This is a genomic window from Streptomyces sp. MST-110588, from assembly GCF_022695595.1.
Classification (GTDB): Bacteria; Actinomycetota; Actinomycetes; order Streptomycetales; family Streptomycetaceae; genus Streptomyces.
Map to the genome: position 1 here is coordinate 2,035,172 of NZ_CP074380.1, position 922,746 is coordinate 2,957,917.

A 922,746-nucleotide genomic window follows, 5' to 3' on the forward strand; every position below is an offset into this window, starting at 1 on the left:
CATCGCGCCCCATACGCACTGCCGTACGTACCCGGTTTCACGCAAGAGCCGGACGGGTGATGTGCGCACGCCGGACGGTACGGCGTCCCGGGCCGGCCGGTGCGGTGTCACGGGCCGGCCGGCCCTTTCCCGTACGGCGGCTATCCGGTGAGCTTGACCGGATTGACGACGTCGGCGACCAGGACCAGAAGGGTGAAGCAGATGAAAATACCGGCCACGACGTAGGCCACCGGCATGAGCTTGGCCACGTCGAAGGGTCCGGGGTCCGGGCGGCGGAAGACCCGGGCGAAGGCCCGCCGTGCCGACTCCCACAGGGCGCCGGCGATGTGCCCGCCGTCCAGGGGCAGCAGCGGCAGCATGTTGAACAGGAAGAGGGAGAGGTTGAAGCCCGCGACCAGGAACAGCATGGTCGCCACCCGCTGCTCCGGCGGGATGTCCAGGGAGAAGACCTGGCCGCCGACCCGGGCCGCGCCGACCACGCCCATCGGGGAGTCCTGCTTGCGCTCGCCCCCGTTGAAGGCGGCGTTCCACAGGTCCGGGATCTTGCCGGGCAGGTTGACCAGGGATTCCACACCCTGGGTGACCATGCCGCCCATACGGTCCACGGACTGGCCGAAGGACTGCTTGACCACGCCGCTGGCCGGGGTGAAGCCGAGGAAGCCGGCCGTGACGAACTCGCCCTTGACGTATCCGCCGTGCCCGTCGGTCCGGGCGACCTTGTTCTCGATGAGGTCGGCGTGCAGTTCCTTGCGCGCGCCGTTGCGCTCGACGACGAGCGTGGCGGGGCCGGTGGTGTCCCGGATGTTGCGCTGGAGGGTGTCCCAGTCCGGTACGTCCCGGCCGTTGAACGTCACGATCTTGTCGCCGGGCCTGAGGCCCGCGGCCTTGGCCGGGGAGTCCTTGGCGCCCTTGGGGCACTTGTCGGTCTTGGCGGACGCGGCGATCACGCAGTCCGAGACCGAGCCGACCCGGGTGGTCTGGGTGTTGATGCCGAAGCCCATCAGGACGCTCATGAAGACCACGACCGCCAGGACCAGGTTCATGAACGGCCCGGCGAACATCACGATGACGCGCTTCCAGGGCTTGCGCGTGTAGAACAGCCGCTTCTCGTCGCCGGGCTGGAGCTCCTCGAACGCCGCCGAGCGGGCGTCCTCGATCATGCCGCGCCACGGGGAGGTGGAGCGGGCCTGGAGCTTGCCGTCGTCACCGGGCGGGAACATGCCGATCATGCGGATGTAGCCGCCGAGCGGGATGGCCTTGATGCCGTACTCGGTGTCGCCCTTCTTGCGGGAGAAGAGCGTCGGCCCGAAGCCCACCATGTACTGGGGCACCCGGATGCCGAACATTTTCGCCGTGGAGAGATGGCCCAGTTCGTGCCAGGCGATCGAGAAGAGCAGGCCGACGACGAAGACGACTATGCCCACGATGGTCATCCAAGCCGTCATGCGCGAGCCTCCGATGTCATGCGCGCCGCACGCGCGGCCAGTTCTCGGGCGCGGGTGCGCGCCCAGGTCTCCGCCTGCAAGACGTCCGCGACGGTCAGGGAGGTTCCCCGGCCGGGCGCACCGCCGTCACCGGCGCCCGGGCCCGGGGTCACCGCGCCGGACGACAGGCCCTCCGAGACGACCTCGGCGACCGTATCGACAATTCCGGTGAACGGCAGCCCGCCGTGCAAGAACGCCTCCACGCATTCCTCGTTCGCCGCGTTGAAGACGGCCGGCGCGGTACCGCCGAGGCCGCCGACATGGCAGGCCAGCGGCACGGACGGGAAGGCGTCCTGGTCCAGCGGGAAGAACTCCCAGGTGTGGGCTTTGGTCCAGTCCACGCCGGGCGCCGCGTCCGGCACCCGCCCGGGCCAGCCCAGGCCCAGCGCGATCGGCATCCGCATGTCCGGCGGGCTGGCCTGCGCCAGCGTCGAGCCGTCGGTGAACTCCACCATCGAGTGGACGTAGGACTGCGGATGGACGACGACCTCGATGCGCTCGAAGGGCACGTCGTAGAGCAGGTGCGCCTCGATGACCTCCAGCCCCTTGTTGACCAGGGTGGCGGAGTTGATGGTGATGACGGGGCCCATCGCCCAGGTGGGGTGCGCCAGCGCCTGCTCGGGTGTGACACCGGCCAGCTCCCGCTTCGTACGGCCGCGGAAGGGGCCGCCGGAGGCGGTGACGACCAGCTTGCGGATCTCGCCGCGGGCACCGCCCAGCATCGCCTGGAAGAGCGCGGAGTGCTCGGAGTCGACGGGGATGATCTGGCCGGGCGCCGCGAGGGCCTTGACCAGGGGGCCGCCGACGATCAGGGACTCCTTGTTGGCCAGGGCCAGCACCCGGCCCGCTTCGAGGGCGGCGAGGGTGGGCGCGAGGCCGATGGAGCCGGTGATGCCGTTCAGGACGGTGTGGCAGGGGGAGGCCGCCAGGTCGGTGGCGGCCTGCGGCCCGGCCAGGACCTCCGGCAGCCGCTCGGCCGCGCCGTACCGCGCGGCCAGTGCCTCGCGCAGCGCCGGTACGGCGTCCTCGCGGGCCACCGCGACCGTACCGGCCCGCAGCCGGTGCGCCTGCTCGGCGAGCAGGTCCACCCGGCCGCCCGCCGCGGACAGCGCGGTCACGCGGAAGCGGTCGGGGTTGCGCAGCACGAGGTCGATCGCCTGGGTGCCGATGGATCCGGTCGAGCCCAGGATCACGATGTCGCGCGGTCCGTCGTCCGCGGCGGCGGCCGGCGTGAAGCGCAGATGCGGGTCAGCGAGGAGGTCCGTCATGGGGACCATTGTGGCCGGTCCGGCCGGTCTGCCGGACAGTGCGTCCGGTGAGCGCGGCGCGCGCCGTGCGCCGCCCGCCGTGCGCCGCCGCCCGCGCGGGGGCGCCTGCTGCCGGGCGCCCGCGGCCGTCACGGAGGGCCCGCGTCCACGTGGGCCGCCCGTGACGGATCCGCCGCGCATCCGGCCGGCCCGGCTCGGCCGCGCATCCGGCAGGCTCGGTCACCCTCGCTCGAATCCGGTCGGATCCGGCCGGCTCCGGTCCTCTCCGGTCCTCTCCGGTCAGCGGATCGGGCGGTGGACGTTCTCTTTGCGGGCCGGGCCCGGCGTGGCGTCGGCGATCCACGGGCCGTCGCCGCTGGGGTCCACCACGCCCTGCTCCAGCCAGGCGTACGTACCGCTGAGCACCCCGGAGACGACCTTGCGGTCCAGGTCGTCGGTGTTGGTCCACAGCCGCGTGAAGAGTTCCTCGGTCCGGATGCGGGCCTGCCGGCAGAAGACGTCGGCGAGCTGGTGCGCCTCGCGTCCGTGGTCGTCGGTGGCCCGCAGGTGCTCGGCCCGTACGCACGCCGCGCTCATCGCGAACAGCTCCGCGCCGATGTCCACGACCCGGCCCAGGAAGCCCTGCTTGGTCTCCATCCGGCCCTGCCAGCGGGACATGCCGTAGAAGGTGGAGCGGGCGAGCTTGCGGGCGGCCCGTTCGACGTACCGCAGGTGGGGCGCCAGGTCACCGAACTCCGCGTACGTACGGGGGAGCTGCCCCGGCCCCGCGACGAGCTTGGGCAGCCAGCGGGCGTAGAAGGAGCCCGCCTTGGCCGCGGCCCGGCCCTTGTCGGCCAGCGACTTCTCGGCGTCTATGAGGTCACCGGCGACCGACAGGTGGGCGTCCACGGCCTCCCGCGCGATGAGCAGGTGCATGATCTCGCTGGAGCCCTCGAAGATCCGGTTGATCCGCAGGTCGCGCAGCATCTGCTCGGCGGGCACCGCGCGCTCGCCGCGGGCGGCCAGCGACTCGGCGGTCTCAAAGCCCCGGCCGCCGCGGATCTGTACGAGTTCGTCCGCCATCAGCCAGCCCATCTCGGACCCGTACAGCTTGGCGAGCGCGGCCTCGATGCGGATGTCGTTGCGGTCCTCGTCGGCCATCTGGGAGGCGAGGTCGACCACGGCCTCCAGGGCGAAGGTGGTCGCGGCGATGAAGGAGATCTTCGCGCCCACGGCTTCGTGCTTGGCGATCGGCTTGCCCCACTGCTCGCGGGCCGCGGACCACTCACGGGCGATCTTCAGACACCACTTGCCGGCGCCGACGCACATGGCGGGCAGCGAGAGCCGCCCGGTGTTCAGGGTGGTCAGGGCGATCTTCAGGCCGGCGCCCTCGGGGCCGATGCGGTTGGCGGCCGGGACCCGGACCCGGTGGAAGCGGGTGACGCCGTTCTCGATGCCGCGCAGGCCCATGAAGGCGTTGCGGTTCTCCACCGTGACGCCTTCGGAGGCCGCCTCGACGACGAAGGCCGTGATGCCGCCCTTGTGGCCCTCGCTCCTGGGGACCCGGGCCATCACGACGAGGAGGTCGGCCACCACGCCGTTGGTGGTCCACAGCTTGACGCCGTCCAGGATGTAGGAGTCCCCATCGGGTACGGCGGTGGTCGCCAGCCGGGCCGGGTCCGAGCCGACGTCCGGCTCGGTGAGCAGGAAGGCCGTGATGTCGGTACGGGCGCAGCGCGGCAGGAAGGTGTCCTTCTGCTCCTGCGTGCCGAACAGCTTCAGGGGCTGGGGTACGCCGATGGACTGGTGGGCCGAGAGCAGGGCGCCGATGGCGGGGCTGGCGGAACCGGCGAGCGCCAGGGCCTTGTTGTAGTACACCTGGGTCAGGCCGAGGCCGCCGTACTTGGTGTCGACCTTCATCCCGAACGCGCCCAGTTCCTTCAGGCCGTCGATGGTCTCGTCGGGAATCCTCGACTCGCGCTCGATGCGGGCACCGTCGATCTTCGTCTCGCAGAAGTCGTGGAGCTTGGTCAAGAACGCCTCGCCGCGCTGGGCGTCCTGTGCGGCCGGGGTGGGGTGCGGGTGGATCAGGTCGAGCCGGAAGCGCCCCAGGAACAGTTCCTTGGCGAAGCTGGGCTTGCGCCAGTCCTGTTCACGGGCCGCCTCGGCGACCTGACGGGCCTCGCGCTCGGAGACGTTGCGGGTGGACGGAGCGGTCATGGAGGGCTCACCTCGCCGCGGAGTCGGGTCGTCCTGTACCGGTCCGCCGGTCGGCTACCGGTCAGTGCTACTTGTGAGTCTCTACCCGATCCGCAGAACTTGCACCAGCCTTCGCGCCACCGGACCCGCCCGCGCGGCCGTCCGCGGGCGGCCCCTGGCGGGGATCATGGGCGTACACCGCCCGCCGATACGGAGGCAACCGCCGTGACACACCACGCACAGCCTTGGGGAAACACGGAGCCCGAACAGGGCAAGGGGCCCGGGCAGAACGGGGAGCCTTTGCACGACGAGGGCGGAGAGCGCTTGCACAACACGGTGCTGACAGTCGCTCCGGCGCTGACCGACGAGGAACTCAACGCCCTGTTCGCCGCCGCCTGGCCGGGCCACCGGCCGGCCCCCTTCGCCCGGCGCCTGGCCGCGCACAGCCTCACCTGGATCGCCGCGCGCCGCGACGGCCGGCTCACCGGCTTCGTCAACGTCGTCGGCGACGGCGGGGAGCACGCCTTCGTCCTGAACACGACCGTCCACCCCGACCAGCGGCGCCGGGGGCTGGGCGTACGGCTCGTACGGGCGGCGGCCGAGGCCGCGCGCGGGCGGGGGGCCACCTGGCTGCACGTGGACTACGAGGAACACCTGACGGGGTTCTACGCGCGGTGCGGCTTCGGGACGACCGCGGCGGGGCTGATGCGGCTGTGACCGCGGGCCCCGCACACGCGTGGGCCCCGTACACGCATGAGCCCCGCCTCCGCCGACGCGGGCGGGAAGCGGGGCCCGCGCATGAGGGCTCGACGCCTTCACATAACGGCTGTCCCTACAGGTCCAGTACGGGTCCAGTCCCCCTACAGGTCCAGTCCCGTCATGACCATCACCCGCTCGTACGTGTAGTCCTCCATCGCGAAGCGGACGCCCTCGCGCCCGACGCCGGACAGCTTCGCGCCGCCGTAGGGCATCTGGTCGGCGCGGTAGGACGGTACGTCGCCGATGATCACGCCGCCGACCTCCAGCGCGCGGTGGGCGCGGAAGGCGGTCTGGAGGTCGTGGGTGAAGACGCCCGCCTGGAGGCCGTACTTGGAGTCGTTGACGGCGGCGAACGCGGCGGCCTCGCCCTCGGTCCTCGTCACCGTGAGCACCGGGCCGAAGACCTCCTCACGGGCCAGGGTCACCCCGGCGGGCACCTGCGCCAGCACGGTCGGGGCGTACGAGGCGCCCTCGCGCTTGCCGCCCGTCAGGAGCTGCGCGCCCGCCCGTACGGCCTCCTCCACCCACGCCTCGACGCGGCACGCGGCCTCCTCGCTCACCAGCGGGCCGACCTCGGTCGCCTCGTCGGACGGGTCGCCGGTGACCTGCGCCTCGACCGCCGCGACGATCTTCGGCAGCAGCCGGTCGTACACGGACGCGTCGGCGATCACCCGCTGCACCGAGATGCAGGACTGGCCGCCCTGGTAGTTGGAGAAGGTGGCGATACGGGACGCCGCCCAGTCCAGGTCCGCCTCGCTGGAGTAGTCCGCCAGGACCACGGCCGCGCCGTTGCCGCCGAGCTCCAGCGTGCAGTGCTTGCGCGGCACCGACTCCATGATCGCGTAGCCGACCTTCTCGGAACCGGTGAAGGAGACCACCGGCAGCCGCTCGTCCTGGACGAGCGCCGGCATCCGGTCGTTGGGCACCGGGAGGACCGACCACGAACCGGCGGGCAGATCGGTCTCGGCCAGCAGTTCGCCCAGGATCAGCCCGGAGAGCGGGGTGGCCGGGCCGGCTTGAGGATGATCGGGGCGCCCGCCGCGATCGCCGGGGCGACCTTGTGGGCGCACAGGTTGAGCGGGAAGTTGAAGGGCGCGATGCCCAGGACCGTGCCGCGCGGGAAGCGGCGGGTCAGCGCGAGCCGGCCGGTGCCGCCCGCGTCGGTGTCCAGGCGCTGCGCCTGGCCGCCGTTGAAGCGGCGGGCCTCCTCGGCCGCGAAGCGGAACACCGACACCGCACGGCCGACCTCGCCGCGCGCCCACTTCATGGGCTTGCCGTTCTCCGCGGAGATCAGCCGGGCGATCTCCTCCGTACGCTCCGCCAGCCGCCGCTGCACATGGTCCAGGGCGGCGGCCCGTACGTGGGCGGGGGTGGCGGCCAGCTCGGCCTGTACGGCGACGGAGGCGGCGACGGCCTCCTCGACCTGGGCCTCGGTGGGGACGCTCACCGTGCCGACGAGCCGGCCGTCCCAGGGGGAGGTGACGTCGAAGGTCTCCTCGCCGGCGGCCTGGCGGCCGGCCAGCCAGAAGGCGGTGGGGGCAGCAGCGCTGGGGGTTGGCACAGTGGATCCCGGCCCTTCCGAAATGGTGGGGTACGTGCGGTGTCGCGCAGCCCGGCGGGCGGCGCACCACGGGGGCGGTGCGCTGCTCCACTCGGCCGGCGCGGTGCCGCTTCGCAGCGGCGTTCGAGACTCCCCCACCGTAGAGCCGCATCCCCGCCACGCCCTTTGTCCGGGGCGGCACACTTTCCCCCGCTCCCCCGCCGCTTTGGCGCGTACGGCCGGGCAGGTCCGGTGCGGCGGCGGAGGCAGTCGGCGCCACACCGGCCTCCACGCCCGTCACCGCACGGACCTTTCCTGTACGGGCCTCTTCGCTGTATGGGCCCCTTCGTTGTGCGGGCCCCTTCGTTGTGCGGGCCCCTTTCCTGTACGGGTCCGGGGCTCACTCCCCCGCCGGGCCCGCGGTCGCCTTCAGGGCGAGCCACAGCTCCATCCGGACGTCCGGGTCGTCGAGGGAACGCCCGAGGATCTCCTCCACCCGGCGCATCCGGTAGCGCAGCGTATGGCGGTGCACTCCCAGGTCGGCGGCGGCGGCGTCCCACTGCCCGTGCCGGGAGAGCCAGGCGCGCAGGGAGGCCACGAGGTCGCCGCGGCCGGTGGCGTCGTGCTCACGCAGCGCCCGCAGCATGCCGTCGGCGAAGGCCCGTACGGCCTCGTCGGCCAGCAGCGGCAGCACCGATCCGGCCGCCACGTCCTCGTGCTCCACCAGCGTCCGGCCCCGGCGGCGGGCGACGGAGAGTGCCTGCTCGGCCTGGCGGTGGGCGTTGGCGGCGGCCATCGGCCCCGACGGCGCGGACACCCCGACCGTCAGGCTCGCGCCGTCCCGCTCATACGTTCCTCGCTCCCCGGCCGCCCCGTGTCCCGCCCCGGTCCGCATCCCGCTCCCCGTCCCGGACCGCACCCCATCCCGAGCATCCCGAACGTCCCTGGCATCCCGAATATTACGAGCGTTCCCGACCTTTCGGACATCCAACGCCGCGGCGTACTCCGTGCAGGCGTCCACCGCCGCTCCGCCGTCCGGCGCCACGACGATCAGCCGGCCGCCGTCCGGCACGGCGAGCACCGCCTCGCCCGTACGGGCCGCCGCGGCCTCCATCACCTCGGCCAGCGCGTCCAGCGCCGCCACGAGCCCGCCGGTCCCACCCGACGCGCCGGCCCCACCGACCCCGCCGGACGGCTGCTCGGCGTCGGCAGTCGGCGCCGCCTCGGCCACCACGATCCGGAACGGCGCGTCCAGCAGCCCGCCGTACAGCCGGCCCGCCACCGCCCGCGCGTGGTCCGGCTCACCGGCCAGCAGCATCCGCAGCACCGCGGCGCCCAGCCGCTGCTCGGCCTCCTGCAGGGCCCGGGACCGCTCGGTGGTCAGGGTGAGCAGGGCGACGGCGGAGTGCACGGCGTACCGCCCGGCCGTGCCCAGCGGCGCGCCGGTGCCGACGGCGAGGACCCCGCGCGCCCGGCGGCCGGTGCCCAGTGACTGGAGCTCGACCCGGTCGCCGCCCTCGGCGTCGCTGACCACGGAGCTGGCCGGCGCCGGGCGCTCGCGCAGCCGCGCCACGTCGGCGGTGAGCCGGGCGGCGCGGCGGGCGGCCCAGTCCGGGGCGGCGGCCAGCACCGTCCCGGTCGCGTCGTACAGCGCGGCCCAGCCGTCGAGGTGGGCGGCGAGCCGGGCCAGCAGCTCGGCGGGTCCCTCGGCGCCCAGCGCCGCCCGCGTCAGCTCGCGCTGCGCCTCGAACCCGGCGGTCACCGCGCGGTACTGGTCGGCGGCGACGGCGGCCGAGACGGCCTTGCTGATGGCGATGAACGGCGTACGGCGCGGTACGCCCAGCAGCGGCAGCCCCGCTTCCCGCGCCGCCTCGATCAGCGCCCGGGGCACCTCGTCGTAATTGACGCCGACCGCGAAGCCGAGGCCGACCACCCCTGCCTCCGCGACCCGCCGCACGTACCTGCGGGCCGCCTCCGGATCCTCCGCCTCCAGCTTGAGCGCGGTGATCAGCAGCAGCTCGCCGCCTTCCATGTACGGCACCGGGTCGATCAGCTCGCTGGCGTGCGCCCAGCGCACGGGCACCTCCAGCCGCCCCTCACCCGCGAGCACGGTCAGCTTGAGCGCGGTGTGGTTGACCAGGGCGGCGAGGGTGAGCGGCATGGGACCTTCGGGGTGCTGAGGAGAAACGGCGCAGTACTGAGCCGGCGATTCGGCCACGGCGGCACGGACCCGGGCGCACTACTCCGTCCCGTATGAACCGCCACCGTCGATTCTGCCTCAGCGGAGGGTTCCGGGGGCCGTTTCGAGCCCTACCGTCCGTGAGCAGCTCGCTCTACCTCATCGACACCTCAGCTCTCTTCCGCATCCTCACCAAGCCGCTTCATGAGCGGTGGCGCGAACAGATCACGACGGGCATCATCAGCGTGTGTCCGGTCATCGAGTTGGAGTTCCTGTACTCCGCCCGCTCACCGGCCGATCGGCTGGAGAAGCGCCAACTGCTCAAGGAGACGTTCTCCTGGGTACCGATGCCCAGTGACGCATTCGAAAGAGCCCAAGAACTCCAACAGCAGCTCACCGAAGCAGGACAGCACCGTTCCGCCGGAGCGATCGATCTTCTGGTGGTTGCCACCGCGGAGCGCGAGGGGCTCGTCGTGTTGCATGACGACCGCGTTTATGAATCGGTCTCGCGTCTGACCGGCCTGCCGGTGAAGCGGGTGGCAGAGCCGGCTGCCGAGTAAACGCCCGAGGTCGGGCCCGACCCGGCCTCGCCGCTCGGACCCGTATAAGAACCTGGTCCCGCCCCACTGATGCAGCCGTATACGGAACCGGACCCGACCCCACCACCCCCGCTCAGGACCGCAGGTCCACCAGCACCGGGGGCGCGTGCTCGCCGCGTACCGAGGTGACCGACAGCACCGCGTGGCCGGCCGGTACGGAGTTGGCCAGGTCGGAGGCCGACCACCGCTCGCGCTCGACGGTCCGTACGGTGACGGCCTTGGCGGTGACGGCCTTGCCGGTCACCAGTTGGCGCAGGATGTGCAGGGCCTTCATCGCCGCCCCTTCGGCGATGACCTGCCGGTCGGTCACGTCCCGCGTCTGGACCCACTCCTTGCCCCACACCTCGGCGAACCGCGCGCCGTCCCACGTCGTGACGCCCGCGAAGGCCATCCGGCAGCCGACGGCCCCCAGCAGCGCGCTGCGCCGCGCCTCGGGAACCTCGTCCAGGGAGCGCAGCGTGAGCACCGCGCCGGCGTTGGCCGAGCGCAGCCGCTGGAGACCGCGCAGCGCCTCGGCGGTGATCACGTGCGAGGCGTCGTCCAGGACCACGCAGGCGAACAGGGAGCGGTCGCCGCGGGCGACCGCGCACTCCGTGAACTGCGCCAGCACCAGCCGCGCCAGCAATCGGGAGGCCTCGGCGTGGCCGCGCTCGGGCAGGTCGATACGGACCCGCAGCGGGTGGTCCAGGGCGCGCAGCGAGACCTGGCGGGTACGGCCGGAGGTGTCGAAGAAGCCGGCGAAGGCCGGACGGTCCAGGAGGGCGATCCGGTCGGCGAGCAGTTCGCCGACGTCACCGCCACGGCCCCCTTGGCGCTCGCGTGCGTCCAGTTCGCGCAGCAGGGACTCCTCCCCCGCCGCCTTGAGCTTGGTCCGCAGCCGGGCCAGCACGGCGGGCGACCCGTCCAGCAGCTCGCGCAGTTCCGCCACGGCGGGGAAGCGGCCGTACGCCGTGTGGAAGGGCCCCAGGAGCTGCGCGAGCGCGGTGGCGGCGCGCCGGCTGTCACCGCCGGGCAGGGTCGCGGTCAGGTCGCCGACGAGCGCCTCGGCGAGGATGCCCGCCGCCTCGTCCGGGTCGGCCGTACCGCCGTACAGATCCAGGTCACAGTCCGGGTCGGGGCCGCCGATCCGGACCACCACATCGAAGGCGTCGTCCGGCACCGGGCTCGACCCGGCCGCGCCGACGGCGACCACGGCACACTGCCCCGCCAGCGCCTGGAGGCACATCGCCTCCACGACCGGCCGCACCAGCCGGCTGGTCTTGCCGGCCCCGGGCGGCCCGACGGCCAGCAGGGACGTGCCCAGCAGGGCGGGGTCCAGGGCGATGCCGGCGCCCCGGTGCCCGTAGGGGTTCCGCGGGTCCTCGGCGGCGGTGCCGATGCGGACCTGGTGGGCCAGCAGGTCGTGCCGGGCGGAGCGGGCGGGCAGGTCGCGCTGACCGGAGGGGTGGGCGCAGGCCGCGGCGCCGTGCCGCAGCACGGTGTCCGTGAAGGCGGCCAGGGAGTTCGCGCCGGTCCGTACCGAACGCCAGGCGCGCTCGATACGGGCGGCGTCCACGTCGTTCATACGGCCCGAGCGGGCCTCGGCGGCGAGCCGGTCGGCGGCGTCCGACGCCCCGTGGGCGCGCAGCTCCGGCCACTGGGCACGGTCCGCCGCGGGCTCGGGCGCGGCCTGCGGACGCCGGTCCCGTACGCGCCGCAGCAGGGGCAGCACGAACCGGCGCCCCACCTCCCGCCAGCGGCCCAGCCGTCCGAAGACGACCACCAGGAGCGCGATGCACAGGCCGTAATAGATGTAGGTGGCCCAGGTGTACGCCTGGATCCCGTCGTCCGTCGTACGCCAGGAGTCGGGCGTGAGCACCGCCAGTGGCCACACCCAGTAGTTGCCGAGGTAGCCGTTCCACAGCAGCGACCACAGCAGCCAGCCGCACAGGAAGGAGATCAGCGCGCCGACGATCAGTTGCCGCGCCGGGACCCGGTCCGGCTCCTCGGGGGCCTTGGGTACGTGCCCGTACGCCCAGATGCCGGGCGCGGTCGCCCGGCGCGGGGTGCGCAGCCAGCGGACGAGGGGCGGCTCGGCGGTGGGCTGTCCGGCTGCCCGCTGTACGGGCTCCCCGGGCGGTACGGCCGGCCGCGCCGGAGGAACCGGAGGCGCCGCAGGCACCGGAGGAATCCGGACGGACGGCGGGACGGAATCGGAGGCCGGTAAGGGAGCGGGTGACGTCGGAGGCGTGGCCGGCATGGGAGGCGCGGCCGGACGCGGCACCCGCCGCCCGGACCGTGTCCCGGACCGTGTGTCGTGTGCCTCGTGCGTGCCCTCGGTGTCCATCCGGTGCCCTCGTCCCCCTCCTTGAGCCACGAAAAAGCCGTGAAGCCATGAAGCCATGCAGCCGCACAGCCGTGAAGGCCGGAGCCTGCAAGCCGCGAAGCCGTAAGCCGTGTCCGGCCCCTGGGGCCTCACCCGTGCTCAATGTAGTGCCCGCGCTCCGTCTCTATGTCCGCCGAGGACAACGCAACACGCCCACTTCTCCCGAACGGAACATGCCCGAGTCCGCCACGCCCGCCTAGCCTGCGAGCACAACCCCTTCAGTACGTCCCGTTCCACCCCAGGAGACTGCCATGACCGAACTGTCCGGAGGCCCCTCCCTCCCCCAGGAGCGTCGCGTCGTCACCGCGATCCCCGGCCCCAAGTCCCAGGAGCTGTGGGCGCGCAAGCAGGCCACCGTGGCCGGCGGCGTCGGTGCCGTGCTGCCGGTGTTCGCCAAGCGCGCGGGCGGCGGCGTCCTGGAGGACGTGGACGGCAACTCCTTCATCGACTTCGGCTCCGGCATCGCCGTGACCTCGGTCGGCAACAGCGCCGAGGCCGTGGTGCGGCGCGCCACCGCGCAGCTCGCGGACTTCACCCACACCTGTGTGATGGTCACGCCGTACGAGCCGTACGTGGAGGTCTGCGAGCAGCTCGCCGAGCTGACCCCCGGCGACCACGCCAAGAAGTCCGCGCTGTTCAACTCCGGCGCCGAGGCGGTCGAGAACGCCGTCAAGATCGCCCGTGCGTACACCAAGCGCCAGGCGGTCGTCGTCTTCGACCACGGCTACCACGGCCGTACGAACCTGACGATGGCGCTGACCGCGAAGAACATGCCGTACAAGCACGGCTTCGGCCCGTTCGCCCCCGAGGTCCACCGCGTCCCCCTCGCCTACCCCTACCGCTGGCTGACCGGGCCGGAGAACTGCGCGCAGGAGGCCGCCGAGCAGGCCATCTCGCAGATCACCAAGCAGGTCGGCGCGGAGAACGTGGCGGCGATCATCATCGAGCCGGTGCTCGGCGAGGGCGGCTTCATCGAGCCGGCCAAGGGCTTCCTGCCGGCCATCGCGCAGTTCGCCAAGGACAACGGCATCGTCTTCGTCGCGGACGAGATCCAGACCGGCTTCTGCCGTACGGGACAGTGGTTCGCCTGCGAGGACGAGGGCATCGTCCCGGACCTGATCACCACCGCCAAGGGCATCGCGGGCGGCCTCCCGCTCGCCGCCGTCACCGGCCGCGCCGAGATCATGGACGCCGCGCACGCGGGCGGCCTCGGCGGCACGTACGGCGGCAACCCGGTCGCCTGCGCGGCGGCGCTGGGCTCGATCGAGACCATGCGTGAGCTGGACCTGAACGCCAGGGCGCGGCGGATCGGCGAAATCATGAAGGCGCGTCTGACGGCGATGGCGGAGAAGTACGACATCATCGGCGACGTCCGCGGACGCGGCGCGATGATCGCCATCGAGCTGGTGAAGTCCGGTACGAAGGACCCGAATCCGGAGGCAACGGGCGCGCTCGCCAAGGCGTGCCACCAGGAGGGCCTGCTCGTCCTGACCGCCGGTACGTACAACAACGTGCTGCGCTTCCTGCCGCCGCTGGTCATCGGCGATGACCTGCTGACCGAGGGCCTGGACATCCTGGAAGCCGCCTTCGCAACGCTCTGATCCCTCACCAGGGCCCCGTGACCCGCCCCCGGCTCCCTCCGTCGCCGCCTCCTCATCCCCCTCCGTTCCCGGCGCATGACGTGAAGAAGATGTGCGGGGGCGATGGCGGCCGGGTGTTCCGGCTGACGGACGGGCCCTGTCTGCCGTACGGTTTTCGCAGATGAGAGAAACACCCCGCTCGCAGGGGACTGCGAGTGACGCCCGGCCGGCGCTTCCCCGGCTCCGGCCCGGCCGTGCCCTGGCGCACGACACCGGGGCCCCGGGCCCCGGATTTCCTCACCGATCGGATGGCCGCCCGCCCCACACCCCCGGGGCGCGCGGACCACCGGTCATCCCGGCCGTCCCGGAACCACCCCCCCTGTTCCGGGACGGCCGACCCCTCCCCGAGGCCGCCGGCTCACCCAGGGGACGGTCTACGCGCTCGGCGCCCTCCTGTCCGCCCTCCTCTTCACCGTCCTCGCCTGGCAGGTCGTCTCCCACGGCCCGCTGCGCACCCTGGACGAGCACCTCGGCCGTACCCTCGCCACCAGCACGCCCCTCACCAGGCTGCTCCCCACCTCCCTGGCCGGACTCTTCGCCGACCTGGGCAACACGGCGGTGGCCCTGCCGGTCCTCGCTCTCTGCGCCGCATACACCGCCTACGCCGCACATACCGCCCGCCCGCCCCGGCCCTCAGAGCCCGAACAGGCGAACACCCCCCACGACCGCCGCTGGTGGCTGCCACCCCTGGCGGCCCTCGCCACCATGGCCGCCGTCCCCGCCCTGGTCGTCCCCCTCAAGGTCTGGCTCGCCCGCCCCGGCCCCCCGCCCATGGTGGCCACCGGCGCACCCGACAACTTCTTCCCCTCCGGCCACGCCGCCACCGCCGCCATCGCCTACGGCGCCGCCGCCCTCCTCCTGGCCTGGCGCCACCCCCGCGCCCGCCGCCCCCTGGCCGCCGCGGCCGTACTCCTCAACCTCGCCGTAGGCATCGGCCTGGTACGCCACGGCTACCACTGGCCCCTCGACGTCACCGCAAGCTGGTGCCTGGCCGGCATTCTTCTCCCGGCCTTCTCAGCGGCCCGCGCCCGCTGGTCGCCGCCGTCCCGCTGGTCGCCGCCGCCCCGCTGATCCGGCGCCCTCCCCCGGAGTGGCACCCGCCCAACCGGAAGTCCCGGTGGGAAGGCCGGGTCCGTGCCCCGAGTGCACGTGCGCGTACTACGGGGAGGAAGCCGGCAGGTGGCCGAGCCGTACGGCCAGGACGCCGGCCTGGAAGCGGCTGCGGGCCTTCATTCCGGCCATGGCCTCGGTGGCGAGGCGACGGGCCGTGCGGGCGGAGACGCCCAGGTGCCGGGCGACGGTGGCGTCCGTGTGGCCGTCCGCGAGCAGTCGCAGTGCCGCGATCTGCTGCGGGGTGAAGGCGCCGGCGTCGCGCCGCGGTGGCGGTCCGAACCGGTCGGCGTTCGCCCAGATTCCGTCGAAGAGCGCGCACAGCGCGCTGACCACGCCCGGGACCCGCACCACCACCGCTGTCCGGGCGGGCTCGGTGCCTCCGGAGGAGACGATCGCGGTCCGCCGGTCGAAGAGCGCCATCCGGGTGGGCAGGGCGGCGGTCGTACGGACCTGGCCGCCGATCGAGGCCAGCCACCGGGCGTGCGCCACCGCTTCCTGGTCGTGCCGGGAGCTGTCCAGGCGGACGGTACGCACGGTGACGCCGCGCCCCAGCATCCGCTCGTACAGCGATCGGGGCACCGGCAGGTCGGCGCTCCCCGGGCCGCTCTCCCGCCCGTTGTTCCGGCCGTTCTCCCACCCGTTGTTCCGGCCGCTCTCCCGGCCGCTCTCCCGGCCGCGTTCCCGGTCGCGTCCCGCGGCGAGCAGGTGGAATTCCTCCACGGTCTTGTCGCCGAGTTCGGTCATGCCGTCACCGATGCGGTCGGCGCCGGCCAGCAGGGCCGGGCCGTTGTCGGGGGCGGCGCGGTACTGCACGGCGAATTCCGATATCAGCCGGGCGGCGGCGGCCCGGCTTTCCTCCACGCGCTGCTGCTGGGCGGCGAGTTCGGCCTGCTGGCGGCCCAGCAGCATGTCCATGCCGAGCCGCGGGCTGACCGCGTACAGTTTCCGGGGGTCCTCCGCCGACGGCCGTACGAGTGCCAGGTCGGCGAGCCGTCCGGTGGCCGCCCGCAGTTCTTCGCCGGTGAGGGCCAGCCGGTCCCGTACGGCCTCCGGTGAATCCTCCGGATGGGCCAGCATCGCGCGGTAGACGGATTCCGTCAGCGGATCGACGCCCAGTCGGCCGAGAAGGTGCGGCGATGTGCGCATGGTGGTCTCCCCTTGCGTATTCCGCGCGGCGAGCCGGGCGGCAGGCGCTTTCACGCCGCCGTCCGCGGCCGGGGCGGCCCCCGCGGTCGCCCCACCCCTGATCACGGATTCCGCGCTCGGAAGACTCAGTTGGCCGCCGGAAATACCCGCAACGCCCGAGGAACGTCTCATTCCTCGCGGGCGAGGGCGTTTCTGATGGATCTCCGTGGAAGACGGAGCGGTGTTCGGTGCGTGCGCTCGGCGTGCGGTGTGAAGGGTCATGTGGCGGAGCCACCTGTCCCTTTGCGCCGTGCGGCGAGGGTGCGTGCCGGGCGTCGCGAGGCCGCGGAGATCCGTCAGAAGCGCCCTAGGGACGCCGCGGCTTCGTGCAGGGCCAGTTCCAGTACCGCCGGGTCGGTCAGCGCGCCCGAGCCGTCCGGTGGCACCAGCCAGCGCACACCGCCCGTCGCACGCCCCGGGTAGGGCACCACGATCCAGGTGCCGCGGCCGGCGCCGCGTACGCCCGTACCCAGCCAGCGGGCGACCGTGCCCGGCGGTACGAAGAAGCCCGCCCGGGAGTCGCCGAAGTCGGCCAGGACGGGTCCCGGGCGGTCCAGGACCCGCCCCAGCACGTCCAGGGCCGGGTAGCCCAGTTCGCCCCGGACGATCAGGACGTCCCAAAGCCTGCCGGCGGGAAGGAGAGTCACCCCGAACGGGTTGCGCTCCCATTCCCGCAGGCAGGCTCCGGGGTCCGGGGCCGCCGCCGCCAGCCATTCCACCGCGCTTTTGGGCGCTGCCGCTGCCATGGCCTCCTCGCTTCCGCGGCCCGGGCGGGCCGCTGTCTGCCTGGAGAGAGCGTGCGGCGGCGCCACTCTTACGCGGCTTGCCCGGGTTTTTTCCCGACGGTGGCGGTGACGTGGCGGTGACGAGGGCCAACTTCTCTTCCGGGGTGGCGGACAGCCGTACCCGTAGGGCGATTGGCACCTGCCGTACGGCCGACGGCCCCTGCGCGACGGCCGGCGTCTGTTCCCTGTCCCTGTTCGGCGGCCGTCAGCTATCGAAGCCCAGCCCGGCCTTGTCCATCGCCTTCAGCCACAGGTTGCGGCGCCCGCCCCGCCGGTCGGCGCGGGTCATCGACCACTGCGTGATGCCGATCCCGGCCCAGCGCAGCGGTTCGGGCGGGAACGGCAGCGGCTTGGAGCGCACCATCTCCAGCGACGTACGCTCCGTGCGCTCACCGGACAGCAGGTCGAGCATCACCTCGGCGCCGAAGCGGGTGGCGCCCACACCCAGGCCCGTGTACCCGGCGGCGTAGGCCACCCGTCCGCCGTGCGCGGTGCCGAAGAAGGGGGAGAAGCGGGAGCAGGTGTCGATCGCGCCGCCCCAGGCGTGGCTGAAGCGCACGCCCTCCAACTGCGGGAAGCAGCGGAAGAAGTGGCGGGCGAGCTTCTCGTACGTGGCCGGGTGGTGGTCGTAGGCGCGGCGCACCCTGCCCCCGTACCGGTAGACGATGTCATAGCCGCCCCACAGGATGCGGTGGTCGTCGGTGAGGCGGAAGTAGTGGAAGTGGTTGCTGCTGTCGGACAGGCCCTGGCGGTGGCGCCAGCCGACGGCGGCGAGCTGGTCCGCGTCCAGCGGTTCGGTCATCAGCGCGTGGTCGTAGACGGGCACGACGTACGGCCGTACGCGGCGGACCAGCGAGGGGAAGGCGTTGGTGCCCAGCGCCACGTGCCGTGCGAAGACCCTGCCGTGCGGGGTGCGGACGGCCGTTCCGGGGCCGTGGGAGACCAGTGCCGTGGCCGGGGTGTGCTCGTAGATGCGTACGCCCAGTGCCAGGCAGGCGCGCTTGAGGCCCCAGGCGAGCCGGGCCGGGTGGAGCATGGCCACGCCGGTGCGGTCCCACAGGCCGGCCAGGAAGGCCGGCGAGTCCACCTCGGCGCGCAGCGCGTCCCGGTCCAGGAAGACATGGCGGTCCAGGCCCAGCCGGGCGGCGTCCCGGGCGGTCTGCCGCAGCTCGGCGACCTGGTGGGACGCGGTGGCGACATCGATCTCGCCGGTGCGTTCGAAGGAGCATTCGATCTTGTGGCGGGCGAGGGTGTCCTCGATGGCGTCGAGGTTGCGGGCGCCCAGTTCCTCCAGCCGCTCCATCTCCCGCGGCCAGCGGGCGAGGCCGTTGCCCAGCCCGTGGGTGAGGGAGGCCGCGCAGAAGCCGCCGTTGCGCCCGGAGGCGGCCCAGCCGGCCTCCTGGCCCTCGACGAGGACGACGTCGCGGTCCGGGTCGCGTTCCTTGGCGATCAGTGCGGTCCACAGACCGGAGTATCCGCCGCCGACGACGAGCAGGTCGCAGGTCTCGTCGCAGGTCAGGGCGGGCAGGGCGGCCGGACGGTCCGGGTCCTCCAGCCAGAAGGGGGCGGGACAGGCGTCCGCGAGGGCGCGGACGGGATGGGACATGGCAGCTCGTGCCATGGTTCTCAGCTCCTTCTACGGCGTCCCGCGGCCAGTTGGCCGATCAGTACGCAGAGCACGGCGATCAGGAACATCGCCGTTCCGATGACATTGATCTGAACGGGTGTGCCCCGCTGTGCCGATCCCCAGACGAACATCGGGAAGGTCACGGTGGAGCCGGCCTGGAAGTTCGTGATGATGAAGTCGTCGAAGGACAGGGCGAAGGAGAGCAGCGCGCCGGCCGCGATGCCGGGCGCGGCGATCGGCAGCGTCACGCCCAGGAAGGTCTGGGCCGGGGTCGCGTAGAGGTCCTGGGCCGCCTGCTCGAGCCGGGGGTCCATGCTCATCACGCGGGCCTTGACGGCCGTCACCACGAAGCTCAGACAGAACATGATGTGCGCGATCAGGATCGTCCAGAAGCCGAACTCGATGCCCATGTTGAGGAAGAGGGTCGCCAGCGAGGCGGCCATCACCACTTCGGGCATCGCCAGCGGCAGGAAGATCAGGGTGTTGACGGCGGAGCGGGCCCGGAAGCGGTAGCGGGCCAGCGCGAAGGCGATCATCGTGCCGAGCACGGTGGCGCCGAGCGTCGCCCACAGGGCGATCTGGAGGCTGAGCCCCAGCGATCCGCACAGGTCGGCGACGCCGCAGGGGTCCGTCCAGGCGTCCGTGGAGAAGCGCTGCCACGCGTAGTTGAAGCGTCCGTTGGGCTTGTTGAAGGAGAAGACGAGCACCACGAGGTTGGGCAGGACCAGGTACGCCAGCGTGCACAGGCCCGCGATCACCACCAGACGGCGGCGGAGCCACTTGAGCAGGGCCATCAGACCAGGTCCTCCGTCCCGGACTTGCGGATGTAGAGGGTGACCACCGCGAGGATGGCCGCCATGAGGATGAAGGACAGGGCCGCGGCCGTCGGATAGTCCAGGACCCGCAGGAACTGGGACTGGATGACGTTGCCGATCATCTTCTGGTCGGTGGACCCGAGCAGTTCGGCGTTGATGTAGTCGCCCGAGGCCGGGATGAAGGTCAGCAGCGTGCCGGCGACCACCCCCGGCATGGACAGCGGGAGGGTCACCTTGCGGAAGGCGGTGACCGGACGGGCGTACAGGTCGCCCGCCGCCTCCTGGAGCCGGGGGTCGATGCGCTCCAGCGAGCCGTACAGCGGCAGGACCATGAACGGCAGGAAGTTGTACGTCAGTCCGCAGACCACCGCCAGCGGCGTGGCCAGCACCCGGTGCCCCTCGGTGATCCCCAGCCACCTGGTGACGTCCAGGACGTGCAGGCCGTTCAGTACGCCGACGACCGGGCCGCCGTCCGCCAGGATCGTCTTCCAGGCGAGCGTACGGATCAGGAAGCTGGTGAAGAAGGGCGCGATGACCAGGACCATCACCACGTTGCGCCAGCGCCCGGCCTTGAAGGCGATCAGATACGCCAGCGGGTAGCCCAGGAGCAGACACAGTACGGTCGCGGTGGCGGCGTACAGGACGGAGCGAACGAACTGCGGCCAGTACGTGCCCAGCGCGTCCCAGTAGGCGGCGAAGTGCCAGGTGACCTTGAAGCCCTCTTCCAGGGAGCCGGTCTGCACGGAGGTGGACGCCTGGTAGACCAGGGGCGCGGCGAAGAAGACGAGCAGCCACAGGATGCCGGGCAGCAGCAGCCAGTAGGGGACCAGGCGCTTGCGGGCGGTGCGGGCGGTGGACCGGGGCGTGGGCTGCGGGGTGGGCTCTCCGGACGTCCGGGGAGGCACGTCGGTGCTGCTCATGCGGGCCCCTCGGCGGTCTCGTCGGTCTCGGAGGTCTCGTTCGTCCCGCCGGTTTCGTTCGTCCCGTCGGTTTCATCGGTGATCGCGCCCGCGGTCATGTCCTGGGAGGCGTCCAGCCCGAAGGTGTGTGCGGGGTTCCAGTGCAGGACCACGTCCGCGCCGGGGACCATCCGCGTGTCGCGGCCGGTGTTCTGCTCGTAGACGGACAGCTCTCCCGCTCCCGGGACCTGGATGACGTACTGCGTGCAGACGCCGAGGAAACCGGCGTCCTTGATGCGGCCGGGCAGCCGGTTGTGGCCCTCGGCGATCGTTCCGGCGTCGTCGGCGTGGGTAAGGGTGATCTTCTCCGGGCGTACTCCCGCCAGGATCTTCTCTCCCCTACGGACGGTCCCTGTACGGCCGGTCCCTGTACGGACGGTCCGGGTACGGCCGGAGCCGGAGCCGGCGCGGCATCGGCGCGCGGGCAGCCGAAGTTTCGTTTCCCCGGCCTTGAGCAGCAGCTCGTCACCGTCGGCCGCCACCACCTCGGCCTCGATGAGGTTGGAGGTGCCCAGGAAGTTGGCGACGAAGGTGGTGGCGGGGTTCTCGTACAGATCGGCGGGGGCGCCGAGCTGCTCCACCCGGCCGCCGTTCATCACCGCGACCGTGTCGGCCATCGTCATGGCCTCCTCCTGGTCGTGGGTGACGTGGATGAAGGTGATGCCGACCTCGGTCTGGATGCGCTTGAGTTCGAGCTGCATCTGACGGCGCAGCTTGAGGTCCAGGGCGCCCAGTGGCTCGTCCAGGAGCAGCACCCGGGGGTGGTTGATCAGGGCGCGGGCGACCGCGACGCGCTGCTGCTGTCCGCCGGAGAGCTGCTGCGGCCTGCGGCGGGCCAGGGGGCCGAGCTGTACGAGGTCCAGCATCTCCTCGACCTGCTTCCTGACCGACCTGACGCCGCGACGGCGCAGGCCGAAGGCGACGTTCTCGAAGATGTCCAGGTGCGGGAAGAGCGCGTAGTTCTGGAAGACGGTGTTGACCGGGCGCTTGTAGGGGGGCAGCGCGGTGACGTCCTGCCCGGCCAGCTCGACCGTTCCGGTGGTGGGCTCCTCCAGGCCGGCGATCATGCGCAGGGTGGTGGTCTTGCCGCAGCCGGAGGCGCCCAGCAGGGCGAAGAAGGAACCCGCGGGACGGTGAGGTCCAGCGGGTGCACGGCGGTGAAGGAGGAGCCGTAGGTCTTGCTGATCCCGGTGAGGCGGACATCGCCTCCGGAGTGCTGCGTCATCTGTGGTCCCGGGGTCGGAGGTCGGGCGGCGGGGGCTGCCGGGCGTGGGGGTGTCGGGCGTGGGGGGTGTCGGGCGGCGGGCAGGCGGGAAGGTGGGGCGCCGGTGCGCTGTCATGAGGCGGGGCGGAGGCCGGAACGGTGCGTCACATCGTGCGTCGCATCGGGACGTGCGCGGTTCCGGCGGTGCTCAGGCCCCGGTGAGGTCGGAGAACTTCTGCGTGAAATCCTTGCTCTCCTCGGCCGACAGGGCACGGAAGACGTGCCCGGCGGCTGCCGTCTCCCGGTCCGGCAGGATCAGCGGGCTGGCCGCCAGCTCCTTGTCGATCTTCGCCAGCTCCTCGCGTACGCCGTCGACCGGACAGGCGTAGTTGATGTACGCCGCGACCCGCGCCGCCACCTTCGGCTCGTAGTAGTAGTCGATCAGGCGCTCGGCGTTCTTCTTGTGGCGGGCCTGGTTCGGCACCATCAGATTGTCCGTGGAGAGCATGTAGCCGGCCTTGGGAACGGCATACCCGATGTCCGGATTGTCCTTCTGGAGCTGGACGATGTCACCCGCCCAGGCCATACAGGCCGCCAGGTCGCCCTTGCTCAGGTCGTTGATGTAGTCGTTGCCGGTGAACCGGCGGATCTGCTTGCTGTCCACGCCCTTCTGAAGGCGTGCGACGGCGGCGCCGTAATCATCCGCCGTGACCTCCTCGGGCCGCTTCCCCATGTCCAGCAGCGTCAGGCCCATCGTGTCGCGCATCTCCGAGAGGAATCCGACGCGCCCCTTGAGCCGGGGGTCCTCCAGCATCTGGCCGACCGAGTCGACCGTGCGTCCGCCGGTGGCCTTCCGGTTGTAGGCGATGACGGCGGGGATGCCCGTCCAGGGGTAGGAGTGGACGCGCCCGGGGTCCCAGTCGGGGTTGCGGAACTGCGGCGCCAGGTTGGTGTAGGCGTGCGGCAGGTTGGCCGCGTCCAGCTTCTGGATCCAGCCCAGCGAGATCATCCGGCCGCACATCCAGTCGGTCAGCACGATCAGGTCGCGGCCGGTGTCCTGGCCCGCCGCGAGCTGGGCCTGGACCTTGCCGAAGAACTCGTCGTTGTCGTTGATGTCCTCGGTGTACTTCACCGCGATGCCGGTACGCCGGGTGAAGCCCTCCAGCGACGGGCGGCGCTTGCCGTCGTCGCTGACGTCCATGTACTCCGTCCAGTTGGAGAAGACCACCCGCTTCTCCTCCCGGGAGTGGTCCCGGGACGCCGCGGCGTCCTTACGGCCCGCGGGCGGGATGCCGCAGGCCGCCAGCGGGCCCAGGGCTCCCGCGGCCAGCGCGCCCGCGCCCGCCGCGCGCAGCAGGGACCGGCGGGTCATGGCCAGCCGGCCGTCGGTCAGGCTACGGCGGACGGCGGCGAGCTCGGCCGGGGAAAAGGTTTCGGCCTGCTGGCGCTGCTCCATGCGCGGTGCCCTTTCAGGAGGGAGCCGGCGGTCAGCCGGTGGTGGACGGGCCCCGTGGTACGGCCCTGGTGGTGGTACGGCCCCGAAGCGGTCACGGCCGTCCGGCGGTCGCCGGGAGGAGTCGGCTGCGGCCCTTCGAAGACCGTCCGGTGCCAGTCCTTGGCGGCGACTCCCGTGCTGTCATACATCACATGCCTGACCTGCGTGTATTCATCGTAGGAATACACGGACACGGCCAGGCAGGAGCCCGACGCCCGGGAGCCGTCGTGCCGCATCCCGCTCAGCACCGGGGTGTGGTCATGCACCCGGACGCGGCCCGCCCGCGGCCCGCGGGCGGCACGGCCGGCACCGGGCCGAAAACCTCTCGCCACAGGATCTCACCGAGCCGGCCGGCGCCGGTGACCAGGGTGGGCCGGAGGTGCCCCGGCGCGGCCGGCCGACGATGTACCGCGCGCCCCGGGCGCATCGCTCGGTGACCTCGGATCGCATTTTCACGTGCTCTCCTCCGCCGGGCGCCCGGCCGGGGCCGCCGGAGCCGCTCAGCGGCACGGCCGGGCGTAGCTGGATCCGGAATTGGAGGCCGATCCTGGCAGGAGGGCGGTCCGTCAGCAAGGGATTCCGTTGTTGCCTTTTGATTACGCGACGGATTCGGCGCTTTTTGTGCGGGGGCGCCAGATGCCTTGTCAGTGCCCGCTGACAGAATCCCGGCATGAAGCACGACACCACGGGGACGGCGGGGACGATGAGCACGACGGGGGCAGGACCAGGACGGCCGGCGCGGGAGGCTTCGGTGGACGGCGCTCCGCCGAAGCGTACGGCGACGGAGAACGCCGCGGCCGGGACCGCGAGCACCGCGGCGGTGTCCGCTGCCGACGGGCCGCGGTCGGTCGAGGAGCTGGTGGCCGCCGCGAGCGCCGGTGAGCGCCACAAATACGTTTTCTTCTGGGGGCACACCCCGCGGCGGGACGGGAGTCTGGGCCCGAGCTGCTTCAGCCAGTGGTGGCCCTCCCCCTTCACCGTCGACGGGGTCCGGTACGCCACCGCCGAGCACTGGATGATGGCAGGCAAGGCCCGGCTGTTCGGGGACCCGGAGGCGGAGCGGCGGGCCCTGGACGCCAAGCACCCCAAGCAGGCCAAGGACGCCGGGCGCTCGGTGCGCGGCTATGACGAGGAGACCTGGCAGCAGCACCGGTTCGACCTGGTCGTCGAGGGCAGTGTGCACAAATTCGGCCAGGACCCCGCGCTGCGCGACTACCTGCTCGGTACGGGCTCCCGCGTGCTGGTGGAGGCCAGCCCGCTGGACCGGATATGGGGCATCGGCCTGGCGGCCGACGACGAGCGGGCGGACAGCCCCCAGCGCTGGCTCGGGCTGAACCTGCTGGGCTTCGCGCTGATGGAGGCCCGTCAGCGGCTGGCGGCGACGCCCGCGGCCTGAGAGGCGGGCCGCGGCTGAGTGGCGGCCCGGCCGGTGGTGACCGGGACGGGCACGTACGTGTACGTGTGCGCGTACGCGCGCGGACGGGTGTCGGTGGGGGTGGCCAACGGGGCCCCCGGGGCCGACGCGTACGGCCGCATGCCCGCGAGGGCGGCCGTGACCGACGCCGCACCCGCCGACGCGGGCACGTTTGCGGCGCGGACCGGCGCCGGTCCGGAGTGTGCGCGTATCCGAGCCGGTACGGGTACGGCGGGCGCGGCGTCGTAGGTGTCGCCGTAGCCGGGGTCGTCTCCGCCCACATCGCCCCCGTCACCCCCGTAGCCGCCGCTCCGGTCGGTCACGGTGACGACGATCATCAGCACGCTCACCAGCAGCGCCAGGACACCCAGGAGGATGCCGGCCAGCGCCGTACCGCCGTTGGCCGCCTCGCCCCTGGCCGCCTTGGAGCGGCCGATGCCCCCGAAGATGATCGCGAGGACGCCGAGGACGATGCCGAAGACGACGCTGATACCGAGCACCGCGCCGACTATGCCCAGAACCAGGGCGGCGGTGCCGAAGCCGTTGCCCGGTGGCGCGGGCAGCGTGCCCACCGGATAGGGGTAGCCGCTCCACGGCCCGTACGCGTGCGCCTGGCCCGGGTAACCGGGGTGACCGGCGGGCAGACCGGGATGAGCGGGGTGGCCGGGAAAGCCGTCCGGCGCCCCCGGCTCGCCGGGCGGGCCGGCCAGCCGGCGCTGCCCGTACGGCGGCCTGCCGGGCCACGCCTCGGACTGCGGCGGCCCGTACGCGGAGCCGGAGCCCACCGGCGCGAAACCCGTCGGCAGGCCGGGCGCGGGAGGAGGCGGCGGTACGGCATGCCAGTTGGACCGGCCGCCGTCCCACCGGTCCTTGCGCGGTCTGCCCGCCGACGGCTCGGCCAGCGGCGCCCTGTCCTGACGGGGCGGCGCCCAGGGGTCGCGCGTCTCGGGCTGCTGCTGACTGTCGGACATGACCCTCCCCCTTCACTGTTCCGCCATGCTAAGACCTGCCCGGCACGCGTACGGCGGACACACATACGATGACCATCACGTGCCCGGCGACCGCTCTTGGACCAGGAGGAAACGTTGTCCGATCTCGATGCGTTCATCGCGGGACTGCCCAAGGCGGAGCTGCATGTCCACCACGTCGGCTCGGCATCGCCGCGCATCGTCGCCGAGCTGGCGGCCCGGCACCCCGACTCCAAGGTCCCCACCGACCCCGAGGCGCTGGCCGACTACTTCACCTTCCGCGACTTCGCGCACTTCATCGAGCTCTACCTCTCCGTCGTGGACCTGATCCGCGACGCCGAGGACGTACGGCTGCTGACGTACGAGATCGCCCGCGACATGGCCCGGCAGAACATCCGCTACGCCGAGCTGACCGTCACCCCCTACAGCTCCACCCGCCGCGGCATCCCGGACGTCGCCTTCATCGAGGCGATCGAGGACGCGCGCAGGTCCGCGGAGTCCGAGCTGGGCGTGGTGCTGCGCTGGTGCTTCGACATCCCCGGCGAAGCCGGCCTGGAGTCCGCCGAGGAGACCGCCCGCATCGCGTGCGACCTGCGGCCCGAGGGCCTGGTCTCCTTCGGGCTGGGCGGCCCGGAGATCGGCGTACCGCGCCCGCAGTTCAAGCCGTACTTCGACCGTGCCATCGCCGCCGGTCTGCATTCGGTGCCGCACGCCGGTGAGACGACCGGCCCGCAGACCATCTGGGACGCCCTGACCCACCTGCGCGCCGAGCGCATCGGCCACGGCACGAGCTGCGTCCAGGACCCGAAGCTGCTGGCCCACCTCGCCGAGCACCGCATCCCGCTGGAGGTCAGCCCCACCTCCAACATCGCCACCCGCGCCGTACCCACCCTGGAGGAGCACCCGCTCAAGGAGATGGTCGACGCGGGCATCCTGGTCACGGTCAACAGCGACGACCCGCCCATGTTCGGCACGGACCTGAGCATCGAGTACGGCATCGCCGCGCGGCTGCTGGGCCTGGACGCGGCCGGGGTGGCGGCGCTGGCCAGGAACGCCGTCGAGGCGTCGTTCATGGACACCGCCGCCAAGAAGGCCCTGACCACGGAGATCGACACCTACACCGCCGGCTGGACCCGCCAGTCCCTGGTGTAGAGGCGTCGGCGGCTTCGGGGTCACGTCCTGCCGGACCGTCCCCGCACCCCCGCCCTCCCCCGCCGCCCGCGCACACGCCGTACGCGGGCGGCACGGTGACCACGGTCGTGGATCAGCCGTCCAGTGAGGTCATCACGTGCTTGATGCGCGTGTAGTCCTCGAAGCCGTAGCCCGAGAGGTCCTTGCCGTAACCGGACTTCTTGAACCCGCCGTGCGGCATCTCGGCGACCAGCGGAATGTGGGTGTTGATCCACACACAGCCGAAGTCCAGCTTCTTGGACATCCGCATCGCACGTGCGTGGTCCTTGGTCCACACCGAGGACGCCAGCGCGTACTCCACGCCGTTGGCCCACTCCACCGCCTGGTCCTCGTCGCGGAAGGACTGCACGGTGATGACCGGGCCGAAGACCTCGTGCTGGATGATCTCGTCGTCCTGCTTGAGGCCCGAGATCACGGTCGGGGCGAAGAAGTAGCCCTTCTCGCCGACCTGCTGGCCGCCGGCCTCGATCTTGGCGTGCGCGGGCAGCCCGTCGATGAAGCGCTTGACCTGGGCGAGCTGGTTGGCGTTGTTCAGCGGCCCGTAGAGCACGTCCTCGTCGTCGGCGGCACCGGTCTTGGTGTCGTCGGCGGCCTTGGCCAGCGCGGTCACGAACTCGTCGTGGATCGCCTCGTGGACCAGCACCCGGGTCGCGGCCGTACAGTCCTGGCCGGCGTTGAAGTAACCCGCCACCGAGATGTCCTCGACGGCCTTGGCGATGTCGGTGTCCTCGAAGACCACGACCGGCGCCTTGCCGCCCAGCTCCAGGTGGACCCGCTTGAGGTCCTTGGACGCGGACTCGGCGACCTGCATCCCGGCGCGTACGGACCCGGTGATCGAGGCCATCGCCGGGACCGGGTGCTCGACCATCAGGCGGCCGGTGTCACGGTCGCCGCAGATGACGTTGAAGACGCCGCGGGAGTGGCCGAGTTCGTCCAGCACCCCGCCGACGATCTCGGCGATCAGGACCGTCGAGGCGGGGGTGGTGTCGGAGGGCTTGAGGACGACGGTGTTGCCCGCGGCCAGCGCCGGGGCGAACTTCCACACGGCCATCATCATCGGGTAGTTCCACGGCGCCACCTGGGCGCACACACCCACCGGCTCCCGCCGGACGATGGAGGTGAAGCCGTCCATGTACTCGCCGGCCGAGCGGCCTTCCAGCATCCGCGCCGCGCCCGCGAAGAAGCGGATCTGGTCGACCATCGGCGGGATTTCCTCGGAGCGTACGAGCGCGATCGGCTTGCCGCAGTTCTCGGACTCGACGGCGATCAGTTCCTCCGCCCGCTCCTCGAACCGGTCGGCGATCTTCAGCAGCACCTTCTGGCGCTCGGCGGGGACCAGGTCGCGCCAGGCGGGGAAGGCCGCTTCGGCGGCGGCCATCGCGGCATCGACGTCGGCCGCGCCGGACAGCGGAGCGGTCGCGTACGCCTCACCGGTCGCCGGGTTGACCACCTGTGTCGTACGCCCGTCGGCCGCGTCCCGGAACTCCCCGGCGATGTAGTTGCGGAGCTTGCGCAGTTGCCCCTGCTCGGTGGTCACTGTGCGACCCCTCCTGTCGGTGTCCTGTGGTCCGTTGTCCATGGGTTGAGACGGTCCCACCCTAGTCGCCGAGGTGACGCTTTCGACATACCCAACCAGCATGAACGACGGAATCAGTGGTTTTCCGTTTCTTATGCAACTGATTTCATCGAAACTTGCTTGCGCGACAGACGAGGCTCGTGCACAGTGAGGTGCGTGGCCACACGTGACAGAAACGGCACCCCGTCGATCGACTCCGTCTCCCTGGCGATCATCGAGCAGCTCCAGGAGGACGGGCGCCGTCCGTACGCCGCGATCGGCAAGGCCGTCGGCCTCTCGGAGGCGGCCGTACGGCAACGCGTACAGAAGCTCCTCGACCAGGGCGTGATGCAGATCGTCGCGGTCACCGACCCCCTCACGGTCGGCTTCCGCCGGCAGGCGATGGTCGGCATCACCGCCGAGGGCGACCTCGAACCCGTGGCCGACGCGCTGAGCACCATGGAAGAGGTCGAATACGTGGTCATGACCGCGGGCTCCTTCGACCTCCTGGCCGAGATCGTCTGCGAGGACGACGACCACCTCCTGGAAGTGATCAACAAGCGGATCCGCGCCCTGCCCGGCGTCCGGACCACCGAGAGCTTCGTCTACCTCAAGCTCCGGAAACAGACCTACACCTGGGGAACGGGACAGCGATGAGCGAGGGCCTCTCCAAGACGGCGTACGACCACCTGTGGATGCACTTCACCCGCATGTCCTCCTACGAGAACGCGCCGGTGCCCACCATCGTGCGCGGCGAGGGCACCAACATCTACGACGACCGGGGCAAGCGCTACATCGACGGGCTGTCCGGCCTGTTCGTCGTCAACGCCGGCCATGGCCGGGCCGAACTCGCCGGGACCGCCGCCAAGCAGGCCCAGGAACTGGCCTACTTCCCGGTGTGGTCCTACGCCCACCCCAAAGCCGTCGAACTCGCCGAGCGGCTGGCCGGCTACGCGCCCGGCGACCTGAACAAGGTCTTCTTCACCACCGGCGGCGGCGAGGCCGTCGAAACCGCCTGGAAGCTGGCCAAGCAGTACTTCAAGCTCACCGGCAGGCCCGCCAAGCACAAGGTGATATCCCGCGCCGTGGCCTACCACGGCACCCCGCAGGGCGCCCTGTCCATCACCGGCCTGCCCGCGCTGAAGGCCCCCTTCGAGCCGCTGGTCCCCGGCGCCCACAAGGTCCCCAACACCAATATCTACCGCGCTCCCTTCTTCGGTGACGACCCCGAGGCGTTCGGCCGCTGGGCCGCCGACCAGATCGAGCAGCAGATCCTGTTCGAGGGCCCGGACACCGTCGCCGCGGTCTTCCTGGAACCGGTGCAGAACGCCGGCGGCTGCTTCCCCCCGCCGCCCGGCTACTTCCGGCGCGTACGGGAGATCTGCGACCGGCACGACGTGCTGCTGGTCTCCGACGAGGTCATCTGCGCCTTCGGCCGCCTGGGCACGATGTTCGCCTGCGACAAGTTCGGCTACGTCCCGGACATGATCACCTGCGCCAAGGGCATGACCTCGGGCTACTCCCCCATCGGCGCCTGCATCGTCTCCGACCGCCTGGCCGAGCCCTTCTACCGGGGCGAGAACACCTTCCTGCACGGCTACACCTTCGGCGGCCACCCGGTCTCCGCCGCCGTCGGCCTGGCCAACCTCGACATCTTCGAGCGCGAGGAACTCAACCAGCACGTCCTGGACAACGAGCACGCCTTCCTGACCACGCTTCAAAAGCTGTACGACCTGCCGATCGTCGGCGACGTCCGCGGCAACGGCTTCTTCTACGGCATCGAACTCGTCAAGGACAAGACCACCAAGGAGTCCTTCGACGCCGAGGAGACCGAGCGCGTCCTGTACGGCTTCCTCTCCAAGGCCCTGTACGACAACGGCCTTTACTGCCGCGCCGACGACCGCGGTGACCCGGTCGTCCAGCTCGCCCCGCCGCTGATCTCCGACCGGTCGGTCTTCGAGGAGATCGAACAGATCCTGCGCGCCACCCTCACCGAGGCATGGACCAAGCTCTGATCCCGCCCGGCACAAGCGGTGCTCATGGTGGTCCCACGCCATCCAGGCTGTGATCCCGCCGCGCTCCGGACGCTCTTTCGGCCAATGATGCACAACTGAATACCCACCGGCCCGGGTTCTCTTATATGAAGCCATATGAGTGAACCTGGGCCGTTGCACGCCCGGAGCGCCGATTGCCGGGGGCCGCCACTCCTTACCGTGCCAGTGACCGATACCCTCCATGGTCGTTCACCCGGTCGGGGGAACGAACGGACGCGAGCGAGCAAGAGGTGCGCAGATGGTGGCCCCGCCCGACAACGACGTTCTACGGGCCCACGGCCTGCACCACGCACACGGCAGTACCACCGCTCTCACCGAGGTCTCCCTGGGTGTCCGCGAGGGCCAGATCCTCGCCGTCGTCGGTCCCCGCGGCAGCGGCAAGACCACCCTTCTGAGATGCCTGTCGGGTCAACTCGTGCCCCACAAGGGCGAGGTGTGGTTCAACGATACGTCCGTGCACACCCTCTCCAGGCGCAACCGCGAGCGTCTGCGCCTGGACCACTTCGGCTGGATCGACACCGAGCCCCGCCTCGTCCCCGAACTGAACGCCTGGGAGAACGCCGCCCTCCCCCTCCTGCTGCGCGGCATCCCCCGCCGTGACGCCAAGCAGAGCGCGGGCGAATGGCTGGAGCGGCTGGACGTGAGCCAGTGCGCCCGCCGCCGTCCCGCACAGCTCGACCAGTCCGAACGCCAGCGGGTCGCCCTCGCCCGCGCGCTGGCCACCGCCCCCAAGGTCCTCTTCGCCGACGACCCGGCCGCGCCCCTGCACCGCGCCGAAGGCGCACAGGTACTGCGCACCCTGACCACGGCGGCCCGCTCGCACCACATCACCGTCGTCCTCGCCGCGGCCGACCCTGCCACCTCCTCCCTCGCGGACCACACCGTCACCCTGCTCGACGGCCGCCGGATCGAGGCCACGCCCGAGGAGAACTCCGAGGACGGTGCCGGCGACAACTCCGGCGGCACCGCCCGCGACGACTCCGGCGACGGGCCGGGTGACAGCTCCGTCGACGGCCCGGGTGACGGCTCCGACGACGGTTCCGGTGGCGGCTCCGACGACGGTCCAAGTGACGGACCGGGCGGCGGATCGAGCGAGGGACCAAGCAACGGACCAGGTGACGGACCGGGCGACGGCGCCGGCGACGAGGAAAGCAGGGCAGCGTGCTCGCTCTCCGCCTAGCCCGCGGCTCCCACCCCCTGGTCCTGTTGCGCCGTCTGTTCGTCGTCGCCGCCTCGGCGGGCACCGGCTTCCTCCTGCTGGCCGCCCTGGGCCACGCCACCGCGCACCCCGACGCGGCCACCGCCTCCCTCGCCCGCCTGATGTGGTGCGCCGTGCCGCTGGCGGCCACCGCCCAGCTCTCCGCGTCGGTGGCCCGCGCCGACCCCGCCGCACGCCTGCGCCGGGGCATGGCCGCCGTCGGCCTCGGCTCCGTACGCCTGACTCTGCTCGCCGCCACCTCCACCGCTCTGTCCTGCCTGCTCGGCAGCCTCCTGGCCGCCCTGGCCTTCCTTCATCTGCGCGGCCACTTCCACCGCGGCCCCTTGAGCGGCTCGGCGGCCGGTCTGCTCGGCGCCGGCCACCCGCTGCCGCCGGCCGGTACGCTCCTTCTCCTGTGCGTCGTGCCACTGAGCGCCGCCGTCGTCACCGCCGTCGCCCTGCGCCCGCGCAAGCACATCCCTCCCTTCACCGACACCACCGCCGTCACCCACACCACGGCGTCCCGCACCACCGCCCCCGGTCCCGCCGCGCCCGGTCCCACCAGCCATGGCGCCACCAGCCGCGAGGCGACCGGCGGCCCCACCCTCCCCGCCGGACTCCCATGGGGCATCGCCCTGGCCGCCATGGGCCTGGCCCTGGAGGCCCACACCGGCCGCGGCTCCGCCGGCCCCGGCGGCCTGCTGCCCCTGCCCGGCCGCCTGACCGACAGCCCGCCGGGCGTCCTGCTCGGCTGGGCACTGTCCGCCCTCGGCCTCGTACTGGCCGGGCCGGGACTGGCCCATGTCTGCGGCCGGCTGCTGTGCGCCTGCCGCCCGGGCGCGGTGCGCCTGCTGGCCGGCCGCGCCCTCCAGGAGGAGGCCCGCCGCATCGGCCGCCCCCTGGGTGCTCTGTGCGTGGTCGCCTCCGGCACGTACGCGGCGATCAGGGTGTACGAGACGTCCGGCGCCCGCCCCTTCGGACCACTCACCGCCCTGGCCATGGCCCTGGTCCTGGCCTGCGCCGGCATCAGCGTCCTCACCGCCGCGGTGGAAACCCGCTCGGCACGCGCCCACACCACCGCCGCCCTACGGCGCCTGGGCACCCCCCTCTCGTTCCTCCACCGCGTCACAGCCCTGCGCGCTACCGCTCTTCTGCTCGTCCTCACCCCCTTGACCTGGGCCCTCGCGGAACTTGCAGCCCTACCCGTGCTCCGCTGACCCGCCCGACGCACGCACCAGAAGCACCAGCCCCGCAATCCACCGAAACACAGGACCCGGCCAACCCCCCGAATCCACCAACAGCACCCTCCACCCCAGCACCACCGCCCACCTCTCCTCCCTCTCTCCTCCCCTCTCCTCGCCTGCCCCTCTCTCCCCTGGACGAGTAAGTCCCATGTGTCCAGCGATCGAACGCGAACAGGGACCGTGACCTGCCGGCCGTTTCTGTGATGACGCCAGATGGCTGCGGCCAGGGCGAGTACGCACCGGGCAACGCGGACCGCGACGCCCTCAGCGGTGCGGCGCCGTGCTGTTCCGGCGCGAACTGACCCTTGAGAGGCCCGTTCACAGACTCGGTCAACTGGCGCACCGACGTCAGCAGCCGCTTCCCCCGACGCTTCTCCTCACGCTTGAACGAGGGTCGCAGCAACTCGGTCCCGCGCACGGCAAGGTCGTTCTCGAATCCCTGGAGGCAAAGGCCCCTGCCGGCGATCAGCAGCAGCCCGAGCCGGACGGTTACCAGGCCGGCATCGAGGTCGAGCATGGCCTGCGGCACTTCTCGCTGGTCCGGGTCCGGGTCCGGGTTGGTCAACGGACTTGATCATCTGGTCCTTCCGCCTTGACCCTCCGGTAACCGGAGGCCCTACGGTCCTGAGTCATGAAGATCGTTGTTCACGACACGGCGTCCGCCATGATCGACATCCTGCAGCGTCCGCTGGAGGAGCGGCCCGACGCCCTGCGAGAAATGCTCAGCCCGCTCCACGGCCCGATGGCCGCGAGAATGGGCGAGGTGGACCTCGTCCAGATGCACAGCATGGGCGCCGGCTTCCCCTTCGACCGTGATGACCCCCGCTGTCTGGCCGCTGTACGGCAGATGCAGGACGCGGATGTGTGGAGCCGGATCGAGGACTCCCTCGCCACCGCACGGGAGCGGCTCCTCGCGGTGCCCGGAATCAAGACCGCCGACACCGTGCACGTCGTCTTGATTCTCGGCAACCCCGATGAAGACATCCTGATGGGTGACAACTCCGGCTACACCGGCATGGGCGGTTTCCCGGGTGCGATCCAGCTCGTGATGTGGCCCACCGAGACCAGCCTGGCGAAGATCAACCACGCTGCCGTCCACGAGCTCCACCACAACGTGCGCTACGCCAATGTGGTCTGGGACCCGATGACGGTCACGGTGGGCGAACAGGTCGTGGCCGAAGGAATGGCCGAGGCGTTCGTACGGGAACTGGCGGGCGAAGAGGCCATGGGCCCTTGGGCGACAAAGCTGTCCGGTCCGGAGCTGGACGACGCCTACGAGAAGGTCACGGCCGCCGTCGACGTCTCCGGCATGCAGAACATGCCTCCGTACATTTACGGCGACACCATCGCACAGCGCATGGGGGCACAGCCTGTAGGACTGCCCTTTGCCGCCGGGTACGCGGCCGGCCTGCGGGTCGCGGACGCCCACTTGGCCGCCTCCGGTCTGACCGCCGCCCAGAGTGTCGCCCTGCCGGCCCGCGACATCCTCAAGAACGCCGGCATAGCGACCAGCGCCTGACCTCCAAGGCCGCCGCCATCCCACTCGCCCGTTGCCGTCACACCGTCACCGTCGGCCGCGAGCCCCCCAGCCGTGCGCCGTCAGCCGTGCGCCGTCAGCGGGCGAGGGCCATGGCCTCTATCTCTATTCGCCAGTCCGGCCGGGCCAATGACGACACCTCAAGGAGCGTGTCCGCCGGATAGGGCTCCGAGAGGAACTCCTCGCGCAACGCGATGACCTTGTCGAGGTCGGCTTCCATGTCGGTGACGAAGATGCCGACCCTCACCACGTCGCCGAGCGATGCCCCGGCCGCGGCGAGGACCTTCTCCACATTGGCGAACGCCTGCCGCCCCTGCGCCAGGAAGTCGTCCGAGACCGTCCGTCCCTGCTCGTCGATCCCCGCCTGGCCGGAGACGTAGATGACACCGCCCGCCTTCACCGCCTGGGAGATCTTGTAGGGCGCGTACCAGTCCGGCGTAGTGGCGACTTTCTCGATCCCCTCGATCCTCGATGCACCCGCCTTCCCTGCACCCTCCCCCTCGCCGCCTTCCCCGGACGTACGACCGCTTCGCTCAACGCTGCTGACGGACATCATGACCGACCCCCTTCGATGCATGTACACACATCACTTGCATGCACATGCATAGGTTGCCCGTGCATGTACGCTGGTGTCAAGAGCATCGGGCGAATCCGCGCGAAGAAAAACACAGAGGGTGATGGACGCGATGGACGCGGAACACTGGGACCGGTTCGGCACTCTCCACACGCGCGTCGAGCAGGAGTTGGCCAAGGCACTGCAACGGCACCACCGCATCGGCCTGTCGGAATACCGGGCCCTGGCCCGGCTCGCCGAGGCCGACGACGGTGAGCTGCGGATGCAGGAACTCGCCGATCTCATCGGCCTCAACCAGAGTTCGGTGAGCCGGCTCGCCTCCCGTCTGGAGTCCTCCGGGTTCACCCGCCGCGATCTGTGCCCCAAGGACCGGCGCGGCGTCTACAGCGTCATCACCGAGGCGGGCCGCGCCGTCCACGCGCAAGCGCGCCCGACCTACGACGAGGCCCTGCGCTCGGCACTCAACGCCGCGGCCGAGGACGGGCACCTCGGCCCGCTCGTGGAGTCGCTTCGCACCTAACATGACGTGGGTGCAGCCCGATTCCGAGTTCCCCGCCACGCCCCACGGCCCCGCCACGCCCCACGGCCCCTCCGGGCCCGGCCGCCCCCGCGTACCCGAGGACGCCCCCGCCTCTGCCGGACCCCGCGCCCGGGACGCCGGGCCCGACCGCGAGATCGAATCGCTCAAGGAGTTCGACCATGTCGCCGCGTCGGGCAGCCTCGCCGGCTACCGCGTCCAGTCCGTCGACCTGACGGACCGTACGTTCGCGCTGCTCAGCACGGATACCTCCGACGCGGTCTTCCTCGGCTGCCCCATGGAGTCCGATGCCGCCGCCAAGGTGCGTGCCGGCGGGGCCCTGGTCTTCCCGCCGATACCCGGCCTGCCGTTCGACCCGTACCGGGGCAGCCTGTACGGGCCGGACGAACTCTTCGGAGGACTCGAACAAGGCGGCTACGAGGCGACACCGGACGCCCGTGCCTACCGCTGGTACCAGCGGACCAAGGCGGACGGCGACATCTTCGCCTCGATGCTGCGCAGTATCCACGACGACGCCGTCTCGGACGCGCTGGACGAACACCTCTACGGCGCCCGTGTCGTCGGAGTCATGGGCGGGCACGCGCTGGAGCGCGGTTCGGCCGCCTACGCCGGCGCAGCCCGCCTGGGCCGCCAACTGGCGCGCGAGGGTCTGACCGTCGCCACCGGCGGCGGCCCCGGCGCGATGGAGGCCGCCAACCTCGGCGCCTACTCCGCACCCTTCCAGGACGCGATGCTCGACGAGGCTCTCGGCCTGCTCGCCAAGGCCCCGCACTTCACGCCGTCGGTGACGAACTGGGCGCGGGCGGCTTTCGACGTACGTCTCCAGTGGCCGGGCGGCGGGGACTCGATCGGCATCCCGACCTGGTTCTACGGGCACGAGCCGCCGAACGCCTTCGCCGCGCACATCGCCAAGTACTTCGTGAATGCCGTACGTGAGGACGGCCTGCTGGCACGTTCCAACGCCGGTGTCGTCTTCCTTCCCGGTGCCGCCGGAACCGTACAGGAGATCTTCGACAACGCGACCCCGAACTACTACGGATCGCGGGGCGGGCCGACGCCGATGGTGCTGGTCGACCGTGAGCACTGGACCGGGAAGCTGCCCACCTGGCCGCTGCTCCAGGCGCTCGCTGCCGACCGCCCCATGGCGGCGCGCATCGCCCTGGTCGACTCCGTGGAGGAAGTCCCTCAGGCCCTGGCCCGGCTCACCACCGCCTGAGCACGGCCTGCCCCCGGCGAAGGCCACCGCCCCCGACAAGCGAAAGCCGACAGCCCACACTCCTCACCTCCCACAACCCTCACGCCCCCACTTCACATACGGGGCACGGGCCCGTCCCCACCGCTTTCCCTGCCCCAGCGTGTGTTTGCCCACGCGAGGCAACTTCCGCACCGTATCGCGCGTCTAGCAGGCCAGGTAATGCACAGGTAAAAACAGGCAGTGCGCGAACGGAGTTCTCGGTGATCATCGGCCTTCTGACGGCGGTAGCAGCCTCGGCCTGCTACGGCACGGGTTCGGTCCTGCAGGCGGTGGGGTCGCGCAAGTCGGCCCGCCGTGAGGCAGCGGCATCGTCCACCACCGGCTTCACCCAGCACGGCGGCCCGAGCCTCTCCTCCACCGCGAAGGCCGCGGTCACCTGGGAGTTCATGGTCGGTACGGTGCTGGACTTCATAGGTTTCGCGCTCGGTGCCCTGGCGGCGCGGCTGCTGCCGCTCTTCCTCTCGCAGACCGTCATCAGCGCCAACCTCGTGATCACCGCCGTACTGAGCATCAAGCTCCTGGGCATCAAGCTGACCCGCCCCGAGTGGGCCTCGATCGCCGTGGTCTGCTCGGCACTGGTGCTGCTCGCCACCGCAGCCGGCCCCGAGGGCAGCGGCCACACCCCGATCAGCACCCACTGGTGGCTGCTGATCGTCTCCATCGTGCTGATGGCCGGCGGAACGGTGATCGTCCGTCTGATGGGCTCCCGCGCCGCGATCCTGGCCGGTCTGCTGTCCGGCCTGGGCTTCGGCGCCCTCGGCGTAGGCGTACGGGTGCTGAACGGCGTGGACCCGTTCGACCTCTCAACCCTCCTGTCCGACCCGGCTCTCTACGCCATCCTCGTCGCCGGCATCGGCGGTATGTACCTGCACACCGTCGCCCTCCAGATCGGCTCGGTCAACGGCGCGACGGCGGCCCTGGTCGTGGGCGAGACGGTGGTCCCCGGCCTCCTCGGCGTGCTGTGGCTCGGCGACGCCTCCCGCCCGGGCTTCGCCTGGGTCGCCGTCCTCGGCTTCCTGGTGGCCGTGGCCGGCGCCGTGGCAGTCGCCTGGTTCGGCGAGCCGGAAGGCGGCCCCGGACCCGACCCGAAGGACACCCCGGGGAACGTCTCGAAGAGCGAGCCGTCCCCGAAGGACGCTGCTGGGGGCACCCGTACTCCGGAAGAGCCCGTCATACGGTGACGGGCGGCCGATTCAGCTTCTCCTGGGACTTCTCCCAGGACTTCCCCATGGACTTCTCCTAGGACCGTCCCGCCCCCGCCCCCCTCAGCGGCCCAGCACCACGATGTCCTCGGCCGCGAAGCTGACGCCCACCGAGGCGCCCGCGGCCGGGGCCTCGGGGAGGGGGCAGGCGGCTTCCAGGGGCAGGCCCTGATGAGGCTGGAGGAGGAGGGCCACATGGGTGCCGCGGAAGGTGCGGGCGGTGACGGTGCAGGGCAGGCCGTCCGTGGGGGAGGTCAGCCGGACGCCGGCCGGGCGTACGAGGAGGCGGCAGGGGCCTTCCGGGGTGCGGGCGGGGACGGGCAGTTTGCCCCAGGGGGTGTCGGCGGCCTCGCCCCGTACCGTCGCGGTCACGACATTGTCGAAGCCCAGGAAGCGGGCGACGAATTCGGTGGCGGGCCGCTGCCAGACCTCCAGTGGGCTGCCGGCCTGTGCGATCCGTCCGTCCTGCATGACCACGACACGGTCGGCGAGCGCGAACGCCTCGCCCTGGTCGTGGGTGACGGCGAGCACGGTCGTCCCCAGTTCGCCGAAGACCCGGCGCAGTTCGACGACCAGGCGCTCACGGAGGCCGCGGTCGAGTTGGCCGAGCGGCTCGTCCAGCATCAGCAGCCGGGGCCGGGGCGCGAGCGCGCGGGCCAGCGCGACCCGCTGCTGTTCGCCGCCGGACAGCGCCGCCACGGCGCGCCGCTGCGCACCCGGCAGGCCGACCAGGTCCAGCAGTTCGGCGACCGTACGTTCCTGGTCGGCGCGCGAGGCGCCGCGCATCCGCAGCCCGAAGGCGACATTGCCGCCGACATCGCGCTGCGGAAAGAGCTGGTGGTCCTGGAACATCAGTCCGACACCCCGCCGGTGGGTGGGCACTCCCGACTGGTCCCGGCCTTCGAGGAAGACCCGTCCCTCGTCAGCCGGTTGCAGGCCCGCCACGACCCGCAGCAGTGTGGACTTGCCGCTGCCGCTCGGCCCCAGGACGCATACGATCTCGTGCGCGGCAACGTCCAGATCCAGCGCGTCCAGCGCAGGACGCGCGCCTGACCTGCCGAAACGGACGGTGACCTGCTCCAGCCGCAGCAGCGCCATCTCCTTGTTCCCCTCCCCGCCCCTTCCGGCAGGGCCTTCGGCGGCCTTTCCGGTTCCGGTCACCGTCATCTAGAACTCCCCCGACTGGTCGGTACGCATCCGCTCCAGCACCAGCAGGGCGCCCGCGCACACCACCATCAAGATGGTCGACAGGGCCATCGCCTGCCCGTAATTGAGTTCCCCGGCGCGCCCCAGCAGCCGTGCCACGGCCACCGGCAGGGTCGGCGCGTCCGGCCGGGCGATGAACACGGTCGCCCCGAACTCCCCGAGTGAGACCGCGAAGGCGAAGCCCGCCGCGATGAGCAGGGCCCGCCGTACCAGCGGCAGATCGACCTCCCGCCACACGCGCCACGGCGAGGCGCCCAGCACCGCCGCCGCCTCCCGCAGGCGGTCGTCCACCGCGCGCAGTACGGGAAGCATGGTCCGTACGACGAACGGCACGCCCACCAGGGCCTGCGCCAGTGGCACCAGCCACCATGAAGAGCGCAGATCCAGCGGTGGCTTGTCGAGAGTGATCAAAAAACCAAAGCCGACGGTCACAGCCGAAACGCCGAGTGGCAGCATCAGCAGCGCATCGAAACCTCGTACGAGCCGTCCGGCCGTACGGGAGCCGTCGTCCGAGGCCGTACGGGGCCAGCGGAGCGTCAGCGCCGCTGCCGCCAGGCCGCCCACGGTCAGCGCGATCACCGTCGCCACGGCCCCATAGGCCAGTGAGTTGCCCACGGCTTCCAGTGGTGCCACGGCGAAGGTGCTGTCGGCGGACGCGGCGGAGCGCAGCGCCTGGTAGAAGTCTAGGCCGTACCCGTCAGGACCGGCGAAGGACCGCTCGATCAGCACCGCCAGGGGCAGCAGGAGCAGCACCGCGATGACCGCGAGTGTGCCCCACAGCAGCGTCCACTGGCCGGTGCCCCTGGGTCGCCGCGCGGTGCCGGCCGCGTCGACGAGTTTCAGGGTCGCTTCCCGTCTGCGTACGGTCCATGCGTGCAGCGCCAGCAGGGCCAGCACCGCCGCGAACTGGAGCAGCGTCAGCACTGCCGCGGTCGGCAGGTCCAGGAAGTCGGCGGTCTGCCGGTAGATCTCCACCTCCAGTGTGGAGAAGGCCGGGCCGCCCAGGATCTGCACCACGCCGAAGGAGGTGAAGGTGAACAGGAACACCATCAGGGCGGCGGCGGCCACGGCAGGTCCGAGGGCGGGCAGGGTCACCCGCCGCCAGGCCGCGAACCGCCCGGCGCCCAGGACCCGCGCCGCCTCCTCCTGCCGTGGGTCCAACTGGCTCCACAGCCCGCCGACGGTCCGTACGACCACCGCGTAGTTGAAGAAGACGTGCGCCAGCAGAATCGCCCATACGGAGGTGTCCAGGCGCAGACCCCATAGGTCGTCCAGGACCCCGCCGCGCCCGACCAGCGCCAGGAAGGCCGAGCCCACGACCACGGTCGGCAGGACGAACGGGATCGTCACCACCGCCCGCAGCAGATGCTTTCCGGGGAAATCGAAGCGCGCGAAGACATACGCGCCGGGGAGTGCGATCAGGAGCGTGAGTCCGGTGGAGGCCGCCGCCTGCCAGATCGTGAACCACAGCACGTGCAGTACGTCCGGGTCGCCGAGCACGGTGGCGATCCGGCCGAGTTGCCACTGCCCGCCGTCCTTCAATCCACGGCCGACGATCGCCAGGACCGGGTAGGCGAAGAAGACGGCGAAGAAGAGGAGCGGCAGGGCCATCAGGGCCAGCCGTACGGCCGTGGTCCGGGAGGGCAGCAGGCGCCGCCGGGCGGTTCGGGCGGGGTGGCTCCCCCCGCCGGTCCCGCGCTGCTGATCGCGCTCCCCGGCGGGGCGGGCGGCCGTTACTTCAGGACGAGGGAGGACCACTGCTTGATCCACTGTTCACGGTGGTCGGTGATGTCCTGCGGAGCCACCGTCCACGGCTTGTCGATCTTCTCGCCGTACTTGGTGAACAACGGCGGCACCTTGGCGTCCGTACGCGCGGGGTTGACGAACATCTTCAGCGGCACGTCCTCCTGGAACTTCTTGCTCAGCAGGAAGTCCAGCAGCGCCTTGCCGCCCTTCTCGTTCTTCGCGCCCTTGAGCAGGCCCGCGAATTCCACCTGCCGGAAGCACGTCCCGGCCGCGACCCCGGTCGGCGCCTGCTCGGGCCGGGGCTTCTTGTCCAGCACCTCGGAGGGCGGGCTGGAGGCGTACGACACCACCAGGGGCTTGTCGCCCTTGCCCTTCCCCGCCGCCGTGCCCGAGAAACGCTCGGTGTACGCCTGCTCCCAGCCGTCGACGACCTCGACACCGTTGGCCTTGAGCTTCTTCCAGTAGTCCTGCCACTTGCCCTCGCCGTAGGCGGCGATGGTGCCGAGCTGGAAGGCCAGTCCGGGCGAGGAGGTGGCGGAGTTCTCGGTGACCAGCAGGTTCTTGTACTCGGGCTTGATCAGGTCCTCGAAGGTCTTCGGCGGCGCGATCTTGTGCCGGGTGAAGTAGGCGCGGTCGTAGTTGACGCAGACGTCACCGTAGTCGACCGGAGTGACCCTCTTGTGCGCCGCGTCCAGTTGCAGCTCCTGGGGAACGTTCTCCAGGCCCTTGGCCTTGTAGGGGCTGAAGATGTCCTCCTTCAGGCCACGCGAGAGCAGGATGTTGTCGATCCCGAAGAACACATCGCCCTGCGGGTTCGCCTTGGAGAGGATCGCCTGGTTGACGGCCTTGCCGGCGTCCCCGCCCTTGAGCTCGCGGACCTTGTACCCGGTCTGCCGGGTGAACTCCTCCAGGACGGATTGGGAGACGTTGAAGGAGTCATGGCTGACGAGGGTGACGGTCTTGGCGTCCGTACCGCCGCCGTCACCGCTGGAACCGCCGCATGCGGTGAGCATGGCCATGCCGAGTGCCGCGGCGAGCGCGGTGGCGGCGATCCTGCTGGTGGTGGTCACTGATTCCTCCTGGCTGGCCAGGAAGAGACGCGGCCCCGCGCCGGGCCCGTACTGCGATGGTCGGCGTACGGGCCCCGCACGGGGCGCAACAGCATGAGTGATGACCGAACTTCCTACCCGGAATGACCCGGGCGAGGTTCAAGGGTCTGCGGCCGTCGTGCTCGGTGACGAGCGGTTGCCGCACTCTCAGCGCTGTGGCGCTCCCCTGTCGGAATGTGCATTCGTTCGATCACACGGTACCAGCGCGGAGCGTCAGCGCTCGGAGGCCGCGAGCTGGCCGCAGGCACCATCGATCTCCTGGCCACGGGTGTCCCGTACCGTCACCGGCACGCCGTGCGACTCGATGGCCTTCACGAACGCCTTCTCGTCCTCGGGCCGCGAAGCCGTCCACTTCGAGCCCGGGGTCGGGTTCAGCGGGATGAGGTTGACATGGACGCGCTTGCCCTTGAGCAGCCGGCCCAGCAGGTCACCGCGCCACGCCTGATCGTTGATGTCCCGGATCAGCGCGTACTCGATGGAGATCCGGCGGCCGGACTTCTCCGCGTACCCCCACGCCGCGTCCAGGACCTCGCGCACCTTCCAGCGCGTGTTGACCGGTACGAGCGTGTCGCGCAGCTCGTCGTCGGGGGCGTGCAGCGACACCGCGAGCCGGCACTTGAAGCCCTCGTCCGCGAACCGCAGCATCGCCGGGACCAGACCGACCGTCGAGACGGTGATGCCGCGCTGGGAGAGACCCAGCCCGTCCGGCTCGGGATCGGTGAGCCGACGGATCGCGCCCACGACCCGCTTGTAGTTCGCCAGCGGCTCGCCCATGCCCATGAAGACGATGTTGGACAGTCGCGCCGGTCCGCCCGGTACCTCCCCGTCCCGCAGCGCCCGCATGCCGTCGACAATCTGATGAACGATCTCGGCGGTCGAGAGGTTACGGTCCAGCCCCGCCTGACCGGTCGCGCAGAACGGGCAGTTCATACCGCATCCGGCCTGCGAGCTGATGCACATCGTCACCCGGTCCGGGTAGCGCATCAGCACGGACTCCACGAGCGTGCCGTCGTGCAGCTTCCACAGCGTCTTACGGGTGGTGTCGTCGTCGCACGAGATGTGCCGCACCACACTCATCAGGTCCGGCAGCAGCTCCGCCGCCAGCTTCTCGCGCGCCGCGGCCGGGATGTCGGTCCACTGCGCCGGGTCGTGCGCGTAGCGGGCGAAGTAGTGCTGCGACAGTTGCTTGGCGCGGAAGGGCTTCTCACCGATCGCGGCCACCGCTTCACGGCGCTCGGCGGGGGCGAGATCGGCAAGGTGCCGCGGGGGCTTCTTGGCCCCGCGCGGCGCGACGAAAGTGAGTTCTCCGGGTGCAGGCATGGTCCTTCCAGTGTCGCAGACGTACGAACAGGGGCCCGCCACTTCTTGCGGCGGGCCCCTTGGCCGTACATAAGCGCTGGTCAGGCGGTCATCCGGTACCGACGAAGATCACGTACAGCAGCCAGACCACCGGAGCGGTCGGCAGGAGCGAGTCCAGCCGGTCCATGATCCCGCCGTGGCCGGGCAGCAACGTGCCCATGTCCTTGATGCCCAGGTCCCGCTTGATCATGGACTCGCCGAGATCGCCGAGAGTCGCGCTGGCCGCGACCGCGAGTCCCAGAAGCAGACCCTGCCACCAGGCACCGCCCTTGATCAGCAGTTCCATGGAGACGGCGCCGGCGGCCATGGCGAACAGCACCGCGCCGAACAGCCCCTCGCGGGTCTTGCCGGGGCTGATGCGCGGGGCGAGCTTGTGCTTGCCGAAGCGCCAGCCGATCGCGTACGCGCCGGTGTCGCTGACCACCGTCAGCAGCAGAAACGTCAGCACCCGCTGCGGGCCGTCGTCCTTCGCGGCGAGCATCAGGGCCACGAACGTCGCCAGGAACGGCACGTAGAAGGCCGCGAAGACACCGGCCGTGACGTCCCGCAGATAGTTCTCCGGGGATTCCGTCATGCGCCATACAAGGGCGGCCAGCGCGGTGAGCGCCATCGCCACCCATGCGCCCTCGGCGCCGCGTACGTAGCCCGCGACGACCATGGCCGTACCGCCGACCGCGAGCGGAACCAGCGGCACGCTGATGCCCTTGCGCTCCGACAGCCGTGAGGTCAGTTCCCACAGTCCGACGACCACCGCGACCGCTATCACGCCCAGGAAGACGGGCTTGTAGACGAAGAGCGAGGCGAGGATGACCGCGCCGAGGCCGACGCCGACCCCTATCGCGGCCCGCAGGTTCCGTCCCGCGCTCTTCTTCTGCGGCCTGTCGGTGCGCTGCGAGCCGTCCGGCCCTGGTGCGGAGGTGGGCATGGGCTCCTGCGGCTGTTCGTCGCGGAAGAGGGGGCCGCTCAGCCGAGCGGCCCCCCGGTCGTCCCGGTGGTTCCGGTCTTCCCGGTGGTCTTCCTGGTGTCCGCCCGCGTCGGGCACGATGGGCATGGGCCGAGTCTGCGCCGCCTCGGCCCACTCGTGCGCGGGACCCGCCGGGACGGGTGGCGCCTCCCCACGGAGTGAGGGGGTCGGTCCCTGGTCGGGCGGCCCCCAACGACCGGCGCGACCGGCCGGGTCGGCATGGCCGGCGCCGGGCGGGGCCCCCCAGGATGACTGGTTCATCAGACCTCGAGGAGCTCGGATTCCTTGTGCTTGAGGAGCTCGTCCACCTGCGCGACGTACTTCGCGGTGGTGTCGTCGAGCTCCTTCTCGGCGCGGCGCACCTCGTCCTCGCCGGACTCCTTGTCCTTGACGAGCTTGTCGAGGGTCTCCTTGGCCTTGCGCCGGACGCTGCGGATCGAGATCTTCGAGTCCTCGGCCTTGCTCCGGGCGACCTTGATGTACTCCCGGCGGCGCTGCTCGGTCAGCTCCGGGAAGTTCACCCGGATGATATTGCCGTCGTTGCTCGGGTTGACGCCGAGGTCGGAGTCGCGGATCGCCTGCTCGATGTTGCGCAGCGCGCTCTTGTCGAACGGCGTCACGACGGCCATCCGCGGTTCGGGCACCGAGAACGATGCCAACTGGTTGATCGGCGTCATGGCACCGTAGTAGTCCGCCACGATCTTGTTGAACATCGCCGGGTGCGCACGCCCGGTGCGGATCGCGGCGAAGTCCTCCTTGGCGACCACGACGGCCTTCTCCATCTTCTCCTCGGCCTCGAGGAGGATCTCTTCGATCACCACTTGCTCCTGGTCTTTTCGGTAAGAAGCAGAGCCTCGCCCCTGCCGCGCGTCTTCTCCTGCACGGTGTCCGACCGGCAGGCCGTTGTCCATCCCCGTGCCGAGGTCATCCCCCGGTCCGGAGTTGCCGCCCGTACGGTCCGATGCCCGTACGGCAATACGGCAGTTGGGGCCGTCAGGCCCGGGTGCCCTGATCGCTGACGAGCGTGCCGATCTTCTCACCCTTCACCGCGCGCGCGATGTTGCCCTCGGCGAGCAGTTCGAAGACGAGGATCGGAAGCTTGTTGTCACGGCACAGGGTGATGGCGGTGGCATCGGCGACCTTCAGGTCGCGCGTGATGACCTCGCCGTATTCGAGGGCGTCGAACTTCACCGCGTCGGGGTTCTTCTTGGGGTCGGAGTCATAGACGCCGTCCACCCCGTTCTTGCCCATCAGCATGGCCTGGGCGTCGATCTCCAGGGCGCGCTGGGCGGCGGTGGTGTCGGTGGAGAAGTACGGCATGCCCATACCGGCACCGAAGATGACGACGCGTCCCTTCTCCAGGTGGCGCACCGCACGCAGCGGAATGTACGGCTCCGCGACCTGGCCCATGGTGATGGCGGTCTGGACGCGGGAGACGATGCCTTCCTTCTCCAGGAAGTCCTGGAGGGCCAGGCAGTTCATGACCGTACCGAGCATGCCCATGTAGTCCGAGCGGGCCCGGTCCATGCCGCGCTGCTGGAGCTCGGCACCGCGGAAGAAGTTGCCGCCGCCGATCACGATGGCGATCTCGTAGCCGTCGCGCACCACGGCGGCGATTTCCCGTGCGATGGCGTGCACGACATCGGGGTCGACGCCCAGCGCACCACCGCCGGCGAACGCCTCGCCTGACAGCTTCAGCAGGAAGCGTCCCTTCCCGCCGGGGTCGGCATTGTGGGCTTTGTCCGCGCCGTCGGCACCGTGATTCATTGAGCTCTCCTCGTGCACATACGAAGAAGGCCATTGCCGTGGGTCCGGGTCAGATCCCTGTGCGGCAATGGCCTCCTCGTCACATCTGCGGCCGGCCGGTGAGCGGCCGACTGCGTACGACCCTAGCGGGGTCGCAGGTCATTCGCTGCCTTCGCGGCAGGCTCAGGCGCCGACGCGGATGCGCGCGAAGCGCTTGAGCGTGACACCGGCCTCGTCCAGAACCTTCTGGACGGTCTTCTTGTTGTCCTTGGCGAACGGCTGCGCGAGCAGCGTGTTCTCCTTGAAGAAGCCGTTGACGCGGCCCTCGACGATCTTCGGCAGGGCGGCCTCGGGCTTGCCCTCCTCGCGCGAGGTGGCCTCGGCGACGCGGCGCTCGTTCTCGACGACGTCGGCCGGAACGTCCTCACGGCTGAGGTACTTCGGCGCGAAGGCGGCGATGTGCTGCGCGACGTCCTTGGCGACCTCGGCGTTCTCCTTGTCCAGCTCGACCAGGACGCCGACCTGCGGCGGGAGGTCGGGCATGGTGCGGTGCATGTAGGCGGCCACGTAGCCACCGGAGAACTGCGCGAAGCGGTCCAGGACGATCTTCTCGCCCAGGGTGGCGTTGGCCTCGTCGACGTACGCCTGGACGGTCTTGCCGGCCTCGATCTCGGACGCGAGCAGCGCCTCGACGTCGGCCGGGGAGGTCGCGGCGACGTGCGCGGCGAGCGCGTTGGCGACGGCCAGGAACTTCTCGCCCTTGGCGACGAAGTCGGTCTCGCACTTCAGCTCAAGCAGGACGCCGGAGGTCTTGTCGTCCGCGATGAGGGAGACGACGGCGCCGTTCTCGGCGGAGCGGCTCTCGCGCTTGGCGACGCCCTTCTGGCCCTTGACGCGGAGGATCTCCACGGCCTTGTCGACGTTGCCCTCGGCCTCGTCGAGCGCCTTCTTGCAGTCCATCATGCCGGCGCCGGTGAGCTCGCGGAGCTTCTTGACGTCCGCGGCGGTGTAGTTCGCCATGGTCTGTGAATCTCTTCTCGAATTCTCGAAAGTCGAAAGATCTACGGGTGGACGGCGGGGGCGGCGCCGTTGGCGCCCTCCCCCGCCGTCATCAGCCGGTCCTGATCGGGTGTCAGGCCTGCTCGGCGTCCGCGGCCGGCTTCTCGGCCTCGGCGGCGGGGGCCTCGGCGGGCTGCTCGGTGACGGCCTCGGCCTCAGCCTTCTTCTCGCCACCTTCGAGCAGGTCGCGCTCCCACTCGGCGAGCGGCTCGCCGGCCTTCTCGCCCGGCTTCTGGTCGCCGGTGGCGACGCCGGAGCGGGCGATGAGGCCCTCGGCGACGGCGTCGGCGATCACGCGGGTGAGCAGGGTGACGGAGCGGATCGCGTCGTCGTTACCCGGGATCTTGTAGTCGACCTCGTCCGGGTCGCAGTTGGTGTCGAGGATCGCGACAACCGGGATGTTGAGCTTGCGCGCCTCACCGACGGCGATGTGCTCCTTCTTGGTGTCCACGATCCAGACGGCGCTGGGCACCTTCTGCATCTCGCGGATACCGCCGAGGGTCTTCTCCAGCTTGGCCTTCTCGCGGGAGAGGACGAGGAGCTCCTTCTTGGTGAGGCCGGAGGCGGCCACATCCTCGAAGTCGATCTGCTCAAGCTCCTTCAGGCGCTGCAGGCGCTTGTAGACGGTCGAGAAGTTGGTCAGCATGCCGCCGAGCCAGCGCTGGTTCACGTAGGGCATGCCCACGCGGGTCGCCTGCTCGGCAATGGCCTCCTGGGCCTGCTTCTTGGTGCCGACGAACATGACCGAGCCACCGTGGGCCACGGTCTCCTTGACGAACTCGTAGGCGCGGTCGATGTACGACAGCGACTGGAGCAGGTCGATGATGTAGATGCCGTTGCGCTCGGTGAAGATGAAACGCTTCATCTTCGGGTTCCAGCGGCGGGTCTGGTGCCCGAAGTGGACGCCGCTCTCCAGCAGCTCCCGCATCGTGACGACGGCCATGGCCGTACTCCTTGTGTTACTCGGTTCCACCGCGACCGGTCGGCCGTGGTGCCTGACGCCCCGGCGCGCCTGCCGGGGAAGGAACCTTTCGGGACCTTCCGGGGACCGAGGGGCGCGGCCACCTGCTGCCCTGACGGGACTGTCGTGCTGGTGGCGGGGCGTGCGAAGTCGACCCGGTGACCCGGATCGCCACAAGAAGTGTACGGGACCGCCGACGCGCCGGGCGACATGCGTCTTTCGGTCACGTACGGGTGACGCAGTTACCCACAACCCGTCGGTAATCCCCAGATCCGTTCCAAGATCCCCACGGCGGGGCGAACTGCGCCACGGTCGTGGCGTGCGACGACGAGCGATGCGGCGCGGCCCGGACGGCCGGGCGGGAGTCGACCGGGCCGAGGAACGTCGGCCGAGGACCGACCGGGCCGAGGAACGAGCGGCGCCGACGACGGAAGGGGGCAGAAGTGCGGCTGGAGGCGGACACGAGAGGACGGCGACGGAAGGCGGCAGCACGCGGCCCACGGGCCGGGGAGCAGGCGCGGGGCTTGTCCAGGGGCCGGACGCGGACGCTGATCAAGCTGATCAAGCTGATCAAGCTGATCGAGGGGCTGCCGATCACCATGTCACTCACCATGCTGATCATCACGGCGGCCGGCCTGAGCGGTTTCGCCTGGGCCGTGACCACGGCCGCCGGTCCAGGCACAGCCGACGGACCCGGTACGGCCACCGGACGCCTGGCAACGGTGCGACCGGACCGGATGAACGGAACAACCGATCAACCCGCGCGGCTTACCTCCATGGTCTCCGCGGCGAGCCCCCGCACCCCCATAACCCCGCATCGAAGATCACATCTCTGGACGACATCGGAGCTGTCGGAGGCGACCGGGACGGCGAAGCCGAAGAGAGAGCCGAAGAGGGAGATGTCAAAGCCGGAGCCGGAACCTGGCGGGAGCGCCGAGCGAGCCTGGCCGGTTACGGGACCGGCGGGTGCGCGCCCCTCCATCGAGCGCGGCTGGGAACCACCGCCCTCCCCGTGGGCGGCGGGTCACCGTGGGGTGGACCTGGGCACCTCTTCGGGAGCCACGGTACGGGCGGCAGCAGCGGGCCGGGTGTCCTTCGCGGGGCGTGTGGCCGGCCGCGGCGTCCTCTCCATCGAGCTGTCCGACAGCCGTACGCAGCCCACGGCGGCACAGCAGCCCCTACGCATCACGTACGAACCCGTCCGGCCCATCGCCCACAAGGGCGACCGGGTCGCCGCCGGCCAGCCGGTCGCCGTACTCGCCCCGGGGCCGTACCACTGCCGCGCTCCATGCCTCCACTGGGGCCTGCTGAGAGGAAAGACCTACCTGGACCCCCTCTCGCTACTTCCCACATCCATGCTCCACCCAGGCCCCTCCCGCCTCCTCCCCGTCTTCGGCGTCCCGCCACCGCGCTCCCACGGCCTCTCTCCCCTCAGCGAGCCCCTGCCCCTGCCCCACAAAAGCCCCCCACCCAGCCCGCTCTCCAGCACCACGTCCCTGACCTACACGACACTCCTGGCAGCCACCACCCTCTGGGCCACCAACCGCCTCCGCTCCCACCGTCCAAGCCCCCAACCCCTAAGGAGTCACCCAAGGTCCAGCCCCACCCCGCTCAGCCAACAACCACCCGGCGAGGACCTCCCCGGCCCCCTTACCTGATTCCCGAAGCTGACCACGACATCGACAAGCCCGCTGCCCGATAGCGCATGTGCCCGCACGGGAGGAGGTGGCGCTCAACCGACCGACCACGACCGCACCCGCCCAGCCTGCCTGGATGAACCTCGGACCCCGGCAACCGTGGGCTCGGGACCGGGCACACCGGACCGCCCCGCCGGGCCATGACGCCGCGTGACCTCACAAAACGGACAGCAGTCATGAGAGCAGCAGAAAGGGAGGGCGTCACTTTTCACTCACAACCACTACAAGGAAGCCACGGAGCCGCTCAACGCGGCCCGGTGCAATGGTCGCCGCCATACACGAGTGCACTCGGCGTGGCCGTCGGCCGGTCCACACGACGAGACACGTACTCGTGTCCCCGTACCCGCGTTGCGCCGTGCGGCAGGACAGGAACGGGAGGAGAAGCCGGCGCAGCCCACACATCGGCACATTGCGGCTGCGGCGCGACGGATCCCGCGCACCTCGTGGACGCACGAGGTCGCAGCGGAAGAACGCCCCGGAAGGCGAGACCGGGCACCCCTCACAAGGGCACGCCGTTCGCGAAGATGCGCCGTCCGCAAAGGTGCGCCGTCCACGAAGGTGCGCGTCGGCAAGGGCACACCTTCGGCAAGGGCGCCCGTACGCAGGTGTACGCCGTCCATGACGGTAGCCGCTGGTGAGGGCGCGCGGCGGCGAGGGCACGCGGTTGGCAAGGGTGCCCGTATGCAAAGGCACGCCGTCCGAAAGGATGCGCCGCCTGACAGGGCGCGCCGCCCGGATGGAGTGCGCCGTCCGGATGCGGTTCGCCGTCCGGATGTGGCCCGCCGCCCGGATGGAGTGCGCCGCCCGGATGTGGCCCGCCGCCCGGATGGAGTGCGCCGCCCGGATGTGGCCCGCCGCCCGGATGGAGTGCGCCGCCCGGATGTGGCTCGCCGCCCGGATGGGGTGCGCCGCCCGGATGGGCGCATCGGGAGAGGCGGAGGCGGGAGGCCAGGGTGGGAGGTGGGGTGGGGGCGGGAGGGGGCGGGGGGAGAGGGGGAAGTCAGCGGACGCCGTGGAGGACCATGGCGACTGCCGCCTCCGTGATGTCCGAGGGGTCCTCCGCAGCACCGAGTTCGATGCGGCGGACCGCGGCGTCCACGACGCCCTGAAGCAGCATCGCGGCAAGCCGTGGCTGCTCGTGGCCCAGTGCGCCGAGAGCCTCCACGATCATGGCGATCAGGCCCCCGTGCGCCGCCCGGATCTTCTCGCGGGCCCCGGCATCCAGCTCGCCGGCCGAGATGGCGACGACGGCGCGGTGACGGCGGTCTCCGACCAGTGCCAGTTGTCGGCGTACGTACGCCTCGATCTTGGCCTCGGGCGTATCGACCCGCTCCATGGCGGCCTCGACCTCGGCGGCCCATACGGGAAAGTCGACGGCGCACAGTTCCTCGACCACGGCCGCGCGGGAGCGGAAGTACTCGTAGACGGAAGAGCGCGCGAGACCGGTGCGCTCGGCGAGGGCGGGGAACGTCAGCGCTTCCGTACCGCCTTCGGACAGCAGGGATCGGGCGGCGTCCAAGAGGGCGCCGCGCTGCATCGTCCGGTGCTCGGCCACGGAGGCCGCTCGAATCCTGGGCACGTCACCACTGTACGGATGGCGCCCACGCCACGGCACTGCGCACCACGACGTAGTCCGGTACGCGGCAAAGGTGCAGGAGGAGCGGAAGGGGGAAGGGAGGACGAGGGAGGAGGCTGTGGGCCTTCGGGGGTGGTCGGGCGGCCCGGGCGGGTGCCGGGCGGCATCAGCGGCCGACGTCGGCGAGCTTCGCTCTCAGTTGCAGGACGGACTTGGTGTGGATCTGGCTGACCCGGCTCTCGGTGACCCCGAGGACATTGCCGATCTCGGCGAGCGTGAGTCCTTCGTAGTAGTAGAGCGTGACCACGGTCTTCTCCCGTTCGGGGAGAGTGTTGATGGCGCGGGCGAGCAGCCGGCGGAGCTCCCGGTCCTCGGCGACCTCGACCGGGTTGTCGGCGGCGGTGTCCTCCAGGGTGTCCATCAGGCTCAGCCGGTCGCCGCCCTCGCCACCGACGTGCAGCAGTTCCTCCAGCGCCACCACATTGGCGAGCGAGAGCTGGCTGAACACCCCGTGCAGTTCCTCCAGTGGGATGCCCATCTCCTCGGCCACCTCGGCTTCGGACGGTGTGCGCCGGAGCTGCGCCTCCAGCGTCGCGTACGCCCGTTCGACCGCGCGGGCCTTCTGCCGTACGGACCGGGGGATCCAGTCCAGGGCCCGCAGCTCGTCGATCATGGCTCCCCGGATGCGGGTGATCGCGTACGTCTCGAACTTGATGGAGCGCTCGGGTTCGAACTTCTCGATGGCGTCGATGAGCCCGAAGATTCCGGAGGAGACGAAGTCAGCCTGCTCGACGTTGGGGGGCAGACCGACGCTGACCCGGCCGGCCACGTACTTCACCAGCGGCGAGTAGTGCAGGATCAACTGCTCGCGCAGCCGCCCGTCGCCTGATGCCTTGTAGGAGCTCCACAGCTCTTCTAGTGAGGTGGGCGCGGCGGGGCGCACGCTGCCGCGCGCGGCGGGGGGCGCTGCCGCGCGGTCAGACCCGGAGGTGTGCTGGGGCATTCGTCGCCTTGAGCCGTTCTGCCGAAACGCTGGTGAATACGTGCGTGAGGGTTGAATTCGGTGTGAGCGTAGCGTGACCGCAGTGTCGCGGTGTGCGATGAAGAGTGGTTCGGATGTACGCAGATACGTTCCTCTGCCCGCACGCCCGGGTTAGCGGGACAAGGATTCCGATGGCGGTCAGGACGATTTGCAACCGCTGAGAGAACCCTTGAGAGAACCCCTGAGAAAGGGTGACGGCGCGGCTTCATCTGCTGCCCCTGAGAGTGAGGACCCGGCGTACGGCACCGCTCCGGCACGGCTCCCCACGGATCGGGGACAGGACCAGGGCGCTACGGAACGGACGTCCCGCGCGCGTCCGGCCTCGACTTGTCACCCGTTCGCCCCAGGTCACGGACCACCTCACCGCGATCCTGCGGTGGCCGTGGCAGTGCGCACCAACTCCCAGCGACCGCCACTCCTTTGAACGAATCCCAGCGACTGCAGCTCGAAGAGCTTGCCTTGCGCCACATCGCCGACCGTGCCCGAGTCCCTGGCCACCTGCCGGGCGTCCGCGCCGCCTCGCGCGGGGAGCGCTTCGAGCACCCGGGCGGCCACGGGGTCCAACAGGTCACGGGCGAGGAGCGGGCCGCGCCGCTCGGGCGCCAGTTCGCCGATGCTGCCGACCAGTTCGACGACCTCGGCGGCGTCCGTCACCACCGTCGCCCCACCGCGCAGCAGTTGGTGGACGCCCGCGGACAGCCCGCTGGTGACCGGTCCCGGCATTCCCATCGTGAACCGGCCCAGTTCCATGGCCCGCCGGGCGGTGACCAGCGACCCACTGCGCAGCTCGGCCTCCACGACGACCGTTCCCCTGGTGAGCGCCGCGATGACACGGTTGCGCAGGATGAACCGGCTGCGGGTGGGATGGTCACCGGGTGGCAACTCCGCGATGACCAGCCCCTGTTCCGCCATCCGTCCGATCAACTCGGTGTGACCTCGCGGATAGGCGAAGTCGACGCCGGAGGCCAGCACGGCGATGGTGGCGCCGTCCGCGGCCAGTGCGCCTCTGTGCGTGGCGCCGTCGACCCCGTACGCGGCTCCGGACACCACCGTCCAGCCGCGGTCGGCCAGGCCCGCTCCGAGTACGGCCGCCATGTGCGCGCCGTAGTCCGTACAGGCTCTCGCCCCCACGACGGCGACGGAGCGCAGCGCCCACAGCCGCAGATTCGCCGGTCCCCGTACCCACAGGCCGATGGGTCTGCCGTCCCCCAGGTCGTCCAGTTGCCCGGGCCACTCCTCGTCGCCGGGGCAGAGGAACCTGCCGCCGATCGCGGCCACGGCGGCCAGATCGGCCGCGGTGTCCTGGCGTGCGGCGCGGAGCCGCAGTCCGGCGAATTTCTGCTCGCACGCTCCCTCGGGCGCGTCCCGCTCGCCCTTCAGGGCCCGGAGGAGTTCCACCGGACCCATCTGCCGGAGCCATCGCCCGACCGTCTCATCACCCGGCTCGGCGATACGGGTCAACGCGGCGCGTGCCCGTCGCTCCGTGTCCCCCACATCGGTCATACCTCGGCTCTCCCCCGCTCGCCGTGCTCCGCTGTGTCACGCTGTCCGATGCCTGACCTCATATGGCACGCACCGCCGCCACACCCCGTTTGATGCCCGTACGCAGTTCCAGGGCCCACAGGACGTCCTCCTCGGCGGGACGGTCGCGACCCGCCAGGTCGGCGGCGGTCCAGGCGACGCGCAGCACCCGGTCCAGGCCACGGGCCGTGAGCAGACCGCTCTCCAGGTCGCTCTCCGCCTGCCGCAGCGCGCCGGGCGCAGCCTGCCAGCGGGTTCGCAGTTCGTGGCCGGGCACCTCACTGTTGGTGGTCCATGGGGTGCCCGCGTACCGGGCGGCGGCGCGTTCGCGGGCGGCTCGCACCCGCTCGGCCACCACGGCGGTGGTTTCGGCTCCCTTGCCGAGCGAGACCAGCTCACGGCGCGCGACGGGCTCGACGGCGACCCGTAGGTCCACCCGGTCCATCAGCGGCCCGGACAGACGGGCGCGGTAGCGGGTGATCGAGGAAGGCCGGCATTCGCAGCCGCCTCCCGTGGTCCCATGGCGCCCACAAGGACAGGGATTGGCCGCCAGCGCCAGCAGGAACCGCGCCGGCATCCGCATCATGCCGGCGGCTCGCGCGACCACGACGTGCCCCGACTCCAGCGGCTGACGCAACGCGTCGAGCACCCGCACACTGCACTCCGCGGCCTCGTCGACGAACAGCACTCCATGATGGGCCAGGGAGACCGCTCCGGGGCGCGGCAGTCCGGTGCCCCCGCCCACCAGTGAGGCCATCGTGGCGGAGTGGTGGGGCGCGCAGTAGGGCGGCCGGTCCACCAGTGGCTGGCCCGGCGGTAGCGTCCCCGCGACCGAGTGCACCGCTGTGACTTCGAGGGACTCTTTTTGCGACAGGGGTGGCAGCAGACCCGGAAGACGTTCGGCCAGCATGGTCTTGCCTGCGCCCGGCGGGCCCTTGAAGAAGATGTGGTGCCGCCCCGCCGCGGCCACCTCCAGCGCTCTGCGGGGCCCCGGCTGTCCGGCGACATCCGCGAGGTCCGGCGGCCGGTCTCCTCCGAGCGGGCTCGCGCCGGCCCCGGAGCCGGGCACGGCCAGTCCCGCCAGGAGGGGGTCGGGCGCGCCTTCCGGAGGCTCGTCCTCCTCGGGGACGGGTTCGTCCGTGAGTACGGCGACGAGTTGCCGCAGGCTTCGTACGCCCAGGACGGACATTCCCGGTACGAGCGCTGCCTCGGCCGCCGTGCGCTCGGGCACGACGACCTGGCGGTAGCCGGCGTCGGCGGCGGCCAGGACGGCCGGAAGCACTCCGCGTACGGGCCGGACCCGGCCGTCCAGCCCCAGTTCGCCGATCATGACCAGCTCCGTCAGCTCACGGGGGTCGATGCGCTCGGCGGCACCGAGGACGGCGCAGGCGACGGCGAGGTCGAAGCCGCTGCCGCTTTTGGGTACCGATGCCGGGCTGAGCCCCACCGTGAGCTTTTTCTGGGGCCACTCGTCCCCCGAATTGACCACCGCGGCGCGAACCCTGTCCCGGGACTCGATCAGGCTCTTGTCGGGGAGTCCGACCAGCGTGAAGGCCGCGACACCCGGTTCGAGGTCCGCCTGGACCTCCACGACCACGCCCTCGACGCCCACCAGGGCGACCGAGCACGTACGGGCGAATCCCATCAGGACACCCCCCGGGCGTGTTCGACGACCGGCGCCCCGCGGGAGGGCAGCAGGACTCCGACGACGTCGATCCGCACTCCTCCCGGGGGCGGCCCGCCGTGCTGCTCCATCCAGCGTTCGGCCAGCAGCCGCAGCCGGTCGGTCTTCGCGGCCCGTACGGCTGCCATCGGATGTTCGTACGGTCCGGCGCGCCGGGTCTTGACCTCGCAGACGACCAGTGCGTCACCGTCCGAGGCCACGATGTCGATCTCGCCGTCCCGGCACCGCCAGTTGCGGGCGACGATCCTCATCCCGGCGGCGGCCAGCCGCCGGGCCGCCAGGTCCTCCCCGTACCGGCCCAGTGCGCGCCGGGTGTCGTCCCCGGGGCGCGACTCCGTGGCCTGCTGTACGGCCTTGGGAGCGCCGCCGGGGCGTCGCGCGCCGCGCCCCTTCCCTGCCGGTTCGGCGCGTCCTGGCTCCGCGGTTGCCGCGGCCTTGTCGCACTCGGCCGTCCGAGTCGTCCTGACGGCCTCGGTTACCTCGGCTGCCTCGGCCCCTGCTGCTTCTGTCGCTGCTGCCTCTGTGGCTTCCGCGACCTGCGCGTGGTGCGCAGAGCTCGCGGCCTGCGGCCCGTTCGTGGCGTTCATTCGGCACCACCTCCGGCACCGACTGTGACGGCTCCGGCCGAATCCATTGGATCTTGGTGGATTACTGGCCGGTTGTGGAAAACTCCGTCACCCGCGCGCACCGGGCGCCGGCGGCTCCGGTGCCGCCCCGCCTCGGCCGAACCCCAGGTCAGCTACCCGGAAGGTCGAGGTCACTCTTGTTCAGCTCCTCGATGTTCACGTCCTTGAACGTGAGAACGCGCACCTGCTTGACGAAGCGAGCCGGCCGGTACATGTCCCAGACCCAGGCGTCGGCCATCGAGACCTCGAAGAACACCTCGCCCTGAACGGAGTGCACCTGCATCTCGTAGTCGTTCGTGAGGTAAAAGCGACGTTCCGTCTCGATCACATACTTGAACAGCCCGACGACATCGCGGTACTCCCGGTAGAGCTTCAGCTCCATCTCGGTCTCGTACTTTTCGAGGTCCTCGGCGCTCATGGCAGATCCCCTTCAGCCGTGCGTCCCCCTATTGTGCGTCAGGCACTCTCGGTCTCCAGGACCACCGGCGCACTAGGGGGCCCTTCGTCGAGCAGCGTGCGCAGCAGCTCGGCGAGTCTGGTCGGATACACCGTCTCATGCGACGCGGAGAGTTCCTCCGAAGTCCACCACCTCAGTCCCGAGACACTGCGTCGCTCCAGCTCTGTCTGCCCAGCGGTTTCGGTGCTAGTCCCTTTCGTACGTGCCAGGTAGTACCACTCGTCCTGGTTCCAGCGCCGCCCGTCAAAGGGAAAGGAGCAGTGGCGCTTCCACAGCACCGGGCCCAGTTCGATCCCGGTGATACCCGTCTCCTCCGCCACCTCCCGGCGTGCCGCCTCTTCCCGGCTCTCCGCCCCCTCCAGTCCGCCGCCCGGCGTGAACCACCAGGTGTGGGTGGGATCGCCCGGCTCGTAGCCGTGCAGCAGCAGGATCCGGTCGTCGGGACCGAGCAGGACGACGCGGGAGACCTGCCGGGTCACGACCTCCTCCCCCATAGGCGTGACCGTCACCGACTCGCCTCCGGCAGGCTCACTGCTCACGGGAACTGCACTCATAGGTTCGGTCCGCTCGCTCATAGGCCGGCGCCCTGCTCTCCGGTACGGGCACGTCGTTCCCGGCCGCGGCCCCACCGGTCGGCGATCGGCCCGTACGCCGCGCCTCCCAGGATCAGCACGGCGCCGACCACCACCGAGATCGTTATGAGCCGCAGCGGCCCGGGGTGGAGGTGCCGCCGGGCAGCGCCGCGAAGCTCGCCGGCCGCTGCACCATTCCGAGCTCGCCCGGGGGCCACGCCCGGGCGTCCACCCGCGCGCTCACCGCGCTGCTCGGCACGGAGCCGTGACTGCTGTCCTCAAGGTGCACCCGTGAGTCCATGGAGCCCAGGCGGCGGTCGCCGAGGAGAAACAGTTCTCCCGGAGGGACCTGGGCGGAGAATCGGGTCGGTGAGGCCGGACCTTTGGCGTGCAGATACGGTTCGTCGACCGGTTTGCCGTTGACGGTGAGCCGGCCGTCCTTGCCGCAGCAGGCGATCTTGTCGCCGCCGACGCCGACGACCCGCTTGACCATGGGGCTGTTGCCCCACGTCTTGTCCGAGAACACCACCACGTCGCCGCGGCGCACCTCCGCGCCGTCCACTTTCTGGGCCAGAACCCGGTCTCCCGCCCCGATCGTCGGCTCCATCGAGTCGGTCGGCACGGTGTACGGGCGGTAGAGCAGTGCCCCCCATACGAACCCGCCCAGGAACAGCACACAGCCGACGGCCACGGCCAGACCGGACAGCACCCTGCCCCGGGTCCGTCCGCGACCGCCGCTTCCGCGCTCCTTGTTGCCGCTCATCCCAGCGCTCCCGCCCCGCGGGGCGAGCCCGCGTCGAAGATCTGGGACGGCACCCTACCGGGGGCTGCCTCCACCGGTCAGCCTGCAGGAGAGCGGATCGGCTGCCAGTGATCGGCTTCTGCTGATCAGCTCCTACTGATCGACCTGCACCGATCCCGCCTTACCGACGGCCCTTGCCCATCGGCCCTCACCGATCAGCCCCTGCCGGCCGTTCGGCCCCGCTCCGGGCCACGTCCTCACACGAGAGCCGCGCCAGGATCCGCCGACGGCGCCACAGCACGATCGGCACCGCACCCACCAGACCCAGCGACACCGGGGCCGCCGCCATCGCCTGGCTCAGTCCTGGCTGGTCGAAGGTGTCGGGCACCGGCAGCGTCGACCAGCGGTCGATCGGCCAGGCGATGGTGAAGGCACGGCCCACGACCTCGTTCACCGAGACCGTGCCGCCCCCTTCCAGGTCCTGGTGGTAGCGGGAGTCACGCGAGTCCTGACGGTGGTCACCCATCACCCAGATACGGTCCTTGGGCACCTTGATCGCTTCAAAGGGCTTGTCCCCGCAGGGGCTGTTGCCGGGGAAGAGGTAGGAGCTCTCCGAGAGCGCCTTGCCGTTGACCTTCACCGGTCCGGCGCCTTCGCACTCCACGGTGTCCCCGCCGACCGCGATGACCCGCTTGATCAGGTCTTTCTCTTCGGCGGACGGCATCAGCCCGATGAAGCTGAGCACCTTCTGGACGACATTGGGCTCAGGGGTGGGGGTGCCCTCCAGCCAGTGTCCCGGGTCGTGGAAGACCACGACCTCGCCGCGCTCCGGCTTCGCGCCGAACCAGGGGGTGAGCTTGTCCACCAGCACCCGGTCCCCGCGCTGCAGCGTGTTCTGCATCGAGTCGGACGGGATGGAGAACGCCTGCACCAGGAAGGTCTTGATCAGCAGGGCCAGCAGCAGCGCGATGCCGATGAGGATCGGCAGCTCTTTCCAGAAGGCACGCGGCTTCTTGCCCTTCTTCACGCTGCCGCTCTCCTCCTCGCCGACCGGGCCGGACTGCTCCGATGCACCCGAATAACCCGATGCACCCGAATGATCTGATGCACCTGAATGACCCGCTGTCCCTGATCGGCCCGACACGGCCCCAGGACCTGACGCAGCCGATCGATCCGCTCCGTACGGCAGGCCGGCCGCCTGCTCCGGTTGTGCGGCGTTCGCCGCCGGATCCGGGGACTTACCGCGCCTCTCCGGCTCCTCGGGCTCTTCGGTTCCGGACCGCGCGCCGACCGCCAAGTCCCCCACATCCACTCCTCACTCCACGCCGCCGCCTGCCCGATAGCCGGTGCAGGCCCACCACTCCCATAACGAGCGGGAGTTCCGCAGGGGTCGGGAGTACGGACAAACTCTCGGGGGACACACTATGCGGCGCCCTGCCCGCCGTCGTCCTGGCACCCGGCGCGTCGCCCACCGTCGCGTAGGTGTCCGGCACCTCCAAGCGGCGCCAGTGCTTGACCGGCCAGGCGATGACCACGGCCCGCCCCACGACGTTCTCCTCCGAGACCGTCCCACGATAGGGCTCGTCCAGGTGGTACCGCGAGTCGCCGGAATCGGAGCGGTGGTCCCCCATGACGAAGATCCGCCCGGCGGGAACGTTGACCGTGAATTTGATCAGCGAGGGCGGGTTTCCGGGATGGACGTACGGCTCCTGGAGCGGCGTGCCGTTGACGGTGACCTTGCCCGCCTTGTCACAGCACTTGACGGTGTCCCCGCCGACCGCGACGACCCGCTTGATCAGATCCTGCTCGTCGTCCGACGGCAGCAGCCCGATGAAGGTCATGACCTCCTTGAACTGCTTGACGACCACCGGATCGTCCTTGCTCTTGGCCTGCTCGCCTTCGAGCCAGTGTCCGGGGTCCTTGAAGACGACGACATCGCCGCGCTCCGGCTTGGAGCCGAACCAGGGGGTGAGCTTGTCGACCAGCACCCGGTCGCCGATCCGGATCGTCTGCTCCATAGAGCCCGAAGGGATTACGAACGCCTGTACGAGGAAGGTCTTGAGCACCAAGGCGATGGCCAGCGCCACACCGATGAGGATCGGTATCTCTTTCAGGTAGGACCGGCGCCGACGGCGTTTGATGCGCCGCGCCTGGCGCCGCCGCTCGGCGCGTCCTCCGGTGGCACGCCTGGTCGTCGGCGCGGGTCCGCTGTCGGCCGACGCGTCGACCGGAGCGTCGGCCACGGCGCCGGTCACGGCGCCGGTCCGGGTATCGGACGCCAGGGCGTCTACGGGCGTGTCCGCCCCGTACGCTCCCGCTTCGTACCTGCCGGACCCGTAGGCGCCCGCCTCATCACCATCGGTTCCATACGCGCCGGCCTCGTACCCACCGGTTCTGTACGCGCCCGCCCCGTACCCACCCGATGCGTGCGCCCCGGCCTCATACCCACCGGTTCCGTACGCCCCCGCCTCATACACACCGATCCCGGGTGTTCCCACCTCATACGCGCCCGCCCCGTACGCACCCGCGCCGTCACCGTACGTCTCCCCATACGCCCCGCCCCCGTAGGCGTACTCCTGAGGGCCGCGCTCCCCAGGGCCGTACGAACTCGCGCCCGTCCTTGCCCCCGTCCCAGGACCTGCCCCCGCCGCCTCCCGCGCTCCCGGCGACGCGCCCCCCACCGCCTCCGCATCCGCCGCGTCCGCTGCCCTGACCCGGCCCGGGGGCCGCCGCCCACGCCCCCTGTTACCCATGGGAGCCTGCCGGGTCCGGGCTCCGTATGCCGTCGAAGGACCGCGGCCGGTCCAGCGTCGTCCAGCGGCTCACCGGCCAGCCGATCCAGTCGGCCCGTCCGATCACTTTGTCGACCGGGACCACACCGCCTCCTGGTTCGCCGAGATGGTCACGGGAATCCCTGGACTTCGCCCGGTGGTCCCCCATGACCCACAGCTTCCCCGGTGGCACCACGATGTCGAACTTCACCGAGGACGGTGCGTCCCCCGGAAACAGATAGCCCTCGTCCACGGGCTCGCCGTTCACCTTGATCCGCCCCCGTTCGTCGCAGCAGGTCACCCGGTCCCCGCCGACCCCGATCACCCGCTTGACGAAGACGTCGTCGGCGGGCCGGGCCAGTCCCAGCGCCGCGCCGGCCCCGCGCAGCAGCCCCGTCACCGGATTCCCCTCCGGCTCGTTCTGCACGAAGGACTCCGTCCCGTCGAACACGATGACGTCGCCCCGGCGCGGTTCACCGCCGAATCGGTACGCCAGCTTGTTGACCAGGACCCGGTCGCCGACCCGCAGCGTGTTCTCCATGGAGGAGCTGGGGATCAGGAAGGGCTGCACGACGAAGGTGCTGAGCAGCACGACGAAGGCCAGGCAGACCGCGAGAAGCAGTACGGGTCTGCGCCAGGGGCGGGGTATGCGCGCGGAAAAACGCGCGGAGCGCGACCGCCGCTCCGGCCCCTCGTCGGGGGCGGGGCAGCGATCGCGCTCCGAAAGCTGTGCGTCGGTGTCCATCGGGCCCTGAGCCTATCCGGCCGGGCCCGGACGCCGGACGGGTGTCAGTTGTCGCGCTTCTCCTTGATCTTCGCGGCCTTGCCACGGAGGTCACGGAGGTAGTACAGCTTGGCGCGACGGACGTCACCGCGGGTCACGAGCTCGATCTTCTCGACGATCGGCGTGTGCACGGGGAAGGTGCGCTCGACGCCGACGGAGAAGCTGACCTTGCGGACCGTGAAGGTCTCGCGGACGCCCGAGCCCTGACGACGGATGACGACGCCCTTGAACTGCTGCACACGGGAGCGGTTGCCCTCGATGACGCGCACGTGGACGTTGACGGTGTCACCCGGACGGAAGGCCGGGATGTCGCTGCGCAGCGATGCGGCGTCGACGCTGTCAAGAAGGTGCATGACCTGCTGCTTTCTTCGTTGATGCCACAGGTCATCAACGGAAATAGGGGGTGTTGTTTCGGATGCCGTGCTGTCGGACGGGCGTCGTTCCCCCTGTGGCAGGGGCGCGCGTCGAACGCACACAGCAGCGGCTCATTCTTCCACGGCCTCGCCCGTACGCCCAAATCGGCCGTCCGGTCCCTGGCCCACGGTCCAGCCGAGGGCCGCGAGGATCGCCCGGTCGTGCTTGTCGAAGGCGGCCGGGTCGGTGCGTTCGATGAGGTCGGGACGGTTGCGATCCGTACGGCGAAACGCTTCGTCACGGCGCCAGCGGGCGATCTTCCCGTGGTGGCCGCTGATCAGGACCTCGGGGATGGAGCGGCCACGCCACTCGGGGGCTTGGTGTACACCGGGCCCTCCAGAAGGTCGGCCATCGCTCCGGGGGCGAAGGAGTCGTCCTGGTGGGAGGCGGAATTGCCCAGGACGCCGGGCAGCAGGCGGGCGATGGCCTCGACCATCACCAGTACGGGGGCCTCGCCGCCGGCCAGGACGTAGTCACCGATGGACACCTCCCGTACGTCCACGCGGTCGCTGTACTCCTCGATGACGCGGCGGTCGATGCCCTCATAGCGTGCCGGGGTGAAGATCAGCCAGGGCTTCTCGGAGAGTTCGACGGCGAGCTGCTGGGTGAAGGGTTTGCCGCTGGGAGTGGGTACGACGATCACCGGATCGCCGTCCCCGGAGGCGAGGATCTCGTCCAGCGCCTCACCCCACGGCTCGGGCTTCATGACCATGCCGGGACCGCCGCCGTAGGGCGTGTCGTCGACGGTGTTGTGCTTGTCGTGCGTCCAGTCGCGCAGGTCGTGGACCCGTACGTCGAGCCGGCCGCGGGCGCGGGCCTTGCCGACGAGGGAGACGTTCAGCGGTTCCAGGTACTCGGGGAAGATCGTGACGACGTCGAGGCGCATTACGAGTCCTCGCGGCCGGGCTCGTCGGCAGCCCCGCCGACGGCACCGGCGGACTTATCGGTCTCAGCGGTCCCACCAGCGGCTTCACGGCTGGAGGCGATCTCGGCCTCGCGGTCGTCGAGCAGGCCGGGCGGCGGGTCGATGACCGCTTTCTGCTCCTTCAGGTCGATCTCGGGCACGATCTCGGAGACGAACGGGATCATGACCTCGCTGCCGTCGGGCCGCTCGACGACCAGAAGGTCCTGATAGGGCAGGTGGGAGACCTCACTGATGCGTCCGACCTCGATGCCCTCGACGGTGACCACGTCGAGGTCGACGAGCTGGTGGTCGTAGAACTCCTCGGGGTCCTCGGGGACCTCTTCGGGGTCGACCTCGGCGATCAGGAGCGTGTTGCGCAGGGCTTCGGCGCCCGTACGGTCCTTGATGCCCTCGAAGCGCAGCAGCAGCCTTCCGCTGTGCACCCGGCCGGTCTCGATCGTCAGCGGGCCCGTGGACGCCGGGTCCGTGGCGAGCACGGCTCCGGGCGCGAGCCGCAGTTCGGGCTCGTCCGTGCGCACCTCAACGGTGACCTCACCCTTGATGCCGTGTGCGCGGCCGATCCGCGCCACTACGAGCTGCACAGTGGCTGTTCCTTCTCTCGTACGAAGACGACAACGGGCCGGGGCGGGCCGAAGCCCTCCCCGGCCCGTGCCGGTGATTCGGTTCTCAGCGGACCTGGTCCACGTCGACGAGGTCGACACGGATGCCACGGCCGCCGATGGCGCCCACGACCGTCCGCAGAGCGCGCGCGGTGCGGCCGTTGCGGCCGATCACCTTGCCGAGGTCGTCCGGGTGGACCCGGACTTCCAGGACGCGCCCGCGACGCAGGGTGCGCGAGGCGACCTGCACGTCGTCGGGGTTGTCGACGATGCCCTTGACGAGGTGCTCGAGGGCCTCCTCGAGCATGCTCAGGCCTCGGTCGACTCAGAGGTGGACTCGGCCGCCGGCTCGGCAGCCTCGTCCGCCTTCTTGTCAGCCTTCTTCGCCTTCGGAGTGATGGCCTCACCCTTGGGCTCGTCGCCGGCGTCCTTGGCAGCGGCCTCGAACAGGGCGCGCTTGTCGGCCTTCGGCTCGGCGACCTTCATCGGCGCCGGGGCGGGCAGGCCCTTGAACTTCTGCCAGTCGCCGGTGACCTTGAGGATGGCCAGAACGGGCTCGGTCGGCTGCGCGCCGACACCCAGCCAGTACTGGACACGCTCGGAGTTGACCTCGATGCGCGAGGGGTTCTGCACCGGGTGGTACAGACCGATCTCCTCGATGGCCCGGCCGTCACGGCGGGTACGGGAGTCGGCGATGACGATGCGGTAGTGAGGCGCGCGGATCTTGCCCAGACGCTTCAGCTTGATCTTGACTGCCACGGGAGTGGTGTCTCCTGGTCTTGACGTGGTTGGGCACAACGAGATGCCACGTGGGGTTGCGGTACTCGGGTGCCCGATGGACGCGTCAGCCGGAGGAGAGAGGGGTCCTGTTCGGCTGTCGAGTACAGCTAGCCATTGTGCCACACCGCACCACGTCAGCCGACCGCAGCCACCTCGGGAATGCGGAACGGCTTCCCGCAGCCGCCACAGACGATGGGCGCCTGAGCGAGCACGGACGGAACAACCCGGACATTACGCCCACAATCGCATACGGCCTTCACCCGTACGCCGCCACCGGAGGAGCCGTGCCGCGCGGCCGGCCCCCGGAAGCTGCGGGCGGTGTCCGCGGCGGTCGCCGCGGTGTGCGCCTTGAGGGCTCTGGCCAGCCGCTCGATGGTGGGGCGGTATCGCCTCCTGGCTTCGGTGTTGAGCGTGACCAGGGAAAAGCCGCTGCTGGGGTGCGGCTCGTCCACGTGGTCCAGCCCCAACTCCTCGGCGATCGCCAGGAATCGGCGGTTGTGATAGCGGCCGGCCCGCGAGGTGTCACGGACACCGCGGGCGGCGGCGATGCCGTGGACTGCCTCGTGAAGCAGCCGTTCGAAGGAGAGCTCCGCGCCGCATGCGGACGAGGACTCTCCGATCAGGGACTCGGGCGCGGCCAGGTCCGGCAGCTCGGGGTGGTGCCGTTGAATATCGGCCCACGCGAGCGCCAGTTCGGCGGCGAGAACAGGCGGTGTCGTGCTCACGTCGTGACAACGAGCCGGGACCGCCCGGTGTTCCGATTCCGGGGCATCCCAAATAATTTGCACGTACCGGTCAGTTTCTGGTCATGGGTTTCGAGGACGGCGTGTGCGCAGAACTGCGGAGAAGGCGCGCGACAGGCATCAAGCCGGTACGTACCCGCGCGTACGCCGCGACGCGTAGCGCCGGTCCACACGCCGGATCGCACCGGGCTTTCGTCAGGCTTCTCGCCAGGGGGAGCAGGGCCTTGGACGGCGGGAAAAGCCGTCGTGGAACGGTGCGGCGCCGGCGCGACGGCAGCCCGGGAGCGCCGCAACCGCGATGTTACTGGCGCGTCATTCCCGTTGGGTGACGGGCGGGCACCGATGGTCGGAATCCGGACACCCGAAGACGCTCATCACCCGTGGTCACCGGTACGAGTTCCCTGGACCGGTCCCCCTACGAGCCCCCGGCCCGGTACGAACCCCCCGCTTCTGTCGGGCAGCCAGGGGAGCGAACCCGGCGCATTCGGGGGCGCGCGGGAGCCAACCCCGGCGCACCCCTGGACTCCGCACCGGATGCGGAGTTGTCTGGAACGTGGGGGGCGCGCGACGCGTACACGGGGGCGATCAACCACTGAACAGCTTCGGGTTCTCGGCGGATTGGGGCGCTTTCGATGACACCCTCGCTCGTACGGCAACACCTTGCGCGATCCGGGCCTTCCCGGTCACACGGCTCTCACCAACCCGCCGACTCCTGCACGCGGGCGCGTGACTGGGCGGAGATCCAGGAACGGATGCTGGTGCCGCTGTACGAAGCCGTGTACGACCGGCTGGACGTAGGGCCCGGCACCCGGTTGCTCGGGCTGGGCTGCGGCTCCGGGCTCGCCCTGCTGATCGCCGCCGCGCGCGGCGCCGAGGTCAGCGGTGTCGACTCGGACGACGAGAGGCTGGACCTCGCGCGGGAGCGGCTCGCCCCTCATACACCACAGGAGACGCGAGAGGGCGCACCGCACTCCGCGCGCTTGGCCCACGGCGGCCCGGAACGCACGGTCGCCCCCGAAGAGCCCGCTTTCAATTTGGTGACGGCCTTTCACCCCGTTGGCTGTGTAAGCAGTGTGGAGGGGCTGACGACCTCTCTGGTGACCGCGGGCAGGCTTGCCGAGCGCGGCAGCCCGGTCGTCCTGGGCGGCTGGGGGCCGGCGGAACGGTGCAGCACGGCAGGGGTGCTGCGGGTGGCGCAGCGGCTGGCCGACCCCCTGCGGACGACCGGCGGCTGGCGGCCGAGCGGCCGTGACGATCTGGAAGAACTGGCGGACAGGGCGGGTTTGCGGCCCGACGGCTCGGGACGGGTCGCCTGCCCCTTCGGCTACAGCGACCTCACGAGCGCGGTGCGCGGCTTGCTCTCGACGGGACTTTTCGACGCGGCTCTGGAGGTCACCGACCAGGCGCAGGTGGAAAAGGAACTGTCCGAGGCGCTGCATCCCCACCAACGCGGGGACGGCACCGTCTGGATGCCGAACGTCTTCCGTTACCTCGTCGCACGCACGTGAAGTCCGCCGCCTTCACACGGGCCTGACGCCGCTTCACTTCTGTCGTACGCGCGCAGCACCACGCACGCTTGCGCCGTACGCGGTCGGGTGCCCAGTCGTACGGCGCCGCCTCGCGTCGGGCGCCGGTGACCGGCATGTGAGCGTTCCCTTCCACTCCGCGCGCGTGCGCATGCCGATTCAGCAGGTGGCAAGAGTCCGCGCGAAAGTCTTGCCGATTCCCGGTCGCCGAGCTGACCTGCCGGGACATGAGGTCTCTGGCTGTCTCTGGCCCGTATCTCCCGGGGGGACGGTGAGACGTCGAGCGAGCCGGAGAGCCGTACGCGGACCGCGGCTGCGCGGGCCTCCGTGGTGACAGGGCTCTCGGTGGCCACCCCTGCCCGGCTCGGGCGAGGCGGTAGGGCTCGGCTGGACCTGCTGACAGCGGCCGGGCCGGGGCCGGGAGCGGGAAGAACAAACCCCCGGTCGCGGGCGGCCGGGGGTTTGGAGGTAGGGGACGTCAGCCCATGAACTTCTTGAACTCCTCGGGGAGTTCGAAGTTCTGCGGGTCCTGGCCCTGCGGGAGCCCCAGGGGGTTGCCGGACTGGGCGGCCTCGCGGCGGGCGGCGGCGGCCTCCTCGTCGGCCTTGCGCTTCATCGGGTTACCGCTGCGCTGCTTGCCCTTGACCTTCTTCTGCTGCTTCTTCTTCTTGGCCGCGCCACCGCCCATGCCCGGGATACCCGGCATGCCCGGCATCCCGCCGCCCTGGGCCACCTTCGACATCATCTTGCGGGCCTCGAAGAAGCGCTCGACCAGGTTCTTCACGGCGCTGACGTCGACGCCGGACCCCTTGGCGATACGGGCGCGCCGGGAGCCGTTGATGATGGTGGGGTCCTGGCGTTCGGCCGGGGTCATCGACTTGATGATCGCGGCCGTGCGGTCGACCTCGCGCTCGTCGAGGTTGTTGATCTGCTCCTTCATCTGCGCCATACCGGGCAGCATGCCGAGCAGCTTGGAGATGGAGCCCATCTTGCGGACCTGCTCCATCTGGGCCAGGAAGTCATCGAGCGTGAAGTCCTTGCCCTTGCTGCTCGCCAGCTTGGAGGCCATCTTCTCGGCCTCTTGCTGGCTGAAGGTCTGCTCGGCCTTCTCGATCAGCGTGAGCACGTCGCCCATGCCGAGGATGCGGGACGCCATGCGGTCCGGGTGGAACGCGTCGAAGTCGTCCAGCTTCTCGCCGTTGGAGGCGAACATGATCTGCTTGCCGGTGACGTGCGCGATCGAGAGCGCGGCACCACCGCGGGCGTCACCGTCGAGCTTGGAGAGCACCACGCCGTCGAAGCCGACGCCGTCGCGGAACGCCTCGGCGGTGTTGACGGCGTCCTGGCCGATCATCGCGTCGACGACGAAGAGGACCTCGTCGGGCTTGACCGCGTCGCGGATGTCCGCGGCCTGCTGCATCAGTTCCTGGTCGATGCCCAGGCGGCCGGCGGTGTCGACGATGACGACGTCGTGCTGCTTGGCGCGGGCGTACTCGATCGAGTCCTGAGCGACCTTGACCGGGTCACCGACACCGTTGCCCGGTTCGGGGGCGTAGATGGCGACGTTCGCGCGCTCGGCGACCACCGAGAGCTGGTTGACGGCGTTGGGGCGCTGGAGGTCACAGGCGACGAGCAGCGGGGCGTGACCCTGCTGCTTGAGCCAGTGGCCGAGCTTTCCGGCGAGCGTGGTCTTACCGGCACCCTGGAGACCGGCGAGCATGATGACGGTCGGCGGGGTCTTGGCGAAGCGCAGCCGGCGGGTCTCGCCACCAAGGATGCCCACGAGCTCATCGTTGACGATCTTGATGACCTGCTGGGCGGGGTTCAGCGCCTGGGAGACCTCGGAGCCCAGCGCCCGTTCCTTGACCTGCTTGATGAAGGCGCGGACGACGGGCAGTGCGACATCGGCCTCAAGGAGGGCGATACGGATCTCGCGCGCCGTGGCGTCGATGTCCGCCTCGGAAAGGCGGCCCTTGCCCCGGAGGTTTTTGAAAGTACTCGCCAGGCGGTCGGAAAGCGTATCGAACACGGCGGTCGTCGATCCTCGGGGTCGGGGGCAGGGTCAAGTCGGCTTCTAGGGTATCCGGCCGTGCAAGCAACCCGCCCCTGCCTGCCGGAAAGCGGGACTGAGGGCGGCTCCCGGTTCAGCGGGAGACTGCCTGCCCTCTGCCCGGCGGTCTTCGGCCGGGAGCCCGAGGGGCAGAGATCATCGCAGTGCGGTCTCGACCGTGCGGGCCACCTCCAGGGCCGCGGTCTCCGTCAGCGGCTCGCCTTTCGGGTCCGTGACGTAGAAGGCGTCCACGGCGTTGGCTCCCAGGGTGCTCACGTGCGCGCTGCGCACCTGGACCCCGGCGTCCTCCAGGGCGCGCCCGATCCGGTGCAGCAGACCCTGGGCGTCCTGGGCGCGCACTTCAATCACGGTCGCGGTCCGGGAGCCGTCCGCCGCGACCGTCACGCGGGGCGGCGGGGCCTGCGCCCCGCGGGAGCGCCGCGCGTACGCCCGTTCCCGTTCCGCGAGCCGGGCCGGGATGTCCAGCGAGCCGTCCAGGGCCCGTACGAGGTCCGCACGCAGTCGTACGGCCTGTGGGAGCGAGCCGTACTCCGCGGCGACCCGCCAGCTCAGGAGCAGCACCGCACCCTCCCCGAGGGGATCGAGAACGCACAGGTCGGCGGCGCGGACGGTGAGCCGGTGCACGGCCAGCACGCCCGCGGCGGCGGGCAGTACGCCGGGCTGTTCCGGGACGGCCATCAGCAGTTCGACGCCCACCGGCTCAGGGCCGGGGGCTTCCTGCGGCATCTCGGCCGGGGACCCGGTCAGGGGCTCGGCCAGGGGCCCGGTCGGAGGCTCGAAGCGCGCGTGGTGTGAGTGGAGGGTCAGGACGGGACCGGCTGTGCGCCATGCCTCGATGGCCAGGCGCTCCTGTTCGGCGGTCGGCTTCTGTGCCGTACGCCGCTGGGGCGTGGGCCGGCCCGCCAGCCATGCCGTGACGCGTTTCACGAGGTCGGCGACGAGGGCGCCGCGCCATGCGCTCCAGGCGGCGGGGCCGGTCGCCAGCGCGTCGGCTTCGGTGAGGGCATGCAGCAGCTCCAGCATGCCGGCGTCGACACCGGACGTGATGCCGGGGCCGCCGGCCGCGACATCGGCGCCGCTGGTCATGTCGTCGGTGCCGCTGGTTGTGACGCCGAGGCCGCCGGCGATGTCGTCGGTCGTGGCGGCGGTCCCGGGAGCGACGGACGCAGGGGGCGGGGCGGGTGCAGGGGCCAGGACGGCGGGTGGGCCGCTGCCGGCCAGGGCGGAGATGACCGAGGTGACGGTGGCGGGGTCGTCCAGGTCCCGGCGGGTGGCCGTGTCGACCAGGAGGAGGTGGTGCCGTACGAGTGTGGAGATCACCGCCACGTCCTCGGCGCCGAAGCCGAGGCGGGCCGCGACGTCACGGGCGACGGCCTCCCCCGCCACCGAGTGATCGCCGGGCTGTCCCTTGCCGATGTCGTGCAGCAGCGCCGCGACGAGCAGCAGATCGGGGCGGTGGACGCGCCGGGTCAGCGCGGCGGCCCGGACGGCCGTCTCGATCAGGTGACGGTCCACGGTCCAGCGGTGCACGGGGTTGCGCTGCGGACGGCAGCGGACCCGCTCCCATTCGGGCAGCAGCCGCGAGACGATTCCCTCCGCTTCCAGCGCCTCCCATACGGGGACGGTGTGGGCGCCCGCACCGAGCAGGGTGACCAGCGCTTCGCGCGCCTCGGCGGGCCAGGGGGACGGCAGCGGGTGCGCATCGGCGGCCAGCCGCCGGGCGGCGTGCGGGGACAGCGGCAGTCCGGCCTGCGCCGCGGCTGCCGCGGCGCGCAGTACCAGGACCGGATCGCGCTCGGGACGCGCGGTACGTGCCAGCACCACCTCGCCCTCGTGCTCGACCACGCCCTCGGCGAGCGGCGAGCGCTCCGTCCTGCCCCGCCCCGCCCTGCCCGCCGTGCGGCCGGTCAGCAGACCTCGGAGCACGGGGCGTACGGACCGGGCGCGCAGCACCTGTCCCACCTCGCGCCAGGTCACCTCTCCCGCGTAGGAGATCGTGCGTGCGGACTCGTACACCTGCCGCAGCAGCACATCGGCGTCCGGCAGGCCCAAGGCCGCGGCCACCTGGTCCTGTTCCTGGAGCGCAAGCCGGTCGGTGGCACGGCCGGTCGCCAGGTGCAGCGCGTCCCGTACGTCCAGCAGGTGGGAGCGGGCCGCTTCCAGGCCCTCGCGTGGCGCGTCGGCGAGCCACGAGGCGGCCACCGCCCGCAGGGCCGCCGCGTCCCGCAGCCCGCCGCCGGCCTCCTTCACATCCGGTTCCAGGAGGTAGCGCAACTCGCCTTGGCGGACGGCTCGTTCCCGGCACAGTTCACCCAGTTCAGGCAGCCGCCCGGGGGCCTGCGCACGCCAGTCGGCGAAGACGGTGGTGCGCAGCGCGGCCGTCAGCTCCGGGTCGCCCGCCAGGTGCCGGGCGTCCAGCAGCCCCAGGTGGACCTTGAGGTCCTCACGGGCGGTCCGGCGGGCTTCGGCGGGTGTGCGCACCGAGTGGTCCAGCGCCAGGCCGAGGTCCCAGACCGGGTACCAGAGGTGGTCGGCGAGTGCGGCGATGTGGTGCGGGCGGGCCCGGCCGTCGTGCAGCAGAAGCAGGTCCAGGTCGCTGCGCGGAGAGAGTTCGCCGCGCCCGTAGCCGCCTACGGCGACCAGCGCGGCGCCCCGTACTCCTGTGGCGGCGAGCCCGCCCGCGAACAGGGCCGCCAGCCAGTGATCGGTCAGCCGGGCCAGGGCGGTGCGGCGGGGCGCGCCGACGGGGCCGTCCTGCTGGAGGAGCCGCAGCCGCGCCGCCGCGTAACCGCCTTCTCCCGCCGCGCACCCGCCGTCCGCAGCGGCCACGGCCGGTACGGCGACGGCGGGCGTGACGCCGGCCGGGACGACACCGGCGACCGTGTCGTCCGGGCCGGGGCGGCCCGGTGTCTGCGGTCCTTCGGTGTCCTTGGCTTCCCCGGCGCTCTCCGCCAACTCTGCTGCTCCCTGGTCGCGTTGTGGGTGATGGTTCTGCTGTGTCACGTGCGTTCCGCAGGGCAGGAGAGACGGTCCCGGCCCCGTGTCTCAGAGCGCGTCCGGACCGCGCTCCCCCGTCCGTACGCGCACCACGTCCTCGACCGGGACCATCCACACCTTCCCGTCGCCGATCTTGCCGGTGCGGGCCGCCTTGACGACGATGTCCACCAGCTCCGTCGCGTCCGCGTCCTCGACGAGCACCTCGATACGGACCTTGGGCACCAGGTCGACGGTGTACTCCGCGCCCCGGTACACCTCTGTGTGGCCGCGCTGCCTGCCGTAGCCGCTGGCTTCGGTGACGGTCAGACCGTGTACGCCGAACGACTGCAGGGCCTCCTTGACCTCGTCCAGCCGATACGGCTTGATCACTGCCGTGATGAGCTTCACGCGTCCACCTTCTTCGTCGTGCCGGTCGTGCCGGTGCTGCCGGCCGTACCAGTAGTGCCGGCCGTGTCAGTCGTACCGGTGGGGCCGGTCGAATGGGGAGGGCCGGTCGTACGGGCGGCGCCGGCCGTTCCGCTTCCTTCCTCGCCCGCGCGCGGCCCCTGGGACCTGCTGTGCGCCGACGCCCCGGTCCCGCCCCCGCCCCCGGCTCCGGACCCGACGCCCACCCCGATACCGGCGCCTGCCCCGGCCGTACGGATCGCGGCGCCGCCGCCCGCGCCCGTGAAGTCGTACGCCGTTTCCGCGTGTGCCGCCTGGTCGATGCCCGCGATCTCCTCGTCCTCGCCGACCCGCAGGCCCATCACCAGGTCGATGGCCTTGGCCAGCAGGAAGGAGACGACCAGGGAGTACAGCAGGACGCAGACGACTCCGACGGCCTGCTTGCCGAGCTGTCCGAGGCCACCGCCGTAGAAGAGCCCCTTGGCCTCGCTCTGTACGCCGCCCGTGGCGAACAGCCCGACGAGCAGCGAGCCGGCCACGCCGCCCACCAGGTGGACGCCGACGACGTCCAGCGAGTCGTCGTAGCCGAACCGGTACTTCAGGCCGACGGCCATGGCGCACAGCACCCCGGCGATGACGCCCACGGCGATGGCGCCCAGGGGGCTGACCGCCCCGCACGCGGGTGTGATCGCCACGAGTCCGGCGACTGCCCCGGAGGCCGCGCCCAGGGTCGTGAAGGACCCGTGCCGGAACTTCTCGTACGTCAGCCAGCCGAGCATCGCCGCGGCCGTGGCGACCTGGGTGTTGACGAAGGCGACCGCGGCCACGCCGTCGTCGTTGCCCAGCCACGACCCGGCGTTGAAACCGAACCAGCCGAACCACAGCAGCCCGGCGCCGAGCATCACCAGCGGCAGGCTGTGCGGTCGCATCGGGTCCTTCTTGAAGCCGATGCGCTTGCCGACCACCAGGATCACCCCGAGCGCCGCGGCTCCCGCGTTGATGTGGACGGCCGTGCCGCCGGCGAAGTCGATGACGCCCAGGTCGAAGAGCCAGCCGCCCTCGGCCCACACCCAGTGCGCCACGGGGAAGTAGACGATGCTGGCCCACAGGACGATGAACAGGGCCCAGGCGCTGAACTTCACCCGGTCCGCGAGGGCGCCGCTGATCAGGGCGGGTGTGATGACCGCGAACATCAACTGGAAGACGGCGAAGACGTAGACGGGGACGCTGGAGGCCCCCCACAGCTCCGTCAGACCGATGCCGCTCAGCCCCGCGAAGTGGCCGTCCCAGCCGATGATTCCGCCGTTGTCGGAGCCGAAGGCGAGGCCGAAGCCGTACAGGACCCACAGGAGCGTGACCAGTCCCAGGCTGATGAAGCTCATCATCAGCATGTTCAGCACGCTCTTGACCCGGACCATGCCGCCGTAGAAGAAGGCGAGGCCGGGAGTCATGATCATCACCAGTGCGGAGCTGATCAGCATGAACCCGGTGTTGGCCGGGCTGAGCGTGACCTTGTCCGCAGCCAGAGGCAGGATGCCAGGGGGCATCGGCGTCTCCTCGTCGTCGATGCGGCCCGTGCGGGTGTGGAGCTGGGTGGGCCGGCTTTCGCCACGAGGCTGTCGCAGCACGGTTTCAGCCAGAACCCGTCGATGTTTCACCGCAGTGACGAAGAAGGCGTGTGTGTTACGCCCCTATGAATTACGGGATCGGCCCGCCGCCCCACGCCTGGCGCCCCACCGCTCCCCTCGCCCTACTCTGGCCGCCGCTTCCGGCCCCACGCATGGCCCGGCCGCGACTGCCGCCCGCAGGACCTGGCGTGGGGGAGCCGAGTCGGGCTGTTGGGGCGGTGGCCGCGGCCGGGGGCTGGGGCGCCGTCAGACGGAGTCACGTTCCGGCGGAGACCGGATCCAGGGGCGAAGTCCAGAGGTCGGGGGCCGAAGAGCGGAGGTCAGGGCGCGAACGATCAGAGGCGCAGGCCATCAGATGGCCTCCGCGGCGGTTTCCGGCAGTTCGCGCGCCAGCTCGTCACTGAGCTGGATCACCTCGGCGACGTTGTCGTAATGCCGCGAGGCGATGTCCACGGTCTTGCGCAGCCGGGTGTTGACCCGCTCCGAGCGCACCTTTCTGGCCAGCGGGATGGCCTGCCGCGCCAGCACCGCACACTGTTCCGGCTCCTGTTCCAGCAGATGGACCGTCGCCATGCCGATCAGGTTGAGGGCGTACGAGCGCTGGTGCTCATCGTCCTCGCCGAAGAGCTGGACCGCCCGCTCCATCACGGGGCGGGCCAGCGAGGCGTAGGTCGGGCTGCGTCCGGCGACATAGGCCAGGTCGCGGTAGGAGTGGGCGTTCTCCGCGTTCAGCTCGGCCTCCGAGAAGAAGCGGATCCAGTCCGGCTCGGGCTCGCCCGTCTGGACGTCGGCGAAGGTGTCCTCGGCCATCCGCACGGCCCGTTTGACCTTGCCGGGCTGGCCCATGCCCGCGTACGCCCGCGCCTCCATCGCATACAGCATCGCCTGCGTACGCGGCGTCGCGGTCTCCCGGCTGCCGTACTGCGCGAGGTGGATCAGTTCCAGGGCGTCGTCCGGACGGTCCAGATGGATCATCTGGCGGCTCATGCTGGACAGGACGTACGAGCCGAGCGGGCGGTCGCCGGCTTCCTTGGAGGCGTGCAGCGCGAGGACGAAGTACTTCTGGGCGGTGGGCTGGAGGCCGACGTCGTAGCTCATCCACCCGGCCAGCTCGGCCAGTTCGGCGGCGACCCTGAACAGCCGTCTGGAGACCTCTTCGGGGTGGGGCTCCTGGAGCAGGTCGGTGACCTCGTGCAGTTGGCCGACCACCGCCTTGCGGCGCAGTCCGCCGCCGCACTGGGCGTCCCACTGCCGGAACATCACGGTCGTCTCCTCCAGCAGGTCCAGCTCCGGCCCGGACAGTTGCGAGGCGCGCCGGCTCCGGTCGAGGGAGACCGGCTGTGCCTCCCCGCCGGGCCCCGCGCTCACCGGCACCAGCCAGCGCTGCATCGGCTCGATCAGGGCGGGTCCCGCGGAGAGCCCCAGCGACGTCCCCAGGAAGCCGCGCCGGGCCAGCATCAGGTCGCTGCGGGAGAATTCGCTGATCAGGGAGACCGTCTGGGGGCCGGCCCAGGGCAGGTCCACGCCGGAGACGGACGGTGACTGGTGGGCGGAGCGCAGTCCCAGCTCCTCGACGCCGACCACACAGCCGAAGCGCTCGGAGAACAGCTCGGACAGGATGCGCGGGATGGGCTCGCGCGGCTGCTCGCCGTCCAGCCAGCGCCGTACGCGGGAGGTGTCCGTACTGACGTGGTGGGCGCCCATCTGCCGGGCGCGGCGGTTGACCTGGCGCGCCAGTTCGCCCTTGGACCAGCCGCTGCGCACGAACCACGAGCGCAGTTGCTCGTTGGGGCGCTTGTCAGCACCGGTGCCGCCATTGCCGCCCATTGGGAACGCCCCCATCCCGAATCACCGCTCTGCCCGCGAACCGACGGGCCGGATGCCGTCCGCCGGGACGGGTCCGTCCGGGAGTTCGTCTACCCGATCACGGAAACCGGTCAACCACGTTCGCCCGCGAGGACGGACTGTGGCTTGCCTCCGGCATACCCGTACGACTGACGTTTCTCCGAGGTTCGTGCACTGAAAGTAATCCTACGATCACGGCTCCGGCGAGGGCGATCCCGGAAACGCCACCATTCGCCACCCCTTCGAATGAACTCACGAGGCAGTAGGCGCGATTGACTTGACACTGGTCGCGGAGGGTTGGGCGGACAGAAGCGCGCGAAGGCGCACACCCTTCTTCGCACCACCCATCACACCACCACACGCCTTTGGGGGGCCTCGAACGTCAACGGAGTGTAACGATGGCGCTCCGGCTCGTAACCACCGGCACACACCACCCGTTGGAGGGGGTATGGGCTTCACGATCGGCGGCATCCGGGACATGCGGTCCACTACGCGGCGCCGAACCCGCTCGTCCGAGAGCACGGCGGTGGCGGAGTACACCGGCCTGTGGGGCTGGGACGTGGTGCCCGGCGCCCGTGCGCTGCGCGGCGGCAACGGCCGTACGGAATGCTCGTGCGGCGCGCCCGGCTGTCCGGCGCCGGGAGCGCACCCCTTGGAGTTCGCGCGGGAACTGCCGGCCGGCGCCACTCTCGAAGAGGCCGCGGCGGCCTGGGCCCGCACCCCGGGCGCGGCCGTCCTGCTCCCGGTGGGGCGCTCGTTCGACATCCTGGAGGTACTGGAGGCGGCGGGCCGCAGCGCGCTGGTACGGCTGGAGAGGATGGGCCTGCCGCTGGGCCCGGTGGCCGCCACGCCGACCGGGCGGGCACTGTTCTTCGTGGCCCCGGGGGCCGCCGCCGGCCTCCCCGGGCTGCTGTACCGGATGGGCTGGGACGACGCCGCCCTGGATCTCGGCTGCCTGGGGCCCGGCGATTACATCACCGCCCCGCCGTGCGACCTCGGCGGCCTCGGACCCATGCGCTGGCTGCGCCCGCCGACCCTGGAGGCGGCCGGCCGGCCCCCGCAGGCCCGTCTGCTGCTGGGCACCCTGGCGTACGTCTGCCACCGGTCCGCGCACCAAGGGGGCCGGCGGAGCGGCGCCTGACGGCGACGTGAGCGGCACAGCGATACGCGGAACACGCTAAAGCACGCATAAGCACGTAAAGGCACGTGGGGCACGTGGCGCACATAGACACACGCGGCGAGACGCGAAAGCGCCCCACCGCGTCTCCGTGACGCGGCGGGGCGCTCCTTGAGCCCTTCAGCCCTTCAGGCCCTGTCGGGCGGGCAGCCGTGCGGCTGTCAGTCGCCGATGAGCGCGTCGACGAACGCCTCCGGCTCGAACGGCGCCAGGTCGTCCGCGCCCTCGCCCAGGCCCACGAGCTTGACCGGTACGCCCAGTTCACGCTGGACCGCGACGATGATGCCGCCCTTGGCCGTGCCGTCCAGCTTGGTGAGCACGACACCGGTGATGTCCACGACCTCCGCGAAGACCCGCGCCTGCACCAGGCCGTTCTGTCCGGTGGTGGCGTCCAGGACGAGCAGCACCTCGCCGACCGGCCCGTGCTTCTCCACGACGCGCTTGACCTTGCCGAGCTCGTCCATCAGCCCGGTCTTGGTGTGCAGCCGGCCCGCGGTGTCGATGAGGACGACGTCCGCGCTCTCGGCGATACCTTCCTTCACCGCGTCGAAGGCGATCGACGCCGGGTCGCCGCCCTCGGGTCCGCGGACCGTACGGGCGCCGACCCGCTCACCCCAGGTCTGGAGCTGGTCGGCGGCGGCGGCACGGAAGGTGTCGGCGGCGCCGAGCACCACGGACTTGCCGTCGGCGACCAGGACCCGGGCGAGCTTGCCGGTGGTGGTGGTCTTGCCGGTGCCGTTGACGCCGACGACCATGACGACCCCGGGGATCTCCTGGCCGTCCTTGCCGATGCCGTTCCCGGTGGCGACCGTGCGGTCCGCGTCCGTACCGATCAGAGTGAGCAGCTCTTCGCGCAGCAGCGCCCGCAGCTCTTCGGGCGTACGGGTGCCGAGCACCTTCACGCGCTCGCGCAGCCGCTCCACGAGCTCCTGCGTGGGCGCGACGCCGACGTCGGCGGTCAGCAGCGTGTCCTCGATCTCCTCCCAGGTGTCCTCGTCGAGGTGTTCCCGGGACAGGAGGGTCAGCAGGCCCCTGCCCAGGGAGTTCTGCGAGCGGGAGAGCCGGGCCCGCAGGCGTACGAGACGGCCGGCGGTGGGCTCGGGGACCTCCACCGCCGGCGCGGCGGGCGCCTCCGGTTCGACGGCCGGAGCCGGGGCCTCGGCCTCCGGGGCCGGGGCCGTGGCCGGCGGCAGGTCGACTTCTTCGATGGTGCGACGGGGTTCGTCGCGGGGGGTCTCGGCGTCCTCACCGACCCGCGGTTCCGCGGGAGGCGCGGTGACGGACGGAGTGGTCGGCGGGCCGGCGGCAACTGCTTTTTCTTGCGGCTGCTGACGACGAGCCCGCTGATCGCGCCGAGCGCGACCACAGCGATGACTACAGCAAGGATGACGAATTCCATAACGCACCCAGTATCGGGCACTCCCGGCTTCCAGGAGCTGCACCGACGACTTCCGCGCGCTGCACCGACAGCTTCCGGGCGCCGCACCGGCGGCTTCCGGAAGCCGTACGGCAGAACCTGGAGGCTGTACGCGCGAACCTGGACGTGTACTATCCAGGTTAATTCTGCGGGACGGCCCGCGGAGCGATGGAAGGGGAATCTGGATGTTTGACGTCCTGGTTTTGGGGGCGGGTTCGCCGGTACCTGGAGCGCGGCGGCGGCCACCCGCGTCCTGCGGGACCACGGCTCCTCCCGCACGGTCGCCCTGCTCGCCCCCAACGACGCCCTGACGATCCGGCCCCGCCTCTATGAGGCGGACCCGGCCGCCTACAGCGTCCCCTTCGACCGCGTCCTGGACCCGATCGGCGTCCGGCGGATCGCCGCCACCGCCACCGCCGTCGACACCACCCGGCGGCGGGTCACCGCCACCGCCGCCGACGGCACGACCACCGAGGTCGGCTACGAACGGCTGGTGCTGGCCACCGGCAGTCAGGTGATCCGCCCGGAACTTCCCGGTGCCGAGCACCTCCACGACATCGACACCATGGCCGGCGCGGTCGCCCTGGAGGAACACCTCGGCGCCCTGCGCACCCGGCCCGCGGCTCCGGGTCGCTTCACCGCCGTGGTCGTCGGCGCGGGTTTCACCGGCCTGGAGATCGCCACCGAGCTGGTGGACCGGCTGCGCACGGCGGCGGCCCCGGTGAGCGCGGCACACGAGGTCGAAGTGGTGCTGGTGGAGCGGGCCGCGCTGGTCGGCCCCGAGCTGGGCGACGCGGCCCGGCCGGTCATCGAGGACGCCCTGGACCTCCTGTCCGTCCGGCGCCGTCTGGGCGTCACGCTGGAGAGCCTGGACGGATCATCGGCGCTTCTCTCGGACGGCACCCGCATACCGGCCCATACGGTCGTGTGGACCGCCGGGATGCAGGCCAGCCCCCTGACCGCGCAGATCCCCGCCGGGCGCGACCGGCTGGGGCGGCTGGCCGTCGACGCCTGTCTGCGGGTGTCCGGCGTGCCCCGGGTGTACGCCGCCGGGGACACCGCGGCGGCCCCGGCCGAGGACGGCCACACGGTCATGCAGAGCTGCCAGCACGCCGTACCGCTGGGCAAGACCGCAGGTCACAACGCCGCCGCCGACCTGCTGGGGCTCCCCCCGACGCCCTTCGCCCCCGACCCGTACTCCACCTGCCTGGACCTCGGCAGCGCGGGCGCGGTGTCCACCGTGGGCTGGGACCGGGCGCTGCGCGAGGCCCCCCGGGGGTTCGCCAAGACCCTCAAGCGCGACATCAACCGGAACTGGATCTACCCACCGGTCGACGACAGCGAGGAGCTGCTGCGCCAGGCGGACCCCGGCGTCTCGCAGCGGCGGCCCGTCCTGGACCTCGCGACCACCGGCGACCGCCCTTCCCACCAGGGCATCTGACCCGTTCCAGGATGCTTTGACGGCTCCGCGTGCGGGGCGGAGCCGTCAGGGGATCCAATAGGACGTACGGCACGAAGTTGGATCAAAGTACGATGGAGTTCGGCTGCGCAACGCGCGTAGAGTCCCTGGCAACACTTGCAACACCCCTCCCCCCGCCAGGCACCACAGCCGCTGCCTGAACCCGCACGGAGACACCTGCACCATGGGCACCACGTCCACTCCTGAAACCGAAGGCGCCGTCGAGACACGGGGCATCGAACCCGTCCCCGACAACGAACGTCACGGCCGGGTCCGGGAACTCTTCCCGACCTGGGTCGCCGCCAACATCAGCGTGTTGCTGCTCACCATGGGGGCCTCCCTGGTGATCACCAACGGTCTGAACTTCTGGCAGGTTCTGATCGTCGCCGCCATCGCCTCCGTCATCTCCTTCGGCCTGGTGGGCGTACTGTCCGTCTCCGGCAAGTGGGGCGGCGCGCCGGGCGCACTGCTCTCCCGCGCCGCCTTCGGCGTCCGCGGCAACTACTTCCCCGGCGCGATCCTGTGGGTCGCCCGCTTCGGCTGGGAGACCATCAACGCGGTCAGCGGCGCGTACGCCGTACTGACCGTGCTCGACCTGCTCTTCGGCATCAAGAGCAACAACGTGCTGGTCGTCGTCACCCTGCTCGGCTTCGTGGCCACGACATTCCTGGTCAGCGGCATGGGCCGCAAGGCCCTGAACCTCTGCAACAAGTACTCCACGTACCTGTTCAGCATCTTCAGCGTGATGGTGCTGGTCTACCTGATCGTCAAGACGCCCTGGCACGAGGTCTTCTCCCGGTCGGCGGGCAGCACCGCCCTGATGATCGCCGGTATCGGCACGATCGCGGCCGGCGGCATCAGTTGGGTCCCCACCGGGCCGGACTTCGCCCGCTACCTGCCGCACTCCGCCTCCGGCAAGAAGATCGTCGGTACGACCGTCTCCGGCGCGGCCCTGGTGCTGCTGCCGATGGTCCTGATGGGCGGCATCATGGCCGTCTCCAAGCCGGAACTGGCCAGCCAGAACACCGACCCGATGTCCTTCCTGGGCGAGGCCCTCCCGGGCTGGATCGCGATTCCCTACCTCATCACCGCGCTGGTAGGCATGCTGCTGATCAACAGCCTGTCGATGTACTCGGCCGGCTTCACCGCCCAGACCATGGGCGTCAAGCTGCCGCGCGCCATGGCCGTGAGCATCAACGCCGTCATCAGCCTGGTCGGCGGCCTGTTCATGATGCTGGTGGCCAAGGACTTCATCGGCCAGTTCATCACCTTCCTCACGCTGCTGGCGGTCTCCTTCTCCGCCTGGATCGGCGTCTACGCCGTGGACATGGCACGCCGCTACCGCCGTACGGTCCGCTACGACGCCAAGAGCCTGATGGACACCGGGCGCACCAGCCGCTACTGGTACGCCGGCGGCTTCTGCTGGCAGGCGATGAGCGCCTGGGCCGCCGCCCTGGTCGTGGGGCTGTGCCTGACCAAGGTGGAGTGGTTCACCGGTCCGCTGGCCACGACCTGGCTCGGCGAGCACGGCCTGGGCTGGGCGGCGACGATCGTGATCGCCGCGGTGGTCTTCGCGGTGCTGCCCAAGCCCAAGGAGACGGTGCCGGCGCAGGAGCCGGTGCCGACCGAGCCCGCGCCCGCCCCGGTCGCCTGAGCACCTTCCGTACGGCCGGCCGTCCGGTCGGCCGTACGCCTTGCGGAGGCGCCCACCCCCTGGTGACCTGAGTCCGACTGCGCCTCGGCCCGCGTCCCCTTCGCCATCATCCCGGCGGAGGGGGCGTTTTCATGTCCGATGCATTCTTTTATGACCGATACATGCCCGATTCCTGCCCGGCGAGGCACCCGGCGGGGACCGGTGGTGGCGCGGCACGCTCCGGGGCATCCCTGTCCCGGTTCGCATCCATCGAAGCCGACGGCGTACTCCTGCGTGCGGCGCGGCGTACGGGGCGAGGGCCGCTCCCTTCCTGCCGAACCAGACGTGTCCGTACGCCTCCCGGAAGCCGGCCGGCGGGCGGGCGCTCCTTGGCGCCGTATCCGCTGTGCGGCGGGCCGCCCGCGCAAGACGTACGGGGATGTGCGAGCACACGGAGGAAGAGTGGTGCGCGTCGCGGCCGGCCCGCCGGCATATGCGTACTGCCCCGGCTCGGAGGCGAGCCGGGGCAGTACGGGGGGCTGAGGAGAGAGGCTGGCGGGGGGGTGTTAGCCCATCTCCTCCAACGCCTTGCCCTTGGTCTCCTTGACGTACTTCAGCACGAAGGGGATCGAGAGCAGGGCGAAGACCGCGTAGATCACGTACGTACCCGAGAGGTTCCAGTCCGACAGGCTCGGGAAGCTGGCGGTGATGGCCCAGTTGGCGATCCACTGCGCGCTGGCGGCGACGCCCAGGGCGGCGGCACGGATGCGGTTGGGGAACATCTCGCCGAGGAAGACCCAGACCACCACGCCCCAGGACAGGGCGAAGAAGAGGACGAAGGCGTGCGCGGCGATCAGCGCGACGGTGCCCTGAGCGGTCGGCAGGGTGCCGGCGGCGGACTTGGACGCGAAGGCCCAGGCTTCCAGGGCGAGCGCGATGGCCATGCCGGCCGAGCCGATGAGCGCCAGCGGGCGGCGGCCGATCTTGTCCACGAAGATCATCGCGATGACGGTGCCGATGATGTTGATGATCGAGGTGGTGAAGCTGTAGAAGAACGAGCTGCTCGGGTTGATGCCGACCGACTGCCACAGCGTCGAGGAGTAGTAGAACGCCACGTTGATGCCGACGAGCTGCTGGAAGACCGACAGGCCGATGCCGACCCAGACGATCGGCAGGAAGCCGCCCTTGCCGCCCAGCAGGTCCTTGAAGCTCGACTTGTGCTCACGGCGCATCGCGTCCTTGATCTCGGCGACGCGCACGTCCAGGTCCACGCCGTGGCCCTCGACCTCGGACAGCACTTCCTTGGCCTTGTCGGTCTTGCCGACGGAGATCAGGAAGCGGGGGGACTCGGGGATGGCGAAGGAGAGCAGGCCGTACAGGAGGGCCGGGACGACCATGACGCCGAGCATCCACTGCCATGCCTCCAGGCCGGCCAGCTTGCCGCGCTGGTCGCCGTCGGCGAGGTTGAGGATGCCCCAGTTCACGAGCTGGGAGATGGCGATGCCGATGACGATCGCGGCCTGCTGGAAGGAGCCGAGCCGGCCGCGGTAGGCGGGCGGCGCGACCTCGGCGATGTAGGCGGGGCCGATGACCGAGGCCATACCGATGGCGATGCCGCCCAGGACGCGCCACATGGCCAGGTCCCACAGGGCGAAGGGCAGGGCGGAGCCGACCGCGCTGACGGTGAACAGCGCCGCGGCGATCTGCATCACACGGATGCGGCCGATGCGGTCCGCGAGCCGGCCCGCGGTCGCGGCGCCGATGGCGCAGCCGATCAGCGCAATGGCGATCACCTGGGCGAGGCCGGCCGAGCCGACGTCGTAACGGCCGCGGATCGCCTCGACGGCGCCGTTGATCACGGAGCTGTCGTAGCCGAAGAGGAAGCCGCCCATCGCGGCAGCCGCGGTGATGAAGATGACATGGCCGAGGTGGTCGGGCTGGGCCTTTCGGCCTTCCGAGACCGTCGGCTGCGCGGTGCTGGTCAACGTGTACTCCAGTGGCCCGGCTGCGCTGCCGGGCGTAGGGGGCTGGCCCTTCTAGTGGCGCATAGGTTGGGGGTAACCACCACTTGAAGGTAAAAGCAACGTTGCCGAGACTATGCCTTCAAGTTTCGAAGTCAATAGTGCGTGATGAATTTGTTTCACCGGGGCCGTTAGGGCAGTTCGTTCAAGTTGTGAACTGATCTTGGGCGGTTTCAGTGAAGCCGCTGGCTGATGACCTTGGAAACGCCGTCGCCCTGCATCGAGACGCCGTACAGCGCGTCGGCGACCTCCATCGTCCGCTTCTGATGCGTGATCACGATGAGCTGCGAGCTCTCCTTGAGCTCCGCCATGATCCCGATCAGCCGCTGGAGATTGGTGTCGTCCAGCGCCGCCTCCACCTCGTCCATCACATAGAACGGACTGGGGCGGGCCTTGAAGATCGACACCAGCAGCGCCACCGCGGTCAGCGACCGCTCGCCGCCCGACAGCAGCGACAGCCGCTTGACCTTCTTGCCCGGCGGACGGGCCTCGACGTCCACGCCGGTCGCCAGCATGTCCGAGGGGTCCGTCAGGACCAGCCGGCCCTCACCTCCCGGGAACAGCCGCGCGAACACACCCTCGAACTGCCGCGCGGTGTCCTGGAACGCCTCGGTGAACACCTGCTCCACCCGCGCGTCGACCTCCTTGACCACCCGCATCAGGTCGGCCCGGGTCTTCTTCAAGTCTTCAAGCTGCTCTCCCAGGAACTTGTGCCTCTCTTCGAGCGCCGCAAACTCCTCAAGTGCCAGCGGGTTCACCTTCCCGAGCTGCTGGTACGCCCGCTCGGCGGCCTTGAGCCGCTTCTCCTGTTCGGCGCGCACATAGGGCACCGGCCGGTTCCGGGGGTCCTCCGGGTCCTCGGGCAGCTCCTCGCCCGGGGCGGGCGGGGACGGCGGTACGGGCTGGTCCGGGCCGTACTCCGCCATCAGACCGGCCGGCTCCACCCCCAGCTCCTCCAGCGCCTTGGTCTCCAACTGCTCGATCTTCATACGCTTCTCGGCACCGAGCACCTCGCCCCGGTGCACCGAGTCCGTCAGCTTGTCCAGCTCCTCCTTCAGCTCCCGCGCCTGATTGCGCTCGGCCACCAGCGCCGCTTCCCGTTCGGCCCTGGCCTCCTCCGCCGCGGCCCGCTCCTCCTGCGTCCGTACGAGCGAGACCTCGACGTGCGCCAGGAGCTGCTGGGCGCCCGAGGCGACCGCCGCGGCCACCTTCGCTTCCCGGCGCAGCCGGGCGCGCCGCCGTTCGGCCCGCGCCCGCGCCTCGCGCTCGGCCCGCGCGGCCCGGTCCAGTGACTCCGCCCGTCCGGCGAGTCCCTTGACCCGCTCCTCGTGCGTACGGGCCTGGAGGCGGGCCTCCATCTCGGTCTGGCGCGCGTTGGCGCCGTCCGCGGCGAGCCGGTCGCGCAGGGAGGTGTCCGGCTCCTCCTCCCCGGCGACTCCTGGGCCACGGCCAGCCGTTCGGCCAGTTCCTCGGCCTCCTCGGTGGCCCGCACCAGTGCCTCCTCGGCCCGCGCGGCGGCGGCATCCGCCCGCTGCGCCTCTTCGGCCGCCGCCCGCGCCTGCCCGCCGAGCCGTCCCAGCGTCTCCGCGGCCCGCGACTTCTCCCCGTCCGCGGCGCGCCGGCGCTCCGCCAACTCCTCGACCAGCGCGGCACGTTCCGCGCGCCGCTGCCGGGCGTCCTGCTGTTCCGCCGCCAGGCGGGCGCACCGGGTGTCCAGTTCGGCGAGCTGGGCGGCGGCCTCGTCCACGGACGCCCGTACCTCCAGCAGGCTCGGCGCGCCGGCCGACCCGCCCTGCGCGAAGTGCGCGCCCAGCACGTCGCCTTCGGCGGTCACCGCCGTCAACTCCGGCCGTGCTGCGACCAGTTGCTGCGCCTCTTCGAGCGTCGCGACCACCACCACATCGCGCAGCAGCCACCGTGCGGCGGCCTCGATGCCGCTCGGCCCGCCGACGAGTCCGGCCGCCCACGGCGCGTCGCCGGGCGGCGCGGGACGTACGGGTGCGGGGGAAGACGCAGGGGCCGCAGCGCCGTCCGCGCCGGGCCCGCCGCTCAGGAGCAGCGCCGCGCGGCCCCCGTCCTGCTCGCGCAGCAGCCGGATCGCCTCGGCCGCGGCGGCCGGGCCGTCGACCGCCACCGCGTCCGCCGCGGCCCCCAGCGCCGCCGCCACCGGGATCTCGTACCCGGGAGTCACCTCCAGCAGCTCCGCCGCCGGGCCCAGCACACCGCCGAGCCGGCCGGCCGCGCCGAGCAGCGTGTCCGTGCCGTCCTTGCGCCGCAGGCCCAGCGCGAGCGTCTCGTGCCGGGCGGCGAGCGCGGCCCGCCGGCGTTCCGCGGCGGTCAGCTCCTCGGAGGCGGTATACAGCGCCGTCTCGGCCTCGGCCAGCTCGCGCCGGGCGTCCTCGTGGCGCCGCGCCAGCTCCTCGTCGTCCGTGGCCGCCCCGTCGGCCTGCGCCCGCAGCCGCTCGTACTCCTCCTGAGCGGTGGCCGCGCGCTCCCGGGCCTCGTCCCGGGCCGCGGCGAGCCGGCCGATCTCGGCCTGGGCGGAGGCGGCCCGGCCGCGCGCGGCGGTGACCTGCCCGTGCAGCCGGGCCAGCCCCTCGCGCCGGTCGGCGATGGCCCGGGCGGCGTCCCGCAGCCGCCGCTCCTCCTCCATCAGCCGCCGCTCCAGCTCGGCCCGGTGCGCGACGGTGTCCTCCAGCGCCCGGCTCGCCGCCTCCAGCGCGGCTTCCAGCTCCGCCTCCTGCTCCCGGATACGGGCCGCCTCGCGCTCCAGCTCTTCGGGGTCCCGGCCCCGCCGCTCCTCCTCGGGGCGTTGCGGGCGCTGTTGACCCGCGCCTGGGCCAGCGAGACCGTGCCGCGTACGCGCTCCGCGAGCTGCGCCAGCTCGTGCCAGGTGTGCTGGGCCCGCTGGAGGCGCGGGGTCAGTGTCCGCACCTCCTCCTCCAGGTCGCTCTCCCGGCGCAGCGCCTCGCGCAGCCGGGCCTCGGCGGTCTCCTTGCGCTGCCTGAGCGCCGCCTCGTCCGCGATCTCCGCCCGCAGCGCCGCCCGCAGGGCACTCAGGTCGTCGGCGAGCAGCCGCAGCTTCGCGTCGCGCAGATCGGCCTGGATGACGGCGGCCCGCCGGGCGACCGCGGCCTGCCGCCCCAGCGGCTTGAGCTGCCGGCGCAGCTCGTCGGTCAGGTCCTGTACGCGGGCCAGGTTCGCCCGCATCGCCTCCAGCTTCCGCAGCGCCTTCTCCTTGCGCTTGCGGTGCTTGAGGACGCCGGCCGCCTCCTCGATGAAGGCCCGGCGTCCCATCGGGTCGGCGTGCAGGACGGAGTCGAGCTGTCCCTGTCCGACGATGACGTGCATCTCACGGCCGATGCCGGAGTCGGAGAGCAGTTCCTGGATGTCCAGCAGCCGGCAGGTGTCACCGTTGATCTGGTACTCGCTGCCGCCGTTGCGGAACATCGTGCGGGTGAGGGTGACCTCGGTGTACTCGATGGGCAGCGCCCCGTCGGAGTTGTCGATGGTCAGCGAGACCTCGGCGCGGCCCAGCGGCGGACGGCCGGTCGTCCCGGCGAAGATCACGTCCTCCATCTTGCCGCCGCGCAGGGTCTTGGCGCCCTGCTCGCCCATGACCCAGGACAGCGCGTCCACGACGTTGGACTTGCCGGATCCGTTGGGGCCCACGACACAGGTGATACCGGGCTCGAAACGCAGTGTCGTGGCGGAGGCGAAGGACTTGAAGCCCCGCAGGGTCAGGCTCTTGAGATGCACGTCTTCGGACTCTACCGGCCGTCCCCGCCCGGCCCGCCCCCCGGCGCGGGCTCCCGCGCGGGCCCCCGGCGCGGGGGGCGTCCGGCGGGGCTGCGACCGCTCCTCCGCTGGTGTTTTCGGTTTCACCGGGGAAGGTGCAGGGCACATCAGACGTGAGGGAAACGGCCTGGAGCCGAAGCCGGGCACACGGGAAGAACAACGGACGACAACAACGGCGAGACGCGGAAAGAGGCGGAAACGACGAAGGGACGCCGAAGCGTCCCTTGCAGATCTCGCTGAGATGGTGCCTCAAGCGGCCGACGGAGCAGCCCGGCAACCCCCCGGGGGCGGGGGTCAGGAATACGCGGGCTCCGCCTGGGGTACGTCGATGCCGTCGAGCATCGAGTCGTCGTGACGTGCGGCAGCGGACAGCATGTCGTTCTCGGCCTGGATCCGGATGAGTTCGGATTCGAGGTCCTGGACGCGCTGCTGAAGCCGTCGCATCTCGGAGAGGACTCGGGGATCGGAGCCGCCGACGTAACCGAGAAGCGCCTTTGCCATGATGGATGGTCCTCCACACTGAGTGACCGACCGAAGCGGTGTGGGTCGTGAGGGATTCGCACCCGCGGTGCTTGTCATCACTTGTGCGATCAATGCCAAACAGCTAAGGTGCGCGGGGCTTCCAGAGTCTCACCAAAAAGTTTGAGGGTCAACACGATCACGCCCCGTATCGTCGGGTACCTGCGAGTGCGCGGCCACCAGGCTCTGCGCCGAACTCGCCGGAAAGGTCCCGACGGGGCGTGGAGATCATCCTTACTGCCGCAGCCTTCCATGGGTCGGCCGAGTTGGCAACCACCAGGTCATGTCTGCTGTATGCATCTGACGCCGGCGCGGGCGCGGGGTGTACGGAGCGCGAGCACGGGCCGCGCCGGAAGCCCTCCTACCGGATCGCGAAGCCGTCGTAGCCGCCGCGCGGTGTGTCCCAGATCTCGGTGACGCCCTCGGCCTTCCCGGGCGTGTCACCCGTACGCAGCCACTCCAGCAGTTCTTCGCAAGCCTCGCGCGGGCCCTCGGCGACGACCTGCACCCTGCCGTCCTCAAGGTTCGAGGCGAAGCCGGTGAGGTCACCGATGCGCAGGGCGTTGGCTCGCGTGAACCAGCGGAAGCCGACACCCTGGACACGACCCCGCACCCATGCGGTCAAACGGACATCATCGTTCATGCTTGTACGCTAACCGGCCAATTGCACCAGCGGCACTTCGGCCTCTTGCGCCATGCCGTACAGTCGCCCGGCAACAAGGATCACCCTTACGAGTGAGGCGCGTTGACGCCGATGACGGAAGGAAGGCAGCGAATGGGCCGCCATCGACGCGTCGTTCCCCAAGTGCCCACCGGGACCGGGCCGGTGGGCGAGGGGCCCGCCGAGGCGCCCGGCGGCCGGCACCGCGCCCACCGTACGGCGGGTGGCCGGCGGGCCGCGGACGGCCGCCGTTCCGCGCCGGTGCGCACCGGACTGCTCGGGGCCTCCGCCGCCGTGGCGATGGGCGCGGTGGCGGTCGCCTCGGGGCTGGTGCCCGGCGGGGGCCGGTACGACGTGGCGACCGACGGCCCCGGCGAGCGGATACGGGCCGGGGCGGCGGCCGGCGTCCAGGCGCAGAACCCGCGGACCGGCGCCGCCGGCGAGCGCGCCACACAGCCGGCCAGCCGCGGCACGGCGCGCGGCCCGCTGCCGGACCGTACCGGCCACGCCGGCTCCTCCACCGGGCCGTCCACCGCTCCCGCGCCCCGGGGGACCGCCGGGCCCTCGCGGATACCCGGCGCGCAGGAGCCGCGGGACAAGCCCGGGGCGCCGGACCCCGAGGACCCCGGCAACCGGGACGGCCAGGCGGACCCCAAGGCTCCGCGGAGCCCGGACGTTCCCCGGGAACCGCGGGACCCGCAGACCCCGAAGCAGACGGCCGGCGCGACCCGGGCCCCCGACGCGCCGTCCTCCTCCGTCGTCTCGCAGGTGCTGACGCTGGTGAACCAGGAGCGCGCGAAGGCCGGGGTGCCGCCGCTCACCGCCGACCCCCAACTGGACCGGCAGGCGCAGGACTTCAGCGAGGACATGGCCCGCCGCGGGTTCTTCTCCCACACCGACCCGGACGGCCGCAGCCCGTGGGACCGCGCACGCGCGGCGGGCGTGGAGAACCTGGGCGGGGAGAACATCGCCCGCGGCCAGGCCGACGCCCGGGCCGTCATGGAGACGTGGATGAACAGCCCTGGGCACCGCGCCAACATCCTCAACCGCGACTACAAGACGCTGGGGGTCGGCGTCCACTTCGGTCCGGGCGGCCCTTGGTGGGTGCAGAGCTTCGGCTTCTGAGCCGTGGCCCGGAGCGCGGCCGTCACACGTACGGACGTGCGGCCGTCACTCGTACGCACGCACGAGGGCCGGCGGATTTCAGGAAGCCTGAGCGGCGGCCAGCGCGGCACGGCCCGCGGTGAAGACGGCGGTCTGCTCCGCGATCCGGCGGCCGAGGTGCTCGGCGGTGGCGATGTCGGACTTGTGGACGCCCTCGGCACCCTGGTCGTTGTTGGACTGCGCCGCGGCGCCGAGGAAGAAGCCCAGGCGGTTGAGGTCGTTCTCGGAGGCCGTCGAGGAGTTCCAGCCCGGCATCAGGTTCAGGCTGACCCAGCTCATGCCGTGCTGGGCGGCCAGCACCGTGAAGAACTGGAGCGTGTGCAGCTTGTCGCCGCTCTTGGAGGCGGAGTTGGTGAAGCCGGCGGCGAGCTTGTCCTGCCAGGCGCGGGTGGCCCAGCGGGCGGCGGTGGCCTCGGCGAAGGTGTGGAAGGCGCCGGAGGCGGTGCCCATGTAGGTCGGCGAGCCGAAGACGATCGCGTCGGAGGCGTCGAGCAGCTCCCACTGGTCGTCGGTGATCTTGTCGACCTCTATGAAGTGGACGGTGACACCCGCTTCGGCGGCGCCGGTGCGGACCGCCTCGGCGATGACGGCGGTGTGGCCGTAACCCGAGTGGAAGGCGATCGAGACGACGGGGGCGGCAGAGGACATCAGGGTGCTCCTTCGGGACGTGCACGGATGGGCGGCGCCGCGCGGCGGAGTGCCGGTGCGGCGTGGCGAGATCCAGAGAAGCACTAACTTTTGGAAAGCGCAACCCGTCGGTTAGCGCTGTGCGGGAGTATGGTGAACGCATGGCCACCCAGAACCACAGCACTCCCGAGGAAGAGAAGTGCCGGGCCGGCAGCACGGACGACCTGGCCTTCGACGTCTTCGCCCGCACCTGTCCGTCCCGCGACACGCTCAAGCACGTCACCGACCGCTGGGGCGGCCTGACCCTGGGCGCGCTGCACGACGGCACGTTCCGGTTCAACGAGCTGCGGCGCCGGGTGGACGGGGTGAGCGAGAAGATGCTCGCGCAGACCCTGCACGCGCTGGAGCGCGACGGGCTCGTACGGCGCGAGGCGCAGCCCACCAACCCGCCGCGGGTGGACTACGAGCTGACGCCGCTGGGCCGGGAGGTCGCCGAGCGGCTCCTGTCGCTGATCGGGCTGGTGGAGGACCGGATGCCGGCGGTCCTGGCCGCGCGCGAGCGCTACGACGCCGAGCACTCCTGACGCCTAGGTGTATTGCCCTGTGAGGTTGGGGACGCGGCTGGCGGGGGGTTGGCCTGCGAGCGCGGTGTGTCCGCGGTGGTGATTGTAGGTGTGCAGCCAGCGGGGGAATGCTTCGCGTCGTTGGGTCTCTGAGCGGTAGGGCTGGGCGTAGGCCCACTCCTCCAGCAGGGTGCGGTTGAGGCGCTCGACCTTGCCGTTCGTCTGTGGCCGGTAGGGCCGGGTTCGCCTATGGGAGATCCCGGCTCCCGCCAGGGCGTCACGCCAGTCGCGTGAGCGGTAGCAGGCCCCGTTGTCGGTCAGGACCCGTTCGACGGTGATGCCGCTGGAGGCGAAGAATGCGTGGGCCCGCTTCCAGAAGGCGGTGGCGGTCTCCTTCTTCTCGTCGCCGAGGATCTCGCTGTAGGCCAGGCGGGAGTGGTCGTCGACGGCGGTGTGGATGTAGCTGTAGCCGGTGCCTGAGCGGTTCTTGCGGCCCGCCGGGCGGCCCAGGGCCTTGTGTCCGCCGCCGTCGGGGATGTTGCCGAGCTTCTTGATGTCCACGTGGACCAGTTCGCCGGGCTTGTCGCGTTCGTAGCGGCGGATGACGCGGCCTGTGGCCCGGTCCAGATGGGCGAGGCGGGCCAGGCCGTAGCGGGTCAGTACGCGGTGGACGGTCGAGGGCACCAGCCGGAGGAGGCCAGCGATGCGGGCCGGTCCCCAGCGGCGCAGGATGCGGACCTTGATGATGCGGCGTTCGGTACGGCTCGGAGTCTGGCGCGGGCTGGAGTGCGGGCGGCTGGAGCGGTCGGTCATGCCTGCCTCGCCGAGCCGGCGGTAGCGATCGGCCCACCGCTGGGCGGTGGTCGGCGAGACCTGGAAACGTTCCGCGGCCCGGCGCAGAGGCCAGCCGTCCTCGACCACGCAGCGGGCCAGACGCAGGCGGCCTGTCTCGGTCAGGGGTGCATTACGGTGGACCACGAGGGCCTTTCTGTTGCTGGTGCAGATGTCGCAATCCACACCAGGCCAGAAGGCCCTCACCCATTTCAAGATCGATCAGCCGTGAACCCTGTCACCGTCCACAACCTCCCCGGACAGAACACCTAGGGCCCACCGGCCCCCACGCGCTCAGGGGCGCGGCGGTCGCTGGCAGCGCGGGCAGAAGTAGCTGGAGCGGTTCATCCAGGGGCGCCGGCGCACGGCGGTGCCGCAGCGGCGGCACGGCTCGTCCTCGCGCCCGTACGCGTCCAGCGACCGCTCGAAGTACCCCGACTCGCCGTTGACGTTGACGTACAGGCTGTCGAAGCTGGTGCCGCCGACCGCCAGCGCGGCGTTCATCACGTCCCTGATGTGCCCGAGGAGCTCGGCGGTACGGGGCCGGGTGAAGGTGGCGGTCGGGCGCTCGTAGTGCAGCCGGGAGCGCCACAGCGCCTCGTCGGCGTAGATGTTGCCGACACCGCTGATGAGCGACTGGTCCAGCAGGGCACGCTTGATCGTCGTACGGCGGCGGCGCAGCGCCTCGTGGAAGGCGGCGTCGTCGAAGGCCGGGTCGAGCGGGTCGCGGGCGATGTGCGCGATGACGTCCGGGAGGCCGTCGGGATCGCCGGGAACGGTGTCGTGCAGGGACAGCCCGCCGAAGGTGCGCTGGTCGACGAAGCGCAGTTCGGTGCCGGCCGCTGCCGCCGGGTCTTCGGGGCCGGGGCCGGTGACGGCCTGACCGAGGCCCATGACTGCCTGATCGGGACCGGTGACGGCCTGGCCGCTGCCGGTGCCGGCCTGATCGCCGCCGGTGAAACGGATGCGGACGCGCAGGTGCTTCTCGTCGGGCGCGTCCTGCGGCTGGACCAGGAGCTGCCCGCTCATGCCCAGGTGTGCCAGGACCGCCAGGCCGTCCGAGACCGGCAACCACAGGTACTTGCCGCGCCGCCGGGGCGTGCCGATGCGCCGGCCGGCCAGCCGGGCGGCGAAGTCGACGGCGCCCGCGGTGTGCCGCCGCACGGCGCGCGGGTGCAGCACCTCGACGGAGTCGACCGTACGGCCCTGGACCCAGCGCTGAAGTCCGCGGCGGACGACCTCGACCTCGGGCAGTTCGGGCACGGTCGGCTCTCCTCCACAAGATGTGCCCGCGCGGCGGGCGCGCACAGTGATGCCCCGGCCACCCGCACCCCTTCGGGGCGGATGGCCGGGAGGATCCCACGCCACGGCGCGGGGACATGCCGTCGGGCTCTGTTGCGGAGCCCTCAGCCGACGGTCGGCTCTCCGGCGGCCGGCTCACCGGCCGGCGGCACCACCGGGGATGCCGAAGAGGCCGGGGAAGCCGGGGGAACCGGTGAGCCGGTGCCGGCCTCGGTCGCCGGCGCCGCCTGCTTCGTGGCCTCCTCGGCCGCGGAGCGGATGGCGCGCCAGGCGGACTCGGCCGCCTGCTGCTCGGCTTCCTTCTTGCTGCGGCCGGTGCCGGTGCCGTACGAGACACCACCGACGCGGGCGGCAGCGGTGAAGGTCTTCTCGTGGTCCGGACCGGTCTCGCTGACCAGGTACTCCGGTACCCCGAGACCTTCGGTTGCGGTCAGTTCCTGAAGGCTGGTCTTCCAGTCCAGGCCGGCACCCAGGCCGGCGGACTTCTCGATCAGCGGGTCGAAGAGCCGGTGCACCAGCTCGCCCGCCGCCTCCAGTCCCCGGTCCAGGTACACCGCGCCGATCACCGCTTCCAGGGTGTCGGCGAGGATGGATGCCTTGTCCCGGCCGCCCGTGCCCTCCTCGCCCCGGCCGAGCCGGATGAAGGCACCGAGGTCCAGGCCGCGGCCCACCTCGGCGAGGGCGCGCGAGTTGACCACCGCGGCCCGCAGTTTGGCCAACTGCCCCTCGGGCAGGTCCGGATGCGTGCGGTAGAGCGTGTCGGTGACCACCAGGCCGAGTACGGAGTCCCCGAGGAACTCCAGCCGCTCGTTGGTGGGCAGACCGCCGTTCTCGTACGCGTACGAGCGGTGCGTCAGCGCACGCACCAGAAGGGCGGACTCGAGCTGGTACCCGAGCCGCCCTTCCAGAAGCGTGTGGGACGAGGCCGTGTCCGCCGGTGTCGTTTCACCCCCGCGCTTGCGGGGAGACGTATTGGCGTCCGACATAGAGCCTGTCACCAGCCGATCAGACCTCGAGGACCTGTCGCTTGTTGTAGGTGCCGCAGCTCGGGCACGCGATGTGCTGCTGCTTCGGCTCGTGGCAGCGCTCGCACGCCACCAGGGGGGTGACCGCAGCCTTCCACTGCGACCGGCGGTGGCGCGTGTTGCTGCGCGACATCTTCCGCTTCGGAACAGCCACGGCTACTTCTCCTGCTTCTCGTCGACGGGCGCTGATCGAGGCGCGTCGCCGCTCATGTTGTCCTTCTCGCCGTCCTGGTTGGTCCCGGCGAGTCCCTGCAGTGCCGCCCAACGGATGTCGACGGCGTCGTGGTGGTGGTCCGGGTCGTCAGCGAGCCGCTCTCCGCATTCGGAGCACAGGCCCGGGCAGTCGTCCTGGCACACCGGCTGCATCGGCAGTGCGAGCACCACCGCGTCCCGCAGCACGGGTTCGAGGTCGAACAGGTCGTCCTCAAGGAAGAGGATGTCCTCCTCGTCCTCGGCGTCGTCGCCGGATTCCGCGTCGGTGCGGGTCCGGGCGTCGGCGTCGGGGTAGGAGAACATCTCCTGGAAGTCCGCGTCCAGCTCACGCTCGACGGGCTCCAGACACCTTACGCACTCGCCCTTGACGGTCGCACGGGCGGTACCGGTGACCAGCACCCCGTCCATGACCGACTCCAGGCGCAGTACGAGTCCCATCGGCGCGCCCTCCGGCACCCCGATGACCTCGTTGCCGAGGTCCCGGGGGGCCTCGACGGAGCGGGAGAGCCGCTGGAGCGCGCCGGGACGACGGCCCAGCTCGCGCGTGTCGAACACGAGCGGGGAACGGTGGTCGAGGCGGGCGTTGATGGCTTCCTGCTTTCTACGCTGCGGTACGCACTGCCCCGTCACCGGACGGTAACCGGGCAGCACCGATCGCGGACGTACACGCGACCGAAGAGCCAGGATACTGGACGGGCCCCGATAGGCCCAATCCGCTACTGACGCCCCTCCTCGTACCGGCGCAGCGTGTCCAGGTCGATCATGCTCGTGTCGAAGAGGCTGGTCTCGTCGAGGGCCGCGGCCGGAGTCCGGTGCGGGGTCCGGGAGGTGTCCGGGGCGTGGGGGGCGTGTGAGGGGGTCTGCGCGGGCGAGGACGGCTGCGCGGGCGGCGCCGGGTGGCCGGCGCCGTCCGGGCCGTAGCCCGGCGAGGAGTGCTGCTGGGGCTGCTGCCAGCCGTAGGCGTATGGGTCCTGCTGCCCGTACGGATCCTGCTGGGCGTAGGTGTCGTGTTGTGCGTACGCGCCCTGCTGCCCGTAGGTGTCCTGCTGATAGCTGTACGCGTCCCCGGTCGCGGCCGGGGCGCCCGGGGCGGACGCCATGGGCTGGTACGCGGGCTCCGCGTAGGGGTCCGGGGTCTGCTGCTCGCCCCCGGGCCCGGGCCCGGGGTCGGCGAGCCCGGCCAGGAACTCCGCATCGCCGGTGTGCCGCGGGGGCTGCGAGCCGTCCTGGGCGGCGAGGTGCGCGCCCAGTTCGTCCGTGGGCCGGGCCCCCTGGAGCTTGAGCCGGCCGCGCCCGACCGCCTCCAGCGTCTTGGTCAGTACGGCCTCGAAGGCGCCGAACTTGGCGTCCACGTACGCGTCGGCGCGCTGCCTGAGCGTCTCGGGGTCGGCGCTGCGCTCCGGGGCGTCGGGATCCTCCCCCTCGCCGTACGCCGGACCGTGCCCGCCGGGAGCGCGGCCGAGCAGCTTCTCGCGGCCCCGGTCCACCGACCCGATGGTCTTGGTGAGGACGACCTCGAAGTTGGCGAGCTTGCTGTCGACGTAGTCGTCCGCCTCGGCGCGGATCTCCTCGGCCTCGCGGCGGGCCTCGGCCAGGATGCGGTCGGCCTCGTCCTGGGAGCGGCGGGCGACCTCGGTGTCGGAGATCAGCGAGCCGCGGTGGGCGCGCGCGGACTCGATGATCCGGTCGGCCTCGGCGCGGGCCTCCTGGACCATCTGCTCCCGCCCGCCGAGCAGCTCCTGGGCCTGGGCCAGCGAGCCGGGCAGCGCGGCGCGCAGCTCCTCCAGCCCGGCGAGCAGTTCGGCGCGGTTGACCACGCACGAGGCCGACATGGGCATGGACCGGGCGCTGCCGACGATTGCGACGATCTCGTCGAGCTTCTTCTGCACGTCCACCTTGGACTCGCCACTCTCTGAAGGGATGAACCGAGCACACAACGCGTAACAACGCGGGACCGCGCGGGGATGGCGCGATACCGGGGACGACTGTACGGGCATCGGCGTCCGCGGCGTCGCCTTCCGGGGAACCCGGGCCGGAGGCGGCCGGGACCGGTCCGGTCCGGCCCGGGTCCCCGCCCGGCGCTCTCCCGGCGCTACTTCTTCTTCAGGCGCTCGGTCAGGGCTTCCAGCACGACCGGGGGAACCAGGTGGGAGACGTCGCCGCCCCAGGCCGCGACCTCCTTGACCAGGCTGGAGGACAGGAAGCTGTAGGCGGGGTTGGTGGGGACGAAAAGGGTCTCCACGCCGGACAGCCCGTTGTTCATCTGGGCCATCTGGAGCTCGTAGTCGAAGTCGCTGACCGCCCGCAGGCCCTTGACGATGGCAGGGATGTCGCGCTGCTTGCAGAAGTCGACGAGCAGGCCGTGGAAGGACTCGACCTCGACGTTGCCGTACTCGGCGGTGGCCCGGCGGATCAGGTCGATCCGCTCCTCGACCGTGAACAGCCCCTGCTTGGCCTGGTTGATCATCACGGCGACATGGACGGTGTCGTAGAGCTTGGAGGCCCGGGCGATGATGTCCACGTGCCCATTGGTGATGGGGTCGAACGACCCCGGACAGACGGCACGGTGCACTTGAGGTTCCTCGCTCTCCGGTCCGGTCATGACGCGCTTGAGGACGTGCCGGTGCTGCACGTCGAAGCGGCGCGACCGTACCAAAGCGTCCCCTCGCCGTAACGACGGGCCCGGATCGGTTCAAAACTCCCCGGCCAGGGGAAGGTGCCGCCTCTGGTGCTGCGCTCTACGGTGACCAGTGCTTCGGGCGCAAGCCAGCCCCGGTCCAGGAGTGTGAGGAGGATCTCGCCAAGATCGTCGTTGGAGACGGCGTAGGGCGGGTCCAGGAAGACGGTGTCGTACGGGCCGGCCGGCGGCGGTCCGGCGATGACCTGCTCGGCCTTGCCCACCCGGACCTCCGCGCCGGGCAGTCCCACGGCCCGTACGTTCTCCTTGACCGTACGGGCGGCGCGGGCGTCGGCCTCGACCAGCAGGACGTGCGCGGCGCCCCGGGACAGCGCCTCCAGGCCGACGGCGCCGGAGCCCGCGTACAGGTCCAGCACCCGGGCGCCGGTCATCGGGCCGTCCAGCGACTCCCAGGTGGAGAACAGGCCCTCACGTGCCCGGTCGGAGGTCGGACGGGTGCCGTTGCCCGGCGGCACGGCCAGGCGCCGGCCGCCGGCCGTACCGGCGATCACGCGGGTCATGGGGAGGGCTGTCCTTACGTCGTACGGGCCGCCGCGCGGGTCTCGCGGCGCGACGGGGCGGGAGCCGGCCTTTGGGCCCCGCCTTCCCACGATATGGCGTCCGGCGGGGCCCCGGGGCGGCGGCCGTCCGAGGTCAGGGCCCGGCGGCCGTCCGGGCGCCGGACCGGCTCTCACCTCTCGGTGGTGTCCTGCGCCGTGCCGACCAGCGCCGCCGAGGCATAGGGCGCTTCTGACGGATCTCCGCGGCCTCGCGACGCCCGGCACGCACCCTCGCCGCACGGCGCAAAGGGACAGGTGGCTCCGCCACATGACCCTTCACACCGCACGCCGAGCGCACGCACCGAACACCGCTCCGTCTTCCACGGAGATCCATCAGAAACGCCCTAGCGCGACCAGGACAGACAGCCGTCCGGCGGGCAGTACTCCGGGCGGCGCGGGTCGTGGCCCAGCTCGCGCAGCTTGGTGCGCACCGAGTCCGGGGTACGGCCGAAGCGGGCGGCTATCCGGGCGATGGTGGTGCCCTCGTGGAAGCGGTGCACCAGGTCCTCCTCGTGCTGCGGCACCCACGGGGCGCCGTGCCCGGGGAACAGCTCGCGCAGCACGTCGCGGTCCGGGATCGGCTCGGCGACATCGGCGACCAGGGCGAGCGCGCGCAGGGCGCGGTTGAGCGCGATGCGCAGCGGCGGAACCTCGGCCGGCGGCAGGGTCAGGGCGCCGGAGGCCAGCAGTGTTTCCGGGGTGTCCTCCTGCCAGCCGGTGAGGGTGAGGGTGACGGTGGAGTCGTCGTCGCTGGTCAGTTCGATCCGGAAGACCTTGTCGCCCAGCGGCAGTTCGTTCAGGTGCCTGAAAGCCATGGAAGCAGCCCCCCAGGGGTCCAAGTACGGCCGGTGGCACGGCGGTTGGCCCGTCGGCCCGGACTGTTTCCATTGTCCCCGGGGGTCTGACATCGCGCCGGGCCGCATCACGCCGGGCCACACCCGCGAGGCCCGGCGCAGGGGCACGGCTCACAGGCCCGGCTCAGCCCTTGTCGAGGTACTGCTCGCGCTCGGCGTCCAGGAGGGCGGCGAGCGCGACCCGCAGCTCGGGATAGCGCTCCAGCTCCGGGTCGGCGGCGACGACCGCGGTGGCCTCCTCGCGGGCGGCGGCGATGACCTCCTCGTCCTCGATGACGGCCAGCATCCGCAGGGAGGAGCGGACGCCGGACTGGGCCTGGCCGAGCACATCGCCCTCGCGCCGCTGCTCCAGGTCGATCCGGGACAGTTCGAAGCCGTCCAGGGTGCCGGCCACCGCGCCGAGCCGGGCGCGCGCCGGGGAGCCCTCCGGCATCTCACTGACCAGCAGGCACAGGCCCGGCGCGGCGCCCCGGCCGACCCGTCCGCGGAGCTGGTGCAACTGCGAGACGCCGAAGCGGTCCGCGTCCATGATCACCATGGCGGTGGCGTTGGGGACGTTCACCCCGACCTCGATGACGGTCGTGGCGACCAGCACCTGCACCTCGCCGGCCGCGAACCGGCGCATCACCTCGTCCTTGTCGTCCGGGTGCATCCGGCCGTGCAGCACCTCCACCCGCAGGCCGGCCAGCGGCCCCTTGGTGAGCTGTTCGGCGACCTCCAGCACCGCCAGCGGCGGCCGTTTGTCCTGCGCGTCGTCCCCGGGCGGCTCCTCCCCGTCCCCGGCCTTCTTCTTGGCGCCCTTGGCCTTCGGCGCCTCCTCCTCGTCCCCGATCCGCGGGCAGACCACGTACGCCTGGTGTCCGGACCCGACCTCCTCGCGCACCCGCTCCCAGGCCCGGGCCAGGAAGTGCGGCTTGTCCTTGGCGGGCACGACATGGCTGGCGATCGGCGAGCGCCCGGCGGGGAGCTGGTCCAGTACGGAGGTCTCCAGGTCGCCGAAGACGGTCATCGCGACCGTACGGGGAATGGGGGTGGCCGTCATGACCAGGAGGTGCGGCGGCTGTGTGCCCTTGCCGCGCAGCGCGTCGCGCTGCTCGACCCCGAAGCGGTGCTGCTCGTCGACCACGACCAGGCCCAGGTCGTGGAAGCGCACCTTGTCCTCGATCAGCGCGTGGGTGCCGATGACGATGCCGGCCTCGCCGGTGACCAGGTCCAGCAGGGCCTGGCGGCGGGCGGCGGCGCCCATCGAACCCGTCAGCAGCACCACTTTCGTGCCGTGCTCGGACCCGCCCAGCATCCCGCCCTCGGCCAGCTCCCCCATCATCTCGGTGACCGAGCGGTGGTGCTGCTGGGCCAGCACCTCGGTCGGCGCGAGCATGGCCGCCTGGCCGCCGGTGTCCACGACGCCGAGCATGGCGCGCAGCGCCACCAGCGTCTTGCCGGAGCCGACCTCGCCCTGGAGGAGGCGGTGCATGGGGTGGGCGGTGGCCAGGTCCTCGAAGATCTCCCGGCTGACCTTCTGCTGCCCCTCGGTGAGGGTGAAGGGCAGCTTGGCATCGAAGGCGTCCAGCAGCCCGCCCTTCTTCAAGGGGCGTGGTACGGCGGGCAGTTGGGTCTCGGCCAGGCGGCGCCGGGCCAGCGCCACCTGGAGGACGAACGCCTCGTCCCACTTCAGGCGGGAGCGGGCGTCGGCGATGTCGGCCTTCGTACGCGGCCGGTGGACCTTGTGCAGCGCCTCGGGCAGCGGGAGCAGCGCCCGGCCCTCGCGCAGCGCCGTCGGCAGCGGGTCCAGTGCCTCGCGGGCGCCGGGCAGCACCGCGTCGACGGCCTTGGCGATCTTCCAGGAGGCCATCTGCTGGCAGGCCGGGTAGATCGGCATGAGCCGGCCGGCGAAGGCGTCCACGGCCTCGTCGCCGCCCGCGCCGTCCAGCAGCTCGTATTCGGGGTGGGCCAGTTGCAGCTTGCGGTTGAAGACCGAGACCTTGCCCGCGAACATCGCCCGGCGGCCCGGCAGCAGGTCCTTGTGCGGTTTGTGGATGCCCTTGCCGAAGAAGACGAGCTGGAGCCGCCCGCTGCCGTCGGTGAGGGTGACCTCCAGCCGCTGCCCGCGGCCGTTGTTGAACTTCAGTACGCGGGCGTCGGCGACCTGCGCGACGACCGTGACGTGTTCGTCCAGCGGCAGGTCGGAGAGCCGGGTCAGCTCACCGCGCTCCGCGTACCGCCGTGGGTAGTGGTGCAGCAGGTCGCCGACCGTGTGCAGGTCCAGGTGCTCGGCCAGCACCTTGGCGGTGGTGCCACCGAGCGTCTTCTTCAGGGGTTCGTCGAGCGCGGACACGCCCTCCATTGCACACCACGCCACTGACATCCGGCCGCCGCCACCGGCTTTCGCGCCTGTCACCCGCCCCGGGGGCGCCGCAAGCGCTGTCCGGCAGCGCTATTCGACGCCGATGAGCAGGGGCGGCGAGCCCTGGCCGCCTTCGTAGACGACCGTGTCCACCGCGAGGTGGTGCTCGCGTACGTACTTCTCCAGGTGCCCGGCCAGGTCGTCGGGGCGGTCCCCGCCGAGCACGAAGGTGACCATCTCCCCGCCCGCGGAGAGCATCCGGTCCAGCACCGTCCTCGCGGTACCGGCCAGGTCGGAGCCGATCACCGCCACGTCGCCGTCGATCAGCCCCAGGACGTCACCGGCCTGGCAGATCCCGGCCATCGTCCAGGACTGCCGCTCGGCGACGGCCAGCTCCGCGTAGCGGGTGGCGCCCGCGGCGGCGGTCATCGCGACCACGTCCTCGTCGAAGCTGCGGGCCGGTTCGTGGACGGCCAGCGCCGCGATGCCCTGGACGGCTGCCCGGGTGGGGATGAGCGCGACCCGTACGCCTTCGGTGCGGGCCTGCTCCGCCGCCGCGGCGGCGGTGTGCCGCAGGCCGGGGTCGTTGGGCAGCAGCATCACCTCGCGGGCCCGGGCCTGCCGGATCGCCTGGACCAGTTCGCCGCTGGCGGGCGGCTCCCCGGGGCGTACGGACACCACGGTCGCGCCGGCCTCGGCGCACAGCCCGGCCAGCCCCTCCCCCGGCACCACCGCGACCACCGCGCGCGCCGCCTGCTCGGGCGCCGGTTCCCGCTCCCGGCCGCCGTCCCCGAAGTGGGTGATGCGGATGCGGTGCGGGCGGCCCGCCTCGATGCCCGCCTCGACTGCCGCCCCGGCGTCGTCCACATGGACGTGGACGTGCCACAGCCCGTCGCCGCCGACGACGACCAGGGAGTCGCCCAGGCCGTCCAGCCGTGTGCGCAGCCGTGCCACGGCACGGTCGTCGGCCTCCAGGAGATAGATCACCTCGAACGCGGGGCCCGGGCCCGGGTGGGCGCCCCGGTGGCCAGCACCTTCCTGGCAGGAGCCCTGGTGCCCGGCGTCCCCGTGGCCCGTGCGGTGCGTACCGCACGCTTCCAGGGCGGGGGCGTCGGCCCGTACGGGGAGCGCCGCCGAGGAGACCTTCCCGCCGAGCGCGTCGGCGAGCGCCCCGAGGAGCACGACCAGGCCGCAGCCGCCCGCGTCCACGACGCCCGCCCGCCCGAGGACCGCAAGCTGCCCGGGGGTCGCTTCCAGGGCCTTGCGCGCGCCGGTGTGCGCCGCCCGCGCCACCTCCCCCACGCCCCCTCGGACTCCTGCGCGGCCTCGGCGGCGGCCGTGGCGACCGTCAGCACCGTGCCCGGCGCGGGGTGCGCCACGGCCTCGTACGCCGACTCCGCCGCCCGCCGCAGCGCCCGTTTGAGCGCTCCGGCGTCCGCCCCGCCGCCGTCCGTCAGCTTTTCGGTCATGCCCCGCAGGAGCTGGGCCACGATCGTCCCGGAGTTGCCCCGGGCCCCGATCAGGGCGCCGTGGGCCATCGCGCCCATGACGTCGGCCGGCGTGGGCGCGGTCCCCGAGGCGGCGTGCCCGTCGAAGGCGGCCTCCACCGCGCGGGCCGCGGACTCCAGCGTCAGGTAGAGGTTGGTGCCGGTGTCGCCGTCCGCCACGGGATAGACGTTGATCGCGTCGATCCGCTCGCGGTCCCGGCCGAGCGCCTCCAGGGCCAGGGCGCACCACGTACGCACCGCTTCGGCGTCGAGCGTGTGCGGCACCGTCGTCCTCCTTGGGCCAAAGGTCCGGATCATGAGCCCCCGGTCCGGCCCGGCGGCGGCCCCGCACACGGGCCCTGGCCCGGGCCCGGTCGGTGAATGCACCGCACAGTAGTCGCGGGCGGGCGCCGGCGGGGCGGCGGGCCCGGGCGGGAGCCGGAGCGCTCATGGTAGTTTCGTTCTACGGGAGCGGTCGTTGTATGCTGCTCCGGTTGCCCGATGCGAATCGGGCCATTCCTCGCCCTGGCGAAGCCGGTCGGTCAATGCACTCGGCTCGTCGGGATTTACCGTAAGTGCATCTGAAGTCTTTGGAGTGACCCGTGGCTGCCAACTGCGACGTCTGCGGCAAGGGGCCGGGCTTCGGCAAGAGTGTCTCGCACTCGCACCGCCGTACCAACCGTCGTTGGAACCCCAACATCCAGACGGTGCGTGCAGTGGTCGAGCGCACGCCGAAGCGGCTCAATGTCTGCACCTCGTGCATCAAGGCCGGCAAGGTCTCGCGCTGACGCTCGTCGTAGCGCAGCCCAGCCGGTTGCTTCGAAGGCCGGTCCATCTCGGGATGGACCGGCCTTCTTGGCTTTCCGGCGCGTACGGGCCCGAGGTGCCCGCCCGGCCCCCCGTACGGGCTCCCCTCAGCCCAGCCGCCACCCGTGGTGCACCGGACCGATGCCCGCCCCCAGCCGGAAGCCGGCCGCGATGGCGCCCGTGACGTAGTCCTTCGCCGCCGCGACGGCCGCCGGGACCGAGTCGCCCTTGGCGAGCTGCGCGGCGATCGCGCTCGCCAGGGTGCAGCCCGTTCCGTGGGTGTGCCGGTTGTCCTGGCGCGCCGCCCGCAGCCAGTGCTCCTCGGTGCCGTCGGTGAGCAGGTCGACCGCGTCTCCCTTGAGGTGGCCGCCCTTGATCAGCGCCCAGCGCGGGCCGTACTCCAGGACCGCGGCGGCGGCCCGCCGCAGGCCGGCCTCCTCCTGGACCCGTACGCCCGTCAGCCAGGCCACCTCGTCCAGGTTGGGGGTGGCGACGGTGGCCGTCGGCAGCAGCTTGGTACGGACCGCCTCCAGCGCGGCGGCGGACAGCAGCGCGTCGCCGTGCTTGGAGACCCCGACCGGGTCGATCACGACCGGCGCCCGCACCCCGGCGAGCAGGTCCGCGACGGTCTCCACCAGTTCCGGCGAGGCGAGCATGCCGGTTTTCACGGCCTGCACGCCGATGTCGTCCACGACGCTGCGGAACTGGGCGTACACGGCCTCGGCGGGCAGCTCCCAGACGCCCTGCACGCCCAGCGAGTTCTGGGCGGTGACGGCGGTCAGCACGCTCATGCCGTGGGTGCCCAGCGCCAGCATCGTCTTCAGGTCGGCCTGGATGCCGGCGCCGCCGCCGGAGTCGGACCCGGCGACGGTCAGGACGCGGGGCGGCGCGGACGGCGACGGCTGTGGTGAAGGCGGTGCAGGCTGTGCGGGCGAGGCGGATGTCGGCATGCCGATGAATCTACTCGGCGGCGCCCGCCGGGCAGCCGGCGCCCGCCGGGCAGCCGGCGCCCGCCGGATACGCGGCGCCCGGAAGCCGGGCGCCGGGCGGTTACTCCTCGCCCTCGCCGTTGTCCCCGAAGTGGTCCCACCCGGCCGCGATCCACGGCGCCCCGTCCACCGTGACCTGCGGCAGCGCCGAGGGGTTGAGCACCTCGCCGATCACCTTCCAGCGGGCGGGCAGCTTCACCTCGGGCGGGAAGGTCGCCACGATCGCGTGGTCCTCCCCGCCGTTGAGCACCCACTGCATCGGGTCCACGCCCACCGCCGTACCGATGTCCGACATCTGTGTGGGGATGTCGATGCTCGCGGACCGCAGGTCGATACGGACCTTGCTGGCCTCGGCGATGTGCCCGAGGTCGGCGACCAGCCCGTCGCTGACGTCCGTCATGGCGGTGGCGCCGAGCCCGGCGGCGGCGGGGCCCGCGTGGTACGGCGGTTCCGGGCGGCGGTGGGCCTCCACGAAGGCGCGCGGGGAGCGGAAGCCGCGGGAGAGGACGGCGTGGCCGGCGGCGGACCAGCCGAGCCAGCCGGTGACCGCGACGACGTCCCCGGGCTGGGCGCCGGAACGGGTGACCGGCTCCTGGTTGCGCAGGTCCCCCAGGGCGGTGATGGCGACGGTGATCAGCTCGCCCCGTACGACGTCGCCGCCGACCACGGCCGCGCCCGCCACCTGGCACTCGTCGCGCAGCCCGTCCATCAGCTCCGTGGCCCAGGTCGCGGGCAGTTCGGCGGGGACGACCAGGCCCAGCAGGATCGCGGTCGGGACGGCGCCCATGGCCGCGATGTCGGCGAGGTTCTGGGCCGCGGCCTTGCGGCCCACGTCGTAGGCGGTGGACCAGTCGCGGCGGAAGTGCCGCCCCTCCAGGAGTACGTCCGTGCTGGCCACGACCCGCCGGTCCGGCGCGGTGATCACCGCGGCGTCGTCCCCCGGACCGATGCGTACGGCCGGGTGGAGGTGAGCCGGGAGGTGAGCTCCCTGATCAGCCCGAACTCCCCCAACTCGCCCACGGTGCCCTTCATGCTGTTGCCCTTCCGATGCGTACGGAGGATCCGTACTCCGCTGACCACTGCGCCGTTCCCGCCGCGTTCACCGCGCGGGTCTCCCCGCTCCGCCCGGTGACGCGGTACCGTGGCGTCCCTTCTTCCCACATGATCCTCGTAGCCGCCCTGGAGGTCCCGTGGTACAGGCGTACATCCTGATCCAGACCGAGGTCGGCAAGGCGTCGGCCGTAGCGGAGGTGATCGGCAAGCTCCCCGGCGTGATCCAGGCCGAGGACGTCACCGGTCCGTACGACGTCATCGTGCGCGCGCAGGCCGACACGGTGGACGAGCTCGGCCGCATGGTGGTCGCCAAGGTCCAGCAGGTGGACGGCATCACGCGCACCCTGACCTGCCCGGTGGTCCATCTCTAGCTCCCCCGTATGCTCGGCCGGGTGACCTCTGCGCCTCGCCGGACCCTGACACTGCCGCTGCTCGCCGTGCTGTTCACCGCGGTGGGGTGCGCGGCACAGCGCCCGGCGGTGCCGGTTCCGACACCGCGGGGCGACTCCGTACGGCACTGCCGGGCACTCCACAAGGAACTTCCCAAGACCCTCGACGGGGCCGGGCGGGGTACCGCCGAACCCGCCTCGGACTTCACCGCCGTGTGGGGCGATCCCGCGGTGCGGCTGCGCTGCGGGGTACCCAAGCCCGAGGTGCTGACGCCCGGGAGTGAACATTACAACCCCAATGCCGACGCGGCGGAAGTCAACGGCGTCGAGTGGCTCTTCGAGAAAGAGCGTGACCAGGACAAGAACGACATCGGTTACCGCTTCACGACCGTCCTGCGCAAGACGTACGTGGAGGTCACCGTGCCGAAGGAGCACGCCCCCGAGGTCAATGTGCTCACCGACCTCGCGGACGCGGTCAAGAAGACCATCCCGGCGGGCGTCTGAAGAGCCGCCTTTGGCCCCGGAGACCCGCGTACGGACCCGGTCCCGCGCCGCGGCGGTCCCAGGCCCGCACCTCCCCCTTACGGGCGGACGCCTCAGCGCAGGCCCGTTGACCGGCGCAGCGCCGCCTGCACGAGCCGGTCGATCAGCTCCGGGTAGCTCACGCCGCTCTCCTGCCACATCCGCGGGTACATGGAGATGGGCGTGAAGCCGGGCATCGTGTTGACCTCGTTGATGACGAACTCGCCGCTGTCCAGCAGGAAGAAGTCGGCGCGCGCCAGCCCCTCGCAGGACAGCGCCTCGAAGGCGCGTACCGCCAGTTCCTGGACGCGTGCGGTCTGCTCCGGCGTCACCGGGGCCGGCACGATGCCGGTGGCCGAGTCGATGTACTTGGCCTCGAAGTCGTAGAAGGCGTGGTCGGTGACGGGCGGGATCTCGGCCGGGACGCTGGCCCGCGGCCCGTCCTCGAACTCCAGGACGCCGCACTCGATCTCCCGGCCCCGCACCAGCGACTCCACCAGCACCTTGGGGTCGTGGCGGCGGGCCTCCTCCAGCGCCGCGTCCAGGTCCTCCACGCGGCCGACCTTGGTGATGCCCATGGAGGAGCCGGCCCGGGCGGGCTTGATGAACAGCGGCCAGCCGTGCTCCTCGGCGAAGGCCACGATCTTGGCGCGGGCGGCGGCGCCCTTCTCGCCCTCGGGGCCCTGCTCCCATTCGCGGGGGCGGATGACCTCGTACGGGCCGACCGGCAGCCCGTAGGAGAGGAAGACCCGCTTCATGTACTCCTTGTCCATGCCGACCGCCGAGGCCAGCACGCCCGAGCCCACATAGGGGACGCCGGAGAGCTCCAGCAGGCCCTGGAGGGTGCCGTCCTCGCCGTAGGGGCCGTGCAGCACGGGGAAGACGACGTCGACCTCGCCCAGCGCCTTGGGCACCGAGCCGGGCTCGGTGTAGACGATCTCGCGGCTGGTCGGGTCCACGGGCAGGACCACGCCGCCCTCGGTCGCGTCGGCCAGTTCGGCCACGCTCGGCAGCCGGCGGTCGGCGATGGCCATCCGCTCGGGCTCGTCCGCGATCAGCGCCCAGCGGCCGTCGGTGGTGATGCCGATCGGCAGCACGTCGTACTTCTCGCGGTCGATGGCGCGCAGGACGGCGCCCGCGGTCACCACGGAGACGGCGTGCTCGGAGCTGCGACCGCCGAACACGACGGCGACGCGGGGCTTGTGGGAAGAAGTCTCGCTGCTCATATCGCGATGAGGGTACCTGCTGGGCGGGGCGGACCGAACGCCGCGGCGGTCTCCGCGCCCTTGTGCGCCCCCGGGAGACCCGGTGAGCGCTTCGCAGGTGCTCCTGGAGTGCTCTCGCATGCTCGTGGAGGGCTTCGCGAGCACGCCGGAGCGTTCCTCGGGCGCCGTACGGGTGCGGCGGACACGCCGGGAGACGCCCCGTACGGCCCAAAGGGCGGCCCGGCAGCCCCCGCGGACAGCCCGCGTCCGCAGCGCTCAGTGGCGCTCGGGCTTGGCGCTGCGCGACATCAGTTCCTTCAGCGCCACCATCGGCGGCTTGCCTTCGTGCACGATGCCCACGACCGTCTCGGTGATCGGCATGTCGACCCCGTGCCGGCGGGCCAGATCCAGTACGGACTCACACGACTTGACGCCCTCGGCGGTCTGCTTGGTGACCGCGATGGTCTCCTGGAGCGTCATGCCGCGGCCGAGGTTCGTGCCGAAGGTGTTGTTGCGGGAGAGCGGCGAGGAGCAGGTGGCGACCAGGTCACCCATGCCGGCGAGCCCGGCGAAGGTGTGCGCGTCGGCGCCCATCGCCAGCCCCAGCCGGGTCGTTTCGGCCAGCCCGCGGGTGATCAGGGACGCCTTGGCGTTGTCGCCCAGCCCCATGCCGTCCGCGATGCCCACCGCCAGCGCGATGACGTTCTTGACCGCGCCGCCCAGCTCGCAGCCCACCACGTCGGTGTTGGTGTACGGGCGGAAGTAGGGGGTGTGGCAGGCGCTCTGGAGGCGCCGGGCCACCGACTCCTCGGCGCAGGCGACCACCGCGGCGGCGGGCTGCCGGGCGGCGATCTCCTTGGCGAGGTTGGGGCCGGTCAGCACGGCGACCCGCTCGGCGGGGGCCTTGGCGACCTCCTCGATCACCTCGCTCATCCGCTTGGCGGTGCCCAGTTCGACGCCCTTCATGAGCGAGACCAGGACCGTGTCGGCGGGCAGCAGCGGCGCCCATGCGGCGAGGTTGCCGCGCAGCGTCTGCGAGGGGACGGCCAGGACGGTGAATTCCGCCTCCCGCGCCGCCTCGGCCGGGTCGGTGGTGGCCCGTACGGACGCGGGGAGGAGGACACCCGGGAAGTAGTCCGGGTTGGAGCGGCTGTCGTTGACGGCGTCGACGACCTCCGCGCGGCGGCCCCACAGGGTCACCTCGCAGCCCGCGTCGGCGAGCACCATCGCGAAAGCGGTGCCCCAGGACCCCGTGCCGTACACGGCGCAGCGTGTCACTTGCCTTCATCCTCCTGTGCCTTCGGGTCCGGTCCGGGCGGTGTCCCGTTCGGGGCCTGCGAACCCTTGCTCTCACGGCGCCGGGCGGCGACGGCCTTGCGGTGGTCGTACGGCTCGGCGGGCGCCGGCTCCTGACGGACCTCGGCGAGCAGCCCGGTGATGTCGGCCATGATGCGGTCGGTCACCGCGCGCAGCACCTCGGCGGTGGGTTCCTTGCCGTAGAACTCGCTCAGGTCGACCGGCGGGCCGGCCTGGACCCGCAGGGTCTTGCGCGGGAAGAGCCGCAGCTTCTTCTCCTTGGCGTAGGGCGGCATCACCTCGTTGGCGCCCCACTGTGCCACGGGAATGACCGGCGCCTTGGTGAGCAGGGCCACCCGCGCGGCACCGGTCTTGCCCTGCATGGGCCACATGTCCGGGTCGCGGGTGAGGGTGCCCTCGGGGTAGAAGGCGACGCATTCGCCCTTGTTGATGGCCTCGACGGCGGCCCGGAAGGCGACGGCGGCGTCGGCCGATTCCCGGTACACGGGGATCTGGCCCGTACCGCGCATCATCAGACCGACAAAGCCGCCCTTGAAGAGGCCGGACTTGGCGAGGAATCGCGGGACCCGTCCGGTGTTGTACTGGTAGTGCGCATAGGACAGCGGATCGAGATACGAGTTGTGGTTGATGGCCGTGATGAATCCGCCGTCGGCCGGAATGTTCTCCATTCCCCGCCACTCCCGCTTGAACAGAACCAAGAGCGGCGGTTTACAGATGACCGCGGCCAAGCGGTACCAGAAGCCGATTCTGCGGCGGGACACTGGAACACCCTCCTTGTGGGACCTGCTGAGCTGCTGCGACCCGGCAGCCGCACAAGTGTCGCCCCAGGTACCCGCTATGTCGAGAACACCGTAACCCCGCGACTGCCGCACGGCGGTGATGGCGGGTGAGAATGAGACCGATGCGAAGAGACCGAGCGGACGTGGGCTGGAGCCTGGTGGTGCCGCTGAAACCGCTGGTGCGGGCCAAGAGCAGGCTGTCCCCGGCCGCCGGTGAGGAGTTCCGGCCCCGGTTGGCGCTGGCATTCGCCCTGGACACCGTGGCCGCCGCGCTGGCCTGCGGGTCCGTATGCGATGTGGCGGTTGTCACGGACGATCCGCTGGCCGCCGGGCACCTTTCGGCACTGGGGGCGCGTATTGTCCCGGACACTCCCGGCGAAGGTCTCAACGCCGCGCTGGCCCATGGGGCGGGCGCGGTGCGCGCCGAACGCCCCACGGCCCCCGTCGCGGCGCTGAACGCCGATCTTCCTGCGCTGCGGCCGGCGGAACTGGAACGCGTACTGGCCGCCGCCTCGGCATTTCCCCGCGCATTTCTCGCGGATGCGGCGGAAATCGGCACCACACTGCTGGCGGCGGCTTCCGGCGTGGAATTGGCACCGGCTTTCGGCGGGCCGTCCAGGGCCCGTCACCTGGCTTCCGGAGCGCACGAAATCATTTCGGCCCACGTGCCGTCGGTCCGCCGGGACGTGGACACCGCGGCGGATCTGCGGGCCGCGCTGGAACTGGGCGTGGGCCCGCACACCGCCCGGCACGCGGCCTTTCTGCGGGCCGGCGCGCTGCGGCCGGACGCGCCGGGAATCAGAACGTCTGGAGCGTGACGAGCACGATCCGGCGGCTTTCGGGGGTTTCCCCGGCGTTCTCGGCCGGGGCGACCTCGATCCGTACGCGCTGGCCGGGCCGCAGCAGCCGCAGGCCGCCCGCGTCGAAGGCCGCCGCGTCGAAGGGCAGCGGGGTGCCGTCGTCGAGCAGCACGCTGCCGGTGCGGGTCTGGGCGTCGTAGGTGTACGCGGTGGCCTGCATACGGCAAAGCCTAGGGCACCGTTGCGGACACCGGTTCGTACGGGACCGGGCCCGCGGGCTCCTGCGGGACGTCAATTCGTGCGAAATGCGGGCTGTGTATATGAACGCGCACCCGAAGAATATGAACAAGGGCCCGAACGCACCGCGGGCCGGGCTCCCCGGAGGGAGTCCGGCCCGGCGCGTGGCGTCGCCGCCGCCGATTACCGCTTGCGGGCGGTGGTCTTCTTGGCGGTGGTGGTCTTGCGCGCCGTGGTCTTCTTGGCGGGGGCCTTCTTGGCCGTCGCCTTCTTCGCGGGCGCGGTCTTCTTGGCGGTGGTGGCCTTCTTCGCCGCGGTGGTGGTGGCCTTCTTCGCCGGTGCGGCCTTCTTCGCGGCCGTCTTGGTGGCGGTCGCCGTCTTCTTCGCCGGCGTCGCCTTCTTGGCGGTGGTGGCCTTCTTCGCCGCCGTGGTCTTCGCCGCCGTCGTGGTCTTCTTCGCCGGCGTCGCCTTCTTGGCGGTGGTGGCCTTCTTCGCCGTGGCCTTCTTGGTGGCGGCCTTGGCGGTCGTACGGGTGGAAGAACCGCCCGACAGGCTGCCCTTGGGTGCCTTCTTGACGGCCACGTCGTTCTTCGGGAGCTTCTTGGAACCGCTCACCAGGTCCTTGAAGCCCTGACCCGCGCGGAAGCGGGGCACCGAGGTCTTCTTGACCCGCACGCGCTCACCCGTCTGCGGGTTGCGGGCGTACCGGGCCGGCCGGTCGACCTTCTCGAACGAACCGAAACCGGTGACCGATACGCGGTCGCCGCCGACAACGGCACGGACGATTGCGTCCAGTACCGCGTCCACCGCGTCCGCGGCGTTCTGGCGGCCACCGAGCTTGTCGGCAATGGCCTCTACGAGCTGCGCCTTGTTCACGTCTTCCCCTTCGGAGACATTGCTGGAACGAAAGTGTTCAAGCTTTTTCGCACGTTAGGCAGATATATACCGCAAATCAAACACGAAACGGGCTAATCACCCTTGTGCCGCAACGAACTCGACCTTCACGGACTTCCATCGGCATGCACGTCTTCGGGAAAGCGACCCGCGTCCAGGTCGTCCATGAAGCACTCCAGACGCCTTGCCGCGTCTGCCAGATCGTGTTTTGCCGCGGCCGTGATGACGAGCAGCTTCCGGGACAGCGCCATACGTACGCCCTCCGGGACTTGCAGTGTCCGCACCCGTGTGTGTGCGTCCTTGAGCCGGTCGGCGACGAGACCGTAGAGCTTGAGTTGGTCGTCGCGTTCCATGCGCTAATTGTGCCATCTGCGGCGAGTTGTCGCTTCACGGGGCCTCAACAGCGCCCTCCACACGCCGATGCGCCCCCTGCCAACTAGCCAGGGGGCGCATCGTACGCAATAAGGCTTTGAGCCAAAAGCCCGAGGTCAGACCACTACCGTACGCGGCTTGAAGGACGGCCTGCGCGCCTCGTACGCCGAGATGGCCGCCTCCTCCCGAAGAGTGAGGCTGATGTCGTCCAGGCCCTCCAGCAGCCGCCAACGGGCGTTCTCGTCCAGTTCGAAGCCGGCCGTCACGCCCGGGGCCCGCACCTGGCGCCCGACGAGGTCGACGGTCACCTCCGCCGTCGGGTCCTCCTCGGCCAGGTCCTGCAGCCGCTCCACGGTCTCCTGCGGCAGCACGACCGTCAGCAGGCCGTTCTTGAGGGAGTTGCCACGGAAGATGTCGGCGAAGCGCGAGGAGATGACGGCCTTGAAGCCGTAGTTCTGCAGCGCCCACACCGCGTGCTCGCGCGAGGAGCCCGTACCGAAGTCCGGCCCGGCGACCAGGACGGTGGCGCCCCGGTGCCGTGGCTGATTCAGGACGAAGGCGGGGTCCTTGCGCCACGCCTCGAAGAGCCCGTCCTCGAAGCCGTCGCGGGTGACCTTCTTGAGCCAGTGCGCCGGGATGATCTGGTCGGTGTCGACATTGCTGCGCCGCAGCGGGACCGCCCGGCCGGTGTGGGTGGTGAAGGCTTCCATCGTTCTCAGACTCCCGCGGGCTCGGTGACGTCGGCGGCGGACAGGTCGGCCGGCGAGGCCAGGTGTCCCAGGACGGCGGTGGCGGCGGCGACCTGCGGCGAGACCAGATGCGTACGGCCGCCCTTGCCCTGACGCCCCTCGAAGTTGCGGTTGGAGGTGGAGGCGGACCGCTCGCCGGGCGCGAGCCGGTCGGGGTTCATGCCCAGGCACATCGAGCAGCCGGCGTGCCGCCACTCGGCGCCCGCCGCGGTGAAGACCTTGTCCAGGCCCTCCTCGACGGCCTGGAGGGCGACCCGTACGGAGCCGGGGACCACCAGCATCCGTACGCCTTCGGCCACCCGGCGGCCCTGGAGGACGGCGGCGGACGCGCGCAGGTCCTCGATGCGCCCGTTGGTGCACGAGCCGACGAAAACGGTGTCCACCGCGATGTCGCGCAGCGGCTGACCCGCCGTCAGACCCATGTATTCCAAGGCCCTTTCGGCAGCCAGGCGCTCGGAGGTGTCCTGGTACGAAGCCGGGTCGGGAACCGCCGCCGAAAGGGGTGCGCCCTGCCCGGGGTTGGTGCCCCAGGTGACGAACGGGGCCAGCGAGGAGGCGTCGATGACGACCTCGTGGTCGAAGACCGCGTCCTCGTCCGTGCGCAGGGTCCTCCAGTACGCGAGCGCGGCGTCCCACTCGGCGCCCTCGGCCGGGGCGTGGTCGCGGCCCTTGAGGTAGGCGAAGGTGGTCTCGTCGGGGGCGATCATCCCGGCCCGGGCGCCCGCCTCGATGGACATGTTGCACACGGTCATCCGGGCTTCCATCGAGAGCTTCTCGATGGCCGGGCCGCGGTACTCGATGACGTACCCCTGGCCGCCGCCGGTGCCGATCTCGGCGATGACGGCCAGGATCAGGTCCTTGGCCGTGACGTCCTGGGGCAGTTCGCCCTCGACGGTGACGGCCATGGTCTTGAAGGGGGCCATCGGCAGCGTCTGGGTGGCGAGCACGTGCTCGACCTGGCTGGTGCCGATGCCGAAGGCCAGGGCACCGAAGGCGCCGTGGGTGGAGGTGTGGCTGTCGCCGCAGACGACGGTGGTGCCCGGCTGGGTCAGTCCCAACTGCGGTCCCACCACGTGGACCACACCCTGCTCCACATCGCCCAGCGGGTGCAGCCGGACGCCGAACTCCGCGCAGTTCTTGCGCAGCGTCTCCAGTTGCGTGCGCGAGACCGGGTCGGCGACGGGTTTGTCGATGTCCAGGGTCGGGGTGTTGTGGTCCTCGGTGGCGAGCGTCAGGTCCGTACGGCGCACCCGGCGGCCGGCCTTGCGCAGCCCGTCGAACGCCTGCGGGCTGGTGACCTCGTGCAGCAGGTGAAGATCGATGAAGAGCAGGTCGGGTTCGCCTTCGGCGCGCCGGACGACATGGTCGTCCCAGACCTTTTCCGCGAGTGTGCGTCCCATCGCTTTCCCTCCGGCCGGCCGCGTCGCCGGCCCAACTCGGCAGTGTGCGCAGGCCCGTGTCCCTCGTCCCGGACGGTGCGCCGGGCCCCGGTCGAGGGCCGCCACTACAGATTGACGACTTCCCGGGAAATTTGAACTTGCGTTTCATACTGTGAGACGCGAGTATCGTTGCATGGACAACTCTAGCGGCGTCGGCGTTCTCGACAAGGCAGCTCTGGTACTGAGCGCTCTGGAGTCCGGTCCGGCCACCCTCGCCGGGCTGGTCGCGGCGACCGGGCTCGCACGGCCCACGGCCCACCGGCTGGCCGTGGCACTGGAACACCACCGGATGGTGGCGCGGGACATGCAGGGCCGCTTCATCCTGGGCCCGAGGCTCTCCGAGCTGGCCGCGGCGGCCGGCGAGGACCGCCTGCTGGCCACGGCCGGCCCCGTACTGACGCATCTGCGCGATGTGACGGGCGAGAGCGCGCAGCTCTACCGCCGGCAGGGCGACATGCGCATCTGCGTGGCCGCGGCGGAGCGGCTGTCCGGCCTGCGGGACACCGTCCCGGTCGGCTCCACGCTCCCCATGAAGGCCGGCTCGGCCGCGCAGATCCTCATGGCCTGGGAGGAGCCGGAGCGGCTGCACAGGGGCCTTCAGGGTGCGCGCTTCACGGCCACCGCGCTGTCCGGCGTACGGCGGCGGGGCTGGGCCCAGTCGATCGGCGAGCGTGAGCCGGGTGTGGCGTCGGTCTCCGCGCCCGTACGGGGTCCGTCCAACCGCGTGGTCGCCGCCGTCTCGGTCTCCGGACCGATCGAGCGGCTGACCCGCCACCCGGGCCGGATGCACGCCCAGGCGGTCATCGACGCCGCCGCCCGCCTCACCGAGGCGCTGCGCCGCACCGGCTGACGTCACACCCGGCGGCCGGTCCGGCGCCTGCGGCCCCGGCATTTCACCCCTGGCAGGCGAGCCGGTCGGCGGCCCCGGCTTCTCACCCCTTGTAGGCGAGCCGGTCGGCGGCCCGCTCCCCGCGCCGGCCGACCGGGACGGTGCCGTACGCCCGCCCCAGGCCGGACGGCGGCATCGCCACGTAAATGCTTTCGTACGCACCGGCCGGCACGGCGAACGTCTCGTGCCAGATGCCGACCCGCCCCCTGCCGTCCCGCGCGCGCCGGTTGAACTCCGTCCACGCGGGGCGGTGCTCCTTGTCCCGGTCCGCGGCGTAGGCCAGCAGTTTCTCGCGGGACTCCCAGTACTGGACGACCCCGAACGCCCGCAGCCCGCCGCCCAGGGGCCGGATTCCACGCAGCCCCGCCGCCGGGTCCCGCCTCAGCTCGCGCAGCATCCGCGGCATCGCCGCAAGGACGGGCAGCCAACGGTGCACCGCCCATAGCGCGTTGATCCGCATTCCGATCAGGAAGACGACCACTTCCCCCTCGGCCGCCGCGGTGACCCGTCCTTCGATGACCTTGCCGCTCATGGCAACTCCCCTGCCGGTCAGACGTTGGATAGCGACACTATCCATGCTTGGATAGTGACACTGTCCAATGGGAGGCGTCAAGAGACATGCGGCTGTCGGAACTGAGTGAACGCAGCGGGATCACCACCGCCACGATCAAGTACTACCTGCGCGAAGGACTCCTGCCGCCCGGCCGCCGGCTCACCGCCACCCAGGCCGACTACGGCGAGGACCACCTGCGCCGGCTGCGCCTGGTCCGGGCGCTGATCCAGGTCGGGAAGGTGCCGGTGGCCACCGCGCGCGAGGTACTGGCGGCCGTCGAGGACGAGTCGCTGGACCACCACATGCGCCTCGGCGCGGCCGTTTGGGCGCTGCCGCAGGACCCGGGACCCGTCGAGGAGGACCCGGAGACCGCCGCGGCCCGCCGCACGGCGGACGAGCTGCTGCGCCGCCTGGACTGGCGGTACGGGCTTCAGGCGGGGGCGTCCTCCCCCGCATACGCGATGCTGGTGAACGCCATCGCCGCGCTCGCCCGGCTCGGCTATCCGCACGGCGTCGAGAACGTCCTGCCGTACGCCCGGCTCGCCGGCGAACTGGCCGTCGCCGACCTGGACTTGGTGGAGGAGTTCACCACGCCCATCGAACAGGTGGAGGCCGCGGTGGCACTGACCGTGCTGTACGAGCCGGTGCTGCTGAGCCTGCGGCGGCTCGCGGAGGCCGAGGAGTCGCACAAGCGCTTCGGCGCCGGGAAGTAGCGGGGAAGCAGGGGCGCATACGCACCCATACGAAAAGGCCCTCCCAGCAGGGAGGGCCTTTTCTGTGCGTACCCCCGACCGGATTCGAACCGGCGCTACCGCCTTGAGAGGGCGGCGTGCTAGGCCGCTACACAACGGGGGCTTGCTTCGCAGAACCGCAGTCGACCTGCGGTCACGCGCTGGGCTACCAGGACTCGAACCTAGACTAAATGAACCAGAATCACTCGTGCTGCCAATTACACCATAGCCCATGGTGGTTTAGACCAGTACCCCCGACCGGATTCGAACCGGCGCTACCGCCTTGAGAGGGCGGCGTGCTAGGCCGCTACACAACGGGGGCCCTAGCGATCCTTGCATCGTCGCATCCGGGAGCGACCCGAAGGAGACGGAAAGAAAGGATCAGTACCCCCGACCGGATTCGAACCGGCGCTACCGCCTTGAGAGGGCGGCGTGCTAGGCCGCTACACAACGGGGGCCTGGAACTGCTGGATCAAGAAACCTGCGTGGAGATCTCTTGCTGGGCTACCAGGACTCGAACCTAGACTAACTGAACCAGAATCAGTCGTGCTGCCAATTACACCATAGCCCACCGGAACGCAACCCCCGCCAGGGGTCTTGTTCGGCCTGCGCTTCCCGGCCGGACCTCTCGGCCCTCTCGGGCGGCGCAGAAAGAACATTACCCGATGGGGGACGGCGCTCCAAAACCGGTTACCGGCCGCGGCGGCCCGGCACGGCGTACGGGGCCCCACCGGCACGGTTCCCCGAAGGACCGGCACGCTCCGTGACGCCGCGCGACGCCCTTGCCCATCCCTCTTGATCGCTATGCTGTCCGCCGCACCGGGGCGCGCTCATCGCACGCCTTGGCAGGAACACGACGAATGCAACGGGGAGTGACCTCATGCGACGTGCCGCCGCCATCGGCCTGGCCATCGCCGGACTCGGTCTCGGGTCCCTGGCGACCGCCGCGCCGGCGTCCGCCAACGGAACGGCTCCGGCCTGCATCCAGCGCAACGTCTTCACCGCCGAAGGCGAGTACTGGCAGGCCATCATCACCAACAAGTGCAACAAGACCATGCGGGTACGCGTGGTCGGCACGTTCGGCCCCTTCGGCTGCCACAAGCTGAACAAGGGCGGCGCCTACACCCACCGCAGCCGGTGGGGCGACTACAAGCGCACCGAGGTCTGCTGAACCGCCCGGTGAACCGGTTCAACCGGTGAAGGCGCCCTGCTCCTCGTACGGGGAGCAGGGCGCCTTCCGTGGTGCGCGTGAGCGCGGCGGTCAGCGCACCCAGTTCTTCAGCGGCTCGGTGTCCAGTTCGATGCCCACCGGGTCCGGCAGCGTCACCGACTTGCCGAACGGCACGATGCTGACTTGCTCGTACCGCTCGCCGTCCGGCTGGGAGAACACGGCGACCTCGCAGGAGTCGCGATCGATCAGCAGATACACCGGGATACCGGTTTCCGCGTAGGCCCGGGGTTTGTCCTGGCGGTCACGACGGTCGGTGTCGGCGTCGTAAGAAGTGACCTCGACAACCATCAGGGCCGGCTCAGGATCGGCCCAGTCGCCTTGTCCGACGAACGCGTCACTGGGAGCGAGGGTTCCGTCGGGCCGCGCGCGTCCGTGGCGATAGGGCTGAACTTTCAACCCTTGGTCATGCAGCCACAGCTCCGGTCGTGCCTGAAGGCAGATCCGAATCAACCACTGGATGATCCTGCCGTGATCCCCGTCCGGCACCGCCTTGACCCCCATTTTTTCGTTGATGAACTCCAGGCGCAGCCGTTCAGCGCTGTGATCCGCCGTACGGGCGAGTATCTCGAATTCCTCCAGCAGCATCTGCGACCGCTCCGTCATCACCGTCATCTCCGTCGTGGCCGTCCGCTCCATCATGGCCGTCATCTGCATCCCTCCTTCCCTCGTGACGCCATTGTGCCCGTCCCCGGTGACCACCGCCGGATCTTCAACGAAACGGGCCCGGAAGCCGGGTGGCTTCCGGGCCCGTGGGCGCGGTGAGGGCGCGGAGGGTCAGGCGGTGAGCCTGGCCAGGGCCGCGTCGATGCGGGTGAAGGTGCGGTCCTTGCCCAGGACCTGGAGGGACTCGAACAGGGGCAGGCCGACGGTGCGGCCGGTGACCGCGACGCGGACCGGGGCCTGGGCCTTGCCGAGCTTGAGGCCGTGCTGCTCGCCGGCGGCCAGGACGGCCTCCTTGAGCGACTCGGGGCTGGACCAGTCCGCGTCCGCCAGCTTCTCGCGGGCCGTACGGAGCAGGGCGTCCGAGCCCTCCTTCATGGCCTTGTTCCAGGACGCCTCGTCCCGCACCGGCTCGTCCAGGAAGAGGAAGTCCACGTTGTCGGTGATGTCGGACAGCACCGTCAGACGGGTCTGGGCGTGCGGGGCGATCTCCTCGAAGGCCGCGCGGTCGAACGCCTCGGGGCGCCAGGGCGCGTACGGGGCCTTCAGCCAGGGCTCGCAGGCGGCGATGAAGTCCGCCACGTCGAGCTGCCGCAGGTGGGTGGCGTTGATGGCCTCGGCCTTCTTCAGGTCGAAGCGGGCCGGGTTGGCGTTGACGTCGGCGACGTCGAAGGCGGCGACCATCTCCTCCATGGAGAAGATGTCCCGGTCCTCGGCCAGCGACCAGCCCAGGAGCGAGAGGTAGTTCAGCAGGCCCTCGGGGAGGAAGCCGCGCTCGCGGTAGAGGTTCAGGGACGCCTGCGGGTCGCGCTTGGAGAGCTTCTTGTTGCCCTCGCCCATGACGTACGGGAGGTGGCCGAACGCGGGGATCGTGCCGTTGCCGACGCCGATGTCGGCCAGCGCCTTGTACAGGGCGATCTGGCGGGGGGTGGAGGAGAGCAGGTCCTCGCCGCGCAGGACGTGGGTGATCTCCATCAGGGCGTCGTCGACCGGGTTGACCAGGGTGTACAGCGGCGCGCCGTTGGCCCGCACGATGCCGTAGTCCGGGACGTTCTCCGGGGTGAAGGTCAGCTCGCCGCGGACCAGGTCGGTGAAGGTGATCGGCTCGTCCGGCATCCGGAAGCGGACGATGGGGGTGCGCTCCTCGGCCTTGAACGCCGCGACCTCCTCCGGGGTCAGGGCGCGGCACTTGCCGTCGTACCCGGAGGGCTTGCCGGCCGCGCGGGCCGCCTCGCGCCGGGCGTCGAGCTCCTCGGTGGAGCAGTAGCAGAAGTACGCGTGGCCGGCGTTGATCAGCTTGCGCGCGACGTCCTGGTACAGCTCCATGCGCTGCGACTGGCGGTAGGGCGCGTGCGGGCCGCCGATCTCGGGGCCCTCGTCCCAGTCCAGGCCCAGCCAGCGCATGGAGTCCAGGAGCTGCTGGTAGGACTCCTCGGAGTCCCGCGCCGCGTCGGTGTCCTCGATGCGGAAGACCAGGGTGCCCTTGTTGTGCCGGGCGAAGGCCCAGTTGAACAGGGCGGTGCGGACCAGGCCCACGTGGGGGTTGCCGGTCGGCGAGGGACAGAAACGTACGCGGACGCCAGGGTCCGTACCGTTGGGTGCGCTAACCACGCTTGATCACCTTGTTGGTGAGAGTGCCGATGCCTTCGATGGTGACGGCGACCTCGTCGCCGTCGTGGAGGGGGCCGACCCCGGCGGGGGTGCCCGTGAGGACGACGTCGCCGGGGAGCAGCGTCATCGCCTCGGTGATGTGGACGATCAGGTCCTCGACGGAGCGGACCATCTCGCTCGTACGGCCCAACTGGCGTTGCTCACCGTTGACGGTGCACATGATCGTCAGGTCGGCGGGGTCCAGCTCGGTCTCGATCCAGGGGCCGAGCGGGCAGGAGGTGTCGAAGCCCTTGGCCCGGGCCCACTGCTTCTCGCGCCGCTGCACGTCGCGTGCGGTGACGTCGTTGGCGCAGGTGTAGCCGAGGATGACGTCCTTGACCCGCTCGCGCGGCACCTCACGGCACATCCGGCCGATGACGACGGCGAGCTCGGCCTCGTGGTGCACCTCCTGGGAGAAGGAGGGGTACACGATGGGGTCACCGGGGCCGGCCACGGAGGTGGAGGGCTTGAAGAAGGTGACCGGTGCGTCCGGGACCTCGTTGCCCAGCTCGGCGGCGTGCTCGGCGTAGTTGCGGCCGATGGCGACGACCTTGTTGGGCAGGACGGGCGGCAGCAGGCGGACCTTGTCCAGGGGGACCTTTTGGCCCGAGCGCTCGAATTCGGCGAAGGGGTGCCCCTTGATGACGTCGAGTTCGTTGTCCTCGACCACGCCGAAGCCGACGTTGCCGTCGATGGAGAATCTGGCGATGCGCACGGGTTGCCGCTGCCCCTCATTGATCATTGGCCGGAGTTGACGCTCCAGGCTATCGCGGGGGCACGGCCGATCCCTCGTCCATTTACGCGCGGGGCGGCGAAGGCGTGCGCGCGGGGCGCAGGTGGCGTGCCCCGCAGGGAACCGGCCGCCGGCCGCCGGGCGCGTCAGGCGGTGGCGTCCTGCCGCTCCTGCTGGGGGGCGTCCATCAGGACCGTACGGCGGGGGTTGGCGGTCTGCGTCGGCAGTTCGACGGCGTGCTCCGGGGCCTGGGCCGGCGCGGTGCGCAGCTCGTCGGCGTCCTTGAGATGGGCCAGGGTGGTGCGCCGCGGGTTGGCTATGGCGCGGAACATCATCGTGGTCTTCACTGCTGTGTGCCTCGCGTTGTCTAGAGGGGGCCGGAACGGGAACGAAATGACGTTGCCCGGGAGTTCCGTTTGTGGTCCGGTAATTGATCAGCTTGTCGTTCCGGGCAACGATGTAAAGCGTCAGGCTAAGCGCGCTATTCCCCTCGTCGCCCCGGGAAAGTCGGCGATCAACCTGTGAGTTTGCTCACGAAGTGTGTGACAAATGCCGCATTTTTCATGATCAACTACCGTGGGCGAAACGGACATTGACGGATTGAAGCGCACGTTCCGCTCCCGATCACCGCACCTGGGACAGCAGGCACGCGTGAGCGACTCGCGGGCAAAAGTCCGTTATCGACCGGGACATCTTCTACGTGCCGTTACCTGACCCGTACATTCCGTTACGCATGTCTCACCCGGGGGCACCGCCCTTGTTGGAGATCCGGCACTGTGCTGGAATTCCACGGACCGCCGCAGGTTTGAAGCCGGCGCGCAGGGGCGCAGAGGAGCGCCGCGCGGTGGTGCCGCTCTCTCTGCCAGAGAGGGCAGTCCGCCGGTCACTCACGACCGCCAAACGGGGACGAAGATCCCCTTACGACTCGACACCGTCCCGCCGTCAAAGCGGCGGGACGCCTGGTCCAGAGGTTGCGACGCTAGTGCAGGGACGTTTCAAGAGGGATGGCATGGGGTCTCCCCAGGCCCGCCAGGGCCAAGGGGAAGCTGCGGCGGACCCGGAGCTGCGCGGCGGGACCGACCGCGCCTCCTTGCCGCAGCGCGCCCAGGGCAACGGCCCGGAGGACGGCGGCGCGCCGTCCGACCGGAGCGGCCAGACGCCGGGCGGTGAGTCAGTCGACCCCGGCAAGGCCAAGGCGCCGAAGGGCCCCAGCGGCCCCGGCAGCCGAATAGCCATGCGCAACTGGCGCATCAGCACCCGCCTGGTCTCCCTGCTCGCGCTCCCCGTCGTCGCCGCCACCTCGCTGGGCGCCCTGCGTATCACCACGTCGCTGGACGACATGGAGCAGCTCGACAAGATGCAGCTCCTGACCAAGATGACGCGTCAGGCGACCATGCTCGCCGACGCCCTCCAGGTCGAGCGGGACCGCTCGGCGGGCCCGCTCACCATCGGCGGCGAGGGCAACAAGAAGGACGACACCAACGTCGTCGCGCCGCGCGAGGCCACCGACCGGGCCAAGCAGCAGTTCAACAAGGCCACCGGTGACATCCAGCGCGACGACGCGTCCATGGCCGGTGTGCAGGCGACGCTGCTGGACATCGGGCGCCAGCTCAACACGCTCAACGAGATCCGTGCCAACGCCTACGGCGAGAACAACAACGCCGCCCGCACGGTCAGCAGCTACAACCAGCTCATCACCTCCCTGCTCGCCCTCTCCCAGGACATGGCGCAGGCGACGAGCAACCCGGACATGATCCGCAGCACCCGTGCGCTGGCGGCGTTCTCCTCCGCCAAGGAGTACGCGTCGATGCAGCGGGCGCTGGTCAGTGCCGGTCTCGCCCACAAGGGCGGCCCGCAGCTCTCCCCCAACGACCGGCTCGCCGGCCGTACCGCCGAGGACGACGAGAAGGCGGCCCGCGACCGCTTCTCGCAGATCTACACCGGTGGCGCCACCGAGCTGACCAAGGGTCTGGACGGCAACAACGACGAGATCAAGAAGTCCGTCGCCTTCGCGCACCGCTCCTTCGCCAGCGAGACCGGTATCCGCAGCGAGGACTTGAAGTACCTGGACTGGTACGACGCCGACACCAACAAGATCAACGAGATGTCGCGCATCGAGTCCGCCCTGCTGACGCAGATGGAACAGAAGTCGCGTGAGCTGCGGGACGAGTCCACGCAGGACGCGATCATCAACGGTGCGCTGATCCTCCTGGTCCTCGGCGTCTCGCTCGTCGGCGCGTTCGTCGTGGCCCGCTCCATGGTCCGCTCGCTGCGCCGCCTCCAGGACACCGCCCAGCGGGTCGCCCAGGAGCGGCTGCCCGAGCTGGTCAAGCAGCTCTCCGAGAGCGACCCGCAGGACGTGGACACCTCCGTGGAGTCCGTCGGTGTGCACAGCCGGGACGAGATCGGAAAGGTGGCCGCGGCCTTCGACGACGTGCACCGCGAAGCGGTGCGGCTGGCCTCCGAGCAGGCGCTGCTGCGGGGCAACGTCAACGCGATGTTCACCAACCTCTCGCGCCGCAGCCAGGGCCTCATCCAGCGTCAGCTCTCGCTGATCTCCGAACTGGAGTCCCGCGAGGCCGACCCGGACCAGCTCTCCTCCCTCTTCAAGCTCGACCACCTCGCGACGCGTATGCGCCGTAACGGTGAGAACCTCCTGGTCCTCGCGGGTGAGGAGCCGGGCCGCCGGTGGACCCGGCCGGTCCCGCTGGTCGACGTGCTGCGCGCCGCCGCCTCCGAGGTGGAGCAGTACGAGCGCATCGAGCTCAGTTCCGTACCGCAGACCGAGGTCGCCGGCCGGGTCGTCAACGACCTCGTCCACCTCCTCGCCGAGCTGCTGGAGAACGCGACCTCCTTCTCCTCGCCGCAGACCAAGGTCAAGGTGACCGGTCACGCGCTGCCCGACGGGCGGGTGCTGGTCGAGATCCACGACACCGGCATCGGTCTGTCGCCCGAGGACCTCTCCGCGATCAACGAGCGGCTGGCCAGCCCGCCGACCGTGGACGTGTCGGTCTCCCGCCGCATGGGTCTGTTCGTGGTCGGCCGGCTGTCCCTGCGGCACGGCATCCGCATCCAGCTCCGGCCCTCGGACTCCGGCGGCACCACGGCGCTGGTCATGCTCCCGGTCGACGTCGCCCAGGGCGGCAAGAAGCCCGCGCCGCCCACCAAGGGCGCCGGTGAGGGCGGCAACGCCGCGGCCAGCCGGCTCGCCGGTCTCCAGCCGCGCGGCCAGATCGGTTCGGGTCCCGGTGCCCCCGGGCGTCCGGCGCTGCCGGGCCGCGGCGGCATGGGCGGTCCGGGCGGTATGGGCGGCCCCGGCTTCGGCGGCGGCCCGGGCGGCGGTGTCGCCGGTGCCTTCGGTGGCGCGGCGGCCGGCCGGAGCAACGCTTCCGGTGCGGCGCCCGCCAAGGCGGAGCCGCGCGGCGGCGCCCAGCAGCGGCGGCGGTGCCCCGCAGGGGCGGCGGTGCCCGCAGGCCGGTGGCAGGCCGGTGGCCGGCCGGGCGGCAGCCGTGACGCCGGCGGGCGGCCCTCGCTGCCCGTACGCGGTGCCACCCCCGCGCCCGAGACCTCGCAGCCGCCCACCGGCGCGCCGCGGGGCGACGCCGAGCGTCCGCAGCTCCCCTCGCGCGGCTCCACGGCCGAACTGCCCGGCGGACCGGCGGACCAGCAGCCCGGCACCACCACGTGGGGTGCCCGGCGCGAGCGCGGTTCCTCCGACGACTGGCCGACGGCCCCGCGCCAGGCGCAGGACCAGCCGCGCGGCCACGAAGAGCCCGCAGCCACCGAGGGGTACGCCCGGCCGGCGGCCGGCGGTCCCGGTGACACCGCGGAGTTCGCCCGTCCCGACTTCGACGGCCCGCCCCCGGGCGCGGACCGGCCGCAGGCCGCGGACGGCGCCCGGACCGCGGACCGTACCCAGGCCCCGGGCGGCCCGGCCGACACCGGCCGGTTCACCCAGCCGGGCACCGGTCACGGCGGCTTCGGCGACACCTCCGGTCCGGCCCAGCACACCGAGCAGAACACCGGTGCCTTCTCGCTGCCCGCCGACCTCCAGCAGGACCTCCAGCAGGGCTCGCCGCTCGGCGGTCACACCGGCCGCGACACCGGCGAGTTCCCGCGGCCGGACGCAGGCCACGGCGGCTTCGACGCCCCGGCCCGGCCCACCGGGCAGGACACCGGCGCCACCGGCGCGTTCCCGCAGCAGCGGGCCGGCCACGAGGCGTACGACGACGCGGCGCAGGGCACCGGGGAGTTCCCGGCGCAGCCGCAGGACCGCGGCGGCGACGTGCTCGGCGGTGCTCCGGCGGGTCCCGGTGACGGCCGTACGCCGATCTTCGACACCATCGAGTCGGACTGGTTCAACCACCCGGCGTCCGCCGCTGCCGCCGCGGCGGCCGATGCCGCGGAGCACCGGGCCGAGCCGGCCGGGCAGCAGCCCCCGCTGCCCCGTCGCGGGTCGGCCGAGCAGCCTTCGCTGCCCCGCCGTGACGCGACCGGCGGACAGCCGCCGCTGCCGCGCCGCGAACCGGCCGCTCCGGCCGGCCAGCCGGCCGCCCCGTCCGCTTCCCACGGTGCGCCCTTCGGCGCCGGTGCGCAGGCCCCGGCCGGCTCCTCGGAGCAGGAGACGGGCCAGTGGCGCACCTCGGCGAACGACGAGCGCTGGCGGCAGGCGGAGCAGATCCGCCGGCCCGCCGCGGGCGGTGTCACCACTTCCGGACTGCCGCGCCGGGTGCCCCGCGCCAATCTCGTCGCGGGCACCGCGCAGCAGGAGCAGTCCCCCAAGGCCGGTCCGCAGGTCTCGCGTGCGCCCGATGACGTACGCGGCCGGCTGACCAATCTTCGCCGGGGTATCCAGCAGGGCCGTTACCGGGCCGAGGAGAACAACAACTCCTCCACCGGCAACCACGGCGTTGTCGACCCCACTCACCAGCAGGAGCGTTAGTTGAGTCCGATGAGCCAGGCGGCGCAGAACCTGAACTGGTTGATCACCAACTTCGTGGACAACACCCCCGGTGTGTCCCACACGGTGGTGGTCTCCGCGGACGGTCTGCTCCTCGCCATGTCCGAGGGCTTCCCTCGTGACAGAGCCGATCAGTTGGCGGCGGTGGCCTCCGGGCTGACCTCGCTGACCTCCGGCGCCTCCCGCATCTTCGAAGGCGGAAGCGTCAACCAGACCGTGGTGGAGATGGAGCGCGGCTTCCTGTTCATCATGTCCGTCTCCGACGGATCGTCGCTGGCCGTCCTGGCGCACCCCGAGTGCGACATCGGCCTCGTCGGTTACGAAATGGCCCTGCTGGTCGACCGCGCGGGCACCGTCCTGACGCCCGACCTCCGCGCCGAACTGCAGGGCAGCCTGCTGCACTGAAGATCCACCGAACGTCGCCGACCGACCCCCGCCCACCGTGCCGCACCCCCCACCGGCCCAACCCGACGACCGTCAGTTGTCCCGTCCGGAGGACCCCATGACCCCGCCACCCGCCTCGCCCGGCCCGTACGGTGCTTACAGTCAAGCGCCGTACGGGGACGAGGGTGACCAGCCGCTGGTGCGTCCGTACGCCATGACCGGAGGCCGGACCCGGCCGCGCTACCAGCTCGCCATCGAGGCGCTGGTCAGCACGACCGCCGACCCCGCCCAGGTGCCCGGGCTGCTCCCCGAGCACCAGCGCATCTGCCACCTGTGCCGCGAGGTCAAGTCGGTGGCCGAGGTCTCGGCCCTGCTGCACATCCCGCTGGGCGTGGCCCGGATCCTGGTCGCCGACCTGGCGGAGGCCGGGCTGGTGGCGATCCACCAGCCGGGCGGCAGCGGCGAGGCCGGCGGCACGCCCGATGTGACCTTGCTCGAAAGGGTGCTCAGTGGACTTCGCAAGCTCTAACGGCGCCGATGGCGGCGTGAGCCGCTCCACCACCTCCGCGAAGATCGTGGTGGCGGGCGGCTTCGGCGTGGGCAAGACCACGTTCGTGGGAGCGGTCTCGGAGATCAATCCGCTGCGTACGGAGGCCGTGATGACCTCCGCCTCGGCGGGGATCGACGATCTGAGCCAGGTGCAGGACAAGACCACGACGACCGTGGCCATGGACTTCGGCCGCATCACGCTGGACCAGGACCTGATCCTGTACCTGTTCGGCACGCCCGGACAGGACCGCTTCTGGTTCATGTGGGACGACCTGGTACGCGGCGCCATCGGCGCCATCGTGCTGGTCGACACCCGGCGGCTGGCCGACTGCTTCCCGGCCGTGGACTACTTCGAGAACAGCGGCCTGCCCTTCGTCATCGCCCTCAACGGCTTCGAGGGGCACCAGCCGTACACTCCCGACGAGGTGCGCGAGGCCCTGCAGATCGGGCCGGGGACCCCGATCGTCACCACCGACGCGCGGCACCGCAGCGAGGCCAAGAGCGCGCTGATCACGCTCGTCGAGCACGCCCTGATGGCACGGCTGAAGTAGCGGACACCCAGCCGCCCGCCCGGACCGCCGCGGTCCGGGCGGGCGGTCCGCCACGACGAAGTGGCGCTCACTTTTCGGCAGTTGTACGCCGTGCCGGGCGGCGTTAACCGGCCCGGCGCGGGGTCTGTGTCCTTGGACACGCCCGCCCCCGGTGTTCATAACGTTTCGACAGAGAATTCGCCTCCCGTCGACACCCCCCGCGCACGCGCGGTTTCTCTGCGCTCACCATTCCCCCGTCTTTTGACGTGCCTCGCCCTTAACGCCCCTTTTATCTGACGCTCTGGTGCGCCCGCGCCAGCTCTGCCCAATGTTTGGAAGGCACGGTCCTGACGTGCTGAAATTCGCTGAACTCCGGAGTAGTAACGCCTAGAAGAAAACGGCACAGCGCGAGTAGGTGCCGGCGCCGAGAGGTTGTTGTCGAGTGAGGCGAAGCAAGTCGGCCCCCGAGCCGCCAGAGCCGCGGCGGGGCAACTTCACCCCGCCGCAGCGCAGCGCGGCACCGGCTTCCGACGCGCCCGAAAACGCCGGGGGCCCGGTCGCCGCACCCGCGCCGAGCCGCGGGAAGCTCTCCCCGCGCAACTGGCGGGTGGCCACGCGTCTGAACGCGATCCTGCTGATCCCCGTCCTGGTCGCGCTCGTCTTCGGTGGTCTGCGGGTCAACAGCTCGATCGAGACCTGGCAGGAGGCCCGGGACGCGGAGAGCACCGCCAAGCTCGTACGGGCCGCCGCCACCTACGGCCAGGCCCTGATCGAGGAGCGGGACCGCACCGCGGAGCCGCTGCTGAGCGGCAAGCGCGACGACCCGTCCGTACGGACCGCCCGCGCGGCCACCGACAGCGCGGCGGCGGCCTTCCACGCCGCTGTCAAGGACATGCCCGACAAGGAGAGCCTCAAGGGCCGGCTCGCGGCGTTCCAGAAGGTCGAGCCGCAGCTCGCCCGGCTGCGTGAGGGCGCCTACACCGACGCGCTCGCGGACGTGCGGACCGAAGAGGGCTATGTCGCCATCCAGCACCCCCTGATGGAGTTCGCCAACGAACTGGGGCTGGGCACCGGCAACATCACCTCCTACGGCCGTACCGTCTACGCCGTCTCGCTGGCCAAGGGCGCCGAGTCGCTCCAGCGCGCCATCGGTACGCACCTCCTGGTCAAGCCCGCCGACCCGCAGGGCGGCCCGGAGCACAAGAAGCAGCTCACCGCCCTCGCCTCGTACGCCTACCTGGAGCACATCGCCATGGGCGAGTACTCCTCCGGTGGCACACCCCAGGACGTCGCGCGGCTGGACAAGGACCGCGCCGCGCTGAAGAAGTCCGCGCAGGAGGCGGTCGAGCGGGCCAAGCAGGAGGCCCGGTCCGCCGGGAAGCCGTTCAAGGCCCCGCCGGAGATGCCCGCCATGACCGCGGCCATCGCCTCGGGCGCGTCCCCGCAGCAGCTCGCCGCCAAGGGCATCACCCCCAAGACCTGGTTCGACGCCGCCACCGGCACGTTCGACATGTACCGGGGCATCGAGAAGGACCTGGCGGACAAGGCGGTCGACGAGGCCGCGCAGATCGCCCAGGACGCCAAGCAGTCGGCGTTCATCGACTCGGCGATCGTGCTCGCGGCCCTGATCGTCGCCTTCGTCGTGGCCGGCCTGATGGCGCGCCGGATGAGCCACAACATGCGCCGGCTGCGCACCGCCGCGCTGGGCATCGCCGAGCAGCGCCTGCCGATGCTGGTCGACCAGCTCTCCCGTACGGCGCCGGGCCGGGTCGACACCCGTGTCAAGCCGATCCCGATCGACACCACCGACGAGATCGGCGAGGTGGCCCGCGCCTTCGACCAGGTGCACCGCGAGGCCGTCCGGCTCGCCGCCGAGCAGGCGCTGCTGCGGGGCAACGTCAACGCGATCTTCACCAACCTCTCCAACCGCAACCAGGCCCTGATCGAGCGCCAGCTCGAACTGATCACCGACCTGGAGAACAACGAGGCGGACCCGGACCAGCTCGAAAACCTCTTCCGGATGGACCACCTGGCCACCCGCATGCGGCGCAACGGTGAGAACCTGCTGATTCTGGCGGGCGAGGAGCCGGGCAGCCGCTGGAACGAGCCGGTCCCGCTGGTGGACGTGCTGCGCGCGGCCACCTCCGAGGTGGAGTCCTACGAGCGAATAGACCTCGACGGTGTGCCGGAGAGCGAGATCCACGGCAACGCCGTGACCGACCTGGTGCACCTGCTGGCGGAGCTGCTGGAGAACGCCACCACCTTCTCCTCGCCGCAGACCAAGGTGCGCGTCGCCGCGACCCGGCTGCCCGACGGCCGCGTGATGATCGAGATCCACGACAAGGGCATCGGCCTGACCGCCGAGGACTTCGCGGACATCAACCACAAGCTGGCCAACCCGCCGACCGTGGACGCCGCGGTCTCCCAGCGCATGGGCCTGTTCGTGGTCGGCCGGCTGGCCGACCGGCACGGTATCCGCGTCCAGTTGCGCCCCTCGGGCGAGCAGGCGGGCACCACGTCCCTGGTCATGCTCCCCGAGGCCATCACCCACGGCGGTGGCGGCGAGGAGGGCTTCCCGGGCGACTTCTCCGTCTCCCGGATCGTGCCCGAGCAGGAGCAGGGTGGCTACGCCCCCTCCAACGGTGGCCGCACGGCCGCGGAACTCGGCTTCGAGGACTCCCTCCACGGCCCGGGCGGCGGCTTCCGGCAGCTCGACCCGGTCGGCCGTTCGCGGCTGCGCGAGGAGCGCCGGGCGGCCCTGGAGGCCCAGCAGGCGGCCAGGGAGCAGAGCCAGGACCCGGCGCGCCCGCTGTTCGGGGAGCAGGTGACCGACGCCACGGCGTACCAGGGATACCCCGGACAGCCGTATACGGAACCGGGACAGTCGTCCTACTCCGACCCTTCCCTCGGCGGTCCCGACCTCCACGATCCGGCCTATTCGCAGGCCACCGGCCAGCAGCCGTACGCTCCCTACGAGCCCCTGCAGCAGGACGACTGGCCCGGGAGCACCGCGTACGAGAGCCACTCCGGATACGAAGCGGAATCCGGCCGGAATGAGCCGTCCGCTCCCGCGGACCTCTCGGAGCGCGTAGCATTCGACCGTCCGAACCCTTCTCCGGCTCCCACCGGGGACGGTCTCACCCCGGGCGACTCCCACTCGCTGACCGACGCCGGTCTTCCGCGCCGCGGCGGCCACAACCAGCAAGCCCCGCAGTCCCAGCAGGCTCACCAAGCGCAGTGGCAGGAGCCCACGGCGGGAACGTCCGCCGGCCACCGGGCCGAAGGAGAGCCGGTCGCGCCCCCGCAGCAGCAGGGCGCGCCGAAGACCGGCCCGGACGACTCCGAGTGGCGCTCGTCCAACGACGAGCGCTGGGAGCGGGCGGAGCGGCTGCGCAAGCCGAAGGCGGGCGGAATCACTTCGTCCGGTTTGCCCCGGCGGGTGCCCAAGGCCAACTTGGTCGAAGGCTCCGCGGAGCTCACTCCGCAGGAAGGCCCCCAGGTCTCCCGCGCCCCGGAGGACGTCCGCGGCAGGTTGAGCAACCTGCGCCGCGGGGTCCAGCAGGGACGCAGGTCCGGCACGGAGACACCCCCCAATGACCCACAGGGCTTCGGCCCCGGCAGCACCTACGATCAGGAGCGTTAGTGTGAGCCCGATGAGCCAGGCGGCGCAGAACCTGAACTGGTTGATCACCAACTTCGTGGACAACACCCCCGGTGTGTCCCACACGGTCGTGGTCTCCGCGGACGGTCTCCTCCTCGCCATGTCCGAGGGCTTCCCTCGTGACAGAGCCGATCAGTTGGCGGCGGTGGCCTCCGGGCTGACCTCGCTGACCTCCGGCGCCTCCCGCATCTTCGAAGGCGGAAGCGTCAACCAGACCGTGGTGGAGATGGAGCGCGGCTTCCTGTTCATCATGTCCGTCTCCGACGGATCGTCGCTGGCCGTCCTGGCGCACCCCGAGTGCGACATCGGCCTCGTCGGTTACGAAATGGCCCTGCTGGTCGACCGCGCGGGCACCGTCCTGACGCCCGACCTCCGCGCCGAACTGCAGGGCAGCCTTCTCAACTGACACACAGGCAGTGCGTTTCTCGCCACCGCACCATAGGGTGCGGTGGCGCGACCGGCGTCAGATTGGCAAGTTGAAGGAGGAGACGTGGAAACGCCCCCCAGCGGTTACCCGTACGGTCCCGGACAGCGGTCCGAGCCTGTGGGCGAAACCCCTCACAACCGCTTCGACTTCCCTTCCGCGCCCGGCCGGCAGCAGCCGCCGTCGCCGCCCCAGCAGCAGTACCCGCACCGGCCGTACACCTCCCAGCCGTACGAGCCGTCGGCGTACGGGCAGCCGCAGCCGCCCCGCGACCGGTCGGCGCGGCGGCGCGCACCCGGGCCGTCCGCCTCTTCCGGCGGCCGGAATCCCTTGGTGCGCCCGTACGCCATGACCGGGGGCCGGACCCGGCCGCGCTACCAGCTCGCCATCGAGGCGCTGGTCAGCACGACCGCCGACCCCGCCCGGATGCAGGGCCAGTTGCCGGAGCACCAGCGCATCTGCCACCTGTGCCGTGAGATCAAATCAGTCGCCGAGATCTCCGCGCTTCTCTCCATCCCTCTCGGCGTCGCCCGGATTCTCGTCGCCGACCTGGCGGAAGCCGGACTCGTCGCCATTCATCAGCCCGGCGGGGACGAGACCGCCGGCGGACAGCCAGATGTGACACTGCTCGAAAGGGTGCTCAGTGGACTTCGCAAGCTCTAGCGGCGTCGACGGCGGCGTGAGCCGCTCCACCACCTCCGCGAAGATCGTGGTGGCGGGCGGCTTCGGCGTGGGCAAGACCACGTTCGTCGGGGCCGTCTCGGAGATCAATCCGCTGCGCACCGAAGCCGTCATGACCTCCGCCTCGGCGGGCATCGACGACCTCACGCACGCGCCGGACAAGACCACGACGACCGTGGCCATGGACTTCGGCCGCATCACGCTGGACCAGGACCTGATCCTGTACCTGTTCGGCACGCCCGGACAGGACCGCTTCTGGTTCATGTGGGACGACCTGGTACGCGGCGCCATCGGCGCCGTGGTCCTGGTCGACACCCGGCGGCTGGCCGACTGCTTCCCGGCCGTGGACTACTTCGAGAACAGCGGCCTGCCCTTCGTCATCGCCCTCAACGGCTTCGACGGCCACCAGCCGTACACCCCCGACGAGGTCCGCGAGGCCCTCCAGATCGGGCCGGACGCGCCCATCATCACCACCGACGCGCGGCACCGCAGCGAGGCCAAGAGCGCGCTGATCACGCTCGTCGAGCACGCCCTGATGGCACGGCTGCGCTGACCTGCGCCCACGCGCGCCCACACGCACCGAAACGCGCTGATCGGGACCACGCCACACATGCAGGAGCCCCGCACCCTCGTGCGGGGCTCCTGGCGTGCACCCTCAGACGATGTGTCCGGCCCTCAGGTCAGCGCCCGGGGCACTGCTTCCACGCGAACTGGTACTCGGTGTTGATCGATCCGTCGGTGGAGTCCATGGCCATGTAGCTGGTGAGCTTGGGGTCGGAGGTGCCGGCGTCCACCCGCAGTTCGGTGTTGATGTTGAAGTAGCGCTCCTCGCCGCACGGCGCGTAGACCAGCGCGTCCACGTCGGTCTCGTCCGCCACCTGCCAGTTGGAGTCGTAGGGGCCGGCGAAGTTGTGCCGCATACGGGCCGTCTCCGGATTGCCCTGGAAGTAGTAGTTCGCCTGCTGGACGGCCTTGGAACCGCGCGCGAGGGAGGCATAGCCGCGGTAGTCGGCGCGGGCGACGGCGTAGGTGAAGCCCTGGGGGACGTGGACGCGTAAGGCGATCTGACAGTTCTTGCGGGCGTCGGTCGGCCTGCTGTCCTTGCCCGCCTGGGCGAGGTACTCGCTGTACGTCACGGTGAAGGCGGTGTTGTCCGGTGCCACGGCCACCGCGGCGCTGCCGGGCCGGCAGCCCGAGCCGTTGACGGTGGCCACCGTGATGGTGATCCTGCCGGGCGGCGGGGGCGTCACGGCCGGCGCGGCCGACGCGGGGGCGGTGGTTCCCGCCAGGAGCAGAGCCGCCGTGGCGGCACCGGCGCTGAGGGCGCTGAGCATGGACTTTTCCTTCCGGTCGCCCCGGTGGACGCCTCTGGCGGCCACCGGGAGAGGAATGTCGAGGGCATGCCAGCACGGGAATCCCCGCTTGCACAGTTGCCGCCGCGGGAATTCGGGTGAAGCTACGCCACATTCCGGCCGCCGCACCTCATGGGCCCCGCACACCGTGGTGTGCGGGGCCCATGAGGTCTTCACGGGACGCGCGCCGGTGCCCGGCGGCGTCCGTGTTGTGTGTTCTGTGCTCCGTGCGTACGGCCGGCTCAGCGACCGTGCCGCTGCCAGCTACCGGCGCCGTGGAAGCCGCTCTGCCGCTCCAGGCGGCGCCAGCGGGCGGCGGTGGCGTGCGGGTGGGCCGGGGCCGCGCCCGGCCGGTGGGCGGCGCGGGCGAGGAGAACCGCGGTCAGGGCGGCGAGTTCTTCCTCGCTGGCCTGGCCCTTCTCCACGCGGATGGGGGCGGCGGCGCCGTGGTCGGAAGGATTCACGAAGGTCTCCGTCTGCTGCTCTGCTGGTTCTGCTGCTCTGCTGGTTCTGCCGGATCCACCGGCCTTGCCGGGTTCACCGGCCCGGTGGGCCGGGCCGGCTTACTGCGGGGGGTTGCCGTGCTTGCGGGCGGGCAGGTCGGCGTGCTTGGTGCGGAGCATGTCCAGGGAGCGGATGAGCACCTCGCGGGTGTCGGCCGGGTCGATCACATCGTCGACCAGACCGCGCTCGGCCGCGTAGTACGGGTGCATCAGCTCGGACTTGTACTCCTTGACCATCCGGGCCCGCATCGCCTCGGGGTCGTCCGCCTCGGCGATCTGCTTGCGGAAGATGACGTTGGCCGCGCCCTCGGCGCCCATCACGGCGATCTCGTTGGTGGGCCAGGCGTAGGTCAGGTCCGCGCCGATGGACTGGGAGTCCATGACGATGTACGCCCCGCCGTACGCCTTGCGCAGCACCACGGAGATCCGCGGGACGGTGGCGTTGCAGTACGCGTACAGCAGCTTGGCGCCGTGCCGGATGATGCCGCCGTGCTCCTGGTCGACGCCGGGCAGGAAGCCGGGGACGTCCAGCAGCGTGATGATCGGGATGTTGAAGGCGTCACACATCTGGACGAAGCGGGCGGCCTTCTCGGACGCCTCGATGTCCAGCACACCGGCCAGCGACTGCGGCTGGTTGGCGACGATGCCCACGACCTCGCCGTCCAGGCGGGACAGCGCGCAGATGATGTTGGTGGCCCAGCGCTCGTGGACCTCCAGGTAGTCGCCGTCGTCGACGATCTCCTCGATGACCTTGCGCATGTCGTACGGGCGGTTGCCGTCGGCCGGGACCAGGTCCAGCAGCGCGTCGCCGGAGCGGTCGGCCGGGTCGTCGCAGGCCACCGACGGCGGGTTCTCGCGGTTGTTGGCCGGCAGGAGGGACAGCAGGTAGCGGACCTCCTCCAGGCAGGTGGTCTCGTCGTCGTACGCGAAGTGGCACACACCCGAGGTCTCGGCGTGCACGTCCGCGCCGCCCAGCCCGTTCTGGGTGATCTCCTCGCCGGTCACCGCGCGGACCACGTCCGGGCCGGTGATGAACATCTGCGAGGTCTCGCGGACCATGAAGACGAAGTCCGTCAGCGCCGGGGAGTAGGCGGCGCCGCCGGCGCAGGGGCCGAGCATGACGGAGATCTGCGGGATGACCCCGCTCGCCTTGGTGTTGCGCTGGAAGATGCCGCCGTAGCCGGCCAGCGCCGAGACGCCTTCCTGGATACGGGCGCCGGCGCCGTCGTTCAGCGAGACCAGCGGGGCACCGGCCTGGATGGCCATGTCCATGATCTTGTGGATCTTGGTGGCGTGGGCCTCGCCCAGTGCGCCGCCGAAGATCCGGAAGTCGTGCGCGTAGACGAAGACGGTCCGGCCGTGGACCGTGCCCCAGCCCGTGATCACGCCGTCGGTGTAGGGCTTCTTGTTCTCCAGCCCGAATCCGGTGGCGCGGTGCCGGCGCAGCGGCTCGACCTCGCGGAAGGACCCCTCGTCCAGCAGAAGGTCGATCCGCTCACGGGCGGTCAGCTTGCCCTTGGCGTGCTGCGCTTCCGTGGCCCGCTCGCTGGGGCCTCGCCGGGCCTGCTCGCGGATGGCGTGCAGCTCGGCGACGCGCCCGCGGGCGTCGTTCGCCTCGGCGGGCGCATCTTCGACAGTGGTCATGTATCGACGGTACGTGGCCAGGGGCCCTGGAACCGATGTCGGTTTCGTACAACGTCCGAAGCCATTTGGTGGGCAGGCAGCACAGAACCGCGCTGTACGCGGCCTGCGTCAGCCTTCGCGCGGGGGGCGGCACGCCCACGAGGGTATGTATGGGCCCGACAAAATACCGTTGAGCGGTGTTGTGGCGGTCCGCCGCTTGACCAAGCGTACGCGCCGGATCAGCCCGGCACGACCACACAGGTGTGGCCGGCGCAGGCGGTGCCGGGCGTGATGCGCAGCCGCAGGGCCGAACGGGTGGCGAGGACCTCCACGGAAGGGTCGTGGGAGAGCACCGCGCGGACCGGGTGCGCCCAGGTCAGCTCGACCGCCTCACCCGTGCGCTCGGGCGCGGCCAGGCGGAGCGTCACGGTCCGCCCGTACCGCGTACGGTCCGGCTCCCGCTCCCGGCCCCGGCGTCCCGGGCGTTCCCGCAGGAGGACGGCGGCGGGCCCGGACACGGCGAGCGGGCCGGCCGTCCCGGCGGCCCAGAAGGCGGCGGCGGTGACCCCAGTGAGGCGACCGTGACGGCCTGCCGCCCGCCGTCGTTGGCCAGGACGGTCAGCCACCGGCGGTCGGCGGCGCGGGCCGCCACCGCGCGCTCGCTCGCGCCCGGCATCAGCAGGTAGGCGTAGCCCTCCTCGTCCGGGTCGCTGCCGTGGTCGTGCCACAGCGTGAGGTAGCGGCGGGTGAGCGGCTCCGGTGACGAGCCGGTGTTGATGTCGTGCCAGGAGCCGGTACGGGCCTGGCGCAGCACGTGCAGGGGCGCGCCGGCCGGGAAGACGTACCCGCCGTGGCCCGCCAGGTGGGCCCAGCGGGCGCGGCGGAAGACGGCCGGGCGGCTGCCGCGGTCACCCCCGGGCTGCCGTACGCCGTCGACGGTCAGGGCCGGGTCGCCGTCCGCGCCGAGGTTGCGGTTGTCCACGACCGTCTCGGCGGGCACACCGTCGCGCGAGGTGATGCCGGCGCCCAGGCACACCACGGCGTCCTCCAGGAAGCACCAGAACTTCTTGGCGCGCAGGGTGGCGGACAGCCCGCGCACGTCCTGTCCGATCACCGCGTACTCGCCGTATCCGCCGTCCTCGCCGTCCGTCACCCCGCCGACCCAGCGGGCGGCGGGCTTCGGCGCGCCCCAGCCACCGCCTTCGTTGTCCGCGAGCCGCTTGGTGGAGACGGTGGTCCCCGGCAGGCGGTACGGGTCGACGGTGGGCCAGAAGGAGTCGGTGTACTGGCCGCCCCCATAGGTGGAGCCGTCCCCTGCGGGCCACCAGTAGAGCATCCCGGCACCCGTGTGCCAGCCGCGCGGGTTCTCCCCGTTGCCGTTCTCGTAGTACGTGATGCGGTCGGAGGCCATGGCCAGGGCGGCGGTCCAGCCGGGGCGGCGGTGCACGGCCCGGTCCATGGCGGGGAAGAGGCGGTGGCCGACGGGTTCGGGCGCGGCGGGCTCCGGGCCCTCGGCGACCGCCGCCAGCCGGGCCAGGTCGGCGACCTGGAACTGCCGGTCGGTCAGGACGGGCGAGGTGGTGTCCCGCTGGATCCAGCCTTTGACCAGGCCGTCCCAGCGCCGCCGCTCGGCCTCGCTCGCGCCCTGCCCGAGCAGGGCGACGGCGGCCAGCAGGGCATGGCCGTGGAAGTGGTCACTGCGCGGCACCCGCCGCTCGTCCTCCAGCAGGATGCCGCGGCTGACGGCGCGGCCGTTGACGCTGTCCGCCACCAGGCCGTCGTGGAGCAGCGGGGCGTAGGCGTGCTCGACGCTGTCCAGGACGATCTGCCGCCGTGGGTCGGTGACCTCCCACGCCGAGCCGCGCAGCAGGGCGAACAGCCGGGCCAGGCCGTCCAGGAGGACACAGCCGTAGGTGCCGGTGTAGGGGACCCAGGTGTGCTGGACGAAGGAGCCGTCCGCGTAGAGTCCGTCGCCCTTGGTGACGTACGGGAAGACCGGGGAGAGCGCGTCACGGGCCAGCGCGAGCTTGTCCGGGGCCCGGCCCAGGACGCCGCGCAGCGCCACGACCCGGCACAGGTCGACGCGGTTGGCGCCGGTGCTGGTGCCGCTGTAGTCACCGAGCAGGCGGTCGGGGACGAAGTGGTCGACGGCCGCGAGCTGCCCGGCCCGCTGCTCCTCGGTGAGGTGCTCGCAGAGGACCGCCAGGGTGTCCAGGAGCAGCCGCGGGGTGCCGATCTGCCACTCCCACCAGTTGCCGTAGGGGGTGGTGCCGGGGTGGTAGACGGTGGTGTGGAGGTGGTCCAGGCCCTTGACGGTGTCGGCGGCCAGTTGGGGGTCGCCGGTGAGTCCGGTGCCGGGCTGGGCGTACGCCTGCGCCATGGTCTGCAGCCTGCCGCAACTGCGGGTGATGCCGGCGGGCGGGTCGTAGGGGCAGTCGGGCCACAGCGAGGCGGCGGTGGGCCGCATGCTCGCGCGAAAGCCGCGGGCCAGGTCACCGGTCTCCCTCAGACGGGCGGCGTACGGCGGCCGGGCGGGGTCGAAGCCGGTGCCGAGCTGGAGGCCGAGCCAGCGCTGCCGCAGGGTCTCGTACGGGTCCTGGGCGGCGGACCGCGCGGCGTGCGCGGCGTGCTGCGGCCCGGCGGCGGACGCGGGCGTGGCCGCCGCCGTCAGGCCGAGCGCGCCCGCTCCGGAGAGGCCGAGGAAGCCCCGGCGGGACCAGACGGGGGAAGGCGGCATGGTCCGTCCTCTCCGAGGAGTGTCAACCGCGGTGCCGCACATGCCGGTTGAAGGGGATGCCCGCCGGTCTAGCACGGCGGGCATCCCCCGGCAATGCGCATGACAGCGCGGGCCGTTGACACCCCACGCTCCCCCAAGGCACGGGATCCGGGGCCCGGGGCCCGCTTCCCTATTCCTGCGGCGGGACCCCGGCCCGCATCAGCCCGTACGCGTACGCGTCGTCCAGCGCCTGCCAGGACGCCGCGATGACGTTCTCCGCCACGCCGACCGTGGACCACTCCCCCTGCCCGTCGCTGGTGGAGACCAGCACCCGGGTGATCGAGCCGGTGCCCATCCGGCCCTCCAGGATGCGGACCCTGTAGTCCACCAGCTCCATCTGGGCGAGCTGCGGATAGATCCGCTCCAGACCCACCCGCAGCGCCCGGTCCAGGGCGTTGACCGGGCCGTTGCCCTCGGCGGTGGCGACGATGCGCTCGCCCTTGGCCCACAGCTTGACGGTCGCCTCGTTGGCGTGGGTGCCGTCGGGGCGGTCCTCGACGATCGCCCGCCAGGACTCGACGCGGAAGTAGCGGCGCGCACGCCCCTCCACCTCCTCGCGCAGCAGCAGTTCGAAGGAGGCGTCGGCGGCCTCGTACGTGTAGCCCGCCAGCTCGCGTTCCTTGACGCGTTCCACGACGCGGCCGATCACCGCGCGGTCCTCGCCCAGGTCGATGCCCAGTTCCCGGCCCTTGAGCTCGATCGAGGCCCGCCCGGCCATGTCCGAGACCAGCATGCGCATGGTGTTGCCGACCAGCGCGGGGTCGATGTGCTGGTAGAGGTCGGGGTCGATCTTGATGGCCGAGGCGTGCAGGCCGGCCTTGTGGGCGAACGCCGAGACCCCGACGTAGGGCTGGTGGGTGGCGGGCGTGAGGTTGACGACCTCGGCGATGGCGTGCGAGATCCGGGTCGTCTCGGCGAGCTTGCCTTCGGGCAGGACCCGCCGTCCGTACTTCAGCTCCAGCGCGGCGACGACCGGGAAGAGGTTGGAGTTGCCCACCCGCTCGCCGTAGCCGTTGGCGGTGCACTGCACATGGGTGGCGCCCGCGTCCACGGCGGCCAGGGTGTTGGCCACCGCGCAGCCGGTGTCGTCCTGGGCGTGGATGCCCAGGCGCGCCCCGGTGTCCGCCAGCACGGTCCGTACCACCGCGCCGACCTGCGCGGGGAGCATGCCGCCGTTGGTGTCGCAGAGCACCACGACGTCGGCGCCGGCCGCGCTCGCGGTCCGGACGACCTCTTTGGCGTACCCGGCGTCCAGCGCGTAGCCGTCGAAGAAGTGCTCGCAGTCCAGGAAGACCCGGCGGCCCTTGCCGCGCAGGTAGGAGACGGTGTCCCGGATCATCGCCAGGTTCTCTTCCGGCGTGGTGCGCAGCGCCAGTTCCACGTGCCGGGTGTGGGACTTGGCGACCAGGGTGATCACCGGCGCTTCGGACTCCAGGAGCGCGGCGACCTGCGGGTCCTCCTCGACCCGTACGCCTGCCTTACGGGTGGCGCCGAAGGCGACCAGCCGCGCGTGCCGGAAGTCGGTCTCCTGGCGGGCCCGCCGGAAGAACTCGGTGTCGCGGGGGTTGGCGCCGGGCCAGCCGCCCTCGATGAAGCCCACGCCGTAGTCGTCCAGGTGGCGGGCGATGGTCAGCTTGTCGGCGACGGTCAGATTGATGCCCTCGCGCTGCGCGCCGTCGCGCAGCGTCGTGTCGAACACGTGGAACGAGTCATCAGGCGCGTCGGATGCATCAGGTTTGCCGGATTCATCCGTGGCGTCCGTGGCGTCCGTCATGCTGGTCCAACTCCTGTCGGGATCTCGGCCTACTGGGGTCCCCCATGCCGGTGGCCAGGGGAGACCGGCTCCGCCACACCCTGAGAGTCCCGCGCGCTCCGTTCCCGGTGAGGGGTGGGCCGGAAACGAAAAAACCCCTCGCTGGTGCGAGAGGTCTGCGCGCGGGTCTGGGACGACGGTGACCGCGCCGCACTCGGTTGTACGGGGAGGTCACTGCGGACCGGCGCGCCTGCTGCCAATAATCGTGGCGAACGAGAGCACGACGGCATTCTGACATGTCCGGGTTCTCCGTGGACACCCGATCTCACCATGCGGGCCACTCGGCCGTTTTACCCCCTTTGCCCCCGGTGCGGGCAGATCACGGGAGCGCGGCCCGCGATCTGCCCGGCCGCGTCAGTCGGCGACCGCGGCGCGGCTGCCCGTCGCCGGCGCCGCGCCGGTGTCCGCCCCGGCCCGCTCGCGTCCGGCGCCGACCCGGTGCAGATCGATGGTGCGGGTCTCGCGCATCGTCAGGTAGACGACCAGGGAGACGGCGGCGCAGCCGGAGACGTACCAGTAGTAGCCGGACTCGATGCCGCCGTTCTTGAACCACAGCGCCACGTACTCCGCCGTCCCCCCGAACAGCGCATTGGCGATGGCGTACGGCAGCGCCACGCCCAGGGCGCGGATGCCGGTCGGGAACAGCTCGGCCTTCACACAGGCGTTGATCGAGGTGTAGCCGGTGACGACGACCAGGGCCAGCAGCGAGAGGCCCAGCGCCGGCCAGAAGCTCCCGGCGTGCTTGAGCAGCGTCATGACCGGCACGGTCAGGAAGGTCGAGCCGATCGCGAAGGTGATCAGCAGCGGGCGGCGGCCGATCCGGTCGGAGAGCCTGCCGGCCAGCGGCTGGAGGCACATGAACAGGAACAGCGCGCAGAAGCTGACCAGGGAGGCCGTCGGCTTGGCCATCCCGACGCTGCCGGAGAGGTACTTGGTGAGGTAGGTGGTGTACGTGTAGTACGCGACCGTGCCGCCCATGGTCAGCGCCATGACCAGGAACGCCTCCCGCTTGTGGGCCCACAGCGCCTTGACCGTGCCGCGGTCCGGGTCGCTGCGGGCACTCTCGTCGTCCGCGTACACCTCCGTCTCCAGCATGTTGCGGCGCAGGTAGAAGACCACGGCCGCGCCGAGCGCCCCGATGATGAACGGGATCCGCCAGGCCCAGTGGTGCAGCGCGTCCTCGGACAGGGTGCGCTGGAGCACGATCTGCAGGCCCAGGCCGAACAACTGGCCCGCGGTCATCGACACGTACTGGAAGCTGGAGGCGAAGCCGCGCCGGCCCGGCGCGGACGCCTCGGTGAGGTAGGTGGCGCTGGCCGCGTACTCCCCGCCGACCGAGAGCCCTTGCAGCATGCGGGCGAGAAGGAGCACGGCCACCCCGCCGTACCCGGCGACCGCGTAGGTCGGTGCCACCGCGATCAGTACGGCCGAGGCGGACATCAGCGTGACGGTCAGGGTCAGCGCGGCCTTGCGGCCCTTGCGGTCGCCGACCCGGCCGAGCAGCCAGCCGCCGACCGGACGCAGGAAGAAGCCGACGGCGAAGATGCCCATGGTGTTCATGAGGTTGGCGGTGTCATTCCCCTTGGGGAAGAACGAATCCGCGAAATACACCGCGAAGCTCGCGTACACGAACCAGTCGAACCACTCGACCATGTTGCCGGCCGAGCCGACCCAGATCTTCTTCCACTGCTCTCGTCCCATAGCCGATCACGGTCGCCGAGGACGGGCCCCGGGGCAAGAGCCGCCCGGCAACGATCACAGCTACTTGCGTGCGTTACGGTCCCGGACGCGGTCTCATGGGCCGGGGCCGGGGCCGGCTCACGGTGCCGGGGTCACGGTGCCGAAGTCAGGGCGCCGGCGTGGGCGGCGGCCAGGGTGGCGTGCACCGCACGGCGGGCGGTCGCGTCGTCGATCGGCTCATGGCTGATGAACAGGCGCCACTGGAGGTACCCGGCGATGAACCGGGTGAGGTCCACGTCCTCCAGAGCGGCCGCGATCTCGCCGCGTTCGACGGCCCGGGCACTGCTGCGCCGCCACACCTCGCCCTGGCCCGCGTGGAAGTCCCGCAGAGCCTGTGCCGCTTCCGGGTCCGAGGCCGATGCGGCGATCACGGCCGCAAAGCTTGCCTTGATCCTCGGGTCCTGGAACGCGGCCACCATCTCGGTCGCGTAGCGCAGCAGATCGCCCTCCAGGCTGCCGGTGTCCACGTACGGCACGGTCCGCCGCGCCAGCTCGCCAAGGAGCCCGGCGGCCAGTCCGGCAGGGCTGCCCCACCGCCGGTAGACCGTGGTTCTGCCGACGTCCGCACGCCGTGCCACCCGCTCCAGGTTGAGCCCGTCGTAGCCGTGCTCGACCAGTTCGTCCATGGCGACGGCCATCACCGCGGCCCGTACCCGCTCGGTCCGTCCGCCGGGCCGCACGGTGCCCGGACGACCGTTCCCTTCCGCATCGGAATGCGTTTGCTGCGCCACCCTCGCCTCCCAGCCTGCTACGGTCGGTCCCGCCGAGCTTAACGGGACCAGCGTCCCATTAGCTACTGCTCGGACCCTTCCCAGTCTCCGCTTGACCTTGCTTCCCCTGCTTCTCCTGCTTCTTCGGCCTTCCCGGCCGGCAACCCTCGCGAAAGGCATGATCCGATGGACAGCACCCTCCCGGGCGGCCCCGCCCGCTCCGCCGCCCCCGCTTTCTCCGGCAAGGTGGCCCTGGTCACCGGCGGTGGCTCCGGGATCGGCCGGGCCTCGGCCCTGGCCTTCGCCCGGCGCGGCGCCACCGTCATGGTGGCGGGGACCGGTCCGGACGGCCTGGAAGAGACCGTGAAGCTGATCGAGGCCGAGGGCGGCCGGGCCGGCGCGGTGATCGCCGACGTCAGCGACCCCGATTCCACGGCCGCCATGGTCGCCGCCACCGTCGACCGCTTCGGCGGACTCCACGTCGCCCACAACAACGCGGGCATATTCGGCAAGCCGGCGCCGCTGGCCGACACCGACCTGGAGGCGTGGAACGCCGTTCTGGCCGTCAATCTGACCGGCGTGATGCTGTCGATGAAGTACGAGATCCAGCACATGCGGGAGCACGGCGGCGGCGCCATCGTCAACACCGCCTCGAACATCGGCGCGCACGGCCGCCGCCCGGGCATGGCCGCGTACACCGTCTCCAAGGGCGGCGTCAGCCTGCTGACCCGTACCGCCGCGCTGGACCACATCAAGGACGGCGTCCGGATCAACGCGGTCAGCCCCGGGGCCGCGGACACCACGATGTCCTTCCGGCCCGGGGAGACCGGGGCCGACCGGGCGGCCCGGCTGGCGGGCACCGTGCCGGCCGGCCGGGTCGCGCGGGTGGAGGAGATCGTGGCCGCGGTACTGTGGCTCGCCTCCGACGAGGCGTCCTTCGCCGTCGGTCACGACCTGGTCGTGGACGGCGGCGCCACCGCCTGAGCCGCACGAGCCGGGCGGCGGGCAGCGGTACGGCCGACGGGCGGCGGTACGGCCGGCCGGCAGCGGTACGGCCGGCGGGCAGCGGTACGGCCGGCGGGCGGCTCAGCCCAGCGGGTGCATCCAGCCGTGGACGTCGGCGACCGCGCCCGTCTGGATGTCCAGCAGGGCCTTGCGCAGCTTCATCGTGACCTCGCCGGCCCCGCCGTCCGCGACCGTCCACTCGCCCCCGGCGGACTTCACCGAGCCGACGGGGGTAATGACGGCGGCGGTGCCGCAGGCGAAGACCTCGGTGAGCGAGCCGTCCTCGGTGGCCGCCTTCCAGTCCTCGACGGAGATCCGGCCCTCGGCGACCTCGTACCCCAGGTCCGCCGCGATCCGCAGCAGCGAGTCACGGGTGATGCCGGGGAGCAGCGAGCCGGACAGCTCGGGGGTGACGATGCGGTTGCCGTACACGAAGTACAGGTTCATCCCGCCCATCTCCTCGATCCACCGGCGTTCGATAGCGTCCAGCCAGACCACCTGGTCGCAGCCGTGCTCGATGGCCTGGGCCTGGGCGACGAGGGAGGCCGCGTAGTTGCCGCCGGTCTTGGCCGCGCCGGTGCCGCCCGGGCAGGCGCGCACGTACTCCTGCGAGAGCCACACCGAGACGGGCTTGACGCCGCCGGAGAAGTACGCGCCGGCCGGCGAGGCGATCACCACGAACAGGTACTCGTTGGCCGGCTTGACGCCCAGCCCGACCTCCGTGGCGAACATGAAGGGCCGCAGGTACAGCGACTCCTCACCGCTGCCCGGCACCCATGCCTTGTCCTGCTTGACCAGCGCGTCGCAGGCCGCGACGAACATCTCGACGGGCAGCTCGGGCATGCTCAGCCGGCGCGCGGAGGACTGGAAGCGGCGGGCGTTGGCGTCCGGGCGGAAGGTGGCCACCGAGCCGTCGGGCTGCCGGTACGCCTTGAGGCCCTCGAAGATCGTCTGCGCGTAGTGCAGGGTCATGTTCGCCGGGTCGATGGACAGCGGGGCGTACGGCACGAGCTGGGCGTCGTGCCAGCCCAGGCCCTCCGTCCACTTGACCGTCACCATGTGGTCGGTGAAGTGCCTGCCGAATCCCGGGCGGGCCAGGATCCGCTCCCGCTCCGCCTCGGGCAGCGGGTGGGCGGAGGGCTTGAGCTCGATCGCGGGCGTCGTCATGAGTGCGTCCTTCACTACGTTTGCCGGCACTGGTGTCACCGGCCCGGCCCGGTGGCCGGCGGTCCGGGGCCTCCCCGGAAGATGCCGCACCGGTGAGGTGGTGGCAGCCGCGCCCACCGTGCCCCGGTCGGTGCCGGGACGTGCGGGCTTCCTCTCGTACGGCGGCCCACGTTCGATTATCGCTCCCGTCCGGCCGCGGCCGGAAACGCGGGTACGGCCGAAGGCCGATGGTCGCACCCGGCCCGGCGGCAGCACAGCGCCGGAACGCGACACGGCGCCGGGTCAGCGGTGACCCGGCGCCGTCGGCAGGCACGACGAGGCGGTACGGACGAGGGGAACGAGGCGGTACGGGCAGGCGGTCGCCGCGGGTCAGACCGCCACGCGCGCGGCCAGTGCGTCCCCGATCTCGTCCGTCGTACGGGCCGCACCGTCGGCCCGGGTCTCCAGGTCGGCCGCGACCGCCGTCTCGATCCGCTCCGCCTGCGCGTCCAGGCTCAGGTGGCGCAGCATCAGCGCCACCGAGAGCACGGCAGCGGTCGGGTCGGCCTTGCCGGTGCCCGCGATGTCGGGCGCGGAGCCGTGGACCGGCTCGAACATGGAGGGGAAGGCGCCGGAGGGGTTGATGTTCCCGGAGGCGGCCAGTCCGATGCCGCCGGTCACGGCGGCGGCGAGGTCGGTGAGGATGTCGCCGAAGAGGTTGTCGGTGACGATCACGTCGAAGCGCTCGGGCTGGGTGACGAAGAAGATCGTCGCCGCGTCGACATGCAGATAGTCGGTGGTGACCTGCGGGTATTCCGCACCGACCGCGTCGAAGATCTTCTTCCACATGTGGCCGGCGTGCACCAGCACGTTGTTCTTGTGGACCAGCGTCAGCTTCTTGCGCGGCCGGGCGGCGGCCCGCTCGTAGGCGTCCCGCACCACCCGCTCCACGCCGTAGGCGGTGTTGACACTGACCTCGGTGGCGACCTCGGCCGGGGTGCCGGTCCGCAGGGACCCGCCGTTGCCGGTGTAGGGGCCTTCGGTGCCCTCGCGTACGACGACGAAGTCGATGTCGGGGCGGCCGGCCAGCGGCGTCGCGGTGTTCGGGAACAGCTTGGCGGGGCGCAGGTTGACGTAGTGGTCGAAGGCGAAGCGCAGCTTGAGCAGCAGCCCGCGCTCCAGGACGCCGGAGGGCACGGACGGGTCGCCGATCGCACCGAGCAGGATCGCGTCGTGCTCGCGCAGCGTCTGGAGTTCCGCGTCCGGCAGGGTCTCGCCGGTGGCGTGCCACCGGCGGGCTCCGAGGTCGTACTCCGTGGTTTCCAGCTTCACGTCCTGCGGGAGGACCGCGCCGAGGACCTTCAGGCCCTGGGCCACGACTTCCCGGCCGATACCGTCACCGGGGATCACTGCGAGGCGAATGCTGCGAGCGCTGGGAGACATGCCTGGACCCTACTCCTCGTCCCACCCCCTGACACGTCCCGTCCGGCATACGGACACATGGGGAGCCGGTCGGCCGACGTTCACCCGCCGGACCGCTTCCCGCGCGGCCCCAGCGGGCATCCCCGCGGTATGACGGCGACTCCTTCGGACCGGGCCGCTTCGGCCCCGCGCACCCCTCGTCCCACGGGCGCTTTCCGTCCCGCGGACACCCACCGTCGCGCGGACACCCCGCGCGTCGGGATACCGGATCATCTGGCCGACCGTATGAGCATGGCCGAGCAGCACGCCTACCTGCGCGCGAGACTGACCCGCCGCGGGGTGCTGCGGACCTCCGCAGCCACCGCGGGCGCGCTGGCCGGCGGCGCCCTGCTGGCCGGCTCCGGCCCCGGCCCGGCGTACGCCACCGCCGCGAGCGCCTTCCCGGACCTGGTGACCCGGCCCGCCACGGCCGGCGCGGACGGCTCACGGGTGGCGCCCTTCGGCCGCCACCTGGCCTTCGGCGCCGATCCCACCCGCCAGATGCGCATCTCCTGGCAGGTGCCCTTCGCGGTCCGGCGGCCCTTCGTACGGGTCGGGCTGCGGCCCTGGGACCTCGGCCACCGCGTCCCGGCCGAGGTACGGCATCTGCACACCCCTCGCTCGGCGCCAAGCTCCCCGCGGTCGACCAGTACTACCTGCACGCCGCGCTGGACGGGCTGCGGCCGGGCACGACGTACCACTACGGCGTCGGGCACGACGGCCGCGACCCGGCCGACCCCCGGCACCTGTCCGCCGTGGGCACCTTCCGTACGGCACCGGCCCGCCCGGAGCCGTTCGCCTTCACCGCCTTCGGCGACCAGGGCGTCGGCTACGACGCGCTCGCCAACGACCAGCTCATCCTGGGCCGGGACCCGGCCTTCCACCTCCACGCGGGGGACATCTGCTACGCGGACACCTCCGGCACCGGCACCGGCCACGACCTGTACGACGCGCGGGTGTGGGACCAGTTCCTGGCCCAGACCGAGCCGGTGGCGGCCTCCGTGCCGTGGATGGTCACCACCGGCAACCACGACATGGAGGCGTGGTACTCCCCCGACGGGTACGGCGGCCAGGCGGCCCGCTGGAGCCTGCCCGGCAACGGCCCCGACCCGGCCGGCGCCCCCGGCGTGTACTCCTTCACGTACGGGAACCTGGCGGTGGTGGCGCTGGACGCCAACGACGTCTCCTACGAGATCCCGGCCAACCAGGGGTATCTGCGCGGCCGGCAGACCGCCTGGCTGGACCGGCGGCTGGGCGAGCTGCGCGCCGCCGGGGGTATCGACTTCGTCCTCGTCTTCTTCCACCACTGCGCCTTCTCCACCACCGGTGCGCACGCCTCGGACGGCGGGGTGCGCGACGCCTGGCTGTCGCTGTTCGACAAGCACCGGGTCGACCTGGTCGTCAACGGCCACAACCACGTCTACGAGCGGACCGACGCCCTCAGGGGCGCCCGTGTCACCAAGAAGGTGCCGGTCGGCGGGAGCGTGGAGCCGGCGCGCGAGGGGATCGTGTACGTCACGGCCGGTGGCGGGGGCCGGGCCCTGTACAGCTTCCCGGTGCCGGACAGCTACGAGGGCCACGAGAGGGACCTGGAGAGCGTGGCGACGTACCACTGGACCAAGGACCGGGCGAAGGCCCCGGAGACGGTGGAGTGGTCGCGGGTGCGCTACACCGGCTTCTCCTTCATCGCGGTCGAGGTCCGCCCGGGGCCGGTGGCCCGTATGAGGGTCAGTGCGCTGGCCGAGACGGGCGAGCGCGTCGACCACTTCGAGGTCGTGCGCCGGGCGTAGTGGGGGTCGCCCGTCTCAGATAGTAGGAAGACCGAGTAATTCCGCAGACAGCGCGGCGCGGCTGACCTAGCGTGGAAGGAGCCGAACGTCTCGCTCCATCCAGCGAAGGCGGTCGCGGCCCGGTGCGCGAGCGCAGGTGACCCCTGCGGCATCCCGGCCCCCGCCCATTTTGGCCGTTTCTGGAACGACGCAACCCACTTCTCGGGGCATTGGCATTGGAGACGCATCATGGCCGAGACCGCCGTCCGCAGAATCCGTCACTCCGCCCGCACGAGCAGCGAGGCCGACCGTAAGAACGCCGCCGCGGCGCTCCAGCGGGCGCTGGACCGCCGCGACAACGGCGGGGCCACCGGCCACTGAGCGAGACCGGCCGACGCACCGCGACCGCGCCCGGCCGGCGCACCGCACGGCGCGGCGTCCCCGCACGACGCGACGGCCCGGCGCCTCCCCGAAAGGAGTGCCGGGCCGTCGAGCGGGCTTAAGGGCCTCAGCCCATGTGCGGGTAACGGTAGTCCGTCGGCGGGACCAGGGTCTCCTTGATGGAGCGGGTCGAGGTCCAGCGCATCAGGTTCTGCTTGGCGCCCGCCTTGTCGTTGGTGCCCGAGGCCCGGCCGCCGCCGAAGGGCTGCTGGCCGACGACGGCACCGGTGGGCTTGTCGTTGATGTAGAAGTTGCCGGCCGCGAAGCGCAGCTTCTCGCAGGTACGGGCCGCCTCGGCGCGGTCCTGGGCGATGACGCAGCCGGTCAGGCCGTACGCGGAGGCCGACTCCATCTGCTCCAGCATCTCGTCGTACTTCTCGTCGTCGTAGACGAAGACGCCGAGGATCGGGCCGAAGTACTCGTCCTTGAAGATCTCGTTGTCCGGGTCGGTGGAGACCAGGACGGTAGGGCGCACGAAGTAGCCCTCGCTGTCGTCGTACGTGCCACCGGCCACGACCTCTATGGTCGGGTCGTTCTTGGCGCGCTCGATCGCCGCCTTGTTCTTGGCGAAGGCCCGCTCGTCGATGACGGCGGACATGAAGTTCGACAGGTCCGCCGGGTCGCCCATGGTCAGCCCGTCGACCTCGGCCGCGAACTCCTCCTTGAAGCCGGAGTTCCAGATCGAGGCCGGGACGTACGCGCGGGAGGCCGCGGAGCACTTCTGGCCCTGGAACTCGAAGGCGCCACGGGTCATGGCGGTCTTCAGCACGGCGCGGTCGGCGCTGGGGTGGGCGACGATGAAGTCCTTGCCGCCGGTCTCACCGACCAGACGCGGGTAGGTCTTGTACTTCTCGATGTTGGTGCCGACCGTCTTCCACAGGTACTGGAAGGTCTTGGTCGAGCCGGTGAAGTGGATGCCGGCCAGGTCGGGGTGGTTCAGGGCCACCTCCGAGACGTCCTTGCCGTCACCGGTGACCAGGTTGATCACGCCCTTGGGCAGCCCGGCCTCCTCCAGCAGCTCCATGAGCAGCACGGCGGCCAGCGTCTGGGTCGGCGAGGGCTTCCACACCACGACGTTGCCCATCAGGGCCGGCGCGGTGGGCAGGTTGCCCGCGATGGCGGTGAAGTTGAAGGGCGTGATCGCGTAGACGAAGCCCTCAAGAGGACGGTGGTCGGAGCGGTTCCACACGCCGGGGGCGTTGACCGGGGGCTGCTCGGCCAGGATCTGCCGCGCGAAGTGCACGTTGAAGCGCCAGAAGTCGACCAGCTCGCACGGCGTGTCGATCTCGGCCTGCTGGGCGGTCTTGGACTGGCCGAGCATGGTGGCCGCGGCCATCGTCTCGCGCCAGGGGCCCGCCAGCAGGTCGGCGGCCTTGAGGATGATCGCGGCGCGGTCGTCGAAGGACATCGCGCGCCACGCGGGGGCCGCCGCCAGCGCCGCGTCGACCGCGTCCTTGGCGTCCTGGACGGTGGCGTTGGCGTACGTGCCGAGCTTGGCGGAGTGACGGTGCGGCTGCACGACGTCGAAACGCTCGCCGCCGCCCATCCGCTTGACGCCGCCGATGGTCATCGGCAGGTCGATCGGGTTGCCGGCCAGCTCCTTGAGCTTGGCCTCCAGACGGGCGCGCTCCGGGGAGCCGGGGGCGTAGGTGTGGACCGGCTCGTTGACCGGCACGGGGACCTGGGTGACGGCGTCCATGGTGGCCGTGTCTCCTTCGATCTCGGTTCGTACGGGGGAACCCCGCGGGGGGAACCGGCGCCGCGGGGGCGACGGCGCGGGCCGTCCGCGGGGACGGTGCCACCGGCTCCGGGGGAGCGGATCCGGTGGCGGGGGCGGGTCAGCCGCGGGTGGCCAGCGAACGCAGGAAGAAGGCCAGGTTCGCCGGGCGCTCGGCCAGGCGCCGCATGAAGTATCCGTACCAGTCCGTACCGTACGGAATGTAGACACGCATGCGGTGACCCTCGGAGACCAGCCGCTCCTGCTCGGCCTCGCGGATGCCGTAGAGCATCTGGAACTCGTACTCGTCCAGCTTGCGCCCGTGGCGGTGGGCGAGGTCCTGGGCTATCGCGACCATCCGCGGGTCGTGCGAGCCGATCATGGGGTAGCCCTGACCGGCCATGAGGATCTTCAGGCAGCGGACGTACGCCTTGTCGACCTCACGCTTGTCCTGGAAGGCGACGGTCGCCGGCTCCTTGTACGCGCCCTTGACCAGGCGCACCCGGGAGCCTTCCCCGGCGAGCGCGTGGCAGTCCTCCTCGGTGCGGAAAAGGTAGGACTGGACCACGGCGCCGGTCTGCGGGAAGCGCTCACGCAGCTCGGCCAGGATCGCCAGCGTGGAGTCGACCGTGGTGTGGTCCTCCATGTCCAGCGTGACGGTCGTGCCCGCCTCGGCGGCGGCCTCCACGACCGGGGTGACGTTCTTCAGCGCCAGCTCGTGACCGCCGGTGAGCGCCTGCCCGAAGGCGGAGAGCTTGACAGACATCTCGGCGCGCACGCCCAGGTCCTCGGCCTTGAGGGTCTCGGCGAGCTGGAGGTAGGCGTCGCGGTTGCGCAGCGCCTCGGCCGGGTCGGTGATGTCCTCGCCGAGGTGGTCGAGGGTGACCTCCATGCCGCGCGCGGCCAGGGACCGGACGGCCGCCATGGACTCGTCGAGCTGCTCGCCGGCGACGAAACGGTCCACCACGGGCCGGGTGACGGGGGCTGCTGCGACGATACGGCGGATGCTGTCGCTGCGGGACGCGGCGAGGAGCACGGGACCCAGCATGGGGCACCTCCACGATTCAAGATGACAGATGCCGGGCGTGCGCCGGGCAGGCGGGCGCGACGGCAAGATGAGCCACCTGAAACTTAAGGATCTCGCCATCCTGCGGCCATCGACACCTGTCACGCCTTCGTGGCCGGGATCTCAGACAGATGTATGACAATGGCGGGGGGACCACCGAAACACGAGCGGCCGGAGAGGAACGAGGGCGGATGCGAGGCGATTACCAACAGCTCGTGGACGAGATCTCCACGGCGCTCGGCGCGCCCGCGACCCTTGAGGACCGCGACTTCGGCCTGATCGCCTTCGGTGCGCACGAGGGCGAGGACGAGTCCGTGATGGACCCCGTACGGACCCGGTCGATCCTCCAGCGGCGCTCGACGGCGGCGGTACGGGCCTGGTTCGAGGGGTTCGGCATCGCCCGCGCCACCTCGGCGCTGCGCATCCCGCCCGACCCGGCGGCCGGTGTCTTCAAGGGCCGGATCTGTCTGCCCGTACGCCACCGCGGCTATGTGCTCGGCTACGTCTGGCTGCTGGACGACGGGCACCTGACCGACCTGGAGCTGGGCGGCTCCTCGGCCCCGCCCGACCCGCGCATCGAACAGGCCATGGAGACCGCCGCCCGGATCGGCGCCCTGCTGGCGGCCGAGGCGCGGGCCGGGGCCGAACTCGGCGACCTGCTCCGGGAGCTGCTGACCGCCCGGCCTGCCGGACGGCCGGCCGCCGCGGGCGCACTGCGCGAGGCGCTGCGGGCCGGTACCGACATCCCTCTGACGATCGTCGCGGTGACGCCATGGGACGCCACGGACGCGGGGAGCGCGCCCCTGCCCACCGTCCCGGGCCTGCTCGCCGCGTGCACCCTGCCCGTCGGGAGCGGCGGGGACACGGACGGTACGGGGGCGGACGCCGGTGCAGCCGCCTCCGTGCGAACCCGCTCCGGCAGCCCGGCCCAGGCGCTCGCCGCGCTGGTACGGCTGCGCTCCCCCGGCTCCCTCGGCCCGGCCCGTACGGTCGCCGAGCACCTGCTGCGCTCCCCGCGCGCGGGCGCCGCCGCCCCGGCCGGCGCGCGGTCCGCCACCGGCCCCGTCCCGTCCCCCGCAGCGGTCCGGCCCCCGAACGGCGGCGCCCGCCCGCTGCCCGTTGCCGCCGGCCTCGCCGTGCCCGTACGCGAACCGGCCGCCCTCCCGGCGAGCTGGCGGGAGGCCCTGGCCGCGGCCCGGGCGGCACGGGCCGACCCCAGGCTTGGCCCGGTCGCGGAGTGGGACGCCATCGGCTCGTACCGGATGCTGACCGGCCTCCCGGCGGCCGGACCGGACGAGGTGGTACGCCCCCTGCTGGCCCCCGCCCACACCGAACTGGCCCGTACGGCCGAGGTGTTCCTTGACTGCGCGGGCCAGGCCGGACGCACCGCCCAGATCCTGGGCGTCCACCGCCAGACCCTCTACTACCGCCTGGCACGGGTGGAGAAGCTCACCGGCCTGGACCTGGACGACGGCGAGGACCGGCTGCTGCTGCACATGTCGTTGAAGACGGCGCGGCTTTGAAGCCGGCGCTGCATTGAAGACGGTGCTGCATTGAAGCCGGCGCGGCGTGGTTGGCTGGTGGCATGGAAGCAATCCTGGTCAGCGCGTGTCTGCGCGGGGTGCCGTGCCGGTTCGACGGGCAGCACAAGGCGTCTTCCGAGATCGCGGAGGCAGTGACGGGCCGCGATGTCGTCTCTTTCTGCCCGGAGGTGGCGGGCGGGCTCACGACACCGCGGCGGCCCGCGGAGATCGTGGGCGGCGACGGGCACGACGTGCTCGACGGGACCGCACGGGTCGTCGAGGACACCGGACGTGAGGTGACGGCGGAGTTCGTGGACGGAGCACGGCGTGCCCTAGGGCGCTTCTGATGGATCTCCGCGGCCTCGCGACGCCCGGCACGCACCCTCGCCGCACGGCGCAAAGGGACAGGTGGCTCCGCCACATGACCCTTCACACCGCACGCCGAGCGCACGCACCGAACACCGCTCCGTCTTCCACGGAGATCCATCAGAAACGCCCTAGCGGCGGCGCGGCAAGCAGGCTGCACGGAGGCCCTGTTGATGCCGCGCAGTCCGTCGTGCGGACGGGGTGTGGTCTACGACGGGTCGTTCGCCGGGGAACTGGTGCCAGGAGACGGGGTGACGGCGGCGCTGCTTGAGCGGAACGGGATCACCGTGCGGCCCGCCCCCGGAGTGTGAAGCGACCCCGGCCGGCCGCCTCAGCCTGCCACCGGCGTGCTGACGGCGGTCTTCCTGCGGGCGCGGTACGCGGCGGCCTTGATCTTGTTGCCGCAGGACTCCATGCCGCACCACTGGCGCCGTCCGCCGCGTGAGCGGTCGATGTAGACGCGGGTGCACTCGGGGTTGCCGCACTCCTTGAGCAGGGGCACGTCCGGGCCGCCGAGCAGTTCCACGGCGCGCCGGGCGACGGCGGACAGCGCCTCGCGCTGCGTCGCCGCCGTCCAGCGGCCCAAGTGGGTCAGCCGCGGCGCCGCGGGCGCCGGGCCGGCCGCGTCGTTGAGCACGGCCAGCGCCGTTTCGTCGAAGTCCACGCCGAGGCGGCGGGCCGTGATCAGCTCGTAGACGGCCTCGCGTACGGTTCTCGCCCGCTCCACGTCGGCCTGCCGGGCGGGCGAGACGGAGTCGACGAGGCCGGACTCCACGTACCAGGCGTCCAGGCGGGCCGGTGTCGCGAACATCTCGAACCGCGTCGTACGGCGTGCCCGGAGCGTGGCCGCGAAGTCCAGGGCCGGATCGCCGCACACGAAGACATGATCCAGGTTCACCTCACCATCCTGGCGGGTGTCCAGGGCGCTCGCAAGGATCGCCGGTCCGCACCGTGGGCCGTCCCCCGCCGGCGCGGCGGCTCAGGCGTGCGGTGCCCCCGTCTCGGTCAGCTCGCCCCCGGCGACCCGCAGCCACCGGCCGACGCCGATCCGTTCCAGGAAGCGCTCGTCGTGGCTGACCACCACGAACGCGCCGCGATAGCACGCCAGGGCGCTCTCCAACTGGCCCACGCCGACCAGGTCGAGGTTGTTCGTCGGCTCGTCCAGCAGCAGCAGTTGCGGGGCCGGCTCGGCACACAGGACGCAGGCGAGCGTGGCGCGCAGGCGTTCGCCGCCGGAGAGCACACGTACGGGCAGGTGTGCCCCGGGGCCGCGGAACAGGAAGCGCGCGAGCAGGTTCATCCGCTCCGCCTCCGGCCGGTGCGGGGCGGACACCGCGAAGTTCTCCGCCACGGTGCGGCCGGGGTCCAGCAGGTCCAGGCGCTGCGTCAGGGAGGCGATCCGCCCGTCGGCACGCTTGACGATCCCGCTGTCCGGGGCGAGGTCACCGGCGATCAGCCGCAGCAGAGTGGTCTTGCCCGCGCCGTTGGGCCCGGTGAGCGCGATGCGTTCGGGCCCGCGGATCGTCAGGTCGACGCCGTCCCCCGCGAACAGGTCGCGCTCGCCGTGGCGGACCTGCATCCGCTCGCCGAGGACGAGGGTCCGTCCGGCGGGAACGTCGGTGCCGGGCAGTTCCAGGACGAGCCGCTGCTCGTCGCGCAGGGCGCGGCCCGCTTCGTCGAGCCGGGCCTGTGCCTCCTGGACGCGGGTGGCGTGCGTCTGGCCCGCCCGGCCGGCGGATTCCTGGGCGCCGCGCTTCATGTTCCCGGCGAAGATGCGCGGCAGACCGGCGTTCTTCAGGTTGCGGGCGGCGTTGCTCGCGCGGCGCTCGGCCCGTTCGCGGGCCTGCTGCATCTCGCGCTTCTCCCGCTTCAGCTCCTGTTCGGCGTTGCGTACGTTCTTCTCCGCGACGTCCTGCTCGGCCCGTACGGCCTGCTCGTACAGGGTGAAGTTGCCTCCGTAAAGCCGCAGTTCGTCACGGCCGAGTTCGGCGATGCGGTCCATGCGGTCCAGCAGGGCCCGGTCGTGGCTGACCAGCAGCAAGGAGCCGCCGAAGTCCGAGAGCACGTCGTAGAGCTTGTGGCGGGCCTGGAGGTCGAGGTTGTTGGTCGGTTCGTCCAGCAGCAGCACGTCGGGGCGCTTGAGCAACTGTGCCGCCAGACCGAGGCTGACGATCTGGCCGCCGCTGAGTGTGGCCAGGGTCCGGTCGAGGGCGAGATGGGCCAGGCCGAGCCGGTCGAGTTGGGCGCGGGTGCGCTCTTCGATGTCCCAGTCGTCGCCGATGGTGGTGAAGTGCTCCTCCCGTACGTCACCGGACTCCACGGCGTCGATGGCGCGGATCACCGCGTCGACGCCCAGCACCTCGGCCACCGTCGGCTCGCCGGTCAGGGGGAGGGTCTGCGGGAGGTAGCCGGTCGTGCCGTGCACGGTCAACGACCCTGCGGCGGGCCGCAGTTCACCGGCGATCAGCTTCAGCAGGGTGCTCTTGCCGGAGCCGTTGGGCGCCACCAGGCCCGTACGGCCGGTGCCGACGGTGAAGGACAGGTCCGCGAAGACCGGGGTGTCGTCGGGCCAGGAGAAGGCCAACTGGGAGCAGATGACGGAAGCGTCGGACATGGGGAAACCTCGCGAGGAAAGAGGGCGGAGCGCTCCCCGGGGAAAACCGCTGCACGGAACTTGCTGAACGGAATGCGCCGAACGGAAACATCCGTACGGAGACCGCCGAGCGGAACCGGCGCGCGAAGAGCGCTGCACCTCGGACAGGAAAAAGGGGACGGCGAGAGACCACGACGGCGGCACTGCCAGAGCGCACCTGCCGGTGGTCGATCAGATCCGGGTATCACCCGGAGATGTCGTCGTCACCCACCATGCCCGGACTCCTCTACGAAAGATCACTGACGCGGACACCTTATCAGGCCCCACGCCGCCACCCGAAAGCCTTTTCCCCTCTTCCCTGCTTCCCCCTTCCTGTTCAAGCGCTTCAGAGCACCAGGTCCCACGCCAGGCAGGTAAGGACATGCCTGGCCTCGGGGTCGCCGGCGTCCCGTTCCGGGTCCCTCGGGGAGGCGGCCTTGACCTCGGTCATGTCCTCGTAGGCGATCCGCTCGGGCAGGGTGCCGAACCGCGCGTGACGCGCCGCCGAGTCACCGTCCCGTGTGCCGTGCTCCCTCATCGTCATTGCCGCTCCCTCGGTTGTGTCGTGCGCGGCTCCGCTCTCGTGCCGCGCCGGGCCTCTCGGTTGGATCACGCGCCCGCGGCGCGGTGGGTGGGCCGTCACAGGCGGTCGGCGTCGATGACGGCGCGGGCGAACGCCTCGGGTGCTTCCTGGGGCAGGTTGTGGCCGGTGTTCTTCAAGGTCCGGTGGTCGTACGGGCCCGTGAATCTGTCCCGGTACGCGCTGCCGTCGCCCGGAACCGTGAACGGGTCGCGCCCGGCATCCAGCGTGACCGTCGGCACGGTGATGACCGGCCGGGCGGCCAGCCGCTTCTCGTACGGCTCGTAGCGCCGCTCCCCCTCGGCGAGGCTCAGCCGCCAGCGGTAGTTGTGGATCACGATGGCGGCGTAGTCGGGGTTCTCGAAGGCGGCGGCCGTACGTTCGAAGGTCGCGTCGTCGAAGTCCCAGGTCGGGGACACGGTGTCCCAGACCACCCGGGCCAGGTCGTGCCGCTTGGCCTTGTCCTCCATGGCGATCCGGCCCCGCTCCGTGGCGAAGTAGTACTGGTACCACCAGGCGTGCTCGGCCGCCGGCGGCAGCGGCTGGAGATTCGCCCGGAGATCGGTGATGAGGTAACCGCCCACCGACACCAGGGCTTTACAGCGCTCGGGCCACAGCGCCGCGATGATGCCGGCGGTCCGGGCTCCCCAGTCGAATCCGGCGAGCACCGCCTTTTCGAGCCCCAGCGCGTCCATCAGGGCGATGATGTCCAGGGCGACGGCCGACTGCTGACCGTTCCTGAAAGTCCGGGAGGAGACGAAGCGCGTCGTGCCGTGGCCGCGCAGATAGGGGACGATCACCCGGTGGCCCTCGGCCGCCAGCAGGGGCGCGACCTCGGCGAAGCTGTGGATGTCGTACGGCCAGCCGTGCAGGCAGACGACCGGCGGCCCGTGCGCCGGCCCCACCTCGGCGTAGCCGGTCTCCAGCAGACCGGCCCGCACCTTCTTCAGCGGGGGAAATGCGCTGCGCACACCGGGACCGGCCATGGAGACGGCAGTCGCGCCGGCCCGCCGCTCCGTCACGGCGCGGGCATGCGCCGGCCCCGCCGCCCCCGGCACCCCTGTCAGTGTTGCGGCGACCGCGCCGCCGGCCCCCAGGCCGAGCGCCTTGCCGAACGTACGCCTGTTGATCATGTGAAGTCCTCCGTGCGTCTCCAAGTGCCGGCCTGTGACCGATCCGCGCCTCGCAGGAGTTGCCACGCGCTCCGGGGCCCGATGACCGCCGGGGCGCGCCGAACGACTATGACACGGCATCCGTCACCGGTCAAACAGGTGACGGACGCCAACTCGGCGCGCAGCACGGGCGCTTGACCGACAGGTCCGTACAGAAAAGGCCCATACGGAAACGACGCAGCGGCGCCGCTCACGGGGAAGTCGGCGTCAGTGCGGTCAAGGGCGGTGTCAGGGGCGCATCAGTGGTCGGTCGCATCGGCCTGTTCGAGGAAGTCCCACCGCTCGCACAGCAGCTTCAGCGTCTCCTCGGCCACCTCGGCCATGAAGACCGGACACAGCACCCGGTCCAGGGGAGCGCCCCGCCCCGACGACTCGACGCTGCGTTCGTACAGGCGCCGCCCGCCGCGGCTGCTCAGGATGATGCCGAACTCGGCGGCATCCGGGGCGCTGCTCGGCAGCACCGGGTGCCAGTCATGGTCACAGGCGGCACCGGCGAAGTGCGGCGGCGCCTTGTCCATCGCCGTTCATTCGGCGCTCTCGTCGGCGAGTTCGGGCAGCAGTTGAGCGAGGTCGGCGTCGCCGTGTTCCTCATGGCCGGTACGACACGCCGCCCGCATCGCGAGTTCGCTCCGGGGTGCGTGCACGCCCGCCGGATTCGTGCACATCCGCCGGGTACGTACGCGTCGGGCCCGGCCCGCACACGTTTTCGTGTGGTGGGCCGGGCCCGGTGTGCCGCTCCGGCGGGCGCGGCGCCCAACGGCGCGCGCGGCGCTCAGGTCACCGCTGCCATTCCGGGCCGGGGCCGCGGCGCCGCTCTCCTTGGTGGCCTCGCGTGCGCCGCCGCTTGCCCGTGCCGTCGTCGAACTCGGCCTGTTCCTTGCTGACCTCGGCGGTGACCTCCCGGTTCTCGGTCACCCGCTCGGTCTCCAGCCGGACCCGCTCCACCGGCACGGTCTCCTTGCTGACCACGGCCTCTTCCTCGTGGAGGACGACCTCGACCTCGCCCTCACCGATCCGCGGTGCGGTCCTGCCGCGCCGCCGGTCCTCCTCGGAGATCTTCTCGCGGACCAGCCGCGCCTCCTCGTGGGAGACCGGGACCGTACGGGTCACCTCATCGGTGACCACGTGCTTGACCAGACGCGCACGGCCGCTCTCGTGCTCCTCGGTGCCCACCCGCAGATGTTCCTCGGACAGGGTCATCTCCGGGTTCTGTTCGACCCCGCGCTCGGTGGCGCCGGCCTGTCCGCGCGCCATCGCCATGCCGGCTCCGGCGCCCGCCCCGGCCAGCGGGGCGTGTCCGGTCATGCGGGTGCGGTCCGGGGAGGCCGTTCCCGTACGGCCCAGGGGGGCGGTACCCGCCGCCGCGGTACCCGGGCGGGTCATTCCGTAGTGGCGGTACAGCTCGCGCTCCTCGGACGGTTCGAGGTGGCCGTCCGCATCGATCCGGGGCGCGTCCTTGATCTTGTCCTTGGCGTATGGGACCTGGATCTCGTCGTTCACCCGCCGTGCGCCGGCGAGCGGGACGAACGTCTCCTTCATGCCGAACAGTCCGGTGCGCACGGTGATCCACTCGGGCGCGTTGGTGGCGTCGTCCCGGTAGATCTGCTGGACCGAGCCCACCTTGTTGCCCTCCGTGTCGACCACATGGCGGCCGGTCAGGTCCTGCGGGTTCTCACCCAGGGGTGCATTCATGGCGTCTCTTCTCCTTCCGCACGCGCCGGCAGGGACACGCGCACTTCCATTGCGCGTCGCCGACGCCCGCCGGGCGACCCGGGGAGCGTGCCGATCCGCCGCGCCCACCGGCGCCGGGAGGTCTGCGGAGGGATTTACGGGAAGTGGCCCGACCGGCCGGCCTTACGCCATCCGGGTGAATCGTTGCCGGGTCACCCATCGCCCACGGTGACGCCACGACGGGGCAGGGACACGTATGGAGCCCGTACGACAGCCCGGGGCCCGTACGACCACGGAGCCCGTACGACAACGGGCCCGGACTCCGCCGCAGCGGGGACCGGGCCCGGAAAGCCGTGACCGCGTCCTCAGTCCGTGAGGTTGACCGCGCGCGCCGACGTGGCGCCGATCTCCTCGGCGATCTCGGCGAGCACCGGCGCCGGGATCGTGTCGTCGACGGTCAGCGCGACCAGCGCCTCCCCGCCCGCGTCCGCCCGCGAGACCTGCATGCCCGCGATGTTGATGCCCGCCTCGCCCAGGATCCGGCCGAGGGTGCCGACCACGCCGGGGCGGTCGCCGTAGCGCAGGAAGGCCATGTGGTCGGCGAGGGCGAGGTCGATGGAGTGCTCGCCCACCGCGACGATCTTCTGCTGGTTCTTGTTGCCGGCCAGCGTGCCCGAGATGGAGACCTCCTGGCCGTCCGCGAGCGTGCCGCGCACGGTCACCACGTTGCGGTGCTCGGCCGACTCGCTGCTGGTGGTCAGCCGTACCTCCACGCCGCGCTCCTGCGCGAACAGCGGGGCGTTGACGTAGGAGACGGTCTCGGCGACCACGTCCTCGAACACGCCCTTGAGCGCGGAGAGTTCCAGCACCTTGACGTCGTGCTGGGTGATCTCGCCGTACACCTCGACGTCGAGGCGGACCGCGACCTCACCGGCCAGCGCGGTGAAGATCCGGCCCAGCCGCTCGGCCAGCGGCAGGCCCGGCTTGACGTCCTCGGCGATCACGCCGCCCTGGACGTTGACCGCGTCCGGCACCAGCTCGCCCGCCAGCGCCAGCCGCACCGACCTGGCGACCGCGATGCCCGCCTTCTCCTGGGCCTCGCCCGTGGAGGCGCCCAGATGCGGGGTGGCCACGACCTGGTCGAACTCGAAGAGCGGGGAGTCGGTGCAGGGCTCGGTGGCGTACACGTCCAGGCCCGCGCCCGCGACCCGGCCCTCCTTCAGGGCGCTGGCGAGCGCCGTCTCGTCCACGATCCCGCCGCGCGCGGCGTTGACGATGCGGACGGTCGGCTTGACCTTGTGCAGCGCCTCGTCACCGATCAGGCCCAGCGTCTCGGGGTCTTGGGCAGGTGGACGGTGATGAAGTCGGCGACCGCCAGCAGCTCGTCCAGCGTCAGCAGCTTGACGCCCATCTGCGCGGCCCGCGCGGGCTGTACGTACGGGTCGTACGCGACGATCTTCATCCCGAACGCCGACATCCGCTGCGCCACCAGGACGCCGATCCGGCCGAGGCCGACCACGCCCAGGGTCTTCTCGCTCAGCTCGACACCGGTGTACTTGCTGCGCTTCCACTCGCCGTTCTTCAGCGCGCTGTTCGCCTGCGGGATGTTGCGGGCGGTGGCCAGCAGCAGACCGCACGCCAGCTCGGCGGCGGTGACGATGTTGGAGGTCGGGGCGTTGACGACCATCACGCCGGCCTTGGTGGCGGCGGAGACGTCCACGTTGTCCAGGCCCACGCCGGCCCGGGCGACGACCTTGAGCCTGCGGGCGGCGGCGATCGCCTCGGCGTCGACCTTGGTGGCGCTGCGCACCAGGATCGCATCGACGTCGGCGATGGCGGGCAGCAGCTCGGCGCGGTCCGCGCCGTCGCAGTGCCGGATCTCGAAGTCCGGCCCGAGGGCGTCGACGGTGGCGGGCGAGAGCTCTTCGGCGATCAGTACGACAGGTTTACGGCTCACGTGGTCTTCAGTCCTCACTTGTCCATGGGGCCCCACCCGCGCCGTCCGGGCGACGGGGGGACGGCCGTCCCGACGGCCGCAGGCGGTGAAGGGGGCAGCCGCGTGGAAGACGCACGACGCTGTGAGCCTGACGCGCTTGTGGTGTGCAGTGTAGTGGCGGACGCCGGGCCAGACCCCGCCACCGCCAAAGGATCACTCGTGCGGGCTGCCCGGCGGCGGACGACGAGGGGCGGGGTGGCCCCGGCGCGTGCCGGTGCCACCCCGCCCCGGGGGCTTTACGCCTCGTCCTCGACCCAGCTCATCAGCTTGCGCAGCTTCTTGCCGGTGGTCTCCAGCAGGTGGTTCTCGTCGGCCTTCTTGTACTCGTTGTACTTGGGCAGGCCGGCGTTGTACTCCGCCATCCAGTTGTTGGCGAAGGTGCCGTCCTGGATCTCGGCCAGCACCTTCTTCATCTCGGCCTTGGTGTTCTCGTTCACGATCCGCGGGCCGGTGACGTAGTCGCCCCACTCGGCGGTCTCCGAGACCGACCAGCGCATCTTCTCCAGGCCGCCCTCGTACATGAGGTCCACGATCAGCTTGAGCTCGTGCAGGCACTCGAAGTACGCGATCTCGGGCTGGTAGCCGGCCTCGACCAGGGTCTCGAAGCCCGCCTTGACCAGCGCCGAGGCGCCACCGCACAGGACGGCCTGCTCACCGAACAGGTCGGTCTCGGTCTCCTCGGTGAAGGTGGTCTTGATGACGCCGGCGCGGGTGCCGCCGATGCCCTTGGCGTAGGAGAGCGCCAGCGCGAAGGCGTTGCCGGTCGCGTCCTGCTCGACGGCCGCGATGCACGGGACGCCGCGGCCCTCCTCGTACTGGCGGCGCACCAGGTGGCCCGGGCCCTTGGGGGCGACCATGCAGACGTCCACGCCGGCCGGGGGCTTGATGAAGCCGTAGCGGATGTTCAGGCCGTGGCCGAAGAACAGGGCGTCGCCGTCCTTGAGGTTGTCCTTGACGGACTCCTCGTAGACCTTGGCCTGGATCGGGTCCGGCACCAGGATCATGATCACGTCGGCCTCGGCGGCGGCCTCGGCGGGGGTGACCACGCGCAGCCCCTGCTCCTGCGCCTTCACCTTGGACTTGGAGCCCTCGTGCAGACCGACGCGCACGTCGACGCCCGAGTCACGCAGGGACAGGGCGTGGGCGTGGCCCTGGCTCCCGTAACCGATGACCGCGACCTTGCGGCCCTGGATGATGGACAGGTCGGCGTCGTCGTCGTAGAACAGCTCGGCCACTTCGGGTCTCTCCTTGGATGTAGCGGGTTGCCGACACAGTACGTCGGGCGGGGCGGGAAAGGTTGCGGGGTCTTGCCGTACGGTCCGTGAGCCGCCGGGGCGGCGCGTGCGGTCTCGCGCAGACCGCAGGCCGCAGGCCGTACGCCGTACGGATCAGGCGGAGCGGTCCAGCGCGCGCAGCGACCGGTCCGTGATGGACCTGGCGCCACGCCCTATGGCGATCGTGCCGGACTGCACCAGCTCCTTGATGCCGAAGGGCTCCAGCATCTTGAGCATCGCTTCGAGCTTGTCGCTGCTGCCGGTGGCCTCGATGGTGACGGCCTCGGGGGAGACGTCCACCGTCTTGGCGCGGAAGAGCTGGACGATCTCCACGATCTGGGAGCGGGTCTCGTTGTCGGCGCGGACCTTGGCCAGGACCAGTTCGCGCTGGATCGCCGCGCCCGGCTCCAGCTCGACGATCTTCAGTACGTTGACGAGCTTGTTGAGCTGCTTGGTCACCTGTTCGAGCGGCAGCGACTCGACGCTGACGACGATGGTGATGCGGGAGATGTCGGGGTGCTCGGTGACGCCGACCGCCAGGGAGTCGATGTTGAAGCCGCGGCGGGAGAACAGCGCGGCGATCCTGGCCAGGATGCCGGGGGTGTTCTCCACCAGGACGGAGAGGGTGTGCTTGGACATGGTCTGCTTCTTCTCTCTTCTTCCTGCTTCTTCCTGCGTCCTGGGGTTCAGTCGTCTTCGCTGTCGCCGAAGTCGGGGCGCACCCCGCGGGCGGCCATGACCTCGTCGTTGGAGGTGCCGGCCGCGACCATCGGCCACACCTGCGCGTCCTCGTGGACGATGAAGTCCACCACCACCGGCCGGTCGTTGACGGCGTTGGCCTTGGCGATCACCGCGTCCAGCTCGCCCGGGGACTCGCAGCGCAGCGCCACGCAGCCCATCGCCTCGGCCAGCTTGACGAAGTCCGGGATACGGGTGCCCGCCGACGGCTGCTTGCCGTCCGCCCCGGGGCCGGAGTGCAGCACGGTGTTGGAGTAACGCTGGTTGTAGAAGAGCGCCTGCCACTGGCGGACCATGCCCAGCGCGCCGTTGTTGATGATCGCGACCTTGATCGGGATGTTGTTCAGCGCGCAGGTGACCAGCTCCTGATTGGTCATCTGGAAGCAGCCGTCGCCGTCGATCGCCCAGACCGTACGCTCCGGGCGGCCCGCCTTGGCGCCCATCGCGGCCGGGACCGCGTAGCCCATCGTCCCGGCGCCGCCGGAGTTCAGCCAGGTGGCGGGCTGTTCGTAGTCGATGAAGTGCGCGGCCCACATCTGGTGCTGGCCGACGCCGGCGGCGTAGATCGTGCCTTCGGGGCCAGTTGGCCGATGCGCTGGATGACCTGCTGCGGGGAGAGGCTGCCGTCCGCGGGCTCGTCGTAGCCCAGCGGGTAGGTCCGGCGCCAGCGGTCCAGGTCCTTCCACCAGGCGGCGTAGCGCTCCTGGGCGGCGGGGCCGGCCTGGCCGGACTCCAGCTCGGCCTGGAGGGCGACGACCAGGTCCGCGATGACCTCGCGGGCGTCCCCGACGATCGGCACGTCGGCCGCCCGGTTCTTGCCGATCTCGGCCGGGTCGATGTCGGCGTGCACGATCTTGGCGTACGGGGCGAAGGAGTCCAGCTTGCCGGTGACCCGGTCGTCGAAGCGGGCGCCCAGCGCGACGATCAGGTCGGACTTCTGCAGGGCGGTGACGGCCGCGACCGTGCCGTGCATGCCGGGCATGCCCAGGTGCTGGGGGTGGGTGTCTGGGAAGGAGCCCAGCGCCATCAGCGTGGTGGTGACGGGCGCGCCGGTCAGCTCGGCCAGCACCTTCAGCTCGGCTGTGGCGCCGGCCTTGATCACCCCGCCGCCCACGTACAGGACCGGGCGTTTGGCCGCGGTGATCAGCCGGGCGGCCTCGCGGATCTGCTTGGCGTGCGGCTTGGTCACCGGGCGGTAGCCGGGCAGGTCGGTGTGCGGCGGCCACCGGAAGGTGGTCTGCGCCTGGAGGGCGTCCTTGGCGATGTCCACCAGGACCGGGCCGGGGCGGCCGGTGGAGGCGATGTGGAACGCCTCGGCGATGGTCCGCGGGATCTCGGCCGGGTCGGTGACCAGGAAGTTGTGTTTGGTGATCGGCATCGTGATGCCGCAGATGTCCGCCTCCTGGAAGGCGTCCGTGCCGATCGCCTTGGAGGCGACCTGCCCGGTGATGGCGACCAGCGGGACGGAGTCCATGTGGGCGTCGGCGATGGGGGTGACGAGGTTGGTGGCGCCGGGTCCCGAGGTGGCCATGCACACCCCCACCTTGCCGGTGGCCTGGGCGTAGCCGGTGGCCGCGTGGCCCGCGCCCTGCTCGTGGCGGACCAGGACGTGCCGCACCTTGGCGGAGTCCATCATCGGGTCGTACGCGGGAAGGATCGCACCGCCGGGAATGCCGAACACGGTGTCGGCCCCGACCTCTTCGAGCGAACGGATCAGGGACTGCGCACCCGTTACGTGCTCAACGATGGTGGTCTGCTGAGATCCGCCGGAATGACGGGCCCGCGGCTGTGGATGGTGGGCCCCGGAGTCCTGCTCGGTCATCTGCGTCTCTTCTCGAAGCTGAGGGTTTTGGGGGGATGTGCGGGGTGGTGGTGCAACAAAAAACCCCTCGTGCCGTGAGGCAAGCGAGGGGAGCGCGCCGGTGGGGGTCGCTGGGCTTCGTGCGGGAGCCCGGCTTCAGCCGACGCGCTTTCCAAGTACGAGAATTCGGGTGCGCATGGCACAGACCCTCCCCCCGCCGCGCCTTGAGTGTCAAGTGGGTGGGACGGGGGTCTCAGTATTCGGACGTAGCGGATGGTGGACAACGGCCTCCGGGACGGCCGCCCCGCCGTGCCGTACGGGCAGGCCGGAGCCGGTGAGGACGACCGTGCGGCCCTCGTCCGCCGGAGCCGGAACGGGGTACTCCCCCAGGGTGAGGGCGCGCCGCAGGCGGCGTTCGTCCAGCGGCCCGGAGAAGGCCGCTCCCTGGCCGTGGGTGCACCCCATCGAGCGCAATGCCACCACCTGCTCGGGCAGGTCCACCCCGTCGGCGACGGACTGCATGCCCAGATCGGCGGCGATCCGCAGCAACCCGGCGGTGATCTTGTGCTGCCGGGCGGACTCCACGACTCCGTCGACCAGCGCGCGGTCCAGCCGCAGGACGTCCACCGGGAGCCGACGCAGGGCGGTCATCGCGGCCCAGCCGCTGCCGAACCCGTCCAGCGCGATCCGTACCCCCAGTCGGCGCAGTGCCACCAGGCGCCGCTCCAAGTCCTCCAGCGGGAGCCGCGGATCGCCGCCCGACAGCTCCAGGACCAGCGACCCGGACGGCAGGCCGTGCCGGGCGAGGAGGGTCTCCACGCTCTGGGGCGGCAGCGAGCGGTCCAGCAGCCGCCGCGCGGAGAGCCGTACGGTCACGGGCACGGGCAGCCCGGCCCGGTGCCGGTGCGCGGCCTGCTCGACGGCCTGCTCCAACTGCCAGCGGCCCAGTTCGGCGGCGCGCTCGCCCTCCTCGGTGAGCCGGCCGCGCTCACCGACGCGCAGGAATTCCGCGGGGTGAACAGGATGCCCTGGGCCGAGCGCCAGCGGGGCTGCGCGGCGACCGCCGTGACCCGGCCGCTGACCAGCTCCACGACCGGCTGGTGCAGCAGCGTGAACTCGCCGTCGTGCAGCGCCGTACGGAGCCTGGCGGCCAGGTCCGCGCGGTGCACCACGTCGTCCTGCATCTGCGGGGCGTACAGCTCCACCCGTCCCTTGCCCGCCTGTTTGGCCCGGTACATGGCCAGGTCGGCGTTGCGCAGCAGGGTGGCGGGCGTTATCCCCGGCACGGCGAAGGCGACGCCGATGCTGGCCGCGACCCGTACGTCGCGGCCGTCGATCCGGTAGGGGTCGGAGAGCCGGATGCGCAGTCGGTCGGCGACCTCCTGGATACGGCGCTCGCGGGCGGCGTGGTCGCGGGTGCCGTCGCCCATGATGAGCGCGGCGAACTCGTCCCCGCCCAGCCGTGCCGGGGTGTCCCCGGACCGTACGGACTCGGCGAGCCGGCGGGCGGCCTGGATCAGCAGTTCGTCACCCGCCTGGTGCCCGATGGTGTCGTTGACCTGCTTGAAGCCGTCCAGGTCGATGTAGAGCACGGCCGTGCCGTGGTCGGAGGCCCGGCGGCCGGTGAGGGCCTGGCTGACCCGCTCGGTGAACAGCGCCCGGTTGGGCAGGTCGGTGAGGGCGTCGTGCGAGGCGTTGTGCTGCAACTGTGCCTGGAGGCGGACCCGCTCGGTGACGTCCCGCGAGTTGAAGATCAGCCCGCCGTGATGGCGGTTGACCGTGGACTCCACGTTGAGCCACTTCTCGCCGTCCACCTCGGTGCCGCAGCGGTGCCCGCCCGCGCGGAACCGGCATTCGATGCGGGTGGTCGGTTCCTCCTCGGGCGGGGCGGCGAGGAATCTGCGGACCTCGTGCACCACCCGTCCCAGGTCCTCCGGATGGATGAGGGAGGCCAGCTCGGAGCCGACCAGTTCCTCCGCGTCCCGTCCGTAGACCCCGGCCGCGGCGGGGCTGACATAGCGCAGTATCCCCGTCGGCGCGGCAATCATGATCACATCGCTGGAGCCCTGCACCAGGGAGCGGAAGTGGTTCTCCTTCTGCGCCAGCTCCTGGGTGAGGGTGATGTTGTCGAGCAGCATGATGCCCTGGCGTACGACCAGGGCCAGCACGACCGTGCAGCCCGTGAAGAGCACCACCCGGTCGATACGGCGGCCGTCGAGCACGTTGTAGAGGATGCCGAGCGTGCAGACCGCGGCGGCGAGATAGGGCGTGAGCGCCGCCAGCGAGCCCGCGATGGGCCTGCTGCCGGGCTGCGGCACGGCACGCGCGGCCGGCTGCCGGGGCTGCTCATCGGCGGTGTCCTCCATGCTGCGCCGGGCCACCCATGGCGCGTACGCCAGGAGCATCGACCCGGCGAACCAGCCGGCGTCCAGGATCTGGCCGGAGCGGTAGTGCTCGCGCAGCAGCGGGGAGCTGAACAGCGCGTCGCACAGCACGGTCAGCGCCAGGGCCGCGATGGCGGTGTTGATCGCCGAGCGGTTGGCCGAGGAGCGCTTGAAGTGCAGCGCCAGCACCATGCTCACCAGCACGATGTCCAGCAGCGGATAGGCCAGGGCCAGGGCGCCCTGCGGCACGCTCTGGCCCTGGAAGTGGGCGGTGTGCGCCAGCGCCAGGCTCCAGGAGAGCGTGAGCAGCGAGCCGCCGATCAGCCAGGCGTCCAGCCCCAGGCACACCCAGCCGGCCCTGGTCACGGGCCGCTTGGCGAGCACCAGGAGTCCCACGATGGCGGGCGGTGCGAAGAGCAGGAAGCAGAAGTCCGCCAGCGAGGGGTTGGGCACCGGCCGGCCCAGCACGACCTCGTACCAGCCCCATACGCCGTTGCCGACGCCCGCCATCGCGGAGGAGGCCGCGAACAGCAGCCAGGCCGGTCGAAAGCGGCCGTGGTGCCTGCGGGCGTACAGGAAGCAGGAGACGGCCGCGGTCAGGGCGGCCAGGCTCAGCCCGAAGTCGCCCATGAACAGGGCGAGCCGGGTGGAGCCCCAGCCGAACGCGGCGCCGATGGCGTAGCCGCCGCAGATGACGGCGAGGGCGATCTGGGGCAGTGCGCCGCCCGGTGCGCCGGCCCTGACCGACGGCCGGGTGAGCACCGCGCCCGTGGCGCTCACCGCACTCCTCCCGGGATCACCGCGCGACATCGTCGTGGTCGGCGCCTCCATGGCTCCGGAGGTGCTCCTCCGGGAGATCGCCATGTGCGCGTCTCGTGAATCGTCCATTGGCCGTACATCGCCCGTCGCCCCCCTTGAGTTCCGGTCTTCCGCACCGCGCCGTGTCGCTCCGACGCCGTCCCCGATCGGGACGATACACCAGACTCGTCACTCAGGGACATAGTCTTTCTACGGAGCGTAACTACCGGCGGAAATGCGGGTACCCGCCGCAGCCATACGCATCCGTAGCGCTACCGGCCGTCGTGCCGACCGGCCGTCGCGACCACGTTCCGCAGCGGCTGCCCGGCCGCGAACCGCGTCAATTGGTCCCTCAAAAGGCGCTCCGCCCGTGGCAGGAAGGCTGAACTGGGACCACCGACGTGCGGAGTGACGAGCACGCCGGGAGCGTGCCACAACGGATGAGTGGAAGGCAGCGGTTCCGGATCGGTGACATCCAGTGCTGCCCTCAGCCGCCCGGACTGCAGTTCGGTGAGCAGGGCCCCGGTGTCGACGACCGCCCCGCGGGCGACGTTCACCAGGAGCGCGCCGTCCTTCATCCGCGCCAGGAAATCGGCTCCCACCAGGCCACGAGTGGCGTCCGTGAGCGGCGTGGCGATGATCACGACGTCGGCGTCGGGGAGCCGGGCGGGCAGTTCGGCGAGTGGAAGCACAGGGCCGCGCACGGACTCACGAGCCGCGCGCGCAATGCGCACCACCCGCGCACACTCGAAAGGCGTGAGCCGGTCCTCGATGGCACTGCCGATCGAACCGTAACCCACGATGAGCACCGACTTGTCGGCGAGCGCCGGCCGGAACTGCGGGCGCCACTCCCCCGCGTCCTGGGCGCGCACGAACTCCGGCACCCCCGCAGCGAGGCGAGGATCAAGGTCAGCGCGAGCTCGGCGGTGCTGGCGTCATGGAGCCCCCGGGCGTTGCACAACTGGGCCCCGTGAGGCAGTTGGGGCAGTGCGGGCATCATGTGCTCCACGCCGGCGGTCAGCGTCTGGACGACCCGTACGGAGGTCATCTCCGGCAGCGGACGTACGGAAATCTCCGGGCTCTTCATGTACGGAACGACGTAGAAGGCGCAGTCGGCAGGGTCGGCCGGGTACTCCGGTTCCGCATCCCAGTGAACGTAGTTGAACCCCTCCGGAAGGCCGTCGATCCCGGCCGCCGGGAGGGGGAGCCATACGTCGTTCGCAGTCGTGCGCGCGCCTGTGGATGCCATGGTCAGAGGCTATGCGAAGAGGTTCGCCCCTCAGACGTTAGTTTGGTCTGGCCCTTGATCGGGGGCGAGGGGACGGAGGCACGGCCAGGTGGAGCGCAGGACAATCGGTGCGGCAGCCCTCGAAGTGGGTGCTATCGGACTCGGCTGTATGCCGATGAGCTGGGGATACACCGAATCGCAGCGCAGCGGGGAAAGCTCGCTGCGGACCGTGCACACCGCGCTCGACCGGGGCTGCACCCTGCTGGACACCGCCGACATGTACGGCCCGTTCACCAACGAGCTGCTGGTGGGGCGGGCGCTGAAGAAACGCCGCTCCGAGGCGTTCGTCTCGACCAAGGTCGGGCTCCTGGTGGGCGACCAGCACATCGTCGCCAACGGCCGGCCGGGCTATGTGAAGCGGGCCTGCGACGCGTCCCTGCGGCGGCTCCAGACCGACCACATCGACCTCTACCAACTGCACCGCCCCGACCCCGAGGTACCGATCGAGGAGACCTGGGGCGCCATGGCGGAGCTGGTGGCGGCGGGGAAGGTGCGGGCGCTGGGGCTGTGCGCCGTGGGGGCGCGCGCGGGGCGGCGGCGGGGCGCACGGCTGCACGACCTCACCCTGCGCCAACTGGAACGCGTCCAGCAGGTGTTCCCCGTCAGCAGCGTGGAGGCCGAACTGTCGGTGTGGTCCCCGGAGGCACTGGACGCGCTGCTGCCGTGGTGCACCTCACGCGGCGTGGGCTTCCTGGCGGCCATGCCGTTGGGCAACGGCTTCCTCACCGGGACGCTCACACCTGGGCAGGGCTTCGAACCGGCTGACATACGGGCGCGCCACCCGCGTTTCACCGCGGAGATGATGGCCGCCAACCAGCCGGTCGTGGCGGGGCTGCGGCGGGTGGGCGCGCGGTACGGCGCGACGCCCGGCCAGGTCGCGCTGGCGTGGGTACTGGCGCAGGGGCCGCACGTGGTGCCCGTACCGGGGACGAAGAAGGAACGCTGGGCCGCGCAGAACGCCAAGGCGGCCGACCTGGTGCTCGACCGCCGGGACCTGGCGGAGATCGCGGCGCTGCCGCGGGCGCGGGAGTCGTGGGACTGACCGCCGTGGGATCTTCCGCCGTGGGAACTTCCGCCGTGCGCCGGGAACCCGTGATCGGCCGGAGGCTGCCGAAGACGACCGGCCTCGCGCGGGCACCCGTACGTCCCGGCAGCGGCACCCGTACGTATCGGCAGCGGCACCCGTAGGTCCCGGCGGTGTGGTACCGCATGTGATGTCGTTGTCACCGTCGTTCCCGTCGTACGCCGTTCCCGCCGTTCCCGTGGCTGCCGCCGTTCCCGCCGTTTCCGCCCTGCCGACGAGAGGACCCTCTGCCGTGCAACACCGCTCCACGACCGCCGCGCTGGCCGTCGCCGCCCTGCTCCTGGCCGCGGGGTGCTCCTCCGGCGGCTCCGGACCGGGGGATTCCGGCGCCTCCGCCTCCCCTTCCGCCCAGGGCCACGCCGGCGGCACCGCGCCTTCCGCCCCCGCCACCGGCCGCCCCTCCCCCTCCGCGCCGCCCGCCAAGGGGTCGGTGAAGGTGGTGCGCACACTCACCACCGGCCTGAAATCACCCTGGGGCCTGGCCCCGCTGCCCGGCGGCGACCTCCTGGTCTCCTCGCGGGACACCGGGAAGCTCCTGCGGATCTCGGCGGACGGCGGGAAGCAGACGGAAGTGGGCTCCGTGCCGGGGGTGGCGCCGGGTGGCGAAGGCGGACTGCTGGGCATCGCGGTGTCCCCGTCGTTCGGCACGGACCATCTGGTGTACGCGTACTTCACCACCGAGTCGGACAACCGCATCGCCCGCATGATCTACGACGACCGCAAGCCCCGCGGTGCTCAACTGGGCGCTCCGGACACCGTGTTCAAGGGCATCCCCAAGGGCCAGATCCACAACGGCGGCCGGATCGCCTTCGGCCCGGACAAGATGCTGTACGTGGGGACCGGCGAGACCGGCGAGAGGGGCCTGGCCCAGGACAAGAAGTCGCCGGCCGGCAAGATCCTGCGGATGACGCCGGACGGCGAACCGGCGCACGGAAACCCCGAGGGCGACTCGGTGGTGTACTCCTACGGCCACCGCAACGTCCAGGGGCTGGCCTGGGGGCCGGACAAGCGGCTGTGGGCCTCGGAGTTCGGGCAGGACACCTGGGACGAACTCAACCTGATCGGCCCGGGGAAGAACTACGGCTGGCCCGAGGTGGAGGGCAGGGCGGCGGATGGCGGCTCGTCCTTCGTCGACCCCGTCGCCCAGTGGAAGACCGCGGACGCCTCCCCCAGCGGCATCGCGTACGCCAAGGGTTCGGTCTGGATGGCGGGGCTGCGCGGCGAACGGCTGTGGCGCATCCCCGTCGGCACCCCGGCCGCGGGGCCCGGCGGCGACGTGAAGCCGGTGGCCGCACCGCAGGACTTCCTCAAGGGCGCGTACGGGCGGCTGCGTACGGTCGTGGCGACCGATGACGGGACCGGGCTGTGGCTGGTCACCAGCAACACCGACGGCCGCGGCACGCCGGGCAAGGACGACGACCGCGTCCTGCTGCTGAAGGTGACCTGACCGGCCTCCCGCCGCCCGGCCGCGGGAACAATCCCGGGCGGACACCCGTTCCCCAGGTGTCCGCCCGCGCTCACGGCGGGGCGGGCGTCACGGCACAGCAGGGCAGGGCATGACCTCGCCGAAAGGGGGCCGGATGTTCAACCTCGTGGAGGAGCTGTTCTCCCCGGGCCGGGGGCACACCGAGGAGGAGCGGCAGCGGATGACGCTGGTCGTCGACGACACCGGTGACTCCGACCCCGGCAAGGGCCCGATAGACCTCTCCTCCGGCAAGGTCCTGGTCAGACCGGCCGACCCCGGCGCCCACGCCGCGCCACACGACCCGGACGACCCGCACAGCCCGGACGATCCGGGCGCCCCGGACGACCCGGGCGACCCGCACGAGTAGCCCGTCGGCCGTCCGGCCCGCCCGGGGCGCACCACCCTCGGCAGCCCGTCCGGTCCGTCTCGTCCCTGCGCGGCAGCCGGTCCGGTCCGCCCGTCCCCTCAGACCACCACGCCCGGTTCCGTCTCGCTGAACAGCCGCAGCCGGTGCGCCAGCGCCCCGGCCTCGCCGCGGCCCGAAACCCCCAGCTTGGCCAGGATGTTGGAGACGTGGACGCTGGCCGTCTTGGGGGAGATGAACAGCTCGTCGGCTATCTGGCGGTTGCTGCGGCCCGCCGCGACCAGCCGCAGGACGTCCCGTTCGCGCGGTGTCAGCCCCAGCGTCCGCGCCGGCTCCCCGGCCCGCTCGGCGCCGTCCGGGCCCGACCGGCCCGCCCCTGCCGCACCAGCCGCACCCGTCGCACCGTCCGCCGTCGGGAGCACCACTCTGGCGCGCTGGGCCAGGAGGGCGATCCCGTCCTCCAGCGGGCGGGCCCCCAGGGACCGGGCGGCGGCGTACGCCTGGGCCAGCAGCAGCGGCACCGCCTCGCGCGGCGTACGGCCCTCCAGGCCCTGCGTCGCGCGCTCACCGTGGTGCAGCAGCGACTCCGCCCACCGGTAGCAGGCCCAGGCCAGCTCGTACGGCCGCTCCAGCGGCTCGAAGGCGGCCACCGCCTCGGCCCAGCGGTCCGGCGCCTCCTGGTCGGCGGCGCGCAGCAGCTCCGCCTCCACGGCGCGGGCGTACGCCTCCCACACCGGCGCCGACCGCGCCGTGCCCTTGGCGGTCTCCCGGATGCGGGCCAGCGCCACCGTCCGGCCCGGCCCGGCCACCGGCAGCCCGCGGGCCTCGGATTCGGCGGACGCCGCCGACCACAGCAGGGGCCAGACGTAGCGCTGGGTGCCCGGCGGGAAGCCGGCTTCCCGGGCCTGCTGGAGCGTGTCGCGCACGTCCAGGATGCGCCCCCGGGCCGCGGCGGTCTCCAGGGTGAAGCGCGCGATGGGGATCGTGTGCTGCGGCTGCGGGTCGTGGGTGCCGTTGTTCTCCCGGTAGACGGCCAGTTCCCGTTCGGCCTCGGCCAGCTCGCCGCGCCGTACGGCCAGGTCGACGAGCCGGTTGGCGGCCAGCGCCAGCGTCCGCCCGCCCATGGCCCGCTTGCGGGCCTCCAGCGCCGCCGCGTGTGCCTCCTCCCAGCGGCCCAGCGACTGCAACGACTGCGAGAGGTTGGCGTTCATCCAGCTCGTACTGCCCTTCAGGCCGTAGTGCAGGGTGTGCCCCACGCCGCGCTCCGCGACCGCCACCGCCTCCCGGGAGCGGCCCACGCCCTCCAGGGCTGAGGCGTAGTTGATGTGGCCGCGGGAGACGACGGAGAAGAAGCCGCGGTCCACGGCCCGCTCCAGCGCCGCGCACATCTCGGCCAGCCCGCTGTCCACCTCTCCGGAGTCGATCCGCAGTCCCGCCAGCGTCACCCTGGAGCTCAGCTCTGCCTCCTCGTCGCCGACGAGCCGGGCCAGCTCCACGGCGCGCTCGGCGGTGGGGAAGCTGTCCGGTCCCGGTTCGTGGAGCACCGCCCAGCTCGCGGCCTGGGCGAGCACGGCCGCGTGCACCGAGGACGGCGGCAGCCCGCGTACCAGCTCCTGGGCGCGGCCCAGTTCGGCCCAGCCGTCGCCGCGGCCGGTGCTCTGGGCGAGCCGGGAGCACTGGAGCAGGAACCAGGCCGTGCGCAGCGGGTCGTGGCCGTCGTCCAGTTGGCGCAGGGCGCGCTTGGCGACCGTGAAGGCCCGTTCGTTGTCGCCGGCCAGCCGCGCGGCCACCACGATCTCGGCGAGCAGGTCCATGAAGTGCAGCGCGTCGTCGTCACAGCCGCACGAGGGGTATGCCTCCGCGTAGTCCATCGGGCGGACCGTCTGGCGGACGTCCTTGGGCACGTCGTCCCACAGCTCCAGCGCCCGTTCCAGCAGGCCGAGCTTTTCGGCGTAGGCGTGGCGCCGGCGGGCCTGGACCGAGGCGGCCAGGACGGCCGGCAGCGCCTTGGCGGGGTCGTGGGCGTGGTACCAGTAGCTGGCCAGGCGGGTGGCGTGGACGTCGGACCGTACGAGTGAGGGGTCGGCCTCCAGGGCCTGGGCGTAGCGGCGGTTGAGGCGGGTGCGCTCACCGGGCAGCAGGTCGTCCCCGATGGCCTCGCGCACCAGTGCGTGCCGGAAGCGGTAGCCCGTGCCGTCCTGGCTGGGGACCAGCAGGTTGGAGCCGACGGCGGCGCGCAGTGCCTCGATGAGGTCGTCCTCGGGCAGCCCGCAGACGGCGGCGAGCAGTTCGTGTTCGACCGTCGAGCCGCCCTCGGCGGCGGTGCGCACCACCCGCTGGGCGTTCTCCGGCAGCGCCTCGACCCGTACGAGCAGCAGGTCGCGCAGCGGGTCGCTCAGGCCGGGCAGGGCGCAGTCCTCGATGCCGCGGGCCAGCTCCTCGACGAAGAAGGCGTTGCCTTCGGAGCGCTCGAAGACCCGGTCGACCAGCGACTCTTCGGGATCGGCGCCCTGGATGCCGGCGATCTGGGAGCGGACCTCGGCACGGTTGAAGCGGGCCAGCTCCACCCTGCGGACCGTACGCATCCGGTCGATCTCGGCGAGGAAGGGGCGCAGCGGGTGCCGGCGGTGGATGTCGTCGGAGCGGTAGGTGGCGACCAGGAGGACGCGCGCGTCGTGCAGGGCGCGCAGCAGGTAGGCGAACAGCTCCCGGGTGGAGCGGTCGGCCCAGTGGAGGTCCTCGATGACGACGAGGAGGGTGCGGCGGGCGGCGAGGCGCTCCAGGAGGCGCGCGGTCAGCTCGAAGAGGCGGGCGCGGCCGTGCTCGTCCTCCCGCGCCTCGCCCGCGGTCTCGCCCAGCTCGGGCAGGATACGGGCCAGTTCGCCTTCCTGGCCCGCGACGGCCGCGGCGACCTCCTCGCCCAACTGCCCGTTGAGGGTGTGCAGGATCGCGGAGAAGGGGGCGAAGGGCAGTCCCTCGGAGCCGATCTCGATGCAGCCGCCGAGTGCGACGACCACGTCCTCGCCGCGGGCGGATTCCACGAACTCCTCGATGAGACGCGTCTTGCCGACGCCCGCTTCACCGCCGACGAGCAGCGCCTGCGGTTCGCTCGACGCGGTGACGTCGGCGAGCGCGGCATCGAGGATGCCGAGTTCGCCGGCGCGGCCGACGAATACTGGACTGACGGTTCTGGTCTCCACGCCGCTGAGCATGGCACAGGGGTACGACAGTCCGGCAGTGGACTTGATCACGCGGGACAGCACGCCCGGCTCCGGTGCTCAGGCGGCGGCGCGGTAGGCCCGCGCGTCCCGGCTCCGTCCGCTCCTCACCTGCCCTTCGGGTTCGCCCTGTCCGGTACGGGCCCGCTGCTCGCCGTACTGCCCCCGGACGGCTTCACGGGCCAGCCGGTAGGCGTCGGCCTCGCGGCGCAGTTCCTCGTGACGGATCCGCTGCTCCAGCTCGAAGTAGTACATTCCGGCACTCCCTTGGCGAGGCGGTGGCGGTGTCTCCGCCGTGGTGTCCGCCGTTCGCCGATGTGCCTCCAGCTTCGTCGCCAAGGGGTCCCGGCCACATCGGGCGGCTTCCCGATCTCTGCGTCCTAGGGGTCCTTAGGAGCCCTGCCGGCCGGTCTTAGAGGGGCCGGGAAACACGCCGGCGGGCCTTAGTCAGGGGCGGAGGTCATGCCGTACGGCCTCGGAGAAGACCGTAGCGGCGGCGGTTTGCCTAAGAACCGGGCCGTCCGCTCTTAGGGAGGGCGGGCAGGCTCGCGAACAGGTCGAAGTACATGCCCGCGGAGACCAGGATCCCCAGTACGCCCAGGGCGAGGCCGCCCCAGGCGACGGCCTTGGCCCAGGTCGCGCGCGGACGGCTCAGTGCCACCGCCGACACGATCACGGCCAGCAGCGCGAAGGCGCCGTTGACCAGGGCGGTGGTGTGCCAGGGCGTGCCGTAGAGCGTGGCGATCTGGTCGCCGGCCCGGCCCGTCTGGACCTTGATCTGACCGACCAGCGTCGCGCGCTGCGTCAGGATCGTGCCCGCCCAGGTGCCGGTCAGCGAGGCCAGTCCCAGGGCCGCGCCGACGACGGCCGCGGCCCCGGCGGCGATGCCGGTGGCTCCTTCGGCGGGGGTGGCCGGTGCGGGCGCGGTGGCCGGTGCGGGCGCGGTCTCCTCGGGGCCTTCCGATTCCGCGTTGCCTTCGGTCTCTTCGCTCCCGGTGGTCACGATCTCGTCACCGGTGAGCGTTTCGTCACGTTTATCGGTATTGGTCGTTGCCATGGCCGCGACCGTAGGCGCCGCGTCTGAGAGTCGTATGAGAGCCGCGGTACGGACGGCCGCGGTACGGACACGGACGGCCGGACCGCGGACGGCCGCCGTACGGGCCCGATGCCCGGCCCGTACGTACGGTCTCGCCGCTACCCGCGCTTGGAGGTGATCCGGAAGGTGGCCAGCCTCTTGCCCGAGCCGCTGTGGTTGGCCCCCACCACGTCACCGCTCGCCGAGCGCAGGGCCCCGTCGGCGGCACAGGAGTACTTCGTGATGTCCGGGCGGGCCTCCATCGTTCCGGCGAGCGCGGTCCACCGGCGGACCACTTCCGTACGCGGATCGCCCTTGGCGGCGCTGGTGTCCATCTCGTGCCCCGTGCCGTCTTTGACCACGAGGTGGTACTGAGTGCGTTTCTCGACCTTGGCGCTGCCCTTCTGCACCGGCGCGTGCAGCGGCGCGTAGACCAGCTTGTAGTCGCTTCCCATCAGGTAGGACTCGCGGGAGCCGCAGACGGGCGGCGTGGCGGATGCCGCGGCGGACGGGGCGGGCGCGGAGGACGCGGGAAGGGCGCTGCCCATCAGAAGTACGGTGACCGCGGCGGCCACGGCTCCGGCGCTGCGTCGCATGGAACCATCCCTTTCGTCAGGTATGTGTCGGACGCCCAGGGGCATGCCCGGCCACCGCCGGTGCACTTCTTCAGCCCGCGGAGTTCGCCCTGACGAGGGACATCATGGGACCGGAGTGACGCATGTGGGGGTTGTGGCCCGACGTACGGCACCCGCGCTCAGAGCCGTACGAGTGACCGCGCGTCCTTGCGCCCGTCTCCCCGTCCGTCTCCCGGCCCGTCCGCCGCTCCGTCCCGCTGAGCGGGCAGAACGGCGGCCACCGCGCACTCGGGGGGTTCGATGCTGATCCTCGGCAGCCGGCGGTCCAGCCACCGCGGCAGCCACCAGTTCGCCCCGCCCAGCAGGTGCATCAGTGCGGGCACCAGCAGCGTACGGAGGACGAAGGCGTCCAGCGCGACGGCAGCCGCCAGCCCGATCCCGAACATCGCGATGATCCGGTCACCGCTGAGGACGAAGGCCGAGAAGACCGCGATCATGATGACGGCCGCGGAGTTGATGACCCGGCTGGTCTCGGCCAGCCCGACCCGTACCGCCCGCCGGTTGTCGCCGGTCTGCCGCCACTCCTCGTACATCCGGCTGACCAGGAAGACCTGGTAGTCCATGGAGAGCCCGAAGAGCACCGAGACCATGATCACCGGCAGGAAGGGTTCGATGGGACCCGCGCTGCCCAGCCCCATCGGTTCGCTGCCCCACCCCCATTGGAAGACCGCGACCACGATCCCGAAGGAGGAGGTGACGGCGGCGATGTTCATCGCGGCGGCCTTCAGGGGTATGCCGATGCTGCGGAACGCCAGCAGGAGCAGCACGCTGCCCAGGCCGATGACGACGCCCACGAAGAGCGGCAGCTTTCCGACGATCACGGACGCGAAGTCGTCGTAGCTGGCGGTGACACCGCCGACGTGCACCCGCATGGCCGGGGCGCCCGCGGCCTTCGGCAGCACGTCATCGCGGAGCCGTTCCACCAGGTCGGAGGTCTGGCGGGACTGCGGGGCGGTGGTCGGCACGACCGTGATCACGCCCGTACTGCCGCTGCCGTTGAACTCCGGGCCGCTCACCCGCGCCACCCCGGCCGTGGCCCGCAGTTGGCCGGGCAGCTTGTCGAAGGCGAGCCGGCCCTGGGCGCCGTCCAGGTCGCCGACCAGGGTCAGCGGCCCGTTGGAGCCCGGGCCGAAGCCCTGGCCCATCAGGTCGTACGCCTTGCGGGTGGTGGCGGTGGCGGGGTTGTTGCCCTGGTCGGAGGTGCCCAGGTGGAGGGAGAGGGTGGGCAGCGCCAGGACGAGCATCAGCGCGGCGGCGGCCAGCCCCAGCAGCTTGGGGTGCCGCTCGACGAATCCGGACCAGCGGGCTGCGAAGCCGGCGGGCTCCTCGGCGCACGGGCCCTGGGCGGCCAGCCGGCGGCGTTCGCGCCGGCTCAGGGCCCGCATACCGATGACGCCGAGCAGCGCGGGCAGCAGGGTGACCGAGGCGGCCACGGTCAGCACGACGGTCAGCGAGGCGGCGACGGCGACACCGTTGAGGAAGCTCAGGCGCAGGATGAGCATGCCGAGCAGGGCGATGCAGACGGTGGCTCCGGCGAAGATCACGGCGCGTCCGGAGACGTTGACCGCCCGCTGCGCCGCCTCCTGGACCGACAGGCCCGCCCGCAGGCCCTTGCGGTGCCGGGTGAGGATGAACAGCGCGTAGTCGATGCCGACGCCGAGGCCGATGAGCATGCCGAGCATGGGTGCGAAGTCCGCGACGGTCATCACATGGCTCAGCAGGATGATGCCCGAGGAGGCGGCGCCGACGCCGACCACCGCCGTGATGATCGGCAGGAAGGTGGCGATCAGCGACCCGAAGGCCAGGAAGAGGACGACGGCCGCCGCGCACAGGCCGATGATCTCGGCGAGCTGCGATCGGGGGGCCTCGGTCAGCGCCACGCCGGCGCCGCCGAGCTCGACCTCGAGCCCCTGGCCGGCCGCTGCTCTGGCGGTCTGAACGACCTTGTCGACCTGCGCGGCGTCCAGCTTCTCGACCGGGGCGTCGAAGGAGAGGGTGGCGTAGGCGGTGCGCCCGTCCTCGCTGATCTGCCGCTCGCCCCTGGGCTCGTACGGGCTCTGTACGGAGCCGACGCCCGGCAGTCCGGCGACCTTCTCCAGCGTGCGGGTCATCGTCTTCTGTACGGCACCCGCGCGCACGCTCGCGGAGCCGGTGTGCCAGACGATGGTGTCGCTGTCCCCGGCCCGGCCGGGGAACGCCTGGTCCAGCAAGGTGCTCGCCCGCCCCGATTCGGTCCCGGGGACCTGGTAGTCCTCGGAGTACGCGGAGCCGGTGGCACCGGCGGCAGCCGCCACGCCCGCGAGGACCGCGAGCCACAACATGATCACCACGATGCGGCGCCGGAGGCACCACCGGGTCAGAGCGGTCATGGAGTTCTTCGTCTGCTTCCCGGGTCATGCGTCGATAACTCCCGGGTCTACGGGTGGTGCCGAACGCGAAGCGGAAGGAACGGGGGCGGTGCGGGCCCGTCGCCTGCCGACGAAGGAGCGCCGGGTTCCGCACCTCTCGAAGAGTGACAGCTTAAAAAGATCCTTTGACCTCTTTGTGGACTTCCCCACACAGAGACCGTTAAGCGGAACTCGGCCCGTGATCAACTTTTTTGCCGCTTTCCGGCAACCGGTGCGTCACCCGGGCCGGGAGTCCACGACGCCGGCCGTGCCGGTCGCGGGGCCGGCTGCGGCAGTGGCCGCCGGCTGCGCGATCCCTTGACAAGGGGATTGGTCTGAACCATTTTGTGGGGCGAGCACCGGTGGCCACCGTCTCGCGCACTTCTCCCTGTGTTCCCCCCTTCGCACCGGAGATAGTTATGCCACGCACAGCGCGCACCAGGCGCCCCGGACGCACCACCGGATCCTGTCGCCCCAGACGTCTGCTGAGCACGGCCCTGGCGGCCGTCGCCGCCGTCGGACTGACCGCCACGGGAGTCCAGGCCGACGCGAACGCCAGCACCGATGCCGTCGCCAACACCGATGCCGTCGCCAACACCGATGCCGGCGTCAACGCCGACGTCAATGTCGTCAAGAACGCCGGTTACGAGAACGGGCTGAGCGGCTGGACCTGCTCGCAGGACAGCGGCACCGTCGTCGACAGCCCCGTGCACAGCGGGTCGGGGGCTCTGAAGGCCACCCCGACCGGGTCGGACCACGCCAAGTGCACGCAGGTGGTGGCGGTCAGGCCCAACTCGACGTACAAAGTGAGCGGTTACGTCCAGGGGTCGTACGTCTATCTGGGGGCCAGTGGGACCGGGACCACCGACGTCTCCACCTGGACCGCCGGCGCCACCACCTGGCAGCAGCTCAGCACCAGCTTCACCACCGGTCCCTCCACCACCTCCGTCACCGTCTACACCCACGGCTGGTATGGGCAGTCCGCCTACTACGCCGATGACATCAGCGTCTTCGGGCCGGACGCCGGAGGCGGCGACCCCGGCCCCGGGATACCCGCGACCCCCACCGGCCTGACCGTCGGCGCGGTGACCGCCTCCTCCGTGGCCCTGTCCTGGAACCCCGTCAAGGGCGCGACCGGCTACACCGTCTACCGCGACGGCACCAAGGCGCAGACGGTGAGCGGGGCTTCGGCGACCGTGACCGGGCTGGCGCCGGCGACCTCGTACCGCTTCCAGGTGACGGCGGTCAACGCGGCGGGCGAGTCCGGCAGATCGGCCGAGGTGACCGCGACCACGTCCGCCCCGGGCGGCGGCGACCCCACCGTCCCCAAGCACGCGGTCACCGGCTACTGGCAGAACTTCAACAACGGGGCGACCGTCCAGAAGATCAGTGACGTGCCGGACCAGTACGACATCGTCGCGGTCGCCTTCGCCGACGCCACCACCACGCCCGGCGCGGTCACCTTCAACCTCGACTCGGCGGGCCTGAACGGCTACACCGTCGCCCAGTTCAAGGCCGACATCAAGGCGAAGCAGGCGGCCGGGAAGTCGGTGGTCATCTCGGTCGGCGGCGAGAAGGGCACCGTCTCCGTCAACGACGCGGCCTCCGCCGCGAACTTCGCGGACAGCGTGTACGCCCTCATGCGGGAGTACGGCTTCAACGGTGTGGACATCGACCTGGAGAACGGTCTGAACCCCACCTACATGACGCAGGCCCTGCGGTCGCTGTCCCAGAAGGCGGGCAGCAAGCTCGTCATCACCATGGCTCCGCAGACCATCGACATGCAGTCGACCTCCGGCGGCTACTTCAAGACCGCGCTGAACATCAAGGACATCCTCACCGTCGTTAACACGCAGTACTACAACAGCGGCGCGATGAACGGCTGCGACGGCAAGGTCTACTCCCAGGGCTCGGTGGACTTCCTGACCGCGCTGGCCTGCGTCCAGCTCGAAGGCGGCCTGGACCCCTCGCAGGTCGGTCTGGGCGTGCCCGCCTCCCCGCGCGGCGCGGGCAGCGGGTACGTACCGCCGAGCACCGTCAACGCCGCCCTGGACTGCCTCACCAAGGGGACGGGCTGCGGCTCCTTCAAGCCCGCGAAGACCTACCCGGGGCTGCGCGGCGCGATGACTTGGTCCACGAACTGGGACGCGGCGAGCGGCAACGCCTGGTCCAGCGCGGTCGGACCGCACGTCCACGGCCTGCCGTAACGCCGTTACAGACGCGCGGCGCCCGGTCGGCCGTACGGATACGTACGTACGGCCGACCGGGCGGCCTCCCCGGCGTGTGGCCCGCGCTACGGCAGTTCGGTCAGCGCCGGTGCCAGCTCCCGAAGTTGGTCGATCCCCAGCCCCCGGTCCGCGGCGATGGGCTGTACGGCCACATGGTCGGCCCCCGCGTCGTGGTGCTCCTGGATCCGTCGGCGTACGGTGTCCACGTCACCCCACACCACGATCGCGTCCACCAGCCGGTCGCTGCCGCCGCCCGCGAAGTCCTCGTCGCCGAAGCCCAGTCGGCGCAGGCTGTTCACGTAGTTGGGCAGGGCCAGATAGAAGCCCAGGTGGTGCTCGCGGATGAGCGTGCGCGCCGTGGTCGGGTCGCTCTCCAGCAGCACCGCCTGCTCGGGCGCCAGCAGCGGACCGGCGCCGAGGATCTCTCGGGCGCGCTCCGTGTGCTCCGGCGTGACGAAGTACGTGTGCGCCCCCGTCGCCCGGGTCGCGGAGAGCTCCAGCATCTTCGGGCCGAGCGCGGCCAGTACGCGGGCCGGCGGCCGAGCCGCCGCGGGCCCCTCGTAACCGGCCGCGTCCATGCTGTCGAGGTAGGTGCGCATCATGGCCAACGGCTTGGCGTAGGCGTGCCCGCGCACGTCGACCTGCGGGGCGTGGCTGGCGCCGAGGCCGAGCAGGAACCTGTCCTCGTACGCCTCGGCCAGGGTCTGCGCCGCCGCGTTCGTGGCGGACGCGTCCCGGCCCCAGATGTTGGCGATGCCCGTGGCGATCGTCAGCCGCCGGGTCGCGGCGAGCAGCAGCCCCGCGTGGGTGAACGCCTCCTTGGTGGCGTGCCCTTCACCGAACCACAGGGCGCCGTACCCCAGACGCTCGATCTCCGTCACCGCCTGCCGCGCGGCCTGGGCCGGTATCCGTCCCAGCCCGCCGTGCCAGACGCCGACCCGGCCGATCCGCGCCGCGTAGGCCCGCCCGTCCGTGCCGTAAGAGGGATTGTTGCCCTGCTGCATCGTTCCTCCACTGTGCCATGTGCTGATGTGCCAACTGCCTGGTTTGCCTGGACTATCTGGATTGCCTGGATGAGAGGTCGCTGTCGCTGCTGCCGGCACCGCACGGACGGCGGCCCGGCATGATCCCCAACGTATCCCGCGACGGATTCCATGCCCACGGCGAACCGACGCCGGCCGGCCTGCTGCCTCCACGGAAAGCGGCACCTCGGCCCCGAGCCCGCACAGCGAAGGGGCGGCACACCGCAACGGTGTGCCGCCCCTTCACGCCTCCCCCGGGACGTACCGCATACCGCGCACGCCCCGGAGCAGTGGGTGTCAGCCCTCGACGCCCAGGCGCTGAAGGATCAGTTCGCGTACCCGGGCCGCGTCGGCCTGGCCGCGGGTGGCCTTCATGACGGCGCCGACCAGCGCGCCGGCCGCCGCGACCTTGCCGCCGCGGATCTTGTCGGCGATGGCCGCGTTGCCCGCGATGGCCTCGTCCACGGCCGCGCCCAGCGCGCCCTCGTCCGAGACGACCTTCAGGCCGCGCGCCTCGACGACGGCGTCCGGGTCGCCCTCGCCCGCGAGCACGCCCTCGATGACCTGGCGCGCCAGCTTGTCGTTGAGCGAGCCCTCGGCCACCAGCGCCGCCACCCGGGCCACCTGGGCCGGGGTGATCGCCAGGGCGGCCAGGTCCACGCCGTCCTCGTTGGCGCGGCGGGCCAGTTCGCCCATCCACCACTTGCGGGCGGAGGCGGCGTCCGCGCCCGCCTCGGTCGTGGCGACGATCAGGTCGACCACGCCCGCGTTGAGGATGGACTGCATGTCGTGCGCCGAGACGCCCCACTCCTCGCGCAGCCGGTTACGGCGTACGCGGGGCAGCTCGGGCAGACCGGCGCGCAGCTCCTCGACCCACTCGCGGGAGGGGGCGACGGGGACCAGGTCCGGCTCGGGGAAGTAGCGGTAGTCCTCCGCCTCCTCCTTGACCCGGCCGGGCGTGGTGGTGCCGTCGTCCTCGTGGAAGTGACGGGTCTCCTGCACGATCGTGCCGCCGGAGGACAGCACGGCCGCGTGCCGCTGGATCTCGAAGCGGGCGGCGCGCTCCACCGACCGCAGCGAGTTGACGTTCTTCGTCTCCGAGCGGGTGCCGAACTTCTCGGTGCCCCGGGGGCGCAGCGAGAGGTTGACGTCGCAGCGCATCTGGCCCATCTCCATGCGGGCCTCGGAGACGCCCAGCGCCTTGATCAGCTCGCGCAGCTCCGCGACGTACGCCTTGGCGACCTCCGGGGCCCGCTCGCCCGCGCCCTCGATCGGCTTGGTGACGATCTCGATGAGCGGGATGCCGGCGCGGTTGTAGTCCAGGAGGGAGTGCGAGGCACCGTGGATACGGCCCGTGGCGCCGCCCACGTGCGTGGACTTGCCGGTGTCCTCCTCCATGTGGGCGCGCTCGATCTGTACGCGGAAGACCTCCCCGTCCTCCAGTTGTACGTCGAGGTAGCCGTCGAAGGCGATCGGCTCGTCGTACTGGGAGGTCTGGAAGTTCTTCGGCATGTCCGGATAAAAGTAGTTCTTCCGGGCGAAGCGGCACCACTCGGCGATGGTGCAGTTCAGCGCCAGGCCGATCTTGACGGCGGACTCGACGCCGACCGCGTTGACGACCGGCAGCGAGCCGGGCATACCGAGGCAGGTGGGGCAGGTCTGCGAGTTGGGCTCGGCGCCCAGGGTGGTGGAGCACCCGCAGAACATCTTGGTCTTGGTGCCGAGTTCGACGTGGACCTCAAGACCCATCACGGGGTCGTACGTGGCCAACGCGTCCTCGTAGGACACCAGTTCAGTGACGGTCACGGAAAACTTACCCTCTCAGTCCCGCTCAGTCCGCGAGGATGTCGTCGTCGTTGAGCCGGCGCAGATCGCGGACCAGCAGCGCGACTCCGGTGACGATGGCGGCGGCGGAGACGACGGCGTCCAGGAGCTGGAGCGTGTCCTGCTCACCCCTGGCCTTCTTCGCCTGCTTGATGACGCTCACCGCACCGAACAGCGTGGTGCCGATGGACAGATACGTTCCGGGCTTGGACTTCTTGAAGCCCTTGGCCTTGGCAAGCTTTCCACTCACAGGGACGGTGCCTCCTCAAGCAGCGGGTGGCCCCAGCGGGCGGTGAACGCGGCCTCGACCGCGGCACCGACCTTGTAGAGCCGGTCGTCGGCCATGGCGGGGGCGATGATCTGCAGACCCACCGGCAGCCCGTCCTCGGGGGCCAGTCCGCAAGGCAGCGACATGGCCGCGTTGCCCGCCAGGTTCGTGGGGATGGTGCACAGGTCGGCGAGGTACATCGCCATCGGGTCGTCGGCGCGCTCGCCGATCGGGAAGGCGGTGGTGGGCGTGGTCGGCGAGATGAGCACGTCGACCTGCTCGAAGGCCTTCTCGAAATCCCGGGTGATCAGGGTCCGCACCTTCTGCGCGGAGCCGTAGTAGGCGTCGTAGTAGCCGGAGCTGAGCGCGTACGTACCGAGCATGACGCGGCGCTTGACCTCGGGGCCGAAACCGGCCTCACGGGTCAGGGCGGTGACCTCCTCGGCGGACTTCGTGCCGTCGTCGCCGACCCGCAGGCCGTAGCGCATGGCGTCGAAGCGGGCCAGGTTGGAGGAGCACTCGGACGGCGCGATCAGGTAGTACGCGGCGAGCGCCATGTCGAAGGACGGGCAGGAGATGTCCACGATCTCCGCGCCGAGCTCACGCAGCAGCTCCACGGACTCGTTGAAGCGCTGCATCACGCCGGCCTGGTAGCCCTCGCCGGAGAACTCCTTGACGACGCCGATGCGCATGCCCTTGACGTCGCCGTTGCGGGCCGCCTCGACGACCGGCGGGACCGGCGCGTCGATGGAGGTGGAGTCCAGCTCGTCGTGGCCGGCGATGACCTCGTGCAGCAGCGCCGCGTCCAGGACCGTACGAGCACAGGGGCCGCCCTGGTCCAGGGAGGAGGAGAAGGCGACCATGCCGTAGCGGGAGACCGCGCCGTAGGTGGGCTTGACGCCGACGGTGCCGGTGACGGCGGCGGGCTGGCGGATGGAGCCGCCGGTGTCCGTGCCGATGGCCAGCGGGGCTTCGTAGGCGGCCAGCGCGGCGGAGGAGCCGCCGCCGGAGCCGCCCGGGATGCGGGTCAGGTCCCAGGGGTTGCCGGTCGGGCCGTACGCGCTGTTCTCGGTGGAGGACCCCATGGCGAACTCGTCCATGTTGGTCTTGCCGAGGATGACGACGTCGGCGGCCTTGAGTTTCTTGGTCAGCGTCGCGTCGTAGGGCGGGATCCAGCCTTCGAGGATCTTGGAGCCGACGGTGGTCGGGATGCCCTCGGTGGTGAAGATGTCCTTGAGCGCCAGCGGGACGCCGGCCAGCGGGCCGAGCTTCTCGCCGCGCGCCCGCTTCTCGTCCACGGCGCGGGCCTGGGCGAGCGCGCCCTCGCGGTCGACGTGGAGGAAGGCGTTGACCTTCTCGTCCACGGCCTCGATACGGGCCAGGTGCGCCTCGGTCACCTCGACGGCCGTGACCTCGCCGGCGGCGATCTTCGCGGCGATCTCGGCGGCGGTGAGCTTGATCAGGTCTGCCATGGCGGTCACTCCTCCCCCAGGATCTGCGGCACCTTGAAACGCTGCTGCTCCTGGGCGGGGGCGCCGGAGAGCGCCTGCTCGGGAGTCAGCGACGGACGGACCTCGTCCGGCCGCATGACATTGGTCAGCGGCAGCGGGTGGGAGGTCGGCGGTACGTCTTGGTCGGCGACTTCGGAGACGCGGGCGACCGCGCCGATGATGTCGTCGAGCTGGTCGGCGAAGTGGTCGAGCTCTTCGTCCTTCAGCTCAAGACGTGCCAGCCGGGCGAGGTGGGCGACCTCCTCGCGCGTGATGCCAGGCATGCGGCGATCCTCGGGGTGAGTGACTTGATGGTGATCGGGTCGTGGTCGTGTGGATGTCGTGTGTATGCGGGGCCAATCCTATGGCGTACGTACGACCGCCCGCGAAACGCTTTCGCCGACGGCCCGCACACAGGGCCGCCGCGGCGTTGGTGGCGGCGTCCTGGCACCCTCCGTCCCGCTGCCCGCCGCGGCGCCGGGCGGGTGCCGTACGAGGCGCCGCCGGGCCGCCGGAACGCCAGAACGCCGCCGCGCCGGGCGCCGTCCCGCTGCCGGGCCGTCCTCTGCCGCGCCGGCCTGACTCCGGGTCCGGGACGGCGTGGTCCTCCGGTCCCGTACGGCGTGGTCCCGGGGCCGGCGCGGTGCGGCTCCCGGGCCGGGTACGACGCGGTGACCCGGTCGGAGCGAGCGCGTGCCGGCTTCTCGTACGGACGCGTGCCGGCTCCCGTACGGAACGGTCTCCGCACCGGTCAGATGACGCGCCGACCCGGCCGGTCGGGCGACGTACCGGCCAAGTGGTCAGGTGACGTGCTGGTCGGCCGGGTGCTCGACGGCGGCCACGTGCCGCGGCGGCTCGGGGGCGCGGTCCGCCTCGCGCTGCCAGCCGCGCTCGCCGCGCGCCCGCAGCCAGGCCGTGGTCTCGTCCGGCGGCATGGCCGCGGCGACCAGCCAGCCCTGTACGGCGTCGCAGCCCAGGTCCCGCAGCCGCTCCCAGGTCTCGTCGTCCTCCACGCCCTCGGCCACGACCAGCAGGCCCAGGGAGTGGGCCAGGTCCAGCGTGCAGCGGACGATCTCGGCGTCCTCGGTGTCCACGGCCAGCCGGGCGACGAACGAGCGGTCGATCTTCAGCTCGCTCACCGGCAGCCGGCGCAGGTGCACCAGCGAGGAGTAGCCGGTGCCGAAGTCGTCCAGCGACATCTTCACGCCGTGCCCGGTCAGCCCGGCCAGGGTGTCCGCCGCCCGCTGCGGGTCCTCCAGCAGGACGTGTTCGGTTATCTCCAACTGGAGCGAGCCCGGCGGCACCCGGTGGCGGGCGAGCCGGGCGGCCACCGCGCCGGCGAAGCCGGGGGTGTGCACGTCGCGCGGGGAGACGTTGACGGCGACCGGCACCTCCAGGCCCATCGCCCGCCACCTGGCGACCTGGGCGAGCGCGGTCTCAAGGACGTACTCCGTCAGCCGTGGCATGAGCCCGGAGGACTCGGCGATGGCGATGAACTCGTCCGGAGGGACCCGGCCGCGCTCCGGGTGCACCCACCTGACCAGCGCTTCCAGCCCGGCCACATGCCCGTCGAAGCCGACCTTGGGCTGGTAGTGCAGCTCGACGTCCTCGGCGTCCAGGGCGCGGCGCAGATCGCCCAGCAGGCCCAGGCGGTCGGGGGTGTTGCCGTCCCGCTTGGCCTCGTAGACCTCCACGCCGCTGCGGTCCCGTTTGGCCTGGTACATCGCCACGTCGGCCCGCCGCAGCAGCCCTTCCGCGTCCAGGGCGTGGTCGGGGAAGACGGCGACGCCGGCGCTGGCCTCCAGGACGAGCGTCAGGCCGTCCAGGTCCAGGGGCGATCCGAGGGCGGCGACGAGGTTACGGGCCACCCGCTGGGCGCTGGTGAGGGAGTCGGCGGTGGGCAGCAGGACGGCGAACTCGTCGCCGCCGAGCCGGGCGGCCTCCGCACCGCGCGGCAGGGCGTGCCGCAGCCGGTCGGCTATCTGCAGGAGCAGGCGGTCCCCGGCGAGGTGGCCGAGGGTGTCGTTGACCGAGCGGAAGCGGTCGAGGTCTATCAGGACGAGGGCCGCGCGGGCGCCGACGCGCTCGGCCTCCTCCAGGGCGGTCCACGTGCGCTCCAGCAGCCACTGCCGGTTGGGCAGGCCGGTGAGCGGGTCGCGCAACTGCTCCTCGGCCCGGGCGCGGGCGATCCACAGGGTGGAGTCCAGGGCGATCAGGGGTACGGCGAACAGCGGGAGCAGCAGCGGGGCGTGTACGGCGGCCACCGCGATCAGCGGGGATATGCCGAGCAGGGCGACGCCGACCAGGGCCTGCCGGGCCAGCGCGGTGCGGGCGATGGTGGGCAGTCCGCCCGTACGCGGGGCCATGGTGAACCACAGCAGGGCGCGGGAGACGACGAGGTAGCCGGCGGCGGAGGTGAGGATCTCGGGGAGGACGGACAGGTCCCAGTCCACGGGCGCCCAGGGCACTTCGACGGAGGGTGTGACGCCGAAGGCGGCCAGGCCCAGGGCGGCGGCGCCGATGCCGAGGATGTCCACGGCGCCGTGCAGCAGCGCCTGCCGCCAGCGGTGGCGGCGGGCGGCGCCGACCAGGACGACCACGGCCAGGCTGACCAGGGCGGCGGGCACCCAGCCGTAGAGCAGCAGGACGGCCAGGGCCAGGGCTGCGCCCGAGCCCGTGCCGCCCCACCAGCGGTCACGGCCGAGGGCGACCAGATGTCCGACGATCACGCCGGTGAGGACCGCCAGCGACCAGCCGACGGCGCCCGAGGGGAACAGGGCCCGGCCGGCGGACAGCGTCCGGATGACACCCGTGAGGAGCGCGCCGCCGGCGGCCAGGACGAGCCCGCCGGGCAGTACGGGCACGACGAGCCGGCGGAGCCGCGACGCCGCGGCGGCGCTGTCGGTCGGTTTCATTCCGATACCTCTCACAGCCGGCTGTGCCCGCGCCACGGCAGGCGCACACCTCAACAGTAGGCCGCAGAAGGCCGCCACGGGCAGCGATCGGCGGCGGTTGCCCGAATGCGGCCTGGCCACCCACACCTATCTGGTATGCGCCGAATGGGTGACCGCTCACTCCCCGTCAGGCGGAGTGAGCGCTACCGCTCGTGCCGCGTCGGGGCCCTGTTCCAGCAGCACCGCGAAGCCGTCGTCGTCCAGCACAGGGACCTTCAACTGCATGGCCTTGTCATACTTCGATCCAGGATTGTCACCCACCACAACGAAACCGGTCTTCTTCGAAACGGAACCGGTCACCTTCGCTCCGAGGCTCTGAAGGGCTTCTTTCGCGCCATCTCTGGTGTGTGACTGAAGTGTGCCCGTTACCACGACGGTGACGCCTTCAAGCGGACGCGGACCCTCATCTCCGGCGGCTTCTTCCTCCATGCGCACGCCCGCCGCCCGCCACTTCTCGATGATCTCGACGTGCCAGTCCTCGGCGAACCACTGTTTGACGGACGCCGCGATGGTGTCACCGACGCCCTCGACCGCCGCCAGCTCCTTCTCGTCGGCCTCACGGATACGGTCCAGCGAACGGAACTCCCGCGCCAGCGCCTGGGCCGCCACCGGCCCCACATGACGGATCGACAGACCCGTCAGGATGCGCGCCAGCGGACGCTGCTTGGCTGCCTGGATGTTCTCCAGCATCGCCAGGGTGTTCTTCTTCGGCTCGCCCTTCTGGTTGGCGAAGAAGGTGACGACCTTCTCCTCACCGGTCTTGGGGTCGTGCTTGGGCAGACCGCTGTCCGGGTCCAGGACATGGGACTTGATCGGCAGCAACTGCTCGACCGTCAGATCGAAGAGATCGCCCTCGTCCTTCAGCGGCGGCACGGCCGGCTCCAACGGCCGGCTCAGCGCCGTCGCGGCCACGTACCCGAAGTTCTCGATGTCCAGGCTCTTGCGGCCCGCAAGATAGAACAGCCGCTCCCGGATCTGGGCGGGGCAGCCCCGGGCGTTGGGGCAGCGCAGGTCGATGTCGCCCTCCTTGCCCGGCTGCAGGGCCGTCCCGCACTCGGGGCAGTCGGCCGGCATCACGAACTCCCGCTCGTCACCGCCGCGCAGGTCGACCACCGGTCCCAGGATCTCCGGGATCACGTCCCCCGCCTTGCGCAGGACGACGGTGTCCCCGATGAGCACGCCCTTGGCCTTGACGACCTGCTGGTTGTGCAGGGTGGCGAACTCCACCTCGGAGCCGGCCACCGTCACCGGCTCGACCACCGCGTACGGCGTCACCCGGCCCGTGCGCCCCACGCCGACGCGGATGTCCAGCAGCTTGGTGTTGACCTCCTCCGGCGGGTACTTCCAGGCGATCGCCCAGCGCGGCGCACGCGAGGTGGAGCCCAGCCGCCCCTGGAGCGGGATCTCGTCCAGCTTGACCACGACGCCGTCGATCTCGTGCTCGACGGCCGTCCTGCGGGTCTCCGCGTCACCGAAGCGGTCGATGAACGCGCGCACCTCCGCGAGGGAGCCCACGACCTTGTTGTGGGTGGCGGTGGGCAGGCCCCATTCGTGCAGCAGCTCGTACGCCTGCGACTGGCGGTCGATGTCGAAGCCCTCACGGGCGCCGATGCCGTGGACGACCATGTGGAGCGGGCGGGAGGCGGTGACCTTGGGGTCCTTCTGGCGCAGCGAGCCGGCCGCGGCGTTGCGCGGGTTGGCGAACGGCGGCTTGCCGTCGGCCACCAGCCGCTCGTTCAGTTCGAGGAACTTCTCCATCGGGAAGTACACCTCGCCGCGGATCTCCACCAGCTCGGGCACCCGGTCGCCCTTCAGGCGCTCCGGGATCTCTCCGATCGTGCGGACGTTGGGGGTGATGTCCTCACCCGTACGGCCGTCACCGCGGGTGGCGGCCCGGGTCAGCCGGCCGTTCTCGTACGTCAGGTTGACCGCGAGGCCGTCGACCTTCAGCTCGCACAGGAAGTGGTAGCCGGCGCTCGCGGGGTCGCCGCCCAGCTCGCCGGCGAGCCGCTCGGCCCAGGCCGACAGCTCCTCGTCGGTGAAGGCGTTGTCCAGCGAGAGCATCCGCTCGCGGTGGGCGACCTCGGTGAACTCCGTCTCATACGCCCCGGCGACCTTCTGGGTGGGCGAATCGGGGGTACGGAGCTGCGGATGCTCCTCCTCCAGCGCCTCCAGGGACCGCAGCAGCTTGTCGAACTCCGCGTCGCTGATCACCGGAGCGTCCCGTACGTAGTACCGGAAGCGGTGCTCCTCGATCTGCTCGGCGAGCCGCGCATGCTTCTCCCGCGCCTCGGCGGGCGCCTGCGCCCCCGTCGCGTGCTGTTCGCCAGCCACCGTTACGTCCTCCCGTTTTCCTTGAGCGTTCGTCACTCAGGGTTGTCCGCGAGCGATCTCGCCGCCCGGACGCAGTGCGCGAGGGCCGTACGGGCATATGCGGGCGAAGCGCCCGCCAGCCCGCACGACGGAGTGACCACCACGGACCCGGCGAGAGTCCCCGGCGACAGCCCCAGCCTGCGCCACAGCGTCCTGACACCCATGACGCTACCGGCAGGGTCTGACAACGGGCCGTCCACGCCCGGCACCACGCCCGCGAAGAGTGTCGTGCCGCCCTCGACGGCTTCCCCGACCGCTTCCTCCTCACGCTCGGTGAGCAGCTCGAAATCGAACGAAATGCCACTCACGCCGGCCCTCCGCAGCAGCGCGAACGGCACCTCGGGCGCGCAGGAGTGCACGACCACCGGCCCACCGTCGGCCACCGCCACCAGATCACGCAGGGCGCCCTCCACCACCGCGCGGTCCACGGCCCGGTGGGTGCGGTAGCCGCTGGCGGTCCTGACCCGGCCCTGGAGCACCGCCGTCAGCGACGGCTCGTCCAACTGGAGTACGACCTGGGCACCGGGCACCCGGCGCCGTACGTCCGCGAGGTGGCCGCGCAGCCCCTCCGCCAAGGAAGCCGCCAGGTCCCGGCAGGCCCCGGCATCACTGAGGGCGGCCTCCCCGTTGCGCAGTTCCAGCGCGGCGGCCAGCGTCCACGGCCCGACGGCCGAGATCTTCAGCGGGCCTTCGTACCCCTGGGTGAACTCCTCCAGGGCGTCGAGGTCCTCGCCCATCCAGGAGCGGGCGCGCCGGGTGTCGCGCCCCGGCCGGTCACCGATCCGCCAGCCGCTGGGCTCCACGTGCGCGTACACCTCGACCAGGAGACCGGCGGTCCGCCCGATCATGTCGGCCCCCGGCCCCCGGGCGGGCAGCTCCGGGAGATGGGGCAGCGCCTCCAAGGACTGGGTGACGACCTTGGCGGCCTCCCGGGCGTCCCCGCCCGGCATCGACCCGACGCCGGTCGCGGTGCCGGCGCCCCACTGGTACGTGCTGTTTTCGCTCACCCCGAGAGCCTAAATCGTCACGGCGACGGCGCCACGGCGCGGGCCCGGCGAGAGCCCGATGCGGTCTTGATCCGGGCCCGGTGCGGGTCCGGTGCGGGGCCCTTGGCGAGAACCCCTGACCGCGCCGCCCCCGCTCAGCCGCGCCGCTCCGGATTCCGTACGCCCGCCCAGGCGATGACCGCCGCCAGCCCCAGCACCCCGGCCGCCATCGCGAAGGCGAGTGCCGCGCCGCCCTGGCCGCCGCCCGCACCGGTCAGGACCGCGCCCATGCCCGCGATGCCGACGAGCGAGCCGACCTGGCGGTTGGCATTGAGGGTCGCGCTGCCGATGCCGGCGTGCTCGCTGCCCGCGGCCTCCATGAGGATGCCGGTCATGGCCGGGGCCGCGATACCGCCGGCGAAGTTCGTCAGCCCCAGGGTCACGGCGAGGACCCAGTACGGCAGGTCCGGCGAGAGCAGCAGGAACAGGACCAGGTAGCCGGCTGTGCTCACGACCAGACCCGCGGCCAGCGCGGTCCGGTCGCCCAGCCGCGGCCCGGCCTTCGCGTACAGCATGTTGCCGAACGGGAGGACCAGGACGGCCGGGAGCATCTGGAGGCCGGCGGCCACCGGGTCCGCGCCGCGGGCCGTCTGGAGGTACAGGCCCAGCACGAACAGCGCACCGTAGAAAGCGAAGTTGAACAGGAAGCCGACGGCGTTGGCGGCCACGAAACGGGAGTCCGCCAGGAGCGCGGCGGGCAGTACAGGCGTACCGCTGCGGCGTTCCCGTACGGCGAACCCGGCCGCCGCCGACAGCGCCACCGCGAACGCGCCCAGCACCGGCGCCGAGTCCCAGCCACGGGCCGGCCCCTCGATGAGCGCGAAGCTCAGCGACCCCAGCGCGACCAGGCCCAGGAGGTGCCCGAAGACACCGAGGGCGGTGCGGCGCGCGGCGACCGGCACCACCACGCGGCGGGTGAGCACCAGGGCCACGACGCCGATGGGGAGGTTGACCAGGAAGATCGAGCGCCAGCCCAGCGTGCCGACCAGCAGCCCGCCGATGGAGGGCGCCAGCCCCACAGAGGTCGAGACGATCGCGGCCCATACGCCGAGCACCCGCGCCCGGCGCCGGGGATCGGGAAAGGCGTTCATCAGCAGCGTCAGGGAGCTGGGCATGAACAGCGCCGCGCCCGCCCCCTGGATGAAACGGGCGGCGATCAGGACCGTACCGTCCGGCGCGAGCGCGCCCAGGAGGGACGCGACGGTGAACACGGCCAGACCGGCCAGGTAGACGCGGCGGGCGCCCAGGCGCTGGGCGAGTGAGCCGGCGAGCAGCAGCAGCGAGGCGAAGGCCAGGACGTAGCCGTCCACGACCCAGGTGAGGCCGGACATGCTCAGTCCCAGCCGGCTCCGCAGGTCGTTCGAGGCGACGTTCATGATGCCGGTGTCCAGGCTCGCCATCACGAAGCCGAGGGCCAGGACGAGGAGTTGGAGCCCGGCGCGGGACCGTGCCGGTGTCGTTGCCGGTGTCGCTGCCGGTGCCGGTGTCATTGCCGGTGCCGGCGCGGACAGCGGTAACCGCTCCGGCGATGCAGCCCGCTCCTGTCGTTCCCGCCGTTTCCGCCGCCCCGGCGCCACCATGTCTGCGATCATGGAGTTAGTTAAAGCTGTATCGATCTCAGCCAGCAATGGTTACAGCTATAACTTTACTCAACGCATACGCGGCCCTGCCCAGCCCGGCCCGGCCCGCATGCAGAGGGGACCCGGGGCTCCTCTGAGGCGTGCCTACCCGTCAGCGTGCCTATGTGTCGCGGCCGAGCGCCTTCAAGAGCTGGGCCCGCAGCTCGGCCCGCCCGGTGTCGTCGAGATGGTCCAGGGGCGACGCCTGGCCCATCCGCCGCAGCAGGTCCAGCCGCAGCTCCCGCCCCGCCTCGGTCAGCACAAGCTGTTTGGCACGTCCGTCCAGCGGGTGCGGCTGCCGCACCACCATGCCCTGCTTCTCCAGCTTGGAGATGACGTACGTGACATTCGGCGGCTCGCAGCACAGCACGGCCGCCAGTTCGCGAGCCGTCTTCGGCTCCCCCAGCTCCTCCAGCGCCTTGGCCTGCGTCGGCGTCAGGTCCAGTTCGGCGATCCGGCTGCGCTGATGGGCGTCCAGGCGGCGGCCGAGTTCGGTGACGAGCCCCCGGATCTCCCGGAACCCGCACCCCGCCGCCTCGGTCGACTTCGCTTCAGTGGTCACCCGTGCAGCGTACGTCTGCGGCGGCGGGACCGAAGCGGACCACCCGTCACCGGCCCGGGCGCACCGTCACATCGTTGATCTCCGCGTCCCGCGGCAGGTCGATGGCGGTCAGGATCGTGGTGGCCACCGACTGCGGGTCGATCCAGCGCGTGGGGTCGTACTCCTTGCCCTCCTGCTGGTGGGTGCTGGCCTGCATGGGGGTGGCGGTGCGCCCCGGGTAGACGGAGGTCACCCGTACGCCGTTGCCGTGCTCCTCCGCCCGCAGGGAGTCGGCCAGCGCCTTCAGGCCGTGCTTGCTCGCGGCGTACGCGCCCCACTGGGCGTGGGCGGTCAGGCCGGCCCCGGAGTTGACGAAGACCACATGCCCCTTGGACATCCGCAACTGCGGCAGCATCAGCCGGGTCAGCTCGGCGGGCGCGAGGAGATTGGCGGCGATCGTCCGCTGCCAGCTCCGGGTGCCGAGATCACCGATCGCGCCGAGCTCGACGACGCCCGCGATGTGCATCAGCGAGTCCAGCCGGTCCGGCACCGGCTGGTGGCCCAGCGCCCAGGACAGCTTCCCGGGGTCGGAGAGGTCACCGACGAGCGTGCGCGCGCCGGGGAACTCCCCGGCCAGTTCCTTGGCGCGGCCCGCGTCGCGCGCCAGCAGCCACAGGTCCTCGCCGCGGTCGGCGAGCCGCCGCGCGACCGCCGCTCCGATGCCCGACCCTGCGCCCGTGATCAAGTGCGTACCCATGATCCGATCCTAACGAGGAGTGGCCGGTCCGCCGGTACCCCGGCCGGGCATCGCAGGCCGCTCAGCCGTCGATGCCCGCCCGCTCCTCCAGGTACGCCAGCGCGCCGACCCCGTCCTGCGCGAAGAACACCAGGTCCGCCAGGGGCAGCGGCAAGAACCCCTCCTGCTCCATCCGCTGGAACTGCTGCTTGAGCCCGTCGTAGAAGCCGGCGGCGTTGAGCAGCACGACCGGCTTGGTGTGCAGGCCGTGCTTCTTCAGCTCCAGGATCTCGGTGGCCTCGTCCAGCGTGCCCATCCCGCCGACCATGATGACGACGGCGTCGGCGCGCGCCAGCAGCTCCGCCTTCCGCTCGGCGAGGTCCTTGGTGATCACCATCTCGTCCACGCCGGGACGGACCTTGTGCGCCAGGAACTCCACGGAGACGCCGACGAGCCTGCCGCCGGCCTCCTCCACCCCGTCGGCCATGACCTTCATCAGCCCACTGTCCGAACCGCCCCAGACCAGGGCGTGCCCGCCCTTGCCGATCAGCGTGGCGAACTCACGGGCGGGGGTGGTGTAGCGGTCGTCGAGGTCGGCGGCGGAACAGAAGACGCAGATGTTCATGTACGCACCCTATGAGGCCGAAGGGACGGACTCCATAAGCCCGCGGGGACCTGCCCTATGAGGCCGAGGAGACGGACGCCGTAAGCCCGCGGGACCTGCCCTATGAGGCCGAGGTGACAGACACGGAAACCGGCGACCCTTTAGATCAGCCCCTGCGCCACCATCGCGTCCGCCACCCGCTCGAACCCCGCGATGTTGGCCCCCGCGACATAGTCCCCCGGCCGCCCGTACCGCTCCGCCGTCTCGTAGCACGTCTCGTGGATGCCGCGCATGATCACCGCCAGCTCGTTCTCCGTACGCTCGAAGGACCACGACTCGCGCGCGGAGTTCTGCCGCATCTCCAGCGCGCTGGTCGCCACGCCGCCCGCGTTGGCCGCCTTGCCCGGCCCGAAGGCCACCCCCGCCTCCTTGAACACGGCCACCGCTTCAGGGGTGGTGGGCATGTTCGCGCCCTCCGAGACCGCCTTGACGCCGTTGCGGACCAGGATGCGGGCGGCGTCCGCGTCCAGTTCGTTCTGGGTCGCCGAGGGCAGCGCCACGTCGCACGCCACGTCCCAGACCCGGCCACCGGGTACGTACGTGGCCGACGCCCCGCGCCGCTGCGCGTACGTCTCCAGCCGCCCCCGCTCGACCTCCTTGACCTGCCGCAGCAGCCGCACGTCGATGCCCTTCTCGTCCACGACGTAGCCGCCGGAGTCCGAGCAGGTCAGCACGTTCGCGCCGAGGGACTGGGCCTTCTCGATCGTGTAGATGGCGACATTTCCGGCGCCGGAGACCACGACCTGCTGCCCGTCCAGGTCCTCGCCGCGCCGCTTGAGCATCTCGGCGGTGAACAGGACGTTGCCGTAACCGGTGGCCTCCGTACGGGCCGTGGAGCCGCCCCAGCCCAGGCCCTTGCCCGTCAGCACCCCGGCCTCCCAGCGGTTGGTGATCCGCCGGTACTGCCCGAAGAGGTAGCCGATCTCCCGGCCGCCGACGCCGATGTCCCCCGCCGGTACGTCGGTGTGCTCGCCGAGGTGGCGGTGCAGCTCCGTCATGAACGACTGGCAGAACCGCATGACCTCGGCGGCGGACCGGCCGCGCGGGTCGAAGTCGCTGCCGCCCTTCCCGCCGCCGATGTTCAGCCCGGTCAGGGAGTTCTTGAAGATCTGTTCGAAGCCGAGGAACTTCACGATCCCCAGGTTGACCGACGGGTGGAAGCGCAGCCCTCCCTTGTACGGCCCGAGCGCGCTGTTGAACTCCACCCGGAAGCCGCGGTTGATGTGGACCGTCCCGGAGTCGTCCTGCCAGGGCACCCGGAACATGATCTGCCGCTCCGGCTCGCAGATCCGCTCCACGATCTTCGCCTCGGCCAGCTCGGGACGGGCCGTCAGGACCGGCGCCAGTGACTCCAGCACCTCCGAGGCCGCCTGGTGGAATTCCGCTTCCCCGGGGTTGCGCCGGACCAACTCCGCGTGCAGGGCCGTCAGACCGGCGGATATGTTCTCGGTCTCGTACGCGGTGCGAAACAGTCGACATGCTTCCGTTTACCTTTCGTGGCCGACGAAAGGCCGCGCCGTCGCGGAGGTGAGGAGGTCAGCTCCCGTCGCCGAAGCGGCCGTTCGTACCGTCGTCGCTGTCGACCATACGGGCCCGCGGCACCCGGGGGGACCCGGAAGCGATCGATCCCGGCGTTAGGTTGACCTCCATGAAGAACGGAATAGAAGCGGCTCCTCCGGAAACGGGCACCGGAGGAGCCGGGAGCGCGAGCGGGGGCGCCGAGATCAGGAGCGCCGGAAACGGGAGCACCGGGAGCGGGACCACCGGGAGCGGGCTGCGCCGCTCGTCGATGCTGATGGCCGCGGGCAGCATGGTCTCCCGCGCGACCGGGCTCATCCGCCAGGTCCTCCAGGGTGCCGCGCTGGGCACGGGCCTGCTGGCCACCACGTACAACCAGGCCAACGTCGTCCCCATGAGCCTGTACACGCTGCTGATCGGCGGGGCGCTGAACTCCGTGCTCGTGCCCCAGCTCGTACGGGCCAGGGTCGAGCACCCGGACGGCGGGCGCGCCCACGAGCAGCGGCTGGTCACGCTCGTCCTGTCCATCCTGGCGGTCGGCACGCTGCTCGCCGTATGGGCCGCCCCGGAGATCATCAGCCTCTACCAGACCGACACCCCAAGACCCACGAGGCGTTCGAACTGAGCGTGGTCTTCGCCCGCTTCATGCTGCCCCAGGTCTTCTTCTACGGGCTGTTCTTCATGATGGGCCAGGTCCTCAACGCCCGGGAGAAGTTCGGGGCCATGATGTGGACCCCGGTCCTGAACAACGTCATCCTGATCTCGATGTTCGGCCTGTACCTCGGCCTGCTGACCGTCCCCGACCAGGTGTCGGACATCACGCCGGAGCAGGTCCGGCTGCTGGGCATCGGCACGACCGTCGGCATCGTCCTCCAGGCCGTCGCCCTGGTCCCCTACGCGCGCGCCGCCGGGTTCCGCTTCCGGCCGCGCTTCGACTGGCGGGGTACGGGCCTGCGCAAGAGCGTCGCCGCCGCCCGCTGGACCCTGCTGTTCGTCCTGGCCAACCTGGTCGCCCTGACCGTCGTCACCCATTACGCGGGCGCCGCCGACCAGGCGCTGCCCAAGGACGGCGTGGGCTACTCCGCGTACTCCTACGCACAGATGATCTGGACGCTGCCGCAGGCGATCATCACCGTTTCGCTGGTCACCGCCCTGCTGCCGCGGATGAGCCGGGCGGTGGCCGAACACCGCCTGGACGACCTGCGCGGCGAACTCTCGCGCGCGCTGCGCACCAGCGGCGTCCTGATCGTCCCGGCCGCCGTCTTCTTCCTGGCCTTCGGGCCGGAGGTGGCACGGCTGCTGTTCGCGCACGGCGCGGCGTCCGCCGCCTCCGCCGAGCCCCTGGGCCACATGCTCCAGGCGTTCGGCCTGGGCCTTATCCCCTACTCCGCGCAGTACCTCCTGCTGCGCGGCTTCTACGCCTTCGAGGACACCCGTACGCCCTTCTGGATGGCGGCGTGGATCAGCGCGGTCAACATCGCCCTGGCCACCGTCTGCCACCTGCTGCTGCCGGCCCGCTGGGCGGTCACCGGCATGGCCGCCGCCTACGCCCTCTCCTACGCCGTCGGCCTGCTGCTCACCGCCCTGCGGCTGCGGCGGCGCCTCGAAGGGCGGCTGGACGGCAAGCGGCTGTGCCGCACGTACGGCAAGCTGACCGCGGCCGGGCTGACGGCCGGGGCGCTGGGCTGGGCGGTGGTACGGCTGTGCGTGCCCGCCGCGGACTCCTTCTGGACCACCGTCCTCGCCCTGGCGGCCGGCGGGGTCTCGATGGGGCTGGTCTATGTGCTCCTGGCCCGGATGCTTCGGATAGGTGAACTGCGCAGCCTGCCGGGACTGCGCTGATCCCGTACGGGCCTTCCGGGTGCGGACCCCCGTCCCGCACCCGGAAGGCCCATGCCCTGTACGGCCGTACGTCCGTACGGCACACGGAGCCCGGCCCGCGAGGCTCAGACCGTCCCCGCCACCTGCGGCGCCAAGCCCTCCCGGCCCTCCCCGTCCTCCCGGCCCTCCCCGTCCTCCCCGTCCTCCCGGCCCTCCCCGTCCTCCCGGCCTTCCCCATCCGGCCCGCCGGCCTCCCGCGCCCGCTCCAGCTCCGCCGCGACCATCTTCTCCATCGGGTCGACGGCGAGCCCCCCGGTGAACGCGATGGCCAGGACGATGGCCACGCCCAGGATCACCGGGCCCAGCCACACCATGGTGTCCACCGGCAGGACGTACGCACCGACGACCCGGGCCACGCACTCGCCCAGCAGCGCGATCCCCCACACCGCCGAGAAGGTGCGCTCACCCCGCCGGAACCGCGCCGATTCCGCCAGCAGCCGGTGCCACACGGCCGTCTTCCCGGCCTCCCCCTTGGTGATCCACACCTGAAGGCCCGGCGTCATCATCGGCCGTCCCACGAAGGCGGTGATCAGGACGGCGATGCCGATGACGCTGCTCACCGCGCTGTCCTTGGCGAGCATCAGCCGGGGGTCGCCGGTGACCGTGGTGAGCAGCAGGCTGACCACGTTGACCACCACGATCAGCGCGGCCAGCGCGTTGAACCGGCGGTCCTTGACCACGCCCCAGATCGTACGGAGGGCGGGCACGACACTGCTCCAGCCGAGCGCCGCCACGGTGCCCATGCCGAACCCCTTGCTGAGCAGGTAGTACGCCGCCACCGGCACCCCCGCGTCCAGGATCAGCGGCAACAGGCTCTCCAGCAGCGGATTCCTGCTGCCGGTGCTCCGCTCGGCGGGTGCTTGACCTGCCTGGCTCATGAGGGGTCCTCCCGTGTCGCCCTGTGTGACGCGTTCAGCTTCGCGGCGGGGCCCCTGGCCCCGGCAGTAGCGACTGTCCACGCTTCCGCATGACTTCTGTCATGCCCGGCCGCCTCGATCACCTCCGCCGTACGGGTCACGCGGCGAGCGCGGCCACCGCGTCCGGAGGCGGCGGCCCGGCGTCCCAGACGAGTTCAAACCAGACGGTCTTGCCGCCCGGCCCGAGCAACGAGTCACCGATCGCGCAGCCGCCCCATTTGTCCGCCACCAGCCCGATGATCAGCAGACCCCGCCCACGCTCGCTGTCACAGCCCGGCGGCACCGGCGAGGAACCGGGCGCGGGAAGGTGCGGACTGGAGTCCAGAACACTGACCCGCAGTACGGGGTAGGCCCAGTGCAGCCGTACGGAGGCGGGCCCCCGGGAGTACCGCACGGAGTTGGTGGTCAGCTCCGAGGTCAACAGCTCCGCCCGGTGCAGGAGTTCGTCCAGCCCGTGCGCCACGAGGACCGCTCTCAGAGTGGTCCGGGCGATGCCGGGGCCGCGGGGGTCCCGGGGGAAAGCGAGTTCGTACTCCCAGGGTTCGGCGAACGGGATGGGTGCGGGATGCGGGGGATGCGGTTCGGAGTTCACGCAGGCACCTCCATGTGCGGCGTCGCCGCCACTCCACACGCGAAGAGTGGCGCGGCCCACACCGTAGCGGTGCTCTACATAACTAATGAACAGCGTTAATCACAACGAGTTAATCCTCGTGATCTGGCGGATTCGGCTGCGCCCACCTCGGCACACTGTGCGCCAAACGAGGAGGGGGCACATGGCAACCAAGCACACCCCGACCATCCGTCAGCGCCGGTTCGGTGCGGAACTGCGGCGGCTCCGCGAGGCGGCAGGCATGACCGCGCCGACCGCCGCGGACCTGCTCGGCACGGACCGTACCGTCATCTCCAACATCGAGGGAGGACGCTTCGGCATCAGCGAGGAACGTCTGCGACGCCTCGCGAGCATCTACGCCTGTGAGAGCCAGGAGTTGGTCGAGGCACTGGTCCAGATGGCAGGAAGCCGTAAGGGCGGCTGGTGGGAGGAGTACCGGGGCAAGATCCCACCCGGGTTTCTCGACGTCGCCGAGTTGGAGCACTACGCGGTAAGGCTGCGCACCGTGCAGACGACGCTCCTGCCGGGACTGTTCCAGACCGAAGAGCACGCACGAGCGCTCTTCGACCTCCTGTCACCGCCACTGTCGCGGCTGGAAGTGGAGTTGCGTGTGACGCATCGGCTGACGCGCCAGAATGTTCTCCACGGCGACGATCCCACGCCTTTTGCCGGCGTCATCCACGAATCGGCTCTGCGTATGCAGGTCGGCGGCCGGGACGTGGCCCGCAGACAGCTTCGTCACCTCTTGGAAGCCTGCGAGTGGGACAACGTGACGTTGCTGGTGATCCCGTTCGCAGCAGGCGGCTTCCGGCTGATGGGCGATGGTTGCGTGGTGTACGCGTCAGCACCCGAAGCGCACCTGGACACGGTGCACATGGACTCCCCCACCGGTGGGGTGTTCATCGACGCACCCACGCACCTGGCTCATTTCCGCAGAAGGCTGGACGCGGCCGAGGAGAAGGCGTTGACTCCGGAGAAGTCCAGAGATTTCATCCACATGGTCAGCAAAGAACTGTGAGGAGCACGTTTCTTGTCAGAACCGGTGTGGCTCAAATCGTCGTTCTCCGAAGAAAGCGGCAATAGCTGCGTCGAGGTGGCCGAAGTAACCTTCGACACCCCCGGCGCCTCCGGCACCCTCGCACTGCGGGAAAGTGACGCGCCCGACCACGTCATGATCAGCGGCCGGGACGCACTCCGAGGACTGCTGGCCCGTATCAAGCAGGGGTGACGGCCGCCGCGGACCTGCTCGGCACGGACCGTACCGTCATCTCAGCATCGAGGGAGGACGCTTCGGCATCAGCGAGGGACATCCAGGTGGCAGGAAGCCGTAAGGGCGGCTGGTGGGAGGAGTACCGGGGCCAGATCCCACCCGGGTTTCTCGACGTCGCCGAGTTGGAGCACTACGCGGTGGATTTCATCCACATGGTCAGCGCAGAACTGTGAGGAGCACGTTTCTTGTCAGAACCGGTGTGGCTCAAATCGTCGTTCTCCGAAGACGGAGGCAACAACTGCGTCGAGGTGGCCGAAGTAACCTTCGACACCCCCGGCACCCCCGGCACCCTCGCACTGCGGGAAAGTGACGCGCCCGACCACGTCATGATCAGCGGCCGGGACGCACTCCGAGGACTGCTGGCCCGTATCAAGCAGGGGTGACGGCCGCCGCGACGCGCCGCGTCGTGGCGATCGTGGCGGAGCCCACCACCCGCGTGCCGTCGTACAGCACGATCGCCTGGCCGGGGGCGACACCGCGCACCGGCTCGGTGAAGGAGACGCGCAGCTCGCCGTCGGCCAGCTCCGCGCGTACCTCCGTCTCGCCGCCGTGGGCGCGGAGCTGGGCGGTGTACGTGCCGGGGCCGGTCGGCGCCTGCCCGCACCAGCGCGGCCGGACGGCGGTCAGGGCCGTCACGTCCAGGGACTCGGCCGGGCCGACGGTGACGGTGTTGTTCACCGGGGAGATGTCCAGGACGTAGCGCGGCTTGCCGTCCGGCGCCGGGGTGCCGATCCGCAGGCCCTTGCGCTGGCCGATGGTGAAGCCGTACGCGCCCTGGTGCGTGCCGACCTTGGCGCCGGACTCGTCCACGATGTCACCCTCGGCCGTACCGAGCCGCTTGGCCAGGAACGCCTGGGTGTCGCCGTCGGCGATGAAGCAGATGTCGTGGCTGTCGGGCTTCTTGGCCACGAACAGGCCGCGCCGGGCGGCCTCCTCCCGGATCTCCGCCTTGGTCGTCACGGTGTCGCCGAGCGGGAACATCGCGTGCGCGAGCTGCCGCTCGTCCAGGACGCCGAGCACGTACGACTGGTCCTTGGCCATGTCGGAGGCGCGGTGCAGCTCCAGGCCGCCGTCTTCTTCATTGCGCACGATCGTGGCGTAATGGCCCGTGCACACCGCGTCGAAGCCCAGGGCGAGCGCCTTGTCCAGCAGCGCGGCGAACTTGATCTTCTCGTTGCAGCGCAGACAGGGGTTGGGCGTACGGCCCGCCTCGTACTCCGCGAAGAAGTCCTCCACCACGTCCTCGCGGAAGCGCTCGGCCAGGTCCCAGACGTAGAACGGGATGCCGATGACGTCGGCGGCGCGGCGGGCGTCGTGGGAGTCCTCGATCGTGCAGCACCCGCGGGCGCCCGTACGGAAGGACTTGGGGTTCTCGGAGAGCGCGAGGTGCACGCCGGTCACGTCGTGGCCGGCTTCGGCGGCGCGGGCGGCGGCGACGGCGGAGTCGACACCTCCGGACATGGCGGCCAGTACGCGCAGGCGGCGGGGAGCGTCAGTCATAGCCCCTCCAGGGTAGACGGAACCGGCGAGTAGCCCGTAAGCGTTGTTCAGCGCATGGGGAAAGCCGATCAGGAGAGCACCGGGCGCGACGCCGGCGAGGAGGGCGCCGACGCCGCCGACGCGGCGCCGGGGTCCGCCAAGGGCGTCGACCGGCGGGGGCTGCTGCTCGGCGGCGCGGGCGTGCTGGCCGGCCTCGGCGTGGCCGCCTACGCCGCCCGCGACGAGCTCTCGCACTGGTGGTGGCGACTGCCGGGACAGGAGAAACCGCGCAAAGAGGGCGAAGTAGACTTTCGGGGCGCGCAGTGGGTGCCGGCCTCCCCGGCGAACTACCGACGGGCGGACCGGCCCGCCGACTACACCATCGACCGGGTCGTCATCCACGTCGTACAGGGCGGCTACCGCTCCGCCCTGAAAGTCTTCCAGGACCCGGCCCACGGCGCCGCCGCCCACTACGTCCTGCACAAGGACGGCCGGGTGACGCAGCTCGTCCGCGAACTGGACGTCGCCTACCACTCGGGCAACCGCGCCTGGAACGAACGCAGCATAGGCATCGAACACGAGGGCTTCGTCGACCGCCCCGAGTCCTTCACCCCAGCCATGTACGCGGCCTCCGCCCGCCTGACCGCCGCAATCTGCCGCCGCTACGGCTTCCCCGCCGACCGCAACCACATCGTCGGCCACATCGAGGTCCCCGGCACCGACCACACCGACCCAGGCCCCCACTGGAACTGGAACCACTACCTACACCTGGTACAAGCCATACCCCCGGAGCCGTCTCCGTCCCCGTCCTCGGGGCGATGATCAAGATCGCGGATGACGAAGACGGCATCCACGGATCGTGCGCCGTCGGAGGTTGCTCAGGCGGCCTGTTGGTGCGGGGTGAGTTCGATGGTCAGGTCGGCGTCAAGGGCGCGGGCCAGGCGGCGCAGGAGCGGGATGGTGGGTACGGTACCGCCGCCTTCGATCCGGGAGACCTGGGGCTGCTTCATCCCGCAGCGTTCGGCGAGCTCGGTCTGGGACAGGCCCAGAGCGGTGCGCCGGTCGTAGACCAACTGGCCGAGGTCGTGGGCCAGTTCGGCCTCCTCGTACAGGCGGTCGTACTCGGCGTTCTCCTCCGCCGCCTCACCGAGGAGTTTGCGGTGGCGGCGAGTCTTCCATTCGGCGTGGTTCACGGCAGCTCCTCCTTGATCGGACGACTGTAGATGTTGTGTTCGGTGGCCGGCTCATGACTGGCCTCGCATGCGGCTTGGACGGCGTGGGCGCGCTCCGCTTCCGCCCTCTCACGCATCTTCGTCTTGCGGAAGACGGTCAGCAGTACGACACGGCAACCCGGGGCGAGCCAGTAGGTGATGCGTTGAGCGCTACCGTCAAGGTCGAAACGTAACTCGCGGAGCTTGCCGCCGAGATGACGGGAGTAGGGCTCGCCGAGGGTGGTCGCCTGCTCGGCGAGGCGGTCGACCTTCTGCTCGGCTATCACGTAGTGGTGGGCGGGCAGATTCTCCAGCCAGAGGCGGACCTCGGGCTCGATCTCGATGGTGTACCGCTCACCGGTCATGGCTTCCATGCTATATGGCTTAGGTGTTATAGGCCACCAAGGGTGTCAAGGCTCCTGAGGGTGCCCACGCGGGAGGGGGAGGCGTTGGGCCGGGGTCCGCCCGGGCGGTGGGGCGCCGCCCCGGGAATTCGCGGGGCGGCAGGGGTCCAGCGGAGGGGGTGGCGGTGCCCCCGGCGCTCGCGCGCTCAGCTCAGGCCTGCGCTGCGGGCCCGTTCGACTGCTGGGCCGATCGCTTCTGCCAGGGCTTCGATGTCCGCGCGGGTGGAGGTGTGGCCGAGGGAGAAGCGCAGGGTGCCGCGGGCCAGGGCCGGGTCGGTGCCGGTGGCGAGGAGGACGTGGCTGGGCTGGGCGATACCGGCTGTGCAGGCGGAGCCGGTGGAGCAGGCGATGCCCTGGGCGTCCAGGAGGAGGAGCAGGGAATCGCCCTCGCAGCCGGGGAAGGAGAAGTGGGCGTTGGCGGGCAGCCGGCCGGCCGGGTCGGGGTCGCCGCCCAGGACGGCGTCGGGTGCCGCGGTCCGTACGGCCTTGATCAGGTCGTCGCGCAGCGCGCCGATCTCGCAGGCGAAGTCCGCGCGGTGGGCGACGGCGTGCCGGGCGGCTGCGGCGAAGGCCGCGATGGCGGGGGTGTCCAGCGTGCCGGAGCGTACGTGCCGCTCCTGGCCGCCGCCGTGCAGCACCGGTACGGGGGCGTACTCGCGGCCCAGCAGCAGGGCGCCGATGCCGTACGGGCCGCCGATCTTGTGGGCCGAGACGGTCATGGCGGCCAGGCCGGAGGCGCCGAAGTCCACCTCCAGTTGGCCGACCGCCTGTACCGCGTCGGCGTGCAGCGGGACGTCGAACTCCTTGGCGACCCGGGCGAGTTCGTGGACCGGCATGACCGTGCCGGTTTCGTTGTTGGCCCACATGACGGTGGCCAGGGCCACGTCTGCGGGGTCGCGGGCGATGGCCTCGCGCAGCGCGTCGGCGTGCACCCGCCCGTACGCGTCCACGGGCAGCCACTCCACGCGGGCGCCCTCGTGCTCGGCGAGCCAGTCCACGGCATCCAGGACGGCGTGGTGCTCGACGGGGCTGGCCAGCACGCGGGTACGGGCCGGGTCGGCGTCCCGGCGGGCCCAGTACAGGCCCTTGACGGCGAGGTTGTCGGCTTCCGTGCCGCCCGAGGTGAAGACGACCTCACTGGGGCGGGCGCCGAGCGAGGCGGCCAGGGATTCCCGGGCCTCCTCGACGGTACGCCGGGCTTGCCGTCCGGCGGCGTGCAGGGAGGAGGCGTTGCCGGTGACGGTGAGCTGGGCGGTCATCGCCTGCACCGCCTCCGGGAGCATCGGGGTGGTGGCGGCGTGGTCGAGGTAAACCATGGTGCGCACGATTCTACGAGCAGGCGCGGGGGCGCGTACGGGGCGCGTAGGGGCTTACGCGTACGCCGCCCCGCACCGTAGAGGGACGAAGCGGAAGCACCCTCTTATTACTGCCCCTGTCAGCCCTTCCAGCCCCCGGACAGCACACCGGCCACCACCCGGCAAAATGATCACATGTCTCCATCGACGGACTCCTCCGACTTCACACCCGCCTCCCCGCGCGCCCGGCGCCCGCGCGGCCTGCGCGCCGCCGCCCTGGCCCTCGGCCTGTGCGCCGCCCTGGCCACCGCCGCACCGGCGACCGCGGCCACCAAGAGCCACTCCGCCTCTCGCACCACCCACTCCGCCCGCGGCACCTCCGGCCACCACGCCACGAGCGCCGCGCACGGCCACCTCTCCCCGCCGGCAAGCGCGCCCACGCCACCAAGAACTGCGCCAGGATCCCCGGCAAGAAGAAGGGGAGCTGCAACGAGCCGCACCGCAAGTGCCGTCAGCGCGGCGCGAAGGCGGTCAGCTCCAAGGGCATCCACCTGACCTGCCGCATCGCCCGCTGGGACGGCCGGCTGCGCTGGCTCGCCAAGGGCGAGTGAGGGCGAAGGGAAACGAATGGCTTGGTGCTCGCGTGATCTCGACATCCAGGTAATTAGTCACTAGCGTTACGGTCATGACGACCGACGACTGGACGCTGGACCGTACGTACCGCAGTTCCGTCGGCGAGGTGCGCTGGACCGCCCTTGGCCCGCCCACCGCACCTCCCGTGGTCCTGCTGCACGGCACCCCGTTCTCCTCCTACATCTGGCGCGGCGTCGCCCGCGCGCTCGCCGGGCGGCACCGCGTCCTGGCCTGGGACATGCCGGGCTACGGCACCTCGGAGAAGTACGAGGACCAGGACGTCTCCCTCGCCGCGCAGGGCCGGGTCTTCACCGAACTCCTCGCGCACTGGGAGCTGACCGAGCCGGACGTGGTGGCGCACGACTTCGGCGGCTGCGTCGCGTTGCGCGCCCACCTTCTGCACGGTGCCCGCTATCGCCGTCTGGTTCTGGTGGACGCCCTGACCCTGGCTCCCTGGGGGACCCCCACCTACCGCCTGCTCGGCGCCCACCCCGAGATCTTCGGGCAGCTTCCGCCCGCGCTGCACCGGGCACTCGTACGGGAGTACGTCAGTTCCGCCAGCCACCGCGGGCTGCACCCGGCCGTCCTGGACCGTCTCGTGGAGCCCTGGTGCACCGCGGAGGGGCGCCCCGCCTTCTACCGCCAGATCGCCCGGAACGACCAGCGCTTCACCGACGAGATCCAGCCGCGCTACGGGGAGGTCGCGGTCCCGACCCTGATCTGCTGGGGCGCCGAGGACACCTGGGACCCCGCCACCAAGGGCCACGAACTGGCCTCCCTCATCCCCGGTGCTCGCCTCCACCTCATCCCCGGCGCCGGCCACCTCGTCCAGGAAGACGCCCCGGCGGAACTGACCGCGGCCCTGACGGACTTCCTGCGGCCACGGCCGGAATGCGACGGCCGCCACGACGGCTCCTAGTGATATAGGGCGCGAGAAGTGTACAGTTCTGTACATGAGTGACACGGTGGCAATGACAGAGGCCCGGGCGCGCTTCGGCTCGCTGGTCCGTCGTACGGCGCTCGCTCGCGAGCGCATCACGATCACCGATCACGGTCAGCCTGCAGCGGTGTTGATACACCCCCAGGAGCTGGCAGACCTGGAGGATTCGCTGGCACTGGCCGAGTACCGAGCCCAGCAAGCGGCCGGCACCTTTCGCGGGGTCCCCCATGAAGAGGTTCGTCGGCGACTCGGCCTGGAGCGTGGGTGAGTTACAGCATCGTCTGGGGAGAATCCGCCATCAACGCGGCGGCGGGATTCCTCAAAGACGACGCCAACGGTCTCAGTCAGCTCCTCGCAACCGTCGACCTACTGGCCGACAACCCACGTCCGGACGGAACCACCGCATACGGATCCTCCGACCTGCGCCGTATGTATGTCGGTAGATACCGGGTTCTTTATGAAATCACCGACACGACGACCACAGTCGCGATCCTTCACCTGGGCCGCACGCTCTGAGCTTCCGCCACTGCCCCGGCAGCTTGCCGACTGCCGGGGCTCATACGCGGGCGTGACGGTGCGGCCAGGGCGACGCGTCACGCCCCCAGCGGTGCCCGGGCCAGTTGGCGGGACTGGGCGACCAGGCGGTCCTCGGTGTCCCAGACCTCGGCGTCCTCCTCCAGGAAGCCGCCCGCCAGGTTGCGGGTGGTGATGGAGACCCGCAGCGGGCCGGGGGCCGGGCGGCGGCGGATGTGGGTGGTCAGTTCGACGGTGGGGACCCAGCCGGTCAGGCCGATGTCGAAGGCGGTGGGCGGCAGGGCGTCGACCGTCAGCAGCAGCGAGAGCGGGTCGGGGTCGCGGCCGTCGGCGAGGCCGAACCAGGCGCGCATCTCGCCCTTGCCGGAGGGCCGGCCGACCGCCCAGCCCGCGGTGGCCGGGTCCAGGCGCAGGTTCAGGCGCTCGGCGATGCGGGTGCTGCCGGGGATGGCCGGGCGTCCGCCGGGGCCGCTGTCGGCGCCGAGGCAGTGTTCGTACGGGGGCAGGGCCGGCGGCTTGGCGGTGGTGCGGACGTCGTCGGGGAGCGCGTCGAGGTCGCCGTAGGCGGCCAGCACCCGCATCCGTTCGACCTCGGTGCCGTCCTCCTGGAACTGTACGAGGGTGGCGCCGCCGGTGGACATGGTGCGGCCGGTGCGGATGGTCTCCGTACGGATGACGGCGGGGCCGGGGACGGAGGCCGTCAGGTAGTGCGCGGTGACCGAGAAGGGGTCGGGGTGCGCCAGGGCGTCTCCCAGGGCCCGTCCCATCAGGGCCAGGAGGTAGCCGCCGTTGACGGCCTGGATGATGGTCCAGCCTTCGGAGAGCTGGGTGTCGTAGACGCCGGGCGAGCGCCGGACGACCGCCGTGTCGCGGTCGAACTCACTGTTACCTATGGTCACCGTGGACATGCGCCGCACGCTACACGGATTTGTTACTGACGGGTAGCCCCTTTTACCGGAAGGAAGGGTTCCACGGCCTGAGAACATGTGCGCATGCTGCACATGCTCTATCTGGTCGGCGTCTCGGCCTTCGCCGCGAGCGGTGTCCTGGCCGCCTACCGCGCCGACATGGACCCCTTCGGCGGCCTGGTCCTCGCCTTCGCCGCGTCCATCTCCGGCGGCACCCTGCGCGACCTGATCCTCAACCGCCACCCGCTGTACTGGACCCACGACTGGGTCCTGCTGACGGTCATCATCTGTGTCGGCGTGGCCACCATGGTCTACCTGCACTTCTGGTCGCTGCCGCGCAGGTCGCTGCTGGTGGTGGACGCCATCGGGCTGGCCGTCGTCACCGTCATCGGGGCCCGGGCGGCCATCTCGGCCGGCGCCACCCCGCTCGCGGTGGTCATCCTGTCCGTGCTAACCGGCGTCACCGGAGAGGTCGTACGCGACGTGCTGTGCGGCGAGTTTCCGCCGCTGCTGCTGCGCGAGGACGTGTACGCGATCGCCGCGCTGGCCGGCGGCGCCTGCTACCTGGGACTGCACCACCTGGGGACCGGCGCCACCCCCGCCGCGGTGGTCTCGGCGGGGGTGGTCTTCGCGCTGCGTATGGGGGCGGTGTACTTCGGGCTGCACCTGCCCCGGCCGCAGCAGCTCCGCGCGGGCGACTGGCGGCTGAAGAACCGGGACCGGGGCAGCGGCCGGTGACGCCGGGGCGCGGCCGGGCACACCGCCGGGGGCGTTACGGCAGCGGCGGCTTGGTGGTGGTCTCCAGCCAGGTGTGGAAGAGGTCACCGAGCCGCTGCCCGGAGACCTTCTCGGCCAGCGCGACGAACTGTTCGGTGGTGGCGTTGCCGTACCGGTGCAGCTTCGTCCACGTCGGCAGCAGCTTGAAGAACGCCTTGTCCCCGATGCGCTCGCGCAGCACCTGGAGGGTCATCGCGCCCCTCTGGTAGACCGCCGAGGCGAACATCGTGTCACGCTGCGGGTCGGCGACCTTGATCTTCCAGAAGTCGGAGTCGGCGGGCCGGGCGTTGTAGGCGGCCACGAACGCGTCGTGGGCGCTGCGGGTGCCCTTGTGTTCGGCCCACAGCCACTGCGCGTACGTGGCGAAGCCCTCGTTGAGCCAGATGTGCTTCCAGCGCTCGACGGAGACGGAGTCGCCGAACCACTGGTGGGACAGCTCGTGGACGATGGTCGTCTCGTTGCGTACGGCGGAGTAGGCCGGTTTGGTCTGCACCTCCAGGGAGAACCCGGCCTGCGGCATGTCGTCGACGATGGCGCCGGTCTCCTCGAAGGGGTACGGGCCGAAGACCTGGGACCAGTAGTCGGTGGCCTCCGCGGTGATCGCGTAGACGTCGACCGGGCCGGTGGGCAGGGCCGGGTCGATCGCGACGTAGATGGGGATGCCGCCGGGGGTGGTGCCGCGGCGCACGTCGAACTTGCCGATCGTGGCGGTCGCCAGGTACGTGGCCATCGGCCGGCGCTCCCGCCAGTGGGCGTAGGAGCGGCCGTCGCGCTCGTAGGAGGAGACCAGCCGGCCGTTGGAGACGCCGGTCAGGCCCTTGGGCGCGTCGATGCGTATGTCGTACGTGGCCTTGTCGCTGGGGTGGTCGCTGGAGGGGAACCAGGTCGAGGCCGCGTTGGGCTCGCAGGCGACGAAGACACCGTCCTTGGTCTTCATCCAGCCGTAGTCGGAGCCGAAGACGATGGGGCCGCTCAGCGGCAGCGGGACGCCGCCGTAGACGACCTTGACGGTGAACCGCTCGCCCTCGCGCAGCCGCTTGCCCGGGGTGACGGTGATCTCATCACCGGAGCGGGTGAACTCGGCCCGGTGTCCGTTGACCCGGATCGAGGTGACCGTCAGCTTCTGGAGGTCGAGGTTGAAGGCGCTCAGGTCCTGGGTGGCACGGGCGGTCAGCGTCGTACGGCCGTCGAGCCGGCCGCTCGCCGGGTCGTAGCTGACGCCGAGGTCGTAGTGGAGGGCGTCGTACCCGCCGTTGCCCAGCAGCGGGAAGTAGCTGTCGCCCACGCCGGGCGCGCCGGGGGCGGCCCCGGGCGCGGCGGCGACGGCGAACCCCGAGGCCGCCGCCGTGGCCAGGGCGAGCAGACGGGTTCTGTGACGTGCAGATCGGGAGAGTGCCATGAGCCGTCCCTTCGAACGCACGGTTGCCGGACTGGATGCCGGACTGGATGCCGGTTGAACAACCGCGCCGACTCTGCACTCTCCCGCTCTGTTTCATGTCGGACTTTGCCAACTCGTCATGCTCTACCGACCGGTAGTGCGCTCACTCCGATCATTTCTCGGCATCGGCCGGTCCGTCGGACGCAGTACCGGGCGTACCACCCGTCGCACCGCCGGACGCACTCCCGGACGCACCGCCGGACGCTTCGCCGGGCACCTGATCGGGGGCGTTCTCCGGGTGGTGGCAGGCCACCTTGTGCCCGGTCCGCAGCGCCGTCAGCGGCGGCTCGGTCGTCCCGCACACCTCGGTCGCCTTCCAGCAGCGGGTACGGAACCGGCAGCCGGACGGCGGATTGATCGGCGAGGGCACATCGCCCTTGAGCAGGATACGGTCGCGCTGGGTGCGCCGCTTGGGGTCGGGCACCGGCACGGCGGACAGCAGCGCCTTGGTGTACGGGTGCATCGGCGCCTCGTACAGCGACGTACGGTCGCCCAGCTCCACGATCTTCCCCAGGTACATCACCGCGATCCGGTCCGAGACGTGCCGGATGACCGACAGGTCGTGAGCGATGATGACGTAGGTCAGCCCCAGCTCCTTCTGGAGGTCGTCCATCAGGTTGACGACCTGTGCCTGGATGGAGACGTCCAGCGCGGAGACCGGCTCGTCGGCCACCACCAGCTTCGGCTTGAGCGCCAGCGCGCGGGCGATGCCGATGCGCTGCCGCTGGCCGCCGGAGAACTCGTGCGGATAGCGGTTGTAGTGCTCGGGGCTCAGCCCCACCAGTTCCAGCAGCCGCTGCACCTCCTTCTTCACCCCGCCCTCGGGCTCGACGCCCTGGAGGCGGAAGGGGGTGCCGATGATGCCGCCGATGGTGTGCCGCGGGTTCAGCGACCCGTACGGATCCTGGAAGATCATCTGGACGTCGCGGCGCATCGGCCGCAGTTGGCCCGGGGACAGATGCGTGATGTCCTTGCCGTCGAACTCGATGGAGCCGCCGGTCGGCTCGTCGAGCCGGGTGATCAGCCGGCCCATCGTGGACTTGCCGCAGCCGGACTCGCCGACCACGCCCAGCGTCTCCCCCGGCCGTACCTCGAAGTCGATGCCGTCCACCGCCTGCACCGCCCCGACGTGCCGCTTGAGCAGGCCCTTGGTGATCGGGAAGTGCCGGACCAGCCCGCGGACCCGCAGCAGCGGTTCGCCGTCCCCGGCCCCGGCCGCGGCCGGGGCCGTGCGGCCCGCCGTCTTGCGCAGCACGGTCTTCGGGGCCGCCGGGCCCGGAGCGGCGGGCTGCGCGGAGGTCTTCTTGCTGTTGTCGGTCTCGTCGGTGTCACTCACAGCTTCGGCGCAATCTCTTCGGTCCAGATACGCTCCCGCTCCTCCTGCGTCAGGTGGCAGGCGGAGTAGTGCCCGCCCGACAACTCGCGCAGCTCGGGGCGGACCGTACGGGTGACGTTGTCCTTGGGCACATCCGCGTACGGGCAACGGGGGTTGAACGCACAGCCGGAGGGCACGTTGATCAGGCTGGGCGGGGAGCCCTTGACCGGGATGAGCCGGTCGGTCTGGTCGCGGTCGATGCGCGGCATGGAACCGAGCAGGCCCCAGGTGTAGGGGTGCTGCGGCTCGTAGAAGACCTTCTGGGCGGGCCCGCGCTCCACGCAGCGGCCGGCGTACATCACCAGCAGGTCATCCGCCAGCTCGGCGACCACGCCCAGGTCGTGGGTGATGATGACGACCGCCGAGCCGAACTCCTTCTGGAGGTCGCGGATCAGGTCCAGGATCTGCGCCTGGACGGTGACGTCCAGCGCGGTGGTCGGCTCGTCCGCGATGAGCAATTCGGGGTTGTTGACCAGCGCCATTGCGATCATCGCGCGCTGGCGCATACCGCCGGAGAACTGGTGCGGGTGGTCGTCCACGCGCTTGTCGGGCTGGGGGATGCCGACCCGGTCGAGCATCTCCACCGCCCGCTTGCGCGCGGTCTTCTTGTCCACGTTGTTGTGGACCCGGTACGCCTCCACGATCTGCTGGCCGACCGTGTAGTACGGGTGCAGCGCGGACAGCGGGTCCTGGAAGATCATCGCCATCTCGCGCCCGCGCAGCCGTCGTACGTCGTCGGGGTCCGCGGACACCAGCTCCCGGCCGTCCAGCCAGATCTCGCCGGACATGTTCACCTTGCTGCGCTGCTGCCGCGAGGCCCGGTGCAGCCCCATGATCGCCAGCGAGGTCACCGACTTGCCGGAGCCGGACTCGCCCACGATGCCCAGGGTCTTGCCCTTCTCCAGCGAGAAGGTGAGCCCGTCGACGGACTTCACGATGCCGTCGTCGGTGGAGAAGTGCACCTTCAGGTCGCGCACTTCCAGGAAGGCGGACGGCGGACGGGTGCCGGCCTCGGCCGGCTCACCCACCGCCGCGCCCATCGTGGCGCCCACCGCGGTGCCGGTCGTCGGGTCGTCGGAGGAGTCGGTCACGAGAGCCTCACCCGCGGGTCGACGGCGGCGTACAGAACGTCCACCACCAGGTTGCATATGACGATGAAGAACGCGGCGAGCAAGGTGACGCCGAGGATGTTGGGCAGGTCGTTGGCGTTGATCGCCTCGACGGCGAACGCGCCGACCCCCTTGAGGGAGAAGACCTGTTCGGTGATCAGCGCACCGCCGAGCAGCAGGCCCACGTCCATGCCGAAGACCGTGATGATCGGGGTGAGCGCGGCCCGCAGGCCGTGCCGGACGACGACCTTGTTCTCCCGCAGGCCCTTGGCGCGGGCCGTACGGATGTAGTCCTCGCTCAGCGTCTCCAGCATGCTCGCCCTGGTCAGCCGGGCGTACAGGGCGGAGTAGAGGAACGCCAGAGTCACCCATGGCAGGACCAGCGTTCTGGCCCACGCCACCGGGTCCTCCAGCAGAGGTACGTAATCACTTCGTTCGAAGATCGGCCACTGATAGGTGAACAGGGCCAGCGCCAGCGCGCCGGTGAAGAACATGGGGAGCGAGACCCCTGCCAGGGCGACGCCCATGGCCAGCCGGTCGAAGACCGAACCGGGGCGCAGCGCGGACAGCACGCCGGTGGCGACGCCGGAGACCAGCCACACCACGGCCGCGCCGGCCGCCAGAGAGATGGTCACCGGGAGGCGGGACTGGATCTCCGGCCACACCTCGATGTGCGTCTTGAAGGAGTAACCGAAGCACGGAACGTTGCACTTGGCCGCATCGGGGCCGAACTTGTAGTCGACGCCGACGAAGATGCCCTTGAGGAAGTCCCAGTACTGTACGTAGACCGGCTTGTCCAAGCCGAGGTTCTTCTTCACCGCGGCGATGTCCGCGGCCGAGGGGGCCTTTCCGATGTACTGGCCGGCAAGCTGGTCGGCGGTCTGCCCGGCCAGCCTCGGCAGCAGGAAGAAGATGCCGAAGGTGACCGCGCTGACGATCAGCAGCAGAATCACTGCGCTGATCAACCTGCGGATGAGGTACGAGAACACGGGACTGCGGCGTCGGCGCCGCGGACCGGACCGGCCGGTCCGCGGACACCAATGCCTTCACCTGCCTTCCGGGGCTTACTTCTTCAGGCCGACGTTGAGGTAGTCGTACTGACCGCTGTAGGCCGAGGTGGAGACCATGTTGGTGGCCTTCGGCGAGCGGTACAGCAGGACCTTGAAGTAGGTCAGCGGAACGATGACGGCCTGCTCCATGATCTTCTTGTCGGCCTCGGCGTACATCTTCTCCCGCGCGGCCTTGTCGGGGTTGGTGATCGAGTCGTCGAGCAGCTTGTTGATCACCGGGTCGTTCAGCTCGGAGAGGTTGCTGTTGCCGGACTTCTGGATCGCCTTGCCGTTGAAGACCTGGTTGAGGTAGCCGAAGCCGGTCGGGTAGTCCGAGCCCCACTGCATCATCATCAGGCCGACGTTGTTCTTCTTGGTGAACTCCGGGACGCCCGCGTAGTCCGAGAAGTACTTGCCGCTCGGGTAGGACTGGATCTTGGCGTTGATCCCGATCTTCTTCAGGGAGTTGATGACGGAGGTCGCCGCGTCCACCTCGTCCTGGCGGTCGTTGCGGGCCAGGATCGTGGTGGAGACGTTGCCCGCGCCGCACTTGTCCCAGTGCTTCTTGGCCTCGGCCAGGTCCAGCTTGTCGCCGTTGTACTTCTGCGGGTACATGTCGAACTTCTGGTACCCGGCGAGGTCGGTGGGCAGCACGGTGGAGGCGATGTCACCGCGGATCGGGCCGCCGAGCGAGGTCTGTACGGCCTTCTTGTCGATCGCGTACTGGACGGCCTTGCGGCACTCGACCTTGTCGAACGGCGCCACCTTGGTGTTCATCGCCGTGTAGACCAGGCGCTGGCCCAGCGCGTTGTCGGTGTTGGCCTTCTCCTTGGAGTTCGTCAGGAGCTGGGCCTGGGTCTGGCTGTCCACGCCGCGCCCGGCCGCGTCGATCTGGGTGTTGCCGGCCTGGAGGTCCTTGTCGATCGTGGACTGGGCGACCTTCATCTTCAGCACGATCTTGTCCGGGAGCTGCTTGCGCAGCGGGTCGGTGCTCGCCGACCAGTTCGGGTTGCGTACGAGGGTGACCTGCTTGCCCTCCTCGTAGCTCTCGAACTTGTAACTCCCGGAGGAGACCACGCTCTTGCTGTAGTCGGCGCCCTTGTCCTTGGCCTGCGGCACCGGCGCGGTCTGCGGGGCGCTGACCAGGTAGTCGAACTCCGCGAACGCCTGCTTGAGGTGGAAGACGATCGTCTGGTCGTCCGGGGTCTCGATGGACTTCAGACCTTCCTTGCTCTTGTCCTTGTACGGGCCCTTGTAGCCGCCCTCGTTGTCCTTGAGGTAGGTCTGGAAGTAGTTCGGGCCGAGCGAGAGGACGTCACGGGCGAAGTTGCTGCGCTCCACCGCGTACTTGACGTCCTTGGAGGTGATCGGGGAGCCGTCGTCGTACTTCAGACCCTTGCGGATCTTGTACGTCCAGGTCTTGCCGCCGTCGCTGGACTTGCCCATCGACTCCGCGAGGTCCGGCACCAGCTCGTTGCCCTTGGCGCCGGGGCCCGGCTTGAAGGTGGTCAGCGGACGGGCGTACAGACGGCTGAAGTTCCAGACGTACGCGTAGTACGTGTTGCCCGGGTCGAAGGACTCCGGGGCGTCGCTCAGCGCGTAGTTGAGCGTGCCGCCCTTCTCGTCCGAGGCGTTGACGATGCCCTTGGTGGCGGCGTTGGCCTCGGCGGACTCGCCCTTGGAGCCACCCTTGCCGCCACTGCAGCCGGCCAGCAAAAGGCCCGCACTGGTGAGGGCCGCGATCGTCGCGACCGGAACTGACCTTCGCATGATGGTCGGATTCCCCTTCGTTCGTCGAACTGGAATGGGACTTGTGGGCACCTGCCGCGGCAGGCGTCAGCGGCTGCGCGGGTCGAGCGCGTCACGCAGGCCGTCACCGAGCAGGTTGAACGCGAGTACGGTGACGAAGATCGCGAGGCCGGGGACGATCATGTACTGGGGGTCCACCTCGTAGTACTTGACCGCCTGGTTGAGCATCCCGCCCCAGGACGCCTGGGGCGGCTGGATGCCGACGCCCAGGAAGCTCAGGGCCGCCTCGAAGAGGATGTTGGAGGGGATCAGCAGCGTCGAGTAGACGATGATCGGGCCCACCAGGTTGGGCAGCAGCTCCCGGAAGAGGATGAACGGCCCGCGCGCTCCCATACCCCGGGCGGCGTCCACGAACTCCCGCTCGCGCAGCGAGAGCGTCTGGGCACGCACGATCCGCCCCATGTACGGCCAGTTGAAGAAGCCGATGACGAAGATCAGGACGGAGATGTGCAGCGGGAGCCCTTCGAGGCCGAAGGCGCCGCCCTGGAGCGAGGCGGAGATGGCGATCGCGAACAGCAGCAGCGGGAAGGCCAGGAAGACGTCCATCAGCCGGCTGATCATCGCGTCGATCCGGCCCCGGTAGAAGCCGGCCACGACGCCCAGGACGGTACCGATGGCCACCGACAGCAGCGTGGCGCCGAACGCGACGATCAGTGAGACCCAGGACCCCTCCAGGATGCGCGCCAGCAGATCGCGGCCGAACTTGGGATCCACGCCGAAGGGGTGGTCCGCGCTCATGCCGCCGAAGTCACCTTTGGGCAGTGTGGTGTTGGGGTCGATCAGCTCCTGGTTGGGGCTGTTGGGGTCCAGCCCCAACACCGACTGGATCGGCCGCGACAGGGCCGCGATCAGGATGAGCAGGATGACGATGACGGCGCCCGCCACCGCGACCTTGTCGCGCCGGAAACGGAGCCAGGCGATCTGGCCGAGCGAGCGCCCTTCGATCTTCTTGCTCTCGACGCCCTCCAGCACCGCTTCCGGCTGCGCCTCAGCAGCCGCCCCGGTGGTCTCGATCGGTGCGGTCACGGTGCCTTTGACCCCTCTCGGCCGGCAGGTGCCGGCCCACGCCCGCCGCCGCAGCGGCCTGGTCACATCACTGGAATCACTGACTCATGTCGTGCGCGGGGCGCGGGAGTTCACCCATGGGAGGAGCGGATGGAATTCCGCGACGCGGAGCGGCACGACGGTCGTACACAGGGCCGTAGCCCTCTTGTTGCGGGAGTCTTCATCCGATTCGCGATCACTCACCAGACCTGACGGGGAATGGATGCGCAACTGTGATGTGTCTCGCAGGCTTCCGTTATACGGACGGCGGAGACGGCTGAGCGGGGCCCGGGCCTGCGGGAAGGGGGTCCACCGTGGGGCGGATGGGGTCACTCCACCCCAAGATCAACAAGGCGGTGCCGGTGCGGAGTTGACGCTTCCGGTACGGGGCGGGGGTCGCGCGGCCCCGGCCGTACGGGTGCGGTCCGGGGCGCGGGTTCACCGGTACGGGAGTGCGGTACGGGAGTGCGGTACGGGGATGCAGCACGGAGAGAGCGGTATGCGACCCTCCGGTACGGACCCGTACGGGCGGCGGTGCTCGGCGCGGGCCCGTACGGGAATGCGGTGCGGGCGCTCAGTACGGGCGGGGGTAGCCGTACCCGTAGGACGGCGCAGGCGCGGGCGCGGGGCGGGTCCGCCCGAGCCGCCGCCATAGGCGTCGCGGTCGAAGAACGGCCGGGCGTTGGCGCGCATCCACATGCCCACCGGGTCGTACTCGTCGTTCATCGCCACCGTCGAGACCGGCAGGCCGTCCGGCACCGCGCCGATGGACTGCTGGATCATCAGCCGTACGGCGTCCACGGCCTGCGGCCCGGTGTCGTACAGATCCAGACCGATCGCCAGATACGGGGCGCCCAGCGCGGGCTGCACCCACGCCCGGCGCAGCGAGCGCACCGGTGGCGTACGGTGGGCGTTCTGCCCCAGCAGGGCGTAGAACTGCGGGATCTCGATGGCCGGTTCGCTGATCCGCAGCGGCCCCGCGGGCAGCCGGTCCAGCCCGCCGGCGATCCGCCGCAGATCCAGCCAGGGGATGCCCACACCGCCGCCCGGGGCGTGCGGATTGAGCCACAGGCCCCAGCGGTCGGGGAAGAGGGCCGCGGCGATGTCCCGCCCGCCGACGACCTCATGGGCACGGTTCCAGCCACTGGCCGCGAGTTCCGGCGCGGAGGTCACGCACGGCGCGTAGCCGAGCCCCTCGACCTCCATGTTCCCGTACTGCGCGTCGGGCGATCCGGCCTGGCCGTGCCACAGCAGCATCCACACCTGGCCCGCGGCGAGAGCCTGCAACAGCGCCTCGTAGACGTCGTACCGGCCGGGCGAGACCTGCCGCAGCATCTGCTCGACCTGCCCGGTCGCCGCCGCTCCCTGTTGCGCACCCGCGCTCACGTGGTCCGTCCCTTCTGTAGGCAGGCACGTGGGGTGCGCCCGCCCGGTCATCCAACCAGCTTACGAGTGGTCGCGAGAGTAGAAGGGCCGTACGCGCTCCAGCATCCGCCCGGCGACCGGATCGCCCTGTGCGAGGTCCAGCATGACCAGTTGTACGGGCCAGGGCACCGGCACCGCGCCCAGCGCGCGCCCCAGGGCGTTCAGGGCCAGGTCACGGGCCGTACCGTCGTGGAAGGGGGCGGAGTGCGGGTCGATCAGCACGCCGACGAACAGCGCGGGCGGCCCGCCCTCGACGCTCGCCAGGATGCGGCGCCCGCTCAGCACACAGCCGACGGCCGAGAACTCCAGGCCGGCCGCGGCCAGGAAGTCCACCGGGTCGTCCTGCCAGTCCGGCTCGAAGAGCCGCACCCGGCCGCCGCCGACCGGGCCGTCCAGTTCCGTACGGCCCACCCGGCACAATTCGGCCACCGCGGGCGGCGGCAGCGGGACCCCGGCCGTACCGTCCGGGTTGACCGCGATACCGATGAGCGGGGGCATACCGCGGGCGAATTCCTGGGCGGGCGCGACGGTGAAAGACAGGTGGGACCCGGCCACCCTCATGAACTCCTGCTCGGAGCTGAAGACGGGGACGTAGGCCAGGCCGTCGATCTCGACGGTCGGCAGGTCCAGCCCGGGGGCCCCAAGACCGGCGCTCTCGGGGCCGCCGCCGTTGGGCAGCGGCACCCATATGTTGCTGCGCCCCAGCACCTCCAGGATGCGCGCACCCGCCTGGGGGTGACCCACCGAGGCGGCCAGCACCTCTTCCAGCTCGTTGGCGGGCCAGGCCGGCGGCGCGATGCCCTGCCGCGCCTGGTCCCACTGCTCCTGCCGAGGGACGCCCTGCCCCGGAAAGTCCATGTCCATCCACCCGCTCCAAAACCGCGCGCCGTCCGGTCGAAGACCCTAGCGCCAGCCGGTGTGGCGCGGCCCGGTGCACCCGAATGATCACTCGACACGCACGTGCGGTTGCGGACCGTGCGGACCGCTCGGAAGGTGACTGCTGTGCGATCTTGCCCCGCTGTCTGCAGAAAGGCTCTCACCCTCATGGCAACGAACCGGACCGCCCTCGCCTTCCTCAGCGCCACCACCCTCGGTGCCCTGGCCCTGGGCGCCGTGGGCCCCGCCGCCGCGGCCGACCGTGCCCAGCTCGCCCGGGCACAGCTCACCCGCGCACAGCTCACCCGCGCACAGACCGTCGCCGTCAACGACATCGGCGCGCTGTCGCTGGCCGCCGACAGACTGCTGACCGCGGCCGGCGACCGCGCGGCGCCCGCCGCACAGGCCGATACGGTACGGGCGCGGCTGGCCGCCGTACTGCGCAGCACCACCGCGGCCGACGCGGCACTGCGCGCCGCCGGCGGCCGGACCGCCGCGAAGAGCGGGGACCCGATGAGCAAGGCGCAGGACACCGTGCGCCGCCAGGTCGCCCAGGCGCTGGCCGCCGCCCGGCACGACCGGCAGCAGACCGGCCGGGACGTGCCTCCCGCGGGCACCATCGCCAGCACCCTCACCGGGGGGCTGGGCCAGCTCCTCCTCGGCCTGGGCATCGACAAGCTCATCGCCGAGGAGGCGGCGCGGCAGCACGCGAAGGAGGACGCGGCACAGGCACAGCAGACCAAGCCGGCGGACGCGACGTCGGTGGCCCAGCCGCTGACCCAGTCGGAGGGCCGGCCGGCCGGGGCCGCGCTGGGCGCCGAGAAGTCCGGGAGCGCGCAGACCCCGCCGGACGAGCAGCCCGCCGGCTCCGGCGGGGCCGCCGCGGACCCGGCCCCGTCCACCACCCCCACCGACACCACGACGCCCGCAAGCACCACGAACACCACGGACGCCGCGACGCCCACGAGCCCGGCCACCGCTCAGACCGGCCTGAACCCGGCCGCCCTGATCCAGGCCATCCTGGGTCTCCCCGCCAAACTCCTGAGCATCCTGGGCTGACCCGGCCACCGCGGGCACCTCGCCCGCCGGTGCACCGGGCCCGCCCCCACCACCGAGCGCCCGGGCCGTGCGGACCCCCGCACGGCCCGCGCCGGGTCCCCGGGGCGGGCCGGCCGGCTTCCTTCAGCCCGGGCGCGTCCGCGGGCCCTCAGTCGAAGACGAACGTACGCAGGGCGGTGGCCGCCTCGCGGTCCAGGAGGGTGACGGAGGTGAAGCCGGGCGGGAGGCGGCCCGCGCGGGCGGCGGCGGTCAGGCGGCGCAGGGCGCGGCGGTGACGGGCGAAGGCGTAGCCCGAGACGCCGCGGCCCCGGGACTCCTGGCCGGCCAGGGCGACTTCGGGGGGTACGTCGAGGAGCAGCAGGTGCGCGCCGTGGCCGGTGCGCCGGGCGTGGCGGGCCAGCCAGCGGCGTACCCAGGCCAGGGTGCCGCAGTCGTGTACGACCACGCTGCCCCCCTGCCGCAGTGCCCGGCGCAGACCGAGGTAGTGCGCGGTGCGGACCAGTGGACGGTAGAGGACGTACGGCAGGCGGCGCAGCCGGCCGAGCTCCCAGCGTTCGCGTACGTCCTGCGAGTCGATGCGGCGCACCTCTTTGCCGCGGTGGTCCAGGGACGGTACGACGCGGCGCATGAGCGTGCTCTTGCCGCTGCCGGGCAGGCCGGAGACGACCACCAGGTCACCGGCGTCGAAGCGCATACGGGACGGGGTGCGGGCCGGCCGCGGCGCTCTGAGGTCCAGTACGGATATGCCCCGTCCGGGCCGGGCATCCGCTCCGGAACGGGCGGGCCGCGGCACTCGTACCGGCGTACGGGGATCCGGTATCCCGGAATCCGTACTGCCGGCATCCGTACTGCCGGAATCCGTACTGCCGGAATCCGTACTGCCGGAGTCAGGCCCCGCGGAGTCCTGCCCCACGCAGTCCGGACTGCCGGTTTCCGTACCGCGGGAATCCGGGCGGGCGACGGCTTCAGAGGACGCGGCCCCCGTATGTGCCGCCCATGCGGCGTGCCTTGGCACCGTGATCGCCCCTCCCGGTCCGGCAGGTCCGTCCCTGCCCGCAGACTGTCAAGAAAAGGCAATGAGGTTCAAGGTGGCGGGCCGCCATGGGGTCCCGGGGCTTTCAGGGGCCGTGCGGCCCGGCGGCCGGCGGCGAACGACGGCCCGGACCGGTGCCGGACCGGGGCCGGACCGGGGCTCCTGCATCCGGCGTTCCCGTGCAATGATGTGCGCGCCATGTGCGGGTACCGCACATCCATGCCTCCAATTGCATACCGGCCGCTTGAATCCGCGCGGGAGAGTCCCCGGCCGCCACGGCGGGGCGCCGAAGGAGCAAGTCCTCCCTTGAATCTCTCAGGCCCCGATACCGCGCGGGCGAGGCAGATCTGAAAAGCGGGCCGCGGCAGCGCGGCCCCACCCAAGGTGCAAACCGCGGCCCGGTACGGCTGCCGGTGAACCTCTCAGGTTCCGATGACAGATGGGGAGACCGTCTTGTCACCCCTGCCCGGGAGCCGCAACCATGACCGAAGCCCCCCGCCGTACGGCGCTGGACGCCACCCACCGCGCGCTCGGCGCGACGATGACCGACTTCGCCGGCTGGGACATGCCGCTGCGCTACGGCAGCGAGCGCGAGGAGCACCTCGCCGTCCGTACCCGCGCCGGCCTCTTCGACCTCTCCCACATGGGTGAGATCACCGTCACCGGGCCGCGCGCCGCCGATCTGCTGGATTACGCCCTGGTCGGCAACATCGGCGGGGTCGCCGTCGGCCGCGCCCGCTACACGATGATCTGTGACGAACAGGGCGGCATCCTGGACGACCTGATCGTCTACCGCCTCGCCGAGCGCGAGTACATGGTCGTCGCCAACGCCTCCAACGCCCAGGTCGTGCTGGACGCGCTGACCGGGCGCGCGGCCGGTTTCGAGGCGGAGGTACGGGACGACCGGGACGCGTACGCCCTGCTGGCCGTCCAGGGCCCGCGCTCCGCTCAGATCCTGAAGTCCGTGACCGACGCCGACCTGGACGGGCTGAAGTACTACGCCGGCCTGCCCGGCACCGTCGCGGGCGCCGCGGCGCTGATCGCCCGTACCGGATACACCGGCGAGGACGGCTTCGAGCTGTTCGTGCGTCCGGCGGACGCGGTGGCGCTGTGGGAGGCGCTGACCGAGGCGGGCCGGGAAGCGGGCCTGGTGCCGTGCGGCCTGTCCTGCCGGGACACCCTGCGCCTGGAGGCGGGCATGCCGCTGTACGGGCACGAGCTGACCCGTGCCACCACGCCCTTCGACGCGGGCCTGGGCCGGGTCGTGAAGTTCGACAAGACCACCAACGGAGGCGACTTCGTGGGCCGGGCCGCCCTGGAGAAGGCAGCCGCGCAGGCCGAGACCGCCCCGCCGCGCAAGCTCGTCGGCCTGGTCGCACAGGGCCGCCGGGTGCCGCGGGCCGGATTCTCCGTGGTCGCCGCCGACGGCACCGTCATCGGCGAGGTCACCTCCGGTGCCCCCTCCCCCACGCTCGGCAAGCCGATCGCCATCGCCTACGTGGACGCCCGGTACGCCGCGCCCGGTACGGAAGGGGTGGCCGTGGACATCCGCGGGACCCACGAACCGTACGAAGTCCTCGCGCTCCCCTTCTACAAGCGGCAGAAGTGACGCACTCGCGTCTCACCTTTCAAGACCCCTTGCACGAGCACGCATCCTCATCCAGGAGAATCGAACCATGAACAACCCCCAGCAGCTCCGTTACAGCAAGGAGCACGAGTGGCTGTCGGCCGCCGAGGACGGCGTCTCGACGGTCGGCATCACCGAGCACGCCTCCAACGCGCTCGGCGATGTCGTCTTCGTGCAGTTGCCCGCGGTCGGCGACACCGTCACGGCGGGTGAGACCTGCGGTGAGCTGGAGTCGACCAAGTCGGTCAGCGATCTCTACTCGCCGGTCGACGGTGAGGTCACGGAGATAAACGAGAACGTCGTCAACGACCCCTCGCTGGTGAACACCGCCCCCTTCGAGGGCGGCTGGCTGTTCAAGGTGAAGGTGACCGGCGAGCCGGAGGACCTCCTTTCGGCCGACGAGTACACCGCCTTCACCGCCGGCTGATCCCGCCCGTCTCCCACCGCCCCAGGTGGAGCTCCGCGCCCTTCCGGTCGCTCCTTCCCGACTCTCCGTCCAGGAAAGACTCATGTCGCTTCTCAACAGCTCCCTCCATGAGCTCGACCCCGATGTCGCCGCCGCCGTCGACGCCGAGCTCCACCGTCAGCAGTCCACCCTCGAAATGATCGCGTCGGAGAACTTCGCCCCGGTCGCCGTCATGGAGGCGCAGGGCTCGGTCCTCACCAACAAGTACGCCGAGGGCTACCCGGGCCGCCGCTACTACGGCGGCTGCGAGCACGTCGACGTCGTCGAGCAGATCGCCATCGAGCGCATCAAGGAGCTCTTCGGCGCCGAGCACGCCAACGTCCAGCCGCACTCGGGCGCGCAGGCCAACGCCGCCGCGATGTTCGCGCTGCTCAGCCCCGGCGACACCATCCTGGGTCTGAACCTCGCGCACGGCGGGCACCTGACCCACGGCATGAAGATCAACTTCTCCGGCAAGCTCTACAACGTGGTCGCCTACCACGTGGACGAGCAGACCAACCTGGTCGACATGGAGGAGGTCGAGCGCCTGGCCAAGGAGCACCGGCCCAAGCTGATCGTCGCCGGCTGGTCCGCCTACCCGCGTCAGCTCGACTTCGCCGCCTTCCGCCGGATCGCGGACGAGGTCGGCGCGTACCTGATGGTCGACATGGCGCACTTCGCGGGCCTGGTCGCCGCCGGGCTGCACCCCTCGCCCGTACCGCACGCGCACGTGGTGACCACCACCACGCACAAGACGCTGGGCGGTCCGCGCGGTGGTGTGATCCTGTCCACCAAGGAACTCGCCAAGAAGATCAACTCGGCGGTCTTCCCCGGCCAGCAGGGCGGCCCACTGGAGCACGTCATCGCGGCGAAGGCGGTGTCCTTCAAGGTCGCGGCGTCCGAGGAGTTCAAGGAGCGCCAGCAGCGCACCCTTGAGGGCGCCCGCATCCTGGCCGAGCGGCTGACCAAGGCCGACGTCACCGAGGCCGGCGTCTCGGTGCTCTCCGGCGGCACGGACGTGCACCTGGTCCTGGTGGACCTGCGCAACTCCGAGCTGGACGGCCAGCAGGCCGAGGACCGTCTCCACGAGGTCGGCATCACGGTCAACCGCAACGCCATCCCCAACGACCCGCGGCCCCCGATGGTCACCTCGGGTCTGCGGATCGGCACCCCGGCGCTGGCCACCCGTGGCTTCCAGGCGGAGGACTTCCGTGAGGTCGCGGACATCATCGCCGAGGCGCTCAAGCCGTCCTACGACGCCGAGTCCCTCAAGGCCCGCGTGAGCGCGCTGGCCGCCAAGCACCCGCTGTACCCCTCGCTGTAAGCCCGCGAGCGCCGCAGGCGCTCGTCGGCACGGTGATCAGCGCTGTAGCAGTGCTATATCACCACTGATCAGCGCTGTGATCAGCGTCACGCCGGCCTCGGGCCGGCCGGCAGCCGCGATCGCCCCGCGACGGGCCGGTACGCACCCTCGTACCGGCCCGTCGCCGCGGTCCGGGCGGCTGCCGTCACGCGTCCACACCGCCGCGGGGCCCCTCCCGTACCGGCCGTACCGCCCTCGTCGGCAGTGCCGGCCGCGCCGTACGGGCCGTCCCGTACCGGTCGCGGGCGCAGGGCGTCACCCACGCCCGCCGGCGGCCGGAAAGGCGCGCCACCACCCATCGTTTCCCCGGAGGACCGCCGTCCGCCGACCGCGGTCCGCAAGGCTGTGCGCGGGACCGCGTTAGGCTCGTCAGTCGGTGCAGAAACGTACCTCCTGCCCCATTGCTCCACCGTCCACCACGAGCAGACAAGGGAGTCCGCCACCGTGGCCATCTCCGTCTTCGACCTCTTCTCCATCGGCATCGGCCCCTCCAGCTCCCACACGGTCGGCCCGATGCGTGCGGCCCGGATGTTCGTCGGCCGCCTCAAGAAGGACGGTGTCCTCGCGCAGACGACCGCGGTACGGGCCGAACTGTTCGGCTCGCTGGGCGCCACCGGCCACGGCCACGGCACCCCCAAGGCCGTCCTGCTCGGGCTGGAGGGCCACTCCCCGCGCACCGTCGACGTGGAGAGCGCCGACGACGAGGTCGAGCGCATCCGCCGCACCGGCCGGCTGCGCCTGCTGGGCGCGGAGATCGGTGACGCCCACGAGATCGCCTTCGACGAGTCGACCGAGCTGATCCTGCACCGCCGCCGCGCCCTGCCCTACCACGCCAACGGCATGACCCTCTTCGCGTACGACGCCGCGGGCGCGCCCCTGCTGGAGAAGACGTACTACTCGGTGGGCGGCGGCTTCGTGGTGGACGAGGACGCGGTCGGCGAGGACCGCATCAAGCTCGACGACACGGTGCTGAAGTACCCCTTCCGTACGGGCGACGAGCTGCTGCGGCTCTCCCGGGAGACCGGTCTTTCCATATCGGCGCTGATGCTGGAGAACGAGAAGGCCTGGCGCGACGAGGAGGAGATCCGCGAGGGCCTGCTGGAGATCTGGCGCGTCATGCAGGCGTGTGTGACCCGCGGCATGTCCCGTGAGGGCATCCTGCCGGGCGGCCTGAAGGTACGGCGGCGCGCCGCCAACGGGGCCCGCGCGCTGCGTGCCGAGGGCAGTCCCGAGGCGCACGCGATGGAGTGGGTCACGCTGTACGCGATGGCCGTGAACGAGGAGAACGCGGCCGGCGGCCGGGTCGTCACCGCCCCCACCAACGGCGCGGCCGGCATCATTCCGGCCGTTCTGCACTACTACATGAACTTCGTGCCGGGCGCGGACGAGGACGGCGTGGTGCGCTTCCTGCTCGCCGCGGGCGCCATCGGCATGCTCTTCAAGGAGAACGCCTCGATCTCCGGCGCCGAGGTCGGCTGCCAGGGCGAGGTCGGCTCGGCCTGCTCGATGGCGGCCGGCGGCCTGGCGGAGGTGCTGGGCGGCTCCCCCGAGCAGGTGGAGAACGCCGCCGAGATCGGCATGGAGCACAACCTCGGCCTGACCTGCGACCCGGTCGGCGGGCTCGTACAGATCCCGTGCATCGAGCGCAACGGCATGGCCTCGGTGAAGGCCGTCACGGCGGCCCGTATGGCACTGCGCGGCGACGGCCGCCACCACGTCTCCCTGGACAAGGTCATCAAGACCATGAAGGAGACCGGCGCCGACATGAGCGTGAAGTACAAGGAGACCGCGCGCGGCGGACTCGCGGTGAACATCATCGAGTGCTGAGCCCTCGCCCGGAAGACGGTCCGGGCGACTGCGCTCGTACGACGACCGGCAGTCGCCCTCGCAGGAGCGCTGTCCGGAAGTGTCCGGACAGCGCTCCTGCGAGGCATGTTCTGCGATGCCGGTGCACTGCTGGCCCGACGTACCGATGATCCGACGTACCGATGGTCCGCCGGCGCGGTGACGTCCAAAAGCCGCTCGAACTACCGGAGGTACCCGCGCTCGTCGATGAAGACAGGGGGCGCGGACAAGAACGCATCGGCGTCCACCGGGCCGTATGCGATGTTGAACGTGTCCAGCCAGTACGTCCAGCCCCGGATCCCCATGGCGCTGCTGAACCGGTAGTTGAGCTGCCACCGAACCCATTGACCAGGGACGAGCCGGACAGTCGGAGGCCGTCGCCGCCGGGCCGGCAGAGCGTACCGGGACCACACCTGGGGAAGCACCCTCAGCCGGCCATCGGCTTCACGGAGCTGCACAGCGACCTTGCTCAGTTCTTCCCGGCTGTCGTACGGCGCGAAGCCGTCGCGCTCATGCATGCGGACCACGTGCGCGAAGGGGGCCCGCTCGTACGGAGAGGGGGCCTGCTCACACGGAAAGGACGCCCGCTCGTACGGAAGGGCGAAACCGACCGGAGCCGCATTCCTCCGGGTCGCGGCCTCTCCACCCCGGGACTTCTTCGTCCAGGTCGTCCGGACCCACTGAACGGCGGCCTCCACAACCTCGCTCCTGCCTGCCACATCGTCGAGGGCCCCACCCTATGTCCCTCCCGCAGTCACCCACATAGGCGCGTGTCACCGTCTCCCCTCGCCCCCGCGAGCACCACTCTGTCCGGGGAGCACCGATCAGTTAGGTGAGCACCGCCCAGTTACGTGAGCACCGCTCCGCGCAGAGAGCACTGCTCCACGCACAGAGCACCGCTCCGTACAGCGAGCAACGCTCCTTAACGAGAACGCCGCTCCATACGGTGAGCAGTGCTCTCCATGGAAAGCAGCGCTCCATCTCGTGTGCATCGCCTACGTACGGGTTGGGGCGGGCGGGCCTTGGGGGCCGGGGTGGGTGGGCCTGTGTGGGCGGGTGGGTCAGGCTGCTGTGCTCAGGTCGGGGCGGGGGATCAGTACGGGGTCGGCTACCGGCTTGAGCGGGGTCACGGCGGTGGTGCGGCGCTTGCGGAGGAGCGCCCCCGAGCCGATCGTTCCGGCGACGATCAGTCCGCCGATGACCAGGGCGCCCCGGGCACCGGCCAGCTCCATCAGGAGGCCGAGCAGCGGCGGACCGGCCAGGCCCCACGCGGTGCTGGCGCTGCGCCAGACACCGAGCACCCGGCCCCGCATGTGTGCGGGCGGGTCGGTCTGCAGGACCGTGGTGCCCGCGGTGTCGGAGATGGACTCCAGCGTGGCCATGGGCAGTACGAGTACCAGCACCATCAGCAGCGACGGCGAGAAGCCCACCAGCACCTGGAGCAGGGCGCCGGCCGCCGCCAGCGCGCCGACGAGCCGTACGGAGGGGCTGCGCAGCCGGGCGGCGAGCACCGCGCCGAGGATGCCGCCGGCGGCCAGGACGGTGGAGACCGTACCGAAGGCCCCGGCGCCGGCGTGCAGTGTGGTGGTGACCAGCACGGCCAGGGTCAGGGTGTAGTTGCGGCCGAAGACGGCGCTCAGACCGGTGATCACGGCGAGGGCCACCAGGCGCGGCCGGCCCAGGAAGAAGGCCAGTCCCTCGCGGGTGCCCGTACCGCCGCGGCGGCTGCCCCGCCGGGAGGCGGACGCGGCCCCGGCAGGCGCGGCCCCGGCAGGCGCGGCCTCGGCGGCAGCGGGCCCGGCCTGGGCGGGCACGGTCCCGGCCTCGGCGGCAGCAGTCCCGGCCTCGGCGGGTGCGGTCTTCGCCGGGGTGCCGGAGGGCTCGCGCAGGTTCGCGGCCACCGGGCGCAGGAAGGGGATGACGGCCGCGACGAACAGGAAGGACAGGCCGTTGGCGAGGTAGGCCGCCGCCGTACCGAGGAAGGAGACGACCACCGCGGCCAGCGCCGTACCGCCGAGCCGGCCGACGCTGTGCACCAGCGAGCCGACCGCGATGGCGGAGGGCACGTCCTTGGTGGGGACCAGGTCGTTGCCCAGCAGGGAGCACGCCGGGCCGTCGATGGTGGCGATGATGCCGGTGACGGCGGCCAGCGCCATCAGGACACCCACGTTGAGCTGGTCGAAGGCCACCAGCGCGGCGGTGGTGAAGGCGACCAGGCCCAGCACCGCCTGACTCACCGCGGCGGTGAGCTTACGGGGCCAGCGGTCGACCGCCGCGCCGCCCAGCATGCCCATGAGCAGGCCGGGGCCCGCCTGTACGGACAGCGACAGGCCGGTGGCCGCGGCGGAGCCGGTGATCTGGAGGACCAGCAGGTTCTGCACGGTGAGCTGCATCCACGTACCGGCGTTGGAGACCAGGTTGGCCACCGACCACCAGCGCATGCTGCGGTAGCGCAGCGAGCGCCACGGAGCGTGGTCCGCGCCGCCCTTCGTACGGCGGCCGGGGCCGAGGCCGAGGCGGCGGGCGAGGGAGGGGCGGCGCGGCCGGGCGGGGCGAGCGGAGGCAGCTCGGCGGAGTCCGGCGCGGCGGCGGGGGCGGGTATCGGGGCAGAAGAAGACACGGCGAAGCACTTCGTGAAGAGCCCGGCAGGCTCGGAAAGCGGGTCGGCGCGAAACAAGGACACCGGCCGCGGTGCGCGGTGTCTTCCGCCGAGATCTGTCGAGGCCGGCCCGGCGGCGGGCTCGTACGGGACCGTACGAGGGGCCGTGGGGGCCGACGCTGATACACCATGACAGATGTTCGGGGTCAGTCGGCGTCCGCGGCCCGCCCCGACGCCTTTGTGAGGCTCCGGAACCCTTGTGGCGTAAGGGATCGGGCACAGTGGGTGGGGTTGCTCACAGGCGGCGCGGGGGCGTGCGGCAGCGGTGTGAAGGCGCTGACAACGGCGTGCCGCGTGCGCCGCGGGCGCCGCTCTCTCGCACCATGGGAAGGCGATTCCGCTCTGTCCCTATGTGTTCCCACGCGCTCCGCGTGTTCCACGCGTTCCGTTCGTCCCACTCGCCGAGGAGACTCATGAACGAGCAGCAGCCCGGCACACCGTCCGCCTCCCCGCGGGTCGCCGTGATCACCGGCGCGGACTCGGGCATCGGCCGGGCCACCGCCGTACGGCTGGCCGGTGAAGGTATGGACATCGGCATCACCTGGCACAGCGACGAGGAGGGCGCCGAGCGCACCGCCGCCGAGGTACGCGCCACAGGCCGCCGGGCCGTGTCGGCGAAGATGGACCTCACCCGGCTCCCGGACGCCGCCGGGGTGATCGACCGGCTCGCCGAGGAGCTCGGCGGCATCGACGTCCTGGTCAACAACGCCGGGACCGGCACCGCCACCCTGTTCCTCGACCTGGACCTGGACACCGTACGCGAGGTGGTCGACACGGACCTGATCGGCCCGTTCCTGTGTTCCCAGCGGGCCGCCCGGCGCATGATCGAGCAGGGCCGGGGCGGCCGGATCGTCAATGTCACCAGCGTCCACGAGCACCAGCCGCGCGTGGGGTCGGCGCCCTACTGTGCGGCGAAGGGCGGTCTCGGCCTGCTCACCCAGGTCATGGCGCTGGAGCTGGCCGAGCACGGGATCAACGTCAACGCGGTGGCGCCGGGCGAGATCGCCACCCCCATGACCGGGCAGACCGATGTGGACGTGCACCAGGTGCGACGGCCCGGCGTACCGCTCGGCCGACCGGGTGACGCCCGTGAGGTGGCCGCCGTGATCGCCTTCCTGAGCGGACCGGACGCGAGCTATGTCACGGGAGCCTCATGGAGCGTGGACGGCGGCATGCTGCGAATGGGGCCGCAGGCCGGTTCACATCTGGAGAGCGACGCCTGGCGACGGCCGTGACGTACGGGTACGCGTAGGGCATGCGGGCCGGTCCTCCGGCGGCGGCAGGTCCGCCAGGACTCCCCGTCGAACGCGGCGCCGGGCACGGTGAGCAGGCTCCCGGCCGCAGGTCACCTGCTCGGGGACGCAGCCGACCGCTGCTTCCCGGCGGAAGCGGTCAGCTCCAGGGAAAGGCCGCCTCCACCCCGACAAGGCGCGGAGGAGCTTGTACGGGCCGGGCGGGCCCTCAGCGTGCCATGCGGCGCCGCCACAGCACGAAACCCGCGCCGGCCGCTGCCGCCACTCCTGCTCCCGCTCCGGCGAGCACGGCCGGGTGTCCGGGGTCGTTCTCGTCCGGGGCGGCAGCAGTTCTCTTCGCGCCGGTGGTGCTGGCGGTACTAGCGGTGCTCTTGTTGCCGGTGGTGCTATTGGGTTCGGTGGGGCTCTTGGTCCCGGTCCCAGTGGTGCTTTTGGTTCCAGAGGTGCTCTCGGTGCCGGTGCTTCTGCCGGTTCCTGAGCCGGTGGTTGCGCCCGTGCCCGTGCCCGTGACGACGATCTGGCTGGTCCTTTTCACGCGTCCGTGGTGGCTGACCACGGTGACCGGGTAAGAGCCGGGAGCCAGATCGGGGCGGATACGCGCGGGGGCGTAGTAGCGCGGATCGTCTCCGTCGGCCGCCTTGCTGTCATCGCGCTCCAGCCGCACCGGGCGCTGGAAGGCGGGGGAGGTGGCGGTCAGCGTCGTCTCCTCGCCCCCGTCGGGGAACGTGTCCTTCCACAGCACGTTGAACGTTCCGCCGGGCTGGGTGCGGTAACGATTCTTCGCCTCCTCGGCGCTGCCGGAGAGACCGAAGAAGAACGGGCCGCGCGCATTCCCGCGGTAGTCGTGGTCACCGGGCCGCGCCGCGCGCACCGTGATCCGCTTCCGTGCGAGCACGCGTCCGGAGGGACCGTGCAGCGTGACCGTATAAACGCCGTCCTTCGCCCGCCGGGAGACCATCGGAAGGGCGTCGAACAAACGTGGGTTGTTCCAGTCCGGCCCGTCGGCGTCATGGGTGAGCGCGACCGGTTTGTCGAACGCCGCGGAACGCACGGTGAAGGCGTGACCGGTCTCACCGGGGTAGAGGTCGTCATAGGACACCCCGAGCTGTTCGCCGGGGCGCTCGGGCCAGCCGGGTGTCTGGGAGACGGAGAACTCCGGCCGCTTGGCGGGCACCACCTGGACGGTGCTCCTGGCCACCGTCCGGCCGTCCAACGTGATGCGCACCGGATAACGGCCCGGGCGCGCGGACATCGCGATGGCGGCCTTGGCCAGCAAGCTGTGGTCCCCTGGAACGCCCGTGGAGTACTCCGTGAGCCGGACGGGCCTGGCGAAGGCCGGTGAAGAGGCGATGACCTTCTGTCGAGCGCGCAGGCGTCCCAGACCGTCCGCGGTGACCTGCAGCAGCCCGCCCGGCCGCTGGCCCATGTCGTCGACCCATACGCTCACGTGCCGCCGACCGCCGTCGGCCGCCGCGGGCACGGCCACCACACCGCCGTACAGCGCGGCCCCGGCCGTCACCGCCACCAGCATCCGTCTACCGTTCACGGCACCCCCTTCCACCAGCAAGAGGGAGAAAACCTTTCTACGGTTGTCCGCACGCGCGATATTCATACGGACCGGCCTGTCCGCATTAATACGGACCGGCCTGTCCACCGACGACGGCCCGCTCTGCCTGCCGCGGCCCGTCGAACGGCCGGTCCTGCCGCCGCCCGGGACGCCGCGGCCCTGAGCCCGCGGCCCTGAGCGGAGGCGTTCCCCTACAGGCCCGTGATCCGGAAGAGGAGGCGGCTGAAGGACTGCTCGGCCGCCTTGAGCGGGGCGCCGGTCGGGCAGCGCTCGGCTTCGGGCTCGTCCAGGAGGCCGATGTCCTGGATGCCGACATCGATCAGGGCGAGGACCGACTGTGCGTCGACCCTTGCGGGAAGGCCCATGCAGGGCGGCTTGCCCTTCAGGAGCCGCGTGACCACGGCGTCGTCGGCACCTCCGGCCGGCGCGGGAGCGGCTGTGGTGGGAGCGGCTGTGGCGGGAGCCGCCGTGAGAGGGGTGAGGGCGGTGATGACGCAGCCGACGGCGGCCACGGTGGTGGCTGCGCCGCGTGTCAGGACACTCATCGGACGGCTCCCTTCGGCGGTGACGCTGGGTTAACGACACGTCGAGGGGATGGACACGCTGTTCTCGTTTTCCTCGTACGCCGTCGCAGGGGTCGCCCGCTCGCCCGCGCTTTTCGCGGTAGGACATCACGTACATGACGGCGGCATCGCGTACGTGACGGCATCACGTAGCGTCACGACATCACGTAGCGTTACGGCGTCACTAAGAGGTCAGCAGTCGCCTGACGGCCTCCTCGACCGGGCCCTGGGTGGCCGGGAGGCCGAAGCGGCCCCCCTCACCGAGGTGTTCGAGGTCGGGCGCGATGGTCCTTCCGGCCTCGAAGAGTTCGAAGAGCCGGGGATTGATGTACGAGGCCCGGCAGACCGCCGGCGTGTTGCCGAGGTAGCCGCTCACCTCCCGTACGACGCGGGAGACCGCGCGTTTGCGTGCGGTGGGTGCCTCGGCGGCCGGGGCGGAGACCGCCAGTCCCACGGCGGCCAGTACGGTCGCGTGCCAGGTGCGGAAGTCCTTGGCGGTGATGTCCAGGCCCGCCAGTTCCCGCAGTGTCTCGTTCAGGTCGGCGCTGCGTACCTCGTGCCAGGCGCCGCGCTCCCAGTAGGCGAACAGCCGCGGCCCGTCGTCCCGGCGGCGCAGCAGTGCCCGTACGACCGCGTACGCCGCCGGGTCGACCAGGGCCCGGCACTGCTCCTTGCCGCCCTTGCCCTCATAGGTGAAGCCGATCTCGCCGCCCCGGCACCGGGCGTGGTCGCGCAGCATGGTCGCGAGACCGTACGTACCGTTGTCGCGGGCGTAGCTCTCGCCGCCGACACGGAAGAAGCCCAGGTCCAGCAGGCGTACCCCGCAGGCCAGTACCCGGTCGCGAGTCAGCCCGCGCTGCTCCAGCAGGCCGGCCGTGCGGACCCGTACCTCCGGCAGGCAGGCCGCCGCCCTGAGGACGTGTTCGTGTTTGGCCCGCTCCTGCTCGGCCCGGAAGTCCTGGTGGTAGAGGTACTGCCGGCGTCCGGCGGCGTCGGTGCCGACGGCCTGGATGTGGCCGTTGTCCCAGGGGCAGATCCATACGTCCTCCCAGGCCGGCGGGATCACCAGGTCGATCGCGCGCTGCCGCTGGGCGCCGGTCAGCGGGCGGCCGTCGGCGTCCAGGTAGCGGAAGCCGCGGCCGTGCCGCAGCCGCCGGTGTCCGGGCCGGTCGGGGTGGCTCCACCGCAGCCGTCCCACGGTCGTCCACCGGCCTCATTCACGAGGGCTACCGGTGTCGAGGTCTTCGTCGTCGACGATGTGGACCGCCGCCTCCTCCGCGCCGGCGGCTCCGCCGTCGATGCCCACGTCCCTGGCCACGACGCCGCCGTTGCCCCGCGGGGTGCCCTCGTCCGTCCCGACGATCCGGCCGGCCCGTGCCCCGCCGGCCTCCGGGTCCACCGGTTCGCCGTTCGCGCCGGGCTGGTCGCCGATGCCGTCGCCGGGCGGGACGCCGACGTCCGGGACCTCTTCGGCCAGGCGCTGGTCCAGACTCTCGCCCTCGCGCTGTTCGCGTGCCGTGGTGCCCTGGCGGTCGTCGACCACGAAGGGCTTCTCGGGCGGCGAGTAGCCCTGGTCCAGCGTGGCGTCCAGGTCCGGCTCGTCGAGCGCGTTCTCCATGTCGATGTCGTCCGGATTGTCGTGGGTGCCGCGGGTGTCGGAGCCGGTCGGCTGGTAGACCTCGTCACCCATGGCCTCGTTGTCCAAGGTGCCCCCGGTCTCCCCGGTGTCCGGGCCGGCTGCGTCGGCTGCGTCCGCCATGATGCACCTCCTCGTTGTCGGCTTCCCGTACGGCTTCCCGGCACCGCCCCGCAAAACGGAAGTAAGCGGAGGAAATGGCGAGATTCTTGTCCATACAAGCGGCGTACTCAGGGGCGGGGTACTCGGAGCGCGTATACCGCGTATACCCCGTATACCGCGTACACAGGGTGATGCGCTCAGGACGGCGCGCCCAGGCCGTGCACGATGCCGACCACCTCCTCGTCCGTGACCTGCGCGAAGTCCTCGTAGGACTCCCCCACCGCCCGGAAGTGCTCCGGCCGGCGCAGACACACCAGCTCATCCGCCTCCTGCCGCATCGCCTCGGCGGTGTGGGCGCCGCACACCGGCACCGCCAGCACCAGCCGGGCCGGGTCGCGGCGGCGCAGATGACGCAGACAGGCGCGGGCGGTGACGCCGGTGGCCAGGCCGTCGTCGATGACGATCACGGTCCGGCCCGCCACCTGCGGCGGCGGCAGACCGCGGCGGTAGCGGTCCTCACGGCGGTGCAGTTCGGCGCGCTCCCGGGCCACCTCGGGGGCGAGCCGCTCCTCGGACAGCCCGAGCATCTCCAAGGCGTACGTGTCGAAGACCGGCGGGTCCTCGCCGACGATCGCCCCGATCCCGACCTCCGGCCGGCCCGGTACGCCGATCTTGCGGGCGACCAGCAGGTCCAGCGGTACGCGCAGGGCACGGGCGACCTCCGCCGCCACCGGCACACCGCCGCGCGGCAGGGCCAGGACGAGGGTGTGGGTGAGGTCCGCGTGGGTGTCCGCCGCCCAGCGGACCAGTGCCGCGGCGAGCTGGGTGCCGGCCTGGCGCCGGTCGTGGAATCGCATGAGCCCTCTCCTTCGGTACCCCTCGGCACCCGGGTACCCCGAGGCGGCCGGAGGCACCCCGGGAGGCACGGCGCGGAGCGGACCACGCCCCTCGGCCCGGCCGCCGACTCCTGGGTCCGCGCCCACCCCGTACATGAACAAGCCCGGAAAGACCGCCTCATGAGGGTCTTTCCGGGCCCGGCACGTACAGGCTCATGGCTCATGGTTCATCCAGGCTCATGGCTCGTGGCTCATCCGGTGGGCAGCAGCACCTGTTCGGCCGTCGGCACAGCCGGAAGGGGGGTCTTGGGGCGCAGCGGAGGGCCGGTCGGGGCGTCCGTACGGACCGTGAACCAGACGACTTTGCCGTCGGGCGTGGCATGGGTGCCCCAACTGTCGCTGAGGGAGGCGATCATCGCCAGGCCCCGGCCGTGCGTGGCGAGCGGGACCGGGCTGCACATCCGCGGCAGGCTGCGGTCCTTGTCGGCCACCGAGGCGGTGAGCCGGCGGCCGGTCCAGCGGAGTTCCAGGACGCACGCCTTGTCGTTCTTGGCGTGCCGGTACACATTGGTCAGCAGTTCACTGACGCCCAGGCCCACCGGCTGCATGAGCGGTTCGAGCCCCCAGTGGCGCAGGTGGGCGGCGACGATGCGCCGCACCTGGGCGATCCGGAACGGATACGCCTCGGCACCGAGGGTGTACTGGCGGCTGACTTCGGTGATCACGACTGCGACTCCCTCCTTGGGGGGAGGGGCACGTCCGGCTGGCGCGCCCCTCGCATCGCCCGGAGCAACGTGAGTACGGCTACGGAACGTGGTCGCTCACGCACTCCCTGAGTCACACCAGCGTCACCCGGCGGACCCGATCCCGCAACGCCACGCCGGGCGCGGGGGCCGGAGCCCGCCCGCCGCGGACGGACGGCGCGCGAGTGACGGCGGACGGCTCACGGACGAGCAGCGCGGGAGTGACGGCGGACAGCCCATGGACGGCCCACCGAGGGTCGGCGCAGGGCGCGACAGGAGGCCCGCGGACGGGCGGCGGTCGATTGGCCGGTCAAAAATCGCGGGGGCCCGGCGCCGGACGCACATTGAGGTCAGTGGCCTGCCGTACGGCGCTCCCGCGGGGTGCCCCCGGGCGGCGCGTCCGTGCGGCAGCCGTGAGAACCCGCGCGCGGGCCCGTGGACCGCACGGCCCGGCGGGCGGGTCCCGCACCCGAGGAGATTGGCATGATCACGGCGCATCGCCGCACCCATACCTCACCCGACACCGCCGAGGACTTCCGCCGCCTCGCCCGCATGGCCCCCGGCCCGGACCGTGACCTGCTGCGCCATCAGGTCATCGCTGCCTGGCTGCCGATGGCCGAGCGCATCAGCTGCCGGTTCCGCAACAAGGGGGAGACCGCCGCGGATCTGCGGCAGGTCGCGGCGGTCGCGCTGGTCAAGGCGGTGGACCGGTACGACCCGGACCTCAGCCACTCCTTCGAGGCGTACGCCGTGCCCACGATCATCGGCGAGCTCAAGCGGCACTTCCGCGACCACCTGTGGACACTGCACGTGCCACGCAGCGTCCAGCAGGCCCGCTCCCGGGTCCGGGCCGCGCTCAGCGACCTCGAACAGGAACTCGTCGGCCGCCGCCCGACCGTCGAGGAGATCGCCACCCGTACCGGGCTCTCCGAGGAGGACGTCCTGCTGGGCCTGGAGGCCAGTGCCACCTGCGCCCCGGTCTCCCTGGACGCGGTCACCGGTGCCTCCGAGGACCTCACCGTCCGCGACACGCTGGGCGCCGAGGACAGCGCGCTGGAGCACGTCATCAACCGTGAGGCGCTGCGCCCGCTGCTGGCCGGGCTGCCCGAGCGGGAGCGGCACGTACTGCACCTGCGGTTCTTCCGCGGGCTCTCCCAGAGCCAGATCGCCGAGTCCGTCGGGGTCTCCCAGATGCAGATCTCCCGCATCCTGGCCCGGCTGTTCCGGCAGATACGGCAGCAGCTCGCGGCCTGTGAATGAGCCACGGCCGGGCGGCCGGGAAGCGGGGCGGGGTGAGGGCCGGGCGGTGGCCGGGCGGCGGCCGGACCGTGCCCGTACGGCGACCGGGCGGCGACCGGGCCGGGCCGCCCGCGCGGGCGACGCGAGGGGCGGAAGTCCGATTGACCCTGAAAAGTAGGGGTACTGCAAGACGTGCCGTCCGGGAGTCACTCCTGTACGGCGGATCGACACCTGCCCCACACGTCAACCTCCCCACACCCCCCCACACATCAGCCCCCCCACACGTCTGGAGTGACACCGATGGCCGACACCAACCCCATCGAACTGCAGAAGGCGCTCAAGGGCGCGCACTACCCCGCCGGCCGCAAGGACCTGGTGGAGTGCGCCAAGAGCAACAAGGCGGACAGCGAGCTGGTCGACAAGATCTCCCACCTTCGCGAGAACCGCTTCAAGAACCCCGCCGAGGTGGAGAAGGCCGTCTTCCACGGGAAGTGAACCAGCGGCGCGCTCACGGAAGGAACCCCATGGATCTGGACCCTCTGGACACCGCATCCGCCCCCGGTGGGAGCACGCAGTGGTCACCGGCGGCGCCGGCTTCGTCGGCTCGCATCTGTGCACCGCGCTCATGGATCAGGGCACCGCCGTCACCTGTGTGGACGACTTCTGCACCGGTTCCCGGGAGAACCTGTCCCATCTGGAGGGCCGTGCGGGCTTCACCCTGGTCCGCGCGGACGTCAGCAAGCCGTTCGAGGTCCGGCGGCCGGCGGACCTCGTCCTGCACTTCGCCTCCCCCGCCTCGCCCGCCGACTATCTCCGGCTGCCCCTGCACACCCTGGAGACGGGCAGCGCCGGCACCCGCAACGCGCTGGCGCTGGCCCGTTCCTGGGGGGCGCGCTTCGTGCTCGCGTCCACCTCGGAGGTGTACGGCGATCCGCGGCAGCACCCGCAGAACGAGAGTTACTGGGGCAACGTCAACCCCGTGGGGCCGCGTAGCGTGTACGACGAGGCGAAACGTTTCGCCGAGGCGCTGACCACGGCCGAGTTCACCTCGCACGGCACCGACACCGCGATCGTACGACTGTTCAACACGTACGGGCCGCGGATGCGCGGGCACGACGGCCGGGCCGTACCGACCTTCATATGCCAGGCGCTGGCCGGTGAGCCGCTGACGGTCACCGGTGACGGACGGCAGACCCGGTCGCTGGCGTACGTGGACGACACCGTACGCGGCATCCTCGCCATGGCGGCGTCCGACCTGCGCGGACCGGTCAACCTCGGCAACCCCGACGAGATCACCATGCTCGGCCTGGCCCGCCTGGTCATCGAACTCACCGGGTCCCGCTCCGAGGTCCGCTTCATCGACCGGCCCACCGACGACCCGGCCGTGCGCTGTCCCGACATCACGCTGGCCCGCGGCAAGCTCCAGTGGGAGCCGGAGGTGCCCGCCAGAGAGGGGCTGGACCGGGTCATCCGCTGGTTCCGGGAGCGCCGGCCGGCCTGACCGGCCGCGCCGCAGGCCCGGCCGCCTCCTCTTCGACCGCTCCCTCTTCGACCGCTCCCTCTTCGGCCGCCCCACGGACCGGCCGTCCGCCCCCACCGACCAGCCGTTCCCCGTCCCGGCCGCCCCGGCGGCGCACCGGCCCGTCCCCACCGTTCCACCGCCCGACCGCCAACAGGCCAGGAAAGGCCACTGTCCATGCGCATTCTCGGAATCAACGCCCTCTTCCACGACCCTTCCGCCGCGCTCGTGATCGACGGCAGGACCGTCGCCGCCGCCGAGGAAGAACGGTTCTCCAGGCGTAAGCACGGCAAGCGGCCGGTGCCGTTCTCCGCCTGGGAGGTCCCCGCGCAGTCCGCCGCCTGGTGCCTGCGCCGGGCCGGGCTGCGGCCCCAGGACCTCGACGCCGTCGCGTACTCCTTCGACCCCGGACTGGCCCGGCCGGCCGAGGCGATGGGCCTGGACGACCCCTGGGACCACCTGCGCCTGATCTACGCCCGTGAGGCCCCCAACTTCCTGCGCGACGCGCTGCCCGGACTCGACCCGGACATCGTGCGGTTCGTCCCGCACCACATGGCGCACGCCGCCTCCGGCGCCTTCGCCGCGCCCGACGCGGACTCCTCCTCCGTCCTGGTCCTGGACGGCCGCGGCGAGGCCACCTCGCACCTGGCCGCGCGCCGGATCGGCGAGCGGCTGGTGCCCCTGCACGGCCAGGAACTGCCGCACTCCCTGGGCCTGGTGTACGAGGAACTCACCCAGCACCTGGGCTTCCTGCGCTCCTCCGACGAGTACAAGGTCATGGCGCTGGCCTCGTACGGCACCCCGCGCATGCTCCCCGAACTGCGCCGCCACGTGCACCCGACCGGTGACGGCGGCTTCCGGGCCAGTGGCGTGCCGTGGGGCGAACTGTGCGACGCCCGGCGCCCCGACGAGGCGTGGACGCAGGCCCACGCCGACCTGGCCGCCAGCACCCAGGCGTGCCTGGAGGAGACCCTGCTGGACCTCGCCCGCTGGCTGCACGGCCAGACCCACGACCAGGTACTGACCCTGGCCGGCGGGGTGGCGCTCAACTGCGTGGCCAACTCCCGGATCGCCCGCGAGGGGCCCTTCGACCGGGTCTGGGTGCAGCCGGCCTCCGGCGACGCGGGTACGGCGCTGGGCGGCGCGCTGCTGCTCTCCGCCGACACCGGGCAGGCGCCACAGCCGCCGAGCACCGCCGCGCTGGGCCGTGGCTGGTCCGACGCCGAACTCGAAGCCTGGCTCAAGACGGCCCAGGTGCCCTTCGACCGGCCGGCCGACGTCGCCGAGACGGTGGCCCGGGCGCTGGCCGACGACCAGATCGTCGCCTGGTTCCAGGGCCGTGCGGAGTTCGGCCCGCGGGCGCTGGGCCACCGGTCGCTGCTGGCCCACCCCGGCCGGGTGGGCAACCTGGAGCGGCTGAACAACGTCAAGGGGCGCGAGCAGTTCCGGCCGGTGGCGCCGATGGTGCTGGCCGACCGGGCGGCGGAGATCTTCGACGGGCCGCTGCCGAGCCCGTACATGCTCTTCGTGCACGACGTGGCGCCGCACTGGCGGGAGCGCATCCCGGCCGTGGTCCACGTGGACGGCACCGCGCGCATCCAGACCGTGGACGCGGACGCCGAGCCGCTGGTGGCCCGGATGCTGCGGAACTTCGAGCAGTTGACGGACCTGCCGGTGGTGGTCAACACCAGCCTCAACACGGCGGGCCGCCCCATGGTCGACGATCCGCGCGACGCGCTGGAATGCTTCGGCTCCGCCCCGGTGGACCTGCTGGCGATCGGACCGTTCGTCGTACGCCGCCGGGAGTTCTTCGCCTCCGGGCAGCCGGACGCGGCGCGGGCCGCCGCCCGGCCGCTGGAAGAGGAGCTGGCCGTATGAGCGGCCGGAACCACGGGAACGGTCGCGGCCGGGCGGACGGAGACCACCGCGCCGACGGCGGCCGTACGAACGGGAGCAGTCGTACGAACGGGAGCAGTCGTACGGGCGGGGGCGGCGGTACGCGCGACGGCAGCCGTACGAACGGGAGCGGCGGTACGGGCAGTGGCAACCGTACGAACGGGAGCAGCGGTACAGGGCGCCGGGCCGCCTCCCCCGCCGGGCCGCGGTACGCGATCGTCATCCCGACCCTGGGCCGCCCCAGCCTGGACGCCTGCCTGCGCGCGCTGGCCGAGGGCGAGGGCCCGCGGCCGGCCCGGATCGTCCTGGTCGACGACCGCCGGCTGGAGGACTGCACCCCGCTGTCCGTGACGGTGCCCGCCCCGCTGCTGGACCTGGTCGAGATCGTCTCCGGCTGCGCGCGGGGCCCGGCGGCGGCCCGCAACACCGGCTGGCGGTCCGTGTCCGAGCCGTGGATCGCCTTCCTGGACGACGATGTGCTGCCCGGCCCGACCTGGGCACGCGACCTGGCCGCCGACCTGACCGCAGCCGGTCCGGAGACGGCCGCCGTACAGGGCCGGATCTTCGTGCCGCTGCCCACGGACCGCCGGCCCACCGACTGGGAACGCAACACGGCCGGCCTGGCGAGCGCCCAGTGGATCACCGCCGACATGGCCTACCGGCGCGCGGCGCTGGAAGCGGTCGGCGGCTTCGACGAACGCTTTCCGCGTGCCTTCCGGGAGGACGCCGACCTGGCCCTGCGGGTCGTGGACGCGGGCTGGGCCATCGGTACGGGCGACCGCCGCACCACGCACCCCGTACGCCCCACGGACCGCTGGGTGTCCCTGCGCACCCAGGCCGGCAACGCGGACGACGTCCTGATGAACCGGGTGCACGGCCGCGACTGGTGGCACCGGGCCGGGGCACCGCGCGGCCGGCTGCCCCGCCATCTCGCGGTGACCGCGGCGGGCGTGGCGGCGCTGGCGCTGGCCGCCGCAGGCCGGCCCCGGGCGGCGGCGGGCTGCGCGGGGCTGTGGCTGGGCGGCACAGCGGAGTTCGCCTGGGCCCGTATCGCACCCGGGCCCCGGACCTCGGACGAGATCGCCACCATGGCCGCGACCAGCGCGCTGATCCCGCCGGCCGCCACGCTCCACTGGCTGCGCGGACTCTTCCGGCACCGGCGCGCCGGCGCGTGGCAGGCGCCGGCGCAGGTGTCGGCGCAGGTGTCGGCGGTCGGAGAGGGCCGGGAGGAGCAGCACGGTCGCCGGCCGGGCCCCGAGGCGCCCGTGGAGACGCCGGCCGTCCCCCGCACGACGGTGAGCCTGCCGGTCCTGGAGTAGCCCCGGCGGCCTCGCGTGAACTGCCCTCGGCACCCGCCGTTCCCGTCGGCGGGTGCCGAGGCGGACGAGTGCCGTACGGGCTGACCGGCACGCCGTACGAACCGGGCTGCATGCCGTACCGGAACGACGCCGATCCGCAGGCCGGCGATGCCCGACCGCACCACCGATGAGTGGTGAGGCGATGGCCCCCAGTAGTCATTTTGTGTGGGTTTCGTAGTTGGCTCCCGGGATACCTGTGGCGTGTGCTCACCACATCAGCCCCACCCAACACAACCGCCCCGGCCGACGGCCCGTGGCTGTTCCTCCCGGAGACCCGGGTCCAGCCCGCCGCCCCCACCTCCGCCTCCGCCCCGGTCCCCGTTCCCCCCGCGTCCTCCGGAACCGCCCGGCTCCCCGAGGCGGTGCTCTTCGACCGGGACGGCACGCTTATCGAGGACGTCCCCTACAACGGCGACCCCCGCCTCGTCCGCCCGATGCCCGGCGCGCTCCGGGCCGTTGAGGCGCTGCGTTCCTGCGGCGTCCCCCTCGGTGTAGTCAGCAACCAGTCGGGCGTCGCGCGCGGGCTGCTGACGCGGCGGGATGTGGGCGCCGTACGCGACCGGGTGGAGGAGCTGCTCGGCCCGTTCGACGTCTGGGCGGTGTGCCCGCACGGTCCGGCCGACGGCTGCGGCTGCCGCAAGCCCGCCCCCGGTCTGGTGCTCGCGGCCTGCGGCCTGCTGGCCGTCTCCCCCGCGCGTACGGTCGTCATCGGTGACATCGGCGCGGACATGGGCGCCGCCCGCGCGGCCGGTGCCCGGGGCGTCCTGGTCCCGACGCCGGTGACCCGCCAGGAGGAGATCGGCGCGGCCGAGGAGAGCGCCCCGGACCTGCTCACCGCGATCCGGGAACTGCTGCCGGGCCGGATGCTGCCGGAGGACCGGGAGCAGTCGCCGCAGGACCGGGAGCTGTCGCCGGCCCCGGACAAGGGCCCCGGGGCATGACGGCGGTCCCTCGTACGCTCGTCGTACGGCTGGACAGCGCCGGTGACGTGCTGCTGGCCGGCCCGGCGGTACGGGCGGTGGCGGCCGGTTCGCGGCACACGGCGGTGCTGTGCGGGCCTTTGGGGGAGCAGGCGGCGCGGCTGCTGCCGGGCGTGGACGAGGTGCTGGTGCACGACGCGCCGTGGGTGGGCCTGGACCCGCCACCGGTACGGCGCGAGGAGACCGACGCCCTGGTCGACGCGCTGGCCGCCCGCCGCTTCGACCGCGCCCTGATCCTCACGTCCTTCCACCAGAGCCCGCTGCCGGCCGCGCTGCTGCTGCGGCTGGCCGGGGTGCCGTGGATCGCCGCGGACAGCGTGGACTACCCGGGCGCGCTGCTGGACCTGCGGCACCGGCGGGCGCCGCACCGCCACGAGGCGCGGGCGGCGCTCGATCTCGCGCAGGCGGCCGGCTTCGCCCTGCCGCCCGGCGACCCCGGCGGTCTGCGCGTCGCCGCCGTCCCCGGCACCGGCCATCTGACGGGCGGCGAACCGTACGTCGTGGTGCACCCCGGCTCCGCCGTCCCGGCCCGCTCCTGGAGCGCGGCCCGGGCCCGCCGGGGCGTGGCGGCCCTGGCCGCCGCCGGACACCGGGTCGTGGTCACCGGCGGCCCCGGCGAGCGCGCGCTGACCGCGTTCGTGGCGGGCGGCGACGCCCTGGACCTGGGCGGCCGGACCGGGTTCCCGGAGCTGGCCGGGGTGCTGGCCGGGGCCCGCACGGCGGTGGTCGGCAACACCGGCCCGGCGCATCTGGCCGCGGCCGTGGGAACCCCGGTGGCCTGCCTGTTCGCGCCCGTCGTGCCGGCCGAGCGGTGGGCGCCGTACCGGGTGCCGTCCGTCCTGCTGGGACGCCAGGACGCGCCGTGCGCCGGGACCCGGGCCCGCAGTTGCCCGGTGCCCGGCCATCCCTGCCTGGACTCGGTGACGGACGCCGAGCTCCTCGATGCCGTGGACTCGCTCGTCAGCCGGGACCGCGGCCCGGACCAGGAGGTGACCGTATGAACATTCTGCTGTGGCACGTGCACGGTTCGTGGACCACCGCGTTCGTCCAGGGACCGCACACCTACTTCGTGCCGGTCACCCCGGACCGCGGGCCGGACGGGCTGGGCCGGGCGCGTACGTTCCCCTGGCCTGAGTCCGTACGGGAACTGACGCCGTCCCAGCTCTCCGAGGCCCCGGTCGATCTGGTGGTGCTCCAGCGCCCGCACGAGGCGGAGCTGGCCGAGCGCTGGCTCGGCGGACGGCGGCCGGGCCGGGACGTGCCGGCGGTATACCTGGAGCACAACGCGCCCAGCGGTGACGTCCCCGACACCCGCCACCCGTGCGCCGACCGGGACGATCTGGTGCTGGTGCACGTCACCCACTTCAACCGGCTCTTCTGGGACAGCGGTTCGACCCGTACGGAAGTGATCGAGCACGGCATCGTCGACCCCGGGCACCTGTACACCGGGCGGCTGCCGCGGGCCGCCGTGGTCGTCAACGAGCCGCTGCGGCGCGGCCGTACGACCGGTACGGATCTGCTGCCCGCCCTGTCCGAGGCGGCCCCGCTGGACGTGTTCGGGATGCGGACCGAGGGCCTGGCCGGGCACTTGGGCATCCCGCCGGACCGCTGCCGCACCGCCGACCTGCCACAGGGCGAGCTGCACGGCGCGATGGCCGAACGCCGCGTGTACGTGCACCCGGTGCGCTGGACGTCCCTGGGCCTGTCCCTCCTGGAGGCCATGCACCTGGGGATGCCGGTGGTCGCCCTGGCCACCACCGAGGCGGTCCAGGCGGTGCCGCCGGGCGCCGGGGTGCTCTCCACGCGCCCCGAGGTGCTGGCCGAGGCCGCGCGCCGGTACGTGGCGGACCCGCGGGCCGCGGCCGAGGACGGGGCGCGGGCGCGGGACGCGGCGCTCGCCCGCTACGGGCTCAAACGCTTCCTGCACGACTGGGAGCGACTGATCGAGGAGGTGACCCGGAAATGATGCCGACCGAGGAAGTCCGTCCGCACACCGTGGCGCTGGTGTCGGAGCACGCCAGCCCGCTGGCCGTACTGGGAGGCGTGGACGCCGGCGGCCAGAACGTCCATGTCGCCCACCTCGCCGCCGCCCTCGCCGACCGCGGTCACCGGGTCGTCGTCTACACCCGCCGGGACTCCCCCGACCTGCCGGGCCGGGTGCCGCTGCGGCCGGGCGTGGAGGTACGGCACGTCACCGCCGGGCCCGTACGGCACGTCCCCAAGGACGAACTCCTGCCGTACATGGAGGAGTTCGGGCAGTTCCTGATACGCGAGTGGCAGCACCGGCCACCGGACGTGGTCCACTCCCACTTCTGGATGTCCGGCGTGGCCGCCCTGATGGCCACCCGTGAACTGGACCTGCCGCTGACCCACACCTACCACGCGCTGGGCACCGTCAAGCGGCGTCACCAGCGGGCCGCCGACACCAGCCCGCCGGACCGGATAGCCCTGGAGGCCCGGATCGGCGAGGGCTGCGACCGCATCATCGCCACCTGCCGCGACGAGGTCGCCGAACTGGGCGCCATGGGGGTACCGGCACACCGGGCGGCCGTGGTGCCGTGCGGCGTGGACCCGGCGCACTTCACCCCCGAGGGCCCCGTCGCACCGCGCGGCCCGCACCGGCACCGGCTCCTCCAGATCGGCCGGCTCGTCAAACGCAAGGGCGCCGGGGTCTCGGTCGCGGCCCTGGCGGGCCTGCCCGGCGCCGAACTCGTCATCGCCGGCGGCCCGCCGCGCGACCGGCTCGACGCCGACCCCGAAGTACGGCGACTGCGCGCGCTGGCCCGTCAGGCGGGCGTCGCCGACCGGGTCCGCTTCGTCGGGGGCGTGCCGCGCGAGGAGGTGCCCGCGCTGCTGCGCAGCGCCGATGTGGTGCTGTGCCCCGCCGACTACGAGCCGTTCGGGATCGTGCCCCTGGAGGCGATGGGCTGCGGCACGCCCGTGGTGGCCACCGCCGTGGGCGGGCAGCTCGACACCGTCGCCGACCCGGTGACCGGGCGGCTGGTGCCACCGGGCGATCCCGCCGCGCTGGCCGCGGCCGTCACCGGCCTGCTCCGGGACCCGGCGCGGCGGTCGGCGTGCGGGGCCGCGGGCCGCCGCCGCGTACTGACCCGGTACGGCTGGGACCGGGTGGCCGCGGCCACCGAGGCGGTCTACCGCGAGGTGCTGGCGTCCCGTCCCGCCGCGGTCACCTCGCCGGTGGGCTGAGCGACGCGCGCCGCGACGTGCGGACGGGGCGATGGAGCGATGGGGCGACGCGCGGACGGGGCGTGCGGATGCCGGTTCCGTCCGTACGGATGCCGGTTCCGTCCGTACGCCGGGTCCGTACCCGCTCACGAACCGTGCGTGCTCCCGAACCGTACGTACGCCGTGCGTCGCGGCGCCGCACGACCGGTCCACCGCACCATCCGCACCACCGCACACGTAAGGGAGGTATGGGCCCGGCCCGCCGTCCGCCGGACGCCGGAGAAGGCTCAGCAAGCCATGACCGCCATGACTGCCATGACCGATCCTCGTCACCCCCACCACGCCGCACACGAGCACTGCCAGTCCCTGCTGGACGCCATCGGCCGGTTCCGCCGTGCCGGGCTCGGCCAGGTCGCCGCCTGGGGCGACCACCTCGCCGCCGTGCTGCCCCTCGGCGGGCGGCTGCTGGCCGCCGGCAACGGCGGCAGCGCGGCGCAGGCCCAGCACCTGACCGCCGAACTGGTCGGCCGGTACCGCGACGAACGCCCCGCCTACTCCGCCATCGCCCTGCACGCGGAGACCTCCAGTGTCACGGCCATCGGCAACGACTACGGCTTCGAGGAGCTGTACGCGCGTCAGGTCGCCGCGCACGGACGGCCCGGCGACGTCCTGCTGCTGATGTCCACCTCCGGGCGCAGCCCCAACCTGCTGGCCGCGGCCGACACGGGCCGGGCGGCCGGGCTGCGGGTCTGGGCGATGACCGGGCCCCGCCCCAACCCGCTGGCCGCCCGCGCGGACGAGGCGCTGTGCATCGACGCGGACAGCACGGCGACCGTGCAGGAAGCGCACCTGGTGGCGCTGCACCTGCTGTGCGAGTCCTTCGACGCGGTGGTGGACGACCGGGCGGACACGGGGGCGCGGGCGGCGGGCGGTCCGACGGTGGCAGGAGCGGGCGCCGGCGCGGGAGCCGGCACGAGCGCGGGCGCGGGCGCCGGAGTGCGTGCGGGCGCGGGCACGGTACGGGAGCCGGTCGCGGCGGGTACGGGCACCGCGGCCGGTACGCCGGCGGGGCCGGTCACCTCGGCCGCACCACCGGGCACGACCGACCCTTCCGACCCCTCCGCCACCTCGACGGCATCGGCCGCATCGGCCGCATCGGCCGCGTACGGAGATTCCGGGTCCCCCACTGCCGCTGGGTCCCCCACAGCCGCCGGGTCTCCCACGGTCACCGGATCTCACCACACCGGCGGACGCGCCCGCCCGCTCACCCGGGAGGCGCCGTGACGGAGAAGGAGCGGACACCGCTGGTCGTCGTCGGTGACACGCTGCTCGACCGGGACATCGACGGCGAGGCCGGCCGGCTGGCGCCGGACGCGCCGGCCCCCGTCGTGGACGTCACGGGTGACCGCAGCCGGCCCGGCGGCGCGGGGCTGGCCGCCGCGCTGGCCGCCCGGGACGGCCGGGGCAGCCGTGACGTCGTGCTGGTCACCGCGCTCGGCACGGACCGCGCCAGCGCGACCGTACGCGAGGCGCTGACCGCCTCCCGAATACGCCTGGCCGAACTGCCGCTGGACGGCACGCTGCCCGTCAAGACCCGGGTCCGTGTGGGCGACCGGCCGCTGGTACGGATCGACGACGGCGGCGGGTTGCCCGGCGAACCCGACGAGGCGGTGCGCGAGGTGCTGCGGAGCGCGCGTGCCGTGCTGGTCGCCGACTACGGCCGGGGCACCGTCCGCGCCCTGCGCCCGTACCTCGCCGAGGCCGCCCGACGGGTTCCGGTGCTGTGGGACCCGCACCCGCGCGGCGACGCGCCGGTTCCCGGCGTCCGGCTGGCCACCCCCAACGCCGCCGAGGCCCGCGCCCTGGTACCGTCCGACGGCACCGGCCCGGGGCCCACCGCGTCAGCCGTGCCCGCCGCGTCCGCCGCGTCAGCCGTGCCCGCCGGGGACGGCCCGCCGCCGCCCGCCCGGGACAGCCGGCTGCCGTCCGCGCAGGACGACTCGCTGCGCGCCCACGCGCTGCGCGGCGCACATCTGGCGGACCGCTGGCAGGTCGCCGCGGTGGCCGTCACGCTCGGCGCGCGCGGGGCGATGCTGACCCGCATCGGCAGCGACAGCCCGCTGCTGGTCCCGCCCGCCTACCCGGCCTCCGGCGATCCGTGCGGGGCCGGGGACTGCTTCGCGGCGGTGGCCGCCGCCGCGCTCGGTGACGGCGCCCTGCCCGAGGAGGCCGTCGAACGGGCGGTCGCCGAGGCCGCCGCGTTCGTCGCGGCGGGCGGCGCCGGCAACCCCGCCCTGTGGGACGCACAGGACCCCGCTGCGGACCGACGGCCGCCGCTGTCCGACCCGTTCGCGCTCGCCGAGTCGGTACGCGCCCGGGGCGGCACGGTCGTCGCCACCGGCGGCTGCTTCGACCTGCTGCACGCCGGCCACGTCGGGCTGCTGGAGAGCGCCCGGCGGATCGGCGACTGCCTCATCGTCTGCGTCAACTCCGACGATTCCATCCGCAGGCTCAAGGGCCCCGGCCGGCCGCTGACGCCCGAGGCCGACCGGGTACGGGTCCTGTCGGGCCTGGGCTCGGTGGACGCCGTGGCCGTCTTCGACGAGGACACGCCGGAGGCGCTGCTGCGCCGGCTGCGCCCCGATGTGTGGGCCAAGGGCGGCGACTACACGGCCGAGACCCTGCCGGAGGCGGTGGCCCTGGGCGAATGGGGCGGCCAGACCGTCGTGCTGCCCTACCTGGCGGGCCGCTCCACCACCGAACTGGCCCGCCGCGCGGCCCTGGCCCGTACCCACACCCACACCACGACAGGAGCGGGCCGGTGAACGGGCGGAGGACCGACGGGGCACGGACCGGCACGGCACGGGCCGATGCGGCACGAACCGGCACGCCACAGGCCGAGGCCGACATGGCACAGCCCAACGCGACACGCCCCGCCCCCGCCGGAGACGCCCCGCGCCCCCGCGTCCTGGTCCTGCGGGCACTGGGGCTCGGCGATCTGCTGACGGCGGTGCCCGCGCTGCGCGCGCTGCGGGCCGCCTGCCCCGGGCACGAGATCGTGCTGGCGGCGCCCGGCCGGCTCGCCGAGGCCGCCGCGGCCACCGGCGTCGTCGACCGGCTGCTGCCCGCCGAGGCGCCGGACCGCGCCGTGCCGCGCACGCTGGAGTGGACCGGCCCGCCCCCCGCCCTCGCGGTGGACCTGCACGGCAACGGCCCGCCCAGCCACCTCCTGCTGCGCGCCCTGCGGCCGGCCCGGCTGTTCGCGTACGCCCATCCCGTCACCCCGGACGTGCCCGGTCCCCGCTGGCAGGAGGACGAGCACGAGCGCGTCCGCTGGTGCCGGCTCCTGGAGTGGTACGGCGTCCCCGCCGACCCCGACGACCTGCGGATACCACCGCCCGCCGGGCCTTCCCCGGCCCCCGGCGCGGTCGTGGTCCACCCCGGCGCCGACGCCGCGGCCAGGCGGTGGCCGCCGGAACGGTTCGCCGCCGTCGCCCGCACCCTCCATCGCGCGGGGCACCGGGTCGTGGTGACCGCGGGCGCCGGCGAGGGTCCGCTCGCCCGCCAGGTCGTCGAGCGGGCCGGGCTGCCGGACTCCGCCGTCGTGGGCGGCGCGGCGGACGTGCCCTTCGGCGAACTGGCCGCGCTGGTGGCCCACGCCCGGGCCGTCGTGGTCGGGGACACCGGGCTCGCCCACCTCGCCAGTGCGCTGGGCACGCCGTCCGTGGTGCTGTTCGGGCCGGTCTCCCCGCGGCTGTGGGGACCGCCGCGCTCGTCCCGGCACCGGGTGCTGTGGCACCCGGACCGCGGGGACCTGGCGCGCCCGGGTGACGCGCACGGTGCGCGGCCCGACGGCCGGCTGCTGCGCGTCACGGTGGCCGAGGTCCTCGACGAGCTGGCCGAGCTGCCCGGATTCACGTCCGGCGGGGTACGTCCCGACGCGCCCCCGCCCGTACGCGTAGAGCCCGCCGAGACCGGCCCGGAGCCCGAAGCCGGACCCGGAACCGGAATCGGAACCGGCCCCGGAACGGGAACCGAGTCGGGACCCGCCCCCAGCCCCAGCCCCAGCCCCAGCCCCGACCCCGAGCCCGAAACCGCAGCTCGACCCTCGCCCGAAGCTCAACCCGCACCCCGACCCGCCTCCGGTCCCGGCCCCGGGCCCCAGGAGGCCCCCTCATCCGACCGCATCCGCACACGTCCTACCGAGCCGGTGTCATGAGCGCAATCAGGTCATCCCCGTCCTCTCCGCCAACCCCGTCCTCTCCGTCAACCCCGTCACCCCCGTCAACTTCGTCGGTCCCGTCGTCCTCGTCGTCCGCTTCCGCGGCGGCCGAGCCCCGGGTCGGCGTCGTGGTGATCACCCGCAACCGGCGTGAGCGCCTGCTCGGCACCCTGGACCGCCTCGCCGCGCTGCCCGAGCGCCCGCCCGTCGCCGTCGTCGACAACGGCTCGACGGACGGCACCGCGCGCGCCGTACGGGACCGCCACCCGCAGGTCCGTCTGCTGACCCCACGACGCAACCTCGGCGCGGTCGGCCGCAACGTGGGCGCCGCCGCGCTGCACACCCCGTACGTGGCCTTCGCCGATGACGACTCCTGGTGGGAGCCGGGCGCCCTGGACCGTGCCGCCGCGCTGTTCGACGGCCATCCCCGGCTCGGGCTGATCGCCGCCGCGGTGCGCGTGGGCCGGGAGGGCCGGCCCGACCCGCTCAACGAGGTGCTGGCGGCCTCGCCCCTGGGCCGGGCCTCCGACCTGCCGGGCCCCTCGGTGCTGGGGTTCCTGGCGTGCGCGGCGGTCGTACGGCGTGAGGCGTTCCTCGGTGCCGGCGGCTTCGACCGGGTCCTGCACTTCGGCGGTGAGGAGGAACTGCTCGCCCTCGAACTGGCCACCCGCGGCTGGGGCCTGGCCCACTGCCCGCAGGTGATCGCCTGGCACGACCCGGACCCCGGGCCCCGCGCCGGCCGCTCGGCCCGGATGCTGCGCAACGAACTGCTCACCGCCTGGATGCGCCGGCCCCTGCCGCGCGCGGCATCCCGTACGTGGTCGCTGCTGCGCGCCTGCCCCAGGGACCCCGAGGCCCGGGATGCCCTGGCGGGCGCCGTCCGCCGGCTGCCCGCCGCGGTCTCCCGCCGCCGGGTGGTCCCTCCCTGGGTGGAGCACGGCGTACGGATCCTGGAGGGCGGCCGGTCCCAGCGGGAGCGCCGTACCGCGCATTCCCCGCAGGAGCGCCGTACCGCGAACGACGAGCCGGACGCCGGCCGCCCGCCGGAATCCGCCGCCCCCTGTCCGTCTCCGGCCGCCCCTCCGCCCGAGCCCCCGCCCCTGAACCCGTCCCCACACCCGCACCCGCACCCGCACCTGAACCCGTCCCCGCCGGCCGGCGGGGCGGCCGACGAGCGGCCTTCGCGTACCTCGATCGCCGCGCTGCACACCCTGCGGGCCACCAGCACCGAAGCCGGGGGAGAGCTGCCGTGACCGACCACCGCACCACCGTCGTCGTCATCACCCGCGACCGGCGCGAGGAGTTGCTGCACACCCTGGGCCGGCTGACGGCGCTGCCCGAACGGCCACCGGTGACCGTGGTCGACAACGCCTCGTCCGACGGCACGGCGCGGGCGGTGCGCGAGCGCTTCCCCGCCGTACGGTTGCTGACCCCGGGCCGCAACCTCGGCGCGGTCGGCCGCAATCTCGCCGCCCGCACGGCCACCACGCCCTACCTGGCCTTCTGTGACGACGACTCGTGGTGGGAGCCCGGCTCGCTGGCGGGGGCCGCCGACCTCCTGGACGCCCACCGCCGGCTCGCCGCCGTCACGGCCCGTATCCTCGTCCATCCGCATCCGGACGCCGCACCTCACAGCGGCACGGGTGACCGTACGGGCGCGCTCCCCGAACCACACGAGGGCCCCGAACCGTACGAGGGCCCCGAACCGTACGAGGGCCCGAACCGTACGAGGACCCCATCGTCCAGGAGCTGCGGCACTCCCCGATCCCCGGTCCGGACTGGCTGCCGGGCCCCGCGCTCGGTTCCTTCCTCGCCGCGGCAACCGTGCTGCGTACCGACTGCTTCCGCTCGGCGGGCGGCTTCTCGCCCCGGCTGTGGCTGGGCGGCGAGGAGGAACTGCTCGCCGCCGACCTCGCCGCGCGCGGCTGGTGGCTCGCCTACGCCGACGGCCTGACGGTCCATCACCGGCCCTCGCCGCGCCGGGACGCGACCCTGCGCCGCCGGCACGGCATCCGCAACACCCTGTGGTTCACCTGGCTGCGCCGCTCGGCGCCGTCGGCCCTGCGCCGTACGGCACACCTGGCGCGGACCGTGCCGCGCGATGCCACGTCCGTACGGGCCTTCGCCGAGGCCGCCGCGGGCGCCCCGTGGGTGCTGCGCGAACGCCGCCCGCTGCCCCGGGACGTCGAGCAGCGGCTGCGGCTCCTGGAGGCCCCGCAGAAGGCATCGGCCGCCCGCCGCTATGTCGGGTGAACGCCGTGCCGGGTGAGGGTGAGCGGCGCCGCCCGGCCGGGGAGTCGGGCCGCAGGGGAGGGAAGCCATGACGGAGGGAGGGACGCCATGACGGACGTCGTGGCACAGGCCGGGGCCCGCCCGGCCCGGGAGACGTGCCCGGCCCGGGTGACCCGCCCGGCCCGGGTCCTGCTCACCGGCTGGTTCAGCTTCCTGCACGGGGAGGTCACGGCGGGCGACATGCTCGCCGCCGAGGCGGTGCGGGACACACTGCGCGCCGCCTCCATCCCCCATGAGACGGCCTGGTCACCGGTGTTCCGCCCCGGGGCGCTGTGCCTGGAGGACGCCGACCCGGAGCAGTACACGCACGTCGTCTTCACCTGCGGTCCGCTGCACTCCCACCCGGCGCCGGACGGCGGCCCGAGCCCGCTGCTGGGTCTGCACGACCGCTTCGCGCGCTGCCGCCGGATCGCCGTCGGCGTCTCCGTGCCCGATCCGGCCGACCCGGCCGTGACCCGGTTCGACGATCTGCTGCCCCGGGACACGGCGGGCCGCGCGCAGCCGGCCGGTGACCTGAGTGTGCACGCGCCCCTGCCGGCGCCGGTCCCGGTCCTCGGGGTCATCCAGACGCAGGGCCAGCACGAGTACGGGTCCCGGCGGCGGCACGGCGAGGTCGCCCGGTCACTGGACCGGTGGCTCGGCACGCTGGAGGCGGCGCGGCTGCCGCTGGACACCCGGCTGGACTCCCGCGACTGGCGACTGCCGGCGACCCCCGGGCAACTGCACAGCGTCCTGTCCCGGCTGGACGCCGTGGTCACCACCCGGCTGCACGGGCTGGTCCTGGCCCTTCGGGCCGGCGTCCCGGCGCTGGCCGTGGATCCCGTGGCGGGCGGGGCGAAGGTCAGGGCCCAGGCGACGGCGCTGGGCTGGCCCGCGGTCCTGCCGTACGAAGCGGTCCGGCCGGCGAGCCTGGACCGGCTGCTGGCCTGGTGTCTGTCGCCGGAAGGGCGGCAGCGGGCCGCCGATGCCGCCGCCCGCACCGACGGCGTGCGCCCGCCGGGCGAGGACGGTCTGCTGCCCGGTCTCCTCCGGCGTCTGGGCCACTGATGCGCCCGGAGCATTGAGGGCCCGCGGTCAGGCTGGGCGGGCGCAGGACGTCAGGCGATCGGCGAGCGCGGTGACGAGGCCGCGCAGCTCATCGGGGCGCTCGATGACGAACGGCCGGTCGAGTGAGGCGAGTACCGCAGGCAACCAGTCGAGCCGCTCCGCCCACAGCTCGACGCGCAGCCAGCGCTCGGCCGCCCGGTCCTGGCCGGCCGCGGGCTCGTACTCCTCAAGGCTCGCGATGCCGGCGGGCAGGTGGGCGCGGATCTGCTCGACCGTCCCGTGGATCCGCAAGGTCACCTGGTGCCGGTACTCGGCCGTGGCGAACGCCGACAGCACGCGCTGTGCCGGGCCGGGGCCCGCAGGCGCTTCGAATGAGCCGGGCAGGGTCCGCGCGTCTGCGATGCGATCGAGCCGGAAGGTCCGGTCCTCGCCGGTCCGGGCGTCCTGGCCCGTGACGTACCACCGTCCCGCATGGGCGACGATCCCGTACGCGTGCAGCGTGCGTTCGCTGCGCCGTCCGTTGCGGTCGGTGTAGCGGATGGAGGCCGGCCGGCGGTGGCGCACCGCATCGGCGACGGTGAGCAGGACCCCGGCGTCCGGGGTGTCGAACTCTCCCGGCTGTTCCGTGAAGGCGAGGGATTCCAGGAGTGTGTCGAGCCGGCGGGCGATGTGCTTGGGCAGCACCCGCCGGATCTTCGCCGAGGCCGTCTCGTTCGCCGTGTGCTGCGTCGTCGTCAGCCCTGCCCGGCGGCCGGCGATCAGGCCGAGCAGCACGGCCAGCGCCTCGTCGTCGCTGAGCATGAGCGGCGGCAAGCGGTACCCGGGAGCGAGCCGGTACCCGCCGTAGCGACCGCGCACCGATTCCACGGGCACGTCCAGGTCAATCAACTGGTCCACATATCGCCGCACGGTGCGCCCTTCGACGCCGAGCCGGTCGGCCAGTTCGGCCACCGTCCGGGTGCCGCCCGACTGGAGCAGCTCCAGGAGTGTCAGCACGCGGGCGGTGGGTCGGGACATATCCGCAGCCTAACGCGAATACAGGACCGATTCTGTCCACTATTTCTCCTAGCCTGCGCGGTGCACGCCTTCAGCACAGCCAAGGAGATCCCCATGGAGTTCGTCTCGATCCGCATCATCACCAGCGACGTGGCGCGCCTCGTCGAGTTCTATGAGCGCGCCACCGGGGCGCGGGCGACGTGGGCCACCGAGGAATTCGCCGAACTCAGGACCACGGGCGGCACCCTCGCGATCGCCGGCACCGGCACCGTCCCGCTGTTCGCCCCGGGCTCCGCCCGCCCGGCGGACAACCACAGCGTGATCACCGAGTTCCTCGTGGACGACGTGGACCGCGTGCACCAGAACCTGACCGGCTTCGTCACCGACTTCGTCAACGGGCCCACCACGATGCCCTGGGGCAACCGGTCGCTGCTGTTCCGTGACCCCGACGGCAACCTCGTCAACTTCTTCACCCCCGTCACCCCGGCGGCCATCGAGAAGTTCGCACGCTGACGTACGCGAAGCCGCTCACGCGGGAGATCTGAGATCTGAGATCCCAGGTCACGGATCCCAGATCCCAGATCCCGGATCCCGGGCCACAGCTAGCGGCCGATCTCCCAGGCGAACGGCGGCAGTTCACGCGCCCGGGAGTAGACCTCCAGTGCCCGGCCGGCCAGCACGAACGGATGGACCCGGGCACCTTCGAGCCCCGCCAGCAGCCGGGCGCAGTGGTGGACACAGCCCACCACTTCCGTGCCGTGCCGGTCTATGAGGGTGACGGCGTTCCCGTCGCCCTCGCACGGCGTGGGGTCCTTGGCCGCCGCGGCACCGCAACGGGCCCGGTCCTGCCTGTGCGCACGGTCCACCAGTGGCCTCCCCCGCTCCGGGTGACGTCCGATGCCGGTGGTCACTCCCGCGGGAGGCCGGCACCTATGAGGTGCTGCTCTTTTTCGAGCGGTTCCATGCCGACTTGGTAAACAACTGGGCCGGTCCTGGTTCGTTCATGAAGAATTCTGCCCATCGGCGATCGAAAATCCGCGCGAGCATATCGCCCATCCGTACGAAAGAGCCGGTTCGCCTACGCATCGCAACCATTCACGAATGATCCCGAGCGCCCCCGGGAATGCACCAAAAGGCCCATGGGCTGCGGAACTTACCCTCGCGCATCTGGCGTATCAGGTCATTGACATGCTGAACTACCCATACACAGATGACGCTTGGTAACCGTACGACTTGGCCGTAGGAGGCCGCTCATGCTGCACGGCGTCGACATCAGTTCACACAACACCACGTATTCCGCCGAGGGGTTGGACTTCGTCTTCATAAAGGCCACGGAAGGCCGCTCGTACATCAATCCGCACCAGAAATCCCAGGCCGACAAGGCCCGCAAGGCCGGGTGCGTGATCGGCTTCTACCATTTCCTGTGGCCCGGCCACATCACGGCCCAGGCCGAGTACTTCGTCGGGAAGTGCGCTTCCGAGGAGGGCGACCTGCTGGCGGCCGACTGGGAGCGGACCAGCGCCGGGACCCACGCGAGCAGCGCGCAGAAGGACGAGTTCATCCGCGAGGTCAAGCGGCTGCGGCCCTCGCACCGGGTGCTGCTCTACTGCAACCGGGACTTCTGGGTCCACCAGGACACCTCGTCCTACGCCGGTGACGGACTGTGGATCGCCGACTACGTTGCGGCGGGCCATCCCCGCGTGAAGGCGCCGTGGCGCCTCCACCAGTACACCAACCAGCCGGTGGACAAGAACGTCGCGGACTTCGAGGACAAGGCCGCCCTGAAGAAGTGGGCGCGCCCGGCATAGAGTTTCCCCGTCCCACGGACCGCACCGACCCCGGCACCGCCGGCCCCCACATCACCGACCGCATCCACCCCATCACCACCACCTCCATCACCACCACCTCCTCCCCCATTCACTCCTAGGAGCAATCGTGACCGACCCGGCGTCCATGTCCCTCCAGCAGGAGATCGCCCGTGATCTCCAGGTGTCCGCGTCCTTCGACGCCCCGCGGGAGACCGAACGCCGGGTGGCCTTCCTCGCCGACCGGCTCGCGACCACGGGCCTGCGCTCCCTGGTCCTGGGCATCAGCGGCGGGGTCGACTCCACGACCGCGGGCCGGCTGTGCCAGCTCGCGGTGGAGCGGGCCCGCGCCACGGGGCACGACGCCACGTTCTACGCGATGCGGCTGCCGTACGGCGTCCAGGCGGACGAGAAGGACGCCCAGCTCGCCCTGGACTTCATCCGCGCCGACCGGGTCCTGACGGTGGACGTCCGCCCCGCGAGCGACGCCGCGCTGGAGGCGGCCCTCGCGGGCGGCGTCGAGTTCCGTGACGCGCGTCACCAGGACTTCGTCCACGGCAACATCAAGGCCCGGCAGCGGATGATCGCCCAGTACGCGGTCGCGGGCGCCCACGACGGGCTGGTCGTCGGCACGGACCACGCCGCCGAGGCGGTGTCCGGCTTCTTCACCAAGTTCGGGGACGGCGCCGCGGACGTCGTACCGCTGACCGGCCTGACCAAGCGGCGGGTACGGGCCGTCGCCGAGGCCCTCGGTGCCCCGGCCGAGCTGGTCTGGAAGACGCCGACCGCCGACCTGGAGACCCTGGACCCGGGCAAGCCCGACGAGGACGCGCTCGGCGTCACGTACGAGGAGATCGACGACTTCCTCGAAGGCAAGCCGGTCAGCGAGACGGCGTTCGCGGCCATCACGCGCCGCTACCGCCTCACCGCCCACAAGCGGGAACTGCCCATCGCCCCGTGAGGCGGCCGTACCGCCACGCCGTTTCCGCCGTGCCGTATCCACTGCGCTGTCTCCAGCAGGGGGCGTACACCGGCACGTCATACTCCGGGAAGGCGACAGTCACCGCCGGGCCGCTGATTCGTGGCCCCGGCGGGGCATGGATGCGGCCATGGGAAGCCGCGCAATGCGATCGGAAGATCAACTGTCAGTGGGGGCATCTACGCTCCGAGGTATGGGTTACGCAGACCTGCGCGAACTCCAGACCGCGCTGACCACCGCATCCGATATCGCCTCGTCCCTACAGACCGCGCCCACCCGGCGCGATGCCGATCAGCTCGTCGACGTCCTCCGGCGGGCCCTGACCGCCGCCACCTCGCTGGGGGCGGCCGGCGGCCCGACCGGCTGCGCCCTGCACCCCAACGGGGCGGTCGATCCGCTCTACGGAGACCCGGAGGACCCCCTCCCGCCGGAGTACGGCAGGTGCCTGCTGTGCAACGACCGCCGGCGGCGGGCCGACGCCCACCCTCACCACCACCACCGCGACTGGCACCGGCGGCGGACGGCCTGACGTGACGCCCGGCTGCGCGGACCACCACCGCTCAGCCGGGGCAGACCCCGGGAGAGCGCGGCGGTCCCGGGGTCAGTCCAGGATGCGCAGGTCGTAGAAGAACTCGTAGCGGATGGGGTCGTCCGGCAGGTACCAGTGGAAGCCCTCTTCGAGGAAGACGGCGACGACATTGACGGCGACCACCAGGACCGCGAGGCCGAGCGCGAGGCGGCCGACGGCGCGGTACGGGCCGTGCGGCGGGACACGGCGGCCGGCGGTGGTGTGCGCGAAGGCCGTGACGACGCCGATGGCGAGGACGGACGCCTGGAAGAGCAGCCACGCCCACACATACAGGTGCAGGCCCACGACCTCCCGGCCGTACCCCTGGTCGTCCGGGAGGATGTGCAGCATGGTCTGCCGCCAGGCCGCGAAGGACCCGGCGACACAGCCGACGAGGGCCAGGCCCCAGCCCATGAGGTAGTCACGGCGGGTGACCGTGCCGTCCAGCCCCTGGCGGACGATGTGGGCCGGTCCGGCGAAGGCCAGGACCATGAACATCCGCTGGATGACACAGAGCGGGCAGGGATGTTCGTCCATCACGAACTGGACGTACAGCCCGCCGCAGAGGACCGCGGCCCACCCGATGACGAAGACGCAGGCGAACCAGTACTGCCCGCTGGCCAGGAGCCCCGGCGGCCCCTCCTCCTCGTCGGCCGGGAGCACCGGGAACCGAGCGCTCGTCACGGGCGGACCTCCTGGCCGTCAGTAGTTCAGACCGAGGGCGAGGCTGCTGGTGATGTGGTGGGCCAGCAGGAGAGCCGCGACGGCCAGCGTCGCCCACCACGCGCCGAGCACCGCGGTCCGGCCCCGGCGTCCCACGATCGCCAGCATCGTGACCAGGAGACCGGAGGAGACGAGGGTGTCCATGGCCCCGGACGGTAGCGGCCGGGCGGCGGCATCCCACGCGGACCGCGGGATGCCGCACCGTTCGGGTGCCGGATATGAGCCGGATGGCCCACACGCCGGTCCGGGACGCTCAGGGGCGAGGCGCCCCTGGCCGGGACTTCTCCGGCTGCTGCTTCTCCGTCCGGGACTTCTCCGGCCGCAGCGCGATCCGTCCCAGCACCGCGGCGACGACGAGCGCGAGGACCGCGATCAGGACGTAGTCCGGTACGGAGTTGCCGACCCGGGCCGCCCAGTCCTCCAGCCGGGCCTCGGCGTCCGCGTCGAGGATCCCCGGCAGCGCCCCGGTTCCGTCGAAGGCCAGGAAGAGCACGCCGATGCCGATGAAGAACAGTCCGGAGAGCAGCGACGTGGTGTGCAGCCGCAGCTTGCCGAGGGTGAACGCCCGGCCGCGCAGCCAGCCGCGGCTGCCCAGATGGAAGCGGTCCCACAGCAGCGCCAGGACGAACAGCGGGAGCGCCATGCCCAGCGCGTACACGGCGAGCATCGAGGCCCCGTACGCCGGGGAGCCGCTGATCGCCGTCACCGTCAGCACCGCGCCGAGGATCGGACCGGCGCAGAAGCCCGCCAGGCCGTACACACAGCCCAGGAGGAAGGTGGACAGCGCCGACCGCGGGGTGATGCGGGCCGCGGCGGCCTGGGCGCGCTTGACGGCGAAGCCCAGGCCCAGGATCTGTGCGGCACCCATGGCGATCACCACCCAGCCGCCGATGGTGATCAGCAGATCACGGTGTCCGTTGAACAGCCGGCTGACCGTGGTGCTGGCCGCGCCGAGCGGCACCAGGGTCGTGGCCAGACCCAGGTAGAACACGCCCGTGCGGGCCAGCAGCTTGCCGGGGTGCGCGAGGGAGTACGCGAAGAAGGCGGGCAGCAGCAGGGCGCTGCACGGGCTGAGCAGGGCCAGGGCGCCGCCCAGGAAGGCGGCGAGGTACCCGATGTCCGTCACTGCGCGGCCCCTTCGTCGGCCCCCTTGGCCCCGCCCTTCCCGGACTCACCCTTCCCGGACTGATCCTTCCCGGACCCCGCCTTGCCCGCCCCGGCCTTGTCCGCCCTGGCCTCGGCTTCCCGTACGGCCTGCGCGAAGACCTCGGCCGACTGGGCGCCCGCGATGGGCCGGCCGTTCACCAGGAAGCTCGGCGTGGACTGGACGCCGAGCTGGTAGCCCTCCTCCTGGTCCTTGCCGACCGCGGCCTGTGCGGCGGGGCTCTTCAGGTCCGCCCGGAATTTGTCGATGTCCGGCACCCCGCTCTCCCGCGCCAGGCCGACGAGCCCGTCCTCGGACAGCTCCTCGCCCTTGCGGGAGCGGGCGAACAGCGCCTCGTGCAGCTCCCGGAACTTGCCCTGGCGGCCCGCCGCCCAGGAGGCACGGGCGGCGCGCTCGGAGTCCGCGCCCTTGATGGGGAAGTTGCGGAACTCGATGCGCAGGGTTCCCTCGTCGACGAACTTCTTCACCAGCTCGGGCTGGGTCTCACGGGTGAAACGCCCGCAGAACGAGCACTGGTAGTCGGCGTACTCGACCAGGACGACCGGGGCGTCCTTCCGCCCGATCGCCAGCGGGTCGCCGTCCTGGCGCCGGATGGTCCGCCGGGCGATGTCGTCGAACATCTTCTGCTGGCCGGCGTCCTCCTGGGGCGCCACGGAGGCCGCGGCGCCGGACGGCCCCGTACCGGCGCGGTCGTTCCCACCACCGCCCTCGACGGCTTTTCCGACGGCGACGGCGATGGCTACCAGGGCGACGACCAGGGCCAGGACCGCGCCGATGGCGGCGATCCTGCGGGTGGGTGAGACGGAGGTGGGCATGCGAATGCTCCAGACGTACGTACTGAAGAACTGAGTAACTGAGGCACAAAAGAAAGACCGGAAGACGCAACGGAACGGCGGCCGACGTCGGCATGACGACGCAACGGCACGACGGTGCGACAACACCGCGCCGGAACAGGCCGGCCTAAATCCTCAGTACGGTCAGGTGTCTGGTGGGGTCGGCAGCGGAACCACTGCCGGTGGGCGGCCGGGCCGGGGCGTGCCCCGGCGGGCCGTCCGCGGCGAGCGGCGCGAGGCCGGTGGCCGCGGGGGTGAGCGACTCACCGCGGTGAGGGGTGGGAACGGGCACGGACTCGCTCTGGCTGGGCGCCGCCCGCCCCGAGCACCTCTTGGGCGCATCGGCGCGCGCCACGGGACCGCCGTACGCCATCGGGCCGCCGTACGCCCCATGTACGTCATGCGCCGCCCGTACGCCGTTCTGCGCGGCCCGCACGTCATGCGCCGCCCGCACCCCCGTACCCAGTTCCCCGGTGCCGCCCGCCCGGCAGAGCAGCGAGGCGAAGGCGACCGAGAGCAGGAGCAGCAGAAGGACAGCGGGCGTCCTGCGTACGCGTTCCATTCCGGTCACCCCTCCCTCTCTCCGGCACTCCGCTTCCACGGGCGTGAACGTTCCACGGGCGTGAACGGCCCATCCTACGGAAACCACCCCGGACGCCCCGCCCGGCTGAGCGGCTTCAGCCATCCGCCGCGCTCATCCCTCCTCATGATCAGGTTCGCATAACCATCGATGGAATTGATTACCTAACCAATCATTGAAAGGCCGGTGGCACAGCTCACCTTGGATCAACAAACAATACGCCCAATAAAAATAACATCTGTCCCGAATTGCGGCTTTGGCAAGGCCGCGTCGCACCTGTCATAGTCGGGACCAGCGACCCCCATTGACCCGGGCCAGGTCGTTCATGACACCGCGGGCACACCCCTTTCGCCCGCCGTCGTCGACACTGGGGCCCTGACCCGCGCACCTCGCGGAAGGGCCCCGGTCTCGTTTCGGAGAGGGTCCGCCCCTCGCGAGGCCCCGGCGACGGCCGTCGGAAAGACGCCGAGCGCGATGCCGGCCAGGATGATTCCACCGGACATTCCACCGGACCTGATCCTGCGAGCCCACGCTCTGTACGCACATGATGTGCACATGCAGACGGCGGATGAAGGGGGCGCGGTAGACCGAAGCGCGGGCTCAGTGGTCGGTGATCCGCATCTCGAACCAGGTGGTCTTGCCGCGGGGCAGCAGGTCCACGCCCCAGCGGTCCGAGAGCTTGTCCACCAGGAACAGTCCGCGTCCGCTGGTGTCCATCTCGTGGACGGGCATCAGGCAGGGCAGGCCGCGGGACGGGTCGCGTACCTCGACCCGGATCCAGCCGCGGCGGCGGAGCATCCGCAGGGCGAAGGTGCGGGCGCCGGTGTGCCGGACCGCGTTGCCTACGAGCTCGGATACCAACAAGACGGCGTACTCGGCGAGTTGGGGGGACAGGGACCACTTCTTGAGCCAGACGCACTGGGTCAGTCTGCGGGCGGTGGCGGCGGATTCGGGGCGCGAGGGCAGCCGGACCTCTTCGACAGTGGTGTCGCCCACCGGATCCACCGCCTTGGACACACGTTCCCGTTCGGCGGCCGGCCTTCTCTCGCCGCCGGGAGTTCCCCAGCGTGCGGCGGCCGTGCCGCTGCGCGGTCGCGGCTGCTCCGTTCCTTCGAGGCCCGCCATGCCCCCATCATGGCCGTTACCGCGTCGGGGCGGGGGCAGAACCGGTGGAATGACCCGGCCGGAAACGCCGGTTCCAGGCCCCTCGCCGACATATGCCACCAGCAGTTGGTGCGCCTCGTACGGCAGTGACCTGGGCCGGAGCCCGGCAGCCCGGAGAGTACCCGGCGGTACGGACGGGGCCGGCCGCCCCGCGCGGGAACCGGACCGGATTCGCCCGCACGGGGCAGCGGGTACCGGGCCGCCCCACCCGTCACGTCAACCGCGCCCGTATCACACGAACTTGGCCTTGCCCGGCCCTTCCTCCACGAAGCTGCGCATGCCCCGCGCGCGGTCCTCGGTGGCGAACAGACCCGCGAACCAGTTGCGTTCGATGGTCAGACCGTTGTCGATGTCGGTCTCCAGCCCGGCGTCGATCGACTCCTTGGCGGCGCGCAGCGCGATCGCGGGACCCGCGGCCAGGCGCGCGGCCCAGGCGTGCGCCTGTTCGTACACCTCGGCCGCCGGGACGACACGGTCCACCAGACCCATCGACAGCGCCTCGTCCGCCTTGACCTGGCGGCCGGTGAAGATCAGGTCCTTGGCCTTGGAGGGGCCGACCAGCCGGGCCAGCCGCTGGGTGCCGCCGGCGCCGGGAATCAGGCCGAGGAGGATCTCGGGCTGGCCGAGCTTGGCGTTGTCGGCGGCGATCCGGAAGTCGGCGCACAGTGCCAGCTCGCAGCCGCCGCCGAGCGCGTAGCCGGTGACCGCGGCGACGACGGGCTTGGGGATGCGGGCCACGGTGGTGAAGGAGTCCTGCAGGGCCTTGGAGCGTACGACCATGGCGGCGTGGTCCATGGCCTGCATCTCCTTGATGTCCGCGCCGGCCGCGAACACCTTCTCGCCGCCCCACAGGATCACCGCGCGTACGTCCTCGCGGCGGCCGGCTTCCTCGGCGAGTTCGCGCAGCCGGTCCTGGGTGGCGACGTCCAGCGCGTTCATCGGGGGGCGGTCCAGACGGATGGTGCCGACGCCCTCGGCGACCTCAAGGTTCACAGTCATGAGGGCAGGTTAGCCCCCGGTTAGCTTTCGTTAACCGGGGGCCGTCCGGTGCACTTGGTCACAGTGCCCGGTTGGTGCCCGGTGGTGGCGCCGGGCGGCCCTCTGTGCCCCTTCTGGCGCGCCCTACCGCCCGGCCCGCCACTTCTCCCAGGACATGTTCCAGACGTTGAGCCCGTTGTCCGGACTGATCGTTTCGTCGTGCGAGTTCTTGACGATCACCACGTCGCCGATCAGGGAGTTGCGGAAGAACCACGCGGCGGGCGTGCCGCCGTCCCCGCCGCCGCGCTGGTCGAACAGGCCCACACAGCCGTGGCTGGCGTTGCGCGCGCCGAACGTCGACCTGCCGGACCAGTAGTTGCCGTGGATGAACGTGCCGGACGTGCTCAGCCGCATGGCGTGCGGTACGTCCTTGATGTCGTACTCGCCGCCGAAACCGACCGTTTCGCCGTTCATCCGCGTCACTTCGTGCTTCTCACTGATGACCATCTGACCGTTGTAGGTCTCGGTGCCCGGCCCGCCCGCGGTGACGGGAATCGTCTTGATCTTCTTGCCGTCGCGCACGACCGTCATCTCCTTGGACGCGGCGTCCACGGTGCTGACCTGGCTGCGGCCCACCTTGAAGGAGATCCGCTTGGTCTGCGTGCCGTAGACGCCCGGCCGCCCCTCGACGCCGTTGAGGTCGAGGGTGAAGGTGACCTTCGTGCCGGGCGTCCAGTACTTCTCGGGACGGAAGTCCAGGCGGTCGTTGCCGAACCAGTGGCCCACGACGGGCACCGCCGGCTCGACCCGGACCCGTACGGCCTTCTCCACCGCCGCGGGGTCGGTGATCCCGCGCGTGAAGCGCAGGGAGACCGGCATGCCGACGCCGACCTCCTGGCCGTCCTCCGGGGTGTACTGGGCGACGAAGGTGTTCTTGGGGACGAGCGTGGTGAAGGTGGAGTGCTCGGCCGCCTGACGCCCCTTGTCGTCCACCGCGACCGCGTCGACGGTGTACTTGGTGGCGGTGCTCAGATGGCCGACGGGCTGCCACAGGGAGCCGCCGGATATCTTCCCGTCGACCTCCTTGCCCTTGGCATCGGTGACCCTGACCGACTTCAGCTTCCCGCCCGTGGCGCCGACCTTCAGGGCGCCGCGGGTGGCGACGCCGTCCGCGCCGTCCTTGGGGGAGACCGTGACCACCGCCCGGGACGCGGCGGTGTCCTCGCCTCCCCGGCCGCCCGGGTCGTCGTCCCCGCCGCCGCACGCGCTCACCAACAGCAGCAACACGCCCAGCAGCAGCGCGAGTACGCCCTTGCCGCCCCGCCGCCGTCCGCGCCCGCGGACCGGCTCCCCCGATATAGGCTGCACGTTCACCACTGGCACCACCGGCCCCTTTTCCCCTCGTACGGCCCCGCACTCCCCCGCGCGATACCCGAACAGGCGCTCAGCGGCTAGATAACCACACCGCGCTGACAGTGGCCTCCCCGCCGATGTCACCGTTCGGTCCCAAGTGATAAGCGTGATGCGCAATCGTACGAAAGGTAGCCCGACTCGCCCTGGAGTCGGCCGGATTCGCTCCCTGTACGGTGGCCCTTCAGCGCAGCGCCGAGCCCGCCAGCCACCGCCGCCACGGCATGTTCCAGCCACCGAGGCCGTTGTCGGGGGCGACGGTGCGCTCCGGTGAGCGGACCACCTCCACCGTGTCCCCGATCAGGGACCGGTCGAAGAACCAGCCCGCCGGGGTGTCCGGGCCGCCACCGGGCACGTCCCGCAGCCCGATGCAGCCGTGACTGGTATTGGCGGCGCCGAACGTACGGGGCGCAGCCCAGTAGTTGCCGTGCAGAAACGTTCCCGAGGTCGTCAGCCGCAGCGCGTGCGGAACATCCGGGATGTCGTACTCCGCACCGAAACCGACCGTGTCGCCGTTCATACGGGTCACGGCGTGCCGTTCCAGGATCACCATCTTCCCGTTGTACGTGGGGCTGGCGAGGTCGCCCGCGGTGACCGGCAAAGTGGCCAGCACCCGCCCGGCCCGCCGCACCGTCATCGTGTGCGCCGCCGCGTCAACCGTGCTGGTCTGATCCCGGCCGATCCTGAAACGCACCCGCTTGCGCTGGATCCCGTACACGCCCGGCGCCGCCCGTACGTCGCGCAGCCGCAGGGCGACCGTGACCTCGGTACCGGGCCGCCAGCGGTCGCGGGGCCGGAAGTCCAGCCGCCGGGCACCGAACCAGTGGGCCGCGACCGGCACGCCCGGCCGCGCGGTGACGGAGATGGCCCGCTCCACGGCGGCGCGGTCGGCGACCGGGCGGCTGAAGTCGAACGAGACGATCATGCCCGTACCGACCGTGGAACCGTTCTCGGGCGTGAAGAAGCCGATGAAGCGGCGCATGGGCACGGAGGTGGTGAAGGTGGTGTGCCGGGCGGAGCGGCGCCCGTGGCCGTCCAGCGCCACCGCGTCGACGGTGTAGCGCGCGGCCGGGACCAGCCGGTCCGCGCGCGGGCGCCAGCTCAGGCCGTCGCGGGAGATCCGGCCCGGTACGGTGACGCTGCCGCCGTCCCCGGACCGGCCGACCACGACCCGCTCCAACCGGCCGTCGGGCACCCGCACTTCGAGCCGGTCGCGGGCCCCCACCTCGCGCGCGCCGTCCCCGGGGAAGACCCTGATGGCCTCCTCCGGCGAGCGCGGCTTGCCGCCCGCCAGGGTCTCCGGGAGGCCGCAGCCCGTCAGCGCCGCCGTCCCCGCCAGGGCGGCGACGCCCAGCGCCGCCACGGTCGCCATCGCGTGCGCCCGTACGCGTCCGGGTGCCTTGGCCTTCGTCCCGCGCGGTGCTCGTCCTCGTCCTGTGCTCACCCGGTGGGTCACGCCTCGGTACGTCACGAACAGATCAACGAGCGCCCCCACCGCGGGAAACGTGAGGCGGCGGCCGGTTGCGGGAAGAACAGGAGGGAGGGCGGGTCCGAACGCATGGCCGGGACGTCATGCACGGGGCCCGCCCGACCGGGCCGTGAGCCGCAGGAGGCTGGCAGGTGTCGAGCGCACCCGAGCAGGAGGCAGTACCGGACGGACGGGGGGAGGTACTACAGGACGGACAGCGGGAGGCGGCACTGGACGGACGGCAGCAGGCAGTACGGGACGGACGGCAGGGAACGGGCGGGCCGGACGCGACGGCACGGGCACCGGCGCCGCGGACCGCGTCCCCGGGGTCGGCGTCCTTGGGGTCGGCAACGCCGGGGACGGCGACGCCGGAATCCGCCATGCCCTTGTCGCCGGAGCTCGCCGCGCCCCCGGCGCCGGGAACCACCGCGCCCTCCGGGCCGGCCACCGTCAACGGCCGTCCCGTACGGGCCCCCGCGCCCCGCGCCACGCCCACCCCCGCGCCACACACCACGCCCGCACCCGCACCCGGCAGCGCCCCCGTCCGCGCCCCGCCCCGCCAACCGCCGCCCCCGTACGGCCCGGCAGCCCGCACCCCCTGGGCGCCCACTGCCGCACCGGCCCGGACGGCGTCACGGGCACCAACTTCGCCCTCTGGGCGGCCGGCGCGGAGGCCGTGGAGGTCTGCCTCTTCGACGACGAGGGACACGAGACCCGTCACCCGCTGGCCGAGCTGACACACGAGATCTGGCACGGCTTCCTGCCCGGCGTACGGCCGGGGACCCGCTACGGCTACCGCGTCCACGGCCGCTGGGACCCCTGGACCGGAGCCCGCTGGAATCCGGCCAAGCTCCTCCTGGACCCCTACGCCCGCGCGGTGGACGGGGAGTTCACGCTGCCCGCCGAGGTGTACGGGCACATGCGGGACTGGCCGCAGCAGCACATCGCCGACACCGTGCGCGACGAGCGTGACTCGGCACCGTACGTCCCCAAGGGCGTGGTGGTCGGCAACGAGGGTGACCAGGACGGCGCGGACGAGTGGCGGGACGACCGCCGCCCCAAGACCCCCTGGCCCGACTCCGTCATCTACGAACTGCACGTCCGGGGCTTCACGATGCGCCACCCCGGCGTCCCCGAGCACCTGCGCGGCACGTACGCCGGGCTCGCCCACCCCGCCGCCGTCGACCACCTCCTGCGCCTGGGCGTCACCGCCGTCGAGCTGCTGCCCGTCCACCAGTTCGCCCACGAGGACCATCTGCTCCGCCGCGGCCTGCGCGACTACTGGGGCTACAACTCCATCGGCTACTTCGCCCCGCACGCCGCCTACGCCGCCTCCGGCTCCCGCGGCCAGCAGGTCGGCGAGTTCAAGCGGATGGTACGGGCGCTGCACGACGCGGGCATCGAGGTCATCCTGGACGTCGTCTACAACCACACCGCCGAGGCGAACGAACTCGGCCCCATGCTCTCCTTCCGCGGCATCGACAACCGCGGCTACTACCGCCTGGCCGGTGACGCCCGCCGCTACGCCGACTACACCGGCTGCGGCAACACCCTGCACGTCGTGCGGCCCAACGTGCTGCGGCTGATCACCGACTCGCTGCGCTACTGGGTGACCGAGATGGGCGTGGACGGCTTCCGCTTCGACCTCGCCGCCGCGCTGGTCCGCTCCGCGCCCGCCGCCCCGGGCGGGGAGCGGCCCGACATGCTCTCGCCCTTCCTCGCCGTCATCGCCCAGGACCCGGTACTGCGCCGGGTCAAACTGATCGCCGAGCCCTGGGACGTCGGCTCCGGCGGCTATCAGGCCGGCGCCTTCCCGCCGCTGTGGACGGAGTGGAACGACCGCTACCGCGACGCCGTGCGCGACTTCTGGCGCGGCGCCCATTCCGACGTACGGGACCTGGGCTACCGGCTGTCCGGGTCCAGCGACCTGTACGCCTGGGGCGGACGCCGCCCGTACGCCTCGGTCAACTTCATCACCTCCCACGACGGTTTCACCCTGCGCGACCTGGTCTCCTACGAGCACAAGCACAACGCGGCCAACGGCGAGGGCAACCGGGACGGCACCGATGACAACCGCTCCTGGAACTGCGGGGCCGAGGGCGAGACCGACCAGGAGTCCGTACGGGCCCTGCGCCGCCGCCAGTTACGCAACCTGCTGACCACACTCCTGCTCTCCACCGGTGTCCCCATGCTGGTGGCGGGCGACGAGATGGGCCGCACCCAGCATGGCAACAACAACGCCTACTGCCAGGACAACGAGACCAGTTGGCTGGACTGGTCGCTCATGAAGGACCCCGGGTGGCGGTCGCTGGCCGTGCTGACCTCCCGCCTCATAGGACTGCGCCGCGCCCATCCGGTGCTGCGCCGCCGCGCCTTTTTCTCGGGGCGGCAGGGGGCGGGCGGGCTGCGCGACCTGGCGTGGTTCACCCCGCGGGGCACGGAGATGACCGAGGCGGACTGGTACGCGCCCACCGCCACCCTGGGGTTCTACCTGTCCGGGCGGGACATCCCGCAGCGCGACGAGCTGGGTGCCCCGATCACCGACGACAGCTTCCTGGCCGTGCTGCACGCCGGTGACCGGCCGGTTTCCTTCGTCCTGCCCGGGGAGCCGTGGGCACGGACGTACGAGCTGGTCGTGGACACCTCACGGGAGGAGCAGGACGAGCCGCCGCCCGTACGGCATGAGGCGGGGGCGGCCGTCGTGGTTCCGGGGCGCTCGGTGCTGCTGCTGCGGGCGGTCACCGGGTGACGGGCGCGGTGCCCCAAGAGGCGTTCCCGTAGGCGTGCGCGAGGGGCGCCGAGGTATGCGTCGGCGGGCGAAAACCGCGTGAGCATTGTCAGTGCCGCACCGTACGCTCACCGCTGATGGCCGATACAGCGAAAGTGAAGCCCCCGTCCGCATCCGCATACGAATCCGGGTCCGGGCCCGAGTCCGGGCCTGAGTCCGGGCCCGGGCCCGGGTCCAAGCCGGGGTCCGGGTCCCGGCCCGCGCACCAGCCGGAACCCGCCACCGACCCCCCGTCCGGGCCCGGGCAGCGGTCCGCGGTGCGCTCCCTGCTGCGCCTGTGGCCATACGTACGCCCGGTGCGGATGCGGCTGTTCACGGCCGCGTTCGTCGCCGTCCTGGCGTCCTGCGTCGGCGTCGTCATCCCGCTGGTGCTCAAGTGGCTGGTGGACGGGCCGGTCGCCGGCCACGACCCGGGCGGGGTGTGGCTGGGCGGCTTGTACCTGCTGTTGCTCGGCATCATGGAGGCCGGGCTGTTCGGGCTGCGGCGCTGGCTGGTGGCGCGCCCGCTCGCCGACGTCGAGGCGTCGATGCGCGACTCCCTCTACCGGCACGTCCAGCGGCTGCCGGTCTCCTTCCACGACCGCTGGGCGTCGGGCCAGTTGCTGTCCCGGGCGACGACCGACCTGCAACTCGTACGGCTCTTCCTCGCCTTCCCCCTGACGTTCCTGGTCGTCAACGTGACCACGATCCTGGTCGGCTTCGCCATCCTGCTGGCGCAGCGCTGGTCCCTGGGGCTGGTGCTGCTCGCGCCCATCGTGCCGCTGATCGTGCTGTGCTCGGTCTTCGAGTCGCGCTACGCACTCGCCGCGCGCCGGGCCCAGGACCAGGTGGGCGATCTGACGACCGTGGTGGAGGAATCGGTCCTGGGCATCCGGATCATCAAGGGGTTCGGACGCCACCGCAGCCAGGCCCGCGCGTTCCGGCGGCTGACGCGGGAGCTGCGTACGACCGAGTTGCACAAGGCGCGGCTGCTGGCCGCGATATGGACCTGCATCATGACGCTGCCGGAGATCGCCATCGGCGCGGCGCTGGTGCTCGGCACGGTGCAGGTGGCCGACGGGGAGCTGTCGGCCGGCACCCTCGTCGCCTTCCTCTCCACCGCCCTGGCGCTGGTCTGGCCGGTGGAGTCGATCGGCTTCCTGCTGGCCATGAGCAACGAGGCCGCCACCGCCACCGACCGGTTCTTCGAGGTCATGGACGAGAAGCAGCCGAAGGAAAAAGGTACGGACGAAAAGAAAACGACCGCGAAGAGGGCGGAAGGGGCGAAAGCGGCGAAGTCCACAACCGCGGACACCCCCGCCGGGCTGGTCTTCTCCGGCGTGGTCTTCCGGTACCCCGACGCGCCGGAGGACACCCCGGCCACGCTCCGGGGCGTCGATCTGCACATACGGCCCGGCGAGACCATGGCCCTGGTGGGTGCGACCGGCAGCGGTAAGACCACGCTCACCGCGCTCGTACCGCGTCTGTACGACCCCACCGCCGGCCGGATCACCCTGGACGGCACGGACATCACGACGCTCTCCCGTGAGGAGGTGCGGGCGCTGGTCGCCGTGGCCTTCGAGGAGCCCACGCTCTTCTCGGCGACCGCCGCCGAGAACGTCCTCATGGGCGGCGAGGGCCTGAGCGAGGAGGACCTCGCACGGGCCCTGGAGGTGGCCCAGGCCGCCGAGTTCGTCCGCGCGCTCCCCGAGGGCGGCGACACCCAGGTCGGCGAGCAGGGGCTGAGCCTGTCCGGCGGGCAGCGGCAGCGGCTGGCGCTGGCCCGCGCCGTGGCCGCCCGCCCGCGCTACCTCATCCTGGACGACCCGCTCTCCGCACTGGACGTCCATACGGAGGCGCTGGTGGAGGCGGCGCTGCGGCAGGTCCTGGCGACCACCACCGCCCTGGTCGTGGCCCACCGCCCCTCCACGGTCCTGCTCGCCGACCGGGTCGCGCTGCTCTCCGAGGGCCGTATAGCGGCGGTCGGCACCCACCACGAACTGCTGCGTACGAGTGCCGAATACGCCTCCCTGATGTCGGGCGAGGGCGAGGGCGGCCCGGGGCGCGACGGCCCCGGGCAGAACGGCCCGGCACGACGCGAGGAGGAGGCCGCCCGATGACCACCACCACGACGACCACGGCCACGACCATGACGACCGACAAGTCCGCCGGACCCGCCCCCTCAGGAACGGGAGCGGGAACGGAAACAACTGACGAGTTCGAGAACGACACACTGACCACGCCCAAAGGGGCCTCCCGCTCCCTCATGGGCTCGCTGCTGCGCCCGCACACCCGTCGCGTCCGCGTCTCCGCGCTGCTCCTGCTGCTCCAGCAGGCCGCCGTGCAGGCGGGCCCACTGCTGGTCGCGTACGCCATCGACCGCGCCGTGCCCGCCCTGCGGGCCCACGACTACGGCCCGCTCATCGCCGTCGCCGTCGGCTATCTCCTGTGTGCCTCGGCCTCCGGCGGCTTCCAGTACGCCTTCATCCGGCTCTCCGCCCGCGTCAGCCAGGACGTCCTCCTCGACCTGCGCGGACGCATCTTCCGCCACGGCCAGGCCCTGAGCCTGGACTTCCACGAGCGCTACACCTCCGGCCGGCTGATATCGCGGGCGACCACGGACGTGGAGTCGCTGCGCGAACTGCTCAACGAGGGCCTGCAGGAGCTGCTGGTCGTCGTGCTGTCCACCCTCTACATCACGGCGACGCTGCTGTACCTGGACTGGGAGCTGGGACTGGCGGCCATCGCCTCCGCCGGCCCGCTCTACTTCCTCGTACGCTCCTTCCAGCGCCGTTCGATGCGGGTCTACAGCGCGAAGTCCACGGCCACCGCCGCGGTCATCGTGAAGTTCGCCGAGACGGTCAACGGCATCCGGCCGGTGCAGGCGTTCCGCCGCGAGCGGGCCAACGACGCCGCCTTCGACCGCCTCAACCGTACGCACGAGCGGGTCAACGGCGACGCGGTCCTGGAGATGGCCCGCTATGTCGTCTCCTCGCGGATGGTCGCCAACTTCGCGGTGGCGGCCATCGTCCTGTGGGGCGCCTACCGGGTCGCCTCCGGCGGGCTGGCCCTGGGCGTCCTGGCCGCCGCCGTGCTGTACCTGCGCCGCCTGTACGACCCGATCGACCGCCTCGGCATGTTCCTGAACTCCTACCAGTCCGCCGCCGCGTCACTCCAGAAGATCGCGGGCCTGCTCGCCCGGCGCCCCGCCGTGCCCGAACCCGCCGCCCCGGTGGCCCTGCCCGCACCGCCCGGCGCACACACCGGCCGCGAGGTGCGCTTCGAGGACGTCAGCTTCGCCTACCGCACGGGCGGCGAAGTGCTGCCCCGCTTCGACCTGACCCTGGCCGCGGGCCGTACGGTCGCCGTCGTCGGCACCACCGGCGCCGGCAAGTCCACCCTCGCCAAGCTCCTGGCCCGCTTCTACGACCCGACCGCCGGCCGGGTGCTCCTGGACGGCGTGGACCTGCGCGAGCTGTCCACGGCCGAACTGCGCCGCAATGTCGTCATGGTGACGCAGGAGGCGTTCCTCTTCTCCGGCACGGTCGCCGAGAACATCGCCGTCGGCCGCCCGGACGCCACCCGTGAGGAGATCGAACGCGCCGCCAAGGCCATCGGCGCCCACGACTTCATCGCCGCCCTGCCCGACGGGTACGACACCGACGTACGCAAGCGCGGCGGCCGGATTTCCGCCGGTCAGCGCCAGTTGGTCGCCTTCGCCCGGGCCCTGCTCGCCGATCCCGCCGTACTGATCCTGGACGAGGCGACCAGCTCCCTGGACATCCCCGGCGAACGTGCGGTGCAGCGCGCCATGGATACCGTCCTGCGCGGCCGTACGGCGGTCGTCATCGCCCACCGCCTGTCCACCGTCGAAACCGCCGACCGCGTCCTGGTCATGTCCCACGGCCGCGTCATCGAGGACGGCCCGCCCACCGAACTCATCACCAAGGAGAACGGCCACTTCGCCCAGCTCCACCGCGCCTGGCAGGACAGCGTGGTCCACTGACGGCCGACGGGGACCGGACCGGCCGGGGAGTTCGGTGGGCCCGGGGTGCCGCCCGCGCTCAGTCTGCGAACTTTCCCGTCCCGGCGTTCCCGCCCGTGCCCGGGGCCTTGCCGCAGAACTCCGCCTCGATGATGTCGTAGTAGACCGACGAGTTGGTCAGCCAGTCGCCGTTGATCTGGAACGTCAGCCGGTGGGAGCCGTCCTTCGTGCCGGTCGTCGCGGACAGTGAGCCGTTGGTCCGGCCGGTGTGCCCGTAGACCGTCACGCCGCAGGACAGCTTCAGGGAGTCGACCCCGAGGCCGTACGCGCCGCCGCCGCCCGCCGGCGCCCCGTCCAGCATCTTGTCGAGCTGGGCGGGCGGCAGCAGACGGCCCCGCATCAGGGCGTGCTGGAAGCGGTTGAGGTCGTCGGCGGTGGAGATGATCTCGCCTGCCGCGCCGAGCCAGGTCATGTTCTGTTCGGTGGCGTCGTGGACGGGGGCGTCGGGGTCCTTGGAGTGGAGCCGGGAGTAGGCGACGGGGTGCGGCGCCGGCATCCTCGGGTCGGTGCCGGGGAAGGAGGTGCCGGTCAGCTTCAGCGGCTCGATGATGCGGCGGGTGGCTTCCTGGGCGTACGTGTGGCCGGTCGCCTTCTCGATGACCAGGCCGGCCAGGACGTAATTGGTGTTGGAGTAGGCCGGGTTCGCCTTGGGCGGCGCCATCTTCAGTGCGACGGCGACCAGGTCCTGCGGCCGGTAGGTGTCGTAGCGGTGCTCGGGAAAGCCGCTGCCCGAGGTCTTGACGTGGAACGCCTCGTCGCCGGTGTAGTCGGGCAGGCCGCTGGTGTGGGAGAGCAGTTGCCGCAGGGTGATCTTGTGGCCGTCGTAGCCGTTGCCGCGTACGAGGCCCGGCAGCCACTTCTCCACCGTGTCCTCCGTGCTCAGCCTCCCCTCGGCCTCCAGTTGGAGCATGACGGTGCCGATGAACATCTTGGTGTTGCTCGCCGCCCGGAAGTGTTCGCCGGTCAAGCGCGGGCGCCCGGTGGCGGTGTCCGACAGGCCCACCGCGCCGGACCACGCACCTCTCGCGTCGTGGACCTTGGCGATCACGCCGGGCAGTTCGCCGGAGCCGACGACCTGCCGCAGTGCGGCCAGGGTCGCCTCGTGGCCGCCCCGGCGGGCCTGCCCCGCCCCGGTTCCGTACGCGGACTTCCCGTGAGTGGATGTTCCGTACGCCGTGTCCGCCGTCGCCCCATAGGGGGCCGCGGACGCGGTCAGGGTGCCCGCCCCGACCGCCGCGGTCGTCGTCAGGGTGAGCAGAACGGTACGCAGGGTACGTACGGGACGCCGGACTCGCTGCTTCATCGATGGTGTCCTTCGCTCGCGAGGGGGCTGGGTGTGCCCCTGTGGCGTGAGGGACGCCGAAGTCCGGTACCGGGGTTGACCGGTGTGCCGTACCGGCCGTACCGGCCCTGACGGGCGGGCGGCGGACTCGGTGGCGCGCGAAGGTGTACGTGCCGCGTGTCCTGTATACGAACCCGATCCTTCGCTCTACGGACGTTTTCCGGCCAACTTCTTGATGAGAGCCTGACAACAACAGCTCTCCGGTGGCACTCTTCCCGGCAGCCGTCGCACGGCCCCCACAGTTCATCCCGTGCGCACGGCCCGCACCATCCCCCCACACGCTCCAAGAGTTCTGCCTCGCTCTGCCCGGACGACCACTTAGCCGCCCGGTTTCCCCCTCGGTCGCGTATCCCAACGGCGCGGCCCCGCAGAAGGAGTCAGTGTGAGACGCACCCCCATGGGCGTCGGCGCGCCGTAGCGACCGGTGCCGTCGTCGCCGTGACGGCGATGCTCGCCGTCGGCGCGCAGACCGGCGCCAGCACGGCCGCCCCGGCACAGGCCGCCAAGTCCTTCGCCAAGCCCGACCCGGGCGCGCTGCCCGTCAAGCTGTCCCCGTCCCAGCGTGCGGAGCTGATACGGGACGCGGGCGCCACCACCGCACAGACCGCGAAGAAGCTGAGTCTGGGCGCGAAGGAGAAGCTGGTCGTCAAGGACGTGTCCAAGGACGTCGACGGCACCACCCACACCCGCTACGAGCGCACCTACGCCGGACTGCCGGTACTCGGCGGCGACCTGATCGTCCACGAGACCAGGAGCGGCAAGGTCGAAGGCGTCACCAAGGCCGTGGCCTCCCAGCTCAAGGTGGACGGCACCACGGCGAAGATCGCGCCGGCCGCCGCCGAGTCCAAGGCCGTCAAGGCGGCGCAGGCGCAGGGGTCCAAGAAGACCACCGCGTCCAAGGACCCGCGCAAGGTGATCTGGGTCGCCGACGGCAAGCCCCTTCTGGCGTACGAGACGGTCGTCGGCGGCCTCCAGGACGACGGCACGCCCAACGAGCTGCACGTCATCACCAACGCCAACACCGGCGCCAAGATCTTCCAGTACCAGGCGATCGAGAACGGCGTCGGCAACAGCCAGTACAGCGGCAAGGTCACCATCGGGACCGCGCCCTCGTACACGATGACCGACACCACGCGCGGCAACCACAAGACCTACAACCTCAACCACGGGACGTCCGGGACCGGCACGCTGTTCACCGACCCCGACGACGTGTGGGGCGACGGCACTCCGCAGAACGCCCAGACCGCCGGCGTGGACGCGCACTACGGCGCGGCGCTGACCTGGGACTACTACAAGAACGTGCATGGCCGCACCGGTATCCGGGGGGACGGCGTCGGCGCGTACAGCCGGGTCCACTACGGCAACAACTACGTCAACGCCTTCTGGTCGGACGACTGCTTCTGCATGACGTACGGTGACGGCCAGGGCAACGTCAAGCCGCTGACCTCGATCGACGTCGCGGCCCACGAGATGACCCACGGCGTCACCTCCGCCACCGCCAACCTCACCTACAGCGGCGAGTCCGGCGGTCTGAACGAGGGCACCTCCGACATCTTCGCGGCGGCGGTGGAGTTCAACGCCAACAACTCCGCGGACCCGGGTGACTACCTCGTCGGCGAGAAGATCGACATCAACGGCAACGGCACGCCGCTGCGTTACATGGACAAGCCCAGCAAGGACGGCCGGTCCAAGGACTACTGGTACTCGGGCATCGGCAACGTCGACGTCCACTACTCCTCGGGCGTGGCCAACCACTTCTTCTACCTGCTCTCCGAGGGCAGCGGCGCCAAGGACATCAACGGCGTCCACTACGACAGCCCGACCTACGACAACCTCCCGGTCCCCGGCATCGGCCGGGCCAACGCCGAGAAGATCTGGTTCAAGGCGCTCAGCCAGTACATGAGCGCGAACACCAACTATGCCGCGGCCCGCACCGCAACGCTGCGCGCCGCCGCCGACCTCTTCGGCCAGGACAGCAGCACGTACAACACCGTCGCCAACACCTGGGCCGCGGTCAACGTCGGCTCGCGGGTGCCCGACGGCGGCGTGTCCGTCACCAACCCGGGCGACCAGACCAGCACCGTCAACCAGCCGGCCAGCCTGCAGATCAAGGCGACCAGCAGCAACAGCGGCGCGCTGAAGTACGCGGCCTCCGGTCTGCCCGCCGGGCTGTCGATCAACGCGAGCACCGGTCTGATCTCCGGTACGCCCACCGCCACCGGCACCAGCAGCGTGACGGTCACGGTCACCGACTCGGCGAACAAGACAGGCAGCACCAGCTTCAAGTGGACGGTCAACCCGGCCGGCGGCGGCAATGTCTTCGAGAACACCGACGACGTCCCGATCCCGGACGCGGGTGCGGCCGTCACCTCGCCGATCAACGTCACCCGCAGCGGCAACGCGCCGAGCAACCTGAAGGTGGACGTGGACATCGTCCACACCTACCGCGGTGACCTGGTCATCGACCTGGTGGCGCCGGACGGCACCGCCTACCGCCTGAAGAACTCCAACGCCTCGGACTCGGCGGACAACGTGAAGGCCACGTACACCGTCGACGCCTCCAAGAGGGCCGCCAACGGCGTATGGAAGCTGCGGGTCCAGGACGTCTACGCGCAGGACACCGGCTACATCAACAGTTGGAGGCTGACCTTCTGAGAGCCGCGCGCCGGCCTCCTGGCCCCGGTGGCCTCACAGTTCGCAGGCCGGGCCCGGTAACTCCATGAAGGTCCGCACACGTCGGGCGTCGCTCCTCGGGAGCGGCGCCCGACTCCGTTATCCGGACATCGATGTTCCCTCCACGGACGATTTCCAGCCAACCTGCGGACATGGTCCTGACATGAACGCGCTCAACTGGCAATGTCCCCCACGCACGTCACACCCGCACCGCTTTGCACCCCCACGTCATTGGCAAAGTAGAAGGAGTACGCGTGACCCCCCACATACCCCGTCACGTCTCGAACCGCCGCTTTTCCCGCAAGACCCGCATCACCGGCTCCCTGATCGCCGCCGCGGCCCTGGTCGCCGCCGGCGTCACCGCCGGCACCGCGGGCGCGTCCCCAGCCCCGCCCAGGCCACCCCACAGGCCGCCGCCCAGGGCGCCACCCCGCTCAAGCTCACCGCCTCGCACCGCGCCGAGCTGCTGCGCGACGCCGACGCCACCAAGGCGCGCGCCGCCCAGGAGCTGGGCCTGGACGCGAAGGAGAAACTGGTCGTCAAGGACGTCGTCAAGGACGCCGACGGCACCACCCACACCCGCTACGAGCGCACCTACGCCGGACTGCCCGTCCTGGGCGGCGACATGATCGTCCACCGCGCGAAGAACGGCACGGTCAAGAGCACCACCAAGGCCGTCAAGGCAGCCGTCAAGGTGGCCTCCACCCAGGCGAGAATCGCCCCGAAGGCCGCCGCACAGTCCGCCCAGGGCACCGCGGTCAAGACCCTCGGCGCGAAGAAGGCCGACGCCAACCAGCCCCGCAAGGTGGTCTGGGCCGCCTCCGGCACGCCCGTCCTGGCGTACGAGACCGTCGTGGAAAGCGTCAAGAAGGACGGCACCCCCAGCAAGTTGCACGTCATCACCGACGCGACCAGCGGCAAGAAGCTCTTCCAGTACGACGCCGTGCACACCGGCAAGGGCGAGAGCGAGTACAGCGGCAGCGTCGAGCTGAGCACCTCCAAGGAGGGCAACGGCTTCACCCTGACCGACGGCGAGCGCGGCGGCCACAAGACCACCAACCTGGCCAACGGCGAGTCCGGTGACGGCAAGGCGTTCTCCGACGAGGACGACAAGTGGGGCAACGGCAAGGCCGACGACCCGCAGACCGCCGCCGTGGACGCCCACTACGGCGCGGCGCAGACCTGGGACTACTACAAGAACGTGCACGGCCGCAGCGGCATCAAGGGCGACGGCAAGGCCGCCTACAGCCGCGTCCACTACGGCAACAACTACGTCAACGCCTTCTGGTCGGACGACTGCTTCTGCATGACGTACGGCGACGGCCAGGGCAACAAGCACCCGCTGACCGCCCTGGACGTCGCGGCCCACGAGATGACCCACGGCGTCACCTCCGCCACCGCCAACCTCACCTACAGCGGCGAGTCGGGCGGCCTCAACGAGGCCACCTCCGACATCTTCGGCACCGCCGTGGAGTTCCACGCCAAGAACGCCACCGACCCCGGTGACTACCTCATCGGCGAGAAGATCGACATCAACGGCGACGGCACCCCGCTGCGTTACATGGACAAGCCCAGCAAGGACGGCCAGTCCCAGGACAACTGGGACTCCAAGACCGGTGGCCTGGACCCGCACTACTCCTCGGGCGTCGCCAACCACTTCTTCTACCTCCTCTCCGAAGGCAGCGGTGCCAAGGAGATCGGCGGCGTGAAGTACGACAGCCCCACCGCCGACGGCTCCAAGGTCACCGGCATCGGCCGCGACAAGGCCGAGAAGATCTGGTTCAAGGCCCTGACGACCTACATGACCTCCAACACCGACTACAAGGCCGCCCGCGAGGCCACCGTCAAGGCCGCCACCGACCTCTACGGCGCCGACAGCGCCGAGGTCAAGGGCGTGGAGTCCGCCTGGACCGGCGTAGCCGTCAAGTAACCCACCCGACCGGGACGGGGTGACGTGCACCACCCCAGGGCGTCCCCCGCAAGGCATCAACGGCCTTGCGGGGGACGCCTTTCCTTGAACCGTCATTTTCCCTGCGCCCGCACCCGCACCCGACGGGGACGGAGCGCCGGCCGGGGTCAGCGCATCAGGACGCCGGCGGCTTCGCTGGTGGATTCGGAGGGGACGGCGAGGAGGCCGAGGTCGGCGGGATGGGTGAGGAGGGGGTGGGCGGGCAGGATGCGGACGGTGTAGCCGAAGGAGCCGGTGCGGTCCAGGGCGAGGGGACCCTCGTAGAGGCGGCGGCCTTCCAGGTCGGGTCCGCCGGTGGGTTTGAGGGCGATGGTGGTGGCGTCGGTGATGCGGTCGGACTCGTCCACCCGGCCGGAGACGACCTGGACCTCGACGTCGTCGGGGAGCAGGTCACCCAGGGCGACGCGGACCCGCAGGGCGAGGGTGGCGCCCAGTTCGGCGCTGCCGTTGGCGGGGGCGGTGGGGACGCCGGTCTCGACGTGGTCGACGGTGACCTGGGGCCAGGCGGCGCGGACGCGGGCCTTCCAGCGGGCCAGTTCGCCGGCCACCTCGGGGGTCAGCACGCGCTGGGCGCGGGCGGCGGGGGCGTACAGCCGTTCCACGTACTCGCGCACCATGCGTCCCGCCAGCACCTTCGGTCCCAGGGTGACCAGCGTCTGGCGGACCATCTCGACCCAGCGCTGCGGGATACCGGTGGCGTCACGGTCGTAGAAGCGGGGGGCGACCCGGGCCTCCAGGAGGTCGTACAGGGCGCCTGCCTCCAGCTCGTCGCGCCGGTGCTCGTCGATGGCGGAGCCGTCGGCGGTGGGGATGGACCAGCCGAAGTCGGGTTCGTACCACTCGTCCCACCAGCCGTCCAGGACCGAGAGGTTCAGACAGCCGTTGAGCGCGGCCTTCATGCCGGAGGTGCCGCACGCCTCCAGGGGACGCAGGGGGTTGTTGAGCCAGACGTCGCAGCCGGGGTAGAGCTTCTGCGCCATGGCCATGCCGTAGTCGGGGAGGAAGACGATGCGGTGGCGTACGCGCGGGTCGTCGGCGAAGCGCACCAGGTCCTGCACGAGCCGTTTGCCGCTGTCGTCGGCGGGGTGGGCCTTGCCCGCCACCACGATCTGGATGGGCCGTTCGGGGTGCAGCAGCAGGTCCATCAGGCGGTCGCGGTCGCGCAGCATGAGGGTCAGGCGCTTGTAGGAGGGGACCCGGCGGGCGAAACCGATGGTCAGGACGTCCGGGTCCAGCGCGCCGTCGATCCAGCCCAGCTCGGCGGCGCCCGCCCCGCGCTGGCGCCAGGAGTCGCGCAGCCGGCGCCGTACCTCTTCGACGAGCTGTTCGCGCAGCACCCGGCGCAGATCCCACACGGCGGCGTCGGGGATCTCGGCGACGGCGGACCAGCGCCGGGAGTCGCCGACCGACAGCGCGTCCTCCGTGCGCCCGGCGCCGATCTGCCGGGCGCCGAGCCGGAAGACCTCCGGCGCGACCCAGGTCGGCGCGTGCACCCCGTTGGTCACGGAGATGATCGGCACCTCCTCGGGGTCGAAGCCCGGCCACAGTCCGGCGAACATCTCCCGGCTGACCTGGCCGTGCAGGGTGGAGACGCCGTTGGCGCGCTGGGCCAGGCGCAGACCCATGACCGCCATGTTGAACAGGTTCGGTTCGCCCTGCGGGTAGGTCTCCATGCCCAGGGCCAGGACGCGTTCGACGTCCACGCCCGGCAGCTCGCCGTCGTCGCCGAAGTGCCGGGCGACCAGTTCGCGGTCGAAGCGGTCGATGCCCGCCGGGACCGGGGTGTGGGTGGTGAAGACCGTACCGGCCCGTACGGTCTCCAGCGCCCCGTCGAACTCCAGGCCGCCGGCACCGGTCAGCTCGCGGATGCGTTCCAGGCCCAGGAAACCGGCGTGTCCCTCGTTGGTGTGGAAGACCTCGGGCTCGGGGTGCCCGGTCAGCCGGCAGTACGTCCGTACGGCCCGTACCCCGCCGATGCCCAGCAGCATCTCCTGGAGGAGGCGGTGCTCGCTGCCGCCGCCGTAGAGCCGGTCGGTGACGTCCCGCTCGCCGGGGGCGTTCTCCTCCACGTCGGAGTCCAGGAGCAGCAGCGGTACGCGTCCCACCCGCGCCTGCCAGACGTACGAGCGCAGCCGCCGGCCCGCGGGCAGCGCGATGGCGACCTGGGCGGGTGTGCCGTCACCCTCCCGCAGCAGCTCCAGCGGCAGCTCGTTGGGGTCCAGGACGGGGTAGTGCTCCTGCTGCCAGCCCTCGCGGGAGAGCGACTGGCGGAAGTAGCCGTGCCGGTAGAGCAGCCCGACGCCGATCATCGGTACGCCCAGGTCGCTGGCGGCCTTGAGGTGGTCGCCGGCGAGGATGCCCAGGCCCCCGGAGTACTGGGGCAGTGCGGCCGTGATGCCGAACTCGGGTGAGAAGTAGGCGATAGCGGCGGGCAGTTCGGCCTGCGGGGCGGTCTGGTACCAGCGCCGGCCGGCCAGATAGTCGTGCAGGTCGTCGGCGGCGGCGGTCAGCCGGCGCAGGAATCTGCGGTCCTCGGCCAGCTCGGTGAGCCGCTCGGCCGAGACGTTGCCCAGAAGCCGTACGGGGTCGCCGCCGCAGCGCTGCCACTCCTCGGGGGCGACGGCCTGGAAGAGGTCACGGGTCTCGGGGTGCCAGGACCAGCGCAGATTGCGCGCCAGATCGCTCAGCGGTCGCAGGGGCTCGGGGAGGACGGGGCGCACGGTGAACCGACGAATGGCCTTCACGCTTCGACGGTAGCGCCGGGTACCCGTTCTCTCCCTCCATTCCCACGGAATCCGGTCGGCAACCACCCGCGCCGGTGGTGCCGGTGGCGTATGCGGCGTACACGACGTACGCGTACGGGTTCGGCCGCGCCGCGGTGCCGCACGGTCTGCGCGGACGATATGGCCGATTCCGCCCCGCCGTGCGCTCTTGTACGGACTCGTGTGCGACGAGAGGCTGCGGTACGGCGCCGACCGGGGCGGGGCGGGGGCCGGCCGCCGCGCCCGGTTCCGCGGCGCGCCGCCTGAGTTGAGGAGGGGAACTCCATTCATGGCTGGTACCCGCATACGCACCCGCCGCCGACGGACGCTCCCGGCCGTCGGCGCCGTCACCGCGGCGGCCCTGACCGCCGTCACCCTGCCGGCGTACGCCGCCCCACGCCAGGGGACCGTCCTGGGCGAGGAGGCGCCCGGCACGGTACGCGGCAGCTACATCGTCACGCTCAAGAGCGGGCCAGGGGGGATCGCGGCACCGTCCCGGGAGGGCCGGCGGCTGGCCGCCGCCTACGGGGCGCGGATCAGCCGCCTGTACACCACGGCCGTCAACGGTTACGCGGTCAGCGCGCGTCCGGACCAGGCCCGGCGGCTGGCCGCGGATCCGGCGGTGGCGTCGGTGGCACGGGATCAGGCGGTCTCGCTGGACCGGACCTGGGCCACCGCCTCACCCCGGGCCCATGCCGCGCCTCGGGCCGACGCCGCAGACCGGGCCCACTCCTGGGACCGGTCCGCCGCCGCCCGACCCCCGTCCCGTACGCAGCGCAACCCCCGTCCTGGGGCCTGGACCGGCTCGACCGCCGGAACCTGCCGCTGGACCGCTCGTACACCTGGCCGAAGTCCGCCGGCAAGGGCGTCACCGTGTACGTGATCGACACCGGCGTACGCACCACGCACCGGGACTTCGGCGGCCGGGCCACCAGCGGCTGGGACTTCGTGGACGACGACCGGGACGCGCGGGACGGCAACGGGCACGGGACGCATGTGGCCGCCACCGTCGCCGGCCGTGCCTACGGCGTGGCCAAGCAGGCCCGGGTCGTGGCGGTGCGGGTGCTGGACAACCGGGGCACGGGCACGGTCGCGCAGGTGATCGCCGGCATCGACTGGGTGGCCCGGCACGCCCGGCGCCCGGCGGTGGCGAACCTGAGCCTGGGCACCGCGGCGGACCCGCAACTGGACCGGGCGGTGCGCAACGCCGTCGCCGCGGGGGTGACCTTCACGGTCGCGGCGGGCAACGGAGGCGGCCCGGCCGGCGCGGGCTCCCCCGCCCGGGTGAAAGAGGTGGTCACGGTCGGCGCGAGCGACTCCGGGGACCGCCGGGCTCCCTTCTCCAACTGGGGACCAGCCCTGGACCTGTTCGCCCCAGGTGTGGGCATCACTTCCGCGTGGAACTCGGGTGACAAGGCCAGGCGGACCCTTTCCGGTACGTCGATGGCCGCTCCGCACGCCGCCGGCGCCGCCGCGCTGTATCTGGCAGGGCACCGGAAGGCGGGACCCAAGGAGGTGCGGGACGCGCTGGCCACCCGGGCGGCACCGAACCGGATCAAGGGTGCGGGCCGCGGCTCGCCGACGACGTTGCTCCAGGTCCCCACAGGGTGGTGACCACCGGCCGGAGCCGGGCCGGTCCTGCCTGGGGGCGGGGCCGGCCCCGTCGTCGGTGGCCGCTGCCGGTGGCCGGGAGCAGGTGAACGTCATCGGGTTGCCCGCCCGTACACCCTGGGAAGGCTCCCCCGGTATCTGCGTACCTCCGTGCCGTCGTATCTCCGCACCACCGCAGCCCACGCCACCACCCGACGACCACGGCCCATCGCCCACCGCCCCCAACCGAGTGAAAGCGGACAGGAGCGCCCATGCCCGCACCGCGTCCCCCTACCACGGAGCGGATACAAAGGACAAAAATCGGCGAAGCACCTCAAACCTATGGTGATCCCATGATCGGTCGCATCCCTGTCCTGGACCTCCGCCCGCTGATCGACTGCGGGCGCCGCCCGGCCAAGGCGGTGGTGGGCGAGACGTTCGAAGTGTCGGCCACCGTCTTCAGAGAAGGGCACGACGCGGTCGCCGCCAACGTCGTGCTGCGGGATCCCTCCGGGCGCTGCGGCCCCTGGACGCCGATGCGCGAGCTGGCGCCCGGGACGGACCGGTGGGGCGCCGATGTCACGCCCGACGTCGAGGGCCGCTGGACGTACGCGGTCGAGGCGTGGTCGGACCCGGTCGCGACCTGGCGCCACCATGCCCGCATCAAGATCCCGGCCGGTCTGGACACCGCCCTGGTCCTGGCCGAGGGCGCGGCCCTGCACGAGCGGGCCGCCGCGGGGGTGCCCAAGAGCGAGGGCCGCGAGGCGGTGCTGGGCGCCGTGGACGTGCTGCGCGACGAGCAGTTGCCCGCCGCCACCCGGCTGGCCGCGGCGCTGGCGCCCGAGGTCACCGAGGCCCTGGACCGCCATCCGCTGCGCGAGCTGGTCACCGCCTCCCGCCCGGCGCCGCTGCTGGTCGAGCGCCGGCGCGCGCTGTACGGGTCGTGGTACGAGTTCTTCCCGCGCTCGGAGGGCGCGGTGGTCGAGGAGGGCAAACCGCCGGTGCCCGGCACGCTGCGTACGGCCGCCGAGCGGCTGCCCGCCATCGCCGCGATGGGCTTCGACGTCGTCTACCTGCCGCCCGTCCACCCCATCGGCACCTCCTACCGCAAGGGCCCCAACAACTCACTGTCGGCGGGGCCCTACGACGTGGGCTGCCCCTGGGCCATCGGCTCGCCCGACGGCGGCCACGACGCCCTGGACCCGGCGCTGGGCACCTTCGCCGACTTCGACGACTTCGTGCGTACGGCCGGTGATCTGCGGATGGAGGTGGCGCTGGATTTTGCACTCCAGTGCTCCCCCGACCACCCGTGGGTGGAAAAGCACCCCGATTGGTTCCACCACCGCGCCGACGGCACCATCGCCTACGCCGAGAACCCCCGAAGAAGTACCAGGACATCTACCCGATCGCCTTCGACACCGACTTCCGGGGCCTGGTGCGGGAGACCGAACGGGTGTTGCGTTTCTGGATGGCGCGCGGCATCCGCATCTTCCGCGTCGACAATCCGCACACCAAGCCGGTGCTCTTCTGGGAAAAGGTCATCTCGGACATCAACCGCACCGACCCGGACGTCATCTTCCTGGCCGAGGCGTTCACCCGGCCCGCGATGATGCACACCCTGGCGCAGGTCGGCTTCCAGCAGTCCTATACGTACTTCACCTGGCGCAACACCAAGCACGAGCTGACGGAATACCTGACCGAACTCTCCGGCGAGGCGGCCTCGTACATGCGGCCGAACTTCTTCGTGAATACCCCGGACATCCTGCACGCCTATCTGCAAGAGGGAGGGCGCACCGCCTTTGAAGTACGTGCCGTCCTGGCCGCCACCCTCTCGCCGACGTGGGGCGTCTACGCCGGATACGAGTTGTGCGAGTCGACTCCCGTACGAAGTGGGAGCGAGGAGTACCTCGACTCGGAAAAGTATCAACTCAAGCCACGCGATTGGGAGACAGCGGCCCGCGAGGGACGTACGATCGCACCGCTCATCACCACACTGAACCGGCTGCGCCGCCGGCACCCGGCGCTCCAGCAGCTCCGTACACTCCGTTTTCACCACGCCGACAACGACGCGGTCCTGGCCTACTCCAAGCGGGACGGTGACGGTGCCGGAGCCGACACCATCCTGACGATCGTCAACCTCGACCCGCACCACACCCACGAGGCGACGGTCTCGTTGGACATGCCGGCACTCGGCCTCGAACGGCTCGAGTCCTTCCCGGTGCGCGACGAGCTCACCGGCGAGACCTACCACTGGGGCAGAGACAACTATGTGCGCCTTGAGCCGGGTCGTTCCCTCGCGCCCGCGCACGTGCTGTCTCTGCGACCGTCCTCACCGATCGGAGGGTCACCCAATTGATCGTCAATGAGCCCGTCCCGGACAAATTCGAGGACACCCCGGCACAGGACCGTGATCCCGACTGGTTCAAACGGGCTGTCTTCTACGAAGTCCTGGTGCGCTCGTTCCAGGACAGCAACGGCGACGGCGTCGGCGACCTGAAAGGCATCACGGCCAAGCTGGACTATCTGCAGTGGCTGGGCGTGGACTGCCTGTGGCTGCCGCCCTTCTTCAAGTCGCCGCTGCGGGACGGCGGTTACGACGTCTCGGACTACACGGCCGTCCTGCCCGAGTTCGGCGACCTGGCCGACTTCGTGGAATTCGTGGACGCCGCGCACCAGCGCGGGATGCGGGTCATCATCGATTTCGTCATGAACCACACCAGCGACCAGCACCCGTGGTTCCAGGAGTCGCGCACCGACCCCCACGGGCCGTACGGCGATTACTACGTCTGGGCGGACGACGACAAGCAGTACCAGGACGCGCGCATCATCTTCGTCGACACCGAGGCGTCCAACTGGACCTTCGACCCGGTGCGCAAGCAGTATTTCTGGCACCGCTTCTTCTCCCACCAGCCCGATCTCAATTACGAGAATCCGGCGGTGCAGGAGGAGATGCTCTCCGCCCTGCGCTTCTGGCTCGACCTGGGCATCGACGGGTTCCGGCTCGACGCGGTGCCCTATCTCTATGCCGAGGAGGGCACCAACTGCGAGAACCTGCCCGCCTCGCACGCCTTCCTCAAGCACGTACGCGCCGAGATCGACGCGCATTACCCGGACACCGTCCTGCTGGCCGAGGCCAATCAGTGGCCGGAGGACGTCGTGGACTACTTCGGCGACTACAGCGTCGGGGGCGACGAGTGCCACATGGCGTTCCACTTCCCGGTCATGCCGCGCATCTTCATGGCCGTGCGCCGGGAATCCCGCTACCCCGTCTCCGAAATCCTCGCCAAGACCCCGGAGATCCCCTCCAACTGCCAGTGGGGCATCTTCCTGCGCAACCACGACGAGCTGACCCTCGAAATGGTCACGGACGAAGAGCGCGACTACATGTACGCGGAGTACGCCAAGGACCCGCGGATGCGCGCGAACATCGGCATCCGGCGCCGGCTGGCCCCGCTCCTGGACAACGACCGCAATCAGATCGAGCTGTTCACCGCGCTGCTGCTCTCGCTGCCCGGCTCACCGATCCTGTATTACGGCGACGAGATCGGCATGGGCGACAACATCTGGCTCGGCGACCGGGACGCGGTCCGTACGCCGATGCAGTGGACGCCGGACCGCAACGCCGGATTCTCCTCCTGCGACCCCGGGCGGCTCTTCCTGCCGACCATCATGGACCCGGTCTACGGCTATCAGGTCACCAATGTCGAAGCGGCGATGAGCAGCCCCGCCTCGCTGCTCCACTGGACCCGCCGGATGATCGAGATCCGTAAGCAGAATCCCGCCTTCGGCCTGGGCACCTACACCGAACTCCCCTCGTCCAACCCGGCGGTTCTGGCCTTTCTGCGGGAGTACCAGGACGACCTCGTGCTGTGCGTGCACAATTTCTCCCGCTTCGCCCAGCCCACGGAACTGGACCTGCGGACCTTCAACGGCCGCCATCCGGTCGAGCTGATCGGCGGGGTGCGCTTCCCGGCCATCGGCGAGTGGCCCTATCTGCTCACCCTCGCCGGGCACGGGTTCTACTGGTTCCGGCTGCGGCGGGGGGTGGTCTGAGCCCGGACCGTACGGGGCGCGGCGCGTGCCCGGACCGTACGCGGGCGCGCGGGCCCGGGCGCGGGTACGGGCACGCGGGCAGGGACGTACGGGCGCGCGGGCGCCCGGATTCCGGGGCGGAAAATATCCGTCCGGATGCCCGCCGCGCGGCGCTCCCGGGCGTTTTCCGACCGCCCCCATGGGCACTCTCCCTACTACCGCACGGGCCGGGTGAGCCATCGCCGCGTCCGCGCCGTCCGTGGCACACGCCGGGGGCGCCGCTGCCGTACGGACGATCCTCGCCCGACACGTCCCGTACCGCCGCACAGTCAAGGCCGCATTCCGGGACACTTTGCCCTACCTGTCGTGTGCCCGGGGAAAGGACGCGACGCCATGTCGGATACCGCCTCGACCCGTGCCACCCCAACCACCCGAAGCACCCCTGACCGGCTGACGGCCACCGCCCCCGCCCTGCTGTCCTCGCTCGTGCCGCTGCTGGGCGAATGGATGCCACGCCAGCGCTGGTTCGCGGGGAAAGGACGGCCGATCGCGGGCTTCGAGCTGGTCTCGGCGACCGAACTGCTGCCGTGCGGCGCGGGCGGCGCCACACCCGGGCTGCTCCACCTGCTCGTACGGGCCCGGCAGCCCGGCAGCACGGCGCAGCAGCCCGGCACCGCCGACTGCTACCAGCTCCTGCTGGGGGTGCACAGCGCGCTCCCCCCGCAGCTCGCGCCCGCCGTGGTCGGGCGCCCCAGCGGTGGCCCGCTGAACGGCCGTACGGTGTACGACGCGCTGCTGGACGCCCGGCTGTGCGCACTGCTGCTGGAGCGGCTGCGGGTGCCCGGACGGCTCGGGGCGCTGCGGTTCCAGCGCGAGGCGGGCACCACGATCTCCTCCGGCATGCCCGCCCGCCCGGTCACCGCCGAGCAGTCCAACTCCTCGGTGGTGTACGGCGATTCCTACATCCTCAAGGTGTTCCGGCGCACCGCGCCCGGCCTGAACCCGGACCTGGAACTGCCGCTGGCGCTGGCCCGCGTCAAGTGCTCACGGGTGCCGGCGCCCGCCGCCTGGTTCGAGGCCCAGGCGTGCGAAGGGCCGCCGGTCATCGGCGGGGCGGGCACCGGGCCCGGTGGCGTCACCGGGACCGGCCCGGACCACGCCACCGTCATCGGCCCGGCGGCGGGCGCGGACGCGCCGGACCGCGAACCCACCACACTGGGAGTGCTCCAGCCCTTCCTCCAGGGCTCCGCCGACGGCTGGCAGCTCGCCCTGAACGCGCTGGCGGTACGGGCCGACTTCACCGGTCCGGCCCGGGCGCTGGGACACGCCACCGCCGAGGTGCACATCGCGCTGGCCGAGGCACTGCCCACCGTGGAGCTGCGGCGCCCCCAACTCGACGTGATCGCCGCCGGCATGAACGAACGGCTGGAGTACACCGCCCAGGCCGTACCCGCGCTGCGCCCCTACTGCGCTCGGCTGCGCACCGCCTTCGACGAGCTGGCCGCGCTGGGCCACGACGGCCGCTCCTGGACCGCGCAGCGCGTCCACGGCGATCTGCACCTGGGCCAGACCCTGCGCTCGGCCGACGAGGGCCGCTGGTCGCTGATCGACTTCGAGGGCGAGCCGACCAGGCCGCTGGCCGAGCGGCGCCGTCCGCAGCCGGCCGTGCGCGACGTCGCGGGGATGCTGCGCTCCTTCGACTACGCGGCACGCAGCGGCCCGGCCGGCGGGGACGCCTGGTCGCTGGAGTGGGCCCGGCGGGCACGGGCCGCGTTCTGCCTCGGTTACGCGGAGGCCGGCGGGCTCGACCCGCGCTCCGCGCCCGAGCTGATGCGGGCGTACGAGACCGACAAGGCGGTCTACGAAGTCCTCTACGAGGCACGGCACCGGCCCGACTGGCTACCGGTCCCGATGGCCGCGGTACGGCGGCTGGCGGGCGCGGAGCCGGGCCGGGGCGCGGACGGGGACACGGTCGCGGACAGGGACGCGCTCGATGGCCTCGCGTGAACCACTCGTCCGTGTCCGACGGCGTACGCGGCGTACGCCGCCGGCGCGCGCCCGGCCCGTACGCGCCGTGCCGGTAAGCGCCGTGCCCATATCCATCCCGCTCGGCCGTCTCGAGGCAGTAGGTTCCGTGCCGGTACGTGCCGCGCCTCCCCGCGGAACGCCCGTACCCGTGTGCCCGCCCGAAGAGCGCGGCACGGGCGTACCCGCCCCCATCTGTCCGTACCCCCCTGCCGGCGCCGCCACCGTCACCGTCCTTGTCACCGGCACCGGCTCCGGCCCCACCGACGCCCCGCCGAGGAGGCTTCTCCCGTGACCGCCCGTCCGCCGTCCCGCCGTCCCTCTTCCGAATCCGCGCCCGCGCGCGAAGCAGCTCCCCAGGAGCCGGCTCCACGGAGCACCGCCTCATGGGAGGCGGTGCCCCGGGTGTCCGGCGTACCGGCGACGTTCCTGCCGGGCGCCGGCGCCGAGGCGTACGAGCCCGCCGCCCCGGCCGACTCCGCCTCCCGGGCCGAGCCGGCCACGCGCGCCGAACCGGCCACCCGTGCCGAACCGAGCCCCCGCACCGAACCCGCCACGCGCACCGAACCCGCCCCCCGCGCCGAGCCCACGGCCCCCGCCGAACCGGCTCCCGGGACCGCGCCCGCCGCCCACCCGGAGCGCCCGCCGGCCCAGCGTGACGGCGCCATGCCGCCGGCGGCCCGCCCCGCGCCGGCGGCGACGGCACCGGCCCCGCCCCCCTCCTTCGGTGGCACCACGGGCGTACGCCCCGCGCCCCCCATGAACCCCGGCGACCGCGACCGGCTGCTCAGCGGCGCGCACCACGACCCGCACGGGCTGCTCGGCGCCCACCCCTGCCCGAGGGTGTGCTCTTCCGCGCGCTGCGCCCGTACGCCAAGGCCGTCGCGGTGCTCGCCGAGGGCCTGCGCGTCGAGCTGTTCGACGAGGGTGACGGCCTCTTCGGCGGTGTGCTGCCGCTGACCGCGATCCCGGCGTACGAGCTGGTCGTCACGTACGAGGACAACACCCTGACGGTGCACGACCCGTACCGCTTCCTGCCCGCCCTGGGCGAGCTGGACCTGCACCTGTTCGGCGAGGGTCGCCACGAGGAGCTGTGGCAGGCGCTCGGCGCGCGCCCGATGGTCCACCAGGAGGTGACCGGCACCCGCTTCACCGTCTGGGCGCCCGACGCCCTCGGGGTGCGGGTCGTGGGGAACTTCAACTACTGGGACGGCACCGGCCTGCCGATGCGCTCGCTGGGCTCCTCGGGCGTATGGGAACTGTTCGTCCCGGGCCTGGGCGAGGGCGAGCTGTACAAGTTCGAGATCACCCGCCCGGACGGTACGCGCACCATGCGGGCCGACCCGATGGCACGCCGTACGGAATGCCCGCCCGCCAACGCCTCCGTCGTCCACGCCTCGCACCACCGCTGGAAGGACCAGGCGTGGATGGAACGGCGGGCCACCCGCCCGGTCCACCAGGCGCCGTTCTCCGTCTACGAGGTGCACCTGGGCTCCTGGCGGCCGGGGCTCACCTACCGGCAGCTCGCCGCCCAGCTCCCCGCGTACGTCGCCGACCTCGGCTTCACCCACGTCGAGCTGATGCCGGTCGCCGAGCACCCCTACGGCGGCTCCTGGGGCTACCAGGTCACCGGCTTCTACGCGCCGACCGCCCGCATGGGCACCCCGACGACTTCAAGTTCCTCATCGACGCGCTGCACCAGGCCGGGATCGGCGTCCTGATGGACTGGGTGCCGGCGCACTTCCCGCGCGACGACTGGGCGCTGGCGGAGTTCGACGGGCGCCCGCTGTACGAGCACGAGGACCCGGCGCGGGCCGCGCACCCGGACTGGGGCACCCTGGAGTTCGACTACGGGCGGACGGAGGTCCGCAACTTCCTGGTGGCCAACGCCGTGTACTGGTGCGAGGAGTTCCACATCGACGGGCTCCGGGTGGACGCCGTCGCCTCGATGCTCTACCTCGACTACTCGCGCGAGGCGGGCGAGTGGACGCCCAACGTCCACGGCGGGCGGGAGAACCTGGACGCGGTCGGCTTCCTCCAGGAGATGAACGCCACCGTCTACCGCCGCTGCCCGGGCGTGGTGACCATCGCCGAGGAGTCCACGGCCTGGGACGGCGTCACCCGCGCCACCCACCACGTCGGACCGGGCGGCTTCGGCGGCCTGGGCTTCGGCCTGAAGTGGAACATGGGCTGGATGCACGACTCGCTGGACTACGTCTCCAAGGAGCCCGTACACCGCAAGTACCACCACAACGAGATGACCTTCTCCATGGTCTACGCCTACTCGGAGAACTACGTCCTGCCCATCTCGCACGACGAGGTCGTGCACGGCAAGCGCTCACTGGTGTCCAAGATGCCGGGCGACTGGTGGCAGCAGCGCGCCAACCACCGCGCGTTCCTGGGCTACATGTGGGCGCACCCGGGCAAGCAACTCCTCTTCATGGGCCAGGAGTTCGCCCAGGGCGCCGAATGGGCGGAGGGCCACGGCCCCGACTGGTGGCTGCTGGACCCCTCGTACTCCGCCGAACCGGACCACCGGGGCGTACGCGACCTGGTCCGCGACCTGAACGGCGTCTACACCGCCACGCCCGCCCTGTGGGAGCGCGACACCGACCCGCGCGGCTTCTCCTGGATCGACGGCGACGCGAGCGAGGACAACGTCTTCGCCTTCCTGCGCCTGGACGCCCAGGGCACACCTCTGGTCGCGGTCTCCAACTTCTCCCCCGTCGTACGGCACGCCTACCGGCTCGGGGTCCCCGACCACATCACGTCCTGGCGGGAAGTCCTCAACACCGACGAGACCCGCTACGGCGGCAGCGGCGTCACCAACCCCGCCCCCCTGACCCCTGATCCCCTCCCCGCCCATGGCCGCCCCACCTCCATCACCCCGGTCCTCCCCCACTGGCCACAGTCTGGTTCCGCCCGTCCTGACCCACCCCGCCCCGACACCGACGGGCCCGCCGGAACCCCGTACCCCTCCGTACGGCTTCCGAGCGGGCCCGCGGGCAGGCGTACTCAACTCGCGGTCGCGGTCCGAATCCCCAGGGCGACCAGCACGGCTCCCGCCAGGCGGCTCATCCCGCACCGGAACCCGGGAGTGTCCACCGCCGTGCGCGCGGCGGCGACCACGGATGTCCAGAACAGCAACCACACCAGCACGACGGCCATATGCGCGACCGCGAGCCCGGCGATCTGCGGCGCGACGGGGCGGTCGGGCGTGAGGAACTGCGGCATCAGCGACAGGTAGACCGACGCCGCCTTCGGATTGAGGACGTTGGACCACAGCCCCTGCCCGAATCCCCCGAGCCGGGCCCACGGCAGGCGCCAACGTCCCCCTGCCGTCGCCTCGACGCCCCGGCGCGCCGAACGCCACGTGCTCACGCCCAGCCAGACGAGATAGACGCCGCCCATGAGCTTGACCACCGTCCCAGCAGCAACGTGGAGATCGCTTACGGGGTAGCCCCTGGCCCAGTGCACGGCGCAGCGGATTCAGTGGCCGGCACAGCGAGCCCGAAGGTCAGGAAAGTCGCCTCGCTCTTGTACCGGCCTGCCGGCACTCCGGAACGCGCCGGCTTCCTACACGCCTGCGGGCTGCTTCGGGTCGCCGTCGCGGCGGCCGGGGGTGCCGCCGGTGCCGGTGTCCTCGGTGTCGGTGTCCCCGGCCGGTGTCGTCGGGCTGTCGTGGTCGTCCGTTACGAGGGTGCGTTCGTCGAAGGGGAGGCGGCCGGTGAGGACTTGGGTGGCTCGGGCGGGGTCGAACTCCTTGGTCCAGGTGCCGATCAGGATGGTTGCCACCGCGTTGCCCGCGAAGTTGGTCAGGGCCCGGGCCTCGCTCATGAAGCGGTCGATGCCGACGATCAGGCCGACGCCGTCGACCAGGTCGGGACGGTGGGACTGGAGGCCGCCCGCCAGGGTCGCCAAGCCGGCGCCCGTCACGCCCGCCGCGCCCTTCGAGGCGACGATCATGAAAAGCAGGAGGGAGATCTGCTGGCCGACCGGCAGCGGGTCGCCCATGGCCTCCGCGATGAACAGGGAGGCCATGGTCAGGTAGATGGCGGTGCCGTCGAGGTTGAAGCTGTAGCCGGTGGGGACGGTGATGCCGACCACCGGTTTGCTGACGCCCAGGTGTTCCATCTTGGCGATCAGCCGGGGCAGCGCCGACTCCGAGGAGGAGGTGGACAGGATCAGCAGGAACTCGCGGGCGAGGTATTTCAGGAGGCTGAAGATGTTGATGCGGGCCACCAGCCGCAGGAGGGTGCCGAGTACGAGCAGGACGAACAGCGCGCAGGTGAGGTAGAAGCCGATCATGATGACGGCCAGCGACTTGAGCGCGTCGACGCCGGTCGCGCCGACCACCGCCGCCATCGCGCCGAAGGCTCCGACCGGCGCCGCCCACATGATCATCGACAGCACCCGGAAGACCAGCTTCTGGAGGTGGCCGATGCCGCGCAGTACGGGCTCCCCGGCCCGGCCCATCGTCTGGAGCGCGAAGCCGACGAGCAGCGCGACCAGCAGCGTCTGGAGCACTTCTTGGTGGGTGAGGGCGGAGACCAGCGTGGCGGGGATGATGCCGAGCAGGAAGTCGGTGGTGGACTTCGCGCCGCCCTCGGTCTGGGACTGTCCGGCGTGCCGCAGGGCGTCGGTCAGGTGCAGCCCGGAGCCGGGCTCCAGAAGGTTGCCGACCACCAGGCCGATCGCGAGGGCGACCGTGGACATCACCATGAAGTAGCCCAGCGCCAGGCCGCCGACCGCGCCGACCTTGGCGGCCTTGCGGACCGAGCCGATGCCCAGCACGATCGTGCAGAAGATCACCGGCGAGATCATCATCTTGATGAGGTTGACGAAGCCGGTGCCCAGCGGCTTCAGGGCGACGGCCACGCCGGGGGCGGCGAAGCCCACGGCGATGCCGGCCAGCACCGCGAGGATGACCGCGATGTAGAGGTAGTGGGTGCGGTCACGTTTCTGCGGTACGGGTGCGGTGCGCCCGGTGTTCTCCCCGGACGGCGGGGTCTGTGCGGCCACGGCTGTCTCCTCGGTTCTCGGGTCCCGGCGACTATGCACGCCACTGTGGCGCCCGTCACCCTTGTGTGCATTTCGTTCACGCGAAAGCGACCGGGCAGACTGTCGCGCATGCGCACGCCGGGGGAGGACCTTGAGGAGGACCCGGGGCACGGGTCCGCGAGCGGGGCCGGGCCCTTCGACGCGGACGGCCCGATCCGGGTGCTGGTGATCGAGGACGACCCGGTGGCCGCCGCGGCGCACGCCCTGTACGTCGGGCGGGTGCCCGGCTTCGCTCTTTCCGGTACGGCCCGCTCCGGGGCCGCCGCCCGCCGCCACCTCGACCGGCACCCCGTCGACCTGCTGCTGCTCGACCTGTTCCTGCCCGACGTGCACGGCTTCCAGCTCGTACGGTCCCTGCGGGCGGGTGGGCACGGCGCGGACGTCATCGCCGTCACCTCTTCGCGTGACCTGTCCTCCGTACGGGAGGGTGTTTCGCTGGGGGTGGTCCAGTACGTACTCAAGCCCTTCACCTTCGCCACCCTGCGCGACCGCCTCGTCCGCTACGCCGACTTCCGCGCCACCACAGGCGAGGCGGACGGCCAGGACGAGGTGGACCGGGCGATCGCCGTACTGCGCGCGCCGCGGCCGGCCTCGCTCCCCAAGGGGCTGACCGCCGCGACGCTGCGGGCGGTGACCGACGTGCTGCGGGCCTCCCCCGACGGGCTCTCGGCCGCCGGTGCAGCGGCCGGCGTCGGGGTCTCCCGGATCACCGCCCGCCGCTATCTGGAGCACCTCGTCGAGACCGGACGGGCCGTCCGCGCCCCCCGGTACGGGCAGGTCGGACGCCCCGAGTTGTGCTACCGCTGGTCGGCGCACTGACCCGTCCCAGGGCCCGCCACCGGGCCCTCACCCGCCCCGGCCCGGCCCGGCCCCGGCCCCGCCCCCTCGACCGGCCCCATTGACCTGCCCCTACTCGTGACTTACGGTCACCGGGCAGACCATCGTGGTTAGTTGGAGGTCGTGCCGTGCGCCCCACCGCCCCGCTGACGCTTCTCACCGCCCTCGTCCTGGCCGCCGGTACGCTCACCGCCTGCGGCTCCGGCTCCGGCGGCGACGGGAACACCGTCAAGGTCGCCTTCCCCAAGGACACCAACAGCAAGGTCACGCTCCGCGACGACTACGTCAAGCTGGTCGCCGGGCAGTTCGAGAAGGAGAACCCGGGCAAGAAGGTCCGGCTCATCCCGATCCAGGCGTCGGAGAACGACTACTACACCAAGATCCAGCAGATGATGCGCTCCCCGAAGACCGCCCCCGACCTGGTCTACGAGGACACCTTCCTGATCAACTCCGACATCGAGGCGAGACTGCTGCGCCCGCTGGACTCCTACCTGGGCAAGTGGTCCGACTGGAACCGTTTCGAGGCGAGTGCGAAGGCCGCGGCCAGGGGCTTGGACGGCAAGACGTACGGCGTCCCGGACGGCACCGACACCCGTGGCCTGTGGTTCAACAGGAACATCTTCAAGAAGGCCGGGCTGCCCCTGGACTGGCGGCCCCTGACCTGGGACGAGGTGCTCTCCGCGGCCCGTACGATCAAGAAGAAGGTCCCCGGCGTCATCCCGCTGAACGTCTTCACCGGCAAGGGCGCGGGCGAGGCCGCCGTGATGCAGGGCTTCGAGATGCTGCTGTACGGCACCGGGTCGACGGACCCGCTCTACGACCCCGCCACCAAGAAGTGGGTCACCGGCAGCCAGGGTTTCAAGGACAGCCTGGCCTTCATCGACACGGTCTACTCCGAGAAGCTCGGCCCGGACGTCTCCGACGCGCTCAGTCCGAACATCCAGACCAATGTGGCCACCGAGCTGCTGCCCGAGGAGAAGCTGGCGATCGACCTCGACGGTTCGTGGCTGGGCCAGCAGTGGCAGAAGACCGGCGGCAAACCCTGGCCGCAGTGGTCCACCACGCTCGGCCGTACCGCCTTCCCCACGCAGAAGGGCCGGGCGCCGGGGAAGGTGAGCCTGGCGGGCGGCTGGACCTGGTCCGTACCGCAGCAGGCCCAGCAGCCCGATCTGGCCTGGAAGCTGATCGAGAAGCTCCAGACCAAGGCCAACGCCGTGGAGTGGTGCGTCCGGGGCGCGCAGATCGCGGTCCGTAAGGACGTGGCCAACGACCCCGCCTATCTGAAGTCCATGCCGGGCATCGAGTTCTTCACCGGCCTGGTCGGCATCAGCCGGTACCGCCCGGCGCTGCCGGTCTATCCGAAGGTGTCCGCGGCCATCGGCGAGGCGATGGAAGCCGTCACGGCCGGCGACGCCTCGCCGCAGAAGGCCGCCAAGGACTACGACGAGCAGCTCAAGACGCTGGTGGACGGCCGGACCGTCGCCAAGCCATGACCGGCACCACGGCCCCGGGCCGTCCCCGCAGCCCCTCCGGCCCGTCCCGCCGTCCGCGCGGCTCCGCCGGCCGTCCCCGCGGCCCCTCCCCCTTGCGTACGGGCCTGTTGCGCTGGTCCCCACTGGCCCCGGCGACCACCCTCCTGCTCCTCTTCCTCGCCGGGCCCATCGGCTACTGCGTCTACATCGCCTTCACCGACATGCAGCTCACCGGCCAGGAGTCCACCTCCTTCGTCGGCCTGGAGAACTTCCGGCACGCCTTCGGCGACCCCGCCTTCCGCAACGCCGTCTTCCTGACCCTGGTCTTCACCCTGATCTCCGCCGTGCTGGGGCAGAACACCCTGGGCCTGGCCCTGGCCGCGCTGATCCGCCGCGCATCCCGGCCCGTACGCGCCCTGACCGGCGCCGTCGTGATCGCCGCCTGGGTCATCCCCGAGATCGTCGCCGGCTTTCTGCTCTACACCTTCTTCGAGCGCCGCGGCACCCTCAACGCGATCCTGGAATGGCTCCACCTGCCCGCCCAGAACTGGATGTTCACCCTGCCCATCCTCGCCGTCTCCTTCGCCAACGTCTGGCGCGGCACCGCCTTCTCGATGCTCGTCTACTCCGCCGCCCTGTCCGGCATCCCGAAAGAGGTCACCGAGTCCGCCGAGGTCGACGGCGCCGGCGGCCTGCGGCGCCTGTGGCACATCACGCTCCCCATGATCCGCCGCTCCATCGGCACCAACCTCATGCTCAACACCCTCCAGACGCTCTCCGTCTTCGGGCTGATCTGGGCCATGACCCGCGGCGGTCCGGGCAACCGCAGCCAGACCCTGCCGGTCTTCATGTACGACCAGGCGTTCTTGAAGTCGCTGATCGGGTACGGCACGGCGGTGGCCCTCCTGCTGCTGGTGGTGGGCGCCCTGTTCTCGGCGGTCTATCTGCGTCTGATGCGCGAGGAGGTCTGAGGAGATGACCCGGCCGCTCCCCGGCCGCCCGCGGGCACCGCTGGCCGTACGACCGCCGCGTCCCGCGCGCCCGCGCCCGCCCCATGCCGTACGACTGCCGCCCGGTCTGCGCCTGACCCGCCGCGGGCGGCACCGGCTCGCCGCCGACCTCGGGCTGCTGGTGGTGGCCGTGGCGTTCGCCGTCCCGCTGGCGTGGCTGGTGTTCTCCTCGCTGGACGCCGAGGCGTCCTTGCGCGTACGGCTGCCCCGGGAGCCCACGCTGCACAACTTCTCGGCGGTGCTGACCGACGAGATCACCTTCACGCCGATGCTCAACAGCCTGCTGCTGTGCGGGAGCGCCACGCTGATCACGGTGGTCTGCGCGGCGCTGGCGGCCTACCCGCTCTCCCGGTTCCGCTCCCGCTTCAGCCGGCCGTACCTGCTGACCGTGCTGTTCTCGACCTGTCTGCCGATCACCGCGGTCATGGTCCCGGTGTACGGCCTGTTCGTGCAGGTCAACCTGATCGACACCCGGTTCGGCACGGCGTTGTTCCTGGCCACCGCCCAACTCCCGTTCGCCATCTGGCTGATGAAGAACTTCATGGACGGGGTGCCCAAGGTGCTGGAGGAGGCGGCGTGGACGGACGGCGCCTCCTGGGCCCAGACGCTGCTGCGGGTCATCCTGCCGCTCATGGGGCCGGGTCTGACCGTCGTGACGGTCTACACCTTCATCATGATGTGGGGGAACTTCTTCGTCCCCTTCATGCTGCTGCTCTCCCCCGACCAGCTTCCCGCGTCGGTCAGCATCTTCACCTTCTTCGGCAACTACGGGGCCGTCGCCTTCGGCGAGCTGGCGGCCTTCTCCGTCCTGTACTCCACGCCGGTCGTGCTGCTGTACGTACTGATCTCCCGGCGGCTCGGCGGCGGCTTCACGCTGGGCGGGGCCGTGAAGGGGTGACGGGAAGGCAGGGGTCCGGGGGAATCAGGGGTGTCCGGGGAATCAGGGGTGTCCGGGGAACCCACGGCGGGGCACGTACGTTCATCGGTCGGCGGGGCCGGGGCCCGGGCGGGCCGAGGGAGGGGGCGTGAAGTGGGCGGGGAGTGCAGCGCGCGGACGGCCGTGGACTTCTGGTTCGACCCCATATGCCCGTACACCTGGATCGCCGCGCAGTGGATCAGGGAGGTCGAGCGGGTCCGCCCGGTGCGGGTGCGGTGGCATGTGATGAGCCTCCAGGTGCTCAACGAGGGCCGGGAGGTCAACCCGGAGGACCCCGGCGGCGAGTGGGGCGACTACCTGTGGGCGCCGGTGCGGGTCTGCGCGGCGGTGGAGCGGCAGTACGGCCAGGAGGCGCTGGCCCGGTACTACGCGGCCTTGGGCATACGGCTGCACCACCGCGGTGAGTGGGACGCCCTGGGTGCCGCGCTGGCCGACGCCGGGCTGCCGGAGGGGCCGGCCGAGGCGGCCCGGGACACCGGGTACGACGCGGCGGTGCGCGCCTCGCACGCCCGCGCCATGGCCCTGGTCGGGGACGACGTCGGCACGCCGGTGATCCGTACCGAGGACGCGGACGGGCGGCAGGCCGCCTACTTCGGCCCCGTCGTCTCCCCGGCGCCGCGCGGCGAGGCGGCCGGCCGGCTGTGGGACGGGACGCTGCTGATGGCCTCGGTCCCCGGCTTCCACGAGCTGCGCCGCCCGCCGTCCGGCGCCCCGGACTTCGGGGCCGGCGGCACTGTCTGACGTACGCGTACGGGGCCTCTCCGGCCCGCCGGTCCGCACCATCCGTCCGGTCCCCTACGGGCCGCCCGTCGGCCACAAGTCTGACGGATGTCCGTCTACGGGATGACACGGGTGCGCGGGATGAGACTTCCGGCCGGTACGGCTTTCGGCACTTCGGGCTGAGGTCAGGGGCGGGTCCCGCACTCGACAATGGGAACACCGGTTCCCGTACGGCTCCGGTCTCCCACCCGTCCCCGTTCCAGGAGTTTCCCCGTGTCCCACGCGGCCACCTACCCCGCCCCCGCCCGAGCCACCGCGACCGTCGCCGCCCGTGCCACGAACCTGAGCAAGGTCTACGGCCAGGGCGAGACCCGCGTGGTCGCGCTGGACAACGTATCCGTCGAGTTCGGCCAGGCCCGCTTCACCGCCATCATGGGCCCCTCCGGCTCCGGGAAGTCCACCCTCATGCACTGCATGGCGGGCCTGGACACCATCTCCTCCGGCTCGGCGCAGATCGGTGACACCGAACTGACCGGCCTGGCCGACAAGCAGCTCACCAAGCTGCGCCGCGACAAGATCGGTTTCATCTTCCAGGCGTTCAACCTGCTGCCCACCCTGACCGCGGGCGAGAACATCACGCTGCCGATGGACATCGCCGGCCGCAAGCCCGACCAGCAGTGGCTCAAGAACGTGATCGACACCGTCGGCCTCTCCGGCCGGCTGTCCCACCGCCCCTCCCAGCTCTCCGGCGGCCAGCAGCAGCGCGTCGCCGTGGCCCGCGCGCTGGCCTCCCAGCCGGAGATCATCTTCGCGGACGAGCCCACCGGCAACCTCGACTCCCGCTCCGGCGCCGAGGTGCTGGGCTTCCTGCGCGAATCCGTCCAGGCCATGGGCCAGACGGTCGTGATGGTCACCCACGACCCGGTCGCCGCCTCCTACGCGGACCGGGTGGTCTTCCTGGCCGACGGCCACATCGTCGACGAGCTGTACGAGCCGACCGCGGACGCCGTCCTGGACCGTATGCGGATGTTCGACTCCAAGGGCCGTACGAGCTGAGGCCGTACGAGCTGACGAGCCGAGGCCGTACGAGCTGACGCCGTACCGGCCGGCCCGGCCCCACCGGCCGCCGCCCGCCCCCACCGCCGCTTCCGTACCCAGGACTGACACCACCACCATGTTCCGCAACGCTTCGCGCAACCTCCTCGCGCACAAAGCCCGTCTGATGATGACCGCGCTCGCGGTCCTCCTCGGCGTCGCCTTCGTCTCCGGCACCCTCATCTTCAGCGACACCGTCGGCAAGGCCGTCGAAAAGGCGTCGGCCAGGAACCTGGAGGGCATCGCGGTCTCCGTGACCGCCACCGGCGACGCCGGCTTCCCCGGTTCCAAGGCCAACCGCAGCACCGCCTTGGACAACAAGCTGGCCGACAAGATCCGGGCGCTGCCGGGCGTGGAATCCGTACGCCCCAACGTCAACGGCTCGGCCACCATCGCCGACAAGGACAACCAGCCCATCGGCGAGAGCTGGCAGAACCTGGCCGGCAACTACCAGCCGGGCCCGGACGGCAAGGACAGCCGCTACCCCGTCAAGGAAGGCCGTGGCCCGGCCAACTCCGGCGAGATCGCGCTGGATGCCGGGACCGCCGAGAAGGGCGGCCTGAAGGTCGGCGACACCGTACGGTTCGCCACCACCGGCCCGGCCCTGAACAAGAAGCTCGTCGGCATCGTCGAGACGGACAACCCGCGGGCCACGGTGGGCGGCAGCCTGGCGCTGTTCGACACCGCCACCGCGCAGAAACTCTTCCTGCACCCGGGCCAGTACGACGAGATGGTGGTGGCCGCCAAGCCCGGCACCGACCAGCGGGCGCTGACCGACAGCGTCTCCGCCCTGCTGCCCAAGGGCAAGGCCGAGGCGACCAGCGGCGCCGACCTGGCCGCCCAGCAGTCCAAGATGGTCGCCCACAGCAATGCCGCCCTGAGCCAGACGCTGCTGGTCTTCGCCGGCATCGCCCTGTTCGTCGGCGTCTTCATCATCGCCAACACCTTCACCATGCTGATCTCCCAGCGCAGCCGCGAGATCGCGCTGATGCGGGCGATCGGCGCCTCCCGCCGTCAGGTGGTCCGCTCGGTGCTGGCCGAGGCCGGTCTGCTGGGCCTGGTCTCCTCCGTCGTCGGCTTCGCGCTGGGCACCGGCATCGCGGTGGGCCTGCGCGCGATCCTCAACGCCAACGGCGCCGGCTTCCCGGACGGCCCGGTGATCATCAGCCCGGCGGCCGTGCTGTCCGCCCTGGGGGTCGGGGTCCTGGTCACGGTGCTGGCCGCCTGGCTGCCCTCGCGCAAGGCCGCCAAGATCGCCCCCGTCGAGGCGCTGAGCACCGTGGACGCGGCCCCCACGCCGCGCAGCCTGGTCATCCGCAACTCCCTGGGCCTGGCCGTCACCGCCCTCGGTGTCGGGATCATGTTCTACCTCTGGGGCTCCAAGATGAAGGACGCCCTGATGCCGGCCATGGCGGGCGGGGCCCTGACCCTGACCGGCGTCATCATCCTGGCCCCGCTGCTGTCCCGTCCGGTGGTCGCCCTCTCCGGCTGGGTCACCACCCGTCTCTTCGGCGTGACCGGCAAGCTGGCCAAGGAGAACGCGCTGCGCAACCCGCGCCGTACCGCCGCCACCGCCTCGGCGCTGATGATCGGGCTCGCCCTGATCACCGGCATCACGATCGTGGGACTGTCCTCGCAGCAGGGCGTCGACAAGATGGCCGCCAAGGGCCTGAAGGCCGACTACCAGGTCAGCAACACCGCCTTCACCGGCATCGAGCCCGCGCTGACCAAGAAGGTCGCCCACGTGCCGGGTGTCGTGGCCGCGGTCCCCGAGTACCGGGCCCACTTCAAGATGGCGGGCGACCACTTCTCCAGCGTCACCGCCACCGACCTCTCCAAGATCGAGCAGGTCACCGAGCTGAAGTTCGACAGCGGCTCGCTGGACGCCATCCGCGGCAACGCCGTCGCGGTGTCCCGGAGCGAGGCCAAGACCCTGGGCGTACGGCCCGGCCAGACCGTGACCGCGGACTTCAACACCACGCAGGACAAGCTGAAGAAGAAGACGGCGCAACTGCAGATCGTCGGTGTCTATGAGGACAACGACCTCATCGGCGGCATCCTGGGCACCCCCGCACTGGTGGACCGCCAGCTCAAGCCCGAGCCCGTCATCCACGAGAAGCTCCTGATCAAGGCCGCCGACGGTCCCAGCGCCGGGCTGGAGAAGGAGATCCGCAAGGCGCTGGGCGACAGCCCGCTGCTGAAGGTGCAGGACCACGAGGACCTGCGCAGGGAGAGCGCCGGCAACATCAACACCGCGCTGAACATGGTCTACGGACTGCTCGGCATGGCCGTGGTCATCGCGATCGTCGGTGTCGTCAACACCCTGGCCATGTCGGTCTTCGAGCGGACGCGTGAGATCGGGATGCTGCGCGCGATCGGTCTGGCCCGCGGCGGCATCAAGCAGATGATCCGCCTGGAGTCGGTGGCCATCTCCCTGTTCGGCGCGGTGCTCGGCATCGGGGCAGGCGTCTTCCTCGCCTGGACCGGCGGCTCCATGCTCGGCAAGTCCTGGGAGGCCTACGAAATGGTCATGCCCTGGGGCCGGCTGGGAATCTTCCTCCTGATCGCCCTGGTCGTCGGCGTCCTGGCCGCGGTATGGCCCGCCCGCCGGGCCGCCCGCCTGAACATGCTGGAGTCCATCGGCTCCCAGTGACGGCCCACCCGGACCGCCAACTGGCGCCCCCGCCCGGTTACGGGCGGGGGCGCCCTTACGTCAGGGACCGTCCGTCCCGACTCTGTCGAGCGCGAACCACACGCCCTTACGGAAACGGCATCCGGCGTCGGTCCGGTAGACACCCCAGCGCGCCGCCAGTGCCTCCACGAGGAACAGGCCGCGCCCCGAACCGCCGTCAATCCGGGCGGGCAGACTGAGGAGCCGGCCACGGGGGGTGTCGTCCCACACGGCCACGCATACGGAACGGGGGTGCACGGCCACGTCGAGGCGCACCACGGCCGTCTCCGTGTGCAGATGGACGTTCGTGACCAGCTCACTGACCAGAACGCGCATGTCGTCGACGAGTTCGGCGTTGCCGGTCAGTGTCATCAGATCGGCGACGACGGTCCGTGCGATCTTCGGCGCGCCGGCCTCGCTGGCCAGATCGAACCGGAACCGGTGGCGGCGTGCTTCGGGGCTTGCGGGGGGCCGTTTCGGGGGTGCGAGCGTCATGATTACGTCTCCCAACGCGGATCGACGCGCCGCTCACCGCCGTGACCCGACCACCCCCAGGGGCACGCCCGAAGACGCGCGCGAGCGGCTGCACTTGACGTTCCGGCGTGCGGCGCGGTGTTGCCAGGACCATAGGGTGAAAAACTGGACCGGTACAACCCTGTACCTCGAAAGTGTGACGGCTAGTGGACCCGTGACGCCGTTCCCGGCACACTCAGGGGGAACAAGGGGAAGGGACACATGCCGCCGAGAGACAATCCGACCGCCCGACAGATTCGCCTGGGTGTCGAGCTTCGGAAACTACGCGAGCGTGCCGGCCGGACGGCACGCGAGTCCGGTGGCCTGCTCTCCACCGACGCAGCCCGGATCAGCAACATCGAGGCCGGCCGTCTGGGAATCAGCGAAGAGCGCATTCGCCGGCTGGCGACCTTCTACCAATGCGACGATGAACCACTCATCGACGCCCTGTGCGAGATCGCCGCCGAGCGCAGGGGAACGCACTGGTTCGACGACTACCGGGGCATCCTCACGCCCGGGTGGCTGGACATCGCCGAACTCGAACTGCATGCGACGGCGATCCGCTCATTGCTGTCGACAACCATGCCCGGCCCGTTCCAGACCGCGACCTACGCACGAGCCCTGTTCGAAGGGGTGACGCCAGTACTACCGTCGAACGAGGTTGAGACGCGCGTCGAGCACCGACTCAAAAGGAGAGCCGCCTTCGAGGGCCCGTCACCGACTCCATACACGGCGATCCTGCACGAAGCCGCCCTGCGGATGCGGTTCGGCGGGCGCAAGGTCACGCGCGAGCAACTCGAATACCTCGTCGAGGTTTCCCACATGCCCACCGTGACCGTGCGGGTGATTCCGTTCATGAACGAGAGGTTCATCGAGTTGACGCAGCCGGTCATGTACGCGCACGGAAAGGTTCCGCAACTGGACACCGTGCAGATCGATTCGGCTTTGGGCGGGCGATTCCTTGACGCCGAGGCCTACCTGAAAAAATACAACGGCCTGCTCGCCATCGCCGAACACGCGTCTCTCAGCGAAACCGAGTCGCGAGAGTTGATCCACAACATCGCACAGGAAGTGTGAGGCTGAAGAACATGAGCACAATCGGCCCAGTCAAGTGGCAGAAGTCTTCTTTCTCCGGGGGTGAAGGGGAAAACTGCGTCGAGGTCGCACTGCACGAAGGCAACATCATGATGCGCGAGAGCGATGACCCCAGCAGCACAATAACCACTACTCGCGCAAAGATGGCCGCGTTCATCGAGGGCGTGAAAAACGGAGAATTCGACCACTTCGCCCACTAGTGCGGGTTCCGCACGTCAGTGTGGCGCACGTGCTGCCCCCGCCCGGTACGGGCGGGGCTTTTACCTACGCCGGTTTGCGCAACAATCCACCGGATCGCACCCGAAATGTGAGCCATCAGGAATGACAGAAGCAATACGCTGGCAGAAGTCCTCCTACTCCGGGGGCGACACGGGGCAGAACTGTGTGGAGCTGTCCAAGGACGGCGATGTGGTCAAGCTGCGCGAGAGCGATGACCCCGGCAGCACAATAACCACTACTCACGCAAAGATGACCGCGTTCATTCGAAGCCTGAAAAACGGAGAGTTCGACCACTTCGCCAACTAAGGGCTTGCAGAGAAGCAACACGTTGCTTCTCTGCAAGCCCTTACTCTTCTTCTCTTCTCAGCCGTGCCCAAGTGTGACTGTCCAGACTGTCGTGGGGGCCGAGGCGGGAAAGTTCTACGCCGTCACGTCCCAGAGCCACGATGAGTGGCCGAGTTCCCCGGTCGGCGTAAGAAGACCTCCAAGCGACGATGACTTCGCGCTGGTCGGGTGTGTCGAGCCGACGGTGACCGATGAGGAGGCAGGTGACCTCGCGCCCCAGACGAATGAGGGCGCAATTGATCCATGAGGCTGTGGCCACGGAGTGCGGCGAATCACGGTGGCGGGTGAGGCTTGCCACGCCTCCGCCGGCGCGGACATCGATCACGTCGACGCCGACAGGATGGCCCATCGGACCGCTACCGCCGACTACGTACTCCCACTCCCCCTCATGCCGCTCCAGGAACGCGATGTGCTCATATGCCCTTGCCGACTTCGGACGCCATATAACCCAGACCGCACCAACACCGGCGGTCGCGTCGATATCCGCCGACACCACTGACAACACCCGCCGCGGTATCAGTCGTGGTTGCAGGTCCGTCCCGTTCAGCACACGCTGCACCGTCCCAGGAACCAGAGCTTCCACCCATCGCTCCACCCCCAGGCCAAGACCCCACATCCGCATATCTCTGCCCCTCTGAGTCTCAAGCCGCGGGCACCTGGGCTACGGCTCGCAGCCACCGATCGATCCCCGCGAGTGGACAGTTCTCTTGCACCGGGCGGCGAGTTCAGCACAACGCGTCGTCACCGGTGCTGTTTGAGGCGACTGGCGCCACGGCAACCCCAGGGACAAGAGCCTGTGGCCACGCCGCAGGAGAGCGGCGTGGCCACAGACCTTCACCCTTCCCTATGCGCACGGGAAATACGCAACACGGCTGTAGGCCACGGCCGAGGAGGTATTGCCGTGAAAGATGGAGCCATAGGCCACCGTGCGCCAAGCCAATTTCTCATCTTCGGGCTTCGGCTTACATTTCGCTGGAGCCGTGGCGTTCCTAGCCGAAGGCGGGCACTTGAAGTAACGAGGACTTGCCCCGCCGACCATCCATTGACGGGAATACACGTGATACCATTCTACGTCCGTTTCATAGGAGCACGAGTCCGGTGGATGCGGCGCGCAGCTTTGGATTCCGCCGGTTCCGGTAACTTTCTCACCACTGTGGCGAGGCTTGAAGGCGGCGAGCTCACAGATCACTTTGTCGGTCCCGCCTGCAGTTACCGATACAGTATCCGGGCCGGGATTTGAAGGAGGCTCCTCGGCCTGCGCCAGAGGCGCAGTCGCCAACGTTAGAGCCACAGCTACCACGGAAGCAGTATTCCGGGCAGCGGGTCGTAATCGCACGGATCGTCATCTCCTTCATGTACTACTGGAGCCCGTGTGACCGACACGGGCAAGAAGCAGTGCGTGAATCCATGCCCGGAACAAGGTACACAGTAGGCACGTTCCGGACACAATTGTCACCCGGCCGTACACAAGAGGCGTTTCCCTTGTCGGTGCGAAGGCAAGCAGCGGCGACGCACTACCGCAAGTGAACAGGAACCGGACCGGATGACGATTCCGGTGGTGACCGCCCCAGCCTCCGCAATCGAGCGCGGCGAGCCGCAACCGGGGCCGGCGGCGAGACCTCCGGCAGGAGGCCGCGGGTGGGAGGGTTGGCCGTCGGCTGCGGGGCAACCCGCCCCGCATGGCAGGCAATCAGAAATCCGACCACCCCACCGCGCTCGGCACCGGCTCGTGGTGGGCCGTGCTGCGGCGTACGGCCAAGGAGTTCGTGGACGACGAACTGCACGACCGGGCCGCGGCCCTGACGTACTACGGAGTGCTCTCCCTCTTCCCCGCGCTGCTGGTCCTGGTCTCGCTGCTCGGCGTGATCGGCAGGTCCGCCGCCCAGGGGATCCTGGACAACCTGCAACAGCTCACGCCGGGCGCCGCCCAGGACATCTTGCGCGGTGCGGTGCACCAGCTCCAGCGCAGCGGCGGTACGGGAAGCGTGCTGGCCGTCGTGGGTCTGCTGGCCGCGCTGTGGTCGGCGTCCGGTTACATCGCCGCGTTCATCCGTGCCGCCAACGCCGTCTACGACCTTCCGGAGGGCCGCCCGGCGTGGAAGACGCTGCCGCTGCGGCTGACGGTCACGGTGGTGCTGATGATGCTGATCTCCGTCAGCGCGGTGATCGTGGTCTTCACCGGGCCGCTGGCCCGGCAGGCGGGCCGGAGCCTGGGCATCGGGGACGCGGGCATCACCGTCTGGTCGATCGCCAAATGGCCCGTACTGGTCCTGCTCGTGGTGATGATGGTGACCCTCCTCTACCGCACCACGCCCAACGTGCGTGTCCCGGGCCTGCGCTGGCTGACGCCCGGCAGCTTCCTGGCCGTCCTGTTGTGGCTCGCCGCCTCGGCCGGCTTCGCGGTGTACGTGGCCAACTTCGGCTCGTACAACAAGACCTACGGCACGCTGGCCGGCGTCATCATCTTCCTGGTCTGGCTGTGGCTGTCCAACCTGGCGATCCTGCTCGGCCTGGAGTTCGACGCCGAACTGGTCCGCCAGCGGGCGATCGCCGACGGTCATCCGCCGGAGGAGGAGCCGTACGTGGAACCCCGGGACACCCGCACCTGGCCTCGTGGACTGCGGCGGCGCGTCCGGCGGCAGCGGCACGGCCGGGAGCGGGCGGCCACGGACCGCTGAGGCGCTGAGGCGAGGAACCGCCCCCGGGCCGGACGTCCCGGGTATCACGCGTCGCGGCGGAACAGGGCGGTCCGCGCTAACGGTTCGCCGAAGTTCACGAAAGCGCAGGGCGTGAGTAGCGTCAATGTTCGTGCTCGGCGCGGTTCCTGGCGGTACGCCAGAAACCGCACCGGGGTGTTCGAGGCGATTTCAGCCGGGCCAGGTGCCGGTCAGTTTGCGTACGGCCACCGCGCCGCCCCGGTCCACGGCCGCGCGTACCGTGCCCAGGATCGCGCCCTGGAGAGCGGCGGCCGGCAGGACCTCACGCCAACTACGGTCCTCGTCCGTGGGCTCCGGGGCCTCCGCCTGTCCGGCGGCCTTGCGCCATACGCGCTTGAACACCGCGCCGGCCAGCGCGCCGGCGAGCAGCCCGAAGAGCATGCCCAGCGGCTTGTAGAGCAGCTTGATCATCGGCACCGCCCCAGGCCGCGAGCGGTCCGCCGGCCACGGCCGACGCGCGCCAGGCGGCCGACGCGGGCCGCGCGGAGTGCGCGTACGGTACGCAGCGCCCGGACGGCGCGCAGTGCGCGGTCGGCACGGACCGTACGGCCGCCGGCGCGTATCGCCCGGGATGCCGTCCGGCCACTGGCAGTGCCATGACCGCTGTCGCGGCTGCGCAGTACCAGGACGCCGGCCCCGACCAGCAGGACGCCGCCCGCGGCGCCGGCGGTGCGTGCCGGGTGGCGCCGGGACGCCCCGAGGGCCCGCGTGGTCACGGCCCGTGCCCGCCCGTACGTACGGTCCCTGAGCCGGACCGCTTCTTGGCGGGCGCGGCTCTTGACATCGGCCCTGGCCGCCAGTTCCGCGACGGTGTCGCCGAGTTCGCGCCGGGTCCGCTCGATCCGCTCGCGCAGCTCCTCGGGGCTGGGGGCGGCCTCCTCGCGCTTCGCCGACTCCGGCTCCGGCGTCGGCGTCGGCGTCGGTTCCTGCGCCGCTGCCGGCTCCCGCGCCGCTGCCGATGTCTTCTTCTCGTCCGTCCTGGATTCGCTGGTCACCGTCGTGCCCTCCCTTTGATCTCCTCGATGTCCCGCCGCACCCCGCGCAGCGTCTCCTCGGGCACCGGCGGCACGGCGCGTCGGATCCGCTGCCGGCCCAGGAGCGCCAGGGTCCCGGCGAGCACCAGCAGGGCCGCCGCGACCACCAGGCCCGCGGCCCACGGGGACAGCACCAGCGCGAGCGCGAGGACCGCCGTCGCCACCAGTGTCTGTGCCGCCAGGAACGCCACCGCTCCGGCGCCGCCGAGCAGTCCGCCGCCCAGGCCGAACCGCTTGCCCTTGCGCGTCATCTCCATGCGGGCCAGGGCCATTTCGTCGCGTACGAGGTGTGCCATCTGGTCCGACGCCTGCGCGATCAGCTCGTTCACCGGACGGTGGTCCTGCCGCGCGGGCCGGTGGTCCATGGAAGTGCTCATCCCGGTCACGCTCCCTTCTCCCAGGGCTTTTCGGAGCTCTCGCGGTTCCCCGGAGCTGTCCGGGTACCTCCTCACCGGCTCGCTAACCGGAACGCGGGGCCGCCACCCGTCCGTACGGCACGGCGGGGCCGCGTCCGCACCCGGCAGGGCCGCGTACGAACCCGCCGGGCCCCGCATGAAAAAAGCGGCGCGCGCCCCTCATGGAGAGGGACGCGCGCCGCATACGGTCCGCCGGGCCGGAGCAGTCCGGGGTCAGAAGACGGACTCGGCCTCGTCCATGCGGGACGCCGGCACGGTCTTCAGCTCCGTGACCGCCTCGGCCAGCGGCACCATCTTGATGTCCGTGCCGCGCAGCGCGGTCATCTTGCCGAAGTCCCCGCGGTGCGCCGCCTCCACCGCGTGCCAGCCGAAGCGGGTGGCCAGCACCCGGTCGTACGCGGTGGGGGTGCCGCCGCGCTGGACGTGGCCGAGGATGACCGGGCGGGCCTCCTTGCCGAGGCGGTGCTCCAGTTCGCGGGCGAGCGCGGTGCCGATGCCCTGGAAGCGCTCGTGGCCGTACTGGTCGATCTCGCCCTTGCCGTAGTCCATGGAGCCCTCGGCCGGGTGGGCGCCCTCGGCGACGCAGACGACCGCGAACTTCTTGCCCCGGGCGAAGCGCTCCTCGACCATCGTGACCAGGTCGTTGACGTCGAAGGGGCGCTCGGGCAGACAGATGCCGTGGGCGCCGCCGGCCATGCCGGACTCCAGCGCGATCCAGCCGGCGTGCCGGCCCATGACCTCCACGACCATGACGCGCTGGTGGGACTCGGCGGTGGTCTTCAGGCGGTCGATGGCCTCGGTGGCCACGCCGACGGCGGTGTCGAAGCCGAAGGTGCGGTCGGTGGAGGAGATGTCGTTGTCGATGGTCTTGGGGACGCCGACGATCGGCAGGCCGGCGTCCGAGAGCATCCGGGACGCGGTGAGCGTGCCTTCGCCGCCGATGGGGATGAGCACGTCGACGCCGTACTCACGGGCGAGGTCCTTGCCGTTCTCGCACGCCTCGCGCAGCCGGGCGCGCTCCAGGCGGGCGGAGCCCAGGATCGTACCGCCGCGGGCCAGGATGCCGCTGACCGCGTCGAGGTCGAGCTTGCGGTAGCGCCCGTCCAGGAGGCCCTTGAACCCGTCCTCGAAACCGATGACCTCATCGCCGTGTTCCGTCAGCGCCCGGTGCACCACCGAACGGATCACGGCGTTCAGGCCGGGGCAGTCGCCGCCCGCGGTGAGGACTCCGATACGCATGGTGCTGTGTCTCCTGTGCTCGCTGTTGGTTCTTGTGAGCCGGTCCGATTCTTTCACGGGCCGTAAGGCCCTGCCCTCACAGCTCGACGAGTACCCCCGGCGCCCCTGCTGTCCCCTACTGTCACGGGGTAAGACTGGAGGAGCGGCTTATCCACAGACGCAGGTATTGTCAAGAGGGGCAAGCCCACCATAACGGGTAATTTGACCTTGCGAGCAACGAATGGACGGAGAGCACGCGTGACGCGCAGCGTGTACGTGACCGGGATCGACCGAGGCGACGGCCGCCAGGTCGTCGAGCTGGGAGTCATGGAGCTCCTGACTCGCCATGTCGACAAGGTGGGCGTCTTCCGCCCGCTGGTACACGACGGACCCGACCGCCTGTTCGAGCTGCTGCGGGCGCGCTACCGGCTCAGCCAGCCCGCGGACACCGTATACGGAATGGCGTACCAGGAGGCAAGCGCCCTCCAGGCCGAGCAGGGCACCGACGAGCTGGTCTCCCGGCTCGTCGACCGCTTCCTGAAGGTCGCCCGGGACTACGAGTACGTCCTGGTGCTCGGCACGGACTACGCCGCCACCAACCTGCCGGACGAACTGACCCTCAACGCCCGCCTGGCCAACGAGTTCGGCGCCTCCGTGCTGCCGGTGGTCGGCGGCCAGGACCAGTCCGCGGAGTCCGTGGCGGCCGAGGCACGCAACGCCTACCGTGCCTACGAGTCCCTGGGCTGCGACGTGGTGGCGATGATCGTCAACCGGGTCGCTCCCGAGGACCGCGCCCGGATCGCCGAGCGGCTGTCCGCCGGCCTCCCGGTGCCCTGCTACGCACTCCCCGAGGACGGCTCCCTCTCCGCGCCGACCGTCGGCCAGATCGTGCAGACCCTGGGCGCGGAGGTGCTGCTCGGCGACGACTCGGGGCTCGCCCGCGACGCCCGGGACTTCGTCTTCGGCGGCGCCATGCTGCCGACCTTCCTCAAGGCACTGACCCCCGGCTGCCTGGTGGTGACCCCCGGCGACCGCGCGGACCTGGTCGTCGGCGCGCTCGCCGCGCACAGCGCCGGCGCCCCTCCCATAGCCGGCGTGCTGCTCACGCTGGACGAGCGGCCGGGCCCGGACATCATGGCGCTGGCCGGCCGGCTGGCCCCGGGAACCCCGGTCGTCTCCGTGCCCGGGGGCTCCTTCCCCACCGCCGAGCAGCTCTTCGCCATCGAGGGCAAGCTCAACGCCGCCTCCCCGCGCAAGGCGGAGACCGCGCTCGGCCTGTTCGAACGGCACGTCGACACCGCCGCGTTGACGAACCGCATCTCCGTCGCCCGCTCCGGCCGCGTCACGCCGATGATGTTCGAGCACGAGCTGATCGAGCGCTCCCGCTCCGGCCGCCGCCGGGTCGTGCTGCCCGAGGGCACCGAGGAGCGGGTGCTGCGCGCCGCCGACGTCCTGCTGCGCCGCGACGTGTGCGACCTGACCCTGCTGGGCGAGGAGGAGGCGATCCGCAAGCGCGCCGCCGACCTGGCCATCGACCTCGCCGACGCGCAGATCCTGGACCCGCAGACCTCCCCGCTGCGCGAACGCTTCGCCGAGCTGTACGCGAAGCTGCGCGCCCACAAGGGCGTCGGCTACGAGCTGGCGTACGACGTGGTCGCCGACGTCTCCTACTTCGGCACGCTGATGGTCCAGGAGGGCCTGGCCGACGGCATGGTCTCCGGCGCGGTGCACTCCACCGCCGCCACCATCCGCCCCGCCTTCGAGATCATCAAGACCAGGCCGGGCGCGCAGATCGTCTCCTCGGTGTTCTTCATGTGCCTGGCCGACCGCGTCCTGGTCTACGGCGACTGCGCGGTCAACCCGGACCCGAACGCCGAGCAGCTCGCCGACATCGCCATCCAGTCGGCCACCACCGCCGCCCAGTTCGGCGTGGAGCCGCGGATCGCGATGCTCTCGTACTCCACCGGCACCTCCGGCTCCGGCGCGGACGTCGACAAGGTCCGCAAGGCCACCGAGCTGGTCCGGGAGCGGCGGCCGGACCTGCTGGTCGAAGGGCCGATCCAGTACGACGCGGCGGTGGACGCCGCGGTCGCCAAGACCAAGCTCCCCGGCTCCGAGGTCGCGGGCAAGGCGACCGTACTGGTCTTCCCCGACCTGAACACCGGCAACAACACCTACAAGGCCGTACAGCGCTCGGCGGGCGCCGTCGCCGTCGGCCCGGTGCTCCAGGGCCTGCGCAAGCCGGTCAACGACCTCTCGCGCGGCGCGCTGGTGCAGGACATCGTCAACACGGTGGCGATCACCGCGATCCAGGCGCAGGGCGAGCGGCCCGACGCCACCGGGCCCGCCGCCGCCGGGGCCGGCCCCGAGACCGCCGGGCGCTGACCGGTCCGGGCCGGCGCGGACGGCCGCGCCGGCCCCGGCCCCGGACCTCGTCGCCGGACCCCGGCCCCGTACGTAGCCCACCCCTCCCCCACCCTCACCGGAAAGCCCTAAATGACTGCCAACGCCACCCGTGTCCTCGTCCTGAACTCCGGCTCGTCGTCGGTGAAGTACCAGCTCATCGACATGACCGACGGCTCCCGGCTGGCCGCCGGCCTGGTCGAGCGGATCGGCGAGGCCACCTCGCGCCTGGTGCACAGCCCGCTGGCCACCGGCGGCGACAAGCGCGAGCAGGAGGGCCCGATGGCCGATCACGAGGCCGCGCTGCGGGCCGTCGCCGACGAACTCGCCGCGGACGGGCTGGGCCTGGACTCGCCCGAGCTGGCCGCCATCGGCCACCGTGTCGTACACGGCGGGCTGAAGTTCACCGAGCCGACCGTGATCGACGAGACGGTGATGAAGGAGGTCGAGCGGCTGGTGCCGGTGGCGCCGCTGCACAACCCCGCCAACATCACCGGTATCCGCACCGCCCAGGCGCTGCGCCCCGACCTCCCGCAGGTCGCGGTCTTCGACACCGCCTTCCACACCACGATGCCCGAGCACGCGGCCCGCTACGCCATAGACGTGGAGACCGCCGACGCCCACCGCATCCGCCGCTACGGCTTCCACGGCACCTCGCACGCCTACGTCTCGCGCAAGACCGCCGAGCTGCTGGGCAAGTCCCCCCAGGACGTCAACGTCATCGTGCTGCACCTGGGCAACGGCGCCTCGGCCTCGGCGGTGGCCGGCGGGCGCTGCGTGGACACCTCCATGGGCCTGACCCCGCTGGAGGGCCTGGTCATGGGCACCCGCTCCGGCGACGTCGACCCGGCGGTGGTCTTCCACCTCAAGCGGGTGGCGGGCATGGACACCGACGAGATCGACGTGCTGCTCAACAAGAAGAGCGGTCTGATCGGACTGTGCGGCGACAACGACATGCGCGAGATACGCCGCCGCATCGACGAGGGCGACCAGCGGGCCGCGCTCGCCTTCGACATCTACATCCACCGGCTGAAGAAGTACATCGGCGCCTACAGCGCCGTGCTGGGCCGGGTCGACGCGGTGGCCTTCACCGCGGGCGTCGGCGAGAACGCCGCCCCGGTGCGCGAGGCCGCCGTCGCCGGCCTGGAGGAGCTGGGCCTGGCGGTCGACGCCGACCTGAACTCCGTACGGTCCGACGAGCCCCGGCTGATCTCGCCCGAGTACGCCCGGGTCGCGGTCGCCGTGGTCCCCACCGACGAAGAGCTGGAGATCGCCACCCAGACATACGCGCTGGTCAGCGGCTGAGTCATGGCATGCGGTCCGGCGCCTTGCGGGCGCCGGGCCACGGACCGGCCGCCCACCGGGTGTCTCCGGCAGCACAGCCGAATATTCCGCTCCGAAACAAAACGATAGGATCGCTCCATGCGCCGTTCCAAAATCGTCTGCACCCTGGGTCCCGCCGTCGACTCCTACGACCAGCTCAAGACGCTGATCGAGGCCGGCATGAACGTGGCCCGTTTCAACATGAGCCATGGCAGCCACGGGGAGCACGAGGAGCGGTACCACCGCGTCCGTAAGGCTTCCGAGGAGACCGGCCGCGCGGTCGGCGTGCTGGCCGACCTCCAGGGCCCCAAGATCCGCCTGGAGACCTTCGCCGACGGCCCGGTCGAGCTGGTGCGCGGGGACGAGTTCGTCATCACCACCGAGGACGTCCCCGGCGACAAGACCATCTGCGGTACGACCTACAAGGGCCTGCCCGGTGACGTCTCCAAGGGCGACCCGGTCCTGATCAACGACGGCAACGTGGCGCTCCAGGTCGTCGAGGTCGACGGCCCGCGGGTGCGCTGCATCGTCATCGAGGGCGGCGTGATCTCCGACCACAAGGGCATCAACCTGCCCGGCGCGGCGGTCAACGTCCCGGCACTGTCCGAGAAGGACATCGAGGACCTGAAGTTCGCCCTGAACCTGGGCTGCGACCTGGTGGCGCTGTCCTTCGTACGGGACGCCAAGGACGTCCAGGACGTGCACCGCGTCATGGACGAGGTCGGCCGCCGGGTACCGGTGATCGCCAAGGTGGAGAAGCCGCAGGCGGTCGCCAACATGGCCGAGGTCGTCGCGGCCTTCGACGGTGTGATGGTCGCCCGCGGCGACCTGGCCGTGGAGTACCCGCTGGAGAAGGTCCCCATGGTGCAGAAGCGCCTGGTGGAGATGTGCCGCCGGAACGCCAAGCCGGTGATCGTCGCGACCCAGATGATGGAGTCGATGATCACCAACTCGCGGCCGACGCGCGCCGAGGCCTCCGACGTCGCCAACGCCATCCTGGACGGCGCGGACGCGGTGATGCTCTCCGCCGAGTCCTCGGTGGGCGCGTACCCGATCGAGACCGTCAAGACGATGTCCAAGATCGTCGAGGCGGCCGAGGAGGAGCTGCTCTCCAAGGGCCTGCAGCCGCTGGTCCCGGGCAAGAAGCCGCGTACGCAGGGCGGCGCGGTGGCCCGCGCGGCGGCCGAGATGGCCGACTTCCTCAACGGCAAGGCGCTGGTCGCCTTCACCAAGTCCGGTGACACCGCCCGCCGTCTGTCGCGCTACCGCGCGGCCCAGCCGATCCTGGCCTTCACCACCGACGCGGCCACCCGCAACCAGCTCGCCCTGAGCTGGGGCGTGGAGACCTTCGTCGTCCCGCACGTGGAGCACACCGACGAGATGGTCGACCTGGTCGACGCCGAGCTGCTCAAGCTCCAGCGCTACAGCAAGGGCGACACCATGATCATCACGGCCGGTTCGCCCCCCGGCGTCCCCGGCACCACCAACATGGTCCGGGTGCACCACCTGGGCGGCGAGCGCGCCTGACGCGGCTGCCTCCCCCTGGCACAACGGCCGTGGCCGCCACTCCTCGCGGGTGGCGGCCACGGCCGTTTTCCGTCCGGTTCCCGGACCCCGGTGCTCAGCCCTCGACGTACTGGTGCAGGCCCTGGATGGTGAGGTTGCCGCCGAACTGGCCCGCCTGGGTGATCTTCACCTCGGTGAAGTACGCGAAGGGGACGTTCAGGGGCGGCGGGTGCTCGGGGTCGAAGACGATCGGGATGATGCCGAACAGCTTGCCCTGGAGCCGCTCGGTGTACATGGTGACCTTGCCGCCGGTGATCGTCGACGTCGAGCCGGGCGCGGACGCCACGTGGTACTTCCGGCCGTCCGGGCCGTCCACGATCTGGTGCAGATCGTCGATGTCGATGCTGTCGGCGGTGAACTTCAGGGCCTGCTTGGTCTTCTTGTCGGGCGTGGTCAGGTTGACGACACCCTCGTAGTCCAGGCCCCGCAGCGTCAGGCCGGTGGACTCCAGGTGCCACGGCCGGTCGGGGATCCTGGCCGGGGTCTGCTCGTCCTTGCCGTCCGTCTTCTTCTCCACCACGCACGGGAACGGCTTCTTGCTGTCGGCGTCCGGGGCGCCGGCGTCCGTACTGCCGCTCGGTGACGGGGACGGGGACGCGGACGAGGCCGGGCCCGGCGTCGGGGAGGCGGTCGTGGCGGGCGCGTCCTCGCCGGCCTTCCCGTCGGCGCCGGGCTTGTTGCCCGTATCGGCCGGTGGCTGGTCCTTGCCGGACGCGGACGGCGACGGAGCAGGCGAGGGCGGGGTCGCCGCGGGACCGGCCGGCTCGTCCTCGCCGCCCTTGTCCGGGTGGAGGACGTCGTGCAGCTTGTCGCCCAGGCCCAGCGGGTCGTACCAGGGGTTCTCGGTGCTGGACGACGCGGAGGGCGAGGGTGACGGGGACGAGGAAGACGACGGGGACGGGGAGGACGACGACGGGGAGGACGACGGCGACGGTGACGCGGAGGACGAGGGCGACGGCACGGGCGTGGCGCCGGAACCGCTCTTGTCCTTGGCCGCCTTGTCGTCCTGGGACTCGCCCTTGCCGTCCTTGCCGTCCTTGGTGTCCTTGCTGTCCTCGGTGTCCTTCTCGGCCGGATCCGTCTTCTCCGGCGTCTCCGCCTTCTTCTCCGGCTTCTCCGGCGCGCTCACGCACGGCCCGTCCTTGAACGGACTGGCAGGCGGCTGCGGCTTGGCCATCGCCAACTGCGGCGTCAGCCCCATGCCCATCAGTACGGCGGAGGGCATCGCGGCGAGGGCGATGGCCTTGCCCGCGGGAAGGTGCAGCCGAGTCAGCAGCGGCCTCTTCGTGGCAGCGTGCCTCGGCCCGGATCTCGCCCCGGGGACCACGCCCCCTTCGTTCAGCTCGTCACCCGGCACCGTTCCTCCTGTTCGCCCCGTTGGACGGGCTCGTCGCCGACAGGTCCTGCGTCATCCGGTCCTCCGCCGGACCGTCTCCCGGCGGACCGGCCGGCTCGCGTGCGCCGCCGCGCCGCCCGGTGACGGGTTTGCCCGGCACCCAGGAGACCGCGAGGGCGCCGCCGATCAGTCCGGGCAGAAAGCCCAGCAGGAACCCGCCGAAGTTGGCGACGACCAGGGAGACCAGGGACAGCAGGATTCCCGCCACGCCTGCGAAGACCCGCGAAACGGGCTGGAACCACATGGTCAGGCCGAGGACGACCAGCAGGACTCCGATGATCAGTGACCCGGCCCCCGCGGTCGTCGCCAGGCGGAAGCTCAGGGAACCGATGCTGAGGTTCGCGTAGGGGATGTACATGATCGGGAAGCCGGCCAGCACGGTCAGCAGCCCGCCCCAGAAAGGCCGGCGTCCGCGCCAGCCGCGGAACGCCAGGCGCTTGCGCCGGAAGGACCCGTTCTGCCGCGGCAGCGCGTCGGTGGTCATGCGCCGGCCCCCTTCCGGCCGGCGGGACCGGATTCGCGCCGCGCGCACCCGAAGTCGATTCGCTCGCGTCGCTCGCTCATGTTGTACAGCTCCTCGGGACTGGCACATCGTGGTACGTGAGAGCCGGAGTGGGGTGGCCGGCCGCGCGGCGGGCCACCGGCGTACGGGCACGGGGGCCGGTACGGCGAGCCGTACCGTACGCACCCCGCGCCCATGCGCCCGGTACGTCAGGCGGTGGGCCCGACGCGGGTGTGCGGTGCTCTCACTCCTTGTAGCACTCGGTTTCCTTGCCCTTGCTGACGCTCATGTGCAGGCCGCTGAGCTGGAACGATCCGGCCGTGGTGGCCCAGGCGCGCTGCTTGACGTCCTTGAAGAGCACGGACTCCGCCTGCTGGGCGAAGGAGCCCTTCACGTACTCGCCCCGGTGTCCCTCACCGGGAGCCGCCGGGCCGGGACCCTTGGTGGTGCTGTCCACCGACACACCGATGTCGACCTTGTTGAACGTCGCGTTGGTGCGCAGGTCGTCCGCGTCGATGTAGAGCGTCTTGGCCTCGACCTTGGGCGAGCCCTTGCCGCCGGCGTCCAGCCGCATCGTCACGTCACCGAACAGCGGCACCGGGACGACGACGGACTGGCAGAGTTTGGTGATCTTGGCCGAGTCGAGGCCGACCACGGCCACCGGGTGGCCACCCGTCGTATTGACGTCCATGGCTCCGTACTGGACGAAGCCGGTGCCTTCCAGCTCCTGGGCCGTCACCTTGAACTGCTGACCGGAGACGCTGAACGACGCGGCGAGCGCGCCCTGTGACAGGGCGACGCCGATCGCGGCCGTCGCCGCGATGCTGGGCACCATGACGACGGCGAACCGCCGCCATCTGGTCCCGCCACGAGCCTGGGACTCCATGACTTTCCTCCTTCTCGGACGTACATCTCCGGTACGGGCAGGGCCACTTGGGTGGGTTCAAGCCGTACCCGGGATGGGAGAAGTGCTACGTCCTCGGGAAGGAGAGCGCCGTCGTCGGAGCCGTTCCACGTACCACTGCGTACCGCCTGACACGTGCCGTCTTCCGATCGCCGGCGATCACCCCCGAGCGACAACCACTGGCCACGCTCACGCGTGACTGCTTCGGACAGGCTCCGCCGGGTGGGCGAAGACCCCCCTGTCCGAGGCCGGCGTCCTGTCCGCCGGCCACTCGGTGGGGACCCAGGCCCCGTCGCGCCGGCCGGCTGCCGGGCTGCGGGAATGGACCGAGCGTGGCCGATCGTGGTCCATCGGACGCCGCCGCACAAGAGGTTCGTTACTTGCGAGTAACGGACAGATAACCGAACCGCGACCGGCTGATATCGCGCGGGCACCCTCGGTCGTCACCGACAGCGAGGAGCCACGGAGGAATCAAGGAGAAAACGCCACAAGACCCCCCAAGCCTCTTACTCCAAGTAACAGCGGCCGCAATTGCCAAGTTTTGGCAAAGTACGGCCGCTGCGTCACCTGGGTTCCCCGGGCCTCAGGAAGGCCCGGAATTCCGGCAGGAGGGGTCGGTCAGGACGGTAGGGAAAACGGTCAGAACAGGACACGCGCCAGGGCCGTACGGGCGGCGGTCACCCGCGGGTCCTCCGCGCCGATGACCTCGAAAAGCTCCAGCAGGCGCACCCGCGCCGCGTCCCGCTCCTCGCCCGCGGTCCGCTTGACCGCGTCGATCAGCCGCCCGAAGGCGTCCTCGACATGCCCGCCGACCAGGTCCAGGTCGGCGGCGCGGATCTGGGCCTGCACGTCGGCGGGGTTGTCCGCCGCCGCCTTGCGCACCTCCCGCGCGTCCAGGCCCCGTACCCGGTCGAGCAGTTCGGCCTGCGCCAGACCGAGCTTGGCCTCCGGGTTGGCCGGGTCGTCGGCGAGCACGTTCTTGTACGCCTGGATGGCGCCGCCCAGGTCACCGGCGTCCAGCGCCTGGCTCGCGGCCTCCAGCAGCGCGTCGTACGGACCGACGGGCGCCGGCCGCTCCGCCGGTGCCGCGCCCTCCGCGGCGGGGTCGATGGGCGCCCCCACGATTCCGAACTGCTGCTCGGCGGCGCGCACGAGCTGATCGAGCACCTGGCGGATCTGGTCCTCCGGTGCCGCGCCCTGGAACAGCGGCAGCGGCTGGCCCGCGACCACCGCGAAGACCGCGGGGATGCCCTGCACCCCGAACTGCTGGAAGAGCATCTGGTTGGCGTCGACGTCGATCTTCGCCAGCACGAACTTGCCGGCGTACTCCGCCGCCAGCCGCTCCAGCAGCGGGCCGAGCTGCTTGCACGGCTGGCACCACTCGGCCCAGAAGTCGATGACGACCGGGACCTCGGTGGAGCGCTGCAGGACGTCCTGCTGGAACCCCGCCTCGTCGACGTCGAACACCAGACGGCCGCCGCCCGCGGGCTGAGCGCCCGTGCGGGCCGCCTCGGCGCGCGCCTGCTCCGCCTTCTGCTTCGCTTCCCCGGCCGCCTTCAGCGCGGCGAGGTCGACGACTCCACTCATGGACATGTTGCGTGGCTGCATGGGTCCATCCTCCCCCCTCCGCGGCCCGTTCCGGAAAGCGGTGCCCGAAATTCACGCTCCGCGCCGCCCGGGGCGCGGGCGGGCCCGGGAACCGGTGACCGCAACGTCGCGCCGGCCGCGGCCGGGCCGGTGGCCCACGGGCCCCGTACCCGTCCGCACGTCCAGCCGGATCGCCGGCGTACGAGCGGGCACAGTGCCCTTCGTTCGGTGCAGCGGTGTCGCCTCGGCGGCCACGGGTCCCCACCCGCGGCCATGGGTTGTCGCTCTCAGCTCTTACGCTACGGGTCGTAGCGTAACTCCCCACGCCCCCGGCCGGGCAACCCTCCGCGCGGCCCGCTCCCGTGATCTGCCTCACGGCACCGGCGGTCCGACGCCTGGTGAACGCGTATCCGCCAGCCGCACGTTCCCGCCACCGGCCCCGCGCACCCGCCATTTCCCGCCACCCCCGCGCGTACTGGCCGGTATGGTCGCCCGCATGCCCCGCTGCTCCTCCACCAGCGCCACCTCCCGGACCGCTCGTACCGGCGGAACCGGCCGTACCGATTCCGGCGGCCGTACGGGCCGCCCGCGCAGCGCCGAGGCGGACCGGGCGATCCTCGGCGCCACCCGCGCGGCCCTGGTCGAACTCGGCTGGGGAAAGCTCACGATGAGCGATGTGGCCGCCCGGGCCGGCGTCGCCAAGACGACCCTCTACCGCCGCTGGGCCAACAAGAGCGAACTCGTCGTGGACGCCGTCGCCGTCCTGTTCGACGAGCTGGAACTGCCCGACCGCGGCAGCCTGCGGGCCGACATCGAGGGCGTCGTCCGGCAGTTCGCGGACCTGCTGGCCCGCCCCGAGGCGAAGACGGCGCTGATGGCCGTGGTCGCCGAGTCCACCACCGACCAGGCGCTGCGCGAACGCATCCGCACCGCGATCGTGGACCGCCAGAAGCGGCTGGTCGTCCAGGGCCGCCAACGGGCCCAGGAGCGCGGCGAGCTGCCGCGGGACGCGGACGGCGTGGACGGGGCCGTGGCGGCGGACCGCGCGGTAGGCCTGATCTTCGACGTCATCGCCGGGGCGGTCGTGCACCGCGCCCTGGTGAGCGCCGAGCCGGTGGACGCCGTATGGACGGGCCAGTTCACCACCCTGCTGCTCGGCGGGCTGGCGGGCCTGGACGGGCACGCGCGGACGGCGGGCCCCGAATAGCACCGCGGGCCCGGGGCCTGTGGCCGGAAGTCTCGGACCGGGAGTTTTGGGCAGGAGGTTGCGGACCGGCAGCCTCGGGCCGGAAACCTCAGGCCGGAAACCTCAGACCTGGTAGCGGTCCGCGGCGAAGAGGTGGATGTTCTCCTCCACCCACCGGGAGGTGCGCTTCAGCCCCTCCTCCAAGGACACCTCGGGCTCCCACGAAGTCCACGTACGGGCACGGGAGTTGTCCGACAGCAGCCGTTCGACCTCGCTCCCCGAAGGCCGCAGCCGGGCCGGGTCCACGACGACCCGGGCGTCCCGGCCCGAGGCGGCGATCAGCGCCTGGGCCAGGTCACCGATGGCGATCTCGCGGCCCGTGCCGAGGTTGACGACCTCCCCCAGGGCACGGTCGCAGTCGGCCGCCGCCAGGAACCCGGCCGCGGTGTCCGTGACGTAGGTGAAGTCACGGGTGGGCGTCAGCGAGCCGAGCTTGATCTCGCGTGCGCCGGAGTGCAGTTGGGCCAGGATCGTGGGGATGACGGCACGGGCCGACTGGCGGGGGCCATAGGTGTTGAAGGGGCGGACCACCGTGACCGGCAGCTCGAAGGCGTGCCAGTGGGACAGCGCCATCATGTCCGCGCCGATCTTGGAGGCGGAGTAGGGGGACTGCGGCTGGAGCGGGTGCGCCTCGCTGATGGGCGCGGTCAGCGCGGTGCCGTAGACCTCGCTGGTGGAGGTGTGGATCAGCCGGCGCACGGCGTGGCGGCGGCACGCCTCGGCGACGTTCTCGGTGCCGGTGACGTTCGTCTGGACGTACGCGCCGGGCGAGTCGTAGCTGTACGGGATGCCGATCAGGGCGGCGAGGTGGAAGACGGTGTCGCAGCCGGCCACCGCGTCCGACACCCGGCCGGGGTCGCGGACGTCGCCCGCGAACATCTCCACCGGGCTGTCCGGCCCGAGGTGGTGGGCGAGGTGGCCCTTCTCGGCGTACGGCTTGTAGTGGACGAAGGCCCGGACCGTGGCGCCCCGCTCGACGAGCAGGTCCACCAGTGTCGAGCCGATGAAGCCCTCGGCGCCGGTCACCAGGACCTTGCGGCCTTCCCAGGGAGAGCGCGTACGGGTGTTCAGGGCCTGAGTCTGTGCGGTCTGCGTGGCATGTGCGGTCTGCGTGGTCATGCTGACTTCCTTCATGGATGCGTAGGTGCTGTACGTGCGGTCAGTGCGGTGCGCACGCCGGAGGGGCGACGCCGGTGACGTCGTACGGGTGGGGGTGGCCGGCCAGCTCCAGCGCCTTGGCGGCCAGCAGGTCGGCGGCGCGCGCGTGGGTGCCCGGGTCGGCCGCGGCGCTCATCGCCACCAGCCGGCCCGGGTCCGCCAGCAGCGGCGTGACCAGGGCGTCCAGGCTGTGCGCCGAGGTCTGCTCGTCCGGCAGGAGGAGGGCCGCGCCCACGTCGGACAGGACCCGCGCGTTGTGGGTCTGGTGGTCGCCGGGGGCGTGCGGATAGGGCACCAGGACGGCGGGCATCCCGATGGTCGCCAGCTCCGCGACGGTCGCCGAACCGGCCCGGCACACGACCAGGTCGGCCGCCGCGTACGCCAGGTCCATCCGGTCCAGGTACGGGACGGCCTCGGCGATCGCCGCGCCGCCGGTGGCCGCCAGGCGGGCCCGCGCCTCGTCCAGGGCCGCCGGACCGGTCTTGATCAGCAGCCGCAGGTCGTCGCGGTCCCGGTAGCGGGCGGCGAGGCCCAGCGCGGCCTCGGTGAGCCGGGCCGCGCCCAGGCTGCCGCCGTTGACCAGCAGCAGCCGGGCGCCCTCGGGGATGCCCAGTTCACGGCGGGCCGGCCCGCGCAGCGCCGTACGGTCCAGCTCCCCCAGCGGGCCGACCAGCGGCATGCCGACCGTCTCGGCCCGCTCGCCGCCCGGCAGGTGCGCGCGGCTGCGGTCGAAGGCGAGGGCGACATGGGGGGTGAGGCGGGCGGCGAACTTGTTGGCCCGGCCGGGTACGGCGTTGGACTCGTGGACCAGGCTGGGCAGCCCCGCCATCCGCGCGCCGACGATGACCGGGGCGCTCGGGTAGCCGCCCATGCCGACCGCCACCTGGGCGCCCTGCTCGCGCAGGATGGACCGGCACCGGGCGCCGGACTTCAGCAGGGCCGCGGGCAGCAGGTACCGCTTTGCGCCGAGCGCGGGGTCGAAGGGGATCATGCCGACCGTGTGCAGTGGGTAACCGGCCTTGGGGATCAGCTCCTTCTCCAGGCCGCGTTCGGTGCCGACGAAGGAGATCACCGCGTCGGGCACGGCTCGGCGCAGCGCGTCGGCGAGGGCGAGTCCGGGGTAGATGTGGCCGCCGGTGCCACCTGCCCCGATGACGACAGACAGTGGTGTGCGCATGGCCGCCACGCTCACCGAGTGCTTTAAGAAGCTTCTAAGAGCCGGGTTTGGCAGCCTATGACCATGCCGTCCACACCATGTGAGCCACCCGCGCCACCCGCGTCCGCGCCCACGCCCGCCCCTGCGCCCGCACCCGCACCGCGCGGCGCGGACCGTACCGGCGCCGCGCCCCCGGCCAGGATCCTGGTCGTCGACGACGAACCGGAGGTGCGGGCCGCCGTCCAGGACGGTCTGTCCGTGGAGGGCTACGCGGTACGGGGCGCCGCCGACGGCCTGGCGGCCCTCTCCGAGGTCGCCGCCTGGCAGCCGGACGCGCTGGTGCTTGATGTGATGATGCCGGTGCTGGACGGGCTGGCCGTGTGCCGGCGGCTGCGCGCGCTGGATGACCGTACGCCGATCCTGGTCCTGACCGCGCTGAACTCGGTCAGCGAGCGGGTGGACGGCCTGGACGCGGGCGCCGACGACTATCTCGTCAAGCCGTTCGCGCTGGACGAGCTGGTGGCCCGGGTGCGGGCCCTGCTGCGCCGGGCCGCGACCTCGGCCGCCGAGGACACCTCCCTGGCCTTCGCGGACCTGGTCGTCGACCCGGTGACCCGCACCGGGCACCGCGGCGGCCGGCCGCTGGAGTTCAGCCGCACGGAATGGGCGCTGCTGGAACTGCTGCTGCTCCACCCGGGCCAGGTCATGCCGCGCGAGGTGATCCAGGAGCGGGTGTGGGGGCGCGACTTCGGCCCGGACTCCAACTCCCTGGCCGTGTACGTCGGTTATCTGCGCCGCAAGCTGGAGGCGGACGGCGAGCCACGGCTGGTGCACACCGTGCACGGCGTGGGCTACCGGCTGGACAGGGCGGACGGGGCGTGAGCGGTCACCGTGGCCTGGGGGCGCGCTGGCGGCGCCGCCGTCCGCTGCGCACCCGGCTGGCGCTGGCCGCCTCGGCCGCGGTGGCGCTGGTCGCCGTCGGTGTCTGCGCCGCCGCCTTCCTCATCCTCAAGGTCCAGCTCAACCAGCAGCTCAGGCTCAATCTCACCCAGTCCGCGACCCGGATCGTGCAGCAGCACGAGGACGTGTCGCCCGGTGTGCTGGCCGGCGAATGTGAATTCCTCTCGGCCCCCGCCTGTGCTCAGGTGGTCCCCGCCACGCCGGCGAAGGACCCGGCGGCCCCGTACCTGCTGCCCGTCTCGCAGGAGACGCGCCAGGTGGCGGCCGGCCGGCGGGCCGCGTACTACAGCGAGTTCACCCTGGCCGGCCACCCCACCCGCGTCCTGACCCAGCGCTTCGGCAAGGACCGGGCGCTCCAGGTCGCGCTGCGCTCGGACACCGTCGAGAAGGGCGTGCGGCGGGCCGCGCAGTTGCTCGCCGCGGTGGGCGGCGCCGGCGTGCTGCTGGCCGCGGCGCTGGGCTACTGGGTCTCGCGTACGGGGCTGGCGCCGGTCGCCCGGCTCACCGCCACCGCGGAGCGGATCGCCGCCACCCGCGACGCCCGGCACCGTATCGAACTGCCCGCCGGGCCGCCCGGCCGCGAGGACGAGGTGACCCGGCTCGCCGCCAGTTTCAACACCATGCTCGGCGAGCTGGAGCAGTCGGTGGCCGCCCAGCGCCGGCTGGTCGCCGACGCCTCCCACGAGCTGCGTACGCCGCTGACCGCGCTGCGCACCAACGCCGAGCTGCTGGCCCGTGCCGAGCGGCTGAGCCCGGCGCAGCGCGACCGGGCGTCCGGGGCGCTGGGCCGTCAGCTCCGTGAGGTGACCGTCCTGGTGAACGACCTGATCGAGCTGGCCCGGGACGAGGAGCCGCAGCCGCTGGTGGAGCAGATGCGGCTGTCCGCGCTGGTGGACCACGCGGTGGCCGCGGCCCGCGAGCACTGGCCCGAGGTGGACTTCACCGTCCGTACGCAGGAGGCCGCGGCGGCCGTCACCGTTCCCGGTGTCCCGGCCCGGCTGACCCGGCTGCTGTCCAACCTGCTGGACAACGCGGCGAAGTACTCCCCGCCCGGCGGCCCGGTCGAGACCGCACTGACCGTACGCGAAGACGGCTCGCTGGAGTTGACCGTACGCGATCACGGTCCGGGTATCGCGGCCGAAGACCTTCCGCACGTCTTCGACCGCTTCTACCGCGCCGAGGCGGCCCGCGCGCTGCCCGGCTCGGGCCTGGGCCTGGCCATGGCCCGTCAGATCGCCCGCGCCCACCAGGCCGATCTCACCGCGGCACAGGCCCCGGGCGGCGGCGCCCTCTTCCGGCTCCGCTTCCCGGCGCCCGGGCCGCAGGGGAGACTTCAGAAACCGGCGGGCTCGGTGTAGATGCCCCACTCCTCCCGCAGCGCGTCGCAGATCTCACCGAGCGTGGCCTCCGCCCGGACGGCTTCGAGCATCGGCTCGATCATGTTGCGGCCGTCGCGGGCGGCCTGGAGCATCGCGTCCAGGGAGGACCGTACGCGTGCGTCGTCCCGCGCCGCCTTGCGCTCCGCCAGGACCCGTACCTGCTCGCGCTCGACCTCGTGGCTAACCCGCAGGATCTCCAGGTCGCCGGTGACCGAGCCGTGGTGGCAGTTGACGCCGACGACCTTCTTGTCGCCCTTCTCCAGCGCCTGCTGGTAGCGGAAGGCGGACTCGGCGATCTCGCCGGTGAACCAGCCGTCCTCGATGCCGCGCAGGATGCCGGAGGTGATCGGGCCGATCGGGTGCTGCCCGTCGGGGACCGCCCGCGTACCGCGCTCCTTGATCTGTTCGAAGATCTTCTCGGCGTCGGCCTCGATCCGGTCGGTCAGCGCCTCCACGAACCACGAGCCGCCCAGCGGGTCGGCGACGTTGGCGACGCCGGTCTCCTCCATCAGCACCTGCTGCGTGCGCAGCGCGATCTCCGCTGCCTGCTCGCTGGGCAGCGCCAGCGTCTCGTCCAGCGCGTTGGTGTGCAGGGAGTTCGTCCCGCCGAGGACCGCGGCCAGCGCCTCCACGGCCGTACGGACCACGTTGTTGTACGGCTGCTGGGCGGTCAGCGAGACCCCGGCGGTCTGGGTGTGGAAGCGCAGCCACTGGGCCTTCTCGCTGGTGGCGCCGTACACCTCGCGCATCCAGCGGGCCCAGATGCGGCGGGCCGCGCGGAACTTGGCGATCTCCTCGAAGAAGTCCACGTGGGCGTCGAAGAAGAAGGACAGGCCCGGGGCGAAGGTGTTGACGTCCAGGCCGCGGGACAGGCCCAGTTCCACGTACCCGAAGCCGTCGGCCAGGGTGTACGCCAGCTCCTGCGCGGCCGTCGCGCCCGCCTCGCGGATGTGGTAGCCGGATACCGAGAGCGGCTTGTACGCGGGAATGCCGCGCGCGCAGTGCTCCATGAGGTCGCCGATCAGCCGCAGGTGGGGCTCGGGCGGGAAGAGCCACTCCTTCTGGGCGATGTACTCCTTGAAGATGTCGGTCTGGAGCGTGCCGTTCAGGACGGCCGGGTCGACGCCCTGGCGCTCGGCGGCGACCAGGTACATGCAGAAGACCGGGACGGCCGGGCCGGAGATCGTCATGGAGGTCGTGACGTCACCGAGCGGGATGTCCTTGAAGAGGACCTCCATGTCGGCGGCGGAGTCGATGGCCACACCGCAGTGGCCGACCTCGCCCAGCGAGCGCGGGTCGTCCGAGTCGCGCCCCATCAGGGTCGGCATGTCGAAGGCGACGGAGAGACCGCCGCCGCCGGCCTTGAGGATCATCTTGTAGCGCTCGTTGGTCTGCTCGGCGTTGCCGAAGCCCGCGAACTGGCGGATGGTCCACGTACGGCCGCGGTAGCCGGTGGGGTACAGGCCGCGCGTGAAGGGGTACTCGCCCGGCCACCCGATGCGCTCGAAGCCCTCGACCGAATCGCCGGGGCGGGGGCCGTACACGGGCTCGACGGAATCACCCGAAAGGGTGGTGAAGTCCGCGTCGCGCTTACGGGCGGAGTCGTACCGGGCCTGCCAGCGGCGGCGGCCCTCTTCGATCGCGTGAGCGTCCATACCTTCGAATTTACTAGGACGTCCTAGTAAATGTCGATGGCTGACGGAGGCATCGGCAGCCGAAAGGCCGGGCGTCACCCGCCCGGCCCGCCGTACGTCCTGCCGTACGCGCCGTTCAACCGCGGCCCGCGGACCGGCTCACGCCTTGCTGAGCTGCGGCTCCGCGTCCGCGACCAGCGGCTCGATCTCGCGTGTGACCTTGCGCTCGACGAAGAACGCGGCGGTCGGGATCGTCCCCGCGATCAGCACCCACAGCAGCTTGCCGAACTTCCACTTGGCCTTGGAGCCCAGGTCGAAGGCGAAGACCAGGTAGATGATGTAGAGCACGCCGTGGATCTGGGAGACCACGAGCGTGAGGTCCTTACCCGTATCGAAGCCGTACTTGGCCACCATGCAGGCGCACAGGACGAGGAGCATGACGGCGGTCACGTAGGCCATCACCCGGTAACGGGTCAGCACGCTTCGTTTCATGACATCGAGCGTAACCGCCCGTTCCGGGGCGATCTTCGCCGCCCCACCGCTGCGGTCACGCCTCCTGGAAATCGCCCGCCGCCACCCGCAGGGGCCGCAGCATCGCGAAGATCTCCGCGCACTCCTCGGCGTCGTACGTGCCGAGTCCGAACTCCATCTCCATAAGGTCGCGGGTGGCCGCGTCGCACACCTCGCGCCCCTTGTCCGTGATGGAGGCGAGCGTGCCCCGCCCGTCGTTGGGGTTGGGCCGCTTGGCCACCAGCCCCGACTTCACCAGCCGGTCCACGGTGTTGGTCACCGAGGTCGGATGGACCATGAGCCGCTCCCCGATCTTGGACATCGGCAGCTCGCCGGCCTTGGAGAAGGTGAGCAGCACCAGCGCCTCGTACCGCGCGAAGGTCAGCCCGTACGGCTTGACCACCGCGTCCACCTCGGACAGCAGGATCTGCTGGGCACGCATGATCGAGGTGATCGCGGCCATGGACGGCACGGCTCCCCAGCGCCGCCGCCACAGCTCGTCGGCGCGCGCGATGGGGTCGAAGGGAAGACTGAGCGGCTTGGACACGACCCCGACCCTACCCGCCGGTCATATCGTGGTCAGCCGTGTCTCACCAACCGGTCCTCAGTCCCCGGGCGGCACGCCATCGCCCGTACGGCGTACGGCGAGCACGGCCAGGAGCACGCACACCAGGCCCAGCGCCCCGCCGGCCGGCATGACCACGTGCAGGGGGACGAACTCCGCGACGGCGCCCGCCAGCGCCATCGACAGGCCCATCGCCGTCATCAGCCCGGCCTGCATCACCGTCATGGCCTGGCCGCGCCGCTCCTCGGGGACGGCGGCGACGAACCAGCGGTCCAGACCGAGGTTGAAGGTGATGCCGGTGCCGGTCAGCACGAGCAGGACCACGGCCCAGCCGAGCGAGGGCCGGGCGGCGAAGCCCAGAGCGGGCAGCACCGTGAAGACGGCCATGGGGAAGGTGAGCCGGGCACGGCCCCTGGGACCGAGCAGGGAGCCCGCCAGGGACTCGGCGAGGACGGCACCGACGGGCATGGAGCACATCAGCAGCCCCAGCCCGGCCGGGCCCAGCCCCAGGCTGTCGGCGTACGCGGTCAGCAGGGCCTCGGGCACCACGACGAACATCGGCGGCAGCCAGGCGAACACCAGCAGCGCCCGTATGCGGCGGTCGGCGAACAGGGAACGGGCACCGCGGAGCGAGGCACCGAACAGGGCGCCCTGGCCCGTACCTCCGCCGTCCTTGCCGGTGCGGCGCGCAGGGCGGTCAAGGGTGCCCACCCGCAGCAGCAGCGCCGAGCACAGGAACGTGGCGACGGTGACGGCCAGGACGGCGCGCGGCGAAACGGCGGCCAGCAGCAGCCCGCCGACCCCGAAGCCCACGAGCTGACCGCTCTGCGACACCATCCGGATCACCGAACGGCCCGTGACGAACAGGTCCCCCTCGCCCAGGATGTCGCCCAGCGTCGCCGCCCTGGTCCCGGCGAAGACGGGCGCCAGCGCCGCGGTCAGACAGCGCAGTACGAGCAGCGCCGCCACCGGCGTGCCCGGCACCACCATCCCGGCGGCACACCCGGCGCACAGCACATCGCACACCACCAGCACCCGCCGGGCGGGGAAGCGGTCGGCGACGGCCGACAGCAGGGTGCCGCCCACCACGTACGGCAGCAGGCCGAGCGCGAAGGTCAGCGCGCTGAGCAGCGGCGATCCCGTCGTCCGGTAGATCAGGACGGACAGCGCGATCTCGCAGAGCACCACCCCCAGCGTCGAGAGCAGATGGGCCGCGAAGACATAGCGGAACTCCCGTACGGCGAACACGGCCCGATAGCCGGTACGGGCGCGGACGCGCGAGCCGCGCCCCGCCGAACCGGCCGCGGCGGCGGGATCGGCCGCGGCGGCAGGATCAGCCGCAGTGGCGGGAGGAACACAAGCAGCGGCCTGCCCGGGGCATGCCACGGTGGGGTCCGCCTCGGCGGGCCCGGGGTGAGCAGCGGTCATGGCGGCAGCCTGTCGCCCGCCGCACCCGGGCCGTAGTGTTTCGGCCGGGGCCGAATCTTCGGACGCGAAGGGGGTGGCGGCCGTGCCGCTGGACATACGTTTCGGCGCTGATGACCTGTTGCGCATCCGCTTCGCCGTCTCGCCCCTGTGCGAGACCCACGAGGCCGTACGGATGCTGCGTCGCACCGACCGGCACGGCTACCACCTGCCCTGGCTGCGCCGGATGCGCGCGGCGGTGGCGGGCCTGGACCTGTCCGCGCTGTGGCTGTTCATCCCGTCCCCGCCGCCCGGCTACACACCGGACTTCCTGGGGCAGCCGCCACAGGTCCCCGGGGCCTCTTTCGAGGAGGAACTGGCGCGGCTGCGGGCCACCGACCCGGCCCTGGCCCACGCCGAGATGACCAAGTCGCTGGCCGGCCGGCCGAAGGACGCCCGCTCCCCGCTGGCCCGCGCGATGCTGGCGGACCCGGCGTGGGCGGTCCGGGAACTGGCCGAGGCCACCGCGCGGGCCTGGGAGGCGCTGCTGGCACCGGACTGGCCGCGGCTGCGCGCGCTCCTGGAGGCCGAGATCGCCTACCGCTCACGGCAGTTGGCCACCGGCGGACTGCACCGCCTGTTCGCGGACCTGCACCCGCGGCTGAGCTGGGACCGGGGCACCCTGACCGTCCATACGCGCACCGACTTCCAGCAGATGCAGGACCTGGACGGCCGGGGTGTGCTCCTGCTGCCGAGCGTCTTCGTGTGGCCCGACGTGGTCAGCGCCTTCGAGCCGCCGTGGCAGCCCACGGTGGTGTACCCGGCGCGCGGCATCGGCGCCCTGTGGAGCCGGCCGCGCCCCGACGGCACCCTGGCGCGACTCCTGGGCGCCGGCCGCGCCGCCGTACTGACCGCACTGGAGGGCCCGGACTCCACCACGGCCCTGGCCCACCGCCTGGGCCTGGCACCCTCGTCGGTGTCGGCCCACCTGTCCGTGCTGCGCGACGCCGGCCTGCTGGCCTCCCGCCGCGAGGGCCACCAGGTCCTGTACGAGCGCACCCCACTGGGCATCGCCCTGGCGGCAGGCGCCGACGACACCCAGATCAGCTCCCCGGCCGCCCCAAATACCGCTCGACCCTCTCGACCTTCGAGGTCAGCCCGTCCGTGACCCCCGGCCGAATGTCCGCCTTCAACACGAGCGAGACCCGCCCGGCCCGTTCCTCCACGGCGGCCACCGCACGCTTGACGACGTCCATGACCTCGTCCCACTCGCCCTCGACGGAGGTGAACATCGCGTCCGTACGGTTGGGGAGCCCCGACTCGCGGACCACGCGTACCGCCTCGGCGACGTACGAGCCGACGTCCTCGCCCACGCCCAGCGGGGTGACGGAGAAGGCGACGATCACGCGTTCACCGTGCCTTCCTTGCGGGCGCGGGCGGCGATCACACCGGCCTGCTCCTCACGCTTGAGGATCCTGTCGCCGAAGAGGCCGCCGAAGGGCAGGACCGCGAGCAGGAAGAAGAGCGCGACCCGCTTGAAGGGCCACTTGGCGCGGTTCCAGACGTCCAGCAGGAGCACCACGTAGATGATGAACAGCACGCCGTGGATGATGCCCAGCGGCATCACCAGCTTGTCGTAGTCCAGGGCGAGCCGGAACCCGGTCCCGAAGATCAGCAGCGCGGGGAAGGACAGCGCCTCCGGGATGGAGGCCAGGCGCAGTCGGTGCAGCGCGGTAGCGGTCTTGATGTCCACGGGAACCTCGTTCGGGTGGCAGGGGAAGAACGACACGGCTTGTGCATGCGTTCACAAACGCGTTTCCATTGTTACAGGCCCCGTAAAGATCACTGTTCAGGGGTCCCGGAGCCGGTTACCTTCAAAGGCGTGGCTCAATTCCGACTCCAGGGGAGCAAGGTGCTCGCCGTCGACATGACGGGCGACGCCGTCAAGGCGAAGAACGGCGCCATGGTCGCCTACGAAGGTCAGATGTCGTTCAAGAAGATGACCGGCGGCGGTGAGGGCCTGCGCGGCATGGTCACCCGGCGCCTGACCGGCGAACAGATGGAGGTGATGGAGGTCAAGGGGCACGGCACGTGCTACTTCGCCGACCGGGCCAGTGAGATCAACCTCGTGCAGTTGCAGGGCGAGAAGCTGTACGTCGAGGCCAGCAACCTGCTGTGCACGGACGCGGCACTGCGCACCGGCACGACCTTCACCGGACTGCGCGGCGCCTCCCAGGGCAACGGGCTGTTCACCACCACCGTCGAGGGCAGCGGCCAGGCCGCGATCACCTCGGACGGCCCCGCGGTGGTGCTCCGGGTCACCCGGGAGTACCCCCTCCAGGTCGACCCCGGCGCCTACGTGGCGCACACCGGCAACCTCCGTCAGCACTTCCAGTCCGGTGTGAACTTCCGCACCTTCATCGGGGAGGGCTCGGGCGAGTCCTTCCAGATCCGCTTCGAGGGTGAGGGCCTGGTGTACGTACAGCCCAGCGAGCGCAACACCATCGGGGGCGAGGTCTGATGCCCTTCACGCTCCTCAATTCCCGCATGGTCCAGGCGGACGTCGTCCCCGGTCAGCGGATGTTCAGCCAGCGCGGCGCGATGCTGGCCTACCGGGGCCAGGTCAGTTTCACCCCCAACATCCAGGGCGGGCAGGGCGGCATCGGCTCGATGATCGGCCGCCGGATCGCGGGCGAGGCCACCCCCCTGATGACGGTGGAGGGCAGCGGAACGGTCATGTTCGGGCACGGCGGCCACCACGTCCACGTCGTGGACCTCACCGGGGAGACGCTGTACGTCGAGGCGGACCGGCTGCTCGCCTTCGACGGGACGCTCCAGCAGGGCACGATGTTCATGGGGTCGCAGGGCGGTGTGATGGGCATGGTGCGCGGACAGGTCACCGGTCAGGGCCTGTTCACCACGACCCTCAAGGGGCACGGCTCGGTCGCGGTGATGGCACACGGCGGGGTCATCGAGGTGCCGATCACCCCCCAGCGGCCGGTCCACGTCGACCCCCAGGCGTACGTCGCCCACCGCGGCGAGGTACGCAACAAACTGTCCACGGCACTGGGCTGGCGGGACATGGTCGGCCGCGGCTCGGGCGAGGCGTTCCAACTGGAGCTGTCGGGCCAGGGCACCGTTTACGTACAGGCGTCGGAGGAGAAGCTGTGACCGGTCCCGTGGTGCACGACGTCCATTCGCTGCCGGCCGACGACAACGTCAACCCCTACGCGTTCAGCGTGGAACTGAAGGGCCAGTGGTTCCTCCAGAAGGGGAAGATGATCGCCTACTACGGGCAGATCGACTTCCAGGGCATCGGACACGGCGCCCTCGACCGCTTGGTAGCCGGAAGTTTCCATTCGCCATTGCACGCCTCGGACTGGGTCGTCGCCGAGGGCCACGGCAAGATGGTCCTTGCGGACCGGGCCTTCGATGTCAATTCCTATGACCTTGAGGAAGGCAATCTCACCATTCGCGCGGGCAACTTGCTCGCCTTTCAGCCATCTCTGTCGTTGAAACAGTCTATCGTTCCCGGCTTCCTCACCCTCATCGGTACGGGCAAGTTCGTGGCGGCCTCCAACGGCCCGGTCGTCTTCATGGAGCCGCCGATCCGGGTGGACCCCCAGGCGCTCGTCGGCTGGGCCGACTGCCCCTCCCCCTGCCACCACTACGACCACCAGTACCTGCGCGGATTCCTCGGCGGCCTCAGGGCGCACACGGGGATCGGCGGCGCCTCCGGCGAGGAGCACCAGTTCGAATTCGTGGGCGCCGGCACGGTCCTGCTCCAGTCCACCGAACAGCTCATGCCGACGCAGGCGACCGGCATGGTGCCCGAGGAACAGGGCGTCCCGGGCGGCGGCATGCACGCCGCACAAAGTGGCTCACAACTGCCTCAGCTCCCCGGATCCCTCGGGGGGCTCCAGCGCCGATTCGGACTGTGAGCGGTAGTCTGCGGACGGTGACCTCGAACGCCTGACCAACCCTCCGCGTGCCGTCCGCGACCACACAGCCCGAATAATTCACTTTTCAACTTTCACGGGTAGAATTCTTCCATGACGACCGACAGCGACACCCCCTGGCTGACCGACCAGGAACAGCGCGCCTGGCGCACCCACCTGGACGTCAGCAGACTGCTGATGCACCAACTGGAGCGCGATCTTCAGCCGTTCGGCCTGACCAACAACGACTACGAGATCCTGGTCAACCTCTCCGAAGCCGAGGACCGCCGGCTGCGGATGAGCGATCTGGCCGCCGCCACGCTGCAGTCCAAGAGCCGGCTGTCCCACCAGATCACCCGCATGGAGAACGCCGGACTGGTCCGCCGCGAAAGCTGCGAGTCCGACCGGCGCGGCCTGTACGCCGTCCTGACGGACGAAGGCTGGGAAACCATGCGCCGGGTCGCCCCGCACCACGTCGCGTCCGTACGCAGACACTTCATCGACCTGTTCACGCCCCAGGACCTGGAGGCACTGCGGTCTTCTTTGACACCGGTGGCGGAACACCTTCGGGGGCGGCGCGGCCGATAGTCCGCCCGTGGCGGCGCCCATTTCCGTCCGTGACGGCGCGCCGATTCGGGGTGACCGTACGCCGTGGGGTTACCCCGGCGGCCGTGTTCCCCCTTCCCCCTGCGCGGGTGCGGGTTTCGCCTTCGGCGGGAGGGGGTGTTGGGGTGGGCGCTTTGCGCTTGCTGGGTGGTGGGTGCGGGGTCGGACCTGCGGGGGCGTGTATCAAAGCTGCTTCGCTTTACGCTTTGATACACGCCCCCTCCGGCCCGACCCCTCCCGTCCGGTAGCGCGCCCACCCCTGGGGGGAGGGTGGGTAGGTGGCCCTGCGTGCGGGTCGGTGCCCCGAGGGCGGCTCCTGGTGGCAAAAAGCACAGGGCGGGCGTAGGGGATGTCGTGCCCCGGAGGGCGCACGCAGCAGTTGTCGTACTGGATCTTGGAACCGTTAGTGGTCACGGCCGACGGCTCGGGGACGGCCGGGCGTGGGCGTATCGGGGACTCCCCGCAGGGCCGTGTGCAAGACGCAGGCTTCCTGTTACGGCGTACCAGCCACGCACACGGCCCGAGGAGTGGCCCCGGTGCGACCGCGCCCCACCCCACCCACCGACCGCACCGGGTCCAAGACCAAACAATCCGCACATGACCGACAGGGAAGCGCCGCAGGCATCGCGCCGCAGGCAGCAACCACCCACCGGCGAGCCGCCGCCCACAAGCGCAGCCACCGCCGCAGGCGAAACCGCCCCGCCGTCACGGACGGAAACGCGTGAGGACGGTGATCAGTTCGTCGGATGCTGCGTACGGGTCCAGCTCGCCCTGGAGGACGCGGTCGGCCAGGACGTCCAGGCGGCGGTCGCCCCGCAGGTCGCCGATGCGCTCGCGGAGGGCCGTGACCGCGATCGTTTCGACCTCGCGGGCCGCACGCGCGCGGCGCCGTTCGGTCAGGGCGCCGCGTTCGTCCATCCAGGCCCGGTGCTTCTCCAGGGCCTCCACGACCTCGTCGGTGCCCTCGCCGCGCGCCGCGACGGTCTTGACGATCGGGGGACGCCAGTCCCCCGGGGAACGGGCCTCACCCAGGCCCAGCATGTGGTTCAGCTCGCGCGCGGTCGCGTCCGCGCCGTCGCGGTCCGCCTTGTTGACGACGTAGACGTCACCGATCTCCAGGATGCCCGCCTTGGCGGCCTGGATGCTGTCGCCCATGCCGGGTGCCAGCAGGACCACGCTCGTGTCGGCCTGGGAGGCGATCTCCACCTCGGACTGGCCGACGCCGACCGTCTCGACCAGCACCACGTCGCAGCCGGCCGCGTCCAGCACGCGGATGGCCTGGGGGGCGGCCCAGGCCAGGCCGCCCAGGTGGCCGCGGGTGGCCATGGAGCGGATGTACACGCCGGGGTCGGAGGCGTGCTCGCTCATGCGGATGCGGTCACCGAGCAGCGCGCCGCCGGAGAAGGGCGAGGACGGGTCGACGGCGAGGACCCCGACGCGTTTGCCGGTCTTGCGGTAGGCGGTCACCAGGGCGGAGGTGGAGGTGGACTTGCCCACGCCCGGTGAGCCGGTGATCCCGACGACGTAAGCGCCGCCGGTCAGCGGGGCGAGCGCCGCCATGACCTCGCGCAACTGCGGGGAGGCCCCCTCCACCAGCGAGATCAGCCGGGCGACGGCCCGGGGCCGGCCCTGCCGTGCCTGTTCCACAAGCTGGGGGACGTCCACCATCGCTGCTCGGCTCCTTCGGGTTCCTTCGCGGTACGGCTGGGACACAGGAGGCGCGGGGGGCGCGCCGGGGGCGCAGGGAGGCACGGGGGGCGCAGAAGAGGCGCAGAGGCGGCGCCGGGCGCACACGGAGGACGGGGGCACGGCGCCGCAGGCGCCCCCGCACCGTACGGCGTCCGCCCGCCGCGCCCCCCACGCGGTTACTTGCCCGGCACCCGGATGATGAGCGCGTCGCCCTGACCGCCACCACCGCACAGCGCCGCCGCGCCCACACCGCCGCCCCGCCGCTTGAGCTCCAGCGCCAGGTGGAGTACGAGTCGGGCGCCGGACATGCCGATGGGGTGTCCCAGGGCGATCGCGCCACCATTGACGTTCACCTTTTCCGGTGAAACGCCCAGGTCCTTCATTGACTGCACGGCAACGGCGGCGAACGCTTCGTTGATCTCGATCAGGTCGAGGTCGTCGACGGTCAGGCCCGCCTTGTCCAGCGCGTGGTTGATCGCGTTGGAGGGCTGGGACTGGAGGGAGTTGTCGGGGCCGGCGACATTGCCGTGGGCGCCGATCTCCGCGATCCAGTCCAGGCCCAGTTCCTCGGCCTTGGTGCGGCTCATCACGACCACCGCGGCGGCGCCGTCGGAGATCTGGGAGGCGGTGCCGGCGGTGATCGTGCCGTCCTTGGCGAAGGCGGGGCGCAGCTTGGCCAGGGACTCCACGGTGGTCTCGGGGCGGATGCCCTCGTCCTTGCTGAAGACGACCGGCTCGCCCTTGCGCTGCGGGATCTCCACGGGGGTGATCTCGGCCTCGAAGATGCCGTTCTTCTGGGCGGCGGCGGCGCGCTGGTGGGAGCGGGCGCCGAACTCGTCCTGGGGGCCGCGCTGGATGCCCAGGCGGGTGTTGTGCTTCTCCGTGGACTCGCCCATGGCGATGTTCTCGAAGGAGTCGGTGAGGCCGTCGTGGGCCATGGAGTCGAGCATCTCGATCGCGCCGTACTTGTAGCCCTCGCGGGACTTGGGCAGCAGGTGCGGGGCGTTGGTCATGGACTCCTGGCCGCCGGCGACCACGACGTCGAACTCGCCCGCGCGGATGAGCTGGTCGGCGAGCGCTATGGCGTCCAGGCCGGAGAGGCAGACCTTGTTGACGGTGAGCGCGGGGACGCTCATCGGGATGCCGGCCTTGACCGCGGCCTGCCGGGCGGGGATCTGGCCGGCGCCGGCCTGGAGGACCTGGCCCATGATCACGTACTGCACCTGGTCGCCGCCGATACCCGCCCGGTCCAGGGCGGCCTTGATGGCGATGCCGCCCAGGTCGGCGGCGGAGAAGGTCCGCAGCGAGCCCAGGAGGCGGCCCATGGGGGTCCGCGCGCCCGCGACGATCACGGAGGTGGTGCTGGACGTACCGTTCGCTGTCGACATCAGCGCGGCCCTTCCTGTGCAGGGAAGTTAACGAGGGTTACCGTCAATGTACTGAGCGGTACCCGCCGGGTCATCGGTCTGTGGATGTGATCGCGCGCACGTTGCGTAATCACACGTGCGAGCGGTGCACTGGAAGCATGCTGACGCGAATCGACCACATCGGGATCGCCTGTCGCGACCTGGAGAAGACCGTCGAGTTCTACCGTGCCACGTACGGGTTCACGGTCTTCCACGAAGAGGTCAACGAGGAGCAGGGCGTACGCGAGGCCATGCTCAAGATCAACGAGACGTCCGACGGCGGCGCCTCCTACCTCCAGCTCCTGGAGCCGACCCGGGAGGACTCCGCGGTCGGCAAGTGGCTCGCCAAGAACGGCGAGGGGGTGCACCACATCGCCTTCGGCACGGCGGACGTGGACGGCGACTCCCAGGCCATCCGGGACAAGGGCGTACGGGTCCTGTACGACGAGCCGCGCACCGGCTCGATGGGGTCCAGGATCACCTTCCTGCACCCCAAGGACTGCCACGGCGTCCTGACCGAACTGGTCACCGCCGCGTCCCCCTCCCAGACGCGGCACTGACCTTTGCCTTCCCCTGCCGGTAGAGTGCAGCCTCGGCCGGGGAACAGGTTTGGGGCTCGGTCCATACTCTGCCGATGATCTGACACCATTTCTTCGGAAGGGTCAGCTCCGGTAGGCGTCCGTGTCGATGGGACGGACGCGGGCAGAACGGAGCCGGCCGCCACCATGACCAGGGGACGGATGGGACCGCGCAGTGCGGGGCAACGACCGCTACGAGGCTGACGACCACCTCTCGCAGTTCGAGGCCGCGATGGAGCGGCTGAAGACCGAGCGGGACAAGGCCGTTCAGCACGCCGACGACCTCGGCTACCAGGTCGAGGTGCTGCGCGCCAAGCTCCACGAGGCGCGCCGCAACCTCGCGACCCGTCCTGCCTACGACAACGTCAGCCACCAGGCCGAGCAGCTTCTGCGCAACGCCCAGATCCAGGCCGACCAGTTGCGTACGGACGCCGAGCGCGAGCTGCGCGAGGCACGGGCACAGACCCAGCGGCTGCTCCAGGAGCAGGCCGAGCGCCAGGCGCGGATGGAGGCCGAGCTGCACGCCGAGGCGGTGGCCCGGCGCCAGCGCCTGGACGAGGAGCTCAACGAGCGCCGTCAGACCGTCGAGTCGCACGTCAACGAGAACGTCGCCTGGGCGGAGCAGCTCCGCTCCCGTACGGAGGCCCAGGCCCGCCGGCTCCTGGAGGAGTCCCGGGCCGAGGCCGAGGCCGCGCTGTCCTCGGCGCGCGCCGAGGCGCAGCGGCTGGCCGACCAGGCCCGCCAGCGGCTGGGCGCCGAGGCCGAGCAGGCCCGCGTCGAGGCCGAGGCGATCCTGCGCCGGGCCCGTACGGACGCCGAGCGGCTGCTGAACGCCGCCTCCGCCCAGGCCCAGGAGGCCACCGACCAGGCCGAGCAGCTCCGCAACAGTGCCGGCAGCGAGTCGGAGGCCGCCCGCCGGCAGGCCGCGGAGCTGACGCGGACCGCCGAGGCCCGTCTCCAGGAGGCGGACACCGCGCTGCGCGAGGCGCGGGCGCAGGCCGAGAAGCTGATCGAGGAGGCGCGGGAGAGCGCCGGCAAGCGGCTGTCGGACACCGAGTCGGAGAACGAGCAGCGCTCCCGTACGGCCAAGGCGGAGATCGCCCGGCTGGTCGCGGAGGCCACCAAGGAGGCCGAGGCGCTGCGGGCGGAGGCCGAGCAGCTCCGCGCGGACGCCCGCGCGGAGGCGGAGCGGCTGGTCGCCGAGGCGCAGGAGGCCGCGCGCTCGAAGGCGGCGGAGGACTCCGCGGCGCAGCTCGCCAAGGCCGCGCGGTCCGCCGAGGAGATGCTGACCAAGGCGTCGGAGGAGGCCAAGGCCACGACCCGGGCCGCCGCCGAGGAGGCCGAGCGGCTGCGCCGGGAGGCCGAGGAGGAGGCGGACCGGCTGCGCGAGCAGGCGCACGACACCGCCGAGGAGCTCAAGGGCGCCGCCAAGGACGACACCAAGGAGTACCGCGCCAAGACCGTCGAGCTCCAGGAGGAGGCGCGCCGGCTGCGCGGCGAGGCCGAGCAGTTGCGGGCCGAGGCGGTCACCGAGGGCGAGCGGATTCGTGCCGAGGCCCGCCGGGAGGCGCTCCAGCAGATCGAGGAGGCGGCCGGTACCGCCGAGGAGCTGCTGGCCAAGGCGAAGGCGGACGCGGAGGAGACCCGGTCGGGCGCGGGCGCGGAGAGCGAGCGCGTACGGGCCGAGGCCGTCGAGCGGGCCACGGCGCTGCGCAAGCAGGCCGAGGAGCTGCTGGAACGGTCCCGCACCGAGGCCGAGGAGCTGCGGACCGAGGGCGAGGAGGCCGCAGCCGCGCTCAAGGCCGAGGCCGAGGAAGCGGCGCGCAAGCTGCGGGCGGACGCCGAGCAGGCCGCGCAGGACCGCCGGGCGCAGGCCCAGGAGGAGCTGACCCGGCTGCAGACCGAGGCGCAGGAACGCCTGTCCACGGCCGAGGAGGCGCTGCGCGAGGCCCGTGCCGAGGCGGAGAAGCTGCGCCGGGAGGCGCAGGAGGAGGCCGCCCGGCTGAAGTCGGAGTCGGCCGAGCGGCTGCGCACACTCCAGCAGCAGGCCGAGGAGGAGGCCGAGCGGCTGCGTGCCGAGGCCGCCGCCGATGCCTCCACCGCCCGTGCCGAGGGCGAGTCCGTGGCCGTACGGCTGCGTACGGAGGCCGCGGCCGAGGCGGAGCGCCTCAAGAGCGAGGCGCAGGAGACCGCGGACCGGCTGCGGGCCGAGGCGGCAGCCGCGGCCGAGCGTACGGGCGCGGAGGCCGCCGAGGCGCTGGCCGCCGCCCAGGAGGAGGCCGCCCGCCGTCGCCGGGAGGCCGAGAAGCTGCTCGGCGAGGCGCGGGAGGAGGCCGATCAGGAGCGTACGGCCGCCCGCGAGCAGAGCGAGGAGCTGCTGGCTTCGGCCCGTACGCGGGTCAGCGAGGCGCAGGCCGAGGCGGAGCGGCTGGTCGAGGAGGCCGACCGGCGGGCGGCGGAGCTGGTCGCCGCGGCCGAGCAGACCGCGCAGCAGGTGCGGGACGCGGTGGCCGGGCTGCAGGAGCAGGCCGAGGAGGAGATCGCCGGGCTGCGTTCGGCGGCCGAGCACGCCGCGGAGCGTACGAAGACCGAGGCGCAGGAGGAGGCCGACCGGGTACGGGCGGACGCCTACGCCGAGCGCGAGCGCGCCTCCGAGGACGCCTCCCGGGTGCGGCGCGAGGCGCAGGAGGAGGCCGAGGCCGCCAAGTCCCTGGCCGACCGGACGGTCTCGGAGGCCATCGCGGACGCCGACCGGCTGCGCGCGGAGGCCGACGGCGTGCTGGACGAGGCACGCGAGGCGGCGAACAAGGCCCGCTCGGACGCGGCCGAGCAGGCGGACCGGCTGATCGCCGAGGCCACGGCGCAGGCCGAGAAGCTGGTCGCCGACGCCACGGCCCGGGCGCAGCAGATGCGTACGGACGCCTCGGACTCGCTGGCCGCCGCCGAACAGGACGCGGCCCGTGCCCGTGCCGAGGCGCGCGAGGACGCCAACCGTATGCGGTCGGAGGCCGCCGAGCAGGCGGACCGGCTGATCGCCGAGGCGCGCGCGGAGGCCGAGCGGATCGTCGAGGAGGCCACCGAGCTGACGTCCTCGGCGCAGGAGGACGCCGACCGTACGGTCCAGGAGGCCCGGGACATCGCCGACCGGGTGCGGCTGGAGGGCGAGCAGCGGGCCGCCGGCGCGCTGGCCGAGGCGGCCCAGGCGGCCGAGCGGCTGGAGAACGAGGCGACCGCCCTGCTGGAGCAGGCGCGTCAGGAGGCGGAACGTACCGGCGACCAGGCGCGCGAGGCCGCCAACAAGACGCGGACGGAGGCCGCCGAGCAGGCGGACCAGCTCGTCGCCGAGGCCACCGCCGAGGCGGAGCGGCTGCGCGAGGCCGCGGCCGAGGCCACCGCGGAGGCGGAGCGGGAGGCCGACCGCACCCGTGCCGAGGCCCGTGAGCAGGCGGAGCGCACGGTCGGCGAGGCCACCGCCGAGGCCGAGCGGCTGCGGGCGGACGCGGCCGAGGCGGTCACCACCGCGCAGGAGCACGCCACCCGTACGCGGGCGGAGTCCGCGCGGATCAAGGAGGACGCGCAGGGCGAGGCGGACCGGCTGCGGGCACAGGCGCAGGAGGAGGCCGAACGTACGGTCGACCAGGCGCGCAAGGACGCGGCCAAGCGCCGCGCGGACGCCGCCGAGCAGGCCGACCAGCTCGTCGCCAAGGCCCAGGAGGAGGCGGTACGCGCCGCGGCGGCGGCCGAGGAGCAGGCCGACACAATGGTCGGCGCGGCCCGCAAGGAGGCCGAGCGGATCGTGGCGGAGGCCACCTCCGAGGGCAATGCGCTGGTGGAGAAGGCCCGTACGGACGCCGACACGCTGCTCAGCGAGGCGCGGGTGGACTCCACCGCGATCCGCGAGCGCGCCGAGGAGATGCGCCGGCGCACCGAGTCCGAGGTCGAGGAGCTGCACGAGCGGGCCCGCCGGGAGTCCGCGGAGACGATGAAGAACGCGGGCGAGCGGGTCGACAAGCTCATCGCGCAGGCCACCGCGCAGCAGAAGGAGGCCGAGGAGAAGGCCGAGCGGCTGCTGTCGGACGCCAGCAGCGAGGCGAGCAAGGTGCGGATCGCCGCGGTGAAGAAGGCGGAGGGGCTGCTCAAGGAGGCCGAGCAGAAGAAGGCCGCGGCGGTACGGGACGCGGAGCGCAGGCGGGCCGAGGCCGAGGCGGAGGCGGCCCGGATCGTGGAGGAGGGCAAGCGCGAGCTGGAGGTGCTGGTCCGGCGCCGCGAGGACATCAATGCCGAGATCTCCCGTGTCCAGGACGTCCTCGAAGCGTTGGAGTCTTTCGAGGCCCCGGCGACGAACGGCGGCAAGGACGGGGGTGTCAAAGCAGCCGCGGGTGCGGGGGCAACTCGTTCGAGTGGCAAGCAGTCCGGTGGATAGGGGGTATGCGGTGATTCCTTCCGGCCCATGTCCACCGGGCACCGGCCGGGGCTCAAACGGGAGGCCGGAGTCCGTATGAAACCGGCAATGACTCGATGACACGCCACCCGGGCCCCTAGGATTCCCTTTATCACCTCACCGGTCTCTTTGGACAGGAACCCCATGAGCGACACTTCCTCCCCTTTCGGCTTCGAGCTCGTGCGGCGTGGGTACGACCGCGGTCAGGTGGACGACCGCATTACGAAGCTCGTCGCCGACCGTGACAGCGCACTGGCCCGAATCACCTCGCTGGAAAAGCGGATCGAGGAGCTGCACCTCGAAACGCAGAACGCCCAGGCCCAGGTCAACGACGCCGAACCGTCCTACGCGGGGCTCGGCGCACGTGTGGAGAAGATCCTCCGGCTCGCGGAGGAGGAGGCCAAGGACCTGCGTGAGGAGGCCCGCCGGGCTGCCGAGCAGCACCGTGAACTGGCCGAGTCGGCCGCCCAGCAGGTCCGTAACGACGCCGAGCAGTTCGCGGCGGAGCGCAAGGCGAAGGCGGAGGACGAGGGCTCCCGCATCGTCGACAAGGCCAAGGGTGACGCCGCGACGCTGCGGGCCGAGGCGCAGAAGGACGCGCAGTCCAAGCGCGAGGAGGCGGACTCCCTCTTCGAGGAGACCCGCGCCAAGGCCGCGCAGGCCGCCGCCGATTTCGAGACAAACCTCGCCAAGCGCCGCGAGCAGTCCGAGCGGGACCTCGCCTCCCGGCAGGCCAAGGCGGAGAAGCGGCTGGCGGAGATCGAGCACCGCGCCGAGCAGTTGCGCCTGGAGGCCGAGAAGCTGCGTACGGACGCGGAGCGCAGGGCCCGTCAGACGGTGGAGACCGCGCAGCGCCAGGCCGAGGACATCGTGGCCGACGCGAACGCCAAGGCGGACCGTATCCGCAGCGAGTCCGAGCGGGAGCTGGCGGCCCTGACCAACCGCCGCGACTCGATCAACGCGCAGCTCACCAATGTCCGCGAGATGCTGGCGACGCTGACCGGCGCGGCGGTGGCCGCGGCCTCCTCCCCCGCCGACGAGGAGCCGATCTCCCGGGGCGTGCCCGCCCAGCAGTCCCGCTGAGGCGCCGCCGCACACGATTCCTGATCGCCGCTGTCCCCGGGTTTGCGCTTGTCCCGCCCGTCCCGCGACACCTTCCTGTCGTCCCTGCTGTCCCTGTTCCCGTTCGTGTCCCGTTCCCTCGCACGCACCGTCCGCCCGCCCGCCTTATGAACAGGCGGGCGGACGGCTTTCAAGTGGCAATGCCCCTTTTGGGAGCTTAGCGTGCTGTACATGATCGAGCTTGCGGGGCTGACCAAGCGGTACGGCGAGAAGACCGCCGTGGACGACCTCACCTTCACCGTACGGCCCGGTGTCGTCACCGGATTCCTCGGTCCCAACGGCGCCGGCAAGTCCACGACCATGCGGATGATGCTGGACCTGGACCACCCGACCGCCGGCCGCGTCCTGATCGACGGCAGGCACTACCGGCAGCTCCACGACCCGCTCACCTCCATCGGCGCCCTGCTCGACGCCAAGGCCGTGCACGGCGGGCGCAGCGCCTACCACCACCTGCTGTGCCTGGCGCAGAGCAACGGCATCCCGCGCGCCCGGGTGGCCGAGGTGCTGGACACCGTGGGCCTGACCGCGGTGGCCAAGAAGCGCTCCAAAGGCTTCTCGCTCGGCATGGGCCAGCGCCTGGGCATCGCCGGCGCGCTGCTCGGCGACCCCGAGATCCTGATGTTCGACGAGCCCGTCAACGGCCTGGATCCCGAGGGCATCCACTGGATCCGCAACCTGATGAAGGGGCTGGCCGCCCAGGGCCGTACGGTCTTCGTCTCCTCCCACCTGATGAGTGAAATGGCGCTCACCGCCGAGCACTTGATCGTCATCGGCCAGGGAAAACTGCTGGCGGACACCTCGATGGCCGACTTCATCCGGCAGAACTCGCGGTCGTACGTACGGATGCGCTCGCCGGAGTACGAGCGGCTGCGCGAGGTGCTGCACGGCGCCGGGATCGCCGCGGTCGCGACGGGCGACGGCGCACTGGAGATCGACGGCGCGGAGGCGGACCAACTGGGGGAACTGGCCGCCCGGCACGGGATCGTCCTGCACGAGCTGAGCCCGCAACACGCGTCCCTGGAAGAGGCGTTCATGCAGCTCACCGCCGAGTCGGTGGAGTACCACGCGCATTCGGGGCCGTCGCCTTCCGCGGTCCCGCCGGGCGGGCCGGGAACCGGCGGGCCGGGGCCGGGGGCGCCGCCCGCGGACGGCGGCTGGGGAGCCGGCTGGCGGGCCGGCCGGCCCAAGAAGCCCGGCAGCCGCGGCGGGCCCGGCAGACCCGACCAGCCGGAGAAGGGAGCCTGACGATGGCGGCGGTCCCCCACGTCCTGCGGTCGGAGTGGACGAAGATCCGGTCGGTGCGGTCCACGGTCTGGACGCTGGGCATCGCCTTGCTGGTCACCGTCCTGGTCGGCGCGCTGGTCTGCCTGCTCGTCAAGAAGGACTTCGACTCCCTGTCCACGGTGGACCGGCTGACCTTCGACCCGACCCACGTCAGCTTCTCCGGCATGGGCCTGGGCCAGCTCGCGATGATCGTCTTCGGTGTGCTGGTGGTGTCCAACGAGTACAGCACCGGCATGATCCGTACCTCCCTGGCCGCCGTCCCCCAGCGCGGCACCTTCCTCTTCTCCAAGATCGCCGTCGCCACGCTGCCGGCTCTCGCCGTCGGCCTGGTGACGTCCTTCCTGGCGTTCTGCGTCGGCCAGGCCGTGCTGGGCGAGCACCGGGCGGAACTCGGCGACCCCGGCGTGCTGCGCGCCGTCCTCGGCGGCGCGCTCTACATGACGCTCATCACCGTCTTCTCGATGGGCGTGGCCGCGATGCTGCGCAGCCCCATGCTCTCGCTGGGCGTCCTGATGCCGTTCTTCTTCCTGATCTCCGGCATCCTGGGCGGCGTCAAGGCCACCCGGAAGATCGGCTGGTACCTCCCGGACCAGGCGGGCCAGAAGATCATGCAGGTGGTGGCGCCCGCGGACGACGAGGTTCCGTACGGGCCGTGGGGCGGGCTGGCCATCATGGCCGCATGGACGGCCGCGGCCCTGCTCTGCGGGTACGTGCTGCTGAAGAAGCGCGACGCCTGAACGCCCCACACGATGCGGGAACCGCCCTACGCGGTGCGTGGACCGTCCCACACGAGCGTGAACCACCCCACCCGACGCCCCAAGCGCCCCATGAGCCGTCACCCGTTTTGACGGGAACCGTCAGCCTCCCGATAACCTCCTAACGCGTACGGGGGTACGAGAGCACCTCTGCCCCGAACGATCTCGCGAGGGGCGGAGAATGATCGAGGCAGTCGGTCTGACGAAGCGCTACGGCGCCAAGACAGCCGTGTACAACCTGTCCTTCCATGTACGGCCGGGCACCGTCACCGGCTTCCTGGGGCCCAACGGCTCCGGCAAGTCCACGACGATGCGGATGATCCTGGGCCTGGACACACCGACCTCGGGCCGGGTCACGGTCGGCGGCCACCCCTTCCGCAGCCTGCCCAACGCCCCGCGCCAGGTGGGCGCCCTGCTCGACGCCAAGGCGGTGCACGGCGGGCGCAGCGCGCGCCAGCACCTGCTGAGCCTGGCGCAGCTCTCCGGCATCCCGGCCCGCCGGGTGGACGAGGTGCTCGGCGTCGTAGGTCTTCAGGACGTCGCCAAGCGGCGCTCCAAGGGCTTCTCGCTGGGCATGGGCCAGCGGCTGGGCATCGCGGCGGCGCTGCTGGGCGACCCGCAGGTGCTGCTCTTCGACGAGCCGGTCAACGGCCTGGACCCGGAGGGCATCCTGTGGGTGCGCAACCTGATGAAGCAGCTCGCTTCCGAGGGCCGTACGGTCTTCGTCTCCTCCCACCTGATGAGTGAAATGGCGCTCACCGCCGAGCACTTGATCGTCATCGGCCGGGGCCAACTGCTGGCGGACATGTCCGTCAAGGACTTCATCTCGGCCAACTCCGCGGACTTCGCCCGGGTCCGTACCCCCACCGAGCCGGAGCTGCGCGAGAAGCTCAGCGCGGTCCTCGGCGAGGCTCGTGCCGGAGCAGAGAAGCTCAGCGCGGTCCTCGGCGAGGCGGGCGGGCAGGTCGTGCCGGAGCAGGACGGGGCGCTGCGGGTCACCGGCCTGCCGCTGCCGCGGATCAGCGACCTCGCGCACGGCGCGGACGTCCGGCTGTGGGAGCTCTCGCCGCACCAGGCGTCCCTGGAGGAGGCGTACATGCGGATGACGCAGGGCGCTGTGGACTACCGCTCGACGGCCGACCCGCGGGCCGGCCTCCAGCAGCAGGTCCCGGCCGGGTACGCGCCCCAGGGCCAGGTACCGCAGCAGGGCCAGGCGCCGCAGGGCTTCCCGGCCCAGGGGTACGCGGCCGGCGGGCCGGGGCAGAACGGACAGCCGGGGCAGCCCAACCCGTACGCCCCGCAGGCCGCCCAGGGCCAGGGATACCCGCCGCCGATGCCGGGCCAGGCCGCGCCGTACGGACAGCCCAACCCGTACGGGCAGCCGCAGCCGTACGGGCAGCCGCATCCGGAGCAGCCCGCCGGGCCACCGCCCGCGGCCCGGCCCGCCGCCCCCGCCGACACCACCCAGCCCCACAGCGAGGACGCCCGATGACCAGCCCCCAGCAGCCGCAGCCACCGGCGCAGCCCGAGCGCGAGGACACCGCCACCCCGGCCGATGCGCCGGCGGCCCCTGAGGGCGCCCCGCAGCCGCCGGCCCAGCCGCCCGCCCAGGCCCCGGCTCGGGAAGGGGGCACGATGATGCTCCAGGCCCAGCCGCAGCGGCCCCAGCAGCCCCCGGCGCAGGCCCCGCGCAAGGACCCGGGGACGATGATGCTCCAGGCCCAGCCGCCCGTACCCCAGGCGGCCCCGCAGGCCGCGCCGCAGCCCCAGCCCCAGCCCGCGTACGCGACCGCCGGCGGGCTCCCGCAGCAGGCCGCCCCCGCCCCGCATCACCAGCAGGGCCACCCCGGGCAGCACGGCGGACAGCCCGGCGGCCCGCAGGCCAACTGGCAGGGCGGCCACGCCGGTTACGTCTCGCCCATCCCCGTACGCCCCGCCCACCTGGGCCACGCCCTCGCCTCCGAGTGGACGAAGATCAAGTCCGTGCGCTCCACCATGTGGACGCTGGGCGTGATGGTGCTCCTCATCGCCGGCATCGGGCTGCTGGCGGCCGTCGCCGCCGGTTCGGACCGCGAGATGAACCCGGTGCTCGGCCTCGGCTTCGTCGGCGTCCTGCTGGGCAGCCTGTGCGTGATGACCCTCGGCGTGCTGTCGATCTCCTCGGAGTACGGCACGGGCATGATCCGTACGACCCTGACGGCCTGCCCCAGCCGCGCCCGGGTGCTGACCGCGAAGGCGATCGTCTTCTTCGGGCTGGCTTTCGTGATCACGACGGTCAGCACGGCCCTGGTCGCGCTGCTGGATTGCGGCCTGCTCAACGGCCCCGCACCGACGGGTGACCAGTGGATGCGCGCCACGGTCGGCGCCGGTCTGTACGTGGCGATGCTCGGCCTGCTGGCGCTGGCCGTCGGCACCCTGCTGCGGCACTCCGCGGGCGCGATCAGCACGATGATGGGCGTGGTGCTGCTGCCCCTGCTGCTGGCCTTGTTCCTCCGGGGCGAGTCGCTCAAGCCCGTGCAGGAGGCGCTGATCGAGTACTCGGTGCCGAGCGCGCTGGCGGCGCTGTACGACATCCCGCTGCTGCCGTCCGCCCCGATGGGCTGGACCCCCTTGTGGATCATCACCGGGGTGACCGCCGTCGCACTGGGCGGCGCCTACGCCGCCCTCGCCACGCGGGACGTCTGAGCGCCCGCGCTCTCATAAAGGAGCCCGCCCGCTCACCTCACGCCCTCCGTACTGAGGTACCGCAGTACCTCGGCACCGCGGTACCTCAGTACCGAGGCGCGTTCCGGGACCGCTGCAGCCGCGCGCTGCGGCGGTCCCGTGCGTTCCAGCACGCCTTGTGCCAGTGCCGGCGGTCGTCCACGTCGCCGTACTGCGGCCAGGCCACCACGTGCGCCACACCGGGCGGGATCTCCTGGTCGCAGCCGGGGCAGCGGTAGTGCTTGGCCGCGCCGCCGCCCGCCATCTGCCGTACGACCCAGTCCTCGCCGCGCCACTCCTCCGTACGCTCCAGACCGTAGCGGCCACCCTCCGACTGATCGGTGGGCTTCTCACCGCTGCGCGGGCGGTTTCGACGCGGGGACACTGGGCACCTCGGCAGATCTGAGGGGGTAACGGGCTGTCACCAGCGTACGCGGCTCCGTCAGGACGGATGCCGCCTACTGAGATCCTGCGATCATCTGGAAACTTCATGACAGGCCGTGCCTTTGGCACGTGTCACACGTTGTTGCGTGTTAGGGGGATGTCGCGTCGGCTGCGAGGAGGCAGAAGAGCGATGCGCGTTGGGGCATTCATCCTGGCCGCTCAATTCCCGGGCCAGGGACAGGGGGAGGCACTGCACCGGGCAGTGCGGTCGGCGGAGGTCGCCGAGGAAGCCGGGCTCGACGCGGTCTGGCTGGCCGAGCACCACTTCGTTCCGTACGGCGTGTGTCCGTCCGCCACGACACTGGCCGCGCTGCTGCTCGGGCGAACGGACCGCATCGGCGTCGGCACCGCGGTCAGCGTACTGCCGAACCAGCATCCCGTGGCACTCGGGGAGCAGGCGGCACTGCTGCATCTGACCTCCGGCGGGCGTTTCACGCTCGGCGTCGGCCGGGGCGGTCCGTGGGTGGACCTGGAGGTCTTCGACTCGGGTCTGGCGGCGTACGAACAGCACTTCCCCGAAGCGCTGGGGCTGCTGCTGCGCTGGCTGCGCGAGCCGCGCGTCGGTGCCCGGGGAAGGCGTTACACCTTCAGGGAGGTCGCGGTCGTGCCCCGGCCCGACGAGCCACTGGGGCCGGAGGAGTCACCGGCCGGGCCGGCCGGGCCGCCGGTCATCCTGGCGTGCACCTCGCCCAAGTCGGTACGGCTGGCCGCCGAACTGGGCCTGCCGATGCTGCTGGGCATGCACTGCGGCGACCAGGACAAGGCGGAGATGGTCGCGATGTGGCGGCGGATCGCGCTGGAGGCGGGCCACGACCCCGCGGAGGTGGCGGCGGCCGGTCATGTGTCGGCGGGCGTGGTGCAGATCGCCGACGCCCGTCAGGACGCGACCGAGGCGCTGTCCAAGGCGATGCCGGGCTGGCTGCGGCGCGGGCTCGCGGCCCACGAAACGGTCGACGGCCGGTACCGCGCCATGCGTGATCCGCTGGCCTACACGGAGCTGTTGTGCGGGCTCCACCCGGTGGGTACGCCACGGCTGTGCGCGGACCGGTTGGCGCAGTCCGCCGAGCGGACGGGTATCCGGCGCTTCGCCCTGCTGGTGGAGGGTTCCGGTGATCTGGCGGCCACCGAGGAGAACGTACGGCGGCTGGGCGCCGAGGTGCTCCCGCAGCTTCCGTGAGCCGGCCGGCGACCGGGCCGCGGAGGTGCCGTGTTGCGGTGGTGCGGTGCCGTGTTGCGGTGCTCGTGTGGCGGTGCCGGGTTGCGCTGCGGTCGGGCTGTCGGGCTGTCGGGTGATGGGTCGCGGCAGGCGCGGCGGGCGGTGCTGCCGGCGGTGCACTGACACCACGAGGGGTGTCACATCCCGCGTGCACCGCGGCAGCAAGTCACGTCAGCAGTCGCGCAGTTCGGGCGACTGGTTCAAAAGCTGACCGCGGATCGAGGTGAAGGCGGCCAGTCTGTCGTCCGCCGCGGGGCCGAGCGGGAAGACCGCGACCCGGTGACAGTTCTGGAAGGCGAGACGTACGCCGAAATGGCGCTCCAACGACCCGCGTATCGCGTCACTCGCCAGCGCGCGCAGCAACTGCCCGCGCGCCTGCTCGTCCGGCGGAGGCGTCTGGTTGTCGGCGATGGGACCACCGTCGACTTCCAGCCGGGCCACCAGGGAGCTGATCATCCCCCATGCGTAAGGCAGGGAGGTCCGGACGCAGTCGAGGAATTCCGCTTCGTCCACCTCGCCTCGCTCGGCCTGTTCCAGGAGGGCCGGTGAGACGTCGAGCGACATGAGGTTCTCCTCTCGCGGCCCCACCGGAGCGGGACCTCGGGGATGGGACAAGGGGGCCGCAACGGAGCGTGTCCGTATCACGACCCCCCGCCTTCAACCGTATTGCGCCGGACGATGCCGCACCAGGAGATTGCGCATACAACCGGCCATCACCGAACGGAGCGGTTCAGGGGCGAATCGCGTAGGCGGCCCCCGGTCGAGTAGCGTGGCGCACCATGCGTCTCGTCATCGCCCGCTGCTCCGTGGACTACGCGGGCCGGCTCACCGCCCACCTGCCCTCGGCCCCTCGCCTCATCCTTGTGAAGGCGGACGGCTCCGTCTCCATCCACGCGGACGACCGGGCCTACAAACCCCTCAACTGGATGTCGCCGCCCTGCTCCCTCAAGGAGGGGGACGGTGATGTGTGGACGGTGGAGAACAAGGGCGGCGAGAAGCTCATCATCACCCTGGAGGAGATCTTCCACGACTCCTCGCACGAGCTGGGGGTGGACCCCGGGCTCATCAAGGACGGTGTGGAGGCCCACCTCCAGGAACTGCTCGCCGACCGCATCGAGACACTGGGCGAGGGCTACTCGCTCATCCGGCGTGAGTACCCCACAGCCATCGGCCCGGTGGACATCCTGTGCCGGGACGCGGACGGCCAGACCGTCGCGGTGGAGATCAAGCGGCGTGGTGAGATCGACGGTGTCGAGCAGCTCACCCGCTACCTGGAACTGCTCAACCGCGATCCGCTGCTGGCTCCGGTCAAGGGCGTCTTCGCGGCCCAGGAGATCAAGCCGCAGGCGCGCGTCCTGGCCACCGACCGGGGCATCGGCTGTGTGGTGCTGGACTATGACGCGCTGCGCGGCATCGAGGACGACAAGCTCCGGCTGTTCTGACCGCCCTGCCGCGCTCCGGCAGCACGACAGAAGCCGGGGAGAGCAGCAGGAACACGGACGGCCCGGTACGGGACCGCCCCCGCTCGCCGCGGGAGGCCGGTCACGTACCGGGCCGTTTTCGTCCGTGCCGTCCTCGTCCGGGCCGTCTTCGTCCGTGCCGTCCTGGCACGGCGTACGGCCGGGGGCGGCGGCCCTGTGGACCGTACTCGTACCGCCTGGTCAGACGGGCGTGCCGCTGCCGGACCGCGGCCCGCTCCCGGAACCTCCGGACGAGGCGGGGGCGCTGGTCACCGACTCGCTGGCGCCCGTACTGCCCGTACCGCCCGTCCCGCCGGTCGACGGGCCGGTCGCCGTCTGCGACTGCGTGGGACCGGTCGGCTTCTGCGTCGGCTCGGTGGTCGGCGCGGTCGGCTTGGTGGTGGGCTTGGTGGTGGAAGCCGTGGGCTTGGTCGTCGGGGCGGTCGGCCGGGTGGTCGGAGGCGTCGACTGGGTGGTGGGGGCGGTCGGCCGGGTGGTCGGAGCCGTCGGTGCGGTGGTCGGGCCGCCGGGCCCGCCGGTGGTGGGCCCGTCACCGGCTCCCGGAGAACTGCTCTGCGGGTTGCCGGTGGTCCCCGGGGCGTGGCCGCCCGCGCCGCCGGGCCGCTGGCTCTTTTTGTACACCGTTCCGGGCGCCTGTGTGGCGCCCGGACGGCCGGGCTGGTCGGCGGGCAGCCCGCCGCCACCCTGGTCCTGCTGCGCGGAGTGGTCGGTCTTGACCCGGCCGGCGCCGCCCCCGTCGTCCGTGCCGGAGGTGGCGCCCAGCGTGACGACGGTGCCCAGCACGGCCGCCAGCAGGGCGCCGGCGCCCGCGGCCACCAGGTTGCGCCGGGCCCCGGTGAGCATCAGCAGCCGCTTGCGGCCCGTGGCGGGGCGGGCGGTGGCCGCCGCGGCCCCGGGGGTGATCACGGTGGGTGCGGTCTCGTCGGCGGGGCGGGCCGTCGGCAGCACGGAGGCCACCCCGCCGGGCGGCGAGGCGGACTCCTCCGAGCGGGCGTCCGGGATCTCCTCGCCGGCCGCGGCGGCGGTGGTGACCGGCGCGAAGGTGCCGGAGCGGTCCGCTACCAGGGCCAGCGCACGGCGGCCCGCGACGGCACCGCTGCGGTCGGAGAGCACCCCGCGCAGACCGATGGACGCCTCCAGTTCGGCGCGCGCCTTGTCCAGGTTGCCGGTGCACAGCGCGAGCACGCCCAGCTCGTGGTGGAAGTACGCCTCTTCGGCGACCTCACCGCAGCGCCGTGCGGCTTCCTGGCCGTGCCGCAGGCTGCGCTCCCAGGCGCTCCAGTGCAGTGCCGCGGCGAAGGCCGGGGCCGCGGCGCGGGCCAGTTGTACGGCGGTGCCGGCGTGTCCGCTCTCCGGGCTCGTGGTCAGTACGCCCATCGCGGCCAGGATCGCGTCCGCCTCGTCCGCGGCGCGCTCGGGTGTGACCGAGGGGTGTCCGGCCCACCAGGCGTAGTGCCGGGCGACGGCCTCGGCCCGCTCGGCGGCGCCGTCGGCGTACCCGGCGGCCACCAGTTGGTCCCGTACGGTCGCGGCGAGCCGGTAGTGCCGTCCGGCCGGGGTGGCCAGCCCGCAGTCCAGCAGGTCGCCGAGGGAGGCGTCGGCGTTCTCGTCCCCGGCCAGGGCGGGCAGGTGGGCCTGGTGGGGCAGTTCGCCGCCGAGTGCGACCGCCAGCCGCAGGGTCTCGCGGGCCGCCTCACCGAGCCCGGCAGCGAGCAGCGGCGCGGGCGCGGCCATCTCGGCCACCGTCGGCAGTGGCGCTCCGCCGGCCGGCTCCTCGCCGGTGGCGTGCGTACCGGCGGCCTGCTCCGCCCGCAGTCGCAGCAGCGCTCCGGCCTGCACGAAGCGCTGCGGCAGCCCCTCGGACTCGAACCACAGGTCCGCCGCCCAGGCCGTCTCCTCCTCGCTCAGAGGCCGGCCCACGATGTCTTCGAGCAGTTCCCGGCAGGCGTCGCGGCCGATGCCGGCGAGGAAGACCTCTTCGAGGTGGGAGCCGGCGGAGGGCGCCGCGACGTCGGGGGTGGCGGCGAGCAGGAAGGCGCATTCGGGGGTGGCGCCCAGCAGTTCGTCCAGCGCGGCGCCGCCGAACTCCAGGTCGTCCAGGACGACGATGGCGCCGATGTCGCCGAGCAGCCGCAGCAGTTCGCCGCGGTCGGGACGGTGCAGGGGGGCGCGGTGGACGGCCGCGAACAGCTCGTACATCACGTCGGTCGGCGTGCGGTGGTAGCCGGAGAGGCGGATGACGCCGTCGGGCGCGAGGTCGGCGCAGGCGGTGGCGACGGCGTCCAGCAGACGCGTACGGCCCGAGCCGCTGGGCCCGGTGAGCCGTACGGAACGGCCGCGGGCCAGCAGCCGTACCAGGCGCTCGGTCTCCTCCGCGCGTTCCAGGAGGGGACGGGTGCGGGCCGGGGTGCCGGTGGTGGTGCCCGAGGGGGCGGGCGGGGCGGCGGCACGGGCCTGCGCGGCCCGCTCCTGGGGGCCGTGCTTCTCGGGTGTGGCGGGCTGTTCGCCCGGCGGGCAGGGCTCGATCTCGCTTCCGTCCACGGGGTTGACGGTCAGGAGATAGGGTCCCGAGACGAGCTGGGCGGTGCGGGCGAGCCCTCCGGGAGCGCCGGCCGGTCCGCCGGAGGGGGTTGCCGGTGACTCGGCGGGGCGGGGCTGCTCGCCGTACTCCTCGGCTCCCCGGTTGCTGTTCGGGTCCATGTCAAAGCCCCCCAGATGCGCTTGATTCCACTCCGCCTCCGCGGCGCATGCCCGTCCAGGAGGCGTTCACACGGACCGGCTGTTCCCGTGGCCCGCACTCCCCCGGTCACGGCCCGGGGCGCCCCCGGCCGTCGGCTTCCGGTCCGGTGCCCACCGTGGCGCGTGACCCGCGGCGGGGAACCAAAACCTTAGACCTCGGCCCAGTATCTCTGACACGCCAGGGTCCGGTCCTGCCCGGAACGTCACAGTGTTGTGAGAGTTCTTCGCCTATGCGCCATTGATCTTCTTGCGGTGAGCTTGTACCCGGCGACGGCCTTCTTACCCTCGTCCGGGCGCCCTGTTCCCGCTCCGGCGCGCCGGGTTCGTCCCCGGTGTGCCCGGGTTCGCGTCCGGTGTCAGACGCGCGGAAGCGATTCCGCTTCGATGCCGCCCTCGATGGCGAGGATGCGGTGCAGCCGGGTCGCGACCAGCAGGCGCTGCATCTGAGGGGGGACGCCCCGCAGGACGAGCCGCCGGTTGGCCCGCCCGGCGCGGCGGTGCGCTCCCATGATCACGCCGAGGCCGGTGGCGTCCCAGGAGTCCAGCTCGGTCAGGTCCAGCACCAGGTCGCCGTGGCCCGAGTCGACGGCGGTGTGCAAGGCCGTACGGGCGTCCGCCGCGCTGCGGACGTCGAGGCGGCCCCCGACGACCAGCTCGGCGTGGTCGCCCCTGATGTGCATATGCGCTCCCCGGGAGTGATGCGTGTCGTGGTGCTAGGTCAACAGAACTGACTGCCTCTCATACGGCGAAGTTGCCGCCTGTAAGCGAACCGATACCGAATTCACCCCGGAGGGTGGCGATCCGGGGCCCGCGGCTTGACGCGGGCCCCGGCCGGCATCAGTGCCCGTAGAAGCCCTGCCCGCTCTTGCGGCCGATGTCGCCCGCGTCGACCATGCGGCGCATGATCTCCGGCGGCGCGAACTTCTCGTCCTGGGTCTCGGTGTAGATGTTCTCGGTGGCGTGCAGGAGGATGTCCACGCCGGTGAGGTCGGCGGTGGCCAGCGGCCCCATGGCGTGGCCGAAGCCCAGCTTGCAGGCGATGTCGATGTCCTCGGCGGAGGCGACGCCCGACTCGTACAGCTTCGCCGCCTCGACCACCAACGCGGAGATCAGACGGGTGGTGACGAACCCGGCGACGTCACGGTTGACGACGATGCAGGTCTTGCCGACCGACTCGGCGAACTCCCGGGCGGTGGCGAGGGTTTCGTCACTGGTCTTGTGGCCGCGCACCAGCTCGCACAGCCCCATCATCGGCACCGGCGAGAAGAAGTGGGTGCCCACGACCCGCTCGGGGCGGCCGGTGGCCGCTGCGATCTTGGTGATCGGGATGGCGGAGGTGTTGGAGGCCAGCACCGTCTCGTCCTTGACCAGCTTGTCCAGGGTCTGGAAGATCTCCCGCTTGACCTCGATCTTCTCGAAGACGGCCTCGACGACGACGTCCGCGTCGGCGGCGGCGTCCAGGTCGGTGGTGGTGGTGATGCGGGCCAGCGCGGCCTCGGCGGCCGAGGACTCCAGCTTGCCCTTGGAGACGAACTTCTCGTACGACGCCTCGATGCCGCCCCTGCCCCGGGCCAGCGCCTCGTCAGTGACGTCACGCAGGACGACGTCCCAGCCCGCCTGGGCCGATACCTGTGCGATCCCGGACCCCATGAGTCCGGCCCCGACGACGGCGAGCTTCCTTGCCACTGCTGTCCCCTAACACGCTGTGCACTTAACGGCTCTCAAGGTGACGTTAGCGCCCGTGAGCGATCCATTGGGGGGTTAGAGATGCGCGTCACGCCCCGGATGACGGACATCACACCGCGTCGGGCCGGTGGGGCGTCATTCCGCCCGGCGCACGGCGTAGTTGAGGACGCGCTCGCTCAGCAGGTCCTCGATCTCCTCCAGCAGCGCGAGGGCCTCGCGGGACACCTCGGCCGGCTTGCGGCCGGCCATCATCTCGCGGCCGATGGTGCCCATGAGGGTGGAGTGCACCCAGTTGAGCTGACCGGCCACCAGCATCGGCATCGGGTCCGGCGGCGGCGCGCCGGCCGCCTCGCGCAGCGCCTCCTCCAGGCTGACGGCCTGCTGCTGCTGGAGCTGCCACAGCCGGGCCTTGAGGGCCGCCGCGCCCTCGATGACCCGCATGAAGCGGGCGTAGCCCTCGATGAGCCCGACGGTGGGTGACACCGCTTCGACCTGCTCGCGCAGTTCGTCCAGGACGGCGCGGGCGGCCGACTCCCCCACCCGCCGGCCGCGTACGCAGCGCGGGAGGCGGTCCACCAGCCCGGCGCCGCGGTCCAGGAAGAGGTCCTCCTTGGCCGGGAAGTAGTTGTAGACGGTGTTGACGGAGACCTCGCAGACCTCGGCGATCTCCGCGACCGTGACCGCGTCGAAGCCCCGCTCCAGGAACAGGCCGGTGGCCATGTCCGAGATGCGCTGCCGGGTCTGCCGCTTCTTGCGCTCCCTGAGTCCCTCTGCCATGTGCGCATCGTACGTCTTCTTGGGCCTCTCCAAATTTTGGAGACGTTGCAATTTTTCAGTGCCTCTGTTTTTCTGTCGGCATGGCAGTCATCAACGCGTCCGGCCTGGCCCGGACCTTCACCACCGAACGCGGCACCGTCCAAGCGGTGCGCGGCATCGACCTGACCGCCGGGCGCGGCGAGATCCTGGGCCTGCTCGGCCCGAACGGCGCCGGGAAGACCACCACGCTGCGGATGCTCGCCACGCTCCTTGCGCCCACCGGCGGAAGCGCGACCGTGGCCGGCTGCGACCTGGTCCGCGACCCGGCCGGGGTGCGGCGCAGCACCGGGTACGTGGCCCAGTCCGGCGGCGTCGACCCGAACGTCTCCGTACGGGAGGAACTGGTGACCCAGGGGCGCCTGTACCGCCTGTCGAAGGCCGAGGCGGCGGCCCGCACCGAGGAGCTGGCGGACGCGCTCGGCCTCGACGGGCTGCTGGACCGCAAGTGCGCGGCGATGTCCGGCGGGCAGCGGCGGCGGCTGGACATCGCCATGGGACTGGTACACCGGCCCGCGGTGCTGTTCCTGGACGAGCCGACGACGGGGCTCGACCCCGGTAGCCGGGCCGGCCTGTGGGAGCTGGTCCGGCGGCTGCGTACGGACTTCGGCACCACGGTCGTGCTGACCACCCACTACCTCGACGAGGCGGACGCGCTGGCGGACCGGGTCGTGGTCGTGGACCACGGCGTGGTGGCCGCCGAGGGCACCCCGCGCGCGCTGAAGACGGAGTACGCCGGCTCGCCCGACGCCTCCCTCCAGGACGCCTTCCTCGCCATCACCGGGCGCGGCCCCGCCCCCGTGGACACCACCCCCGTCGCCGTCTGACCACCCCTCCCCCAGGAGCCCCGTATGTCCCCCGTCCTGTCCGACACGGCCCTGATCTTCGGGCGCTACGCCCGCCAGACCCTGCGCTCCAAACTCCAGATGCTCTTCGGCGTGCTGATGCCGCTGCTCTACCTGCTCTTCTTCGGCCCGCTGCTCACCGATGTGCCGCTGGCCTCCCGGGGCAGCTCCTGGCAGGTCCTGGTACCCGGCCTGCTGCTCCAACTCGCCTTGTTCGGCGGGTCGTTCTGCGGCTTCGCCATCGTCCTGGAGAAGCAGTACGGCGTGCTGGAACGGATGCGGGTGACGCCCGTCAGCCGGCTCGCGCTGCTGCTGGGGCGGGTGCTGCGGGACGCGGCGCTGTTCACCGCGCAGTCGGTGCTGCTGGTGCTGGCGGCGGTGGTGATGGGGCTGCGGGCGCCGCTGGGCGGCATCCTCATCGGGTTCGCGTTCGTCGCCGTGACGACCGTCGCGCTGTCCTCGTTCTCCTACGCGCTGGCCATGAAGGTCAGCTCGCCGCAGGAGTTCGGGCCGGTCGTGAACGCGGCCACCTTGCCCACGATGCTGCTGTCCGGCCTGATGCTGCCCATGGCCCTGGCGCCCGGCTGGCTGGACGTGCTCTCGCACGTCATGCCGCTGCGCTACCTCGTGGACGGCGTCCGGGCGGCCTACGTCGGCGACTACACCGCGCCGAGCGTGCTGTACGGCGCGCTGGTCGCGGCCGGGCTCGCCGTAGCGGCCACGGCCCTGTGCACCAGGGCCTTCCGCAGGGCCGCGGCGTAGGCTCCCCCGTATGGTCAATCTGACGCGCATCTACACCCGCACCGGGGACAAAGGCACCACCCACCTCGGCGACATGAGCCGTACCGCCAAGACCGACGCACGGATCGCGGCGTACGCGGACGCCAACGAGGCCAACGCGGCGATCGGCGTGGCCATCGCCCTGGGCTCGCTGCACCCGGAGGTCGTCAAGGTCCTCGTCCGGGTGCAGAACGACCTGTTCGACGTGGGCGCGGACCTGTCCACGCCCGTGGTGGACAACCCCGGGCACCCGCCGCTGCGCGTCGAGCAGACCTACATCGACAAGCTGGAGGCCGACTGCGACCGCTTCTTGGAGGACCTGGAGAAGCTGCGCAGCTTCATCCTCCCGGGCGGCACGCCGGGCGCGGCCCTGCTGCACCAGGCGTGCACGGTCGTACGGCGCGCCGAGCGCTCGACATGGGCGGCCTTCGAAGAGCACGGCGACACCATGAACCCGCTCACCGCCACCTACCTCAACCGCCTCTCCGACCTGCTGTTCATCCTGGCCCGTACGGCCAACAAGGAGGTCGGGGACGTGCTGTGGGTGCCGGGCGGCGAACGGTAGGGACGGCGCACCGGCCCGGGCGCGTGGCCGGTCCGCGCCTCACAGCAGGGTCTTGGAGCGGGACGGGCGGTCCGCGGCCGTCTCCCGCGGGCCGTCCTGGGCCGCCACCTGCGGGTCCTCCGGTTCCGGGGCCTTCTTCGGCCAGAGGGTGTAGCACAGCGCGACCAGGCCGTGGATGCCGAGGATGCGCAGCGCCAGGAACTGCGTGCCGCGCAGCGGTGCGCTCTGCCCGCCGTCACCGACGTACCAGACCGCGATCTGGAGCAGCGCGGCGGCGACGGCGCACATCAGCAGCGTACGCAGCCACAGGTGCCACTCGTGCCGGGCCCGGGCCCGGCCGTACTGCGGGGGCCTGGACGGCCGCGGGCCGCCCGCGAGGCGGTGGGCGGCATGGCCGTCGATCCATTTGACCGTGTAGTGCCCGTAGGCGACGGTGTAGCCGATGTAGAGGGCGGCCAGGCCGTGTTTCCAGTCCGCCGGCGCGCCGTTGCGCAGATCGATCGCGGTGGCGATCAGCAGGACCAGTTCCAGGACCGGCTCGACCAGGAGTACGGCCGCGCCGGCGCGCGGTTTACGGGCCAGGTAGCGCAGGGCCAGGCCGGCCGCCAGCAGGACCCAGAAGCCGACCTCGCAGGCGATGATCAGCACGGCGATCACGGTCGCCCCCTCTCGGGTGTCAACGGGTATCAACGGGTGTCACGGGGAACGGGCCGGGGCGGCCCACCCTCACCAGCGTCGCCGCCACGGCGGCCGGCCGCGTCGTCGCGCGTGAGGATCCACCACTGCATCCTTCGATGTAGGACGGGCTCCCCACGCTCACCCCGGGCGCGGAAGCCGGCCGGCCGCCCGCCGTGTTTGATGGAGGGGTGAGCGCACTCCGTCTGCCCGCCCGCCCGCACCGCGTCGACGTGCGCATCGCGGCCGGCGGCCTGCTCGGCGGGCTGCTGCTGTGGGTGCTCGGGCTGCACAGCGGTCCGCCGCTGCTCGGCCTGCCGCAGAGCTGCACGCTGGTGGCCCTGGTGATGATGTCCGGCGCGGAGCTGCTGCGCCGGAGCGTCCCGCTCGGCGCGCTGGCCCTGGCCGTGCTCGCCCTGGCGCTGGACGTGTGCACCGGCACGCTGCTCGCCACCGTGCTGATGTTCACGGACGTGGTCTACGCGGCCGTGCTCTACGGTCCCCCGGCCGCCGCCCGCCGCGTTCCGGTGTCGTGTGTGCTGCTCACGGTGATCGCCACGATCGTGCCGGTGGCGGTGCTGCGCGAGCCGCAGGCCCTGCTGATCGGCGTGGTCTTCGGCATGGGCACCGTCGGCCCGGCCTGGACCGGTGTGATCGTCCGCGACCACCGCGAGGACGCCCGCTCCGCCCGTCTGATGGCCGAACAGACCGCGCTGCTGGCCGAGATGGACCACCGGGACGCGGTGCACGCCGAGCGCACCCGTATGGCCCGTGAGCTGCACGACATGGTGGCCAACCACCTCTCGGCCATCGCGATCCACGCCACTGCCGCGCAGGCGGTCGACGACCCGGCGGCCACCCGCGAGGCCCTCGGGGTGATCCGTGAGAACAGCGTGCAGGGGCTGGCCGAAATGCGCCGTCTGATCGGGCTGCTGCGGGACACCAAGGCTCCCGGCGGTACGGAGGAGCCCACCGCCACCCCGACGCTGGACGGGCTGGAGGCGCTGCTCGCCCGAGCCCGTACCAACGGCGCGAGCAGCGGACTGGCCTTCACCCTTGACGACACCCGCCCGGCCCGCACCACCGGTGACGACGGGCGGCCGGCCGCCTTGCCGGCGCCGGTCGAGCTGGCCGCGTACCGCATCGTCCAGGAGTCGCTGACCAACGCGCTCAAGCACGCCGCGCCGGGCGAGGTCACGGTGGCGCTGGCGCACGAGGACGGCGGGCCGCTGACCGTCACCGTGACCAGCCCCTACGGTGACCGTCCGGGCCCGCGCGCCCCCGGGTCGGGGGCGGGGCTGGTGGGGATGCGCGAGCGGATCGCGCTGCTGGGCGGCACGTTCGAGGCGGGCCCGGTGGCCGGCCCGGGGGCGGGTCCGGCGGGCAAGACGTGGCAGGTGCGGGCCGCACTGCCGGTACACGAGGAGGAACAACGACGATGACAGGCGCTGCCGCGCGCCCGGTGCGGGTGCTCGTCGCCGAGGACCAGTCCGCCGTACGGGCCGGGCTCGTACTCATCCTGCGCTCCGCGCCCGACATCGAGGTCGCCGGGGAGGCGGCGGACGGTGAGGAGGCGGTCCGGCTGGCCCGCGAACTGCGGCCGGACGTGGTGCTGATGGACGTACAGATGCCCCGGCTGGACGGGGTCTCGACCACCCGGCAGGTGGTGGCCGAGGACCTGGCGGACGTGCTGGTGCTGACCACGTTCGACCTGGACGAGTACGTCTTCGGGGCGCTGCGGGCGGGGGCCGCCGGGTTCCTGCTGAAGGACAGCGACGCGGCCACGCTGATCGGTGCCGTACGCACCGTGGCCGGCGGCGAGGGACTGATCGCGCCCGCCGTCACCCGCCGGCTGATCGCGGAGTTCGCCGGCCCCCGGTCCGCGCACGGCAGCCAGGGGCCGGACCCGGCCGTCCTGGACTCCCTGACCCGGCGCGAACGCGAGGTGCTGGGCTGCCTGGGGCAGGGGATGTCCAACGCCGATGTCGCGGTGCGCCTGGAGATGGCGGAGGCCACTGTCAAGACGCATGTCAGCCGTTTGCTGGCCAAGCTGGAGCTGCGCAGCCGGGTGCAAGCGGCGGTGCTGGCGCGGGAGTTGGGCGTGGGCGTGGACGGGTGAAGCCGCCTCAACCTCGTTGGTCCAGACCTCTTGACCTAAGGTCTGGACCTTTTTACTCTCCCCTGAAACATGACGGTGAGCACCCCGCACAGCGCTCACCGGGCGGCACCGGTTCCTCCGTACTCCCCTCCGACTCCCACCCCAGGAGCCCCTCTTGAGATCCGGAACCCTTCCACGCTCCGACAGCGGCCGGCACAGAGCCCTGGCGGCCCTCACCGCGCTCCTGCTCCCCGTGGCGGCCCTCCTCGGCCTGGCCACGGCCACCGACGCCCACGCCGCCGAATCGGCGACCGCCACCTACGTCAAGGTCTCCGACTGGGGAAGCGGCTTCGAAGGCAGGTGGACGGTCAAGAACACCGGGACCACCACCATCAACGGCTGGACCGTCGAGTGGGACTTCCCCGCCGGCACCACCGTCGGCGCCTTCTGGGACGCCTCGGTCAGCGGCTCGGGCGGCCACTACACCGCCAAGAACCTGAGCTGGAACGGCACCCTCGCCCCCGGGGCCAGCACCAGCTTCGGGTTCAACGGCGCCGGCTCCGGCAGCCCCGCCGGCTGCAAGGTCAACGGCGGGCCCTGTGACGGCACGAGTCCCGACGACACCCCGCCCTCGGCCCCCGGCAAGCCGGTGGCCGGCTCCGTCACCGACACCTCCGTCCGGCTGACCTGGACCGAGGCCAAGGACGACAAGGGCGTCAAGGACTACGACGTGCTGCGCGACGGCACGAAGATAGCCACCGTCCCCAAGCTCGCCTACACCGACTCCGGCCTGAAGCCCGGCACCGACTACTCCTACACCGTCCGGGCCCGCGACACCGCCGACCAGGTCGGCCCGCCCTCCCCCGCCACCGTCGTACGGACCACCGGGGGCGGCGGCGACCCGGAACCGCCCACCGGTGACAAGGTCAAGCTCGGCTACTTCACCGAGTGGGGCGTCTACGACCGCAACTACCACGTGAAGAACCTGGTCACCTCCGGTTCCGCGGCCAAGCTCACCCACATCAACTACGCCTTCGGCAACGTCCAGGGCGGCAGGTGCACCGTCGGCGACGCCTACGCCGCCACCGACAAGGCGTACACCGCCGACCAGAGCGTGGACGGCGTCGCCGACACCTGGGACCAGCCGCTGCGCGGCAACTTCAACCAGCTCAAGAAGCTCAAGGCGAAGTACCCCCACATCAAGGTCCTGTGGTCCTTCGGCGGCTGGACCTGGTCCGGCGGCTTCACCGACGCGGTCAAGAACCCGGCCGCCTTCGCCGACTCCTGCTACCAGTTGGTCAACGACCCGCGCTGGGCCGGTCTCTTCGACGGCATCGACCTGGACTGGGAGTACCCCAACGCCTGCGGCCTGTCCTGTGACAGCAGCGGCCCGGCGGCCTTCAGCGAGATGCTCAAGGCCATGCGCGCCAAGTTCGGCAAGCAGCTCGTCACGGCCGCGATCACCGCCGACGCCTCCGACGGCGGCAAGATCGACAAGGCCGACTACGCGGGCGGCGCGCAGTACGCCGACTGGTACAACGTGATGACGTACGACTTCTTCGGCGCCTGGGACAAGACCGGCCCCACCGCCCCCCACTCGCCCCTGACGTCCTACCCCGGCATCCCCAAGCAAGACTTCAACACCGACGCCGCCCTGCAGAAGCTCAAGGCCAAGGGCGTCCCCGCCAAGAAGCTGCTGATCGGCATCGGCTTCTACGGACGCGGCTGGACCGGCGTCACCCAGGACGCCCCCGGCGGCACCGCCACCGGCCCGGCCCCGGGCAAGTACGAGGCGGGCATCGAGGACTACAAGGTCCTCAAGAGCAGTTGCCCGGCCACCGGCACCGTCGCGGGCACCGCCTACGCCCGCTGCGGCAGCAACTGGTGGAGCTATGACACCCCGGCCACCATCACCGGGAAGATGGGCTACGCCAAGAAGCAGGGCCTGGGCGGTGCCTTCTTCTGGGAGTTCAGCGGCGACACCGCCGACGGTGAACTGATGACCGCGATCGACAGCGGTCTGAAGTGACGACAGCGATGACAGTGACGACGGACATCACGGCCTGACCGGGCCCCGCACGATCCGTCCCCGGACCGGCCGGGGAGGCGGTGTCGCCCCCGCCTCCCCGGCCTCACCACGCGTGCCGGGCAAACTCAGGCGACATTCACCCTCCCCCAGACTCCGTCCGGGGGCACCCCCAACCAACGAGCTCCCCTTATTTAAGCCACATTGACTCGTTGCCCCGGAGGCGCCGCCTCCAGCCAGGCGAGGAAGCCGGTGAGCGCGTCCTCGCTCATCGCCAGCTCCAGACGCGTACCGCGGTGCCGGCACGCGAGCACGGTCGAGTCGGAGAGCAGCGCCAGCTCCTCCTCGCCCTGCGGGGTGCGCCGCTGGAGGACTTCGATGGAGGACCGCTCCAGTAGGCGACGGGGCCGGGGCGCGTACGAGAAGACGCGGAACCACTCGATCCGGTCACCGTTGTAGCGCGCGACGCCGTAGATCCAGCCCTTGCCGCTGAAATCGTCCTCTTCCTCGGGGACGTTCCAGCGCAGACTGCAGTCGAACGTCCCGCCGGACCGCTGGATCAGCCGCCGCCTCAGTCCGAAGACGAAGAGCCCCAGCAGTACCAGGACGACGATCGCGCCGCTCACAAGCAGAGCGAGGACCATCTCCACCGACCTCCTCGCCTTATATTCGGGAAACAATCCTGCATTGCCTCAGCCGCGGGCCGCCCTGGAAGATTCCAGCGCAGCCCGCGGCTGAGGGACGTGCCTCGTCGGTGGAGGGCTCAGTGAACGCCCGCCACCGCACGCAGCCGGACATCGGCGCGGCGCTCGGCGGCTGCATCGGCCTCCGACTTCGCCCGCTCCAAGGCCCGCTCCGCGCGCTGGACATCGATTTCGTCCGACAGTTCGGCGATCTCCGCGAGCAGAGACAGCTTGTTGTCGGCGAAGGAGATGAAGCCGCCGTGCACCGCGGCGACGACGGTGCCGTCCCCGCTCTCACCGGTCGTACGGATCGTCACCGGTCCCGACTCCAGCACACCGAGCAGCGGCTGGTGTCCGGGCATGACGCCGATGTCGCCCGACGAGGTGCGCGCGACGACCAGGCTGGCCTCGCCGGACCAGACCTGACGGTCCGCGGCGACCAACTCGACGTGCAGCTCAGCCACGATGGCTCCTCGGGTCTCCACCTGCCTGGCTCGGCAGATGTTGGGTCGAATACTAGTGGGCGTGAGCACCGGGGGCGGCCACCGGCCGCCCCCGGAACACGAGCACGGGGCTCAGGAGACGCCCAGCTCCTTGGCGTTGGCCTTCAGGTCCTCCAGGCCACCGCACATGAAGAACGCCTGCTCGGGGAAGTGGTCGAAGTCACCGTCGGCGATCGCGTTGAACGCCGTGATGGACTCGTCCAGCGGCACGTCCGAGCCGTCGACACCGGTGAACTGCTTCGCCACGTGGGTGTTCTGCGACAGGAAGCGCTCGATCCGGCGGGCGCGGTGGACGATGAGCTTGTCCTCCTCGCCCAGCTCGTCGATACCAAGGATCGCGATGATGTCCTGGAGGTCCTTGTTCTTCTGCAGGATGCCCTTGACGCGCATGGCGCAGTCGTAGTGGTCCTGCGAGATGTACCGCGGGTCCAGGATGCGGGACGTGGAGTCCAGCGGGTCCACCGCCGGGTAGATGCCCTTCTCCGAGATCGGACGCGACAGAACGGTCGTGGCGTCCAGGTGGGCGAAGGTGGTGGCCGGCGCCGGGTCGGTCAGGTCGTCCGCGGGGACGTAGATCGCCTGCATGGAGGTGATCGAGTGACCACGGGTCGAGGTGATGCGCTCCTGGAGGATGCCCATCTCGTCGGCCAGGTTCGGCTGGTAACCCACCGCGGAGGGCATCCGGCCGAGCAGGGTCGACACCTCGGAACCGGCCTGGGTGTACCGGAAGATGTTGTCGATGAAGAAGAGGACGTCCTGCTTCTGGACGTCACGGAAGTACTCCGCCATCGTCAGACCGGCCAGCGCGACCCGCAGACGGGTGCCCGGCGGCTCGTCCATCTGGCCGAAGACCAGCGCCGTCTTGTCGATGACGCCGGAGTCGGACATCTCCTCGATGAGGTCGTTGCCCTCACGGGTGCGCTCGCCGACACCGGCGAACACCGACACACCGTCGTGGTTGTTGGCCACGCGGTAGATCATTTCCTGGATGAGGACGGTCTTGCCGACGCCCGCACCACCGAACAGACCGATCTTGCCGCCCTTGACGTACGGGGTCAGCAGGTCGATGACCTTGACGCCGGTCTCGAACATCTCGGTCTTGGACTCGAGCTGGTCGAAGCCCGGGGCCTTGCGGTGGATCGGCCAGCGCTCGGTGACCTCGACCGTGGAGGGGTCCACGTTCAGGATCTCGCCGAGGGTGTTGAACACCTTGCCCTTGGTGACGTCGCCGACCGGGACGGTGATGCCCTCGCCGGTGTCGGTCACCGGGGCCTGGCGGACCAGACCGTCGGTGGGCTGCATCGAGATGGCGCGGACCAGGCCCTCACCGAGGTGCTGGGCGACCTCAAGAGTCAGCGTCTTGAGCTTGCCGGCCTCGGCCGGGTCGGAGACCTCGACGAGCAGCGCGTTGTAGATGTCCGGCATCGCGTCGACGGGGAACTCCACGTCGACGACCGGGCCGATGACGCGCGCGACGCGGCCCTGGGCCACGCCGGCTGCCGCGGTCGGCTCAACAGTGGTGGTCATAGTTGTCAGTCACTCCCCGCGGTCGCGTCGGCCAGTGCGCTGGCGCCACCGACGATCTCGCTGATTTCCTGGGTGATTTCGGCCTGGCGGGCCGCGTTGGCAAGCCGCGAGAGCGACTTGATGAGCTCTTCCGCGTTGTCGGTCGCCGACTTCATCGCACGCCGGGTGGCGGCGTGCTTGGAGGCGGCGGCCTGCAGCAGCGCGTTGTAGATGCGCGACTCCACGTACCGCGGCAGCAGGGCGTCCAGGACGTCCTCCGCCGAGGGCTCGAAGTCGAACAGCGGCAGGATCTCGCCCTTGGAGGACTCCTCCGCCGCCTCGGCCGCCTTGTCGAGGCTGAGCGGCAGCAGCCGGTCCTCGACCGGCGTCTGCGTCATCATCGAGACGAACTCGGTGAAGACGATGTGCAGCTCATCCACGCCGCCCTCGGCCGTGTCCTTCTGTACGGCCTCGATCAGCGGCCCGGCGACCGCCTTGGCGTCCGCGTACGTCGGGCTGTCGGTGAAGCCGGTCCACGAATCCACGACCTTGCGCTCGCGGAAGCCGTAGTACGACACACCCTTGCGGCCGACGATGTAGGTGTCGACCTCCTTGCCCTCGGCCTTGAGCCGCTCGGTGAGCTGCTCGGCGGCCTTGATGGCGTTGGCGGAGTAGCCGCCGGCCAGACCGCGGTCGCTCGTGATGAGCAGCACCGCGGCCCGCGTCGGGCTGGGCACCTCGGTCGTCAGCGCGTGCTGGGTGTTGGATCCGGTGGCAACCGCCGTCACCGCGCGGGTCAGTTCACTCGCGTACGGCGTCGATGCCGCCACCTGGCGCTGCGCCTTGACGATGCGCGAGGCGGCGATCATCTCCATCGCCTTGGTGATCTTCTTGGTCGCGGTGACGGAGCGGATGCGACGCTTGTAGACCCGGAGCTTGGCTCCCATTGGTCAGGTCCCTTCCGTCGTCACTTGCTGGTGCTGACCGGAGCGTCCTCACCGAGCAGCTTGCCGTCCGAGGTCTCGAACTGCTGCTTGAAGGTGGCGACGGAGTCGGTGAGGGCCTGGATGGTGTCGTCCGACATCTTCGCGCCCTCCAGGATGCTGTTCAGCAGCTCCTTCTTCTCCCGGTTCATGTAGTCCAGGAGCTCCCGCTCGAAGCGGCGGATGTCCTCCACCGGCACGTCGTCCATCTTGCCGGTGGTGCCGGCCCAGATGGAGACGACCTGCTCCTCGACGGGGTACGGGGCGTACTGGCTCTGCTTGAGCAGCTCGGTCATCCGCTTGCCGCGCTCGAGCTGGGACTTGGAGGCCGCGTCCAGGTCGGAACCGAAGGCGGCGAACGCCTCCAGCTCGCGGTACTGGGCGAGGTCCACGCGGAGCCGGCCGGAGACCTGGCGCATGGCCTTGTGCTGGGCGGAGCCACCGACGCGGGAGACGGAGATACCCACGTTCAGCGCCGGGCGCTGGCCCGCGTTGAACAGGTCGGACTCCAGGAAGCACTGGCCGTCGGTGATGGAGATGACGTTGGTCGGGATGAACGCCGACACGTCGTTCGCCTTGGTCTCCACGATCGGCAGACCCGTCATCGAACCGGCGCCGAGCTCGTCCGAGAGCTTCGCGCAGCGCTCCAGGAGACGCGAGTGCAGGTAGAAGACGTCACCCGGGTACGCCTCACGGCCCGGCGGGCGGCGCAGCAGCAGCGACACGGCGCGGTAGGCGTCGGCCTGCTTCGACAGGTCGTCGAAGATGATCAGGACGTGCTTGCCCTGGTACATCCAGTGCTGGCCGATGGCCGAGCCGGTGTACGGCGCCAGGTACTTGAAGCCGGCCGGGTCGGACGCCGGGGCCGCGACGATCGTCGTGTACTCCAGGGCGCCGGCCTCCTCCAGCGCACCGCGCACGGACGCGATGGTGGAGCCCTTCTGGCCGATGGCGACGTAGATGCAGCGGACCTGCTTCTTCGGGTCGCCCGAGCGCCAGTTGTCGCGCTGGTTGATGATGGTGTCGACGGCCAGAGCGGTCTTGCCGGTCTGGCGGTCGCCGATGATGAGCTGACGCTGGCCACGGCCGATCGGCACCATCGAGTCGACGGCCTTGTAGCCGGTCTGCATCGGCTCGTGGACCGACTTGCGGACCATGACGCCGGGAGCCTGCAGCTCCAGGGCGCGGCGGCCCTCGGACTCGATCTCGCCGAGGCCGTCGATCGGGTTGCCCAGCGGGTCGACGACGCGGCCGAGGTAGCCCTCGCCCACGGCGACCGAGAGCACCTCACCGGTGCGGCGCACCGGCTGGCCCTCCTCGATGCCGCTGAACTCACCGAGGACAACCGCGCCGATCTCGCGCTCTTCCAGGTTCAGCGCGAGACCGAGCGTGCCGTCCTCGAACTCCAGCAGCTCGTTCGCCATCGCCGAGGGAAGGCCCTCGACATGCGCGATGCCGTCACCGGCATCGCTGACCGTCCCGACCTCCTCGCGCGAGGCCGCGTCCGGCTTGTACGCCTGGACGAAGTTCTCCAGCGCGTCCCGGATCTCCTCCGGCCGGATCGTGAGCTCCGCCATCTGGGTTCCCTGCTCTCCTTGTTGGGCCCGAAGTTACTTGCGGCATCCGGGGGCTTTTCCCCCGGAGGGTTCCGCTTACGGCCCAACTCGGGCCGCCGTACTTGTTGAGTTGGTGGCTGGGTCAGCCGGCCATCCGCCGGGTCGCCTCTTCGAGGCGGTCCGCGATGGTCCCGTTGATGACCTCGTCGCCGATCCGCACTTGCATCCCGCCCAGGACCTCGGGGTCCACGTCGAGGTTCAGGTGGACCTGCCGGCCGTAGATCCCGGCCAGCGCGGCGCCCAGGCGCTCCCGCTGGCTGTCGCTGATCGGCACGGCGGAGGTGACCACCGCGACCATGCGGCCCCGGCGGTTCGCGGCCAGCTTCGTCAGGGCGTCGAGCCCCGCTTCCAGGCTACGGCCCCGCGGCTGCGCGACAAGACGGACCACGAGCCGCTCGGTGACCGGGTTGGCCCGGCCGCCCAGCAGCGAGCGCAGCAGCCCGGCCTTGGCCGTGGCGTCCGCCCTGGCGTCGGTCAGCGCCGAGCGCAGCTCGCTGGACGAGGCGACGATCCGGCCGAAGCGGAACAGCTCGTCCTCGACGTCGTCCAGGTCGCCGGTCCGCTGCGCCGCGGTGAGGTCGGCGCTGTACGCCAGCTCCTCCAGCGCGTCCGTCAGGTCGCGCGAGCGCGACCAGCGGGAGCGGACCATGCCGGAGACCAGATCGACGGTCTCGCCGCCGACCTGGCTGCCCAGCAGGCGCCCGGCCAGCTCGGCCTTGGCCTCGCCGGCCTGCGACGGGTCGGTCAGGACCCGGCGCAGCGACACCTCGCGGTCGAGCAGAGCGGTGACGGCGGCCAGCTCCTCGGCGAGCAGTGCCGCGTCGACGGCCGTGTTGTCCGTCAGCGCGTCCAGGCGCTCGCGTGCGGAGGCCAGCGCCTCGCGGCTCGCTCCGTTCATCGTCCGGCCTCGGCCTTCGTCGCTTCCGCCGCCGCCTTGGCCTCGAGCTCGTCGAGGAAGCGGTCGATGGTGCGGCTCTGCCGGGCGTGGTCCTCCAGGGACTCGCCGACGAGCTTGCCGGCCAGGTCGGTGGCGAGCTTGCCGACGTCCTGGCGCAGGGTCAGCGCCGCCTGCTTGCGGTCCGCCTCGATCTGGGCGTGACCGGCAGCGATGATCTCCTCACGCTGCCGCTGGCCCTCGGCGCGCATCTCGGCGATGAGCGTGGCGCCCTGCTCCTGTGCCTCCTGGCGCAGGCGCGCGGCCTCGTGGCGGGCTTCGGCGAGCTGGGCCCGGTAGTCCTCCAGGACCTGCTGAGCCTCGGCCTGGGCGGCCTCGGCCTTCTCCATACCACCCTCGATCGCCGCGCGGCGCTCGTCCAGAACCTTGTTGATGTTCGGGAGGAGCTTCTTGGCGAGGAAGCCGAAGACGATGAAGAAGGCGATCAGGCCGATGACAAGCTCTGGGATCGGCGGGAACAGGGGGTTCTCGGGAACCTCCACGTCCGACGCCATGTGTACCAGGGCGATCACATCAGTGCCTTCCGTCTAAAAGGATTGGTCGCGATGTGTTTCGTTTACTTGTAAACGAAGCCCATGACGATGCCGATCAGGGCGAGCGCCTCACAGAAGGCGAAACCCATGATCTGGTTCGTACGGATCAGGCCGGCCGCCTCGGGCTGACGGGCCAGCGCCTGGGTGCCGTTACCGAAGATGATGCCGACGCCGACGCCGGGGCCGATCGCGGCCAGGCCGTAACCGATGGAGGCGACGTTACCGACCAGCGTGGTCTTGGCGTTGTCACCGGGGGCGGCGAGGTTCAGCAGTTCGAGAGCAGCGGACATGCCGTTACTTCCTTCTCTTTCACGGACCGGTGGGGGTTGGCCACCGGACGTCTTTTATTACTGGGCGGGGAGGCGGGGTGCTCAGTGGTGCTCGGCGAGCGCGCCCTGAACGTAGTTGCAGGCCAGGAGCACGAAGACATACGCCTGAACGGCCTGGATGAAGATCTCGAAGGCGGTCATCACGATGGCCATCACGAAGGACGCGCCCGCGTAGACGACGCCGACACCGTTGAGCATGTACCAGCTCGCGATGGTGAACATCAGGATCAGCATGTGACCCGCGAACATGTTCGCGAAGAGCCGGACCGCGTGGGTGAAAGGCCGGATGATCAGGTGCTGGAGCAGCTCCAGGCCCATGATCAGCGGAAGGATCGGGCCGAGGGACTTGTCGTAGCCCGTGATGTTCTTCAGACCGCCGATGAAGCCGTGCTTCTTGAACGTCAGGGACAGCCACAGGACGTAGACGACCAGCGCCAGGCCGATGGGGAAGGCGATGACCGAGGTCACCGGGAAGGCGGCGACCGGGACGATGGACCAGAGATTCATGATCCATACGAAGAAGAACAGCGAGACCATGAAGGGGACGTACTTCTCGCCCTCCTTCTTGCCGAGCGCGTCATAGACGAGCCCGCGGCGCACGAAGTCGTAGCCCGCCTCACCGATCATCTGCAGCTTGCCCGGCACCACCTTGGCGCGGCCGAAGGCGGCCCAGAAGAACCACACGACGACAACCGTGCTGAGCAGAGCCAGCAGCATCGGCTTGTTGAAGTTGAAATCACCGATGGTGAAGAGGGGCTCGAAGACGAACGAATGAAGGCCGGGGGCCTCGAAGCCACACCCCGGGATGAAGAGGTGGCACTCCGTGTCGAAGGCGAGCATCGTTTCAGCACTCACCGCGAGCTCCTTCAGCGTGGCGCATGGGTACGGCAACCTCGTTGTGTCGGCGCGGCGTTGAGCCACGGAGCGGCACTGGACTGGTCTTACGGATTGAGGGGCGGCTGGCCGGCGTGGGGCCGGGCCGGATCACAGGCATCGGCCGCGAGCACTGCACGTTCCACCTCGTGGAACTCGGAAGCGCAGCCGCCTGCGCCAACTGTGCCGCAGTTGGCACCGGACGATAGCAGGCTCCGGGAGGGGCTTTTATTCCGGCCCTACGCCTCACGTCGCCGGTCCCGCCGTCTTGGGCGTCTTCGTCTCGGCGGAATCGGGATCCACGTACAGGATTTTCGCCTTCATGTGTCCGCGGGTCTGCGCGGCGATCCACACCAGCACCGCCCCGAGCAGCGTGAACGCGAATGCCTTGGGTTCGAAGAACGTGGCGTCCTTGAACACCAGGACGAAGACCGCCATGAGTCCGATCTGCACGGTGTACAGCAGCAGACCCATCATCTGGAACAACTGCGGCAGCTTTTTGGCGGTCTGCTGGAGCACGACGAGGCTGGACCCCATCAGCGCCACGACCAGGAGCGTGCCCACGCCGGCCCCGACCGCTCCCTGCCCGCCCGCGACCACACCGCTGACCGCGGCGGCGATCACGCCGACGGCGAGAGTGGGTACGAGGGCATGGAGGAAAAGTCGGGCGTCATTCGACTGCATGGCGGCGCTCCGGCATGGGGTGGGGGTGGTGTCGTCGGGGACGAGCGTAGACCCGGGCCGAGGAGGAACCTTGAGGCCCAAGGACGGTCGCACTCCAGTCCTTCGGCTCTGTCACCGGGTTTCGTGAACGGTATCACAAACTATTTGATGAGGTCTTTACCTGCTCGGTGTGCTACCCGTCACACGTGAGCAGTAATCCGCGCGTCAGAGCGCTGACAGGCTGCGGTATGTCTGCTATGGCGGCGGAAAGTCCGGATCCCGAACACGTTTGGCGTGATCGAATCCCCCGTTCCGGTGGCGGTTCAGTGCCGGCTGCCGGCCTTGCGCCGGTCCACGAAACGTGACCGGTCGCCGATCGCGGTCGCACCGTTGACGCCCGCCGGCACCGGCAGGCCCCCATCCTCCCGCTCGCCCCGCGCCTCCGTACGGGCCGCACCCGCCGTCTGCGCGTCCTGCGCCCCCGCCGTCCCCGCGGCCCCCAGGTGGGCCCGGCGCCGGTACCGCGGCGGCACCATCCACTCCGCCCAGCGCGGCGCACGCGGGGTGAACCGAGGCATCAGCAGGAGCCCCAGACCCACCGCGCTCAGCAGCACGATGCCCATGACCACCCAGCCGCTGGCGTTGTTGACCGAGTACGCCACCGCGCCGAAGGCGATCAGCGCGGACCAGAAGTACATGATCAGCACGGCCCGGCTGTGGGAGTGGCCGATCTCCAGCAGCCGGTGGTGCAGGTGCCCGCGGTCGGCCGCGAAGGGCGACTGCCCCTTCCAGGTGCGCCGCACGATCGCCAGCACCAGGTCCGCGACCGGCACCGCGATGACCGTCAGCGGCAGCAGCAGCGGGATGTAGACCGGCACCATCGCATGGGTGGCCTCCCGGACGCTGCCCGCCTTCTGGTTGAGCAGGTCGGGGTCCACCTGGCCGGTCACCGAGACCGCGCCGGCCGCCAGCACCAGGCCGATGAGCATGGAGCCGGAGTCACCCATGAAGATCCGTGCCGGGTGCATGTTGTGCGGCAGGAAGCCCAGGCACATGCCCATCAGGGCCACGGAGAACAGCGTCGCCGGCGCCGCCGCCTCGATGCCGTACCCGAACCACATCCGGTAGGCGTACATGAAGAACGCCGCGGCGGCGATGCACACCATCCCGGAGGCCAGCCCGTCCAGGCCGTCCACGAAGTTGACGGCGTTGATGGTGATGACGACCAGGGCCACCGTCAAAAGCGTGCCCTGCCAGGGGCTCAGCGAGACCGTCCCGATGCCGGGGACGGGGATCCACAGGATCGTCAGGCCCTGAAGGACCATCACACCGGCGGCGATCATCTGCCCGCCGAGCTTGACCAGGGCGTCCACGCCCCACTTGTCGTCCAGTACGCCCAGGATCCAGATCAGCGTGGCGCCCGACAGCAGCGCGCGCGGCTCGTTGGACTCGAAGACGCTTTTGAGGTTGGTCAGATGGGCGGCGACCAGGAGCGCCGCGCACAACCCGCCGAACATCGCGATCCCGCCGAGCCGCGGTGTGGGTTCGCGGTGCACGTCACGCGCGCGGATCTCCGGCATCGCGCCGGCCGCGATGGCGAATTTCCTCACCGGTCCGGTCAGGAGGTAAGTGACCGCGGCCGTGACGCACAGCGTCAGCAGGTATTCACGCACGGGCTGCCCCATTGGTATCGCTGGCCATCACAGCCACACACCATATGCGTGCCCACCCCCTGTCCGTGCACGTAGGGAAGACTTCCCGTACCCCTGGATGGTTGCAGTACTCAGTTCTGGCCGGGATAAGGCGGGAAGCGCCGGACCAGTGCGAGGGTCTGCGCGCGGGCCGTGGGCACCTCCCGCAGCGCCGCCCCGATCAGCGCGCCGACCACCGCCGCCTCGGACTCCTTCATGCCCTGGGTGGTCATCGCCGCCGTTCCCAGCCGCAGCCCGGTCCGCCGTACGGGGGCGTCCGGCGGCCCCGGCAGCGCGCAGGTGTCCAGCACGATCCCGGCGGCGGCGCACCGCCCCTTGGCGCCGCGGCCGTCCACACCCAGCGGCGCCGGGTCCGCGGTGATCATGTGGGTGTCCGTGCCGCCGGTGGTGACCGTCAGCCCCTGCGCGGCCAGCGCGTCGGCCAGCACCCGGGCGTTGGCGACGACCTGGTGGGCGTAGGCGGTGAAGGCGGGGCCGGCGGCCTCGCCGAAGGCGACGGCCTTGGCGGCGATGGTGTGCATCTGGGCACCGCCCTGGGTGAAGGGGAAGACCGCCCGGTCCACCCGCTCGGCCAGCTCCCGCGGGCACAGCAGCATGCCACCCCGGGGCCCGCGCAGCACCTTGTGGGTGGTGGCGCACACCACGTCGGCGTACGGGACCGGGCTGGGCGCCGCGCCCCCGGCGACCAGCCCTATGGGGTGGGCGGCGTCCGCGATCAGGCAGGCCCCGGTCTCGTCGGCGATCTCGCGGAACGCGCCGTAGTCGATGTGCCGCGGGTAGGAGATCGAGCCGCAGACGATGGCCTTGGGGCGGCGGGCGCGGGCCAGCGCCCGGATCCGGTCGTAGTCCAGCAGCCCGGTGTCCGGGTCGACGCCGTAGCCGGCGAAGTCGAACCAGCGGCCGGAGAAGTTGGCCGGGGAGCCGTGGGTGAGGTGCCCGCCGTGCGGCAGGGACATGGCCAGGACGGTGTCGCCGGGGCGCAGCAGGGCGGCGTAGGCGGCCAGGACGGCCGAGGACCCGGAGTGGGCCTGGACGTTGGCGTGTTCGGCGCCGAAGAGGGCCGTGGCGCGCTCCACGGCGATCCGCTCGGCGAGGTCGGCCATCTCGCAGCCGCCGTGGTGGCGGGCGCCGGGGTAGCCCTCGGCGTACTTGTTGGCCAGCGGCGAGCCGAGGGCGGCGAGCACGGCGGGCGAGGTGAAGTTCTCGGCGGCGATGAGCTGGAGGCTCTCGCCCTGGCGGGCGGCCTCCCCCAGCAGCACGTCGGCGATCTCCGGGTCCTGGCGCAGCAGGGCGGCGAACCCCGGGCCCCACGCGGCTCCCGGGACGTCGGTGCTCTCCTCGCGCCGTCCGGCCGGGCGCTGCTCACGCGCGCGAGCGGCGGCCGTGGGGGCGTGACTCCGGGGTGACGCGGTGGTGGCGGGCATGGCGGGCTCCGGGCCTCGTACGGGACGTAGTCCCAATGTAGGCGCGGTGGGAGGTTCGGGCGCGGTGTGCGGGCCGGCCGTGCCCCGCCGGGCCTGCGCGGCGGCTCCCAGGGCCCTCGTGGGCCCCTTTCGGCCCCGCCGGTGCCCCCGGAGCCCGGTCGCCGCCCGCGGGCTGCCGCACGGCCGCTGAGGGCGCCGGACGGCGCCCTCCGTTCAGGCGCGGGCCGGCACTCCCGTCAGGGCCGTGACCACCGGGTCGAGCGCCTGGTTGATCTCGTCCCCGATGGAGCGGAAGAACGTGATCGGGGCGCCGTACGGGTCGTAGACCTCGTCGGCCTCCGCGTTCGGCGCCAGCAGCCAGCCGCGCAGCGCTGCGGCGGCACCGACCAGCGCGCGGGCCCGCTCCACCAGCCCGCCGTCGGGCAGCGAGGGGTCGGGCTCGGGCAGCGTGGCGGGGTCTATGGCCCGTACGAGCCGGTTGAACTCCTTGAGGGTGAAGGTGCGCAGCCCGGCGGAGTGGCCCATGGAGATGACCTGCGCGCGGTGGTCGCGGGTCGCGGTCAGCACCAGGTCGGCCCGGATGACGTGCTCGTCCAGCAGTTCGCGGCCGATGAAGCCGGCCGGGTCCGCGCCGTAGTCCGCCAGGACGGTGGCGGCGTGTGCCTCCATGGGCGCGCCCTCGTGGCCCCAGGTGCCGGCGCTCTCCACGACCAGGCCGCCCCGCCGGTCCTCACCCAGGCGCAGGTCCAGGGCGTGGCGGTGCAGCCGCTCGGTGATGGGCGAGCGGCAGACGTTGCCGGTGCTGACGTGGAGGATGCGGAAGGTGCAAGGGCCCTCGTCGCCTGGTCCCGCTATGCCACGCCCCAGGGGGGCCATCAATTGGCCACCTCAAGCTCGGGTACCACCTTGCGCAGCTCCTCCGCGCTGATCGCGCCCGCGCGCAGCAGCACCGGCGTGGCGCCGGTGACGTCGACGATCGAGGACGGCACGGCGGCGGGGGTGGGGCCGCCGTCCAGGTACACCGAGACGGAGTCGCCGAGCATCCGCTGCGCGGCGTCGCAGTCCTGCGGGGAGGGGTGGCCCGTGAGGTTGGCGCTGGAGACGGCCATCGGGCCGAACTCCGTCAGCAGCTCGATCGCGACGGGGTGCAGCGGCATACGGACCGCGACCGTGCCCCGGGTCTCGCCCAGGTCCCACGTCAGCGACGGCTGGTGGTGGGCGACCAGGGTCAGCGCGCCCGGCCAGAAGGCGTCGACCAGCTCCCAGGCCTGCTCGGAGAAGTCCGTGACGAGCCCGTGGAGGGTGTTGGGGGAGCCGACCAGGACCGGGGAGGGCATGCCGCGCCCGCGGCCCTTGGCCTCCAGCAGGTCGCCGACGGCCTCGGCGCTGAACGCGTCCGCGCCGATGCCGTAGACGGTGTCGGTCGGCAGCACGACCAGCTCGCCGCGGCGGACGGCCGCGGCGGCCTCGCGCAGACCGGTCGCGCGGTCGGTCGCGTCGCTGCAGTCGTAACGCCGTGCCATTTAACGGACCTCCTCGTGCGGAACGGATGCTGTCTTCTCCCGGACCTTCTCCCGGACACGGGCCGGCGGCGCCGGGAGCGGTGCCGGGGCCGGCGACAGGGCCGGGAGCTGCGGCGCCCGGGGCGCCGGGAACACGCGCCGGGTCATGGCGTCGCCCTGCGCGCGGTGGCGAAGCGCGGCCGGTTGTTCAGGTCCGGGTGGTCGGCCGCGTCGGCCCAGCCCCGTTCCTCGGCGAAGATCCACGGGACCTGGCCGCCCTGGGTGTCGGCGTGCTCGACGACGACCACGCCGCCGGGCCGCAGCAGGCGGTGTGCGGTCCGCTCGATGCCCCGGATGGTGTCCAGGCCGTCCTCGCCCGAGAAGAGCGCGAGCTCGGGGTCGTGGTCGCGCGCCTCGGGGGCGACGTACTCCCACTCGGTCAGCGGGATGTACGGCGGGTTGGAGATGACCAGGTCGACCTGGCCGTCCAGCTCGGGGAACGCGGTCAGCGCATCACCCTGCTGGAGAACGACGCGGGACCCCTGGACGTTCTTGCGCGCCCACCGCATGGCGTCTTCCGACAGCTCCACGGCGTGCACCCGCGAGCGCGGCACCTCCTGGGCCAGCGCCAGTGCGATGGCGCCCGAGCCGGTGCACAGGTCCACGATCAGCGGCTCGACGACGTCCATCGCGCGGACCGCGTCTATCGCCCAGCCGACGACCGACTCGGTCTCCGGCCGGGGGACGAAGACACCCGGGCCGACGTGCAGCTCCAGATAGCGGAAGAAGGCGCGGCCGGTGATGTGCTGGAGCGGTTCGCGGGCCTCGCGGCGGGCCACCGCCTCCCAGTAGCGGGCGTCGAAATCCGCGTCGGCGACCGCGTGCAGCTCGCCCCGCTTGACGCCGTGCACGTGTGCGGCGAGCTCTTCCGCGTCGAAGCGCGGCGAGGGCACGCCTGCGTCGGCCAGCCGCTGGGTGGCCTGGGCCACCTCGGCGAGCAGCAGGTTCACTGGGGTCCTCCAGCCGGTACGTACAGGGCTCGGGTGCGGGTCGGGGTCACGGCATGCCAGGGGCCTGCGGCACGGCGCGGGTCACTGGGCGGCGGCCAGCTTGGCAGCCGAGTCGGCGTCCACGCACGCCTGGATCACCGGGTCCAGTTCGCCGTCGAGCACCTGGTCCAAGTTGTACGCCTTGAAACCGACCCGGTGGTCGGAGATCCGGTTCTCCGGGAAGTTGTAGGTACGGATCCGCTCGGAGCGGTCGACGGTGCGGACCTGGCTGCGCCGGGCGTCCGACGCCTCCCGCTCGGCCTCCTCCTGGGCCGCGGCCAGCAGCCGCGAGCGCAGGATACGCAGGGCCTGCTCCTTGTTCTGGAGCTGGCTCTTCTCGTTCTGGCAGGAGACGACGATGCCGGTGGGCAGGTGGGTGATCCGTACGGCGGAGTCGGTGGTGTTGACCGACTGGCCGCCGGGGCCGGAGGAGCGGTAGACGTCGATGCGCAGGTCGTTCGGGCCGATCTCGACCTCGACCTCCTCGGCCTCGGGCGTGACGAGCACACCGGCCGCGGAGGTGTGGATACGGCCCTGGGACTCGGTGGCGGGCACCCGCTGGACGCGGTGCACCCCGCCCTCGTACTTCAGGCGGGCCCACACGCCCTGGCCGGGCTCGGTGGCGCCGCCCCCGCCCTTGGTCTTCACGGCGACCTGGACGTCCTTGTAGCCGCCGAGGTCGGACTCGTTGGCGTCCAGGATCTCGGTCTTCCAGCCGACGCGCTCGGCGTAGCGCAGGTACATGCGCAGCAGGTCGCCGGCGAACAGCGCGGACTCCTCGCCGCCCTCGCCCGCCTTGATCTCCAGGATGACGTCCTTGTCGTCGCTGGGGTCGCGGGGTACGAGCAGCAGGCGCAGCTTGTCGGTCAGCTCCTCGCGCCGGACCTCCAGGTCCTTGACCTCGTCGGCGAATTCCGGGTCGTCGGCGGCCAGTTCCCGGGCGGTGACGATGTCCTCGCCGGTCTGCTTCCAGGCGCGGTACGCCGTGATGATCGGGGTCAGTTCGAAATAGCGCTTGTTGAGCCGGGTGGCCTCGCGCTGGTCGGCGTGGACCGCGGGGTCGGCCAGCCGCTTTTCAAGGTCGGCGTGCTCGCCGATCAGTTCTTCGACCGCCTCGAACATCCTGGGGTTCCTTAGCTGAAGCTGACTCTTGGTGGTGGCCCGGACGACAAAACGCCGGTCCGGTCACCCCTGCGAAGGGGCGACCGGGAACCGGCGCCTTGCGGGTCGCTACTTCTTGGCGGAGCCAGCGGCCTTGCCGAAGCGGGCCTCGAAGCGGGCCACGCGGCCACCGGTGTCGAGGATCTTCTGCTTGCCCGTGTAGAACGGGTGGCACTCCGAGCAGACGTCGGCACGGATGCTGCCGTCGGCCACGGTGCTACGGGTGGTGAACGTCGCGCCGCAGGTGCAGCTCACCTGGGTCTCGACGTACTCCGGGTGGATGTCGCGCTTCAAGGGATTCTCCTAGGTTCGGGAGGGCTCCGGGTCGTCCGCCGTTTGCGGCACGTGAACCGGGGCCGACGGTCCAGTCTGCCAGCACTGGCCTCATCTCCCCAAACCGGGGTGGGTCAGGAACTATTCCTCACCTCGGTACGGAGCCTGTGGCCTGCGGGGACTACGGTGGGTCACCGGCCGGCCGCGCGGCCTGGCCGGCGCTACTTCACGTAGCCGGACGTGCCGCCCTTGTCGCCCGCGGAGTTCTTGGTCGCGGACTTGGGGATGTCCTGGTCCTGCCGCAGCGCGTCCCAGACCTGCCGGCTCTGCGCGGCCAGCGGCAGGACGCGGTTGGGGTCGGCGGGGTCGTACGTCACGGGCAGCGTCACCATGTGGATGTTCTGCGACCCGATGCCGCCCAGGCTCTTGGACAGGCCCATCAGCTCGTTCACCGAGTCCAGGTCGGTGTCGGTGGTGATGGCGCTGGTGGCGGTGTCGGCGATGCGGTAGAGCCGCGCCGGGTTGCCGAGCACTCCGATGTTCTTGACCTGGTCCATCAGCGCCTTGACGAAGGTCTGCTGGAGCTGGATACGGCCCAGGTCGCTGCCGTCGCCGCCCGGGACACCGTGCCGGGTCCGTACCAGGCCCAGGGCCTGCTCGCCGTTGAGGGTGTGCTTGCCGGGCGGGAGGTTGAGGTGGCTGTCCTTGTCGTTGATCGCCTTGGTGGTGGTGATGTCCACCCCGCCCAGGGCGTCGATGAGCTTCTTGAAGCCGGTGAAGTCGACCTCGACGAAGTGGTCCATGCGGATGCCGCTCATGGACTCCACGGTCTTGACGGCGCAGGCCGGGCCGCCGGCCTCGAAAGCGGTGTTGAACATGGCCCGGCGCTGCCCGGGTATCTTCTTGCCGTCCTTGGTGGTGCAGTCCGGGCGCTGGATCATGGTGTCGCGGGGGATGCTGACCACGCTGGCCTTCTTGTGGCCCTCGTAGACGTGCACGACCATCGCCGTGTCGGAGCGGGCCGTGCCCTCGTCACGGCCGTAGTCGCCGTTCTTCCCGGCGCGCGAGTCCGATCCCATGACCAGGATGTCCATCGAGCCGTTGTCGGCGTTGCGCGGCCGGTCGTCGCCGAGCGCGGCGTTGATGTCGACGCCCTTGAGATTGCCGTTGAGCTTGATGTAGAGGTAGCCGATTCCGGCGCCGCCCAGCAGCACGCAGGCGGCCAGCGCGCACAGGGCGATCTTCAGGGCCCGGCGGCGCCGGGTCGGCCCCTTGCGCCGGCGGCCGGTGGCACGTATGCCGCGGGAACGGCTTCTGGCCGTCTCCGTGGCGTTGCTGCTGTCCGCCATGTCTTTCTCAGTCCTCGTCTCTCGGCTGCCCCTCGCCGCCGTCGACCAGCCATGGGTTGTTGCCCCCTGACAGACGGGAGGTAGACCGGAAGGGTTGCACAGGGCATTTGAGGGCCCTTCTTAGAAAACCGCCGGCCACGGTGTCCGGAACAGGGGCCTTTCGCCCTTCCGACCTGGACTTTCGACCTGAATCGCGGGGTTGGCCGGAAACGCGCGTGATCTTTGGATCTGTGCGGAAGGTCTCAGCCGTGCCGGTACGGCCCGCCCCGTAGGCGCGGGGAGACGCCGGTACGCCGGCCCGCGTACGGTGCGGGCGGCACCCGTACAGCAGACGGCGTGGGTGTACGAGACGCGTACGCCCGTACGGGTTGGCGCCGGGCCGTACGGACGCCGGTGCCCGCACCCGCACCGGCGGTGCAGCGGCCTCCTGCGGCTGCGGACGGCTCCTACGGCCGCGGGGGCGCGTACGGCCGCGAGCCGGTCTCGTACGTCTGCGCGCAGCCGCGTGTGGCCGCGTGTGACCGCATGTGGCCGCGGACAGCACGAAGCCCTCCCCGCCACCGGAGTGGCGAGGAGGGCTTACGGCGCTCGCGGCGTCTACCGCCGTGCGGGCGTCAGACGGCGCGCACGTCAGTCGTTGCCGTTGCCCACGCCGGGGGTGTTCTTCTGGATCTGGAGCAGGAACTCCGCGTTGGACTTCGTCTGCTTCATCTTGTCCAGCAGCAGCTCGATGGCCTGCTGCTGGTCCAGGGCGTGCAGCACCCGGCGCAGCTTCCAGACGACGGCCAGCTCGTCGCTGCCCATCAGGATCTCTTCCTTACGGGTACCGGACGCGTCGACGTCCACCGCGGGGAAGATGCGCTTGTCGGCGAGCTTCCGGTCGAGCTTGAGCTCCATGTTGCCGGTGCCCTTGAACTCCTCGAAGATCACCTCGTCCATGCGCGAGCCGGTCTCGACCAGCGCGGTGGCCAGGATGGTCAGCGAGCCGCCGTCCTCGATGTTGCGCGCGGCACCGAAGAACTTCTTCGGCGGGTAGAGCGCGGTGGAGTCCACACCACCGGACAGGATGCGGCCGGAGGCGGGGGCGGCGAGGTTGTAGGCGCGGCCCAGACGGGTGATGGAGTCCAGCAGGACGACCACGTCGTGGCCCAGCTCCACCAGGCGCTTGGCGCGCTCGATGGCCAGCTCGGCGACGGTGGTGTGGTCCTCGGCCGGGCGGTCGAAGGTCGAGGAGATGACCTCGCCCTTGACCGACCGCTGCATGTCGGTGACCTCTTCGGGACGCTCGTCGACCAGGACGACCATCAGGTGGCACTCGGGGTTGTTGCGGGTGATCGAGTTGGCGACCGCCTGCATGATCATGGTCTTGCCGGTCTTCGGCGGGGCCACGATCAGACCGCGCTGGCCCTTGCCGATCGGCGTGACCAGGTCGATGATCCGCGGCGTCAGCGCGCCCGGCTCGCCCTCCAGCCGCAGCCGCTCCTGCGGGTAAAGGGGCGTCAGCTTCCCGAACTCCGCACGGCCGCGGCCCTGTTCGGGCGACATGCTGTTGACGGTGTCCAGGCGGACCAGCGCGTTGAACTTCTCGCGCCGCTCGCCGTCCCGCGGCTGGCGGACCGCGCCGGTGACGTGGTCACCCTTGCGCAGACCGTTCTTGCGGACCTGGGCGAGGGAGACGTACACGTCGTTGGGGCCGGGCAGGTAGCCGGAGGTCCGGATGAACGCGTAGTTGTCGAGGATGTCCAAGATGCCCGCGACCGGGATCAGGACGTCGTCCTCGGAGAGCTGCGGCTCGTTGCCGAAGTCCTCGCGGCCACGGCGGCCACGGCGGTCCCGGTAACGCCCGCGGCGCCCGCGGCGCCCGCCCTCGAAGTCCTCGGCGTCCTCCTCGGCCCGGCGGTTGTCGCGCTGGCGGTTGCCGCCGCTTGGCTGCTGGCCGCCGCCGTCCTGGCCGTCGCTGTTCTTGCCGCGGCGGTCACGGTCGCGCTGGCCGCGCTCGCCCCGTTCACCGCGGTCGCGGCGCTCGCCCTTCTGGCCGCGGTCCTGGCGGTCGCCGCCCTTGGCGTTACGGCCCTCGGCGGTGTCCACGGCGGCCTCGGCGCGGGAGTCCTCCCGTGCGGCGGTGCCCGTCTTGGCCTCGGTACGGGTCTCGGTCCTGGCCTCGGTCCGGACGTCGCCGGCGGCGGTGTCGGGGCTGCCCGCGGCGGCGGTCGCCCGGCGCCGGCGGCGCTCACCGGCCGGCTGCTCGTCGCTCAGCGGCTGGCCCGGGATGTCGATCTGCTGCTGGCCGCCGGTCTTGTCCTCGGCGGTCTTCGCGGATGCGCCCGTGGCCTTGGCGGCCTCCGTCTTCTCGGCGCCGTCCTCACCCGTACGGGCCTTGGAGGTCGCCCGGCGCTTGGGCTTGGTCTCGGCAGGCGCGTCGGCCTTGGCCGCGGAGCCTGCGGCCTGGGAGGTGCCCCCAGCCTGCTTCTCCTTGATGACCTCGATCAACTGGCTCTTGCGCATCCGCGCGGTGCCCTTGATACCGAGGCTGGAGGCAACCTGCTGCAGCTCTGCCAGGACCATGCCGTCGAGGCCGGTGCCGGAACGGCGTCGCCGCGGGGCACTACCAGTGGCAGCACCGGTGGCAGGCGCGGCGGGAGCGTCCGTGGCGGGCGCGGTGGCACTGCCATCGGTGCGCGCGCCCATCAGATCGGTGGTGTCGCTCACGAAGGGTCCTTCCCTGGAGCGGGCGTCGGCCTGTCTGGCTCGGCGACCGGTTGTGCTGTCCGGCTGCGGTCCTTTTGGTCTGTCGGACCGGGCCGGGGCGGTGGTCCCGCCTGATACGGCGGAGAGATCAGTTCATGATTCCGGCGCGAGGAGATGCTGTGTGACTCATGTCCGCCACGCCGATTCCGGAGCGTGCTCGCTTCTGCTTCAGGCAACTGCTCCAAGCAGTTTGGGAGGCTCCCGGAAGAAAGGTGGTCCCGGATCGGGACACGAAGCACCGCGCCACGCAGGCGTCGGGTACTCACTTGAGGTTAACACTACCGGATCCAACAAACATTCCCCCTCTCCAAGACCGGCAATCGTCGATCACCCGGTGAGCGGCAGGACGCAGGCGCCCCGCGTGTCGAGTGACAGCCGGTTGGCCGCCCACCCCTCGCCCGCCAGCCGTGCGACCTTGTCGGCCGCACCGTCCTCGGCCAGCGCGAGCACCGTGGGGCCCGCGCCGGAGATGACCGCGGGGACGCCGTCCGCGCGCAGTCGGTTCACCAGGGCCGCGCTGTCCGGCATCGCGGGAGCACGGTACTCCTGGTGAAGTCGGTCCTCGGTCGCGGCGAGCAGCAGCTCGGGACGCCTGGTCAGGGCCTCCACGAGCAGTGCCGCACGACCGGCGTTGGCCGCGGCGTCCACATGGGGGACGGTACGCGGCAGCAGCCCCCGGGCGGTCTTGGTCAGTACCGGCTTACCCGGCACGAAGACCACCGGAACGATGGAATCCAAGGGGTCCATCCTGATCGCCCGCGCGGAGCCGGTATCCATCCAGGCCAGGGTGAAACCGCCCATCAGGCAGGCGGCGACATTGTCCGGATGGCCCTCGATCTCCGTGGCCAGTTCGAGCAGCGCGGCGTCGTCCAGCCGCTGCTCGCCGCCTATCGTCACGGCGCGGGCGGCGACGATGCCCGCGCAGATGGCGGCGGAGGAGGACCCCAGGCCCCGCCCGTGCGGGATGCGGTTGGCGCAGACGATTTCCAGTCCGCGCGGCTGTCCGCCGAGCAGGTCGAAGGCCGCGCGCAGCGCCCGTACGAGCAGGTGGTTCTCGTCGCGCGGCAGGGTCTGGGCGCCCTCACCTGCGATGTCGACGTGCAGACCGGAGTCGGCGACACGCACCACGACATCGTCGTACAGCCCCAGTGACAGCCCCAGGGCGTCGAAGCCGGGGCCGAGATTGGCGCTGGTGGCGGGGTGCGCACCCGGACGGCGGCGGCGCGGAACGCGGGACCGGCCATCGCTCGATGACTCTCCTTGATTGATGCTGCGGTACTGCCCCGGAACGCCGCGGCACCGAGGTGCCCGGCCGGCTCATGGGGACCGTTCTGACCTGCCCTGCACTCCACCGCACGAGCAGTGGGGAGGGGAGTTGGCTGCCAGCCTATCGAAGGAAGGTTCTGCGGCGACATAGGGCGCACGGGAGGCGCACGATGCGTGTCGCACGCCTCCGGCCCCTCTGGCGCCGACTTTGCAGCCTTTGCAGAATTTGCTCGACGGGGTTTTCCGGGAGGTACGGCGCCCGGCGGCGCCGCCCTTTCCCCTGCGGATTCCCTTACGCCAGACCCAGCCGTTCGGCGGCGGCGTCCGCGTCGATCGGGACCGTGACCGGCTGCGGGGCGCCGGCCACCGCCCAGTCGGGGTCCTTCAGGCCGTTGCCGGTGACCGTGCACACGATGCGCTGGCCCGGATCGACCCTGCCCTCGTCGGCAGCTTTGAGCAGACCGGCGACCGACGCGGCCGAGGCGGGCTCGACGAAGACGCCCTCCTGGGCGGCCAGCAGCCGGTAGGCGGCCAGGATCTGACGGTCGGTCACCTCGTCGATGAAGCCGCCGGACTCGTCCCGGGCCTGCTCGGCCAGGTGCCAGGACGCGGGGTTGCCGATGCGGATGGCGGTGGCGATGGTGTGCGGGTCCTTGACCACCTCGCCGCGCACGATCGGGGCGCTGCCCGACGCCTGGAAGCCCCACATGCGCGGGGTGCGCGAGGCGATGCCGTCGGCGGCGTACTCCTTGTAGCCCTTCCAGTAGGCGGTGATGTTCCCGGCGTTGCCCACGGGCAGGACGTGGATGTCCGGGGCGTCGGTGAGCATGTCGACGATCTCGAAGGCGGCGGTCTTCTGCCCCTCGATACGGACCGGGTTGACGGAGTTCACAAGTGCGACCGGGTACCTGTCGGAAAGGCCGCGCGCAAGGGTCAGACAGTCGTCGAAATTGCCGTCGATCTGGAGGATCTTCGCCCCGTGCACCAGTGCCTGCCCCATCTTGCCCAGGGCGATCTTGCCCTGCGGGACCAGGACGGCGCAGACCATTCCGGCCCGTACGGCATAGGCGGCGGCCGAGGCGGAGGTGTTGCCGGTGGAGGCGCAGATGACGGCCTTGGCGCCCTCCTCCTTCGCCCGGGTGATGGCCATGGTCATGCCACGGTCTTTGAAGGAGCCGGTGGGGTTGGCGCCCTCCACCTTGAGGTGAACCTCACAGCCCGTACGCTCGGAGAGCACCTGCGCGGGCACCAGCGGCGTGCCGCCCTCACGGAGGGTGACGGCCTCGGTGGTGTCGCCGACCGGGAGGCGGTCGCGGTATTCCTCGATGATGCCGCGCCACTGACGGTTCGCGGGACGGTTCGCGGTGGACGCATTCGCGCTGGACATAACAGACATGGTTCCTTTACTCCCCTTCGACCCGCATGATGCTGGCGACACCGCGGACGGTGTCCAGCTCGCGCAGTGCCCCGACGGTCGAGGACAGGGCGGCGTCGGCCGCGCGGTGGGTGACGACGACGAGCGACGCCTCGCCGTCCTTGCCCTGTTGCCGGACGGTGTCGATCGACACGCCGTGCTCGGCGAAGACCGTGGCGACCTGGGCCAGGACGCCGGGCTTGTCGGCCACGTCCAGACTGATGTGGTACCGCGTGACGACCTCGCCCATGGGGCTGACCGGCAGCCGCGTGTACGCCGACTCGCCCGGCCCGGTCGCCCCGGCCAGCTTGTTGCGGCAGACGGCCACGAGGTCGCCGAGCACCGCCGAGGCGGTCGGCGAGCCGCCGGCGCCCGGCCCGTAGAACATGAGCTGTCCGGCCGCCTCCGCCTCCACGAACACCGCGTTGTACGCCCCGCGGACGGAGGCCAGCGGATGGGTCAGCGGAATCATCGCGGGGTGCACCCGCGCGGTGACCGACGCGCCGTCCCGGGCCCGCTCGCAGATGGCCAGCAGCTTGACGGTGCAGCCCATGCGCTTGGCGGAGGCCATGTCGGAGGCGGTGACCTCGGTCAGCCCCTCGCGGTGCACGTCGTCGATGGTCACGCGGGTGTGGAAGGCGATACCGGCCAGGATCGCGGCCTTGGCGGCGGCGTCGTAGCCCTCGACGTCGGCGGTCGGGTCGGCCTCCGCGTACCCCAGGGCCGTCGCCTCGTCCAGCGCCTCCGAATAGCCGGCGCCGGTGGAGTCCATCTTGTCGAGGATGAAGTTGGTCGTGCCGTTGACGATGCCGAGCACCCGGTTGACCTTGTCGCCGGCCAGCGACTCGCGCAGCGGCCGTACGAGCGGGATGGCGCCCGCCACGGCCGCCTCGTAGTACAGGTCGGCGCCGTTGGCCTCGGCGGCGGCGTGCAGCGCGGCACCGTCCGCGGCGACCAGCGCCTTGTTGGCGGAGACCACGCTCGCGCCGTGCTCGAAAGCGGCTGTGATCAGGCCACGGGCCGGCTCGATACCGCCGATGACCTCGATGACGACGTCGATGTCACCGCGTTTGACCAGCGCGGTGGCGTCGGTGGTGATCAGCTCCGCGGGCACCCCCGCGCGTACCTTCCCGGGGCGGCGCACCGCGATCCCGGCGAGTTCCACGGGCGCGCCGATGCGGGCCGTGAGGTCGTCGGCGTGCGTCGTCATGATGCGCGCCACCTCTGAGCCGACCACTCCACAGCCCAGCAGCGCCACCTTCAGCGGACGCGTACGCATCATTCGACCTCGTTTCACTTTCCTGCTCGGTAATGCACCAGTCTCACGCACCGGACCGGCGAGCCGGCCGCCGGTCCGGATGCCGAGACGGCAATTCCATGGATTCGGAGCCGGGGTATGGGCAGGCTCCCGGGTACCGGTGATGACCACCGATTCCCACACCGTCCATCTAACCAACATCGAGAACCGGCCGGCGCCGCCGTCCCTCCGGCCGCTCACCCGACATCCGTACCCGGCCGGCCGCCCACCCGGCGCCGGCACCCGGCATCCGACACGCGGCACCCGGCATCCGACCCGCCATCTACCCGACGTCGAGCCGCAGCAGGTCCTCCTCCGTCTCCCGCCGCACGATCACCCGCGCCGCCCCGTCCTCCACCGCCACCACCGGCGGGCGCAGCGCGTGGTTGTAGTTGCTGGCCATCGAGCGGCAGTACGCGCCGGTCGCGGGCACGGCGAGCAGGTCGCCGGGGGCCACGTCGGCGGGCAGGAAGGCGTCCCGTACGACGATGTCACCGCTCTCGCAGTGCTTGCCGACCACGCGCGAGAGCATCGGCGGGGCGTCCGAGACGCGGGAGGCCAGGGCGACGCTGTACTCCGCGTCGTACAGGGCCGTACGGATGTTGTCCGACATCCCGCCGTCGACGGACACGTACGTCCGCAGCCCCTCCAGTTCCTTGACCGTGCCGACCTCGTACAGCGTGAACGCCGTCGGGCCGACGATCGCCCGGCCCGGTTCCACGGAGATCCGCGGCACCGCCAGCCCCGCCGCCGCGCACTCGCGGGTGACGATCTCGCCCAGCGCCGCGGCGATCTCGTGCGGCTCGCGCGGGTCGTCCTCGGAGGTGTACGCGATGCCCAGGCCGCCGCCGAGGTCGATCTCGGGCAGCTCGACGCCGTGCTCGTCGCGCACCTCGGTCAGCAGCCCCACCACCCGCCGCGCGGAGACCTCGAATCCGGCCATGTCGAAGATCTGCGACCCGATGTGCGAGTGGATGCCCGTCAGCTCCAGCCCGTCGAGCTTGAGGACCCGCCGTACGGCCTCGGCGGCCTGCCCGCCCGCCAGCGCGATGCCGAACTTCTGGTCCTCGTGCGCGGTGGCGATGAACTCGTGGGTGTGTGCCTCGACGCCCACCGTCACGCGGATCTGTACGCGCTGCCGCTTGCCCAGCCGGTCCGCGATGTGCGCCACCCGCACGATCTCCTGGAAGGAGTCCAGCACGATCCGCCCGACGCCCGCCTCGACGGCCCGGGTGATCTCCTCGGTGCTCTTGTTGTTGCCGTGCAGCGCGATCCGCTCGGCCGGCATCCCGGCCGCCAGCGCGGTCGCCAGCTCCCCGGCCGAGCACACGTCCAGGTTCAGCCCCTCCTCGTGCAGCCAGCGCACGACGGCCCGGGACAAGAACGCCTTGCCCGCGTAGAAGACGTCCGCCTCCGTCCCGAAGGCGTCCTTCCAGGCCCGGCAGCGGGCGCGGAAGTCCGCCACGTCCAGGAAGTAGGCGGGCGTACCGAACTCCTCGGCCAACGCCCGGACGTCCATACCCGCGACGGTCACGGCCCCGTCGGCGCCGCGCCGGACCGTACGGGACCACACACGCGGGTCCAGGGCGTTCAGATCGGCCGGCGGGGCGAAGTAGTGCCCCTCGGGCAGGACGTCACCGTGGCGGGGGCCGGCGGGGTGTGCGGAACGGCTCATGATGCGGGTATTCCCCTCGTACTTACTTCGTACTTACTCGTACTTGGCAGTGGCGGAACAACGGAGTGATGGAGTGCGGAGTAGCGGAGTGACGCCCCGGACCAGATGTCGCGGCCGACTCTCAGACATACTCCGGAGCGGTGATGCCGAGCAGGGTCAGGCCGTTGGCGAGCACCGTCCCGGTGGCCTCGGCGAGGGCCAGTCGGGCGCGGTGAACGGCCGAGGGTTTCTGCTCCCCGACCGGCAGCGGCGGGTAGGTGTCATGACAGCGGAACCAGGTGTCGGCCGTGGCCACCAGATGCCGTACGAGCCGATCAGGCGCCCGGTGCCGCGCGGCGGCCCGTACGGCTTCGGGATACTCCCCCAGCAGGCCGTACAACTCGTCGAGCGCCGCCCCCTGATCCCCCCCGCCGTCCCCGGCCTCGGCCCCGAACCCCAGATCTGCGGCGTTCCGCACCAACGCACCCGTACGGGCATACGCGTACTGCACCCGGAACCGAGGATTGCTCTCCCGCTGCACCGGCCGCCCGGGCAGCCGCACCGGATCGTGCCCCGCCGCCGCGAGCAGCGCCCAGCGCCCCTCGTCCTCCCCCAGCCGCCCGAACACTTCCTCGGCGGGCACCCGCACCGGCACCGGCCGTACGTCCTCGCCCCCCGGCGCGGTCCCCGCTCCCCCCGCCGGCAGGATCCGCCGCAACGCCTCCCCCACGACAACAGCCCGCACATCACCGGCCACCCGCAGCTCGACGTGGTCCGCGCCCCCCGCATCCCCGTACGAGCGCCCGTACGCGAGCACGTCCCCCACCACCCCGGCCCGCGCCCCCGCCTCCAACACAAAATTCAAGAACCCGGGCCCGGCGATATGAACGCCGGCGATCCCGGCACTCCCCACCAACCGCCGCCGCAGGATCTCAGCCACCTCACGCGCCGGCCGCCCGGCGTCCTTCGCGAGCTGAAGCGCGACAGCGGACGCGTAATCCCCCTCCCCGCGCCGGGGAGGCACACGCACCACCACCCGTTCGGGCAAGGTCACCGCGAGCTCCCCCTCCTCGACGGCACCCCGCACCGAGCGCAGCACAGTACGAGAGAGCTCAGCGGGCGTCACACCCCCAGCGTAGGGGAGCCCCCACCCACATCGACCGCCCCCTCGACATCCCCGCCGGCCTTCCGCCCCATCAGCCGCTGCACGATCCCCACCAGCTCCATCGGCTCGAACGGCTTCGCGAGAAACGCGTCCACCCCCACCGCCTGCCCACCCTCCACCTCACTTTGGGTACAGGCACTGACCACGACAAGCGGAATGTCCTTGGTCCGCGGATCCGCCCGCAACCGCGCCGCCGCCTGCAACCCGCTCAGCCGCGGCATCACCACATCCAGGGTCACGACATCCGGACTCACCTGGTGCACGATGTCCAGACACTCGGCACCATCAGCCGCGGTCACGACCTCGAAGCCCTCCAGCTCCAGGTTGACCCTGATCAACTGCCGGATGACCTTGTTGTCGTCCACAACAAGGACCCGGCCGGACAAGCCAGGCACCCTTCGAGACTAGGCGGCCCCCTCCCACTGCGTCCGGCTTTTCCCCACTTCCACCCCCTCCGAGCGACCACCCCTCCCCTCCTCCCCCACCCCACCCCAACCCGTTCATGACCACCCCGCCAAAGCTGGTAGTGTTCTACCCGTCGCCGCGAGAGCAGCCGACAAGCCCCCGTAGCTCAGGGGATAGAGCAACGGCCTCCGGAGCCGTGTGCGCAGGTTCGAATCCTGCCGGGGGCACTTGCCGATGATCAGCAGAAATCAAGCGCTGACCAGGGCGGGTGCCGACATGAAGAAGCGGGTTCCAGTCTCACTGGGGCCCGTTTTTTTGTCGCTTTCGCGCACTGATCGCGATGGAGCGATGGGCACCTGGCGACTGCGGGTAATCAGGCAAGCAGGGCACGAGCGGCGCGCCTGGTACGGGCCTCCACTCGCTCGGCGACTTGCTGAAGTTTTCGCGTCACCTCGGCAAGCGCACCAGGGCCGGTAGCAGCCCTGCGTTGTCGCCCTTCACCGAGAGCGCATCAGACCTCGCCGCGATGCTGTGAAGCCGTTCGCTACCGGGGGTCCGTTCGCCGTCCGCGTGGTCGGCGTCCTGCTATTCGGCCGGCAGTAGCCATGCTTTTGAGGCCAACGGCCCGACTACCTTGTGCGCGGTAGGAGTTGCTGCACGTGCGAAAGCTTGCTTCTGGCGCGGCGATATTGCATGGCGATTGCACTGGGGTGTCCGGCGCGCCCGAAGTCGGGGTGGGGTGGCTTCGGGCGCGCGGGGTTGTGGGGTTAGCGGGTGGTGCCGAAGTTTTGGGTCCACCAGGGGCCGCCGGGGGCGTTGTGGATGCCTATGCCTATTTCTTTGAAGGCGCAGTTGAGGATGTTGGCGCGGTGGCCGGGGCTGTTCATCCAGCTTTTCATGACGTCGGCGGGGGATTGTTGGCCGTAGGCGATGTTCTCGCCGTAGGTGCTCCATTGGTAGCCGGCGGCGGTGATGCGTTCGCCGGGGCCGGCGCCGTCGGGGTTGGTGTGGTCGAAGAAGTGCCGGACCGCCATGTCGCGGGAGTGGCCCTGGGCGGCGGCTGTGAGGCGGGGGTTGGAGGTCAGGGGGCTGCAGCCGGCCTTGGCGCGTTCGGTGTTGACGAGGGAGATGACCTGTTGGGCGGGGGTGGAGGTGGAAGTGTCGGCGGGGGGCGGGGTGGTGGGGGTAGTGGTGTGGGTGGGTTTGGGGGTGGGGCGGGGGTGGGACTTGGTGGGCTTGGGCTTGGGCTTGGCCTTCGTGGGCTTCGGCTTGGGCTTCTTGGGCTTGGGCTTGTGGGGGGTGGGGGATTTGGAGGGGGTGGGGTGGGAGGTGAGGGCGTTGTTCTGGGTGGTGGCGGAGCGGGCTTCGGCGGCGGTGGTGCGGGTGGATTCGTCCGATTGTGAGGGGGTGGTGGTGAGGTAGATGCCGCCGCCTACGACTGCGGTGAGGGTGGCGGCTGTCGCGGCGATTCCCGCCGTCCGGCGCCGGCCGCGGGGGCGGCGGCGGGAGTGGGACGGTGAGGAGGAGCGGGAGCGGCTGCCGGGGCGGGCCGCGTGGCCTGCGGGGCGGGAAGCGGCGGGAGTGGTGGCCGGGGTGACGTCGGCGGCGGGGATCGCGTTGGCGATGGGGTCGGTGGGGGTGGTGACCGTGGGCATGGTGGTGGTGGCCGCGGCGGCGGTGGCCGCGCGGGCGGCGCCGGGGGCGGCGAGGTAGGCGAGGGAGGCCGCCAGCGGGACGAGGGCCAGGCCGGCGAGGAGGCCCTCGGCGGGGATCATGCCGGTCAGATGGCCGGAGCAGGCCGGGCATTCGCGGACATGGCGGGCTATTCGCTTGCGCCACAGGGCGGAGGGGTTGCCGTCCCATTGGGCGACCAGCGGCTCCAACTGGGAGCAGCGCGGTACGGCCGCGAGGGCGCGTACCACCACCCGGGCCGTTTCGAGCTGGGCCTTGACGCGCTGTACGCGTACGGCCGTGTGCTGGGGGGACAGTTCTAGGGCGTTCGCCACCTCGGCGCGGGTCAGGACGCCGGCGGCCTCCAGCCACCACAGGGACAGCAGGGCCCGGTCGTCGTCCTCCAGCCAGCGGGTGGCCTCGGCGGTCTCCTGGCGCTGGCCGGTCAGGCCCAGTTGGAGGACGGTCAGGTCCACGAAGTCGGCGCCGGGGTCGGCGACGTCGTACGCGTCCTGGAGACCGCCACGGGTCGCGGCCGACTGGTTCTCACGCCAGCGGCGGCGTATCTGGTTCATGGTGATGGCCACCAGCCAGGAGCGGAAGCCGGCCGGGTCGCGCAGGCCGCTCAGGCCGTCGAGCATCCGCAGCATGCTCTCCTGTACGACGTCATCGACGTCGGCGTGCCCGTTCAGCGCCCGGCCCACGATGTTGTAGACCAACGGTAGGTAGTCGGCGACGAGTTCGTCCTGTGCCCGTACGTCTCCGCTCTGCGCCGCCGTCACCAACGCGGTCTCGCGATCACTGATCATGCCTTGCCCACTCGCCTCTTCCGACTGCGCGTACTTGCTCTGACACATAGGAGATCGCGCGGACCGGGGTCGATAACAAGAAGTGGGGGAGGGTTGTGAGATTTTTCCTGGGGTGGGAAGGGTGGGGTGGGCGCTCGGCCGGGGGTCGGTGCCGGCCCCCGGCCCGGTGAAGAGGAAGTGCGTCAGCCGTCGAGGCGGACGGGGAGGCTGTCGATTCCGTAGACGATGGAGAGCTTGCGGAAGGCGAGGGCGTCGGGAGCCACGGCCAGGCGCATGTTGGGGAAGCGGCGGACCAGGGCAGGGTAGGCGGCGCGCAGTTCCATACGGGCCAGTTCGGCGCCGACGCAGCGGTGGATTCCGTAGCCGAAGGCCAGGTGGGAGGGAACGTTGCGCCCGGGGTCGAACTTCTCCATCTCGGGGCCGAGCCTGCCATCACGGTCGGCGCCGCTGAGGGAACACAGGACCACGTCACCCTCGGAGATCTTCACGCCGGCGATCTCCATGTCCTCGCGGGCGAAGCGGGGGAAGGCGACCTGGACGACGGTGAGGTAGCGCAGCAGTTCCTCGACGTAGCGGTCGGCGGCCTCGTCGCCGTCCTTGAGGGCGGCGAAGTGCTCGGGGTCCTGGAGGAGTACGAGGGCGCCCAGCGCCAGCATGCTCGCGGTCGTCTCGAAGCCGCCCGTCAGGACGCCGTCGGCCAGGCCGGCCAGTTCCTCGTCGCTGACCGAGTCGCCGTGTTCCTTCACGATCATGCCCAGGAGTCCGTCGCCCGGGTTCTCACGCTGCTTCTTCACGACGCCACGGAAATAGTCGAGGGATTCCGATATGGCGCCGAAGGACGCGTTGGCGCCGCTGAAGAGGTCGAACCGGGCGGCGCTGAGCCGCTCGAAGTCCTCGCGGTCCTCGTACGGGACGCCGAGGAGTTCACAGATGACCAGGGACGGGATGGGTAGGGCGAATTGCTCGACGATATCCACCGGGTCGCCGTTCTTCCCGGCCTTTTCCATGGCGTCGAGGCGTTCCTCGACGATGTCGTGGATACGCGGCGTGAGCCGGCCGAGCCGGCGCATGGTGAATTCGGGGGTCAGCAGCTTACGCAGCCGGGTGTGCACGGGCGGGTCGGCGAAACCGAGTCCGCCGGGGTTCTGTTCGGTGCTGGCGCCGGCCTGTCCGATGAGGTTGGTGAAGTCGGAGCTGAAGGCGTTGGCCTTGCCGAGGACCGCCTTGACCTCCTCGTAACCCGTGACCAGCCAGACGTTGGCGGCTATCGGCACGGGGAGGCGGGAGATGGGTTCCTTCTCGCGGACCGTTGCCAAATCGTTCACCGGGTCGAGGCCGTTGCGTCGCAGTGGCATCAGTACGGATTCCGGCAAGAAGGACATACGGGACAGATTGAAACCCTTTTTCCGCGTCCTTGCCAGATACATACGGCCGGCCCAGGCGATGATCCGGGAACGGAGAGTCGTCATGACGCTAATACTGCCTTTCGTCGAGGGGGACGGTCACCCGCCCTCGGCGGCGCGAGGAAGCCGAGGAAGCCCGAGGGCGCCCGCTCGGCGTTCACGGATGTGACGTGCGCCATAGCCCCTTCGCGCGCGGCGGCCATGGCACGGGGTCCATGACGTCGACCGGTTGTCCCGGCCGGCCGCATCCAGCGTGACGAGCTCGGCCTTCTTCGTATTCGTAGGTGCCGAGTTTACAAACTGATCCCGGCCTCGTTTACGGCTCGGGCCCTGATTGGTCCCCATCGGTCCCCCTAGGGGTAGGCGAAGGGGGACGGAATGCCTCCCCGGCCCGCCTTACGGCCCCGTGACCGCGGGGCCGTAAGGCCCCTTGCCCCGGCCCGCCCCCGACGTCCGCGCCCTTGCGTCCACACCCTCACCCCTGCGCCCGCACACCCTCGCGCCCACGCCTCCGCGTCCACGTCCCGCTTGAAGGCCTACCCCGACACCCACCCCTGACAGCCGAGACGTACGCCCCACACCCGATCATCCGACATAGCGGACATATGGCCCGTCGCTTGCTACGTTGCCTGCCATGACGGCACGCCCGGCCCGCCCCGTGGACACTCCCCCACCGGGCCCGAGGCTGCCCGCGCGCCGGGGCGTGGAACTGGCGCTGCTCTTTGGTGCCGTGCTCATCAGCGTCCTCGGCTACATCGATGTCGGACTGGCCCGCCAGAACGCCGTCCCCGGCGGCGCGGCCCGGTACGGAACGGGGCTGGGCGTGCTGGCCCTGCTCGCCCATCTCGCCGTCAGGTTCCGTGCCCCTTACGCCGATCCCCTGTTGCTCCCCATCGCCGTCCTCCTCAACGGGCTCGGACTGGTCCTCATCTTCCGGCTCGATCTGGAGACCCCCGGCGACCCCGCGGCCCCCACACAATTGATGTGGTCCGCCATCGGCGTCGCCCTTTTCACCGCCGTCATTCTTTTACTGCGCGATCACCGCACCTTGCAGCGTTACGCCTATGTCTCGGTCGCCGCCGCCCTCGCCCTGCTGATCGTCCCGATCTTCTTTCCGGCCATCAACGGCGCCAAGATCTGGATTCGTGTGGCGGGGTTTTCCTTCCAGCCCGGCGAATTCGCGAAAGTCCTTCTCATCGTCTTCTTCGCCGCCTATCTCGCCGCCAACCGCCACGCGCTCGCCTATACCGGCCGCGAGGTCTGGCACATGCAATGGCCCACGGGCCGGGTGCTCGGCCCGATCGTCGCGATCTGGCTGCTCAGCGTCGGCGTGCTGGTCCTGGAACGCGACCTGGGCACCTCGCTCCTCTTCTTCGGTGTCTTCGTGGTGCTGCTGTACGTGGCGACCGGCCGCACCGGCTGGATCGCGGTCGGGCTGCTGCTCGCCGCCGTCGGCGCGGCGGCGGTCGGCCACCTGGAACCGCATGTGCACGGCCGCGTCCACGACTGGCTGCACCCCTTCGACGGCATCGCGTCCGGCCGGGGCCCGAGCCAGCTCGCCCAGTCGCTCTTCGCCTTCGCCGCCGGCGGGATGCTGGGCACCGGCCTGGGCGAGGGCCACTCCTACCTCATCGGCTTCGCCATGAAGTCCGACTTCATCCTGGCGACCTTCGGCGAGGAGCTGGGCCTGGCCGGTCTCACCGCCCTCTTCCTCCTGTACGCGCTCCTGGTGGCCCGTGGCCTGCGCGCGGGCGTGGCGCTGCGCGACCCGTTCGGCCGGCTGCTGGCCGTGGGGCTGGCCTCGCTGCCCGCCATCCAGGTCTTCGTCATCGCGGGCGGTGTGATGGGGCTGATCCCGCTGACCGGGATGGCGATGCCCTTCCTCGCCCAGGGCGGGTCCTCGGTCGTCACCAACTGGGTCATCGTCGCGCTGCTGCTGCGGATCAGCGACAGCGCCCGCGCGCCACGGCCGGCCGCCGCCGAGACCGGCGTCATCGCCCGTACGACTCCCGGCGGCCGTACGCCCTCCGGTAGCCGTTCGCGCTCCGGTGACCCTTCGTCCTCCAACGGCCGTACGCCACCGGCCGCCGGTCGCGAGGACAGCGGCGGCGCCGGGGCCGCCCCATGATCCGCTGTGTGCGGCACACCGCCGCCTTCTTCCTGGTGCTGCTGGTGGCACTGCTGCTCAACGCCGCCCGCGTCCAGGTCCTCCAGGCCGGCGCGTACGACGACAACCCCGCCAACCGCCGCTCCGCCCTCGCCCGCTACGGCCGGCCGCGCGGGGACATCCTGGTCGGCGGCAACCCGGTCACCGGTTCGCGGGACAGCGGCGGACGGCTGCGGTACGAGCGCACGTACCGCCAGGGCCCCTTGTACGCGCCCGTCACCGGCTACGCCTCCCAGCTCTACGGCACCTCCCTGGTCGAACACGCCGAGGACGGCATCCTGAGCGGCACCGACAGCCGGCTCGCCCCCTTCCCCCTCTGGGCCGAACTCACCCACGGCCGGCAGCCCGGCGGCCGGGTCGCCACCACCATCGACCCCGCCGCACAGCGCGCCGCCTTCGACGGGCTCGGCGGCAAAAAGGGCGCGGTCGCCGCCGTCGAGCCCGCCAGCGGCCGGATCCTCGCGCTGGTCAGCACGCCCTCGTACGACCCCGGCGCCCTCTCCGGTACGGGATCGCAGACGACCGCGGCCTGGCGGCGGCTGAACCGGGACAGCGGCCGGCCGATGGTCGACCGCGCGTTGCGCCAGACCTATCCGCCCGGCTCCGTCTTCAAGGTCGTCACGGCCGCGGCGGCACTGGACGGCGGGCAGGTCACCGACATCGACGCGCCCACCGACACCCCCGACCCCTACGTGCTGCCCGGCAGCTCGACCCGTCTGACCAACGAGGACGAGGCGGGCGACTGCGCCCACGCGACCCTCCGGTACGCCTTCCGGGTCTCCTGCAACACCGTCTTCGCGCACCTGGGCGTGGAGGTCGGCCTGCCCGGCATGGTGCGGGCCGCCGAGCGCTTCGGCTTCAACGACGACGGCCTGAAGATCCCCGTCCGCGTCGCCCGGAGCGTCTTCGACACCGAGATGGACCGCGCCCGGCTCGCCCTCTCCTCCATCGGGCAGTACGACACCGCCGCCACCCCGCTCCAGATGGCCGTCGTCGCGGCGGCGGTCGCCGACGACGGGGAGGTCAGGCCCCCGTACCTGGTCGACCGGGTGCTGGACTCCCGGGGCCGTACGGTCGCCACGGCCTCCGTCGAGCCCCCGCGCCAGGCCGTACGCCGTACCACCGCCCGGCGGCTCCAGGAATTGATGACCGACGTCGTCACCTCCGGCACCGGCACCGCCGCCGCCCTCGACGGCGCCACCGTCGGGGGCAAGACCGGCACCGCCCAGCACGGGGAGCGCGGCGAGGGAACCCCGTACGCCTGGTTCATCTCCTGGGCGCGGGCGCAGGACGCCGCCCGTCCGGCGGTCGCGGTCGCGGTGGTCGTGGAGGACGCCGCCGCGGACCGGGCCGACATCAGCGGCGGCGGGAGCGCCGCGCCGATCGCCCGCGAGGTCATGCGGGCGGCGCTGCGATGACCTCCGTTGATTCGCGGTGCTACGGCGCCTCGGCAAGAGCGAGCTTGAAGCCGTCGTGGCTGCGCTCGAAGCCCAGCGACGCGTAGAAGCGGTGCGCCTCGGTCCGCCGCTTGTTGCTGGTCAACTGGACCAGCGAGCAGCCACGGCGGCGGGCCCGGCCGATCGCCGCGCCGATCAGCTCGCGCCCCAGCCCGGCCCCGCGCCGGTCGGCACGTATCCGTACGGCCTCCAGCAGTGCCCGTTCACCGCCGCCCCGCCCGAGGCCGGGGATGTAGGTGATCTGGAGGAATCCCAGCACGGCGCCGTCCTCGTCGGTCACACCTTCGTCGGTCACACCCCCGTCGGTCACGCCCCCCTCGGCGCGCCCACCCGCGTGCGCGTCCCCGCTTCCGTCCTCGGCCAGTACCAGCAGCTCGTTGCGGTCATCGTTGTCGATGTCCTCGAACGCCTGCTCGTGCGCCCGGCTCACCTCGACCGTCGCGGGATCGGTCACCGCGTCCTCGTCCGCCAGCAGGGCGAGGAGCGCGGGCAGGTCGCGGCGGGTGGCGGTACGGAAGATCATGCGCCGAGTGTGGCAGAAGCCGTACGCGGGCCCGTGCCCGTACGCGGGCCCGTGTCCGGAACCGCGCCCGCCCGTGCCCGGGCCCGTTCCCGGAGCCGTACCCAGCAACCTTTGGCCAACCCCCAAGGAGAAATGCGGGTGTTCAGGAAGCAGGCCAAGCAGTAACTTTGCGTCCCGTGACTCTTGATGATCTCCGTGTCTTCGTGGCGGTGTGCCGGGCCGGCAGCCTCAGCGCCGTCGCCCGGGACCTGGACTGCACCCAGTCGGCGGTGAGCCAGCACGTCAAGCGCCTGGAGCGGGAGACCGGCATCAGCCTGGTGGAACGGCACCCGCGCGGGGTCGTGCCCACCCAGGCCGGACGGCTCCTCCAGGCAGCCGCCGCGGACGGGATCGCCGGGCTCGACCTCGCGCTGCGCCGCCTGTCGGACCTGGTGCGCGGCGACGCCGGCTCCGTACGCGTCACCACGGGCGCCACCTCCGTACGTCACTTCATGTCCGAGGCCGTGGTCGCCTTCCGCCGCAGGTTTCCCCAGGCGAGCCTGGAGTTCCAGACCGAGACCTCCAGCCGGAGCTGCTTCGACGCACTGGCCTCGCACGACCTGGACCTGGCCTGGATCACCATCGGCGGCACCGTCCGGGGCATCGAACAGCGGCCGGTCATGGACCTGCCGTGGGTGCTCGCCGTACGGTCCGACGACCCGCTGGCGAGCCGGTCACGGATCGAGCCGGAGGACCTGGCGTCCATCCGGCACATCCGGCTGCCGGAGAACTCCACCTCCCGGGCCCACCTGGACGATGCCTTCGCGGCGCTCGGCGTCCGCGTCACCTCCGACACCGGCGTCGCCGACTGGGACACCGCCATCCTGCTCGCCGAACTGGGCCTGGGGCACGCGGTCGTCCCGGCGCTGCCGGGGTGGCGCGGGCCGGGCCACCGCGGTCTGCGGTTCGTCCCGGTCCCGGCGCTGCCGCCACTGTCGACCGGCTGGGCCGTACGCCGGTGGGACGCGCTGGCGCCGCTGGCCCGGGCCTTCGCCGACAGCGTCGTCGAGAGCTGCGCGCGGCTCACCTGACCGGTCATCCGGCCCACACGTGGGCGGCGGCGCGCAGCCGTGCGGGACGTCAGGCCACAGCCGTACGCAGTCGCACGCAGCCGTACGGGCCTGCGGCGGATCACCCCGCGGCACCGTCCTCCTCCGCGCCCCGCGCGACCGCCTCGGCCACCTCCGCCGTACGGGCCGCCTCCTCGGCCGCGAACCGCTCCACGTCCAGCTTCTCGGCCAGTTCCTCGTCCTGGGCCATCAGCAGATCCAGGTTGGAGTCGCCCATCTCGAAGACGCCCATGTCCCGGTAGGCGCGCTGCAGCCGCTCGCCCCACAGACCGATGTCCTTCACGCACGGCACGATGCGGCTGAAGAGCAGCTTGCGGAAGAGCTGTACGTACGGGGACTGCTCGGTGTACGCCGCGGCGTCCGCCGTGGGGATGCCGAAGTCCTCCATGACCTCCAGACCGCGCAGCCGGTCGCGCATCAAGTAGCAGCCCTCGATGACGAATTCCTCGCGCTCCCGCAGCTCGGCGTCGGTGAGCTGTTTGTAGTAGTCGCGCAGTGCCATCCGTCCGAAGGCGACGTGCCGGGCCTCGTCCTGCATGATGTAGGCGAGGATCTGCTTGGGCAGCGGCTTGTCGGTGGTGTCCCGGATCACGCCGAAGGCGGCGAGGGCCAGGCCCTCGATGAGCACCTGCATGCCCAGGTACGGCATGTCCCAGCGGGAGTCCTGGAGGGTGTCGCCCAGGAGGGTCTTGAGGTTGTCGTTGACCGGGTAGAGCATCCCGATCTTCTCCTGGAGGAAGCGGCTGTAGATCTCGGCGTGCCGCGCCTCGTCCATCACCTGGGTCGCGGAGTAGAACTTCGCGTCCAGGTCGGGGACGGCCTCCGTGATGCGGGCGGCGCACACCATGGCGCCCTGCTCGCCGTGCAGGAACTGGCTGAACTGCCAGGCGGTGTAGTTCCGTCGCAGCTCGCCGCGGTCCTTGGCGGTCAGTTTGTCCCAGTAGGGGGTGCCGTACAGGGACATGGCCTCGTCAGGGGTGCCGAGCGGGTCGTACGGGTCGACTTCCAGGTCCCAGTCGATGCGCAGATTGGCGTCCCACTGTTTGTCCTTGCCTTTCTGGTAGAGGGCCAGCAGCCGTTCGCGGCCGGCGTCGTAGTCCCAGTTGAAGCGGGCCGATCCGCCCGCGGGCACCGCCCACAGGACGTCGCCGGGGTCCTTCGCGTACAGCTCACGGCTCGACATGGGCGCCTCCCTGTGTGCGCACTGCTGTGTCTGCTGGATCTGTGGTGTCCGCTGGGTCTGTGGTGACTGCTGGATATTCGGTGACTGCTGGATCTGCGGTGACTGCTGGATCTGCGGTGTCTGCTGCCTGCGCTGTGAACGTGTCTGCGCCGTACCGGTGAACGGGCCGGAACCCGTGGAGCGGCCCGTGTCCCCAGGATCGCCCGGAGCGGCCGGTTCCGTCCGCACCGCTCCCAAGGCGGCCATAGGTCCAACCCCTTTGTACGAGCCGGGCATTGGCAGGCTCACACGCGGTTACCAGCGGGTCAATAAGTCGTACGGAGGGGATTGACGTCCTTGCTGACACGCAGTCTTATAAGACGTGACCGCGGGTAACCCACAAGCGAGGTAGCCAGAACCATGACAACCGTGACGACTGCGACGACCGTGACGGAACCAGAGGTCCTCCGGGACGCCCTCGGACTGCTCAAGGACCGGGAGCAGGTGGCCGAGCGGCTGCTCGAATCCTCCGCCAAGCACTCCTACGATCCGGACACCGAACTGGACTGGGACGCACCCGTCGAAGAGGGCAAGTGGTATTGGCCGCCGGAGCTGATATCGCTCTACGACACCCCCCTGTGGAAGAAGATGTCGCTGGAGCAGCGGATGGAACTGTCCCGGCACGAGGCCGCGTCGCTGGCCTCCCTGGGCATCTGGTTCGAGATCATCCTGATGCAGCTCCTGGTACGGCACATCTACGACAAGCCCGTGACCAGCGCCCACGTCCGCTACGCGCTGACCGAGATCGCGGACGAGTGCCGGCACTCCAAGATGTTCGCGCGCATGATCCAAAAGGGCGGGGCGCCCTCGTACCCCGTCTCACGGCTCAACCACAATCTGGCCCGCATCCTGAAGACGGTCTCCACCACGCCGGGCTCCTTCGCCTGCACACTGCTCGGCGAGGAGATCCTGGACTGGATGCAGCGGCTGACGTTCCCGGACGAGCGGGTCCAGTCGATCGTGCGCGGGGTGACCCGTATCCACGTCGTGGAGGAGGCCCGGCACGTCCGGTACGCACGCGAGGAACTGCGCCGCCAGATGGTCACGGCCCCGCGCTGGGAGCGGGAGCTGACCCGGGTGAGCTGCGGCGAGGCGGCCCGGGTCTTCTCGGTCGCGTTCGTCAACCCGCAGGTGTACACGAACGTCGGCCTGGACCGGCGGGAGGCCGTCGCCCAGGTCAGGGCCAGCGGCCACCGGCGCGAGGTCATGCAGTCCGGCGCCAGGCGGCTGACGGACTTCCTGGACGAGATCGGTGTGCTGCGGGGCGTCGGCCGCCGGCTGTGGAGGATCTCCGGGCTGCTGGCGTGAGCCGGGCCGGACGGGCACACGCGTCCCGTACGACAGGTGCGGCACGGCGGTTACGCTGCTGGGCATGAACGGCAGCGGCACCGCCCCAGCAGTACCCCGACCCGCCTACCGCAGACTGAGCGTCGAGGAACGCCGCACCCAATTGCTCGCCGCCGCGCTGGGACTGTTCGCCCACCGCGCCCCCGAAGAGGTCTCGCTGGACGACGTGGCGCAGGCCGCCGAGGTCTCCCGGCCGCTGGTCTACCGCTATTTCCCCGGCGGCAAGCAGCAGTTGTACGAGGCCGCGCTGCGCAGCGCGGCCGACATCCTCCGGCGGTGCTTCGCCGAACCGGACACCGGGCCGCTCACCCGGCGCCTGGCCCGCGCCCTGGACCGCTATCTGGCGTTCGTCGACGAGCACGACGCCGGCTTCAGCGCGCTGCTCCAGGGCGGCAGCGTCGTGGAGACCACGCGCACGACAGCGATCGTGGACGAGGTACGGCGCGCCGCCGCCGAACAGATCCTGCGCCACCTGGGCACCCCACGGCCCGGTCCGCGGCTGCGGATGGCGGTCCGCACCTGGATCACCGCCGTCGAGGCTGCCTCCCTCATATGGCTCGACGAGGGGAAACGGCCCGCGCCGGCCGAGCTGCGCGACTGGCTGGTCGATCACTTCATCGCGCTGCTGACGGCCACCGCGGCAACCGACAAGCAGACGGCGCGGGTGATGCGTGCGGCGCTGGCGACGGAGACGCCCGAGGGGCCGGCCGGCGTGCTGGTCCGGCGCGTCCTCCCGGTCGTGGGTGACGCCACCCACCTCTTGTGACGCGGTTCACCGGCGGCCGGACGGAGGAGGCAGCCAGGCCGGCGATTCGGCCAAGGATGCTCGTGATTGCGGCGAAAAGTCCGGCCGGCGGCGGCCCGCGCGCCGCTCGGCCGGTGACGATGTGAGACTGGTGCGGTGAGAAGCGAGAACACCCCGTTCATCGGCGGGCCCCTGGACGGGCGTGTGCTGCCGGTGCTCGTCGGCGCCACCGGCCAGCCACCGAAGACGTACGAGATCCCCGTGCCGAACGACGACGGCCGGCCGCCGACGGTCCACGTCTACCGGCGGGCGCCGGGGCGGGTGGGCAAGCTGGGGCTGCCGCGCGGCTGGAAGTACGAGTACGACCCCGAGGGCGGGGCCGGGGCCGGCAGCGGGCCCAAGTGGCCGTGGTCGAAGAGGCGTTGAGGGGCCGGGAAGGCACAGAGGGGCGTAGAGAAGGCGCAGAGAGGCGCTGAGGGCCGGATCTCCCTTGCCGGGCTCTCCGGTCGCCGCAGTCCGGTCACCGGCGCCTGGTCGTCGCAGCCGGTCACCGGGGCCCGGTCATCGGGGTCTCCGGTTGCCGGGGTCCGCGGCAAGGACGCTCCGCCCCTCGCCCTCCTCACCCCTCACCCCTCCCCGTGCGGCTCCGCACCCGAGTCTGGTACGGACCATTGACAGCACCGGCCGGGCCCGGTTGGCTGCCGGACAGGGCCGCCTCCGCGCCTCCCTGGCCTCGGCCCCACTCCGCGGGGGCGGCCCTCCCGGCCCCGTACCGTCGCCCTTCCCCCGCCTCTCCCCGCCGCTCCCATCCCCTCCCATCCCCTCTCCCTCCCCGGGTTCTTCCGGCCTCCCGGACGGCGGAGCGTTCCTGACGAGGCGTAACCTCCCGCGACACCCCTCCCACCTGGCACGACGCCCACCCCGGCCACTGAACGGGTGAGCGTCCCTCCCCCCGGTGGACGAACTCGCCACGGCGTGGCCGCGGAGCCCGTGTCACGATCCCAACGAGCCGGACGGTCCGTCGGACCGGTCCGACGGGTCGCACGGCCGGTCGGACGGCGCGGTGCCCGAGTGACCGCACGGTCCACGCCGAGCGGCCACGGACGTACGGGCGCCGTGATGATGTGCGAGGTGTCGGAGGTGGGTTCGTGTCGGGACGGTTTCCGCAGTCGGTCTGCACGGTCGCGCTCGTGGGCGCGCTGGGCCTGACCGCACTCCCCCCACCCGCCCTCGCGCAGCCCGCGCCCCGCCCGGCGGCGCCCGGTGGCCCCTCCGAGATCCCGCTGAGCCGGCTCCTGCAGCGCCTTCAGGAGCTGTACCGGCGGACGGAGGTGGCCACCGAGGCGTACAACGCGACCGAGGAGGCCCTGAAGAACCAGCGGAAGAGGACCGCCGACCTCGACCTGCGGCTGGCCAGGGCCCGCACCGAACTCGCCGGCGGGCGGGCCGCCGCCGGACAACTGGCCCTGGAGCAGTACCAGGGCACGGGCCCGGCCGCGCTCGGCCCGTACGTACGGTTCCTGCTCGCCGACAACCCGCAGGAGGTGCTCGACCGGGGCCACCTCCTCAAGGAGGCGGCCGGCGGCCAGGCGGCGACGGTCCGGCGGCTGACCGGCGTGGAGAAGCGGGCCGGCGAGCTGGCGAAGGCGGCGCGGGCCTCACTGGTCAAGCAGCAGGCCCTCACCGCGCTGCGGGCGAAACGGCGTGCCACGGTGGAGGGCGAGCTGAAAAAGGTGGAGCGGGCGCTCTCCTCGCTCTCCGCCGGCCAACTGGCCGCACTGGACCGGCTGGAGCAGCAGGGCGCGGAGGTGGCCCAGCGTGCGCTGGTCGCCACCGGGGAGCTGAGCGCGGACGCCCCGCCGTCGGCCGGTGGCGCGCGGGCCGTCGCGTACGGGCTCGCGCAGGTCGGCAAGCCGTACGCCTGGGGGGCGACCGGGCCGGACTCCTTCGACTGCTCGGGGCTGACCTCGCGCGCCTGGTCGTACGCGGGACGGCCCATCCCGCGCACCAGCCAGGAACAGTGGAAGCGGCTGCCGCACGTGTCGCTGCGCCGGCTGCGCCCCGGTGATCTGGTGCTCTACTTCCGCGGCGCGTCCCATGTGGCGATGTACGTCGGGGGCGGGAAGGTGGTGCAGGCGCCACGGCCCGGTACGCGGGTGAAGATCTCCCCGATCGCGGTGAATCCGCCGCTGGGCGCCGTACGGCCTGATCTGGGCGCCGGGTCCAAGCTGCCGTCCGTGCCGCCGGGGCTGCCGCGTCCGCCGGTGAAGCCCGCAAAACCCGTGAAGCCGTCGGCGCCCCTGAAGCCGGCGAAGCCGGGTAAACCCGTTAAACCGATCCAGCCGGTGAAGCCTTCTTCGCCACCTGCCGCGTCGGCCGCCACGGCCACATCGGCCGGGACGACCGGCACGAGCGGGACGACGGGGACGACGGACGCGGCGGGGACGGCAGGGACAGCGGGAACGGCCGGCACCGCCGGAACGGCCGGTACAGCTGATGCGTCCGGGACGGGCGGCGGTACGGCACCCAACGGTACGGCCCCTGGTGGCACGCCTCCCGGCGGCACGACGGCGACCGGGACAGGCAACCCACCGCCCGGGCCTGCCCCCGCCCCCGTCCCCGGACCTGTCCCCGCGCCCGTCCCTGCTTCCGGCCCCGCTCCCGCTCCCGTGGTCACCTAACCCACGAGCGAGGCGAGGTAGGCGTCCGCCTTGTCCGGTGCGTAGAAGAAGTCCTCGAAGTCGGCGGGATCGTCGAAGCCGTTGGCGATCCGGTCGGCGACCGGCTGCGCGCGCCCCGCGGCGCCGATGAGGTTCAGGACGTGTGGCGGCGGGGCCAGCATGGCGTTGGTCCACTTGGTGACGTGCCGGGCGGTCTCCCAGTAGCGGTCGAACGCCGACCGCATCCACGCCTCGTCGAACGGCCGCTCGCCGTGCTCGACGATCGAGGCGAGGTAGGAGGCCGCGCACTTGGCCGCCGCATTCGCGCCCTGCCCGGTGACCGGGTCGTTGGTGACGACGGTGTCCGCGACGCCCAGGACCAGGCCGCCGGAGGGCAGCCGCCCGACGGGGTCGCGTACGACCGGGGTGAAGCGCCCGGCCAGCGCGCGCTGCGGGGCGTCGTACGGGGAACGGGCGGGGTCCCGGGCGATCAGGGAGGCCACCTCGCCCTTGCCGGCCGCCACCAGCGTCAGGTCGTAGCGGCTCGCGAAGAAGTCCAGGTCGGTCACGGACGCGCCGTGGATGACCAGCCGGCCGCCGCGCCGCGCGAAGGTCTCCGCCCAGCCGGCCAACTTCACCCGCTGGTCGACGGACTGGGCGTAGCGGTCGAGCCTGCCGAGCCAGTCGACGGCCCGCCCGGCGGCTCCCCCGGCGGTCCCTCCGGCGGTTCCTCCGGCCGCGTCCGGCGCGGCGACCGAGATGCCCAGCCCTTCGATGCGCGGGGCCTGGCTTTCCCAGAAGTTGAGTGCCAGGTCGCGCTCGTGCTGGAGCGCGGTGTGAAACATGACTTGTGTGGACATGACCCGGCCGGAGCGGATCTCGTCGGCGGTGCGGTACGACATGAGGGTGATGTCGTAGCCCCGTGACTGGAGGCCGAGGGCTAGGGCGCTTCTGACGGATCTCCGCGGCCTCGCGACGCCCGGCACGCACCCTCGCCGCACGGCGCAAAGGGACAGGTGGCTCCGCCACATGACCCTTCACACCGCACGCCGAGCGCACGCACCGAACACCGCTCCGTCTTCCACGGAGATCCATCAGAAACGCCCTAGCTGGAGACCGGACTGGCCGGCTCCGACGACGAGAATCCTCCGCATGGCGTCAGCTCTCTTCCCATCTCGTCCGGGACGGCTATCGAGGGGCGACGTCCAGGGCGTACGCGACCAGGGTGAGCAGCGCGTCGACGACCGAGGCCCGCTTCCGCGCGTCCATCACGACGACGGGTATGCGCGACGGTACGGTCAGCGCCTCCCGTACGTCCTGCGCGTCGTAGGCGTCGGTCCCCTCGAAGTGGTTGACCGCGACGATATACGGCAGCCCGCAGCTCTCGAAGTAGTCCAGGGCGTGGAAACAGTCCGCCAGCCGCCGGGTGTCGACCAGGACGACGGCGCCGATCGCACCGCGCACCAGGTCGTCCCACATGAACCAGAAGCGTTTCTGCCCCGGGGTGCCGAACAGGTACAGCACCAGGTCCTCGTCGAGCGTGATGCGCCCGAAGTCCATGGCGACCGTGGTCGTGGCCTTGCCGGGAATGGCGGACAGGTCGTCGATCCCCTCGCCGGCCCGTGTCATCACCGATTCGGTCCGCAGCGGGGTGATCTCCGAGACCGATCCGACGAAGGTCGTCTTGCCGACCCCGAAGCCGCCCGCCACCACGATTTTGGTGGAGGTGGGGGCGTAGGACGGCGCCGCGGGCGCGAGGTCGCGGTCCTCGCCGTCTAAAGGAGGCCGGACGGCGGCGTTCACCGGGCGCTCTCCATCGACGCGCGCAGTTCGCTGCGGAGTTCGGGGGTCAGGACATGGCCGGCCCGGCCGACGAACAGCGCCATGTGGTACGCCACGACGCTCATGTCGCAGTCCGGTGCGGCGTGCACACCGAGCAGCGAGCCGTCGCTGATCGACATGACGAAGAGACTGCCCTCCTCCATCGCCACCATCGTCTGCTTGACCGTGCCGCCGTCCATGAGCTGCGCGGCGCCCGTGGTGAGGCTGCCCAGGCCGGAGACGATCGTGGCCAGGTCCGCGACGGACCCCCTGGGGCTGGGCCGTCCCGTGGGCGCCGGGGCGTGCTCGGCCCGCTGCGGGTCCGAGGACAGCAACAGCAGCCCGTCGGAGGAGACGACGGCGACCGAGCGGATCCCGGGCACCTCCTCGATCAGGTTCGTCAGCAGCCAGTGCAGATTCTGTGCCTCACTGCTCAGTCCGTAAGCAGCGGCAGTGGGTGCTTGGGCCTTCAATCGCGTGCCTCCTCGACAACGTGGCTCATCCCCGGCGCCCCCGCTCCGTCGGTGTCCTTGATGTCCTTGATGCCCTTGATGTCCTTGCGCGGGCCGGTCCGTCCCGCCGTACGTTCCGCGATGCCGGTCTCGGCCGTACGTTCTGCGATCTCGGTTTCGGCCGTACGTTCCGCGATCTCGGCCTCGACATCGCGCCGGCCCGCCCGCGCCCCCTGCTGGAAGCCGCCGAGCCGGCGCCGCAGCGCCTCGGCGTTCACCCCGCCGCTCCTGCGCGCCGGGGCGGGCGCCTTGCGCTTCACGGGCTGGGGCGTGCGCTTGGGCAGCCCGGCACCCGTCATCCGCATGCGCAGCGGCGGCCGTCCGGAGGCGTCGGCTTCCTGGCCTGCCTGGGGCGTCGATGCCGACGGGGCTGCCGGGGCCGGGCGCGGCACGGTCCGGGGGATGCGCTTGGGGAGCGCGGCCGGCGGCCGGGAGGTCGTCACGGCGGGCCCGGGGGCCTCGGGCAGCGCGGGATCGACCAGGTAGGGGCCGGCAGCCGGCACGGCACGCCGGTCGGTGTCGGCGTCAGCGTCGGTATTGCCGTCGGCGTCGACGTCGGTGTTGCCGTCGGCGTCCGCGCCCGTATCGGCGTCGGCACCGCCCTCGCGATCGTCCGCGCCTTCCGCGAGCTCTTCCGCAGCCGTGGCGGGCTCGTCGGCCTCGGCGGACTCGGCGGATTCCGCGTCGGTCGCCGAAGCCGCCCCCGAGTCGTCCGTCTCCGAGTCGTCCGCCCCGGCAGCCGGGCCGGACAGAAGAGAACCGGGCAGCACGACGACGGCGGTGACCCCGCCCTGCCGGTCGTTGCGCAGCCGTACCCGTACGCCGTGCCGGGCCGCGAGCCGCAGCACGACGTACAGCCCCACCCCCAGGGCGTCTTCGGGCGTGTCGTCGGCCGCTGCGGAGGAGGGACCGCCTGCGAGGCGGTCGTTGAGCTCCGCCAGCCGCTCGTCGGTCATGCCTATGCCCTCGTCCCGGACCGAGAGCATGAACTCGCCGCTCTCCAGCGGCCGGCCGGAGAGCTCGACGAACGCGTCCGGCGGCGAGAAGGCCGTGGCGTTCTCCAGCAGTTCGGCGAGCAGATGGCCGAGGTCCTCCGCGGCGTACCCGGCGACCCGGGCGTGCGGCGACAGCGGCTGGATGCGTATCCGGTCGTGCCGCTCGGTCCCGCCGACGGCGGCGCGCAGCACGTCCGCCAGCGGTACGGGGGCGGTGTGCCCGGTGGCGTGCTCGGCGCCCGCCAGGACGAGCAGGCTCTCGCTGTTGCGGCGTATCCGGGCCGCGAAGTGGTCGAGTTCGAAGAGGGCGCGCAGCCGCTCGGGATCCTGCTCGTCCCGCTCCCGCTCCCGCTCTTCAAGGGTCCCGATGACGGTGAGCTGCCGCTCGATCAGGCCGAGCGTGCGCAGCGAGAGGTCGGCGAAGCGGCCGTGCGCCTGGTCCCGTACCGCCGACAGCCGCTCGGCCAGCTCCTCGGTCTCCCGCCGCAGCGCCGCCCGCTCGCCCTGGAGCGTCTCGCGCTCGGCGGTCAGCCGCTGCCGCCCGCTGATCAGTTGGGCGCGCTCGGCCTCCAGTTCGGCGCGGCTGCGGGCCAGTTCGCGGACCTTGGCGTGCAGCGCGTTGACGGAGCGTACGGTCTCGGCGTACTCGTCGTCGCGGCCCTTGAAGGCGATCGGCTCCTCGTGGGCGGGGTCGGCGGCCACCCGCCGGGCGCCCAGCCGCAGCGCGGCGAGCGGGCGGGTCATCGAGCGCGCGGCCCAGACGCTGGTCGCCACGGCGACCAGCAGACACAGGCCGACCAGCCCGATGCGCAGTTCCAGTTCGGTGACGTCGGCGTCGCGCAGCTCTCCCAGGCGGTGGACGTCGGCGGTGGCCATGGCCGACTCGACGCCGCGCATCAGGCCGAGGCGGGCGGTGAGGGCGCCGCGGATGCGGTCCTTGTTCAGGCTCAGGTCGGCGGTGTCCAGGCGCGGCTGGTCGGTGAGGCGGGCCAGGTAGCGCTCGGCGGTGGCCACGTCCGTGCCGTTGACGGTGCGGTCGTAGCCGTCCCGGGCCTTCTTGCCCGCCGACTGGGCGAAGTCGGCGAGCAGGCCCTGTTCGCGGACGCGGGCCTGCTGGGCGGCGGCGGTCAGCCGGGGCTGTGTGCCCCCCGCCGACAGGGCGGCCAGCAGGAGGCCACGGGTGGCGGACGCCTGCTCGGTGGAGCGCCCGAGGGCGGGCAGCGCGCGGGTGTCGGCGTCGGCGCCGTCCGCGCGGGCGGGCAGGCCGCGCGCGAGGGCGTCACCGACGGCGTTCAGCGCCTGGATGGCCTCGGTGTACGCCTCGAAGACGTCGGCGGCGCTCCCCGGGCTGGTCAGGGCCTTGTGCCGGATCTGGGGCAGGGTGGCCAGGAGCTTGCGCGCGGCGGCGTACACGGGGGTCTGACCGGAGGCGTCGCGGGCCTCGGCGCGCAGCTCGGCGAGCTGCCGGTCGACGCGGGCGCGCTGGGACTCCAGGATCCCCACGGTGGTGCGGGACCGGCGCCCGGTGGCGGCGTATTCGGTCAGGGTGTCGCGCTCGTCGGCCAGGGAGTGGGCGAGCGGGACGGCGCGGGCGTTCAGTTCGGCGAGGTCGACGAGCTGCTGGGAGTCGCGGAGATGGTCGCTGCCGGCCAGGAGGGCGGGCGTGCCGGCGCCGAGGACGGCCAGGCCGACGACGGCCACGGCCGCCACCAGCCGGCCGCGTACGCGCGCGGAGCGGCCCTTGCGTACGGGACCGGTCGCCGGTGTGGCGCCGGCCGCCGATGCGGCATCGGGCCCCGTACGCGCGCCCGTCACCGCGCCCGCACCCGACGCCGGACCGGCCGGTGACCCCGGCTCCACCGCGCCGCCCCGAAGCCGCTTCTTCCGCACCGCTGCTCGCATTCCTGTCTCGCCTGCCCACGCCGATGCCATGGGGCCCGGCGGCCCCGGCCCGCTCGCCGCTCGCGGTGCGGATCGGTGCGAAGACCGAAGCGACTCACACGTCTCACATCGTCCGCGAGGGAAACAGCACAGCCCGGCTCTGCGCGTCGCGACGAGTGTCCTGACCCCACCCCATGATCCGGGCAACGACCATTTCACCGGCGCCGCGCAGTGGCCCGGCAACGCATGCCTGGCCACTCGAATGAGTGAACAACAATCAGAAGTTGACCATCAACTTACGTCTGCGTCCGCCGCCGGACGCAACCGCACGCAACCCCCGCGCGGGTTTGGAGAACCGTGCCGCTCCTGGAAGGATGCGCGCCCGCACCTTCGCGGCCCGGCTCCGCACCGCCCCGTCCCCGAGCCGCGACCGCCGGTACGGAGCCGGGCCCCGGACAGCCGGAGCGGTCGGCGCGGCGCGGGGAAACCGTCGCCCTCCGGCAGACTTGCCCGCATGCGTATCGAACTGTCCTCCGAGCCAGGAGATCCCCAACGCCCGAACGAGGACTACGCGTCCGTCGCCCTTCCGGCCTCCGGCCAGGGCGGAGTCCTGGTGCTCCTGGACGGGGTGACGCCGCCGCCGGGCGACGACGGATGCGTGCACGGCGTGCCCTGGTTCACCGCCCGGCTCGGCGGCGCGATGCTCGAACTGTCCGCTTCGCTCCTGGACATGACGCTCCCCGAGGTGCTCTCCGCCGCCATCACCCGCACCGCCGAAGCCCATCGGTCAACCTGTGACCTTTCTCACGCCCGTACGCCACAGGCAACCGTGGTGGCCGCCCGCTGGTCCCAGGAGACCGTCGAGCACCTGGTCCTGTCCGATTCGGCCCTGCTCGTCGGATGTCCGGACGGCTCGGTCCGCCCGGTCCTGGACACCCGCCTGGACGAGCTGCCACCCGAGGTCCGCGCACTGCGCGCCACCGTACGGGCGCTGCCGCACGGCTCCCCCGAACGGGCCGGGGCAGCCGCGGAGTACGGGCGGGCCGTCGAGGCGCTGCGCAACGCCGAGGGCGGCTTCCACACCGCCGCGGCCGATCCGTCGGTGGCCGCCCGCGCGGTCACCGGCACCATGCCGCGCGCGGAGGTGACGTCCCTGGCCGCGCTCACCGACGGGGCGACGCGCTGGGTCGAGGTCTTCCGCGAGGGCTCCTGGGCAGACTGCCTGACCCTGCTGGCCAAGCAGGGGCCGCGCGCCCTGGTGGAACAGGTCCGTACGGCGGAGGCCGCCGACCCCGAGGGGCGGGCCTTCCCGCGCGGCAAGTCGCAGGACGACGCCACGGCGGTCTTCGTGTCCCTGTGACAGGGGCGAGGGCCCTTTGGCGGGGGGGCGATGCCCTATGAAGGGGCGGGGGTCTCATCCCGCGCCCTCCCGATCCCATAGCGGCTACACCTCCTCGGGCGGCTGCTCCCCGTTCAAGCGGTGCAGCAGCCGCGCCAGTTCCGCGACCTCCTTGCGGTCCCAGGCGGCGAGGCGGCGCGCGTACTGGGCGCGCCGGCCGTCGCGTACGCGGGTGAAGCGGGCGCGGCCCTCGTCGGTGAGGCGGACCAGGACGGCCCGGCCGTCGGCGGGGTCCGGCTCGCGGGCGACCAGACCGAGGTCCTCCAGGGCGCGCAACTGACGGCTCATGGTGGCCTTGCCGACGCCGAAGTAGCCGGCGAGGTCCGTGGCCCGCTGCTGCCCGGCGTCGGCCAGCCGCATCAGCAGGCCGTACGCCGCCGACTCCAGGTCCGGGTGGACCGCGCGCGCCAGCTCACCGGACGAGGCGCGGGCGCGGCGCAGGAAGACCGCCAACTCGCGTTCCAGCGCCAGGAATTCGTGGTCCACACCACTGTGCTCGCCTGCCGCCGGCCTGCCGTCGGCTCCGGTGTTGTGCACGTCAGCGCCCTCTCCCGCTTTCGGAATACTGAAAATTTCTTTCATCGGTGGCCGAAGCCGCAGTTGGGCCAGTATTTCGCAGGATTAGACCAACGGCAGCCCCGTACCCGTCTTTGCCGGGCCGTTCCACACCCGTACCGTCATTTCTGGCATGGCCACACCAAACCCCCCGCATCCGCGCGGTCGCCACCGCGCGCCCTCCCGGCCCGCTGCCGCTCACCCCCTCTCAGGTCGTACACCGAGATCTCCGGAGGCATGAATGCCTGTGCACAGATCCGGCGCGCCCCGCCGCGCGCGTTCGCCGCGCACCGCGTCCGTGATGTTCCTCGCCCTGGCCGCCCTCCTCCTGGGGCCGTCCGGCACCGCCGGCGCCGCCCCCGCTCCCCCTCCCGGCCCCGCCCCCTCCTCGTACGGGAAGAGCGCCCCCGAGCCCACCCACCCCGACCGGGACTGGGCCGGGTCCCAGGTGGCCGCGCACGAGGGCGACCCGCCGGGTCAGGCTCCGAAGCCGCCGGTCGCCGCGTCCGTGGAGGGCGTGGACGTCAGCAGCCACAACGGCAACGTCGCCTGGCAGACGCTGTGGAACGGCGGGGTGCGGTTCGCCTACGTCAAGGCGACCGAGTCCACCAGCTACACCAACCCCTACTTCACGCAGCAGTACAACGGCTCGTACGACGTCGGGATGATCCGGGGCGCGTACCACTTCGCCACGCCGAACACCTCCAGCGGCGCCGCGCAGGCGAACTACTTCGTCGACCACGGCGGCGGCTGGTCCGGGGACGGCAGGACGCTGCCGGGCGCGCTGGACATGGAGTACAACCCCTACGGCTCGACCTGCTACGGCAAGAGCGCCACCGGGCTGATCAACTGGATCAAGGACTGGTTCGCCACCTACAAGGAACGCACCGGGCGGGACGCCGTCATCTACACCTCCACCGGCTGGTGGAAGCAGTGCACCGGCAACTACGCCGACTTCGGCTCCGTCAACCCCCTGTGGATCCCGCGCTACGGCACCTCGGCCGGCGAACTCCCGTCCGGCTGGGGCTTCCACACCATCTGGCAGTACACCTCCTCCGGCACCACGGTAGGCGACCGCGACCGCTTCAACGGCGCCTACGACCGCCTCCAGGCCCTCGCCAACGGCTAAGCCCTACAGAAACGGGCCCCGGGGCGAATTCCCGGGACTCGTGTACGGCCGGGACCTCAGGCCCGGCGCTCCCGCGGGAAATTCTCGGTGCCGAGCTTCAGGCCGACGACGGTGCCGGTCAGATCGACCGGCACGCCGAAGTCCGAGGTCAGGCTCGCCTGATACATGCCGTCCTTCGGCAGCGTGTACAGATGCCACTTGGCCGTATACGGGTCGGCGATCAGGTACACGGGGATGCCGCCGGCAGCGTAGGCGGCCTTCTTCTTCCCGTAGTCGTTGTCCGCGGTCCCGCGCGAGATCACCTCAAGCACGAATTCCACGTCCTGGTGGCGCCACCGGCCCTGTCCATCCGGCTCGGCCTCGTCCGAGACCTTGAAAAGATCCGGAGCGAAACTGTTGCCACAGCCAGGGAGATCGAGGCGCATGTCCACATTGATCTCCGACTCGTCACCGAAATGGTCTTCCAACTGCCGCAGCACCCTACGAATGATCTTCCAGTGCACTCCGCGCTGTGGTGACATGCAGATGGCTCCCCCGACGATCTCCGCTTTGTAGCCTTCGGGGGTGATTTCGTACAGCAGCTCGAACTGATCCAAGTCCTGCTCATCGTTGTCGGCCATCTCGGTCCTGTCGATCAGTGCGATGGTCACCGTGCCGCTCCTCCCCGCTCCCGCTGTCTCGCGGGCAGTCGCGCGGTACAACGATACGCACGGTGCACGGGACACGCCCGGCTCGGAACTCGTCGTACTGGAGTTCCGCACGGTGGTCCGTCAGTCCCGTGGAAACTCGTCGGTGGTCAGCGTCAGGCCGACGGCCGTGTCGGTCAGGTCCACCGGGTCGCCGAAGTCGAGGGTCAGGTACCGGTGGTACTTTCCGTCCTTGGGCAGCGTGTGGAGATGCCAGGTACCGGTGCAGGGATCGATGATGAGGTAGACCGGGACCTCGGCCACCGCGTAGGTCTCCAGCTTGGGGCCGTAATCGTTGCGCGCCGTGTTCCTGGAGATGACTTCGGCGACGAATTCGATGTCCTCGTATCGCCAGCGTCCTTTGTGGTCCTTGACCGCGCCGTCCCGCAGCGCGATCACATCGGACGCAAAACCGTTGAGGTGGCCGGGGAAGTCGATGCGCACATCCGACTTCAACTGCTTCCTCGGGTATTTCTCCCGTAGCTGGTCGTAGATCGCGGCGATGATGTCCCAGTGATTGTCCCGCTGCGGCGAGACGTAGATGGCCCCCTCGACGATCTCTGCTCTGTAGCCCTCGGGGACGGGCATCCGCTCCAGCCAGTCGAACATCATGTCCAGGCTGAGCTCGTCGCTGTCGGCCATCTCGATCTCGATCCTGCTGTCGGTCAGCTCGATGGTCATCCGCGCTCCTCCCCACCGCCGCGGTGTGCGGGCAGTCGCGCGGTACAACGATACGCACGGTGCACGGGACACGCCCGGCCCCGGACCCCTTGGCACTGGGGTTCGGGGCCGGGCGCGTCCGGGCGGGTCCGTCAGGCGGCGACCGGGACCTCCGGGGCGGCCGGGGCGGCGGTGGCCGGGGTCAGGGCCAGTTCGAGGACCCGGCGGACGTCCGAGACGGGGTGGACGTCGAGCTTCTCCAGGATCTCGGCCGGGACGTCGTCCAGGTCCGGCTCGTTGCGCTTGGGAATGATCACCGTGGTGATCCCGGCGCGGTGCGCGGCGAGCAGCTTCTGCTTGACGCCGCCGATCGGCAGCACCCGCCCGGTCAGCGAGACCTCGCCGGTCATCGCCACGTCCGGGCGCACCTGCCGGCCCGAGAGCAGCGAGGCCAGGGCGGTGGTCATCGTGATGCCGGCGCTCGGCCCGTCCTTGGGGACCGCGCCCGCCGGTACGTGCAGATGGACCCCGCGCTCCTTCAAGTCACCGACCGGCAGCTCCAGTTCGGCGCCGTGCGAGCGCAGGAAGGACAGCGCGATGTGCGCGGACTCCTTCATGACGTCGCCGAGCTGCCCGGTGAGCTGGAGGCCGGAGGCGCCGGTCTCGGCGTCGGCCAAGGACGCCTCCACGTACAGGACGTCGCCGCCCGCGCCGGTGACCGCCAGGCCCGTGACTACGCCGGGGACCGCGGTGCGGCGCTCGGCCGGGTCCTGGGCCGACTCCGGGGTGTGGTGCGGCCGTCCGATCAGCGGACGCAGCTCCTCCACCCCGATGGTGAACGGCAGTTCCCGCTCGCCCAGCTCGTGCTGGGCGGCGACCTTGCGCAGCAGCCGGGTGACGGACCGCTCCAGGTTCCGTACGCCCGCCTCACGGGTGTACTCCCCCGCCAGCTTGCGCAGCGCCTCGTCCCGGACGGTCACCTCGCCCGGCTCCAGGCCGGCCCGCTCCAGTTGGCGCGGCAGCAGGTGGTCACGGGCGATGACGACCTTCTCGTCCTCGGTGTAGCCGTCCAGGCGGACCAGGTCCATCCGGTCCAGCAGCGGCTCGGGGATGGCTTCGAGCACGTTGGCCGTGGCGAGGAAGACCACGTCGCTCAGGTCGAGCTCGACCTCCAGGTAGTGGTCGCGGAAGGTGTGGTTCTGCGCGGGGTCCAGGACTTCCAGGAGGGCGGCGGCCGGGTCGCCGCGGTAGTCGGAGCCGACCTTGTCGATCTCGTCCAGGAGGACGACGGGGTTCATGGACCCGGCTTCCTTGACGGCCCGCACGATCCGTCCGGGCAGCGCGCCCACGTACGTACGGCGGTGGCCGCGGATCTCCGCCTCGTCCCGTACGCCGCCGAGCGCGACCCGTACGAACTTGCGGCCCATGGCGCGTGCCACGGATTCTCCGAGCGAGGTCTTTCCGACGCCGGGCGGCCCTACGAGTGCGAGCACCGCGCCGCCGCGGCGCCCGCCGACCAGGCCCAGGCCCCGGTCCGCGCGCCGCTTGCGCACGGCCAGGTACTCGGTGATCCGGTCCTTGACGTCCTCCAGCCCCGCGTGGTCGGCGTCCAGGACGGCACGCGCGCCGGCGATGTCGTACGCGTCCTCGGTCCGCTCGTTCCAGGGCAGCTCCAGGACGGTGTCGAGCCAGGTGCGGATCCAGGAGCCCTCGGGGCTCTGGTCGCTGGCCCGCTCCAGCTTGTCGACCTCCTTCAGGGCGGCCTTGCGGACCTCCTCGGGGAGGTCGGCGGCCTCGACACGGGCGCGGTAGTCCTCGCTCTCGTCGCCGGGGTCGCCGTTGAGCTCGGCCAGCTCCTTGCGTACGGCTTCCATCTGCCGGCGCAGCAGGAACTCGCGCTGCTGCTTGTCCACGCCCTCCTGGACGTCCTTGGCGATGGACTCCGCGACGTTCTGCTCGGCGAGGTGCTCGCGCAGCGCCTCGGTGGCGAGCTTGAGCCGCGCCACCGGATCGGCGGTCTCCAGCAACTGCACCTTCTGTTCGGTGGTCAGGAAGGGCGAGTAGCCGGAGTTGTCCGCGAGCTGCGAGACGCCCTCGATCTGCTGGACGCGGTCCACGACCTGCCAGGCACCGCGCTTCTTGAGCCAGTCGGTGGCCAGCGCCTTGTACTCCTTGACCAGCTCGGTGACGGCGCCGGGCAGCGGGTCGGGGACGCTCTCCTCGACGGTGGTGCCCTCCACCCACAGGGCGGCGCCGGGCCCGGTGGTGCCGGAGCCGATCCGTACCCGGCCCAGGCCCCGGATGAGCGCGCCGGGGTCGCCGTCGGAGAGCCGTCCGACCTGCTCGACGCGCCCGAGCGTGCCGGTCCCCGCGTATGTGCCGTCGACACGGGGCACAAGCAGCACCCGTGGCTTGTTACCGGAGGCAGCGGCGGCCTGGGCGGCCTCCACCGCCGCGCGCACCTCCGCGTCGGACAGGTCCAGCGGCACCACCATGCCCGGCAGCACCACCTCGTCATCGAGGGGCAGCACGGGCAGAGTGAGCGAGGCGGACGTCGAAGCCATGATCTCCCCTTCGGCAGGCAAGTTGAGCTGTACCCACTCAATGCTCCTGAGCCACCGGATGTTCCCCGTCCCGTGTTCGCTGTGAGCGATCAGACGGCCAGAACGGAACGGGTCGGGGTCGAGGATGAGGAGATGACTGGGACCACTGGGTCGGACGGGCTGGACGGGTCGACTGGGATGAACGGGACGACTGACATGACCGGGACGACTGACGTGACCGGCACGGCGCGGGCGCGTTCGTTCGACAGGGCTGCCGGGCGGTACGGGGCGAGCCGCCCTTCGTATCCGCCCGCCCTTCTGGACGCCGTCGAGGAATTCATGGGACGCCCGCTGGCGGGGGCCCGGGTCGCCGACGTGGGGGCGGGCACCGGGATCGCCACCGCCCTGCTGTGCGGGCGCGGTGCCGAGGTGGTCGCGGTGGAGCCCGGTGACGGCATGGCGGCGGAGTTCCGCGAGGCCCTCCCCGGCGTGCCGGTCGTCCGGGGTGACGGCAACGCCCTGCCGCTCGCCGACGCCTCCCATGACCTGATCACGTACGCGCAGGCGTGGCACTGGACCGACACCGGCCGCTCCGTCCCCGAAGCGCTGCGCGTGCTGCGCCCGGGCGGGGCGCTGGCGGTCTGGTGGAACACCCACGCCCTGGACGTGCCGTGGATCGCCGCGCAGCGGGACCGGGTCGCGCGGCACTGCGGGGTGCAGCCGCCCTCGGCGGCCCGTCCTGACGACGGGCGTGCCGTCCGGCTCGCCGGCTTCACCGGTCTGCGCACCGCCCGCCGCCAGGTGCGCTGGAGCCGTACCGTCCCGCTCGACACGCACCTGGAAAACCTCGGCAGCCATTCGGCGTTCCTCGTCCTCGGCGAGGCCGGTACCCGTGCGTTCCTCGCCGAGGAGCGGGGGCGCCTGCGGGAGATCTTCCCTGCGGGGACGGTGGAGGAGACGTACGTGGCCGACCTGCTGGTCGCCTTCCGCCCCTGAGATTCCTGAGATTCCTGGGGTTCCTGGGGTTTCTGAGCCGGATGCGGGTCAAACGTTCGACTGCCCGGGTGTACGGAGTGCTACGCTCCGGCCGCGCGTGCGGAGCGTGACAGCGCGACGCCGCAGCCACGACGGCACGGACCGCGAGGTCGGGACGGGAAGAGGGGGTTGATGAATATGGCTCGCCAAGAGCTTCGTCAGCATGCCCTTGGCCGGGTCGTGGTCGCGCAGGATTGGTGAGCGGCCCGGTCGTTCGAAAACGACCAGGAAGTGTCGCGTGTCTTTTTCTTCTTTTTCTTCTTTCTCCTCTTCCCCCTCCTCTCCTTTCTCTTTCTTCTCTTCGGTCGGTACGGATCTGATCACCGATCGGCTTGTGCTGCGGCCCTGGACCCCCGAGGAGATCGCCGCCGTGGTCGGCGACGAGCGGTCGGAGCACTGGGCCGAGGACTTCCCCGCCGACGGGGACCGGGTGATCGCCGGTTTCGTCGCCGGGCATCCCGACGGACCCGCGGGAAGCGGGCAGCGTCAGATCCTGGAGCGGGAGAGCGGCCTGGTGGTCGGTTCCATCGGTCTGTTCCGGCCGGCGCGGGAGGGGGTCGTGGAGTTCGGGTACGGCGTCGTCGCCTCTCGCAGGGGGCGCGGTTACGCCTCCGAGGCCGCGCGGGCGATCGTGGAGTTCGCGCTGGACGCGCCGGAGGTGCACACCGTGCGGGCGGATGTGGAACTGGGCAATCCGGCGTCGATACGGGTGCTGGAGAAGGCCGGGCTGCGGCGCCGGGTCCAGGACGCCACGACGGCGCGGTACCAGATCACGGCGCAGGAGTTCGCACGGCTGTCTGCCGGACCCTCCTGACCCGCCGCAGCAGGGCGCCGCTCGCCGCGCCGAGGGTCAGTGACAGCAGGTGACCCCAGTCCGAGACCGGGTCGAGGTAGGCGAGCAGATCGCTGACGGCCAGGGCGCCGGCCGCGAACAGCAGCGGCAGGCGCCCCCACGGCGGGAGGAGGACGGCCAGCGCCCCGACGCAGGTCATGACGCCGAAGCTGATGCCGTAATCGAGGCGGTGCAGGGCCGAGCCGGGCAGTTGCCCCAGGGCGACCGACAGCCCGACCGGCACTTCCGTCGCGAGGGTGGCGATGGCGTGGCCGCCGAAGAAGACGGCGGCGGTCCGCAGGGAGCCGACCCGCCGCTCCAGGGCGGTCAGCACGAAGGGGAAGGCGAGGGCGTACGCCGAGAGCAGCCCGCCCGCGCTCCACAGGGCGCTGGTCAGGAGCGCCAGCAGCGGTGCGTGCGCGAGGTGCTGGACGTCCGTACTGGAGCCGCGCAGCAGGTCCAGTACGAGCGCGGGGTCGGCGTTCTCGGCGAACACGGTGGTCGCGGCGAGGAGGAGGGCGTAGCAGAAGGTGAAGGGGGCGCCGGTGGGCGTGGGCAGCAGCCTTCCGGGCCGCCACGGCGCGAGGCCGGAGGCGGGCGCGAGGCCGGGATCGTGCACGAGGCCGGAGGCCGACACGAAGCCGGAATCGGGCACGAGGCCGGAGACCGACGCGAGGCCGGGATCGGGCGGAGAAGCGTGTTCGGGCGGGGAAGCCTGCCCGGGCGCAGAAACCTGCTCGATCGGGGAAGCGTGCTCGGGGGCGGGGATGCCCGCGAGCAGGGGGCGATCGTTCTTCCCGGCGGCGTCCGCCTCGGTGGCGGCCATGGCCGCTGATCCCTCCCGGCTCACTGCTTCCCGGCTCCTTCGGTCGATCGTCACGTCGGCGGCGCGCACGGCGGGCCGCGCCCGCACCCCCTCGGCCACGGCTCCCGGCAGCGGGCGAGGCGGAACACGCCACTCCCAAGACGACAACGTTCGCACCAATCTCCACGTTCAACCCATGAATCGGCCGTTCCAGTGACATGCGTCACTTGGGGCAACCGCGGTGGTGCGAGTGGCATCAGGGGAGCGCGCGGGGAACGGCCGCCCGCCTTCCCCGGCTGGACGGCCGTTCCGGTGGTTCGCCAAGATGGCCCGCATGGCTCCCGTACCTTCCGTATACCCACCCCAGGTACATCCCCGTCCGGATCAGGCCGGTCAAGAGAACGAGCAGGACGCGCCGGACGCGCCGGACGCGTACGACGGGCCGCGCGTGCTGGACCGGCGCGAGGGCCCGTACGGCGAAGTGGTGCTGCGGCAGCGGGGCGAGCACTTCGAGATCATCGCCAACGGCTGTTTCCTCATGGACACCTCCGACGGCCGGTCCGAGCGGCTGCTGATCGACGCGGCGCTGGCCGCGCTGCCCGCCGGACGCGAGCGCCCCGCGCTGCTGATCGGCGGCCTGGGGGTCGGTTTCTCGGCGGTACGGGCCGCGGCCGAGCCGCGCTGGGGCCGGATCGTGGTGGTCGAGCGGGAGGACGCCGTCGTGGACTGGCACCGGACCGGCCCGCTCGCCACGCTCTCCGCGCCCGCGCTGGCCGATCCCCGTACCGAGATCGCGCCCGCGGACCTCCTGACCTACCTCCGCGAGGACACCGGCCCGGACGCCTTCGACGCGCTGTGCCTGGACATCGACAACGGCCCGGACTGGACGGTCACCGAGGACAACGGCGGCCTGTACTCCCCCGCGGGTCTGGCCCTGTGCCGGGACCGGCTCACGCCCGGCGGGGTGCTCGCCATCTGGTCCGCGCAGCCGTCGTCGGATTTCGAAACATCCTTGCGAAATGCCGGGTTCACCGGCGTACGTACCGAAGAAGTGCCGGTTGCCCGAGGCGTCCCCGACGTGGTGCACCTCGCCCACAAGGGCGCGTAGCCGCCGGTCACACCCTGCCTTTACGCTGCTGCCCAGCAGGAGCGACGAGCAACACGCGACGAGCAGTACGCGATGAGCAGCACGCGACCAGACGAGCCGGACGAGCGGTACGCGACCAGCGGTACGCAGCCGGCACACGGGGACACGCAGGGGCGGGCGATGGATCAGACGCAGACCACCCAGGGCGGCACCGCCGCGGCCACGCCCGGCGCCCAGCGCCGGATCCTCGTCGTGGAGGACGACCCGACGATCGTGGACGCCATCGCGACCCGGCTGCGCGCCGAGGGGTTCCAGGTGCAGACGGCCACCGACGGGCCGGCGGCCGTGGACACCGCCGAGGCATGGCAGCCGGACCTGCTGGTGCTCGATGTGATGCTGCCGGGCTTCGACGGCCTGGAGGTGTGCCGCCGGGTCCAGGCCCGGCGCCCGGTGCCGGTGATGATGCTGACCGCGCGGGACGACGAGACGGACATGCTGGTCGGCCTGGGGGTGGGCGCGGACGACTACATGACCAAGCCGTTCTCCATGCGGGAGCTGGCGGCGCGGGTGCATGTGCTGCTGCGGCGGGTGGAGCGCGCGGCGCTGGCCGCCCATACGCCGCGCAGCGGCATCCTGCGCCTGGGCGAGCTGGAGATCGACCACGCGCAGCGCCGGGTGCGGGTGCGCGGGGAGGACGTCCATCTGACGCCCACCGAGTTCGACCTGCTGGTGTGTCTGGCCAACACCCCGCGCGCGGTGCTCTCCCGTGAGCAGTTGCTGGCGGAGGTGTGGGACTGGGCGGATGCCTCGGGGACCCGTACGGTCGACAGCCACATCAAGGCGCTGCGCCGCAAGATCGGCGCCGAGCGCATCCGTACGGTGCACGGCGTCGGTTACGCGCTGGAGACCCCGCCCGCATGACCTCCCGTACGACCCGCCGTACGGCCCGGGAAGGGGCGGCCCGGGGCGCGGCCCGCAGCGGGGCGTCCGCGCGCAGGTGGTGGGAGCGGGTCTGGGAGCGCGTATGGGAAGGGCTGCGCCCCCTGGATCCGTACCGCTCCGTGAAGGCGGCCCTGGGCGCGCTGGTCATCGTCTCGGTGATCATCACCACTCTGCTGATCTTCGTCGCCATCCATTCGGCGACCGAGCTGCGCATCATCACCGTGTTCTCCGTCATCGCCTCGCTGCTGGTCACGCAGTTCGTCGCGCAGAGCCTGACGGCGCCGCTGGACGAGATGACGGATGTGACGCGGTCCATGGCCAACGGTGATTACACCCGGCGGGTGCGGGCCGAACGGCGGGACGAGTTCGGTGATCTGGCCGACGCTTTCAACCGCATGGCCGCCGATCTGGAGGCGGTGGACACTCACCGTAAGGAGCTGGTCGCCAACGTCTCGCACGAGCTGCGTACCCCGATCGCCGCGCTGCGCGCCGTACTGGAGAACGTCGTGGACGGCGTCTGCCGGCCCGATCCGGAGACGATGCGTACGGCGCTGAAGCAGACGGAGCGGCTGGGCCGGCTGGTGGAGCACCTTTTGGACCTCTCCCGTCTGGACAACGGGGTGGTGCCGCTGCACGCCCGCCGCTTCGAGGTCTGGCCGTATCTGTCGGGGGTGCTCAAAGAGGCCAACATGAGCCGTGGCGCGGCCACCCTCGCCGGCTCGGGGACGCACACCCGTACGGACGTCCACCTCCACCTCGACGTATCGCCGCCCGAACTGACGGCGTACGCGGACGCCGAGCGGCTCCACCAGGTCGTGGCCAATCTGATCGACAACGCCATCAAGCACAGCCCCCGGCACGGCCGGGTCACGGTGCGGGCGCGGCGCGGCGCGGGGCCCGAGAGCCTGGAACTGGAGGTGCAGGACGAGGGGCCGGGGGTGCCCGAGTCCGAGCGCCACCGCGTTTTCGAGCGCTTCAACCGGGGTGGTCCGGGGCCCTCGGGGCCGGGTACGGACGGCGGTACGGGCCTGGGGCTGGCGATCGCCCGCTGGGCGGTGGATCTGCACGGCGGACGTATAGGGGTGGCCGAATCCCCCGTGGCTGCCGCATCCGCGTCACCCTTCCGGGGATCGACTCCGCGCGAAGCTGACGATCGTTGACGTAGGGTCGTTGGTGGAGACACTCATCCAGTCGGTGCCTCGGCGATGAGCCGTACCCGCAAGCAGGCAAACCAGGTGTGTTTCCCGCCAAGTCATGCCCGCAAACCCGTAGCTGAATGTGACGTACGCGACGACTGACCCTCCCGGACTGCACCACGGCTTCCGAGAGGCGTAGCCTTTATTCCCGCTGTCCACCACCTTTAGGAAGCGGAAGAGGGCGGTTGCCGCCGTGTCGCCACAGTCCCCCAACAGCTCGAGCAACTCGACCGACCAAGAGGGGCAGGGAAAGAACCCTGCTGCCGCGTTCGGTCCAAATGAGTGGCTCGTCGACGAGATCTACCAGCAGTACCTCCAGGACCCGAACTCGGTAGACCGAGCCTGGTGGGACTTCTTCGCCGACTACAAGCCGGGAGCGGGCGCCACCGCCCCGTCCTCGGCCAGTGAAGGCAGCCCCGCCACTCAGGCCACCGGAACGGCCCCGGCCGCACCGGGTGCCGCCGCGCCGAGCGCGCCCGCGGCCCCCGCCGCGCAGCAGCCCGCGCCGCCGGCCGCCGAACCCGCCGCCGCACGGCCCGCCGCCCCGGCCCGGCCCGCCGCGAGCGCCCCGGCGCCCGCCCAGGCCGCCCCGGCCCAGGCCGCTCCCGCCAAGACCGCACCCGTGAAGACCGCTCAGCCCGCAGCCAAGAAGGACGACGTGAAGGCCGACGAGGCACCCGCAGGCCCGGAACTGGTCACTCTCCGTGGCCCCTCCGCAGCCGTCGCGAAGAACATGAACGCCTCCCTGGAGCTGCCCACGGCCACGTCCGTGCGCGCGGTCCCGGTCAAGCTGCTCTTCGACAACCGCATCGTCATCAACAACCACCTCAAGCGCGCCCGGGGCGGGAAGGTCTCCTTCACCCACCTCATCGGGTACGCGATGGTGCAGGCCCTCAAGGCCATGCCGTCGATGAACTACTCCTTCACGGAGAAGGACGGCAAGCCGACGCTGGTCAAGCCCGAGCACGTCAACCTCGGCCTGGCCATCGACCTGGTCAAGCCCAACGGGGACCGCCAGCTCGTCGTCGCCGCCATCAAGAAGGCCGAGACGCTCAGCTTCTTCGAGTTCTGGCAGGCGTACGAGGACATCGTCCGCCGGGCCCGCAACAACAAGCTGACGATGGAGGACTTCACCGGAGTCACCGCGTCGCTGACCAACCCGGGCGGCATCGGCACCGTCCACTCCGTCCCCCGCCTGATGCCCGGCCAGGGCCTCATCATCGGCGTCGGCGCGATGGACTACCCGGCGGAGTTCCAGGGCACCTCCCAGGACACCCTGAACAAGCTGGGCATCTCCAAGGTCATGACGCTGACCAGCACGTACGACCACCGCGTGATCCAGGGCGCCGCCTCCGGCGAGTTCCTGCGCATCATGAACCAGTTGCTGCTCGGCGAGAACGACTTCTTCGACGACATCTTCAAGTCGCTGCGCATCCCCTATGAGCCGGTGCGCTGGCTGCGCGACATCGACGTCAGCCACGACGACGACGTCACCAAGGCGGCCCGGGTCTTCGACCTGATCCACGCCTACCGGGTGCGCGGCCACGTCATGGCCGACACCGACCCGCTGGAGTACGAGCAGCGCAAGCACCCCGACCTCGACATCATCGAGCACGGGCTGACGCTGTGGGACCTGGAGCGGGAGTTCGCGGTCGGCGGCTTCGCCGGCAAGTCGATGATGAAGCTGCGCGACATCCTGGGAGTGCTGCGCGACTCGTACTGCCGCACCACCGGCATCGAGTTCATGCACATCCAGGACCCCAAGCAGCGCAAGTGGATCCAGGACCGGGTCGAGCGCGGGCACTCCAAGCCCGAGCGCGAGGAGCAGCTCCGCATCCTGCGCCGTCTGAACTCCGCCGAGGCGTTCGAGACGTTCCTGCAGACCAAGTACGTCGGCCAGAAGCGCTTCTCGCTGGAGGGCGGCGAGTCCGTCATCCCGCTGCTGGACGCGGTCATCGACTCCGCGGCCGAGGCGCGCCTGGACGAGGTCGTCATCGGCATGGCCCACCGCGGCCGGCTGAACGTGCTCGCCAACATCGTCGGCAAGTCCTACGCGCAGATCTTCCGGGAGTTCGAGGGCAACCTCGACCCGAAGTCGATGCACGGCTCCGGCGACGTGAAGTACCACCTCGGCGCCGAGGGCACCTTCACCGGCCTGGACGGCGAGCAGATCAAGGTCTCGCTCACCGCCAACCCCTCCCACCTGGAGGCGGTCGACCCGGTCGTGGAGGGTGTGGCGCGCGCCAAGCAGGACATCATCGGCAAGGGCGGCACGGACTTCACCGTCCTGCCCGTCCAGCTCCACGGTGACGCGGCCTTCGCCGGCCAGGGTGTGGTCGCCGAGACGCTGAACATGTCCCAGCTCCGCGGCTACCGCACCGGCGGCACCGTGCACATCGTCATCAACAACCAGGTCGGCTTCACCGCCGCGCCGGAGTCGGCCCGCTCCTCCATGTACGCCACCGACGTGGCCCGCATGATCGAGGCGCCGATCTTCCACGTCAACGGTGACGACCCGGAGGCCGTGGTCCGCGTGGCCCGCCTGGCCTTCGAGTTCCGTCAGGCGTTCAACAAGGACGTCGTGATCGACCTGATCTGCTACCGGCGCCGCGGCCACAACGAGTCCGACAACCCGGGCTTCACCCAGCCGCTGATGTACGACCTGATCGACAAGAAGCGCTCGGTGCGCAAGCTCTACACCGAGTCCCTCATCGGCCGGGGCGACATCACCCTGGAGGAGGCCGAGCAGGCGCTCCAGGACTTCCAGGGCCAACTGGAGAAGGTCTTCACCGAGGTCCGCGAGGCCACCACGGCCCCGGCCGCGCCCGAGGTCCCGCAGCCGCAGGCCGAGTTCCCGGTCCACGTGGACACCGCGGTCTCCCAGGAGGTCATCAAGCGGATCGCCGAGTCCCAGGTCAACATCCCCGAGCGGGTCACCGTCCACCCGCGCCTGCTGCCGCAGCTCCAGCGCCGCGCGGCCCAGGTCGAGGACGGCACGATCGACTGGGGCATGGGCGAGACCCTGGCCATCGGTTCGCTGCTGATGGAGGGCACCCCGGTCCGGCTCGCCGGCCAGGACTCCCGCCGCGGTACGTTCGGCCAGCGCCACGCGGTGCTGGTGGACCGGCGGACCGGCGAGGACTACACCCCGCTGCTCTACCTGTCCGAGGACCAGGCCCGCTTCAACGTCTACGACTCGCTGCTGAGCGAGTACGCGGCGATGGGCTTCGAGTACGGCTACTCCCTGGCCCGGCCGGAAGCGCTGGTCATGTGGGAGGCGCAGTTCGGTGACTTCGTCAACGGCGCGCAGACGATCGTGGACGAGTTCATCTCCTCGGCCGAGCAGAAGTGGGGCCAGACCTCCGGCGTCACGCTGCTGCTGCCGCACGGCTACGAGGGCCAGGGCCCGGACCACTCCTCGGCCCGCATCGAGCGCTTCCTCCAGCTCTGCGCGCAGAACAACATGACGGTCGCGATGCCGACGCTCCCGTCGAACTACTTCCACCTGCTGCGCTGGCAGGTCCACAACCCGCACCACAAGCCGCTGGTCGTCTTCACCCCGAAGTCGATGCTGCGTCTGAAGGCGGCGGCGTCCAAGACGGAAGAGTTCACCACGGGCGGCTTCCGTCCCGTCATCGGCGACGGCACGGTCGACGCCACCGCCGTCCGCAAGGTCATCTTCTGCTCCGGCAAGGTCTACTACGACCTGGAGGCGGAGCGGGCCAAGCGCGGCGCGAACGACACGGCGATCATCCGTATCGAGCGGCTGTACCCGCTGCCGGGCCGGGAGCTCCAGGCGGAGATCGCCAAGTTCCCCAACGCCGGGAAGTACCTGTGGGTCCAGGAGGAGCCGGCCAACCAGGGTGCCTGGCCGTTCCTCGGCCTGAACCTGATCGACCACCTGGACCTGGCGGTCGGTGCCGACATCCCGCACGGCGAGCGCCTGCGCCGCATCTCCCGGCCGCACTCCTCGTCCCCGGCCGTCGGCTCCGCCAAGCGCCACCAGGCCGAGCAGGCGCAGCTCGTCGCGGAAGCCTTCGACGCCTGATCCGGCGCCGTGGGCCCGTCCCGCGTCACCTGTGACACGGGCGAGCGAACACATGGAAGGGCCCGCCCCGCATCGCGCGGGGCGGGCCCTTCGCCGTACGTCCGCTCACCTCCCGACGTCCGGGCCCGGCCCGTCGTCGTAGTACGCCACCGGGGCGGCGTCGCCGTGGGCGCGCTCCTCCAGTACGGCCACCACCTCGGTGAGCACCGGATGCCCGACCCGCTGCCGCAGGCCGGCCAGGTCCGGGCGCCCGAAGTCGGGCAGCGCTTCCTCGCGGGGTGCCGCGTCCCGGCGCGCCTCGGTCACCGGCGCGCCGCCGGTCCCGGAGTCCGACACGGTTCTCCTCCTCCTTCCGGGAGCCCTCCCCGCCGCCTCTACACGGGCTGTGGTTCGAAGTCCCAGTACGGGCGCCTGCGGCGCCGGGCGGACAGGGTGTGGGGGTGTTCGGGGCCCAGCGTCTCGGTGAGCTGCTGGACGGCTTCCTGCTCCAGCTTCGCCGCCTCCTGCCCGCGCCGCAGCGCGCGCAGGTCCTCGGCCAGTCCGGTCTTGGCCGACAGGGTCAGCGGATGGGTCTCCCCCAGGACGGTCTTGGCCCGCTCCATGGTGTCCCGGCTCAGCTCGACGGCGCCCTCCTCGTCATCCGCCCGGTTGCGCGCCCCGCTGGCGTTCAGCGCACAGCCCAGCGTCCAGGGATGGTCCGGGCCCACCGCCCGCCGCATCCCGCTCAGCGCCCGCTCGGCGATGTCCAGCGCCTCGGACACCTCGCCGAACTCCCCGCGTACCAGACCGGTGTTGCCCAAGGTACCCACGGTGTACGGATGGTCCTCGCCGGCCAGCGTCCGGTAGCGCTCGGCCACTTCCTCGGCCAGCTCGCGGGCGTGCCCGAGGTCGCCGTGCTCACGCAGGAACGTGGCGTAGTCCGCCCGCACCATCAGCGTCTCCGGATGCCGCGGCCCCTGCACCCGCTGGGAGCGCTCCATGACGTCGGCCATCAGGGAGTCCGCGTGGGACAGGTCGCCCGCGCGGCGCAGGCACAGCGCCAGGTTGTGGTCGGCGCGCAGTGTCTGCGGGTTGTGCGGGCCCATCACCTGGTGGTGCAGGCGGGCGTTGAGGTCCTGGCGGGAGGCGGCGTCGCGGTAGTGCCCGAGCAGGCGCAGCATCCGGGCGTAGGACGTGCCGGCGTTGAGGGTGAGGTGGTGGCGGGCACGCAGTTCCCGCTCCCTGATGGCCAGTACCTCACGGTAGGTGACCAGCGCCTCTTCGTACCGGCCGAGCATGCCCAGCGCCGCGCCGCGGTTGACCCGGCAGGAGAGCGTACGCGGCGCCTCGGCGCCCAGCAGCTCGACGTACGCCCGCCAGACCGTGTCGAAGAGCGCGAACGCCTCCTCGTACGAGCCCAGGGCCATCAGCGTGCCCGCCAGGCCGTCCTGGGCCCGCAGCAGGTCGGCGTCGATCGCCTCCCGCTCGGCCGAGAGCTGGTCCACGATCGCGCTGCCGACCGCCTCCGCCTCGCGGTAACGCCCCAGCCAGCGCAGCATGTTGGCGTGCTGGTGGGTGAGGATGAGCATGGTGCGCTGAGTCGGCCTGATACGCGTACGCCATCGGGAGAGGAACTGCTCGCACAGTTTCAGTCCGATGCGGTACTCACCTCGGACCCGCAGGTACTCGATGCAGTTCAGCAGCATCTCCTGGACGGACTGCTCGGGGCTGTCCAGGACACCGGCCGGCTCCAGGTGCGGGATCAGCTCGGCGTAGCGCTCCCAGTAGCGGGTGTCGGAGGGGACCTGCGGATCGGCGGAGACCAGCACCCGGCAGGCCGTCGCCGACATCCGGTCCCGCTCGTCCTCGGACATGTCGCTGCGCAGGAAGCGGTGGTAGAGCCGGTGCATCTGCGCCGTCTCCACCGCCGGGTCGAAGGTCTGCGACACCTGGTAGTCCAGCCGTACGGCGGTGGACTCGGTCAGCCGGCGCAGCGCGGTGTTCCAACTGATCGGCTCGGCCGCCAAGTCGGCCAGGTGTTCGGGAAGGTCGCCGCGGCGGGCCTTGGCGAGCATCGGTACGGGAATGGCCTCGGGCGCGAAGAACGCAAACAGCTTCAGCAGCTCCACCGCCGCGGGACTGCGCTCCCGCAGCGTGTTGAGCGTTATGGCCCAGCTCGTCTGGAAGGCCATCGGATAGTCGGAGGAGATCCGGATGCCGACCAGGCTCGGTTCGCCCCGGCGGATCAGCTCGATGTACTCCTTGGGCGACATGGGGTTGGCGTCCAGCCAGGCCGCGGTCTGCGCCAGCAGCAGCGGCAGGTCCTGTACGGCCTCGGCGAGCAGGTCCGCCTCCATGGGCGTCAGTCGCGGGGCGCGCCGCCGCGCGTAGGCGACGCTCTCCGTACGGGTGAAGGGCAGCACCTCGATCTCCTGGGCGCTGCCGGAGCCGGACCAGTCGCGGGTCAGCGTGGTGATCAGGACGTGGCCGCGGCCGTCGGGCACCAGGTCCTCGATCTGCTCCATGTCGTCCGCGCTGTCGAACACCAGCAGCCAGCGGCGGTACGGGCGGCCGATCCGCAGCGCCTCGTGGACGGCCCGGATACGGTCGCCCAGCTCCTGGCCGACCGGCAGGTTCAGCCGGGTGGCCAGCTCGGCGAGCTGCTCCCGGGCAGCCCCCCGGTTGGTGGCGCTGATCCACCACACCACGTCGTAGTCGTTGCCGAACCGGTGCGCGTACTCGGCCGCGATCTGGCTCTTGCCGACACCCGAGATGCCGTACAGGGCGATACGGGTCTCCAGCGGCGGGCCCGAGCCCAGCCCGCCGGCCAGCTTCCCGTGCAGATCCTCCAGCACGTTGTCGCGGCCGGTGAAACGGTTGTTGCGGCGTGGGATGTTCCACACCTCGGGAGGGTCGTTGGGGAAGCGCGGGGCGTTGGTGACCGCGTCCTCCGCGCGCCGCCGGCCCGGGTCGACGCCCAGGCGGTGCAGGACGCGGCGGTTGGCCTCGACCGCGTCCAGGTCGCGCAGGTCGGCGGGGCGCAGGATGGAAGCGGTGCTCGGCAGCCGCTGGGTGGCCACGCTCACCGCCGCGAAACGCTCGACGTGCGGCGCCACGACCTCCTGGAGGGCGGCCGTCCACTCCTCGTGGGTCTTGGGGCCCAGCCGGAAGTACCAGTCGTCCAGGACCATCAGGAGGCGGCCCTCGGCGGCCAGCAGGCCGGCCAGTTCCTCGGTGAGCGGGCTGTTCGCGGACGGGTCCCAGCGCAGCATGGTGGTGCCGTGCCCCAGTTGCTCCAACTGGTGGGAGATCCACGCGGCCCATGGCCGGTTGAAGCCCGCGTAGCTGATCGTGATGTGCTCGTTGGAGCCGGTGGTGGTGGGCTGATCGACCATGCGACCGTCTCCCTGGGATGCGGTGGTCCAAGCGTGCGTGAGCTGGCTGCTCGGCACGATAGCCCAAGTGTCCCCCCATATGGCGACAGTGCGTCAGGTCATGTTGCGTGCCGGGTAGTTGAACACGCCGACCGCCGGTGCAGCCGGCCGGGCGGGCGCGCCGGTCAGCGGGGTGCGCCGGCGACCGCCGCGCTGAGGCGGCCGGCGATGTGCCGGATCAGCCTTTCGAGATCGGCGCAGTACACGGACGGATTACGGAAACCGCTGCCGTCGGCCCGGTAGCGGTGCGCGTAGTTGCCGCCGCCGCAGACCTCCATCAGCGCGCAGCCGCGGCACTGCGCGCCCAGGCTGAGCGCCCCCTGCTGGCGGGCGGCCATGCCGGGGTGGTCCAGCGCCTCGTCGAAGGTGTTGCGGAAGACGTCCAGGCCGGTCGCGGCGGCTCCGTCGTACGTGGACTTCAGGGAGTCCACCTGTTCGATGGCGCCGTCGGTGTCCACGACGAGGGCGACGACGGGCGAGAGGCCGACCGCTTCGCTGCTGCTCGGCCGGCCCAGCAGCAGGCCGATGATCTCCGTGAAGCCGCGGACCCGGGGGGCGCCGGGGGGCTCCTCCCACCACAGGTCGAAGACGGTGCACAGCCAGTCCCCGTACGGAGTGGGGCCGGGGGCGCCCGGGGGTGCCGGGGGCGGGCTGGACCAGTTGGCGTGCGGGAGGAGGAAGTCGAGCATCGGGGGGTTCAGGGCCCGCAGCGAGTGGTAGACCTCGGCCGGGTCGGAGGTGATGTCGATGGTGCACAGGACGCCCGCGAAGACTTCGGGGCGCCGGGCGAGCAGCCGCGCGGCGCGGGAGACATCGGGCCAGGAGGGGCGCCCGGCGTGGTCGACCCGGCGGCGGTTGAGTACGGGCGTGCCGCCGTCCAGGCTCAGACCGACCCGGAATCCCGCGTCGGCCAGGGTGTCCAGCACGGGGTCCGTCAGGAGGGTGCCGTTGGTCTGCACGCCGAAGGCGGCGGCGCACCCCTCGGGGAGTACGGCGCGGACCGCCGCCGCCTGCTCCAGGAGCGGGCCCGGGCCGGTGAGCAGGGGCTCGCCCCCGTGCAGGTCGACGCGGATGCCGGCGAGCCGGTGGGCGCGGACGTGCTCAGCGATGCGCAGGGCGGTCCGCCGCATCGTGGCGGGGGCCACCCGGCGCGGCCGGTCGCGCCAACTGGCGTCCGGGCTCTGGTAGATGTAGCAGTAGGTACAGGCCAGGTTGCACCGGCTGTGCACCTTCAGGACGAACTGCCGGAAGGGCACCCGGATCGTCCGGTCGGTCTCGCACTCCACGGCGCCGCTCCCTGCTTCCGTCGACGACCGGACCGCACGTCACCGTACGTTTGTCCGCTGTTGTGATGCATGGCTCGGGCATCGAACAGGAAACCGGAGTACGCGGGCAACTGGCCGGTTTGGGCGCGCGATTGCCCAAAAAGCGCCGCCGGGAGCGGGCCGGAACTTGAGCGCGTCAAGCCGTCAGGGCGGGCTTCAGGACTTCACGGCCTCAGGGTTCACGACGTCAGGGCTTCGTGACGTCAGGACTTCACGACCTCAGGACTTCACGACGTCACGACTTCATGACGTCACAGGGAGCTTTCCGGGATCGAAGACCTCACCCGGGTCCCCCGGCCCGTCCTCGTAGTAGGCCACCGCCTCGTCCGCCGCAGGCCAGTTGCTCAGCAGCAGTGCCGCCACCGCTCCCAGCACCGGGTGGCCGCTGTGCTCGGCCACCGAGGCCACATCGACGCCGCCGAAGTCGGGGAGCGGCTCGGCCGACGGGCCGGGCGGCCTGACCGGGGCCGGACCGGTGAGCGCAATTGTCACCACACTGCTCTCCTTCGGGCTGGTGGACAGGGGTGTTCCCGAACGCCCGTGCACGGAAACACCTTCCCGGTCAGCCGTCAATCGGTGGCCACCAGAGCGCGCATCCGGTCCCGGGTGCGCCGGGCCTCCGGGCCGTTCTCCTCGGAGGCCCGCTGCCACTGCGCCCAGCTCTCCTCGTACGCCTGGAGGGCCGACTGCTTGCCCGCCGTGTCCTCCAGCACCTCGCCGCGACGGTGGTGGGCGCGCGCCGCCAGCAGCGGGTTGTCCGCCCGCTGGGCGTCGGTGGCGGCCCGGCGGTAGCAGGCCGCGGCGCGGTCGTGGCGCTCCATGGAGTCGAAGCGGCGGTCCAGCAGGAGCTGTACGTCGCCGACTTCGAGCCAGGCTTCGGCGGAGACGGCCGGGTCGTCCGAGCCGCGCGCCGCCAGCTCCAATATCCAGTCGGCTTCGTGCAGGTCGGCCAGGGAGGGCTGGCGTTCGTAGCGCAGCCGCAGGGCGCGGCCGAACAGCAGGCGGTGGGCGCCCAGGCCGGGGTCCTGCGGGGCGACCCGGGCCAGCGCCTCCCGCAGGACGTGTACGGCCTCGTTGGCCATCCGCTTGCCGGGCTCGGCGGCGGGCTCCAGGCGGGCGCGGGTGAGCAGGGCCGCGCCGCGCTCGGCGAGCAGGGAGCTGTGTTCGGGGGTGTCGGGTGTGGTCAGGCGCAGTGCGGCGGCCAGCGCGTCGATGGCGGCGTCCAGGGCGGTCAGGTCGCCGGTACGGGCGTGGACCGTACGGTGGGCGGCTGCGGTACGGGCCAGGCTGTCGGCCTCCAGGGCCGGGTCCCGCAGCTCGTGGGCCAGGGCGCGGGCGCGCTCCAGGGTCCGCAGCACCGTGGGCAGCGCCTGGTCGTCGAAGACGAGGAGCGTACGGGCCTCGGCCAGTTCCAGGAGCGACTCGCAGATCATCCGGTCGGCCGTGGCGCCGCGGCGGCGCAGCAGGACGGTGGCGGTGTCCAGGTCGGCGGTGGCGCGCAGCGCGAGCGGGCCGGTCCGGCGGCCGTCGTCCGTGGTGTCCCGGGCGGCGCGGCGGGCCTGGTCCAGGAAGACCCCGCCGCGGGCGGCGTAGATCTCGCCGGGCACCTGCTCCCCGCTGGGCCACCGTTCCAGCAGGGTCGTCAGGGCCCCTTCCGCCTCCTTCAGGGGGTCGTGCGCGGCGCGGGGCGGCCAGGCGACGCCGGAGGGGGGCGGGTCGGGGGCCAGTGCCGCCAGCCGGCGCAGCACCTCCGTACGCAGCACCATGCACTCCAGTACGCGGTCGTCCAGCAGGCTCATCAGCCCGCACGCGCTCTCCAGGTGGAGGGCGGCGTCCTCCAGGGCGGCGCGTTCGCCGGAGACGGCGGAGGCGGCCCGGCGTTCCTGCGCGCCGGCGTACCGTACGCGGGCGAGCACGATCAGCGCCCGCAGCCGGGCCTCGCCGTCCTCGTCGTGTCCGGACCCGACACCGGCGGCGGCCTCCTCTGCGGCCCGTACCGCCCGCTCGGCCTCCTCCAGGGCGTCCGGCTGGCGCAACTGCGCCCAGGCGTGCAGCAGGGCGCGGGCCAGGTCCGTGCCGGCCTCGGGCAGCCGCTGGGCGGCGGCGCGCAGCAGCCGTACGGCCTCCACCAGGTCGCGGACGGCGCCGTCCTGTTCGTAGCGCTCCAGGTACGCGGCGCCTTGGGCCGCGGGTCCGTCGGTGGCGTACACCTGCGGCACGGGAGGTTTGATGGCCGGCTCGAAGCGGCGCAGCACGCGCTCCGATATCCGGGCGAACGGCTCGGGCACCGCGCGCCGTCCGGTCTCCGGCTCCCGGCCGCTGCCGCAGAGCATGGCGACGGCCACGGCGGGGAAGTTGCGGGCGCTGCGCCCGAAGGTGCGCTCGATGTACAGGGAGCAGTGCTTGAGGACCAGGGCGGCCTCGCCGGCGCTCAGGCGGCCCAGCAGTTCGTCCCGTACGCCGGGTACGAAGTCGTACCAGGGGCCGGCCGCCTCGGCTTCGGGGCCGGCCGGGCGCTCGGGCGCGGGAAGCTGGACGACCAGCCCGCTGAGCAGCACTTCGGCCAGCTCGGCGGGTCCGGTCTGCGGCAGCATGGCGCGCTGGACGAGCTGGATGACGGGCAGCGCCAGGGGGACCGCCGAGAGGTGGACGGCCAGGTGGCGGGCGGCCGGGGAGGCGGTGCGGTCGAACTCGCCGATCAGCTCCAGGGGATCGGCGGTCCCGGGCTGCGGCGGGGGTACGGCGCCCAGGCCGTGGTCCGCCCGTACGGTGCAGGCGGCGCCGCGTAAGGACAGCCCGGACTCGGCGGCGGCCAGCCGCGCCCACGTGCCGAGGGCGGCGGGGGCAGCGGAGAGGACCGGTACGACGCGCTCGCGGGCCGGGCGGTAGCCCTCGCCCGGCGCTCCGGCGGCCCTGCGGCGGCGGCGCGCGGGCTCGAACCCCAGGTCTCCGTAAGGGCCCTGGTGCCGGATGAGCGTCCCGGGGACGGCGGGCAGGAACGTACGGGCCCACATGCGCTGCGGGAGCGGCTGGACGACGGCGACCGGCGCGTCGGCCACCCAGCGGTACAGCAGCCGCTGCATCCGCCCGTCCTCCCACAGAGGTCCGGCGCAGTCGCTGACGACGAGGGTGAGGTGGTGGCCGGTGGGGTCGTGCAGTTGGTCGGCCGGGCGCAGCGGGTCGCCGGGGGCGGGCCCGGCGGCGACGCCGACGTCCTTGCCGTACGGGTGGAGGTAGTGCACCGTCACGTCGCGGAAGGCACCGACCCGCTCGCAGACCTGCCGCAGGTCGTGCACCATCTGCTCCCATATGGCCATGGAGGCGGAGCCGTCCATGAACAGGCGCAGCGCGGCCTCGCGGCGGTGGATGCCGCGGAAGACGGGGATGAGCATTTCGGCGTGGGCGGAGAGTTCGGCGGTGCCGGTCTCGTCCAGCTCCTGGCGGGCCGGGGCGACGGGCGGGCGGTAGCGCTGGACGGGCCGCAGGGCGCGCTGGAGCGGCAGCAGGCCGGGGAAGGCGGAGGCGACCGGGACGCCGACCTCGCCGAGGCCGTGGCGGTCGGGGTCCGGGCCGTGGTCGCCCTGGGAGGGCAGCAGGTCCACGTCGCGCCGGGTGGGGCGCGAAGCGGATTCCGTGAGCCGTGGGCTGTCGCGGGCGGGCTCCCGCCGCTGTCCGCCGACGGAGAATGTGGCCGGTTTTCTACGGTCCTGGCCGTTCACGTCGTCCCGGTCGTCGGGGGGTGCGGGCTCCGGCTGTCCGCCGGGCGTGATCCATTGCGCGAGCCACAGCGCGTCCGCCATCGCGCGGGCGTCCGCGGGCAGCCCCGCCGCGCGCAGCCGCGCGACGAGCTGGTCGAGGGGGCCGTGGCCCGGCTCGCCGGCAGGCACGGCTTCACCTCGTCCGATCCAGAGGACGCATCAGCTCCGCCGTCAGGCGCCGCCGGGTCTCCTCCTCGTCCTCGTCCGTCCAGCCGGCTTTCTGGGTCAGGTGGATGGCGTTGAAGAGCTGGTCCACGGCGCGTACGTCACCGGGCTCGCGGTCCAGGAACCGGTCGATGACCGACTCGTACCGCTCGGCGGCGTCCTCGCCGAAGTGTGCCCGCACCATGCCCGCCAGGCGCTCCTTGTTGGGCGTGGGGATGTTCAGGTGGATGCAGCGGCGCAGCAGCGGGGCGGGGAAGTCCCGCTCGCCGTTGCTGGTCAGGACGATGAACGGGAAGGCGCGGCAGCGCACCCGGCCGTTGCGGACGCGCACGCGTGTGCCGTCGTCGCTGAGCACCGGGACCTCGGGGGCGGAGGCGGACAGCCGCTCCAGCTCCGGGATCGTGAACTCCCCTTCCTCCAGGACGTTCAGGAGGTCGTTGGGCAGGTCGATGTCGCTCTTGTCCAGCTCGTCGACCAGCAGCACGCGGGGTTTGGCGGCGGGCAGCAGGGCCGTGCCGAGCGGTCCGAGGCGGATGTAGCGGCCGATGCCGCCGCCGGGCTCCTCCTCGGGCGCCTCACCCGGTAAGGCGTCGGGGGCCGCGGCGTCGGGGCCCAGGGGCGGCCTGGGCGGCACCGCACGGGCTATCTGGAGGTCCTGGAGGCGGCCGATGGCGTCGTACTGGTACAGGCCGTCGCGGAGCGTGCTGCGGCTGACGATCGGCCAGTTCAGGACGCGGCCCAGGCCCAGCTCGTAGGCGACGGAGTGCGCCAGGGTGCTCTTGCCGCTGCCCGGGGCGCCGGTGACCAGCAGGGGGCGGCGCAGGTACAGCGCGGCGTTGACCAGCTCGCGCTCGGTCTCGCCGGGCCGGTGGTAGCTGGCCTCGCGGCTCAGCACGCCCAGACGGCGCTCGGATGCGTGGTCGAGTGCGGCCGGCGGCGCCACCAGCGGCTCACCGTCGAAATCCCGCCAGGGCGGCGGCGGTGGGAGCTGTTCGATGCCGTCGTGCGGAGCCCCCGCGCCACGATAGATGAGCCAGTCGCTCACGTCGGAACTCCTCGTCGCCGGCCAGCCGTCGGGCAGGAACGGGCGGTCGTGGAGGACCGTCCGGGAAGCGACAGCGTCCACTCCCGAGCGTTCCCCCGCGCCCGCCACAAGCTATCTCTCACGAACACAAGCAATCTCTCACGAAGCTATGACAGTACCCAGCCGTACGGAAGCGCGTGGGGCGGTTTCCGGTCTCATGAGATTTCACCGGGAGGACAATTGGGGCCCACCGGCGAAGAGTTGAGGGATGGGATTGTCCGGGTCGTCGTACAGCAGGACCAGGTCGCGTGCCCAGTGGGCGGACGTTTCCTCGGCTCTCCCGCGCAGCTCCCTGACCAGTTCGGGCAGGGCGGTCACCCCCTTCGCGGCGAGCAGGTCCCGTACCTCGCGGTGGAAGTCGTCACAGGCGCTGTCGCACTCCCGTTCGTCGTGTCCCTCGGAGAGCCACAGGCTTACCGGGTACCCGGCGTCCAGGGCCGCGCCGACCGCGTCCAGCCCGGTCCCGACGGCGACCGAACGGCAGAGTGTGGGGACCGCTCCCTCCTCGCCGTTCTCCAGCAGCCGCCAGACGCTTTCCGGCCCGCCGCCCGCGCGCGGCGGGACACGCAGCGCGGACAGCTCCGGGGCGCCCATGAGGCCGCGCCAGCGCCGCAGCCAGGCCGGGTCCACCGCCTGGCGGCGGCCCTGGTCGCGCAGGACCACCGGGCGCCCGGAGCCGATCGGGCGGGCCCGGGCGCCCGCCCGCGTGGAGACCGGCACCGCCCAGCGGTCCGCCGGGAGCTGCCAGTAGCCCTCGGGTACGGCGACCTCCAGGCGCACCCGGCCGCCGGGGCCCACGTCGCCGTCGGCCCGCAGCAGCCGGGGGCCCAGCCGCCGCAGGACCTGCGCCTGGGCCTGCTCGAAGGTCATTCCGCCCTCCGACTCCTGGAGGTCGACGCGCATCCACTCCCCCCGGCCGTACCCCTCGCTGACCGACCAGTTGAAGAGCTGCTGCCCGCCGTCGCCGTAGAACAGCGGTTCGAACTCCACCAGCACCGCGTCCGGCCGGCGCGGCACCGGGCCGATCCGCCGGCGGTCCTTGGGCAGCAGCACGGCCGCCTTGTCCGTCACGAACCGCGCGAGCCGCTCGGCGGCCTCCCGCACCCGCGCGGCCTCCTCCCCGGGCACCCCGCGCACTTCCTCGGACGTCCGCTGGGCCACGATCCGCAGGTAGTGCACGAAGGCGCAGCGCTCCGAATACGGGTCACTGCCCTGGTAGAGCACACCGTGGCCGTCCCGCCACGTACGCAGCGACCAGGTCCCGGCCCGGTCCCGGCCGCCCAGCACCTCGCACACCGCGGCCTCCACGACCAGCGGGTCGCGCGGGGCGGGCAGCCGCGCCAGCAGGTCCAGCGCCTGGAGGCGCTCGGCCACGCCCCACAGCCGCTCGCGGCCGGCCATGATCGCGTACTGGGCGTCGAACCAGGTGGGCTCGCCGCGCCGGCCGAGGTCCTGGCCCGCCCAGTGCCAGCGGTCGTGCAGACTCATCAGTTCGTGGTACGGGTCTGGGCCCAGGCCCGTACGGCCCGGTAAGAGGTGCTGGGGGCCCAGCGCGCGCAGCGCGGTGACCGGCACCGCCAGGCCCACCTTGTCCTCCTGGTGGCGGCCCTTGACGATGCCGACCACCTCACCTCGGTCACAGTCCAGCAGAGGGCCCCCGGACGCGCCGGGCGTGACCCGTACGTCGCTGCCGAACTGGAGGCCCCGGGCGTCCCGGGCGCCGAAGCGGACGGCGATGAAGGGGTCCACGGGCGCCTGCCGGACACCGGCCTCGATCGGGGCGCGGCCCGGACCGTGCGCCCCTCCGGGCACGTACACGCCCCCTCGGCCGTACGCACCGCCCTGGCCGTACGCCCCTCCGCTGTCATATGCGCCGGCGGAGTCGTACGCATCACCGGGGTCGTATGCACCACCAGGGTCGTGCGCGTCACCGGAGTCGCGCGCATCACCGGGCGCACCCGCGTGTCCGCACGCGCCCCACGCCCCGGACCCGCCGAGCTGGTCGTGCCCGCGGAAGATGTACGCGTCCTCCAGCAGGGCCGCGTGCTGATCGCTGAGCCAGGCGCACCGGTGCTCCGGGTAGGGCTCCAGCAGCCGGACCAGAGCCAGGTCGGGCCGCCCCGGCCCGCCCGCGCGGCCCGCGCCCCCGGCCGGGCGGCTCAGGTCGTACTCCAGGCGCGCGCCGGCCACCCGGCCCTCGAAGACGACGCCGATCTCGCCGTCCTTGCCGGTCTCACGCCGCCGGCCGTCACTGCTGACGAGTACGTGCGCGCAGGTCAGCACCCAGCCGGGCGCGATGAACACGCCGCTGCCCCACAGCGGGCCGGGCCCGGCCCCGGGCGCGGCCCGGATGCCGACGGTCGCCCGTCCGGCCTGCTCCAGAAGCTGGGCGTACTTCTCCCGGTCGGCCCGGTCACGGCCTTCGGAGGTCGCCATCAGGTGCCCGAATCGCCGGTGCCCTGGCCGTCACCGCCGGCCGTATCGGGCTCGCGCCGCCAGGTCAGGGTCACCGAGAGGTTGGCCTTGGCCTCGCCGTCCGCCAGCAGGGCCACGGCCTTGCCGGGCTTGGCCGACACCTCGACCCCGAAGGTGACGCTGGTCTCGTGCGGAGCCACCCGCTGCGCGGCCTCCCGGACGCTGGTGGCGACCCCGCCGATCAGCTCCCTGAGCCCCTCCACCCGGGTCGTCAGCGCCTCCCAGGCCCCGACGTCCTCGAACTCGTCGTCCTCGCCGGTCTCCCCCGGGAGCGGGACCTCCAGTCTGGAGACCCGCGCCCACACTTCCGTCCCGTCGGGCAGTGCGATACGTCCCACGCGATCCCGCATAACGGCCTCCTGCTCCCCCTGAGCGGCGACATCCCGAAGGGCCCGTCACCGCAGGACCGTTGACAGGTGATCAGGTTAGCCCCCGGCCGCTGGTGGCGCGAGGGGTTCCGTTACCTGCCTATCCTGACCGGGAATGTCCCATGACCCCTGGTGGAGAGCACGTGTATTTCACAGATCGTGGCATCGAGGAACTGGAGAGCCGGCGCGGTGACGAGGAGGTCACCCTCGGCTGGCTGGCCGACCAGCTCCGTACGTTCGTCGACCTCAACCCGGACTTCGAGGTGCCGGTCGAGCGGCTGGCGACCTGGCTGGCCCGGCTCGACGACGAGGACGAGTAGGAGCGGGGGAGGAACGAGGGGGAGGGGGAGGCGCGGCAGGAATGGAGCCGGCCGGACGGCCCGGGACGGCCTTCAGGAGCGGCCACGTGCTTGACTTCCCCCAACCGCGATATATCGTGTCTAGCGAGACGCGATATGTTGCGCTGCCGCCGTCCTGAGGGAGGCCCGGAATGTCAGCCCGGAGCGAGTGGTCGGTCACCGAACCACGCACACTGGAAATCGAGGAGCCCGTCAGGGAACTGGACGTGCGCGTGGTCAGCGGCACCGTCAACGTCGTCGGCGTCCCGGCGGGCAGCGTCCCCGGAAGCGGCGCCGCCCGTGTCGAGGTCACCGCACTCCACGGGCCGCCGCTGACCGTCTCGTGCCGGGACGGGGTGCTCAGCGTCGGCTACAAAGACCTCCCCTGGAAGGGCTGGCTGGACTTCGGCAAGCTCAAGGGGTGGCGGCGCACCGCGGTCGTCTCGGTGACCGTCCCCGCCGCCACCGGCGTACGCGTCGGGGTCGTCGGGGCCGGCGCGGTGATCTCCGGGATCTCCGGGCGCACGCAGCTCAACGGCGTCTCCGGCGGCAGCACGCTCGTCGGCCTGACCGGCCCGGTGCGGGCCGAGACCGTCTCGGGCGACGTCCAGGCCCAGGCCGTCACCGGTGATCTGCGCTTCAGCTCCGTCTCGGGCGACCTCACCGTCGTCGACGGCGCCGGCGCCTCCGTACGGGCCGAGTCCGTCAGCGGCGACATGGTCCTGGACCTCGACCTGCCGCCCGCCGCCGGACCGGGCGGCACCGGCCGTACGGACGTCAAGCTCACCACCGTCTCCGGCGAGGTCGCCATCCGGCTGCCCGACCCGGCCGACGCCCAGGTCGACGCCCAGGTCGAGGCGAACACCACCAGCGGCACGGTCGCCAACGCCTTTGAGGACCTGCGCGTCAGCGGCCAGTGGGGGGCCAAACGCATCACCGGCCGGCTCGGCGCGGGCAACGGCAGGCTGGAGGTCACCACCGTCTCCGGCGGGCTGGCCCTGCTGCGCCGCCCGCCGTCGCACGACGGCCCGGTGCGCCACGGTGACACCGATGAGACCCCCGCCGACAAGAAGGTGCTGTAAGCCATGCCCCCTGTCTTCGCCCACGGCCGTCTGCGCCTGTACCTCCTCAAGCTGCTGGACGAGGCCCCGCGCCACGGCTACGAGATCATCCGCCTCCTGGAGGAGCGCTTCCAGGGGCTGTACGCACCCTCCGCGGGCACCGTCTATCCGCGGCTGGCCAAGCTGGAGGCCGAGGGCCTGGTCACCCACACCACCGAAGGCGGACGCAAGGTCTACTCGATCACCGACGCCGGACGGGCCGAACTGGCCGACCGCGGCGGTGAGCTGGCGGAACTGGAGCTGGAGATCCGCGAGTCGGTGGCCGCGCTGGCCTCCGACATCCGCGAGGACGTGAGCGGCTCGGTGCGGGACCTGCGCCGGGAGATCCGCGAGGCGGCGCAGCGGACCCGCAAGGAGTCGCGGGCCGGGGCCGGCGCGGGGGCGGCCGGGGGCCGGGGCAGGCGTCGGCGGCGAGGCCCGTACGGGCGGGGGCCGTACGGGCGGGGGCGCGGACGCCGGAGACGAGCCGGGTAGCGGCTACGGGAACAGCTCCGGCGGGCGGGCCGGCTTCCCCGACGCCTCGGACTTCTTCGACGGGGCCCTGGGCGACAAGGAGGCGTGGCGGCAGGCCAAGGAGGAGTTCCGGCGCGCCAAGGAGGAGTGGAAGGAGCAGGCGCGGCGGGCCAAGGAGGAGAGCCGGCGCGCCAAACAGGAGGCCCAGCGGGCACGCAAGCAGGCCCGGGACGCCCAGGACTTCGCGCGCGAGGAGATCCAGCGCGTCCTTGGCCGCGTACAGGAACAGACGCAGGAGCACCTGCGCACCGGCGACTGGTCGGGGGCGGCCCGGGAGGCGCTGGCGGAGTTCTCGCGCGAGTTCGGGCGCTTCGCGGGCGGGCCGTTCGGGGCGACGGGCGCTCCGGCCGGGGACCAGGGCGGCCCAGAAGGGCAGGAGGGCCCAGAAGGGCAGGAGGGCCCAGAAGGGCAGGAGGGCCCAGAAGGGCAGGGGGCCAGGGCGGTCACGGCGGCCCCGGCGATGAGAGCGGCGGCCCGCAGCCCCGTACGGAGCGGGCCGGTGCGGAGCGGACCCGTACGGAGAGGACTGGTGCGGAGCGGACCCGTACGGAGCGGGTCGATCTGGACAAGGACGGCGCCACGGACGGGCCGGCCGCGACCGCGCCCGTCGCCACTCCCCCGCTCCCCGCGTGGGCGCAGGAGCCCGCCACCGGCGACCCGGGCCGCGACTTCGACCGGCTGCTGGACCGTTTCCGCGACGACCTGCGGGATGCGGCGCGCGATCACGGCGTCTCCGCGGACCAGTTGAAGGACGCCCGCCGTCATCTGTCGACGGCCGCCGCCCACATCGGCGCACTGCTCCGGGGGTCCAACACTCCCTAGACGTAGTCACTTTGAGTTATCTGCGAAGGGCTGGGTTTACCCCGCGTAATCGGGGAACCCAGTCCTTCGCACGGTTTGCCGACCGGTGACGGGTCCGCCGCCCGAATCCGCATGCCTTTGGCCGTGCCCCCGCTTACAGTCAACTCTCCTTTGTCTCCCGGATCTTGAAGGCCAAGAGGTACGCATGTCGGAATACCCCGCTGTGGCACGCCGGATGTGGCACCAGTTGGAACCCGTCCACGCCACGGTCTACTTCGCCCCCGAAGCGTTCGAGGAGGCGTCCGCTCTCGGCTACGACGTCCAGTCCCGCTGGCCCAGTTACTTCGCCTGGCGCGCGGCGCCGCTGGGCCCGGCGGGTGCCGATCTGGTGGCGTCGACGTTCTACAGCTTCAGCCCCCGCATGGTGGCACGGTACGTACCCAAGATCTGGTCGACGGCCGTGCCGCCCGAGGTGCTCCGGTCCCGCCTCCGGGCGGTGGACCGCATATTGACCCGCCTGATCAGCGGCCGGATGACCACCGCCCAGGTGACCGAGGCCGCCCGGCTGGCCCGGCAGGCGGCGGAGAACGCCAACACCGCGGCCCGTCCGCTGGCCGCCGCCAACCGCGACCTGCCCTGGCCCGACGAGCCCCACCTGGCGCTGTGGCACGCCCTCACCGTGCTGCGGGAGCACCGCGGCGACGGCCATGTGGCGGCGCTGCTGACCCACGACCTCGAACCGTGCGAGGCGCTGGTGTCCTTCGCCGCGATCGGTGCCGCGCCCCGGGCCAGCTTCGCCGGGCGCGGCTGGACGCCGCAGGAGTGGGAGCACGCCGCCGACCGGCTCGCCGCCCGGGGCTGGATCGCGCCGGACGGCCGCGCCACCGAGCGGGCCCGCGAGGGGCGGGAGGAGATCGAGCGGATGACCGACCGGCTGGCCGCGGGTCCGTGGCGGGCCCTTGGGCGCTCCCGCGCCGAGCGGCTGGCCCAGTTGATCCATCCTCTGCTGAGCGCGGTCATGGAGGCACGGATGCTTCCCGCCCAAAGCACTCTTGGCATCGGCGCGGTCCAGGTCAGCCACCCGTAGGCGGGCGGGCCGGACGCGACGGCCGCGGCCGGCCCATCCCCCGTACCCCCGTACTCCCGTATCCCCTGCGTCCCCCGCGTCCCCGCGCCCCTTCTCAGCCGGCTTCCGCCTGTCGCTCCGCCAGGACGCGCAGCACGTCGGCCTGCTGCACCCCGTGCTCGGCGAGTACGGACGCGGCGAGCCCCGGTCTGCCGAGCAGCGCGATGAGCAGGTGCTCGTCACCGATGTACTTGTCGCCGCGCCCCAGGGCGACCCGCAGCGACCGCTCCACCACCGACTTCGCCTCCGGAGTGAAGTACGGTCGGCGGAGCCTCCCCCTCCGCTTCTCCTTCGGGCCGGGCGCACCGGCCGCCGCGAGCGCCCCCGCCCCGTGCTCCCGCTCCACCCGGGCGACGATCTCCTCGACGTCTATCCCCAGTCCGGCCAGCGCCTCGGCGTCGGAGGCGGAGATCCCGCCCCGGCGGTGGGCCCGGTGCAGCGCGGCCTCCACGGACGCCCGGCGCTCGCGCAGGCCGAGTGCGGTGAGCACGTCCGCCCCCGGTGAGCCGGTACGGTCCAGGAGCGCGAGCAGCAGCTCCCCCTCGCCCACGGAGCCGCGGCCCGCCAGTTCCGCGTGGGCGACGGCTTCCCGTACGACTTGCCGGGCGCTCGCCGTGAACCTCTCGAACATTCAACGCCTCCCGTGCTTCTTGTGGACCGCCTGCCTGCTGACACCCAGCTCGGCGGCGATCTCCTGCCAGGACCAGCCCTTGGCGCGGGCGCTGCGCACCTGCACGGCCTCCAGTTGCTCCAGCAGCCTGCGCAGTGCCGCGACGGCCCGCAGTCCGACCCGCGGGTCCCGGTCACCGGCCCGCTCGGCGAGATCCGTTGCTTCGGTCATACCTGTCAAGCTAGGTTGACGACCGCGCCTTGTCAACCATTGTTGACGAGCAAGGTGGCACGCATGAGGCGACGCCTCCCGGGAAAACGGCGAGGGCCGGCGGGCGGCGCCCACAGGACGCGTACACCCACCGACCCTCACCCAACTCCCGCACGCAGGCACGGGGTTGGTTGTCGACCCGCCGGATCAGACGGTGAGGACGACCTTGCCGAAGAGGTCACCCGACGCCATCTTCCCGAAGCCCTCGCGCGCCCGGTCCAGCGGCAGCACCGAGTCGATGACCGGCCGTACGCCGGTGGCCGCGCAGAAGCTGAGCAGCGAGGCCAGCTCCTCCTTGCTGCCCATCGTGGAGCCCACGATCTTCAGCTCCAGGAAGAACACCCGGTTCAGTTCGGTGCGTTCGGGGTTGAAGCCGCTGGTGGCGCCCGAGATGACGAGGGTGCCACCGGGCTTGAGGGACTTCACCGAGTGCGACCAGGTCGCCGCCCCGACCGTCTCGATGACCGCGTCCACCCGCATGGGCAGCCGCTCGCCGGTCGCGAAGGCCGCCTCGGCGCCGAGTTCGACGGCGCGCTTGCGCTTGGCCTCGTCCCGGCTGGTGGCGAAGACCCGCAGGCCCGCGGCGGCGCCCAGCACGATCGCGGCGGTGGCCACGCCGCCGCCCGCGCCCTGGACCAGGACGCTGTCCCCCGGCCGTACGCCCGCGTTGGTGAACAGCATGCGGTAGGCCGTCAGCCAGGCGGTGGGCAGGCAGGCGGCCTCCTCGAAGGACAGCTCCGCCGGCTTGGGCAGCAGGTTCCAGGTGGGGACGGTGACCTGCTCGGCGAAGGTGCCCTGGTAGCGCTCGGTGAGGATCGAGCGCGGCTCCTTCGGTCCGACTCCGTGACCGCTCTGGCCGATCACGGAGTGGATGACCACCTCGTTGCCGTCCTCGTCGGTCCCGGCCGCGTCACAGCCGAGGATCATGGGCAGGGACTCCTCGCCCAGTCCCACGCCGCGCAGCGACCACAGGTCGTGGTGGTTCAGGGAGGCGGCCTTGACGTTGACGGTGGTCCAGCCGGGGCGCGCCTCGGGAGCCGGACGCTCCCCGAGTTCGAGGCCGTTGAGCGGCTGGTCGCGGTCGATGCGGGCGGCGTAGGCAGCAAACATGATCCCAACGTAGGCCGACACGCCGTCCGGCGGTACCACGCGGCGGTGTGACACGCGCCGCGCGTACGGGGCCGGGCGGAGGATCCCGTACGCACAAGGCGTACGGACGCAGCGCACCCGCGGCAGACGGACGAGCCCGCGTCCCCGTAGGCGGACAGGCCCGCACCCCATAAGGCGGACGGGCCCGCACCCCCTGAGAGGTGCGGGCCCGTCCGCGGTGCCACGGGGCACCCGCCGTCCGGTTCAGCGGCGGGCGACGCCCTCGGCGCGGGCGGCGGCGGCCACGGCGGCGCTGACCGCCGGGGCGACCCGCTCGTCGAACGGTGAGGGATGACCCGCTCCGCGCTCAGCTCGCCGGCGACGACGGCGGCCAGCGCCTCGGCCGCGGCGAGCTTCATGCCCTCGGTGATGCGCGAGGCCCGCACCTGGAGGGCGCCCGCGAAGATGCCGGGGAAGGCCAGCACGTTGTTGATCTGGTTCGGGTAGTCGCTGCGCCCGGTGGCGACCACGGCCGCGTACTTGTGCGCGACGTCCGGGTGGATCTCGGGGGTCGGATTCGCCATCGCGAAGATCAGCGAGTCCTTCGCCATGGCCGCGACCGCGGACTCCGGGACCGTACCGCCGGAGACCCCGATGAAGACGTCTGCGCCCTTGAGCGCGGACTCCAGGGACCCGCTCAGCCCGGCCTTGTTGGTGAAGCCGGCGACCTCGCGCTTGATGTCCGTCAGGTCCGTACGGTCAGTGGAGACCACGCCCTTGCGGTCGCACACCGCGACGTCACCGATGCCCGCCTCGATGAGGATGCGGGCGATGGCGACCCCGGCCGCGCCCGCGCCGGAGATGACCGCCCGGAGCTGCCCGAGCGTCCGGCCGGTGAGCTTGGCGGCGTTGCGCAGCGCGGCCAGCGTGACCACGGCGGTGCCGTGCTGGTCGTCGTGGAAGACCGGGATGTCCAGCCGCTCCTGGAGCCTGCGCTCGATCTCGAAGCACCGGGGAGCGGAGATGTCCTCCAGGTTGACGCCGCCGAAAGAGGGCGCGAGCCGTACGACCGTCTCGACGATCTCGTCGGTGTCCGTCGTGCCGAGCGCGAGCGGCACCGCGTCCACGCCGCCGAACTGCTTGAAGAGGATGGCCTTGCCCTCCATCACCGGGAGGGACGCCTGCGGGCCGATGTCGCCCAGCCCCAGCACCGCGGTGCCGTCCGTGACCACGGCCACGACCTGGGACTTCCAGGTGTAGTCGTGGACGAGTTCGGGCTGTTCGGCGATCGCGCTGCAGACCTTGGCGACGCCCGGTGTGTACGCCAGGGACAGGTCGTCCTTGTCGCGGACCGGCACGGTCGCCTGGATGGCCATCTTGCCGCCGCGGTGCAGTGCGAAGGCCGGGTCGAAGAACTCTTCGTCCGCGCCCGTACGGACCGCACCGTCCGTACCGGTCCTGCCGGCGGTACCGACCCTGCCGGCCGTGTCGTCCGTACTCGCCGTGCTGCTGTCGCCGCGAGGATTGACGATCTCCGCTGCCACTGGTTCAGCCCCTTATTTCGTGTGTCAGTTGAGGGTGGCCACTCCCTGATCGAGGGGTGGGCGGGCACCGCGTCCGTGCCCTGCGTGACGGATGGCCGCCGCGCGGGGAGGTACGGACGCCGGGCGCGCCGCACACGCGCCCTGAGCCCCGGATGAGGGGTGTAACGAACCTTTCTACCGGACGGCCACGGGCACCGACGAGTCGGATACGTCACCCCAGCGTTCAAAATCCCAACAACCAGGACGTAACAGCCGAATCGGGGAACGATCTTTCCTTGCTGTTAACGGCCCCTTCCGCTTGACGAGCAGGCGCACCCAGGTACACCCCGGGGCCGCCGCGGGACCGGCCGCCCTCCTCGCGGGCCGCCGGCTGTCCGTATGGCGAGACCGCCCGGGAAGCCGCGCCGGCTTCCCGTTGATCGTTTCCGGGCGGAAACACAAGGGGTATATGGCCCGAAGACACCGGCGCTCGTCCGTTATCCGATTTTGACCTGCGCAGCAGTCCGGATGGCGGAGTCCTGGTGGCAGGATTCCGTCACCAACGAGGTCGCGATGCCCGAAGGCGTGTGCCCGACCCCTGCCCGTTGTCTACCCGTCGCCTGCCCTACGTCTGCCAGTCGTCTGCCCGTCGTCTCCCTGTCACCGGCATTTCCCCATCCGCAGGAGGAATCAGCATGACCGCAAGCACCACCAGCCGCGCGGCTGCCGGCAGGTCCCGTACGGCCGTGGCCGCCGTGGCCGCGGTCACCCTCGCCGGATCGCTGCTGCTCAGCGGCTGCGGGGACCAGACGGACGCGGCGATAGCCAGGCGCGAGGCGCAGAAGAACCGCAACACCAACGCCCCCCTCTTCAAACTCCTCCCCAAGGACATCCAGGAAAAGGGCCTGATACAGGTCGGCTCGGACATCACATACAAGCCGGTCGAATTCCGCCGCAACGGCGGCGTCGTCGGCATCGATCCCGATCTCGCCGCCGCGCTCGGCAAGGAGCTGGGCGTCAAGCTCAACTTCAACAACGCCACCTTCGACACCCTCATGGGCGGCATGAAGTCCAAGCGCTACGACATCGCGATGTCGGCGATGACGGACACCAAGGAGCGCCAGCAGGGCATCGACAGCTCCACCGGCAAGAAGATCGGTGAGGGCGTCGACTTCATCGACTACCTCGACGTCGGTGTCTCCCTCTACACGCAGAAGGGCAAGACCCAGGGCATCGACGGCTGGGAGGCCCTGTGCGGCAAGAAGATCGCGGTACAGCGCGGCACCGTCTCGCACGACCTGGCCAAGGACCAGTCGAAGAAGTGCGTGGCCAACGGCGAGGACCAGATCTCCATCGAGGCGTACGACAACGACTCCGAGGCGCAGACCCGGCTGCGTACCGGCGGTGTGCAGGCGGTCTCCAGCGACTACCCGGTCGCGGCGTACGCGGTGAAGGTCTCCGGCGGCGGCAAGGACTTCGAGATGGTCGGCGGGGCACCGGTCAAGGCGGCCCCGTACGGCATCGCCGTCCCCAAGGACAGGGCCGCGCTGCGTGACGCGCTCAAGGCGGCCCTGGAGAGGGTGATCAAGAGCGGGTCGTACCGGGAGGTCCTCAAGAAGTGGGACGTCAAGGACGCCGCGGTCAAGGAAGTGAAGATCAACGGCGGCGCCTGACCCCCGTCACGTCACCCTCCCCTTCCGTACGCGCTCTCCCGTACGGGCTCCTCTCCGTACGCCGTACGCCCTACAGGCCCGTACGCCCCGTACGTCCGCGAACGCTGAAAGGCCACACCCGTGTCAGTAGACATCGACAAGCCGGCGGTGCCGCCCACGGACGCCCCGCCGCCACCGCCCGGGCCCATCAAGGCCATACCCGTGCGCCACTACGGGCGCTGGGTCGCCGCGCTGGTGGTCCTCGGCCTGCTCGCCCTGCTCGTACGGGCCTTCGCCACCGGCAAGGTCAACTGGGGCGCCATCCCCGACTACTTGTTCAACGCCGACATCCTCAAGGGCCTGGGCAACACCCTGCTGATCACCGTGCTGTCGATGGTGATCGGTGTCGTCCTCGGTGTGGTCCTGGCGGTGATGCGGCAGTCGAAGAACCCGGTGACCTCGACCGTCGCGTGGTTCTACATCTGGTTCTTCCGCGGTACGCCGGTCTACGTCCAGCTCTTCCTGTGGTTCAACCTCGGCCTGGTCTTCCAGTACATCGACATCATGCCGATCTACAAGGACGAGTGGTCGGACTTCATGACCCCGTTCCTGTGCGCCCTGCTGGGCCTGGGCCTGAACGAGGCCGCGTACATGGCGGAGATCTGCCGGGCCGGTCTGAACGCCGTCGACGAGGGCCAGACCGAGGCGGCGCACGCGCTGGGCATGAGCCACGGCAAGACGCTGCGCCGGATCATCGTCCCGCAGGCGATGCGGGTGATCGTGCCGCCCACCGGCAACGAGGTCATCAACATGCTCAAGACCTCCTCCCTGGTCATCGCCGTCCAGTACTACGACCTCCTCCAGGCCGCGCAGAACGTGGGACGCGACTCGGGTGTGGTCGTGGAGATGCTGATCCTGGCCGCCGTCTGGTACCTGATCGCCACCAGCGTGCTGAGCGTGGGCCAGTACTACCTGGAGCGCCACTACGCCCGCGGCGCCAGCCGCCAGTTGCCGCCCACCCCGCTCCAGCGCGTCCGCGCCAGGCTGTCCGGCGGCGCCGACCGCCCCTCGACCGGAGGTGCCGCATGACCGAGCCCGCATCCCCCCGCAAGTCCGCGTCCACGGACAAGCCGACGTCCGCGGACAAGCCGACGTCTGCCGCCAAGCCCGCGTCCACCCGAAAGCCGGCCGCCGCCGTCCCCATGGTCAAGGCCGAAGGCGTCCACAAGTCCTTCGGCTCGGCGCACATCCTCAAGGGCATCGACCTGGAGGTCGCCCCCAAGGAGGTCTTCTGCCTGATCGGCCCGTCCGGCTCCGGCAAGTCGACCTTCCTGCGCTGTATCAACCACCTGGAGAAGGTCAACGCGGGCCGGCTCTCGGTCGACGGCGAGCTGGTCGGCTACCGCGAGAAGGACGGCAGGCTGTACGAGCTGCGCGACCGCGAGGTCGCCGCCCGCCGGCGCGACATCGGCATGGTCTTCCAGCGCTTCAACCTCTTCCCGCACATGACGGCGGTGGAGAACATCATGGAGGCGCCGGTCCAGGTCAAGGGCGAGTCCAAGGCGTCGGCGCGGGCCCGCGCGCTGAAGCTGCTGGACCGGGTGGGCCTGGCCGACAAGGCCGGCAACTACCCCTCCCAGCTCTCCGGCGGCCAGCAGCAGCGGGTGGCCATCGCCCGCGCGCTGGCGATGGAACCGAAGCTGATGCTCTTCGACGAGCCGACCTCGGCCCTGGACCCGGAGCTGGTCGGTGACGTCCTGGACGTCATGCGCGACCTGGCCGCCGACGGCATGACCATGATCGTCGTGACCCACGAGATGGGGTTCGCGCGGGAGGTCGGCGACTCCGTCGTCTTCATGGACGACGGGGTGGTCGTCGAGGCCGGCCACCCGCGGGAGGTGCTCACCAACCCGCAGCACGAGCGCACCAGGTCCTTCCTGTCCAAGGTGCTCTGACCCGCGCACGGGGAGAAGCGCGAAGAAGGCGGTACGGAGGCGCGGCCACGCCCCGTACCGCCTTCACGCGCTCCAGGCCCCGGCCCCGCCCTCGCCCCCTCCCTCTCCCCCGTCACCCATTCAGCACACACACCCCTGAACGGGTGACAACCCGACCCCCATACGCGCCTCGCCCAGGTGGAGCCGCCTGCGGACGTCAACACAGTCGACGTCAAAATAGGACCCGGTCGGCATATCCAGCCCAACCGTAATACCCTCGAACCAACAAGACCCATTACCCGCCGCTTCACCCGCCTCGTTACGACAGCAGCCCGCCCCGCAAAAGGACGACAAGTGGAACTGGCCTACTACTCGGACTACGCCGTTCAGCTCGTCAACACCGAGCAGCCCGAGCGCGGCACCGACACCCTGACCTCGATCGAGGCGGTACGCGCCCTGTTCGGCGAGTCCAAGCAGGCCGGCCGCCGGGCCACGGAGAGCGACCTGACCCGGCTGCGGGCCGTACGGTCACGGATGCGCGCCGTCTTCGAGGCAGCCGACTCCGGCGACGAGGTACGCGCCGTGGACCTGCTCAACGCGCTGCTGATGGAGTTCCCGGTCAGCCCGCAGATCTCCGGCCACGAGCTGCGGGACGAGGACGGCCGCCCCAAGTGGCACCTGCACATCGCCGACCACGCGTCCAACGCCACCGCCGGCTACACCGCCACCGCCGCCATGGGCCTGGCCTTCCACCTCACCGAGCTGGGCGTGGACCGGCTCGGCATCTGCCGGGCGCGCCCCTGCCGCAACGCCTACCTCGACACCTCCACCAACCGCTCCCGGCGCTACTGCTCCGACCGCTGCGCCACCCGCGCCAACGTCGCCGCCTACCGCGCCCGCAAACGCCTGGAGAGCGACCGGTCGGCCCGTACGGACCTGACGGCCGACACCGCCCACGCCAGCACGCCGCCCAGCGAGCGCTGAACCTCCCGCGGCGGGCGCAGCCGCACCCATGCGCGGGCGACGACCAGTTCGTCGGGCACCGTCCCGAACTCCCGGCTGTCGTTCTCCACGAACGGGTTGTCACCCAGCACCCACCAGCCGCCGTCACGGCGCTCCACGGCCCGCTTGACGATCAGCAGATCCTGCCGGAAGGGATGCCGCAGCACGACCACGTCACCCGGTCGTACCACCGCTCCGTACTGGACCACGAGCCGGTCGCCGGGCCGCAGGGTCGGCACCATCGACGGGTTGTAGACCTCGGCCAGCCCGAACGCGCGCAGCAGCCCGCGCCGCTCACGCTCGTGCTCCTCCTCACCCTGCCCCGGCCCCCGCTCATCCACCCGCTCCGGCATCCACCACACCTCCCGCTCCGTACGCCGGTCCGTTCCCCGGTCGCATCCGCTCCCCGGTCCATCCTCCACCAGTCCCAGCCTGGCACCGGACTTTTGCCCTAGGACCCCCGGGGCACCCGAGAAAAGGCTTCCCGTACCGAGTAATCTCGCACCTGAGAAGACGATCACGAGGAGGACTGCACATGCTTTCCCGCCTGTTCGCCCCCAAGGTGAAGGTCAGCGCCCACTGCGACCTGCCGTGCGGCGTATACGACCCGGCCCAGGCCCGCATCGAGGCCGAGTCGGTCAAGGCCGTCCAGGAGAAGTACCAGGCCAACGAGGACGCGGACTTCCGCACCCGGGCCGTCCTGATCAAGGAACAGCGCGCGGAGCTGGCCAAGCACCACGTCTCGGTGCTGTGGAGCGACTACTTCAAGCCCCCGCACTTCGAGAAGTACCCGGAGCTCCACCAGCTCGTCAACGACACCCTCAAGGCCCTCAGCGCCGCCAAGGCCTCCAACGACCCCGCCACGGGCCAGAAGGCACTGGACTACATCGCCCAGATCGACAAGATCTTCTGGGAGACGAAGAAGGCCTGACCTTCGCCCTTACAGCCCGGCCTGCAATTCCCCGCACGTCCGGCCGCTGCCCCGCACCCGGCCTCCACCCCGCCGCATACGGCGGCCGTGGGGGCCGGGTGTCGTCTTTGCCGGGCGCCTCCGGGGGTCCGGGCCGGCTGCGCGCTGCGCTCGGCGAGGGCCGGAGCCGGCTCAGGGGGCGGGGTCAGTGCCAGGCCGTCCATAGGGCGGCGTAGGGGCCGGGTCGGGTCAGGAGGTGGGTGTGGGGGCCCAGCTCGGCCAGGTGGCCGTTTTCGAGGACGGCGATGCGGTCGGCGTCGTGGGCGGTGTGCAGCCGGTGGGCGATGGCGATGACCGTACGGCCCTTGAGCACCGCCGCCAGGGCGCGTTCGGTGTGCCGGGCCGTCGTCGGGTCCAGGAGGGCGGTGGCCTCGTCCAGGATGACGGTGTGCGGGTCCGCCAGGACGACCCGGGCCAGGGCCAGTTGCTGGGCGTGGGCGCCGTTCAGAGGGTGGGCGCGGGGGCCGAGTTCGGTGTCCAGGCCGTGGGGCAGGGCGTCGTACCAGTCGGCGCCCACGGCCAGGAGGGCCGCGCGCAGGGCGGGGTCGGTGGCGTCCGGGGCGGCGATCAGCAGGTTGTCGCGGACCGTGCCGAGGAAGACGTGGTGTTCCTGGCTGACGAGGACGACCTGCCGGCGCAATTGTTCGGGGTGGAGGCCGGCGAGGGGGACGCCGCCGACGGTGACGGTGCCGCTGGTCGGGTGGTCGATGCCGGCCAGGAGGCGGCCCAGGGTGGACTTTCCCGCTCCGGAGGGCCCGACCAGGGCGAGCCGTTCGCCGGGCCGCACCGTCAGGCTGATGCCGTGCAGGACCTCCGGGCCGCCGTCGTAGGAGAAGGTCACCTCGGTTGCTTCGATGCCGTCGGAGGCGGAGGCGGAGGCGGGGGCGGGGTGCGCGGTTTTCTGTACGGGGGCCGGGGTGGCGGTGTCCCGTACGGGCTGGTCCGGGGCCAGGCCCTCGATGCGGGCGAATGCGGCGGCGGTGCTCTGCAGTTGCTCGGCCCACAGCAGGATCGCGTCCAGCGGCTCCGGGAGCTGGCGCAGGTACAGGGCGCAGGTGATGACTGCGCCCAGGCTCACCAGGCCGTTCGCCTGGAGGAGGCCGCCGAGCAGGAGGGTGAGGACCACCGGGAGGGCGTAGGAGACGTCCACGGCCGGGAGCAGGACGCTGCGCAGGGAGAGGGTGCGGGTGCGGGCGGTGCGGCTGGATTCCAGCGCCTGGTCGCAGGCGGCGACGCGGCGCTTGTGGAGGCCGAACGCCTCGACCGTACGGGCACCGGCGGCGGTGGCCGTGAGCACCTCCGCCAGCGCCGAGTCGGTCGCCGCCTCCGTCAGGTAGGCGGTCCGGGCGCGGCGCAGGTACCAGCGGGTGGCCCAGCACATCCCGGCCAGGCCGAGCAGCGCGCAGCCGCCGAGGACCGGGCTGACGACGAAGACGGCGATCAGCAGGAAGAGGGCCTGGAGCAGGGCGACGAACACGTCCGGCGCGGCGTCGCGCAGGGTCGCGCCGACGGCGGCGACGTCGGAGGTGCCACGGGCCATCAGGTCGCCCGTACCGGCCCGCTCCACCACCGAGGCGGGCAGCGCCAGGGCCCGGTCGGCCAGTTGCTCGCGGACTCGGGCGGTGGTGCGCTCGCCGAAGCGGTACGCGAGGTGGCGGGCCCAGCGGGTCAGCAGGAGCTGGGTGAGTGCGGCGGCCAGGATGACCAGCGCCGGCCCGTCCACGGCGGCGACGCCGGCCCCGGCCTTGACGTCGTCGACGATCCGGCCGAGCAGCCAGGGGCCGGCCAGGCCGACGCCGGCGGCCAGCGCGTTCAGGGCGATGACGGCGGCGAACATCCGGCCGTCGCGGCGGATCAGCCCGGCCGCGGCCCGGCGTACCCGGGGCGGCTCCGCCACCGGCAGTCCCGCCGTCATCGGGTGGCTCCTCGGGGAGTGTTCGGTGCGCGTGACGCGTGCGGCCCGGGCGACTCCTGCGCCTCATCTGACTCGTCTGGCTCGTCCTGCTCATGCGGCTCGTACGGTTCTTCCGGCTCATCCGACTCGCCTGGCTCGTACGGTTCATCCGGATCGTACGGCTCGTCCGGCTCACCCGAACCGCGGGAGACCAGGGCGCGGTAGCCCGGCTCGGTCCGCAGCAGTTCGCGGTGGGTGCCGGTGGCGGTCACCCGGCCGTCCGTCAGACAGCACACGACGTCCGCCTGCTCCAGCAGCAGCGGCGAGGTGGTGGTGACCAGGGTGGTACGGCCGGGCCGGGCGGCGCGCAGTCGGCGGGCGACTGCGGCCTCGGTGTGGGCGTCGACCGCCGAGGTGGGTTCGACCAGCATCAGCACCTCCGGGTCGGCGTACAGCGCACGGGCCAGGCGTACGCGCTGACGCTGCCCGCCGGAGAGGTTGCGGCCCTGCGCGTCGATCGCCGAGCCGAGCCCGTCGGGGAGTCCTTGGAGGACGTCCTGGGCGACGGCGGCCCGTACGGCGCGGGCGATCAGCTCGTCGTCCGGTCGCCGCCGCCCGGCGATCACCTCCCGCAGCGGGCCGGCGAACAGGTCGGCCTCGTTGTCGGCGACGAGGATCCGCTCGCGTATGTGAGGGGGAGGGACGGTGTCGAGCGGTCTCCCGCCCCAGGTGGCGGCCGACGCGGTGAACCGGCCGAGCCGGTCGACCACGGCGACCGCCTCCGCGGGCCGGGCGGCGACCAGCGCGGTCAGCCGGCCGGGCAGCACCTCCAGGCCGGATTCCGGGTCGCGGAGGACGGCGGGCCGGGACGGGGCCGGGGCGCCGGCCGGGGCGGCGTTCCCGGTGGCCGGCCCGCTGCCACTGCCGGCACCGGCACCGTCCGGCTCCAGGTTCAGGAAGCGTACGACCCGGCCGGCCGACACCAGCCCGCGGCTGATGTCGTGTCCGCCCTCGATGAAGAACGTCACGGGGACGACGAGGACGGCGGCATAGCCGTACACGGAGACCAACTCACCGACCGTCAGCTCTCCTTGAGCTGCCATCCGGGCGGCCAGCCAGGTCACCGCGGCGAGGAAGAGCACCGGCAGTCCGGTGCCCAGCGCCTGGATCCAGCTCGTCACGGCCCCGACGCGGTACCCCTCCGCCCGCAGCGCCTGGGAGGCGCGCCGGTACCGCTCGCCGAACAGGGCCTTCCCGCCGAGGCCGTTGAGGACGCGCAGTCCGCCGACGATGTCACCGAGGCGTGCGGTGAGCGCGCTCTGCTGTTCCCGGTACGCCGAGGCCGCGCCGTGCAGCCGTCCCAGCAGCGGGCCGACCAGCACGGCCAGCAGCGGCACGCCCAGCAGCACCACCACGGCCAGCAGCGGCGAGACGGACACCAGCAGCACGGCCACCAGGCAGTACGCCAGCACCGCGCCAACACCCGGACTGGTGATGGTCAGGGTCCGGCCGATCAGCGCGGCGTCGGCGATGCCGATGGTGGCGACCTCACCGGCGGCGGCCTTGCGGGGCAGTGCCGCCCCCAGCCGGGTGGCGTGCACGACCACCGTCCGGACCGTACGGAACATGGCGTCCATACGGACCCTCGTCATGACGCGGTGCCGCATGACGGCGAGCCAGGCGTTCAGCAGCCCGACCGCGAGCAGCGCCGCGGACCATCCGGCCAGGGCGGCGCCGTCCCCCTTGACCAGGCCGTCGTCGATCGCGCGGGAGAGCAGGTACGGGGGCAGCATCAGCGCGGCCATCCAGGCGCTGCCCAGCAGCGCGCCGACGGCGACCCGGCCGCGCTGCGCGGTGACCACCCACCACAGGTAGCGCGCGGCACTGCGGTGGTCCGGGACCCCGGGTCCCGGACCGGACCCGGCGTCACCGGTATCGGTATCAATGTCGGTGCCGGTATCGGGGTCGGTGTCGGTATCGGGGTCGATACGGATGTCGGTGCCGGCGTCGGAGGGTCCTACGGTTCCCAAGAGTCACCTTCCGTGCGGCTGTGGACGACGAGTGATCGTCACCAGCGTATGGCGGTGAAGTCGATCGGCCGTGGGCGCATGCGCCGGGTGCGGGCGGCCAACTCGCTCAGGCGGCGGCTCATTTCGTCGGCGGGCAGGCACTTGCGGTCGCCGTGGCCCGGGAGCACCCAGGAGAAGCGGATCCGGCCGGCGGTACGGGTCAAGGAGGCGGCCAGTTCCTCGATGGAGTACCACGTCACGCTCTCGGCCACGCAGAGGTCCGCCAGGGCGCGGGACCAGTAGAAGCTGTCTCCGCTGAAGCAGTAGCGGTCATCGGCGAGGTAGAGGACGCTGCCGCGGGTGTGGCCGGGGAGCGGGTGGGCGGTGACCCCTTCGGCGATCCGCCGCGGCTCGGTGCCGCGCAGGACGTGGTCGGCGTCCGGGGCGGCGTCCAGGTCGCCTTCGTGGATCCACAGCCGGGCGCCGAACCGGTCGGCGTAGCGGCGGCCGTGCGCCGCGTGGTCCCGGTGGGTGAGCAGTACGTCGGTCACCGGGCCGAGCGCCTCGTACCGGACGGCCAGGGCCTCGCTCCAGCGCGGGGTGTCGATCATCATCTGGGTGCCGGAGGGGCGGCGCAGGAGGTAGGAGTTGGCGCCCGCGGTGTGCGGCGAGTTGTGACCGCAGTGCAGGACCGATTCGCCTTCGCCCAGGGACAGCGGGAACGGATCCAGGGCGGGATCGGTACGGCCGCCGGCGCGGCGGATGGAACGGGTGTGGCAGGAGTACGCGGCGGCGTACAGCATCCGGGACTCGGCCGCGTCGCGCGGGGCGCGCAGGACACGCGACCGGCCGTCGGCCTCGTCGATCAGTCCGGGGGCGAACTGCCGGGCGACGTCGCAGTTCGTACAGCGGTCGTCCACGTACCAGCCGTCGGTGGCGGATTCCATGTCCACGGAGGAGCCGGTGAGTTCGGCGGGTCCGGCGGGTTCGGCGCGCTCGTCGGTCATGACAGGTCTCCCTTGTGAGCTGGGCTTCCGAGAGGTCCGGAAGCATCAGGATTTCCTTTGGGAGGAAAAAGCGGAAGGGGGGCAGGTTCTTGTGATTGCGCGGAGCCGGCGCTCTTCCGGTAACCGATATGCACCATACGAATACATTTGCTGCTTCTCGGTGTTCAAGAGCATGAGTGACTGCATGAACGCCGGAATGTGTTGCCGCGGCACCGCCCAGGTGTTCTGATGGGTGCCCGTGACAGCGACAACGACTCCGCCCTCCCCCGGCGGGGGCACCGCCGGCGCGATCGATGCGGTGTTCAGGATCGAATGGCCGCGGCTGGTCGCAGGGTTGACGGGCCTCGTACGGGACGTGGGGCTGGCCGAGGAACTGGCGCAGGACGCGCTCGTCACCGCGCTGGAGCGGTGGCCCGCGTCCGGCGTACCGGACCGGCCGGGCGCCTGGCTCATGGCCACCGCCAAGCACCGCGCGATCGACGTACTGCGCCGCCAGGAGCGGCTGACCCGCAAGGTCGAGGCCCTCGGCCACGAGACGGCGACCCGGCAGCCATCCGCGGAGGAGGAGTTCCAGGCGGTCGCGGATCGCGGCGGGATCGAGGACGACCTGCTGCGGCTGGTGTTCATCACCTGTCACCCCGTGCTGTCCACCGAGGCGCGGGTCGCGCTGACGCTGCGGCTCCTGGGCGGCCTGACCACCGAGGAGATCGCGCGGGCGTTCCTGGTCGCCGGGCCGACGGTCGCCCAAAGGATCGTCCGGGCCAAGAAGTCCCTGGCCAGGGCGCGGGTCCCCTTCGAGGTGCCGGAGCCGGCGGAGCTCGCCGGGCGGCTGGCATCCGTACTGGAAGTGGTCTACCTGGTGTTCAACGAGGGATATTCGGCGACGGCCGGGGAGGACTGGATACGGCCGGCACTGTGCGAGGAGGCGCTGCGGCTGGGACGGGTGCTGGCCGGGCTGATGCCCGAGGAGCCGGAGGTGCACGGCCTGGTCGCGCTGATGGAGATCCAGGCGTCCCGCTCGGCCGCCCGCACCGGACCGTCCGGCGAACCCGTACTGCTCCTGGAACAGAACCGGGCACGCTGGGACCCGCTGCTGATCCGCCGTGGGCTGGCTGCCCTGGACCGGGCCATGGAGCTGGGCGGCGGGACCGCCGGTCCGTACACCGTGCAGGCCGCGATCGCCGCCTGCCACGCCCGGGCCCGTACGGCCGAGGAGACGGACTGGCGGCGGATCGCGGCACTGTACGAAGCGCTGGCGCGGATCGGGCCGTCGCCCGTGGTGGAGCTGAACCGTGCCGTCGCGGTGGCGATGGCGTACGGACCGGGTCCGGCGCTGGACCTCGTGGACGCCCTGGCCGCCGAGCCGTCGCTGCGCGGCTACCACCTGCTCCCGAGCGTGCGCGGGGATCTGCTGGAGCGGCTGGAACGGTACGAGGAGGCGCGCGGGGAGTTCCTGCGCGCGGCGGCGCTCACGCGCAACGAGCGGGAGCGCACACTGCTCACGGAGCGCGCGCAGCGGTGCGGGCGCGGGGCGCACGGCGAGGGCGGGGCCCACGGCGACTGACAGCGCAGCGAGTAGTTCGGTCCTGATCCGCCGGACAGGCCCGCAGACGGTGTACGCACTCCTAGGCGGACGGCACGCACTCGTCGGCGTACCTCGCACGACGCACTCGTACGGCGTGTGGAGCCCGCCGCGTCCCCGCTCGGGGTGTCAGAGCAGTCGTGCCGCCCGGGCCTGGAGGTAGCGGCGTTCGGGGAGGCTGAGCGTGCGGCCGGCGGCCAGCGCGTAGGCGGCGCGGGCCGCTTCGCGGTCGCCCGTCATGTCCAGGAGGTGGGCGCGTACGGCTTCCAGCCGGTGGCCCGCGTCCAGCCGCTCGTCGTCCTGCAGCGCCTCCAGCGCCTCCAGGCCGGCCCGCGGCCCGTGCACCATCGCCACCGCCACGGCGCGGTTCAGACGGACCACGGGGCCCGGCGAGAGGCGTTCCAGGACCCCGTACAGGGCCAGGATCTGGGGCCAGTCGGTGTCCTCGGCGGTGGCGGCCTCGTCGTGGACGGCGGCGATGGCGGCCTGGACCTGGTACGGGCCGGGCTGCGGCCGGTGCGGGCACCGTGGCGCACGGCAGGACAGCGCGGCGGTGACCAGGGCGACGCCCTCCTCGATGGACTTCCGGTCCCAGCGGGCGCGGTCCTGTTCGGCGAGCGGGATCAGGGAGCCGTCCTCGCCGGTGCGGGCCGGGCGGCGGGCGTCGGTGAGCAGCATCAGGGCCAGCAGGCCCGTGACCTCGCAGTCCTCCGGGAGGAGCCCGTGCAGCACCCGGGTGAGCCGGATGGCCTCCTGGGACAGCTCGGCACGCTGGAGGCTGCTGCCCGAGGTCGCCGTATGGCCCTCGTTGAAGATCAGGTACAGCACTTTCAGTACGGCCGCCAGGCGCGCGAGGCGCTGGTCCGGCGCGGGCTGCCGGAAGCGGGCGCCGGACGCCTTCACGCGCTGCTTGGCGCGGCTGATCCTCTGGGCCATCGTCGCCTCGGGCACCAGATACGCCCGGGCGATCTCGGCGGTGGTCAGCCCGCCGACGGCCCGCAGGGTGAGCGCTACCTGGGACGCCGGGGAGAGGGCGGGGTGGCAGCACAGGAACAGCAGCGTGAGGGTGTCGTCCTGCGACGGCGCGCGGCTCTCGCCGGGCGCGGGGGCGCGGAACGCGTCGCGCGGGGTCAGCGCGGCGGCCGTCTCCTCGCGCCGTCGGCGTGCCTCCTCGGCGCGCAGCGCGTCGGTCAGCCGGCGGGCGGCGACCCTGATGAGCCAGCCCCGCGGGTTGTCCGGCGGGCCCGACGCGGGCCACTGCACCGCCGCGGCGAGCAGCGCTTCCTGTACGGCGTCCTCGGCGGCGTCGAAGTGCCCGTACCGCCGTACGAGCGCGCCGAGGACCTGCGGCACCATGCCCCGCGGCAGATCCTCGACACCACCCCAGGAATCGCCGGCCGTGCTGCCGGCACCCGCATCGCGGTTCGTGTCCGTGCCACGGCTCACGTCAGTACCGCGATTCACATCTCGTTCCCGCACGCTTCCGGGATCGGCCGGATCACCACCGGGTAGTTCGGGACCCCCTTCGGCACCGGGCACTGATGTACCCGGGCGGCGATCGCGGTGGCCCGTTCGATGTTCTCGCAGTCCAGCACCCAGTACCCGGCCAGGACTTCCTTGGACTCCCCGTACGGCCCGTCGGAGATCACCGGCGTACCGTCCTCGGCGGCGGTGACCAGCCGGGCCTGCGCGGGCTCGGACAGCCCCTGGGCGTCGACGAGTTCGCCCGACTCCGCGAGGTCGTCGTTCACGGCCCCCATGAAGTCGAACATCGCCTTGAGGTCGTGCTCGGTCCACACCGGCCCGCCCCCGCCGCTTCCACCGCTCCCACCGCGGCCGTCCATCGCCTCGTAGTCGCTCTGTTTGCCCAGCACCATCAGCATGTACTTCATCGGACCTCACTCCTTGCCTTGCCCTTGTCGTTCCGGGGACCGTTGGCCGGTTGCCGCAGCTTCCGCGGTCCTTCGCAGGAGTCCTTCGCAGGGGACGTCGGAGCGGGCAGCCCGTTCTCGACAGGGGTCGGTGAGCCAATCGCGCGCGGTTCCGTGATGCCGTGCCAGGATCCCAGAACAGCGCGCGCGGAGGGGCCCTCAGGGCGCGGAGGGGCCCTGCGATCTCACGGCGTGACGGCCGTCATCACGGCGTCGCCCCCGGTGCTCGGCAGCGGCAGCGGCAGCGCCCCGTCGTGCCGTACGAGCCACTGGCGGTAGGCGGCGCTCGCCCAGGCCACCTCCATGTACGCGGCGACGAGGTCGGCGAAGAGCGCGTCGGCCGTGGCCGTCTCCAGGGCCCCCGGGCGGTAGGCCATGAACAGCCGTACCGCCAGCGGATCGCCGCGCAGCGGGCGGATGGCCATGCCGTGCCGGGGGCGCGAGGTGGGCTGACAGGGAGTGACGACCTCGCCCGCCGCGACCAGGTCACCGGCGGTGAGGTAGTCGCCGTGCACGACCCGGGGGTTGAGCCCGGCCGCCGTGAAGACGCGGCGCAGCCCCTCCCACTCCCCGTCCACCGACGGATCGACCATCCACTGGTCGGCGGCGAGATCGGCGAGGTCCACCACCGCTCGCGCCGCGGCCGGGTGGGTGACCGGCAGGGCCATGAACTGCGGCTCGCGGCGGATCAGTTCCCTCTCGACGAGCCCGTCGGGGACGCGCAGCGGCGCGCCGTGGACCTCGTGCACGAAGGCGACGTCGAGCTGTCCCGCCACGACCATCCGGAGCAGCGCCCCGGCGGAGACGTCGATACGGATGGCGGTGTCGGTCTCGGGGAACCGCAGCCGCAGCCGGCGCAGCCAGCCGGGGACGGCCCGGTTGCTGGTGCCGCCGATGCGCAGCCGCGCGCCTTGGGCCCGTACGGAGGCGGCGGCCACCTCCTCCACCAGGGCCCGCATGTCGGCCACTATCGGGCGGGCCCGGCACAGGACCGTGTGGCCCAGCGGGGTGGGCCGGCTGCCCGTACGTTCGCGGAAGAAGAGCTGGCCGCCCAGCGCGTTCTCGATGCGGCGGAGCTGGGTCGTCAGGGACGGCTGGGTCATGCCGAGCTGCCGCGCCGCTTTGCGCACGCTGCCGGTCTCGGCGATGGCGCACAGCGCGCGTAGGTGCCTCACCTCAAGCTCCACGGCGGGAGCATAACGATGATCACACACGTCACACCAGACTCTTGGGACGCCCAAGTGTTCGCTTTTCTCGCCAGAATTACCGCCGCGAAGCGGGACAGTGCGGGGCATGTCCCCGCGCCCGTGTTCCCTTCCCGTTCCCCTATCTGTTGTGCACCGCTGTTCCGCGGCCGGGGCGCGGGATCGCATCCGGTGCGCCGGAGCGCGGTCAGGGTGCGGGCCACTCCCCCGTGAGAGCGCTGTCCGCCTCGCCGTCGACGACCTGCCGGGCCACGTCCGGCAGCGGCAGCCCACGGCTACGCGCGTACGAGCACAAGGCGGTGAACGCCTCGTCCGTCGAGATCCGCCGGCGCTCGGCGAGGATGCCCTTGGCCTGCTCGATGACGATGCGGGAGGCGAGATCGGTACGGAGCCGGGTCCGTTCGGCGCGGCTCCGTTCCAGGCTGTGCTGCTGGAGCACGATCAGCGCGGCCATATCGGCCAGCGCCCGGGCGAGTTCGGTGGCCTCGGCACCGAGCGGGACGGCCCGGTCCGAGTAGAGGCTCAGGGCACCGACGGTGATCTCGTGCCGCCGCAGCGGTACGGCGTGCGCCATGACGAAGCCGGCTCCCCTGGCCCGTACGGTGAAACGGGGCCAGCGGGCCGCGGTGTCCGTAGCCCGCAGGTCGATGTCGGTCATGGCCCGGCCGGAGAGACAGCAGTCCACGCCGGGGCTCTGGGCGCTCTCCTGCACGAACAGTTCCAGCCGCCGGGTGACATCGTCGGAGGCGGTGACGGTCCCGCACTTCCCGTTGGCGTCCAGGAGCAGGAAACCGGCCGAGGTGACGTGCAGCATGTGGATGGAGCGGACGGAGAGCCGCTGGAGGAAGGCGGCGAGGTCGAAGTCCTCCAGCGGCCCGCCCGCCGCTCGTGTGAAGACCTCGCCCCGTTGTCGGTGTCGGGCCATTGCGATCATCCCCTCAAGCCCCCAAGTCCCCAAGCGCGTTCGCGGGGCCGGACTCAGCCTCTTTTCCGTCGCCAACGCCTGGCTACCATGCCCGTGCGGTGCCGCCAAGGGGGGGCAGCAGTGCCTCAACCCCGTACGGAGGCGTGTCAAGCCCGGACCGCGGTGCGTCAAACCCGTACGGCGTGTCAAGCCCGGACCGCGCCCTTTCAGCCCCAGAGCGCCCGTGCCAGCGCGGCACCGATGAACACCGCGCCCAGACCCCCCGTCACACTGGCCACAACGTTGGCCACGGCCTGGCCGCGCGCTCCGCCCTCGGCCATCCGCAGCGTCTCGTAGGAGAAGGTGGAGTACGTCGTCAGCGCACCGCACAGGCCCGTGCCCAGGAGCAGCAGGGCGTGGGAGGACGCGGCACCGGCCGTCACCGCGCCGGTGACCAGCCCCAGGACGAGACAGCCGGCCACGTTGGCGGTGAAGGTCCCCCAGGGGAAGACGGTGTGGTGGCGCGACTGCACGAAGCGGTCGGTCAGGAAGCGCAGCGGCGCGCCGACCACGGCCCCGGCCACCACCAGCAGCCAGTTCACCGGCACCCCTGTCCCTCGGCGGCCCGGGGCTCCTTCTCCCCGGGCCGGTGCTCCTTCTCCCCGGCCCGGTGTCCCCTTTCCCCGGGCCGGGGCGCCCCCTCCGCCCGTTGCGCCTGCCACCGGCCGGGCGGCAGCAGGCGCCGGGTGAGGGCCGAGGCGCACCACACCGCGGCCAGCGCGGCGAGCGGGGTCGCCACCAGGCAGGCCAGGCCCGGGGCCGCGCGGGGCAGCTCCAGCAGATGCCGGACGTCCAGGGCGTACGTCGAGAAGGTGGTGAAGCCGCCGAGGACTCCGGTGCCCAGGAAAGGGCGCGCCAGCCGGTGCGCCGGCCCGCGCTCGGTGACCAGCACCATCAGGGCGCCCATGAGGGCGCAGCCGATGACGTTGACCGCCAGGGTGGTCCAGGGGAAGCCGTCGGTGGCCTGGGGCCAGATCAGGGAGGCCGCGTAGCGGGCGGCGGCGCCGATGCCGCCGCCGGCCGAGACGGCGGCGATCACCGCTCCCTGGCCGTGCCACGGCGGCGGCTGCCGGCGGGCGGGCACCGCGGCGTCGCCGGGCGCGCCGACGCGTTCTTCGACGCCGGGCGCGGAAGCTCCTGTGGGCATGTGGGGCATACGTCTCCTACTCGCGCGGGCACGCGGCACGTCCGCTCTCGCAAGCAGGGACCGTTGGCGGCCACGGCACCGCGGTTCGGGGACGGCGGGCCCCACCGCCGTACGGCGGCCTCAATGGCCACCGCATCCCCCAGGCTAACCCGGAGGATTTCATTTGACACCCGCAAACATGGGATGTTCCCATCACCGGCGGAATCAGCGGAATCACCGAGGAGGACGGCGACCGATGCCGCTGCACAGCACCACCCGTACGAGTCTTGTGGACCTGGTCATCGAGCAGATGGAACGGCTGATCGCCGAAGGCGAGTGGCCGGTCGGGACGAAGATCCCCGCCGAGCCGCTGCTCGTGGAACAGCTCGGCGTCGGCCGCAACACCGTCCGCGAGGCCGTACGCGCCCTGGTGCACACCGGGATGCTGGAACCCCGCCAGGGGGACGGCACCTACGTGCGCGCCGGCAGCGGCTTCGGCGCCGCCGTGCAGCGCAGACTGCGCCGGGCGGCACAACTGGAGGCGTACGAGGTCCGGGCCTCCCTGGAACGCGATGCCGCCCGCTATGCCGCGCAGCGCCGTACGGAAGAGGACCTGCGGGCGCTGCGAGCGGCGCTGGAGGACCGCGGGCACGCGTGGAGGAGCGGCGAGGTGAACGCGTTCATCGACGCGGACATGGCCTTCCACCGCACCGTCGCCGCCGCGGCGCACAACAGCGTCCTGGCCGAGCTGTACGAACACCTCGGTGACGCGCTGCGGACCACCCTCCAGGCGGTCGTCGGCTCTCCCGTACCCGATTCCGTACGCCATCAATGCGACGCGCACCGCGCCCTGGTCGACGCCATCGAGGCCCGGGACGCCGACGGGGCGGAGCGGATCGCGCTGGCGCACCTCGCCGAGGGGATGGCGGCGCTGCGCGCGTCGTGCCCGCCTTCCGGAGGCGACGCGCCGGCGGACGACCTGACCGCGGATGCCGCGCCGGCCGGTGCCGCGGCGACCGCCGACGCCCGCCCCGGCCCAGGAAGCTCAGGAGCACTCCATGCGTGATGACGCCCCGGCCGCCACGGAGCGGACCCCGGCGGGTACGGAAGAGACCCCGGCCGCCGGGGAACAGACCCTGGCCGCCGCCGGACAGGCCCCTGCCGGAGCGCGGGCCGAAGGCGGCGCCCGGAACGGCGTCACCGGCCGTCGCGCCCTCGTCCTCGGCCTCGGCGTCGTCCTCCTCGCGCTGAACCTGCGGCCCGCGCTCGTCGCCGTCTCCCCGCTCGCCGACACCATCCGCGACGACAGCGGGATGTCGGCCGCCGCCACCAGCCTGCTCACCGCGCTCCCTCTGCTGTGCTTCGGGCTGCTGGCCCCCGTCGCGCCGCGGCTGGGCCGCCGCCTGGGGACCGAGCGCTCCCTGTTGGGCACCATGGCGCTGATCTGCGCGGGTACCGCGCTGCGCCTGCTCCACCCGGTGGCCGCGCTGTTCGCCGGCACGGTCGTGATCGGCGCCGGCATAGCCGTCGCCAACGTCCTGCTGCCCGGCCTGATCAAGCGCGACTTCCCGGCGAAGGCCGGGCTGATGACCGGCCTGTACTCGATGTCGCTGTTCGGCGGCGCCGCGCTCGCCGCCGGTGTGACCGTGCCCGTACAGCAGGCGGCCGGGCTGAGCTGGCAGGCCACGCTGGCCTGCTGGGGGTCCCTGGCGGTCCTGGCGCTGGTGGTGTGGCTGCCGCAGACCCGCTCCCGTACGAGGACGGGTGAAGCCGGTGAGGTCGGTAAGGCCGGTGAGACCGGTGCGGCGGGTGAGACCGGTGCGTCCGGCGGGACCGGTGCAGCCGGTTCCGGCACCGCGCGGCAGGCGGCCTCTCCCGTACGCGGCCTGTGGCGCTCCCCGCTGGCCTGGCAGGTCACCGGCTACATGGGCCTGCAGTCGCTCAGCTACTACGCGGCGGCGGCCTGGCTGCCCACCCTGCTCCAGGACGCCGGGATGAGCGCGGGAGACGCGGGCTGGATGCTCTCCTTCTCCTCCCTCCTGGGCATCACGGGCTCCTTCCTGGCCCCGGTCGCCGTGGGCGGAAAGCTGCGCGCGGGGTGCTGGCCGCGCTCGGCGCGCTGCTGTGCGCGCTGGGCTTCGCCGGGCTGCTGCTGGCGCCGGCCGGCGGCGCGTACCTGTGGATGACGCTGCTCGGCCTCGGCCAGGGCGCCGCCATCAGCCTCGCCCTGCTGTTCATCGTCCAGCGCGCGCCCGACGCCCGGCACACCGCCCAGCTCTCCGGCATGGCCCAGTGCTTCGGTTACGTCCTGGCCGCCACCGGCCCGGCCGTACTGGGCACCGTCCACGACGCCTCGGGCGGCTGGACGGTCCCGCTGACCGTTTTGCTGGTCCTGCTGGTCCCCCAGGTCGCGCTCGGCTTCGGCGCGGCCCGCGACCGGCATGTGGCGGCAACCGCCGCCTGCGCCCCGCCCGGCTAGGCGACTGCCTGGGCATACTGGGCGACGCACCCGTTCGTAGGAGTCGCCGTGTCGATGATCAGCAATCTCCGCAAGGCGGTCCGGCTGCCGCAGCAGCGCAGCCGGGGTGTCGACCTCAGCCACCCGGCGCGCTCGCCGCTGGGCACCGCGGTGGTCAACTGCGCGGTGTACGTGGACGGCGTACGGCAGGAGGGCGACCACCCGGCGCAGGACGCGATCCGCCGCGTACGGGAGAGCGGCAGCGGCTTCGTGTGGATCGGGCTGCACGAGCCGTCGGAGAAGGAGTTCGCCGGCGTCGTCGAACTGTTCGGCCTGCACCCGCTCGCCGTCGAGGACGCCGTCCACGCCCACCAGCGGCCGAAACTGGAGCGCTACGACGGCTCGCTGTTCACCGTCTTCAAGACCGTCCGCTACGTCGAACACGACCGGCTCACCGACACCAGCGAGGTCGTGGAGACCGGCGAGATCATGGTGTTCACCGGCGCCGACTTCGTGATCACGGTCCGGCACGGCGGGCACGGCTCCCTGGGCCCGCTGCGCGAACACCTGGAGTCCGTACCGGAACAGCTCGCCATGGGGCCGTCGGCCGTGCTGCACGCCATCGCCGACCTGGTCGTGGACGACTATCTGGACGTGGCCGCCGCCGTCCAGGACGACATCGACGACGTCGAGAGCGAGGTCTTCTCCGACGGCGGGCGCGGGCGGGCCGGCGCCGGACGGATCTACCAGCTCAAGCGCGAACTCCTCGAACTGCGGCGCGCGGTGGCCCCGCTGGACCGCCCCCTGCAGGCCCTGTCCACCCAGCCCATGGCCCTGGTGGACCCGCACATCCAGACCTATTTCCGGGACGTCGCCGACCACCTGGCCCGCGTCACCGAGCAGATCACCGCCTTCGACGACCTGCTGAACTCGATACTCCAGGCCCACCTCGCACAGGTCACCGTGGCCCAGAACGAGGACATGCGCCGTATCAGCGCCTGGGTCGCGATCCTGGCCGTACCGACGATGGCGTGCGGCGTGTACGGCATGAACTTCGACCACATGCCCGAGAAGCACTGGACCTACGGCTACCCGCTGCTGATGCTCCTGGTCGCCGTCATCTGCGTACTCATCCACCGCGGCTTCAAGCGCAACGGCTGGCTGTAACGCGCCGGCGCGCTGCGCCCCTCCCTTCGCCTCCCTTCACCCCTTTCTTCGCCTCTCCCTTCGGCCCCTCCCCTTCACCCTTTCGCCTTCTCTTCTCTCTTCGTCTCTCCTGCCCCTGGTCACGCACTGCCTCGCGACGGGTGGCATGGATACCCCTGGGGGGTATACAGTTCCCTACATGGACGACGCCAGGAGCGGCAGTCGGGCCGGCCACGCCTCGCATTCAGCCCCGTCCGTGTCCCCGTTCCGTATCCACGCCCGTACACCCTCAGCACACGAAGGAGCAGCAGCGATGACCACCACGATCGACGGCAACCGGGTGGAGCTGGAGATCGGCGGGATGACCTGCGCCTCCTGCGCGGCCCGTATCGAGAAGAAGCTCAACCGGATGGAAGGCGTGACGGCCACCGTCAACTACGCCACCGAGAAGGCGAAGGTCGAATGGGAGGAGGAGGCCGGGATCGGCGTCGAGGACCTGATCGCCACGGTCGAGAAGACCGGCTACACCGCCGCCGTCCCCACTCCGCCGCCCCCTCCCGACCCGGCCACGGGCGCGGGCGCTTCCGCCGGCACCGGCACGGACGCCGAGGCGGGGACGGGGGCGGGTACGGACGCGAGTGCAGGCGGGCGTCCGGAATCGGATGTACGCACCCCCGGGCAGCCCGACGCCCTCGCCGCGCTCCGGCAGCGGCTGCTCGTCTCCCTGGCCCTGTCCGTCCCCGTCGTCCTGATGGCGATGGTCCCGGCACTCCAGTTCACCAACTGGCAGTGGCTGTCCCTGACCCTGGCCGCGCCGGTCGTCGCGTACGCCGCCTGGCCGTTCCACAAGGCCGCATGGACCAACCTGCGGCACGGCGCCGCCACGATGGACACGCTCATCTCGCTGGGCACCCTCGCCGCGTTCGGCTGGTCGCTGTGGGCCCTGTTCTTCGGTGACGCCGGCATGCCGGGCATGCGGCACCCCTTCGAGCTGACGATCGCCCGCAGCGACGGCAGCGGGAACATCTACCTGGAGGCGGCGGCCGGCGTCACCACGTTCATCCTGGCCGGGCGGTACTTCGAGACCCGTTCGAAGCGGAAGGCGGGCGCCGCGCTGCGGGCGCTGCTGGAGCTGGGCGCGAAAGACGTGGCGGTGCTGCGGGACGGCCGCGAAGTGCGGGTGCCCACCAGCCGGCTGGCGGTCGGTGACCGCTTCGTCGTACGGCCCGGGGAGAAGATCGCCACCGACGGCACGGTCCTGGAGGGCACCTCCGCCGTGGACGCGTCCATGCTGACCGGCGAGTCCGTTCCGGTCGAGGTGGTTCCCGGCGACCCGGTCACCGGCGCCACCGTCAACGCGGGCGGGAGGATCGTCGTCGAGGCCACCCGGATCGGCGCGGACACCCAGCTCGCCCGGATGGCCAAGCTGGTGGAGGACGCGCAGAACGGCAAGGCCGCGGCCCAGCGCCTGGCGGACCGTATCTCCGCCGTCTTCGTCCCGGTCGTCATCGCGCTCGCCGTCGCCACACTCGGCTACTGGCTCGCCAGCGGTGAGGGCCCGGTCGCCGCCTTCACCGCGGCGGTCGCCGTCCTGATCATCGCCTGCCCGTGCGCCCTGGGGCTGGCCACGCCCACCGCCCTGATGGTCGGTACGGGCCGCGGCGCCCAGCTCGGCATCCTCATCAAGGGGCCCGAGGTCCTGGAGTCCACCCGCGGTGTCGACACCATCGTCCTGGACAAGACCGGCACCGTCACCACCGGCGTGATGACCCTCACCGGCGTCCACCTGGCGGAGGGCGTGTCGACGGACGAGGCGCTGCGCCTGGCGGGCGCCCTGGAACACTCCTCCGAGCACCCCATCGCCCGCGCCATCGCCACCGCCGCCACCGAGCGTACGGGCACCCTGCCCACCCCCGAGGACTTCGCGAACGTCCCCGGCCTGGGCGTCCAGGGTGTCGTCGAGGGGCACGCCGTACTGGTCGGCCGCGAGAAGCTGCTCGCCGACTGGAGCCAGCCGCTGCCGCCCGAGCTGTCGCAAGCCAAGGCCGACGCCGAGTCCCAGGGCCGTACGGCCGTCACCGTGGGCTGGGACGGCGCGGCGCGGGCCGTACTGGTCGTCTCGGACGCCGTGAAGCCCACCAGCGCCGAGGCCGTGCGCCGGTTCCGGGCGCTGGGCCTGACCCCGGTCCTGTTGACCGGTGACAACAAGGCCGTCGCCGAGTCGGTCGCCTCGGAGGTCGGCATCGACCAGGTCATCGCCGAGGTGATGCCCGAGGACAAGGTGTCGGTCGTGAAGTCCCTCCAGGCCGAGGGCCGCTCGGTGGCGATGGTCGGCGACGGCGTCAACGACGCCGCCGCACTGGCCCAGGCCGACCTGGGCCTGGCGATGGGCACCGGCACCGACGCCGCCATAGAGGCCGGCGACCTCACCCTCGTACGAGGTGACCTGCGCGCCGCCGCGGACGCCATCCGCCTCTCCCGCAAGACCCTGGGCACGATCAAGACCAACCTGTTCTGGGCCTTCGGCTACAACGTCGCCGCCCTGCCGCTCGCCGCGGCCGGCATGCTCAACCCGATGATCGCCGGCGCCGCGATGGCCTTCTCCTCGGTCTTCGTCGTCGGCAACAGCCTCCGCCTGCGCCGCTTCACCCCACTCACCACCCAGCCCGCCTGATCCCCGGCATCCAACAGCACCTCCCGACAACGGGCCCCGACTCCTCCTGGTCGGGGCCCGCCGTCATGGGCAGGGCTCAAAAAACCGGGGGTCATGGGGGCACGGAGCCATGCGCCCCCGTGCCCCCGTGCCCTCATGACGTTGCGATCGTTGCGGTCCCCGCCCGGCCCGGGTTCATTCGATCCGGGCCGGGCCGAAGTCCGCCCGCCGAACAGCTCGTCCGTCCGCCGAACAGCCGATCCGCCCATCCGCCGATCAGCTCGACATGGCGGCGAACATGCCGGGCTCGTAGGAACCTCCCCGCTGGTGCACGATCACGGCGAGCCGGTTGGCCGCGTTGATCAGGGCGACCTGGGCGACCAACGCGGCGATCTGGTCGTCGTCGTAGTGCTTGCGCACCTGGGCCCAGGTCTCGTCGGACACGCCGAGGTGGGCGTCGGCGAGCCGGGTGCCCTCCTCGGCGAGCGCCAGCGCGGCCTGCTCGGCCTCGGTGAACACGGTGGACTCGCGCCAGGCGGCGACCAGGTGGAGCCGCAGCGCGGTCTCACCGGCGGCAGCGGCCTCCTTGGTGTGGAAGTCGATGCACCAGCCGCAGCCGTTGATCTGGCTGACGCGCAGCGACACCAGCTCCTGCGTGGAGGACGGCAGCGACGACTGCTGGATCAGCATGCCCGCGTTGGCGAACCGCTTGGCGAACTTGGTGGCGAACTCGTTCTCGAACATGTTGAATCGGGCGTTCATGACCTCGTCCTCACTTGTGGTGGTGCACTGACTGAACGAACACCAGATGCCGCCCACCCGCTCCGTGTGACGGGACTGCGATGTGACGTGCGCCACCGCTCGCCGGTGTCACAAAGCCGCGCGGACCGGCGTCTTGTGCGCGTGACACCGTCGAGAGAGAACACGCAGGAGCAGCCGGTGAACAGCGAGCACGCGCGGGACAGCGAGCACAGCGAACACACGCGGGACGGCGGGCGCGGCGAACACGCGCGGGACACGGCCGGACAGGTCGCCGACGACGGACGCGCGGACCCCGCCACCGAGGTGTTCATCGCCCACCGCAACCTGCTGTTCACGGTCGCCTACGAGATGCTCGGCTCGGCCGCCGACGCGGAGGACGTCCTGCAGGAGACCTGGCTGCGGTGGTCGGGTGTCGACCTCGGCACGGTACGGGACCAGCGCGCCTACCTCGTACGGATCACCACGCGCCAGGCGCTGAGCCGACTGCGTACGCTCGGCCGCCGCAAGGAGTCCTACGTCGGCTCCTGGCTGCCCGAGCCACTCCTCACCACGCCCGACGTGGCCGAGGACGTCGAACTGGCCGACAGCGTCTCGATGGCGATGCTGCTGGTGCTGGAAACACTCGCCCCGACCGAGCGGGCGGTGTTCGTGCTCCGCGAGGTGTTCGACCTCGGGTACGACGAGATCGCCGAAGCCGTCGAGAAGACCCCGGCCGCCGTCCGCCAGATCGCGCACCGGGCCCGGGCACACGTCGCGGCACGCCGGCCGCGCGGAGTCGTTTCCCCCACCGAGACCCGCGACGCGCTCGACGCCTTCCAACGGGCGGCCGACACAGGCGATCTGCAGTGCCTGCTCGACATCCTCGCGCCGGATGTCGTCTTCCTCGGTGACGGCGGCGGCATCAAGCAGGCCGTCCCGCGGCCCGTCGTCGGAGCCGACAAGGTGGCCCGTCTGCTGGCCGCCGGACTGGGCAGGATCGCCGCCATGGGATCGATGCAGCCGGTACAGGTCAACGGCTACCCCGCGCTGATCCTCCAGCTCGACGGCACGATCGACACCGTCGTGACGGTACGTGTCGACAACGGCCTCATCACCGGCCTCTACGCCGTACGCAACCCCGAGAAGCTCTCCCACATGCAGCAGGAAACCCCCCTGCGCCGCTGACCCCGAACCCAGAACAGCACCCCCGAATGCCTCCCCCACATCCAACCTTCGCCCCCTCCCCCTCCCCTCCCCCCACCTCCACCCCGCCCGTCCCTCCTCCCGGTGCGTCCCTATTCGCACCTGCCCCCTCCGCACCCCACGCGCACTCCCTTGCGTGTGTCCAGCTCACGTAACGAGCAGCGTCTTGCCGATGACCTCGCGGGCTTCCATCGCCGCATGTGCCTCCGCCGCCCGCTCCAGGGGCATGGTCTGTCCGATCACCGGCGTCAGCTCTCCCGCTGCCGCCCGCCTCAGGATCCGGGCGATCCATGCGGGGGCCGCCGCTGCGAAGCCGTAGAGCTGGTCCAGTCCGATCACCGTCACTCCGGGCCGGACAGCCCGTGCCGCCTGCGCGTCGGTCGCCGCACCGCCGGCGGCGCCGTGTACGGAGAACCGCCCGCCGTGCGCCACCACCCCGAGCGCGGCCCGGCCCGTCTCCCCTCCGACTCCGTCGAACACCACGTCGGGGCCCGCCCCGCCGGTGACCTCCCGTACACGCTCCGTCCAGCCCGGCGCCGAGTAAATCCACGGCCGCCTCGGCGCCCAGCTCCCGTATGAGTGCGAGCTTGCGCTCACCGCGCGCGGCACCCACCACCCGGGCACCCGCGGCCCGGGCGAGCTGGACGAGCAGGCTGCCGACGCCACCGGCCGCGGCCTCCACCAGTACCCACTCACCGGGCTTGAGCCGCGCGCCTTCCACGAGGCCGAGGGCAGTCGCCCCGTCGTCGATCAGCGCCGCCGCTTCCGGCAGGCCCAGCCCGTCGGGGACGGGATACAGCTCGTCCACCGCGGCCACCGCCCGTTCGGCGTGGGCGCCCTCCCTTCCCACGGTCGTGCCGACCACGCGCCGCCCGGCCCAGCTCCGGTCCACCCCCTCCCCCACCGAGAGCACCCGCCCGGCGAGCGTCCCGCCCGGCACCCAGGGCAGCCGGGGCAGCGGAGGGCCGGGGGTGTACCCGCTCCGTAGCTGTGTCTGTACGAAGTCGATACCGGCGGCGGCCATACCGACCACCACCTGTCCAGGCCCCGCCACCGGATCCGGCACCGCCGTGGCCACCAGCACCTCGGGCCCACCGAACTCCGTCATCCGCACCGCCCGCATACCGGCCCCTCCATCGCTTGTCGTCAGATCCGGTTGCGGATCCTGCTTCCTCAAGCGCGGTTGAGGTCAAGCGCCGGGTCGTGCCTCCCCGGCCGGGGAGGCCGGCGTGCCGGTCAGGTCCGGGTGATGGATTCGAGTGATGGATTCGAGTGATCGACTCAGGCGTGATCGATGCGGGTGATCCATGGGGGTGATCGATTCGAGGTGATCGATTCGGGGTGATCAAGCGGCTTTGACGGTGATGGCTCCGTTGTCGGTGGTCAGGTCGATGCGGTGGTCGCCGGACGGGTCGTTGGGTATGCCGATGCTCTGGTGGCCGTTGTCGTTCTTGGCGGATATCCGGTAGCGGCCGGCCGGCACGGTGAGACTGACGGCGCCGTTCGTGGTCTCGGCCCGTATGTCCTGCGCCGTGGCCGGTGCGAGTTCGATCCCGCCGTTGGAGGTCTCGGCGTCGATGCTCTTGCCCTTCAGGCCGCGTCCGGTGATCCGTCCGTTGGTGGTCCGTACCTTCACCGGGCCCGCCGCATCGTCCACCTTCACGGCTCCATTGCTCGTCGTGACATCCACTTCGCCCACCTGGGACAGGGTGACCGCGCCGTTCGAGGTCTGGCCGCCGACCCGGGTCCCCACGGGTACCTCGACGGTGTAGCTCACCGAACAGCTCTTGCCGCAGCCGCCGAGTATCAGGACGCCGTTCTCCACCCGGTGGGACGCTCCTTCCGGCCGGTCGCCCCGGTATTCGACTTTCCGGTGGACGGAGATTTCGTCGACGTCCTTTTCACCGCGCACCTCGACGGCGCCGGAGCCGTTGTCGAGCCGTACGGAAGTGATCTTCTGCGACACCTTGCCGTCGTCCTCGAAAGTGGAGGAGTCCCACAGCCCGCAGGAGCTGACTCCCCCGACGGCGACTCCGACGAGCGCGATGGCCGCCAAGTGGCGCAGGTGCCGACGCATGGATTCCCCCGATTGCATGGAAGTTGCTGGTCAAGGCCACTTTGTGGGCCATTGCTCGATGAGGCTATGGCATCCGCCGCGACGTGACCATGGGGAAAACCCCCGGCTCGGAGGTGTGGAATTCCGCAATCCTCGGGCGACCGCCGACGCCGCGCCCATACCGCCGAGTGGCGGTCGGATCTCTCCAGTTCTGACGGCAGAAGATTGGCGGATCCATGAGCATCTCCCGCGCTCGTACGACCAACACTGGTCAGGTACCGATTCCGACCGCGCACGGCGCGCACAGGGGACATCATGACGGGGTCACGCATCCTGGCTCTCGGCCATTACCAGCCCTCCAAAGTGCTCACCAACGATGATCTGGCGAAGATCGTGGACACCGACGACGCCTGGATCAGCAGCCGTGTCGGCATCCGCACCCGCCATGTCGCGGCGCCGGACGAGAGCGTGGCGGCGATGGCCACCGCCGCGGCGGCCAAGGCACTGGCCGCCGGCGGGCTCCGCCCCGATGACATCGACCTGGTACTCGTCGCCACCTGCACGGCGACGGACCGCAGCCCCAACACCGCCGCGCGGGTGGCCGCCCGGCTCGGACTGCGGGCCCCGGCCACCATGGACATCAACGTCGTCTGCTCCGGCTTCACCCACGCGCTGGCCACCGCCGACCACGCCATCCGGGCCGGGTCGGCCACCAACGCGCTGGTCATCGGGGCCGAGAAGTTCACGGACGTGGTGGACTGGACCGACCGCTCGACCTGCGTCCTGGTCGGGGACGGCGCGGGCGCCGCGATCGTCACCGCCTCTCCCGAGCCGCTGATCGGCCCGGTGCTGTGGGGCTCGGTCCCCGAGATGGGCCACGCAGTACGGATCGAGGGCGAGCCGGCGCGCTTCGCCCAGGAAGGCCAGGCGGTCTACCGCTGGGCGACGACCCAGCTCCCGCCCATCGCGCGCGAGGTCTGCGAGCGCGCCGGCGTACGGCCCGAGGACCTGGGGGCAATCGTGCTGCACCAGGCCAATCTGCGGATCATCGAGCCGGTCGCGCAGCGTATCGGCGCGGTCAACGCCGTGATCGCGCGCGATGTCGTGGACTCGGGGAACACCTCGGCCGCCTCCGTGCCGCTGGCCCTGTCCAAGCTGGTCGAGCGGCGTGAGATCGCCCCCGGGGCGCCGGTGCTGCTGTTCGCCTTCGGCGGGAACCTCTCGTACGCGGGGCAGATCATCCGCTGCCCTTGAGGCGCCCGCGAGGTGTCCTGGGAGGGCAACCGGTCACTCGGTGGCCGACGGGCGGGATCGGTCCGGGCGAGGACCGGGCAGGGACCGAGCGGGGCCAGAGCGGGGGCCGGTAGTGGCCAGAGCGGGGGCCGGTAGTGGCCAGGCCGGACCGCGTACGGCCGATGCCCGGCTTCGCCCGGCTTCCGTGTCCGATTTCTTCAAGACCGTCGGTCCGGTACCTGCCTAAGGTCGCCGCATGACGACCAGCTCTTTCTCTCCCGGTTCCGCTCCTTCTCCCGCCTCCTCCTCTCCCGCCGCCCGGCTGTCGGCGTTCGGCATGCCCGTGGCCGACATGGCCGCCTCCCTCGCCTTCTACCGCCGTCTGGGCCTGGACATCCCCGCCGAGGCGGACGCCGCCCCGCACGCCGAGGTCACGCTGCCCGGCGGCCTGCGCCTGATGTGGGACCCGTACGAGACCATCCGCTCCTTCGATCCGCAGTGGACGCCCCCGGCGCCGGGAAGCCGTGGCGCCACGGGGCTGGCGTTCGAATGCGCCGACGCCGCGGGGGTCGACAGGCTGTACGCCGATCTGGTCGACGCGGGCTACGAGGGCGACAAGGAGCCGTGGGACACGGACTGGGGGCAGCGGTACGCCGTCGTGCTGGACCCCGACGGCCGCGGCGTGGATCTCTTCGCGCCACTGCCGCACTCGTGAGCCATTGCGGTTCCCACAGACCACCGCCGCCCTCATGGAGAGCAGTCGGCAGACCGGCGGTCAGGGCACTTCCCGCAGATACATGGCCCCGCAGGAGTGGCAGAACGGCGCGCTGTCGGCCGTGCCCCAGAGGTCGGCCGACTGGGTTTCGGCGTCCTGGTCCAGCTCGCGCCCGCACATCGCCGTCAGTTCGTGCCCGCGGACCATGTGCCAGGCCCGCACCCGGGCGTCCGGCTGTTTCGCCGAGGCGCCGGCCGCGTACTCGGCGCGCATTTCGTGTTCCATGACCACGCACCTCCTTGTCCCCACGATGCGCCCGGCGCCCGTGGGAACGCCACCTCAGTGGTGGATCCGAGGGCCGAAAACGTAAAGCACAGAAGACCCAGAAACGGCAGAAGGCGCAGAAGGCGCAGAAGACAAAGAAGGCTCAAGAACCCACAAAACACAGAAGGCACAGCACAAGCCCCGGAGGGCGCTGACCTCAGAACACCGACCACCCGGTCAGCGTCGTGAAGTGGTCCAGGGCCGCCGCGCCGGCCACCGAGTTGCCGCGGCGGTCCAGGCCGGGGCTCCAGACGCACAGGGTGCAGCGGCCCGGTACGACGGCGACGATGCCGCCGCCCACGCCGCTCTTGGCGGGCAGCCCCACCCGGTAGGCGAACTCGCCGGCCGCGTCGTACGTCCCGCAGGTCAGCATCACCGCGTTGATCCGTTTGGCCTCGCGGGCCTCCAGCAGCCGGCTCCCGTCGGCCCGCAGCCCGTGCCGGGCCAGAAAGCCACCGGCCACGGCCAGGTCGCGGCAGCTCATTTCGATCGAGCACTGCCAGAAGTAGTGCTCGATGACGCTGGGGACCGGGTTCTCCAGGTTGCCGAAGCTGGCCATGAAGTGCGCGAGGGCGGCGTTGCGGTCGCCGTGGTCGGCCTCGGACCCGGCTACGGCCTGGTCGAAGGCGAGGTCCGGATTGCCGCTCTCCTCGCGCAGGAAGTGCAGCATGGTGGTGCTGGCGTCGCCGGTCAGGGTCTGGAGGCGGTCGGTGACGACCAGCGCGCCCGCGTTGATGAACGGGTTGCGCGGGATGCCGTTCTCCCATTCGAGCTGCACCAGTGAGTTGAAGGGCGTGCCCGACGGCTCGCGGCCCACCCGGTCCCAGATCCGCTCGTTGTCCTGCGCCATCACCAGCGCCAGGGAGAATGCCTTGGATATGGACTGTACGGAGAAGGGGACCTCCCAGTCGCCCACCCCGTAAACCTTGCCGTCGATGTCGGCCACCGCGATACCGAAACGATCCTGCGGCACACGCGCCAGTGCGGGTATGTAATCGGCCACCTGCCCATGCCCCACATACGGCCTGGCGAAGGCCGCTACCTCCTCAAGAACGGCCTGGTAGTTCATGGGGAACACGCTATCCCGGGCGTGTCAGGGCCCCCAGCGGGGCCCCTGTGAGGGACTTCACCTCCCGAGAGAGATGCGCCTGGTCGGCATATCCGGCCACCGCCGCCACCTGGGCGTAGGGCATCCCCGACCGCGCCAGGTCCAGCGCCCGTACGAGCCTGAGCACCCGGCCCAGCGTCTTGGGCCCGTACCCGAAAGCCTCCAGACACCGGCGGTGCAGCCGGCGCTCGCCCATACCGACGGATCGCGCCACCTGGGAGACCGTCCGCCCGTCACCGAGCGCCACGGCGATCGCGGCGATCACGTCGCGGGCGGGATCGGGCGCGCCGCCCGCGCGCAGCCGGTCCGCCGCGATCTCCTCCAGCATCCGCCCGGGAGCCGCGGCCCCGGCCACCTGCTCGGCCAGCCGCCGTACCCGGGCCTGTGGCCACAGGTCCGCCAGCGGTACGCGCAGGTCACGCAGTTCGTGCGCGGGCACTCCGAAGACCGCGGGGCCCTGGCCGGGTGCGAAGCGCAGCCCCACGAACCGCGCGCCGGGCGGGGCGTCCGGGGTGTGCGCGCGGGTGTCGGGGCCGGCCACCAGTAACCGGCCACCGGTCCAGATGAGGTCCGTACAGCCGTCGGGCAGCACCGGGCGGGGCGACGGTCCGGCCGTACGCGTCCATACCGCCGCACCGCCCGGCGCTCCTCCCAGAGGTGACGGCCTCTCTCTGTAGGTCTCTCTGTACGTCTCTCTGTGACTCCCTCCGCCGCTCTCCGCGCGGCCCTCCCCGTGGTGCTCTTCGTGACCTTCCATGCGTCCCTTCCTTGCGCCCCCCACTGCCCTGTACGTACGGACAACCGCCCTGTACGAAACAACCGCCCTGTACGGACAACGTCCCGGTGCGGACACCTGACCTCTACGGACGCCTGTTCAGCGTGGCACGGGAACGCCACGGGTGGCCGGGCCGTTGATCGGGTACGACACCACTGGTGCCACCGGTGCGATCCGGCCGGTGACCGACCACGGCCGGGTACCCCGGCCGGCTCACCGATTTCCCAGGAGGCAGCACATGGCAGGATTCCTCGACCGTGCCAAGGAGCAGGCCCAGCGCGGACTGGCCCAGGGCAAGCAGAAGGTCGACGAGGTGCAGCAGCAGCGGGCCGGCAACGACTTGTTGAAGAAGCTTGGGGCCGCCTACTACGCCGAGCGGCGGGGCAGCGGAGCGCCCCAGGCGACGCAGGACGCGCTCAGCGCCCTCGAAGCGCACATCGCCGCACACGGAGACGGGTTCCTGCGCGGCTGAGCGGCCGAGCGGCCGAAAACCGCTCGCACACGCACCGAACGGCTGGTATGGGACCTGGCGTTCCAGTACAAGCGTTTTACGAGGCGGTGCGCGGTCGGCGTCCGCCGCGCACCGAACGGAGTCGGCCATGGCCCCACCCATGTCGGCTGACAGTTTCGTCAAGGCTCTGAAGGACGAGGGGATCCAGGTCGTCGAGGTCGACGGCTGGCGTGAACACAACCGCAACCACAAGGGCCCGTGGGGCCCGGTGCACGGCGTGGTCATCCACCACACCGCGACGTCCGGGTCCGAGCGGACCGTGCGCATCTGCTACGACGGCTACGCCGGCCTGCCCGGCCCGCTGTGTCACGGCGTGATCACCAAGGACGGCACGGTCCACCTGGTCGGCAACGGCCGTGCCAACCACGCGGGTCTGGGCGACGGGGACGTACTGCGCGCCGTGATCGCCGAGAAGCGCCTTCCGCCTGTCAACGAGGCCAACACGGACGGCAACCGCTATTTCTACGGCTTCGAATGCGAGAACCTGGGTGACGGCGCCGATCCGTGGCCACAGGCTCAGTTGGACACCATCGAGAAGGCCGCGGCGGCCGTGTGCCGTGTCCACGGCTGGACGGAGCGCTCGGTGATCGGGCACCTGGAATGGCAGCCCGGCAAGATCGACCCCCGGGGATTCACGATGGACTGGCTGCGTGACCGTATCGGGGAACGGCTGAAATAGCTCCCGGCTTGAAATGACCCGGCCGGAGCAGCCCTGGCCTGGACCAGCTCCGGCCGGAATCGGACCCGGCTCGATTTGTGCCGGGCGTGATGTGTAGTGGCCTGATTCATGCCCGACGTGATTCATGCCTGGCCTGATGCATACCCGACGTGATTCACGTCCGGCCCGAAATGGTTCCAGCCGGGCAGCCGGACAGCCAGGCCGCCGGACAACCGGACGGCCCGCCGCTCCGGCACCGTCCGGCCGACGGGACAATAGGCGTGTGACCGGCACCGTCCCCGACCCCGACCTCAACACCGTCCCCGACCCCGACCTCAACCCTTACCCCGGCCTCGACGCGCTGCGGCCACGCCTGCCGTCCCCGCTCCAGGAGATCGAGGACGAGCGGTTCGCGCGCCGCGGCGTACGGCTGTTGCTCAAGCGCGACGATCTGATCCATCCCGAGCTGCCCGGCAACAAATGGCGCAAGCTCGCCCCGAATGTGCGCGCCGCCGCCGAGGCGGGCCAGAACACCCTGCTGACTTTCGGCGGCGCGTACTCCAATCATCTGCGGGCCACCGCCGCCGCCGGCCGCCTCTTGGGTGTGGCCACGATAGGCGTCGTACGGGGCGAGGAACTGGCGCGAAAGCCCCTGAACCCCTCTTTGGCGCAGTGCGCCGCCGACGGCATGCGGCTGCACTTCGTCGACCGCGCCACCTATCGCCGCAAGTCCGATCCGGAGGTTCTGGATTCCCTCCGCCGGCGTTTCGGTGCCTGGCAGTTGATACCGGAAGGCGGCAGCAACGTCCTGGCCGCCCGCGGCTGTACGGCCCTGGGCCGGGAGCTGCGCGGCACCGCCGGCCTGGTGGCCGTGGCGTGCGGCACCGGCGGCACCCTGGCCGGTCTGGCCGCCGGTCTGGCGCCGGGACAGCGCGCCCTGGGATTTCCCGTGCTCAAGGGCGGTTCGCCGCACTTCCTGAACGAGGAGGTGGCCGGGCTCCAGCGGGCGGCTTTTGGCGGCCGGCGCGGCGAGTGGCGCCTGGAGGATCGTTTCCACTGTGGCGGATACGCCCGTCGCTCCCCCGAACTGGACGCGTTCGCGGAGGACTTCGAGGACCGGCACGGGCTGCCCCTGGAACGTCTCTATGTCGCCAAAATGCTGCTCGGCCTGACGACGCTGGCCGGCGAGGGCGCCTTCGCCCCCGGCACGACCGTCGCCGCGGTGATCTCCGGCGCCCCGTAAGAACGCCGCTGACCAGTACGGCAGGCCCTCCGCCCGTACGACAGGGCGTGCCGTGCCGGAACCCGTCCGGGTCTGCCACGCCACCCGTACGCCGCAGGAAATTCACCCGTTCGGACCTGCCCGCCTTCCTGAACCACCCCCTGCGCCGCGCGCCGACACCCTGCCCGCACGCCGCCGCCCCCTCCCCCCGGGCCGCGCCGATCGCCCGCCCCTCCGGACCCCGGCCCTCCCGTACGCCCCCGCCTAATCCGCCCCCTCCCGGTAAGCCGCCGCCTCCTCCAGGTCCAGCCGGCGCAGCAGCACCCGCAGCATCTCGTCGTCGATCCGCCGGGCATCCCGCAGCTCGACGAAGACCCGGCGCTCCGCGTCGATCATCTCCCGCGCCAGCCGCCGGTAGGTCTCGTCCGCCGACTCCCCCTCCTCGTTGACGGCTCCCAGCCGCTCCCATACGGCGTTGCGGCGCCGCTCCATGACCGTACGCAGCCGGTCGGCCAGCGGGCCGGGAAGGGCGTTGCGGGAGTCCGTCAGCAGTTCCTCCAGCCGGGCCTCGGCGGCCAGGGAGGCGGTGTTCTGCGCCTGCGCCTCGACCAGCGTCTCGGCCCGTACGTCGCGGCCGGGGAGCTTGAGGGCGCGGATCAGCGGCGGCAGCGTCAGCCCCTGGACGACGAGCGTGCCGATGACGGTGGTGAACGTCAGGAACAGCACCAGATTGCGGGCCGGGAAGCCGCCGCCGTCCGCCGCGGCCGGGATCGAGAAGGCGATCGCCAGGGAGACCACCCCGCGCATGCCGGCCCAGCCCACGATGACCGGCGCGGTCCAGTTCGTCCCCGGTTCCCGGGCGCGGATACGGGCCGAGAGGGCCCGCGGCACGAAGGTGGCGGGGAAGACCCACGCGAAGCGGGCGAGCACCACCACGACGAAGACCACGGCCGCGTACCAGGCGGCCTGCGCCCCGCTGAACTCCCCGAGGCCGCGCAGCACGACCGGCAGTTGCAGCCCGATCAGCGCGAAGACCGCCGATTCCAGCACGAAGGAGACCATTTTCCATACGGCCTCCTCCTGGAGCCGCGTCTCGAAGTCGACCTGCCAGGAACGGTGCCCGAGGTAGAGCCCGACCACGACGACCGCCAGTACGCCGGACGCGCCGAGCTGTTCGGCGCAGGCGTACGCGACGAACGGGATGAGCAGCGAGAGGGTGTTCTCCAGGAGCGGGGAGTCGCGCAGTGTGCGGCGCAGCCAGTGCAGCGGTCCCATGAGGATCACTCCGACCCCGATCCCGCCGACGGCCGCCACGGCGAACTCCTTGATGCCGTCGGTCCAGGTGGCGCCCACCCCGACGGCCGCGGCCAGCGCCACCTTGTACGCGGTGATCGCGGTGGCGTCGTTGACCAGCGACTCGCCCTGGAGAATCGTGGTGATCCGGTTCGGCAGCCCGAGTCTGCGGGCGATGGCGGTGGCCGCCACGGCGTCCGGCGGGGCCACCACCGCGCCCAGCACCAGTGCGGCGGTCAGCGGCAGGTCCGGGATGAGCAGGTACGCGGCGTATCCGACGACGAGCGTCGCGAAGAGCACGTACCCGACCGAGAGCAGCGCCACCGGCCGCAGATTGGCCCGCAGGTCCAGGTACGAGCTGTCCAGGGCCGCGGTGTGCAGCAGCGGGGGCAGCAGCAGCGGCAGCACGATGTGCGGGTCGAGGGTGTAGTCGGGCACGCCGGGGAGGTACGAGGCCAGCAGCCCGGCCGCGACGACCAGCAGGGGCGCCGGCACCGGCGTGCGGCGAGCCAGGCCCGCAACCGCGGCACTCCCCGCGACCAGCAGCAACAGCGGCATCACGTCCATCGTTCCCGTCCCTCTCCGTTCCGGGCCCACCCTGCGCTCCGTGGCCCGCCCCCGCGCTCTAACCTGGCAATCATGAGCGAGTGTCCGCACGTTCCCGAACTGCCCCGCCCCGAACCGGCCCCGCTGAACTCCACCTGCCCCGAGTGCCTGGCCGTCGGCAGTCATCCCGTACAACTACGGCTGTGCCTGACCTGCGGACATGTCGGCTGCTGCGACTCCTCGCCGTTCCGGCACGCGACGGAGCACTTCGCCACGACGGGGCACGCCGTGATGCGCTCGTACGAACCGGGAGAAAACTGGCGCTGGTGCTTCGTGGACCAGCGCCTGGTCTGAGTCCGCGCCAGCGCACCGGCGGGCACGCTCGGTATCCGTACGGTGGCTCCCCAAAGGCCGTACGCGGCTCCTTCCGGCCCGCGGGGGCGTAAGGTCCGCACCCGGCCGCTCCGGGGGCCGCGACAGCCGGGGTGGCGGGCGTTTGGAGTGGTCAGTCCCGTATTGGAGGGAAGCGTCCGGCGTTTTTCCGCGCCGGATCGGTGCTGAACCCATGGACGAACGGGCCGTCTTGCGGCTCACTGGAGGTGTACCGCACAACCTTCCCGGCTCCTCGAGTGTCAACGGAGCGTAATCGATATCGAATTAGCGGTGCAGACCCCTAGCCACTGTCCGTACCCGTAGTCTTACAATCAGTGACAGTCGCGAGGTCGCTGGGGATCACGACCCGGTGCCGACCCGGAGGGCCGCCATGCTCCGTCCGGGCGACACCGCCCCGCAGATCGCGATAGCGTCGCAGCCGAACCATGTGCCGCGCCGGATCGTTCTCCTCTCAACCAAGCAGGAAGTGACGACCCGGCGCGAATATCAGCTCAACCAGCTTGTGCCACCTTGGAGGTGAGGGTGTCCCAGATCGCAGGCGAGCCCGGGACCCAGGACTTCGTGGAAGTCCGGCTGCCCGCTGCGGGTGCCTACCTGTCGGTGCTGCGTACGGCCACGGCCGGACTCGCAGCCCGCTTGGACTTCACCCTCGACGAGATCGAGGATCTGCGTATCGCGGTCGACGAGGCGTGCGCGATCCTGCTGCAACAGGCCGTACCCGGCAGTGTGCTGAGCTGCGTCTTCCGTCTGATCGACGACGCACTGCAGGTGACCGTGTCGGCCCCCACGACCGACGGACGTGCCCCGGAGCGCGACACCTTCGCCTGGACAGTGCTCTCCGCGCTGGCCGGCAAGGTCGATTCCACCGTCGCCGAGGACCGTACGGTCACCATCAGCCTGTACAAGGAGCGCGGCGCCGGTCCCGGACCGTCATGACCGAACAGGGGGCCCCGTGAAGGAGCTGGAACGCGGCGCGCGGATGGCGCCCAAGGTGACCATCCCCGAGCAGCAGGCCCGGCCGCATCCGGTGGGCGCAGACGACCTCGGCAGCCGGCCGGACGTGGAACGGGCAGAGCGGGCGGACCATATGGACCAGAGCGAGCAGCAGCGCGACCAGCGCGATCCGCACACCCCACGCCACTCCCACGATCCGCAGGACCGCAGTGGTGCGCGGGCGATGTTCTATGAGCTGCGCAAGCTCCCGGAAGGCTCCCCGGAGCGCGCAGAGCTGCGCAACACCCTCGTGCGTATGCATCTGCCGCTCGTGGAGCACCTGGCACGGCGCTTCCGCAACCGCGGCGAGCCGCTGGACGACCTCACCCAGGTCGCCACGATCGGGCTGATCAAGTCCGTGGACCGCTTCGACCCGGAGCGCGGCGTGGAGTTCTCCACGTACGCCACCCCCACCGTCGTCGGAGAGATCAAGCGGCACTTCCGCGACAAGGGCTGGGCCGTCCGTGTCCCGCGCCGCCTCCAGGAGCTGCGGCTGTCGCTGACCACCGCGACCGCCGAGCTGTCCCAGCGCCACGGCCGGGCCCCCACCGTCCATGAGCTGGCGGAGCACCTCGGGATCTCCGAGGAGGAGGTCCTGGAGGGCCTGGAGTCGGCCAACGCGTACAGCACGCTCTCACTGGACGTCCCGGACACCGACGACGAGTCACCGGCCGTCGCCGACACCCTCGGGGCCGAGGACGAGGCGCTGGAGGGGGTCGAGTACCGCGAGTCCCTCAAGCCGTTGCTGGGGGACCTGCCGCCGCGCGAGAAGAAGATCCTGCTGCTGCGGTTCTTCGGCAACATGACGCAGTCACAGATCGCCCAGGAGGTCGGCATCTCACAGATGCACGTCTCGCGGCTGCTGGCCCGTACGCTCGCCCAGCTCCGCGACCGGCTGCTGGCGGAGGAGTAGCCGGGAGGCGCGGGGGCGGGGCTGGGGGCCGCGGCTCCAGGTCCCGGGCGGCGGGTCGGTCCGGCGGCAATCCCGGTTGGCGGGTCGGTCCGCCGGCGGTCCCGGTCGGCGGGTGGGCTGTATACGGACGTCCGGACGTTCGTACGGGGCGCGGCCGAGGGCCTCATACGGGCTCCGCACCGGGGCCGGGACCGCTTTCGTACGGACTGCCCTCAGCCGACGCCGTACGGGCCGCGAACCCCGCCGGGCCGTCTCCCCTACGCTCCGTACGGGCGGGCCTGCCCCAGGCCGCCTTCCGCGCCAGCCGTGCGCCGTTCCGCCTCGGACCGCCCGGCCATCACGCCGCCAGGTCTTCGGACCGCCCGGCCATCATGCCGCCAGGCCTTCGGGCCGCCCGGCCATCACGCCGCCAGGCCTTCGGGCCGCCCCGGGCTCAGTCCTTGGGGCCGATGCCCAGCGCTTCGGTGGACGTCGGATTGACCAGCAGAACGAGTACGACCAGCGCGACCAGAGCGACCACCACACCCGCCGCGATCAGCGCCCCACCGCCGTTGACGAGGGTCCAGGCCACCGGCAGTGCCACGATCTGGGTGATCAGCGAGGGCCCGCGGCTCCAGCGGCGGCACAGCCACAGCCCACGCGCGGCGATCAGCGGCAGCACCGCGAGCGCGAGGACCGTCAGCCCGCCCGTCTCCGCCTGCCGCGCGCTGTCGGGGTGCCCGACGAGCCCGTCCACCAGCATGTAGACGCCGAGGGCGGCCAGCGCCAGCCCTTCGATCCCGGTGAGTACCGCCGCGGCGCTCAGACGGGCCGGGCGCGGTCCGCCCGGGCCGGCCGCCCGCCCGGAGTCGGGAGCCGTCCGTCCGGAGCCGGGGGCGGTTCCGGACGCCTTGCGGGTCCTGGCCGCCTCGGCCGTCCCGGTCGCTCCAGCCGTCCCGGTCGCTTTGGATGCCCTGGCCGCCTTGGGGGTCCCGGGCGCCTTGGAGGCGGGCCGCTTCTGCTTACTGCTCACCCCAGCAGGGTAGCCCCGGGCCGTCCACCGCGGAGCGGGCAGGGAGACGGGGAGGAAGTGGGGCCGGTACCGGTAAGTAGGTACCCTGCTCCACATGCGCGCACTTCTCGTGGTCAATCCCGCAGCAACCACCACCAGTGCCCGCACTCGTGACGTACTGGCGCACGCCCTCGCCAGCGACCTCAAACTCGACGTCGCCGAAACGCAGTACCGCGGGCACGCGCGCGACCTGGCACGGCAGGCGGCCGAGGGCGGTGAGACCGAGCTGGTCGTCGCGCTCGGCGGTGACGGCACCGTCAACGAGGTCGTCAACGGCCTGCTGACCCACGGCCCCGACCCCGAGGCCCTGCCGCGTCTGGCGGTCGTCCCCGGCGGCTCCACCAATGTCTTCGCCCGCGCGCTGGGGCTGCCCAACGACGTCGTGGAGTCGACCGGCGCCTTGCTGGACGCGCTGCGCGACGGCAGTGAACGCACGGTCGGCCTGGGACTGGCGTCCGGAACTCCGGGTACGGAGGATGAGGCGGTCCCGGCGCGCTGGTTCACTTTCTGCGCCGGTTTCGGGTTCGACGCGGGCGTGGTGGGCCGGGTGGAGCAGCAGCGGGAACGCGGCAAGCGTTCGACCCATGCCCTGTACGTGCGACAGTTCGTCCGGCAATTCCTGAGCGAACCGAACCGCCGTAACGGCGTGATCACTCTCGAACAAGCGATCGAATCAACGGTCTCCGCCGACCCGCTGAAACCCTCCGCCGAGGCCCCTGCGGCAGACGCCGAAGCCCCGGAGAGCACGGCCGGCCGTCTCGCCGAAAACCTCGTGATGGCCATAATCTGCAACACCGCCCCATGGACCTACCTGGGCAATCGCCCGCTGTACCCCTCCCCCGACGCCTCCTTCGACACGGGCCTGGACGTCTTCGCGCTCTCCAGACTCTCCGTACCCGCGGCAACGCGCTACGCCACCCAGTTGCTGACGTCAACACCGGAACGCGGCCCCCAGGGAAAGCATGCGGTTTCTCTCCACGACTTGACGGAGTTCACCTTGCATTCCCAGGTACCGCTCCCCTTTCAGATGGACGGAGACCACTTGGGACTCCGTACGAGCGTGACGTTCACAGGCGTTCGCCGTGCACTGCGTGTGATTGTGTGAGCAGTAGGGCCAAAAGTCCTTTCACTCGAACGTTTAGGCTGACTTCCACCCCCTAGAAGTACGGCTGTGACCTAGGCGACACCAAGGAATCAAAAAAAAGTTTCCGGAAGGGGTTGTATCCGCAGCCGAGGTTTGCGAGTCTCTTCATGGCGATCGGGACGGCCGCTCTTCGGCCCCCTTGAGAGCCCGAATCCTCCTCCTCATTTCTCAGGACCGCACCAGTTCTCAACTGGGGTTCGGCCCTTCCCTTGTGGAGGGATTCGTGAAAGCGTTCACATTCACAAGCAACGATCCCGTCACACGAGGAGATGGAGCAGCCATGGACTGGCGTCACCGCGCCGTTTGCCGCGAGGAAGACCCCGAGCTCTTCTTCCCCATCGGCAACACCGGTCCTGCGCTGCTGCAGATCGAGGAAGCCAAGGCCGTCTGCCGCCGCTGCCCCGTCATGGAGCAGTGCCTGCAGTGGGCGCTTGAGTCCGGCCAGGACTCCGGCGTCTGGGGTGGTCTCAGCGAGGACGAGCGCCGCGCCATGAAGCGCCGTGCCGCTCGCAACCGGGCGCGCAACGCCAGCGCCTGACGCCAGACGCCCCGTGGCCCCCGAGCCGCAGCGCGCAGTACCCCGATGCTCACCCGGCGCCCCGAGCGCCTGGGAGAGGCCACGCAAACGTGAGCATTCAGCCCCGGACCGGATGGGTCCGGGGCTCAGTGCTGTGTGCCCCGGCTCAGCACCGTATGCCCTTGTGCGCCGACTCGACGGCACCGACCTCTCGGCGGCGGCTCCTCGGGGCCGGCTCTTCGGGGCCGACTCTTCGGCGCCGACTCAGCGCTTCTCCGCGCGTACGGGGATGTCCAGGACGACCCGCGTGCCACGCTCCGTACCGGGCACCATGTCGAACGAGCCGCCCAGCTCGCCCTCCACCAGGGTCCGGACGATCTGCAGCCCCAGATTGCCGGCCCGGTGCGGATCGAAACCCTCGGGCAGACCACGGCCGTCGTCCTGGACGGTGACCAGCAGCCGCGGATCCGTACGGCTGCCGCCGCGGACCGCGCCGACGTCGACCGAACCCCGCTCCCCCGGTCCGAACGCGTGCTCAAGGGCGTTCTGAAGGATCTCGGTGAGGACCATGGACAGGGGGGTGGCGACCTCGGCGTCGAGCACGCCGAAGCGGCCGTTGCGGCGCGCGCTGACCGTGGCCGGGGAGATCTCCGAGACCATGGCCAGCACCCGGTCGGCGATCTCGTCGAACTCGACCCGCTCGTCGAGGTTCTGGGACAGCGTCTCGTGGACGATCGCGATAGAACCGACCCTGCGAACGGCCTCGTTGAGCGCCTCGCGGCCCTGCTCGGAGTCCATCCGGCGCGCCTGGAGGCGCAGCAGCGCGGCCACGGTCTGCAGGTTGTTCTTCACCCGGTGGTGGATCTCCCGGATGGTGGCGTCCTTGGTGATCAGCTCGCGCTCGCGGCGGCGCAGTTCGGTGACGTCCCTCAGAAGGACCAGCGAACCGATATGGGTTCCCTTGGGTTTGAGCGGGATGGCACGCAACTGGATCACGCCCTCGTCGCCCTCGACCTCGAACTCCCTGGGGGCCCAGCCGCTGGCGAGTTTGACCAGCGCCTCGTCCACGGGGCCGCGCGCGGGGGCCAGTTCGGCGGTCGTACGGCCCAGGTGGTGGCCCACGAGATCGGCGGCGAGCCCCAGACGGTGGTAGGCGGAGAGCGCGTTGGGGCTGGCGTACTGGACGACGCCGTCCGCGTCGAGGCGGATCAGACCGTCGCCCGCGCGCGGGGAGGCGTCCATGTCGACCTGCTGGCCGGGGAAGGGGAAGGCGCCGGCGGCGATCATCTGAGCGAGGTCGGACGCACTTTGCAGGTAGGTCAGTTCCAGGCGGCTGGGGGTCCGTACGGTCAGCAGGTTCGTGTTCCGGGCGATCACTCCCAGTACCCGGCCCTCACGCCGGACCGGAATGGACTCGACGCGGACCGGCACCTCCTCGCGCCACTCGGGGTCGCCCTCGCGTACGATCCTGCCTTCGTCCAGAGCCGAGTCGAGCATGGGCCGACGGCCGCGCGGAACGAGGTGGCCGACCATGTCGTCCTGATAGGAGGTGGGGCCGGTGTTGGGCCTCATCTGGGCGACGGAGACATATCGGGTGCCGTCGAGGGTCGGGACCCACAGCACCAGGTCGGCGAAGGAGAGGTCGGAGAGCAACTGCCACTCCGAGACCAGCAGGTGCAGCCACTCCAGGTCGGAGTCGCTCAGGTCGGTGTGCTGGCGTACGAGGTCGTTCATGGAGGGCACGCCATGGAGCCTACCGGCGTACTGTTGAGGCGCGGCCCTGGACCGGGGCCGACGCGCGCGGGTGACAGACTCAGGTGACGGGCCCGAGTGGCGGACTCGGGTGGCAGACTCAGGAGACAGGCACGGCGGGCGCACCGGATGAGAAGGTGCCTCAGAAGGTGCCTCGTGCGAGGGCATGGACAGACGAGAATGGTCTAGTCCACAATGACTGACATAGACATACTTCCGCTCTCCCCGCACAGGAGGGCGGATCGAGGCCCGAGGCGCTCTCTGCCCTGACTGCGCCGGGCCTCCGATCGACCGGTTGTCGGACGGACGGTGTCCCCCCGACCGCACATAGGGTGCGCACCGACCGCCCGGACGACCGGCCGATGTAGCTCCGGGCTGCGGTGCCGGACAGGCTGAGGGTCCTGTCCCGGCGCCGCGGCCCGCGGGTGTATCCGGGCGCGGTACGCCGAGCGCCCTCACGGCACCGGCGGCCGACGCGCCTTTACGGGGCGTCCGGCCAGGCAGCCATCGCCAGGTCGGCGACCTTCTCCAGCGTCGCGCGGTCCGCACCGTCCCTGGCCTGCTGCGACATCCCCTGCAACACGGTCGCGCTGTAGACCGCCAGGGCCCGCGCGTCGGTACCGGCGGGCAGTTCCCCGCGCTCTATGTCGGCGCCGATACGGCGGGCGAGCAGCTCGACGTTGTGCTGCCGGCGCTCCCGGAGGCCGTGCATCACCTCCTCGGACTGCGCCGTGCAGTTGGTCGCGGCCGAGATGACCATGCAGCCGCGGGGATAGCCGGGGAGCGTGTGGTGGGCCGCCGCCTCGCGGAGCATCCGGGCCACACCGCGGCGCGCGGTCGGCTCCTCCGCCAGCGCGCGGTCCACGAAGCCGCCGAACTCCCGGACGTAGGTCTCGATGGCCTCCTCGAACAGCGTCCGCTTGTCGCCGAAGGCGGCGTACAGGCTGGGCGCCTTGATTCCCATCGCCTCGGTCAGATGGGCGACGGAGACCGCCTCGTAGCCGTACTCCCAGAAGGCGCGCATCGCCTGCTCCAAAGCCGTCTCCCGGTCGAAGGACCGGGGCCTTCCGCGCTGTTTCGTCGCCATGCTCCAAATTCTATAGCGAGCGCTAGGAAAACTCTGCTAGGGTTTTTTGTGTAGCAACCGATACAGAAATCAGGGGGCGGCCATGCGCGCACTCACGGGCAGGACGGCATTGGTCACGGGCGGCAGCCGGGGCATCGGGCGGGCCGTGTCGCAGCGGCTCGCGCGGGACGGTGCGCGGGTGGCCGTGCACTACGGGCGGGATGAGGTGGCGGCGAAGGAGACGGTGACCGCGATCGAGGCCGCGGGCGGCCAGGCGTTCGCCGTCCGGGCCGAGCTGGGCGTGCCGGGCGACGCGCGAGCGTTGTGGGAGGCGTTCGACGCACAGGCCGACGGCCTGGACATCCTGGTGAACAACGCCGGCACGGACGGCCCGCGGGTTCCGATCGGCGAAGTGACGGAAGAGGGCTTCGACCGCGTCTTCGCGGTCAATGCGAAAGCTCCGTTCTTCGTGACCCAGGAAAGCCTGAAGCGGCTGCGGGACGGCGGCCGGATCATCAATGTGTCCACCGGCCTGACCCATGGCGCGGCGATGTCCGAGCTCATCGCCTATGCGATGACCAAGGGCGCGATCGACGTCTTCACCGCGACCCTCGCCAAGGACCTGGGCAAGCGCGGCATCACGGTCAACGCGGTGGCACCGGGCGCGATCGACACGGACATGAACGCGGGCTGGCTGCGCACCGACGAGGAGGCGTGGCAGGCCACCGCCGACATGTCCCCGCTGCGGCGGGTCGGTGAGCCTCGGGACATCGGTGACATCGTCGCCTTCCTGGCCTCCGACGACAGCCGCTGGGTCACGGGCCAGTGGATAGACGCCACGGGCGGCGCCCTCCTCTGAGCCCCGGCCACGGTGCCGCCGGCGACCGGGGCCGGGGTCGGCGGCCGGGGGCCGGGGTCGGCGGCCGGCCACCGCCGGGCGGCCGTACGACCAACGGCGTACGCGCCCCGGGCTCGCTCTGCGGACGCCCCGCCCAGGGGTCGGCTTGAGACATACGCACCGGGCCGCGGCCGGGGATGCCCGTATCCGGAGATGCACCCGAGGAAGGACGAGGAAGGAGGTGCCGCCAAAGAGCGGTGACCGAGCAACAAGCAACTCGTCGGCCGCTTCCGTGGTGGGGGCTGCTCGGCAGAATTCGGGGGTGATCGTAGGGCTTGGCTCGTCTGTGTCCTGTCCATGGCCGTTTCCCGGCCTCAGCCGCTCGGGCGTGGCGCAGGGACGGCGCCCAGACCACCGGCCACCGGCAGCCGGCTGCCGGGAGCGGGGGGGCAGGGAGCGGGTGCAGGGAGCGGCAGGAGGGCGCGAGCGCCGGACGGCGTCGCCGAGTTCGCCAGGTTCACCGGGTTCGCCAGGTTCACCGGGTTCGCCGGGTTCGCCGGGTTCGCCGGGTTCAAGAGCAGAGCAGCCTGGCGACTGCGTCAGGGGCGGTGGCTGTGTCGGGTCGGGTGCGCCGACGCGGTTGCGGGTGTTGTGGGCGGCGGCCGGGAGGCCGGTGGGTCGACTCGCACGGCTTACGGCGACCGGGACAGGGGTGCGCGGTCGGCTTCGATCCATTGGGCGGGGGGTGCGTGTCGATGTCGGCCCCGGTTGGGCCTTCCTCGTCCCGGGTGGCGTCCGTCACAGTGCCTGCGCCTGCCACCGCGGGGTGGTTGGATTGCTTCCATACGCCACCGTATGGAGGTGCCTGCCGCCGCTGCTCCAGACGATCGGGCGGCGCGGGCGCGCGCTCGTCCGGTGAGCTCACGCCGGGTGAGCTCTCGTCCGGCGCGCTCGCGTCCGATGGGCTCGCGGCAGCACGACGCCACGTGTGAGGAGTAGCTCATGGTTGATTCCACGTACCGTTCGCAGGCCCCCGAGGGGGTGCGTCACATTCCGGTGCCGCCCGACGTGCACGCACTCAGTACGCTCGCGCGGATCGATTACGAGAACGCCCTGGCCGTCGACCTCGGCGCGGCTCAAGGAGCCCGGGCACGCACGGCCGAGCAGTGGGCGCGGGCGGTCCTGGAGGGCGCGCCTGCCGACACACAGCGGGCGTTGACGCGGGGGTGGACGGCGCTCGGTCTACGGCTCGGCCCGTCGGCCCGGTCCGAAGGGCGTGTGCTCGGCTGGCCGGTACGGCACAGCACCGCGGACACCGTGCTCCTCGGCGCCGGGCCCACCCTCGGACTGCACGGCGAGCTGCTTTTCCAGCGCCGCAAGCACACCGTACTGCTGGCCACCTTCATCCAACTGGACGACGACGGGGCACGCACCCTGTGGACCGGTGCCGAGAGCCGGCATCCCTTGGTTCAGCAGCAACTTCTCGAACAGGCCGTCGCCCGGGCCATGGGGGCACCGGCCTGACCGGCGCCGGGCAGGGGCTCCCGGCTTGCGCCTCGCCAGCCGTGGCCGTACCGCCCCCCGTGGCGCCAGGTGTCCGTAAGGCCGGATCGGGCACCCGTAAAACCGGATATCGGACGAATGGCCGGGGCTGCGGCCGGAGGGGCGGAAGAGCGGGCGGTGGACGGTGGATGTACGGCCGGTGGACGGTTGAGGGGAGATAAAAGCGGGTGAAAGCGAACGGGTCCGCGGGCGAACGGCTCTGCTAGATTGGTCTATACCACCCGGATATCAGACCTTTTCTCCAGATCGGCAGGCTCAGCGTGGAAGTTGTCATAGTCCCGGACGCCGAGGCAGGCGGCGAGCTCATCGCGGAAGCCATGGCCGGCCTGCTGCGCCGCAAGCCCGACGCGCTGCTCGGCGTGGCCACCGGCTCCACTCCGCTGCCCATCTACCAGGCACTGGCCGCCAAGGTCCGTGACGGTCTGGTGGACTCCTCGCGCGCTCGCGTGTGCCAGCTCGACGAGTACGTCGGGCTGCCCGCCGGACACCCGGAGTCCTACCGCTCCGTGGTGCTGCGCGAGGTGATCCAGCCGCTCGGCCTGAGCGAGGAGTCGTTCATGGGGCCCGACGGCACCGCGGAGGACGTCCAGGGTGCCTGTGAGGCGTACGACCGGGCGCTGCGCGAGGCCGGCGGCGTGGACATCCAGTTGCTCGGCATCGGTACGGACGGGCACATCGGCTTCAACGAGCCGTGCTCCTCGCTCGCCTCCCGTACCCGCATCAAGACCCTCACGCAGCAGACCCGGGAGGACAACGCCCGGTTCTTCGACAGTCTGGACGAGGTCCCCCACCACGTCATCACCCAGGGCATCGGCACTATCCTGGAAGCCCGGCACCTGGTACTGCTGGCCACCGGCGAGGGCAAAGCGGAGGCCGTGGCCCAGGCCGTGGAGGGACCGGTCGCCGCGCTGGTGCCCGCCTCGGCGCTCCAGCTCCACCCGCACGCCACGGTCGTCGTGGACGAGGCGGCGGCCTCCAAGCTCAAGCTGGCCGACTACTTCCGCGCCACCTACGCCGCCAAGCCCGAGTGGCAGGGCCTGTAGCCGGGACGGCGGAAGAAGGACGGTGGCCCGCCGTGCGCTGGTGAGCGCACGGCGGGCCACCGGTGTCTGCGGATACGTACGGTAAGGGCACGCGGTGGGCCGGCCGTCCGGTCAGGGGGTGGGGGCGGTGATGAATTCCGCGGCAGCCTGGCCGCAGACGCGGGCCGCACCGTGGGTGGCGATGTGCAGGGCACCGGTCGGCGGGGCCTGGGGGACTCCCATTTCGACCACGATCGTGTCGGGGCGGGCGTCAACCAGGGCGGCGAGGGCGTCGGCCATCCAGGAGTGGCGGTGGACATCGCGGACCACCGCCACGATCCGGCGGTCCCCCGCCGCCCGCAGCACCTCCCCGGCCATCACATCCGGAGCGCTGTCGGCACCCGCACCACGGCCCGTACGAGCATTGCCCGCACCGTTCCCCTCCGCACCGTTGCCCTGCGCACCGTTCCCACTCGCACCGCTTCCTCCCGCGCTGAAGCGGCCCGTCGTGGTGCCGGGCAGGAGGTCGGTGAGGGCCGCGGACACGCCCCAGGGGGTTTCGTGGCCCACGGCGATGTTGGCGGCGGGGGAGAAAACGGCGACGTAGGCGGGGGCGGTCAGCGGGACGTACGGGGCCGGGGCCCGGTGGGTGACGCGCAGCGCGCGGCGGGCGGCGTTCAGGCCGGCCTCGGGCGCGGGTGCGGGCGCGGTCCCCGCCGCCGCGCCCGCACCCCGCGTCCAGCGCGCCAGGGCGCGCACCCGTGCCGCCGCCTCGGCGAGCCGTTCCTCCGGCAGTTCGCCCTCGCGTACCGCCGTGACCAGCGCGTCGCGCAGCCGCAGCACGATGTCCTCGTCCGCCCGTTCGCCGCCGACGCAGATCGCGTCGGCGCCCGCCGCGACGGCCAGGACGCTGCCGCGCTCGATGCCGTACGTGGCGGCGACGGCCTGCATCTCCATGGCGTCGGTGACGATCAGCCCGTCGAAGCCGAGGCCGCCTTCGGCGGCCGGTGCCCGTAGCAGGCCGGTCAGGACGTTGCGGCTGAGGGTGGCGGGCAGTGAGCCGTCCAGGGCGGGCAGCAGGATGTGGGCGCTCATCACGGCCCGGGTGCCGGCGGCGATCGCGGCCCGGAAGGGCGGCAGTTCGCGTTCCTGGAGGGTGTCCAGGTCGGCGGTGATACGCGGCAGGTGGTGGTGGGAGTCCACGGAGGTGTCGCCGTGGCCGGGGAAGTGCTTGGTGCAGGCGGCGACACCGGCGGACTGCAGGCCCTGGACGTAGGCGGCGGTGTGCCGGGCGACCAGGTGGGGGTCGGCGCCGAAGGAGCGTACGCCGATGACGGGGTTGCCGGGGTCGGAGTTGACGTCCGCGGAGGGCGCCCAGTTGAGGTTGACGCCGCACTCGGCCAGGCGCCGGCCCAGTTCGCCGGCGACCGCCCTGGTCAGGTCGGTGTCGTCGACCGCGCCGAGGGCGAGGTTGCCGGGGAAGGAGGAGCCGCCGCGCACTTCGAGCCGGGTGACGTCGCCGCCCTCCTCGTCGATGGCGACCAGGACGTCGGGGTGTTCGGCGCGCAGCCGGGCGGTGAGCGCGGCCACCTGCTCGGGCGAGGTGATGTTGCGGCCGAACAGGCCCACGGAGGCCAGGCCCTCGCCGAGCCGCCGCAGCAGCCAGTCGGGGGCGTCGGTTCCGGTGAAGCCGGGCTGCAGGACGGTCAGGGCGTCGCGGGTGAGGGTGTCGGTGCCACGGGTCATCGTCGTCATCGGGGGCTCATCCCTTCACGGCGCCGGCGGTCAGACCCGCGGCCATCTTGCGCTGGACGAGGAGGAACAGCACCACGATGGGGATGGCCATCATGGCCGAGCCGGCCATCATCGGGGCGTACTCGGTGCCGTTCTTGGTGGTGAAGTTGCCGAGCCAGACGGTGGCGGTCTGGTTCTGCTGACTCATGAGCATCAGCGCGTACAGGTACTCGTTCCACGCCTGGATGAAGCCGTAGACGGAGGTGGCGACCATGCCGGGGGCGAGCAGCGGGAAGACCACGCGCAGGAAGGCGCCGGTGCGGGTGCAGCCGTCGACCATGGCCGCTTCTTCCAGCTCCTTGGGGATGTTGACGATGAAGCCGCGCAGCGTCCAGACGGTGAAGGGGAGGATGAAGGTCAGGTACGTGATGATCAGGCCGGAGAGCTTGTCGTACTGGCCGAGGTCGTTCAGCAGCAGGAACACCGGGATGATCATGGCGACGAGCGGCACCATCTGCACCGCCAGGATGCCGACGATGACGACCTTGCGCCCGCGGAAGGCGAAGCGCGAGATGGCCAGGGCCGCGAGCATGCCGACGACGATGCCGATGGCCACCACGACGAGCGAGACGATCAGGCTGCGTCCGACCGGCCCCCAGAAGTCGGCGACGTCCATCGCCCGCGAGAAGTTCTCCAGGGTGAACGTCGTCGGGAAGAAGTGCGGGTTGGGGTCGATGGCGTCCTTGGCCGGTTTGAACGCGGTGTTGAGCATCCAGTAGACGGGGAAGCCGGCGGTGAGGAAGACACACAGGCCCAGCAGGTTCCAGCCGAGCTTGGTCCTCCCTCGGCGGCGGGGGGCGACGGGGGCCACCCGGCGGGGGGGCGGGCGCCGGGGCTGCCGTGGGCGCGCCGTCGTGTCCGAGCGCTGTGCTCACTCGACTTCTCCGATCTTGAGCATCTGACGCATGTAGACGGCGACCACGCCCAGCAGCAGAAGGACGGTGATCAGGGCGATCGCCGAGCCCCCGGAGTAGTCGTTGACCACGAACGCCTTGTCGTAGGAGTAGGTGGTCAGAAGCTGGAACTCGGGTTCGGGGTGGCCGCCGCGCATCACGAAGACCTGCGGGAAGACGCCCATGTCCCAGATCACCGAGAGGGTGGTGAGCATGACGAGGACGGGCTTGAGGATGGGCAGCGTGACGTAGCGGAAGACGCCGAAGGAGCCGGCGCCGTCGAGCCGGGCGGCCTCCTCCAGTTCCTTGGGGACCTGGGTGAGTCCGGCGCTGAGGGTGATGACGACGAACGGTACGGCGCCCCAGACCACCAGCAGCATGATCACGGCGAGTCCCTGCGGGCCGCTGGCGAACCAGTTGTGGCCGATGAGTTCGACGCCGGGCAGCTTGCTCAGCAGCCAGTTCAGGACCCCGTAGTCACTGTCGAACATCCACTTGAAGATGGTCGTCGCGACGATGATGGGCATGCCCCAGCTCGCCACGAGCGCGATGTTGACCAGCGTCTTCACCCAGCCGGACACCCGCTGGAGCAGCAGGGCGATCAGCATGCCCAGGACCATCGTGAAGATCACCGAGCCGCCGGCGAAGAGGAGGGTCCGCAGCACGACGGCCCAGAACTCCCGGTCGCCGAGGATGGTGGTGAAGTTGTCCAGGCCGGCCGACTCGGCCTCCTGGAAACCCCACAACTGCCCCTGGCCGAACTTCTGGAAGGAGAGGGTGACCAGCCGCACCAGCGGATAGCCGAGGACCAGCACCAGGACCAGCAGGCACGGGGCGAGCAGCGCCCAGGGAGTGGCGGCGCCGCCCTTGCCGGACCGCTTGCCGGCCGTCCCCGGCTTCCCCGGGCCCTGCGGCTTGCCCGGCCGTGCTCCCGGCGCCGGTGACCGCCGGGCCGACGGCCCCGTGGCGGTGGTTGTCTCTGCGGCACTCATCGCGCGCTCCTCAGCCGTCCCTCTCGTGGTACGGGCAGCAGGGCCCCGCCGGCGGACGGGGCCCTGTCACCAGGTCACTTGTTGTTGATGACCTTGTCGATCGCCGCGTCGGTCTCCTTGGCGGCGTCCTCGACGGACTGCTTGCCGGTGCCGATGGCCTGCAGCATCTTCTGGAGGAGCTGGCCCTTTTCGACCTGGCCCCAGCCCGGCGCCATCGGGACGAACCAACTGCTTTCGGCGGCGGTGGCCGGGACCCTGGTCTTCGGGTCCGACTTCAGGGTCGCCAGGTCCTTCTTGTTGTTGGGCAGGTTGTTCTTGGCGATCAGGCCCTTCTGCCCCTTGGCGCCGGTGAAGGCGTTGATCCACTCGGCCGCGGCGGCCTGGGCGTCGGACTTGACCGGGATGGCGAGGTCGGAACCGCCGAGGAAGACGGGGATGTTCTTGCCGGAGGGGCCGGGCATCACGAAGTTCTCCAGCTTGTCGGCGAGCTTGCCGACCTTGTCGTTCTTCTTCAGGGCGGCGGTGTCGCCCTCCCAGCCGGCCCCGAAGATCATCGCGGACTTGCCCTGGCCGTAGACGATGGGGCGGTCGGCCTCGTCCTTGGTCTTGTCACCGTGCATGTAGGTGTCCAGGACCGACTTGTAGTCCTTCAGGCCCTTGAGGGATTCGGGCGAGGAGAGGTTGGACTTCCACTTGCCGCCCTCCTCCTTGGCGATGGAGCCGCCCGCGTCGTACACGAAGGACATCGCCGCGTACCAGTCGCGGGAGGGCTGGTACCAGGCGCTGAAGCCGTCGCCGCGCTTCTCCTGGATCTTGTCCAGGGCGTCAGTCAGTTCCTTGTAGGTCTTGGGAGCGGTCTTGATCCCGGCCTCGGCGGCGATGTCCTTGCGCCAGGTCGCCAGCCGGCCGCCCGCGTAGTACGGCACGCCGTAGGTCTTGCCCTGGTACGTGACGGACTGCTTGAGGCCGTCCAGCCAGGCGTCGGAGTTGTCGAACTTCGTGGGGTCGACGGGGGCGAAGGCGCCCTTGACCATGTAGCTGAGCATCTCGGTGTTGCCCATCTCGACGACGTCGGGGGCCTTGTCCGTGGCCAGTACGGCGTCGAGCTTGGCGGGCTTGTCGGGCCAGCCGTAGTACTCGTGCTTGATGGTCATGCCGGGGTGCTTCTTGGTCACGGCGTCATCGGCGGCCTTGACGAGTTCGGGCCAGTTGTTCTGCGCGTCGACCGTGAGCCAGACGGTCAGCTCCTTGGTGTCCGCGGCGGACGTGCCCTTGCCGTCCCCGCCGCCGCACGCCGCGACGCCGGCCATCATGCCCGCGACACCGATCGCCGCGATGAGCTTGCGCTTCATGTCACCCTCCTCAAGGGATGCCAGCAACCCCCACCCACAACGACGATGACAACGGACTGCTCGTGGGACTGGGACCTGGTCTTTAATGGTGTAGACCAGTACGGGGAGCTTGGACTAGACCTATTGGCGTGTCAAGGGTGGGCAGGAGCGGCCGTAGCGTCCGTTATCGGACCGACATCTGCCACCCCGGTCACCGCGCTGTGGCCTAGACCAACTCGGGTCTCCACGGTGTATAAGAAGGATCGAGCTCCCAGGCGCCCTGAACGCGTTCACGGGGCCGAACCGTGTCACGATGTGAGCCGCGGCCGACGCGTCATGTGGGCGTCGGCGCAGGAGCCGGGAAGGCGGAGCATGAGCACCGACGCCAGCAGTGCGGGCAACGAGGGCGGAGCCGGCGTTCGCACCGCGCGCGTGCCCAAGTACTACCACCTCAAACGGCACTTGCTGGACATGACCCGGACCCTGGCGCCCGGCACCCCGGTCCCCCCGGAGCGCACCCTCGCCGCCGAGTTCGACACCTCACGTACGACCGTGCGTCAGGCCCTCCAGGAACTGGTCGTCGAAGGGCGCCTGGAACGCATCCAGGGCAAGGGCACCTTCGTCGCCAAACCCAAGGTCTCCCAGGCCCTCCAGCTCACCTCCTACACCGAGGACATGCGGGCCCAGGGCCTGGAACCCGCCTCCCAGTTGCTGGACATCGGCTACATCACCGCGGATGACACTCTCGCCGCGCTGCTGGACATCTCCCTGGGCGGGCGGGTGCTGCGCATCGAACGGCTGCGGCTGGCCAGCGGCGAGCCGATGGCCATCGAGGCGACCCACCTGTCGGCCAAGCGCTTCCCCGCGCTGCGCCGTTCCCTGGTGAAGTACACCTCGCTCTACACGGCGCTGGCCGAGGTCTACGACGTCCATCTGGCCGAGGCCGAGGAGACCATCGAGACCTCGCTGGCCACGCCCCGCGAGGCCGGTCTGCTGGGCACCGACGTGGGCCTGCCGATGCTGATGCTCTCCCGGCACTCCCTGGACAAGGACGGCAGGCCGGTGGAGTGGGTACGGTCGGTCTACCGGGGCGACCGCTACAAGTTCGTCGCCCGCCTCCAGCGCCCGGCCGGCTGAGGGACGTACGGGCTCCTGCGCGTACGGGCCCGTGCATCTGCGGGACGCCCCGCGCACCGCCCGGCCACGCCACCGTACGGGGCGGGGCGCGGCACCCTTCCCCGCCCCGTGGTTCCTGCTCTACGGTCCTTGCGTCGTCGTCGACGGGAGGACGTCCGGTGCGCACCGCGAACGCTGCCAGTCCCGCACACCCCGGCGAACCGCGAAGTCCCCGCCGCCCCGGGGCGATCGCCGGCTGGGCCGCCGTCGCCCTGCTCGGCGCCACCGGCTGGACCCTGCTCGCCCTCTCCCGCGGCGAGACGGTCTCGGCCGCCTGGATGGTCGCCGCCGCGCTGGGCTCGTACGCCATCGCCTACCGCTTCTACGCGCGCTGGATCGCCCGGCGCGCGCTGCGGGTGGACGCGACCCGGGCGACCCCGGCCGAGCGCCTCAACGACGGCGTCGACTTCCACCCCACCGACCGCCGGGTGCTGCTGGGCCACCACTTCGCGGCCATCGCGGGCGCCGGCCCGCTGGTCGGCCCGGTGCTCGCCGCGCAGATGGGCTATCTCCCCGGCACCATCTGGATCATCGCCGGTGTCATCTTCGCGGGCGCCGTACAGGACATGGTGGTGCTGTTCTTCTCCACCCGGCGCGACGGCAGGTCGCTGGGGCAGATGGCGCGCGAGGAGATCGGCCCGTTCGGCGGCGCGGCGGCGCTGCTCGCGGCCTTCGCCATCATGATCATCCTGCTCGGGGTGCTGGCGCTGGTCGTCGTCAACGCCCTCGCCCAGTCCCCCTGGGGCACGTTCTCCCTCGCCATGACCATCCCCATCGCCCTGCTGATGGGCTTCTACCTGCGGGTCCTGCGTCCGGGGAGGGTCACCGAGGTCTCCCTGATCGGCGTGGCGCTGCTGCTGCTCGCGCTGGTGGCGGGCCGCTGGGTGGCGCAGTCCTCCTGGGCGGACGCCTTCACCCTGAAGCCCGGGACACTGGTGATCTGGCTGGTGGCGTACGGGTTCATCGCCTCCGTACTGCCCGTGTGGACGCTGCTGGCACCGCGCGACTACCTCTCCACCTTCCTGAAGATCGGCACGATCGGGCTGCTGGCGGTGGGCGTGCTGATCGCCCTGCCGGACCTGCGGATGGACGCGGTGACCCACTTCGCCGGCCGCGGTGACGGGCCGGTCTTCGCCGGGGCGCTGTTCCCCTTCGTCTTCATCACCATCGCCTGCGGCGCGCTCTCCGGCTTCCACTCGCTGATCTCCTCCGGCACCACACCCAAGATGATCCAGAAGGAGACCCAGATCCGGATGATCGGCTACGGCTCCATGCTGATGGAGTCGTTCGTGGCGGTCATGGCGCTGGTGGCCGCGTGCATCATCGACCCGGGCCTGTACTTCGCGATGAACGCCCCCTCGGGAGTCATCGGGGAGACCGTACGGTCGGCCTCACAGGCGGTGGCGCACCTGGGATACACCATCTCCCCCGAGCAGTTGGCCGCCGCGGCCAAGGCGGTGGAGGAGCACACCCTGCTGTCCCGTACGGGCGGCGCGCCCACCCTGGCCATCGGTGTGGCGGAGATCTTCTCCCGGGTCGTGGGCGGCAGCGGGACGAAGGCGTTCTGGTACCACTTCGCGATCATGTTCGAGGCGCTGTTCATCCTGACGGCGCTGGACGCGGGCACCCGCGTGGGCCGCTTCATGCTCCAGGACATGCTCGGCAACCTCTACCGCCCCTTCCGCCGGGTGAGCTGGAAGCCGGGCGCCTGGCTGACCAGCGCCGCCGTGGTCGCCCTGTGGGGCTACTTCCTGTGGGTGGGGGTCCATGAACCGCTCGGCGGGATCAACCAGCTCTTCCCCGTCTTCGGCATCGCCAACCAGTTGCTGGCGGCTGTGGCGCTGGCCGTCTGCACCACCCTGCTGGTGAAGTCAGGCCGCCTGAAGTGGGCCTGGATCACCGGTGTTCCGCTCCTGTGGGACGCGGCGGTGACGCTCACCGCGAGCTGGCAGAAGGTCTTCTCCGGCGACCCGCGCGTCGGCTTCTTCACCCAGCGCTCGGTCTACCAGGACGCCATCGACGCCGGGAAGGTCCTGCCGCCCGCCAAGACCATGGACGACATGCACACCGTGGTCACCAACTCCACGGTGGACGGCGTGGTCTCGGCGGTGCTCGCGCTGCTGATCGTGGTGGTCATCGCGGACGCCGCGCGGGTGTGCGTGAGGCATGTACGCAACCCCGGCGCGACACGGCTGAGCGAGGCGCCGTACGTCGCCTCGCGGATCACCGCACCGGCCGGGCTGGTCGCCTCCAGGCGGGAGAAGGAGGCGGGGGCCGAACTCACGGCAGCGGAAAGGCGGGCGCCATGACGGCCCCGCCGCGCCGATAGTTGCCGTACCGATATACGGACAGGTAGTGACGCGCGCCACGGCCCTGGCCTAGATTTCCTGCCCATCACGCGGAAGATCGCAAAGGGAACGCCGGGAAACACCAGGGAACGGAGCCACGGCCATGCCAGAGCCAGCGGTAACACCACATTCCGGCCCGGGACCCGGCTTTGGCCGCGGACCGGTCGTCACCCCCTCGCGCGTGGTGGCCGGGCTGTGCCTGCTGGCTCCGTTCGTGGCGATGCTGTGGGTCGGCTCGTACGCGAAGGTGGAACCCACGCTCGCCGGCATCCCGTTCTTCTACTGGTACCAGATGCTGTGGGTGCTGATCTCCACCGCGCTCACCGCGGTCGCCTACCAGCTCGTACGGCGTGAGCAGCGCGCCCGCAAGCAAGGCGGGGCGCGGTGAAGGACGGCGTCAACGGCGTCGCGCTCGCCGTCTTCATCTTCTTCTTCCTGGCCGTGACGGTCATGGGCTTCATGGCCGCGCGCTGGCGCCGCGCCGAGCAGTCGGACAACCTCGACGAATGGGGCCTGGGCGGACGCAGTTTCGGCACCTGGGTGACCTGGTTCCTGCTGGGCGGCGACCTCTACACCGCGTACACCTTCGTGGCCGTACCGGCGGCGATCTACGCGGCGGGCGCGGCGGGCTTCTTCGCGGTCCCCTACACGATCCTCGTCTACCCGCTGATCTTCACCTTCCTGCCCCGCCTGTGGTCGGTGTCGCACAAGCACGGGTACGTCACCACCTCGGACTTCGTACGCGGCCGGTTCGGCTCCAAGGGCCTGTCGCTGGCCATCGCACTGACCGGCATCCTCGCCACGATGCCCTACATCGCCCTCCAACTGGTCGGCATCCAGGCCGTACTGGACGTGATGGGCGTCGGGGGCGGCGAGAACACCAACTGGTTCGTCAAGGACCTGCCGCTGCTGATCGCCTTCGGTGTGCTGGCCGCGTACACCTACTCTTCGGGACTGCGCGCGCCCGCACTGATCGCCTTCGTCAAGGACGGGCTGATCTACCTGGTCATCGTGGTCGCCGTCATCTACATCCCGATCAAGCTCGGCGGCTTCGACCAGATCTTCCACGCGGCGGGCAAAGCCTTCGAACAGACCAGCCCGGCCACCGGGAAACCGCGCGGCGAGCTGGTCAGCGGCCCCAACGCGCAGTGGGCGTACGCGACATTGGCCCTCGGCTCGGCCCTGGCACTGTTCATGTACCCCCACTCCATCACCGCCACCCTTTCCTCCCGCAGCCGCGAGGTCATCCGCCGCAACACCACCATCCTGCCGCTGTACTCCCTGATGCTGGGCCTGCTGGCACTGCTCGGCTTCATGGCCATCGCGGCCGGGATCAAGGTCACCAACGGCCAGTTGGCGATCCCGCAGCTCTTCGAGTCGATGTTCCCCGACTGGTTCGCGGGCGTGGCGTTCGCCGCGATCGGCATCGGCGCGCTGGTCCCCGCGGCCATCATGTCGATCGCCGCCGCCAACCTCTTCACCCGCAACATCTACAAGGACTTCCTCAAGCCGGGCGCCACCCCCGCCCAGGAGCACAAGGTCGCCAAACTCGTCTCGCTGCTGGTGAAGGTCGGCGCGCTGGTCTTCGTCCTGACCATGGACAAGACGGTCGCGATCAACTTCCAGTTGCTCGGCGGCATCTGGATCCTGCAGACCATGCCCGCGCTGGTCGGCGGCCTGTTCACCCGCTGGTTCCACCGCTGGGCCCTGCTGGCCGGCTGGGCGGCCGGCATGGTGTACGGCACGGCCGCGGCGTACGGGGTGGCCAGCCCCACCCAGAAGCACTTCGGCGGCTCCAGCACCGAGATCCCCGGGACCGGCGAGATCGGCTACATCGGCCTGACGGCCTTCGTCCTGAACGTCGTGGTGACCGTGGTCCTCACCCTCGTCCTGCGCGCCCTGAAGGCCCCGGCCGGCACCGACGAGACGCGCCCGGAGGACTACACCGCCGACGCGGGCGACCCCGGCGTCCAGGTCGACCTCCCGCCGGCCACAGCGGGAGTCCCGGCGGGCCACTGACCCGCGACCGCACCCGAACGGGCCGCCGCACCCAAGAGGTACGGCGGCCCGCCCCTGTGGACCAGGTGTCCCGCTACCGCCGCGCTCGTTCCACGGTTTCCGGATCACCGAGTGGGGCCCCGATGGCCGACGGAAGGCATCCGGAGCCAATACCGTCTCCCGGGTCACGGTCAACGCGCGCGAGGGCCGCCGCGTCCGCAATACGCCCGCTGCATCAGGCGCGGCCACATCGCCGCTCCGGCGCAACTGTGGGAATACCGCACCAAGACAGCAGGAAGTTCCCGGGAGAACGACACAAGATATGGGGCTGCGTGCGGGGCGCGGCACAAGATGTATGCTCGTGCTCGCTGTCGTCGCAGGGGAATCCGGTGCGAATCCGGAACTGTCCCGCAACGGTGTACGAGTGCGTATTTAAGCACCCGCGAGTCCGAGGACCTGTACGACGGTACGCCCGCGCCACCACCGGCGCGGCCGTTGACGTCCGGGCCTCGTGGGTTGGGCCGGTGGACGCTGCGCGGTGTGCCCGCGCCCCGGCACGTCCGGGAGCGCCGCCACGCCCGTACGCGCCCCGCGCCCCCTCCCTCAAGGCCCCCGCCGAGTGAGGGAGAGCAGCACGTGACCATCGCGCCAACGGAGCCCGCTTCAGCCGCCGAGGTCGACCGGCCCGCGAAGGCCACGGACGCCGCGCCCGGCCCCCAGGGACCGCAGGACGCCCGGACGGCCGGCGACGGGCCCGGCGCCGCGCTGCTGCGTACCCTCACCGACCTCACCGCCGACCTGACCGCCACCGACCCCGGAAAGGTCGCCGCCGCCGCGCTGCGGGGCCGCCACGCCGGCTCCGACGAGGCCGAGCTGAGGTCGCTGGCCATGGAGGCGGCGGCCGGCCTGATCGGTGACGAGCCGCAGTACTCCAAGCTCGCCGCCCGGCTGCTGACCCTGGCCATCGCGGAGGAGGCGGCCGAGGAGGGGGCGGTCGCCTTCTCCGCCTCCGTCGCCACCGGCCACCGCGAGGGCCTGATCGGCGACGAGACGGCCGCGTTCGTACGGACCCACGCGGCCCGACTGGACGCGCTGGTCGAGCAGGCGCTGGCGGACGGCGCGGACGACCGCTTCGGCTACTTCGGGCTGCGCACCCTGTACTCGCGCTACCTGCTGCGCCACCCGATCTCCCGCCGGGTCATCGAGACCCCGCAGCACTTCCTGCTGCGGGTGGCCTGCGGCCTGGCCGAGGACGACAGCGAGCGGGCGCTGGCGGACGTCGCCGAGCTGTACCGCCTGACCAGCACGCTGTCCTACCTGCCGTCCTCCCCCACGCTGTTCAACTCCGGCACCCGGCACCCGCAGATGTCCTCCTGCTATCTGCTGGACTCCCCGCTGGACGAGCTGGACTCGATCTACGACCGCTACCACCAGGTCGCCCGGCTCTCCAAGCACGCCGGCGGCATCGGCCTGTCCTACTCCCGGGTGCGCGCCCGCGGTTCGCTGATCCGCGGCACCAACGGGCACTCCAACGGCATCGTGCCGTTCCTGCGCACCCTGGACGCCTCGGTCGCGGCCGTCAACCAGGGCGGCCGGCGCAAGGGCGCGGCCTGCGTCTACCTGGAGACCTGGCACGCCGACATCGAGGAGTTCCTCGAACTGCGCGACAACACGGGCGAGGAGGCCCGGCGCACCCACAACCTGAACATCGCGCACTGGATCCCGGACGAGTTCATGCGCCGGGTGGAGGCCGACGCCGACTGGTCGCTGTTCTCCCCCGTCGACACCCCGGAGCTGGTGGACCTGTGGGGCGAGGAGTTCGACGCCGCGTACCGCAGGGCCGAGGCCGAGGGCAAGGCCGTCAAGCAGGTCCCGGCCCGGGTCCTGTACGCCCGGATGATGCGCACCCTGGCGCAGACCGGCAACGGCTGGATGACGTTCAAGGACGCCGCCAACCGCACCGCCAACCAGACCGCCGAGCCCGGCCGGGTCGTGCACTCCTCCAACCTGTGCACCGAGATCCTTGAGGTCACCGACGACGGCGAGACGGCCGTGTGCAACCTCGGCTCGGTCAACCTGGCCGCCCACCTGGGCGACAACGGCGAGATGGACTGGGAGCGGCTGGACGCCACCGTCCGTACGGCCGTCACCTTCCTCGACCGTGTCGTGGACATCAACTTCTACCCGACCGAGCAGGCCGGCGCCTCCAACTCCCGCTGGCGCCCGGTGGGTCTGGGCCTGATGGGCCTCCAGGACGTCTTCTTCCGGCTGCGGCTGCGCTTCGACTCCCCCGAGGCCAAGGAGCTGTCCACCCGTATCTCCGAGCGCATCATGCTCGCCGCGTACGAGGCGTCCGCCGACCTCGCCGAGCGGCACGGCCCGCACCCGGCCTGGTCCGCGACCCGTACGGCCCGCGGCGTGCTGCACCCCGACCACTACCCGAACGCCGAGCCGCGCTGGGCGGACCGCTGGGACGCGCTGCGGACCCGTATCGCGGCGACCGGGATGCGCAACTCGCTGCTGCTGGCGATCGCGCCGACCGCCACCATCGCCTCCATCGCCGGCGTGTACGAGTGCATCGAGCCGCAGGTCTCCAACCTGTTCAAGCGCGAGACGCTGAGCGGCGAGTTCCTCCAGGTCAACGCCTACCTGATCGAGGAGCTGAAGGCGCTGGGGATGTGGGACGCCCGCACCCGTGACGCGCTGCGTGAGGGCAACGGCTCGGTGCAGGACCTGGAGTGGATTCCCGAGGAGATCCGCGCCCTGTACCGCACGGCCTGGGAGATCCCGCAGCGCGCGCTGATCGACATGGCGGCGGCCCGTACGCCCTACCTCGACCAGAGCCAGTCGCTGAACCTCTTCATGGCCTCGCCGACCATCGGCAAGCTCAGCTCGATGTACGCCTACGCCTGGAAGAACGGCATCAAGACCACGTACTACCTGCGCTCGCGCCCGGCGACCCGGATCGCCCAGTCCGCGCGCGGCGCCGACGCGGGTGCGCGCAGTGCTCCCGTACCCGCTCAGGCGGCCGACCCCGAGGCCGTCGCCTGCTCCCTGGAAAACCCCGAGTCCTGCGAGGCGTGCCAGTAACCATGACGACCGCACCCGAAAAGCCCGAAGAGAACGCCGCCTCCCACAAGAGCGCCGCCGCCACCCACACGGCCACCACCGGCGCGAAGAACCTCCTCGACCCGGGCTTCGAGCTGACCCTGCGCCCCATGCGCTACCCCGACTTCTACGACCGCTACCGGGACGCGATCAAGAACACCTGGACCGTGGAGGAGGTCGACCTCCACTCCGACGTCGCCGACCTCGCCAAGCTCTCCCCCGGCGAGCAGCACCTGATCGGCCGGCTGGTGGCGTTCTTCGCCACCGGCGACTCGATCGTGGCCAACAACCTCGTGCTGACCCTGTACAAGCACATCAACTCCCCCGAGGCGCGGCTGTACCTCTCGCGGCAGCTCTTCGAGGAGGCGGTGCACGTCCAGTTCTACCTGACGCTGCTGGACACCTACCTGCCCGATCCGGAGGACCGCGCCGCCGCGTTCGCCGCGGTGGAGAACATCCCCTCCATCCGGGAGAAGGCCGAGTTCTGCTTCAAGTGGATGGACTCGGTCGAGAGCATCGACCGGCTGGAGAGCAAGGCCGACCGCCGCCGCTTCCTGCTCAATCTGATCTGCTTCGCGGCCTGCATCGAGGGGCTGTTCTTCTACGGCGCGTTCGCGTACGTGTACTGGTTCCGCTCGCGCGGACTGCTGCACGGCCTGGCCACCGGCACCAACTGGGTCTTCCGCGACGAGACGATGCACATGGACTTCGCGTTCTCGGTCGTGGACACCGTGCGCGAGGAGGAGCCGGAGCTCTTCGACGACAAGCTGGAGCAGCAGGTCACCGACATGCTCAAGGAGGCCGTCGAGGCGGAGCTGCAGTTCGGCCGCGACCTGTGCGGTGACGGCCTGCCGGGCATGAACACCGAGTCGATGCGCGAGTACCTCCAGTGCGTGGCCGACCAGCGGCTGCAGCGCCTGGGCTTCGCGCCCGTGTACGGCTCGCAGAACCCGTTCTCCTTCATGGAGCTGCAGAACGTCCAGGAGCTGACCAACTTCTTCGAGCGCCGGGCCTCGGCCTACCAGGTCGCGGTCGAGGGCTCGGTCTCCTTCGACGACGAGTTCTAGACGCGGGCCGTACGCGCATACGTACGTGTACGTGTACGTACGAGGGCGGGCCCGGGGATGATCCCCGGGCCCGCCCTCCTTCGTGCGTACGTATCCCTGCCGTCAGTCGTTGGCGACGTCAGTCGTTGGCGACGACGGGGTAGCGCGGCTCGCGCTCGGCCATCTGCTTCAGGGCGTCCTTGCGGTCGCGCTTGGAGAGCCGGTCGATGTACAGGTAGCCGTACAGGTGGTCGGTCTCGTGCTGGAGGCAGCGGGCGAAGTAGCCGGTGCCGCGGACCGTGATCGGGTTGCCCTGGGCGTCCTGGCCGCGCACGACCGCGTAGTCGGGGCGCGCGAGCGGGGCGTACGCGCCGGGCACCGACAGGCAGCCCTCGTTGGAGTCGTCCAGCACCCGGCGCTCGACCGGCACCTCCTCCAGGACCGGGTTGCACACCGCGCCGACGTGCCGCACGCCCTCGTCGTCCATGCAGTCGTAGACGAAGACCTTCAGGTCCACACCAATCTGGTTGGCGGCCAGGCCCACGCCCTCGGCGGTGCGCTGGCTGGCGAACATGTCGTCGATGAGCTGCGCAAGCTTGTCGTCGAACTCCGTGACGTCCTTGCACTCCTTGTGCAGCACCGGGTTGCCGACGACGGTGATCGGGCGGGAGGTGCCCCGCTCGCGGTGCGCCTTCTCGCGCGCGTCCGCGTCCGTGATGTCGTCGACGAACCCGTCGTTCACCTGCTGCTCGTCGTCCTGGTCAAAAACGGGCTGCTGCGCCATGTCCGCCGTACGCCTTCCTGAAACCCCGAGAAAACCCTGATAGTCGCCCTACAGCCTACGGGGACGCGCCGGGTCTCTCCCCGACATCCTCAGCACACCTCTTCGAGGTCACGCCACTCGCGGGTGTCCGGGCTGTCCGCCACCCAGCCGTCCAGCAGGCCCCTGACCAGGGCGGCGGGCGCCGCGATGCCGCATTCGCGCTCCGGCACCCACAGCGAGCCGGAGCCCGCCGTGCGGTGGCCCAGCGGCCCGGGGTGGCCCGGCTCACTGTGGTCGTGGGGGTCCAGGTGCTCGCCGTCGCCCTCGTCGCTGGGCATCCGGCTCTCCGAGCACGTACGGCACAGCAGCCGCACCGAGGAGGACCAGTCCTCCGCCGCAAAGCCGGCCTCGGCCGCCAGGCGCTCCAGGGCGTCCCTGTCGGCCTCCGTGGCGGCCTCCAGGAGCACCACCCAGGTGGGGACCGGGGAGGGTGCCCACAGCTCGATCTCGTCGAACACCGGGAAGGACGGGCCCGCCGCGGTCGTCCGCTCGCCGTTGGGCACGCCGTCGTGCAGCACCACCTCGCCCCAGCGCCGCCCGGAGGACGGCAGCGGGATGGACAGCACCTCCATCCGCGCCGGGTCCAGCCGACGGCCCCATACGACCTCGGCCTCGCCCTCGGGCGAGAGCCGCACGGCCGCGCTGCCCAGTTCCATGTCCACCGGCTCGCCGGAGGGCGATCCCTCGGCGGGGACCTTCAGGCCGTACGCCTGCCAGGCCCGGCGGGCCAGCGGCCAGTCCTGGAGGGCGGTGGCCGCGATGCCCACGTTCCACCAGTCCGGGGCGCCGCTCGCCCGGTCCAGGAGGGCGACCGCGCGCAGTCCGGCGGCCCGCGCCTGTTCCCAGTCGTGCCGGAATTTGTGCAGCAGCGCGAGGTTGAACCAGGACTCCGAGAGCCATGGCTCCATGTCCGCGGCCCGGGTCAACAGCGCTCCCGCGTCCTCGTAACGGCCGTCGCCGATCAGCGTGAAAGCCCGGTCGGTCGCCTGTCGCCACGAGGCGGAGGGCCGGTGCCGTACCTTGCCGAAGATCCTCACGATTCCCGCCTGCTGGTTGCTCTCTTGGCGCCGTCCTGGGGGTGTCCCGGACGGTGTCCGGGGGCCTACTCGACAACCTGCCACAGATTGCCGTCGGGCTCAGCCCGGTCGCTGTGCCCGCCGCGGCTCCTTGTCCCGCGCCGCCCCCGAATCCCCCTTCGTGGGGGTTCCTTCGCATCCAACCATGCCCATCTCGCGGGCCGCTCATTACCCATGGGTTCCGTGACCTTCGCCGGATTCACCCGCGGCCTGTCGCGGGGGCCGCCCCGGGGTGGACGGGCGGCCGGTGGCGGGCGGGGCGGCGGCGCCGGCCGCGGGGCAGCCGTACCCGGGCTTTCCGGGGGCCTTCCGCGTGTCGTACGGACCGGGGCAAGGGCGCCGGTGGCCGGGTTTGTGCAGGTGGGAGTGGGTACGACCGGGTGGCAGCAGGAATGTGTGAGGCACTGGCGGGCCGCTCGGGGCGGCCCGTCGCACCCCGGCTCCGGGGCCGGCCGGCCGCCCGGTCAACACGGTCCACCGCGGGGAGTACGGTGCCGCGGGCCTGGGCCCGGGGCGGCGCCTCGACGGCGGACGGCTCGTACTCCTGCGCGGTACCGGCCACGGCCGTTCCGGGGAGCGCGAGCGGTTCCCCCGGGCCACCGCCCGCGCACGCCCCGCCCTGACGCCCCTTCAGCCGGTACGGACCGGACAACGGCCGGGCGGACAGGCCGGGTTCGGCCCCGGCGACAGGGCGCCGGGTCCGGTCACCGGCGCCGTCATCACGGCGTCCGGCCCTCACCCCTTGAGGTGATGTGGTGCGTTATTCGGCCCGCGCGGCCCCGGACCCTGCATCAAGGGTGGCGTCCGCACCGCCGGCCCCCGACGCACCCGTGGCACCGGCCGCCGTCCCCGGAGCGCCGACCGCACCCGCCGAACCTACCGCGTCCTGTACGGACTTGGCGACAGCCGCCGTAGCCTCACCGGCCGCGCCGGACACCCGCTGCTGCCCGGCCCGCTCCTGCTCGGCCCGCTGCTGCTCGGCCCGCTGCCGGGCGGCCTGCTCCTGCTTGGCCTGCTCCAGCACGCTCTGCTCGGGCACCGTCTCGCCCGCCCGGATCATCTCGATCCGGCCCATGACCTTCGACCGCAGGTCGGTCGGTACGTCGTCGTGGCCGCAGCAGCGCTTGACCAGCTTCTTGACGGCCTGTTCGAGCCCGTACTTCTCCAGGCAGGGAGAGCATTCGTCGATGTGCACCTGGAACTTCTCGCACTCTCCGGCGGGCATCTCCCGGTCGAGATACTCGTACAGGTGGTCGAGGACCTCTGAGCAGTCCTTCTCGTGCGGCTCTCCGCAGCTCATGATCCCGAGCCTTTCCGATCGTGCGGCCCCGACGCGTGCGTGGCCTGCGTACTCGCAGCGCCTGCCCCCGCCGGGACGAGCCCGCGCTCACGGGCGTAGTCCTCCAGCATGCCGCGCAGTTGGCGCCGGCCGCGGTGCAGACGGGACATCACCGTGCCGATGGGTGTACCCATGATGTCCGCGATCTCCTTGTACGCAAACCCCTCTACGTCCGCCAGATAGACCGCGATACGGAATTCCTCGGGGATGGCCTGAAGGGCCGCCTTGACATCGGAATCCGGCAGGTGGTCCAGCGCCTGCGACTCGGCCGAGCGCAGCCCCGTGGACATGTGCGACTCGGCGCGCGCGAGCTGCCAGTCCTCGATCTCCTCGGCGGCGCTGCGCTGGGGCTCCCGCTGCTTCTTGCGGTAGGAGTTGATGAAGGTGTTGGTCAGGATGCGGTACAGCCACGCCTTGAGGTTGGTGCCCTCCCGGAACTGGTGGAAGGACGCGTACGCCTTCGCGTACGTCTCCTGCACCAGGTCCTCCGCATCGGCCGGGTTGCGCGTCATGCGCAGCGCGGCCGAATACATCTGGTCCAGGAAGGTGAGGGCGTCCCGCTCGAAGCGCGCGTTGCGCTCGGCGGCGGACTCCTTCGCCTGGTCCCGGCTCTCAGAGTGTTCCCCTGCCGTGCCATCGGTCCCTGCGTCGGTCCCAGTGACCGGACCCACCTCCTCCAACACCGTGACGGACCCGGAAGCGGACCCGCTCGAATCGGAGAATAGACGACGATCCGGCCCCGCCGCCGCTCCAGCCATGGCGGGCTGCGCCATCTGCAGCGATGACCACTGCAGGTCAGCGGCCTGCGGGCGGGCCGGGCAAGCGATTCCCATGCGGCGGACTCCCCTTCTGGATGTTCCTGCTGTTCTCTGTAGGACCTACGCCTGGCACAACAGCCGCACCCGGCCCGTCATTCCCCGCGCCGGGACGCTTTCCGCGCCATGATCCTGACGGCGCCATGGTCCTGACGGTGGGAGCGCCACAGTCCTCCCGACCGCGGGAGCGTCACGAACGGTCCCGACCGCGGGAGCGTCACGAAGCGGCCGGGGTACGGGCCGTACGCGCCAGGTCCCGCACGGTGTCCTCCTCCACCAGCTCCGCGTTGATCCCGATGGCGGCGTGCGCGCCCGCGCCGGCCGCGGTGACGAGCTGCGCGGTGGGGTCCACCACGTTCCCCGCCGCCCACACCCCGGGCACCGACGTACGGCCGGCCCCGTCCGCCTCGGGCCAGCCCTCCTGCGTACGCGCACAGCCCAGCCCGTCCAGCAGACCGCCGCGGGAGGCGAAGCGCGGGGTGACGAAGACGGCGCGGCGCGGGACCAGCCGCCCGTCGGCCAGCTCGACGCCGTGCAGCCGGTCCGCCACCACGGCCACCCGGCGCACCTCACCGTCGACCACCCGTACGCCGCGTGCCGCCAGCCGCCGCCGCGCGTTCGCGTCGGCGCCGGTGGTGTGGGTGAACAGGACGGTGTCGGGCGACCACTGGCGCAGGTGCAGCGCCTCCTCGATGGAGCACTGCTGGGTGGCCAGGACGCCCAGCGGCTGGTCCCTGACCTCGTACCCGTGGCAGTACGGGCAGTACAAAACGTCGCGCCCCCAGCGCTCGCGCACTCCCGGGAGGCCGGGCAGTTCGTCCCGCAGCCCGGCGGCGACCAGCAGCCGCCGCGCGGCCAGCCGGCGCCCGTCACCGAGCCGGACCACGAAGCCCCCGTCCCGGCGCCGGGCGCTCCGGGCGGTGCCGTCGATCAGCTCCGCGCCGTAGGAGGCCACCTCGGCGCGGCCGGCCGCGAGCAGTTCGCCGGGCGGGGTGCCGTCGCGGGAGAGGAAGCCGTGGACATGGCCGGCGGCGGCGTTGCGCGGGGTGGCGGAGTCGACGACGGCGACCGAGCGGCGGGCCCGCGCCAGTGTCAGGGCCGCGCTGAGCCCGGCCGGGCCGCCGCCGACCACGACGACGTCGCGCACCGGCCCGGCACCGCCGGCGCCTTCCTCGGGGAACCTCTCGTCGGCGCCCATGCGGTCAAGGGGTGCCCGTAGGAGGGGCGGACAAACGCCTGGCCGCCGCGGCAAGGGTGCCGACGGCAGCGGCAGCGGCAGCGGCTCAGCCGAACAGGCCGGTCAACCACTCCCCCGCCGCGTCCGTGAGCACGGCCATCGCCTCCGCCTCCCCGATGTCCGCCTTCTTCGGTACGGCGAAACCGTGGTCCCCGTAGGGCACCTCGACGATCTCCGTACCTTCGGGGAATTCCGCGGGGCCGCCGAACGGGTCCCGGCCCCCCTGCACCACCAGTGTGGGCACCCCGGCCGCCGTCAGCTCCGCCGCCCGGGACTTCTCCGGCCGGCCCGGCGGGTGCAGCGGGAAGCTCAGCGCCAGTACGGCGTGCGCGCCCAGCTCGCGCGCCGTACGGCAGGCGACCCGCGCCCCCGCACTGCGTCCGCCCGCGACCACCGGCAGCCCCGGCTCCTCCAGTACGGGCCACAGCGCGGTCCACGCCGCGTCCAGGGTCCTGGGCGCGGGCGCCACCTTCTTCCCGGCCACCCGCCACGGCTGCTCGACCAGCGCCACGCCGAACCCGCGCGCGGGCAGCGCGGCGGCCAGCGCCCGCAGGTCCCGCGCCTCGATGCCGCCGCCGGCGCCGTGGCCCAAGGCCAGTACGGCGCGCGCCTGGTGCGCCCGGTACCAGGTGATCCGGGCCTCGCCGGCCGGCGTCGGCACCGTGACCACGGCGTCCGCCGTAACGGCCGTATCCGCCGTAACGGCCGCATCGGCCGCATCCGGCGTAGGAGCTGCCTGCGCTGCCCGCGCCGTACGAGCCGTGTGCCCCGCCCGCGCCGTACGAGCCGTGTCCGCCGTGGGTGCCGTCTTCGCCGTCCGTGCCGCGTTCATGACCCCATCCTGCCCCGCCGCCCCCGGCGCGCGGCCATCGGACACCGCGGCCGGCCCTCAGAACAGCGTCCCGGCCTCCGGCCCCTCCCACGCGGCCACCAGCTCCGGCCCGTTGTTCCGTACGTTGCTGACGTCCGGGGACACGGGATAGGCGCGCATCAGCCCGGGAGGCGGCGGCTCCAGCAGCCCCGTCAGCTCCTCCGGGTCCGTACGGGCCGGGTCCAGCCAGGCGTCCCACCGGTCCGGCGGCATCACCAGCGGCATCCGCGGGTGGATGTCCGCCAGCGACCGGGGCCGCCGTATCCCCGGCCCCGGCTCCGCCCCGGCCCTGCCTCCGGCTCCTGCCCCACTCCCGCCAGCGGCGTGGTCTCCGCCGCGGTCGTTATGACGGTGCAGGTCGCCCACCACGCCTGCGGATGGTCCTCCGGCAGCGTCCGGTCCCGCCAGAACTCGTACAGCCCGGCCAGCGCCATGACCGACCCGTCGGCCGGCGTGACGAAGTACGGCTGCTTACGGGGGCGCTTCTTCCTTCCCCGCTCCTCCAGCTCCCGTTCCTCGGCGGCGGTGACCCACTCGTAGTAGCCGTCGCCGGGCAGCAGACAGCGGCGGGCCAGGAAGGGCCGCTTGAAGGACGGCTTCTCGTGCACCGTTTCGGCCCGTGCGTTGATCATCTTCACGCCGACGTCCGGCGACTTCGCCCACGAAGGCACCAGCCCCCACTTCAGCGCCCGGAGCTGACGAACCGGACGCCGGTCTTCCACGTCTTTAAGGGGGCGCTCCAGCACCGCGTACACGTTCATCGTGGGGGCGATGTTCCAGTCCGGCGCCAGGGTCTCCTGCGGTTCCCACTTCTCGACCTCGAAGAGCTCCACCAGATCCTCGGGTCCGCGACTCGCTGCATACCGTCCGCACATGCCTGCCACACTGCCACGCCACCGCAAGGGGAGAAATGGACACCGACCACATCACCGACGTTTGGGACAGGGTTTTCGGTACGCAGCCGCATCCCGCGTCCTGGCTGGTCGTCGTCACGGCCGTGCTCGCGCTGGCCGCCGTCACCCCGTACACCGCCTGGCGGCTGTCCCGTAACGCCATCACCATCGCCCACGAGGGCGGCCACGGCCTGGTCGCGCTGCTCACCGGCCGCCGCCTGGACGGCATCCGGCTGCACTCGGACACCTCGGGGCTGACGGTCTCCCGCGGCAAGCCCACCGGAATGGGCATGGTGCTGACCGCCGCGGCCGGCTACACCACGCCCTCGCTGCTGGGCCTGGGCGGCGCCTGGCTGCTGGCCTCCGGGCACATCACGGCGCTGCTGTGGGGCGCCACCGCCCTGCTCGCCGCGATGCTGGTCATGATCCGCAACGCGTACGGCGTGCTCACGGTCGTGCTGTCCGGCGCCTCCTTCCTCCTCGTGTCCTGGCTGACCACTCCGCAGGTGCAGGCGGCGTTCGCGTACGCCGTCGTGTGGTTCCTGCTGCTGGGCGGGGTGCGTCCGCCCTTCGAGCTGCACGGCAAGCGGCGGCGCGGCGGCGCCGGGGACTCCGACCCCGATCAGCTCGCCCGCCTCACCCACGTCCCGGCCGCCGTCTGGCTCGGCCTGTTCCACGTGGTCACGCTCTGCTCGCTGATCGGCGGCGGGCGCTGGCTGCTGGGCGTCTGACCGGAGCCACATGGGGTCGGCCGGGGCCACACAGGGGCGACCGCCCCGCACACGGCCGACCGGCCCCGCACACGCTCACGGAGCACCCATAGAGAAGAGACCGTCGGTGAATCCCGGGTGATCCACAGGGGGCGCCCACGGGCCCCGGTTCTCGAACTGTGACGTCCACCGCACTACCAGTGCTGTGTTTCCTACAGGTTGCGCCACATTTGATCAAGATCCTCACCCTTACCCAGCCATTAAAGTGAGAGGCATGACCGAGAGCCCCGCGCATCCCGCCCTCTGGCCCGCTCCCCTCGCTTCCGGGGCGGTCGACGCGACCGTCACCGTGCCCGGCTCCAAATCGGTCACCAACCGTGGCCTGGTCCTCGCCGCGCTGTCCTCCGAGCCGGGCTGGCTGCGCCGCCCGCTGCGCTCCCGCGACACCCTCCTGATGGCCGAGGCGCTGCGCACCATGGGCGTCGGCATCGAGGAGATGCCCTCCTCCAGCTCCGCCACCTCCCCCACCGCGAGCAGCGCGGGCGGCAGCGGCGAGGCGTGGCGGGTCATCCCGGCCGGTCTGCACGGTCCGGCCACCATCGACGTCGGCAACGCCGGCACGGTCATGCGCTTCCTGCCGCCGGTCGCGGCGCTGGCCGCCGGCCCGATCCGCTTCGACGGCGACCCGCGCTCGTACGAACGTCCGCTCGGCGGCGTCATCGAGGCGCTGCGCACCCTCGGCGCCCGGATCGACGACGACGGGCGCGGCGCGCTGCCGATGACGGTGTTCGGCGGCGGCGCCCTGGACGGCGGGCCGGTGGAGATCGACGCCTCGTCCTCCTCCCAGTTCGTCAGCGCCCTGCTGCTGTCCGCGCCGCGCTTCAACCAGGGCGTGGAGGTACGGCACGTCGGCTCGGCGCTGCCCTCCCTGCCGCACATCCGGATGACCGTGGACATGCTGCGCAGCGTCGGAGCCCAGGTGGACACCCCCGAGTCCGGCGGCGAGCCGAACGTCTGGCGGGTCACCCCCGGCGCCCTCCTGGGCCGCGATCTGGTGGTGGAGCCGGATCTGTCCAACGCCCAGCCGTTCCTGGCCGCGGCGCTGGTCACCGGCGGCCGGGTGACCATCCCGGACTGGCCCGAGCACACCACGCAGCCCGGTGACGCACTGCGGCAGATCTTCACCGAGATGGGCGGCTCCTGCGAGCTGACCGACCGCGGGCTGACCTTCACCGGCTCGGGCCGTATCCACGGCATCGACGTGGACCTCGGCGAGGTCGGGGAGCTGACGCCGGGCATCGCGGCGGTCGCGGCGCTCGCCGACTCGCCGTCCACGCTGCGTGGCGTGGCACACCTGCGGCTCCACGAGACCGACCGGCTCGCCGCCCTGACCAAGGAGATCAACGAGCTGGGCGGCGATGTCACCGAGACCGCCGACGGGCTGCACATCCGCCCGCGCCCGCTGCACGGCGGCGTCTTCCACACCTACGAGGACCACCGCCTGGCCACGGCCGCCGCCGTCATCGGGCTGGCCGTCAAGGGCGTCGAGGTCGAGAACGTGGCGACCACCGGCAAGACCCTCCCGGACTTCCCCGCGATGTGGGCCGACATGCTCGGCCCGGCCCCGGCCCCGGCCACCGCCCGGAGAGTCTGAGAGTTCCCCCCACCATGCGTCGCTACGGCAAGAACCCCGACGAGGACGACGTCCGCGTCCGCCCCAACCGCAAGGGCAACCGCCCGCGCACCAACATCCGACCCAAGCACGAGGACGCGGCCGAGGGCCTGGTCCTGACCGTGGACCGGGGCCGGCTGACCTGTCTGATCGACGGCCGTACGGTCACCGCGATGAAGGCCCGCGAACTGGGCCGCAAGAGCGCGGTGGTCGGCGACCGGGTCGCCGTCGTCGGCGATCTCTCCGGCGCCAAGGACACCCTCGCGCGGATCGTACGGGTCCAGCCGCGCACCTCCACGCTGCGCCGTACGGCCGACGACGACGACCCCTTCGAGCGGGTCGTGGTCGCCAACGCCGACCAACTGGCCATCGTCACCGCGCTGGCCGACCCCGAGCCGCGTCCCCGGCTCATCGACCGCTGCCTGGTCGCCGCCTACGACGCCGGCCTGGAGCCGCTGCTGGTGCTCACCAAGTCCGACCTGGCCGCACCGGACGCGCTCCTGGAGTCCTACGGGGCGCTCGGCGTCCCCTACATCGTCACCAGCCGCGAGGAACTGGCCGACGGCGGCGCGGCGGACCGGGTCCGCGAGCGGCTGCGCGGCCATATGACGGCCTTCGTCGGTCACTCCGGCGTGGGAAAGACGACGCTGGTCAACGCCCTGGTCCCGGACCGTCAGCGGGCCACCGGCCATGTCAACGCCGTCACCGGGCGCGGCCGGCACACCACCACCTCCGCGCTGGCGCTGCCGCTGCCGGACGGCTCGGGCTGGGTCATCGACACCCCGGGCGTACGGTCCTTCGGCCTGCACCACGTCGATCCGTCCCGGGTGATCCTCGCCTTCCCCGATCTCGTACCGGGTACGGAGGGCTGTCCGCGCGCGTGCAGCCACGACGAGCCGGACTGCGCCCTGGACCAGTGGGTGGCCGACGGTCACGCCGACCCGGCCCGCCTCTACTCGCTGCGACGGCTTCTGGCCACCCGGGAGCGCCGGGAAGGAGACTGATCGCAGGTGTCCGGCAGTTGATCGCACAGGTTTGCTGCCACACAGCCGAGGTAAATGCATAATCACACCGGAGCCAAGGCGAAGCGGTCACCGACTTTACGGAGGCAAGGGGACATGGCGTGGCTGCTCGTCGTGGTCGCAGGTCTGCTGGAGACGGGCTTCGCGGTCTGTCTCAAGCTCTCCCACGGCTTCACCCGGCTCTGGCCGACGATCGCCTTCGCGGCCTTCGCCCTGGGCAGCTTCGGCCTGCTCACGCTGTCCCTGCGCAAGCTGGACGTCGGTCCGGCATACGCGGTGTGGACGGGCATCGGCGCCGCCGGTACCGCCATCTACGGCATGGTCTTCCTCGGTGACCTGGTGTCCACCCTCAAGATCGTCTCGATCTCCTTCGTCATCATCGGCGTCATCGGCCTCCAGCTCTCGGGGTCGGCGCACTAGACCCTGTCGTTCGCGCCGGTCCGGGAGCCGGAGTTCCCGCGCCAAACCCCGGAAGGGGTACGTAGGCCCGGTCAGCCGGCCGGGCCGCCGCGGCGGGACAGGCGGGCGAAGGCGTCCCGCACGAGCCGGTTGACCTCCTCGGGCTCGGTGGGGGCCACGACGCAGGACAGGGTCAGCCGGGCCGCCGTCGCGCAGGCCGTGCCGAGTTCGGGCAGGTCCTCTTTCGGCCAGTCGGCCTCCAGCGCCGCCACCGCGCGGTCACAGAACCGGCCGACCAGTTCGGAGGGCCCCGGCAGCGGCCCCTCGGACCAGGGCGCCGCCCGCTGCCCGGGAACGCCGGATGCCGGGCCGCCGGAACTGCCGGTAGCACCTGGACCACCGGTGGCATCTGGACCGCCGGTGCCACGGGGCCCGGTGGCACCACCGGGAGCGCCGGTGGCACCGGACCCGCCGGAGCCGCCCGCTTCCCGCCGGTACCAGGGCGCCCGGCCGGGTTCCGACACGCCCGGCCCGGACATCTCTTCCGTGACCGCCGGCGCGGGCAGCCGCTCGCTCCAGCAGCCGGTCAGCACGGCCCGTACGAGCGGATTGGCGCGGGCGGCGTGCAGCATCCAGGCCGCCGCCGCCACGACCCGGCCCTCGGCGTCGTTCTTCGCCGCGGGCGCCGACTCCTCCAGCGCCCGCTCCACACCCGTCAGATAGCTCTCCGTCTCCCGCCGCACCAAGGCCCGGGCCAGCCCTTCTTTACTGCCGAACTCGTTGTAGAGGGTCTGCCGGGACACCCCCGCGGCGGCTGCGACGTCGACCATCCGTACGCCCGCCCACGGCCGGTCCGCGAGCGCCGCGTAGGCGGCGTCCAGTAAGGATTCACGCGCTGTAGGCATGATCGCCTCCCAGGCCGCCCGGCCCATACGGCCGGTGTGCGCACAGAATTGACTGCTCATCAGGGGCTGTCAAGGGTCCGTACGGGTTCCCCGCACCCGCGCCGTGTGGCTCGCCGCGCACCCCAATCGATACTGTTCGCACATGCCCGACTATCACGATGACCTCCGTCTCGGCCACGTCCTGGCGGATGCCGCGGACGCCGCGACCATGGAACGGTTCAAGGCCCTCGACCTGAAGGTCGAGACCAAACCGGACATGACGCCGGTGTCCGAGGCCGACAAGGCCGCCGAGGAACTCATCCGTGGTCATCTTCAGCGCGCCCGGCCCCGGGACGCCGTACTCGGCGAGGAGTTCGGCAGCGAGGGATCGGGCCCGCGACGCTGGATCATCGATCCGATCGACGGCACGAAGAATTATGTCCGCGGCGTGCCGGTGTGGGCCACGCTCATCGCGCTGATGGAGCGCGGGGAGAACGGTGACCGCCCGGTCGTCGGTGTGGTCTCCGCACCCGCGCTCAACCGCCGCTGGTGGGCCGCCGACGGGCTGGGGGCGTATACGGGACGTAGTCTGACCTCGGCTTCCCGGCTGACGGTGTCCCAGGTGGCGCGCGTTCAGGACGCCTCGTTCGCGTATTCCTCGCTCACCGGATGGGAGGAGCGCGGCAGGCTTCCCGGCTTTCTCGAACTCAGTCGCGACTGCTGGCGTACTCGTGGGTACGGTGACTTCTGGTCGTACATGATGGTCGCCGAGGGCGCGGTGGACATGTGCGCGGAACCGGAACTCTCGCTGTGGGACATGGCCGCCTGTGCGGTCGTCGTACAGGAAGCGGGCGGGCGCTTCACCGGACTGGACGGCGTGCCGGGCCCGCACAGCGGAAACGCGGCGGCCTCCAACGGCCTGCTGCACGAGGAGCTGCTGAACTACCTCGGCGACGGACGGCGCTGAGCGGGCGCAGGGCGGGCGGCGCAGGGTGGGCGGCGCAGGGCCGGACGGCCCCTGGTGCCGCTGAGCGGAGCGGCGCGTCCGGCCGGAAACCGGCGCCCGGAAGCACACAACCGGCGAAGAGCTCCTCACGCGCCCCTTGTTGCGGTCGCTACGTCATGTGAACATGAGAAACCCCTAGCTTGTGAACTTGTGCATGCCTTGGCGGCTCTCAGTGCCTTCCCACGCCTTTCGGGCCGGCGTGCACACGGACCGGTTCAACAAGGAGGTGGCTCCACTCCATGCCCATGTACGTCCGCAACGCCATGAGCACGGTGGTCCTCACCATCGGACCCGCCCATACGCTTCGCCAGGCGGCCCGTCTGATGGCGGCCCGCCGGGTCGGCGCGGCCGTCGTCCTCGACACGGACACCAGCGGGCTCGGGATTCTCACCGAGCGCGACATCCTCAACTCCCTGGGCGCGGGAGAGAACCCCGACCGGGAGACCGCCGGCGCCCACACCACCGCCGACGTCGTCTTCGCCGCGCCCGAATGGACGCTGGACGAGGCCGCGGACGCCATGGTGCACGGCGGGTTCCGTCACCTGATCGTCCTGGACGGCCTGGAGCCGGTCGGCATCGTCTCGGTGCGCGACATCATCCGGTGCCGCTCCACCGTCCGCGAAGGCGCGAGCACAAGCGCGGGTGCCCAGGTGAGCCCGATACCGGCCTGAACCCGATACCGCTCTGGGCCCGGTACCAGACTGAACCTGATACCGGACCGAGCCCAACACCGGACTGAGCCCGACACCGCTCTGAGCCCGACACCGCTCTGAGCCCGTCCGGCCGCCCCCGGCGCAGCCGGCGCCGCAAAGGGCCGGCGCACCGGGAGGCCGGGTACGCGAAGAGGCCGGGTACGCGAAGAGGCCGGGTACGCGAAGAGGCCGGGTACGCGAAGAGGCCGGAGCCCCTTGGCGTCCGGCCTCTTCGGTCTTACGGCAAACGCTGATCAGCCACGCAGGGCCTGGACAGCGGCTTCCAGCCGCTTGCCGTAGTCCGGGTCCGCCTTGCGGAAGTTCTCGATCGCGCGCTGCGCGATGTCATCCCGGGAGACCTTGGCTATGAAGCCCGCGAGGTTCCCGATCAGGCGCTCCTTCTCGTCCTCGGACATCAGCCGGTAGAGGTTCCCGGCCTGCACGAAGTCGTCGTCCTCGGCGTGCGAGGGCGCTTCGTGGTTGCCGGTGTAACCGGTCACCGCGGAGGCCTGCCACAGCGCCTTACCGGTCTCGGCCGGCCCGGCGAAGCTGTTCGGCTCGTAGTTCTTGGCCCTGCCGTGGCGGCCGTCGTACATGTAGCCGTCCCGGCCGTAGGTGCGCGCCTCGGTGGCGTGCGGGCGGTTCACCGGCAGATGGTCGGCGTTGATGCCGACGCGGTAGCGGTGGGCGTCGGCGTACGCGAACAGCCGGCCCTGGAGCATCTTGTCGGGCGAGGGGCCGATGCCCGGCACGAAGTGGTGCGGGGAGAAGATCGCCTGCTCGACCTCGGCGAAGACGTTCTCCGGGTTGCGGTTGAGCTCCAGCTTGCCTATCTCGACCAGCGGGTAGTCCGCGTGCGGCCAGACCTTGGTCAGGTCGAACGGGTTGAAGCGGTAGTTCGCCGCCTCGGCCGCCGGCATGATCTGCACGTACACGGTCCAGGTGGGGAAGTCACCGCGCTCGATGGCCTCGCGCAGGTCCCGCTGGTGGCTGTCGGGGTCCTCACCGGCGAGCTTGTTGGCCTCGTCCTGGGTGAGGTTCTTGATGCCCTGGTCGGTCTTGAAGTGGTACTTGACCCAGAAGACCTCGCCGGCCTCGTTGTTCCACTGGAAGGTGTGCGAGCCGAAGCCGTCCATGTGGCGGTAGGACGCCGGGATGCCGCGGTCACCGAACAGCCAGGTCACCTGGTGGGTGGCCTCCGGCGACAGGCCCCAGAAGTCCCAGACGTTGTCCGCCTCCTGCGAGCCGGTGTACGGGTCGCGCTTCTGGGTGTGGATGAAGTCGGGGAACTTGATGGCGTCCTTGATGAAGAAGACCGGGGTGTTGTTGCCGACGAGGTCGTAGTTGCCCTCTTCGGTGTAGAACTTCAGCGCGAAGCCGCGCGGGTCACGCACCGCGTCCGCCGAGCCGAGGTTGCCGGCCACGGTCGAGAAGCGCAGGAACGTCTCGGTCTGCTTGCCGACCTCGGAGAGGAACTTCGCGCGGGTGTACTTGGTCACGTCGGCGGTCACCGTGAACGTGCCGTACGCACCGGCGCCACGGGCGTGGACGACGCGCTCCGGGATGCGCTCGCGGTTGAAGTGCGCGAGCTTCTCGATCAGGAGCTGGTCCTGGATCAGACCCGGGCCGCCGACGCCGGCCGTCTCGCTGTTCTGGTTGTCCGCGACCGGAGCCCCGGCCTCCGTCGTCAGCGGTCCGGTGGTGCTCTGTACCGACACGTGCGCCTCCTGAGTCGTCTGCCTGCCCTTGGCTTGCGCCGCTATGAATCCTACATTGGACTTTGTCTAAGTCAAGATGTTCCCGAAACTCGTACCCGATCCGGTCATGGACGAGCCACTGCTACCCTGGGGCATATCTGACTGATAGGTGATTGGCATGAGTGACCTGCTGGAACGACTCCGGGGACGCGGCTGGCGGCTGACCGCGCAGCGACGCGTCGTCGCCGAGGTCCTCAACGGGGACCACGTCCACTACACCGCCGACGAAGTGCACGCGCGGGCCGCGGAGCGGCTCCCGGAGATCTCCCGCGCCACCGTCTACAACACCCTGGGCGAGCTGGTCTCCCTCGGGGAGGTGATCGAGGTGAGCACGGACGGGCGGGCGAAACGTTACGACCCCAACGCCCACCACGATCACCAGCACCTGGTGTGCTCGCGGTGCGGCACCATACGGGACGTCCATGTACACGGCGACCCCCTGGCCTCACTCCCGGAGCCGGAGCGCTACGGCTTCCACATCTCCGAGGTGACGGTCACCTACCGCGGCATCTGCCCCACCTGCAACACCGACTGACCGGCGGGGGCCGCCCGGCGGCGCCCGCCCACGTCAACGGCCGGTCCCGTTTCCGTACGGACCTTCCTCCTGGACGGGACCGAGCAGACCGATCCCGACGCGTCGCCGCGTCCTGCTCCCCCGCCCGGCCCCGCGCTGCCGCAGCCGCTGCCGCGCGACCTGATGCGCCCGATACGCCCCTTCGCCCGGGAAGCCTGGAGGGCCCGGACGGCGCTCGGACCCTTCCGCATACGACGAAGGCCCGGATCCTTGAGGATCCGGGCCTTCGCCTTCAGTAGCGGGGACAGGATTTGAACCTGCGACCTCTGGGTTATGAGCCCAGCGAGCTACCGAGCTGCTCCACCCCGCGTCGTTGTGTCTCCACTGTAGCCTCCGGCCGCCGACCAGCGCAAATCACGGCCGCACGGCCCGCCCACGGACCTGCGCCGAGCGGCCGGCCGACCGTCCCTGCCTCTCCCGTACCTTCTCCCTGCCTCCCCATGCCCCTACGCGGTCAGCTCCTCCTGAAGGGCCTCCAGAAGGCGCGCCGCCCGCTGCGCCACCTCCGGCGGCCCGGACTCCACCGCCCGCGCGCACCAGCGGTGCCCCTCGGCCAGTGCGCCGCGCCGGGCGGCGAGCAGCGCCAGCCGCAGGGCCGCGCGGCCGTGGCCCGCCTCGGCGGCCCGGGTCCACCACAGCGCCGCCTCGGGCAGACTGCCCTCACGGGCCAGCAGCAGCCCCAGGTTGAAGGCGCCGTTGCGGCTGCCGGCCTCGGCCGCCGCGCGGTACCACTGCGCCGCCTCGACCACGTCCCCCCGGGCCGCCGCGAACATGCCGACCCGCACCTGGGCGCGCCGGTGGCCCTGGTGGGCGGCCCGCTCGTACCACCGGGTGCTCTCGTTGTCGTCCCGGCCGCCCGTCTCGCCCGCCCTGCGGTCCAGGAGGTCGGCCAGCCGGAACGCCGCCTCGGCGCTGCCGCCGTCCGCCGCGCAGCGCAGATGGCGCTCGGCCGCGGCCAGGTCCCCCTCGCGCAGGTGCACGATGGCGACCTGGAGCGCCGCCTCGGTGTGTCCGGCCGCCGCGGCCCGCTCGTACCACTGATGGGCCGTACGGTCCTCACCGCGCCCGGCGTAGAGGATGCCGAGGTTGAAGGCGGCGTCCACGCTGCCCGCCTCGGCCGCCTTGGAGAACCACGGCTCGGCGCCGGCGGAGTCGCCGCGCTGGAGCAGCAGGACGGCGAGCGCGTTGGCGGCCTCGCGGTGCCCTGCGTAGGCGGCCTTGCGGTACCACGGCTCGCCGAGCCCGGCCCGGCCCTGCTCGGCGCAGAGCAGGCCGATGTTGTACGCGCCGTTGACGTCCCCCGCCTCAAGGGCCGCGCGGTACCAGCGCTCGGCGGTCTGGGTCTCGCCGCGGTCGGCGTGCAGCGCGCCCAGCGCGTTGGCGGCGTTGCCGTCACCGTCCTGGGCCGCCCGGCGCCACCACTCGGCGGCGCTCTCGTCGTCCCCCGCGTCGCGCAGCAGGAAGCCCAGCGCGCAGGCCGCGCGCGCCTCGCCGCCCTTGGCCGCGCACAGGTACCAGCGGCCCGCCTCCTGGGTGTCGCCCCGCTCCTCCAGGAGGGTGCCCAGGTGGAGGGCGGCCCGGCGGTGGCCGCGGGCGGCGGCCTGGCGGTACCACTGCTCGGCCTCGGCGGCCCGGGAGCGCTCCGGGCCGGCCGCGAAACGGCCCGTGTCCGTCGCCGCCGCGCTCTCCCCGAGCACGCCCCGCTCGTCCAGTACGCCCCGCTCGTCCAGCAGGCCCCGTTCCGTGGGCGTGCCGCGGACGTCCAGGGCGCGCGCGAGACGGTACGCGGCTTCGCGGTGGCCGCGTTCGGCGGCGGCCCTGAACCAGCGTTCGGCGTCGCCGTCGCCGCGGTGCTCCAGGAGGTCGGCCAGGGCGTACGCGCCCAGGCAGTGCCCGGACTCGGCGGACTGGCGCAGCCAGTACTCGGCGGCGGGCTCATCGCCCCGCTCGCGGTAGTGGCGGCCCAGGGCGTGGGCGGCGGCGGCGGAGCCCGCGACGGCCGCAATGCGCCACCAGTCGGCGGCCTCGTCGGCGTATCCGCGCTGGTGGAGGAGGACTCCCAGGTTGTTGGCGGCGGCCCGGTCGCCGGCGGCGGTGGCGGAGCGCAGGTACGGTTCGGCACTGTCCAGGTCGCCGCGGCGCAGCAGCAGCGCGCCCAGCGCGCTCATGGAGGCGGTGTCACCGGTCTCGGCGGCCCGCCGGTACTCGGACTCGATCACGGCGTCGGAGGTGTCGGCGGCTTCCGCGGCGTCCATCGCGTCCAGCGGCATCTCGGATGCGCGCCCGTCGTCGGGCGCGTGCACCAACCGACCTGTCTCCAACAGCCTTGCCTTGTCCCCCATGAGGGCCATCGTTGCACCACCCGTAACCCGGGTACACCTGGTATACCGCAGCCAGTGAGGTCACTTCAGCGTTTTGTCGACTTCCCGACACAGAGACAAGTCAAACACGAGTGAGCCCACTTCCCGACCCGGACCCGGCCGCTCCCCCGCACTTCCATGGCACATCGGTAACGCCCCGGCAGCGCATCCGCACATGACGAAGGCCCGGATCCTTGAGGATCCGGGCCTTCGTCTTCAGTAGCGGGGACAGGATTTGAACCTGCGACCTCTGGGTTATGAGCCCAGCGAGCTACCGAGCTGCTCCACCCCGCGTCGTTGTGTCTCCACCGTACCACGGCGCCCCGGACGGCCCCGAACACAGCAGCCGACGGACTCGAACACGGCATCGGCCGCCGCTCCGGCAAGTGACCGGGAGCGGCGGCCGAATCAGTGGGCGGTCACTGGGCCGTTCGGGTGTCAGCCACCCTCTCCGCCGCCCTTCTCGCCCTCTTTTTCACCACTCCTGCCGGCGCTGTCGCCGCTCTTGTCGGCATTCTTCCCGGCGCCCTTGTCGGCACTCTTCTCGGCGCTGTTGCCGGTGCCCTTCCGGCCGCCCTTCTCAGCCGCCTCCTTCGCGGCCTGGTTGGCCCGGTCCAGCGCCTCCTTGAGCTTCTTCTGGGCCTCGCCGTAGCCGCCCCAGTCGCCTTCCTTCCGCGCCTTCTCGCCTTCTTCGTACGCCTTCTCGGCATCGGCGACGGCGTTCTGCCAGGTCTGGTCACCGGGGGGCGTCGGCCGGTCCGTGTCGCCCGTGTTCCCCGTGTTGCCACCGCCCGGCGGTTCGTTGCCCTTGCTCGGCGCCTTCTTGCCGAAGACCACGTCCAGCGCGTCCTTGAGGGAGTCCTCCAGCACCGGCTTGCTGTCGCCGTAGCTGACCAGGACCTTCTTCAGCAGCGGGTAGTTGGTGTTGGCGCCGCGCAGATAGACCGGCTCGACGTACAGCAGGCCGCCGTCCAGGGGGACGGTGAGCAGATTGCCGTACTCGATCTCCGAATCGCCCAGTTTCTTCAGGACGTTCAGCTTGTCGGCGATGCTCGGGTCGGAGTTGAACTTGGACTGCACCAGTTGCGGTCCGGGGACCGGCGTCTGCGAGGGCAGTTTGAGGATTCTGATCCGCCCGTAGTCGTCACTGGTGGCGTTCGCGTCCACGGCCATGAAAGCGCCGAGGTTGTCCCGCTTGTTGGGCGTGAACGTCGTCGTCAGCGCGAACGTCTGGTTCTTCTGGTCCGGCATCTTCATGCTCAGGTAGTACGGCGGCACCGAATTGCCCGACTTGGTCGTCGGGTCGTTCGGAATCTGCCAGCGCTCACTGCCGGTGTAGAAGGTGCCGGGGTCGGTGACGTGGTACGTCGTCAGGAGCTGACGCTGCACCTTGAAGAGGTCCTGCGGGTAGCGCAGGTGCTCCATCAGCGACTTGCTGATGGCGCTCTTCTTCTCGACCGTGCCGGGGAAGGACTTCATCCAGGTCTTCAAGACCGGGTCCTTGGTGTCCCACTGGTAGAGCTTGACCGAGCCGTCGTACGCGTCGACCGTGGCCTTGACCGAGTTGCGGATGTAGTTGACCTGGTTCTGCTGGGCGACCACGGCCCGCTGGCCGTCGGTGAGCGAGTCGGCGGTGGTGTCCCCAGCGTCGTACGCGAGGCGTACGGGTAGCCGTTGCTGGTCGTGTACGCGTCCACGATCCACTGGATGCGGCCGTCGACGACCGCCGGGTAGGCGTCACCGTCGATGGTCAGCCACGGCGCGACGGACTCGACGCGCTCCTTGGGCGTGCGGTTGTAGAGGATCCGCGAGTGCTCGCCGATCGCCCCGGAGTAGAGGATCTGCGGCTCGCCGAACGCCACCGCGTACGCGGCCCGGTTGATCGGGTTGGACAGGCTCACCCCGCTCTTGCCGGAGTAGCTGTAGCTCTTCTCCCCGCTGTCGTCGGAGTAGTCCAGCTCCTTCTGGGGGCCGCCGACGATCGAGTACTGCGTGGTCTTCTCGCCGTAGTAGATCCGCTGCTGGTAGTCGCCGACCAGCTCGCCCTTGGCCGGCATGTCCTTCTCGGTGTACTTCGGACCGCCGCCGTCGGCGACCTCGGTGCCCCTGGCGGCCACCGCACCGTAACCGTGGGTGTACTTGAAGTGGTCGTTGATCCAGTTCCGCTCGGGGATACCGGCGATGTTCAGCTCACGCAGACCGATGACGGTGTCCTGCTCCTTGCCGTCCTTGTCCTTGTAGCGGTCGACGTCCAGGGTCGAGGGGAACTGGTAGTAGCCCTTGGCCTGCTGCTGTTGCTGGAAGGCCGGCGAGACCACGTTCGGGTCCAGCAGCCGGATGCTGGCGGTGCTGTCGGCGCTGTCCCGCAGCTTCCCGCTCTCCTCCTTGGAGGCGGGCTTGTAGTCGCCCTTGTAGCCCTTGACTTCCGAGTCGGCGATGTCGTACGCGTCGCGGGTGGCCTTGATGTTCTGCTTGATGTACGGCGCTTCCTTGGCCTGCTCGTTCGGCTGGACCTGGAACTTTTGCACGATCGCCGGGTACAGGCCCCCGATGAGGACGGCGGAGAGCACCATCAGCCCGAAGCCGATCACGGGCAACTGCCACGTACGGCGCCACAGTGTCGCGAAGAACAGCACCGCGCAGATCGCGGCGATGAAGAACAGGATCGTCTTCGCCGGCAGATAGGCGTTGGCGTCCACATAGCGCAGGCCCGTCCAGCCGTCGGCCGACTTCAGGCCGCTGGACTTCACCGCCAGGCCGTACCGGTCGAGCCAGTACGCGATGGCCTTCAGGGACACGAACAGGCCCAGCAGCACCGAGAGGTGCCCGGTGGCGGCGGCGGTCGCCCGCGAGCCCGGGCTCGTCACGCGCAGCCCGCCGTACAGGTAGTGGGTGAGCGCCGCGGCGATCAGGCACAGCACCGTACAGGCGAAGCCGAAGCTCAGCAGGAAGCGGTACCAGGGCAGGTCGAAGGCGTAGAAGGAGACGTCCTTGCCGAACTGCGGGTCCTCCTGGCCGAACGGTACGCCGTTGACCCATTGGAGCCACGTACGCCACTGCCCGGAGGCGGAGGCGCCGGCGATCAGGCCGACCAGCGCGGTGACGGCGATCAGCGCCCACTTCTTGTACGGCGCGATGCCCATCCGGTAGCGGTCCAGGCTCTGCTGCTCCAGGGACATGGCGCTGAGCGGCGGACGCAGCCGGTGGGCCAGCCAGACGTTGACGCCGACGGCCACGGCCATCGCCACGCCGAAGAAGGCGAACAGGCCGATCTTGGTCCACAGGGTGGTGGTGAAGACCGAGGAGTACTGGACCGAGCGGTACCAGAGCCAGTCGGTCCAGAATCCCGCGAACATGACGAAGAGCATGGCCAGCACGGCCAGCACGCCCAGTGTCATCAGCAGGGTCCTGATCCGCCGGGACGGCCGGCCGGTTCTGATCCGTGGCCCTGTGGGGCCTCCGCCGCGGTCCGGCATCTGGAAAGCCAAGGTGCGCACCTCGAAGTTCGCTGTCGTGTGTTGCAGGCCCGGCGATAGTAGGACCCACTGTTGCAACTTACTAAGGCTTTACTCGGTTCCCGTTTTCCGGGATGTACAAGGCACGATATTCAGCATGAGCAACCTCCCCGCTGACGGCACCCCCTCGCCGCCGACCCGCTGACCCGTGCCGTACTCGAAATCGACGAGTACGCCTCCGGGCTCGGCTGGGACCAGCCCGCCCGCCTCTTCGCCCTCGTGGACACCGCGAAACTGCGTGCCCAGGAGCCTTCACTGGCCGCGCAGCTCGGCATCGACGACTCCGCGACCGCCTCCCTGACCCCCGTCGAGCAGGACGAGATCCCCGCCGACGTCCCGCTGGACGAGTTCCTGGCCACCATCGCCTGGCCGGACGCCGTGGCCGGCTGCGCGATGACCGTCGAACGGCTGATGCTGCCGCCGTCCGCCGAGGACACCGTGCCCTCGGGCATGAATGAGGAACAGCTCGCCAAGTGGGTGGCCGGGCACCCGGACCGTCAGGAGGTGCGGATGACCGTGGCCGTGCTGCGGGACGGGGCGCGCGAGTCGGCGCTGCGGCTGCGCGAGAAGGACTCCGCGTCGGAGGTCCTGACGGGCTCGGCGCTCGTTCCGGGCCTGGCGGACGCGCTGGCCGCCACGTTCGAGACCGAATAGCGGCAGCAGGGCGTTCGGGTTCTGAACCCAGAACGCCCTGCCCGCCCCTTTACCGGCCCCGCGGAGCTCCTACGACCGGTTCGCCGAGCCGCAGCCCGGCAGGCCGGACGTGTCCCCCTTGCGGATCTGCGCCAGGGCCTTCATGGCGTCGTCGATGGTCTCGACCTTGATCAACTGGAGACCCTCGGGCGTGTCCTTGGCGGCGGTCGCGCAGTTGTCCTTGGGAGTGAGGAAGTACTCGGCCCCCTTGGCGCGCGCGGCGACGATCTTCATCGCGATGCCGCCGATCGGGCCGACCTTGCCCTGGTCGTCGATGGTTCCCGTACCGGCCACGAACCGGCCGCCGGTCAGGTCGTCCGGCGTGAGCTTGTCGACGATACCCAGGGCGAACATCAGCCCGGCGCTGGGGCCACCGATGTCCGCCAGCTTGATGTCGATGGTGAACGGGAAGACGTGGTCGGTGCCCGCCTGGATGCCGACGATGGCCCGGCCGTCCTGGGCCTTCTCGGTGGGGACGGTGATCTCCTTCCCCGGACCCTCGGGCCGCTTGCCCTTCTTCTCCGCCGCCGCCGCTTCCTTGACGGGAATGACCGTGAAGCGGACCTTCTGTCCCGGCTTGTGCTTGGTGACGAGCTTGGCGACGTCGTCACGGCCCTTGACCGCTGTACCGTCCACAGCCTTGATCACATCGCCGGCGTGCAGCTTCCCGTCGGCCGGCTTGTCCTTCATGACGGAGGCGACGACGGTCTGCGTGGCGACCGGGATCTTCAGCTCCTTCATGGCGGCGACCTTGGCGCTCTCCTGGGACTGGGAGAATTCCTCGGCGTTCTCCTGATCGGCCTGCTCGGACGTCTGCCCCTCGGGGTACAGGGTCCGGTGGGGCACCACCGTGTTGTCGTGCGCCAGCCAGCCGTAGACCGCTTCGACGAGGTTCATGCGGTAGTCCGGGCCGGTGACACGGACCGTGGTCATGTTCAGATGGCCGCTGGTCGGGTAGGTCTTGTGACCGGTGATCTGCAGGACCGGTTCCCCGCCGTGATCACCGAGGGTGTTCACGGTGGGTCCGGGGGACATCTCGGAGTACGGCACCGGAATCAGCACTCCGGCGCAGAGCAGCGCGATCAGCATCAGGGTCGAGGCGAGCAGCGTCGCGGTGCGGCGTGGCATGGAACGACAGTACGGGACGGGTCCTACAAACAGCCCGCGGGGCCGTCCGTACGGGGCCGGCCACCGGTTCCAGGGCCCGGATACCGCCGATCCGACCGTTTGATCCAGGCGTGTGTCACAGGCGGAGTCAGGCGGCGTCGGATTCGGAGTGGGTTTTCTCCATCGCCTCACGGAACCGGGCATATCCGGCGAGTTCCGCGACGTCTCCCGTCCTGCGGTTACGTGTGGCCCAACTGCTCCACAACACGGCGGCGATCGCGGCGAGAACCGGAATCAACAACCAGAGAAGCGCACCCACCGCGGCCTCCCGACCCTTCTACAACCGCAACGACCGATAAGCAGATTAACCATCTGACAGCTCAACGCTCACGCCAGGGGCCGAGTTACGCAACCGGAGGCACTCGGACGGCCCAAAGAAGGCGCCGGACGGTAGACGCTGAGCTGAAGTCCTGGGGAAAGGTTGAAGTGAAGATATGAGGAATGGGTGTGCATGGGGGCGCCCGGAAGGGGGCGCGCAAGGCGCACTGCGAAGAGCACGCTCCGGACGCGCTCCCCTGCGGGCGCGGTGAACACCGTCAGCAGGGGAAGTCTGCCCACACACGAGCCCTTCTGATCCGATCAGGCCCCTCGAATTCCCCGAGATATACGGATTCCCTCTGGTTCCGTCCGGTTCAGCCGGCCGGCCGGCTCCCTCCGGCCCCGTACGCGGCCGGGAACCGTGCGCCTCAGACGCCGACCCACTCCTCCGTACCGTCGGAGAACCTCTGGTGCTTCCAGATCGGCACCTCGCTCTTGAGGTCGTCGATCAGCCGCCGGCACGCCGCGAACGCCTCGGCCCGGTGCGGGCACGAGACGGCGACGACGACGGCCAGGTCACCGATCGCCAGGTCCCCCACGCGGTGCACGGCGGCCAGCGCGCGGACCGGGAAGTCGGCGGCCACCTTCTCGGCCACGCGGCGCAGCTCCGCCCCGGCGGTCGGGTGCGCGGAGTAGCCGAGTCCGGCCACGTCGGCGCCGCCGTCGTGCGAGCGAACCGTACCGGCGAACAGGGCCGTGCCTCCCGCGGCGGCGTCGCCCACCGCCGCGAAGACCTCGTCCACGGACAACGGGGTGTCACGGATCGCCAGCAGGCGTATGGGGTTCTCGTGAGCCCGCTCACCGGGATGGCCGCGGTCGGCTCCCGGAGCCGTCGGCCGGGGGCCGCGATCGGGGGACGGGGTGATGTTGGTGCCGGACATGCCCCCATCGTGCCCCACCGGTGGCGCCAGGGGAATGGCTGTTCCATCAAGCATATGAGCCGCCGTATGAAGCTCTTGTGGCTGGTGAGAGCCGGGAAAACCACAGTGGCGGCAGGCGGGGCGTCGGTCCGGGCCCTGGGGAGGGCGCCGGCCCCGAGCCCTGGAAGGCCCGGCGGTTCATAGGAGGCCCGGCAGTCCCGTAAGAGGCCCGGCAGTCCTCTGGGAGGCCCAGCGGTTCCATGGAAAGCCCGGCGGTTCCATAGGAAGCCGGTGATCCCGTCAGAAAGCCCCGCGACCCCGCCAGGAAGCACCGCGACCCCGTCAGGAAGCACCGCGATCCCGTCGAGGTATCGCTCCCCCGGCCACCGCGCGGCACCCATGACACCGCCTGACGCCGCCGCCCCTATGCCCCCTCAGCCCCCGGCGTCCCACATAAGACGTCTGCGATGTCTCAGATGCGGCGCCGCGCCTTGCGGGCACGGCGGACCAGGGCGGCCGTGCCCAGCAGGGCGACGGTGGCGCCGGCGGCCCCCGCGGCCGTGGCGTCCTTGCGGCCCAGACGGCGGCCCGCGACCGTATGACGCCCCGCGACCTCCTCCAGCAGCTCGGCCAGTACCTCCTCGTTCGTCCACCGGGGACGCCACCCCGCCTCGTGGAGGCGGCTTCCGCTGACCACCCACGGGTGCATGGTGTACGCCAGGTCCCCGGCGGGCGAGGGCGTCAGGCCGATGCGGTGCAGCCGGGCGGCGGCGCCCAGCGCGACCGAGGAGGGCAGTTCCATCCGCCGGATACCGGACAGCTCCTCGACCTCCTCCTGCTCCAGCCAGCCGTCGCAGCCCACCGCCAGCTCGCCCTCGACCTTCTCCAGCGCCGCGTACTCCAGGGCGCTGACCAGGTCCTCGACGTGACAGAACTGCCAGGTGGGGCGGGACCCGGCGACCACCAGCAGGCGGGGCGACTCGAAGTAGCGGGTCAGGGCGGTGTCCGTGCCGCCCACCAGGACGGCGGGGCGGACGACGGTCACGTTCAGCCCGGGGTGGGCACGCGGCGCACGGCGCGCCAGGTGCTCGATCTCCAGGAGGTCGCCGACCCCCGTGGCGTCGGCGGTGGCGCGCAGCTCGGCGTCCTCGGCCAGGGGGACGTCGTTGTCGGGCAGCGCCCCGTAGACCATGGCGGAGGTGCACAGGACGACCCGGTGGACACCGGCCGCCGCGGCGGCGGTGAGCACCGTCTGCGTGCCGCGCACGTTGTACGCGGTGCGGGCCTCGGCGTCGGTCTCCAGGTCGAGGTCGAGGGCGAGGTGCACCACGACGTCGGCGCCGCGCAGCTTGTCGGCGATGGCAGGGTCCCGTACGTCCAGGATGTGCCAGTGGGCCTCGGCCACCTCCCCGCGCCGCTCGTCGATGGCCACGACCTGCTTGATCTCGTCGGATGCGGCCAGCGCACGGGTCAGCAGCGCGCCGACCCCGGACGCGGCGCCGGTGACCGCGACGACGGGCCGGCGCAGCGGCTTGCCGGGGGCGCCGATCACCGTACTGCTGGGTTTCTCGGTCCTGGCCGCAGCGTTTCGCGCTGCGCGAACGGTCGGATCTGGGGAACTCACCGGGCGTCTCCAGCGGTTGTCTTTAGTACGCACGCGTGCTGACGCGTACGTACCAGGTGGCGTCCATCCTGCCGCAGGCACCAGGACAGCGGAGCACCGAGCCCCGAAGCGGCCCGGGTGTCTAGGCTGGAAGGTGTTGTCGGGCAGCCGCCGCCGGCCCGAGCCGGTGGCCCTACGAGCCGAGGAAACCCGTGAGTGACACCCCATTTGGATTCGGCCTTCCGCCGGAGGAGCCGGAGGACGGCGACAACGGCAAGAAGAAGGGCGGCCAGGGAGGTAGCCAGGGCCCCGCGGACCCGTTCGGGTTCGGCGGCGGGAGCGGTGGCGCGGACAATCCGTTCGCGGCACTCTTCGGCGGCATGGGTGCCCTCGGCGGCCCCGGCGGCCAGATGAACCCGGGCGACCTGGGTGCCGCCTTCCAGAAGCTGGGCCAGATGCTCTCCTATGAGGGCGGGCCGGTGAACTGGGACATGGCCAAGGACATCGCGCGCCAGACCGTCGCGCAGGGCGCGCAGGACGGCACCAAGGACGCGAGCGTGGCGCCCGGTGAGCGGGCGGCGGTCGAGGAGGCCGTACGGCTGGCGGACCTGTGGCTGGACGGCGTGACGTCGCTGCCCTCCGGGGCCGGCACGGTCGTGGCGTGGAGCCGCGCCGAGTGGGTCGAGGAGACCCTGCCGGTGTGGAAGGACCTGGTGGACCCGGTCGCCGAGCGCGTCGGGGCGGCCATGGGGGACGTACTGCCCGGTGAGATGCAGGCCATGGCGGGCCCGCTGCTGGGCATGATGCGCTCCATGGGCGGCGCGATGTTCGGCACGCAGATCGGGCAGGCGCTGGGCGTCCTAGCCGGCGAGGTCGTCGGTTCCACGGACGTCGGGCTGCCGCTGGGCCCGGCCGGGAAGGCCGCGCTGCTGCCGGGCAACATCGCGAACTTCGGTTCGGGCCTGGGCATCCCTCAGGACGAGGTACGGCTCTACCTGGCGCTGCGTGAGGCCGCCCACCAGCGGCTGTTCGCCCATGTGCCGTGGCTGCGCTCCCACCTGTTCGGCGCGGTCGAGGGCTACGCCCGCGGCATCAAGGTGGACACCACCAAGCTGGAGGACGTGGTCGGGCAGCTCGACCCGCAGCGCCCGGAGGAGCTGCAGAACGCACTCCAGCAGGGCATGTTCCAGCCCGAGGACACCCCCGAGCAGAAGGCGGCGCTGGCCCGGCTGGAGACCGCGCTGGCGCTGGTCGAGGGCTGGGTGGACGCGGTGGTGCACGCCGCAGCCGCACCGCACCTGCCGTCGGCGGGCGCGCTGCGCGAGACCCTGCGCCGCCGCCGGGCGACCGGTGGCCCCGCGGAGCAGACCTTCGCCACCCTGATCGGCCTGGAGCTGCGTCCGCGCCGCCTGCGGGACGCCTCGCGACTGTGGGCCTCCCTCACGGACGCCCGCGGTCTGGAGGGCCGCGACGGCCTGTGGGAGCACCCGGACATGCTGCCGACGGCCCAGGACCTGGACGATCCGGACGGTTTCGTGCATCGCGAGCAGATGGACTTCTCCGAGCTGGACAAGATGCTGGGCGAGGCCGCCGGGAGCCATGGCCCGGACCTGTCGAAGAAGGACGGGCCGTCGGAGAAGGGCGGACCGTCGCAGGGTTCTTCCAAGGACGCGCGGGAGCGGCGGCCGGAGAAGTCCGACGGCGAGGACGACGGCGAGAAGTGAGCCTTCACGACGACGCGGCGCGGGTCCTCAAGGAGTGGCCCGCGCCCTCGCCCGACCAGGAACGGCTGCGGCTGTCCTACCTGGACCATCTCGCCGCCCACCCGGACGGCATGTGGAAGGCGTGCGCGGACGGGCACGTCACCGCCAGCGCGCTGGTGATCGACCCGGTCGGCGAGCGGGTGCTGCTCACCTTGCACCGCAAGCTGAAGATGTGGCTGCAGATGGGCGGGCACTGCGAGCCGGTGGACGCCTCGCTGGCCGACGCGGCGCTGCGCGAGGCGCGTGAGGAGTCCGGGATCACGGGCACCGGCGAAGGCGTCACCCCGGCCGGTCTGACGCTGCTGCCGGGCGGCCCGGCCCGCCTGGACCGCCATCTGACACCGTGCGCCTGGCATTTGGACGTCCAGTACGTGGCCCTGGCTCCCGAAGGGGCCACGGCGGCGATCAGCGATGAATCGCTGGATTTGCGGTGGTTCGCGTACGACGAGGTCGCGGATGTCGCCGACGCGTCGGTGGTACGCCTGGTGGAACGGGCCCGGGCCCTGCTGTAGGACCCGGACGGGGCGCTCATGCAGGGACCGTACTCATGCAGGGCCCGCACGGACCGCTCGCCTTACTTCACGGCTCCCTGCCCCGCCTCCCCGCTTCCCGCTCACCCACTCCGGGCGGCGGGCAGGTGGGGCAGCCGCTCGGCGGCCACCACCCCTTCGAGGTAGCCGCGCGCCCGTTCCGTACGGGGGTAGGCCTCCAGCAACTGCCAGAACCGCGCGCCGTGACCGGGGACGAGAAGGTGCGCGAGTTCGTGCAGCAGCACATAGTCGATGACGTATTCCGGCATGCCCTGAAGGCGGTGCGAGAGCCGGATGCTGCCCTCGGCCGGCGTGCACGAACCCCAACGGGTGTTCTGGTTGGTGACCCAGCGCACCGTCGCCGGCCGGGCGCGGCCGTCCAGGAACTGGTCGGACAGGCGCTCGGCGCGGTCGGCCAACTCGGCGTCGCCCAGCATGCGCTTGCTTTCCTGGGCTGCCAGTTTGTCCAGCATCACCGTCACCCAGCGGCGCTCCTCGGCCTCGGACATCCGGGCCGGGATCAGGACGACGGTCCGGTCGCCCTCGCGGTAGGCCGAGACGGTACGGCGGCGCCGTGAGCTTCTGCGCACCTCGACCGCGCTCGTCCCGGAGCCGCGGTTCTGCGGCGGCGGGGCGTTCCTGTGCTGTGTGTCTGCGGCACGGTGCAAGGGAGTCTCCCCCGCGAAGCGAGGAGAAGGGTCGGCGGGCACGCCCCGACGTTACCCGCTGTCAGTAGGCGAAGTCCGCCCGTCGAACAGTTCCCGTGATCGAAACACTCCATGGCGTGGATGACTCGTACGACTAATGCGGCCCCCTGTGGATAACTTTCGGCGGCTGTTTGCCGTGCCGGGCATGCTGATTCCCGGACGCCGGAAGCGCGGGCCCGCCGCGGGAGACGGTCCGGCGTCATTGCAAGCGCGGGGACGGGAACCGGCGCACGGGGTGGTACGGAGACGACGGGGGGCGGGTGCCATGCATCCGATGCTCAAGCCGGCGCTGCGGCGCGGGTGGCGGGACAGGGAGACGGTGCGGTTCGGGGTGGCCCCGGCGCACGCGGTGGTGGTGGGTCCGCTGGACACCGCCACCGGAAGTTTCCTGGAACTGATCGACGGCACGCGCACCGTGCCGCAGTTGGCCCGGGCCGCCGAGGCGATGGGGCTGACGGCCGACCACGCGCGGGGCGTGGTGGAGCGGCTGGGCCGGGCGGGACTGCTGGACGCGCCCGCGGCCGGCGGGACGGCGGCCGAGGAGGTGCGCGCGGACGACGCGGCCTTCGGCCGGCTCCGCCCGGACCTGGCCTCCCTCTCCGTTCAGCACCCGGAGGCGGCGGGCGGACTGGACCGGGTGGGCGCGCGCCGCTCCGTACGGGCACGGGTACGGGGCGCGGGGCGGGTGGGTGCCGCGGTCGCGGCCCTGCTGTCGGCGGCGGGCGTGGGCCAAGTGGAGGTGCTGGACGGCGGCCGGGTCGAACCGTGGGACGTACACCCTGCGGGGGTACGGGCCGAGCGGATCGGGGAGCGCCGGGACACCGCCGCCCGGCGGCTCGTCCAGCACTCCTCCCCCTGGACCCGCAGGCCCCGCCCCCAGTCCGGACCCCCCGGGCCGCCCGGCGAACCGGGCGAACCGGGGCTGGCACTCGTGGTGCTCGCACCGCGCGACGGACTCGCGGCCTACGCTCCCGACCCAGTCCTGTCCGAGCCCCTGCTGACGGCCGGCATCCCGCATCTGTACGCGGGGGTGGTCGAGGGGACGGGCGTGGTGGGCCCGCTGGTGCTGCCGGGCAGCTCCTCCTGCGCCCGCTGTCACGAACTGCGCCGTACGGACCAGGAGCCGGCCTGGCCGCGGCTGCTGGCCCAGTGGCGCTCGGGCCGCCGCTCACCGGCGGTCCCGGCCTGCGACGCCGCACTGGCCACCATGGTGGCAGGGCTCGCTGCCACACAGGCCCTGGCGTTTCTCGACGGCCGGTTGCCACCCTGCACCGGTGCGCGCATGGAATGGGCGCTGCCCTGCGCGGGGTGGGAAACGACCGGAATCGTGCCGCACCCGGAGTGCGATTGCGGCGCCGCCGTACCGGCCGGGGCAGGGCACTCCTCGGATCCTGGCGCACGACACGCAACAATGTCGGAGTAACCCCGGCAGGGGACAGTGTGAGTTGGAGGGGCGCATGTCTGATCTTCCCCGCAAGGCGGTCACCCGCACCGCCAAGCTGGCCGCGCTGCCACTGGGGTTCGCCGGCCGCGCTACTTGGGGGCTCGGGAAACGGATCGGTGGGAGGTCCGCGGAGATCGTCGGGCGGGAGCTGCAGCAACGCACCGCCGAACAGCTCTTCAAGGTGCTCGGAGAGCTGAAGGGCGGCGCGATGAAGTTCGGGCAGGCGATGTCCGTCTTCGAGTCGGCACTGCCCGAGGAGATCGCCGGTCCCTACCGCGCCGCGCTGACGAAACTGCAGGAAGCGGCGCCGCCCATGCCGACCAGCACGGTGCACGCGGTCCTGGAGGAGCGGCTCGGCGCGAAGTGGCGGGAACTGTTCGAAGAATTCCAGGACAAGCCCGCGGCGGCGGCCTCGATCGGTCAGGTGCACCGCGCGGTGTGGCACGACGGCCGTGAGGTGGCCGTCAAGGTCCAGTACCCCGGGGCGGGCGCGGCCCTGCTGTCGGACCTGGCCCAACTGGGCCGGTTCGCCCGGCTGCTGGGGCCGCTGATCCCCGGTATGGACATCAAGCCCCTGATCGCCGAACTGCGGGACCGCGTCTCGGAGGAACTGGACTACGGCCTGGAGGCCGAGGCCCAGCGGGCACACGCCGAGGAGTTCGCCGACGATCCGGACGTACTGGTTCCGGCGGTGGTCCATCAGGGCGACCAGGTGCTGGTGACGGAGTGGCTGGAGGGCGTGCCGCTGTCCGAGGTGATCGCCGACGGCACCCAGGAGGAACGGGACCGGGCCGGCCAGTTGCTGGCACGCTTCCTCTTCTCCGGCACCGCCCGCACCGGCCTGCTGCACGCCGACCCGCACCCGGGCAACTTCCGGCTGCTGACCGGCGACGCCCCGGACGGCCCGCCGGAGAAATGGCGGCTGGGCGTCCTGGACTTCGGCACGGTCGACCGCCTGCCCGAAGGACTGCCGTCAACGATCGGCATGTCCCTGCGGATGACCCTGGACGGCGAGGCGGAGCGGGTCTACGAGCTGCTGTGCGAGGAAGGCTTCGTCAAGGAGTCGATCGAGCTGGACCCCGACGCCGTACTGGACTATCTGCTGCCGATCATAGAACCGGCCCGGGCCGAGGAGTTCACCTTCACCCGGTCCTGGATGCGCGCCCAGGCCACCCGCGTCGCCGACCTCCGCTCCCCCGCCCACCAACTGGGCAAACAGCTCAATCTGCCACCGTCCTACCTCCTGATACACCGGGTGACGCTGAGCACCATCGGCGTCCTGTGCCAGCTCGGCGCGACCGTACGCCTCCGCGACGAACTGGAAGCCTGGGTCCCCGGTTTCACCAATCCCCACACCACCCCCACCACCGCCGAACCAGCCGAAAACACCCCCGCCTGACCCCACCACCTCCAAAAGAACACCACCCCGCCCAGAACCAGCGCACACCGGGCAACCACAGACGAACACCTGCCCCGACGCACAAACACACAACAGACGCCAGAAGCAGAACCCGACAAGGAAAAGGAAGGAGGGAAGGTCAAGAGCAAATGCCCTACCGCGAAGCAGGCCCGGGGGCAGCGGGTGGCTGACCCGGTGGGCGGGTTCTGTCGGTGATGAGCTGCGCGAGGCGCGGTGGTGGCAGGCCGGTGCTGGCAGAGAAAGCACATCCTGCACCGGTCGCACCTGGCGAGATCGACGCCGACACCAAGCCCGCGTCCGCGTCGGTCAGTACGAACGAGGCGGACGCAGCTCGTGAATCTGTCCCGCCGCCAGGGCACATGCCGTTGCAGTACCAGGGCGGACGCCTTCGCGACAGGGGCCGGTCACTGGAGGCGGGCAAGGGTGACGGTGTCCAGGGAGTTTCGCGGTGGTGCGCTGCTCCCTCGGGGCGTTGAGGGGCGGTGACGTGGAGGTGGGGCGGGTGGGGGGAGGAAGAGGGCGGGGCCCGGGTGCGGGCCCCGCGGGGTGGGTTATTGCATGACGGCCATGGCCAGCGCGCGGCGGGCGCGCAGGGAGGCACGTTCGGCGCGGCGCTGCATGCGACGAGCGGCGGCGAGCCGGTAGGCCCTGCGTTCGGATTCGGCTTCCCGGAGGCGTTCGTGCATATGAGCACGCGCCAGGGCTTCTTGCATGAGTTGCATGTCACGGGTCCTGTTCTGACGTGAGGCGAGCACACCGGAGTTCGCGGGTGCGGGGGTGTCGGTGAGGGTGGGGTTCATCTTCGGGTCCTGCTTCTGGGGGTCCCGCGTTGCGGGACAGTCGATCGTTCCTGCGCCGATGAGGTTCATGCCGAGACCGGGTTCTTGCGCGGACGGCCACGCGGACGCTTGCGGGCCACGACGACGCCCTGGACGAAGAGCTCGCCGCCCCAGACGCCCCACGGCTCGCGGCGGTCCTTGGCGCCGGCGAGGCAGGCCTCACGGACGGGGCAGGTCTGGCAGAGCGACTTGGCGTACTCGACGTCGGCCGGGGACTCGGCGAAGAAGACCTCGGGGTCGTACGTACGGCACGGAACAGCGGCGCCGAGGCGGTCGATCTCGTCGTCGAGCTCGGTGAGGGGCAGCAAGGAGTTCTCCTGGTGGTCGGGCGGGGGAATCAGGTCGGTGGCGACGGACGGGGTGTGCGTCTGGAGTTGCACGGTGGTGTGTTCCTCGTCTGTTCGGCCCGGCTCGTGGCCGGACTCATTGGCAAAGCAAAAGGGCCGCGGATCCCGGTGTGGGTTCCGCGGCCCTGGAAGGTGCCGACCTGATCGTGCCGATCAGGCTGGATCTCTCCAGGGTTCGTGCCCGCGGTGGGCCCACTGGTCGTGCTGGTGCTTCTGTGCCTGGTACTGCTTCGGGGATCCGGCGCCATTGGCCGCCGCGGCGGCGAAGACATGGGTCTCCGCTGCCACTGCCGCTACCGCAGGTGCCTGGGTCGGTCGCTCGACGCGTTCGCTGATCGGCAGGATCGCGAGACGGGCCATACGGCCGCCCTCGATACCGGAGAGCCGACCGGCGACGGACAGACCGGTCCCCAGGAGCGAGAAGCCGAGCGGGCAGGTGGCGATGACCGACGAACCGGCCAGTTTGTTCTTCATGGAGCTGATCATTGGTCTTCGCCTCCTCTCGGCGTCTCAGGGGCCGGAAAACCGGCCCGTAGCTTGTTCAGTACAGCACGGAACCATCGGAACCCGGAAGGTCCGCTGTTCCCGTGCTTACGCAGGCTATGGGGATGCGCTCCGCGCACGCAAACTATTTTCGCGGTGACTTTCTCAGGGCCTTGGAGGCGCTCGGCGGAATCCTGGAATCCGCGGCCCGCCCCTGTGGCCTGCTACGAGTCCTCTAAGCGTCCTCCCCGGCGGACGGCCCGGGCTCCCGGTCCGCGCAGAGTGCGAGGACGTCGGCGCCGAATTTCCCGAGTTTCCGGGCTCCCACGCCGGGGATTCCCGCCAGTTCCCCTTCGTCTTCCGGCACCGTCTCGGCGATCGCCATCAGTGTCTTGTCGGTGAAGACGCAGTACGCGGGCTGGCCGAGCTGCCGTGCCTGCTCCGCCCGCCAGTCGCGCAGTCGCTCGTACAGCGCCTCGTCCAGGTCGGAGGGACAGTCCTCGCAGCGCATGAGCTTCATCTCGCCCGCGTCGGTCAGCGTCCTGCCGCAGACCCGGCACCGGACCGGACCGCGCCGCTTACGCCGGCCTTCCCCCGCGGCGGCGCCGCTGCCGCGCTCGATGCCGCCGCCCACGGCCCCGCCCGCGGTCCGGCGGCCCGCGGCCCCGGAGCCCGGCCGCAGGCCGTTGAGGAAACGGCTGGGGCGGCGGGAGGCCCTGCCCCCGGGAGAGCGCGAGAGCGACCAGGAGAGGCTGAGGTGCTGCCGGGCGCGGGTGACGCCCACATAGAGGAGCCGGCGCTCCTCCTCCACCTGCTCGTCGGTCTTGGCGTAGGTGATCGGCATCATGCCCTCGGTGAGGCCGACCAGGAAGACGGCGTCCCATTCCAGGCCCTTGGCGGCGTGCAGTGAGGCGAGCGTCACACCCTCGACCGTCGGTGCGTGCTGGGCGCCTGCCCGCTCGTCCAGTTCGGCGACCAGGTCGGCGAGGGTGGCGTCGGGGCGGGCCTTGGCGAAGTCCTCGGCGAGCCGGACGAGCGCGGCCAGGGATTCCCAGCGGTCCCGTACGGCGCCGGATCCGGCGGGCGGCTCGCTCGTCCAGCCCTTGGTGCTCAGCACGGCGCGCACCTGGGAGGGCAGGTCCACCGCGTCGTCGAGCAGCGAGTCGTTGCTGCCGAAGCGGGCGGCGCTGCGCAGCGCGACGCCCGCCTCGCGCACCTCGGGCCGCTCGAAGAACCGCTCGGCGCCGCGGAGCTGGTAGGGCACGCCGGCGTCGGCCAGCGCCTGTTCGTAGACCTCGGACTGCGCGTTGATGCGGAACAGGACGGCGATCTCGCTGGCGGGGATCCCGGAGGCGATGAGGTCCCGGATGCGGCGGGCGGCGCCCTCGGCCTCGGCGGGCTCATCACCGTATTCGGTGTAGAGCGGCTCGGGTCCGGCCGGGCGCTGGGAGATCAGCTCCAGACGGTGTTCGGCGGCGCGGCCGGTGGCCTGGGCGAGGAGGCCGTTGGCGAGGTGGACGACCTGTGGGGTGGAGCGGTAGTCGCGGACGAGCTTGACGACGGTCGCGCCCGGGTGGCGGGTGCGGAAGTTCAGCAGGTGGTCGGGGGTGGCGCCGGTGAAGCTGTAGATCGTCTGGCTGGCGTCACCGACGACGCACAGGTTGTCGCGGTCCCCGAGCCACAGTTCCAGCAGCCGCTGCTGGAGCGGGCTGACGTCCTGGTACTCGTCCACGACGAAGTGCTGGTACTGCGAGCGGACCTGCTCGGCGATGTCGTGCCGGTCCTGGAGGACGCCGACGGTCAGCAGCAGCACGTCCTCGAAGTCGATGGTCCCGCGGTCGCGCTTGAGCTGTTCGTACGTGCTGTAGATCTGCCCGATCTCGGCCGGGTCGCGGGGGCCTCGCGGCCGGCCTTGACGACGGCCGCCGGGTAGTCGGCGGGCACGGTCTGGGTGACCTTGGACCACTCGATCTCGCCGGTGACGTCGCGCAGCTCGTTGCGGTCCAGGCGGACGCGGCAGCGGGCGGCGGCCTCGGCGACGAGCTGGACCTTGCGTTCCAGCAGGCGGGGCAGCTCGCCGCCCACCGCCTTGGGCCAGAAGTACTGGAGCTGGCGCAGCGCGGCGGAGTGGAACGTACGCGCCTGGACGCCGCCCGCCCCGAGCTGGCGCAGCCGCCCGCGCATCTCCCCGGCCGCGCGGGCGGTGAAGGTGACGGCGAGCACGCTGGCGGGCTGCAGGATGCCGGCCCGTACGCCGTAGGCGATCCGGTGGGTGATCGCCCGGGTCTTGCCGGTCCCGGCTCCGGCCAGTACGCACACCGGACCGTGCAGGGCCGTCGCCACCTCGCGCTGCTCGGGGTCGAGCCCGTCGAGCACCGCGTCCGCGGAGGCAGGGACCTGCGGGAAGAGAGAGGAGTCCGTTGCTGCTGTCACCCCGCCATGCTGCCAGGTCGCGTGGGGGAGCCGGGAAAGTTGTCCACAGACGCCGGCCCGCGGTCGTACCAATGCGGGAATGACATGGAGGGGGTATGCGTTCCATGACCACAAGGACGCTGAACGTGAAGGAGCGCGAGGACCCATGGCGGGTACGGTGACGATGTACAGCACGACCTGGTGCGGCTACTGCCGACGGCTCAAGGGCCAGATGGACCGCGAGGGCATCGCCTACACCGAGATCAACATCGAGCAGGACCCGGAGTCGGCGGCCTTCGTGGAAAAGGCGAACGGCGGCAACCAGACCGTACCCACCGTCCTGTTCCCGGACGGTTCGACGCTGACCAACCCGTCATTGGCCCAGGTCAAGCAGGCGCTCGGGGTCTGATCCGCCCCAGGAAGCAGCCCCCGTACCTCAGCGGTCGGGGGCGCTTTTCGTGCCGGCTGCTCGGAATGCCCGGTCGGCCGGCTGAACGGCTGTGCCGTCGGCTTTGCCGTCGGCTTTGCCGTTGCGGGAAGCCTGTGTGGTGGGCGTGGGTGATGTCGTACGTGGTGTCCTGCCCATGGGGCCGCGCCGAGCCGCGCCGGCCGTCCGGCTGCCGGGCGCTGGGGGCCGGCCCGGCTGCCACCCGGTGGGGTTACGGCTTGGTGGTCGTGTCGCGGCTCGGGAGGGGCTTGCCGTACCAGAGTTCGATGAGGCGGGCGGCGATGGAGATGCCGTACGGGGGAGGACCTCACCGGATTCGAAGGCGGCCTTCAGGTCCTCGCGGGAGAACCAGCGGGCCTCTTCGATCTCCTCGCCGTCCACCCGGATCTCGGAGGACGTGGCGCGGGCCATGAAGCCCAGCATGAGACTGGAAGGGAAGGGCCAGGGCTGGCTGGCGACGTACTCGACGTCGCCGACGACCACGCCGGCCTCCTCGAAGACCTCGCGGGCCACGGACTGTTCGATGGACTCCCCCGGCTCCACGAAGCCCGCCAGGGTCGAGAAGCGGCCTTCGGGCCAGTGCACCTGGCGGCCCAGCAGGGCACGGTCCTCCTCGTCCGTGACGAGCATGATCACGGCCGGGTCGGTACGCGGGTAGTGCTCGGCGCCGCAGGCCGGGCAGCGGCGGATGTGGCCGGCCGCCGCGATGACCGTACGCTCGCCGCAGCGTGAGCAGAAACGGTGCAGCCGCTGCCAGTTCTCCAGGGCGACGGCGTGTACGAGCAGCCCGGCGTCCCGCGGGGAGAGCAGCAGGCCCGCCTCGCGCAGCCCGGCGGGGCGCGCGGACTGGTCCATGCGGCCCGGCAGCGCGTCCTTCTGGAGGGCGAAGTAGCGGACGCCGTCCTCGTCCATGCCCAGGAAGTAGCGGTGCGCCTCGGTCAGCGGCGCCTCGAAGGACGGCGTCATGATCAGTTCGGTGCGGCCGTCGGGGGTGTCGTCGATCAGCGCCTGACCGCCGGAGACCACGAAGACACGCGTCGTCGGGTGGCTCCAGGCCGCCGCGAGCCACGCTTCGTCCAGGCGGTGGTGGGCGGCCCGGTCGATGCCGCTGGCCGTGCTGAAGGTGATCGGCCGGTCGGCGCTGTGGTCGGTCCAGGTGGTCACTGCTGTTTCCAACTCCCCCTGTGGCGTGGGTGATTGCTGGGTAAGACCCCGGACGGGCACGTCGGCGCACCGGGTGTGCGGCGCAGAGGTGCCGTGAGTGCGGCAGTCGCGGGTGTGCGGCGCGCGGGCCGTCGGGGCCTTACGGTTCTCATGGGTCAAGCGCTGCGCCAGTTGTCCGCCAGGTCGCCCCACAGATACGCGGCGGTCTCGACGCCCTTCATCAGCAGGTCCAGCTCCACCTTCTCGTTCGGCGCGTGCCAGCCGTCGGAGGGGATGGATATGCCGAGGAAGAGGACCGGTGCGCCAAGGACGTCCTGGAGGTCGGCGGCCGGGCCCGAGCCGCCCTCGCGGGTGAAGAGGATCTTCTTGCCGAAGGCCCGGCCCATGGCCCGTACGACCGACTGGAGCGCGGGGTGGTCCAGCGGCGTCAGGCAGGGGCGGGTGGCGCCCCAGAAGGTGATCTCGTGGCGGATGCCGTCGGGGAGGCGGGCGGCGACCCACTCCTGTACGGCCTTGCGGAGGGTGTCCGCGTCCTGGCCCGCCACCAGGCGGAAGGACAGCTTGAGCTGTGCGGCCGACGGCACGATCGTCTTGCCGCCGGGGCCCTGGTAGCCGCCGCCGATGCCGTTGACCTCGGCGGTGGGCCGGGCCCAGATGCGCTCCAGGGTGGTGTGGCCCGCCTCGCCCAGCGCGGCGTGGGAGTGGGCGGTGCGCAGCCACCGGGACTCGTCGAAGGGCAGCTCGGCGAAGAGGGCCCGCTCGCGGTCGGTCAGCTCCACGACACCGTCGTAGAAGCCGGGAACCGCCACCCGGCGGTCTTCGTCGTGCAGGGCGGCGGCCAGGCGGGCGGCCTCGGTGGCGGGGTTGGGGACCGCTCCGCCGAAGGACCCGGAGTGGATGTCCTGGTCCGGCCCGTACAGGTCGATCTGGCAGTCCATGAGGCCGCGCATGCCGGTGCAGACGGTCGGGGTGTCCTTGGACCACATGCCGGTGTCGGAGACGATCACCGCGTCACAGGCGAGCCGTTCGGCACGCTCGGCGATCAGCGCCGGGAAGTGGGGGGAGCCGGACTCCTCCTCGCCCTCGATGAGGAGCTTGAGGTTCACGGCGGGGGCGCTGCGGCCGGTCGCGGCCAGGTGGGCGCGGACCCCGAGGGTGTGGAAGAAGACCTGTCCCTTGTCGTCCGCGGCGCCCCGGGCGTACAGCCGCCCGTCGATGGTTTCCGGCTCGAAGGGGTCGGTGTGCCAGCCGTCCTCCCGGGCGGCGGGCTGCACGTCGTGGTGGCCGTAGACCAGGACCGTGGGCGCATCGGGATCGCCGGAGGGCCACTCGGCGAAGACCGCCGGGGCGCCCGGCGTCTCCCAGATCTCGGTGGTCGGGAAGCCGGTCGCGGAGAGCTTGCCGGCCAGCCATTCCGCGCTGCGGCGCACGTCCGCGGCGCGGCCGGGGTCGGCCGACACGGAGGGGATGCGCAGCCACTCGGCGAGGTCGTCGAGGAAGGCGGCGCGGTGTTCGTCGAGGTACGCGCGGACGGCGCTGTCCGAGGTGGTGCTCATGTGTCCGAGCCTATCCGGCTCCGGGGTGTGACCTGTCGCCGGTCTCACCGCCGGCGCCGATGCCGATGCCGTTGCCGGTCGCGGGGCTGATGTCATGGGTGGTGGCGTCGCTGATGCCGGTGGCGTCGCTGATGCCGGTGGCGTCGCTGATGTCGCCGCTGCTTCCGTCGTCGGCGGAGGCGGTGGCCGTGGCCGTGGCCGTGGCGAGGTTCTCGTCGCCCTCGCCGAGGAGGATGCGTTCCAGTTCGGCCCGCCCCGGCAGCCTCGCGGGGCGGACGACCTCGCCGGTGCGCACATACAGGAACGCCGCGCCGACCGCGGACAGCGGCAGGCCGTGCTGCTCGGCCCAGGCCAGGCGGTACACGGCCAGTTGCAGGGGGTCGGCGGTCTGCTGCCGGTGCGTCTTCCAGTCGATGATCTCGTACGTGTCCCCTTGGGGCCCGCCCTCCCTGTAGACGGCGTCGATGCGGCCCCGGATCACCCGGCCGGCCAACGTGAGCTGGACGGGGACCTCGATCCGGTAAGGGGTACGGCGGGCGTACGGCGTACGGGCGAAGGCTTCCTTGAGCGCCTCCAGCTCGCTTTCGTCCGCGATGCCGTTGCCGTCCCCGTACGCGCCGCCCGGCAGCTCGTCCGGGCCGAGCACGGGCAGGGTCAGCTCCTCGAAGCGGGACTCGACCCAGGCGTGGAAGCGGGTGCCCCGGCGGGCGGCGGGCCGGGGCGGGCGCGGCATGGGCCGGGCCAGTTCGCGCGCGAAGGCGTCCGGGTCGTCGGCCAGCCGCAGCAACTGCGAGGCGCTGAGCGTGGGCGGCAGCGGCACGTCCTGGACGGTCGCACGGGCCCGGCGCAGTTCGCCGGCCAGCGCGTCCAGGTCGCGGTCCCAGGAGCCGACGGTTCGGCGCTCCTCAGAAAGCAGCGCGGCGGGCTCGGGCTCGGGACCGGGAGCGGGCTCCGGCCCGGTGTCCTGCTCGGGCGATGGTGTGGGCCGTACGGCCTGATCGGAGGGGTGGGCCGGGGGTACGGCCTGCTCCGAGGGGTGGGCGGGGCGCTGGGCCGGCAAGACCTGCCGGTCAGCCGTCGCGTCCGCGTACGCCTCCGCGTTCGCATTCGCGTTCGCTTCATCCGCGTACTCGTGTTCGTGCTCGCGTTCGCGTTCGTGCGCGTACGGATCGGGGTCGTCCTTATAGGGACCATCCCCATAGGGACCCTCGCCGTATGGGCCGTCCCCGAACGGATCGGCCTCATACAGGCCGTCCTCATACGGGCCGTCTCCGAACAGATCGTCCTCAGGAGGCGGCGGCCACTCCGGGTCGTACGCGGAGGCCGGCGCCTCCGGCCTCCCCGTGCCCGGATGCGGTGCGTCATGCGCCACACCGGACGTATCAGGCATGCCCGCTTCCCCGCCGGTCATCCGGTCCAGGTGGCGCTGCACCGTCTCGGCGGCGGCGCGGCGGCGGGCCAGCGCCGCGGCGTCCAGCGGAAGCGGCCACTCCTTTTCCGCCGTGGCCTCCTTCAGGGACGGGTTCTCCTCGCCCTCCTCCGGGGCGTCGGCCCACACCTCGATCTCGCCGTGCCCCGCCTCGCAGTGCGCGCGCAGCGCCTCCAGGAAGACGGACGGGCCGCGCGGCTTCTTCTGGTCGGGGCCCCACCAGTGGCCGGAGCCGAGCAGCAGGGAGCGCGGGCGGGTGAAGGTGACGTACCCCAGGCGGAGTTCCTCGGTCTCCTGGTGGTCCTTCATCGCCTCCTTGAAGGACTTCATGCCCCGGCTGTCCCAGTCGGTGACGTCCGGGAGCGTGGCGGCGTCGCCGCGCAGGGCGTGCGGCAGGACCTTGGGCCGGGCGGTCCAGGACTCGCGGGCCTGCTCGCTGGGGAACTGCTTGGCGACCAGGCCGGGCACCGCGACGACGTCCCACTCCAGGCCCTTGGACTTGTGGGCGGTGAGCACCTTGACGGTGTTGCCGTCGCCCGGGAGCGAGCTGTCCAGGCCCTTTTCGTACTGGACCGCCGTGCGCAGGAAGCCCAGGAAGGCGAGCAGGGTCGCCTCTCCGTCCAGGGCCGCGCCGCCCTGTTTGGCGGCGAACCCGGCCGCGATGTCGAGGAAGGTGCCCAGGGTCTCGCGGCGGCGGGCGGCCAGAGCGTGCGGGGAGGCGGACAGTTCGACCTCCAGGCCGGTGACGGCCAGTACGCGGTGCAGTACGTCCATGAGCGGGTCGGCCAGCGAACGGCGCAGCTCGCGCAGTTCGGCGGCGAGGCGGGCGAAGCGGACCCGAGCCTCGGCCGAGAACGGCAGCCCGTCATCGGACCGGCCGTCCGCCTCCAGGAACGTGTCGAGCGCGTCGGCGAGCGAGATCGTCTCGGCCGGGTCGACGCCCTCCACGGCCTCGGCCAGCCGCTGCCCGGGGTCCTCGGACTGTCCGGGGCGGTGGACGAGGGTACGCGCCCGGCGCCCCAGGAGAGCCAGGTCGCGCGGGCCGATGCGCCAGCGCGGGCCGATCAGCAGCCGTACGAGGGCGGCGTTGGCCGTGGGTCCTGAAGCACCTCGCACACCGCGACGAGGTCGGCGATCTCGGGGAGGTGCAGCAGCCCGGACAGGCCCACGACCTCGACGGGGACGTCCCGGGCCACCAGCTCACCCTGGATGCGGGCGAAGTCGCCGGCGCTGCGGCACAGGACCGCGATCTCGCCCGGAGCGGTGCCCGTACGCACCAGATGGGCGAGGGAGTCGGCGAGCCAGGTCAGCTCCTCGGCGTGGGTGGGCAGCAGGGCGCAGCGCACCATGCCGTCGCGCTCCGCGCCGGGCGCCGGGCGCAGGGCCTGGACGCCCTGGTGCATCCGGCGCAGCGGTGCGGCGAGCCCGTTGGCCAGGTCCAGCAGCCGGCCGCCGCTGCGGCGGTTCTCGCTGAGCGCGAAGCGCCGGGCCGGGCTGCCGTCCTTGAAGGGGAAGTGCTCGGGGAAGTCGTCCAGGTTGGCGACGGAGGCGCCGCGCCAGCCGTAGATGGCCTGGCAGGGGTCGCCGACGGCGGTGACGGCGTGGCCCGTGCCTGCCCCGAGGTCTGTGTCCAGGGGGACCCCTTGCCGAAGAGGGCGGACAGCAGGATCCGCTGGGCCACGGAGGTGTCCTGGTACTCGTCCAGCAGGACGACCTTGAACTCCTCGCGCAGGATCCGGCCCACCTCGGGGCGGGTGGTGGCGAGCGCCGCCGACAGGGCGATCTGGTCGCCGAAGTCGAGCAGGTCACGGCGGCGCTTCTCGCCGCGGTAGGCGGTGACCAGGTCCAGGAGCTCCAGGCGGGCGCGGGCGGTGTCGGGGACCTTGCGCAGGTCGGCGTTGGTGAGCTTGGCGCCCTCCAGGGCGGTGAGCAGCTCCGTGTCGTACTCGTGCAGGCGGGCGGGCTCCACGAGGTGCTCGGACAGTTCGCCGTCCAGGGCGAGGAGGTCCTCCACGAGGGCGGGCAGGGACTTGGTCAGCGCCGGATACGGGCCGGGGGCGGAGCGCAGGACGCGCGCGGCGAGCTGGAAGCGGGTGGCGTCGGCGAGGAGACGGGCGGTGGGTTCCAGGCCGATGCGCAGGCCGTGGTCCTTCAGGAGCTGCCCGGCGAAGGCGTGGTACGTGGAGATGCGCGGCTCCCCGGGGACGCCGTCCTCACCGAAGGCAGCGCTCGGACCAAAGGCACTACTCGGCCCGAAGGCACTGCTCGCACCGGAGGCAGTGCTCGCACCGGAGCCGCCGTTCTCACCGGTGGGGGTCTGGCCGGGGGCCGCCGGGAAGGCCCCGCCGGGGTCGGTGATCCCCGCGGCGGCCAGCGCCTTCCGTACGCGCTCCGCCAGCTCGCCCGCCGCCTTGTTCGTGAACGTCAGGCCCAGGACCTGCTCGGGCGCGACCTGGCCGGTACCCACCAGCCACACCACCCGCGCGGCCATGACGGTCGTCTTGCCCGAGCCGGCCCCGGCCACGATGACCTGCGGGGCGGGCGGCGCCGTGATGCAGGCCGTCTGCTCCGTGGTGAACGGGATACCGAGGAGCTCTTTGAGCTGCTCGGGGTCGGTGATGCGAGCTGACACATCAGAGACGGTAGCGGGCCGCACTGACATCGCCCGGAAAACGGCCGGGGACGACCCCCGGCACGGTGCCGGGACGGCGTCTTCCGGCCGCGGCGGTACGGGGGCCGGGCGCGGGTCCGGCTCCGTCACAGACCCCGGACAAGGGTGATAAAAGTCGCACCTCGGTCGCGGTCATAAGGACCGGAGGAACCAAAGGACCGAGAGATCGAGGAATCGAGGGATCACTCGACGATCTGCCGGCCCTCCGGGAGCGCCGAGCAGGCGTTGCGGAAAGCGCAGTGGGTGCAGTGCTGCCCGGCGGTGGGGGTGAAGCGCTCTTCGAGGACCCGCCCCGCCGCGGTGGCGAGCAGTTCACCCACCCAGCCCTCGCCGTGCCCCGGCCCCTGGGACGCCGCTTCCAGCGGCTGCTGTGCCTGCACGGCGGGCAGCGCGTCGCCGCCCTCCTTCTGAGGAGCGCCCAGGCGCAGATGGACGAGTTCCGCGCCCCCCGGCTCGGGCCTGCGCCCCCGAAGGCGTCGTCGACCGCGCCCTCGGCCACCGCCAGTTGGTAGACGGCGAGCTGCGGGTGCCGGGCGACCTGCGGGCCGGTCGGCTTCTGCTTGCCGGTCTTGAAGTCGACCACGTAGGCGCGCCCCTGCGCGTCCGCCTCGACGCGGTCCATGCTCCCCCGGATGCGGACCGCGTACTCGCCCGCCTCCAAGGTGACGTCGAAGCCGTGCTCGGTGGCGACGGTGGTCCGGCCGTACGCCTCGCGCTCCAGTACGTGCCAGCGCAGGAAGCGTTCCAGGGCCGCCCGCGCGCTGTCCTTTTCCTGCCGGGACTTCCAGGGGGCGTCGAAGGCGAGCGCGTCCCATACGGAGTCCAGGCGCTCCATCAGGACGGACAGGTCGGCCGGCGTACGGCCGGAGGCGACCTCGTCGGCGAGGACATGGATGACGTTGCCGAAGCCCTGGGCGGCGGTCGAGGGCGCGTCCGCCTTCACCTCGCGCCCCAGGAACCACTGGAGGGAGCAGGTGTTGGCTAGCTGGTCCAGCGCGCTGCCCGAGAGGACCACGGGCCGGTCCCGGTCACGCAGTGGGACGGCGCTGTGCGTCGGCTCGTGCAGCCCCCACCACTGGCTGGGGTGGGCGGCCGGGACCAGCGGCCGGCCCTCGTCGTCCCGCAGCGCCGCCAGCCTGGCCAGCCGCAGCGCCGCGGCCTCGCGCAGCGCCGGGGAGGCGGCCGGGTCGACGGTGGTGGCGCGCAGCTCGGCGACGAGCGCGGCCACCGACAGCGGACGGCGCGGCCGGCCCGTGACGTCCCGCGGTTCGACACCCAGCTCCGACAGGAAGCGGGAGGGCTGGTCACCGTCGTCCGCCGCCGCCTTGACCGCGGTGACCACCAGCCGCTCACGGGCCCGGGTGGCGGCCACATAGAACAGCCGGCGCTCCTCGGAGAGCAGCGCCCCGGGCGACAGCGGCTCGGCCAGCCCGTCCCGTCCGATCCGGTCCGCCTCCAGGAGGGAGCCGCGGCGCCGCAGGTCGGGCCAGAGCCCTTCCTGTACGCCGGCCACCACCACGAGCCGCCATTCCAGGCCCTTGGAGCGGTGGGCGGTCATCAGTCGTACGGCATCGGGGCGCACTGCACGGCGCGTGAGGGTGTCGGCGGCGATGTCCTGGGCGTCCAGCTCCTCCAGGAAGTTCAGCGCGCCGCGCCCGCCCGTACGCTCCTCGGCGCGGGCGGCGGTCTCGAAGAGGGCGACCACCGCGTCCAGGTCGCGGTCGGCGTTGCGGCCCGCGGCGCCGCCGCGTCGGGCGGCCCGCTCCAGGCGCTGCGGCCAGGGCGTGCCGTTCCACAGTTCCCACAGGGCCTGCTCGGCGGTGCCGCCGCCGGCCAGCAGCTCGCGGGCCTTGCGCAGCAGCAGACCCAGGCGCTGTGCGCCCCGCGCGTACGCCGGATCGTGCGCCACCAGACGCTGCGGTTCGGCCAGCGCCCGGGCGATCAGCTCGTCGGAGGGCCGGGGCACCGCCTGTCCGGCGGCCCGCTCCTCCTCGCGCAGCGCCCGGCCCAGGCGCCGCAGGTCGGCGGAGTCCATGCCGCCGAGCGGCGAGGAGAGCAGTTCGACGGCGGTCTCAGGCCCGAGCCAGTCGGCCGGGGCGGCGGGGGCAGCCGGAGCGTCAGAAGCAGGCGCATCGGCAAACGCGTCGGCGGGAGCGGCCGGAAGGTCAGGCGCGGCCGGAACGGCAGGCGCGGTCGGAGCGTCGGACGCGCCGTGCGCCCGCGCCTCGCGCCCCACCACATCGCCCAGTGCGGCCGTCGCGGCGGCGCGCAGCGCGGTGAGCAGCGGCCCGACCGCCGGCTCGTGGCGCAGCGGGAGGTCGTCGCCGTCGATGTCCAGGGGTACGCCGGCGGAGGTGAGCGCCCGGCGCACGCCGGGGATCGAGCGCCCCCCGGCGCGTACGAGGACGGCCATCTCGCGCCACGGCACACCGTCCTCCAGGTGTGCCCGCCGCAGCAGGTCCGCGATGTTCTCCAGCTCCGCGCCGGGGGTCGGGTACGTGTAGACCTCGACCCGGCCGCCGTCCCGTACGGGCGCCAGCTCGCGGTGGGCCCGTACCTTCTGTGCCGGCAGGCGGGTCAGCGGCATGCGGTGGGTCAGCAGCCGGGTCGCCGCCAGCACGGCCGCCGACGAGCGGCGGCAGGTGCGCAGGACCGCCACCGGCGCCGGGGAGCCGTCCGCGCGCGGGAACATCCGGGGGAACTCCAGGATGCCGTTGACGTCGGCACCGCGGAAGGCGTAGATCGACTGGTCGGGGTCCCCGAAGGCGACGAGGGTACGGCCGCCGCCCGCCAGCGCCCGCAGCAGTCGCACCTGCGCCACGTCGGTGTCCTGGTACTCGTCGACGAAGATCGCGTCGTACTTCCCCGCCAGCTCCGCCGCGACCTCGGCCCGCTCGGCCAGCAGCACCGCCCGGTGCACCAGCTCGGCGTAGTCCAGCACCCCCTGCGCGTCCAGGACGTCCAGGTATTCGGCGAGGAAGCCGGCCGCGGCCGACCAGTCGGGCCGCCCGGTACGCCGCGCGAAGGCGGCCAGCGCGTCGGGGCCCAGGCCCAGTTCGCGGCTGCGCGCCAGGACCGCGCGCACCTCGTCGGCGAAGCCGCGGGTGGTCAGGCAGGCGCGCAGGTCGTCCGGCCAGGTCACCTGGGCCCGGCCGGCGCCAGCCAGCGCGGCCTGCCCTTCGAGGAGTTCCCGTACGACGAGGTCCTGCTCGGGGCCGGACAGCAGGCGCAGCGGGTCCGCGAAGAGCTCGGCGTCCTGGTGGGCCCGTACGAGCGCGTAGCAGTACGAGTGGAAGGTGGTGGCCTGGGGCGCGCCGGCCCGTCGGCGGCGCGTTCCCCGCGGCCCGGGGCCGGTGCCCTGCGCCTCGCGGCCTGCGGCCCGCACCTCGGGGTCTGCGCCCTGCGCCTCGGTGTCTGCGGCTCGCGCCTCGGGGCCCGTGGCCGGCCCGTCGGGGCGGCTCAGGCGGGCGGCCATGCGGTCGCGCAGTTCGACGGCGGCCTTGCGGCTGAAGGTCAGTACGAGGATGCGCTCGGGGTCCGCGCCGGCCTCCACGCGCCGTGCCACCGACTCCACCAGCGTCGTGGTCTTGCCCGTGCCCGGGCCGGCCAGGACGAGCAGCGGCCCGTCGCCGTGCTCAACCACGGCACGCTGGCCCGCGTCCAAAGCAGGAGGAACCACCGGTCCCGGCGGGGTACGTACCAGTCGGTACGCGCCGCCGCCGGAGGCGTCCCGCCGCGCCGCCTGCCGGCGGGGCCGCGCGGACGGGGCGGCCGAGAAGGAGGAACTCACGTGGATCGCCGGTCCTGGGGGAGGTACTGGTTGTGATGCGGGACGGGGAGCAGACCGCCGTACGGAGCAGCGCCGTACGGGGCAGGGCACGGTCCGCGGCACGGGAGGTGCCCGCGGCACGGGAGGTGTCCGTGCCGCGACGGGTGCGGGCCGGGGCCGACGCTACGCCAGGTGGCACACGAGCCGCAGCGCGTCCCACGACCGTACGACGGATGCTGTCAGATGTGAGGAGCTTCGCCGCCGCTGCCCCGGACCGGCCCGCCGCCGCGGCCCGCGCCCCCGCGCCGCGCACCGGCCCGGCCGCGCCCGGAACCGCCCGGGTCACATGGGGAACCGCCCAGGTCACGCCGGGGTTCACCCCCACCGGGCCGGCCCTCGCCGCGGTGGCCGCCGGCCGGTCCGCCGGGGCGCGGGAGGCGCTCGTCACATTCCTGGCATTCCCCTTGCGGGTCCGCGCCGGCCCCCGGCCCCGGCTCCCCGCCGCCGTCCCACCGCGCCGCCGCCATGGCCAGCCGCGGTATGTGATCCTCGGCGGAGCGGGGTGCCTCTTTGAGGGGCGTGCCCTCTTCCCTGTAGTGCGCCAGCGCCCGCAGCTCACTGCCCGGCAGCAGCGTGCCGTCCGCCCGCACCACGCGCCACCACGGGACCGCGCCGCCGTACAGGGCCAGCACCCGCCCCACCTGGCGCGGGCCGCCCTCCCCCAGCCACTCGGCGATGTCTCCGTACGTCATGACCCGGCCCGGCGGGATCAGCTCGACGACGGCGAGCACCCGGTCCGCGTACTCGGGAAGCTCGCCGGCCTCACCCGGCCCGTTCTGTGCGCCCTGCCCGCTGCCACTCATTCGGTCCATCTTGCCGCACCCCACCGACAACGCCCCATGCCCACGGCGGACACGGTGACGTTGTGTGCAGGAATGAACGCGGTGGCGCACCTTCCGGTTCCCGTTCCTGCGAAATGCACCCTGATGCCCCCCTCCGCCGCGCGGCCGTGCCACCATCTTCCGGGCGGTGACTGGTGATACGCGATCAAGAAGAGACGGCCGAGCAGCAGGGTGCGGTGCCTCGACGAGAGGCAGGCACCCCTGACGCGCTGTCCCGCGACGCCCCCGCCCCGGCCTTCGCCACCGACGCCGAACGGCCGCGGAAAGACCACGGGGAACACGGGGAGCACGACGAGCAGCACGGGAAGCAACGGGGGAAGTCGTCGAAGGCTTCCGAGACGGAAAAGGCGAGCACGATCGACAAGGCCGAACGAGCCGACGAGTCCGGGAGGCCGAAGCGGCCCGGGAGACTTGAGCAGCCCGCGGAGCCCGTAAGGGCAGGAAAGCCGGAAGAGTCAGAAGAGCCAGAAGAACCGGAGAAGCCGGGCAAGAAGCCCGAAAAGCTGGATCAAACCGAGAGGCCCAGCAAGGCCGATAAGGCCGATAAGGCTGACAATGCCGACAAAGCCAACAAGGCCAGCAAAACAGACAAGGCTGCAACGAAGGCCGGAACGAAGGCCGGCACAAAGGCCGGACCGGTCGGCGACTGCGTAGGCAGCGAGTTCCACGTCGACCAGGTCTCGGGCGACGAGCCCCTGCTCTCCGCCCGCGTCCACCGCCCCTCCGACCTCCTGCGCCTGCTGCTCGGCATCGTCGGCATCGCCCTGGTCCTGGCGCTGGCCAACTTCGCCCACGGCACGACCCAGGGCCTGGAGAACGACATCGGCAAGGGCGCCGGTCAGGCCCCGGAGCTGCTGATCAACTTCGCCGGTCTGGCCTCCAGCATCGCCGTGCTCATCGTGCCGGTGGCCTTCGCCGTGGAGCGGCTGATCAAACGGGACGGGCTGCGCATCGCGGACGGGGTGCTGGCCGCCGTGCTCGCCCACGGCGTCTCGCTCGCCACCGATCTGTGGGTGGCCGAGGCGGCGCCGGAGTCCATCCGCGACGCGCTCACCCAGCCGCTGGACAACGGCGCCTACACCACTCCGGTGCACAGCTATCTCGCGCCGGTCATCGCCTATATGACGGCTGTCGGCATGTCCCGGCGCCCGCGCTGGCGGGTGGCGATGTGGTGCGTGCTGCTGCTGGACGCCTTCGCGGTCCTCGTCGGCCGCTACACCACTCCGTTCTCCATCGTCACGACCGTACTGATCGGCTGGACCGTCGCCTTCGGCACGCTCTACACCGTCGGCTCCCCCAATGTCCGCCCCACCGGCCAGCACCTCCTCGCCGGGCTGCGACGGGTGGGCTTCAAACCGGTCAGCGCGCTGCGCGCGGAGGACATCTCCAGCCACCCCGAGCACCCGGAGCACGCGGACCGCGGGCGCCGCTACATCGTCACGCTGGAGGACGGCCCGCCGATCGACGTCACCGTCGTGGACCGCGAGCAGCAGGCACAGGGCTTCTTCTACCGCGTCTGGCGCCGGCTGTCGCTGCGCGGCATCAACCAGCGCCGCAGCCTCCAGTCGCTGCGCCAGGCCCTGGAGCAGGAGGCGCTGCTGGCGTACGCGGCCATCGCGGCCGGCGCCAACGCCCCCAAGCTGATCGCCACCTCCGAACTCGGCCCGGACGCCGTGATGCTGGTGTACGAGCACATCGGCGGCCGGGCCCTGGACGCGCTGACGGACCGGGAGATCACCGACGGGCTGATGCACAGCGCCTGGCGGCAGGTCGCCGCGCTGCAGTCGCGGCGTATCGCGCACCGCCGGCTGGTCGGGGACGCGCTGCTGGTGGATCGTTCCGGCAAGATCTTCCTGACGGATCTGCGGGGCGGCGAGATCGCGGCGGGCGACCTCGTTCTCCGTATGGACATCGCACAGTTGCTGACCACGTTCGGTCTGCGGGTCGGCGCGGAGCGCGCGGTGGCCGCGGCCGTCGCGGTACTCGGCCCGGACCTGGTCGCCGACAGCCTTCCGCTGCTCCAGCCCATCGCGCTCAGCCGCACCACCCGCGCGACCCTGCGCCAACTGGCCCGCGAGCGCGCCAAGCGGGAACGCGAGGCGGTGCTGGAAGCCTCGCGGCACGCCAAGGACCTCAAGGCCGATGCCGCGCAGGCCGCCGCCCGGGCCGCCGCGCAGGCGGGCGGGCCCCAGGCGCAGACCGCCGTCGGCGCCTCCGCCGACCCGGCGGGCAGCCGCAAGGCACAGCGCGCCGAGCGCAACGCCGAGAAGCGGGCGCTGGAGGAGGCGATGGAGGAGGCCCGCGAGGAGGACCTGCTCTCGCAGATCCGTCGGCAGGTGCTGCTGATCCGTCCGACGGCCCCGGTGGAGCCGGCCCGTCTGGAGCGGATCAGCCCGCGCATCCTGATCAGTTGGATCGCCGGTGCCTTCGCCGCGTACTTCCTGCTCTCCCAGCTCACCCACGTCAAGCTGGACAAGGTCATCGGCGAGGCGCAGTGGGGCTGGGTGACGGCCGCGCTGCTGTTCTCCGCGCTCACCTACATCGCGGCGGCGCTGAGCCTGCTGGGATTCGTGCCGGAGAAGGTGTCCTTCCTGCGGACGGTGCTGGCGCAGATCGCCGGCAACTTCGTCAAGCTCGTCGCGCCCGCGGCGGTGGGCGGTGTCGCGCTCAACACCCGCTTCCTGCAGCGGTCGGGCATCCGGCCGGGCCTGGCGGTGGCCAGTGTCGGCGCCTCCCAGCTCTTCGGTCTGGGTGCACACGTCCTGCTGCTGCTGACCTTCGGCTATCTGACGGGCACCGAGCGCACGCCCTCGCTCTCGCCGTCCCGTACGGTCATCGCGGGCCTGCTGACCGCCGCCGTACTGGTCCTGGTCGTCACGGCGATCCCCACACTGCGCAAGTTCGTCGTCACCCGCGTACGGTCCCTGTTCGCCGGCGTCGTACCGCGCATGCTGGACATCCTCCAGCGCCCGCAGAAGCTGGTCACCGGCATCGGCGGCATGCTGATGCTGACGGTGGCGAACGTGATGTGCCTGGACGCCTCGATCCGGGCGTTCGGCGGCAGCGACGAGATCAGCTACGCGAGCATCGCGGTCGTCTTCCTGGCGGGCAACGCGCTGGGGTCGGCGGCGCCGACGCCGGGCGGGGTGGGCGCGGTGGAGGCCACGCTGACGCTGGGCCTGACGGCGGCCGGGCTGGGCAGCGACATGGCCCTGTCCTCGGTGCTGCTCTTCCGGCTGATGACCTTCTGGCTGCCGGTGCTGCCGGGCTGGCTGGCCTTCACCCATCTGACGCGCAAGGGCGCCGTCTGACGTACGGGCGCCGAGCCCGTCCCGGGTACGCGAAGGGCCCGCTCGCCGGTGTCGGTGAGCGGGCCCTTCGCGTACCCGGGACGCCCTGGGCTGCTATGTCAGTACACCGGTATGTCAGTACACCGGCTTGTGCGGCTCGACCGTGTTGACCCAGCCGATGACGCCGCCGCCGACGTGCACCGCGTCGGCGAAGCCCGCGGACTTCAGGACCGCCAGCACCTCGGCCGAGCGGACCCCCGTCTTGCAGTGCAGGACGATCTTCCGGTCCTGCGGCAGGTCCTGGAGGGCGTTGCCCATCAGGAACTCGTTCTTGGGGATCAGCCTGGCGCCGGGGATCGAGACGATCTCGTACTCGTTGGGCTCACGGACGTCGATGATCTCGATCTTCTCGTCCGCGTCGATCCACTCCTTGAGCTGCTGGGGAGTGATCGTGGAGCCCGCCGCCGCCTCCTGGGCCTCCTCGGAGACCACGCCGCAGAACGCCTCGTAGTCGATGAGTTCGGTGACGGTCGGGTTCTCGCCGCAGACCGCGCAGTCCGGGTCCTTGCGCACCTTGACCTGGCGGTACGTCATCTCCAGCGCGTCGTGGATCATCAGGCGGCCGACGAGCGGGTCGCCGATGCCGGCCAGCAGCTTGATCGCCTCGTTGACCTGGATGGAGCCGATGGACGCGCACAGCACGCCGAGGACGCCGCCCTCCGCGCAGGAGGGGACCATGCCCGGCGGCGGGGGCTCGGGGTACAGGCAGCGGTAGCAGGGCCCGTGCTCGGACCAGAACACCGACGCCTGGCCGTCGAAGCGGTAGATCGAACCCCATACGTACGGCTTGCCCAGCAGCACGCAGGCGTCGTTGACCAGGTAGCGGGTGGCGAAGTTGTCCGTACCGTCCACGATCAGGTCGTACTGCGCGAAGATCTCCATGACGTTCGTGGAGTCCAGCCGCTCTTCGTGCAGATTGACCGTGACGTACGGGTTGATGCCCAGGACGGTGTCCCGCGCGGAGGCGGCCTTGGAGCGCCCGATGTCCGCCTGGCTGTGGATGATCTGGCGCTGCAGGTTCGACTCGTCGACCTCGTCGAACTCCACGATGCCCAGCGTGCCGACACCGGCCGCGGCCAGGTACATCAGCGCGGGCGACCCCAGGCCGCCGGCGCCGACGCACAGCACCTTGGCGTTCTTCAGCCGCTTCTGCCCGTCCATCCCGACGTCCGGGATGATCAGGTGGCGGGAGTACCTGCGGACCTCGTCGACGGTGAGCTCGGAGGCCGGCTCGACCAGGGGTGGCAGCGACACGGAAGACCTCAACAAGGGTTGGCCGATATCTCGGTGGCGCCCTCACCCGCCCGGCCGGAGCCGGGAAGGGGGACGCCGTTCTCCCGTAACACTGCCACGCCCTTCTTCATTCCGAGACACCCGGTCCGATGTGCGAGACAAAGGCGTCCCAGTGGCCGGGCAGCGACTCCCAGGCGTCGCCCTCCCGGTCCGTCCGGTCGGTGAAGCAGACCGTTCCGGCGCGCTGCTCGCGGGCGATGTCCAGGGCCTCTTCCAGGTGTGCGCGCGGCAGGCCGTGCACGAGGTGGCAGAAGCGCTCAGGGGGGTGCCCGGCCGTCCATTCCGGGGCCCGCGACCGGCGGTAGGCGCTCCAGGGGCCGCGGAAGGTGACCAGTTGGTCGGCGGTGGTGACGTAGTCCGGATGCGGTGGGACGCCGTGGTCACCGACGAGGTACCCGCCGTCCGTCAGCGCCCGCAGCACCTCGGACAGCCTCCGCATTCCGGACACCCCCGTCCGGTCCGTGGGACAGCGGTCCAGCCAGAAGCCGTCGGCCTTGTACCACTCCAGGAAGCGGCGGGCGTCGTCGGTCAGCTCGCCCAAGGGGCGGCTGCCGTGCCGTACGTCGAGGTGGCCCAGCAGTCGGACGCCGGCGTCCCGCAACTGGGCCGCGGCGGGCAGGCAGTACGGATCGGGCCGGGAGCCGGGGCCGCGCGCCACGTTCAGCACGGCCCAGTGCAGCGGCGGCAGGACACCCGGAGGGCTCTCCCCGGCCGTCCCGCCGGCCACCGGCGCCCCGGCGGCCCCCCTGGGGGCTCTCCCGGCCGCTCCCCTGGGGGCACCTCCTGCCGCTCCCCGATCCTGGGTCAACCCTCTCGCCAGGCGCAGCAGTTCGGCCCATTCGGTGGGGGCGAGCAGCGGGTGGGCGAAGCCCGGGGCGCCGATGCCGAGCGGCCCCGTGCCGGTCGCGGCGGGTGCGGGACCGGCGGGGGTGGTCAGATACGACATGCGGCCTCCATCCAGATGTCGGCGAGGGACTCCTCCAGGCCGATCCGCGGGCGCCAGCCCAGCCGGTCGCGCGCGGTGCGCACGTCCGCCTGCTGCCAGGTGCCGCAGCCGTCCGGATAGGGGTACGTCGGCGGGCCCCCCGGGTGTTCAGCGGACGGCGCGGGGATGCCCGGACGGGCACCGTGGCCGGCCGCGGGTGGCCGGGCGCCCCGTCCGGCTCGTGCAGCGCGCCGCCGAACCCGGCGACCCTGGCCAGGACGGCGGCGGCCTCGCGCAGCCGTACGGCACGGCCCGTACCGATGTTGACCACCCCTTGTGCGGCGGACAGCGAGGCCGCGTGCACGGCCCGCGCCACGTCCCGTACGTCCACGAAGTCGCGCTGCACGCCGAGCCCGCCAAGCCTCAGCTCCGTGTCACCGGACTGCATCGCGCGGCGCATCGCCTCGGCGAGCCGACCCAGCGGCGAGCCCGCGGGAGTGCCGGGGCCCACCGGGGAGAAGACCCGCAGCACGACGGCGTCCAGCCCGGAGCCAAGCACCAGTTCGGTGGCGGCGAGCTTGCTGACCCCGTACGGCCCTCCGGGGCGCGGCACCGCGTCCTCGGCGGTCGAGGAGCCGGGCTGCGAGGGCCCGTACTCGGCCGAGCAGCCCAGGTGCACCAGGCGGGCCCCGCAGCCGCTGCGGCGCAGCGACTCGCAGATCGTGGCGACCGCGACGGTGTTGTGCCGGGTCAGGTCGCGGGCGCCGCCGCGGGTGGTGCCCGCGCAGTTGATGACCACGCCGGGGTGGACGGCGTCCAGGAAGCGGGTCAGCGCGCCGGGACTGCCGGTGGCCAGGTCGAAGCGTACGTCGGCGTCGTCGCCGCGCCCGAGAGCGGTGAGCTGGACGGCGGGGTCGGCGAGCAGGCGGTCGGCGACGTAGCGGCCGAGGTACCCGTTGGCACCGATGAGCAGCACCCTCATCGTGCGACTCCCCGGTGCCGGTGGTGGTGTGCGGTGGGGTGGACGTTCATGTGTCGTGCTCCTCAGGAGGGGTGGATGACGTGGTGCGGTCCCGACGGCGCGGTAGGCGTCCGCGTCGGGGCCGGTATGGGGGTGGCGGGCCGCCTCTGGGTGTGCCTGGAGGCGGCGGCCGTTCTTTCGGGGTGGCGTTCGCCCGGGTGTGGGCGTGCGTTCGCGTACGGGCGGGTGCTCGGGTACGGGCATGTGCTCGCGTAGGGGCGGATGCTCGCGTACGGGCGGGTGCTCGAACGGGGTGGTCGGCGTTCGGTCATGGTCGCCGCGCCTTCGGGCCGCCCCCGGCGCCCGCGGCCCCGGCTCCGGCACCGCGGTCGGGGGCGTGGGCCGAGGCGCCGGCCAGGACGCGCAGCCCGTACAGCAGCAGGCCGAGTGCGGCGGTCCCGCAGGCCGTGGCCGCAACGACGGCCGGGCCGCACGCCGACACCGCCGACGCCACCGGCGTCCCGGCCGCGCCCAGGCCCGGCAGCCGGCCCGCCAGCGGCGCGGCCAGGGCTGCGGCCTCCACGGCACAGGCGGCGGCCGGGCCGGCCACCGCCGCCGTACGGAAGCCGTGCACGGCGAGCAGCCGGGCGAGGAAGAGCAGCGTGCCCAGGGCCGCGGCTGCGGCCACCGCCCCTGTCCCGGCGCCGCCGAGGGCCGCGTCGGCGGCGATGAGCAGCGCGAGCAGCGCCCCCAGGAACAGCGCGGTCGCGCTCAGCAGAAGCGGCCGGACCCGGCCCGCGAACTCCCCCAGCCCCCTGCTGCGCGCCAGCCCGCGCCGGGCGCGCACCGCGAACCACCGCGCGCATCCGGCCGCCGGCGCCACCGCGCAGGCCAGCGCGATGACGGTGGCGTACGGGAACCGCCACGGGTCGTACGGGGCGGCATCCGGCCCGTACACCGTGAGCCGGACGAGCAGCCGGTCGCCGGAGAGCAGGTAGGCGAGCAGCCAGCAGGTCCACAGGCCGGTCGTGGCGGCCGGCCGGTGCCGCGCGCGCAGCGGACCGAGCCCGAGGCTCAGCCGCAGCGCGAGGGCGACGAGCAGGGCACCGGTGACCGCTACCGCGGGGCGGGCCCAGGGAGCCGAGAGGGCGCTCTCCGGGCGGACGGAGGCGAGCGCGGCGGCGGTCGCGGCGCACACCGCGCCGGGGAGCAGTTGCAGCGTGCCTCGCAGGCGTACGGAGCCACGGACGGGCCCGGGGCGGCCGGCGGGCCCGAAGGGAGCGGGGCCGTAGCCGCTGCCCTGCCTCTGTGGCCTCTCCAACCCCTCTGATCCTTCTGGCCTCTCTGACTCCTCCAGCCCCTGTGCCTCTTCCGGTCCCTCCTGCCCCTTCTGCCGCTCTGTCGCCGCCACGGCCGGCTGCTCGGCGCGCGGCACCCGGGCGTACAGCTCCTCGGCCAGCGAGAAGACGTCGCGGTGGCGATAGCGGGCAGCCGTGCGGTCGGTGACGCCGTGGGCCTCCAGTCCGGCCGCGATCTCCAACGGGTCGACGGCCCGCTCACACAGCACCCGGTGCTGGTGCATCAGCGCCCGCACCGGGTCGGCGGGGCCGCGCCGGGGAGCGCGCAGGCCGGTCCGCCCGGCGGAGTCGGCAGGCGTCGCGGAGTCCGTACGGGCCACGGAGTACGGACGTGCCCCGGAGTCCGTACGGGCCACGGAGTCCGTACGCGTCCGGGGGTCGTCCGCCCCGGCTCCCGTTTCAGGTCCGGTCATGGCCCTGCCCCTCTCCCTGATCACCGGTACCGGGCGCGCACGCGGGTCCGTGAACGGTCACCGGCCCCTGCGTGGCCGCCGCTTCCCAGGCAGAAGCGGCGGCGGACGCGGTGGTGGTGGTGGGGGGGGTGGAGGTGTCAGCCGGGAAGGAAACAGGGCCGGCCCCCGGGACGAGACCGGGGCCGAGACCGGGACCGGAACCAGGGCCGGGACCAGGGCCCGGGACGAGGCCGGGACCAGGACCGGGACCCGGGACGGAGTCCGAAACGGAGTTGGCAACGGGGCCGTCCGGTCCGGTGTCCGCCCACTTCGGGGCGCGTCCGGAGGGAGCCGCCGCCCGGCCGCCGCCGCGCCCGCCCGCCCATCGGCCCGGGACATGGGACTCGGCGGGCCGGGCGAAGAGCCGCGGTACGCCGTCCGCGTCCCGGACCGGGCGGCCGGCCGGTCGGCCCGGCGCATGCGAGATCAGTTCCAGGTAAATGCTGCTAAATGCCGCGATGTTCTGCTCCGCGGTGAACAGTTCGAGTGCGCGGGCACGCGCCGCCGCACCCAGCCGGGCCCGCCGCTCGGGGTCGCGCAGCAGGGCCAGACAGGCGTCGGCGAGCGCGCGCGGGTTGCGGGGCGGCACCACCAGTCCCGTACCGCCGATGATCTCGCACACCGCGCCGGCGTCGGTGGACACCGTCGCCCGGCCGCAGAACATCGCCTCCACCAGGGAGCGCGGAAAGCCCTCGACGGTGCTGGAGAGCACCACCACCGCCCCGGCGGCGTACGCGTCCTGCGGACACGGCGCGTCCGGGCTGCCGATCTCCTCGAAGGACACCGGGTTCTCACCGACCGTCAGGGCGTCGGCGGCCTCGTCCGGGAAGAGCTGGGCGGCCAGCGCGCGGCAGTGCGCGAGGTAGGCCGTGGCCTGCGGGCCGTGGCCGGCCGCGCCGACGATCCGCAGCGTGGCGTGCGGCTCGGCCTCGTGGATCTTCGCGAAGGCGTGCAGCAGCGAGATCAGGTCCTTGGCGGGCTCGACGGTACCGAGCCACACCAGCGTCTTGGAGTCGTCGGCCGCGGCGTCGGGCACCGCCGTGAAAGGGCTCGCGTCCATGCCCGGATAGACCGTGCGCAGCCGTGCGCGGTCCGCGCCGCACCGCTCCTGCCAGCGCCGTACGTGGGTGTTGCCCGGGGTGATCAGTGACGCCCCGGCGTATGTCTCGGCGGCCAGCGCGCCCTGGAAGGCGGCCAGCAGGGCACGTACGGGCGCGCTCAAGGGTGAGGCGGCACGGGCGAGGTAGTGCTCGCGTAGCCGTACACCGCATTCGGTGACCAGCAGCGGCGTACCGAAGAAGCGTTTGGTCAGGAGTCCCGGCAGGGCCGCCGCGCCTCCGGAGGTGGCATGGCACAGGTCCACCCCGCCGAGGCCGGCGGCCGGGTCCTCGCCGTACCAGTCCAGCGACAGGGGGCGCAGCGCCCGTTCGAGCTGTTCGGTGACGGACAGCAGGTCCCGGACCTGCGCACCGTGGGCGGCGCGGAGCGCTCCGGGTGCGTGGCAGACCGCCTCCAGGATGCGTACGGCCTGCTCGGAGCGGAGCAGGGCGGGCAGGTCACCGCAGGTACGGGCCAGTTCGGCGAGCCCGTAGAGACCGCTGGCGAAACGGTCCGCCTCACCGGTCCCGGTTCTGTGCCCCGTTCTGCCTCCGGTTCCGGCCCCGGCTCCGGTCCCACGCTCTGCTTCATACGCTCCTCGGTACGCATCCGGAGCCGCACCCGTGGCCGGGCCGCCGGTTCCGTCCGCGCCCCGGGCTGCGGTTCCGCCACCGCCGCCGGGTCCCGTATCGGCCCCACCACTCCTACCGGCCGTTCCGTACGCTCCGATTCCGCCCCCGGGACGGTCGGCGCCTGCGTTCACGGCGCCCCGCACCCCCGGGCCGGCACCGGCCGTACGGAACGCGGTCGCCAGGTCGCCGAAGTGCTCCGCGAAGCGCCTCCGGGCGTGCCGCCCGGCTCCGCGCCCCCTGCGTCCTTCGGGGCGGCAGCGGAGTTCGTCAGGCAGTTCGCCCCACAGGGGCGCGGTCCGCACCAGCCGTACGCGGCCCGGCGTTTCACCGGCGGCGCCCTCCGCACCCTGCCTACGGCCGCCCCGGCCATTCCGGTTTCCCTGGTCACCCCGGTCACCCCGGACCCACGCCTCCTGCCGGGCCTCCCAACTGAGGGCGTACACCTCGAATTCATGGCTCGTGAGCCCGCGTACGAGCCGGTCGCACCACCCGTGCGACTCACCGGACGCGTACGGATAGCCACCCTCGGTAAGCAAGCCGATGCGCACGAGCGCACCCCCGTTCTCCCCTGTCGGCGTCCCGGACCGACGGCCACGCCGTCATCCGCAGGAAGAAGTTATGCAACGGGCGCGGTGGTGCGGCGGACGGTTGTCCGTCGCACCACCGGAAGGGGTGAACCCACGTAACTTTCCGCCCCGAGGGCGTTTCAGGGCGCTATGCGGTCGCGGGAATGCGCCCCGCGGCCGGCAGGACCGCCGGGGCAGTGCGTGTCAGCGCCCCGTGGGGTACGGCCAGGCGTTGGGGCGGCAGGTCGCGCCGTCCGTCGTGAGGAACTTCGTCTGCTGCATCATCACGGGAGCCAGTTCACCTTTTCGTGAACAGCCCTGGTGGTTGTGGCCCAGTCGGTGGCCGACCTCGTGGTTGATGAGCATCTGCCGGTAGGCGTGCATCTTGTCGGGGCCGTACGTCTTCGCGCCCTGCGCCCACCGGTACGCGTTGATCATGACGCGGTCGGTGGCCGCCGAGTCGCACGAGACGTTGTCCTGGGTGATGTCCAGGCCCGATTTGGCGCACCACTTCGCGGTCGTCCCCGGGCTCGCCAGCGTGATCACGAAGTCGGCGTGGCCGGAGCCCACCCGCTGGAAGGTCCGCTGCCCGCCGTGTGCCCAGCTCCTGTCGTCGTTCAGCGTCTTGTGCACCGCGTCGGCGAACAACTGGCCGTCCAGGTCCAGTCCCTCTTCGATGTCCACCCGGTAGCGCATCACCTTTCCGCGCCCGGGAGCCTTGGCGTCACCACCCGTGGGGGTGAACTTCCCCGAGGCGGTCAGCTTCTCGTCCATCGGGTAGGACCGCGCCATCTTCGCGTCGTACGAGGCGGGGACCGCTTCCGGGGTGGGGCGGGGGTGCGAGCGCGAGGCGGCGTCGACGTCGGCCGGCCGGTCGCCCTCGCTCTTGGCCTGGACGTCCTTGCCCGCGTTCTTCTGATCGGCGACCTGACCGGCCACGATCACGGCGAGTACGGTCGTCACGGCCGCGGCGGCGACACCGGTGAAGGTCCGCCCCTTGCCGCCCTTCTTGATCCCGTACGGATCGTCGGCCGCGTCGGCGTCACCGGTGGTGTCCGCCCCGCCGGTGCCGTCGATGCCGTCGCCGGTGCCGGTGTCGCCCCACTCGTCCTCGATGCCGCCGCGGACGTCCCCGGAGGCACCGCGCGTACGGCCTCCGGCGGCGAACACGTCGTCCTCGTCCACGGCCGGTCCGCCGTGCGGACGCGCGCCGCCGAAGACCGGCGGCTCGGCGGCCTGTCCGGGGAACCGGCCGCGCCGACGGCCGTCGGAGGTGTCGAACCCGCCGGACCTGTCGAACCCACCGGACCTGTCGAACCCGCCGGTCCCGTCGAATCCGTCGAACCCGTCACCGGGACGCCCCGGTGCCGGCCGCCCGCGTCGCCCGCCCTCGGGTGCTCCGGCTCCGTACGGCTGCGGGGAGTGGCCGTCACGGGGGTGCGGGATCCAGGGCGTTTCCTGTGCGGGCCGCGGCGCCGGGACACCTCGGCCGCCGCCCGCCGACCCTGTGGGGGCGTCGTACGGATACGGCTGCTGACGTGCCCCATAGGGCGCGTGTGTCGCATGCGATGCCTGCGCCCCGTGTGCTGTCTGTGCCATGTGTGGCGGCTGTGCCCTGTGCGGCGCATGCGGCTCGCGGGCCTCGAACGCCCCCTGCTCACGCGCCCCGTACGCATCCGCGCCACCGAGGCTGACACCAAGACCACCGCCATGGCCGCCGTGGCCACCGTGCGGACTGTGCGAGGCGTGCGGGTTGCGCGAGCCGTGCGGACCCTGCGGCCCAAGAGCCCCCGGCCCCGTCTCCATCTCCGCGCCCTCGGGGGCACGCCGCCGCCGGCGCCCCGTCCCCGGCGCCGCGGGCGTGTCCGGGGAAGCTGCCGGCGCCGCGGACGGCGCGGCTATCTCGGAGGTGTCGCCGGCTGTTCCGGCCCGGCCTCGGCGGCTGTGACGTCCCACTGCGTGTGTCAGCTCCTGCCCGCGTCAGCGGTCGCGTCGTCGTCGAGCAGCTCGCGGAAGGCCCGCGCCACCGCTTCCGGGTACTCCATCATCGCCACGTGTCCCGCGTCCGGCAGCGTCAGCAGCCGCGAGCCACGGAAGGCCGCAGCCGCCCGTCGCGCCATGCGGAAGGAGATCAGGCGGTCCCGCCCACCGTAGACCAGAAGCGTCGGCGCCAGTACCCGCTCGGCCTGACGCCACAGACCGTGCTGGCCCCCGAGGGTGTAGGCGTCGACGATGCCGCGCGCCGAGCGCTGCATCACCTCCCAGAAGTACGGGAGTTCCAGCCGGCGCGCGTACTCCTCGGCCGCCGCGGTGAAGCCGTCGGGGGTCACCCGTGCCGGGTCGCCGTAGCACAGGGCCAGTACCTCGCGGGTGCGCCGCTCCGGCGTCCAGTCGCGCGTCAGGTGGCTGAAGAGGCGGCAGACACCGGGCACCGCGAGCAGGCCGGTGGGCACCGCCGAGAGCTGGACGCGCAGCTCCGGGAGGGCGGGCGAGATCAGCGTCAGGGTCCGTACGAGGTCCGGCCGGACCGCCGCCACACGTGTCGTGACGGCGCCGCCCATGGAGTTCCCTATGAGGTGTACGGGGCCGCGTCCCTGGGCATCCAGGTAGCGGATGACCGCCCGCGCCTGTCCGGAGACGGTGTAGTTGCCGTCGTCCGGCGGCGGCGAGTCACCGAATCCGGGCAGGTCCAGCGCCTCGCCCTCGACCCGGTCGGCGAGCAGCGGCATCAGCGCGGACCAGTTCTGCGAGGAGCCGCCGAGCCCGTGGACGTACAGCGCCGGGGGGAGGCCCGGGCGCGTACCGGTGCGGGACCGCACGCTCATGGTCAGGCCCGGCAGGGTCACGGAGCGCACCGTTTCCCCCGCGCCCACGCGCGAGCCGCGGCCCGCTGGCGGCACCGGGAGAACGGCCCGGGTGTCCGGCGACTCGGTCGAAGACATGGAGTCGATGTTACGAGACGATCACGCCGCAACCGGTGTGTTCGCCGTCACACGACCGCATCGCGCAGCCGCACGCGTTCTCATAGGCTCGTGTAAAGGGCGCTCGCCCTGGAAAGGGGAGCCAACATGCCAGTAGACCCGTCTGACCCCGAGACCTTCGAGACCTTCGAGAACGAGGCCGATCTCACGGAGATCGACGTCGAGGCGCCCGAAGCCGACGCGGCCGAGCAGCACACGGACCTCGCGCCGCGCCACGACGAACCACTGCTCGGCGCCCTTTCCGCCGCCGACGCCGACGAGGCCGACCGGGCGGAACAGGCCCGCGTCGTGGAACTGAACGAGGACGACTACCGGTGACGGGAGCAACGACGGAACCGGCGACCGGACCGCCGACCACGACTGCCCGGCCGGACCCCCCTCACCCGCACTGCCGGTAACCGGCGGTAACGACTGGTAGTCGCGCGAATACCGCAGCTCTGGCGTGAACTGACCCGTATGTCGGTTTCCCACAGTGTTCATCGGCGTTCATCGGCAGATTTTCTCGGCTCGGACCACGCGCAGCCGGGTTACCCAAAAGTACGATGGCGGGCGCGGCGCACCACACTGTGGCGCCGCGTTCGAAACAACACTGGGAGGCAGCGTGAGCGCCATCGAGCAGACCGAGGCGGCACGCCCGCGGGGTACCCGACTGCCCCGCCGAGCCCGGCGCAACCAGCTCCTGGGCGCCGCCCAGGAAGTCTTTGTGGCACAGGGGTACCACGCAGCCGCCATGGACGACATCGCCGAGCGGGCGGGCGTCAGCAAGCCCGTGCTCTACCAGCACTTCCCGGGCAAGCTGGATCTGTACCTGGCCCTGCTGGACCAGCACTGCGAGGCCCTGCTGAACTCCGTGCGCGCGGCGCTGGAGTCGACCACCGACAACAAGCAGCGGGTCGCCGCCACGATGGACGCCTACTTCGCGTACGTGGAGGACCCGGGCGGCGCCTTCCGGCTCGTGTTCGAATCCGACCTGACCAACGAGCCCGCGGTGCGGGAGCGGGTGGACAAGGTGTCCCTGGAGTGCGCCGAGGCGATCAGTGAGGTCATCGCCGAGGACACGGGTCTGTCCAAGGACGAGTCGATGCTGCTGGCCGTCGGGCTGGGCGGCGTCTCACAGGTGGTCGCCCGCTACTGGCTGTCCTCCGAGAGCACCGTGCCCCGGGAGACCGCCGTACAGCTTCTGACCTCGCTCGCCTGGAAGGGCATCGCGGGCTTCCCGCTGCACGGCGCCGAGGGCTAAGGCCCTGCCGGCCCAGTCCGCTTCCCGCGGATCTTCGCAGCGTCGCGGCATTGCGGCGTCGCGGCATCACCGCATCCAGGGCCGGCCGGGCCGTACGTAGGGGTTCCGTGTTCGCTGCCGGCGTTCCGCCGGGCGTCCTTTCCGTCCGCGTACCGGGCTAATGTGTGCTGCGTACGGCGCGGATCCACGCGCACTATCCCCTTGGCCCACCAGGGGGAACCGGACCGTCGGAGGGACATAAGCCGTGGAGGTCAAGATCGGCGTGCAGCACGCGCCCCGCGAGATCGTTCTGGAGAGCGGGCAGTCTGCCGAGGAGGTCGAGCGCGCGGTGGCCGATGCGCTGGGCGGCAAGTCGCAGTTGCTGAGCCTCGTGGACGAACACGGCCGCAAGGTCCTGGTCCCGGCGGACCGGCTGGCCTATGTGGAGATCGGCGAGCAGGCCGTCCGCAAGGTCGGATTCGGCGCGCTGTAACCAGCGGGACGCCGGTGCGACACCGGCAGGACATCAAGGGGCGGCGGCCCGGAGACCTTCTCTCCGGGCCGCCGCTCTCGTGCTCCCGGGCAGGGTTGCGCGGCACATGCCGTGGGTACGACGGCCTACGACCGGCGGGAGTGATCCGGCCGGCCGCGTGACAAGGCGCACAAAGGCGCACACGGGAAGGAACATCATGGTCTGGGAAGCGCTCGGCTCCGTGATCGTCGGACTCGCCATCGCCGTCGCCGCCACACGGTGGCTGCCCGGCCGGTTCCCCTCACCCCGTCTCGCCCTCGCCACGGGCCCGGTCGCGTCCCTCTTCGGCGCGCTGCTGGCCCACTCGATCCTGGGCCCGGACCACTTCGTCCAGGTCGTCCTGGCCGCTCTGGGCGTGGGCGTGGCACTGCTCTCGCTCCTGGTGCGTCCCGCCCGCTGCCGGCTGCCCCGCCGCTCAGCCGTCCCGGGCCGCACCCTGCGGGTCTGAACGGGCCTGTCGCCCGCCCGCCGTCAACAAGGGGCGGGCGGGCGACAGGCACATAGGGCACATGGAGATGTCCGTCCGGCCGGCCGGACGCGAGGACGTGCCCGGCCGGCCGGCCGGACGGCAGGCGCGCGAAGGTTTCTCAGGCCGCCAGTCCGAGCGCGGCCATCCGCTTGGTGTGGGCCTCGGTGATCCGCGAGAACATCCGTCCCACCTCGGCCAGGTCGAAGCCGTCGGCCACGCCGCCCACCAGCATCGTGGACAGCGAGTCGCGTTCGGCGACCACCCGCTGGGCCTGGGAGAGCGCCTCGCCCATCAGCCGCCGCGCCCACAGCGCCAGCCGCCCGCCGACCCGCGGCTCGGCCTCGATGGCGGCCCGTACCTTCTCCACCGCGAAGGACGCGTGGCCGGTGTCGTCGAGCACACCGAGGACCAGGTCGCGGGTGTCGGAGTCCAGCCGGACGGCGACCTCCCGGTAGAAGTCACTGGCGATCGAGTCGCCGACGTACGCCTTGACCAGGCCCTCCAGCCAGTCCGACGGCGCGGTCTGGCGGTGGAACTCGTCCAGTGCCGCCGCGAAGGGCTCCATGGCCTCGTTCGGCTCCGCCTCGATGCCGGAGAGCCGGTCCCGCAGCCGCTCGAAATGATGGAATTCGGCCGACGCCATCTTGGCCAGTTCTGCCTTGTCGTCCATGGTCGGCGCCAGCTTCGCGTCCTCCGCGAGGCGCTCGAAGGCGGACAGCTCGCCGTAGGCGAGGGCGCCGAGCAGGTCGATGACCGCGGCCCTGTACTGCGGGTCGGCGGATGCCTGCGACCAGTTCTGGGCGGCGATCCCGGTGTGTTCCCGTGCGTCGGCGGCGGTGTGAGCGGCGTTGTCAGGCGTCTCCATGGAGCGCACAATAGCCCGCTCGGCAAGGGAGGGAAGTCCCTGGTCAGCCACTCAAGCCTCACTCGCCCGGGTGATTGTCCACACGTACGTGCCCGCGCTCCACTACGCTTGTTCCGTTCTTTGCTCACACATGTCTTCGGATGCCGCGCGGTATCCGGGGTACAGTGGTAATGCGCCCGCCGAGTCTCGGTGGGTTGTTCCACGCATGCGGATGCCCGGTCGGTGGCCCGATCGGCTCCAACCCGACCGCCCTCTTCAGCGGCGCGTACGCGACGTACGCGCGGCAGGAGGGACACCGCTCGCGGCATGGATGCCTGAGCGAAGGCAGTGGTCCCGCGCCATCCGGCCGACCGAGGCCGGCCCCCGTACGAACCCGTACGACGGCGCGGTACGACCCCCTTCGCCGCCTCATGCCGCGTCTCACAGAAGAGGCAAGATTCTGTCTACGTTCCGAGACCTCGGGATTCTCCCCGAGACCGCCGAAGCCCTTGAGGCCGTCGGCATCGTTTCCCCCTTCCCCATCCAGGAGATGACGCTCCCGGTGGCCCTCTCCGGCTCCGACGTCATCGGCCAGGCCAAGACCGGCACCGGCAAGACCCTGGGCTTCGGGCTCCCCCTGCTGGAGCGCGTCACCGTCCCCGCGGACGTCGAGGCGGGCCGCGCCGCGGCCGGGGAGCTGACCGAGGCGCCGCAGGCCCTCGTGGTCGTCCCCACCCGCGAGCTGTGCCAGCAGGTCACCAACGACCTGCTGACCGCCGGCAAGGTCCGTAACGTCCGGGTGCTGTCGATCTACGGCGGCCGTGCGTACGAGCCGCAGGTCGAGGCGCTGAAGAAGGGCGTCGACGTCGTCGTCGGCACCCCCGGCCGCCTGCTCGACCTGGCCGGCCAGCGCAAGCTGAACCTCTCCCACGTCAAGGCCCTCGTCCTGGACGAGGCCGACGAGATGCTGGACCTGGGCTTCCTGCCCGACGTCGAGCGGATCATCAACATGCTGCCGGCCAAGCGCCAGACGATGCTGTTCTCGGCCACGATGCCGGGCGCGGTCATCGGCCTGGCCCGCCGGTACATGTCGCAGCCCACGCACATCCGCGCCACCTCGCCGGACGACGAGGGCGCGACCGTCGCCAACATCACCCAGCACGTCTTCCGCGCGCACTCCCTGGACAAGCCGGAGATGGTCGCCCGCATCCTCCAGGCCGACGGCCGCGGACTGGCGATGATCTTCTGCCGCACCAAGCGCACCGCCGCCGACATCGCCGACCAGCTCTCCCGGCGCGGCTTCGCCTCCGGCGCGGTCCACGGCGACCTGGGCCAGGGCGCCCGCGAGCAGGCGCTGCGTGCCTTCCGCAACGGCAAGGTGGACGTACTGGTCTGCACCGACGTCGCCGCCCGCGGCATCGACGTCGAGGGTGTGACGCACGTCATCAACTACCAGTCGCCGGAAGACGAGAAGACCTATCTGCACCGCATCGGCCGTACGGGCCGCGCGGGCGCCAAGGGCACCGCCGTCACGCTCGTCGACTGGGACGACATCCCGCGCTGGCAGCTCATCAACAAGGCGCTGGACCTGCCGTTCAGCGACCCGGAGGAGACCTACTCCACCTCCGGTCACCTCTACGAGCTCCTCAACATCCCCCAGGGCACGACCGGCGTCCTGCCGCGCGCCGAGCGCACCCGGGCCGGGCTGGCCGCCGAGGAGATCGAGGACCTGGGCGAGACCGGCGGCCGGGGCCGCGGACCGCGCAGGCAGGCCGCCGCGCCCGTCGAGGAGCGCCCGGCGCACACCCGCACGCCGCGCCGTCGCCGCCGTACGCGGGGCGGGGCGCCGGTGGACGGCCAGGCCGCCGCACAGCAGACTTCCGTGACCGGGGCCCAGGCGGGTGCCAGGGCCGCCGAGTCCGTGGACACGGCGGGGGGCAGCGGCCCGGCCGTCGGTACGGGCGGGGGTACGGGTACGGACGCTGCCGCCGAACCGCGCCAGCCGCGCCGTCGCCGCCGGACCCGTGGCGGCTCCCACGGCACCGGCGCGGGCTCCCGGAACGCGGCGTCCACGGCCACGGCCGGGACGTCCTCCTCCGTACCCGCCGTCGAAGCGCCGGCCGCGGAGCCGGTGACCGCCGAGGCCGCCGTCGCCGCGAGCACGTCCGCCGTCGACACCTCCCCCGTCGACGCGTCCGCTGTCGCTGTTGACGCGTCCGCCGGGGCCGGCGAGGCACCGGCCAAGCCGCGCCGTACGCGCAAGACGGCTGCCGCCAAGGCCGCCGAGGCAGCGGAAGCCGCCACCGACGTCGCCGAGGGCATCCAGCCCACCACCGACGAAGCACCGGCCGCCAAGCCCCGCCGGACACGCAAGACCGCAGCGGCCAAGGCCACCGAGGGTGCCGAGACCGCCGAGGCGACCACGGACGAGGCACCGGCCACCAAGCCGCGCCGCACCCGTAAGACCGCGGCGGCCAAGGTCACCGAGGGTGCCGAGACCACCGAGGCAACCGCGGACGAGGCCCCGGCCAAGCCGCGCCGCACGCGCAAGACGGCTGCCGCCAAGGCCGCCGAGGCAGCGGAAGCCGCCACCGACGTCGCCGAGGGCATCCAGCCCACCACCGACGAAGCACCGGCCGCCAAGCCCCGCCGGACACGCAAGACCGCAGCGGCCAAGGCCACCGAGACCGCCGAGGCGACCACGGACGAGGCACCGGCCACCAAGCCGCGCCGCACCCGTAAGACCGCAGCGGCCAAGGCCACCGAGGGTGCCGGGACCGCCGAGGCGACCACGGAAGAGGCACCGGCCACCAAGCCGCGCCGCACGCGCAAGACCGCCGCCGCCAAGGCCACCGAGGGTACTGACGCGGCGGACGCGGCCGTGGACACCGCCGAGGGCGCACAGGACGCTCCCGCCAAGCCGCGCCGTACGCGTAAGGCCACCGCCACGTCGACCGCCGCACCGGCCAAGGCCGCCAAGACCACCAAGTCGGCCAAGACCACCGCATCGGCGAAGACCGCCAAGTCGGCCAAGGCAGCCAAGGCGACCGAGGCCGGGACCGCGGCCGAGGGCACGGCTCCGCAGGTGGGCGAGGGTGACGGCGAGGCCAAGCCCGTGCGTCGCCGGCGTACCCGCGCCACGGCCGCCACCGCCCCCGAGGTCACGCCGGAAGGCTGAGAAGTCAGGCACGGCCTCGACCCGGCTGTACGACGGCCCGGCACCGCTCCCCGCGGTGCCGGGCCGTCGGCGTACGCAGGCCGCCCGCGCGTACCCCGGGCCGCCGGGAAACGAGGGGCCAGGCCCGCCGCCGCACCGTTCGACGGCCCGCCGTACGGCCGATGGCCCGCCGTACCGTTCATATGACGACCGCGCCGGGTGGGATTCGGGGTGTGGCGGATAGCCTCGGTGCCATGAGCAGGCCGCCCACTCTCACTCTGCCCCCGTGCGCCCGCGCGTACCGACTCCGCACCGCGCGCGGCGAGTTCGCCATCCACGACGCGCGCCCCGAGCGCCCCCCGCTCGGCACCGCGCTGCTCGTGCCGGGTTTCACCGGCAGCAAGGAGGACTTCATCGGCCTCCTGGAACCGCTGGCCGCCGCCGGATTCCGTACGGTCGCGGTGGACGGCCGCGGGCAGCACGAGACGCCCGGGCCGCGCGAGGAGTCCGCCTACACCCAGGACGAGCTGGCGCGGGACGTGCTGGCACAGGCCCGGGCGATCGGCGGGTCCGGTCCGGTGCATCTGCTCGGGCACTCGCTCGGCGGTCTGCTGGTGCGCGCCGCCGTGCTCCTGGATCCGGCGCCCTTCCGTTCGCTGACGGTCCTCAGCTCCGGCCCCGCCGCCATCGTCAGCGCGCAGCAGGACCGCGTACGGGCGCTCATCGACGCGCTCGGCCGGGTGGACATGCAGACGGTGTGGGACGCCATGCGGCGGCTCGACCCGCCGGAGGCCGCGGACGCCACCACCCCGCCGGACGTCGCGGAGTTCCTGCACCGCCGCTGGATGAACACCGTGCCCGAGCAACTGGTCGCCGGCGGGCGGCAGATGATCGGGGAGCCGGACCGGGTCGCGGAGCTGGCCGCCGTACCGCTGCCCAAGCATGTGATCTCCGGGGCGTTCGACTACGCCTGGCCGGTGCCGCAGATGGACGAGATGGCCGAGCGGCTGTCCGCCCGCCGGACCGTCGTCCCGGGCACCGAGCACTCCCCCAACGCGGACCGCCCGGCCGAGACGGCGGCGGCCCTTGCGGCCTTCTGGCACGAGGTCGGCTAGCGAACGTCCCCGTGGAAACGCCCTCATAGGACCGCTGTAGGAACGCCCGGCGCACCGGGACGGTCGCCGTCAGCCGATCTCCGTCAGCCGACGCCGATCCGCCGGGCCAGCACCTGTCCCGGCCAGGTCTCGACCAGGAAGCGGTCGGTGGGGGCGAAACCGTTGCGCTCGTAGAACGCGACCAGTTCGCCTCCGCCGCCCGCCCAGCAGTCCACCCGCAGCAGTTCCACCCCGGCCCGCCGGGTCTCCTCGGCGGCATGGGCCAGCAGCGCCGCCCCGATGCCCCGGCCGGCGTACCGCCGGTGGGAGACCAGCAGCCGGACGTACCGCTCGGGTTCCCCGGCCACCGCGATCGGCATCTGCGGGCTGGGCCCGGAGTCCAGCACCAGCGCTCCGGCCGGTGTTCCGTCCAGCTCCGCGATGTAGGGGGTGTTCTCGGTCGTGTAGCGCTCGACCCGCGCCGCCCCGTCGGGCTTTTGCGAGAACGGGACGGTGCCCCACTGCTCGGTGTTGCCACGGGCGTTCATCCAGGCCACCGCGGAGTCGAGCATGTCCAAAATGACCGGTGCGTCGGCCGGGCTGCCCGGTCTGATCCGTATGCCGTCTGTGGTGTTGTTCACGGCGGCAGCATAGGCGGCGCCGAATCGGCCACCGCCGGCTCGGCCACCGCTGAAGCGGCCACCGCCGGGCCGGGCACTGCCGTACGGGCCCCGGCGACCCGCGCCCGTACGAAGACGGCGCCGGTGCCCGGACCCGGCCCTCCCAAGGGAGGAGGACGTCGCTGCGCAGCCCTCCTGAAAGAGGTCGCCGCTCACTCCCCGGAGAGGAAATCGGTGCCCAGCCCCCCGACGGAGTACTGGTCATAGATGTCGAGCAGATCCTCGCCCTCCGGGAGTTCCAGCGTCTCGGTCTCCTGGCAGACGACGGCGGTGAGCGCCGTCAGCGCGCGCAGGGCGGGCCATTCCCCGGGCCCGGCGAAGACGGCCGGCGGCGAGTCCAGTACGGAACGCGCCACCCTCTCGGCTTCGGGCAGCAGACCGGCCGGTACGGTGCTCAGCGCGACGAGAACCCCTTGCTCCCGCGCACGGAACACCTCGGGGCGCGGGGACCGCGGGCATTCCCCGGCGGCCTGCGTCAGCGAGAGCCGGAGGGATTCGGCCGCCGCACGGCCGGGCTCGTCGTCTTCGAGGTGGACCATCCCCAGGGCCGGCACCGTCCGGCAGCCCCGCACCACCTCCCGGCGGGTGGCGGCGTCCGCCCCGAGCCAGGAGGCGGGGACACCGGTCCGTACGAAGCAGGCCGCCGCCGTCTCCTCCGCCCGCGTCGCGTCGGCACCGTCGACGGCGAGCAGGGTCAGCCGCGGGTGCGGACCGGTCCGGCTCCAGTGGAGCAGCCACAGCGTCGGGGGAGGAGTCACGGAGGTCACTTCACACACAGCTCCTTCTGGTGCTTGAGGTATTCGGTGTTGAAGTTGTACACGTCCGAGGTGATCTTCTTGGAGCCGCCCGCGATCATGAACTCACCGACCGCCTTGTAGTGGTGGCACGCCCCGTGCGGCGCCCAGTTGGCCACGGCGCGGGCCTTGGCCTGGTTCGTACCGCTCTTGTAGCCGGTGCTGCCGATCTTCTCCCATCCCCACCAGCGGGAACGGTAGAGGCTCACACGAATGGAGTACTTGGGCACCCGCGTCTTGCACTTGAGGTCGGCGTGGACGTTGACCACGTGCGGGTTGGTGTGCGACTTGTGCGGACGGTCCACCGTGGCGCCGCAGCCCCAGGGGTTGGCACCGACGGCCTCCGCCGTGCCGGCGCCGAGCACAAGCTGTGCCGCGCAGACCGCCACCACCGCGGCCCCGGCGGCTATTCGTCGTGTTGCGGGCATCTTTCCTCCTGAAATGTCGTACGTGTCCCCCTGGCCATGACCGTAAGGGCGAGCGGCGGCCGACGGGTCCCGGCGACGGCCGCGGCGCAGCGCCCCACAGCACGCCGGAGCAGGCTAGAAAGGGCCGGAGCAGCACATCAGAGCAGGTCAGAGCAGGTCAAGGCGCTTCGGGACGACCGCCGGGCGTGACCGGCCGACGGCTCTCAGTACTGCGCCCGTACGTGTTCCCAGAAGCCGTCGCGCAGCGCGCGGCGCAGGTCGGCGTGGCCGCGCAGCGAGTGGCGCAGCAGGGCCTCCGCCGCCGTCAGCAGTTCCTGGTCGACGGTGCCCGGCAGATAGGGGTGACCGGGCAGCAGGTCGGCCACCCACTCCCGGCCGCGCTCGGCCAGCCACTGGGCCGCGACCCGGGCGCCGACGAAGCGCACCTCCTCGCGGGCGGGCACCGGTCCGCCGTCGGCCGCGGCCGGGTCCACCGCGTCGAACGCGGCGCGCCGGCTCACGTACGGCTTGCAGAACTCCAGGTCGAACGTGCGCTGGCTGTCGACCTCCCACAGCAGCGGCTCGGCCTGGTTGCGGCCACCGAGCGCCTCGATGCCCCACAGGTGCACCCGGGCGCCGTAGCCCTGCGCGGCCTCCACCGCCGAGACCAGGTCCTCGTCCCCGCCGATGAGGACGGCGTCGCTGATCGCCCGGTGCCGGGCCAGCGACTCCAGGTCCGAGCGGATCAGGGAGTCGACGCCCTTCTGCTGGTTGTTGGCGTTGAGGTTGCCGAGTCTGACCTTGACGTCGGGCAGTTCGGCGACGCGCTGCTGCTCGGCGGTGTGGATGCGCCGGCGGGCTCCGTCGTACCAGTAGACGCGCAGCAGTCTGCTGTCCGGGAAGAGGGTGCGCGCCTTGTCGATGAACGCCTCGATGAGCCCTTCGGCGTCCAGTTCGAAGGCCCGGCGGTCCTCCGTGCCGGCGACCAGCCGGCCGGCCGCGGCGTAGACGTAGCCCGCGTCCACGAAGGCCGCGTGGGTGGAAGGGGTGGTGGCGACCTCGGCGAGCACGCGGGTGAGCAGTTCGTTGGTCCGTTCGATGCCGGCGACTACGGCGGCGAGGTCGGTGAGGCCCGTGGGCTGGACGTCGTTCATACGGGCTCCATTGTCCGGGCGGGCACTCGGCCGGCACAACCGGTCCCGCCGCGAGGACGGGGGGCTCAGGGTTGAAGGGCCTGGAGTGAGGGAGCGCGCGAGCGCGCGGCGGGCCGGTCCAGGTGTCTGCGCTCAGCAGTACTTAGACGGCCGAAAAATTTCTTTAGCGTAGGGAATGATTGCAGTCAGCATGTCGTTGTACCCATCAGGAACGCCTGGCAGAGAGGCCACGCGCGCCGCAACCATCACAAAGTTCTCCAATGGAGGATCAGACGAAGGGAGAAGCCATGCGCTTCGAGATCATGCGACTGGACGATGTCGACGGCACCGCCGTGGACAGCACGGTCGTGGACGCCGCCTCCGTCAAGCAGATCGTGCAGCAGGCCGCAGCGGTCGGCCAGCGCATCTACATCCGCCCGGCCGATACCGCGGCCCGCTAGGTCCGCCGGGCCCGGCCCTGCCGCGGGCCGTCGGGCCCGCCCTTGAACGCGAAGCGCCCCCGCGCCGCACCGGAGTCACGGACTCCAGTGCCGTACGGGGGCGCTTGGCGCATATGCGGCCAGTACCGGCACCGGTGTCGGAGCCGGAGCCGGTATAAGCACGGGTACGGGTACGAGCTGTACGGGTACGGGCCGTACGGGTCAGGACGCGTGGACGACCTGGGTGATCCCGTTGATGATCTGTTGCACCGCCAGCGCGGAGAGCATCATGCCCGCCAGCCGCGTCACCAGCACCACTCCGCCGTCCTTGATCACCCGGATGATCACCAGCGAGAAGCGCATCACCAGCCACAGCACCACGTGTATCGCGGCGATCGCCGTCCACACCGAAAGCTGGTCACCGAGGCCGTGCGCGTGCTGCACGGCCAGGATCACCGAGACGATCGCGCCGGGGCCCGCCAGCAGCGGCATGCCCAGCGGCACCAGCGCCACGTTGACGTCCTTGGTCTGCGTCGGCTCCTCCGACTTGCCGGTCAGCAGGTCCAGGGCGACCAGCAGGAGCAGCAGTCCGCCCGCGATCATCAGCGCCGGCGTGGAGATGTGCAGATAGTCCAGGATCTGCCGGCCGCAGATGCCGAAGACGGCGATGACGCAGAAGGCGACGAGGGCGGCCTGACCGGCCATCTTGCGCTGCACCTTGGCGGCGCGGCCGGAGGTCAGCGCGAGGAAGATCGGGGTGATCCCCGGGGGATCCATGATCACGAAAAGCGTGAGGAAGAGGGAGCCGAAGACAGCGAAGTCGAACACGGTGATGGCCTTGCCGAGTGGTGCGGGTGGAGAAGGTGGATGAAGTCGAGGGAGAGGAGGAAGGGAGTGAAGAGGGGCGGGGTAGGGAAGGAGAGGGGGGACGAGGGCAGGCGAGGACGGGGGAAGACACGGACGGCCGGGCGCGGGTGTGCGGGTTCGCGCGGCTCGGGCGTACGTCATCGGGCTGTACGGACCCGAAGGGGGAACGCGAGGACACGCGGAAGCGGCGGTACCGAAGGCGGTACGGCCACCGGCTGCGCCGAGGCGACCGGGCCGGTCAGCCGCCCGCGCCGGGAACGGGGAAGGCGCCGGTGGCACGGCGCACGATCTCGCCGTATATCTCCGGGTCGGTGGTGTATTCACCGAGCCGGCAGGTCTTGCGGCTGCCGTGGTAGTCGCTGGAGCCGGTGGTCAGCAGGTCCAGGTCGGCGGCGAGCGCGCGCAGCCGGGCGCGGGCCGGCCCGTCGTGGTCCATGTGATCGGTCTCGACACCGTCGAGTCCGGCGGCGGCCAGCTCGGCCAGCGCGCTCTCGGGCACGCACCGGCCGCGCTTGCGCGCCAGCGGGTGCGCGAGGACGGTGACCCCGCCGGCGGCCTTGACCAGCCGGATGGCGTCGAAGGGGTCCAGCTCGTGCTTGCTCACGTACGCCCGGCCGTCGTTGCCGAGCCACTGGGCGGTGAAGGCGTCCGAGACGGTCGGTACGACGCCGAGGTCGACCAGGGCGGTGGCGATGTGCGGTCGCCCGACGGCGCCGTCGCCCGCGATCCGCGCCACCTGCTCCCAGGTGATGGGCACGCCCAGCTCGCGCAGTTTGGTGACCATGGCCTGGGCACGGGGCACCCGGTCGTCCCGTACGAGTTCCCGCTCGCGCGCGAGGTCGGGCTCGCGCGGGTCGAACAGGTACGCCAGCAGGTGGAGGCCGATTCCGTCGTCGTCGCCCGCTGCGGGCGTCGCGTCGCTCGCCGCACCGCTCGCCCCGGACACCGCCGGACGCAGCCGGCAGGACAGTTCGGCGCCGGTGACCAGCGTCAGCCCCGGCGGCAGTGCGGCCATCGCCTCGGCGTGGCCGCCGACCGTGTCGTGATCGGTCAGCGCGACCACGTCCAGCCCTTGGGCCGCGGCGTTACGGACCAGTTCGGCGGGGGTGTCCGTACCGTCCGACGCGGTGGAGTGGGTGTGCAGATCGATGCGCACGACGCTGACTCCATACTGCTCGCGGATGCGGACGGGGGACGTCAGCAGGATACCGGCCGCTCGAACATGCTCCCGTCAGCCACATGTGCACCGGTCGCCCCATGCGCACCATCGGCGCGGCGTGCTCCACCCAAGGGCATGCTCCGTCCCACGGGGTACCCAGGACGCGGGTCACGCCGAGGACGACGACACGCACAAGACAGAAGCCGCTCGAAAGACTCGAAGGACTCGAAGGACTCGAAAGAAAAGAGAAGCCGCTAGGACAGAATGCGCGGTGACAGCGCTCCGCACGGCAGCAGATCCACTTCGGCGCCCGCGTCCCGCAGGTCGGTCAGCACCATCTCGTCGTACATCAGCAGCCCGGACTCCGCCGGCCACACCACCGCCCACAGCCACAGCCCACGCGCCTCCCCCGCGAAGACGGCGCGGTCCTCGGGGGCGCCCTGGACGTGCCACAGCGGTGTCGGGCGGCCGGCGGCCAGCACTTTTGTGTGCGGCGGCCGGTCCACGCACATCTTCGGGCCGGGGTCGGGGCCGTCGATCCCCGCGTAGCGCGCGCCGAGGCCGACCCCCAATTCCTCGGCGACCAGCAGCAGTTCCCCGGGGCCGCCGAGCGGGCCGGGGCCCGAGCAGGCCACCGCCGTGGCCCGGCCGCCGCTGCGGTCGTCGCCCGCGCAGGCCACGCCCGTGAACAGCCAGCCGACCGGCAGCGGCCACGGCATCCAGACAGGGACCCGGGCGCGGTTCGCGACGACGGCGAGCGCTTCGACGCTCGGCGGGACGACCGGCTGCAGGGGGTGCACCGTGCCGTGCACTCCGCACTGCCAGGAGTCGGCAAAGAGACCGGGCGCCCGCACCCGGCCACCGCACTTCGGGCAACTGGGTTCGCCCCTCATAAGGCCCAACGGTCCTCCAGGCCCGGCGTCGCGTCAAGGACGATCACCCGTCCGGGGTGCCGTCCGCCGCACGCCGGGAAGGGCGCGCACGGCCTACGTCAGCGTGACGCCCGTACGCAGCGGGTCGCGCAGATCCGTACCCTGCTGGAGCCAGCGCTCCTGGAGCGCCGCGGCGCCGTGGACGCGCTTCCAGGCGGCCTCGTTCGGCGTCATCGGCAGCAGCGGCAGGAAGCGGACCGGGTCCATCGGCTCGTCGAGTACGAGGTCCTCGATCAGGCCGCCGGGCTCGGCGACCAGCACGGAGGTGAAGGGCGCCCCCGGCCACAGCGGCTCGCCCAGGTCCAGCGAGGCACCCGGCGCGACGACCAGCCCCTCCACCTGGGGCGAGGACGCCAGGACGGCCAGCGGCCGGAGCGCCTTGTCGGTGTCCGCCCGGCCGGCACGCAGGGTCAGGACGAGTTCCGCGCGCGGGCCGCGCAGCGGGTCGGCCACGACGACGGACAGCGGGGACGCGAAGGGGCCCGCGGCGCCGCCCGGGCCGGGGCGGCACCGGCCGGGTCCGTCATGGGCCGGGCCGACATGCCGAGCGTGGCGTAGCGCACGATGCCACCGTCGGTACCCGGCCGCTCCCCCGGCCGCCCGCCGGGCCCCGCCTCGGCCTCGGCGCCGGCACCGCCCGCGGTTTCCCAGCGCAGCACCTCGATGCGGTCGGTGCCGAGGAAGGTGACCGCGGCGCGCGCGTCCGGTGCTCCCAGGGTCGTCCGCAGCCTGGCCTCGACCAGCTCAAGAACGTCAGACATGCCGCGAGCATAAGGCCGGGCCGTCCCGGCCCTTCGCGCGCGGCGGCTCCCGTACGCATCGCGCGACGGCCCACCGCCCCACCGTAGGAGTGAAGCGGAACGCCGCAGAACGAGGCAGCGTTCGTATGGAACGGGCAAAGCGGCGCCGTAACGGTTCTGTCGGCTGATAGCCTTGCCGTCTGGTCAGGGAATGACGTCGTCCCCCAGCGGGGACCGGCCGGAGGAGGTGGGGCTGCGGTGGATCCAAGTCGACCGTGCAGTACCGACAGTTCTCCTGTCATCCCGCTCGCGTGACGACCCCCTTGATCTAGCGATCTCGGCCCAGGAACTCTCTTGATCCAAGGGCTTCCGTACCCCGCCGCCTCGCGGTGAAACCCGGGAAGTGTCCTCGCGTCGACAGCAGATGACGGTAGAGCGCCTTCGTCTCTTTGTTCCGTGTTTTCTGCGTGTTCTGCGAACTGCCGCCGGTGCCCCCGCACGGAGCGCCGCCCGCTTTGCGGACGTACGGCCGACGACGCTGCGTACGTCCACGTTCCGGGCAGCGTTTCCCCGCGCCCGCAGACCGGCGGCCGGCCCGTGAAGGAGCCTGCCATGTCGATGATCCGTGACCTGCGTGCCGCCGTCCGTCCCTCCCGGCGGCGCGAGGGTTCCCCGTACGAGTGCGAGGGTGGCCGCCGCGACGCGGCCTGTGTGAACAGCGCCATCGTGGACTGCGGCGTCTACCGCGACGGCCGCCGCGTCAGCGACCACGTCACCCCGGCCCAGGCGATGGCCAGCACGGAGGCCGAGGGCGGCTTCACCTGGGTCGGGCTGCACGAGCCCTCCGAAGCCGAATTCGCCGGTATCGCACGGGAGTTCGGACTGCACCCACTGGCCGTGGAGGACGCGGTCCACGCCCACCAGCGCCCCAAGCTGGAGCGCTACGACGACACGCTCTTCACCGTCTTCAAGACGATCCACTACGTGGAGCACGCCGAGCTGACCGCCACCAGCGAGGTCGTGGAGACCGGCGAGGTGATGTGCTTCACCGGCCGGAACTTCATCGTGACCGTACGGCACGGCGGGCAGGGCTCGCTGCGCGCGCTGCGCCACCGCCTGGAGGACGACCCGGAGCTGCTGGCCAAGGGCCCCTCCGCGGTGCTGCACGCCATCGCCGACCAGGTCGTGGACGGCTACATCGCGGTCGCGGGCGCGGTCCAGGACGACATCGACGAGGTCGAGATCGACGTCTTCAGCTCGGGCACCAACGGCAAAGGGGCCGGCGGCCGGGGCACCGCCGGCAAGGGCCCGGCGAAGGGCGGCGACGCCGGGCGGATCTACCAACTCAAGCGCGAGGTGCTGGAGTTCAAGCGCGCGGTGTCACCGCTGCTGCGGCCCATGCAGATGCTCAGCGAGCGGCCGATGCGGCTGATCGACTCCGACATCCAGAAGTACTTCCGCGATGTCGCCGACCACCTGGCACGCGTCAACGAACAGGTGCTGTCCTTCGACGACCTGCTCAACTCCATCCTCCAGGCGAACCTGGCACAGGCGGCCGTCGCGCAGAACGAGGACATGCGCAAGATCACCTCCTGGGCGGCGATCTTCGCCGTACCGACGATGATCGCCGGGATCTACGGCATGAACTTCGACTACATGCCCGAACTGAAGTGGAAGTTCGGCTACCCGCTGGTCCTGCTGGTCACGGTCGTCATCTGCTTCGGCATCCACCGCGGCTTCAAGCGCAACGGCTGGCTCTGAGCGCCGGGCACCGGAACACCGCCGGACACCGGACCACCGCCGGGCACGGGGACCACCGCGCCCCGGCGCCCCAGGGCTGCCGGGGCGCCGCCGCGGCCGGTCCGCTTCGCCCCGCCCCGTTAGGCTGACGCCCATGACGGAGACCGTGTCGCAGACGCTGCTCGATCGCGCGCTCATCGAGGAGGCCACGAAGAAGTCTGGCCTCATCTGGGTACGGGGCCCCCAGGGCCCGGCGCGCGCGCTGTGGCACGTCTGGCACGACGGCGCCGCCTGCGTCGTCGGCGACGGCACCCGTCCCGGCAGCGACGCTCCCGGCGCCCCCGGCGCGCCCTCGGACACCGGCCGCAGCGAGCAGCCCCTGGCGGACCTCGGCCTGGCCGACGGCGCCACCGCCACCGTGAGCGTACGCAGCAAGGACAAGGGCGGCCGGCTCGTCGCCTGGCCGGCCCGGGTCGTGGAACTCCTGCCGGACAGCGAGGCGTGGCAGGCGGCGGTCGAGGAGCTGAAGGGCAAGCGGCTCAACGCACCGGACGCCGAGACGATGACCGGGCGCTGGGCACGCGAATGCCGCGTACTGCGCCTGGAGCCCGCCGGCCCCGCGGCACAGCGCCCCGGCGCCATGCCCCAGGACTCCCAGGCCGCCCCGCCCCTCCCCACCCCCGCCACCACCCGGCACCCGATCCCGGCCGCCCTCCCCAAACTGCTCCGCCGCACCCGCAAGCGCTGAACCTTCTGAACCCGGCGGTCCGGAGCATGGGAAGACGGGCAGTGGCTAGGGCGTTTCTGATGGATCTCCGTGGAAGACGGAGCGGTGTTCGGTGCGTGCGCTCGGCGTGCGGTGTGAAGGGTCATGTGGCGGAGCCACCTGTCCCTTTGCGCCGTGCGGCGAGGGTGCGTGCCGGGCGTCGCGAGGCCGCGGAGATCCGTCAGAAGCGCCCTAGTGCCGGCCGCCCGCGATCTGCTTGCCGTAGTCGACGACCTGGCTTTCCTGGGGGGCCTTGAGGTCTACCGGCTGTCCCCAGTCGGCGAGCTTGACGACTCCCGCGCCGCCCGCGCGGCGCAGGCGCAGGGGGTACGGGGTGCCCTCCAGGGAGACGTCCAGGGTGCCGCCCGCGCCCTGGCCCGCCAGGACGCTGATCGTGCGGGTACCGCCGAAGGTGCCGCGGTCGCCGGCCGTCAGCTTGCCGTGCAGTCCCAGGAGGCTGCCGAGCAGTACGTCCTTGTCCGTGAAGCCGCTGAACCGCCGGTAGACCGGATCGGAGGCCGGTACCTTGACGTATTTGCCGGTCAGCTTGGCCGCGGCCGTCCTGTCGCTCGGGGAGGGGTGGGCGCTCTTCTCGCGCGCCCAGAAGCCGGCGTCCGCTTTCAGGTACAGGGCGTCGTGGACGCGCAGGAGCTGGAAGGTGGCCGCCTTGGAGGAGACCTCGCCCCGGCCGCCGTCCTCGGCGAGCCGCATGTCGAGCCGGTAGGTGATGCCCTGGCTGACGACGTTGCCCGAGAGCCGTACGGTCTTCGCGGCCCGGGCCGCCGACCGCGCCTTGGCCTCGATCTTCTCGGCGGGCAGCTTCCCGACGCCGTTGGTGCCCGCGTCCGGGTCGTCCTCACCGCACCCCGTCAGCGCCGCGGTCAGCGCCACGCACAGCGCCACGGCGAGTGAGCCCGCCCGCGCGCGGCGGAGCCCGCCCGCGGGCCGTGGGCGCGTCCCTGGGGGACGGCCGGGGGAATGCAGTCACGACGGCTCTGCCTCCTGATGCGGATGACCTCGACAGCAGTACGGCAGCGTACCCGGGCGGTGCACGCCGTTCGGCGGAGTGCCCGGCGGACACCGTACGGACCGTTCCGCCACAGCGGCACCGACCCGGGCACGTTAGCCTGAAGGCCGAATTAGATCCTTAAATATGGAGAAGCGACGGCGTGGTCGCGGGCCCGGACGCGGGGCCGGTGTGGGGGCCGGGGCGGATATCCGCGCCGATCGCGGGTACCGGCGTCGGCGCGGGCAGGGACGTTCGGCAGCAAAGGACGTGCCCGGACCGGCACGGTCGCACGGGATACGCGGGTACGGACGTACGCGCACACGTACGCGGGAAACGGAGGCACTCGGCATGGCGGTGGTCACTCCCCGGGTGTTCGTCTCCCATCTCTCCGGCGTGGCCGTCTTCGACCCCAACGGCGACCAGGTCGGCCGGGTCCGGGACCTGGTGGCGATGCTGCGGGTGGGAGGCCGCCCGCCCCGTCTGCTGGGGCTGGTCGTCGAGGTCGTCAGCAGGCGGCGCATCTTCCTGCCCATGACCCGGGTGACGGGTGTGGAGTCCGGCCAGGTGATCACCACGGGTGTGGTGAACATGCGCCGCTTCGAGCAGCGTGCCTCCGAGACGCTGGTCCTGGGCGAGCTGCTGGACCGCCGGGTGCGCCTGGTGGAGACCGGCGAGGAGGTCACCGTCCTGGACGTGGGGATCAGCCAGTTGCCCGCCCGCCGGGACTGGGAGATCGACAAGGTCTTCGTACGGAAGGGGAAGGGCGGGGCGCTGCGCCGCAAGGGAGAGACGCTGACCGTGGAGTGGTCGGCGGTGAGCGGGTTCTCGCTGGAGGAGCACGGGCAGGGCGCGGAGAACCTGCTGGCCACCTTCGAGCAGTTGCGCCCCGCCGACCTGGCGAACGTGCTCCACCACCTGTCCGCCAAGCGGCGCGGCGAGGTCGCCGCCGCCCTGGACGACGACCGCCTCGCGGATGTGCTGGAGGAGCTGCCGGAGGACGACCAGATCGAGATCCTGGGCGTGCTCAAGGAGGAGCGGGCGGCCGACGTCCTGGAGGCGATGGACCCGGACGACGCCGCCGACCTGCTCTCCGAACTCCCCGAGGAGGAGAAGGAGCGGCTGCTGACCCTGATGCAGCCGGAGGACGCGGCGGACGTACGGCGTCTGATGTCTTACGAGGAGCGGACCGCGGGCGGTCTGATGACCACCGAGCCGATCGTGCTGCGCCCGGACGCCACCGTCGCGTACGCGCTGGCACGGGTCCGCGACCCCGACCTCTCGCCGGCGCTGGCGGCCCAGGTGTACGTGTGCCGGCCGCCGGACGAGACGCCGACCGGGAAGTACCTGGGTCTGGTGCACTTCCAACGGCTGCTGCGCGACCCGCCGTTCACGCTCGTCAGCTCCATCACCGACACCGACCTGCCGCCGCTGCCGCCGGACACCGCGCTGCCCGAGGTGACCAGGTACCTGGCGACGTACAACATGGTCGCGGCGCCCGTGGTGGACGAGAGCGGCTCGCTGCTGGGTGCGGTGACGGTCGATGACGTACTGGACCACCTGCTGCCCGACGACTGGCGCGAGACGGAGATGCACGATGCGCCGGCGGAAGGCGGGGGCCCAGGCAAGGACGAGGACCAGGGCCGGGACCGGGAACGCGGTCAGGATCAGCGCCGGGGCCGGGACCGAGCTCGGGGTCAAGGTACGGAGGCGGTCGGCGACAGCAGGGAGGGTGCGCGTGGGCGCTGAGGAGAGGGACGGCGCGAAAGAGCGCGCGAGGGCGCAGTCCCGTCCGCGGGTGCGCCTGGACCAGCCGCGCGCGCCCCGCCGCAGTCTGCTTCCCGAGTACGACCCGGAGGCGTTCGGGCGGCTCTCGGAGAAGATCGCCCGCTTCCTGGGAACGGGACGCTTCATCGTCTGGATGACGGTCCTGATCGTCCTGTGGGTGGTCTGGAACGTCGCCGCCCCCGACCACCTGCGCTTCGACAAGTACCCGTTCATCTTCCTGACGCTGATGCTCTCGCTCCAGGCGTCGTACGCGGCTCCGCTGATCCTGCTCGCCCAGAACCGGCAGGACGACCGCGACCGGGTCAGCCGGGAGCAGGACCGCAAGCAGAACGAGCGCTCGCTGGCGGACACCGAGTACCTGACGCGGGAGATCGCGGCGCTGCGGCTGGGCCTGGGCGAGGTCGCCACCCGGGACTGGATCCGCTCCGAACTCCAGGACCTGGTCAAGGAGCTGGAGCTGCGGCAGATGGTCGACGCGGAGAGCGAGGAGCGGCGCGAGCGCTGACGGCCCGGGCCGGCGGCGGGCCGACGGCTGCGGCGGGCCGACGGCTGCGGCGGCTGTGGTGGCTGCGGTTCGGCCGCCCGCGGGCCGGCGCCGGTGTAGGGGGTTCACACAACTCCCCCTCCGGTCGGCGGCCACCGGCGCCGTACCATCGGGACATGGCTACCGACACTCCCCCGGAGTCCTCCCGGGTGGTACCCCCGACCGGCTCCGCGCCGAGCGCGTCCGCGCCCGACGAGGACGCCGTCCGCGCCGCGCTGGCGACGGTGAACGACCCCGAGATCCACCGCCCCATCACCGAGCTGGGGATGGTCAAATCGGTGGAGATCGCGGCGGACGGCGCGGTCGCGGTGGCGGTCTATCTGACGGTCTCCGGCTGCCCGATGCGCGAGACGATCACCTCCAACGTACGGAAGGCCGTCGCCGGCGTCCCGGGGGTGACCGGTGTCACCGTCGAGCTGGACGTGATGAGCGACGAGCAGCGGCGCGAGCTGGCGGCCTCGCTGCGCGGCGGTACGGCCGAGCGCGAGGTGCCCTTTGCCCAGCCCGGCTCGCTCACCCGTGTGTACGCGGTCGCGTCCGGCAAGGGCGGCGTCGGCAAGTCCTCGGTGACGGTCAACCTGGCCGCGGCGATGGCGGCGGACGGGCTGAAGGTCGGCGTCGTGGATGCCGATATCTACGGACATTCCGTACCTCGCATGCTGGGCGCGGAGGGCCGCCCGACCCAGGTCGAGAACATGATCATGCCGCCGTCGGCGAACGGCGTGAAGGTCATCTCCATCGGCATGTTCACCCCCGGCAACGCCCCGGTGGTCTGGCGCGGGCCGATGCTGCACCGCGCCCTCCAGCAGTTCCTCGCCGACGTCTACTGGGGCGACCTGGACGTCCTCCTGCTGGACCTGCCCCCGGGCACCGGCGACATCGCCATCTCGGTGGCGCAGCTCGTCCCGAACGCCGAGATCCTGGTGGTCACCACCCCGCAGCAGGCCGCCGCCGAGGTCGCCGAGCGGGCCGGCTCCATCGCCGTACAGACCCACCAGAAGATCGTCGGCGTGGTGGAGAACATGTCCGGGCTCCCCTGCCCGCACTGTGACGAGATGGTCGACGTCTTCGGCACCGGCGGCGGCGAGCGGGTGGCCGAGGGCCTGACCAGGACGACCGGCGCGCAGGTGCCGGTGCTGGGCTCGATCCCGATCGACGTACGACTGCGGGAGGGCGGCGACGAGGGCAGGCCGGTCGTGCTCTCCGACCCGGACTCGCCGGCCGGCGCGGCGATCCGGGCGATCGCCGGAAAGCTGGGCGGGCGGCAGCGCGGCCTGTCGGGCATGTCGCTGGGGATCACCCCGCGCAACAAGTTCTGACGCGTTTCGCGCATCCGGCGCGATACCGGCACCGATGTCCGAGGGGTGGCCGAGCCGGCCACCCCTTCGGCGTTCTTCGGACCTTCCGGAGCCTGACGGGGGCTTGCAGAACCTTTCGGGGTTTCACGGCGCACCTCATGCGCCGCCTTCGGCTCTCGTACGCGGCGCTCGTCCCCCGTACGCCGCGTTCCCACCCGCGTACGCGGCGCTCGTCCCCGTACGCCGCGCTCGGTCCTCGTACGCCTGTTCAGTCCTCGTACGCGGTGATGTCCTTGATCACCGAGAAGCCGAGCCCGTACGCGCTCATCCCGCGTCCGTACGCCCCGATGTGGACGCTCTGGGCCCCCTCGTCCGCGGAGCCGGCCAGCACCCAGCCGTACTCCGACTCCCGGTAGCGGAACGGTGTCGGCACGCCGTCCACCGGCAGCGTCAGCTCGCTCCACCCCTCGCCGCCGAGGTCGTCCGCCAGCTCCCAGGCGATCATGGTCTGCTGGTCCAGCCAGTCCTGCCGCAGCGCGCGGTCCATCTGGGCCGGCCAGGTGCGGGCGAGCAGCCCGGAACCGGCGAGCCAGGCGGCGGTGGAGACCGAGGTGGCCTCCAGGACGCCGGTGCCGTCCCCGCTGCGCCGCAGCGGCCGGCTGGCGACCGTGACGACGACCGTGAAGCGCTCGTCGTCACAGGCGGCCTCCGCCTTTATGGTCGGCCGCTCCCCGTGGCCCGTCGCCCCGTGTTCGACCGTGCCGTCCGCGGCGGCCCCCACCTGCATCAGCCAGCGGTTCCCGGTGAACGCTTCATCGAGCCCGTACCACGGGAAGGCGGCCATCAGATAGCCGTCGACCTTCCGCCCGGTGCCGGCGGGCGCCGTCCGTCCCCCTGCCCGACTCGCCGTCTCCATCTGCACGGAGCCTCCTCTTTGCCCTGCGTCGTGGGCGGCCCGCCCCCCTCACAAGGCGACCTCACCCCGGACACCGGGAGCATAGCCATACGGGTCAAGAGGGTCGTGGATACGGAGGGTCAGGTGGCGTCGGAGTCGAACGGCGGATGTTCCGTGCGGGCGGGCCGGCCGGGCTTCTTGAGCAGGTCCGGCGAGCCGCCGCCGGGCCCGGCGGCCGGGGGCTCCTTGGACAGGTTCAGGCGGGAGCCGGCGGCGGAGGAGGGGGACGGCGCGGAGGACGGGCCGGTGCCGTTGACGGCCTCGGTGACCTCGGCCATCTCCTGTCGCAGGTCGAAGCCGTTGCGGATCTCCTGGAGGCCGAACTCGTCCTTCTCCAGGACGTGCTTGCGGACGAAGTTCCGGGGCTTGAGGTCCTCGAACTCGAAGTCCTTGAACTCCGGGCCCAGCTCGCTGCGGATGTCCTCCTTGGCGTTGTCGGAGAACTGGCGGACCTTGCGGATGAAGCCCGTGACGTCCTGGATGACCTTGGGCAGCTTGTCCGGACCGAAGATGAGCACCGCAAGGATCACGAGCGCGACCAGCTCTAGGGGTCCTATGTCGAAGAACACCTTGCAGCTCCTTGGGATGTCCGCGGCCTGCGGGGATCAATGGGGACCTATGGGCCAGGCCGACTATCACGGTACCTGGCCCGGCGCGCCGGGTGGGAGTCACCCGCGCCAACGCCGGGCGAACGATCACTTCCCGGCCGCCCGCGAACGGTGTTCCGGTGTCGGCCGGCAGCCTTCCGGCAGCAGCCGGCAGCGGCCGGCAGCGTTCCGGTGTCCGCGGACGGCCGCGCTCCGGGCCGTCCGCGGACACCGGCGTGCGGTCACTCCTGGCTGGAGGAACCCAGGATGAGCACGGCGGTGTGCTCCTTGCCGTCGCGCCGGATGGTCAGCGTCAGCCGGTCGCCGGGGCGGTGACTGCGGATCTTGACGATCAGCTCCTCGCCGCTGTGCACCGGCTGCCCGTCGACCTTGGTGATCACATCGCGCGGCTTGATGCCCGCCTTGGCCCCGGGGCCGCCCGGCACGATCGGCGCGCCGCCGGTCTTGCCCTTGGAGCTGACCCGCGCGCCGTCGCCCGCGTACTCCATCTCCAGCGTGACACCGATCACCGGGTGCATGGCCCTGCCCTTGTTGATCAGCTCCTCGGCCACCCACTTGCCCTGGTTGATGGGTATGGCGAAGCCCAGCCCTATGCTGCCGCCCTGGCCGCCGCCCTCCAGGCCGCCGCCGCTGTCGGCGGCGCGGATGGCGCTGTTGATGCCGATCACCCGGGCCCGTGCGTCGACGAGCGGGCCGCCGGAGTTGCCGGGGTTGATCGGGGCGTCGGTCTGGAGGGCGTCCACGTACGAGACGTCGCTGCCGTCGCCCTTCTTGCCGCCCGCGGTGATGGGGCGCTGCTTGGCGCTGATGATGCCGGAGGTGACGGTGTTGGCGAGATCGTACGGCGCGCCGATGGCGACCACCGGGTCGCCGACGCGTACGGAGTCGGAGTTGCCGAGCGCCAGGGGGCGCAGGCCGGTGACGCCCTCGACCTTCACCACGGCGAGGTCGTAGCCGCCGTCCCGGCCTATGACCTTGGCCTTGGCGGTCTCGCCGCCGCTGAAGGTCACCGAGATCTCGCCGCCCGTTCCGGCGGGCTCCACGACGTGGTTGTTGGTGAGGATGTGACCCTGCTTGTCCAGGACGAAGCCGGTGCCGGTGCCCTGCTCGGAGTTGCCCCGTACGTGCAGGGTCACCACGCCGGGCAGCGCGGCCTGGGCGATGCCGGCGACGCTGTTGGGGTCACGGCCACCCTTGTCCCCCGCGTCCTGCGGCAGCTTGATGTCGCTGATGCCGCCGTTGCGTTCGATGTACGCGCCGATGCCGCCGCCGACGCCGCCGGCGAGCAGCGCCAGCACCACGGCACCGATGGTCAGCAGCCCCCGGCGGGGGCGCGACGCGGGCCCGGCCGGCGGGACGAGGCCGGGCACCGGGTGCTGCGGCGGCGCGCTCCAAGGGTCGTACTGCTGCCAGTGCCCGTGCGGCTGCGGCTGCGGGAACGGCGCGCCGGGTGCGGGCGCCGGGTGCGGTTCGGCGTGGTGCTTGGTCAGGTCCGGCCGGCCGGTGCCGGCGCCGGTGGCGTCCTGGCCTTCCAGTACGGGGCCTTGGGGAGCGGGGCCTTGCTGCGCGGGGCCTTGCGGTGCGGGTACGGGATCTCCGGCCGCCCGGCCCGCGGACTCGGCCGTACGTGCCCCGGCTGCGGCCGGACCGCCACCGGTACCGAACGTGTCGTCGTGGACCGGCGCACCTTCCTGTGCCGCGAACGCCTCGGCCGGGCCGGTGTCCGCCGACCCGCCCTGGTGGGGCAGCTCCGGGGCGGGGGCGACGGGCGCGCCGGGCGGCGCCGCGGGCGCCCCGTAGGGAGGATGGCTCGCGGCCGGCGGCATGTGGGTGCCGTGCGCGGGGGTCGCCACCGGGCGCTGTACGGGGGGCGCGGGCGCCCAGGGGCCCGGCTCGCCGTACGGGGGCGTGCCGTACGGGTCCTCGGGGTGCAGCGGACGCGGACGCCCGGAGTCCACCGGCTGCCCCGCGGCGGCACCCCCGGACGGCACCTCCGTACGGTCCCCGGCCCCGGCCCCGGTCTCGACCCCGCTCTCGGCCGCGGCCTCGGGCGACGCGCCGCCCGGGGTCTGGCCTGTGTCGGCCCCGCCGCCCTGACCTGCGGCGGAAGCACGTACCTCGGTCTGATCGGCGGCAGGAGCGGATGCCCCTGCCCCACCGGACCGGCCCTGACCAGCCTGACCGCCCTGACGGGCCTCAGATGCCGGTCCCCCGGTCCGGTCGGCAGCGGCGGATGCCGCCGGGCTGCCGCCGGCCTCGGCCGCGGGCCCGGCAGCCTCGGTGGACGGGTGGCCGGCCGGAGGGTGCCCCGGACGGCTCCACCAGTTCAGCTTCGGCCCGGCGGCCTTCCCCTCGTCCATGTTCTCCCCACACATTTCGCCCACGGCCTCCCGTGGACTGCCACCTCGTGGCTCGCGCCCCCGCAGGGGTGCGCCGCCCGGTGCGATTCAACCAGGTCCCCGGGCACCCGCGCAGGGCCCGGTCGGCGACGGTTCCCCGGCTCCGGCCGGAACGGTGTGCGGTGTCCGGACGTGGCGGTACGAACCGTACGCACCGGCCGTCCGGCGCCCGCCCCGGGGCCCGGCTCCGGCGGCTCAGCGGGTGGCTGTCCCGCGGTCGGGGGCGGCGGTCGGAGTGGTGGTGATCAGGGGTCTCTTGGGCTCCAGGGGAGGGAGTGGCGGTCCCTCCGGGGCTCCGTGGTCCAGGGGTGTGGCGAGGGTGATGAGGGAGAGCCGGTCCACCATCGTGCGGTCCACCACCGTCGGACCGGTCGGGCCTGTTACGGGCGACAGGACGACACCGGCCCGCGGCGGCAGGGCTGCGGACCGCGCGGGGAGAGAGGCGGACGGACCGTACAGACCCATGGGGCTGGGGGCGGGCAGGGCCGTCGAGGAACTGCCCGCCGGAACCGCGCGCGCCCGGGGGTCCCCGGCGGCGAGCAACTCCTCGCTGCGGCCGGCCTGCCGCCCGGCCACCGCCATCGGCGTCTGGCCGGCCGGGGTCACCGCGGTGCCCGGGCCCTCGGCCCGGCCGCCGGCGGATTCCACCGCCGCCTCCAGGGGCAGCGCGCCGCCCAGGGCGAAGGCGGCCAGGGAGACGGCCCCGGCGGCGGCGAAGGCGAACCGCCGGCGCTGCGGCGCGGTCCGCTCGCTCTCGTGGATACGGAAGCCACGGTTCCGCGGCTGCCGCGGCACTCCGTCGATGGCATGGCTGCCCGAAGGGACGTGACCGAAGCCGCGCTCAGCCCCGAAGTCACCACTCAGGTCACCGCCGAAGTCACCGCCGGCGAAAGCGCCCCGGGCGAAGTCACCGCCGCCCAGGGCGCCGCCGCCCAGCCGGTTTCCCGGCCCGGCGGCACCTCCCGGCAGCCCCTGAAGGCGCGCCAGCAGCCCTTCGGAAGGGCCCGGGGGCGCCGTCTCGGCGAAGACGGTCTTCACCTGCCGCTGGGCGTCGGCCTCCGCCCTGCACTTGCAGCACGTCGCCAGGTGCGCGAGCACCCGCTCGCGCGCATCATGTCCCAACTCCCCGTCGACCAGAGCCGCGAGGCGGTCGCCGAGATGGTGCTCGGCGGGGGACGGACCGCCTGTTCCGCTCACGCGATTCCTACCTCCCCTGTGGCGAACGAGGCGAGCGAGCGCCGGTCCCGCTCCTCGGCGCGCGCCGCCGGGGAGCGGTGCTTGAGCGCCTTGCGCAGATGGGAGCGGCCACGGTGGATGCGGCTGCGGACCGTACCGAGCTTGACGCCGAGCGTGGCGGCGATCTCCTCGTACGACAGACCCTCGATGTCGCACAGGACCACCGCGGCACGGAACTCGGGCGCCAGGGTGTCCAGCGCCTGCTGCACGTCCGCGTCGAAGTGGGTGTCGTTGAAGTGCTGCTGGGGAGAGGGCTCGCGGCTGGGGAGCCGCTCGGCCGCGTCGTCACCGAGCGCGTCGAAGCGGATGCGCTGCCGGCGGCGGACCATGTCCAGGAACAGGTTGGTCGTGATGCGGTGCAGCCAGCCTTCGAACGTGCCCGGGGTGTACGTCGACAGCGAGCGGAAGACGCGGACGAACACCTCCTGGGTGAGGTCCTCGGCGTCGTGCTGGTTGCCCGTGAGGCGGTAGGCGAGGCGGTAGACCCGTGCGCTGTGCGTGCTGACGATCTCCTCCCAGCTCGGAGGGGCCCACGCCGGGGCGTCCGCGTCCGTGGCGAAAGTCGCGGTGGTCGCGGTGGTCGTCGCGGCGTCGGCGACGAGGTCCCCTCCCGTGCCCTTGGAGCTCTGCGGGCGGGAACGGTCAGCGGTGTCGGTCACGGATTTCGGCTCGACGGCCGACCGGCGGAAGCGCAGCAGCGCTCTTCGGTCACCCGCCGCAGCCGCACCTCCCCTGGTGGCTCTGGTGGTGTCCAGTAGAGCCCCTACCATATCCACACCGCCCGTTAGCTCCGGATAAGCAGATTTGACCTGCATTTGGTCTGACTGCCGTTCTCTTCCCACGTCTTGCCCGGTCTTCACCACCGCATCCCCCCTGCCTCTCTCCAACGCCCGGTCCCACCTGCGGGTTCCCGCACACAGCGGATACAGTCACGGGTGCGTCAACTACGGGGACAGGAGAGGGCCATTACCGGCAACCGGCAGACGAACTTGGCATTCGCCGAGGCGTACGGCGCCGGGATCATCGACGAGAAGGCCGACGCCACCCTGAGCTGGTCCCGCGACCGGGCCGACGAGGCGGGCATCCGTTCGGTGTCGACCGGCACCGGCGCCGCACTGCGCCTGCTCGCCGCCACCGCCGACGCCAAGGCCGTCGCCGAGATCGGCACCGGGACGGGCGTCTCGGGCATCTACCTCCTGCACGGCATGCGCCCGGACGGCGTCCTGACCACCGTCGATCTGGAGCCGGAGCGGCAGCAGTTCGCCAAACACGCCTTCCGCGAGGCGGGCTTCGCCGGCAACCGCGCGCGGTTCATCCCCGGCCGCGCCCTGGACGTCCTGCCCCGGCTCGCCGACGGCGGGTACGACCTGGTCTTCTGCGACGGCGACCCTATGGAGAGCCTGGACTACCTCGCTGAATCGTTGCGGCTGCTGCGGCCGGGCGGCCTGGTCTGCTTCGAGGGCGTCTTCGCGGACGGCCGTACGGTCGACTCGGCGGTCCAGCCCGCGGAGGTCCTGCGGCTGCGGGAGCTGCTGCGCACCGTACGGGAGAGCACCGCGCTGGTGCCCTCCCTGCTGCCCGTGGGCGACGGTCTGCTGTGCGCGGTCAAGCGCGGCTGAGCGACAGGCGGGTGCCTCACCGGTACGTACGGTCGCACGGCCGGTACGCGCGGACGCACGGCCGGTACGTACGGGCATAGGGCCGGTACGTACGGAAACGGACGGCACGGATGGAAACGGACGGGGCGGACGACACGGCCCCGGCGCGCGGCACGTAGCGTGTACGCGCCGCCCGCCGGGGCCGGGGGTATTCGGCTGGGGGTCCGGGGATGGTCCGTCCCGGGAAACCGCAGCAACAGGTCCGCCTTCTCAGACGGTGACCTTCTCCAGGGCCTCGCCGAGGGCCTTGGCTTCGTCGGGTGTCAGCTCGACGACGAGTCGACCGCCGCCTTCGAGGGGTACGCGCATGACGATGCCCCGCCCCTCCTTGGTCACCTCGAGCGGGCCGTCGCCCGTCCGCGGCTTCATGGCCGCCATGCTCGTTCCCCTTCCTGAAACCAGCTCATCGTCAGCCGACGGCCCTATGTTGGGGCACGTGTCACCGGCATCGAACACATTGCTTCCAAGCCATTATCCCGCATCGCACGACCCGATGACCAACATCGGGCAGCATCCCTTGGCAACGCGCTCCCGCAAAACCACGCAATTCGGCTGGCGGGCTGCGATACTGCGCCACCCTCCGGTATCCGCCCCGGGTGCTTTCTTTGACGTACGTCACATGCCGACCGCCGACGATCTCCGGCATCCTGAGCGCGGGCTGCCGCTGCCGCGCAGTCCGAGCCGCGACGGAGGGGACCCCACCATGGCCGACACCGTGCTCTACGACGTGACCGACGCGGTCGCGACGATCACGCTCAACCGCCCCGACGCCATGAACGCCATGAACACCGAGGCGAAGGTCGCGCTGCGCGACGCGCTGCACCGGGCGGCGGCGGACCCCGTCGTACGGGCCGTGCTGCTGACCGCCACCGGGCGCGCGTTCTGCGTCGGGCAGGACCTCAAGGAACACGTCCAGTTGCTGGCCGAGGACCGTGAGAAGGGCACGCGCCACACCATGGACACGGTGCGCGAGCACTACAACCCCATCGTCGCGGCCATCGCCGGGATGCCCAAGCCCGTGGTGGCGGCGGTCAACGGGGTCGCGGCCGGGGCCGGCGCGGGCTACGCGATGGCCGCCGATCACCGCATCGTCGCCGACACCGCCTCCTTCAACACCTCCTTCGCGGGCGTGGCGCTGTCCGCCGACTCCGGCCTCTCCTGGACGCTGCCCCGGCTCATCGGCCACGGCCGCGCCGCCGACCTGCTGCTCTTCCCGCGTACGGTCGGCGCGCAGGAGGCGCTGGAGCTGGGGATCGCCAACCGGGTCGTGCCGGCCGCGGAGCTGGCCGCCGAGGCCGCCGCGCTGGTCCGCCGACTGGCCCAGGGGCCGACCCTCGCCTACGCCGCGATCAAGGAATCCCTGGCCTACGGCGCCGCCCACTCCCTCACCGAGACCCTGGCCAAGGAGGACGAGCTCCAGACCCGCGCCGGGGCCTCGCGGGACCACCACGCGGCGGTGGAGGCGTTCGTGAAGAAGGAGAAGCCCCACTTCGAGGGCCGGTAGGCGCCCTGACGGCGGCTGCCGCGTCCTACGACCGGGTCGACCGGGCAGGGCCATCCGGTCGCGTCATGTCATACGGCCGGCACGGACCCGGCCGCCGGTACGGACCCGGCCATCGGTACGGGCCCGGCCGCCGGTACGGACGTCCGTGCCGCGGCGGCCGTCCGCGCCGCCGCCTCCGCGCCGGCCCGGGCATGGCAGTCCGCCAGGTGGTCGTTGACCAGCCCGCACGCCTGCATCAGCGCGTACGCGGTGGTGGGGCCGACGAAGCGGAAGCCACGCTTCTTGAGCTCCTTGGCCAGCGCGGTGGACTCCGCGGTGACCGGTGGGACGTCGGCGGTGGTACGGGGCACCGGGCGCCCCTCCCGCTCGGGGGCGTGGGACCAGATCAGCCCGTCCAGCTCGCCGGGGGCCAGCCCGGCCGCCGTACGGGCGTTGTGCACGGCCGCCTGGATCTTCAGGCGGTTGCGGATGATCCCGGGGTCGGCGAGCAGCCGCTCGGTGTCCGCGTCCGTGAAGCGCGCCACCGCCTCGATCCGGAAGCCGGCGAAAGCGGCGCGGAAGCCCTCCCGGCGGCGCAGGATCGTGATCCAGGACAGCCCGGACTGGAACGCCTCCAGGCACATCCGCTCGAAGAGCGCGTCGTCGCCGTGGACCGGCAGGCCCCATTCGGTGTCGTGGTAGAGGCGGTAGTCGGCCATCTTCTCCGACTCCATGCCCCATGGGCAGCGCGGCAGCCCGTCCGGCGCACTGGCCACTCCCGTCATATCGCCCCTCCGTCCTCGGCCGAGGCGTCTTCGGCAGCCCCGGCCGCGCCCTTCGTCCCAGCAGGCCCGGTCGTCCCGGCAGCCCCGGTCGACCCGCCTGTCCCGCTCGCCCCGGGCATCCCCGTCGACCCGGCCCTGCCGGCCGCTTTGGCCGCCCTGCCCGAACGTTTCTCGTCCTGCGCCACCCCGGGCGTCTCCCGCTCCGCGGTCAGGGCGTGCGCGCCCGCCAGGGCCGCCTCCAGCCCGGCGATCCGCGCGTCCCGCTCGGCCAGCTCGGCGCCGAGCCGGTCCAGCACCTCGTCGACGTCCACCATCCGGTAGCCGCGTACGGCCGTCGGCAGCCGTAGCGTCTCCACGTCGGCGGGGGTGAGCGGCCGGTCGGCGGGCAGCGGGTCGTGCACCCGGTCCGGCGGCGCCTGCGCCAGCCCGCCGCCGTCACCGGCGCCGTCCGCGGTGGTGTCCCCGCCGCCGACCACGGCGAGCGTGACCGCGGCGACCACCACGACCATCGCGATCAGCAAGAACCAGAACACGACCATCTCCCCGAAGCTAAGCGTCTGCACCGATCGTGCCATGCGCCTGTGACAGTTAGGGTCGCTGGCGGACCACGAACAAGGAGTACCGAATGCTGCGGCTGGGGAATCGAGAGTTCGACGAGCACGAGCCGGTGATCATGGCGATCGTGAACCGGACCCCGGACTCCTTTTACGACCAGGGGGCCACCTTCCGCGACGAGCCCGCGCTGGCCCGCGTGGAGCAGGCGGTGTCCGAGGGCGCCGCCATCATCGACATCGGCGGGGTCAAGGCCGGGCCCGGCGAGGAGGTCAGCGCCCAGGAGGAGGCGCGCCGCACGGTCGGCTTCGTCGCCGAAGTGCGCCGGCGCCACCCGGACGTGGTGATCAGCGTCGACACCTGGCGGCACGACGTCGGCGAGGCGGTCTGCGAGGCCGGCGCCGACCTGCTCAACGACGCGTGGGGCGGGGTGGACCCCAAGCTCGCCGAGGTCGCCGCCCGGTACGGCGCCGGGCTGGTGTGCACCCACGCGGGCGGTGTCCAGCCGCGCACCCGCCCCCACCGGGTGACGTACGAGGACGTCATGGAGGACATCCTGCGGGTGACGCTGGGCCTGGCCGAGCGCGCCGTGGAACTGGGCGTACGGCGCGACGCGATCATGATCGACCCGGGTCACGACTTCGGCAAGAACACCCGGCACAGCCTGGAGGCGACCCGCCGTCTCGCGGAGATGACGGACACCGGCTGGCCGGTGCTGGTGTCGCTGTCGAACAAGGACTTCGTCGGCGAGACGCTGGACGTGCCGGTCAAGGAACGGCTGCTGGGGACGCTGGCGACCACGGCCGTCTCGGCGTGGCTGGGGGCGCAGGTCTACCGGGTGCACGAGGTCGCCGAGACCCGGCAGGTGCTGGACATGGTGGCCTCGATCGCGGGCCACCGGCCCCCGGCGGTGGCCCGCCGGGGGCTCGCCTGAGCCGGACCGCCGAGGCGGCGGCTGCGCCGGGGCACCGGCCGGTCCGGGCGTCAGACGCCGGCTTCCTTCGTGACCAGCGCGACCGCCTCGTCCACGTCGTCGGTGAGGTGGAAGAGTTCCAGGTCACGTGCCTTGGCCTTGCCCTGCGCGACGAGCGTGCCGCGCAGCCAGTCCACCAGGCCGCCCCAGTACTCCGAGCCGAACAGGACGATCGGGAAGCGGGTGACCTTCCGCGTCTGGACCAGGGTGAGCGCCTCGAACAGCTCGTCCAGCGTGCCCAGGCCGCCCGGGAGGACCACGAAGCCGCTCGCGTACTTCACAAAACACGTCTTGCGGACGAAGAAGTAGCGGAAGTCGACGCCGAGGTTCACGTACCTGTTCAGGCCCTGCTCGAAGGGCAGCTCGATGCCGAGGCCGACGGACACTCCGTCGGCCTCGTCCGCGCCCTTGTTGGCGGCCTCCATGGCGCCCGGCCCGCCGCCGGTGATCACCGCGAAGCCGGCCTCCACCAGCGCCCGGCCGATCCGCTCGCCCGCCTCGTACTCCGGCGTCCCCTCAGGGGTGCGCGCCGAGCCGAAGACGCTGATGGCGGGTCCCAGTTCGGCCAGCGCGCCGAATCCCTCGACGAACTCCGCCTGGATGCGCATCACGCGCCAGGGGTCGGTGTGCACCCAATCGGAGGGTCCCTGGGTGTCCAGCAGCCGCTGGTCGGTGGTTCCGGGCCGCACCTGGTCATGGCGGCGCAGGACGGACCCCAGGCGTTGTTCGTCGCGCTCGGCGGCGCCCTCGGGACTGGCCATGTCGTGCTCCCTCCGCTGACAGATCATTTCCGGCTCAGCGTAGGTCCACACAAGTGACGTCCAGCGGAATTCGTCCCGTATGCGGTCGGTCCGCGCTCAGTCGGTGAGCCACGCCCGGAGCCGTTCCTCGCAGTGGATGATGCGCTCGGTGGCCACCCGCTCGTCCTTCTTGTGGGCGAGCAGCGCGTCCCCGGGGCCGTAGTTCACCGCGGGGACGCCCAGCGCGCTGAAGCGTGCGACGTCCGTCCAGCCGAACTTGGGCAGCGGGACGCCGCCGACGGCCTCCATGAACGCCTTGGCCGCGGGGTGCGACAGGCCCGGCAGCGCGCCGGGCGAGTGGTCGTCCACGGTCAGCTCGGCCACCCCGCAGCCGTCGAAGACCTCGCGGAGGTGGTCCAGCGCCTGCTCCTGGGTGCGGTCGGGCGCGTAACGGAAGTTCACGGTGACCGTGCAGGAGTCGGGGACGACATTGCCCGCGACGCCGCCCTCGATGCCCACGGCGTTCAGCCCCTCGCGGTATTCGAGCCCGTCGATGACGGCCCGGCGCGGCTCGTAGGCGGCCAGCCTGGCCAGGATCGGGGCGGCGGCGTGGATGGCGTTGGCGCCCATCCAGCTCCGCGCCGAGTGGGCCCGCTCGCCCTCGGTCCGCAGCAGCACCCGCAAGGTGCCCTGGCAGCCGCCCTCGACCTGGGTGTCGGTGGGCTCCAGCAGGATCGCGAAGTCGCCTTCCAGCCACTTGGGGTGCCGCTCGGCGAGCCGCTTGAGGCCGTTGTGCTCCGCGGAGATCTCCTCGGCGTCGTAGAAGACGAAGGTCAGGTCGCGGTTGGGCGCGGGCACCGTGGCGGCGATGCGCAGTTGTACGGCGACGCCGGACTTCATGTCGGTGGTGCCGCAGCCCCACAGGACGCCGTCCTGGTCCAGGCGCGAGGGAACGTTCCCGGCGATCGGCACGGTGTCCAGGTGGCCCGCCAGGACGACCCGCTCCTTGTGCCCCAGTTCGGTCCGCGCCACCACGGCGTTGCCGTCCCGGGTCACCGTCAGGTGCGCCAGCGGGCGCAGCGCGTTCTCCACCGCGTCGGCGATCGCCTTCTCGTCCTGGCTGACGGAGGGGATGTCGACGAGCTGCGCGGTCAGTCCGGCCGCGTCGAGGGACAGGTCCAGTACGGGGGTCTGCGTGGAGCGCTCCATGGGCCGACCCTATCGGCAGCCCTCCAGTACGGTGGGCTGCGTGTCACCCCAGCCCATCGCCCCCGCTCGTCGCCGGCGCCTCGTGCGTCTCACGGCGGCCTTCGCCGTGCTCCTCGGACTGGTCGTCTACCTCGTGGTGCAGTACGTGACCGGCGGCCCCGGCGCGCCCCGCTGCACCGTACGGGCCGAAAGCGGCGGTGAGCCGTACGAGCTGTCGCCCGAGCAGGCCGGCAACGCCGCAACGATCTCCGCCGTCGCCTCGGCGCGCGGACTGCCGGAGCGGGCCGTGACGATCGCGCTGGCCACCGCCATGCAGGAGTCGGGGCTGCGCAACATCGACTTCGGCGACCGGGACTCGGTGGGGCTCTTCCAGCAGCGGCCGTCCCAGGACTGGGGCACCGTCAAGCAGATCATGGACCCGGTCTACTCGGCCGGGGAGTTCTACACGCACCTGGTCAAGGTCCGGGGGTATTCGCGACTGCCGCTGACGGTCGCCGCGCAGAAGGTGCAGCGCAGCGGCTATCCGCAGGCGTACGCCAAGCACGAGGCGAACGCGGCGCTGCTGACCGGCGCGCTGACGGGCCGGGACGCGGCGGCGATGACGTGCTCGCAGAGCCGTCCGGCCGACGCGCGGACGGGGGGTGCGCGGGCGGTGCGCGAGAAGCTGGTCCGTGAGTTCGGCCCGCAGGTGCTGCCGCGTACGGCCGGGGCGGCGCGGACCGCCGGCGGGGGCGCCGGGGACGGTGACACGGTGCTGTCGGTGCCCGTGCCGCGGACCGTGGCCGGGGGCGGGACCGGCGGCGGGCCGCAGCGGCGCGGCTGGGAGCTGGCGACCTGGGCGATGGCCCATTCCGCCGAATTGCGCATCGAACAGATTTCTTATGACGGCAGGATGTGGACCGCCGCCGATTCGGGAAAGGGGTGGCGGAAAGCGGAAGGAAAGGCCGCGAGCGCCCCTGCAACGGACGTACGAATCGTCACCGCTCACTAGTCCGACCGATCCCTCTGTAGGGGCACCCGTGTCAACTTCCGGCATGCCCTGACGGCGCCTGTCGTGCCCCTGGCCATTCTCGACGGAGCCCTTGCGCCCCAAGAGGTGTGACGTTTCCTCGCACTGCTGCACACGGCGGAATTCGCCCGGTTTCCCCCGCGACAGATTATGTGACGCTTTACCGATTCTTTGCTTTCGCTCACCGCAACCTTCCCGGGTCTGGAGCGGTATTCACTGCGTCCGCCCGGCGGACGGCACGTCTGTCAGAAGAACCAGTCCCTCTCCGTAAAAGGAGCACCATGTCCCTCCCCCTTACGCGTCGGATCGCCCGAGCCGCGCTGCTGGTCGCAGCCGGCGCAGCTCCCATGGTCGGCGCGGCCGGTTCTGCGAGCGCCATGGACCTGACCAAGAAGCCCGACCTGGGCGCGCTGACCGCCGTCGACCCCGGGAGCGTCGCCGACGCCGTGGACGACACCACGCAGGGGGCGACCGAGGTCGCGGGCGAGACCGGCGGCGAGACCGTCAAGCACGCCGTCCCCGCCGCGGGCAAGGCCGCCGGCGGCACGGTGAAGAAGGCCACCCCGGCCGCCCAGAAGATCGCCGGTGACACCGCGGGCAACGCGGGGGACCTCCTCGGCGACACCGCCAAGTCCGCCACCGAGAGCGAGCTGACCGGCTCCCTGCCCATGGACGCGCTGGGCGAGGACATGAGCCCGCAGATGCTGGCCGACGGCCTCCTGGACTCCTGACACGGGAAACGTGAAGGGGCCCGGGACGCCTGTCGCGCCCCGGGCCCCTTTCCCGTGCCTGTTTCCCGTGTCTGCCGGTGCCTGATTCCCCTGCGTACGAGGCTTGCGGTGCGCCGTACGTACGGGCGGCCCGCCGTCTGCCGTACGTACGGCAGACGGTCGCTAGGGCGCTTCTGACGGATCTCCGCGGCCTCGCGACGCCCGGCACGCACCCTCGCCGCACGGCGCAAAGGGACAGGTGGCTCCGCCACATGACCCTTCACACCGCACGCCGAGCGCACGCACCGAACACCGCTCCGTCTTCCACGGAGATCCATCAGAAACGCCCTAGCCCTGTTCGCCGAGCCGCTGGACCGCCGCGGCCACCCGCTCGTCGGTCGCGGTGAACGCGATCCGTACGAACCGCTCCCCCGCCGTCCCGTAGAAGTCCCCCGGCGCCACGAGGATGCCGCGCTTGGCCAGATCGCCGACGGTGTCCCAGCACGGCTCGTCGCGCGTCGCCCACAGGTACAGCGACGCCTCGCTGTGCTCGATGCGGAACCCGGCCGACTCCAGGGCCCCGCGCAGCGCGGAGCGCCGGCGGGCGTACCGCTCCCGCTGCTCGGTGACATGGGCGGTGTCCCCCAGCGCCACGGCCGTGGCGGCCTGCACCGGCGCGGGGATCATCATTCCGCCGTGCTTGCGGATGGCCAGCAGCTCGCCCAGGACCGCCGGGTCACCGGCGAGGAAGGCGGCGCGGTAGCCGGCGAGGTTGGAGCGCTTGGAGAGCGAGTGGACGGCCACGACGCCCTCGTACGAGCCGTCGCAGACGTCCGGGTGCAGCACCGAGACCGGCTCGGCGTCCCAGCCCAGCTCCAGGTAGCACTCGTCGCTGAAGACCAGGATGCCGTGCTCGCGCGCCCAGGCCACGGCCCGGCGCAGTTCCTGGACGCCGAGCACCCGGCCGGTGGGGTTGGACGGCGAGTTCAGCCACAGCAGCCGTACGCCGGCGGGGTCCAGGTCCCACGGGTCGTCGTAGACCACCGGCTCGGCGCCCGCCAGCCGCGCGCCCACCTCGTACGTCGGGTAGGCCAGCCGCGGATGGGCCACCTTGTCACCGGCGCCCAGGCCGAGCTGGGTCGGCAGCCAGGCCACCAGTTCCTTGGAGCCGACCACCGGCAGCACGTTGGTGTGCTCCAGCCCCTGGGCCCCCAGCCGGGCCGCGGCCCAGCCGGTGAGCGCGTCACGCAGGGCGGGCGTGCCCCACACCGTGGGATAGCCGGGGCTGTCCGAGGCGTCCGTCAGCGCCTGCCGGACGAGCGCGGGCACCGGGTCGACCGGCGTGCCGACGGACAGGTCGACGATGCCGTCCGGGTGCGCGGCGGCCGTAGCCTTGTACGGCTCCAGCCGGTCCCAGGGGAAGACGGGAAGACGGGATGAGACTGCGCCCACGGTGCTCTCTTTCGTCGGTCCGGTGCCATGAAGGGTGGCACGCCCGGTGACGGGCCGGGCGGCACCCGCCCCGGCGTCGCCGGGTTCACTCCCGTCTCACGCGTCACACATCGGGAAACGGGAGGACAAGCGCCTCGGTCCCGTACGGCGCGCGCTCTCCCGCGCCGGGCAGCCGGAGCAGCCGGGCACGGCAGGAGCGGGCCGTACGGGACCGAGGCGGCGCGCCGCGCGCCCGCTTACTGGTTCTGCGGCGGCAGCGCTGCGATGAAGGGGTGGTCCCGCTCGATCAGACCGAGCTTGCTGGCACCACCGGGCGAACCGAGCTCGTCGAAGAACTCCACGTTCGCCTTGTAGTAGTCCTTCCACTCCTCCGGGGTGTCGTCCTCGTAGAAGATCGCCTCGACCGGGCAGACCGGCTCACAGGCTCCGCAGTCAACGCATTCGTCCGGGTGGATGTACAAGGACCGGGAGCCCTCGTAGATGCAGTCGACGGGGCACTCCTCGATGCATGCCTTGTCCTTGACGTCGACACAAGGCTGCGCGATGACGTAGGTCACGCTGTCGTTCCTCCTCGGTAGGGCTGGCGGACCGATTGGCAGTTCCGCCGCGGGGCGCGCGGGAGCGCGGCGTCGTCGATGCCCGCACCTAGTATCTCCGTTCCCGGGCAGGAGACGAACAAGAGGGGCGGGTAGAGCCGTGGAATTCACTGCCGGCGGACGGCTGGAGGTCCGTATCAACCGTGCTGACGTGGGCAAAAGGGTATCTGTCCGGCGCCGTACCGGCACTGCCCCGGGAGCCGGCGGCTTCACCGACACCGTCGGTGTCCTCACGTCCTGGGACGCGGGTGTGCTGAGCATCACACGACGGGACGGGGAGTCCGTCCGGATCGAGGAGTCGGCTCTGGTGGCGGGCAAGGTGGTGCCCGCGGCGCCGGCCCGCCGCCGGGGCCCCGCCGCCGGCGCCCGGGAACTGGACCGCGCCGCCGCCCGCGCCTGGCCGCCCGTGGAGAGCGCGCGGATCGGGGAGTGGGAACTGCGCGCGGCCGGCGGCTTCACCCGCCGCGCCAATTCCGTGCTGCCGCTGGGCGGTCCCGGTATGCCGCTGGACGCGGCCCTGGACCAGGTACGGGCCTGGTACCGGGAGCGTGGACTGCCCGCGTACCTTCAGGTCAGTACGGGTGCGGCGGACACCCAGGAGCGGCTGGCGGCCGAGCTGGCGAGCCGCGGGTGGACGCGGGAGGCGGTGACGGAGGTGCGGGTGGCGGCACTGGCACCGCTGGCGGACACCACCGCGGACCTGACGCGGGTGACTCTCTCGCGCGACATCGGCCCGGCGTGGCTGCGGCGCTACCGGCGCTCGGCCCGGCCCTCCCCCGAGGTGCTCCAGGTGCTGCGCGGCGGGCCGTCGGTGTGGTTCGCGAGCGTGGCGGGGCCGGACCAGGGCAACGGGACGGATCCGCACGGCACGGAGGAGGTGGAGGGCACCGGCGGGGCGGCGGCGCCCGTCGCGATCGGCCGCTGTGTGGTGGACGGGCGGTGGGCCGGGTTCGCGGCCGTCGAGGTCGATCCCGCCCACCGGCGGCGGGGACTGGCCACCGCCGTGATGGCCGCCCTGGCCCGCAAGGCCCTGGACGAGGGCGCCTCGGCCGCGTATCTCCAGGTGGAGGCGGACAACGACAGCGCCCGCACGTTCTATGACGGCATGGGTTTCACCACCCATCACTTCCACCACCATTGGCGCGCCTCCCAGGGAGGTGCCCACTGAACGGGTACGACCCTGCTATGCATCCGGACCCCGACCCGAACCCGGGCCCCCACCCCGAGCCGGACGGCGGATCGGCCGCCCGGCGGCGGCAGTTCGCGCGGGCCGCCCGCGAGGAGCGGCCCGACCTCGCGCTGCTGTGCCTGCTCATCGCCGCGGAGGCCGACCCCGCGCTGGACGGGGCCGGGATCGACGCGGCGCAGATCGAACTCGACCGGCTGGCCGGCCTGCTCCCGTACGCGCCGTCCGGCGGCCCCCGCCCCTGGGCCCGTAACGTCGCCGAACTCCTCGGCACCCGGTTCGGCTTCCGGGGCTCGCCCGCGGACTACCGGCGCCTGGAGTCCTCGCTGCTCCATGAGGTGCTGCGGCGCCGGCGCGGGCTGCCGATCCTGCTGTCGGTGGTGTGGATGGAGGTGGCGCGACGGGCCGGGGCGCCGGTGTACGGGGTGGCGCTGCCGGGGCACTTCGTCGTGGGTTTCGGGGATCCGTACGGGCGGTACGTGCTGGCCGACCCGTTCGACGGCGGGCGGCTGCTGACCGACGAGGACGCGGCGGTGCTGGTCGCGGGCGCCACCGGGGCGCCGCTGACCGCGCAGATGCTCACCCCCGCCGGGCCGCTGGAGATCGCGCTGCGGGTGCTGAACAACATCCGCGCGTGGGCGGCGGCCCGGCCCGAGCGCAGCGATGTGCAGCTTTGGGCGGTGGAGCTGTCGCTGCTGCTGCCGAGCCGTCCGGCGCGGCTGCGTCATGAGCACGCCGAACTGCTGGTGCAGCGCGGCGACTTCCTCAAGGGGGCGGCGGAACTGGAGGAGTACGCGCGGATCGTGGAGCCGGTCGAGCCGGCGACCGCGCGGGCGGTCCGCCGTCAGGCCGCCGCGGCGCGGGCGATGCTCAACTGAGCCACGTCGCCCGGCCGGACCCCGCCGGAACCCGCACCGCTCAGCCGCACCGCGTCACCCGCACCTCGACATGCACACCACGTCACCCGCGCCGCCGCGCCTCACGGCTCCCGCCTCCCGGCGTACCCGCGCCTCACGGCTCCCGGCGTACGACCAGGAGCGTCGCGTCGTCCTTCAGCTCGCCGCCGGAGAAGTGCTCCAGGTCCGCGCGCAGGGTCCGGGCCAGCTCGGCCGGCTCCAGGTGCGTCCAGCGGGCCAGCCGCTCGCGCAGCGGGTAGAACGACCCGTCCGCGCCGCGGGCCTCGGTCACCCCGTCGGTGCACAGCAGGATCCAGTCGTCCGCCAGCGGCTCGATCTCCACACCGCGCCGGGGCTCGCCGGTCAGCGTGCCGAGCCCCAGCGGCAGCGCGCCCTCGCCGTCGGTGCACTCGATGATCTCGCCGTGGCGGAAGCGGAAGTAGGAGATGTGCCCGCAGGACAGCGCGCGGGCCCCGTCCTCGCGCAGCTCCAGCAGCAGTGCGGTGGCGAAGCGCTCCTGGGCGCCGTGCTCGACCGACTGGGTGTTGTAGCGGGTCAGTGCCTGCTCCATGCGCTCGGCGACGACCTCCAGCGCCTCCTTGTGATGGGCCGCCTCGCGGAAGGACGCCAGGATCTCGTGGCCCGCGCCGATGGCGGGCACGCCCTTGCCCTGGACGTCGCCGATCATCACCCGCCGGCCGAACGGGGTGTCCACCGCCTCGTATATGTCGCCGCCGACCCGGGCGCCCTCCTGGGCGGAGACGTAGAACCCGAAGGCCCGCAGCGGTCCGGCGGTCAGCGGCAGCTCGCGCATCATCGCCCGCTGGACGACGTCGGCGACCAGGCTGGTGCGCGCGTACAGGACCTCACGCTCCAGCCGGATGCGGCACAGCACGATCGAGAAGACGGCCACCAGCACCGCGCCGAAGACACCGACCACCCTGCTGGCCGTCGCCCAATGGGTGAGGGTGAACAGGTAGGTGTAGGTCAGACACAGGACGTAGACGGTGGCCACGACCACCGAGCAGGGGCGGGAGCAGCGCAGCGCGCCGATCAGCGGAATGATGCCCAGGAACAGGGCGAGGTGGGTGTCGGGGCCCAGCATCGCGTCCACGGCCGTGATGGCGACGAGGACGGCGATCAGGCCCAGGGAGAAACCCCGGCCGGTGTTCGCGGCGCCCGTGGCCGCTCGGGAGGCAGGCATAACACCATTCAGCCTGCGTCACACCGTGCACCGGCGCCCAGAGGCGAAAGTCCCCGCGGGCGTGTCGCAGGGCGTGTCGCCGGGCCTGTGGGGACCCGGACGCCGGTCCCCGGGGCCCCCTCCGGGCCGCCTCCGGTTACAGCCAGCCCTTGTCGCGCGCGGTGCGGGCCGCCTCGGCGCGGTTGCGGGCACCCGTCTTCTGGATGGCCAGGGAGAGGTAGTTGCGGACGGTGCCCTGCGAGAGGTGCAGGGCACGGGCTATCTCGGCGTTGGTGGAGCCGTCGGCCGCCGCGCGCAGCACCTCGCGCTCCCGGTCGGTGAGCGGGCTGGCACCGTCGGCCAGGGCCGCCGCCGCCAGCACCGGGTCGATGACCCGCTCGCCGCGCAGCACCCGCCGTACGGCGTCGGCGAGCTGCGCCGCCGGGGCGTCCTTGACGAGGAAGGCGTGTGCGCCGGACTCCATCGCCCGGCGCAGATAGCCGGGGCGGCCGAAGGTGGTGAGGATGACGACCTTCAGGTCCGGGAACTCGCCGCGCAGCAGCGCGGCGGCGTCCAGACCGCTCATGCCGGGCATTTCGATGTCCAGCAGGGCGACGTCCACGTCGTGGGCGCGGACCGCCGGCAGCACGTCGTCGCCGCGGGCCGCCTGCGCCACCACCTCCAGGTCCTCCTCCAGTCCCAGCAGTGCGGCGAGCGCCTCCCTGACCATGGACTGGTCCTCGGCCAGCAGGAGTCTGATCATGCCGTCAGCCTAGTGCCGCGCACGGGCCCGCCTCACCCCGCCGGCCCGGTCTCCGGGCTTTCGGTGGCGGCCGGTCCGGGCGGGCCGGGAGCGGGCACGGCCGGGGTGGCCGCTTCGGGGCTCGCCGCGACAGGAGATGCGCTCAGCGGTACGTACGCGCGCAGGGCGAAGCCCCGCCCGCGAGGTGCGGGGCCGGTCTCCAGCCGGCCGTCCGCCAGCGCCAGCCGCTCCCGCAGGCCGCTCAGGCCGTTGCCCTCGTGCGGTTTGCCGCGCGGCGGCCCGTCCCCGTCGTCCAGCACGGCCAGGCACAGATAGCGGCGCTCGTCGGCCTCCCACTCCTCGGTGAGGAGGATCTCGCAGCGTCCGGCGCCGCTGTGCCGTACGACATTGGTGACGGCCTCCCGCAGCGCCCACGCCAGCGCGCCCTCCTCCTCCCTCGCAAGCCCCCGGTGCCCGGCCTCCAGCGCCGGGTCGACGGCGGCGTTCACGCCCGCGGTGCGCAGTGCGGCCCGCGCCCCGGCCAGTTCGACGGCCAGCCGGGGACGCCGGTAGCCGGTGACGGCTTCCCGGACGTCCACCAGGGCCTGCCGGCTGACCCGCTCGATGTCCCGCACCTGCCGGGCCGCCTCCTCGGGCCGCTGCGGCAGCATCCGCCCGGCCAGCTCGCTCTTGAGCGTGATCAGGGAGAGCGAGTGGCCGAGCAGGTCGTGCAGGTCGCGGGCGAGCCGCAGCCGCTCCTCGTTGGCGGCGAGCCGGGCGACCTCCTCGCGCGCGGCCCTCAGCTCCTTGGTCGTATGGATCAGGTACTGGACGCCGATCATCGTGTAGCCGCTGCCCAGGCACGGCAGCCCGTAGGCGAGGAGGTAGTAGGGCCATGCCTCGGGCAGGCACGCGCCGACGCCCACCAGCACCAGGGTGGTCAGCGGGACCAGCCACCGCGACAGCCGCCAGGGCATGACCATGGCGGCGGCCACGGAGGTGAAGATGAACAGCACCAGCCAGGGCGGGCCGAGCGTCAGGGACAGCGCGACGCACAGGACCGTGAGCACCGCCAGCCCCGGCTGCTTGAGCCGTTCCCCCAGGACGCCCCGCATGTGCCGGGAGATCAGCAGCAGGTAGGTGGTGACGAAGGAGGCGAGCCCGAGCGCGCCCCACAGCCGTTCGACGGTCGTGGTGTGGTTGACGAACAGGTCCCACACCGGCCCCGCGGCGTAGAGCAGCCAGATGGCCGCCACCATCGTCTTGCCGATGGCCTGGCGCCGGTTGCGCGGCGCCTGCCCCATCATCATGGGGTTGCGGTCGTCCGGCTCGCACTGCGCCTTCACGGGCTCGCTCTTCACGGGCTCATGCCTTCTTCGTCCTCACGGGGTCACGCCTTGCGGGTGTCCTTGCGGTACAGCCAGGCCGCGGCGCCGGCGAAGACCACCAGGTAGCCGAGGAGGATGGCGATGTCCTTGACGTGCGGCGCGCTGCCTGCCTCGACGGCCCTGCCGAGCGCCGCGTACGCGTTGCTGGGTACCCACTCGGCGATGTCCTGGGCCCACTTCGGCAGCACCGTCAGCGGCATCCAGAGCCCGCCGAGGAAGGACAGTCCGAAGTAGACCAGCATGGAGATCGGGCGGACGGTGTCGGCGTTGGCCAGGTAGCCGATGGCGACGCCCAGGGCGGCGAAGGCGAAGCTGCCGAGCCAGGTGCAGGCCAGGACGGCGAGCCACTGCCAGGCTTCCAGCCGTACGCCGTTGACCACCGCCGCGACGATCATGACCAGGACGATCGTCGGCAGGCTGATGGCCGCGGCGGCGCCCATCTTGGCGGCGACGTAGCCGCGTCCGGGCAGGGCGGTCAGCCTTAGCTGCCGTACCCAGCCGTTGGCGCGCTCCTTGGCGATCCGCTCGCTGTTGCCCAGCAGCACGGCCGTCATGGCGCCGAAGGAGGCCATGGACACCATGAAGTACAGGCCCATGTCCAAGGTGGTCCCCGGCATCGGCGTGTGGTCCGCGCGGCCCGCGATGAGCAGGTAGAGCGCCGACGGGTAGATCACCGAGAAGAACAGGAACATCTTGTTGCGCAGCGCGCGGGCGATCTCCAGCTTGATCAGCGTGGTCATCGGGCTGCCTCCTCAGCGCTCGCGGCGTCGGTGATGGCGATGAACGCCTGTTCCAGGCCCAGGCCCGCGACCTCAAGGTTGCGCGGGTACAGGCCCATCGCGTACAGCGCGTGCACGGTCGCGTCGGGGTCCTTGGACTGCATACGGACCGTCTGGCCCGATATCTCCACCGAGGTCAGGAACGGCAGGCCGCGCAGCGCGGCCCGGTCGACCGGCTCCTGGAGGTCGAAGGCGATCCGGCGGGCCCCGGCCCTGGCCTTGATCTCCGCGGCGGTCCCGTCGGCCAGCACCCGTCCCCGGTGCAGCACGACCACCCGGTCGGCGACCTCGTCCGCGTCTTCGAGGTAGTGGGTGGCGAACAGGACCGTACGGCCCTGCTCGGCCTGGGCCCGGATCGAGCCCCAGAACGCCTGCCGGGCGCTGACGTCCATGCCGGTCGTCGGCTCGTCCAGGACGATCAGGTCGTTGGCGCCGGCGGTGGCCAGGGCGAAGCGGACCCGCTGCGCCTGGCCGCCGGAGAGCTTGTCGACCATGCGGTCGGCGATGTCGGTGATCCCGGCGTCGGCCAGCACCTGGTCGACGGGGTGGGGGCGCGGGTGGAGATCGCAGGCGAGCTTGACCAGCTCCCTGACCCGTACGGACTCCATCAGGCCGCCGCTCTGCAGCATCGCACCGACCTTGCCCTGCTCGATGGCGCGCTGCGGGGTGGTGCCGAACAGCGACACCGAGCCGGAGTCGGGCGTACGCAGGCCCAGGAGCAGGTCGAGGGTGGAGGACTTGCCGGCGCCGTTCGGGCCGAGCAGGGCGACGGTCTGGCCGGCCCGCAGCTCCAGACTCAGACCGGATACGGCGCGTACGGTGCCGTAGCTCTTGGTGACCTGCTGGAAGCTGACCACGGGCGGTGGCGCGCCGTGGCTGCCGCGGGTGGCGGCCGGGGAGGGGGCTGTGCTCGTCATGCCTTCAGCTTCGCCGGTACCGGGGGGCGTCCGGCAGTGTCGGACGTCTGGACTCGGCGATGACAGATGTCATGGGGGATGTCCCCTAGGGGTCCCTAAGGGTCCCGGGGGACACATGGGTGCGGGGCGGTGGCGGCCGTGGGCTCCGGGGGCCCGCCGTGGGTCCCCCGGAGCGGTGGGTCAGTTGCCGTTCGTCAGGATGGAGACGGTCCGGTCGGCGGGGGTGGTGCCGCGCAGCGCCTTGCTCAGCGCCGCGGCCACGTCCTGCGGAAGAACCTCCCGCTTGCCCTGGGCGGACTGGACGGTGACACCGGTGAAGGCGTTGCCGTACAGCTCCTGGAGCACCTTGAGGTCGTAGTGCTCCGTCAGCGCGCCGTTGACCGCTGTCATCGACAGGAACTTCGGGATCGACTTCTGCGGGCTGAACAGGACCCGGTGGCCGGGGCCCGCCTCGATGGTGACCAGGCCCGACATCGCGGGCTCGGCGAACTCCTTCATCGCCTTGTCGACCGCGGCCCTGCCGACCTTCGGCTGCTGCTCGGTGGCGGTCAGCGTCAGCGGCGTGTCCTTGCCGGTCATGGCGCGCTGACGGTACGCCTCGGCGATCTTCTTGCGGGACGCGGCGACGTCCACCGCCTTGTACGGGGTCCCGTAGTGCGGCACCGCCTTGCCGTCCTCGAAGGTGATCGAGCCCTCCTTGGCGTTGCCCGCCGGGGAGGCCAGGGCCTGGAGGGCGCTGGTGAGCTTCTCCTCGTCCACGATCATCGCGGGCTGGGCCGTCCGCTTGCCGCCGAAGAGCGAGCTGATGACCGAGACCGGGTTGTAGTCGCGGCCCTCCGCGTCCCGGACGGTGGCCTGGGTGTTGATGTCCAGGCCGGCCTTGGCCGGGTCCAGGGACTGCTCCTTGCCGTCGACCACCAGCTTCAGCGGCTGCGTACGGCGGTCCTTCAGGGCCGCGTCGAGCCGCTTGACGGCGTCGTCCTTGCTGGCGCCGCCGATGTCGACGCCCAGCGCGGTGGTGCCGTTGGGGACGTCGGCGTGGTCGAGCAGCAGTCCGGCGCCGTACGCGACACCGGCCAGGCCGACGAGGCCCACGGCCAGCAGGACGATCTTGCTCCGGCCCTTCTTCTTGGGCGGGTTGATCGGCTCGGGAATCTTGGGGAGCGTACCGGCGGGGCGGCCGGTGCCGGTGCCGGTGGCCGGGCCGGGCGGGAAGGGCGCGGGCGGGGTGTCGGCCGACGGGACCGCCGGGATGCCGCCGACCAGCGTGTCGCCGGACACCCGGTCACCGCTGCCGCCGGTCCCGGTTCCGGTCCCTGCTCCGGGCCCGCCGGCGAATCCCGGTCCGTTCGCGGGGCCGTTTCCGGTTCCGGGCGCGGCTCCGTTCCCGGGCCCGGCGGGCTTGCCGCCCTTGCCTCCCTTGCCGCGCTTGCCGCCGCCGTTGCCGCCACGCCGCGAGCCGCCGTTCCGGTCCGCCTTCTGTCCCGGCCCGGGGATCTCGGCGTCCGGGCCCTTGGGGCCGCCCGGCTCGGCGCCGCCCGCCTTGGGACCGGTGGGGGTACCGCCGGCGACACCGCCCGCGATGCCCGCGCCGGTGCCCGGGCCGCCGCCCGGGGCCGCCGGCGGCGGGGCGGGCGACTGCGGGGTGAGCACCGCGGTGTCATCGCTCATGCGGGGCGTGTTCTCGCCGCCCGGGCCGCTGAAGCCCGGCGGCGGGTCGAGCCTCATGTCGCCGCCGGCCGGGCCGGTCGTCGGGCCGCTGGGAGCGGCCGGGCCGTGGGAGAACGGCGCGGTCGGCGCCGGTCCCGCGGGGGCGTCGAAGGGGCTGGGTCCGGCCGAAGGGCCGGCCGGCGCGTCGAACGGGGACGCGCCGCCCTGCGAGGGGCCGCCGCCCTGCGAGGGACCGCCGTCCAGCGGGGACCCCCCGCCCTGCGCGGAGCCGTTGTCGGAGAAGTAGGGCAGGTCGGGGCGGCGCGGCGACGCGGGCCGGCCGGCCGCGGGCGCCGAAGCGGCCCCCGGCGCGGAGGTTCCGGGCGCAGAGGTTCCGGGCGCGGAAGCACCCGGCGCGGAGGCACCCGGCGCACCCTTCGTGCCGGACGAACCGGCGGAGGTGGCCGGCTTGCGGGGCGAGAACCAGTCACTGGTGGTCTTCTCGGCCGGGGCACTCTTGGGCGTCTCGGCCGCTGCCGGGGCGTCGGGCCGCGGCGCGCCGCCCGTACGCTCCGTACCTCGCTCGGGCCCGCCGGCCGGGCCGGTGGCGCCGGGCCCGGTGGACCCGCCGGACCCTGCGGAACCGGACGATCCACTCATTCCGGCCTCCTCGCCGACGGGCTTGCGCACGACGACGGGCGGAATGGGGCGCGACCCCGGAATGTTGATCTTGATCCGCGTCGTCAGCGTGGTCTCGGTCTTCTGGTCCTCCGGCTTCGCCGCGGCACCGGCCGCCGCGGCCTCGTCGGCCTCCTCCCGAGGCGTTCCGTACGGCGGCGTCCCCGACGGGTACGCGGCACCGCCGCGGCCCTGGGGGCCGGAGGTCGAACTGTCAGATTCACGACTCAAAGCAGGTTCTCCCGGTTGGCTCCGCCGCTCGTCAGTAAGGTGCTTGGGCGGCTCGGCGGCGCGCACCACCATACTGTCCGCCGCCCAGGGGCATCCGGAGAGCGTACGGACGTCCCTGATACGGACCATGGCGCGGCACCGGAACAGATCACCCCGGTCAGCGCGTCATCGGCCAAGTCGGGCCGCCCGCGCGTTCGCCGAACGGATCTGCGCGGTGGTGGCACAGATCACAGCCACGACGATGCCGCCCAACAGGAAGACGTACGAGCCCAGTCCGGCGCCGAAGAGGAAGTCCCCCTCAGGGCGGGTGTCGCTGAGCAGGATGACGGCCACCAGCCAGCCGGCGCCCGGCGCCAGCACCCCGGCCGTCGTCCCGGTCAGTTTTCCGCCACCGTAAAAGAGGCCGCCGGCGCCGAGCAGTGCGAGTAGCAAGCCGCCCGGGAACCACGCGGCTTGGACGAGCGCGCCGGCGGCGGCGACCAGCGCACCGACCACCAGCAGGAGCACATACGTTCCCAGGCGGCCGGGGGACGGAGAGGCGGCCGGGGGCGTGCCGGGCGCCGACGGGCCCGACGGCCGTGCCGCGCCCTTCCCACGCGCCGCGCCCTTCCCGCCGCCTTCGCCGGCCACCGGTCCGGCCCCGGCGCCCTCCTTGGCCCCAGCACCCTCCTTGGCCCCGGCACCCGCCGTGACCCCGCTGCCCGTCCCGGCGCGGGTGCGCCTGGCCCCGCCGCCGGTTCCGCCCGTACGGCCGTTGCCCGGCCCGCCCTTCGCCGCGCCCTGCGATGCGCTCATACCGCCGCCTCCTCGATGCCCGCGAAGAGATCATCCTCGCGTCCGCCGTCCGCCACGCCCGCGACGCCCCGTACGAGCCGGTAGTGCTCGTCCGCGAACAGCGGCTGCCCGAGGTCGTTGGAGAGCGCGAAGAAGGGGCCGTCGACCGCGATCTGGGTGGCGTGCGCCCGCATGGCAGCCGCCTTCGCCGCCCCGTACACCTCGCCGCCCGCGATCGTCGCCGTGACCTCGGTGTCCGCCACCACTCCCGGTACGTCCTCCACCGAGGCGATGCCCGGGAAGGAGCGGCCGGCCGCGCGCAGCCGCGCGAAACCCTCCTCGACCGCCGAGCGAGGGTTGCAGTTCCAGTAGATCTTGCGGATCGTGTGCGGCTCGCCCAGCTCCGGGCGGTGGTGCGGGTCGGCGGCCAGATCGGCGGCGCGCATCGCCACCCGGTGCGCCTGGATGTGGTCCGGGTGCCCGTATCCCCCGTCGGGGTCGTACGTCACCAGAACCTGCGGACGCACCTCCCTGATGACCTCCACCAGATGCCCGGCGGCCTCGTCCGGGTCGGCCTGCCAGAAGGCGCCCGGCCGGTCGTTCTGCGCCGCGCCCATCATCCCGGAGTCGCGGTAGCGGCCGGCGCCGCCCAGGAAGCGGTGGTCGTGGACCTTGAGCGCCTTCATGGCGGCGGCCAGTTCGCCGATGCGGTGCGGGCCCAGGGCGTCGTCCCGGTCGGGCGCGAGGTGGGCCAGCTCGGCCGGGATCACCTCGCCCTCCTCGCCGAGGGTGCAGGTCACCAGCGTGACCAGGGCGCCCTCGTCCGCGTATTTGGCCATGGTGGCGCCGTTATTGATCGACTCGTCGTCCGGATGCGCGTGCACCAAGAGCAGACGGCGGGGGGGAAGGTCGGTCATGGGGACAGCGTACGAGCCGCGTGCCGCCGCCCACGAGCCGGACGGCGGCGCGCAGGAGCCGGACCGGCACCGAAAGGCCGGTCCGGCTCCTGCGCGCCGCCGGTGCCCGTGGCGGGCCGGGTGTGCCCGCCCGCGGTCAGAACCTGATGCCGCCGAGCATTCCCGCGACGTTCGTCGTCAACTGCTTGATCGTCGGCGCGATGGACGAGCTGGCCAGATAGAAGCCCAACAGCATGCACACCAGCGCGTGTCCCAGCTTCAGCCCGGACTTCTTCACCAGCAGGAAGACGACGATCGCCAGCAGCACCACCGCTGAAATCGAGAGTGCCACGGCGGTTCACCTCCAAGTACGCGCGGTCGGTACAGCATTGGGCGGCGCGGGGACGGGTCGGCGGCCCCGCCGGGCAAGGGGATGTCACAGGCTCCATACCCCGTACCCACTGTGCGCAAGGGATCATAACTTTCCGTGCTCGTGCATATGTCGGTGCACGGGAGCAGAACGGGGGCGCACGAGATCGCCGCGAGCGTGTCCACCGTATGCCGGAGCCCCGGCACTTTGTGGAACCCGGCGTGGGCGCGGCGGGCACCCTGGGCCCTGTCGTCGAAGTAGCGTCGTCCGCCCGGAGCCGACGAGATTTTGACGACCGGGCCCCTAGGCTCTCCGCATGACCGGACAGCTCTCATTTCCCCGGCAACACGCCCGCACCCAACGCTTTTCCCTGGGCTCACCGCGTGGCTTCGCGGTCTCGCCGGACGGACGTCGCGTCACCTTCATCAGGTCCCGGACCGGTATCGATCGAGCGAATCTGCTGTGGGTCCTTGACCTGGACGAAGGCAGGGAGTTCGCGGTCGCCGACCCCGTGACCCTGCTCGCCGGGGCGGCCGAGGAACTCTCCCCCGAGGAGCGGGCGCGCCGCGAACGGACCCGCGAGGGATCGGCGGGGGTCGTCAACTACGCGGTGGACGCCGCGGTGGAGTTGGCCGCCTTCACCCTCTCCGGACGGCTGTTCGTCTCCGAACTGCGGGCCGGCACCACGCGCGAACTTCCCGTACCCGGTCCTGTCGTGGACCCCCGCCCGTCCCCGGACGGCCGTCACGTCGCATATGTATCGATGGGGGCCCTGCGGGTCGTCGCCACCGACGAAAGACCCGCGGAGCCGGACGCGACGCCGGCCAGCAGCACGCCCGGCAGCGACGCACCCGGAAGGGGCTCGCCCCACGGCGGCACTCCCGGCAGCGGCCTGGCCGAAAACCGACCATCCGGCGGCGGGCAGCACCGTACGGCCACGCCCGCCGGCCACCCGCTGCGCGACCGCGTCCTGGCCGAGCCCGACGGCCCCGGCGTCACCTGGGGACTCGCCGAGTTCATCGCCGCCGAGGAGATGGCCCGCCACCGCGGCTTCTGGTGGTCGCCCGACAGCGACCGGCTCCTGGCCGCCCGGGTCGACGAGTCGGCGGTGCAGCGCTGGTGGATCGCCGACCCCGCCCGCCCCGACCGGCGCCCCTCCGAGATCACCTATCCGGCGGCCGGCACCCCCAACGCCGATGTCGGCCTGGCCCTGCTCGACCTGGACGGCGGGCGTACGGACGTCGTCTGGGACCGCGAACGCTACCCCTACCTCGCGCGGGTCCACTGGTCCGCCGCGGGCCCGCCGCTGCTGCTGGTGCAGACCCGCGACCAGCGCGAGCAGCGTTACCTGACGGTCGACACCGCGACCGGGGCGACCAGCACCCTGCTCGTCGAACAGGACCCGGCGTGGCTGGAACTGCACCCCGGGGTGCCGGCCTGGACGCCGGACGGACGCCTGGTGCGGATCGCGGACGAGGACGGCGCGCGGAAGCTGTTCGTCGACGGCCGTCCGCTGACCGCGGCGCCGCTGCACGTACGGGCCGTCCTGGACATCGGCGAACAGGACGTCCTGTTCTCGGCGAGCGGCCGGGACAACCACGACATCGGCGTGTACCGCGCCTGCTACCGCCACGTCGGCGACGACGGGCACGGGACCGTGGACGAGGCAGGGGACGAGGCAGGGAGCCACGGCCGGCACACCACACCGCCCGCCGAAGCGGCCAAGGCGGCCAAGGCGGCCGAAGCGGCGCAAGGCTGGGAGCGGGTGGCCGCACGCCCGTACCCGTCCGTCTCCTCCGCCGTACGGGCCGGTGAGATCACCGTGCTCTCCCATCTGTCCGCCGAGCACCCGCGGACCGAGGTCGAGGTGGTACGGCTGACCGCGGACGGCACCGGCACGCCGCTGGCCGCCATCGGCTCGTACGCCGAAACCCCGGTGATCACCGCCCGCCCGCGCTTCGTGACGGCCGGCGAGCGGGAGATCCCCTGCGCGGTGCTGCTGCCGACCGGGTACCGGGACGCCGACGGCCCGCTGCCGGTCCTCATGGACCCTTACGGAGGGCCGCACGGACAGCGTGTGGTGGCCGCGCACAACGCCCACCTCACCTCTCAGTGGTTCGCCGACCAGGGCTTCGCGGTGATCGTGGCGGACGGCCGGGGCACCCCGGGCCGCTCACCGGCCTGGGAGAAGGACATCTGCCGGGACGTGGCGGCCAAGGCCCTCCAGGACCAGATCGACGCGCTGCACGCACTGGCCGGCAGCTTCCCCTTGGACCTGGGCCGGGTCGGCATCCGCGGCTGGTCCTTCGGCGGGATGCTGGCCGGGCTGGCGGTGCTGCGCCGCCCCGACGTCTTCCACGCGGGTGTGGTGGGCGCGCCGGTCACCGACCAGCGGCTGTACGACACCCACTACACGGAGCGCTATTACGGCCACCCCGACCAGGACCCGGAGGTGTACCGCGTCAACTCCCTCGTGGACGACGGCGGTTTGGTGGAGGCCGCCGATCAGCACCGGCCGATGCTGATCATGCACGGGCTGGCCGACGACAACGTGGTCGCCGCGCACACCCTGCGGCTGTCCTCGGCGCTGCTGGCCGCGGGCCGCCCGCACGAGGTGCTGCCGCTGTCGGGCGTCACCCACATGACACCGCAGGAGCAGGTGGCGGAGAACCTCCTGCTGCTCCAAGTCGCGTTCCTCAAGCGGTCCTTGGGGATGTCCTGAGCGACCCCGCGGGACACCGGCGTACGGACCGCCGGACGAACCCGTGACCACCTGCCGGCCGGGACCCCGTGGAGGCGTCCCGGCCGGCTCACGGCACCCGCACGGCCGTACGCTGTCCAGCGTGTCGCGTCCGTATATCGGAGTTGCGACAGTCAAGTTACCGGGCTGTTAAGGAAGTTGGGCACGACATGTCGCCCATGACGCCCACCGTCCGCGCCTGTCAAGCACGCCGCCGCGTCAATCTGCGCAATCTTCGCTCAAGAAGCGATCCCGGTGAATGTCCGCACACGTCATCCCCTTGACTCCGCCATAAATCACTTGCGAAAGTCCGCTCAATCAGCGGTGCGACCGTGCGCCGCTCCACGTTCCAAGAGAACTAGGCGCGGGGGCACTTCGCGATGACTAGTCCATCCCAGGCCGCGGTGACCAAGACCGACACCCCAGGACTTGGACCGGAAAGTCTGATCAAGCAGAAGGACCGCAAGAGCGGCGAGCTGACCGGCCGCTCCCCCGGTCAACTGATGTGGCTCCGCTTCCGCAGGGACCGTACCGGGGTGACCTGCGCGGTCATCGTACTACTGTTTTTCGTCCTCGCCGCGCTCGCCCCGGTGATCTCCAAGCTGTACGGCAAGGACCCGTACACCCTGTACGGCAACGAGGACTTCAACCTGCTGGACGAGTTCGGCTACCCGATGGCACCCAACGGCGGCATCTCGGGCGACTTCTGGTTCGGCATCGAACCCTCCCTGGGCCGGGACGTGTTCACGCAGTTGCTGTACGGCATGCGCACCTCGCTGGGCATCTCGCTGGCCGTCACCATCCTGGTCGTCATCACCGGAACCGTCCTGGGTGTCACCGCCGGGTACCTGGGCGGCAAGGCGGACTACTGGCTCGGCCGGCTGATCGACTTCCTGCTCGCCTTCCCGAGCCAACTGACCTTCGTGGCCTTCATGCCCGTCGTCGTGGCCCTGTTCGTACCGCCCTCGGACGAGACCCCGACGTACGTCCGCGTGGTGGCGCTGATCATCGTCCAGTGGTTCCTGGGCTGGATGGGCCTGGCCCGGCTGCTGCGCGGACAGGTGCTCTCGCTGCGCGAGAGAGAGTTCGTCGAGGCGGCGAAGATCACCGGCGCGTCACCGTGGCGGATCATCCGCAAGGAGCTGCTGCCCAATGTGGTCACGCCCATCCTGGTGCAGAGCACGTACATGCTGCCGCTGTTCGTCACGGCGGAGGCCGGCCTGTCCTACCTGGGCGTCGGGATCATGGAGCCGACGCCCGACTGGGGCCGGATGTTCCACACGGCGGGCAGCGTCTACGAGAACGACCCGACCTACTTGTTCTTCCCCGGCGTGACGATGGTGATCTTCGTTCTCTGCTTCAACCTGCTCGGGGACTCGGTCCGGGACGCCTTCGACCCCAAGTCGGGGCGCTGACAGCTCACTTGAGGGGGACGGCTGCCACCCCCGCACCGGTCGCCCGCCGGATGCGTCAGGCAGCGCTCATGGACACCAACTGACAGGCAGGTGCTTTCCACGTCATGAACACCTTCTCCGCGCGCAGAGCGCGTGCCGTGGTCGTGGCCCTGGCGGCCGGATCGCTCGCGCTGACCGCCTGTTCCAGCGGCGGTGGTACCGGCAAGAACAAGGAGGGCGCGAACGACAAGGAGGCCGCCGCCCAGGCCAAGGCCGTTCCGCTGGCCAAGGCCGCCGACTCCAACGGCCCCGCGTTCACCGTAGCGGGCGCCAGGAACGGCGGCACCATCCGGGTCTACGCCCGGGACAGCTACAACCACCTGGACCCGGCACAGATGTACGTCAGTGACCAGGGCCTGCTCTCCCGGCTGATCTTCCGCGGGCTGACGACCTTCCGGACGGACGAGAGCGGCAAGAAGATGGTGGTGGGCGACCTGGCCACCGACGCCGGCCAGATGTCCGACGGCGGCCGGACCTGGAAGTACACGCTCAAGGAGGGCATCAAGTTCGAGGACGGCAAGCCGATCACCTCGGCCGACATCCGGCACAGCATCGAGCGGATGTACGCCAAGTTCATCACCGACGGCCCGATCTACGTCCAGCAGTGGCTCTCGGGCACCGGCACCGCCTACCGCAAGGCGCTGCCGGACGGCCCGTACAAGGGCCAGCACCTGCCCAGCTCCGTCCTGGACACCCCGGACGGCAAAACGGTGATCTTCCACTTCAAGCAGCCGCAGACCCAGCTCCCCTACGCGCTGACCATGGCCGGGTACAGCGTCGTACCCAACAGCGCCAAGGACACCAAGGACAAGTACGACGTGGCGCCGGTCTGCGCGGGCCCGTACAAGATCGCGTCATTCAAGGCCGGCAAGTCCATGAAGCTGGTGAGGAACACCAACTGGGACCCCAAGACCGACTCGATGCGCCACCAGTACGTCGACGGCTTCGACATCACCTTCAACCACCAGGCGTCGGACTCCACCAAGCGCCTGATGGCCGACCAGGGCGAGGCCAAGCACGCGATCAGCTTCACCAACTCCGTCGAGCCCACCCTGACCAAGCAGGTCCTGTCCGACCCCAGCGCCAGCAAGCGGCTCGTCCAGGGCTACCAGCCCTACGTCTGGCAGATGAACATGAACATGGACCGCATCAAGGACAAGCGGATCCGTGACGCGATCACCTACGCCATGCCCAACGGGCAGATCGTCCGGGTCAACGGCGGCAGCTACGGCGGTGAGATCGCCGGCGGCCTGCTCGCACCGACCGTCGCGGGCTACAAGAAGGGCTACGACCCGTACGGGAAGATCAGCCACCCCAACGGTGAGCCGGACAAGGCCAAGGAGCTGCTGAAGAAGGCCGGCAAGGTCGGCATGAAGCTGGTCTATGCCTACTCCAACACCGAGATCCGCCAGAAGGAGTCGGTGGTCATCGAGGACGCGCTGACCAAGGCGGGCTTCGACGTACAGAAGAAGGAGATCGACTCCGCCTCCTGGTACGAGCAGATGGGCAAGGTCGACAACGGCTTCGACATCTACATGACGGGCTGGGGCCAGGACTGGCCGGACCCCTCCACCGTCATCCCGCCGTCCTTCGACGGCACCCAGATCCAGGACGGCGCCTCCAACTACTCCCACCTCAACGACCCGCACGTCAACGCCGAGATCAAGCGCATCCAGCAGATCACCGACGTGAACAAGACCATCCCCGAGTGGCAGAAGCTCCACCAGTACATCGTGGAGAAGATCAACCCGGCGGTCCCGGTCTTCTACACCAAGATGCTCCAGCTCTACGGCTCCGACGTCGGCGGCACCCGCTACAGCGACGACGTCAACTACCTCGACCCCACGACGCTCTACCTGAAGAAGTGAGCGGCCCGGAGCACTCGACGTGCCGCAGGCACCCGAAGAACCGGGAGCACCCGAAGCAGCGGATGCACCCCAAGCACCGAAAGCACCGGAAGAACCAGAAGTAAGCACCTGGCAGGGACGGCACCCGGGCGGCGCGCGCAGGGCGGAGCGCGCGTCCCCGGGGCCCTCCCCCGCGATCCCGACCCACTGCCGCCGCCGTCCTGAGAGCAGCGAACGCCATGCTTCCCTTCCTAATTCGCCGGACGTTCGGCGCCATCGTCATCCTCATCCTCCTGAGCGCCTTCACCTTCTTCGTCTTCTTCTCCGCGGGCGACCCGGCACTGATGTCCTGCGGCAAGAACTGCACGGCCGACAACATCGCGCTCATCCACCAGAACCTCGGCCTGGACAAGCCGCTGATCCAGCAGTACTGGGACTTCGTGGTGGGCATCTTCGCCGGGCGCGACTTCACCGTCGGGCACTGCCCCGCCCCCTGCTTCGGCTACTCCTTCGCCACCAAGCAGAACGTGTGGGACACCATGATCGACCGGCTGCCCACCACGGCGTCGCTGGCCATCGGCGGGGCCGTCGTCTTCCTGACGATCGGCCTGGGCGCCGGGCTGCTCGCCGCCTGGAAGCGCGGCAGCCTGCTGGACAAGGGCGTCACCGGCGCGTCCATGGTCCTCAGCTCGGTGCAGATCTACATCCTGGGGCCGGTGGTGCTGGGCCTGTTCGTCTACAGCGGCATCATGGCCGCGCCCAAGTACGTGGACTTCACCTCCGACCCGGCCGGCTGGTTCATGGGGCTGCTGCTGCCGTGGCTGGTGATGTCGACGATCTTCACGGCGCAGTACACCCGTATGTCCCGCTCGACCATGATCGAGCAGCTCCAGGAGGAACACGTACGGACGGCCAAGGCCAAGGGCATGCCGCGCCGCTACGTCTTCCTGCGGTACGCCTGGCGCGGCTCGCTGATCCCGATCGTCACCATCCTCGGCATGGACCTGGGGTCGCTGTTCGGCGGCGCCATGATCACCGAGTACACCTTCTCGCTGGCCGGGCTGGGACGGCTGGCGATCAACTCCGTCACCACCCTCGACCTGCCCATGGTGATGGGCGTGCTGCTCTTCAGCGCGTCCCTGATCCTGCTGTTCAACATCATCGTGGACGCGACGTACGCCTTCATCGACCCGCGCGTGCGCCTGTCCTAGGAGAGCCTGACGTGACCACACCACTGACCAAGGCCGAGGGCACGCCGGCCCCGGCGGGAACGGACCCCTTCTTGTCCGTCCGCGACCTGTACGTGCGGTTCTCCACCGAGGACGGCATCGTCAAGGCGGTCGACGGGCTCTCCTTCGACCTGGAACGGGGCCAGACCCTGGGCATCGTCGGCGAGTCCGGCTCCGGCAAGTCCGTGACCAACCTGGCCGTACTGGGGCTGCACAACCCCAAGACCACCGTGGTCACCGGGGAGATCGTGCTGGACGGCCAGGAGCTGACCGGCGCCCGGGAGAAGACCCTGGAGCGGCTGCGCGGCAACAAGATGGCCATGATCTTCCAGGACGCGCTGACCGCGCTGTCCCCGTACTACACCGTCGGGCGGCAGATCGCCGAGCCCTTCATCAAGCACACCGGCGCGAGCCGGCGCGAGGGGCGGCAGCGGGCGGTGGAGATGCTCACCAAGGTCGGCATCCCGCAGCCGGCACTGCGGGTGGACGACTATCCGCACCAGTTCTCCGGCGGTATGCGCCAGCGCGCCATGATCGCCATGGCGCTGGTCTGCAACCCGGAGCTGCTGATCGCGGACGAGCCGACCACCGCTCTGGACGTCACCGTGCAGGCCCAGATCCTGGACCTCCTCAAGGACCTCCAGCAGGAGTTCGGCTCGGCGATCATCCTGATCACCCACGACCTCGGGGTCGTCGCGAACACCGCGGACGACTTGCTGGTGATGTACGCGGGCCGGGCCGTGGAGCGCGGCTCCGTCAAGGAGATCCTCGCCGAGCCGCAACACCCGTACACCTGGGGCCTGTTGTCCTCGATGCCGCGGCTGTCCTCCGACGTGGGCGAGGAGCTGCACCCGATCCCCGGCGCCCCGCCGAGCCTGCTCGACCCGCCGTCCGGCTGCCCCTTCCACCCCCGGTGCGGCTTCGTGCAGGAGGTCGGCGAGGACCGCTGCGCCGGCGAGCGCCCGCCGCTGGCGCCGGGACGGGCCTCGGCCTGCCATCTGACACCCGAACAGAAGCACGACTTCTTCACCGAGCAGATCAAGCCCCGGCTGGGCTAGGGAGCAACCACGATGAGCGAGAACGTCACCCTGCCCGGCACCCGGCCCGCCCCGGCCCCCTCGGGCGAGCCGCTGCTGGTCGCCGAGGGGCTGACCAAGCACTTCCCGATCTACGGCGGCTTCCCGTTCAAGCGGCGGGTCGGCGCGGTCCAGGCAGTGGACGGCATCGACCTGGCCGTCCGGCCGGCCGAGAGCTTCGGCCTGGTCGGCGAGTCGGGCTGCGGCAAGTCCACCACCGGCCGGCTGCTGACCCGGCTGCTGGAGCCCACCGCAGGCAAGATCACCTACGCCGGGCGGGACATCACCCACGCCGGCCGCAAGGAGCTGGCGCCGGTCCGCTCCGAGATCCAGATGATCTTCCAGGACCCGTACGCGTCCCTCAACCCGCGCCAGACGGTCGGCGCGATCATCCGCGGCCCGATGGAGATCAACGACATCCGGCCGCCCCAGGGCCTGGAGGCCCGGGCCCGCGAACTGCTGGAGATCGTGGGCCTGAACCCCGAGCACTACAACCGCTTCCCGCACGAGTTCTCCGGCGGCCAGCGCCAGCGCATCGGCGTGGCCCGCGCGCTCGCCCTGCAGCCGAAGCTGATCGTCGCCGACGAGCCGGTCTCGGCGCTGGACGTCTCCATCCAGGCCCAGGTCGTCAACCTGCTCCAGGAACTCCAGCGCGAGATGGGCATCGCCTTCCTGTTCATCGCCCACGACCTGGCGGTGGTGCGGCACTTCAGCCAGCGCGTGGCCGTCATGTACCTGGGGAAGATCGTCGAGGTCGGCGACCGGGAGTCCATCTACGACCACCCTCGCCACCCCTACACCCACGCCCTGCTGTCCGCGGTGCCCGAGGCCCGGCTGGTGGAGTCCGAGGAGGAGACGCGCGAGCGCATCCGGCTGGCCGGTGACGTGCCCTCGCCCGTCAACCCGCCCTCCGGCTGCCGCTTCCGCACCCGCTGCTGGAAGGCGAAGGAGCGCTGTGCGACCGAGGAGCCGCCGCTCGTACAGCTCTCCGGCAACCGGGACGGGCACCTGACGGCCTGTCATTTCCCCGAGGAACCGACGACCGCGGCGCGGGAAGAGGACATCGTCCTGGACCCGGCACTGGCCGCGATCGAGGAGGCGAACGCCGAGGAATCACCGGCCGGTCCGGCCGGTGAGGAGCCCGGCAAGACCCCTTGACCCGGTCTCGACAGCCTCCGCTCGGAACGGGCCCCGCCTCCCACACCCCCGCACGAGGGAGGCGGGGCCCGGTCTCGCGGTGCTCACCAGGGGCCGGCGTCCCCACTGCCGTCCGGCCGTGGGCCGGCCTGCGGACCCGCCCGTGTGCCACCGTCCACCTGCGTGCCGTCCTCCGTCCGCATACCGGCCCGAGCGCCGTCGTCCGCCGGCGGACCCGCCGGTGTGCCACCGTCTGCTCGCGTGCCCTCGTCCGCCGGCGGCACCACGTGGCGCTCCTCGGCGAAGTGACAGGCCGAGTCGTGTGCCGCGGGCCCGCCCAGCAGCCGGAACTCAGCCGGTACGGCCAGCGCCGGCACCTCCAGCGCGCACCGCTCCCGGGCTTTCCAGCAGCGCGTACGGAAACGGCAGCCGGAGGGCGGATCGGCCGGCGAGGGCACGTCCCCGGCCAGCAGGATGCGCTCCCGGCGGGCGCGCGCGTCGGGGTCGGGCACCGGTACGGCGGACAGCAGGGCCTGGGTGTACGGGTGGGTGGGGTGGTCGTAGATCTCCTCGTCCGTACCGGTCTCCACCAGGCGGCCGAGGTACATCACCGCCACCCGGTCGGAGATGTGCCGGACCACCGACAGGTCGTGGGCGATGAAGACGTAGGAGAGGTCGAACTCGCGCTGGAGCTGCTCCAGGAGGTTGACGACCTGGGCCTGTACGGAGACGTCCAGCGCGGAGACCGGCTCGTCGGCGACGATGACCTCGGGGCGCAGGGCCAGGCCGCGGGCGATGCCGATGCGCTGGCGCTGGCCGCCGGAGAACTGGTGCGGATAGCGGTTGATGTACTCCGGGTTCAGACCCACGACGTCCAGCAGCTCCTGGACCTTCCGCCGCCGGTCGCCCTTCGGCGCCACCTCGGGGTGGATCTCGTACGGCTCGCCGATGATGTCACCGACCGTCATCCGCGGGTTGAGCGAGGTGTAGGGGTCCTGGAAGACCATCTGGATGTTGCGGCGTACGGCCTTCAGCGCGCGCCCCGACAGCCTGGTGATGTCCTCGCCCCGGTACAGGATCCGGCCGGCCGTCGGCGCTTCGAGGCCGACCAGCATCCTGGCCACCGTCGACTTCCCGCAGCCCGACTCGCCGACGATGCCCAGCGTCTCGCCCCGGGCCAGGTCGAAGGAGACGCCGTCCACGGCCTTGACCGCGCCGACCTGCTTCTTGACCACGATGCCCCGGGTCAGTGGGTAGTGCTTGACCAGGCCCCGTACCTGAAGGACCGGTTCGCCGGCGGCCGTACGCGCCACCTGCGGCTCCCGCGTCACCTCCCGCTCCGCCGCCGCCCCGCCCCCTCCCTGGTCACCGCGCCGCATCGAGCGTCTCCTTCCAGAAGTGGCAGGCGCTGGCCCGGCCGTGCGCCACGTCGTACAGCGGCGGCCGGTCGGTGACGCAGACGTCCTGGGCCATCGGGCAGCGCGGGTTGAACTCGCACCCCGGCGGGATACGGGTGAGGTTGGGCGGCAGGCCCTTGATCGCGTACAGGTCCCGGCCCTTGCGGTCCAGGCGCGGGATGGAGTCCAGCAGGCCGCGGGTGTACGGGTGGGCCGGGGCCTTGTAGAGGTCGTGCACGGGAGCCGTCTCCATGATCCGGCCCGCGTACATCACCGCGATCTTGTCGGCCACGTCCGCGACCACACCCAGGTCATGGGTGATCAGAATGAGTCCCATGTTGTACTCGCGCTGCAACTCCGCGAGCAGATCCATCACCTGGGCCTGCACCGTGACGTCCAGCGCCGTCGTCGGCTCGTCCGCGATGATCAGATCCGGCTCCAGCGCCAGCGCCATCGCAATCATGATCCGCTGACGCATGCCCCCGGAGAACTGGTGCGGGTAGTCCCCCACCCGCTGCCGGGCGGCCGGGATGCGGACCCGGTCCATCAGCTCGGCCGCCCTGCCGCGCGCTTCCTTGCGCGACAGGCCGGCGTGCACCTCGTACATCTCACCGAGCTGCGCCCCCACGCTCAGGACGGGGTTGAGCGCGGAGAGCGCGTCCTGGAAGATCATCGCCATCTTCGCGCCGCGCACCTTGCGGCGCTCCTCGGCGCCGAGCTTGAGCAGGTCCCGCCCCTGGAAGAAGATCTCCCCGCCGGTGACGAACCCGGGCGGGGAGTCCAGGATGCCCATGACGGCCTGCGCGGTGACGGACTTGCCCGAGCCCGACTCCCCCAGGACGGCCAGCGTCTCCCCGGCGGCCACGCGGTAGCTCACGCCGTTGACGGCCTTGGCGACCCCGTCGCGCGTACGGAACTCCACCTTCAGATCCCGTACGTCCAGCAGCCCGGCCGGCGGCGTCCGCGACGAGCCCGATTCCTGCGGCGTATCCGGCGTACCTGGTGTGCCCGGCGTACGCGGTCCGTCCGGCGTACGCGGTCCGTCCGGCGTGTCCTGCGTCGTCATCTGCCGGCTCCTCAGCGCAGCTTGGGGTCGAGGGCGTCGCGCACCGCGTCGCCGAGCATGATGAACGCCAGCACGGTGACGCTCAGCGCGCCCGCGGGCCACAGCAGCATGTGCGGGGCGTTGCGGATGTGGGTGGAGGCCGTGGAGATGTCGATGCCCCAGGAGACGGTGGGCGGTTTCAGGCCCGCGCCCAGGTAGGAGAGCGTGGCCTCCAGCGAGATGTACGTGCCCAGCGCGATGGTGGCCACCACGATCACCGGCGCGACGGCGTTGGGGGCGATGTGCCGCAGCAGCATCCGGCCGTTGCCGGCGCCGAGGGCCCGAGCGGCCTGTACGTAGTCGTGCTGTTTCGCGGTCACCACCGAGCCGCGGGCGATCCGGGCGATCTGCGGCCAGCCCAGCAGCACGATGAAGCCGACCACCGGCCACACCGTGCTGCTGGTGACCACGGACAGGAAGACCAGGCCGCCCAGGATGACGGGGATGCCGAAGAAGATGTCGGCGAGCCGGGAGAGCAGGGTGTCCCACCAGCCGCCGAAGAAGCCGGCCAGGCCGCCCAGCAGGCTGCCCAGGATCGCGGCACCGGCCGTGGCGCAGACGCCGACGGTGATGGAGGCGCGGGCGCCGTGGACCACGCGGGTGTAGACATCGCGGCCCTGGGTGTCGTAGCCGAAGGGGTGGCCGGGCTCGGAGCTGTTCTGGGCCTTGGCCAGGTCCCCGCGGTAGGGATTGCCGTCGGCGATCAACTGCGGCCAGATCGCGATCACGATCAGAAAGAGGATGACCAGGGCCGAGATGATGAAGACCGGGTTGCGCCGCAGATCGTGCCAGGCGTCGCTCCACAGGCTGCGCGCCCGGCCGCTCGGCGCGCCGCCCGGCGGTGGCGGCTGCGCCAGCGAGGACGCCTCTTCCATGGCCAGCGCCGCGGTGCCGCCGTCCCCGTGGGTGACGGCTTCTTTGGGTACGAAGGACTCAGGCATAGCGGATCCGCGGGTCGAGGACGGCGTACAGGAGGTCGACGAGGAGATTCGCCAGCAGGAAGACCAGCACCAGGATCGTCACGAAACCCACGACGGTCGGCGAGTTCTGCCGCAGGATGCCCTGGTAGAGCTGGTATCCCACGCCGTGGATGTTGAAGATGCGCTCGGTGACGATCGCCCCGCCCATCAGCGCGCCGATGTCCGTACCGATGAAGGTGACGACCGGGATCAGGGAGTTGCGCAGCAGGTGCCGGGTGATCACCCGTCGTCTGGGCAGTCCCTTGGCCACGGCCGTACGGACGTAGTCGGCGCGGGCGTTCTCCGCGATCGAGGTGCGCGTCAGCCGGGTCACGTAAGCGAGTGAGACCAGCGCCAGCACCACGCCGGGCAGGATCAGTTCGCCCAGCGCGGCCTCGTAGGAGACCGCGGGTTTGACCCAGCCCCATTTCACGCCGAGCAGGTATTGCAGGACATAGCCGCTGACGAAGGTCGGAATGGAGACGACGACGAGGGTGAAGACGAGGACGGTGGTGTCCACCAGGCGTCCGCGGCGCAGCCCGCTGAACACCCCGAGCACCACACCGACGACCATTTCGACGACGATGGCGACCAGGGTCAGACGCAGGGTGACGGGAAAGGCCGAGGACATCAGTTCGGTGACCGGCTGGCCGTTGAAAGCGGTCCCGAAGTCACCGGTGAAGATCTGACCCATGTAATGCAGGTACTGCTTCCACAGCGGCTGATCGAGGTAGAGGTCCCGGCGGATCTGCGCGGCGGTGGCGGGGTCGGGCGCCCGGTCGCCGAACATCGCGGCGACCGGGTCGCCCAGCGCGTACACCATCAGGAAGATCAGGAGCGTGCTGCCGATGAACACGGGGATCATCTGGAGCAGCCGCCGGATCACATAGCGTCCCATCAGGGCTCCGGGGTAAGGGGAACGGGGCGGCCCGCGGTCGGTGGCGTTCCGCGGGGCTCCTCGGGCCCTGCGGTCAACTGACCTTGATCTCGTTGTAGACGGGCACGCTGAAGGGGTTCAGCGCCACCTCGCTGATCCGGTCGGAATAGCCGCCGCTGCCGTTCTGGTACCACAGCGGAACGGACGGCATCTTCTGCGCGAGGATCTTCTCCGCGTCCTGGAATTTCTCCACTGCCTTGCCCTTGTCCGCCTCGGCATTGGCCTCGTCGACCTTCTTGTCGAACGCGGGGTCGCTGAACTGACCGTCGTTGGAGGGCGCACCGCTGTAATACAGCGGCTGCAGGAAGTTCTGGATCAGCGGGTAGTCCATCTGCCAGCCCGCCCGGAACGGACCGGTCATCTCGTGCTTGGTGATTTTGTTGCGGAAGTCCGCGAAGGTGCCGACCGGGCTGCCGACGCACGCCTTGTCGTTGCCCAGCGCGTTGTTGATGCTGTTGCAGACCGCGTCGACCCAGTCCTTGTGCGAGCCGGTGTCGGCGTTGTACGAGATGGTCAGCTTGCCGCCCGGAATGCCGCCGCCTTCCTGGACGAGCTGCTTGGCCCGCACCGGGTCGTACGCGCACGCCTGACCGCACACCCCCGATTTGTAGCCGCCCTCTTCCTTCAGGACGGGAGAGGTCCAGTCGCTCGCGGGCGTCCGTGTCTGCTGGAAGATCTGCCGGGTGATCTGTGCCCGGTCGATCGCCATGGAAAGCCCCTGGCGGACCTTTTCCCTCCCCGCCGCGTTCCACTGCTCGTCGTACATGGGGAACGTGAGGGTCTGGATGATGCCGGCCGGCTGATTGATGTAACGGTCGCCCAGGTCCTGCTTGGCGTTCTTCAACTGCGCGGCCGGAACGTCGTCGACCAGATCGAGGTTGCCGGCCTGGAGATCCGTGTAAGCGGTGTTGTTGTCGGTGTAGACCCGCAGGTCGATTCCGCCGTTACGGGCCTTGTCCGCACCGGGGTACCCGTCCCACTTGCGGAGCTTCATCACCGTGCCCTTGTCGTAGGACTCCACCTTGTACGGCCCGTTGCCCACCGGCTTCTTCAGCCAGCCGTCGTGGTCGTCGAAGAACGCCTTCGGCAGCGGGGCGAAGGCGACGTACCCAAGGGTGTCCGGCCAGGTGGAGAACTTCTGGCCGAGCTTGACGGTGAAGGTCCGCTCGTCCTTCACCTGAAGTCCCGAGAGTGTTTTGGCACTCGCCGACCCGCTGTCCGGGTGGACCTTGTCGTAGCCCTCGATGTACTGGAAGAACGGCGCGTTCTTCTGTTTGTTCTCCAGCAGCGCCGCATAGTTCCAGGCGTCCACGAAGGATTTGGCGGTGACCTTCTCCCCGTTGCTGAAAGTCCAGCCGTCCTTCACGGTGACCGTGTAATTCTGCGCGTCGGAGCTCTCGATCTTCTCGGCGAGCACGTTCTCGGCGGCGCCGGTCTTCGGGTTGTAGCGCTTGAGCCCCCTGGAGATCATTTCCAGGACCTTGCCGCCCTGCACCTCGTTGGTGTTTGCCGGCTCGACCGGGTTCTGCGGGTCGCCCCAGGACGAGCTGACGATCCCCGCCTCGTTCCCCCCACCGCCGTCACCGCCCCCGCCGCAGGCCGTCGCCGCGAGGGCGATGGCCACCGCGCCCACGGCCCACTTCGCGCACGTGGCTCCACGCATGGTGCCTCCTCAGCTCTCACGACGCACTTAGATCCACATAAGAGCGCAAAACGGTACGTATCGCACTCGTACGAGGTCCGTCCGTGAGCCGGAGGCCCCAGAAACCCCCCGTATGCCCGAGCCCGGTTGCCGCAGCGGGCGGCCGAGCACCGGCGACGGCGCGGATGCGCGGGCAGGAGCAGCAGCACACCGTCCTCCGCCTCGCACGCGCGTACGGCCCCGAAGGCGGGATCGGTGAGCAGCCCGGCGGGTCAGCCGTTGCGAGGCGTGCCGTGAGCCCTCAGGTACGACACGAAGGCGCGCAGGGCGGCGGGGGTGGTGGTGATCACCGTGGCCGGGGCGGCGCTCTCGCGCAGGCGCGGGGGCCGGCCGGGTCCCGGGCGATCTCGACGCAGGTGTCGGAGCCCGCTTCACTGAAGCCGGACCTCTGCCACTCGAGCCTGCACATGGGCGCCTCCTCTGGATCCTCTAGAGCATCGGGTACAGGATCCGCTGGACCAGCCCCAGCGAGTCCTTCGCCGGACGGCCTTCGGGCCGCTGCCCGACGTCCACCGGAGCCAGCGCCACTTCGCTCAGGCCGGCGAACCACCCGTTGTACCGGGCCAGTGAGCCGCAGTCGCCGAGGTAGAGGGACTTTTCGAGGTGCGGGACGACGACCGTGCCGAGTTCCGCGACCTCGGGCTCGATCACCACGAACGACGTACCGAACGGCACGGGCCCGTCGAACGGCACGATCTGGATCGTCACGTTCGGCAGCTTCGACGCCTCGATCAGCCGCAGCAACTGCTCCCGCATGATCGCACGACTGCCGAACGTCATGTGCAGTGCCGCTTCGTGGACGATCGCGTGGAAGTGGCCGATCGTGCCGTCCTCCAACAGGCGCTGCCGGCGCATACGGAACTCGATGTCCACCTCCCGCTCCGCCCGCGTCGCCCCGGAGTAACCGCCGCGGAAGTTGGCCGCCGTGTACGCGCGGGTCTGGAGCAGGACCGGGATGAACGTCGGCTCGTAGGTCGTCAACCGGGCGGCCTTGGACTCCAGTTCGGCGATGTCCAGGCGGGAGGGGGCGAGCCGGCTCCGGTACGTGGACCACCAGCCCTTGCCGTGGTGCCGCCCCAGGGCCACCAGTGCGTCGACGTACGCGGGCGGGACGCCCTCCACCCGGCGGGCGAGCCTGCGCAGCCGCTCCGGGGACAGGCTGGTGCGCCCGGTCTCCACGTTGCTGATATGCGACTGGTGCATCCCCATCACCTCGGCGCTCTCGCCGACGGACAGACCCGCCCGTTCGCGCAGCTTTCGAACTTCTGCGCCAAAGCGCCGCTGACGGTACGTGGGATCGGCTCTCAGCCCCATTCACCCCTCCCTCGGCCAAAGCCCGTGGTGTCGCCTAAGTCAGCATTTCACCAACCCTGTTGTGGATCCACAACCCATGTCGCTACGGTGAGTACCGAGTCAGTCACGGACTGCATTCACCTGGAGGCTGTCACCTTGCATACGCCGGCCGAGACCTGGTCCTACGGACTCTTCATCCCCCACGACCCGCGGGCGGTGGGCGTCGTCCGAGCCACCCTGCGGCAGATCCTCAGCGGCGCCGGACTCAACTGTCTCGTGGAGGCGACCGAGTTGATGGTGTCGGAGCTGGTGACCAACGCCTACCGGCACACCCGTACCGACGCGTACGTGAGCATGGAGCGCTCCCCGCACGAACTGACCGTCGCGGTATGGGACACCGGGGCCGGGCAGCCGGAGCCGCGCCACCCCGAACCGGAGGACGAGTGCGGGCGCGGCCTGGGCATCGTGCAGGCGTGCGCCGACTCCTGGGGCGTACGCGATCACCCGAACGGGAAGTCGGTGTGGTTCACCCTGGTACCGAAGGCGGAGTGAGAGGGCCCGCAGCCGGTCCGGGCCGGAGCGTCCCGGTCGCAGTCGGACCACCGGGCCACCGCTCCGTGCGCCCACCGCTCCGTGCGCGAGCGCCCCAATGACGAGGGCGCCCAAGGCCGTCCGGCCCCGGGCGCCCTGGCGCGTCAGTACATCACCGTACGACTACGCCGCGCCGACGACGTCCTTCTCCTCGGCGAAGTGGCAGGCCGACTCGTGGGCGGCCGGCGAGTCCGAGCCCTTGAAGCGCTCGGGCACCGCCAGTACCGGCATCTCCTGCGCACACTTGTCCTCGGCCTTCCAGCACCGCGTACGGAAGCGGCAGCCGGAGGGCGGGTTGGCCGGCGAGGGCACGTCCCCGGTCAGGATGATGCGCTCGCGGCCGTTGCGGGCCTCGGGGTCGGGCACCGGCACCGCGGACAGCAGGGCCTGGGTGTACGGGTGGGTGGGGTGCTCGTAGATCTCCTCGTCCGTACCGATCTCCGCCATCTTGCCGAGGTACATCACCCCGACCCGGTCGGAGATGTGCCGGACGATGGACAGGTCGTGCGCGATGAAGACGTAGGAGAGGTTGAACTCGTCCTGCAGCTTCTCCATCAGGTTGATGACCTGCGCCTGCACCGAGACGTCCAGCGCGGAGACCGGCTCGTCGCAGATGATGATCTCCGGGTTGAGCGCGAGGCCGCGGGCGATACCGATGCGCTGGCGCTGGCCGCCGGAGAACTGGTGCGGATAGCGGTTGATGTACTCCGGGTTCAGACCCACGACGTCCAGCAGCTCCTGGACCTTCCGCCGCCGGTCGCCCTTCGGCGCCACCTCGGGGTGGATGTCGAAGGGCTCGCCGATGATGTCACCGACCGTCATCCGCGGGTTGAGCGAGGTGTAGGGGTCCTGGAAGACCATCTGGATGTTGCGGCGTACGGCCTTCAGCGCGCGCCCCGACAGCTTGGTGATGTCCTGGCCCTTGTAGAAGACCTCGCCGGCCGTGGCCCGCTCCAGGTTCATCAGCAGCTTGGCGACGGTGGACTTGCCGCAGCCGGACTCGCCGACGATGCCCAGCGTCTCGCCCTGGTAGAGGTCGAAGGAGACGCCGTCCACGGCCTTGACCGCGCCGACCTGCTTCTTGAACAGCACGCCCTGGGTCAGCGGGAAGTGCTTGACCAGGTTGCGGACCTGGAGGATCGGCTCACGGGCGGATGCGTCCCGTACGGTCGTCTCAGCCATTGACCGTCTCCTTCCAGAAGTGGCACGCGCTGCCGCGGCCGTCGTCGACCGTGTGCAGCTCGGGGACGTCCGTACGGCAGACGTCCTGTGCCTTGGGGCAGCGCGGGTTGAAGGCGCAGCCCGGCGGGATGTTCAACAGGTTGGGCGGCAGACCCTTGATCGCGTACAGCTCCTGGCCCTTCTGGTCCAGGCGCGGGATGGAGTCCAGCAGGCCACGGGTGTACGGGTGCGCGGGGGTCTTGTACAGCTCGTGCACCGGCGCGTGCTCCACGATCCGGCCCGCGTACATCACCGCGATCTTGTCGGCGACATCCGCGACCACACCCAGGTCATGGGTGATCAGGATCAGACCCATGTTGAACTCGCGCTGCAACTCCGCGAGCAGATCCATCACCTGCGCCTGCACGGTGACGTCCAGCGCCGTCGTCGGCTCGTCCGCGATGATCAGATCCGGCTCCAGCGCCAGCGCCATCGCGATCATGATCCGCTGACGCATACCGCCGGAGAACTGGTGCGGGTAGTCCCCCACCCGGCTCTTCGCCGCCGGGATCTTCACCCGGTCCATCAGCTCGATCGCCTTGGCCCTGGCGTCCTTCTTGGACAGGCCCTGGTGCACCCGGAACATCTCGCCGAGCTGGTAGCCCACGCTCAGCACCGGGTTCAGCGAGGACAGCGCGTCCTGGAAGATCATGGCGATCTTGGCGCCCCGGATCTTCCGGCGCTGCTCGGCGGACATCTTGAGCATGTCCTGGCCGCGGAAGAGGATCTCGCCCTGCGGGATCTTCGCCGGCGGCATGTCCAGGATGCCCATGATGGCCTGCGCGGTCACCGACTTGCCCGAACCGGACTCGCCGAGCACCGCCAGCGTCTCGCCCGCGGCGACGCTGTAGTTGACGCCGTTGACGGCCTTCACCACACCGTCGCGGGTGTGGAACTCCACGTGCAGGTCGCGCACCTGGAGCAGCGGCGCGTTGCCGCCGTCCCCGGAGCGCGGCGCGGGCTCGGCCGCGGTCTTCTCGATGGTGGTCACGTACGCCTCCCTCAGCGCAGCTTGGGGTCGAGGGCGTCGCGCACCGCGTCGCCGAGCATGATGAACGCCAGCACGGTGATGCTCAGCGCGCCGGCGGGCCACAGGAGCATGTGCGGGGCGTCACGGATGTAGGTCGCCGCCGAGGAGATGTCGATGCCCCACGAGACGGCCGGCGGCTTGAGGCCGACGCCCAGGAAGGACAGCGTCGCCTCCAGCGAGACGTACGTACCCAGTGCGATGGTCGCCACGACGATGACCGGCGCCAGCGCGTTGGGGGTGATGTGCCGCAGCAGCATCCGCGGGGTGCTCGCGCCGAGGGCGCGGGCGGCCTGTACGTAGTCCTGCTGCTTGGCGGTGATCACCGCACCGCGCGCGATACGGGCGATCTGCGGCCAGCCGAGGATCGCCATCAGCAGCATGACGGTGAAGATCGAGCCGCCCTTGATGACGGACAGGAAGACGATGCCGCCGAGCAGGATCGGGATACCGAAGAAGATGTCCCCGATCCGGGAGAGGATCGAGTCCCACCAGCCGCCGAAGAAACCGGCCAGACCGCCCATGAGGCAGCCGATGACACCGGCGAGGAGGGTGGTGCCCACACCGACGACCACGGAGGCACGGGCGCCGTAGATCGTACGGGCGTAGACGTCACACCCTTGCGAGTTGAAGCCGAAGGGGTGGCCGTCGCTGGGCCCCAGGCGGGCCTTGGTGACATCGCAGGCGTACGGGCTCGTGCTGGTCAGCAGGGACGGCCAGGCCGAGATGACGACCAGGAAGACGATCAGCACCGCGGAGACGTAGAAGACCGGATTGCGTCGCAGGTCGCGCCAGGCGTCGCCCCACAGACTGCGGGCCTTCTCCTCCTGCTTGACGACCGGTTCGACGGCGGCCACGGCCTCGTCGGCGGCGGTCTTGAGCATCTCAGGCATACCGGATCCTCGGGTCCAGGACCGCGTAGAGCAGGTCGACGAGCAGGTTTGCGAGGAGGAAGACGACCACGAGGATGGTCACGAAGCCCACCACGGTCGGCGAGTTCTGCCGCGAGATGCCCTGGTAGAGCTGGTAGCCGACGCCCTGGATGTTGAAGATCCGCTCGGTGACGACCGCGCCGGCCATCAGGCCGCCGATGTCGGTACCGAGGAAGGTGACGACCGGGATGAGCGAGTTGCGCAGCAGGTGGATGCTGACGACCCGGCGGCGCGGCAGACCCTTGGCGGTGGCCGTACGGATGTAGTCCGATCGCATGTTCTCGGCGATGGACGTACGGGTCAGCCGGGAGACGTACGCCAGCGAGACACCCGCCAGCACGATGCCCGGCAGCAGCAGTTCGTCCATGTTGACGTCGATGGACACCGCGGGGGCGGTCCAGGCGAGCTTGATGCCGATGAAGTACTGGAGCACGTACCCCATGACGAAGGTCGGGATCGAGATCACCAGCAGGGTGAAGATCAGCACGCCGGTGTCCGCCAGCCGGCCGCGGCGCATACCCGCGACGACACCCAGCGACACACCCACCACGAGCTCGATGACGAAGGCCACCAGCGTCAGCTTGATCGTGTTGGGGAAGGCGGTACCCATCAGCTCGGTGACCGGGGTGCCGTTGAAGGACGTACCGAAGTCGCCCTGGAAAATACCCGCCATGTACTGCAGGTACTGGCTCCACAACGGGTCGTTGAGGTGCAGGGACTCCCGGATCTGAGCGGCGGTGGCCGGGTCCGGTGTCCGGTCTCCGAACATGGCGGCGATGGGATCACCGATCGCGTAGACCATGACGAAGATCAAGAATGTGGTGCCGATGAAGACGGGCACCATCTGGAGCAGTCGTCGCAAGACGTAGCGCCCCATGTGTCCTCCAGAGAAGCGCCGACGCGGGGACAGCCGGCCCCGGTGGGCCGGGTGCCGGCTGTCCCCTGCAGCCGTGAGCGGTTATGTTCCGTGCGCCCCGCTCAGGGGCGTGCGCGTCGGGTCAGTCCTTGACCGAGATGTCGCTGAAGACGGGGACGCTGAACGGGTTGAGCTTGACGCCGGAGACCTTCTCCGACCAGCCGACGGTGCCGTTCTGGTAGAAGAGCGGGATGTTCACGACGTCCTTGAGGACCACCTTCTCGGCCTGCTTGTACAGGTCGGTGGCCTTCTTGATGTCCGGCTCGGCGGCGGCCTGCTTCATCAGGTCGTCGAACTCCTTGTTGCTCCACTTGCCGTCGTTGGAGCTGGCGCCGGTGGCGAAGAGCGGGGTGAGGAAGTTCTCGATGTGCGGGTAGTCCATCTGCCAGCCGGCGCGGAACGGCCCGTTCATCTCGCCCTTGGTGATCTGGTTGCGGAAGTCACCGAAGGTACCGACCGGGTTGCCCACGCACGCCTTGTCATCGCCCAGCACCTTGTTGATGCTGTTGCAGGCCGCGTCCGCCCACTGCTTGTGGGAGTCCTTGTCGGCGTTGTAGCTGATGGTCATCTTCCCGCCGGGGATGCCGCCGCCCTCTTCGATGAGCTTCTTGGCCTCGGTCGGGTTGTACGTGCAGACGTCGCCGCAGATGTTCTTGTCGTAACCGTTGGCGTCACCGAGCACCGGGGAGGACAGGTCCGTCATCGGCGTACGGGTGCCGTTGTAGATCTTCTCGGTGATGCTCTTGCGGTCGATCGCCATGGACAGGCCCTTGCGGACCTTCTCCATGCCCGGCTTGGTCCACTCCTTCTTGTAGAAGGGGAACGTCACGCCCTGGTAGATGCCGGCGGGCTGGGTGAAGTAGTTGCCCTTCAGGTCGGTCTTGGCGTTCTTGATCTGCTCGGCCGGGATGTCGTCGTCGATGTCGAGCTGACCGGACTGCAGCGCCACGTATGCCGCGTTGGAGTCGGTGAAGACCCGGAGCAGCACGCCCTTGTTCTTCGCCTTGTGGTCACCGGAGTAGTACTTGTTGGGCACCAGCTTCATCTGCGTGCCCTTCTTGTACTCCTCGATCGCGTACGGACCGTTGCCGACCGGCTTCTTCAGGTACGCCTCGTGGTCCTTGAAGAACTGCGTGGGCAGCGGCGCGAACGCCTTGTAGCCCAGGCGGATCGGCCAGGTGGAGAACTTCTTGTTGAGCTTGACCGTGAAGGTGTGGTCGTCGACGATCTTCAGGCCCGAGAGCGTCTTCTCGGTCGGCTTGCCCTCGGCGGGGGAGGTCTTGTCGTAGCCCTCGATGTCGGCGAAGAAGTAGGCGTTCTTCTGCGCGTTGGTGGCCAGCGCCGCGTAGTTCCAGGCGTCCACGAAGGACTTGGAGGTGATGGCCTCGCCGTTGGAGAACTTCAGACCCTTCTTGATCTTGATCGTGAAGTTCTGCGCGTCCTTGGACTCGATGGACTCGGCGGAGGCGTTCTTGGCCTCACCGGTCTTCGCGTCGTACTCCTTGAGGTTGCTGAAGATCATGTCCAGCACCTTGCCGCCGAGCACCTCGTTGGTGTTCGCGGGCTCCAGCGGGTTCTGCGGGTCACCCCAGTTGGCCCGGATGAACCCGGCCTCGTCGCTCTTGCTACCGCTGTTTCCACCGCACGCCGTGGCCCCCAGGGCCACGACTATCGCACCTGCGACCCAGGTGGCGCTCTTGGCACCGCGCATGGGACTGCCTCCTCATGAGTCCATTCACTACATGGAAAGGAGCCGGCCCCGGCTGACACCCCTGACAGACAGCGACCAGCTCCGATGCTCGTGAGTCGGCGCTCCCCACAGCGCGTGACCCATTGACCCGAGCTCGAATGGGCCCAGTCTCAGTCACATGGGCCCCGTAAGCCACGCGTAAGGGGTCTCAGTTTGGTCACATCACGGCGTTCAGGGTTCGAAAACCGGACAAAAACAATCCATCCAGACAGTCACGAAAAGGACTCAAGGTGCAGTTCACCCGAGGTGTGTTCGGCATCCGGACGCCTTACGAACCCGCCTGCACCGAGGCACCCTTGACAAGCGACCCCCCGTTCAGTACGCGCCGTACCGGCAGGGGCGCACTCCGCGGCACCGTATCCGACGGGCCTGCCGAAGGCGCCCCCAGGGCCGTGGACCATTCACTCCAGGCCCGGTTGTCAAAATAGCGTCGTCCGCCCGGAGGGCGGGCGGGATTTTGACGACCGGCCCTAGAGGCGGGCAGGTCCGTCCTCCGCGGTGGTCATGGAGTGCACCGCAGCCAGCAGGTGGGACATGAGCCGGCCGGGCAGTTCCGCACCGAAGCGGTTCACGTCCGCGGTCACGTGCAGACTCAGCCCCTCACCCTCGGAATCGTTGAGCGCCTCGATCCGCACCGGCAGGCTCGTGTGATCGCGCATGTCCTCCTCGGCCCCCACCAGACCCGACCTCAGCAAGGCGTTCCGGGGGTGGAAGTGCACGTAATTGAACATGACCTCGAACGGATTCCGCCCCAGCACCCTGCGGAACTCCGCGTGCGGGAAACGTCGGTGCGGCAGGAGCCGGTTCTCCGCGTCCAGCGCTTCGCGGGCAGCCTTCTGCCAGGTCGCCCCCGACAGGTCCAGCCGCAGCGGCAACTGGTTCAGGAACAGGCCCAGCGTCACATCGGACCCCGTGCGTTCGGGGCGGCCGTTCATCAGCAGCCCGACGACCGGTGTGTCGGTCTCCCAGGCCGCTCCGACCGCCACGCAGCCGACGGCCAGTAGCAGGCTCTTGACCGGCAGACCCCATCGGGTGGACAGCTCGAACAACCGCGCCGCGTCGGGCTCCGGGACCGCGGCGGAGACCTTGCGGTGATCAGGGACGTCCAGGATCTCCTCCCGCTGCGCGGGCAGCAGTTCCTTCATGGCCTCGAAGAACCGTACGGATTCCTCGTCACGCAGCGCCTCCCGTTCCAGCCGCACGAACTCGGCGTACGGGAGCGCCGCGGGGAAGTCGGGGCGGGTCCCCTCCAGCAGCGAGGCGTACGCACGGACCAGCTCGCTGAAGAAGACCGCCTCACTCCAGCCGTCCATGATCGAATGGTGGAAGGCGTAGGACAGGCGGAAGGCCGCCGGGCCGGTGGCGGCGGCATGGACACGGAGCAGCGGGGCGCTTTCGGGGTCGAAGGGGACGCCGAGTTCCGCCATCACCTGTTCATACCGCTCGCCGACGACCGCTTCGTCGAGCCCCTGGTGATCAGCGGTGACCAGCGGGATCCGGGCCTCCTTCACCACAAGCTGCATCGGCTCGCTGAAGGTGCCGAAGTCGAACCGGGTACGCAGTACGGAGTGGCGCCGCGACATCAGATCCAGGGCCTGGCGCAGCGTCTTCGGTACCAGCGGACGGTTGACCGTGCGGGATATCACATCGAGGTAGAAGGCCCCGTCGCTGACCAGGCTCTCGTAAACCAGACCGAGTTGGAGCATGGCCGCCGGAAACGCATCCACCGCGTCGGCGGGGACCCTGGCCCGGTCCAGCACCGAGAGCTGGCCCAGGGCACCGGGCTCCTTGGAACGGTCCGCCGCCTGGGTACCGGCCTGGCATGCGCCGCGTGGCGTCGGGTTGGTGAACAGGTCGATCAGCGACAGCGGGAGCCCGTGCTCCTGCGCGGCACCGATGACCTTCAGTGCCAGCAGCGAGTCACCGCCCAGGGAGAAGAAGTCGTCATCGGGACCGACCCGGTCCACTCCCAGGATCTCCTTCCAGATCCGCGCCAGCAGGGTCACCGGATCCGGCGCCGTCCTACCGTCAGTCATCGGGGCATCTCCTTGTTTCGTGGTGTGGACACGCATGCGGGGGTTCCGTACGCGCGGGGGTCGTACAGCTCGTGACCCGGCTCACAACGCGCCCAGTTCGGCACCGGTGACGGAAGATTCCGTGACCGCGGCGCCCGGTTCGTCGGCGAAGGCGAAGCGGTAGCGCAAGGTGGCTTCCACTTCCTTGGCGATGGTCGCCAGCTCGGTGACGTCCGGGGCCTCCCCCATCACGATGTCCAGCTCCTGGGTCTGGACACCGCCCGGCAACCGGGCTCCCGCCTTGGCGTACGGCCGGTAGAGGGTCACCCCCGCGTTCCGTTTGACCTCCTCCACCCCCTCGATGCCCAGGAGGGTGCTCGCCCGGCGTGGTGCCGGATGGAAGAGCTGGAAGTAGGCACGGCCGCGGTAGAAGTCCGGTGTGGGCACCGCCTCACCGAGCGCGGTGCGCCCGGCCAGTTCGATGAGGTTCAGGCCCAGTGCCCGTACGGACAGTTCGTTGATGCCGCCGCCGAGCCGGCCGTTGACCTCGATGAGCCGCGGCCCGTCGGGGGTCAGCTTGATCTCCGTGTGGGTCAGGCCGGATCGGACCCCGAGCGCTTCCACGGAGCGCCGCGCCAGTTCGCGCGCCCGCTCCTCCTCCTCGTACTCCAACGGCGACGGCCAGAACCGCCCGGTCTCCCGGAAGGGCGGCACCATGGGGAACTTTCCGGTCACGGCGATGTCGGTGACCTGGCCCTGCCGCACGATGCTCTCCACCGACACGTAGTCGCCGAACGGGCCGAGGTCCCGGCCGGGCAGGTACTCCTCCAGTACCAGGGCACCGCCGGCCACCAGGCCCGGCCGCTCCTCGCTCAGCAGGCCGCGTACCAGCTCCAGGCCCTCCCCGACGTCCGTGACCAGGAAGGTGTTGCGGCTGCCGCCGCCGTGCGCGGGTTTGAGCACGGCCGGAAGTCCCGTATCGGCCACCGCCCGCGCCCAGTCGTTCTCGGTCGCGATCCGGTGGCAGCGCACGGTGTCCACACCCGCGGCCCGTAAGGCGTCCCGCTGCAACCACTTGTCGGTGAGCCGGCCGACCGTGGGCCGGTCGTGGAAGGGCAGTTCCAGCGCCGAGGCGACCTCGGCCGCGAATCTCAGTGCCCTCTCGCTGTAGGTGACCAGGCCGTCCGGGACGTACGGACGCAGTCGCGCGGCGGCCTCCGCCGCCGACCCGGTCGTGATCACGGGGCCGAACTGCGAGAGCAGCGGTTCCATCGCCCGTGTGTGGTCGGCGGGCTCGGTGACGAAGACGCACCGTGCCCAACTCGCCAGGCCGACGGCGATGTCACCGGGGTGTGCCGCACCGTCGGCGTACACCACGATCAGGGTCTTGGGCATCATTCCTGCTTTCCGGATCGCTGTGCGGGCACCGGGAGCGGTACCGGGGCGGGCGGCAGTGCGTCGCGGACCAGCCGACAGAATTCCGGCGTCCGCTCCCGGTAGTAGAAGTGGCCGCCCGGCAGCGAACGGGTGGTGAACTTTCCGGTCGTCCACCGTCCCCAGGCGTCCAGGCAGTCATGGGTGACCCATGGATCGGCCGTACCGCCCATCGCCAGCAGGGGACACGACACCGTCCGGCGCGTATCGCACCGATAGCGGGCCAGCAGCAGGTAGTCGGCGCGCAGTACGGGCACCAGCAGATCGACGATGTCGGCATGCGTGGCGCCCTCGATGCCCGCACCGTCCCCGGTCGCCAGTTCCTCCAGCCAGTCCTCCCGGCTCATCCCTAGGACGGCCGCCGGATCCAGGCGCTGCATGTCCGGTGGCCTGGCGGCCGAAACGGCCAGCAGCTCCACCTCACGCCCCAGGCTTTCCAGGCGCACCGCGATCTCGTACGAGAGGACCGCGCCCAGGCTGTGCCCGGCCAGAACCAGCGGCCCTTCGGTGTGGGCGGCGACCTCGCCGGCCGCCTGCCGCGCCAGTTCCTCCAGCGACCGCGCGTGTGGTTCCCCCGCCCTGGGGCCACGCCCGGGGTATTGGAGAGCCAGTGCGGTTTCGCCCTGGTGCAGGAGTGCCGGAAGCCACTCGGCCAGTGCGTAGGCGCTGCCGCCGCCGAACGGAGCCAGCACGAAAGTGCGCCCCGCCCCCGGTGCGGTACGACCGGTTGCGGCACCGCCGAACCTCCAGAGCAGCTCGGTCATTCGCTGGCGCATGGTGCGTACGTCCCTCTGTCTAGACGGTGGCCGTTCGCCGGGCACTCCGCGCCCCTTGCCGGGACCGCGGTGCCCGCTCCGTCGGCGTTCACAGCTCGATAACCGTTCCGGCGTCCGGGGCGGCCGGTGGCGGGGTCCGGCCCGGCTCCCCCTGGTCCAGCGCCGAGGCCAGCGCGGCGACGGTGGCGTGGGTGTAGAGCTGGGCGATGCCCAGCCGTGGGTGGTGGCGGCGCAGCCGGGCGAAGACCGTGAGCGCCTTGAAGGAGTCGCCGCCGATCTCCAGGAACCGTTCGTGCCGACCGACCCGGGCCCGTCCCAACGCCTCGGCCCAGATGCCGGCGACCAGCCGCTCGGTGGCCGTACACGGGGGGTCCTGCGACGCGTCCTGCGCCGCGGTCCCGGAACCGGCCGCCGCCCGCACGGCCGCCCGCAGGGTGGCGAAGTCCGCCTTGCCGTTGAGGTTCACCGGGATACCGGGCACGACGTGCAGCCCGCTGGGGACCAACGCCGACGGCAGGGCCGCACGTAGCCGGCGGGTCAGTTCCCGTGGGTCGGCGTCCGCGACGACATAGGCGACCAGTTCCAGTGGCGCGTCGGGCACCGGACGCTCGCCCGTCACGACGGCCTGCCGGACCCCGGGAAGAGACAGCAAGGCCGTCTCCACCTCACCGGGCTCCACCCGGTTTCCTCGGATCTTGAGCTGACGGTCGGCGCGCCCCAGGTAGTCCAGCAGGCCGCCCGGCTCCCGTACGACCAGATCGTCGGTGCGGTAGAAGAGCCCGGCTTCCGGGCGGTCCTCCAGAGGGACGAAGACGGTCTCCGTGAGTGCCGCCTCGCCCAGGTATCCGGAGGCCACACAGGCCCCGCCCAGGTACAGGACGCCGGGCGTGCCGTCGGCCACCGGACGGCGGTTCTCGTCCCGTACGCACGCCTCCACGCCGGCCAGCGGGGTGCCGACCGGCACCCGGGGCCGCCGGGCGTCCTCGGGCCCGACCCGGTGCATCGTGGCCAAGATGGTGGCCTCGGAGGGACCGTACCCGTTGTAGACCTCCAGGTCGGGCCGTGCGCGCAGGACCGCGCCCGCCAGCCTGGGCGGAAAGGGCTCCCCCGCCACCACCAGCACCCGCCGTGGCAGCAGTGCCGCCAGGCTGCCCTGGGCTGCCAGCGCCTCCATCTGCGAGGGGGTGTAGGTCAGGCAGTCCACGGGGTGTGCCGAGAGTTCCGCGCCGAGCGCCACCGGGTCCAGCGTGGTCTGGCGCGGGTACACGTCCAGGCGGGCACCCGACAGGAGCGCTCCGTACACGGAGACCTTGCCGAGGTCGGCGGCGAAGGTCGTGACCAGTCCGAAGCTGTCCAGGGACCGCGCCTGTACCCGCTGCCGGAACGCCCGGCAGTAGTTCAGCAGCGCGCGGTGCCGGACCACGACGGCTTTGGGCGTGCCGGTCGAACCGGAGGTGCAGACCAGGTACGCCACGTCCTCGGCGTCCAGCCCCGGGTCGATTCTGTACTCGGCTCCCTGGTCCGTGCCGTGCAGAACGCGCAGCGGGGGCCCGTCCCCCGGGACGCGCCGCTCGTTGCGCTCGTCGGTGATCACCGCGCGGGCCCGGGTCGTCTCCAGCAGCGCCGTGACCCGCGGATCGGGATCGGTCGCTTCGATGTGCACGTACGCGGCACCGACCGCCCAGGCCGCCAGTACGGCGATCACGCACCGGTGTGAGCGGTCCATCAAAGTGGCCACGACGTCGCCCCGTCCGACCCCCTGTTCACGCAGCCAGTCGGCGACGCCGCCCGCGGCCCGGGACAGCTCCTCATAGGTCATATGGGCGGAACCCTGCCGCAATGCGGGCCGGGTGGCCGCGCGGACGGCCGAGGTCCTGAAGACGTGCGCCGCGGTGCCGGGCGGCTGCTGGGCCGGCGAGAAAGACATGGGACGTTCCTTTCTTGACGTCATGCGCAGGGACGCGTCGAGCCGACCGTGATCATGGCCGCCAGTTCGTCCACGGTCTCGGTCCGGAAGTACTGCCGGAGCGTCAGTTGGACGCCGAAGTGGGCCTCGACAGTGGTGAGCAGCCGCAGCGCGACCAGGCTGCTCCAACTGTCCAGGTCGCGAAAGCGTGAGCTGCCGGTGAGCGTGTCGGCGGGGACGTCGGTCACCGCCGAGATGATCCGGGTCAGTTCGGCCTGGTGGTCAGGGGTGTCGGGCACGGGAGCCTCATCCTTCGTCATCTACGGTGATCCACGCCGGGGCGAGTACCGGCGGGGGGTCCAGCGGGAGCACGCGCCGGGCCGTTCCCTGCGGACCGGGCGCGGCGTGCGGCAGTTGGGCGAACCCCGCCTTGGCCAGGAACCGCTCGGCGGGCCCGTTGCGGCCGCTGTCGCGGAAGGCTGCCTCCAGCCGGTTCATGCCCGCGGCACGGGCCGCGTCCGCCACGGTCTGCAGCACCGCGAACTCGATGCCCCGGGAAAAGACCCGGCAGCTCATCACGGCGTTCTCGATGAGCCAGTGGCCGGGGTGCCGGGACAGCCATACGGCACCGACGACACCTTCCTGGCCGAATCGGTCGCTGACCTCGAACGCCAGCACCTGATGGGTGTCCGACTCCGCCATCCGCCGGGTCTGCGCCTCCGGGAACGCCCGCCCGACCAGGTTGAACTGATTGGTACGTTCGCCGAGCTGGACGACCCGGGGCAGCAGATAGGCGTCGGCCGTACGGATCCTGACCCGCAGACCGAGCCCTGCCAGGTAGTCCTGGGACGTCTCCCGGCCCGCCGACCACTGCCTGCGGCGCGCCCGGGCCCGGTACAGCTCCGTACGCCGCTGATCGGTGCCGGTCGTCGTCAGCACGTCGAAGTGCCCGCCGGCCAGGAGGCGGTTGACGTGCAGGGCGGGGTCGTTGTCTGCCCGCACGACGTCCACCTGCGGCAGCGCACCGCGCACCAGGTCGCATTCGAAGGGGGAATCGTCGAGGAAGACCATGGCGTCCAGACCGATGTTGAGTTCAGCGGCGATCTCCTTGATGCTGCCGTCCTTGGCGTCCCAGCTCGCCCTGACCGCCACGAAGTCCTTCTCCCGCAAGACCAGTTCGGGGTGCTCGGCGAACACGCGGGACACCAGGGCGGCGTCGTTCTTGCTGGCGACCGCGAGCAGGACGCCCTGTCGCCTGAGCGCGAGGACGGTGCGCTGGAGGGCGGCGTAGGCGTTCCCCGGATACATCGGCCCGATGTCGATGTTCTCGGGCCCGTCGTCCCCGAGCACGCCGCCCCACAGGGTGTTGTCGAGGTCCAGTACGAGGCACTTCTTCGCCAGTCCGGTCACGGCGCGGGCGAGCCCGGCCGCCTCCCTGGCGTACAAGTGCTCGACGTCCGGTGACCACGCCATGCCGGCGAAGAGGTGCAGCCGCTCGTCCCGCAGCGGAGCCGCGAGGCCCGTCAGCAGCGTTTGGAGGTCCAGCACCTCCACCGGTCCGAGCCGCTCGGCGAGTTCGAGCATCCGCGTATTGAGGTCGTACCAGATGCGGCTCACACCGGAGCGGGACCGGTGGGCGACGACGGTGTGCAGATGGTGCACCGGCAGTGGGACGGTGTGTACCGCCAGGACGCCGGCACCACGGTCGGCGAAGGCGTGCACCGCCGCGGCGAACGCCTCCCACCGCTCCCGTACCGCGTCCCGGAGTGCCGGAAGGTCCGTCGGATCCCACTCCTGGGGCAGGAAGACGTGCTCGTGCACCAGGCACAGGGTCAGTTCGGGGTCGAAGTCGGCCAGCCCGGAGTCGGCCCCGCCCAGTTCCATGAGCTGCTGGTCCGGCGCGGTGAGGTGGAACTCGGGAGTGACTCCGGCCGCCAGGAGGAACACCCGTAACAGGGGCAGCAGGTTGTCGGCGGTGAATGAGGAGACCACGGCCACACGCAGGTCACGCGGCTGACGGCCGGGCGGGACCAGCAGTCGGCTGTCGGCACCGGCCAGGCGCCGGCCGGCCTCCCGGACCAGGGCGACGTCGGGCGTACGGGTCAGTTCCGCCGGCAGGGCCGGATCGGGTACGGCATCGGGGGCGGCCAGTCGCCGTACCCGCGCCAGCAGGTCGTCCACAGCGATCGTTTCCTTCCAGGTGGGTGGCGCACGGGTTCACGGTTGTGCGTAGGCGGGAGTGCCGCGAGTGCGCGGGGAGTACGGCGACCCGGGGGTGCCGGTCACACGCGCAGCAGGGTGCAGGTCCAGTGGGCGCCGCTGCCCATGCTCAGCAGGGCCACGACGTCGCCGGTCACCAGTTCTCCGGTGGCCAGCAGCCGCTCCAGGCTCAGGAGCTGATCGGCTGTCCCGAAGTGGCCGAACTCCATGGCGATGCCGGCGTTGGTGCGATGCAGCGGCACGCCCAGTTCCTTGGCCAGGTCGTTGAACGACTTGAGGTTGTCGTGGAGGTAGAGCACCCGTTCAACCGACCCGAGAGGCGTCCCCGTGCGGGCGCACACGCGCTCCAGGACCTCGCGGTTGCGGGTGTGCATCAAGGTGACGAACTCGTAGGTGGCCGCGCCGTCACCCTCGAAGAACGTATCCATCCGGTCGAGGAGAGGGGCCACGCCCGGGGCCTTCCGGTCCGGGGCGAAGGGGTGGGCGGCTCCCCCGCTCTCCATCCGCATGAAGTCCGCGTACCGGCCGTCGCTGATGGTTTCGGTGGCCAGCCAAGCGCACGCCGGGTGGTCACGCCGCAGTACGGCCGCCACCGCGCCGTCCGAGGACAGGGACGTGCCGGTCTCCGTACGGTCCCAGTACGCATCGACCACCCGGTTGGCCGCGACGACCAGCGCCGTCCGGTGGCCGGGGTGCGTGGCGAACCGGCCGGCCACCGTGTCGAAGGCGCTCACCCCACCGCCACACGCCTGGTTGATCAACAGCGCTTCCGCCCGACGGGCCGCCAGTCGGCCCTGTAGGGCCGCCGCGGCGTCCCAGTAGAGGTACTCGGCGACGTCCGGTACCGCTACCACGACGAGATCAAGTTCTCCGGCGGTGACCGCCGCCCGGCGCAACGCGGCGTCGGCGGCCCGGGTGGCCAGATCCGTGATCCCCACGCCGTCCTCGGCCCGGTACAGCCGCCGGTAACCCCAGCCCCGCAGTTTGTCCGCGTCCGCGCCGGTGGTCGCGACCAGCTCGGCGACGGTCACCGGACGGCCCAGCGCGTGGCCGGTGGCCACGATCCCGAATGACATCACTCCTCCTTCCCCAAGTGGTGGCCGGGGCCCGCCGCCACACAATGCGGCGGGTCCCGGCCGGCGCGCGGAACGGCGCGCCCTGGCAGCTACTCGGCCGCGGTGCCCGCTCCGTTGATGTCGGAGGTGTCGACGGCGAACCGGCCCATGGCCCAGGCCATCGCCCGGCCGTTCTGGTCGAAGATCGTCTTGTTGACGTTGTCGATGGTGTCGCAGCTCTGGTGGTAGCACGGGTCGAGCATCTGTCCCGCCGTGCCGCCGAACAGCTCCGCCCACTGCGGTGACTTGACCGTGTCGCTGCCCGCGTTGACGCCGCCGGCCGGTATCCCGGCGGAGACGAACGGGGCGTGATCGGACCGGCCGTCGAGATTCAGTCCGACGGTCGGCAGGCCCTGCTCGGCGAAGTGGCCGCTGACCAGCTCGTGGATCCGCTCGGAGCCGGCCGGGCCGGGCCCGGTGTCGGTGCGGCCGTTGTAGACCTGGCGGGCGAAGTTCGGTGAGCCGATCATCTCCAGGTTCAGGTAGAGCGCCGTCTGACGGCGTTGCTCGGTGGTGAGCTGGTCGACGTAGTACTGGGACCCGGACAGTGCCTTTTCCTCACCCGCCCACCAGGCGAAGCGAACCCGGTTCTTGAGGTGACCGGCGTACGGGCGGAGCTGGACGGCGCTCTCCAGCAGCATCGCTGCCGCCGCGGCGTTGTCGTTCATGCCGGGTGTGGTGTCCACGCTGTCCAGGTGGGCGCCCATCACCACGGTGTTCTCGGCCCTGCCGGTCGGGGTGTCGGCCAGCAGGTTGTAGGTCTTGGTCGTCTTCTCGGTGCCGCGCAGATCCACGGTGAGTCTCACGGGTCCTGCGGCGGCGTCGGCCCTGAGCTGCTCGGTCTCGGCACGGGAGAGGGTCGCGGTGGGGATCCTGGCGTCCTCGGGCGGCACCATGCGGTACCGGAGGTTCAGTTCGGGGTTGGGCGAATTGACGTTCATCAGCATGGCGGTCGCACCGGCCTGCGCCGCCACCATCTGCTTCTGCGTGATGAAACAGTCGCCCACGTCGACCAGGACGATCTTTCCCCTGACGTCCGTCCCGGCGTAGTCCTGCGGACCACAGCCCGTTTTCTTTCCGGACAGGCCGGAGAGCTGGGCGGTCAGGCCGCCTTGCGGGGTGGAACGTGAGAAGCGGGCGATGACCGGATGCAGCTTCCGTGCCGACGGCGCGAGGACGGATCCCGTCTCCGACTCGATCCGGTAGTCCCGGAACGTGAACTCCTGCCGTTGCACCTTGTATCCGGCCTTGGTCAGGACGCGGGTCACGTACTCGGCGGACTTGTCATAGCCCGCCGATCCCGAGTCCCTGTGGCCGGCGTTGTCCGTGGTCGCCTTGCTGATCGCCCGCAGGTGACGCCAGGCGCCGTCGCCCGTGACGGCCCGGGACATCGTCCAGGCCAGGTTCTCAGCGGTCGGGCCGGTGTCCGCGTGCGCCGGCAGTGCGGCGAGCAGAGGTGCCAGCAGGGTGCCGGCGGCCAGTGTGACCAGTGTGTTGGCACGCAAGGGCGTGTGCCGGGGTGTCTTCGTCATGTGCGGTGGCTCCTGGATGTGTGGGTGCGGTGCGTGGTGATCACGCGGTCGGGTGGTCTGCGAGGGCGGCGTCGAAGGCGTTCGCCAGGTCCTGGATCCGCTGCTTGCTGAACACCTCGCCGCTGTACTGCCAGCGGACGCGTACCCGTCCGTCGACGACGCTGGGGTAGATCTCCAGCGGGCAGGGGCGTTCCATGTCGAAGGCGCGGTCCCGCCCTACGAGTTCGGTGCGTACGTCGGTGAGCACGCCGTCGGTGTCCGCGCCCCACCCCGCTTGAAGGAACGCCGGTGTTCCCCAGAAGGAGAAGAGCACCTGCGGAACCGGCACGGCCGCCAGCGCCCGGCGTACCGCGGCGTCCGGGTGGAACCACCGCAGCGCCTCGAAGTCGAATCCGCGCCGCGGCACCGACCGCAGCTCGCCCGCCACGTACGCCGTGTGCGCGGCGCTGTCCCGGCGGCCCGGCAGGGCCAGGGCGAACGGGAAGGCTGTGTTGAAGTAGCCGACGGTGCGTCCCAGGTCCAGACCGGGGACCAGGTCCTCGCGTCCGTGGCCGACCAGCCGGACGGCGACTTCCCCGCCTTTTGCTCCCAGCCATTCCTGGAAGGCGCTGCCGGCCGCGGCCAGCAGCCGCTCGTACGCGGTGATCCCCGCCCCGGTGGCCGGGAGTGCCCCGCAATCGGTGACCAGTTCCCGGGTGTTGCCTTCGACCCCGCGCGCGCCGTCCGGGACGACCGGCACCTGCGAGCCCTCACCCCAGGTGCGGTCCAGCCAGTACGATCCGTCCAGTTGCCCGGGGCGGCTGCGAACATGGTCGGCCAGCCGGCGTGCCCACTCCAAGTAGGAAGGGCCGGTCGGGCCGAGGTGCGTCTCCTGGCCGTCCCGCAGCAGCACGGACAGTTCCTCGGTGAGGATGTTCCAGGAGTACAGGTCGACCACGGTGTGGTGGACGACCAGCAGCAACTGGTCGGGCAGTCCGGCCGGCAGCCGGAACAGCCCGGCCCGGCACACCGGTCCCGTACGCAGGTCCAGCGACTCGTGCAAGCCGGTGGCCAGCTCGTCCAGCTCCGCGGACACCCGCTCCGCGTCGGTTCCGCGCAGGTCGAACGCGGTCACAACGGGTGCCACGCCGTCCGCCGACTGGGTCCATGTGCCGTTCGTGTGGTGGTACCTGGCGCGCAGTACGGGGTGCCGTCGCGCCAGGAGGCCCAGTGCCTGCTCGACGGCGGGCAGGTCCAGCGGCCGTCGCGCGCTGTAGAGCACGCCATGGTTCCAGTGGTCGGGCCGCACCGCGCCGCGCTCCAGGAACTCACGCTGGGCGGGGGTGAGGTCGACTTGGCAGGAGTCCGTCGTCACTTCGTCCGGCGTGCCCGCCGTCTCCTGCGCTCCGGAGGCGCAGGAATCGGTCGGGGAGGCGTTCCCGCCGTCCTGGCTGCGCACCGTACGAGCGGCCACCGCGTGCAGTGTGCGCAGGTCCAGGATGGTCCGGGGCCGTACCATCAGCCCCTGGCGCCCGGCTTCCGATGCGACGGCGATCGCGGTGACGGAGTCTCCGCCCAGATCGAAGAAGTCATCGGTGCGGCCCACCCGGTCCTGCCCGAGGTGCCGCGCCCACAACTCGGCCAGGAGCTGTTCGGCTTCGGTGTCCGGTGGGACGTACGGCCCTGCTCCCCGCCCGGGGCGGCCGACGGCGTTCCCGTCCGCCGGTCCGTCGTCGGCGCCGGGATCCGAGAGCGCCGATGTCCGTGCGTCCGGTCCCTGGTCGGCCAGTCGTGCCAGTAGCAGGCGGTACGCCTCCAGCCAGTCCCGCACGGTTGCGGATGCGAACAGCTCGGGGTCGTACTGGAAGCGGGCCCGCATCTCCCCGCCGTATTCGAGCACCACCACGCTGAGCGGGAAGGCCGCCGCTCCCTGGCCGACGTCGAGCAGTTCGACCGCCGGCCCTGCCTCTCCCAGCCGGTGCAGCGGTTCCACGTCGCTGTTGAAGCCGAACATGGTCGGGGCCAGCGGATCGGCGGAACCGGGCCGGGCGATCCGCCGGATCCGGTCGGTGGGCAGCCCTTGGTGCGCGAGGGTGGTCAGTGAGGTTTCCCGCACCGCGGCCAGCAGGGCGGAGAACGGCTCGTCCGGCCGGACCCGGACCCGGACCGCGATGACGTTGGCGTAGTTGCCGACCACGGTCTCGTCCGCGGGCGCGCGGCCGGCCGTCGGCACGGCGACGGTGACGTCCCGCTCACCGCCGATCCTCCACAGCAGTGCCGCCCACGCGGCCAGCATCACCATGTGCGGTGTGCAGCGCTCCCGCCGTGCCAGGCCGCGGATGGATTCCGCCAGTTCCTGATCGATGGGCGAGAGGAGTTCGGTGCCCACCGCACGGTCCCGGGTGCCCGTGGCCTCCCGGTCCGCCGGCAACGGTACATACGGAGCGCCGTCGAGGTAGTCGGACCAGAAGCGCTCCAGGCGGCGTCCCGCTTCCTGTCCCAGCAACTCCCGCTGCTCGTGCACGTGGTCGAGGTAGCCGCGCTTGGGCTCGGGGGGCTCGCCGCCCGTGTCGTCGGCCAGGTCCCGGAACAGCAGCCGCCAGGACCAGCCGTCGACGAACAGGTGGTGGTAGGTCAGCAGCAGTACGGTGCGCCGGCGGTCCGCGAAGTGGACCCGTACCAGTTGATGGCGGCTGGGAAGCCGGTCGTACAGCGACAGCGGCTGTGCGACCAGGGCGCGGAGGCGGTCCAGGAGTTCGGCCCTGCCGTCCGCCTCGGTCCAGGCGGTCAGGTCGAGTTCCCGGTGCTCCAGTTCCACGCGGACCTCGTCGGCCGGTGTGATCACCTGCCGGGGTCCGTCCGGGGTGTCCCGCAGACCGGCGCGGAGCATGGGGTGGCGGCGCGCGAGCCGGGTCAGGCGGTCGGCGAGTTCCGCCGCGCCCAGGTCCGCATCGAAATCCGCGTCGAGCAGCAGTGCCGCAGGCACGTTGTAGGTGCCCGACTCCGGGTCGAGCCGGTCCGCCGCCCAGATCGCTGTCTGCGGGCCGGACAGCGGGCCCTGTTGGCCCGTCTCACGGACCGGGGCAGGGGTGGGCGCGGAGTCCGTGGCGGACGGCACCGCGGTGGCCGGCGCGGGGGTGGCCGGTGTCGTGATGACCGGTGTGGCGGTGGCCGGTGCGGCGCTCTGCTCGGCCACCCACTCGGCCAGGGCACGCAGGTCCGGCAGGTCGAAGAGGTCGAGCACCTCAAGGTTCGTGGCGAAGCGCTCGTTGATACGCGAGATCATCTGCGTCCCGTTCAATGAGTTGCCGCCGACCTGGAAGAAGTCGTCCGACAGGCTCAGCCCCGGCTCCTTGAGCACGTCGCGGGCGAAGGCGAGCACGGTCTCGGCGACCCCGTCCGCCGACGAAGCCGCCCCCTGGGCCGCCACCGCCGGGCCGGGCACGGACGCGGGCACGGTGTCCGGTACGTCGTCCGCCGCGGGAGTGTTTGCGGCCGGGCCGTCCGCCGGTGCCACCACCGGCCAGCAGTGGTCCTCCCGGAGGGCGGCGACCGGCAGTTCGAGCCGTCGGCGCGGGGCGCGCCCCAGCCCCGCACGCCAGTCGACGGTGTGTCCGTGGAGATGGACTGCCAGGAGCGCCCGCGCGGGTGAGGTGGCCAGTGCGGCGTACGGCTCCTGCGCCACGAGGCCGGACAGCGCGCTGCCCTCGGACAGGTCGGTGATCACCGGCTGCGCGCCCAGGCCGGCCAGCGCGGTGCGCAGCGCGTCCGGGTCCGGTGGCTCGGGCGGCGCGGCCGGGGCCGCCACCGCGTCCAGGGCACGGAACAGGTCGCCCTCGCCCCGGAGCACCCGGGCCGCCGTCGCCCCGGTGCCGTGCGTGAGGGTCAACTGCGGTCGCAGCCCGGCTGCCGCCAGGACCCGCGCCCCGCCACCAGCCACAGGAGCGCCCGCTGGGCGGGGGACCAGTCATCGGCCGGTATCCGTTCCGCGGCCTCGGAGACGACGCGGGCGAAGGCCGGGTAGGCAGTGGCGTACTCCCGCAACCTGTCGAGCCGCACGTCCGGGACATCGCCCAGGACCGCCACCAATGGGGGCGGCGTGCCCTCGGTGGGTGCCGGCGTCCGAGCGGGGTCGTGCAACGCCGTGCCGAGCCTGTCGAGCAGGTCCGTGCTGTCACGGACCACCCAGCCGCACCGGTACGGGAAGTGCTCGCGGCCCGCGGTCAGCACCTCACAGGCCGCTGCCAGGTCGAACCCGGCCACATCCTCGGCCACTTGCCGGCGCAGCCGCCGCACCTGCTGGTGGAGTGCGGCCGTGTCGCGGGCCGACAGGACGACCAGCCGTTCCGCGGGTTCGTACGCGGCCGACGCGGCGGGGACCGGGCCCTGTTCGAGGACCATGTGCGCGTTGGTGCCGCTCAGCCCGAAACTGCTGACCGCGGCACGCCGGGGGCCGTCGGTCGTCGGCCAGCCCTCACGCCGGTCGGCGATCCTCAGCGGGACCCGCTCCATCGAGAGCAGCGGGTTGGGCTCGGTGAAATTGGCCGTGGGAAAGACTTCCCCGGCCCGGAACTGGGCGATGACCCGCAGCAGCCCCGCGAAGGAGGCCATGCAGCCCAGGTGCCCGAAGTTCGCCTTGGCCGAGGAGACCGGAACCACGCCCCGGGAATGCGCGGTCCATGCCTGGGCGAGCCCCTGGATCTCGATGGGGTCGCCGATCTTCGTACCGGTGCCGTGGGCCTCGATGTACCCGATCGTGCTCGGTGGGACACCCGCGTCTTTCCAGGCAGCCGCTATCACCTCGGTCTGCGCGGCCGGGCTGGGAGCGGTCAGCCCGGTGCTGCGCCGCGCGTCCTGGTTCACGGCACTGCCGCGGATCACCGCGGAGATCGTGTCGCCGTCCCGCAGCGCGTCCGCAAGCCGTTTGACCAGGACGAACCCGCCGCCTTCGCCGTAAGCGGTGCCGTCCGCGGCGCTGTCGAAGGGGCGGCACCGGTCGGTGGGCGACAGGACGCCCATGCCCTCGGCGCTGGTGGTGCGCCGCGGCACCGGGCCGAGCACCAGCTCGTACCCCCCGACCAGGGCCAGGGCGCTCTCGCCCCGGGCCAGCTTCCAGCGCGCCTCGTGCAGGGCGACCAGGAACGAGGAGCAGGACGTGTCGATGACCTGGGCCGGTCCGCGCAGATCCAGGTGATAGGCGATGCGTCCGGCCGCGTACGCGTGGAGGCTGCCGGTCCTCGCCGCACCGGTCCGCCGCTCGTGGGCGGGCAGCAGGTCGGAAAGGCTCGGGTGCGGGCCACCGTACCCGGCCACCAGTACCGCGGTGTCGCTGCCCGCGAGTTCCGAAGGCCGGTACCCGGCCTCACCGACGGCCCGTACGGCGAGGTGCAGCATGCGCCGCTGCCGTGGATCGATCAATTCGGCCTCGGCCTTGGAGAGGCCGAAGTAGCGGTGGTCGAAACCGGTGACGTCATCGATCCAGCCACCTGCCCGGCCGGCATCGTCATGGCGTACGCCGGTGGCTTCGGCCCGCTTGCCGGGAAACGGCCGAAGGGTGTCGCGCCCCTCGCGCAGGAGAGCGGTCAGTGCCCGCCAGTCGGTGCACTGGGGCAGTTCGAACGCGGCACCGATGACCGCCAGTGTCGCGGACTCTTCTGTGGTGTTCATGTGTCCCGCCAATTCAGCGATAGCTCACGAGGAAGGAACATCGGCTTTGGACCGGCCGCGGATCGCCCGCGCGTCGGGCAGCGCGATGACGGCCAGGTTGGCGGCCACGACGAGGCCGGCCGCGCTAAGCAGCGGTGCCGCCATGCCCGTCACGGCGGCGACGGGCGCCGCCACCGCCAGGCCCAGCGGCCGGGCGGCGAAGGACAGCAGCGCGTCGTAGGAGTCGGTCCTGGCCAGTGCGTGTTCCGGGATGTGGCGTTGCATGGTGGTCTGCCACAGGGTGTTGAGGATGCCCAGCCCGAACATGGCGATCCCGTACGCCACCGCGTTGATCCACGTGGTCATCGGTACGGAGAAGGTGATCAGTGGCAGCGCGAAGAGCGCTCCGCAGACCGAGGTGATGATCAGCGGACGTCGAGCCCGCAGCCGAGGCGCCAGGAAGGCGCCGGCCACCATTCCGGCCATGCCCGCCTGGTAGACCACCACCCAGGCGACCTCTCCGCCCAGCCGTTCCACAGCGATGAGCGGTCCCAGGGTCATGAGCACCCCGGCCGCGAGGTTGGAGACGCCGTGGGCCAGCAAGTTGGTCCAGAACCACGGGCGGCTGCTGACCTCCTGCCAGCCGTCGGCCAGGTCCCGGAAGAAGGTGCCGGGATCGTCCCGCGCGGCCCTGGGCGCCGTGCGCAGCCCACCCAGGGTCACGGCGGCGACGGCGAAGAGCAGCGCCGTCAGTACGAACGCCCAGCCGGGTCCGGTCGTCACCACCAGCACACCCGCGACACCGGGCCCGGCCACCAGGGCGATACCGCGGGCGACGCCCAGGTGCCCGTTGGCGCGCAGCCGCGCGCTCTCCGGGACCACGGCGGTCACCAGCGGGGACATCGTGGGCGTCCCGAAGGCGATGGCCGCACCGGTGACCGCCGACAGCACGGCGAGGTCGGTGATCCGCGCGGTGCCGAGCAGCAGCTCGACGCCGATGACGAACTGGGCCACGCCTCGGACCAGGTCGGCGAGGAACGCCACCCGCTGGGCGGGGTACCGGTCGGCCAGCACGCCTCCCACGGGCAGGAGGAGCAGTTGCGGCACGAGTTCCGCGGCCAGGACGATGCCCAGGTCGCCGGCGCTGCCCGTCTCCTTGATCACGGCCAGGGTCAGTGCGGTGGGCACCAGGGCGGTGGCCAGGAAGGACAGGGTGCGCCCGGCCAGCAGACGCCGGAAACCGGGGACCGCGAGCACGGGGACGGGCGCGGCCGGAGCGTCGTCCCTCATGGCCGGGGCCCGGGCGATGCCGTGAACGCGTCGGCCAGTCGCCCGAGAAGCGGTGGGGGTGCCGACAGGAACGCGTAGTGGCCACCGTCCAGAACGGTGAAGTCCACCTCGTCCCCGTAGTGTTGCCACCCCCGGAGTTCCTCCAGGGTGACCTCCGGGTCGTCCGCCCAGTGCAGGACGCTGATGCCGAAGGGTACGGTGACGGGCTCGGTCATCCGGTACTGCCGGTTCGCGTCCAGGTCCTCGCGCAACACCGCCAGCCCCAGATCGATCAGCGCCGGATGCGGGCTGCCGCCCGGGAGACCGCGAGGATCTCCAGTTCGGCCCGCAGTTCGTCGTCCGTCATGGTCAGGAACCGGTCGTGGGGGCAGTGGTGCGGCGCGACCTGGGCGGAGACGAACAGCCGGGTGGGCACGGGCAGTCCGCGGCGCACCAGCAGCCGGGCCGTCTCGAAAGCGGGCAGCGATCCCGCGCAGTGGCCGAAGAACGCGAACGGCCGGTCCAGGTAGGGCAGCAGCGGTTCGACCAGGTCCTGCGCCAAGCGCTGGTACGAACCGTAGTGCGGCTCCCGCATCCGGTTCTCCCGGCCCGGTAACTGGATGGAGCACACCTCCACGTCACCGAACCGGCGGGGCCAGGCGTTGAACATCGACGCCCCCACCCCGAATAAGGGAAGCAGAAGACACGGGCCGCCACATCGTCGGCGGGCTCTCTCAGCAGCCAGGTACCGAGCGCTCCGGTGGCACCTGTCATGGATGGGGAAGGCATACGTCACACGACTCGCATTTCTTCGGCTCTATGGGGAGTGGCACAACACCGCAAGAAAGAACTTGCGAAAGTCAGCGCCTGTGGGTCAGCGCCTGTGGGTCAGCACCGGAAGACGCGTCAGTCCCGCGACGAACACGGATTTCAGGTGCTGGATCGGACCCGCGAGTTCCACCGCCCGGAAGAGCCGGAAAAACTCTTCGAAAAGGATGCGGAAGGTGAACCGGGCGAGAGTGGCGCCCAGACAGTAATGGGGGCCGTGACCGAAAGCGATGTGCCGATTGTCCTCGCGCAGGATGTCGAAACGGTACGGATCGGCGAAAACCCTTTGGTCCCGATTGGCGGAACCGATCCAGACCGCCACCGCGTCACCCGCGGCCACCTGTCCGCCGCCCAGCGCGGTGTCCGCGACGGCGTACCGCAGGAAGCTGCTGGCCGGCGAGGTCCAGCGCAGGCCCTCCTCCACGAGGGAGGGGATCAGCGTCCGGTCCGAGGCGGCCTTGCGCAACTGGTCGTCGCGTTCGGCCAGCGCGAGCAGGAGCCCGGAAACGGTGTGCGGGGTGGTCGCGTTGGCGCCCAGCAGCAGGCTGTAGCAGTTGTAGACGACTTCTTCCTCGGTCAGCTTCCCGGTGCCCGCATCCATCGTCATCAGATGACCGATGAGGTCCTGGCCCGGCCCGTCCCCGCGACGGCGGGCGCGGAACTGTGCGGCGAAGTACTCGAACAACTGGTGGTGTGCGATGGCCAGAGTGGCCGGTCCGCTGCCGATCCGGAACAGGGGGTCCTCCGGTGCAGCCGCCATACCCGTCCAGCGGACCAGGTCCTCCCAGTCCGGCTCGGGCACTCCCAGCAGCGCCCCCGCCACGGTCATCGGCAGGTGGTAGGCCCGCTGTGCCACGTCCCAGACGCCCCCGTCCAGTCCGGGGGCGAGGAAGTGCCCTACGGCCCGCCTGATCCTGGACTCCCAGTCGGCCAGCGCCCGCGCGGTCAGCCTCTTGTTCATCGGTCGCCGTAGTTCACCGTGCCGTGGCGGGTCCGTGGACACCAGCATCTTTCCCGACGAGACGTCGTCGTGGCCGAGCTGGGTGAGGATACTGCCCCGCTGCGAGGTGAAGGACCGGTGGTCCGCCAGCACGCGGCAGGCGTCCTCGTACCGGGTCACCGACCAGAAGGCACGTCCGTCGGGGAGCACCTGGCGGTGCAGCGGCGCGCGGTCCCGCATCGCGGCCCAGACCTGGTGCGGGTCGCCCGCGGCGTGGAACTCCGGGTCGAAGAGGTCGATCGCCGCCAGGTCGACACCGTCGGTGACCGGGGCGCCGTCGGTGATCCTCATGCCGCCTCCCGTGCCGCGTCGATCGCCGCGGCCAGACCCGCCGGGGTGGGATCGAGGTAGAAGGTGACCGGTGAGATCTCGACGCCGTATTCACGCCGTAGGTCCGCCGTGATCCGCACGCCGACCAGCGAGTGGCCGCCGAGTTCGAAGAAGTCGTCGTCGGCGCCTATGCCCTCGATGCCCAGCAGGTCGCTCCACAGCCGTACCACCACGGTTTCCGTCGGGGTGCGCGGCTTGCGGTAGGCCGCTCTGAGGTCGGGCCGGCACGCTGTCTCCGCCGCGGCCAGCGCAGCGCGGTCGATCTTGCCATTCGTGGTCAGCGGCAGCGCGTCCACCACTTGGATCAGGGACGGGACGGCGTACGACGGCAGGGTCCCGGCCAGTTGGCGGCGCAGGTCCAACGTGGCGGGCAGGCTTGCCGGTCGCCCGGTGACGTAGGCGACCAGCCGCTTCCCGCCCGACGGCTGCGACTGCGCGACCACGGCCGCGGCCGTGACGCCGGGCAGTTGGCACACGGCGGACTCCACCTCGCCCGGCTCGATCCGGAAGCCACGGATCTTCACTTGGCCGTCGGCGCGCCCGTGGTACTCCAGCGTTCCGTCTTCAAGCCTGCTGACCAGGTCTCCGGTCCGGTACATCCGTCCTCCGGGGCAGGGGGAGAACGGGTCGGGCAGGAACCGCTGGGCGGTCAGCTCCGGGCAGTTCAGATATCCGTGGGCCAGTCCCTCTCCCGTCGCGAAGAGTTCGCCGATCCGGCCGTCGGCGACCGGGCGCAGGGCCGCGTCGAGGATGTACACCCCGGTGCCACGGATCGGACGGCCTATGGGTACGGAACCGGAGACCGGCTCGGTGACCGTGTGGCAACAGGTGAACGTGGTGTTCTCGGTGGGGCCGTAGCCGTTGATCAGTACGGTGTCTCCCAGGGCTGCCAGCGCCCGGTTGACGTGCGCGGGCGACAGGACGTCCCCGCCGGCCACCAGGTAACGCAGACCCTGCAGGTCCTCCAGGCCGTTGTCGACGACCTGCTGGAACAGACCGGCGGTCAGCCAGAGCACCGTGACACCCGCGCACCTGACGTGTTTGGTGAGTTCACCGGCCGACAGTTCCCGCTCGGGGGCCAGTTCCAGCCGGGCGCCGTTGAGCAACGGCCCCCAGACCTCCAGGGTGGAGGCGTCGAAGGCGAGCGGCGCGAACTGGAGGAAGACGTCGTCGGCCGCGACCGGCAGGAAGTCGCTGTCCACCACCAGGCGCGAGACCGCCCGGTGCGGTATACAGACGCCCTTCGGGGCACCGGTCGAACCGGAGGTGTAGGCGAGGTAGGCGACATGGTCCGCGGTCACTTCCGTCGGCCGCGGCAGCAGGTCGGGAAGCTCGCCCTCCAGTGACACCGGTGTGCATGACGACGGCAGCTCCGCCGGCCGTTCGGCACTCACGTCGGCATGGGTCAGGACGAACCGGACCCCCGCGTCGCGGAGCACCAGGCGCCTGCGCTCGGCCGGATACCGGTGTTCGAGGGCGAGATAGGCGGCGCCCGCCTTCAGGATGCCCAGCAGCCCGATGACGGTGGTGACCCGCCGCGCCCCGTCCAGGGCCACGACGTCTCCCGGGACGACACCCAGGTCCTGCAGGCGCCGGGCCAGACGGTCCGAGCGGTCGTCCAGTTCACCGTACGTCAGCTCACCGTCCTCCCCGCTCACCGCGACCCTGCCTGGGGCGCTGCGGGCCCGCCGGGCGAAGATCTCGCCGATCGGCAGCGGGCGCGATCGGTTCGGCACGTCCATGGATCAACCTCCACCCCTGGTCATCCAGGTGACATGTGCGGCTGTCGGCACCACGGCGGGACACCGGATGCTCGGCCGGAGTGGGCGGTGACCGTGCCCACGGGCCCCATCCTCAACACGCGTCTACTGAACCGCTGTCATAACGGGATCGGTGCGTCAGTAGTGCCGTGATAGTCCCGGTGTACCGGACCAGTGGTGCGGCGGCAGCGCGCCTGGTCAGCACCCGTGCCACTCGCTTGAGGTGATCCGCGGCCGGCCAGGGGCGACCGCAGCGACGTACTGTCCGGATCTCGTCAACGGCACGCGGAAGTGGACCCACGGGGGCCCTCTGCCGCGTCCCGCCCACCGCCGGCCGGTCGCCGGTTCCGGAGCCGGGCCTGGACGCGCATCAGCTCCAGACGGGCACCGGCCGCCGCTCCCCAGTCCGCGTTGCGCTCGTACGCGGTGATCGCCTCCCGCAGTATCAGCCGGCCGACCGGGACCCGGCCGAGTTCGGCGTCCGCCAGCCCCGTGCAGGGCGGCCTCCGGGGCACGGCCGCCGGGTCGCACCGCGCGCGTACGTGCTGGAGGACATCCGACAGGATGTCCTCGGCCTGCTGGAAGCATCCCTGCTCCTGCAGGAGGCTGCCTCGCACGTAGCGGGCTTCCGCCTCCACCTGCCAGCAACCGGTGGCACGGCACAGTTCCAGGGCTTCGTCCAGGTGACGGTGCGCGGTCCGCGGGTCGTTCCGGTCGCTCGCCCCACGTGCCATGTGGATCAGGACGCGGGCCGCGCCGGCACGGTCACCGACGTGACGGAAATCCTCCAGGGCGGCGGAGAACCCGGCCGCCGCCGTCCCGGTGTCCCCCCGCCGTTGTTCCAGCAGCGCCAGTGCGCACCGCGTCAGAGCCCGTGCGTGTATACCGCCGATTTCCTCGAAGAGTTCCAGGGCCGACACCAACTGCTGCTCGGCCGCGTCCGTCTGGCCTCGCCTCAGGTGGAGCAAGCCCATGGAGTACATCAGCGCGGCGTGTCCACGACGCAGCCCCTTCGCCCAGACCCTTTCGATCGTCTCCAGATGGGTTCGTTCCCAGTCGTCGAAGTAGCGCCGGTCCTCGAAGAGCGGCACCAGACCGACGGCGAGTTCCCAGCTCGCTTCCTCGTGACCGTGGGCCGCGGCGAGCGCTATGGCGGAGTACAGATTGGCCCGCTCGGAATCGAGCCAGTCGAGCGGGTCGACGAGGAGCCGTTCGAGGGCGTCCGGCGGCACCGGCCGACGTGGTGACCTTCCGCGCAGTACGGTGAAGTCCCCGTGGGAAATCCTCCGGTGCAGCTCGTCCATCGCGGTCAGCCAGCAGCCGACCACCCGGCCGATGGCCGCGTGCAGGGTCGCGGCATCCTCCCGCCTTTCCAGTTCCTCGCGGGCGAACAGCCGGACCAGCCCCGGCATCTTGTAGTAGGGACTGCCGATCCGGTCGATGCCGACCGTTTCGAGCACCTGGGCGTCGACCAGTGTTTCGAGCAGGTCACCCGCGCGGTAAAGGTCGACGTCCAGCAGTTCACCCGCCTCCCACACCCCTGTCGTCGGCCCTTCCACGAGGCTGAGGAGCCGCAGCAGTCTGCGGGCTTCCCCCTCAAGTCCGCCGTACGTCGCGGACAGCCGCGTTCGCAGGGCCAGGTCGCCGTGCGCCAGCTCGTCCAGCCTCCGGTGTTCCGGCGACAGACGACCGGCCATCCACGCCAGCGACCAGTGCGGACGGGCGGCCAGCCGGGCGCCCACGATGCGCAGGGCCAGCGGCGACCGGCCGACCAGACGGCACAGCCTTTCGGCCTCCTTCGGCTCGCGGGAGACCCGGTGTTCCCCGATGTCCCGCGCCAGCATCCCGAGCGCTTCGGTGTCGTCAAAAACATCCACGGTGAAGGACTGGGAGCCGGGGAGGCCCACGACCCGCGGACTTCCCGTGATCAGTACGGCGCACGAGTCGTCGTCGGGCAGCAGATGGCGCAACTGGTGCTCGCCGGTGACGTCGTCCAGCACCATCAGGATCCGCTTGCCGGCCGTCAGCCGACGGAACATTTCCGCCCGCTCACCCACCGTGGCCGGCAGTGAGGCCGCCGGCACACCCAGTGTCTCCAGGAACCGTGCGAGTACCTCCTCAGGTGGCTGCGGCTGCCCGTGGGAGCCGCCGAGACGGCAGTGCAGCCGACCGTCGGGGAACCTGTCGGCCAGCCGGTGCGCGATGTGCAGCGCCAGCGTGCTCTTCCCCACCCCCAGCGGTCCCGTCAGCACCACCGCGCGCAGGCCCCGTCCGCCGTCGCCGCCCAGCAGTCGCGTGATCCGATCGACCAGTTCCGTGCGGCCGATGAACTCCTCGCACTCGGGCGGGAGCTGGGCGGGGCCGTTGCATTCGCCCCGCGCCGGCGCTTCTTGGTGTTCCTGGGCCCTGGCAGGGGGAGACGGAGGCGCCTGCAAAGTGGCGTCGCCCGACAGGATGGCCCGTTCCAGACGCTTGAGTTCCTCCCCCGGCTCCAGGCCCAGCTCAGTGACCGACAGCCGCCGCCCGGCACGGTAGACGTCCAGGGCCTCCGCCTGCCGGCCGGAGCGGTACAGAGCGAGCATCAGCAGACGGCGCATCCCTTCCCGCAGTGGGTGTTCCTGGACCAGGGCATGCAGTTCCCCGACCATCTTGTGATGCCGGCCGGCCTGCAACTGGAGTTCCGCGTAGGTCTCCAGGGCCCACAGCCGGCTCTCTTCCATCTGCGACACCTTCGACCGCAGTTTTTCGCTGCTGGTACCGCTCAAAGCCCGGCCACGCCACAGGCCGATGGCTTTGTACAAAACCTTCCGCGCCTCGTCGGTACGCCCTTCGCGGATGAGCACGCTCGACTCCGCGATTTTCTTCGTGAACACTTTGCTGTCCAGGTGACCATCGGCGACGACGATCATGTAGCCGGGTTCCCGTGTGACGATCGCCGCTCCTTGACCGATTCCCGCGAGAACACTCCGCAAGGCGGAAACACAGGTCTGTATCTGCGTGCGGGCGGTATTCGGCGGATTTGCCCCCCAGACGGCGTCGATGAGGAATTCGGTACTGACGACCCTGTTGGCCTCCAGAAGCAGGGCCCCCAATACCACCTGCTGACGACCCCGCGGTAATCGGCATGCCCGCATGTCATGGCCGACGACCTCCAGTGGGCCGAGAATTCGATAGTGAACGATTCCCTTCGCCACCACGGGGACCCCCTTGAGTGAAATGCAAACAGCGAAGACTCGTCGGCGCAGTCTCTTCAGCCCATGCGGAAATTCTGGTGCACAGCGACAGAACCAGCCCACCGATGCACCGCGCACATCCCGTACGGGAACCCCTTCACCGACAACCTCCGCCTGGCGATGAACTGCGAAAAGACTTTGACATCGGCCCTGGTCCCCGTCAACGCTTTCCTTTTGCAACCGCCTGCGGACAGTCTCGGCACCCGAGGCCCCGGCGTCCTCCGGGTACGCCGACGCCCCTTCGGGCACAGGGCTCGAAGGGGCGTTCGTTCAGCCGTGGAACGGGACGCGGTATTCAGGATTTACGGCGATACCCTGGTCACCGCTTGGCGCGGGAGGCGGCGCGACCGCGCTCCTTCTGGTCCAGGACGACCTTGCGGATGCGGACCGCCTCCGGGGTGACCTCGACGCACTCGTCGTCGCGGCAGAACTCCAGGGACTGCTCCAGGGAGAGCTTGCGCGGCGGGACGATCGCCTCGAAGGAGTCGGCGGAGGAGGAGCGCATGTTGGTGAGCTTCTTCTCCTTGGTGATGTTCACGTCCATGTCGTCGGAGCGGGAGTTCTCGCCGACGATCATGCCCTCGTACACCTCGGTGCCGGGATCGACGAAGAGGACGCCGCGCTCCTGGAGATTGGTCATCGCGAAAGCGGTGACCACGCCGGCCCGGTCGGCGACCAGCGAGCCGTTGTTACGGGTCGTCAGCGTGCCGAACCAGGGCTCGTGGCCCTCGTGGATGGAGTGGGCGATACCCGTGCCGCGGGTGTTGGTCAGGAACTCCGTACGGAAGCCGATCAGACCGCGGGAGGGCACCACGAACTCCATGCGGACCCAGCCGGAGCCGTGGTTGGACATGTTGTCCATCCGGCCCTTGCGTACGCCCATGAGCTGGGTGACCGCGCCCATGTGCTCCTCGGGCACGTCGATCGTCATGCGCTCGACGGGCTCGTGGACCTTGCCGTCGATCTCCTTGGTGACGACCTGCGGCTTGCCGATGGTCATCTCGTACCCTTCGCGGCGCATCTGCTCGACCAGGATGGCCAGCGCCAGCTCACCGCGGCCCTGCACCTCCCAGGCGTCGGGGCGCTCGGTCTCCAGCACGCGCAGCGAGACGTTACCGATCAGCTCGCGGTCCAGGCGGTCCTTGACCTGGCGGGCGGTGACCTTGCGGTCCTTGACCGCGGCCTTGGCGTCCGCGCCCTTGCCGGTGCCGCCGCGGCCGACCAGCGGGGAGGTGTTCGTACCGATGGTCATCGAGATCGCGGGCTCGTCGACCGTGATCAGCGGCAGCGCGATCGGGTTCTCCGGGTCGGCCAGGGTCTCGCCGATCATGATGTCGGGGATGCCGGCCACCGCGCAGATGTCGCCGGGGCCCGCCACCTCGGCCGGCTTGCGGGTGAGCGCCTCGGTCATCATCAGCTCGGTGATGCGGACGTTGGAGACGCTGCCGTCGCGCTTGATCCAGGCGACGGTCTGGCCCTTCTTCAGCTCGCCCTGCTCGACGCGGAGCAGCGCGATACGGCCGAGGAAGTTGTCCGCGTCCAGGTTGGTGACGTGCGCCTGGAGGGGGGCGGACTCGTCGTACTCGGGGGCCGGGACGTGCTCCAGCAGCGTGGAGAAGAACGGCTCCAGGTTGTCGCTGTCCTGCGGGACGGTGCCGTCCTCGGGCTTGGTCAGCGAGGCCACGCCGTCACGGGCGCAGGCGTAGACGATCGGGAACTCGATCTGCTCCTCGGTCGCGTCCAGGTCCAGGAACAGGTCGTACGTCTCATCGACGACCTCGGCGATCCGCGAGTCGGGGCGGTCGGTCTTGTTGATGCACAGAATGACCGGCATCTTCGCGGCCAGCGCCTTGCGCAGCACGAAGCGGGTCTGCGGCAGCGGGCCCTCGGAGGCGTCGACCAGCAGCACGACCGCGTCCACCATCGACAGGCCGCGCTCGACCTCGCCGCCGAAGTCGGCGTGGCCGGGGGTGTCGATGATGTTGATGGTGATCGGGTCCCCGCCGCCCTTCGGGTGGTACTTCACCGCGGTGTTCTTGGCGAGGATCGTGATGCCCTTCTCACGCTCCAGGTCGTTGGAGTCCATCATCCGGTCGTCCAGATTCTCCGCGGCGTGTGCGGCGAAGGCTCCGGCCTGCTTGAGCATGGCGTCGACGAGGGTCGTCTTGCCGTGGTCGACGTGGGCGACGATGGCGACGTTACGAATGTCGTGGCGCGTGGGCATACTGGCGGCGCTTCTCCCGGAATCGTGGATGGCGGCACGTACGGTCCGGTACGCCCGCCCGCCGGGCATGAGGACGCCACGGCCTTATCCCATGGTACGGGTCCGGGGCGACCACGGCCGCCCCAGCCCGCTCACACCCTGCCTGACCTGCTCTTTCTCGTGCCGGTTGGGGTTATTTCCGGTAGCCGATGTCCTGGTAGCGGGGGGTGGCGAAGCCGAAGGCACCCGCGTTGGCCAGTCCTTCCCGGGCCGCGACCAGCTCCGGGCGCTGATACAGGGGGATCGATCCGGCGGCGGCCCAGATACGGGCGTCCGCACGGTCCACCAGCTCCCGGGAGGCGTCCGGGTCCAGTTCGGCGGCGGCCTGGTCGAAGAGCTGGTCGATGTGGTCGGTCCCGACCCGGGTGTAGTTCTGCTCGACGGTGAGCAGGCCGTCGGGGGCCGGCCGCGGCTTGGCGTAGACGGGGCGGGCGTCGGTGGCGGGGTAGGCGGAGCCGGGCCAGGTGTAGAGCGCCAGGTCGTAGTCGCCGGAGGAGATGTGGTCCTGGAAGTAGCTCTGGTCGGCGACCTTCTGGACCGTGGTCCGTACGCCGATCTTCTCCAGCATCGCCGAGATGCGCTCGCCGACCGCGCGCACCTGCTCGGAGCCGGGGCCGTCGGGGAGCACGAAGCGCAGGACGAGCGGCCGGCCGTCCTTCTTGACGGCGGCGGGGCGGGCACCGCGCGCCGCGGCGCCGGCCGCCGCCGGGTGCCGCTGCTGGCCGCCGCGGTGGGCGTGTGCGTCCGCGCGGGAGGCGGGTGAGCCTTCTCCGGCGGGCCCGGCGGGCCCGGCGGCAGCGGGCGGCGGAGCGGCGGGCTTCGGAGCGGCGGGCTTCGGTACGGCTCCCCGTGCGCCCGCCGGGACCGCCGAGACCGTGTCGGGGGCCCCGAGCGCCTGTGCCGCCTCGATCCGTACGGCGGCCCGCGCCGCCCGTGCCGCCCGCCTCTTGTACTTCACGTACTTCCGGTACGCCGTACTGTCCCGGTCCCCGTGGGCCCTGCGCTTCTGCTTGCGCGCGGCCTTCCGGTAGAGCCCGGCGCTCTGCCGCAGCAGCGCGGCCCGCTGGGTCGCGGCGGTGCTCCGTACGGCCGCGGACAGCGGCGCCGGGCCGGCCGCGCGCCCCGGGTCCGGGGCGTTCTGGTCCGCGGCGGCCTCCCGGTTGTCCGCGCTCGCCTCGGCCCGGGCACCGGCGGCATCGCTGTGGGCGCCCTTGCCGCCGCCGGGCCGGCCGGCCTCCTGGGCGTCCGCCTTCCCGCCGGACGCCTGCGGGGACCTCGGGGTCCGCGGGCTCTCCTGCGCGCCGCCCACCGGCCGCCAGCCCGCGTCGGCCAGCAGTGCCCGCGCGGCCACGGTGTCCTGCTCCCCCAGCGCCGCGCTGTGGTCCGCGTACCCCTCCTGCCCGGCCATCAGCAGATGGCTGCCGAGCGGCTCGGCCGGCAGCCCGAGCGGCTTGAGTACGGAGGCGGCCAGCGCCTTGCGGTCGATGGCGCGGGCCACCGCCCGGCGGACCCGCTCGTCGGCGAGCGGTCCGCTGCCGCCGTTGACGGCGAGCTGGGTGTAGGCGGGCTCCAGGGCCTTGCGGACGGTGTAGCGGCGGAGGCCGTCCCGCTCCGCCGCGCGCCGGCCCTCCCCCAAGCCCGCTCCTTCGGCCCCGGGCCGGGTGCCGGAGCCCCGCGTACGGGAGCCCCGGGCGCCGGACTCCTGTGGGCCGGGATTCCCGGAGCCGGAACCCGGCGAGCCGGACGGCGGGGGCCGCCGCGCCTCGGCGATCCGCCGGGCGGCCATCGCGTCGACGCCCGCCAGGTCGATGCTCCCGTCGGCCAGCGCGGCGGCCCGCTTCCCGCGCGGCAGCGCCGCCAGCACGATCCGGTCCAGCCGGGCCCGCTCGCCCCACCACTTCGGATTGCGTACGAGCGTGACCGTGCCGCGCGCCGCGTCCCGCCCGTGCAGGGTGAACGGGCCCGCGTCGGCGACCAGTTGTTCGCGGGCGCCGTCGTTGAAGGCGTTCGCCCGGCCCATCACGCTCTTCGGGTACAGCGGCGTGAACAGGGACTCCCAGTCCGCGTACGACGCCCCGAAGGTGACCTCGACCTCGTGGGGGCCGGCTCCCCGCTCGACCTTGGCGATCCGGTTGTAGCCCGCGTTGCGCGCGGTCCAGTACGCGTTGTCCTTGCCGCGCAGCGCGTTCCACTGCGCGGCGAAGTCCTCCACGCCGATCGGCCGGCCGTCGCTCCAGCGCGCCTTGGGGTTGATCCGGTACCGCACGACCTGCCGCGGGTCGCGCTCGACGACGTCCGCGGCGTCGAGGTAGTCGGGGTTGCGCTGCGGGGTGCCCCGGGCGTCGAGGGTGAACAGCGCGGGCAGTACGGCGCCGGTGACCCGCGCGGTGTTCGCGTCGGCGTCGGCCTGGAAGACGTTGAGGGTGCCCGGCATCGCGTCCATCGCCCAGCGCAGCGTGCCGCCCTCGCGCAGCCCGTCCCGGGGCGTGCCGGCGATGTCCTGCGAGACGGGGCCGGACGTCTGCGCGTCGCTCCCCGGGCCACAGCCCGCCAGTACGGGCAGCGGGAGCAGCGCCCCCGCCGCGATGAGGGCGGCGCGGCGGCGCCTGCGGCCCGCCGCGCCGGCCGGGCTGTCGTGGTCGGTCATGGCTGTTCCCTCCGGGGCTCGCCCGTGCCGCGCCGCCGCCTTTGTCCGCGGATCACCTTCGGCCGACTTTGCGGCTCATCACATCTATGCCTCCACCACTGAAGGGGACCGACCGGGGCGCGGCCCGCCGACACGTCGGGCGCCGCCCCAAGGCCACCCGCCCGGCCCAACGAGCCGCCCGGCAGGCACGTACGGCCCCCGGACGTGCACGGCAGCGCCCCGCCACCGCCACCCGTACACGCGCCCGAACGTCCGGCAGGGCATGCGAAGGACACCCGGACAGGCGCCATGTACCCACCGAAATGCGCCGGTCCGGTTCCGCAATCGCGGCGGATCCCTTCCCAACCGCGACTGTGACGCGCGACACTCGCAGGCGCATGAGATGGCCGACCACGCCCGCGGAGGTGAGGCAAGTCATGTCCCTCAAAGACGATTTGACGGCTGCTCAGCAAAGCCTGGAAGACCTGGTGCGGTCGGTGGGACGGCTGGAGCAGCAGGTCGGCGGCGGGCTGGAGATCCGCCGCGTACGCAGCGACACCGACCATCTGCGCGAGAGCCTGGAGCTGCTGCGGGAGGGCACCTCGGACGCCCCCGCCGCACGGTCCGCCGACCCCGCTCCGCGCCTGGCGTCCGCCCCGGGTTTCGGCGCCGGCCACCGTCCGGCCGCCGGCCCCGCCGCCGTCGAGATGGTCACGATCCCGGACACGCCCTACGACGCCGCACTGTGGCGGGACGCGGAGGACGAGGGCCTGGGCGCACGCGACCGCCGGGCGCCGTAAGAGCCCCGTACGTCCGCCGGGCGCCGTGAGCCGAAGCGACAACCCTCACGAGACCGCACGAGACCATGCGAGACCGCGCGAGACCGTATGAAACTGCACGAAGCGGCGCGAAACGGTGTGAGACCGCACGAGACCGTACGAGACCGCAGGACAAGCACCGCCGACCGCACGCGAAGCCCGGCCGCGCGGCCCGCCCCGCGCCCCGCCGCCCCGCCGCCCTGCCCCCTACGGACAGCCGTCTACGGAGACCGACGTTGGCAACTGGCACCGAACCCCGACCACAGGCGGGCGCGACCGGCGTGCACGACGCGTCGCGTGCCGCCATCCCCGACCGCCATCTGCGGACCGACCGCTGGTGGCTGGCCCCGGCCTGTACGACCGCGGGCCTGCTCGCCTTCGTCGTCTACTCGACCTGGCGGGCGTTCGCGAACGCGGACTACTACAGCGCCCCCTACGTCTCGCCGTTCTACTCGCCCTGCCTGTCCGAGAACTGCCGCGCCATGCGCGGCGGCCCCAACTGGGAGGTCTTCGGGAGCTGGTGGGGCCTGTCACCCGCCCTGCTGATCCTGATCTTCCCGCTGGGCTTCCGGCTGACCTGCTACTACTACCGCAAGGCGTATTACCGCGGCTTCTGGGCCTCCCCGCCGGCCTGTGCGGTCGCCGAGCCGCACCGCAAGTACACCGGCGAGACCCGCTTCCCGCTGATCCTCCAGAACATCCACCGCTATTTCTTCTACTTCGCGGTGCTGGTCGCCGGCGTCCTGACGTACGACACCGTGCTCACCTTCCGCGACGAGCACTACGAGTGGGGCCACATGGGTCTGGGCTCCCTGATCTTCCTGGTCAACATCGTGCTGATCTGGGCGTACACCATCTCCTGCCACTCCTGCCGGCACATCGTCGGCGGCCGGCTGCGGCACTTCTCCAAGCACCCGGTGCGCTACCGCCTGTGGGGCTGGGTGAGCAGGCTCAACGCGCGCCACATGCTGCTGGCGTGGGTCTCCCTGGTGAGCGTGGCGCTCGCCGACTTCTACGTCTTCCTCCTGGCGAGCGGCGCCTTCGACGATCCGAGGTTCTTCTGACATGGCACAGGTCGACCGGCAGGACTGGGACGTGGTCGTGGTGGGCGCTGGCGGCGCCGGGCTGCGCGCCGCCATCGAGGCCCGCGAGCAGGGCATGCGTACCGCCGTGGTCTGCAAGTCGCTCTTCGGCAAGGCGCATACGGTCATGGCCGAGGGCGGCATCGCGGCCAGCATGGGAAACGTCAACGAGGGCGACAACTGGAAGGTCCACTTCCGGGACACCATGCGCGGCGGGAAGTTCCTCAACCACTGGCGGATGGCGGAGCTGCACGCCCGCGAAGCGCCGGACCGGGTGTGGGAGTTGGAGACCTGGGGCGCGCTGTTCGATCGTACGCCGGACGGCCGGATATCGCAGCGCAACTTCGGCGGTCACGAGTACCCGCGGCTGGCTCACGTCGGGGACCGTACGGGCCTGGAGCTGATCCGTACCCTCCAGCAGAAGATCGTCTCGCTCCAGCAGGAGGACGCCCGCAGCTTCGGCTCGTACGAGGCACGGCTGAAGGTCTTCCAGGAGTGCACGGTCACCCGCGTCCTGAAGGACGAGGAGGGCCGGGTCTCGGGCGCCTTCTGCTACGAGCGCGAGTCGGGGCGCTTCTTCGTCCTCCAGGCCCCGGCGGTGGTGCTGGCCACCGGCGGCATCGGCAAGTCCTTCAAGGTGACGTCCAACTCCTGGGAGTACACCGGTGACGGGCACGCGCTGGCGCTGCTGGCCGGGGCGCCGCTGGTGAACATGGAGTTCGTCCAGTTCCACCCCACGGGCATGGTCTGGCCGCCGTCGGTCAAGGGCATCCTGGTCACCGAGTCCGTACGGGGCGACGGCGGGGTGCTGCGCAACAGCGAGGGCAAACGCTTCATGTTCGACTACATCCCCGACGTCTTCAAGGAGAAGTACGCCCAGTCCGAGGAGGAGGGCGACCGCTGGTACGAGGACCCCGACCACAACCGCCGCCCGCCCGAGCTGCTGCCCCGCGACGAGGTCGCCCGCGCCATCAACTCCGAGGTCAAGGCGGGCCGCGGCTCCCCGCACGGCGGGGTCTTCCTGGACGTCTCCACCCGTATGCCCGCCGAGGTCATCAAGCGCCGGCTGCCGTCGATGCACCACCAGTTCAAGGAACTGGCGGACGTGGACATCACCGCCGAGGCGATGGAGGTCGGCCCGACCTGCCACTACGTCATGGGCGGTGTGCAGGTCGACCCGGACACCGCCGCCGCCACCGGCGTCCCCGGGCTGTTCGCCGCGGGCGAGGTGGCCGGCGGTATGCACGGCTCCAACCGGCTCGGCGGCAACTCCCTGTCCGACCTGCTGGTCTTCGGCCGCCGGGCGGGGCTGTACGCGGCCCGGTACGCGGCCGGAACGGCGGTACGCGAGCCCGTCGACGACCGCCAGACCGAGGCCGCCGAGGCGGAGGCGCTGCGCCCGTTCAGCGCGGAGGGCGGCGACCAGGAGGGCGCGTACCGCCCCGGCGGGCCCGCCGAGAACCCGTACACCCTGCACCAGGAACTCCAGCAGGCGATGAACGACCTGGTCGGCATCATCCGCAAGCAGAGCGAGATGGAAGAGGCGCTGGAGCGCCTGGCCGACCTGCGGGTACGGGCCCGCCGGGCCGGCGTGGAGGGCCACCGGCAGTACAACCCCGGCTGGCACCTGTCCATCGACCTGCGCAACATGCTGCTGGTCAGCGAGTGCGTGGCCCGGGCGGCGCTGGAGCGCAGGGAGAGCCGCGGCGGCCACACCCGGGACGACTACCCGGAGATGGACCGGCGCTGGCGCAGTGTGAACCTGCTGTGCCAACTGGTGGCGGACGGCACGGACCCGGCCGGCCAGGACCCGGCGCTCGGCCGGATCCGGCTCACGCGGGACGCGACGCCACCGATCCGGCCGGACCTGCTGGACCTGTTCGAGCGGGACGAGCTGGCGAAGTACCTGACGGACGAGGAGCTGAACCGGTGAGCGCGCAATCGGACGCCTACAAGGCGCACTTCAAGGTGTGGCGGGGCGACGCGGACGGCGGGGGCCTGGAGGACTTCCGGGTCGAGGTGAACGACGGCGAGGTGGTGCTGGACATCATCCACCGCCTCCAGGCGACCCAGGCCCCGGACCTGGCCGTCCGGTGGAACTGCAAGGCGGGCAAGTGCGGCTCGTGCAGCGCGGAGATCAACGGCCGGCCGCGGCTGATGTGCATGACCCGCATGTCGGTCTTCGACCGCGCCGAGACGGTCACCGTCACGCCCATGCGCGCCTTCCCCGTCGTACGGGACCTGGTCACCGACGTCTCGTTCAACTACGCCAAGGCCCGCGAGGTGCCGGCGTTCGTACCGCCGCAGGGGCTGGCGCCCGGCGAGTACCGGATGCGCCAGGAGGACGTGGGCCGCTCGCAGGAGTTCCGCAAGTGCATCGAGTGCTTCCTGTGCCAGGACACCTGCCATGTCGTACGCGACCACGAGGAGAACAAGGCCGCCTTCGCCGGGCCGCGCTTCTTGATGCGCGTCGCGGAACTGGACATGCACCCGCTGGACGCGGCGGCCGAGGCCGGAGTGGACCGCAAGCGCACCGCCCAGGACGACCACGGCCTGGGCTACTGCAACATCACCAAATGCTGTACGGAAGTCTGCCCGGAACACATCCGGATCACCGACAACGCACTCATCCCGCTCAAGGAACGGGCGGCGGACCGCAAGTACGACCCCCTGGTGTGGCTGGGCAGCAGAATCCGGCGGCGGGGGCGGGCGGACTGACGGGCTGAACGGGGCCGTCGAAGAGCGCCGCGGGGACGCGGCGCTCCATGAGGGCATCGGCGGATCCGCGCCGGTAGGGGCGCACCGGCCGCTCCCCGTCGGCGGTTCAGAACAGGCTCAGCAGGGCCTCCGAGGGGTCCACCGTCTTGGAGTCGCCGTCCGGCAGGGCGAGTTCGAACCAGACCGTCTTGCCGCGCGGGGTCCGGCGGCTGCCCCAGCCCGTACTGAGCAGCCCGACCAGTTGCAGGCCCCGGCCGCCCTCGTCGGTGTCCCGGGCCCTTCTGCGGCGCGGCTGGGCGAGGTCGGCGTCCCAGACCTCGCAGACCAGCGTGCGGTCCAGCAGCAGCCGCAGCCGGATCTCGCCGTGGCCGTGCCGCAGGGCGTTGGTGACCAGCTCGCTGACGAGCAGTTCGGTGGTGTCGACCAAGGCCTCCAGGCCCCAGTCGGTGAGCTGGTCACGGGCCAGTTCGCGGGCGCGGGCCACCGAGCGGGGCTCGGGCGCCAGGTTCCAGTCGCCGACCGCCTCCTTGGGCAGGCCGTGCACCCGCGCCATCAGCAGCGCGATGTCGTCCTCGCCGTGGCCGGTGTCCAGGGTGTTCAGCACGTGGTCGCAGACGTCCTCCAGCGGGCGGTCGGCCTCCGAGAGGGCCGCGCGGAACGCCCGCAGCCCCTCGTCCAGCGACTGGTCGCGGGACTCCACCAGCCCGTCCGTGTAGAGCGCGAGCAGCGCTCCGTCCGGCAGTTCGACCTCGGTCTCCTCGAACGGCTCGCCGCCGACGCCCAGCGGCATGCCGGGCGGTACGTCCAGCAGCAGGACGTCCTTCTCGCCGTTGCCCTCCTCGACCAGGACCGGGGGCAGATGTCCGGCGTTGGCGAAGGTGCAGCGCCGGGTGACCGGGTCGTAGACCGCGTAGACGCAGGTGGCGAGGTAGACCTCGGAGAGGTCCGCGGCCCCGGCGGCGGATCTGTTGGAGCCGCCCGTACCGGGGGGCTCGCTGCGATGGCGGCCGGTGCGCCGTTGCCCGCGGCGGCCCGGGCGGCCGTACGGGCTCCGCCGCCCTTCCCACCGCTGTTCCCGCCACCGCTTCCGCCGCCGCTTCCGCCGCCGGTCGCGCCGAGCCCGCGCGCGACCTCGTCCAGCGCGGAGAGCACCTCGGCCGGCTCCAGGTCCAGCAGCGCCAGCGTCCGTACGGCCGTACGCAGCTCCCCCATCGCGACCGCCGCCCGCAGCCCCCGCCCCATGACGTCACCGACGACCAGCGCGGTGCGGTGGCCCGGCAGCTCGATGACGTCGAACCAGTCGCCGCCCACCTCGGTGGCGGTGGTGCCGGGCAGATAGCGGCAGGCGATGTCCAGCCCGGCCGCCTCCGGGTCGCCCGGCGGCAGCAGGCTGCGCTGGAGGATCAGCGCGCGCTCGTGCTCCCGGCGGTACAGGCGGGCGTTGTCTATGCACACCGCGGCGCGCGCCGCCAGCTCGACCGCGAGCGCGGTGTCCCGCTCGCCGAACGGCTCGCTGCCCTTGGTACGGGAGAACTGCACCAGGCCCACGACCGTGTCGCGGGCGACCATCGGCACGGCGAGCGTGGAGTGCACCACCACGCCCAGCTCCGCCCGGTCCTCGTTCTCCGGGCCGGGGACGGTCTGTGCCCGGCCGGTGCGCAGCGCGACCGCGCACGGCGAGTGGAAGGGGTAGCGGTGGACGGCGCCGACCGCGACCGGGCCGGGCGGGGCCGACGCCGGGGACTGGGCCGGGCAGCAGCTCGGGGTGGTGACGGGGGCGTCCGAGACGGCGCTGGCGAAGGCGACCCGGCGCATCTCGGCGCTGCCGTCGGGCACGCCGGGCGGCGCCTCGTCACCGGCCAGCAGCCCTTGGTAGAGGTCCACGGAGGCCAGGTCGCAGAACTGCGGCACGGCGACGTCCAGGAGGGTGCGGGCGGTGGTCTCCAGGTCCAGGGAGTTGCCGATCCGCGCGCCCGCCTCGTTCAGCAGCGCCAGGTTGCGGCGGGCGTTGGCGGCCTCCCGCTCGGCCCGGCGGCGGCGGGTCACGTCGGTGGCCACCGCGGCGACCCCGATGGGCCGGCCGCTGGCCCCGTGCAGCCGGTACAGCGAGACCGACCAGCGGCGGCGGTCCGTTATGCCCGGGGCCGTACCGACGAGCTGCATCTCGGTGACCGGATCGCCGCTCTCCAGGACCCGGCGCAGCGCCGCGGTCAGCCGTTCGGCCTCCGGGCGGGCCAGGAAGTCCAGCGGGGTCCTGCCGCGGTAGTCGGACGGGCTGCCGCCGAAGACGGCGGCGAAGCGCTCGTTGACCCGCTGGAGGCGCAGGTCCGTACCGAAGAGGAGAAAGCCCATGGGAGATTGACCGAAAACGGCCTGCGAGGCGGCGAGGTCGGTTTCGATGCCGCGCAGCGCCCGGACGTCCACGACCAGGCACAGTGCGGCCCGCTCGTCGTCCTGCGTCCGGGACGGCATGACGTAGATCTCCGCCAGCCCCGAGGCGCCCCGGTCCCGCTCCTGCGCGCCGTACCCGCCGACCCGGTAGGGAACCAGGCCCGTCCACTCCCGGCCGTCCAGGATCTCGCAGACCTTGCGGCGCGCGTCGGCCCGCAGCTCAGGCGGTACGAACGCCTCCACGGGGTCCCTGCCGACGGCATGGCGGACGGGGATGCCCAGCATCTCGGCGGCCCGCTCGCTCCACCGGTCGATACGGCCGTCGGGACCGAGCGAGAAGGAGGCGAGACGGATGTAGTCATAGATCGAGCCGGGCGGGCTGCTCTGCCATATCGGCGGGCCGTCCGGCCCGTCGGGACCCGTCGGTCCCCCGGCCGGACCGTCCGAACCGCCCGGACCTTCCGTGCGGCCCGGTCCTTGCCTGCCGCCCGGTCCGTCCGTACCGCCCGGTCCATCCGTCCGTGCGGGACCTTCCCCGCCGGATGACTTCTCGCTCACGAGCCCCGTCCCCTCCAGCTCATCGTGCCCGGACCGGACGAGCCGAGTATCCAGCACCTCGGCTTTCCGGTACACGGTCTTCACGATCACAGCACAGTCTCGATCGCGGCCCTTCCACGAATTGTCGATGAATTGGCAACGATCAGGACACCACCTGTCTCCTAACCCGCCAACGACAGCTCGAACCACACTGTCTTGCCGCTCTTCCCGCGCCGGGTACCCCAGCGCCGCGAGCTGCACGCCACGAGCTGGATTCCCCGGCCTCCCTCGTCGTCCGGTGCGGCCGTACGTTCTCGGGGCGGATCGGGCAGCGGGTCGGAGACCTCGACGAGCAGACCGCCGTGCGACAGGAGGACCAGGCGGACGCCGATCGGGCCGTCGGTGTAGCGCAGGGAGTTGGTGACCAGCTCGCTGACGAGCAGCACGGTGACGTCCAGGACGGAGTCCAGGCCCCAGTCCCACAGGGCCTCGCGGACCAGGGCACGGGCGGTGCGTACGGAGCCGGGCTCGGCGGGGAAGCTCCACTCGGCGATGGGGGAGCCGGTGACGGCGCCGCGGTGACGGGCATGCGGGGAAGGGGACCCCGGGAGCCCTGCCGCTGCGCTGTCGCTCACGCCGATCACTTCCCAGCCCGATGCGAACCCCCGCCGGATGGTCCGATGTGAGAGGGTTAATCAGCACATACCCGGTATCAAGGCGTGGATATCGCCCACAATCGCGCATCGTGGCACAAACGGCGTAGTCGCCCGCGCTCACGCCTGTCGCTCACGGCGCATGGAGCGCACGGGCGGCGCGTAACCGGAGGACTATGGGGCGGGTGGGTGCAGCGCAGATCCGTACGAGGACTCCGGGCGGCGCACCGCGGGCGCAGACCCGTACGAGGACTCCAGACGGCGCACCGCCTCGGCGACCGCCGGGCGGTCCTGCTCCAGCCAGTCGACCTCGTGCTGCCGACCGGGCGGCAGCCAGCGCAGTTCATCGTGGTCCTCCAGCGGCCTGGGCTCCCCCGCGACCAGCCGGACGGTCCACACCTGGAGCACCAGCCCGGGCTTGAGCGGCCACTCCCCCGGGATCCGCTCCAAGGGCTCGGTCTCGATGCCCAGTTCCTCGCGCAGCTCGCGCACCAGCGCCTGCTCGGGCGTCTCGCCCGCCTCCACCTTGCCGCCGGGCAGTTCCCAGCGGCCGGCCAGCGCGGGCGGAGCGCTGCGCCGCGCGGCCAGCAGCCGCCCGTTGTGCAGTACCGCTCCGCCCACCACCACACGCGCCGTCGTCATGCGCGGCAGCCTACGTCGCCGCCGGCCCCGCCGGCCCGCGCGCCCCTCGGGTCCCGGCGCCCTGCCCCCGTTGGCCTTCCACTTCCGTACTCGTGCCGTACCGGTGCCGTACCGGTCCGGTCCGCCGCTCTTCGGTGCACCGCAAGAGCAGACGTCTCAAGACCGTGCGCCTCAGGTGAAGCGCCTTGAGGTGAGGCGCCTCGGTGCGCCTCGGTGCACCTGAGCGCCAAGCGCCTCAAGAGGCGACGTGTCCTACCCGCTCCACCACGTAGAGCTGCTTGTGCCCTCGCGTATCGAGCCGGTCGGCCACCTGCTCCGCTTCCGCGCGGGTGGCGTAGCGACCGACGCGATAGCGGTTGCCGCCCTCGTCCTGGCGGATGACGAGCCAGGGCAGCACGGCCCCACTGTCGGTCATTGCGCCCCTCCGTCCGCCGTACAGCGCGCTCTGGCGCGCTCGTTCCGCGTTGATACCGAAACCGCAATCCGCATATGCCCGAGCCTACGCCCGACCTTTACGCACCGGATACGCCTTTGCACGAAGAGATACCGAACCGGCCATCCGGGGCCCGCCGGGCAGCAAAACGGGCCCGGGAGGCGAAGAGATCGCCTCCCGGGCCCATGTCACCGGCTCACCGGCTCGGGCCGGGGCACCGGACTCAGGCGTCGGCCGAGGTCCTGCCCGCCGCGGAGCGCTGCTGGGGCACCGGCGCGGCGCCGTCACCCTCGGCTCCGTCCGCGTCCGCCGCCTCGGCCGCCCGCATCTCGGCCTCGACCTGCACCAGCGTCGGGTTGCGCCAGGCGCTGCGTACGCCCCAGAAGTAGAAGGCCAGACCGATCAGCGCGACGACCGGGATGTCCCAGCCCGCCGGGAGATAGCCCTTGCCGCCGAACTCCGTGCCGCCCGCGTAGGAGACGGCCGCCATGACCAGCAGGTACGCCACCATCCAGGCGCCGGCCTTCAGGTGCGGCAGCAGCCCGGCCCACGGCTTGCGCCCGGAGGCCAGCGGCTTGCCGATCTCGTACCAGGCCCAGACCGGCAGGCCGACGGCCATGATCAGGATGACCTTGCCGGTGAGCGGCCAGCGGCCCCAGTACAGGACGAGCGAGCCGAAGATCATCGCGATCGGTGCGATGAAGGGCATCGCGCGCAGCTTCACCGGGCGCTTGAGGTCCGGCGACAGGCGGCGCAGCGACATCACCGCGACCGGGCCGGTGATGTAGGAGATGACCGTGGCGACCGAGACGATCTCGGCGAGCGAGCCCCAGCCGCGGAAGACCGCCAGGAAGAGGAAGGCGATGACCAGGTTGAGGAGCAGCGCCGGACGCGGGACACCGGTCTTCTTGTCGACGCGGCCGAAGACGCCGGGCAGGTGGCCGTTCTCCTGCACGCCGTGGATCATGCGCGAGGTGGTGGCCGCGTAGATCATGCCCGTACCGGAGGGGGAGACGAAGGCGTCCGCGTACAGCAGCAGCGCCAGCCAGTTCAGGCCCCAGGCGACGGCGAGGTCGGCGAGCGGGGAGTTGTAGCCGAGCCCGGCCCAGCCGCCGGCCGTGGAGAGCTTGTCGCTGGGTACGGCCATCAGGAAGGCGACCTGGAGGCCGACGTAGATGACCAGGGCGATCAGGATCGAGGAGATGACGGCCTTGGGGAGGGACTTGCCGGGGTTACGGGCCTCGGCGGCCATGTTCAGCGGCGACTGGAAGCCGTTGTAGGCCCAGACGATGCCGGAAACGGCGACGGCGGTGAAGACCGCGCTCCAGCCGTTGGGCGTGAAGCCGCCGTGGCTCTTGATGTTGTCGGTGTCGAAGTGCGCCAGCATCAGGGCGCTCGCGGTCAGCACCGGGACGACGACCTTGAAGACCGTGATCGCCGTGTTGGTCTTCGCGAACAGGGAGATCGCGAACCAGTTCAGGAAGAAGTAGAAGATCAGCAGCACGCTGGCGAGCGCGACGCCGGTGCCGGTCAGCTCCTTGCCGTCGTACAGCGCCTGGGTCCAGCCGAACTTCCAGGAGCTCATGTACTGGACGGAAGCGGTGGCCTCGCCGGGGATGACGGAGACGATCGCGATCCAGTTCGCCCAGGCCGCGAGGTAGCCGGCGAGCGAGCCGTGCGAGAACTGGCCGTAACGGACCATGCCGCCGGCCTTGGGGAACATCGAGCCCAGTTCGCTGTACGTCAGGGCGATCGTCAGGGCGACCGCGGCGCCGATGACCCAGGCCAGGATGGCGGCCGGGCCGGCGATGGCGGCGGCCCGCTCGGCCCCGAAGAGCCAGCCGGAGCCGATGATCGACCCGAGGCCGGTGGCCGTCAGGGCGATGGTCCCCAGGGACCGGCGGTAGTTGGAGTGGGAGCCCTGCTGCTCCCCGCTCTGGGTCTTCGTCGTGCTCAACGTGCTTGGTCTCCTGATCTTCCCCCGTGCCGTGCACAAACTTCGCCATCGTAAGAGCGAAATGGAAGATCGGGTTCACCTGCGAGGAAAAAAGTCCTGCCACGCTGAGGGTCTGTGACGTTTCCCACTCCATGTTTAGGGTCGCAAGTCGGGAAATACGCCCATCAACCGGTCGGTCACGAGAGGGTTACGCGCCAGTACGGACCGCTCGCCGAGCCCCTCGATCACGCCCTCGGGCCGCCTTCCGCGCCTCGGCCACCACACCGTCACCAGCCCTTCGCCCACGAGTGATAAGCGCGCCGCGCGGCGCGGCGGAGCCGTGGCGGGACCGGCCGCGCCGCCTCTCAGGCCCTCACCACACCTCACCTCACCTCACCGGCAGGTGATAGGCGACCCGGTGGCGGTCGGCGAGCGTGACGACATCGGCCGTCTCGACCGGACGGCCGCCCGCGTAATACGTACGGGAAATCACCAGGACCGCATGGCCCGGCACCCCGCCGAGGGCCATGGCCTCCTCCGCGAGGCCCGGACGGGCGCCGACCTCCTCCACCACGTTGTCCACCACCACGTCGATCGCCGCCATCCGCTCCACCACCCCCCGCCCGGCCAGCGGCCCCTCCTCGGGCAGCATCACGGGCGTGCGCCCGGTCAGGTCCAGCGGCTCCCACGAGGTGGAGAGCATCGCCGGCTCCCCCTCCGCCCGGAAGAGATAGCGGGTCCGCATCACCTTGGCGCCCGCCTGGATCCGCAGCCGGGCCGCGACGGCCGCGCTCGCCTCCTCCTGGGCGCTGTGGGACTCCCAGGTCCCCTTGACCCGCTCGTCCGCCTGCTCCTGCCGGAAGGGCGTGGAGCCGCCGCCGGTACGGAACCCGGCACGGGCGATACGGCGCGGGACGGGCTGCTCCCGTACGTACGTCCCCGAGCCGGAGCGCCCCTCGACCAGCCCCTCGGCCATCAGCACCTTGCGGGCCTCCAGGGCGACGGTGTCCGAGACGCCGTACTCCGCACGGATGCGGGCCTGGGAGGGGAGGCGGGTGTGCGGAGGCAGCACACCTTCGACAATCTTCTGGCGCAGGTCGCCGGCGACGCGGAGGTACGCGGGCTGCTCACCGAAAGGCACGTGCCCCTCCCAACAGCTTGACAGTCAGCAACAGCGTGGCAACCGCGCGTTGCCGATCGCAAGCCTGGGCCAGGAATTCACCCGATGTGATGAAGCCCAGTTCAAAGTATGTACGGATCAAGGAAGTTGCCCACCCGCGAACCACTGAGACCGGACCCGCAACACTCGTACATGCACACGCCCCGACCCCGGCGCAGACGGGCCGTCCGTGCCACGATCGACAGCGGAACCCCCGGGGAAAACCAGGGAAAAGGAGCCCCCGTGCCCACTCGCCCCACCCCACTCGCCGACATGCCCGACGACTGGCAGCGCGCCCTCGCCATCGTCGCCCACCCCGACGACCTCGAATACGGTGCCGCGGCGGCCATCGCCGAATGGACCACGGCCGGCCGCGAGGTCACCTACCTCCTGGTCACGCGCGGCGAAGCCGGCATCGACGGCCTGGACCCCGAGGAATGCGCCCGCGTCCGCGAGGCGGAGCAGCGGGCGAGCGCCGCCACGGTCGGCGTGCACGCCGTCGGATTCCTCGACCACCCGGACGGCATGATCGAACCCGGACTGCGGCTCCGCCGCGACCTGGCGGCGGCCGTCCGCCGCCACCGCCCCGAACTGCTGATCACCCTCAACCACCACGACACATGGGGCGGGACGCAGTGGAACACCCCGGACCACCGCATCGTGGGCCGCGCCGTCCTGGACGCGGCGGGCGACGCCGGCAACCGCTGGATCTTCCCCGAACTCCTGACCGACCAGGGCCTGGCCCCCTGGGACGGCGTCCGCTGGGTCGCGGTCGCCGGCTCCCCGTACCCCACCCACGCCGTCGAAGTGGGCCCCGGCATCGAACAGGCCATCGCCTCCCTGGCCGAACACCACCGCTACATCCAGGGCCTGGCCTCCGCCGCCGGCCAGGACCCCCACACATACGCCCGCGCCTTCATCACCCGATCACTCGAAACCGGCGCCGCCCGCCACCACAGCCACCCCGCCACCCTCTTCCAGCTCTACCCCCGCTGACCACCGCCCGCAGCACCCACACGGCCAAGAGCGCCTCACGGACAGCACGCCAGACCACGAACGGTTCCAGCACCCCGGCACCCCGCACCCAGCCCCCGTTATGTTTTCCGCGGCTCCGCAATAGGGCCGCTGACCTCCGGGCCCGGCATGACTGTTGCCCCCTGTCGAAAGCATGACCTGGGGGGTGGTGTCACCGGGCCCGGGAGGTGTCCGTCGGAGACGCTGATCAGAGGTCCGGCCACCGTCCGGTCCGGCGCAACGCCGGGCAGTTCGCGGGCGGCAGGCTGGAGGGCCTGGTACGCATCAGCCGACCCAGAGCAGAACACGCTGTAGCACCGGGTAGCACACCTCCGCTATCGTGGTCACCATGACAGCGCAGCCCGAGATCACTCAGCGCGATCTGCGCACCCGCTCCAAAGAGATCATGGACGCCGTCCAAGGCGGTCAGGCGTTCACCGTCACCCGCGACGGGCACCGCGTCGGCGAGCTGATCCCGCTCCGCCGCCGTCGCCGCTTCGTTCCCCGCGCCGAGTTCGCGGCCATGTCCCGCACCGCCCCCGACATCTCACTTGACGCCTTCCGCGAAGACCAAGACGCCGTCATCGAGCAGGAGTTGGACGATCCGTATGCCCGCTGAGCACACGCAGGGCCTGATCGATACCAGCATCATGATCCTGCGCAAGTGGATCGACGCCGACGAACTGCCCGCCGAGATGGCCATCAGCGTCATCACCCTCGCCGAACTCTCCGCAGGCCCCCACCAGGTACGCGGCAGCGACGAGCAGAGCGACTACGACGAACACGCCGAACGGGCCCGCCGCATGGACGTCCTGCAGCGCGCCGAGCATGAATTCGATCCCATCCCCTTCGACGTGGAGGCGGCCCGCATCTACGGCAGAATCTGCGCCGCCGTCGTCTCCGCGGGACACAGGCCCCGTCGACGCGTGGCCGACCTGATGATCGCCGCCACCGCAGCCGCCGAGCAGCTCCCCCTCTTCACCACCAACCCTGACGACTTCAAGGGCCTCGACGACTTGATCACCATCGTCCCCGTGGCTCGGCCCGAGATCCTGCACCTCCGGTAGCGCCGCGCCCGCACCATCACGCGCCGACGGACCGGCTACGCAAGCTCATACGTCGCCGTAATCGTGACCCGCGCACCATAAACCCGCAGGTCACGCCCGTTCCCATCTGTATTGCGCCCCGCCGAGGGCTCGAACCTGCGCGAGATCCCGGGACGTTCCGAGCGGGCCGCGCTGCCCAGCGCATCCACGGGGGCCACAGGGAACGGCTGTGTCATGCCGCCCACAAGGCCCCCGATGTCCCGTGAGGGCAGTAGCCCGCCCGTCGTTCCGAACCAGCAGAAAACCAGCAACCGTACGGGCAACCAGGGATGACGACAGGTGACGAGACGTCAGGTAAACCAGCACGGATCCAGCAACGGTAACGACAGCGGGACCGACCTCGACTTGGGCCGAGCTCATCTGACCTGCATGTTTGCCAGGTCACCCCGGCGACGCTATGGCGCGTACTAAACGTTGGAGCGGAACGTTCACCACAACGCTCTCACCTGCGAAAACACGCTTCTTGGTGATTCAAGTCAGCACAGAATCAGCACCGGCCGCCGAGCTTGGCCTGCCTTCAGGACGGCAGGAAGGGCGGTCGCCCCGTTGGCGATCTCGTGGTCCGGGTCTCGTCACGTCGCTACGGTTGAGCCATGACCGCACTGCCCGACTGGATGCGCCCGCCGCGCGCGGAAGGATGGTTCGCGGAGGACCTGGACCGCCTCCCCGAGGCACCCCGCCACACCGAGCTGATCGACGGAGCCCTTGTCTTCATGATGTCGCCCCAGAGGTGGTGGCACGGCCACCTCGTCACCATGCTCACGGTCGCCCTCATGGAGCAGGTGCCAGCCGACACCAGAGTCGGCCGCGAGATGACCATCAAGCTCGACCCACGTAACCGTCCCGAACCGGACCTGCTGGTGACGACGGCCGACTTCGACGGTGACCGCACCTGGTTCGCACCGGAGGATGTCCAGCTCGTCATCGAGGTGGTCTCCCCCGAATCCGCCCACCGTGACCGCACCGTAAAGCTCCGCAAGTACGCGGAAGCCGGCATCCCGCACTACTGGTGCATCGAGGACGAGGACGGGGCACCCGTCGTCCACGTCTACGAGCTCGACGAGCCCACTGGCGCCTACGCGCCCGCCGGGATCTTCCGGGACACCCTGAAGCGGCCTGTGCCTTTCGAGATCAGCCTGGATCTCGACAAGCTCACCCCGCCGAGGAGCAAGTAGGAGTCAGCACCAAGTCAGCACGGGAACACAGAACGGGTCGGGCTCGCCAGAGCCTGACCCGTTCTGATCTGCACAGTTGACAAACGATCTGGCGTGAAGTAACTGCAAGATCACACGTTGAAGCGGAATTCGACGACGTCGCCGTCCTGCATGACGTAGTCCTTGCCTTCCATGCGGGCCTTGCCGGCGGCGCGGGCTTCGGCGACCGAGCCGGTTTCGATCAGGTCTTCGAAGGAGATGACCTCGGCCTTGATGAAGCCCTTCTGGAAGTCGGTGTGGATCACGCCGGCCGCCTCGGGGGCCGTGGCGCCCTTCTTGATGGTCCAGGCGCGGGTTTCCTTGGGGCCTGCGGTGAGGTAGGTCTGCAGGCCCAGGGTGTCGAAGCCGACGTGGGCGAGGGTGGCGAGGCCGGGCTCTTCCTGGCCGACGGACTGGAGGAGTTCGAGGGCTTCGGATTCGTCGAGTTCGGCGAGGTCGGCTTCCAGCTTGGCGTTGAGGAAGATGGCCTCGGCGGGGGCCACCAGGGCGCGCTGTTCGGCCTTGAAGTCCTCGTCGGTCAGCTCGTCCTCGTCGACGTTGAAGACGTAGAGGAAGGGCTTGGTGGTGAGCAGGTGCAGGTCGTGCAGGAGCTCTTCGTTGCCGGAGCCCTGGACGATGCCCGCCGAGAAGAGCGTGTCGCCCTTCTCCAGGATGGCCTTCGCCTCCTCGACCGCCTTCACCTTCGGTGCGACGTCCTTCTTGATGCGCGACTCCTTCTGGAGGCGCGGCAGAACCTTCTCGATGGTCTGGAGGTCGGCGAGGATCAGCTCGGTGTTGATGGTCTCGATGTCGTCCTTGGGCGAGACCTTGCCGTCGACGTGGACGACGTTCTCGTCCTTGAAGGCGCGGATGACCTGGCAGATCGCATCGGACTCGCGGATGTTCGCCAGGAACTTGTTGCCCAGGCCCTCGCCCTCCGAGGCGCCGCGGACGATGCCGGCGATGTCGACGAAGTCGACGGTGGCCGGGAGGATCTTCTGTGACCCGAAGATCTCGGCCAGCTTGGCCAGGCGCGGGTCGGGGACGCCGACGACGCCGACGTTCGGCTCGATGGTGGCGAACGGGTAGTTGGCCGCCAGCACGTCGTTCTTGGTCAGGGCGTTGAACAGGGTCGACTTACCGACATTCGGCAGACCGACGATTCCGATCGTGAGCGACACGTTGGCGACTTCCCGGAGCGAGGAGGTGGGTGGAGTGGATCTCTGGCAGGGCCACCGGACGGCAGGGTCCAGGGGCCGATCAACCAGTCTACGGGGCGCCGGGGGCGGGGCGCCCGGCCCCGTCCGTACCACGAACGGAGTCCCAAGGTCACCGGAAACGCGTGTCCGGTGTCCAAATAATCCCACTTTGCCGCCTACGGTGGCCGGGTGGAGCAATCGAGAGAGCGCAGCCCCCAGCAGAGCCCGCACGGGGCGGACCGTCCGGGTACGGGCGAGGACACCCCGCTCCCCCGGCTCGCGGAGGCCCCCGCGCCGGACGGCGCCCCTCCGGGTGACGTCCGGCCGGGGGGTGTTCCGGGAAAGAAGGAGAAGAGGGGGAAGAGGGGCAGGAAGGGGAGGGAGACGGAGGAGGGGGCGCCGGAGGCCGCTCCACTTGATGCCGTGGCGCTGGGGGCCGCCACTCTCAAGGCGGTCGCCGCCGATGCCGTCGCCGTCGAGGTGCCGCGGGCGGATGCCATTGCCGTCGGGGCCGTCCCCGTGGCCGCCGGGGCGGCCGGCGGCGGGCTGCCGGACGCGGGTTCCGGATTCGCCGAGAGTTCCACGGTCTACCGCGTACGGCAGCGGCGCCGCCCGCCACCGCTGCCGTACTCCCTGATCACGGCCGTCCGGCGGCTCCCCGACGCCCGGCTGACCGGCCTGGGCTGCGGGCTGCTGATGACCCTCGTCCTGTTCACCGCCGGCTGCCTGGACCGGCTGGTGTACGGCGGCGGGGCCACCGCGTACGGCTCCGTCTTCGTGGTGACGAGCGTCGCCGCCGCCCTGTGGGTGCGGTCCTTCGACCTCGTCGCCGCGCCGATCGCGGCGCCCATCGCGTTCACGGTCGGCATCCTGCCCCTGGGCCACGGCGCGAGCGGGCTGGGCGGGCTGGTCCTGGGGATGTTCACCGTACTGGCGATGAATGCCGGCTGGCTCTACGCGGGGACGTTCGTCGCCCTGCTGGTCGTGGGCGTACGCAAGGGCGTGGACCTCTCCCATCAGCAGACCGCCCGGCGGGGGAAACACTCGTCGGAGGAGCGGGGTGAGGAGGACGAGGCTTCCGGGAGCGGGGAGGGAGCGGGGGAAGGTGAGGGAGTCAGGGAAGGGGAGGGAGTGGGCTCGGGGGCGGTGGGGAGGAACAGGGCGGAGGTGCGCGGGGGCAGGACTCGGCGGGAGCGGGGAGCAGGGAGTCCGGGGAGGCCGGGGAGTCCGGGGAGGCCGGGGAGTCCGGGGAGGGACCGGCCCTGCGGGCCGAAAGCGGGCCGGGGCGGCTGCCGAGGTGGGCGGGCGGGCGCGCCTCGGACCGTACGCGGGATCGGGATGGGGGGCCGGAGGGGAAGAAACGGGACGCGGAGCCGGGCGCAGGAAGGGGCGGCGCGGAAGGGAGCGAGGGCGCGGAGGCGCAGGCGGGTGGTACGGGCGGCGGCGCCACGGGGAGCGCCGGGCGTACGCGGGAGGGGAGTGCCGAGCGGTCGGAGGAAGGCGGCTCCCAGCGGTCACAGGAGCCGCGTACGGGTGACGGCGATGACGATGGAGAGGGTGCGGGCGCCGGGGGCGGTGCCGGCGACCGAGGTGGTGGCGGTTCGCGGGAGCGGCGTACGGACGGGGGCGGTGACGGGCCGCGCAAGCAGCGTGTCAACGGCCGGGTCCGGGGTCGGAAGCGGCGTACGGACGGCGGCTCGGGGAAGAAAGTCGCAGGCAGCCGTCCCGGCCGGCCGAGCCCGGGGCGCAAGCAGGGCGGCGAGCAGCGGGAGACGGCCACGGGGATGGGAAAGGACGGGAAAAAAGACGGGGAAGGTGGAGGGAACGATGGGGAAGAGGAGGAGAGGCGGGGTGAGGGCGAGGCCGATTCGGGGGTGGTCGCGAGGAGCGGGGGCCGGTCAGGGCGCGGCCGGCGGAGGAGTTGACGGAGGAGTCGTAGAGCCCGCATCCCGTACCTGCTGAGCCTCGTGTGTCTGCTGTGCCCGTGTGTCTGCTGTGCCCCCTGTGTCTGCTGTGCCTCGCGTGCCTGCTGTGCCGCGTGTGCGGCCATCGCGGCTCCCACGATCCCCGCGTTGTTCTGGAGCTGTGCAGGAACCACCTCGGCTCTGATGCCTTCGATCAGCGGCAGGAACTTGTCCGCCTTGCGGCTGACCCCGCCGCCGATCACGAACAGCTCGGGCGAGAAGAGCATCTCCACGTGCGCCAGGTACTTCTGGACGCGGTGGCCCCATTGCTGCCAGCTCAGGCCCTCATCGTCCTTGATCTTGGTCGAGGCGCGCTTCTCGGCCTCGTGGCCGTGGAGTTCCAGGTGGCCGAGCTCGGTGTTGGGGACCAGCAGCCCGTCGCTGAAGACGGCGCTGCCGATGCCGGTGCCGAAGGTGAGGACGATGACGGTGCCCTTGCGGCCCTTGCCCGCGCCGAAGGTCATCTCCGCCAGGCCGGCCGCGTCGGCGTCGTTGAGTACAGTGACCGGGCAGCCGCCCGTCCCGCCGCCGAGCCAGTCGCGCAGCAGGGCGGCGGCGTCCGTACCGATCCAGCCCTTGTCGACATTGGCGGCCGTACGGGTCACGCCGCCGGTGACCACGCCGGGAAAGGTCGCCCCCACCGGGCCGCCCGACCAGCCGAAATGATCGACTACCTGCCGGACGCCGTCGGCGACGGCGTCCGGGGTGGCCGGCTTGGGGGTCAGTACCTTGTACCGCTCGTCGGCCAGGTCGCCGCGCTCCAGATCCACCGGAGCACCTTTGATGCCCGACCCGCCGATGTCCACGCCGAAGACCTTCATAGGGGAAAGGCTAGGGCGTTTCTGATGGATCTCCATGGAAGACGGAGCGGTGTTCGGTGCGTGCGCTCGGCGTGCGGTGTGAAGGGTCATGTGGCGGAGCCACCTGTCCCTTTGCGCCGTGCGGCGAGGGTGCGTGCCGGGCGTCGCGAGGCCACGGAGATCCATCAGAAGCGCCCTAGGGCCGCGGGAGTCGGATCACCCCTCGGCGGAAGGGAAATCCCGATCACCCCTGGACGATCGCTCCGGGACGTACGGGTTACGCGCCGGGGCACGCGCCGCGTCAGTCCTCGACGGCGGCCCGGGCCTCCGCCCGCAGGTCCCGGCGGAGCTCCTTGGGCAGCGAGAAGGCGATGGACTCCTCGGCGGCCTTGACGGTCTCCACGTCCTCGTAGCCGCGCTGGGCCAGCCAGTCCAGGACGCCGTGCACCAGTATCTCGGGTACGGAGGCACCGGAGGTGACCCCGACCGTGTGCACGCCCTCCAGCCACGCCTCGTCGATCTCCTCGGCGTAGTCCACCAGGTGGGCGTCGCGCGCGCCGGCGCCGAGCGCCACCTCGACCAGGCGTACGGAGTTGGAGGAGTTCTTGGAGCCGACGACGATGACGAGGTCGGCCTCGGCGCCCATCTGCTTGACGGCGGTCTGCCGGTTCTGCGTGGCGTAGCAGATGTCGTCGCTGGGCGGGGAGAGAAGGTTGGGGAACCGGTTCTTCAGGGCGCCCACGGTCTCCATCGTCTCGTCCACGGAGAGGGTGGTCTGAGAGAGCCAGACGACCTTGTCCGGGTCGCGGACCTCGACGTTCGCCACGTCCTCCGGGCCGTCGACCAGGGTGATGTGGTCGGGGGCCTCGCCGCTGGTGCCGATGACCTCTTCGTGGCCCTCGTGGCCGATCAGGAGGATGTCGTAGTCCTCCTTGGCGTAGCGGACCGCTTCCTTGTGGACCTTGGTGACCAGCGGGCAGGTCGCGTCGATGGTCGCGAGCTTGCCGCGCTTGGCCTCCTCGTGGACGACGGGGGCGACGCCGTGCGCCGAGAAGATGACGATGTTGCCCTCGGGCACCTCCTCCGTCTCGTCGACGAAGATCGCGCCCTTCTTCTCCAGGGTCTTGACGACGTACTTGTTGTGGACGATCTCGTGGCGCACGTATACGGGCGCGCCGTACTGCTCCAATGCCTTCTCGACGGCGATCACGGCACGGTCCACACCCGCGCAGTAGCCACGGGGAGCGGCGAGCAGGACCCTGCGGCGGTCACCGCGGCGCGAGACGTCTGCGCCGGGGCCGGAGGCGGGCGACGGGCTGGGCGTAGCAGTCATGCGATCCATCGTACGGGGCCGGTCACGGGCCGCCTGTCGGCGTATGAGGTGGTGCGGAGGCGTACGAGGGGTGCGGGGTGGTGGACCGGGCGCGTCCCGGCCGATCGGGGCGGGGCGTGCCCGAAGCTGGGGGCGGCCGGCGATCGCCCCCGGCCACCCATGTCGCGGAGGTGTCCGTCATGACCGCACCGGCCGGCCCCAACCCGTCACCGTCCTCGTCCCCGTCCTCCTCCCCCCACTCGTCCTCGTCCTCGTTCCGGGGTGCCACCGGCGAGCCCGCGCTCAGACGTGCGCTCGGCTTCCGGGACCTGATCGTCTACGGGCTGCTGTTCATCGCCCCCATGGCCCCCGTCGGGATCTTCGGGACGCTCCAGGCCAAGTCGCACGGCGCGATCGTCGCCGTCTACCTCGTCGCGACGGTCGCGATGGCCTTCACCGCCTTCTCGTACGCCCAGATGGTGCGGGTCGCCCCGCGGGCCGGCTCGGTCTTCGCGTACGCGCGGACCGGCCTGGGCGAGGGCGCGGGCTTCGTCGCCGGGTGGATGGCGATGCTCGACTACCTGCTGATCCCGGCAGTGGCGTACCTCTTCTCCGGGATCGCGATGCATGCGCTGGTGCCGTCGGTGCACCAGTGGGTGTGGACGGCGGTCGCGGTGGCCGTCACCACGCTGCTGAACCTGTGGGGCGTACGGGCCGCCGCGGTCGTGGGCCTCGCGGTGCTGGCGCTGGAGATCGCGGTGCTGGCGGTCTTCGTCGGGGCGGCGGTGTGGACGCTGGCGGCGGACGGGGCGCGGCGCGGCTGGGCCGCGCCGTTCACCGGCGAGGGCGGCTTCTCGACGGGCGCGGTGCTCTCCGCGGTGTCGGTGGCGGTCCTGTCGTACCTGGGCTTCGACGCCATCGCCTCCTTCGCGGAGGAGACGGCGGGCGGCGCGGCCCGGGTGGCACGCGCGGTGATCACCTGCCTGGTGGTGGCGGGGGCGCTCTTCGCCGTACAGACCTATCTGGCGGCACTGCTGGCGCCGATGCCGGCGGCCGAACTGGCGGCGCGGCCGGCCGAACAGGGCGACGCCTTCTACGCGACGGTCGACTCGGCGGTGGGTGACTGGCTGCACGACCTGGTGGCGGTCAGCAAGGCGGTCGGCGCGGCGTTCGCTGCGCTGGCCGGGCAGGCGGCGGCCGGGCGGCTGCTGTTCGCGATGGCCCGGGACCGGCGGCTGCCGGGGGCGATGGCGAAGGTGGACGCGGGCAGCGGCGTGCCGCGCCGGGCGCTGCTGGGCGCGGCACTGGTCACGCTGGTCGCGGCGGTATGGGCGGCCCGCCGGGACGACGGGCTGGACCACCTCTCCTCCATCGTGAACGTGGGCGCCCTGACGGCGTTCGCCCTGCTGCACGCCTCGGTGATCGGCTATTTCCGCTTCCGCGGGCGCCCGGCCTCCGCCTCCTCCTCCCCCGACGCCGCTGCTCACGCCCACCCTGACGCCCTCCCCGACGCCCGCCCCGACGCCCTCGCCGGTGTCCTCAAGCACGTGGCCGTGCCGCTGCTGGGACTGGCCGTGGTGATCGCCGTCGTCGTCACGGCATCCACGACGGCGCAGATCGTGGCCGTCGGCTGGCTGGCCGCAGGGCTGCTGGTACTCGCCGCCCAGCACGGCGGACGGCGCCGGCGGAAGGCCGGGGCGACGGGCTGAGGCGACGGGCGGCAGGCTTCCGTCAGCGAGCGGCACGCTTCCGTCAGCGAGCGGCATGCTTCCGTCAGTGGGTGGCACGCTTCCGTCAGGCAGGCCGCGGCCGGTGGCGGATACTGGCACACTCGGGGGCCGTGAAGAGCGAAGACGTCGACCTCGACGAGATCGACCGGGGTGTTGTGCACGCCCTGCGGATCGACGGGCGGGCCCCGTTCCGGCTCATCGGGCAGGCCCTGGAAGTGTCCGAGAACACCGTCGCCCGGCGCTACCGCCGGCTGCGTACGGCGGGGGTCCTGCGGGTCGTCGGTACGGTCAACGGCGCCCGGCTCGGGCAGCACGCCTGGACCGTACGGCTCCGGTGCACCCCGGACGCGGCGGGCCCGGTCGCCAGGGCGCTGGCCGCCCGCGCCGACACCTCCTACGTCCATCTGCTCTCCGGCGGTACGGAGATCTCGTGCAGTGTCCAGACGCCCACCGCCGACGACAGCGAGGCGCTGCTGCTGCACAAACTGCCCCGTACCGCCCGGATCACCTCCGTCTCGGCCCACCTCCTGCTCGACCATTACGCGCTGCCGGGCGACTGGAAGGGCCCGGACTGCCTGACTCCCGGGCAGGCCGCGCTCTTCTGCCCGCCGCCTGCCGACGGTCCTGATGTGACCCTCGGTCCGGCGGACCATCCGCTGCTGGACGCGCTGGCCCGGGACGGGCGGGCGAGCCACACCGAACTCGCCGCCGCGACCGGATGGTCGCCGTCCACCGTGCGGCGGCGGGTGGACGCGCTGCGCCGGGCCGGGGTGCTGGCCTTCATGGTCGACATCCCGCCCGCCGCGCTCGGCTTCCGCGCCGAGGCCCGTCTGTGGATGTCCGTACGGCCTTCGGGGCTCACCGAAGTGGCGTCCGCGATGGCCGGCCATCCCGAGGTGTCGCTGGTGGCGCTGACCACCGGGCCGACCAATCTGCTGGCGGTCGTCAACTGCCGTGACGCGGTGGACCTCGCGCGGTATCTGACGGAGCGGGTCGGCTCGCTGGACGCGATCCGTGCCGTCGAGACGGCCCCGGTCATCCGTACGGTCAAGCGCGCCGGGACGCTGCTGCCGGTGGCGCGGGCGGCGGCGGGCGGGCGGTGACGAGCGGACGGGAGGTGATGAGCGGGCGGGCGGTGACGAGCGGACGGGAGGTGATGAGCGGGCGGGCGGTCATGAGCGGCCGGGGGCGTCGGGCGGCCGGTTGTCAGTGGGCGCCGTTAGGGTCGGTGCATGGCTGTCAACACGTCCGCGGAGGCGCCGATCCCGGTCGGCGAGGTGTCGCGGCTCATCGGCGGGTGGATCGACCGGCTCGGGGCGGTGTGGGTCGAGGGGCAGATCACGCAGCTCTCCCGGCGCCCCGGCGCGGGGGTCGTCTTCCTGACGCTGCGCGATCCCTCGTACGACATCTCCGTGAGCGTGACGTGCTACCGCCAGGTCTTCGACCGGATCGCGGACGTGGTCAGCGAGGGCGCCCGGGTGGTCGTGCACGCCAAGCCGGAGTGGTACGCCCCGCGCGGCCAGCTCTCCCTGCGGGCCGCCGAGATCCGGCCGGTGGGGGTCGGCGAACTGCTCGCCAGGCTGGAGCAGTTGAAGAAGTCACTGGCGGCGGAGGGGCTGTTCGCGGCCGAGCGCAAGAAGTCGCTGCCGTTCCTGCCGCAGCTCATCGGGCTGGTGTGCGGGCGGGCCAGCGCCGCCGAGCGGGACGTGCTGGAGAACGCCCGGCTGCGCTGGCCCGCGGTCCGCTTCGAGGTGCGCAACGTGCCCGTACAGGGCGTGCACGCCGTGCCGCAGGTGATCGAGGCGGTCAAGGAGCTGGACGAGCTGCCCGAGGTGGACGTGATCATCGTGGCGCGCGGCGGCGGCAGCGTGGAGGACCTGCTGCCGTTCTCGGACGAGCAGCTCGTACGTGCCGTGGGCGCGGCCCGTACGCCCGTCGTCTCGGCGATCGGCCATGAGCCCGACTCCCCGCTGCTGGACCTGGTCGCCGACCTGCGGGCGTCCACGCCGACGGACGCGGCGAAGAAGGTCGTGCCGGACGTGGGCGAGGAGCTGGGGCGCATCCAGCAGTTGCGGCAGCGGGCGCTGCGCGCCGTCGGCGGCTTTCTGGACCGCGAGGAGCGGGGGCTGGCGGCGGCCCTGAGCAGGCCGTCGATACAGCGCCCGCACCGCATGGTGGAGGAGCGCGCGGAGCAGGTCCAGGCGCTGTGCGAGCGCGGGCGGCGCACGCTCGGCCATCTGCTGGACCGGGCGGACTCCGAGCTGACGCACACCCTGGCGCGCGTGGTGGCGCTCTCGCCGAAGGCGACGCTGGAGCGCGGGTACGCGGTGCTGCAGAAGCCGGACGGGACGGCCGTGCGCTCGCCGGCGGAGGTGGTCGCGGACGAGCAGCTCCGGGCCCGGGTGGCCGAGGGCGAGTTCCAGGTTCAGGTGCAGGGCCGGGGACAGGACCGGGGGCAGGGGAGCCAGGGGCAGAAGGATGGCCAGGGGCAGGTCCGGGACGAGGTCGGCGTTCCGGGCGCTGTCACACCCCCCGCATAGGGTGGGAGCCATGGCGAAGACGGACGGTACGGACAGCGCGGGCAGCGCGGACGGTACGGGGAGCACGGCGGAGGCCAAGCGGGCGGAGACCGACTCCACGCTCGGCTACGAGCAGGCACGGGACGAGCTGATCGAGGTCGTCCGCAGCCTGGAGGCGGGCGGGACGACGCTGGAGGAGTCGCTGGCGCTGTGGGAGCGCGGCGAGGAACTGGCGAAGGTGTGCCGGCGCTGGCTGGACGGCGCGCGGGCCCGGCTGGACGCGGCACTGGCGGAGTCGGAGCGGGCGGCCGGGCAGGAGGACTGACCGGGCGGCGGAGCCGTGGGGGCGGAGGCGAGGGGCGGCACAGCCACGTAAGCGAGGGGGTGAGGGGCGCCGGACGGCGCCGGGGGGCCGGCTCGGCAGGGGCCCGGCACAAGGGTGAGCAGCGGCACAGCACGCCCTGCGCCCGATTTAGTTGAAAGTTAATCCATCTCGGTTACAGTAGGAGGCACGCAGTACGAAACAGCACGATCTCTTGAGGTGCCCCATGTCTCTCGCCCTTGACCCCGCCGCTCAGGACCTGCTCTTCCGCGAGGCCCAGACCGCCAACACGTTCACGGACGAGCCGGTGGCCGACGAGCAGATCCAGGCCGTCTACGACCTGGTCAAGTTCGCCCCGACCGCCTTCAACCAGTCGCCGCTGCGCATCACGCTGGTGCGCTCGCAGGACGCGCGCAAGCGCCTGGTCAACCACGCCATGGGCGCCAACGGCCCCAAGACGCTGGCCGCCCCGCTGACCGTGATCCTCTCCGTGGACCTGGACTTCCACGAGAAGCTGCCGCGCCTCTTCCCGGCCCTCCCGGACATCAAGGACACGTACTTCTCCGAGCCGGCCGCCCGCGAGGCCGCCGGCACCCAGAACGCGACGCTGCAGGCCGGCTACTTCATCCTGGGCATCCGCGCGGCCGGCCTGGCCGCCGGCCCGATGACCGGCTTCGACTTCGCCGGCGTGGACAAGGAGTTCTTCGGCGACGGCAAGCAGAAGTCGTTCCTGGTGGTCAACGTGGGGAAGCCGGGCGCCGACGCCTTCTTCCCGCGCTCGCCGCGCCTGGAGTTCGCCGAGGCCGCCGCGACGGTCTGAGCCGCCGGACCGTTCAGCGCACGGCGCACGCCGTACGGCACACGGAGCCGCCGCCCCGGCAAGGGGGCGGCGGCTCCGCCCGTTCAGTCCTTCTTCGCGGCGTCGTCCTGCTTCGCGGCGTCGTCCTGCTTCGGCGCTTCGTCCTTCTTCGCGGCGTCGCCATCCTGCTTCACGGCGTCGCCGCCCTTCTCCGCCGTGTCGCCCTTCTTCGCTTCCAGGGACGCGGCCAGCTCCGCCAGCCGCCCGTACGGCGCGGTGCCCGTGACCACCGTGGTCACACCCTGCTCCTCGCGCACCAGGGCCCGGTAGCGCGCGCCCTTGTAACGGGACCACTTCGTGGCGCCGACGGCCTGCTTGCCGGGCACCTGCTGCGCGCCCAGCGTGACGTCCTTGATGAAGTCCTTCGCGGGGGCGTCGCTCTGCTCCAGCGCCGCGTACTCCCGCTCGGGGTCCAGGAAGCCCAGGTGCCAGGCGCCGCCCTTGCCGCCCTTGGTCGGCTTGTACGAGACCGAGGTGGCGCGCCAGCCCTCACCGAGCCCCTTGGGCTCGGCCACCGCGTACGGCACGGACCGCCGGACGGTCGCCAGCTCGATGCGGTAGTCGACCGTCTTGACGGCCTCGTCCTCGGCGGCCGTGGTGTCGTCGTGCGGGATGAAGAGATAGATGCCGCCGACGAGGGCGCCGATCACCGCCATCGACAGGACCATGTCCCGTACCGTCTGCTTGCCTCGCATACCTGCCACCCCCCTATGGTCCCCCATGGCCGCGCCCGGCCGGACGCGACCCCCGCGAGCCCGCGGCCTCCGTACGACCTCCGCCCGGTCCCCGTACGACCTCCGTACGGCCTCCGTAAGACCTCCGTCCGATCCCCGTACGCCTCTGCGGACGCCCTCGACGAGTCCGGATCTGCCCCTTTTGACGTTGCTCATGCGTGGGGCCCTCTGCTCATTTTCGCAACGTACCGATAAAGTCATAGCCACCCTCAACCCTCCGGCCGTCGCCGTACAGACAAGCCGTACAGACAAGCCGTACAGACTTGGCCGGCCGTCGCCGTACAGAAAGGTGCGCTCGATGACCGAGCATCATCTGCCGTCCCAGCTCGAAGTCAGCCCCGAGGCTCCCGACCGCAACCTGGCCCTGGAACTGGTCAGGGTGACCGAGGCCGGCGCCATGGCTTCGGGCCGCTGGGTCGGGCGTGGTGACAAGAACGGCGCGGACGGCGCGGCGGTCAGAGCCATGCGCGCGCTGATCCACACGGTCTCCATGAACGGTGTCGTGGTGATCGGGGAGGGCGAGAAGGACAACGCCCCGATGCTCTACAACGGCGAGCGGGTGGGCGACGGGACCGGCCCCGAGTGCGACGTGGCCGTGGACCCGGTGGACGGCACCACCCTCACCGCCAAGGGCATGGGCAACGCCGTCTCCGTCCTGGCCGTCGCCGAGCGCGGCTCCATGTTCGACCCGTCCGCGGTCTTCTACATGGACAAGCTCGCCACCGGCCCCGAGGCCGCCGACTTCGTGGACATCACCGCCCCGGTCGCGGTGAACATCCGCCGGATCGCCAAGGCGAAGAAGTCCTCCGTCGAGGACGTCACCGTGGTCATCCTGGACCGCCCCCGCCACGACAGCCTGGTCAAGGAGGTACGGGAGGCCGGGGCGCGCATCAAGTTCATCTCCGACGGCGATGTGGCCGGCGCGATCATGGCGGCCCGCGAGGGCACCGGCGTGGACCTGCTGCTGGGCATCGGCGGTACGCCCGAGGGCATCATCGCGGCCTGTGCGCTCAAGTGCCTGGGCGGCACCCTCCAGGCCAAGCTGTGGCCCAAGAACGACGAGGAGCGGCAGCGCGCCATCGACGCCGGGCACGACCTGGACCAGGTGCTCCAGACCGACGACCTGGTCCGCGGCGACAACGTCTTCTTCGTCGCCACCGGCATCACCGACGGCGAACTGCTGCGGGGTGTGCGCTACCGCGCCGAGACCGCCACCACCTCCTCGCTGGTGATGCGCTCCAAGTCCGGCACCATCCGCCAGATCGACTCCGAGCACCGCCTCTCCAAGCTGCGCGCCTACAGCTCGGTGGACTTCGAGCGCCCGAGCTGATCCCGGCGGTCCCGCCTGCCCTTCGGACGGGACCGGACACGGCAGTGCGGGCCGGACACGGCAGTACGGGCCGGGGCCCCGCCGGCGGATCGGCGGGGCCCCGGCCCGTACGCACCTCACAAACAAACCCGGCGCCCGGAGGCGTCCGGAGGGCCGCCGGTCAGCCGGCGGCGGGCAACTGTGCCGAGCGCTGGAGCTCGCCCTCACGCCGCCGGCGGCGGGCCAGCACCACCCGGCGCTCGGCCGCGGTCAGCCCGCCCCACACCCCGTAGGGCTCCGGCTGCAGCAAGGCGTGCTCCCGGCATTCGATCATCACCGGGCAGCGGGCGCAGACCCGCTTGGCGGCCTCCTCCCGCGCCAGCCGCGCGGCCGTTGGTTCCTTGGACGGCGCGAAGAACAGCCCCGCTTCATCACGTCGGCACACCGCCTCCGCATGCCAGGGCCCGGCCTCTTCGCGCGAGTGAACTCGCGCAGGCGGCACAACTGCGGCGTTCTGCAAAGGCTGATGCGGTAGCAGCACGGTCTACTCCTGACGACGGCTTCGGCGAAAGAGTCACCCTTGCCCGTCTCGCTGCGCACGACTTTTCGCACCCCGCAGCCGTACGAGAGACGATGCACCAGCCCTACCCGCTGTACGCGTGCTTATGCACACGGTTGCCACCGATGCGGAAGTGAAGGCCCCGAGCCGCCGCCGGCCCCTGGACTCAGCCGTCCAGGCGCTTGCGCAAAGGGTCCGGCGGCAGCGGCTCGGAGGGCCGTCCCGCCAGGCGGTTCAGCAGATCGCCGACCCATTTGCCGCGCTTGGGCTTGGCCTCCACGCTGCCGAGGGCGGCGAAGCCGTTGACCGTGACCTCCGGGGCGTCCGCGTCCTGCGACTCGTTGGTCCGTACCTCGAAGGCGCCGAGGACGCCGGAGCCGTTGCTGTGCAGGGTGACGTTCTCCGGCACCCGTATCTCCACGCTGCCGAAGATGGCGGTGGCGTTGATGTGAACCTGCCGCTGCTCGAAGATCGCTTCGGAGAGGTCGATGTCCACGCTGCCGAAGACGGCCACGGCGTTGATGCGCGCGGGCACCCGCCAGCGGCCCTTGCGGTACGAGGCGCTGAAGACCGCGACCAGCGACTGGGCGGCCCGCGGTTCGCCGTGTGCGGGTGCGTACGCGGCGGTCGCGGGCGCCGGCCGGGCGGCACCCGCCGCCACGGGCAGGTCCCGGACCAACGGCTCCAGTTCACCCAGCGTCTTGGCCCGGTAGACCCCGTCGATGCGCTCGGCGTGTTCCCCGGCGTCCAGCCGGCCCTGCGCCAGCGCCTCGCGCAGGATCTCCGCGACCCGGTCCCGGTCCGCGTCCGAGGCACGGATCTCCCCCTCGGCCACCGCCGGTGACGCCCCGGTCTTCGCCCCCACCGGGCGCGCGGGCTGCTGGTCTCGCTTGTCGAGCGACGATTCATCCACGGACCCAGCGTACCGAAACGCGATAGATCGCGACTAGGGGGCGCAGCGCCCGCGTGACCCCCGTACAGGGTCCGTGAGGCACGCCCCCGTACCCAGTCCGTGAAGCACGACCCCCGTACACGGTCCGTGAGGGAGGAGTGGGAAGGCCGTGACTGAGCCTTACCTCACAGCCTCGACCGCCCGCCAGGGTTCTACGCTGTTCAGGCGCTGCCGAAGATGTCAGCCGAAAGTCACCGCCGAGTGAGGAATGGCCCCCTGATGCCGGAATTCGCCTATACCGACCTGCTGCCCTTGGGCGAGGACAACACCCCGTACCGCCTGGTCACTTCGGAGGGTGTGAGCACCTTCGAGGCCGACGGCCGTACGTTCCTCAAGGTCGAGCCCGAGGCACTGCGCAAGCTGGCCGCCGAGGCGATGCACGACATCTCGCACTACCTGCGCCCGGCCCACCTCGCCCAGCTCCGCCGCATCCTGGACGACCCCGAAGCCTCCGCCAACGACCGCTTCGTCGCCCTGGACCTGCTGAAGAACGCGAACATCGCGGCGGCCGGCGTGCTGCCGATGTGCCAGGACACCGGTACGGCCATCGTCATGGGCAAGCGCGGGCAGAACGTGCTGACCGAAGGCGGTGACGAGGAGGCCCTCTCGCGCGGCATCTACGACGCCTACACCCAGCTCAACCTGCGCTACTCCCAGATGGCCCCGCTGACCATGTGGGAGGAGAAGAACACCGGCAGCAACCTCCCGGCGCAGATCGAGCTGTACGCCACCGACGGCGACGCGTACAAGTTCCTGTTCATGGCCAAGGGCGGTGGCAGCGCCAACAAGTCCTTCCTCTTCCAGGAGACCAAGGCGGTCCTGAACGAGGCGTCCATGATGAAGTTCCTGGAGCAGAAGATCCGCTCCCTGGGAACGGCCGCCTGCCCGCCGTACCACCTGGCGATCGTCGTCGGCGGCACCAGCGCCGAGTACGCCCTGAAGACCGCGAAGTACGCCTCCGCGCACTACCTGGACGAGCTGCCCGCCGAGGGCTCCCCCACCGGCCACGGCTTCCGGGACAAGGAGCTGGAGGAGAAGGTCTTCGAGCTGACGCAGAAGATCGGCATCGGCGCGCAGTTCGGCGGCAAGTACTTCTGCCACGACGTACGCGTGGTCCGGCTGCCCCGGCACGGCGCGTCCTGCCCGGTCGCCATCGCCGTCTCCTGCTCCGCCGACCGCCAGGCCGTCGCGAAGATCACCGCCGAGGGCGTCTTCCTGGAGCAGCTTGAGACCGACCCGGCCCGCTTCCTGCCGGACACCACCGACGACCAGCTCACCGAGGGCGCCGGCCCCGACCTGGACGCCGTACGCATCGACCTGAACCGTCCGATGGAGGACATCCTCGCCGAGCTGACCCGGCACCCGGTCAAGACCCGGCTCTCCCTGACCGGCACGCTGGTCGTCGCCCGCGACATCGCCCACGCGAAGATCAAGGAGCGGCTGGACGCGGGCGAGGGCATGCCGCAGTACCTCAAGGACCACCCGGTCTACTACGCGGGCCCGGCCAAGACCCCCGAGGGCTACGCCTCCGGCTCCTTCGGCCCGACGACGGCCGGCCGGATGGACGCCTACGTCGAGCAGTTCCAGGCGGCCGGCGGCTCGAAGATCATGCTGGCCAAGGGCAACCGCTCGCAGCAGGTCACCGATGCCTGCAAGGCGCACGGCGGCTTCTACCTCGGCTCCATCGGCGGCCCGGCCGCCCGCCTGGCGCAGGACTGCATCAAGAAGGTCGAGGTCCTCGAATACGAGGAGCTGGGCATGGAGGCGGTCTGGAAGATCGAGGTCGAGGACTTCCCCGCCTTCATCGTCGTCGACGACAAGGGGAACGACTTCTTCCAGGATCCCGCGCCGGCTCCGACGTTCACCAGCATTCCCGTCCGCTCCGCCTGACGGGCGGCGCCGTCCGCTCCGCCTGACGGGCGAACGATTCCGGCCCGACGGGCGAACCCTTTCGGTGCCCGGGAACAGAAACGGTTTCCCGGGCACTGAGAGGAGTATGAGCGAGAACGGCGAATTCAGGATCGAGCACGACTCGATGGGTGAGGTGCGCGTCCCCGCGCACGCCAAGTGGCGGGCGCAGACGCAGCGGGCGGTGGAGAACTTCCCGGTCTCCGGTCAGCGGCTGGAGCGTGCGCACATCGAGGCGCTGGCCCGGATCAAGGCCGCCGCGGCGAAGGTGAACGCCGAGCTCGGGGTGCTGGACAAGGACGTGGCGGAGGCGATCGGGCAGGCCGCCGCCGAGGTGGCCGAGGGCCGCTGGGACGAGCACTTTCCCGTCGACGTCTTCCAGACCGGCTCCGGCACCTCCTCCAACATGAACACCAACGAGGTCATCGCGACGCTGGCCACCGAGCGCCTGGGCCGGGACGTCCACCCCAACGACCACGTCAACGCCAGCCAGTCCTCCAACGACGTCTTCCCCTCCTCGATCCACATCGCGGCGACGGCGGCCGTCACCGGCGATCTGATTCCGGCCCTGGAGCACCTGGCGGGGGCGCTGGAGCGCAAGGCCGAGGAGTTCTCCGAGGTCGTCAAGTCCGGCCGTACCCACCTGATGGACGCCACCCCCGTCACCCTGGGGCAGGAGTTCGGCGGGTACGCGGCGCAGATCCGGTACGGCGTCGAGCGGCTGCGGGCCTCGCTGCCGCGGCTGGCCGAACTGCCGCTGGGCGGTACGGCCGTCGGTACGGGCATCAACACCCCGCCCGGCTTCTCGGCCGCGGTGATCGCCGAAGTGGCCCGTACGACGGGGCTGCCGCTGACCGAGGCCCGTAACCACTTCGAGGCGCAGGGCGCGCGCGACGGCATCGTGGAGACCAGCGGGCAGTTGCGGACCGTCGCGGTCGGGCTGACGAAGATCGCCAACGATCTGCGCTGGATGGCCTCCGGCCCGCGCACGGGACTCGCCGAGATCAACCTGCCCGACCTCCAGCCCGGCTCGTCCATCATGCCGGGGAAGGTCAACCCGGTCGTCCCCGAGGCCGTGCTGATGGTCGCGGCGCAGGTCATGGGCAATGACGCGACGGTGGCGGCGGCGGGCGCCGCGGGCAACTTCGAGCTGAACGTGATGCTGCCGGTCATCGCCAAGAACGTGCTGGAGTCGGTGCGGCTGCTGGCCAACGTCTCGCGGCTGCTGGCGGACCGTACGGTCGACGGCATCACCGCCAACGCCGAGCGGGCCCGCGAGTACGCCGAGTCCTCCCCCTCGGTGGTCACCCCGCTCAACAAGTACATCGGTTACGAGGAGGCGGCCAAGGTCGCCAAGAAGTCCCTGGCCGAGCGCAAGACGATCCGCGAGGTGGTCATCGCCTCCGGCTACGTCGAGCGGGGCCTGCTGACCGAGCGGCAGCTCGACGAGGCCCTCGACGTGCTGCGTATGACGCATCCGTGACGGTGGGTGCGGCTCACGTCACGGCGTGGGCCGCACCGCCCCTCTAGGATCTGCGCATGACAGCGGACATCGTGGAGACGACGGAGGGCGGCCCGGCCGGCGAGGACGGCGCGGGACGTCCCGCGCGCTGGGAGCCGGGGGACCACATCCTGTGGCGCTATCGCGACAACGCCTCGGAGCGCATCCACATCTGCCGTCCGGTGACCGTCGTCCAGGACACCGACGAGCTGCTGGCGGTGTGGATGGCGCCCGGCACCACCTGCGTCAAGCCGGTGCTCGCCGACGGGACGCCGGTGCACCGCGAGCCGCTGTCCACCCGCTACACCAGGCCGCGGCGCACCGTACGCGACCGCTGGTTCGGCGCCGGGGTGCTGAAGCTGGCCCGGCCGGGCGACCCGTGGTCGGTGTGGCTGTTCTGGGAGAACGGCTGGAACTTCAAGAACTGGTACGTCAATCTTGAGGAGCCGCGCCGCCGTTGGGCCGGTGGCGTGGACTCCCAGGACCATTTTCTGGACATCTGCGTCTATCCCGACCGGCGTTGGGAGTGGCGGGACGAGGACGAGTTCGCGCAGGCGCAGCGGGACGGGCTGATGTCCCCGGCGCAGGCCGCGGACGTACGGGAGGCGGGGCGCACGGCCCTCGCGCACATCCGGGCGTGGGGCGAGCCGTTCGGGGCGGGCTGGGAGGACTGGCGGCCCGATCCGGCCTGGGGCGTGCCCCCGCTCCCCGCTGGCTGGGACGCGGTGGTCACCGGTGGGCAGCGGTGAACAGGCGGGGCGGGTGACCCGTCGGGAGACGGGGTGTCAAGGGGCGCGCCCGGGGCCCGGGTCCGTCGCGCGTGACGCGGGATGCCGGTGTGAGCCCCCTTGATGCGCCCCTGGTCGTCAAACGTAGGATCGTCCTCCACAAGACTGCGCAGACGTCACTTCACGAGCCCCGCGGCCGGGTCCCCGGCGGCGGGCCCGCGGAGCCGGGGAAGCCCGGACGGACGCAGCACGACTTCAGAGCTGGGAAGAGACATTGACCGCGGTCGCAGGAGGGGCGAGGTCGTGAGCGTTGACAGGTGCGGCGGCTACGAGGGGCCGAGCCGGTTAGGGACGGGCCGGCCCGGTCGGGGGAAGGCGTTCGACACGGCCGGCCGGGCAGAGGCGTTCGGCGCGATCAGCCGGGCCGAGCCGTTCGGCGCGAGCGGTGACCGGTACGGTGGCGCCTTCCCGCGCGCGGGAGGACGGCCCGGCGGGCCGGGCCCCCGTGGCGCCGTGGCCGCCCGTTTCCCGCTGCCGGTGCCGCACCGCCAAGAGCGCCCCTCCGCCCGGCGGGTGCCGGACGGACTGCTGTGGCCCAAGGGGCGGCTGGCACCGTCCATGGTCGGGGACGGCCCGGCCGGCATGCCGATTCCGTTCCCGGGCAACACGATCCGGGTATCGGGTTACCTGCGGGACGACTTGCGCGAGGTTGTGCGCGACGCGGGTTTCGAAGTCACCGGGGAGGACTCGTATGCGTATGCCCCGGCGAGTACGGACGTACCACCCGAGATCCAGCTCTTTCTGCACCTGCGACGCGCTTGAGACGCAGCGCGCCAGGCGCGCGGCCCCGGACGGATGGAATCCCACGCGTGACGGAGCACCCGACCTCCCACGAATCGCGGCAGGCACGCCCGCCTGCCGCGCCCTCGGCGACCCCGCCGGGGGGTCTGCCCGGGACGGCGCCCCTGGGCGCGGTCCCCGAACCCCGCGGTCCCCTGCCACGGCCGGCCGGCGGGCCCGGCGGCGTTTCCGGAACGGCCCCTTCCGTGTCCGGTGACCCGTTGGGTACGCCGGCTGGGCCGCCCGTGTCTCCCGTCTCCCCTGCTGCCCCTGCGGCTCCTGTGTCTCCTGCGGCCCCCGTGACTCCGTACGCCGATGGCTCCCCGCACACCGGCGGCCACCCACGTACCGGCGGTGCCGCCCCGGCCCGTCCGGCCTCACCGGGCGCCGCGGCCGGCCGGGCCGACGACGAGACCGCCGCGGGACACCTGGAGCGCGGGACGGCACGCGGCGGCAAGGGCCGGCCCGGTTCCGGCGCGCACGGCACCGGGACGACCGGCTCCGACAAGCGCGGTACGAGGACGTCAGACACCGGGACGTCCGGCACCGGGCAGCTCGGTGCCGCCCTGCACGGCGCGCAGGACCGGTCGCCCGAGCCGGGGCCGGTGCCCGAGCCGCCGGCCGAGCCCGGCGCGGGCTCCGGACCGCGACCGGGCGCGGGCTCCGGACCGCGGCCGGGCACGGGCGGTATCGGCCGCCCCCGCGACGGCGGCCGGCCCCGGCCGCACAGCGCCCGCCCGACGGGCCCGGCGGACCCGCCGGACTCCACGGCCCGCTCGGCGCACCCCGCGCCACCGGCCGACCCCGCCGCGGCACAGATGGCCGCGGCCCGGCAGGCGAGCGGGGACCGGCTGCGCTTCATCGGGGCCGCGACCCGCCGGATCGCCCGCGGCATCGACCTGGACGAGATCGTGCTGGGGCTGTGCCGGGCGACGGTTCCCACGTTCGCGGACGCAATCCTGGTGTATCTGCGCGACCCGCTGCCGGTGGGTGACGAACGGCCCACGGGCCCGGTGGTGCTGCGGCTGCGCCGTACCGACCGGATTCCCGAGGAGGCCGACACCAACGGCGGGCGGCTGCCGGGCCTGCCCGCGCAGCCGGACCTGGGCGGGACGATGGGCGGCAGCGCCGCCGAGCTGGCCGAGGTGCGGCCGGGCGGCCCGCTGGCCGAGGTGCTGCGCGGCGTACGGCCGCTGTTCGGCGAGGCACAGGCGGCGCTGGCGGCCCTGCCGGAGCTGCTGGGCCCGCACTCGCGCCTGCCGGACGGGCACCGGGCGATCCTCGCGCCGCTGCGCGGCCGGCGCCGGGTGATCGGTGCCGCGGTGTTCCTGCGCCGCCCGGACCGGCCGCCGTTCGAGGCGGACGACCTGCTGGTGGCGGCGCAGTTGGCGACCCATACGGCGCTGGGCGTGGACAAGGCGGTGCTCTACGGCCGCGAGGCGTACATCGCCGACGCGCTGCAGCGCACGATGCTGCCGGACTCGCTGCCGCAGCCCACCGGCGTACGGCTGGCCAGCCGCTATCTGCCGGCCGCCGAGACGGCCCGGGTGGGCGGCGACTGGTACGACGCGATCCCGCTGCCGGGCAGCCGGGTGGCGCTGGTGGTCGGCGACGTGATGGGGCATTCGATGACCTCGGCCGCGATCATGGGCCAGTTGCGTACCACCGCACAGACCCTGGCGGGCCTGGACCTGCCGCCGCAGGAGGTGCTCCACCATCTCGACGAGCAGGCGCAGCGGCTGGGCAGCGACCGCATGGCCACGTGCCTGTACGCGGTCTACGACCCGGTGGCACACCGCATCATCGTCGCCAACGCGGGCCATCCGCCGCCCGTGATGCTGCACCGCGGCGGCCGTGCCGAGGTGCTGCGGGTGCCACCGGGCGCGCCCATCGGCGTGGGCGGGGTGGACTTCGAGGCGGTCGAGCTGGACGCCCCGGCCGGCGCCACCCTCGTCCTGTATACGGACGGCCTGGTCGAGTCCCGTATCCGCGACGTGTGGACCGGGATCGAGCAGCTCCGCGAGCGGCTGACGGAGACGGCGCGGCTGACCGGGCCCAACCCGCCGCCGCTGGAGCCGCTGTGCGACGAGGTGCTGGACATGCTCGGGCCGGGCGACCGCGACGACGACATCGCACTGCTCGCCGCCCGCTTCGACGGGATCGCGCCGAGCGACGTGGCGTACTGGTACCTGGACCCCAAGGCGCAGACGGCCGGGCAGGCACGCCGGCTGGCCCGGCGGGCGCTGACGCGCTGGGGCCTGGAGGTCCTGACGGACCAACTGGAGCTGCTGGTCAGCGAGGTCGTCACCAACGCCGTGCGCTACGCGGAGCGGCCGATCACGCTGCGGCTGCTGCGTACGGACGTGCTGCGCTGCGAGGTGGGTGACGACGTGCCGCAACTGCCACGGCTGCGTCAGGCCCGGCCGTCGGACGAGGGCGGTCGCGGCCTGTACCTGGTCAACCGGATGGCACGGCGGTGGGGCGCGACCCGGCTGAGCACGGGCAAGGTGGTGTGGTTCGAGCTGTCGATGCCGACGGCGGCACGGCGGCCCTGAGCGCGTGCGGGGGGGCGCGGTGGGCGCGCTCGGCGCCCGCGGTGCCTTTGCGGGCGGCCAACTCCCGTACCGAATCCGGAATTGGACGGTGTCCAACGGTTGCCGACGCGCCGTCGGCGGAGTTGACTGCTTGCATCGCAGCGGCTCGCGCACGGCGCCGGAGCCTGCCCGCTGGGGCCCTCGCCGTGGGCCGACCACCCCAGGTGAACGGGAGGAGCTATCCCATGTCCAGCTCCGCGCACGAGATTCCGCACACGACCAACAACGCCGGCATTCCGGTGGAGAGCGACGAGCATTCGCTCACCGTGGGGCCGGACGGTCCGATCCTGCTCCAGGACCACTACCTGATCGAGAAGATGGCCCAGTTCAACCGCGAGCGGGTGCCCGAGCGGGTGGTGCACGCCAAGGGCAGTGGCGCGTACGGCTTCTTCGAGGTGACCAACGACGTCGGCCAGTTCACCAAGGCGTCGGTCTTCCAGCCCGGACGGCGCACCGAGATGCTGGCCCGCTTCTCGACGGTGGCGGGCGAGCAGGGCTCCCCCGACACCTGGCGCGACCCGCGTGGCTTCGCCCTGAAGTTCTACACCGAGCATGGCAATTACGACCTGGTGGGCAACAACACCCCTGTCTTCTTCGTCCGCGACCCGAGCAAGTTCCAGGACTTCATCCGTTCGCAGAAGCGACGCCCGGACAGCGCGGTGCGCGATCACGACATGCAGTGGGACTTCTGGACGCTCTCCCCCGAGTCGGCCCACATGGTCACCTGGCTGATGGGTGACCGCGGCATTCCCCGGACCTACCGCCACATGAACGGCTACGGCTCCCACACGTACATGTGGATCAACGGGGGCGGGGAGCGGTTCTGGGTCAAGTACCACATCAAGACCGACCAGGGCATCGACTTCCTCACCCAGGAGGACGCGGACCGGCTCGCGGGCGAGGACGGCGATCTGCACCGCCGGGACCTGCACGACTCCATCGCGGCCGGTGACGCCCCGTCCTGGACGATGTACGTACAGGTGATGCCCTTCGAGGACGCGGCGGACTACCGCTTCAACCCGTTCGACCTGACCAAGGTGTGGCCGCACGGCGACTACCCGCTGATCGAGGTCGGCCGGATGACGCTGGACAAGAACCCCGAGGACTTCTTCGTCCACATCGAGCAGGCGGCCTTCGAGCCGTCCAACATGGTGCCGGGCATCGGTCCGTCGCCGGACAAGATGCTGCTGGGCCGCCTCTTCTCCTACCCCGACACCCACCGATACCGCATCGGCCCCAACTACGCGCAGCTCCCGCCCAACCGGCCGCGCGCAGCGGTCCACTCGTACGCCAAGGACGGACCGATGCGCTACGAGCCGTCCCGGGCCGCGGCGGTCTACGCCCCCAACTCCTACGGCGGTCCCGCGGCCGACGTGCGCACCTTCGGCCAGTCCTTCGGCGAGCCGGCGGGCTGGGCGGCGGCCGGCGAGATGGTGCGCGAGGCGTACCGGCCGCGGCGCGAGGACGACGACTGGACGCAGCCGGGGACGATGGTGCGCCAGGTGCTGGACGACGCGGCCCGTGAGCGGCTGGTCGGCAATGTGGCGGGCCATCTCCTGAAGGGCGTCAGCCGGCCGGTCCTGGAGCGGGCCTTCCAGTACTGGCGCAACGTCGACAAGGGGATCGGCGACCGGATCGCCACCCGGGTCAACGGCGGCTGACTTCCCGGGCGGCCCGTCGGGCGCACAACGGCGGCGGCCCCGCCCCCGTACGCCGCTGGTCATCCAGCGGACGTACGGGGGCGGGGCCGTCCTGTGCCGTACTGCCGTACGGAGCGGCGGGCCGCACCGTCACGCGCGGCTATTGATCGGGGCCTCCGGGCCCTCCGATCTGCCCGTCGGTCCCACCGTCACCGTTGTCACCGGTCTGCCCGTCCGGCGGCGTGTGCGGCGGCGAGGACGGCGGTGTGCGCGTCGGCGTCGGCTTGTTCGAGGTGTGCGTCGGCGGCGTCGGCGGCTTGGTCGTCGCGGGCTTGGACGGGGTGTTCGTCGGCGGCTTGGTCGACGAGGGCGGCGGCGTGGTCGGCGCCGTCGCCGTGTGGCTCGGCGGCGCGACGGGCGGTGCGCTCACCCCGGGGTCGAGGCTGGTGTCCAGGTCGAACTTGGCGTCGGTGTCCTTGCCCAGCGCGTTGCCGGTGTACTCGGCCCAGACCCGGGCCGGGTAGGAACCGCCGTTGACGCGTCCGTTGCCGCCGGTGCCCTTGAGGGTCACCTGGCTGCCCTGCTTGATCTTGCCCTCGGTCTTGGCGGCCTCACCGAACATGCCGACCGCGGTGACGAGCCGGGGGGTGTACCCGACGAACCACGCCGACTTGTTGTCGTCGGAGGTGCCGGTCTTGCCCGCTGCCTGGTAGTCGGTGTTGCCGATGGCTTCCTTGGCGGTGCCGTCGTCGACCACACCGCGCAGCACGGAGGTGAGGGTGTCCGCGGTCTTCGGGCTCAGGACCGGATCACCGACCGGGTCGGGGAGTTCGTGATCCTTGTCCCTCTTGGTGGCCTTGATGACCAGCGCCGGTTCGACCTTCTTGCCGTGCGCGTCGAGGGTGGCGTAGACGCCTGCCATCTGGAGCGGGCTGGCGCCCATCGTGCCGAGCGTCATGGCGGGCTTGACGTCCATCTTGCTGCCGTCCATGCCCATGTCGACGGCGGTCTTCTTGACCTTGTCCAGGCCGACGTCCGCGCCCATCTGCGCGAAGACGGAGTTGACGGAGTTGTTCGTCGCCTGCTGGACGGTGATCCGGCCGTAGGTGTGCTCGTCCTCGTTGGGCGGCGCGAAGTAGATGGTGCCGCCCACGACCGGGCGCCGGTTGCGGCCGTCATAGATCGTGTGGGGCCTGATCGGGAGCCCCTCCTGGGTCTTGGACTGGTTCTCCAGGGCCGCGGCGAAGATCAGCGGCTTGAAGGTGGAGGCGGGCTGGTAGTCCGAGCGCAGCGCGTTGTTCACGTAGTGCTGGGTGTACCCGGCGCCGCCGTACATCGCCACGACGTGGCCGTTCTTGGGGTCCACCGATACGGCGCCGAGCTGGGCGTCGGCGTCCACCGGGCGGCTCTTGGGCTTCAGGTCGTCGGTGAGCTTGTTCTTGACGGCCTTCTCCAGCTCCTGCTGCTTGTGCCGGTCGATGCCGAGCGTGATGGTCCAGCCGCCGGCCGCGAGCTCCTTCTCGTCGACGCCCTTCTTGTACAGCTCCTCGTTGGCGGCCTTGATGAAGTAGCCGACCTGGCCCTTCAGTCCGGGCAGCGGCTTGGGGGCCTTCGGCTTCTGGAACTTCTCCGCCTGCCGCCGGGCGGGGTCCAGCCACTTCATCTCGACCATGTTGTTGAGCGTGTAGGCCCAGCGTTCCTGGACGCGCTTCTTGCCGGCCGGGCTGGCCTGCGCCCAGTCGTACTGGCTCGGGGCCTGGAGCAGCGAGGCGAGGTAGGCGCCCTGCGAGACGTTCAGCTTCTCGACGTCCACGCCGTAGTACGCGCGGGCCGCGGCCTGGATGCCGTAAGCGTTCCGGCCGTAGTAGCTGGTGTTGATGTAGCCCTCAAGGATCTTGTCCTTGTCGTACTTGTTGTCGACCTTGAGGGAGATCACGATCTCCTGGAGCTTGCGGCTGACCGTCTGCTCCTGGGTGAGGTAGTTGTTCTTGACGTACTGCTGGGTGATCGTCGAGCCACCCTGCTTGCCCTTGCCCAGGAGAGTGTTGAGGATGCCGCGCGCGGTGCCCATCAGGCTGATGCCGGAGTCCTGGTAGAAGGACTTGTTCTCGGCGGCGACGAAGGCGTGCTGGACGGGCTCGGGGACCTTCTTGATGTCGACCCACTCGCGGTTCATCTTGCCCGTGCGGGCCATGACGGTGCCGTCGGAGTACTTGTAGACGTTGCCCTGGGCGATCGCGTCCGCGTTGGCCTTGTCGGGGATGGGCACGTACAGGTACAGGCCGATGAAGGCCAGGATGCCCAGCAGGCACACCGAGAAGAAGTAGATCAGCAGCTTCTTCCAGGTGAAAAAGCGCCGTATGCCGCTTTTCTTCTGCTTCTTGGCACGGCGTGAGCGCGCCTGCTGCGCCCTTCTGACGTCCGCTCGGCCCATCGCTTCCGTAACTCCAGTCTTTCCGCCCCCAGTAACTCAGCTCACGAAGCTAACACCGCATCTGTCAGCAAATACTCATCGATCACGGCTTTTTCGTACGTGACAAAGAGCACTCGCATCCGAGGGAACCACCGGCCGGACTTGCGCAACCCTACCGGGCACCTCATAAACTGCTATCACTTTGCTAGATCTGTGGGATCACGCGGACAACGCGTCCCCACCGGCCCGACAGCCGTCACGACGGCGGGGCCTCGAACGGGAAACGGGGAATCACCATGACCGACCAGACACCGGCGGACGCGGCGGCGACCGGCCGCGCGGAACTCGGCGCCGACGCTCCCGACATGCCGTCGCCGCAGGTCAAAGAGGTCACTGCGCACAGCATCCCGGGCGGGCTCGGCCTGCTGCTGACGGTCCTGGGCGTCTTCCTGGGCATCGGCACCCTCGTCGGCGGCGGCCTCATCGGACACAACGGCAACAACGCGGTCGGCGTACCGCTGGCCGTACTGGGCGTCCTGATCCTCATCACCTCGCTCATCTGCATGGGCGGCGTGAAGATGGTCGCGCCGGGCGAGGCCCGGGTCATCCAGCTCTTCGGCCGGTACGTCGGCACGATCCGCCAGGACGGCCTGCGCTGGGTCAACCCGCTGACCAGCGCCTCCAAGATCTCCACCCGGGTGCGCAACCACGAGACGGCGGTACTGAAGGTCAACGACGCCTACGGCAACCCGATCGAGCTGGCGGCGATCGTGGTGTGGAAGGTCGAGGACACCGCGCAGGCGCTCTTCGAGGTGGACGACTTCCTGGAGTTCGTCGCCACCCAGACCGAGGCGGCCGTACGGCACATCGCGATCGAGTACCCCTACGACGCCCACGACGAGAACGCGCTCTCGCTGCGCGGCAACGCCGAGGAGATCACCGAGAAGCTGGCCGCCGAGCTGACCGCCCGGGTCCAGGCGGCGGGTGTACGGATCATCGAGTCCCGCTTCAGCCATCTCGCGTACGCTCCGGAGATCGCCTCGGCGATGCTCCAGCGCCAGCAGGCCGGCGCGGTCGTGGCGGCCCGCCAGCAGATCGTCGAGGGCGCGGTGGGCATGGTGGAGCAGGCCCTGGACCGCATCAGCGAGCAGGGCATCGTCGAACTGGACGAGGAGCGCAAGGCGGCCATGGTGAGCAATCTGATGGTGGTGCTGTGCGGTGACCGGGCGGCGCAGCCCGTCCTGAACACGGGCTCGCTCTACCAGTGAGCGACCAGGCTCCCAAGCGTCGGCCGCAGCAGCGCAGACAAGTGCTGCTGCGGCTCGATCCGCTGGTGCACGACGCGCTCGCGCGCTGGGCCGGGGATGAGCTGCGCAGCGCCAACGCGCAGATCGAGTTCCTGCTGCGCAAGGCGCTGTCGGACGCGGGCCGGCTGCCCCAGGGGACGGGCGCGCTGCCCCGCCGGGGCCGCCCGCCGAAGTCGGCACGGGATGCGGACGGGACCCAGGCGCCGGCGCCGTCGGACGAGCCGCGAGACGGCCCGGAGGACACTCCCGGTCGTACGTAGCTGCCGGTCGTACGTAACCGCCGGTCGCGCATGACTGCCGGTCGTGCGTGATCGGGACTCCCGGCCGTACGTGATCGGGCCCGGTCGCACACGGTCAGGCCCGGTCGTACGTAGTCAGGCTGGGCCGCGAGCCACCGCGACCCAGCAGCTATACACATCACGTATACACACCATGTAGAGTACGCGGCATGCCCATCGGACGTTCCCTGCCCGCATTCCCGGAGGCCCGCGTATGACCCCCGCCGGTTCCCTGCTGGAAGCCCGCTCGCTGCACAAGGCGTACGGCCCGACCCCCGCCCTGGACGGCGCGGACTTCTCCGTCCACCCCGGCGAGGTCGTCGCCGTCATGGGCCCCTCCGGCTCCGGCAAGTCGACCCTGCTGCACTGCCTGGCCGGCATCGTCCGGCCCGACTCCGGCACGGTCCGCTACGAGCACCGCGAGCTGACGGAAATGAGCGACGCCGAGCGCAGCGCCCTGCGCCGTACCGACTTCGGCTTCGTCTTCCAGTTCGGCCAGCTCGTCCCCGAACTGACCTGCCTGGAGAACGTCGCCCTGCCGCTGCGCCTGAACGGCGTCAAGCGCAAGGAGGCCGAGGCGCGCTCGCTGGAGTGGCTGGAGCGCCTGGAGGTGGGCCCGGTCAAGGACAAGCGCCCCGGCGAGGTCTCCGGCGGCCAGGGCCAGCGGGTCGCGGTCGCCCGCGCGCTGGCCGGCCGGCCGCGCGTGATCTTCGCCGACGAGCCCACCGGCGCACTGGACTCCCTCAACGGCGAGCGCGTCATGAGCCTGCTGACCGACGCCGCGCGCGGCACCAACGCCGCCGTGGTCCTGGTCACCCACGAGCCCCGGGTCGCCGCCTACTCCGACCGCGAGATCGTCGTCCGCGACGGCGTGGCGCGGGAAATGGCGGGCGCCGTATGACCGTCCTGCACGACCGGAGCGGCACCACGGGCCCCCAAGAGCACCCCGGCCGGCCCAAGAAGGACAGCAAGGACAGCAAGGGCGGCAAGGGCAGCGGCAGAAACCGCGCCGGCCTCGCCATCTGGGCCCGCGACCTGGTCCTGGGCATGCGCTTCGCCGTCGGCAGCGGCCGGGAGGGCTGGGTCCGTACGATCCTGACCGCCGTCGGCGTCGGCCTCGGCGTGGCACTGCTGCTGGGCGCCACCTCCGTACCCAACCTCTCGCAGGCCCGCTCCGACCGCGCCGACGCCCGCGGCGGCGTGGTCGCCGACGATTCGGCGAAGCCCTCCGACAGCAGCGTCCTCCTCCAGCGGCTGGGCACCGTGTTCCGCGGCACCGACGTGGACGGCCTCCTGCTGCGCCCGGAGGGTGCCCGCCCGGTGCTGCCCCCGGCGTGGGCAAGATGCCCGGCCCCGGTGAGATGGTGGTCTCGCCCGCCCTCAAAGAGCTCCTGGAGTCGCCGGACGGCACGCTGCTGCACGACCGGTATCCGTACCGCGTGGTGGGCACCATCGGCGACGAGGGCCTGCTGCGCCCCGGCGAGGCCATGTTCTACGCGGGCAGCGGCAGCCTGACCCCCATGGACGGCGTCAGCCGCGTCACCGCGTTCGGGGAGAAGATCAACCGGCAGCCCATGGACCCCGTCCTGACGGCGCTGATCCTCGTGGGCTGTGTCGTCCTGCTGATGCCGGTGGCCATCTTCATCGCCACCGCCGTCCGCTTCGGCGGCGAGCGCCGTGACCGGCGGCTGGCCGCACTGCGCCTGGTGGGTGCCGACAACCACATGACGCGCCGGATCGCCGCCGGGGAGGCCCTGCTCGGCTCGCTCTTCGGGCTCGTCGTGGGCCTGGGGCTGTTCCTGTTCGGACGGCAGTTCATCGGCGTGATCGACATCAGCTCCCTCAGCGCCTTCCCCGCCGATCTGTCGCCGGACCCGGCCCTGGCCGCCCTGATCGCGGTGGCCGTCCCCGTTGCGGCCGTCGCCGTCACGCTCTTCGCGCTGCGCGGCATCGCCATCGAGCCGCTGGGCGTCGTCCGCGACACCGTGCCGCGGCGCCGCCGGATCTGGTGGCGGCTGCCGATCCCGCTCATCGGGCTGCTGGTGCTGGTGCTGTACGGCACCATCGACAACCGCGGCGGGATCCACGCGCTCCAGTTGGGCAGCGGTGCGGTACTGACGCTGCTGGGCCTGGCCATGCTGCTGCCGTGGCTGGTCGAGGCGGTCGTGGCGCGTTTCAAGGGCGGGCCGGTCCCCTGGCAGCTCGCCACCCGGCGGCTGCAGCTCAGCAGCGGCAGCGCGGCCCGCGCGGTCAGCGGCATCACCGTCGCCGTGGCCGGTGCCATCGCCCTGCAGATGATGTTCTCCGCCATCGGGACCGACTACGTCAAGGCCACCGGCGAGGACCCGTCCCGGGCACAGCTCAAGGTGATGCTGATGCATCAGCGCGGCACCGACGCGCAGGAAGTGATCGAGGAGTTCCGCGGCACCAAGGGCGTCAAGGGCGTCATCGCCACCACCCGGGCGCCCATCTGGTCCCCCGCGCCGCCTCGCAAGGGTGATGCGCTGCCTCCGAGCACCTCGCTCTCGGTCGGCACCTGCGCGACCCTGCGCGAGCTGGCCGTACCGGGCTCCTGCAAGGACGGGGACGCCTTCCTCATCGACGGCGGGCCGGAGTCGTACGTCGACGAGGAGCTTCCCAAGGTCGCGCGCCCAGGGGCCACGGTGCTCCTGAACGAGTTCGACGAGAACGGCAAGATGGCGGGCAGGCGCAGCTCGTGGACCGTCCCGGAGCGGCTGCACAAGATCGCCTCCCGCCCCGACCCGAACGGCGAGCACTTCGGCGGGCTCTTCGTCACCCCTGGCGCCATCGACGTCACCAAGCTGCCCAAACCGGTGATCGACGTGATGGTGCGGCTGGACCCGGCCGTCCCGGACGCCGCCGAGTACGCCCGCAACGCCGCGGCCCGCATCGACGTGGGGGCCATGGTCTTCCGGCTCTCCTCGACGGAGGACGACCCGCGCTTCGCGGGCGTCCGCAACGGCCTGATGGCCGCTTCCCTGGCGACCATGACGCTGATCGCGGCCAGCATGCTGGTCACCACGCTGGAGCAGTTGCGCGAACGCCGCCGGCTGCTGTCGGTCCTGGTGGCCTTCGGCACCCGCCGCGCCACCCTGGCCTGGTCGGTGCTGTGGCAGACCGCCGTCCCCATCGCCCTGGGTCTGGCGGTCGCCGTGGCGGGCGGGCTCGGGCTGGGCCGGGTGCTGCTGAGGCTGGTGGGCAAGAGCGAGATCGACTGGTCGGTGATCTGGCCGCTGCCGCTGGCCGGAGCCGGGCTGGTCGTGCTCGTCACCCTGCTCAGCCTGCCGCCGCTGTGGCGCATGATGCGCCCGGACGGGCTGCGTACGGAGTGAGCGGCGCGCCGCCGGTACCCGCCGGTTCCGGGGTGCCGGCGGCGCTCCCCAGGCGGCACTCTCCGGGTGCCGGCGGCACTCCTTGGCCCGTATCCGACGACACTCTCTATACAACCGGTGTATACACCATGGCTGTACCCAGAGCGTAAGGTGGACGGCATGTCAATCGGTCATACGCTGCTGGGCCTCCTGGAGTCCGGCCCCCGCCATGGCTACGACCTCAAGCGGGCCTTCGACGAGCACTTCGGTCATGACCGCCCGCTGCACTACGGGCAGGTCTACTCGACCATGTCCCGGCTGCTGAAGAACGGTCTGGTCGAGGTGGACGGCGTGGAGGCGGGCGCCGGCCCCGAGCGCAAGCGCTACGCCATCACCGACGCCGGCGTCACCGACGTCGCACAGTGGCTGGCCCGGCCCGAGAAACCCGAGCCCTACCTTCAGTCGACGCTCTACACCAAGGTGGTGCTCGCCTTGATGACCGACCGCAACGCCGCCGAACTGCTGGACACCCAGCGCACGGAGCACCTGAGGCTGATGCGCGGCCTGACCGAGCGCAAGCGCAAGGGCGACCTCGCCGACCAGTTGATCTGCGACCACGCCCTCTTCCACCTCGAAGCCGACCTCAGATGGCTGGAGCTGACCGCCGCGCGCCTGGACAGGCTCGCCGAGGCGGTCGGCTCATGACGCCCGAGGGCTCGCTGCTGGTCGCGAAGTCCCTGCGCAAGGCGTACGGCCCGACCCCCGCCCTGGACGGCGCGGACTTCTCCGTCCACCCCGGCGAGGTGGTGGCGGTGCTCGGCCCGTCCGGCTCCGGCAAGTCCACGCTGCTGCACTGCCTGGCCGGCATCGTCCGGCCCGACTCCGGCACGGTCCGCTACGCCGACCGCGAGCTGACGGAAATGAGCGACGCCGAGCGCAGCGCCCTGCGCCGTACCGACTTCGGCTTCGTCTTCCAGTTCGGCCAGCTCGTCCCCGAACTGACCTGCCTGGAGAACGTGGCCCTGCCGCTGCGTCTGAACGGCGTCAAGCGGCGGCCCGCGCAGGCCACGGCCCGGGAGTGGCTGGAGCGCCTGGAGATCGAGGACGTGGCGGGCCAGCGCCCCGGCGAGGTCTCCGGCGGCCAGGGCCAGCGGGTCGCGGTCGCCCGCGCGCTGGCCGGCCGGCCGCGCGTGGTCTTCGCCGACGAGCCCACCGGCGCACTGGACTCCCTGAACGGCGAGCGCGTCATGAGCCTGCTGACCGACGCCGCGCGGGAGCACAACACCGCCGTGGTCCTGGTCACCCACGAGTCGCGGGTCGCCGCCTACTCCGACCGCGAGATCGTCGTCCGCGACGGCAAGGTCAAGGACATGCTGGGGGGCTTCGTATGACCGTCACCGGTGCGTCTGCATGTCCCTGTGCACGTCCCTGTGCATGTCCCTGATCGGCCCATCGGCATGACCCTCACCGACGAACGCGCCGGGCGCGGGCGCGGCACACCGGCCGGCCCGCGCGGGAAACCTACGATCGCGGCCGTGCCCCTTTCCGCTCCCACCGGCCCGGCGGCCTGGGCCCGCGACCTGGCCCTGGGCATGCGCTTCGCCGTCAGCGGCGGCCGGGAGGGCTGGATCCGTACGGCCCTGACGACGGTCGGCGTGGGCCTGGGCGTCGCCGTCCTGCTGCTGGGCGCCTCGGTGCCCTCCCTCCTGGACGCCTGGCACGGCCGGGAGAAGGCACGCGAGAACCTCGGCCAGGCCCACCCGCCGCGCCCGGCCGACGACACTCTGCTGTACGCCTCCGCCGACACCACCTTCAAAGGCCAGTGGATCCGCGGCCGGCTCGTACGGCCCGACGGAGCCCACCCGCCCGCCCCGCCGGGCGTCAAAACCCTCCCCGGGCCCGGCCGGATGTATGTCTCTCCCCAGCTCAAGAGCCTGCTGGAGGCCCCCGGCGGCAAGCTGCTGCGGGAGCGGCTGCCCTACCGTGTGGTGGGCACGATCCAGGACTCCGGGCTGCTCGGCCCGCGCGAGCTGACCTACCTGGCGGGCAGCGACCGTCTCCACAAGGGCGACGCCTACCGCATCGACCACTTCGGCAAGAACTACTCCCGCCCCCCGCTGCGCCCCGAGATCGTACTGCTCGTGATCATGACGTGTGTGGCGCTGCTGACGCCCGTCATGGTCTTCATCGGCACGTCCGTACGGTTGGGGGGCGAGCGCCGCGAGCACCGGCTGGCCGCGCTGCGGCTGGTGGGCGCCGACGTGCGCACGACCCGCCGGATCGCGGCGGGCGAGGCGCTGTCCGGCTCGCTGCTCGGGCTGCTGGCCGGGGCCGGGCTGTTCCTGGGCGGGCGGCAGCTCGCCTCGGTCGTCACCCTGTGGGGCGTCAACGTCTTCCCCTCCGACGTACTGCCGGCCCCGGGCCCGGCGGCCCTGGTCGCCGTGGTGGTGCCGGCGCTCTCCGTCCTGGTGACCCTCCTCGCGCAGCGCGGGGTCACGGTCGAGCCGCTGGGCGTGGTCCGTGACCGGCCTTCCGTCCGGCGCCGTCTGTGGTGGCGCCTGGCGGTGCCCGCGGCGGGCGTCGCCCTGCTGCTGGCGGCGGCCGGGGGGCACGACCGGCGCGACAGCCCGTGGACCACCACCGTGGTCGCGGTCGGCGCGATGCTGCTGCTGCTCGGCGTCACCGCGCTGCTGCCGTGGCTGGTCGAGGCGGTCGTGGGGCGGCTGCGCGGCGGCCCGGTGCCCTGGCAGCTCGCCGTCCGCCGCCTCCAGCTCAGCAGCGGCGCCGCCACCCGCGCGGTCAGCGGCATCACCGTCGCCGTCGCCGGGGCCATCGCGGTCCATATGCTCTTCACCGGCATGCAGGGCGGCTTCGCCGCCGCGTACGCCAAGTCCGGTGCCCGGCCGGTGCTGGAGCTGAGAGGGCACACCGGGAGCTGGCAGGAGATCCCGCAGGCACTGCGGCTGCTGCGTGACACCGAGGGTGTACGGGAGGCGCACGGCACCGCCATCGCGATGGCCTCGCGCGCCGGTGACCGGGGCCGCCACGACGAGGGCGCGGGCGGGCGCGTGGTGGAGACCGTCCTGATCACCGTCGGCGACTGCCGGGAGCTGTCGCAACTGGCCGCCCTGGGCTCCTGCGCCGACGGCGACATCTTCCTCACGGACAATCTGCGCGGGGACCCGGTCGCCCGGCCGGGGGCCCGGCTCAACCTCGACCCGCCGGAGGTCTACGGGCCGCCGGGCCCCGAGCGGCCCTGGACGCTGCCCGCCTCGGCCCGTTTCGTAGCGGGCAAGAAGACGGGGTCGCGCGGCTACGTCCCGCACAGCATCCTGGCGACCCCCGCCGCGCTGGATGTCTCCCGACTGCGCGAGGCGGACATGGAGCTGTCGGTGACCTTCGACCGCGCCGTGCCCGACGTCGTCGAACGCATCCGCAACACCGCGGCCCGCATCAGCCCGACGCTGAATGAGATGTCCTCCGTCGACAACCCGCACGACCAGCAGTACAACGGCCTGCGCACCGGTCTGTTCGTCGGCGCCGTGATCACCCTGGGCCTCATCGGCGCGGGGCTGGTCATCTCCACCGTCGAACAGCTCCGCGAGCGCCGGCGGCTGCTGTCGGTGCTGAACGCGTTCGGCACCCGCCACGCCACCCTGGGCTGGTCGATCCTGTGGCAGACCGCCGTCCCCGTCGTCCTGGGCCTGTCCTTGGCACTCGCCGTCGGCCTGGGGCTGGGGGCACTGCTGCTGACGATCACCGAGAGCGGCTTCGTGGTGGACTGGCCGGTGGTGGCGGGCATGACCGGCCTCGGTGCCGGGGTGATCCTGCTGGTGACGGCGCTGAGCCTGCCACCGCTGTGGCGGATGATGCGGCCGGACGGCCTGCGAACGGAGTGAGACACCGTGCCGACTTCCGGGTTCGTCCCTGCCGAAGGCCGCCTCGGCGGCCACCGGATCCGTGACCTCGCCCTGGGCGCCCGCTTCGCCGTCAGCGGCGGCCGGGAAGGCTGGATACGTACGGCCCTGACCGCGCTCGGCGTCGGTCTGGGCGTGGCCGTCCTGCTGTTCGCCGCCGCCATACCCAGCACCATGCGTACCGCCACCGACCGCCGCGACGCCCGCTCCACGAACCTGTCGGCCGTCGACGCCCCCGCCGGCCCGCGCACCCTGCTGGTCGCCCCTGCCGACACCACCTACCACGGTGATCCCGTGGGGGCCTCCTGGTCCGGCCGGAGGGCCCCCGGGCGCCCGTACCGCCGGGGCTGTCCCGCCTCCCCGGGCCGGGCGAGATGGCCGTCTCCCCCGCCCTGGCCGACCTGCTCGCCTCACCCGGGGGCGCGCTGCTGCGGGACCGGTTCCCGGGAGTACGGATCACCGGGCGCATCGGCGACGAGGGGCTGTCCGGCCCCACCGAGCTTTTCTTCTACCAGGGGTCTGCCCGCCTGGCGAAGAAGGACCCGGAGGTGAGCCGGATCAGCTCCTTCGGCGGCAAGGGCGGCGGCTTCCGGGTGACCCCGCCCCTGACGCTGGCGATCCTGGTCGGCTGTGTCGCGCTGCTCACGCCGGTCGCCGTCTTCATCGCCACCGCCCTGCGCTTCGGCGGGGAGCGCCGCGACCGGCGGCTGGCCGCGCTGCGCCTGATCGGTGCCGACATCCGTACGACCCGCAGGGTGGCGGCGGGCGAGGCGCTGGCGGGGGCGCTGCTGGGGCTGGCCACCGGCCTGGCGCTCTTCCTGGCCGTGCGGGTGCCGCTCTCCCGGCTGAGCCTGCTGAACGTGGGCATCTTCCCCTCCGACGTGGTCCCGGACCCACGCCTGGCCGTCTTCATCGCCCTGGCCGTGCCCGCGTGCGCGGTCCTCACCGCGCTGGTCGGCATGCGCCGGATCGCCGTCGAGCCACTGGGCGTCAGCCGTGCCGTGGCGCCCACCCGGCGCCGTCTGTGGTGGCGGCTGCTGCTGCCGGCCGCCGGCGCGGCCCTGCTGGCACCCGCGACGGTGGACGGTAGGAGTACGACGAGCATCACCAACTACCAGGTGGGCGCGGGAACCACGCTGCTTCTGCTGGGGGTGGCGGCCGTCCTGCCGTGGCTGCTGGACGCCACGGCGGTACGGCTGGGGTCCGGTGGCGGCCCCGCCTGGAACCTGGCCGTCCGCCGGCTCCAGTCGGGCGGCGCGACCGCGGCCCGCTCGGTCGGCGGCATCACGGTGGCCGTCGCCGGAGCCATCGCCGTACAGATGCTGCTCACCGGAGTCCAGGCCGGCTTCTCCCTCCCCTCTCCGCTCCCGGCCGGCCCCGAGGCGCAGGTGTCGGTCTGGAACGGCGAGCGGTCCCCGGCAAAGGCATCACAACTGGCCCAGGACCTCGGGCGCACCCGGGGCGTGTCCGACGCGCAGATCCTGACCAGCGGCTACGCCACTCCGACGGGGCGAAAGGAGGCGTCCGCCGACGGCCCCGGCCCCGATTCCCCGCCTTACCGGATCGGCGTGGGGTCCTGCGACGTCCTCCGCTCCCAGGCCCGCATCGACCGCTGCGCGGCCGGTGACGTCTTCCTCATGGACGCTGCGGACTCCGCTCCCGCCGCTCCCCGGCCCGGCGCGCGGATCACCGTCAACCCGCGGGGATATTCGGACCGGGGATCTCCCATGAACTGGACGGTTCCGGCCACCGCACGCCGGGTGCCGCCCCTGGGCCGGCCGGTCGTCGTCGAGCCCGCGCAGATTCTGGCCACCCCCCGCGCCCTGGACCCGCTCAAGCTCGGCGCCCTGTCCACCGAGGTCTTGGTGCGCCTCGATCCCGCGGTCCCGGACGCGATCGAGTCCGTCCGCAACACCGTCGCCCGCACCGACCCGACCCTCACCGTCGCGGACCTGTCCGAGACCAGCACGGCGGACGTGTTCGTCACGGTCCGGCGCGCCCTGATGGCCGGCGCGGTCGCCGTGCTGCTGCTGATCGGGGCCGGCCTGCTGATCTCCGTGCTGGACCAGCTACGGGAGCGCGGGCGGATGCTGGCGGCCCTGGACGCCCTCGGCACACCGCGCGCCCTGTGGGGCCGTTCGGTCCTGTGGCAGACCGCCGTTCCCGTCGTTCTGGGGCTGGTGCTCGCGGTTGGCTGCGGGCTGGGCACCGGCGCGCTGCTGCTCCATATCGCCGGCCGTCCGGCGCAGCCCGACTGGCTCGGCATCGCCCTGCTCGCCGGCGCCGCCGCGGCCGTGATCCTGCTGGTCACGGCGCTGACCCTGCCGCTGGTACGGCGCCTGGCGCGACCGGAGGGACTGCGTACGGAGTGAGGGCTCGCGCCGTACGGGTGAGGAGCGCGCCGTAGGAGTCAGCGGGCGACCCGGCCGCGTACGGAACGGGCAAACGACCGGCCGACCGGACGACCGAGCGACCGGGCGACACAAGAGACCGGGCGACACCCGGCCAGGGCCCCGGCTCAGTCCGCGATCCGCACCGGCAGGGACCGCATGGCCTCCCGCAGCGCCGCCGCCAGCTCCTCGAACTCGCCCTGCCGCGCGGCCCCCGTACGCATCGCCAGCGCGACCCTGCGGGCGGGCGCCGGGTCGGCGAAGTATCCGGTGGTGAGCTGGTCGTCGCGGTCGGTCTCCACCCGTACGGCGGTGCGCGGCAGCAGTGTGACGCCCAGCCCGCCCGCGACGAGCTGGACGAGCGTGGCCAGCCCCGCCGCGCTGGTGGTCACCGGCGCGCCCTGGTCGCGCCCGGCCTCCCGGCAGACGTCCAGCGCCTGGTCGCGCAGGCAGTGGCCCTCGTCCAGGAGCAGCAGGTCCAGGTCCTTCAGGGCCTCGCGGGGGATGTCCGCGCGTCCGCCCAGCCAGTGGTCCTTGGGGGCGACCAGGACGAAGTCCTCGTCGAAGAGCGGCAGCTCGGTGACGGTCGGCACGCCGAGCGGGACGGCGAGCAGCAGCAGGTCCAGCCGGCCGTGCGCCAGCCCGTCCAGCAGTGAGGCCGTCTGTTCCTCGTGGACCTGGATGTCCAGGTCGGGGTAGCGGGAGCGGACCAGCCGCAGGACGGTCGGCAGCAGGTAGGGGGCCACGGTGGGGATCACTCCCAGCCGCAGCAGGCCGGTGAAGGGGGCGCGGGCCGCCTCCGCCTCCTCCATCAGGTCACCGACCGCTTCCAGGACCGTACGGGCGCGCGCCGCCAGCCGTTCCCCCGCAGGTGAGAGCAGCACCTTGCGCGTCGTACGCTCCAGGAGCTGCACCCCGAGCGCTTCCTCCAGGGCGGAGACGGCGCCGGACAGTGCGGGCTGGCTCATACCGATGTCGGACGCCGCCTCGCTGAAGTGCAGGTGCTCGGCGACCGCGGCGAAGGCGCGCAACTGGGCCAGGCTGGGCTGGCGGGCGCGGCCCCCGGAGCCTATGGGAGAGCCCACTGATAACCACCTCCGATCAACATCAGCAAGTCTAGCTATTTCCCTGATCAATGCCTCCTGTGGCACTGTGTTAACCGTCCAACCCCCTAGGAAAACCCCTCTCTACTCAAAGCGGGATTTTCCGACGCTGCAAGGAGTACGCGTGCTCACTGTCGGTGACAAGTTCCCCGAGTTCGACCTGACCGCCTGCGTCTCGCTGGAGAAGGGCAAGGAGTTCGAGCAGATCAACCACAAGTCCTACGAGGGCAAGTGGAAGATCGTCTTCGCGTGGCCCAAGGACTTCACGTTCGTGTGCCCGACGGAGATCGCCGCCTTCGGCAAGCTGAACGACGAGTTCGCCGACCGCGACGCGCAGATCCTCGGCTTCTCCGGTGACTCGGAGTTCGTCCACCACGCCTGGCGCAAGGACCACCCGGACCTGACCGACCTGCCCTTCCCGATGATGGCCGACTCCAAGCACGAGCTCATGCGCGCGCTGGGCATCGAGGGCGAGGACGGCTTCGCGCAGCGCGCCGTCTTCATCGTCGACCAGAACAACGAGATCCAGTTCACCATGGTGACCGCCGGCTCCGTCGGCCGTAACCCCAAGGAGGTCCTGCGGGTCCTGGACGCCCTGCAGACCGACGAACTGTGCCCCTGCAACTGGAGCAAGGGCGAGGAGACCCTCGACCCGGTCGCGCTGCTGGCGGGCGAGTGATCTGAGATGGCTCTGGACGAACTGAAGGCCGCGGTCCCGGACTTCGCCAAGGACCTGAAGCTGAACCTCGGCTCGGTGATCGGCAACAGCGAGCTGCCCAAGCAGCAGCTCTGGGGCACGGTCCTGGCCTGCGCGATCGCCTCGCGCTCGCCGAAGGTGCTGCGCGAGCTGGAGCCGGAGGCCAAGGCCAACCTCTCCCCCGAGGCGTACAACGCCGCCAAGTCCGCCGCCGCCATCATGGCGATGAACAACGTGTTCTACCGGACCCGGCACCTGCTGTCGGACCCGGAGTACGGCACGATGCGGGCCGGTCTGCGGATGAACGTCATCGGCAACCCGGGCGTGGAGAAGGTCGACTTCGAGCTGTGGTCGCTGGCCGTCTCGGCCATCAACGGCTGCGGCATGTGCCTGGACTCGCACGAGCAGGTGCTGCGCAAGGCCGGTGTGGAGCGCGAGACGATCCTTGAGGCCATCAAGATCGCCTCGGTGCTGCAGGCCGTCGGCGTCACCCTCGAATCCGAGGGCATGCTGGCCGAGTGACCGGCAGCAGCCGTCCGCCTCACCTGTAGGCGCACACGAAGAACCCCGTGGACACATCGTCCGCGGGTTCTTCGTGTCACCGGATCAATCGGCTAGCGGTGGTCGGCCTCTTCGCGTGGCGGTGCGGTTTCGGCGGACGTGGCGGCGTACGGCGGGGCCGCCGTACGCAGGGCCTGCTCCTGGGAGTACGCCCGCAGGTAGCCCACGGCGCTGTTGGTGACCGCCACCAGCGGCACCGCGACCACCGCGCCGCCGATGCCCGCGATCAGGCCGCCCGCCGCCACCGAGAGGATCACGGCCAGCGGATGGACGCGGACCGCCCGTCCCAGGATGAACGGCTGGAGGATGTGGCCCTCGATCTGCTGCACCGCCAGCACGACCGCCAGCACCATCAGTGCCGTGAAGACGCCCTGGGTCACCAGTGCGACCACGCACGCCAGCGCGCCGGAGACCACCGCGCCCACCAGCGGGATGAAGGCGAACAGGAAGATGAAGACGGCCAGCGGGACGGCGAGCGGCACATCGAGGAAGTACAGCCCGATACCGATGAAGATCGCGTCGATCAGGGCCACTATCACCGTGCCGCGTACGTAGGCGGTCAGCGTGCGCCAGGCGCGCGGCCCGGCGCCCGCCACGCCCTCGCGCGCCGCGGCCGGCAGCAGCCGCAGCGTCCACTCCCAGATCCGGCGGCCGTCGTAGAGCAGGAAGAGCGTGGTGAACATCGCCAGCAGGATGCCGGTGAGCACTTCCAGGACGACCGTGACGCCTTCCAGACCGGCCGAGGTGATCGCCTCGGTGTTGGCGCCGACCGCGTCCTGGAGGTTCTTGGCGATGTGGTTGATCTGGTCCTCGGTGACATGGAACGGGCTCTTGAGCAGCCAGTTCTTCAGCTCGGAGATGCCTTCCTGGATGCGGCTGGAGACCGAGTCGATGTTGTCCTGGACCTGCCACACCACAAACCAGCCGACCAGCCCCATCACCACGAACCCGGCGATGAACGCGAGCGCGGTCGCCACCCCCGGGGCGTACCCCGGGCCCGGAGCCAGGCCACGGCCGGCTGGAGCAGCGCGGTGATCAGCAGCGCCGCGACGAAGGACAGCACAACCAGTTGGATGGTGGTGATGGCCTTGGCCAGCACCCACAGCGAACCGGCCAGGACCAGCAGCCGCCAGCCGACCTCGGCGGCCACCCTGACCCCCCAGGGCACGGCCGCGACGGGGTCGGGACGGGCGGCCACGGCGGGCGCGTAGGCGGGTGGCGCGGGGACGGACTCCGGCACGGTCCGCGGCGCGCGGTCCACGGAGTCCGTGCGCCCGGCGCGGTCGGCGCGGTCCAGGCGCTCGGCACGGTCGGCGCGCCCGGCGCGGTCGGCGTGACCGTCCCGATCCGTACGGTCGGCGCGGCCGGCACGGCTCGTACGACTCGCCGGCTCCGCACCGTCCGCCGGTTCCGCTCCGTCCGTACGGTCCGTACGGTCGGCACGGTCCGTACGACCGGCGCCGTCCCTGCGATCCGCACGGCCCACCGGCTCCGGACGATCCACCGGCTCCAGGCGATCCGTACGGCCCACCGCGGCGTCCGGCCCGGCCGGGCGCCCGGCGTACCCCAGCTCTCCGGAGTCCTCGCCGGCCGCGGCCTCTTCTTCCGCGCGCCGCCGCTGGTCTTCCAGCCGCTCCGCGAGCCGCGTCAGACCGGCGCCGAGGCCGCCGACCCACTGAGGCAATCTGGACATGTCTGTTCCTCTTCCCCTCCCGCCCCCCGGTGCTGTCAGGACGACGTTACCGGTGCCGGACGTGCGAAACCCCCGGCCATGGGGGTGGTCGGGGGTTTCGCGTACGAAATCACTGCTGCCGGACCGGCCGGGCGGAGCGTGCCGCCGGGCGGTCTAGTACCAGTGGTTGGCCTGCCAGAAGGCCCAGGCGCCACAGGGGCTGCCGTAGTTGGGCCGGGAGTTCATGTAGTTCAGGCCCCACTTGATCTGCGTGGCCGGGTTGGTGCGCCAGTCCGAGCCCGCGGAGGACATCTTGGAGCCGGGCAGTGCCTGGACGAGGCCGTAGGCGCCGGAGGAGGCGTTGGTGGCGCGGTAGTTCCAGCCGGACTCGTGCTCGACGATGTTGCTGAAGCACTGGAACTGGTCGGCCGGCACGATCTGGCGTGCGATCGCCTTGGTCTCTTCGACCGTGTAGGACGCCTTCTGCGTGAAGTCGCCGAGGTCCTCGCGGCCGGCGGAGGAACGGGACGCTACCTCGTCCTTCTTCTCCTTCTCCGCGCGCTCCTTGGCGTCCTTCTCGGCCTTGGCCTTCTTCTCGGCGGCGTCCTTCTTGTCCTGCGCGGTACGGGCGGCTTCCTTGCGGGCCGACTCCTGCGCGGACTTCAGGGCGGCGAGATCCGCCTGCGTGGACTGGTCGTCCGCCTGCTGTGTCAGGGAAGCCGTCTGTACCTGGGCCTGCTGGCCCGCAGGTATGTCGGCGATCGTGGTGCCCGCGGCGGCGGCCTCGGTGTGGGCAGCCGACCCTTGGTCGTTGCCTACGGCGACTCCGGCAATGGCGCCGACGGTGGTGACCGCGGTGGCGGAGGCCACAGCGAATCCCCGGACCGAAATCCGGCTCACACGCTTTCCTTCCAGCAGCGCCCACGCGGTGACCAAAGCGGACGCAATCGTGCCCCTGGCGCTGGCCTCCCCTTGTACGTCCCCGGTGGAGCGGCGGGACGGCTGGTCACGGGAGGCACGGGCCCGGTACGTCCCCCTGGGGGTTCGCGTGGTGCTCGGGCGGCATACGGCAACGCTATGCAGTTCTTGGTGTCGCACACCGCTGGGGGTGCTGGTGTGCCGTATGCGGGGCCTGACAGGACCCAGACTCTGCCCGAACCGGACGCGCCGAATCAATTCCCCGTTGCGTGGGAAACGTCACATCGCTTCCCTGGGAGGGAATTTCTGTCAATCACCCGCGCGACACGGCGCCGCCCGGCTAGGCTCTCTCGCCTTGCCGGGCGGCGCATTACCTCATCCAACGGGTCAAATCCTGCCGTCCTCCAGCATTTCGGTCACCAGCGCCGCGATCGGCGAACGCTCCGAGCGGGTCAGGGTGACATGGGCGAAGAGCGGGTGCCCCTTGAGCTTCTCCACGACGGCCACCACGCCGTCGTACCGGCCGACCCTCAAGTTGTCGCGCTGGGCGACGTCGTGGGTCAGCACCACCCGCGAGTTGGCGCCGATGCGGGACAGCACCGTAAGAAGAACGTTTCGTTCCAGGGACTGGGCCTCGTCCACGATGACGAAGGCGTCGTGCAGCGAGCGGCCCCGGATGTGGGTGAGCGGCAGCACCTCCAACATGCCGCGCCCGACGACCTCTTCGATGACGTCGTTGGTCGTCACCGCCGACAGGGTGTCGAAGACCGCCTGGGCCCAGGGGCTCATCTTCTCCGACTCGCTGCCCGGCAGGTAGCCCAGCTCCTGGCCGCCGACCGCGTACAGCGGCCGGAAGACCATCACCTTCCGGTGCTGCTGACGCTCCAGTACGGCCTCCAGGCCCGCGCACAGCGCCAGCGCCGACTTGCCCGTACCGGCCCGCCCGCCCATGGAGACGATGCCGACCTCGGGGTCGAGCAGCAGGTCCAGCGCCACCCGCTGCTCGGCGCTGCGCCCGTGGATCCCGAACGCCTCCCGGTCGCCGCGCACCAGGCGTACGCTGCCGTCGGCCGTCACCCGCCCCAGCGCCCTGCCGCGCTCGGACTGCAGGACGAGCCCGGTGTGCACGGGCAGATCGGCGGCTTCGGCCACATAGGTGCTTTCCTGGGCGAACAGGTCGTCCACCTGCTCGGCGGTGATGGCCAGCTCCGCCATCCCCGTCCAGCCGGAGTCGGTGATGGCCAGTTCGGCGCGGTACTCCTCGGCCAGCAGGCCGACCGCGGACGCCTTGATGCGCAGCGGCAGGTCCTTGGAGACGACCGTGACGTCATACCCCTCGGCCTGGAGGTTGCGGGCCACCGCCAGGATCCGTGAGTCGTTGTCACCGAGCCGGAACCCGGCCGGGAGCACCCCCGGGTCGGAGTGGTTCAGCTCGACCCTGAGCGAGCCGCCCAGCTCGCCGATGGGGATCGGGGCGTCCAGCCGCCCGTACCGCACCCGGTACTCGTCCAGCAGGCGCAGCGCCTGGCGGGCGAAGTAACCGAGCTCCGGATGGTGCCTCTTGGCCTCCAGCTCCGTCACCACCACGACGGGCAGCACCACTTCGTGTTCCTCGAAGCGGGACATGGATCCTGGATCCGCCAGCAGGACGCTGGTGTCGAGGACGTAAGTGCGCCGGCCGTTGTCACGGCGCTGCTTGCTGTTCACCACGGGTGGACGAACCCCCTCGGATGAGGTCGGGACGCGACGGCGTCGCGGTGGAGGGGACCGGGCTGCGGCCACGACACGCGGGCCGAGCGCCGGCCCTCCGCGTCGTCCGTGCGATCCGCACGATCGTCCGTGCTGGGCAAAGGGCCTCCCGGGCGGACGACCCCGTGCCGTCCGCTGAGATACGGCATCCGCTGACTGGTCTTGCCGGACGCCGACCTGAAAGGGATATTCCCGCGAATGTGTACACCCATGCAATGGCATATGACGCACGGCCGGTGAACGGTTGGTTACATGTGCCCGTTGCCGAGGAATGAGGGGAACGAGTCGTACGAGCCATTCGGGTCATGCGAGCCGTACGTCGCTTATGGGCCGTACGCCGCCTTATGGGGCACACATTCCGTACGGAGACGCACGAGGTTACGTACGGAGACGCATGAGGTCACGTACGGAGACGCATAGGGCCGCACGCAGACGTACGGCCCAAAACGGGTCAGAAGCCGTAACGCCGGTGCCGTGCCGCGTAATCACGCAGTGCGCGCAGGAAGTCGACCTTCCGGAACGCCGGCCAGAAAACCTCGCAGAAGTAGTACTCCGAGTGGGCGCTCTGCCAGAGCATGAAGCCCGACAGCCGCTGCTCGCCGCTCGTCCGGATCACCAGGTCCGGGTCGGGCTGGCCGCGGGTGTACAGGTGTTCGGAGATCAGGTCGATGTCGACGATGTCCGCGAGCTCTTCGAAGGTGGTGCCGCGCTCGGCGTGCTCCAGGAGGAGCGAGCGCACCGCGTCCGCGATCTCCTGCCGGCCGCCGTAGCCGACCGCCACGTTGACCAGGATCCCGTCGTGGTCGAGGGTGGCCTGCTCGGCTTCCTTGAGCACCCGCTGCGTATGAGAGGGCAGCAGATCCCGGTTGCCCACGTGGTGCACCCGCCAGCGGCCGTCGGCCGCCAGGCCGCGCACGGTGTTCTCGATGATCCCCAGAAGCGGGGTCAGCTCCTTCTCGGGCCGGTCGAGGTTGTCGGTCGACAGCAGCCACAGCGTGACGACCTCGACGTCGGTCTCCTCGCACCAGCCCAGCAGCTCCGAGATCTTGTCCGCGCCGGCCTGGTGCCCCTGCTCGGGCGTACGGCCGTCGGCCCGCGCCCAGCGGCGGTTGCCGTCGAGGATGACGCCGATGTGCTTGGGAACCTGGGTGTGGTCGAGGCGGCCCTCCACCCGGCGCGCGTAAAGCCTGTAGACCAGGTCGCGCAGTGCAGGCGGATACGGGATGCGCACCCCGGAAGATCGCAGCATGTTCGGTCCAGCCCCTCCGTGCCTTTTGGCGGTCGCCCCGTCGCCTCAAGTCGGCAACTTTACTTCTCGGGTGTCCCAGCGGCCCAATCAGGTAGGTCACAACCCCGTGATAGGGAGATGACCATGACCGACAACTCTCTCTATCGTGCCGCGGGTACCCGCTATGACTCCATGGAGTACCGGCGCTCGGGCCACAGCGGGCTCAAACTCCCCGCCGTCTCCCTTGGACTGTGGCACAACTTCGGCGACGACCGCACCCTGCTCTCCCAGACCGCGATCCTGCGCCGCGCCTTCGACCTGGGTGTCACACTCCCCCAAGGACTCCGACAAACTCCGTCCAGGGGGGACCCCCATCGACCTGGCGAACAACTACGGACCGCCGCCCGGCTCGGCCGAGCAGAACTTCGGAAAGATCTTCGCACGGGACTTCCGGTCCTATCGCGACGAGATCCTTCTTTCCACGAAGGCCGGATATCTGATGCACCCCGGCCCCTACGGCGAATGGGGGTCACGGAAATATCTCCTCTCGTCACTGGATGCGTCGCTGAAGCGGATGGGCGTCGATTATGTAGACATCTTCTACTCGCACCGTTTCGACCCGAATACCCCGCTGGAGGAGACGATGGGCGCGCTGGCGTCCGCCGTCCAGCAGGGCAAGGCCCTCTATGTGGGCGTCTCCTCCTACAGTGCCGAGCAGACCCGCGAAGCGGCCCGCATCCTGCGGGAGATGGGCGTCCGGCCGCTGATCCACCAGCCCTCGTACTCGATGATCAACCGCTGGACCGAGGACGACGCGCTGCTCGACACGCTGGAGGCCGAGGGCATGGGCTGCATCGCCTTCGCGCCGCTGGCGCAGGGCCTGCTGACCGACAAGTACCTGCACGGCGTCCCGGAGGGCTCGCGCGCCGCCCAGGGCAAGTCGCTGGACCCCGCACTGCTCTCGGAGGACGTCGTCCGCCGGCTGCGCGGCCTCAACGAGATCGCGCTGCGGCGCGGCCAGAGCCTGGCGCAGCTCGCGCTGACGTGGGTGCTGCGCGACGAGCGGATGACCTCGGCGCTGATCGGCGCGAGCAGCGTGGCCCAGTTGGAGGCGAATGTGGCGGCGGTCGGCGCGCCGAAGCTCACGGACGGGGAGCTGAGTGAGATCGAGGAGTTCGCGCGGTCGACGGACGGCGTGAACATCTGGGCCCGGCGGGGCTGAGGCGATGCGGGTCGCCTGGTGGGGTGAGCCTGGGGATGAGCCGGTGAGGTGGGCTGACCGATGACCGTGCGACGGCGGTCCGGACGTGCTCAAAAAAGCGGGCCGGTCCGTGGGGGGATACGGACCGGCCCGAGGGGGGTTTCCACCATAACCCCGCCGACGGTGTGCTCCGCGCACCGACAGGCCGCCGGCGCGGCCCCGCGACCCGGCCGAAGCGGTCCCGGAGCCGGTCACAGCGGTCCGCGCGCCGCCGCGGCGGCCCCCAGAAGGAGCCCGCACAACGCCCCGACGATCATGAATGGCCCGTACGGCATGGCCGATTTCCGCCCGCCGCGCCCGGTCAGCAGCAGCCCCGCGCCGTACAGCGCCCCCAGCAGCAGCCCCGCGAACCCGCCGACGACGACGGACGTCCAGCCGTACCACCCAAGAGCGACCCCCAGTCCGATCGCCAGCTTGACGTCTCCCAGCCCCATCCCCTCCCGGTTGAGGAGATGCAGCAGGAAATAGAAGCCGCCCAGCGCCGCTCCCCCCAGCAGCGCCCGCCCCCAGGAACCCGCCGCGCCCGGCAACGGCGCGGCCACGCCCAGCAGGACGGCGGCGCCCGCCGCGAGCGGCAGCGTCAGCACGTCCGGGAGCCGGTGGACCCGGCGGTCGATGGCCGCGAGCAGCACCGCGACCGGCGCCATCAGCAGCCAGACGGCCAGTTCGGGGCGGGCTCCGGTGGCCGCCGCGAGCACCGCGCAGACCGCGGCCGTGACGGCGGCGGTGGGGAGGGCCGAAGGCCCGTACGGGACGGCCGATCCGTACGGGACGGGCGATCCGTACGGGACGGGCGATCCGTACGGGACGGGCGCTCCCGCCGACGCTCCGCACGAGGATGATCCGTCCGCAGGCGACCCGTGCGCAGATGATCCGTCCACAGACGATCCGTGCGCAGTCGATCCGTGCGCAGTCGATCCGTACGAGGATGATCCGTACGCGGCGCAGGTACGGCAGCGGGCCCTGCCCAGCCAGCCCGCGGCGGGCCCGGTGATCTCGTGGCCCGCCGGACAGTCCGCGCGCCACGCCTCCTCCGGCCCGACGGCCAACCGGTGGGCGGGCCGGGGTACCAGCAGCCCCGCCACGGTCCCGTACGCGGCGGCGAGAACCATCAGCAACACAGGCACGCGCCGACCCTAGGCGCATCCTTTGGCCGATCCCCAGCCCCTGACGGTCACCGGGCTGATAAAAAGCTGTCCATGGCGCGGCGATCGGCCGGAAACGACCCGGCCCGGCACCCGGATGAGCAGCCGACCGAGCGACAGGCCCGGCGCCCGGACGGGCCCGACCGGCGCAAAGTCCGCACGCCCGAGGGCCACGCGCACAAGGGCCGCACACCCAAGGGCCGCACGCCCAAGGGCCGCGCGCCCAAGGGCCGCGCGCGGGCGGCGCGCCTGCGCGACGGCGCTGCGACACTCCACATCACCGGCACCACCGTCCCTGTGGAGATCGCGGCGTCCTACAGGGCGCGCACCCGCGGCCTCCTCGGCCGCGACGGCGTCGACGGAGCTCTGCTGCTGACCCCGGCGAGCGGGGTGCACACCTTCCGTATGCGGTTCGCCATCGATGTGGCCTATCTCGACCGGGATTTCACCGTGCTGGCCGTACGGACCATGCGCCCCGGGCGGCTCGGTCTGCCCCGTCCGCGCTCCCGCCACGTACTGGAGGCGGAGGCCGGCGCGATGGCCCGCTGGGGACTGCGCACCGGCCTGCGCGTCACGATCGACACCGGCTGACCGGGCACGGCACGGCCCCGCGCACACACCGACGTATGCGCACACGCGGACGTACGGCCCCAAGGTCGTACGGGCACGCGGACGTACGGGCACGCGCGGACGTACGGGCACGCGCGGACGTACGGGCACGCGGACGCACGGATGCAGCCGTACGGGCGCACTCGGCGCCCGTCGGTTGCGACGTGGGGCTGGTGGCTCGTCTCCCTGGCGCGGACCGGCCTCTCCCAGGGCAGGAGCGGCAGGCGGGTCCACACGATGCGCTTCCAGCCGATCGCGTGCGAGCGGCACGAGAACGACCATAGAGGACATATCGCCCCATACGCCCCATCTACCCGGCCAACACCCCTACCCGTGGCACGGAATCACCCGTCCCAGTCCGCGACCAGCGCCAGCAGCCCGGGGAACCGCGCCTCCACGTCCGCGACCCGCACATGACTGCGCCGCTCCAGCCCGTACTGGCGCTGCCGGATCAGCCCGGCCTCCCGCAGCGTGCGGAAGTGGTGGGTGAGCGAGGACTTCGGACGGTCGAACCCGAACCAACCGCACGGGTGGTCGAACGCATCGGACTTCAGCAGCAGCGTCCGCACGATGACCAACCGCAACGGATCACTCAGCGCCCCCATGACCGCTTCGAGGCGCATCTCGTCGCGCGCGGGCTCCTCCAGCGGTTCGGGCGCGCCGGCCGGCACCGCCCGCTCCACGAACCGCGGGCGCCCGCCACCCCCCTCGCGCGACTCGCCTCGCCCCACGGCTCCCGACGTCGCGGACGCCATGACCATCCACCTCTCCCTCTGCTCCGACTCCCCAGTACGACTTGATTCGTACAGCAATTGCCTGTACGAATTCTCTCGTACCGCTTGTACGACTGCAATCGTACAGCCGCACCACCGCGAACGGCCCGATCCAGAGGGGGAGCCATGCCCACCACCCGAACCCGCCCCACCCCCGTTCCCACCGCGTCCGCACCCGCACCCACCTCTCCATCCCCCCTCCCGCCCCTACGGGAAGTCTGGTTCGCGGCCTGGCCCGTCGTAGCGGTCTTCATCCTCTCCAACGCCGCCATGCCGCTCTACGTCGTCTGGCAGCGCCACATGGGCTTCAGCTCCGGCACCCTGACCCTGATCTTCGCCGCCTACATGGCCGGACTGCTCGGCGCACTGCTGGTCGCGGGGGTGGCCGCGGACCGCATCGGCCGTAAGCCGGTCCTGGTCCCGGCGCTGCTCGTGGCGATCGCGGCCTGCGTCATCTACGCGACCGCCGGCTCCGTCCTCACCCTGGTCGCCGCCCGCTTCCTGACCGGCCTGGCCACCGGCGCCGCCGTCTCGGCCGGCATGGCGGCGGTCACCGACATCGCCGCCGGACGCCGTATCGGCCCGCTGCTGGCCTCGACGGCGATGGTGCTGGGCGCCGGGGTCGGCCCCCTCCTGGCCGGCGTCCTCTCGGAGACCGCGCCCGCCCCCACCGTCACCGTCTTCCTCGTGGAGATCGTGCTCCTGCTGACGGCCCTGGCCGCGGTCGTCCGCATGCCCCTCCCCCCGCGCCACCCCAAGAACACCGCCGCACCCGTCTCCGCGGGCACGCGCCCCACCTGGATCCGGGTCCCCTCCGTCCCCCGCACCAACCGCCGCCACCTCGCCCTCGGCCTCGCCGCCTTCGCCCCCGGCATGACGACGACATCCTTCGTCCTCGCCCTCGGCCCGTCCCTGCTCACCGGCCTCCTCGGCACGACGAACCGGACGGTCGCGGGCGCCATGGCCTTCGGCATGTTCCTGACGGCGGCGGGAGTCCAGTTCGCGGTACGGCGCCTGGCACTCCGTACGGTCCTGCTCGCCTCCACCGCCGCCACGGCCGCGAGCATGCTGTCCCTGATCACGGCCGTACGCACCACCGCCCTGGCCCCGCTCATCGCGGCCGTCGTCCTGGCGGGAGCCGCACAGGGCATGGGCCAGTTCGGCGGCCTGTCCCTCCTGAGCCGCGAGGTCCCCATCGACCGCCGCGCCGAGGCCAACGCCGCCCTCAACGCGGGCGGTTACCTCCTCGCCGGCCTGTTCCCGGTGGCCGACGGCTACCTCAGCGACCTCATCGGTCTCTCAGCAGGCACCACGACGTTCGGCCTGACGGTCATCACCCTCGCCGCCGCCGGCGCCACCCTGATCCTCACCCGCAGCGCCAAGCGCTGACGCGTCACCGGCCCGCATGGGGCCGTGGGCACGCGGAGCCGGCCGCGACACCGGGCTCAGAAGGCGGCGAGGGAAGCGTCCGCGACGCTCTCCAGCGCCGCCTTCCCGGCTCCGTTCCGCGCCGAGACCCGTAGTCCCGCCACGGTCGTCAGGACCAGGTGCGCCAGCACCAGCGGGTCCTTGTCCGCCCCGATCTCGCCGTCCCGCTGCGCCGTCTCGATCGCGGCCCGTACCGCCGTCAGCCGCTCCCGGTAATCCCGCGCCAGCATCGCCGCGACCGCCTCGTCCCGCGACGCCACCTCGGCAGCCGTCCTGACCACCAGGCACCCGCGCCCGTCGGCCCCCTCACCGAAATCCTCGTCGATCACCAACTGCAGCACGGCACGGATCTTCCGCCGTACGGGCAGCTCCTCCGCCAGCAGCGCGAACAGCTCGGCGTTCTTCCGCTCCATGTACCGGTCGAGCGCCCGCTCGAACAGCGCGTGCTTGCTCTTGAAGGTGTTGTAGACACTGCTGCGCCCGAGTCCCGTGGCGGCGCACAGATCCTGCGTGGAGGTCGCCTCGTACCCCGCGGCCCAAAACGCCTCCAGCGCGGCGTCCAGCGCCCGCTCCTCATCAAAATTCCGGGGCCGTGCCATGACGCGGACGCTAACACGTACGGGGCCACCGGCCCCAATACGCAACCGCCCGCCCGTCACCCCAGGCGCCGCACCCCGCCACCCCGAACAACACTCAGCAATTCCCACAACGCCCCACAAGACGCCACCACGGCTATCGAGGGATCATCGCTCTCCCGCAGGAGAACGCCCCCCTCTCCCTCCACCCGGGCGGCGAGTTCCACACAGTTACTGCCCTCGCCGCTGTACGACGACTTCTGCCAGGTGTTCTGGAACATTCCGAAACCTCTCACAGTGTCTTCATGATGGAACGGATGAAATCCCGCGAGGGCTCAGGCTTGAGCGCCATCGCTTCCATACGGTCCAGAACCGTCCGGTATTTCGCAAGGGCCACTTCGGTGTGCACGAACACGAAGCCGTGCTCGGCATCGAGTTGAACGGTGTCCAACTCCGGCAGCGGCCCCTCCGCAAAGACGATGGTCTGTCCCGAACCGGGAAAGATCCCGGCGGAAAAAGGGATCACCAGCACGGCTACACCATCACGCTCGCTCATGTCGATGATGTGCCGAAGTTGCTCACGAGTGACCTCCGGCCCGCCGAACTGCATCCGCAGGGCGGCCTCATGGATGATCGCCGTATACGGAATGGGACGTGCCCGATAGATGACGTCCTGCCTCTTGATGCGATGCGAAATCCGGTATTCGATCTCCGGAGGCGGGAGTTGCGGGATGCACTGCCGGAAGGTCAGCCGCGCGTAGTCCACGGTCTGGAGCAGCCCAGGAAGATGGGTGAGCTGTGCCGTGCGGATCGCCGTCGCGTAGTGCTCCAGTTCGGCCAGGTCGAGCAGGCCGGCCGGGAGCCTGCCGCGGTATTCCTCCCACCAGTGCCGGGTGCGCCCGGTCTCCATGGCGGCGAGGGCTTCGACCAGCCGTTCGTCGTCGCATCCGTAATTGAGTGCGAAAACGCGTACGCGCTCCGCGCTGATGCCGATCCGGCCGACTTCGGTGTTACTGACGCGCGACTGCCCGATACCGAGCAGCTCACCGGCCTCGGTGGCCGACATGCCCGCTCGTTCGCGAAGTTTTCGCAACTCCCAACCGAGCCGCCGCTGCCGTGCTGTTGGGGCATCCCGTTGCGGCATGCGCCCCCCTCTCGCCGATCGCCGCCAATGTACAGCGGTGGTTGAAGTCATCCGACCCAATGGACCGCGACCATCCGCATGCTCTACCTTACGTAGCGAATCAGTCACCGCAAGTGATTATGGCGCTGACGGAAGCGCACCGCCCTGCCCGCACACCAGCGACGCGCAGGGCGACAGAGCCACCGCCCGGCACCTTCACTCTCCCCCTCAACTTCCGTGCACCCGAGAAGGGTTACGCATGCCGCTGCAACTCGTGGCGACCGGGCAGCCGGCCGCACCCCCCGACGCGTGGGACTACAGTCTGCGCCTCCCCCACCACCCCGTCAGTCCAGGCATCGCACGTGCCACCGCGCGCGTGATCCTGGGCCGTCACGATCTGCGGGAACTCATCGAAGTGGCCGAGCTGTTGACGTCCGAGCTGGCCACCAACTGCTACGTCCACACGCGCGGCCCGGCACGGCTGCGGCTCGCTCACGACGGCGGGGTGCTGCGTGTGAGCCTGTGGGACACCAGTCCACGGCTGCGATCCCGTACGCGTACGGACGCACGTACGGAATCGGGTACGGGCGTACGGCCGAACGGAAGAGGGCTGGTGATCGTGGGGGCGTACGCGGACGACTGGGGGTGGTACGCGCTCGACGAGCAACGACTCGGCGTCGGCGGAAAGATCGTCTGGTGCGAGCTGCGCCAGTAGGAAGGTCTGCGGGGCCCGGGGCCCTATGAGCCGTGGGTGCGGGGGAAGCTCACCTCGACGCGCCGGTTCTTCTTTCGGCCCTCTTCGGTGGAGTTGTCGGCGATGGGGTACTCCTCGCCGTAGCCGCGAATCTGGAAACCGACCGAGGAATCCAGCCCCTTGGCCAGCTCCCGCTGCACCGCGTTGGCCCGCTGCTTGGAGAGCACCAGCCCGTGTGCGGCCGAGCCGAGATCATCGGTGAAGCCGAAGACACGCAGGTTCTTGGCGTTCTGCTTCTTGATCTCGGCCGCGATGGCGCGAATCCGGGAAAGTGCGTCCGGGGTCAGCTCGGCACTGTCCTTCCCGAACAGGACCTCCGCCTGGAGCGCGAAGGTCACATTCGAGTTCGTGTCCTGCCGCCGCTCCGATCCGTCGTCCGTCTCGACGATCGACTTGATGTTCAGCACCTTCGGCGGCGCGAGCGTGGCCCCCTGCACCATCTTGAGATCGGGGTCGCGGGGGTCGATCTTCACGGGTGGTGCGGAATCCTCCGCCGCTCCTGGCGGGTCGTCCGCGTGGGCGGTGGGAGCGGACGGCGCGACGGCCAGGAGAAGTACGGCGGTGGCGGTCACCACCGGGTGCGGGAGCCGGATCCGGGCCATCGACGGTCACCCGGAGATTTCGAGGGTGGCTTGCGGGAACGTGGGAAGCTGGAAGCCGATCTCGTTCACGTCACTTGGTGGCGCGGGGAACTGCATGAAGACCGGTACGGTCTTCCCCGCCGCTATCGCTCCCAGCCCTGTGGTGCACAGGCAGCGTCCTTCTGTGTCCCGGAGTACGTAGTAGCGCTTCTTCCCGTTGCCGTCCACCAGCGTGGCACCCGCGATCGATGCCCCATGCTTGAGGACATCGGTCTCGTCGCCCCGCCAGCGGACACCACCGGTGAAGAGCTTGCTGCCGGTGTTCTTCACCTGCCCGTTCACGGTCACGAAGCCGCCGCTGTCGCGCTTGGCCGAGTTGATGGTGAGAACGATTCCGTCCTCGCCTTTGAGTTCGGCGAGTACCCGGCTCGTGTCGGGCCGCTCGACCGGCTTGTCACGTTGCGCGCCGACCGGTGAGGAGCGCTCCTTCTTCACCGGAGCACCACCGCCCGTGCCGTCACCACCACAACCGGCGACGACGAGCACCAGGCCGCACGCGATCACTGCGGCTTTCCACCCCTGGTGGGCCGTCGTGTGTCGAACGCTCATCGGTCACGGTCCTTCGCTGGTCAGTTGGCGAGCTGCACGGAGAACAGGTCAGAGGCCTCCGGAGCCTGCCGGAGATCCTCGGGGTCGATGATCCAATTCTTTCCGTCGCATCGCAGCGCGAGGGGCGGTTTCGCACCGCCCTTGTCGTCCTCGCCCTTGCCGTCCCCACCTTTGCCGGCGTCGTCATCGGGTGCCGGGGGCGCCACTGCGCAGCGGGGCTTGACGACCGCTTTCGCCTGGGCCGAGGCGTGTTTGCCCTCCGTGCCGGGCACGACCGAATCCCCTACGGTCTTCTGGGTGGTGATTCCCACCGCAAAGGACGTCGGCAGGGTGCCCCCCTGGCAACTCGTGAGGTCCGCCTCGTTCTGTCCGGCGAACCACTCCGCGTCGGCACAGGCGGGGCCCGTGGACGGCCCTGTGCCGTTCAGCAGGTCATCCAGTGTGGAGCCGACGAGGACGGCGTCCAGCAGTCCCTTGCGCAAGTCGTCCCGATACCGCTGGGCCGCCGCCAGCGCCGCCGCGTCCGCCGCGGTCTGGGCGCTGTTGCGGGTTGCCGCCGCCTGGCCGACCGCGAAGAACGCGAACGCGAGAAAGAGCAGGCCCGCCACTACGACGATGTAGATCGGGAAAGCCTGCCCTGTGTCGCGGCACTCCCGGCGATCCGGACCAGGCGTCAGCCGGTGAGTTCCGCGATCTTGGAAGTGATCGCACTGTAGATGGAGCTGCCGATGTCCGTCCCCGCGATCGCGATCACGATCGCCACGACCACGGCAATGATCCCCAGGTACTCGACCGCAGTCTGGCCCCGGTCGTTCCCCAAAAACCGCTTCGCCATCGTGTTCCCCTCCATGGGCGGCCGGTCCGCTCTGGCCCGGCTGGTATGCCCCCGTGATGTCGTTGCGCGTCCGGGCGCTCGCGACACGAGAAACGTACGCCGGAACAGCCACCCCGGAACAGAGCACCCGGCCCCATTCCTTTGCCGGGGACGTGAGTTGGCGCCTCAGTGACCGCTTTCGGACAACCGGTCCCACCCGTCCCACCCCCACTCAGCCGTCGTCGCAGCCGCCTGGCCCGTGCGCCCGGTGGTGCGGCGGGGGCCGAGGGATTCACGGGGGCTGACTTTGCCACACTTCGTTGCGTACGCGAAGGGTGCCGACGGAACAGCGACGGAATCCGGACGCGGGCGGGCACGGAGGCAGTGGCGTGTACGGAACGGTGTGGGCATGTCAGTCCCCTATGAAGGAGCCGAAGTCGGTGCCGGAGCCGAGGAAGAAGCCCGCGATGAGGAGGATCATCGTGCCCGGGACCATGAACGTCGTGATGACCATGGTGGCCTTGGGTACGGCGCGGGCGGCCCGGCGGCGGGCGTTCTGGGCGTCGGTGCGGCGCATGTCGTCGGCGATCTGGATGAGCGTGTCGACGATGGGCGAGCCGAGTTCCTCGCCCTGCTGAAGTGCGGTGACGAACTGGGCGACCTGCTCGGAGTCGTTGCGTCTGCGCAGTTCCTCGAACGCCTCGCGCCGGCTGACGCCCATGTCCATCTGGCGCAGGGTGATGCGCAGTTCGTCGGCCCAGGGGCCCTCGTACTTGTCCGCCACCCGGTCCAGGGCCTGGCGGAAACTCAGCCCCGCGCTGACGACCACGGCCAGCACATCCAGGAAGTCGGGCAGTGTTCGCTCGATGGTGTCCTTGCGTTGGCGAATGGCGGCCCAGATGCCGACCTCGTTCCAGAAGAAGCCGAAGAGAACGAGCAGGACGCCGAGGACGGGCTGTGCGCGCAGAAACATCACCAGCGCGCCGCCGAACCCCAGGAAGCCGTAGACGGCGCGGCGGGCGGCGTAGCGGTCGACCGTCAGGCCGCCGGGGTTGCCGGCCAGATCGATGCGTCTGCGGAGCTTGGCGACGCGCTTGTCCCCCATCAGGCGTAGGACGAGCGGCGCGTACCGCATGCCCGCCCGGTCCACCGCCGAGCCCACGACCGTCGTACGGGAGGAGCCGACCTCCAGGGCGAGGGCGATGTCCGGGGGGAGCCTGGCCTCGCGGCGGTAGAGGGCGATGCCGTAGCAGATGCCCGCTACGGACAGGCCGAGGGTGAGGGCGAGGAGGAAGCCGATGCCGGGGATTCCCATGGGTGTGTGCCTTTGGGGACGGGAGGAAACGGAGGGAGACGGGTTGAGGTGGGCCTGCTCGGGGTGGGGCGTCAGACGTCGATCTTGGAGAAGCGGCGGATGAGGAAGAAGCCGAGGGCGTAGAGCGCGAAGGCGGCCACCACGGCGGCCTGTCCGAGGAAGGTGGAGGTCATTCGGTCGATGGCGCCCGGCGCGATCTTGTTCATCAGGAGCAGGGTGCCGATGCCCAGCAGCGGTACGACGTAGGCGGTGACGACGACCTGGGAGAGCTGGGTGCGGACCTCCCGCCGGGTCTCCTTGCGCTCCTCCAGGGTCTTGGTCAGGTTGCGCAGCGAGCCGACGACCGCCCCGCCCGCCCGGTTGGAGAGCACCAATGTGGTGACGAGCACGACGAGTTCGCGGGAGGGCAGGCGTTCGGCGAGCTCGCCCAGCGCGTCGTCGATGGAGTGGCCGACGGCGAGCTTGTCCGAGACCTTGGCCAGTTCCTCGCCGGCCGGGGCCTCCAGTTCTTCCGCCGCCATGCCCAGGGCCGTACGCAGGGCCAGGCCCGCCTGGGTGGCGTTGGCCAGGATGCGGGACAGCTCCGGGAGCTGGTTGATGAACTTCTCTATGCGCTTTTGGCGCTGCCAGTTCAGGAAGGCGAAGGCGGACCAGACGGCGACGGCGGCGGCGAGCGGGCCGAAGAAGGGCGCCAGGGTGACATGGGCGACCAGCCACAGGCCGGTGACCGCGGCGAGCATGCCGACGAGGAATTCGCCGGGGGTCACCGCCAGCCCGGTGGCCGCCAGCCGCAGTTCCAGGCGGCGGCCGGCCCGGGTGGCGCGCAGCCTGCGGTCCAGGGACGGGAAGCGGCGGCGGGTGCCGTCGCGGGGGCGGCCGTGGCCGTCGTCCGCGAGGCGGTCGACGAAGGCTTGGCGCCGCTCCCGCCCGGCCGCGTACGTGCGTACGCCGATGACGGCCAGGACGGCGGCCAGCAGGGCCACGCCGAGGGTCAGGAGGGCGGGGCCGCCCATGGCCGAAGAGGCGAGCGAGGAACGTGATGAAGGCAGAGGAAGTGGAGGAAGTGAGGCATGCGGGAGAGAGGGAAGGGCGGTCATCGGCTACCTGGCTTCTCTGGTGGCGAGCTGGTCGGCGGAGTCGGCGACGCCGAAGGCCGGCGGCACCGGCTCGTTCGCCATGTACAGGCGCTCCGCGACGGTGCGCGGCAGCGGGAAGTACCCGAACCTGCCGTGTACGACGCGGTCCGCGCCCATGGGATCGGCCTCGAAGCGGCAGACGGTGGCGAGCCGGTAGTCCTCGTGGCCGCGTGAGTCCAGGATGGCGATCTCGGCGATACGGCGGGAGCCGTCGGCGTGCCGGCCGAGCTGGATGATGCAGTCGACGGCACTGTTGATCTGGTCCCGCAGTGCCTCGAAGGGGATCTTGACGTCCGACATGGAGGCGAGCGTCTGGAGGCGCATCAGGGCGTCCTCGGCGCTGTTGGCATGCACGGTGGCCAGTGAGCCGTCGTGGCCGGTGGACATCGCCTGGAGCATGTCGAGCGTCTCGCCGCCCCGCACCTCGCCGACGATGATGCGGTCGGGGCGCATGCGCAGGGAGTTGCGTACGAGGTCGCGGATGGTGATACGGCCCTTGCCCTCGACGTTCGGCGGCCGGGACTCCAGGCGGATCACATGGGTCTGCTGGAGCTGGAGTTCGGCGGCGTCCTCGACCGTGATGACACGTTCGCCCTCGGGGATCAGACCGGAGAGGGCGTTGAGGAGAGTGGTCTTCCCGGCGCCGGTCGGGCCGGAGACGACCACGTTGAACTTGGCCCGTACGAGCCCGGCCAGCAGCATCACCATCTGGTCGTCCAGCGTTCCCATGCCGATCAGTTCCGGCAGGGTGTACGCACGCGGGAAGCGGCGGATGGTGAGCGTGGCGCCGTTCAGGGCGAGCGGCGGGATGATGACGTTGACCCGCTCACCGGACGGCAGCCGGGCGTCGACCATCGGGTTGGACTCGTCCACCCGGCGGTTGACGGTGGAGACGATGCGTTCGATCGTCTGCATGAGCTGCTCGTGGGAGGCGAAGCGGACGGGTACGAGTTCCACCCGGCCGGACCGCTCGACGTACACCTGGTCCGGCCCGTTGACCATGATCTCGGTGATGGAGGCGTCTTCGAGCAGCGGCTCCAGCACGCCCAGGCCCAGCGCCTCGTCCACGACGCGGCGGATGAGCTGGGAGCGCTCGGCGGTGGACAGGACCGGGCCCTCGCGGCTGATGATGTGGCCCAGTACGCGTTCCAGGCGGATCCGGCGCTCGGCCGCCGCCAGCGAGGACATCTCGGCGAGGTCGATCTCTTCGAGCAGCTTGGCGCGGTAGACGGCGACGGGGTGGCCGTCCTCGCGGGCCGCCACGGGGACCTCGGGCGCGACGATGCGGGCTTTGAGGCTCATGGGGTCCGTGATTCCTTCGGGGTGCCTGTGCTTGTGCTTGTGCCTGTCGTTGTGCCTGTGCCGTGGCCGGTCTCGGTACGTGTGCTGACGTATACGGCCGTGCCCGGGCCGGGGCCGGGAGCCGTACCGTCCTCCGTGTCGGGCAGCGGCATGGTGGCGCTGCGGGCCGCCGTCCCCAAATGATCGACGCCCGGGATGACCGACGGGATCTCCACGGTCACCGTCACCTCTACCTGGTCACCGCCCGGCCCACCGGCGAAGTTCGCCCTTTCGCCGACCCAGCCGCTCATCGCCGCCCTGCCCACCGCCTCCGGGTCGGCCGCGCTGTCGGCCTTGTCCTGCGAGTACGCCCGGGCCGCCGCCCGTGCTCCCGTACCTGCCTGCTGGACGGCGTACGCGGCGATGCCGAGCTGCACCACGCCCAGTGCGATGGCCAGGAGAATGGGCAGGAAGCCGAGGAATTCGATCGAGACGGTCCCGCGGTCGCGCCCCCGGGCACGGTCACGGTTCCGGGCACGGTCACGACCCCGGGCACGGTCCCGGCGCCGCCATCGCCCGCCGCTCGTACTCGTAGCCCTGCTGCCCGCCCTGCTCATGGCCCCTCCTTCACGGCGCCGGCCGTACCGATGACCCGCCACGGGAAATTCGCGGCACCGGGAAAGAGCACCGGCACCGCAAGTCCTACCCGCGCCTTCCACAGGTCACCGGCGGGGGCACATTCGATGTCCGCCCCGGCGCTCCAGGCGTCCGGCAGGTCCTTCATGGCCGCCGCCTGGCAAGCCGCCTCGCCACCGGTCTCCGTGGCCGTCCCGCTGCGGGCGCCCCGGTCCGCGGCGTGCCCGGCGAGCGAGTACGTGTAGCCGATGAGCACGAACTGCCACAGCAGCGCAAGCACGATCAGGATCAGGGGCGCGATCCCCAGGAACTCGACGGAGACCTGCCCCCGGTCCCGGCCGCCGCGCCCTGCGCATACGCCCCGCAGCAGCCCCCGCGCCGCTCCCCGCACCCCTCAGCCCTCCCCGTACGGCCGGGAGAAGCCCAGTTGTCCCGGTGCGCCCCCGGACGCGACGCCCCCCGGCCCGCCGGCGCCCTCCGTGCCCGGCTGCCCGGCGGTCAGCGCCTTGCGCCGGCGCCCGGTCAGTGGCGTACGGGCCCGATGGCTGCCGCGCCCCTGGCGGGCGGCCGGAGCCTCGATCAGGCCCAGTTCCCCCGCCAGCGCCCACAGCGCCTGCCGGACCGCGGACCGGCCGTCCAGGTCCTGCATCCGGCCCGCGTCGACGCACGGCTGGAGTTCCTTGAAGCCGGCGGGCACCGGCGTACGGGCGACTTTCGTGCCGGTGGCCTTCTCGACGAGCGGCGGCTGGATCTCGGTGTTACGGGTGAGGCGGTTGACGACGGTCGTGGTGTCCTGTGCCTTGCGGATGCGCAGCCGGTCCCACAGCCGTACGAGTCGCTTGGCGGCCCGTACACACACCACGTCCGGGGTCGTCACCAGCAGTGCCACATCGGCCAGTTCGACGGCGGCGGCGTTGGCCGACTGCATCTGCGCGCCGCAGTCCACCACCACGACCTCGTACCGGGCGCGCAGCGCGGCCAGGATCTGGCGGGCCGCGCGGTCGTCGATCTCTTCCCCGCGCTCGCCCTCCTCGGGGGCCAGCAGCAGCCCGAGGCCGGTGTGATGGGCGTGTACGGCGTCCTGGAGGACGCGGGGGGAGATGTCCTGGATGCCGGCCAGGTCGACGATGGAGCGGCGGAACTGTACGTCCAGATAGGAGGCGATGTCCCCCGACTGGAGGTCCATGTCCACCAGCGCCACGGCGCGCCCGGCGGCGCGTGCGGCCAGTGCGAGCTGGACGGCGGTGACGGTGGCGCCCACCCCGCCCTTGGCGCCGGTGACGGTGACCAGCGTGCCGCTCGGACCGCTGAACGCCTCGGTGGCGCCGCCGAGATGGGCCCGTACGCCGGTTGCCCACTGGGCCGCCGCCCGCACCCGGGCCGCCAGTTCCTCGTACCCCACAGGGAGCGCGACGATGCCCCGCGCGCCCGCGTCCATGGCGGCGGAGAAGAGGGCCGGGCCGGTGTCGGCGGTGATCAGGACGACGCCGACGGCGGGAAAACGCAGCGCCACCTCGCGGATCAGCTCCAGCGCGGGCACCGGACCGATGCGCTCGTGGACGAGGACGACTTCGGGGAGTTCCTGTACGGAGCCGACGGGCGGCCGGGACGGTACGGCGGGCAGGAACGCGCCGGAGGGGGCGGCGGGGCCCGGGACGCCCGGTCCGGCGGCGGGGGAGGAGACGGGCGGCGGAGCGGCGGACGGCTGTATGAGGGACGCCTCGGCGGGCGGACGGCCCGCGCCCGCGGCCTGCGCCAGGGTGTTCAGGAGGCTGGTGGAGTCGGTGACCGGGGCGCCGGGCTCGGCGTCCGGCAACTGGCTGAGCAGCGAGTAAACGGCTCGGGCGGCGTCGGGGTCACCGACTGCCGGGAGGATGCGGATGGTCACCTGTGCCTCCGGGTCACTTGTGCCTCCGTGTTACTTGTCGCCGTCGAGGGTGTAGGTGCGGTCGCCGGGCGGAACGGTGCCGTCGCCGCCGGGGGCGACCAGGGCGAGTCGTACGTGGGAGGCGAAGGACTCCGCGTAGGCGACGCGCTGGGCGTCCTTGGTTTCCAGGGCGAAGGTGATCGGTACGGCTTCGGTGGCCCGCCGCGTACTGCCCGCACGGGGCGTCTCTCCCGGGTCCTTGGACAGCGGCGTCAGCTTGCCCACGTCGATGACCTGGACGTTCGCGACGATCAGCTTGGACACCGGCTTGTCCTGCGGGCGTCTGCCCTCAAAGGTGGCGTAGATGTTGACCCGCGCCCCCGCGTTGATCTTGCCCGCCACGCCCGTGGCCGCGTCGATCATGATGGCGATCTCCTGCTGCCCCGGCTTGAGCGCCGGACGCGCGACGATCATGTCGTCCTGGAGGAGCGATCCCTTGTGCAGCGGGGTCGCGGCGATCTTGCCCCGGATCCGGTCCAGATCGGTGACGGCGGTGGGCGGCAGCCACCGCTCGGGCATCGCCACCTTCTCGAACTGCCCCGGGTTCAGTGCCTCATAGGCCGGCACCTGCGCCTTGAGCCGGTACGCGACGGCCTCGGGTCCGACCTTGGACTCCACGTTACGGATCACCGACAGTACGCCGACGAACGCGCCGATCGCGCAGAGGGCCGACAGGAGCAGCAGGATCACTCCGCGGCGCTGACGTGAGTTCATAGGTGGCGGACCTCGTTCGGAGCGGGGCGGGCGGGGGACTCCAGGGCGTGGGCGGGGACTCCGGCGTCGGGCGGTCCGGCCGTGGCGGTACGCCCGGCCGGCGGCGGCCTCAGCGCACGCGTTCCACGGTCCGCCGGTCCGTGACGCCCGAGGGCGCGACCGGCGACAGACCGCGCTGCCGCAGGGACGAGGGGGTCGGGAGGGCCGGGAGCGGCAGGGGCGGCGGGCGGGCCGGGCGGTGAGTGCGTGGGCGGGGCGGCTTCCACAGCCGCCGTGGTGGCCGGGTAGATACCGGTACGGGGGCCGGTGGCCGTGCCGGAGCCCGTTGACGTACGGGAACCCGTACCCGTACCGGCGCTTTCGCCCGAACCCGAGCGCGACCCCGCGCCCGAGCACGAACCCGCGCCCGCACCGGAACCCGGACCCCCGCCCGTCACCGGCGCCGAGCAGAAGGCACACCGGTCGCCGATCAGTTCCAGCCCGCACCAACGGCACTCCTCCCTGCGGACGGACGACACCAACTGGTGGAGGACGGAGAGATCCGGGATGGCCGCCGCGAACTCGACCAGTTTGCGCGTGCCCCACCAGGCCGCGGACTCGGCCGGCAGCCGTGTCTCGTACACGTCCCGTACCTGCCACTCCGGGGCGAGCACGGTCTCGACCCAGTCACCGGCCGGTCTGCCGCGGGCCGTCCGACCGTGGGCCACGGCCAGTTCGGTGACGTACCCGGGCCCGGGCAGTCCGGCTTCCGTGCTGTTCCGGTCGACCCGTACGAGCTGGGGCCGGGGCGCGGCCAGTGCCGCGAAGCGCGTACCGGGGAGCCAGGAGGTCAGATGCGTCCGCAGGTCCACCTCGACCGCGTCCAGGCCGGTGACGCTGCCCAGCAGCGCCCCGGCGTGGATGTAGTGGGCCAGCAGCCGGGCGGCGCAGGCCAGCACGCCGGGGCCGAGGTCGCACAGCGACAACTGCCGTAACTGGCGGGCGAGTACGGCGACGGCGAGCGGCGGCAGGGCCAGCGGCACGATCGCGATCCGCTCGCTCTCCAGGACGGCCCGGAGGGTGTGCAGCCGGCGGACATGGGCCGGCGGGCACGCGGAGGAGCACAGGACGACCAGATGGCCGTGGTGTTCCAGTACGGCGCTGGTCTCCGTCAGCGCGTCGTCCAGCGGCTGGGCGTGCGGCGGCGGGAGGACGACGGCGGCGGGGGTCTGCCGGTCGGCGGCGGGCAGCGCGAGGTCGGCGCTGGTGACTGCGGTCGCGGTCGGCACGTGGCGTCCCCCACTCACTGTGGCCACCGGGGCACCCGGGGCCGTGGATCGGCACAGCACTGCGCCTTCGGCGCTCTTGGCTCAGCACTTTATCCACGAGATACGCCGCAGAGAACACGTTCCGGAGTACTCGTCATGACCATCAACCATCACCCGGCCGGCGGGGGAACGGCCGCTTCCGGAGCGGATCTTGACGTGATCTTGGCCGGAATCCGTACGGGCCCGGAAGAAGGCGGAACGGGAGGACAGGCCCCGGGCCGGGCGCCTGGCACCCGGCCCGGAACGCCGGTCAGCGCCGGTCGTCCTCCGCCGGCCTGGGCAGTCGGCACCCGGGCCGGTCCAGGTCCAGCTTGTTCCCGTCCGCGAAGCACCTGGGTATGCCGTACGTCTGCTGGGCGTAGTTGATGCCCTTGCGCACGGTCACGTTCCCCTTCTCGTCGATCTCGCACGGGTTGTTGAACGTGCAGCGCTCGCCGTCCTCGTTGCCCGTGTTGTTGACGGCCACGACCTTGCCGGTGGCGTCGTCGATCACCGGTGAGCCGGAGGTGCCGCCGATGGTCTGGCAGGCGGGGGTGTAGCGGACCGAGTCCTTCCAGGTCCACTCGCCTTCCTTCATCCGGTAGACGAAGCCGTCGATGGCGCAGGAGTAGATCTTCTTCCAGTACCCGGAGACGACGCTGATGGCGGCGCCCTTACGGGGGTGGGCGGCGGACAGCGGCAGCGCCTTGATCCCGTACCGCTTCTTGATCTGGTCGTAGGTGTCGGTGAGTTCGTACAGGGAGATGTCGGTGTCGGTCATGGTCGCGTAAGCGATCTTGGTGGCCTTGAGGGTGGCCACGCTGTTCGCTTTCGCGTCGAGCAGGGTGAAGGTACGGGTGGAGGGCCGGTCGACGACGACCTCGCCGGCGTGGGGCATGCCGGGCTCGATGCAGTGACCGTTGGACATGACCAGCGCCGGGTCGTCGCCCTCCGAGGACGGCAGCCGGATCACCGAGCCCGAACAGCCGCCGAGCGCCACGGTGCCGGCGAAATCCACGGCCTTCGGCCTGGCGGACGCGGTGGTCTGCTGACCGGCGGACGAGACGAACGAGGGCGAGGAGGGGGAAGGCGGCGAAGAGGGGGAAGACGGCGATGAGGCGGTCGTCGGGGACGAGGCGCAGGCCGGTCCGGCGGCGCTCATCAGGGCGGCGGATCCCAGGACGGCCGTGGCCAGGACGCCGACGAGAGGTCGCTTCATGTGTGGGGTCCTCTCAGATTCCGTAACCGGATTTCCTCCGACTGTGTCGTGCGCATTGTTGGGGCGTACGGGGTAGCTGGCAACGAACCGCGTTACGTACCGCGGAAGTTGGCGGATTAACCACCCGGGAGTTTGGCCGTCGCACGCCTTGACCAAGCCATGCCAACGCCGAACACTGACGCCGTCGCTCGACTCACATCTCACCCCCCCCAGGAGATCGCATGCGACCTCGGACACCCCCCTCCCGGAGAACCCCCTTCCGGACAATCCCCTGGAAACCCGGCAGACGGACCCCCGTCCTCGCCGCCCTCCTCTCCCTCGCCCTCGCCGCCCCCGTCGCCGCCCAGGCCCAGGACTCCCCCGGCGCGGGCCACCGCAGCAGCCCGGACCGGCAGCGGACGGTCGCCTCCGGCCACGCCGTACGGGACGAGGGCCGTCCCCGGCAGTACGAGGTGACCGGGCCCGCCACCGCCCGGCAGCGCTCCGCCCTCGCCTCGACGGGTGTGGCCGTCGACGAGGTCCACGGGCGGTCGGTGGTCATCACCGCGGACACCGCGCAGGCCGAACTCGTACGCCGGCTGGGCTACCGGCTCAAGCCGCTGCCCGCCCCGCCCGGCAGCGGCACCGGCGCGGGACCGGGCACGGGCGGCCGGATCAAGGACTTCCCGCCCGGCTACACGAAGTACCACAACTACGCCGAGACGATGGCGGAGATCAACACACTCGTCGCCCGGTACCCGTCACTCCTGAGCAAGCAGGTCATCGGCAAGTCCTATGAGGGCCGCGACATCCTGGCGCTGAAGCTCAGCAAGAACGTCGCCCAGGACGAGAACGAGCCCGAGGTGCTCTTCACCGCCCACCAGCACGCCCGCGAGCACCTCACCGTCGAAATGTCGCTCTACCTGCTCAACGAGCTGACCTCGAAGTACGGCAGCGACTCCCGCATCACCAAGATGCTCGACTCGCGGGAGGTCTGGATCATCCCGGACGTCAATCCGGACGGCGGCGCGTACGACATCGCCACCGGCTCCTTCCGGAGCTGGCGCAAGAACCGCCAGCCCAACGCGGGTTCGTCCAACGTCGGCACGGACCTCAACCGCAACTGGGACTTCAAGTGGGGGTGCTGCGGCGGCTCTTCCGGCAGCACCGGCTCCGAGACCTACCGCGGCCCCGCCCCCGCCTCCGCGCCCGAGGTGAAGGTCGTCAGCGACTTCGTACGCGGCCGGATCATTGGCGGCAGGCAGCAGATAAAGACGGCCATCGACTTCCACACCTACAGCGAACTGGTGCTGTGGCCGTACGGATACACCTACAGCGACACCGCGCCCGGCATGACCCAGGACGACCGCGACGCCTTCGCCACCGTCGGCCGCAAGATGGCCGCGAGCAACGGCTACACGCCGGAGCAGTCCAGCGACCTCTACATCACCGACGGGTCGATCGACGACTGGCTCTGGGGCAACCAGAAGATCTTCGCGTACACCTTCGAGATGTTCCCCGCCTCCGCGAGCCAGGGCGGGTTCTACCCGCGCGACACGGTGATCGCCCGGGAGACCGCCCGCAACCGTGACGCGGTGCTCCAGCTCCTGGAGAACAGCGACTGCATGTACCGCTCCATCGGCAAGGAGAACCAGTACTGCAAGTCCAAGGCCGGCTGACGACTCCACGGTGTCCGTCGGTGCCGACGCGTACCTCGGCGTCGGCACCGACGGACCGCCGCGAGCTCTACACGGCCAGGCTCACCAGCGCCGCGACCGCGAAGCCGGTCACCGAGAGCACCGATTCCAGAACGGTCCAGGACTTCAGGGTGTCGCGCTCGCTGATGCCGAAGTACTTGGCGACGATCCAGAAACCGCCGTCGTTGACGTGCGAGGCGAAGATCGAACCCGCCGAAATGGCCATGATGACGAGGGCCAGGTGCGGCTGGGAGAGTCCGTGGCCCTCGACCAGCGGCAGCACGATGCCGGCCGTGGTGACGATGGCGACGGTGGCCGAGCCCTGGGCGACGCGCAGGACGACGGAGACCAGCCAGGCGAGCAGCACGACCGGCAGACCGACGTCCTGGAAGGTCGCGGAGAGCGCGTCGGCCACGCCGCTGCCCTTCAGTACGGCGCCGAAGACGCCGCCCGCGCCGACGACCAGGATGATGTTGCCGACGGGCTTGAGGGAGGCGGTGGAGACGGTCTCCAGGGACCGGCGCGACCAGCCGCGGCGGATGCCCAGCAGGTAGTACGCCATCAGCAGGCCGATCGTCAGGGCCACGAAGGGGTGGCCGAGGAACTCCACGACGGAGCGCGGGGTCGAGGGTTTCAGGGCCACGGAGGAGAAGGTCGCCCCGAGGATCAGCAGCAGCGGGGTGCCGATGACGGCCAGGACGGTGCCCAGAGCCACCGGCTCCTCCCGCGCCGCCGCCCCGGGAGCCGGTTTCCCGGCAGGTGCCGGCCCGGCCGCCCGTTGCTCGGCGACGACGGCCGCTCTGGCCTCCTCGGCGGCCTCGGCCATGTCCTGCGGTACGGGGACGAAGACCCGCCGGCCGATCCAGGCGGCGTACCCCCACGCGGCGAGGACGGCCGGTACGCCGCAGACGACCCCCATCAGGACGACCCAGCCCAGCTCCACGCCGAGCAGGCCGGCCGCGGCGACCGGGCCGGGGTGCGGCGGCAGGAAGGCGTGGGTCATCGACAGGCCCGCCAGCAGCGGCATGCACAACAGCAGGACCGATTTCCCGCTCCGCTTGGCGACGGCGTACACGATCGGCGCCAGGACGAAGACGCCGACGTCGAAGAAGACCGGGATGCCGAACAGCAGGCCGGTCAGTCCCATGGCCAGCGGGGCCCGCCGCTCGCCGAACAGGCCCATGAGGCGGCCGGAGAGGACCTCGGCGCCGCCGGAGACCTCCAGGATCGCGCCGAGCATGGTGCCCAGGCCGATGATGACGGCGACATGCCCGAGGATGCCGCCCATGCCGGACTCGATGAGCGAGGTGGCGTCGGACTTCTGCACCGTACCGAAGAGTTCGGTGACGGAGAGACCGGCGCCCAGGCCGACGGCGACGGAGACGGCGAGCAGCGCGACGAACGGCTGGAGCCGGACCTTGACGATGAGGAACAGGAGCAGGGCGACGCCCAGGGCGGCGACCGTCAGCAGGCCGGGCGTGCCGGGGACCAGGGCGAGCAGCCCGCCGGTGTGCGGGGGTGGGGGCGGCGGGGCGAGGACCGAGGGGGCCGCGAGAACCATGAGGTGACTCCGTGGTCGGTCGGAGGTGTTGGGCAGGGGGAGCGCGGCACGGCGCCCCCGGGGTGCGGGGCGCCGTGCCGTACGGCGGGCGGGATGCAGTGATCACGTGGCAGACGGGTTCAGACGGTGAGCGCTGTCGGACAAGGGCCGTTCCGTCCCGTTTCAGTCCAGGACGGCGAGGGCGTCGATCTCGATGAGCAGTCCCTCGGGCAGGCCCACGTAGACCGTCGTACGGGCCGCCGGTGCCGCCTTGAGGTCCGCGGCCTCGAAGTACTCGTCGTAGATCTCGTTCATCTCGGCGAAGTGGGCCACGTCGGTGAGATAGACACGCATCATCATCACGTCGTCCCAGGTCGCCCCGCCCGCCTCCAGGACGGCTTCGACGTTGGCGAGGGTCTGGAGGGTCTGCTCGCGCAGGGTCGGGCCGGCCGGTGTGGGCGCCTGGCCCTCGACGGCGGGCAGGAAGCCGACCTGCCCGGCGACCTGGAGGATGTTGCCCTTGCGCACGCCGTGCGAGAACTTCGCCGGCGGCGTGGTGTGGGTGGCCGGGGTGATCGCGGTCTTCTCGGTCATGTTCGCATGTCCCTCTGGGGTCTCTGTGGGGTGTGTCCGCAGTACTCCCGGCTGATGGCGTCCGCGGTACGGCGCACCAGCGGGAGCAGCGTGAGCAGTTCGTCGGCGGTGACGACGACGTTGGGGGCGGAGACCGACATGGCGGCGACCAGCCGCCCGTCCGCGCCGCGAACGGGTGCCCCGACGCAGTTGATCGACTCCTCGTGCCCGCCCAGGTCGGTGGCCCAGCCCTGTTCGCGTACCTTGGCCAGCTCCGTCAGGAAGGCCGCGGCGTTCGGCGTCGAACGGGGCGTGTAGGCGGGGTAGTCCAGCTTCTCGGCGAGCGCCCGGCGCTCGGCTTCGGGCAGGTCGGCCAGGAGCAGCTTGGCGACGGCCGCGACCGTGATGGCCACGGGTTTCCCTATGCGGGAGTACATCCGTACGGGATAGCGGCTCTCGACCTTGTCGATGTAGAGGACCTCGTTCTCCTCGTACACCGCGAGGTGGACGGTGTGTCCGCACTGCTCATTCAGTTCCACCAGGTGCGGGTGGGCGATCTCGCGGACGTCCAGGTTCTCCACGGCTTCCTGCGCCAGCGCGAAGAGGCGGGCGCCCAGGCGGTAACGCTGGTCGGCCTGGCGGTAGACGATGCCGTGCGCGTGGAGCGTGCGCAGCAGGCGCAGCGCGGTGGACTTGTGCACGCCCAGACGGCCTGCCACCTGTTCGAGGTTGGCCGGTCCCTCCGCCAGCAGCGGCAGGATGCTCAGCGCGCGGTCGACTGTCTGACTCATGGTGTACGGACCTCCACCCGTGCGGTACCGGCCCCGGCGCTCTCGGTCGTCGTCCAGCCGGGACGCAGCCGCAGTCTCCCCCAGCCCGCCTCGTCCAGGGCCGCGAGGCGGTCGGCGAGGGCGCGGGATACAGGCGGGCCCAGGTCACCGGGGACGACAAGCGAAGCCGCGGCCATCAGATGGCCGTACCGGGCCCGCCGGAAGACGGGAAGGCCGCGCAGGGTCGCGGAGAGGAACCCGGCGGCGAAGGCGTCACCGGCGCCTATCGGTGCCACGACGTCCACCGCGAGAGCGGGAACGAAGATCACGGTGTCGGAACAGGTGACGCTCGCCTCCGCGCCCTCCCCCGCCGCGCATAGACGGTGACCCCCTGGCCGGCCTGTTTGACGACCAGCGTGCCGGGTTCGGGGAGCGCGGCCCGTACGGCGTCCGGACCGTGCAGGCCCCAGGCGGCAGCGGCCTCGTCCTCGCCGACGAAGACCAGGTCGCAGCGGCGCGCGAGGTCGAGCAGCACGCCGGGCGACGGTGCCCCGGCCGTGCGGTTCGCCCACAGCACGGCCCGGTAGTTGACGTCGAAGGAGACCGTCGGCCGGCCGTCGGACGGCTCGGTGAGCCTGCGCAGCAGCTCCAGGCAGCCGCCGGAGAGTGCGGCGGTGATCCCGGTGACATGGATGATGCGGGCGCCGCACAGCGCCCCGCCGTCCAGCAGGGCCGGCGACATGGCGGAGGCGGCCGATCCACTCCGGTAGTACAGCACTTCCGCGAGCGGCGCGCCCTCCTCACCCTCGATCCCGGTGGCGCGCTCCCCGTGCGTACGGAAGTAGATGCCGGTGGGGCGAACGGGGTCGCGCTCCACGTACGAGACATCCACCCCACTGTCGGCGACGGCCTTCAGGAGGTGGTCGCCGAAGGGGTCGGCGCCGACCCGGGAGACCCAGCGGGCGCGGTGCCCCGTACGGGCCAGCGCGCAGGCGACGTTGGACTCGGCACCACCGATGTCGCGGTCGAAGGACGGCACGTCCGCGAGGCGGTGGCCGGGCCCGGAGGGCAGGAAGGTGACCATGGACTCGCCGACGCACACCACGTCCGTGCCGGCCTCGACCATCTCAGGTGCTCCTCACGTCCGTGCGGCGCGTTTTCTTACATGGTTCCCGTACCGTGTGCGGCCATTGACCCGGCAACGGCTCGGATGTTAGACAGCGCTGAGCGTCATACGCAATGGATGTTGCACACACTGCAACAGGGGAGGAGGCTCCGATGCCCAAGGAGCAGACGGACGCACCAGGCACCGACGCGGCGGCCCGCGTCCGTACCCACCTGGCGACCCTCGCGGACGAACGCGTCGACCACCGCTTCAAGGGCCTCCCCCCGGACGCCGAGGGCCTGACCGTCGGCGAGCTGACGGCCGAGCGCCGCAACCTGTTCACCGGCGGCTTCCTCACCCCCGTCCTCGCCCTGTCCGCCGAATCGGTCGAGCACAACCTCGCCCTCATGGAGACCTACACCTCCCGGCACGGCCTGGCGTTCGCCCCGCACGGCAAGGCCTCCATGTCCCCCAGCTCTTCGCCGGCCAACTCGCCCACGGCGCCTGGGGCATCACCGCCGCCGTGCCCGCCCACGTCCGCGTCTACCGCGCCTTCGGCATCCAGCGGATCTTCCTGGCCAACGAGGTGGTGGACGCCGCCGCACTGCGCTGGCTGGCCGCCGAACTCGACGCCGACCCGGACTTCCGCTGCATCTGCTACGTCGACTCGCTGCGCGGCATCGAACTGATGGACACCGTCCTGCGCGAGGCCGGCGCCCTGCGCCCCCTGGACGTGGTCATCGAACTGGGCGCGGGCGAGGAGGCACGTACGGGAGTCCGTACGGAAGCCGAATGCAGGGAACTGGCGGACGCGCTGGCCGGCGTGGACACCCTGCGCCTGGTCGGCGTCGCCGGATACGAGGCCGAGGTACCGGACGCCACACCCGAACGGGTGACCGCCTGGCTGCGCCGCCTCCTGGCCCTCACCGTCGCCCTCGACGAGGCCGGCCGCTTCGCCGACCTCCAGGAGATCGTGCTCAGCGCCGGCGGCAGCTCATGGTTCGACGCGGTCGCCGAGGTCTTCGACCAGGCCCCCGCCCTGAGCCGCCCGCTGCTGAAACTGCTGCGCTCCGGGGCGTACGTCACCCACGACGACGGCCACTACCAGCGCCGTACGCCCTTCAACCGCACCCCAAAAGAAGGCGCCCTGCAGCCCTCCTTCCGCCTGTGGGCGCAGGTCGTCTCCCGCCCCACACCGCACCAGGCGTTCCTCAACGCGGGCAAGCGGGACGCGGCGTACGACCTCGACCTGCCGCAACCCGCACTCGTACGATCCGGCCGGGACGGCTCCCTGCGCCCCGCGACCGGCCTGACCGTCACCGGACTGTCCGACCAGCACGCCTGGGTGCGCACCGAACACTCCGGGGACCTGGAGGTCGGCGACTGGGTCGCGCTGGGCCTCTCCCACCCCTGCACGTCCTTCGACAAATGGCAGTTGATCCCACTGGTCGAGCAAGACGGCACGGTCACGGACTACATCCGCACGTTCTTCTGACAAGCCCGGCCGGGTCTTGGGACCGGTTGGAAAGAAGTCACCGGCAGCTCGGGGACGGCCGGGCGTGGGCGTATCGGGGACTCCCCGCAGGGCCGTGTGCAAGACGCACGCTTCCTTTCACGGCGTACCAGCCACGCACACGGCCCGAGGAGAGGCCCCGGTGCGACCGCGCCCCACCCCACCCACCAACCGCACCGGGCGAAAGAGCAAACAACCCCGCAGAGAACCCACAAGGAAGCGCCGCAGGCATCGCACCACACACAGCAACCACCCCCAACAAAACCGGACACAACAAGCAAAAGACGCAACCCAAAACGGAACCCAACCCGGAGAGGGAAACCGGCCATGGACACCGTGTTACGGGACGCCCACGTCATCGACGGCTCCGGCGGCCCGTCCTACCGGGCCGACGTCGGCCTCGCGAACGGCCGGATCGCCACGATCGTCCGCCCCGGCCAAGGCAGCCGCCCCACCGGCAGGCGAACCCTGGACGCAGCCGGCCTGGCCCTGGCCCCCGGCTTCATCGACATGCACGCCCACAGCGACCTGGCCCTGCTGCGCGACCCGGCGCACGAGGCGAAGGCCGCCCAGGGCGTCACGCTGGAGGTCATCGGCCAGGACGGGCTCTCGTACGCGCCCGTGAACGACCGTACGCTCACCGGCATCCGCACCCAGATAGCCGGATGGAACGGCGGCGCGCCGGGCGAGGAGTCCGTGGACTTCTCCTGGCGTACGGTCGGCGAGTACCTCGACCGCCTCGACCACGGCTTCGACGGCGAGGGCATCGCCGTCAACGCCGCCTATCTCGTGCCGCAGGGCACGCTCCGCATGCTCGCCGTCGGCTGGGACGACCGCCCGGCCACACCCGGCGAGCTGGACCACATGCGGCAGTTGGTGGCGCAGGGAATGGCGGAGGGCGCTGTCGGACTCTCCTCGGGGCTGACCTACACCCCGGCATGTACGCGGACGACGCCGAACTCACCGAACTGTGCCGGGTGGTGGCCCGGTACGGCGGCTACTACTGCCCCCACCACCGCTCGTACGGCGCGGGCGCGCTGGAGGCGTACGCGGAGATGATCGCCCTGGCCCGCGCCGCCGACTGCGCGCTGCACCTCGCGCACGCCACCATGAACTTCGGCGTCAACCAGGGCCGCGCGCCCGAACTGCTGGCCCTCCTGGACCAGGCCCTGGACTCCGGCGCCGACATCTCCCTGGACACCTACCCGTACACCCCGGGCTGTACGACGCTGGCCGCACTGCTGCCGAGCTGGGCCAACGAGGGCGGGCCGGATGCGGTGCTGGCCCGGCTGCGGGACGGGGCAACGGCCGGACGCATCCGGCACGCCATGGAGGTGGAGGGGTCCGACGGCTGCCACGGCGTACCCGTCGAGTGGGACACGGTGGAGATATCGGGTATTTCGCACCCTGGCCCCCACCTCGCGTCCTACGTGGGCCGTACGATCGCCCAGAGCGCCCGTGAGCGCGCCGAGGACCCCTGGGAGACCGCCCGCCGCCTGCTGATCGACGACCGGCTCGGCCCGACGATCATCCAGCACGTCGGGCACGAGGAGAACGTCCGGGAGATCATGCGGCACCGCGTCCATACGGGCGGCAGCGACGGCATCCTCCAGGGAGCCAAGCCGCACCCGCGCGCCTACGGGACGTTCCCCCGGTACCTGGGGAGGTATGCGCGCGAGCTGGGCGTGCTGTCGCTGGAGGAGTGCGTCGCCCACCTCACCGGGCGCCCGGCGGCCCGGCTGCGGCTGCCCGACCGGGGGCTCGTACGGGAGGGCTACCGCGCCGACCTGGTGCTCTTCGACCCGGAGACGGTAGCCGAGGGTGCCACCTTCCAGGCCCCGCGCACCTTGCCGACCGGTATTCCGTACGTCCTGATCGACGGACGTTTCGTCGTGCAGGACGGGCGGCGGACGGATGTCCTGGCGGGACGGTCGGTACGCGGGGGCTCGGCCGGCCGGCGGTAGTCGCAGCGGCTTCAGCCGGCCGTAGTCGCAGCGGCTTCACCCGGCCGACCGGGGCACCGGCCCACCCGACAGGGGAGCCTGCTGCGCAGCCGCCGCCTCCCCGGCCTGCTCCCGCAGGAAGTCCAGGACCATCGCACTCAGTTCGCCGGGCCGGTGCGTCAGCCCTCGCACTCCCAGTTCCGCGGCCCTGGCGTTCCGGTCCTGTGTGTTACGCCGGGTGTAGAAGATCACCGGCCCGTCGTACAGCTCCTCCCGCAGCTTCTCGACCATCTCGATGCCGGCGTCACGGTTCCTGCCCCGGCCGATGTTGGAGATCAGCAGGCCGGGCCGGGCCTGCCGGACGGCGGCGATCGCCGAGTCCTTGTCGGTCGCCGTACGCACCCGCGTCCCGAAGCTCTCCAGCGTCTCGGCGAGATCCCGGTTGCGGTCGGGCTTGTCGTCCACCCACAGGATGTCCAGCAGTCCGGCGCTCCCCGGCTGCGGCACCACCAGCCGGGCGAGGGCAGCCTGCCCGTACACGGCAGGCTGCTGCCCGTAGACGGCAGGCTGCTGCCCGTAGACGGCAGGCTGCCCGCTCACGGGATAACCGTACGGGGACGGCGCCTGACCGTACCCGCCGGAATCCGGGTGGCCCGCCCCGGCCTGCGAACCTTGCGGCGGCAGTTGCGGAGCAGGCGCCCCCGCAGCCTGCTGCTGCGGCAGCGACCACGCGAAGGGGAACCGGTGCGGGCCCTCGCCCGCGCGCTCGTCCCCCGCCCCGTCCCACAGCGCGTTCCACTCCTCGGAGGGCCGTAAGGTCAGCCCGCCGGGTCCGCCGGGCCCGTTCTGCGGTCCCTCGCGCAGCCGCAGCAGCAGATTCGCCGCGTCCGGCAGACTCATCAGTTCCTCGATCAACGAGAGGAAGGCCGAGCTGGTCACCAGTTCAGCGAAGTCGGTCGGAAGCTGGCGCTCCAGCGACTCCAGTACGACATCTCCGGTCACCCCGAGCGCTTCCGGTGGCACCAGGTCGTACTGCGCCAGGAACTCCCGCACCCGGTCCCGTTCGGCCTCCGATGCGCCGCTGCCGTTGGCCATCAGCGTCCTGCGCACCTCCCGGTAGGTCCGGAACTCCGCGACCACGTCGCCGTCCACCACCCCCACCGGCCCGGTCATCATCCGGTAGAAGTCGGGGTAGAAGTGCTGGAGCAGCAGCGTACGGATGACGGCGCCGGGGCCGAAGTCCCGCCACACCGGGTTGAGCGTCGCTTCGAGCACGAAGCCGTTGACGAGCCGCTTGATGCGGCGCGGGTTGCGGGCCGACTGCTGGGCCAGCAGGTCCACCAGCGCGTCGTCGAGCAGCGGCGCCACCCCCGCCGTACGCGCGCACCAGCGGATGTACTCCTTGACGCCGTGGCCGTCGGCCGCCGGGACGCGGTAGCTGGTCTGGAAGATCTTCTCCATGAAGGCGGAGCCGGCCGGCGAGAGGTCCCGCAGCAGGCCGTTGGGGCCCAGTGCCGAGCGGTCACAGCCGACGACGAACGCCAGCCCCGGCACGTCCAGGTAGATCTTCACCGCCTCGCAGATCGCCAGAACCGTTTCTTCGGAGCAGCGGTCGAGGTCGTCGATGAAGACCACGAGCAGCCGCCGCGGCCGGTGCTCGGCGGTCTGGGCCCACTCCTGCACCAGGTCCCGGATCGCGCCGCGCATCTCGTTGCGGGCCTGGGAGTTGACCGACAGGTTCTTCCACAGCTCGTCGACCAGGCCCGCGACGCCCAGCGGTCCGGCGGCGACGGTCACCGCGGCCCGCAGAACCCGCAGCAGTGCCCGCCGTTCGGACACCCGCTGGAGGCCGCGGCGCAGCACCCGCCGGTCGAAGCGCATCAGGACCGACTTGATCAGCCCTTCCAGCGCGTCGGCGCCGGTGGAGGTCCAGGCGTTGTACCAGACCGTCTCGACCTCGGGCGCCTGCGTCAGCTCCGCGTCCACCAGGCGCATCAGGCTGCTTTTGCCCATGCCCCAGCCGGCGTCCACGGCCAGTGTGAAGGGGGTGGAGTCGCGGGAGGAGAGCAGCAGGCCGGCCAGTTGGCGGGCGGCCCGGCCGGCGCCGAGCAGATCGGCCTCGGTCGTGCTCACCGGCTCGTCGTTGAGCAGCGCGAAGGGTCCACGTGTCCCGTGGCCCCCGTGTGCCCCGCACGCCCCGTATGCGCCATGCACCTCGCATACCTCGCAGACCCCATGCGCCCCATGCGCACCGTGTGCGGTGGCAGGCGCCGCGGGCGCGCCCGTACGTCTCATCGATCCCCCCGGATTCCGGGCTCCGCCCCGGCGTGACGGTCATCACCCGGTGGCCCGCACCGGAGCGTACCGCCCGTAGACAGAGTCTCCGTCCCCCTTTCGCGGCACCATGGCTCACAGCACGTGACAGCACACCCACCCAGCGCCGATCAAGGTGGGCAAGAACACCCGCCGGATCGTGTTACGCGCCCGTAAGGTGGCTGGCATGCAGGTGATCCAGTCAAGCAAGCTCGCAAACGTCTGCTACGAGATCCGTGGCCCGGTCCTGGAGGAGGCGATGCGGCTGGAGGCTGCGGGCCATCGCATCCTCAAGCTGAACACCGGCAATCCGGCGGCCTTCGGCTTCGAGTGTCCACCGGAGATCCTGGAGGACGTCCTGCGCTCGGTCGGTACGGCCCATGGGTACGGCGACGCGAAGGGGCTGCTCTCGGCCCGCCGTGCGGTGATGCAGCACTACCAGACCCGTGGCATCGAACTGTCCGTGGAGGACATCTACCTGGGCAACGGCGTCTCGGAGCTGATCCAGATGTCGATGCAGGCGCTGCTGGACGACGGGGACGAGGTCCTCGTACCGGCGCCCGACTACCCGCTGTGGACGGCCTCGGTCTCGCTGTCGGGCGGTACGGCGGTGCACTACCGCTGTGACGAGCAGGCGGACTGGATGCCGGACCTGGCCGACATCGAGCGCAAGATCACCGACCGCACCAAGGCCCTGGTCGTCATCAACCCGAACAACCCCACCGGGGCCGTGTACGACGAGGAACTGCTGCGCGGCATCGCGGAGATCGCCCGCCGCCACCGCCTCATCGTCTGCGCCGACGAGATCTACGACAAGATCCTGTACGACGGTGTCACCCACACCCCGTTCGCCGCCGTCGCGCCCGACCTGCTGACCCTGACCTTCAACGGTCTGTCCAAGTCCTACCGGGTGGCCGGTTACCGCAGCGGCTGGCTGGCGGTCTGCGGCCCCAAGGCGCACGCCGCCTCGTACATCGAGGGGCTGACCATCCTCGCCAACATGCGGCTGTGCGCGAACATGCCCGCGCAGCACGCCGTGGCGACGGCTCTGGGCGGGCACCAGTCGATCAACGACCTGGTGCTGCCGGGCGGGCGGCTGCTGGAGCAGCGCGACACGGCGCATGAACTGCTGACCCGGATTCCGGGGGTCACCTGCGTCAAGCCCAAGGGCGCGCTGTACGCGTTCCCCCGGCTCGACCCCGCGGTCTACAAGATCAAGGACGACCGGCTGATGGTCCTGGACCTGCTGCGCGCCGAGAAGATCATGATCGTGCACGGTACGGGCTTCAACTGGCCGGAGCCGGACCACTTCCGGCTGGTCACGCTGCCCAGCAAGGACGACCTGACGGACGCGGTCACCCGCATCGGGGCCTTCCTGGACGGCTACGGACAGTACTGAGGGCGGCGGCGCGGCCCGGCGGAGCCCGGCACAGCCCGGCACGCTTTCTATACGGATCACAACTTTAGACAATGTCTAAGCTAGGATGGTCTCCTAGCTGTTCGATGTGCTGCTGTACGCACGTACGCACCGCCAGGAGGCCACCCATGTACGAGCCGATCCGCACCAAGTCGGTCCACTCCATGGCCGCCGACACCGCCGGCCGCCGGGGACCGCACCGCTCCCGTACGGAGGAGCTGGACATCCGGCTCGCCGGCCACCTCACCGCACTGCTGACCGTCACCGACGAGCTGCGCTCCCTCGTACGCCGCCACGAGGGAGACGGCACCGGCGGGCGCCCGGAGACCGGCCCGTACGCCGTATCGGGCGCCGAACTGGACCGCGCCGCCGACCGGATCGCCGAACAGGTCGCCCGGCTGCGGGGCGGACGCTATCCGCTGCGCGCCGAACCGACCGGCGGCGGCGACCCCGCGCGAGTGCCCGCGCTGCACCGGCGCGCCCGCACCCTGGCCGGGAACGCCCTGGCCGTGGCCACCGCCCGCGGTGACGCCGCGGCGATCGCGCTGACGTCCGAGCGCATGGAGGCCCACACGGCGGTACACCGGAACCTGGCGGCCACGGCCTGAACCCTGCCCCTGACCGTTGCAACCGGCCCCTGCCCGTTGCAGCCGGCCCCTGCCCCCTGACCGTGACACCTACAAGGCAGCGGCTCCCCGTACTCCTCCCGCCCGAAGGCCCGTGCCATGACGACGCACGGCCGGGGCCCCGCATCAATTGCGGGGCCCCGGCCGTGCGTTGCCGGTGGCGCTGCACGCCGCCGGCGGCGCCGTCCTCATGACGGCGGCCCGGTCACGTCATCTCATCCCAGGCGCTGGACGAGCGCGCGGTACTCGTCCCACAGCTCCTTCGGCGTGTGGTCACCGAAGGTGTTGAGGTGCTCGGGGATCAGCGCCGCCTCCTCGCGCCACACGTCCTTGTCGACGGTGAGCAGGAAGTCCAGGTCGGCGTCGGACAGCCCCAGGCCGTTGGTGTCCAGCGAGCCCTTGGCCGGCAGCACGCCGATGGGGGTCTGCACGCCCTCGGCCTTGCCCTCCAGGCGCTCCACGATCCACTTCAGCACGCGGCTGTTCTCGCCGAAGCCCGGCCACACGAAGCGGCCCGAGTCGTCCTTGCGGAACCAGTTGACGTAGTAGATCTTGGGCAGCTTGTCCCCGCGGCCCTCGGCGATCGCCTTCTTGCCGACGTTGATCCAGTGACCCATGTAGTCGCCCATGTTGTAGCCGCAGAACGGCAGCATGGCGAACGGGTCCCGGCGCAGCTCGCCGACCTTGCCCTCGGCCGCGGCGGTCTTCTCGCTGGCCACGTTCGCGCCGAGGAAGACGCCGTGCTGCCAGGACAGCGACTCGGTGACCAGCGGTACGGCGCTGGCGCGACGGCCGCCGAAGAGGATCGCCGAGATCGGCACGCCCTTGGGGTCCTCCCACTCGGGCGCGATGATCGGGCACTGGCCGGCCGGGACGGTGAAGCGGGCGTTGGGGTGGGCCGCCGGGGTCCCGGACTCCGGGGTCCAGTCGTTGCCCTTCCAGTCGGTCAGGTGCGCGGGCAGTTCCTCGGTCATGCCCTCCCACCACACGTCGCCGTCGTCGGTGAGCGCGACGTTGGTGAAGACCGAGTTGCCCCACATGGTCTTCATGGCGTTGGCGTTGGTGTGCTCGCCGGTGCCCGGGGCGACGCCGAAGAAGCCGGCCTCGGGGTTGATCGCGTAGAGCCGGCCGTCCTCCCCGAAGCGCATCCAGGCGATGTCGTCGCCGATGGTCTCCACGCTCCAGCCGGAGATCGTGGGCTCCAGCATCGCGAGGTTGGTCTTGCCGCAGGCGCTGGGGAAGGCCGCGGCGACGTACTTGGGCTCGCCCTGCGGCGGGGTGAGCTTGAGGATGAGCATGTGCTCGGCGAGCCAGCCCTCGTCACGCGCCATCACCGAGGCGATGCGCAGCGCGTAGCACTTCTTGCCCAGCAGGGCGTTGCCGCCGTAGCCGGAGCCGTAGGACCAGATCTCGCGGTCCTCGGGGAAGTGCGAGATGTACTTGGTGGAGTTGCACGGCCACGGCACATCGGCCTGGCCCTCCTCCAGCGGGGCGCCGAGGGTGTGCACGGCCTTGACGAAGAAGCCGTCCTCGCCCAGTTCGTCCAGGACGGCCTGGCCCATGCGGGTCATGGTGCGCATCGAGACGGCGACGTACGCGGAGTCGGTGATCTCCACGCCGATGGCGGACAGCGGCGAGCCGAGCGGGCCCATGCAGAACGGGACGACGTACATGGTGCGTCCGCGCATCGCGCCGCGGAAGATGCCGCGCTCACCGGTGACGCCGTTGCCCTCTTCGCCGGTGAAGATCGCCCGCATCTCGGCGGGGGCCTTCCAGTGGTTGGTCGGGCCGGCGTCCTCCTCCTTCGCGGAGCAGATGAACGTACGGTCCTCGACGCGGGCGACATCCGACGGGTCGGACGCGGCGTAGTACGAGTTGGGGCGCTTGATCGGGTCGAGCTTCTTGAACGTGCCCTTTTCCACGAGCTCTTCGCACAGCCGCTCGTACTCCGCCTCCGAGCCGTCGCACCAGACGACCCGGGCGGGCTCGGTGATGGCTGCGATCTCGTCGACCCAGGCGACGAGCTCCTGGTGACGGGTCGGGGTGGTGGGAGCCGCGTTGTCGCGCGCCACGATCGCTCCTTGATGAGGGTTTGGACGGACCTGCCCGGTTTACCACCAGTGATCCGCTTCTTTAAGGTTTGCCCCTTGGGGGCCTCGACCCGGACGCTTCGCGACCGCTCATCCGGTGCCGGCCGCACTCATTTGATCATCCGACCCCGATCCATATCTGTCCAGAGGACGCCTTCGTGACCGTCACCACTTCGGCGGACCGGTCCGTAACCTACGGTTGCGTAGGTAGCATGACCGCCATGACTTCCGCGCCCGACGCCGCCGAAAGCCACAAAAACCCCGTGACCTCCGCGGCCGACGCAGTCTCTGCGGTCGCCGCCGCTACGGCTCCGCTCAAACCCAGACTGCGGGGTTGGCTGCACGCCGGAATGTTCCCCGCCGCACTCTTCTCCGGCGTCCTGCTCACCGCGCTCGCCGACAGCCCCCGCGGCCGGCTGGCCTGTGCGATCTATACACTCACCGCCTGTCTCCTCTTCGGGATCAGCGCCCTTTACCACCGCGGCAATTGGGGCCCACGAGCCGACCGCGTACTGCGCCGGCTGGACCACGCCAACATCTTCCTGATCATCGCGGGCACCTACACCCCGCTCACGATGCTGCTCGTCCCCGGCACCCGAGGACAGGTGCTGCTGTGGGCGGTGTGGGCCGCCGCCCTGGCCGGCATCGCCTTCCGCGTCTTCTGGGTGGGCGCGCCACGCTGGCTCTACACCCCCTGCTACATCGCGATGGGCTGGGCGGCCGTCTTCTTCCTCCCGGACTTCCTGCGCAAGGGCGGCATCGCCGTCCTCGTACTCGTCATCGTCGGCGGAGTCCTCTACAGCGTGGGCGGCGTGATCTACGGGATCAAGCGCCCCAACCCCTCACCGCGGTGGTTCGGCTTCCATGAGGTCTTCCACTCCCTGACCCTTGCCGCCTTCGTGGTGCACTACATCGGCATCTCGCTGGTGGCCTATTCGCACGCCTGACCCGCGCCCGACCGGCACGGCCCCACCCGCTCCGCCAACCGCCCCCGCTCTGCCCGCCCGTGGCCGCGGCTTCGACGCCGCGGCCACCTGCCATGTCAGGACCGCGACCCCGGCGAGCACCACCGCGACCACCGCCGTCGTACCACCCATCAGGAATCCCCCGACACACAGCGCCGCCACGACCGCGGCACAGACATCGATCGCTGTACGCATCCGCGCAACACTCCCTCCAAGCATCACTGACGGTGACTCTGCCCTCGTTGAAGCGTGACATACCCCACTGACAGCCAAGGGACCATCAAGAATTGACAGTCAAAATCTTTTGAGAGTTACTGTCATTTGACGCTGACTCTCGGAGGTTGGCATGGCTGTGTCCACCGGCCCGCGATCCACCGCGGCGCACCCCTCCCCGGGCCCCGGCCCAAAATCCGCGCCCGACCCCCGCCGCTGGTGGGCACTGGGCGCGCTGGTCGTCTCGATGCTCGTCCTCGGCTTCGACACCACGATCCTCAACGTCGCCCTGCCGGCCATGACCGCCCAAGTCGGCGCCGACACCGGCGAACAGCAGTGGATCGCCGACGCCTACATCGTCGTCTTCGCTTCCCTGATGCTCCCGGCCGGACTGCTCGGCGACCGCTTCGGCCGCCGCCGCATGCTCATCGCGGGCCTCGGTGTCTTCCTCGCCGGCTCCCTGCTCGGCACTCTCGCCGACGCTCCCGGCCAGGTCATCGGGGCCCGCGCGGTGATGGGCGCCGGCGCGGCCCTGATCATGCCGCTCGCGCTGTCCGTACTGCCCTCGCTCTTCGGCCCCGGCGAACGCAGCAAGGCCGTCGCCGCGATTTCCGCCGCCTCTGCGCTCGGTCTCCCGCTCGGCCCGCTGGTCGGAGGCTGGCTGCTCGACCACTTCTGGTGGGGGTCGGCCTTCCTCATCAACGTCCCACTGGTCCTGATCGGCATCCTGGCCTGCCTCTTCCTGCTCCCCGAGACCAAGGACCCCGGCGCGCCCGCGGTCGACGTCCTCTCGACCGCCCTGACCGCCGGCGGGCTGGGCGCGCTGGTCTTCGGCATCATCGAGGGGCCCGCGCGGGGCTGGGCCGACCCCGTCGTCCTGACGTCCCTGGCCGGCTCCGTCCTTCTCCTGACCGGCTTGGTCCTGCGCGAGCGCGGCCGGCCGCGGCCCATGCTCGACCTCCAGCTCCTGCGCAGGCGCGCTTTCCTGTGGAACACCGTCGCCGCGACGCTGATCACCCTGGTCCTGTCCGGCCTGATGTTCATCCTCCCCCAATACCTCCAGGCCGTTTCGGGGTACGACGCGTTCGGCACCGGCCTGCGCATGCTGCCGATGATGGCCGGACTGCTGGTCGCGTCCAAGGGCAGCGGCGCCCTGGCCGCCCGCGTCGGACCGCGGCCCGTGATCACCGGCGGGCTGGTCGTGCTCGCCGCCGCGGCCTTCCTCGGCTCCGCGACGCAGGCGGGCGACGGCTACGGCCGTACCGCCCTGTGGCTGGCCGTGGCCGGCCTCGGATTCGGCTTCGCGATCGTCCCGGCCATGGACGCCGCGCTGGGCATGCTGCCGCGTGAGCGGGCCGGCAGCGGCTCCGGACTGCTGCTGACGGTACGGCAGTTCGGCGGCGCGCTGGGCGTGGCCCTCCTGGGCAGCCTGCTGGCCGGCGCGTACACCGGCCGTCTGGACACCGGCGGACTGCCCGCGCCGGCGGCCGGGGCCGCGCGGGACTCGATCGTCGGCGCGCACCTGGTGGCGGACAAGCTCGGCGCCCCGCACCTGGCCGCGTCGGCGGACGCCGCGTACCTCCACGGCATGGGCCTGGTCCTGCTCGCCTGCGGCATCGCCGCCCTGGTGACGGCGGTGCTCACCGCGATCTTCCTGCCCGGTCCGCACGCCGCGGAAACCACCGACGGCGGAGAGCGGACACAGGAGAGCGCCGACGCCCGGGACGGCACCGTGGCTCCAGGGCCCTGCGATGCATGACAATGACGTCCATGGCCTCTGCACGTACAACTGCCGCACCCCGCTCCGGCGCGCCCCGGCCGGGGGCGGCGGAGCCCGGGACCCCCAAGATCGGGCTGCGGGAGCGGAAGAAGATCCAGACCCGCAAGGCGATCCGCCGGGCCGCCTACCGGCTCTTCAAGGAGCAGGGGTACGAGGCGACCCCCGTCGACCAGATCGCCGAGGCCGCCGACGTCTCCCCCAGTACGGTCTTCCGCTACTTCCCCACCAAGGAAGACATCGTGCTCACCGACGAGTACGACCAGGTGCTGGAGGACGGGCTCCGGGCCCGGCCGGCCGGCGAGCCGATGGTGACCTCCATCCGGCACGTCACCGTCGAGGCGCTGCGGCAGCTCGTCGCGGAGGACCGCAACGAGCTGATCCAGCGCATCCTGCTCGTACGGGAGGTGCCGGCCCTCCGGGGCCGTACGGCCGAGAACACCGCCCGCGACACGGACATGGTCTGCGGCGTGCTGGCGGAGCGCTCCGGCCGCGCCGCCGACGATTTGGAGATCCGGGTCGTCGCGGCGGCGATCCTGGCCGCCCTCCAGGAGGCGCTGATGCACTGGGTCACCGGCGACCACGACACGCCACTGGAAGACGTCGTCGACGGGGCCTTGGACGTCCTTGCCCGCGGCCTCACTCTCTGACGGCATCCCCTGACGGCAGCCCTCTGGCGACAGCCCCCTGACGGCAGCCCTCTGGCGACAACCGGAGAGGCCGGCTTCGCCCCTCCAGCCGTCAGGGCGTAAGGCGGGCGGTCAGCTCCCCGGGATCGGTGGTGGGCCGCTCACAGGTGAAGTTGCGGCACACATATGCCGCCGGGCGGCCGTCGACCAGCGGGCGGTCCATGAGCAGCGGAACCTCCGGCGCCCCGGGCTGCCCGAGGGCGACGACCGCGCCCGGGGCCGTACCCAGGAGGGCGGCGCGGTGCAGCGTCCGGGTGGCCGGGTCGCCGTCGGGGCCGACGACCGCGACCTCGCGCGGCCCGTCGAGCGCGGCCTCGGCGACCGCCAGCCCCCATCCGATGAAGCGCGGGGCCCGGCCGGCCAGCGCCGTGACCACCGTCAGGGCCCGCTCGGCGGCGTCCCGGTGCGGGCCGCTCCCGGTCATCGCCGCGTACGACAGAAGGGCACCGGCCGCCGCCGTCCACCCGGAGGGCGCGGCGTTGTCGGTCGGGTCCTGGGGCCGGCGGATCAGTGTCTCCGCGTCGTCCGCCGTGTCGTACAGCGAGCCGTCCTCGCTGGCGAAACGGATGAGTACGGTGTCCAGGAGAAGCCCCGCGAAGTCCACCCATACGCCCTCGCCGGTGACCGAGGCGAGCGCCAGGAAGCCTTCGGCGACGTCCGCGTAGTCCTCCAGGACACCGGCGTTGGCGCCGGCCACGCCGTCCCGGGAGGTGCGGTGCAGCCGGCCCTGTCCGTCCATGTGGACGCGTACGAGCAGGTCGGCGGCGTCCGTCGCGGCTTGTACGAGGTCCGGCCGGTCGAAGTAGGCGCCGGTCTCGGCCAGGGCCGCGATGGCCAGCCCGTTCCAGGCCGCGACGATCTTGTCGTCGCGGCCGGGGCGCGGACGTTCCGTACGGGCCGCCAGCAGCCGCTCCTTGATGGAGGCCAGCCGCTCGGCGTCGAACAGGCCATCGGTGTCCGGGAGCTGGAGGACCGAGGCACCCTCCTCGAAGGTGCCCTCGTCCGTCACGCCGAAGTAGTGGGCGGCGAGCCCGGCGTCCCGCTCACCGAGGACGGCACGCAGTTGCTCGGGCCTCCACACGTAGTACGCGCCCTCGGCGTGCCTGCCGCTGCCCGTGCCGTCGTCGCTGTCCGCGTCCAGCGCGGAGGAGAAACCTCCCTGCTCGGTACGGAGTTCGCGCACCATGAAGTCGGCGGTCTCCAGGGCCACCCGCCGGGCGAGGTCCGATCCGGTGGCCCGCCACAGATGCGCGTACGTACGGCACAGCAGCGCGTTGTCATAGAGCATTTTCTCGAAGTGCGGGACAATCCAGGACGCATCCACCGAATAGCGGGCGAACCCCCCGCCGAGCTGGTCGTAGACACCGCCGCGGGCCATCGCCTCACAGGTCGCCTGCACCATCTGGAGGGCACCCTCGGACCCCGTACGCGCATGGTGGCGCAGCAGGAACTCCAGGACCATGGACGGCGGGAACTTGGGCGCGCCGCCGAACCCGCCACGCACCGCGTCGAATTCGCGGGTCAGCCCCATGAGGGCGGCGTGCAGTTCCTCGGGCCCCGGCTGCCGCGACGCCGCCCCCGACAGCGGAGCGGACAGCGAGCGCCCCGCCAGGTCGGCCACGATCCGCCCGGCGACCTCGCCCACCTCGTCACGGCGGTCCGCCCAGGCGCTGCGTACACCCTCCAGGATCTGCCGGAAGGACGGCATGCCGTGGCGCGGCTCGGGCGGGAAGTACGTACCGAAGTAGAACGGCTCCGCATCGGGCGTGAGGAAGACCGTCATGGGCCAGCCGCCCTGCCCGGTGGCCGCCTGCACGGCCTCCATGTAGACGGCGTCGACGTCCGGCCGCTCCTCCCGGTCCACCTTCACCGACACGAAGTGCTCATTGAGCACCTCGGCCGTCACCGGATCCTCGAAACTCTCGTGCGCCATCACATGACACCAATGACACGCGGAGTAACCGACCGACAGCAGCACGGGCACATCGCGCCGCCGGGCCTCCTCGAAAGCCTCCGCTCCCCACGGCCACCAGTCGACGGGGTTCTCGGCATGCTGAAGCAGATAAGGCGAGGTCACACCAGCCAGCCGGTTCATGCGACCCAGCCTCTCACAAGGCCCGACCCCGCCGACGAGGCCCGCACGGGCCCTGCCTCGCTTGGCCGAACAGGTCGTCGTCGAACTTTTCCCGGCGCTCTTCCGAGTCAGGCGCCCCGGCATCTCGGAACAGTAGGCTGAGCGCAGCAGCGCTGGACCTTTCGAGGCTCCTCGAAGGAGGCACACCACGACCGCCGAGATGGTGGCGCCTGCGTGGATGCACACCCAGATCAGCGCGGAGCGGTACGACTCCTGGTCCGAGGAGCAGTGTGCCGGCATTGAGATCGTGGACGGAATGGTCGTCGTGAGCCCGAGCGCCTCGAAGCGGCACAACCGGCTGGCCCGGATCCTGGCCAATGCCCTGGACACCGCCGCAGGCCCGGACTGGAACGCCGATACGGACTTCGACGTCCGCCTGCAGGACGCTCCCCTGACCAATCGCCGTCCGGATGTCACCGTCTACCGTGCGGAGACCATCGACCTCGCGCCCACCCGCCCCGAGCACGTGCTCCTGGTCGTCGAGGTCGTGTTGCCCGGCTCGGAGACCACCGATCGGATCGTGAAGGTGGACCAGTACGCCAAGCCCGGCATCCCCTTCTACTGGCGGGTCGAGCAGGCCGCCACTGGCGTCCCGATCATCTACACCTATGTTCTCGATCCCGCCACCAAGGCTTACCGGGACGGTGAGATGTTCACGGGCACAGTGAAGGCCACCGCGCCTTTCTCCGTAGCGGTCGACCTTGGGGTCACGTAAGGAACGAAAGAAGCCGCCCAGCTTCCGGCGCTTGACCGGTAGCGCCACATTTTGGTTTTTCGCTGACTACTGAGATTGAACTTGTGACGTCGTGAGATGCTCAGGCAGGTCTGATGGCCGAGCCGATCTCATTCGAGGCAGCCGTCTCAGGGGTCGCTGCGGTACTGGAGTGCCGGAGGCCGCGTCGGATGCGCTGGACGAGGTGTTCGGGGTGGAGACGGCGCGGTTGAAGAGCCAGCCCCGTCGCAGACGTTGACGTTGCCTCAGACGGGCACGATCGGGCCGCCTAGCTGCTGATGGATGCGGCCAGCAGGTCGCGGTAGTCGCGCCGCGGCTGTCGCACTCGTGCGCCATCACATGGCGGCTCTCGCGAATCGGGTGCCAGGCCATCCCACGGCAGTAGGCCGAGCCGGGCAGCGCCGGAGCCGCCGAGGCCGCCGAGCAGATCAGCGGAGCATCTGCCCCTGGTCTCAGCTTCCCCGTCACTCTCTGAGCGACGGGAACGCCTACGGCCATGAATGTCCCGGCGGAAGAAGTCGTGGGAGTGGCCCGAGAAGCCCCTGGGCGGCGCGTACAGCCGCGCCGAATGGTGTGGGGACGGCGGGAGTTATCCACAGCCCTGCCGCAATCGGCACGGACGCGGAACACTGTGCGTACGAAGCCGATCTCTGCTGGAGTCTGCTGGAGGGGGAAGCGCATGCCGGGCTCACTGACTGTCCTGCGTGACGGTCATCGGGCGGAAGCGGAAGGGCTGTTGGCGCGAGCCGTCGAAGAAGAAGTACGGCGTTCGGCCGGACGGGTGGACAGGGAGGTGCTGCTCGCCCGGGGGCGCGCGGCGCTGGAGGAGCTGGCGGGATCCGCGGCGGAGGAGTACGGCGCGTACGTCCGGGCGCTGGACGAGGCGGCGGCCGGGCGGCGGACGCTGTCCGAGCGGCTGTCGCGCAAGGAGCTGGGGACGCCCGCGGTGGTGACGGCCGTGGCGGCGCTCGCGGCGTTCGGTACGGACCTGGCGTACGGCACGGGAGCCGGCGCGGCCCTTGGGGTGGGGGCCGTCGTGGTGGTGGCGGGGGCCACGGCCACGCTGGTGAAGCTGACGGCGGGCTACTGGCCGGCGGCGCACCAGCAGGCGGGGATGCGCGGGCAGCCGGGCGGGCCGGAGCAGTTACGGCTCCAGTGGCTGACGGCGCTGGAGGTACGCGGCATCCGGCCGTTCCTGGATCAGCAGCGGATGCTGACGGCGGCGGCCCGGGGCGGCGGATCGTCCGCCAAGAGCGGCGCGCCGGCCACCAAACGGATGACGCAGTGGCGCGGCGTGGACCGCAGTGCGGCGGCCCGTCAGCGCTCCGTACTGGAGCAGTCCTTCGACCATCTTCCGCTGCCCGTCGGGCCGTTCGCGGGGCGGCGGGAGCACCTGACGCGGATCGCCCGGTGGGTGCACGCCGCGCGGGCCAGTACGGCGACCCGCCCGACGGTGGTGGTGCTGCACGGCGAGCCGGGCTCGGGCCGCACCGCGCTGGCCGTGCGGGCGGCGCACCAGCTCCGGGACCAGTTCCGTGGCGCGTGCATGGTGGATCTGCGCGGGGACACCCCCGGCGAGGCGCCGCTGTCGACCAGGGACGCGTTGTTGCAGTTGCTCGACCGGCTGGGCGCGCCGCGTGAGCAGTTGCTGTTCCGCGAGCGGCCCTCCCAGGAGCAGCACGTCAAACGGCTGACCGAGCTGTATCACCAGCACGTGACAGGGGTGCCGGTGACGGTCCTGCTGGACGACGCCTCCGACCCCGCGCAGGTGCGCCTGCTGGTGCCGGACCGCTCCGACAGCCTGGTGCTGGTCACCGCCCGCGAACCCATGGAGCTGCCCGAGGACCTCCAGGCGTGGGTGCATCAGCTCCCGGTGGACGGCCTGGACCCGGCGGGGACCGAGGAACTGCTGCGCGCGGCGGCCGACGCGTCCCGGGCCGAGACGGCCGACGCCTGGGACCCCGGGGCGCTGGAGCGGATCGCCGAACTGTGTGGCGGGCTGCCGCTGGCCCTGCGGGTGGCGGGTTCCTCCCTCGGGCTGCGCACTCCCGCCGCGCTGGCCACGGCCCTGGACGCGTACGGGCCGACCGCCCCGGTGGAGCGGGCGCTGCGGCTGCGCTACACGGACCAGTCGCAGACGGCCCGGCGGCTGCTGCGCCGGCTGGCGCTGGTGGGGCGGGCCAGTCTGGGGACCGCCGCGGCGGCGGCGCTGCTGGGCGTCCAGGAGGACGAGGCCGAACGGCAACTGACGACGCTGGCGGCGGCCGGGCTGATCGAGCGGGTGCGCAACGACCGCTACCGGCTGCACACCCTCGTGCACCGTTTCGCCCACGCCCGGCTGGTGGACGAGGAGGAACCGGGCGAGCGGAGCACCGCCCAGGAGCGGCTGATCCGCAGCTACGCGGAGCTGGCGGACTCCGTGATCCGGCTCGTGGACGGCCGGACCTCCACCCGCGCCGACCGCTTCGGCTCGCACGGCTTCACGTCGCTGGACGCGGCCCTCCAGTGGCTGGACGACGAGACCGGCTTCATCACTTCCGCGCTGCGCCACGCCGACCAGGACGTGGACCAGGCAGCGGTCTCCCATCTGCTGGGCGCGCTGGCCGACTACTGCCTGCTGCGCGGGGACCTGTATCAGCTCGGTGAGCTGAGCGAGCTGACCAAGGCGGCCGATCAGGGCCTGCTCGTACGGTCCGTGCGGTGGCGTACGGGCGTGGCGGCCCGCCAACTGGGCGAACTGTCCACGGCCCGTACGACGCTCTCCTCGGTGGTCGACCTGTACTTCCAGGCGCAGCACCCGGCCGGTGCCGCCCGCGCCCTGCGGGACCTGGGCATCACGCTCCAGCAGCAGGGCAATCTGACCGAGGCGGCGGCCAGGCTGCGCGAGGCGCTGGCGATGCAGACGGAGGAGGAGCTGCAAGGCGACCGGGCGTGGACGCTGCACGCCCTGGCGGCGGTGGAACGGGACCGTGCGCGGATCCAGGAGGCGCTGGCGCTGCTGCGCGAGGCGCTGGAGCTGCACGCCCGCAGCGAGAGCCTGCACGGCCAGGCGTGGGCGCACTTCCAGCTCGGGCAGGTGTATCTGCGGATGGGTGTGGTGCCGGCGGCCGAGCGGGAGTTCCACTCGGCGATGGATCTGTACGGCCGTACGCACGACGAGCGGGGCGAGGCGTGGGCGACGACCCAGTTGGCCCGGGCCCGTTTGGTGGACGGTGATCCGGCTCCGGCCGCCGAGCGGCTGCGCCAGGCGCTGCCGCTGCACCGGCGGCTCGAAGACGCGCGGGGCGAGGCGTGGACGCTGTACTACCTGGGCCAGTCGCTGGAGGAGCGCGGTGACCAGGACGCGGCGCTGCGGCACCTGGAGCGGTCGCGGACGATGTTCAGCCGGATGCAGGACGGTTACGGGCTGGCCTGTGCCCGGCACCACTCGGGCCGGGTCACCCGTGATCTGCGGGCCGCACAGACCGGCTCGCTGCGCAACAGCGGATTCGCCCGGCAGCTCCTCCAGGACGCCCGCAAGGACTTCCACCGCATCGGCGTGCCGCACGGCGAGGCGTGGTCCTGTCTGGAGTTGGTGATCATCGACGCGGGGAACGGGCGGGCGGCGCAGGCCCTGGAGCTGGCGGACGAGGCGGCGCGGATCTTCGCCGGGTACGGCGACCGGCGCGGCGAGGACTGGGCCCGCTTCCTGCGCTGCACCCTCCTGCCGTTCGCCTCACCGGGCGGTTCGGTGGTCGGCACCGCCGTGGCCCGGGAGGAGCTGGAGCAACTGGCACAGGAGGAGCACGAGAGCCGCGACTCGAAGCTGGAGGACTGCGCCCAGGCGCTCCGGCTGCTGCTGGAGCACGGGGTCGAGCCGGAGACGGGCTGGCAGGCGTGGCAGCTCGGCATGGTCCCCAACCGTCACGCCCGGGAAGTCATGGGTGTGTCCATATCCCCGCCGAGCCCTTGAGCCGGAGCGGGGCGCAGACGGGGCAGGGGCCGGGTTCCCGGCGCACGGGCCGGCGAGCGCGGTGCCGGTGAGGGCGGTGTCGGAGGTGGGCGGTGACAGGGAGGACGGGGAGAGGGGCTCGACTGAGCGGGCAGGGTCCGGGGTACGGCCGGGCGGGCGGCATTTCTGGGAAAGCGGGAGCCGGCGGGGCGGCCGGGCGTGGCGTTCGGCCGCGCGGGTGACCCGGCGGCGGCCGGAGACAGCCGGAGACGGCCCGTGGGCGCGGCACGGCTCCGGCTTCGTACGGCGGATCCTGTCCGCCCCACGCCCGGGGCGGGGCGGAACAGGGCAGTACGGCGTCGTACGGCCCCGTCGGCGCGCCGTACGGGTTTCGAGGCGATACCGCCATGCCGCCGTGTGCGGACCCGCCGTGTGCGGGCGTGACGGCCTCGGCCACGTACGGGACGTCCCGTACGGGCACTCCGTGCCCCGCGGCGCGGGCCGCCGCGGTCCCGGGGCGGAGGCAGGAGAGCGGCAGGACGTACGGGACGTCCTGCCGTCCATTTCCTCCGGCCTACCGCCTACCGCCTACGACCTACGGCCTGAGCGGCGCTGAGTGATCAGGCCGTCTCAGGACGCCTTGGGCCGCGCGCCCTCGGCGCCCTTCGCCGAGGAGGCCGGCTGCTGCTCGGCAGCGGGGTCCGGTGCCTCCTCGAAGTCGACGTTCTTCATCCGCTTGTTCATGGACTTCATCAGCAGCCAGACGGCACCGCCGATGACCGCGAAGACGATGAAGCCAAGGACGCCGGGAGTCACCTTGTTCTTGTCAAAGCTGTCGGCAAGGCTGACGAAGTGCGTCATGGCGAGGGTGCTGGTCGCGCTCATCATGGGGTCAATTGTTGCGGATGCCCGCGAAGAGGTCGTCCTCGGGGAGGGAAGTTCCCACCAATGACTTGGCGAGCTCGTATTCCTCCGTCGGCCAGACCTCCTTCTGGATGTCCATGGGAACGCGGAACCAGCCGCCGTCGGGGTCGATCTGCGTGGCGTGGGCGATCAGCGCCTTGTCGCGGATCTCGAAGAAGTCGGCGCAGGGCACGAACGTGGTGAGGGTGCGCTCACGGCGTTCGAATTCCTTCCAGCGCTCCAGCCACTCCCCGTACGGCGACTCCATGCCACGCTCCAGCAGCGCCTCGTGCAGCGCCGTGGTGCGCGGCCGGTTGAAGCCCTGGTTGTAGTAGAGCTTCAGCGGCTGCCAGGGCTCGCCGGCGTCGGGGTACTTCGACGCGTCCCCGGCGGCTTCGAAGGCCACCATGGTGATCTTGTGGGTCATGATGTGGTCCGGGTGCGGATAGCCGCCGTTCTCGTCGTAGGTCGTGATGACCTGCGGCTTGAACTCACGGATCAGCCGGACCAGGGGCTCGGCCGCCTCCTCGACGTCCTGGAGCGCGAAGCAGCCCTCGGGCAGCGGCGGCAGCGGGTCGCCCTCGGGCAGCCCGGAGTCGACGAAGCCCAGCCACTCCTGCTTGACGCCCAGGATCTCCCGGGCCTCGTCCATCTCTTTCTTGCGTACCTCGTGGATGTGCTCCTCGATGTAGGGATCACCCTGGAGCTTGGGGTTGAGGATGGAGCCGCGCTCCCCACCCGTGCAGGTGACGACCAGCACGTCCACCCCCTCGGACACGTACTTGGCCATGGTGGCCGCGCCCTTGCTCGACTCGTCGTCGGGGTGCGCATGAACCGCCATCATTCGCAACTGCTCAGTCAAGACTCGATCCTCAGTGAAGGGCCGGAGAAGATGCCTCCTATAGTGACCGAATCGGGGGTCGTTTAATTCCGGACCCCAGCAGGAGGTTTGATCATGGCAGCGGTGCGCGAAGGACTCCCGGACGGACGTTACGGCCGCTCCTCCGACCAGCGCGCCGACCGCAAGCTGAAGATCATCGGGTCGGTGCTGGGGGTCGCGCTCCTCGGCGTGGTGGGCTGGGCCGGAGCCTCGTACATCTCCAAGCAGGACCTCAGCGGCCGGGTGATCACCTGGAAAGCGGTCTCGGACCACGCCGTCAAGGTGCATCTGGAGATCGTCAAGGGCACGGACGACAAGGGCGTGTGCACCTTGCGCTCGCAGGCCGAGAGCGGCGCCGAGGTCGGGCGCAAGGACGTCACCGTCGACCAGCGCACGGACCAGGTCGACACCGAGGTCACGATCCGTACGACGCAGCGGGCGACCAATGCCGTGCTGGTGGGCTGCACCTCCTCCGACGGCGGCTGACCGTCGGCCGGCCGACGGCTGACCGACGGCTGAGTGATGGCTGACCGACGACTGGGTGATGGGGTCGGCAGCGAGACCTGTGCCGAACCTGTAGGAGACCGGCCATGGACCGGAGGGGACCGGTCATGCCCGTTCGGCGGGCGACGCGCGGGGTGGCCCGCGCCAAGGGCGATGACCAGCGGTAACGCGTTCCTGACGGAAATCCTCTTCCCGGTCCTGCGCGGGAATTGTTAGGCTCGTGGTTTCGCCCACCCGTGAAGGCGCACCCTTCCTGGTAGGGCGTTTGATTTATCCCCAGTACCGACGAGGAGCACCTGTGACCCAGACCAGCGACAACGTCACCTGGCTGACCCAGGAGGCGTATGACCAGCTCAAGGCAGAGCTGGAGTACCTGTCTGGTCCCGCACACGCCGAGATCACCGAGAAGATCGCGGCGGCCCGCGAGGAAGGTGACCTGAAGGAGAACGCCGGGTACCACGCGGCCAAGGAGGAGCAGGGCAAGCAGAACCTTCGCATGCGCCAGCTCAAGCAGTTGCTGGAGAACGCGAAGGTCGGCGAGGCTCCCGCCGCCAGTGGTGTCGTGGCTCCCGGCACGGTCGTCACCATCGCGTTCGACGGGGACCCGGACGACACCCTGACCTTCCTGCTGGCCTCGCGCGAGTACGCCAGCTCGGACATCGAGACGTACTCCCCGCAGTCGCCCCTGGGCACGGGTGTCAACGGCAAGAAGGTCGGCGAGACCGCGGAGTACGAGCTCCCCAACGGCAAGAAGGCGTCGGTGAAGATCCTCGACGCCAAGCCGTACACGGTCTGAGGCAAAGCGACAGCAGCAGCAGCGACAGCGGCAGCAGCGACAGCGGCAGCAGCGACAGCGGCCCGGAGCATCCACGCTCCGGGCCGCTCACGTGTACATAGCGCACATGTTCCTAGCGCACGCGTTCATCGCGGGCTCTGGCATGTGTACGCGTACGTGGTATGTGTTTACGCGTACGTCAGGCCGTCGCCGACCGGTACTTGCGCACCGCGAGGGTGCGGAAGAACGCGATGATCACGACGGACCAGAGGATCGACGCCAGCACCGGGTGATCCATGGGCCAGGCGCCCGTCACCGACTTGCTCATGGCCGGCACGGTGTTGCCGAACAGCTCGCGGGCCGCCTGGACCGTGGCGCTGAAGGGGTTCCACTCCGCCACGTGCTGGAGGAACGTCGGCATGCCGTCGACCGGCACGAACGCGTTGGAGATGAACGTCAGCGGGAACAGCCAGATCAGTCCGCCGGACGTGGCCGCCTCGGGCGTCCGCACGGACAGGCCGATCAGCGCGCCGATCCAGGAGAACGCGTAGCCGAGCAGGAGCAGCAGGCCGAAGCCGGCCAGCACCTTGAAGATGTTCTCGTGCGTGCGCCAGCCGATGATCAGGGCGACGACCGCGAGCACGACCAGGGTCAGCGTGGTCTGCACCAGGTCCGCGAGCGTACGGCCGGTGAGGACCGCGCCGCGCGCCATGGGCAGCGAGCGGAACCGGTCGATCAGGCCCTTGTGCATGTCGTCGGCGATCCCCGCGCCGGCACCCGCCGTGGCGAAGGTGACGGTCTGCGCGAAGATGCCCGCCATCAGGAACTCGCGGTACGCCTGGGCGTCACCGGGCGGGGCGCCCGGGATGTTGATCGAGCCGCCGAAGACGTACGTGAACAGCACCACGAACATGATCGGCTGGATCAGGCCGAAGATGACCATCTCCGGGATGCGGGCCATACGGATCAGGTTGCGCTGGGCGACGACCAGGGAGTCGCGCACGGACCGGGCCAGGCCGCCGCGCGGGCGCGGGGTCCTGATCCCGGCCGTGTCGGTCAGCGTGCTCACTTCGCGGCCTCCTTCCGGGGCTTGCCGGCCTTACGGCCTTTCGCGCCCGCCGCCGGGTCGTCGGCGGGGACGGCGTCCGTGACGTCGGCGGGCACGGCGTCCGTGACGTCGTGCGGGCCGGCCGTACGGCCCTTCGCGCCGCCACCCGTACCGTCGCCCGTGCCGTCGCCGCTGTCCTCCCCGGTCTCGGCGGAGTGGCCGGTGAGGGAGATGAACACGTCGTCCAGGGTCGGACGGCGCAGCCCGATGTCGTCGATCTCCACGCCCCGCGTGTCCAGCTCGCGGATGATCTCGGCGAGCAGCTTGGCGCCGCCGGTCACCGGGACCGTGAGCTTGCGGGTGTGCTGCTCGATCTTGCCCTCGCCCTTGCCGAAGCCGCGCAGGACCTCGTCGGCGACGGCGATGTGCTCGGGGAGGTGGACGACGACCTCGACGCGCTCGCCGCCGGTGCGGGCCTTGAGCTGGTCGGACGTACCGCGGGCGATGACCTTGCCGTGGTCGACCACGGCGATGTCGTGCGCGAGGTGGTCGGCCTCTTCCAGGTACTGGGTGGTCAGCAGCAGGGTCGTACCGCCGGCGACCAGTTCCTTTATGACGTCCCACAGTTGCTGTCGGTTGCGGGGGTCCAGGCCCGTGGTCGGCTCGTCCATGAACATCACGGGCGGGCTGACGACCAGCGCCGCGGCCAGGTCGAGCCGGCGTCGCATACCGCCGGAGTAGGTCTTGGCGGGCCGGTCACCGGCGTCGGCGAGGTGGAAGCGCTCCAGCAGCTCCCCGGCGCGCGCCTTCGCGGCGCGTCCGCTCATCTGGTAGAGCCGGCCGACCATCGTCAGGTTCTCACGGCCGGTCAAGTACTCGTCCACGGCGGCGAATTGGCCGGACAGGCCGATGGAGCGGCGTACCTCGTCCGGGTGCTTGAGGACGTCGATACCGGCCACGACCGCCTTGCCCTGGTCGGGGCGCAGCAGGGTCGTGAGGACGCGCACGGTGGTGGTCTTGCCTGCCCCGTTCGGGCCGAGCAGACCGAGGACAGTGCCTTCGGGAACGTCGAGATCGACGCCGTCCAGTGCCCTCACGTCGCCGAAGGTCTTCACGAGACCTTCGGCGTAAATGGCGCCTGGCATGTGGGTACTCCCAATGTTTGGGTTAGTTCCAGGAGAAACATTACGTTCGTCGGACCTCGCCCGCTTGGGCAGGCATGCGTCCGCTTTGGACCACGCCGACTCAGCCCGGCGGCAGCCCGAGCACGGATACTACCCGAGACGCGATACATCGCGACACATATTCAGGAAAACGCGATAGCCGGATCGCGACGCCCCGACGGACGGTGCCGGCCGGTCACCCGGCAGTCAGTCCCTCACCGGCCGCTCGCCAGTGCCCCGGCGCTGTCCGCCGCTCACTCCATGACGAGGTAACCCGCCTCGCGCAGCGCCGCACCGACCTCGGCGCAGTGCTCCGGCCCCTTCGTCTCCAAGTGCAACTCCACCTCCGCTTCCGTGAGTCCGAGTCGTGGATCGGTCCGTACGTGGCTCACGTCGAGGACGTTGGCGTCGACCGCTGACAACACCCCCAAAAGCGTCGCCAGCGCTCCCGGCCGGTCCGTCAGCCGCAGCCGCAGCGACAGATAGCGCCCCGCGGCGGCCATGCCGTGCCGCAGGATCCGCTGCATCAGCAGTGGATCGACGTTTCCTCCCGACAGCACCGCCACCACCGGCCCCTCGAAGGACCGCGGCTGCGAGAGCAGCGCCGCCACCGGACTCGCCCCGGCCGGCTCCACGACCAGCTTCGCCCGTTCCAGGCACAGCAGCAGAGCGCTGGAAAGCTCGTCCTCGGAGACGGTACGGACCTCGTCCACCAGATCGCCAACAATTTTGAACGGCACATCGCCCGGCCGCCCCACCTTGATGCCGTCCGCCATGGTCACCGGCGACTCGATCGATACCGGCCGCCCGGCCGCCAGCGAGGGCGGGTAGGCCGCCGCGCCCGCCGCCTGCACCCCGACGATCCGTACGTCCGGCCGCAGCGCCTTGACCGCCACGGCGATGCCCGCCGCCAGACCGCCGCCGCCGATCCCGACCACGACCGTACGGACCTCGGGGCACTGCTCCAGGATCTCCAGCCCGACCGTCCCCTGGCCGGCGATGATGTCCCGGTGGTCGAAGGGGTGGATGAACACCGCGCCCGTGGCCCGCGCGTGCTCCTGCGCCGCCGCGAGTGTCTCGTCCACCACCTGCCCGTGGAGCCGCACCTGCGCCCCGTATTCACGCGTCGCCGCGACCTTGGGCAGCGGCGCCCCGACCGGCATGAACACCGTCGAGCGCACTCCCAGCAGCGAGGCCGCCAGCGCGACGCCCTGCGCGTGGTTGCCCGCGCTCGCGGCGACCACGCCGGCGGCCCGCTCCTCCTGCGACAGACCGGCTATACGGACGTAGGCGCCGCGTATCTTGAAGGACCCCGTACGTTGCAGGTTCTCGCATTTCAGGTGCACCGGGGCGCCCACCAGGGCCGACAGATGGCGGCTGCCCTCCAGGGCCGTGGACCGGGAGACCCCGGAGAGCATCTTCTGCGCTTCCCGTACGTCGTCGATGCTCACCGTCGCGCGCAGTGCACCGGTGGCGGGCGCCGCGCCGGGTTCCTCCCGGGGTTCCGCACCGGGCCTCGCTCTGGGCTCCGGGCCGGGCCCCGCACCGGGCGCGGTACGGGCGCCGGGCGCGGTACGGGGCGGGGGCGGAGGCGGACGCGGGCGCCGGGGTGGGCGCGGGCGTGGGGACGGCAGTGGACGCGTGCGGCGTGTGATCGGCCATGTAGCCAAGTCTTACAGCTCACTTCCGGGCAGGTCCGGCCGTCCCCAGGACCCGCCGCCGGCGCTTTCCGGGACCGGACCCCGATGCCTTGCGGGGCCGGGGCCGGGAGCGCTCGGGGTGGCGGTCGGGGTCCAGGTCAGGGGCGCCCCGGGACCTGATCCGCGCCCCTTCGGGGTGGGGTCCGATCCGACCCGGGGCCGGACCGGGACCGCCCTGAGGGCTAGGGCGTTTCTGATGGATCTCCGTGGAAGACGGAGCGGTGTTCGGTGCGTGCGCTCGGCGTGCGGTGTGAAGGGTCATGTGGCGGAGCCACCTGTCCCTTTGCGCCGTGCGGCGAGGGTGCGTGCCGGGCGTCGCGAGGCCGCGGAGATCCATCAGAAGCGCCCTACATCCGGTCCGCCTGTGGAACAGGCCGGAAACGCTCTGCGGGCCGGATCCGGTCCGCACCCGGCACCGGTCCGCCCCCGTCGGTTTGGGCAGCGCCGGTACGGTCCGCGCCCGGGCCGCGTACTCTGTCCCCCAATCCGTACGCATCCCATGAAGCGAGCTCCCGGCCATGCCCACCTCTTCGGACATGACGACCCACACCGACCCCGCTCTTCTCGACGCGCTGCAACATCAAGTCGCCGTCTTCGCCCGCCGCGCCGAACAGAGCCGGCTCGGCGGCGTCGGGCAGGCGCGCAACTCCATGGACCGCGCCGCCTACCTGCTGCTCAACCGCCTCGACCAGGAAGGGCCGATGGGCGTCAAGGCCCTGGCCGCCGGGATGGGCATCGACTCCTCGACCGTGACCCGGCAGGTCGCACCGCTCGTCGACTCGGGCCTGGTCACCCGCGCCTCGCACCCCGAGGACGGCCGGGCCGTGGTGCTCCAGCTCTCCGAGCGCGGCCGGACCCGCCTGGAAGAGGTACGGGCCTCTCGCCGCGCCCTGATGGCGCTGGTGACCGACGAGTGGACGGAGGAGGAGCGGGACGCCTTCTGCACGCTCCTGACGCGTTTCAACACCTCCCTCGCCACGGTCACCGCCTCCCTGCCCCCGGCGGGCCCCACCTCCTGACCCGTCCGCCCGGCCGACCGGCCCGGCCGACCGGCCCACACGCCCCCTACGGGCGGGCCTCGTCCCCGCAGGGTCGCGGCACACCCGCAGGGGCCCTGTCTTCCCGTAGGGAGCCGACCGCCCCGTAGGGGGCAGGCTTGCCCATAGGGGCCAAGCTTGCCCGTAGGGGGTTGACCGTCCCGTAGGGGCCAGACCTCCCCCTAAGGGGCTGACCGTCCCGTCAGGACCCGCCCGACCCGTAAGGGGCTGAACGGCCCGCAGGTGACCGCATCGTTCCTACGGGCCCTGCCGCGCCCTTACGCGTACGGCCGCCCTTACGGATACAGCCGCCCTCGCGGACACGGCGGCCGGCTTCCGTCGGCCCCCTTGACCGGATCGTGGCGGCTGCCGTGCTATGGAGGGCGACGGCCGGGAGGCGCTGTGCGAGAGCGGCGGGAAGCGCAAGAGCGCCGCCGCGCCCGGGAGTTCGAAGCGTACGTGGCGGGCGCGGCAGGCCGGCTGCTGCGTGCCGCCACGCTCCTCACCGGCGAGCCGGAACGCCAACCGGCCCCGGCGGCGGAGGAGTTGCTCGTGGCCGCGCTGGCCCGTACGTACGCCGCCTGGGACCGGCTGCGCGGCGAGGACCCGTACGACCGCACCCGCCAGGAACTGGCCGCCCGTTTCGCCCACACCGCCTGGCGGCAGCGCCTCCCCCGCCGCCTGCGGCACGGTCGGCACCCGCGCCGCCGCGGCGGTCTCCTGGAACGGCTCTCGCCACCGGAGCGCCTCGTTCTCGTGCTGCGCCTGTACGAGGGCGTCGCCGAGGAGCAGGTCGCCGCTCAACTCGGGCTGCCCGCCGAGCGCGTACACCACCTGTGTCTGCGTGCCATCGGGGAAATGCGCAGCAATCCCCCCAAGCCCTCGCCCGCCACCCCGTACGGCTCCCCGCCCCGGCCCCCGACCGCGCCCCTCATCGACCCCGCCCCACCGCCCGAGCCCCCGGTCGGCCCGTCACCCGGCCAATCGCCCGACCTGTCGGCCTCCCCTACGGAACCTTCGCGTACAGCAGTCACCCGCACCGGGACCGCCCGCGCCGAAGCCACCCGCACGGAAGCGCCCCGTACGGAAGCGCCCCGTACGGAATCCCCCCTGCCATGAACCTCCCGGACCGGAAGGAGGCAGAGGTGCGGCGGCTGCTCGACGGCCCGCACCCGCTCGTCCCGCCCGACCTGGCCGCTCGGGCGGCCGAGCGCGGCCGGCGGCTGCTGGCCCGCCGCCGCCTGCTGCGCCGCCTGGTCTGGCTGCTGACCCTCACGGCCCTGCTGGCACTGGTGATCTGGGTGACCGTCGACCAGCCGTGGTCACCGCCGCCGGCGATCACCACCCCTCCCGTGGAAGGGTGGTGATCACCGGACCGCCGGACTGTTCGGACCGCCGGCTGTTCGCGCCGCCGCACGCCGGACTACTCATACGGCCCGGCCGTTCGAACCGCCGGACCGCCGCTGCCGCCCGGCCCGCCCCCGGCCGTACCGCCCGGCCTACCCCAGCGCCTGGGCGAGGTCCGCCAGCAGGTCGTCCGCGGACTCGATGCCCACCGACAGACGTACGAGATCGGCCGGGACCTCCAGGGCGGAGCCCGCCGTCGACGCGTGCGTCATCCGTCCCGGGTGCTCGATCAGCGACTCGACGCCGCCCAGCGACTCACCGAGGGTGAACAGCTTCGCCCGGTTGCAGACCTCGACGGCCGCCTGCTCGCCGCCCTCGACGCGGAAGGAGACCATGCCGCCGAAGGAACGCATCTGCTTGGCGGCGGTCTCGTGGCCCGGGTGCTCCGGCAGCCCCGGGTAGTAGACCTGGGTCACCTTGGGGTGCGAGGTCAGCAGTTCGGCGATGCGCGAGGCGTTGGCGCTGTGCCGGTCCATCCGTACGGCCAGTGTCTTGATGCCGCGCATCACCAGCCAGGCGTCGAAGGGGCCGGCGATGGCACCCATCGCGTTCTGGTGGTAGGCCAGTTCGTCCCCGAGGGTGTCGTCGTTGACGACGAGCGCGCCGCCGACGACGTCCGAGTGGCCGCCCATGTACTTCGTCGTGGAGTAGACCACCACGTCCGCCCCTAGGGAGAGCGGCTGCTGGAGGTAGGGGCTGGCGAAGGTGTTGTCGACGACGAGACGCGCCCCGGCGTCCCGGGCGACATCGGCGACGGCCGCGATGTCCGTGATGCCCAGGAGGGGATTACTGGGGGTTTCGACCCAGATCACCTTCGTACGGGGCCGCAGCGCGGCTCGTACGGCCTGCGGGTCGGAGCTGTCGGCGACCGACCACTCCACCCCCCACCGCTCCACGACCTTCGCGAACAGGCGGAACGTTCCACCGTACGCGTCATTGGGGATGACGACGTGGTCGCCGGGAGTGAGAAGGGTCCGCAGCAGGCAGTCCTCGGCCGCGAGGCCGGAGGCGAAGGCCAGACCCCGGCGGCCTCCGTCCAGGGCGGCGAGGTTCTCTTCGAGGGCGGTACGGGTCGGGTTGGCGCTGCGGCTGTACTCGTAGCCGCCGCGCAGCCCGCCCACACCGTCCTGCTTGTAGGTGGACACCTGGTAGATGGGCGGTACCACCGCGCCGGTCGCCTGGTCGGGCTCCTGACCTGCGTGGATGGCGAGGGTTTCGAAATGCTGGTGGCGCTGGTCGCGCTGATCGCTCATGCCTGCCGAGGGTAGTCGCCCACACCCGGGAACTTTTCGGAACTTTCTGGTTCGCTGGATAGTGGAAACATACGAGCCATACGTACGAAACCTCGCTCACCCGCTCACCGCCCGGCCCGCCCCAGCTCACCCATCCACTCACATCCGTCCCAGCCTTCCCCGCACAACCACCCCGCTCATCCCACTCACCCACCCCAAACCATCACCAAACCACCACCCCGGGATTCCTCACATGGACGCTCTGCTGGTTCTCATCGCCGTGACCGCGATCGGCGGTGTCGTCCTCCTCCCCTGGCTGCGGCGCAGGCAGGGCGCGCAGCAGGCCCGGCAGGGCCTGTCCGTGGCCACGGACCCGGTGTCCGGCCACGGCTTCGCCCCCGCCGAGGAGCTGGACGTACGGCTGCCCGGCCCGGACCCCGAGCTGGAGGAGGCGCTGGAGGAGATCCGCCGTACGCACGACTGGCGGCCGGCCGCCCAGCTCCTGGCTGCCACCGGGGACGACTGGGAGCGCCGCTGGCAGCGGGTCCAGACGCTGGCCGGGGCCGCCGCGTTCGAACTCGCCGAGCAGCCGGGGCGGGGCGGGATCTGGCTGCGTACGTGGCGTTCGGAGGCGCCCAAGGACCCGGGAGGGGCGCAGACCCACGCCCAGTTCCTCACCGTCCAGGCGTTGCGCGACCCCTCGTCGCAGGACTTCCGCATGATCCTGGAGGAGGCCCGTACGGTCTGCCGCGAGGCCGCGCTGCTGGCGCCCGGCAGCCCCGTCCCGTACATCACCGAGCTGGCCGTCGCCCGTGGCCTGGGCGAGCGCGGGGCGGAGTACGAGGCGCTGTGGTCCGAAGTGGCCCGGCGCGCCCCGCACCACATGGGCGCCCACCTCGCCGCCCTCCCCTACTGGTCGCACAAGTGGCACGGGTCCAAGCAGGAGGCCGACGCCTTCGCCGAGCGGGCCGCTGCCACCGCCCCGGCCGGGAGCCTGCTGCCCGCCCTGCCGCTGTTCTCCGTGTACGAGCACCTGCCCGAGGCGAACCTGGTCCACGGCCTCTACCAGAGCGCGGTCGTCGAACGCGCCATCGAGGGGGCGCACTTCGCGCTGCGGGAGGCCCCGGCGGACCACCCGGTGGCGCCGCACGTCCGGCACCTGCTCATCTGGTTCCTGGTCCGCGCCGAGCGCTACGCGGAGGCACTGGAGCAGATCCGCCTGGTGGACGGCCACGTGGGCGCCGTCCCGTGGTCCTACAGTCCGCGCCCCGCCGCCGAGTACGCCGCCTACCGCGCCCTGGCCGTCGCCGGCGCGCAACGCCTGGACGGCACCTCCCCCACCTCCCCGCCCCAGCCCCCGACGCAGCCTCCGACCCCATAGGGACTCCCCGGAATTCCCCCACCCCGCAAGACGTTCCCCCAAGGGCCGACAACTGCCCCCGACACCCTTACCACCTTCTCCCTCCCCCTCCGCCTGGAGCCGACCCGATGCTGTTCCACCGCTTCAAGAACCGTCTCCCCTCCCCCGAAGAGGCGCTCAAAGGCCGTTCGGAGCCCGGCTTCAACATCCCCGAGCGTCACACCGTCCTCGGTACCCCCCTCCTCGGCCCCTACCCCGAGGGCCTGGAGATCGCCGACTTCGGCCTGGGCTGCTTCTGGGGCGCCGAGCGGAAGTTCTGGCAGACCGACGGCGTATGGACCACCCTCGTCGGCTACCAGGGCGGCCACACCCCGCACCCCACGTACGAAGAGGTGTGCAGCGGCCTGACCGGCCACACCGAAACCGTCCGCGTCGTTTACGACCCCGCCGTCGTCCCGTACTCCGCCCTCCTGAAGCTCTTCTGGGAGTCCCACGACCCGACCCAGGGCTTCCGCCAGGGCAACGACGTCGGCACCCAGTACCGCTCCGCCATCTACACCCACTCCCCGCCCAGCAACGCGAAGCCGAGTCCTCCCGCGACGCCTACCAGGCCGTTCTCCACAACTCCGGCTACGGCCCCATCACCACCGAAATCCTCCCCGCCACCCCCACCCGCCCCTTCTACCCCGCCGAAGCCCCCCACCAGCAATACCTGGACAAAAACCCAGCAGGCTACTGCGGCATCGGCGGCACGGGCGTCTCCTGCCCGACGGGCATCGCTCCGTCGCCGTCGCCGGAAGCCACGGACGAGTAGAGGGACGAGTAGACCGCCCCACGGCAGTGTCACAGCCCCCGGCCATGGTTACCGCGTGCCAGCCCGGGAGGGTAGCCGTATCGCTTCTCCCTCACTCGTTCGAGCGAGGGAAATGCGCTCATGCCCTATACGCTGAGCCATGGCGATCAGAATCACGCCCATGGGAGCAGCCATGACCACTCCAGCCGCTGGGCGACCACTCATCCCCCAGCCCCCGGCCACGGTTACCGCGCTGCGGCAAGCCATCAGTCAGATCGCCCCTGCCGCGTTGCCGGCCTTCACCCGGGAACTGGATCAAGCGGCCGACCAGTCCAGGCAGGGCTCCGATCTGACGCCGCTCCAGCGGTTCATCGCCCAATGGGCCGTCTACGTTCACATCCAGCGCCGGCCCGACCTGGCGGCAGACCTGCGCCGGTGGGAAGACATCGCCGAGTCGGGTGACGCCACCCAAGCTCGACAGGCCGCCGCCGAAATCGGGCGGATCCTGGACGAAGCCCACGCGGCCACGGACCTTTCCGCCCGGTGAGTCCGGACTGGCGGTGGGAGCAGGAAGTCGATGTCGCACAGCCGCCAGCGCTGAAGGGTGGGCGGGGGTGAGGGTGGGGGCATGACGTCGACATTTGTTGTCCGGGCTGTTGAGCCGGGCGTGTTGAAGCAGCTTCGGGAGCGGGACGATGCCGGGTGGGGGCGGGAGCCCTTCGTGGATCCGGAGGGGGTGCGCCGCTGCGCTGCTGTCTGCGGCACAGTGAGAAGGGTGAACGGATCGTACTGGTCTCGTACGCACCGCTGCGGCGGTGGGCGGCGGAGACCGGGGCCGAGCCGGGGCCGTATGACGAGGTCGGGCCGGTGTTCATCCACGCCGAGGAGTGCGCCGGGCAGACGTCCGGGACCGGCTACCCCGTCGAGATGCACGGTGCGCTGCGGGTTCTGCGCTTCTACGGTGCCGACGGGCACATCCTCGGGGGCGGCTCCTGAGGATTCCCGTGGAGCGGGCGCACGAGGTGGATCAGGAGCTGCACGAGGTGTTCTCGGATCCCGCGGTGGCCCTGGTGCATGTCCGCGCGGTGGAGTTCGGGTGCTTCATGGTCGAGGTGCGCCGGGCGTAACCGGTAGGTGTGTGGTGTGTTGGTGGGGGAGGTGGGGGTGGGGTAGGGGAGGGTGGAGGGGTCGTGGTGTGGTGAGGGAGAGGTGGCGGAGCGGTCGTGGGTGAGGGGCAGGGGTTCGCCGTACGGGTCAGGGTGCGCGGGTACGAGACGGACGCGCAGGGGCACCTCAACGCGAGCGTGTATCTGCAGTACGCGGAACACGCCCGCTGGTCGCTGCTGGAGGCCGCCGGGGTACCGCAGAGCGCCCTGCTGGACAAGGGCGTCGGGCCGGTGGTGCTGGAGACCACCATCCGTTATCGCAAGGAGCTGCGGGCGGGCGACGAGACCGAGGTGACCTGCGCGTTCGTGTGGAGTGAGGGGAAGACCTTCCGGGTCGAGCAGGAGATCCGGACGGCCGACGGGACGGTGGCGGCCGAGGTGTCGGCGGTCGGCGGGCTGATGGATCTGCGGCTGCGCAAGCTGGTCGGTGACCCTCAGGTGTACTTCCGGGCGCTGGCGGCGGACGCGGGGATTCTGGGGCTGGAGACGGGTTCCTAGCGGAGGTTGCCGGCGGAGGTTGCCGGCAGGGGTTGCTGGTTGGGGGTTGCTAACGGGGGTCCTCAGCGGGGCGCAGTGCCAGGCCGTGGACGGTTGTGGTGGGCGGGGTGCCTTCCTTGAGCAGCAGGGTGGTGATGCGGTCGGCCGGGCCCGCGGCGAAGTGCACCCGGCAGCCGGGCAGCAGCAGGACGCTCCCGGTGGTGTCGAGCGGGACGCCGGTCAGCTCGCTCAGCCAGGCGGCGGAGGCGAGCGGGTCGGGTGTCTCGATGACGAAGCCGGCCAGGTCGTGCGGCCCCCGCGCGACCCTGCCCGCGCTGTACTTCTCCAGGATGACCTGGGGGGTGGGGGTGTAGGTGATGAAGAACGGGGCCCATATGGGGGCGTCGGGGAGTATGGCTTCCCGGAAGGACACCGGGGAGCCTTCGCGTGCGAAGGTCGTCAGCTCGACGCGGTGACCCGCGCGCCGCAGCCGTTCGGTGGTGGCGCCGACGTCGCCGACGTGCACCGCGAAGTTCAGCGCGCCGCCGCCCTCCGCCACGAGCGTGTCGATGTGCGGCATCCAGTCCGCCATGGCGACGCCGTACGGGGAGTCCTCGAACTCCGCCCGGTCCACGACACTCACCAGCTCGACGTAGCGGGTGTCCAGGCGCCAGGCGCCGTTCCGGTAGCCGAGGTAGGGGGGATTGGCGTGGGCGGGCAGCCCGGCCGCGGTGTACGCGGACGCGGCGGTGTCCACGTCCGGTACGCAGTGCAGGAGGTGGTCGAACTCCGGTGATTCGGCGAGCGGTCCGGAGTCGGGCACGGGGGCGGTCATGGGCGGGTGGCTCCTGTCTGCGGCGGGCGGTGGCAGTGGGGGTGGGTAGGGGGCTGGTAGCTGGTGAGGGCAGGTGGATCGGTATCGGGGTGCGCTCAGGGTCCGTACGGGCGGTTCCGTACGGGCGGTCCCGTACGGGGACTCCGTACGCCTACGGTCGTACGGCGCGGAAGCGGACGTTGCTGCCGCCCGCGCCGCCGGTCGAGACCTTCGTGACCTTGAAGCCGGCCGCGCCCAGGCGGTCGGCCAAGGAGTGCGGCGGCACCGGGACGCAGGTGTCGCCGATGTGGATCAGACGGAAGCCCCAGCCGTCCAGCGCGTCGCAGCCGGCGAAGACCCCGCCGGGGCGCAGTACACGGAAGGCCTCCGAGAAGAGGCGGTCCTGAAGTTCCGGCGTGGGCACGTGGTGCAGCATCGTGAAACAGACGACCGAGTCGAAGCGCCGGTCGGGCAGCGGCATCGCCGAGCCGTCCGCGTGAACGACCTCGACCCTGCCGTCGAACGCGTCGTCCAGGCGGTCCGCGGAAGCGCGGTCCACCTCCAGCACGGTCAGCCGCGGCACCCGCCGGGTCAGGACCCGTGTGGTGGCGCCGTACCCGGGGCCGATCTCCAGGGCCTCGGTTCCCAGGTCGGCCCCTTCCAGGGCCCAGGGCAGCACACTCTTCTCGACCTTGGCGGCCCACCCCGCGGAGTTGCACAGCCAGCGGTGGCACAGGTTCATCGGCATGCGGAGATGCTAAAAAGAGCCTTGTTGTGTCCGCCATGAGATGGAGTGACAATCCATGTCGCCAGAAGGACAGTTGGCGCCCTCCTCGGGAGCGCCGGAGGCTGCCGTCGTCGTCGGGAGCTTCTCCATGGACGGCGGGCAGTGGTTCGAGCGGCACTGGCACGACGCCCATCAACTGGCCTGGGCGAGCGCGGGCGTACTGGCCGTACGGGCCCTGGGCAACACCTGGGTGCTGCCGCCCGCCATGGCACTGTGGATACCGGCCGGTACCCGGCACGCCACAGGGGCGACGGGTCCGGCGCTGCTGCGCAGCCTGTACTACGCGCCCGACCGGTGCCCCCTGGACTGGTCGGCGCCCACCGTCGTCGGGGTCTCCCCGCTGCTGCGCGAGCTGATCTCCTACCTGGCGGACGACACGCTGTCCGCACCGGCCCGGGAGCGGGCGGAGGCCGTCGTCCTGGACCAGTTGCGGCCCCTGTCGGTGACGACCGTACTGGCGCCGATGCCGCGTGACGCGCGGGCCCGCCGGGTCGCGCAGGCGCTGCGCGCCCGGCCGTCCGACGACCGGACGCTGGCGGAGTGGGGGCGCGGGTCGGGGCGAGCGGGCGCACGCTGGCCCGCGCGTTCGTCGCCGACACCGGCATGCCGTACGGGCAGTGGCGCACCCGCGTACGCGTCCAGGCGGCCATGCCGCTGCTGGCGGGCGGCGCGCCGGTGGCGGCGGTGGCCGCGCGGGTGGGGTACGCCTCTCCGAGCGCGTTCGTCGCCGCGTTCAAGCGGGTGGTGGGGTGCCGCCGGGGGCGTACTTCGCGCCGTCGGGGAACTGACCGCTGCCGCCCGGCCGAAGACCCGGGGTGAATCCGGGAGTGGTCCGGATACTTCGGCCGGGGCAGGGCACCCGGACCGTGAAGGGCGCACCGACGGCTTCCCTCCCCCGTGTCGTCGGCGCGCCCTTTGTGCTGTCACGTTCGTTGCGTCCGGTCCTGTGCGGCTACCGGCTTACAGCCACCGGCTACCAGCTAACGGCTACCAGCTACCGGAGCGCAGGAATGAGCCGAGGGGCCACCGGGCTGTGCTTGTCGGCCGGACCGGGGGTGACCAGCTCGTTGAACACACCGGAGTCGGTGAGCTTGTTGGTCTTGTCGGGCTTGCCGAGCTTGTCGGTTCCGGTTCCGGCCCCGGTTCCCTTGCCGCCGGGAACCGCGGTGTTGCACATCGCCCGGATCAGGTGCGCGTGCATGGCGTAGTCGATGGCGTGCGGCACGATCTGGCCGTTCTCGACCTTCTGGTACTTCATCAGGTTGTAGCCCAGCGACACCTGCCGCCGGCCGTCCTCGCTGGTCAGTCCCTGGGTCCCGGCGCCCCACACCGCTCCGTCATGGCCCCAGAACCGGCCGCACGGCGAGTTCACGGGGTACAGCCCCAGCCCGTAGTACCCGAGGACCTTGCCCTTGGCGTCCTTGATCGGCACCGTGGTCTTCATCTGCTTGAGCTGCGCGGGACGCAGCAGTTTGCCGGTGAACAGCGCGCGGTAGAACTGGTTCAGGTCATCCATGGTCGACACCAGTGAGCCCGCGGTCCCGGCCCAGGACATGTTGTAGTCGCTGTAGTCGCGGGGCGGGTTGATCAGGCCGTAGAGGGCCTCGTACATCTTGGAGTGCGGTCCGGTGATCTTCGGCGACTTCGGGAAGTACGTGTGCCGCAGCCCGGCCTTGCGGATGACGTTGCTGGTGACGTACGTCTCCGGGGCCTGGCCGGTCACCTTGCGCAGCAGCTCGCCGGCGATGACGTAGTTGGTGTTGGAGTACACGTGCCGCTCACCCGGCTTGCCCGTGGGCTTCTGCTTCAGGCCGAGGCGGATCAGCGTCTCGGGGGACCACTGGTGGTAGCGGTTGTCGTCCAGGCTCTTGCCCGAGTTCTTCAGCAGGGAGGGGAAGGCGGCCACGATGTAGTCACCGATGCCGCTGGTGTGGTTGAGCAGCATGCGTACGGTGACGGTCCGGCCCCGCTCGCCAGGCACCAGCTTCGGCAGGTAGCGGCCTATGGGCGCGTCGAGGTCTATTCGGCCCTTGGCGACCTGCTGGAGGACCGCGACGGAGACGAAGGACTTGGTGATGCTGCCGACCCGCTGTTCCATGCCGGCGGTGACCGGGCGCCCGGTGTCCCGGTCGGCGACCCCGGCGGCGCCGTTCCACTTGCGCGTGCCGTCCTGTACGGCCGAGTAGACGCCGTACATGCCCGCCTTGTGGATCGCCCTCAGGGAGGCGTCCAGCGCCTTGCGGTCGATGCCCGTGGGGACACCGGCGGCGGGGGAGGCGGCGCCGGAGGCCGATGCGGCGGTGGTGACGGGCCCCGACGCGGGCGCGGCGAGGGCCGGAGCGGTGGCCGCCAGCAGCGACAGGGTGACGGCCGCGGTGGTGCCCGTGACCCGCGCTCTGGTTCTGCGGCGGCGGTCCGGGGTGGCCTGGTCGACACCGCTGTGGCTCGGGGCAGTTGAGGGCATGGGGTCTCCCGTCATGTCACTGGATGAGCGCTCTGGCTCTGTGGCCTCCCCGATTCTCGTCAAACACTCCGGGCCCGCCATCCTCCGCGAGCACGACCTCGATCATCCGCGCGTGCTCCGCAAGGACGAGACGCCGGACGGGCAGGCGCTTGCCGCCGCCACGCCCGGCCCGCCGCTCATGCCGCCGCCCGCACCCCTCGTTCACACCCCGCTCAGGTCTCCGGCGACCCCAGCCGCGCCCGGTCGGCGGCGGCCCGGCCCTGGTGCCAGCCCGCCGCGTCCCGTACGCCGCGCATCCGCACCGCCGCCGTCTGCGGGAACATCTCCCCGGCCCGCTGCTCGACGGCGGACTCGCGGGCGGCCAGGACCGGCAGGAGGTCCGGGGCCCCGCCGGCCGCCTCGGCGGTGGCCTCCTCGGTGGCGGCCGTCAGCCGGTCGCGGATGCGGTCGGCGTACGCGGTGAGGAAGGACTGCCGGAAGTCCCGGGTACGCCGGGAGCGGCCCCGCGCGTGGTGCTCGTCGCCCGCGCGGTTCATGGCGGTGGTGGCCTGCAACAACAGGGAGGTGTAGAGGAGTTCGGCGGCCTCCAGGTCGGACGGGAAGCCGACGAGGGTGGAGAAGCCGAGGTCGCCGGACCACACCGCACGGCAGCGGTTGGCGGCGGCGACGGCGTCCAGCAGCAGCGCCTTGGCCTGCTCGTACGGCCCCTCGACGCCGATCCGGATCGCGGACGGCCCCGGCGCACCGGCCCCGCTCCCGCCGGCCCGGCCGCCGCGCCCCGCCCACCCGTCGTGTCCGGCGGCGCTGTCCAGCAGCGCCTCGTCGATGCTGTGCCGCGCCATCAGCTCCTGCGCCTTGGCGGAGAGCGCCTCCGCCTCCTCCGGGTAGTCCGTGGCCTCGGCCTTGGCCAGCAGCCCCCGGATACGTCCCAGTGCGCGGGCCTCGGCGGCACCGGCCTTCCGTACGGGCGCGGGCGCCGGAAGGGGCGTGATGCGTGGCAGCCGCCCCATCACCCGGAGCGCCGCCAGCAGGTCGTGGGCCGCCTCGAAGCGGGTGATCCGGCGGCGCCGCGCCATCTCGTCCAGATAGCCGTGGTCGGCCTCCCACCACACCGCGGCGTTCATCGCGTCGAGCTGTGCGGCCCGGCGCGGGTCGCGGCGCCCGGTGGGCTGCCGGCGCGCCTCGGCGGCCATGGCGTCCACGGCGAGTGCGACCAGCGCGGGGTTCTCCGTCTCGCGCCGCATGACCCGCTCCAGGTCGGCGGGCAGCCAGCCGCCCGTCCAGCAGCGCCGTACGGTCTCCTCGGCGGCGGCCACCAGCGCGGTGCTCACGGCCTCGTGCCCTACGGGTGCGGCGGCCAGCATCGAGGCACCGGCCTCCATGGCGTCCTCGGCCGCCTCCGCGTCCGGGGCGTACAGGACACTGCCGAGCACCGTCCCGACCAGCTCGGCAGCCGCCGGCCCGCCGCTTCGCGCACCGCGGCCCCGCTGCCCGGCCTTACTGCTGCTCCGCCCGCTCTGCCCGCTGCTCTCGCGTTTGCTCACGCGATCACTGTACGGAGAACACGACCGCCTCCGTACGGACCGGTCGGACCCGCCCCGTACAAACCGGTCGGACACCCCCCGTACGAACCGGTCCGGCCCGCCCCGTACGGACCGTTCCGAACTGTCTTCCGTACGCACACCGGCCGGGCCCCATCCGCAGGCCCGGCCGGTCGTGCCCGGCGCCGGCGTTCGCCGCCCGGCGCCGGCCCGCTACCCGGGCAACGGCTCGACGGCTTCGGCTTCAGCCGCCACTCGCCCGGGTACGGATCACTTGCCCAGATACGCGTTGATGACCGTCTGCTTCAGCGTGTTCCCCTTCTTGTCGGTGACCTCGGCCTTGAAGGAGATCCCCTGTCCGGCCGCGGGATTGCGTACGGTGATCTTCCCGTCGCCGACGGACGCCTTCTGCCAGGTCCGCCCGCCGTCGTACGACACGGACACGGTCGGCGGCTTCGCGCCGCTGCCCGCGGCCGGCCCCTGGACGGTGACCGGGACACGGACCGTGGCACCGGCCTTCGCCGTGCTGTCGGCGGCCAGCTCCGGGGTGTAGCGGACCGTGCTCGCGGGCAGCGCGGTGCGGGTGGTGGTGTGCGCGGAAGTGAACGTCCACTCCGCGAGGATCCGGGTGCTGACGGCCGCGTACTTGGTGCTGCGGGTGACGGCGGTGGTCAGCCGGTAGTCGGCCTGGCCGGCCGGCACCGTGAACGGCTTGGCGCCCGTCAGCGGGTCGTCGTTCGTGCCGATCTTCACGCCGTTGCGGTAGAGGGTCGTGGTGACCTTCTCCGTGACCGAGTCACCCAGGTGCCCCTGCCCGTCGGCGAACAGCGGCAGCGCGCCGTAGATCTTGTCGCCTTCGCGGTACAGCCCGTGGTTCTTGCCGACCTGGGGCCCGACGACACCGACGTTGAAGACGTGCCGGTAGTTCTTGCCCGCCTGGTAGCCGTCCTCGCCGGTCGTGTAGGAGATCACCGGTCCCAGCTCGGGGTCCACCTGGTCGAAGAGGAACTGCCACTTCACCGCGCCCGCGTTGACGTACGCGGTGGAGGTGTGCGGCAGCGCCCGGTCGGCGGCGACACCCGTCGAGGAGGAGCTTCCGGTGTGCGGCATGGCCGTGAGCCAGCCGTGTGCGCCCTTCACCGAGGAGCCCAGTACGGCGGAGACCTTGGCCAGCTCCTTCGCCGTGACGTGCTTGGTGAAGCCGGTGAGCAGGGTGGTCGGCCGGAATCCGTAGGCGATGCTGTACTCGTCGGGGCTGCCCTGCGTCCAGTCGGCGATGACCTGCTGGCGTATGTCGCCGCGGTTGACCTTGGCGCCCAGGTGTGCGGTGCGCAGCCCCTTGAAGGTGTCCAGCCACATGCCGAAGCCGTACGCGCCGTCGCCGGTCTCGAAGTCGATGTAGGCGTTGGTCTGCTGGGCGCGGCGGTCCGGCACGGTCACATCGATGGGTTCGGCGGTACGGGCGTCCACCGTCACCGTCATGTTCTTGCTGGCCTCCAGCCGGGGCGCGGCGATCCAGTCGCCGCCCTTCCACTCGTCCCCGGTGCCGGTCGGCAGGAGGCTGGTGAGGATGTAACGGCCCTTGGGTACGCGGACCTTGACGGTGCCGCTCGCGTCGTACGGCGCGAAGGTCTGGTCCTTGCCCAGGCCGCTGATGCCGACCAGGCCGGTGTTGTAGAGCTTGACGGGCCTGCCGTCGCGTCCCAGGTGCTTGAGCGTGATGTCGTAGGACTCGACCTCGCGGATCACGGCGGCGGCGGCCCGTACGGTCTGCCCGCCGCCGGTGGCGACGAGGTAGGCCGTGTACGCGCCGTCGCGGGTGCCGCCGGGCCTGGTGTCGGCCGTCAGCGGGACCTCGGCGGTGCCGCCCGCCGGAACGTTCACCGACTTCACGCCGAGGCGGAACATGCCGGCCGGGGCGGGCTTCCCGCCGGGGCCGGACGTGCTCAGTGCCAGGTCGAGCCGGACCGCCTTCTTGCCCAGGTTGCGGTAGGTGAGCTGCTTGGTGACCGGCTTGTCGTCGGAGTGCGGCCAGGACTGGATGCCGAAGTTCAGCGATCCCGGCTCGGCGACGACGGTCTGCTTGATCGCCCGGCCGACGTCCACCCGCCCGGTGCCCTGCTGGAAGGGGGTGTAGTCACGGTGCGGGGTGGTGGAGGCGGTCAGCGCGGCCTTGATGCGCTGCCCTGTCCACGCAGGGTGCTGCTGCTTGAGGATCGCGGCGGACCCGGCCACGTGCGGGGTGGCCATGGAGGTGCCGGAGATGGCGACATAGCCGTCGGCGACCGGGGTGCCCTCCTTGGCGATGATGCTGCCGGGAGCCGCGGCGGCGGCGATGTTCACCCCGGGTGCCGTCAGGTCGGGCTTGATGGCGCCGTCGCCGACGCGCGGGCCGGTGCTGGAGAACTCGGCGAGCCGGTCCTTCTTGTCGACGGCGCCGACGGTCAGCGCGGCGTCCGCACTGCCGGGCGTGTCGATGGTCCCGCTCTGCGGACCCGAGTTGCCGGCCGCGACGACGAAGAGCGTGCCGGTCCGCGAGAGGCGGTTGACGGCTTCTTCGAGCGGGTCGATGCCGGGGGCGTCCTGGCCGCCGAGGCTGAGGTTGACCACGTCGGCCTTCTGCGCGGCGGCCCACTCCATGCCGGCGATGATGCCGGAGTCCTCACCGAAGCCCTCGTCGTCCAGGACCTTGCCGTCCAGGAGCCGGGCGCCGGGCGCCACGCCCCTGTACTTGCCGTGGGACTTGGCGCCCGTACCGGCGGCGATGGAGGCGACGTGGGTGCCGTGGCCGAAGCGGTCCTTGTTGTCCGGCGAGGCGGAGAAGTTCTTCTCGGCGATCTCCTGGGTGGCCAGGTCCGGGTGGCCCTGGTCCACGCCGGTGTCCAGGACGGCGATCTTGGAGCCCTTGCCGTCGTATCCGGCCTTCCACGCCTTGGGCGCGCCGATCTGCGGGACGCTCTTGTCCAGCCGTACCGTGCGTACGGAATCCAGCCACAGGCGGGACAGGCCGGGCGTGGCGGTGCGCTCGGTGCCGGCGGCGGACTCGTCGGTCAGGGCCTCCCACACCTTGACGGGGCGCTGCCGGTCGGCGGTGACCGCCTCGGCGTTCAGCCGGCCGAAGGTACGGCGGACCTCGGCGTCCCCGGTGGCGTGCAGCTCTTTCTTCGCCTTGGGGTCGCCGCCCTGGTAACCGACGATCAGCCGCAGGCCCCTGGACTGGGTCCTGCGGTACTCGGCGCGGCTGAGCAGGGTGAGGTCGAAGAGCCGCTGGTCGACCTTGCGCTCACGGATCAGCCGCTGGGCGTCCAGCGGTATCGCGTACAGGTGTCCGGCGGCGCGCCGGATCTGGATGGGTATGTGGGTACGGTCCGGGGCGCGCCGGACGGAGAGCGGGTTGCCCTTGGCGTCGACTGCGATCCGGTCGCCGGTGATCAGTGTGATCCAGTGCCGGGCCGTCGTCCGCTTGGCGGCGGCAGCGGTGGCGGTCGTGCCGGACGCGGTGGTGGTGGCAGCGGTGGCGGACCCGGCGGCGTCCCGTTCCCGCTGTTGTGCGCTCGACGGCGTGGCGGTCATTCCCGCCGCCAGTGCCACGGCTGCCGCGGTAGCGACCGCGGCAGCACCGGCTCTCTTCGGTTTGATGCGCAACTTTCCCCCAAGTGGGTGAAGTTCACCGTAAAGGGGGCCTCCCCGACCCCCCGGGTACGGAGTATGGCGAGGCGTGCGGGGCGGAACAATGGCGCGGTGGAACAAGACAGTTGGGACGGTTTTCGCGTCCCGGGCGGCTGCTTCGACGGGCGTGGCCGCAAGTGGCCGCAAGTGGCCGCTTCAGGTGTCCCGCCGGGAGTCCGCTATTTCAGGGCGCTGCCCGCGACCCACCGGTCCCAGTCCATGTTCCAGCCGTTGAGGCCGTTGTCGGGCTTGACCGTACGGTCCGGGGAGTTCACCACCCGGACGACGTCGCCGGTCATCGACTGCCGGTAGAACCAGGCGCCGTCGGTCGAGGAGTCGCCCGCCCCCTTGGTGTCCCGCAGGCCGATGCACCCGTGGCTGGTGTTGGCGGCGCCGAAGACGCCCTTGCCCCAGTAGTTGCCGTGGATGAACGTTCCGGAGGACGACAGGCGCATCGCGTGCGGGACGTCGGGGATGTCGTACTCGCCCTTGCCGTCGTTGTTGGTGAAGCCGACCGTGGAGCCGTCCATGCGGGTCTGCCGGAACCGCTCGGAGACGACCATCTTCCCGTTGTACGTCGGGTGCTCGGTGCTGCCCGCCGAGATCGGCAGGGTCCGCAGCTCCTTGCCGTCCCGTACGACGGTCATCCGGTGGGTCCGCACGTCGACCGTGCTGACCTGCGAGCGGCCCACGGTGAAGGTCACCGTCTTGTCCTGGACGCCCTTGACGTCGGGGGCGGCCCGTACGCCGTCGAGGCCGAGCCGCACGGTGACCTTGGAGTGCGCCTTCCAGTACTCCCGGGGGCGGAAGTCCAGCCGCTGGTCACCGAACCAGTGGCCGACGGCCTTCTGGTTGCTGTCGGCGGACACCTTGATGGCGGCCTGCACGTCCTTCTTGTTCTTCACCGGTTTGTCGAAGGTGACCGAGACCGGCATGCCGACGCCGACGGTCGAGCCGTCCTCCGGGGTGTAGTTCGCTATGAAGCTGTTCTTGGGGGAGACGGTGGTGAAGCTCGCGTGCTCCACCGCCTGGCGTCCCCGGGAGTCGGTGGCGCGGGCGGTGACCGTGTACTTGGCCGAGCGCTCCAGCGGGCCCTTGGGCGTCCAGGTCTTCTTGTCGCCGGAGAGCGTGCCGGCCACCGGCTTGTTGGTACCGGCGGCGGTCATCCGCACCTCACTCAGCGTGCCGTTGCCCACCGTGACCCTGGCGTCACTGTTGATGCCCGTGTTCGTGGTGCCGTCCTTGGGCTGGATCTGGATCCTGGCGTCCGAGGCGTTCTCGGCCGCCGCGTCGTCGGCCTGCCGGGCCCGGTCCTTCCCGGAGTCCTTCCCGGAGGCGTCGCCGCCGTCCCCGCCGCCGCACGCCGTGAGCGTCAGGGCGCCCCCGAGCAGCGCGGCGGTGGCTATGAGTCCCTTGTGACGCACGCTGTCCGTCATCGCGTATCTCTCCGTTGCCGCATCGCTACGAAACCCGTTTCCCGCGGCGCCGGGCGGTGGTGGTTCACCATCCGGCGCCACTGGACGTCTGTTCCGTTTCGCCCGTTCCACACCTATAAGGCGTGTGGGACATGCCACCGGGGGCCGGGCGGCGGGGAGTGTCACATGGGCAGAGGCACGTCACATGGACAGGCGTACGTCACACACGGGCGTACGTCGCATACGGGCGTACGTCACATGCCCACCGCCCCGCCCCGGCACCCCCGCCCACGGCCCGGTAGGTGCCCGTCGCGCCCTCGTCCGCTTCCTCCTCCGCCTCCTCGTCCACGCCGTAGCCGTCCTCCAGATCCCACTCCGCCGCTTCGGGGTCGTACTCGATCTCCTCGCTGCTCCAGGACGCCTGCGCCAGCTCCACCCCGGGCACCGTGGTGACCAGGTCGAACGGGTCCACGAGGTACGCCAGCGCCTCCGCCGGGTCCTCCTCGACCATCTCCTGCGCGTGCCGGCGCTCGGTGTCCCGCAGGGACTCGTCGCCGCCGATGTGGTCCAGCGCCGCGCCCGTCAGTTGATCGGAGTCCGTGACCTCCATGACCAGTTCGACATGGAGCCGGACAAACCGTGATGTCTCACCGTTGCTCATGCCCCGGAGCGTAAGCACCTACGGGTCCTGACTTCCCCACGACCCGCGGCTGTCACTAACATCTGTTCTCAACGGCCAATTCGCCGAACCCACAAGGGGATCGTTTCGTGACCGCACGTCGACCACTGCTGACCGCCACTGCCGCGGGATCGGTGCTGCTCGCCCTGTGGTTCGTCCCCTCCGCGAACGCCACCGCCGAGCACTCCTCGGACACCGCGCACACCGGCCGGGCCGCCGACACCCGCCACGCCGTACAGCCCCGAGGGGCCAGGAGAGCGACAGCCGTACGGAGCAGCCCGCGGACGTCAAGGACACGGCCGCCCCGGGCGCCCTCCTCGCCGACACCGGCAGTGTGGACACCACGCCGTACGTCGTCGGCGGCGCCGCCTGCCTGGGTGTCGGGGCCGGTCTGGTCGGCTTCTCGCTGCGCCGCAGGAACGGCGGGGCCTCCGAGGTCTTCTGAGGCCCCGCCCGCTGTCCCCACCGCCTGACGACGCATCTGACCGGCGTGGGCCGAGCCGCGCTGACGGCGGCTCAGGCAGCCGGTCCGCCGCCCCTCAGGCCAGCTTCCCGGTGACCGACTCGACGGCCGCGACCAGCTCCCCGCTCCTGACGAACCCGTACGCGGCCTCCAGCTCCGGCGCGAGGAAGCGGTCCTCCCCCGGCCCTTGGATGCCGGCGGCCCGTACGGCGTCCAGTACCGCGCGGGTGGCGGGCGCCGGGGTCAGCCCGTCCCGCATCTGCACCGCGCGGGTCGCCGCGTACAGCTCCACCGCCAGTACCCGGGTCAGGTTGTCGACCGCCGTACGCAGCTTGCGCGCCGCCGACCAGCCCATCGAGACGTGGTCCTCCTGCATGGCGGAGGAGGGGATGGAGTCCACCGAGGCGGGCGCGGCCAGCCGCTTCATCTCGCTGACCAGCGCGGCCTGCGTGTACTGGGCGATCATCAGGCCGGAGTCGACGCCCGGGTCCTGCGCCAGGAAGGCGGGCAGGCCGTGCGAGCGGTTCTTGTCCAGCAGCCGGTCCGTACGGCGCTCCGCGATCGAGGCGAGGTCGGCCGCGGCGACCGCGAGGAAGTCCAGGACGTAGGCGACCGGCGCGCCGTGGAAGTTGCCGTTGGACTCCACCCGGCCGTCCCGCAGGACCACCGGGTTGTCCACGGCGGCGGCCAGCTCCCGCCCGGCGACCAGCATGGCGTGGTCCAGGGTGTCCCGGCCGGCGCCCGCGACCTGGGGGGCGCAGCGGATGGAGTACGCGTCCTGGACGCGCGGCGCGTCGTCCTGGTGGTGACCGGTCAGGCCCGAACCGGCCAGGACCTTGAGCATGTTCGCCGCCGAGGCGGCCTGGCCCGGGTGCGGGCGGATGGCGTGCAGCTCGGCCGCGAGCACCTTGTCCGTACCGAGCAGCGCCTCCAGTGAGAGCGCGGCGGTGATGTCGGCCGTGGTGAACAGGCGGGCCAGGTCCGCGCCGGCCATCAGCAGCATGCCGAGCATGCCGTCGGTGCCGTTCAGCAGGGCCAGGCCCTCCTTCTCGCGCAGCTCGACGGGCTCGATGCCGTGTGCGGCCAGCAGCTCGCCGGCCGGCCGTACGACGCCGTCCGGGCCCTCGGCCTCGCCCTCCCCCATGAGCGTCAGGGCGCAGTGGGAGAGCGGGGCCAGGTCGCCGGAGCAGCCGAGTGAGCCGTACTCGTGGACGACCGGGGTGATCCCGGCGTTCAGGACGTCGGCCATCGTGGTGACGACCAGCGGCCGTACGCCGGTGTGGCCGGAGGCCAGCGTCTTCAGCCGCAGGAACATCAGCGCGCGGACCACTTCGCGCTCCACCCGCGCGCCCATGCCCGCCGCGTGCGAGCGCACGATGTTGCGCTGGAGCTGGGCGCGCAGCTCGGGGCTGATGTGCCGGACGGCCAGCGCGCCGAAGCCGGTGGAGACGCCGTAGACGGGGTCGGGCTTGGCGGCGAGGTCGTCGATGAACGCGCGCGAGGCGGCGACGGCCGCCATGGCCTCCTCGGACAGCTCGATCCGAGCCGCGCCGCGGGCCACGGCGATGACGTCCTGTGCGGTCGTGCCGGACGTCCCCAGCACCACTGTGTGCATATCCATATTCAGGCACCCTAAAGACTGAAACCCAGGATGTCACCACTGGATGACCGGCGGTCTCACGGGGGCGGGGCCCGGCCCCGCGAGCAGGCCCCGCGCGGCAGGTCACGGTCACGGCGCCCCGTCGGTCACCGCCGGAAGCGCCGCCGCTCGGTGGCCGGGCCGCTGTCCGGAGCGTCGGCGAGGCGGATCACCGGGTCCTGCGTACCGCCGTCCCGGCCCGCCACCACCGGGCCGCGCGCCCGCGCCGCCTTGGCCCGGTACTGGGCCGCGTCCGCGAGCCGGAACAGACGGCGGGAGGAGTGCACCGGTCCGATCGGGTCGCCCGTCGAGGCGACGCCGACCGCGACCCCCTCGCCCAGCTCCAACTCCCCGGCCCGCTCGCACAGTTCGTGGGCGACCTTAACCACCTCGTCGGCCGGCGGGCCCACCGCGAGCAGACAGAACTCGTCGCCGCCCAGCCGTGCGACGAGCGCGCCGGGCAGTATCGCGCCGCACAGCGAGAGCACCGAGCCGAAGCGTTCCAGCAGCCGGTCCCCCACCGCGTGGCCACGCGAGTCGTTCACCCGCTTGAGCCCGTTGAGATCGCACACCACCAGGCTGACCACCGCGCCTTCCGTACGGTGCCGCTCCAGCGCCTCGTCCAGCCGCATGTCCACCGCACGGCGGTTGGCCAGCCCGGTCAGCGCGTCGGTGAACGCCAGCCGGCGGGCCTCGGCCAGCCGCTCGGTCTGGACGATGCCGGCCGCCGCCACCGCCGCCAGTACGGTGGCGAAGTCGGCGTCGTCCCGGTCGAAGACCGGCTCCCCGGCCCGCCGGGCCACGTACAGCTCGCCCCAGGCCCTCCCGTGCAGCACGATCGGCGCCACCACGCAGCAGCCCCGGCCGCGGCGGCGCAGCGCGGCGACCCGCTGGTGGTTGTACGAGCCCTCGCGCCGGGGGCCGTCCGCCGTCTCCACCCAGGCACTGGGCTCCCCGCCGCCGGCCCACTGCTCGTGCAGGAAGCCGACGATCTCGGGGAACTCGTTGACCGGGTAGGACTCGGCGTCGGGGAACGGTCGCTCGTCCGGGGCGAGTTCGCCGACGTTGACCAGGACCTTGAGCCGGCCGCGCTCGCGTTCCCACGCCGAGATCGCCGCGAAGGAGCCGCCGAGGGCCGTCCGCGCGCCGTCCGCCGCGACGCGCGCCGACTCCCGGGGCGTGCCGGCCGCCGCCATCGCCTGCGCCAGCTCCACCACGGCCCGCAGCCGCGCATCGCCCTCGCCCGTCACCGGACCCTCGCATTCCGTCGCCGTGAGCACACCCTGCACCCCAGCGTAGGAATGTTTAACCCCTTCCGCCCCTTCCGCTCGCATATCTCACCCCGACATCACCCTTACCCGGTGCCACTGGCGTTACGCGGGTCGGCAGCGGCCGGGCCGATGCGGCGCGGCGGGGCCGGTCGGCGCGGCGGGGTCGGTGCGGTCCGGTCCGGCGCGGACCGCCCCAGTACGGCGGCGCGGTACTGAACTCCCCCGCCACTCACTCCCCCGGCCACTCGCCCCCGGGCCGCTCACTCCCCCGGCCACTCCGGCGCCCGCTTCTCGTTGAAGGCCGCCACGCCCTCGGCCCGGTCCCCGGAGAAGGCCACACTGCGCCAGGCGCCGTCCTCCACCTCCAGCCCGGCCCGCAGGTCCAGCCCCTGCCCGAGCCGCATCGCACGCTTCGCCGCGCGCAGCCCGACCGGCGAGTTACGGGCGATCCGCGCCCCCAGCTCCAGCGCGTGCGTACGGTCCCGCCCCTCCTCCACCAGCTCGTCGACCAGCCCCAACTCCCGGGCCTCGGCCGCCTCCACCCGCCGCGCGGTGAACACCAGCTCCGCCGCCCTGGCCGCCCCCACCCGGCGCGGCAGCAACTGCGTCCCCCCGCCGCCGGGGATCACACCCACCGACACCTCCGGAAGCCCGACCACGGCCGTACGGTCCGCCACGATCAGGTCGCAGGCCAGCGCCAGCTCGAAGCCGCCGCCGAGCGCGAAGCCGTGCACCGCGGCGATGGCGGGCACCGGCAGTTCCAGCACGCCGGTGTAGGCGGCGCGGGTGTGCGGACGCTGCCGCATCAAATCGGCATCGCTGAAGGAGTTGCGCTCCTTCAAATCAGCCCCCACACAGAACGCACGCTCGCTGGTGGACGTCAGCACCACGGCCCTGACCTGCCGGTCCTCGCCCAGCGCCGTACACGCACGGGCCAGGCCCAGCGCGAGATCGGTCGACACGGCGTTCATGGCCCGGGGCCGGTCCAGCACCAGCTCCGCGACGAAGCCGTGCCGCCGCACGGCCACCCACTCCCCGAAACGCTCCTCGGACATGCCACCTCCCGGTTAACGGTCGTTCCCGAGATCATGGCAGCCGGTCCCGCCCCGCGTCAGCGCCGGGGTGCCCCGCATCACATCTGTACGGATTCCCGGTGCCGTACGAGGCGAGGGGGCCCGCCCCGCACCCGCCCCCTCATCGGCGCCCCCTGGCCCGTACGACCGCCGGAAACGCCCCGCCTACCCCCGCCGCTCCAGGAGCCACGGTTCGACGACGCCCAGGCCGCGCACCGGGCGCTGCCACATCGGCCGCAGAGCGAAGCGGTAGGACGGCAACGGCTCCTCGGGGGCGCCCTCTTCCGCGGCCCGTTCCGCGGCGGCCTTCTCCGCCGCGGCGGCCTCCGCCTCGGAGACCGGTGCGTCACCGGTCCGTGCCAGTTCCTCCGCGAGTGCCTCGTCCACCAGCACCGCGTCCTTGGGCGCTATCGATGTCAGCCGGCTGGCCAGGTTGACGGTCGTGCCGAAGACGTCGCCCATGCGCGTGGTGACCGTGCCGAAGGCGATGCCGACGCGCAGTTCCGGCATCGTCTCGTCGTTCGCCAGGGTCTCGATGAGCCGCAGCCCGATCTCGGCGGCGGTGCCCGCGTCGTCGGCGGCGAAGAGCACCTCGTCACCGAGGGTCTTGATGAGCCGTCCGCCGTGCGCGGCGACCAGGTCGGCGGCGGTGGTCTCGAACGCCTCGACCAGCTCGCCCAGTTCCTCCTCCTCCAGGCGGCGGGTCAGCCGGGTGAAGCCCACCAGGTCCGCGAAGCCGACGGCCAGCCGCCGGTCGACCATCTCCGCGTCGTCCTGGGCCTGTACGACGCGGCCGGTGGCGGCGGCCAGTTGGCGGCGCCAGACGTAGATCAGGAACTCCTCCAGCTCGGGCAGGAGCAGTTCGACCAGCGGGTAGGTGATCTCCGTACGCGTCAGGCCGGAGTCCTGGGGCTCGGTCAGCCCCTCCAGGAAGGAATCTATCTGCCAGTCGGCGAGCCGGGCGGTGGTCTGGCCGGTGGAGCGGGCGACCTGGACGGCCATCGCCTCGCTGAGCAGTCCCGCCTCCACCAGGCCGGCCAGCCGGCGCAGGGCCAGGACGTCCGCCTCGGTCAGCGCCTTGACCTGGCCGATGTCGGCGAAGCCCATGGCGCGCCAGAAGCGGGAGGCCAGCTCCATGGAGACGCCGGCGCTGCGGGCCGCCTGGAAGGGGGTGTACTGGCGGTCGGCGCCGAGGATGAGCTGTTCGAGGCGGATGGCGATGGTGTCGTGGTCGGCCTCCTGCGCACCGGCCCCGTCCGTCCCGGGCTCCGGACCAGCCCCCGCACCGGGCCCGTCGCCGTCGTCGCCGTCGTCGTCGGCGGCGGCGGTGTCGTACGCCGCGCCCGACGCCGCACCGGACTGTCCGTTGTGCGCGGCGCGAGCACTCCCGTCGGCGCGGGCGCTCCCGCCGGCACGGGCGTTCCCGTCGGCGTGCGCGCCTTTGCCGGCGCGGGCGTTCCCGTCGGCATGGGCGGCCCCGTCGGCGTGGGCGGCCCCGTCGTACGGCGTGCCGAAGACCCCGCCGGACCCTTTGACGCCACCCGCGTCCGCCCGTCCGTCCGGGCCCGCCTGCGCCTGCCGGTCGCCTCCGTCACGCCGGGCTAGGCCCGTGTCACGTGGGGCGATGCCCGCATCGCGCGGGACGGCCCCCGAGTCGTCGGCGGTCACCGCCCGCTCCCTGTCCGATCCCTGCGCACTGCCCTTCCGATCACTGTTCGCCCGGCACCCGCCCCACGGCGGATCGACTCAACGATACGGCAGGTGTGCTCTGGCTCACTCTCATATCCCGCCCCTAACGCACCAACAACCCCATACGAGGGATTTGTCCCTCTGGACGGTTCGTCAAGATTCCCCCTCGTCACCCGGGGACGACCCCGCCCCGCCACTCCCCGCAGACCCCGCGTCACCGTCACGGGCGGGCCGCAGATGCACGATGTCGCCCGCGCCGACCGGCTGCTGCACCCCCTGCGCCGTGGCCAGCACCAGCCGCCCGTCGCCGTCGACCGCCACGGCCTCGCCGACCAGTTCCCGGCCCCCGGAAGCTCGGCGCGTACGGTCCGGCCCAAGGTCGCGCACCCGGCCGCGTACGCATCCAGCAGGCGCCCGGCCGACGGGTCGCCGTCCGCCGCCTGCCAGTCGCCGTACCACTGCTCGAACGAGCGCAGTACGGAGCGCAGCAGCGGGTCCCGGTCGGTGGTGGTGGCACCGGCCAGGGCCAGCGAGGCGGCGCCGGGCACCGGCAGCTCCTCGGCCCGCAGCGAGACGTTCAGTCCGATGCCGATCACCACGGCGCCCGCGGAGCCGGCCTCCGGGCCGCCCGTCCCGCCGGCCCGCTCGGCGAGGATGCCGCCCACCTTGCGCTCTTCGCCATGACCCGCACCGGCCCCGGGAACGGTCACCAATAGGTCGTTCGGCCACTTCAGAGCCGTGTCCACCCCGGCGCTCCGGGAGAGCGCGGTGGCCGTGGCGACCCCGGCCAGCAGCGGCAGCCAGCCCCACCGCTCCACCGGCACCCGTGGCCGCAGCAGTACGGAGAAGAAGAGCCCGGAGCGCGGCGGCGCGGACCACCGGCGGTCCAGCCGCCCGCGTCCGGCGCTCTGCTCCTCGGCCACCAGCACCGCGCCTTCGGGCGCGCCCGCGGCGGCCCGCGCCACCAGGTCCGTATTGGTGGAGCCGGTGGACCGGACGACGTCGAAGGAGGTCCACAGCGAGCCGGGTCGCAGCAGCGCCCGGCGCAGTGCGGTCTCGTTGAGCGGCGGGCGGTCCAGGTCGGACCAGCGTCCACCGCCGGGGCCGCCGCCGAGCCCGCCCGCGCGGTGGTCTTTGTCCTGGTTTTCCGGTGGTTGAGGCGTCATGACCCCAGCCTAGGTGTGGTCAACGACGCAGTGCCTCTGAGAAGTCCCGCCGATACGCTACGAAGCGGTAGCCAACGCCGTACCACCATTCGTACGAGCACCAGTCCAGGACGAGCAGGAGCCGCATCCCGATGTCCGAGCCGGAAGCACCCCGTATGGACCACGCAGACATCCACACCACCGCGGGAAAGCTGGCCGATCTGCAGCGACGGATCGAAGAAGCCACCCACGCCGGCTCCGTCCGTGCCGTGGAGAAGCAGCACGCCAAGGGCAAGTTGACGGCGCGTGAGCGCGTAGAGCTGCTGCTGGACGAGGGGTCGTTCGTCGAGCTGGACGAGTTCGCGCGGCACCGCTCGACCAACTTCGGCATCGAGCGGAACCGGCCGTACGGCGACGGGGTCGTCACCGGCTACGGCACCGTCGACGGCCGTACGGTCTGTGTCTACTCCCAGGACTTCACGATCTTCGGCGGTTCGCTGGGCGAGGTCTACGGCGAGAAGATCGTCAAGGTCATGGACTTCGCGATGAAGAACGGCTGCCCGGTCGTCGGCATCAACGACGGCGGCGGCGCCCGCATCCAGGAGGGCGTGGTCGCGCTCGGCCTGTTCGCGGAGATCTTCCGCCGCAACGTCCACGCCTCCGGCGTCGTCCCGCAGATCTCCCTGATCGTCGGCCCGTGCGCGGGCGGCGCGGTCTACTCCCCGGCCATCACCGACTTCACGGTCATGGTCGACCGGACCTCGCACATGTTCATCACCGGCCCGGACGTCATCAAGACCGTCACCGGTGAGGACGTGGGCTTCGAGGAGCTGGGCGGGGCCCGTACCCACAACACCACTTCGGGCGTGGCGCACCACATGGCCGGCGACGAGAAGGACGCCATCGAGTACGTCAAGGCGCTGCTGTCCTATCTGCCCTCCAACAACCTCTCCGAGCCGCCGGCCTTCCCCGAGGAGGCGGACCTGGAGACCTCCGAGGCCGATCTGGAGCTGGACACCCTCATCCCGGACTCGGCGAACCAGCCGTACGACATGCACACCGCCATCGAGCACGTGCTGGACGACAACGAGTTCCTGGAGACCCAGGCGCTGTTCGCGCCGAACATCATCACCGGGTTCGGGCGGGTCGAGGGGCACTCGGTCGGCATCGTCGCCAACCAGCCGATGCAGTTCGCCGGCTGTCTGGACATCAACGCCAGCGAGAAGGCGGCGCGCTTCGTGCGCACCTGCGACGCGTACAACATCCCGGTCCTGACGTTCGTGGACGTACCGGGCTTCCTGCCGGGTACGGACCAGGAATGGGACGGCATCATCCGGCGCGGCGCCAAACTGATCTACGCCTACGCGGAGGCGACGGTTCCGCTGATCACGGTCATCACCCGCAAGGCGTTCGGCGGCGCGTACGACGTCATGGGCTCCAAGCACCTGGGCGCGGACCTCAACCTCGCCTGGCCGACCGCGCAGATCGCGGTGATGGGCGCGCAGGGCGCGGTCAACATCCTGCACCGGCGTACGCTCGCGGCCATCGAGGACCCGGCCGAGCAGGACGTCAGGCGCCAGGAGCTGATCCAGGAGTACGAGGACACGCTGCTCAACCCGTACGTGGCGGCCGAGCGCGGCTACGTCGACGCGGTGATCATGCCGTCCGACACCCGCCGCCACATCGTCCGCGGGCTGCGCACGCTGCGGAACAAGCGTGAGGCCCTGCCGCCGAAGAAGCACGGCAACATCCCGCTCTAGGAGGTCGGTCGGTGATGATCAAGGTCCTACGGGGCAACCCCACTCCCGAGGAGCTGGCCGCCGCACTCGCGGTGGTCCAGGCCCGCGCGGCGGCCGTGGCTGCCGTCGCGCCCGGCCCGGAGCGTACGGATCAGTGGGCCGACCCGGCCGCCACCGTTCCGGGCCGCCGGCTGCCGCACCCGGGCCCGCGGGCCTGGCGCACGAGCTACTGGCCGCGCTGAGAGTGCCGGTACGGGCGCGGGCGGCGCGACACGCGCCCGCGCCCGGGCCCGTACGCGCCCCCGGACCGACGTGCGGCGTCATCCGGAAGACACTTTCCGGCCCACTTGAGTACGCGTACTCAGGCGCCGCCGGCCCGGCCGGGCGCAGGATCGGAGCATGCTGTGGTCCGACCCGCCCGACGAGCCTCCCGAGGAGCTGCGCGACGCCCAGGCGATGCTCCGCCGGATGGGCGTCGTGATGGCGGTCGCCGCGGTGGTCCTGATGTTCCTGGTCCTCGGCCGCTGAGCCGGTCGTTGAGCCGGTCGTTGAACCGGGCGCCGAACCGGTCACCGGGCCGTTCGCGCCCTCCTTGATCCTCCCCTGCTGCAACCGCAGCACCGTCACGCGCATCTTTCACTCTCGAAGGCCGCAATTCGGGCGTCCTTGGATCGGGACGAGGCTGGGCGCCGCACGGCACCGGGAGTGGGAGAGCGATGAACAGGCCGCTGAGGCACATAGCCGTCTTCTGCGGGGCGCTGGCCCTCGCCCTTCTGGTGCGGGCCACCTGGATCCAGTTCGTCCAGGGCGACACGCTGGCGAACGACAAGCACAACCGGCGGGTGACCATCGCGCGGTACGCCGAACCGCGCGGCGACATCATCGTCGGCGGGCAGCCGATCACCGGCTCCCAGGCGGTGCCCGGCTCGGACCTGAAGTACAAGCGGACGTTCAAGGACGGCCCCATGTACGCGCCGATCACCGGCTACTCCTCCCAGGCCCAGGGCTCGGTCTTCCTGGAAGGCGTCTACGACAAGTTCCTCTCCGGCCGGGACGACCGGCTCTTCCTCAAGCACGCCAAGGACGTGCTGACCGGCAGCCGGCCGCACGGCGGCGATGTGATCACCACCATCGACCCGAAGGTGCAGAAAGTCGCCTACAAGAGCCTGACCGACCTCAAGGCGCAGGGCGCGGTGGTCGCCCTGGACCCGCGCAGCGGCAAGATCCTCGCCATGGCGAGCACGCCGTCGTACGACCCCAACACCTTCTCGGGCAACTCGCTGAAGGAGGGCAAGAGGTTCAAGGCGCTCCTGGACGACAAGAAGAACAAGCCGCTGAACAACCGCGCGAACCGGGAGATCTACCCGCCCGGCTCCACCTTCAAGATCCTCACCGCGGCGGCGGCCCTGGAACACGGCGTCGTCACCGACATCAACGCCCCCTCCGGCGCCCCCGCCCCGTACACGCTGCCGGGCACCCGTACCAAGGTCGGCAACGACGTCGACAACTCGCTGTGCGACAAGGTCTCCCTCAAGGCCGGGCTCCAGTGGTCGTGCAACAACGTCTACCTGGACGCCGCGAAGAAGGTCGGCAAGGACAAGATGCGCGAGACGGCGGAGAAGTTCGGCTTCAACAAGGAGTACTTCACCCCCGTACGCGCCGCCGTCAGCGGCTACCCGAGCAAGCTGGACGCGCCGCAGACCGCGCTGACCGGCATGGGCCAGGGCAGCGTGACCAGCACCCCGCTCCAGATGGCCATGGTGGCCGCCGGGCTGGCCAACAACGGCAAGGTCATGGAGCCGTACCTGGTCGAGGAGCTGCGCGGCCCGGACCTGACCCCGGTCGAGAAGCACAAGCCGAAGGTGATGTCGCAGGCCGTCTCCGAGGACACCGCGAAGAAGGTGCAGGAGATGATGGAGAACACCGCCGAGCACGGTACGGCCAAGAAGGCGCTGATCAGCGGCGTCAAGGTCGGCGCCAAGACCGGGACGGCGCAGCACGGCATGGACGTACGGGACGAGCGCCCGTACGCCTGGTTCGTCGCCTACGCCAAGCAGGGGGACGGGTCGCCGGTGGCGGTCGCCGTCTTCGTCGACCCCAAGGACATGGACATGCCCCGCTCGGAGATCGCGGGCGGGCGGCTCGGCGGGCCCATCGCCAAGAAGGTCATGGAGGCCGCCCTCAAGAAGTGAGGCACCCGCGGACGCGAAGGCGAAACGATCACTCAGGCCGCTCCCGTACGCGCCCCTCTACGATGACGGACATGACCGAACAGCCCGCCCGCCGCCGTCTCGTCCTCGCCTCCCAGTCCCCGGCCCGCCTCGGCCTGCTGCGACAGGCCGGCCTCGCACCGGAGGTCCTCGTCAGCGGCGTGGACGAGGACGCGATCACCGCCCCCACCCCCGGCGAGCTGGCCCGGGTCCTGGCCGAGGCGAAGGCCGACGCCGTCTCCGTACGGCCCGAGGTGGCCGGCGCCCTGGTCATCGGCTGCGACTCCGTACTGGAGCTGGACGGGCAGGCGCTGGGCAAGCCCGCGGACGCCGAGGACGCCACCGCGCGCTGGAAGTCCATGCGCGGCCGGTCCGGCGTGCTGCGCACCGGCCACTGCCTGATCGACACCGCCGACGGCCGCCGGGTCTCGGCCACCGCCTCCACCACCGTCCGCTTCGGCGAGCCCACGGACGCCGAGATCGCCGCGTACGTGGCCAGCGGCGAACCACTGTACGTCGCCGGGGCCTTCACCCTGGACGGCCGGTCCGCGCCGTTCATCGACGGGATCGACGGCGACCCGGGCAACGTCATCGGTCTGTCGCTGCCCCTGCTGCGCCGCCTCCTGGCCGACCTGGACGTCTCGATCACCGACCTATGGTCCTGAGCGAGGGCCATGAGGCGGGCCGCGTCGCAGGCCGCGTGGTAGCGGCCCGCCGGGTGGACATGACATGAATCACCCCGCCACCCGCCGTTAACGTCGATTAACATGCCCCGTACACCGAGGCCGGGAAGCCGAAGCAGCCCAGGAAGCGCAAGAAGCGCAGACAGCCCGGGCAGGACGCCCGGACCGGCGGTCCACCGGATCAGCAAGGGGGGCACGACGTCGTGCGCAGATTCAGTCCGCTCCAGCTCGTCATCTGGACAGCCGTGGCCGCCGTCGGCGCGGCCGGCTGGTCCGTACTGGCCCTGTCCCGGGGCGAAAAGGTCTCGGCGATCTGGATCGTGGCGGCGGCCGTCGGCTCGTACCTGATCGCCCAGCGCTTCTACGCTCGCTTCATCGCCCGCAAGGTCCTGCGGGTGGACGACCGCCGGGCCACCCCGCCGAGCGGTACGACGACGGGGTCGACTTCCACCCCACCGACCGCCGGGTCCTGTTCGGCCACCACTTCGCGGCCATCGCGGGCGCCGGCCCGCTGGTCGGCCCGGTGCTCGCCGCGCAGATGGGCTATCTCCCCGGCACCATCTGGATCATCGTCGGCGTCATCTTCGCGGGCGCCGTACAGGACATGGTGGTCCTGTTCTTCTCCATGCGGCGCGACGGTACGTCCCTGGGGCAGATGGCCCGTGACGAGATCGGCCGCGTGGGCGGGATCGCCGCCCTGATCGCGGTGTTCGCCATCATGATCATCATCCTGGCCGTACTGGCGATGATCGTCGTCAACGCCCTCGCCGAGTCCGCCTGGGGCACGTTCTCCATCGCCGCGACCATCCCCATCGCCCTGCTGATGGGCTGCTATCTGCGCTTCCTGCGCCCCGGCAAGGTCACCGAGGTCTCCCTGATCGGCGTAGTCCTGCTCCTCGCCGCCATCGTCGGCGGCAACTGGGTCGCCGAGTCCTCCTTCGCCGACGCCTTCGTCCTCTCCCCGCGCACGCTGGTCATCTGCCTGGTCGCGTACGGATTCATCGCCTCCGTCCTCCCGGTGTGGATGCTGCTGGCCCCGCGCGACTACCTCTCCACCTTCATGAAGGTCGGCACCATCGCCCTGCTGGCCGTCGGCGTCCTGATGGCCATGCCGGACCTGACCGTCGACCCCGTCAGCCGCTTCGCACGCGAGGGCACCGGACCGGTCTTCGCCGGCGGCCTCTTCCCGTTCGCCTTCATCACCATCGCCTGCGGCGCGCTCTCCGGCTTCCACGCGCTGATCTCCTCCGGCACCACCCCGAAGATGATCGAGAAGGAGTCGCAGGTCCCGCTGATCGGCTACGGCTCCATGCTGATGGAGTCCTTCGTCGCGATCATGGCCCTGGTTGCCGCCTGCGTCATCGACCCCGGCCTGTACTACGCGATGAACGCCCCGGCCGGCGTACTCGGCGACACCCTCCAGTCCGCCTCCCAGGCGGTCGCCGGCTTCGGCTTCCGCATCACCCCCGACCAACTGGCCGCCGCCGCGCACGCGGTCGGCGAGGACTCCCTGGTCTCCCGTACGGGCGGCGCGCCCACCCTCGCGGTCGGCATGGCGACCATCCTGGGCAAGGCGTTCGGGACGGACGGCATGATGTCGTTCTGGTACCACTTCGCGATCATGTTCGAGGCGCTGTTCATCCTGACCGCCGTCGACGCCGCCACCCGCGTGGGCCGCTTCATGCTCCAGGACATGATCGGCAACGCCGTACCGCGCTTCCGCGACAAGACCTGGAAGCCCGGCATCTGGATCACCTCGGCCGTCGTGGTCCTGGCCTGGGGCTACTTCCTGTGGGTCGGCGTCAACGACCCGCTGGGCGGCATCAACCAGCTCTTCCCGCTCTTCGGTACGGCCAACCAGCTCCTGGCCTCCATCGCCCTGGCCGTCTCCACCACCCTGGTCATCAAGTCCGGCCGTCTGAAGTGGGCGTGGGTGACGGGCGTACCGCTGCTGTGGGCGCTGGCCGTCACCATGACCGCGAGCTGGCAGAAGGTCTTCTCCGACAACCCGGCCGTCGGCTTCTTCGCCCAGCGCGCCAAGTACGAGCACGCGCTGGAGGCCGGGAAGGTACTGGCCCCCGCGAAGTCCCTGGACGACATGTCCACCGTCGTCCACAACTCCACGGTGACCGGCACCCTGTCCATCGCCTTCGCCGCCCTGACCGTCGTCATCGTCCTGGCCTGCGCCGTGGTCTGCGTCAAGGCCGTCCGCAACGGCGGCTCCCTCCCCCTCCACGAGGCCGAGTACGTACCGTCCCGCCGCACGGCACCGTCCGGCTTGTTCTCGTCCACCTCCCCCGCCCCCGACCCCGAACCGGCCACCACATCCACCGGCTCATCCACCGGCTCCGGCACCCTTACCCCATGACCCGCCTCCAGCAGACCCTGGCCGGCACCCGTCGCGGCGCGGCCAAGCTCCTGTGGTACGTACGCGAACTCAACGGCGAGCACGCGTACGACCGCTACGCGGAGCGCGCCCGCGCCGCCGGCGAGCCCGTCATGACCCGCCGAGAGTTCGAACACCGCCGCACGGACCGCCGCGACGCCGACCCCCGAGAGGGCGGCACCTGCTGCTGACCCCCTGCGCCCTGCCCCTGGCTCGGCCCCGTCGAAAACTCACTCACCTCAATTCAATCTCCTCCACCGGTCACACTCCCACCGCGCGGCACGTCATAGCAGTGACGGACCCAAGAGGCCCGGCCGAAGCCAACCGTCCCGGCGCCGCCGCCCGATGAGGAGCACTGCTGATGCCCACCACCTATCTCGTCGTCACCCTCCTGGCCGCCGCCATGACGGGCTTCTCGGCCGGCAGCGCCTTCCTCCGCGCCAAGTGGGTCATCAAGCCCATAGCCGACTACGGCATCCCCGCGTCCTGGCTGCCCTGGCTCGGCGCGGCCAAGGCCGCCGGGGCGGTGGGCCTGGTCGTCGGCCTGTTCGTCCCGGTCATCGGCATCCTGGCCGGGACCGGCCTGGTGCTGTACTTCACCGGAGCCGTCATCACCGTCATCCGGTCGCGCATCTACAGCCACATCCCCTTCCCCGTGGTGTACGCGGCCCCGGTGGTCGGCGCCCTGGCCCTGGCCCTCGCCGCCTGAGCCCCCGGACCACGTCAAGGGCCCTCCTCCTCCACCAGCACGTTCAACGTGTTCCACAGCAGCAGGGCATGGACGAGGTGCCCGTCGGGAGTCGGCGGGCACCGCCAGGCCAGCGGCCAGGTCGTGCCGTAGAGGGCGGGCACACGGATGTACCCGGTCCGCCCTCGCCCGCCCGTGATCCGGTACGCGGCACGCGGCCAGGCCCGGTACGCCGTACTGCCCGGCGGCACGAGGAATTACGTCGACCGCCGCCCGCTCACCTCCGAAATCACCGGCCCCGGCGTCCCCCGCGTCAGCCGTTCCATGAGATCGGCCAGGTCCCGCCCGGTCTCCCCATCGACCCGTACGGCGTCGAAGTGTGTCCCCGCTATCCGCAGTTGGTGCCCACTAGCAGGCAACCAGCCCAGACTTCCACAGTCGCTTTCGCGGTGACTTTCCGTATTCACGGGAACAGTGTCAGTGGGTCCCGCTAGCGTTTTCCATGACAGAGAGTGCACCACCGAACACGGTGCGGCAGGTTTGTGGTGCGCTCGAACCGGGTTGAGTGCAGTCGAGTGGGGCGGTGACCGCAATGGCGCGGACAGAGAACAAGGAAGCGGCCTCCACCGCCACGCAGTTGGCGGCGGAGATCGCCAGAATCCTACGAGAGCACGCCGGGATGACGCAGGTGGAAGTCGGCCAGATCATCGGCTACACGGGCTCGGCCGTCAGCGCGATGGAAACAGGCGCCCAGCCCGCCAGCGACGACATGCTGCTCGGCCTCAACGACCTCCTCACCAAGGACACGGACATCCTGAAGGCGGCCATCAAGTACGTCCGCCTGGACAAGTTCCCCAGGCAGTTCAAGGACTTCGCGCTCATCGAGGCGAAAGCCCTGACGCTGTGCTCGTACGAGACTCTCGTGGTCGATGGGTTGTTCCAGACGGAGGACTACGCTCGCGCTCTGATCGGTGGCGGCTATCCACCTCCGCCGGAACAGCGTGTCGCTGAACTGGTCGAAGCCCGGATGGCACGCAAGGCTTTGTTCGACCGCGAGCCCACAGCACTGATCGAGTTGATCCTCGAAGAGTCGGTTCTAATGAGGCTGTTCGGCACCCGCGAGATCATGCGTGCCCAACTGCTGTCTCTCGCTCAGTACGCTCAACGCCCCAACGTCACGATCCAAGTGCTACCGCTCAACCGTGGACTTCGTGGTGATCACGCAGGCGCGCATGGTCCCATGAAGCTGCTGGAGACTCTTGAGCATGATCACCTCGTCTACCTGGAGGCGCAGGACGTCAGTTCGCTCATCAGCGATCCAGCCGAGGTATCTATTCGCGCCCACCGGTATGCAAAGATCCGCGCACAGGCCCTGGGACCTGATGAATCTCTGGGCCTCATCGAGCGATTGGCAGGAGAACTATGAAGAGTACCTTGCAGTGGCTCAAGTCCAGCCACAGCGATGCAGGTGGCGGCAACTGTGTCGAAGTAGCCAGCGGTGCCGCCATCCATGTACGTGACTCCAAGGACCCCAGCGGCCCCATACTGACCATCGCCCCCGACGCCTGGGTGGCGTTTGTCGGGATGGTGGTGGGGGCGACGGGGGCTGGTGACAGGGGGCCTTACGCGGTGGTGGGGGCCAGGGGTCGCCTTGGATGCGGGCGTGGAGGTGTTCGTCGTGCCAGCCGTCCGCGTGGAGGAGGGCGCTGCGTTGGGTGCCCTCCAACAGGAAGCCGGCCCTTGTCGCGACTTGGCAGGAGGCCGGGTTGGCGACGGAGTGGCAGATGCGTAGCCGGTGGAGGCCGAGGTCGTCCAGGGCCCAGCGGCTGACCCGTACGGTCGCGTCCACCATGAGGCCGCCGCCGCGTCCGGCGGGGAGCAGCCAGTAGAGGAATTCCGCGCTGCCGCCCCGGAGGTCCATGTCGCCCAGGCCGATCAGGCCGACCGGGGCCGCTCCGTCCGACGGGGTGATGGCCCAGATCGCGGCTTCCTCGGCCTGCCAGCGGTGCGCCCAGTGGGCGATTTTCGTGCGGGCCTCGTCGGGTGACATGGGGACGGAGCGGTTCCACTGCTGGATGTCCGGGTCGTGGGAGGCGGTGGCGAGGGTCTGGGCGTCGGTGTCGTTCTGCTGCCAGGGGCGTAGGCAGGCGCCGCCGGTCAGGGGAAGGCGGGTTGTTCGTAACGGCTCATTTGGCCGGTGGGGACTGCTGAGGGTATGGGTGTGACCATGGGCGCATCCTGCCAGGGGCAGGTGCGGCCGGGACTGTACGACGCCGGGAGGTCCGTTCGTACGCGGATGTTAGGACGGGTGCGTACGCGTAGGGGCACCGACGGAAGTCCGGGCCTTACGGAGAGCGGCCAGTTCGTGTCCTCGCTCGGCGTCGACCATTTCCGCCTTGATGGTGTCGATGCGCTCGCGCTTCTCGGGAGTGATGACGGCCGTCAGGTCGGCCATGGTGCCGAGTTTCATCTGCCCTGCCCCTTCTTCTTCTCCTGTTCCAAGGCTTCAAGGTAGGCCGTGTACTTGTCTCGAAGACGAACAGCATCCGGATGCTCACGGTCTCGCCGCTCCGGGGGCGCAGTTCCCGCATGGTCCGGTAGCGACTTCTTTCGCGTTCCCGCCGGCACCCGGCACCCGACGCCCACGGCCCGATACCCGATATCCGACACTTGCCGTACAGACCCGCCGCCCCGGCCCCGGAGGAAGATCGTTATGCCGCAGTCCGTCGATCGTGCGCTGGATCTGATCGACGCGGTGGCCGAGGCGTCCGGGCCCGTGACCGCCAAGGCGCTGGCCCGGCGGCTGGGCTGCGGGCTGTCGACGGTGTACGCGCTGCTGGGGTCGCTGACCGAGCGCGGGCACCTGGAGCGTACGGCGGCCGGGTACACCCTCGGCTACCGGGTGCCGACGCTGCACAGCGCCTTCCGGCGGCAGCAGCGGATCGACGAGCGGGTGCACGAGTCGCTGCTGCGGCTGCGCCGTCTCTCGGGGGCCGATGTCTTCTTCAGTACGTACCGGGACGGGGAGATCACGGTGGTGGACGGGGCGACGAGCGGGCCGGACTCGGTCTTCTCGGTCGGCCGGGACACCGGCGCGCACGCCACCGCGCACGGCCGGATGCTGCTCTCCTCGCTGCCGGGCGCGGCCCGCCGCCAGTACCTGGCCGCCGGTGGTCTGCCGCCGCGCACCCCGCACACCATCACCTCGGCCGAGCGCCTGGAGCGGGAGCTGCGGCGGGTACGGCGTGCCGGGGTCGCGGTGGAGGTGGAGCAGGCGGCGCCGGGGATGGCGTGTGTCGCGGTGCCGCTGCCCATGGCACCGGCGGGCGGGGCTGCGGCCGGCGGGGTGCGGGCCGGTGGGACTGCCGTGTCGGCCGCCGTGCCGGTCGCGGAGTTCCAGCGGCTGCGGGAGCCGCTGATCGAGGCGCTGCGCCGCGAGGCGGCGGCCCTGGCGTCCTCGTAAGGGCGTACGGCCGGGTGAGGCGTACGACGGCCGCCGGGGGCCGGGGGCCGGTTCACCCGTTCGCCGGAACGTCCCTGCCCGCCGCGACGGCCTCGCCGCGCGGAGACCCGTACGCCATCAGGGTCAGGACGAGCAGACCCAGGACGGCCATCATCAGGGCGAACGCGCCCCAGCCCAGCAGGCCGACCGCGAAGGCGCCGAGCACGCCGTGCAGGACGGCGCAGCAGATGAGGGCGATGCGTCCGAAGGAGCCCGGCGGGCGGTCGCGTACGGCGGCTCGGACGAGGACGAAGGCGCAGGTCAGCAGGTAGAGGCCGAAGAGGGCGCCGACCGCCCAGGCTCCGGTGGCCATCGCGCCGGGCTCCAGGCCGGCCATGGACATGCGCTGCTTGTCCACGACGATGGCCAGGATCCAGTTGAGCAGCAGTACCCCGGCTGTCTCCAGCACCAGGACGACGGCCGTGGCCCAGGCCACCGGTTTGCGTGCCATCCCCACGTCCTCCTCCCCTTCCCGCGGGTTACCGCGAGTAAAGCGACCGTCCGCGCACGGTACCTCCGCCTCCCCCCTGTCAGGGAAGAACCGGGCGGAAGGAAGGTCACGAAGAGGGTGGGGTGGGTAAGAGACAGGGTGAGGGGCCTGGACCCGCCGCCCGAGGTCCGTACCCGACGTACGGGAGCGGCACCCGCCGCCCGAGGGGCCGCACCCCGCCGTACAGGAACGGCACCCGCCGCACGAGGGTCCGCACCCGCCGTACGGGAGCGATACCTGCCGCACGGGACCGGCACCCGCCGTACGGGAACGGGGCCGACCGGAGGATTCAGTGGCAAAGTTTCCCTCGCCCATTCGTAGGGACTCCACAAAGAAACGGCGCCTCGGGGTTCACCCGCCCGTCGAGACCTTGACCACATCACGGCCGCTGAGTGGCGTACGGAATGCGGGCCTACCCTGGGACGGCAAGGGACTTCCGCTCCTCGCCGGCGCCGGGTGCACGCTCCGTGTGGGCAAGCTCACGCCGGGGAACGGGTCGGCACGAGGTGTCGCCAGTCCCTAAACTCGCCTTGTTTCAAGGAGGGAGCCATCGTGCGCAAGGTGCTCATCGCCAACCGAGGCGAAATCGCTGTTCGCGTTGCCCGTGCATGCCGGGACGCCGGGATCGGGAGCGTAGCCGTCTACGCGGACCCTGACCGGGACGCCCTGCACGTCCGCGCGGCAGACGAGGCATACGCCCTGGGCGGTGACACTCCTGCCACCAGCTACCTGGACATCGCCAAGGTCCTTGCCGCCGCCGCCGATTCGGGCGCCGACGCCATCCACCCGGGTTACGGCTTCCTCTCCGAGAACGCCGACTTCGCGCAGGCCGTCCTGGACGCCGGGCTGACCTGGATCGGCCCGCCGCCGCAGGCCATCCGCGACCTCGGTGACAAGGTGGCGGCCCGTCACATCGCCCAGCGCGCCGGTGCGCCGCTGGTCGCCGGCACCCCCGACCCGGTCTCCGGGGCGGATGAAGTCGTGGCCTTCGCCGAGGAGCACGGCCTGCCGATCGCCATCAAGGCGGCCTTCGGCGGTGGCGGTCGCGGCCTGAAGGTGGCGCGCACGCTGGAAGAGGTCCCGGAGCTGTACGACTCCGCCGTACGGGAGGCCGTGGCGGCCTTCGGGCGCGGCGAGTGCTTCGTGGAGCGCTACCTGGACCGTCCGCGGCACGTGGAGACCCAGTGCCTGGCCGACAAGCACGGCAACGTGGTCGTCGTCTCCACCCGTGACTGCTCCCTCCAGCGCCGCCACCAGAAGCTGGTCGAGGAGGCCCCGGCGCCCTTCCTGTCGGAAGAGCAGAACGCCGAGCTGTACCGCGCCTCCAAGGCCATCCTCAAGGAGGCCGGGTACGAGGGCGCGGGCACCTGCGAGTTCCTGGTCGGCCAGGACGGCACGATCTCCTTCCTGGAGGTCAACACCCGCCTCCAGGTCGAGCACCCGGTCACCGAAGAGGTCACCGGCATCGACCTCGTACGCGAGATGTTCCGCATCGCCGACGGCGAGGAGCTGGGGTACGACGACCCGGCGGTGCGCGGCCACTCCTTCGAGTTCCGCATCAACGGCGAGGACCCGGGCCGCAACTTCCTGCCCGCCCCCGGCACGGTGACGAGGTTCGACGCGCCGGCCGGCCCCGGTGTGCGCCTGGACGCGGGGGTGGAGGCCGGCTCGGTCATCGGCCCGGCCTGGGACTCCCTGCTCGCCAAGCTGGTCGTCACCGGCGCCACCCGCGAGCAGGCGCTCCAGCGGGCCGCCCGCGCGCTGGAGGAGTTCACGGTCGAGGGCATGGCCACCGCCATCCCCTTCCACCGTACGGTCGTCAAGGACCCGGCCTTCGCGCCCGAACTGACCGGCTCCACCGACCCGTTCACGGTCCACACCCGCTGGATCGAGACCGAGTTCAAGAACGAGATCCCGGCCTTCGCCGGCACCGGCACGGACGAGGCCGAGGCGGACAGCCGCGAGACGGTCGTCGTCGAGGTCGGCGGCAAGCGCCTGGAGGTCTCCCTGCCGTCCTCGCTGGGCATGCCGCTGGCCCGGGCCGCGGTCGCCGGCGGCGCCAAGCCCAAGCGCAAGGCGGGCAAGAAGTCCGGCTCCGCCGCCTCGGGTGACGCGCTCGCCTCGCCGATGCAGGGCACGATCGTCAAGGTCGCGGTCGAGGAGGGCCAGGAGGTGGCCGAGGGTGACCTGATCGTCGTCCTGGAGGCGATGAAGATGGAGCAGCCCCTCAACGCCCACCGGGCCGGCACCGTCAAGGGCCTGAACGCCGAGGTCGGCGCCTCCCTCTCCTCCGGCGCGGTCATCTGCGAGATCAAGGACTGACGGCAGCACCGTCACGTACGTACGCGAGGGGCGCCCGGCACAGCCGCCGGGCGCCCCTCGCGGCGTCTTCACCGCCTCGCGTGTGCGGGACGCACCGGAGGGACGGCCGAGATGCAGCTGATAGGGACAGCGGCGCGACTCGCGACTTTAGTGGCTGACCACTGCCCATCACCGTCCTCTTCGGATCCGCCGGGCCCCAACCATCGATGACGTCCCCACCGTGCGCAACCTCCGTGACACCGGCGGACCCCGTCGAAAGCCACCCAGGAAACACCGGTATGCCACCCTGCCGGGCGGTTGTCCCGGCGGCCTGCTTGATCTGTACGCAGGCGGCCTTCTGACGCATCATTCAGTCTGTCGCAGTCATTCCTCAGATGTTGCTCAAATATTCGGTTTCTCTCAACAGCCCAGATCGCACCGTGCTCTGATGAGACCACCACTGGCCACATAGAGGGCCGGGTCATTGAAGGAGCACCTATTTCAGGCAGAGCTCGCGTCATCGCAACTACTGTTGGACTGATGATCATAGGGGGTATGGGACCGGCCTTCGCAGACGAATCGGGCCCGCAGGCGAACCCGGTGGGCCCGGCCCTCACGGCACCGGGAGCGGATGTAGTGGCTGGTTCGGTGACGGACGCTCCTGGTGCGGACGTAGAGGCCGCGCCGGATGGTGATCTTGCATCGCTGCCGGAGGACCTTGCGTTACCCGGAGCGGTGGATGGTCCGGATCTCGATGAGCCCAAGGCGCCAAGTGGTCGGTACTGCGAACCGGGAAATGTCGCCCGCATCACCAAAAACTTGAAGAACACCATGGCCGTGAAGTACTCGACCTTCGTACGGAACAACAAGCCCTACGCGGTAGATTTCAAGTTCGCTTCGAAGAAATCGGGAACTACAACGATCGGCACCTCCGTAACGGTGAGCGGCGAGACAAAGATCTTATTCCTGGGAAAGATCAAGGCTGAGGTCAATGCCAACGCCAGCAAGAGCTGGACGTCGGAGCTGGGAGTCGAGGTCGGCGGCAAGGCCAAAGCCAGAAGTACCGTCTACGGCGACTACGGGATCATGAAGGAGAACGTGCGCGCCTACAAGGCGTACATGTACAGCAACTGCGAGATCGGGCGGAAGCAGGAGATGACGGTGTGGGCTCCCTACCGTGAGGGCTGGGTCCTCAAGTAGCCGTTCGCCCACACAAACCGATCTCCGGTCCTGGCCCGGTTTCAGCCGGGCCAGGACCGGAGGTTCTTCCAGGAGGATCCCCGTGCGCCGTCACGCTTCCGCCTCAACCGCGCTCTTCATCATGCTGCTGGCCGCTGGTTGCACCGGCGGGAACGACAAGGGAAACGACAAGGGAGCCGGCCAAGACACTCCCGGACCCAGCGCGACGAAATCAAACTCGGCAGCACTCGACCTGCCCGCGAAAGCACGGATCCTCGTCCCGCCGACTTCAGGCACGGGCAACGCGAAACTTCCCGGGTTCAAGGTGGACAAGGACGTCTACACCATCCATGCCAGGTGCGTAGGCAAAGGTAAAATCACGATCGTTTACGGGAATGACCCAAAAGATCAGCCTACCCCGGTCTCCTGCAACGGGCCCGTCACGATCGGACGTGTCTATACGGACGCCAAGTCCCAGTCTTTGGCCGTTCAGGTGAGCCATGGGAGCCCTCGCTGGACAGTTGCTGTCGTCTCCGGAGAGCACACCATGTGAAACTCACGGACTGCGGAGATTTCTCCGTGCCTATCGGCGGTGCGCTGAAGTGCCTGTGCGCGATTTCTCCGCCCACCTGCCGAGGTCGGCGCCTCCCTCTCCTCCGGCGCGGTCATCTGCGAGATCAAGGACTGACGACGACGCCACATTCGTCTACGAGGGCCGCCCGGCACACCGCCGGGCGGCCCTCGCGCCGTGCTGCCGTCCCGCACACTGTTGCGGGACGGCCGGCTGTGCCAGGGTGCCGTGCATGGTCACGATGCCCGACGGACGCTCCGTACCGCCCCCGCACGCCGATGAACGCACCATGCTCGAAAGCTGGTTGCAGTTCCACCGCGACACGCTCGCGCTGAAGTGCGCGGGACTCGACGACCGCCGCATACGGCTGGCCTCGGCGCCACCGTCCTCGATGACACTGCTGGGCCTGGTGCAGCACATGGCGGAGGTGGAACGCCACTGGTTCCAGCGGGTTCTCGCCGGCCAGGACGTGCCGCCCCTGTACCCGGACGGGCTCGGGAACGGCTTCGCGCTCGCGCCGGGCCGCGGGATCGACGAGGCGCTGTCCGCCTGGCGGGCGGAGGTCGGGCGGAGCCATGAGCTGATCGCGAACGCCTCGCTCGACGACTCCGGCGACCTTCCGGAAAGCCAGGTGGGGTATGTGGCGGAACGGAGCGTTTCGCTCCGCTGGATCCTGATCCACATGATCGAGGAGTACGCACGGCACAACGGTCACGCGGATCTGATCCGGGAGCGCATCGACGGTGTCACGGGCACGTGAGGACGCCGCGGGCATGTGAGGACGCCGCGGGCTCCCCGGGGTCCCCAAGGTTCCCGGACTCCCCGGGCTAGGAGTTGCCGACCACGTCCTCCGGGAAGGTGAGCTGCTTGCTCATCCACTGGAGCGCGGCGGGCAGTTCACGGCGCCAGGTGATGAAGTTGTGGCTGCCGTGGTCCAGGATGATCGACTCGGCCTTCATGGGGGGCTTGACCGCGTCCAGGAACGCCTTGGCCGCCGGATAGTTCTTCTCGCCCTCGCGGCTGGTGCCGATCAAGACGGACACCTGCGGCGCGGGCAGGTTCTCCAGGCGCCACATCAGGTCGTGGCCCTGCTTGCGGCGCATGCGGTCCTTGTCGTCACCGAAGAGGTTGCCGGTGGTCGGGTCGTTGTGGATGCGGTAGTCGGGCGAGAGGGCGGCGGCGGAGGTGTACGTACGGGGGTGGCGCATGGCGAGCTGGAGGGCGCAGCTACCGCCGGAGGAGTAGCCGAAGACGCCCCAGCCGCCCGGGTCGCGGCCGACGCGGTAGTGGGACTTCAGGGCGTCCGGCAGGTCCTTGGCGAAGAAGGTCTCGGCCTGCGGGCCGCCGGGGACGTCCACGCACTGGGTGTCGCGGGGCGGTGCGATGGTGGGCCGCAGCATCACGATGACGGTGGGCTGCATCTGCCCCTTGCGGATCAGTTCGCCGGCGGTCTGCGGGACGCGCAGGTGCTGCCCCAGCAGAAAGGTTCCTCCTGGGTAGCCGCTGATCGCGACGACCACCGGGAAGCGCTGCCGGGCGAACTGCCGCTGGAAGTACTGCGGCGGCAGGTAGACGTACGCCGGGTCCACGGCCCTGGTGCGCTTGCCCACGATCCGTACGGACTCCACCTTGCCCGTCCGCTCCGGCGGCCCCTTCGGCAGACCGTGCACCTTGTCCAGGCCCTCCGGCCCCGAAGCCTGTACGAGCCCCTTGGCGGGGTCGCCGGCCGGGCCCGCGCCCCCGTGGTCGCCCCACTTGCTCACGGCTGCCGGGGCGTCGTCGTACGTACCCAGCAGCTCGCCCCAGGAGCTGTAGAACTGGAAGTTGGCGTTCACGGCGAGGCCGAGCGCGGAGACGATCGCGAGCTGCGTGGCGACGACGGTGCCGAGCCTGCCGAGCATCGGCAGCGGACCGCGTCCGGCCAGCCGTGGCCACAGCCACAGGGTGAGCCCGACGCAGACCACGGCGACCGCGATCATGATGTAGAGCAGCGATCGGCTGGTCAGTCCCATTGCGTTCCCCAGGTTCCCGTCATGCGTTCCAGCGGCACCTAAAGCCTCATTGCGCCAGGTTTGATGGCCGCCGTGGGGACGGCGTTGCGGTCATGGGCAGTTGTTCCGCCACGCGCCCGCGGCGGTACGACTGCGCTTCGCCTGTGGTCCGCCTCCCGGACACCCCGCGCCCCGGAAACCCCCGTACGGGCGATTCCGCGGGCGGGCGGGGACGGCATACTCCGAACGGGGGACCGCCTCCGGGACGGCACGGCCGGTGCCCACGGCTCGTACGGCACGACCGGACGTACGGAGCGGCCGGGGTCCCCGTACGGCCATAGGGAGACGGCCCCCGGCCGGGCAGTGGCATGCTGGACGCACCGGGCCCTGATGGGCCGGGCCTTCAGGGAGGACGGCGAGGACGGCGATGGTGACCGAGACGGCAGGGCAGGCTTCCGTGCGCCCCATGCGCGCCGACGCGCGTCGCAACTACGAGCGGCTGCTGACCCACGCCCGGAGCGCCTTCACGGAACGTGGCACGGACACCTCGCTGGAGGACATCGCGCGCCGCGCGGGCGTCGGGATCGGCACCCTCTACCGGCACTTCCCCAACCGTACGTCCCTGATGGGCGCCGTGTTCCAGAGCGAGGTGGACGCGCTGCTGGCCCGCGCCCGGGAACTGAGCGAGGCACCGCAGCCGTGCGCGGCGCTCGTGGAGTGGCTCCGGGCGATCATCAGCCACGCCAGCACCTACCGGGGGCTGGCCCGGGCACTGATGGCCGCGCCGGCCGACGAGACGTCGGGACTGGCGCGGTGCAGTGTGCCGATGCGCGAGGCAGGCGGCGCCCTGCTGGCCCGCGCGCAGCGCGCCGGGGCGGTACGCGACGACGTCAGCATCGGCGACCTGATGCAGCTCACCAACGGCATCGCACTGGCCGCCGAGGAAGCACCGGACGACCCGGAGCTGGCCGACCGGCTGCTGACGCTGACGTTGAAGGGGCTGAAGGCGGAGCGGTAGCCGGCGCCCGGCGGTCCGCAGCGAGCGCCCGGCGGTCCGTAGCCGACGCCCGGCGTGACCGCAGCCCGCGCCCGGCGGTCCGTAGCCGACGCCCGGCGGGCCGCAGCCAAGGCCCGGCGGTCCACAGCCCGCGCCCCTCGGTCCGCAGCCGTCCGGGCAGGCGTGCGCCCGGCGGGGGTCGCCCCGCCGGCACGCTCACACAGCTCTCACCCAGCTCTCAGCGGCGCCGGGGAGCCAGGTCGGCGACCCGGCCGCTGCCGGGCTGCTCCGCCAGGGGTGCCGCCGAGCGGAGCTGCGGTCCCGGTCCCGGTACCGGGCCGCCGGCCGCCGGGTGGCTGCGCCGCTGGCCCGGCAGCGGTACGTCTCTGCGGGGGCCCCGCCGGTCGGGCTGCTGGGCACCCTCCGCACCTGGGTGACCGGGGCCGGTTCCGGTGGCCGGTCCGCCCGCGACCGTGATCTGCACGCCCTGGTCGGCCAGCGCCTGCAGCTCGGTCGCGGCCCGGTCGTCGTGGCCCGACGGCTCGTCGGTGACCAGGCGCGTGATCACATCCGTCGGCACGGTCTGGAACATGGTGTCCGTACCGAGCTTGGTGTGGTCGGCGAGCACCACGACCTCCGCCGCCGCCTGCACCAGTGCGCGGTCGACGCTGGCGGAGAGCATGTTGGAGGTGGACAGGCCGCGCTCGGCGGTCAGCCCGCTGCCCGACAGGAAGGCACGGGAGACCCGCAGGCCCTGGAGGGACTGCTCGGCACCGCTGCCGACCAGCGCGTAGTTCGAGCCGCGCAGGGTGCCGCCGGTCATCACGACCTCGACGCGGTTGGCGTGCGCCAACGCCTGGGCGACCAGCAGGGAGTTGGTGACCACGGTCAGTCCGGGTACGCGGGCGAGCCGGCGGGCCAGCTCCTGCGTGGTGGTCCCGGCGCCGACGACGATGGCCTCGCCTTCCTCGACGAGGCCCGCCGCGAGATCGGCGATGGCCGTTTTCTCGGCGGTCGCTAGATGGGATTTCTGGGGGAATCCGGACTCGCGGGCGAAACCTCCCGGCAAGACCGCACCGCCGTGCCGGCGGTCGAGGAGTCCTTCTGCCTCCAGTGCCCGCACGTCCCGCCGTACGGTCACTTCGGAGGTCTGGACGACGCGGGCGAGCTCACGGAGCGAAACCGCTCCGTTCGCACGCACCATTTCAAGGATCAGTTGGCGACGTTCTGCAGCGAACACGAAACTGACAGTAACGCCAACGACCGTCTGTTTTCAGCAGGTTGCACCAATTAACGGAAGTTGTTCATTCCCGACCCCTGCACGTGGTATATGACGGAGGCCATGGAAAATGCCCGCGGGAGGGTACCCGGACACCCGTACGGAGGCCCTTTCGGACATCCGTACGGAAACGCGGGCGAACGCACGATGGCGCGCGGAACGTCCGTACGGTCCGGGTCGACCAGGACTACTGGGACGCCGACTTGCGGGTGTGCAACTGCCGCGCCACCTCGGCTATCGAGCCGGACAGCGACGGATAGACCGTGAAGGCACTGGCGATCTGCTCCACCGTCAGGTTGTTGTCCACCGCGATCGATATGGGGTGGATCAGCTCGCTGGCGCGCGGCGAGACCACGACGCCCCCGACCACGATGCCCGTACCGGGGCGGCAGAACAGCTTCACGAAGCCGTCGCGGATGCCCTGCATCTTCGCGCGCGGGTTGCGCAGCAGCGGCAGCTTGACGACCCGGGCGTCGATCCGGCCGGCGTCCACGTCCGCCTGCGAGTAGCCGACCGTGGCGATCTCCGGGTCGGTGAAGACGTTGGCGGAGACGGTCTTGAGGTTCAGCGGCGTGACCGCGTCGCCCAGGAAGTGGTACATCGCGATCCGGCCCTGCATCGCGGCGACGGAGGCCAGCGCGAGGACGCCGGTGCAGTCGCCGGCCGCGTACACGCCGGGCGCCGAGGTCCGCGAGACCCGGTCGGTCCGGATGTGACCGGAATCCGTCAGGCTGACTCCGGCTTCTTCCAGTCCGATGCCGGCGGTGTTCGGGATGGAGCCGACCGCCATCAGGCAGTGGGTGCCGGAGATCGTACGGCCGTCGGAGAGCGTCACCTCGACACGATCACCCACAAGTTTGGCGGAAGCGGCACGCGAACGCGCCATCACGTTCATCCCGCGCCGGCGGAAGACGTCCTCCAGGACGGCGGCGGCGTCCGGGTCCTCGCCCGGCAGCACCCGGTCGCGGGAGGAGACGAGGGTGACGCGCGAGCCGAGCGCCTGATAGGCGCCCGCGAACTCCGCGCCGGTGACGCCCGAGCCGACCACGATCAGCTCTTCGGGCAGTTCGTCCAGGTCGTAGACCTGCGTCCAGTTCAGGATGCGCTCGCCGTCCGGCTGCGCGTCGGGGATCTCGCGCGGGTGGGCGCCGGTGGCGATCAGGACCGCGTCGGCGGTCAGCGTCTCTTCCGTACCGTCGGCCGTACGGACCACGACCCGGCGCGAGCCGTCCGGCGCCTGCCCCGGCTCCAGCCGGCCCCGGCCGCGCAGCACCCGGCCGCCCGCCCGGGTCACCGAGGCGGTGATGTCGTGCGACTGGGCCAGCGCGAGCCGCTTGACGCGCCGGTTGACCTTGCCGAGGTCCACGCCGACCACCCGCGCGGGCGGTCCTTGTACGGCGTGTCGTCCTCGACGATGATGCCCAGCTCCTCGTACGAGGAGTCGAAGGTCGTCATCACCTCGGCCGTCGCGATGAGAGTCTTCGAGGGCACGCAGTCGGTGAGCACCGACGCCCCGCCCAGACCGTCGCAGTCGACGACGGTCACCTCCGCGCCGAGAGAGGCGCCCACCAGGGCCGCCTCGTATCCGCCGGGTCCGCCACCGATGATCACGATCCGAGTCACGTACTCCATTGTCCCGTACGCCCGTGCCACGGTCCCCTTGGGGCGGCCGTAGGAATCTCCCGTATCAAGAGCCCACCCGATGACCTCCCGTACTCTCTGAGCCATGTCGCTTTACGCCGCGTACGCCGGCAACCTCGACGCGCGGCTGATGTCCCGCCGCGCACCGCACTCGCCGCTGCGCGGCACCGGCTGGCTCAACGGCTGGCGGCTCACCTTCGGCGGCGAGCAGATGGGCTGGGAGGGCGCACTGCCGACCATCGTCGAGGCCCCCCGCTCGCAGGTCTTCGTCGGGCTGTACGACATCGCCCCGATGGACGAGGAGTCCATGGACCGCTGGGAGGGCGTGGGCCTGGACATCTACCGGCGGATGCGGGTGCGGGTGCACACCCTGGACGGTGACGAGGCGGCCTGGACGTACGTCCTGAACGGATACGAGGGCGGGCTGCCCTCGGCCCGCTATCTGGGTGAAATCGCCGACGCGGCGGAATCCGCGGGCGCGCCCCACGATTATGTGATGGAACTGCGCAAGCGGCCCTGCTGAGGCGGGAGCGGAGCTACGCTTCCGGCAACCGCAGGAAGAGGGACGCAGGATGCCCACCTACCAGGTGCACTTCACCGAAATGGCCGCCGCCGCCCGTGACCGCCTCGACGGCCGGCAGCGCGCCGCGTTCGACAAGGGCATCTCCCTGCTGGCACGGGACCCGTTCCTTGACGTCTCGCGCCCCATAAGCGCCACGGGTGACGACCGGACCGTCCGCCTCACGCAGAACATCCTGGTCGAGTACACGGTCAGCATGGGACGGCTGCTGATCTTCGTCGTCGAGGTCTTCAACGACAAGGACATTCTCGTCACGGAGGACTGAGCCCCGACGGGCACTTACGCAGCCCGGGGTCCGGGGGCGGACGCCTGTGCGAAGGCACAAAACAACCGGCGCAACCCCGTGAGCAGTGACATCTACGCGCGTAGGCAATTACCGGTTACCCTCGTCCGCGTGAACGCATTTGCTACTTCGGACATCGAGGCAGACCCGCAGGGTGCCGCCAACGCCGCCGCCGCCCGCCTGCGCGAGCTGACCGGCGCCGAGACCCACGACGTGGCCCTGGTCATGGGCTCCGGCTGGGCCCCGGCCGCCGACTCGCTCGGCGCGCCGGAGCACGAGTTCCCGGTCACCGAGCTGCCCGGTTTCCCGCCGCCGGCCGTCGCCGGCCACGGCGGCAAGGTCCGCTCGTACAAGATCGGCGACAAGCGCGCGCTGGTCTTCCTGGGCCGTACGCACTTCTACGAGGGCCGCGGCGTCGCCAGCGTCGTGCACGGCGTCCGTTCGGCCGTCGCCGCCGGCTGCAAGACGGTCGTGCTGACCAACGGGTGCGGCGGTCTGCGCGCGGGCATGCGCCCGGGCCAGCCGGTCCTGATCAGCGACCACCTGAACCTCACCGCCACCTCCCCCATCAAGGGCGCGAACTTCGTCGACCTGACCGACCTGTACTCGCCGCGACTGCGCGCGCTGTGCAAGGAGGTCGACGCGACCCTGGAGGAGGGCGTCTACGCCCAGCTCCCCGGCCCGCACTACGAGACCCCGGCCGAGATCCGGATGCTCCGCACCATGGGCGCCGACCTGGTCGGCATGTCCACGGTCCTGGAGGCCATCGCCGCCCGTGAGGCCGGCGCCGAGGTCCTGGGCCTCTCCCTGGTGACGAACCTCGCCGCGGGCATGACCGGCGAGCCGCTCAACCACGAAGAGGTCCTCCAGGCCGGCCGCGACTCCGCGACCCGCATGGGCAGCCTGCTCGGCCAGGTGCTCGGCAAGCTCTGAGACCGGACCGGCCATGAGGTCCCGCGCCCCGGTTCACGTACGGATTCCGGTCCGTAGGTGACCCGGGGCGCGCCTTGTGGCCATGGCGCCCCGCGCAGGGCACCTTACGTAGACGTACCTACGCGAGGCGGCCCCCGCACCCCCTCACAGGACACGGCCTCGCGGGCACCCGGCCTTCACAGCAGGTACACGGCCCCAGAGGCACACAGGCACACACAGGCAGGAGCATCACGTGGCAATCGATCCCGCCGAGCTGATCAGCCGGGCGAAGGCATGGCAGGCCGAGGACCCCGACGCGGAGACCCGCGAGGAGCTGGGCAAGCTCATCGACGCCGAGGACACCGAGGAGCTGGCGGCCCGTTTCGCGGGCACGCTCCAGTTCGGTACGGCCGGGCTGCGCGGCGAGCTGGGCGCGGGCCCGATGCGGATGAACCGTTCCGTCGTCATCCGGGCCGCGGCCGGCCTCGCCGCGTACCTCAAGGACAAGGGCCAGGGCGAGGGCCTGGTCGTCATCGGGTACGACGCGCGCCACAAGAGCGCCGACTTCGCCCGGGACACCGCCGCCGTCATGGTCGGCGCGGGCCTGAAGGCCGCGGTGCTGCCGCGTCCGCTGCCCACCCCCGTCCTCGCCTTCGCCATACGGCACCTCGGGGCGGTCGCCGGTGTCGAGGTCACCGCCAGCCACAACCCGCCGCGCGACAACGGCTACAAGGTCTACCTGGGTGACGGCTCCCAGATCGTGCCGCCCGCGGACGGCGAGATCGCCGAGCGGATCGCGGCCGTGGCCTCCCTGCACGACGTGCCGCGCCCCTCGGAGGGCTGGGAGATCCTCGGCGAGGACGTCCTGGACGCCTACCTGGCCCGTACGGACGCCGTGCTCACCCCCGGCTCGCCGCGTGGGATCGGCGTCGTCTACACGCCGATGCACGGTGTCGGCCGGGACGTGCTGGTCGCCGCCTTCGAGCGGGCGGGCTTCCCGGCGCCGGCCGTGGTCGCCGAGCAGGCCGAGCCGGACCCCGACTTCCCCACCGTCGCCTTCCCCAACCCCGAAGAGCCCGGCGCGATGGACCTGGCCTTCGCCACCGCCCGTGCCACCGAGGGCACCGACATCGTCATCGCCAACGACCCCGACGCGGACCGCTGCGCCGTCGCCGTACCGGCGCCCGGCACCGAAGCGGGCTGGCGGATGCTGCGCGGTGACGAGGTCGGCGCGCTGCTCGCCGCCCACCTGGTCACCAAGCAGGCCCAGGGCACGTTCGCGACGACGATCGTCTCCTCCTCCCTGCTCTCCCGCATCGCGGCGGCGGCCTCGCTCCCGTACGAGGAGACCCTGACCGGCTTCAAGTGGCTGGCCCGCGTCGACGGCCTGCGGTACGCCTACGAGGAGGCGCTGGGCTACTGCGTGGACCCCGAGGGCGTACGGGACAAGGACGGCATCACCGCCGCCCTGCTCGTCACCGAACTGGCCGCCGGGCTCAAGCAGGCCGGCCGCACCCTCACCGACCTGCTGGACGACCTGGCGCTGCGGCACGGCCTGCACGCCACCGACCAGCTCTCGGTCCGCGTCCAGGACCTGTCGCTGATCGGCGCCGCCATGGAGCGGCTGCGCGAGCAGCCGCCGACCGTCCTGGCGGGCCTGTCCGTGGCCTCCTCCGACGACCTCTCGCAGGGTACGGACGCGCTGCCGCCGACCGACGGGCTGCGCTACCACCTGGCCGGGTCCGAGGCGGTCGGCGTGTCGGCCGGCCGGGTGGTCGTCCGGCCCAGCGGCACCGAGCCCAAGCTCAAGTGCTACCTGGAGGTCGTGGTCCCGGTCGCCTCGGCGCAGGCCCTGGCCCAGGCCCGTACGACGGCGGACGCCGCGCTCACCGCGATCAAGGCGGACCTTTCGGCGGCGGCCGGCATCTGACGCGGCCGTCGCCGCCGGCGGTCGCCTCCGACGGCGGTCGCCTCTGATGGCGGTAGGCGAAGGACCGAGCGGCGGGCCCGGGTCTCATGACCGGGGCCCGCCGCGTTTGCGTCACACGCCTTATGCAGAAATCGTCCGCGATGCCGGATCCAGGGCCTTGCCTTGACCGGCGAGAGCAGCGGCGAGGTCCTCGCCACGGTTGTACCGGGCGTACTCGACCGAGCCTGGCTTGTACGGATTGCCGTACACGATCCGGGTCACAAGCGCGGCAAACGACCAGCGCCGGTCCCCGCTCAGCCGCCGGCGAGCACGCCGGCCGGGTCTTCGCCGACGACCCGGTGTGCGCTCGGGCTCACGCCCATGACCCGCTTGAACGCCGCACTGAAGCTGAAGGGATCGGCGTAGCCGACGCGCCGGGCGACGGCGGCCACCGTCGTGCCGGGCTCGGACAGCAGGTCGGCGGCCAAGGTCATGCGCCATTCCGTCAGGTAGGTCAGCGGCGGCTCGCCCAGCAGAGCCTGGAAGCGCTTGGCGAACGTGGAGCGGGACACCCCGGCGACGGCCGCCAGGGACGGCAGGGTCCAGGCCCGTTCCGGGGCGGCGTGCATGGCGCGCAGGGCGGGGCCCGCCACCTCGTCGCCCAGCGCGAGATACCAGGCGGGCGGGGCGGCCCCGGGCCGGTCGAACCATTGGCGCAGCGTGCACACCAGCAGCCAGTCGAGCAGCCGGTCGACCACGATCTGCCGGCCGGGCAGGCCGGCGGTGAGCTGGGCTTCCAGGTAGCCGCGCATGGCGGCGCAGTCGTGTTCGTCGGGGACGACGGCGACCGGCGGCAGGGCCCGCAGCAGCCTGCGGGGAACCTCGCCCGGGACACGGTAGGCGCCCACCAGGAGCATGGTCCGGCCGTCGCCGTCCGGTATCCGCTCCGGCCGGCCGACCGGTGTCTGCGGGGCATCCGTGAAGGCGAACGGCTCCGGGCCGCGGACGATCGCGGCCTCTCCCGTGCGCAACGGCTGCGGCTCACCGCCGTCGTCCCGGACGATCCAGCCCGCGCCGCTCAGGGGGACGCACAGGGTGAGGTAGGCCTCCTTGGTGAAGCGCAGCGTCCACGGCGGTGTCAGTACCGATCCGGCGAAGACGGCGCCCTTGGCACGCACGCCACGCAGCAGGTCGTCGAAGAGGTCCATGGGCGGCACGATATGCCAGGCCGTGCGGGGTGCGGACGGCTGGACATGGGGTGCGGACGTTCACCCATGTCCCGTTCCGCGGGCGCCGGGTTGACTCGTCCGCATGTCCGACAACGCTTTTTCTTCCACTGATCCACGTCCGGTCCTGGTTCTCGGCGCGACCGGCAAGACCGGCCGCCGCGTGGTGCGCGAACTGCGCGCCGCGGGCGTGCCCGTCCGGGCCGCGTCCCGCTCCGGCGAGGTCCGCTTCGACTGGACGGAGCCCGCCACCTGGTCCGGCGCCCTGAACGGCGCCTCGGCCGTCTACCTGGTCGCTCCCGACGAGGGGTACGAGGTGGTGCCGGAGTTCACCGCGCGAGCCGTACGGGCGGGCGTCGGCCGGTTCGTGGCCCTCTCGGGCCGGGGCATCGAGCATGTCGGCCCGGACTTCGGGCAGGGCATGGCAACGGCCGAGGAGGCGGTGCGCGAATCCGGCGTCCAGTGGGCCGTCCTGCGGGCGAACAACTTCAACCAGAACTTCGACGAGGACCTGTGGCGGGAGCCGCTGCGCAACGGCCGCCTGGCCCTGCCCATCGGGAAGGTCCCGGAGCCGTTCATCGACGCGGACGACGTCGCGGCGGTGGCCGCGGCGCTGCTCACGCGCGCCGCGCACACCGACGGCGTGACCGAGGTCTCCGGGCCGCGCGGCCTGACCTTCGACGAGGCCGTGGCGACGATGGCCCGGGCGGCCGGCCGGGAGATGGCGTACGTGGAACTGTCCCCGCAGGAGTACCACGCCGAGCTGCTGGCCGCCGGTCTCCCGGAGTCGGCGGCCAGGATGCTCGGTGCCCTGTTCGCCCTCCATCGGGCAGGGCACACGGTCGCTCCGACCGACGGCGTGCGGCAGGTCCTGGGCCGTGAGCCGGTGGACTTCGCGGCGTACGCGAAGCGGGCCGCCGCGGCGGGAGCATGGGCCTGAACGGCCGCACGGGAAAAGGGCGTCGCCCCGGCTCGGTGCAGCGGGGGCGACGGTTGCCGGACGTACGGCCGTCCGGGCGCGGGTTTCCCGCCCGTTGCGGGAACTGACGAAGTACGCCTATCCGGCGCTGTGGCCGGCCCCGGCCCCGGTCCCGGTTCCGGCCTCGGTGCCGTCCCCGTCCGGGCCGGGCGTGTCCCGTCCCAGACCGCGGCGGATTGCGATCTCCACGGGGGAGTAGGCGCCGTCGGCCCGCTCCAGCTCGTACGGCGCGGCCGGCAGCAGCGGCGGCTGGGCCATGAAGCGCGGCCGTACCCCGTGGTGCGGCTGCGCCGCGTGCACCAGGAACGGATGGCACAAAAAGACGTCGCCCGGGGACCCGGTGGCCAGGGCGACGTCCCGGTGGTCGGACGCCGCCACCAGATCCGGCGCCAGGGCCAGCCCGCCGGCCCCGTCCTCCCCGTACTCCTCCAGCACCTTCGGCACGTCCAGGTGGGAGCCGACCCGGATCCGGGTCGGGGCGTCCTCCTCCCCGACCTCGCTGAACAAGAACAGCATCAGCAGCGCCCGGCCCCGGGAGCGCAGGTTGGTGAAGTACCAGCTCTCCCCCTCCGGCAGATAGCTCCCCTCGATGTGCCAGCCCGCGTCGTCCGGCTCCTCCGGGTGCGGGAACCGCAGCGGGAAGGTGCCCAGCGAGTAGCGCGGCTCCCAGCGCCCCGCGCCGACGAGCAGGTCGTACGCGCGATGCAGGGCCGGGGAGTTGGGGGCGGCGGCGAACGGCCCCTGCCCCATGCCCGGCACCCAGTGCACGGGCCGCGTCCATGTCGCCGGATCGTCCGGGTCGCAGCCCGTCTCCCGCCACAGCAGCCGCGCGCAGTCCGCGGCCACCCGCGGCGCGACGGCACCCTCCAGCTTCACGAAGCCGTCACGCAGGAAACGGGATACCAAGGTCGTGTCATCCATGCCCCCATCGTGCGGCGCCACCGACCCCGGCCACCCGACACTTCCCGTACCGTCTTTGTCGGGTGTTCACCGAGCCCCGACGCCGCCGGCCGTCATGACGTCCACGGACACCACCCGTCAGGGGAAAGCCCCCGCCCAGGCACGGGACCGGGTGCACCCGCGGCCGACCCCGCTCGGCTCCCGCTACGGCGTCCGTGAGACCGTCGAACGCGAACCGCCCTCGTCGCGCAGCGTCACGCCCGGAGATGAAGACCGAGCTCAGAGCGCGATCAGCACCACGAGGCCGAGTACGCCCACCACGCACGGGGCGATGATCTCGTACGCCCAGCGCACCGCCGGACCGCCCTGCGCGCTCTCCCGCGCGGCGCCCCGCTCCTGGAGTTCGCGCAGCTCGTCAAGGGTGCGGTCGGCCGTGGCACGGGGCGGCGGGCCGGCGTCCAGGTGCAGCCCGAACTGGCTCTTGGCGGGCCGGTTCGCGGAGCGCGCCGCCTGCCGGCCGGCCTTCTTGCGCTGCCGCAGCGACACCGGGACCGCCCAGAGCTGGTACTTCGTGCCGCCCGCGAAGACCTCGCTGGTGAAGGAGGCCCGGAGGTCCTCCACCGCGCCCCACGGCAGCGTGATCGTACGGAAGGGGTTGCGCACCACGAGCCGGTCCTGTCCCGCCCGCACCACGGGCCGCAGGGTGAACGCGACCACCAGAGGCACCGCGAACAGCAGCCCGGCCACCGCCAGCAGCTTGGTGTGCCCCTCGCCGCGCACCAGCGCGTCACCGCCGAGCCAGGCGGCGAGCGCCAGCAGCATGACCCCGCCGGCCAGCCCGGCCGGCGAGCGGTAGCTGCGGTCCGCGTACTGCTGGACGGGGTCTGCGGGCTTGTCCGGGCTCGTCATGCTGCCGATTGTGCCTCAGAGGGCCGGGTCGCCATAGGGGTGATGTTGACGGCCGGGTGGGAGCGGGGGCCCGGTCGGGGCCGGGGCGTTGACACCGTCGCCGCCGGACGGTTGTAATGACCGACGTGTCACGTGACGTCGGCCAAAGAGCAGTGGGCCGGCCGGCAGTCGGGCGAACACCTTCACTCCAGGGACGATCCCATGAGTTCACACTCCACGGCCTGAGCCTGTTCTGAGCGCCTCCGCGCGCCCTGCTCCGCGCCGTGCGGTCACCCGCGCGCCCGTATGCGCCATGGCTCGTACGCGATACACGCCATGCGCTCGTACGCGATCCACGCCGTGCGCGCGTGCGTGCCACCGCCGGCAGCCTTCCGAGCACCCTTGTAGCCGCCCGCCCCGCGCAGCGGCTGTCCCGCATCCTCGCGGTTTCGCGCCCCTTCGCGCCGCCGCGCGCCCTTTTTCTGGAGACTCATCACCGTATGTCGGTATCCCCTTTCAACCAGTCCGTCATCGAGGAGTTCCGCGCCAACGGAGGAAAGGTCGGCGGCCCCTTCGAAGGCGGCGACCTCCTCCTGCTGACCACCACCGGCGCCAAGTCGGGCCGGCAGACCACCACCCCGCTCGGTTACGTCCGCCACGACGGCCTGCCGCTGGTCGTCGGATCGAACCTCGGCGGGCCCCGGCACCCCGCCTGGTACCACAACCTGCTCGCCCACCCCCAGGTCCAGGTGGAGATCGGCACCGAGTCGTACGCCGCGATAGCCGTCCCCGCCGAGGGCGCCCGGCGGGACGAGCTGTTCGCGCACGTGGTGCGCGCGGTGCCCGGGTACGGCGACTACCAGGCCGCCACCTCCCGGGTCCTGCCCGTCGTGGTCCTGGAGCGCGCCGGCCACGAGCCGGAGGAGGGCCCTGTGGAGGTCACCACCCTCGCCGGCAAGCTCCTGGAGGTCCACACCTGGCTGCGCGGACAGCTCCGGCACGTACGCGCGGAGACCGAGGCGCACTTCGCCGAGCGGGCCGCCCACCAGGGCCCCGGGGAGCCACCGAAGCCGGGGCTGGGGCTCCAGATCCGCCAGCACTGCCTGGCGTTCTGCCAGTCGTTGGAGTTCCACCACACCAGCGAGGACGCCCATGTGTTCCCCGCCATGGCGGGCTACCACCCCGAGCTGAAGGACGCCTTCGACCGGCTGCGCGAGGAGCACCGTACGGTCGCGCGCATCCAGGACGAACTCCTCGCCCTGCTGGCCGACATCACCACCGCCGACCCCGAGCGCTTCCGCACGGAGCTGGCGCGGATGTCGCGGGAGCTGACGGCCCACCTCGACTACGAGGAAGAGGTGCTGCTGCCGCCGCTGGCCCAGGTCCCCTGGCCGCCTGCCCCGCCGGCCGCTCCGGCCCCACCCGCCCCGCCGGTCACCGACCGGGAACCGGCCGCTGACCGGGAGCCGGCCGCCGACCAGAGGCCGTAAGCAGGTCCAGAGCCCGCCGGCCCCCGCGGATCAGGGCCGGCGCCCCGTGAAACACAGGAACGCGGTCTGCGGGTCGGCGTCCGGCGGGGCGGCGACGCCCGGGTCGAACGCGCCGGTCATCAGCAGCCCGCCGTGATGCGGCAGCAGCGCCTCATGGGTACGGGCGACGGCCTCCGGGTCCAGGGATTCATCGCCCCCGGTGGCGCGGGCCAGGTCCCAGGTGTGCCCCAGCAGCTCCAGGGCTCCGATGAGATCGACGGCCCGCTCCACCGGCACCGGGCCCAGAGGCCCGTCCGGCAGCGGCCGGGCCGCCCGGTCCGGGTCGGTGAGCACGGCGAGCATGTCGTCACGGGCGGCGGTGAACGCCGCCGCCAGGTCCGCGTCCGGCGCCACGTCCGGGGCGTCGGCCATCCCGCAGACACCGACGCCGTACGCGGCGGCCGGCGCCTGGCCGCCGGCCAGGGCGAGGATGCCGCGGTGCCCGTTGACGACATGGCCGACCACGTCACGGGCCGTCCAGCCGCGGCACGGGCTCGGCGCGTCCCAGCGGTCCTCGGGAGTGGCCCGGACGCGGGCCAGGAAGCCGTCGGCGAGTCGGGCGTAGCGGTCCGCGATCGGTGACATGGGGGACTTCCTGCCCGGAAATCCTGCCGGGAATCTTCCGCGGAACCGGCCCGGAAACCGGCCCGCCGCTGCCCGGATCACCCCCTGGCGGACGGTTGCGCAAAGTGAGTACGAGCCAGGGGGTGACAGGTAGCTACGCGCGTAGATATGCTCCCCTGGTGACCATGCCCACCACTGTTCCCGCATACGGCAAGGAAGCCGCGGGGCGTCTGGCGTCGATGGCGGACGTGACCGCCTCCGACGGTGCGCTGCGCCGCTTCCTCCACGGCCTCCCGGGCGTCGACGCGGTCGGCCTCCAGGCCCGCGCCGCGACCCTCGGCACCCGCTCGATCAAGAACACGGCGAAGGCGTACGCCATCGATCTCGCCATCACGATGATCGACCTGACGACGCTGGAAGGCGCGGACACCCCGGGCAAGGTCCGGGCCCTGTGCGCCAAGGGCGTCAACCCGGACCCCACCGACCGCACCGTCCCCAAGGTCGCCGCGATCTGTGTCTACCCCGACATGGTGGCGACCGCGAAGGACGCGCTCGGTGACTCCGGGATCCACGTCGCCTCCGTCGCCACCGCCTTCCCCGCGGGCCGCGCCGCGCTGCCCGTCAAGCTCGCCGACACCCGTGACGCGGTCGCGGCCGGCGCCGACGAGATCGACATGGTGATCGACCGGGGTGCCTTCCTCTCCGGCCGCTACATGTCGGTGTTCGAGGAGATCAAGCAGGTCAAGGAGGCGTGCCGGCGTGAGGACGGCAGCGCCGCCCACCTGAAGGTGATCTTCGAGACCGGTGAGCTCCAGACGTACGACAACGTCCGCCGGGTCTCCTGGCTGTCGATGCTGGCCGGCGCCGACTTCATCAAGACCTCGACCGGCAAGGTGGCGGTCAACGCCACTCCCCCGGTGACCCTGCTGATGCTGGAGGCCGTCCGCGACTTCCACGCCGCCACGGGGGTACAGGTCGGTGTGAAGCCGGCCGGCGGTATCCGTACGACCAAGGACGCCGTCAAGTACCTGGTGATGGTCAACGAGACGCTGGGCGAGGGGTGGCTGACCCCCGACTGGTTCCGCTTCGGTGCCTCCAGCCTGCTCAACGACCTGCTGATGCAGCGCCAGAAGCTCAGCACCGGCCGTTACTCCGGCCCCGACTACGTCACGGTGGACTGACCATGACCTTCGAATACGCACCGGCGCCCGAGTCGCGCGCCGTCGTCGACATCGCGCCGTCCTACGGCCTGTTCATCGACGGCGAGTTCACCGAGGCCGCCGACGGCAAGGTCTTCAAGACCGTCTCCCCCGCCAACGAGGAGGTCCTCTCCGAGGTCGCCCAGGCGGGCGCCCAGGACGTGGACCGCGCCGTGCGGGCCGCCCGCAAGGCGTTCGAGAAGTGGTCGGCGCTGCCGGGCGCCGAGCGCGCCAAGTACCTCTTCCGGATCGCCCGGATCATCCAGGAGCGCTCGCGCGAGCTGGCCGTCCTGGAGTCCCTGGACAACGGCAAGCCGATCCGCGAGTCCCGCGACTCCGACCTGCCGCTGGTCGCCGCGCACTTCTTCTACTACGCGGGCTGGGCCGACAAGCTCGGCCACGCCGGGTACGGCGCGAACCCGCGCCCGCTGGGCGTCGCGGGCCAGGTCATCCCCTGGAACTTCCCGCTGCTGATGCTGGCGTGGAAGATCGCCCCGGCGCTGGCCTGCGGCAACACCGTCGTCCTCAAGCCCGCCGAGACGACCCCGCTCTCCGCCCTGTTCTTCGCGGACATCTGCCGCCAGGCGGGCCTGCCCAAGGGTGTCGTCAACATCCTGACGGGTGACGGCACCACCGGCGCCGAGCTGGTCGCCCACCCGGACGTCAACAAGGTCGCCTTCACCGGTTCCACCGAGGTCGGCAAGGCCATCGCCCGTACGGTCGCCGGTACGGACAAGAAGCTCACCCTCGAACTGGGCGGCAAGGCGGCGAACATCGTCTTCGACGACGCCCCGGTCGACCAGGCCGTCGAGGGCATCGTCAACGGCATCTTCTTCAACCAGGGGCACGTCTGCTGCGCGGGCTCCCGCCTCTTGGTCCAGGAGTCGGTGCAGGACGAGCTGCTGGACGCGCTCAAGCGCCGGATGGCGACCCTGCGCGTCGGCGACCCGCTGGACAAGAACACCGACATCGGCGCGATCAACTCCGCCGAGCAGCTCGCGCGCATCAAGTCGCTGGCCGAGGCGGGCGAGCAGGAGGGCGCCGAGCGCTGGGCCCCGGCCTGCGAACTGCCCGACAGCGGCTACTGGTTCGCCCCGACCCTCTTCACGGGTGTCACGCAGGCGCACCGCATCGCCCGCGAGGAGATCTTCGGCCCGGTGCTGTCGGTGCTGACCTTCCGCACGCCCGAAGAGGCCGTGGAGAAGGCCAACAACACCCCCTACGGCCTCTCCGCCGGCATCTGGACGGAGAAGGGCAGCCGCAGCCTGTGGATGGCCGGCAAGCTGCGGGCGGGCATCGTCTGGTCCAACACGTTCAACAAGTTCGACCCGGCCTCGCCGTTCGGCGGTTACAAGGAGTCGGGCTTCGGCCGCGAGGGCGGCCGGCACGGTCTGGAGGCGTACCTCGATGTCTGATCGCTTGAGCGTTCTCAAGACCTACAAGCTGTACGTCGGGGGCAAGTTCCCCCGGTCCGAGAGCGGACGGGTGTACGAGGTGACCGACTCAAAGGACAAGTGGCTCGCCAACGCGCCGATGTCCTCCCGCAAGGACGCCCGGGACGCGGTGGTCGCCGCCCGTAAGGCGTTCGGTGGCTGGTCCGGCGCCACGGCCTACAACCGCGGCCAGATCCTCTACCGCGTCGCCGAGATGCTGGAGGGCCGCCGCGAGCAGTTCGTCGCGGAGGTCGCCGACGCCGAGGGCCTGTCGAAGTCCAAGGCGGGCGCGGTCGTGGACGCCGCGATCGACCGCTGGGTCTGGTACGCGGGCTGGTCGGACAAGGTCGCGCAGATCGCCGGCTCGGCCAACCCCGTCGCGGGCCCGTACTTCAACCTCTCCACCCCGGAGCCGACCGGCGTCGTGGCCGTCCTCGCGCCGCAGGACTCCTCCTTCCTCGGCCTGGTGTCGGTGATCGCCCCGGCGATCGTCACCGGCAACACGGTCGTGGTGACCACGAGCAAGAAGTCCCCGCTGCCCGCCCTGTCGCTGGGCGAGGTGCTGGCCACCTCCGACCTGCCCGGCGGCGTCGTCAACATCCTCTCGGGCCGTACGGCGGAGCTGGCGGGCCCGCTCGCCGCCCACCAGGACGTCAACGCCATCGACCTGGCGGGCGCGGCGGGCGACGCCGAGCTGGCCACCGCCCTGGAGACGGCGGCGGCGGACAACCTCAAGCGCGTGCTGCGTCCACAGGCTGTGGACTGGGCCGCCGACCCGGGGACCGAGCGCCTGCTCGCCTTCCTGGAGACGAAGACCGTCTGGCACCCGATGGGCGTCTGACACCCTTCTGGCCGTATGGCTTCGTACGGATTCATTCAGGTCCGTACGGTCTTACGGTTTCGTACGGATGCCGTATGCGTGCCGTACGCCTCCGTACGGCTCACCGCGCCCGCCCGCCCTCCTTACGAGGGCGGGCGGGCGCGGTGCGTTCATACGGGGCTCCGGCGTTTCAGGGTCGGCCCGGCCCCCTCCCGCGGGGTCCCGGCGCAAGGCCGCGATTCCGTGCGGCGGTGGCGGTGCGGGCCCCGTGGTGGATCCGTACGGCGGTACGGCGCCGGCCGCCCGTTCAGTCCGGCAGCAGGTCCAGCGCCATGCCCGTCACGGGCAGGTCCCGCAGCGCGCCGCCGTCGGTCACCGGTTTCGTCACGATCGCGGTCGTCAGCGGCTTGAAGTCGGCGATCTGTGTGCCGAGGGTGTTGTTCAGGGGGTCGGTGCCGGTGCCCGCGAGCGGGTCGAGGTGGAAGTCCTTGACCGGGCGGGCGCCGCCCGACAGGGTCTTCTCCCCGCCCTTGAGCAGTCCTTCGGCCGCCCCGCTCGCCCAGGAGAGTTGCTTGTTCCCGTGCCGGCCGGCCGCTTCCTCGGGCGCGTCCGGGCCGGGGTGGCGGTCTCTGTTTTTGGACGGTCCGCGGTTTTTGCCCTTGACCGAATGACGGGCCGCCTCCTGCATGGCGGCGGGCGAGGTGTCGGCGGGGTCGTGGCGCGCCTGCGGGGTGGCGTCGGGCGCCGTGAGGAAGGGGGCCGCGCCCGCCGTGTTCGCGCCGCCCGCCGCGAGCGCCGTGCCGGCCGCCGACACCGCCAGCCCGGCACGCACCAGACAGCGCGGGATGCGGCGTCGCTTGGGACGGGCGTGACGAGCGTGAGAAGCCATCGGCGACCTGCCTGTAGATCCTGAGTGCGGCCCCGTCCACGCGAAGGTGCTCGTGGGTGATGGGGTGACTGCACAGCGTAGTTGAGGCGTCGCGCGCGATCCACCGAGCGCGCCTGGGGTAGCTCACTCGGCCCAATGCCCGACAATGGTTGTCCGTGAGCCTTCAGCCGTCCGCCCAGCCCGCCGCCCGGCCCTCCGCCCCGCCCGGCGCCCGGGTCGTCCTGCTGACGGGCCCCTCGGGGTCCGGCAAGACGTCCCTGGCCGCCCGCACGGGCCTGCCCGTCCTGAACCTCGACGACTTCTACAAGGAGGGCACGGACCCCACGCTGCCGCAGCTCCCCGACGGCCGCGGCGCCGACTGGGACTCCCCGCTCTCCTGGGACGCCGGCGCCGCCCTCGCCGCGATCGGGGACCTGTGCCGTACGGGCCGTACCACCGCCCCCGTGTACGACATCTCCACCAGCGCGCGCGTCGGCGAGACCCCCGTCGACATCGGTGACGCCCCCCTGTTCATCGCGGAGGGCATCTTCGCGGCCGACGTCATCGCGGACTGCCGTGCGGCGGGGCTGCTCGCCGACGCGCTGTGCCTGCGCGGCCGTCCCGCCACCACCTTCCGCCGGCGGCTGGTCCGGGACCTGCGCGAGGCCCGTAAGCCGGTGCTCTACCTCATACGGCGCGGACTGCGCCTGATGCGCGCGGAACGGGTGATCGTGGCCCGGCACGTGACGCTCGGCGCCCACCCCTGCGCCAAGCCGGAGGCGCTGTCCCGGATATCCTCCGCGCGGGCCACGGGGGACGGGCCCCGGGCCGCCGGGGCCGTACTCCGCACCCCCACGCAGATCTGACCGCGAGAAACCACAGGACCGCAGGAGGGGACACATGCCTAAACAGCACACCTACCGGACCCGTGTCGTATGGACCGGCAACACCGGTACCGGCACCAGCGGTTACCGGGACTACGCACGGGACCACGAGGTCAGCGCCGACGGCCCGCCGCCGTTCCAGGGCAGCGCCGACCCGGCCTTCCGCGGCGACCCGGGGCGCTGGAACCCCGAACAACTGCTGCTGGCCTCGCTGTCGCAGTGCCACATGCTGTCCTACCTGGCGCTGTGCTCCCTGGCGGGCCTGGCGGTGACGGCCTACGAGGACGACGCCGAGGGCACGATGAGCGGGGACGGCAAGGGCGGCGGACAGTTCACCGAGGCGGTGCTGCGCCCGCACGTCGAGGTGGCCTCCGCCGACCTGGTCGACCGGGCCAGGGAGCTGCACGCCGAGGCGCACGCCAAGTGCTTCATCGCCAACTCGGTGAACTTCCCGGTCCGCAACGAACCGGTGGTGACGGTACGGGGCGACGTGTGACGGCGACGGCGGAACCGCCGGAACCGACGGGCCCGGCGGAACCCGACGCGCCCCGGCTCGTCGACCGGGCGCTGATGGAATCGGTCTTCCCTCCGGAGGTACTCCTCACCGTGGAAGAGGGAAGCCTTCCGGCGGAATTGCACGAATCCGCCCGGTCGGTCCTGACCGGTATCGGCCTGCCGCACGACCGGAGTTCCTTCTTCTTCGTCGACGGGCGCTTCTTCGAAGAGGATTCCCGCCGCGCTTTCGCCCGGTGCTCGGAACTTCCCTACCTCTCCGGTTACCGGAACATGCCGGACGGCTGGGAGAACTGGCTGGTGATCGGGGGAATTTTCGACGACGGCGTCATCCTCGACCCCGTCTCCGGGGCCGTGTACTGCCTGCCGGACGGCGAGTGGACGGCATGGCCGCTCAACCGGAACCTGGACTCCTTCGCCTATTTCCTGTACCTGATCGAGTCCGAGCGCCCCCACTTCGACTTCACGGTGTCGGACGAGATCGAGGACTCGGAAGGCACGGCGAAATCCCTGCGGGACCGGATGATGCGGGCCGATCCGCTCCCTTTCGACGGGACTGAGCCCGCCTGGTCGGAGAAGGCAGATCTGTTCGACGCGGAGGCGCCGCCGCTGCCGCCGTGGGACCGGGTGCTGTGGGACGTACACGAGTCGGTGGGCTGAACCACGCGAAGGAGCGGGTTCGGGCAGACCCCCCGGCCACCCGAACCCGCTCCTTCTCCCCCGATTTCCCCCGTTGCTCCCCCGTGTCCCCCGTTTCCCCCTCGTTCCCCCGTTGCCTTCAGGCCACCAGCTCGCCGAAGGACTCCTCCTCGTCCCGGCCGAAGCTGAGGACCTCGTCTTCCCGCAGCCGGCGCAGTGAGCGCCAGATGCTGGACTTGACCGTGCCGACGCTGATCCCGAGGATGTCGGCGATCTCCGGGTCCGTACGGCCCTCGTAGTAGCGCAGTACGAGCATCGTGCGCTGCGTCTCGGGCAGCCGGGCCAGCGCCTGCCACAGCACGGCGCGCAGTTCCGTGCCGCGCATGGCGTCCACGTCGCCCGCCGTCTCCGGCAGCTCCTCGGTCGGGTATTCGTTGAGCTTGCGCCGGCGCCAGGCGCTGATGTGCAGGTTGGTCATCGTGCGGCGCAGGTAGCCGCCCAGCGCCGCCTTGTCGGTGATCCGGTCCCACGCCCGGTAGGTCGAGAACAGCGCGCTCTGGAGCAGGTCTTCGGCCTCGTGGCGGTCACCGGTCAGGTGGTAGGCGGTCGCGTACAGGGAGGCCCGGCGCTCCTGGACGTAGGCCGTGAACGCCGCTTCGGCGTCCTGGCCCCCGGTCGCGGAGTCCCGTCCCCCCGTGGCCTCCCCGTACGTCGCTCCCCCGCTGTTTCCCCCGCCGTTTCCCCCGTTGGTCCCTCCCAAGGCGTCGATGGCCACCATGTACGGCGGCCTCGGACGCCCGGTGCCGCGAGCGCACCCCCGCCCTCCCCCACGCTCGAACGCGCTCGTGCGGGAGGGGCCCCCATCGGCACCGGACTTCTCCGCCCCGGCCTCGTTCTCCCCCTGCCGGGTACGCGCGCAGGACCGGCCGACGTCGTGGAGACGCGTGATTACTGCGCTGGTCGCGGCCCGGTGCAGTGTGTTCATCTCGCGCCCCCCGTCGGTTGAGCCTGTGCGTGTGCTGGCTTGCGTCTTGAGTCCGGTGTCTTGAGTCCGATGCCTCAAGCCCGGTGTCTTAAGTCGTGGATTTTGCTTTTTGACCGTTTATGCGGTTGTCCGTCTTCTCTTCCGGGGCCTGCTCCTTCCCGGTGCACAAAAGACTGCCGCGGCAGTTTCATGGCGCTGTCCGCCGACTGTCACAGCCCTGTCACAGGGGCGCGGCGGGTGGCGGCCGGGGCGCACCGGGTGCGGCGGCGGCTGCGCCGGTCGAACTCCTGGCGGCCCATGGGCCAGAATGACCGGTGTGCCTTTCCTGTTGCTGATCGAGGACGACGACGCCATCCGTACGGCGCTCGAACTCTCGCTGTCGCGCCAAGGTCACCGTGTGGTGACCGCGGCGACGGGCGAGGACGGTCTGAAGCTGCTGCGCGAGCAGCGCCCGGACCTGATCGTGCTGGACGTGATGCTGCCGGGCATCGACGGTTTCGAGGTGTGCCGGCGGATCCGCCGTACGGACCAGTTGCCGATCATCCTGCTCACCGCGCGCAACGACGACATCGACGTGGTGGTCGGCCTGGAGTCCGGCGCCGACGACTATGTCGTCAAGCCGGTGCAGGGGCGGGTGCTGGACGCCCGTATCCGGGCCGTCCTGCGGCGGGGGGAGCGGGAGTCCAACGACTCGGCGACGTTCGGGGCACTGGTCATCGACCGGTCGGCGATGACCGTCACCAAGAACGGCGAGGACCTGCAACTGACACCGACCGAGCTGCGGTTGCTGCTGGAGCTCAGCCGCCGCCCCGGGCAGGCGCTGTCCCGGCAGCAGTTGCTGCGGCTGGTGTGGGAGCACGACTACCTCGGGGACTCCCGTCTGGTGGACGCGTGTGTGCAGCGGCTGCGCGCGAAGGTCGAGGACGTGCCGTCCTCGCCGACCCTGATCCGTACGGTCCGGGGTGTGGGCTACCGACTGGACACCCCGCAGTGACCGAGCCCACCCCCGGCCGTGGCGCCGGCCGGCCGCTGGGCCGTCTGCTCGGCCGGGCCTCCGGCCTGCTGCGCTGGACCAGTCTGCGGCTGCGCCTGGTCGTCGTCTTCGCGCTGGTGGCGCTGACCGCCGCGGTCTCCGCCTCCGGCATCGCGTACTGGCTCAACCGCAACACCGTCCTGGACCGTACGCAGAACTCCGCGCTGAACGACTTCCGCAAGTCCCTGGAGGACCAGACGCGTTCGCTGCCGCTGCGACCGCGCTGCTCGGAGCTGCGCGGCGCGGCACAGCAGATGGCGGGCGGGCCGCAGGACTACGCGGTGCTGCTGGTCGCCGTGGACGACGAGGGCAAGGAGTGCGCCGCCACCACGGACAAGGACCTGCTGACGCTCAAGACCGTGCCCGAGTCGCTGCGTACGGCGGTCAACGAGAAGCGCAGGATCGACGAGTCCAACCGCTACCCGCACCACATGTACTGGCAGCGCAAGGAGCTGGGCGGCACCCCGTACCTGGTCGCCGGGGCGAAGATGAACGGCGGCGGCCCGACCGGCTACATGGTCAAGTCGCTGGCCACCGAGCGCCAGGACCTCAACTCCCTGGCCTGGTCGCTGGGGATCGCCACCGCGCTGGCGCTGGTCGGCTCGGCGCTGCTGGCCCAGGCCGCGGCGACGACCGTGCTGCGGCCGGTGCAGCGGCTGGGGCACGCGGCCCGGCAGCTCGGCGAGGGCCGGCTGGACACCCGGCTGCGGGTGACCGGCACCGACGAACTCGCCGACCTGTCCAGGACCTTCAACCGGACCGCCGAGCGGCTCGAACAGCGGGTGGCGGAGCTGAGCAGCCGCGAGGCGTCCTCCCGCCGGTTCGTGGCCGACATGTCGCACGAGCTGCGGACGCCGCTGACGGCGATCACGGCCGTGACGGAGGTCCTGGAGGAGGAGGCCGACTCGCTCGACCCGATGATCGCCCCCGCGGTGCAACTGGTGGTCAGCGAGACCCGGCGGCTGAACGACCTGGTGGAGAACCTGATGGAGGTCACCCGCTTCGACGCGGGGACGGCGCGGCTGGTGCTGGACGACGTCGACGTCGCCGACCAGGTGACCGCCTGCATCGACGCGCGGGCCTGGCTGGACGCGGTGGAGCTGGACGCCGAGCGCGGCATCGTGGCCCGTCTGGACCCGCGCCGCCTGGACGTCATCCTCGCCAACCTCATCGGCAACGCGCTCAAGCACGGCGGCTCGCCGGTACGGGTGTCGGTACGGACCGAGGAGACGGCGGCGGGCGAGGACCTGCTGATCCGGGTACGGGACCACGGCCCCGGCATCCCGCAGGACGTACTGCCGCACGTCTTCGACCGCTTCTACAAGGCGAGCGCGTCCCGGCCGCGGTCGGAGGGCAGCGGGCTGGGCCTGTCCATCGCGCTGGAGAACGCCCACATCCACGGCGGCGGGATCACGGCCGCCAACTCCGAGGAGGGCGGCGCGGTCTTCACGCTGCGGCTGCCGATGGACGCCTCCCGGCTGACGGACGAGGCGGGGACCGACCCGGACGACGCGGACGACGCCGCCGATGTCACCGACGTCACCGGCGCCTCCGGTGGGGGCGGGAGCGGCTCCGGGAACAGGAACGGGTCCGGGAGCGGCACCGGGGCGGCTCCGGGGGCGGCTCCGGAATGGGCGGCGGCGGTGGGAGCGGCGGGGCCGGCGGCACCACCGCCGCCCGCGCGGCCGGCCGGCACACGGAAGGCGACCGATGAGGCGGCGCACACACACCTGGCTCACGCGCACGTGGCGTACCCGTACGTGGCGTACGGGCGCCCGGCGTACCGGCACCCGGCCTGCGCGCGCCTGGGGGCAGACGGCCGCGGTGGCGGCGCTCGCGCTCACCGCCGCCGGCTGCGGGATCCGCGGCACCACCGTGCCCGTGGACGCCGGCGGCGCGCCCTCGCGGGTGAGCTGCAAGGTGCCCGCGGGCGCCGGCGCGCCCGACGGCATCCAGGTCAAGATCTTCCTGGGGTGCGGCTCGGCGCTGGCACGGGTGGAGCGTACCGTCGCGCTGCCCAAGGGCCGGCCCGCCACGGACCGTACCGCGGTGGCCCGTACGCTCCTGGACGAACTCCAGGAGCACCCTTCGGCCGCCGAGGAGGAGGCCGGGTTCAGCTCGGCCGTCCCCGCGGAGCTGGAGGTCCTCGGGCGGCGGGCGGGCGACCCGGACAAGGCGCTGCGGCTGAGCATCCGGCCCGATGACCTGCCGCCCTTCGCGCTCGCACAGCTCGTGTGCACGTACGGGGACAGCTCGGCCCTCGGCGGGGACCACTCGGCGGTGCTCGGCGGCCCCGGCGACAGCCCCACCCGCCGCTACGACTGCTCCGCCGACGTCCTGGCCCACCCGAACCTGGGAGTCGGCTGAGTCCCCCGCGTCCCGGCCCGCCTCCGTCGTCGGGGCGGACCGGGCGCGGACGGCAGCGGAACCGCGGCCCCCGGTCGCCGCGTCCTGGCCTGTGTGCAGCGTCATGGCCCAGGCGGCACCGCCGCCCCCCGTTTGCGCGCCGCGGGAGTCCTCCTCCTCGCGGCGCATCTGCTGATCGTCGGCTGGCTGATGCTGCGGCCCCGCACCGTCACCTGGGTCCCGGCCGCGAACTTCACCCCGCTGGCGTCGATCCGCGTGGAGCTGGCCCGCGGCCCCTGGGAGGCCGCGCAGAACCTGGGCGGGGCGATGCTGCTGCTGGCGCCGCTGGGCGTCCTGCTGCCGCTGGCCGCCGGGCGGCTGCATGTCTCGCCGCTGTTCTCCATGCTCCGTACGGTCTTCGCGGGCGCGATGACCGCGCTGCTGATCGAGCTGCTCCAGACCGGTGTGCCGGGCCGGGTGCCGGACGTGGACATGGTGCTGCTGAACACCGCCGGGGTAGCACTGGCGCACCTCCTCGTCGTACCAGGGTTCCGGTCCTGGCTCCGCCGTCGGGATGAGGCGCCCCCGGCCCCCACCCCGAAGATCGCCAGGGTCGGAATGGCCCGGAAGGCCGATGTTCTGGCGGGCTCGCGAACCTACCTTTGAGTCATGGGGCACGCACCTGAAAGGCCCCGCCGAAAACTCACGAGGAGTTGTTCATCATGGCTGCCGCACTGGTCCGTCCCCGCAACGACAGGATGATCGCCGGAGTGTGCGCGGGCCTGGCCCGGCGCTTCGGCACCACTCCCGGGAAAGTGCGCGTGATATTCCTGCTCTCGTGCCTTCTGCCCGGCCCGCAATTCCTCGTCTACCTGGCGATGTGGTTCTTCATCCCGGCCGAGGGCAGCTCCGCCAAAAGCTGGTGATCCGGGCCCCGGAGACGGAATTCCCCACACATACGGCCGCGCCCCGGTCCCGTACGGAAAACATACGGGCCGGGGCGCGGCCGGGACGCGCCGGGGGGTGTCAGCGCTTGACCTGGAGACTCTTGTTGACGAGACCGGGCGGCAGCCCGCCGAGCAGGTCGCCCGGCTTGTTGTCGCCCTCGGCGACCCGGTCGCCCTTGGAGACCTTGCCGGTGATGCTCTTGGCGGCCTTGTCGATCGGCAGCTTCAGACCCCCCACGGAGCCGCTGCCCGGAGCCGAGCCGAGCGCCGCGGCGTCGGCGCAGGCGGGTCCGGCCGCGGCGGCGGCGAAGGCGATACCGAGCGCGGCGGCGCCGAGGGTCTTGATGGTTCCCTGCTTCATCGCATTACGTCCTCGTGATGGGGGTTGAGCCGGCACTGAAACCTAATGACGCGCCGACGCCGCCGCAAACACCCGCCGAAGCGATAAACAGCCCTTCATTCATCGGGCCGGACGCCGCCCACTCCCGCGATATTCCCTTACGCTGAGTAAGGTTCGCTGTTCACGCCGGACGAGGTAGAAGCCTGGCGGAACAGCCATTCGGACCGCAGTTCGGCGTATCCGGGCTTGATCACGTCATTGATCATCGCCAGACGTTCATCGAAAGGAATGAACGCGGACTTCATGGCATTGACGGTGAACCACTGCATGTCGTCGAGCGTGTAGCGGAATGTCTCGACGAGGTGCTCGAATTCCCGCGACATGCTCGTACCGCTCATCAGCCGGTTGTCGGTGTTGACCGTCAGCCGGAACTGCAGACGGCGCAGCAGCCCGATGGGGTGCTCGGCGTACGAGGCCGCGGCACCGGTCTGGAGGTTGGAGGTCGGGCACATCTCCAGCGGGATGCGCTTGTCCCGTACGTACGAGGCCAGCCGGCCCAGCTTGACCCCGCCGTCCTCGGCGACCTGGATGTCGTCGATGATCCGCACGCCGTGGCCCAGCCGGTCGGCGCCGCACCACTGGAGCGCCTGCCAGATGGAGGGCAGCCCGAACGCCTCGCCCGCGTGGATCGTGAAGTGGTTGTTCTCGCGCTTGAGGTACTCGAAGGCGTCCAGGTGGCGGGTGGGAGGGAAGCCGGCCTCGGCGCCCGCGATGTCGAAGCCGACGACGCCCAGGTCGCGGTAGCGGTTGGCCAGTTCGGCGATCTCCAGGGCGCGGGCCGCGTGCCGCATGGCGGTCAGCAGCGCGCCGACCCGGATGCGGTGGCCGTTGGCGCGGGCCCGCCGCTCACCCTCGCGGAAGCCCTCGTTCACGGCCTCGACGACCTCTTCGAGGGTCAGCCCCTTCTCCAGGTGCTGTTCGGGGGCGTAGCGGATCTCGGCGTACACGACGCCGTCCGCGGCCAGGTCCTCGGCGCACTCGGCGGCCACCCGGGTCAGCGCCTCGCGGGTCTGCATGACGGCGCAGGTGTGCGCGAAGGTCTCCAGATAGCGCTCCAGCGACCCGGAGTCGGCCGCCTCGCGGAACCAGACGCCCAGCTTCTCGGGGTCGGTCTCGGGGAGGTTGTCATACCCGGTCTCACGGGCCAGCTCGACGATGGTCGCGGGGCGCAGGCCGCCGTCGAGGTGGTCGTGCAGCAGCACCTTGGGTGCGCGGCGGATCTGGTCGCCGGTAGGGAGGTTGGTGGTCTCGCTGGTCATCTCGGCACTCTAGCCCCTACGCGCGTAGATCACACTGAACGATATGCAACGGTGACCCGTACGCAGGGTGGCCCGCACGCCGCCTTACTGCCATCGTTGCGCTCATGGCTCAGCAAGCGTTGCCGGTGCGCGGTGCCCGGCTGGGAAGACCGCTGGGAACGGCCGGTTCGGGGCAGGCGGTGTGCGGCGTCGCCCTCGTCCTGCCCGAGTGCGGGGTGACCGGCACCCGGCGCCCCTCCCCCTGACGGCACTGGCGGTCCGCCCGCTGGCCGCCCGGCTGGCCCGGGCAGGCCGCAGGGAGGGCCTGGCCGCCCACGTCCTGCGCTACCGCTGCCGGGGCTGGAACGGCGCCGCGGCCGAGCAGGCCCGGGACGCCCGGTGGGCCCTGGAGGAGGTCGTCAGACGCTACGGGGACGTGCCGGTCTGCCTGGTCGGTACGGGCATGGGCGCCCGCGCGGCCCTGCGCTCGGCGGGCCACCCGGCCGTCAGCTCCGTACTGGCGCTGGCACCCTGGCTGCCCGGCCCCGCGAGGAGGAGCCCGAGCCGGTCAAACACCTCGTCGGCCGCGCCGTCCTGCTCGTCCACGGCACGAACGACGAACGCGTCGACCCCGAACTGTCCTACCGCTTCGCCGAGCGCGCCAAGAAGATCAACCGCGATGTCTGCCGCTTCGAGGTCCACTCCGACGGCCACGCCCTCCACCAGCACCGCTCCGAAGTCCTCGCGCTGGCCGCCGACTTCATGCTCGGCTCGCTGTTCGCGCACGCCTACTCCCGCCCGGTCCAGGACGCGCTGGCGGCCCCGCCGCCGCTGGGTCTGCGGATGCCGCTGGCGTCGGGTTTCGGGCTGTCGCTGCGGCACTGAGGGCGCCCGTGCCGCCATCGGCTCCGTAGGGAACGACACCCGCGCAGCGCCCCCGCCGGGGAACCGGAGGAACCGCCTCTCCCCATTACCGTGGGATCAACTGCCCCCGCCGCCCCAGCAGGAACTTCTTGAACGCGGCCACCGGTGCCGTGTCGGGATGGCCGTCCAGCCACGCCACCCCGATCTCACGCACCGCGCGCGGCGCCGTGACGGTCAGCTCCGCCACGCCCGGCCGGGGCACCGCCGGCGGCGGCAGCAGCGCGACCCCGAGTCCGGCCGCGACCAGGCCGCGCAGCGTCTCGGCCTCCTCCCCCTCGAAGGCGACCTTGGGCGTGAAGCCCGCCTCGGCGCACAGCGCGTCGGTGATGCGGCGCAGCCCGTACCCCGGCTCCAGGGTCACGAACAGCTCGCCCGCGGCCTCCGCGAGCCGGATCCGCTTACGGGCGGCCAGCGGATGGTCGTCGGGAACCACCAGCCGCAGCTTCTGCTCGTCCAGGCGGCGGGCGACCAGGTCGGGGGCGTCCGGGACGGGCGAGGTCAGGCACAGGTCCAGGTCGCCGGCGCGCAGCCGTTCGATCATCGCCTCGCCGTAGTTCTGGACGAGCTGGAAGCGTACGCGGGGGTGGTCGGCCCGGAAGGTGCGGATCAGACCGGGTACGGTCTCCGAGCCGAGAGTGTGCAGGAAGCCGAAGGCGACCTTGCCCACGGCCGGGTCGGCGTCGGCCTGTACGGACTCCGCGGCCCGCGTCACGTCGCCGAGCGCGCGTTCGGTGGAGGCGAGGAAGGCGCGGCCGGCCGGGGTCAGGGAGAGCGTACGGCCGTGCCGGGCGAACAGCGCGACGCCCAGATCGGCCTCCAGGCGGACGATGGCGCGGCTCAGGGTGGGCTGGGGCATGCCGAGTTCGTGCGCGGCGCGGGTGACGTGCTCGTGCCGGGCGACGGCCGCGAACTGGGCGAGCCGCGGGGTGAGCGCCAGCGCCCACGAGTCCGCTCCCAGCTCCGCCGCCTCCCCCTTCCCTCCCTCTGTTCCCCTCATGTCTTTTCTGTTGCGATGTTGCGACAGACCCACCCCTGACCTGCGTTCATACTCCACGGCATCAATTATGGCCGTTCAATGCATTGGACGCATGAAAAAGCCGCGGCCTACATTCGGATCATGCCTCCTGCTGATACCGGGGCGTCCGCCACCCAGTGCGCGGACGCCTCCCCCTCGTCGTCCCCTCGTACCGACTCCCGCGCCGCTGCCGCCGCCGGCCCGGCCGACCCCGAGTCCGCCAAGCTGCGCCCCGGCGGCCCCGGCTACCGCCGGATGAGCCTGGCCCTCTTCGCGGCCGGCGTCGCCACCTTCGCGCTCCTTTACTCCACGCAGGCCCTGCTGCCCGCCATCTCCGCGGGCCTGGACGTCACCGCGGACCAGGCGAGCTGGACCGTCTCGGCCGCCACCTTCGGCCTGGCCCTGGGCGTCATCCCGCTCAGCGCCCTGTCCGAACGCTTCGGCCGCCGCGCGATGATGACCGCCTCCCTGACGGTGGCCGCGCTCGTGGCGATGCTGGTGCCCTTCGCCCCGTCGCTGGGCTGGCTGGTCGCCCTGCGCGCCGTCCAGGGCGTGGCGCTGGCCGGGCTGCCGGCCTCGGCGATGGCGTTCCTGGCCGAGGAGGTACGGGCCAAGGCGCTGGTCGCCGCGATCGGTCTGTTCGTGGCGGGCAACAGCATCGGCGGCATGTCCGGCCGGATCGTCACCGGCTGGGTCGCCCAGGCGTGGGGCTGGCGGGCGGCGCTCGGCGCGGTGGGGCTGATGGCCGTGGTGTGCGCGGTGGCCTTCCGGCTGCTGGCCCCCAGGCCCCGGCACTTCACACCCCGTACGGTCGGCCCGCGCGCGCTGGCCCGTACCCTCGCCGGACACCTCGGCGACCCGCTGCTGCGCCGGCTGTACGCCATCGGCGCGCTGTTCATGACGGTCTTCGGCGCGGTCTACACGGTCATCGGTTACCGCCTGGTCGCCGAGCCGTTCAACCTCCCCCAGGGCATCGTCGGTTCGATCTTCCTGATCTACCTGGTCGGTACGGTCTCCTCGGCCGCCGCCGGCAAACTGGTCGGCCGCCTCGGCCGGCGCGGCGCCCTGTACCTGGCGGTCGGCACCACCGCGGCCGGACTGCTGCTCTCCCTGTCCGACGCGCTCGGCGCCGTACTGCTGGGCCTGGTCCTGATCACGGCCGGCTTCTTCGCCGGGCACGCGGTGGCGTCCTCCTCGGTCAGCCGCGCCGCCAAGACGGGCCGCGCCCAGGCGTCGGCCCTCTACCAGAGCGCGTACTACATCGGCAGCAGCCTCGGCGGCACCCTGGGCGCCCTGGCCTTCCACGCGGGCGGCTGGGAGGCCACCGTCCTCCTCGGTCTGACCGCCATGGTCGCCGCCGCGTCCATCACCCTCTACGCCACCCGCAAGGCCGCCGCCGAACGCCGCATCCTGCACCTGGGCAAGGCCGCGTAGGCCCGCGCAGCGGCCACCTGAACACGAAGGGCCCGCCCCACCGTCTGTTCCCGGTGGGGCGGGCCCTTCGTTCGTTCGCGAGCCGCCTATTCCTTGACGGGGAACCCGGCTGTCTCGACAACCACGTCGAAGGGCTCCGGCAGACGAATCTCCTCGCCGAACTTCACCGCTTGCAGCACCCGGTACAGGTCCCTCTCGGGCTCTCCGAACAAGGTGACCGTAGATGCTTCCGGAGCCCAGACGTCCACCAACAGGTACAGCGGCACACCGGCTCGCGCGTACCCGGCGGCCTTGTCGATCCGGTCCTGACAGGCGTTGGTCGGCGAGGTGATCTCGACGACCAATTCGGCGGCAGCGCCGGGGATGAAGTTGCCCGGTTCATCCAGTGCGGCCTCAGGAGCTACTACCAGGTCGGGGATGTACAAGCCCCTGCGAGAGGGAACAGACACTCCGACCGTTTGGTACATCCCCCAGTCCTCGGGCAGAACGCCGGTCAGGGCGCGCTGCAGCTTCCACGCGATCTTGTTGTGCCAGTTCGCAGGAGCAGGTGACACGGTGACGATCCCCTCGATGATCTCCACCTTGCAGCCCTCGGGGCCCTCCGTCTCCTCCCAGAGCCGGAGGAGTGTCTCCCAGCCGTGATCCGGCTCGTGGTGGACGGTGAGTGCGCTCATGGCGGTCTCCTCTATCGGTACGTCACCGATCCCAGCATGCCGAACCGGGGCGGATGCAGTCCATCAACATCTCTCACCCGTACGAGGGCCCCAGCGGCCCCCTCACCCCCCGGCGCTCTCCGGCAGGGCCGCCCGCAGGGCCGACTCCGGCGCCTTCCCGGTCGCCCAGGCTCAGATCACCCGCCGGGCCCTACGGTCCACCGGGAGCGCACGGCGGCGGCCACCACTTCAACGGCTGCGCGCGACCCTCGACGGAGGCGCCGGAGGCGGCTTCTGCAAGACCAGGACAAGTAAGTGCATTACAAACTCAACCGCGTCACCCAACGCTCGGCCCAATTCCGCTGCGCAGTCTCGATGTGCTCGTAGGACGCGATGCGCTTCGCGTGTTCCTGGAGCTTCACGATCTGCTCGGGATGGGAAACGATGGAAAATCCGATACCGATCTGCCAGTATCCAGCAACCATTACCACGTCCCCCTGAACCGACATCATCGCAAAGGTCGGGTTATTCGGACCTGCCCCGAGGAGCCCGCTCTCGCAGCCGGATCCAGCAATGTCCCAGTTCTCGCAAAGCGAAACCCGCGCCCAACGATATGATCGGAATTCCGCCTCGTCCGACGGGTTCATCGAAGTGTCGATGCCGATCAAGAATTCAGGGCGGCCATCGCCTGCCACGGAGAACAGGCCGCATTCATGAGCTACCCTTTCCCACTCTGTATTGATCCTGGAATGCAGGTCCGGCTCGTCGTGACTGATCATGACGTCATGCCTCCCATCCTGCTCATACAGTTGTGTCACATATAGCGCCACCCCAACTGGCGTAAGGTCATCGCGAGTGCCCACCACCTCAATGAAGTTGAAACCGGCAGCGGAAATAGCGTCCAAGATTTCCGGATGCAATGCGCCTGGCATATTTCACCCTCCTTCACTTTGCCCGCCCGTGCGAGCGGCGGAGCGTCATGTCGCTCGACTCGTTCTCGCGGTGCCGGATGGCAACACCTAGCGTTTGGCGTATTTGTAGTACGAGAGGTGATGTGCTGCTCGGTGAGGCGGCCGAGGGCGTCATAGGCGCAGGTGGAAGTTCGGTGCGGTCATGCCGGGCGTTGTACGGCGACGTGATCTCCACGACGAGTTCGGCGGCGGCAGCGGGAACGTGATTCTCGGACACACTCCGGACAAGCGGTTTCGGAACGACGACAAGGTCCGGCATGTACAGGCCCCTGCGCGAAGGCAGGGCGATATGGAGGGTCTGGTAGATCCCTCAGTCGTTCGGAATCACGCTGTACAGCAGACGATGAACCGAGTCCGCGATGTCGTTGTGCTTCGGAGCGGGCGCTGGTGACACGGTGACGATCCCCTCGGGGATCTCCACCTTGCAGCCCTCCGGCCAGTCCGTCTCCTTCCAGAGACGGACAAGGTCCTCCCACTCGCCGTTGCCCGGCGTGCAGGGGGCGGTGACTACGCTCATGGCGGTCTCCTCCATCGGTACGTCACCGATCCCAGCATGCCGAACGGAGCCGGACCCGGTCCATCGACACCGATCACCCGTACGAGGGCCCCAGCGGCCCCCTCACCCCCCGGCGCTCTCCGACAGGGCCGCCCGCAGAGCCGACTCCGGCGCCTCCCCGGTCGCCCAGGCCCAGATCGCCCGCCGGGCCCTACGGTCCACCGGGAACGCACGGCGGCACGCGCGGTAGAGGAGGCCCGGCTGTTCTGCCACGTACCACTCCTCGCCCGCGACCTTCAGGCAGAGATCAGCGGGCGGCATGCCTTCCGCGAAAAGCCTCGTCATCTCATCGACATCGACGTCGAACTTCGAGCGGGCGGCGACGGACAGGCCGTACGTCTCCTGGAACTCCCGGCAGATGTCGCGCGCCGCGTAGGACGGCACGCGGCGCAGCCACCATTCCTCCTCGGGCAACCGGGGAAACGCCTCGATCCCGAAGACCGGCCGCAGCCGCGCGTCGATCTCCTCCAGCTCCGCGACCGTCCGACGCCGGTCGGCCGGACCTGCCGCAGCCGAGTTGGTGATCACCTCGTGGAGGACACTGCGCGCATTGACCTCCACGAGGTAGTCCTCCAGGTCCCACGCGTAGCCGTCGAGGCAGTCCCGCGCGAAGGCCCGCCAACGGCCGACCCTTTCCACGAATTCCATCAGCGCACCTCCCGGAGGCCGGGACGACTCACCGATGCGCCCGGTTTCGCCACCGTCTCTACCTGCCGCTCTCGTTGTCCATGTATTTATGCGCGTCCATGATGGTTTCACCGGGACGGAAGTAGCTGGTGATTTTTCCGTTCTGCGCGATGGCCAATCTGCCTTCCGGGTCCATACGCAACACGGCACCATCGGATGAGCGGATCACTTCACGAACGCCCTGTGGTGGCACAGGATCACGGAACAACCTCTCCGAGTCCGCCACATAGCGCCCGAATCCATCGTCGTTGTCATGCTGGTCCTGGTATTCCGGCATATCAGGTTTCCCGTCCCTCGCACCTTCTCCGTAAGCGTGCTTGTCGTAATGTTCATCCACTGTGGTGACGTCCCATTTGTACGGCGCAAGCCCGAGCGGGTCGCTCCATACGTGCGGGTTGTGGACGTACGCGACCGGATTGGGGGCCGGGTGCAGCCCCAGGGGGTCAGGAGTGGCATATCGAGCCACTTCAGGGTCGTAGTAGCGGTTGAAGTTGTAGTGGAGGGCGGTTTCCGGGTCGAAGTACTGACCCGGAAAGCGGAGCGGTGTGTAGGCGGTACTGGCCGCGGTCCAGGCCGCCAGCCCCCACAACGTGCTGCGGCTACGCCACGAGATGTGACCGCTTTCGTCGACGAGTTCGGTGGGGGCGCCTACGAGGTCGGTGACGATCGCGAAGAACCGCTCGGCGACCTCGGTGTCGGTCATGCCGGTGAGGCGTTCGCGCTGGGTCAACGGCTTCAGGCCGCGGTGGTCCCATGTGAGCGTGGCCCGCGTCTTCTGACCCTGGACGGATGTGGTCTGTTCGCACAGGGTGGTGCCGTCCCAGGTGAAGTCCACCTGCTCGGCGACGCCGAGCCCGTCACCGGTCAGGCGTTGCTTGGCGGTGCGCCGGCCCAGGGGGTCATAGGTGTAGCGCCAGGTGGTGCCGTCGGGTGTGACGCAGGAGACGAGACGGTTCTCGGCGTCCCATGTGTAGTGCCAGGTGTCCGGCTTCCGTGACAGGCGGCTCTTTTGACGCAGGATGGTGCGGCCGGCCGCGTCGTATTCGTAACGGATTCCTCCGGCGCGGCTCAGGCGGGTGCCGGCGTAAAGGCGCTCACCTCGGGCCTCGGGGGCCGGGTGACGGTCGGGCCAGGCCGCGTGGCTCTGGTTCCCGGCCGCGTCATAGGCGTAGGTCTCGCTCCAGTTACGGGCGAAGACGGTGACCACACGGCCCGCGGGGTCCAGTTCGAACCGACGGCGACCGTTGATGTGATCGTCCACGCCCGTGAGATGTCCGTCCGCGCGGTAGGTGTACGCGCGGCGCTGAATGGTTTCGGTCACCGAGGCGACGTGCTGGTCGGTGAGACGGCCGCGGGCGTCGAAGCTGTGGGTGAAAGTGATGTCTCCGAGGGTGCGGGACAGTTCCTGGCCGAGCGCGTCGTGCGTGAAGGTCAGGGTGCGGCCGGAGACGTCGAGTCCGCAGCGACGCCCCGCGGCGTCGTACGTCCAGGTGCTGACCGCGCCGGTGGGGGTGGTGCGGGACGTACGACGTCCCAGGGCGTCGTAGCCGAAGGCAGTGGTGCGTCCGTTCACCGTCTCGGTGACGACCCGTCCGAATTCGTCGCGGGTATAGCTCAGTTCACTGCCCGGTGCCGTGATCCTGATCGGCTGGCCGGTCGCGTCGTACGTGAAATGGGTGAGTTCCCCGTCGACGTCTTTGGTGAGGGTGCGGCCGAGGATGTCGTACTGATAGCGAATGGTGTGATTCAGCGGAGTGGTACGGGAGACCAGGCGCCCGACTCCGTCATACGCATAGGCCTGAGTGCGACTGTCGAAATCCGTTTCCGATATCAGCCGGCCTGCGAGGTCGTACTCGTAATGCCAGGCCAGCCCCTGCTGGTTGGTGACCTTCGTGAGCCGCAGTTCGGTGTCGTGGAGGAATTCATGGCGTGCCCCGTCCGGGTCGGTGCGCGTCTTGAGCTGGTCGAAATGGCCGTATTCGAATGTGGTGACCTGGCCCAAGGGGTCGGTGTGTGTGATGCAGTTGCCCTCGCCGTCGTAGGACCAGCTTTCCTGGGTGCTGTCGGGGTTGATCCTGGACAGCAGGAGCCCTTCGGGGGTCCACCGGTAATGCGTGGTGTTGCCGAGGGGATCGGTCAGGGTGGCGGTGCGGCCGAACGCGTCTCGGTGGAAGGTTGTGGTCGCACCGAGCGCGTCGATGACCGTCAGAGGAAGGCCGCTGTCGTCGCAGGTGACACGGGTGGTGTTCCCCAGCGGGTCGGTGACCGTGGTGAGGTGGCCGTGCCGGTCGTAGGTGAAGCGGGTGGAGTGTCCGGCGGGATCCGTGACGGCGGTCCGGTTGCCCCTGGCGTCGTACTCGTACCGGACGGTCCGGCCTTCCGGACCGGTGATCTCCGCCGGCAGGCCCAGGTCGGTGTAGACGGTCGTGGTGGTGGAGCCGTCGGGGTGGACGACGGACACCAGGTGCCCGTCCTCGTCATAGGTCAGCCGTGTGACGGCACCCAGAGGGTCGGTGATCAGAACGGGACGGTCGTGCGTGTCATAGACGGTCCGGGTGGTGTGACCGAGCGGATCGGTGACGGCGATGACCTGTAGCTCTTCGTTGACGAGGTACCGGGTGACGGCACCCTGCCCGTTGGTGTGCGTGGTGACACGATGGCCGCTGTCCGCGTCAGTCTCGTCATAGGTGAACCGGTTCGCCAGGTGTCCGTCAACACCGGACTGGGCGGTGCAGCGGTGACGGTCGTCGTAGGCGTACTCGTACCGGGAGTCGTTGGAGTCCACCCAGGCGGTCAGGCGGTGCTCGGTGTCGTATGCGAAGCGGGTCGTCGCTCCTGCGGAGTTGGTGACGGAAATGAGGTCGTCGGCCTCGTCGTGCCCGTAAGAGACCAGTAGCTGATCCGACCCGTCGTCGCCGGCGCCCGCCAGGTGCACCGTCGTGAGGCGGCCCCGCTCGTCACAGGTCAGCTTCAGCTCATGGCCGGCGCTGTGCCGGATCGCGTACGGAATGCCGTTCTCGTCCGCGTAATCGAAGGTGATCCGGTGCCCGTTGCGGTCGGTGATCTCATCGGGCAGGGCCAGGCCGGGTGCGTGTGGCGCGTCACTGAAGTAGTGGGTCCGGCCGCTCTGCGGGTCGTTGACGGCCCAGTCGCCCTGCGGCGTACGCATCAGGGGCCACCGCGGACCGCTCTTCGGCACAACCCGCTCACCGGCTTCGGGGAGCGGGTAGCGCAGCAGCATCCCCGTCTCGGTAACGAAGACGATGCCCTCGTCGTCGATCTCCAGGCGCTGGTCCACCGTGGAATACCACGAAGGCCCGATGTGCCGTCCGATGCGGGTCGAGGACTCGTACTTGCGGGTGAAGGTCAGCGGCAGGGCGCCGGGCAGGGAGATGTCGGTCTGGTTCAGGAACACCTTGCCCGTGGCCAGGTCGACCGGGTCGGTGCCGTCCGTGCTCTTGCCCTCGTCCTCGCGGGTCTTGTCGCGGGGGTGGTCGGCGTCGGCCTGCTTGGCCGCCTCGCTCTTCGAGGGAGCTTTGGACCGGGCCCGCGAGGACGGGCCACCGCCGCCCTTGGGTCCCTTGGGGTCCTTGTGGTCGCCCTTGCCGATGCCCTTGAAGTGGTCGGAGAGCTTCTGGTCGTTCTCGTGGTGGTTCTTGGCCATCTGCTTGACGCCGCGGGTCATGTTGTCGTCGAGGTGGTGGGCGGCGTTCTTCACGCCCTTCTCGATGCCCTCGATGACCTTGTCCAGCATCGCGTTGGCCGCGTCCGCGATGGCGTCCTTGCCGCGGGTGCGGCCGTGGTGCCCCCTGGCCTTGCCGATCTTCCCGCCGGCCTTGTGGCGGAAGGCGCCGCCCGCGCTCTGCAGGCTGGTGACGACCCGGTCGTGCTCGTCCTTGTCGAAGCTGAACCCGCCGCTCGCCCCGCCGCCCCCACCGGACCCGCCGCCGCTGCCGGCGCTGAGGAGCTGCATCGGGTTGGCGGCGGCGTCCTTGGCGGCGCCCTTGGCGTCCTGCACGCCCTGCTTGAAGCCGTCCTTGCCGGCCTGGGCGGTACGGCCCAGGTCCACCCCGTCCTGCACGCCCAGGGCGTTGGCGCCGAGCTGGACCACCAGGTCGCCGACCATCGCCCCCAGCGCCTCCTCGACGGGGGTCAGGGCGATGCTGACGACCTGCTCGGCGACCTGCTGGCAGACCTCCTTGAACAGCCGCTTGACGATCACGCGGGTGGCCTGGGTCGCGGCCAGCGCCCCCACCTCGGACAGGCCCAGGGTGAAGGGGGCCGCGGCCTGTGCGGCGATCACCTCCGCGGCCAGGATGCCGAGCTGGACGATCGCCCCGATCTTGGCGCCCTCGATGAGCACCGCGACCCCGTCCAGGGCGGTGGCGGCCAGCCGGCCGCAGTCCGCCAGGCCCTTGAGATGGGTGCCGTTGATCTTGCCCCAGTGGGCGTTCAGCGCCTCCACGGCCAGCGAGCCGCCGGCCGACTCCACCAGGCCCTGGATGGCGGTGTGCGCCTCGTTCGCGCCCTCGTCGATGTCCTCGGCGAACTCCCGCATGGCCTCGGCCATCTCGCGGTAGTCGTCCTCGTCCACATTCGGCCACGACACCCCGATGATGTCGAGAACCTCATCCGCCCACCCAGGCAGCACAACACCCATACGAAAAACACGCCCCCGTAGAACCAACCGTCAACCGATCAGATGCTCTCACCTGGGTGAACGGTTCCTGTAACCGGGAAAAGCGTGCATGGGCAGGCCCCCGCCGCCGCTGGGGGACGGGGCGGGGGCCTGGTCGAGGGAGCCGGCGGGGGCGGGGCCGTCGGGGTTTCGGTGAGCCGGTGTGGCCGGTCGGGCCGGTCGGGCCGGTCGGCCGATGCGGGCCGGTCAGCCGTTGCCGCCGGGTCAGCCGATGCGGTCGAGGATGATGGGGTTGGGGGTGAAGTCGGTGCCTTCGGGGGCGATGAGGACGTTGCCGTCGAGGGCTTCGAGGGCGTAGCCGAACTTCTCCGGGGTGTCGGTGTGGAGGGTCAGCAGGGGCTGGCCGGCGGTGACCTTGTCGCCGGGCTTGGCGTGCATCTCGATGCCGGCGCCCGCCTGCACCGGGTCCTCCTTGCGGGCGCGGCCGGCGCCCAGGCGCCAGGCGGCGATGCCCACCGCGTAGGCGTCCAGCGTGGTCAGGACGCCGGAGGAGGAGGCGTTGACGACGTGCTGCTCGCGGGCGACCGGGAGGGTGGCGTCGGGGTCGCCGCCCTGGGCCTGGATCATGCGGCGCCAGTGGTCCATGGCCGAGCCGTCGGCCAGCGCCTTGGCGGGGTCGGCGTCGGGGAGGCCGGCGGCGGTGAGCATCTCGCGGGCCAGGGCGAGGGTGAGTTCGACGACGTCGGCGGGGCCGCCGCCCGCCAGGACCTCGACGGACTCGCGTACTTCCAGCGCGTTGCCGGCGGTCAGGCCGAGGGGGGTGGACATGTCGGTGAGCAGGGCGGTGGTGCGCACGCCGTGGTCGGTGCCGAGTCCGACCATGGTGGAGGCCAGTTCGCGGGCGTCGTCCAGGTTCTTCATGAAGGCGCCGGAGCCGACCTTGACGTCCAGGACGAGCGAGCCGGTGCCCTCGGCGATCTTCTTGGACATGATGGAGGAGGCGATCAGCGGGATGGCCTCGACGGTGCCGGTGACGTCGCGCAGCGCGTAGAGCTTCTTGTCGGCGGGGGCCAGGCCGTCGCCGGCCGCGCAGATGACGGAGCCGACGTTGCGCAGGACGTCCATCATCTCGTCGTTGGAGAGCAGGGCGCGCCAGCCGGGGATGGACTCCAGCTTGTCCAGGGTGCCGCCGGTGTGGCCCAGGCCGCGGCCGGAGAGCTGGGGTACGGCCGCGCCGCAGGCGGCGACCAGCGGGGCGAGCGGGAGGGTGATCTTGTCGCCGACGCCGCCGGTGGAGTGCTTGTCCGCGGTGGGGCGGGGCAGGGACGAGAAGTCCATGCGCTCACCGGAGGCGATCATGGCCGCGGTCCAGCGGGCGATCTCCGTACGGTTCATGCCGTTCAGCAGGATCGCCATGGCCAGCGCGGACATCTGCTCGTCAGCGACCTCACCGCGCGTATACGCGTCGATGACCCAGTCGATCTGCTCCGGGGTCAGTTCGCCGCGGTCGCGCTTGGTACGGATGACGGAGATGACGTCCATGGGGACTTCCTTTCGAACGGTTATCTCCTGTTCTACACGCATAGATCGTGGAGATCGAGAGGAGAGGGGGATCAGGGGAGGGTGGGAGGGGGTTGCGGGGGCTGAAAACAGCCGGCCGGGCCGCCGTGTACGGGCGGCCCGGCCGGGTGCGGAGTCAGCGGTTCAGGTGCTGCGGCCCGAAGGCGTCCGGGAGCAGTTCGGCCAGCGGGCGGATGCCCGCGGCGGTGTCCACCAGCAGTTCCGGGCCGCCGTGCTCGTACAGGAGCTGGCGGCAGCGCCCGCACGGGACCAGCAGCTCGCCCGCACCGTCCACGCAGGTGAAGGCGGTCAGCCGGCCGCCGCCGCCGGCGAAGAGGGCGGAGACCAGACCGCATTCGGCGCACAGGCCGATGCCGTAGGAGGCGTTCTCCACGTTGCAGCCGGTGACGGTACGGCCGTCGTCGACCAGCGCCGCGGCGCCCACGGGGTAGCCGGAGTACGGGGCGTAGGCCCGGGACATCGCGTCCCGGGCCTGCGCACGCAGTGACTCCCAGTCGGGAGCTGTGGTCACTTGCCCTGGCCTCTCCGGTAGGGCTTGCCCACGGCCTTGGGTACCCGTAGCCGTTGCGCGGCCAGCGAGAGGACCAGCAGCGTGGCGATGTAGGGCGCGACGCCGACGATCTCCAGCGGGACCGTGTCGGTGGTGGCGTACCACAGGCCCAGCAGGGCCGCGACGACCAGGCTGACGATGCCCTGGACGCGGTGGCCGCCGCGCAGCTTCCACGCCGCGAGGCCGACGAGCAGCACCGCGAGCAGGAGCAGCAGGGCGTGCACGGTGGGGCCGCCGCCGCGCAACTGGAGCGCGTCCATGAAGCCGAACAGGCCCGCGCCCATGGCCACGCCGCCCGGCCGCCAGTTGCCGAAGATCATCGTGGCCAGACCGATGTAGCCGCGCCCGCCGGTCTGTCCGTCCTGGTAGATGTGGACGTAGATCGCCAGGAAGGCTCCGCCGAGGCCGGCCAGCGCGCCGGAGACCATGACCGCCACGTACTTGTACGTGTAGACGTTCACGCCCAGCGACTCGGCCGCCACCGGGCTCTCGCCACAGGACCGCAGCCGCAGGCCGAAGGGCGAGCGCCACAGCACGAAGAAGCTGAGCACGAAGATGATCACGGACAGGACGGTCAGCCACGAGACGTTGCTGACCAGCGAGCCCAGGATGCCGGCGAGGTCGGAGACCAGGAACCAGTGGTGCTTCTCGATGGACAGGAGCCAGTCGGACAGGCCCGGCACGGTGAAGGTGGGCATGTCCGCCATCGGCGGTGACTGCTTGTCGTTGCCGCCGGCCGCGGCGGCCTCGCTGCCTTCCGCGCCGAACCACAGCTTGGCCAGGAACTGGGTCAGTCCCAGCGCCATGATGTTGACGGCCACACCGGAGATGATGTGGTCGACGTTGAAGGTGACGGTGGCGATCGCGTGCAGCAGTCCGCCGAGCGCGCCGCCGACGATGCCGGCCACCGCCGCGGCCCACGGGCCGTGCTGCCAGCCGACCGCGCCGGCCGAGAACGTGCCGAGCATCATCATGCCTTCGAGGCCGATGTTGACCACGCCGGAGCGCTCGGCCCACAGGCCGCCCAGACCGGCCAGGCCGATCGGCACGGCGGCGTTGAGCGCCGCGGTGTACTGACCGGATTCGGTCAGCGCGTTGGCACCGGTGATCACGCGGAGCAGCGAGAGCAGGATCAGCCCGCCCGAGGTGATCAGCAGGATCTTGGGGTAGGAGAGCCTGGTCCGTACGGACGCGGCCCGTGACGTGTTGCCGTCGGTCCCCTTGCCGACCTTGGCAGTGAGGTTCTGGCTCACGCGGACACCTCCGCCTTGTCGGTCTTACGGGCCTGGGCGGCGAGCTCTTCGCCGACCCGCCGCTGCTGGAGCTTGAGGCCGTACCGCCGTACGAGTTCGTAGGCGATGACGACGCACAGGACGATGACGCCCTGCATCACGCCGACGATCTCCTGTTCGTAGTCCTCGAATTCGAGCTGGGTGCCGGTGCGCTCCAGGAAGCCCCACAGCAGGGCGGCCACGGCCATGCCCACCGGGTGGTTACGGCCCAGCAGCGCGATGGCGATGCCGGTGAAGCCGATGCCGACGGGGAAGTCGGTGCCGTAGTTGTAGGAGACACCGAGCAGCGTCGGCATGCCGATCAGGCCGGCCGCCGCGCCGGAGAGCAGCATGGAGGTGAGGACCATGCGCTTGACGCTCACGCCGCTGGCCTCGGCCGCCGACTCGGACTGGCCCACGGCCCGCAGGTCGAACCCGAAGCGGGTGCGGCCCAGCACGAACCAGTACACGACACCGACGATCACGGCGACGACCAGGAAGCCGTCGATGGGGTCGGGTGTGGTGGGCAGGGTGAAGAAGTGGCTGGAGGCAGGGATGTTGGGCGTGTGGAAGAGGTTGCCGTCCTTCTGCGCGAGGCGGCCGTCCTGGAGGAAGTAGCCGATGACCGCCGCCGCGATGGAGTTCAGCATGATCGTGGTGATCACCTCGCTGACTCCGCGGGTGGTTTTCAACAGGCCCGCGATGCCCGCCCAGATGGAGCCGACCAGCATCGCGACGATGATGATCAGCGGGATCTGGAGGAAGCCGGGCAGGGTCAGCGCGCCGCCGACCACGGCGGCGAAGAACGCCGCGATGCGGTACTGGCCGTCCACGCCGATGTTGAACAGGTTCATCCGGAAGCCGATGGCGACGGCCAGCGCGGACAGGTAGTACGGGATCGCCTTGTTGATGATCCATACCTGGCTGTCGCTCTTGGAACCGAAGTCGATCATGACTTCGAAGGCGTGCAGCGGGTCCTTGCCGGTGATCGCGATGATCGCCGACGTGATGACCAGGGCGGCGACGATCGCCAGGACGGGCGCCGCGATCCCCAGGATCAGCTTGTTCTTGTCGAGCTTCTTCACCGGGACTCGCCTCCGTCCTCAGTCGTGTCCTGGGCGCCGCGCGCAGACTCCGCCGCGTCTTCCAGGTGGCCGGTAGCGGCGCCGGTCATGGCCGAGCCCAACTCCTCGGGGGTAATGGTGGCGGGGTCCGCGTCCGCGACGAGCCGGCCGCGGTACATCACCCGCAGACTGTCGGACAGGCCGATCAGCTCGTCCAGGTCGGCGGAGATCAGCAGGACGGCCAGCCCTTCACGGCGGGCCTTGCGGATCTGGTCCCAGATCTGGGACTGGGCGCCGATGTCCACGCCCCGGGTGGGGTGCGCGGCGATCAGCAGCTTGGGGTCGTGGCTCATCTCGCGGCCGAAGATCAGCTTCTGCTGGTTGCCGCCGGAGAGCGATGCCGCGGTGACCTCGATGCCGGGGGTACGGACGTCGTACTCGGCGACGATCCGCTCGGTGTCGGCACGTGCGGCCTTGATGTCCAGCAACCGGCCCTTGCTGTTGGGCTTCTCGGTCACATGGCCGAGGATACGGTTCTCCCACAGGGGAGCCTCCAGCAGCAGCCCGTGCCGGTGGCGGTCCTCGGGGATGTAGCCGATGCCGCCCTCGCGGCGGCTGCGGGTGGGCAGCTTGCCGATGTCCTCGCCGTCCAGGACGACGGTGCCCTCGTCGGGGATCCGCATGCCCATGACCGCCTCGACCAGCTCGGCCTGGCCGTTGCCCTCGACGCCGGCGATGCCCAGGACCTCGCCCTTGCGGATGGTCAAGGAGACGTCGTCCAGGACGGTGCGCTGGACGCCCTCCGCGTCGGCGGCGGCCAGCCGCAGACCGCTGACCTCCAGCATCACGGTGTCGGTGACGGTCGACTCGCCGGTCTGCGGGGAGGGCAGCTCGCTGCCGACCATCAGCTCGGCCAGTTGCTTGGGCGTGGTCTCGCTGGGGACGACGGACGCCACGGTCGTACCGCGCCGGATGACGGTGATGTCGTCGGCCACCGACAGCACCTCTCCCAGCTTGTGGGAGATGAAGATGACGGTCAGGCCCTCGGCCTTGAGCTCGCGCAGGTTGTCGAAGAGCGCGTCGACCTCCTGCGGGACCAGGACGGCGGTCGGCTCGTCCAGGATGAGCGTACGGGCGCCGCGGTAGAGGACCTTGAGGATCTCCACGCGCTGGCGGTCGGCGACGCCGAGGTCCTCCACGAGGACGTCGGGGCGCACGCCCAGGCCGTACCGGTCGGAGATCTTGAGGATCTCGGCACGGGCCCGGCCGCCGATGCCGTGCAGCTTCTCGCCGCCCAGGACGATGTTCTCCAGGACGGTGAGGTTGTCGGCGAGCATGAAGTGCTGGTGCACCATGCCGATGCCGCGGGCGATGGCGTCGGCCGGGCTGTGGAAGCTGACCTGCTCGCCGTCGATGGTGATGGTGCCCTCGTCCGGCTTCTGCATGCCGTAAAGGATCTTCATCAGGGTGGACTTGCCCGCGCCGTTCTCGCCGACCAGTGCGTGCACGGTGCCGCGGCGGACGGTGATGTCGATGTCGTGGTTGGCCACGACGCCGGGGAACCGCTTGGTGATTCCACGGAGTTCTACGGCAGGTGCCACGGCGGGGGCACTGACTGCCTGGGTGCTGGACGCTTTGATGGCGCACTCTCCTCGGGGGACAGGGAGTGGTAAGGAGGGACGGGCGGGGAAGCGACGACGACAATAACGCCATATCGCCTCAACACCACGCTACGCGCGTAGCGTTGGGCCCGAAAGATGCCGGGCCGCTTCGGTGTGCGCCGCGGAAAAGTCGTGCGCGCCACCGGACGGCTCCGGCACAGGGGTCCGGCGGGCAGCCGTGGCCGCCCGCCGGGTCCAAAAGGGCCTTACTTCTTGGCCGGGGTCTCCTTGACCGTGACCTTGCCCTCGACGATCTTCTTCTTGGCCGCTTCGATCTTGTCCTGGATGTCGGCGATGAAGCCGCCCGAGGTGGACAGGCGCACGCCGTTGTCCTTGAGCGTGTAGGTCTTGTTGCCGGTCATCGGCTTCTTGTCCGTGACGCTCTTGACCAGGTCGAAGACGGCCACGTCCACGTTCTTCATCACCGAGGTGAGGATGGACGCCTTGTACTTGGCCAGGCCCGGCTGCTCGAACTGGTCGGAGTCCACGCCGATGGCCCAGTTGCCGCCCTTGCCCGCGACCATCTCGATCGCGCCGTTGCCGGACTGGCCGGCGGCGGTGTAGATCACGTCGATGCCGTCGTCGAGCATGCCCTTGGCCTTGCCCTTGGCGGCGGCCGGGTCGTTGAAGCCCTTGTCGTCGTTGGCGTACAGGTACTGCGAAGTGATCTTGGCCTTCGGGTCGGTGTCCGCTACACCTTGTTCGAAGCCGGCCTGGAACTTCTGGATCAGGGCGTTGTTCACACCGCCGATGAAGCCGACCTTGTGGGACTTGCTCTTCAGGGCGGCGGCGACACCGGCGAGGTAGGAGCCCTCGTGCTCGGCGAACTGCATGCCGTAGACGTTCTTGGCCTGGGAGGGGGAGTCCACCACGCCGAAGGTCGTGTTGGGGAAGTCCTTGGCGACCTTGTTGATGGAGGGGCCGTACTTGAAACCAACGCCGATGACGGGGTTGTAGCCCGCCCGGGCCAGGGAGGACAGACGCTGTTCGCGCTCGGCCTCGGTCTCACCGTTCTTGGCGGTCATCTGCTTGCTCTGGAGGCCGAGCTCCTTGTCGGCCTTTTCGACACCACGGGCCGCGGCCTCGTTGAAGGAGTGGTCGTCCCGGCCGCCGACGTCGAACGCGAGGCCGACGCCCTTCTTCTTGTTGCCGCTGGAGGACTCCGTGGAGGACTTGCCACAAGCGGTGAGGGAAGCGGTGAGAGCCACGGTGGCTATACCCGCAGCAGCGATCTTGGATACCCGGCGCACGAGGGATCCCTTCGACTCGTAGCGCCACCATTGGCGCTGGTTCGGCGGCATCGTAACGCGCGTAGAAGGGAGTTAAACCGATCGTCCGAAGCCGTTATCGGATTGTCGCGAACGGCCCTTGACCGGTCTCTTACGGACGGTTGCGATCAAGTAGGGCAGCAGCCGTGAACAGCTCCACCCCTACCTGAATAGCTCGCTCATCCACGTCGAAATCACCACGATGCAGATCATGCCGGGCGGTATCGCCGACGGGGCGCACACCGAGCCGTGCCATCGCGCCGGGGACGTGCTCCAGGTACCAGGAGTAGTCCTCGCCGCCGAGTGACTGCTCGGTGTCCTCGACCGAGCGGGGGCCGCGGCGGGCCGCCATGGCGTCGTGGAGCAACTGGGCGCAGCCCGCCTCGTTGACCACCGGCGGCACGCCCCGTACGTAGTTGATCTGCGACTTCGCGCCGTACAGGGTGGCGATCTCATCGATCACGGCGTGCACGAGATCGGGTGCGTGGTGCCAGGCGGCAAGATCCAGACAGCGGACCGTCCCGGCGAGTTCGGCGCGCTGCGGGATCACGTTGCAGGCGTGTCCGGCCTGTAGCCGGCCCCAGGTCAGGGCCAGGCCGGCCCGGGCGTCCACCCGGCGCGCCAGCAGGGCCGGGGCGTCCACGGCCACCCGGGCGGCGGCGGTGACCATGTCGGTGGTCAGGTGCGGACGGGCGGTGTGGCCCCCGGGCCCGTCGAGCTGGACCTCCAGCCGGTCGCAGGCCGAGGTGATCGCTCCCGTACGCAGCCCGATCCGGCCGACCTCCACCCGCGGGTCGCAGTGCACGGCGAGGATCTGTCCGACGCCCTCCAGGACCCCGGACTCGATGGCGTCGGTGGCGCCGCCCGGCATGATCTCCTCGGCGGGCTGGAAGATCAGCCGTACGGGGCGGGGCAGCCGGCCTTCGCGGGCCAGTTCGGCCAGCAGCAGACCGGCGCCGAGCACGACGGTGGTGTGGACGTCGTGGCCGCAGGCGTGCGCGCGGTCGGGGATCGTGGAGCGGTAGGGGACGGTCTTGGTGTCCGGGATGGGGAGCGCGTCGATGTCTCCGCGCAGCGCGAGCAGCGGGACGGGGTCGCTGTCGGAGCCGGTGGCGGCACTGGGGCCGGTGTCGGTACCGGGGCCGGTGAGGGGGCCGGGGTTGCGTACGGGATGGCCGTGGGACCAGGCGGCGGCCCCGGAACGGGATCCGGGTGCGGAGCCGGTGCCGATGTCGCAGATCAGCCCGGTGCCGGTGTCCAGGACGCGGGGCGTCAGGCCCGCCCGCTCCAGTCGTGCCTTGAGGGCGGCGGTCGTACGGAACTCCCGCATGCCCAGTTCCGGGTGCATGTGCAAGTCGCGGCGGAAGGCGATGAGTTCGGCACGCAGCTCCGGCGGCAGCGTGCCGGGCAGATCACCGCCGGCGTCCTCCCCGGCGGATGTGTCATCGACTGCGGAGTTACAGGACATCAAATGGTTCACCCGTTGAAGGTTACGGGGCCGGGTGGGGCAACTGTCCCTCGATCAACAAAAGTTCAGCCCGATAGGGGAAGGGGATCTAGGCCGCCCGGCGCATGAGTGAGTCATCACGGGGGTAGATTTTCAGGTTCACCCTGCGGTCATCGGTGCGTCGAACGAAAGTCGGTGCACGTCCCGGGCGGTGTCCGTGACCCCCGACAGGAATCCCTGCGCGCGCGGCGACGCCTTGCTGGTCAGCCAGCCGGGGTCGACATCGCAGACCGCGACCCTGACCCCGGTGCCGACGAGCGCCAGCGGCAGGGTGTGGACGACCGTGGAGGGAAAACTGAGGACCAGGCGCCCGACGGGGCCGCGTCGGGCGATGAGTTCGAGGGGCAGGTCGGGACGTACCACCTCCAGGCCGGTTTCCGTGGCCAGCCGGTGCAGTTTGTGTACGCTCTCGCGGCGGTGGGCGAAGTAGCGGGTGGCGCCGTGCGTACGGGCCAGCGAGCGCACCGCGTCCAGATAGCGGTCCGGGTCCACCACGCCGGTCTCCACCAGCGAGGTTCCGACGATGTCGGTGCCGCGGGTCAGCCGGGGCGGGCCGAAGCGGCGGCGGGTCCAGGCGAATTCGTTACGGGTCACGCGGACCCCGGGCAGTGCCTGGACGGGCATGGAACTGAAGAGGCCGACGGTCCGTGAGCCGCCTTCGCGCGCGGGCGTGAGCCTGCGGCGCGCGGTCGCCGAGAAGGGCGCGAAGAGCAGGTCGCGCGCCCCGCCCCCACCCCCGTTGCGGTGCCAGCGCACCAGCCGCTCGCCCCTGGCCAGTTGGGCGACGAACTCCATGGTCGCGGTGCCGTCGTCGACGACGACCAGGTCCCGGGCCCGGGTGAGGGTCAGCAGGAGCTGTACGTACCGCGAGAAGGGATCGCCGATGACGACGCGCCGGGTGCGCCGCAGCCGGGGGGCCAGTCCCCCGATGGTGCGCAGCGGCGCGCCCGCCCCGCCGCGCGCCTCCTCCCATCGCACGGAAAAGCCTTCTTCGCGCGCGAGTTCGGCCATCCGGCGCAGTTGGCCGCGGGTCATGGGGTCCTGCGGCGAGAGGACGACGACGGTGACCGCGGCGGCCTGCTCGGCGTGGGCCCATTCCAGGACGTTCAGGAGCTGGACCGGGCTCTCGACGAACGCCAGCGTGTCGCACTCCACGCCGGGGCCGGGGTCCGGGCCGGGGGCGGAGTCGGTTCCGGAGCCGGGGTCCGGGCCGGGGCGAGGGCCGGAACCGGGGTGGGATGCGGCGTCGCGGCCGGCGTCATGCTCCGGGCCGGATCCGGGACCGGTCGGCGTCCCAGGGCCGGGCGGTGCCCCGGCCGCGGTACCGGAGCCGGGTCCGGGGGTACGGCGCGGGGCCGCCGCCGGGTCCTCGCGCTGCCGCGGCACCCCCAGGAGCGGCCCGGCACACGGTCCGGCCGGCTCCTGGGGCGGGCTCGCGGCCCCCTCTGATGAGCTCACGGTGTACGTCCCCTCCGCCGGGCCGTCAGACCGAGACCGGCTCGCGGTCGGCCCCTGCCTCCGTACCGGACCCGGCCGCCGTACCGCCCCCGGACCGCGTCCGCGCTCCCGCCCCGGCCCGCGCCTCGGCCTCCGCCACCACGCCCGCGACCCGGCGCAGCTTCTTCATCGGACCCAGCTCGCTCTCGTACACCTTCTTCACCCCGTCACCGAGGGACTCCTCGATGGTGCGGATGTCGCGGACCAGACGGGTCAGACCACCGGGCTCGACGGAGGCGGCCTGGTCGGAGCCCCACATGGCGCGGTCCAGGGTGATGTGCCGCTCGACGAAGACGGCGCCCAGGGCGACCGCGGCGAGGGTGGTCTGCAGGCCCGTCTCGTGGCCGCTGTAGCCGATCGGGACGTTGGGGTACTCGGCCTGGAGGGTGTGGATCATGCGCAGGTTCAGTTCCCGGGCCTTGGCCGGGTAGGTCGAAGTGGCGTGGCACAGCAGGATGTTGTCGCTGCCCAGGACCTCGACGGCGTGCCGGATCTGCTTGGGGGTGGACATGCCGGTGGACAGGATGACGGTACGGCCGGTGGCGCGCATGGCGCGCAGCAGCTCGTCGTCGGTCAGCGAGGCGGAGGCCACCTTGTACGCGGGACGTCGAAGCCCTCCAGGAAGGCGACGGACTCCACGTCCCAGGGCGAGGCGAACCAGGCGATGCCGCGCTTGTGGCAGTACTCGTCGATGGCGCGGTAGCCGTCCTCGTCGAACTCCACGCGGTGGCGGTAGTCGATGTAGGTCATCCGGCCCCAGGGGGTGTCGCGCTCGATGTCCCACTGGTCACGCGGGGTGCAGATCTCAGGGGTGCGCTTTTGGAACTTCACGGCGTCACAGCCGGCGTCGGCGGCGGCGTCGATCAGCGCGAAGGCGTTCTCCAGTTCACCGTTGTGGTTGATGCCGATCTCACCGGTGATGTAGACGGGCCGGCCGGGGCCGACGGTCCGGTCGCCGAGGGTGCGGAGGCGGGAGTTGCTGGTCATCGGAGAAGTCCTTCTCGGTGGGTTGCGCATCGGATTCACAAGGACGGGCCGAGGAGCCAGGCGGCGATCTCGCGGATCGCGCCGTCCCCTCCGGCCCTGGTGGTGACGGCGCGGGCGGCGCCGCGCACCACGTCGTGCGCGCCGGCGACCGCGACCGGCCAGCCGGCCAGCGCGAAGCACGGCAGGTCGTTGACGTCGTTGCCGACATAGAGCACCCGCTCGGGCGCGATGCCCTCCTCCTCGCACCACTGCTTGAGCGCGAGGTCCTTGCGGTCGACGCCGTGGAGTACGGGCAGCCGCAGCTTGCGGGCCCGCGCGGCGACGACCGGGTTCCGTTCGGTGGACAGGACCAGCAGCTTCAGGCCCGCGGCGCGCAGGGCCGCGATGCCCAGCCCGTCGCCGCGGTGCACGGCGACCATCTCCCGTCCGTCGGAGTCGATCAGTACCCGGTCGTCGGTCTGGGTGCCGTCGAAGTCCAGGACGACCGCGTCGACGTCCGCGCGGGCCGGCAGTGCGCCGGGGCGCGCGGCGTCCAGGAGGGGCGCCAGCGCACGGGCGCGCGCCAGGTCGTGCGGGTCGTCGATCTCCAGCACCCGCGCGGGGTCGGTGCGTACGGGTTCCGTACGGCCGAAGAAGCGGTGGCGGGCGGCGCGGAAGCCGTGCGCCTCCATGGCGTAGGCGGCACCGGTCTCCAGGAGGTCCTGCGGCCGGTCCTGGCGGCGCGGGCGGAAGGACTTGTCGTGGTTGACGCCGTACCCGCCCGGGGCCGTGGCCAGGGTCGCGGTGGCGCCGGTCCCGGCGACCGCCGCGCCCGTCCCCGCGCCTGTCCCCGAGGCCGTCCCGCCGGCCGGCCCGGTGTCCGCGTCGTCCGCCGCGTCGCGCCACACGAAGCCGTGGAAGGGGGCGACGGTCAGCGCGCTGTCCGCGCCGCCCGTCACCACCGCGGCGGCCACCGCGTCGATGTCCTCGCTGGTCAGGAAGGGGCTGGTGCACTGCACCAGCAGGACCGCGACCACCCGGGCGCCGTGCTCGCGCTCGTAGACCTCCATGGCGTGCAGCACCGCGTCCTCGCTGGTGGCGGTGTCGCCGGAGAGGTCGCCGGGACGCCGTACGATCACCGCCCCGGCGCCCCGGGCCACCGCCGCTATCCCGTCGTCGTCGGTGGAGACCACGACATCGGTGACCAGGCGCGCGGCACGGCACTCCCGTACGGCGCGGGCGATCAGCGGCACTCCCCCGACGGGGGCCAGGTTCTTGGCGGGCACGCCCTTGGAGCCGCCGCGGGCGGGCACGACGGCCACGACGGCGGGCCGTACGGACGGCGGCGGCGTGCTCGCGGGCGCGGTCGCGGTCGTGCCCGCAGTTGTGCCCGCGGTTGTGCCCGCAGTCGTGCTCCCGGTCGTGCTCGCGGGCGCGGTCGGCGGCATGGAGGTCTCCTTCCGGGGGCCGTACGGGCTCCGGGGACGGACGGCGAAGGTGGTGTCGGCGGGGCTGGCTCCGGTGCCCCGGCCGGGCGGACCGCTCACAGTTCCCCCCAGCGGCGGATGGCGGGCGCCACGCGCTGGACGCCGTGCCGGTACGCCCCCGCGCGGCCTCCCGCACCGTCTCGCGGGCCACCCGCCGCAGCCCGCCGGCGCCCGCGCCCCGACCCTCGTCCTCCCGCAGGGCCTGGCCGGGCAGCGGCTCCCCCCGCGGGTCCAGGCCGTACCGGGCGAGGATGCCGGGCAGGTAGCCCGGGGCGGTGCGCGGTGTGTAGTACGGGGCGAGCGGCGGCAGTTGTCCGGCCTCGCACAGCGCGGTGACCTTCTCCCGTACGGCGTCGAAGGCCCGGTCGTAGGTGTCCTGGCCGGGCCCGGCCGCCGGGTCGCGGACCGCGACGCCCTGGCCGGCCAGCCACGCGGGGTCCGGCTCGGGCCGGTGTCCGGCGTCCAGCTCGTCCCAGGAGGCCAGGCAGCCGGAACCCAGGAAGTGGTGGTTGCCCAGGGCTTCGCGGATGCCCAGGTCGGTGAGGACGGCGGTGGGGATGCCGCGGTGCAGGGACTCCAGTGCGGCGGTGGAGCTGACCGTCACCAGCAGGTCGGTGCGGTCCAGGACCTCGCCCATGTTCCCGTACACCAGGCGGCAGTTGGCGGGCAGCCCGCCGGGGAGCCTGCCGACCAGCTTCTGGTACGGGAGTTCCTCGATGTGCGTGGTGTGCTCGCCCGGCTTGCTGCGCAGCTTGACCAGCACCTGCCGCCCGGGGTGCCGGCGGGCGTGTCCGACGGCCCTGCGCAGCAGGTACATCCGGTCCTCGCGGCGCTCCGGGACGGAGGGCTGGGCGGCGAACACCACGGTGTACGGGTCGTGTTCGCGCTCGTAGGGCGCACCACCGAGGAAGGGCAGCGCGCACTCGGCGACGCTGTGGTGGTCCGCCCCCACCCCCCGGTACACGGCGCGGAAGCGCTCCGCGTCGTGCCGGGAGTTGGCCAGGACGACATCCGCGCCGTGCCGCAGCAGCAGCCCGTCCGCCAGCTTCTCGTAGACGACGCCGACATAGCCGGTGACGACGACGGGGCGGCGGGCGGCGCCGTCCCAGGCGCGCGCCAGACCGTGCAGCACGGCCTGTACGGCGCCGCCCACGCAGGCCAGCACCACCACGTCGTACGCCGCGCGGTCGACCATACGGACGAAGTCCACGCCCCGGATCTCCCGCAGCGACCGCGCGCGGGCACCGACCTCCTGGAGCTGGCGGACCGTGGGAGTGGCGCGGCCACGCAGCAGATATCCGTCCAGTCGGATGTCCGGCTGGATGCGGTACGCGGTCATGGCGCCCCATTTCCATCGGGTGTCCGAATCGGCGAGCACGGCGACACGCGTCGGGGAAGTGGTACGAGTGGGCACGACGAAGACGGTAGGAAGGCATTCCGATTGGCGGACCAACTCGGCCGCAACAAAGGGTGAACAGCGCGCCGACGCGCGGCGGGAAGCAGGCGGGAGGCGGGGCGGGAAAGCCCGGTTCACCGTTTTGCCGCGCTTCGTTCACTCCGGGGACCGCATACCGTAAAGCCGAATGCCGGGCCGCCGCCTAACGTCACGCGGGTGGTCAAGCTCTCCGTCATCGTGCCGTTCTACAACGTGCAGACATACGCGCCCGACACCCTGCGGAGCCTGGCGGCCAATGCCCGCGAGGACTTCGAATTCCTGCTCGTCGACGACTGCTCGCGCGATGAGACCCCGCGGATCCTGGAGCGGGCCGAACGCGAGCTGCCGGGCGCCCGGGTGCTGCGCCACGAGCGCAACGGCGGCCTGGCCACCGCCCGCAACACCGGGCTGGCGGCGGCCCGCGGCGAGTACCTCACCTTCCTGGACGGTGACGACTGGCTCGCGCCCGGCTATCTGACTGAACTACTCGCCGCCATCGAGGAGTTGGGCTGCGACTTCCTCCGCACCGATCATGTGCAGTGCACCGCGCGGGCCCGTACGGTGCACCGTGTCCCGCACGGGCGGCGCGGTGTCGTCATGGACCCGCGCGAGCTGATCCTGCCCGCCGACCGCTCGACGTCGGTCGACTACGCGTACGCCTGGGCCGGCATCTACCACCGCCGGCTGCTGGACGATGGGGTGCTGCGGTTCCGGGACGGACTGCGGACCGCGGAGGACCGCCCGTGGATCTGGCGGCTGCACCGCGAGGCGTCCTCCATGGCGGTGGTCGGGCTGCTCGGTGTCTTCTACCGGCGCGGCGTCGCCTCTTCCCTGACCCAGATCGGCGATGTCCGGCAGCTCGATTTCATTCGCGCTTTCGACCAGGTCGTCCAGGAAACGGCGAAGGACCGGGACGCGGCCAGGCTGCTGCCGAAAGCCGTACGGACTTATTGCGCCATCATTTCCCACCACCTGGGTTCGATCGAACGGTTCGAACCGCAGGTCGCCCGCCAATTGCGCACGATGAGCGCCGCCGCGCTGCGGCGCATGCCGCAGGACGTACTGAAGGAAGCCCTGGATTCGATGGACATGCAGCGTGCGTCCCGGCTGCGGCGGCTGCGCCGGCGCCCCGTCCCCGGTGAGGTGGCGGCCTGATGCCCGTCCCTGCCCCCGCACCCGCTCCCGCTCCCGCTCCCGAGAAGGCCGTACGGCACCGCTCCCGTACGCAGATCTTCCTCACCTCCACCCTGTACGGCGCGGCCACCCTGGCCGCCGCGCTGGACGCCGAGGTCTTCGAACCGGCCGGCCGCCGGCTACTGCTGGTCGCCAACAACGCGGCGACCCCGGAGACCACCCCGGCCCTGGATGGCATGCCCGGCTTCGAGCGGCTGCGTGAGCGTTTCGACGCGGTGCTGTCGTGGAACGAGACCATCCGCCCCTTCCACCCCGGCGGCTGGTCCCCGCGCGCGGACGACGTCCCGCTGTGGGAACGGTATCTGCGCCTGCTGTGGGGGCTGGGCGAGGACGAGGTCACGCTGGTCGTGGAGTCGATCCAGGTCAGCCCGGCACTGGCGCTCGTCCAGCTCTTCCCCGGCGCGCCCGTGGAGGTCTACGCCGACGGCCTGATGAGCTACGGCCCCACCCGCAACAAGCTCGGTCCGCTCGTCGGCACCCGGGTGAGCCGGCTGCTGCACCTGGACCTGGTACCGGGCCTGCGACCGCTGCTCCTGACGGAGTTCGGGGTCCCGGCACAGACCGTACCGACCGACGCGTTCACGAAGGTGCTGTCCGAACTCACCGACGCCGCGCCCGCGTTGGACGTTCCCGAGGGCGGCGCACTGCTGTTGGGGCAGTACCTGTCGGCGCTGAACATCCTCACTCCGCAGGAAGAGGAGGAGCTGCACGTACGGATGGTGCGCGGGGCCGTACGGCACGGGCACCGCGAGGTGGTCTTCAAGCCCCACCCCTCCGCGCCGGCCCGCTGGTCCCGCCTGCTGGAGCAGGAGGCCGAGCGGCTCGGCGCCACCCTGACCGTCCTGGACGAGCCGGTGCTGGCCGAGGTGCTGTACGAGCGGATGCGCCCGGCGCTGGTCGTGGGCTGCTTCTCCACCGCGCTGCTGACGGCCACCGCCTTCTACGGCCTGCCGGCCGCACGGGTGGGTACGGGGCTGCTGCTGGAGCGGCTGACCCCGTACCAGAACAGCAACCGGGTGCCCGTCACGATCGCCGACGCGCTGCTGCCCGACCTGGAAGCCGGGCAGGCCGGGCCGCCCAAGCCGCCCTGCGAGGACATCAACGGCCTGGTCACCGCCGTCGGTTACGCCATGCAGCACCAGATCTACGCCTCCTTGCGCCCCGCCGCCGAGCGCTATCTCGCCCGGCATCTGAACGACCACACCCGCCGCTACTTCAAACGCCGCCGGCTGACCGCGCTGGCGCTGCCCGGCGCCGTCCCCGTCCAGTTCTCCTTCATCCCGCGCAACGCGGCCGTGCGCCGGGTCGCCCGGCGCGCCCGGGCCGTACAGCGGCGCCTGAAGAAGCGGGCCGCGGCCGGATGAGCGCGCAGACTCCGGCCGCCGGCATACCGGAGGGCCGGGCGCCCGCTCCGGCCCCGGCCCCCGTCACGGCCCCGCCGGTCGTACCCCACGTCCCGGCCCAGGCTCCGGCTCCGGCCCCGGCGGTCGTACCTCACGTCCCGGCCCAGGCTCCGGCCCCGCCGCGCGAGCGGTCCCGTACGGCACGGTCCGCGACCTCTGGCGCCTCCGGCCGGCCGGGCGGCGTACCACGGCTGCGGGCCCTGGACGGCCTGCGGCTGCTCGCCGCGCTCATGGTCGCCCTCTACCACTACGGCGGCCGGGGCGGTGAGGTCACCGCGGCCTGGGGCAGCTCGCCGGCCCAGCAGTTCCCCACCGCCTCGGGCCTGTTCGCGTACGGCTGTCTGGGCGTGCAGATCTTCTTCGTCATCAGCGGCTTCGTCATCTGCATGAGCGGCTGGGGGCGCTCGCTCCGCTCGTTCACCGCCTCCCGCGTCGCACGTCTGTACCCGGCCTACTGGGTGGCGATCCTCCTGGTCACGGCGGTGTTCGCGCTGCCCTGGGTCGCGTACAAGGCGCTGAGCCCCAGCGAGGTGCTGACCAACCTGACCATGCTCCAGCAGCCGCTGGGCGCCAAGAGGGTGCTGGGGGTGTGCTGGACGCTGTGGGCGGAGATGCGGTTCTACGCGCTCTTCGCGCTCCTGGTGATCCTGCCGGGGGCGACCCGCCACCGCGTCGTCGTCTTCTGCGCGGGCTGGACCCTGGCGGCGGCCGTCGCCCGAGCCACCCACGTACCGGCCCTGGACATCATCCTGATGCCGCAGCACGCGCCGTTCTTCATCGGCGGCATCGGCTTCTACCTGCTGCACCGCTTCGGCGGCCGGGACCCGGTGGCCTGGGCGATCGTCGCGGTGAGCTGGCTGATCGGACAGCACGAGGCGGTCGCCGCACTGTGGCACCCGCCCTCGCCGGGCGCCTTCTCCCAGCGCTCCTCGCTCGGCATCATCGCCGTGGTGACGCTGGGATACCTGCTGGTGGGCGCGGTGGCTCTGGGCAAGCTACGGTGGGCCAACTGGCGGTGGCTGACCGTCGCGGGCGCCCTGACCTATCCCTTCTACCTCGTCCACGAGCACCTGGGCTGGGTCGTCATACGCGGCCTGCACACCGGTCTGCGCCTGCCCGCGTACGCCACGCTCCCGCTCACCTGCGCCGCGATGCTACTGCTGGCGTGGGTGCTGCACCGCTGGGTGGAGCGCCCGCTCACGCCCGTACTGAAACGCGCCGTCGACCCGGCGCCGCGCCGCCGCTGAGCCGACGGGCCGAGGCCGGGGCCGGGCCCGGAGCTCATCCGCCCGGCCGCAGCACGGCCCGGGCGCCCGCGAGCACGATCCGCAGCCCCTCCTCGAAGCCCTCGTCGAAGCCGTCGAACAGGATCTCGCCGGCCGCCACGCTGAGCGGGAACTCGGCCCCGATGCGCCGCTCCCGGTCTCCCTGGTCGTACGCCGGGTCCCGCTCGCCCGGCACCGGGTACACGGACTGCTCCTCCACCACGAAGCCGATCGTGTAGTCGTACGCGACGGCCCAGGTCCGTGCGGCCTGGCGGAGCGTGAACCCGGCCGCCACCATGCTCTCCAGCAGCCGTTCCAGCGGCTCGTGCGAGGCGTCGCGGGCCAGCCGGGTACCGCCGAAGACCTTGGCGCCCTCCCGGTAGCCGAGGAGGGTGTGGCGGATCAGCCGGCAGGCGGTCAGGAGCCCCTGTTCCCAGTCGCCCTCGCCGAAGGAGCCGGACCGGCCCAGGAACGGACCGGTCATCTGCCGGTACATCTGGGTGGCCATCTCGTCCTGGAGCTCCTGCTTGTTCTTGAAGTGCCAGTACAGGGCGGGGGCCTGGACGTTCAGCTCCTTGGCGATACGGCGCAGCGTGAGCCCTTCGGGGCCCACCTCGTTCAGCAGCCGCAGTGCGGTCTCCACCACCTGGGCCCGGTTCAGTCGCGTTGCCATATTGACAATTTAACACCGTTAAGGGCAGGCTCGTGGCCATGGAACTTAACAACGTTAAGGACACCACTCACGCTGCCCTCCCCCAGGACGTCGACGTCCTGATCGCCGGGGCCGGACCGACCGGCCTGGCGCTGGGAGTCGACCTCGCCCGCCGCGGCATCCGCGCCCTGATCGTCGAGCGGCAGCAACACCTCTCCCCCGGAACCCGCGGTTCGGGCATCCAGCCGCGCACCCTGGAGGTCCTCGACGACCTCGGCGTGCTGGAGGCGATACGGGCGGCCAGCGACCCGTTCCCGAAGCTCGCCATATGGGACGACGGCCGGATGGTCGGCGAGTCCCAGATGGTCGAGCAGGTCGAGCCGACCCCGTCCGTCCCGTACTCCAGCCCGCTGATGGTGCCGCAGTGGCGCCAACAGGAGATTCTGTACGGCCGGTTGGCGGAGCTGGGCGGCACGGTCGCCTTCAACACCGAACTGACCGGCTTCGACCAGGACGAGGAGGGCGTACGGGCCCACCTCGCACTCCCCGGTGGCGGCACCCGGACCGTACGCGCCGGCTACCTGGTCGCGGCCGACGGCGGGCGCAGCACCGTACGCAAGGCGCTCGGCGTCGAGATGGCCGGCGAGGCGGTGTCCGAGGGCGCCGCGATGGTCGCCGACGTCCGCATCGACGGCCTGGACCGGCAGCACTGGCACCGCTGGGGCGAGACACCCAACCACTTCATGGCGATCCTGCCGGTCTCCAAGACCGATCTCTTCCAGACCATCGCCGTCTTCGAGAGCCTCGATGCGGCCCCCGAACCCACCCTGGAAGCCGTCCGCGAGACGATCGCCGCCCGCACCCACCTGGACGCCGGCCAGGTCCGCGAGATGCACTGGTCCTCGGTGTTCAGCCCGCGCGCCGCGCTGGCGGGCAGCTTCCGCACCGGCCGGGTCTTCCTGGCGGGCGACGCGGCCCACGTCCACTCCCCCGCAGGCGGCCAGGGCATGAACACCAGCGTCCAGGACGCCTACAACCTCGGCTGGAAGCTGGACCTGGTGCTGCGGCACGGCGCGCCGGACGCGCTGCTGGACACCTACGAGACCGAGCGCCGGCCCATCGCCGAGGACATCCTTGCCACCAGCTCCCGGCTGCAGCGCTCGGGCACGCTGCGCCGCGGCCGGGACCTCCACCAGCTCGGCATCGGCTACCGCGACAGCCCGCTGACCACCGAGGTCCGCACCTCCTTGCCCCAGGACGCGCTGCGGGCGGGCGACCGCGCGCCCGACGCGCCCTGCGCCACCCCGACGGCAGTCCGTTCCGCCTCTTCGACGCCTACCGCGGCCCGCACTTCACGCTGCTGGTCATCGGGGACGCCGAAGTGCCGCCGCTCGGCGCGGACCTGGCCGGCCTGATCCGTACGTACCGGGTCGACGGCCCCGACCCCGACCTGCTCGACACCGACGGGCACGCCCAACTCGCGTACGGCAAGGGCGTCTTCCTCGTACGGCCGGACGGCTATCTGGCCTTCGCCGGCGAGGACGCCGGCCGGCTGCCCGCCGCCCTGCGCGCGGTGGGCCTGGGGTAGGCGCCCGCATCGCCACTCCGGCCGGCCGCGCAGAAGACGGCGACCGGTCACCCATGAAGGCCCGTGGTGCGGGCGGGGAGTTCCCGCCCGCACCACGGGCCTTACGCCGTACGGGCCGTACGGGCACAGGACCACGCAGACCTGGGGGCGCCACCCGGGCCCCGGGCCGTCCGAGCCCTCAGGCCAGCGAGGTGTCGCCGTGCGCTTCGAGCAGGGTGCGCAGCCCCTGGGCGATGCGGTCGCACTCCTCCCGGTCCAGCGCCTCCAGGAACCGCGCCTCGTTGGCTAGGTGCGCGGCCAGGTAGTCGTCGGTGACCTTGTGGCCCTGCTCGGTGATGCGGATCTTGACGGTGCGCCGGTCGGCGCCGTCCCGCACTCGTTCGACCAGCCCCTTCGCCTCCATGCGGTCGACGCGGTTGGTGATGGCGCCGGAGGTCACCATCGAGGCGCGGCGGAAGGCGCCCGCGGTCAGCGCGTACGGGGGCCGGACCGCTTGAGCGTGGTCAGTACGTCCAGTTCACCCAGTTCGAGGCCGTACTGAGCGGCGAACGCCTTCCAGTCCCGCTCCAGCACCCGGCTGATCCGCTGGACCCTGGCCAGGACCTCGATCGGCCACAGCATGTCCGCCAGGTCCGGGCGCTCCCTGGTCCACAGACCGATGATCTCGTCCACCGCGTCGCTCATGTTCCGCCCGCCTCTTCGTCTCTCGTGCTCATCGGCAACCCTCTTCGACCCCCATCATCCTTCATCATCCTTCATCGCTGATCTTCTCAACGTTAAGAGAGTTGACGTTGAGAAGATCTTGGTGCTTTTATTTCAACGTTGAGATTATCAACGCCGACCTACAGGAGCCCCCATGTCCACCGACCTTCTCGCCCTCTCCCCCGCCGCCCAGGACCTCCTCTTCCGCGAGGCCCGTACGGCCAACACCTTCTCCACCGAGCCGGTGACGGACGAGCAGATGCGGGCCGTCCACGAACTGATCAAGTACGGGCCCACCGCCTACAACCAGTGCCCGCTGCGCATCGTCCTGCTGCGCTCCGCCGAGGCCCGCGAAAAGCTGGTCGACCTGATGGACGAGGGCAACCGGCCCAAGACCGCCACCGCGCCGCTGACCGCGGTCCTCGCCGCCGACTTCGAGTTCCAGGAGGAACTGCCGGCCCTCATGCCGCACTTCCCGCAGGCCAAGGACGTCTACTTCGCCGACCGCGCGGGGCGCGAGGAGTCCGCGTACCTCAACGCCGCACTCCAGTGCGCCTACTTCATCCTCGGTGTCCGCGCCGCCGGGCTGGCCGCGGGCCCGATGACCGGATTCGACGTCCCGGGCGTACGCAAGGAGTTCCTGGACGACGACCACTTCCCGCTGATGGTCGTCAACATCGGCAAGCCGGGCGTGGACCCCTGGTTCCCGCGCAGCCCGCGGCTGGCGTACGAGGACGTCTTCACGACCCTGTGACGGGCCGCCGACACCATCCCTGACACCACCGCCACCACCGGCCCCACTACCACCGGCACCGCCGCCACCAGCACCGCCACCACCGGCGCCCGCCCGCCACCGCACCGCCCCACGGAGACGAGACCGTGATGTCCCAGCCCAGTGAAGCCGCCCCGCCACCCGCAGTCCGTACGTCCGCCGTCGGTACGTCCCCCACCGGCCGGCCGCCCACCAGCACCCCGGCACCCCGGCGTCCGCACCGCCAGGTCCCGGTCCTGTGGCTGGCACTGCTGGCCACCCCCCTCGCCGCCGGCGCCAACGCCACGGTGCTGCTGCTGCCCGAGATCGCGCGCTCACTGAACACCGGCACCGCGACGGCGAGCTGGCTGGTCACCGCCTTCGGCTGGGCGACGGCCGTCGGCACCCCGCTGATGGCCGGGCTGCTGCGCCGGCGCGGCATCCACAGCACCCTGCGGGCGGCCACGGCCCTGGTCGCCGCCGGCACGCTGCTGATCGCGCTGGCCCCCTGGCTGCCGCTGGCCCTGGTGGGCCGGGCCGCCCAGGCCGTGGGCGGCGCGGGCCTGGTCACCATCGCCATGAGCCTGGCCGGCTCGGCGCGCCGGATGGGTGTCATCACCGCCGGGTTCGGCATGCTCGGCGCGGTCGGGCCGCTCCTGGGATCCTTCCTCGGCGAGGTGACGTCCTGGCGGCTGGCACTGTCGGTCTCACTGGTGGCCCTGGTGGCCGTACCCGTCATCGCCCGGGCCACCCCGGCCGGGCCCGCCGCCCCGGCCACCGGCCGCTTCGACGCCCGGGGCGCCGCCCTGCTGGTGGCGCTGGCCACCGCCCTGGTGTTCATCCCGCGCCACCCGCTGCCGGGTGCGGCCGTCGCGGTCCTGGCCGCCGTGGCCCTCATCGCGCACGCCCGTACCCGCCCCGACGGCTTCGTCCCGCTGCCGCTGGTGCGCAACCCGGTCTTCCTCAGCTCGGCCCTGGTCGTCAGCGCCCTGTCGACGTCCTACTTCGCCCTGCTGTACACGGTGCCCCGGCTGATCCAGAGCCGTACGGACTGGACCACCGCCGCCCTGGGCACCGGCCAGCTCGTCGCCCTGCTGACCGGTTCCGCGCTCTCCTGGCTGCTGGCGGCGGCCTCGCCCCGGATGAGCCGCCGCGCCGTACTGACCGTACTGATCGCCCTGGGCGTGCTGGCCCCGGTCATCGCCGTCTGGGCACCCGCCGCCCCGCTGATCCTGCTCGCGGCGGCAATCGCGATCTTCACGGCCACCGGCGGCAACGCCACCCTGTCCGGGTACGCCACCGGCGCCGCCGACGCCGGGCTGCGCCCCACCGCACTGGGCCTGTTCAACCTCTGCTACCAGCTCGGCGGCGCCTTCGGCCCGGCCATCGCAGTCCTGCTCATTCCCGCGGGCTGAGCCGCGTCGGCGGCCGGGCACCAGGGAACGGGCGGGCACCGGGGAACGGGCAGGCGCCGGGGGACGGGCGAGCACCGCGGAACGGGCGGGGACAGCGGGCTACAACACCAGGGACAGCAGCAGCACGCACACGATCCCGGCCACCGAGATCACGGTCTCCATCAGCGACCACGTCTTGAGCGTCTGCCCGACGTTCATGCCGAAGTACTCCTTCACCATCCAAAAGCCCGCGTCGTTGACGTGGCTGAAGAACAGCGAACCGGCTCCGACGGCCAGGACCAGCAGCGCGGCATGGGTCGTACTCATGTCGGCGGCGAGCGGACCGACCAGACCGGCGGCGGAGATGGTGGCCACCGTCGCCGAGCCGGTCGCGAGCCGGATGGCGACCGCGATCAGCCAGGCGAGCAGCAGCGCGGAGATGTGCCAGCCCTGGGAGACCTCCAGGATCATGCGGCCGACACCGCAGTCCACGAGCGTCTGCTTGAACCCGCCGCCGGCGCCGACGATCAGCAGCACGCCGGCGATCGGGCCGAGCGACTTCTCCACGGTGGTGGCGGTACGGCCCTTGGTGAAGCCGGCCGCCCGGCCCAGCGTGAACATCGCCACCAGGACGGCGGTGAGCAGCGCGATCAGCGGCGAGCCGACCACGTCGAAGACGCGCTGGGTCACGTCCTTGGGGTCGTCGACGAGGATGTCGACCAGGGCCTTGGCCAGCATCATGACGACCGGCAGCAGGACGGTGGCGACGGTGACGCCGAAGCCGGGACGCCGGTCCAGGTCCTGCGTGGCGCGCTCGGGGACCATGCTCTGCGGCGGGTGGACGTCCACCCAGCGGGCGGCGAAGCGCGAGAAGACCGGACCGGCGAGGATTGCGGTCGGGATCGCGACGAGCACGCCGAGCGCCAGGGTCACGCCGAGGTTCGCGCCGACCGCGTCGATGGCGGCCAGCGGGCCGGGGTGCAGCGGGATGAGGCCGTGCATGACGGACAGGCCCGCCAGTGCCGGGACTCCGATGCGCATCAGGGAGAAGCCGCCGCGCCGGGCGACCAGCAGGACGACCGGGATCAGCAGGACGATGCCCACCTCGAAGAAGATCGGCAGTCCGACGACGCCGGCGATCAGCACCATGGCCCAGGGCAGCGTGCGGCCATTCGCCCTGGCCAGGATCGTGTCCACGATCTGGTCGGCGCCGCCGGAGTCGGCCAGCAGCTTCCCGAGGACGGCACCGAGTGCGATCAGCACACCGGTGCCGGAGACGGTGGCGCCCAGGCCGCCGGTGAAGCTCGCGATGGCCTTGTCCAGCGGGGCCCCGGCCACCGCCCCCAGCACCAGTGACCCGACGATCAGGGACAGGAAGGCGTGCAGCTTGAACTTGGTGATGAGCAGGACGATGGCGGCGATGCCCGCGAGGACGGCGATGCCGAGCTGCGCGTGACCGGCCGTGGTGATGGGCCCGGTCGCGTCCGCTGCCAGCATCTCGACGCTGAGATGTGTCACGGCGTGTTCCCTTGTTTCTGACGCTCGCTCGGGCTTCCGCCGCCGGTAGGGGGGTCGTAGGGGACCGTCCGTCGTACGGGATCATCCGTGGTGGGGGATCATCCGTCGTACGGGCGTCCTGGCCGTCCCCGGCCGTCCGCGGCTCCGTCGCTCGCTGGTTCGTTTCTTACGCGCCCGCGCGCTGCACACGCTGTACGTGCTTGACGCGCTGGACGTGCTTGGCGCGCTGCACGCGCTCGGCTCCTTCAGGCGCTCTGCCGCCGCAGCGCGTCCACGGCGCGGGCGGTGATCTCCCCCGGCGTCCCGGACACGTCCACGGCCACGCCCGCCTCGTCCTCCCCCAGCGGTTCGAGGGTGGCGAACTGGGAGTCCAGGAGGGCGGTGGGCATGAAATGCCCCTTGCGCTCGGCCATCCGGGCCTCGATGAGCGCCCGGTCGCCGGTGAGGTGGAGGAAGACCAGGTCCGGGGCGGCGGCCCGGAGCCGGTCGCGGTAGGCGCGCTTGAGCGCGGAGCTGCTGACGACTCCGCCGCGCCCGGCCCGCTCCCGGGCCCAGGCGCCGATGGCGTCCAGCCACGGTCCGCGGTCGGCGTCGTCCAGCGGGGTGCCGGCCGACATCTTGGCGATGTTGGCCGCGGGGTGGAAGTCGTCCCCCTCGGCGTACGGGACACCCAGCTCGGCGGCCACCAGCGGACCGATCGTCGTCTTGCCGGTGCCGGCGACGCCCATCACGACGATGACGTGGGGGGTGCTCATCCCGATTACCTCGCTGTCTCCATTGACCTCTGCGCCCTCCACTGAAACCCATTAGGTACGACGTATTCAAGGGCGTGTGACGCAAACGTCATACTTAATGCGTCCGAGACCAGGACCGTAGGCTGAGCCCATGGAAGAACAGGGCCAGGGACAGGGCCGGAGGCAAGACCTGGGACAAGACTTGGGGCAAGACCTGGGGCAGGATCAGGGGCAAGGCCGGGGCCAGGGGCTGCACGCCCGCGTACTGGAGTCCTTGGGCCCTGCGATCACGGCCGGCGAGTACCCGCCCGGCACCGTCCTGCGCACCGACGAACTCGCCCAGCGCTTCGACGTCTCCCGCACGGTCATCCGGGAGGCGATACGGGTCCTGGAGTCCATGCACCTGGTCGCCTCGCGGCGCCGGGTCGGCGTGACCGTACGCCCCACCGAGGAGTGGAACGTCTACGACCCGCGGGTCATCGGCTGGCGGCTGGCCGGCCGCGACCGCCCCCGCCAGCTCCGCTCCCTGACCGTGCTGCGCTCGGCCGTCGAGCCGGTCGCCGCCGGCCTCGCCGCCCGGCACGCCACCCCCGCCCAGTGCGCCGAACTCACCGAGCACGCGATGGGCATGGTCGCCACCTCACGGGGCCAGCAACTGGAGGCGTACCTCGTCCACGACACGGCCTTCCACCGGGTGATCCTGACGGCCTCCGGCAACGAGATGTTCGCCCGCCTCGGTGACGTGGTGGCCGCCGTCCTGACCGGCCGCACCCACCACCACGTCATGTTCACCGACCCCGACCCCGCGGCGGTCACCCTCCACGTCCAGGTCGCCGAGGCCGTACGTACCGGTGATGCCGGGCGTGCCGAGCAACTGACCCGGGAGATCACCCTCGGCGCGATGGCCGAACTGGACGTCCTGGCCCCGTAGTCGGGCACGGCCGGGTGCAGCCAGGCACGGCCGGGTGCAGCCGGGCACGGTCCGTCGGGCCTCCGGCCGTCCCGGCGAGGTCGTCCGCTCCCCGTCGGGGTACGCATCCAGGCCGCGCCCCCCAGAGGGCCGCCAGTACGCCGACGCGGGTAGGTGGTGCGGGCGTGAGCGTCCGCCGGCCGGGAACGGTGGCTGACCTCGGCGCACCGCGGCGGGCACTCCGGCGGCGGGGCGCGGATTCCCGGGGTCGGCGGCCAGGACCGGTACAGCAACGAGGGTTCGGTCTATCCGCATTCCGCGCTGGTGGAGATGATCACCTATCAGGAGCGCTGCTTCCCCGGCATCGACTGGCGGTACATGGACCTGAGCCACGTTTCATGGACCGAGGTACGGGCGGCGATCGCGGCCGATCCCCCGGATGTGGCGGCGCTCACGGTATACACCTCCACCGCGCTGTGGGCCTTCATCGTCGCCGCCGAAATCAAGCGGGTCAATCCACGCGCGGTCGTGGTGTTCGGCAACGACCACGCCGGGATCCTGTACCGCGAAACACTCACGGGACGGTACGGCAGCCGGCTGGTGGACTTCGTCAGCACCGGGAACAACGGCCCCTTCACGATGATGGGACTGCTGTACGCGCTGCAAGGGCAGCTCGACCTGGCCCGGGTGCCCTCCCTGGCCTACCGGCGGCACGGCGGGGTGGTCAGCCAGCCGGCCCCTTCGTACCCCATCGACCGCCGCCTCCTGCCCGACTACCGGTTGATCGAGCCGCAGTTGGAGCGGTATTACGACAAGGCGTTCGAGATCTGGTACGCCCAGCACTACCACCTGAAACGCATGGTCACGCTGCCGCTGGACGCCGGCTGCACCTGGGGAAGGCGGCCCGGCCGACGGTGCAAACACTGCTCGATACAAGGGCTCACGCCCAAGACCACGAAAGTCTCCGCCGTCGTGCCCGTGCTGGAGCAGGTGGTCGGAGAACTCGGCGCGAACGTGTACGCCGCCGGGGACTCCACCTTCGGTTTCTCCCGGGACCAGTGGTCGGGCGAGATCGGATACCTGGACGAGTTGGCCCAGGCGTGCGCCGCCTCTCCCGTTCTGCGCGGCCACCGATTCATGCTCGCCTACGGGCTGGTGTTTGAGTTCCTGCGGTCGGCGGAGCTGTGCAAGGGGTTCATCCGCACCTGGAACGTCGGGCTGGAGGCGTTCGACCCCAAGCTGCTCAAAGGAGACTCCAAAGGCATCAACAAAGGGCCGGACCGGATGTACGAGGCGCTGGAGCTGGCGCGGAAACTGGATTACAAACTCTACGCCTCGGGAATCATGGGCCTGCCCGGCACGACGAAGGAACTGCTGCGCAGCGAGGTCGACAACTGGCTTTCCCTGGCGGAGACGTACCGCGACTCGATCACCACCATATCGGTCGCGGCCCCGGGTGTGATTCCCGGATCCCGTATGTACTGGGACTCCTTCAACTCCGACCCGGAAGTACGCGCCGCCCACGGCGAGATCATCCCGGCCCGGCACCTGACCGAGTTGTACATCCGCGAGCACACCGACGTCGAACTCGCCGACGTGGAAGCGGCGATCGCCGAAGTCGGCCGGGGGGTGATCTCGCTCGGCGAGGAACACGGCCACATGAAGTTCGGCGGCTACATGCTCGGCGGAAAGGACGAGGACGAAGAGGCGGAGCGGGCCCAACTCGATGCCCTCTGCGCCTCTTTGTGACTCCGTGACCCGTCGGCATGAAGCCGAGCCGTACGCGCCTGCTGGGGCCGACGTACACCATCACGGTGATCTGCGCCGGCTCCAGCATGCCCACCTCCCTCTACACCGAGTACGCGCGCCGCTTCCGGCTCTCCCCGTTCGCGGTGACCGGTCTGTTCACGGTCTACGTCGCCGTACTCCTCCCCACGATGCTGCTGTGCGGGGGCCTGTCGGACCGCTGGGGACGCCGCCCGGTGGCGTTCGCCGGCCTCGCGCTGGCCGCGTCGGCGTCCACGCTGCTGGCCTCGGCGCCACTGGCCTTGGCGCACGCGCCGCAGGTCCTGTACGCGGGACGGCTGCTGCAGGGGGTGGCGGCGGCGCTCACCTCCGGCGCGGCGACGGCCGCCCTGGCCGACGCCGCGCGGGAGGAACCCGACGCGCCGGAAGAACCCGGCGCCCCACAGGAGGGAGGCGCCACCCGCGCCCGGGGCGGCGCCGTCTCCCTCGCCTCGCTGGCCATCTCCATCGGCAGCGCGAGCGGCCCGCTGCTCTCCGGGACGCTCGCCGCGGTCGCCCCGCCCCCCTCTCGGCCCCGTACGTGTGCCACCTCGCGCTCCTCGCTCCCCTCCCGCTGATGCGCTGGCCGCACGGCGTACCAAAGGCGCCGGGCCCATGGCGCCCACGCCGTCCGGGCGTCCCACGGGCGGTACGGCACGACTTCACGACGGCCGCCGTCACGACCGTCTTCGCCTGGAGCCTGCTCGGCGTCTTCCTCGCGCTGGTGCCGTCGGTGGCCGCGGCCCTGAACCACACCGCCGGCACCGCGGTGGGCGGTGGGATCGTCGCGCTGATGCTGGTGTGCTCGGCACTGGCACAGTCCTGCGCCACACGGCTCGCCCCCGGCGCCGGCCAGCTCGCGGGCCTCGGCGTGATGCCGGCCGGGCTAGCGCTGCTCGTACTGGCCTCCGGCACCCGCAGCCTCCCGCTGCTGGCCGTCGCCGCCGTCGTCTCGGGGGCGGGCCAGGGCATCGGTTTCACCGGCGCCCTCACCGACCTGAGCGCGGTCCTCCCCGCCCAGGCACGCGGAGAGGTGCTGTCGGTGGCGTACGCGGTCGGCTATCTCGCCCTGGCCGTACCCGTACTCGGAATCGGCGCCCTCGCGGACCGTACGGGCGTCCTGCCCGCCGTGACATGGTTCGGGGCACTCGCCGCTCCCGGCTGCCTGATCACCCTCGCGTGGTTCCACCGCAGCAGAATCCGCACCACAGCCGTACGACGGCACTCCGCAGGCCGGAAAGAACAGCGCCCCGTCCTCCCGGCCCCCACCGCACCCCTGACCCCCTCACATACGGCACCGGCCACGGCTCCGCCACCCACCGACGACAAAGGAGACGCCGCGGCCCCACCGTAACCAGCCCCGGCGGGATTCAGAACAGCGGCTGCTGGCCCGGGAACGGCGGCGCCTCGGGATCGAACAGCTTCTCCGCGGGGGCCATCATCGGGGCGATGCGCCGCGAGCCGGGGCAGGAGACCAGGTCGAAGACCGTACGGCGGCCCGGCGGGTCGTGGCGGGCGAAACGGCCGCCGACCACGGCGATCTCTCGGGTGCAGACGGGGCAGGCGCGGCGCGGTGAGGACATGACACCAGTGTGACGCAGCCGCGCCGGCGCCTCCGGGACACGATCCGCCGGGCTTCCGGGCTTCCGGGCCCGGGCTCAGAACGGCGCCGTGGGCGTATAGGTGCCCCACACCTCCCGCAGCGTGCCGCAGACCTCGCCGACCGTCGCCTCCGCCCGCAGCGCCTCACGCATCGGGTACAGGACGTTGCCCGTACCGGCGGCGGCTTCCTTCAGGGCGGTCAGCGCGCCGGTGACGGCCGCCGCGTCGCGCCGGGCACGTACCGCCTCCAGGCGCCGTACCTGCTGGGCCTCGACCGCGGGGTCCACCCGCAGCGGCTCGTACGGCTCCTCCTCATCCAGTGCGAAGCGGTTGACGCCGACGACGGTCCGCTCGCCCGCCTCGGTCTCGCGGGCGATGCGGTAGGCGGTGCGCTCGATCTCACCCTTCTGGAAGCCGTGTTCGATGGCGGCCACCGCGCCGCCCAGGTCCGCCACCCGGTCCATCAGTTCGCGGGCCGCCGCCTCCACGCCGTCGGTCATCGACTCCACGGCGTAGGACCCGGCGAAGGGGTCGACGGTGGCGGTCACGTCCGTCTCGTACGCGAGCACCTGTTGCGTCCGCAGCGCCAGCCGCGCCGACTTGTCCGTGGGGAGCGCGATGGCCTCGTCGAAGGAGTTGGTGTGCAGGGACTGGGTGCCGCCCAGGACCGCCGCGAGGCCCTGGACGGCGACCCGTACCAGGTTCACCTCCGGCTGCTGGGCGGTGAGCTGGACGCCCGCGGTCTGGGTGTGGAAGCGCAGCATCAGCGACCTGGGGTCGCGCGCGCCGAACTCCTCCTTCATCACCCGGGCCCAGATCCTGCGCGCCGCGCGGAACTTGGCGACCTCTTCCAGGAGGGTGGTGCGGGCGACGAAGAAGAAGGACAGCCGTGGGGCGAACTCGTCCACGTCCATGCCGGCGGCCACCGCCGTACGGACGTACTCGATGCCGTCGGCGAGGGTGAAGGCGATCTCCTGCGCGGGTGAGGCCCCGGCCTCGGCCATGTGGTAGCCGGAGATGGAGATGGTGTTCCAGCGGGGGATCTCGGCCCGGCAGTACCGGAAGGTGTCCGCGACCAGGCGCAGTGACGGCCTGGGCGGGAAGATGTAGGTGCCGCGCGCGATGTATTCCTTCAGTACGTCGTTCTGGACGGTGCCGCTGAGCCGGGCGGCCGGCACCCCCTGCTCCTCGCCGACGAGCTGGTAGAGCAGCAGGAGCAGCGCGCCGGGCGCGTTGATGGTCATGGACGTGGAGACCTCGCCCAGCGGGATCCCGTCGAACAGGAGGCGCATGTCCTCAAGGGAGTCGATGGCCACACCGACCTTGCCGACCTCGCCGGCGGCGAGCGGCGCGTCGGAGTCGTGGCCCATCTGGGTCGGCAGGTCGAAGGCGACCGACAGGCCCGTGGTACCGGCGGCGATCAACCGGTGGAAACGGGCGTTGGACTCGGCGGCCGTGCCGAAGCCCGCGTACTGACGCATCGTCCAGGGCCGGCCGGTGTACATCGTCGGGTACACGCCGCGGGTGAAGGGGTACGCCCCGGGCTCGCCGAGTTCGGTGTCCGGGTCCCAGCCGTCGAGCGCGTCGGGGCGGTAGACGGGTTCGACGGGCAGTCCGCTCTCGTTGCGCCGGGCCCCGTCCGGTTGCCGGGTTCCGTCCGGTTCGTACGCCATGCCTGTACGCCTCTCTCAGCGCGGCCGTGGAGTGGGCTCTTCTCAGGATGCCCGCAGGTTCACCGGACCGCAGCCCTGGGAATCAAGAAAGGGGCAGGAGACACCCCGGGGGTGGGACATGCGGCGGAGCAGGCGGAGTTGTCGTGGACGGGTGGTGGCCGCGGGGCTGCTGGCACTGACGGCGACGACGGTGACGGCCGGGTGCCGGGCCGTGAGCGTCGACCCGGCCGGCGGCGCGGCGGCGGGCCCGGGCGGCCTGGGCGGCCTGTCGCGGTCGCAGGGAGAGCAGGGGGACGCCGAAGGGGCGGGCACGGCGGAGACATCGGACGCATCGGGCACATCGGGTACGGCGGACACGGCCGGGGCTGCCGCCGGGGGCCGGTCCGCGGCGGGCCGGGACGGCGGCGGTTCCCCCTCCCGTACGGACTCCGCCGGTCCCGAAGGCGGCAGCGGCTCCGGCGCGGCGCACCCCACGGCCCCGGACCGCCGGTCCGGCTACGCTCCCGCGCCCGGGCCGGTCCCGGCGCCCGGCGCGCATGGAGTGCTGGTGCGCGAACTCCAGGCGCGCCTGGCCGAGCTGAAGCTGTTCGACCACGGCCCGACGGGCTATTACGGGTCGGTCACCGCGGCGGCGGTCGCGTCCTTCCAGGGCCGGTCGGGCCTGCCGCGTACCGGTGGGACGGACTCCGCCACGTGGCGCGCGCTGCGGGACCGTACGCGGCAGCCGACGTGGACGCAGTTGTACCCGCCCACCAGCCGGCCGGTCGCCGCACCCGACCCGCGCTGTCTGACCGGGCGGGTGCTGTGCATCAGCAAGAGCAGCGACACGCTGGCGTGGATGATCGACGGACGGGTGATCTCGGCGATGGACGTACGCTTCGGCGCCCAGTACACGCCGACCCGCGAGGGCGCCTTCCGGATCACCTTCAAGAGCCGGCACCACGTCTCCACGCTCTACCGCACGGCCATGCCGTACGCGATGTTCTTCAGCGGCGGGCAGGCGGTGCACTATTCGGCCGATTTCGCGGCCCGCGGCTATCACGGCGCCTCGCACGGCTGTGTGAACGTACGGGACCGGACGAAGATCGCCGCGCTGTTCGCGGAGGTACGCACGGGCGACCGGGTCGTCGTCTACAAGTGACACGAGTGGCGCCGGGCGGGCCCAGGCCCTGTCGTCCGCCCCGAGGGGCCGCGGCGGGCCTGGGAAAGCCGCAGGTGGGGAGTGGCGCGGGCAGAGCCGGGGGAACGAGCCCCGCCCGCGCCGGTTGCGCTGAGCCGTTGGTACGGGGGGAACCCCGGCTCGCACGCAAGCCGATGACCAGTCGGCTTCACTCCTTACTGCGCCGGTGACTCAAAAAATGTCACACCACTTGCGGAGAAGCCGTCGCGCGGGTGGCCGCGCGGGGTGACCGGCGAGGCGTCACGCGGGGCTGCGGGCGGGCCGGGGGCAGGTTGTGGGCGGGCGCTCACGCCGGGACGGCAGACGCCGCGGGCCTGGCCGAAGGGACGGTCGCCGGCCGGGGCGAGGTGCTGTACGAGACATCCGGTACGGGGAAGAGCGGCCCGTGCCCGGCCCCGCCCCCGGCACCACTGCTCCCGTGCCCGACGCCGCCGTGACCGCTGTTCCCCTGGCCGTTGCCGCCGCCGTGTCCGCCGCCGTTGCCCTGGCCGCCGTGACCGCGACCGCCGCCGTTCCAGGGGTCCGTGTCCTGGCCGCCGGCGCCCGTGCCGTACTGCTCCGCGTACCGGCGGCAGAAGGCGCGCACCTTGTCCGCGCCGCCGGCCGTACGCTCCAGGCGGCGCAGCAGTTCCTGCCCCATGGCCGAGCGGCCGTTCTCGTACTGCCGGCACAGGGTGAGCACCAGCCGCCGCTCCTGGCCGCCCGGCAGCTCGCCCCCGTCCTTGTCCGACCGCCCGCCGCCGGGGCGCCCCTGGCTCCCGTCGGAGTCGCCGCCGTCCCGGCCGGGGCCGCCGGACGCGGTGGGGTTCCCGCTCGGGTCCGCGCCGTCGCGGCCGGGCCCGTCCTTGCCGGGGGCCGTACTGCCGCCGGGTGCGGGGGCGGTGCTCCCGGGGCTGCCGGGCCGTGTCGTGCCCGGTGTGGCCTGCGGGGTCTGCGAGGCGCCGGCCGCCTCCGCGCCGGTCCCGTCGGACTCGTACGGACCTGGGGTCGCGGCTGCCGAGACACTGCTCCCGGGTTCCGGCTCGCCGCCGCGGAAGGGCGTCGGGAGGACGCCGGTGCCCGCGGCGACGGCGACTCCGCCGAGCGCGCAGCCCGCCAGCGCGACCACGAAGCCGCGGCGCAGCGGGCGGACCAGACGGGGGCGCCCGGCCCGGCCGGCGGAACCCGTGGCACCCGCCCCGCCGACAGTCCCTCGCGCCTGCCCCTGCCCTTGCCCTTGCCCTTGCCCTTGAATCGCGGAATCGGCTTCCGCACGCACCCGGCGAAAAGCCGCAAGCGCGGCTTCCTCCCCCGGCAGCGCGACCTCTCCCACCGGAGCGGCGCCGGCCGCCGCGGCGGTTTCCAGCAGCCCGGCGAGCTCCGCCGAGCCGATGTCCTGCGGGCCGCCGACCGGTTCACCGCGCAGCAGTCGTTCCGCGGCGTCCTTGTCCAGCCAGTTGTACCGGTCGTCGGCCATCACATGTCCTTCTGCGTTCGTGCGGCCGTTTCCGTCACACCTGGTACGTACGGTTCCGCGGCGCCGTCGCGGCGCCCGCGACCCTGTACGGGGACGCCGTCCATCGCTCCCCCGCCCTTCCGGGACGGGCCCGGGCTCCCGGGGACCGAGCCGCCTACCGCCCTGTGTCCGGACCGTTCGGGCAGCGTCCCGCGCGCCCCGCCGGCCTCACCGCCGCCGGTGATCAGGTCGGCCAGCCGGCGCAGTCCGCGGTGGGCGGCGGTCCGTACCGCGCCGGGCCGCTTGCCCAGCACCCCGGCCGCGCTCTTGGCGTCCAGTCCGACGACGACCCGCAGCACCACCGCCTCGGCCTGGTCCTGCGGGAGCTGGGATATGAGCCGGAAGGTGCGCCCCGTACCGAGCGCCTCCATGGCCTCCCCCACCGTGTCCGCTTCACCCGGCTTATCGGCCAATTCCGATTCATCACCCCCTATGACAGGGCGCCGGCCGCGCATCCGTATGTGATCCAGGGCCCGGTTGCGCGCTATCCGCGCGGCCCACCCCCGGAAACGGTCCGCGTCACCGCTGAAGTGCGCCAGGTCACGGGTTATCTGCAGCCATGCCTCGGAGGCGACGTCCTCGGCGTCCGCATCGCCCACCAAAGTCCGGACATATCCGAGCAGCCGGGGATGCACGGCCCGATAGACGGTACGGAACGCCGTCTCGTCGCCGTCCTGCGCCGCCTGTACGGCGACCGTCAGCCGGCCGTCGTCCGGCTGAATGTCGTCCCCTCGCACGGGTCCATCCTGTCGCACGCGGAAAGTCCGCCGCCCGGTCCTCGCTGGTTCACTGATCCGCCGACACGCCGGCCACACCGGTCACCCCGGCCGCACCGGTCATGCCGGCCAGCATCCGGCCGGCGATCCGCCGCCCGTTGCCGGAACCCGATTATCCCTGGAATTCCTGGCATTCCTGACATTCCCGATAGCTCTGATAGCCCGGGTGTTCCCCGCAGACGGTAACCCGGACGCCCGGAAAGGCCGCACCCGGGCCTTGGGACCGGCTCGGCACCGCCCCGTCCGGCCCGGCAGCTCTCGGTCGGACGCATCGCACACTCCCGGGGGACGCGCCCCGGCACCCGCCGCGGCACTTGACGACCACCGCGCCGACGAGCGCGGACCCGCACGTTACGGCCACCGCGCGCCCCACGTCCAGACCACGAGCCGTACCCCGCCCGGCACCCGGTGTGACGCTTTGGCGCCGCCCGGCGCTGTAACGGATGAGAGCTCGGTGACGAGCTCTTCGCGAGTGACGGCCGGGGTCTCTCCTGTGGGGGGTGGCGGCCCCGGCCGTTACTCCGACGCGCCTCTGTGTGACCTGCGACGACGCCGGGCGCGGCCTGCCGTGATCACCGACGCGTGACCAACGCATGACCAACCGGCCCCGGCCGACAGCTCGCGGCCCCTTCCACTCGGCGCCTGCCGCACCGGCCCACCGTGAAATCCGGTGCGAACCCGGTCCCGCGACGACCTGTGCAAGAAGCCACTTGGACAGGGAAAACGCAACTTCGACACGGCCCGCACAGGCCGCTACCTTCACCTGGACTTCGGCGGTCACTCACGGTCGCACAGGGGTTCCTTCAGGCTGAGCCACCCGCGACGGGACGAGTTGGTCACGCCCCACGAGCCCTCGCCCCCCTGCGTAAACCGCCGGACCGGGCCCACACCAGGCACCCTCAACCAGGGAGAGAAAGGTAAGGACGCATGCCTCATCTTGCTCTGTACACATTCGGCGTTCTGAAGTCACCCATCACCGACCCCGCGCCTCTCACGCGCGAACTCCGCGACAGCGGCGAGGGCATCTACCGGACGATCAGCCGGCACCCCGGGTACCTCACTCGTGCTGAAGCGGCAGACCGCACCCGCGGCACACACTTCGACCTGGACTGGGGCGCGTGGGGCGAGTTCATCGTACCGGCCTGGTACGACAAGGGCCGTACGGTGGAAACCGCCGCCCTGGACGCGACCCTCTCGCTCTGGACCGACCTGCGCCCCGCCTTCGACGCCATCTACACCGGTCTGCACCGCGAGGCGCTGAACAGGCGTTACGACTGGTTCGAGAGGACAGGACACCCGAGTTACGTGCTCTGGTGGGCCTCCGATGGCGCGATACCCACCTGGCAGGACGGGGTTTCCCGGCTGGAGCACCTCCACGCCCACGGCTCCGCACCGCACGCCTTCACCTTCCACCACTCGTTCGCCCCGGACGGAACTCCGACCAGGAACAAAGGCATCGGTCCGCAGAGCGACCAGGCCCACTGACAAGAAAGCCCGAACAGGCGACAACTACAACTCCTACTACTGTCGCGAGCATGATCGAACAAGACCCCCTCGACGCCACCCGCGACGCCTACGACGCCGCCGCCTCCACCTATGCGCAGATGTTCCGCGACACCCTGCGGGACAGCCCCCTGGACCGCGCGATGCTGAGCCTGTTCGCCGACGTCGTACACACCAGTGGCAACAACCACGTCGCGGACCTGGGCTGCGGTCCCGGCCATATCACCCCCTACCTGAACGAGCTGGGCCTTACAGCATTCGGTGTCGACGCTTCCCCCGCCATGATCGAACTGGCTCGCCAGGCATACCCAGGCCTGCGGTACGACGTGGGCTCGATGGCCGCCCTGGACATCGCCGACGGCACGCTGGGCGGCGTACTCTCACGCTGGTCCGTCATCCACACCCCACCGCAGGAACTCCCCGCCATCCTTACGGAGTTCCACCGCGTCCTGGCGCCCGGCGGCCATCTCCTGATCGGCTTCTCGGCCGGCGATGACCCGTCCCACCCGGCGCAGGTCTTCGATCACGCGGTCGCCCCGGCTTACCGGTGGTGGCCTGACCACCTCGCCGCGATGCTGAGCGAGTCCGGCCTGTCCGAGGTGGCCCGGATGGTACGCGCTCCCCAGCCCACCGACCGGCGCCAGTTCAAGGAAACCCAACTACTCGCGCGCAAAGCCTAGATGTCCCCGAGCGGGGAGCCGTTCCCCATAACGCCCCCGCTCACCCCTCAAACCCACCATCACCCCCGTCACAACCGGAAATCCCCTTCACCATGACCGCGAATACCGGCGAATCATCGAAGGGCTTCTGCTCACCCACCTTCTCGTAACCCCACCGCTCGTACAGCGCCTGAACCTTTCCGTGGGTCACATCGACGAGCAACGTCGCCACATCATCGCCACGACTGTCCACGAGAGCTTCATGGAGCCGTGTGGACACGCCCGCCTTCCGCCATGGCCAATGTGTCGGTCGTCCGCTTCGATCCGCTGACCTTGCTCAGGAGCCTTGCCGCCCGGTCACCGGTGTGGCAAGCGAGCTCCAACTCCCCTTGCCCGGCTTGGGCGTAAGACACATGTGCGGTGCAGTACGTGCGAGCGCGGGTGAGGCGGCGCCGGGGTGAGGTGGTGGGGTTCGGGTCAGAGGCGGTCGGCCAGGGCTTTGAAGTCCTTCCAGGACAGGGGCGGGCGGTCGGGGTTCCAGACCTTTTGGGACAGGGCCCGCAGGGGCATGCGGATGCCGTGGGCGATCTGGTCCGGGGTCTGGGCGCCGGAGAAGTCGCACCAGACCGCGAACCGTGCGCCCAGTACCCGGTCCGGGCCCGTACGGGACGCCGGCAGGGGGCGGGTGCCGCGGAGTACGGCCGGGGTCCATTCCTTGTAGATGCGCTCGCCGGTCGGGTAGCGGAACTCGTTCGGCTCACCGAGGACGTAGTAGAGGTATTCGTCGTTGAGGTTGACGACCCGGCGGCCCTCGTCCAGGTAGTCCGCCGGTTCCCGGGCGCCGATTTCCTTGCCCGTCCAGTAGGCGACGGTGCGTTTCGGTTCGGGGGCGATCGTGCCGCCCGGGAAGTAGCCGTCGTTCCAGGCTTCGGTGGTACGGGCGCCCGCTGCGCGCAGGGTGTGGTCGCGGTCGTTGAGCCAGCCGGTCGCCAGGTCCCGTACGGTCGCCGACGGGCCGTACTTCTCCCGTGCCGCCTGCGCCAGGCCCGGGTAGGACGCCTCCGGGGAGCGGGTCGTCAGCGCGGCGTACTCGTCGCCGCCCAGGTGCCAGTGGGCGCCGGGGAAGAGGGGGGCGTACTCGCGCAGCAGGTCGTCGACGAGTCCGGCCGCCTCGGGGCGGGAGATGTCGATCGCGCCGCGGACCGTCCCGCCGTCGGAGCCGGTGAGCCGCAGGTGCGGATGCGCCTTGAGGACCGCGCCGAGGTGGCCCGGGGAGTCGATCTCGGGGATGACGGTGACGTGGAGGCCGCGGGCCAGCTCCACCAGGTGCCGTACCTGTGCCTTGGTGAGGTGGTCGGGGGAGACGACCTCGGGGTGGCGTTCGCTTTCGATGCGGAAGCCCTGGTCGTCGGAGAAGTGGAGCTGGAGCTGGTTGAACTTCAGGTCCGCCAGCTCGCGGATCCGGTCCTCGATCCACTGCGCCGGGAAGTGCTTGCGGGCGATGTCCAGCGAAAGGCCGCGCTGCGGGCGGTCGGGCCGGTCCTCGACGGTGCCTTCGGGGACGCCGCCGGAGGCCCGTACGGACTGCAGGACCGTACGGGTGCCGTAGAAGATCCCGGCGTCGGTGGGGGCGGTCAGGGTGAGCCGGGTGTCACGGGCGGTGAGGGTGTACGCCTCCGGGTCCGGCCCGTCCGCCTGCCGCAGCTCGATGTCCCCGGGCCGTACGGTCTCCCGGCCGGGCGCGCTCCAGATGGTGCGCAGGCCGCCCAGGTCCCGGGCCAGGAGACGGGCCTCGTCGGCGAGCGGGCTCTGCTCCCCGGCCGGGACCACGATCCGGGCCGTTTTCGTGGGCCGCCAGCCGCGCCCCTGGCCCGGGTGGAAGGCCCGTACGGCGGGGATGGCGTGGGGTGGCCCGGTCACCGGGGCCCAGGTGGGAGTGGGTGCGGCGGAAGTCGCGGTGGCGGCCTTGCTGTCACCTCCCGACGAGGGGTCCCGGGGCTCCCGGAGCAGCCCGCGAGGGCCACGGCCGAGGCCGCGGCCGTCAGCCATGCCGTCAACTTGCTCAACCTCATCTACGCAAACCTCCCTTTCCGGGCGAAGGTATTGCCAGGTGTGGGACCTTTTCGTCCACTACGCGCGCGGAAGATCTCTCATACGGGTGAAATTCGTGCATCGCTCAGGCTGTGGCCGACCGGCGTGGCTACCGTTTCGTCTCGCTCGCCTCCCGTGCCCCTCACCCGCCGATCACCCCGCCGAACACCCCACCGGTCGCTCCGCCACTCCTACCCCTCCTGTCACACCGCGGAGTCTCGCAGGCGCCCCGGAGGAACCCGCCGCGACTCCCCACTCGCCCCGCCGTCCCGGTTCGCCCCACCGGCGGATCGTTCCGTCACCGGTCGTTCACCACTCGTCATCCCTCTCTCCCGTCCCTGGCCTCATCCCTCTCCCCCGTCCCTGGCCCCTCCCCCGTACGCCGTCGCCTCCGGCGCGCCGCCGCCGGCGTCAGCCCCGTCACTCCCGACAACCTGCGGCCCCCGTTCCTCGTCTTTCCGTCGCGGTGGCCCCCGCCTCGGCGCCACCTCCAGGCCGCTCCGCCACCACCGTCACACCCACAGCCGCACCACCCGCCACACCCGCCCTGTCCCGTCCCACCCGCCCACTCCCCCGAGGAGACCACGCTGTCCAGCGAGAACCCGGCCGCCCAGCCGACGACGCTGCGCGCTCCCCGGCCCGCCACCCCCACGCCCGCCCCGCCCGGGGCCGCGACCCGCTGCTGCCGTCGTGCAGGCCCGGCGCGAGCGGTCTGGAGCGGCTGAACGCGGCCACCCGCCGCGCCGCCGAGGACACGCTGCTGACCTGCTGCGGCAGCCGCCGCTGGGCCCGCCGCCTGGCCGAGCACCGCCCGTACCCCGACACCGGCGCCCTCCTCGCCGCCTGCGACGAGGCCAGCTACGACCTCACCCGGGCCGACCTGGACGAGGCGCTGGCCGCGGAGACCGACGCGCCGTACCCGCCGGTCTCCACCCACGGCCCCGGACCCGGCCCCGAATCCGGCTCCGGCCCCCGCCCCGGCGCGCTCGCCGCCCACCCCGCCCACACCTTCCAACGAGCCGCAGACACCCACACCGCCCAGCGCGCCGCCCACGCCGAGACCGCCCTGCGTGCCGCCCATGCCGAGTACGAACGCAAGTTCCGGTACGCCTTCGTGATCTGCCTGGACGGCGTCCGCGAGAGCGAACGGCTCAACGAGGTCCTGTCCGCCATCCGCGTCCGCATGGGCAACGAGGAGGAGAAGGAGCGCGCCATCGCCGCGGAGGAATTGCGGAGAATCGCCCGGAGCAGGCTTCTCGCCCGTATTGCCGGTCGTCAGCACTGATCCACCGATTCGTCCTTGTGTGATAGCCCGTCCGTGCCTGTTTGATCACACCTGCGGACCCCGGCGGGAGGTTCCGACAAGTCGTCGCTACGATGGCCGGGGCCGGTGGACCGTACCCGGCCGGGCCAGACCGACAGTGAAGCCGGCAGGCCCCAATCCCCGCTCCCGGAGGGTATTTCCGTGCCGGCTGGAACGCTGTACCGCGGCCGGGAAGGCATGTGGTCCTGGGTGGCTCATCGAGTCACCGGCGTCCTCATTTTCTTCTTCCTGTTCGTGCACGTCCTGGACACCGCACTCGTGCGTGTCTCGCCCGAGGCATACGACGACGTCGTTGCCACGTACAAGACGCCCGTCGTCAACGTGATGGAGTACGGCCTGGTGGCCGCCATCCTCTTCCACGCGCTCAATGGCCTGCGGGTCATCGCCGTGGACTTCTGGTCCAAGGGCCCGAAGTACCAGAAGCAGATGCTGTGGACCGTTGTCGGTGTCTGGGCCGTCCTGATGGCCGGCGCCTTCTACCCCGTGTTGCAGCACACGCTGCGCACGCTGTTCGGGAGCTGACGCGCGATGTCTGCTGAGACGACTGCTGCCGCCAACGACGACGTCACCCTGTTCGACGTCGACAACCCGGCTCCGGTGATCGAGCCGCCGCGCAAGCGGACGAAGAAGACCCCCAAGTCGACCCGCACCAATTTCGAGATGTACGGCTGGCTGTTCATGCGGCTGTCCGGCATCGTGCTGGTCGTCCTGGTCCTGGGCCACCTGCTGATCCAGCTCGTGCTGGACGGCGGCGTCTCCAAGGTCGGCTTCGCCTTCGTGGCCGGCCGCTGGGCCTCGCCGTTCTGGCAGGTCTGGGACCTGACGATGCTGTGGCTGGCGATGCTCCACGGCGCCAACGGCCTGCGTACGGTCATCAACGACTACGCGCAGCGGGACAACACCCGCTTCTGGCTGAAGATGCTGCTGTACACCGCCACGGTGTTCACCGTCCTTCTGGGCACGCTGGTGATCTTCACCTTCGACCCGAACATCCGCTAGGCCACGGGGCTGAGGTAACCACCCATGAAGATCCACAAGTACGACACGGTCATCGTCGGCGCCGGTGGCGCGGGCATGCGCGCGGCCATCGAGGCCACCAAGCGCAGCCGCACGGCGGTCCTGACCAAGCTCTACCCGACCCGCTCCCACACCGGCGCCGCCCAGGGCGGCATGGCCGCCGCCCTCGCGAACGTCGAGGAGGACAACTGGGAGTGGCACACCTTCGACACGATCAAGGGCGGCGACTACCTGGTCGACCAGGACGCCGCCGAGATCCTGGCGAAGGAGGCCATCGACTCCGTCCTGGACCTGGAGAAGATGGGCCTGCCGTTCAACCGGACCCCGGACGGCACCATCGACCAGCGCCGCTTCGGCGGTCACTCCCGCAACCACGGTGAGGCCCCGGTCCGCCGGTCCTGCTACGCCTCGGACCGCACCGGCCACATGATCCTCCAGACGCTGTACCAGAACTGCGTCAAGGAGGGCGTGGAGTTCTTCAACGAGTTCTACGTCCTGGATCTGCTGCTCCAGGACGTCGACGGCGTCAAGAAGTCGGCCGGTGTCGTCGCCTACGAGCTGGCGACCGGCGAGATCCACGTCTTCCAGGCCAAGGCCGTCATCTTCGCCTCCGGCGGCACCGGCAAGTTCTTCAAGGTGACGTCCAACGCGCACACCCTGACCGGTGACGGCCAGGCCGCCGCGTGGCGCCGCGGGCTGCCGCTGGAGGACATGGAGTTCTTCCAGTTCCACCCGACCGGCATCTGGCGGATGGGCATCCTGCTCACCGAGGGTGCCCGCGGTGAGGGCGGCATCCTGCGCAACAAGGACGGCGAGCGCTTCATGGAGAAGTACGCGCCCGTCATGAAGGACCTCGCCTCGCGTGACGTCGTCTCCCGCTCGATCTACACCGAGATCCGTGAGGGCCGCGGCTGCGGTCCCGAGGGCGACCACGTCTACCTGGACCTGACCCACCTGCCGCCGGAGCAGTTGGACGCCAAGCTCCCGGACATCACCGAGTTCGCGCGTACGTACCTGGGCATCGAGCCGTACACCGACCCGATCCCGATCCAGCCGACCGCGCACTACGCCATGGGCGGCATCCCGACCAACGTCGAGGGCGAGGTGCTGGCCGACAACACCACCGTCGTGCCGGGCCTGTACGCCGCCGGCGAGGTCGCCTGCGTCTCGGTGCACGGCGCCAACCGCCTGGGCACCAACTCGCTGCTGGACATCAACGTCTTCGGGCGCCGCGCGGGCATCGCCGCCGCCGAGTACGCCGCCACGGCCGACTTCGTCGAGCTGCCGGAGAACCCGGCGGAGCTCGTACAGGAGCAGGTCGAGCGGCTGCGCACCTCCACCGGCAACGAGCGGGTCACTGAGATCCGCAAGGAGCTGCAGGAGACCATGGACGCCAACGTGATGGTGTTCCGTACCGAGCAGACGATCAAGACGGCCGTCGAGAAGATCGCCGAGCTGCGGGCGCGCTACAAGAACGTGTCCGTCCAGGACAAGGGCAAGCGGTTCAACACCGACCTGCTGGAGGCCATCGAGCTGGGCAACCTGCTCGAACTGGCCGAGGTGATGGCCGTGTCGGCGCTGGCCCGCAAGGAGTCCCGCGGCGGTCACTACCGCGAGGACTACCCCAACCGCGACGACGTCAACTTCATGCGGCACACCATGGCGTACCGCGAGGTGGGCGCAGACGGCTCGGAGTCGATCCGCCTCGACTACAAGCCGGTCGTGCAGACCCGCTACCAGCCGATGGAGCGTAAGTACTGATGAGCACCTCCACGCTCGAAAAGAGCGCCGCCTCCGCCGAGGCCGAGGCCGCCGCGCACGTGATCACCGTCACGTTCCGGATCCGCCGGTTCAACCCGGAGGTCTCCGAGGACGCCCGCTGGGAAGACTTCCAGTTGGAGATGGACCCCAAGGAGCGGGTGCTCGACGCCCTCCACAAGATCAAGTGGGAGCAGGACGGCACGCTGACCTTCCGGCGCTCCTGCGCGCACGGCATCTGCGGCTCCGACGCGATGCGCATCAACGGCCGCAACCGGCTGGCGTGCAAGACGCTGATCAAGGACATCAACCCGGAGAAGCCCATCACGGTCGAGGCCATCAAGGGCCTGACGGTCCTCAAGGACCTGGTCGTGGACATGGAGCCGTTCTTCCAGGCGTACCGCGACGTGATGCCCTTCCTGATCACCAAGGGCAACGAGCCGACCCGCGAGCGCCTGCAGTCCGCCGAGGACCGCGAGCGCTTCGACGACACCACCAAGTGCATCCTGTGCGCCGCGTGCACGTCCTCGTGCCCGGTGTTCTGGAACGACGGCCAGTACTTCGGCCCGGCGGCGATCGTCAACGCGCACCGCTTCATCTTCGACTCGCGTGACGAGGGCGGCGAGCAGCGCCTGGAGATCCTCAACGACAAGGACGGCGTCTGGCGCTGCCGTACGACCTTCAACTGCACGGACGCCTGCCCGCGCGGTATCGAGGTCACCAAGGCGATCCAGGAGGTCAAGCGCGCGCTGATCACGCGTCGCTTCTGATCACCGGGCCGATCACCGGCCGGCCGTGAGCCAGGGCCCCGTTCCCGTACGTACGCGTAGGGGAACGGGGCCCTTGGCGTTCCCGTACCGGGCGTCAGGCCCGGGCGGTGCCGGTGACGGGGGCCGAGCGCAGCGCCGTGGCGGCCAGCGCCTCGTCCTGGGCGCGCCGGACCCGCATCACCTGGACGTAACGGGCCAGCGCCGCGCGCCGCCGCCGCAGCTCGGCCATCTCCGCGTCCAGTCGCGCCATCTGCTGTTCCACGACCCCGTAGGAGAAGGCGCAGGGCTGGAGCGCCGGGCCGCCCTGGGCGCAGGGCAGCAGATCACGGATGAGGTCGGTGCTCAGGCCGGTGGCGAGCAGTTCGCGGATCCGGGCGACGGTGGCGGGGGCCTCGGCGCCGTAGCGCCGGTAGCCGTTGCCGTCCCGCTCGGCGGCGAGCAGGCCCTGCTGCTCGTAATAGCGCAGTGAGCGGGCGCTGACGCCGGTACGCCGCGCCAGCTCGCCGATCCGCATCGGTGCTTCCCCCACCTGTTTCACCGGTTACCTCCCGAGCGACTTGACCTTGACACCGGTGTCAAACGTCAACCTGGTGCACATGACACGGATTCCCGCACCCGCGTCGACGGGCACCCCGTCGGCCCTCGCCACCTCCCCTTCCACTCCTTCCGCCCTTCCCACGCTGTCCACCACCGTCAGCGGCTCCGGCCCCGGCATCCTGCTCGCGCACGGCGCCACCGGCAGCATCGCGGGCAACTACGACGCGCTCATCCCCGTCCTGACCGCCTCCGGCCACACGGTCGTAGCGCCCGACTACCCCGGCTCCGGCGACACCCCGCGGGCCGCGGACCCGCTGACGCTCGACGGCCTGGCCGACGCGCTCGTCGAGCGGGCGGTCGCGGCCGGGGTCGAGACCTTCACCCTCATCGGCTTCTCCATGGGTACGGCGGTGTCCGTACGGGCCGCGGCACGGCACCCGGAGCGGGTGCGCGGCCTGGTCCTGAGCGCGGGGCTGGCCAAGCCGAACCGGCGGGTCCTCATATGGATGGACCTGTGGCTGCGGCTGCTGGCACAGCAGGACTACGCGGGCTTCGCCCAGGCGCGGGCGGTCAGCGGCTTCTCCCCGGACTTCCTCGAATCCATGTCGCCGTCGGAGCTGGCGGCGGTGCTGGACGACAGCCCCGACGTGCCGCAGCCGGGCTCCGCGGAGCACGCCGTGCTCGTCAAGGAAGTGGACACCACCGCCGACCTGCCGGGCATCTCCGTGCCGACGCTGGTCATCGCGACGACGCAGGACCAGCTCATCCACCCGTCGCACTCGCGCTACCTGGCGGACCACATCCCCGGCGCCCGGTACGCCGAGATCGCCACCGGGCACCTGCCGATGGTCGAAAAGCCGCAGGAGTGGCAGGAGCTGATCGCCTCCTTCCTCGCCGAGCACGGACTCTGACGGCGACAGCGGCGGCCGGGAGTGTGCCCGTACCCGTACGGCAGATCTGTACGGGTACGGGCCCGGGCACGGTGCGGCGACAGCGGCGCCCGGGAGCAGGCCTGTATCCCGGCCCCATTAGTGTCATGACCGTGGACGACGCGACAGAACCCCGGGCGGACACCGCGAGCGGCGGCGGGCCGGCCCGGGCCACGGCCAAGAGCGACCGCACCCGGACGCTGATCCTGGAGACCGCGCTGCGCCTGTTCCGGGAGCGCGGTTACGACCGGACGACCATGCGGGCCATCGCCCAGGAGGCCGGGGTCTCGGTAGGCAACGCCTACTACTACTTCGACTCCAAGGAACACCTCGTCCAGGGCTTCTACGACCGGATCACCGAGGAGCACGCGGCGGTCGCGGCACGGGTCCTGGCCACGGAGAAGGACCTGGCCGCGCGGATCCGCGGGTACTGCTGAGCTGGCTGGACATCGCCGCCCCGTACCACGAGTTCGGGGCCCAGTTCTTCAAGAACGCCGCCGATCCGCACAGCCCGCTCAGCCCGTTCTCCGAGGCCTCGCGCGCTCCCCGCGAGGCCGCCATCGCCGTCCACCGGCAGGTGCTGGCCGGCGCGGACGTCAAGGCCGACCCCGAACTGGCCGCAAAGCTGCCGGAGTTGCTGTGGCTCCAGCAGATGGGCCTGGTGCTGTTCTGGGTCCACGACCGCTCGGCGGGGGCCGAGCGCAGCCGTCGGCTCGTCGAGCGCACCGCGCCGCTGATCGCCCGCGCGGTGGCCGCCTCACGCTTCAAGGTGCTGCGGCCACTGGTCCGCGAAGTGACCGATGTCCTGGGCGAGTTCCTGCTGCCGACGGCAGGCGGAAAGGGACGGGGAGACGGGCGCGGCCGGTGACCGTCCTGCGGGCGTACCGGGGAAGTGATGTTCGTCAGTACCGCACCGTTCCGGCCGTCCGTACGGTGTGATCATGAACCGACTCCGCCGCGGCGCCGTCGCCGCACTCGCCGCCCTCGCGCTGCCACTGGCCTCGGCCGGCGCCGCATCCGCCGCCTCCCCCGCCCTGCCTTCCCCCGACCTGCCTCCCTCCGCTCGCCTCCTGTCACCCGGCTTTGCGTCCACGCAGCCCCCCGGCGACGTCCGCCTCGCGCTGCCCCGCCCCACCGGCCCGTACGCCGTCGGCCGGGAAACCCTGCATCTGACCGACCGCCACCGCAAGGACCCCTGGGTCCCCTCCGCTTCCGCCCGGGAGCTGATGGTGTCGATGTATTACCCGGCACGGCCCGGCACCGGCCGCCCGGCCGCGTACATGACCACCGAGGAGGCCCGGCTGCTGCTCCAGGGCTCCGGACGCGCCACAGGCGGACGCGCCGCGGACTCCGGACGTACTCAGGAGCCGTCCCCCGAGACGGTCGCCGGCACCCGCGTCCACGCGCGGACCGGCGCCCGGCCCGTGGCCGGACGGCACCCGCTGGTGGTGCTTTCGCCCGGCTTCACCATGAACCGCGCCACCCTCTCCCTGCTCGCGGAAGAGTTCTCCAGCCGGGGCCACGTCGTGGCGCTGGTCGACCACGCGTACGAGTCCGCCGGTACGTCCTTCCCGGGCGGACGCGTCCTGACCTGCGCGGCGTGCGCGAAGGTGAACGCGCAGCCCGACGAGGACGCCAAGCGGAAGGTCCTGGCCGACGTCGCGCGGGGCCGCGCCCAGGACGTCTCCTTCCTCCTGGACCGCCTGCTGGACCGGCGCCACCCCGCCTGGCGGTACGCCGGCACGGTCGACCCGCGGCGGATCGGCATGGCCGGCCACTCCATCGGCGGCAACTCCGCCGCCACCGCGATGAGCGCCGACCACCGGATACGGGCCGGCGCCAATATGGACGGCACCTTCTTCACACCCGTCCCCGCCTCCGGGCTCGGCGACCGCCCCTTCCTCATGATCGGCACGGCGGCGGGCCACGCCCCCGGCGCCGGGGACACGAGCTGGGACGAGGGCTGGCGCGCGCTGCACGGCTGGAAGCGCTGGCTGACCGTGGCCGGCTCCGGCCACTTCACCTTCACCGACCTGCCGGTCCTGGCCGAGCAGCTCGGGCCGGACGCGAACGACCCCTCGGTACCGCTGTCGGGGCGCCGCTCGGGCGAGATCACCGGCGGCTACCTCGGCGCGTTCTTCGACCGGCACCTGCGCGGCGTACCGCAGCCGCTGCTGGACGGCCCCTCCCCGACCAACCCGGAGGTCACCTTCCACCGGCCGTAGCAGCCGGGCCGGCCACACCCCTCCCTCTCCGCCCTCTCCGCTCTGTCCTAGTCCTGCTCCTCCAGCACCTTGTCCAAGAAGGCGTCCAGGTTGCCGGCCATACGGGCGATCCGCTCCTCCAGCGGCAGCGTCTCCTCGTAGCTCCCCGCCAGTTCGGACTTCTTCTTGCCGCGTACGTACAGCGAACACGCCAGGTCGGCGCAGATGTACGTACCCACGGTGTTGCCCTGGCGGCCCGCGGCCCCGGCCCTGCGGGCCGCCAGCAGGGCGACGCCGGAGCCGGGGTGCCCGGTCACACACAGCGAGCACACCGTCGTCTTGGTGAAGCTGCGCCGGACGCCCTGCGGCACCCGCAGCGTGACGCCCACCAGGCCGCCCTCGCGCGGCGCGACCAGATAGCTGCGGTCGGGCGCACCCGGGTCCCGCCACCCCAGGAAGTCCAGGTCCCGCCACGGCATCGCGTCGAGCCCGGCCGGCAGGTTGATCCGCTTGGCCTCGCCCTTCGAGCAGTTCACGAAAGACGCTCGTATCTCGTTCTCATCGACCGCATCCATGGTCCGGAAGCTAACACTCCACTCCGTACCCCGTCGCCCGATTTATGCCCAGCCGGGGGCCTGCCGGGTGCGCCCGGACGAAACGGTCGTCCGCAGCGCTCAGCCCCAGGTCTGCGGCCCGACGGGGGTACGGCGCCTACGGCCCCGGGCGACGACCGCGGCGATGATCCCGGCCAGCGCCAGCAGCCCGAGGGCTCCGGCCCCATAGAGCCCGAACTGGCCACCATCATGAGCAAGGCAGCCCGGCCGGTCACGCATCGTCAACTCCCGCGTCGGTAAGAGCGTTGGGAGCATATTGAGGTTCTCGTGACCGTTGTGAAAGGTGGGTGAAGATCGTACAGTTGTGCTACTTCTGGCTCTGTGGGGGTCGTGTGCCCATGAATCCCTATGGAGTCGCTTCACCATGTGGGGGATATATGCGCAAGCGCGCCGCCATGACCGTTCTCACCGCCGCCGCAGCCGCTGCCGCGGCGGTCGGTCTCACCGCTCCGATGGCCCACGCGGACGGCTACGGCGACACGAAGATCACCAAGGTGGTCGTCAACGGGGGCAAGCCGGTCGTCGTGGACGCCACGTCCGCCAAGAGCTTCACGGCGTCGGTCACGGCCACCGACAACTCGGGCATCAAGGGCATGGACACATTCCGGCTGGTGGGCCCCGAGGTCGCCTTCGCCAACCCGAGCGGCCCCGTCAAGTGCGTCAAGCAGAACGCCACCACCTCGACGTGCACCGCGAAGTTCATCATCGACCCGCGCGCCGACTTCTACGACAACAGCCCGGCGGGCAACTGGTACGTCGACGCCTGGGTCCAGGCCAACGACGAGGACTTCTACGCCAGCGAGAAGGCGGGCTCCTTCAAGGTGCAGCGCGCCACGAAGGCCACCCCGGCCGATGCCACGCCGGAGCCGGTGAAGAAGGGCAAGGACATCACCGTCACGGGCAAACTGACGCGCGCCGACTGGACCGACCACAAGTTCCTCGGCCTGAAGGACCAGCAGGTCAAGCTGCAGTTCATGAAGAAGGGCGGCACCGCCTACGCCGACGTCAAGACAGTGAAGTCCGGCAACGGCGGCGCACTGAAGGCCACCGTCAAGGCGACCGTGGACGGCTACTTCCGGTACGTCTACGCCGGCAACGCCACCACCGCCCCGGTCACCTCCGGCGCCGACCTGATCGACGTACGCTGATCCGCCGACGCCCCATGCTTGACCACACCTGACTGATCACGGCCCCGGCCCACCGCAACCACGGTGAGCCGGGGCCGTGCGCATCCCAGGCCGGACCTCAGAGACATATACGGCCTTCAGGGAGTAAACGGCATTCACCGTCGCATGCCGCCTTCATGGGCATATACGGCCTTCAGGGACGGCTCTCCGGGGACGGCCCGGCGGCGGCGCGGCGCAGGGCGCGTACGCCACGGAACCCGATGACGCCGATCACCGTCCCCAAGAGAAAGGACGTCACCGCGAGCAGCAGATGGACCCAGAAATAGGCTGTCGGGTTCCCCGCGTCGTCGAAAGCGAGACCGCTCCCGTCCTTCCACAGGTTTTTGACGAAAGTGATCCAGATGAACCAGCTCCAGACCCCGAAGGCGAGCAGGAACCAGGAGACGGGGCGAGAGAGCTTCATGAAGTCCAGTATGGGCAGGGACTCCATCCGGCCGTCGGCAGGGGCACTCTTCCGTGGGGCGCTGTTCGGGGGCCGTGCGGCGGCGGGTACGTTCACCCACGTGCCGACGACTTTTTCCGGGTCACCCAGCGCTTCGCCTGGATCCCTCTCCGTACCTTCCGCCGCGCCTGCCGCTTCCCGTACCGCCGCCGGTGCCGCCTCGCGTGCGGCGGGCCGTACGGGGGTCCGTACGGCCGCGGCGGTGGCCTCCGCCGCGCTGCTGCTGTCGCTCGCGCCGGTCGGCAGCGCCTATGCCGCGCCCGGCCCGCACGGCAGGAAGGACGACAAGAACAGCGACCAGCCCAAGGAGCCGGCGCCGCCCGCCACGATGTCCCAGGTCGGCGGTGACCGGCTGAGCCGTCCCGGCACGCAGGTGCAACTGAAGGACGGCGCCCCCAAGCTGCCCTCCGGGCTCACGGGGCGTTCCTGGATCGTCTCCGACGCGGAGTCCGGCAAGGTCCTGGCCGCGCACAACGCCCACTGGCCGCTCCCGCCGGCCAGCACGCTGAAGATGCTCTTCGCCGACACGGTGCTGCCGAAGTTCCCCAAGGACCAGAAGTACAAGGTCAAGTCCTCCGACCTGATGGGCATGGGTGAGGGCAGCAGCCTGGTCGGCATCAAGGAGAACCTCACCTACACCGTCCACGACCTGTGGCTGGGTGTCTTCCTGCGCTCGGGGAACGATGCGGTGCACACGCTGTCCGCCATGAACGGCGGGACCGCCCAGACCGTCAAGCAGATGCAGGAGCACGCCCACGAGCTGAACGCCGGGGACACCCACGTCGTCACCCCGGACGGCTACGACGCGCCGGGGCAGGTCTCCAGTGCGTACGACCTGAGCCTGTTCGCCCGCGCCGGGCTGCGGAACGCCGACTTCCGGGAGTACTGCTCGACGGCCGTCGCGAAGTTCCCGGGCGAGATGAAGAAGAGCAAGGGGAAGGACAAAGACAAAGGGAAGGACAAGGACAAGGGCAAGGGCGAGGACAAGGGCGAGGACAAGGGCAAGGGCAGCGGGGAGGAGGCGGAGCGGGACTTCTTCGGCATTCAGAACACCAACCGGCTGCTCACCGGTGACTACGACATCAAGCGGTACGACGGCATCGCGGGCGTGAAGAACGGCTCGACCACCAACGCCGGCTCCACCTTCACCGGCTACGCCCAGCGCGGCGGGCGAAAGCTGCTGGTCACGGTCATGAACCCGGCGAAGAAGGAGCACAACGAGGCGTACCGGGAGACCGCCAAGCTCTTCGACTGGGGCTTCGCCGCGGCCGACAAGGTCGAACCGGTCGGCCGGCTCGTCGACAGCAGGACGCAGCAGCGGGAGGCGGCGGCTGCCAAGGCCCGCGCCGAGCATGCCCAGGCTTCGCTGAAGACCTCGGCCGCGGGAACCGGCTGGCTGTGGCCCGCGGCGGGGATCACGGCCGGTGTACTGGCCCTCCTGGGCGCGGTGACGCTGGTCGTACGGCGTCGGCGGCAGGCTTCGTAGTCGGATCGTCGGCGGGCTTCGTGACCGGATCAGCGGGCTTTGCGGCGGTGGTATCGGGCAGGTCTGCGGAAGCGGGCTTCTGGGTGGCCGTCCACGCGGCGCAGAAGACGACCAGCTTGGCCGTGAAGTTGATCCACAGCAGCAGGGCGATGGGCGTGCCGAAGGCGCCGTACATGCTCTTCGCCGCCACGCCCTGCAGATAGCCGCTGAGCAGCAGCTTCAGCAGCTCGAAGCCGATCGCTCCCATGAAGCTGGCCACGACGACGGCCCGGCGGCCCGGATGGGCCCCGGGCAGCCTGGTCAGGACGTACGCCAGCATCAGGAAGTCCGCGAGTACGGCGATGCAGAAGCCCGCGGCGGACAGCAGGACGCTGCCGGCGCCCCCCTCCGGCAGGCCGATCGCGTCGGCGGCCCTGCCCACGGCGGACGACGCGAAGGTCGAACAGGCCAGCGAGAGCAGCGCCACCCCGCCGAGCCCGAACAGCAGGGCGCCGTCCTTGAGCTTGGCGAGGAAGGGGTTGCGCTCCTCGTCGTCCTTCTCCCATACGGCGCGCAGGCAGTCGCGCAGCGCCTCGATCCAGCCGAAGCCGGTGAACAGCAGCGCGGCACCGGCGATCAGCCCGACGGTGCCGGCGTTGTCGACGAGTCCGGCGAGGTCGAGCTGACCGGAGATGCCGGGGATCTGGGCCGCGAATGCCTTTTCGAGGTCGTGCAACCGCTGCTCGCTCAGGAGGGCGGCGCCGATGGCCGCGGCGACCGTCA

Annotated in this window: 732 protein-coding genes, 8 tRNA genes, 69 pseudogenes and 3 riboswitches (1 of these 812 running past the window's edge); of the genes and pseudogenes, 338 read left to right on the top strand and 471 right to left on the bottom strand. The window is 71.5% G+C overall.

Annotated features, from left to right (window positions below; genetic code table 11):
- Nucleotides 1-140: 140 nt before the first annotated feature.
- From KGS77_RS08835 to KGS77_RS08845, 3 genes are all read right to left on the bottom strand, one after another.
- Nucleotides 141-1,445 (bottom strand): site-2 protease family protein, encoded by a 1,305-nt coding sequence (locus KGS77_RS08835; protein WP_242580086.1) that lies wholly within the window; start codon nt 1,443-1,445, stop codon nt 141-143.
- A complete protein-coding gene (gene dxr, locus KGS77_RS08840) occupies nt 1,442-2,752 on the bottom strand; it encodes a 1-deoxy-D-xylulose-5-phosphate reductoisomerase (RefSeq protein ID WP_242580088.1) in 1,311 nt (436 codons plus the stop codon). Before dxr ends, KGS77_RS08835 begins: the two co-directional genes overlap by 4 nt.
- A gap of 279 nt (nt 2,753-3,031) precedes the next feature.
- Entirely contained in the window at nt 3,032-4,951 is a 1,920-nt protein-coding gene (locus KGS77_RS08845) for an acyl-CoA dehydrogenase family protein (RefSeq protein ID WP_242580091.1), read from the bottom strand.
- 303 nt (nt 4,952-5,254) lie between these two features.
- On the opposite strand from KGS77_RS08845, the gene KGS77_RS08850 reads away from it, so the two are divergent.
- Nucleotides 5,255-5,647: a GNAT family N-acetyltransferase gene (locus KGS77_RS08850; protein WP_242580093.1), complete on the top strand. Its 393-nt coding sequence runs from the start codon at nt 5,255-5,257 to the stop codon at nt 5,645-5,647.
- Between the two features lie 143 nt (nt 5,648-5,790).
- On the opposite strand, the pseudogene KGS77_RS08855 reads toward KGS77_RS08850, so the two are convergent.
- Both KGS77_RS08855 and KGS77_RS08860 read right to left on the bottom strand, forming a co-directional pair.
- A pseudogene (locus KGS77_RS08855) lies at nt 5,791-7,250 on the bottom strand (aldehyde dehydrogenase family protein).
- 379 nt (nt 7,251-7,629) lie between these two features.
- Complete coding sequence (locus KGS77_RS08860) at nt 7,630-9,390, bottom strand: PucR family transcriptional regulator (protein WP_242580094.1); 1,761 nt, start codon at nt 9,388-9,390, stop codon at nt 7,630-7,632.
- A 158-nt stretch (nt 9,391-9,548) separates the two neighbouring features.
- Between KGS77_RS08860 and KGS77_RS08865 the strand changes: the two genes are divergently transcribed.
- Nucleotides 9,549-9,968, top strand: a complete 420-nt coding sequence (locus KGS77_RS08865) for a PIN domain nuclease (protein ID WP_242580095.1) — start codon at nt 9,549-9,551, stop codon at nt 9,966-9,968.
- 112 nt (nt 9,969-10,080) lie between these two features.
- On the opposite strand, the gene KGS77_RS08870 is transcribed toward KGS77_RS08865, so the two are convergent.
- Nucleotides 10,081-12,333 carry an ATP-binding protein gene (locus tag KGS77_RS08870; protein WP_242580096.1) on the bottom strand — a complete coding sequence of 751 codons (2,253 nt, stop codon included), beginning with the start codon at nt 12,331-12,333 and terminating at the stop codon, nt 10,081-10,083.
- A gap of 290 nt (nt 12,334-12,623) precedes the next feature.
- On the opposite strand from KGS77_RS08870, the gene gabT reads away from it, so the two are divergent.
- Both gabT and KGS77_RS08880 read left to right on the top strand, forming a co-directional pair.
- Nucleotides 12,624-13,973 (top strand): 4-aminobutyrate--2-oxoglutarate transaminase, encoded by a 1,350-nt coding sequence (gabT, locus tag KGS77_RS08875; RefSeq protein ID WP_242580097.1) that lies wholly within the window; start codon nt 12,624-12,626, stop codon nt 13,971-13,973.
- A 597-nt stretch (nt 13,974-14,570) separates the two neighbouring features.
- Nucleotides 14,571-15,083: a phosphatase PAP2 family protein gene (locus KGS77_RS08880; RefSeq protein ID WP_347404459.1), complete on the top strand. Its 513-nt coding sequence runs from the start codon at nt 14,571-14,573 to the stop codon at nt 15,081-15,083.
- Between the two features lie 87 nt (nt 15,084-15,170).
- On the opposite strand, the gene KGS77_RS08885 is transcribed toward KGS77_RS08880, so the two are convergent.
- The 7 genes and pseudogenes from KGS77_RS08885 to KGS77_RS08915 all read right to left on the bottom strand — a co-directional run bounded on the left by KGS77_RS08885 (nt 15,171) and on the right by KGS77_RS08915 (nt 23,156).
- Nucleotides 15,171-16,271, bottom strand: coding sequence for a helix-turn-helix transcriptional regulator (locus tag KGS77_RS08885; protein ID WP_242580098.1), 1,101 nt, complete (start codon nt 16,269-16,271; stop codon nt 15,171-15,173).
- Between the two features lie 335 nt (nt 16,272-16,606).
- Nucleotides 16,607-17,056, bottom strand: a complete 450-nt coding sequence (locus tag KGS77_RS08890; protein WP_242580099.1) for a hypothetical protein — start codon at nt 17,054-17,056, stop codon at nt 16,607-16,609.
- A 244-nt stretch (nt 17,057-17,300) separates the two neighbouring features.
- Complete coding sequence (locus KGS77_RS08895) at nt 17,301-18,716, bottom strand: FAD-dependent oxidoreductase (RefSeq protein WP_242580102.1); 1,416 nt, start codon at nt 18,714-18,716, stop codon at nt 17,301-17,303.
- A gap of 5 nt (nt 18,717-18,721) precedes the next feature.
- A complete protein-coding gene (locus KGS77_RS08900) occupies nt 18,722-19,516 on the bottom strand; it encodes an ABC transporter permease (protein WP_242580104.1) in 795 nt (264 codons plus the stop codon).
- Nucleotides 19,516-20,457 carry an ABC transporter permease gene (locus KGS77_RS08905; RefSeq protein WP_242580106.1) on the bottom strand — a complete coding sequence of 314 codons (942 nt, stop codon included), beginning with the start codon at nt 20,455-20,457 and terminating at the stop codon, nt 19,516-19,518. Before KGS77_RS08905 ends, KGS77_RS08900 begins: the two co-directional genes overlap by 1 nt.
- A pseudogene (locus KGS77_RS08910) lies at nt 20,454-21,721 on the bottom strand (ABC transporter ATP-binding protein). The gene KGS77_RS08905 and the pseudogene KGS77_RS08910 overlap by 4 nt, the downstream one beginning before the upstream one ends.
- 187 nt (nt 21,722-21,908) lie before the next feature.
- A complete protein-coding gene (locus tag KGS77_RS08915; RefSeq protein ID WP_242580108.1) occupies nt 21,909-23,156 on the bottom strand; it encodes a spermidine/putrescine ABC transporter substrate-binding protein in 1,248 nt (415 codons plus the stop codon).
- Nucleotides 23,157-24,015: 859 nt separating this feature from the next.
- On the opposite strand from KGS77_RS08915, the gene KGS77_RS08920 reads away from it, so the two are divergent.
- Complete coding sequence (locus KGS77_RS08920; protein ID WP_242587362.1) at nt 24,016-24,591, top strand: NADAR family protein; 576 nt, start codon at nt 24,016-24,018, stop codon at nt 24,589-24,591.
- Here the strand turns inward: KGS77_RS08920 and KGS77_RS08925 are convergent.
- Nucleotides 24,561-25,580 (bottom strand): DUF4190 domain-containing protein, encoded by a 1,020-nt coding sequence (locus KGS77_RS08925; protein WP_242580110.1) that lies wholly within the window; start codon nt 25,578-25,580, stop codon nt 24,561-24,563. The genes KGS77_RS08920 and KGS77_RS08925 overlap by 31 nt on opposite strands.
- A 114-nt stretch (nt 25,581-25,694) precedes the next feature.
- On the opposite strand from KGS77_RS08925, the gene KGS77_RS08930 reads away from it, so the two are divergent.
- Nucleotides 25,695-26,729: an adenosine deaminase gene (locus tag KGS77_RS08930; protein ID WP_242580113.1), complete on the top strand. Its 1,035-nt coding sequence runs from the start codon at nt 25,695-25,697 to the stop codon at nt 26,727-26,729.
- A gap of 112 nt (nt 26,730-26,841) precedes the next feature.
- Here KGS77_RS08930 and KGS77_RS08935 read toward each other — a convergent pair whose 3' ends face one another.
- Nucleotides 26,842-28,305 (bottom strand): gamma-aminobutyraldehyde dehydrogenase, encoded by a 1,464-nt coding sequence (locus KGS77_RS08935; protein WP_242580115.1) that lies wholly within the window; start codon nt 28,303-28,305, stop codon nt 26,842-26,844.
- Between the two features lie 195 nt (nt 28,306-28,500).
- Here KGS77_RS08935 and KGS77_RS08940 point away from each other — a divergent pair, with 195 nt between their 5' ends.
- The 6 genes and pseudogenes from KGS77_RS08940 (at nt 28,501) to KGS77_RS08965 (ending at nt 34,338) form a co-directional block, all read left to right on the top strand.
- Nucleotides 28,501-28,980 carry an Lrp/AsnC family transcriptional regulator gene (locus KGS77_RS08940; protein WP_242580117.1) on the top strand — a complete coding sequence of 160 codons (480 nt, stop codon included), beginning with the start codon at nt 28,501-28,503 and terminating at the stop codon, nt 28,978-28,980.
- Nucleotides 28,977-30,338 (top strand): aspartate aminotransferase family protein, encoded by a 1,362-nt coding sequence (locus KGS77_RS08945; RefSeq protein WP_242580119.1) that lies wholly within the window; start codon nt 28,977-28,979, stop codon nt 30,336-30,338. Before KGS77_RS08940 ends, KGS77_RS08945 begins: the two co-directional genes overlap by 4 nt.
- Before the next feature lie 277 nt (nt 30,339-30,615).
- Nucleotides 30,616-31,284: pseudogene (locus KGS77_RS08950) on the top strand (ATP-binding cassette domain-containing protein); the annotation flags it as partial.
- 254 nt (nt 31,285-31,538) lie between these two features.
- The gene (locus tag KGS77_RS08955) at nt 31,539-32,792 is read left to right on the top strand and encodes a hypothetical protein (protein ID WP_242580122.1); all 1,254 of its coding nucleotides are present in this window, start codon (nt 31,539-31,541) and stop codon (nt 32,790-32,792) included.
- Between the two features lie 307 nt (nt 32,793-33,099).
- The gene (locus tag KGS77_RS08960) at nt 33,100-33,393 is read left to right on the top strand and encodes a hypothetical protein (protein ID WP_242580125.1); all 294 of its coding nucleotides are present in this window, start codon (nt 33,100-33,102) and stop codon (nt 33,391-33,393) included.
- A gap of 57 nt (nt 33,394-33,450) precedes the next feature.
- Nucleotides 33,451-34,338 carry a DUF2268 domain-containing putative Zn-dependent protease gene (locus KGS77_RS08965; protein WP_242580127.1) on the top strand — a complete coding sequence of 296 codons (888 nt, stop codon included), beginning with the start codon at nt 33,451-33,453 and terminating at the stop codon, nt 34,336-34,338.
- A gap of 94 nt (nt 34,339-34,432) precedes the next feature.
- On the opposite strand, the gene KGS77_RS08970 is transcribed toward KGS77_RS08965, so the two are convergent.
- Nucleotides 34,433-34,912, bottom strand: a complete 480-nt coding sequence (locus KGS77_RS08970) for a RidA family protein (protein WP_242580129.1) — start codon at nt 34,910-34,912, stop codon at nt 34,433-34,435.
- Nucleotides 34,913-35,042: 130 nt separating this feature from the next.
- On the opposite strand from KGS77_RS08970, the gene KGS77_RS08975 reads away from it, so the two are divergent.
- The 3 genes from KGS77_RS08975 (at nt 35,043) to KGS77_RS08985 (ending at nt 37,904) form a co-directional block, all read left to right on the top strand.
- A complete protein-coding gene (locus tag KGS77_RS08975) occupies nt 35,043-35,450 on the top strand; it encodes a MarR family transcriptional regulator (protein WP_242587363.1) in 408 nt (135 codons plus the stop codon).
- Between the two features lie 154 nt (nt 35,451-35,604).
- Nucleotides 35,605-36,684 carry an LOG family protein gene (locus KGS77_RS08980; RefSeq protein WP_242587364.1) on the top strand — a complete coding sequence of 360 codons (1,080 nt, stop codon included), beginning with the start codon at nt 35,605-35,607 and terminating at the stop codon, nt 36,682-36,684.
- Between the two features lie 239 nt (nt 36,685-36,923).
- Nucleotides 36,924-37,904, top strand: a complete 981-nt coding sequence (locus KGS77_RS08985; protein WP_242580130.1) for a hypothetical protein — start codon at nt 36,924-36,926, stop codon at nt 37,902-37,904.
- 84 nt (nt 37,905-37,988) lie between these two features.
- Here the strand turns inward: KGS77_RS08985 and KGS77_RS08990 are convergent, their stop codons facing one another.
- From KGS77_RS08990 to rpsB, 9 genes are all read right to left on the bottom strand, one after another.
- Nucleotides 37,989-39,023: an ABC transporter ATP-binding protein gene (locus KGS77_RS08990; protein WP_242587365.1), complete on the bottom strand. Its 1,035-nt coding sequence runs from the start codon at nt 39,021-39,023 to the stop codon at nt 37,989-37,991.
- A 69-nt stretch (nt 39,024-39,092) separates the two neighbouring features.
- Nucleotides 39,093-40,742, bottom strand: a complete 1,650-nt coding sequence (locus KGS77_RS08995) for an iron ABC transporter permease (RefSeq protein ID WP_242587366.1) — start codon at nt 40,740-40,742, stop codon at nt 39,093-39,095.
- A gap of 122 nt (nt 40,743-40,864) precedes the next feature.
- Nucleotides 40,865-41,947 carry a thiamine ABC transporter substrate-binding protein gene (locus KGS77_RS09000; RefSeq protein WP_242580131.1) on the bottom strand — a complete coding sequence of 361 codons (1,083 nt, stop codon included), beginning with the start codon at nt 41,945-41,947 and terminating at the stop codon, nt 40,865-40,867.
- A gap of 92 nt (nt 41,948-42,039) precedes the next feature.
- Nucleotides 42,040-42,164, bottom strand: a riboswitch (TPP riboswitch).
- Nucleotides 42,165-42,199: 35 nt separating this feature from the next.
- Entirely contained in the window at nt 42,200-43,306 is a 1,107-nt protein-coding gene (rlmN, locus tag KGS77_RS09005) for a 23S rRNA (adenine(2503)-C(2))-methyltransferase RlmN (protein ID WP_242580132.1), read from the bottom strand.
- An 88-nt stretch (nt 43,307-43,394) separates the two neighbouring features.
- The gene (locus tag KGS77_RS09010; protein WP_242580133.1) at nt 43,395-44,570 is read right to left on the bottom strand and encodes a phosphatidate cytidylyltransferase; all 1,176 of its coding nucleotides are present in this window, start codon (nt 44,568-44,570) and stop codon (nt 43,395-43,397) included.
- Nucleotides 44,570-45,127 carry a ribosome recycling factor gene (gene frr / locus KGS77_RS09015; RefSeq protein WP_242580134.1) on the bottom strand — a complete coding sequence of 186 codons (558 nt, stop codon included), beginning with the start codon at nt 45,125-45,127 and terminating at the stop codon, nt 44,570-44,572. Before frr ends, KGS77_RS09010 begins: the two co-directional genes overlap by 1 nt.
- Before the next feature lie 175 nt (nt 45,128-45,302).
- Nucleotides 45,303-46,076 carry a UMP kinase gene (pyrH, locus tag KGS77_RS09020; protein WP_242580135.1) on the bottom strand — a complete coding sequence of 258 codons (774 nt, stop codon included), beginning with the start codon at nt 46,074-46,076 and terminating at the stop codon, nt 45,303-45,305.
- A 162-nt stretch (nt 46,077-46,238) separates the two neighbouring features.
- The gene (tsf, locus tag KGS77_RS09025; RefSeq protein WP_242580137.1) at nt 46,239-47,075 is read right to left on the bottom strand and encodes a translation elongation factor Ts; all 837 of its coding nucleotides are present in this window, start codon (nt 47,073-47,075) and stop codon (nt 46,239-46,241) included.
- 112 nt (nt 47,076-47,187) lie between these two features.
- A complete protein-coding gene (rpsB, locus tag KGS77_RS09030) occupies nt 47,188-48,057 on the bottom strand; it encodes a 30S ribosomal protein S2 (RefSeq protein WP_242580138.1) in 870 nt (289 codons plus the stop codon).
- A gap of 542 nt (nt 48,058-48,599) precedes the next feature.
- On the opposite strand from rpsB, the gene KGS77_RS09035 reads away from it, so the two are divergent.
- The gene (locus KGS77_RS09035; protein ID WP_347404460.1) at nt 48,600-49,733 is read left to right on the top strand and encodes a M23 family metallopeptidase; all 1,134 of its coding nucleotides are present in this window, start codon (nt 48,600-48,602) and stop codon (nt 49,731-49,733) included.
- 1,039 nt (nt 49,734-50,772) lie between these two features.
- On the opposite strand, the gene KGS77_RS09040 is transcribed toward KGS77_RS09035, so the two are convergent.
- The 17 genes and pseudogenes from KGS77_RS09040 to KGS77_RS09120 all read right to left on the bottom strand — a co-directional run bounded on the left by KGS77_RS09040 (nt 50,773) and on the right by KGS77_RS09120 (nt 64,990).
- Nucleotides 50,773-51,309, bottom strand: coding sequence for a TetR/AcrR family transcriptional regulator (locus KGS77_RS09040; RefSeq protein ID WP_242587368.1), 537 nt, complete (start codon nt 51,307-51,309; stop codon nt 50,773-50,775).
- A 205-nt stretch (nt 51,310-51,514) separates the two neighbouring features.
- Nucleotides 51,515-52,351: an RNA polymerase sigma factor WhiG gene (gene whiG / locus KGS77_RS09045; RefSeq protein WP_242580139.1), complete on the bottom strand. Its 837-nt coding sequence runs from the start codon at nt 52,349-52,351 to the stop codon at nt 51,515-51,517.
- A gap of 399 nt (nt 52,352-52,750) precedes the next feature.
- The gene (gene dprA / locus KGS77_RS09050) at nt 52,751-53,893 is read right to left on the bottom strand and encodes a DNA-processing protein DprA (protein WP_242580140.1); all 1,143 of its coding nucleotides are present in this window, start codon (nt 53,891-53,893) and stop codon (nt 52,751-52,753) included.
- A gap of 58 nt (nt 53,894-53,951) precedes the next feature.
- Nucleotides 53,952-55,556, bottom strand: a complete 1,605-nt coding sequence (locus KGS77_RS09055; protein ID WP_242580141.1) for a YifB family Mg chelatase-like AAA ATPase — start codon at nt 55,554-55,556, stop codon at nt 53,952-53,954.
- A pseudogene (locus tag KGS77_RS09060) lies at nt 55,556-55,912 on the bottom strand (YraN family protein); the annotation flags it as partial. The pseudogene KGS77_RS09060 and the gene KGS77_RS09055, both read right to left, overlap by 1 nt.
- Before the next feature lie 418 nt (nt 55,913-56,330).
- Nucleotides 56,331-56,639: a DUF2469 domain-containing protein gene (locus tag KGS77_RS09065; protein ID WP_003980220.1), complete on the bottom strand. Its 309-nt coding sequence runs from the start codon at nt 56,637-56,639 to the stop codon at nt 56,331-56,333.
- A 38-nt stretch (nt 56,640-56,677) separates the two neighbouring features.
- On the bottom strand, nt 56,678-57,172 hold the full coding sequence (locus KGS77_RS09070) for an NUDIX hydrolase (protein ID WP_242587370.1): 495 nt from the start codon (nt 57,170-57,172) through the stop codon (nt 56,678-56,680).
- Between the two features lie 77 nt (nt 57,173-57,249).
- Nucleotides 57,250-58,013 (bottom strand): annotated as a pseudogene (lepB, locus tag KGS77_RS09075) (signal peptidase I).
- Nucleotides 58,014-58,200: 187 nt separating this feature from the next.
- Nucleotides 58,201-59,298 (bottom strand): signal peptidase I, encoded by a 1,098-nt coding sequence (gene lepB, locus KGS77_RS09080; protein ID WP_242580142.1) that lies wholly within the window; start codon nt 59,296-59,298, stop codon nt 58,201-58,203.
- A complete protein-coding gene (lepB, locus tag KGS77_RS09085) occupies nt 59,231-60,235 on the bottom strand; it encodes a signal peptidase I (RefSeq protein ID WP_242587371.1) in 1,005 nt (334 codons plus the stop codon). The genes lepB (KGS77_RS09080) and lepB (KGS77_RS09085) overlap by 68 nt, the downstream gene beginning before the upstream one ends.
- 502 nt (nt 60,236-60,737) lie before the next feature.
- Nucleotides 60,738-61,508, bottom strand: a complete 771-nt coding sequence (lepB, locus tag KGS77_RS09090; protein WP_242580143.1) for a signal peptidase I — start codon at nt 61,506-61,508, stop codon at nt 60,738-60,740.
- A 44-nt stretch (nt 61,509-61,552) separates the two neighbouring features.
- Nucleotides 61,553-61,900 (bottom strand): 50S ribosomal protein L19, encoded by a 348-nt coding sequence (gene rplS / locus KGS77_RS09095; protein ID WP_242580145.1) that lies wholly within the window; start codon nt 61,898-61,900, stop codon nt 61,553-61,555.
- A gap of 132 nt (nt 61,901-62,032) precedes the next feature.
- Nucleotides 62,033-62,847 (bottom strand): annotated as a pseudogene (gene trmD / locus KGS77_RS09100) (tRNA (guanosine(37)-N1)-methyltransferase TrmD).
- A complete protein-coding gene (gene rimM, locus KGS77_RS09105; RefSeq protein ID WP_242580148.1) occupies nt 62,847-63,467 on the bottom strand; it encodes a ribosome maturation factor RimM in 621 nt (206 codons plus the stop codon). Before rimM ends, trmD begins: the two are co-directional and overlap by 1 nt.
- 85 nt (nt 63,468-63,552) lie before the next feature.
- Nucleotides 63,553-63,792 carry an RNA-binding protein gene (locus KGS77_RS09110; protein ID WP_003980229.1) on the bottom strand — a complete coding sequence of 80 codons (240 nt, stop codon included), beginning with the start codon at nt 63,790-63,792 and terminating at the stop codon, nt 63,553-63,555.
- Nucleotides 63,793-63,794: 2 nt separating this feature from the next.
- The gene (gene rpsP / locus KGS77_RS09115) at nt 63,795-64,244 is read right to left on the bottom strand and encodes a 30S ribosomal protein S16 (RefSeq protein WP_242580150.1); all 450 of its coding nucleotides are present in this window, start codon (nt 64,242-64,244) and stop codon (nt 63,795-63,797) included.
- Nucleotides 64,245-64,399: 155 nt separating this feature from the next.
- Nucleotides 64,400-64,990, bottom strand: a complete 591-nt coding sequence (locus tag KGS77_RS09120; protein ID WP_242580152.1) for a hypothetical protein — start codon at nt 64,988-64,990, stop codon at nt 64,400-64,402.
- Between the two features lie 650 nt (nt 64,991-65,640).
- Here KGS77_RS09120 and KGS77_RS09125 point away from each other — a divergent pair.
- Nucleotides 65,641-66,516 carry a methyltransferase domain-containing protein gene (locus KGS77_RS09125; protein ID WP_242580155.1) on the top strand — a complete coding sequence of 292 codons (876 nt, stop codon included), beginning with the start codon at nt 65,641-65,643 and terminating at the stop codon, nt 66,514-66,516.
- Nucleotides 66,517-67,012: 496 nt separating this feature from the next.
- On the opposite strand, the gene ffh is transcribed toward KGS77_RS09125, so the two are convergent.
- The 5 genes and pseudogenes from ffh to KGS77_RS09160 all read right to left on the bottom strand — a co-directional run bounded on the left by ffh (nt 67,013) and on the right by KGS77_RS09160 (nt 75,441).
- The gene (ffh, locus tag KGS77_RS09135) at nt 67,013-68,563 is read right to left on the bottom strand and encodes a signal recognition particle protein (protein WP_242580157.1); all 1,551 of its coding nucleotides are present in this window, start codon (nt 68,561-68,563) and stop codon (nt 67,013-67,015) included.
- Between the two features lie 177 nt (nt 68,564-68,740).
- Nucleotides 68,741-71,434, bottom strand: a complete 2,694-nt coding sequence (locus KGS77_RS09140; RefSeq protein WP_242587372.1) for a [protein-PII] uridylyltransferase — start codon at nt 71,432-71,434, stop codon at nt 68,741-68,743.
- Nucleotides 71,435-71,650: 216 nt separating this feature from the next.
- A complete protein-coding gene (locus KGS77_RS09145; RefSeq protein WP_242580159.1) occupies nt 71,651-71,989 on the bottom strand; it encodes a P-II family nitrogen regulator in 339 nt (112 codons plus the stop codon).
- A gap of 263 nt (nt 71,990-72,252) precedes the next feature.
- Nucleotides 72,253-73,533 (bottom strand): annotated as a pseudogene (locus KGS77_RS09155) (ammonium transporter); the annotation flags it as partial.
- Between the two features lie 432 nt (nt 73,534-73,965).
- Nucleotides 73,966-75,441 carry a hypothetical protein gene (locus KGS77_RS09160; RefSeq protein WP_242587373.1) on the bottom strand — a complete coding sequence of 492 codons (1,476 nt, stop codon included), beginning with the start codon at nt 75,439-75,441 and terminating at the stop codon, nt 73,966-73,968.
- 466 nt (nt 75,442-75,907) lie between these two features.
- Here KGS77_RS09160 and KGS77_RS09165 point away from each other — a divergent pair, with 466 nt between their 5' ends.
- Nucleotides 75,908-76,600 carry a bifunctional DNA primase/polymerase gene (locus KGS77_RS09165; protein WP_242580162.1) on the top strand — a complete coding sequence of 231 codons (693 nt, stop codon included), beginning with the start codon at nt 75,908-75,910 and terminating at the stop codon, nt 76,598-76,600.
- A 197-nt stretch (nt 76,601-76,797) separates the two neighbouring features.
- Here the strand turns inward: KGS77_RS09165 and ftsY are convergent.
- Nucleotides 76,798-78,035: pseudogene (gene ftsY / locus KGS77_RS09170) on the bottom strand (signal recognition particle-docking protein FtsY).
- 271 nt (nt 78,036-78,306) lie between these two features.
- Here ftsY and KGS77_RS09175 point away from each other — a divergent pair.
- Entirely contained in the window at nt 78,307-79,494 is a 1,188-nt protein-coding gene (locus KGS77_RS09175) for an FAD-dependent oxidoreductase (RefSeq protein ID WP_242587374.1), read from the top strand.
- A gap of 202 nt (nt 79,495-79,696) precedes the next feature.
- Nucleotides 79,697-81,166, top strand: coding sequence for a cytosine permease (locus KGS77_RS09180; RefSeq protein WP_242580164.1), 1,470 nt, complete (start codon nt 79,697-79,699; stop codon nt 81,164-81,166).
- A 545-nt stretch (nt 81,167-81,711) separates the two neighbouring features.
- Here the strand turns inward: KGS77_RS09180 and KGS77_RS09185 are convergent.
- The 4 genes and pseudogenes from KGS77_RS09185 to KGS77_RS09200 form a co-directional block, all read right to left on the bottom strand.
- Complete coding sequence (locus KGS77_RS09185; protein ID WP_242580166.1) at nt 81,712-83,130, bottom strand: sugar porter family MFS transporter; 1,419 nt, start codon at nt 83,128-83,130, stop codon at nt 81,712-81,714.
- 209 nt (nt 83,131-83,339) lie between these two features.
- A pseudogene (smc, locus tag KGS77_RS09190) lies at nt 83,340-86,925 on the bottom strand (chromosome segregation protein SMC).
- Nucleotides 86,926-87,258: 333 nt separating this feature from the next.
- Nucleotides 87,259-87,465, bottom strand: coding sequence for a hypothetical protein (locus KGS77_RS09195; RefSeq protein WP_242580168.1), 207 nt, complete (start codon nt 87,463-87,465; stop codon nt 87,259-87,261).
- Nucleotides 87,466-87,844: 379 nt separating this feature from the next.
- A complete protein-coding gene (locus KGS77_RS09200) occupies nt 87,845-88,126 on the bottom strand; it encodes an acylphosphatase (RefSeq protein WP_242580170.1) in 282 nt (93 codons plus the stop codon).
- Nucleotides 88,127-88,258: 132 nt separating this feature from the next.
- Here KGS77_RS09200 and KGS77_RS09205 point away from each other — a divergent pair, with 132 nt between their 5' ends.
- Complete coding sequence (locus KGS77_RS09205) at nt 88,259-89,269, top strand: CAP domain-containing protein (RefSeq protein WP_242580172.1); 1,011 nt, start codon at nt 88,259-88,261, stop codon at nt 89,267-89,269.
- 78 nt (nt 89,270-89,347) lie between these two features.
- On the opposite strand, the gene KGS77_RS09210 is transcribed toward KGS77_RS09205, so the two are convergent.
- Nucleotides 89,348-89,956 carry a flavodoxin family protein gene (locus KGS77_RS09210; protein ID WP_242580174.1) on the bottom strand — a complete coding sequence of 203 codons (609 nt, stop codon included), beginning with the start codon at nt 89,954-89,956 and terminating at the stop codon, nt 89,348-89,350.
- 140 nt (nt 89,957-90,096) lie between these two features.
- On the opposite strand from KGS77_RS09210, the gene KGS77_RS09215 reads away from it, so the two are divergent.
- Nucleotides 90,097-90,519 carry a helix-turn-helix domain-containing protein gene (locus tag KGS77_RS09215; RefSeq protein WP_242580177.1) on the top strand — a complete coding sequence of 141 codons (423 nt, stop codon included), beginning with the start codon at nt 90,097-90,099 and terminating at the stop codon, nt 90,517-90,519.
- Nucleotides 90,520-90,522: 3 nt separating this feature from the next.
- Here KGS77_RS09215 and KGS77_RS09220 read toward each other — a convergent pair whose 3' ends face one another.
- The 11 genes and pseudogenes from KGS77_RS09220 to KGS77_RS09270 all read right to left on the bottom strand — a co-directional run bounded on the left by KGS77_RS09220 (nt 90,523) and on the right by KGS77_RS09270 (nt 102,109).
- On the bottom strand, nt 90,523-91,476 hold the full coding sequence (locus KGS77_RS09220; RefSeq protein ID WP_242580179.1) for an IS481 family transposase: 954 nt from the start codon (nt 91,474-91,476) through the stop codon (nt 90,523-90,525).
- A gap of 147 nt (nt 91,477-91,623) precedes the next feature.
- Nucleotides 91,624-92,592: a bifunctional DNA-formamidopyrimidine glycosylase/DNA-(apurinic or apyrimidinic site) lyase gene (gene mutM / locus KGS77_RS09225; RefSeq protein WP_242580181.1), complete on the bottom strand. Its 969-nt coding sequence runs from the start codon at nt 92,590-92,592 to the stop codon at nt 91,624-91,626.
- A gap of 143 nt (nt 92,593-92,735) precedes the next feature.
- The gene (gene rnc, locus KGS77_RS09230) at nt 92,736-93,617 is read right to left on the bottom strand and encodes a ribonuclease III (protein ID WP_242587375.1); all 882 of its coding nucleotides are present in this window, start codon (nt 93,615-93,617) and stop codon (nt 92,736-92,738) included.
- 19 nt (nt 93,618-93,636) lie between these two features.
- Nucleotides 93,637-93,810 carry a 50S ribosomal protein L32 gene (rpmF, locus tag KGS77_RS09235; protein ID WP_015657589.1) on the bottom strand — a complete coding sequence of 58 codons (174 nt, stop codon included), beginning with the start codon at nt 93,808-93,810 and terminating at the stop codon, nt 93,637-93,639.
- Between the two features lie 2 nt (nt 93,811-93,812).
- Nucleotides 93,813-94,499, bottom strand: a complete 687-nt coding sequence (locus KGS77_RS09240; protein WP_242580184.1) for a DUF177 domain-containing protein — start codon at nt 94,497-94,499, stop codon at nt 93,813-93,815.
- An 86-nt stretch (nt 94,500-94,585) separates the two neighbouring features.
- Nucleotides 94,586-95,764 carry a cell division initiation protein gene (locus KGS77_RS09245; RefSeq protein WP_242580186.1) on the bottom strand — a complete coding sequence of 393 codons (1,179 nt, stop codon included), beginning with the start codon at nt 95,762-95,764 and terminating at the stop codon, nt 94,586-94,588.
- Nucleotides 95,765-95,961: 197 nt separating this feature from the next.
- A complete protein-coding gene (gene coaD / locus KGS77_RS09250) occupies nt 95,962-96,441 on the bottom strand; it encodes a pantetheine-phosphate adenylyltransferase (protein ID WP_242587376.1) in 480 nt (159 codons plus the stop codon).
- Between the two features lie 26 nt (nt 96,442-96,467).
- Nucleotides 96,468-97,067, bottom strand: a complete 600-nt coding sequence (gene rsmD, locus KGS77_RS09255) for a 16S rRNA (guanine(966)-N(2))-methyltransferase RsmD (RefSeq protein WP_242580188.1) — start codon at nt 97,065-97,067, stop codon at nt 96,468-96,470.
- A 383-nt stretch (nt 97,068-97,450) separates the two neighbouring features.
- Nucleotides 97,451-97,921, bottom strand: coding sequence for a hypothetical protein (locus KGS77_RS09260; protein ID WP_242580191.1), 471 nt, complete (start codon nt 97,919-97,921; stop codon nt 97,451-97,453).
- Nucleotides 97,922-98,084: 163 nt separating this feature from the next.
- On the bottom strand, nt 98,085-100,304 hold the full coding sequence (gene recG / locus KGS77_RS09265; protein WP_242580193.1) for an ATP-dependent DNA helicase RecG: 2,220 nt from the start codon (nt 100,302-100,304) through the stop codon (nt 98,085-98,087).
- A gap of 90 nt (nt 100,305-100,394) precedes the next feature.
- Nucleotides 100,395-102,109 (bottom strand): annotated as a pseudogene (locus tag KGS77_RS09270) (DAK2 domain-containing protein).
- A 284-nt stretch (nt 102,110-102,393) separates the two neighbouring features.
- Between KGS77_RS09270 and rpmB the strand changes: the two are divergent.
- The gene (rpmB, locus tag KGS77_RS09275) at nt 102,394-102,579 is read left to right on the top strand and encodes a 50S ribosomal protein L28 (RefSeq protein ID WP_030287328.1); all 186 of its coding nucleotides are present in this window, start codon (nt 102,394-102,396) and stop codon (nt 102,577-102,579) included.
- 126 nt (nt 102,580-102,705) lie between these two features.
- On the opposite strand, the gene thiD is transcribed toward rpmB, so the two are convergent.
- Nucleotides 102,706-103,548, bottom strand: a complete 843-nt coding sequence (gene thiD / locus KGS77_RS09280) for a bifunctional hydroxymethylpyrimidine kinase/phosphomethylpyrimidine kinase (protein WP_242580196.1) — start codon at nt 103,546-103,548, stop codon at nt 102,706-102,708.
- Nucleotides 103,549-103,648: 100 nt separating this feature from the next.
- Nucleotides 103,649-104,619, bottom strand: a pseudogene (locus KGS77_RS09285) (thiamine-phosphate kinase).
- A gap of 158 nt (nt 104,620-104,777) precedes the next feature.
- On the opposite strand from KGS77_RS09285, the gene KGS77_RS09290 reads away from it, so the two are divergent.
- Nucleotides 104,778-105,011, top strand: coding sequence for an Lrp/AsnC ligand binding domain-containing protein (locus KGS77_RS09290; protein ID WP_242580198.1), 234 nt, complete (start codon nt 104,778-104,780; stop codon nt 105,009-105,011).
- 9 nt (nt 105,012-105,020) lie between these two features.
- Nucleotides 105,021-105,533, top strand: coding sequence for a DUF3515 domain-containing protein (locus KGS77_RS09295; RefSeq protein WP_242580200.1), 513 nt, complete (start codon nt 105,021-105,023; stop codon nt 105,531-105,533).
- A 92-nt stretch (nt 105,534-105,625) separates the two neighbouring features.
- Here the strand turns inward: KGS77_RS09295 and KGS77_RS09300 are convergent, their stop codons facing one another.
- From KGS77_RS09300 to KGS77_RS09310, 3 genes are all read right to left on the bottom strand, one after another.
- On the bottom strand, nt 105,626-106,777 hold the full coding sequence (locus KGS77_RS09300) for a D-alanine--D-alanine ligase family protein (protein WP_242580202.1): 1,152 nt from the start codon (nt 106,775-106,777) through the stop codon (nt 105,626-105,628).
- Nucleotides 106,778-107,032: 255 nt separating this feature from the next.
- On the bottom strand, nt 107,033-108,034 hold the full coding sequence (locus KGS77_RS09305) for an NAD(P)H-dependent glycerol-3-phosphate dehydrogenase (RefSeq protein ID WP_277994207.1): 1,002 nt from the start codon (nt 108,032-108,034) through the stop codon (nt 107,033-107,035).
- Nucleotides 108,031-108,834, bottom strand: coding sequence for a lysophospholipid acyltransferase family protein (locus tag KGS77_RS09310; RefSeq protein WP_242580204.1), 804 nt, complete (start codon nt 108,832-108,834; stop codon nt 108,031-108,033). The genes KGS77_RS09305 and KGS77_RS09310 overlap by 4 nt, the downstream gene beginning before the upstream one ends.
- 140 nt (nt 108,835-108,974) lie before the next feature.
- On the opposite strand from KGS77_RS09310, the gene cofC reads away from it, so the two are divergent.
- Nucleotides 108,975-109,670, top strand: coding sequence for a 2-phospho-L-lactate guanylyltransferase (gene cofC, locus KGS77_RS09315; protein WP_242580206.1), 696 nt, complete (start codon nt 108,975-108,977; stop codon nt 109,668-109,670).
- Here the strand turns inward: cofC and KGS77_RS09320 are convergent.
- From KGS77_RS09320 to leuC, 5 genes are all read right to left on the bottom strand, one after another.
- Nucleotides 109,651-109,872: a hypothetical protein gene (locus tag KGS77_RS09320; protein ID WP_242580207.1), complete on the bottom strand. Its 222-nt coding sequence runs from the start codon at nt 109,870-109,872 to the stop codon at nt 109,651-109,653. The genes cofC and KGS77_RS09320 overlap by 20 nt on opposite strands.
- 200 nt (nt 109,873-110,072) lie before the next feature.
- A complete protein-coding gene (locus tag KGS77_RS09325) occupies nt 110,073-110,765 on the bottom strand; it encodes an HU family DNA-binding protein (RefSeq protein ID WP_242580208.1) in 693 nt (230 codons plus the stop codon).
- A 125-nt stretch (nt 110,766-110,890) separates the two neighbouring features.
- A complete protein-coding gene (locus KGS77_RS09330) occupies nt 110,891-111,136 on the bottom strand; it encodes a hypothetical protein (RefSeq protein WP_242580209.1) in 246 nt (81 codons plus the stop codon).
- Nucleotides 111,137-111,271: 135 nt separating this feature from the next.
- Nucleotides 111,272-111,865: a 3-isopropylmalate dehydratase small subunit gene (leuD, locus tag KGS77_RS09335; RefSeq protein WP_242580210.1), complete on the bottom strand. Its 594-nt coding sequence runs from the start codon at nt 111,863-111,865 to the stop codon at nt 111,272-111,274.
- A gap of 5 nt (nt 111,866-111,870) precedes the next feature.
- Entirely contained in the window at nt 111,871-113,304 is a 1,434-nt protein-coding gene (leuC, locus tag KGS77_RS09340; RefSeq protein ID WP_242580211.1) for a 3-isopropylmalate dehydratase large subunit, read from the bottom strand.
- A 172-nt stretch (nt 113,305-113,476) separates the two neighbouring features.
- On the opposite strand from leuC, the gene ndgR reads away from it, so the two are divergent.
- Nucleotides 113,477-114,193, top strand: coding sequence for an IclR family transcriptional regulator NdgR (ndgR, locus tag KGS77_RS09345; protein ID WP_242580212.1), 717 nt, complete (start codon nt 113,477-113,479; stop codon nt 114,191-114,193).
- 82 nt (nt 114,194-114,275) lie between these two features.
- On the opposite strand, the gene KGS77_RS09350 is transcribed toward ndgR, so the two are convergent.
- The gene (locus tag KGS77_RS09350) at nt 114,276-114,764 is read right to left on the bottom strand and encodes a DUF4188 domain-containing protein (protein WP_242580213.1); all 489 of its coding nucleotides are present in this window, start codon (nt 114,762-114,764) and stop codon (nt 114,276-114,278) included.
- Between the two features lie 86 nt (nt 114,765-114,850).
- Between KGS77_RS09350 and KGS77_RS09355 the strand changes: the two genes are divergently transcribed.
- Nucleotides 114,851-115,498 (top strand): MerR family transcriptional regulator, encoded by a 648-nt coding sequence (locus tag KGS77_RS09355; protein ID WP_242587378.1) that lies wholly within the window; start codon nt 114,851-114,853, stop codon nt 115,496-115,498.
- 69 nt (nt 115,499-115,567) lie between these two features.
- Here KGS77_RS09355 and KGS77_RS09360 read toward each other — a convergent pair.
- The 5 genes from KGS77_RS09360 to KGS77_RS09380 form a co-directional block, all read right to left on the bottom strand.
- Nucleotides 115,568-115,640, bottom strand: a tRNA-Glu gene (locus KGS77_RS09360).
- Between the two features lie 37 nt (nt 115,641-115,677).
- Nucleotides 115,678-115,749: transfer RNA gene (locus tag KGS77_RS09365), tRNA-Gln, on the bottom strand.
- A 16-nt stretch (nt 115,750-115,765) separates the two neighbouring features.
- Nucleotides 115,766-115,838 (bottom strand) — tRNA-Glu (locus KGS77_RS09370).
- Between the two features lie 63 nt (nt 115,839-115,901).
- Nucleotides 115,902-115,974 (bottom strand) — tRNA-Glu (locus KGS77_RS09375).
- 41 nt (nt 115,975-116,015) lie between these two features.
- Nucleotides 116,016-116,087: transfer RNA gene (locus tag KGS77_RS09380), tRNA-Gln, on the bottom strand.
- Between the two features lie 309 nt (nt 116,088-116,396).
- On the opposite strand from KGS77_RS09380, the gene KGS77_RS09385 reads away from it, so the two are divergent.
- The gene (locus KGS77_RS09385; RefSeq protein ID WP_242580215.1) at nt 116,397-116,687 is read left to right on the top strand and encodes a hypothetical protein; all 291 of its coding nucleotides are present in this window, start codon (nt 116,397-116,399) and stop codon (nt 116,685-116,687) included.
- Between the two features lie 90 nt (nt 116,688-116,777).
- Here the strand turns inward: KGS77_RS09385 and KGS77_RS09390 are convergent, their stop codons facing one another.
- The 4 genes from KGS77_RS09390 to KGS77_RS09405 form a co-directional block, all read right to left on the bottom strand.
- A complete protein-coding gene (locus KGS77_RS09390; protein ID WP_242587379.1) occupies nt 116,778-117,359 on the bottom strand; it encodes a Uma2 family endonuclease in 582 nt (193 codons plus the stop codon).
- A gap of 162 nt (nt 117,360-117,521) precedes the next feature.
- On the bottom strand, nt 117,522-119,018 hold the full coding sequence (gltX, locus tag KGS77_RS09395; RefSeq protein ID WP_242580216.1) for a glutamate--tRNA ligase: 1,497 nt from the start codon (nt 119,016-119,018) through the stop codon (nt 117,522-117,524).
- Complete coding sequence (locus KGS77_RS09400; RefSeq protein ID WP_242580217.1) at nt 119,011-119,772, bottom strand: fumarylacetoacetate hydrolase family protein; 762 nt, start codon at nt 119,770-119,772, stop codon at nt 119,011-119,013. Before KGS77_RS09400 ends, gltX begins: the two co-directional genes overlap by 8 nt.
- A 164-nt stretch (nt 119,773-119,936) precedes the next feature.
- On the bottom strand, nt 119,937-120,137 hold the full coding sequence (locus tag KGS77_RS09405; RefSeq protein WP_242580218.1) for a hypothetical protein: 201 nt from the start codon (nt 120,135-120,137) through the stop codon (nt 119,937-119,939).
- 662 nt (nt 120,138-120,799) lie between these two features.
- Between KGS77_RS09405 and KGS77_RS09410 the strand changes: the two genes are divergently transcribed.
- From KGS77_RS09410 to KGS77_RS09445, 8 genes are all read left to right on the top strand, one after another.
- Nucleotides 120,800-124,732 carry a nitrate- and nitrite sensing domain-containing protein gene (locus KGS77_RS09410; protein WP_242580219.1) on the top strand — a complete coding sequence of 1,311 codons (3,933 nt, stop codon included), beginning with the start codon at nt 120,800-120,802 and terminating at the stop codon, nt 124,730-124,732.
- A 9-nt stretch (nt 124,733-124,741) separates the two neighbouring features.
- Nucleotides 124,742-125,155 (top strand): roadblock/LC7 domain-containing protein, encoded by a 414-nt coding sequence (locus tag KGS77_RS09415; RefSeq protein ID WP_093485348.1) that lies wholly within the window; start codon nt 124,742-124,744, stop codon nt 125,153-125,155.
- Nucleotides 125,156-125,252: 97 nt separating this feature from the next.
- The gene (locus KGS77_RS09420) at nt 125,253-125,663 is read left to right on the top strand and encodes a DUF742 domain-containing protein (protein ID WP_242580220.1); all 411 of its coding nucleotides are present in this window, start codon (nt 125,253-125,255) and stop codon (nt 125,661-125,663) included.
- Nucleotides 125,644-126,234, top strand: a complete 591-nt coding sequence (locus KGS77_RS09425) for an ATP/GTP-binding protein (RefSeq protein ID WP_242580221.1) — start codon at nt 125,644-125,646, stop codon at nt 126,232-126,234. Before KGS77_RS09420 ends, KGS77_RS09425 begins: the two co-directional genes overlap by 20 nt.
- A 421-nt stretch (nt 126,235-126,655) precedes the next feature.
- Nucleotides 126,656-129,856 carry a nitrate- and nitrite sensing domain-containing protein gene (locus KGS77_RS09430; RefSeq protein ID WP_242580223.1) on the top strand — a complete coding sequence of 1,067 codons (3,201 nt, stop codon included), beginning with the start codon at nt 126,656-126,658 and terminating at the stop codon, nt 129,854-129,856.
- 10 nt (nt 129,857-129,866) lie between these two features.
- Nucleotides 129,867-130,280, top strand: a complete 414-nt coding sequence (locus KGS77_RS09435) for a roadblock/LC7 domain-containing protein (protein WP_018087204.1) — start codon at nt 129,867-129,869, stop codon at nt 130,278-130,280.
- A gap of 84 nt (nt 130,281-130,364) precedes the next feature.
- Nucleotides 130,365-130,961 (top strand): DUF742 domain-containing protein, encoded by a 597-nt coding sequence (locus KGS77_RS09440; protein WP_242580225.1) that lies wholly within the window; start codon nt 130,365-130,367, stop codon nt 130,959-130,961.
- A complete protein-coding gene (locus KGS77_RS09445) occupies nt 130,942-131,532 on the top strand; it encodes an ATP/GTP-binding protein (protein ID WP_242580227.1) in 591 nt (196 codons plus the stop codon). The genes KGS77_RS09440 and KGS77_RS09445 overlap by 20 nt, the downstream gene beginning before the upstream one ends.
- Before the next feature lie 127 nt (nt 131,533-131,659).
- Here the strand turns inward: KGS77_RS09445 and KGS77_RS09450 are convergent, their stop codons facing one another.
- From KGS77_RS09450 to KGS77_RS09480, 7 genes and pseudogenes are all read right to left on the bottom strand, one after another.
- Entirely contained in the window at nt 131,660-132,313 is a 654-nt protein-coding gene (locus tag KGS77_RS09450) for a DUF4360 domain-containing protein (RefSeq protein WP_242580229.1), read from the bottom strand.
- 260 nt (nt 132,314-132,573) lie between these two features.
- Nucleotides 132,574-132,795, bottom strand: coding sequence for an acyl-CoA carboxylase epsilon subunit (locus KGS77_RS09455; protein ID WP_242580230.1), 222 nt, complete (start codon nt 132,793-132,795; stop codon nt 132,574-132,576).
- A gap of 99 nt (nt 132,796-132,894) precedes the next feature.
- Nucleotides 132,895-134,478, bottom strand: coding sequence for an acyl-CoA carboxylase subunit beta (locus KGS77_RS09460; RefSeq protein ID WP_242580231.1), 1,584 nt, complete (start codon nt 134,476-134,478; stop codon nt 132,895-132,897).
- A 218-nt stretch (nt 134,479-134,696) separates the two neighbouring features.
- Nucleotides 134,697-137,194, bottom strand: a pseudogene (locus KGS77_RS09465) (polysaccharide lyase 8 family protein).
- 169 nt (nt 137,195-137,363) lie between these two features.
- Complete coding sequence (gene cimA / locus KGS77_RS09470; RefSeq protein WP_242580232.1) at nt 137,364-139,007, bottom strand: citramalate synthase; 1,644 nt, start codon at nt 139,005-139,007, stop codon at nt 137,364-137,366.
- Between the two features lie 393 nt (nt 139,008-139,400).
- Nucleotides 139,401-140,747: an MFS transporter gene (locus KGS77_RS09475; RefSeq protein WP_242580234.1), complete on the bottom strand. Its 1,347-nt coding sequence runs from the start codon at nt 140,745-140,747 to the stop codon at nt 139,401-139,403.
- 131 nt (nt 140,748-140,878) lie between these two features.
- Nucleotides 140,879-141,466: a TetR/AcrR family transcriptional regulator gene (locus tag KGS77_RS09480; RefSeq protein WP_242580237.1), complete on the bottom strand. Its 588-nt coding sequence runs from the start codon at nt 141,464-141,466 to the stop codon at nt 140,879-140,881.
- Between the two features lie 216 nt (nt 141,467-141,682).
- Here KGS77_RS09480 and KGS77_RS09485 point away from each other — a divergent pair, with 216 nt between their 5' ends.
- The gene (locus KGS77_RS09485) at nt 141,683-142,480 is read left to right on the top strand and encodes a glucose 1-dehydrogenase (RefSeq protein ID WP_242580239.1); all 798 of its coding nucleotides are present in this window, start codon (nt 141,683-141,685) and stop codon (nt 142,478-142,480) included.
- Between the two features lie 102 nt (nt 142,481-142,582).
- Here the strand turns inward: KGS77_RS09485 and KGS77_RS09490 are convergent, their stop codons facing one another.
- Both KGS77_RS09490 and KGS77_RS09495 read right to left on the bottom strand, forming a co-directional pair.
- The gene (locus KGS77_RS09490) at nt 142,583-143,668 is read right to left on the bottom strand and encodes a branched-chain amino acid aminotransferase (protein ID WP_242580241.1); all 1,086 of its coding nucleotides are present in this window, start codon (nt 143,666-143,668) and stop codon (nt 142,583-142,585) included.
- A 369-nt stretch (nt 143,669-144,037) separates the two neighbouring features.
- Nucleotides 144,038-145,090: a 3-isopropylmalate dehydrogenase gene (locus tag KGS77_RS09495; protein WP_242580242.1), complete on the bottom strand. Its 1,053-nt coding sequence runs from the start codon at nt 145,088-145,090 to the stop codon at nt 144,038-144,040.
- Nucleotides 145,091-145,354: 264 nt separating this feature from the next.
- On the opposite strand from KGS77_RS09495, the pseudogene KGS77_RS09500 reads away from it, so the two are divergent.
- Nucleotides 145,355-146,898, top strand: a pseudogene (locus KGS77_RS09500) (metallophosphoesterase family protein).
- 228 nt (nt 146,899-147,126) lie between these two features.
- Entirely contained in the window at nt 147,127-147,258 is a 132-nt protein-coding gene (locus tag KGS77_RS34600; RefSeq protein WP_277994208.1) for a hypothetical protein, read from the top strand.
- A 127-nt stretch (nt 147,259-147,385) separates the two neighbouring features.
- On the opposite strand, the gene pruA is transcribed toward KGS77_RS34600, so the two are convergent.
- Nucleotides 147,386-149,017 carry an L-glutamate gamma-semialdehyde dehydrogenase gene (gene pruA, locus KGS77_RS09505; protein WP_242580243.1) on the bottom strand — a complete coding sequence of 544 codons (1,632 nt, stop codon included), beginning with the start codon at nt 149,015-149,017 and terminating at the stop codon, nt 147,386-147,388.
- Nucleotides 149,018-149,156: 139 nt separating this feature from the next.
- Nucleotides 149,157-150,083, bottom strand: coding sequence for a proline dehydrogenase family protein (locus KGS77_RS09510; protein ID WP_242580244.1), 927 nt, complete (start codon nt 150,081-150,083; stop codon nt 149,157-149,159).
- A gap of 209 nt (nt 150,084-150,292) precedes the next feature.
- On the opposite strand from KGS77_RS09510, the gene KGS77_RS09515 reads away from it, so the two are divergent.
- The 3 genes and pseudogenes from KGS77_RS09515 to KGS77_RS09525 all read left to right on the top strand — a co-directional run.
- Nucleotides 150,293-151,624 (top strand): helix-turn-helix domain-containing protein, encoded by a 1,332-nt coding sequence (locus KGS77_RS09515; protein ID WP_242580245.1) that lies wholly within the window; start codon nt 150,293-150,295, stop codon nt 151,622-151,624.
- Nucleotides 151,625-151,686: 62 nt separating this feature from the next.
- Nucleotides 151,687-151,959: pseudogene (locus KGS77_RS09520) on the top strand (DUF523 domain-containing protein); the annotation flags it as partial.
- A 159-nt stretch (nt 151,960-152,118) separates the two neighbouring features.
- Nucleotides 152,119-152,301: pseudogene (locus KGS77_RS09525) on the top strand (DUF523 domain-containing protein); the annotation flags it as partial.
- A 20-nt stretch (nt 152,302-152,321) separates the two neighbouring features.
- Here the strand turns inward: KGS77_RS09525 and KGS77_RS09530 are convergent.
- From KGS77_RS09530 to KGS77_RS09585, 12 genes and pseudogenes are all read right to left on the bottom strand, one after another.
- Entirely contained in the window at nt 152,322-152,888 is a 567-nt protein-coding gene (locus tag KGS77_RS09530; protein ID WP_242580246.1) for a CGNR zinc finger domain-containing protein, read from the bottom strand.
- 81 nt (nt 152,889-152,969) lie between these two features.
- Nucleotides 152,970-154,604, bottom strand: coding sequence for an ABC-F family ATP-binding cassette domain-containing protein (locus KGS77_RS09535; protein WP_242580247.1), 1,635 nt, complete (start codon nt 154,602-154,604; stop codon nt 152,970-152,972).
- Between the two features lie 364 nt (nt 154,605-154,968).
- Nucleotides 154,969-155,166 (bottom strand): hypothetical protein, encoded by a 198-nt coding sequence (locus tag KGS77_RS09540; RefSeq protein WP_347404461.1) that lies wholly within the window; start codon nt 155,164-155,166, stop codon nt 154,969-154,971.
- Between the two features lie 95 nt (nt 155,167-155,261).
- On the bottom strand, nt 155,262-156,335 hold the full coding sequence (locus KGS77_RS09545) for an alpha/beta hydrolase (protein ID WP_242580249.1): 1,074 nt from the start codon (nt 156,333-156,335) through the stop codon (nt 155,262-155,264).
- Nucleotides 156,336-156,613: 278 nt separating this feature from the next.
- Nucleotides 156,614-156,892 carry a hypothetical protein gene (locus tag KGS77_RS09550; RefSeq protein ID WP_242580252.1) on the bottom strand — a complete coding sequence of 93 codons (279 nt, stop codon included), beginning with the start codon at nt 156,890-156,892 and terminating at the stop codon, nt 156,614-156,616.
- Nucleotides 156,893-157,151: 259 nt separating this feature from the next.
- On the bottom strand, nt 157,152-158,066 hold the full coding sequence (locus tag KGS77_RS09555) for a PRC and DUF2382 domain-containing protein (RefSeq protein WP_242580254.1): 915 nt from the start codon (nt 158,064-158,066) through the stop codon (nt 157,152-157,154).
- A gap of 344 nt (nt 158,067-158,410) precedes the next feature.
- Nucleotides 158,411-160,002, bottom strand: a pseudogene (serA, locus tag KGS77_RS09560) (phosphoglycerate dehydrogenase).
- A gap of 275 nt (nt 160,003-160,277) precedes the next feature.
- Entirely contained in the window at nt 160,278-161,276 is a 999-nt protein-coding gene (gene ilvC, locus KGS77_RS09565; protein ID WP_242580256.1) for a ketol-acid reductoisomerase, read from the bottom strand.
- A 153-nt stretch (nt 161,277-161,429) separates the two neighbouring features.
- Complete coding sequence (gene ilvN / locus KGS77_RS09570) at nt 161,430-161,954, bottom strand: acetolactate synthase small subunit (RefSeq protein WP_242580259.1); 525 nt, start codon at nt 161,952-161,954, stop codon at nt 161,430-161,432.
- A 47-nt stretch (nt 161,955-162,001) separates the two neighbouring features.
- Nucleotides 162,002-163,875: pseudogene (locus tag KGS77_RS09575) on the bottom strand (acetolactate synthase large subunit).
- Between the two features lie 210 nt (nt 163,876-164,085).
- A pseudogene (locus KGS77_RS09580) lies at nt 164,086-167,018 on the bottom strand (EAL domain-containing protein).
- A gap of 290 nt (nt 167,019-167,308) precedes the next feature.
- Nucleotides 167,309-168,285, bottom strand: a pseudogene (locus KGS77_RS09585) (2-hydroxyacid dehydrogenase).
- Nucleotides 168,286-168,373: 88 nt separating this feature from the next.
- Here KGS77_RS09585 and KGS77_RS09590 point away from each other — a divergent pair.
- The 3 genes from KGS77_RS09590 to KGS77_RS09600 all read left to right on the top strand — a co-directional run bounded on the left by KGS77_RS09590 (nt 168,374) and on the right by KGS77_RS09600 (nt 171,240).
- Nucleotides 168,374-169,366, top strand: a complete 993-nt coding sequence (locus tag KGS77_RS09590) for an aldo/keto reductase (protein ID WP_242580261.1) — start codon at nt 168,374-168,376, stop codon at nt 169,364-169,366.
- Nucleotides 169,367-169,640: 274 nt separating this feature from the next.
- A complete protein-coding gene (locus KGS77_RS09595; RefSeq protein ID WP_242580263.1) occupies nt 169,641-170,855 on the top strand; it encodes a PQQ-dependent sugar dehydrogenase in 1,215 nt (404 codons plus the stop codon).
- Nucleotides 170,856-170,964: 109 nt separating this feature from the next.
- Complete coding sequence (locus KGS77_RS09600) at nt 170,965-171,240, top strand: DUF6191 domain-containing protein (protein ID WP_347404462.1); 276 nt, start codon at nt 170,965-170,967, stop codon at nt 171,238-171,240.
- Nucleotides 171,241-171,338: 98 nt separating this feature from the next.
- On the opposite strand, the gene KGS77_RS09605 is transcribed toward KGS77_RS09600, so the two are convergent.
- From KGS77_RS09605 to KGS77_RS09625, 5 genes are all read right to left on the bottom strand, one after another.
- Nucleotides 171,339-174,449: a helix-turn-helix transcriptional regulator gene (locus KGS77_RS09605; protein WP_242587382.1), complete on the bottom strand. Its 3,111-nt coding sequence runs from the start codon at nt 174,447-174,449 to the stop codon at nt 171,339-171,341.
- A gap of 66 nt (nt 174,450-174,515) precedes the next feature.
- Nucleotides 174,516-174,710 carry a hypothetical protein gene (locus tag KGS77_RS09610; RefSeq protein ID WP_242580265.1) on the bottom strand — a complete coding sequence of 65 codons (195 nt, stop codon included), beginning with the start codon at nt 174,708-174,710 and terminating at the stop codon, nt 174,516-174,518.
- 250 nt (nt 174,711-174,960) lie between these two features.
- Nucleotides 174,961-175,512, bottom strand: coding sequence for a hypothetical protein (locus KGS77_RS09615; RefSeq protein WP_242580266.1), 552 nt, complete (start codon nt 175,510-175,512; stop codon nt 174,961-174,963).
- 137 nt (nt 175,513-175,649) lie between these two features.
- Nucleotides 175,650-176,126 (bottom strand): hypothetical protein, encoded by a 477-nt coding sequence (locus KGS77_RS09620; RefSeq protein WP_242580267.1) that lies wholly within the window; start codon nt 176,124-176,126, stop codon nt 175,650-175,652.
- 158 nt (nt 176,127-176,284) lie between these two features.
- Nucleotides 176,285-178,534 (bottom strand): MMPL family transporter, encoded by a 2,250-nt coding sequence (locus KGS77_RS09625; protein ID WP_242580268.1) that lies wholly within the window; start codon nt 178,532-178,534, stop codon nt 176,285-176,287.
- A gap of 437 nt (nt 178,535-178,971) precedes the next feature.
- Between KGS77_RS09625 and KGS77_RS09630 the strand changes: the two genes are divergently transcribed.
- Nucleotides 178,972-180,759, top strand: coding sequence for a glycoside hydrolase family 18 protein (locus KGS77_RS09630; protein ID WP_242580269.1), 1,788 nt, complete (start codon nt 178,972-178,974; stop codon nt 180,757-180,759).
- 86 nt (nt 180,760-180,845) lie between these two features.
- Here KGS77_RS09630 and KGS77_RS09635 read toward each other — a convergent pair whose 3' ends face one another.
- The 13 genes from KGS77_RS09635 to gdhA all read right to left on the bottom strand — a co-directional run bounded on the left by KGS77_RS09635 (nt 180,846) and on the right by gdhA (nt 196,759).
- A complete protein-coding gene (locus tag KGS77_RS09635; RefSeq protein ID WP_242580270.1) occupies nt 180,846-181,784 on the bottom strand; it encodes an LLM class F420-dependent oxidoreductase in 939 nt (312 codons plus the stop codon).
- Between the two features lie 315 nt (nt 181,785-182,099).
- The gene (gene gatB, locus KGS77_RS09640) at nt 182,100-183,608 is read right to left on the bottom strand and encodes an Asp-tRNA(Asn)/Glu-tRNA(Gln) amidotransferase subunit GatB (RefSeq protein WP_277994209.1); all 1,509 of its coding nucleotides are present in this window, start codon (nt 183,606-183,608) and stop codon (nt 182,100-182,102) included.
- Nucleotides 183,609-183,633: 25 nt separating this feature from the next.
- Nucleotides 183,634-183,876, bottom strand: a complete 243-nt coding sequence (locus tag KGS77_RS09645; RefSeq protein WP_242580272.1) for a hypothetical protein — start codon at nt 183,874-183,876, stop codon at nt 183,634-183,636.
- The gene (gene gatA / locus KGS77_RS09650) at nt 183,873-185,366 is read right to left on the bottom strand and encodes an Asp-tRNA(Asn)/Glu-tRNA(Gln) amidotransferase subunit GatA (protein WP_242580274.1); all 1,494 of its coding nucleotides are present in this window, start codon (nt 185,364-185,366) and stop codon (nt 183,873-183,875) included. The genes KGS77_RS09645 and gatA overlap by 4 nt, the downstream gene beginning before the upstream one ends.
- A 5-nt stretch (nt 185,367-185,371) precedes the next feature.
- On the bottom strand, nt 185,372-185,668 hold the full coding sequence (gene gatC / locus KGS77_RS09655) for an Asp-tRNA(Asn)/Glu-tRNA(Gln) amidotransferase subunit GatC (protein WP_242580276.1): 297 nt from the start codon (nt 185,666-185,668) through the stop codon (nt 185,372-185,374).
- 516 nt (nt 185,669-186,184) lie between these two features.
- Complete coding sequence (locus KGS77_RS09660) at nt 186,185-188,299, bottom strand: bifunctional diguanylate cyclase/phosphodiesterase (RefSeq protein WP_242580279.1); 2,115 nt, start codon at nt 188,297-188,299, stop codon at nt 186,185-186,187.
- Nucleotides 188,300-188,455: 156 nt separating this feature from the next.
- The gene (gene ligA / locus KGS77_RS09665; protein ID WP_242580281.1) at nt 188,456-190,672 is read right to left on the bottom strand and encodes an NAD-dependent DNA ligase LigA; all 2,217 of its coding nucleotides are present in this window, start codon (nt 190,670-190,672) and stop codon (nt 188,456-188,458) included.
- A 32-nt stretch (nt 190,673-190,704) separates the two neighbouring features.
- Nucleotides 190,705-191,718, bottom strand: a complete 1,014-nt coding sequence (locus KGS77_RS09670; RefSeq protein WP_242580283.1) for a methionine synthase — start codon at nt 191,716-191,718, stop codon at nt 190,705-190,707.
- Between the two features lie 134 nt (nt 191,719-191,852).
- Nucleotides 191,853-193,247 (bottom strand): MFS transporter, encoded by a 1,395-nt coding sequence (locus KGS77_RS09675; protein WP_242580284.1) that lies wholly within the window; start codon nt 193,245-193,247, stop codon nt 191,853-191,855.
- Nucleotides 193,248-193,497: 250 nt separating this feature from the next.
- Complete coding sequence (locus KGS77_RS09680) at nt 193,498-193,938, bottom strand: MarR family transcriptional regulator (RefSeq protein ID WP_242580285.1); 441 nt, start codon at nt 193,936-193,938, stop codon at nt 193,498-193,500.
- Between the two features lie 46 nt (nt 193,939-193,984).
- The gene (locus KGS77_RS09685; protein ID WP_242580286.1) at nt 193,985-194,674 is read right to left on the bottom strand and encodes an SDR family oxidoreductase; all 690 of its coding nucleotides are present in this window, start codon (nt 194,672-194,674) and stop codon (nt 193,985-193,987) included.
- A 61-nt stretch (nt 194,675-194,735) separates the two neighbouring features.
- The gene (locus KGS77_RS09690; protein WP_242580287.1) at nt 194,736-195,278 is read right to left on the bottom strand and encodes a TIGR00730 family Rossman fold protein; all 543 of its coding nucleotides are present in this window, start codon (nt 195,276-195,278) and stop codon (nt 194,736-194,738) included.
- A 140-nt stretch (nt 195,279-195,418) separates the two neighbouring features.
- Nucleotides 195,419-196,759 (bottom strand): NADP-specific glutamate dehydrogenase, encoded by a 1,341-nt coding sequence (gdhA, locus tag KGS77_RS09695; RefSeq protein ID WP_242587384.1) that lies wholly within the window; start codon nt 196,757-196,759, stop codon nt 195,419-195,421.
- Nucleotides 196,760-197,112: 353 nt separating this feature from the next.
- On the opposite strand from gdhA, the pseudogene murJ reads away from it, so the two are divergent.
- Nucleotides 197,113-198,677 (top strand): annotated as a pseudogene (murJ, locus tag KGS77_RS09700) (murein biosynthesis integral membrane protein MurJ).
- A gap of 104 nt (nt 198,678-198,781) precedes the next feature.
- Here murJ and KGS77_RS09705 read toward each other — a convergent pair.
- Entirely contained in the window at nt 198,782-199,594 is an 813-nt protein-coding gene (locus tag KGS77_RS09705) for a VC0807 family protein (RefSeq protein WP_242580288.1), read from the bottom strand.
- A gap of 136 nt (nt 199,595-199,730) precedes the next feature.
- Nucleotides 199,731-200,225: an ATP-binding protein gene (locus tag KGS77_RS09710; protein WP_242580290.1), complete on the bottom strand. Its 495-nt coding sequence runs from the start codon at nt 200,223-200,225 to the stop codon at nt 199,731-199,733.
- Between the two features lie 181 nt (nt 200,226-200,406).
- Here KGS77_RS09710 and KGS77_RS09715 point away from each other — a divergent pair, with 181 nt between their 5' ends.
- The 4 genes from KGS77_RS09715 to KGS77_RS09725 all read left to right on the top strand — a co-directional run bounded on the left by KGS77_RS09715 (nt 200,407) and on the right by KGS77_RS09725 (nt 201,896).
- Nucleotides 200,407-201,261 carry a helix-turn-helix transcriptional regulator gene (locus KGS77_RS09715; protein WP_242580291.1) on the top strand — a complete coding sequence of 285 codons (855 nt, stop codon included), beginning with the start codon at nt 200,407-200,409 and terminating at the stop codon, nt 201,259-201,261.
- 12 nt (nt 201,262-201,273) lie between these two features.
- The gene (locus tag KGS77_RS09720) at nt 201,274-201,471 is read left to right on the top strand and encodes a DUF397 domain-containing protein (protein WP_242580294.1); all 198 of its coding nucleotides are present in this window, start codon (nt 201,274-201,276) and stop codon (nt 201,469-201,471) included.
- 86 nt (nt 201,472-201,557) lie between these two features.
- The gene (locus KGS77_RS34605) at nt 201,558-201,686 is read left to right on the top strand and encodes a hypothetical protein (protein WP_277994210.1); all 129 of its coding nucleotides are present in this window, start codon (nt 201,558-201,560) and stop codon (nt 201,684-201,686) included.
- Between the two features lie 12 nt (nt 201,687-201,698).
- Complete coding sequence (locus KGS77_RS09725) at nt 201,699-201,896, top strand: DUF397 domain-containing protein (RefSeq protein WP_242580296.1); 198 nt, start codon at nt 201,699-201,701, stop codon at nt 201,894-201,896.
- Here the strand turns inward: KGS77_RS09725 and mnmA are convergent.
- On the bottom strand, nt 201,883-203,013 hold the full coding sequence (gene mnmA / locus KGS77_RS09730) for a tRNA 2-thiouridine(34) synthase MnmA (protein ID WP_242580298.1): 1,131 nt from the start codon (nt 203,011-203,013) through the stop codon (nt 201,883-201,885). The genes KGS77_RS09725 and mnmA overlap by 14 nt on opposite strands.
- Before the next feature lie 54 nt (nt 203,014-203,067).
- On the opposite strand from mnmA, the gene KGS77_RS09735 reads away from it, so the two are divergent.
- Entirely contained in the window at nt 203,068-203,814 is a 747-nt protein-coding gene (locus KGS77_RS09735; RefSeq protein WP_242580299.1) for an N-acetylmuramoyl-L-alanine amidase, read from the top strand.
- A 56-nt stretch (nt 203,815-203,870) separates the two neighbouring features.
- Here the strand turns inward: KGS77_RS09735 and KGS77_RS09740 are convergent, their stop codons facing one another.
- The 3 genes from KGS77_RS09740 to KGS77_RS09750 all read right to left on the bottom strand — a co-directional run bounded on the left by KGS77_RS09740 (nt 203,871) and on the right by KGS77_RS09750 (nt 205,923).
- On the bottom strand, nt 203,871-204,185 hold the full coding sequence (locus KGS77_RS09740; RefSeq protein ID WP_242580300.1) for a helix-turn-helix transcriptional regulator: 315 nt from the start codon (nt 204,183-204,185) through the stop codon (nt 203,871-203,873).
- Nucleotides 204,182-204,568 (bottom strand): type II toxin-antitoxin system RelE/ParE family toxin, encoded by a 387-nt coding sequence (locus KGS77_RS09745; protein ID WP_242580301.1) that lies wholly within the window; start codon nt 204,566-204,568, stop codon nt 204,182-204,184. The genes KGS77_RS09740 and KGS77_RS09745 overlap by 4 nt, the downstream gene beginning before the upstream one ends.
- A gap of 185 nt (nt 204,569-204,753) precedes the next feature.
- Entirely contained in the window at nt 204,754-205,923 is a 1,170-nt protein-coding gene (locus KGS77_RS09750; RefSeq protein ID WP_242580303.1) for a cysteine desulfurase family protein, read from the bottom strand.
- A gap of 269 nt (nt 205,924-206,192) precedes the next feature.
- On the opposite strand from KGS77_RS09750, the gene KGS77_RS09755 reads away from it, so the two are divergent.
- The 4 genes from KGS77_RS09755 (at nt 206,193) to KGS77_RS09770 (ending at nt 207,991) form a co-directional block, all read left to right on the top strand.
- Nucleotides 206,193-206,513 carry a hypothetical protein gene (locus KGS77_RS09755; protein ID WP_242580304.1) on the top strand — a complete coding sequence of 107 codons (321 nt, stop codon included), beginning with the start codon at nt 206,193-206,195 and terminating at the stop codon, nt 206,511-206,513.
- A gap of 74 nt (nt 206,514-206,587) precedes the next feature.
- Nucleotides 206,588-207,454, top strand: a complete 867-nt coding sequence (locus KGS77_RS09760; protein ID WP_242580305.1) for an alpha/beta hydrolase — start codon at nt 206,588-206,590, stop codon at nt 207,452-207,454.
- A gap of 34 nt (nt 207,455-207,488) precedes the next feature.
- Nucleotides 207,489-207,743, top strand: a complete 255-nt coding sequence (locus KGS77_RS09765; RefSeq protein WP_242580306.1) for a type II toxin-antitoxin system Phd/YefM family antitoxin — start codon at nt 207,489-207,491, stop codon at nt 207,741-207,743.
- Nucleotides 207,740-207,991 (top strand): type II toxin-antitoxin system RelE/ParE family toxin, encoded by a 252-nt coding sequence (locus tag KGS77_RS09770; protein ID WP_242580307.1) that lies wholly within the window; start codon nt 207,740-207,742, stop codon nt 207,989-207,991. The genes KGS77_RS09765 and KGS77_RS09770 overlap by 4 nt, the downstream gene beginning before the upstream one ends.
- Before the next feature lie 77 nt (nt 207,992-208,068).
- Here the strand turns inward: KGS77_RS09770 and KGS77_RS09775 are convergent, their stop codons facing one another.
- The gene (locus KGS77_RS09775) at nt 208,069-208,917 is read right to left on the bottom strand and encodes a thioesterase family protein (protein WP_242580308.1); all 849 of its coding nucleotides are present in this window, start codon (nt 208,915-208,917) and stop codon (nt 208,069-208,071) included.
- A gap of 84 nt (nt 208,918-209,001) precedes the next feature.
- Between KGS77_RS09775 and KGS77_RS09780 the strand changes: the two genes are divergently transcribed.
- Nucleotides 209,002-209,655 (top strand): trimeric intracellular cation channel family protein, encoded by a 654-nt coding sequence (locus KGS77_RS09780; protein WP_242580310.1) that lies wholly within the window; start codon nt 209,002-209,004, stop codon nt 209,653-209,655.
- Nucleotides 209,656-209,689: 34 nt separating this feature from the next.
- Here the strand turns inward: KGS77_RS09780 and KGS77_RS09785 are convergent, their stop codons facing one another.
- The 8 genes and pseudogenes from KGS77_RS09785 to KGS77_RS09820 form a co-directional block, all read right to left on the bottom strand.
- Nucleotides 209,690-211,093, bottom strand: a complete 1,404-nt coding sequence (locus tag KGS77_RS09785; protein ID WP_242580312.1) for a M1 family metallopeptidase — start codon at nt 211,091-211,093, stop codon at nt 209,690-209,692.
- 151 nt (nt 211,094-211,244) lie between these two features.
- Nucleotides 211,245-212,384: a dipeptide ABC transporter ATP-binding protein gene (locus KGS77_RS09790; RefSeq protein WP_242587385.1), complete on the bottom strand. Its 1,140-nt coding sequence runs from the start codon at nt 212,382-212,384 to the stop codon at nt 211,245-211,247.
- Between the two features lie 80 nt (nt 212,385-212,464).
- A complete protein-coding gene (locus tag KGS77_RS09795) occupies nt 212,465-213,547 on the bottom strand; it encodes an ABC transporter ATP-binding protein (protein WP_242587386.1) in 1,083 nt (360 codons plus the stop codon).
- A gap of 47 nt (nt 213,548-213,594) precedes the next feature.
- Nucleotides 213,595-214,605: an ABC transporter permease gene (locus tag KGS77_RS09800; protein WP_242580314.1), complete on the bottom strand. Its 1,011-nt coding sequence runs from the start codon at nt 214,603-214,605 to the stop codon at nt 213,595-213,597.
- Between the two features lie 75 nt (nt 214,606-214,680).
- On the bottom strand, nt 214,681-216,435 hold the full coding sequence (locus KGS77_RS09805; RefSeq protein ID WP_242580316.1) for an ABC transporter substrate-binding protein: 1,755 nt from the start codon (nt 216,433-216,435) through the stop codon (nt 214,681-214,683).
- A 66-nt stretch (nt 216,436-216,501) separates the two neighbouring features.
- Complete coding sequence (locus tag KGS77_RS09810) at nt 216,502-217,500, bottom strand: ABC transporter permease (protein ID WP_242580318.1); 999 nt, start codon at nt 217,498-217,500, stop codon at nt 216,502-216,504.
- Between the two features lie 592 nt (nt 217,501-218,092).
- A pseudogene (locus KGS77_RS09815) lies at nt 218,093-218,853 on the bottom strand (enhanced serine sensitivity protein SseB C-terminal domain-containing protein).
- A gap of 111 nt (nt 218,854-218,964) precedes the next feature.
- Complete coding sequence (locus KGS77_RS09820; RefSeq protein ID WP_242587387.1) at nt 218,965-219,801, bottom strand: enhanced serine sensitivity protein SseB; 837 nt, start codon at nt 219,799-219,801, stop codon at nt 218,965-218,967.
- 186 nt (nt 219,802-219,987) lie between these two features.
- Between KGS77_RS09820 and KGS77_RS09825 the strand changes: the two genes are divergently transcribed.
- Nucleotides 219,988-220,878 carry a hypothetical protein gene (locus KGS77_RS09825; RefSeq protein WP_242580320.1) on the top strand — a complete coding sequence of 297 codons (891 nt, stop codon included), beginning with the start codon at nt 219,988-219,990 and terminating at the stop codon, nt 220,876-220,878.
- Nucleotides 220,879-221,026: 148 nt separating this feature from the next.
- Here KGS77_RS09825 and KGS77_RS09830 read toward each other — a convergent pair whose 3' ends face one another.
- Nucleotides 221,027-221,671: an AAA family ATPase gene (locus KGS77_RS09830; RefSeq protein WP_242580321.1), complete on the bottom strand. Its 645-nt coding sequence runs from the start codon at nt 221,669-221,671 to the stop codon at nt 221,027-221,029.
- Nucleotides 221,672-222,156: 485 nt separating this feature from the next.
- A riboswitch (glycine riboswitch) is annotated at nt 222,157-222,252 on the top strand.
- Between the two features lie 140 nt (nt 222,253-222,392).
- Between KGS77_RS09830 and gcvT the strand changes: the two genes are divergently transcribed.
- The 4 genes from gcvT to KGS77_RS09850 all read left to right on the top strand — a co-directional run bounded on the left by gcvT (nt 222,393) and on the right by KGS77_RS09850 (nt 227,173).
- The gene (gene gcvT / locus KGS77_RS09835; RefSeq protein ID WP_242580322.1) at nt 222,393-223,520 is read left to right on the top strand and encodes a glycine cleavage system aminomethyltransferase GcvT; all 1,128 of its coding nucleotides are present in this window, start codon (nt 222,393-222,395) and stop codon (nt 223,518-223,520) included.
- 67 nt (nt 223,521-223,587) lie between these two features.
- Nucleotides 223,588-223,965, top strand: a complete 378-nt coding sequence (gcvH, locus tag KGS77_RS09840; protein ID WP_242580323.1) for a glycine cleavage system protein GcvH — start codon at nt 223,588-223,590, stop codon at nt 223,963-223,965.
- A gap of 82 nt (nt 223,966-224,047) precedes the next feature.
- The gene (gene glyA / locus KGS77_RS09845) at nt 224,048-225,307 is read left to right on the top strand and encodes a serine hydroxymethyltransferase (protein WP_242580324.1); all 1,260 of its coding nucleotides are present in this window, start codon (nt 224,048-224,050) and stop codon (nt 225,305-225,307) included.
- A 483-nt stretch (nt 225,308-225,790) separates the two neighbouring features.
- Nucleotides 225,791-227,173 (top strand): L-serine ammonia-lyase, encoded by a 1,383-nt coding sequence (locus KGS77_RS09850; protein ID WP_242580325.1) that lies wholly within the window; start codon nt 225,791-225,793, stop codon nt 227,171-227,173.
- Between the two features lie 200 nt (nt 227,174-227,373).
- Here KGS77_RS09850 and KGS77_RS09855 read toward each other — a convergent pair whose 3' ends face one another.
- Both KGS77_RS09855 and KGS77_RS09860 read right to left on the bottom strand, forming a co-directional pair.
- Entirely contained in the window at nt 227,374-227,889 is a 516-nt protein-coding gene (locus KGS77_RS09855; RefSeq protein WP_242580326.1) for a hypothetical protein, read from the bottom strand.
- 363 nt (nt 227,890-228,252) lie between these two features.
- Nucleotides 228,253-229,632 (bottom strand): MFS transporter, encoded by a 1,380-nt coding sequence (locus KGS77_RS09860; RefSeq protein WP_242587388.1) that lies wholly within the window; start codon nt 229,630-229,632, stop codon nt 228,253-228,255.
- A 631-nt stretch (nt 229,633-230,263) separates the two neighbouring features.
- On the opposite strand from KGS77_RS09860, the gene KGS77_RS09865 reads away from it, so the two are divergent.
- On the top strand, nt 230,264-231,085 hold the full coding sequence (locus tag KGS77_RS09865; RefSeq protein ID WP_242580327.1) for an SDR family oxidoreductase: 822 nt from the start codon (nt 230,264-230,266) through the stop codon (nt 231,083-231,085).
- 226 nt (nt 231,086-231,311) lie between these two features.
- On the opposite strand, the gene KGS77_RS09870 is transcribed toward KGS77_RS09865, so the two are convergent.
- From KGS77_RS09870 to KGS77_RS09895, 6 genes are all read right to left on the bottom strand, one after another.
- The gene (locus KGS77_RS09870; protein ID WP_242580328.1) at nt 231,312-232,649 is read right to left on the bottom strand and encodes a hypothetical protein; all 1,338 of its coding nucleotides are present in this window, start codon (nt 232,647-232,649) and stop codon (nt 231,312-231,314) included.
- Between the two features lie 212 nt (nt 232,650-232,861).
- Nucleotides 232,862-233,215 carry a hypothetical protein gene (locus tag KGS77_RS09875; protein ID WP_242580329.1) on the bottom strand — a complete coding sequence of 118 codons (354 nt, stop codon included), beginning with the start codon at nt 233,213-233,215 and terminating at the stop codon, nt 232,862-232,864.
- Nucleotides 233,216-233,417: 202 nt separating this feature from the next.
- Nucleotides 233,418-234,431: a DNA topoisomerase IB gene (locus KGS77_RS09880; protein WP_242580330.1), complete on the bottom strand. Its 1,014-nt coding sequence runs from the start codon at nt 234,429-234,431 to the stop codon at nt 233,418-233,420.
- A 15-nt stretch (nt 234,432-234,446) separates the two neighbouring features.
- Nucleotides 234,447-234,938, bottom strand: coding sequence for a DUF5709 domain-containing protein (locus KGS77_RS09885; protein ID WP_242587389.1), 492 nt, complete (start codon nt 234,936-234,938; stop codon nt 234,447-234,449).
- A 230-nt stretch (nt 234,939-235,168) separates the two neighbouring features.
- A complete protein-coding gene (locus KGS77_RS09890) occupies nt 235,169-235,828 on the bottom strand; it encodes a phosphoribosyltransferase family protein (RefSeq protein ID WP_242580331.1) in 660 nt (219 codons plus the stop codon).
- 230 nt (nt 235,829-236,058) lie between these two features.
- A complete protein-coding gene (locus KGS77_RS09895) occupies nt 236,059-236,532 on the bottom strand; it encodes an ATP-binding protein (protein WP_242580332.1) in 474 nt (157 codons plus the stop codon).
- 501 nt (nt 236,533-237,033) lie between these two features.
- On the opposite strand from KGS77_RS09895, the gene KGS77_RS09900 reads away from it, so the two are divergent.
- The 15 genes and pseudogenes from KGS77_RS09900 (at nt 237,034) to KGS77_RS09970 (ending at nt 254,289) form a co-directional block, all read left to right on the top strand.
- Nucleotides 237,034-237,810 carry a SigB/SigF/SigG family RNA polymerase sigma factor gene (locus KGS77_RS09900; RefSeq protein ID WP_242580333.1) on the top strand — a complete coding sequence of 259 codons (777 nt, stop codon included), beginning with the start codon at nt 237,034-237,036 and terminating at the stop codon, nt 237,808-237,810.
- A 279-nt stretch (nt 237,811-238,089) separates the two neighbouring features.
- Nucleotides 238,090-238,284, top strand: coding sequence for a DUF2795 domain-containing protein (locus KGS77_RS09905; RefSeq protein WP_242580336.1), 195 nt, complete (start codon nt 238,090-238,092; stop codon nt 238,282-238,284).
- A 55-nt stretch (nt 238,285-238,339) separates the two neighbouring features.
- Nucleotides 238,340-239,290 carry an NAD-dependent epimerase/dehydratase family protein gene (locus tag KGS77_RS09910; RefSeq protein ID WP_242587390.1) on the top strand — a complete coding sequence of 317 codons (951 nt, stop codon included), beginning with the start codon at nt 238,340-238,342 and terminating at the stop codon, nt 239,288-239,290.
- A 195-nt stretch (nt 239,291-239,485) separates the two neighbouring features.
- Nucleotides 239,486-241,186: a carbamoyltransferase C-terminal domain-containing protein gene (locus KGS77_RS09915; RefSeq protein ID WP_242580339.1), complete on the top strand. Its 1,701-nt coding sequence runs from the start codon at nt 239,486-239,488 to the stop codon at nt 241,184-241,186.
- Nucleotides 241,187-241,419: 233 nt separating this feature from the next.
- Nucleotides 241,420-242,523, top strand: coding sequence for a glycosyltransferase (locus tag KGS77_RS09920; RefSeq protein WP_242587391.1), 1,104 nt, complete (start codon nt 241,420-241,422; stop codon nt 242,521-242,523).
- Between the two features lie 401 nt (nt 242,524-242,924).
- Nucleotides 242,925-243,503, top strand: a complete 579-nt coding sequence (locus tag KGS77_RS09925; protein WP_242587392.1) for an HAD-IIIA family hydrolase — start codon at nt 242,925-242,927, stop codon at nt 243,501-243,503.
- Complete coding sequence (locus KGS77_RS09930) at nt 243,500-244,543, top strand: glycosyltransferase family 9 protein (protein WP_242580341.1); 1,044 nt, start codon at nt 243,500-243,502, stop codon at nt 244,541-244,543. Before KGS77_RS09925 ends, KGS77_RS09930 begins: the two co-directional genes overlap by 4 nt.
- Nucleotides 244,540-245,508, top strand: a complete 969-nt coding sequence (locus tag KGS77_RS09935; protein WP_242580343.1) for a glycosyltransferase — start codon at nt 244,540-244,542, stop codon at nt 245,506-245,508. Before KGS77_RS09930 ends, KGS77_RS09935 begins: the two co-directional genes overlap by 4 nt.
- Nucleotides 245,505-246,749, top strand: coding sequence for a glycosyltransferase (locus KGS77_RS09940; RefSeq protein ID WP_242580346.1), 1,245 nt, complete (start codon nt 245,505-245,507; stop codon nt 246,747-246,749). The genes KGS77_RS09935 and KGS77_RS09940 overlap by 4 nt, the downstream gene beginning before the upstream one ends.
- 294 nt (nt 246,750-247,043) lie before the next feature.
- Nucleotides 247,044-247,616, top strand: a pseudogene (locus tag KGS77_RS09945) (SIS domain-containing protein); the annotation flags it as partial.
- A 392-nt stretch (nt 247,617-248,008) separates the two neighbouring features.
- Nucleotides 248,009-249,553: a PfkB family carbohydrate kinase gene (locus KGS77_RS09950; protein WP_242580347.1), complete on the top strand. Its 1,545-nt coding sequence runs from the start codon at nt 248,009-248,011 to the stop codon at nt 249,551-249,553.
- 83 nt (nt 249,554-249,636) lie between these two features.
- Nucleotides 249,637-250,620, top strand: a pseudogene (locus KGS77_RS09955) (glycosyltransferase family 9 protein); the annotation flags it as partial.
- A gap of 323 nt (nt 250,621-250,943) precedes the next feature.
- On the top strand, nt 250,944-252,203 hold the full coding sequence (locus tag KGS77_RS09960) for a glycosyltransferase (protein ID WP_347404463.1): 1,260 nt from the start codon (nt 250,944-250,946) through the stop codon (nt 252,201-252,203).
- Nucleotides 252,200-253,203: pseudogene (locus KGS77_RS09965) on the top strand (glycosyltransferase). The gene KGS77_RS09960 and the pseudogene KGS77_RS09965 overlap by 4 nt, the downstream one beginning before the upstream one ends.
- 87 nt (nt 253,204-253,290) lie before the next feature.
- A complete protein-coding gene (locus KGS77_RS09970; RefSeq protein ID WP_242580349.1) occupies nt 253,291-254,289 on the top strand; it encodes a polysaccharide pyruvyl transferase family protein in 999 nt (332 codons plus the stop codon).
- A gap of 27 nt (nt 254,290-254,316) precedes the next feature.
- Here the strand turns inward: KGS77_RS09970 and KGS77_RS09975 are convergent, their stop codons facing one another.
- On the bottom strand, nt 254,317-255,306 hold the full coding sequence (locus KGS77_RS09975) for a YafY family protein (RefSeq protein WP_242580350.1): 990 nt from the start codon (nt 255,304-255,306) through the stop codon (nt 254,317-254,319).
- A gap of 93 nt (nt 255,307-255,399) precedes the next feature.
- On the opposite strand from KGS77_RS09975, the gene KGS77_RS09980 reads away from it, so the two are divergent.
- Nucleotides 255,400-255,798, top strand: a complete 399-nt coding sequence (locus KGS77_RS09980) for a VOC family protein (protein WP_242580351.1) — start codon at nt 255,400-255,402, stop codon at nt 255,796-255,798.
- Between the two features lie 89 nt (nt 255,799-255,887).
- Here KGS77_RS09980 and KGS77_RS09985 read toward each other — a convergent pair whose 3' ends face one another.
- Nucleotides 255,888-256,151: a hypothetical protein gene (locus tag KGS77_RS09985; RefSeq protein ID WP_242580352.1), complete on the bottom strand. Its 264-nt coding sequence runs from the start codon at nt 256,149-256,151 to the stop codon at nt 255,888-255,890.
- A gap of 387 nt (nt 256,152-256,538) precedes the next feature.
- Between KGS77_RS09985 and KGS77_RS09990 the strand changes: the two genes are divergently transcribed.
- The 3 genes from KGS77_RS09990 to KGS77_RS10000 all read left to right on the top strand — a co-directional run bounded on the left by KGS77_RS09990 (nt 256,539) and on the right by KGS77_RS10000 (nt 258,598).
- A complete protein-coding gene (locus tag KGS77_RS09990) occupies nt 256,539-257,093 on the top strand; it encodes a glycoside hydrolase family 25 protein (RefSeq protein ID WP_242580353.1) in 555 nt (184 codons plus the stop codon).
- 127 nt (nt 257,094-257,220) lie between these two features.
- Nucleotides 257,221-258,051 carry an ammonia-dependent NAD(+) synthetase gene (nadE, locus tag KGS77_RS09995; RefSeq protein WP_277994211.1) on the top strand — a complete coding sequence of 277 codons (831 nt, stop codon included), beginning with the start codon at nt 257,221-257,223 and terminating at the stop codon, nt 258,049-258,051.
- A gap of 211 nt (nt 258,052-258,262) precedes the next feature.
- Entirely contained in the window at nt 258,263-258,598 is a 336-nt protein-coding gene (locus tag KGS77_RS10000) for a hypothetical protein (protein ID WP_242580354.1), read from the top strand.
- A gap of 72 nt (nt 258,599-258,670) precedes the next feature.
- Here KGS77_RS10000 and KGS77_RS10005 read toward each other — a convergent pair whose 3' ends face one another.
- The 9 genes from KGS77_RS10005 to KGS77_RS10045 form a co-directional block, all read right to left on the bottom strand.
- Nucleotides 258,671-259,321: a disulfide bond formation protein B gene (locus tag KGS77_RS10005; RefSeq protein WP_242580355.1), complete on the bottom strand. Its 651-nt coding sequence runs from the start codon at nt 259,319-259,321 to the stop codon at nt 258,671-258,673.
- An 18-nt stretch (nt 259,322-259,339) separates the two neighbouring features.
- On the bottom strand, nt 259,340-259,504 hold the full coding sequence (locus KGS77_RS10010; RefSeq protein ID WP_242580358.1) for a DUF5993 family protein: 165 nt from the start codon (nt 259,502-259,504) through the stop codon (nt 259,340-259,342).
- Nucleotides 259,505-259,613: 109 nt separating this feature from the next.
- The gene (locus tag KGS77_RS10015; protein WP_242580360.1) at nt 259,614-260,486 is read right to left on the bottom strand and encodes a cytochrome c biogenesis CcdA family protein; all 873 of its coding nucleotides are present in this window, start codon (nt 260,484-260,486) and stop codon (nt 259,614-259,616) included.
- On the bottom strand, nt 260,483-261,340 hold the full coding sequence (locus KGS77_RS10020) for a thioredoxin domain-containing protein (RefSeq protein ID WP_242580362.1): 858 nt from the start codon (nt 261,338-261,340) through the stop codon (nt 260,483-260,485). Before KGS77_RS10020 ends, KGS77_RS10015 begins: the two co-directional genes overlap by 4 nt.
- Nucleotides 261,341-261,485: 145 nt before the next feature.
- Nucleotides 261,486-261,920: a hypothetical protein gene (locus tag KGS77_RS10025; RefSeq protein ID WP_242580364.1), complete on the bottom strand. Its 435-nt coding sequence runs from the start codon at nt 261,918-261,920 to the stop codon at nt 261,486-261,488.
- Between the two features lie 618 nt (nt 261,921-262,538).
- Nucleotides 262,539-263,063 carry an ATP-binding protein gene (locus KGS77_RS10030; RefSeq protein ID WP_242580367.1) on the bottom strand — a complete coding sequence of 175 codons (525 nt, stop codon included), beginning with the start codon at nt 263,061-263,063 and terminating at the stop codon, nt 262,539-262,541.
- Nucleotides 263,064-263,333: 270 nt separating this feature from the next.
- Nucleotides 263,334-264,101 carry an enoyl-CoA hydratase-related protein gene (locus KGS77_RS10035; RefSeq protein WP_242580369.1) on the bottom strand — a complete coding sequence of 256 codons (768 nt, stop codon included), beginning with the start codon at nt 264,099-264,101 and terminating at the stop codon, nt 263,334-263,336.
- Nucleotides 264,102-264,224: 123 nt separating this feature from the next.
- Nucleotides 264,225-265,454: an Ig-like domain-containing protein gene (locus KGS77_RS10040; protein ID WP_242580371.1), complete on the bottom strand. Its 1,230-nt coding sequence runs from the start codon at nt 265,452-265,454 to the stop codon at nt 264,225-264,227.
- A gap of 220 nt (nt 265,455-265,674) precedes the next feature.
- Nucleotides 265,675-266,862: an Ig-like domain-containing protein gene (locus tag KGS77_RS10045; protein WP_242587394.1), complete on the bottom strand. Its 1,188-nt coding sequence runs from the start codon at nt 266,860-266,862 to the stop codon at nt 265,675-265,677.
- Between the two features lie 469 nt (nt 266,863-267,331).
- Here KGS77_RS10045 and glgX point away from each other — a divergent pair, with 469 nt between their 5' ends.
- The 3 genes from glgX to KGS77_RS10060 all read left to right on the top strand — a co-directional run bounded on the left by glgX (nt 267,332) and on the right by KGS77_RS10060 (nt 273,731).
- Nucleotides 267,332-269,707 (top strand): glycogen debranching protein GlgX, encoded by a 2,376-nt coding sequence (gene glgX / locus KGS77_RS10050; RefSeq protein WP_242587395.1) that lies wholly within the window; start codon nt 267,332-267,334, stop codon nt 269,705-269,707.
- Between the two features lie 341 nt (nt 269,708-270,048).
- Complete coding sequence (locus KGS77_RS10055; RefSeq protein ID WP_242580372.1) at nt 270,049-271,845, top strand: ABC transporter ATP-binding protein; 1,797 nt, start codon at nt 270,049-270,051, stop codon at nt 271,843-271,845.
- A gap of 29 nt (nt 271,846-271,874) precedes the next feature.
- Nucleotides 271,875-273,731 carry an ABC transporter ATP-binding protein gene (locus tag KGS77_RS10060; RefSeq protein WP_242587396.1) on the top strand — a complete coding sequence of 619 codons (1,857 nt, stop codon included), beginning with the start codon at nt 271,875-271,877 and terminating at the stop codon, nt 273,729-273,731.
- 58 nt (nt 273,732-273,789) lie between these two features.
- Here KGS77_RS10060 and KGS77_RS10065 read toward each other — a convergent pair whose 3' ends face one another.
- On the bottom strand, nt 273,790-275,073 hold the full coding sequence (locus KGS77_RS10065) for a serine hydrolase domain-containing protein (RefSeq protein ID WP_242580373.1): 1,284 nt from the start codon (nt 275,071-275,073) through the stop codon (nt 273,790-273,792).
- A 486-nt stretch (nt 275,074-275,559) separates the two neighbouring features.
- On the opposite strand from KGS77_RS10065, the gene KGS77_RS10070 reads away from it, so the two are divergent.
- On the top strand, nt 275,560-277,767 hold the full coding sequence (locus KGS77_RS10070; RefSeq protein ID WP_242587397.1) for a M4 family metallopeptidase: 2,208 nt from the start codon (nt 275,560-275,562) through the stop codon (nt 277,765-277,767).
- A gap of 284 nt (nt 277,768-278,051) precedes the next feature.
- Nucleotides 278,052-279,715 (top strand): annotated as a pseudogene (locus tag KGS77_RS10075) (M4 family metallopeptidase).
- Nucleotides 279,716-279,861: 146 nt separating this feature from the next.
- Here KGS77_RS10075 and KGS77_RS10080 read toward each other — a convergent pair.
- Nucleotides 279,862-282,498: a glycosyltransferase family 1 protein gene (locus KGS77_RS10080; protein ID WP_242580374.1), complete on the bottom strand. Its 2,637-nt coding sequence runs from the start codon at nt 282,496-282,498 to the stop codon at nt 279,862-279,864.
- A 307-nt stretch (nt 282,499-282,805) separates the two neighbouring features.
- Between KGS77_RS10080 and KGS77_RS10085 the strand changes: the two are divergent.
- The 5 genes and pseudogenes from KGS77_RS10085 to glgB all read left to right on the top strand — a co-directional run bounded on the left by KGS77_RS10085 (nt 282,806) and on the right by glgB (nt 293,094).
- Nucleotides 282,806-284,130, top strand: a pseudogene (locus KGS77_RS10085) (S8 family peptidase).
- Nucleotides 284,131-284,459: 329 nt separating this feature from the next.
- Nucleotides 284,460-286,462, top strand: a pseudogene (locus KGS77_RS10090) (alpha-1,4-glucan--maltose-1-phosphate maltosyltransferase).
- Nucleotides 286,459-288,159 (top strand): maltose alpha-D-glucosyltransferase, encoded by a 1,701-nt coding sequence (gene treS / locus KGS77_RS10095; protein WP_242580375.1) that lies wholly within the window; start codon nt 286,459-286,461, stop codon nt 288,157-288,159. The pseudogene KGS77_RS10090 and the gene treS overlap by 4 nt, the downstream one beginning before the upstream one ends.
- Nucleotides 288,160-288,531: 372 nt before the next feature.
- Entirely contained in the window at nt 288,532-290,145 is a 1,614-nt protein-coding gene (locus tag KGS77_RS10100; protein WP_242580376.1) for a maltokinase, read from the top strand.
- A 777-nt stretch (nt 290,146-290,922) separates the two neighbouring features.
- Nucleotides 290,923-293,094: pseudogene (glgB, locus tag KGS77_RS10105) on the top strand (1,4-alpha-glucan branching enzyme).
- Nucleotides 293,095-293,178: 84 nt separating this feature from the next.
- On the opposite strand, the gene KGS77_RS10110 reads toward glgB, so the two are convergent.
- Both KGS77_RS10110 and KGS77_RS10115 read right to left on the bottom strand, forming a co-directional pair.
- A complete protein-coding gene (locus KGS77_RS10110; RefSeq protein WP_242587399.1) occupies nt 293,179-293,574 on the bottom strand; it encodes a LysE family translocator in 396 nt (131 codons plus the stop codon).
- 165 nt (nt 293,575-293,739) lie between these two features.
- Nucleotides 293,740-295,185, bottom strand: a complete 1,446-nt coding sequence (locus tag KGS77_RS10115) for a cation:dicarboxylase symporter family transporter (RefSeq protein WP_242580377.1) — start codon at nt 295,183-295,185, stop codon at nt 293,740-293,742.
- A gap of 108 nt (nt 295,186-295,293) precedes the next feature.
- On the opposite strand from KGS77_RS10115, the gene KGS77_RS10120 reads away from it, so the two are divergent.
- From KGS77_RS10120 to KGS77_RS10150, 7 genes are all read left to right on the top strand, one after another.
- Nucleotides 295,294-296,043: a response regulator gene (locus tag KGS77_RS10120; RefSeq protein ID WP_242580379.1), complete on the top strand. Its 750-nt coding sequence runs from the start codon at nt 295,294-295,296 to the stop codon at nt 296,041-296,043.
- 146 nt (nt 296,044-296,189) lie between these two features.
- On the top strand, nt 296,190-297,554 hold the full coding sequence (locus KGS77_RS10125; protein WP_242580381.1) for an extracellular solute-binding protein: 1,365 nt from the start codon (nt 296,190-296,192) through the stop codon (nt 297,552-297,554).
- A complete protein-coding gene (locus KGS77_RS10130; RefSeq protein ID WP_242580383.1) occupies nt 297,551-298,504 on the top strand; it encodes a sugar ABC transporter permease in 954 nt (317 codons plus the stop codon). The genes KGS77_RS10125 and KGS77_RS10130 overlap by 4 nt, the downstream gene beginning before the upstream one ends.
- A gap of 4 nt (nt 298,505-298,508) precedes the next feature.
- Complete coding sequence (locus tag KGS77_RS10135) at nt 298,509-299,441, top strand: carbohydrate ABC transporter permease (protein ID WP_242580384.1); 933 nt, start codon at nt 298,509-298,511, stop codon at nt 299,439-299,441.
- Nucleotides 299,442-299,573: 132 nt separating this feature from the next.
- Complete coding sequence (locus tag KGS77_RS10140; protein ID WP_242580386.1) at nt 299,574-300,221, top strand: DsbA family protein; 648 nt, start codon at nt 299,574-299,576, stop codon at nt 300,219-300,221.
- Nucleotides 300,222-300,473: 252 nt separating this feature from the next.
- The gene (locus tag KGS77_RS10145) at nt 300,474-301,256 is read left to right on the top strand and encodes an ABC transporter ATP-binding protein (protein WP_242580387.1); all 783 of its coding nucleotides are present in this window, start codon (nt 300,474-300,476) and stop codon (nt 301,254-301,256) included.
- 118 nt (nt 301,257-301,374) lie between these two features.
- Nucleotides 301,375-303,948 carry an ABC transporter permease gene (locus KGS77_RS10150; RefSeq protein WP_242580388.1) on the top strand — a complete coding sequence of 858 codons (2,574 nt, stop codon included), beginning with the start codon at nt 301,375-301,377 and terminating at the stop codon, nt 303,946-303,948.
- Between the two features lie 60 nt (nt 303,949-304,008).
- On the opposite strand, the gene KGS77_RS10155 is transcribed toward KGS77_RS10150, so the two are convergent.
- Nucleotides 304,009-304,461 (bottom strand): ATP-binding protein, encoded by a 453-nt coding sequence (locus KGS77_RS10155; RefSeq protein WP_242580389.1) that lies wholly within the window; start codon nt 304,459-304,461, stop codon nt 304,009-304,011.
- A gap of 240 nt (nt 304,462-304,701) precedes the next feature.
- Here KGS77_RS10155 and KGS77_RS10160 point away from each other — a divergent pair, with 240 nt between their 5' ends.
- The 3 genes from KGS77_RS10160 to KGS77_RS10170 all read left to right on the top strand — a co-directional run bounded on the left by KGS77_RS10160 (nt 304,702) and on the right by KGS77_RS10170 (nt 306,099).
- A complete protein-coding gene (locus tag KGS77_RS10160) occupies nt 304,702-305,556 on the top strand; it encodes a helix-turn-helix transcriptional regulator (protein ID WP_242580390.1) in 855 nt (284 codons plus the stop codon).
- 11 nt (nt 305,557-305,567) lie between these two features.
- On the top strand, nt 305,568-305,774 hold the full coding sequence (locus tag KGS77_RS10165) for a DUF397 domain-containing protein (protein WP_242580391.1): 207 nt from the start codon (nt 305,568-305,570) through the stop codon (nt 305,772-305,774).
- A 121-nt stretch (nt 305,775-305,895) separates the two neighbouring features.
- Nucleotides 305,896-306,099 (top strand): DUF397 domain-containing protein, encoded by a 204-nt coding sequence (locus KGS77_RS10170; protein WP_242580392.1) that lies wholly within the window; start codon nt 305,896-305,898, stop codon nt 306,097-306,099.
- A 40-nt stretch (nt 306,100-306,139) separates the two neighbouring features.
- Here the strand turns inward: KGS77_RS10170 and KGS77_RS10175 are convergent, their stop codons facing one another.
- Complete coding sequence (locus KGS77_RS10175) at nt 306,140-306,721, bottom strand: hypothetical protein (RefSeq protein WP_242580393.1); 582 nt, start codon at nt 306,719-306,721, stop codon at nt 306,140-306,142.
- Between the two features lie 1,096 nt (nt 306,722-307,817).
- On the opposite strand from KGS77_RS10175, the gene KGS77_RS10180 reads away from it, so the two are divergent.
- Nucleotides 307,818-308,816: a YihY/virulence factor BrkB family protein gene (locus KGS77_RS10180; protein ID WP_242580395.1), complete on the top strand. Its 999-nt coding sequence runs from the start codon at nt 307,818-307,820 to the stop codon at nt 308,814-308,816.
- A gap of 189 nt (nt 308,817-309,005) precedes the next feature.
- On the opposite strand, the gene KGS77_RS10185 is transcribed toward KGS77_RS10180, so the two are convergent.
- From KGS77_RS10185 to KGS77_RS10200, 4 genes are all read right to left on the bottom strand, one after another.
- On the bottom strand, nt 309,006-309,272 hold the full coding sequence (locus tag KGS77_RS10185; protein WP_242580397.1) for a DUF4235 domain-containing protein: 267 nt from the start codon (nt 309,270-309,272) through the stop codon (nt 309,006-309,008).
- Nucleotides 309,263-309,850 carry a DUF3618 domain-containing protein gene (locus KGS77_RS10190; protein ID WP_242580398.1) on the bottom strand — a complete coding sequence of 196 codons (588 nt, stop codon included), beginning with the start codon at nt 309,848-309,850 and terminating at the stop codon, nt 309,263-309,265. The genes KGS77_RS10185 and KGS77_RS10190 overlap by 10 nt, the downstream gene beginning before the upstream one ends.
- On the bottom strand, nt 309,847-310,266 hold the full coding sequence (locus KGS77_RS10195) for a phage holin family protein (RefSeq protein ID WP_242580399.1): 420 nt from the start codon (nt 310,264-310,266) through the stop codon (nt 309,847-309,849). The genes KGS77_RS10190 and KGS77_RS10195 overlap by 4 nt, the downstream gene beginning before the upstream one ends.
- Before the next feature lie 252 nt (nt 310,267-310,518).
- Nucleotides 310,519-311,544 (bottom strand): ATP-dependent 6-phosphofructokinase, encoded by a 1,026-nt coding sequence (locus KGS77_RS10200; protein WP_242580400.1) that lies wholly within the window; start codon nt 311,542-311,544, stop codon nt 310,519-310,521.
- Between the two features lie 237 nt (nt 311,545-311,781).
- On the opposite strand from KGS77_RS10200, the gene pta reads away from it, so the two are divergent.
- The 3 genes from pta to pyk all read left to right on the top strand — a co-directional run bounded on the left by pta (nt 311,782) and on the right by pyk (nt 316,776).
- On the top strand, nt 311,782-313,908 hold the full coding sequence (pta, locus tag KGS77_RS10205; protein WP_242580401.1) for a phosphate acetyltransferase: 2,127 nt from the start codon (nt 311,782-311,784) through the stop codon (nt 313,906-313,908).
- 111 nt (nt 313,909-314,019) lie between these two features.
- Nucleotides 314,020-315,231 (top strand): acetate kinase, encoded by a 1,212-nt coding sequence (locus tag KGS77_RS10210; protein WP_242580402.1) that lies wholly within the window; start codon nt 314,020-314,022, stop codon nt 315,229-315,231.
- Nucleotides 315,232-315,348: 117 nt separating this feature from the next.
- Nucleotides 315,349-316,776, top strand: a complete 1,428-nt coding sequence (pyk, locus tag KGS77_RS10215; RefSeq protein ID WP_242580403.1) for a pyruvate kinase — start codon at nt 315,349-315,351, stop codon at nt 316,774-316,776.
- Nucleotides 316,777-316,870: 94 nt separating this feature from the next.
- Here pyk and KGS77_RS10220 read toward each other — a convergent pair whose 3' ends face one another.
- The 4 genes from KGS77_RS10220 to KGS77_RS10235 form a co-directional block, all read right to left on the bottom strand.
- Complete coding sequence (locus KGS77_RS10220) at nt 316,871-318,172, bottom strand: hypothetical protein (protein ID WP_242580404.1); 1,302 nt, start codon at nt 318,170-318,172, stop codon at nt 316,871-316,873.
- A complete protein-coding gene (locus KGS77_RS10225; RefSeq protein WP_242580406.1) occupies nt 318,162-318,695 on the bottom strand; it encodes a DUF6114 domain-containing protein in 534 nt (177 codons plus the stop codon). Before KGS77_RS10225 ends, KGS77_RS10220 begins: the two co-directional genes overlap by 11 nt.
- 262 nt (nt 318,696-318,957) lie before the next feature.
- Nucleotides 318,958-319,599 carry a DUF6230 family protein gene (locus KGS77_RS10230; protein WP_242580407.1) on the bottom strand — a complete coding sequence of 214 codons (642 nt, stop codon included), beginning with the start codon at nt 319,597-319,599 and terminating at the stop codon, nt 318,958-318,960.
- Nucleotides 319,600-320,256: 657 nt separating this feature from the next.
- Nucleotides 320,257-321,225, bottom strand: coding sequence for a tetratricopeptide repeat protein (locus KGS77_RS10235; protein ID WP_242580408.1), 969 nt, complete (start codon nt 321,223-321,225; stop codon nt 320,257-320,259).
- 475 nt (nt 321,226-321,700) lie between these two features.
- Here KGS77_RS10235 and KGS77_RS10240 point away from each other — a divergent pair, with 475 nt between their 5' ends.
- Nucleotides 321,701-322,411, top strand: coding sequence for a TetR/AcrR family transcriptional regulator (locus tag KGS77_RS10240; RefSeq protein WP_242580409.1), 711 nt, complete (start codon nt 321,701-321,703; stop codon nt 322,409-322,411).
- Nucleotides 322,412-322,513: 102 nt separating this feature from the next.
- Here KGS77_RS10240 and KGS77_RS10245 read toward each other — a convergent pair whose 3' ends face one another.
- Together KGS77_RS10245 and KGS77_RS10250 are read right to left on the bottom strand one after the other, a co-directional pair.
- Nucleotides 322,514-323,521, bottom strand: coding sequence for an SDR family NAD(P)-dependent oxidoreductase (locus KGS77_RS10245; protein ID WP_242587400.1), 1,008 nt, complete (start codon nt 323,519-323,521; stop codon nt 322,514-322,516).
- Between the two features lie 88 nt (nt 323,522-323,609).
- Nucleotides 323,610-324,785, bottom strand: a complete 1,176-nt coding sequence (locus tag KGS77_RS10250) for a UDP-N-acetylglucosamine--N-acetylmuramyl-(pentapeptide) pyrophosphoryl-undecaprenol N-acetylglucosamine transferase (RefSeq protein WP_242580410.1) — start codon at nt 324,783-324,785, stop codon at nt 323,610-323,612.
- Between the two features lie 63 nt (nt 324,786-324,848).
- Here KGS77_RS10250 and KGS77_RS10255 point away from each other — a divergent pair, with 63 nt between their 5' ends.
- Nucleotides 324,849-325,646, top strand: coding sequence for a response regulator transcription factor (locus KGS77_RS10255; RefSeq protein WP_242580411.1), 798 nt, complete (start codon nt 324,849-324,851; stop codon nt 325,644-325,646).
- Complete coding sequence (locus KGS77_RS10260; protein WP_242580412.1) at nt 325,643-327,082, top strand: HAMP domain-containing sensor histidine kinase; 1,440 nt, start codon at nt 325,643-325,645, stop codon at nt 327,080-327,082. Before KGS77_RS10255 ends, KGS77_RS10260 begins: the two co-directional genes overlap by 4 nt.
- Here KGS77_RS10260 and KGS77_RS10265 read toward each other — a convergent pair.
- The 4 genes from KGS77_RS10265 to KGS77_RS10280 all read right to left on the bottom strand — a co-directional run bounded on the left by KGS77_RS10265 (nt 327,058) and on the right by KGS77_RS10280 (nt 331,240).
- On the bottom strand, nt 327,058-328,758 hold the full coding sequence (locus tag KGS77_RS10265) for a methylmalonyl-CoA mutase family protein (protein ID WP_242580415.1): 1,701 nt from the start codon (nt 328,756-328,758) through the stop codon (nt 327,058-327,060). The genes KGS77_RS10260 and KGS77_RS10265 overlap by 25 nt on opposite strands.
- A gap of 138 nt (nt 328,759-328,896) precedes the next feature.
- The gene (locus KGS77_RS10270) at nt 328,897-329,229 is read right to left on the bottom strand and encodes a DUF3817 domain-containing protein (RefSeq protein ID WP_242580417.1); all 333 of its coding nucleotides are present in this window, start codon (nt 329,227-329,229) and stop codon (nt 328,897-328,899) included.
- A gap of 55 nt (nt 329,230-329,284) precedes the next feature.
- Nucleotides 329,285-329,794: a MarR family transcriptional regulator gene (locus tag KGS77_RS10275; RefSeq protein WP_242580419.1), complete on the bottom strand. Its 510-nt coding sequence runs from the start codon at nt 329,792-329,794 to the stop codon at nt 329,285-329,287.
- Nucleotides 329,795-329,851: 57 nt separating this feature from the next.
- Complete coding sequence (locus tag KGS77_RS10280; protein WP_242580422.1) at nt 329,852-331,240, bottom strand: MFS transporter; 1,389 nt, start codon at nt 331,238-331,240, stop codon at nt 329,852-329,854.
- 82 nt (nt 331,241-331,322) lie between these two features.
- Between KGS77_RS10280 and KGS77_RS10285 the strand changes: the two genes are divergently transcribed.
- On the top strand, nt 331,323-332,384 hold the full coding sequence (locus tag KGS77_RS10285) for a DUF5937 family protein (protein WP_242580424.1): 1,062 nt from the start codon (nt 331,323-331,325) through the stop codon (nt 332,382-332,384).
- On the opposite strand, the gene KGS77_RS10290 is transcribed toward KGS77_RS10285, so the two are convergent.
- Together KGS77_RS10290 and KGS77_RS10295 are read right to left on the bottom strand one after the other, a co-directional pair.
- A complete protein-coding gene (locus KGS77_RS10290; protein WP_242580426.1) occupies nt 332,320-332,622 on the bottom strand; it encodes an MTH1187 family thiamine-binding protein in 303 nt (100 codons plus the stop codon). The two genes, KGS77_RS10285 and KGS77_RS10290, sit on opposite strands and share 65 nt — an antisense overlap.
- Complete coding sequence (locus tag KGS77_RS10295) at nt 332,619-332,969, bottom strand: DUF3817 domain-containing protein (protein WP_242580428.1); 351 nt, start codon at nt 332,967-332,969, stop codon at nt 332,619-332,621. The genes KGS77_RS10290 and KGS77_RS10295 overlap by 4 nt, the downstream gene beginning before the upstream one ends.
- A 129-nt stretch (nt 332,970-333,098) precedes the next feature.
- Between KGS77_RS10295 and KGS77_RS10300 the strand changes: the two genes are divergently transcribed.
- The 4 genes from KGS77_RS10300 (at nt 333,099) to KGS77_RS10315 (ending at nt 335,742) form a co-directional block, all read left to right on the top strand.
- Nucleotides 333,099-333,737, top strand: a complete 639-nt coding sequence (locus KGS77_RS10300; protein WP_242580430.1) for an AIM24 family protein — start codon at nt 333,099-333,101, stop codon at nt 333,735-333,737.
- Nucleotides 333,737-334,387, top strand: a complete 651-nt coding sequence (locus tag KGS77_RS10305) for an AIM24 family protein (protein WP_242580432.1) — start codon at nt 333,737-333,739, stop codon at nt 334,385-334,387. Before KGS77_RS10300 ends, KGS77_RS10305 begins: the two co-directional genes overlap by 1 nt.
- Nucleotides 334,384-335,157, top strand: a complete 774-nt coding sequence (locus KGS77_RS10310) for an AIM24 family protein (protein WP_242580434.1) — start codon at nt 334,384-334,386, stop codon at nt 335,155-335,157. The genes KGS77_RS10305 and KGS77_RS10310 overlap by 4 nt, the downstream gene beginning before the upstream one ends.
- A 111-nt stretch (nt 335,158-335,268) precedes the next feature.
- Entirely contained in the window at nt 335,269-335,742 is a 474-nt protein-coding gene (locus KGS77_RS10315; RefSeq protein WP_242580436.1) for a MarR family transcriptional regulator, read from the top strand.
- 723 nt (nt 335,743-336,465) lie between these two features.
- On the opposite strand, the gene meaB is transcribed toward KGS77_RS10315, so the two are convergent.
- A complete protein-coding gene (gene meaB, locus KGS77_RS10320) occupies nt 336,466-337,428 on the bottom strand; it encodes a methylmalonyl Co-A mutase-associated GTPase MeaB (RefSeq protein ID WP_242580438.1) in 963 nt (320 codons plus the stop codon).
- 197 nt (nt 337,429-337,625) lie between these two features.
- Nucleotides 337,626-338,801, bottom strand: a complete 1,176-nt coding sequence (locus KGS77_RS10325; RefSeq protein ID WP_242587401.1) for an acetyl-CoA C-acetyltransferase — start codon at nt 338,799-338,801, stop codon at nt 337,626-337,628.
- 173 nt (nt 338,802-338,974) lie between these two features.
- On the opposite strand from KGS77_RS10325, the gene mce reads away from it, so the two are divergent.
- The 7 genes from mce (at nt 338,975) to KGS77_RS10360 (ending at nt 349,720) form a co-directional block, all read left to right on the top strand.
- Nucleotides 338,975-339,415: a methylmalonyl-CoA epimerase gene (gene mce / locus KGS77_RS10330; RefSeq protein WP_242580440.1), complete on the top strand. Its 441-nt coding sequence runs from the start codon at nt 338,975-338,977 to the stop codon at nt 339,413-339,415.
- Between the two features lie 193 nt (nt 339,416-339,608).
- Entirely contained in the window at nt 339,609-343,856 is a 4,248-nt protein-coding gene (gene scy / locus KGS77_RS10335) for a polarized growth protein Scy (protein WP_242580442.1), read from the top strand.
- Between the two features lie 162 nt (nt 343,857-344,018).
- Complete coding sequence (locus KGS77_RS10340) at nt 344,019-344,957, top strand: cellulose-binding protein (protein WP_242580443.1); 939 nt, start codon at nt 344,019-344,021, stop codon at nt 344,955-344,957.
- 210 nt (nt 344,958-345,167) lie between these two features.
- A complete protein-coding gene (locus KGS77_RS10345) occupies nt 345,168-346,241 on the top strand; it encodes an ATP-binding cassette domain-containing protein (protein ID WP_242580444.1) in 1,074 nt (357 codons plus the stop codon).
- 2 nt (nt 346,242-346,243) lie between these two features.
- Nucleotides 346,244-347,017: an ABC transporter permease gene (locus tag KGS77_RS10350; protein ID WP_242580445.1), complete on the top strand. Its 774-nt coding sequence runs from the start codon at nt 346,244-346,246 to the stop codon at nt 347,015-347,017.
- A gap of 199 nt (nt 347,018-347,216) precedes the next feature.
- Nucleotides 347,217-348,527, top strand: a complete 1,311-nt coding sequence (locus KGS77_RS10355) for an ABC transporter ATP-binding protein (RefSeq protein ID WP_242580448.1) — start codon at nt 347,217-347,219, stop codon at nt 348,525-348,527.
- A 215-nt stretch (nt 348,528-348,742) separates the two neighbouring features.
- Nucleotides 348,743-349,720, top strand: a complete 978-nt coding sequence (locus KGS77_RS10360; protein ID WP_242587402.1) for an ABC transporter permease — start codon at nt 348,743-348,745, stop codon at nt 349,718-349,720.
- An 85-nt stretch (nt 349,721-349,805) separates the two neighbouring features.
- On the opposite strand, the gene KGS77_RS10365 is transcribed toward KGS77_RS10360, so the two are convergent.
- Nucleotides 349,806-350,123: an ATP/GTP-binding protein gene (locus tag KGS77_RS10365; protein WP_242580450.1), complete on the bottom strand. Its 318-nt coding sequence runs from the start codon at nt 350,121-350,123 to the stop codon at nt 349,806-349,808.
- Between the two features lie 189 nt (nt 350,124-350,312).
- Between KGS77_RS10365 and KGS77_RS10370 the strand changes: the two genes are divergently transcribed.
- Nucleotides 350,313-351,359, top strand: coding sequence for an LLM class flavin-dependent oxidoreductase (locus KGS77_RS10370; RefSeq protein WP_242580452.1), 1,047 nt, complete (start codon nt 350,313-350,315; stop codon nt 351,357-351,359).
- Between the two features lie 210 nt (nt 351,360-351,569).
- Here the strand turns inward: KGS77_RS10370 and KGS77_RS10375 are convergent, their stop codons facing one another.
- Nucleotides 351,570-351,962, bottom strand: a complete 393-nt coding sequence (locus KGS77_RS10375) for an SCO5389 family protein (RefSeq protein ID WP_242580455.1) — start codon at nt 351,960-351,962, stop codon at nt 351,570-351,572.
- A 215-nt stretch (nt 351,963-352,177) separates the two neighbouring features.
- On the opposite strand from KGS77_RS10375, the gene nucS reads away from it, so the two are divergent.
- Complete coding sequence (gene nucS / locus KGS77_RS10380; protein WP_242580457.1) at nt 352,178-352,840, top strand: endonuclease NucS; 663 nt, start codon at nt 352,178-352,180, stop codon at nt 352,838-352,840.
- 219 nt (nt 352,841-353,059) lie between these two features.
- On the opposite strand, the gene KGS77_RS10385 is transcribed toward nucS, so the two are convergent.
- The 4 genes from KGS77_RS10385 to KGS77_RS10400 form a co-directional block, all read right to left on the bottom strand.
- On the bottom strand, nt 353,060-355,579 hold the full coding sequence (locus tag KGS77_RS10385) for an ATP-binding protein (protein ID WP_242580459.1): 2,520 nt from the start codon (nt 355,577-355,579) through the stop codon (nt 353,060-353,062).
- Nucleotides 355,580-355,974: 395 nt separating this feature from the next.
- On the bottom strand, nt 355,975-356,298 hold the full coding sequence (locus KGS77_RS10390; RefSeq protein ID WP_242580461.1) for an STAS domain-containing protein: 324 nt from the start codon (nt 356,296-356,298) through the stop codon (nt 355,975-355,977).
- 157 nt (nt 356,299-356,455) lie between these two features.
- Nucleotides 356,456-357,304 carry a 3-hydroxyacyl-CoA dehydrogenase family protein gene (locus KGS77_RS10395; protein WP_242580462.1) on the bottom strand — a complete coding sequence of 283 codons (849 nt, stop codon included), beginning with the start codon at nt 357,302-357,304 and terminating at the stop codon, nt 356,456-356,458.
- A 135-nt stretch (nt 357,305-357,439) separates the two neighbouring features.
- Nucleotides 357,440-358,081 (bottom strand): TetR/AcrR family transcriptional regulator, encoded by a 642-nt coding sequence (locus tag KGS77_RS10400; RefSeq protein WP_242580465.1) that lies wholly within the window; start codon nt 358,079-358,081, stop codon nt 357,440-357,442.
- Between the two features lie 80 nt (nt 358,082-358,161).
- On the opposite strand from KGS77_RS10400, the gene KGS77_RS10405 reads away from it, so the two are divergent.
- Genes KGS77_RS10405 through KGS77_RS10415 form a run of 3 tightly spaced genes read left to right on the top strand, consistent with a single transcriptional unit; the run spans nt 358,162 to nt 360,307 of the window.
- Nucleotides 358,162-358,944, top strand: coding sequence for an ATP-binding cassette domain-containing protein (locus tag KGS77_RS10405; RefSeq protein WP_242580466.1), 783 nt, complete (start codon nt 358,162-358,164; stop codon nt 358,942-358,944).
- Nucleotides 358,945-358,968: 24 nt separating this feature from the next.
- Complete coding sequence (locus KGS77_RS10410) at nt 358,969-359,724, top strand: ABC transporter permease (RefSeq protein WP_242580467.1); 756 nt, start codon at nt 358,969-358,971, stop codon at nt 359,722-359,724.
- Nucleotides 359,725-359,734: 10 nt separating this feature from the next.
- Nucleotides 359,735-360,307 carry a cob(I)yrinic acid a,c-diamide adenosyltransferase gene (locus KGS77_RS10415; RefSeq protein WP_242580468.1) on the top strand — a complete coding sequence of 191 codons (573 nt, stop codon included), beginning with the start codon at nt 359,735-359,737 and terminating at the stop codon, nt 360,305-360,307.
- 39 nt (nt 360,308-360,346) lie between these two features.
- Here the strand turns inward: KGS77_RS10415 and KGS77_RS10420 are convergent, their stop codons facing one another.
- Complete coding sequence (locus KGS77_RS10420) at nt 360,347-360,964, bottom strand: hypothetical protein (RefSeq protein ID WP_242580469.1); 618 nt, start codon at nt 360,962-360,964, stop codon at nt 360,347-360,349.
- Nucleotides 360,965-361,173: 209 nt separating this feature from the next.
- Between KGS77_RS10420 and KGS77_RS10425 the strand changes: the two genes are divergently transcribed.
- From KGS77_RS10425 to KGS77_RS10435, 3 genes are all read left to right on the top strand, one after another.
- The gene (locus KGS77_RS10425; RefSeq protein WP_242580470.1) at nt 361,174-362,424 is read left to right on the top strand and encodes a histidine kinase; all 1,251 of its coding nucleotides are present in this window, start codon (nt 361,174-361,176) and stop codon (nt 362,422-362,424) included.
- On the top strand, nt 362,421-363,101 hold the full coding sequence (locus KGS77_RS10430) for a response regulator transcription factor (protein WP_242580471.1): 681 nt from the start codon (nt 362,421-362,423) through the stop codon (nt 363,099-363,101). Before KGS77_RS10425 ends, KGS77_RS10430 begins: the two co-directional genes overlap by 4 nt.
- A 154-nt stretch (nt 363,102-363,255) precedes the next feature.
- Entirely contained in the window at nt 363,256-365,109 is a 1,854-nt protein-coding gene (locus tag KGS77_RS10435; protein WP_242580473.1) for a glycoside hydrolase family 18 chitinase, read from the top strand.
- Nucleotides 365,110-365,300: 191 nt separating this feature from the next.
- Here KGS77_RS10435 and KGS77_RS10440 read toward each other — a convergent pair whose 3' ends face one another.
- The 25 genes and pseudogenes from KGS77_RS10440 to KGS77_RS10560 all read right to left on the bottom strand — a co-directional run bounded on the left by KGS77_RS10440 (nt 365,301) and on the right by KGS77_RS10560 (nt 392,129).
- On the bottom strand, nt 365,301-365,750 hold the full coding sequence (locus KGS77_RS10440; protein WP_242580475.1) for a DUF2550 domain-containing protein: 450 nt from the start codon (nt 365,748-365,750) through the stop codon (nt 365,301-365,303).
- A gap of 119 nt (nt 365,751-365,869) precedes the next feature.
- On the bottom strand, nt 365,870-366,253 hold the full coding sequence (locus tag KGS77_RS10445; RefSeq protein WP_030258514.1) for a F0F1 ATP synthase subunit epsilon: 384 nt from the start codon (nt 366,251-366,253) through the stop codon (nt 365,870-365,872).
- 111 nt (nt 366,254-366,364) lie between these two features.
- Complete coding sequence (gene atpD / locus KGS77_RS10450) at nt 366,365-367,819, bottom strand: F0F1 ATP synthase subunit beta (RefSeq protein WP_242580477.1); 1,455 nt, start codon at nt 367,817-367,819, stop codon at nt 366,365-366,367.
- Between the two features lie 5 nt (nt 367,820-367,824).
- Complete coding sequence (locus tag KGS77_RS10455) at nt 367,825-368,745, bottom strand: F0F1 ATP synthase subunit gamma (protein WP_242580479.1); 921 nt, start codon at nt 368,743-368,745, stop codon at nt 367,825-367,827.
- Between the two features lie 20 nt (nt 368,746-368,765).
- Nucleotides 368,766-370,358 (bottom strand): F0F1 ATP synthase subunit alpha, encoded by a 1,593-nt coding sequence (atpA, locus tag KGS77_RS10460; protein WP_242580481.1) that lies wholly within the window; start codon nt 370,356-370,358, stop codon nt 368,766-368,768.
- A 121-nt stretch (nt 370,359-370,479) separates the two neighbouring features.
- Nucleotides 370,480-371,295, bottom strand: a complete 816-nt coding sequence (locus KGS77_RS10465) for a F0F1 ATP synthase subunit delta (protein WP_242580483.1) — start codon at nt 371,293-371,295, stop codon at nt 370,480-370,482.
- Nucleotides 371,292-371,864: a F0F1 ATP synthase subunit B gene (locus KGS77_RS10470; RefSeq protein WP_242580485.1), complete on the bottom strand. Its 573-nt coding sequence runs from the start codon at nt 371,862-371,864 to the stop codon at nt 371,292-371,294. Before KGS77_RS10470 ends, KGS77_RS10465 begins: the two co-directional genes overlap by 4 nt.
- A 44-nt stretch (nt 371,865-371,908) precedes the next feature.
- Complete coding sequence (gene atpE / locus KGS77_RS10475) at nt 371,909-372,175, bottom strand: ATP synthase F0 subunit C (protein ID WP_242580487.1); 267 nt, start codon at nt 372,173-372,175, stop codon at nt 371,909-371,911.
- 81 nt (nt 372,176-372,256) lie between these two features.
- The gene (gene atpB / locus KGS77_RS10480) at nt 372,257-373,054 is read right to left on the bottom strand and encodes a F0F1 ATP synthase subunit A (protein WP_242587403.1); all 798 of its coding nucleotides are present in this window, start codon (nt 373,052-373,054) and stop codon (nt 372,257-372,259) included.
- 279 nt (nt 373,055-373,333) lie between these two features.
- On the bottom strand, nt 373,334-373,771 hold the full coding sequence (locus KGS77_RS10485; protein ID WP_242580490.1) for a hypothetical protein: 438 nt from the start codon (nt 373,769-373,771) through the stop codon (nt 373,334-373,336).
- Nucleotides 373,772-374,073: 302 nt separating this feature from the next.
- Nucleotides 374,074-375,435, bottom strand: coding sequence for an MraY family glycosyltransferase (locus tag KGS77_RS10490; RefSeq protein ID WP_242580492.1), 1,362 nt, complete (start codon nt 375,433-375,435; stop codon nt 374,074-374,076).
- A 98-nt stretch (nt 375,436-375,533) separates the two neighbouring features.
- Nucleotides 375,534-376,886: a serine hydroxymethyltransferase gene (gene glyA / locus KGS77_RS10495; protein ID WP_242580494.1), complete on the bottom strand. Its 1,353-nt coding sequence runs from the start codon at nt 376,884-376,886 to the stop codon at nt 375,534-375,536.
- A 213-nt stretch (nt 376,887-377,099) separates the two neighbouring features.
- Nucleotides 377,100-377,762: a protein-tyrosine-phosphatase gene (locus tag KGS77_RS10500; protein ID WP_242580496.1), complete on the bottom strand. Its 663-nt coding sequence runs from the start codon at nt 377,760-377,762 to the stop codon at nt 377,100-377,102.
- Nucleotides 377,762-378,409, bottom strand: a complete 648-nt coding sequence (locus KGS77_RS10505) for an L-threonylcarbamoyladenylate synthase (RefSeq protein ID WP_242580498.1) — start codon at nt 378,407-378,409, stop codon at nt 377,762-377,764. The genes KGS77_RS10500 and KGS77_RS10505 overlap by 1 nt, the downstream gene beginning before the upstream one ends.
- 143 nt (nt 378,410-378,552) lie before the next feature.
- Nucleotides 378,553-379,398 (bottom strand): peptide chain release factor N(5)-glutamine methyltransferase, encoded by an 846-nt coding sequence (gene prmC / locus KGS77_RS10510; protein ID WP_242580500.1) that lies wholly within the window; start codon nt 379,396-379,398, stop codon nt 378,553-378,555.
- Between the two features lie 81 nt (nt 379,399-379,479).
- Nucleotides 379,480-380,559, bottom strand: a complete 1,080-nt coding sequence (gene prfA / locus KGS77_RS10515; protein WP_242580502.1) for a peptide chain release factor 1 — start codon at nt 380,557-380,559, stop codon at nt 379,480-379,482.
- 108 nt (nt 380,560-380,667) lie between these two features.
- Nucleotides 380,668-380,892 (bottom strand): 50S ribosomal protein L31, encoded by a 225-nt coding sequence (rpmE, locus tag KGS77_RS10520; protein WP_242580505.1) that lies wholly within the window; start codon nt 380,890-380,892, stop codon nt 380,668-380,670.
- Between the two features lie 200 nt (nt 380,893-381,092).
- On the bottom strand, nt 381,093-382,220 hold the full coding sequence (locus KGS77_RS10525) for an LCP family protein (RefSeq protein ID WP_242580507.1): 1,128 nt from the start codon (nt 382,218-382,220) through the stop codon (nt 381,093-381,095).
- Between the two features lie 630 nt (nt 382,221-382,850).
- A complete protein-coding gene (gene rho / locus KGS77_RS10530) occupies nt 382,851-384,929 on the bottom strand; it encodes a transcription termination factor Rho (protein ID WP_242580509.1) in 2,079 nt (692 codons plus the stop codon).
- Between the two features lie 366 nt (nt 384,930-385,295).
- Nucleotides 385,296-386,212: pseudogene (thrB, locus tag KGS77_RS10535) on the bottom strand (homoserine kinase).
- Between the two features lie 314 nt (nt 386,213-386,526).
- A complete protein-coding gene (thrC, locus tag KGS77_RS10540) occupies nt 386,527-387,621 on the bottom strand; it encodes a threonine synthase (protein ID WP_242580511.1) in 1,095 nt (364 codons plus the stop codon).
- Between the two features lie 16 nt (nt 387,622-387,637).
- Nucleotides 387,638-388,930 (bottom strand): homoserine dehydrogenase, encoded by a 1,293-nt coding sequence (locus KGS77_RS10545; protein WP_242580514.1) that lies wholly within the window; start codon nt 388,928-388,930, stop codon nt 387,638-387,640.
- A 298-nt stretch (nt 388,931-389,228) separates the two neighbouring features.
- Nucleotides 389,229-390,620: a diaminopimelate decarboxylase gene (gene lysA / locus KGS77_RS10550; RefSeq protein ID WP_242580516.1), complete on the bottom strand. Its 1,392-nt coding sequence runs from the start codon at nt 390,618-390,620 to the stop codon at nt 389,229-389,231.
- Nucleotides 390,621-390,741: 121 nt separating this feature from the next.
- Nucleotides 390,742-391,725, bottom strand: coding sequence for an ArgS-related anticodon-binding protein NrtL (gene nrtL / locus KGS77_RS10555; protein ID WP_242580518.1), 984 nt, complete (start codon nt 391,723-391,725; stop codon nt 390,742-390,744).
- Nucleotides 391,722-392,129, bottom strand: a complete 408-nt coding sequence (locus tag KGS77_RS10560) for a response regulator (RefSeq protein WP_347404464.1) — start codon at nt 392,127-392,129, stop codon at nt 391,722-391,724. Before KGS77_RS10560 ends, nrtL begins: the two co-directional genes overlap by 4 nt.
- Nucleotides 392,130-392,324: 195 nt before the next feature.
- On the opposite strand from KGS77_RS10560, the gene KGS77_RS10565 reads away from it, so the two are divergent.
- Nucleotides 392,325-392,396, top strand: a tRNA-Arg gene (locus tag KGS77_RS10565).
- A gap of 540 nt (nt 392,397-392,936) precedes the next feature.
- Here the strand turns inward: KGS77_RS10565 and KGS77_RS10570 are convergent.
- Complete coding sequence (locus KGS77_RS10570; protein ID WP_242580521.1) at nt 392,937-394,649, bottom strand: sigma-70 family RNA polymerase sigma factor; 1,713 nt, start codon at nt 394,647-394,649, stop codon at nt 392,937-392,939.
- Nucleotides 394,650-394,831: 182 nt separating this feature from the next.
- The gene (locus KGS77_RS10575; protein ID WP_242580522.1) at nt 394,832-396,118 is read right to left on the bottom strand and encodes a cytochrome P450; all 1,287 of its coding nucleotides are present in this window, start codon (nt 396,116-396,118) and stop codon (nt 394,832-394,834) included.
- Nucleotides 396,119-396,686: 568 nt separating this feature from the next.
- Between KGS77_RS10575 and KGS77_RS10580 the strand changes: the two genes are divergently transcribed.
- Together KGS77_RS10580 and KGS77_RS10585 are read left to right on the top strand one after the other, a co-directional pair.
- The gene (locus KGS77_RS10580; protein ID WP_242580523.1) at nt 396,687-398,180 is read left to right on the top strand and encodes an FtsW/RodA/SpoVE family cell cycle protein; all 1,494 of its coding nucleotides are present in this window, start codon (nt 396,687-396,689) and stop codon (nt 398,178-398,180) included.
- A complete protein-coding gene (locus tag KGS77_RS10585) occupies nt 398,177-399,637 on the top strand; it encodes a penicillin-binding transpeptidase domain-containing protein (protein WP_242580524.1) in 1,461 nt (486 codons plus the stop codon). The genes KGS77_RS10580 and KGS77_RS10585 overlap by 4 nt, the downstream gene beginning before the upstream one ends.
- A gap of 19 nt (nt 399,638-399,656) precedes the next feature.
- On the opposite strand, the gene KGS77_RS10590 is transcribed toward KGS77_RS10585, so the two are convergent.
- Entirely contained in the window at nt 399,657-400,199 is a 543-nt protein-coding gene (locus KGS77_RS10590; protein ID WP_242580525.1) for a GNAT family N-acetyltransferase, read from the bottom strand.
- A gap of 176 nt (nt 400,200-400,375) precedes the next feature.
- Between KGS77_RS10590 and KGS77_RS10595 the strand changes: the two genes are divergently transcribed.
- Nucleotides 400,376-401,269, top strand: a complete 894-nt coding sequence (locus KGS77_RS10595) for a LysR family transcriptional regulator (protein ID WP_242580527.1) — start codon at nt 400,376-400,378, stop codon at nt 401,267-401,269.
- A 100-nt stretch (nt 401,270-401,369) separates the two neighbouring features.
- Here KGS77_RS10595 and KGS77_RS10600 read toward each other — a convergent pair whose 3' ends face one another.
- Nucleotides 401,370-402,491, bottom strand: a complete 1,122-nt coding sequence (locus KGS77_RS10600; RefSeq protein WP_242587404.1) for a ferritin-like domain-containing protein — start codon at nt 402,489-402,491, stop codon at nt 401,370-401,372.
- A 399-nt stretch (nt 402,492-402,890) separates the two neighbouring features.
- On the opposite strand from KGS77_RS10600, the gene KGS77_RS10605 reads away from it, so the two are divergent.
- The 4 genes from KGS77_RS10605 (at nt 402,891) to KGS77_RS10620 (ending at nt 407,303) form a co-directional block, all read left to right on the top strand.
- Complete coding sequence (locus KGS77_RS10605; protein ID WP_242580528.1) at nt 402,891-403,838, top strand: diiron oxygenase; 948 nt, start codon at nt 402,891-402,893, stop codon at nt 403,836-403,838.
- A gap of 64 nt (nt 403,839-403,902) precedes the next feature.
- Nucleotides 403,903-404,643, top strand: coding sequence for a TetR/AcrR family transcriptional regulator (locus KGS77_RS10610; protein ID WP_242580529.1), 741 nt, complete (start codon nt 403,903-403,905; stop codon nt 404,641-404,643).
- A 135-nt stretch (nt 404,644-404,778) separates the two neighbouring features.
- The gene (locus tag KGS77_RS10615; RefSeq protein ID WP_242580530.1) at nt 404,779-405,048 is read left to right on the top strand and encodes a hypothetical protein; all 270 of its coding nucleotides are present in this window, start codon (nt 404,779-404,781) and stop codon (nt 405,046-405,048) included.
- A gap of 722 nt (nt 405,049-405,770) precedes the next feature.
- Nucleotides 405,771-407,303, top strand: a complete 1,533-nt coding sequence (locus tag KGS77_RS10620) for a C40 family peptidase (protein WP_242580531.1) — start codon at nt 405,771-405,773, stop codon at nt 407,301-407,303.
- On the opposite strand, the gene KGS77_RS10625 is transcribed toward KGS77_RS10620, so the two are convergent.
- The 4 genes from KGS77_RS10625 to KGS77_RS10640 all read right to left on the bottom strand — a co-directional run bounded on the left by KGS77_RS10625 (nt 407,300) and on the right by KGS77_RS10640 (nt 412,500).
- Complete coding sequence (locus KGS77_RS10625; protein WP_242580532.1) at nt 407,300-408,268, bottom strand: hypothetical protein; 969 nt, start codon at nt 408,266-408,268, stop codon at nt 407,300-407,302. The genes KGS77_RS10620 and KGS77_RS10625 overlap by 4 nt on opposite strands.
- Before the next feature lie 202 nt (nt 408,269-408,470).
- Nucleotides 408,471-408,998, bottom strand: a complete 528-nt coding sequence (locus tag KGS77_RS10630) for an ATP/GTP-binding protein (protein WP_242587405.1) — start codon at nt 408,996-408,998, stop codon at nt 408,471-408,473.
- Nucleotides 408,999-409,081: 83 nt separating this feature from the next.
- Nucleotides 409,082-409,576, bottom strand: a complete 495-nt coding sequence (locus KGS77_RS10635) for a roadblock/LC7 domain-containing protein (RefSeq protein WP_242580533.1) — start codon at nt 409,574-409,576, stop codon at nt 409,082-409,084.
- Nucleotides 409,573-412,500, bottom strand: a complete 2,928-nt coding sequence (locus KGS77_RS10640; RefSeq protein WP_277994212.1) for a nitrate- and nitrite sensing domain-containing protein — start codon at nt 412,498-412,500, stop codon at nt 409,573-409,575. Before KGS77_RS10640 ends, KGS77_RS10635 begins: the two co-directional genes overlap by 4 nt.
- A gap of 505 nt (nt 412,501-413,005) precedes the next feature.
- Here KGS77_RS10640 and KGS77_RS10645 point away from each other — a divergent pair.
- Nucleotides 413,006-413,851, top strand: coding sequence for a protein phosphatase 2C domain-containing protein (locus KGS77_RS10645; protein WP_242580536.1), 846 nt, complete (start codon nt 413,006-413,008; stop codon nt 413,849-413,851).
- An 84-nt stretch (nt 413,852-413,935) separates the two neighbouring features.
- On the opposite strand, the gene KGS77_RS10650 is transcribed toward KGS77_RS10645, so the two are convergent.
- Nucleotides 413,936-414,427, bottom strand: a complete 492-nt coding sequence (locus KGS77_RS10650; RefSeq protein ID WP_242580538.1) for a MarR family transcriptional regulator — start codon at nt 414,425-414,427, stop codon at nt 413,936-413,938.
- 259 nt (nt 414,428-414,686) lie between these two features.
- Here KGS77_RS10650 and KGS77_RS10655 point away from each other — a divergent pair, with 259 nt between their 5' ends.
- Complete coding sequence (locus tag KGS77_RS10655; RefSeq protein WP_242580539.1) at nt 414,687-415,574, top strand: lysozyme; 888 nt, start codon at nt 414,687-414,689, stop codon at nt 415,572-415,574.
- A 56-nt stretch (nt 415,575-415,630) separates the two neighbouring features.
- Here the strand turns inward: KGS77_RS10655 and KGS77_RS10660 are convergent, their stop codons facing one another.
- From KGS77_RS10660 to lon, 3 genes are all read right to left on the bottom strand, one after another.
- Complete coding sequence (locus KGS77_RS10660) at nt 415,631-416,224, bottom strand: Uma2 family endonuclease (RefSeq protein WP_242580540.1); 594 nt, start codon at nt 416,222-416,224, stop codon at nt 415,631-415,633.
- 120 nt (nt 416,225-416,344) lie between these two features.
- Nucleotides 416,345-416,941 (bottom strand): Uma2 family endonuclease, encoded by a 597-nt coding sequence (locus tag KGS77_RS10665; protein ID WP_242580541.1) that lies wholly within the window; start codon nt 416,939-416,941, stop codon nt 416,345-416,347.
- 131 nt (nt 416,942-417,072) lie between these two features.
- Nucleotides 417,073-419,484, bottom strand: a complete 2,412-nt coding sequence (gene lon, locus KGS77_RS10670) for an endopeptidase La (protein WP_242580542.1) — start codon at nt 419,482-419,484, stop codon at nt 417,073-417,075.
- Between the two features lie 213 nt (nt 419,485-419,697).
- On the opposite strand from lon, the gene KGS77_RS10675 reads away from it, so the two are divergent.
- On the top strand, nt 419,698-420,459 hold the full coding sequence (locus KGS77_RS10675) for a class I SAM-dependent methyltransferase (protein ID WP_242587406.1): 762 nt from the start codon (nt 419,698-419,700) through the stop codon (nt 420,457-420,459).
- A gap of 48 nt (nt 420,460-420,507) precedes the next feature.
- On the opposite strand, the gene KGS77_RS10680 is transcribed toward KGS77_RS10675, so the two are convergent.
- Nucleotides 420,508-420,822, bottom strand: a complete 315-nt coding sequence (locus KGS77_RS10680; protein WP_242580543.1) for a hypothetical protein — start codon at nt 420,820-420,822, stop codon at nt 420,508-420,510.
- Nucleotides 420,823-420,832: 10 nt separating this feature from the next.
- Between KGS77_RS10680 and KGS77_RS10685 the strand changes: the two genes are divergently transcribed.
- Nucleotides 420,833-421,312, top strand: a complete 480-nt coding sequence (locus tag KGS77_RS10685; protein WP_242580544.1) for a GNAT family N-acetyltransferase — start codon at nt 420,833-420,835, stop codon at nt 421,310-421,312.
- On the opposite strand, the gene KGS77_RS10690 is transcribed toward KGS77_RS10685, so the two are convergent.
- On the bottom strand, nt 421,269-422,156 hold the full coding sequence (locus KGS77_RS10690; RefSeq protein ID WP_242580545.1) for a rhomboid-like protein: 888 nt from the start codon (nt 422,154-422,156) through the stop codon (nt 421,269-421,271). The genes KGS77_RS10685 and KGS77_RS10690 overlap by 44 nt on opposite strands.
- 313 nt (nt 422,157-422,469) lie before the next feature.
- Between KGS77_RS10690 and KGS77_RS10695 the strand changes: the two genes are divergently transcribed.
- The 4 genes and pseudogenes from KGS77_RS10695 (at nt 422,470) to KGS77_RS10710 (ending at nt 429,408) form a co-directional block, all read left to right on the top strand.
- Nucleotides 422,470-423,243 carry a spermidine synthase gene (locus tag KGS77_RS10695; RefSeq protein WP_242580547.1) on the top strand — a complete coding sequence of 258 codons (774 nt, stop codon included), beginning with the start codon at nt 422,470-422,472 and terminating at the stop codon, nt 423,241-423,243.
- 159 nt (nt 423,244-423,402) lie between these two features.
- The gene (locus tag KGS77_RS10700) at nt 423,403-424,143 is read left to right on the top strand and encodes a response regulator transcription factor (RefSeq protein WP_242587407.1); all 741 of its coding nucleotides are present in this window, start codon (nt 423,403-423,405) and stop codon (nt 424,141-424,143) included.
- Between the two features lie 113 nt (nt 424,144-424,256).
- Nucleotides 424,257-425,314, top strand: a pseudogene (locus KGS77_RS10705) (ATP-binding protein).
- Nucleotides 425,315-425,553: 239 nt separating this feature from the next.
- Nucleotides 425,554-429,408, top strand: coding sequence for a multifunctional oxoglutarate decarboxylase/oxoglutarate dehydrogenase thiamine pyrophosphate-binding subunit/dihydrolipoyllysine-residue succinyltransferase subunit (locus KGS77_RS10710; protein WP_242580549.1), 3,855 nt, complete (start codon nt 425,554-425,556; stop codon nt 429,406-429,408).
- A 105-nt stretch (nt 429,409-429,513) separates the two neighbouring features.
- Here the strand turns inward: KGS77_RS10710 and KGS77_RS10715 are convergent, their stop codons facing one another.
- From KGS77_RS10715 to KGS77_RS10750, 8 genes are all read right to left on the bottom strand, one after another.
- A complete protein-coding gene (locus KGS77_RS10715) occupies nt 429,514-429,744 on the bottom strand; it encodes a YxD-tail cyclophane-containing RiPP peptide (RefSeq protein WP_242580551.1) in 231 nt (76 codons plus the stop codon).
- 38 nt (nt 429,745-429,782) lie between these two features.
- On the bottom strand, nt 429,783-432,782 hold the full coding sequence (fxsT, locus tag KGS77_RS10720; protein ID WP_242580553.1) for an FxSxx-COOH system tetratricopeptide repeat protein: 3,000 nt from the start codon (nt 432,780-432,782) through the stop codon (nt 429,783-429,785).
- Between the two features lie 164 nt (nt 432,783-432,946).
- Nucleotides 432,947-434,107, bottom strand: a complete 1,161-nt coding sequence (locus KGS77_RS10725; RefSeq protein ID WP_242580555.1) for an FxsB family cyclophane-forming radical SAM/SPASM peptide maturase — start codon at nt 434,105-434,107, stop codon at nt 432,947-432,949.
- A gap of 282 nt (nt 434,108-434,389) precedes the next feature.
- Nucleotides 434,390-434,641, bottom strand: coding sequence for a YxD-tail cyclophane-containing RiPP peptide (locus KGS77_RS10730; protein WP_242580557.1), 252 nt, complete (start codon nt 434,639-434,641; stop codon nt 434,390-434,392).
- Between the two features lie 74 nt (nt 434,642-434,715).
- Nucleotides 434,716-438,033 (bottom strand): SAV_2336 N-terminal domain-related protein, encoded by a 3,318-nt coding sequence (locus KGS77_RS10735; RefSeq protein WP_242580559.1) that lies wholly within the window; start codon nt 438,031-438,033, stop codon nt 434,716-434,718.
- 4 nt (nt 438,034-438,037) lie between these two features.
- The gene (locus KGS77_RS10740) at nt 438,038-439,114 is read right to left on the bottom strand and encodes a MoxR family ATPase (RefSeq protein ID WP_242580561.1); all 1,077 of its coding nucleotides are present in this window, start codon (nt 439,112-439,114) and stop codon (nt 438,038-438,040) included.
- A 204-nt stretch (nt 439,115-439,318) separates the two neighbouring features.
- Complete coding sequence (locus KGS77_RS10745) at nt 439,319-441,589, bottom strand: serine protease (protein WP_242580562.1); 2,271 nt, start codon at nt 441,587-441,589, stop codon at nt 439,319-439,321.
- The gene (locus KGS77_RS10750) at nt 441,589-441,978 is read right to left on the bottom strand and encodes a CU044_2847 family protein (RefSeq protein ID WP_242580563.1); all 390 of its coding nucleotides are present in this window, start codon (nt 441,976-441,978) and stop codon (nt 441,589-441,591) included. The genes KGS77_RS10745 and KGS77_RS10750 overlap by 1 nt, the downstream gene beginning before the upstream one ends.
- 161 nt (nt 441,979-442,139) lie before the next feature.
- On the opposite strand from KGS77_RS10750, the gene KGS77_RS10755 reads away from it, so the two are divergent.
- From KGS77_RS10755 to KGS77_RS10775, 5 genes and pseudogenes are all read left to right on the top strand, one after another.
- Nucleotides 442,140-442,316: a DUF6104 family protein gene (locus KGS77_RS10755; RefSeq protein ID WP_242580564.1), complete on the top strand. Its 177-nt coding sequence runs from the start codon at nt 442,140-442,142 to the stop codon at nt 442,314-442,316.
- Between the two features lie 170 nt (nt 442,317-442,486).
- Nucleotides 442,487-443,416, top strand: coding sequence for a DUF4097 domain-containing protein (locus tag KGS77_RS10760; RefSeq protein ID WP_242580565.1), 930 nt, complete (start codon nt 442,487-442,489; stop codon nt 443,414-443,416).
- Nucleotides 443,417-443,419: 3 nt separating this feature from the next.
- A pseudogene (locus KGS77_RS10765) lies at nt 443,420-444,281 on the top strand (helix-turn-helix transcriptional regulator); the annotation flags it as partial.
- 311 nt (nt 444,282-444,592) lie between these two features.
- Nucleotides 444,593-444,790: pseudogene (locus KGS77_RS10770) on the top strand (PadR family transcriptional regulator); the annotation flags it as partial.
- 184 nt (nt 444,791-444,974) lie between these two features.
- Complete coding sequence (locus tag KGS77_RS10775) at nt 444,975-445,856, top strand: hypothetical protein (RefSeq protein WP_242580566.1); 882 nt, start codon at nt 444,975-444,977, stop codon at nt 445,854-445,856.
- 94 nt (nt 445,857-445,950) lie between these two features.
- Here KGS77_RS10775 and KGS77_RS10780 read toward each other — a convergent pair whose 3' ends face one another.
- The 4 genes and pseudogenes from KGS77_RS10780 to KGS77_RS10795 form a co-directional block, all read right to left on the bottom strand.
- On the bottom strand, nt 445,951-446,526 hold the full coding sequence (locus KGS77_RS10780) for a Clp protease N-terminal domain-containing protein (RefSeq protein WP_242580568.1): 576 nt from the start codon (nt 446,524-446,526) through the stop codon (nt 445,951-445,953).
- Complete coding sequence (locus KGS77_RS10785; protein ID WP_009718008.1) at nt 446,527-446,736, bottom strand: helix-turn-helix domain-containing protein; 210 nt, start codon at nt 446,734-446,736, stop codon at nt 446,527-446,529. It abuts the gene before it with no gap.
- Between the two features lie 186 nt (nt 446,737-446,922).
- Complete coding sequence (locus KGS77_RS10790) at nt 446,923-447,885, bottom strand: zinc-binding dehydrogenase (protein WP_242580570.1); 963 nt, start codon at nt 447,883-447,885, stop codon at nt 446,923-446,925.
- A gap of 243 nt (nt 447,886-448,128) precedes the next feature.
- Nucleotides 448,129-449,276, bottom strand: a pseudogene (locus KGS77_RS10795) (NADP-dependent malic enzyme); the annotation flags it as partial.
- An 806-nt stretch (nt 449,277-450,082) separates the two neighbouring features.
- On the opposite strand from KGS77_RS10795, the gene KGS77_RS10800 reads away from it, so the two are divergent.
- The 4 genes from KGS77_RS10800 (at nt 450,083) to KGS77_RS10815 (ending at nt 453,957) form a co-directional block, all read left to right on the top strand.
- Nucleotides 450,083-451,060, top strand: coding sequence for an ABC transporter substrate-binding protein (locus tag KGS77_RS10800; protein WP_242580572.1), 978 nt, complete (start codon nt 450,083-450,085; stop codon nt 451,058-451,060).
- 120 nt (nt 451,061-451,180) lie between these two features.
- Complete coding sequence (locus KGS77_RS10805) at nt 451,181-452,128, top strand: amino acid ABC transporter permease (protein ID WP_242580574.1); 948 nt, start codon at nt 451,181-451,183, stop codon at nt 452,126-452,128.
- 113 nt (nt 452,129-452,241) lie between these two features.
- Nucleotides 452,242-452,994 carry an amino acid ABC transporter ATP-binding protein gene (locus KGS77_RS10810; protein WP_242587408.1) on the top strand — a complete coding sequence of 251 codons (753 nt, stop codon included), beginning with the start codon at nt 452,242-452,244 and terminating at the stop codon, nt 452,992-452,994.
- A gap of 333 nt (nt 452,995-453,327) precedes the next feature.
- Nucleotides 453,328-453,957, top strand: a complete 630-nt coding sequence (locus KGS77_RS10815) for a CGNR zinc finger domain-containing protein (protein ID WP_242580576.1) — start codon at nt 453,328-453,330, stop codon at nt 453,955-453,957.
- Here the strand turns inward: KGS77_RS10815 and sodX are convergent.
- Entirely contained in the window at nt 453,861-454,328 is a 468-nt protein-coding gene (gene sodX / locus KGS77_RS10820) for a nickel-type superoxide dismutase maturation protease (RefSeq protein ID WP_242587409.1), read from the bottom strand. The two genes, KGS77_RS10815 and sodX, sit on opposite strands and share 97 nt — an antisense overlap.
- A 182-nt stretch (nt 454,329-454,510) precedes the next feature.
- Between sodX and sodN the strand changes: the two genes are divergently transcribed.
- The gene (gene sodN / locus KGS77_RS10825; RefSeq protein ID WP_242580578.1) at nt 454,511-454,906 is read left to right on the top strand and encodes a superoxide dismutase, Ni; all 396 of its coding nucleotides are present in this window, start codon (nt 454,511-454,513) and stop codon (nt 454,904-454,906) included.
- 184 nt (nt 454,907-455,090) lie between these two features.
- On the opposite strand, the gene KGS77_RS10830 is transcribed toward sodN, so the two are convergent.
- The 3 genes from KGS77_RS10830 to KGS77_RS10840 form a co-directional block, all read right to left on the bottom strand.
- Nucleotides 455,091-456,860: an ABC transporter ATP-binding protein gene (locus KGS77_RS10830; protein WP_242580580.1), complete on the bottom strand. Its 1,770-nt coding sequence runs from the start codon at nt 456,858-456,860 to the stop codon at nt 455,091-455,093.
- The gene (locus tag KGS77_RS10835; RefSeq protein WP_242587410.1) at nt 456,857-458,644 is read right to left on the bottom strand and encodes an ABC transporter ATP-binding protein; all 1,788 of its coding nucleotides are present in this window, start codon (nt 458,642-458,644) and stop codon (nt 456,857-456,859) included. Before KGS77_RS10835 ends, KGS77_RS10830 begins: the two co-directional genes overlap by 4 nt.
- A 263-nt stretch (nt 458,645-458,907) precedes the next feature.
- A complete protein-coding gene (locus KGS77_RS10840; protein WP_242587411.1) occupies nt 458,908-459,795 on the bottom strand; it encodes an MBL fold metallo-hydrolase in 888 nt (295 codons plus the stop codon).
- A gap of 298 nt (nt 459,796-460,093) precedes the next feature.
- Here KGS77_RS10840 and KGS77_RS10845 point away from each other — a divergent pair, with 298 nt between their 5' ends.
- Nucleotides 460,094-461,419 carry an RNA polymerase sigma factor gene (locus tag KGS77_RS10845; RefSeq protein WP_242580582.1) on the top strand — a complete coding sequence of 442 codons (1,326 nt, stop codon included), beginning with the start codon at nt 460,094-460,096 and terminating at the stop codon, nt 461,417-461,419.
- A gap of 147 nt (nt 461,420-461,566) precedes the next feature.
- Here the strand turns inward: KGS77_RS10845 and KGS77_RS10850 are convergent, their stop codons facing one another.
- From KGS77_RS10850 to crcB (KGS77_RS10875), 6 genes are all read right to left on the bottom strand, one after another.
- Nucleotides 461,567-462,793, bottom strand: a complete 1,227-nt coding sequence (locus tag KGS77_RS10850) for a sigma-70 family RNA polymerase sigma factor (protein ID WP_242587412.1) — start codon at nt 462,791-462,793, stop codon at nt 461,567-461,569.
- 104 nt (nt 462,794-462,897) lie between these two features.
- Nucleotides 462,898-463,329 carry a YciI family protein gene (locus KGS77_RS10855; RefSeq protein WP_242580583.1) on the bottom strand — a complete coding sequence of 144 codons (432 nt, stop codon included), beginning with the start codon at nt 463,327-463,329 and terminating at the stop codon, nt 462,898-462,900.
- A 224-nt stretch (nt 463,330-463,553) separates the two neighbouring features.
- Entirely contained in the window at nt 463,554-464,555 is a 1,002-nt protein-coding gene (locus KGS77_RS10860; protein WP_242580584.1) for a LysR family transcriptional regulator, read from the bottom strand.
- A 205-nt stretch (nt 464,556-464,760) separates the two neighbouring features.
- Nucleotides 464,761-465,498, bottom strand: a complete 738-nt coding sequence (locus KGS77_RS10865) for a GAF and ANTAR domain-containing protein (RefSeq protein WP_242580585.1) — start codon at nt 465,496-465,498, stop codon at nt 464,761-464,763.
- 206 nt (nt 465,499-465,704) lie between these two features.
- Nucleotides 465,705-466,079 (bottom strand): fluoride efflux transporter CrcB, encoded by a 375-nt coding sequence (crcB, locus tag KGS77_RS10870; protein ID WP_242580586.1) that lies wholly within the window; start codon nt 466,077-466,079, stop codon nt 465,705-465,707.
- The gene (crcB, locus tag KGS77_RS10875; RefSeq protein WP_242580587.1) at nt 466,076-466,684 is read right to left on the bottom strand and encodes a fluoride efflux transporter CrcB; all 609 of its coding nucleotides are present in this window, start codon (nt 466,682-466,684) and stop codon (nt 466,076-466,078) included. The genes crcB (KGS77_RS10870) and crcB (KGS77_RS10875) overlap by 4 nt, the downstream gene beginning before the upstream one ends.
- 235 nt (nt 466,685-466,919) lie before the next feature.
- Between crcB (KGS77_RS10875) and KGS77_RS10880 the strand changes: the two genes are divergently transcribed.
- From KGS77_RS10880 to KGS77_RS10900, 5 genes are all read left to right on the top strand, one after another.
- A complete protein-coding gene (locus KGS77_RS10880; RefSeq protein ID WP_242580588.1) occupies nt 466,920-467,729 on the top strand; it encodes a FadR/GntR family transcriptional regulator in 810 nt (269 codons plus the stop codon).
- Nucleotides 467,722-468,849 carry an MFS transporter gene (locus KGS77_RS10885; RefSeq protein WP_242580590.1) on the top strand — a complete coding sequence of 376 codons (1,128 nt, stop codon included), beginning with the start codon at nt 467,722-467,724 and terminating at the stop codon, nt 468,847-468,849. The genes KGS77_RS10880 and KGS77_RS10885 overlap by 8 nt, the downstream gene beginning before the upstream one ends.
- A complete protein-coding gene (locus KGS77_RS10890; protein WP_242580592.1) occupies nt 468,762-469,142 on the top strand; it encodes a hypothetical protein in 381 nt (126 codons plus the stop codon). The genes KGS77_RS10885 and KGS77_RS10890 overlap by 88 nt, the downstream gene beginning before the upstream one ends.
- A gap of 54 nt (nt 469,143-469,196) precedes the next feature.
- Nucleotides 469,197-470,288: a magnesium and cobalt transport protein CorA gene (locus KGS77_RS10895; protein WP_242580593.1), complete on the top strand. Its 1,092-nt coding sequence runs from the start codon at nt 469,197-469,199 to the stop codon at nt 470,286-470,288.
- Between the two features lie 292 nt (nt 470,289-470,580).
- Nucleotides 470,581-472,941 carry a heavy metal translocating P-type ATPase gene (locus KGS77_RS10900; RefSeq protein ID WP_242580594.1) on the top strand — a complete coding sequence of 787 codons (2,361 nt, stop codon included), beginning with the start codon at nt 470,581-470,583 and terminating at the stop codon, nt 472,939-472,941.
- A gap of 255 nt (nt 472,942-473,196) precedes the next feature.
- Here the strand turns inward: KGS77_RS10900 and KGS77_RS10905 are convergent, their stop codons facing one another.
- Nucleotides 473,197-473,682 carry a carboxymuconolactone decarboxylase family protein gene (locus KGS77_RS10905; protein ID WP_242580595.1) on the bottom strand — a complete coding sequence of 162 codons (486 nt, stop codon included), beginning with the start codon at nt 473,680-473,682 and terminating at the stop codon, nt 473,197-473,199.
- Between the two features lie 303 nt (nt 473,683-473,985).
- Between KGS77_RS10905 and KGS77_RS10910 the strand changes: the two genes are divergently transcribed.
- Complete coding sequence (locus KGS77_RS10910) at nt 473,986-474,846, top strand: RNA polymerase sigma-70 factor (RefSeq protein WP_242587413.1); 861 nt, start codon at nt 473,986-473,988, stop codon at nt 474,844-474,846.
- A gap of 165 nt (nt 474,847-475,011) precedes the next feature.
- Here the strand turns inward: KGS77_RS10910 and KGS77_RS34955 are convergent, their stop codons facing one another.
- From KGS77_RS34955 to KGS77_RS10920, 3 genes and pseudogenes are all read right to left on the bottom strand, one after another.
- Nucleotides 475,012-475,461, bottom strand: coding sequence for a zinc-binding dehydrogenase (locus tag KGS77_RS34955; protein ID WP_347404466.1), 450 nt, complete (start codon nt 475,459-475,461; stop codon nt 475,012-475,014).
- Nucleotides 475,462-475,465: 4 nt separating this feature from the next.
- A pseudogene (locus KGS77_RS34960) lies at nt 475,466-475,987 on the bottom strand (NADPH:quinone reductase); the annotation flags it as partial.
- Nucleotides 475,988-476,209: 222 nt separating this feature from the next.
- The gene (locus KGS77_RS10920; protein ID WP_242580596.1) at nt 476,210-476,941 is read right to left on the bottom strand and encodes a DUF4097 family beta strand repeat-containing protein; all 732 of its coding nucleotides are present in this window, start codon (nt 476,939-476,941) and stop codon (nt 476,210-476,212) included.
- Nucleotides 476,942-477,235: 294 nt separating this feature from the next.
- Between KGS77_RS10920 and KGS77_RS10925 the strand changes: the two genes are divergently transcribed.
- Entirely contained in the window at nt 477,236-478,174 is a 939-nt protein-coding gene (locus tag KGS77_RS10925) for a beta-ketoacyl-ACP synthase III (RefSeq protein WP_242580597.1), read from the top strand.
- A 235-nt stretch (nt 478,175-478,409) separates the two neighbouring features.
- Nucleotides 478,410-478,868 (top strand): VOC family protein, encoded by a 459-nt coding sequence (locus tag KGS77_RS10930; protein ID WP_242580598.1) that lies wholly within the window; start codon nt 478,410-478,412, stop codon nt 478,866-478,868.
- Between the two features lie 60 nt (nt 478,869-478,928).
- Here the strand turns inward: KGS77_RS10930 and KGS77_RS10935 are convergent, their stop codons facing one another.
- The 3 genes from KGS77_RS10935 to KGS77_RS10945 all read right to left on the bottom strand — a co-directional run bounded on the left by KGS77_RS10935 (nt 478,929) and on the right by KGS77_RS10945 (nt 481,057).
- On the bottom strand, nt 478,929-479,153 hold the full coding sequence (locus KGS77_RS10935) for a hypothetical protein (RefSeq protein ID WP_242580600.1): 225 nt from the start codon (nt 479,151-479,153) through the stop codon (nt 478,929-478,931).
- 196 nt (nt 479,154-479,349) lie between these two features.
- Entirely contained in the window at nt 479,350-480,261 is a 912-nt protein-coding gene (locus KGS77_RS10940) for a glutaminase (RefSeq protein WP_242580602.1), read from the bottom strand.
- A gap of 10 nt (nt 480,262-480,271) precedes the next feature.
- Nucleotides 480,272-481,057, bottom strand: coding sequence for a helix-turn-helix transcriptional regulator (locus KGS77_RS10945; protein WP_242580605.1), 786 nt, complete (start codon nt 481,055-481,057; stop codon nt 480,272-480,274).
- 256 nt (nt 481,058-481,313) lie between these two features.
- On the opposite strand from KGS77_RS10945, the gene KGS77_RS10950 reads away from it, so the two are divergent.
- The 3 genes from KGS77_RS10950 (at nt 481,314) to KGS77_RS10960 (ending at nt 483,487) form a co-directional block, all read left to right on the top strand.
- On the top strand, nt 481,314-481,547 hold the full coding sequence (locus KGS77_RS10950) for a hypothetical protein (RefSeq protein WP_242580608.1): 234 nt from the start codon (nt 481,314-481,316) through the stop codon (nt 481,545-481,547).
- A 127-nt stretch (nt 481,548-481,674) separates the two neighbouring features.
- Nucleotides 481,675-482,265, top strand: a complete 591-nt coding sequence (locus tag KGS77_RS10955) for a peptidoglycan recognition family protein (protein WP_242580610.1) — start codon at nt 481,675-481,677, stop codon at nt 482,263-482,265.
- A gap of 340 nt (nt 482,266-482,605) precedes the next feature.
- Nucleotides 482,606-483,487, top strand: coding sequence for a pyridoxal-phosphate dependent enzyme (locus tag KGS77_RS10960; RefSeq protein ID WP_242587414.1), 882 nt, complete (start codon nt 482,606-482,608; stop codon nt 483,485-483,487).
- 243 nt (nt 483,488-483,730) lie between these two features.
- Here KGS77_RS10960 and KGS77_RS10965 read toward each other — a convergent pair whose 3' ends face one another.
- A complete protein-coding gene (locus tag KGS77_RS10965) occupies nt 483,731-485,326 on the bottom strand; it encodes a Na+/H+ antiporter (RefSeq protein ID WP_242580613.1) in 1,596 nt (531 codons plus the stop codon).
- 72 nt (nt 485,327-485,398) lie between these two features.
- On the opposite strand from KGS77_RS10965, the gene KGS77_RS10970 reads away from it, so the two are divergent.
- The 3 genes from KGS77_RS10970 (at nt 485,399) to KGS77_RS10980 (ending at nt 487,604) form a co-directional block, all read left to right on the top strand.
- Nucleotides 485,399-485,659 (top strand): UBP-type zinc finger domain-containing protein, encoded by a 261-nt coding sequence (locus KGS77_RS10970; protein WP_242580615.1) that lies wholly within the window; start codon nt 485,399-485,401, stop codon nt 485,657-485,659.
- Nucleotides 485,660-486,220: 561 nt separating this feature from the next.
- Complete coding sequence (locus KGS77_RS10975; protein ID WP_003985353.1) at nt 486,221-486,634, top strand: anti-sigma factor; 414 nt, start codon at nt 486,221-486,223, stop codon at nt 486,632-486,634.
- 43 nt (nt 486,635-486,677) lie between these two features.
- Nucleotides 486,678-487,604 (top strand): RNA polymerase sigma factor SigF, encoded by a 927-nt coding sequence (locus KGS77_RS10980; RefSeq protein WP_242587415.1) that lies wholly within the window; start codon nt 486,678-486,680, stop codon nt 487,602-487,604.
- Nucleotides 487,605-488,037: 433 nt separating this feature from the next.
- On the opposite strand, the gene KGS77_RS10985 is transcribed toward KGS77_RS10980, so the two are convergent.
- Nucleotides 488,038-488,616: a hypothetical protein gene (locus KGS77_RS10985; RefSeq protein WP_242580618.1), complete on the bottom strand. Its 579-nt coding sequence runs from the start codon at nt 488,614-488,616 to the stop codon at nt 488,038-488,040.
- A gap of 94 nt (nt 488,617-488,710) precedes the next feature.
- Between KGS77_RS10985 and KGS77_RS10990 the strand changes: the two genes are divergently transcribed.
- On the top strand, nt 488,711-489,760 hold the full coding sequence (locus KGS77_RS10990; RefSeq protein WP_242580620.1) for a diacylglycerol kinase family protein: 1,050 nt from the start codon (nt 488,711-488,713) through the stop codon (nt 489,758-489,760).
- 319 nt (nt 489,761-490,079) lie between these two features.
- Nucleotides 490,080-490,337 (top strand): WhiB family transcriptional regulator, encoded by a 258-nt coding sequence (locus KGS77_RS10995; protein WP_003983230.1) that lies wholly within the window; start codon nt 490,080-490,082, stop codon nt 490,335-490,337.
- 243 nt (nt 490,338-490,580) lie between these two features.
- Here the strand turns inward: KGS77_RS10995 and KGS77_RS11000 are convergent, their stop codons facing one another.
- Both KGS77_RS11000 and KGS77_RS11005 read right to left on the bottom strand, forming a co-directional pair.
- Nucleotides 490,581-492,050, bottom strand: a complete 1,470-nt coding sequence (locus KGS77_RS11000) for a PAS domain-containing sensor histidine kinase (protein WP_242587416.1) — start codon at nt 492,048-492,050, stop codon at nt 490,581-490,583.
- 499 nt (nt 492,051-492,549) lie between these two features.
- A complete protein-coding gene (locus KGS77_RS11005) occupies nt 492,550-493,155 on the bottom strand; it encodes a TetR/AcrR family transcriptional regulator (RefSeq protein WP_242580622.1) in 606 nt (201 codons plus the stop codon).
- 82 nt (nt 493,156-493,237) lie between these two features.
- Between KGS77_RS11005 and KGS77_RS11010 the strand changes: the two genes are divergently transcribed.
- From KGS77_RS11010 to nagB, 3 genes are all read left to right on the top strand, one after another.
- Nucleotides 493,238-493,993, top strand: a complete 756-nt coding sequence (locus KGS77_RS11010; RefSeq protein WP_242580624.1) for an SDR family oxidoreductase — start codon at nt 493,238-493,240, stop codon at nt 493,991-493,993.
- Nucleotides 493,994-494,974: 981 nt separating this feature from the next.
- Complete coding sequence (locus KGS77_RS11020; protein WP_242580627.1) at nt 494,975-495,496, top strand: hypothetical protein; 522 nt, start codon at nt 494,975-494,977, stop codon at nt 495,494-495,496.
- 299 nt (nt 495,497-495,795) lie between these two features.
- Nucleotides 495,796-496,578, top strand: a complete 783-nt coding sequence (gene nagB / locus KGS77_RS11025; protein WP_242580630.1) for a glucosamine-6-phosphate deaminase — start codon at nt 495,796-495,798, stop codon at nt 496,576-496,578.
- Between the two features lie 111 nt (nt 496,579-496,689).
- Here the strand turns inward: nagB and KGS77_RS11030 are convergent, their stop codons facing one another.
- From KGS77_RS11030 to KGS77_RS11045, 4 genes are all read right to left on the bottom strand, one after another.
- Nucleotides 496,690-498,312 (bottom strand): glycoside hydrolase family 3 protein, encoded by a 1,623-nt coding sequence (locus KGS77_RS11030; protein WP_242580632.1) that lies wholly within the window; start codon nt 498,310-498,312, stop codon nt 496,690-496,692.
- A gap of 7 nt (nt 498,313-498,319) precedes the next feature.
- Nucleotides 498,320-499,162 carry a carbohydrate ABC transporter permease gene (locus tag KGS77_RS11035; protein ID WP_242580635.1) on the bottom strand — a complete coding sequence of 281 codons (843 nt, stop codon included), beginning with the start codon at nt 499,160-499,162 and terminating at the stop codon, nt 498,320-498,322.
- A 60-nt stretch (nt 499,163-499,222) separates the two neighbouring features.
- The gene (locus KGS77_RS11040) at nt 499,223-500,236 is read right to left on the bottom strand and encodes a sugar ABC transporter permease (RefSeq protein WP_242580637.1); all 1,014 of its coding nucleotides are present in this window, start codon (nt 500,234-500,236) and stop codon (nt 499,223-499,225) included.
- Nucleotides 500,237-500,310: 74 nt separating this feature from the next.
- Nucleotides 500,311-501,588 carry an extracellular solute-binding protein gene (locus KGS77_RS11045; protein ID WP_242580639.1) on the bottom strand — a complete coding sequence of 426 codons (1,278 nt, stop codon included), beginning with the start codon at nt 501,586-501,588 and terminating at the stop codon, nt 500,311-500,313.
- A 351-nt stretch (nt 501,589-501,939) separates the two neighbouring features.
- Here KGS77_RS11045 and KGS77_RS11050 point away from each other — a divergent pair, with 351 nt between their 5' ends.
- From KGS77_RS11050 to KGS77_RS11075, 6 genes are all read left to right on the top strand, one after another.
- Nucleotides 501,940-502,704 carry a GntR family transcriptional regulator gene (locus tag KGS77_RS11050; RefSeq protein WP_242580640.1) on the top strand — a complete coding sequence of 255 codons (765 nt, stop codon included), beginning with the start codon at nt 501,940-501,942 and terminating at the stop codon, nt 502,702-502,704.
- Between the two features lie 227 nt (nt 502,705-502,931).
- Nucleotides 502,932-505,052: a carbon starvation CstA family protein gene (locus tag KGS77_RS11055; protein WP_242587417.1), complete on the top strand. Its 2,121-nt coding sequence runs from the start codon at nt 502,932-502,934 to the stop codon at nt 505,050-505,052.
- Nucleotides 505,053-505,194: 142 nt separating this feature from the next.
- Nucleotides 505,195-505,479 (top strand): DUF3311 domain-containing protein, encoded by a 285-nt coding sequence (locus KGS77_RS11060; protein WP_242580641.1) that lies wholly within the window; start codon nt 505,195-505,197, stop codon nt 505,477-505,479.
- Nucleotides 505,476-507,110 (top strand): sodium:solute symporter, encoded by a 1,635-nt coding sequence (locus KGS77_RS11065; RefSeq protein WP_242580642.1) that lies wholly within the window; start codon nt 505,476-505,478, stop codon nt 507,108-507,110. Before KGS77_RS11060 ends, KGS77_RS11065 begins: the two co-directional genes overlap by 4 nt.
- Nucleotides 507,111-507,433: 323 nt before the next feature.
- Nucleotides 507,434-507,568, top strand: a riboswitch (cobalamin riboswitch).
- Between the two features lie 157 nt (nt 507,569-507,725).
- Nucleotides 507,726-510,179 (top strand): ribonucleoside-diphosphate reductase subunit alpha, encoded by a 2,454-nt coding sequence (locus KGS77_RS11070; RefSeq protein WP_242580643.1) that lies wholly within the window; start codon nt 507,726-507,728, stop codon nt 510,177-510,179.
- A gap of 2 nt (nt 510,180-510,181) precedes the next feature.
- Nucleotides 510,182-511,264 (top strand): ribonucleotide-diphosphate reductase subunit beta, encoded by a 1,083-nt coding sequence (locus KGS77_RS11075; RefSeq protein ID WP_242580644.1) that lies wholly within the window; start codon nt 510,182-510,184, stop codon nt 511,262-511,264.
- Between the two features lie 118 nt (nt 511,265-511,382).
- Here KGS77_RS11075 and def read toward each other — a convergent pair whose 3' ends face one another.
- The 7 genes and pseudogenes from def to KGS77_RS11110 all read right to left on the bottom strand — a co-directional run bounded on the left by def (nt 511,383) and on the right by KGS77_RS11110 (nt 518,279).
- Nucleotides 511,383-512,027, bottom strand: a complete 645-nt coding sequence (def, locus tag KGS77_RS11080; RefSeq protein WP_242580645.1) for a peptide deformylase — start codon at nt 512,025-512,027, stop codon at nt 511,383-511,385.
- A gap of 89 nt (nt 512,028-512,116) precedes the next feature.
- Nucleotides 512,117-513,103, bottom strand: a complete 987-nt coding sequence (locus KGS77_RS11085) for a hypothetical protein (protein WP_242580647.1) — start codon at nt 513,101-513,103, stop codon at nt 512,117-512,119.
- Nucleotides 513,104-514,169: 1,066 nt separating this feature from the next.
- Nucleotides 514,170-514,442 (bottom strand): annotated as a pseudogene (rsrA, locus tag KGS77_RS11090) (mycothiol system anti-sigma-R factor); the annotation flags it as partial.
- The gene (locus KGS77_RS11095; protein WP_242580649.1) at nt 514,439-515,152 is read right to left on the bottom strand and encodes a sigma-70 family RNA polymerase sigma factor; all 714 of its coding nucleotides are present in this window, start codon (nt 515,150-515,152) and stop codon (nt 514,439-514,441) included. The pseudogene rsrA and the gene KGS77_RS11095, both read right to left, overlap by 4 nt.
- A 361-nt stretch (nt 515,153-515,513) precedes the next feature.
- Nucleotides 515,514-516,494 (bottom strand): NAD(P)/FAD-dependent oxidoreductase, encoded by a 981-nt coding sequence (locus KGS77_RS11100; RefSeq protein ID WP_242580650.1) that lies wholly within the window; start codon nt 516,492-516,494, stop codon nt 515,514-515,516.
- Between the two features lie 85 nt (nt 516,495-516,579).
- A complete protein-coding gene (locus tag KGS77_RS11105) occupies nt 516,580-517,203 on the bottom strand; it encodes an alpha/beta family hydrolase (protein ID WP_242580651.1) in 624 nt (207 codons plus the stop codon).
- A gap of 219 nt (nt 517,204-517,422) precedes the next feature.
- Nucleotides 517,423-518,279, bottom strand: a pseudogene (locus KGS77_RS11110) (SOS response-associated peptidase).
- 35 nt (nt 518,280-518,314) lie between these two features.
- Between KGS77_RS11110 and KGS77_RS11115 the strand changes: the two are divergent.
- From KGS77_RS11115 to KGS77_RS11130, 4 genes are all read left to right on the top strand, one after another.
- Entirely contained in the window at nt 518,315-519,028 is a 714-nt protein-coding gene (locus KGS77_RS11115; RefSeq protein WP_242580652.1) for a M50 family metallopeptidase, read from the top strand.
- A 253-nt stretch (nt 519,029-519,281) separates the two neighbouring features.
- Nucleotides 519,282-520,661, top strand: a complete 1,380-nt coding sequence (gene aroA / locus KGS77_RS11120; RefSeq protein WP_242580653.1) for a 3-phosphoshikimate 1-carboxyvinyltransferase — start codon at nt 519,282-519,284, stop codon at nt 520,659-520,661.
- 14 nt (nt 520,662-520,675) lie between these two features.
- Complete coding sequence (gene rsgA / locus KGS77_RS11125; RefSeq protein ID WP_242580654.1) at nt 520,676-521,683, top strand: ribosome small subunit-dependent GTPase A; 1,008 nt, start codon at nt 520,676-520,678, stop codon at nt 521,681-521,683.
- 114 nt (nt 521,684-521,797) lie between these two features.
- Entirely contained in the window at nt 521,798-522,121 is a 324-nt protein-coding gene (locus KGS77_RS11130; RefSeq protein WP_242580655.1) for a multidrug efflux SMR transporter, read from the top strand.
- Between the two features lie 524 nt (nt 522,122-522,645).
- Here KGS77_RS11130 and KGS77_RS11135 read toward each other — a convergent pair.
- Nucleotides 522,646-523,005: pseudogene (locus tag KGS77_RS11135) on the bottom strand (TetR/AcrR family transcriptional regulator); the annotation flags it as partial.
- A 142-nt stretch (nt 523,006-523,147) separates the two neighbouring features.
- On the opposite strand from KGS77_RS11135, the gene hisN reads away from it, so the two are divergent.
- Both hisN and KGS77_RS11145 read left to right on the top strand, forming a co-directional pair.
- Entirely contained in the window at nt 523,148-523,951 is an 804-nt protein-coding gene (gene hisN, locus KGS77_RS11140; RefSeq protein ID WP_242580657.1) for a histidinol-phosphatase, read from the top strand.
- Nucleotides 523,952-524,235: 284 nt separating this feature from the next.
- Nucleotides 524,236-524,661 (top strand): CBS domain-containing protein, encoded by a 426-nt coding sequence (locus KGS77_RS11145; protein ID WP_242587418.1) that lies wholly within the window; start codon nt 524,236-524,238, stop codon nt 524,659-524,661.
- 275 nt (nt 524,662-524,936) lie between these two features.
- Here the strand turns inward: KGS77_RS11145 and KGS77_RS11150 are convergent, their stop codons facing one another.
- A complete protein-coding gene (locus KGS77_RS11150; RefSeq protein WP_242580659.1) occupies nt 524,937-526,400 on the bottom strand; it encodes a catalase in 1,464 nt (487 codons plus the stop codon).
- Nucleotides 526,401-526,557: 157 nt separating this feature from the next.
- Between KGS77_RS11150 and KGS77_RS11155 the strand changes: the two genes are divergently transcribed.
- Complete coding sequence (locus KGS77_RS11155; protein ID WP_242580661.1) at nt 526,558-526,974, top strand: Fur family transcriptional regulator; 417 nt, start codon at nt 526,558-526,560, stop codon at nt 526,972-526,974.
- A 275-nt stretch (nt 526,975-527,249) separates the two neighbouring features.
- Here the strand turns inward: KGS77_RS11155 and KGS77_RS11160 are convergent.
- The 4 genes and pseudogenes from KGS77_RS11160 to KGS77_RS11175 all read right to left on the bottom strand — a co-directional run bounded on the left by KGS77_RS11160 (nt 527,250) and on the right by KGS77_RS11175 (nt 532,771).
- Nucleotides 527,250-527,323: transfer RNA gene (locus KGS77_RS11160), tRNA-Met, on the bottom strand.
- A 136-nt stretch (nt 527,324-527,459) separates the two neighbouring features.
- Nucleotides 527,460-529,364 carry a tetratricopeptide repeat protein gene (locus KGS77_RS11165; protein WP_242580663.1) on the bottom strand — a complete coding sequence of 635 codons (1,905 nt, stop codon included), beginning with the start codon at nt 529,362-529,364 and terminating at the stop codon, nt 527,460-527,462.
- Between the two features lie 229 nt (nt 529,365-529,593).
- Nucleotides 529,594-529,667: transfer RNA gene (locus KGS77_RS11170), tRNA-Met, on the bottom strand.
- A 144-nt stretch (nt 529,668-529,811) separates the two neighbouring features.
- Nucleotides 529,812-532,771 (bottom strand): annotated as a pseudogene (locus KGS77_RS11175) (UPF0182 family protein).
- Between the two features lie 214 nt (nt 532,772-532,985).
- Here KGS77_RS11175 and KGS77_RS11180 point away from each other — a divergent pair.
- A pseudogene (locus KGS77_RS11180) lies at nt 532,986-533,542 on the top strand (PPA1309 family protein).
- Between the two features lie 69 nt (nt 533,543-533,611).
- Here the strand turns inward: KGS77_RS11180 and KGS77_RS11185 are convergent.
- From KGS77_RS11185 to KGS77_RS11200, 4 genes are all read right to left on the bottom strand, one after another.
- Nucleotides 533,612-534,709, bottom strand: a complete 1,098-nt coding sequence (locus KGS77_RS11185) for a PDZ domain-containing protein (protein WP_242580665.1) — start codon at nt 534,707-534,709, stop codon at nt 533,612-533,614.
- A gap of 127 nt (nt 534,710-534,836) precedes the next feature.
- On the bottom strand, nt 534,837-535,007 hold the full coding sequence (locus KGS77_RS11190) for a hypothetical protein (protein ID WP_242580666.1): 171 nt from the start codon (nt 535,005-535,007) through the stop codon (nt 534,837-534,839).
- 427 nt (nt 535,008-535,434) lie between these two features.
- Complete coding sequence (locus KGS77_RS11195; RefSeq protein WP_242580667.1) at nt 535,435-535,947, bottom strand: molybdenum cofactor biosynthesis protein MoaE; 513 nt, start codon at nt 535,945-535,947, stop codon at nt 535,435-535,437.
- Between the two features lie 451 nt (nt 535,948-536,398).
- Nucleotides 536,399-537,550 (bottom strand): SDR family oxidoreductase, encoded by a 1,152-nt coding sequence (locus KGS77_RS11200; protein ID WP_242580668.1) that lies wholly within the window; start codon nt 537,548-537,550, stop codon nt 536,399-536,401.
- A 191-nt stretch (nt 537,551-537,741) separates the two neighbouring features.
- Between KGS77_RS11200 and KGS77_RS11205 the strand changes: the two genes are divergently transcribed.
- Together KGS77_RS11205 and KGS77_RS11210 are read left to right on the top strand one after the other, a co-directional pair.
- The gene (locus KGS77_RS11205) at nt 537,742-539,253 is read left to right on the top strand and encodes a zinc-dependent metalloprotease (RefSeq protein ID WP_242580669.1); all 1,512 of its coding nucleotides are present in this window, start codon (nt 537,742-537,744) and stop codon (nt 539,251-539,253) included.
- A complete protein-coding gene (locus KGS77_RS11210; RefSeq protein ID WP_242580670.1) occupies nt 539,250-539,804 on the top strand; it encodes an NUDIX hydrolase in 555 nt (184 codons plus the stop codon). The genes KGS77_RS11205 and KGS77_RS11210 overlap by 4 nt, the downstream gene beginning before the upstream one ends.
- A gap of 101 nt (nt 539,805-539,905) precedes the next feature.
- On the opposite strand, the gene KGS77_RS11215 is transcribed toward KGS77_RS11210, so the two are convergent.
- Complete coding sequence (locus KGS77_RS11215; protein ID WP_242580671.1) at nt 539,906-540,532, bottom strand: M48 family metallopeptidase; 627 nt, start codon at nt 540,530-540,532, stop codon at nt 539,906-539,908.
- Nucleotides 540,533-540,803: 271 nt separating this feature from the next.
- Between KGS77_RS11215 and KGS77_RS11220 the strand changes: the two genes are divergently transcribed.
- Together KGS77_RS11220 and KGS77_RS11225 are read left to right on the top strand one after the other, a co-directional pair.
- Nucleotides 540,804-541,952 (top strand): ThiF family adenylyltransferase, encoded by a 1,149-nt coding sequence (locus tag KGS77_RS11220; RefSeq protein ID WP_242580672.1) that lies wholly within the window; start codon nt 540,804-540,806, stop codon nt 541,950-541,952.
- A 34-nt stretch (nt 541,953-541,986) separates the two neighbouring features.
- Nucleotides 541,987-543,372, top strand: a complete 1,386-nt coding sequence (locus tag KGS77_RS11225) for an AarF/ABC1/UbiB kinase family protein (protein WP_242580674.1) — start codon at nt 541,987-541,989, stop codon at nt 543,370-543,372.
- Nucleotides 543,373-543,944: 572 nt separating this feature from the next.
- Here KGS77_RS11225 and KGS77_RS11230 read toward each other — a convergent pair.
- From KGS77_RS11230 to KGS77_RS11245, 4 genes and pseudogenes are all read right to left on the bottom strand, one after another.
- Nucleotides 543,945-544,262, bottom strand: coding sequence for a hypothetical protein (locus tag KGS77_RS11230; RefSeq protein WP_242580676.1), 318 nt, complete (start codon nt 544,260-544,262; stop codon nt 543,945-543,947).
- Nucleotides 544,259-544,612: a WhiB family transcriptional regulator gene (locus KGS77_RS11235; protein WP_242580678.1), complete on the bottom strand. Its 354-nt coding sequence runs from the start codon at nt 544,610-544,612 to the stop codon at nt 544,259-544,261. Before KGS77_RS11235 ends, KGS77_RS11230 begins: the two co-directional genes overlap by 4 nt.
- A gap of 120 nt (nt 544,613-544,732) precedes the next feature.
- Nucleotides 544,733-545,065, bottom strand: a complete 333-nt coding sequence (locus tag KGS77_RS11240; RefSeq protein WP_242580680.1) for a hypothetical protein — start codon at nt 545,063-545,065, stop codon at nt 544,733-544,735.
- Nucleotides 545,066-545,297: 232 nt separating this feature from the next.
- A pseudogene (locus KGS77_RS11245) lies at nt 545,298-547,495 on the bottom strand (ATP-dependent DNA helicase UvrD2).
- Nucleotides 547,496-547,640: 145 nt separating this feature from the next.
- Between KGS77_RS11245 and KGS77_RS11250 the strand changes: the two are divergent.
- Complete coding sequence (locus KGS77_RS11250) at nt 547,641-547,883, top strand: mycoredoxin (RefSeq protein WP_206504154.1); 243 nt, start codon at nt 547,641-547,643, stop codon at nt 547,881-547,883.
- Between the two features lie 250 nt (nt 547,884-548,133).
- Here the strand turns inward: KGS77_RS11250 and nudC are convergent.
- From nudC to KGS77_RS11275, 5 genes and pseudogenes are all read right to left on the bottom strand, one after another.
- Nucleotides 548,134-549,086 (bottom strand): annotated as a pseudogene (nudC, locus tag KGS77_RS11255) (NAD(+) diphosphatase).
- A 155-nt stretch (nt 549,087-549,241) separates the two neighbouring features.
- Entirely contained in the window at nt 549,242-550,642 is a 1,401-nt protein-coding gene (locus KGS77_RS11260; protein ID WP_242580682.1) for a dipeptidase, read from the bottom strand.
- 10 nt (nt 550,643-550,652) lie between these two features.
- Nucleotides 550,653-554,733 (bottom strand): annotated as a pseudogene (locus KGS77_RS11265) (ATP-dependent DNA helicase).
- Nucleotides 554,734-554,924: 191 nt separating this feature from the next.
- A pseudogene (locus tag KGS77_RS11270) lies at nt 554,925-558,406 on the bottom strand (ATP-dependent DNA helicase).
- A 602-nt stretch (nt 558,407-559,008) separates the two neighbouring features.
- Nucleotides 559,009-559,383 (bottom strand): annotated as a pseudogene (locus tag KGS77_RS11275) (MGMT family protein); the annotation flags it as partial.
- A gap of 725 nt (nt 559,384-560,108) precedes the next feature.
- On the opposite strand from KGS77_RS11275, the gene KGS77_RS11280 reads away from it, so the two are divergent.
- A complete protein-coding gene (locus KGS77_RS11280; RefSeq protein ID WP_242587419.1) occupies nt 560,109-562,724 on the top strand; it encodes a lysylphosphatidylglycerol synthase transmembrane domain-containing protein in 2,616 nt (871 codons plus the stop codon).
- Nucleotides 562,725-562,838: 114 nt separating this feature from the next.
- Here KGS77_RS11280 and moeZ read toward each other — a convergent pair whose 3' ends face one another.
- The 7 genes and pseudogenes from moeZ to KGS77_RS11315 form a co-directional block, all read right to left on the bottom strand.
- Complete coding sequence (gene moeZ, locus KGS77_RS11285; RefSeq protein WP_242580685.1) at nt 562,839-564,017, bottom strand: adenylyltransferase/sulfurtransferase MoeZ; 1,179 nt, start codon at nt 564,015-564,017, stop codon at nt 562,839-562,841.
- 106 nt (nt 564,018-564,123) lie between these two features.
- A complete protein-coding gene (locus KGS77_RS11290) occupies nt 564,124-565,002 on the bottom strand; it encodes a spherulation-specific family 4 protein (RefSeq protein ID WP_242580686.1) in 879 nt (292 codons plus the stop codon).
- Nucleotides 564,990-565,963: pseudogene (locus KGS77_RS11295) on the bottom strand (NAD-dependent epimerase/dehydratase family protein). Before KGS77_RS11295 ends, KGS77_RS11290 begins: the two are co-directional and overlap by 13 nt.
- A gap of 307 nt (nt 565,964-566,270) precedes the next feature.
- Nucleotides 566,271-567,713: a hypothetical protein gene (locus KGS77_RS11300; RefSeq protein ID WP_242580687.1), complete on the bottom strand. Its 1,443-nt coding sequence runs from the start codon at nt 567,711-567,713 to the stop codon at nt 566,271-566,273.
- On the bottom strand, nt 567,700-570,030 hold the full coding sequence (locus KGS77_RS11305) for a glycosyltransferase (RefSeq protein ID WP_242580688.1): 2,331 nt from the start codon (nt 570,028-570,030) through the stop codon (nt 567,700-567,702). The genes KGS77_RS11300 and KGS77_RS11305 overlap by 14 nt, the downstream gene beginning before the upstream one ends.
- Before the next feature lie 222 nt (nt 570,031-570,252).
- Entirely contained in the window at nt 570,253-571,647 is a 1,395-nt protein-coding gene (locus tag KGS77_RS11310; protein WP_242580689.1) for a DUF3152 domain-containing protein, read from the bottom strand.
- 365 nt (nt 571,648-572,012) lie between these two features.
- On the bottom strand, nt 572,013-572,990 hold the full coding sequence (locus KGS77_RS11315; protein WP_242580690.1) for an alpha/beta hydrolase: 978 nt from the start codon (nt 572,988-572,990) through the stop codon (nt 572,013-572,015).
- A gap of 126 nt (nt 572,991-573,116) precedes the next feature.
- Here KGS77_RS11315 and KGS77_RS11320 point away from each other — a divergent pair, with 126 nt between their 5' ends.
- The 4 genes from KGS77_RS11320 (at nt 573,117) to KGS77_RS11335 (ending at nt 575,228) form a co-directional block, all read left to right on the top strand.
- Nucleotides 573,117-573,347, top strand: a complete 231-nt coding sequence (locus KGS77_RS11320; protein WP_242580691.1) for a hypothetical protein — start codon at nt 573,117-573,119, stop codon at nt 573,345-573,347.
- 283 nt (nt 573,348-573,630) lie between these two features.
- Entirely contained in the window at nt 573,631-574,269 is a 639-nt protein-coding gene (locus KGS77_RS11325) for a TetR/AcrR family transcriptional regulator (RefSeq protein WP_242580693.1), read from the top strand.
- A 244-nt stretch (nt 574,270-574,513) separates the two neighbouring features.
- Nucleotides 574,514-574,741 carry a DUF3107 domain-containing protein gene (locus tag KGS77_RS11330; RefSeq protein WP_242580695.1) on the top strand — a complete coding sequence of 76 codons (228 nt, stop codon included), beginning with the start codon at nt 574,514-574,516 and terminating at the stop codon, nt 574,739-574,741.
- Between the two features lie 196 nt (nt 574,742-574,937).
- Entirely contained in the window at nt 574,938-575,228 is a 291-nt protein-coding gene (locus tag KGS77_RS11335) for a hypothetical protein (protein ID WP_242580697.1), read from the top strand.
- Between the two features lie 139 nt (nt 575,229-575,367).
- Here the strand turns inward: KGS77_RS11335 and KGS77_RS11340 are convergent, their stop codons facing one another.
- The gene (locus tag KGS77_RS11340) at nt 575,368-576,114 is read right to left on the bottom strand and encodes a ferritin-like fold-containing protein (protein ID WP_242580700.1); all 747 of its coding nucleotides are present in this window, start codon (nt 576,112-576,114) and stop codon (nt 575,368-575,370) included.
- Nucleotides 576,115-576,643: 529 nt separating this feature from the next.
- Between KGS77_RS11340 and KGS77_RS11345 the strand changes: the two genes are divergently transcribed.
- Nucleotides 576,644-579,271, top strand: a complete 2,628-nt coding sequence (locus tag KGS77_RS11345) for a DEAD/DEAH box helicase (protein WP_242580703.1) — start codon at nt 576,644-576,646, stop codon at nt 579,269-579,271.
- A 233-nt stretch (nt 579,272-579,504) separates the two neighbouring features.
- The gene (locus KGS77_RS11350) at nt 579,505-580,365 is read left to right on the top strand and encodes an alpha/beta fold hydrolase (protein ID WP_242580705.1); all 861 of its coding nucleotides are present in this window, start codon (nt 579,505-579,507) and stop codon (nt 580,363-580,365) included.
- An 83-nt stretch (nt 580,366-580,448) separates the two neighbouring features.
- Here KGS77_RS11350 and KGS77_RS11355 read toward each other — a convergent pair whose 3' ends face one another.
- The 4 genes from KGS77_RS11355 to KGS77_RS11370 all read right to left on the bottom strand — a co-directional run bounded on the left by KGS77_RS11355 (nt 580,449) and on the right by KGS77_RS11370 (nt 583,379).
- On the bottom strand, nt 580,449-580,985 hold the full coding sequence (locus KGS77_RS11355; protein WP_242580708.1) for a GNAT family N-acetyltransferase: 537 nt from the start codon (nt 580,983-580,985) through the stop codon (nt 580,449-580,451).
- 191 nt (nt 580,986-581,176) lie between these two features.
- On the bottom strand, nt 581,177-581,791 hold the full coding sequence (locus KGS77_RS11360) for a hypothetical protein (protein WP_242580710.1): 615 nt from the start codon (nt 581,789-581,791) through the stop codon (nt 581,177-581,179).
- A complete protein-coding gene (locus KGS77_RS11365; RefSeq protein ID WP_242580712.1) occupies nt 581,788-582,246 on the bottom strand; it encodes a hypothetical protein in 459 nt (152 codons plus the stop codon). Before KGS77_RS11365 ends, KGS77_RS11360 begins: the two co-directional genes overlap by 4 nt.
- A 203-nt stretch (nt 582,247-582,449) precedes the next feature.
- Nucleotides 582,450-583,379 (bottom strand): NYN domain-containing protein, encoded by a 930-nt coding sequence (locus tag KGS77_RS11370; RefSeq protein ID WP_242580713.1) that lies wholly within the window; start codon nt 583,377-583,379, stop codon nt 582,450-582,452.
- A gap of 260 nt (nt 583,380-583,639) precedes the next feature.
- Between KGS77_RS11370 and KGS77_RS11375 the strand changes: the two genes are divergently transcribed.
- On the top strand, nt 583,640-583,819 hold the full coding sequence (locus KGS77_RS11375; RefSeq protein WP_242587842.1) for a hypothetical protein: 180 nt from the start codon (nt 583,640-583,642) through the stop codon (nt 583,817-583,819).
- A gap of 201 nt (nt 583,820-584,020) precedes the next feature.
- Here the strand turns inward: KGS77_RS11375 and KGS77_RS11380 are convergent, their stop codons facing one another.
- The 4 genes and pseudogenes from KGS77_RS11380 to KGS77_RS11395 form a co-directional block, all read right to left on the bottom strand.
- Nucleotides 584,021-584,626 carry a MarC family protein gene (locus KGS77_RS11380; protein WP_242580714.1) on the bottom strand — a complete coding sequence of 202 codons (606 nt, stop codon included), beginning with the start codon at nt 584,624-584,626 and terminating at the stop codon, nt 584,021-584,023.
- 277 nt (nt 584,627-584,903) lie between these two features.
- Nucleotides 584,904-585,821 carry a PHP domain-containing protein gene (locus KGS77_RS11385; protein ID WP_242580715.1) on the bottom strand — a complete coding sequence of 306 codons (918 nt, stop codon included), beginning with the start codon at nt 585,819-585,821 and terminating at the stop codon, nt 584,904-584,906.
- Nucleotides 585,822-586,078: 257 nt separating this feature from the next.
- Nucleotides 586,079-586,717 (bottom strand): DUF6758 family protein, encoded by a 639-nt coding sequence (locus tag KGS77_RS11390; protein ID WP_242580716.1) that lies wholly within the window; start codon nt 586,715-586,717, stop codon nt 586,079-586,081.
- A gap of 93 nt (nt 586,718-586,810) precedes the next feature.
- Nucleotides 586,811-587,517: pseudogene (locus tag KGS77_RS11395) on the bottom strand (suppressor of fused domain protein).
- Nucleotides 587,518-588,108: 591 nt separating this feature from the next.
- Between KGS77_RS11395 and KGS77_RS11400 the strand changes: the two are divergent.
- Nucleotides 588,109-589,257 carry a magnesium and cobalt transport protein CorA gene (locus KGS77_RS11400; RefSeq protein WP_242580717.1) on the top strand — a complete coding sequence of 383 codons (1,149 nt, stop codon included), beginning with the start codon at nt 588,109-588,111 and terminating at the stop codon, nt 589,255-589,257.
- Nucleotides 589,258-589,390: 133 nt separating this feature from the next.
- Nucleotides 589,391-589,984, top strand: coding sequence for a hypothetical protein (locus KGS77_RS11405; protein WP_242580718.1), 594 nt, complete (start codon nt 589,391-589,393; stop codon nt 589,982-589,984).
- 210 nt (nt 589,985-590,194) lie between these two features.
- Here KGS77_RS11405 and KGS77_RS11410 read toward each other — a convergent pair whose 3' ends face one another.
- Nucleotides 590,195-590,893 carry a hypothetical protein gene (locus KGS77_RS11410; protein WP_347404468.1) on the bottom strand — a complete coding sequence of 233 codons (699 nt, stop codon included), beginning with the start codon at nt 590,891-590,893 and terminating at the stop codon, nt 590,195-590,197.
- 466 nt (nt 590,894-591,359) lie between these two features.
- Here KGS77_RS11410 and KGS77_RS11415 point away from each other — a divergent pair, with 466 nt between their 5' ends.
- From KGS77_RS11415 to KGS77_RS11425, 3 genes are all read left to right on the top strand, one after another.
- Nucleotides 591,360-592,757, top strand: coding sequence for a CBS domain-containing protein (locus KGS77_RS11415; RefSeq protein ID WP_242580723.1), 1,398 nt, complete (start codon nt 591,360-591,362; stop codon nt 592,755-592,757).
- Nucleotides 592,747-593,301 carry a DUF1003 domain-containing protein gene (locus KGS77_RS11420; protein ID WP_242580726.1) on the top strand — a complete coding sequence of 185 codons (555 nt, stop codon included), beginning with the start codon at nt 592,747-592,749 and terminating at the stop codon, nt 593,299-593,301. The genes KGS77_RS11415 and KGS77_RS11420 overlap by 11 nt, the downstream gene beginning before the upstream one ends.
- 155 nt (nt 593,302-593,456) lie before the next feature.
- Complete coding sequence (locus KGS77_RS11425) at nt 593,457-594,659, top strand: P-loop NTPase (RefSeq protein WP_242580728.1); 1,203 nt, start codon at nt 593,457-593,459, stop codon at nt 594,657-594,659.
- 247 nt (nt 594,660-594,906) lie between these two features.
- Here the strand turns inward: KGS77_RS11425 and KGS77_RS11430 are convergent, their stop codons facing one another.
- The 5 genes from KGS77_RS11430 to sigE form a co-directional block, all read right to left on the bottom strand.
- Complete coding sequence (locus KGS77_RS11430; protein WP_242580730.1) at nt 594,907-595,554, bottom strand: hypothetical protein; 648 nt, start codon at nt 595,552-595,554, stop codon at nt 594,907-594,909.
- 119 nt (nt 595,555-595,673) lie between these two features.
- On the bottom strand, nt 595,674-596,162 hold the full coding sequence (locus KGS77_RS11435; protein WP_242580732.1) for a sec-independent translocase: 489 nt from the start codon (nt 596,160-596,162) through the stop codon (nt 595,674-595,676).
- A gap of 260 nt (nt 596,163-596,422) precedes the next feature.
- Entirely contained in the window at nt 596,423-598,561 is a 2,139-nt protein-coding gene (locus KGS77_RS11440) for a trypsin-like peptidase domain-containing protein (RefSeq protein ID WP_242580733.1), read from the bottom strand.
- Between the two features lie 234 nt (nt 598,562-598,795).
- Nucleotides 598,796-599,797, bottom strand: coding sequence for a zf-HC2 domain-containing protein (locus tag KGS77_RS11445; RefSeq protein ID WP_242580734.1), 1,002 nt, complete (start codon nt 599,795-599,797; stop codon nt 598,796-598,798).
- Nucleotides 599,794-600,606, bottom strand: a complete 813-nt coding sequence (gene sigE, locus KGS77_RS11450) for an RNA polymerase sigma factor SigE (RefSeq protein WP_242580735.1) — start codon at nt 600,604-600,606, stop codon at nt 599,794-599,796. Before sigE ends, KGS77_RS11445 begins: the two co-directional genes overlap by 4 nt.
- 165 nt (nt 600,607-600,771) lie before the next feature.
- Here sigE and KGS77_RS11455 point away from each other — a divergent pair, with 165 nt between their 5' ends.
- The gene (locus KGS77_RS11455; RefSeq protein WP_242580736.1) at nt 600,772-601,455 is read left to right on the top strand and encodes an O-methyltransferase; all 684 of its coding nucleotides are present in this window, start codon (nt 600,772-600,774) and stop codon (nt 601,453-601,455) included.
- A 249-nt stretch (nt 601,456-601,704) separates the two neighbouring features.
- Here KGS77_RS11455 and KGS77_RS11460 read toward each other — a convergent pair whose 3' ends face one another.
- Entirely contained in the window at nt 601,705-601,872 is a 168-nt protein-coding gene (locus tag KGS77_RS11460; protein WP_003985072.1) for a DUF3117 domain-containing protein, read from the bottom strand.
- Between the two features lie 325 nt (nt 601,873-602,197).
- Here KGS77_RS11460 and KGS77_RS11465 point away from each other — a divergent pair, with 325 nt between their 5' ends.
- On the top strand, nt 602,198-602,998 hold the full coding sequence (locus KGS77_RS11465) for an enoyl-CoA hydratase-related protein (RefSeq protein WP_242580737.1): 801 nt from the start codon (nt 602,198-602,200) through the stop codon (nt 602,996-602,998).
- A 179-nt stretch (nt 602,999-603,177) separates the two neighbouring features.
- Here the strand turns inward: KGS77_RS11465 and KGS77_RS11470 are convergent.
- A pseudogene (locus KGS77_RS11470) lies at nt 603,178-603,762 on the bottom strand (DNA-3-methyladenine glycosylase I); the annotation flags it as partial.
- A complete protein-coding gene (locus KGS77_RS11475) occupies nt 603,759-604,295 on the bottom strand; it encodes a DivIVA domain-containing protein (RefSeq protein WP_242580738.1) in 537 nt (178 codons plus the stop codon). The gene KGS77_RS11475 and the pseudogene KGS77_RS11470, both read right to left, overlap by 4 nt.
- A gap of 92 nt (nt 604,296-604,387) precedes the next feature.
- Between KGS77_RS11475 and folP the strand changes: the two genes are divergently transcribed.
- Nucleotides 604,388-605,248, top strand: coding sequence for a dihydropteroate synthase (gene folP / locus KGS77_RS11480; RefSeq protein ID WP_242580739.1), 861 nt, complete (start codon nt 604,388-604,390; stop codon nt 605,246-605,248).
- A 50-nt stretch (nt 605,249-605,298) separates the two neighbouring features.
- On the opposite strand, the gene KGS77_RS11485 is transcribed toward folP, so the two are convergent.
- Together KGS77_RS11485 and dapE are read right to left on the bottom strand one after the other, a co-directional pair.
- A complete protein-coding gene (locus tag KGS77_RS11485) occupies nt 605,299-606,048 on the bottom strand; it encodes a TIGR00730 family Rossman fold protein (RefSeq protein WP_242580740.1) in 750 nt (249 codons plus the stop codon).
- Nucleotides 606,049-606,144: 96 nt separating this feature from the next.
- Nucleotides 606,145-607,236: a succinyl-diaminopimelate desuccinylase gene (gene dapE, locus KGS77_RS11490; RefSeq protein ID WP_242580741.1), complete on the bottom strand. Its 1,092-nt coding sequence runs from the start codon at nt 607,234-607,236 to the stop codon at nt 606,145-606,147.
- Nucleotides 607,237-607,276: 40 nt separating this feature from the next.
- Here dapE and KGS77_RS11495 point away from each other — a divergent pair, with 40 nt between their 5' ends.
- Both KGS77_RS11495 and KGS77_RS11500 read left to right on the top strand, forming a co-directional pair.
- Nucleotides 607,277-608,227, top strand: coding sequence for a heavy metal transporter (locus KGS77_RS11495; protein ID WP_242580742.1), 951 nt, complete (start codon nt 607,277-607,279; stop codon nt 608,225-608,227).
- Between the two features lie 299 nt (nt 608,228-608,526).
- Complete coding sequence (locus KGS77_RS11500) at nt 608,527-608,976, top strand: ATP-binding protein (RefSeq protein ID WP_242580743.1); 450 nt, start codon at nt 608,527-608,529, stop codon at nt 608,974-608,976.
- A gap of 327 nt (nt 608,977-609,303) precedes the next feature.
- Here KGS77_RS11500 and dapC read toward each other — a convergent pair whose 3' ends face one another.
- Together dapC and fdxA are read right to left on the bottom strand one after the other, a co-directional pair.
- The gene (gene dapC / locus KGS77_RS11505; RefSeq protein WP_242580744.1) at nt 609,304-610,407 is read right to left on the bottom strand and encodes a succinyldiaminopimelate transaminase; all 1,104 of its coding nucleotides are present in this window, start codon (nt 610,405-610,407) and stop codon (nt 609,304-609,306) included.
- A gap of 236 nt (nt 610,408-610,643) precedes the next feature.
- Complete coding sequence (fdxA, locus tag KGS77_RS11510; protein ID WP_018089397.1) at nt 610,644-610,964, bottom strand: ferredoxin; 321 nt, start codon at nt 610,962-610,964, stop codon at nt 610,644-610,646.
- 139 nt (nt 610,965-611,103) lie between these two features.
- On the opposite strand from fdxA, the gene KGS77_RS11515 reads away from it, so the two are divergent.
- Both KGS77_RS11515 and KGS77_RS11520 read left to right on the top strand, forming a co-directional pair.
- On the top strand, nt 611,104-612,171 hold the full coding sequence (locus KGS77_RS11515) for a GNAT family N-acetyltransferase (protein ID WP_242580745.1): 1,068 nt from the start codon (nt 611,104-611,106) through the stop codon (nt 612,169-612,171).
- 17 nt (nt 612,172-612,188) lie between these two features.
- Complete coding sequence (locus tag KGS77_RS11520) at nt 612,189-613,067, top strand: transglutaminase-like domain-containing protein (protein WP_242580747.1); 879 nt, start codon at nt 612,189-612,191, stop codon at nt 613,065-613,067.
- 133 nt (nt 613,068-613,200) lie between these two features.
- Here the strand turns inward: KGS77_RS11520 and KGS77_RS11525 are convergent, their stop codons facing one another.
- The 9 genes from KGS77_RS11525 to KGS77_RS11565 all read right to left on the bottom strand — a co-directional run bounded on the left by KGS77_RS11525 (nt 613,201) and on the right by KGS77_RS11565 (nt 622,675).
- Nucleotides 613,201-614,289 carry a PP2C family protein-serine/threonine phosphatase gene (locus tag KGS77_RS11525; protein WP_242580749.1) on the bottom strand — a complete coding sequence of 363 codons (1,089 nt, stop codon included), beginning with the start codon at nt 614,287-614,289 and terminating at the stop codon, nt 613,201-613,203.
- Between the two features lie 136 nt (nt 614,290-614,425).
- The gene (locus KGS77_RS11530) at nt 614,426-615,031 is read right to left on the bottom strand and encodes a response regulator transcription factor (RefSeq protein ID WP_242580751.1); all 606 of its coding nucleotides are present in this window, start codon (nt 615,029-615,031) and stop codon (nt 614,426-614,428) included.
- Between the two features lie 32 nt (nt 615,032-615,063).
- Nucleotides 615,064-616,371: a sensor histidine kinase gene (locus tag KGS77_RS11535; protein WP_347404469.1), complete on the bottom strand. Its 1,308-nt coding sequence runs from the start codon at nt 616,369-616,371 to the stop codon at nt 615,064-615,066.
- A 29-nt stretch (nt 616,372-616,400) separates the two neighbouring features.
- Nucleotides 616,401-617,138 carry an ABC transporter permease gene (locus KGS77_RS11540; RefSeq protein ID WP_242580753.1) on the bottom strand — a complete coding sequence of 246 codons (738 nt, stop codon included), beginning with the start codon at nt 617,136-617,138 and terminating at the stop codon, nt 616,401-616,403.
- Nucleotides 617,135-618,094 (bottom strand): ABC transporter ATP-binding protein, encoded by a 960-nt coding sequence (locus KGS77_RS11545; RefSeq protein ID WP_242580754.1) that lies wholly within the window; start codon nt 618,092-618,094, stop codon nt 617,135-617,137. Before KGS77_RS11545 ends, KGS77_RS11540 begins: the two co-directional genes overlap by 4 nt.
- Nucleotides 618,095-618,274: 180 nt before the next feature.
- Nucleotides 618,275-620,653 carry a hypothetical protein gene (locus KGS77_RS11550; RefSeq protein ID WP_242580755.1) on the bottom strand — a complete coding sequence of 793 codons (2,379 nt, stop codon included), beginning with the start codon at nt 620,651-620,653 and terminating at the stop codon, nt 618,275-618,277.
- A gap of 165 nt (nt 620,654-620,818) precedes the next feature.
- On the bottom strand, nt 620,819-621,448 hold the full coding sequence (locus KGS77_RS11555) for a DUF6113 family protein (protein ID WP_242580756.1): 630 nt from the start codon (nt 621,446-621,448) through the stop codon (nt 620,819-620,821).
- The gene (mshB, locus tag KGS77_RS11560) at nt 621,445-622,344 is read right to left on the bottom strand and encodes an N-acetyl-1-D-myo-inositol-2-amino-2-deoxy-alpha-D-glucopyranoside deacetylase (RefSeq protein WP_242580757.1); all 900 of its coding nucleotides are present in this window, start codon (nt 622,342-622,344) and stop codon (nt 621,445-621,447) included. The genes KGS77_RS11555 and mshB overlap by 4 nt, the downstream gene beginning before the upstream one ends.
- Nucleotides 622,345-622,480: 136 nt before the next feature.
- Nucleotides 622,481-622,675: a hypothetical protein gene (locus KGS77_RS11565; RefSeq protein ID WP_242580758.1), complete on the bottom strand. Its 195-nt coding sequence runs from the start codon at nt 622,673-622,675 to the stop codon at nt 622,481-622,483.
- Between the two features lie 334 nt (nt 622,676-623,009).
- Between KGS77_RS11565 and KGS77_RS11570 the strand changes: the two genes are divergently transcribed.
- The 6 genes from KGS77_RS11570 (at nt 623,010) to KGS77_RS11595 (ending at nt 632,197) form a co-directional block, all read left to right on the top strand.
- A complete protein-coding gene (locus KGS77_RS11570; RefSeq protein ID WP_242580759.1) occupies nt 623,010-625,415 on the top strand; it encodes a prolyl oligopeptidase family serine peptidase in 2,406 nt (801 codons plus the stop codon).
- A 398-nt stretch (nt 625,416-625,813) separates the two neighbouring features.
- Nucleotides 625,814-626,848: an ABC transporter permease gene (locus tag KGS77_RS11575; protein WP_242580760.1), complete on the top strand. Its 1,035-nt coding sequence runs from the start codon at nt 625,814-625,816 to the stop codon at nt 626,846-626,848.
- 104 nt (nt 626,849-626,952) lie between these two features.
- Nucleotides 626,953-628,755 carry an ABC transporter substrate-binding protein gene (locus tag KGS77_RS11580; protein WP_242580761.1) on the top strand — a complete coding sequence of 601 codons (1,803 nt, stop codon included), beginning with the start codon at nt 626,953-626,955 and terminating at the stop codon, nt 628,753-628,755.
- A 218-nt stretch (nt 628,756-628,973) separates the two neighbouring features.
- Entirely contained in the window at nt 628,974-629,945 is a 972-nt protein-coding gene (locus KGS77_RS11585; protein WP_242580762.1) for an ABC transporter permease, read from the top strand.
- 11 nt (nt 629,946-629,956) lie between these two features.
- Nucleotides 629,957-631,021, top strand: coding sequence for an ABC transporter ATP-binding protein (locus tag KGS77_RS11590; RefSeq protein WP_242580763.1), 1,065 nt, complete (start codon nt 629,957-629,959; stop codon nt 631,019-631,021).
- Nucleotides 631,022-631,033: 12 nt separating this feature from the next.
- Nucleotides 631,034-632,197 (top strand): oligopeptide/dipeptide ABC transporter ATP-binding protein, encoded by a 1,164-nt coding sequence (locus KGS77_RS11595; RefSeq protein ID WP_242580764.1) that lies wholly within the window; start codon nt 631,034-631,036, stop codon nt 632,195-632,197.
- Nucleotides 632,198-632,280: 83 nt separating this feature from the next.
- Here the strand turns inward: KGS77_RS11595 and KGS77_RS11600 are convergent, their stop codons facing one another.
- The 6 genes from KGS77_RS11600 to KGS77_RS11625 all read right to left on the bottom strand — a co-directional run bounded on the left by KGS77_RS11600 (nt 632,281) and on the right by KGS77_RS11625 (nt 639,590).
- Nucleotides 632,281-633,555: a dipeptide ABC transporter ATP-binding protein gene (locus tag KGS77_RS11600; RefSeq protein WP_347404470.1), complete on the bottom strand. Its 1,275-nt coding sequence runs from the start codon at nt 633,553-633,555 to the stop codon at nt 632,281-632,283.
- Entirely contained in the window at nt 633,542-634,639 is a 1,098-nt protein-coding gene (locus KGS77_RS11605) for an ABC transporter ATP-binding protein (protein WP_242580765.1), read from the bottom strand. The genes KGS77_RS11600 and KGS77_RS11605 overlap by 14 nt, the downstream gene beginning before the upstream one ends.
- 11 nt (nt 634,640-634,650) lie before the next feature.
- The gene (locus KGS77_RS11610) at nt 634,651-635,619 is read right to left on the bottom strand and encodes an ABC transporter permease (RefSeq protein WP_242580768.1); all 969 of its coding nucleotides are present in this window, start codon (nt 635,617-635,619) and stop codon (nt 634,651-634,653) included.
- Nucleotides 635,612-636,535, bottom strand: a complete 924-nt coding sequence (locus KGS77_RS11615; protein WP_242580770.1) for an ABC transporter permease — start codon at nt 636,533-636,535, stop codon at nt 635,612-635,614. The genes KGS77_RS11610 and KGS77_RS11615 overlap by 8 nt, the downstream gene beginning before the upstream one ends.
- Nucleotides 636,536-636,608: 73 nt before the next feature.
- On the bottom strand, nt 636,609-638,237 hold the full coding sequence (locus KGS77_RS11620; protein WP_242580772.1) for an ABC transporter substrate-binding protein: 1,629 nt from the start codon (nt 638,235-638,237) through the stop codon (nt 636,609-636,611).
- A gap of 468 nt (nt 638,238-638,705) precedes the next feature.
- On the bottom strand, nt 638,706-639,590 hold the full coding sequence (locus tag KGS77_RS11625) for a helix-turn-helix transcriptional regulator (RefSeq protein ID WP_242580774.1): 885 nt from the start codon (nt 639,588-639,590) through the stop codon (nt 638,706-638,708).
- Nucleotides 639,591-639,725: 135 nt separating this feature from the next.
- Here KGS77_RS11625 and KGS77_RS11630 point away from each other — a divergent pair, with 135 nt between their 5' ends.
- The gene (locus KGS77_RS11630; RefSeq protein WP_242580776.1) at nt 639,726-640,121 is read left to right on the top strand and encodes an ATP-binding protein; all 396 of its coding nucleotides are present in this window, start codon (nt 639,726-639,728) and stop codon (nt 640,119-640,121) included.
- A 162-nt stretch (nt 640,122-640,283) separates the two neighbouring features.
- Here KGS77_RS11630 and KGS77_RS11635 read toward each other — a convergent pair whose 3' ends face one another.
- From KGS77_RS11635 to KGS77_RS11745, 23 genes are all read right to left on the bottom strand, one after another.
- On the bottom strand, nt 640,284-641,342 hold the full coding sequence (locus tag KGS77_RS11635) for a dipeptide ABC transporter ATP-binding protein (protein WP_242580778.1): 1,059 nt from the start codon (nt 641,340-641,342) through the stop codon (nt 640,284-640,286).
- On the bottom strand, nt 641,335-642,372 hold the full coding sequence (locus KGS77_RS11640) for an ABC transporter ATP-binding protein (protein ID WP_242580781.1): 1,038 nt from the start codon (nt 642,370-642,372) through the stop codon (nt 641,335-641,337). The genes KGS77_RS11635 and KGS77_RS11640 overlap by 8 nt, the downstream gene beginning before the upstream one ends.
- Nucleotides 642,373-642,383: 11 nt before the next feature.
- Nucleotides 642,384-643,292, bottom strand: coding sequence for an ABC transporter permease (locus KGS77_RS11645; RefSeq protein WP_242587423.1), 909 nt, complete (start codon nt 643,290-643,292; stop codon nt 642,384-642,386).
- Between the two features lies 1 nt (nt 643,293).
- Nucleotides 643,294-644,217, bottom strand: coding sequence for an ABC transporter permease (locus KGS77_RS11650; RefSeq protein ID WP_242580783.1), 924 nt, complete (start codon nt 644,215-644,217; stop codon nt 643,294-643,296).
- 121 nt (nt 644,218-644,338) lie between these two features.
- The gene (locus KGS77_RS11655) at nt 644,339-645,967 is read right to left on the bottom strand and encodes an ABC transporter substrate-binding protein (RefSeq protein ID WP_242580786.1); all 1,629 of its coding nucleotides are present in this window, start codon (nt 645,965-645,967) and stop codon (nt 644,339-644,341) included.
- Between the two features lie 509 nt (nt 645,968-646,476).
- A complete protein-coding gene (locus KGS77_RS11660) occupies nt 646,477-648,042 on the bottom strand; it encodes a condensation domain-containing protein (RefSeq protein WP_242580788.1) in 1,566 nt (521 codons plus the stop codon).
- An 81-nt stretch (nt 648,043-648,123) separates the two neighbouring features.
- A complete protein-coding gene (locus KGS77_RS11665) occupies nt 648,124-649,416 on the bottom strand; it encodes an ATP-grasp domain-containing protein (RefSeq protein WP_242580791.1) in 1,293 nt (430 codons plus the stop codon).
- Entirely contained in the window at nt 649,416-650,219 is an 804-nt protein-coding gene (locus KGS77_RS11670) for an alpha/beta fold hydrolase (protein WP_242580793.1), read from the bottom strand. The genes KGS77_RS11665 and KGS77_RS11670 overlap by 1 nt, the downstream gene beginning before the upstream one ends.
- A 100-nt stretch (nt 650,220-650,319) precedes the next feature.
- Nucleotides 650,320-652,158, bottom strand: a complete 1,839-nt coding sequence (locus tag KGS77_RS11675) for a non-ribosomal peptide synthetase (protein ID WP_242580794.1) — start codon at nt 652,156-652,158, stop codon at nt 650,320-650,322.
- A gap of 20 nt (nt 652,159-652,178) precedes the next feature.
- Complete coding sequence (locus tag KGS77_RS11680; RefSeq protein WP_242580795.1) at nt 652,179-652,436, bottom strand: acyl carrier protein; 258 nt, start codon at nt 652,434-652,436, stop codon at nt 652,179-652,181.
- A 7-nt stretch (nt 652,437-652,443) separates the two neighbouring features.
- Complete coding sequence (locus KGS77_RS11685; RefSeq protein ID WP_242580796.1) at nt 652,444-654,318, bottom strand: HAD-IIIC family phosphatase; 1,875 nt, start codon at nt 654,316-654,318, stop codon at nt 652,444-652,446.
- A gap of 101 nt (nt 654,319-654,419) precedes the next feature.
- The gene (locus tag KGS77_RS11690) at nt 654,420-655,433 is read right to left on the bottom strand and encodes a 3-oxoacyl-[acyl-carrier-protein] synthase III C-terminal domain-containing protein (protein WP_242580797.1); all 1,014 of its coding nucleotides are present in this window, start codon (nt 655,431-655,433) and stop codon (nt 654,420-654,422) included.
- Nucleotides 655,434-655,522: 89 nt separating this feature from the next.
- The gene (locus KGS77_RS11695; RefSeq protein WP_242580798.1) at nt 655,523-657,004 is read right to left on the bottom strand and encodes a M28 family peptidase; all 1,482 of its coding nucleotides are present in this window, start codon (nt 657,002-657,004) and stop codon (nt 655,523-655,525) included.
- A gap of 40 nt (nt 657,005-657,044) precedes the next feature.
- Complete coding sequence (locus KGS77_RS11700; RefSeq protein ID WP_242580799.1) at nt 657,045-660,923, bottom strand: condensation domain-containing protein; 3,879 nt, start codon at nt 660,921-660,923, stop codon at nt 657,045-657,047.
- Entirely contained in the window at nt 660,869-662,650 is a 1,782-nt protein-coding gene (locus tag KGS77_RS11705; protein WP_242580800.1) for a polyketide synthase, read from the bottom strand. Before KGS77_RS11705 ends, KGS77_RS11700 begins: the two co-directional genes overlap by 55 nt.
- 24 nt (nt 662,651-662,674) lie before the next feature.
- On the bottom strand, nt 662,675-663,919 hold the full coding sequence (locus KGS77_RS11710; protein WP_242580802.1) for an MFS transporter: 1,245 nt from the start codon (nt 663,917-663,919) through the stop codon (nt 662,675-662,677).
- Nucleotides 663,916-664,173, bottom strand: coding sequence for a hypothetical protein (locus tag KGS77_RS11715; protein WP_242580805.1), 258 nt, complete (start codon nt 664,171-664,173; stop codon nt 663,916-663,918). Before KGS77_RS11715 ends, KGS77_RS11710 begins: the two co-directional genes overlap by 4 nt.
- A 17-nt stretch (nt 664,174-664,190) precedes the next feature.
- Complete coding sequence (locus KGS77_RS11720; RefSeq protein WP_242580806.1) at nt 664,191-664,580, bottom strand: thioesterase domain-containing protein; 390 nt, start codon at nt 664,578-664,580, stop codon at nt 664,191-664,193.
- A 192-nt stretch (nt 664,581-664,772) separates the two neighbouring features.
- Nucleotides 664,773-666,017 carry a cytochrome P450 gene (locus KGS77_RS11725; RefSeq protein ID WP_242580807.1) on the bottom strand — a complete coding sequence of 415 codons (1,245 nt, stop codon included), beginning with the start codon at nt 666,015-666,017 and terminating at the stop codon, nt 664,773-664,775.
- A complete protein-coding gene (locus tag KGS77_RS11730) occupies nt 666,014-667,798 on the bottom strand; it encodes a non-ribosomal peptide synthetase (protein WP_242580808.1) in 1,785 nt (594 codons plus the stop codon). The genes KGS77_RS11725 and KGS77_RS11730 overlap by 4 nt, the downstream gene beginning before the upstream one ends.
- Before the next feature lie 293 nt (nt 667,799-668,091).
- Nucleotides 668,092-670,725, bottom strand: a complete 2,634-nt coding sequence (locus KGS77_RS11735) for a BTAD domain-containing putative transcriptional regulator (protein ID WP_242580809.1) — start codon at nt 670,723-670,725, stop codon at nt 668,092-668,094.
- A 643-nt stretch (nt 670,726-671,368) separates the two neighbouring features.
- Entirely contained in the window at nt 671,369-673,273 is a 1,905-nt protein-coding gene (gene typA / locus KGS77_RS11740) for a translational GTPase TypA (RefSeq protein WP_242580810.1), read from the bottom strand.
- A gap of 172 nt (nt 673,274-673,445) precedes the next feature.
- Nucleotides 673,446-675,959, bottom strand: a complete 2,514-nt coding sequence (locus KGS77_RS11745; RefSeq protein ID WP_242580811.1) for an ABC transporter substrate-binding protein — start codon at nt 675,957-675,959, stop codon at nt 673,446-673,448.
- A 416-nt stretch (nt 675,960-676,375) separates the two neighbouring features.
- Between KGS77_RS11745 and KGS77_RS11750 the strand changes: the two genes are divergently transcribed.
- The 4 genes from KGS77_RS11750 (at nt 676,376) to KGS77_RS11765 (ending at nt 680,556) form a co-directional block, all read left to right on the top strand.
- Nucleotides 676,376-676,738, top strand: a complete 363-nt coding sequence (locus KGS77_RS11750) for a hypothetical protein (RefSeq protein WP_242580813.1) — start codon at nt 676,376-676,378, stop codon at nt 676,736-676,738.
- 254 nt (nt 676,739-676,992) lie between these two features.
- A complete protein-coding gene (locus KGS77_RS11755) occupies nt 676,993-677,820 on the top strand; it encodes a hypothetical protein (protein WP_242580815.1) in 828 nt (275 codons plus the stop codon).
- Nucleotide 677,821: 1 nt separating this feature from the next.
- The gene (locus tag KGS77_RS11760) at nt 677,822-679,771 is read left to right on the top strand and encodes a fumarate reductase/succinate dehydrogenase flavoprotein subunit (RefSeq protein ID WP_242580817.1); all 1,950 of its coding nucleotides are present in this window, start codon (nt 677,822-677,824) and stop codon (nt 679,769-679,771) included.
- On the top strand, nt 679,768-680,556 hold the full coding sequence (locus tag KGS77_RS11765; protein WP_242580820.1) for a succinate dehydrogenase/fumarate reductase iron-sulfur subunit: 789 nt from the start codon (nt 679,768-679,770) through the stop codon (nt 680,554-680,556). The genes KGS77_RS11760 and KGS77_RS11765 overlap by 4 nt, the downstream gene beginning before the upstream one ends.
- A gap of 106 nt (nt 680,557-680,662) precedes the next feature.
- Here the strand turns inward: KGS77_RS11765 and KGS77_RS11770 are convergent.
- The 6 genes and pseudogenes from KGS77_RS11770 to KGS77_RS11795 all read right to left on the bottom strand — a co-directional run bounded on the left by KGS77_RS11770 (nt 680,663) and on the right by KGS77_RS11795 (nt 688,289).
- Nucleotides 680,663-683,340 (bottom strand): annotated as a pseudogene (locus tag KGS77_RS11770) (SpoIIE family protein phosphatase).
- A 326-nt stretch (nt 683,341-683,666) separates the two neighbouring features.
- Entirely contained in the window at nt 683,667-684,038 is a 372-nt protein-coding gene (locus tag KGS77_RS11775; protein ID WP_242587424.1) for an ATP-binding protein, read from the bottom strand.
- A gap of 273 nt (nt 684,039-684,311) precedes the next feature.
- On the bottom strand, nt 684,312-684,779 hold the full coding sequence (locus KGS77_RS11780; protein WP_242580822.1) for a (deoxy)nucleoside triphosphate pyrophosphohydrolase: 468 nt from the start codon (nt 684,777-684,779) through the stop codon (nt 684,312-684,314).
- Between the two features lie 235 nt (nt 684,780-685,014).
- Entirely contained in the window at nt 685,015-685,194 is a 180-nt protein-coding gene (locus KGS77_RS11785) for an SPOR domain-containing protein (RefSeq protein ID WP_242580823.1), read from the bottom strand.
- Between the two features lie 241 nt (nt 685,195-685,435).
- Nucleotides 685,436-687,169: an APC family permease gene (locus tag KGS77_RS11790; RefSeq protein WP_242580824.1), complete on the bottom strand. Its 1,734-nt coding sequence runs from the start codon at nt 687,167-687,169 to the stop codon at nt 685,436-685,438.
- 367 nt (nt 687,170-687,536) lie between these two features.
- On the bottom strand, nt 687,537-688,289 hold the full coding sequence (locus tag KGS77_RS11795) for a GntR family transcriptional regulator (RefSeq protein WP_242580825.1): 753 nt from the start codon (nt 688,287-688,289) through the stop codon (nt 687,537-687,539).
- 291 nt (nt 688,290-688,580) lie between these two features.
- On the opposite strand from KGS77_RS11795, the gene KGS77_RS11800 reads away from it, so the two are divergent.
- From KGS77_RS11800 to KGS77_RS11815, 4 genes are all read left to right on the top strand, one after another.
- On the top strand, nt 688,581-689,303 hold the full coding sequence (locus tag KGS77_RS11800; protein WP_242587425.1) for a PIG-L family deacetylase: 723 nt from the start codon (nt 688,581-688,583) through the stop codon (nt 689,301-689,303).
- Between the two features lie 367 nt (nt 689,304-689,670).
- Nucleotides 689,671-689,940 carry a type II toxin-antitoxin system prevent-host-death family antitoxin gene (locus KGS77_RS11805; RefSeq protein WP_242580826.1) on the top strand — a complete coding sequence of 90 codons (270 nt, stop codon included), beginning with the start codon at nt 689,671-689,673 and terminating at the stop codon, nt 689,938-689,940.
- Entirely contained in the window at nt 689,930-690,388 is a 459-nt protein-coding gene (locus tag KGS77_RS11810; RefSeq protein ID WP_242580827.1) for a type II toxin-antitoxin system VapC family toxin, read from the top strand. Before KGS77_RS11805 ends, KGS77_RS11810 begins: the two co-directional genes overlap by 11 nt.
- A 632-nt stretch (nt 690,389-691,020) precedes the next feature.
- A complete protein-coding gene (locus KGS77_RS11815; RefSeq protein WP_242580828.1) occupies nt 691,021-691,602 on the top strand; it encodes a Uma2 family endonuclease in 582 nt (193 codons plus the stop codon).
- 110 nt (nt 691,603-691,712) lie between these two features.
- Here the strand turns inward: KGS77_RS11815 and ychF are convergent, their stop codons facing one another.
- The 4 genes and pseudogenes from ychF to KGS77_RS11835 all read right to left on the bottom strand — a co-directional run bounded on the left by ychF (nt 691,713) and on the right by KGS77_RS11835 (nt 696,916).
- A complete protein-coding gene (gene ychF, locus KGS77_RS11820) occupies nt 691,713-692,801 on the bottom strand; it encodes a redox-regulated ATPase YchF (RefSeq protein WP_242580831.1) in 1,089 nt (362 codons plus the stop codon).
- A 605-nt stretch (nt 692,802-693,406) separates the two neighbouring features.
- Nucleotides 693,407-693,679: a hypothetical protein gene (locus KGS77_RS11825; RefSeq protein ID WP_242580833.1), complete on the bottom strand. Its 273-nt coding sequence runs from the start codon at nt 693,677-693,679 to the stop codon at nt 693,407-693,409.
- A 1,175-nt stretch (nt 693,680-694,854) separates the two neighbouring features.
- Nucleotides 694,855-695,604 (bottom strand): annotated as a pseudogene (gene ppgK / locus KGS77_RS11830) (polyphosphate--glucose phosphotransferase); the annotation flags it as partial.
- Nucleotides 695,605-695,884: 280 nt separating this feature from the next.
- A complete protein-coding gene (locus tag KGS77_RS11835; protein WP_242580835.1) occupies nt 695,885-696,916 on the bottom strand; it encodes a 4-hydroxy-3-methylbut-2-enyl diphosphate reductase in 1,032 nt (343 codons plus the stop codon).
- Nucleotides 696,917-697,095: 179 nt separating this feature from the next.
- On the opposite strand from KGS77_RS11835, the gene KGS77_RS11840 reads away from it, so the two are divergent.
- The 5 genes from KGS77_RS11840 (at nt 697,096) to KGS77_RS11860 (ending at nt 702,286) form a co-directional block, all read left to right on the top strand.
- Nucleotides 697,096-698,604: an APC family permease gene (locus tag KGS77_RS11840; protein ID WP_242580837.1), complete on the top strand. Its 1,509-nt coding sequence runs from the start codon at nt 697,096-697,098 to the stop codon at nt 698,602-698,604.
- A 131-nt stretch (nt 698,605-698,735) separates the two neighbouring features.
- Nucleotides 698,736-699,728: an Lrp/AsnC family transcriptional regulator gene (locus KGS77_RS11845; RefSeq protein ID WP_242580839.1), complete on the top strand. Its 993-nt coding sequence runs from the start codon at nt 698,736-698,738 to the stop codon at nt 699,726-699,728.
- A gap of 129 nt (nt 699,729-699,857) precedes the next feature.
- Entirely contained in the window at nt 699,858-701,165 is a 1,308-nt protein-coding gene (gene xseA / locus KGS77_RS11850) for an exodeoxyribonuclease VII large subunit (protein WP_242580841.1), read from the top strand.
- Nucleotides 701,166-701,175: 10 nt separating this feature from the next.
- A complete protein-coding gene (locus tag KGS77_RS11855) occupies nt 701,176-701,469 on the top strand; it encodes an exodeoxyribonuclease VII small subunit (RefSeq protein ID WP_242580843.1) in 294 nt (97 codons plus the stop codon).
- Between the two features lie 223 nt (nt 701,470-701,692).
- Nucleotides 701,693-702,286, top strand: a complete 594-nt coding sequence (locus KGS77_RS11860) for a malonic semialdehyde reductase (RefSeq protein ID WP_242580846.1) — start codon at nt 701,693-701,695, stop codon at nt 702,284-702,286.
- Nucleotides 702,287-702,486: 200 nt separating this feature from the next.
- On the opposite strand, the pseudogene KGS77_RS11865 reads toward KGS77_RS11860, so the two are convergent.
- Nucleotides 702,487-703,020, bottom strand: a pseudogene (locus KGS77_RS11865) (DUF4245 domain-containing protein); the annotation flags it as partial.
- 337 nt (nt 703,021-703,357) lie between these two features.
- On the opposite strand from KGS77_RS11865, the gene glpX reads away from it, so the two are divergent.
- Nucleotides 703,358-704,389 (top strand): class II fructose-bisphosphatase, encoded by a 1,032-nt coding sequence (glpX, locus tag KGS77_RS11870; RefSeq protein ID WP_242580849.1) that lies wholly within the window; start codon nt 703,358-703,360, stop codon nt 704,387-704,389.
- Nucleotides 704,390-704,549: 160 nt separating this feature from the next.
- Here glpX and KGS77_RS11875 read toward each other — a convergent pair whose 3' ends face one another.
- Together KGS77_RS11875 and KGS77_RS11880 are read right to left on the bottom strand one after the other, a co-directional pair.
- Nucleotides 704,550-704,909 (bottom strand): WhiB family transcriptional regulator, encoded by a 360-nt coding sequence (locus tag KGS77_RS11875; RefSeq protein WP_242580851.1) that lies wholly within the window; start codon nt 704,907-704,909, stop codon nt 704,550-704,552.
- A 184-nt stretch (nt 704,910-705,093) separates the two neighbouring features.
- Complete coding sequence (locus KGS77_RS11880) at nt 705,094-705,792, bottom strand: DUF1707 domain-containing protein (protein WP_242587426.1); 699 nt, start codon at nt 705,790-705,792, stop codon at nt 705,094-705,096.
- Nucleotides 705,793-706,098: 306 nt separating this feature from the next.
- Here KGS77_RS11880 and KGS77_RS11885 point away from each other — a divergent pair, with 306 nt between their 5' ends.
- The 6 genes and pseudogenes from KGS77_RS11885 (at nt 706,099) to KGS77_RS11910 (ending at nt 715,111) form a co-directional block, all read left to right on the top strand.
- On the top strand, nt 706,099-707,769 hold the full coding sequence (locus KGS77_RS11885; protein WP_242580852.1) for a fumarate hydratase: 1,671 nt from the start codon (nt 706,099-706,101) through the stop codon (nt 707,767-707,769).
- 106 nt (nt 707,770-707,875) lie between these two features.
- Nucleotides 707,876-709,270 carry a class II fumarate hydratase gene (locus KGS77_RS11890; RefSeq protein WP_242580853.1) on the top strand — a complete coding sequence of 465 codons (1,395 nt, stop codon included), beginning with the start codon at nt 707,876-707,878 and terminating at the stop codon, nt 709,268-709,270.
- A 56-nt stretch (nt 709,271-709,326) separates the two neighbouring features.
- Nucleotides 709,327-710,037: a DUF402 domain-containing protein gene (locus KGS77_RS11895; protein ID WP_242580854.1), complete on the top strand. Its 711-nt coding sequence runs from the start codon at nt 709,327-709,329 to the stop codon at nt 710,035-710,037.
- A gap of 624 nt (nt 710,038-710,661) precedes the next feature.
- A pseudogene (locus tag KGS77_RS11900) lies at nt 710,662-710,838 on the top strand (SAM-dependent methyltransferase); the annotation flags it as partial.
- A gap of 317 nt (nt 710,839-711,155) precedes the next feature.
- Nucleotides 711,156-713,411, top strand: a complete 2,256-nt coding sequence (locus KGS77_RS11905; RefSeq protein WP_347404472.1) for a SpoIIE family protein phosphatase — start codon at nt 711,156-711,158, stop codon at nt 713,409-713,411.
- A gap of 224 nt (nt 713,412-713,635) precedes the next feature.
- Nucleotides 713,636-715,111: a catalase gene (locus KGS77_RS11910; RefSeq protein ID WP_242580857.1), complete on the top strand. Its 1,476-nt coding sequence runs from the start codon at nt 713,636-713,638 to the stop codon at nt 715,109-715,111.
- Between the two features lie 139 nt (nt 715,112-715,250).
- Here the strand turns inward: KGS77_RS11910 and KGS77_RS11915 are convergent, their stop codons facing one another.
- Entirely contained in the window at nt 715,251-717,524 is a 2,274-nt protein-coding gene (locus KGS77_RS11915; RefSeq protein ID WP_242580859.1) for a transglycosylase domain-containing protein, read from the bottom strand.
- Nucleotides 717,525-717,799: 275 nt separating this feature from the next.
- Here KGS77_RS11915 and KGS77_RS11920 point away from each other — a divergent pair, with 275 nt between their 5' ends.
- The 9 genes from KGS77_RS11920 to KGS77_RS11955 all read left to right on the top strand — a co-directional run bounded on the left by KGS77_RS11920 (nt 717,800) and on the right by KGS77_RS11955 (nt 728,709).
- Nucleotides 717,800-718,771 (top strand): SPFH domain-containing protein, encoded by a 972-nt coding sequence (locus KGS77_RS11920; protein WP_242580862.1) that lies wholly within the window; start codon nt 717,800-717,802, stop codon nt 718,769-718,771.
- Nucleotides 718,768-719,070: a hypothetical protein gene (locus KGS77_RS11925; RefSeq protein ID WP_242580864.1), complete on the top strand. Its 303-nt coding sequence runs from the start codon at nt 718,768-718,770 to the stop codon at nt 719,068-719,070. The genes KGS77_RS11920 and KGS77_RS11925 overlap by 4 nt, the downstream gene beginning before the upstream one ends.
- A 232-nt stretch (nt 719,071-719,302) precedes the next feature.
- Nucleotides 719,303-719,989: an ABC transporter ATP-binding protein gene (locus KGS77_RS11930; protein WP_242580866.1), complete on the top strand. Its 687-nt coding sequence runs from the start codon at nt 719,303-719,305 to the stop codon at nt 719,987-719,989.
- The gene (locus KGS77_RS34965) at nt 719,986-720,603 is read left to right on the top strand and encodes a hypothetical protein (RefSeq protein WP_347404473.1); all 618 of its coding nucleotides are present in this window, start codon (nt 719,986-719,988) and stop codon (nt 720,601-720,603) included. The genes KGS77_RS11930 and KGS77_RS34965 overlap by 4 nt, the downstream gene beginning before the upstream one ends.
- Nucleotides 720,604-720,713: 110 nt before the next feature.
- On the top strand, nt 720,714-722,441 hold the full coding sequence (locus KGS77_RS11935; RefSeq protein ID WP_347404581.1) for an FtsX-like permease family protein: 1,728 nt from the start codon (nt 720,714-720,716) through the stop codon (nt 722,439-722,441).
- 159 nt (nt 722,442-722,600) lie between these two features.
- Entirely contained in the window at nt 722,601-723,125 is a 525-nt protein-coding gene (locus KGS77_RS11940; RefSeq protein WP_242580868.1) for a PadR family transcriptional regulator, read from the top strand.
- Nucleotides 723,122-723,811 carry an ABC transporter ATP-binding protein gene (locus tag KGS77_RS11945; protein ID WP_242580870.1) on the top strand — a complete coding sequence of 230 codons (690 nt, stop codon included), beginning with the start codon at nt 723,122-723,124 and terminating at the stop codon, nt 723,809-723,811. Before KGS77_RS11940 ends, KGS77_RS11945 begins: the two co-directional genes overlap by 4 nt.
- A gap of 201 nt (nt 723,812-724,012) precedes the next feature.
- Nucleotides 724,013-726,319 (top strand): FtsX-like permease family protein, encoded by a 2,307-nt coding sequence (locus KGS77_RS11950; protein ID WP_242587427.1) that lies wholly within the window; start codon nt 724,013-724,015, stop codon nt 726,317-726,319.
- A 392-nt stretch (nt 726,320-726,711) separates the two neighbouring features.
- Complete coding sequence (locus KGS77_RS11955; RefSeq protein WP_242580872.1) at nt 726,712-728,709, top strand: FtsX-like permease family protein; 1,998 nt, start codon at nt 726,712-726,714, stop codon at nt 728,707-728,709.
- 146 nt (nt 728,710-728,855) lie between these two features.
- On the opposite strand, the gene KGS77_RS11960 is transcribed toward KGS77_RS11955, so the two are convergent.
- Complete coding sequence (locus KGS77_RS11960) at nt 728,856-729,812, bottom strand: hydrogen peroxide-inducible genes activator (protein WP_242580875.1); 957 nt, start codon at nt 729,810-729,812, stop codon at nt 728,856-728,858.
- A gap of 142 nt (nt 729,813-729,954) precedes the next feature.
- Here KGS77_RS11960 and KGS77_RS11965 point away from each other — a divergent pair, with 142 nt between their 5' ends.
- Nucleotides 729,955-730,509, top strand: a complete 555-nt coding sequence (locus tag KGS77_RS11965) for a peroxiredoxin (RefSeq protein WP_242580877.1) — start codon at nt 729,955-729,957, stop codon at nt 730,507-730,509.
- 6 nt (nt 730,510-730,515) lie between these two features.
- On the top strand, nt 730,516-731,049 hold the full coding sequence (locus KGS77_RS11970) for an alkyl hydroperoxide reductase (RefSeq protein ID WP_242580879.1): 534 nt from the start codon (nt 730,516-730,518) through the stop codon (nt 731,047-731,049).
- A gap of 92 nt (nt 731,050-731,141) precedes the next feature.
- On the opposite strand, the pseudogene KGS77_RS11975 reads toward KGS77_RS11970, so the two are convergent.
- The 4 genes and pseudogenes from KGS77_RS11975 to KGS77_RS11990 form a co-directional block, all read right to left on the bottom strand.
- Nucleotides 731,142-732,781, bottom strand: a pseudogene (locus tag KGS77_RS11975) (AI-2E family transporter).
- A 153-nt stretch (nt 732,782-732,934) separates the two neighbouring features.
- On the bottom strand, nt 732,935-733,660 hold the full coding sequence (locus tag KGS77_RS11980; protein WP_242580882.1) for a transglycosylase SLT domain-containing protein: 726 nt from the start codon (nt 733,658-733,660) through the stop codon (nt 732,935-732,937).
- A gap of 405 nt (nt 733,661-734,065) precedes the next feature.
- Nucleotides 734,066-735,388, bottom strand: a complete 1,323-nt coding sequence (locus KGS77_RS11985; RefSeq protein ID WP_242580884.1) for a PhoH family protein — start codon at nt 735,386-735,388, stop codon at nt 734,066-734,068.
- A 490-nt stretch (nt 735,389-735,878) separates the two neighbouring features.
- Nucleotides 735,879-736,676: an isoprenyl transferase gene (locus KGS77_RS11990; RefSeq protein WP_242580886.1), complete on the bottom strand. Its 798-nt coding sequence runs from the start codon at nt 736,674-736,676 to the stop codon at nt 735,879-735,881.
- A 123-nt stretch (nt 736,677-736,799) separates the two neighbouring features.
- Between KGS77_RS11990 and mgrA the strand changes: the two are divergent.
- Nucleotides 736,800-737,877 (top strand): annotated as a pseudogene (gene mgrA / locus KGS77_RS11995) (L-glyceraldehyde 3-phosphate reductase).
- Nucleotides 737,878-738,107: 230 nt separating this feature from the next.
- On the opposite strand, the gene KGS77_RS12000 reads toward mgrA, so the two are convergent.
- A complete protein-coding gene (locus KGS77_RS12000; protein WP_242580888.1) occupies nt 738,108-739,043 on the bottom strand; it encodes an A24 family peptidase in 936 nt (311 codons plus the stop codon).
- A 267-nt stretch (nt 739,044-739,310) separates the two neighbouring features.
- Here KGS77_RS12000 and KGS77_RS12005 point away from each other — a divergent pair, with 267 nt between their 5' ends.
- Entirely contained in the window at nt 739,311-739,652 is a 342-nt protein-coding gene (locus KGS77_RS12005) for a DUF192 domain-containing protein (RefSeq protein ID WP_242587428.1), read from the top strand.
- A 362-nt stretch (nt 739,653-740,014) separates the two neighbouring features.
- On the opposite strand, the gene KGS77_RS12010 is transcribed toward KGS77_RS12005, so the two are convergent.
- A complete protein-coding gene (locus KGS77_RS12010; RefSeq protein ID WP_242580891.1) occupies nt 740,015-740,425 on the bottom strand; it encodes an ArsR family transcriptional regulator in 411 nt (136 codons plus the stop codon).
- 144 nt (nt 740,426-740,569) lie between these two features.
- On the opposite strand from KGS77_RS12010, the gene KGS77_RS12015 reads away from it, so the two are divergent.
- Nucleotides 740,570-741,832, top strand: a complete 1,263-nt coding sequence (locus KGS77_RS12015; RefSeq protein WP_242580893.1) for an MFS transporter — start codon at nt 740,570-740,572, stop codon at nt 741,830-741,832.
- A 56-nt stretch (nt 741,833-741,888) separates the two neighbouring features.
- Here the strand turns inward: KGS77_RS12015 and KGS77_RS12020 are convergent, their stop codons facing one another.
- Genes KGS77_RS12020 through KGS77_RS12030 form a run of 3 tightly spaced genes read right to left on the bottom strand, consistent with a single transcriptional unit; the run spans nt 741,889 to nt 743,590 of the window.
- Entirely contained in the window at nt 741,889-742,470 is a 582-nt protein-coding gene (locus KGS77_RS12020; RefSeq protein WP_242580895.1) for a TetR/AcrR family transcriptional regulator, read from the bottom strand.
- A 56-nt stretch (nt 742,471-742,526) separates the two neighbouring features.
- Nucleotides 742,527-742,727, bottom strand: coding sequence for a DUF397 domain-containing protein (locus KGS77_RS12025; protein ID WP_242580898.1), 201 nt, complete (start codon nt 742,725-742,727; stop codon nt 742,527-742,529).
- An 11-nt stretch (nt 742,728-742,738) separates the two neighbouring features.
- Complete coding sequence (locus tag KGS77_RS12030) at nt 742,739-743,590, bottom strand: helix-turn-helix transcriptional regulator (protein WP_277994213.1); 852 nt, start codon at nt 743,588-743,590, stop codon at nt 742,739-742,741.
- Nucleotides 743,591-743,828: 238 nt separating this feature from the next.
- On the opposite strand from KGS77_RS12030, the gene KGS77_RS12035 reads away from it, so the two are divergent.
- Nucleotides 743,829-744,284: an ATP-binding protein gene (locus KGS77_RS12035; protein WP_242580902.1), complete on the top strand. Its 456-nt coding sequence runs from the start codon at nt 743,829-743,831 to the stop codon at nt 744,282-744,284.
- Between the two features lie 23 nt (nt 744,285-744,307).
- Here KGS77_RS12035 and KGS77_RS12040 read toward each other — a convergent pair whose 3' ends face one another.
- From KGS77_RS12040 to KGS77_RS12100, 13 genes are all read right to left on the bottom strand, one after another.
- Nucleotides 744,308-744,925, bottom strand: coding sequence for an OmpA family protein (locus KGS77_RS12040; RefSeq protein WP_242580904.1), 618 nt, complete (start codon nt 744,923-744,925; stop codon nt 744,308-744,310).
- Nucleotides 744,926-744,931: 6 nt separating this feature from the next.
- Nucleotides 744,932-745,513: a hypothetical protein gene (locus KGS77_RS12045; protein WP_242580905.1), complete on the bottom strand. Its 582-nt coding sequence runs from the start codon at nt 745,511-745,513 to the stop codon at nt 744,932-744,934.
- Between the two features lie 20 nt (nt 745,514-745,533).
- Nucleotides 745,534-746,190 (bottom strand): pilus assembly protein TadG-related protein, encoded by a 657-nt coding sequence (locus KGS77_RS12050; RefSeq protein WP_277994319.1) that lies wholly within the window; start codon nt 746,188-746,190, stop codon nt 745,534-745,536.
- A complete protein-coding gene (locus KGS77_RS12055) occupies nt 746,187-746,348 on the bottom strand; it encodes a hypothetical protein (protein WP_242587843.1) in 162 nt (53 codons plus the stop codon). The genes KGS77_RS12050 and KGS77_RS12055 overlap by 4 nt, the downstream gene beginning before the upstream one ends.
- Nucleotides 746,349-746,739: 391 nt before the next feature.
- Nucleotides 746,740-747,642, bottom strand: a complete 903-nt coding sequence (locus KGS77_RS12060) for a DUF5936 domain-containing protein (RefSeq protein WP_242580907.1) — start codon at nt 747,640-747,642, stop codon at nt 746,740-746,742.
- Between the two features lie 71 nt (nt 747,643-747,713).
- Nucleotides 747,714-748,655 (bottom strand): type II secretion system F family protein, encoded by a 942-nt coding sequence (locus KGS77_RS12065; protein WP_242580908.1) that lies wholly within the window; start codon nt 748,653-748,655, stop codon nt 747,714-747,716.
- Between the two features lie 87 nt (nt 748,656-748,742).
- Nucleotides 748,743-750,080: a CpaF family protein gene (locus KGS77_RS12070; protein WP_242580909.1), complete on the bottom strand. Its 1,338-nt coding sequence runs from the start codon at nt 750,078-750,080 to the stop codon at nt 748,743-748,745.
- Complete coding sequence (locus tag KGS77_RS34970; RefSeq protein ID WP_347404474.1) at nt 750,077-750,676, bottom strand: TadE family protein; 600 nt, start codon at nt 750,674-750,676, stop codon at nt 750,077-750,079. The genes KGS77_RS12070 and KGS77_RS34970 overlap by 4 nt, the downstream gene beginning before the upstream one ends.
- Complete coding sequence (locus tag KGS77_RS12080) at nt 750,673-751,086, bottom strand: TadE/TadG family type IV pilus assembly protein (RefSeq protein WP_242580910.1); 414 nt, start codon at nt 751,084-751,086, stop codon at nt 750,673-750,675. Before KGS77_RS12080 ends, KGS77_RS34970 begins: the two co-directional genes overlap by 4 nt.
- A 3-nt stretch (nt 751,087-751,089) precedes the next feature.
- Nucleotides 751,090-752,583 carry an AAA family ATPase gene (locus tag KGS77_RS12085; protein ID WP_242580912.1) on the bottom strand — a complete coding sequence of 498 codons (1,494 nt, stop codon included), beginning with the start codon at nt 752,581-752,583 and terminating at the stop codon, nt 751,090-751,092.
- Between the two features lie 30 nt (nt 752,584-752,613).
- Entirely contained in the window at nt 752,614-753,336 is a 723-nt protein-coding gene (gene cpaB / locus KGS77_RS12090; protein ID WP_242580914.1) for a Flp pilus assembly protein CpaB, read from the bottom strand.
- Nucleotides 753,333-754,604 (bottom strand): hypothetical protein, encoded by a 1,272-nt coding sequence (locus KGS77_RS12095; protein WP_347404475.1) that lies wholly within the window; start codon nt 754,602-754,604, stop codon nt 753,333-753,335. The genes cpaB and KGS77_RS12095 overlap by 4 nt, the downstream gene beginning before the upstream one ends.
- A gap of 289 nt (nt 754,605-754,893) precedes the next feature.
- Nucleotides 754,894-755,841, bottom strand: coding sequence for a serine protease (locus tag KGS77_RS12100; RefSeq protein ID WP_242580916.1), 948 nt, complete (start codon nt 755,839-755,841; stop codon nt 754,894-754,896).
- A 221-nt stretch (nt 755,842-756,062) separates the two neighbouring features.
- Between KGS77_RS12100 and KGS77_RS12105 the strand changes: the two genes are divergently transcribed.
- Entirely contained in the window at nt 756,063-757,499 is a 1,437-nt protein-coding gene (locus tag KGS77_RS12105; RefSeq protein WP_242580918.1) for a M14 family metallopeptidase, read from the top strand.
- Between the two features lie 67 nt (nt 757,500-757,566).
- On the opposite strand, the gene KGS77_RS12110 is transcribed toward KGS77_RS12105, so the two are convergent.
- The 4 genes and pseudogenes from KGS77_RS12110 to KGS77_RS12125 all read right to left on the bottom strand — a co-directional run bounded on the left by KGS77_RS12110 (nt 757,567) and on the right by KGS77_RS12125 (nt 761,526).
- The gene (locus KGS77_RS12110) at nt 757,567-759,078 is read right to left on the bottom strand and encodes a gluconate:H+ symporter (RefSeq protein ID WP_242580920.1); all 1,512 of its coding nucleotides are present in this window, start codon (nt 759,076-759,078) and stop codon (nt 757,567-757,569) included.
- A 162-nt stretch (nt 759,079-759,240) separates the two neighbouring features.
- Nucleotides 759,241-759,651: a RidA family protein gene (locus KGS77_RS12115; RefSeq protein WP_242580922.1), complete on the bottom strand. Its 411-nt coding sequence runs from the start codon at nt 759,649-759,651 to the stop codon at nt 759,241-759,243.
- Nucleotides 759,648-760,421: an IclR family transcriptional regulator gene (locus tag KGS77_RS12120; RefSeq protein ID WP_242580923.1), complete on the bottom strand. Its 774-nt coding sequence runs from the start codon at nt 760,419-760,421 to the stop codon at nt 759,648-759,650. Before KGS77_RS12120 ends, KGS77_RS12115 begins: the two co-directional genes overlap by 4 nt.
- Nucleotides 760,418-761,526 (bottom strand): annotated as a pseudogene (locus tag KGS77_RS12125) (sugar kinase). Before KGS77_RS12125 ends, KGS77_RS12120 begins: the two are co-directional and overlap by 4 nt.
- 152 nt (nt 761,527-761,678) lie before the next feature.
- Between KGS77_RS12125 and KGS77_RS12130 the strand changes: the two are divergent.
- Nucleotides 761,679-763,000, top strand: a pseudogene (locus KGS77_RS12130) (amino acid deaminase).
- A gap of 345 nt (nt 763,001-763,345) precedes the next feature.
- Nucleotides 763,346-764,982, top strand: a pseudogene (locus KGS77_RS12135) (D-aminoacylase).
- 36 nt (nt 764,983-765,018) lie between these two features.
- Here KGS77_RS12135 and KGS77_RS12140 read toward each other — a convergent pair.
- Nucleotides 765,019-767,094 (bottom strand): P-loop NTPase fold protein, encoded by a 2,076-nt coding sequence (locus tag KGS77_RS12140; RefSeq protein ID WP_242580925.1) that lies wholly within the window; start codon nt 767,092-767,094, stop codon nt 765,019-765,021.
- 367 nt (nt 767,095-767,461) lie between these two features.
- Here KGS77_RS12140 and KGS77_RS12145 point away from each other — a divergent pair, with 367 nt between their 5' ends.
- Together KGS77_RS12145 and KGS77_RS12150 are read left to right on the top strand one after the other, a co-directional pair.
- Entirely contained in the window at nt 767,462-768,673 is a 1,212-nt protein-coding gene (locus tag KGS77_RS12145; RefSeq protein WP_242580928.1) for a pyridoxal phosphate-dependent aminotransferase, read from the top strand.
- 146 nt (nt 768,674-768,819) lie between these two features.
- Nucleotides 768,820-769,299: a hypothetical protein gene (locus KGS77_RS12150; RefSeq protein ID WP_242580930.1), complete on the top strand. Its 480-nt coding sequence runs from the start codon at nt 768,820-768,822 to the stop codon at nt 769,297-769,299.
- Between the two features lie 233 nt (nt 769,300-769,532).
- On the opposite strand, the gene KGS77_RS12155 is transcribed toward KGS77_RS12150, so the two are convergent.
- Nucleotides 769,533-771,389, bottom strand: coding sequence for a phosphoenolpyruvate carboxykinase (GTP) (locus KGS77_RS12155; RefSeq protein ID WP_242580931.1), 1,857 nt, complete (start codon nt 771,387-771,389; stop codon nt 769,533-769,535).
- Nucleotides 771,390-771,628: 239 nt separating this feature from the next.
- Here KGS77_RS12155 and KGS77_RS12160 point away from each other — a divergent pair, with 239 nt between their 5' ends.
- The 3 genes from KGS77_RS12160 to KGS77_RS12170 all read left to right on the top strand — a co-directional run bounded on the left by KGS77_RS12160 (nt 771,629) and on the right by KGS77_RS12170 (nt 775,012).
- Entirely contained in the window at nt 771,629-772,354 is a 726-nt protein-coding gene (locus tag KGS77_RS12160; RefSeq protein WP_242580932.1) for a hemolysin III family protein, read from the top strand.
- Nucleotides 772,355-772,718: 364 nt separating this feature from the next.
- Nucleotides 772,719-774,344, top strand: coding sequence for an MFS transporter (locus KGS77_RS12165; protein WP_277994214.1), 1,626 nt, complete (start codon nt 772,719-772,721; stop codon nt 774,342-774,344).
- A gap of 2 nt (nt 774,345-774,346) precedes the next feature.
- Nucleotides 774,347-775,012 carry a TetR/AcrR family transcriptional regulator gene (locus KGS77_RS12170; protein ID WP_242587430.1) on the top strand — a complete coding sequence of 222 codons (666 nt, stop codon included), beginning with the start codon at nt 774,347-774,349 and terminating at the stop codon, nt 775,010-775,012.
- Between the two features lie 91 nt (nt 775,013-775,103).
- On the opposite strand, the gene KGS77_RS12175 is transcribed toward KGS77_RS12170, so the two are convergent.
- Entirely contained in the window at nt 775,104-777,146 is a 2,043-nt protein-coding gene (locus tag KGS77_RS12175; RefSeq protein WP_242580933.1) for a thioredoxin domain-containing protein, read from the bottom strand.
- Nucleotides 777,147-777,345: 199 nt separating this feature from the next.
- On the opposite strand from KGS77_RS12175, the gene KGS77_RS12180 reads away from it, so the two are divergent.
- Together KGS77_RS12180 and KGS77_RS12185 are read left to right on the top strand one after the other, a co-directional pair.
- On the top strand, nt 777,346-777,900 hold the full coding sequence (locus KGS77_RS12180) for a Uma2 family endonuclease (protein WP_242580934.1): 555 nt from the start codon (nt 777,346-777,348) through the stop codon (nt 777,898-777,900).
- A gap of 697 nt (nt 777,901-778,597) precedes the next feature.
- Nucleotides 778,598-781,870 carry a tetratricopeptide repeat protein gene (locus KGS77_RS12185; protein ID WP_242580935.1) on the top strand — a complete coding sequence of 1,091 codons (3,273 nt, stop codon included), beginning with the start codon at nt 778,598-778,600 and terminating at the stop codon, nt 781,868-781,870.
- A 609-nt stretch (nt 781,871-782,479) separates the two neighbouring features.
- Here the strand turns inward: KGS77_RS12185 and KGS77_RS12190 are convergent.
- Together KGS77_RS12190 and mca are read right to left on the bottom strand one after the other, a co-directional pair.
- Nucleotides 782,480-782,737: an RAMP4 family protein gene (locus KGS77_RS12190; protein ID WP_242580936.1), complete on the bottom strand. Its 258-nt coding sequence runs from the start codon at nt 782,735-782,737 to the stop codon at nt 782,480-782,482.
- A gap of 4 nt (nt 782,738-782,741) precedes the next feature.
- On the bottom strand, nt 782,742-783,614 hold the full coding sequence (mca, locus tag KGS77_RS12195; RefSeq protein ID WP_242580938.1) for a mycothiol conjugate amidase Mca: 873 nt from the start codon (nt 783,612-783,614) through the stop codon (nt 782,742-782,744).
- A 93-nt stretch (nt 783,615-783,707) separates the two neighbouring features.
- Here mca and KGS77_RS12200 point away from each other — a divergent pair, with 93 nt between their 5' ends.
- Together KGS77_RS12200 and greA are read left to right on the top strand one after the other, a co-directional pair.
- On the top strand, nt 783,708-784,118 hold the full coding sequence (locus tag KGS77_RS12200; protein WP_242580940.1) for a DUF4307 domain-containing protein: 411 nt from the start codon (nt 783,708-783,710) through the stop codon (nt 784,116-784,118).
- Between the two features lie 316 nt (nt 784,119-784,434).
- Nucleotides 784,435-784,932 (top strand): transcription elongation factor GreA, encoded by a 498-nt coding sequence (gene greA / locus KGS77_RS12205; protein ID WP_242580942.1) that lies wholly within the window; start codon nt 784,435-784,437, stop codon nt 784,930-784,932.
- A gap of 178 nt (nt 784,933-785,110) precedes the next feature.
- Here greA and KGS77_RS12210 read toward each other — a convergent pair whose 3' ends face one another.
- The 3 genes from KGS77_RS12210 to ilvA form a co-directional block, all read right to left on the bottom strand.
- Nucleotides 785,111-785,980: an ABC transporter permease gene (locus tag KGS77_RS12210; RefSeq protein ID WP_242580944.1), complete on the bottom strand. Its 870-nt coding sequence runs from the start codon at nt 785,978-785,980 to the stop codon at nt 785,111-785,113.
- A complete protein-coding gene (locus KGS77_RS12215; protein ID WP_242580946.1) occupies nt 785,977-787,104 on the bottom strand; it encodes an ATP-binding cassette domain-containing protein in 1,128 nt (375 codons plus the stop codon). The genes KGS77_RS12210 and KGS77_RS12215 overlap by 4 nt, the downstream gene beginning before the upstream one ends.
- 272 nt (nt 787,105-787,376) lie before the next feature.
- Nucleotides 787,377-788,540, bottom strand: coding sequence for a threonine ammonia-lyase (gene ilvA / locus KGS77_RS12220; RefSeq protein ID WP_242587431.1), 1,164 nt, complete (start codon nt 788,538-788,540; stop codon nt 787,377-787,379).
- A gap of 800 nt (nt 788,541-789,340) precedes the next feature.
- Here ilvA and KGS77_RS12225 point away from each other — a divergent pair.
- From KGS77_RS12225 to KGS77_RS12235, 3 genes and pseudogenes are all read left to right on the top strand, one after another.
- The gene (locus KGS77_RS12225) at nt 789,341-789,841 is read left to right on the top strand and encodes a MarR family transcriptional regulator (protein WP_242580949.1); all 501 of its coding nucleotides are present in this window, start codon (nt 789,341-789,343) and stop codon (nt 789,839-789,841) included.
- A 420-nt stretch (nt 789,842-790,261) separates the two neighbouring features.
- Nucleotides 790,262-790,726 (top strand): annotated as a pseudogene (locus KGS77_RS12230) (sigma factor-like helix-turn-helix DNA-binding protein); the annotation flags it as partial.
- Nucleotides 790,727-790,974: 248 nt separating this feature from the next.
- Nucleotides 790,975-791,226: a hypothetical protein gene (locus KGS77_RS12235; protein WP_242580950.1), complete on the top strand. Its 252-nt coding sequence runs from the start codon at nt 790,975-790,977 to the stop codon at nt 791,224-791,226.
- A 132-nt stretch (nt 791,227-791,358) separates the two neighbouring features.
- Here KGS77_RS12235 and KGS77_RS12240 read toward each other — a convergent pair whose 3' ends face one another.
- Nucleotides 791,359-792,519 (bottom strand): cystathionine gamma-synthase, encoded by a 1,161-nt coding sequence (locus KGS77_RS12240; protein WP_242580951.1) that lies wholly within the window; start codon nt 792,517-792,519, stop codon nt 791,359-791,361.
- Between the two features lie 232 nt (nt 792,520-792,751).
- On the opposite strand from KGS77_RS12240, the gene KGS77_RS12245 reads away from it, so the two are divergent.
- The 5 genes and pseudogenes from KGS77_RS12245 to KGS77_RS12265 all read left to right on the top strand — a co-directional run bounded on the left by KGS77_RS12245 (nt 792,752) and on the right by KGS77_RS12265 (nt 796,315).
- Nucleotides 792,752-793,879, top strand: coding sequence for a hypothetical protein (locus tag KGS77_RS12245; protein WP_242580952.1), 1,128 nt, complete (start codon nt 792,752-792,754; stop codon nt 793,877-793,879).
- 107 nt (nt 793,880-793,986) lie between these two features.
- Nucleotides 793,987-794,672 (top strand): annotated as a pseudogene (gene msrA, locus KGS77_RS12250) (peptide-methionine (S)-S-oxide reductase MsrA).
- A 172-nt stretch (nt 794,673-794,844) separates the two neighbouring features.
- Entirely contained in the window at nt 794,845-795,198 is a 354-nt protein-coding gene (locus KGS77_RS12255; protein ID WP_242587432.1) for a DUF6247 family protein, read from the top strand.
- Between the two features lie 81 nt (nt 795,199-795,279).
- A pseudogene (locus KGS77_RS12260) lies at nt 795,280-795,778 on the top strand (DUF1203 domain-containing protein).
- Nucleotides 795,779-795,874: 96 nt separating this feature from the next.
- Nucleotides 795,875-796,315 (top strand): acyl-CoA thioesterase, encoded by a 441-nt coding sequence (locus tag KGS77_RS12265; RefSeq protein WP_242580953.1) that lies wholly within the window; start codon nt 795,875-795,877, stop codon nt 796,313-796,315.
- Nucleotides 796,316-796,364: 49 nt separating this feature from the next.
- On the opposite strand, the gene KGS77_RS12270 is transcribed toward KGS77_RS12265, so the two are convergent.
- Entirely contained in the window at nt 796,365-797,129 is a 765-nt protein-coding gene (locus KGS77_RS12270) for a VOC family protein (protein WP_242580955.1), read from the bottom strand.
- 151 nt (nt 797,130-797,280) lie between these two features.
- Nucleotides 797,281-797,856: a class I SAM-dependent methyltransferase gene (locus KGS77_RS12275; protein ID WP_242580957.1), complete on the bottom strand. Its 576-nt coding sequence runs from the start codon at nt 797,854-797,856 to the stop codon at nt 797,281-797,283.
- Nucleotides 797,857-797,983: 127 nt separating this feature from the next.
- On the opposite strand from KGS77_RS12275, the pseudogene KGS77_RS12280 reads away from it, so the two are divergent.
- A pseudogene (locus KGS77_RS12280) lies at nt 797,984-798,683 on the top strand (helix-turn-helix transcriptional regulator).
- 206 nt (nt 798,684-798,889) lie between these two features.
- Here KGS77_RS12280 and KGS77_RS12285 read toward each other — a convergent pair.
- The 5 genes from KGS77_RS12285 to KGS77_RS12305 form a co-directional block, all read right to left on the bottom strand.
- Complete coding sequence (locus KGS77_RS12285) at nt 798,890-800,359, bottom strand: serine hydrolase domain-containing protein (protein WP_242580959.1); 1,470 nt, start codon at nt 800,357-800,359, stop codon at nt 798,890-798,892.
- Nucleotides 800,360-800,571: 212 nt separating this feature from the next.
- On the bottom strand, nt 800,572-801,903 hold the full coding sequence (locus tag KGS77_RS12290) for a DUF2786 domain-containing protein (RefSeq protein ID WP_242580961.1): 1,332 nt from the start codon (nt 801,901-801,903) through the stop codon (nt 800,572-800,574).
- A gap of 267 nt (nt 801,904-802,170) precedes the next feature.
- Nucleotides 802,171-805,491 (bottom strand): S8 family serine peptidase, encoded by a 3,321-nt coding sequence (locus KGS77_RS12295; RefSeq protein ID WP_347404477.1) that lies wholly within the window; start codon nt 805,489-805,491, stop codon nt 802,171-802,173.
- A 257-nt stretch (nt 805,492-805,748) separates the two neighbouring features.
- The gene (locus KGS77_RS12300; RefSeq protein WP_242580964.1) at nt 805,749-807,005 is read right to left on the bottom strand and encodes an Ig-like domain-containing protein; all 1,257 of its coding nucleotides are present in this window, start codon (nt 807,003-807,005) and stop codon (nt 805,749-805,751) included.
- A gap of 199 nt (nt 807,006-807,204) precedes the next feature.
- On the bottom strand, nt 807,205-807,645 hold the full coding sequence (locus tag KGS77_RS12305) for a hypothetical protein (protein WP_242580967.1): 441 nt from the start codon (nt 807,643-807,645) through the stop codon (nt 807,205-807,207).
- A 166-nt stretch (nt 807,646-807,811) separates the two neighbouring features.
- On the opposite strand from KGS77_RS12305, the gene KGS77_RS12310 reads away from it, so the two are divergent.
- Entirely contained in the window at nt 807,812-808,108 is a 297-nt protein-coding gene (locus KGS77_RS12310; protein ID WP_347404478.1) for an LAETG motif-containing sortase-dependent surface protein, read from the top strand.
- 94 nt (nt 808,109-808,202) lie between these two features.
- Here KGS77_RS12310 and hutH read toward each other — a convergent pair whose 3' ends face one another.
- The 5 genes and pseudogenes from hutH to KGS77_RS12335 form a co-directional block, all read right to left on the bottom strand.
- Nucleotides 808,203-809,747 (bottom strand): histidine ammonia-lyase, encoded by a 1,545-nt coding sequence (hutH, locus tag KGS77_RS12315; RefSeq protein WP_242580969.1) that lies wholly within the window; start codon nt 809,745-809,747, stop codon nt 808,203-808,205.
- Between the two features lie 125 nt (nt 809,748-809,872).
- Complete coding sequence (locus tag KGS77_RS12320; protein WP_242587434.1) at nt 809,873-810,961, bottom strand: GGDEF domain-containing protein; 1,089 nt, start codon at nt 810,959-810,961, stop codon at nt 809,873-809,875.
- 335 nt (nt 810,962-811,296) lie between these two features.
- Entirely contained in the window at nt 811,297-812,091 is a 795-nt protein-coding gene (locus KGS77_RS12325) for an enoyl-CoA hydratase-related protein (protein ID WP_242580972.1), read from the bottom strand.
- A gap of 183 nt (nt 812,092-812,274) precedes the next feature.
- Nucleotides 812,275-813,777, bottom strand: a complete 1,503-nt coding sequence (locus tag KGS77_RS12330) for an adenylate/guanylate cyclase domain-containing protein (protein WP_242580974.1) — start codon at nt 813,775-813,777, stop codon at nt 812,275-812,277.
- 174 nt (nt 813,778-813,951) lie between these two features.
- Nucleotides 813,952-814,964 (bottom strand): annotated as a pseudogene (locus KGS77_RS12335) (biotin--[acetyl-CoA-carboxylase] ligase).
- 131 nt (nt 814,965-815,095) lie between these two features.
- On the opposite strand from KGS77_RS12335, the gene KGS77_RS12340 reads away from it, so the two are divergent.
- From KGS77_RS12340 to KGS77_RS12370, 8 genes and pseudogenes are all read left to right on the top strand, one after another.
- Entirely contained in the window at nt 815,096-816,703 is a 1,608-nt protein-coding gene (locus KGS77_RS12340; RefSeq protein ID WP_242580975.1) for an acyl-CoA carboxylase subunit beta, read from the top strand.
- A 14-nt stretch (nt 816,704-816,717) separates the two neighbouring features.
- Entirely contained in the window at nt 816,718-816,924 is a 207-nt protein-coding gene (locus KGS77_RS12345) for an acyl-CoA carboxylase subunit epsilon (protein WP_242587435.1), read from the top strand.
- A 157-nt stretch (nt 816,925-817,081) separates the two neighbouring features.
- On the top strand, nt 817,082-817,210 hold the full coding sequence (locus tag KGS77_RS34610) for a hypothetical protein (RefSeq protein WP_277994215.1): 129 nt from the start codon (nt 817,082-817,084) through the stop codon (nt 817,208-817,210).
- Between the two features lie 188 nt (nt 817,211-817,398).
- The gene (locus KGS77_RS12350) at nt 817,399-818,874 is read left to right on the top strand and encodes a penicillin-binding protein 2 (RefSeq protein WP_242580976.1); all 1,476 of its coding nucleotides are present in this window, start codon (nt 817,399-817,401) and stop codon (nt 818,872-818,874) included.
- 71 nt (nt 818,875-818,945) lie between these two features.
- A complete protein-coding gene (locus KGS77_RS12355) occupies nt 818,946-819,557 on the top strand; it encodes a nucleoside triphosphate pyrophosphatase (protein WP_242580977.1) in 612 nt (203 codons plus the stop codon).
- A gap of 221 nt (nt 819,558-819,778) precedes the next feature.
- Nucleotides 819,779-821,943: pseudogene (locus KGS77_RS12360) on the top strand (carbon starvation CstA family protein).
- Entirely contained in the window at nt 821,940-822,152 is a 213-nt protein-coding gene (locus KGS77_RS12365; RefSeq protein WP_242580978.1) for a YbdD/YjiX family protein, read from the top strand. The pseudogene KGS77_RS12360 and the gene KGS77_RS12365 overlap by 4 nt, the downstream one beginning before the upstream one ends.
- 170 nt (nt 822,153-822,322) lie before the next feature.
- Nucleotides 822,323-822,670, top strand: coding sequence for a DoxX family protein (locus tag KGS77_RS12370; RefSeq protein ID WP_242580979.1), 348 nt, complete (start codon nt 822,323-822,325; stop codon nt 822,668-822,670).
- A gap of 14 nt (nt 822,671-822,684) precedes the next feature.
- Here KGS77_RS12370 and KGS77_RS34975 read toward each other — a convergent pair whose 3' ends face one another.
- Nucleotides 822,685-822,813 carry a hypothetical protein gene (locus tag KGS77_RS34975; protein ID WP_347404479.1) on the bottom strand — a complete coding sequence of 43 codons (129 nt, stop codon included), beginning with the start codon at nt 822,811-822,813 and terminating at the stop codon, nt 822,685-822,687.
- Between the two features lie 428 nt (nt 822,814-823,241).
- Here KGS77_RS34975 and KGS77_RS12380 point away from each other — a divergent pair, with 428 nt between their 5' ends.
- Together KGS77_RS12380 and KGS77_RS34980 are read left to right on the top strand one after the other, a co-directional pair.
- Nucleotides 823,242-824,075 (top strand): helix-turn-helix transcriptional regulator, encoded by an 834-nt coding sequence (locus KGS77_RS12380; RefSeq protein ID WP_242587436.1) that lies wholly within the window; start codon nt 823,242-823,244, stop codon nt 824,073-824,075.
- A complete protein-coding gene (locus KGS77_RS34980) occupies nt 824,072-824,479 on the top strand; it encodes a DUF397 domain-containing protein (RefSeq protein WP_347404480.1) in 408 nt (135 codons plus the stop codon). Before KGS77_RS12380 ends, KGS77_RS34980 begins: the two co-directional genes overlap by 4 nt.
- Here KGS77_RS34980 and KGS77_RS12390 read toward each other — a convergent pair.
- Both KGS77_RS12390 and KGS77_RS12395 read right to left on the bottom strand, forming a co-directional pair.
- Nucleotides 824,439-824,900: pseudogene (locus KGS77_RS12390) on the bottom strand (GNAT family N-acetyltransferase); the annotation flags it as partial. The gene KGS77_RS34980 and the pseudogene KGS77_RS12390 overlap by 41 nt on opposite strands.
- A 48-nt stretch (nt 824,901-824,948) precedes the next feature.
- Nucleotides 824,949-825,119, bottom strand: a complete 171-nt coding sequence (locus KGS77_RS12395) for a hypothetical protein (RefSeq protein WP_242580980.1) — start codon at nt 825,117-825,119, stop codon at nt 824,949-824,951.
- A 243-nt stretch (nt 825,120-825,362) separates the two neighbouring features.
- Between KGS77_RS12395 and KGS77_RS12400 the strand changes: the two genes are divergently transcribed.
- Nucleotides 825,363-826,112 (top strand): IclR family transcriptional regulator C-terminal domain-containing protein, encoded by a 750-nt coding sequence (locus KGS77_RS12400; RefSeq protein ID WP_242580981.1) that lies wholly within the window; start codon nt 825,363-825,365, stop codon nt 826,110-826,112.
- A 52-nt stretch (nt 826,113-826,164) separates the two neighbouring features.
- On the opposite strand, the gene KGS77_RS12405 is transcribed toward KGS77_RS12400, so the two are convergent.
- Nucleotides 826,165-826,602 carry a hypothetical protein gene (locus KGS77_RS12405; RefSeq protein WP_242580982.1) on the bottom strand — a complete coding sequence of 146 codons (438 nt, stop codon included), beginning with the start codon at nt 826,600-826,602 and terminating at the stop codon, nt 826,165-826,167.
- 591 nt (nt 826,603-827,193) lie between these two features.
- Here KGS77_RS12405 and KGS77_RS12410 point away from each other — a divergent pair.
- From KGS77_RS12410 to KGS77_RS12425, 4 genes are all read left to right on the top strand, one after another.
- Entirely contained in the window at nt 827,194-828,963 is a 1,770-nt protein-coding gene (locus KGS77_RS12410) for a biotin carboxylase N-terminal domain-containing protein (protein WP_242580983.1), read from the top strand.
- Between the two features lie 519 nt (nt 828,964-829,482).
- On the top strand, nt 829,483-830,142 hold the full coding sequence (locus KGS77_RS12415; protein WP_242580984.1) for a hypothetical protein: 660 nt from the start codon (nt 829,483-829,485) through the stop codon (nt 830,140-830,142).
- An 82-nt stretch (nt 830,143-830,224) separates the two neighbouring features.
- On the top strand, nt 830,225-830,674 hold the full coding sequence (locus tag KGS77_RS12420; protein ID WP_242580985.1) for a hypothetical protein: 450 nt from the start codon (nt 830,225-830,227) through the stop codon (nt 830,672-830,674).
- Nucleotides 830,675-830,924: 250 nt separating this feature from the next.
- Complete coding sequence (locus tag KGS77_RS12425; protein ID WP_242580986.1) at nt 830,925-831,452, top strand: DinB family protein; 528 nt, start codon at nt 830,925-830,927, stop codon at nt 831,450-831,452.
- Nucleotides 831,453-831,519: 67 nt separating this feature from the next.
- Here KGS77_RS12425 and KGS77_RS12430 read toward each other — a convergent pair whose 3' ends face one another.
- Nucleotides 831,520-832,704 carry an alpha/beta hydrolase-fold protein gene (locus tag KGS77_RS12430; RefSeq protein ID WP_242580987.1) on the bottom strand — a complete coding sequence of 395 codons (1,185 nt, stop codon included), beginning with the start codon at nt 832,702-832,704 and terminating at the stop codon, nt 831,520-831,522.
- A gap of 445 nt (nt 832,705-833,149) precedes the next feature.
- On the opposite strand from KGS77_RS12430, the gene KGS77_RS12435 reads away from it, so the two are divergent.
- A complete protein-coding gene (locus tag KGS77_RS12435; RefSeq protein ID WP_242580989.1) occupies nt 833,150-833,701 on the top strand; it encodes a TetR/AcrR family transcriptional regulator in 552 nt (183 codons plus the stop codon).
- Nucleotides 833,702-833,918: 217 nt separating this feature from the next.
- On the opposite strand, the gene KGS77_RS12440 is transcribed toward KGS77_RS12435, so the two are convergent.
- A complete protein-coding gene (locus tag KGS77_RS12440) occupies nt 833,919-834,920 on the bottom strand; it encodes a DeoR/GlpR family DNA-binding transcription regulator (RefSeq protein WP_277994216.1) in 1,002 nt (333 codons plus the stop codon).
- Nucleotides 834,921-835,146: 226 nt separating this feature from the next.
- Nucleotides 835,147-836,591: pseudogene (locus KGS77_RS12445) on the bottom strand (NAD(P)H-quinone dehydrogenase).
- Between the two features lie 94 nt (nt 836,592-836,685).
- Here KGS77_RS12445 and KGS77_RS12450 point away from each other — a divergent pair.
- The 4 genes from KGS77_RS12450 to KGS77_RS12465 all read left to right on the top strand — a co-directional run bounded on the left by KGS77_RS12450 (nt 836,686) and on the right by KGS77_RS12465 (nt 840,305).
- Entirely contained in the window at nt 836,686-837,123 is a 438-nt protein-coding gene (locus tag KGS77_RS12450) for a gamma-glutamylcyclotransferase (protein ID WP_242580992.1), read from the top strand.
- Between the two features lie 49 nt (nt 837,124-837,172).
- Complete coding sequence (locus tag KGS77_RS12455; RefSeq protein WP_242580994.1) at nt 837,173-837,445, top strand: hypothetical protein; 273 nt, start codon at nt 837,173-837,175, stop codon at nt 837,443-837,445.
- Nucleotides 837,446-837,574: 129 nt separating this feature from the next.
- The gene (locus KGS77_RS12460; RefSeq protein ID WP_242580996.1) at nt 837,575-838,396 is read left to right on the top strand and encodes a purine-nucleoside phosphorylase; all 822 of its coding nucleotides are present in this window, start codon (nt 837,575-837,577) and stop codon (nt 838,394-838,396) included.
- A 232-nt stretch (nt 838,397-838,628) separates the two neighbouring features.
- Nucleotides 838,629-840,305, top strand: coding sequence for a phospho-sugar mutase (locus KGS77_RS12465; RefSeq protein WP_242580997.1), 1,677 nt, complete (start codon nt 838,629-838,631; stop codon nt 840,303-840,305).
- 293 nt (nt 840,306-840,598) lie between these two features.
- Here the strand turns inward: KGS77_RS12465 and KGS77_RS12470 are convergent, their stop codons facing one another.
- Nucleotides 840,599-841,492 carry an AraC family transcriptional regulator gene (locus tag KGS77_RS12470; RefSeq protein WP_242580998.1) on the bottom strand — a complete coding sequence of 298 codons (894 nt, stop codon included), beginning with the start codon at nt 841,490-841,492 and terminating at the stop codon, nt 840,599-840,601.
- 103 nt (nt 841,493-841,595) lie between these two features.
- On the opposite strand from KGS77_RS12470, the gene KGS77_RS12475 reads away from it, so the two are divergent.
- Nucleotides 841,596-842,450 carry an NAD(P)H-binding protein gene (locus KGS77_RS12475; protein WP_242580999.1) on the top strand — a complete coding sequence of 285 codons (855 nt, stop codon included), beginning with the start codon at nt 841,596-841,598 and terminating at the stop codon, nt 842,448-842,450.
- Between the two features lie 117 nt (nt 842,451-842,567).
- Here the strand turns inward: KGS77_RS12475 and KGS77_RS12480 are convergent, their stop codons facing one another.
- Together KGS77_RS12480 and KGS77_RS12485 are read right to left on the bottom strand one after the other, a co-directional pair.
- Nucleotides 842,568-843,410: a phytanoyl-CoA dioxygenase family protein gene (locus KGS77_RS12480; protein ID WP_242581000.1), complete on the bottom strand. Its 843-nt coding sequence runs from the start codon at nt 843,408-843,410 to the stop codon at nt 842,568-842,570.
- Between the two features lie 258 nt (nt 843,411-843,668).
- Nucleotides 843,669-844,298, bottom strand: coding sequence for a PH domain-containing protein (locus KGS77_RS12485; RefSeq protein WP_242581001.1), 630 nt, complete (start codon nt 844,296-844,298; stop codon nt 843,669-843,671).
- Between the two features lie 479 nt (nt 844,299-844,777).
- On the opposite strand from KGS77_RS12485, the gene KGS77_RS12490 reads away from it, so the two are divergent.
- Nucleotides 844,778-845,767 carry a nitroreductase/quinone reductase family protein gene (locus tag KGS77_RS12490; protein WP_242581002.1) on the top strand — a complete coding sequence of 330 codons (990 nt, stop codon included), beginning with the start codon at nt 844,778-844,780 and terminating at the stop codon, nt 845,765-845,767.
- A gap of 30 nt (nt 845,768-845,797) precedes the next feature.
- Here the strand turns inward: KGS77_RS12490 and KGS77_RS12495 are convergent, their stop codons facing one another.
- Nucleotides 845,798-846,391: a TIGR03086 family metal-binding protein gene (locus KGS77_RS12495; protein WP_242581004.1), complete on the bottom strand. Its 594-nt coding sequence runs from the start codon at nt 846,389-846,391 to the stop codon at nt 845,798-845,800.
- Between the two features lie 164 nt (nt 846,392-846,555).
- Between KGS77_RS12495 and deoC the strand changes: the two genes are divergently transcribed.
- Genes deoC through KGS77_RS12510 form a run of 3 tightly spaced genes read left to right on the top strand, consistent with a single transcriptional unit; the run spans nt 846,556 to nt 849,843 of the window.
- Nucleotides 846,556-847,551, top strand: coding sequence for a deoxyribose-phosphate aldolase (gene deoC, locus KGS77_RS12500; protein ID WP_242581006.1), 996 nt, complete (start codon nt 846,556-846,558; stop codon nt 847,549-847,551).
- Between the two features lie 2 nt (nt 847,552-847,553).
- Complete coding sequence (locus KGS77_RS12505; RefSeq protein WP_242581007.1) at nt 847,554-848,984, top strand: aldehyde dehydrogenase family protein; 1,431 nt, start codon at nt 847,554-847,556, stop codon at nt 848,982-848,984.
- A complete protein-coding gene (locus KGS77_RS12510; protein WP_242581008.1) occupies nt 848,977-849,843 on the top strand; it encodes an aldehyde dehydrogenase family protein in 867 nt (288 codons plus the stop codon). Before KGS77_RS12505 ends, KGS77_RS12510 begins: the two co-directional genes overlap by 8 nt.
- 286 nt (nt 849,844-850,129) lie before the next feature.
- Here the strand turns inward: KGS77_RS12510 and KGS77_RS12515 are convergent, their stop codons facing one another.
- The gene (locus KGS77_RS12515; RefSeq protein WP_242581009.1) at nt 850,130-850,711 is read right to left on the bottom strand and encodes a hypothetical protein; all 582 of its coding nucleotides are present in this window, start codon (nt 850,709-850,711) and stop codon (nt 850,130-850,132) included.
- Between the two features lie 155 nt (nt 850,712-850,866).
- Between KGS77_RS12515 and KGS77_RS12520 the strand changes: the two genes are divergently transcribed.
- From KGS77_RS12520 to KGS77_RS12530, 3 genes are read left to right on the top strand one after another with little or no spacing between them, the layout of a single operon-like run.
- The gene (locus KGS77_RS12520) at nt 850,867-851,556 is read left to right on the top strand and encodes an ATP-binding protein (RefSeq protein ID WP_242581010.1); all 690 of its coding nucleotides are present in this window, start codon (nt 850,867-850,869) and stop codon (nt 851,554-851,556) included.
- Nucleotides 851,557-851,590: 34 nt separating this feature from the next.
- Complete coding sequence (locus KGS77_RS12525) at nt 851,591-852,070, top strand: OsmC family protein (protein WP_242581011.1); 480 nt, start codon at nt 851,591-851,593, stop codon at nt 852,068-852,070.
- On the top strand, nt 852,067-852,747 hold the full coding sequence (locus KGS77_RS12530; protein WP_242581012.1) for an SUKH-4 family immunity protein: 681 nt from the start codon (nt 852,067-852,069) through the stop codon (nt 852,745-852,747). The genes KGS77_RS12525 and KGS77_RS12530 overlap by 4 nt, the downstream gene beginning before the upstream one ends.
- A gap of 118 nt (nt 852,748-852,865) precedes the next feature.
- Here KGS77_RS12530 and KGS77_RS12535 read toward each other — a convergent pair whose 3' ends face one another.
- Entirely contained in the window at nt 852,866-853,711 is an 846-nt protein-coding gene (locus KGS77_RS12535) for a SigE family RNA polymerase sigma factor (protein WP_242581013.1), read from the bottom strand.
- 316 nt (nt 853,712-854,027) lie between these two features.
- Between KGS77_RS12535 and afsQ1 the strand changes: the two genes are divergently transcribed.
- The 5 genes and pseudogenes from afsQ1 to KGS77_RS12555 all read left to right on the top strand — a co-directional run bounded on the left by afsQ1 (nt 854,028) and on the right by KGS77_RS12555 (nt 858,016).
- Nucleotides 854,028-854,705 carry a two-component system response regulator AfsQ1 gene (afsQ1, locus tag KGS77_RS12540; RefSeq protein ID WP_242581014.1) on the top strand — a complete coding sequence of 226 codons (678 nt, stop codon included), beginning with the start codon at nt 854,028-854,030 and terminating at the stop codon, nt 854,703-854,705.
- 68 nt (nt 854,706-854,773) lie between these two features.
- A pseudogene (locus tag KGS77_RS12545) lies at nt 854,774-856,225 on the top strand (HAMP domain-containing sensor histidine kinase); the annotation flags it as partial.
- A 751-nt stretch (nt 856,226-856,976) separates the two neighbouring features.
- Entirely contained in the window at nt 856,977-857,111 is a 135-nt protein-coding gene (locus KGS77_RS34615; protein ID WP_277994217.1) for a hypothetical protein, read from the top strand.
- Between the two features lie 132 nt (nt 857,112-857,243).
- Nucleotides 857,244-857,756, top strand: a complete 513-nt coding sequence (locus KGS77_RS12550; RefSeq protein WP_277994218.1) for a VanZ family protein — start codon at nt 857,244-857,246, stop codon at nt 857,754-857,756.
- A 56-nt stretch (nt 857,757-857,812) separates the two neighbouring features.
- The gene (locus tag KGS77_RS12555) at nt 857,813-858,016 is read left to right on the top strand and encodes a PspC domain-containing protein (protein ID WP_242581016.1); all 204 of its coding nucleotides are present in this window, start codon (nt 857,813-857,815) and stop codon (nt 858,014-858,016) included.
- Nucleotides 858,017-858,116: 100 nt separating this feature from the next.
- On the opposite strand, the gene KGS77_RS12560 is transcribed toward KGS77_RS12555, so the two are convergent.
- Nucleotides 858,117-858,398: a hypothetical protein gene (locus KGS77_RS12560; protein ID WP_242581018.1), complete on the bottom strand. Its 282-nt coding sequence runs from the start codon at nt 858,396-858,398 to the stop codon at nt 858,117-858,119.
- A gap of 137 nt (nt 858,399-858,535) precedes the next feature.
- Nucleotides 858,536-859,696 (bottom strand): adenosine deaminase, encoded by a 1,161-nt coding sequence (locus tag KGS77_RS12565; protein ID WP_242581019.1) that lies wholly within the window; start codon nt 859,694-859,696, stop codon nt 858,536-858,538.
- A 104-nt stretch (nt 859,697-859,800) separates the two neighbouring features.
- On the opposite strand from KGS77_RS12565, the pseudogene KGS77_RS12570 reads away from it, so the two are divergent.
- Nucleotides 859,801-860,560, top strand: a pseudogene (locus KGS77_RS12570) (alpha/beta hydrolase).
- Between the two features lie 85 nt (nt 860,561-860,645).
- Here KGS77_RS12570 and KGS77_RS12575 read toward each other — a convergent pair.
- The gene (locus KGS77_RS12575) at nt 860,646-861,596 is read right to left on the bottom strand and encodes a LysR family transcriptional regulator (RefSeq protein WP_242581020.1); all 951 of its coding nucleotides are present in this window, start codon (nt 861,594-861,596) and stop codon (nt 860,646-860,648) included.
- A gap of 120 nt (nt 861,597-861,716) precedes the next feature.
- On the opposite strand from KGS77_RS12575, the gene KGS77_RS12580 reads away from it, so the two are divergent.
- Nucleotides 861,717-863,048, top strand: coding sequence for an MFS transporter (locus KGS77_RS12580; protein ID WP_242581021.1), 1,332 nt, complete (start codon nt 861,717-861,719; stop codon nt 863,046-863,048).
- 86 nt (nt 863,049-863,134) lie between these two features.
- Here KGS77_RS12580 and KGS77_RS12585 read toward each other — a convergent pair whose 3' ends face one another.
- The 16 genes and pseudogenes from KGS77_RS12585 to KGS77_RS12660 form a co-directional block, all read right to left on the bottom strand.
- Complete coding sequence (locus tag KGS77_RS12585) at nt 863,135-863,722, bottom strand: Uma2 family endonuclease (RefSeq protein WP_242581022.1); 588 nt, start codon at nt 863,720-863,722, stop codon at nt 863,135-863,137.
- 299 nt (nt 863,723-864,021) lie between these two features.
- A complete protein-coding gene (locus KGS77_RS12590; RefSeq protein WP_242581023.1) occupies nt 864,022-864,633 on the bottom strand; it encodes a hypothetical protein in 612 nt (203 codons plus the stop codon).
- A gap of 349 nt (nt 864,634-864,982) precedes the next feature.
- Nucleotides 864,983-865,189: a hypothetical protein gene (locus KGS77_RS12595; RefSeq protein ID WP_242581024.1), complete on the bottom strand. Its 207-nt coding sequence runs from the start codon at nt 865,187-865,189 to the stop codon at nt 864,983-864,985.
- A 102-nt stretch (nt 865,190-865,291) separates the two neighbouring features.
- Nucleotides 865,292-865,876, bottom strand: coding sequence for a hypothetical protein (locus KGS77_RS12600; protein ID WP_242581025.1), 585 nt, complete (start codon nt 865,874-865,876; stop codon nt 865,292-865,294).
- A gap of 58 nt (nt 865,877-865,934) precedes the next feature.
- Nucleotides 865,935-870,524, bottom strand: a complete 4,590-nt coding sequence (locus tag KGS77_RS12605; protein WP_242581026.1) for a DUF6531 domain-containing protein — start codon at nt 870,522-870,524, stop codon at nt 865,935-865,937.
- A gap of 294 nt (nt 870,525-870,818) precedes the next feature.
- On the bottom strand, nt 870,819-872,096 hold the full coding sequence (locus KGS77_RS12610) for a thymidine phosphorylase (protein ID WP_242581027.1): 1,278 nt from the start codon (nt 872,094-872,096) through the stop codon (nt 870,819-870,821).
- A 154-nt stretch (nt 872,097-872,250) separates the two neighbouring features.
- A complete protein-coding gene (locus KGS77_RS12615) occupies nt 872,251-872,646 on the bottom strand; it encodes a cytidine deaminase (RefSeq protein ID WP_277994219.1) in 396 nt (131 codons plus the stop codon).
- Nucleotides 872,643-873,938 carry an ABC transporter permease gene (locus KGS77_RS12620; RefSeq protein WP_242581028.1) on the bottom strand — a complete coding sequence of 432 codons (1,296 nt, stop codon included), beginning with the start codon at nt 873,936-873,938 and terminating at the stop codon, nt 872,643-872,645. The genes KGS77_RS12615 and KGS77_RS12620 overlap by 4 nt, the downstream gene beginning before the upstream one ends.
- On the bottom strand, nt 873,935-875,041 hold the full coding sequence (locus KGS77_RS12625; protein ID WP_242581029.1) for an ABC transporter permease: 1,107 nt from the start codon (nt 875,039-875,041) through the stop codon (nt 873,935-873,937). The genes KGS77_RS12620 and KGS77_RS12625 overlap by 4 nt, the downstream gene beginning before the upstream one ends.
- A complete protein-coding gene (locus KGS77_RS12630) occupies nt 875,038-876,621 on the bottom strand; it encodes an ABC transporter ATP-binding protein (protein WP_242581030.1) in 1,584 nt (527 codons plus the stop codon). The genes KGS77_RS12625 and KGS77_RS12630 overlap by 4 nt, the downstream gene beginning before the upstream one ends.
- 266 nt (nt 876,622-876,887) lie before the next feature.
- The gene (locus KGS77_RS12635; RefSeq protein WP_242581031.1) at nt 876,888-877,931 is read right to left on the bottom strand and encodes a BMP family ABC transporter substrate-binding protein; all 1,044 of its coding nucleotides are present in this window, start codon (nt 877,929-877,931) and stop codon (nt 876,888-876,890) included.
- Nucleotides 877,932-878,061: 130 nt separating this feature from the next.
- On the bottom strand, nt 878,062-879,417 hold the full coding sequence (locus KGS77_RS12640) for an amidohydrolase (RefSeq protein ID WP_242581032.1): 1,356 nt from the start codon (nt 879,415-879,417) through the stop codon (nt 878,062-878,064).
- A 138-nt stretch (nt 879,418-879,555) separates the two neighbouring features.
- Nucleotides 879,556-880,611 carry a hypothetical protein gene (locus KGS77_RS12645; RefSeq protein ID WP_242587440.1) on the bottom strand — a complete coding sequence of 352 codons (1,056 nt, stop codon included), beginning with the start codon at nt 880,609-880,611 and terminating at the stop codon, nt 879,556-879,558.
- A 328-nt stretch (nt 880,612-880,939) separates the two neighbouring features.
- Nucleotides 880,940-881,940 (bottom strand): annotated as a pseudogene (locus KGS77_RS12650) (N-acetylneuraminate synthase family protein).
- A 35-nt stretch (nt 881,941-881,975) separates the two neighbouring features.
- Entirely contained in the window at nt 881,976-883,241 is a 1,266-nt protein-coding gene (locus KGS77_RS12655) for an acylneuraminate cytidylyltransferase (RefSeq protein WP_242587441.1), read from the bottom strand.
- A gap of 221 nt (nt 883,242-883,462) precedes the next feature.
- Nucleotides 883,463-884,784: pseudogene (locus tag KGS77_RS12660) on the bottom strand (DUF6716 putative glycosyltransferase).
- Nucleotides 884,785-885,018: 234 nt separating this feature from the next.
- On the opposite strand from KGS77_RS12660, the gene KGS77_RS12665 reads away from it, so the two are divergent.
- From KGS77_RS12665 to KGS77_RS12675, 3 genes are read left to right on the top strand one after another with little or no spacing between them, the layout of a single operon-like run.
- On the top strand, nt 885,019-885,996 hold the full coding sequence (locus tag KGS77_RS12665; RefSeq protein WP_242581033.1) for a glycosyltransferase family 2 protein: 978 nt from the start codon (nt 885,019-885,021) through the stop codon (nt 885,994-885,996).
- Entirely contained in the window at nt 885,996-887,399 is a 1,404-nt protein-coding gene (locus tag KGS77_RS12670) for an alpha-2,8-polysialyltransferase family protein (RefSeq protein ID WP_242581034.1), read from the top strand. Before KGS77_RS12665 ends, KGS77_RS12670 begins: the two co-directional genes overlap by 1 nt.
- Nucleotides 887,396-888,685: an acyltransferase gene (locus KGS77_RS12675; RefSeq protein WP_242581035.1), complete on the top strand. Its 1,290-nt coding sequence runs from the start codon at nt 887,396-887,398 to the stop codon at nt 888,683-888,685. Before KGS77_RS12670 ends, KGS77_RS12675 begins: the two co-directional genes overlap by 4 nt.
- Nucleotides 888,686-888,719: 34 nt before the next feature.
- Here KGS77_RS12675 and KGS77_RS12680 read toward each other — a convergent pair whose 3' ends face one another.
- Complete coding sequence (locus KGS77_RS12680; protein WP_242581036.1) at nt 888,720-889,376, bottom strand: TetR/AcrR family transcriptional regulator C-terminal domain-containing protein; 657 nt, start codon at nt 889,374-889,376, stop codon at nt 888,720-888,722.
- 38 nt (nt 889,377-889,414) lie between these two features.
- Between KGS77_RS12680 and KGS77_RS12685 the strand changes: the two genes are divergently transcribed.
- Entirely contained in the window at nt 889,415-890,770 is a 1,356-nt protein-coding gene (locus KGS77_RS12685) for an FAD-dependent monooxygenase (protein ID WP_347404481.1), read from the top strand.
- Nucleotides 890,737-890,943: a hypothetical protein gene (locus KGS77_RS34985; RefSeq protein ID WP_347404482.1), complete on the top strand. Its 207-nt coding sequence runs from the start codon at nt 890,737-890,739 to the stop codon at nt 890,941-890,943. Before KGS77_RS12685 ends, KGS77_RS34985 begins: the two co-directional genes overlap by 34 nt.
- A gap of 178 nt (nt 890,944-891,121) precedes the next feature.
- Here KGS77_RS34985 and KGS77_RS34990 read toward each other — a convergent pair whose 3' ends face one another.
- Nucleotides 891,122-891,385, bottom strand: a complete 264-nt coding sequence (locus KGS77_RS34990; protein ID WP_347404483.1) for a MarR family transcriptional regulator — start codon at nt 891,383-891,385, stop codon at nt 891,122-891,124.
- 26 nt (nt 891,386-891,411) lie between these two features.
- A complete protein-coding gene (locus KGS77_RS34995) occupies nt 891,412-891,627 on the bottom strand; it encodes a hypothetical protein (protein WP_347404484.1) in 216 nt (71 codons plus the stop codon).
- Between the two features lie 172 nt (nt 891,628-891,799).
- On the opposite strand from KGS77_RS34995, the gene KGS77_RS12695 reads away from it, so the two are divergent.
- On the top strand, nt 891,800-892,399 hold the full coding sequence (locus KGS77_RS12695; RefSeq protein ID WP_242581037.1) for a malonic semialdehyde reductase: 600 nt from the start codon (nt 891,800-891,802) through the stop codon (nt 892,397-892,399).
- A gap of 128 nt (nt 892,400-892,527) precedes the next feature.
- Complete coding sequence (locus KGS77_RS12700) at nt 892,528-893,811, top strand: MFS transporter (protein WP_242581038.1); 1,284 nt, start codon at nt 892,528-892,530, stop codon at nt 893,809-893,811.
- A 99-nt stretch (nt 893,812-893,910) separates the two neighbouring features.
- Here the strand turns inward: KGS77_RS12700 and KGS77_RS12705 are convergent, their stop codons facing one another.
- Nucleotides 893,911-895,308: a gluconate:H+ symporter gene (locus KGS77_RS12705; protein ID WP_242581039.1), complete on the bottom strand. Its 1,398-nt coding sequence runs from the start codon at nt 895,306-895,308 to the stop codon at nt 893,911-893,913.
- A gap of 245 nt (nt 895,309-895,553) precedes the next feature.
- Entirely contained in the window at nt 895,554-896,063 is a 510-nt protein-coding gene (locus tag KGS77_RS12710; RefSeq protein WP_242581040.1) for a gluconokinase, read from the bottom strand.
- 181 nt (nt 896,064-896,244) lie between these two features.
- Between KGS77_RS12710 and KGS77_RS12715 the strand changes: the two genes are divergently transcribed.
- The 4 genes from KGS77_RS12715 to KGS77_RS12730 all read left to right on the top strand — a co-directional run bounded on the left by KGS77_RS12715 (nt 896,245) and on the right by KGS77_RS12730 (nt 900,091).
- Nucleotides 896,245-896,973 carry a FadR/GntR family transcriptional regulator gene (locus tag KGS77_RS12715; RefSeq protein ID WP_242581042.1) on the top strand — a complete coding sequence of 243 codons (729 nt, stop codon included), beginning with the start codon at nt 896,245-896,247 and terminating at the stop codon, nt 896,971-896,973.
- A 309-nt stretch (nt 896,974-897,282) separates the two neighbouring features.
- Nucleotides 897,283-898,701 (top strand): hypothetical protein, encoded by a 1,419-nt coding sequence (locus tag KGS77_RS12720; protein WP_242581043.1) that lies wholly within the window; start codon nt 897,283-897,285, stop codon nt 898,699-898,701.
- 17 nt (nt 898,702-898,718) lie between these two features.
- The gene (locus KGS77_RS12725) at nt 898,719-899,315 is read left to right on the top strand and encodes an MFS transporter (RefSeq protein WP_242581044.1); all 597 of its coding nucleotides are present in this window, start codon (nt 898,719-898,721) and stop codon (nt 899,313-899,315) included.
- Complete coding sequence (locus tag KGS77_RS12730) at nt 899,315-900,091, top strand: MFS transporter (RefSeq protein ID WP_242581045.1); 777 nt, start codon at nt 899,315-899,317, stop codon at nt 900,089-900,091. The genes KGS77_RS12725 and KGS77_RS12730 overlap by 1 nt, the downstream gene beginning before the upstream one ends.
- A gap of 16 nt (nt 900,092-900,107) precedes the next feature.
- Here KGS77_RS12730 and KGS77_RS12735 read toward each other — a convergent pair whose 3' ends face one another.
- Both KGS77_RS12735 and KGS77_RS12740 read right to left on the bottom strand, forming a co-directional pair.
- Nucleotides 900,108-900,320: a hypothetical protein gene (locus KGS77_RS12735; RefSeq protein WP_242581046.1), complete on the bottom strand. Its 213-nt coding sequence runs from the start codon at nt 900,318-900,320 to the stop codon at nt 900,108-900,110.
- A 75-nt stretch (nt 900,321-900,395) separates the two neighbouring features.
- Nucleotides 900,396-902,012, bottom strand: coding sequence for a methylmalonyl-CoA mutase family protein (locus KGS77_RS12740; protein WP_242581047.1), 1,617 nt, complete (start codon nt 902,010-902,012; stop codon nt 900,396-900,398).
- A 151-nt stretch (nt 902,013-902,163) separates the two neighbouring features.
- Between KGS77_RS12740 and KGS77_RS12745 the strand changes: the two genes are divergently transcribed.
- On the top strand, nt 902,164-903,153 hold the full coding sequence (locus KGS77_RS12745; RefSeq protein ID WP_242581048.1) for a L,D-transpeptidase family protein: 990 nt from the start codon (nt 902,164-902,166) through the stop codon (nt 903,151-903,153).
- 325 nt (nt 903,154-903,478) lie between these two features.
- Here KGS77_RS12745 and KGS77_RS12750 read toward each other — a convergent pair whose 3' ends face one another.
- Together KGS77_RS12750 and KGS77_RS12755 are read right to left on the bottom strand one after the other, a co-directional pair.
- A complete protein-coding gene (locus KGS77_RS12750; RefSeq protein ID WP_242581049.1) occupies nt 903,479-904,648 on the bottom strand; it encodes a hypothetical protein in 1,170 nt (389 codons plus the stop codon).
- A complete protein-coding gene (locus tag KGS77_RS12755; protein ID WP_242581050.1) occupies nt 904,648-905,424 on the bottom strand; it encodes an RNA polymerase sigma factor in 777 nt (258 codons plus the stop codon). The genes KGS77_RS12750 and KGS77_RS12755 overlap by 1 nt, the downstream gene beginning before the upstream one ends.
- Nucleotides 905,425-906,390: 966 nt before the next feature.
- On the opposite strand from KGS77_RS12755, the gene KGS77_RS12760 reads away from it, so the two are divergent.
- Both KGS77_RS12760 and KGS77_RS12765 read left to right on the top strand, forming a co-directional pair.
- Nucleotides 906,391-906,948, top strand: a complete 558-nt coding sequence (locus KGS77_RS12760) for a DUF3291 domain-containing protein (RefSeq protein WP_242581051.1) — start codon at nt 906,391-906,393, stop codon at nt 906,946-906,948.
- A gap of 50 nt (nt 906,949-906,998) precedes the next feature.
- Nucleotides 906,999-907,646, top strand: coding sequence for a class I SAM-dependent methyltransferase (locus KGS77_RS12765; RefSeq protein WP_242581052.1), 648 nt, complete (start codon nt 906,999-907,001; stop codon nt 907,644-907,646).
- Nucleotides 907,647-907,686: 40 nt separating this feature from the next.
- Here the strand turns inward: KGS77_RS12765 and KGS77_RS12770 are convergent, their stop codons facing one another.
- Entirely contained in the window at nt 907,687-907,878 is a 192-nt protein-coding gene (locus KGS77_RS12770; protein WP_347404485.1) for a hypothetical protein, read from the bottom strand.
- 224 nt (nt 907,879-908,102) lie between these two features.
- Complete coding sequence (locus KGS77_RS12775; protein ID WP_242581053.1) at nt 908,103-909,674, bottom strand: glycoside hydrolase family 20 protein; 1,572 nt, start codon at nt 909,672-909,674, stop codon at nt 908,103-908,105.
- Nucleotides 909,675-910,182: 508 nt separating this feature from the next.
- On the opposite strand from KGS77_RS12775, the gene KGS77_RS12780 reads away from it, so the two are divergent.
- From KGS77_RS12780 to KGS77_RS12800, 5 genes are all read left to right on the top strand, one after another.
- On the top strand, nt 910,183-911,001 hold the full coding sequence (locus tag KGS77_RS12780) for a 2-oxo-4-hydroxy-4-carboxy-5-ureidoimidazoline decarboxylase (RefSeq protein WP_347404486.1): 819 nt from the start codon (nt 910,183-910,185) through the stop codon (nt 910,999-911,001).
- Between the two features lie 180 nt (nt 911,002-911,181).
- A complete protein-coding gene (gene sdhC, locus KGS77_RS12785; RefSeq protein WP_242581055.1) occupies nt 911,182-911,562 on the top strand; it encodes a succinate dehydrogenase, cytochrome b556 subunit in 381 nt (126 codons plus the stop codon).
- Nucleotides 911,563-911,568: 6 nt separating this feature from the next.
- Complete coding sequence (locus KGS77_RS12790; protein ID WP_242581057.1) at nt 911,569-912,039, top strand: succinate dehydrogenase hydrophobic membrane anchor subunit; 471 nt, start codon at nt 911,569-911,571, stop codon at nt 912,037-912,039.
- 24 nt (nt 912,040-912,063) lie between these two features.
- The gene (gene sdhA / locus KGS77_RS12795; protein WP_242581058.1) at nt 912,064-913,818 is read left to right on the top strand and encodes a succinate dehydrogenase flavoprotein subunit; all 1,755 of its coding nucleotides are present in this window, start codon (nt 912,064-912,066) and stop codon (nt 913,816-913,818) included.
- On the top strand, nt 913,818-914,585 hold the full coding sequence (locus tag KGS77_RS12800) for a succinate dehydrogenase iron-sulfur subunit (protein WP_242581059.1): 768 nt from the start codon (nt 913,818-913,820) through the stop codon (nt 914,583-914,585). Before sdhA ends, KGS77_RS12800 begins: the two co-directional genes overlap by 1 nt.
- A gap of 94 nt (nt 914,586-914,679) precedes the next feature.
- Here KGS77_RS12800 and KGS77_RS12805 read toward each other — a convergent pair whose 3' ends face one another.
- Nucleotides 914,680-915,099, bottom strand: a complete 420-nt coding sequence (locus tag KGS77_RS12805) for a MerR family transcriptional regulator (protein ID WP_242587443.1) — start codon at nt 915,097-915,099, stop codon at nt 914,680-914,682.
- 82 nt (nt 915,100-915,181) lie between these two features.
- On the opposite strand from KGS77_RS12805, the gene KGS77_RS12810 reads away from it, so the two are divergent.
- The 3 genes and pseudogenes from KGS77_RS12810 (at nt 915,182) to KGS77_RS12820 (ending at nt 918,276) form a co-directional block, all read left to right on the top strand.
- Nucleotides 915,182-916,033 carry an alpha/beta hydrolase gene (locus KGS77_RS12810; protein ID WP_242581060.1) on the top strand — a complete coding sequence of 284 codons (852 nt, stop codon included), beginning with the start codon at nt 915,182-915,184 and terminating at the stop codon, nt 916,031-916,033.
- Between the two features lie 125 nt (nt 916,034-916,158).
- Nucleotides 916,159-916,919 (top strand): annotated as a pseudogene (locus KGS77_RS12815) (TetR family transcriptional regulator).
- 73 nt (nt 916,920-916,992) lie between these two features.
- Nucleotides 916,993-918,276 (top strand): alpha/beta hydrolase, encoded by a 1,284-nt coding sequence (locus KGS77_RS12820; protein ID WP_242581061.1) that lies wholly within the window; start codon nt 916,993-916,995, stop codon nt 918,274-918,276.
- A gap of 47 nt (nt 918,277-918,323) precedes the next feature.
- On the opposite strand, the gene KGS77_RS12825 is transcribed toward KGS77_RS12820, so the two are convergent.
- Nucleotides 918,324-918,830, bottom strand: coding sequence for an FBP domain-containing protein (locus KGS77_RS12825; RefSeq protein ID WP_242581062.1), 507 nt, complete (start codon nt 918,828-918,830; stop codon nt 918,324-918,326).
- A gap of 99 nt (nt 918,831-918,929) precedes the next feature.
- Entirely contained in the window at nt 918,930-919,088 is a 159-nt protein-coding gene (locus KGS77_RS12830) for a hypothetical protein (RefSeq protein ID WP_242581063.1), read from the bottom strand.
- 158 nt (nt 919,089-919,246) lie between these two features.
- Here KGS77_RS12830 and KGS77_RS12835 point away from each other — a divergent pair, with 158 nt between their 5' ends.
- Nucleotides 919,247-920,017: a calcium-binding protein gene (locus tag KGS77_RS12835; RefSeq protein ID WP_242581064.1), complete on the top strand. Its 771-nt coding sequence runs from the start codon at nt 919,247-919,249 to the stop codon at nt 920,015-920,017.
- 172 nt (nt 920,018-920,189) lie between these two features.
- Here KGS77_RS12835 and KGS77_RS12840 read toward each other — a convergent pair whose 3' ends face one another.
- Nucleotides 920,190-920,459 (bottom strand): hypothetical protein, encoded by a 270-nt coding sequence (locus KGS77_RS12840; protein WP_242581065.1) that lies wholly within the window; start codon nt 920,457-920,459, stop codon nt 920,190-920,192.
- Here KGS77_RS12840 and KGS77_RS12845 point away from each other — a divergent pair.
- Nucleotides 920,458-921,984, top strand: a complete 1,527-nt coding sequence (locus tag KGS77_RS12845; protein ID WP_242581066.1) for a D-alanyl-D-alanine carboxypeptidase — start codon at nt 920,458-920,460, stop codon at nt 921,982-921,984. The two genes, KGS77_RS12840 and KGS77_RS12845, sit on opposite strands and share 2 nt — an antisense overlap.
- Here the strand turns inward: KGS77_RS12845 and KGS77_RS12850 are convergent.
- Nucleotides 921,914-922,746, bottom strand: the 3' portion of a protein-coding gene (locus KGS77_RS12850) for a YihY/virulence factor BrkB family protein (protein ID WP_242581067.1). Its footprint extends 157 nt past the window's final position; 833 of the gene's 990 nt are visible here — the last part of the coding sequence; its start codon lies beyond the right edge, outside the window; it ends in the stop codon at nt 921,914-921,916. The genes KGS77_RS12845 and KGS77_RS12850 overlap by 71 nt on opposite strands.

Excerpts from the sequence above, each read along its gene's own strand:
- KGS77_RS08835 (WP_242580086.1), bottom strand. The coding sequence starts at position 1,445 with ATGACGGCTTGGATGACCATCGTGGGCATAGTCGTCTTCGTCGTCGGC.
- dxr (WP_242580088.1), bottom strand. The coding sequence starts at position 2,752 with ATGACGGACCTCCTCGCTGACCCGCATCTGCGCTTCACGCCGGCCGCC.
- KGS77_RS08845 (WP_242580091.1), bottom strand. The coding sequence starts at position 4,951 with ATGACCGCTCCGTCCACCCGCAACGTCTCCGAGCGCGAGGCCCGTCAG.
- KGS77_RS08860 (WP_242580094.1), bottom strand. The coding sequence starts at position 9,390 with ATGCCGCTCACCCTCGCCGCCCTGGTCAACCACACCGCGCTCAAGCTG.
- KGS77_RS08870 (WP_242580096.1), bottom strand. The coding sequence starts at position 12,333 with ATGGACACCGAGGGCACGCACGAGGCACACGACACACGGTCCGGGACA.
- gabT (WP_242580097.1), top strand. The coding sequence starts at position 12,624 with ATGACCGAACTGTCCGGAGGCCCCTCCCTCCCCCAGGAGCGTCGCGTC.
- KGS77_RS08885 (WP_242580098.1), bottom strand. The coding sequence starts at position 16,271 with ATGCGCACATCGCCGCACCTTCTCGGCCGACTGGGCGTCGATCCGCTG.
- KGS77_RS08890 (WP_242580099.1), bottom strand. The coding sequence starts at position 17,056 with ATGGCAGCGGCAGCGCCCAAAAGCGCGGTGGAATGGCTGGCGGCGGCG.
- KGS77_RS08895 (WP_242580102.1), bottom strand. The coding sequence starts at position 18,716 with ATGGCACGAGCTGCCATGTCCCATCCCGTCCGCGCCCTCGCGGACGCC.
- KGS77_RS08900 (WP_242580104.1), bottom strand. The coding sequence starts at position 19,516 with ATGGCCCTGCTCAAGTGGCTCCGCCGCCGTCTGGTGGTGATCGCGGGC.
- KGS77_RS08905 (WP_242580106.1), bottom strand. The coding sequence starts at position 20,457 with ATGAGCAGCACCGACGTGCCTCCCCGGACGTCCGGAGAGCCCACCCCG.
- KGS77_RS08915 (WP_242580108.1), bottom strand. The coding sequence starts at position 23,156 with ATGGAGCAGCGCCAGCAGGCCGAAACCTTTTCCCCGGCCGAGCTCGCC.
- KGS77_RS08925 (WP_242580110.1), bottom strand. The coding sequence starts at position 25,580 with ATGTCCGACAGTCAGCAGCAGCCCGAGACGCGCGACCCCTGGGCGCCG.
- KGS77_RS08945 (WP_242580119.1), top strand. The coding sequence starts at position 28,977 with ATGAGCGAGGGCCTCTCCAAGACGGCGTACGACCACCTGTGGATGCAC.
- KGS77_RS08965 (WP_242580127.1), top strand. The coding sequence starts at position 33,451 with ATGAAGATCGTTGTTCACGACACGGCGTCCGCCATGATCGACATCCTG.
- KGS77_RS08970 (WP_242580129.1), bottom strand. The coding sequence starts at position 34,912 with ATGATGTCCGTCAGCAGCGTTGAGCGAAGCGGTCGTACGTCCGGGGAA.
- KGS77_RS08975 (WP_242587363.1), top strand. The coding sequence starts at position 35,043 with ATGGACGCGGAACACTGGGACCGGTTCGGCACTCTCCACACGCGCGTC.
- KGS77_RS08990 (WP_242587365.1), bottom strand. The coding sequence starts at position 39,023 with ATGGCGCTGCTGCGGCTGGAGCAGGTCACCGTCCGTTTCGGCAGGTCA.
- KGS77_RS08995 (WP_242587366.1), bottom strand. The coding sequence starts at position 40,742 with ATGGCCCTGCCGCTCCTCTTCTTCGCCGTCTTCTTCGCCTACCCGGTC.
- rlmN (WP_242580132.1), bottom strand. The coding sequence starts at position 43,306 with ATGCCTGCACCCGGAGAACTCACTTTCGTCGCGCCGCGCGGGGCCAAG.
- KGS77_RS09010 (WP_242580133.1), bottom strand. The coding sequence starts at position 44,570 with ATGAACCAGTCATCCTGGGGGGCCCCGCCCGGCGCCGGCCATGCCGAC.
- pyrH (WP_242580135.1), bottom strand. The coding sequence starts at position 46,076 with ATGAATCACGGTGCCGACGGCGCGGACAAAGCCCACAATGCCGACCCC.
- tsf (WP_242580137.1), bottom strand. The coding sequence starts at position 47,075 with ATGGCGAACTACACCGCCGCGGACGTCAAGAAGCTCCGCGAGCTCACC.
- rpsB (WP_242580138.1), bottom strand. The coding sequence starts at position 48,057 with ATGGCCGTCGTCACGATGCGGGAGCTGCTGGAGAGCGGCGTCCACTTC.
- KGS77_RS09040 (WP_242587368.1), bottom strand. The coding sequence starts at position 51,309 with ATGCAGCGCGGCGCCCTCTTGGACGCCGCCCGATCCCTGCTGTCCGAA.
- whiG (WP_242580139.1), bottom strand. The coding sequence starts at position 52,351 with ATGCCCCAGCACACCTCCGGGTCTGACCGCGCGGCAGCGCCCCCCGCC.
- dprA (WP_242580140.1), bottom strand. The coding sequence starts at position 53,893 with ATGACCGATGTGGGGGACACGGAGCGACGGGCACGCGCCGCGTTGACC.
- KGS77_RS09055 (WP_242580141.1), bottom strand. The coding sequence starts at position 55,556 with ATGGGATTCGCCCGTACGTGCTCGGTCGCCCTGGTGGGCGTCGAGGGC.
- KGS77_RS09065 (WP_003980220.1), bottom strand. The coding sequence starts at position 56,639 with ATGAGCGCCGAGGACCTCGAAAAGTACGAGACCGAGATGGAGCTGAAG.
- KGS77_RS09070 (WP_242587370.1), bottom strand. The coding sequence starts at position 57,172 with ATGGGGGAGGAGGTCGTGACCCGGCAGGTCTCCCGCGTCGTCCTGCTC.
- lepB (WP_242580143.1), bottom strand. The coding sequence starts at position 61,508 with ATGGACACCGACGCACAGCTTTCGGAGCGCGATCGCTGCCCCGCCCCC.
- rplS (WP_242580145.1), bottom strand. The coding sequence starts at position 61,900 with ATGCACCTTCTTGACAGCGTCGACGCCGCATCGCTGCGCAGCGACATC.
- KGS77_RS09110 (WP_003980229.1), bottom strand. The coding sequence starts at position 63,792 with ATGCTCGAGGAGGCCCTCGAGCACCTCGTCAAGGGCATCGTCGACAAC.
- KGS77_RS09125 (WP_242580155.1), top strand. The coding sequence starts at position 65,641 with ATGACACCCTCGCTCGTACGGCAACACCTTGCGCGATCCGGGCCTTCC.
- KGS77_RS09160 (WP_242587373.1), bottom strand. The coding sequence starts at position 75,441 with ATGGGCGGCAATGGCGGCACCGGTGCTGACAAGCGCCCCAACGAGCAA.
- KGS77_RS09165 (WP_242580162.1), top strand. The coding sequence starts at position 75,908 with ATGGGCTTCACGATCGGCGGCATCCGGGACATGCGGTCCACTACGCGG.
- KGS77_RS09180 (WP_242580164.1), top strand. The coding sequence starts at position 79,697 with ATGGGCACCACGTCCACTCCTGAAACCGAAGGCGCCGTCGAGACACGG.
- KGS77_RS09195 (WP_242580168.1), bottom strand. The coding sequence starts at position 87,465 with ATGGCAAAGGCGCTTCTCGGTTACGTCGGCGGCTCCGATCCCCGAGTC.
- KGS77_RS09200 (WP_242580170.1), bottom strand. The coding sequence starts at position 88,126 with ATGAACGATGATGTCCGTTTGACCGCATGGGTGCGGGGTCGTGTCCAG.
- KGS77_RS09205 (WP_242580172.1), top strand. The coding sequence starts at position 88,259 with ATGGGCCGCCATCGACGCGTCGTTCCCCAAGTGCCCACCGGGACCGGG.
- KGS77_RS09210 (WP_242580174.1), bottom strand. The coding sequence starts at position 89,956 with ATGTCCTCTGCCGCCCCCGTCGTCTCGATCGCCTTCCACTCGGGTTAC.
- KGS77_RS09215 (WP_242580177.1), top strand. The coding sequence starts at position 90,097 with ATGGCCACCCAGAACCACAGCACTCCCGAGGAAGAGAAGTGCCGGGCC.
- rnc (WP_242587375.1), bottom strand. The coding sequence starts at position 93,617 with ATGTCGGACGCCAATACGTCTCCCCGCAAGCGCGGGGGTGAAACGACA.
- rsmD (WP_242580188.1), bottom strand. The coding sequence starts at position 97,067 with ATGACCCGCGTGATCGCCGGTACGGCCGGCGGCCGGCGCCTGGCCGTG.
- KGS77_RS09260 (WP_242580191.1), bottom strand. The coding sequence starts at position 97,921 with ATGGCTTTCAGGCACCTGAACGAACTGCCGCTGGGCGACAAGGTCTTC.
- recG (WP_242580193.1), bottom strand. The coding sequence starts at position 100,304 with ATGGAGGGCGTGTCCGCGCTCGACGAACCCCTGAAGAAGACGCTCGGT.
- thiD (WP_242580196.1), bottom strand. The coding sequence starts at position 103,548 with ATGCCGACATCCGCCTCGCCCGCACAGCCTGCACCGCCTTCACCACAG.
- KGS77_RS09295 (WP_242580200.1), top strand. The coding sequence starts at position 105,021 with ATGCTCGGCCGGGTGACCTCTGCGCCTCGCCGGACCCTGACACTGCCG.
- KGS77_RS09300 (WP_242580202.1), bottom strand. The coding sequence starts at position 106,777 with ATGAGCAGCGAGACTTCTTCCCACAAGCCCCGCGTCGCCGTCGTGTTC.
- cofC (WP_242580206.1), top strand. The coding sequence starts at position 108,975 with ATGCGAAGAGACCGAGCGGACGTGGGCTGGAGCCTGGTGGTGCCGCTG.
- KGS77_RS09320 (WP_242580207.1), bottom strand. The coding sequence starts at position 109,872 with ATGCAGGCCACCGCGTACACCTACGACGCCCAGACCCGCACCGGCAGC.
- KGS77_RS09330 (WP_242580209.1), bottom strand. The coding sequence starts at position 111,136 with ATGGAACGCGACGACCAACTCAAGCTCTACGGTCTCGTCGCCGACCGG.
- leuD (WP_242580210.1), bottom strand. The coding sequence starts at position 111,865 with ATGGAAGCCTTCACCACCCACACCGGCCGGGCGGTCCCGCTGCGGCGC.
- leuC (WP_242580211.1), bottom strand. The coding sequence starts at position 113,304 with ATGGGACGCACACTCGCGGAAAAGGTCTGGGACGACCATGTCGTCCGG.
- ndgR (WP_242580212.1), top strand. The coding sequence starts at position 113,477 with ATGGACAACTCTAGCGGCGTCGGCGTTCTCGACAAGGCAGCTCTGGTA.
- KGS77_RS09350 (WP_242580213.1), bottom strand. The coding sequence starts at position 114,764 with ATGAGCGGCAAGGTCATCGAAGGACGGGTCACCGCGGCGGCCGAGGGG.
- KGS77_RS09355 (WP_242587378.1), top strand. The coding sequence starts at position 114,851 with ATGCGGCTGTCGGAACTGAGTGAACGCAGCGGGATCACCACCGCCACG.
- KGS77_RS09385 (WP_242580215.1), top strand. The coding sequence starts at position 116,397 with ATGCGACGTGCCGCCGCCATCGGCCTGGCCATCGCCGGACTCGGTCTC.
- KGS77_RS09390 (WP_242587379.1), bottom strand. The coding sequence starts at position 117,359 with ATGACGGTGATGACGGAGCGGTCGCAGATGCTGCTGGAGGAATTCGAG.
- KGS77_RS09410 (WP_242580219.1), top strand. The coding sequence starts at position 120,800 with ATGGGGTCTCCCCAGGCCCGCCAGGGCCAAGGGGAAGCTGCGGCGGAC.
- KGS77_RS09415 (WP_093485348.1), top strand. The coding sequence starts at position 124,742 with ATGAGCCAGGCGGCGCAGAACCTGAACTGGTTGATCACCAACTTCGTG.
- KGS77_RS09420 (WP_242580220.1), top strand. The coding sequence starts at position 125,253 with ATGACCCCGCCACCCGCCTCGCCCGGCCCGTACGGTGCTTACAGTCAA.
- KGS77_RS09435 (WP_018087204.1), top strand. The coding sequence starts at position 129,867 with ATGAGCCAGGCGGCGCAGAACCTGAACTGGTTGATCACCAACTTCGTG.
- KGS77_RS09450 (WP_242580229.1), bottom strand. The coding sequence starts at position 132,313 with ATGCTCAGCGCCCTCAGCGCCGGTGCCGCCACGGCGGCTCTGCTCCTG.
- KGS77_RS09460 (WP_242580231.1), bottom strand. The coding sequence starts at position 134,478 with ATGACCACTGTCGAAGATGCGCCCGCCGAGGCGAACGACGCCCGCGGG.
- cimA (WP_242580232.1), bottom strand. The coding sequence starts at position 139,007 with ATGACGGACGCCACGGACGCCACGGATGAATCCGGCAAACCTGATGCA.
- KGS77_RS09475 (WP_242580234.1), bottom strand. The coding sequence starts at position 140,747 with ATGGGACGAGAGCAGTGGAAGAAGATCTGGGTCGGCTCGGCCGGCAAC.
- KGS77_RS09485 (WP_242580239.1), top strand. The coding sequence starts at position 141,683 with ATGGACAGCACCCTCCCGGGCGGCCCCGCCCGCTCCGCCGCCCCCGCT.
- KGS77_RS09490 (WP_242580241.1), bottom strand. The coding sequence starts at position 143,668 with ATGACGACGCCCGCGATCGAGCTCAAGCCCTCCGCCCACCCGCTGCCC.
- KGS77_RS09495 (WP_242580242.1), bottom strand. The coding sequence starts at position 145,090 with ATGTCTCCCAGCGCTCGCAGCATTCGCCTCGCAGTGATCCCCGGTGAC.
- KGS77_RS34600 (WP_277994208.1), top strand. The coding sequence starts at position 147,127 with ATGGCCGAGACCGCCGTCCGCAGAATCCGTCACTCCGCCCGCACGAGC.
- pruA (WP_242580243.1), bottom strand. The coding sequence starts at position 149,017 with ATGGACGCCGTCACCCAGGTCCCCGTGCCGGTCAACGAGCCGGTCCAC.
- KGS77_RS09510 (WP_242580244.1), bottom strand. The coding sequence starts at position 150,083 with ATGCTGGGTCCCGTGCTCCTCGCCGCGTCCCGCAGCGACAGCATCCGC.
- KGS77_RS09515 (WP_242580245.1), top strand. The coding sequence starts at position 150,293 with ATGCGAGGCGATTACCAACAGCTCGTGGACGAGATCTCCACGGCGCTC.
- KGS77_RS09535 (WP_242580247.1), bottom strand. The coding sequence starts at position 154,604 with ATGTCCGACGCTTCCGTCATCTGCTCCCAGTTGGCCTTCTCCTGGCCC.
- KGS77_RS09540 (WP_347404461.1), bottom strand. The coding sequence starts at position 155,166 with ATGACGATGAGGGAGCACGGCACACGGGACGGTGACTCGGCGGCGCGT.
- KGS77_RS09545 (WP_242580249.1), bottom strand. The coding sequence starts at position 156,335 with ATGATCAACAGGCGTACGTTCGGCAAGGCGCTCGGCCTGGGGGCCGGC.
- KGS77_RS09550 (WP_242580252.1), bottom strand. The coding sequence starts at position 156,892 with ATGGACAAGGCGCCGCCGCACTTCGCCGGTGCCGCCTGTGACCATGAC.
- KGS77_RS09555 (WP_242580254.1), bottom strand. The coding sequence starts at position 158,066 with ATGAATGCACCCCTGGGTGAGAACCCGCAGGACCTGACCGGCCGCCAT.
- ilvN (WP_242580259.1), bottom strand. The coding sequence starts at position 161,954 with ATGTCCAAGCACACCCTCTCCGTCCTGGTGGAGAACACCCCCGGCATC.
- KGS77_RS09600 (WP_347404462.1), top strand. The coding sequence starts at position 170,965 with ATGACCTCGCCGAAAGGGGGCCGGATGTTCAACCTCGTGGAGGAGCTG.
- KGS77_RS09605 (WP_242587382.1), bottom strand. The coding sequence starts at position 174,449 with ATGCTCAGCGGCGTGGAGACCAGAACCGTCAGTCCAGTATTCGTCGGC.
- KGS77_RS09610 (WP_242580265.1), bottom strand. The coding sequence starts at position 174,710 with ATGTACTACTTCGAGCTGGAGCAGCGGATCCGTCACGAGGAACTGCGC.
- KGS77_RS09615 (WP_242580266.1), bottom strand. The coding sequence starts at position 175,512 with ATGGCAACGACCAATACCGATAAACGTGACGAAACGCTCACCGGTGAC.
- KGS77_RS09620 (WP_242580267.1), bottom strand. The coding sequence starts at position 176,126 with ATGCGACGCAGCGCCGGAGCCGTGGCCGCCGCGGTCACCGTACTTCTG.
- KGS77_RS09625 (WP_242580268.1), bottom strand. The coding sequence starts at position 178,534 with ATGACCGCTCTGACCCGGTGGTGCCTCCGGCGCCGCATCGTGGTGATC.
- KGS77_RS09630 (WP_242580269.1), top strand. The coding sequence starts at position 178,972 with ATGCCACGCACAGCGCGCACCAGGCGCCCCGGACGCACCACCGGATCC.
- KGS77_RS09635 (WP_242580270.1), bottom strand. The coding sequence starts at position 181,784 with ATGCAGCAGGGCAACAATCCCTCTTACGGCACGGACGGGCGGGCCTAC.
- gatA (WP_242580274.1), bottom strand. The coding sequence starts at position 185,366 with ATGGCAGACCTGATCAAGCTCACCGCCGCCGAGATCGCCGCGAAGATC.
- gatC (WP_242580276.1), bottom strand. The coding sequence starts at position 185,668 with ATGCCTGGCATCACGCGCGAGGAGGTCGCCCACCTCGCCCGGCTGGCA.
- KGS77_RS09660 (WP_242580279.1), bottom strand. The coding sequence starts at position 188,299 with ATGAAACCGACCGACAGCGCCGCCGCGGCGTCGCGGCTCCGCCGGCTC.
- KGS77_RS09675 (WP_242580284.1), bottom strand. The coding sequence starts at position 193,247 with ATGACACCGGCACCGGCAGCGACACCGGCAACGACACCGGCACGGTCC.
- KGS77_RS09685 (WP_242580286.1), bottom strand. The coding sequence starts at position 194,674 with ATGGGTACGCACTTGATCACGGGCGCAGGGTCGGGCATCGGAGCGGCG.
- KGS77_RS09690 (WP_242580287.1), bottom strand. The coding sequence starts at position 195,278 with ATGAACATCTGCGTCTTCTGTTCCGCCGCCGACCTCGACGACCGCTAC.
- KGS77_RS09705 (WP_242580288.1), bottom strand. The coding sequence starts at position 199,594 with ATGAGCCAGGCAGGTCAAGCACCCGCCGAGCGGAGCACCGGCAGCAGG.
- KGS77_RS09715 (WP_242580291.1), top strand. The coding sequence starts at position 200,407 with ATGGCAACCAAGCACACCCCGACCATCCGTCAGCGCCGGTTCGGTGCG.
- mnmA (WP_242580298.1), bottom strand. The coding sequence starts at position 203,013 with ATGACTGACGCTCCCCGCCGCCTGCGCGTACTGGCCGCCATGTCCGGA.
- KGS77_RS09735 (WP_242580299.1), top strand. The coding sequence starts at position 203,068 with ATGGGGAAAGCCGATCAGGAGAGCACCGGGCGCGACGCCGGCGAGGAG.
- KGS77_RS09745 (WP_242580301.1), bottom strand. The coding sequence starts at position 204,568 with ATGACCGGTGAGCGGTACACCATCGAGATCGAGCCCGAGGTCCGCCTC.
- KGS77_RS09750 (WP_242580303.1), bottom strand. The coding sequence starts at position 205,923 with ATGGTTTACCTCGACCACGCCGCCACCACCCCGATGCTCCCGGAGGCG.
- KGS77_RS09760 (WP_242580305.1), top strand. The coding sequence starts at position 206,588 with ATGACGACCGACGACTGGACGCTGGACCGTACGTACCGCAGTTCCGTC.
- KGS77_RS09765 (WP_242580306.1), top strand. The coding sequence starts at position 207,489 with ATGAGTGACACGGTGGCAATGACAGAGGCCCGGGCGCGCTTCGGCTCG.
- KGS77_RS09775 (WP_242580308.1), bottom strand. The coding sequence starts at position 208,917 with ATGTCCACGGTGACCATAGGTAACAGTGAGTTCGACCGCGACACGGCG.
- KGS77_RS09780 (WP_242580310.1), top strand. The coding sequence starts at position 209,002 with ATGCTGCACATGCTCTATCTGGTCGGCGTCTCGGCCTTCGCCGCGAGC.
- KGS77_RS09785 (WP_242580312.1), bottom strand. The coding sequence starts at position 211,093 with ATGGCACTCTCCCGATCTGCACGTCACAGAACCCGTCTGCTCGCCCTG.
- KGS77_RS09795 (WP_242587386.1), bottom strand. The coding sequence starts at position 213,547 with ATGGGCGCGGCGGTGGGTGAGCCGGCCGAGGCCGGCACCCGTCCGCCG.
- KGS77_RS09805 (WP_242580316.1), bottom strand. The coding sequence starts at position 216,435 with ATGCGAAGGTCAGTTCCGGTCGCGACGATCGCGGCCCTCACCAGTGCG.
- KGS77_RS09820 (WP_242587387.1), bottom strand. The coding sequence starts at position 219,801 with ATGGACTTTCCGGGGCAGGGCGTCCCTCGGCAGGAGCAGTGGGACCAG.
- KGS77_RS09825 (WP_242580320.1), top strand. The coding sequence starts at position 219,988 with ATGGCAACGAACCGGACCGCCCTCGCCTTCCTCAGCGCCACCACCCTC.
- gcvT (WP_242580322.1), top strand. The coding sequence starts at position 222,393 with ATGACCGAAGCCCCCCGCCGTACGGCGCTGGACGCCACCCACCGCGCG.
- gcvH (WP_242580323.1), top strand. The coding sequence starts at position 223,588 with ATGAACAACCCCCAGCAGCTCCGTTACAGCAAGGAGCACGAGTGGCTG.
- glyA (WP_242580324.1), top strand. The coding sequence starts at position 224,048 with ATGTCGCTTCTCAACAGCTCCCTCCATGAGCTCGACCCCGATGTCGCC.
- KGS77_RS09860 (WP_242587388.1), bottom strand. The coding sequence starts at position 229,632 with ATGCGCTGGTGGTCGGTGGCCAACCTGGTCTCCAACGCCGGTACGTGG.
- KGS77_RS09865 (WP_242580327.1), top strand. The coding sequence starts at position 230,264 with ATGAACGAGCAGCAGCCCGGCACACCGTCCGCCTCCCCGCGGGTCGCC.
- KGS77_RS09875 (WP_242580329.1), bottom strand. The coding sequence starts at position 233,215 with ATGAGTGTCCTGACACGCGGCGCAGCCACCACCGTGGCCGCCGTCGGC.
- KGS77_RS09890 (WP_242580331.1), bottom strand. The coding sequence starts at position 235,828 with ATGCGATTCCACGACCGGCGCCAGGCCGGCACCCAGCTCGCCGCGGCA.
- KGS77_RS09900 (WP_242580333.1), top strand. The coding sequence starts at position 237,034 with ATGATCACGGCGCATCGCCGCACCCATACCTCACCCGACACCGCCGAG.
- KGS77_RS09905 (WP_242580336.1), top strand. The coding sequence starts at position 238,090 with ATGGCCGACACCAACCCCATCGAACTGCAGAAGGCGCTCAAGGGCGCG.
- KGS77_RS09915 (WP_242580339.1), top strand. The coding sequence starts at position 239,486 with ATGCGCATTCTCGGAATCAACGCCCTCTTCCACGACCCTTCCGCCGCG.
- KGS77_RS09930 (WP_242580341.1), top strand. The coding sequence starts at position 243,500 with ATGACGGCGGTCCCTCGTACGCTCGTCGTACGGCTGGACAGCGCCGGT.
- KGS77_RS09935 (WP_242580343.1), top strand. The coding sequence starts at position 244,540 with ATGAACATTCTGCTGTGGCACGTGCACGGTTCGTGGACCACCGCGTTC.
- KGS77_RS09940 (WP_242580346.1), top strand. The coding sequence starts at position 245,505 with ATGATGCCGACCGAGGAAGTCCGTCCGCACACCGTGGCGCTGGTGTCG.
- KGS77_RS09960 (WP_347404463.1), top strand. The coding sequence starts at position 250,944 with ATGAGCGCAATCAGGTCATCCCCGTCCTCTCCGCCAACCCCGTCCTCT.
- KGS77_RS09970 (WP_242580349.1), top strand. The coding sequence starts at position 253,291 with ATGACGGACGTCGTGGCACAGGCCGGGGCCCGCCCGGCCCGGGAGACG.
- KGS77_RS09975 (WP_242580350.1), bottom strand. The coding sequence starts at position 255,306 with ATGTCCCGACCCACCGCCCGCGTGCTGACACTCCTGGAGCTGCTCCAG.
- KGS77_RS09980 (WP_242580351.1), top strand. The coding sequence starts at position 255,400 with ATGGAGTTCGTCTCGATCCGCATCATCACCAGCGACGTGGCGCGCCTC.
- KGS77_RS09990 (WP_242580353.1), top strand. The coding sequence starts at position 256,539 with ATGCTGCACGGCGTCGACATCAGTTCACACAACACCACGTATTCCGCC.
- KGS77_RS10000 (WP_242580354.1), top strand. The coding sequence starts at position 258,263 with ATGGGTTACGCAGACCTGCGCGAACTCCAGACCGCGCTGACCACCGCA.
- KGS77_RS10010 (WP_242580358.1), bottom strand. The coding sequence starts at position 259,504 with ATGGACACCCTCGTCTCCTCCGGTCTCCTGGTCACGATGCTGGCGATC.
- KGS77_RS10020 (WP_242580362.1), bottom strand. The coding sequence starts at position 261,340 with ATGCCCACCTCCGTCTCACCCACCCGCAGGATCGCCGCCATCGGCGCG.
- KGS77_RS10025 (WP_242580364.1), bottom strand. The coding sequence starts at position 261,920 with ATGGAACGCGTACGCAGGACGCCCGCTGTCCTTCTGCTGCTCCTGCTC.
- KGS77_RS10030 (WP_242580367.1), bottom strand. The coding sequence starts at position 263,063 with ATGGCGGGCCTCGAAGGAACGGAGCAGCCGCGACCGCGCAGCGGCACG.
- KGS77_RS10035 (WP_242580369.1), bottom strand. The coding sequence starts at position 264,101 with ATGACTGTGAACCTTGAGGTCGCCGAGGGCGTCGGCACCATCCGTCTG.
- KGS77_RS10045 (WP_242587394.1), bottom strand. The coding sequence starts at position 266,862 with ATGGCGACCGTGGCGGCGCTGGGCGTCGCCGCCCTGGCGGGGACGGCG.
- KGS77_RS10055 (WP_242580372.1), top strand. The coding sequence starts at position 270,049 with ATGCGGCTGTTCACGGCCGCGTTCGTCGCCGTCCTGGCGTCCTGCGTC.
- KGS77_RS10060 (WP_242587396.1), top strand. The coding sequence starts at position 271,875 with ATGACGACCGACAAGTCCGCCGGACCCGCCCCCTCAGGAACGGGAGCG.
- KGS77_RS10065 (WP_242580373.1), bottom strand. The coding sequence starts at position 275,073 with ATGAAGCAGCGAGTCCGGCGTCCCGTACGTACCCTGCGTACCGTTCTG.
- KGS77_RS10070 (WP_242587397.1), top strand. The coding sequence starts at position 275,560 with ATGCTCGCCGTCGGCGCGCAGACCGGCGCCAGCACGGCCGCCCCGGCA.
- KGS77_RS10100 (WP_242580376.1), top strand. The coding sequence starts at position 288,532 with ATGTCGGATACCGCCTCGACCCGTGCCACCCCAACCACCCGAAGCACC.
- KGS77_RS10110 (WP_242587399.1), bottom strand. The coding sequence starts at position 293,574 with ATGGGCGGCGTCTATCTCGTCTGGCTGGGCGTGAGCACGTGGCGTTCG.
- KGS77_RS10120 (WP_242580379.1), top strand. The coding sequence starts at position 295,294 with ATGCGCACGCCGGGGGAGGACCTTGAGGAGGACCCGGGGCACGGGTCC.
- KGS77_RS10130 (WP_242580383.1), top strand. The coding sequence starts at position 297,551 with ATGACCGGCACCACGGCCCCGGGCCGTCCCCGCAGCCCCTCCGGCCCG.
- KGS77_RS10135 (WP_242580384.1), top strand. The coding sequence starts at position 298,509 with ATGACCCGGCCGCTCCCCGGCCGCCCGCGGGCACCGCTGGCCGTACGA.
- KGS77_RS10150 (WP_242580388.1), top strand. The coding sequence starts at position 301,375 with ATGTTCCGCAACGCTTCGCGCAACCTCCTCGCGCACAAAGCCCGTCTG.
- KGS77_RS10155 (WP_242580389.1), bottom strand. The coding sequence starts at position 304,461 with ATGACGCTCGCACCCCCGAAACGGCCCCCCGCAAGCCCCGAAGCACGC.
- KGS77_RS10160 (WP_242580390.1), top strand. The coding sequence starts at position 304,702 with ATGCCGCCGAGAGACAATCCGACCGCCCGACAGATTCGCCTGGGTGTC.
- KGS77_RS10165 (WP_242580391.1), top strand. The coding sequence starts at position 305,568 with ATGAGCACAATCGGCCCAGTCAAGTGGCAGAAGTCTTCTTTCTCCGGG.
- KGS77_RS10170 (WP_242580392.1), top strand. The coding sequence starts at position 305,896 with ATGACAGAAGCAATACGCTGGCAGAAGTCCTCCTACTCCGGGGGCGAC.
- KGS77_RS10180 (WP_242580395.1), top strand. The coding sequence starts at position 307,818 with ATGGCAGGCAATCAGAAATCCGACCACCCCACCGCGCTCGGCACCGGC.
- KGS77_RS10195 (WP_242580399.1), bottom strand. The coding sequence starts at position 310,266 with ATGAGCACTTCCATGGACCACCGGCCCGCGCGGCAGGACCACCGTCCG.
- KGS77_RS10200 (WP_242580400.1), bottom strand. The coding sequence starts at position 311,544 with ATGCGTATCGGAGTCCTCACCGCGGGCGGCGACTGCCCCGGCCTGAAC.
- KGS77_RS10210 (WP_242580402.1), top strand. The coding sequence starts at position 314,020 with ATGACTGCCAACGCCACCCGTGTCCTCGTCCTGAACTCCGGCTCGTCG.
- pyk (WP_242580403.1), top strand. The coding sequence starts at position 315,349 with ATGCGCCGTTCCAAAATCGTCTGCACCCTGGGTCCCGCCGTCGACTCC.
- KGS77_RS10225 (WP_242580406.1), bottom strand. The coding sequence starts at position 318,695 with ATGACCACCGACGCGCTGCCGCGGCAGAACGGGTCCTTCCGGCGCAAG.
- KGS77_RS10230 (WP_242580407.1), bottom strand. The coding sequence starts at position 319,599 with ATGGAGTCCCAGGCTCGTGGCGGGACCAGATGGCGGCGGTTCGCCGTC.
- KGS77_RS10235 (WP_242580408.1), bottom strand. The coding sequence starts at position 321,225 with ATGCAGCCACGCAACATGTCCATGAGTGGAGTCGTCGACCTCGCCGCG.
- KGS77_RS10240 (WP_242580409.1), top strand. The coding sequence starts at position 321,701 with ATGCCCCGCTGCTCCTCCACCAGCGCCACCTCCCGGACCGCTCGTACC.
- KGS77_RS10250 (WP_242580410.1), bottom strand. The coding sequence starts at position 324,785 with ATGCGCACACCACTGTCTGTCGTCATCGGGGCAGGTGGCACCGGCGGC.
- KGS77_RS10255 (WP_242580411.1), top strand. The coding sequence starts at position 324,849 with ATGCCGTCCACACCATGTGAGCCACCCGCGCCACCCGCGTCCGCGCCC.
- KGS77_RS10265 (WP_242580415.1), bottom strand. The coding sequence starts at position 328,758 with ATGGACGCTCACGCGATCGAAGAGGGCCGCCGCCGCTGGCAGGCCCGG.
- KGS77_RS10270 (WP_242580417.1), bottom strand. The coding sequence starts at position 329,229 with ATGAAACGAAGCGTGCTGACCCGTTACCGGGTGATGGCCTACGTGACC.
- KGS77_RS10280 (WP_242580422.1), bottom strand. The coding sequence starts at position 331,240 with ATGACCGCTGCTCACCCCGGGCCCGCCGAGGCGGACCCCACCGTGGCA.
- KGS77_RS10305 (WP_242580432.1), top strand. The coding sequence starts at position 333,737 with ATGCCCTTCACGCTCCTCAATTCCCGCATGGTCCAGGCGGACGTCGTC.
- KGS77_RS10315 (WP_242580436.1), top strand. The coding sequence starts at position 335,269 with ATGACGACCGACAGCGACACCCCCTGGCTGACCGACCAGGAACAGCGC.
- meaB (WP_242580438.1), bottom strand. The coding sequence starts at position 337,428 with ATGGTGGACGTCCCCCAGCTTGTGGAACAGGCACGGCAGGGCCGGCCC.
- mce (WP_242580440.1), top strand. The coding sequence starts at position 338,975 with ATGCTGACGCGAATCGACCACATCGGGATCGCCTGTCGCGACCTGGAG.
- KGS77_RS10340 (WP_242580443.1), top strand. The coding sequence starts at position 344,019 with ATGAGCGACACTTCCTCCCCTTTCGGCTTCGAGCTCGTGCGGCGTGGG.
- KGS77_RS10345 (WP_242580444.1), top strand. The coding sequence starts at position 345,168 with ATGATCGAGCTTGCGGGGCTGACCAAGCGGTACGGCGAGAAGACCGCC.
- KGS77_RS10350 (WP_242580445.1), top strand. The coding sequence starts at position 346,244 with ATGGCGGCGGTCCCCCACGTCCTGCGGTCGGAGTGGACGAAGATCCGG.
- KGS77_RS10355 (WP_242580448.1), top strand. The coding sequence starts at position 347,217 with ATGATCGAGGCAGTCGGTCTGACGAAGCGCTACGGCGCCAAGACAGCC.
- KGS77_RS10360 (WP_242587402.1), top strand. The coding sequence starts at position 348,743 with ATGATGCTCCAGGCCCAGCCGCCCGTACCCCAGGCGGCCCCGCAGGCC.
- KGS77_RS10370 (WP_242580452.1), top strand. The coding sequence starts at position 350,313 with ATGCGCGTTGGGGCATTCATCCTGGCCGCTCAATTCCCGGGCCAGGGA.
- KGS77_RS10375 (WP_242580455.1), bottom strand. The coding sequence starts at position 351,962 with ATGTCGCTCGACGTCTCACCGGCCCTCCTGGAACAGGCCGAGCGAGGC.
- nucS (WP_242580457.1), top strand. The coding sequence starts at position 352,178 with ATGCGTCTCGTCATCGCCCGCTGCTCCGTGGACTACGCGGGCCGGCTC.
- KGS77_RS10385 (WP_242580459.1), bottom strand. The coding sequence starts at position 355,579 with ATGGACCCGAACAGCAACCGGGGAGCCGAGGAGTACGGCGAGCAGCCC.
- KGS77_RS10390 (WP_242580461.1), bottom strand. The coding sequence starts at position 356,298 with ATGCACATCAGGGGCGACCACGCCGAGCTGGTCGTCGGGGGCCGCCTC.
- KGS77_RS10400 (WP_242580465.1), bottom strand. The coding sequence starts at position 358,081 with ATGGCAGAGGGACTCAGGGAGCGCAAGAAGCGGCAGACCCGGCAGCGC.
- KGS77_RS10405 (WP_242580466.1), top strand. The coding sequence starts at position 358,162 with ATGGCAGTCATCAACGCGTCCGGCCTGGCCCGGACCTTCACCACCGAA.
- KGS77_RS10410 (WP_242580467.1), top strand. The coding sequence starts at position 358,969 with ATGTCCCCCGTCCTGTCCGACACGGCCCTGATCTTCGGGCGCTACGCC.
- KGS77_RS10415 (WP_242580468.1), top strand. The coding sequence starts at position 359,735 with ATGGTCAATCTGACGCGCATCTACACCCGCACCGGGGACAAAGGCACC.
- KGS77_RS10430 (WP_242580471.1), top strand. The coding sequence starts at position 362,421 with ATGACAGGCGCTGCCGCGCGCCCGGTGCGGGTGCTCGTCGCCGAGGAC.
- KGS77_RS10440 (WP_242580475.1), bottom strand. The coding sequence starts at position 365,750 with ATGGTCCTCGCTCTGCTTGTGAGCGGCGCGATCGTCGTCCTGGTACTG.
- atpD (WP_242580477.1), bottom strand. The coding sequence starts at position 367,819 with ATGACCACCACTGTTGAGCCGACCGCGGCAGCCGGCGTGGCCCAGGGC.
- KGS77_RS10455 (WP_242580479.1), bottom strand. The coding sequence starts at position 368,745 with ATGGGAGCCAAGCTCCGGGTCTACAAGCGTCGCATCCGCTCCGTCACC.
- atpA (WP_242580481.1), bottom strand. The coding sequence starts at position 370,358 with ATGGCGGAGCTCACGATCCGGCCGGAGGAGATCCGGGACGCGCTGGAG.
- KGS77_RS10465 (WP_242580483.1), bottom strand. The coding sequence starts at position 371,295 with ATGAACGGAGCGAGCCGCGAGGCGCTGGCCTCCGCACGCGAGCGCCTG.
- atpE (WP_242580487.1), bottom strand. The coding sequence starts at position 372,175 with ATGTCCGCTGCTCTCGAACTGCTGAACCTCGCCGCCCCCGGTGACAAC.
- atpB (WP_242587403.1), bottom strand. The coding sequence starts at position 373,054 with ATGCTCGCCTTCGACACGGAGTGCCACCTCTTCATCCCGGGGTGTGGC.
- KGS77_RS10485 (WP_242580490.1), bottom strand. The coding sequence starts at position 373,771 with ATGCAGTCGAATGACGCCCGACTTTTCCTCCATGCCCTCGTACCCACT.
- KGS77_RS10490 (WP_242580492.1), bottom strand. The coding sequence starts at position 375,435 with ATGGGGCAGCCCGTGCGTGAATACCTGCTGACGCTGTGCGTCACGGCC.
- glyA (WP_242580494.1), bottom strand. The coding sequence starts at position 376,886 with ATGCCCGCCACCACCGCGTCACCCCGGAGTCACGCCCCCACGGCCGCC.
- KGS77_RS10500 (WP_242580496.1), bottom strand. The coding sequence starts at position 377,762 with ATGGCCCCCCTGGGGCGTGGCATAGCGGGACCAGGCGACGAGGGCCCT.
- KGS77_RS10505 (WP_242580498.1), bottom strand. The coding sequence starts at position 378,409 with ATGGCACGGCGTTACGACTGCAGCGACGCGACCGACCGCGCGACCGGT.
- prfA (WP_242580502.1), bottom strand. The coding sequence starts at position 380,559 with ATGTTCGAGGCGGTCGAAGAACTGATCGGCGAGCACGCCGACCTTGAA.
- KGS77_RS10525 (WP_242580507.1), bottom strand. The coding sequence starts at position 382,220 with ATGGCGGACAGCAGCAACGCCACGGAGACGGCCAGAAGCCGTTCCCGC.
- thrC (WP_242580511.1), bottom strand. The coding sequence starts at position 387,621 with ATGTCCAGCGCGAATGCGTCCACCGCGAACCGTCCCGCGAACCGTCAG.
- KGS77_RS10545 (WP_242580514.1), bottom strand. The coding sequence starts at position 388,930 with ATGATGCGTACGCGTCCGCTGAAGGTGGCGCTGCTGGGCTGTGGAGTG.
- lysA (WP_242580516.1), bottom strand. The coding sequence starts at position 390,620 with ATGAGCCGTTCCGCACACCCCGCCGGCCCCCGCCACGGTGACGTCCTG.
- KGS77_RS10570 (WP_242580521.1), bottom strand. The coding sequence starts at position 394,649 with ATGATCAGTGATCGCGAGACCGCGTTGGTGACGGCGGCGCAGAGCGGA.
- KGS77_RS10575 (WP_242580522.1), bottom strand. The coding sequence starts at position 396,118 with ATGACGACTCTCCGTTCCCGGATCATCGCCTGGGCCGGCCGTATGTAT.
- KGS77_RS10580 (WP_242580523.1), top strand. The coding sequence starts at position 396,687 with ATGACGGCACGCCCGGCCCGCCCCGTGGACACTCCCCCACCGGGCCCG.
- KGS77_RS10585 (WP_242580524.1), top strand. The coding sequence starts at position 398,177 with ATGATCCGCTGTGTGCGGCACACCGCCGCCTTCTTCCTGGTGCTGCTG.
- KGS77_RS10590 (WP_242580525.1), bottom strand. The coding sequence starts at position 400,199 with ATGATCTTCCGTACCGCCACCCGCCGCGACCTGCCCGCGCTCCTCGCC.
- KGS77_RS10600 (WP_242587404.1), bottom strand. The coding sequence starts at position 402,491 with ATGTCGAGCCGTGAGCTGTACGCGAAGGACCCCGGCGACGTCCTGTGG.
- KGS77_RS10605 (WP_242580528.1), top strand. The coding sequence starts at position 402,891 with ATGACAACCGTGACGACTGCGACGACCGTGACGGAACCAGAGGTCCTC.
- KGS77_RS10610 (WP_242580529.1), top strand. The coding sequence starts at position 403,903 with ATGAACGGCAGCGGCACCGCCCCAGCAGTACCCCGACCCGCCTACCGC.
- KGS77_RS10645 (WP_242580536.1), top strand. The coding sequence starts at position 413,006 with ATGCGTATCGAACTGTCCTCCGAGCCAGGAGATCCCCAACGCCCGAAC.
- KGS77_RS10655 (WP_242580539.1), top strand. The coding sequence starts at position 414,687 with ATGCCTGTGCACAGATCCGGCGCGCCCCGCCGCGCGCGTTCGCCGCGC.
- KGS77_RS10665 (WP_242580541.1), bottom strand. The coding sequence starts at position 416,941 with ATGACCATCGAGCTGACCGACAGCAGGATCGAGATCGAGATGGCCGAC.
- lon (WP_242580542.1), bottom strand. The coding sequence starts at position 419,484 with ATGGCTTCGACGTCCGCCTCGCTCACTCTGCCCGTGCTGCCCCTCGAT.
- KGS77_RS10690 (WP_242580545.1), bottom strand. The coding sequence starts at position 422,156 with ATGGCCGCCACCGAGGCGGACGCCGCCGGGAAGAACGATCGCCCCCTG.
- KGS77_RS10695 (WP_242580547.1), top strand. The coding sequence starts at position 422,470 with ATGGCTCCCGTACCTTCCGTATACCCACCCCAGGTACATCCCCGTCCG.
- KGS77_RS10700 (WP_242587407.1), top strand. The coding sequence starts at position 423,403 with ATGGATCAGACGCAGACCACCCAGGGCGGCACCGCCGCGGCCACGCCC.
- fxsT (WP_242580553.1), bottom strand. The coding sequence starts at position 432,782 with ATGGTCGATCAGCCCACCACCACCGGCTCCAACGAGCACATCACGATC.
- KGS77_RS10745 (WP_242580562.1), bottom strand. The coding sequence starts at position 441,589 with ATGGCGACCTCCGAAGGCCGTGACCGGGCCGACCGGGAGAAGTACGCC.
- KGS77_RS10750 (WP_242580563.1), bottom strand. The coding sequence starts at position 441,978 with ATGCGGGATCGCGTGGGACGTATCGCACTGCCCGACGGGACGGAAGTG.
- KGS77_RS10760 (WP_242580565.1), top strand. The coding sequence starts at position 442,487 with ATGTCAGCCCGGAGCGAGTGGTCGGTCACCGAACCACGCACACTGGAA.
- KGS77_RS10775 (WP_242580566.1), top strand. The coding sequence starts at position 444,975 with ATGTCGGAATACCCCGCTGTGGCACGCCGGATGTGGCACCAGTTGGAA.
- KGS77_RS10780 (WP_242580568.1), bottom strand. The coding sequence starts at position 446,526 with ATGTTCGAGAGGTTCACGGCGAGCGCCCGGCAAGTCGTACGGGAAGCC.
- KGS77_RS10785 (WP_009718008.1), bottom strand. The coding sequence starts at position 446,736 with ATGACCGAAGCAACGGATCTCGCCGAGCGGGCCGGTGACCGGGACCCG.
- KGS77_RS10790 (WP_242580570.1), bottom strand. The coding sequence starts at position 447,885 with ATGTTTGCTGCCTACGCCGCCCGCATCGACCGCGACCAGCCGCTCAAC.
- KGS77_RS10800 (WP_242580572.1), top strand. The coding sequence starts at position 450,083 with ATGACCGCAAGCACCACCAGCCGCGCGGCTGCCGGCAGGTCCCGTACG.
- KGS77_RS10810 (WP_242587408.1), top strand. The coding sequence starts at position 452,242 with ATGGTCAAGGCCGAAGGCGTCCACAAGTCCTTCGGCTCGGCGCACATC.
- sodX (WP_242587409.1), bottom strand. The coding sequence starts at position 454,328 with ATGCCGGAGCGGGTGGATGAGCGGGGGCCGGGGCAGGGTGAGGAGGAG.
- sodN (WP_242580578.1), top strand. The coding sequence starts at position 454,511 with ATGCTTTCCCGCCTGTTCGCCCCCAAGGTGAAGGTCAGCGCCCACTGC.
- KGS77_RS10830 (WP_242580580.1), bottom strand. The coding sequence starts at position 456,860 with ATGACGGCGGGACTGCCGGTGGCGGAGCCGCCCCGGGTACGCCGGGCC.
- KGS77_RS10835 (WP_242587410.1), bottom strand. The coding sequence starts at position 458,644 with ATGGCCGCGCTGATGCTGCCCCCGTACCTGCTCTCCCGCGCGATCGAC.
- KGS77_RS10840 (WP_242587411.1), bottom strand. The coding sequence starts at position 459,795 with ATGGAATCCGCCACCGACGGCTGGTACGTGGACGACCGCTGTACGAAC.
- KGS77_RS10850 (WP_242587412.1), bottom strand. The coding sequence starts at position 462,793 with ATGGTGCCGCAGGTCCTCGGCGCGCTCGTACGGCGGTACGGGCACTTC.
- KGS77_RS10855 (WP_242580583.1), bottom strand. The coding sequence starts at position 463,329 with ATGAAGTACATGCTGATGGTGCTGGGCAAACAGAGCGACTACGAGGCG.
- KGS77_RS10865 (WP_242580585.1), bottom strand. The coding sequence starts at position 465,498 with ATGGCCCGACACCGACAACGGGGCGAGGTCTTCACACGAGCGGCGGGC.
- crcB (WP_242580587.1), bottom strand. The coding sequence starts at position 466,684 with ATGCCCACAGGAGCTTCCGCGCCCGGCGTCGAAGAACGCGTCGGCGCG.
- KGS77_RS10880 (WP_242580588.1), top strand. The coding sequence starts at position 466,920 with ATGCCGCTGCACAGCACCACCCGTACGAGTCTTGTGGACCTGGTCATC.
- KGS77_RS10885 (WP_242580590.1), top strand. The coding sequence starts at position 467,722 with ATGCGTGATGACGCCCCGGCCGCCACGGAGCGGACCCCGGCGGGTACG.
- KGS77_RS10895 (WP_242580593.1), top strand. The coding sequence starts at position 469,197 with ATGATCAGCAATCTCCGCAAGGCGGTCCGGCTGCCGCAGCAGCGCAGC.
- KGS77_RS10900 (WP_242580594.1), top strand. The coding sequence starts at position 470,581 with ATGACCACCACGATCGACGGCAACCGGGTGGAGCTGGAGATCGGCGGG.
- KGS77_RS10905 (WP_242580595.1), bottom strand. The coding sequence starts at position 473,682 with ATGAACGCCCGATTCAACATGTTCGAGAACGAGTTCGCCACCAAGTTC.
- KGS77_RS10920 (WP_242580596.1), bottom strand. The coding sequence starts at position 476,941 with ATGCGTCGGCACCTGCGCCACTTGGCGGCCATCGCGCTCGTCGGAGTC.
- KGS77_RS10925 (WP_242580597.1), top strand. The coding sequence starts at position 477,236 with ATGACGGGGTCACGCATCCTGGCTCTCGGCCATTACCAGCCCTCCAAA.
- KGS77_RS10930 (WP_242580598.1), top strand. The coding sequence starts at position 478,410 with ATGACGACCAGCTCTTTCTCTCCCGGTTCCGCTCCTTCTCCCGCCTCC.
- KGS77_RS10935 (WP_242580600.1), bottom strand. The coding sequence starts at position 479,153 with ATGGAACACGAAATGCGCGCCGAGTACGCGGCCGGCGCCTCGGCGAAA.
- KGS77_RS10940 (WP_242580602.1), bottom strand. The coding sequence starts at position 480,261 with ATGAACTACCAGGCCGTTCTTGAGGAGGTAGCGGCCTTCGCCAGGCCG.
- KGS77_RS10945 (WP_242580605.1), bottom strand. The coding sequence starts at position 481,057 with ATGGAAGGTCACGAAGAGCACCACGGGGAGGGCCGCGCGGAGAGCGGC.
- KGS77_RS10950 (WP_242580608.1), top strand. The coding sequence starts at position 481,314 with ATGGCAGGATTCCTCGACCGTGCCAAGGAGCAGGCCCAGCGCGGACTG.
- KGS77_RS10955 (WP_242580610.1), top strand. The coding sequence starts at position 481,675 with ATGGCCCCACCCATGTCGGCTGACAGTTTCGTCAAGGCTCTGAAGGAC.
- KGS77_RS10965 (WP_242580613.1), bottom strand. The coding sequence starts at position 485,326 with ATGGACGTGATGCCGCTGTTGCTGCTGGTCGCGGGGAGTGCCGCGGTT.
- KGS77_RS10970 (WP_242580615.1), top strand. The coding sequence starts at position 485,399 with ATGAGCGAGTGTCCGCACGTTCCCGAACTGCCCCGCCCCGAACCGGCC.
- KGS77_RS10980 (WP_242587415.1), top strand. The coding sequence starts at position 486,678 with ATGGCGCCCAAGGTGACCATCCCCGAGCAGCAGGCCCGGCCGCATCCG.
- KGS77_RS10990 (WP_242580620.1), top strand. The coding sequence starts at position 488,711 with ATGCGCGCACTTCTCGTGGTCAATCCCGCAGCAACCACCACCAGTGCC.
- KGS77_RS10995 (WP_003983230.1), top strand. The coding sequence starts at position 490,080 with ATGGACTGGCGTCACCGCGCCGTTTGCCGCGAGGAAGACCCCGAGCTC.
- KGS77_RS11000 (WP_242587416.1), bottom strand. The coding sequence starts at position 492,050 with ATGAACGACCTCGTACGCCAGCACACCGACCTGAGCGACTCCGACCTG.
- KGS77_RS11005 (WP_242580622.1), bottom strand. The coding sequence starts at position 493,155 with ATGGCGACGAAACAGCGCGGAAGGCCCCGGTCCTTCGACCGGGAGACG.
- KGS77_RS11010 (WP_242580624.1), top strand. The coding sequence starts at position 493,238 with ATGCGCGCACTCACGGGCAGGACGGCATTGGTCACGGGCGGCAGCCGG.
- KGS77_RS11020 (WP_242580627.1), top strand. The coding sequence starts at position 494,975 with ATGGTTGATTCCACGTACCGTTCGCAGGCCCCCGAGGGGGTGCGTCAC.
- KGS77_RS11030 (WP_242580632.1), bottom strand. The coding sequence starts at position 498,312 with ATGACGACGATGACCCGTGGCACCGACACCCTCACCCGCGACGCCCTG.
- KGS77_RS11040 (WP_242580637.1), bottom strand. The coding sequence starts at position 500,236 with ATGAGTGCCGCAGAGACAACCACCGCCACGGGGCCGTCGGCCCGGCGG.
- KGS77_RS11045 (WP_242580639.1), bottom strand. The coding sequence starts at position 501,588 with ATGAAGCGCAAGCTCATCGCGGCGATCGGTGTCGCGGGCATGATGGCC.
- KGS77_RS11050 (WP_242580640.1), top strand. The coding sequence starts at position 501,940 with ATGAGCACCGACGCCAGCAGTGCGGGCAACGAGGGCGGAGCCGGCGTT.
- KGS77_RS11060 (WP_242580641.1), top strand. The coding sequence starts at position 505,195 with ATGCCAGAGCCAGCGGTAACACCACATTCCGGCCCGGGACCCGGCTTT.
- KGS77_RS11075 (WP_242580644.1), top strand. The coding sequence starts at position 510,182 with ATGACGACCGCACCCGAAAAGCCCGAAGAGAACGCCGCCTCCCACAAG.
- def (WP_242580645.1), bottom strand. The coding sequence starts at position 512,027 with ATGGCGCAGCAGCCCGTTTTTGACCAGGACGACGAGCAGCAGGTGAAC.
- KGS77_RS11100 (WP_242580650.1), bottom strand. The coding sequence starts at position 516,494 with ATGGGCGCCGACGAGAGGTTCCCCGAGGAAGGCGCCGGCGGTGCCGGG.
- KGS77_RS11115 (WP_242580652.1), top strand. The coding sequence starts at position 518,315 with ATGGACACCGACCACATCACCGACGTTTGGGACAGGGTTTTCGGTACG.
- aroA (WP_242580653.1), top strand. The coding sequence starts at position 519,282 with ATGACCGAGAGCCCCGCGCATCCCGCCCTCTGGCCCGCTCCCCTCGCT.
- rsgA (WP_242580654.1), top strand. The coding sequence starts at position 520,676 with ATGCGTCGCTACGGCAAGAACCCCGACGAGGACGACGTCCGCGTCCGC.
- KGS77_RS11130 (WP_242580655.1), top strand. The coding sequence starts at position 521,798 with ATGGCGTGGCTGCTCGTCGTGGTCGCAGGTCTGCTGGAGACGGGCTTC.
- hisN (WP_242580657.1), top strand. The coding sequence starts at position 523,148 with ATGCCCGACTATCACGATGACCTCCGTCTCGGCCACGTCCTGGCGGAT.
- KGS77_RS11145 (WP_242587418.1), top strand. The coding sequence starts at position 524,236 with ATGTACGTCCGCAACGCCATGAGCACGGTGGTCCTCACCATCGGACCC.
- KGS77_RS11155 (WP_242580661.1), top strand. The coding sequence starts at position 526,558 with ATGAGTGACCTGCTGGAACGACTCCGGGGACGCGGCTGGCGGCTGACC.
- KGS77_RS11165 (WP_242580663.1), bottom strand. The coding sequence starts at position 529,364 with ATGGCCCTCATGGGGGACAAGGCAAGGCTGTTGGAGACAGGTCGGTTG.
- KGS77_RS11185 (WP_242580665.1), bottom strand. The coding sequence starts at position 534,709 with ATGCCACGCCGCACCGCGACGCTGCTCGCCTCGACCCTGATGCTGATC.
- KGS77_RS11195 (WP_242580667.1), bottom strand. The coding sequence starts at position 535,947 with ATGTCCGGCACCAACATCACCCCGTCCCCCGATCGCGGCCCCCGGCCG.
- KGS77_RS11220 (WP_242580672.1), top strand. The coding sequence starts at position 540,804 with ATGCTCAAGCCGGCGCTGCGGCGCGGGTGGCGGGACAGGGAGACGGTG.
- KGS77_RS11225 (WP_242580674.1), top strand. The coding sequence starts at position 541,987 with ATGTCTGATCTTCCCCGCAAGGCGGTCACCCGCACCGCCAAGCTGGCC.
- KGS77_RS11230 (WP_242580676.1), bottom strand. The coding sequence starts at position 544,262 with ATGAACCTCATCGGCGCAGGAACGATCGACTGTCCCGCAACGCGGGAC.
- KGS77_RS11240 (WP_242580680.1), bottom strand. The coding sequence starts at position 545,065 with ATGATCAGCTCCATGAAGAACAAACTGGCCGGTTCGTCGGTCATCGCC.
- KGS77_RS11250 (WP_206504154.1), top strand. The coding sequence starts at position 547,641 with ATGGCGGGTACGGTGACGATGTACAGCACGACCTGGTGCGGCTACTGC.
- KGS77_RS11260 (WP_242580682.1), bottom strand. The coding sequence starts at position 550,642 with ATGAGCACCACCTCGGACAGCGCCGTCCGCGCGTACCTCGACGAACAC.
- KGS77_RS11290 (WP_242580686.1), bottom strand. The coding sequence starts at position 565,002 with ATGTCGTATCTGACCACCCCCGCCGGTCCCGCACCCGCCGCGACCGGC.
- KGS77_RS11300 (WP_242580687.1), bottom strand. The coding sequence starts at position 567,713 with ATGACCGGACCTGAAACGGGAGCCGGGGCGGACGACCCCCGGACGCGT.
- KGS77_RS11310 (WP_242580689.1), bottom strand. The coding sequence starts at position 571,647 with ATGGCACAGACAGCACACGGGGCGCAGGCATCGCATGCGACACACGCG.
- KGS77_RS11315 (WP_242580690.1), bottom strand. The coding sequence starts at position 572,990 with ATGTCTTCGACCGAGTCGCCGGACACCCGGGCCGTTCTCCCGGTGCCG.
- KGS77_RS11320 (WP_242580691.1), top strand. The coding sequence starts at position 573,117 with ATGCCAGTAGACCCGTCTGACCCCGAGACCTTCGAGACCTTCGAGAAC.
- KGS77_RS11335 (WP_242580697.1), top strand. The coding sequence starts at position 574,938 with ATGGTCTGGGAAGCGCTCGGCTCCGTGATCGTCGGACTCGCCATCGCC.
- KGS77_RS11340 (WP_242580700.1), bottom strand. The coding sequence starts at position 576,114 with ATGGAGACGCCTGACAACGCCGCTCACACCGCCGCCGACGCACGGGAA.
- KGS77_RS11345 (WP_242580703.1), top strand. The coding sequence starts at position 576,644 with ATGACGCTCCCGGTGGCCCTCTCCGGCTCCGACGTCATCGGCCAGGCC.
- KGS77_RS11350 (WP_242580705.1), top strand. The coding sequence starts at position 579,505 with ATGAGCAGGCCGCCCACTCTCACTCTGCCCCCGTGCGCCCGCGCGTAC.
- KGS77_RS11365 (WP_242580712.1), bottom strand. The coding sequence starts at position 582,246 with ATGCCCGCAACACGACGAATAGCCGCCGGGGCCGCGGTGGTGGCGGTC.
- KGS77_RS11370 (WP_242580713.1), bottom strand. The coding sequence starts at position 583,379 with ATGAACGACGTCCAGCCCACGGGCCTCACCGACCTCGCCGCCGTAGTC.
- KGS77_RS11375 (WP_242587842.1), top strand. The coding sequence starts at position 583,640 with ATGGAGGATCAGACGAAGGGAGAAGCCATGCGCTTCGAGATCATGCGA.
- KGS77_RS11390 (WP_242580716.1), bottom strand. The coding sequence starts at position 586,717 with ATGAGGGGCGAACCCAGTTGCCCGAAGTGCGGTGGCCGGGTGCGGGCG.
- KGS77_RS11400 (WP_242580717.1), top strand. The coding sequence starts at position 588,109 with ATGTCGATGATCCGTGACCTGCGTGCCGCCGTCCGTCCCTCCCGGCGG.
- KGS77_RS11405 (WP_242580718.1), top strand. The coding sequence starts at position 589,391 with ATGACGGAGACCGTGTCGCAGACGCTGCTCGATCGCGCGCTCATCGAG.
- KGS77_RS11415 (WP_242580723.1), top strand. The coding sequence starts at position 591,360 with ATGGCGGTGGTCACTCCCCGGGTGTTCGTCTCCCATCTCTCCGGCGTG.
- KGS77_RS11425 (WP_242580728.1), top strand. The coding sequence starts at position 593,457 with ATGGCTACCGACACTCCCCCGGAGTCCTCCCGGGTGGTACCCCCGACC.
- KGS77_RS11430 (WP_242580730.1), bottom strand. The coding sequence starts at position 595,554 with ATGGAGACGGCGAGTCGGGCAGGGGGACGGACGGCGCCCGCCGGCACC.
- KGS77_RS11440 (WP_242580733.1), bottom strand. The coding sequence starts at position 598,561 with ATGGACGAGGGGAAGGCCGCCGGGCCGAAGCTGAACTGGTGGAGCCGT.
- sigE (WP_242580735.1), bottom strand. The coding sequence starts at position 600,606 with ATGGTAGGGGCTCTACTGGACACCACCAGAGCCACCAGGGGAGGTGCG.
- KGS77_RS11460 (WP_003985072.1), bottom strand. The coding sequence starts at position 601,872 with ATGGCGGCCATGAAGCCGCGGACGGGCGACGGCCCGCTCGAGGTGACC.
- KGS77_RS11465 (WP_242580737.1), top strand. The coding sequence starts at position 602,198 with ATGGCCGACACCGTGCTCTACGACGTGACCGACGCGGTCGCGACGATC.
- folP (WP_242580739.1), top strand. The coding sequence starts at position 604,388 with ATGCTGCGGCTGGGGAATCGAGAGTTCGACGAGCACGAGCCGGTGATC.
- KGS77_RS11485 (WP_242580740.1), bottom strand. The coding sequence starts at position 606,048 with ATGGCCAGTCCCGAGGGCGCCGCCGAGCGCGACGAACAACGCCTGGGG.
- dapE (WP_242580741.1), bottom strand. The coding sequence starts at position 607,236 with ATGGAGCGCTCCACGCAGACCCCCGTACTGGACCTGTCCCTCGACGCG.
- KGS77_RS11500 (WP_242580743.1), top strand. The coding sequence starts at position 608,527 with ATGTCCCTCCCCCTTACGCGTCGGATCGCCCGAGCCGCGCTGCTGGTC.
- KGS77_RS11520 (WP_242580747.1), top strand. The coding sequence starts at position 612,189 with ATGCATCCGGACCCCGACCCGAACCCGGGCCCCCACCCCGAGCCGGAC.
- KGS77_RS11525 (WP_242580749.1), bottom strand. The coding sequence starts at position 614,289 with ATGCCTGCCTCCCGAGCGGCCACGGGCGCCGCGAACACCGGCCGGGGT.
- KGS77_RS11530 (WP_242580751.1), bottom strand. The coding sequence starts at position 615,031 with ATGATCAGACTCCTGCTGGCCGAGGACCAGTCCATGGTCAGGGAGGCG.
- KGS77_RS11540 (WP_242580753.1), bottom strand. The coding sequence starts at position 617,138 with ATGACCACGCTGATCAAGCTGGAGATCGCCCGCGCGCTGCGCAACAAG.
- KGS77_RS11545 (WP_242580754.1), bottom strand. The coding sequence starts at position 618,094 with ATGACGAGCACAGCCCCCTCCCCGGCCGCCACCCGCGGCAGCCACGGC.
- KGS77_RS11555 (WP_242580756.1), bottom strand. The coding sequence starts at position 621,448 with ATGAGCGCATCGCAGGGCGCGGCGAAGGGCGGGCCGGGCAACGGCCGT.
- mshB (WP_242580757.1), bottom strand. The coding sequence starts at position 622,344 with ATGACCGACCTTCCCCCCCGCCGTCTGCTCTTGGTGCACGCGCATCCG.
- KGS77_RS11570 (WP_242580759.1), top strand. The coding sequence starts at position 623,010 with ATGACCGGACAGCTCTCATTTCCCCGGCAACACGCCCGCACCCAACGC.
- KGS77_RS11575 (WP_242580760.1), top strand. The coding sequence starts at position 625,814 with ATGACTAGTCCATCCCAGGCCGCGGTGACCAAGACCGACACCCCAGGA.
- KGS77_RS11580 (WP_242580761.1), top strand. The coding sequence starts at position 626,953 with ATGAACACCTTCTCCGCGCGCAGAGCGCGTGCCGTGGTCGTGGCCCTG.
- KGS77_RS11585 (WP_242580762.1), top strand. The coding sequence starts at position 628,974 with ATGCTTCCCTTCCTAATTCGCCGGACGTTCGGCGCCATCGTCATCCTC.
- KGS77_RS11595 (WP_242580764.1), top strand. The coding sequence starts at position 631,034 with ATGAGCGAGAACGTCACCCTGCCCGGCACCCGGCCCGCCCCGGCCCCC.
- KGS77_RS11600 (WP_347404470.1), bottom strand. The coding sequence starts at position 633,555 with ATGCGGCGCGGTGACCAGGGAGGGGGCGGGGCGGCGGCGGAGCGGGAG.
- KGS77_RS11605 (WP_242580765.1), bottom strand. The coding sequence starts at position 634,639 with ATGACGACGCAGGACACGCCGGACGGACCGCGTACGCCGGACGGACCG.
- KGS77_RS11610 (WP_242580768.1), bottom strand. The coding sequence starts at position 635,619 with ATGCCTGAGTCCTTCGTACCCAAAGAAGCCGTCACCCACGGGGACGGC.
- KGS77_RS11615 (WP_242580770.1), bottom strand. The coding sequence starts at position 636,535 with ATGGGACGCTATGTGATCCGGCGGCTGCTCCAGATGATCCCCGTGTTC.
- KGS77_RS11620 (WP_242580772.1), bottom strand. The coding sequence starts at position 638,237 with ATGCGTGGAGCCACGTGCGCGAAGTGGGCCGTGGGCGCGGTGGCCATC.
- KGS77_RS11625 (WP_242580774.1), bottom strand. The coding sequence starts at position 639,590 with ATGGGGCTGAGAGCCGATCCCACGTACCGTCAGCGGCGCTTTGGCGCA.
- KGS77_RS11635 (WP_242580778.1), bottom strand. The coding sequence starts at position 641,342 with ATGGCTGAGACGACCGTACGGGACGCATCCGCCCGTGAGCCGATCCTC.
- KGS77_RS11645 (WP_242587423.1), bottom strand. The coding sequence starts at position 643,292 with ATGCTCAAGACCGCCGCCGACGAGGCCGTGGCCGCCGTCGAACCGGTC.
- KGS77_RS11650 (WP_242580783.1), bottom strand. The coding sequence starts at position 644,217 with ATGGGGCGCTACGTCTTGCGACGACTGCTCCAGATGGTGCCCGTCTTC.
- KGS77_RS11655 (WP_242580786.1), bottom strand. The coding sequence starts at position 645,967 with ATGCGCGGTGCCAAGAGCGCCACCTGGGTCGCAGGTGCGATAGTCGTG.
- KGS77_RS11660 (WP_242580788.1), bottom strand. The coding sequence starts at position 648,042 with ATGACTGACGGTAGGACGGCGCCGGATCCGGTGACCCTGCTGGCGCGG.
- KGS77_RS11665 (WP_242580791.1), bottom strand. The coding sequence starts at position 649,416 with ATGCCCAAGACCCTGATCGTGGTGTACGCCGACGGTGCGGCACACCCC.
- KGS77_RS11670 (WP_242580793.1), bottom strand. The coding sequence starts at position 650,219 with ATGACCGAGCTGCTCTGGAGGTTCGGCGGTGCCGCAACCGGTCGTACC.
- KGS77_RS11675 (WP_242580794.1), bottom strand. The coding sequence starts at position 652,158 with ATGTCTTTCTCGCCGGCCCAGCAGCCGCCCGGCACCGCGGCGCACGTC.
- KGS77_RS11690 (WP_242580797.1), bottom strand. The coding sequence starts at position 655,433 with ATGTCATTCGGGATCGTGGCCACCGGCCACGCGCTGGGCCGTCCGGTG.
- KGS77_RS11695 (WP_242580798.1), bottom strand. The coding sequence starts at position 657,004 with ATGACGAAGACACCCCGGCACACGCCCTTGCGTGCCAACACACTGGTC.
- KGS77_RS11705 (WP_242580800.1), bottom strand. The coding sequence starts at position 662,650 with ATGAACACCACAGAAGAGTCCGCGACACTGGCGGTCATCGGTGCCGCG.
- KGS77_RS11710 (WP_242580802.1), bottom strand. The coding sequence starts at position 663,919 with ATGAGGGACGACGCTCCGGCCGCGCCCGTCCCCGTGCTCGCGGTCCCC.
- KGS77_RS11725 (WP_242580807.1), bottom strand. The coding sequence starts at position 666,017 with ATGAGGATCACCGACGGCGCCCCGGTCACCGACGGTGTCGACCTGGCG.
- KGS77_RS11730 (WP_242580808.1), bottom strand. The coding sequence starts at position 667,798 with ATGGACGTGCCGAACCGATCGCGCCCGCTGCCGATCGGCGAGATCTTC.
- KGS77_RS11735 (WP_242580809.1), bottom strand. The coding sequence starts at position 670,725 with ATGATCGTCGTCGCCGATGGTCACCTGGACAGCAAAGTGTTCACGAAG.
- typA (WP_242580810.1), bottom strand. The coding sequence starts at position 673,273 with ATGCCCACGCGCCACGACATTCGTAACGTCGCCATCGTCGCCCACGTC.
- KGS77_RS11745 (WP_242580811.1), bottom strand. The coding sequence starts at position 675,959 with ATGACCGACCACGACAGCCCGGCCGGCGCGGCGGGCCGCAGGCGCCGC.
- KGS77_RS11750 (WP_242580813.1), top strand. The coding sequence starts at position 676,376 with ATGTCCCTCAAAGACGATTTGACGGCTGCTCAGCAAAGCCTGGAAGAC.
- KGS77_RS11760 (WP_242580817.1), top strand. The coding sequence starts at position 677,822 with ATGGCACAGGTCGACCGGCAGGACTGGGACGTGGTCGTGGTGGGCGCT.
- KGS77_RS11780 (WP_242580822.1), bottom strand. The coding sequence starts at position 684,779 with ATGACGACGGCGCGTGTGGTGGTGGGCGGAGCGGTACTGCACAACGGG.
- KGS77_RS11785 (WP_242580823.1), bottom strand. The coding sequence starts at position 685,194 with ATGACCGACAGTGGGGCCGTGCTGCCCTGGCTCGTCATCCGCCAGGAC.
- KGS77_RS11800 (WP_242587425.1), top strand. The coding sequence starts at position 688,581 with ATGCCCGACGACTGGCAGCGCGCCCTCGCCATCGTCGCCCACCCCGAC.
- KGS77_RS11805 (WP_242580826.1), top strand. The coding sequence starts at position 689,671 with ATGACAGCGCAGCCCGAGATCACTCAGCGCGATCTGCGCACCCGCTCC.
- KGS77_RS11810 (WP_242580827.1), top strand. The coding sequence starts at position 689,930 with ATGCCCGCTGAGCACACGCAGGGCCTGATCGATACCAGCATCATGATC.
- KGS77_RS11815 (WP_242580828.1), top strand. The coding sequence starts at position 691,021 with ATGACCGCACTGCCCGACTGGATGCGCCCGCCGCGCGCGGAAGGATGG.
- KGS77_RS11835 (WP_242580835.1), bottom strand. The coding sequence starts at position 696,916 with ATGACTGCTACGCCCAGCCCGTCGCCCGCCTCCGGCCCCGGCGCAGAC.
- KGS77_RS11840 (WP_242580837.1), top strand. The coding sequence starts at position 697,096 with ATGACCGCACCGGCCGGCCCCAACCCGTCACCGTCCTCGTCCCCGTCC.
- xseA (WP_242580841.1), top strand. The coding sequence starts at position 699,858 with ATGGCTGTCAACACGTCCGCGGAGGCGCCGATCCCGGTCGGCGAGGTG.
- KGS77_RS11855 (WP_242580843.1), top strand. The coding sequence starts at position 701,176 with ATGGCGAAGACGGACGGTACGGACAGCGCGGGCAGCGCGGACGGTACG.
- KGS77_RS11860 (WP_242580846.1), top strand. The coding sequence starts at position 701,693 with ATGTCTCTCGCCCTTGACCCCGCCGCTCAGGACCTGCTCTTCCGCGAG.
- glpX (WP_242580849.1), top strand. The coding sequence starts at position 703,358 with ATGACCGAGCATCATCTGCCGTCCCAGCTCGAAGTCAGCCCCGAGGCT.
- KGS77_RS11885 (WP_242580852.1), top strand. The coding sequence starts at position 706,099 with ATGCCGGAATTCGCCTATACCGACCTGCTGCCCTTGGGCGAGGACAAC.
- KGS77_RS11890 (WP_242580853.1), top strand. The coding sequence starts at position 707,876 with ATGAGCGAGAACGGCGAATTCAGGATCGAGCACGACTCGATGGGTGAG.
- KGS77_RS11895 (WP_242580854.1), top strand. The coding sequence starts at position 709,327 with ATGACAGCGGACATCGTGGAGACGACGGAGGGCGGCCCGGCCGGCGAG.
- KGS77_RS11910 (WP_242580857.1), top strand. The coding sequence starts at position 713,636 with ATGTCCAGCTCCGCGCACGAGATTCCGCACACGACCAACAACGCCGGC.
- KGS77_RS11915 (WP_242580859.1), bottom strand. The coding sequence starts at position 717,524 with ATGGGCCGAGCGGACGTCAGAAGGGCGCAGCAGGCGCGCTCACGCCGT.
- KGS77_RS11920 (WP_242580862.1), top strand. The coding sequence starts at position 717,800 with ATGACCGACCAGACACCGGCGGACGCGGCGGCGACCGGCCGCGCGGAA.
- KGS77_RS11930 (WP_242580866.1), top strand. The coding sequence starts at position 719,303 with ATGACCCCCGCCGGTTCCCTGCTGGAAGCCCGCTCGCTGCACAAGGCG.
- KGS77_RS34965 (WP_347404473.1), top strand. The coding sequence starts at position 719,986 with ATGACCGTCCTGCACGACCGGAGCGGCACCACGGGCCCCCAAGAGCAC.
- KGS77_RS11935 (WP_347404581.1), top strand. The coding sequence starts at position 720,714 with ATGCCGGTGGCCATCTTCATCGCCACCGCCGTCCGCTTCGGCGGCGAG.
- KGS77_RS11940 (WP_242580868.1), top strand. The coding sequence starts at position 722,601 with ATGTCAATCGGTCATACGCTGCTGGGCCTCCTGGAGTCCGGCCCCCGC.
- KGS77_RS11945 (WP_242580870.1), top strand. The coding sequence starts at position 723,122 with ATGACGCCCGAGGGCTCGCTGCTGGTCGCGAAGTCCCTGCGCAAGGCG.
- KGS77_RS11950 (WP_242587427.1), top strand. The coding sequence starts at position 724,013 with ATGCGCTTCGCCGTCAGCGGCGGCCGGGAGGGCTGGATCCGTACGGCC.
- KGS77_RS11955 (WP_242580872.1), top strand. The coding sequence starts at position 726,712 with ATGGCCGTCTCCCCCGCCCTGGCCGACCTGCTCGCCTCACCCGGGGGC.
- KGS77_RS11970 (WP_242580879.1), top strand. The coding sequence starts at position 730,516 with ATGGCTCTGGACGAACTGAAGGCCGCGGTCCCGGACTTCGCCAAGGAC.
- KGS77_RS11990 (WP_242580886.1), bottom strand. The coding sequence starts at position 736,676 with ATGCTGCGATCTTCCGGGGTGCGCATCCCGTATCCGCCTGCACTGCGC.
- KGS77_RS12010 (WP_242580891.1), bottom strand. The coding sequence starts at position 740,425 with ATGGCGTCCGCGACGTCGGGAGCCGTGGGGCGAGGCGAGTCGCGCGAG.
- KGS77_RS12015 (WP_242580893.1), top strand. The coding sequence starts at position 740,570 with ATGCCCACCACCCGAACCCGCCCCACCCCCGTTCCCACCGCGTCCGCA.
- KGS77_RS12020 (WP_242580895.1), bottom strand. The coding sequence starts at position 742,470 with ATGGCACGGCCCCGGAATTTTGATGAGGAGCGGGCGCTGGACGCCGCG.
- KGS77_RS12025 (WP_242580898.1), bottom strand. The coding sequence starts at position 742,727 with ATGTTCCAGAACACCTGGCAGAAGTCGTCGTACAGCGGCGAGGGCAGT.
- KGS77_RS12030 (WP_277994213.1), bottom strand. The coding sequence starts at position 743,590 with ATGCCGCAACGGGATGCCCCAACAGCACGGCAGCGGCGGCTCGGTTGG.
- KGS77_RS12035 (WP_242580902.1), top strand. The coding sequence starts at position 743,829 with ATGCCGCTGCAACTCGTGGCGACCGGGCAGCCGGCCGCACCCCCCGAC.
- KGS77_RS12040 (WP_242580904.1), bottom strand. The coding sequence starts at position 744,925 with ATGGCCCGGATCCGGCTCCCGCACCCGGTGGTGACCGCCACCGCCGTA.
- KGS77_RS12045 (WP_242580905.1), bottom strand. The coding sequence starts at position 745,513 with ATGAGCGTTCGACACACGACGGCCCACCAGGGGTGGAAAGCCGCAGTG.
- KGS77_RS12055 (WP_242587843.1), bottom strand. The coding sequence starts at position 746,348 with ATGGCGAAGCGGTTTTTGGGGAACGACCGGGGCCAGACTGCGGTCGAG.
- KGS77_RS12060 (WP_242580907.1), bottom strand. The coding sequence starts at position 747,642 with ATGGGAATCCCCGGCATCGGCTTCCTCCTCGCCCTCACCCTCGGCCTG.
- KGS77_RS12065 (WP_242580908.1), bottom strand. The coding sequence starts at position 748,655 with ATGGGCGGCCCCGCCCTCCTGACCCTCGGCGTGGCCCTGCTGGCCGCC.
- KGS77_RS12070 (WP_242580909.1), bottom strand. The coding sequence starts at position 750,080 with ATGAGCCTCAAAGCCCGCATCGTCGCGCCCGAGGTCCCCGTGGCGGCC.
- KGS77_RS34970 (WP_347404474.1), bottom strand. The coding sequence starts at position 750,676 with ATGAGCAGGGCGGGCAGCAGGGCTACGAGTACGAGCGGCGGGCGATGG.
- cpaB (WP_242580914.1), bottom strand. The coding sequence starts at position 753,336 with ATGAACTCACGTCAGCGCCGCGGAGTGATCCTGCTGCTCCTGTCGGCC.
- KGS77_RS12100 (WP_242580916.1), bottom strand. The coding sequence starts at position 755,841 with ATGAAGCGACCTCTCGTCGGCGTCCTGGCCACGGCCGTCCTGGGATCC.
- KGS77_RS12105 (WP_242580918.1), top strand. The coding sequence starts at position 756,063 with ATGCGACCTCGGACACCCCCCTCCCGGAGAACCCCCTTCCGGACAATC.
- KGS77_RS12110 (WP_242580920.1), bottom strand. The coding sequence starts at position 759,078 with ATGGTTCTCGCGGCCCCCTCGGTCCTCGCCCCGCCGCCCCCACCCCCG.
- KGS77_RS12115 (WP_242580922.1), bottom strand. The coding sequence starts at position 759,651 with ATGACCGAGAAGACCGCGATCACCCCGGCCACCCACACCACGCCGCCG.
- KGS77_RS12120 (WP_242580923.1), bottom strand. The coding sequence starts at position 760,421 with ATGAGTCAGACAGTCGACCGCGCGCTGAGCATCCTGCCGCTGCTGGCG.
- KGS77_RS12145 (WP_242580928.1), top strand. The coding sequence starts at position 767,462 with ATGCAGGTGATCCAGTCAAGCAAGCTCGCAAACGTCTGCTACGAGATC.
- KGS77_RS12150 (WP_242580930.1), top strand. The coding sequence starts at position 768,820 with ATGTACGAGCCGATCCGCACCAAGTCGGTCCACTCCATGGCCGCCGAC.
- KGS77_RS12160 (WP_242580932.1), top strand. The coding sequence starts at position 771,629 with ATGACTTCCGCGCCCGACGCCGCCGAAAGCCACAAAAACCCCGTGACC.
- KGS77_RS12165 (WP_277994214.1), top strand. The coding sequence starts at position 772,719 with ATGGCTGTGTCCACCGGCCCGCGATCCACCGCGGCGCACCCCTCCCCG.
- KGS77_RS12170 (WP_242587430.1), top strand. The coding sequence starts at position 774,347 with ATGACGTCCATGGCCTCTGCACGTACAACTGCCGCACCCCGCTCCGGC.
- KGS77_RS12175 (WP_242580933.1), bottom strand. The coding sequence starts at position 777,146 with ATGAACCGGCTGGCTGGTGTGACCTCGCCTTATCTGCTTCAGCATGCC.
- KGS77_RS12180 (WP_242580934.1), top strand. The coding sequence starts at position 777,346 with ATGGTGGCGCCTGCGTGGATGCACACCCAGATCAGCGCGGAGCGGTAC.
- KGS77_RS12185 (WP_242580935.1), top strand. The coding sequence starts at position 778,598 with ATGCCGGGCTCACTGACTGTCCTGCGTGACGGTCATCGGGCGGAAGCG.
- KGS77_RS12190 (WP_242580936.1), bottom strand. The coding sequence starts at position 782,737 with ATGATGAGCGCGACCAGCACCCTCGCCATGACGCACTTCGTCAGCCTT.
- KGS77_RS12200 (WP_242580940.1), top strand. The coding sequence starts at position 783,708 with ATGGCAGCGGTGCGCGAAGGACTCCCGGACGGACGTTACGGCCGCTCC.
- KGS77_RS12215 (WP_242580946.1), bottom strand. The coding sequence starts at position 787,104 with ATGCCAGGCGCCATTTACGCCGAAGGTCTCGTGAAGACCTTCGGCGAC.
- ilvA (WP_242587431.1), bottom strand. The coding sequence starts at position 788,540 with ATGCTCTCCGGGGTCTCCCGGTCCACGGCCCTGGAGGGCAGCCGCCAT.
- KGS77_RS12225 (WP_242580949.1), top strand. The coding sequence starts at position 789,341 with ATGCCCACCTCTTCGGACATGACGACCCACACCGACCCCGCTCTTCTC.
- KGS77_RS12235 (WP_242580950.1), top strand. The coding sequence starts at position 790,975 with ATGAACCTCCCGGACCGGAAGGAGGCAGAGGTGCGGCGGCTGCTCGAC.
- KGS77_RS12240 (WP_242580951.1), bottom strand. The coding sequence starts at position 792,519 with ATGAGCGATCAGCGCGACCAGCGCCACCAGCATTTCGAAACCCTCGCC.
- KGS77_RS12245 (WP_242580952.1), top strand. The coding sequence starts at position 792,752 with ATGGACGCTCTGCTGGTTCTCATCGCCGTGACCGCGATCGGCGGTGTC.
- KGS77_RS12255 (WP_242587432.1), top strand. The coding sequence starts at position 794,845 with ATGACCACTCCAGCCGCTGGGCGACCACTCATCCCCCAGCCCCCGGCC.
- KGS77_RS12270 (WP_242580955.1), bottom strand. The coding sequence starts at position 797,129 with ATGACCGCCCCCGTGCCCGACTCCGGACCGCTCGCCGAATCACCGGAG.
- KGS77_RS12275 (WP_242580957.1), bottom strand. The coding sequence starts at position 797,856 with ATGCCGATGAACCTGTGCCACCGCTGGCTGTGCAACTCCGCGGGGTGG.
- KGS77_RS12285 (WP_242580959.1), bottom strand. The coding sequence starts at position 800,359 with ATGCCCTCAACTGCCCCGAGCCACAGCGGTGTCGACCAGGCCACCCCG.
- KGS77_RS12300 (WP_242580964.1), bottom strand. The coding sequence starts at position 807,005 with ATGACGGACAGCGTGCGTCACAAGGGACTCATAGCCACCGCCGCGCTG.
- KGS77_RS12305 (WP_242580967.1), bottom strand. The coding sequence starts at position 807,645 with ATGAGCAACGGTGAGACATCACGGTTTGTCCGGCTCCATGTCGAACTG.
- hutH (WP_242580969.1), bottom strand. The coding sequence starts at position 809,747 with ATGGATATGCACACAGTGGTGCTGGGGACGTCCGGCACGACCGCACAG.
- KGS77_RS12320 (WP_242587434.1), bottom strand. The coding sequence starts at position 810,961 with ATGGCGGCGGCCGGCACGCCCCGGGAGTCGGCGCGCGTCGCGGCGGAC.
- KGS77_RS12325 (WP_242580972.1), bottom strand. The coding sequence starts at position 812,091 with ATGTCCGAGGAGCGTTTCGGGGAGTGGGTGGCCGTGCGGCGGCACGGC.
- KGS77_RS12340 (WP_242580975.1), top strand. The coding sequence starts at position 815,096 with ATGTCCGAGCCGGAAGCACCCCGTATGGACCACGCAGACATCCACACC.
- KGS77_RS12345 (WP_242587435.1), top strand. The coding sequence starts at position 816,718 with ATGATCAAGGTCCTACGGGGCAACCCCACTCCCGAGGAGCTGGCCGCC.
- KGS77_RS34610 (WP_277994215.1), top strand. The coding sequence starts at position 817,082 with ATGCTGTGGTCCGACCCGCCCGACGAGCCTCCCGAGGAGCTGCGCGAC.
- KGS77_RS12350 (WP_242580976.1), top strand. The coding sequence starts at position 817,399 with ATGAACAGGCCGCTGAGGCACATAGCCGTCTTCTGCGGGGCGCTGGCC.
- KGS77_RS12355 (WP_242580977.1), top strand. The coding sequence starts at position 818,946 with ATGACCGAACAGCCCGCCCGCCGCCGTCTCGTCCTCGCCTCCCAGTCC.
- KGS77_RS12365 (WP_242580978.1), top strand. The coding sequence starts at position 821,940 with ATGACCCGCCTCCAGCAGACCCTGGCCGGCACCCGTCGCGGCGCGGCC.
- KGS77_RS12370 (WP_242580979.1), top strand. The coding sequence starts at position 822,323 with ATGCCCACCACCTATCTCGTCGTCACCCTCCTGGCCGCCGCCATGACG.
- KGS77_RS12380 (WP_242587436.1), top strand. The coding sequence starts at position 823,242 with ATGGCGCGGACAGAGAACAAGGAAGCGGCCTCCACCGCCACGCAGTTG.
- KGS77_RS34980 (WP_347404480.1), top strand. The coding sequence starts at position 824,072 with ATGAAGAGTACCTTGCAGTGGCTCAAGTCCAGCCACAGCGATGCAGGT.
- KGS77_RS12395 (WP_242580980.1), bottom strand. The coding sequence starts at position 825,119 with ATGAAACTCGGCACCATGGCCGACCTGACGGCCGTCATCACTCCCGAG.
- KGS77_RS12400 (WP_242580981.1), top strand. The coding sequence starts at position 825,363 with ATGCCGCAGTCCGTCGATCGTGCGCTGGATCTGATCGACGCGGTGGCC.
- KGS77_RS12405 (WP_242580982.1), bottom strand. The coding sequence starts at position 826,602 with ATGGCACGCAAACCGGTGGCCTGGGCCACGGCCGTCGTCCTGGTGCTG.
- KGS77_RS12415 (WP_242580984.1), top strand. The coding sequence starts at position 829,483 with ATGATCATAGGGGGTATGGGACCGGCCTTCGCAGACGAATCGGGCCCG.
- KGS77_RS12425 (WP_242580986.1), top strand. The coding sequence starts at position 830,925 with ATGGTCACGATGCCCGACGGACGCTCCGTACCGCCCCCGCACGCCGAT.
- KGS77_RS12430 (WP_242580987.1), bottom strand. The coding sequence starts at position 832,704 with ATGGGACTGACCAGCCGATCGCTGCTCTACATCATGATCGCGGTCGCC.
- KGS77_RS12435 (WP_242580989.1), top strand. The coding sequence starts at position 833,150 with ATGCGCGCCGACGCGCGTCGCAACTACGAGCGGCTGCTGACCCACGCC.
- KGS77_RS12450 (WP_242580992.1), top strand. The coding sequence starts at position 836,686 with ATGTCGCTTTACGCCGCGTACGCCGGCAACCTCGACGCGCGGCTGATG.
- KGS77_RS12455 (WP_242580994.1), top strand. The coding sequence starts at position 837,173 with ATGCCCACCTACCAGGTGCACTTCACCGAAATGGCCGCCGCCGCCCGT.
- KGS77_RS12470 (WP_242580998.1), bottom strand. The coding sequence starts at position 841,492 with ATGGACCTCTTCGACGACCTGCTGCGTGGCGTGCGTGCCAAGGGCGCC.
- KGS77_RS12475 (WP_242580999.1), top strand. The coding sequence starts at position 841,596 with ATGTCCGACAACGCTTTTTCTTCCACTGATCCACGTCCGGTCCTGGTT.
- KGS77_RS12480 (WP_242581000.1), bottom strand. The coding sequence starts at position 843,410 with ATGGATGACACGACCTTGGTATCCCGTTTCCTGCGTGACGGCTTCGTG.
- KGS77_RS12485 (WP_242581001.1), bottom strand. The coding sequence starts at position 844,298 with ATGACGAGCCCGGACAAGCCCGCAGACCCCGTCCAGCAGTACGCGGAC.
- KGS77_RS12490 (WP_242581002.1), top strand. The coding sequence starts at position 844,778 with ATGTCGGTATCCCCTTTCAACCAGTCCGTCATCGAGGAGTTCCGCGCC.
- KGS77_RS12495 (WP_242581004.1), bottom strand. The coding sequence starts at position 846,391 with ATGTCACCGATCGCGGACCGCTACGCCCGACTCGCCGACGGCTTCCTG.
- deoC (WP_242581006.1), top strand. The coding sequence starts at position 846,556 with ATGCCCACCACTGTTCCCGCATACGGCAAGGAAGCCGCGGGGCGTCTG.
- KGS77_RS12505 (WP_242581007.1), top strand. The coding sequence starts at position 847,554 with ATGACCTTCGAATACGCACCGGCGCCCGAGTCGCGCGCCGTCGTCGAC.
- KGS77_RS12510 (WP_242581008.1), top strand. The coding sequence starts at position 848,977 with ATGTCTGATCGCTTGAGCGTTCTCAAGACCTACAAGCTGTACGTCGGG.
- KGS77_RS12515 (WP_242581009.1), bottom strand. The coding sequence starts at position 850,711 with ATGGCTTCTCACGCTCGTCACGCCCGTCCCAAGCGACGCCGCATCCCG.
- KGS77_RS12525 (WP_242581011.1), top strand. The coding sequence starts at position 851,591 with ATGCCTAAACAGCACACCTACCGGACCCGTGTCGTATGGACCGGCAAC.
- KGS77_RS12535 (WP_242581013.1), bottom strand. The coding sequence starts at position 853,711 with ATGAACACACTGCACCGGGCCGCGACCAGCGCAGTAATCACGCGTCTC.
- KGS77_RS12555 (WP_242581016.1), top strand. The coding sequence starts at position 857,813 with ATGGCTGCCGCACTGGTCCGTCCCCGCAACGACAGGATGATCGCCGGA.
- KGS77_RS12560 (WP_242581018.1), bottom strand. The coding sequence starts at position 858,398 with ATGAAGCAGGGAACCATCAAGACCCTCGGCGCCGCCGCGCTCGGTATC.
- KGS77_RS12565 (WP_242581019.1), bottom strand. The coding sequence starts at position 859,696 with ATGACCAGCGAGACCACCAACCTCCCTACCGGCGACCAGATCCGCCGC.
- KGS77_RS12575 (WP_242581020.1), bottom strand. The coding sequence starts at position 861,596 with ATGAGGGGAACAGAGGGAGGGAAGGGGGAGGCGGCGGAGCTGGGAGCG.
- KGS77_RS12580 (WP_242581021.1), top strand. The coding sequence starts at position 861,717 with ATGCCTCCTGCTGATACCGGGGCGTCCGCCACCCAGTGCGCGGACGCC.
- KGS77_RS12585 (WP_242581022.1), bottom strand. The coding sequence starts at position 863,722 with ATGAGCGCACTCACCGTCCACCACGAGCCGGATCACGGCTGGGAGACA.
- KGS77_RS12590 (WP_242581023.1), bottom strand. The coding sequence starts at position 864,633 with ATGCCAGGCGCATTGCATCCGGAAATCTTGGACGCTATTTCCGCTGCC.
- KGS77_RS12595 (WP_242581024.1), bottom strand. The coding sequence starts at position 865,189 with ATGAGCGTAGTCACCGCCCCCTGCACGCCGGGCAACGGCGAGTGGGAG.
- KGS77_RS12600 (WP_242581025.1), bottom strand. The coding sequence starts at position 865,876 with ATGGAATTCGTGGAAAGGGTCGGCCGTTGGCGGGCCTTCGCGCGGGAC.
- KGS77_RS12610 (WP_242581027.1), bottom strand. The coding sequence starts at position 872,096 with ATGGACGTCATCTCCGTCATCCGTACCAAGCGCGACCGCGGCGAACTG.
- KGS77_RS12640 (WP_242581032.1), bottom strand. The coding sequence starts at position 879,417 with ATGTCCTGTAACTCCGCAGTCGATGACACATCCGCCGGGGAGGACGCC.
- KGS77_RS12670 (WP_242581034.1), top strand. The coding sequence starts at position 885,996 with ATGCCCGTCCCTGCCCCCGCACCCGCTCCCGCTCCCGCTCCCGAGAAG.
- KGS77_RS12675 (WP_242581035.1), top strand. The coding sequence starts at position 887,396 with ATGAGCGCGCAGACTCCGGCCGCCGGCATACCGGAGGGCCGGGCGCCC.
- KGS77_RS12680 (WP_242581036.1), bottom strand. The coding sequence starts at position 889,376 with ATGGCAACGCGACTGAACCGGGCCCAGGTGGTGGAGACCGCACTGCGG.
- KGS77_RS12685 (WP_347404481.1), top strand. The coding sequence starts at position 889,415 with ATGGAACTTAACAACGTTAAGGACACCACTCACGCTGCCCTCCCCCAG.
- KGS77_RS34990 (WP_347404483.1), bottom strand. The coding sequence starts at position 891,385 with ATGGTGACCTCCGGCGCCATCACCAACCGCGTCGACCGCATGGAGGCG.
- KGS77_RS34995 (WP_347404484.1), bottom strand. The coding sequence starts at position 891,627 with ATGAGCGACGCGGTGGACGAGATCATCGGTCTGTGGACCAGGGAGCGC.
- KGS77_RS12695 (WP_242581037.1), top strand. The coding sequence starts at position 891,800 with ATGTCCACCGACCTTCTCGCCCTCTCCCCCGCCGCCCAGGACCTCCTC.
- KGS77_RS12700 (WP_242581038.1), top strand. The coding sequence starts at position 892,528 with ATGTCCCAGCCCAGTGAAGCCGCCCCGCCACCCGCAGTCCGTACGTCC.
- KGS77_RS12710 (WP_242581040.1), bottom strand. The coding sequence starts at position 896,063 with ATGAGCACCCCCCACGTCATCGTCGTGATGGGCGTCGCCGGCACCGGC.
- KGS77_RS12720 (WP_242581043.1), top strand. The coding sequence starts at position 897,283 with ATGATCACCTATCAGGAGCGCTGCTTCCCCGGCATCGACTGGCGGTAC.
- KGS77_RS12725 (WP_242581044.1), top strand. The coding sequence starts at position 898,719 with ATGAAGCCGAGCCGTACGCGCCTGCTGGGGCCGACGTACACCATCACG.
- KGS77_RS12730 (WP_242581045.1), top strand. The coding sequence starts at position 899,315 with ATGCGCTGGCCGCACGGCGTACCAAAGGCGCCGGGCCCATGGCGCCCA.
- KGS77_RS12735 (WP_242581046.1), bottom strand. The coding sequence starts at position 900,320 with ATGTCCTCACCGCGCCGCGCCTGCCCCGTCTGCACCCGAGAGATCGCC.
- KGS77_RS12740 (WP_242581047.1), bottom strand. The coding sequence starts at position 902,012 with ATGGCGTACGAACCGGACGGAACCCGGCAACCGGACGGGGCCCGGCGC.
- KGS77_RS12750 (WP_242581049.1), bottom strand. The coding sequence starts at position 904,648 with ATGGCCGACGACCGGTACAACTGGCTGGACAAGGACGCCGCGGAACGA.
- KGS77_RS12760 (WP_242581051.1), top strand. The coding sequence starts at position 906,391 with ATGCCTCATCTTGCTCTGTACACATTCGGCGTTCTGAAGTCACCCATC.
- KGS77_RS12765 (WP_242581052.1), top strand. The coding sequence starts at position 906,999 with ATGATCGAACAAGACCCCCTCGACGCCACCCGCGACGCCTACGACGCC.
- KGS77_RS12775 (WP_242581053.1), bottom strand. The coding sequence starts at position 909,674 with ATGGCTGACGGCCGCGGCCTCGGCCGTGGCCCTCGCGGGCTGCTCCGG.
- KGS77_RS12790 (WP_242581057.1), top strand. The coding sequence starts at position 911,569 with ATGTCTGCTGAGACGACTGCTGCCGCCAACGACGACGTCACCCTGTTC.
- sdhA (WP_242581058.1), top strand. The coding sequence starts at position 912,064 with ATGAAGATCCACAAGTACGACACGGTCATCGTCGGCGCCGGTGGCGCG.
- KGS77_RS12800 (WP_242581059.1), top strand. The coding sequence starts at position 913,818 with ATGAGCACCTCCACGCTCGAAAAGAGCGCCGCCTCCGCCGAGGCCGAG.
- KGS77_RS12805 (WP_242587443.1), bottom strand. The coding sequence starts at position 915,099 with ATGCGGATCGGCGAGCTGGCGCGGCGTACCGGCGTCAGCGCCCGCTCA.
- KGS77_RS12810 (WP_242581060.1), top strand. The coding sequence starts at position 915,182 with ATGACACGGATTCCCGCACCCGCGTCGACGGGCACCCCGTCGGCCCTC.
- KGS77_RS12820 (WP_242581061.1), top strand. The coding sequence starts at position 916,993 with ATGAACCGACTCCGCCGCGGCGCCGTCGCCGCACTCGCCGCCCTCGCG.
- KGS77_RS12825 (WP_242581062.1), bottom strand. The coding sequence starts at position 918,830 with ATGGATGCGGTCGATGAGAACGAGATACGAGCGTCTTTCGTGAACTGC.
- KGS77_RS12830 (WP_242581063.1), bottom strand. The coding sequence starts at position 919,088 with ATGCGTGACCGGCCGGGCTGCCTTGCTCATGATGGTGGCCAGTTCGGG.
- KGS77_RS12835 (WP_242581064.1), top strand. The coding sequence starts at position 919,247 with ATGCGCAAGCGCGCCGCCATGACCGTTCTCACCGCCGCCGCAGCCGCT.
- KGS77_RS12845 (WP_242581066.1), top strand. The coding sequence starts at position 920,458 with ATGAAGTCCAGTATGGGCAGGGACTCCATCCGGCCGTCGGCAGGGGCA.
- KGS77_RS12840 (WP_242581065.1), bottom strand. The coding sequence starts at position 920,459 with ATGAAGCTCTCTCGCCCCGTCTCCTGGTTCCTGCTCGCCTTCGGGGTC.